Source organism: Marinobacter sp. H13, assembly GCF_059072335.1.
Genome location: NZ_JCACRU010000001.1, coordinates 687,065 through 1,587,981, shown reverse-complemented (window position 1 = coordinate 1,587,981; position 900,917 = coordinate 687,065). Strand labels below are relative to the sequence as shown.

The 900,917-nt window shown below is 57.5% G+C and carries 839 protein-coding genes, 2 tRNA genes, 2 other RNA genes, 13 pseudogenes and 2 riboswitches (2 of these 858 running past the window's edge); of the genes and pseudogenes, 443 read left to right on the top strand and 413 right to left on the bottom strand.

Annotated elements, in window-relative coordinates; translation table 11 throughout:
* The 6 genes from AC5JQH_RS07500 to AC5JQH_RS07475 form a co-directional block, all read right to left on the bottom strand.
* Positions 1 to 587, bottom strand: partial view of an NAD(P)/FAD-dependent oxidoreductase gene (locus tag AC5JQH_RS07500; RefSeq protein ID WP_493805442.1) — the 5' portion only. The gene continues 538 nt to the left of window position 1, outside the view; only the first 587 of its 1,125 coding nucleotides appear in the window; it begins with the start codon at positions 585 to 587; its stop codon lies beyond the left edge, outside the window.
* A complete protein-coding gene (locus tag AC5JQH_RS07495) occupies positions 587 to 1,900 on the bottom strand; it encodes an SAM-dependent methyltransferase (protein ID WP_053113145.1) in 1,314 nt (437 codons plus the stop codon). Before AC5JQH_RS07495 ends, AC5JQH_RS07500 begins: the two co-directional genes overlap by 1 nt.
* Before the next feature lie 226 nt (positions 1,901 to 2,126).
* The gene (locus AC5JQH_RS07490; RefSeq protein WP_053113144.1) at positions 2,127 to 3,422 is read right to left on the bottom strand and encodes a TRAP transporter large permease; all 1,296 of its coding nucleotides are present in this window, start codon (positions 3,420 to 3,422) and stop codon (positions 2,127 to 2,129) included.
* Positions 3,419 to 3,964, bottom strand: coding sequence for a TRAP transporter small permease subunit (locus AC5JQH_RS07485; protein ID WP_482931074.1), 546 nt, complete (start codon positions 3,962 to 3,964; stop codon positions 3,419 to 3,421). Before AC5JQH_RS07485 ends, AC5JQH_RS07490 begins: the two co-directional genes overlap by 4 nt.
* Before the next feature lie 102 nt (positions 3,965 to 4,066).
* Positions 4,067 to 5,143, bottom strand: a complete 1,077-nt coding sequence (locus AC5JQH_RS07480; RefSeq protein WP_493805441.1) for a TRAP transporter substrate-binding protein — start codon at positions 5,141 to 5,143, stop codon at positions 4,067 to 4,069.
* Between the two features lie 145 nt (positions 5,144 to 5,288).
* The gene (locus tag AC5JQH_RS07475) at positions 5,289 to 5,747 is read right to left on the bottom strand and encodes a hypothetical protein (RefSeq protein WP_008173312.1); all 459 of its coding nucleotides are present in this window, start codon (positions 5,745 to 5,747) and stop codon (positions 5,289 to 5,291) included.
* Positions 5,748 to 5,865: 118 nt separating this feature from the next.
* On the opposite strand from AC5JQH_RS07475, the gene AC5JQH_RS07470 reads away from it, so the two are divergent.
* Positions 5,866 to 6,933: a beta-N-acetylglucosaminidase domain-containing protein gene (locus AC5JQH_RS07470; RefSeq protein ID WP_493791183.1), complete on the top strand. Its 1,068-nt coding sequence runs from the start codon at positions 5,866 to 5,868 to the stop codon at positions 6,931 to 6,933.
* A gap of 9 nt (positions 6,934 to 6,942) precedes the next feature.
* Here AC5JQH_RS07470 and AC5JQH_RS07465 read toward each other — a convergent pair whose 3' ends face one another.
* Positions 6,943 to 7,653, bottom strand: a complete 711-nt coding sequence (locus AC5JQH_RS07465) for an SIMPL domain-containing protein (RefSeq protein ID WP_008173307.1) — start codon at positions 7,651 to 7,653, stop codon at positions 6,943 to 6,945.
* A 116-nt stretch (positions 7,654 to 7,769) separates the two neighbouring features.
* Between AC5JQH_RS07465 and AC5JQH_RS07460 the strand changes: the two genes are divergently transcribed.
* On the top strand, positions 7,770 to 8,303 hold the full coding sequence (locus tag AC5JQH_RS07460; RefSeq protein WP_493791184.1) for a macro domain-containing protein: 534 nt from the start codon (positions 7,770 to 7,772) through the stop codon (positions 8,301 to 8,303).
* A gap of 9 nt (positions 8,304 to 8,312) precedes the next feature.
* Here AC5JQH_RS07460 and AC5JQH_RS07455 read toward each other — a convergent pair whose 3' ends face one another.
* Positions 8,313 to 9,257, bottom strand: coding sequence for a ChaN family lipoprotein (locus AC5JQH_RS07455; RefSeq protein ID WP_008173303.1), 945 nt, complete (start codon positions 9,255 to 9,257; stop codon positions 8,313 to 8,315).
* Positions 9,258 to 9,345: 88 nt separating this feature from the next.
* Positions 9,346 to 9,525 (bottom strand): hypothetical protein, encoded by a 180-nt coding sequence (locus tag AC5JQH_RS07450; protein ID WP_008173301.1) that lies wholly within the window; start codon positions 9,523 to 9,525, stop codon positions 9,346 to 9,348.
* 112 nt (positions 9,526 to 9,637) lie between these two features.
* Between AC5JQH_RS07450 and dauA the strand changes: the two genes are divergently transcribed.
* Positions 9,638 to 11,389 carry a C4-dicarboxylic acid transporter DauA gene (dauA, locus tag AC5JQH_RS07445; protein ID WP_493805440.1) on the top strand — a complete coding sequence of 584 codons (1,752 nt, stop codon included), beginning with the start codon at positions 9,638 to 9,640 and terminating at the stop codon, positions 11,387 to 11,389.
* Between the two features lie 71 nt (positions 11,390 to 11,460).
* Positions 11,461 to 13,407, top strand: coding sequence for a potassium channel family protein (locus tag AC5JQH_RS07440; RefSeq protein WP_493805439.1), 1,947 nt, complete (start codon positions 11,461 to 11,463; stop codon positions 13,405 to 13,407).
* 63 nt (positions 13,408 to 13,470) lie between these two features.
* Here AC5JQH_RS07440 and AC5JQH_RS07435 read toward each other — a convergent pair whose 3' ends face one another.
* Positions 13,471 to 23,808: a beta strand repeat-containing protein gene (locus AC5JQH_RS07435; protein ID WP_493805438.1), complete on the bottom strand. Its 10,338-nt coding sequence runs from the start codon at positions 23,806 to 23,808 to the stop codon at positions 13,471 to 13,473.
* A gap of 381 nt (positions 23,809 to 24,189) precedes the next feature.
* Between AC5JQH_RS07435 and AC5JQH_RS07430 the strand changes: the two genes are divergently transcribed.
* From AC5JQH_RS07430 to AC5JQH_RS07410, 5 genes are read left to right on the top strand one after another with little or no spacing between them, the layout of a single operon-like run.
* A complete protein-coding gene (locus AC5JQH_RS07430; RefSeq protein ID WP_493805437.1) occupies positions 24,190 to 26,079 on the top strand; it encodes a TolC family outer membrane protein in 1,890 nt (629 codons plus the stop codon).
* A 23-nt stretch (positions 26,080 to 26,102) separates the two neighbouring features.
* Positions 26,103 to 28,238, top strand: a complete 2,136-nt coding sequence (locus AC5JQH_RS07425) for a type I secretion system permease/ATPase (RefSeq protein ID WP_493805436.1) — start codon at positions 26,103 to 26,105, stop codon at positions 28,236 to 28,238.
* A complete protein-coding gene (locus AC5JQH_RS07420) occupies positions 28,235 to 29,665 on the top strand; it encodes an HlyD family type I secretion periplasmic adaptor subunit (protein WP_008170913.1) in 1,431 nt (476 codons plus the stop codon). The genes AC5JQH_RS07425 and AC5JQH_RS07420 overlap by 4 nt, the downstream gene beginning before the upstream one ends.
* A 2-nt stretch (positions 29,666 to 29,667) precedes the next feature.
* Entirely contained in the window at positions 29,668 to 30,303 is a 636-nt protein-coding gene (locus AC5JQH_RS07415) for a response regulator transcription factor (RefSeq protein WP_008170915.1), read from the top strand.
* Positions 30,293 to 30,628: a hypothetical protein gene (locus tag AC5JQH_RS07410; RefSeq protein ID WP_491713793.1), complete on the top strand. Its 336-nt coding sequence runs from the start codon at positions 30,293 to 30,295 to the stop codon at positions 30,626 to 30,628. Before AC5JQH_RS07415 ends, AC5JQH_RS07410 begins: the two co-directional genes overlap by 11 nt.
* Here AC5JQH_RS07410 and AC5JQH_RS07405 read toward each other — a convergent pair.
* From AC5JQH_RS07405 to AC5JQH_RS07385, 5 genes are all read right to left on the bottom strand, one after another.
* A complete protein-coding gene (locus AC5JQH_RS07405) occupies positions 30,625 to 32,538 on the bottom strand; it encodes an EAL domain-containing protein (RefSeq protein ID WP_493805435.1) in 1,914 nt (637 codons plus the stop codon). The genes AC5JQH_RS07410 and AC5JQH_RS07405 overlap by 4 nt on opposite strands.
* Positions 32,525 to 33,274: a transglutaminase-like cysteine peptidase gene (locus AC5JQH_RS07400; RefSeq protein ID WP_100169450.1), complete on the bottom strand. Its 750-nt coding sequence runs from the start codon at positions 33,272 to 33,274 to the stop codon at positions 32,525 to 32,527. Before AC5JQH_RS07400 ends, AC5JQH_RS07405 begins: the two co-directional genes overlap by 14 nt.
* A gap of 164 nt (positions 33,275 to 33,438) precedes the next feature.
* Positions 33,439 to 33,828 (bottom strand): CBS domain-containing protein, encoded by a 390-nt coding sequence (locus AC5JQH_RS07395; RefSeq protein ID WP_008170919.1) that lies wholly within the window; start codon positions 33,826 to 33,828, stop codon positions 33,439 to 33,441.
* Positions 33,815 to 34,192: a P-II family nitrogen regulator gene (locus AC5JQH_RS07390; RefSeq protein ID WP_008170920.1), complete on the bottom strand. Its 378-nt coding sequence runs from the start codon at positions 34,190 to 34,192 to the stop codon at positions 33,815 to 33,817. The genes AC5JQH_RS07395 and AC5JQH_RS07390 overlap by 14 nt, the downstream gene beginning before the upstream one ends.
* Positions 34,189 to 35,673 (bottom strand): DUF1538 domain-containing protein, encoded by a 1,485-nt coding sequence (locus AC5JQH_RS07385; protein WP_405421079.1) that lies wholly within the window; start codon positions 35,671 to 35,673, stop codon positions 34,189 to 34,191. The genes AC5JQH_RS07390 and AC5JQH_RS07385 overlap by 4 nt, the downstream gene beginning before the upstream one ends.
* Positions 35,674 to 35,960: 287 nt before the next feature.
* Between AC5JQH_RS07385 and AC5JQH_RS07380 the strand changes: the two genes are divergently transcribed.
* From AC5JQH_RS07380 to senA, 3 genes are all read left to right on the top strand, one after another.
* On the top strand, positions 35,961 to 37,553 hold the full coding sequence (locus AC5JQH_RS07380) for an isocitrate lyase (protein WP_493805434.1): 1,593 nt from the start codon (positions 35,961 to 35,963) through the stop codon (positions 37,551 to 37,553).
* A 163-nt stretch (positions 37,554 to 37,716) separates the two neighbouring features.
* Entirely contained in the window at positions 37,717 to 39,531 is a 1,815-nt protein-coding gene (locus tag AC5JQH_RS07375; RefSeq protein WP_493805973.1) for an SLC13 family permease, read from the top strand.
* A 69-nt stretch (positions 39,532 to 39,600) separates the two neighbouring features.
* A complete protein-coding gene (gene senA, locus AC5JQH_RS07370; protein ID WP_008170926.1) occupies positions 39,601 to 40,968 on the top strand; it encodes a selenoneine synthase SenA in 1,368 nt (455 codons plus the stop codon).
* 25 nt (positions 40,969 to 40,993) lie between these two features.
* Here the strand turns inward: senA and AC5JQH_RS07365 are convergent, their stop codons facing one another.
* The 13 genes from AC5JQH_RS07365 to AC5JQH_RS07305 form a co-directional block, all read right to left on the bottom strand.
* Positions 40,994 to 42,568, bottom strand: coding sequence for a cation:proton antiporter family protein (locus AC5JQH_RS07365; protein ID WP_008170927.1), 1,575 nt, complete (start codon positions 42,566 to 42,568; stop codon positions 40,994 to 40,996).
* Between the two features lie 109 nt (positions 42,569 to 42,677).
* Complete coding sequence (locus tag AC5JQH_RS07360) at positions 42,678 to 43,616, bottom strand: alpha/beta fold hydrolase (protein ID WP_008170928.1); 939 nt, start codon at positions 43,614 to 43,616, stop codon at positions 42,678 to 42,680.
* 184 nt (positions 43,617 to 43,800) lie between these two features.
* The gene (locus AC5JQH_RS07355) at positions 43,801 to 45,942 is read right to left on the bottom strand and encodes a TonB-dependent receptor family protein (protein WP_493805433.1); all 2,142 of its coding nucleotides are present in this window, start codon (positions 45,940 to 45,942) and stop codon (positions 43,801 to 43,803) included.
* Between the two features lie 194 nt (positions 45,943 to 46,136).
* Positions 46,137 to 47,423: a phosphoribosylamine--glycine ligase gene (gene purD, locus AC5JQH_RS07350; RefSeq protein WP_008170931.1), complete on the bottom strand. Its 1,287-nt coding sequence runs from the start codon at positions 47,421 to 47,423 to the stop codon at positions 46,137 to 46,139.
* A gap of 12 nt (positions 47,424 to 47,435) precedes the next feature.
* Positions 47,436 to 49,016, bottom strand: coding sequence for a bifunctional phosphoribosylaminoimidazolecarboxamide formyltransferase/IMP cyclohydrolase (gene purH / locus AC5JQH_RS07345; RefSeq protein ID WP_288366954.1), 1,581 nt, complete (start codon positions 49,014 to 49,016; stop codon positions 47,436 to 47,438).
* Positions 49,017 to 49,100: 84 nt separating this feature from the next.
* Positions 49,101 to 49,418, bottom strand: coding sequence for a DNA-binding transcriptional regulator Fis (fis, locus tag AC5JQH_RS07340; RefSeq protein ID WP_008170934.1), 318 nt, complete (start codon positions 49,416 to 49,418; stop codon positions 49,101 to 49,103).
* Positions 49,415 to 50,413 (bottom strand): tRNA dihydrouridine synthase DusB, encoded by a 999-nt coding sequence (dusB, locus tag AC5JQH_RS07335; RefSeq protein WP_008170935.1) that lies wholly within the window; start codon positions 50,411 to 50,413, stop codon positions 49,415 to 49,417. Before dusB ends, fis begins: the two co-directional genes overlap by 4 nt.
* Positions 50,414 to 50,637: 224 nt before the next feature.
* Positions 50,638 to 51,894 (bottom strand): DUF3426 domain-containing protein, encoded by a 1,257-nt coding sequence (locus AC5JQH_RS07330; protein ID WP_092030463.1) that lies wholly within the window; start codon positions 51,892 to 51,894, stop codon positions 50,638 to 50,640.
* A 61-nt stretch (positions 51,895 to 51,955) separates the two neighbouring features.
* On the bottom strand, positions 51,956 to 52,852 hold the full coding sequence (gene prmA / locus AC5JQH_RS07325; protein ID WP_008170937.1) for a 50S ribosomal protein L11 methyltransferase: 897 nt from the start codon (positions 52,850 to 52,852) through the stop codon (positions 51,956 to 51,958).
* 2 nt (positions 52,853 to 52,854) lie between these two features.
* Positions 52,855 to 54,201: an acetyl-CoA carboxylase biotin carboxylase subunit gene (gene accC / locus AC5JQH_RS07320; RefSeq protein ID WP_014578428.1), complete on the bottom strand. Its 1,347-nt coding sequence runs from the start codon at positions 54,199 to 54,201 to the stop codon at positions 52,855 to 52,857.
* A gap of 18 nt (positions 54,202 to 54,219) precedes the next feature.
* On the bottom strand, positions 54,220 to 54,687 hold the full coding sequence (gene accB / locus AC5JQH_RS07315; protein WP_008170940.1) for an acetyl-CoA carboxylase biotin carboxyl carrier protein: 468 nt from the start codon (positions 54,685 to 54,687) through the stop codon (positions 54,220 to 54,222).
* Positions 54,688 to 54,714: 27 nt separating this feature from the next.
* Positions 54,715 to 55,155, bottom strand: coding sequence for a type II 3-dehydroquinate dehydratase (aroQ, locus tag AC5JQH_RS07310; RefSeq protein WP_008170941.1), 441 nt, complete (start codon positions 55,153 to 55,155; stop codon positions 54,715 to 54,717).
* A gap of 316 nt (positions 55,156 to 55,471) precedes the next feature.
* Positions 55,472 to 57,085 (bottom strand): diguanylate cyclase, encoded by a 1,614-nt coding sequence (locus AC5JQH_RS07305; protein ID WP_493805432.1) that lies wholly within the window; start codon positions 57,083 to 57,085, stop codon positions 55,472 to 55,474.
* A 198-nt stretch (positions 57,086 to 57,283) separates the two neighbouring features.
* Here AC5JQH_RS07305 and AC5JQH_RS07300 point away from each other — a divergent pair, with 198 nt between their 5' ends.
* Complete coding sequence (locus AC5JQH_RS07300; RefSeq protein WP_493805431.1) at positions 57,284 to 59,284, top strand: bifunctional diguanylate cyclase/phosphodiesterase; 2,001 nt, start codon at positions 57,284 to 57,286, stop codon at positions 59,282 to 59,284.
* Between the two features lie 7 nt (positions 59,285 to 59,291).
* Positions 59,292 to 60,344: a DUF2333 family protein gene (locus AC5JQH_RS07295; RefSeq protein ID WP_014578424.1), complete on the top strand. Its 1,053-nt coding sequence runs from the start codon at positions 59,292 to 59,294 to the stop codon at positions 60,342 to 60,344.
* A gap of 83 nt (positions 60,345 to 60,427) precedes the next feature.
* Here the strand turns inward: AC5JQH_RS07295 and ppa are convergent, their stop codons facing one another.
* The 3 genes from ppa to rpiA all read right to left on the bottom strand — a co-directional run bounded on the left by ppa (position 60,428) and on the right by rpiA (position 63,193).
* Positions 60,428 to 60,955, bottom strand: a complete 528-nt coding sequence (gene ppa, locus AC5JQH_RS07290) for an inorganic diphosphatase (protein ID WP_008170949.1) — start codon at positions 60,953 to 60,955, stop codon at positions 60,428 to 60,430.
* Between the two features lie 271 nt (positions 60,956 to 61,226).
* The gene (locus AC5JQH_RS07285) at positions 61,227 to 62,366 is read right to left on the bottom strand and encodes an acyl-CoA dehydrogenase family protein (RefSeq protein ID WP_482902189.1); all 1,140 of its coding nucleotides are present in this window, start codon (positions 62,364 to 62,366) and stop codon (positions 61,227 to 61,229) included.
* A 146-nt stretch (positions 62,367 to 62,512) separates the two neighbouring features.
* Entirely contained in the window at positions 62,513 to 63,193 is a 681-nt protein-coding gene (gene rpiA / locus AC5JQH_RS07280; protein ID WP_053113131.1) for a ribose-5-phosphate isomerase RpiA, read from the bottom strand.
* Between the two features lie 151 nt (positions 63,194 to 63,344).
* On the opposite strand from rpiA, the gene ilvA reads away from it, so the two are divergent.
* Together ilvA and AC5JQH_RS07270 are read left to right on the top strand one after the other, a co-directional pair.
* The gene (ilvA, locus tag AC5JQH_RS07275; RefSeq protein ID WP_008170952.1) at positions 63,345 to 64,880 is read left to right on the top strand and encodes a threonine ammonia-lyase, biosynthetic; all 1,536 of its coding nucleotides are present in this window, start codon (positions 63,345 to 63,347) and stop codon (positions 64,878 to 64,880) included.
* A gap of 269 nt (positions 64,881 to 65,149) precedes the next feature.
* The gene (locus AC5JQH_RS07270) at positions 65,150 to 65,311 is read left to right on the top strand and encodes a hypothetical protein (protein WP_008170953.1); all 162 of its coding nucleotides are present in this window, start codon (positions 65,150 to 65,152) and stop codon (positions 65,309 to 65,311) included.
* Here AC5JQH_RS07270 and AC5JQH_RS07265 read toward each other — a convergent pair.
* The 6 genes from AC5JQH_RS07265 to AC5JQH_RS07240 form a co-directional block, all read right to left on the bottom strand.
* Positions 65,293 to 65,928, bottom strand: a complete 636-nt coding sequence (locus AC5JQH_RS07265) for a 5-formyltetrahydrofolate cyclo-ligase (RefSeq protein ID WP_008170954.1) — start codon at positions 65,926 to 65,928, stop codon at positions 65,293 to 65,295. The two genes, AC5JQH_RS07270 and AC5JQH_RS07265, sit on opposite strands and share 19 nt — an antisense overlap.
* Before the next feature lie 4 nt (positions 65,929 to 65,932).
* Positions 65,933 to 66,114: non-coding RNA, 6S RNA (gene ssrS / locus AC5JQH_RS07260), on the bottom strand.
* 62 nt (positions 66,115 to 66,176) lie between these two features.
* A complete protein-coding gene (locus AC5JQH_RS07255) occupies positions 66,177 to 66,473 on the bottom strand; it encodes a cell division protein ZapA (RefSeq protein WP_014578418.1) in 297 nt (98 codons plus the stop codon).
* The gene (locus AC5JQH_RS07250) at positions 66,473 to 66,679 is read right to left on the bottom strand and encodes a TIGR02449 family protein (RefSeq protein WP_008170964.1); all 207 of its coding nucleotides are present in this window, start codon (positions 66,677 to 66,679) and stop codon (positions 66,473 to 66,475) included. Before AC5JQH_RS07250 ends, AC5JQH_RS07255 begins: the two co-directional genes overlap by 1 nt.
* A 103-nt stretch (positions 66,680 to 66,782) precedes the next feature.
* Positions 66,783 to 68,057, bottom strand: a complete 1,275-nt coding sequence (locus AC5JQH_RS07245) for an ABC transporter permease (RefSeq protein WP_092030455.1) — start codon at positions 68,055 to 68,057, stop codon at positions 66,783 to 66,785.
* Positions 68,054 to 68,770 carry an ABC transporter ATP-binding protein gene (locus AC5JQH_RS07240; RefSeq protein WP_008170967.1) on the bottom strand — a complete coding sequence of 239 codons (717 nt, stop codon included), beginning with the start codon at positions 68,768 to 68,770 and terminating at the stop codon, positions 68,054 to 68,056. Before AC5JQH_RS07240 ends, AC5JQH_RS07245 begins: the two co-directional genes overlap by 4 nt.
* A gap of 67 nt (positions 68,771 to 68,837) precedes the next feature.
* On the opposite strand from AC5JQH_RS07240, the gene AC5JQH_RS07235 reads away from it, so the two are divergent.
* Positions 68,838 to 69,359 carry a DUF3299 domain-containing protein gene (locus AC5JQH_RS07235; protein WP_104270842.1) on the top strand — a complete coding sequence of 174 codons (522 nt, stop codon included), beginning with the start codon at positions 68,838 to 68,840 and terminating at the stop codon, positions 69,357 to 69,359.
* A 6-nt stretch (positions 69,360 to 69,365) separates the two neighbouring features.
* Here AC5JQH_RS07235 and AC5JQH_RS07230 read toward each other — a convergent pair whose 3' ends face one another.
* Positions 69,366 to 69,929, bottom strand: coding sequence for a ZrgA family zinc uptake protein (locus AC5JQH_RS07230; RefSeq protein WP_273043883.1), 564 nt, complete (start codon positions 69,927 to 69,929; stop codon positions 69,366 to 69,368).
* Positions 69,930 to 70,065: 136 nt separating this feature from the next.
* Here AC5JQH_RS07230 and AC5JQH_RS07225 point away from each other — a divergent pair, with 136 nt between their 5' ends.
* The 5 genes from AC5JQH_RS07225 to AC5JQH_RS07205 are packed head-to-tail and all read left to right on the top strand — an operon-like array spanning position 70,066 to position 75,451.
* Positions 70,066 to 70,665 carry a UPF0149 family protein gene (locus AC5JQH_RS07225; RefSeq protein WP_014578413.1) on the top strand — a complete coding sequence of 200 codons (600 nt, stop codon included), beginning with the start codon at positions 70,066 to 70,068 and terminating at the stop codon, positions 70,663 to 70,665.
* Positions 70,666 to 70,691: 26 nt separating this feature from the next.
* Positions 70,692 to 72,011 (top strand): Xaa-Pro aminopeptidase, encoded by a 1,320-nt coding sequence (pepP, locus tag AC5JQH_RS07220; RefSeq protein WP_493805430.1) that lies wholly within the window; start codon positions 70,692 to 70,694, stop codon positions 72,009 to 72,011.
* A 6-nt stretch (positions 72,012 to 72,017) separates the two neighbouring features.
* Entirely contained in the window at positions 72,018 to 73,301 is a 1,284-nt protein-coding gene (ubiH, locus tag AC5JQH_RS07215) for a 2-octaprenyl-6-methoxyphenyl hydroxylase (protein WP_493805429.1), read from the top strand.
* Complete coding sequence (locus tag AC5JQH_RS07210; protein WP_493791361.1) at positions 73,294 to 74,517, top strand: FAD-dependent monooxygenase; 1,224 nt, start codon at positions 73,294 to 73,296, stop codon at positions 74,515 to 74,517. Before ubiH ends, AC5JQH_RS07210 begins: the two co-directional genes overlap by 8 nt.
* Positions 74,518 to 74,536: 19 nt before the next feature.
* Positions 74,537 to 75,451, top strand: a complete 915-nt coding sequence (locus tag AC5JQH_RS07205; protein WP_493791362.1) for a DUF808 domain-containing protein — start codon at positions 74,537 to 74,539, stop codon at positions 75,449 to 75,451.
* Positions 75,452 to 75,464: 13 nt separating this feature from the next.
* Here AC5JQH_RS07205 and AC5JQH_RS07200 read toward each other — a convergent pair whose 3' ends face one another.
* From AC5JQH_RS07200 to ubiE, 9 genes are all read right to left on the bottom strand, one after another.
* A complete protein-coding gene (locus AC5JQH_RS07200; protein ID WP_053113123.1) occupies positions 75,465 to 76,184 on the bottom strand; it encodes a 16S rRNA (uracil(1498)-N(3))-methyltransferase in 720 nt (239 codons plus the stop codon).
* A complete protein-coding gene (gene tatC, locus AC5JQH_RS07195) occupies positions 76,181 to 76,966 on the bottom strand; it encodes a twin-arginine translocase subunit TatC (RefSeq protein WP_014578407.1) in 786 nt (261 codons plus the stop codon). The genes AC5JQH_RS07200 and tatC overlap by 4 nt, the downstream gene beginning before the upstream one ends.
* On the bottom strand, positions 76,963 to 77,436 hold the full coding sequence (tatB, locus tag AC5JQH_RS07190; protein WP_014578406.1) for a Sec-independent protein translocase protein TatB: 474 nt from the start codon (positions 77,434 to 77,436) through the stop codon (positions 76,963 to 76,965). Before tatB ends, tatC begins: the two co-directional genes overlap by 4 nt.
* An 11-nt stretch (positions 77,437 to 77,447) precedes the next feature.
* On the bottom strand, positions 77,448 to 77,687 hold the full coding sequence (gene tatA / locus AC5JQH_RS07185) for a Sec-independent protein translocase subunit TatA (RefSeq protein WP_014578405.1): 240 nt from the start codon (positions 77,685 to 77,687) through the stop codon (positions 77,448 to 77,450).
* Positions 77,688 to 77,775: 88 nt separating this feature from the next.
* Positions 77,776 to 78,105 carry a phosphoribosyl-ATP diphosphatase gene (locus AC5JQH_RS07180; RefSeq protein ID WP_014578404.1) on the bottom strand — a complete coding sequence of 110 codons (330 nt, stop codon included), beginning with the start codon at positions 78,103 to 78,105 and terminating at the stop codon, positions 77,776 to 77,778.
* A 12-nt stretch (positions 78,106 to 78,117) separates the two neighbouring features.
* Entirely contained in the window at positions 78,118 to 78,534 is a 417-nt protein-coding gene (gene hisI / locus AC5JQH_RS07175) for a phosphoribosyl-AMP cyclohydrolase (protein ID WP_064229909.1), read from the bottom strand.
* 27 nt (positions 78,535 to 78,561) lie between these two features.
* Complete coding sequence (gene ubiB, locus AC5JQH_RS07170; protein ID WP_493805428.1) at positions 78,562 to 80,205, bottom strand: ubiquinone biosynthesis regulatory protein kinase UbiB; 1,644 nt, start codon at positions 80,203 to 80,205, stop codon at positions 78,562 to 78,564.
* Positions 80,202 to 80,843 (bottom strand): ubiquinone biosynthesis accessory factor UbiJ, encoded by a 642-nt coding sequence (locus AC5JQH_RS07165; RefSeq protein WP_104270851.1) that lies wholly within the window; start codon positions 80,841 to 80,843, stop codon positions 80,202 to 80,204. Before AC5JQH_RS07165 ends, ubiB begins: the two co-directional genes overlap by 4 nt.
* Positions 80,843 to 81,634 (bottom strand): bifunctional demethylmenaquinone methyltransferase/2-methoxy-6-polyprenyl-1,4-benzoquinol methylase UbiE, encoded by a 792-nt coding sequence (ubiE, locus tag AC5JQH_RS07160; RefSeq protein WP_014578401.1) that lies wholly within the window; start codon positions 81,632 to 81,634, stop codon positions 80,843 to 80,845. The genes AC5JQH_RS07165 and ubiE overlap by 1 nt, the downstream gene beginning before the upstream one ends.
* Positions 81,635 to 81,759: 125 nt before the next feature.
* Between ubiE and AC5JQH_RS07155 the strand changes: the two genes are divergently transcribed.
* Positions 81,760 to 82,038: a polyhydroxyalkanoic acid system family protein gene (locus AC5JQH_RS07155; protein ID WP_014578400.1), complete on the top strand. Its 279-nt coding sequence runs from the start codon at positions 81,760 to 81,762 to the stop codon at positions 82,036 to 82,038.
* Between the two features lie 20 nt (positions 82,039 to 82,058).
* Here the strand turns inward: AC5JQH_RS07155 and AC5JQH_RS07150 are convergent, their stop codons facing one another.
* Together AC5JQH_RS07150 and AC5JQH_RS07145 are read right to left on the bottom strand one after the other, a co-directional pair.
* Complete coding sequence (locus AC5JQH_RS07150) at positions 82,059 to 82,808, bottom strand: DUF8198 family protein (RefSeq protein ID WP_053113119.1); 750 nt, start codon at positions 82,806 to 82,808, stop codon at positions 82,059 to 82,061.
* Positions 82,809 to 82,891: 83 nt separating this feature from the next.
* The gene (locus AC5JQH_RS07145) at positions 82,892 to 83,815 is read right to left on the bottom strand and encodes an alpha/beta hydrolase (protein WP_014578398.1); all 924 of its coding nucleotides are present in this window, start codon (positions 83,813 to 83,815) and stop codon (positions 82,892 to 82,894) included.
* A 361-nt stretch (positions 83,816 to 84,176) separates the two neighbouring features.
* Between AC5JQH_RS07145 and AC5JQH_RS07140 the strand changes: the two genes are divergently transcribed.
* From AC5JQH_RS07140 to AC5JQH_RS07125, 4 genes are all read left to right on the top strand, one after another.
* Positions 84,177 to 85,583, top strand: a complete 1,407-nt coding sequence (locus AC5JQH_RS07140; RefSeq protein WP_493791364.1) for a WS/DGAT domain-containing protein — start codon at positions 84,177 to 84,179, stop codon at positions 85,581 to 85,583.
* Between the two features lie 187 nt (positions 85,584 to 85,770).
* A complete protein-coding gene (locus AC5JQH_RS07135) occupies positions 85,771 to 86,877 on the top strand; it encodes a porin (RefSeq protein WP_273157242.1) in 1,107 nt (368 codons plus the stop codon).
* A gap of 239 nt (positions 86,878 to 87,116) precedes the next feature.
* Positions 87,117 to 88,286, top strand: coding sequence for a nitric oxide-sensing protein NosP (gene nosP / locus AC5JQH_RS07130; RefSeq protein ID WP_493791395.1), 1,170 nt, complete (start codon positions 87,117 to 87,119; stop codon positions 88,284 to 88,286).
* On the top strand, positions 88,264 to 90,525 hold the full coding sequence (locus tag AC5JQH_RS07125) for a hybrid sensor histidine kinase/response regulator (RefSeq protein ID WP_493791396.1): 2,262 nt from the start codon (positions 88,264 to 88,266) through the stop codon (positions 90,523 to 90,525). The genes nosP and AC5JQH_RS07125 overlap by 23 nt, the downstream gene beginning before the upstream one ends.
* Positions 90,526 to 90,604: 79 nt before the next feature.
* Here AC5JQH_RS07125 and AC5JQH_RS07120 read toward each other — a convergent pair whose 3' ends face one another.
* Positions 90,605 to 91,282 (bottom strand): response regulator, encoded by a 678-nt coding sequence (locus tag AC5JQH_RS07120; protein WP_062786421.1) that lies wholly within the window; start codon positions 91,280 to 91,282, stop codon positions 90,605 to 90,607.
* Positions 91,283 to 91,653: 371 nt separating this feature from the next.
* On the opposite strand from AC5JQH_RS07120, the gene AC5JQH_RS07115 reads away from it, so the two are divergent.
* From AC5JQH_RS07115 to AC5JQH_RS07105, 3 genes are read left to right on the top strand one after another with little or no spacing between them, the layout of a single operon-like run.
* A complete protein-coding gene (locus AC5JQH_RS07115) occupies positions 91,654 to 92,607 on the top strand; it encodes an ABC transporter substrate-binding protein (RefSeq protein ID WP_273093927.1) in 954 nt (317 codons plus the stop codon).
* Positions 92,604 to 93,380 (top strand): ABC transporter permease, encoded by a 777-nt coding sequence (locus AC5JQH_RS07110; protein ID WP_273093929.1) that lies wholly within the window; start codon positions 92,604 to 92,606, stop codon positions 93,378 to 93,380. Before AC5JQH_RS07115 ends, AC5JQH_RS07110 begins: the two co-directional genes overlap by 4 nt.
* On the top strand, positions 93,373 to 94,044 hold the full coding sequence (locus AC5JQH_RS07105) for an ATP-binding cassette domain-containing protein (protein ID WP_273070180.1): 672 nt from the start codon (positions 93,373 to 93,375) through the stop codon (positions 94,042 to 94,044). Before AC5JQH_RS07110 ends, AC5JQH_RS07105 begins: the two co-directional genes overlap by 8 nt.
* Before the next feature lie 208 nt (positions 94,045 to 94,252).
* On the opposite strand, the gene AC5JQH_RS07100 is transcribed toward AC5JQH_RS07105, so the two are convergent.
* The 4 genes from AC5JQH_RS07100 to AC5JQH_RS07085 are packed head-to-tail and all read right to left on the bottom strand — an operon-like array spanning position 94,253 to position 97,968.
* Positions 94,253 to 95,059, bottom strand: a complete 807-nt coding sequence (locus AC5JQH_RS07100; protein WP_286801093.1) for an ABC transporter permease — start codon at positions 95,057 to 95,059, stop codon at positions 94,253 to 94,255.
* A 1-nt stretch (position 95,060) separates the two neighbouring features.
* Positions 95,061 to 95,783: an ABC transporter ATP-binding protein gene (locus tag AC5JQH_RS07095; RefSeq protein ID WP_273093934.1), complete on the bottom strand. Its 723-nt coding sequence runs from the start codon at positions 95,781 to 95,783 to the stop codon at positions 95,061 to 95,063.
* Positions 95,780 to 96,754: a YVTN family beta-propeller repeat protein gene (locus AC5JQH_RS07090; protein WP_273083503.1), complete on the bottom strand. Its 975-nt coding sequence runs from the start codon at positions 96,752 to 96,754 to the stop codon at positions 95,780 to 95,782. Before AC5JQH_RS07090 ends, AC5JQH_RS07095 begins: the two co-directional genes overlap by 4 nt.
* Positions 96,755 to 96,795: 41 nt before the next feature.
* Complete coding sequence (locus AC5JQH_RS07085) at positions 96,796 to 97,968, bottom strand: ABC transporter substrate-binding protein (protein WP_286801091.1); 1,173 nt, start codon at positions 97,966 to 97,968, stop codon at positions 96,796 to 96,798.
* Positions 97,969 to 98,228: 260 nt separating this feature from the next.
* On the opposite strand from AC5JQH_RS07085, the gene pedF reads away from it, so the two are divergent.
* The 3 genes from pedF (at position 98,229) to AC5JQH_RS07070 (ending at position 101,672) form a co-directional block, all read left to right on the top strand.
* Positions 98,229 to 98,657 (top strand): cytochrome c-550 PedF, encoded by a 429-nt coding sequence (gene pedF, locus AC5JQH_RS07080; protein ID WP_230705617.1) that lies wholly within the window; start codon positions 98,229 to 98,231, stop codon positions 98,655 to 98,657.
* 89 nt (positions 98,658 to 98,746) lie between these two features.
* Positions 98,747 to 99,703: a substrate-binding periplasmic protein gene (locus AC5JQH_RS07075; protein ID WP_286801090.1), complete on the top strand. Its 957-nt coding sequence runs from the start codon at positions 98,747 to 98,749 to the stop codon at positions 99,701 to 99,703.
* Between the two features lie 193 nt (positions 99,704 to 99,896).
* Positions 99,897 to 101,672 (top strand): PQQ-dependent methanol/ethanol family dehydrogenase, encoded by a 1,776-nt coding sequence (locus AC5JQH_RS07070; protein WP_053113108.1) that lies wholly within the window; start codon positions 99,897 to 99,899, stop codon positions 101,670 to 101,672.
* Between the two features lie 64 nt (positions 101,673 to 101,736).
* Here the strand turns inward: AC5JQH_RS07070 and AC5JQH_RS07065 are convergent, their stop codons facing one another.
* From AC5JQH_RS07065 to AC5JQH_RS07055, 3 genes are all read right to left on the bottom strand, one after another.
* A complete protein-coding gene (locus tag AC5JQH_RS07065) occupies positions 101,737 to 102,522 on the bottom strand; it encodes an ABC transporter ATP-binding protein (protein ID WP_008171001.1) in 786 nt (261 codons plus the stop codon).
* Positions 102,522 to 103,337 carry an ABC transporter permease gene (locus tag AC5JQH_RS07060; RefSeq protein WP_008171002.1) on the bottom strand — a complete coding sequence of 272 codons (816 nt, stop codon included), beginning with the start codon at positions 103,335 to 103,337 and terminating at the stop codon, positions 102,522 to 102,524. The genes AC5JQH_RS07065 and AC5JQH_RS07060 overlap by 1 nt, the downstream gene beginning before the upstream one ends.
* Before the next feature lie 66 nt (positions 103,338 to 103,403).
* A riboswitch (guanidine-I (ykkC/yxkD leader) is annotated at positions 103,404 to 103,512 on the bottom strand.
* A 184-nt stretch (positions 103,513 to 103,696) separates the two neighbouring features.
* Positions 103,697 to 104,728: an alpha/beta fold hydrolase gene (locus AC5JQH_RS07055; RefSeq protein ID WP_483111226.1), complete on the bottom strand. Its 1,032-nt coding sequence runs from the start codon at positions 104,726 to 104,728 to the stop codon at positions 103,697 to 103,699.
* Between the two features lie 154 nt (positions 104,729 to 104,882).
* On the opposite strand from AC5JQH_RS07055, the gene glnT reads away from it, so the two are divergent.
* On the top strand, positions 104,883 to 106,241 hold the full coding sequence (gene glnT / locus AC5JQH_RS07050) for a type III glutamate--ammonia ligase (protein ID WP_286802945.1): 1,359 nt from the start codon (positions 104,883 to 104,885) through the stop codon (positions 106,239 to 106,241).
* A gap of 18 nt (positions 106,242 to 106,259) precedes the next feature.
* Here the strand turns inward: glnT and AC5JQH_RS07045 are convergent, their stop codons facing one another.
* Positions 106,260 to 107,030 carry a class II aldolase/adducin family protein gene (locus tag AC5JQH_RS07045; protein ID WP_008171006.1) on the bottom strand — a complete coding sequence of 257 codons (771 nt, stop codon included), beginning with the start codon at positions 107,028 to 107,030 and terminating at the stop codon, positions 106,260 to 106,262.
* A 138-nt stretch (positions 107,031 to 107,168) separates the two neighbouring features.
* Between AC5JQH_RS07045 and AC5JQH_RS07040 the strand changes: the two genes are divergently transcribed.
* Positions 107,169 to 108,068 (top strand): bifunctional transcriptional activator/DNA repair enzyme AdaA, encoded by a 900-nt coding sequence (locus tag AC5JQH_RS07040; RefSeq protein WP_482931107.1) that lies wholly within the window; start codon positions 107,169 to 107,171, stop codon positions 108,066 to 108,068.
* Here AC5JQH_RS07040 and AC5JQH_RS07035 read toward each other — a convergent pair.
* The 5 genes from AC5JQH_RS07035 to AC5JQH_RS07015 all read right to left on the bottom strand — a co-directional run bounded on the left by AC5JQH_RS07035 (position 108,051) and on the right by AC5JQH_RS07015 (position 115,016).
* Positions 108,051 to 108,662 carry a TetR family transcriptional regulator gene (locus tag AC5JQH_RS07035; RefSeq protein WP_008171010.1) on the bottom strand — a complete coding sequence of 204 codons (612 nt, stop codon included), beginning with the start codon at positions 108,660 to 108,662 and terminating at the stop codon, positions 108,051 to 108,053. The two genes, AC5JQH_RS07040 and AC5JQH_RS07035, sit on opposite strands and share 18 nt — an antisense overlap.
* A 222-nt stretch (positions 108,663 to 108,884) precedes the next feature.
* Positions 108,885 to 109,952 carry a putative urea ABC transporter substrate-binding protein gene (locus tag AC5JQH_RS07030; RefSeq protein WP_008171012.1) on the bottom strand — a complete coding sequence of 356 codons (1,068 nt, stop codon included), beginning with the start codon at positions 109,950 to 109,952 and terminating at the stop codon, positions 108,885 to 108,887.
* 70 nt (positions 109,953 to 110,022) lie between these two features.
* Positions 110,023 to 113,649 carry an urea carboxylase gene (uca, locus tag AC5JQH_RS07025; protein WP_493805427.1) on the bottom strand — a complete coding sequence of 1,209 codons (3,627 nt, stop codon included), beginning with the start codon at positions 113,647 to 113,649 and terminating at the stop codon, positions 110,023 to 110,025.
* On the bottom strand, positions 113,640 to 114,278 hold the full coding sequence (locus tag AC5JQH_RS07020; protein WP_104270871.1) for an urea amidolyase associated protein UAAP2: 639 nt from the start codon (positions 114,276 to 114,278) through the stop codon (positions 113,640 to 113,642). The genes uca and AC5JQH_RS07020 overlap by 10 nt, the downstream gene beginning before the upstream one ends.
* 12 nt (positions 114,279 to 114,290) lie before the next feature.
* Positions 114,291 to 115,016: an urea amidolyase associated protein UAAP1 gene (locus AC5JQH_RS07015; RefSeq protein ID WP_273093961.1), complete on the bottom strand. Its 726-nt coding sequence runs from the start codon at positions 115,014 to 115,016 to the stop codon at positions 114,291 to 114,293.
* Positions 115,017 to 115,074: 58 nt separating this feature from the next.
* A riboswitch (guanidine-I (ykkC/yxkD leader) is annotated at positions 115,075 to 115,180 on the bottom strand.
* 375 nt (positions 115,181 to 115,555) lie between these two features.
* Here AC5JQH_RS07015 and exaC point away from each other — a divergent pair.
* Positions 115,556 to 117,076 (top strand): acetaldehyde dehydrogenase ExaC, encoded by a 1,521-nt coding sequence (gene exaC / locus AC5JQH_RS07010; RefSeq protein ID WP_008171025.1) that lies wholly within the window; start codon positions 115,556 to 115,558, stop codon positions 117,074 to 117,076.
* A 185-nt stretch (positions 117,077 to 117,261) separates the two neighbouring features.
* Here the strand turns inward: exaC and AC5JQH_RS07005 are convergent.
* From AC5JQH_RS07005 to acuR, 3 genes and pseudogenes are all read right to left on the bottom strand, one after another.
* A pseudogene (locus tag AC5JQH_RS07005) lies at positions 117,262 to 117,840 on the bottom strand (peroxidase-related enzyme).
* Between the two features lie 44 nt (positions 117,841 to 117,884).
* Positions 117,885 to 118,868 (bottom strand): acrylyl-CoA reductase (NADPH), encoded by a 984-nt coding sequence (gene acuI / locus AC5JQH_RS07000; protein WP_273093967.1) that lies wholly within the window; start codon positions 118,866 to 118,868, stop codon positions 117,885 to 117,887.
* A 44-nt stretch (positions 118,869 to 118,912) separates the two neighbouring features.
* The gene (gene acuR / locus AC5JQH_RS06995) at positions 118,913 to 119,554 is read right to left on the bottom strand and encodes an acrylate utilization transcriptional regulator AcuR (RefSeq protein WP_008171034.1); all 642 of its coding nucleotides are present in this window, start codon (positions 119,552 to 119,554) and stop codon (positions 118,913 to 118,915) included.
* A 277-nt stretch (positions 119,555 to 119,831) separates the two neighbouring features.
* Between acuR and pqqA the strand changes: the two genes are divergently transcribed.
* The 12 genes from pqqA (at position 119,832) to AC5JQH_RS06935 (ending at position 132,235) form a co-directional block, all read left to right on the top strand.
* Positions 119,832 to 119,903, top strand: a complete 72-nt coding sequence (pqqA, locus tag AC5JQH_RS06990; RefSeq protein WP_007153157.1) for a pyrroloquinoline quinone precursor peptide PqqA — start codon at positions 119,832 to 119,834, stop codon at positions 119,901 to 119,903.
* 53 nt (positions 119,904 to 119,956) lie between these two features.
* The gene (gene pqqB, locus AC5JQH_RS06985; RefSeq protein ID WP_008171036.1) at positions 119,957 to 120,886 is read left to right on the top strand and encodes a pyrroloquinoline quinone biosynthesis protein PqqB; all 930 of its coding nucleotides are present in this window, start codon (positions 119,957 to 119,959) and stop codon (positions 120,884 to 120,886) included.
* Positions 120,883 to 121,638 (top strand): pyrroloquinoline-quinone synthase PqqC, encoded by a 756-nt coding sequence (gene pqqC, locus AC5JQH_RS06980; RefSeq protein WP_008171038.1) that lies wholly within the window; start codon positions 120,883 to 120,885, stop codon positions 121,636 to 121,638. Before pqqB ends, pqqC begins: the two co-directional genes overlap by 4 nt.
* Positions 121,638 to 121,913, top strand: coding sequence for a pyrroloquinoline quinone biosynthesis peptide chaperone PqqD (pqqD, locus tag AC5JQH_RS06975; RefSeq protein ID WP_008171040.1), 276 nt, complete (start codon positions 121,638 to 121,640; stop codon positions 121,911 to 121,913). The genes pqqC and pqqD overlap by 1 nt, the downstream gene beginning before the upstream one ends.
* Positions 121,910 to 123,046 carry a pyrroloquinoline quinone biosynthesis protein PqqE gene (gene pqqE, locus AC5JQH_RS06970; RefSeq protein ID WP_008171042.1) on the top strand — a complete coding sequence of 379 codons (1,137 nt, stop codon included), beginning with the start codon at positions 121,910 to 121,912 and terminating at the stop codon, positions 123,044 to 123,046. Before pqqD ends, pqqE begins: the two co-directional genes overlap by 4 nt.
* On the top strand, positions 123,012 to 124,934 hold the full coding sequence (locus tag AC5JQH_RS06965; protein ID WP_493805426.1) for a S9 family peptidase: 1,923 nt from the start codon (positions 123,012 to 123,014) through the stop codon (positions 124,932 to 124,934). Before pqqE ends, AC5JQH_RS06965 begins: the two co-directional genes overlap by 35 nt.
* 44 nt (positions 124,935 to 124,978) lie before the next feature.
* The gene (gene ercA / locus AC5JQH_RS06960) at positions 124,979 to 126,142 is read left to right on the top strand and encodes an alcohol dehydrogenase-like regulatory protein ErcA (RefSeq protein WP_053113095.1); all 1,164 of its coding nucleotides are present in this window, start codon (positions 124,979 to 124,981) and stop codon (positions 126,140 to 126,142) included.
* Entirely contained in the window at positions 126,126 to 127,892 is a 1,767-nt protein-coding gene (locus tag AC5JQH_RS06955) for a PAS domain-containing hybrid sensor histidine kinase/response regulator (protein ID WP_273157214.1), read from the top strand. Before ercA ends, AC5JQH_RS06955 begins: the two co-directional genes overlap by 17 nt.
* Positions 127,893 to 128,007: 115 nt before the next feature.
* Entirely contained in the window at positions 128,008 to 129,798 is a 1,791-nt protein-coding gene (locus tag AC5JQH_RS06950) for a CotH kinase family protein (RefSeq protein ID WP_493805425.1), read from the top strand.
* Positions 129,795 to 130,553: a polyphosphate polymerase domain-containing protein gene (locus AC5JQH_RS06945; protein ID WP_092030397.1), complete on the top strand. Its 759-nt coding sequence runs from the start codon at positions 129,795 to 129,797 to the stop codon at positions 130,551 to 130,553. Before AC5JQH_RS06950 ends, AC5JQH_RS06945 begins: the two co-directional genes overlap by 4 nt.
* Positions 130,537 to 131,121 (top strand): DUF4956 domain-containing protein, encoded by a 585-nt coding sequence (locus AC5JQH_RS06940; RefSeq protein WP_008171050.1) that lies wholly within the window; start codon positions 130,537 to 130,539, stop codon positions 131,119 to 131,121. The genes AC5JQH_RS06945 and AC5JQH_RS06940 overlap by 17 nt, the downstream gene beginning before the upstream one ends.
* Positions 131,111 to 132,235 carry an OprO/OprP family phosphate-selective porin gene (locus AC5JQH_RS06935; RefSeq protein ID WP_092030395.1) on the top strand — a complete coding sequence of 375 codons (1,125 nt, stop codon included), beginning with the start codon at positions 131,111 to 131,113 and terminating at the stop codon, positions 132,233 to 132,235. The genes AC5JQH_RS06940 and AC5JQH_RS06935 overlap by 11 nt, the downstream gene beginning before the upstream one ends.
* On the opposite strand, the gene AC5JQH_RS06930 is transcribed toward AC5JQH_RS06935, so the two are convergent.
* From AC5JQH_RS06930 to AC5JQH_RS06920, 3 genes are read right to left on the bottom strand one after another with little or no spacing between them, the layout of a single operon-like run.
* Positions 132,207 to 133,577 carry a sensor histidine kinase gene (locus AC5JQH_RS06930; RefSeq protein ID WP_273018569.1) on the bottom strand — a complete coding sequence of 457 codons (1,371 nt, stop codon included), beginning with the start codon at positions 133,575 to 133,577 and terminating at the stop codon, positions 132,207 to 132,209. The genes AC5JQH_RS06935 and AC5JQH_RS06930 overlap by 29 nt on opposite strands.
* Positions 133,574 to 134,257, bottom strand: a complete 684-nt coding sequence (locus tag AC5JQH_RS06925; protein ID WP_339622482.1) for a response regulator transcription factor — start codon at positions 134,255 to 134,257, stop codon at positions 133,574 to 133,576. The genes AC5JQH_RS06930 and AC5JQH_RS06925 overlap by 4 nt, the downstream gene beginning before the upstream one ends.
* Entirely contained in the window at positions 134,215 to 135,693 is a 1,479-nt protein-coding gene (locus AC5JQH_RS06920) for a response regulator (protein ID WP_008171058.1), read from the bottom strand. Before AC5JQH_RS06920 ends, AC5JQH_RS06925 begins: the two co-directional genes overlap by 43 nt.
* A gap of 192 nt (positions 135,694 to 135,885) precedes the next feature.
* Between AC5JQH_RS06920 and AC5JQH_RS06915 the strand changes: the two genes are divergently transcribed.
* The 3 genes from AC5JQH_RS06915 to AC5JQH_RS06905 all read left to right on the top strand — a co-directional run bounded on the left by AC5JQH_RS06915 (position 135,886) and on the right by AC5JQH_RS06905 (position 138,124).
* Entirely contained in the window at positions 135,886 to 136,170 is a 285-nt protein-coding gene (locus tag AC5JQH_RS06915; RefSeq protein ID WP_008171059.1) for a hypothetical protein, read from the top strand.
* Positions 136,171 to 136,237: 67 nt separating this feature from the next.
* Entirely contained in the window at positions 136,238 to 137,614 is a 1,377-nt protein-coding gene (locus tag AC5JQH_RS06910; RefSeq protein WP_014578343.1) for a class II fumarate hydratase, read from the top strand.
* Positions 137,615 to 137,641: 27 nt separating this feature from the next.
* Positions 137,642 to 138,124, top strand: coding sequence for a CDP-archaeol synthase (locus AC5JQH_RS06905; RefSeq protein ID WP_008171063.1), 483 nt, complete (start codon positions 137,642 to 137,644; stop codon positions 138,122 to 138,124).
* Here AC5JQH_RS06905 and AC5JQH_RS06900 read toward each other — a convergent pair.
* Entirely contained in the window at positions 138,121 to 139,095 is a 975-nt protein-coding gene (locus AC5JQH_RS06900; protein WP_008171065.1) for a metallophosphoesterase, read from the bottom strand. The genes AC5JQH_RS06905 and AC5JQH_RS06900 overlap by 4 nt on opposite strands.
* A 165-nt stretch (positions 139,096 to 139,260) precedes the next feature.
* On the opposite strand from AC5JQH_RS06900, the gene chrA reads away from it, so the two are divergent.
* From chrA to msrB, 3 genes are all read left to right on the top strand, one after another.
* Positions 139,261 to 140,442, top strand: coding sequence for a chromate efflux transporter (chrA, locus tag AC5JQH_RS06895; protein ID WP_053113086.1), 1,182 nt, complete (start codon positions 139,261 to 139,263; stop codon positions 140,440 to 140,442).
* Positions 140,443 to 140,554: 112 nt separating this feature from the next.
* The gene (gene msrA, locus AC5JQH_RS06890) at positions 140,555 to 141,208 is read left to right on the top strand and encodes a peptide-methionine (S)-S-oxide reductase MsrA (RefSeq protein ID WP_008171069.1); all 654 of its coding nucleotides are present in this window, start codon (positions 140,555 to 140,557) and stop codon (positions 141,206 to 141,208) included.
* 11 nt (positions 141,209 to 141,219) lie between these two features.
* Positions 141,220 to 141,645 carry a peptide-methionine (R)-S-oxide reductase MsrB gene (gene msrB / locus AC5JQH_RS06885; protein ID WP_483111204.1) on the top strand — a complete coding sequence of 142 codons (426 nt, stop codon included), beginning with the start codon at positions 141,220 to 141,222 and terminating at the stop codon, positions 141,643 to 141,645.
* Between the two features lie 33 nt (positions 141,646 to 141,678).
* Here msrB and sorU read toward each other — a convergent pair whose 3' ends face one another.
* Together sorU and sorT are read right to left on the bottom strand one after the other, a co-directional pair.
* Positions 141,679 to 141,999: a SorU family sulfite dehydrogenase c-type cytochrome subunit gene (sorU, locus tag AC5JQH_RS06880; protein ID WP_008171072.1), complete on the bottom strand. Its 321-nt coding sequence runs from the start codon at positions 141,997 to 141,999 to the stop codon at positions 141,679 to 141,681.
* A 58-nt stretch (positions 142,000 to 142,057) separates the two neighbouring features.
* The gene (gene sorT, locus AC5JQH_RS06875; RefSeq protein ID WP_219120738.1) at positions 142,058 to 143,284 is read right to left on the bottom strand and encodes a SorT family sulfite dehydrogenase catalytic subunit; all 1,227 of its coding nucleotides are present in this window, start codon (positions 143,282 to 143,284) and stop codon (positions 142,058 to 142,060) included.
* Positions 143,285 to 143,497: 213 nt separating this feature from the next.
* Here sorT and AC5JQH_RS06870 point away from each other — a divergent pair, with 213 nt between their 5' ends.
* Positions 143,498 to 144,262: a lysophospholipid acyltransferase family protein gene (locus AC5JQH_RS06870; protein WP_092030392.1), complete on the top strand. Its 765-nt coding sequence runs from the start codon at positions 143,498 to 143,500 to the stop codon at positions 144,260 to 144,262.
* A gap of 25 nt (positions 144,263 to 144,287) precedes the next feature.
* Here AC5JQH_RS06870 and AC5JQH_RS06865 read toward each other — a convergent pair whose 3' ends face one another.
* Both AC5JQH_RS06865 and nhaD read right to left on the bottom strand, forming a co-directional pair.
* Positions 144,288 to 145,271 (bottom strand): calcium/sodium antiporter, encoded by a 984-nt coding sequence (locus tag AC5JQH_RS06865; protein ID WP_175497335.1) that lies wholly within the window; start codon positions 145,269 to 145,271, stop codon positions 144,288 to 144,290.
* Positions 145,272 to 145,280: 9 nt separating this feature from the next.
* The gene (nhaD, locus tag AC5JQH_RS06860; protein WP_053113081.1) at positions 145,281 to 146,531 is read right to left on the bottom strand and encodes a sodium:proton antiporter NhaD; all 1,251 of its coding nucleotides are present in this window, start codon (positions 146,529 to 146,531) and stop codon (positions 145,281 to 145,283) included.
* A 328-nt stretch (positions 146,532 to 146,859) separates the two neighbouring features.
* On the opposite strand from nhaD, the gene mqo reads away from it, so the two are divergent.
* The 5 genes from mqo to AC5JQH_RS06835 all read left to right on the top strand — a co-directional run bounded on the left by mqo (position 146,860) and on the right by AC5JQH_RS06835 (position 154,440).
* A complete protein-coding gene (mqo, locus tag AC5JQH_RS06855) occupies positions 146,860 to 148,341 on the top strand; it encodes a malate dehydrogenase (quinone) (RefSeq protein ID WP_008171082.1) in 1,482 nt (493 codons plus the stop codon).
* 156 nt (positions 148,342 to 148,497) lie between these two features.
* Complete coding sequence (locus AC5JQH_RS06850) at positions 148,498 to 149,730, top strand: ATP-grasp domain-containing protein (RefSeq protein ID WP_008171084.1); 1,233 nt, start codon at positions 148,498 to 148,500, stop codon at positions 149,728 to 149,730.
* A gap of 55 nt (positions 149,731 to 149,785) precedes the next feature.
* A complete protein-coding gene (locus AC5JQH_RS06845) occupies positions 149,786 to 151,810 on the top strand; it encodes a hypothetical protein (protein WP_039881863.1) in 2,025 nt (674 codons plus the stop codon).
* A 48-nt stretch (positions 151,811 to 151,858) separates the two neighbouring features.
* Positions 151,859 to 153,529: an acetolactate synthase large subunit gene (locus AC5JQH_RS06840; RefSeq protein WP_008171088.1), complete on the top strand. Its 1,671-nt coding sequence runs from the start codon at positions 151,859 to 151,861 to the stop codon at positions 153,527 to 153,529.
* Between the two features lie 47 nt (positions 153,530 to 153,576).
* Positions 153,577 to 154,440, top strand: a complete 864-nt coding sequence (locus tag AC5JQH_RS06835; protein ID WP_474546279.1) for a hypothetical protein — start codon at positions 153,577 to 153,579, stop codon at positions 154,438 to 154,440.
* Here AC5JQH_RS06835 and AC5JQH_RS06830 read toward each other — a convergent pair.
* From AC5JQH_RS06830 to AC5JQH_RS06820, 3 genes are all read right to left on the bottom strand, one after another.
* A complete protein-coding gene (locus tag AC5JQH_RS06830) occupies positions 154,437 to 155,324 on the bottom strand; it encodes a chemotaxis protein (RefSeq protein WP_008171092.1) in 888 nt (295 codons plus the stop codon). The genes AC5JQH_RS06835 and AC5JQH_RS06830 overlap by 4 nt on opposite strands.
* Before the next feature lie 217 nt (positions 155,325 to 155,541).
* Positions 155,542 to 156,198, bottom strand: a complete 657-nt coding sequence (locus AC5JQH_RS06825) for an SDR family NAD(P)-dependent oxidoreductase (RefSeq protein ID WP_474546280.1) — start codon at positions 156,196 to 156,198, stop codon at positions 155,542 to 155,544.
* Positions 156,199 to 156,267: 69 nt separating this feature from the next.
* Positions 156,268 to 156,864, bottom strand: a complete 597-nt coding sequence (locus AC5JQH_RS06820; protein WP_273045952.1) for an exopolysaccharide biosynthesis protein — start codon at positions 156,862 to 156,864, stop codon at positions 156,268 to 156,270.
* 261 nt (positions 156,865 to 157,125) lie between these two features.
* On the opposite strand from AC5JQH_RS06820, the gene AC5JQH_RS06815 reads away from it, so the two are divergent.
* The gene (locus tag AC5JQH_RS06815; RefSeq protein WP_273068892.1) at positions 157,126 to 157,677 is read left to right on the top strand and encodes a substrate-binding periplasmic protein; all 552 of its coding nucleotides are present in this window, start codon (positions 157,126 to 157,128) and stop codon (positions 157,675 to 157,677) included.
* A 332-nt stretch (positions 157,678 to 158,009) separates the two neighbouring features.
* Here the strand turns inward: AC5JQH_RS06815 and AC5JQH_RS06810 are convergent, their stop codons facing one another.
* Complete coding sequence (locus AC5JQH_RS06810) at positions 158,010 to 158,984, bottom strand: MBL fold metallo-hydrolase (protein ID WP_493791373.1); 975 nt, start codon at positions 158,982 to 158,984, stop codon at positions 158,010 to 158,012.
* Between the two features lie 324 nt (positions 158,985 to 159,308).
* Here AC5JQH_RS06810 and AC5JQH_RS06805 point away from each other — a divergent pair, with 324 nt between their 5' ends.
* From AC5JQH_RS06805 to AC5JQH_RS06780, 6 genes and pseudogenes are all read left to right on the top strand, one after another.
* A complete protein-coding gene (locus AC5JQH_RS06805) occupies positions 159,309 to 159,704 on the top strand; it encodes a hypothetical protein (RefSeq protein ID WP_474546281.1) in 396 nt (131 codons plus the stop codon).
* A 162-nt stretch (positions 159,705 to 159,866) separates the two neighbouring features.
* Positions 159,867 to 160,409, top strand: a complete 543-nt coding sequence (locus AC5JQH_RS06800; RefSeq protein WP_405417169.1) for a hypothetical protein — start codon at positions 159,867 to 159,869, stop codon at positions 160,407 to 160,409.
* A gap of 37 nt (positions 160,410 to 160,446) precedes the next feature.
* Entirely contained in the window at positions 160,447 to 160,611 is a 165-nt protein-coding gene (locus tag AC5JQH_RS06795) for a hypothetical protein (protein WP_405417167.1), read from the top strand.
* A 173-nt stretch (positions 160,612 to 160,784) separates the two neighbouring features.
* Positions 160,785 to 161,006: a hypothetical protein gene (locus tag AC5JQH_RS06790; RefSeq protein ID WP_405417165.1), complete on the top strand. Its 222-nt coding sequence runs from the start codon at positions 160,785 to 160,787 to the stop codon at positions 161,004 to 161,006.
* Between the two features lie 228 nt (positions 161,007 to 161,234).
* Positions 161,235 to 161,324, top strand: a pseudogene (locus AC5JQH_RS06785) (hypothetical protein); the annotation flags it as partial.
* Positions 161,325 to 161,378: 54 nt separating this feature from the next.
* Positions 161,379 to 161,915, top strand: coding sequence for a tyrosine-type recombinase/integrase (locus tag AC5JQH_RS06780; RefSeq protein WP_474546285.1), 537 nt, complete (start codon positions 161,379 to 161,381; stop codon positions 161,913 to 161,915).
* Between the two features lie 212 nt (positions 161,916 to 162,127).
* Here the strand turns inward: AC5JQH_RS06780 and AC5JQH_RS06775 are convergent, their stop codons facing one another.
* Together AC5JQH_RS06775 and AC5JQH_RS06770 are read right to left on the bottom strand one after the other, a co-directional pair.
* A complete protein-coding gene (locus AC5JQH_RS06775; RefSeq protein ID WP_474546283.1) occupies positions 162,128 to 162,409 on the bottom strand; it encodes a hypothetical protein in 282 nt (93 codons plus the stop codon).
* A 502-nt stretch (positions 162,410 to 162,911) separates the two neighbouring features.
* Positions 162,912 to 168,008 (bottom strand): NACHT domain-containing protein, encoded by a 5,097-nt coding sequence (locus tag AC5JQH_RS06770; protein ID WP_493805424.1) that lies wholly within the window; start codon positions 168,006 to 168,008, stop codon positions 162,912 to 162,914.
* 319 nt (positions 168,009 to 168,327) lie between these two features.
* Here AC5JQH_RS06770 and AC5JQH_RS06765 point away from each other — a divergent pair, with 319 nt between their 5' ends.
* The 4 genes from AC5JQH_RS06765 to AC5JQH_RS06750 all read left to right on the top strand — a co-directional run bounded on the left by AC5JQH_RS06765 (position 168,328) and on the right by AC5JQH_RS06750 (position 171,715).
* Positions 168,328 to 168,678 carry a hypothetical protein gene (locus tag AC5JQH_RS06765; RefSeq protein ID WP_493805423.1) on the top strand — a complete coding sequence of 117 codons (351 nt, stop codon included), beginning with the start codon at positions 168,328 to 168,330 and terminating at the stop codon, positions 168,676 to 168,678.
* Between the two features lie 31 nt (positions 168,679 to 168,709).
* Positions 168,710 to 169,672, top strand: a complete 963-nt coding sequence (locus AC5JQH_RS06760) for a DUF932 domain-containing protein (protein ID WP_493805422.1) — start codon at positions 168,710 to 168,712, stop codon at positions 169,670 to 169,672.
* An 86-nt stretch (positions 169,673 to 169,758) separates the two neighbouring features.
* On the top strand, positions 169,759 to 170,760 hold the full coding sequence (locus tag AC5JQH_RS06755) for a YqaJ viral recombinase family nuclease (RefSeq protein WP_493805421.1): 1,002 nt from the start codon (positions 169,759 to 169,761) through the stop codon (positions 170,758 to 170,760).
* A 64-nt stretch (positions 170,761 to 170,824) separates the two neighbouring features.
* Entirely contained in the window at positions 170,825 to 171,715 is an 891-nt protein-coding gene (locus AC5JQH_RS06750; protein WP_493805420.1) for a recombination directionality factor, read from the top strand.
* 91 nt (positions 171,716 to 171,806) lie between these two features.
* Here the strand turns inward: AC5JQH_RS06750 and AC5JQH_RS06745 are convergent, their stop codons facing one another.
* A complete protein-coding gene (locus AC5JQH_RS06745; protein WP_493805419.1) occupies positions 171,807 to 174,095 on the bottom strand; it encodes an ankyrin repeat domain-containing protein in 2,289 nt (762 codons plus the stop codon).
* Between the two features lie 810 nt (positions 174,096 to 174,905).
* On the opposite strand from AC5JQH_RS06745, the gene AC5JQH_RS06740 reads away from it, so the two are divergent.
* The 10 genes from AC5JQH_RS06740 (at position 174,906) to AC5JQH_RS06695 (ending at position 192,107) form a co-directional block, all read left to right on the top strand.
* Complete coding sequence (locus tag AC5JQH_RS06740) at positions 174,906 to 175,508, top strand: PIN domain-containing protein (protein ID WP_493805418.1); 603 nt, start codon at positions 174,906 to 174,908, stop codon at positions 175,506 to 175,508.
* Between the two features lie 63 nt (positions 175,509 to 175,571).
* A complete protein-coding gene (locus AC5JQH_RS06735) occupies positions 175,572 to 176,291 on the top strand; it encodes a hypothetical protein (RefSeq protein WP_493805417.1) in 720 nt (239 codons plus the stop codon).
* Positions 176,292 to 176,353: 62 nt separating this feature from the next.
* Positions 176,354 to 177,052 (top strand): hypothetical protein, encoded by a 699-nt coding sequence (locus AC5JQH_RS06730; protein ID WP_493805416.1) that lies wholly within the window; start codon positions 176,354 to 176,356, stop codon positions 177,050 to 177,052.
* 16 nt (positions 177,053 to 177,068) lie between these two features.
* Positions 177,069 to 177,863 carry a hypothetical protein gene (locus tag AC5JQH_RS06725; RefSeq protein WP_493805415.1) on the top strand — a complete coding sequence of 265 codons (795 nt, stop codon included), beginning with the start codon at positions 177,069 to 177,071 and terminating at the stop codon, positions 177,861 to 177,863.
* Between the two features lie 43 nt (positions 177,864 to 177,906).
* Entirely contained in the window at positions 177,907 to 181,155 is a 3,249-nt protein-coding gene (locus AC5JQH_RS06720) for a DUF499 family protein (RefSeq protein WP_493805414.1), read from the top strand.
* Positions 181,156 to 181,162: 7 nt separating this feature from the next.
* A complete protein-coding gene (locus tag AC5JQH_RS06715) occupies positions 181,163 to 181,798 on the top strand; it encodes a DUF7680 family protein (protein WP_493805413.1) in 636 nt (211 codons plus the stop codon).
* 73 nt (positions 181,799 to 181,871) lie between these two features.
* Positions 181,872 to 185,048, top strand: a complete 3,177-nt coding sequence (locus AC5JQH_RS06710; protein ID WP_493805412.1) for a DUF1156 domain-containing protein — start codon at positions 181,872 to 181,874, stop codon at positions 185,046 to 185,048.
* Between the two features lie 18 nt (positions 185,049 to 185,066).
* Positions 185,067 to 186,779: a DUF262 domain-containing protein gene (locus AC5JQH_RS06705; RefSeq protein WP_493805411.1), complete on the top strand. Its 1,713-nt coding sequence runs from the start codon at positions 185,067 to 185,069 to the stop codon at positions 186,777 to 186,779.
* A gap of 64 nt (positions 186,780 to 186,843) precedes the next feature.
* Positions 186,844 to 190,626, top strand: coding sequence for a helicase-related protein (locus AC5JQH_RS06700; protein ID WP_493805410.1), 3,783 nt, complete (start codon positions 186,844 to 186,846; stop codon positions 190,624 to 190,626).
* A gap of 179 nt (positions 190,627 to 190,805) precedes the next feature.
* Positions 190,806 to 192,107, top strand: a complete 1,302-nt coding sequence (locus tag AC5JQH_RS06695) for an IS1380-like element ISMaq3 family transposase (protein WP_011784498.1) — start codon at positions 190,806 to 190,808, stop codon at positions 192,105 to 192,107.
* A gap of 112 nt (positions 192,108 to 192,219) precedes the next feature.
* Here AC5JQH_RS06695 and AC5JQH_RS06690 read toward each other — a convergent pair whose 3' ends face one another.
* The 4 genes from AC5JQH_RS06690 to smpB form a co-directional block, all read right to left on the bottom strand.
* A complete protein-coding gene (locus AC5JQH_RS06690) occupies positions 192,220 to 193,350 on the bottom strand; it encodes a tyrosine-type recombinase/integrase (protein ID WP_493805409.1) in 1,131 nt (376 codons plus the stop codon).
* A 185-nt stretch (positions 193,351 to 193,535) separates the two neighbouring features.
* Positions 193,536 to 193,900: a transfer-messenger RNA gene (gene ssrA / locus AC5JQH_RS06685) on the bottom strand.
* Positions 193,901 to 193,990: 90 nt separating this feature from the next.
* Entirely contained in the window at positions 193,991 to 195,409 is a 1,419-nt protein-coding gene (locus AC5JQH_RS06680) for a WS/DGAT/MGAT family O-acyltransferase (RefSeq protein WP_493805408.1), read from the bottom strand.
* 140 nt (positions 195,410 to 195,549) lie between these two features.
* Complete coding sequence (smpB, locus tag AC5JQH_RS06675) at positions 195,550 to 196,029, bottom strand: SsrA-binding protein SmpB (RefSeq protein ID WP_008171507.1); 480 nt, start codon at positions 196,027 to 196,029, stop codon at positions 195,550 to 195,552.
* A gap of 200 nt (positions 196,030 to 196,229) precedes the next feature.
* On the opposite strand from smpB, the gene AC5JQH_RS06670 reads away from it, so the two are divergent.
* From AC5JQH_RS06670 to AC5JQH_RS06660, 3 genes are all read left to right on the top strand, one after another.
* Positions 196,230 to 197,855 (top strand): sodium-dependent transporter, encoded by a 1,626-nt coding sequence (locus AC5JQH_RS06670; protein WP_474545790.1) that lies wholly within the window; start codon positions 196,230 to 196,232, stop codon positions 197,853 to 197,855.
* A gap of 72 nt (positions 197,856 to 197,927) precedes the next feature.
* On the top strand, positions 197,928 to 198,374 hold the full coding sequence (locus tag AC5JQH_RS06665; protein ID WP_008171509.1) for a type II toxin-antitoxin system RatA family toxin: 447 nt from the start codon (positions 197,928 to 197,930) through the stop codon (positions 198,372 to 198,374).
* Positions 198,371 to 198,661 carry an RnfH family protein gene (locus tag AC5JQH_RS06660; RefSeq protein ID WP_053113045.1) on the top strand — a complete coding sequence of 97 codons (291 nt, stop codon included), beginning with the start codon at positions 198,371 to 198,373 and terminating at the stop codon, positions 198,659 to 198,661. The genes AC5JQH_RS06665 and AC5JQH_RS06660 overlap by 4 nt, the downstream gene beginning before the upstream one ends.
* Here the strand turns inward: AC5JQH_RS06660 and AC5JQH_RS06655 are convergent.
* Complete coding sequence (locus AC5JQH_RS06655; protein WP_053113044.1) at positions 198,655 to 198,981, bottom strand: outer membrane protein assembly factor BamE; 327 nt, start codon at positions 198,979 to 198,981, stop codon at positions 198,655 to 198,657. The two genes, AC5JQH_RS06660 and AC5JQH_RS06655, sit on opposite strands and share 7 nt — an antisense overlap.
* Before the next feature lie 122 nt (positions 198,982 to 199,103).
* Here AC5JQH_RS06655 and fur point away from each other — a divergent pair, with 122 nt between their 5' ends.
* Positions 199,104 to 199,514 carry a ferric iron uptake transcriptional regulator gene (fur, locus tag AC5JQH_RS06650; RefSeq protein ID WP_008171512.1) on the top strand — a complete coding sequence of 137 codons (411 nt, stop codon included), beginning with the start codon at positions 199,104 to 199,106 and terminating at the stop codon, positions 199,512 to 199,514.
* 104 nt (positions 199,515 to 199,618) lie between these two features.
* On the opposite strand, the gene recN is transcribed toward fur, so the two are convergent.
* A complete protein-coding gene (gene recN / locus AC5JQH_RS06645) occupies positions 199,619 to 201,298 on the bottom strand; it encodes a DNA repair protein RecN (RefSeq protein ID WP_053115472.1) in 1,680 nt (559 codons plus the stop codon).
* Between the two features lie 255 nt (positions 201,299 to 201,553).
* Here recN and grpE point away from each other — a divergent pair, with 255 nt between their 5' ends.
* From grpE to greA, 7 genes are all read left to right on the top strand, one after another.
* Positions 201,554 to 202,153 (top strand): nucleotide exchange factor GrpE, encoded by a 600-nt coding sequence (gene grpE / locus AC5JQH_RS06640; RefSeq protein ID WP_008171515.1) that lies wholly within the window; start codon positions 201,554 to 201,556, stop codon positions 202,151 to 202,153.
* A 92-nt stretch (positions 202,154 to 202,245) separates the two neighbouring features.
* Positions 202,246 to 204,171 carry a molecular chaperone DnaK gene (gene dnaK, locus AC5JQH_RS06635; protein ID WP_014578301.1) on the top strand — a complete coding sequence of 642 codons (1,926 nt, stop codon included), beginning with the start codon at positions 202,246 to 202,248 and terminating at the stop codon, positions 204,169 to 204,171.
* A gap of 78 nt (positions 204,172 to 204,249) precedes the next feature.
* Positions 204,250 to 205,377, top strand: coding sequence for a molecular chaperone DnaJ (dnaJ, locus tag AC5JQH_RS06630; protein ID WP_014578300.1), 1,128 nt, complete (start codon positions 204,250 to 204,252; stop codon positions 205,375 to 205,377).
* Between the two features lie 26 nt (positions 205,378 to 205,403).
* Entirely contained in the window at positions 205,404 to 206,204 is an 801-nt protein-coding gene (gene dapB / locus AC5JQH_RS06625; protein ID WP_008171519.1) for a 4-hydroxy-tetrahydrodipicolinate reductase, read from the top strand.
* Between the two features lie 194 nt (positions 206,205 to 206,398).
* Positions 206,399 to 207,529, top strand: coding sequence for a glutamine-hydrolyzing carbamoyl-phosphate synthase small subunit (gene carA, locus AC5JQH_RS06620; RefSeq protein ID WP_491713282.1), 1,131 nt, complete (start codon positions 206,399 to 206,401; stop codon positions 207,527 to 207,529).
* An 80-nt stretch (positions 207,530 to 207,609) separates the two neighbouring features.
* On the top strand, positions 207,610 to 210,828 hold the full coding sequence (gene carB, locus AC5JQH_RS06615; RefSeq protein ID WP_273157111.1) for a carbamoyl-phosphate synthase large subunit: 3,219 nt from the start codon (positions 207,610 to 207,612) through the stop codon (positions 210,826 to 210,828).
* A gap of 4 nt (positions 210,829 to 210,832) precedes the next feature.
* Positions 210,833 to 211,312, top strand: a complete 480-nt coding sequence (gene greA / locus AC5JQH_RS06610; RefSeq protein ID WP_075267597.1) for a transcription elongation factor GreA — start codon at positions 210,833 to 210,835, stop codon at positions 211,310 to 211,312.
* A 76-nt stretch (positions 211,313 to 211,388) separates the two neighbouring features.
* Here greA and yhbY read toward each other — a convergent pair whose 3' ends face one another.
* A complete protein-coding gene (gene yhbY / locus AC5JQH_RS06605; protein ID WP_008171523.1) occupies positions 211,389 to 211,700 on the bottom strand; it encodes a ribosome assembly RNA-binding protein YhbY in 312 nt (103 codons plus the stop codon).
* 386 nt (positions 211,701 to 212,086) lie between these two features.
* Between yhbY and ftsH the strand changes: the two genes are divergently transcribed.
* The 13 genes from ftsH to pnp all read left to right on the top strand — a co-directional run bounded on the left by ftsH (position 212,087) and on the right by pnp (position 226,732).
* Positions 212,087 to 214,030 (top strand): ATP-dependent zinc metalloprotease FtsH, encoded by a 1,944-nt coding sequence (ftsH, locus tag AC5JQH_RS06600; RefSeq protein WP_169702170.1) that lies wholly within the window; start codon positions 212,087 to 212,089, stop codon positions 214,028 to 214,030.
* Positions 214,031 to 214,126: 96 nt separating this feature from the next.
* Entirely contained in the window at positions 214,127 to 214,957 is an 831-nt protein-coding gene (folP, locus tag AC5JQH_RS06595; RefSeq protein ID WP_008171527.1) for a dihydropteroate synthase, read from the top strand.
* Positions 214,957 to 216,300 carry a phosphoglucosamine mutase gene (gene glmM, locus AC5JQH_RS06590; protein ID WP_008171529.1) on the top strand — a complete coding sequence of 448 codons (1,344 nt, stop codon included), beginning with the start codon at positions 214,957 to 214,959 and terminating at the stop codon, positions 216,298 to 216,300. Before folP ends, glmM begins: the two co-directional genes overlap by 1 nt.
* 75 nt (positions 216,301 to 216,375) lie before the next feature.
* Positions 216,376 to 217,134, top strand: a complete 759-nt coding sequence (tpiA, locus tag AC5JQH_RS06585) for a triose-phosphate isomerase (RefSeq protein ID WP_273084572.1) — start codon at positions 216,376 to 216,378, stop codon at positions 217,132 to 217,134.
* Positions 217,135 to 217,158: 24 nt separating this feature from the next.
* Positions 217,159 to 217,539, top strand: coding sequence for a preprotein translocase subunit SecG (gene secG / locus AC5JQH_RS06580; protein WP_008171532.1), 381 nt, complete (start codon positions 217,159 to 217,161; stop codon positions 217,537 to 217,539).
* Between the two features lie 7 nt (positions 217,540 to 217,546).
* Positions 217,547 to 217,631 (top strand) — tRNA-Leu (locus AC5JQH_RS06575).
* A gap of 320 nt (positions 217,632 to 217,951) precedes the next feature.
* Entirely contained in the window at positions 217,952 to 218,413 is a 462-nt protein-coding gene (gene rimP, locus AC5JQH_RS06570) for a ribosome maturation factor RimP (protein ID WP_008171533.1), read from the top strand.
* Between the two features lie 55 nt (positions 218,414 to 218,468).
* Positions 218,469 to 219,962 (top strand): transcription termination factor NusA, encoded by a 1,494-nt coding sequence (gene nusA, locus AC5JQH_RS06565; RefSeq protein ID WP_014578293.1) that lies wholly within the window; start codon positions 218,469 to 218,471, stop codon positions 219,960 to 219,962.
* Positions 219,963 to 219,980: 18 nt separating this feature from the next.
* The gene (gene infB, locus AC5JQH_RS06560) at positions 219,981 to 222,524 is read left to right on the top strand and encodes a translation initiation factor IF-2 (protein ID WP_053113040.1); all 2,544 of its coding nucleotides are present in this window, start codon (positions 219,981 to 219,983) and stop codon (positions 222,522 to 222,524) included.
* A gap of 25 nt (positions 222,525 to 222,549) precedes the next feature.
* Positions 222,550 to 222,972, top strand: a complete 423-nt coding sequence (gene rbfA / locus AC5JQH_RS06555) for a 30S ribosome-binding factor RbfA (RefSeq protein ID WP_008171536.1) — start codon at positions 222,550 to 222,552, stop codon at positions 222,970 to 222,972.
* Positions 222,969 to 223,910, top strand: coding sequence for a tRNA pseudouridine(55) synthase TruB (truB, locus tag AC5JQH_RS06550; protein WP_053113039.1), 942 nt, complete (start codon positions 222,969 to 222,971; stop codon positions 223,908 to 223,910). The genes rbfA and truB overlap by 4 nt, the downstream gene beginning before the upstream one ends.
* Positions 223,911 to 223,988: 78 nt before the next feature.
* On the top strand, positions 223,989 to 224,258 hold the full coding sequence (gene rpsO, locus AC5JQH_RS06545; protein WP_008171539.1) for a 30S ribosomal protein S15: 270 nt from the start codon (positions 223,989 to 223,991) through the stop codon (positions 224,256 to 224,258).
* A gap of 359 nt (positions 224,259 to 224,617) precedes the next feature.
* Positions 224,618 to 226,732, top strand: coding sequence for a polyribonucleotide nucleotidyltransferase (gene pnp / locus AC5JQH_RS06540; RefSeq protein WP_493805972.1), 2,115 nt, complete (start codon positions 224,618 to 224,620; stop codon positions 226,730 to 226,732).
* Here pnp and AC5JQH_RS06535 read toward each other — a convergent pair.
* The 10 genes from AC5JQH_RS06535 to AC5JQH_RS06490 all read right to left on the bottom strand — a co-directional run bounded on the left by AC5JQH_RS06535 (position 226,708) and on the right by AC5JQH_RS06490 (position 236,437).
* The gene (locus AC5JQH_RS06535) at positions 226,708 to 226,938 is read right to left on the bottom strand and encodes a hypothetical protein (protein WP_008171543.1); all 231 of its coding nucleotides are present in this window, start codon (positions 226,936 to 226,938) and stop codon (positions 226,708 to 226,710) included. The genes pnp and AC5JQH_RS06535 overlap by 25 nt on opposite strands.
* Entirely contained in the window at positions 226,925 to 227,803 is an 879-nt protein-coding gene (locus AC5JQH_RS06530; protein ID WP_008171545.1) for an alpha/beta hydrolase, read from the bottom strand. Before AC5JQH_RS06530 ends, AC5JQH_RS06535 begins: the two co-directional genes overlap by 14 nt.
* Complete coding sequence (locus AC5JQH_RS06525; RefSeq protein WP_008171546.1) at positions 227,773 to 229,638, bottom strand: Lnb N-terminal periplasmic domain-containing protein; 1,866 nt, start codon at positions 229,636 to 229,638, stop codon at positions 227,773 to 227,775. Before AC5JQH_RS06525 ends, AC5JQH_RS06530 begins: the two co-directional genes overlap by 31 nt.
* Positions 229,639 to 229,727: 89 nt before the next feature.
* A complete protein-coding gene (locus AC5JQH_RS06520) occupies positions 229,728 to 230,192 on the bottom strand; it encodes a DUF3015 domain-containing protein (protein ID WP_008171548.1) in 465 nt (154 codons plus the stop codon).
* Positions 230,193 to 230,431: 239 nt separating this feature from the next.
* The gene (locus AC5JQH_RS06515; protein ID WP_008171549.1) at positions 230,432 to 231,133 is read right to left on the bottom strand and encodes an ABC transporter ATP-binding protein; all 702 of its coding nucleotides are present in this window, start codon (positions 231,131 to 231,133) and stop codon (positions 230,432 to 230,434) included.
* 9 nt (positions 231,134 to 231,142) lie between these two features.
* The gene (gene livG / locus AC5JQH_RS06510) at positions 231,143 to 231,898 is read right to left on the bottom strand and encodes a high-affinity branched-chain amino acid ABC transporter ATP-binding protein LivG (protein ID WP_008171552.1); all 756 of its coding nucleotides are present in this window, start codon (positions 231,896 to 231,898) and stop codon (positions 231,143 to 231,145) included.
* Between the two features lie 6 nt (positions 231,899 to 231,904).
* Positions 231,905 to 233,176, bottom strand: coding sequence for a high-affinity branched-chain amino acid ABC transporter permease LivM (locus tag AC5JQH_RS06505; RefSeq protein WP_008171555.1), 1,272 nt, complete (start codon positions 233,174 to 233,176; stop codon positions 231,905 to 231,907).
* Positions 233,176 to 234,099 (bottom strand): high-affinity branched-chain amino acid ABC transporter permease LivH, encoded by a 924-nt coding sequence (livH, locus tag AC5JQH_RS06500; RefSeq protein ID WP_493805407.1) that lies wholly within the window; start codon positions 234,097 to 234,099, stop codon positions 233,176 to 233,178. The genes AC5JQH_RS06505 and livH overlap by 1 nt, the downstream gene beginning before the upstream one ends.
* Positions 234,100 to 234,261: 162 nt before the next feature.
* On the bottom strand, positions 234,262 to 235,374 hold the full coding sequence (locus AC5JQH_RS06495; protein WP_053113032.1) for a branched-chain amino acid ABC transporter substrate-binding protein: 1,113 nt from the start codon (positions 235,372 to 235,374) through the stop codon (positions 234,262 to 234,264).
* A 154-nt stretch (positions 235,375 to 235,528) separates the two neighbouring features.
* A complete protein-coding gene (locus AC5JQH_RS06490; RefSeq protein WP_008171560.1) occupies positions 235,529 to 236,437 on the bottom strand; it encodes a TPR end-of-group domain-containing protein in 909 nt (302 codons plus the stop codon).
* A 165-nt stretch (positions 236,438 to 236,602) separates the two neighbouring features.
* On the opposite strand from AC5JQH_RS06490, the gene AC5JQH_RS06485 reads away from it, so the two are divergent.
* Positions 236,603 to 237,097 carry a MarR family winged helix-turn-helix transcriptional regulator gene (locus tag AC5JQH_RS06485; protein ID WP_008171562.1) on the top strand — a complete coding sequence of 165 codons (495 nt, stop codon included), beginning with the start codon at positions 236,603 to 236,605 and terminating at the stop codon, positions 237,095 to 237,097.
* 28 nt (positions 237,098 to 237,125) lie between these two features.
* Here AC5JQH_RS06485 and lon read toward each other — a convergent pair whose 3' ends face one another.
* Entirely contained in the window at positions 237,126 to 239,576 is a 2,451-nt protein-coding gene (gene lon / locus AC5JQH_RS06480; RefSeq protein ID WP_104270744.1) for an endopeptidase La, read from the bottom strand.
* Between the two features lie 207 nt (positions 239,577 to 239,783).
* Here lon and trxA point away from each other — a divergent pair, with 207 nt between their 5' ends.
* The 3 genes from trxA to AC5JQH_RS06465 all read left to right on the top strand — a co-directional run bounded on the left by trxA (position 239,784) and on the right by AC5JQH_RS06465 (position 241,356).
* The gene (gene trxA, locus AC5JQH_RS06475) at positions 239,784 to 240,647 is read left to right on the top strand and encodes a thioredoxin (RefSeq protein WP_493805406.1); all 864 of its coding nucleotides are present in this window, start codon (positions 239,784 to 239,786) and stop codon (positions 240,645 to 240,647) included.
* Positions 240,648 to 240,732: 85 nt separating this feature from the next.
* Complete coding sequence (locus tag AC5JQH_RS06470) at positions 240,733 to 241,059, top strand: hypothetical protein (RefSeq protein ID WP_014578278.1); 327 nt, start codon at positions 240,733 to 240,735, stop codon at positions 241,057 to 241,059.
* 63 nt (positions 241,060 to 241,122) lie between these two features.
* On the top strand, positions 241,123 to 241,356 hold the full coding sequence (locus AC5JQH_RS06465) for a hypothetical protein (RefSeq protein WP_014578277.1): 234 nt from the start codon (positions 241,123 to 241,125) through the stop codon (positions 241,354 to 241,356).
* Between the two features lie 54 nt (positions 241,357 to 241,410).
* Here AC5JQH_RS06465 and AC5JQH_RS06460 read toward each other — a convergent pair whose 3' ends face one another.
* Positions 241,411 to 242,775: a lysine 2,3-aminomutase gene (locus tag AC5JQH_RS06460; RefSeq protein WP_273045360.1), complete on the bottom strand. Its 1,365-nt coding sequence runs from the start codon at positions 242,773 to 242,775 to the stop codon at positions 241,411 to 241,413.
* 661 nt (positions 242,776 to 243,436) lie between these two features.
* On the opposite strand from AC5JQH_RS06460, the gene aceE reads away from it, so the two are divergent.
* Both aceE and aceF read left to right on the top strand, forming a co-directional pair.
* Positions 243,437 to 246,100, top strand: coding sequence for a pyruvate dehydrogenase (acetyl-transferring), homodimeric type (gene aceE, locus AC5JQH_RS06455; RefSeq protein ID WP_053113028.1), 2,664 nt, complete (start codon positions 243,437 to 243,439; stop codon positions 246,098 to 246,100).
* 10 nt (positions 246,101 to 246,110) lie between these two features.
* Positions 246,111 to 247,775: a dihydrolipoyllysine-residue acetyltransferase gene (gene aceF / locus AC5JQH_RS06450; protein WP_104270743.1), complete on the top strand. Its 1,665-nt coding sequence runs from the start codon at positions 246,111 to 246,113 to the stop codon at positions 247,773 to 247,775.
* 244 nt (positions 247,776 to 248,019) lie between these two features.
* On the opposite strand, the gene AC5JQH_RS06445 is transcribed toward aceF, so the two are convergent.
* The gene (locus tag AC5JQH_RS06445) at positions 248,020 to 248,829 is read right to left on the bottom strand and encodes a porin (RefSeq protein WP_104270742.1); all 810 of its coding nucleotides are present in this window, start codon (positions 248,827 to 248,829) and stop codon (positions 248,020 to 248,022) included.
* A 280-nt stretch (positions 248,830 to 249,109) separates the two neighbouring features.
* Here AC5JQH_RS06445 and AC5JQH_RS06440 point away from each other — a divergent pair, with 280 nt between their 5' ends.
* The 6 genes from AC5JQH_RS06440 (at position 249,110) to astB (ending at position 256,893) form a co-directional block, all read left to right on the top strand.
* Complete coding sequence (locus tag AC5JQH_RS06440) at positions 249,110 to 250,570, top strand: exonuclease domain-containing protein (protein WP_288367278.1); 1,461 nt, start codon at positions 249,110 to 249,112, stop codon at positions 250,568 to 250,570.
* 99 nt (positions 250,571 to 250,669) lie between these two features.
* Positions 250,670 to 251,884, top strand: a complete 1,215-nt coding sequence (locus AC5JQH_RS06435; protein WP_014578271.1) for an aspartate aminotransferase family protein — start codon at positions 250,670 to 250,672, stop codon at positions 251,882 to 251,884.
* A 9-nt stretch (positions 251,885 to 251,893) separates the two neighbouring features.
* Positions 251,894 to 252,913: an arginine N-succinyltransferase gene (locus AC5JQH_RS06430; RefSeq protein WP_288367279.1), complete on the top strand. Its 1,020-nt coding sequence runs from the start codon at positions 251,894 to 251,896 to the stop codon at positions 252,911 to 252,913.
* A 61-nt stretch (positions 252,914 to 252,974) separates the two neighbouring features.
* Complete coding sequence (astA, locus tag AC5JQH_RS06425) at positions 252,975 to 254,075, top strand: arginine N-succinyltransferase (RefSeq protein WP_108017889.1); 1,101 nt, start codon at positions 252,975 to 252,977, stop codon at positions 254,073 to 254,075.
* Positions 254,063 to 255,538, top strand: a complete 1,476-nt coding sequence (gene astD, locus AC5JQH_RS06420; protein WP_053113022.1) for a succinylglutamate-semialdehyde dehydrogenase — start codon at positions 254,063 to 254,065, stop codon at positions 255,536 to 255,538. Before astA ends, astD begins: the two co-directional genes overlap by 13 nt.
* 14 nt (positions 255,539 to 255,552) lie before the next feature.
* Complete coding sequence (gene astB / locus AC5JQH_RS06415; protein WP_008169251.1) at positions 255,553 to 256,893, top strand: N-succinylarginine dihydrolase; 1,341 nt, start codon at positions 255,553 to 255,555, stop codon at positions 256,891 to 256,893.
* A gap of 22 nt (positions 256,894 to 256,915) precedes the next feature.
* Here astB and AC5JQH_RS06410 read toward each other — a convergent pair whose 3' ends face one another.
* Positions 256,916 to 257,551: a TetR/AcrR family transcriptional regulator gene (locus AC5JQH_RS06410; RefSeq protein ID WP_008169253.1), complete on the bottom strand. Its 636-nt coding sequence runs from the start codon at positions 257,549 to 257,551 to the stop codon at positions 256,916 to 256,918.
* 166 nt (positions 257,552 to 257,717) lie between these two features.
* Here AC5JQH_RS06410 and AC5JQH_RS06405 point away from each other — a divergent pair, with 166 nt between their 5' ends.
* Both AC5JQH_RS06405 and AC5JQH_RS06400 read left to right on the top strand, forming a co-directional pair.
* On the top strand, positions 257,718 to 258,797 hold the full coding sequence (locus tag AC5JQH_RS06405; RefSeq protein ID WP_493805405.1) for an efflux RND transporter periplasmic adaptor subunit: 1,080 nt from the start codon (positions 257,718 to 257,720) through the stop codon (positions 258,795 to 258,797).
* Positions 258,797 to 261,823 (top strand): efflux RND transporter permease subunit, encoded by a 3,027-nt coding sequence (locus tag AC5JQH_RS06400; protein WP_493805404.1) that lies wholly within the window; start codon positions 258,797 to 258,799, stop codon positions 261,821 to 261,823. Before AC5JQH_RS06405 ends, AC5JQH_RS06400 begins: the two co-directional genes overlap by 1 nt.
* 16 nt (positions 261,824 to 261,839) lie before the next feature.
* On the opposite strand, the gene astE is transcribed toward AC5JQH_RS06400, so the two are convergent.
* From astE to AC5JQH_RS06370, 6 genes are all read right to left on the bottom strand, one after another.
* Positions 261,840 to 262,895, bottom strand: coding sequence for a succinylglutamate desuccinylase (astE, locus tag AC5JQH_RS06395; protein WP_092033305.1), 1,056 nt, complete (start codon positions 262,893 to 262,895; stop codon positions 261,840 to 261,842).
* Between the two features lie 160 nt (positions 262,896 to 263,055).
* Positions 263,056 to 263,778: an ABC transporter permease gene (locus tag AC5JQH_RS06390; RefSeq protein ID WP_008169264.1), complete on the bottom strand. Its 723-nt coding sequence runs from the start codon at positions 263,776 to 263,778 to the stop codon at positions 263,056 to 263,058.
* A gap of 3 nt (positions 263,779 to 263,781) precedes the next feature.
* Complete coding sequence (locus AC5JQH_RS06385; protein ID WP_053113019.1) at positions 263,782 to 264,486, bottom strand: ABC transporter permease; 705 nt, start codon at positions 264,484 to 264,486, stop codon at positions 263,782 to 263,784.
* A gap of 51 nt (positions 264,487 to 264,537) precedes the next feature.
* The gene (locus AC5JQH_RS06380) at positions 264,538 to 265,290 is read right to left on the bottom strand and encodes a transporter substrate-binding domain-containing protein (RefSeq protein ID WP_493805403.1); all 753 of its coding nucleotides are present in this window, start codon (positions 265,288 to 265,290) and stop codon (positions 264,538 to 264,540) included.
* A 98-nt stretch (positions 265,291 to 265,388) separates the two neighbouring features.
* Positions 265,389 to 266,159 carry an ABC transporter ATP-binding protein gene (locus tag AC5JQH_RS06375; protein ID WP_493805402.1) on the bottom strand — a complete coding sequence of 257 codons (771 nt, stop codon included), beginning with the start codon at positions 266,157 to 266,159 and terminating at the stop codon, positions 265,389 to 265,391.
* Between the two features lie 154 nt (positions 266,160 to 266,313).
* Entirely contained in the window at positions 266,314 to 267,072 is a 759-nt protein-coding gene (locus AC5JQH_RS06370; RefSeq protein WP_008169272.1) for an FCD domain-containing protein, read from the bottom strand.
* Between the two features lie 344 nt (positions 267,073 to 267,416).
* Here AC5JQH_RS06370 and dctP point away from each other — a divergent pair, with 344 nt between their 5' ends.
* The 8 genes from dctP (at position 267,417) to AC5JQH_RS06330 (ending at position 275,588) form a co-directional block, all read left to right on the top strand.
* Complete coding sequence (gene dctP / locus AC5JQH_RS06365; protein ID WP_008169277.1) at positions 267,417 to 268,463, top strand: TRAP transporter substrate-binding protein DctP; 1,047 nt, start codon at positions 267,417 to 267,419, stop codon at positions 268,461 to 268,463.
* A 100-nt stretch (positions 268,464 to 268,563) separates the two neighbouring features.
* Entirely contained in the window at positions 268,564 to 269,268 is a 705-nt protein-coding gene (locus tag AC5JQH_RS06360; RefSeq protein WP_008169278.1) for a TRAP transporter small permease subunit, read from the top strand.
* Positions 269,265 to 270,797, top strand: coding sequence for a TRAP transporter large permease (locus AC5JQH_RS06355; RefSeq protein ID WP_008169280.1), 1,533 nt, complete (start codon positions 269,265 to 269,267; stop codon positions 270,795 to 270,797). The genes AC5JQH_RS06360 and AC5JQH_RS06355 overlap by 4 nt, the downstream gene beginning before the upstream one ends.
* 22 nt (positions 270,798 to 270,819) lie before the next feature.
* Positions 270,820 to 271,245 carry a GlcG/HbpS family heme-binding protein gene (locus tag AC5JQH_RS06350; RefSeq protein WP_008169282.1) on the top strand — a complete coding sequence of 142 codons (426 nt, stop codon included), beginning with the start codon at positions 270,820 to 270,822 and terminating at the stop codon, positions 271,243 to 271,245.
* A gap of 39 nt (positions 271,246 to 271,284) precedes the next feature.
* The gene (locus tag AC5JQH_RS06345; RefSeq protein WP_008169283.1) at positions 271,285 to 272,757 is read left to right on the top strand and encodes an FAD-linked oxidase C-terminal domain-containing protein; all 1,473 of its coding nucleotides are present in this window, start codon (positions 271,285 to 271,287) and stop codon (positions 272,755 to 272,757) included.
* A complete protein-coding gene (gene glcE / locus AC5JQH_RS06340; RefSeq protein WP_273070029.1) occupies positions 272,750 to 273,817 on the top strand; it encodes a glycolate oxidase subunit GlcE in 1,068 nt (355 codons plus the stop codon). The genes AC5JQH_RS06345 and glcE overlap by 8 nt, the downstream gene beginning before the upstream one ends.
* Positions 273,818 to 273,819: 2 nt before the next feature.
* Complete coding sequence (glcF, locus tag AC5JQH_RS06335) at positions 273,820 to 275,028, top strand: glycolate oxidase subunit GlcF (protein ID WP_008169287.1); 1,209 nt, start codon at positions 273,820 to 273,822, stop codon at positions 275,026 to 275,028.
* A 119-nt stretch (positions 275,029 to 275,147) separates the two neighbouring features.
* The gene (locus tag AC5JQH_RS06330) at positions 275,148 to 275,588 is read left to right on the top strand and encodes a DUF4124 domain-containing protein (RefSeq protein WP_008169290.1); all 441 of its coding nucleotides are present in this window, start codon (positions 275,148 to 275,150) and stop codon (positions 275,586 to 275,588) included.
* Positions 275,589 to 275,600: 12 nt separating this feature from the next.
* On the opposite strand, the gene rhtB is transcribed toward AC5JQH_RS06330, so the two are convergent.
* Positions 275,601 to 276,221, bottom strand: coding sequence for a homoserine/homoserine lactone efflux protein (rhtB, locus tag AC5JQH_RS06325; protein WP_008169293.1), 621 nt, complete (start codon positions 276,219 to 276,221; stop codon positions 275,601 to 275,603).
* Positions 276,222 to 276,224: 3 nt separating this feature from the next.
* Positions 276,225 to 277,187 carry a calcium/sodium antiporter gene (locus tag AC5JQH_RS06320; protein WP_008169295.1) on the bottom strand — a complete coding sequence of 321 codons (963 nt, stop codon included), beginning with the start codon at positions 277,185 to 277,187 and terminating at the stop codon, positions 276,225 to 276,227.
* 189 nt (positions 277,188 to 277,376) lie between these two features.
* Between AC5JQH_RS06320 and AC5JQH_RS06315 the strand changes: the two genes are divergently transcribed.
* A complete protein-coding gene (locus tag AC5JQH_RS06315; protein WP_053113016.1) occupies positions 277,377 to 277,817 on the top strand; it encodes a universal stress protein in 441 nt (146 codons plus the stop codon).
* Positions 277,818 to 277,983: 166 nt separating this feature from the next.
* The gene (locus AC5JQH_RS06310) at positions 277,984 to 278,172 is read left to right on the top strand and encodes a hypothetical protein (RefSeq protein ID WP_092033308.1); all 189 of its coding nucleotides are present in this window, start codon (positions 277,984 to 277,986) and stop codon (positions 278,170 to 278,172) included.
* Between the two features lie 65 nt (positions 278,173 to 278,237).
* Here the strand turns inward: AC5JQH_RS06310 and AC5JQH_RS06305 are convergent.
* From AC5JQH_RS06305 to AC5JQH_RS06290, 4 genes are all read right to left on the bottom strand, one after another.
* A tRNA-Phe gene (locus tag AC5JQH_RS06305) sits at positions 278,238 to 278,313 on the bottom strand.
* A 131-nt stretch (positions 278,314 to 278,444) separates the two neighbouring features.
* Positions 278,445 to 278,717 (bottom strand): oxidative damage protection protein, encoded by a 273-nt coding sequence (locus AC5JQH_RS06300; protein ID WP_008169302.1) that lies wholly within the window; start codon positions 278,715 to 278,717, stop codon positions 278,445 to 278,447.
* Positions 278,718 to 278,792: 75 nt separating this feature from the next.
* Positions 278,793 to 279,860 carry an A/G-specific adenine glycosylase gene (gene mutY, locus AC5JQH_RS06295; protein WP_008169303.1) on the bottom strand — a complete coding sequence of 356 codons (1,068 nt, stop codon included), beginning with the start codon at positions 279,858 to 279,860 and terminating at the stop codon, positions 278,793 to 278,795.
* Positions 279,860 to 282,025 carry an AsmA family protein gene (locus AC5JQH_RS06290; protein ID WP_008169305.1) on the bottom strand — a complete coding sequence of 722 codons (2,166 nt, stop codon included), beginning with the start codon at positions 282,023 to 282,025 and terminating at the stop codon, positions 279,860 to 279,862. The genes mutY and AC5JQH_RS06290 overlap by 1 nt, the downstream gene beginning before the upstream one ends.
* 193 nt (positions 282,026 to 282,218) lie before the next feature.
* On the opposite strand from AC5JQH_RS06290, the gene AC5JQH_RS06285 reads away from it, so the two are divergent.
* The 5 genes from AC5JQH_RS06285 to hisF all read left to right on the top strand — a co-directional run bounded on the left by AC5JQH_RS06285 (position 282,219) and on the right by hisF (position 285,639).
* Positions 282,219 to 282,680: an SRPBCC family protein gene (locus AC5JQH_RS06285; protein ID WP_008169307.1), complete on the top strand. Its 462-nt coding sequence runs from the start codon at positions 282,219 to 282,221 to the stop codon at positions 282,678 to 282,680.
* A 138-nt stretch (positions 282,681 to 282,818) separates the two neighbouring features.
* The gene (gene hisB, locus AC5JQH_RS06280) at positions 282,819 to 283,412 is read left to right on the top strand and encodes an imidazoleglycerol-phosphate dehydratase HisB (RefSeq protein ID WP_007153401.1); all 594 of its coding nucleotides are present in this window, start codon (positions 282,819 to 282,821) and stop codon (positions 283,410 to 283,412) included.
* 71 nt (positions 283,413 to 283,483) lie between these two features.
* Complete coding sequence (gene hisH, locus AC5JQH_RS06275; protein WP_493805401.1) at positions 283,484 to 284,125, top strand: imidazole glycerol phosphate synthase subunit HisH; 642 nt, start codon at positions 283,484 to 283,486, stop codon at positions 284,123 to 284,125.
* Positions 284,119 to 284,856, top strand: a complete 738-nt coding sequence (gene hisA, locus AC5JQH_RS06270) for a 1-(5-phosphoribosyl)-5-[(5-phosphoribosylamino)methylideneamino]imidazole-4-carboxamide isomerase (RefSeq protein WP_008169315.1) — start codon at positions 284,119 to 284,121, stop codon at positions 284,854 to 284,856. Before hisH ends, hisA begins: the two co-directional genes overlap by 7 nt.
* Positions 284,857 to 284,865: 9 nt before the next feature.
* On the top strand, positions 284,866 to 285,639 hold the full coding sequence (gene hisF, locus AC5JQH_RS06265; protein ID WP_008169318.1) for an imidazole glycerol phosphate synthase subunit HisF: 774 nt from the start codon (positions 284,866 to 284,868) through the stop codon (positions 285,637 to 285,639).
* Here hisF and AC5JQH_RS06260 read toward each other — a convergent pair.
* From AC5JQH_RS06260 to gpmM, 4 genes are all read right to left on the bottom strand, one after another.
* A complete protein-coding gene (locus AC5JQH_RS06260) occupies positions 285,636 to 286,451 on the bottom strand; it encodes a divergent polysaccharide deacetylase family protein (RefSeq protein WP_008169319.1) in 816 nt (271 codons plus the stop codon). The genes hisF and AC5JQH_RS06260 overlap by 4 nt on opposite strands.
* Entirely contained in the window at positions 286,448 to 287,854 is a 1,407-nt protein-coding gene (locus AC5JQH_RS06255) for a S41 family peptidase (protein ID WP_008169320.1), read from the bottom strand. The genes AC5JQH_RS06260 and AC5JQH_RS06255 overlap by 4 nt, the downstream gene beginning before the upstream one ends.
* Before the next feature lie 97 nt (positions 287,855 to 287,951).
* The gene (locus tag AC5JQH_RS06250; RefSeq protein WP_092032109.1) at positions 287,952 to 289,085 is read right to left on the bottom strand and encodes a murein hydrolase activator EnvC family protein; all 1,134 of its coding nucleotides are present in this window, start codon (positions 289,083 to 289,085) and stop codon (positions 287,952 to 287,954) included.
* Between the two features lie 20 nt (positions 289,086 to 289,105).
* Positions 289,106 to 290,653, bottom strand: coding sequence for a 2,3-bisphosphoglycerate-independent phosphoglycerate mutase (gpmM, locus tag AC5JQH_RS06245; protein ID WP_008169322.1), 1,548 nt, complete (start codon positions 290,651 to 290,653; stop codon positions 289,106 to 289,108).
* A 147-nt stretch (positions 290,654 to 290,800) separates the two neighbouring features.
* On the opposite strand from gpmM, the gene AC5JQH_RS06240 reads away from it, so the two are divergent.
* Together AC5JQH_RS06240 and secB are read left to right on the top strand one after the other, a co-directional pair.
* Positions 290,801 to 291,217, top strand: coding sequence for a rhodanese-like domain-containing protein (locus AC5JQH_RS06240; protein ID WP_008169323.1), 417 nt, complete (start codon positions 290,801 to 290,803; stop codon positions 291,215 to 291,217).
* 144 nt (positions 291,218 to 291,361) lie between these two features.
* Complete coding sequence (gene secB / locus AC5JQH_RS06235; RefSeq protein ID WP_008169324.1) at positions 291,362 to 291,865, top strand: protein-export chaperone SecB; 504 nt, start codon at positions 291,362 to 291,364, stop codon at positions 291,863 to 291,865.
* Positions 291,866 to 291,914: 49 nt separating this feature from the next.
* Here secB and trmL read toward each other — a convergent pair whose 3' ends face one another.
* From trmL to traF, 5 genes are all read right to left on the bottom strand, one after another.
* Entirely contained in the window at positions 291,915 to 292,379 is a 465-nt protein-coding gene (gene trmL, locus AC5JQH_RS06230) for a tRNA (uridine(34)/cytosine(34)/5-carboxymethylaminomethyluridine(34)-2'-O)-methyltransferase TrmL (RefSeq protein ID WP_273157037.1), read from the bottom strand.
* Positions 292,380 to 292,384: 5 nt separating this feature from the next.
* The gene (locus AC5JQH_RS06225) at positions 292,385 to 293,563 is read right to left on the bottom strand and encodes an acetyl-CoA C-acetyltransferase (RefSeq protein WP_273157035.1); all 1,179 of its coding nucleotides are present in this window, start codon (positions 293,561 to 293,563) and stop codon (positions 292,385 to 292,387) included.
* Positions 293,564 to 293,688: 125 nt separating this feature from the next.
* On the bottom strand, positions 293,689 to 294,435 hold the full coding sequence (locus AC5JQH_RS06220; RefSeq protein ID WP_008169327.1) for a pteridine reductase: 747 nt from the start codon (positions 294,433 to 294,435) through the stop codon (positions 293,689 to 293,691).
* Between the two features lie 9 nt (positions 294,436 to 294,444).
* Entirely contained in the window at positions 294,445 to 295,566 is a 1,122-nt protein-coding gene (locus AC5JQH_RS06215; protein ID WP_092032103.1) for a tRNA nucleotidyltransferase/poly(A) polymerase-related protein, read from the bottom strand.
* A gap of 175 nt (positions 295,567 to 295,741) precedes the next feature.
* Entirely contained in the window at positions 295,742 to 297,043 is a 1,302-nt protein-coding gene (gene traF / locus AC5JQH_RS06210) for a conjugal transfer protein TraF (RefSeq protein ID WP_008169329.1), read from the bottom strand.
* A 248-nt stretch (positions 297,044 to 297,291) separates the two neighbouring features.
* Here traF and AC5JQH_RS06205 point away from each other — a divergent pair, with 248 nt between their 5' ends.
* Entirely contained in the window at positions 297,292 to 297,840 is a 549-nt protein-coding gene (locus AC5JQH_RS06205; RefSeq protein ID WP_092032100.1) for an LPP20 family lipoprotein, read from the top strand.
* Between the two features lie 36 nt (positions 297,841 to 297,876).
* Positions 297,877 to 299,082, top strand: coding sequence for a flagellar assembly protein T N-terminal domain-containing protein (locus AC5JQH_RS06200; protein ID WP_092032098.1), 1,206 nt, complete (start codon positions 297,877 to 297,879; stop codon positions 299,080 to 299,082).
* Between the two features lie 12 nt (positions 299,083 to 299,094).
* Here the strand turns inward: AC5JQH_RS06200 and AC5JQH_RS06195 are convergent, their stop codons facing one another.
* The 8 genes from AC5JQH_RS06195 to trhP form a co-directional block, all read right to left on the bottom strand.
* Positions 299,095 to 299,565 carry a SufE family protein gene (locus AC5JQH_RS06195; protein WP_493805400.1) on the bottom strand — a complete coding sequence of 157 codons (471 nt, stop codon included), beginning with the start codon at positions 299,563 to 299,565 and terminating at the stop codon, positions 299,095 to 299,097.
* Entirely contained in the window at positions 299,566 to 300,108 is a 543-nt protein-coding gene (gene sufT, locus AC5JQH_RS06190; protein WP_008169336.1) for a putative Fe-S cluster assembly protein SufT, read from the bottom strand.
* Positions 300,109 to 300,147: 39 nt separating this feature from the next.
* Positions 300,148 to 300,501 (bottom strand): HesB/IscA family protein, encoded by a 354-nt coding sequence (locus AC5JQH_RS06185; RefSeq protein WP_008169339.1) that lies wholly within the window; start codon positions 300,499 to 300,501, stop codon positions 300,148 to 300,150.
* Between the two features lie 13 nt (positions 300,502 to 300,514).
* Positions 300,515 to 301,768, bottom strand: a complete 1,254-nt coding sequence (locus AC5JQH_RS06180) for an aminotransferase class V-fold PLP-dependent enzyme (protein WP_008169340.1) — start codon at positions 301,766 to 301,768, stop codon at positions 300,515 to 300,517.
* Between the two features lie 6 nt (positions 301,769 to 301,774).
* Positions 301,775 to 303,061: a Fe-S cluster assembly protein SufD gene (sufD, locus tag AC5JQH_RS06175; RefSeq protein WP_008169342.1), complete on the bottom strand. Its 1,287-nt coding sequence runs from the start codon at positions 303,059 to 303,061 to the stop codon at positions 301,775 to 301,777.
* Positions 303,062 to 303,073: 12 nt separating this feature from the next.
* Entirely contained in the window at positions 303,074 to 303,847 is a 774-nt protein-coding gene (gene sufC, locus AC5JQH_RS06170) for a Fe-S cluster assembly ATPase SufC (protein ID WP_008169344.1), read from the bottom strand.
* 195 nt (positions 303,848 to 304,042) lie between these two features.
* Positions 304,043 to 305,491 (bottom strand): Fe-S cluster assembly protein SufB, encoded by a 1,449-nt coding sequence (sufB, locus tag AC5JQH_RS06165; RefSeq protein ID WP_008169346.1) that lies wholly within the window; start codon positions 305,489 to 305,491, stop codon positions 304,043 to 304,045.
* Between the two features lie 477 nt (positions 305,492 to 305,968).
* Positions 305,969 to 307,285, bottom strand: a complete 1,317-nt coding sequence (gene trhP, locus AC5JQH_RS06160) for a prephenate-dependent tRNA uridine(34) hydroxylase TrhP (protein ID WP_493805399.1) — start codon at positions 307,283 to 307,285, stop codon at positions 305,969 to 305,971.
* Between the two features lie 158 nt (positions 307,286 to 307,443).
* On the opposite strand from trhP, the gene AC5JQH_RS06155 reads away from it, so the two are divergent.
* Positions 307,444 to 307,800 (top strand): helix-turn-helix transcriptional regulator, encoded by a 357-nt coding sequence (locus tag AC5JQH_RS06155; RefSeq protein WP_014578227.1) that lies wholly within the window; start codon positions 307,444 to 307,446, stop codon positions 307,798 to 307,800.
* Positions 307,801 to 307,806: 6 nt separating this feature from the next.
* Here AC5JQH_RS06155 and fabB read toward each other — a convergent pair whose 3' ends face one another.
* Together fabB and fabA are read right to left on the bottom strand one after the other, a co-directional pair.
* A complete protein-coding gene (gene fabB, locus AC5JQH_RS06150) occupies positions 307,807 to 309,018 on the bottom strand; it encodes a beta-ketoacyl-ACP synthase I (RefSeq protein WP_008169352.1) in 1,212 nt (403 codons plus the stop codon).
* A gap of 11 nt (positions 309,019 to 309,029) precedes the next feature.
* Positions 309,030 to 309,539 (bottom strand): bifunctional 3-hydroxydecanoyl-ACP dehydratase/trans-2-decenoyl-ACP isomerase, encoded by a 510-nt coding sequence (fabA, locus tag AC5JQH_RS06145; RefSeq protein ID WP_008169354.1) that lies wholly within the window; start codon positions 309,537 to 309,539, stop codon positions 309,030 to 309,032.
* 223 nt (positions 309,540 to 309,762) lie between these two features.
* On the opposite strand from fabA, the gene AC5JQH_RS06140 reads away from it, so the two are divergent.
* On the top strand, positions 309,763 to 310,278 hold the full coding sequence (locus AC5JQH_RS06140) for an SRPBCC family protein (RefSeq protein ID WP_008169356.1): 516 nt from the start codon (positions 309,763 to 309,765) through the stop codon (positions 310,276 to 310,278).
* Between the two features lie 8 nt (positions 310,279 to 310,286).
* On the opposite strand, the gene AC5JQH_RS06135 is transcribed toward AC5JQH_RS06140, so the two are convergent.
* Positions 310,287 to 311,471: an NnrS family protein gene (locus AC5JQH_RS06135; protein ID WP_273085739.1), complete on the bottom strand. Its 1,185-nt coding sequence runs from the start codon at positions 311,469 to 311,471 to the stop codon at positions 310,287 to 310,289.
* A gap of 122 nt (positions 311,472 to 311,593) precedes the next feature.
* Here AC5JQH_RS06135 and AC5JQH_RS06130 point away from each other — a divergent pair, with 122 nt between their 5' ends.
* A complete protein-coding gene (locus tag AC5JQH_RS06130) occupies positions 311,594 to 311,965 on the top strand; it encodes a SirB2 family protein (RefSeq protein WP_041645567.1) in 372 nt (123 codons plus the stop codon).
* Position 311,966: 1 nt separating this feature from the next.
* Here AC5JQH_RS06130 and AC5JQH_RS06125 read toward each other — a convergent pair whose 3' ends face one another.
* Positions 311,967 to 312,788: an ion transporter gene (locus tag AC5JQH_RS06125; RefSeq protein WP_014578224.1), complete on the bottom strand. Its 822-nt coding sequence runs from the start codon at positions 312,786 to 312,788 to the stop codon at positions 311,967 to 311,969.
* 219 nt (positions 312,789 to 313,007) lie between these two features.
* Between AC5JQH_RS06125 and AC5JQH_RS06120 the strand changes: the two genes are divergently transcribed.
* The gene (locus tag AC5JQH_RS06120) at positions 313,008 to 313,481 is read left to right on the top strand and encodes a hypothetical protein (protein ID WP_273086080.1); all 474 of its coding nucleotides are present in this window, start codon (positions 313,008 to 313,010) and stop codon (positions 313,479 to 313,481) included.
* A 24-nt stretch (positions 313,482 to 313,505) separates the two neighbouring features.
* Here the strand turns inward: AC5JQH_RS06120 and AC5JQH_RS06115 are convergent, their stop codons facing one another.
* Both AC5JQH_RS06115 and AC5JQH_RS06110 read right to left on the bottom strand, forming a co-directional pair.
* Entirely contained in the window at positions 313,506 to 313,964 is a 459-nt protein-coding gene (locus tag AC5JQH_RS06115) for an EVE domain-containing protein (RefSeq protein WP_273044840.1), read from the bottom strand.
* A 101-nt stretch (positions 313,965 to 314,065) separates the two neighbouring features.
* Positions 314,066 to 315,427 carry an MFS transporter gene (locus AC5JQH_RS06110; RefSeq protein WP_273069448.1) on the bottom strand — a complete coding sequence of 454 codons (1,362 nt, stop codon included), beginning with the start codon at positions 315,425 to 315,427 and terminating at the stop codon, positions 314,066 to 314,068.
* Positions 315,428 to 315,736: 309 nt separating this feature from the next.
* Here AC5JQH_RS06110 and AC5JQH_RS06105 point away from each other — a divergent pair, with 309 nt between their 5' ends.
* Positions 315,737 to 316,198: a universal stress protein gene (locus AC5JQH_RS06105; RefSeq protein ID WP_008175475.1), complete on the top strand. Its 462-nt coding sequence runs from the start codon at positions 315,737 to 315,739 to the stop codon at positions 316,196 to 316,198.
* Positions 316,199 to 316,244: 46 nt separating this feature from the next.
* Positions 316,245 to 317,747: an MFS transporter gene (locus tag AC5JQH_RS06100; RefSeq protein ID WP_273086072.1), complete on the top strand. Its 1,503-nt coding sequence runs from the start codon at positions 316,245 to 316,247 to the stop codon at positions 317,745 to 317,747.
* A 105-nt stretch (positions 317,748 to 317,852) separates the two neighbouring features.
* Here AC5JQH_RS06100 and AC5JQH_RS06095 read toward each other — a convergent pair whose 3' ends face one another.
* The 3 genes from AC5JQH_RS06095 to AC5JQH_RS06085 all read right to left on the bottom strand — a co-directional run bounded on the left by AC5JQH_RS06095 (position 317,853) and on the right by AC5JQH_RS06085 (position 321,440).
* Complete coding sequence (locus AC5JQH_RS06095) at positions 317,853 to 318,269, bottom strand: globin (protein WP_053112978.1); 417 nt, start codon at positions 318,267 to 318,269, stop codon at positions 317,853 to 317,855.
* A gap of 162 nt (positions 318,270 to 318,431) precedes the next feature.
* Positions 318,432 to 320,024, bottom strand: a complete 1,593-nt coding sequence (locus AC5JQH_RS06090; RefSeq protein WP_008175469.1) for an MFS transporter — start codon at positions 320,022 to 320,024, stop codon at positions 318,432 to 318,434.
* 258 nt (positions 320,025 to 320,282) lie between these two features.
* Positions 320,283 to 321,440: an NnrS family protein gene (locus tag AC5JQH_RS06085; RefSeq protein ID WP_008175466.1), complete on the bottom strand. Its 1,158-nt coding sequence runs from the start codon at positions 321,438 to 321,440 to the stop codon at positions 320,283 to 320,285.
* A 73-nt stretch (positions 321,441 to 321,513) separates the two neighbouring features.
* Here AC5JQH_RS06085 and AC5JQH_RS06080 point away from each other — a divergent pair, with 73 nt between their 5' ends.
* The gene (locus AC5JQH_RS06080) at positions 321,514 to 322,077 is read left to right on the top strand and encodes a Yip1 family protein (RefSeq protein WP_493805398.1); all 564 of its coding nucleotides are present in this window, start codon (positions 321,514 to 321,516) and stop codon (positions 322,075 to 322,077) included.
* Here AC5JQH_RS06080 and trhA read toward each other — a convergent pair whose 3' ends face one another.
* Positions 322,078 to 322,767, bottom strand: a complete 690-nt coding sequence (trhA, locus tag AC5JQH_RS06075; RefSeq protein WP_008175461.1) for a PAQR family membrane homeostasis protein TrhA — start codon at positions 322,765 to 322,767, stop codon at positions 322,078 to 322,080.
* Positions 322,768 to 322,933: 166 nt separating this feature from the next.
* On the opposite strand from trhA, the gene wrbA reads away from it, so the two are divergent.
* Positions 322,934 to 323,533 (top strand): NAD(P)H:quinone oxidoreductase, encoded by a 600-nt coding sequence (gene wrbA / locus AC5JQH_RS06070; protein ID WP_008175459.1) that lies wholly within the window; start codon positions 322,934 to 322,936, stop codon positions 323,531 to 323,533.
* A gap of 86 nt (positions 323,534 to 323,619) precedes the next feature.
* Here wrbA and AC5JQH_RS06065 read toward each other — a convergent pair whose 3' ends face one another.
* A complete protein-coding gene (locus AC5JQH_RS06065) occupies positions 323,620 to 324,327 on the bottom strand; it encodes a Crp/Fnr family transcriptional regulator (protein WP_273069444.1) in 708 nt (235 codons plus the stop codon).
* A 173-nt stretch (positions 324,328 to 324,500) separates the two neighbouring features.
* Here AC5JQH_RS06065 and AC5JQH_RS06060 point away from each other — a divergent pair, with 173 nt between their 5' ends.
* A complete protein-coding gene (locus tag AC5JQH_RS06060; RefSeq protein ID WP_008175455.1) occupies positions 324,501 to 325,418 on the top strand; it encodes an AEC family transporter in 918 nt (305 codons plus the stop codon).
* 10 nt (positions 325,419 to 325,428) lie between these two features.
* Here AC5JQH_RS06060 and AC5JQH_RS06055 read toward each other — a convergent pair whose 3' ends face one another.
* From AC5JQH_RS06055 to AC5JQH_RS06045, 3 genes and pseudogenes are all read right to left on the bottom strand, one after another.
* On the bottom strand, positions 325,429 to 326,082 hold the full coding sequence (locus AC5JQH_RS06055) for a cation efflux transmembrane domain-containing protein (RefSeq protein ID WP_493805397.1): 654 nt from the start codon (positions 326,080 to 326,082) through the stop codon (positions 325,429 to 325,431).
* A gap of 86 nt (positions 326,083 to 326,168) precedes the next feature.
* Positions 326,169 to 326,627, bottom strand: a complete 459-nt coding sequence (gene cadR / locus AC5JQH_RS06050; protein WP_273069441.1) for a Cd(II)/Pb(II)-responsive transcriptional regulator — start codon at positions 326,625 to 326,627, stop codon at positions 326,169 to 326,171.
* A pseudogene (locus tag AC5JQH_RS06045) lies at positions 326,624 to 327,841 on the bottom strand (ATP-binding protein); the annotation flags it as partial. The gene cadR (AC5JQH_RS06050) and the pseudogene AC5JQH_RS06045, both read right to left, overlap by 4 nt.
* On the opposite strand from AC5JQH_RS06045, the pseudogene AC5JQH_RS06040 reads away from it, so the two are divergent.
* Both AC5JQH_RS06040 and AC5JQH_RS06035 read left to right on the top strand, forming a co-directional pair.
* A pseudogene (locus tag AC5JQH_RS06040) lies at positions 327,827 to 328,843 on the top strand (multicopper oxidase domain-containing protein); the annotation flags it as partial. The pseudogenes AC5JQH_RS06045 and AC5JQH_RS06040 overlap by 15 nt on opposite strands.
* A complete protein-coding gene (locus AC5JQH_RS06035; RefSeq protein WP_053112969.1) occupies positions 328,840 to 329,583 on the top strand; it encodes a copper resistance protein B in 744 nt (247 codons plus the stop codon). The pseudogene AC5JQH_RS06040 and the gene AC5JQH_RS06035, both read left to right, overlap by 4 nt.
* A 49-nt stretch (positions 329,584 to 329,632) precedes the next feature.
* Here AC5JQH_RS06035 and AC5JQH_RS06030 read toward each other — a convergent pair whose 3' ends face one another.
* From AC5JQH_RS06030 to AC5JQH_RS06020, 3 genes are read right to left on the bottom strand one after another with little or no spacing between them, the layout of a single operon-like run.
* Positions 329,633 to 330,328: an SPOR domain-containing protein gene (locus tag AC5JQH_RS06030; protein ID WP_405417093.1), complete on the bottom strand. Its 696-nt coding sequence runs from the start codon at positions 330,326 to 330,328 to the stop codon at positions 329,633 to 329,635.
* Positions 330,329 to 330,343: 15 nt separating this feature from the next.
* A complete protein-coding gene (locus tag AC5JQH_RS06025; RefSeq protein WP_008175443.1) occupies positions 330,344 to 331,081 on the bottom strand; it encodes a HupE/UreJ family protein in 738 nt (245 codons plus the stop codon).
* A gap of 48 nt (positions 331,082 to 331,129) precedes the next feature.
* Positions 331,130 to 331,459 carry a hypothetical protein gene (locus AC5JQH_RS06020; protein WP_405417091.1) on the bottom strand — a complete coding sequence of 110 codons (330 nt, stop codon included), beginning with the start codon at positions 331,457 to 331,459 and terminating at the stop codon, positions 331,130 to 331,132.
* Positions 331,460 to 331,777: 318 nt separating this feature from the next.
* Between AC5JQH_RS06020 and AC5JQH_RS06015 the strand changes: the two genes are divergently transcribed.
* Positions 331,778 to 332,305: a hypothetical protein gene (locus AC5JQH_RS06015; RefSeq protein ID WP_273086066.1), complete on the top strand. Its 528-nt coding sequence runs from the start codon at positions 331,778 to 331,780 to the stop codon at positions 332,303 to 332,305.
* 14 nt (positions 332,306 to 332,319) lie between these two features.
* Here the strand turns inward: AC5JQH_RS06015 and AC5JQH_RS06010 are convergent, their stop codons facing one another.
* The 4 genes and pseudogenes from AC5JQH_RS06010 to AC5JQH_RS05995 form a co-directional block, all read right to left on the bottom strand.
* Positions 332,320 to 333,837 carry an FAD-binding domain-containing protein gene (locus tag AC5JQH_RS06010; protein ID WP_493805396.1) on the bottom strand — a complete coding sequence of 506 codons (1,518 nt, stop codon included), beginning with the start codon at positions 333,835 to 333,837 and terminating at the stop codon, positions 332,320 to 332,322.
* Entirely contained in the window at positions 333,834 to 333,980 is a 147-nt protein-coding gene (locus AC5JQH_RS06005) for a DUF2256 domain-containing protein (protein ID WP_008175434.1), read from the bottom strand. Before AC5JQH_RS06005 ends, AC5JQH_RS06010 begins: the two co-directional genes overlap by 4 nt.
* 85 nt (positions 333,981 to 334,065) lie before the next feature.
* The gene (locus AC5JQH_RS06000) at positions 334,066 to 334,662 is read right to left on the bottom strand and encodes an SCO family protein (RefSeq protein WP_008175432.1); all 597 of its coding nucleotides are present in this window, start codon (positions 334,660 to 334,662) and stop codon (positions 334,066 to 334,068) included.
* Positions 334,659 to 335,433, bottom strand: a pseudogene (locus tag AC5JQH_RS05995) (cytochrome c oxidase assembly protein). Before AC5JQH_RS05995 ends, AC5JQH_RS06000 begins: the two are co-directional and overlap by 4 nt.
* A gap of 126 nt (positions 335,434 to 335,559) precedes the next feature.
* Here AC5JQH_RS05995 and AC5JQH_RS05990 point away from each other — a divergent pair.
* Entirely contained in the window at positions 335,560 to 337,248 is a 1,689-nt protein-coding gene (locus tag AC5JQH_RS05990) for an HAD family hydrolase (RefSeq protein ID WP_008175430.1), read from the top strand.
* A 29-nt stretch (positions 337,249 to 337,277) separates the two neighbouring features.
* Here AC5JQH_RS05990 and AC5JQH_RS05985 read toward each other — a convergent pair whose 3' ends face one another.
* Positions 337,278 to 338,810 (bottom strand): cryptochrome/photolyase family protein, encoded by a 1,533-nt coding sequence (locus AC5JQH_RS05985; protein ID WP_474545807.1) that lies wholly within the window; start codon positions 338,808 to 338,810, stop codon positions 337,278 to 337,280.
* Positions 338,811 to 339,015: 205 nt separating this feature from the next.
* Here AC5JQH_RS05985 and hemN point away from each other — a divergent pair, with 205 nt between their 5' ends.
* A complete protein-coding gene (hemN, locus tag AC5JQH_RS05980) occupies positions 339,016 to 340,434 on the top strand; it encodes an oxygen-independent coproporphyrinogen III oxidase (RefSeq protein WP_493805395.1) in 1,419 nt (472 codons plus the stop codon).
* A 114-nt stretch (positions 340,435 to 340,548) separates the two neighbouring features.
* Here the strand turns inward: hemN and AC5JQH_RS05975 are convergent, their stop codons facing one another.
* Complete coding sequence (locus AC5JQH_RS05975) at positions 340,549 to 342,576, bottom strand: methyl-accepting chemotaxis protein (protein WP_053112960.1); 2,028 nt, start codon at positions 342,574 to 342,576, stop codon at positions 340,549 to 340,551.
* A gap of 342 nt (positions 342,577 to 342,918) precedes the next feature.
* On the opposite strand from AC5JQH_RS05975, the gene ubiU reads away from it, so the two are divergent.
* The 3 genes from ubiU to AC5JQH_RS05960 all read left to right on the top strand — a co-directional run bounded on the left by ubiU (position 342,919) and on the right by AC5JQH_RS05960 (position 345,293).
* The gene (gene ubiU / locus AC5JQH_RS05970) at positions 342,919 to 343,914 is read left to right on the top strand and encodes a ubiquinone anaerobic biosynthesis protein UbiU (protein WP_493805394.1); all 996 of its coding nucleotides are present in this window, start codon (positions 342,919 to 342,921) and stop codon (positions 343,912 to 343,914) included.
* Between the two features lie 13 nt (positions 343,915 to 343,927).
* Positions 343,928 to 344,821, top strand: coding sequence for a U32 family peptidase (locus AC5JQH_RS05965; RefSeq protein WP_008175421.1), 894 nt, complete (start codon positions 343,928 to 343,930; stop codon positions 344,819 to 344,821).
* A gap of 109 nt (positions 344,822 to 344,930) precedes the next feature.
* On the top strand, positions 344,931 to 345,293 hold the full coding sequence (locus AC5JQH_RS05960) for a DUF488 domain-containing protein (RefSeq protein ID WP_008175419.1): 363 nt from the start codon (positions 344,931 to 344,933) through the stop codon (positions 345,291 to 345,293).
* Positions 345,294 to 345,370: 77 nt separating this feature from the next.
* Here the strand turns inward: AC5JQH_RS05960 and AC5JQH_RS05955 are convergent, their stop codons facing one another.
* Complete coding sequence (locus tag AC5JQH_RS05955; protein WP_081467548.1) at positions 345,371 to 345,697, bottom strand: carboxymuconolactone decarboxylase family protein; 327 nt, start codon at positions 345,695 to 345,697, stop codon at positions 345,371 to 345,373.
* A gap of 785 nt (positions 345,698 to 346,482) precedes the next feature.
* Between AC5JQH_RS05955 and AC5JQH_RS05950 the strand changes: the two genes are divergently transcribed.
* On the top strand, positions 346,483 to 348,471 hold the full coding sequence (locus AC5JQH_RS05950) for a putative bifunctional diguanylate cyclase/phosphodiesterase (RefSeq protein WP_008175413.1): 1,989 nt from the start codon (positions 346,483 to 346,485) through the stop codon (positions 348,469 to 348,471).
* A 10-nt stretch (positions 348,472 to 348,481) separates the two neighbouring features.
* Here the strand turns inward: AC5JQH_RS05950 and ubiT are convergent, their stop codons facing one another.
* The 3 genes from ubiT to AC5JQH_RS05935 form a co-directional block, all read right to left on the bottom strand.
* Positions 348,482 to 348,973, bottom strand: a complete 492-nt coding sequence (gene ubiT / locus AC5JQH_RS05945; protein ID WP_474545813.1) for a ubiquinone anaerobic biosynthesis accessory factor UbiT — start codon at positions 348,971 to 348,973, stop codon at positions 348,482 to 348,484.
* 68 nt (positions 348,974 to 349,041) lie between these two features.
* Positions 349,042 to 349,701: a two-component system response regulator NarL gene (narL, locus tag AC5JQH_RS05940; RefSeq protein WP_273083364.1), complete on the bottom strand. Its 660-nt coding sequence runs from the start codon at positions 349,699 to 349,701 to the stop codon at positions 349,042 to 349,044.
* Positions 349,702 to 349,718: 17 nt separating this feature from the next.
* Complete coding sequence (locus tag AC5JQH_RS05935; protein WP_493805393.1) at positions 349,719 to 351,578, bottom strand: histidine kinase; 1,860 nt, start codon at positions 351,576 to 351,578, stop codon at positions 349,719 to 349,721.
* A 181-nt stretch (positions 351,579 to 351,759) separates the two neighbouring features.
* Here AC5JQH_RS05935 and AC5JQH_RS05930 point away from each other — a divergent pair, with 181 nt between their 5' ends.
* The 15 genes from AC5JQH_RS05930 (at position 351,760) to AC5JQH_RS05860 (ending at position 370,785) form a co-directional block, all read left to right on the top strand.
* Entirely contained in the window at positions 351,760 to 353,028 is a 1,269-nt protein-coding gene (locus AC5JQH_RS05930; protein WP_493805392.1) for an MFS transporter, read from the top strand.
* A 122-nt stretch (positions 353,029 to 353,150) separates the two neighbouring features.
* Positions 353,151 to 356,894: a nitrate reductase subunit alpha gene (locus tag AC5JQH_RS05925; protein ID WP_493805391.1), complete on the top strand. Its 3,744-nt coding sequence runs from the start codon at positions 353,151 to 353,153 to the stop codon at positions 356,892 to 356,894.
* On the top strand, positions 356,891 to 358,465 hold the full coding sequence (narH, locus tag AC5JQH_RS05920) for a nitrate reductase subunit beta (protein WP_493805390.1): 1,575 nt from the start codon (positions 356,891 to 356,893) through the stop codon (positions 358,463 to 358,465). The genes AC5JQH_RS05925 and narH overlap by 4 nt, the downstream gene beginning before the upstream one ends.
* A 10-nt stretch (positions 358,466 to 358,475) precedes the next feature.
* The gene (gene narJ / locus AC5JQH_RS05915) at positions 358,476 to 359,216 is read left to right on the top strand and encodes a nitrate reductase molybdenum cofactor assembly chaperone (RefSeq protein WP_008175401.1); all 741 of its coding nucleotides are present in this window, start codon (positions 358,476 to 358,478) and stop codon (positions 359,214 to 359,216) included.
* 23 nt (positions 359,217 to 359,239) lie between these two features.
* Positions 359,240 to 359,917 (top strand): respiratory nitrate reductase subunit gamma, encoded by a 678-nt coding sequence (gene narI, locus AC5JQH_RS05910; protein ID WP_338354617.1) that lies wholly within the window; start codon positions 359,240 to 359,242, stop codon positions 359,915 to 359,917.
* 64 nt (positions 359,918 to 359,981) lie between these two features.
* Entirely contained in the window at positions 359,982 to 360,788 is an 807-nt protein-coding gene (locus tag AC5JQH_RS05905; RefSeq protein WP_493805389.1) for a peptidylprolyl isomerase, read from the top strand.
* Between the two features lie 341 nt (positions 360,789 to 361,129).
* Positions 361,130 to 361,879 carry a Crp/Fnr family transcriptional regulator gene (locus tag AC5JQH_RS05900; protein ID WP_493805388.1) on the top strand — a complete coding sequence of 250 codons (750 nt, stop codon included), beginning with the start codon at positions 361,130 to 361,132 and terminating at the stop codon, positions 361,877 to 361,879.
* A gap of 43 nt (positions 361,880 to 361,922) precedes the next feature.
* Positions 361,923 to 362,309, top strand: a complete 387-nt coding sequence (locus AC5JQH_RS05895) for a putative zinc-binding protein (RefSeq protein WP_493805387.1) — start codon at positions 361,923 to 361,925, stop codon at positions 362,307 to 362,309.
* A 36-nt stretch (positions 362,310 to 362,345) separates the two neighbouring features.
* Positions 362,346 to 362,747, top strand: a complete 402-nt coding sequence (locus AC5JQH_RS05890) for a hypothetical protein (RefSeq protein WP_008175391.1) — start codon at positions 362,346 to 362,348, stop codon at positions 362,745 to 362,747.
* Positions 362,748 to 362,904: 157 nt separating this feature from the next.
* The gene (nosR, locus tag AC5JQH_RS05885; RefSeq protein WP_273157117.1) at positions 362,905 to 365,004 is read left to right on the top strand and encodes a transcriptional regulator NosR; all 2,100 of its coding nucleotides are present in this window, start codon (positions 362,905 to 362,907) and stop codon (positions 365,002 to 365,004) included.
* A gap of 64 nt (positions 365,005 to 365,068) precedes the next feature.
* Positions 365,069 to 366,964, top strand: coding sequence for a TAT-dependent nitrous-oxide reductase (nosZ, locus tag AC5JQH_RS05880; protein ID WP_008175382.1), 1,896 nt, complete (start codon positions 365,069 to 365,071; stop codon positions 366,962 to 366,964).
* A 227-nt stretch (positions 366,965 to 367,191) separates the two neighbouring features.
* Positions 367,192 to 368,460: a nitrous oxide reductase family maturation protein NosD gene (locus AC5JQH_RS05875; protein ID WP_493805386.1), complete on the top strand. Its 1,269-nt coding sequence runs from the start codon at positions 367,192 to 367,194 to the stop codon at positions 368,458 to 368,460.
* On the top strand, positions 368,457 to 369,389 hold the full coding sequence (locus AC5JQH_RS05870; RefSeq protein ID WP_474545820.1) for an ABC transporter ATP-binding protein: 933 nt from the start codon (positions 368,457 to 368,459) through the stop codon (positions 369,387 to 369,389). Before AC5JQH_RS05875 ends, AC5JQH_RS05870 begins: the two co-directional genes overlap by 4 nt.
* Entirely contained in the window at positions 369,386 to 370,216 is an 831-nt protein-coding gene (locus tag AC5JQH_RS05865; protein ID WP_053112948.1) for an ABC transporter permease, read from the top strand. Before AC5JQH_RS05870 ends, AC5JQH_RS05865 begins: the two co-directional genes overlap by 4 nt.
* Before the next feature lie 14 nt (positions 370,217 to 370,230).
* Positions 370,231 to 370,785: a nitrous oxide reductase accessory protein NosL gene (locus AC5JQH_RS05860; RefSeq protein ID WP_273069409.1), complete on the top strand. Its 555-nt coding sequence runs from the start codon at positions 370,231 to 370,233 to the stop codon at positions 370,783 to 370,785.
* A 68-nt stretch (positions 370,786 to 370,853) separates the two neighbouring features.
* Here the strand turns inward: AC5JQH_RS05860 and moaA are convergent, their stop codons facing one another.
* The 3 genes from moaA to AC5JQH_RS05845 form a co-directional block, all read right to left on the bottom strand.
* The gene (gene moaA, locus AC5JQH_RS05855; protein ID WP_092032036.1) at positions 370,854 to 371,846 is read right to left on the bottom strand and encodes a GTP 3',8-cyclase MoaA; all 993 of its coding nucleotides are present in this window, start codon (positions 371,844 to 371,846) and stop codon (positions 370,854 to 370,856) included.
* Between the two features lie 144 nt (positions 371,847 to 371,990).
* A complete protein-coding gene (locus AC5JQH_RS05850; RefSeq protein WP_474545822.1) occupies positions 371,991 to 372,380 on the bottom strand; it encodes a hypothetical protein in 390 nt (129 codons plus the stop codon).
* Between the two features lie 32 nt (positions 372,381 to 372,412).
* Positions 372,413 to 373,087 (bottom strand): hypothetical protein, encoded by a 675-nt coding sequence (locus AC5JQH_RS05845; protein ID WP_493791527.1) that lies wholly within the window; start codon positions 373,085 to 373,087, stop codon positions 372,413 to 372,415.
* A 262-nt stretch (positions 373,088 to 373,349) separates the two neighbouring features.
* Between AC5JQH_RS05845 and AC5JQH_RS05840 the strand changes: the two genes are divergently transcribed.
* From AC5JQH_RS05840 to AC5JQH_RS05830, 3 genes are read left to right on the top strand one after another with little or no spacing between them, the layout of a single operon-like run.
* Positions 373,350 to 373,574 carry a hypothetical protein gene (locus AC5JQH_RS05840; RefSeq protein ID WP_008175371.1) on the top strand — a complete coding sequence of 75 codons (225 nt, stop codon included), beginning with the start codon at positions 373,350 to 373,352 and terminating at the stop codon, positions 373,572 to 373,574.
* Between the two features lie 23 nt (positions 373,575 to 373,597).
* The gene (locus tag AC5JQH_RS05835; protein WP_008175367.1) at positions 373,598 to 373,990 is read left to right on the top strand and encodes a YbaN family protein; all 393 of its coding nucleotides are present in this window, start codon (positions 373,598 to 373,600) and stop codon (positions 373,988 to 373,990) included.
* Between the two features lie 28 nt (positions 373,991 to 374,018).
* The gene (locus tag AC5JQH_RS05830; protein WP_008175365.1) at positions 374,019 to 374,456 is read left to right on the top strand and encodes an RrF2 family transcriptional regulator; all 438 of its coding nucleotides are present in this window, start codon (positions 374,019 to 374,021) and stop codon (positions 374,454 to 374,456) included.
* Positions 374,457 to 374,498: 42 nt separating this feature from the next.
* Here the strand turns inward: AC5JQH_RS05830 and AC5JQH_RS05825 are convergent, their stop codons facing one another.
* Together AC5JQH_RS05825 and AC5JQH_RS05820 are read right to left on the bottom strand one after the other, a co-directional pair.
* Positions 374,499 to 375,572: a fatty acid desaturase family protein gene (locus AC5JQH_RS05825; RefSeq protein WP_008175363.1), complete on the bottom strand. Its 1,074-nt coding sequence runs from the start codon at positions 375,570 to 375,572 to the stop codon at positions 374,499 to 374,501.
* Between the two features lie 54 nt (positions 375,573 to 375,626).
* Entirely contained in the window at positions 375,627 to 376,730 is a 1,104-nt protein-coding gene (locus tag AC5JQH_RS05820) for a ferredoxin reductase (protein ID WP_104270710.1), read from the bottom strand.
* 196 nt (positions 376,731 to 376,926) lie between these two features.
* Here AC5JQH_RS05820 and AC5JQH_RS05815 point away from each other — a divergent pair, with 196 nt between their 5' ends.
* A complete protein-coding gene (locus AC5JQH_RS05815) occupies positions 376,927 to 377,553 on the top strand; it encodes a TetR family transcriptional regulator (protein ID WP_008175361.1) in 627 nt (208 codons plus the stop codon).
* Between the two features lie 12 nt (positions 377,554 to 377,565).
* Here AC5JQH_RS05815 and AC5JQH_RS05810 read toward each other — a convergent pair whose 3' ends face one another.
* Positions 377,566 to 379,035 (bottom strand): WS/DGAT/MGAT family O-acyltransferase, encoded by a 1,470-nt coding sequence (locus tag AC5JQH_RS05810; RefSeq protein ID WP_104270709.1) that lies wholly within the window; start codon positions 379,033 to 379,035, stop codon positions 377,566 to 377,568.
* Positions 379,036 to 379,251: 216 nt separating this feature from the next.
* On the opposite strand from AC5JQH_RS05810, the gene AC5JQH_RS05805 reads away from it, so the two are divergent.
* The 5 genes and pseudogenes from AC5JQH_RS05805 to AC5JQH_RS05785 all read left to right on the top strand — a co-directional run bounded on the left by AC5JQH_RS05805 (position 379,252) and on the right by AC5JQH_RS05785 (position 384,836).
* Positions 379,252 to 380,136, top strand: a complete 885-nt coding sequence (locus AC5JQH_RS05805; protein WP_008175359.1) for a bile acid:sodium symporter family protein — start codon at positions 379,252 to 379,254, stop codon at positions 380,134 to 380,136.
* A 15-nt stretch (positions 380,137 to 380,151) separates the two neighbouring features.
* Positions 380,152 to 380,532 (top strand): CidA/LrgA family protein, encoded by a 381-nt coding sequence (locus AC5JQH_RS05800; RefSeq protein WP_008175358.1) that lies wholly within the window; start codon positions 380,152 to 380,154, stop codon positions 380,530 to 380,532.
* Complete coding sequence (locus tag AC5JQH_RS05795) at positions 380,525 to 381,262, top strand: LrgB family protein (RefSeq protein ID WP_008175357.1); 738 nt, start codon at positions 380,525 to 380,527, stop codon at positions 381,260 to 381,262. The genes AC5JQH_RS05800 and AC5JQH_RS05795 overlap by 8 nt, the downstream gene beginning before the upstream one ends.
* Before the next feature lie 149 nt (positions 381,263 to 381,411).
* Positions 381,412 to 383,439 (top strand): annotated as a pseudogene (locus AC5JQH_RS05790) (TonB-dependent receptor family protein).
* Between the two features lie 38 nt (positions 383,440 to 383,477).
* Positions 383,478 to 384,836, top strand: a complete 1,359-nt coding sequence (locus tag AC5JQH_RS05785) for a TrpB-like pyridoxal phosphate-dependent enzyme (protein ID WP_008175355.1) — start codon at positions 383,478 to 383,480, stop codon at positions 384,834 to 384,836.
* Here AC5JQH_RS05785 and AC5JQH_RS05780 read toward each other — a convergent pair whose 3' ends face one another.
* From AC5JQH_RS05780 to tmpT, 5 genes are all read right to left on the bottom strand, one after another.
* Positions 384,837 to 386,768, bottom strand: a complete 1,932-nt coding sequence (locus AC5JQH_RS05780) for an alkaline phosphatase D family protein (protein WP_487968184.1) — start codon at positions 386,766 to 386,768, stop codon at positions 384,837 to 384,839. It lies immediately after the preceding gene.
* Entirely contained in the window at positions 386,765 to 388,324 is a 1,560-nt protein-coding gene (locus AC5JQH_RS05775; RefSeq protein ID WP_493805385.1) for a SpoVR family protein, read from the bottom strand. The genes AC5JQH_RS05780 and AC5JQH_RS05775 overlap by 4 nt, the downstream gene beginning before the upstream one ends.
* Positions 388,321 to 389,610, bottom strand: a complete 1,290-nt coding sequence (locus tag AC5JQH_RS05770; protein WP_206748289.1) for a YeaH/YhbH family protein — start codon at positions 389,608 to 389,610, stop codon at positions 388,321 to 388,323. Before AC5JQH_RS05770 ends, AC5JQH_RS05775 begins: the two co-directional genes overlap by 4 nt.
* Positions 389,611 to 389,649: 39 nt before the next feature.
* Positions 389,650 to 391,572, bottom strand: coding sequence for a PrkA family serine protein kinase (locus AC5JQH_RS05765; RefSeq protein WP_008175348.1), 1,923 nt, complete (start codon positions 391,570 to 391,572; stop codon positions 389,650 to 389,652).
* A 402-nt stretch (positions 391,573 to 391,974) separates the two neighbouring features.
* On the bottom strand, positions 391,975 to 392,628 hold the full coding sequence (gene tmpT, locus AC5JQH_RS05760; protein ID WP_008175346.1) for a thiopurine S-methyltransferase: 654 nt from the start codon (positions 392,626 to 392,628) through the stop codon (positions 391,975 to 391,977).
* 93 nt (positions 392,629 to 392,721) lie between these two features.
* On the opposite strand from tmpT, the gene AC5JQH_RS05755 reads away from it, so the two are divergent.
* Positions 392,722 to 393,657 carry a D-2-hydroxyacid dehydrogenase gene (locus AC5JQH_RS05755; RefSeq protein WP_008175345.1) on the top strand — a complete coding sequence of 312 codons (936 nt, stop codon included), beginning with the start codon at positions 392,722 to 392,724 and terminating at the stop codon, positions 393,655 to 393,657.
* A gap of 48 nt (positions 393,658 to 393,705) precedes the next feature.
* On the opposite strand, the gene AC5JQH_RS05750 is transcribed toward AC5JQH_RS05755, so the two are convergent.
* Positions 393,706 to 394,959 (bottom strand): OmpP1/FadL family transporter, encoded by a 1,254-nt coding sequence (locus tag AC5JQH_RS05750; RefSeq protein ID WP_288366568.1) that lies wholly within the window; start codon positions 394,957 to 394,959, stop codon positions 393,706 to 393,708.
* A 200-nt stretch (positions 394,960 to 395,159) separates the two neighbouring features.
* Here AC5JQH_RS05750 and AC5JQH_RS05745 point away from each other — a divergent pair, with 200 nt between their 5' ends.
* Positions 395,160 to 396,521, top strand: a complete 1,362-nt coding sequence (locus tag AC5JQH_RS05745) for a YihY/virulence factor BrkB family protein (protein ID WP_008175341.1) — start codon at positions 395,160 to 395,162, stop codon at positions 396,519 to 396,521.
* Here AC5JQH_RS05745 and AC5JQH_RS05740 read toward each other — a convergent pair.
* Positions 396,504 to 397,553 carry an HDOD domain-containing protein gene (locus tag AC5JQH_RS05740; protein WP_273156947.1) on the bottom strand — a complete coding sequence of 350 codons (1,050 nt, stop codon included), beginning with the start codon at positions 397,551 to 397,553 and terminating at the stop codon, positions 396,504 to 396,506. The genes AC5JQH_RS05745 and AC5JQH_RS05740 overlap by 18 nt on opposite strands.
* A gap of 110 nt (positions 397,554 to 397,663) precedes the next feature.
* A complete protein-coding gene (locus AC5JQH_RS05735; RefSeq protein WP_039882103.1) occupies positions 397,664 to 398,893 on the bottom strand; it encodes a DUF445 domain-containing protein in 1,230 nt (409 codons plus the stop codon).
* Positions 398,894 to 399,424: 531 nt separating this feature from the next.
* On the opposite strand from AC5JQH_RS05735, the gene AC5JQH_RS05730 reads away from it, so the two are divergent.
* The 3 genes from AC5JQH_RS05730 to AC5JQH_RS05720 all read left to right on the top strand — a co-directional run bounded on the left by AC5JQH_RS05730 (position 399,425) and on the right by AC5JQH_RS05720 (position 402,683).
* Positions 399,425 to 401,185, top strand: a complete 1,761-nt coding sequence (locus AC5JQH_RS05730) for a DUF3141 domain-containing protein (RefSeq protein ID WP_100169508.1) — start codon at positions 399,425 to 399,427, stop codon at positions 401,183 to 401,185.
* A complete protein-coding gene (locus tag AC5JQH_RS05725) occupies positions 401,182 to 402,369 on the top strand; it encodes a thiolase family protein (RefSeq protein WP_288366557.1) in 1,188 nt (395 codons plus the stop codon). Before AC5JQH_RS05730 ends, AC5JQH_RS05725 begins: the two co-directional genes overlap by 4 nt.
* Before the next feature lie 113 nt (positions 402,370 to 402,482).
* Positions 402,483 to 402,683 carry a YHS domain-containing protein gene (locus tag AC5JQH_RS05720; RefSeq protein ID WP_008175323.1) on the top strand — a complete coding sequence of 67 codons (201 nt, stop codon included), beginning with the start codon at positions 402,483 to 402,485 and terminating at the stop codon, positions 402,681 to 402,683.
* A 148-nt stretch (positions 402,684 to 402,831) separates the two neighbouring features.
* Here AC5JQH_RS05720 and AC5JQH_RS05715 read toward each other — a convergent pair whose 3' ends face one another.
* Together AC5JQH_RS05715 and AC5JQH_RS05710 are read right to left on the bottom strand one after the other, a co-directional pair.
* Positions 402,832 to 403,566, bottom strand: coding sequence for a 16S rRNA (uracil(1498)-N(3))-methyltransferase (locus tag AC5JQH_RS05715; protein ID WP_288366553.1), 735 nt, complete (start codon positions 403,564 to 403,566; stop codon positions 402,832 to 402,834).
* A gap of 29 nt (positions 403,567 to 403,595) precedes the next feature.
* Positions 403,596 to 404,948: an adenosylmethionine--8-amino-7-oxononanoate transaminase gene (locus AC5JQH_RS05710; protein ID WP_053112939.1), complete on the bottom strand. Its 1,353-nt coding sequence runs from the start codon at positions 404,946 to 404,948 to the stop codon at positions 403,596 to 403,598.
* Positions 404,949 to 405,197: 249 nt separating this feature from the next.
* On the opposite strand from AC5JQH_RS05710, the gene AC5JQH_RS05705 reads away from it, so the two are divergent.
* The 7 genes from AC5JQH_RS05705 (at position 405,198) to AC5JQH_RS05675 (ending at position 409,719) form a co-directional block, all read left to right on the top strand.
* Entirely contained in the window at positions 405,198 to 405,671 is a 474-nt protein-coding gene (locus tag AC5JQH_RS05705; protein WP_082220541.1) for a type VI secretion system PAAR protein, read from the top strand.
* Entirely contained in the window at positions 405,672 to 406,934 is a 1,263-nt protein-coding gene (locus AC5JQH_RS05700; RefSeq protein WP_199185500.1) for a phospholipase effector Tle1 domain-containing protein, read from the top strand.
* Complete coding sequence (locus AC5JQH_RS05695) at positions 406,931 to 407,539, top strand: DUF2931 family protein (protein ID WP_053112937.1); 609 nt, start codon at positions 406,931 to 406,933, stop codon at positions 407,537 to 407,539. Before AC5JQH_RS05700 ends, AC5JQH_RS05695 begins: the two co-directional genes overlap by 4 nt.
* 85 nt (positions 407,540 to 407,624) lie before the next feature.
* Positions 407,625 to 408,017 (top strand): hypothetical protein, encoded by a 393-nt coding sequence (locus AC5JQH_RS05690; RefSeq protein WP_053112936.1) that lies wholly within the window; start codon positions 407,625 to 407,627, stop codon positions 408,015 to 408,017.
* Positions 408,018 to 408,081: 64 nt separating this feature from the next.
* Positions 408,082 to 408,474 (top strand): hypothetical protein, encoded by a 393-nt coding sequence (locus AC5JQH_RS05685; protein WP_139216037.1) that lies wholly within the window; start codon positions 408,082 to 408,084, stop codon positions 408,472 to 408,474.
* 125 nt (positions 408,475 to 408,599) lie between these two features.
* Positions 408,600 to 409,034 carry an ABZJ_00895 family protein gene (locus tag AC5JQH_RS05680; protein ID WP_273156928.1) on the top strand — a complete coding sequence of 145 codons (435 nt, stop codon included), beginning with the start codon at positions 408,600 to 408,602 and terminating at the stop codon, positions 409,032 to 409,034.
* Between the two features lie 151 nt (positions 409,035 to 409,185).
* Positions 409,186 to 409,719 (top strand): DNA-binding protein, encoded by a 534-nt coding sequence (locus AC5JQH_RS05675; RefSeq protein ID WP_092031998.1) that lies wholly within the window; start codon positions 409,186 to 409,188, stop codon positions 409,717 to 409,719.
* Here the strand turns inward: AC5JQH_RS05675 and AC5JQH_RS05670 are convergent.
* Positions 409,709 to 410,266: a DUF6933 domain-containing protein gene (locus tag AC5JQH_RS05670; RefSeq protein ID WP_053112933.1), complete on the bottom strand. Its 558-nt coding sequence runs from the start codon at positions 410,264 to 410,266 to the stop codon at positions 409,709 to 409,711. The two genes, AC5JQH_RS05675 and AC5JQH_RS05670, sit on opposite strands and share 11 nt — an antisense overlap.
* 193 nt (positions 410,267 to 410,459) lie before the next feature.
* Here AC5JQH_RS05670 and AC5JQH_RS05665 point away from each other — a divergent pair, with 193 nt between their 5' ends.
* Both AC5JQH_RS05665 and AC5JQH_RS05660 read left to right on the top strand, forming a co-directional pair.
* Positions 410,460 to 411,272 carry a HipA family kinase gene (locus AC5JQH_RS05665; protein ID WP_491713291.1) on the top strand — a complete coding sequence of 271 codons (813 nt, stop codon included), beginning with the start codon at positions 410,460 to 410,462 and terminating at the stop codon, positions 411,270 to 411,272.
* Positions 411,269 to 412,123, top strand: coding sequence for a DUF3037 domain-containing protein (locus AC5JQH_RS05660; RefSeq protein WP_075267582.1), 855 nt, complete (start codon positions 411,269 to 411,271; stop codon positions 412,121 to 412,123). The genes AC5JQH_RS05665 and AC5JQH_RS05660 overlap by 4 nt, the downstream gene beginning before the upstream one ends.
* Before the next feature lie 241 nt (positions 412,124 to 412,364).
* Here AC5JQH_RS05660 and AC5JQH_RS05655 read toward each other — a convergent pair whose 3' ends face one another.
* The 7 genes from AC5JQH_RS05655 to AC5JQH_RS05625 all read right to left on the bottom strand — a co-directional run bounded on the left by AC5JQH_RS05655 (position 412,365) and on the right by AC5JQH_RS05625 (position 419,558).
* On the bottom strand, positions 412,365 to 413,111 hold the full coding sequence (locus tag AC5JQH_RS05655; RefSeq protein WP_092031996.1) for an amino acid ABC transporter ATP-binding protein: 747 nt from the start codon (positions 413,109 to 413,111) through the stop codon (positions 412,365 to 412,367).
* Between the two features lie 13 nt (positions 413,112 to 413,124).
* Positions 413,125 to 413,796, bottom strand: a complete 672-nt coding sequence (locus AC5JQH_RS05650) for an amino acid ABC transporter permease (protein ID WP_014578168.1) — start codon at positions 413,794 to 413,796, stop codon at positions 413,125 to 413,127.
* A gap of 91 nt (positions 413,797 to 413,887) precedes the next feature.
* Positions 413,888 to 414,646 carry a transporter substrate-binding domain-containing protein gene (locus AC5JQH_RS05645; protein WP_288366523.1) on the bottom strand — a complete coding sequence of 253 codons (759 nt, stop codon included), beginning with the start codon at positions 414,644 to 414,646 and terminating at the stop codon, positions 413,888 to 413,890.
* A gap of 230 nt (positions 414,647 to 414,876) precedes the next feature.
* Complete coding sequence (metF, locus tag AC5JQH_RS05640; RefSeq protein WP_053112927.1) at positions 414,877 to 415,746, bottom strand: methylenetetrahydrofolate reductase [NAD(P)H]; 870 nt, start codon at positions 415,744 to 415,746, stop codon at positions 414,877 to 414,879.
* Positions 415,747 to 415,758: 12 nt separating this feature from the next.
* The gene (ahcY, locus tag AC5JQH_RS05635; protein WP_493791523.1) at positions 415,759 to 417,153 is read right to left on the bottom strand and encodes an adenosylhomocysteinase; all 1,395 of its coding nucleotides are present in this window, start codon (positions 417,151 to 417,153) and stop codon (positions 415,759 to 415,761) included.
* A 63-nt stretch (positions 417,154 to 417,216) separates the two neighbouring features.
* The gene (metK, locus tag AC5JQH_RS05630; protein WP_493805384.1) at positions 417,217 to 418,407 is read right to left on the bottom strand and encodes a methionine adenosyltransferase; all 1,191 of its coding nucleotides are present in this window, start codon (positions 418,405 to 418,407) and stop codon (positions 417,217 to 417,219) included.
* A gap of 149 nt (positions 418,408 to 418,556) precedes the next feature.
* Positions 418,557 to 419,558: an ArsR/SmtB family transcription factor gene (locus AC5JQH_RS05625; RefSeq protein WP_039882088.1), complete on the bottom strand. Its 1,002-nt coding sequence runs from the start codon at positions 419,556 to 419,558 to the stop codon at positions 418,557 to 418,559.
* 235 nt (positions 419,559 to 419,793) lie between these two features.
* On the opposite strand from AC5JQH_RS05625, the gene tkt reads away from it, so the two are divergent.
* The 6 genes from tkt to AC5JQH_RS05595 all read left to right on the top strand — a co-directional run bounded on the left by tkt (position 419,794) and on the right by AC5JQH_RS05595 (position 426,618).
* Positions 419,794 to 421,794, top strand: coding sequence for a transketolase (tkt, locus tag AC5JQH_RS05620; protein ID WP_053112925.1), 2,001 nt, complete (start codon positions 419,794 to 419,796; stop codon positions 421,792 to 421,794).
* On the top strand, positions 421,794 to 422,825 hold the full coding sequence (gap, locus tag AC5JQH_RS05615; protein ID WP_008175297.1) for a type I glyceraldehyde-3-phosphate dehydrogenase: 1,032 nt from the start codon (positions 421,794 to 421,796) through the stop codon (positions 422,823 to 422,825). Before tkt ends, gap begins: the two co-directional genes overlap by 1 nt.
* 29 nt (positions 422,826 to 422,854) lie before the next feature.
* Positions 422,855 to 424,015, top strand: coding sequence for a phosphoglycerate kinase (locus AC5JQH_RS05610; RefSeq protein WP_493805383.1), 1,161 nt, complete (start codon positions 422,855 to 422,857; stop codon positions 424,013 to 424,015).
* A 54-nt stretch (positions 424,016 to 424,069) separates the two neighbouring features.
* The gene (fba, locus tag AC5JQH_RS05605; protein WP_048496096.1) at positions 424,070 to 425,134 is read left to right on the top strand and encodes a class II fructose-bisphosphate aldolase; all 1,065 of its coding nucleotides are present in this window, start codon (positions 424,070 to 424,072) and stop codon (positions 425,132 to 425,134) included.
* Between the two features lie 154 nt (positions 425,135 to 425,288).
* Complete coding sequence (locus AC5JQH_RS05600; RefSeq protein WP_092031981.1) at positions 425,289 to 426,260, top strand: DnaJ C-terminal domain-containing protein; 972 nt, start codon at positions 425,289 to 425,291, stop codon at positions 426,258 to 426,260.
* Between the two features lie 13 nt (positions 426,261 to 426,273).
* Positions 426,274 to 426,618, top strand: coding sequence for a chaperone modulator CbpM (locus tag AC5JQH_RS05595; protein WP_053112922.1), 345 nt, complete (start codon positions 426,274 to 426,276; stop codon positions 426,616 to 426,618).
* Positions 426,619 to 426,631: 13 nt separating this feature from the next.
* Here AC5JQH_RS05595 and AC5JQH_RS05590 read toward each other — a convergent pair whose 3' ends face one another.
* A complete protein-coding gene (locus AC5JQH_RS05590; protein ID WP_008175274.1) occupies positions 426,632 to 426,805 on the bottom strand; it encodes a DUF6435 family protein in 174 nt (57 codons plus the stop codon).
* A 205-nt stretch (positions 426,806 to 427,010) separates the two neighbouring features.
* Between AC5JQH_RS05590 and AC5JQH_RS05585 the strand changes: the two genes are divergently transcribed.
* The 4 genes from AC5JQH_RS05585 (at position 427,011) to AC5JQH_RS05570 (ending at position 433,069) form a co-directional block, all read left to right on the top strand.
* Complete coding sequence (locus tag AC5JQH_RS05585; protein WP_493805382.1) at positions 427,011 to 428,477, top strand: DUF5666 domain-containing protein; 1,467 nt, start codon at positions 427,011 to 427,013, stop codon at positions 428,475 to 428,477.
* Positions 428,478 to 428,559: 82 nt separating this feature from the next.
* Positions 428,560 to 429,411, top strand: a complete 852-nt coding sequence (locus tag AC5JQH_RS05580) for a DUF6502 family protein (protein ID WP_092031976.1) — start codon at positions 428,560 to 428,562, stop codon at positions 429,409 to 429,411.
* 39 nt (positions 429,412 to 429,450) lie between these two features.
* Entirely contained in the window at positions 429,451 to 431,001 is a 1,551-nt protein-coding gene (locus AC5JQH_RS05575; protein ID WP_491713834.1) for a DUF5666 domain-containing protein, read from the top strand.
* A gap of 127 nt (positions 431,002 to 431,128) precedes the next feature.
* Positions 431,129 to 433,069: a methyl-accepting chemotaxis protein gene (locus AC5JQH_RS05570; protein ID WP_493805381.1), complete on the top strand. Its 1,941-nt coding sequence runs from the start codon at positions 431,129 to 431,131 to the stop codon at positions 433,067 to 433,069.
* Here AC5JQH_RS05570 and AC5JQH_RS05565 read toward each other — a convergent pair.
* Positions 433,066 to 434,040 carry an NAD(P)H-dependent flavin oxidoreductase gene (locus tag AC5JQH_RS05565; RefSeq protein WP_493805380.1) on the bottom strand — a complete coding sequence of 325 codons (975 nt, stop codon included), beginning with the start codon at positions 434,038 to 434,040 and terminating at the stop codon, positions 433,066 to 433,068. The genes AC5JQH_RS05570 and AC5JQH_RS05565 overlap by 4 nt on opposite strands.
* 127 nt (positions 434,041 to 434,167) lie before the next feature.
* On the opposite strand from AC5JQH_RS05565, the gene AC5JQH_RS05560 reads away from it, so the two are divergent.
* The 3 genes from AC5JQH_RS05560 to AC5JQH_RS05550 all read left to right on the top strand — a co-directional run bounded on the left by AC5JQH_RS05560 (position 434,168) and on the right by AC5JQH_RS05550 (position 436,816).
* Entirely contained in the window at positions 434,168 to 434,899 is a 732-nt protein-coding gene (locus tag AC5JQH_RS05560; protein WP_491713837.1) for a DsbA family protein, read from the top strand.
* Positions 434,900 to 435,043: 144 nt separating this feature from the next.
* Positions 435,044 to 436,063, top strand: coding sequence for an oxygen-dependent tRNA uridine(34) hydroxylase TrhO (gene trhO, locus AC5JQH_RS05555; RefSeq protein ID WP_273157354.1), 1,020 nt, complete (start codon positions 435,044 to 435,046; stop codon positions 436,061 to 436,063).
* A 21-nt stretch (positions 436,064 to 436,084) separates the two neighbouring features.
* The gene (locus AC5JQH_RS05550; RefSeq protein ID WP_493805379.1) at positions 436,085 to 436,816 is read left to right on the top strand and encodes a DUF481 domain-containing protein; all 732 of its coding nucleotides are present in this window, start codon (positions 436,085 to 436,087) and stop codon (positions 436,814 to 436,816) included.
* 72 nt (positions 436,817 to 436,888) lie between these two features.
* On the opposite strand, the gene AC5JQH_RS05545 is transcribed toward AC5JQH_RS05550, so the two are convergent.
* From AC5JQH_RS05545 to AC5JQH_RS05530, 4 genes are all read right to left on the bottom strand, one after another.
* Positions 436,889 to 437,836 (bottom strand): YbgA family protein, encoded by a 948-nt coding sequence (locus tag AC5JQH_RS05545; RefSeq protein WP_273157352.1) that lies wholly within the window; start codon positions 437,834 to 437,836, stop codon positions 436,889 to 436,891.
* A gap of 103 nt (positions 437,837 to 437,939) precedes the next feature.
* The gene (locus AC5JQH_RS05540) at positions 437,940 to 440,183 is read right to left on the bottom strand and encodes a glycosyltransferase (RefSeq protein WP_493805378.1); all 2,244 of its coding nucleotides are present in this window, start codon (positions 440,181 to 440,183) and stop codon (positions 437,940 to 437,942) included.
* Positions 440,180 to 441,238, bottom strand: coding sequence for a lysylphosphatidylglycerol synthase transmembrane domain-containing protein (locus AC5JQH_RS05535; RefSeq protein WP_493791516.1), 1,059 nt, complete (start codon positions 441,236 to 441,238; stop codon positions 440,180 to 440,182). The genes AC5JQH_RS05540 and AC5JQH_RS05535 overlap by 4 nt, the downstream gene beginning before the upstream one ends.
* Positions 441,239 to 441,335: 97 nt before the next feature.
* Entirely contained in the window at positions 441,336 to 441,995 is a 660-nt protein-coding gene (locus AC5JQH_RS05530) for a GntR family transcriptional regulator (RefSeq protein ID WP_493805377.1), read from the bottom strand.
* Positions 441,996 to 442,246: 251 nt separating this feature from the next.
* Between AC5JQH_RS05530 and AC5JQH_RS05525 the strand changes: the two genes are divergently transcribed.
* Entirely contained in the window at positions 442,247 to 443,383 is a 1,137-nt protein-coding gene (locus AC5JQH_RS05525; RefSeq protein WP_008175258.1) for an alkane 1-monooxygenase, read from the top strand.
* A gap of 291 nt (positions 443,384 to 443,674) precedes the next feature.
* The gene (gene gloA / locus AC5JQH_RS05520; RefSeq protein ID WP_014578143.1) at positions 443,675 to 444,223 is read left to right on the top strand and encodes a lactoylglutathione lyase; all 549 of its coding nucleotides are present in this window, start codon (positions 443,675 to 443,677) and stop codon (positions 444,221 to 444,223) included.
* A gap of 6 nt (positions 444,224 to 444,229) precedes the next feature.
* On the opposite strand, the gene AC5JQH_RS05515 is transcribed toward gloA, so the two are convergent.
* The 7 genes from AC5JQH_RS05515 to atzF all read right to left on the bottom strand — a co-directional run bounded on the left by AC5JQH_RS05515 (position 444,230) and on the right by atzF (position 451,478).
* Positions 444,230 to 445,183: a DMT family transporter gene (locus AC5JQH_RS05515; RefSeq protein ID WP_053112909.1), complete on the bottom strand. Its 954-nt coding sequence runs from the start codon at positions 445,181 to 445,183 to the stop codon at positions 444,230 to 444,232.
* Complete coding sequence (locus tag AC5JQH_RS05510; RefSeq protein WP_104270684.1) at positions 445,180 to 445,833, bottom strand: LutC/YkgG family protein; 654 nt, start codon at positions 445,831 to 445,833, stop codon at positions 445,180 to 445,182. Before AC5JQH_RS05510 ends, AC5JQH_RS05515 begins: the two co-directional genes overlap by 4 nt.
* Positions 445,830 to 447,269, bottom strand: coding sequence for a LutB/LldF family L-lactate oxidation iron-sulfur protein (locus AC5JQH_RS05505; protein WP_008175234.1), 1,440 nt, complete (start codon positions 447,267 to 447,269; stop codon positions 445,830 to 445,832). The genes AC5JQH_RS05510 and AC5JQH_RS05505 overlap by 4 nt, the downstream gene beginning before the upstream one ends.
* Positions 447,262 to 448,044 (bottom strand): (Fe-S)-binding protein, encoded by a 783-nt coding sequence (locus AC5JQH_RS05500; RefSeq protein WP_008175233.1) that lies wholly within the window; start codon positions 448,042 to 448,044, stop codon positions 447,262 to 447,264. Before AC5JQH_RS05500 ends, AC5JQH_RS05505 begins: the two co-directional genes overlap by 8 nt.
* Positions 448,045 to 448,195: 151 nt before the next feature.
* Entirely contained in the window at positions 448,196 to 448,465 is a 270-nt protein-coding gene (locus AC5JQH_RS05495; RefSeq protein WP_008175232.1) for a ComEA family DNA-binding protein, read from the bottom strand.
* 461 nt (positions 448,466 to 448,926) lie between these two features.
* Positions 448,927 to 449,619: a GntR family transcriptional regulator gene (locus AC5JQH_RS05490; RefSeq protein ID WP_008175230.1), complete on the bottom strand. Its 693-nt coding sequence runs from the start codon at positions 449,617 to 449,619 to the stop codon at positions 448,927 to 448,929.
* Positions 449,620 to 449,663: 44 nt separating this feature from the next.
* The gene (gene atzF, locus AC5JQH_RS05485) at positions 449,664 to 451,478 is read right to left on the bottom strand and encodes an allophanate hydrolase (RefSeq protein ID WP_493805971.1); all 1,815 of its coding nucleotides are present in this window, start codon (positions 451,476 to 451,478) and stop codon (positions 449,664 to 449,666) included.
* Between the two features lie 352 nt (positions 451,479 to 451,830).
* Between atzF and urtA the strand changes: the two genes are divergently transcribed.
* The 16 genes from urtA (at position 451,831) to AC5JQH_RS05405 (ending at position 468,470) form a co-directional block, all read left to right on the top strand.
* Complete coding sequence (gene urtA / locus AC5JQH_RS05480) at positions 451,831 to 453,138, top strand: urea ABC transporter substrate-binding protein (RefSeq protein WP_008175225.1); 1,308 nt, start codon at positions 451,831 to 451,833, stop codon at positions 453,136 to 453,138.
* Between the two features lie 91 nt (positions 453,139 to 453,229).
* Positions 453,230 to 454,828, top strand: coding sequence for an urea ABC transporter permease subunit UrtB (urtB, locus tag AC5JQH_RS05475; RefSeq protein ID WP_273044521.1), 1,599 nt, complete (start codon positions 453,230 to 453,232; stop codon positions 454,826 to 454,828).
* 3 nt (positions 454,829 to 454,831) lie between these two features.
* Positions 454,832 to 455,956, top strand: a complete 1,125-nt coding sequence (gene urtC / locus AC5JQH_RS05470) for an urea ABC transporter permease subunit UrtC (RefSeq protein WP_493805376.1) — start codon at positions 454,832 to 454,834, stop codon at positions 455,954 to 455,956.
* Complete coding sequence (gene urtD / locus AC5JQH_RS05465) at positions 455,953 to 456,777, top strand: urea ABC transporter ATP-binding protein UrtD (protein WP_062781285.1); 825 nt, start codon at positions 455,953 to 455,955, stop codon at positions 456,775 to 456,777. Before urtC ends, urtD begins: the two co-directional genes overlap by 4 nt.
* Entirely contained in the window at positions 456,777 to 457,475 is a 699-nt protein-coding gene (urtE, locus tag AC5JQH_RS05460) for an urea ABC transporter ATP-binding subunit UrtE (protein WP_493805375.1), read from the top strand. Before urtD ends, urtE begins: the two co-directional genes overlap by 1 nt.
* The gene (locus AC5JQH_RS05455) at positions 457,472 to 458,368 is read left to right on the top strand and encodes an urease accessory protein UreD (RefSeq protein WP_493805374.1); all 897 of its coding nucleotides are present in this window, start codon (positions 457,472 to 457,474) and stop codon (positions 458,366 to 458,368) included. Before urtE ends, AC5JQH_RS05455 begins: the two co-directional genes overlap by 4 nt.
* Positions 458,369 to 458,409: 41 nt before the next feature.
* Positions 458,410 to 458,712 (top strand): urease subunit gamma, encoded by a 303-nt coding sequence (gene ureA / locus AC5JQH_RS05450; protein ID WP_008175208.1) that lies wholly within the window; start codon positions 458,410 to 458,412, stop codon positions 458,710 to 458,712.
* Between the two features lie 12 nt (positions 458,713 to 458,724).
* Entirely contained in the window at positions 458,725 to 459,042 is a 318-nt protein-coding gene (locus tag AC5JQH_RS05445) for an urease subunit beta (protein ID WP_008175206.1), read from the top strand.
* Positions 459,039 to 460,742, top strand: a complete 1,704-nt coding sequence (ureC, locus tag AC5JQH_RS05440; protein ID WP_493805373.1) for an urease subunit alpha — start codon at positions 459,039 to 459,041, stop codon at positions 460,740 to 460,742. The genes AC5JQH_RS05445 and ureC overlap by 4 nt, the downstream gene beginning before the upstream one ends.
* 48 nt (positions 460,743 to 460,790) lie before the next feature.
* Complete coding sequence (ureE, locus tag AC5JQH_RS05435; RefSeq protein WP_493805372.1) at positions 460,791 to 461,333, top strand: urease accessory protein UreE; 543 nt, start codon at positions 460,791 to 460,793, stop codon at positions 461,331 to 461,333.
* On the top strand, positions 461,305 to 462,018 hold the full coding sequence (locus AC5JQH_RS05430) for an urease accessory protein UreF (protein WP_493805371.1): 714 nt from the start codon (positions 461,305 to 461,307) through the stop codon (positions 462,016 to 462,018). The genes ureE and AC5JQH_RS05430 overlap by 29 nt, the downstream gene beginning before the upstream one ends.
* 22 nt (positions 462,019 to 462,040) lie before the next feature.
* The gene (ureG, locus tag AC5JQH_RS05425) at positions 462,041 to 462,679 is read left to right on the top strand and encodes an urease accessory protein UreG (RefSeq protein WP_041645525.1); all 639 of its coding nucleotides are present in this window, start codon (positions 462,041 to 462,043) and stop codon (positions 462,677 to 462,679) included.
* Positions 462,680 to 462,722: 43 nt separating this feature from the next.
* On the top strand, positions 462,723 to 463,298 hold the full coding sequence (locus tag AC5JQH_RS05420; RefSeq protein WP_493805370.1) for a HupE/UreJ family protein: 576 nt from the start codon (positions 462,723 to 462,725) through the stop codon (positions 463,296 to 463,298).
* A gap of 216 nt (positions 463,299 to 463,514) precedes the next feature.
* Positions 463,515 to 463,646, top strand: coding sequence for a hypothetical protein (locus tag AC5JQH_RS05415; RefSeq protein WP_493805369.1), 132 nt, complete (start codon positions 463,515 to 463,517; stop codon positions 463,644 to 463,646).
* A gap of 636 nt (positions 463,647 to 464,282) precedes the next feature.
* On the top strand, positions 464,283 to 467,348 hold the full coding sequence (locus tag AC5JQH_RS05410; protein ID WP_493805368.1) for an anti-phage protein: 3,066 nt from the start codon (positions 464,283 to 464,285) through the stop codon (positions 467,346 to 467,348).
* A gap of 34 nt (positions 467,349 to 467,382) precedes the next feature.
* A protein-coding gene (locus tag AC5JQH_RS05405) for an IS3 family transposase (RefSeq protein ID WP_092033697.1) occupies positions 467,383 to 468,470 on the top strand; the annotation gives its coding sequence in 2 pieces (ribosomal slippage) (positions 467,383 to 467,635 and positions 467,635 to 468,470; 1,089 coding nt in all).
* 151 nt (positions 468,471 to 468,621) lie between these two features.
* Here the strand turns inward: AC5JQH_RS05405 and AC5JQH_RS05400 are convergent.
* Complete coding sequence (locus tag AC5JQH_RS05400) at positions 468,622 to 469,053, bottom strand: tautomerase family protein (protein ID WP_493805367.1); 432 nt, start codon at positions 469,051 to 469,053, stop codon at positions 468,622 to 468,624.
* 329 nt (positions 469,054 to 469,382) lie between these two features.
* On the opposite strand from AC5JQH_RS05400, the gene AC5JQH_RS05395 reads away from it, so the two are divergent.
* A complete protein-coding gene (locus AC5JQH_RS05395) occupies positions 469,383 to 469,889 on the top strand; it encodes a hypothetical protein (RefSeq protein ID WP_439531424.1) in 507 nt (168 codons plus the stop codon).
* A gap of 135 nt (positions 469,890 to 470,024) precedes the next feature.
* Here AC5JQH_RS05395 and AC5JQH_RS05390 read toward each other — a convergent pair whose 3' ends face one another.
* From AC5JQH_RS05390 to AC5JQH_RS05375, 4 genes are all read right to left on the bottom strand, one after another.
* Complete coding sequence (locus AC5JQH_RS05390; RefSeq protein WP_493805366.1) at positions 470,025 to 470,486, bottom strand: RDD family protein; 462 nt, start codon at positions 470,484 to 470,486, stop codon at positions 470,025 to 470,027.
* A 198-nt stretch (positions 470,487 to 470,684) separates the two neighbouring features.
* Positions 470,685 to 471,431, bottom strand: a complete 747-nt coding sequence (locus AC5JQH_RS05385) for an NYN domain-containing protein (protein ID WP_219120611.1) — start codon at positions 471,429 to 471,431, stop codon at positions 470,685 to 470,687.
* A gap of 40 nt (positions 471,432 to 471,471) precedes the next feature.
* Complete coding sequence (locus AC5JQH_RS05380) at positions 471,472 to 472,269, bottom strand: hypothetical protein (protein ID WP_493805365.1); 798 nt, start codon at positions 472,267 to 472,269, stop codon at positions 471,472 to 471,474.
* 146 nt (positions 472,270 to 472,415) lie between these two features.
* The gene (locus AC5JQH_RS05375; protein WP_493805364.1) at positions 472,416 to 472,556 is read right to left on the bottom strand and encodes a hypothetical protein; all 141 of its coding nucleotides are present in this window, start codon (positions 472,554 to 472,556) and stop codon (positions 472,416 to 472,418) included.
* Between the two features lie 71 nt (positions 472,557 to 472,627).
* Between AC5JQH_RS05375 and AC5JQH_RS05370 the strand changes: the two genes are divergently transcribed.
* The 3 genes from AC5JQH_RS05370 (at position 472,628) to AC5JQH_RS05360 (ending at position 475,343) form a co-directional block, all read left to right on the top strand.
* Positions 472,628 to 473,539 carry an alpha/beta fold hydrolase gene (locus AC5JQH_RS05370; protein WP_493805363.1) on the top strand — a complete coding sequence of 304 codons (912 nt, stop codon included), beginning with the start codon at positions 472,628 to 472,630 and terminating at the stop codon, positions 473,537 to 473,539.
* A gap of 358 nt (positions 473,540 to 473,897) precedes the next feature.
* A complete protein-coding gene (locus AC5JQH_RS05365; protein WP_493805362.1) occupies positions 473,898 to 474,923 on the top strand; it encodes a nuclease-related domain-containing protein in 1,026 nt (341 codons plus the stop codon).
* A gap of 117 nt (positions 474,924 to 475,040) precedes the next feature.
* Positions 475,041 to 475,343 (top strand): hypothetical protein, encoded by a 303-nt coding sequence (locus tag AC5JQH_RS05360; protein WP_286810848.1) that lies wholly within the window; start codon positions 475,041 to 475,043, stop codon positions 475,341 to 475,343.
* Positions 475,344 to 475,478: 135 nt separating this feature from the next.
* Here AC5JQH_RS05360 and AC5JQH_RS05355 read toward each other — a convergent pair whose 3' ends face one another.
* Positions 475,479 to 475,652 (bottom strand): RSP_7527 family protein, encoded by a 174-nt coding sequence (locus AC5JQH_RS05355; RefSeq protein WP_286810849.1) that lies wholly within the window; start codon positions 475,650 to 475,652, stop codon positions 475,479 to 475,481.
* 126 nt (positions 475,653 to 475,778) lie between these two features.
* On the opposite strand from AC5JQH_RS05355, the gene gcvA reads away from it, so the two are divergent.
* Together gcvA and AC5JQH_RS05345 are read left to right on the top strand one after the other, a co-directional pair.
* A complete protein-coding gene (gcvA, locus tag AC5JQH_RS05350; protein ID WP_493805361.1) occupies positions 475,779 to 476,657 on the top strand; it encodes a transcriptional regulator GcvA in 879 nt (292 codons plus the stop codon).
* Between the two features lie 50 nt (positions 476,658 to 476,707).
* Entirely contained in the window at positions 476,708 to 477,370 is a 663-nt protein-coding gene (locus AC5JQH_RS05345) for a hypothetical protein (protein WP_493805360.1), read from the top strand.
* Positions 477,371 to 477,405: 35 nt separating this feature from the next.
* On the opposite strand, the gene AC5JQH_RS05340 is transcribed toward AC5JQH_RS05345, so the two are convergent.
* The 3 genes from AC5JQH_RS05340 to AC5JQH_RS05330 all read right to left on the bottom strand — a co-directional run bounded on the left by AC5JQH_RS05340 (position 477,406) and on the right by AC5JQH_RS05330 (position 479,365).
* Complete coding sequence (locus tag AC5JQH_RS05340; protein ID WP_493805359.1) at positions 477,406 to 477,909, bottom strand: MOSC domain-containing protein; 504 nt, start codon at positions 477,907 to 477,909, stop codon at positions 477,406 to 477,408.
* Between the two features lie 37 nt (positions 477,910 to 477,946).
* Complete coding sequence (locus AC5JQH_RS05335; protein ID WP_493805358.1) at positions 477,947 to 478,693, bottom strand: SDR family NAD(P)-dependent oxidoreductase; 747 nt, start codon at positions 478,691 to 478,693, stop codon at positions 477,947 to 477,949.
* A gap of 129 nt (positions 478,694 to 478,822) precedes the next feature.
* Positions 478,823 to 479,365 carry a nucleoside 2-deoxyribosyltransferase gene (locus AC5JQH_RS05330; protein ID WP_008172520.1) on the bottom strand — a complete coding sequence of 181 codons (543 nt, stop codon included), beginning with the start codon at positions 479,363 to 479,365 and terminating at the stop codon, positions 478,823 to 478,825.
* Positions 479,366 to 479,513: 148 nt separating this feature from the next.
* Between AC5JQH_RS05330 and rho the strand changes: the two genes are divergently transcribed.
* From rho to AC5JQH_RS05290, 8 genes are all read left to right on the top strand, one after another.
* Positions 479,514 to 480,566 carry a transcription termination factor Rho gene (rho, locus tag AC5JQH_RS05325; protein WP_493805357.1) on the top strand — a complete coding sequence of 351 codons (1,053 nt, stop codon included), beginning with the start codon at positions 479,514 to 479,516 and terminating at the stop codon, positions 480,564 to 480,566.
* A gap of 38 nt (positions 480,567 to 480,604) precedes the next feature.
* The gene (locus AC5JQH_RS05320) at positions 480,605 to 480,817 is read left to right on the top strand and encodes a hypothetical protein (protein WP_092034368.1); all 213 of its coding nucleotides are present in this window, start codon (positions 480,605 to 480,607) and stop codon (positions 480,815 to 480,817) included.
* Positions 480,818 to 480,848: 31 nt separating this feature from the next.
* On the top strand, positions 480,849 to 481,481 hold the full coding sequence (locus tag AC5JQH_RS05315) for a nucleotidyltransferase domain-containing protein (RefSeq protein ID WP_273069025.1): 633 nt from the start codon (positions 480,849 to 480,851) through the stop codon (positions 481,479 to 481,481).
* A complete protein-coding gene (locus tag AC5JQH_RS05310; RefSeq protein ID WP_008172514.1) occupies positions 481,444 to 481,863 on the top strand; it encodes a hypothetical protein in 420 nt (139 codons plus the stop codon). The genes AC5JQH_RS05315 and AC5JQH_RS05310 overlap by 38 nt, the downstream gene beginning before the upstream one ends.
* 87 nt (positions 481,864 to 481,950) lie before the next feature.
* Positions 481,951 to 482,130 (top strand): DUF1294 domain-containing protein, encoded by a 180-nt coding sequence (locus AC5JQH_RS05305; protein ID WP_493805970.1) that lies wholly within the window; start codon positions 481,951 to 481,953, stop codon positions 482,128 to 482,130.
* A gap of 97 nt (positions 482,131 to 482,227) precedes the next feature.
* The gene (locus AC5JQH_RS05300; RefSeq protein ID WP_273069023.1) at positions 482,228 to 482,668 is read left to right on the top strand and encodes a DUF4174 domain-containing protein; all 441 of its coding nucleotides are present in this window, start codon (positions 482,228 to 482,230) and stop codon (positions 482,666 to 482,668) included.
* 167 nt (positions 482,669 to 482,835) lie between these two features.
* Complete coding sequence (locus tag AC5JQH_RS05295) at positions 482,836 to 483,381, top strand: ferric reductase-like transmembrane domain-containing protein (RefSeq protein ID WP_008172509.1); 546 nt, start codon at positions 482,836 to 482,838, stop codon at positions 483,379 to 483,381.
* Positions 483,382 to 483,387: 6 nt separating this feature from the next.
* On the top strand, positions 483,388 to 483,783 hold the full coding sequence (locus AC5JQH_RS05290) for a ferredoxin reductase domain-containing protein (protein ID WP_008172508.1): 396 nt from the start codon (positions 483,388 to 483,390) through the stop codon (positions 483,781 to 483,783).
* Between the two features lie 157 nt (positions 483,784 to 483,940).
* Here the strand turns inward: AC5JQH_RS05290 and gtfA are convergent, their stop codons facing one another.
* Positions 483,941 to 485,383, bottom strand: coding sequence for a sucrose phosphorylase (gene gtfA, locus AC5JQH_RS05285; protein WP_008172506.1), 1,443 nt, complete (start codon positions 485,381 to 485,383; stop codon positions 483,941 to 483,943).
* Between the two features lie 17 nt (positions 485,384 to 485,400).
* The gene (gene ggpS, locus AC5JQH_RS05280) at positions 485,401 to 487,674 is read right to left on the bottom strand and encodes a glucosylglycerol-phosphate synthase (protein ID WP_008172505.1); all 2,274 of its coding nucleotides are present in this window, start codon (positions 487,672 to 487,674) and stop codon (positions 485,401 to 485,403) included.
* Positions 487,675 to 487,898: 224 nt separating this feature from the next.
* On the opposite strand from ggpS, the gene AC5JQH_RS05275 reads away from it, so the two are divergent.
* Positions 487,899 to 488,831, top strand: a complete 933-nt coding sequence (locus tag AC5JQH_RS05275; protein WP_493805356.1) for an MFS transporter — start codon at positions 487,899 to 487,901, stop codon at positions 488,829 to 488,831.
* Between the two features lie 72 nt (positions 488,832 to 488,903).
* Here AC5JQH_RS05275 and AC5JQH_RS05270 read toward each other — a convergent pair whose 3' ends face one another.
* Both AC5JQH_RS05270 and AC5JQH_RS05265 read right to left on the bottom strand, forming a co-directional pair.
* A complete protein-coding gene (locus AC5JQH_RS05270) occupies positions 488,904 to 489,338 on the bottom strand; it encodes a DUF3010 family protein (protein ID WP_493805969.1) in 435 nt (144 codons plus the stop codon).
* 28 nt (positions 489,339 to 489,366) lie between these two features.
* Positions 489,367 to 489,711, bottom strand: a complete 345-nt coding sequence (locus AC5JQH_RS05265) for a PBPRA1643 family SWIM/SEC-C metal-binding motif protein (RefSeq protein WP_014578104.1) — start codon at positions 489,709 to 489,711, stop codon at positions 489,367 to 489,369.
* A 260-nt stretch (positions 489,712 to 489,971) separates the two neighbouring features.
* Between AC5JQH_RS05265 and AC5JQH_RS05260 the strand changes: the two genes are divergently transcribed.
* Positions 489,972 to 490,265 (top strand): hypothetical protein, encoded by a 294-nt coding sequence (locus tag AC5JQH_RS05260; RefSeq protein WP_008172497.1) that lies wholly within the window; start codon positions 489,972 to 489,974, stop codon positions 490,263 to 490,265.
* A gap of 178 nt (positions 490,266 to 490,443) precedes the next feature.
* Positions 490,444 to 491,076: a DUF1294 domain-containing protein gene (locus AC5JQH_RS05255; protein ID WP_008172495.1), complete on the top strand. Its 633-nt coding sequence runs from the start codon at positions 490,444 to 490,446 to the stop codon at positions 491,074 to 491,076.
* A gap of 176 nt (positions 491,077 to 491,252) precedes the next feature.
* On the opposite strand, the gene AC5JQH_RS05250 is transcribed toward AC5JQH_RS05255, so the two are convergent.
* The 3 genes from AC5JQH_RS05250 to AC5JQH_RS05240 all read right to left on the bottom strand — a co-directional run bounded on the left by AC5JQH_RS05250 (position 491,253) and on the right by AC5JQH_RS05240 (position 492,696).
* Entirely contained in the window at positions 491,253 to 491,933 is a 681-nt protein-coding gene (locus tag AC5JQH_RS05250; protein WP_273156213.1) for a flagellar basal body-associated FliL family protein, read from the bottom strand.
* A gap of 30 nt (positions 491,934 to 491,963) precedes the next feature.
* A complete protein-coding gene (locus AC5JQH_RS05245) occupies positions 491,964 to 492,131 on the bottom strand; it encodes a hypothetical protein (RefSeq protein WP_273017554.1) in 168 nt (55 codons plus the stop codon).
* A 121-nt stretch (positions 492,132 to 492,252) separates the two neighbouring features.
* On the bottom strand, positions 492,253 to 492,696 hold the full coding sequence (locus AC5JQH_RS05240; protein WP_273156211.1) for a YHS domain-containing (seleno)protein: 444 nt from the start codon (positions 492,694 to 492,696) through the stop codon (positions 492,253 to 492,255).
* Between the two features lie 196 nt (positions 492,697 to 492,892).
* On the opposite strand from AC5JQH_RS05240, the gene AC5JQH_RS05235 reads away from it, so the two are divergent.
* Positions 492,893 to 495,034: a sensor histidine kinase gene (locus AC5JQH_RS05235; protein WP_493805355.1), complete on the top strand. Its 2,142-nt coding sequence runs from the start codon at positions 492,893 to 492,895 to the stop codon at positions 495,032 to 495,034.
* 79 nt (positions 495,035 to 495,113) lie between these two features.
* On the opposite strand, the gene AC5JQH_RS05230 is transcribed toward AC5JQH_RS05235, so the two are convergent.
* A complete protein-coding gene (locus tag AC5JQH_RS05230) occupies positions 495,114 to 495,557 on the bottom strand; it encodes a response regulator (protein ID WP_288367385.1) in 444 nt (147 codons plus the stop codon).
* Positions 495,558 to 495,729: 172 nt separating this feature from the next.
* Here AC5JQH_RS05230 and AC5JQH_RS05225 point away from each other — a divergent pair, with 172 nt between their 5' ends.
* Together AC5JQH_RS05225 and AC5JQH_RS05220 are read left to right on the top strand one after the other, a co-directional pair.
* Complete coding sequence (locus tag AC5JQH_RS05225) at positions 495,730 to 496,530, top strand: DUF7453 family protein (RefSeq protein WP_474546040.1); 801 nt, start codon at positions 495,730 to 495,732, stop codon at positions 496,528 to 496,530.
* A 9-nt stretch (positions 496,531 to 496,539) separates the two neighbouring features.
* Positions 496,540 to 497,829, top strand: coding sequence for a hypothetical protein (locus tag AC5JQH_RS05220; protein ID WP_493805354.1), 1,290 nt, complete (start codon positions 496,540 to 496,542; stop codon positions 497,827 to 497,829).
* A 150-nt stretch (positions 497,830 to 497,979) separates the two neighbouring features.
* Here the strand turns inward: AC5JQH_RS05220 and AC5JQH_RS05215 are convergent, their stop codons facing one another.
* The 3 genes from AC5JQH_RS05215 to AC5JQH_RS05205 all read right to left on the bottom strand — a co-directional run bounded on the left by AC5JQH_RS05215 (position 497,980) and on the right by AC5JQH_RS05205 (position 499,691).
* Entirely contained in the window at positions 497,980 to 498,186 is a 207-nt protein-coding gene (locus tag AC5JQH_RS05215) for a cold-shock protein (protein WP_008172483.1), read from the bottom strand.
* Positions 498,187 to 498,467: 281 nt separating this feature from the next.
* Positions 498,468 to 499,277 (bottom strand): outer membrane lipoprotein YfiB, encoded by an 810-nt coding sequence (gene yfiB / locus AC5JQH_RS05210; RefSeq protein WP_491713360.1) that lies wholly within the window; start codon positions 499,275 to 499,277, stop codon positions 498,468 to 498,470.
* A 27-nt stretch (positions 499,278 to 499,304) separates the two neighbouring features.
* The gene (locus AC5JQH_RS05205; protein WP_008172479.1) at positions 499,305 to 499,691 is read right to left on the bottom strand and encodes a DUF4398 domain-containing protein; all 387 of its coding nucleotides are present in this window, start codon (positions 499,689 to 499,691) and stop codon (positions 499,305 to 499,307) included.
* A gap of 228 nt (positions 499,692 to 499,919) precedes the next feature.
* On the opposite strand from AC5JQH_RS05205, the gene radD reads away from it, so the two are divergent.
* The 4 genes from radD (at position 499,920) to AC5JQH_RS05185 (ending at position 503,775) form a co-directional block, all read left to right on the top strand.
* Positions 499,920 to 501,677 (top strand): DNA repair helicase RadD, encoded by a 1,758-nt coding sequence (gene radD / locus AC5JQH_RS05200; protein WP_493805353.1) that lies wholly within the window; start codon positions 499,920 to 499,922, stop codon positions 501,675 to 501,677.
* Between the two features lie 89 nt (positions 501,678 to 501,766).
* Complete coding sequence (locus AC5JQH_RS05195; RefSeq protein WP_273017548.1) at positions 501,767 to 502,249, top strand: FKBP-type peptidyl-prolyl cis-trans isomerase; 483 nt, start codon at positions 501,767 to 501,769, stop codon at positions 502,247 to 502,249.
* Between the two features lie 16 nt (positions 502,250 to 502,265).
* Positions 502,266 to 502,721 carry a metallophosphoesterase family protein gene (locus tag AC5JQH_RS05190; protein ID WP_273156200.1) on the top strand — a complete coding sequence of 152 codons (456 nt, stop codon included), beginning with the start codon at positions 502,266 to 502,268 and terminating at the stop codon, positions 502,719 to 502,721.
* Between the two features lie 139 nt (positions 502,722 to 502,860).
* The gene (locus AC5JQH_RS05185; protein ID WP_092033397.1) at positions 502,861 to 503,775 is read left to right on the top strand and encodes a DUF4124 domain-containing protein; all 915 of its coding nucleotides are present in this window, start codon (positions 502,861 to 502,863) and stop codon (positions 503,773 to 503,775) included.
* On the opposite strand, the gene AC5JQH_RS05180 is transcribed toward AC5JQH_RS05185, so the two are convergent.
* Genes AC5JQH_RS05180 through AC5JQH_RS05160 form a run of 5 tightly spaced genes read right to left on the bottom strand, consistent with a single transcriptional unit; the run spans position 503,770 to position 507,168 of the window.
* Positions 503,770 to 503,994, bottom strand: a complete 225-nt coding sequence (locus AC5JQH_RS05180) for an MBL fold metallo-hydrolase (RefSeq protein ID WP_493805352.1) — start codon at positions 503,992 to 503,994, stop codon at positions 503,770 to 503,772. The two genes, AC5JQH_RS05185 and AC5JQH_RS05180, sit on opposite strands and share 6 nt — an antisense overlap.
* Positions 503,958 to 504,488, bottom strand: coding sequence for an MBL fold metallo-hydrolase (locus AC5JQH_RS05175; RefSeq protein ID WP_254775529.1), 531 nt, complete (start codon positions 504,486 to 504,488; stop codon positions 503,958 to 503,960). The genes AC5JQH_RS05180 and AC5JQH_RS05175 overlap by 37 nt, the downstream gene beginning before the upstream one ends.
* Positions 504,478 to 505,077, bottom strand: coding sequence for an NUDIX hydrolase (locus tag AC5JQH_RS05170; protein WP_008172470.1), 600 nt, complete (start codon positions 505,075 to 505,077; stop codon positions 504,478 to 504,480). Before AC5JQH_RS05170 ends, AC5JQH_RS05175 begins: the two co-directional genes overlap by 11 nt.
* The gene (locus AC5JQH_RS05165) at positions 505,074 to 505,343 is read right to left on the bottom strand and encodes a hypothetical protein (protein ID WP_493805351.1); all 270 of its coding nucleotides are present in this window, start codon (positions 505,341 to 505,343) and stop codon (positions 505,074 to 505,076) included. The genes AC5JQH_RS05170 and AC5JQH_RS05165 overlap by 4 nt, the downstream gene beginning before the upstream one ends.
* Positions 505,344 to 505,359: 16 nt before the next feature.
* Positions 505,360 to 507,168: a Na/Pi cotransporter family protein gene (locus AC5JQH_RS05160; RefSeq protein WP_493805350.1), complete on the bottom strand. Its 1,809-nt coding sequence runs from the start codon at positions 507,166 to 507,168 to the stop codon at positions 505,360 to 505,362.
* A 202-nt stretch (positions 507,169 to 507,370) separates the two neighbouring features.
* On the opposite strand from AC5JQH_RS05160, the gene AC5JQH_RS05155 reads away from it, so the two are divergent.
* Entirely contained in the window at positions 507,371 to 507,835 is a 465-nt protein-coding gene (locus AC5JQH_RS05155; protein ID WP_493805349.1) for an AtaL-like protein, read from the top strand.
* A 66-nt stretch (positions 507,836 to 507,901) separates the two neighbouring features.
* Positions 507,902 to 508,336, top strand: coding sequence for an SRPBCC family protein (locus tag AC5JQH_RS05150; protein ID WP_062781386.1), 435 nt, complete (start codon positions 507,902 to 507,904; stop codon positions 508,334 to 508,336).
* A gap of 23 nt (positions 508,337 to 508,359) precedes the next feature.
* Here AC5JQH_RS05150 and AC5JQH_RS05145 read toward each other — a convergent pair whose 3' ends face one another.
* Positions 508,360 to 508,563, bottom strand: coding sequence for a hypothetical protein (locus tag AC5JQH_RS05145; RefSeq protein WP_008172460.1), 204 nt, complete (start codon positions 508,561 to 508,563; stop codon positions 508,360 to 508,362).
* Between the two features lie 72 nt (positions 508,564 to 508,635).
* Here AC5JQH_RS05145 and AC5JQH_RS05140 point away from each other — a divergent pair, with 72 nt between their 5' ends.
* Entirely contained in the window at positions 508,636 to 508,965 is a 330-nt protein-coding gene (locus AC5JQH_RS05140; RefSeq protein ID WP_008172458.1) for a rhodanese-like domain-containing protein, read from the top strand.
* Between the two features lie 80 nt (positions 508,966 to 509,045).
* The gene (locus AC5JQH_RS05135; protein ID WP_008172456.1) at positions 509,046 to 509,204 is read left to right on the top strand and encodes a PFL_1563 family small protein; all 159 of its coding nucleotides are present in this window, start codon (positions 509,046 to 509,048) and stop codon (positions 509,202 to 509,204) included.
* Between the two features lie 8 nt (positions 509,205 to 509,212).
* Here AC5JQH_RS05135 and AC5JQH_RS05130 read toward each other — a convergent pair whose 3' ends face one another.
* On the bottom strand, positions 509,213 to 509,386 hold the full coding sequence (locus tag AC5JQH_RS05130; protein ID WP_008172455.1) for a hypothetical protein: 174 nt from the start codon (positions 509,384 to 509,386) through the stop codon (positions 509,213 to 509,215).
* Positions 509,387 to 509,562: 176 nt separating this feature from the next.
* Here AC5JQH_RS05130 and AC5JQH_RS05125 point away from each other — a divergent pair, with 176 nt between their 5' ends.
* Positions 509,563 to 510,702, top strand: a complete 1,140-nt coding sequence (locus tag AC5JQH_RS05125; RefSeq protein WP_008172454.1) for a mechanosensitive ion channel family protein — start codon at positions 509,563 to 509,565, stop codon at positions 510,700 to 510,702.
* A gap of 225 nt (positions 510,703 to 510,927) precedes the next feature.
* Entirely contained in the window at positions 510,928 to 512,235 is a 1,308-nt protein-coding gene (locus AC5JQH_RS05120; RefSeq protein ID WP_493805348.1) for an ATP-grasp domain-containing protein, read from the top strand.
* A 60-nt stretch (positions 512,236 to 512,295) separates the two neighbouring features.
* Here the strand turns inward: AC5JQH_RS05120 and AC5JQH_RS05115 are convergent, their stop codons facing one another.
* The 5 genes from AC5JQH_RS05115 to AC5JQH_RS05095 all read right to left on the bottom strand — a co-directional run bounded on the left by AC5JQH_RS05115 (position 512,296) and on the right by AC5JQH_RS05095 (position 517,013).
* The gene (locus tag AC5JQH_RS05115; RefSeq protein WP_493805347.1) at positions 512,296 to 513,027 is read right to left on the bottom strand and encodes an SDR family oxidoreductase; all 732 of its coding nucleotides are present in this window, start codon (positions 513,025 to 513,027) and stop codon (positions 512,296 to 512,298) included.
* 22 nt (positions 513,028 to 513,049) lie between these two features.
* The gene (locus tag AC5JQH_RS05110; RefSeq protein ID WP_493805346.1) at positions 513,050 to 514,663 is read right to left on the bottom strand and encodes a GMC family oxidoreductase; all 1,614 of its coding nucleotides are present in this window, start codon (positions 514,661 to 514,663) and stop codon (positions 513,050 to 513,052) included.
* A 253-nt stretch (positions 514,664 to 514,916) separates the two neighbouring features.
* On the bottom strand, positions 514,917 to 515,294 hold the full coding sequence (locus tag AC5JQH_RS05105; RefSeq protein WP_008172447.1) for a cupin domain-containing protein: 378 nt from the start codon (positions 515,292 to 515,294) through the stop codon (positions 514,917 to 514,919).
* 66 nt (positions 515,295 to 515,360) lie between these two features.
* Complete coding sequence (locus AC5JQH_RS05100; protein ID WP_008172445.1) at positions 515,361 to 516,029, bottom strand: glutathione S-transferase family protein; 669 nt, start codon at positions 516,027 to 516,029, stop codon at positions 515,361 to 515,363.
* Positions 516,030 to 516,119: 90 nt separating this feature from the next.
* On the bottom strand, positions 516,120 to 517,013 hold the full coding sequence (locus AC5JQH_RS05095; protein WP_008172443.1) for a patatin-like phospholipase family protein: 894 nt from the start codon (positions 517,011 to 517,013) through the stop codon (positions 516,120 to 516,122).
* A 154-nt stretch (positions 517,014 to 517,167) separates the two neighbouring features.
* Between AC5JQH_RS05095 and AC5JQH_RS05090 the strand changes: the two are divergent.
* A pseudogene (locus AC5JQH_RS05090) lies at positions 517,168 to 518,498 on the top strand (BCCT family transporter).
* Positions 518,499 to 518,569: 71 nt separating this feature from the next.
* Here AC5JQH_RS05090 and ltaE read toward each other — a convergent pair.
* On the bottom strand, positions 518,570 to 519,580 hold the full coding sequence (gene ltaE / locus AC5JQH_RS05085) for a low-specificity L-threonine aldolase (RefSeq protein ID WP_008172440.1): 1,011 nt from the start codon (positions 519,578 to 519,580) through the stop codon (positions 518,570 to 518,572).
* A 135-nt stretch (positions 519,581 to 519,715) separates the two neighbouring features.
* On the opposite strand from ltaE, the gene AC5JQH_RS05080 reads away from it, so the two are divergent.
* Both AC5JQH_RS05080 and AC5JQH_RS05075 read left to right on the top strand, forming a co-directional pair.
* Positions 519,716 to 520,171 (top strand): GatB/YqeY domain-containing protein, encoded by a 456-nt coding sequence (locus AC5JQH_RS05080; RefSeq protein ID WP_491713351.1) that lies wholly within the window; start codon positions 519,716 to 519,718, stop codon positions 520,169 to 520,171.
* 115 nt (positions 520,172 to 520,286) lie between these two features.
* Positions 520,287 to 520,715 carry an organic hydroperoxide resistance protein gene (locus AC5JQH_RS05075; protein ID WP_008172436.1) on the top strand — a complete coding sequence of 143 codons (429 nt, stop codon included), beginning with the start codon at positions 520,287 to 520,289 and terminating at the stop codon, positions 520,713 to 520,715.
* Between the two features lie 33 nt (positions 520,716 to 520,748).
* Here AC5JQH_RS05075 and AC5JQH_RS05070 read toward each other — a convergent pair whose 3' ends face one another.
* Positions 520,749 to 521,036, bottom strand: a complete 288-nt coding sequence (locus tag AC5JQH_RS05070) for a hypothetical protein (protein ID WP_482930996.1) — start codon at positions 521,034 to 521,036, stop codon at positions 520,749 to 520,751.
* Positions 521,037 to 521,193: 157 nt separating this feature from the next.
* Between AC5JQH_RS05070 and AC5JQH_RS05065 the strand changes: the two genes are divergently transcribed.
* From AC5JQH_RS05065 to AC5JQH_RS05050, 4 genes are all read left to right on the top strand, one after another.
* Positions 521,194 to 521,889, top strand: a complete 696-nt coding sequence (locus tag AC5JQH_RS05065) for a VWA domain-containing protein (RefSeq protein WP_491713350.1) — start codon at positions 521,194 to 521,196, stop codon at positions 521,887 to 521,889.
* Between the two features lie 46 nt (positions 521,890 to 521,935).
* Entirely contained in the window at positions 521,936 to 522,655 is a 720-nt protein-coding gene (locus tag AC5JQH_RS05060; protein WP_008172429.1) for a DnaJ domain-containing protein, read from the top strand.
* 107 nt (positions 522,656 to 522,762) lie between these two features.
* Positions 522,763 to 523,557: a transporter substrate-binding domain-containing protein gene (locus tag AC5JQH_RS05055; RefSeq protein WP_254775527.1), complete on the top strand. Its 795-nt coding sequence runs from the start codon at positions 522,763 to 522,765 to the stop codon at positions 523,555 to 523,557.
* 84 nt (positions 523,558 to 523,641) lie between these two features.
* Positions 523,642 to 524,331, top strand: a complete 690-nt coding sequence (locus AC5JQH_RS05050) for a type 2 periplasmic-binding domain-containing protein (RefSeq protein WP_053112847.1) — start codon at positions 523,642 to 523,644, stop codon at positions 524,329 to 524,331.
* Between the two features lie 53 nt (positions 524,332 to 524,384).
* Here the strand turns inward: AC5JQH_RS05050 and AC5JQH_RS05045 are convergent, their stop codons facing one another.
* From AC5JQH_RS05045 to AC5JQH_RS05030, 4 genes are all read right to left on the bottom strand, one after another.
* The gene (locus AC5JQH_RS05045) at positions 524,385 to 526,283 is read right to left on the bottom strand and encodes a PHA/PHB synthase family protein (RefSeq protein WP_092033369.1); all 1,899 of its coding nucleotides are present in this window, start codon (positions 526,281 to 526,283) and stop codon (positions 524,385 to 524,387) included.
* A gap of 25 nt (positions 526,284 to 526,308) precedes the next feature.
* On the bottom strand, positions 526,309 to 527,052 hold the full coding sequence (fabG, locus tag AC5JQH_RS05040) for a 3-oxoacyl-[acyl-carrier-protein] reductase (protein WP_053112845.1): 744 nt from the start codon (positions 527,050 to 527,052) through the stop codon (positions 526,309 to 526,311).
* Between the two features lie 108 nt (positions 527,053 to 527,160).
* On the bottom strand, positions 527,161 to 528,378 hold the full coding sequence (locus AC5JQH_RS05035) for a polyhydroxyalkanoate depolymerase (protein ID WP_039881948.1): 1,218 nt from the start codon (positions 528,376 to 528,378) through the stop codon (positions 527,161 to 527,163).
* Positions 528,375 to 528,704 carry a 2OG-Fe(II) oxygenase gene (locus AC5JQH_RS05030; protein WP_008172419.1) on the bottom strand — a complete coding sequence of 110 codons (330 nt, stop codon included), beginning with the start codon at positions 528,702 to 528,704 and terminating at the stop codon, positions 528,375 to 528,377. Before AC5JQH_RS05030 ends, AC5JQH_RS05035 begins: the two co-directional genes overlap by 4 nt.
* A gap of 110 nt (positions 528,705 to 528,814) precedes the next feature.
* Here AC5JQH_RS05030 and mtgA point away from each other — a divergent pair, with 110 nt between their 5' ends.
* Positions 528,815 to 529,507 (top strand): monofunctional biosynthetic peptidoglycan transglycosylase, encoded by a 693-nt coding sequence (gene mtgA / locus AC5JQH_RS05025; RefSeq protein WP_493805345.1) that lies wholly within the window; start codon positions 528,815 to 528,817, stop codon positions 529,505 to 529,507.
* Between the two features lie 96 nt (positions 529,508 to 529,603).
* Positions 529,604 to 530,083: a riboflavin biosynthesis intermediates N-glycosidase gene (ybiA, locus tag AC5JQH_RS05020; RefSeq protein WP_008172417.1), complete on the top strand. Its 480-nt coding sequence runs from the start codon at positions 529,604 to 529,606 to the stop codon at positions 530,081 to 530,083.
* Positions 530,084 to 530,123: 40 nt separating this feature from the next.
* Here the strand turns inward: ybiA and tenA are convergent, their stop codons facing one another.
* From tenA to AC5JQH_RS05005, 3 genes are all read right to left on the bottom strand, one after another.
* Positions 530,124 to 530,792: a thiaminase II gene (gene tenA / locus AC5JQH_RS05015; RefSeq protein WP_493805344.1), complete on the bottom strand. Its 669-nt coding sequence runs from the start codon at positions 530,790 to 530,792 to the stop codon at positions 530,124 to 530,126.
* Between the two features lie 24 nt (positions 530,793 to 530,816).
* Positions 530,817 to 531,029: a hypothetical protein gene (locus AC5JQH_RS05010; protein WP_008172415.1), complete on the bottom strand. Its 213-nt coding sequence runs from the start codon at positions 531,027 to 531,029 to the stop codon at positions 530,817 to 530,819.
* Between the two features lie 110 nt (positions 531,030 to 531,139).
* The gene (locus AC5JQH_RS05005) at positions 531,140 to 532,042 is read right to left on the bottom strand and encodes a DMT family transporter (RefSeq protein WP_092033349.1); all 903 of its coding nucleotides are present in this window, start codon (positions 532,040 to 532,042) and stop codon (positions 531,140 to 531,142) included.
* Positions 532,043 to 532,154: 112 nt separating this feature from the next.
* On the opposite strand from AC5JQH_RS05005, the gene AC5JQH_RS05000 reads away from it, so the two are divergent.
* Genes AC5JQH_RS05000 through AC5JQH_RS04990 form a run of 3 tightly spaced genes read left to right on the top strand, consistent with a single transcriptional unit; the run spans position 532,155 to position 534,199 of the window.
* Entirely contained in the window at positions 532,155 to 533,018 is an 864-nt protein-coding gene (locus tag AC5JQH_RS05000) for a LysR substrate-binding domain-containing protein (protein ID WP_008172413.1), read from the top strand.
* Positions 533,019 to 533,075: 57 nt separating this feature from the next.
* Positions 533,076 to 533,723, top strand: coding sequence for a DsbA family oxidoreductase (locus AC5JQH_RS04995; protein WP_092033346.1), 648 nt, complete (start codon positions 533,076 to 533,078; stop codon positions 533,721 to 533,723).
* 20 nt (positions 533,724 to 533,743) lie between these two features.
* Positions 533,744 to 534,199: a DUF4112 domain-containing protein gene (locus AC5JQH_RS04990; protein ID WP_108017704.1), complete on the top strand. Its 456-nt coding sequence runs from the start codon at positions 533,744 to 533,746 to the stop codon at positions 534,197 to 534,199.
* A gap of 14 nt (positions 534,200 to 534,213) precedes the next feature.
* Here the strand turns inward: AC5JQH_RS04990 and codA are convergent, their stop codons facing one another.
* Genes codA through codB form a run of 3 tightly spaced genes read right to left on the bottom strand, consistent with a single transcriptional unit; the run spans position 534,214 to position 537,407 of the window.
* Positions 534,214 to 535,470, bottom strand: a complete 1,257-nt coding sequence (codA, locus tag AC5JQH_RS04985; RefSeq protein ID WP_286810989.1) for a cytosine deaminase — start codon at positions 535,468 to 535,470, stop codon at positions 534,214 to 534,216.
* A 29-nt stretch (positions 535,471 to 535,499) separates the two neighbouring features.
* Positions 535,500 to 536,123 (bottom strand): PucR family transcriptional regulator, encoded by a 624-nt coding sequence (locus tag AC5JQH_RS04980; protein ID WP_273156155.1) that lies wholly within the window; start codon positions 536,121 to 536,123, stop codon positions 535,500 to 535,502.
* Positions 536,124 to 537,407: a cytosine permease gene (gene codB / locus AC5JQH_RS04975; RefSeq protein WP_219120550.1), complete on the bottom strand. Its 1,284-nt coding sequence runs from the start codon at positions 537,405 to 537,407 to the stop codon at positions 536,124 to 536,126. It lies immediately after the preceding gene.
* A 262-nt stretch (positions 537,408 to 537,669) separates the two neighbouring features.
* Here codB and AC5JQH_RS04970 point away from each other — a divergent pair, with 262 nt between their 5' ends.
* From AC5JQH_RS04970 to AC5JQH_RS04955, 4 genes are all read left to right on the top strand, one after another.
* Positions 537,670 to 540,177 (top strand): hypothetical protein, encoded by a 2,508-nt coding sequence (locus AC5JQH_RS04970; RefSeq protein ID WP_286810988.1) that lies wholly within the window; start codon positions 537,670 to 537,672, stop codon positions 540,175 to 540,177.
* A gap of 13 nt (positions 540,178 to 540,190) precedes the next feature.
* Positions 540,191 to 540,835 carry an OmpA family protein gene (locus AC5JQH_RS04965; RefSeq protein ID WP_273156150.1) on the top strand — a complete coding sequence of 215 codons (645 nt, stop codon included), beginning with the start codon at positions 540,191 to 540,193 and terminating at the stop codon, positions 540,833 to 540,835.
* A 108-nt stretch (positions 540,836 to 540,943) separates the two neighbouring features.
* On the top strand, positions 540,944 to 542,038 hold the full coding sequence (locus AC5JQH_RS04960) for a GGDEF domain-containing protein (protein WP_493805343.1): 1,095 nt from the start codon (positions 540,944 to 540,946) through the stop codon (positions 542,036 to 542,038).
* Between the two features lie 16 nt (positions 542,039 to 542,054).
* Positions 542,055 to 542,447 (top strand): DUF2784 domain-containing protein, encoded by a 393-nt coding sequence (locus AC5JQH_RS04955; protein ID WP_062781449.1) that lies wholly within the window; start codon positions 542,055 to 542,057, stop codon positions 542,445 to 542,447.
* Between the two features lie 13 nt (positions 542,448 to 542,460).
* Here the strand turns inward: AC5JQH_RS04955 and AC5JQH_RS04950 are convergent, their stop codons facing one another.
* Together AC5JQH_RS04950 and AC5JQH_RS04945 are read right to left on the bottom strand one after the other, a co-directional pair.
* The gene (locus AC5JQH_RS04950) at positions 542,461 to 542,664 is read right to left on the bottom strand and encodes a DUF3185 family protein (protein ID WP_014578027.1); all 204 of its coding nucleotides are present in this window, start codon (positions 542,662 to 542,664) and stop codon (positions 542,461 to 542,463) included.
* A gap of 112 nt (positions 542,665 to 542,776) precedes the next feature.
* Positions 542,777 to 543,409 carry a class I SAM-dependent methyltransferase gene (locus AC5JQH_RS04945; RefSeq protein WP_014578026.1) on the bottom strand — a complete coding sequence of 211 codons (633 nt, stop codon included), beginning with the start codon at positions 543,407 to 543,409 and terminating at the stop codon, positions 542,777 to 542,779.
* Positions 543,410 to 543,513: 104 nt separating this feature from the next.
* Between AC5JQH_RS04945 and AC5JQH_RS04940 the strand changes: the two genes are divergently transcribed.
* On the top strand, positions 543,514 to 544,419 hold the full coding sequence (locus tag AC5JQH_RS04940; protein WP_493805342.1) for a LysR family transcriptional regulator: 906 nt from the start codon (positions 543,514 to 543,516) through the stop codon (positions 544,417 to 544,419).
* On the opposite strand, the gene pdxR is transcribed toward AC5JQH_RS04940, so the two are convergent.
* A complete protein-coding gene (pdxR, locus tag AC5JQH_RS04935; protein WP_491713902.1) occupies positions 544,416 to 545,861 on the bottom strand; it encodes a MocR-like pyridoxine biosynthesis transcription factor PdxR in 1,446 nt (481 codons plus the stop codon). The two genes, AC5JQH_RS04940 and pdxR, sit on opposite strands and share 4 nt — an antisense overlap.
* A gap of 107 nt (positions 545,862 to 545,968) precedes the next feature.
* On the opposite strand from pdxR, the gene AC5JQH_RS04930 reads away from it, so the two are divergent.
* The 4 genes from AC5JQH_RS04930 (at position 545,969) to AC5JQH_RS04915 (ending at position 550,017) form a co-directional block, all read left to right on the top strand.
* On the top strand, positions 545,969 to 546,571 hold the full coding sequence (locus AC5JQH_RS04930; RefSeq protein ID WP_273156130.1) for a pyridoxamine 5'-phosphate oxidase family protein: 603 nt from the start codon (positions 545,969 to 545,971) through the stop codon (positions 546,569 to 546,571).
* A 101-nt stretch (positions 546,572 to 546,672) separates the two neighbouring features.
* Positions 546,673 to 546,996, top strand: coding sequence for a hypothetical protein (locus AC5JQH_RS04925; protein ID WP_062781459.1), 324 nt, complete (start codon positions 546,673 to 546,675; stop codon positions 546,994 to 546,996).
* A 74-nt stretch (positions 546,997 to 547,070) separates the two neighbouring features.
* A complete protein-coding gene (locus AC5JQH_RS04920; protein ID WP_482901685.1) occupies positions 547,071 to 549,101 on the top strand; it encodes an alkyl/aryl-sulfatase in 2,031 nt (676 codons plus the stop codon).
* A 10-nt stretch (positions 549,102 to 549,111) separates the two neighbouring features.
* Positions 549,112 to 550,017 (top strand): homocysteine S-methyltransferase family protein, encoded by a 906-nt coding sequence (locus AC5JQH_RS04915; protein WP_491713903.1) that lies wholly within the window; start codon positions 549,112 to 549,114, stop codon positions 550,015 to 550,017.
* Here AC5JQH_RS04915 and AC5JQH_RS04910 read toward each other — a convergent pair.
* Positions 550,014 to 550,289, bottom strand: coding sequence for a hypothetical protein (locus AC5JQH_RS04910; protein WP_273068961.1), 276 nt, complete (start codon positions 550,287 to 550,289; stop codon positions 550,014 to 550,016). The two genes, AC5JQH_RS04915 and AC5JQH_RS04910, sit on opposite strands and share 4 nt — an antisense overlap.
* Positions 550,290 to 550,430: 141 nt before the next feature.
* Here AC5JQH_RS04910 and AC5JQH_RS04905 point away from each other — a divergent pair, with 141 nt between their 5' ends.
* From AC5JQH_RS04905 to AC5JQH_RS04895, 3 genes are all read left to right on the top strand, one after another.
* Positions 550,431 to 551,339 (top strand): LysR substrate-binding domain-containing protein, encoded by a 909-nt coding sequence (locus AC5JQH_RS04905; RefSeq protein WP_273068959.1) that lies wholly within the window; start codon positions 550,431 to 550,433, stop codon positions 551,337 to 551,339.
* Positions 551,340 to 551,412: 73 nt separating this feature from the next.
* The gene (locus AC5JQH_RS04900) at positions 551,413 to 553,296 is read left to right on the top strand and encodes a monovalent cation:proton antiporter-2 (CPA2) family protein (RefSeq protein ID WP_493805341.1); all 1,884 of its coding nucleotides are present in this window, start codon (positions 551,413 to 551,415) and stop codon (positions 553,294 to 553,296) included.
* Between the two features lie 54 nt (positions 553,297 to 553,350).
* Positions 553,351 to 555,048, top strand: a complete 1,698-nt coding sequence (locus tag AC5JQH_RS04895; RefSeq protein WP_493791752.1) for a BamA/TamA family outer membrane protein — start codon at positions 553,351 to 553,353, stop codon at positions 555,046 to 555,048.
* A gap of 35 nt (positions 555,049 to 555,083) precedes the next feature.
* On the opposite strand, the pseudogene AC5JQH_RS04890 reads toward AC5JQH_RS04895, so the two are convergent.
* Positions 555,084 to 555,984 (bottom strand): annotated as a pseudogene (locus AC5JQH_RS04890) (biotin carboxylase N-terminal domain-containing protein); the annotation flags it as partial.
* Between the two features lie 233 nt (positions 555,985 to 556,217).
* Here AC5JQH_RS04890 and AC5JQH_RS04885 point away from each other — a divergent pair.
* The gene (locus tag AC5JQH_RS04885) at positions 556,218 to 557,183 is read left to right on the top strand and encodes a zinc-binding metallopeptidase family protein (RefSeq protein WP_493805340.1); all 966 of its coding nucleotides are present in this window, start codon (positions 556,218 to 556,220) and stop codon (positions 557,181 to 557,183) included.
* 20 nt (positions 557,184 to 557,203) lie between these two features.
* Here the strand turns inward: AC5JQH_RS04885 and AC5JQH_RS04880 are convergent, their stop codons facing one another.
* Entirely contained in the window at positions 557,204 to 557,773 is a 570-nt protein-coding gene (locus AC5JQH_RS04880; protein ID WP_092033322.1) for an NnrU family protein, read from the bottom strand.
* A 125-nt stretch (positions 557,774 to 557,898) separates the two neighbouring features.
* On the opposite strand from AC5JQH_RS04880, the gene AC5JQH_RS04875 reads away from it, so the two are divergent.
* On the top strand, positions 557,899 to 558,312 hold the full coding sequence (locus AC5JQH_RS04875) for a hypothetical protein (protein ID WP_092033320.1): 414 nt from the start codon (positions 557,899 to 557,901) through the stop codon (positions 558,310 to 558,312).
* Positions 558,313 to 558,346: 34 nt separating this feature from the next.
* Here the strand turns inward: AC5JQH_RS04875 and AC5JQH_RS04870 are convergent, their stop codons facing one another.
* Together AC5JQH_RS04870 and AC5JQH_RS04865 are read right to left on the bottom strand one after the other, a co-directional pair.
* Positions 558,347 to 558,874 carry a prepilin-type N-terminal cleavage/methylation domain-containing protein gene (locus tag AC5JQH_RS04870; protein WP_491713658.1) on the bottom strand — a complete coding sequence of 176 codons (528 nt, stop codon included), beginning with the start codon at positions 558,872 to 558,874 and terminating at the stop codon, positions 558,347 to 558,349.
* A 114-nt stretch (positions 558,875 to 558,988) separates the two neighbouring features.
* Complete coding sequence (locus AC5JQH_RS04865; RefSeq protein WP_092034325.1) at positions 558,989 to 559,648, bottom strand: DUF2238 domain-containing protein; 660 nt, start codon at positions 559,646 to 559,648, stop codon at positions 558,989 to 558,991.
* Between the two features lie 201 nt (positions 559,649 to 559,849).
* Between AC5JQH_RS04865 and AC5JQH_RS04860 the strand changes: the two genes are divergently transcribed.
* Positions 559,850 to 560,716 carry a DMT family transporter gene (locus tag AC5JQH_RS04860; RefSeq protein WP_092034327.1) on the top strand — a complete coding sequence of 289 codons (867 nt, stop codon included), beginning with the start codon at positions 559,850 to 559,852 and terminating at the stop codon, positions 560,714 to 560,716.
* Between the two features lie 72 nt (positions 560,717 to 560,788).
* Here the strand turns inward: AC5JQH_RS04860 and AC5JQH_RS04855 are convergent, their stop codons facing one another.
* Positions 560,789 to 561,505 carry a DNA-3-methyladenine glycosylase family protein gene (locus AC5JQH_RS04855; protein ID WP_008172349.1) on the bottom strand — a complete coding sequence of 239 codons (717 nt, stop codon included), beginning with the start codon at positions 561,503 to 561,505 and terminating at the stop codon, positions 560,789 to 560,791.
* 261 nt (positions 561,506 to 561,766) lie between these two features.
* Between AC5JQH_RS04855 and AC5JQH_RS04850 the strand changes: the two genes are divergently transcribed.
* Both AC5JQH_RS04850 and AC5JQH_RS04845 read left to right on the top strand, forming a co-directional pair.
* Positions 561,767 to 562,024, top strand: a complete 258-nt coding sequence (locus AC5JQH_RS04850) for a cupredoxin domain-containing protein (RefSeq protein ID WP_092034330.1) — start codon at positions 561,767 to 561,769, stop codon at positions 562,022 to 562,024.
* Between the two features lie 112 nt (positions 562,025 to 562,136).
* The gene (locus tag AC5JQH_RS04845) at positions 562,137 to 562,787 is read left to right on the top strand and encodes a dimethylsulfonioproprionate lyase family protein (RefSeq protein ID WP_493805339.1); all 651 of its coding nucleotides are present in this window, start codon (positions 562,137 to 562,139) and stop codon (positions 562,785 to 562,787) included.
* Positions 562,788 to 562,830: 43 nt separating this feature from the next.
* Here AC5JQH_RS04845 and AC5JQH_RS04840 read toward each other — a convergent pair whose 3' ends face one another.
* The 3 genes from AC5JQH_RS04840 to AC5JQH_RS04830 form a co-directional block, all read right to left on the bottom strand.
* Entirely contained in the window at positions 562,831 to 563,586 is a 756-nt protein-coding gene (locus AC5JQH_RS04840; protein ID WP_493805338.1) for a putative 4-mercaptohistidine N1-methyltransferase, read from the bottom strand.
* Positions 563,547 to 564,611, bottom strand: coding sequence for a 5-histidylcysteine sulfoxide synthase (ovoA, locus tag AC5JQH_RS04835; protein WP_199185495.1), 1,065 nt, complete (start codon positions 564,609 to 564,611; stop codon positions 563,547 to 563,549). The genes AC5JQH_RS04840 and ovoA overlap by 40 nt, the downstream gene beginning before the upstream one ends.
* 67 nt (positions 564,612 to 564,678) lie before the next feature.
* On the bottom strand, positions 564,679 to 565,191 hold the full coding sequence (locus AC5JQH_RS04830) for an MFS transporter (protein WP_254775558.1): 513 nt from the start codon (positions 565,189 to 565,191) through the stop codon (positions 564,679 to 564,681).
* Between the two features lie 87 nt (positions 565,192 to 565,278).
* On the opposite strand from AC5JQH_RS04830, the gene AC5JQH_RS04825 reads away from it, so the two are divergent.
* Both AC5JQH_RS04825 and AC5JQH_RS04820 read left to right on the top strand, forming a co-directional pair.
* The gene (locus AC5JQH_RS04825) at positions 565,279 to 566,835 is read left to right on the top strand and encodes a BCCT family transporter (RefSeq protein ID WP_482901678.1); all 1,557 of its coding nucleotides are present in this window, start codon (positions 565,279 to 565,281) and stop codon (positions 566,833 to 566,835) included.
* 76 nt (positions 566,836 to 566,911) lie between these two features.
* Positions 566,912 to 567,961: a mechanosensitive ion channel family protein gene (locus tag AC5JQH_RS04820; RefSeq protein ID WP_008172341.1), complete on the top strand. Its 1,050-nt coding sequence runs from the start codon at positions 566,912 to 566,914 to the stop codon at positions 567,959 to 567,961.
* 32 nt (positions 567,962 to 567,993) lie between these two features.
* Here the strand turns inward: AC5JQH_RS04820 and AC5JQH_RS04815 are convergent, their stop codons facing one another.
* On the bottom strand, positions 567,994 to 568,113 hold the full coding sequence (locus AC5JQH_RS04815) for a DUF2860 family protein (RefSeq protein ID WP_008172339.1): 120 nt from the start codon (positions 568,111 to 568,113) through the stop codon (positions 567,994 to 567,996).
* A gap of 529 nt (positions 568,114 to 568,642) precedes the next feature.
* Between AC5JQH_RS04815 and AC5JQH_RS04810 the strand changes: the two genes are divergently transcribed.
* The 3 genes from AC5JQH_RS04810 (at position 568,643) to AC5JQH_RS04800 (ending at position 570,249) form a co-directional block, all read left to right on the top strand.
* Complete coding sequence (locus AC5JQH_RS04810; RefSeq protein WP_008172335.1) at positions 568,643 to 569,026, top strand: DUF2750 domain-containing protein; 384 nt, start codon at positions 568,643 to 568,645, stop codon at positions 569,024 to 569,026.
* 114 nt (positions 569,027 to 569,140) lie between these two features.
* Positions 569,141 to 569,581, top strand: coding sequence for a thioredoxin TrxC (gene trxC / locus AC5JQH_RS04805; RefSeq protein ID WP_008172333.1), 441 nt, complete (start codon positions 569,141 to 569,143; stop codon positions 569,579 to 569,581).
* Between the two features lie 257 nt (positions 569,582 to 569,838).
* Positions 569,839 to 570,249 (top strand): hypothetical protein, encoded by a 411-nt coding sequence (locus AC5JQH_RS04800; protein WP_476158812.1) that lies wholly within the window; start codon positions 569,839 to 569,841, stop codon positions 570,247 to 570,249.
* A 450-nt stretch (positions 570,250 to 570,699) separates the two neighbouring features.
* Here AC5JQH_RS04800 and AC5JQH_RS04795 read toward each other — a convergent pair whose 3' ends face one another.
* From AC5JQH_RS04795 to AC5JQH_RS04765, 7 genes are all read right to left on the bottom strand, one after another.
* Positions 570,700 to 571,422, bottom strand: a complete 723-nt coding sequence (locus AC5JQH_RS04795; protein WP_008173719.1) for a cytochrome c biogenesis CcdA family protein — start codon at positions 571,420 to 571,422, stop codon at positions 570,700 to 570,702.
* Positions 571,423 to 571,447: 25 nt separating this feature from the next.
* Positions 571,448 to 571,924, bottom strand: a complete 477-nt coding sequence (locus AC5JQH_RS04790; RefSeq protein ID WP_053112804.1) for a hypothetical protein — start codon at positions 571,922 to 571,924, stop codon at positions 571,448 to 571,450.
* A 69-nt stretch (positions 571,925 to 571,993) separates the two neighbouring features.
* Positions 571,994 to 572,431 carry a c-type cytochrome gene (locus tag AC5JQH_RS04785; RefSeq protein ID WP_008173721.1) on the bottom strand — a complete coding sequence of 146 codons (438 nt, stop codon included), beginning with the start codon at positions 572,429 to 572,431 and terminating at the stop codon, positions 571,994 to 571,996.
* Entirely contained in the window at positions 572,424 to 573,278 is an 855-nt protein-coding gene (locus tag AC5JQH_RS04780; protein ID WP_008173722.1) for a WD40/YVTN/BNR-like repeat-containing protein, read from the bottom strand. Before AC5JQH_RS04780 ends, AC5JQH_RS04785 begins: the two co-directional genes overlap by 8 nt.
* Positions 573,279 to 573,288: 10 nt before the next feature.
* Complete coding sequence (locus AC5JQH_RS04775) at positions 573,289 to 573,798, bottom strand: DUF411 domain-containing protein (protein WP_008173723.1); 510 nt, start codon at positions 573,796 to 573,798, stop codon at positions 573,289 to 573,291.
* A 99-nt stretch (positions 573,799 to 573,897) separates the two neighbouring features.
* On the bottom strand, positions 573,898 to 574,182 hold the full coding sequence (locus AC5JQH_RS04770; protein ID WP_008173724.1) for a hypothetical protein: 285 nt from the start codon (positions 574,180 to 574,182) through the stop codon (positions 573,898 to 573,900).
* Positions 574,183 to 574,293: 111 nt separating this feature from the next.
* Positions 574,294 to 574,677 carry a hypothetical protein gene (locus tag AC5JQH_RS04765; RefSeq protein ID WP_008173725.1) on the bottom strand — a complete coding sequence of 128 codons (384 nt, stop codon included), beginning with the start codon at positions 574,675 to 574,677 and terminating at the stop codon, positions 574,294 to 574,296.
* A gap of 270 nt (positions 574,678 to 574,947) precedes the next feature.
* Between AC5JQH_RS04765 and AC5JQH_RS04760 the strand changes: the two genes are divergently transcribed.
* Positions 574,948 to 575,079, top strand: coding sequence for a hypothetical protein (locus tag AC5JQH_RS04760; RefSeq protein WP_263645069.1), 132 nt, complete (start codon positions 574,948 to 574,950; stop codon positions 575,077 to 575,079).
* 24 nt (positions 575,080 to 575,103) lie between these two features.
* On the opposite strand, the gene AC5JQH_RS04755 is transcribed toward AC5JQH_RS04760, so the two are convergent.
* Positions 575,104 to 576,477: a multicopper oxidase family protein gene (locus AC5JQH_RS04755; protein ID WP_081467537.1), complete on the bottom strand. Its 1,374-nt coding sequence runs from the start codon at positions 576,475 to 576,477 to the stop codon at positions 575,104 to 575,106.
* Between the two features lie 235 nt (positions 576,478 to 576,712).
* Here AC5JQH_RS04755 and AC5JQH_RS04750 point away from each other — a divergent pair, with 235 nt between their 5' ends.
* From AC5JQH_RS04750 to AC5JQH_RS04735, 4 genes are all read left to right on the top strand, one after another.
* On the top strand, positions 576,713 to 577,114 hold the full coding sequence (locus AC5JQH_RS04750) for a MerR family transcriptional regulator (RefSeq protein WP_008173731.1): 402 nt from the start codon (positions 576,713 to 576,715) through the stop codon (positions 577,112 to 577,114).
* 70 nt (positions 577,115 to 577,184) lie between these two features.
* Positions 577,185 to 579,671 (top strand): heavy metal translocating P-type ATPase, encoded by a 2,487-nt coding sequence (locus tag AC5JQH_RS04745; protein ID WP_476158836.1) that lies wholly within the window; start codon positions 577,185 to 577,187, stop codon positions 579,669 to 579,671.
* Positions 579,672 to 579,704: 33 nt separating this feature from the next.
* Positions 579,705 to 579,890, top strand: coding sequence for a hypothetical protein (locus tag AC5JQH_RS04740; protein ID WP_008173735.1), 186 nt, complete (start codon positions 579,705 to 579,707; stop codon positions 579,888 to 579,890).
* On the top strand, positions 579,868 to 580,617 hold the full coding sequence (locus AC5JQH_RS04735; protein ID WP_008173737.1) for a TVP38/TMEM64 family protein: 750 nt from the start codon (positions 579,868 to 579,870) through the stop codon (positions 580,615 to 580,617). The genes AC5JQH_RS04740 and AC5JQH_RS04735 overlap by 23 nt, the downstream gene beginning before the upstream one ends.
* Before the next feature lie 33 nt (positions 580,618 to 580,650).
* Here AC5JQH_RS04735 and merA read toward each other — a convergent pair whose 3' ends face one another.
* From merA to merT, 3 genes are all read right to left on the bottom strand, one after another.
* Positions 580,651 to 582,057 (bottom strand): mercury(II) reductase, encoded by a 1,407-nt coding sequence (gene merA, locus AC5JQH_RS04730; protein WP_493805337.1) that lies wholly within the window; start codon positions 582,055 to 582,057, stop codon positions 580,651 to 580,653.
* 86 nt (positions 582,058 to 582,143) lie between these two features.
* Entirely contained in the window at positions 582,144 to 582,440 is a 297-nt protein-coding gene (gene merP / locus AC5JQH_RS04725) for a mercury resistance system periplasmic binding protein MerP (RefSeq protein ID WP_011784884.1), read from the bottom strand.
* Between the two features lie 14 nt (positions 582,441 to 582,454).
* The gene (gene merT / locus AC5JQH_RS04720; RefSeq protein ID WP_483137466.1) at positions 582,455 to 582,805 is read right to left on the bottom strand and encodes a mercuric ion transporter MerT; all 351 of its coding nucleotides are present in this window, start codon (positions 582,803 to 582,805) and stop codon (positions 582,455 to 582,457) included.
* Between the two features lie 73 nt (positions 582,806 to 582,878).
* Between merT and merR the strand changes: the two genes are divergently transcribed.
* The 3 genes from merR to AC5JQH_RS04705 all read left to right on the top strand — a co-directional run bounded on the left by merR (position 582,879) and on the right by AC5JQH_RS04705 (position 585,378).
* Positions 582,879 to 583,373: a mercury resistance transcriptional regulator MerR gene (gene merR / locus AC5JQH_RS04715; RefSeq protein ID WP_483137465.1), complete on the top strand. Its 495-nt coding sequence runs from the start codon at positions 582,879 to 582,881 to the stop codon at positions 583,371 to 583,373.
* Between the two features lie 641 nt (positions 583,374 to 584,014).
* Positions 584,015 to 584,188 carry a hypothetical protein gene (locus AC5JQH_RS04710; protein WP_008173750.1) on the top strand — a complete coding sequence of 58 codons (174 nt, stop codon included), beginning with the start codon at positions 584,015 to 584,017 and terminating at the stop codon, positions 584,186 to 584,188.
* The gene (locus AC5JQH_RS04705; protein ID WP_008173751.1) at positions 584,188 to 585,378 is read left to right on the top strand and encodes a protein-disulfide reductase DsbD family protein; all 1,191 of its coding nucleotides are present in this window, start codon (positions 584,188 to 584,190) and stop codon (positions 585,376 to 585,378) included. The genes AC5JQH_RS04710 and AC5JQH_RS04705 overlap by 1 nt, the downstream gene beginning before the upstream one ends.
* Positions 585,379 to 585,540: 162 nt before the next feature.
* Here AC5JQH_RS04705 and AC5JQH_RS04700 read toward each other — a convergent pair whose 3' ends face one another.
* Complete coding sequence (locus tag AC5JQH_RS04700) at positions 585,541 to 586,842, bottom strand: IS1380-like element ISMaq3 family transposase (protein WP_011784498.1); 1,302 nt, start codon at positions 586,840 to 586,842, stop codon at positions 585,541 to 585,543.
* 116 nt (positions 586,843 to 586,958) lie between these two features.
* On the opposite strand from AC5JQH_RS04700, the gene AC5JQH_RS04695 reads away from it, so the two are divergent.
* Genes AC5JQH_RS04695 through AC5JQH_RS04685 form a run of 3 tightly spaced genes read left to right on the top strand, consistent with a single transcriptional unit; the run spans position 586,959 to position 588,928 of the window.
* On the top strand, positions 586,959 to 587,549 hold the full coding sequence (locus AC5JQH_RS04695) for a protein-disulfide reductase DsbD domain-containing protein (protein WP_348293773.1): 591 nt from the start codon (positions 586,959 to 586,961) through the stop codon (positions 587,547 to 587,549).
* A 42-nt stretch (positions 587,550 to 587,591) separates the two neighbouring features.
* Positions 587,592 to 588,296, top strand: coding sequence for an SCO family protein (locus AC5JQH_RS04690; RefSeq protein ID WP_008173753.1), 705 nt, complete (start codon positions 587,592 to 587,594; stop codon positions 588,294 to 588,296).
* A 56-nt stretch (positions 588,297 to 588,352) separates the two neighbouring features.
* Entirely contained in the window at positions 588,353 to 588,928 is a 576-nt protein-coding gene (locus AC5JQH_RS04685) for a TlpA disulfide reductase family protein (RefSeq protein WP_273084876.1), read from the top strand.
* Between the two features lie 43 nt (positions 588,929 to 588,971).
* Here AC5JQH_RS04685 and cadR (AC5JQH_RS04680) read toward each other — a convergent pair whose 3' ends face one another.
* Entirely contained in the window at positions 588,972 to 589,376 is a 405-nt protein-coding gene (gene cadR, locus AC5JQH_RS04680) for a Cd(II)/Pb(II)-responsive transcriptional regulator (protein ID WP_273071347.1), read from the bottom strand.
* Between the two features lie 97 nt (positions 589,377 to 589,473).
* Between cadR (AC5JQH_RS04680) and AC5JQH_RS04675 the strand changes: the two genes are divergently transcribed.
* From AC5JQH_RS04675 to AC5JQH_RS04655, 5 genes and pseudogenes are all read left to right on the top strand, one after another.
* Complete coding sequence (locus tag AC5JQH_RS04675; RefSeq protein WP_011784898.1) at positions 589,474 to 590,370, top strand: cation efflux transmembrane domain-containing protein; 897 nt, start codon at positions 589,474 to 589,476, stop codon at positions 590,368 to 590,370.
* Positions 590,371 to 590,373: 3 nt separating this feature from the next.
* Complete coding sequence (gene lspA / locus AC5JQH_RS04670) at positions 590,374 to 590,886, top strand: signal peptidase II (RefSeq protein WP_011784899.1); 513 nt, start codon at positions 590,374 to 590,376, stop codon at positions 590,884 to 590,886.
* 99 nt (positions 590,887 to 590,985) lie between these two features.
* The gene (locus AC5JQH_RS04665) at positions 590,986 to 591,624 is read left to right on the top strand and encodes a peroxiredoxin (RefSeq protein ID WP_011784900.1); all 639 of its coding nucleotides are present in this window, start codon (positions 590,986 to 590,988) and stop codon (positions 591,622 to 591,624) included.
* 108 nt (positions 591,625 to 591,732) lie between these two features.
* A pseudogene (locus AC5JQH_RS04660) lies at positions 591,733 to 592,101 on the top strand (heme lyase NrfEFG subunit NrfE); the annotation flags it as partial.
* Positions 592,102 to 592,106: 5 nt separating this feature from the next.
* Positions 592,107 to 592,829, top strand: a pseudogene (locus AC5JQH_RS04655) (IS1380 family transposase); the annotation flags it as partial.
* 556 nt (positions 592,830 to 593,385) lie between these two features.
* Here the strand turns inward: AC5JQH_RS04655 and vapC are convergent.
* Both vapC and AC5JQH_RS04645 read right to left on the bottom strand, forming a co-directional pair.
* Positions 593,386 to 593,787: a type II toxin-antitoxin system VapC family toxin gene (gene vapC, locus AC5JQH_RS04650; RefSeq protein WP_008173765.1), complete on the bottom strand. Its 402-nt coding sequence runs from the start codon at positions 593,785 to 593,787 to the stop codon at positions 593,386 to 593,388.
* Entirely contained in the window at positions 593,784 to 593,978 is a 195-nt protein-coding gene (locus AC5JQH_RS04645; protein WP_008173767.1) for a type II toxin-antitoxin system VapB family antitoxin, read from the bottom strand. Before AC5JQH_RS04645 ends, vapC begins: the two co-directional genes overlap by 4 nt.
* A 151-nt stretch (positions 593,979 to 594,129) precedes the next feature.
* Here AC5JQH_RS04645 and AC5JQH_RS04640 point away from each other — a divergent pair, with 151 nt between their 5' ends.
* Both AC5JQH_RS04640 and AC5JQH_RS04635 read left to right on the top strand, forming a co-directional pair.
* Entirely contained in the window at positions 594,130 to 594,363 is a 234-nt protein-coding gene (locus AC5JQH_RS04640; RefSeq protein ID WP_008173769.1) for a hypothetical protein, read from the top strand.
* Positions 594,364 to 594,490: 127 nt separating this feature from the next.
* Positions 594,491 to 595,189, top strand: a complete 699-nt coding sequence (locus AC5JQH_RS04635) for a crotonase/enoyl-CoA hydratase family protein (RefSeq protein ID WP_008173771.1) — start codon at positions 594,491 to 594,493, stop codon at positions 595,187 to 595,189.
* Between the two features lies 1 nt (position 595,190).
* Here the strand turns inward: AC5JQH_RS04635 and AC5JQH_RS04630 are convergent, their stop codons facing one another.
* On the bottom strand, positions 595,191 to 596,915 hold the full coding sequence (locus AC5JQH_RS04630) for a LemA family protein (RefSeq protein WP_493805336.1): 1,725 nt from the start codon (positions 596,913 to 596,915) through the stop codon (positions 595,191 to 595,193).
* Positions 596,916 to 597,024: 109 nt separating this feature from the next.
* Here AC5JQH_RS04630 and AC5JQH_RS04625 point away from each other — a divergent pair, with 109 nt between their 5' ends.
* From AC5JQH_RS04625 to AC5JQH_RS04610, 4 genes are all read left to right on the top strand, one after another.
* Positions 597,025 to 598,110 (top strand): threonine aldolase family protein, encoded by a 1,086-nt coding sequence (locus AC5JQH_RS04625; protein ID WP_050898318.1) that lies wholly within the window; start codon positions 597,025 to 597,027, stop codon positions 598,108 to 598,110.
* Positions 598,111 to 598,184: 74 nt separating this feature from the next.
* Positions 598,185 to 598,751, top strand: coding sequence for an elongation factor P-like protein EfpL (efpL, locus tag AC5JQH_RS04620; RefSeq protein ID WP_008173777.1), 567 nt, complete (start codon positions 598,185 to 598,187; stop codon positions 598,749 to 598,751).
* Positions 598,752 to 598,781: 30 nt separating this feature from the next.
* The gene (locus tag AC5JQH_RS04615) at positions 598,782 to 599,966 is read left to right on the top strand and encodes a YbfB/YjiJ family MFS transporter (protein ID WP_008173779.1); all 1,185 of its coding nucleotides are present in this window, start codon (positions 598,782 to 598,784) and stop codon (positions 599,964 to 599,966) included.
* Positions 599,967 to 600,009: 43 nt separating this feature from the next.
* Positions 600,010 to 600,519, top strand: coding sequence for an acyl-CoA thioesterase (locus tag AC5JQH_RS04610; protein ID WP_008173781.1), 510 nt, complete (start codon positions 600,010 to 600,012; stop codon positions 600,517 to 600,519).
* Between the two features lie 8 nt (positions 600,520 to 600,527).
* Here AC5JQH_RS04610 and paaX read toward each other — a convergent pair whose 3' ends face one another.
* On the bottom strand, positions 600,528 to 601,496 hold the full coding sequence (gene paaX, locus AC5JQH_RS04605) for a phenylacetic acid degradation operon negative regulatory protein PaaX (RefSeq protein ID WP_008173782.1): 969 nt from the start codon (positions 601,494 to 601,496) through the stop codon (positions 600,528 to 600,530).
* A 273-nt stretch (positions 601,497 to 601,769) separates the two neighbouring features.
* Between paaX and AC5JQH_RS04600 the strand changes: the two genes are divergently transcribed.
* From AC5JQH_RS04600 to AC5JQH_RS04575, 6 genes and pseudogenes are all read left to right on the top strand, one after another.
* Entirely contained in the window at positions 601,770 to 602,927 is a 1,158-nt protein-coding gene (locus AC5JQH_RS04600) for an ABC transporter substrate-binding protein (protein ID WP_008173783.1), read from the top strand.
* Between the two features lie 82 nt (positions 602,928 to 603,009).
* Positions 603,010 to 603,885, top strand: coding sequence for a branched-chain amino acid ABC transporter permease (locus AC5JQH_RS04595; RefSeq protein ID WP_008173784.1), 876 nt, complete (start codon positions 603,010 to 603,012; stop codon positions 603,883 to 603,885).
* Complete coding sequence (locus tag AC5JQH_RS04590) at positions 603,885 to 604,892, top strand: branched-chain amino acid ABC transporter permease (RefSeq protein WP_493791636.1); 1,008 nt, start codon at positions 603,885 to 603,887, stop codon at positions 604,890 to 604,892. The genes AC5JQH_RS04595 and AC5JQH_RS04590 overlap by 1 nt, the downstream gene beginning before the upstream one ends.
* Complete coding sequence (locus AC5JQH_RS04585) at positions 604,889 to 605,647, top strand: ABC transporter ATP-binding protein (RefSeq protein ID WP_459421294.1); 759 nt, start codon at positions 604,889 to 604,891, stop codon at positions 605,645 to 605,647. Before AC5JQH_RS04590 ends, AC5JQH_RS04585 begins: the two co-directional genes overlap by 4 nt.
* A 17-nt stretch (positions 605,648 to 605,664) precedes the next feature.
* A pseudogene (locus tag AC5JQH_RS04580) lies at positions 605,665 to 606,114 on the top strand (hemerythrin domain-containing protein); the annotation flags it as partial.
* Positions 606,115 to 606,324: 210 nt separating this feature from the next.
* Entirely contained in the window at positions 606,325 to 607,029 is a 705-nt protein-coding gene (locus AC5JQH_RS04575) for an ABC transporter ATP-binding protein (RefSeq protein ID WP_227519413.1), read from the top strand.
* A gap of 121 nt (positions 607,030 to 607,150) precedes the next feature.
* Here AC5JQH_RS04575 and paaZ read toward each other — a convergent pair whose 3' ends face one another.
* The 11 genes from paaZ to paaG all read right to left on the bottom strand — a co-directional run bounded on the left by paaZ (position 607,151) and on the right by paaG (position 618,698).
* Positions 607,151 to 609,196: a phenylacetic acid degradation bifunctional protein PaaZ gene (gene paaZ / locus AC5JQH_RS04570; protein ID WP_273084428.1), complete on the bottom strand. Its 2,046-nt coding sequence runs from the start codon at positions 609,194 to 609,196 to the stop codon at positions 607,151 to 607,153.
* An 87-nt stretch (positions 609,197 to 609,283) separates the two neighbouring features.
* On the bottom strand, positions 609,284 to 610,363 hold the full coding sequence (gene paaE / locus AC5JQH_RS04565; protein WP_014577968.1) for a 1,2-phenylacetyl-CoA epoxidase subunit PaaE: 1,080 nt from the start codon (positions 610,361 to 610,363) through the stop codon (positions 609,284 to 609,286).
* A 13-nt stretch (positions 610,364 to 610,376) separates the two neighbouring features.
* Entirely contained in the window at positions 610,377 to 610,946 is a 570-nt protein-coding gene (gene paaD / locus AC5JQH_RS04560; RefSeq protein WP_008173796.1) for a 1,2-phenylacetyl-CoA epoxidase subunit PaaD, read from the bottom strand.
* Positions 610,930 to 611,694: a 1,2-phenylacetyl-CoA epoxidase subunit PaaC gene (gene paaC / locus AC5JQH_RS04555; protein WP_008173798.1), complete on the bottom strand. Its 765-nt coding sequence runs from the start codon at positions 611,692 to 611,694 to the stop codon at positions 610,930 to 610,932. Before paaC ends, paaD begins: the two co-directional genes overlap by 17 nt.
* A 12-nt stretch (positions 611,695 to 611,706) precedes the next feature.
* Positions 611,707 to 611,988 carry a 1,2-phenylacetyl-CoA epoxidase subunit PaaB gene (gene paaB / locus AC5JQH_RS04550; RefSeq protein ID WP_014577967.1) on the bottom strand — a complete coding sequence of 94 codons (282 nt, stop codon included), beginning with the start codon at positions 611,986 to 611,988 and terminating at the stop codon, positions 611,707 to 611,709.
* Between the two features lie 17 nt (positions 611,989 to 612,005).
* Positions 612,006 to 612,998: a 1,2-phenylacetyl-CoA epoxidase subunit PaaA gene (gene paaA, locus AC5JQH_RS04545; RefSeq protein ID WP_493791635.1), complete on the bottom strand. Its 993-nt coding sequence runs from the start codon at positions 612,996 to 612,998 to the stop codon at positions 612,006 to 612,008.
* A gap of 327 nt (positions 612,999 to 613,325) precedes the next feature.
* On the bottom strand, positions 613,326 to 614,636 hold the full coding sequence (gene paaK, locus AC5JQH_RS04540; RefSeq protein WP_014577966.1) for a phenylacetate--CoA ligase PaaK: 1,311 nt from the start codon (positions 614,634 to 614,636) through the stop codon (positions 613,326 to 613,328).
* 59 nt (positions 614,637 to 614,695) lie between these two features.
* Complete coding sequence (pcaF, locus tag AC5JQH_RS04535; protein WP_430415198.1) at positions 614,696 to 615,943, bottom strand: 3-oxoadipyl-CoA thiolase; 1,248 nt, start codon at positions 615,941 to 615,943, stop codon at positions 614,696 to 614,698.
* Positions 615,940 to 616,386, bottom strand: coding sequence for a hydroxyphenylacetyl-CoA thioesterase PaaI (paaI, locus tag AC5JQH_RS04530; RefSeq protein WP_008173807.1), 447 nt, complete (start codon positions 616,384 to 616,386; stop codon positions 615,940 to 615,942). The genes pcaF and paaI overlap by 4 nt, the downstream gene beginning before the upstream one ends.
* Complete coding sequence (gene paaH / locus AC5JQH_RS04525) at positions 616,383 to 617,903, bottom strand: 3-hydroxyacyl-CoA dehydrogenase PaaH (protein WP_491713092.1); 1,521 nt, start codon at positions 617,901 to 617,903, stop codon at positions 616,383 to 616,385. Before paaH ends, paaI begins: the two co-directional genes overlap by 4 nt.
* 3 nt (positions 617,904 to 617,906) lie before the next feature.
* The gene (gene paaG / locus AC5JQH_RS04520) at positions 617,907 to 618,698 is read right to left on the bottom strand and encodes a 2-(1,2-epoxy-1,2-dihydrophenyl)acetyl-CoA isomerase PaaG (protein WP_014577962.1); all 792 of its coding nucleotides are present in this window, start codon (positions 618,696 to 618,698) and stop codon (positions 617,907 to 617,909) included.
* Between the two features lie 384 nt (positions 618,699 to 619,082).
* Between paaG and paaY the strand changes: the two genes are divergently transcribed.
* On the top strand, positions 619,083 to 619,682 hold the full coding sequence (gene paaY, locus AC5JQH_RS04515; RefSeq protein WP_008173812.1) for a phenylacetic acid degradation protein PaaY: 600 nt from the start codon (positions 619,083 to 619,085) through the stop codon (positions 619,680 to 619,682).
* 31 nt (positions 619,683 to 619,713) lie between these two features.
* Here the strand turns inward: paaY and AC5JQH_RS04510 are convergent, their stop codons facing one another.
* Positions 619,714 to 620,166, bottom strand: coding sequence for an Lrp/AsnC ligand binding domain-containing protein (locus tag AC5JQH_RS04510; RefSeq protein WP_008173814.1), 453 nt, complete (start codon positions 620,164 to 620,166; stop codon positions 619,714 to 619,716).
* A gap of 159 nt (positions 620,167 to 620,325) precedes the next feature.
* Between AC5JQH_RS04510 and AC5JQH_RS04505 the strand changes: the two genes are divergently transcribed.
* A complete protein-coding gene (locus AC5JQH_RS04505) occupies positions 620,326 to 623,820 on the top strand; it encodes an NAD-glutamate dehydrogenase (protein WP_491713091.1) in 3,495 nt (1,164 codons plus the stop codon).
* A 170-nt stretch (positions 623,821 to 623,990) separates the two neighbouring features.
* Positions 623,991 to 627,620, top strand: a complete 3,630-nt coding sequence (putA, locus tag AC5JQH_RS04500) for a bifunctional proline dehydrogenase/L-glutamate gamma-semialdehyde dehydrogenase PutA (protein ID WP_493805335.1) — start codon at positions 623,991 to 623,993, stop codon at positions 627,618 to 627,620.
* A gap of 32 nt (positions 627,621 to 627,652) precedes the next feature.
* On the opposite strand, the gene AC5JQH_RS04495 is transcribed toward putA, so the two are convergent.
* The 9 genes from AC5JQH_RS04495 to AC5JQH_RS04455 form a co-directional block, all read right to left on the bottom strand.
* Positions 627,653 to 628,597 (bottom strand): 5-oxoprolinase subunit C family protein, encoded by a 945-nt coding sequence (locus tag AC5JQH_RS04495; RefSeq protein ID WP_493805334.1) that lies wholly within the window; start codon positions 628,595 to 628,597, stop codon positions 627,653 to 627,655.
* Entirely contained in the window at positions 628,587 to 629,279 is a 693-nt protein-coding gene (gene pxpB, locus AC5JQH_RS04490; protein WP_483241794.1) for a 5-oxoprolinase subunit PxpB, read from the bottom strand. Before pxpB ends, AC5JQH_RS04495 begins: the two co-directional genes overlap by 11 nt.
* Complete coding sequence (locus tag AC5JQH_RS04485) at positions 629,276 to 630,010, bottom strand: 5-oxoprolinase subunit PxpA (RefSeq protein ID WP_053112789.1); 735 nt, start codon at positions 630,008 to 630,010, stop codon at positions 629,276 to 629,278. The genes pxpB and AC5JQH_RS04485 overlap by 4 nt, the downstream gene beginning before the upstream one ends.
* 31 nt (positions 630,011 to 630,041) lie before the next feature.
* Positions 630,042 to 631,349, bottom strand: coding sequence for a TRAP transporter large permease (locus AC5JQH_RS04480; protein ID WP_288944891.1), 1,308 nt, complete (start codon positions 631,347 to 631,349; stop codon positions 630,042 to 630,044).
* Positions 631,349 to 631,867 carry a TRAP transporter small permease gene (locus AC5JQH_RS04475; protein ID WP_008173829.1) on the bottom strand — a complete coding sequence of 173 codons (519 nt, stop codon included), beginning with the start codon at positions 631,865 to 631,867 and terminating at the stop codon, positions 631,349 to 631,351. Before AC5JQH_RS04475 ends, AC5JQH_RS04480 begins: the two co-directional genes overlap by 1 nt.
* Positions 631,868 to 631,926: 59 nt before the next feature.
* Positions 631,927 to 632,892: a TRAP transporter substrate-binding protein gene (locus AC5JQH_RS04470; RefSeq protein WP_273017403.1), complete on the bottom strand. Its 966-nt coding sequence runs from the start codon at positions 632,890 to 632,892 to the stop codon at positions 631,927 to 631,929.
* Positions 632,893 to 632,942: 50 nt separating this feature from the next.
* Positions 632,943 to 633,758 (bottom strand): putative hydro-lyase, encoded by an 816-nt coding sequence (locus tag AC5JQH_RS04465; RefSeq protein ID WP_008173834.1) that lies wholly within the window; start codon positions 633,756 to 633,758, stop codon positions 632,943 to 632,945.
* A 68-nt stretch (positions 633,759 to 633,826) separates the two neighbouring features.
* On the bottom strand, positions 633,827 to 634,759 hold the full coding sequence (locus tag AC5JQH_RS04460; RefSeq protein WP_008173837.1) for a LysR family transcriptional regulator: 933 nt from the start codon (positions 634,757 to 634,759) through the stop codon (positions 633,827 to 633,829).
* Positions 634,760 to 634,782: 23 nt separating this feature from the next.
* Complete coding sequence (locus AC5JQH_RS04455) at positions 634,783 to 635,484, bottom strand: lytic transglycosylase domain-containing protein (RefSeq protein ID WP_062781562.1); 702 nt, start codon at positions 635,482 to 635,484, stop codon at positions 634,783 to 634,785.
* 179 nt (positions 635,485 to 635,663) lie between these two features.
* On the opposite strand from AC5JQH_RS04455, the gene AC5JQH_RS04450 reads away from it, so the two are divergent.
* Together AC5JQH_RS04450 and AC5JQH_RS04445 are read left to right on the top strand one after the other, a co-directional pair.
* On the top strand, positions 635,664 to 636,188 hold the full coding sequence (locus AC5JQH_RS04450; protein WP_493805968.1) for a shikimate kinase: 525 nt from the start codon (positions 635,664 to 635,666) through the stop codon (positions 636,186 to 636,188).
* A 78-nt stretch (positions 636,189 to 636,266) separates the two neighbouring features.
* Complete coding sequence (locus AC5JQH_RS04445; RefSeq protein ID WP_088556610.1) at positions 636,267 to 636,743, top strand: hypothetical protein; 477 nt, start codon at positions 636,267 to 636,269, stop codon at positions 636,741 to 636,743.
* Positions 636,744 to 636,778: 35 nt separating this feature from the next.
* Here AC5JQH_RS04445 and AC5JQH_RS04440 read toward each other — a convergent pair whose 3' ends face one another.
* Positions 636,779 to 638,128 carry a dicarboxylate/amino acid:cation symporter gene (locus tag AC5JQH_RS04440; protein ID WP_104269844.1) on the bottom strand — a complete coding sequence of 450 codons (1,350 nt, stop codon included), beginning with the start codon at positions 638,126 to 638,128 and terminating at the stop codon, positions 636,779 to 636,781.
* 77 nt (positions 638,129 to 638,205) lie between these two features.
* Positions 638,206 to 638,904 (bottom strand): pseudouridine synthase, encoded by a 699-nt coding sequence (locus AC5JQH_RS04435; protein WP_493805333.1) that lies wholly within the window; start codon positions 638,902 to 638,904, stop codon positions 638,206 to 638,208.
* A gap of 55 nt (positions 638,905 to 638,959) precedes the next feature.
* On the opposite strand from AC5JQH_RS04435, the gene AC5JQH_RS04430 reads away from it, so the two are divergent.
* The 5 genes from AC5JQH_RS04430 to rarD all read left to right on the top strand — a co-directional run bounded on the left by AC5JQH_RS04430 (position 638,960) and on the right by rarD (position 644,093).
* A complete protein-coding gene (locus tag AC5JQH_RS04430; protein WP_008173849.1) occupies positions 638,960 to 639,199 on the top strand; it encodes a TIGR02647 family protein in 240 nt (79 codons plus the stop codon).
* Positions 639,200 to 639,258: 59 nt separating this feature from the next.
* Positions 639,259 to 639,993: a TVP38/TMEM64 family protein gene (locus tag AC5JQH_RS04425; protein WP_008173851.1), complete on the top strand. Its 735-nt coding sequence runs from the start codon at positions 639,259 to 639,261 to the stop codon at positions 639,991 to 639,993.
* Positions 639,990 to 642,185: a hypothetical protein gene (locus AC5JQH_RS04420; protein ID WP_493805332.1), complete on the top strand. Its 2,196-nt coding sequence runs from the start codon at positions 639,990 to 639,992 to the stop codon at positions 642,183 to 642,185. The genes AC5JQH_RS04425 and AC5JQH_RS04420 overlap by 4 nt, the downstream gene beginning before the upstream one ends.
* A gap of 103 nt (positions 642,186 to 642,288) precedes the next feature.
* Positions 642,289 to 643,176 (top strand): DMT family transporter, encoded by an 888-nt coding sequence (locus AC5JQH_RS04415; RefSeq protein WP_053112783.1) that lies wholly within the window; start codon positions 642,289 to 642,291, stop codon positions 643,174 to 643,176.
* A gap of 26 nt (positions 643,177 to 643,202) precedes the next feature.
* Entirely contained in the window at positions 643,203 to 644,093 is an 891-nt protein-coding gene (gene rarD, locus AC5JQH_RS04410; RefSeq protein WP_053112782.1) for an EamA family transporter RarD, read from the top strand.
* Positions 644,094 to 644,119: 26 nt separating this feature from the next.
* Here rarD and AC5JQH_RS04405 read toward each other — a convergent pair whose 3' ends face one another.
* Positions 644,120 to 645,010, bottom strand: coding sequence for a haloalkane dehalogenase (locus tag AC5JQH_RS04405; RefSeq protein ID WP_493791628.1), 891 nt, complete (start codon positions 645,008 to 645,010; stop codon positions 644,120 to 644,122).
* Positions 645,011 to 645,089: 79 nt separating this feature from the next.
* On the opposite strand from AC5JQH_RS04405, the gene AC5JQH_RS04400 reads away from it, so the two are divergent.
* Both AC5JQH_RS04400 and AC5JQH_RS04395 read left to right on the top strand, forming a co-directional pair.
* Entirely contained in the window at positions 645,090 to 645,998 is a 909-nt protein-coding gene (locus tag AC5JQH_RS04400) for a diacylglycerol/lipid kinase family protein (RefSeq protein ID WP_491713084.1), read from the top strand.
* Positions 645,999 to 646,209: 211 nt separating this feature from the next.
* On the top strand, positions 646,210 to 646,992 hold the full coding sequence (locus AC5JQH_RS04395; protein WP_008173862.1) for a substrate-binding periplasmic protein: 783 nt from the start codon (positions 646,210 to 646,212) through the stop codon (positions 646,990 to 646,992).
* 23 nt (positions 646,993 to 647,015) lie between these two features.
* Here the strand turns inward: AC5JQH_RS04395 and AC5JQH_RS04390 are convergent, their stop codons facing one another.
* Both AC5JQH_RS04390 and AC5JQH_RS04385 read right to left on the bottom strand, forming a co-directional pair.
* On the bottom strand, positions 647,016 to 647,528 hold the full coding sequence (locus AC5JQH_RS04390; protein WP_092033567.1) for a DUF2244 domain-containing protein: 513 nt from the start codon (positions 647,526 to 647,528) through the stop codon (positions 647,016 to 647,018).
* A 69-nt stretch (positions 647,529 to 647,597) separates the two neighbouring features.
* Positions 647,598 to 648,389 (bottom strand): M48 family metallopeptidase, encoded by a 792-nt coding sequence (locus AC5JQH_RS04385; RefSeq protein ID WP_008173865.1) that lies wholly within the window; start codon positions 648,387 to 648,389, stop codon positions 647,598 to 647,600.
* Positions 648,390 to 648,526: 137 nt separating this feature from the next.
* On the opposite strand from AC5JQH_RS04385, the gene AC5JQH_RS04380 reads away from it, so the two are divergent.
* Complete coding sequence (locus AC5JQH_RS04380) at positions 648,527 to 649,198, top strand: NAD(P)H-binding protein (protein WP_104269849.1); 672 nt, start codon at positions 648,527 to 648,529, stop codon at positions 649,196 to 649,198.
* Between the two features lie 5 nt (positions 649,199 to 649,203).
* Here AC5JQH_RS04380 and AC5JQH_RS04375 read toward each other — a convergent pair whose 3' ends face one another.
* From AC5JQH_RS04375 to AC5JQH_RS04365, 3 genes are all read right to left on the bottom strand, one after another.
* The gene (locus AC5JQH_RS04375) at positions 649,204 to 649,824 is read right to left on the bottom strand and encodes a LysE family translocator (RefSeq protein WP_092033575.1); all 621 of its coding nucleotides are present in this window, start codon (positions 649,822 to 649,824) and stop codon (positions 649,204 to 649,206) included.
* A gap of 90 nt (positions 649,825 to 649,914) precedes the next feature.
* Positions 649,915 to 651,585, bottom strand: a complete 1,671-nt coding sequence (locus AC5JQH_RS04370; RefSeq protein ID WP_008173871.1) for a GMC family oxidoreductase — start codon at positions 651,583 to 651,585, stop codon at positions 649,915 to 649,917.
* Between the two features lie 28 nt (positions 651,586 to 651,613).
* Positions 651,614 to 653,125 (bottom strand): CoA-acylating methylmalonate-semialdehyde dehydrogenase, encoded by a 1,512-nt coding sequence (locus AC5JQH_RS04365; RefSeq protein WP_493805331.1) that lies wholly within the window; start codon positions 653,123 to 653,125, stop codon positions 651,614 to 651,616.
* A 186-nt stretch (positions 653,126 to 653,311) separates the two neighbouring features.
* On the opposite strand from AC5JQH_RS04365, the gene AC5JQH_RS04360 reads away from it, so the two are divergent.
* Complete coding sequence (locus AC5JQH_RS04360; RefSeq protein ID WP_014577928.1) at positions 653,312 to 654,220, top strand: LysR family transcriptional regulator; 909 nt, start codon at positions 653,312 to 653,314, stop codon at positions 654,218 to 654,220.
* On the opposite strand, the gene AC5JQH_RS04355 is transcribed toward AC5JQH_RS04360, so the two are convergent.
* The 7 genes from AC5JQH_RS04355 to AC5JQH_RS04325 all read right to left on the bottom strand — a co-directional run bounded on the left by AC5JQH_RS04355 (position 654,207) and on the right by AC5JQH_RS04325 (position 661,874).
* Positions 654,207 to 654,992 (bottom strand): ZIP family metal transporter, encoded by a 786-nt coding sequence (locus AC5JQH_RS04355; protein WP_008173877.1) that lies wholly within the window; start codon positions 654,990 to 654,992, stop codon positions 654,207 to 654,209. The two genes, AC5JQH_RS04360 and AC5JQH_RS04355, sit on opposite strands and share 14 nt — an antisense overlap.
* Before the next feature lie 105 nt (positions 654,993 to 655,097).
* Positions 655,098 to 656,186, bottom strand: a complete 1,089-nt coding sequence (locus tag AC5JQH_RS04350; protein WP_493805330.1) for an oxidoreductase — start codon at positions 656,184 to 656,186, stop codon at positions 655,098 to 655,100.
* Positions 656,187 to 656,303: 117 nt separating this feature from the next.
* On the bottom strand, positions 656,304 to 656,594 hold the full coding sequence (locus tag AC5JQH_RS04345) for an Rdx family protein (RefSeq protein ID WP_008173882.1): 291 nt from the start codon (positions 656,592 to 656,594) through the stop codon (positions 656,304 to 656,306).
* Between the two features lie 6 nt (positions 656,595 to 656,600).
* On the bottom strand, positions 656,601 to 657,053 hold the full coding sequence (locus tag AC5JQH_RS04340) for a hypothetical protein (RefSeq protein ID WP_008173883.1): 453 nt from the start codon (positions 657,051 to 657,053) through the stop codon (positions 656,601 to 656,603).
* 32 nt (positions 657,054 to 657,085) lie between these two features.
* Positions 657,086 to 658,786 carry a L,D-transpeptidase family protein gene (locus AC5JQH_RS04335; protein ID WP_493805329.1) on the bottom strand — a complete coding sequence of 567 codons (1,701 nt, stop codon included), beginning with the start codon at positions 658,784 to 658,786 and terminating at the stop codon, positions 657,086 to 657,088.
* A 63-nt stretch (positions 658,787 to 658,849) separates the two neighbouring features.
* Positions 658,850 to 659,911: a PA0069 family radical SAM protein gene (locus AC5JQH_RS04330; protein ID WP_104270127.1), complete on the bottom strand. Its 1,062-nt coding sequence runs from the start codon at positions 659,909 to 659,911 to the stop codon at positions 658,850 to 658,852.
* 85 nt (positions 659,912 to 659,996) lie between these two features.
* Entirely contained in the window at positions 659,997 to 661,874 is a 1,878-nt protein-coding gene (locus tag AC5JQH_RS04325) for a methyl-accepting chemotaxis protein (protein ID WP_008173889.1), read from the bottom strand.
* Positions 661,875 to 661,970: 96 nt separating this feature from the next.
* On the opposite strand from AC5JQH_RS04325, the gene AC5JQH_RS04320 reads away from it, so the two are divergent.
* A complete protein-coding gene (locus tag AC5JQH_RS04320; protein WP_053112770.1) occupies positions 661,971 to 662,747 on the top strand; it encodes a TSUP family transporter in 777 nt (258 codons plus the stop codon).
* 17 nt (positions 662,748 to 662,764) lie between these two features.
* Here AC5JQH_RS04320 and AC5JQH_RS04315 read toward each other — a convergent pair whose 3' ends face one another.
* Entirely contained in the window at positions 662,765 to 663,430 is a 666-nt protein-coding gene (locus tag AC5JQH_RS04315) for an AbiTii domain-containing protein (RefSeq protein ID WP_008173893.1), read from the bottom strand.
* Positions 663,431 to 663,620: 190 nt separating this feature from the next.
* On the opposite strand from AC5JQH_RS04315, the gene AC5JQH_RS04310 reads away from it, so the two are divergent.
* Complete coding sequence (locus tag AC5JQH_RS04310) at positions 663,621 to 664,277, top strand: protein-L-isoaspartate(D-aspartate) O-methyltransferase (protein ID WP_483111560.1); 657 nt, start codon at positions 663,621 to 663,623, stop codon at positions 664,275 to 664,277.
* A gap of 22 nt (positions 664,278 to 664,299) precedes the next feature.
* Here AC5JQH_RS04310 and AC5JQH_RS04305 read toward each other — a convergent pair whose 3' ends face one another.
* Complete coding sequence (locus tag AC5JQH_RS04305) at positions 664,300 to 665,106, bottom strand: DUF1338 domain-containing protein (RefSeq protein WP_421864906.1); 807 nt, start codon at positions 665,104 to 665,106, stop codon at positions 664,300 to 664,302.
* Positions 665,096 to 666,217: an arginine N-succinyltransferase gene (locus tag AC5JQH_RS04300; RefSeq protein WP_421864903.1), complete on the bottom strand. Its 1,122-nt coding sequence runs from the start codon at positions 666,215 to 666,217 to the stop codon at positions 665,096 to 665,098. The genes AC5JQH_RS04305 and AC5JQH_RS04300 overlap by 11 nt, the downstream gene beginning before the upstream one ends.
* 118 nt (positions 666,218 to 666,335) lie before the next feature.
* On the opposite strand from AC5JQH_RS04300, the gene AC5JQH_RS04295 reads away from it, so the two are divergent.
* Positions 666,336 to 666,764, top strand: a complete 429-nt coding sequence (locus AC5JQH_RS04295; protein ID WP_014577916.1) for an Lrp/AsnC family transcriptional regulator — start codon at positions 666,336 to 666,338, stop codon at positions 666,762 to 666,764.
* Between the two features lie 341 nt (positions 666,765 to 667,105).
* Positions 667,106 to 668,788 carry an AMP-binding protein gene (locus AC5JQH_RS04290; RefSeq protein ID WP_008173905.1) on the top strand — a complete coding sequence of 561 codons (1,683 nt, stop codon included), beginning with the start codon at positions 667,106 to 667,108 and terminating at the stop codon, positions 668,786 to 668,788.
* Between the two features lie 117 nt (positions 668,789 to 668,905).
* On the opposite strand, the gene AC5JQH_RS04285 is transcribed toward AC5JQH_RS04290, so the two are convergent.
* Positions 668,906 to 669,100, bottom strand: a complete 195-nt coding sequence (locus AC5JQH_RS04285) for a hypothetical protein (protein ID WP_039882018.1) — start codon at positions 669,098 to 669,100, stop codon at positions 668,906 to 668,908.
* A 148-nt stretch (positions 669,101 to 669,248) separates the two neighbouring features.
* On the opposite strand from AC5JQH_RS04285, the gene AC5JQH_RS04280 reads away from it, so the two are divergent.
* Positions 669,249 to 670,148: a LysR family transcriptional regulator gene (locus AC5JQH_RS04280; RefSeq protein ID WP_088556632.1), complete on the top strand. Its 900-nt coding sequence runs from the start codon at positions 669,249 to 669,251 to the stop codon at positions 670,146 to 670,148.
* A gap of 6 nt (positions 670,149 to 670,154) precedes the next feature.
* On the opposite strand, the gene AC5JQH_RS04275 is transcribed toward AC5JQH_RS04280, so the two are convergent.
* The gene (locus AC5JQH_RS04275) at positions 670,155 to 670,862 is read right to left on the bottom strand and encodes a transglycosylase SLT domain-containing protein (RefSeq protein ID WP_008173907.1); all 708 of its coding nucleotides are present in this window, start codon (positions 670,860 to 670,862) and stop codon (positions 670,155 to 670,157) included.
* A gap of 99 nt (positions 670,863 to 670,961) precedes the next feature.
* On the opposite strand from AC5JQH_RS04275, the gene AC5JQH_RS04270 reads away from it, so the two are divergent.
* Both AC5JQH_RS04270 and AC5JQH_RS04265 read left to right on the top strand, forming a co-directional pair.
* Positions 670,962 to 671,792: a DUF2059 domain-containing protein gene (locus tag AC5JQH_RS04270; protein WP_062781643.1), complete on the top strand. Its 831-nt coding sequence runs from the start codon at positions 670,962 to 670,964 to the stop codon at positions 671,790 to 671,792.
* Positions 671,793 to 671,909: 117 nt separating this feature from the next.
* Entirely contained in the window at positions 671,910 to 673,091 is a 1,182-nt protein-coding gene (locus tag AC5JQH_RS04265) for a M24 family metallopeptidase (RefSeq protein ID WP_008173909.1), read from the top strand.
* Here AC5JQH_RS04265 and AC5JQH_RS04260 read toward each other — a convergent pair.
* On the bottom strand, positions 673,088 to 674,038 hold the full coding sequence (locus AC5JQH_RS04260) for a succinyl-CoA synthetase subunit beta (RefSeq protein ID WP_405416792.1): 951 nt from the start codon (positions 674,036 to 674,038) through the stop codon (positions 673,088 to 673,090). The two genes, AC5JQH_RS04265 and AC5JQH_RS04260, sit on opposite strands and share 4 nt — an antisense overlap.
* Positions 674,038 to 674,316: a peptidylprolyl isomerase gene (locus AC5JQH_RS04255; protein ID WP_088556638.1), complete on the bottom strand. Its 279-nt coding sequence runs from the start codon at positions 674,314 to 674,316 to the stop codon at positions 674,038 to 674,040. The genes AC5JQH_RS04260 and AC5JQH_RS04255 overlap by 1 nt, the downstream gene beginning before the upstream one ends.
* Before the next feature lie 183 nt (positions 674,317 to 674,499).
* Between AC5JQH_RS04255 and AC5JQH_RS04250 the strand changes: the two genes are divergently transcribed.
* The 4 genes from AC5JQH_RS04250 (at position 674,500) to AC5JQH_RS04235 (ending at position 678,481) form a co-directional block, all read left to right on the top strand.
* Positions 674,500 to 676,086, top strand: a complete 1,587-nt coding sequence (locus tag AC5JQH_RS04250; RefSeq protein ID WP_008173914.1) for an ABC-F family ATPase — start codon at positions 674,500 to 674,502, stop codon at positions 676,084 to 676,086.
* A 180-nt stretch (positions 676,087 to 676,266) separates the two neighbouring features.
* The gene (locus AC5JQH_RS04245) at positions 676,267 to 676,827 is read left to right on the top strand and encodes a DUF1415 domain-containing protein (RefSeq protein WP_288365120.1); all 561 of its coding nucleotides are present in this window, start codon (positions 676,267 to 676,269) and stop codon (positions 676,825 to 676,827) included.
* 4 nt (positions 676,828 to 676,831) lie between these two features.
* Positions 676,832 to 677,563: a polyamine aminopropyltransferase gene (locus AC5JQH_RS04240; protein WP_491713076.1), complete on the top strand. Its 732-nt coding sequence runs from the start codon at positions 676,832 to 676,834 to the stop codon at positions 677,561 to 677,563.
* A 15-nt stretch (positions 677,564 to 677,578) separates the two neighbouring features.
* Complete coding sequence (locus AC5JQH_RS04235; RefSeq protein WP_008173920.1) at positions 677,579 to 678,481, top strand: NAD-dependent protein deacetylase; 903 nt, start codon at positions 677,579 to 677,581, stop codon at positions 678,479 to 678,481.
* A 7-nt stretch (positions 678,482 to 678,488) separates the two neighbouring features.
* On the opposite strand, the gene AC5JQH_RS04230 is transcribed toward AC5JQH_RS04235, so the two are convergent.
* Positions 678,489 to 679,901, bottom strand: a complete 1,413-nt coding sequence (locus tag AC5JQH_RS04230) for a sodium-dependent transporter (RefSeq protein WP_493805328.1) — start codon at positions 679,899 to 679,901, stop codon at positions 678,489 to 678,491.
* A 90-nt stretch (positions 679,902 to 679,991) separates the two neighbouring features.
* A complete protein-coding gene (locus tag AC5JQH_RS04225) occupies positions 679,992 to 681,089 on the bottom strand; it encodes a Glu/Leu/Phe/Val family dehydrogenase (RefSeq protein ID WP_273069497.1) in 1,098 nt (365 codons plus the stop codon).
* 370 nt (positions 681,090 to 681,459) lie between these two features.
* Between AC5JQH_RS04225 and AC5JQH_RS04220 the strand changes: the two genes are divergently transcribed.
* From AC5JQH_RS04220 to AC5JQH_RS04210, 3 genes are all read left to right on the top strand, one after another.
* Positions 681,460 to 682,206, top strand: a complete 747-nt coding sequence (locus tag AC5JQH_RS04220; RefSeq protein WP_008173926.1) for an AzlC family ABC transporter permease — start codon at positions 681,460 to 681,462, stop codon at positions 682,204 to 682,206.
* Positions 682,196 to 682,507 carry an AzlD family protein gene (locus AC5JQH_RS04215; RefSeq protein WP_008173928.1) on the top strand — a complete coding sequence of 104 codons (312 nt, stop codon included), beginning with the start codon at positions 682,196 to 682,198 and terminating at the stop codon, positions 682,505 to 682,507. Before AC5JQH_RS04220 ends, AC5JQH_RS04215 begins: the two co-directional genes overlap by 11 nt.
* Before the next feature lie 88 nt (positions 682,508 to 682,595).
* On the top strand, positions 682,596 to 683,912 hold the full coding sequence (locus tag AC5JQH_RS04210) for an SPM autocatalytic domain-containing protein (RefSeq protein WP_493805327.1): 1,317 nt from the start codon (positions 682,596 to 682,598) through the stop codon (positions 683,910 to 683,912).
* Positions 683,913 to 684,046: 134 nt separating this feature from the next.
* Here the strand turns inward: AC5JQH_RS04210 and AC5JQH_RS04205 are convergent, their stop codons facing one another.
* The gene (locus AC5JQH_RS04205) at positions 684,047 to 684,820 is read right to left on the bottom strand and encodes a DUF3750 domain-containing protein (protein WP_493805326.1); all 774 of its coding nucleotides are present in this window, start codon (positions 684,818 to 684,820) and stop codon (positions 684,047 to 684,049) included.
* 192 nt (positions 684,821 to 685,012) lie between these two features.
* Between AC5JQH_RS04205 and AC5JQH_RS04200 the strand changes: the two genes are divergently transcribed.
* Positions 685,013 to 685,228 carry a dodecin gene (locus AC5JQH_RS04200; protein ID WP_008173934.1) on the top strand — a complete coding sequence of 72 codons (216 nt, stop codon included), beginning with the start codon at positions 685,013 to 685,015 and terminating at the stop codon, positions 685,226 to 685,228.
* 11 nt (positions 685,229 to 685,239) lie between these two features.
* Here the strand turns inward: AC5JQH_RS04200 and AC5JQH_RS04195 are convergent, their stop codons facing one another.
* The gene (locus AC5JQH_RS04195) at positions 685,240 to 685,905 is read right to left on the bottom strand and encodes a hypothetical protein (protein ID WP_273045934.1); all 666 of its coding nucleotides are present in this window, start codon (positions 685,903 to 685,905) and stop codon (positions 685,240 to 685,242) included.
* Positions 685,906 to 685,953: 48 nt separating this feature from the next.
* Entirely contained in the window at positions 685,954 to 687,120 is a 1,167-nt protein-coding gene (locus AC5JQH_RS04190; RefSeq protein WP_273084324.1) for a GNAT family N-acetyltransferase, read from the bottom strand.
* Between the two features lie 173 nt (positions 687,121 to 687,293).
* Here AC5JQH_RS04190 and AC5JQH_RS04185 point away from each other — a divergent pair, with 173 nt between their 5' ends.
* Positions 687,294 to 687,980: a response regulator transcription factor gene (locus AC5JQH_RS04185; RefSeq protein ID WP_008173941.1), complete on the top strand. Its 687-nt coding sequence runs from the start codon at positions 687,294 to 687,296 to the stop codon at positions 687,978 to 687,980.
* Positions 687,977 to 689,299, top strand: a complete 1,323-nt coding sequence (locus AC5JQH_RS04180; RefSeq protein ID WP_476158956.1) for a sensor histidine kinase — start codon at positions 687,977 to 687,979, stop codon at positions 689,297 to 689,299. The genes AC5JQH_RS04185 and AC5JQH_RS04180 overlap by 4 nt, the downstream gene beginning before the upstream one ends.
* Here the strand turns inward: AC5JQH_RS04180 and AC5JQH_RS04175 are convergent.
* Entirely contained in the window at positions 689,255 to 689,455 is a 201-nt protein-coding gene (locus tag AC5JQH_RS04175) for a hypothetical protein (protein WP_008173944.1), read from the bottom strand. The two genes, AC5JQH_RS04180 and AC5JQH_RS04175, sit on opposite strands and share 45 nt — an antisense overlap.
* A 12-nt stretch (positions 689,456 to 689,467) precedes the next feature.
* Here AC5JQH_RS04175 and AC5JQH_RS04170 point away from each other — a divergent pair, with 12 nt between their 5' ends.
* The 4 genes from AC5JQH_RS04170 (at position 689,468) to AC5JQH_RS04155 (ending at position 692,470) form a co-directional block, all read left to right on the top strand.
* Complete coding sequence (locus tag AC5JQH_RS04170; RefSeq protein WP_008173946.1) at positions 689,468 to 690,073, top strand: YigZ family protein; 606 nt, start codon at positions 689,468 to 689,470, stop codon at positions 690,071 to 690,073.
* Between the two features lie 81 nt (positions 690,074 to 690,154).
* Complete coding sequence (locus AC5JQH_RS04165) at positions 690,155 to 690,682, top strand: DUF4136 domain-containing protein (protein WP_169702224.1); 528 nt, start codon at positions 690,155 to 690,157, stop codon at positions 690,680 to 690,682.
* Between the two features lie 34 nt (positions 690,683 to 690,716).
* Positions 690,717 to 691,073 carry a translation initiation factor Sui1 gene (locus AC5JQH_RS04160; protein WP_273045929.1) on the top strand — a complete coding sequence of 119 codons (357 nt, stop codon included), beginning with the start codon at positions 690,717 to 690,719 and terminating at the stop codon, positions 691,071 to 691,073.
* Positions 691,074 to 691,216: 143 nt separating this feature from the next.
* Complete coding sequence (locus AC5JQH_RS04155) at positions 691,217 to 692,470, top strand: D-amino acid dehydrogenase (RefSeq protein WP_493805325.1); 1,254 nt, start codon at positions 691,217 to 691,219, stop codon at positions 692,468 to 692,470.
* 53 nt (positions 692,471 to 692,523) lie between these two features.
* Here the strand turns inward: AC5JQH_RS04155 and AC5JQH_RS04150 are convergent, their stop codons facing one another.
* From AC5JQH_RS04150 to AC5JQH_RS04080, 15 genes are all read right to left on the bottom strand, one after another.
* Complete coding sequence (locus AC5JQH_RS04150; RefSeq protein WP_493805324.1) at positions 692,524 to 694,167, bottom strand: fatty acid--CoA ligase; 1,644 nt, start codon at positions 694,165 to 694,167, stop codon at positions 692,524 to 692,526.
* A gap of 187 nt (positions 694,168 to 694,354) precedes the next feature.
* On the bottom strand, positions 694,355 to 694,636 hold the full coding sequence (ppnP, locus tag AC5JQH_RS04145) for a pyrimidine/purine nucleoside phosphorylase (protein ID WP_014577877.1): 282 nt from the start codon (positions 694,634 to 694,636) through the stop codon (positions 694,355 to 694,357).
* 70 nt (positions 694,637 to 694,706) lie between these two features.
* A complete protein-coding gene (gene mnhG / locus AC5JQH_RS04140) occupies positions 694,707 to 695,114 on the bottom strand; it encodes a monovalent cation/H(+) antiporter subunit G (RefSeq protein WP_014577876.1) in 408 nt (135 codons plus the stop codon).
* On the bottom strand, positions 695,107 to 695,379 hold the full coding sequence (locus tag AC5JQH_RS04135) for an MrpF/PhaF family protein (protein WP_014577875.1): 273 nt from the start codon (positions 695,377 to 695,379) through the stop codon (positions 695,107 to 695,109). The genes mnhG and AC5JQH_RS04135 overlap by 8 nt, the downstream gene beginning before the upstream one ends.
* Before the next feature lie 9 nt (positions 695,380 to 695,388).
* A complete protein-coding gene (locus AC5JQH_RS04130) occupies positions 695,389 to 695,862 on the bottom strand; it encodes a Na+/H+ antiporter subunit E (protein ID WP_014577874.1) in 474 nt (157 codons plus the stop codon).
* Positions 695,859 to 697,373 carry a Na+/H+ antiporter subunit D gene (locus tag AC5JQH_RS04125; RefSeq protein ID WP_108017607.1) on the bottom strand — a complete coding sequence of 505 codons (1,515 nt, stop codon included), beginning with the start codon at positions 697,371 to 697,373 and terminating at the stop codon, positions 695,859 to 695,861. Before AC5JQH_RS04125 ends, AC5JQH_RS04130 begins: the two co-directional genes overlap by 4 nt.
* Positions 697,370 to 697,717 carry a Na+/H+ antiporter subunit C gene (locus tag AC5JQH_RS04120; protein ID WP_014577872.1) on the bottom strand — a complete coding sequence of 116 codons (348 nt, stop codon included), beginning with the start codon at positions 697,715 to 697,717 and terminating at the stop codon, positions 697,370 to 697,372. Before AC5JQH_RS04120 ends, AC5JQH_RS04125 begins: the two co-directional genes overlap by 4 nt.
* A 34-nt stretch (positions 697,718 to 697,751) precedes the next feature.
* Positions 697,752 to 698,177 (bottom strand): Na+/H+ antiporter subunit B, encoded by a 426-nt coding sequence (locus tag AC5JQH_RS04115; protein ID WP_041645418.1) that lies wholly within the window; start codon positions 698,175 to 698,177, stop codon positions 697,752 to 697,754.
* Positions 698,174 to 700,483: a putative monovalent cation/H+ antiporter subunit A gene (locus AC5JQH_RS04110; protein ID WP_493791397.1), complete on the bottom strand. Its 2,310-nt coding sequence runs from the start codon at positions 700,481 to 700,483 to the stop codon at positions 698,174 to 698,176. The genes AC5JQH_RS04115 and AC5JQH_RS04110 overlap by 4 nt, the downstream gene beginning before the upstream one ends.
* Before the next feature lie 115 nt (positions 700,484 to 700,598).
* Positions 700,599 to 700,931 (bottom strand): Na+/H+ antiporter subunit G, encoded by a 333-nt coding sequence (locus tag AC5JQH_RS04105; RefSeq protein WP_014577869.1) that lies wholly within the window; start codon positions 700,929 to 700,931, stop codon positions 700,599 to 700,601.
* A gap of 41 nt (positions 700,932 to 700,972) precedes the next feature.
* On the bottom strand, positions 700,973 to 701,242 hold the full coding sequence (locus AC5JQH_RS04100) for a K+/H+ antiporter subunit F (RefSeq protein ID WP_014577868.1): 270 nt from the start codon (positions 701,240 to 701,242) through the stop codon (positions 700,973 to 700,975).
* Positions 701,239 to 701,727, bottom strand: coding sequence for a Na+/H+ antiporter subunit E (locus AC5JQH_RS04095; protein WP_014577867.1), 489 nt, complete (start codon positions 701,725 to 701,727; stop codon positions 701,239 to 701,241). Before AC5JQH_RS04095 ends, AC5JQH_RS04100 begins: the two co-directional genes overlap by 4 nt.
* A complete protein-coding gene (locus tag AC5JQH_RS04090) occupies positions 701,727 to 703,244 on the bottom strand; it encodes a monovalent cation/H+ antiporter subunit D (RefSeq protein WP_014577866.1) in 1,518 nt (505 codons plus the stop codon). Before AC5JQH_RS04090 ends, AC5JQH_RS04095 begins: the two co-directional genes overlap by 1 nt.
* Positions 703,241 to 703,609, bottom strand: coding sequence for a Na+/H+ antiporter subunit C (locus tag AC5JQH_RS04085; protein WP_014577865.1), 369 nt, complete (start codon positions 703,607 to 703,609; stop codon positions 703,241 to 703,243). The genes AC5JQH_RS04090 and AC5JQH_RS04085 overlap by 4 nt, the downstream gene beginning before the upstream one ends.
* Positions 703,609 to 706,410 (bottom strand): monovalent cation/H+ antiporter subunit A, encoded by a 2,802-nt coding sequence (locus AC5JQH_RS04080; protein WP_014577864.1) that lies wholly within the window; start codon positions 706,408 to 706,410, stop codon positions 703,609 to 703,611. The genes AC5JQH_RS04085 and AC5JQH_RS04080 overlap by 1 nt, the downstream gene beginning before the upstream one ends.
* Positions 706,411 to 706,763: 353 nt before the next feature.
* Between AC5JQH_RS04080 and AC5JQH_RS04075 the strand changes: the two genes are divergently transcribed.
* Together AC5JQH_RS04075 and AC5JQH_RS04070 are read left to right on the top strand one after the other, a co-directional pair.
* Positions 706,764 to 708,818 (top strand): NADPH-dependent 2,4-dienoyl-CoA reductase, encoded by a 2,055-nt coding sequence (locus tag AC5JQH_RS04075; RefSeq protein ID WP_104269877.1) that lies wholly within the window; start codon positions 706,764 to 706,766, stop codon positions 708,816 to 708,818.
* The gene (locus tag AC5JQH_RS04070) at positions 708,815 to 709,837 is read left to right on the top strand and encodes a CNNM domain-containing protein (protein WP_430415124.1); all 1,023 of its coding nucleotides are present in this window, start codon (positions 708,815 to 708,817) and stop codon (positions 709,835 to 709,837) included. Before AC5JQH_RS04075 ends, AC5JQH_RS04070 begins: the two co-directional genes overlap by 4 nt.
* A 15-nt stretch (positions 709,838 to 709,852) precedes the next feature.
* On the opposite strand, the gene AC5JQH_RS04065 is transcribed toward AC5JQH_RS04070, so the two are convergent.
* Both AC5JQH_RS04065 and AC5JQH_RS04060 read right to left on the bottom strand, forming a co-directional pair.
* Positions 709,853 to 710,017 (bottom strand): hypothetical protein, encoded by a 165-nt coding sequence (locus AC5JQH_RS04065; RefSeq protein WP_014577861.1) that lies wholly within the window; start codon positions 710,015 to 710,017, stop codon positions 709,853 to 709,855.
* 110 nt (positions 710,018 to 710,127) lie between these two features.
* Positions 710,128 to 711,123 carry a GlxA family transcriptional regulator gene (locus AC5JQH_RS04060; RefSeq protein WP_474545772.1) on the bottom strand — a complete coding sequence of 332 codons (996 nt, stop codon included), beginning with the start codon at positions 711,121 to 711,123 and terminating at the stop codon, positions 710,128 to 710,130.
* 114 nt (positions 711,124 to 711,237) lie between these two features.
* On the opposite strand from AC5JQH_RS04060, the gene AC5JQH_RS04055 reads away from it, so the two are divergent.
* Positions 711,238 to 713,040, top strand: coding sequence for an acyl-CoA dehydrogenase (locus AC5JQH_RS04055; protein WP_273158163.1), 1,803 nt, complete (start codon positions 711,238 to 711,240; stop codon positions 713,038 to 713,040).
* A complete protein-coding gene (locus tag AC5JQH_RS04050; protein ID WP_493805323.1) occupies positions 713,040 to 713,819 on the top strand; it encodes a crotonase/enoyl-CoA hydratase family protein in 780 nt (259 codons plus the stop codon). Before AC5JQH_RS04055 ends, AC5JQH_RS04050 begins: the two co-directional genes overlap by 1 nt.
* 214 nt (positions 713,820 to 714,033) lie before the next feature.
* Here AC5JQH_RS04050 and AC5JQH_RS04045 read toward each other — a convergent pair whose 3' ends face one another.
* A complete protein-coding gene (locus tag AC5JQH_RS04045; protein WP_493805322.1) occupies positions 714,034 to 715,302 on the bottom strand; it encodes an alkane 1-monooxygenase in 1,269 nt (422 codons plus the stop codon).
* Between the two features lie 182 nt (positions 715,303 to 715,484).
* On the opposite strand from AC5JQH_RS04045, the gene AC5JQH_RS04040 reads away from it, so the two are divergent.
* From AC5JQH_RS04040 to AC5JQH_RS04015, 6 genes are all read left to right on the top strand, one after another.
* Positions 715,485 to 715,745 (top strand): hypothetical protein, encoded by a 261-nt coding sequence (locus AC5JQH_RS04040; RefSeq protein ID WP_053112753.1) that lies wholly within the window; start codon positions 715,485 to 715,487, stop codon positions 715,743 to 715,745.
* Between the two features lie 91 nt (positions 715,746 to 715,836).
* Positions 715,837 to 716,118, top strand: a complete 282-nt coding sequence (locus tag AC5JQH_RS04035; protein ID WP_008174002.1) for a hypothetical protein — start codon at positions 715,837 to 715,839, stop codon at positions 716,116 to 716,118.
* A 250-nt stretch (positions 716,119 to 716,368) separates the two neighbouring features.
* Positions 716,369 to 717,952 (top strand): alkaline phosphatase family protein, encoded by a 1,584-nt coding sequence (locus AC5JQH_RS04030; protein ID WP_053112752.1) that lies wholly within the window; start codon positions 716,369 to 716,371, stop codon positions 717,950 to 717,952.
* A gap of 11 nt (positions 717,953 to 717,963) precedes the next feature.
* The gene (locus AC5JQH_RS04025; RefSeq protein WP_008174007.1) at positions 717,964 to 719,679 is read left to right on the top strand and encodes an alkaline phosphatase family protein; all 1,716 of its coding nucleotides are present in this window, start codon (positions 717,964 to 717,966) and stop codon (positions 719,677 to 719,679) included.
* Between the two features lie 226 nt (positions 719,680 to 719,905).
* A complete protein-coding gene (locus AC5JQH_RS04020; protein WP_053112751.1) occupies positions 719,906 to 721,546 on the top strand; it encodes a methyl-accepting chemotaxis protein in 1,641 nt (546 codons plus the stop codon).
* Positions 721,547 to 721,614: 68 nt separating this feature from the next.
* Complete coding sequence (locus tag AC5JQH_RS04015; protein ID WP_053112750.1) at positions 721,615 to 721,980, top strand: DUF4870 family protein; 366 nt, start codon at positions 721,615 to 721,617, stop codon at positions 721,978 to 721,980.
* Between the two features lie 14 nt (positions 721,981 to 721,994).
* On the opposite strand, the gene AC5JQH_RS04010 is transcribed toward AC5JQH_RS04015, so the two are convergent.
* From AC5JQH_RS04010 to AC5JQH_RS03990, 5 genes are all read right to left on the bottom strand, one after another.
* Entirely contained in the window at positions 721,995 to 723,308 is a 1,314-nt protein-coding gene (locus AC5JQH_RS04010; RefSeq protein WP_053112749.1) for an MFS transporter, read from the bottom strand.
* Between the two features lie 83 nt (positions 723,309 to 723,391).
* A complete protein-coding gene (locus AC5JQH_RS04005) occupies positions 723,392 to 724,486 on the bottom strand; it encodes a DUF1513 domain-containing protein (RefSeq protein ID WP_053112748.1) in 1,095 nt (364 codons plus the stop codon).
* A gap of 13 nt (positions 724,487 to 724,499) precedes the next feature.
* Positions 724,500 to 725,534: an imelysin family protein gene (locus tag AC5JQH_RS04000; protein WP_053112747.1), complete on the bottom strand. Its 1,035-nt coding sequence runs from the start codon at positions 725,532 to 725,534 to the stop codon at positions 724,500 to 724,502.
* Positions 725,535 to 725,543: 9 nt separating this feature from the next.
* Positions 725,544 to 726,950, bottom strand: a complete 1,407-nt coding sequence (locus tag AC5JQH_RS03995; RefSeq protein WP_053112746.1) for a di-heme oxidoreductase family protein — start codon at positions 726,948 to 726,950, stop codon at positions 725,544 to 725,546.
* Between the two features lie 2 nt (positions 726,951 to 726,952).
* Positions 726,953 to 728,239 carry an imelysin family protein gene (locus AC5JQH_RS03990; RefSeq protein WP_092031047.1) on the bottom strand — a complete coding sequence of 429 codons (1,287 nt, stop codon included), beginning with the start codon at positions 728,237 to 728,239 and terminating at the stop codon, positions 726,953 to 726,955.
* Positions 728,240 to 728,432: 193 nt separating this feature from the next.
* Between AC5JQH_RS03990 and rlmJ (AC5JQH_RS03985) the strand changes: the two genes are divergently transcribed.
* The 5 genes and pseudogenes from rlmJ (AC5JQH_RS03985) (at position 728,433) to AC5JQH_RS03965 (ending at position 732,951) form a co-directional block, all read left to right on the top strand.
* On the top strand, positions 728,433 to 728,924 hold the full coding sequence (gene rlmJ, locus AC5JQH_RS03985) for a 23S rRNA (adenine(2030)-N(6))-methyltransferase RlmJ (RefSeq protein ID WP_493805321.1): 492 nt from the start codon (positions 728,433 to 728,435) through the stop codon (positions 728,922 to 728,924).
* Positions 728,925 to 728,982: 58 nt separating this feature from the next.
* Complete coding sequence (locus AC5JQH_RS03980) at positions 728,983 to 730,284, top strand: IS1380 family transposase (RefSeq protein WP_493805320.1); 1,302 nt, start codon at positions 728,983 to 728,985, stop codon at positions 730,282 to 730,284.
* 162 nt (positions 730,285 to 730,446) lie between these two features.
* Positions 730,447 to 730,836, top strand: a pseudogene (gene rlmJ / locus AC5JQH_RS03975) (23S rRNA (adenine(2030)-N(6))-methyltransferase RlmJ); the annotation flags it as partial.
* Positions 730,837 to 730,868: 32 nt separating this feature from the next.
* Positions 730,869 to 732,137 carry a hypothetical protein gene (locus AC5JQH_RS03970; RefSeq protein WP_227497830.1) on the top strand — a complete coding sequence of 423 codons (1,269 nt, stop codon included), beginning with the start codon at positions 730,869 to 730,871 and terminating at the stop codon, positions 732,135 to 732,137.
* A 10-nt stretch (positions 732,138 to 732,147) separates the two neighbouring features.
* Positions 732,148 to 732,951, top strand: coding sequence for a mechanosensitive ion channel family protein (locus AC5JQH_RS03965; protein WP_008174028.1), 804 nt, complete (start codon positions 732,148 to 732,150; stop codon positions 732,949 to 732,951).
* Here AC5JQH_RS03965 and AC5JQH_RS03960 read toward each other — a convergent pair.
* Entirely contained in the window at positions 732,925 to 734,028 is a 1,104-nt protein-coding gene (locus AC5JQH_RS03960; protein ID WP_008174031.1) for a TRAP transporter substrate-binding protein, read from the bottom strand. The two genes, AC5JQH_RS03965 and AC5JQH_RS03960, sit on opposite strands and share 27 nt — an antisense overlap.
* 171 nt (positions 734,029 to 734,199) lie before the next feature.
* On the opposite strand from AC5JQH_RS03960, the gene AC5JQH_RS03955 reads away from it, so the two are divergent.
* Together AC5JQH_RS03955 and AC5JQH_RS03950 are read left to right on the top strand one after the other, a co-directional pair.
* A complete protein-coding gene (locus AC5JQH_RS03955; RefSeq protein ID WP_008174034.1) occupies positions 734,200 to 735,105 on the top strand; it encodes a DMT family transporter in 906 nt (301 codons plus the stop codon).
* Positions 735,106 to 735,118: 13 nt separating this feature from the next.
* Positions 735,119 to 735,373 (top strand): GIY-YIG nuclease family protein, encoded by a 255-nt coding sequence (locus AC5JQH_RS03950; RefSeq protein WP_014577843.1) that lies wholly within the window; start codon positions 735,119 to 735,121, stop codon positions 735,371 to 735,373.
* Here AC5JQH_RS03950 and AC5JQH_RS03945 read toward each other — a convergent pair.
* The gene (locus AC5JQH_RS03945; protein ID WP_008174037.1) at positions 735,351 to 736,244 is read right to left on the bottom strand and encodes an alpha/beta hydrolase; all 894 of its coding nucleotides are present in this window, start codon (positions 736,242 to 736,244) and stop codon (positions 735,351 to 735,353) included. The genes AC5JQH_RS03950 and AC5JQH_RS03945 overlap by 23 nt on opposite strands.
* A 94-nt stretch (positions 736,245 to 736,338) precedes the next feature.
* Here AC5JQH_RS03945 and AC5JQH_RS03940 point away from each other — a divergent pair, with 94 nt between their 5' ends.
* Together AC5JQH_RS03940 and AC5JQH_RS03935 are read left to right on the top strand one after the other, a co-directional pair.
* Positions 736,339 to 737,346 carry an alpha/beta hydrolase gene (locus AC5JQH_RS03940; protein ID WP_008174039.1) on the top strand — a complete coding sequence of 336 codons (1,008 nt, stop codon included), beginning with the start codon at positions 736,339 to 736,341 and terminating at the stop codon, positions 737,344 to 737,346.
* Between the two features lie 46 nt (positions 737,347 to 737,392).
* Positions 737,393 to 738,040 carry a YiaD family glycine zipper/OmpA-like lipoprotein gene (locus AC5JQH_RS03935; protein ID WP_227507921.1) on the top strand — a complete coding sequence of 216 codons (648 nt, stop codon included), beginning with the start codon at positions 737,393 to 737,395 and terminating at the stop codon, positions 738,038 to 738,040.
* Between the two features lie 66 nt (positions 738,041 to 738,106).
* Here the strand turns inward: AC5JQH_RS03935 and serA are convergent, their stop codons facing one another.
* A complete protein-coding gene (gene serA / locus AC5JQH_RS03930) occupies positions 738,107 to 739,336 on the bottom strand; it encodes a phosphoglycerate dehydrogenase (protein ID WP_273157980.1) in 1,230 nt (409 codons plus the stop codon).
* A 190-nt stretch (positions 739,337 to 739,526) separates the two neighbouring features.
* On the opposite strand from serA, the gene AC5JQH_RS03925 reads away from it, so the two are divergent.
* On the top strand, positions 739,527 to 740,930 hold the full coding sequence (locus tag AC5JQH_RS03925) for an FAD-binding oxidoreductase (protein ID WP_273157979.1): 1,404 nt from the start codon (positions 739,527 to 739,529) through the stop codon (positions 740,928 to 740,930).
* A complete protein-coding gene (locus AC5JQH_RS03920) occupies positions 740,930 to 741,607 on the top strand; it encodes an SIR2 family NAD-dependent protein deacylase (RefSeq protein WP_008174047.1) in 678 nt (225 codons plus the stop codon). Before AC5JQH_RS03925 ends, AC5JQH_RS03920 begins: the two co-directional genes overlap by 1 nt.
* A gap of 3 nt (positions 741,608 to 741,610) precedes the next feature.
* Here AC5JQH_RS03920 and AC5JQH_RS03915 read toward each other — a convergent pair whose 3' ends face one another.
* From AC5JQH_RS03915 to AC5JQH_RS03895, 5 genes are all read right to left on the bottom strand, one after another.
* Positions 741,611 to 742,918: an ABC1 kinase family protein gene (locus AC5JQH_RS03915; RefSeq protein WP_008174049.1), complete on the bottom strand. Its 1,308-nt coding sequence runs from the start codon at positions 742,916 to 742,918 to the stop codon at positions 741,611 to 741,613.
* Positions 742,919 to 742,967: 49 nt separating this feature from the next.
* A complete protein-coding gene (locus AC5JQH_RS03910; RefSeq protein ID WP_053112736.1) occupies positions 742,968 to 743,630 on the bottom strand; it encodes a fumarylacetoacetate hydrolase family protein in 663 nt (220 codons plus the stop codon).
* A 23-nt stretch (positions 743,631 to 743,653) separates the two neighbouring features.
* Positions 743,654 to 744,196 (bottom strand): adenine phosphoribosyltransferase, encoded by a 543-nt coding sequence (locus tag AC5JQH_RS03905; RefSeq protein ID WP_008174054.1) that lies wholly within the window; start codon positions 744,194 to 744,196, stop codon positions 743,654 to 743,656.
* 30 nt (positions 744,197 to 744,226) lie between these two features.
* Complete coding sequence (locus AC5JQH_RS03900) at positions 744,227 to 745,525, bottom strand: NCS2 family permease (protein ID WP_493805319.1); 1,299 nt, start codon at positions 745,523 to 745,525, stop codon at positions 744,227 to 744,229.
* 151 nt (positions 745,526 to 745,676) lie between these two features.
* Complete coding sequence (locus tag AC5JQH_RS03895; protein WP_008174057.1) at positions 745,677 to 746,294, bottom strand: trimeric intracellular cation channel family protein; 618 nt, start codon at positions 746,292 to 746,294, stop codon at positions 745,677 to 745,679.
* A 193-nt stretch (positions 746,295 to 746,487) separates the two neighbouring features.
* Between AC5JQH_RS03895 and AC5JQH_RS03890 the strand changes: the two genes are divergently transcribed.
* Together AC5JQH_RS03890 and AC5JQH_RS03885 are read left to right on the top strand one after the other, a co-directional pair.
* A complete protein-coding gene (locus AC5JQH_RS03890) occupies positions 746,488 to 747,054 on the top strand; it encodes a BLUF domain-containing protein (protein ID WP_008174059.1) in 567 nt (188 codons plus the stop codon).
* 146 nt (positions 747,055 to 747,200) lie between these two features.
* Positions 747,201 to 748,181 carry an NADPH:quinone oxidoreductase family protein gene (locus tag AC5JQH_RS03885; protein ID WP_008174060.1) on the top strand — a complete coding sequence of 327 codons (981 nt, stop codon included), beginning with the start codon at positions 747,201 to 747,203 and terminating at the stop codon, positions 748,179 to 748,181.
* Between the two features lie 243 nt (positions 748,182 to 748,424).
* On the opposite strand, the gene AC5JQH_RS03880 is transcribed toward AC5JQH_RS03885, so the two are convergent.
* From AC5JQH_RS03880 to AC5JQH_RS03850, 7 genes are all read right to left on the bottom strand, one after another.
* Complete coding sequence (locus AC5JQH_RS03880) at positions 748,425 to 750,251, bottom strand: long-chain-acyl-CoA synthetase (RefSeq protein WP_493805318.1); 1,827 nt, start codon at positions 750,249 to 750,251, stop codon at positions 748,425 to 748,427.
* A gap of 63 nt (positions 750,252 to 750,314) precedes the next feature.
* A complete protein-coding gene (locus AC5JQH_RS03875) occupies positions 750,315 to 751,142 on the bottom strand; it encodes an SDR family oxidoreductase (protein WP_088556694.1) in 828 nt (275 codons plus the stop codon).
* Complete coding sequence (locus AC5JQH_RS03870) at positions 751,139 to 753,109, bottom strand: acetyl/propionyl/methylcrotonyl-CoA carboxylase subunit alpha (RefSeq protein ID WP_053112734.1); 1,971 nt, start codon at positions 753,107 to 753,109, stop codon at positions 751,139 to 751,141. The genes AC5JQH_RS03875 and AC5JQH_RS03870 overlap by 4 nt, the downstream gene beginning before the upstream one ends.
* Positions 753,110 to 753,261: 152 nt before the next feature.
* On the bottom strand, positions 753,262 to 754,083 hold the full coding sequence (locus tag AC5JQH_RS03865; RefSeq protein WP_493805317.1) for an enoyl-CoA hydratase/isomerase family protein: 822 nt from the start codon (positions 754,081 to 754,083) through the stop codon (positions 753,262 to 753,264).
* A 22-nt stretch (positions 754,084 to 754,105) separates the two neighbouring features.
* Positions 754,106 to 755,266 (bottom strand): acyl-CoA dehydrogenase family protein, encoded by a 1,161-nt coding sequence (locus AC5JQH_RS03860; protein WP_493805316.1) that lies wholly within the window; start codon positions 755,264 to 755,266, stop codon positions 754,106 to 754,108.
* A gap of 541 nt (positions 755,267 to 755,807) precedes the next feature.
* Complete coding sequence (locus tag AC5JQH_RS03855) at positions 755,808 to 757,424, bottom strand: acyl-CoA carboxylase subunit beta (RefSeq protein WP_104269891.1); 1,617 nt, start codon at positions 757,422 to 757,424, stop codon at positions 755,808 to 755,810.
* Between the two features lie 10 nt (positions 757,425 to 757,434).
* Positions 757,435 to 758,301 carry an SDR family oxidoreductase gene (locus AC5JQH_RS03850; protein ID WP_008174073.1) on the bottom strand — a complete coding sequence of 289 codons (867 nt, stop codon included), beginning with the start codon at positions 758,299 to 758,301 and terminating at the stop codon, positions 757,435 to 757,437.
* Between the two features lie 184 nt (positions 758,302 to 758,485).
* Between AC5JQH_RS03850 and AC5JQH_RS03845 the strand changes: the two genes are divergently transcribed.
* The gene (locus AC5JQH_RS03845) at positions 758,486 to 759,499 is read left to right on the top strand and encodes an IS110 family RNA-guided transposase (RefSeq protein WP_286816921.1); all 1,014 of its coding nucleotides are present in this window, start codon (positions 758,486 to 758,488) and stop codon (positions 759,497 to 759,499) included.
* A 321-nt stretch (positions 759,500 to 759,820) separates the two neighbouring features.
* Here the strand turns inward: AC5JQH_RS03845 and AC5JQH_RS03840 are convergent, their stop codons facing one another.
* Positions 759,821 to 761,617: an acyclic terpene utilization AtuA family protein gene (locus AC5JQH_RS03840; protein WP_008174075.1), complete on the bottom strand. Its 1,797-nt coding sequence runs from the start codon at positions 761,615 to 761,617 to the stop codon at positions 759,821 to 759,823.
* 106 nt (positions 761,618 to 761,723) lie between these two features.
* On the opposite strand from AC5JQH_RS03840, the gene AC5JQH_RS03835 reads away from it, so the two are divergent.
* The 8 genes from AC5JQH_RS03835 (at position 761,724) to AC5JQH_RS03800 (ending at position 773,940) form a co-directional block, all read left to right on the top strand.
* Positions 761,724 to 762,383, top strand: coding sequence for a TetR/AcrR family transcriptional regulator (locus AC5JQH_RS03835; RefSeq protein WP_493805315.1), 660 nt, complete (start codon positions 761,724 to 761,726; stop codon positions 762,381 to 762,383).
* Between the two features lie 204 nt (positions 762,384 to 762,587).
* Positions 762,588 to 763,652, top strand: coding sequence for a hypothetical protein (locus AC5JQH_RS03830; RefSeq protein WP_008174078.1), 1,065 nt, complete (start codon positions 762,588 to 762,590; stop codon positions 763,650 to 763,652).
* Between the two features lie 58 nt (positions 763,653 to 763,710).
* Complete coding sequence (locus tag AC5JQH_RS03825) at positions 763,711 to 764,721, top strand: putative solute-binding protein (protein ID WP_008174079.1); 1,011 nt, start codon at positions 763,711 to 763,713, stop codon at positions 764,719 to 764,721.
* Positions 764,722 to 764,736: 15 nt separating this feature from the next.
* Positions 764,737 to 766,788 (top strand): TRAP transporter large permease subunit, encoded by a 2,052-nt coding sequence (locus tag AC5JQH_RS03820; protein WP_008174080.1) that lies wholly within the window; start codon positions 764,737 to 764,739, stop codon positions 766,786 to 766,788.
* Between the two features lie 163 nt (positions 766,789 to 766,951).
* Positions 766,952 to 769,627 carry a S8 family serine peptidase gene (locus AC5JQH_RS03815; protein ID WP_493805314.1) on the top strand — a complete coding sequence of 892 codons (2,676 nt, stop codon included), beginning with the start codon at positions 766,952 to 766,954 and terminating at the stop codon, positions 769,625 to 769,627.
* A gap of 200 nt (positions 769,628 to 769,827) precedes the next feature.
* Positions 769,828 to 770,103 (top strand): protease complex subunit PrcB family protein, encoded by a 276-nt coding sequence (locus AC5JQH_RS03810; protein WP_217646330.1) that lies wholly within the window; start codon positions 769,828 to 769,830, stop codon positions 770,101 to 770,103.
* A gap of 67 nt (positions 770,104 to 770,170) precedes the next feature.
* Positions 770,171 to 772,066, top strand: coding sequence for a DNA topoisomerase IV subunit B (gene parE / locus AC5JQH_RS03805; protein WP_092031029.1), 1,896 nt, complete (start codon positions 770,171 to 770,173; stop codon positions 772,064 to 772,066).
* A 95-nt stretch (positions 772,067 to 772,161) separates the two neighbouring features.
* Complete coding sequence (locus AC5JQH_RS03800; RefSeq protein WP_053112725.1) at positions 772,162 to 773,940, top strand: SLC13 family permease; 1,779 nt, start codon at positions 772,162 to 772,164, stop codon at positions 773,938 to 773,940.
* Here the strand turns inward: AC5JQH_RS03800 and AC5JQH_RS03795 are convergent.
* On the bottom strand, positions 773,935 to 775,221 hold the full coding sequence (locus AC5JQH_RS03795) for an EAL domain-containing protein (protein WP_482902575.1): 1,287 nt from the start codon (positions 775,219 to 775,221) through the stop codon (positions 773,935 to 773,937). The two genes, AC5JQH_RS03800 and AC5JQH_RS03795, sit on opposite strands and share 6 nt — an antisense overlap.
* Positions 775,222 to 775,746: 525 nt before the next feature.
* Between AC5JQH_RS03795 and AC5JQH_RS03790 the strand changes: the two genes are divergently transcribed.
* Positions 775,747 to 776,292 (top strand): cytochrome b, encoded by a 546-nt coding sequence (locus AC5JQH_RS03790; protein WP_104269898.1) that lies wholly within the window; start codon positions 775,747 to 775,749, stop codon positions 776,290 to 776,292.
* Between the two features lie 66 nt (positions 776,293 to 776,358).
* Positions 776,359 to 776,940 carry a YceI family protein gene (locus AC5JQH_RS03785; RefSeq protein WP_482902574.1) on the top strand — a complete coding sequence of 194 codons (582 nt, stop codon included), beginning with the start codon at positions 776,359 to 776,361 and terminating at the stop codon, positions 776,938 to 776,940.
* A 116-nt stretch (positions 776,941 to 777,056) separates the two neighbouring features.
* Here the strand turns inward: AC5JQH_RS03785 and AC5JQH_RS03780 are convergent, their stop codons facing one another.
* The gene (locus AC5JQH_RS03780) at positions 777,057 to 777,314 is read right to left on the bottom strand and encodes a hypothetical protein (protein ID WP_053112721.1); all 258 of its coding nucleotides are present in this window, start codon (positions 777,312 to 777,314) and stop codon (positions 777,057 to 777,059) included.
* Between the two features lie 278 nt (positions 777,315 to 777,592).
* On the opposite strand from AC5JQH_RS03780, the gene parC reads away from it, so the two are divergent.
* Both parC and serB read left to right on the top strand, forming a co-directional pair.
* Positions 777,593 to 779,902, top strand: a complete 2,310-nt coding sequence (gene parC / locus AC5JQH_RS03775) for a DNA topoisomerase IV subunit A (RefSeq protein WP_273017347.1) — start codon at positions 777,593 to 777,595, stop codon at positions 779,900 to 779,902.
* Entirely contained in the window at positions 779,895 to 781,127 is a 1,233-nt protein-coding gene (gene serB, locus AC5JQH_RS03770) for a phosphoserine phosphatase SerB (protein WP_008174104.1), read from the top strand. Before parC ends, serB begins: the two co-directional genes overlap by 8 nt.
* Before the next feature lie 11 nt (positions 781,128 to 781,138).
* Here serB and AC5JQH_RS03765 read toward each other — a convergent pair whose 3' ends face one another.
* The 3 genes from AC5JQH_RS03765 to epmB all read right to left on the bottom strand — a co-directional run bounded on the left by AC5JQH_RS03765 (position 781,139) and on the right by epmB (position 786,400).
* Positions 781,139 to 783,223, bottom strand: a complete 2,085-nt coding sequence (locus AC5JQH_RS03765; protein WP_008174106.1) for an EAL domain-containing response regulator — start codon at positions 783,221 to 783,223, stop codon at positions 781,139 to 781,141.
* A gap of 108 nt (positions 783,224 to 783,331) precedes the next feature.
* Entirely contained in the window at positions 783,332 to 785,137 is a 1,806-nt protein-coding gene (locus tag AC5JQH_RS03760) for a cyclic-di-GMP receptor FimW-related protein (RefSeq protein WP_008174108.1), read from the bottom strand.
* Positions 785,138 to 785,359: 222 nt separating this feature from the next.
* On the bottom strand, positions 785,360 to 786,400 hold the full coding sequence (gene epmB / locus AC5JQH_RS03755; protein WP_008174110.1) for an EF-P beta-lysylation protein EpmB: 1,041 nt from the start codon (positions 786,398 to 786,400) through the stop codon (positions 785,360 to 785,362).
* Positions 786,401 to 786,445: 45 nt separating this feature from the next.
* Here epmB and efp point away from each other — a divergent pair, with 45 nt between their 5' ends.
* Both efp and epmA read left to right on the top strand, forming a co-directional pair.
* Positions 786,446 to 787,021 (top strand): elongation factor P, encoded by a 576-nt coding sequence (gene efp, locus AC5JQH_RS03750; RefSeq protein ID WP_008174112.1) that lies wholly within the window; start codon positions 786,446 to 786,448, stop codon positions 787,019 to 787,021.
* Between the two features lie 7 nt (positions 787,022 to 787,028).
* Positions 787,029 to 787,997 carry an EF-P lysine aminoacylase EpmA gene (gene epmA / locus AC5JQH_RS03745; RefSeq protein WP_008174115.1) on the top strand — a complete coding sequence of 323 codons (969 nt, stop codon included), beginning with the start codon at positions 787,029 to 787,031 and terminating at the stop codon, positions 787,995 to 787,997.
* A gap of 15 nt (positions 787,998 to 788,012) precedes the next feature.
* Here epmA and asd read toward each other — a convergent pair whose 3' ends face one another.
* Positions 788,013 to 788,867 carry an archaetidylserine decarboxylase gene (gene asd / locus AC5JQH_RS03740; RefSeq protein ID WP_008174116.1) on the bottom strand — a complete coding sequence of 285 codons (855 nt, stop codon included), beginning with the start codon at positions 788,865 to 788,867 and terminating at the stop codon, positions 788,013 to 788,015.
* Positions 788,868 to 789,041: 174 nt separating this feature from the next.
* Here asd and motA point away from each other — a divergent pair, with 174 nt between their 5' ends.
* Together motA and motB are read left to right on the top strand one after the other, a co-directional pair.
* Positions 789,042 to 789,893, top strand: coding sequence for a flagellar motor stator protein MotA (gene motA / locus AC5JQH_RS03735; RefSeq protein ID WP_008174118.1), 852 nt, complete (start codon positions 789,042 to 789,044; stop codon positions 789,891 to 789,893).
* A 31-nt stretch (positions 789,894 to 789,924) separates the two neighbouring features.
* On the top strand, positions 789,925 to 790,884 hold the full coding sequence (motB, locus tag AC5JQH_RS03730) for a flagellar motor protein MotB (RefSeq protein WP_273044735.1): 960 nt from the start codon (positions 789,925 to 789,927) through the stop codon (positions 790,882 to 790,884).
* Between the two features lie 15 nt (positions 790,885 to 790,899).
* Here the strand turns inward: motB and rsgA are convergent, their stop codons facing one another.
* Complete coding sequence (rsgA, locus tag AC5JQH_RS03725; protein WP_014577800.1) at positions 790,900 to 791,955, bottom strand: small ribosomal subunit biogenesis GTPase RsgA; 1,056 nt, start codon at positions 791,953 to 791,955, stop codon at positions 790,900 to 790,902.
* Positions 791,956 to 792,208: 253 nt separating this feature from the next.
* Here rsgA and orn point away from each other — a divergent pair, with 253 nt between their 5' ends.
* Positions 792,209 to 792,751, top strand: a complete 543-nt coding sequence (gene orn / locus AC5JQH_RS03720) for an oligoribonuclease (protein ID WP_092031015.1) — start codon at positions 792,209 to 792,211, stop codon at positions 792,749 to 792,751.
* Here orn and queG read toward each other — a convergent pair.
* Positions 792,746 to 793,825, bottom strand: a complete 1,080-nt coding sequence (gene queG / locus AC5JQH_RS03715) for a tRNA epoxyqueuosine(34) reductase QueG (protein WP_493805313.1) — start codon at positions 793,823 to 793,825, stop codon at positions 792,746 to 792,748. The two genes, orn and queG, sit on opposite strands and share 6 nt — an antisense overlap.
* Positions 793,826 to 793,972: 147 nt before the next feature.
* Here queG and AC5JQH_RS03710 point away from each other — a divergent pair, with 147 nt between their 5' ends.
* The 11 genes from AC5JQH_RS03710 (at position 793,973) to AC5JQH_RS03660 (ending at position 806,968) form a co-directional block, all read left to right on the top strand.
* Positions 793,973 to 795,526 (top strand): NAD(P)H-hydrate dehydratase, encoded by a 1,554-nt coding sequence (locus AC5JQH_RS03710; RefSeq protein ID WP_493805312.1) that lies wholly within the window; start codon positions 793,973 to 793,975, stop codon positions 795,524 to 795,526.
* A complete protein-coding gene (gene tsaE, locus AC5JQH_RS03705; protein WP_092031013.1) occupies positions 795,523 to 796,020 on the top strand; it encodes a tRNA (adenosine(37)-N6)-threonylcarbamoyltransferase complex ATPase subunit type 1 TsaE in 498 nt (165 codons plus the stop codon). The genes AC5JQH_RS03710 and tsaE overlap by 4 nt, the downstream gene beginning before the upstream one ends.
* 38 nt (positions 796,021 to 796,058) lie before the next feature.
* Positions 796,059 to 797,417 (top strand): N-acetylmuramoyl-L-alanine amidase, encoded by a 1,359-nt coding sequence (locus AC5JQH_RS03700; protein WP_493805311.1) that lies wholly within the window; start codon positions 796,059 to 796,061, stop codon positions 797,415 to 797,417.
* 20 nt (positions 797,418 to 797,437) lie between these two features.
* Positions 797,438 to 799,348, top strand: a complete 1,911-nt coding sequence (mutL, locus tag AC5JQH_RS03695; protein ID WP_008170053.1) for a DNA mismatch repair endonuclease MutL — start codon at positions 797,438 to 797,440, stop codon at positions 799,346 to 799,348.
* 28 nt (positions 799,349 to 799,376) lie between these two features.
* Positions 799,377 to 800,381, top strand: coding sequence for a tRNA (adenosine(37)-N6)-dimethylallyltransferase MiaA (gene miaA, locus AC5JQH_RS03690; RefSeq protein ID WP_482902624.1), 1,005 nt, complete (start codon positions 799,377 to 799,379; stop codon positions 800,379 to 800,381).
* A 33-nt stretch (positions 800,382 to 800,414) separates the two neighbouring features.
* Positions 800,415 to 800,666, top strand: coding sequence for an RNA chaperone Hfq (gene hfq / locus AC5JQH_RS03685; RefSeq protein WP_008170056.1), 252 nt, complete (start codon positions 800,415 to 800,417; stop codon positions 800,664 to 800,666).
* Between the two features lie 118 nt (positions 800,667 to 800,784).
* On the top strand, positions 800,785 to 802,083 hold the full coding sequence (hflX, locus tag AC5JQH_RS03680) for a ribosome rescue GTPase HflX (RefSeq protein ID WP_482902572.1): 1,299 nt from the start codon (positions 800,785 to 800,787) through the stop codon (positions 802,081 to 802,083).
* Positions 802,084 to 802,166: 83 nt separating this feature from the next.
* Complete coding sequence (gene hflK / locus AC5JQH_RS03675; RefSeq protein ID WP_053112707.1) at positions 802,167 to 803,354, top strand: FtsH protease activity modulator HflK; 1,188 nt, start codon at positions 802,167 to 802,169, stop codon at positions 803,352 to 803,354.
* A 2-nt stretch (positions 803,355 to 803,356) separates the two neighbouring features.
* Positions 803,357 to 804,232, top strand: coding sequence for a protease modulator HflC (gene hflC, locus AC5JQH_RS03670; protein ID WP_008170064.1), 876 nt, complete (start codon positions 803,357 to 803,359; stop codon positions 804,230 to 804,232).
* Positions 804,233 to 804,407: 175 nt separating this feature from the next.
* A complete protein-coding gene (locus tag AC5JQH_RS03665) occupies positions 804,408 to 805,589 on the top strand; it encodes an ATP phosphoribosyltransferase regulatory subunit (RefSeq protein ID WP_062781852.1) in 1,182 nt (393 codons plus the stop codon).
* 83 nt (positions 805,590 to 805,672) lie between these two features.
* Positions 805,673 to 806,968: an adenylosuccinate synthase gene (locus AC5JQH_RS03660; RefSeq protein WP_008170068.1), complete on the top strand. Its 1,296-nt coding sequence runs from the start codon at positions 805,673 to 805,675 to the stop codon at positions 806,966 to 806,968.
* A 54-nt stretch (positions 806,969 to 807,022) separates the two neighbouring features.
* Here AC5JQH_RS03660 and cmoB read toward each other — a convergent pair whose 3' ends face one another.
* From cmoB to AC5JQH_RS03635, 5 genes are read right to left on the bottom strand one after another with little or no spacing between them, the layout of a single operon-like run.
* Positions 807,023 to 808,015, bottom strand: a complete 993-nt coding sequence (cmoB, locus tag AC5JQH_RS03655; protein ID WP_193364066.1) for a tRNA 5-methoxyuridine(34)/uridine 5-oxyacetic acid(34) synthase CmoB — start codon at positions 808,013 to 808,015, stop codon at positions 807,023 to 807,025.
* A gap of 2 nt (positions 808,016 to 808,017) precedes the next feature.
* Positions 808,018 to 808,794, bottom strand: a complete 777-nt coding sequence (cmoA, locus tag AC5JQH_RS03650) for a carboxy-S-adenosyl-L-methionine synthase CmoA (RefSeq protein WP_493805310.1) — start codon at positions 808,792 to 808,794, stop codon at positions 808,018 to 808,020.
* Positions 808,787 to 809,155, bottom strand: a complete 369-nt coding sequence (locus AC5JQH_RS03645) for a PA3694 family proteiin (RefSeq protein WP_008170074.1) — start codon at positions 809,153 to 809,155, stop codon at positions 808,787 to 808,789. The genes cmoA and AC5JQH_RS03645 overlap by 8 nt, the downstream gene beginning before the upstream one ends.
* A 34-nt stretch (positions 809,156 to 809,189) precedes the next feature.
* The gene (locus AC5JQH_RS03640; protein ID WP_493791405.1) at positions 809,190 to 810,206 is read right to left on the bottom strand and encodes a serine/threonine protein kinase; all 1,017 of its coding nucleotides are present in this window, start codon (positions 810,204 to 810,206) and stop codon (positions 809,190 to 809,192) included.
* A 10-nt stretch (positions 810,207 to 810,216) separates the two neighbouring features.
* Entirely contained in the window at positions 810,217 to 810,639 is a 423-nt protein-coding gene (locus AC5JQH_RS03635; protein WP_039881815.1) for a hypothetical protein, read from the bottom strand.
* Between the two features lie 164 nt (positions 810,640 to 810,803).
* Between AC5JQH_RS03635 and AC5JQH_RS03630 the strand changes: the two genes are divergently transcribed.
* Positions 810,804 to 811,901 carry an NAD(P)/FAD-dependent oxidoreductase gene (locus AC5JQH_RS03630; RefSeq protein ID WP_008170080.1) on the top strand — a complete coding sequence of 366 codons (1,098 nt, stop codon included), beginning with the start codon at positions 810,804 to 810,806 and terminating at the stop codon, positions 811,899 to 811,901.
* On the opposite strand, the gene AC5JQH_RS03625 is transcribed toward AC5JQH_RS03630, so the two are convergent.
* Positions 811,898 to 812,419, bottom strand: a complete 522-nt coding sequence (locus tag AC5JQH_RS03625) for a ComF family protein (protein WP_227497727.1) — start codon at positions 812,417 to 812,419, stop codon at positions 811,898 to 811,900. The two genes, AC5JQH_RS03630 and AC5JQH_RS03625, sit on opposite strands and share 4 nt — an antisense overlap.
* 263 nt (positions 812,420 to 812,682) lie before the next feature.
* On the opposite strand from AC5JQH_RS03625, the gene bioB reads away from it, so the two are divergent.
* The 9 genes from bioB (at position 812,683) to AC5JQH_RS03580 (ending at position 822,334) form a co-directional block, all read left to right on the top strand.
* Positions 812,683 to 813,741: a biotin synthase BioB gene (gene bioB / locus AC5JQH_RS03620; RefSeq protein ID WP_008170083.1), complete on the top strand. Its 1,059-nt coding sequence runs from the start codon at positions 812,683 to 812,685 to the stop codon at positions 813,739 to 813,741.
* 73 nt (positions 813,742 to 813,814) lie between these two features.
* The gene (gene bioF / locus AC5JQH_RS03615; RefSeq protein ID WP_273157297.1) at positions 813,815 to 814,990 is read left to right on the top strand and encodes an 8-amino-7-oxononanoate synthase; all 1,176 of its coding nucleotides are present in this window, start codon (positions 813,815 to 813,817) and stop codon (positions 814,988 to 814,990) included.
* On the top strand, positions 814,987 to 815,742 hold the full coding sequence (locus AC5JQH_RS03610) for an alpha/beta fold hydrolase (RefSeq protein ID WP_273157296.1): 756 nt from the start codon (positions 814,987 to 814,989) through the stop codon (positions 815,740 to 815,742). The genes bioF and AC5JQH_RS03610 overlap by 4 nt, the downstream gene beginning before the upstream one ends.
* Positions 815,730 to 816,560, top strand: a complete 831-nt coding sequence (gene bioC / locus AC5JQH_RS03605) for a malonyl-ACP O-methyltransferase BioC (protein ID WP_339622501.1) — start codon at positions 815,730 to 815,732, stop codon at positions 816,558 to 816,560. Before AC5JQH_RS03610 ends, bioC begins: the two co-directional genes overlap by 13 nt.
* Positions 816,561 to 816,582: 22 nt before the next feature.
* Positions 816,583 to 817,275, top strand: a complete 693-nt coding sequence (bioD, locus tag AC5JQH_RS03600) for a dethiobiotin synthase (protein WP_053112697.1) — start codon at positions 816,583 to 816,585, stop codon at positions 817,273 to 817,275.
* 51 nt (positions 817,276 to 817,326) lie between these two features.
* Complete coding sequence (locus AC5JQH_RS03595) at positions 817,327 to 817,572, top strand: flagellar basal body rod C-terminal domain-containing protein (protein WP_014577776.1); 246 nt, start codon at positions 817,327 to 817,329, stop codon at positions 817,570 to 817,572.
* A 22-nt stretch (positions 817,573 to 817,594) separates the two neighbouring features.
* The gene (locus AC5JQH_RS03590) at positions 817,595 to 818,263 is read left to right on the top strand and encodes a putative metalloprotease CJM1_0395 family protein (protein ID WP_273157294.1); all 669 of its coding nucleotides are present in this window, start codon (positions 817,595 to 817,597) and stop codon (positions 818,261 to 818,263) included.
* Between the two features lie 269 nt (positions 818,264 to 818,532).
* Entirely contained in the window at positions 818,533 to 820,332 is a 1,800-nt protein-coding gene (locus AC5JQH_RS03585) for an acyl-CoA dehydrogenase C-terminal domain-containing protein (protein WP_273070409.1), read from the top strand.
* A gap of 211 nt (positions 820,333 to 820,543) precedes the next feature.
* Entirely contained in the window at positions 820,544 to 822,334 is a 1,791-nt protein-coding gene (locus tag AC5JQH_RS03580; protein WP_008170099.1) for an acyl-CoA dehydrogenase C-terminal domain-containing protein, read from the top strand.
* An 89-nt stretch (positions 822,335 to 822,423) separates the two neighbouring features.
* On the opposite strand, the gene AC5JQH_RS03575 is transcribed toward AC5JQH_RS03580, so the two are convergent.
* From AC5JQH_RS03575 to leuS, 5 genes are all read right to left on the bottom strand, one after another.
* Positions 822,424 to 823,059 carry an endonuclease gene (locus AC5JQH_RS03575; RefSeq protein WP_008170100.1) on the bottom strand — a complete coding sequence of 212 codons (636 nt, stop codon included), beginning with the start codon at positions 823,057 to 823,059 and terminating at the stop codon, positions 822,424 to 822,426.
* Positions 823,060 to 823,246: 187 nt separating this feature from the next.
* Positions 823,247 to 823,510, bottom strand: a complete 264-nt coding sequence (locus AC5JQH_RS03570; protein WP_008170101.1) for a hypothetical protein — start codon at positions 823,508 to 823,510, stop codon at positions 823,247 to 823,249.
* 111 nt (positions 823,511 to 823,621) lie between these two features.
* Entirely contained in the window at positions 823,622 to 824,629 is a 1,008-nt protein-coding gene (holA, locus tag AC5JQH_RS03565) for a DNA polymerase III subunit delta (RefSeq protein ID WP_008170102.1), read from the bottom strand.
* Positions 824,626 to 825,213 (bottom strand): LPS-assembly lipoprotein LptE, encoded by a 588-nt coding sequence (locus tag AC5JQH_RS03560; protein WP_273157292.1) that lies wholly within the window; start codon positions 825,211 to 825,213, stop codon positions 824,626 to 824,628. The genes holA and AC5JQH_RS03560 overlap by 4 nt, the downstream gene beginning before the upstream one ends.
* A gap of 1 nt (position 825,214) precedes the next feature.
* Positions 825,215 to 827,800 (bottom strand): leucine--tRNA ligase, encoded by a 2,586-nt coding sequence (gene leuS / locus AC5JQH_RS03555; protein ID WP_288365312.1) that lies wholly within the window; start codon positions 827,798 to 827,800, stop codon positions 825,215 to 825,217.
* Between the two features lie 449 nt (positions 827,801 to 828,249).
* Between leuS and AC5JQH_RS03550 the strand changes: the two genes are divergently transcribed.
* Positions 828,250 to 828,798 carry a zinc ribbon-containing protein gene (locus AC5JQH_RS03550; protein WP_008170105.1) on the top strand — a complete coding sequence of 183 codons (549 nt, stop codon included), beginning with the start codon at positions 828,250 to 828,252 and terminating at the stop codon, positions 828,796 to 828,798.
* On the opposite strand, the gene lnt is transcribed toward AC5JQH_RS03550, so the two are convergent.
* The 5 genes from lnt to miaB form a co-directional block, all read right to left on the bottom strand.
* Positions 828,767 to 830,329 carry an apolipoprotein N-acyltransferase gene (gene lnt, locus AC5JQH_RS03545; RefSeq protein WP_491713376.1) on the bottom strand — a complete coding sequence of 521 codons (1,563 nt, stop codon included), beginning with the start codon at positions 830,327 to 830,329 and terminating at the stop codon, positions 828,767 to 828,769. The two genes, AC5JQH_RS03550 and lnt, sit on opposite strands and share 32 nt — an antisense overlap.
* Positions 830,319 to 831,164: a CorC family transporter gene (locus AC5JQH_RS03540; RefSeq protein WP_008170107.1), complete on the bottom strand. Its 846-nt coding sequence runs from the start codon at positions 831,162 to 831,164 to the stop codon at positions 830,319 to 830,321. Before AC5JQH_RS03540 ends, lnt begins: the two co-directional genes overlap by 11 nt.
* Positions 831,161 to 831,634, bottom strand: coding sequence for an rRNA maturation RNase YbeY (gene ybeY / locus AC5JQH_RS03535; protein ID WP_008170109.1), 474 nt, complete (start codon positions 831,632 to 831,634; stop codon positions 831,161 to 831,163). The genes AC5JQH_RS03540 and ybeY overlap by 4 nt, the downstream gene beginning before the upstream one ends.
* The gene (locus tag AC5JQH_RS03530; RefSeq protein ID WP_008170111.1) at positions 831,631 to 832,614 is read right to left on the bottom strand and encodes a PhoH family protein; all 984 of its coding nucleotides are present in this window, start codon (positions 832,612 to 832,614) and stop codon (positions 831,631 to 831,633) included. Before AC5JQH_RS03530 ends, ybeY begins: the two co-directional genes overlap by 4 nt.
* Before the next feature lie 555 nt (positions 832,615 to 833,169).
* Entirely contained in the window at positions 833,170 to 834,516 is a 1,347-nt protein-coding gene (gene miaB / locus AC5JQH_RS03525) for a tRNA (N6-isopentenyl adenosine(37)-C2)-methylthiotransferase MiaB (RefSeq protein ID WP_273157288.1), read from the bottom strand.
* Between the two features lie 185 nt (positions 834,517 to 834,701).
* Between miaB and trmH the strand changes: the two genes are divergently transcribed.
* Positions 834,702 to 835,439 (top strand): tRNA (guanosine(18)-2'-O)-methyltransferase TrmH, encoded by a 738-nt coding sequence (trmH, locus tag AC5JQH_RS03520; RefSeq protein ID WP_104269919.1) that lies wholly within the window; start codon positions 834,702 to 834,704, stop codon positions 835,437 to 835,439.
* Between the two features lie 162 nt (positions 835,440 to 835,601).
* On the opposite strand, the gene AC5JQH_RS03515 is transcribed toward trmH, so the two are convergent.
* Complete coding sequence (locus AC5JQH_RS03515) at positions 835,602 to 836,618, bottom strand: nucleoid-associated protein (RefSeq protein ID WP_273157287.1); 1,017 nt, start codon at positions 836,616 to 836,618, stop codon at positions 835,602 to 835,604.
* Positions 836,619 to 837,230: 612 nt separating this feature from the next.
* Here AC5JQH_RS03515 and AC5JQH_RS03510 point away from each other — a divergent pair.
* Positions 837,231 to 838,439 carry an alginate export family protein gene (locus AC5JQH_RS03510; RefSeq protein ID WP_039881807.1) on the top strand — a complete coding sequence of 403 codons (1,209 nt, stop codon included), beginning with the start codon at positions 837,231 to 837,233 and terminating at the stop codon, positions 838,437 to 838,439.
* Between the two features lie 68 nt (positions 838,440 to 838,507).
* Here the strand turns inward: AC5JQH_RS03510 and cysN are convergent, their stop codons facing one another.
* The 3 genes from cysN to AC5JQH_RS03495 form a co-directional block, all read right to left on the bottom strand.
* Complete coding sequence (gene cysN / locus AC5JQH_RS03505) at positions 838,508 to 840,166, bottom strand: sulfate adenylyltransferase subunit CysN (RefSeq protein ID WP_008170122.1); 1,659 nt, start codon at positions 840,164 to 840,166, stop codon at positions 838,508 to 838,510.
* Between the two features lies 1 nt (position 840,167).
* Positions 840,168 to 841,076, bottom strand: a complete 909-nt coding sequence (cysD, locus tag AC5JQH_RS03500; RefSeq protein ID WP_008170124.1) for a sulfate adenylyltransferase subunit CysD — start codon at positions 841,074 to 841,076, stop codon at positions 840,168 to 840,170.
* Positions 841,077 to 841,235: 159 nt separating this feature from the next.
* Positions 841,236 to 841,646, bottom strand: coding sequence for a PilZ domain-containing protein (locus tag AC5JQH_RS03495; RefSeq protein WP_008170127.1), 411 nt, complete (start codon positions 841,644 to 841,646; stop codon positions 841,236 to 841,238).
* Positions 841,647 to 841,961: 315 nt separating this feature from the next.
* On the opposite strand from AC5JQH_RS03495, the gene rimO reads away from it, so the two are divergent.
* The gene (rimO, locus tag AC5JQH_RS03490; RefSeq protein ID WP_493791406.1) at positions 841,962 to 843,308 is read left to right on the top strand and encodes a 30S ribosomal protein S12 methylthiotransferase RimO; all 1,347 of its coding nucleotides are present in this window, start codon (positions 841,962 to 841,964) and stop codon (positions 843,306 to 843,308) included.
* A gap of 455 nt (positions 843,309 to 843,763) precedes the next feature.
* Here the strand turns inward: rimO and gatB are convergent, their stop codons facing one another.
* The 3 genes from gatB to gatC are packed head-to-tail and all read right to left on the bottom strand — an operon-like array spanning position 843,764 to position 847,006.
* Positions 843,764 to 845,215, bottom strand: coding sequence for an Asp-tRNA(Asn)/Glu-tRNA(Gln) amidotransferase subunit GatB (gatB, locus tag AC5JQH_RS03485; RefSeq protein ID WP_008170130.1), 1,452 nt, complete (start codon positions 845,213 to 845,215; stop codon positions 843,764 to 843,766).
* A gap of 34 nt (positions 845,216 to 845,249) precedes the next feature.
* On the bottom strand, positions 845,250 to 846,707 hold the full coding sequence (gatA, locus tag AC5JQH_RS03480) for an Asp-tRNA(Asn)/Glu-tRNA(Gln) amidotransferase subunit GatA (protein WP_493805309.1): 1,458 nt from the start codon (positions 846,705 to 846,707) through the stop codon (positions 845,250 to 845,252).
* 11 nt (positions 846,708 to 846,718) lie between these two features.
* On the bottom strand, positions 846,719 to 847,006 hold the full coding sequence (gatC, locus tag AC5JQH_RS03475; protein WP_008170132.1) for an Asp-tRNA(Asn)/Glu-tRNA(Gln) amidotransferase subunit GatC: 288 nt from the start codon (positions 847,004 to 847,006) through the stop codon (positions 846,719 to 846,721).
* Positions 847,007 to 847,380: 374 nt separating this feature from the next.
* Here gatC and AC5JQH_RS03470 point away from each other — a divergent pair, with 374 nt between their 5' ends.
* From AC5JQH_RS03470 to AC5JQH_RS03440, 7 genes are all read left to right on the top strand, one after another.
* Positions 847,381 to 848,421, top strand: coding sequence for a rod shape-determining protein (locus AC5JQH_RS03470; protein ID WP_008170134.1), 1,041 nt, complete (start codon positions 847,381 to 847,383; stop codon positions 848,419 to 848,421).
* A 92-nt stretch (positions 848,422 to 848,513) separates the two neighbouring features.
* Positions 848,514 to 849,347: a rod shape-determining protein MreC gene (gene mreC / locus AC5JQH_RS03465; RefSeq protein ID WP_493791427.1), complete on the top strand. Its 834-nt coding sequence runs from the start codon at positions 848,514 to 848,516 to the stop codon at positions 849,345 to 849,347.
* Complete coding sequence (gene mreD / locus AC5JQH_RS03460; protein WP_459425089.1) at positions 849,347 to 849,823, top strand: rod shape-determining protein MreD; 477 nt, start codon at positions 849,347 to 849,349, stop codon at positions 849,821 to 849,823. The genes mreC and mreD overlap by 1 nt, the downstream gene beginning before the upstream one ends.
* A 2-nt stretch (positions 849,824 to 849,825) precedes the next feature.
* Entirely contained in the window at positions 849,826 to 850,431 is a 606-nt protein-coding gene (locus tag AC5JQH_RS03455; protein WP_493805308.1) for a Maf family protein, read from the top strand.
* Positions 850,428 to 851,909 (top strand): ribonuclease G, encoded by a 1,482-nt coding sequence (rng, locus tag AC5JQH_RS03450; RefSeq protein WP_053112677.1) that lies wholly within the window; start codon positions 850,428 to 850,430, stop codon positions 851,907 to 851,909. The genes AC5JQH_RS03455 and rng overlap by 4 nt, the downstream gene beginning before the upstream one ends.
* Before the next feature lie 40 nt (positions 851,910 to 851,949).
* Positions 851,950 to 855,705, top strand: a complete 3,756-nt coding sequence (locus AC5JQH_RS03445; RefSeq protein WP_493805307.1) for a YhdP family phospholipid transporter — start codon at positions 851,950 to 851,952, stop codon at positions 855,703 to 855,705.
* Positions 855,706 to 855,735: 30 nt separating this feature from the next.
* On the top strand, positions 855,736 to 856,581 hold the full coding sequence (locus tag AC5JQH_RS03440) for a carbon-nitrogen hydrolase family protein (RefSeq protein ID WP_493805306.1): 846 nt from the start codon (positions 855,736 to 855,738) through the stop codon (positions 856,579 to 856,581).
* A 9-nt stretch (positions 856,582 to 856,590) separates the two neighbouring features.
* Here the strand turns inward: AC5JQH_RS03440 and yjgA are convergent, their stop codons facing one another.
* The 12 genes from yjgA to AC5JQH_RS03380 all read right to left on the bottom strand — a co-directional run bounded on the left by yjgA (position 856,591) and on the right by AC5JQH_RS03380 (position 865,714).
* A complete protein-coding gene (gene yjgA, locus AC5JQH_RS03435; protein ID WP_008170149.1) occupies positions 856,591 to 857,118 on the bottom strand; it encodes a ribosome biogenesis factor YjgA in 528 nt (175 codons plus the stop codon).
* Between the two features lie 15 nt (positions 857,119 to 857,133).
* Complete coding sequence (gene mgtE / locus AC5JQH_RS03430) at positions 857,134 to 858,495, bottom strand: magnesium transporter (RefSeq protein ID WP_008170150.1); 1,362 nt, start codon at positions 858,493 to 858,495, stop codon at positions 857,134 to 857,136.
* 9 nt (positions 858,496 to 858,504) lie between these two features.
* Entirely contained in the window at positions 858,505 to 858,774 is a 270-nt protein-coding gene (locus AC5JQH_RS03425; RefSeq protein ID WP_008170151.1) for an HPr family phosphocarrier protein, read from the bottom strand.
* Positions 858,775 to 858,781: 7 nt separating this feature from the next.
* Positions 858,782 to 859,666, bottom strand: coding sequence for an RNase adapter RapZ (rapZ, locus tag AC5JQH_RS03420; protein ID WP_008170152.1), 885 nt, complete (start codon positions 859,664 to 859,666; stop codon positions 858,782 to 858,784).
* 28 nt (positions 859,667 to 859,694) lie between these two features.
* Positions 859,695 to 860,165, bottom strand: coding sequence for a PTS IIA-like nitrogen regulatory protein PtsN (ptsN, locus tag AC5JQH_RS03415; RefSeq protein ID WP_008170153.1), 471 nt, complete (start codon positions 860,163 to 860,165; stop codon positions 859,695 to 859,697).
* Positions 860,166 to 860,252: 87 nt separating this feature from the next.
* Entirely contained in the window at positions 860,253 to 860,561 is a 309-nt protein-coding gene (gene hpf, locus AC5JQH_RS03410) for a ribosome hibernation promoting factor (RefSeq protein ID WP_008170154.1), read from the bottom strand.
* A 101-nt stretch (positions 860,562 to 860,662) separates the two neighbouring features.
* On the bottom strand, positions 860,663 to 862,189 hold the full coding sequence (locus AC5JQH_RS03405) for an RNA polymerase factor sigma-54 (RefSeq protein ID WP_176443020.1): 1,527 nt from the start codon (positions 862,187 to 862,189) through the stop codon (positions 860,663 to 860,665).
* A 151-nt stretch (positions 862,190 to 862,340) separates the two neighbouring features.
* A complete protein-coding gene (gene lptB, locus AC5JQH_RS03400) occupies positions 862,341 to 863,066 on the bottom strand; it encodes an LPS export ABC transporter ATP-binding protein (protein ID WP_014577739.1) in 726 nt (241 codons plus the stop codon).
* The gene (lptA, locus tag AC5JQH_RS03395; protein ID WP_008170160.1) at positions 863,044 to 863,598 is read right to left on the bottom strand and encodes a lipopolysaccharide transport periplasmic protein LptA; all 555 of its coding nucleotides are present in this window, start codon (positions 863,596 to 863,598) and stop codon (positions 863,044 to 863,046) included. Before lptA ends, lptB begins: the two co-directional genes overlap by 23 nt.
* Positions 863,582 to 864,166 carry an LPS export ABC transporter periplasmic protein LptC gene (gene lptC / locus AC5JQH_RS03390; protein WP_491713639.1) on the bottom strand — a complete coding sequence of 195 codons (585 nt, stop codon included), beginning with the start codon at positions 864,164 to 864,166 and terminating at the stop codon, positions 863,582 to 863,584. Before lptC ends, lptA begins: the two co-directional genes overlap by 17 nt.
* Positions 864,163 to 864,711 carry a KdsC family phosphatase gene (locus AC5JQH_RS03385; protein WP_008170166.1) on the bottom strand — a complete coding sequence of 183 codons (549 nt, stop codon included), beginning with the start codon at positions 864,709 to 864,711 and terminating at the stop codon, positions 864,163 to 864,165. The genes lptC and AC5JQH_RS03385 overlap by 4 nt, the downstream gene beginning before the upstream one ends.
* A 22-nt stretch (positions 864,712 to 864,733) precedes the next feature.
* The gene (locus AC5JQH_RS03380) at positions 864,734 to 865,714 is read right to left on the bottom strand and encodes a KpsF/GutQ family sugar-phosphate isomerase (protein WP_008170168.1); all 981 of its coding nucleotides are present in this window, start codon (positions 865,712 to 865,714) and stop codon (positions 864,734 to 864,736) included.
* A gap of 188 nt (positions 865,715 to 865,902) precedes the next feature.
* On the opposite strand from AC5JQH_RS03380, the gene AC5JQH_RS03375 reads away from it, so the two are divergent.
* The 11 genes from AC5JQH_RS03375 (at position 865,903) to AC5JQH_RS03325 (ending at position 874,877) form a co-directional block, all read left to right on the top strand.
* Positions 865,903 to 866,715 carry an ATP-binding cassette domain-containing protein gene (locus AC5JQH_RS03375; protein ID WP_053112675.1) on the top strand — a complete coding sequence of 271 codons (813 nt, stop codon included), beginning with the start codon at positions 865,903 to 865,905 and terminating at the stop codon, positions 866,713 to 866,715.
* The gene (gene mlaE, locus AC5JQH_RS03370) at positions 866,712 to 867,494 is read left to right on the top strand and encodes a lipid asymmetry maintenance ABC transporter permease subunit MlaE (RefSeq protein ID WP_053112674.1); all 783 of its coding nucleotides are present in this window, start codon (positions 866,712 to 866,714) and stop codon (positions 867,492 to 867,494) included. Before AC5JQH_RS03375 ends, mlaE begins: the two co-directional genes overlap by 4 nt.
* Positions 867,495 to 867,528: 34 nt before the next feature.
* Positions 867,529 to 867,978 (top strand): outer membrane lipid asymmetry maintenance protein MlaD, encoded by a 450-nt coding sequence (gene mlaD, locus AC5JQH_RS03365; protein ID WP_053112673.1) that lies wholly within the window; start codon positions 867,529 to 867,531, stop codon positions 867,976 to 867,978.
* 32 nt (positions 867,979 to 868,010) lie between these two features.
* Complete coding sequence (locus AC5JQH_RS03360; RefSeq protein WP_493791410.1) at positions 868,011 to 868,664, top strand: MlaC/ttg2D family ABC transporter substrate-binding protein; 654 nt, start codon at positions 868,011 to 868,013, stop codon at positions 868,662 to 868,664.
* The gene (locus AC5JQH_RS03355) at positions 868,661 to 868,993 is read left to right on the top strand and encodes an STAS domain-containing protein (RefSeq protein WP_493791411.1); all 333 of its coding nucleotides are present in this window, start codon (positions 868,661 to 868,663) and stop codon (positions 868,991 to 868,993) included. Before AC5JQH_RS03360 ends, AC5JQH_RS03355 begins: the two co-directional genes overlap by 4 nt.
* 104 nt (positions 868,994 to 869,097) lie before the next feature.
* A complete protein-coding gene (locus AC5JQH_RS03350; protein ID WP_008170179.1) occupies positions 869,098 to 869,340 on the top strand; it encodes a BolA family protein in 243 nt (80 codons plus the stop codon).
* Positions 869,341 to 869,368: 28 nt separating this feature from the next.
* A complete protein-coding gene (gene murA, locus AC5JQH_RS03345) occupies positions 869,369 to 870,631 on the top strand; it encodes a UDP-N-acetylglucosamine 1-carboxyvinyltransferase (RefSeq protein ID WP_493805305.1) in 1,263 nt (420 codons plus the stop codon).
* A gap of 40 nt (positions 870,632 to 870,671) precedes the next feature.
* Positions 870,672 to 871,313: an ATP phosphoribosyltransferase gene (gene hisG, locus AC5JQH_RS03340; RefSeq protein WP_014577730.1), complete on the top strand. Its 642-nt coding sequence runs from the start codon at positions 870,672 to 870,674 to the stop codon at positions 871,311 to 871,313.
* 53 nt (positions 871,314 to 871,366) lie between these two features.
* Positions 871,367 to 872,671, top strand: a complete 1,305-nt coding sequence (hisD, locus tag AC5JQH_RS03335; RefSeq protein ID WP_062781929.1) for a histidinol dehydrogenase — start codon at positions 871,367 to 871,369, stop codon at positions 872,669 to 872,671.
* A 243-nt stretch (positions 872,672 to 872,914) separates the two neighbouring features.
* Positions 872,915 to 873,967, top strand: a complete 1,053-nt coding sequence (gene hisC, locus AC5JQH_RS03330; protein WP_493805304.1) for a histidinol-phosphate transaminase — start codon at positions 872,915 to 872,917, stop codon at positions 873,965 to 873,967.
* 166 nt (positions 873,968 to 874,133) lie between these two features.
* On the top strand, positions 874,134 to 874,877 hold the full coding sequence (locus AC5JQH_RS03325; RefSeq protein ID WP_493805303.1) for a Nif3-like dinuclear metal center hexameric protein: 744 nt from the start codon (positions 874,134 to 874,136) through the stop codon (positions 874,875 to 874,877).
* Positions 874,878 to 875,091: 214 nt separating this feature from the next.
* Here AC5JQH_RS03325 and AC5JQH_RS03320 read toward each other — a convergent pair whose 3' ends face one another.
* Entirely contained in the window at positions 875,092 to 875,532 is a 441-nt protein-coding gene (locus tag AC5JQH_RS03320; RefSeq protein WP_008170195.1) for a Z-ring associated ZapG family protein, read from the bottom strand.
* Positions 875,533 to 875,763: 231 nt separating this feature from the next.
* On the opposite strand from AC5JQH_RS03320, the gene zapE reads away from it, so the two are divergent.
* The 5 genes and pseudogenes from zapE to AC5JQH_RS03295 all read left to right on the top strand — a co-directional run bounded on the left by zapE (position 875,764) and on the right by AC5JQH_RS03295 (position 884,891).
* Positions 875,764 to 876,861, top strand: coding sequence for a cell division protein ZapE (zapE, locus tag AC5JQH_RS03315; protein WP_493805967.1), 1,098 nt, complete (start codon positions 875,764 to 875,766; stop codon positions 876,859 to 876,861).
* Positions 876,862 to 876,897: 36 nt separating this feature from the next.
* Positions 876,898 to 878,082 carry a thiolase family protein gene (locus tag AC5JQH_RS03310; RefSeq protein ID WP_104269935.1) on the top strand — a complete coding sequence of 395 codons (1,185 nt, stop codon included), beginning with the start codon at positions 876,898 to 876,900 and terminating at the stop codon, positions 878,080 to 878,082.
* A gap of 624 nt (positions 878,083 to 878,706) precedes the next feature.
* Positions 878,707 to 880,579: pseudogene (locus AC5JQH_RS03305) on the top strand (DUF1302 domain-containing protein).
* Between the two features lie 33 nt (positions 880,580 to 880,612).
* Positions 880,613 to 881,974, top strand: a complete 1,362-nt coding sequence (locus AC5JQH_RS03300; protein WP_405420777.1) for a DUF1329 domain-containing protein — start codon at positions 880,613 to 880,615, stop codon at positions 881,972 to 881,974.
* Positions 881,975 to 882,188: 214 nt separating this feature from the next.
* On the top strand, positions 882,189 to 884,891 hold the full coding sequence (locus AC5JQH_RS03295) for a LuxR C-terminal-related transcriptional regulator (RefSeq protein WP_482902555.1): 2,703 nt from the start codon (positions 882,189 to 882,191) through the stop codon (positions 884,889 to 884,891).
* On the opposite strand, the gene yihG is transcribed toward AC5JQH_RS03295, so the two are convergent.
* The 12 genes from yihG to pilB all read right to left on the bottom strand — a co-directional run bounded on the left by yihG (position 884,857) and on the right by pilB (position 898,827).
* Positions 884,857 to 885,771, bottom strand: coding sequence for a 1-acylglycerol-3-phosphate O-acyltransferase, YihG family (gene yihG / locus AC5JQH_RS03290; protein WP_493805302.1), 915 nt, complete (start codon positions 885,769 to 885,771; stop codon positions 884,857 to 884,859). The genes AC5JQH_RS03295 and yihG overlap by 35 nt on opposite strands.
* 12 nt (positions 885,772 to 885,783) lie before the next feature.
* Positions 885,784 to 886,719 carry a glucosaminidase domain-containing protein gene (locus AC5JQH_RS03285; protein WP_273157281.1) on the bottom strand — a complete coding sequence of 312 codons (936 nt, stop codon included), beginning with the start codon at positions 886,717 to 886,719 and terminating at the stop codon, positions 885,784 to 885,786.
* A gap of 89 nt (positions 886,720 to 886,808) precedes the next feature.
* Positions 886,809 to 888,983: a hypothetical protein gene (locus AC5JQH_RS03280; RefSeq protein WP_493805301.1), complete on the bottom strand. Its 2,175-nt coding sequence runs from the start codon at positions 888,981 to 888,983 to the stop codon at positions 886,809 to 886,811.
* A gap of 137 nt (positions 888,984 to 889,120) precedes the next feature.
* On the bottom strand, positions 889,121 to 889,678 hold the full coding sequence (locus tag AC5JQH_RS03275; RefSeq protein WP_092030965.1) for a YfaZ family outer membrane protein: 558 nt from the start codon (positions 889,676 to 889,678) through the stop codon (positions 889,121 to 889,123).
* Between the two features lie 112 nt (positions 889,679 to 889,790).
* Positions 889,791 to 889,979, bottom strand: a complete 189-nt coding sequence (gene yacG, locus AC5JQH_RS03270; RefSeq protein ID WP_273018052.1) for a DNA gyrase inhibitor YacG — start codon at positions 889,977 to 889,979, stop codon at positions 889,791 to 889,793.
* A 62-nt stretch (positions 889,980 to 890,041) separates the two neighbouring features.
* On the bottom strand, positions 890,042 to 892,393 hold the full coding sequence (locus AC5JQH_RS03265) for a response regulator (protein ID WP_493805300.1): 2,352 nt from the start codon (positions 892,391 to 892,393) through the stop codon (positions 890,042 to 890,044).
* A gap of 43 nt (positions 892,394 to 892,436) precedes the next feature.
* Positions 892,437 to 893,180 (bottom strand): tRNA (N6-threonylcarbamoyladenosine(37)-N6)-methyltransferase TrmO, encoded by a 744-nt coding sequence (tsaA, locus tag AC5JQH_RS03260; RefSeq protein WP_493805299.1) that lies wholly within the window; start codon positions 893,178 to 893,180, stop codon positions 892,437 to 892,439.
* Between the two features lie 29 nt (positions 893,181 to 893,209).
* A complete protein-coding gene (locus AC5JQH_RS03255; RefSeq protein WP_493805298.1) occupies positions 893,210 to 894,304 on the bottom strand; it encodes a hypothetical protein in 1,095 nt (364 codons plus the stop codon).
* Positions 894,297 to 894,935, bottom strand: a complete 639-nt coding sequence (coaE, locus tag AC5JQH_RS03250) for a dephospho-CoA kinase (RefSeq protein ID WP_493805297.1) — start codon at positions 894,933 to 894,935, stop codon at positions 894,297 to 894,299. Before coaE ends, AC5JQH_RS03255 begins: the two co-directional genes overlap by 8 nt.
* 3 nt (positions 894,936 to 894,938) lie before the next feature.
* Positions 894,939 to 895,814: a prepilin peptidase gene (locus AC5JQH_RS03245; protein WP_493805296.1), complete on the bottom strand. Its 876-nt coding sequence runs from the start codon at positions 895,812 to 895,814 to the stop codon at positions 894,939 to 894,941.
* 74 nt (positions 895,815 to 895,888) lie between these two features.
* Entirely contained in the window at positions 895,889 to 897,109 is a 1,221-nt protein-coding gene (locus tag AC5JQH_RS03240) for a type II secretion system F family protein (protein WP_493805295.1), read from the bottom strand.
* Between the two features lie 2 nt (positions 897,110 to 897,111).
* Positions 897,112 to 898,827 carry a type IV-A pilus assembly ATPase PilB gene (gene pilB, locus AC5JQH_RS03235; RefSeq protein WP_493805294.1) on the bottom strand — a complete coding sequence of 572 codons (1,716 nt, stop codon included), beginning with the start codon at positions 898,825 to 898,827 and terminating at the stop codon, positions 897,112 to 897,114.
* 424 nt (positions 898,828 to 899,251) lie between these two features.
* On the opposite strand from pilB, the gene AC5JQH_RS03230 reads away from it, so the two are divergent.
* Positions 899,252 to 899,725, top strand: coding sequence for a pilin (locus tag AC5JQH_RS03230; RefSeq protein WP_008170229.1), 474 nt, complete (start codon positions 899,252 to 899,254; stop codon positions 899,723 to 899,725).
* A 91-nt stretch (positions 899,726 to 899,816) separates the two neighbouring features.
* A protein-coding gene (locus AC5JQH_RS03225) for an O-antigen ligase family protein (RefSeq protein WP_008170231.1) crosses the window boundary here: on the top strand, positions 899,817 to 900,917 show its 5' portion. It continues 396 nt past the right edge of the window; only the first 1,101 of its 1,497 coding nucleotides appear in the window; it begins with the start codon at positions 899,817 to 899,819; the stop codon falls past the right edge of the window.

Below are 900,917 nucleotides of genomic sequence, written 5' to 3'. Positions count from 1 at the left end.
TCCCGACAGAACCAGAGTTCGGGCGTATCGCCCCGGGCCAGGCAGGCTGAAGCCTGGTCCGGTGTCATTTCAAATTCAACCTCTTTGGCCGCCACAACGGTTTCATGGCCACCGGGGCCATCCCCCAACAATCGCGCAACCGGGCAGAAGTGACCGCCGGCACCGACAATAAGAGGCGCTTCCCAGGTGTCATTGACGACCCAGTTGCCGTCTTTACGAACGATGGATTTGACCGGCGTGGCCAGCTGTTTCGGATTGTTGACGCGGCTGAGCAGGTAGTCGTCAAATTCACACCGGCGAATACCATAGCTGACTACGTCGCCGTGATCGTTCTCCACGGCCGGCTGGCCCATCATCCCGATGCGAAACCGCCGGATGGGTTGCAGGGTTCGCCCGCGGGAGTATTCCTCCGGGTCAATGCTCAGGGTCTCCATCACGGCAGGCGTAACCCAGCCTGCGCAGGTTTTGTCCCTGGGGAAATTCTGTTTATCAATGATCAGCACTTTTTTGCCGCTGTTTTCGAGGGCGCTGGCCAGGGTGGATCCGGCCGGGCCGGCTCCAACGATGATCAGGTCGTAGTAGTCCATCAGGCCTCCTCGGGTGCCGCAGGAAAGTCGTAAAGATCCCGTCTGTTCCGGGGAAGTTGGTTATTGTCGCCATGGCTGAAGACCACCTGGAACAGCTGCAGAGAACCTGCCCGGAAGGCGGCGATGGAACCGGCCAGATACATGCGCCAGGCCCGGGTGAAGTGGCCGTCGTACATGGCAGTGACCTTGTCCTCGTTCTGGTTGAAGCGCTCCATCCAGTGACTCAGGGTCTGGGCGTAATGCAGGCGCAGGTTCTCGACGTCCAGGACTGAAAAATCGCCGTGCTCACAGATTTGCATGAATTCGCCGATGCTCGGCGGATAGGCACCCGGGAAGATGCGTTTCTCGATCCATGCGTTCATCAGCATCGGGCGGTTGCGGCCAATGCTATGCAGCAGGGCAATGCCGTCAGGCTTGAGGCTGCGTTTGATCAACTCGGACAGGGCCTCGTAATTCTCCTTGCCCACATGTTCGAGCATGCCGATGGATACGAAGGCGTCGTATTGCCCCCTGATGTTCCGGTAATCGTCCTCGATATACTCCACCAGATGATCGAGTTCCTGCTTGCGAGCTTCTTCTCGGGCAAATGCGAGTTGTTCCCTGGAGATGTTGTAGGAGTGGACCTTCACGCCGTAATTGCGGGCCATGTAGCGGGCCAGGCCACCCCAGCCGCAGCCGGCCTCGACCACCGTCATGCCGGGCTTTAACCGGAGTTTGCGGCAAACGTGCTCGAGTTTGGCTAGCTGGGCCTGTTCAAGGCTCAGATCCGGCGTCTCGTAGTAGGCGCAGGTGTACTGCATTTCGGCGCTGTCCAGCCAGAGCTGATAGAACTCGTTGCCCAGATCATAGTGATGGTGAATGTTTTCCTTGGCTTCCGGGATGCCGGTGGATCGGGGGTTGTGGTTGCGCCACAGGGCCTCCAGCCATTTCGGCCACTTCTGACGCGCCTGGTGAACGGACCGGTAGAGGGTTTCCATCAGGTCCGGCAGGTCACCTTCCACCTCCAGGCGACCGGCGCTGTAGAGGTCTCCGAACGCCAGGTTGGGATTGGTTACCAGCGCGTAAAGGGCTTTGGGGTCGGTCAGATGCAGGGTGAACTGCGCGTGTTGACCCTCCGGTTCGATCACATCGCCGTTCCAGAGCCGGAAGCGCAGCGGCGGTGATCCCGCCATCCGCATGAGCTTGGCGATCAGCCAGCGCTCGTAAGTGTGCGGTGACCGGTCCACGTGGGTATTTTCCAGTGGCAGGGTCAGAACATGGCTTTTGGATTCTTGCCCGTTGTCACGGGTTTTCTGGGCAGTGCTCTGGTTCATGGACTCCGCTCTCCCTTGATAACCTCAACATCAATGTTTTTGTCGATGCGCGCGCGCCAGGGTTCCCGAATACCAGTCTGAGAATCGCCGGTTGTCCGTTCAGTATAGAAAACAGTGAGATTTTGTCAGGTTGGCTGAAAATAGAGGAAAACTATTGGAAGGATAGCGAAGAGCGAAAATAGGCGGATAAAAAAATGCCGGGCCCAGGGGCCCGGCATTATTCGGGTCAGTATGAGGAGCTCATACCAAACCACTCAGGGAAAATCACAATCAGCGCCAACACGAACATCTGTATCAGGATGAAGGGCAGTACGCCTTTATAAATATCGGTCGTTCGCACTCCCGGCGGTGCGACGCCTTTGAGGTAGAACAACGAGAACCCGAACGGTGGCGTCAGGAAGCTCGTTTGCAGGTTCATGGCAATCAGGATGGCGAACCAGAGCATGTTGATGCCCATAGCTTCCGCCACCGGGGCAAGGATCGGCACGATGATGAAAGAGATTTCAACGAAGTCGATGAAGAAACCCAGTACCAGAATGACCACCATGGCCAGAATGATGAAGCCCCACTTTTCGCCGGGCAGCTGGAGCAGCCACTCTTCCAGCAGGTAGTCGCCGCCGGTGTAGCTGAACACCATGGAGAAGGCTGTTGCACCGATCAGGATCGCGAAGACCATGGCGGTCACCTTCACAGTATCCTTGGATGCATCCCATACCATCTTGAAGGAAAACTGGCGGTAGATGATGGCCAGAACCACGGCGCCAACCCCGCCAAGAGCGGATGACTCGGTTGGCGTGGCAATGCCGGTGAAGATCGAGCCCAGAACCACCACAATCAGTGCCAGCGGCGGGATGATCGCCAACAGCGCATTGAAGACTTCCTTTTTACGGGACACGCCTGGCTCATCCGGCATGGCCGGCGCGGTTTCAGGTTTCAGTCTGGTCAGCACCAGGATGTAGATGATGTAAAGCCCCACCAACACAACGCCGGGCCAGACCGCGGCCTTGAACAGATCCCCAACCGGAAGGCCAAGGACATCGCCCAGAATAATAAGGATGATGGATGGCGGCACGATCTGACCGAGGGTGCCGGACGCACAGATGGTACCGGTGGCCAGTCTCTTGTCGTATTTATGCGCCAGCATGACCGGCAGCGAGATCAGACCCATGGCAACCACGCTGGCGCCTACAACACCGGTAGAGGCGGCCAGCAGTGCACCGACCAGAATCGTCGAGATAGCCAGGCCACCGGGCAGGCCACCGAACAGACGGCCCATGGAGGTCAGAAGTTGTTCCGCCAGCCTGGTGCGTTGGAGCACCACGCCCATGAAGATAAACAGCGGTACTGCCATCAGAACGGTGTTCTGCATCACGCTCATGATGCGATAGGGCATAAAGGCAAAGAGATCCATGCCCTCGGCGAAAATTCCGAAAAACAGCGCAACGCCACCGAAGGTGAATGCAACCGGGAAGCCCAGCATCAGCATCAGCAGGGCCACACCGAACATAATCATACCGATCATGCGAGGCCTCCTGCGCTGTGCTCACCCGCATACGCTTTCTCCCCGGACATGACCCGGATCGCGTATGTAACCATGTTCAGGCCGGCAATACCGGTGAAAACTGCACTGATGGGAATAACGGATTTGATGATCCAGCGGTGGGGCAAACCGCCAGGATCGCCACTGCCTTCGCCCATGCTGTAAGAGTCCACGGCAAAATCGTAACCATAAATGCCGATCAGGTAGGCAAAGGGAATAACAAAAATGACTGCACCCAACAGGTTGATCCAGGCCTTGGTTTTATTGCTCCACCGGGTGTAGAAAACGTCGACCCGAACATGACCATCCGTGCGCAATGCGTAGGGAATACCCAGCAGGAACACCACAGAATAGAGGTGCCACTCCATTTCCTGCATGCCGATTGAAACGTTGTTAAAAGCGTATCGGGCCACTACGTCGTAAAAGACGTTGGCTGCCATCAGTATCATCGCGACACAGGCAACCCAGCCACAGAAGATAGACAGCCGGGCAAGCCCGTCGTCCAGTTTGATAATCCACCGCATTGATGATCCCCCGCCAGACGGACTGGCGCTTTTATCCGTTGCTATAAACGACAAAACCGGGATCACTCATAGAGCGATCCCGGCTCCGTTACAGCCTATATCTTACTCGACTTCGGCCATGGTGTTGAGGTAGGCACGCTCAGAAATGTTGGTGTAAGCGCGGCTCTTCTCAAGATAGTCGTGCTGGGACTCGATGATCTTGGCGGCCATGTCGCTTTCGGCCGCTGCTTCATCAAGCAGTTTGTTATTGGCCGCGTACATCGCGTCAAAGATATCGTCCGGGAAACGCTTGATCTGGACATTCGGATGCTCTTCGCGAATGTTAGCCCAGGCTTCTGCATTGGCGTGCTGGGAGTGAACCAGCATATCGTAGGAAGCCGTGCGCATGGCAACACGCATGATTTCCTGCAGGTCTGCCGGAAGCTTTTCCCAAACCCGCTTGTTCACAAGGAACTGAAGCTCGGTCGCAGGCTCATGCCAGCCGGTGTAGTAGTAGTCGGCAATTTGCTGGAAACCAAGACGCAGATCCAGTGCCGGACCCACCCACTCGACGGCGTCGATAGTGTTGCGCTCGAGGGCTGTGTACAGCTCGCCCGGAGCGATGTTAGTCGGGTTAACGCCAACTTCTGCGAATACTTCACCGGCGAACCCGGGGATGCGCATCTTGAGGCCCTGAAGGTCTTCCAGTGAGTTGATTTCCTCGCGGAACCAGCCGCCCATCTGGACGCCGGTGTTACCGCCCGGGAACGACAGCATGTTGTGGGGCTCGTAAACCTCCTGCATCAGCTCCATGCCGCCGCCGTGGTAGAACCAGGCGTACTGCTCCATGGCGTTCATGCCGAACGGCATGCTGGTGAAGAACAGGGTCTCTGGAACCTTGCCCTTCCAGTAGTAGGAAGCGGAGTGGCCCATGTCGTACTGGCCAGCCTTGACCATATCGAAGATGCCAAGGGGCGCTTTGTGTTTGTTTGAAGAATCGATACGGACTTTCAGGCGTCCGTCAGACATTTTCTCGACGGTTTCGGAAAAGCGCTTGGTGGTGTCACCGAAAATAGGGAAGTTTGGCCCCCAGGTTTCTGCAAGGCGGAGTGTGAAGGTATCTTGGGCGAGCGCCTGCGAGGAGGCAAAGGTTGTTGCCACAGCCAGCACAGCCGCGGAAAGAACAGAACGGATCTTCATTGCTCTTCTATCCTCTTATCTTTTTTGTGGGTCGAGCGTCTCCCCTTTTGGGGAAAATCAGTCTTAATGCTAGTTCACGTTAGCAATTATCGTTAACAAACGAAATCAAAAACCGCTTGGTGTACGACCTTGGTCGTACGGCGGATCAGATGTCGTCCATGCGGCTGATCTGGCTCGACAGTCGCATGGCCTCGTGCTCTTCGAGGGAAAGCAGATCCTCAAGCAAGGCCTTGGCCTCGGGAATCTCTGCCTTGCCAATCAGGGAATCGTAGAGATCCATCACCTGGTCGTGGAACTGGAAGATTTCCCTGGCAATATCCTGAAAGCTCATTGACGCGTAGTGCGTGTAGGAGTCAGCACTGGCCCTAATTGGTTTGTGGTTCAGGTAGTCGTACATGCGGGTATTGAGAGCCTTCGGATCAGCCTGTTTCTCGAATTCCCGTACGGCTTTCTCGAGAATGGTTTCGTGGCTGGACAGGTAGTCGAGGAGGGCGCTGGCTCGCTCGTCGTTGTTGAGCTTGGCGGACTCTTTCAGGCACCTTGCAAGATGCGCGTGCAGTTGCCTCGTCCATTCGATGAGATCCTCGAACGTTTTTATTTCCATTGAGTTGCTCCTTGTCGGGCAGTTCGGTTGTAGTTGGCTTTACCGGTAAGTCTAGTCAAACTTGGAGGTTACAGGGTACCTGAACCGGGCCCGGGAACCAGCGGAGCGGAAATCGGCCATGGCAACGACACTCGGCATCATTGAAGGATTTTACGGCCCCATGTGGACCTGGCAGGAGCGGCGGCAACTGGTTCGCACCCTGGCGCCCCATGGTTACGGATTTTATCTCTATGCCCCGAAGGCGGATGTTTTTCTGCGTCGGAAGTGGCAGCAGCCGCACCCGCCGGCGATGGCCGCGGAGCTGGCCGATTTCTCGCGCTTTTGCCGTAGCGAAGGCGTTCGTTTTGGTGTCGGCCTGAGTCCGTTCGAGGTGTTCAACCGGTTTGACGACGAGGCCAGGGCGGCGCTGGCAGAAAAACTCGCCCTGCTGGAGCGTATCGGGATAGATGAGCTGGCGATTCTGTTCGATGACATGCGTTCAGACACTCCGGACCTTGCCCGTACCCAGGCGGACATTGTGCACTGGGTTCGTGACCGCACCTCGATCAAACAGCTGAGTGTCTGTCCCAGCTATTATTCCGATGATCCGGTTCTCGACCGCGTGTTCGGGGAGCGTCCGGCGGATTATCTGGAGACGCTCGGGCGCAAGCTGGACCACTCGGTGAACGTGTTCTGGACCGGAGAGGAAGTGTGTTCCCGGGAAGTTTCACCCGGCCATCTGAAACGTGTCGGAGACCTGCTTGGCCGTAAGCCGGTGCTCTGGGACAACTACCCGGTCAACGACGGCGACCGGATGTCGCAACATTTGCACCTGCGAGCCTTCACCGGGCGACCGGCGGCCAACGCGGCGCACCTTGCCGGTCATGGTATCAATCCGGCCCTGCAGCCAACGCTGACGGCCATCCCGGCTATCACGCTGGCGGAGTCCTATCGCCTGGGGCCCTCCTATCAGTATGGCCAGGCGTTCCGTCATGTCGCCCGCGAGGTGCTGGGCAGGGAGTTGGCAGCGCAGCTGCATGCGGATTTACTGGTGCTGCAGGACGCTGGCCTGGGCCGGATCAGTGATGAAAAGCGCCAGAGCCTTCAGCACACCTACGATGCCTTTGACCACCCTGCAGCCAACGAGATTCTGCGCTGGCTGGCGGGTGAATATCAGGTGACCGATGAAATGGTGGCCACGCAGTAGGCGGCCGAATTATCGAAGGTAATATTCGACGGTTGAGACTACCCGGACGGTTTTTACCGGCTGTTGCTGCTCCATTATGCCCGGCGCCTGATCCCGGGCCAGAATCTGGAAAACGCCCTGATTGGCGCGTCGCAGCCCCCCGAGTTCCGCTTTCGCATCCTGGGCGAACTGGTCGGCAGCTTCCCGGGCCGATGCCGTTGCCTCGGCAATCATCTCCGGCTTGATGTCGTTGAGCCCGTTAAATACGTACGTCGGGCCGGGCGGGCCGTAGTCCGAAGACAGCACCACTCCGGAGTCCACCAGTTCACTGACACCCTGGGCTGCCTGCCGGATTCGGTCGATGTCAGTACTGCGTACCATCAGCGTCTGGCTGATGATGAACTTCTGCTCTCCGTTGTTGGCCTGGTAGGGGTTGGCCCGGGTATCGGTGACATCCAGGCGCTGGAGTTCGACCGCGTTCTGGTCAATGGCCTGCAGTTTGAGGAACGCCATGATCGCGTCCCGGCTGCTTCTGGCTCTTTCCTGGGCTTCACTCAGGGACGCACCGGTGGCGAGAAAGCGGATCGGCCACAGGGCCAGATCGGCATTCACTTCCCGTTCAGCCACACCTTTAACGGTCACGTAGCGGTCGCCTGTGCGCAGATCGGTCAGGCCATTGCCAATCAGGGCGGCAGAAATGATGGCACTGACGCCGAGAATCACTGAGGCAAAAAGTTTCATGGGGTGTCCCTGTATTACGTCACCGGAATGTTCCGGAAAGCGTCCGGTGTCTGGCTGCTATCCTGAGGTCATGGTCAAGATTAGCGTTTCACGCCCCAAGCGAAAAGGAAGGAAACATGACGGTTGTGAAAGTTGAGTGCATCAGAGGAAACATTGCTGAACAGCAGGATATGGATGTGATCGTCAATGCCGCCAACGCCGAACTTTTGCCAGGGAGTGGCGTGGCAGGCGCCATACACAGCGCCGCCGGACCGGGGCTGGCAGAGGAGTGCCGGGCTCTGGCGCCGATCAGGCCGGGGCAGGCAGTCATCAGCTCGGCTCACGAGCTGCCAAACCAACACGTAATCCACTGTCTGGGGCCGGTTTACGGGGTCGACGAGCCATCCGACCGTTTGCTGGCTGAGTGTTTCAGAAATGCCCTGTTGCTGGCAGATCGGCATAAGCTGACGTCCATCGCTTTTCCTGCCATCTCCACCGGGGTTTACGGCTATCCACTGCAGGATGCGGCGGCAGTGGCCATGAAGGCGGTGTCTGACACGCTGGCGGAGCTCAACTCTGTTCGCCTTGTCCGGTTTGTGCTGTTCAGCGACGAGGACCGGAAGGTGTTTGAACAGGCACTTGAGTTGGAATCGGGCCTGTCAGGCCGGTAGCCGGCCGTTTCAGTCACAGCTTTTGTCGGTCGAGCGGCGAAAGCGGGCTGTCATCGCCTCACGTTCCCGCTGGGCGTCCCGGAATTCGTCGGGCAGAGGCTGGATAAAGTAGATGAAATCACCCTTGGCGCGATTATTCTCCAGGGGCGCTTCGTTGACGTCCCAAGGCCAGAAAGCCGGGCTTACGATGGCGACCGAGATTTCAGGCGCGCGCTGTTTCAGAAGCGCCACGGTGCCCAGGCCATTTTCACTGTGAAAGGTGCCAGTCACGTGCAGTACCTGGTGCTCCGGGTGCTCTGTCCGCGCCTGAAGAATACGTGTTGCCATGGCGTTGTCCCTGAGCAACTGGGCCTTGTAGGTGTTGTCCATCCGCTCGCTCATGGTGTCGTCTGCCTGGTGGCTTGCACCGATGGCCGCCATGAACTTTTCCCGGTATTCCGGGGTGTCCATGAAGGGTTTGGCGGGTAATTTCTGTCTCAAGGTGTCTGAAATACGGTCGAGATAGCCCGGGCCCTTGCGGCCAACGCAGCGGACCACGTCGGCCGGCGCATTGGACGCGATCACCGGAAGGTCGTGCCGGCGTGCAAACTCCACCAATGGACGATAGGAGGCACGGTAATTGTCCCAGGCTTCGGCGTCTTCGATCATTTCGGTTTCGCCCGTCTCTCCCCGCAGATAACGGTTCAGTTCGTCCTGACGATCCAGGTTGAACTGCTCCATGCTGAGAATCTGCTCCGGCCGCAGCCGAAACAGGGCGCTCTGAAGCCGGGATTGCAGAAGGTGTGAGCCATGGTGCCCGTGGTATTCCCCGACAACCACAACATCGACGTCGGCTAGTTGCTGCGCCAGTTCTTCCGGAGTCAGCGCGGTCTTGTTTGCCGGGTTTACGAGCAGGGCATCGTACTGGGTTTGCGGTGCCGAATTCAGCGTGTCGGGGGCTTTCGATGAAGGCATGGCAGTGCATCCGTTCATAACAGACAAAGTGGCAAACAGCAGGATTGGCGCGATAGGTTTCATCATAGTCTTTACGTAATGAACCCCGTCAGGATTTCTTTTTACGATCTTCGCGCCAGTCCGATCCCAGTCTTTCTTCCACGTATTCCCGAATGAACTGGCGCACTTTCTGGGATGGCGTCACATCTTCCTGCTTGCACAGTTCTTCAAAGGCGGCCTTTTTCTCGGGATCGATCAGCAACGTCAGGCGGGCAGTGCGGTTTTCCATTGGGTTTTTCTTTACCTCGGGTGGCTTTCGATGATGTTAACCGTATTAACATTGAATGTAGATATAATGAGCATATAATTAGTCGTTAAAAGTTGCAATTAACGAGCCTTTCATGCCGCATCGCGCCCACCTGTTCTCACTCCGGATGGCTCACGCATTCCGGGAAGCCTGCATTGATGAACCCTATCGGGGGCGCCGTTTCCTGCGCGACCTGATGGCCGGTGTGACGGTGGGCATTATCGCCATACCACTGGCCATGGCGCTGGCGATTGCCAGCGGTGTTGCGCCGCAATATGGGCTCTATACCGCTATTATTGCCGGATTTGTGATCGCCCTGACTGGCGGCAGCCGGTTCAGTATCTCCGGCCCCACGGCCGCCTTCGTCGTTATTCTGTACCCCATCGCCCAGAGCTATGGCCTGGGTGGTCTGTTGCTGGCCACTTTGATGTCCGGCGTTCTGCTGATTCTCATGGCCCTGATGCGCCTGGGCCGCTTCATCGAATACATTCCCGAGTCTGTCACCCTGGGCTTCACCGGCGGCATTGCGGTGGTGATTGCCACTCTGCAGATCCGGGACTTCCTGGGCCTGCCGGTTGGCGAAATGCCCGAACACTACTGGGACAAGCTTGCAGTGCTGGCCGGCGCGCTGCCGGAGTTTGATGGCATGAGCACGCTCGTGGCGGGTGTTACTCTCACCTGCATGTTGCTCTGGCCAAGGCTGAAAACCCCGGTGCCACCCCACCTGCCGGCCGTGGTGATCGGGAGTCTTCTGGCGCTGTGGTTGAATGCCCAGGGCGCTGCTGTTGAAACCATCGGCTCAAGGTTTTCCTATCTGTTGCCGGATGGTTCGGTGGGGGCGGGTATCCCGCCTTTCCTGCCGGAATTTACCTGGCCCTGGCAACGGGCGGGGGCATCGGGCGAGCCGATCGGGCTGTCATGGTCGCTGGTCCGGGATCTGCTGCCGGCAGCTTTTGCCATTGCCATGCTTGGGGCCATCGAGTCTCTCCTGTGCGCCGTGGTGCTTGATGGCATGACTGGCAAACGCCACAGCGCCAACAGCGAGCTCATGGGGCAGGGCCTTGGCAACATCATCACGCCGTTTTTCGGCGGCATTACCGCCACGGCCGCCATCGCCCGCTCGGCGGCCAACTACCGGGCCGGCGCCGAGTCACCGGTATCCGCAATGGTTCATTCCCTGGTGGTGCTACTCGCCCTGGTTTCGCTGGCGGGCCTTCTGGCCTATTTGCCCATGCCGGCCATGGCGGCCCTGCTGATGATGGTGGCCTGGAACATGAGTGAGGCGCCCAAGTCGCTGCATCTGCTAAAAACGGCGCCGCGCAGTGACATCCTGGTGTTTCTCACCTGTTTTTCGCTCACGGTATTGCTGGACATGGTGATTGCCATTACCACCGGCGTTTTGCTGGCGGCAGTCCTTTTCATGCGGGAAATGGCGCAAATGACCAGAGTCACGGATATCACCCTGAGCAAACGGATTGCTGACGTCCGACTGCCCGAGGGCTGGCAGGTCTTCAAAATTAACGGGCCCCTGTTCTTTGCCGCCGCCGACCGGATTTTCGGCGAGCTGGCGGCGCTCTCCCGCAATGCCCGCGGCTTCATCCTGTATATGGACGGCGTCACGATCCTCGATGCCGGCGGGCTGTCTGCACTGAACAAACTGATTGCCACCTGTGAACGGGACGGCACACAAATCGTCATTGCCGATCTACAGTTCCAGCCGTTGAAAACCCTTGCTCGCGCCGGTGTCGCGCCAGTGCCTGGTGTTAGCCGCTATACGCCCTCCCTGGAAGAAGCCTTGCGCCTGATCAGCCTACCCGCGTGTGAATCTGAAAAGCCCTCCAGATAAAACATTGATTCTTAAAGTCTCAGGATGGTTTACCCTTAGGCGATGAGAATACTTCCAAAAAGAGGAATGCCATGCTGCCTTTCCGGCTGATCGACCGAGCGAAATTTGTGCTGGAGCGCCAACTCGTGAAGGGGGCGGGGTTTCAGCTTCTTGTCGTTGGTATCTTTATCGGCCTGATCTCGCTGATCGGTGGCCTCCTGGTCGTTCCCCAGGGCGGGTTCGAGGAGCCGGGCTCGGCCATCTGGTGGGCTTTCCTGAGGCTCACCGACCCCGGTTACCTGGGCGACGACGTAGGGACCTGGCAGCGCTTTGTCTCAACCCTGCTGACCATCAGCGGCTATGTGGTGTTCATGGGTACCCTGGTGGCCATCCTGACCCGCTGGCTGATTGCCAAGATGGCCGATCTAGAGCGGGGCCTTACGCCGGTGACTCTCAAAAACCATGTGGTGGTGTTGGGCTGGACTAGCCAGACTCTGCCGCTGCTCTCTGAATTGCTGGGCTCCAGTGGCCGCATGCGACGTTTCCTGGAGAAGCACGACGCCCAGAAACTGAACCTTGTTGTGTTGTCGGAAGAGGCCTCTGCGGCCCAGGTGCATGAGCTGCGCAGTGAGCCGGGAATCGCCCGCAGAGCCCGCCAGATCATCCTGCGTTCAGGCTCGGCGATCCAGCCGGATGCTCTGCACCGGGTTGCCTGTCTGGATGCTGCAGCCGTGATCGTCCCCAGTGCGGCCCACGAGGCTGGCAGCCTGGTGACATCGGACGTGGAAACGGTCAAGGCGCTGCTTTCCATTGCCGCCCAGGCCAGACACTTTCAGTCCTCTTTGCCGTTCGTCGTGGCTGAGATCCAGGACGTCCGCAAACTCCCGGTTATCGAGAGAGCGTATCCCGGTGAGGTGGAAGTGGTTGCCGGTGATGCCTCGATCAACTCGCTGATTGTTCAGAATATCATTCACCCCGGGTTGTCGGAGGTCTACAACGAACTGCTGACAGGTTCAGACGGCAACAGCATCTATGTTCGGGGTGGTGAATCGATTGCGGGCCTGTCGCTGGCGGAACTGGCGTCGGAACGGCCGAATGTGGTTGTTCTGGGTTTACTGCGCCCGGTTGGTAAAGGCTGGGATGTCCGGCTGATTGTGCCTTCCGCCACGCGGATCGAAGCGAATGACCGGGTGATTATGATGGCCAGGGAGTATTCAGAAACCGAACCGAATGCGAAATGGCCGTCATTGCCCCCGATCGATCGGCTTCAGCCCAGGGTGGCTGTTCGCAGCGGTGCTGGCCTTGAAAAGCGGGTGCTCGTGCTTGGCTGGAACCGGCGCGTGCCCGGTCTGGTGGCGGAATTCGGAAGTTACAGCCATCAGTCTTATTCGCTGGATCTGGTCTCGGTAGTGCCCGCTGCGGAACGGTCATTGGCGATTTCCCGCTATGTGGGCAATCAATCAACGGTGAACTGCCATCATGTAGAAGCGGATTATATGGTGGAGGGAGAACTGCGGCGGCTTGATCCGTCTTCCTACGATTCAGTGATTCTGTTGAGCAGTGATCGTCTGGCCTCAGGGGAGGAAGCCGATGCCCGGGCGATGGTCGGTTACCTGCAGCTCGAAGATATTCTGATGGAGAAAGCACGCCGTCCGCACCTTATTCTTGAACTCAGTGACCCGGACAATCGGCCATTGTTGTACGAACACCGCAGCGAGATGCTGATCAGTCCGATGATTCTCAGCCATATCCTGGCCCAGGTCGCGTTGCGCCGTGAGCTGAGAGTGGTGCTGGATGAGTTGTTTACGGTGGGGGGCGCAGAAATCCAGTTCAGAGATCCCGGGGATTACCCGCTACCGGGCAGCGTCGATTTCCATTTGCTGGAACGCATTCTGGCCGATGAGGGCGAAATTGCACTGGGCGTGTTCCGGCAACAGGCCGACGCCCAGGGACGTCACCTGCATTTGAATCCGCCACGGCGTGAGTATCTGGACCTGCAACCAGGTGACCGCCTCGTGGTTCTCAGCCTGACGGACTGAAACCCGCGGCATGAGTGCAGTCACCGGGGCACTTGCTGCTCCGGTGACTGGTTCGCCCAGCACTTACTCGATCTTGATCTGCCCGTTGTTCACCAGGGTATCGATAAACTGCTCTGAGGTTTGCCCGTCCATGGATACGCCGCTTAGCAGAATGGACTGCTGGGCATTGTCTGCGCTGTCTGCCAGCGCGCCATCCTTGTTTACATACAACACCGTGTCGCCGTTTTCCTCCTGGGCCATCAGGAAATCGGTCACGGTTGCTGCCGTGGCATCCTGAAGCAGATCGTCCAGAGCCAGTTGGTCACCTTCGCCGGTACCGGTATAGCCGTTGGTGCCGTCGATGGTGAAGTCAGTCACCAGATCGCGCGGAGCATCGGCCGCATCTTCGTCGCCCAGCTCCCAACGGAATACATCGGCACCGAAGCCACCGGTAAGCACATCACTGCCTTCGCCACCGGTCAGCGTGTCGTTACCAATGCCGCCCTGCAGCACGTCATTGCCTGCATTGCCCTCAAGGCTGTCGTTGCCCGCATACCCCCGGACCAGGTCATCGGTTGCGCCACCAGCGAGGGTGTCATCCGAGCCGGTGCCACCGACGGTTTCTTCGGTCTGGTCAACGCTTACCGTGACGTTTTCAGTCACCGATGCCTGAGATCCGTTCGAGGTTTCGGTAGATGTGGCAGTAACGTTTAAGCCCAGGTCACCGCTGTAGCCTTCTGCGGGCAGCAGGAACAGGTTCTCAAGCTCACCGGTAGTCAGTGACCAGGTGCCATCGGCGTTTTTGGTACCTGCCGACAAGGCGCCATCTGCCGGAATACCCGAGATTACAATATCCAGGGTTTCCGAGCCGTCCTGATCGGAAAGCGCGGCGTTGATGTCCAGTGCGACAGGAGTGCCGTAGGTGCCGGCCAGGCCGGGAACCGTGTACGAGGGCGTCCCCAGTTCAAGCGATGAGTCTTTGTTTGCATCCCGGCCGTTCAGCACCATCCACTGGAACTGGTAGGTGCCAGACTCCGTTGTGGTGTAGCTGTAGGAGCCCTCGGTCACCTGCTTCGGCAGCTTGTTTTCGGACGAGTCGACCAGGATCGCTTCCCGGGAACCCGACGGCGCCGTTACCACAAGCACCACCAGGTCGTTGTATCCATTGGACACCTCACCGGTCTGATCTTCGCCGTTAATGAAATCATAGCTCCACTGGACTGACATGCCAGAGGACAGCGTCTGCGTCGAGCCGGTGATCTTGCCATCCAGCACATCGACGGTGCCGGGATCGGTCACCTCCGGTCCCGATGGGTCGAAACGGTTGTCCAGGTACCCGCTGGCGACGCCCAGTTCCTGTTCCAGCTGAGCCTGGGTAAGGCCTGCGCCGGAGTCGAAATCATCAGGATCAACGATAGTGTCCTGCAAGCCCGTTGATATGACCGTTGCCCCCGCATTTGATGAGCTTGCATCCGCGACCGAAAGCGTCGGCGCATCGGCACTTGGCATCACGTTAATGGTTGCCGTAGCGGTATCGGTGCCGCCATTCCCATCACTGACGGTGTACGAGAAGCTGGCTTCCCCGGTGTAACCCGTATCCGGGGTGAACACCACATTGCCGCTGCCATCAATCGATACTGTGCCGTTGGTGGCATTCTGCACGCTTTGGATGGTCAACGTGTCGTCGTCGGCATCGGTGTCGTTGGCCAACAAGACGCTGGGGGCAATATCCAGAGGCTGGTTCTCATCCACGACAAGCGCTGGATTTTCGCCAGTATGAGACACGTGGTTGCTGCCGAACACCTCATAGGTGCCGCCTGCGGGGCGAATATCTATGCCCAGTTCGGCTTGGCCTCCCTGATCCCAATAGACAATCTCGATCGTGTGAGGACCTTCGCCAGATAGCGTGAACTCGCTGCCAGCTCTGGTTGTGGCCGACTGATTGCGATCAGCAATGGCCACGGTCTCACCGTTTACCTCGATACGATAGCCATCGTCGGCGCGCACCTCGAACTGGTAGGTGCCCGGCGACAGCTTCAGCTCCCCGGTCATCCGGATGATGGCGTCGGAACTGTTCTCCGGATCTGTTGAAAGTGACGATGCGTCAGACCCCAGGAAGCTCTGAAGGCGGCCTTCATTCCCCAGATTTCCGCCGACTGAGCCGTAGTCCACGTTGGTGCCCACAAAGGTCGCATCCGGGGTGTTTGAGTTTACAAAGTTTTCTACCTGAGCGAGATTGGACAGGTTGCTTCCATCAGATCCGGAGCCCTGTTGATAGGCATAGTACTCACCGAGCAGGCCGTCGATCTGCAGGGCGTTGTATGTCTCGTTCTGGGCATCGGGATTGGAATTGACATCAAGCGTCGCCGTTTCAATATCGGATACGGCGTTGCCATTTCGGTCGGTGGCTGACGCGTCAACGGTTAGGGTGCCATTCACCAGGCCAGAGACATCGACATCCGAGACCGAGTAGGTGCCGTCGGCGCCAACGGTGGCGGTGGTGTTAACCACGGTGCCGTCCACATCGGTGATGGTGATGGCAACGGTCTCGCCGGGTGCGACGTCAGTTGAAGTGCCGGACAGATCCACGGTCTCGTTAGCATTGTCGACCTCGTCGATCGCCAAAGTGAGATTGCCCGCGGTGGCGTTCAAGGTGCCAGTTTCAGAGTCGGAGACCGAATTGCCGTTGCGGTCAGTCGCTGAAGCGTTAACCGTCAGGTTACCGTCGACGAGGCTGGAGACATCCACCCCCGAGACCGCATAGGTGCCGTCGTTTGCCACCGTGGCCGTGGCGGTCACCACCGTGCCGTCCACATCGGTGATGTCGATGGCAACGGTGTCGCCCGAAGCTACGTCCGCCGTGGTGCCAGACAGGTCGATGGTCTCGCTGGCGTTGTCGATCTCGTCGATCGCCAAAGTGAGGTTGCCTGCGGTGGCGTCCAGAGTGTCGGTATCAGAGTCGGAGACGGAATTGCCGTTCCGGTCGGTGGCGGAAGCATTCACCGTCAGCTCGCCATCCACCAGGCTGGACACGTCCACATCGGCAACGGAATAGGAGCCGTCGTTAGCGACGGTAGCGGTGGTAGTCACCTCCGTGCCGTCGACGTCCGTGATCGTGATTGTTACCGTCTCACCTGACGCGACATCAGTTGTTGTGCCCGACAGATCCGCAGTCTCGTTGGTGTTGTCGACGTCATCGATGGCGAGGGTCAGGCCGCCCGCGGTGGCATCCAGAGTGCCGGTGTCGGAATCAGACAAGGACTCGCCATTGCGATCCGTCGCGGAAGCATTGACGGTCAGGGGGCCGTCGACGAGGCTGGAGACATCCACATCGGACACGGAATAGGAGCCGTCGGCGCCAACGGTGGCCGTGGTCGTCACCTCTGTGCCATCGACGTCCGTGAGGGTGATGGCGACCGTCTCGCCCGGTGCCACGTCCGCCGTGGTGCCAGACAGATCCACGGTTTGAGCGGTGTTATCGACATCATTGATGGTCAGGTTCAGGTCACCAGCCGTTGTGTCCAGGGTACCGGTTTCAGAATCGAACACTGAGTTGTCATTGCGGTCGGTGGCTGAGGCATTAACCGTCAGCGAGCCATCAATCAGGCCAGAGACATCAACGCCAGTGACTGAGTAAGAGCCATCGCTAGCGACGGTGGCGGTGGTGTTGACCACGGTGCCGTCCACATCGGTGATCGTGATCGTTACCGTCTCGCCGGGTGCAACGTCTGAAGTTGTGCCCGACAGGTCAAGAGTCTCACTGGCATTATCGACACTGTCGATGGCTAACGTTAGGTTGCCCACTGTGGCATCGAGCGTGCCGGTCTCGGAGTCGGAGACGGAATTGCCGTTCTGGTCGGTGGCGGAAGCATTCACCGTCAGGGTGCCATCCACCAGACTGGACACGTCCACATCGGCAACGGAATAGGAGCCATCGTTAGCGATGGTGGCGGTGGTGTTCACAACTGCGCCATCGACGTCCGTGATGCTGATCGCGACGGTGTCACCCGGTGCCACATCCGCCGTGGTGCCAGACAGATCCACGGTTTGGGCGGCGTTGTCGACATCGTCGATGGTCAGGGTCAAGTTGCCTGCGGTGGCATCCAGAGTTCCGGTGTCGGAATCAGACAAGGACTCGCCATTGCGATCCGTCGCGGAAGCATTGACGGTCAGGGTGCCATCGACGAGACCAGAAACATCAACGTCAGTGACTGAGTAAGAACCGTCATTGGCAACAGTCGCGGTGGTCGTCACCACCGTGCCGTCCACATCGGTGATGTCGATGGCAACGGTGTCGCCCGGAGCCACGTCCGCCGTGGTGCCAGACAGGTCGATGGTCTCGTTGGCGTTATCGATCTCGTCGATGGCCAAGGTCAGGCCGCCAGCCGTGGCATCCAGGGTATCGGCGTCGGAATCGGAGATAGAGTTGCCGTTCCGATCTGTGGCGGAAGCATTCACCGTCAGGGTGCCATCCACCAGGCTGGATACGTCCACATCGGCAACGGAATAGGAACCGTCGGCGCCAACGGTGGCCGTGGTCGTCACCTCCGTGCCGTCGACATCCGTAATGGAAATGGCAACGGTTTCACCTGGTGCAACATCTGAAGTTGTGCCCGACAGGTTAACGGTCTCACTGGCATTGTCGACCTCGTCGATGGCCAAAGAGAGGTTGCCCGCAGTGGCGTCCAGAGTGCCGGTTTCGGAATCGGAGACGGAATTGCTGTTCCGGTCGGTCGCTGAGGCGTTGATGGTCAGGGTGCCATCGACGAGGCCAGAGACATCAACGTCAGTGACTGAGTAAGAGCCGTCATTGGCGACGGTGGTTGTCGTGTTAACCACGGTGCCGTCTACGTCGGTGATGGTAATGGCGACCGTTTCTCCCGGTGCCACATCCGCCGTGGTGCCAGACAGATCAACGGTTTGGGCGGCGTTGTCGACATCGTCGATGGTCAGGGTCAAGTTGCCTGCGGTCGCATCCAGGGTGCCGGTGTCGGAGTCAGACAAGGACTCGCCATTGCGATCCGTCGCGGAAGCATTGACGGTCAGGGTGCCATCGACGAGACCAGAAACATCAGCGTCAGTGACTGAGTAAGAGCCGTCATTGGCGACGGTGGCGGTGGTGTTAACCACGGCGCCGTCCACATCGGTGATGGTGATGGCAACGGTCTCGCCGGGTGCGACGTCAGTTGAAGTGCCGGACAGATCCACGGTCTCGTTAGCATTGTCGACCTCGTCGATCGCCAAAGTGAGATTGCCCGCGGTGGCGTTCAAGGTGCCAGTTTCAGAGTCGGAGACCGAATTGCCGTTGCGGTCAGTCGCTGAAGCGTTAACCGTCAGGTTACCGTCGACGAGGCTGGAGACATCCACCCCCGAGACCGCATAGGTGCCGTCGTTTGCCACCGTGGCCGTGTCAGTCACCACCGTGCCGTCCACATCGGTGATCGTGATCGTTACCGTCTCGCCGGGTGCAACGTCTGAAGTTGTGCCCGACAGGTCAACAGTCTCACTGGCATTATCGACCTCGTCGATCGCCGAAGTGAGATTGCCTGCGGTGGCGTCCAGGGTTCCGGTTTCGGAATCGGAGACGGAATTGCTGTTCCGGTCGGTCGCTGAGGCGTTGATGGTCAGGGTGCCATCGACGAGGCCAGAGACATCCACATCGGCAACGGAATAGGAGCCGTCGTTAGCGACGGTTGCGGTGGTAGTCACCTCCGTGCCGTCGACGTCCGTGATCGTGATTGTTACCGTCTCACCTGACGCGACATCAGTTGTTGTGCCCGACAGATCCGCAGTCTCGTTGGTGTTGTCGACGTCATCGATGGCGAGGGTCAGGCCGCCCGCGGTGGCATCCAGAGTGCCGGTTTCAGAATCCGAAACGGAATCGCCATTGCGATCCGTCGCGGAAGCATTGACGGTCAGGGGGCCGTCGACGAGGCTGGAGACATCCACATCGGACACGGAATAGGAGCCGTCGGCGCCAACGGTGGCCGTGGTCGTCACCTCTGTGCCATCGACGTCCGTGAGGGTGATGGCGACCGTCTCGCCCGGTGCCACGTCCGCCGTGGTGCCAGACAGGTCGATGGTCTCGTTGGCGTTATCGATCTCGTCGATGGCCAAGGTCAGGCCGCCAGCCGTGGCATCCAGGGTATCGGCGTCGGAATCGGAGATAGAGTTGCCGTTCCGATCTGTGGCGGAAGCATTCACCGTCAGGGTGCCATCCACCAGGCTGGATACGTCCACATCGGCAACGGAATAGGAACCGTCGGCGCCAACGGTGGCCGTGGTCGTCACCTCCGTGCCGTCGACATCCGTAATGGAAATGGCAACGGTTTCACCTGGTGCAACATCTGAAGTTGTGCCCGACAGGTTAACGGTCTCACTGGCATTGTCGACCTCGTCGATGGCCAAAGAGAGGTTGCCCGCAGTGGCGTCCAGAGTGTCGGTATCAGAGTCGGAGACGGAATTGCCGTTCCGGTCGGCCGCTGAAGCATTGACGGTCAGGGTGCCGTCGACGAGGCCGGAGACATCCACATCGGCAACGGAATAGGAGCCGTCGTTAGCGACGGTAGCGGTGGTAGTCACCTCCGTGCCATCGACGTCCGTGAGGGTGATGGCGACCGTCTCGCCCGGTGCCACGTCCGCCGTGGTGCCAGACAGATCCACGGTCTCGCTGGCGTTGTCGACATTGTCGATGGCGAGAGTCAGGCCGCCAGCCGTGGCATCCAGGGTATCGGCGTCGGAATCGGAGATGGAGTTGCCGTTCCGATCTGTGGCGGAAGCATTCACCGTCAGGGTGCCATCCACCAGGCTGGATACGTCCACATCGGCAACGGAATAGGAACCGTCGGCGCCAACGGTGGCCGTGGTCGTCACCTCCGTGCCGTCGACATCCGTAATGGAAATGGCAACGGTTTCACCTGGTGCAACATCTGAAGTTGTGCCCGACAGGTCAACGGTCTCACTGGCATTGTCGACCTCGTCGATGGCCAAAGAGAGGTTGCCCGCAGTGGCGTCCAGAGTGTCGGTATCAGAGTCGGAGACGGAATTGCCGTTCCGGTCGGTGGCGGAAGCATTCACCGTCAGCTCGCCATCCACCAGGCTGGACACGTCCACATCGGCAACGGAATAGGAGCCGTCGTTAGCGACGGTAGCGGTGGTAGTCACCTCCATGCCGTCGACGTCCGTGATCGTGATTGTTACCGTCTCACCTGACGCGACATCAGTTGTTGTGCCCGACAGATCCGCAGTCTCGTTGGTGTTGTCGACGTCATCGATGGCGAGGGTCAGGCCGCCAGCCGTTGCATCCAGGGTGCCGGTGTCGGAATCAGACACGGACTTGCCGTTCCGGTCGGCCGCTGAGGCGGTAAACGTGAGGTCGCCATCGACCAGGCCAGAGACATCCACATCCGATACGGAGTAGGAGCCGTCGGCGCCAACGGTGGCCGTGGTCGTCACCTCTGTGCCATCGACGTCCGTAATGGAAATGGCAACGGTGTCAGCTGGCGCGACGTCAGTTGTCGAGCCAGAGATATCAACGGTTTGGGCTGCATTATCGACCTCGTCGATGGCGAGAGTCAGGCCGCCCGCGGTGGCATCCAGAGTGCCGGTCTCAGAATCCGAAACCGAGTTGCCATTGCGGTCTGTGACGGAAGCATTGACGGTCAGCGTGCCATCGGCGAGGCGAGAGACATCCACATCGGACACGGAATAGGAGCCGTCGGCGCCAACGGTGGCCGTGGTCGTCACCTCCGTGCCATTGACGTCCATGATGCTGATCGCGACGGTGTCACCCGGTGCCACATCCGCCGTGGTGCCAGACAGATCCACGGTTTGGGCGGCGTTGTCGACATCGTCGATGGTCAGGGTCAAGTTGCCTGCGGTCGCATCCAGGGTGCCGGTGTCGGAGTCAGACAAGGACTCGCCATTGCGATCCGTCGCGGAAGCATTGACGGTCAGGGTGCCGTCGACGAGACCAGACACATCCACATCCGATACGGAGTAGGAGCCATCGTTTGCTACCGTGGCCGTGTCAGTCACCACCGTGCCGTCCACATCGGTGATCGTGATCGTTACCGTCTCGCCGGGTGCAACGTCTGAAGTTGTGCCCGACAGGTCAAGAGTCTCACTGGCATTATCGACACTGTCGATGGCTAACGTGAGGTTGCCCACTGTGGCATCGAGCGTGCCGGTCTCGGAGTCGGAGACGGAATTGCTGTTCCGGTCGGTCGCTGAGGCGTTGATGGTCAGGGTGCCATCCACCAGGCCAGAGACATCCACATCGGCAACGGAATAGGAGCCGTCGTTAGCGACGGTTGCGGTGGTCGTCACCTCCGTGCCATCGATGTCCGTGATGCTGATGGCGACCGTCTCACCGGGTGCCACATCCGCCGTGGTGCCAGACAGATCCACGGTTTGGGCGGCGTTGTCGACATCGTCGATGGTCAGGGTCAAGTTGCCTGCGGTCGCATCCAGGGTGCCGGTGTCGGAGTCAGACAAGGACTCGCCATTGCGATCCGTCGCGGAAGCATTGACGGTCAGGGTGCCATCGACGAGACCAGAAACATCAACGTCAGTGACTGAGTAAGAACCGTCATTGGCAACAGTCGCGGTGGTCGTCACCACCGTGCCGTCCACATCGGTGATGTCGATGGCAACGGTGTCGCCCGGAGCCACGTCCGCCGTGGTGCCAGACAGGTCGATGGTCTCGTTGGCGTTATCGATCTCGTCGATGGCCAAGGTCAGGCCGCCAGCCGTGGCATCCAGGGTATCGGCGTCGGAATCGGAGATAGAGTTGCCGTTCCGATCTGTGGCGGAAGCATTCACCGTCAGGGTGCCGTCGACGAGGCCAGACACATCCACATCCGATACGGAGTAGGAGCCATCGTTTGCTACCGTGGCCGTGTCAGTCACCACCGTGCCGTCCACATCGGTGATCGTGATCGTTACCGTCTCGCCGGGTGCAACGTCTGAAGTTGTGCCCGACAGGTCAACAGTCTCACTGGCATTGTCGACCTCGTCGATGGCCAAAGAGAGGTTGCCCGCAGTGGCATCGAGCGTGCCGGTCTCGGAGTCGGAGACGGAATTGCTGTTCCGGTCGGTCGCTGAGGCGTTGATGGTCAGGGTGCCATCGACGAGGCCAGAGACATCCACATCGGCAACGGAATAGGAGCCGTCGTTAGCGACGGTTGCGGTGGTCGTCACCTCCGTGCCATCGATGTCCGTGATGCTGATGGCGACCGTCTCACCGGGTGCCACGTCCGCCGTGGTGCCAGACAGATCCACGGTTTGGGCGGCGTTGTCGACGTCATCGATGGCGAGGGTCAGGCCGCCAGCCGTTGCATCCAGGGTGGCGGTGTCGGAGTCAGACACGGAGTTGCCATTGCGGTCCGTCGCGGAAGCATTGACGGTCAGCGTGCCATCGGCCAGGCCAGAGACATCCACATCGGACACGGAATAGGAGCCGTCGGCGCCAACGGTGGCGGTGGTGTTTACCACATTGCCCTCAATATCGGTGATTGAGATGGAAATGGTTTCACCCGGAGCCACGTCTGCGACAGTACCCGATAGCGCCACTGTCTGGGCAACGTTGTCAATGCTGTCAACGGCGATGTCCAGCGCGCCAGAGATGGCATCCAGAGTACTGTCGGCAGAATCGGCAACGGAAACGCCGTCGGCGCCGGTAGCGGTTACCTGAATAGAAATCGGGCCGTCAACAATGCCCGTGAAATTCGAGAATACCGCAGTGAACTGGCCGTCCACTCCCGGCACAACCGTCTGGATCAGGGTGTTTCCATCCTGATCGGTCAGGGTGATCTGAACAGAGGAGCCCTGCACCAGGTTAGTGACTGAACCGGTGGCGGTGATGTTGGGCGTAACGCCTGAACCCTGCGAGACGCTGTCGATTGCAATGGTGCCAGGCTGAGGCAGGGTCGTTTCATTGCCCTCTGATGCACCTTCGTTAACAACGGGCTGGCGACCGGGCTCTACTGAACCAAAACTGGGGCTTTGCTCAGCCGGAGTTATGTCTTCAACAATGCGTGCCAGGCGCACGGAACTGCTGCCCCCGGAGCTGCCCCCGTCCAGACCTGCTGCGGGTGCTTCGGCATCTTCAATGGCGCTGCCCAGCGCCTCTTCGATAGAGGCCAGAGCCTCAGCCACACCGTCCTGTGACACGCTGGACTCAGCTACTGCTGGATTGAACTCGGGTGCCATTTCGGCGGTAGCGACAATGCTGACGCCACCATCAACAGTGACGGTGTTGTTGTATCCGAAGTCGAGCAGGGCCCGTGCGTTGTCTGCGGTCACCAGAATATCGCCAGCGCGCAGGGCATCGCCAGCTTCCAGCAGGCGTCGGCTTCCATCCGGAGCTTCCGCCCAGACTTTTCCGGTAGTGTTCAGAACAATCGCGATGGTGACGCTCATAGGGGGCCTCTCTCTGGCAGCCTGTAATCGGAAAATCGTGTTCGGTGTGAAACCGAACAGAACTTAGCTTGAATAATGAAGGGGCAAGTTATCGTGGCGGGCAACAGGTGCACACTGGACTGCAGTACAGGTTGGGACGGTTTCACGTTAAAAAACGTAAACAAACATTAAATATTGTCAAATAGTAGGATTTTTCGACGATTTGTATAAGATTGCGGCAGCATTGTGTTCGTTTGCAACTTTTTGTGACTGGCATGCGTACTCAGTGGCTGTTGAAAAATTGCGCTGTCTTGGCGTCTCGTTGATTACACCGTGTGGGAAGTGGAGGTTGGAATCTTGTTCAGGGCTAATAGGTTAAATCGGTTCAGCTGCGGGCTGACCATGTTGGGCGTTGCCACCTGCCTGTGGGTAACGTCCCCGGTTCAGGCTGCCTCTGACGAAAACGCTGAAGCGCCTGTGTCGCGGGAAGTCCAACACCAGTCCTATGTTGGCGCGGGTGTAACCTCTGCTGTTCAGACCGCCATTGAGACTAATCCCGAAGTGCGTGCCAGTTGGCACCAATTCCTGTCCGCAGGGGATGAGCGGGACGCCGCTTTCGGCGGTTACCTGCCTTCTATTGACGCGCGAGCCCGCTACGGTCTGGAACATCGCAACTATGGGCCGGTCGACGAGTACGATGGTTACAACGGCGAAATCACCCTGACCCAGATGCTCTACGATGGCTTCCAGACCAGCAGTTCTGTTGCGCGCTTTGAAGAGCAGAAGCTGGCAGCCTATTTCGAGTTGCTGTCGAGCATCGAAGACACATCGCTTGAAGTGCTTCGCGCCTATCTTGATGTGGCACGCCAGCGGGAGTTGCTGGAGTTGGCCCGTCAGAACCTGGAAACCCACCAGGACGTTTACGAGCAGGTCAGTAGCAGTGCCGAGGCCGGTGTAGCTCGGGCGGCGGACCTGGAGCAGATCAGTGGACGCCTGTCGCTGGCGGAGTCCAATCTGGTGACTGTTGCCAGTAATCTGCACGATGTGAAAGCCCGGTACCTGCGCATTGTCGGCGAATTGCCGCCTGCGGAGATGGATGAGGTGCGACTGAATGCCGGCGTCGTGCCAGAGACTGTGGCTGAAACCCTGTCCATTGCCTATGAAGCCAACCCGGGATTCCGTGCAGCCCATCGGGAGATCGAGGCGGCCCAAGCCAATGTTCGCGAAAACCGGTCCGGGTATCATCCGCGTCTGGATCTGGTGGCCAGCTATGGTCATCGTTCATTCGATGACGTGGGTTTCGATAATTCAGAGACAGACGGCCGGGTTGGCATTGAGCTGAGCATGAACCTTTACCGTGGTGGCTCCGACAGAGCCAGAGTTCGCAGCGCCTACAATCAGGTGAACGTTGCCAAGGACTTGCGGGACAAGTCGTGTGTAGACCTGCGACAGCAGATTCAGATTGCCTTTAACGATGTGCGCAACCTGGAAACCCAGATTCCGGTGTTGAACAATCATCGCCTGTCATCCGCCCGTGTCCGTACCGCGTACAAAGATCAGTTCGATATTGGCGAGCGCACCCTGCTGGATCTGCTGGACGCAGAAAACGAGTACTTCGACGCCAGCCGAGCCTATGTGAACGCGCTTTATGACAGTCGTCTGGCGGTGGCTCGGGTACAGGCCGGTATGGGGCACCTGGTGACCTCCCTGGGATTGGTACGCACTGGTCTGCCCACTCTCGAAGAGCTTGGTGCGGAACCGCTGACAGTCACCGCCAGCGCGTGTCCTCCGACGCCCGTAGACAGCTCCGTCAAGCTGTTGCTGGACAACGACGGTGATGGCGTGCGCAACTACAAAGACCGGTGCCCGGACACGCCGGCTGGTGTTCAGGTCGATCTTAACGGCTGCGCCATTTCGGCTGAACTGAAAGTGATCCGGACCGGCGTTATTGAATTTGCCAACGACTCTGCCACTATTGCCTCTGTAAGCGATGATTTTATTGAGGAAATCGGTCGCTTGCTGGCCAATAATCCCGAAGCAAAGCTGGCCGTTGTCGGTCATGCCTCGAAGGTGGGGGCGCCCGGCTACAATCAGTCGCTGTCTGTGCGCCGGGCTGAGGCCGTTGTAGACAGGCTGGTTTCGGATTATGGCGTTGCGCGCTCACAGATGACCGCCTCTGGCCAGGGCTATTACCAGCCTCGCTTTTCCATTCAGTCAGAGGATGCGCTGGGTGCTAACCGTCGCGCTGATATAATCGTCCGTGCCCCGGACACAAACGCCGAGACCAATTGACGTCTCGATAGATAGGACACAGGGTGGAACAGACTGAAAAGGCAAACCACACCGATCATCTATTGACCTGCTTGCAGATCATCTGCAAGTTCCACGGTCAGCCGGCATCCGCTGAAAGTATCACCTTTGGGTTGCCCCTTGACGAGGGGCGCCTCACGCCCTCGAGCTTTGGCCGGGCCGCTGCCCGTCTGGGCTTTACCAGCCAGATCGAACGCCAGCCACTGACCAGCCTCAATGGCGCCCTGTTCCCGGCAGTTTTGCTACTCAAAGGTGACCGGGCCTGTGTTGTCGACGGCATTGATGCTGAACAGGGGACCGCATCACTGGTTCATCCTGAGTTGCCGGAATCGGAGGCGCACATCCCGCTGGACGATCTGGCAGACGAATACACCGGAAACGTCCTTTACTGCCGCCCGAAGTTCCGGCTGGACCAGCGTTCACACAAAAACCGTTCAGCACCGAGAGGCCACTGGTTCTGGGGCGTCATCGCAGAGAACCGCCGGCTGTACCGTGATATCTGCATTGCCGCGTTGATGATCAATCTGTTTGCAGTGGCCATGCCCCTGTTTGTCATGAACGTCTATGATCGCGTGGTCCCCAACAACGCCACTCACACACTCTTGGTTCTGGCCGTGGGGCTGATCATTGCGCTGTCTGCAGATCTGGTGTTGCGACTGATGCGCGGTTGGTTTATTGATCTGGCCGCCAGTCGGGCCGATGCCAAACTTTCGTCTTCCATTATGGAACGGGTACTCGGCCTCAGCCTGAGCCACCGGCCACAGTCTGCGGGGTCGTTCGCCGCCAACGTGCAGTCCTTCGAATCCGTTCGCTCGTTTGTCAGTTCAATGACCGTCGTGGGGCTTGTGGACCTGCCGTTTGTGTTGCTTTTTCTTGGCGTGATCATGCTGATCAGCTGGCCTCTGGGTGTGCCGGTGATTGTGGGTGCGATCGGCCTGGTGATTTACGCCTCTATTGCGCAGCGACGCCTGAGGGCGCTCTCGGAGGAGAGCATGGTCGCCGGCTCCCAGCGAAACGCCACCCTGGTCGAAGGTCTGGCCAATCTGGAATCGGTAAAAAGCTTTGGCGTCGAAAGCCGGATCCAGCGTTCCTATGAGCGCACCTCGCTTTATATCAGTAACGTCAGTGCCCGGCTGAAATTCATTGCTTCCACCATCCAGAACGGGGCCCAGTGGTGCCAGCACCTGGTGTCCGTTGCCATCATTATTCTCGGGGTTTACCTCATCATCGAAGGTGAATTGACCCAAGGCGGCCTGATTGCGGCCTATCTGTTGTCATCCCGGGCCATGGCGCCGGTCAGTCAGGCAGCCGGCTTGCTGGCTCAGTACCACCAGGCATCCACTGCGTTAAGGGCGCTGGATGAGATCATGGAAACTCCACAGGAGCGACCCGCGGGCAAAAGCTGGGTCTCACGCCCTGTGCTTAAAGGCAACATCGAGTTCAGTGGCGTTGAATTCCAGTATCCTGAGGCCGGGCATCGGGCCCTGACCGGAGTCTCTCTCAATCTGAAAGCGGGGGAGCGTGTGGCGATCCTGGGCAAGAACGGGTCGGGTAAGAGCACGCTCCAGCGCCTGTTGCTGGGCCTGTACCACCCCGATTCGGGCAGCATCAGCCTCGATAACGTTGATCTGCGCCAGCTGGATCCGGCCGAGTTGCGTCGCAACATCGGCTACGTGCCCCAGGCCGTGGAGCTGTTCTACGGCAGCCTGCAGGAAAACATTACACTCTCCCGACCGGTGTCCCACGAAGAGCTGTTGCGGGTGACAGAGATCAGTGGGCTAAAGGCGTTTGTCGATGCTCACCCTGAGGGGTTTGATCTGCAGGTGGGCGAGGGCGGCCAGCGCTTGTCTGGCGGTCAGCGCCAGGCGGTGGCGATTGCCAGAGCCATGGTGGATGACCCTCCAATTCTGTTGCTGGATGAGCCCAGTGGCTCACTGGACCATTCCAGTGAGGAGCATTTCAAGCGCAATCTCGCCAGGGCCGCGCAGGGGAAGACCGTGGTCATGGTAACCCATCGTACGTCCCTGCTGGAGCTTGCCAATCGCATTGTCGTACTCGATGGTGGGCGGGTCGTGGCCGATGGCGCCAAGGACACCGTTATTGAAGCGCTGCGCCAGGGCAAGATCCGGGGGGCGTCATGAGCGACCAGAGCAATCAGCAGCGCACCCTGGCCGAGAAAAGCTTCCATGGCATTGGTCGTGGCAGCGACCGGGTGGGGCGAAAATCGGAAGGGCTGTTTGATCGGGTATTCGGACGCTGGTTAAGAATACCGGACACCGAGGGTTGGGAAGTCGACAGCGAGTGGGCGAGGGTTCAGCAGGAGCCGATACGCGCCCGCAGCCTTCTCTGGATGGTGTTTTTTGCTTTTGTGGCCTTGCTGGTCTGGGCCGCGCTGGCCCCCATCGACGAGGTGGCCAGGGGTGAAGGCAAGGTGATTCCGTCCAGCCAGTTGCAGGTAATACAGACCCTGGATGGTGGCGTTGTGGAAGAGGTCGCCGTGCAGGAAGGTGATCTGGTAAGCAAGGGCGACTTGCTGGTTAGCGTTGAATCGACGAGGTTCGCCTCGGACCTGGCCGAGCAGAAGTCCCGAGAACTGGCGTTGAAAGCCGACATTGTGCGTTTGCGGGCACTGGTGGATGGCACCGATATCCAGTTTCCTTCGGAGTTTTCGGAAACCGCCCCGGAACTGCTGGAGGTCCAGCGCTCGCTGTTCGAGAACAGCCGTCAGGAGTTGCAGGAACAGCGGTTGATCTACCAGCAACAGCTGGAACAGCGCCAGGCTGATCTGCGGGAAGCAGAATCGGCGCGCACACAGTATCAGGAGGTTCTCGACCTCGCTTCTCGGGAGCTGGAGCTGAAGCGACCGCTTGTGGCTTCCGGCGCGGTGTCGGAAGTGGACCTGATCAAGCTTGAGCGGGAAATCAGCAACGCCCGGGGTGAGGTGAATCAGGCCAATGCCGCCATATCGCGTGCCCGTTCGGCGATTACCGAGGCCCGGTCGAAAATCCGCGAAGCCGGACTGATGATGACCAACAAATGGCGTCAGCAGTTATCAGAATCCATCAGCGAACTGGCCGCTATCCGGGATGCGATGGGGGGCCTAGATGACCGGGTCAGCAAAACACAGATTGTCTCGCCTGTGGATGGCACCGTGCAGCGGCTGTTTGCCAAAACCGAAGGCGGCGTTGTCGCGCCCGGGCAGGACGTGGTTGAAATTGTGCCACTGAACGATGAGCTGCTGGTTGAGGCGAAGATCTCGCCGAGAGACATTGCCTTTATTCGCAGGGGGCAGAAGGCCATCGTGAAATTCAGCGCTTACGATTTTGCGGTCTTCGGCGGCCTTGAGGCGACAGTGGAGCACATCAGTGCTGACACCATTACTGACGAGAAGGATAACACGTTTTATCTGATCCGCTTGCGCACGGAATCCGAGGGGTTCTCGGAAAAACTGTCGATTATTCCGGGTATGACCGCTCAGGTGGACATTCTCACTGGTGAGAAAACGGTATTGAATTATCTGTTGAAGCCTGTTGTCCGGGCCACCTCCCAAGCTATGAGTGAGCGCTGATCATGTCTTTGTCGTTGCTTTTGTACGACCGCCGTTTTGCGCCTCTCGATCACTGGCATCGGGTGCTCCCCGAGGCGCATCCACGTGAAGCCTCAGAATGCGTGACCGCTCCGCAACACGGTGCTTTGCTGTGGCTGAGCACGGACGTCGCAGACTGGCAGGCCACAAGTCAGCGCTGGTCAGATGCTGGCAGCCGCGTTCTGATCCTGACCCGACTTCCCGACCCGTCGGAAATGAACCGTGCTCTGGCCTGCGGTGCGCGGGCCTATCTGCCGGCCCTGGCAAATACACAGGTTGTCCGGCAGGCGGCGGAGGTGGTGAGTTCCGGGGGGTTGTGGTTTCCCGAGGACCTGCTGGGTTCATTGCTGCGTCTGGTTTCCGGCGCACTGGAGCAGAGCGGGCGCCAGCGCACAGAAGCCGATCTTTCAATGCTAACGGGTCGGGAGCAGCAAGTGGCTCGCTACGCAGCCAAAGGTGACAGCAATCGGTTGATTGCCGAATCCCTGGGCATAACAGAGCGAACCGTTAAGGAACACATGGGGTCGGTGTTTCGTAAGCTGGGTGTCAAAGACCGAATGCAGCTGATGCTGCTGGTCACCGGGCAGCGTCCCGCCGGTGGAGGGGAGAATGTACGTTAAACGCAACGAACAGCGGATTGTGGCGGTCAGTGAGGACTATCTCGACGGCTTTGAAAAAGTCGACCCGACGGATCCGGAGCTCCAGGTGTTTCTGGCAGAGAAAACCGATCCCAACCGAAACCGGCGCTTCCGGGAGTCGGATTCGTCGCTGATCCGGGTCATTGAAGATCTGGTGGACCTGCTGTCCTCCAAGGGTATCATTCGCTTTACCGACCTGCCGCCGGAAGCTCAGAAAAAGCTCATGGAGCGCAAATCCATGCGCGGGAATGACGACGATCTGAATCTGATCGACCATCGCGGTGACGATCTCTTCGACTTCGATTAGTCGCCCGCTTTCACGCCGGGCCCCGTGGCGCCATCGAATCCCAGTTCCCACGCCGCCCGAACAATGTCAGGGGTGCTTGCCCCCGCCAGGTAGATTGGCAGGCCAATGGCGTGGGCCATGCCGGTCAGTCGCTGCATATAGTGACGGGTACCATGATCAGACCCTAACCGCTGCGCGTAAGCGGGATCGGTTTTCAGGTATCTGAGCCCCAGTTCCCGAAGTTTTGGCAGATTTTCCAGGTGCTGCCCGACACCGCTGATGCCCACCTGGCAGCCATAGGGTCGAAGGTCCTCGATGAACGATCGCAACGATTGATCGTCCAGTTGAAGAACCGACTCTGGCAGCTCGAAGTGGAATTCCCCGGGGAGCTGCCCGGCAGCCGGCATGCTGGCCAAAAGCTGGCGCCGCGCCTGTTCACTGTTCAGGCTCTGGGTTGCGACGTGCACAATCACCGGTGTATCGCCCAGTGTTTCCGGAGATGTCGTCAGGTGTTTCAGCATGGCTGAATCCACCAGAGGCATCAGAGACAGGCGTCGACTCCAGGGCAGGAAATAGCCTGCGGTACGCCATTCGTTGTCAAGCTTCAGTCGTACCTTTGCCTCAAGGTGAATAACCGTGCCGTCCGGCCGAACCAGTGGGTGCAGTACCGCGTCGACGTCATGGTTGCTGATCGAGTGGCTGATTGCCTCGCGCCACTCTTGAGTGCTCTGGAATGGAATGTGAACGTCTGAGCCTGTGTCCACGGCCAGATGTTCCTGGGTCTGTTCCGCCTGAGCCAGCAGATGGTCTGCCTTCATCAGAATCTCTGAGCGTGTGACACCGGCTTTGAATACACTGGCCGACCAGCTCAGTTCCGACTCACCGTTCTCGTCAAACAGTCCGGGAACGGAAGCGGTAAGAGGAGTCCCGAGCGCGGTGGTCTCATCAAACTCCGTCAGAATGACGCCGAAGTCCGAGCCGTTGAGCCTGCCCATGAACAGGTTCGTGAAATGCAGTTCGCTGTTGATCAGGGCGTCAGAAAGTCGTAGGCAGAACGCTCGAAGAGCCTCGTCAACCGTTTCGTGGCCATGCTCAGCGTTAAGGTCAGTCAGGTTCGCTATTCTTGCCAGAATCAGCGTGTGCCGTGTGTCCTGGTCGTAGTCACAGATGAGTCCGTCCAGCCGGCTGATAAAGAACTCGCGGTTGGCGACACCTGTAACCGGGTCGTTCAAGGCCTTCTCTCGCATGTTCGCCAGAGCTTGCGATTCCCGCTCGAGCATGTCTTTTACCCGACCGGAAAGTGTGTTCATAGCTTTCGCCACACGGCGGAACTCTTCGGTGGCAGGTTCTTTCAATTCCACAAAACGCTTGTCTCCGATGGCTTCGGCCTGATCTACCACGCCTTTCAGAGGCCGGGTTATACGGCGCACCAGCCAGCTTCCTCCCAGCCCTGCCAGCACGGCGACAATCAGCAGCCAGGTGAACAGTCGCCGGGTGGTTGTCCATAACGAGTTCTGGGCATGGGTGGTGTCGCTTTCAAGCGTCAGGCTACCGTAATTCACCCAGCCATCGGTGAGGGTTGCGCGGCCGGCAGGAACGTCTAGCGGAAAGAGCGACTGGAACCAGTCCGGCGCCGCGCTGCTTTCAACCTGGCCAGTCAGTTCAACAGACTTGCCATCGGGCATGGCAAGCCGGATTCTCTGATAGTGACCGGTGGCGAACTGGGCTTCCAGAAACGAACGCAGCAGGGCCGGCTCTTTTTCCGTATGGGACAGCGTGATCGCCAGAGAGTTGGTGTTATCAATGTTCTTGATCGTCAGTTGTTCCTGATAGTAAGCCTGAGCGGACAGCAGACTGCCAGCCAGGCTGGAGGCAAAGGCAGTGACAATCAGAAAGCTGATTAGCAGCCAGAGCTGTTTAACGAGAGACATTCAGACTCACTCCTTCACGTTTCATTCGGTTCAATACGTCTCGCCACGGCGATAACCGGGCGGTGGCGCTGCCGGCAGAGGCGCCGGTTCCCCCGGCCCAGAGTTCGCTGCTGTTGAAGCTGAATACGGGGGTCAGATCGGTTCGTTCGCTGGCTGGCAGAATGTCCTCGATCAGGCTGTCCAGCAGGATCGGTTCGGCCCCGGCTTCCGGGTAATACCCCAGAACCATATGCGGCCGGGTGACCGGGCTGGTGGACCCTCCTATCCGGGCCCGAACATAGATCAACCTGAGTTTGTCATCGCTGATACCGGCGTTGAGCAGGCTTACATACTGGATGATTACATAATCCTCGCAATCGCCCCGGCCTCTGGCCAGTGTTTCGAGAGGCGTTGCCCAGTAGTCCTCACGACCCCAAAGCGATTGATCCAACTGGTAGGCCAGCGCTTTGTGAACAAAAGCATTCACCTGTTTCAGTTTCTCGGCGGTATCCAGGGAGCTTACCCGCTGTAGCAGGGATTGCCATCGTTCAAGGATGGCTTTATCAGCCTGGAAACCATATTGATTCCATTGCGCGTGGGTTTCGGCGAAATCAATGGAGGCGAAAACGGGGCGCGGTGAAGCCTGGGGAAGTGAACTGGAGAAGGCTAGGGCGGCAGCACAAAAAGCAGTGGCGGCGAGCAATCCACTGCGTCTTGTCCATGCTCTGATTGTCAGTCGGTTACTATCGACGCCCATCGACGCTCACTTGATTCGATTGAGGTGACCACGAATGAGCCCATACAACGAGAAGGCAGTGTGTCCTAGTGCCGACGAGTTGTCAGTTGTGGCTTTGTAACCTGTTCACCGGGAGGGCTGATGCCATTCGGGTACGAGGCGGCCAAGGATTTGCAATGCGCCTGCTAGTCGATGCTGTCGAGCAGGGCCGCCATAATGTCGTCCATGACCACAAAGCCTTTGAGGTCATTGTCGGCCAGCACCAGAAGGCGCTTTACCCGGTATTTGCTCATCAGACTGGCCGCATGCCGGACATTCAGGTTCTCACCGACGCTGATCACCGGCTTGGCGCAGGCGTCATAAACGTTCAGAAGGTCGATGTCGCCGTCCTCGGCGATCACGGTTTTTAGCACGTTGGTATAGGTGATCAGGCCCCAGGCATCGTGCTCGCTCTGTTTCTCCACCACCAGTGATTTCACCGAGTGCCTCTTCATCAGAGAGAGCGCCTCACGGATGGTGGCAAACGGAGTAATGGTGATAATGTCCCGGACCATCACATCTTTAACCAGTTTCATCGTTGTTCTCCGGATACAGTGAACATTTCAGGTGTTGTTCGAATTTCTCGACCTGTGACATATCGATCCCTCCCAGGTGTTCCAGGGGCAGGGTGAACACAAGTCCCTGTGAATCGGTGTGGTCGGGCATGAGAATTTTCTGGATGGCTTTCAGAATATCAAGTGAAAGGCCCTTCTCCAGTACCATCAGCAAAACGCTCTGGCTGCCGTCGTAGGTCAGCCCGAAGAAGGTCTTCCGGGCGGCGTTACTGATGCCCCGGCCCGACAGCACCGTTATGCCCCCGGCGCCCAGGTCTCTTGCCGCATCCACACAGTCCTGCTCCCGATCCTCGGGAACAATGGCAACCAGTACGGAAAATTTCATGGCTCTGTTTTCCTCTGCTTAGCAAGCATTTCAACAATGATGGCATAGCCCATCACCGTGACAATCGGAAAGATCGACGCGAAGGCAATCAGGCCAAAACCGTCGATCAGTACGTTACGGCCCTCTATGTTGCTAGCCAGGCCAATGCCCAGTGCGGTCACCAGGGGCACGGTGACCTCGGAGGTGGTGACGCCACCGAGATCGTAGGCCAGGGGAATGATGTACCTGGGTGCCAGCGCGGTCAGAAAGATGACCAGAATATAGCCGCCGATGATGTACTGGTGTATCGAATCGCCACTGATAATCCGGTGTACTCCGAGGGTTATGCCCACGGCCACCCCGACCGCCACGATGATCCTGATGGCGTTGCCATTGATGGTTCCGGCCGCCGCCTGTTCTGCCTGGTGCCCGATAGCGATCAGCGCAGGTTCGGCCATGGTGGTGGCAAAACCGATCATGAACGCAAAGAGGTAGACGAAGGCGAAACCCTCCATGCTCATCAACTGCTCGGCCATGCTGGTGCCAATGGGAAACAGGCCCAGTTTCAGGCCGACAACGAAGGCATAGAGCCCCAGGACAACCAGTGCAAATCCGGACAGAATCCTGCGGGGATTGGTCAGCCCCCGGCGCAGGACCAGGTACTGGAAGAACAGGATGGTGATAATGATCGGGAGCACATCACGGACCATTTCAGCCAGGTCCAGCAACATCGCGAGCACAAGCGGGGCGTCCTCCACATTTGCATTGGCAACCAGAGCCGGCAAAACGGACGGATCCGCGGTTTCCCCGGAATAGACAACAATCCCGTACAGCTGAACGGTGATCATGGGCACCATGACTGCAAGCGCGACCAGTCCGAACCCGTCCATTAGCGGATTACGCCCGCGGATGGAGGCAGCAAGACCAATGCCCAGGGCTGCAATCAGGGGAACGGTGACGATATTGGTGGTCACACCGCCGGAATCGTAGGCGAGTCCGACAATCTCCGGCGGCGCAAACCCAGTGATGATGACAACCACGATATAGCCGATGATCATGAACCAGTGCAGCGGGTAACCGAAGATGGTCCGGAACACGCCCAGGGCAACCACCAGCCCGACAGAGACGGCTACCAGTATCCTGAGCGTCAGGGCTTTGATCCTGCCTTCGCTGATTTCCTCGGCCTGCTGGGCTACGGCAATCAGCGCGGGTTCTGCCACCACCGCCGAGAAACCCATGGCAAAGCCGAACGAAAGCAGAATGGGCACTGAACCCCGTCGGGCAAACTGATTGGAGAGACTCTTGCCGACCGGAAAAATGCTTAATTCAAGGCCCTGGAGGAACAGGGCAACCCCCACGGCCACGATCAGTAAGCCAATGGCCATCGCCAATGTGTTCTCCGGCACTTGCTGGAGAATGACGAGCTGAAAGAAGGCCACGACAGCGATGATTGGAAACAGGTTCTTCAGGGCGTGCAGAAGGGAATGACTGAAAGCTCGCATATAGAACACTGTTCACGCCTGATGGGTTCTGATGGGAAATGATCATTGTTCACAATAACAATAGCTACTGTTTCAGCGTTGATCCATCTCAAAAGCCGATCCTGTTCTTCATTCACCAAAAAAATGCCGAAAATAGATTATATAAATTTCAATTATAAATTTGAAACCACTAAAGTAACCATCAATGTCAGCGCTTCGCTCAAAAAGTGAGCAGGTTGTTGGCTTCGGAAGTTGCTGTACGCTTCTCCGCATCGACTTAGAAAACCAACGTAGAAAGGATTGAGACAATGCCCTACGCACAAGACGTTGACCAGATTGCTTCCCTGTTGAAGCAGCACCCGACCTGGAATGCTATCAACCCGAAGCACGCCGCTCGCATGCGCGCCCAGAACAAGTTCAAGACTGGTCTGGATATCGCGAAGTACACCGCCAGGATCATGCGCGAAGACATGGCGAACTACGATCAGGACACCGCCCAGTACACCCAGTCCCTGGGCTGCTGGCACGGCTTTATCGGTCAGCAGAAGATGCTGTCCATCAAGAAGCACTTCGGCACCACCAAGCGTCGCTACCTGTACCTGTCTGGCTGGATGGTTGCTGCCCTGCGTTCCGAGTTCGGTCCGCTGCCTGACCAGTCCATGCACGAGAAGACTGCCGTATCCGGCCTGATCGAAGAGCTGTACACCTTCCTGCGTCAGGCAGATGCCTGGGAACTGAACCACCTGTTCCGTGCCCTGGAAGAAGCTGAGAAAGCTGGCGACAACGCCAAGGCTGAAGAACTGATCAAGCAGATCGACAACCACGAAACTCACGTTGTGCCGATCATTGCCGACATCGATGCTGGTTTTGGTAACGCCGAAGCGACCTACCTGCTGGCCAAGCAGATGATCGAAGCCGGTGCCTGCTGCATCCAGATCGAGAACCAGGTGTCTGACGAGAAGCAGTGTGGTCACCAGGACGGCAAGGTAACTGTTCCCCACGCCGACTTCCTGTCCAAGATTAACGCCGTTCGTCTGGCGTTCCTGGAGCTGGGTGTGGACGACGGTGTTATCGTTGCCCGTACCGACTCCCTGGGCGCTGGCCTGACCCAGAAGATCGCCGTAACCGAAGAGCCGGGCGATCTGGGTGACCAGTACAACAGCTTCATCGACGGTGAAGTGATCGAGAAAGCAGAAGACATCAACAACGGCGACGTTGTGATCAAGCAGAACGGTCAGCTGGTTCGTCCGAAGCGTCTGGCTTCTGGCCTGTTCCAGTTCAAGCCGGGCACTGGCGAAGACCGTGTGGTTCTGGATTGCATCACCAGCCTGCAGAATGGTGCTGACCTGCTGTGGATCGAAACCGAGAAGCCGCACGTTGGCCAGATTGCAGCCATGGTTAACCGCATCAAGGAAGTGGTTCCCGACGCCAAGCTGGTTTACAACAACAGCCCGTCCTTCAACTGGACTCTGAACTTCCGTCAGCAGGTATTCGACGCATGGAAGGAAGAAGGCAAGGACGTTTCTGCCTACGACCGCGCCAAGCTGATGAGCGAAGAGTACGACAACACCGAGCTGGGTCAGCTGGCTGACGAGTGGTGCCGTAACTTCCAGCGTGACGGTTCACGCGAAGCGGGTATCTTCCACCACCTGATCACGCTGCCGACTTACCACACCGCGGCCCTGTCTACCGACAACCTGGCCAAGGGTTACTTCGGTGACGAAGGCATGCTGGCCTACGTGGCTGGTGTACAGCGCAAGGAAATCCGTCAGGGTATCGCTACCGTTAAGCACCAGGACATGGCTGGTTCCAACATCGGTGACGACCACAAGGAATTCTTCGCTGGTGAAGCGGCCCTGAAGGCCGGTGGTAAAGACAACACCATGAACCAGTTCGGTTAATAGAACAGTTCAGTTGTCTCTTCCGGAGTAATCCGGAAGCCACAAAAACCCCGCCTCGGCGGGGTTTTTTCGTTGAGGCGAGGATATTTGGTGTATCGCTCGTGATGTGTTCGATACTGTAACCTGAAGAGAAACAAGCTCGGTGCCAACCGGAGGGAAGGTGTTGAACACGGATCAGGCCATTGTTTTTTCGATACTGGGTATCGCCCTGGTGCTGTTCGCTTGGAACCGAATCCGGTTCGATCTGGTCGCCCTGATCGCGCTTCTTGCTGTCTCGATTGCCGGGATCGTGCCTGTGGATCAACTGTTCGACGGCTTTGGCCATCCTGCGGTTGTCACGGTGGCGGCGGTTCTGGTTATCAGCCAGGGGCTGGTCAACGGCGGTGTGGTTGACCGCCTGGCCAGGCTGCTTGGAAAGGTCGGGCACAGGCCGACGCTGCAGGTGCTGATGCTGACTTCAGTGGTGGCCCTTTGCTCGGGGTTTATCAACAACGTTGGTGCACTCGCACTGTTGATGCCGGTGGCGGTCTGGATGTCCAGGGAAGCCGGGCGGTCGCCCTCGCTGCTGCTGATGCCCCTGGCATTTGGTTCCCTGCTCGGGGGAACCATGACACTGATTGGCACGCCTCCGAACATCATCATTGCCAGTTATCGGGAAGCTGGTTCGTTCGGCATGTTTGACTTCGCACCGGTGGGCCTTGCCATTACGTTGGCAGGCATTGGCTTTATCACGCTGGTCGGGTGGCGGCTGACGCCGCGGCGGGGTAAGCCCGACGACGGTGGCAAGCTGTTCAGTGTGGGCGACTATGTTACCGAGCTTCGGGTGCCGGAGGATTCCTCCCACGTTGGGGCAACCCTTCATGGGCTTCTGACGCGCGCCGATGCCGAGAAGGACGTCGTGGTTCTGGCGCTTATCCGGGATGACAAGCGGTCGCTGGCTCCCTCTACGTTCTCCGTCCTGCGCGGCGATGATCTGCTCCTGCTGGAAGCGGATACCGATGCCTTGCAGGACTTTCTGGACAGCACCGGGCTCGAGTTGGCGAGAGTGGAGGAAGCCTCTTCAGAAGCGTCCGATCAGGAAGAACCAGAGTCGGGAAAGCCGGGCGAAAAGTCCCTGTCTGAGGGCGACGTGCGTTTGATCGAAGCGGTCATCACGCCGGAATCGGGGCTGATCGGAAAAACCGCCAACAGGCTCAATCTTCGCGAGCAGAACGGTCTCAACATCGTTGCGATTGCGCGTCAGGGTCAGCGGTTGCAGCGACGTCTGGGTGATATTCGTTTTCAGGCTGGCGACATCCTTCTGGTCCAGGGCGAGGAGGAAACCTTGAGTGTCACGCTTCAGGGGCTCGGCTGCCTGCCCCTGGCCGAGCGGGGTCTCCGGTTTGGCAGGGAGCGCAACTCCCTTCTGGCTGGCGGCCTTTTTATCGCCGCCATTGCGTTGATTGTGGTTGGCTGGTTATCTCCCCCGGTCGCGCTGGTCGCCTGCGCCGTGGTCATGGTTCTCAGCAAGGTTCTCAGCAACCAGGAAGCCTACCGGGCGATTGACTGGCCCGTTATCGTTCTGCTGGCCGCCATGATTCCTGTGGGGCAGGCCCTCGAGACTACCGGTGGGGCAGAATTGATCGCGTCCTGGATGCTGATGCTGGGCTCCGGAGGCGATGCCTGGGTGGTTGTTACCATTATCCTTACGGGCACAATGCTGCTGTCGAACGTTGTGAACAACGCGGCAGCGGCCATCCTGGTTGCGCCGATTGCCTTGAGTCTTTCCGGGCAGCTTGGCATTGCCGCCGATGCCATGTTGATGGCGGTGGCGGTTGGCGCCTCCTGCGCCTTTCTGACCCCGGTAGGGCATCAATCCAATGCTCTGGTTATGGAGCCCGGAGGTTATCGCTTTGGGGACTACTGGCGGCTGGGGCTGCCGCTGTCTCTCCTCGTAACCGTGGTAGCTGTGCCAGTCATTCTGGCGGTCTGGGCGTGACGCCGTTTAACCGGTGTCTGTACTCTCTGTTATGCTGTTACTCATCTGTTTTGATGGGTGACTGGCACGATGGCAGTGATTGAGCAAATCGATCTGGCAAAGTCGGAATTGCTGGAGCAGCTTGAATGGACAAGGAAGCGAACCGAGACCCTCGTGTGTTCTCTTCCCGAGACCGCGCTGGACGTTCCCTACCATCCGGGCGTCAATCCACCGCTCTGGGAAATGGGGCATGCGGCCTTCTTTTACGAAGTCTTCGTCTTCAACCTGCTGGATGGCACACCGAGCCATGATCCTGCCATGGACGACCTGTGGGATTCGTTCCACATCGAACACCGGGATCGATGGAACCGCGAGTTGTTTCCGGGGCGGCAGAAAACCCTCGACTACTTCAATCTCATCTATGATCGAGTGGCCGAGCGGATCGAGAAGCAACCGTTAACCGACCAGGCCCGTTACCTCTACCGCTACGCAATCTACCACCAGAACATGCACATCGAGTCTATGATCTGGTGCCGTCAGACCGTCGGCTACCCGGCTCCGCCGGGTACTGATTTTTACCGACCGGCGCCAGGTGACTCGCATCAGGGAGACGCCTGTGTTCCGGCAGGAGAGTGGCTGATCGGGATGCCGGGTGAGTCCGGGCAGTACGCCAGTGACGATTTTGCCTTCGACAATGAAAAGCCATGGTTTACCGTGAAGCTGGAATCGTTCGCGATTTCAAAATGCCTGGTCAGCAACCGGGAGTTTATGCAGTTTGTGGAAGACGGTGGCTACCGGCGGCCAGAGCTCTGGTCTTTTGGCGGGCGGAAATGGCTTCAGACCGAAACCGATGTTGCCCTGGTTCACGGCAGTGACGAGCCTTTTATACGGACGCCCCGCCACCCGCTTTACTGGCGCTGGCATGATGAGCAGTGGCAGGAGCGGGTGTTCGATCGCTGGCAGCCGCTCAATCCGGATGCACCGGTCACTCACGTGACATTCTGGGAGGCGGAGGCCTGGTGCCGTTGGGCGGGGCGTCGGCTGCCGACGGAATACGAGTGGGAAGTCGCGGCTCTGGGCAATCGCCCGGGCGAGCCCTTCCGGCGCTTTCCCTGGGGCAACTCGGCGCCGACCGAACAGCTGGCGGATCTCAACGGGCGCGCCATGGCGCAGAGCCCGGTGTTCGACTTTCCTGCGGGTGACAGTCCGTTCGGCTGCCGGCAGATGACTGGCACGGTCTGGGAGTGGACCGGCGATCAGTTCCTGCCCTACGACGGTTTCAAAGTGGATATGTACCCTTTCATGTCCACCCTGCAGTTCGGTGATCACAAAGTCACCAAGGGGGGCAGTTGTGCAACGTCATCCTGCCTTATCCGGGGTACCTATCGGCAGGCCTATCTTCCGCTTCGGAACGACGTATACACTGGTTTTCGAACCTGCGCGCTCGAAAAGCCCTGAACGTCGACTGTAATCGCCGATACAGTTAATCAGGTTTGCCGACAACCAGGGATGGTTTGGCGGGCTTTTTATCGATCAGATGACTGGCAAGGGCCACGCCGGTTTCACTCATGGTCAGGTAGGCTTCATCGGCCCCGGCTTCCCGGATCTGTTTTGCCTCATCTTCATACATGGTGTGGGCCACGATAAAACCCTTGAAACCCAGTTTGCGCAGCATTCGGGCGGCGATCAGTTTGCCTTCTATGTCACCCATTGCCAGGATCACCGACTGCACTGCAGGCATGTGCAACCCGTTCCAGAAGGACGCATCCTCGGCATCAGCAAAAACCACGTTGCGGCCTTCTTTCTGGTGTTGACTGGCTTTTGCAGGGTCGGAATCCAGCCCCATCAGTTTGGGCTGATCCTCGCAGAGCCAGTCGTAGGCTGCGGTCCCTGTCCGCCCCATGCCCATGATCAGGACTCGGGTATCCCCGAGGGAAATCGGTTGTTCATCGGGATGATGTTTGCTGCCTTCAAAGCGGCTGAGATCCTGGGAGTAACGTTCATAAAGGCCGTGCGCAAACCGGTTGATCGGGGCAGAAACCAGGAACGACAGCGACACCGAAATTGCCAGAGGGACCAACCACTCCGGCAAGGCAACGCTTGCCACAATCAGGCCGAATTCGCTGTAGTTGGTCAGTGCCAGGGCGCTCAGGAAGCCGCTGCGGGCCCGTAAACGGAAGGCCAGCAGCAGGAAGAAGAACAGGATGCCTTTCAGTGGCAGCACCAGCCCCGCAATGATTGCGAAAATGAGCGCATCCCCGTCGGGCAGACCGCCAATGCCAATCTGTAGGAAGAAACCCACCAGGAACACTTCCTTGACGCTCCAGAGCGACTTGGAGAGTTCCTGCGACCGGGGGTGATTGGCCAGCATGGCACCGAAAACCAGCGCGCCGAGCTCCGAGCTGAGGCCGACGGCCTCAAAGCCAAGCCCGCCGACAACGAGTGCCAGAAGCAGTCCCAGGAGCACCAGCAGTTCGTCGTGGCCGCTGGCATCGAGCAACCGGAACAGCAGAGGGCGAAGCAGGGGAAGTCCGAATACAATCAGGGCCCATTCGGAGGGCGTTTTACCAGCGGCCAGGCTCATGACAACCAGGGCGATCAGATCCTGCATGATCAGGATGCCGATGGCGACCCGGCCATGGAACGCCCGCAGTTCCCGTTTGGATTCAAGAACCTTGGCGGCCAGCACCGTGCTCGAGAATGACAAGGCGATGGCCAGCATCAGCGCGGTCGACCAATCGAGGTCCATCAACAGGTAGACACCGGGGGTAAATACCGCGCAGGTGATGCCAAAGTGCAGAAGGCTGCCGCCAATCACTTCCGGACTGACGATGGATCGGAGCTTTAGCTTCAGCCCCACGGTAAACAGCAACAGGAGTACGCCAAGATGCGCAATGTGCTGGAGAACGTCGGTCTCCTCGATCACCACACCGGTGGCTTCGGCGATGCCACTGAGCACAAAGCCGGCAGCCAGGTAGCCAACAAGAGGGGGGAGGCCAACAAGCTTGACCAGCAGGCCAAGGCCGAAGGCAAAGGTAATCCAGATCGCTTCAGGCATGGGATATCAGTTCGGACGTCAAAAGCACAATGGTTGTTAGGCTACCCTGTTTTGCGGTGCCCTTGTAGTCGCTGAAGGTGGAATGCGGAAACTATTGCTCAAATGAGCCTCACTCGACCGGCTGCCCGATAAAGGTCCGGAACAGTTCTGCGGATTCCGCCGGGGCCTCCACCATCGGTGCGTGGCCGATACCGTCCATCAGTTCCAGCCTGGCATTCGGGATTGCTGCTGCGAACACCTCGCCGTTTCGGTAGTTGATCACCCGGTCTTCCTTGCCCCAGATGATCAGGACCGGGGCCTGAATCCTGGTGATGGCATTGCGGAAGTCCGACTCGAAACCGGCATCACGAATCGCCGCAAAAATGACCTCGTTGATGTCTCGATTGGCGATGGCCCGCTCTTCCATCACGCCCATGATCGGCCAGGGCACAAAGGGCTCTTTCTCGAGAGCGAACTCCATGAGCCGCTCGAAGTCACCGGGCTTTTTGGGGATCAGGGGGTTGTCCCCCTCCATCACAAGATCCACCAGTTCGCTTTCATACTCGAGAATGCCCGCGGGGTCGAACAGCACCGCTGATTTCACTTTGCCGGGATAGTTGGCTGCATAGAGTGCGGTAATCGCACCTCCCATGGAATTTCCCATGATGTGGGCATCCTCGACCGACAGTGCCTCCAGAATCTTTGCGACGTAGCCTGCCTGATCTTCCAGGCGGTAGCCGATGTCTAGGGGCTTGCTGCTGTCACCATGCCCCGGCAGATCGATCGCATAGACATTGAAGTCGTCGGTCAGGTGGCCGGCCAGACGGGTCCAGTTGTCCTTGTTGGCCCCGAAGCCATGGATCATGACGATGGTGTCGCCTGCGCTCATTTCCTGGTTCCTGAGATAGGCGATGTCAAGGTTGCCCACTGCCACGCTCGCCGCCTCCAGACCCGCCGATGATCGTTCAAAATCAATCGCGGTCTGGTAGATGTCCTGACGAGAGCAGGCACTGAACAGCAGGGAAGCGGCCAGTATGATCAGCAGGTATACCGGTGACGGGCGGCGCATCGAAGGGACTCCTTTGGGCGATGTGGTCGGAACTTTGTGTCCGCAGTCTACCTTACTCTCGGGCCGGAGAATGGGAATTGCTTCCCCTGCCCGGCATAAAAAAAGACCCGGCCAACGGGCCGGGTCTCATCAGTGGGCCATTCACAGCGGGTTCGCCCGGAAACCAGGCCAACCCGGTCATTCGTCAGAAATTAACGCTTAACCCCAGTGAAGCGGTGCGCGGCAGGTTCGCCATGGCGCCATCGGGCCAACGTGAGACAATTTGCTGTTCATCGAACAGGTTGTCCACTTTCAGGAAGACATCGGCACTGGCGGTCAGTGCGTAGCGGCTGATGAAATCGACCAGGAACAGGGACTCGGTCTCGTCCAGTTTCGTGGCGGTGTTGTTGCATCCCGCGCTGACACACATCTCATCGACGTAGGTGGCCACAAGGTAGTTGTCCCAGCCACTCGGGTGTTCCATGCCTGTCCGGAAGCTCATCTGGTTTTCAGGTACGTCCTTGAGCTGCTCGCCTTTTTTCAGGCCCGAAGCGGCATTGTCCTTGCTGATTTCCGCCTGGGTAAAGGTGTAGGTAAGGCTGACCGGAAGGTAGAACTCGCCTGCCCGGGTGCCGGTCTGGAGCTGGAACTCAACACCGGAAATTTCAGCCTCGCCGGTTACAAAACTGCCAGAGGTGGCGCCATTGCTGCACGGCGAGCCCACGGAACAGTTTTCGGCCTTGTTGGAGAAGTCGCTGTAGAAGCCGATCATTTCCGCGAAGAACGCATTGCCAAAGTACCGGAGGCCGGCCTCCCAGTTCTTGCTGGTTTCCGGATCTTCGTTTGCCTTGGCACCACCTCCGAGAGGGGAGAAACCCCGGTGCACGCCACCCAGAACCTGCCAGCTTTGGGACAGGTCATAGGTAAAGGAAGCGCCGGGCAGGAGTTCAGCACTGTCATTGGCGCGGGTGCTGTCGACGGTTGTGCGGCCGGGATCCGCGTATTGGGTGCGGCTGGTCTGTACATCCTCGTAGCGCAGGGCGAGGTTAACGCTGAGCTTGTCCGTCGCCTGCCAGGTGTCGAGGGCCCAGAAGCTCAGGGCTTCGCCGGTCTCAAAGCGATTATTGCTGCCCGTGGGGGCGACAGTGTTCTGGAACACCAGAGAGCCGTTGACCTGGTCATAAACATCGACCGGCTGGAAGCGATCCATTTCATCTTCGTGGGCGCGGGCGCCGAAATCAAACTGGTGGCTGCCCATGTCGACATCAAAGTTTACCTGCACGCCCTGGGACAGGTAGTCCCTGGCGTTGTTTTTGTAATCCAGGCCGCTGGCGTCAACTGTGCCGTCCAGAATACCCTGGGCATTGGCGTCGCCGCCGTTTGCCGAGTCGATGATGTTTCCGCCGCCACTGAGCTTGAACCAGTTCCGCTTGAAGTCGTTGCGGTAGAGGGTCGTGCTGCTGCTCACGGTGTCGCTCCACTCGAACTGGTGAGTCAGGCTGATGCCGGAGTGGGTGTTGTTCATCTGGTCGATGCTGGACAGCCCGTAACGCCGGTTCGGATCCTGGCTGAAGTCCGCATCGGTCAGGCCGAGGTAACTGGAGTTGGAGGTTTCCTCGGAGTATTGCAGCTTGGCGGTCACGCTCTGGCGCTCTCCCTGCCAGCGCAGCTTGCCGACGTAGTCCTCGATATCAAAGCCGGTATCGCGGCCGCTGCGGTCAATCTCCTTGAAGCCTTTCGCGGAGCGCTGGACGGTCTCAAGCAGGTAGCCCCAGTCGCCGGCCGTGTCACCATAGGTTGCGTGAACGTCGGTGGAGCCGCGGTCGTTGGTGACTGTCTCAACATAGCCCTGCCGCTGATCGGGAATGGGTGTGGAAATCAGGTTGATGACACCACCGGTGGTTTGTGGGCCATAGCGCAGCAGCGGGGCACCCTTGAGTACTTCCAGCGAGGACATGCGCTTCAGTGTCGGAAAATAATAGGCGGCCGGATTGGAGTAGGGCGCCGGTGCGATCAGAATGCCATCTTCCATCAGGGTAATATTACTGCTGCGCTCGGCCGTGGCGCCGCGGATGCCGATATTGGGGCGCAGGCCCAGGCCTTCTTCTTCCCGCACATAGACGCCCGGGACGGTTTTCAGCACCTGGTTGATGTCGGTCTCAACCTCGGTTTTCAACCGCGCCTCACCAACGACGTAGCCTGACCCTGGCAAGGTCTGGGCTGCGGACGCATCGCCAATGATTTCCATGGGTTCAAGCATCTGGGGCTGATCATCGCCGACTGCCCAACTGGCGCCCGGGGCAAGGCTGACAGCCACGGCCAGTGATAAGCGGGAAGGTTTAAACATGTGGTTAATCTCCATTACCATTTGTTTTTCGAAATGTAAGTGACAATTATTACTATTACGTTCGGTCGAAACTTTACGGTTCCGTAACTATAAAGTCAATAGTCAGTGCTTATGACGCAGGCAGGTGTCAGGTCAGGCGAAGAAATCCCCGGTCGGCCGGGGATTGAGAATAGGATCGGATCGGTCGGCCAGGCTCAGTGGGTCTCGCGGCCGATGGCGCGGTGGCCGATGTCCTTGCGATAAAACACGCCATCCCACCGGATCCGGGAGGCCAGCTCATACGCACGCTTCTGTGCTTCGGTGACGGTATTGCCCAGAGCCGTGGCGCAGAGCACCCGACCGCCGTTGGTAACCACCTGGTCTCCGTTGAGACGGGTGCCGGCGTGAAACACTTTCTCGCCTTCGGTCTCGGTGTCCGGCAGGCCGGAAATGGCGTCGCCCTTGTTATAGCTGCCCGGGTAACCCCCGGCTGCCAGCACGATACCGACGGAGGCGCGGTCATCCCATTCGGAATCGCACTGGTCGAGCTTGCCGTCGATGGCCGCGTCGCAGAGTTCCACAAGGTCCGACTTCATCCGCAGCATGATCGGCTGGGTTTCCGGGTCGCCAAAACGGCAGTTGAACTCGATCACCTTGGGGGTGCCGCTGTTGTCAATCATCAGGCCGGCGTAGAGGAACCCCTTATAGGGATGGCCCTCGGCCGCCATGCCGCGCACGGTCGGATAGATCACTTCATCCATGATGCGCTGATGAACATCCGCGGTCACCACCGGGGCCGGCGAGTAGGCGCCCATGCCACCGGTATTGAGACCGGTGTCGCCGTCGCCCACGCGTTTGTGATCCTGGGAGGTGGCCATGGCCAGAACGTGCTCGCCATCCACCATCACGATAAAGCTGGCTTCTTCGCCTTCCAGAAACTCTTCGATGACGACACGGCTACCGGCATCACCAAACGCGTTCCCGGCCAGCATGTCGCGGATGGCATCTTCGGCTTCTTCCAGGGTCATCGCAACGATCACGCCTTTGCCGGCAGCCAGGCCATCGGCTTTGACGACGATTGGAGCGCCCTGCTGGCGAACATAGGCCAGGGCTTCGTCCACATCAGTGAAGTTGCCGTAGCCGGCTGTCGGGATTTTGTGGCGCGCCAGAAAATCCTTGGTGAAAGCCTTGGAGCCCTCAAGCTGGGCAGCGCCGGCACTCGGGCCGAAAACCCTCAGGCCACGCTGCTCAAATTTGTCGACGATGCCTGCAACCAACGGCGCCTCCGGGCCGACGATGGTAAGCCCGACATGATTGGTGGCGGCGAAGTTGGCGAGACCGTCCAGGTCCATCACGTCGATGTCGACATTTTCCAGGCCGGTTTCCCGTGCCGTGCCGGCGTTGCCGGGCGCCACGAAAACACGGTCTGCCTTGGGGGATTGCGCGGCTTTCCAGGCCAGGGCGTGTTCGCGGCCGCCGGAGCCAATAACGAGAATATTCATGGTGATAACCCCTCAGTGCCGGAAGTGGCGCATGCCGGTGAAGACCATCGCGATGCCGTGTTCGTTGGCCGCATCAATCACTTCCTGATCGCGCATGGAGCCACCAGGCTGGATGACAGCGGTGATACCAGCCGCCGCAGCAGCGTCAATGCCGTCGCGGAACGGGAAGAAGGCATCGGACGCCATGACCGACCCTTTCACTTCCAGGCCCTCGTCGGCGGCCTTGATACCGGCAATCTTCGCGCTGTAAACACGGCTCATCTGGCCAGCGCCGACGCCGATGGTGCGACCCGCCTTGGCATAGACAATGGCGTTGGATTTGACGTATTTAGCCACTTCCCAGGCAAACAACAGGTCGTTGAGTTCCTGCTCGGAGGGCTGGCGCTCAGTGACCACCTTGACGTCCTCCATGGCCACCATGCCCAGGTCCCGGTCCTGAACGAGCAGACCACCGGTTACACGCTTGTAATCCATGGAACGGGCACGGTCGCCGTCAAACTCGCCGCACGCAAGCAGACGCACGTTCTTCTTTGCGGCTACCAGTTCCACTGCTTCCGGAGCAACGGTCGGCGCGATGATCACTTCCACAAACTGGCGATCAATGATGGCTTTGGCAGTTTCCGCATCCAGCTCACGGTTGAAGGCGATGATGCCACCAAAAGCCGATGTGGGGTCCGTGGCGAACGCCAGGTCGTAGGCCTGACGGATATCGGCGCCGATCGCCACACCACAGGGATTGGCATGTTTGACGATCACGCAGGCCGGATCCGCGAAAGGCTTCACGCATTCCAGGGCGGCATCGGTATCGGCCACGTTGTTGTAGCTGAGCTCCTTGCCCTGAAGCTGTTTGGCCGTGGCCACGCAGGCTTCCTTGGGGTTGCGCTCGGCGTAGAATGCGGCGCGCTGATGCGGGTTTTCGCCATAACGCATGTCCTGGACCTTCACGTACTGGGCGTTGAAGGTGCGGGGGAAATCAGCGTTGTCGTTATCCGGCGTGCGGCCGCCCAGATAGTTGGCGATGGCGCCATCGTAGCCAGCGGTGTGCTCAAACGCTTTTACGGCCAGATCGAACCGGGTGCTGTAGGTCAGTTGGCCATCGTTGGCCTCCAGTTCCTTGAGGACCCGGCTGTAATCACTGGCGTTGACCACGATGGCGACGTCGTTGTGGTTCTTGGCAGCAGCGCGAACCATGGTCGGACCGCCGATATCAATGTTCTCGATAGCGGTCGCCAGATCACAGTCCGGCTTTGCAACGGTCTCCTCGAAGGGGTAGAGATTGACCACAACCATATCGATAGGGCTAATGCCATGCTCGGACATCACCGCTTCGTCAGTGCCCCGGCGCCCGAGAATCCCGCCATGAATCTTCGGGTGCAGGGTTTTTACACGGCCATCCATCATCTCGGGAAAGCCGGTGTAGTCGGAGACTTCGGTTACCGGGATGCTGTTTTCTTTCAGGAGCCGGTAAGTGCCACCGGTGGAGAGCAGCTCAACGCCGCGTTCGGTCAGGGCACGGCCGAAATCGACGATGCCGGTTTTATCACTCACGCTGATCAAAGCGCGACGGACGGAGGTGTTAGCCTGGTTTGCCATGGGTCACTTTCTTCGCTGGAGATGAACGAATAAGGGCCTCGCGAATGGTGTCCGGGAGGCCCTCTTCAAATCAGGGTGTCTGGATTATAGCAGACCGTACTGCTTCAGCTTTTTGCGCAGGGTCCCGCGGTTCAGGCCCAGCATGGTGGAGGCCTTGGTCTGGTTGTTGCGGGTGTATTTCATCACCTGTTCAAGCAGCGGGGCTTCCACTTCGGAAAGCACCAGCTGGTAGACCTCGGTCACCGGAGCGCCGTCCAGTTGGGCGAAGTAGTTTTTCAGGGCGACCTCAACGCTGTCGCGCAGGGTGACGGTGTTGCCGCTGCTGTTCACCGTCTGCAACTGATGGATATCATCGTTGGCCGGGGTGCTCAGGTTGTCGTTTGCCAAAGTCTCAGCGCTCATGCTGCGAATACCTCTCCATTTCGTAAGCCTGCAAAATACCGTTGAATCGTGTCTCTCTGCTCCAGCGCATCGTCGATCGCGTTGAAGCGTTTGCGGAACTGTTTACCCGGATCGTGGGACTGCAGGTACCAGCCCACGTGTTTTCTGGCAATACGCACGCCCATGGTCTCACCATAGAAAGCATGCAACGCCTGGAGATGCTCGGTCAGAATTTCCTCGACCTCATCAAGCTCCGGTGCGGCCATGTGGCTACCGGTTTCCAGGAAATGCCGGATTTCCCGGAAAATCCAGGGGCTGCCCTGGGCAGCGCGGCCAATCAGCAGGCCGTCGGCGCCGGTATGGCGAAGGACGTCCCGGGCTTTCTCAGGCGATGTAACATCCCCGTTGGCAAACACCGGAATGCTGATGCGGGATTTCACATCGGCGATGGTGTCGTACTCGGCATTGCCCTCGTATTTGTCCGCACGGGTCCGACCGTGAATGGCCACTGCCTGAATGCCGGCATCCTCCGCCATTCGGGCAATAACCAGTGCATTGCGGTTTTCCCGGTCCCATCCGGTTCGCATCTTGAGGGTGACTGGGACATCAACCGCCTGAACCACCGACTCCAGAATGTCGCGAACCAGGGCTTCATCTTTCATCAGGGCGGAACCGGCGGCCTTGTTACAGACCTTCTTGGCCGGGCAGCCCATATTAATGTCGATGATCTGGGCGCCGAATTCCGCATTCTGACGGGCGGCATCGGCCAGCATTTGCGGATCGCCGCCGGCAATCTGCACCGAGCGGGGCTCAGGCTCGCCTTCATGGTTCAGGCGGGTCTGTGATTTGCGCGTATGCCAGAGTTTGCTGTCCGCTATGACCATCTCCGACACCGCCAGACCCGCGCCCAACCTCCGGCACAAAAGACGGAAAGGGCGGTCTGTCACGCCAGCCATGGGCGCAACAATCAAGGGGTTGGGCAAAGTGTACGGCCCGATTTTTGCCGTTGGCAGCATGATCTGAGTCCGTGTCACAGCGGGTTAAGCAAAGGTCGGGCTGAGCGGTTGTTCAATAAGTAACCGATCCAGCATCCGAAGGGCGGTAATGATACCGCCGGGTGGACAATGATTGAAGGGGCTGGGCGGTGAAAAAACTGATTATTTTTCGCCCTTTCTGGTTGACTTTTGTTCTGTACGATGACCGTCGGGAATGGCTGTCGAGTGAATACTTGCTTACGGCATCAGGGTGCGTGGGGGCGGAAGAGGATGTTGTAATTCACCGCGTCACGGCCCGGATCCCGAATGTTGATGGCAATGCGAACGGGAGTATCCGTGGGCATGGCGTCCAGCTCCCGACCTTCGCCGGCCAGGTACTCCTCAGGCGTGAACAGACTCTGTGCCACCACATCGCCATTCAGGTTGGAAAAGGTGAGGGCAATGGCGGGAAAGGGTTGCTCGAAGTCGGCCCGGTTAATGATCACGGCATCGACCACCAGTTGCGAGCGATTATCCGGATCGGTTCGCACCACCAGTTTCCGGCTCTGGATGGCTTCCACATTGATCAGCGGTTTGAGTTCGCAGCCGGCCAGTTCACAGCCTTTCTCATAGAAGGGGCGCAGCTCGGGGATGGCCGACAGTCGATCGAACTGGAACCAGGTTACCTGGGCGATCAGAACACCGATCAGACCCAGTACAATCACGCTCCACACGATCGTGCGGACGCCACTTCCACCGGAATCGACAGCAACCGGCTCCCGGCGTAGATCCCGGAAGGGCGGGTCGGCATGGAACGCGTCGGCCGGTCGCTCCGGCTCATCAAAATCGAAACCGGATTCGTCCACAAAGTCATCGAACGGATCAGAATCTTTGGCCGGCCCGGTCGCCGCGGAGGAGGGTGTTCCGGTCTGCTCAAACACCGGTTCTTCCTCCAGGCTCAGCTCAGGGCGAGGTGCTGGCCTCGGCTCCGGTTCGGGAGAGGTGTCTTCAGGTTCCGGTTCGGGGGCAGGCTCGGGGCGCTGGGGGGCAGAAGGTTTTCGGGATGCTGGCTCGTCATCCTGAAGAATGGCTTCGGCCCAGCTCTCATCGACTTGCTCATCGGGGCCGTCGGTGTCAGCGTCTTTGTAATCTGTTTCGTCGCGCTCATCAAAGCTGCGGAAACTATCGCTTAACTCGTCATCGGAGAAGGTCAGCTTGGTGCCGGCGTAAGGCCCTTCCGCCGCATCTTCTTCCGGGTTATCGGCGAAGACAAAATCCTCCTCGCTGACGCCGGAGCCGGAGGTAGAGCCGGCAGGCGATGATGCACCTGCGGGTTGTGCCGGGGTGGCGGGGGTTCGTGGTTTCTCGCCACCGCCTGGGATAACCTGGTGCTCAATGGCATTGAACACCTTCATGCAGTTCCCGCAGCGCACTTTGCCCTTGGCAATGCCAAGCTGTTCTTCGGTTACCCGGAAGCGGGTCTGGCAATTCGGGCACTGTGTCTGCAGGCTGCTCTGGGTCATGCTTCTTCCTGAAAGCGACTAGGCTACGAGTTTCGGAGTTTAGTCGTTAAGACCGGTTTCGTCATCTGTCGTGGCGCCGTCCTGTGAGGCGTATCCACTCTTCCCGCTGCTCGGGCTCGTCCATGACGAACCATGGCTCATAGGCGGCCATTACTTCCCGGGCCTGGTTAGACAGGATGCCGGACAGCACCAGATCGCCGCCGGGCCTGGTCCGCGAGGCAAGATGGGGAGCAAGGCCGATCAGGGGCTGGGCCAGGATGTTGGCAAGCATGATGTCGGCTTTGGTCTCGGGCTCGTTGTCTGGCAGGAACAGGTCCAGCTTGCTGTCTTCGACACCGTTGCGGCGGGCGTTTTCCCGGCTGGCTTCGAGGGCCTGCGGGTCGGTATCGACACCAATCACATGGTCTGCGCCAAGGAGCAGGGCCGCAAGGCCGAGAATGCCGGAGCCACAGCCGTAATCGATCACCTGCTTGCCATGGGGATCCTGGCCATCAAGCCATTCGAGGCAGAGGGCCGTGGTTGGATGGGTGCCGGTACCGAAGGCCAGACCGGGGTCCAGCATCAGATTCGCCGCATCCGGGTCAGGTGCGTCATGCCAGCTCGGGACGATCCAGAGCCGCTCGCCGAATTTCAGGGGCTGGAAATCGTCCATCCAGGCCCGTTCCCAATCCTTGTCCTCAACCAGAGTGACGTCGATTTCCGGAAGGGCCTGCTGGGTTTGCTGGTGCCAGGCATCCCGGATATCGGCGCAGAGCTGCTCGATATCCCGGCCGGAATCGAACAGCCCGGTCACCGTTGTCTGGCTCCATAAAGGGGTGGTGCCGGGGTCCGGCTCATAGAGGGGCTGGTCGGCGGCATCTTCCATGGAGACGGCGTCAGAGCCCATCTCCATGAGCAGATCCTCCAGCTGATCCGCGTTGTCCGGATCAGCCGGGATCTGGAGTTGTATCCAGGGCATGATTAATCCCGCATCAGTTTCTCAAGGTAGTGGATGGTGAAGTCTACCTGTTTAAAGCCACCATCGCGTACCAGTTTCCGATGCAGTGGTTGATTGGTCTTGATGCCCTCGACCACCAGTTCGTCCAGCGCGTTCTTCATCCGGCGCCGGGCAATGTCCCTGTCGTCGCCCCAGGTGATCAGTTTGGCCACCAGGGAATCGTAGTAGGGGGGAACCGTGTAACCGCTGTACAGGTGAGAATCCACCCGCACACCATTACCGCCCGGGGCATGGAAGTGTTTAACCTTGCCGGGGCTGGGGATAAAGGTTTTCGGATCCTCGGCGTTGATCCGGCACTCCATGGCGTGGCCGGAAATCCGGATGTCGTCCTGGGTGTATTGCAGCGGAAGGCCGCTGGCAATGCGGAGCTGTTCGCGGACGATATCAACACCGGTGACCATCTCGGAGACCGGATGTTCTACCTGGACACGGGTGTTCATTTCGATGAAATAGAACTCGCCGTCCTGATACAGGAACTCGAACGTACCGGCGCCCACATAACCGATTTCCTTACAGGCATCGGTACAGGCTTTCAGGGTGCGTTCCCGGGATTCCGGATTGATGTTCGGAGCCGGTGCTTCCTCTATTACCTTCTGGTTCCGGCGCTGCATGGAGCAGTCGCGATCGCCCAGGTGAATGCAGTTGCCATGCATGTCGGCAAGTACCTGCACTTCCACGTGACGCGGGGCTTCCAGGAACTTCTCGAGGTAAACCGTCGGGTCGCCGAAGGCATTTTTGGCCTCGCTCTGGGTGATCTGGACACCCTTGAGCAGGGCCGCTTCAGAATGGACCACCTGCATCCCGCGGCCGCCGCCACCGGAAGCCGCCTTGATCATGACGGGGTAGCCAATTTCCTTGGCAATCCTCAGGGTCCGCTCTTCATCGTCGTCCAGCGGGCCATCGGAGCCCGGCACGGTCGGAACGCCGGCCTTGATCATGGCGTTGATGGCGGACACCTTGTTGCCCATCAGCCGGATAGTCTCGGCCTTGGGGCCGATGAAGCGGAACCCGCTCTTTTCCACCTGTTCGGCAAAATCGGCGTTCTCGGCAAGGAAGCCGTAGCCGGGGTGAATACCCACGGAATCGGTTACCTCGGCGGCGCTGATGATGGTAGGGATGTTCAGGTAGCTGTCGGTCGCGCTGTTCGGGCCAATACAGACAGACTCGTCGGCAAGCCGTACGTGCATCAGGTCGCGATCGACCTGGGAATGCACTGCCACTGTCTTGATGCCCAGCTCCTTGCAGGCGCGCAGAATCCGGAGGGCAATTTCACCCCGGTTTGCGATCAGAACTTTTTCTAACATGGCCATGAGTAGCTATCACCGCGTTCAGGAAATGACGACCAGGGGCTGGTCAAACTCAACCGGCTGGCCATTCTCGACCAGGATGTCCTGGATGGTGCCGCTCTTGTCGGCCTCAATCTGGTTCATCATCTTCATGGCTTCCACGATGCAGATGACATCACCCACATTGACGGTCTGGCCAACTTCCACAAACGCCTTGGCGGTGGGCGAGGGTGAGCGATAGAAAGTGCCTACCATGGGAGACTTCACGCTGTGTCCGGCCGGGGCCGCTGGCGCAGAGGACTCTTCCGAAGCCGGAGCGGACGCTGCCGGCGCCGGAGCTGGCTGCTGGGCAGGCGCTGGCGCAGGGTAGTGGCTCACGTACTGGGTGCCGGCAGCCGGTTCACGCCGGCGGGAGATGCGTACCGAATCGTCGGCCTCGTGAATCTCCAGCTCCTCGACGTCAGATTCCTCGAGCAGCTCAATCAGTTTCTTGATTTTACGAATATCCATAGTCAGTCCAGTCCCGTTTTGTCAGGTCTATCGGTGAATGCGTTTCAGGGCTGCCTGGAGTGCGAGGTCGTACCCCTGGCTACCCAGCCCACAGATAACGCCTTCGGCGATATCCGAGAAATAGGAGTGATGCCGGAACGGTTCCCGGGCATGCACGTTCGAAAGATGCACTTCTATAAATGGAATTCCCGAGGCCAGCATGGCGTCGCGCAGGGCTACGCTGGTATGGGTGAAGGCGGCGGGGTTGATGATGATGAAGTCCACGCCTTCCGCCCGCGCCTCGTGAACCCGCTCAATCAGTTCGTATTCGGCATTTGATTGCAGGTGCAGCAGATGATGCCCATGCTCTGCTGCCAGTGAGCGCAACCGGTCGTCGATGTCTGCCAGTGTCTCGTAACCATAGACCTCCGGCTCGCGGGTACCGAGCATGTTGAGGTTGGGTCCGTGGAGCACGAGAATTGTCGACATGGTTCTGTCTGCCTTGATGTCTTTTTACAGGATCGCCGATTTTAACGGCATGTTCCCCCAATGGTGCGTGCTTGTTTTGTTCAGATCAACACTTTTTGACAATCGTTCCTGTTGTCCATTGGTCGTAAAAAGCCGGCAAATGAATCGAAACGGGATCTTTCCGCTGATGACAATCATTGTCGTGAACGGCGGAACGAACTTCCATACGACGTTGGTTTCATAAAAGGTAGCAGCCGGGCAGTGACTGAGCCATGCCCGACCGAAAATTGTCTGAAAAGTCTGGGGGGAGGGATTCGGGCCGCGGCACGGCCCGGATTCAGGAATCTGCCAGGGTTACGCAGTTGCGGCCAAGCTCCTTGGAGCTGTACAGCGCACGGTCGGCCCGCTCGCACAGTGCCTGGGAAGTGTCGTCGTCCCAGGCTGCGATGCCACAACTGAAGGTGACATTGAATTCCCGGTCGCCGGCCGGTTGCTGCAACTCGGAGAATCGCTCCCGGATTTCATTGAGAACGTTCCGGGCATCGCTCGGACGGGTGTTGGGCAGGATGATGGCAAATTCCTCACCACCGTAGCGTCCGATGTGGTCGGTCTTGCGCAGGCGTTGTTTGAGGAACATCGACAGGCTGCGCAGTACCCGGTCGCCGATCGGGTGGCCAAAGGTATCGTTCACCTTCTTGAAATAGTCGATGTCGATCATCGCAAAGCACAGCGGCTGTTGTTTCTGGCGCGCCCGCACGATCTCCTGGTCCAGCAGGTGGAGGGTGTGGGTGTGGTTGAACAGGCCCGTCAGGCTGTCGCGAATCATCAGGGCCAGCAACGAGCGGGCGCGTCGCCCGCGATTGTGGATCGTGGCAATCAGGTGTTTCGGGTCGATCGGTTTGGTCAGGAAGTCGTCGCCGCCCAGGCTCATGGCATGGAGCTGTTTCGTTACATCTTCCTCGGCCGAGAGGTAAATGATGGGCACGCTGTGAAAACGGTCCTGCTGGCGGATCACCCGGGCGATTTCCATGCCCGTACAGCCCGGCATATACATGTCCAGGATGATGATCTCCGGCGAGAACTCCTCCAGGGCGTGGATGATCTGCATCGGGTCGGTGATGATGTGGGCGGTCATACCCGCTTTCTTCAACACCGTTTCCATATATTTTGCCTGGGCCCGGGAATCATCCAGACCCAGGACCTTGTAGGGATCCACGGTGTTGCCGTGGGTGTAGGTCTCAATCTTTTCGATCAGCTGCCCCGGGTCGACAGCAGGGTAGAAGAACTCTTCCCCGCCGCAGCGGGAAGCCTGCAGACGGGTCTCGATAGAACCGTCCTCGTCACTCATGAAAATAATCGGAATCGGCGTATCGTGTCGTTCCTGCAGGCGTTCGATGGTGGTAATGCCGGCATTGGGCGAGCCGCCAAAATTGACGTCTACCAGGATGGTTTCCGGCTTGTGCAGTGCGCAGGCTTCGGTCAGTTCATCAGCATTGGCAAAAGCGGATGCCCGGAAGCCGAAGAATTCCAGCTGCCGGATCAGGCGGGCTGCCATTTCCTGGTTGGCCAGGGCAATGTAAACCGGTGTTCGACGAAATTGGTGGGGCGCTTCAGAACTGTTGAGGTCGGTCCTGCGCAGAGTGCTCTGGGACAAGGTCTCGATGGCATCCTGCAGTTGTCGCTCGAGGCTCTCGTTCAGGGCAGATCCGGGTTCCCACTGGTTGATCAGCGCCAGCGTGGTTTGACCGGCCCGGGCGTGGCTGTCCATTTCAAACCGCTGGGCGTAGCGCACCAGTTTGTCCGTAGCCGCCGCGAACTCGTTGCGGTGCGCCGAAGCCTTGTCCCGGTCCTCGTGAATTTTCTGCCAGGTATCCAGAACAACCCGGGCCTGGGTTGTCACACGGCGTGCGAAATGCTGCCTGAGTTTTTCTTTCTGGCTTTCGTCGTTCATGTTGCTCGGGCCTGTCTCTTTTTCGTTATTGGTCGTCCTTTCCCGGTGTGGACGATTTTTCAACCTTAGTCCTTTTGCAGAGTCTATAGTGTTTAATGTTGTCGGCGTAGGTTGCGCTATGTAAATGTTTGTCAACTCTGCGGTGCAGGTCACAAACACCTGGCCGGCTGGCTCACAGCCAATGCGGAGAAACTCCCCATGGCACGGAAGCACATCCCCCTGGAGCAGACGCAACAGGGTGCGGTCACATTGCGAACCCTGCTTCTGGTGTTGACCGGAAGTCTGCTGGTTACCCTGTTGGTTGCGGTGTTTATCACCAGCTACGGTTATTTCCGGGACTATGTCTCGGATCAGCTGGCAGGTCATGCCCGTGACGGGGCCACGGCCATCGGGTTGTCCCTGTCCAATGCCATCGACGGCCGCGATCCGGTCGCCTCCGCCTCCCTCATTGATGCGGTGTTTGATAGTGGCCGCTATCTGTCCGTCAGCTATCTGAATCATCAGGGCGAGCAGGTTGCCGGTCGGGCCATGACGCTCAATAAAGTGGCTGTCCCCGCCTGGTTCCGCGACCTCGCAGATCTTCCGCTGCCGGTTGCCGAGGCAGAAGTCGTCCGTGGCTGGAGCCGTCTGGGAACCGTGCAGGTAATCAGCCATCCCGGTCGCGCCTATGAGGACCTCTGGCGAATCACCATCGGGTTGACTGCCAGTACTGCCGTCATCGGGGGGATTGGACTGTTTGCGGTTTTCCTTCTGCTTCGTCGTACCCTGCGCCCGCTTCATGCTCTCGAGGATCAGGCAAAGGCCCTCGGGCAGCGGGATTTCAGGAGGCGGGTCTCTATCAAGTCGACCCGCGAGATCAATCAGGTGACCGACGCCATGAACCGGATGGCGGATGACCTCGGCCAGCTCTTCGAAGGCCAGGCGAAACTCATTCAGCACCTGCGCCGGGTAAACAACGAGGACTCGGTCACCGGGCTGGCCAGCCGAAGCGCCTTCGACCAGCGCCTGAAGGTGGAGGTGGAGTCCGAGGAAAAGGCGGCACCCGGAATTCTCATGCTGATTCAACTGGCCGACTTTTCGGGATATAACCAGGCCTATGGCCGGAGCGAGGCCGACCGGTTGCTGCTGAGGGTAGCAACCTGGATTGGCGAATTCGTCATGCAGCATGCCGGGTCGTTTGCCGGGCGCCGAACGGGCGCCGAATTTGCCATTTTTCTGCCCGGTGCGATGCCGGCTGATGCCGGTGTCTGGTGTCGTCAGTTGGTCACGGACCTCGATGGGGTCTATGCAGATCTTGCTTCGCCGATGGACACCTCTGTTCATGCCGGGCTGGCGAGAACCCTTGAGGGGCGTGGTGCCCGGGATCTGATGGCGGCCGCGGACGAAGCATTGCGCGCTGCCCAGAGCAGGGCCGAGAGTGGCTGCCATCTGGCTGACCCTGAGAAAGACGGCCATCACAACCTCGAAACCTGGCGGGTGATTATCAGTCAGGCGATCCGCCGGCAGGCCCTGTCGCTGTGGCTCCAGCCTATGGTGAACGAGGGCCGGCTCATGCCGGTCTATCATCAGGTGTTTTCCCGGATCGATTCCGCCGAAGGGGCCTTGAAGGCAGGCACTTTTGTACCAATGGCTGAGCGTTTCGGGCTGATCTCGGAACTTGATCGTCTGCTGGTCCAGCGGGTGCTCGATTGCCTGAAACAGAGCCCGGATCAGCCGCTGGCGGTCTCGCTTGGTAATGCCTCCGTGGCCAGCGAGGCATTTCGCACGGATTTGCTGGACCAGCTGCGGCAGGCTGGTTCGCCGGCAAGGAATCTCTGGATCGGTATTTCAGAACAGGCAATCCATCACCACCGGACCGCGGCGGGCCTACTGGTCCGGGCGTTGGGGCGACTCGGTGTTCCGGTACTGGTCGACCGCTTCGGGGTGGGAGGCGTACCGTTCAGTTACCTGAGAAATCTGAGGTTTCAGGCCCTGCGTATCGACAACAGCTTCATCCACAATATCGACACCCATGAAGATAACCGCTTCTACCTTGAGTCTGTGGTGGCCATCGCTCACAGTCGTGGCGTGAAAGTCTTCGCCACAGGAGTGGAAACTGCCGCGGAATACTCGGTACTCTGTAAACTGGGTATCGACGGGGCCATGGGTTACCATCTGGGCAGGCCGTTTGCCGCTGACAATCAACAGACAGGGGATTAAAAGTCATATGCCAGGCAAAATCAGACAGTACTTCAAGGACAAGAAAGACGATGTTCAGGATTATGCCGGCGGCAGCGGCGTAATTGGCAAACTGATTCTGGCGTTGGTTGTGGTCTACCTACTGGTGGCGCTGGTGCTCGGCATGATCTGGAGCAGCGAGCCGGACACCTTCTCGGTGCGCGAGCACACGAGGTCGGTGGCCAACACGATGGAAAGGGAGCCCATTACCGGCTTTGCCACCACGGTCACCATGATTCGTATCGCAGAAACCCTGTTAGACAAGCCTGGTGGCTATATTTCCAACGACATTTTCCCGCCTGGACTCTGGCTGGATAACATGCCGAACTGGGAGTACGGCGTTCTGGTTCAGCTTCGGGATCTTTCGCGCGCCATGCGCAAAGACATCAGCCGCTCGCAAAGTCAGTCCGCGGAAGATCGGGATCTGACGATCGCCGAGCCCCAGTTCCATTTCGACAGCGAGAGCTGGGCAATCCCGTCTACCGAGGCCGAGTACCGTCGGGGTATTACCGCTCTGAAGCGTTACCTTGACCGGCTGTCGAGCCCGGAACAGGCCGACGCCCAGTTTTTCGCCCGAGCGGATAACCTGAGCAACTGGTTGGCGGACCTGGAGACTCGCCTGGGAAGTCTGTCCCGTACACTTGGTGAGAGTGTCGGCAAGGCATCGGTATCAGACTCGGTGATCACCATGAACTCCGGTGATCCTCTTGCTGAGGAAGCGACCGGAGAAGACGTGAAGACACCCTGGACCAAAATTGATGACGTTTTCTATGAGGCCCGCGGCAGCTCCTGGGCGCTTCTGCACATCTTCCGGGCAATTGAAGTGGATTTCCGGAAAGTGCTGCAGGACAAGAACGCCATGGCCAGCGTACGGCAGGTGATCATCGAGCTTGAGGGCGCTCAGGGCGAAATGTGGAGCCCGGTGATTCTCAATGGCAGCGGCTTTGGCGTACTGGCCAACCACTCGCTGACCATGGCCGCCTACCTTTCCCGCGCCAACTCGGCGATCAGTGACATGCGGGACCTGCTGTCCCGGGGCTGATGACAGGAGAGTTCGATCCAGAAACAAAAAAACCGGGCGCTAAGCCCGGTTTTTTTATGCCATCAAACCAAGAAGAGTCCGGCTTAGCCTTTGTAGGCGTTAACGGAATCCACGATGGCTTTCCTGGCGGCGTCGGCGTTGTCCCAGCCTTGCACTTTTACCCACTTGCCGGGCTCGAGCGTCTTGTAGTTCTCGAAGAAATGCTTGATCTGGTCGCGCAGCAGCTCGGGCAGATCGTCAATTTCCTTCACGTCATGGTAAGTGGTGGTCAGCTTGTCATGGGGAACTGCAACCAGCTTGGCGTCGCCACCGGCTTCGTCTTCCATGTTCAGCACACCCACGGGGCGGCAGCGAATCACGGAACCGGCCTGGATCGGGTAGGGGGTTACAACCAGTACGTCCAGGGGGTCACCGTCGTCGGCCAGGGTGTGCGGGATGAAACCGTAGTTGGCCGGGTAGAACATGGGGGTCGCCATGAAGCGGTCTACCAGCAGGGCGCCCATGTCTTTGTCCAGTTCGTACTTCACCGGGGAGCTGTTGGCCGGGATTTCGATAGCAACGTAGATGTCTTCAGGCGGGTTCTTGCCTGCGGGGATGTTGTCGAATTGCATGTGCGATCCTTCCTGGTACGTTAAAGGTACGTTTAACTGCGGTTAAAAAGTGGGCGCAATTATACGGGAGTATCCTGCAGTTCGAAACTAAACCTTGGTCGTTGAGTTGGGTGCACGCGGCTATCTGGCGGGGCTTTCCGAAAAACGCCCGTGAATACGTCCCTGTAGGGCTCGGTCGCGCCATCCCTGGCGCTCCACGTTTTCGGAAAGCCCCGCCACCAAAACCCAGCAAGCTGGGTCAGGACAAGAGGGCGAACGCGGAACCCACAGCTCAGAGCTTGATCTGCTTGGCAATGAGTTCCTTCATGATCTCGGTGGTGCCGCCGCCGATGGAGAGAATCTTGGCATCCCGATAGAGGCGCTCGACGACGGTTTCCCGCATATACCCCATGCCACCGAACAGCTGCACCGCTTCCCGGGTGACCTTTTCGCAGACATCCACCGAGAAGTTCTTGGCCATCGCCACTTCCTTGATGGGGTTTTTGCCCGCCTGCATCAGGGCGGCGCAGCGGTAGGTGTATTCCCGGGCTACGTCGATCTGGGTCGCCATATCCACAAGCTTGTGGCGGGTCACCTGGAAGCCCGTGATATTGCGGCCGAACGCCGTGCGTTGTTGGGTGTATTCCAGCGCCGCTTCGTAGGCCAGTTGGGCGGTCATGTAGGCCATGATGGCCAAGCTGAGACGCTCGAACAGGAAATTGCTCATGATGGCGATGAAGCCGGCGTTTTCGGCGCCGATCAGGCGGTCGGCCGGCACGCGGCAGTCCTCGAAAAACAGCTCGGCGGTATCGCTGGCCCACCAGCCCATTTTTCGCAGTTTCTTGCCGGTGGAGAATCCGGGCATGTCCCGGTCGATCAACAACAGGCTGATACCGCCGTGGCCTTCGCCACCGGTGCGTACAGCAACCGTATAGTGGTCGGCGCGGATGCCGCTGGTGATGAAGGTTTTGCTGCCGTTTACAAAGTAATGGTCGCCATCGCGGACGGCCCGGGTTTTGAGGTTGGCGACATCGGAACCTCCGCCGGGTTCGGTCACTGCCAGGGCGGCAATTTTTTCGCCCCGCAGCACCGGCGGCACGATCTGTTCACGGATGTCCTTTTTTGCCCATCTGGCGACTGGCGGCAGCCCGATATCCAGAGACCCCAGGCCAGCGACGAGACCGCCTGATGTGGAGCGCATAAGCTCTTCAGAAACGGCTACTTTCAGGAAAATGTCGCCCTCTCCGATGCCCCCCAATGCTTCCGGAAAGCCAATGCCCAACAAACCTGCATCCCCGGCTTTTTTGTAGAGATCCCGGGGAAATTCACCCGCTTCTTCCCAGTCGTCGATGTGCGGCAACACGTGGGTTTCGATGAACTTGCGGGCGGTCGCGCGGACCTGCTGATGGGTTTCGTTGAAGTATTCGGACACGGTCTGGCTCTCCCTGATCGGAATCAATGGGAAGCAGTGTCGCCTAAATATTATTACCAAGCAAGCGCTTGGTTGTTCGTTCATTCAGGCAATAAAAAAGCTGGCCCGAAAGGCCAGCTTCGACATCGAGGAGCGACAGAAGTCGGTCAGGCGCCTTCGCTGGAGATGCTTTTCACGCCGTCCTTGGTTCCCAGCAGCAGGAGATCAGCGCGGCGGCGGGCGAACAGGCCATTGGTGACCACGCCGACGATGTTGTTGAGTTTTTCTTCGACCCGGATCGGTTGGGAAATGTCCATGTTGTGGACGTCGATGATAATGTTGCCGTTGTCGGTCACTACCCCCTCCCGATAGACCGGGTCACCGCCCAGTTTCACGATTTCCCGGCCAACATGGCTCCGGGCCATGGGAATGACTTCGACCGGAAGCGGGAATTTGCCCAATACGCCGACCATCTTGGAGTCATCGGCAATGCAGATGAAGGTCTTGGCAACCGCGGCCACGATTTTTTCCCGGGTCAGCGCGGCACCGCCGCCTTTGATCAGTTCCAGGCGGTCGTTGGTTTCGTCAGCGCCGTCCACATAGAACTCCAGTTCTCCGGCACTGTTAAGGTCGTAAACCGGGATGCCGTGGCTTTTCAGACGCTCGGCGGTGGCCTCCGAGCTGGCAACGGCGCCGTCAAACTCGGTCTTGAGTTCCGCGAGCATGTCGATGAAGAAATTGGCCGTGCTACCAGTGCCCACACCGATCACGCTCTCGCTATCAAGACGAGGAGCAATGTAATCAATGGCGGCTTTGGCGACGGCTTTTTTCAGTTCGTCCTGGTTCATCATTGGCTCCGGCTGCAAATCAGGTTGGCTTTGCCGGCATTATAGCGCTTAAGAGCCCTCTGCTTATAGACGGCTGCCGTGCAAACTTTCTACACTGTGGGTTTTTCTCAGCCAGTCATCACTCACACATCGACCAAAAGCCGGAACTGCTATGCCGCAACGCTACATCAAGAAGATTCTCGATGCGCGCGTCTATGACGTGGCCATCGAAACACCCCTGACTGAAGCCCGCAGTCTGTCCAAGCGCTTTGGCAACAATATTCTGCTCAAGCGTGAAGACCTTCAGCCGGTGTTTTCCTTCAAGATTCGTGGTGCCTATAACCGGATTGCGCAGCTTTCCGAGGAGCAGAAGGCCAAGGGTGTCATTTGTGCGTCGGCCGGAAATCATGCCCAGGGTGTGGCGCTGGCTGCCAAGAATCTCGGGATCAAGGCGGTAATTGTGATGCCGCAGACCACGCCGGAGATCAAGGTGCGTTCGGTACGGGATCACGGTGCCAAGGTGGTTCTCAAGGGCGATGCCTTCGACGAGGCGGCGGCCCACGCTCAGGAGTTGATCGCAAAGCACGGCTACACCTACATTCCGCCGTACGATGATCCCGATGTGATCGCCGGCCAGGGCACGGTGGCCATGGAAATCATGTGGCAGTTCAGCAAGCCGATCCACGCCATCTTCATCTGTGTTGGTGGCGGCGGGCTGATTGCCGGCATGGCCGCTTACATCAAGTATCTGCGCCCCGAGATCAAGGTGATTGGTGTCGAACCGGAGGACTCCAACTGCCTCCAGGCCGCCATGAAAGCGGGCAAACGCGTGGTGCTCGATGAAGTGGGCATCTTTGCTGATGGTGTGGCAGTCAAGCAGATTGGTAAGTACCCCTGGGAGATCTGCAAGGACCACGTGGACGAGGTGATCACCGTATCCACCGACGAAATCTGCGCGGCCATCAAGGATGTGTTCGAGGATACCCGCTCCATTGCCGAGCCGGCCGGTGCCCTGGGTGTGGCCGGCATCAAGAAATACATCGAGCGCGAGAAAGTCGAGGGCGAGAACCTGATTGCCACCCTGAGCGGTGCCAACATGAACTTCGACCGTCTGCGCTACATCTCCGAACGCACGGAAGTGGGCGAGAAACGCGAGGCCATCCTGGCGGTGACCATTCCGGAGAAACCGGGCGCGTTCAAGACCTTCATCAACGCCCTGCACAAGCGCAGCATCACCGAGTTCAATTACCGCTACGCCGATGCTACCAATGCCACGATTTTCGTTGGCATCCAGATTGCCGCGGGTGGTCACGGCCGCGAGGATCTGGTTCAGGATCTTCGGGAGAGCGGATACTCGGTGGTCGATTTAACCGACAGCGATCTGGCCAAGCAGCACATCCGTCACATGGTGGGCGGCCACGCGCCGACCATCACCAACGAAAAGGTGTTCCAGTTCGAGTTCCCGGAGCGTCCGGGGGCGTTGCTGAAGTTCCTGATGTCTCTTGGTACCCGCTGGAATATCTCCATGTTCCACTACCGCAACCACGGTGCAGCCTACAGCCGTGTTCTGCTGGGCGCCCAGGTGGACGACGATGAAGTGCAGGATTTCGAGAAAATGCTGGATAAGGTTGGCTTCCGCTATGACAACATGACGGACAACGAGGCCTATCAGCTGTTTCTTGGGCAGGGCAACGCGCGTTCAAGTTAACTCTGGGTAGGGCAGGGTCTGGCAGGGCTTTCCAAAACTGTGCGGAGCCATGGATGGCGGAGCCAAGCGTACAGGGATGTATCCACAGCGTGTTTTGGAAAGCCCTGCCAGACCCTGGCCGGTCCCCGAATGCAAAGCTTACTGAATTTTAATCTGTGAAAAATTGTAAAAGTACAGATAGGTGTTAGTCTTTCTTCTGATTCTTGAAGTCAAGAATAGCTATCTGATTTCCCGACACTTTTAAAACCGCATTTTGAGGAACTGAAGCCATGGGCGGCAAGCCTGACATCATCAAAGCCATTGTGCTGATTTTTGCCATCGGCCTTGTGATTACTGGTTTCACATCCATCCACGCCTCCGAAGATAAAGACGCACGAGCGGCCAATCTGGTTGGCTCCGTTCAGGTCATGAATCAGCCGCTGAACCGGTAACGTCGCTTATCGGTCACTACGCTGTGAAGGGGCACGTCCCAGGGCTCTATTGGCAGCTTCTTAACTTTCTGGAAATCGTGGGCCAGGCCAATCAGCTTCGGCGCCAGCCTTGGCCGTATCCGGCTGAAGGCAAAGGTCCTGTCGTAAAAGCCTCCTCCCATCCCCAGTCTTCCGCCCTGTTCGTCAAACCCCACTAACGGAAACAGTACTGCATCCAGTGCCCAGGCCGGGCGCCGCAGGCCTTTGCTGAACCCTGGCTCGGGAATGCCAAACCGGTTGGCGGTGAGTTCCACGCCATCGTAGTAGGGGCTGAACACCAGCCTGCCTTCATGAATCGGATGGAGTACCGGCAGGTAGAAGCGGATGCCCTTGCGCCGGGCGATGTCCAGGTATACGTGGGGGTCAATTTCGCCGTCGTTGGGCAGATAAATGGCAATGTGCCGGGCCCGGTGCAGGTCTGGATTCTTCAGCAGATTGAGGGCCAGGTGCTCGGCGGCCTGTTGCTGTTTTTCAGCGCTCAGGTCGCGACGATTCTGCCGCAGGCGTTTGCGAAGTTCACTGCGCGACAGGGTATCAGGGTGGGACTGGAACGGTTGAGGCTCGATAAACTGGCTCAAAATAAAGCTTCCCGGGCTGCCGTTATCGGATGTGGCCCTTGAACCCAAAGTTCAAGGTCGGTGGCCGCTGTGACATATTAGGCTTTCCCCTGTCGGGGACGTGCTCACAATGCCCTGAAGTAGCCACCTGGGTAGTGCGCATCGGCTCGAGGACGTATCCGACTATCCCGAACAGCCCAGGAAGTTGTTCTCATTATACGGGCAGTGTCGGGGCCGATTGCAACACCTGTCTGAGATTCTCCGGGGATTTAACGACCGGAGCCATCACCCAGCGCTCCGTCCAGTTTGTTGTCCATGGCTCGCAGCAAGGTGCTGGTGGCATCGGACATGGTGTCGCGCTCGAGCAGTTCGTGGGTTATGTTGAGAGCGGCCATTACAGCAATGCGCTCGGTACCAAAAACCTTGCCGCCGGCGCGGATTTCCCGCATTTTGCTGTCCAGATGCCGGGCGGCACGCAGCAGTGCCTCCTGTTCTTCCTCGGGGCAGGCGACCAGGTATTCCTTGTCGAGGATTTTCACCTCAACCGTGGTGGATTGCTGTGCCATCAGTGATGCTCCAGGGCCCTAAGGCGGCTGATCATGGCTTCGATCTTGTGCTTCGCGTGATCGTTCTTCTGCACCAGCTGGGCCCGTTCCCGGTTCCAGTCGTCCTGCAGTTCCCGCAATGTGGCGTTGTCCCGCTCAAGTTTCTGACAGCGTTCAATCAGCCTGTCCAGCTTGTCCGCTAATGCCTGTACTTCGGACTGTTCCATGACGTGCCCAGCAGTGGTTTTATGATATTAAGCTCAACTATAAGTGTGGACGCTAAGTCGGTCAATTTACAGGCTTGTCATTGCGTTCCCTGCGTGATGCCCATCACTGATCTGCTGCCTCGCCAAAGCCCAGCCGGCGGCTCTGGCGCCATGTGTTGAAGGCGGGTATCAGCGCCACGGTGAAGGCGGCAACCGGAACCAGGGCCATTAAAGTCCATTCCTCGGGCGTTAATGGGCGAAGCTCAATCTGCAGGCCATAGTTGGCCAGTAACCATGGGCTCGCCAGTGCAAGGCCCGCCATGCCAAGGGCCAAAGCCATCACGCAGGCGGCAAGGGCAAGAACCACGCACTCGAGGATGTAAAGTGAGGCAATCAGCGCCGGAGAGGCACCGGTTGCCCGCAGCACCGCAATTTCATGGGCCCGCTGGGCCTGGAGGGTCAGAAGTACGGCAATCAGCCCGATCAGGCTGGTTACCACGACAAAACCGGTTATGCCCAGCAGTGCTCGCTCAAACTGGCCCATCAGCCGCCAGAGTTCACTGAGGGCGACTCCCGGAAGTATGGCCGAGAGCGGCTCGCCGGCAAACTGGTTGATTTCCCGCTGTATGCGGAAGGTCAGGATTTGCCGGTCGATACCAACGAACACGGCGGTAATGGCATCGGGTGTGAAATCTCGGCCCTTTGCCTGCTCCGGTGTGATTGTCCGTCCGGGGATGGCGACCCCGGATTCCCAGCCTACGTGCATGGCCTCCATGCCATCCAGGCTGATATACACGGCCTGGTCCACCGGCGTGCCAGTGGGCGCCAGTATGCCGGTGACGGTAAACGGCGTGTCTTCGTGGTTGGAGAAACTGGTGCGTCCACCGCCATGGGATAGCACGATCTGCTCGCCCACCTGATGCGCCAGCGAGCGGGCAACGCCGGCACCCAACACTACATCAAAGACGCCTTCAAACCACTGGCCTTCATCCAGTTCGAGGGGCAGGTCGCGGCCGTAGCGGAAGTGCTTGAAAAAGTTCTCATCTGTGGCGACCACACGATTACCCCGGTAGCTGTCTCCCAGGGAAATCGGAATCAGCCAGGCCAGGCGGTTATCCTGTTTCAGGCCCTGATAGGTCGACCAGCGAATGTTGTTGGTGGCATCGCCAATATGAAACACGGTGTACAACAGCAGGTTCAACTGGCCACTTCGGGCGCCGATGATCAGGTCTGTACCGCTGATGGTGCTGGTGAAGGACTGCTTGACCTCCGTGCGGAGGTATTGGATGCCCAGCAACAGGGAAACGCTCAGGGTCAGGGTCAGGCACACCAGGGCCAGTACTTTTTTCCGGTGCCAGAGGCTGGCCAGGGCGAGTGTCAGGGCCAGGCGTGCTTTCATGTCCGGTCACCCTGCAGTTCCAGCTGATTATCGAAATGGCGGGCCAGGGACTGGTCGTGACTGACGAACAGAACCGAGGTGTTGTGCCGGTGCGCAAGAGTTAGAAGCAGTTCCAGGAAACGGTCCCGGTTGTCGGCATCCAGTGCGGAAGTCGGCTCGTCCGCGAGAATCAGGCCGGGCGCGCCAATCAGCGCCCGGGCGGCTGCGATACGTTGCTGCTGGCCAATACTCAGCCTGGTGACTTTCCTCTGCCAGTGGTCCGCGGGGATGGACAGGGCGGCAAGCAATCTCTCAGCCTCGTCTTCGACGGTCGGTTCGGTGCGCTCTCTGCGCAGTTCAGAAAGTCCGCAGGGCAGGGTGACGTTGGCTCGTGTGCTCAGGTAGGGCACCAGATTGAACTGCTGGAAGATCACGCCCATGTGGTCGGCCCGGAACTGGTCGCGGGCGCCGGCACCGAGCCGGTGGATATCGGTTCCGAGTACGCGGACAGTGCCAGAGGCCGGCCGAAGCATGCCTGCCAACAGGCTGAGCAGCGTGCTTTTGCCACTGCCGCTCGGGCCGTGGAGGAAAAGGTGTTCGCCGCGTTTCAGTATGATGTCCGGAAAGCTGAGGCGGGGCTGGACAGGATCCCAGGAAAAGCCGAGCCCGCTGACTTCCATCGCAGTTTCTGTGCTTCGGGAACTGTTGCTGGCTGAGTCTGTCTTGCTGGTCATGTTGGTTGCCGTCGGCCCGGTGTATGATGGCGGTTTCCGGATAGTAATCTCAGGAGTCTTTGGTCCAATGATGTCTGCCCCGGCACGTTCGCGCTTTGCGCTGCCTTTTTTCATCGCGCTTACCCTGGTGTGTGTACTTCCATCAACAGGCCGGACTGAAACCCGGGAAATCGACTGGCTTGAACTGATGCCCGCCGAGGATCTGGCGCTGCTGGAGAATATGCCAGAGATTGAGCACGAGGGCGATGGCCCGCCGCTGCTGCCGGACGAGATCATGACCGGTCGGGTTGTGCCGGAAATGGGCAATGTTGAAGGCCGCATTCCCGGCTTCGTGGTGCCCCTCAAGACAACCGAGGACATGCGCATCCTGGAGTTCTTCCTGGTGCCCTACTACGGCGCCTGTATTCATGTGCCGCCACCGCCCCCCAATCAGATCATTCACGTCAAGTACAAGGAAGGTTTCACGCTCGAAGCCCTGTACGATCCGGTGTGGATCGAAGGCGAGCTGGTCATTGATCGCACCGAAAACGACATCGGCACGTCTTCCTATTCTATGGTCGCAACCGGGGTTGAGCCGTACGAAGAATAGACGCTGTCATTGGCTGCGGAGTTCAAACGTGCTTTGTCCGTGGCCCAGACGGGCTGATCCCTGACCTTCTGGCCATACCCACTGAACGCCGAGATGCTCTATTCCGGAAAACCGGGTTGTAATGGGTGTTGCAAGCGCCTGGGATGAGCCCAGGCCTGGACAGCTCAGGGTCTGGGTGACTTCGAAATCCGAGTGGGATGATTCGTCCTGATGATCATGGTCATGCCCATGGCTGTGTCCGTGATCATCGCCACCTGCCTGATGATGCACTACCGCATTCATTACGGTGCAGCCCTCCTCACTGGTGTTCGCAAGGGGGGTCTGTCCAAGCCAGTTGGTTGCGTCGTTAACCAGTGCTTTCTGGTCGTCCGAACGGGCAAGATGCTCGAACCCCACCAGGTTGTAGGCCGGCGATGTGAACAGGAGATCAATCTGCTCTCCCTCGATGGCCAGTTGTAGTTCGGCATGACCGTGCAGGTGCGCACCTGGATTGTCGCTGGCAAACACAGGGCCAGTGCTTGCAATCGCGGCGCCAGCCAGAAAGAAGCAGGTTTTGGCTCGTAAGGACATGGCTTTATCTCTCGGCAGAAATGATACGTTATAACATATTGTTCGCTTGCCGGATAAAAATCAACAGGCAGTGCCTTGGCACCGCCTGAATGCTAGGATAGACCTCTAATCCATTAACACAGGATCCGCCTGTTTCATGTCAGAAACCGACACTTCCGGTGCTGCCCGCGCCGCAGAATTCGAGCGCTGGGCCAACGTTTTTACAGCTCACAAGGCATTCAGCCACCCATCCGAATTGCACGGCGCGCTCTGTGGTCGCCTGGCGGCCGGATCGCGTATCGAAGAGCCGGAGTGGCTGGCGATGGTGTGTGAACACATGGGGCTGGCCGAGAACGCGGCCGAGGAGTCCGATGATCTCGCTCCGTTCATGAACAAAGCCTATGAACAGACCCTCGAGCTCTTGAAATCAGCAGACATGAGTTTCCATCCTTTACTGCCGGATGACGACTATGCCATTGAGCAGCGGCTGGAAGCCCTGGTTTCCTGGGTGCGGGGATTTCTCGAGGGTATGGCACTGTCGGCCGGCGAGTCACTCGGCCAGGCGCCGGACGAGATTCGGGAGCTGATCGAGGATATGGTGGCCATCAGCCAGCTATCCGAAGAGGAAGAAGCGGACGACGAAAGCGAGCAGCAGTTGCTGGAGATTACCGAATACATCCGGCTGGGGGCGCTCGCCGTGTTCACTGAATTCAACGCCCCCGAACCACCGAAGTCTGATTCGCCGACCCTGCACTGAGCCGGGTCCTGATTGCAGGAGAGACTATGAACTCCATGATTCCCATAAAGGAGTTTGCCGAGCGCCGTCGCAAGCTGATGGAGCGTATGGCGCCAGACAGCATTGCGATTATTCCGGCCGCCCCGGAGCGCGTTCGTAATCGGGACGTGCTGCATCCGTTCCGCCAGGACAGCGATTTTCATTACCTGTCCGGTTTTGGTGAGCCGGAGGCCGTCCTGGCGCTGATTCCGGGCCGTGAACACGGGGAATCGGTACTGTTCTGCAAAGAGCGCAATCCGCAGAAGGAGCTCTGGGACGGTTTCCTGGTTGGCCCGGAAGGCGCCATCGAACGCTACGGCCTGGACGATGCGTTTCCGATTGCAGACATCGACGATATCCTGCCGGGCATGATCGAGGGTCGCAGCCGGGTGTATTATCCCCTTGGCAAGGATGATCATTTTGACGCCCGTGTCATGGACTGGGTGAAGATGATTCGCAGCAAGGTTCGCAGCGGCGCCCATCCGCCGGGCGAGTTTGTGGCCCTGGAACACCTGCTTCATGACCTGCGGCTATACAAGAGCGCCAACGAGATCAAGATCATGGCCAAGGCCGGCCAGATCAGTGCCGAGGCCCATTGCCGGGCCATGAAACGGGCCCGCAAGGGCGGCTTCGAGTACAACCTCGAGGCCGAGCTTATCCACACCTTCATGGAGCATGGCGCACGGTCTACGGCCTATCCCTCCATCGTGGGCGGGGGCGCCAATGGCTGCATCCTGCATTACATCGAGAACAGTGCACCGCTGAAGGACGGCGATCTGGTGCTGATTGATGCCGGCTGTGAATACCAGTGCTACGCCTCTGACATCACGCGCACCTTCCCGGTCAGTGGAAAGTTCAGCAATGAACAGCGGGCCCTCTACGAGGTGGTGCTGGCGGCGCAGTATCGGGCCATCGAGGCGGTCTCGCCTCAAAATCACTGGAACCGGCCCCATGAGGCTGCGCTGGAAGTACTGACCCAGGGCCTGATTGATCTGGGGCTGTTGTCCGGCACCCTGGAAGATGCCATTGCCAACGAAACCTACAAGCCCTTTTTCATGCACCGAACCGGCCACTGGCTGGGGCTGGATGTACACGACGTCGGCGATTACAAGGTCGGTGACGCCTGGCGCCAGCTGGAACCCGGCATGGCCCTGACCGTCGAGCCAGGCCTGTACATTGCGCCGGATAACACCGACGTGGATGAGAAATGGCGCGGCATTGGCATACGCATCGAAGACGATGTGGTGGTGACCAAAGACGGCTGCCGGGTCCTGACCGAAGCAGTGCCGAAAACCATTGCCGAAATCGAAGCCCTGATGGCGGACTGACAGCCTGTGACCAAGCCTGATACCGATCTGATCATTGCCGGCGGTGGCCTCGCCGGAGCGACCCTGGCTCTGGCGCTGGCACGGATGGTGCCGTCACTGCGCGTGACCGTGGTCGAGGCCTTCCCGCTCTCGCCCGACGCCCTGCCGGAGAGTTACCAGCCGAGTTACGATGCCCGTTCAACCGCACTGGCGTGGGGCTCCCGGTTAATCTTTGAGGAGCTGGGGCTGTGGCAAAGGCTGGCCGAACATGCCACACCCATCGAACATATCCATGTTTCAGATCGGGGCCATTTCGGCGCCACACGGTTGCATGCTGCCGAGCATGGCCAGGCGGCGCTCGGGTACGTGGCTGACAATCGCTGGATGGGGCTGTGTCTGATGCGTGAGCTTCTGGATACCAACGTCCAGTGGCGGGCGCCGGCAGAAGTAACGGACATGACGCCCATTCCCGGCGGCGTCCGTGTTCAGCTCTCAGAAGAAGGTGAAGAGACCGCGGAACTGAAGGCCCGTTGCCTCGTCGTTGCAGATGGCGGTCGTTCCGGTCTGCGGGAAAGGCTCGGGTTCCGGCCGGATCGTCACAGCTACGGCCAGAACGCACTGATCGCAAATGTCTCTACCAGTGACAGCCACGGATTCACTGCCTTTGAACGATTTACCGATGCCGGTCCCATGGCTCTCTTGCCCCATGGATCACCGACCAGAGCCGGACATCAATCGGCACTGGTCTGGACGCTATCCGATGAGGTTCTGCAGCAGGTTCTGGCGCTGCCCGACGACGAGAAATGCCGTTGGCTTCAGGACCGGTTTGGCTGGCGTCTGGGCCGGTTTACCCGCATCGGCGCCTGTCACCATTACCCGCTGACCCTGACGACGGTGGACGAGCCGGTACGCCCTGGGGTTGCCCTGGTGGGCAATGCGGCCCATGCCCTGCATCCGGTCGCCGGGCAGGGCTTCAATCTCGCGCTGAGAGGGCTCATGACGCTGGTCGAACAGTTCCGCCTGGCTGAAGAGCATGGCAGGTCGATTGGCGATCTCGAGGTCCTGAAGCGCTACCAGGCTCTGCATCGGGAAGACTGGCAACAGACGTTGCGCTTCTCCGATTCGCTTGTTCGTTTGTTCGGGCATTCCATGCTGCCGGTTGCGGCGGCCCGCGATGCCGGCCTGGTGGGTCTTGATCTGTTGCCTGGGGCAAAACGCTGGTTTGCCCGCAAGGCCATGGGCCTGGGCGGCCGCAGGGCCGTGATTGAACGGCCCGGAAACCTGAACCGGGAGGCGCCGGCTAATGAGTGAGGCGCAAACGCTCGATATTCTTGTGGCTGGCGGTGGCATGATCGGTTCCGCCCTGGCTCTCGGGCTGTCACGACAGGGTTGGCATGTGGGGCTGGTGGAAGGTTCCGGCCATGAGTCTCTGGTTGAGGCGCCGGACTCCGCCACCACCGTTGCCGATTTTGAACCACGGGTCAGTGCCATTTCGGTGGCGAGCCAGCAATTGCTGGAGCAACTCGGAGTCTGGTCCGAGGTGACCGCCGGTCGGCACTGTCCTTACCAGACCATGACGGTCTGGGATGGCGACGGCACGGGGCGTATACAGTTCGAGGCCGCCGAGCTTCAGGCGCGGGCTCTCGGAACGATTGTCGAGAACCGCAGCATCGTGCGATCACTGTTCAGGGCCCTGGAACAAAGTCCGGTCGAACTGATTGATGGCGCGAGGATTACTGGCTGTAAACGGTTGTCTGGAACTTATACGGTTGAGCTGGAGGATGGTCGATCCCTGTCGGCGGGGCTACTGGTAGGGTGTGACGGTGCCAATTCCCGTCTGCGCCACTGGGTTGGCCTGCCAACGCGTGAGTGGGACTACGACCAGCAGGCAATCGTATGCACGGTGAAAACCAGCCAGAGCCACCGTTTCACCGCGTGGCAGCGATTTTCGACGACCGGGCCGCTGGCGTTTTTGCCCTTGCTGCCAGAGTCCGGAGATGAGCATTTCTGTTCCATTGTCTGGTCCCAGGATACCGGGGAAGCGCGGCGTCTGATGGCTTTGGACGACACCGACTTTGCCGCTGAACTTGAGCGTGCGATTGAGCGCGAGCTGGGATCGGTGGAGTCCATTTCCGGCCGCTTCGCCTTTCCGCTTCGACAGCGCCACGCGAAGGACTACATTGCCCCCGGTTTTGCCCTCGTCGGCGATGCGGCCCATACCATCCATCCGCTGGCGGGACAGGGTGCCAACCTTGGCTACGGAGATGTACGGGCTCTGCTCGATGAGCTTTCGCGAGCCAAAAAGGCGGGCCTGAGTCCAGCCAATGAGCTGGTTCTGGCGCGCTATCAGCGCCGCCGGAAAGGCGAGAATCTCGCCATGATGGCCGCCATGGAGGGCTTCAAGCAGCTGTTCGGCCGTGAGGAGCTGCCGGTCCGCTGGCTGCGAAATACCGGCCTGCGCTGGCTCAACCAGATGGGGCCGGTGAAAAATCGTATAGCTGCCGAGGCCATGGGGCTTAACGGCTGAATAAAAAAGGAATTGTCCAATGGCAGGAAGCAGCCTTCTGGTTCTGATCGATGACATCGCCACCGTTCTGGACGATGTTGCCCTGATGACAAAAGCCGCCACCAAGAAAACCGCAGGTGTTCTGGGGGATGATCTGGCGCTCAACGCCCAGCAGGTGACCGGTGTAAAGCCTGCCCGGGAACTGCCAGTGGTCCTCGCGGTTGCCCGCGGCTCCATGATCAACAAGGCCATCCTGGTGCCGGCGGCCCTTGCGATCAGTTTTTTCATGCCCTGGCTGGTAACGCCTCTGCTGATGCTCGGCGGTGCGTTCCTGTGTTTTGAGGGCTTCGAGAAGCTGGTGCAAAAGTTTTTGCACCGGGAGCAGGACCAGAAGCGCAAAGGCGAGCTGCGTGAAGCCCTGAAGAGCCCGGACGTCGACTTGCGGGCGATCGAGAAAGACAAGATCAAGGGCGCCATCCGCACCGACTTCATTCTGTCTGCCGAGATCATTGCCATTACCCTTGGAACGGTAACGACCCAGACCATCGGCATGCAGTTCATGGTGCTGGCGGTGGTCGCCATCCTCATCACGGTCTGTGTTTACGGTCTGGTGGCGGGGATCGTGAAACTGGACGACGGCGGTCTCTACCTCAGCCAGCAAGAGAACCCGGTGCTCCAGCAGTTGGGTTCAGGCATTCTCTGGCTGGCCCCCTATCTGATGAAGACACTCTCCATTCTGGGCACTCTGGCAATGTTTCTGGTGGGCGGTGGCATTCTTACCCACGGACTGACGCCGGTATACGACGCTATTCATCACTTTGCCGAGGGGTTCAGTGGTGTGGCTGGTGTGCTCGTGCCAACGGTGGCCAATGGCCTGTTCGGTGTGCTGGCAGGTGCGCTACTGGTGGCCATTATCACGCCACTGACGCGATGGTGGCAGGCGAGGAACGCCTGAGAAGGCCGGGGCTCTAGAGGCAGGCGTCGAACAGCCGACTCACCAGTACCGGTACCGCGGTTTCGACCCGCAGAATACGGGGGCCGAGATGCACGCTCTGGCAGCCGGCTTCTTCCAGTTTGCCCACTTCGTAAGCCGTGAAGCCACCCTCCGGGCCAATGCAGAGCACGGTCGGCTGGTTGAGGTGCACAGGGCAGGGGGTGCTTGTGCCGGGATGCGCTACCAGGGCTCGTTTATCCGCCAATAGCGCCGGCAACTCATCTTCCACGAAGGGTTTGAACAGCTTGCGGATATGCACCTGTGGCATCAGGGTATCTTTTGCCTGTTCCAGCCCCAGCGTGAGGTTCTCCCGAAGCTGTTCGTCTGAGAGCCATGGCGTCTGCCAGAAGCTTTTCTCGACCTTGTAGCTGTTGATCAGCCAGAGATCCTTCACACCGAGGGCAGCGCAGGTTTGCAGGATACGGCGGAACATCTTGGGCCTGGGCATGGCGAGTATCAGGGTGAGCGGTAGAGGCGGCGGCGGAGCCTGATCCAGCGTCACCCGCAGCTCCGCCTCGGTATCGGTAAGCCGGATCACTTCGCCGGTTCCCAACTGGCCATCCGCGCGGCCGACGGGCACGGTGTCGCCAGCAACCACTTTGATCACGGACTGCAGGTGCGCCAGGCGTCGACCGCGCAGAACGGCACGGTCAGTTGCCACGAAATCCTCGTCAAACAGTAACGCCAGATTCATTCGCCGGCGGGCTCATCGCTTTCCGGGTCTGCGACTTCCCGTTTTGCCAGCCGCCCGAACAGGATACCGACCTCGAACAGGATCCACATGGGAACCGCGAGAAGGGTCTGGGAAATAATATCCGGCGGCGTCAGCAGCATGCCGATGATGAAACAGCCCACCACCACGTAGGGGCGCTTGGCTGCAAGATCGGCGGGCGTGGTGGCGCCGGTGAGAATCAACAGCACCGTGGCGATCGGAATTTCGAAGGCCACACCGAAGGCGAAGAACATCTTGAGTACAAAATTGAGGTAGCTGGTGATGTCCGGAAGTTCGACGATGCCTTCGGGGCCTATCGCAGTAAAGAAGCCGAACACCAGCGGGAAAACCACGTAATAGGCAAACGCCGCGCCCGCGTAAAACAGGATGACCGAGGTAAACAGCAGCGGAAAGGCCAGGCGTTTTTCGTGGGCGTAGAGGCCCGGCGCAATAAAGCTCCAGAGCTGGTAGAGAATGATCGGAATGGCAGCGAACACAGCCAGAACCAGGGCCAGCTTCAGCGGTGCGAAGAAGGGCGACGTAACATCCGTTGCGATCATGGTCTGGCCAACGGGCAACAGGGAACGGATGGGCTCCGACAGCCACAGGTAAAGTTCGTTGGCAAACGGATAAATGGCAGCGAAGCAGACCAGCACCGCAAGAACCATTTTCAGAAGGCGATTACGCAGTTCGAGCAGGTGCTCGATCAGTGGCATTTCCTGCTGCTCCGGAGGCAGCTGGTTGCCGTCGGGTTTTGCATTCATGAACGATTATCCGGCGGACTTTGCGGGGTTTCGCGTTTGGGTTGTTCGTTTCCGTCAGAGCCGGAATCTGGCGTCTGCGAGGAGCTACCAGCATCGGGCTGATCCTGCGCTGGAGCCTCAGAGGCCTTTGGCTGGCCGGATACCCGCCGTGTCGCAGGTGCAGGCCTTGGCTTCTGGGTCTCGTTCTCGGGCAGGATCATGTGCTCGTATTTCCTGGCTTCGTCCAGGGCGCCACGCACGGTTTTCTGAACGTCGTCGAGGCCAACATCTCCTGCCTTGCGAAGCTCGTCGCGGAGTTCGCCGGCTTTTAGCTCCCGGTCCAGTTCCGAGGTGAACTGGCCAACCATGCGCCGTGCACCACCCACCCAGCGGCCAGCCGCACGGGCGGCCGCAGGCAGGCGCTCGGGGCCGAGTACCAATAGCGCTATGACGCCGCAGATCAGCAGCTCAAGAAAGCCGATATCGAACATTCAGCCTGGTCTCAGCTGTGGGACTTGTCCCGGGGCTTGTCTTCGGCCGCCGCTTGTTGCTGTGGCTGCTCCCCTTCCTTGCCTTCCAGGGATTCCTGGTTCTCGGCCTTGGAGTCCTCATCGCTCATGGACTTCTTGAAGCCGCGAATGGCACCACCGAGGTCGCTGCCGATGTTGCGAAGCTTCTTGGTTCCGAACAACAGAATGACAATGCCGAGTACGATAAGTAATTGCCAGATGCTGATACCCATTACGGGGTCCTCATTTTAATGTTTCTGTTCAATGACATTGTACGTTACCAGAACCGTTACGCGGAAACCCCTTTAGAGGTATTACCGCTCACTTGTTCCTCGACGCTTTTTCTTCCAGGCCTGACAGATCGAACCGGCTGGCCAGTTCGTCCAGGATGTCCTTCGGGCCAAGGCCCAGTCTCGACAGCATGACCATGCTGTGGAACCAGAGGTCGGCGGTTTCATAAACCACGTCCCGGGTTTCCCCGGAATGCTCTGCGTCCTTGGCTGCCAGCAGGGTTTCCGTGCACTCTTCCCCCACTTTTTCCAGGATCTTGTTCAGGCCCTTGGCGTGGAGGCTGGCTACATAGGAGGTTTCCGGGTCTGCCTCTTTCCTGGCCTCCAGAACCCTCGCCAGGTTTTCCAATACATCGCTCACAGTCCGTGCTCCTCAGTTGCTGCCGTAAATAGTGCCGGGGTCCTTGATCACCGGGTCAACGCTGACCCACTGACCGTCTTTCAAAGTCCGGTAGAAGCAGCTGCGTCTGCCAGTATGGCAGGCGATGCCGCCTTTTTGTTCTACTTTCAGCAGGATGACGTCCTCGTCGCAGTCCAGTCGAATGTCCCGGATGACCTGTTGGTGCCCCGAGGTTTCCCCTTTGCGCCAGAGCTTGCCCCGGGAGCGCGACCAGTATACGGCGTGGCCTTCTTCGGCGGTCAGCCTGAGCGACTCGCGGTTCATCCAGGCCATCATCAGGATATCGCCGGTGTCGGCGTCCTGGGCGATGGCCGGAACCAGACCCTCCTCTGTCCAGCGAATGGCATCCAGCCAGTCAGGGGTCTCGACGTTATCCGAGCTATTTTGCATTTTTGTGAATCCTGAAATCTTTATCGGTTATCGGCTGCCCCGGAGCATGAGCCCGCCAGCGACGGCAAACAGGGCCCAGCTCCAGGCAGGCACGCTTTCAATCCACTGCCGGCTCTCGGGCTGAGTGCCCAGAAAGCCGCCTGCAATGAGCAGTACCGCCAATGTCGCCCGCCGCCAACGCCGCTCGGTACGGACCTGCTGCTCCCGGAGCAACGCCAGTGTTGCCCGGTTCTGGGGCTCGGTGGGCCCCGCCTGCCGCAGTTGCAAGAGCGCATCGTGCACCAGCTGGGGCATTTCCGGCGACTGTTCCAGCCAGGAGGGAAGGTGCGACTGCAGCGACTTGATCAGCCCCGAAGGGCCAATGCGTTTGCGCATCCAGGTCTCGAGGTAGGGTTGCGCGGTGCTCCACAAATCCAGATCGGGATACAGCTGTCGGCCCAGACCTTCCACGTTCAGGAGGGTTTTCTGCAGCAAAACGAGCTGAGGCTGCACTTCCATATTGAACCGCCGTGCGGTCTGGAACAGGCGCAACAGGAAGTGGCCGAACGAGATATCCTTCAACGGCTTCTCGAAGATGGGTTCGCAAACAGTACGTATGGCCGCCTCAAACTGGTTCACTGGCGTGTCGGGCGGTACCCAGCCGGACTGAATATGCAGCTGCGCAACCTGCCGATAATCCCGGCGGAAAAAGGCGAGCAGGTTGCGGGCAAGGTAGCTCTGGTCGTCCGGTGCCAGGGTGCCGACGATGCCGAAATCGATGGCGATATATCGGGGATCCGAGGGATTGGACGTATCCACAAAGATGTTGCCCGGATGCATGTCGGCATGGAAGAAGCTGTCCCGGAACACCTGGGTAAAGAAAATTTCCACGCCTTTTTCAGCCAGCACCTTCATGTTGACGCCAGCGGCCTTCAGGGCTGCGGTATCGGCAATGGGGATGCCGTGAATGCGCTCCATCACCAGCACGGATTTGCGGGTGTAGTCCCAGTCGATAAAGGGAATGTAGATCAGCGAGGAGTTTTCGAAATTCCGGCGCAGCTGGCTGGCGTTGGCGGCCTCGCGCTGGAGATCCAGCTCATCGTGAATGGTGGAATCGTAGTCGGCTACCACTTCCACCGGGTGCAGGCGATTGCCTTCGGACCAGTATTTTTCCAGCAGGCCAGCCATCAGGTACATCAGGGCCAGATCCTGACGGATTACCTTCTCTATGCCCGGTCGCAGAACTTTCACGACTACCTTCTGGCCGTTGCGCAGGGTGGCTGCATGCACCTGGGCAACCGATGCCGAGGCAAGCGGGTCCGGACTGAATTCGGCAAACAGGTCCGAAACCGGGGCACCGAGGGAGGTTTCGATAATGCTCCGGGCTTCATTGCTCGGGAACGGCGGTACCCGGTCCTGGAGATTCTTCAGGGATTCCGCCATGTCGTCCGGCAGAAGATCCCTTCGGGTAGAGAGGATCTGGCCGAACTTTACGAACACGGGGCCCAGTTCCTCCAGCGCCAGCCGAAGGCGGTCGCCACGATCGAGCTTCGGTTGCGGGAACAGGTGCCAGGGCGCCAGCAGGAAAAACACCTTCAGGGGCGCGGGCAGCTCTGCGATAGGCAGGAACGTGTCCAGCCGGTAACGGCAGAATACCCAGGCAATTCGGAACAGGCGTTGCAGGCGGGTCACAGGTTCTCCGATTCGTCAGTCTTGCCGCGGTTTTCAATCAGATTAAGCCGCGCTTCCAGTCTTTCCGTGCGCAGGTTCAGTTCGTCGATATCCTCGAACGTAGCTTCCAGCTCCCGCCGACCGGGCAGGGCGCGACTTTCCTCGTGCACATACTCCTCGATGTTGGCATTCAGGGACTGAAAGGCCTGTCGACTCCATCGGATAGCGCCGCGAACCCGTTGGCCGAGGAAGTGTGCGGGCACATCGCCGATGTGCCGGGCCATGGCGGCTTCCCAATCCGGTTCAAGCTGGTTCAGGGCTCGTTGCAGCTGATGGGCCAGCGCTGTGTCGCCGGTCACGTCAAGACGGCCGTCGGCAAAGACCCGGTCATCGCCGGTGGCCAGCGCTGCAAAGGCGATGGGTTTGCCGGTGATCTCGAGCGCTGGCTGTTCGACCGGCTGACTGCCGACGCGGACGCGGTTTCCGGCCCGGTCCAGGGTGTAGGTCAGGGCAATCGGGTCGGTGATATTGAACTGAACCGGCCCCGCCAACGCTTCCATCAAGGCACTATGCCCCGCCTGATCCAGTTCCAGTGCCCGGTTCAGGGCACTTTCCAGGATAGCGGAGACAGCGGAAAGCAGGGTGGGGCCGGGAAACATCAGGGCTTGATTCCCACGTGCAGGGCGACGATACCGCCGGTCATGTTGTAGTACTTGCAGTTCACCAGGCCGGCGTTCTCCATCATGCCCTTGAGGGTGTCCTGGTCGGGATGCATGCGGATGGATTCGGCCAGGTACTTGTAGCTTTCACTGTCGCCGGCGATGAGCTGGCCCATCAGGGGCAGGGCGGAAAAGGAGTAGGTGTCGTAGGCCTTGCTCAGCAATGGATTGGTCGGCTTGGAGAATTCCAGGATCATCAGCTTGCCGCCGGGCTTGAGAACCCGGGTCATGTCGCGCAGGGCCTGGTCTTTATCGGTGACATTGCGCAGACCGAAGGCGATGGATACCGCATTGAAGTTGTTGTCCGGAAACGGCAGATGCTCGGCATCCGCCTGTACGTATTCAATGTTGCCCGCATAGCCGCGATCGGTCAGCCGGCTGCGGCCCACCTGCAGCATGGAGGCATTGATGTCGGCCAGCACCACCTTGCCGGACGGACCCACAAGGTCTGAAAACTTCATGGTGAGATCGCCAGTGCCGCCGGCAATGTCCAGCACCTGGTGGCCGGGACGCACGCCCGAAAGCTCAATGGTGAAACGTTTCCAGAGCCGGTGAATTCCCATGGACATCAGGTCATTCATGAGGTCGTACTTGCCCGCCACACTGTGGAACACCTCGGCCACCTGGCTCGCTTTCTGGCTCTTGGGCACATTGCGAAACCCGAAATGGGTTACGTCGTCCTGGCCGTTGCTGTTTGCGGCCTGGTTGGCTGGCGTTTGCTGCTCGCTCATGGGGCATGTCCTGTCAGAATCTGAACCCCGTATTCTAACCGCTGACGGGGTTGCTACAAGGGTGGCGGTGAGTTAAATAGCGCCCTAAACTGTAAATCTATCCAAATCCGAGAGAAAACCGCTTCATGTCTGTAATTGATGTACATCGCCCGCACACCCTGGATCAAGAACACGCAAGGCAGGCCGCAGAATCCCTTGCCAAAGACCTGTCCAGTCAGTTTGACGTGCATTATGAGTGGGAAGGCGACCACCTGAAGTTCAAGCGCAGTGGCGTCAAGGGGCACCTGAACATCACGCCGACAGACCTGCACATTCACCTGGAGCTGGGCATGATGCTGCGGCCCTTCAAATCGCGGATCGAGCAGGAAATCCACTCCCAGCTGGACCAGATCATCAAGGCCTGAGCCAGCCAACTATCCCCGGCTCAGAGGTTTTCCGGCAGGCTGAACGGGTCCGGGTGATGGTCGAGAATGTTGCGCATTACCCGCTGCTCCCGGGAAACCAGCCGGTCGATCAGTAGCTCCACATCGTCCATCTTCCGGAAGGCGGAATAGCCCCGGTGCAGGAAGCTGTGCAGATCCGTCAGATCGGCCATCTCTGCCGGGCCCCGGGTCATCGATAGCAGCCATCCAAGGGTGCGGTTGCGGACATAGCGATCAAGTTGCTGGCCAACGTCTGCCACCAGGGTAATCTGTTTCTCTCTCTGCGCCAGCCGTCGGCTCTCCCGGTAGGCTGCACAATAGGCGTCCGTGGTGATTGCCCGCGCAGACACACCTTGCTGATGGAACAGTTCGGCGAGCTCCAGGTCCAGCTGTTGGGTGATCAGGTTCAGTTCCACGAGGCCGGCGAAGGTGTCCAGCAGATTATCTGGCAACCACTTCACCATTTTGGGAAACACCCGATCAATATTGTCGTCCCGGCGGGTCATGCCGGCCGGGGCGTAGAGGTCGGTCAGCAGAAATTCGAGGCCGTGGTGATATCCGGGATGGCGATAAAGATCCTCATGGGTCGACTTCAGCCGCTCCGCCTGCCAGTCGGCGACGGAGACGGCGTGTTCCATTAGCGGATGCTCGGCTTTCAGGCGCCGGAAATCATGGTAGTCCAGAAGCAGTTGCTGCAGCCGGCGAGCGCTTTCAGAGCGGGCTTCGGTAGCGACGAGGCGCTCACGGTACATGGGCGATGGCTCCACTAAACCTGAGGAAAAGAGCGTAGTTTAGCGGAGCTGCAGTGGTCTTGCAGCAGGGTGCAAGCCGGGCGTCAGCCCTGCGCGGCTGTCGGGAGCGTTTCGAACCCCGGAACCCATTCCTTGCTGTCCAGCGTAATGAAGTGGCTCGGTGCCTCGGTTTCCACGATGCGCATGGTGGTCGGGCTCTGGCGGGCGCTGGCCAGCATGGATGAGCGATCGAGAATGCGATCCACGGCAGGGATCAGGAAGGTGCCGTGGCGCACATGGCCGTAGACACTGCTGTCCGTCCGCGCCATCCAGTCCATGATGTTCTCGATGTTACGAACAATGGTCAGGTGATCCTTGGTGGCTGAGAACAGCTTGCTCAACAGCTGCTTCTTGCGCGGATTCATCTTGCCGAAAAAGGTCTGGCCATAGGCCGACGACGGAGCGCTGTTGATCAGACGGATCAGCCAGGGCCACATGCCGTGACTGACCGGTTCCAGAATGGTGGTTACCAGAGCTGAGAGCTTGCCGTTGGGGAGTACCGGTGCCTCCAGAACCACTTCCACGTCATCATAGAGCTCGGGCCATTGCTTGATGGCCTCGAGAATGACCGCTCCGCCACGGGAATGTCCATGAACCCGGATGTTCTGAGTAGTCGGGAGGCTGGAGAGCGCCTGGTTAAGAATGCAGGCGTCGTACTCGATCGTGCCTTCCAGCTGCTTGATCGGCACTTCCCATTCCGGCGTTTCCGGCGTAACGCCGTTTACCGGGATGTGGTAGTTGCTGCAGGTGAGCAGGATCAGTTCAGTGGTCGGCGCTTCATAGGCCTGGGTGAAGTAGCAGTGATTTTCCAGAAAGCCGTGCACGCCAATTACGGTCTGCTCCGCTTTGCCGCTGTGGTTGCGAACGGAAACAGCGCCCTTGCCGACGCGATACACATGCCCGGAAAACATTTCCGAGTAGGCGCTTTCAATCGGTTTGATCAGCTTGCGAACATGGCTCGCTTTCATAACTGTTCTCCCACCCAGCACGGCAATGGCCTGTTGTTGGAATTTGGTTGTGCTGGTAAGCCTTTTGTACCCCGATCATCTCGTTATGTTACTGGCTCTGAGTACGGATTTTTTGATGTCCCAGGGCCAATCGATCACGGATCGGCAGCGTTTAATAACCATTGCACCAAGGCTTATAACCAGTATAGGACTGAACAGTTACTCACGTGTAATTTTTTGTAACAGCGTGCGCTGGTGCAGCATATGGAGACGGCGCGGCTTGTCTGGCACAATGCGGAGTTCGGTTTTTACTTAGGGCGCCTCGTGCTTGGCATTGGATCCAGGGCCCCTTTCTTCATTACTTCTCCAGGGACGTTCGGGTTTGAGTCACGAGCAATCGCATCTCCTGCTACCTGCTGATTCGGCCTGGCTGGCCCTGGAGCGCCCGGAAAACCCCATGACCATCACCGTGATGCTCCGGGTTGATGGGCTCACTGCGCCCCGTTTCAGGGAGTTTCTTCGGGTGTACTGGATGGCCTGGGAGCGTTTCCGGTACATGCCCGTCAAACGCTCACCTGCCTGGTGGTGGGAGCAGGATCCGACGTTTGATGTTAGCCACCACCTTGATGTGGTTGTGGATCGTTTCACGCCCGACAGCCTTCAGGAATGGGTGTCCGCGCGTCTGAACCAGCCTCTGCCCATGTATCGCCCGCGCTGGAAATTCTGGCTTGCGCCCAATGCCGACGGTGGGGCGGTGCTGCTGCTGCGCATTCACCACTGTTACGCCGATGGCCTGTCTCTGCTGGGCATCTTTGACCGACTGTGCCCATCCTCTCCCCAGCAGCATCCCGCCATTTACGGCGCCCCCGAAATCGCGGAGCTGTCACGCTGGACGGCTGCGGCAAAGGCCTGGTTCGGGCAACTGATGGCATCCGAAGAGCCTTCTGAAGAATCCCACGGTGCTGGCAATGCAGACCGGTCCGCCGGTAATCAATGGCAGGACGCGGGTCGCTTGCTGGAGCGGGTCGCCCAGAAGAGCCTGAAGCTGGTCAATGAATTTTCGGAGTTCCTGGTGGAGCCGGAAGACACGGCGACGGATCTCAGGCAGCCGCTGCTGGGGAGGCGACATTGTCGCTGGTCCGAGCCGGTGCTCCTCGACCGCTTCAGAAACATTGCCCGAGCTACCAACGTGACCATCAACGATGTGTTGCTGAGCTGTGTCGCGGCTGCGGTGCGCACCCGACTTGGAATTGACGGTGCGGACCTGGATGAAGCGGTGCTGCATGCCGCCGTGCCCGTCGATATCCGCAGCCGTTTGCCCGACGAGTTGAAGCCGGCCCCCGGCGGCCTGGGCAACTATTTCGGCACCGTGTTTGTACCTTTGCCGGTGGATGGCGAAAGCCCGCTCGAGCGCTTGTACCGCATCAAGCATGAAACCCGCCGCCTGAAGAAAAGCTGGCAGCCCGGCATTGCCTGGGGGTTGGCGGCCAGTGCCACGGTGGTTCCGGAGCCCTGGCGGGAGCCTCTGGCCGATGTGTTCTATCGCAAGGCCAGTGCCGTGGTGTCCAATGTGCCCGGCACACCGGAGCCTCGCTACATTGCCGGATGCCGGATCACCGAGCAGATGTTCTGGGTGCCCCAGGCCGGGGATATTGGCCTGGGCATCAGCATTGTCAGCTACGCCAGCCAGGTGCAGTTTGGCGTCGTTGCCGATGAGGCCGTAATGGCCGATCCCGAAGACTTTCTCAACGACTGCCTGCAGGAACTGGCGCAGTTCCCCGGCCAATAGTCCGCCGGGTCGTACTCCCAAAGTTTCAATTCAAGTGCCTCCCAAATGAGCAGAAAACCTGCTCCCTGGAAGCATTTTCCCCCTCCCCCGCATCACCGACCATGGAATTCAGGCGACAGACCGCGCCTGGAGAGTCCGGATAACCCGGATCTCCGATCCCAGATTTCCAAAAACAACCGGGGGAACTATGAAAAACAATAACGTCAGAAAGTCAGGGTTAGCCATTGCCATGGCAGCAGCCATGGGTGCCAGCACAGGAGCCAGCGCCGCTGTTGAGCTGTATAACCAGGACGGCACCAGCTTTTCCGTGGATGGCTACTTCAACGCGTTCTACGTAAACCGTGACGACAAGCAGAACGACGTTCGCGATTCCCGAATCAAGATGGGCTTCCTGCCCAACACCATCGGCTTCAATTTCAGCAAGGAGATGGGTGATCTGACCCTGGGCGGGCGTTCCTCGTTCTGGACCACTATCAATGACAGTCTGGAAGCTGGTAAAGCGACGGACACCGCCATTGACGTGCGCCAATTCTACGCCACGGTGGACGGCGATTTTGGTCAGGTGCTGATTGGTAAGGACTTCGGCCTGTATGCCCGCTCCAACATTTTCCTCGACGAAATCCTGATGGGATTCGGTTCCCCGGGCGTCGCCGGTGGCGTTTCCTTCGGCAATATCCGCGCAGGCTATCCGTACCCGACACCTTCCGCCCAGATTACCTATCGCTCGCCGGATATGGGCGGCCTCAAGGTCGCGGCCGGTGTTCTGGATCCCGCCGATACGGTGACCGGTGCCAATGACGAAAATGCCGCACCCCGCTTCGAGTCCGAGGTAACCTACAACGCCAACCTGAACGATGTGGCCCTGACCGGCTGGGTGAACGGGCGCTATCAGTCTGCTGAAAATGGCAGCACGACCGTCGACAGCACAGGCCTCGGCTACGGTATCAAGGCGTCGGTCGCGGGACTGACCCTGGCTGCTTCCGGTTTTACTTCCAAGGGTGACAACCCGGTTCTGATCGGCAACGGTGCGGTGACCGAAGACGATGCCGACGGCTTCCTGGTTCAGGGCTCCTATGCCTTCGGTGCCAATCGCGTTGTGCTTTCCTACGGCGAGACGGACGCTGAAATCCTGAATCTGGAAACCGAGAGCACAACGCTCGGGTTCTTCCACGATGTAAACAGCAACTTCAAGCTGGTTGCCGAGTACAACATGTACGAAGACAACAACCGCACCACCGGTGCAACCACCACTGAGGCGGACACCATCGCCCTTGGCGCCATCGTGATGTTCTAAGCCCTACCTGGCGTTGCGGGTGGCAGGAGGCCTCTCGCTGCGCTGGTTTGTCTAAGACTAAAGTGCCGGTTTGCCTTGAGGCAAACCGGCAGCGCCACCAGGCATTGATTCAGGAGGCAGTTTAATCAATGGCTTACGATCATTTTGGCGCGCCGATTAAAAGCACTGAAGTCGCATTGGCTGCGTTTGCGGATGCCGTAGAATCGGTGAAAAGTCATCCGTTTTCGGGAACCGCGTTTATGAAGCCAGCGACGACCCTGCCTGCGGTCCGGGTAGCGAGCTCCAGCGTTCGCGATCCCATGTTGGCCGCCACCAATCTCGCCAGCCAGCTCAGCCACGAGCATCTTGGCTGTGTACTCTTCTTCTGTTCTGCGGAATACGACCTGGGTCGACTTGGTAGTGCCCTTGAGCACAGTTTTCAAGGTGCGCGTGTCTGCGGCTGCACTTCGGCCGGGGAGATCACTCCGGACGGCTACGGACGTGGATGCATCACCGCCATCGGGTTTGACAGCCGCTATTTCGCCATCGATTGCGCACTGATCCGGGAGCTGGACCGATTCACCCTGCAGGATGCCCAGGGGGTAATCGACGGCCTGCTTTCGACCTGTCGGGATGCCAGACTCGCGCCGGTCAAAGGCAACACCTTTGCCATCACGCTGCTGGACGGCCTTTCGAGTCGTGAAGAGCTGGTGCTGGCAACGCTCAACTCGGCCCTTGGCACCATTCCCCAGTTTGGCGGTTCTGCCGGCGACGATGAGCGCCTGGCCAACACCCATGTGTTCTACGACGGCCAGTTCCATACCGGAGCCGCCACGGTGTTGCTGGTAAATACACCGCTGGATTTCCGGGTGTTTTCCACGCACCACATGGTCGAACGCAGTGAAAAGCTGGTGGTGACCGACGCCTGCGCGGAAAGTCGCACGGTATACGAGCTCAACGCCGAGCCGGCGGCCGATGCCTATGCCCGAGCCGTTGGCGTGGATGTCGAAGCACTGGATCGCAAGGTGTTTGCGCTACGGCCCATGGGGGTGAAAATCGGCGGCCACTATTTTGTCCGCTCGGTGCAGCGGGTAAACCCGGACAAGAGTCTGACTTTCTATTGCGCCGTGGAAACCGGAATCGTGATGACGGCCATGGAGCCGGAATCCCTGCTGGACAGCGTTCGTACCCAGATAGAAGCCGCAGAACGGGTTGTGGGGCCACCTCTGGTGACCATCGGCTGCGATTGTTTTCTGCGCAGGCTGGAGGCTGAACTGACCGGGGAGGTGGAAGCGGTCTCGCAGTTCCTCCGCCACCACAATGTGATTGGCTTTAACACGTACGGCGAGCAGTTCGACGGTATGCACATCAACCAGACGTTTACGGGGGTGGTCATTGGCCAGCCTGATGTCCGTTCCGGACAAGATTGAAGCACCCGTTGAAGACAGGCGGGATCTCCGGATTGCCGAACTTGAGGCGGAGAACGAGCGCCTGCGGCGGATTCGCGATGCCCTGATTGTCCGGGTGGAGTCCGGCTCTGCCCATAAGCCGGAGCCCTACGCCGCCTTCGAGCACTCGGTGGTGCTTGCCGAGCAGGTTCGGGAGCGGACCGAGGCGCTGAACCAGGCCATGGAGCAGCTCAAGGGCAGCAACAAGGCCCTGAACCGGGCCAGGGAGGAAGCCGAGACAACCCGCCAGAGACTGAGTGATGCTATAGAGAGTATTGCCGATGGCTTCGTGCTGTTTGATAACAAGCATTGCCTGATCCAGAGCAACAGTCGGTTCCGGAGCTACTGGCGACACGCCGGCGTTGATGCGCCGGGCCAGGGCACCCGGATTTCAGACGTAAAGCGGCAGGCGGTGGCCTGCGGTCTGGTCCTGGAGGAACACAGCCATCCGGATTCGGAAGGCGTGGTGTTTCTGCTGGCCAACGGCCGCTGGGTTCAGGTTACCGAGAGACCGACCCGGGAAGGTGGGTTGGTGGTGCTCTATTCCGACATCACCGATGTGAAGAACAGCGAAATGGCCCGCCGGATCAAGGCGCTCGAAGAGAGCGAGCGCTGGATCCGGGTGGTGACCGACCATGTTCCCGCGCTGATTGCCTATATCGGCGCCGACATGACCATCCAGTTCTGCAACAAGGTCTATGAGTCATGGTACGGGCGCAAAGGCGAGTCGCCCCTCGGCAAACGTCTTAACGAGGTGCATTCGCCAGAGTTCTACCAGCGCCTGCTTCCCCAGATTCTCGATGTCATGGACGGCCACAACGTGACGTTCGAATTCGAGGAGACCGGTGAACAGGGTGAGGTACGCCACATGCTGCGTTCCTACGTGCCGAATTTCGATGAGCAGGGCGACATCATCGGTTTCTTCGTGCTGATCCGGGACATTACCGACCGTCGAAAGACCGCCCTGGCTCTGGAGCAGGCCTATGACAATCTGGAGCGCCGGGTGAAGGAACGCACCGCGGCCCTGACCGGCCTGAACAACCAGCTGCGCCAGGAAATCACCGAGCGGGCGGCGGTAGAGGCACGGCTTCGGGATGCCAAGCTCGAGGCCGAGCGGGCCAACCTCTCGAAAACGAAGTTCCTGGCGGCCGTCAGCCACGACTTGCTGCAACCCCTGAATGCCGCACGGTTATTCACCAGTGCATTGCTGGAACAGTCGTTCGGGCCCAAGGCTGAAGGCCTGGTTCGATCGGTGAGCACCTCTCTGGATGACGTTGAAAACCTGCTGGGCACCCTGGTTGATATTTCCAAGCTCGATGCCGGCGTGATCAAACCGGATGTCACCGCCTTTGACCTTCGGGACCTGCTCAATAATATCGCACGGGAATTCCGCCAGATGGCCATGGCCGAGGGGCTGCAACTGGACTTTATTGCCAGCTCCGCGATTGTGGAGTCGGATTCCCAGCTACTGGCTCGGATCCTCCGGAATTTCCTGACCAACGCCATCCGTTATACCGGCAACGGCCGGATTCTGCTTGGCTGCCGTCGACAAAAGGACCATGTCCTGTTGCAGGTGTGGGATACCGGCCCCGGTATTCCCGAAGACAAGCTCACCGAGATCTTCCAGGAATTCAAACGCATCCGTCCGGCCGGCTCACAACCCGATAAAGGATTGGGTCTTGGTCTGGCGATCGTGGACAAGATATCCCGCATGCTTGGGCATGAAGTCACGGTTTCCTCCATCGAGGGGAAAGGCTCGGTATTCAGTGTTCGGGTTCCTATTGGCCGCCTGAAGCCAAGGCAACCGACGGCCGACCAGAATCGAGCCGTGTCTTTCGATAGTGGTCTTGGCGGTGCCCGAATCTGGGTGATCGATAATGACCTGTCGATCTGCCAGGGCATGCAAACCCTGCTCGAAGGTTGGGACTGCCAGGTGGTGACGGCGGTGTCCCTTGAGGATCTCGAGCGTCAGCTGGATCCGGCTACCAGTGAAGTGGACCTGATCCTGGCGGACTATCATCTGGACAACGATGAAAACGGCGTGGATGTGGTGGCGGAGATCAATGGCCGCCGGAACTGCCCGGCGCCGGTGGTGATGATTACCGCCAACTACACCAATGAGCTAAAGCAGCATATCCGCGAACTTGGGCACCTGCTGATGAACAAGCCGGTGAAGCCTCTGAAGCTGCGCAGTGCGCTGAGTCATCTACTGAGAAGCTGACTGCGGTCTCATACGAAAAGGGTCAGATGAACATGTCACCTGACCCTTTTTGCTTTTAGCCTGTCAAACCCTGACCTTATTACCGCTTCAGATACTGACTGAAATCCACATCGCTGGCAGAGAGAATCGCCTGCACGCGGTTGTGAACCCCGAGCTTGCGAAGTATCGCTGATACATGGGCCTTCACCGTGGTCTCGGCGATGTTCAGGTTATAGGCGATCTGCTTGTTGGATTCGCCCTTGGACATGCGCTCGAGCACCAGCAGCTGCCGACGTGTCAGTGAGTTGAGCAGCTCCGGTGAAATCGGGTTGTCTTCATTGCGACTACGACGAGTATTGCTCTCCTTGCCGGTTCGGATGATGTCCGAAGGCAGATAGACATTGCCGTTCAGGATCTGCTGGATGGCCTCGGTCATCTGGGCCCTGGGCGAGGACTTGGTAATGAAGCCGCAGGCGCCGTAGGTAATGGCCTGCAGCACCACCTGCTTGTCTTCCTCGGCAGAGACAATAACCACCGGAATCGTCGGGGCTTCGTTGCGCAGGGTGATCAGGCCGTTAAGACCATGCATGCCGGGCATGTTCAGGTCCAGCAGGATCAGGTCCAGGTCGTCATTCTCACGGGTAATGTCGAGAGCGCTGTCCAGATCGTCGGTTTCGATGATCTCGCTGCCCTCAAAGCCAGAGGCGATAACGCTGCTGATGGCTTCGCGGAACAGTGGGTGGTCGTCGGCAATCAGAATCTTGTAAGCCGGCTCCATGGATGGGTCTACCTGTTTGTTTTCAGTGTCGGGAATGGCTTCCGAATCATGATAGCGTTTTTTCAGAATCATGATGGCAGTTTTCGGAAGGGTAGTTCTCGGTAGAGAGTGCGGCTTCGAGCTCGTTCAGCATGGCGGCCTCCTGTGCAGAGAATCGCCGGAATCGGTTCCGATCCTCTGTTTATTATTGTGATGGTTTCATTACACGCCATCTTGGTCTCGGGTTGAATGCGACCATCGCACCAAAAAACAGGCACCAAAGTACTATTCTTGCAAGGCTGTGGGCTTCGTATCGTGGAGCAATGAGCCTACAACCAACAATAACGACCGTCTCCCGATCCTCGCTTGCCGATCCCTGGATCAAAAAGGGAATGGCCGCCGTGCTGGGTCTTTTCCTGAGTCTCGCAGGCAGTGTCCATGCCCGGGAAGAAGCGTCTGACCTGCCCGTGCTGTCTGTCAGCGTGTTGCAGTTTGGCACCGCCCACTGGGAGCTCGACCATCTCCTGCATCGGGAGCTGGACCGGGAGCATGGCTTTCGGCTGGAATTGAAACCGGTGGCCAACCTGCCGGCCTCCAGACTGGCGGTCACCAGCGGCTCGGTGCACGGTGCTGTGGCCGACCTGCTGTGGGCCCAATCGCGATTCCAGGCCGGCACGCCCTACCTGTACGTTCCTTTCTCCTCACAGATTGGCGATATCGTCGTCGCTGACAGCTCAACGATTCGCTCGGTGGCGGATCTGGCCGGCAAGCGCATTGGTATTGCGGGCGGGCCGGATAGCAAGGGCTGGATACTGCTCAAGAAGGTGGCTCAGCGCCAGGGAATCAATCTGGAGGAATCCGCCCAACTTCAGTTCGCAGCTCCGCCTCTGTTGAGCCAGGCGCTAAAACGCGGGCAGGTGGATGTCATCGTTACCTACTGGCATTTTGCGGCCCGCCTGAGAGGTGAGGGCGGCTGGCGGTCGGCGTTTGGTATGGCTGACCTGCTCACGGAGCTGGACCTGGATCGCAACCTGCCGGTGCTTGGCTATGTTTTTCCCGAGAGCTGGGCCCAGGACAACGGCCCGCTGACTGATCGTTTTGCTGCTTCCCTGCAACAGGCCAAAGCCGAGCTGGCGGAGAGTACATCCTACTGGCAGCGCTTGCGTCCTCTCATGGGAGATCCGGACGACAGTGTTTTCGCAGCATTACGAGAGGGCTTTGTCGCCGGGACGCCTGCGCCGCAAACGGACCAGAGAATCGCTGACTTGCAGCGTTTGATGACCCTCACCGGCGCCGACCCGGACAACCTTATGCCGGCCCATCTGTTTTACCAGAGGCAGCCGTGAAAGGCCGTGCCGGCCGGCCGCCGCTGTGGAGCTACTGGGTAGTTCTGCCGTTATTTGTCCTGTTCTGGGGACTGATCGCCTGGCTAATTCAGTCGCCGTTGCTGCCGACGCCCCTGAACGTGCTGGACACCCTGATTCGTGAATCGGCGACTGGCGAACTCTGGCATCATCTGGGCGCGACGCTCGGGCGTGTGGTGGTTGCCTTTATTCTGGCCATGATCATTGGCACCGCTATCGGCATCGCCATGGGCCGTTCGCAAACCACCAATGCCCTGTTCGATCCCTTGCTGGTGCTTTTATTGAACCTGCCGGCCCTGGTCACCATCATCCTCATGTATGTCTGGTTCGGCCTGGTGGAAGTGGCGGCCGTGATGGCGGTCGTGATCAACAAAGTGCCCAACGTGGCGGTTACCGTCCGGGAGGGCGCCCGCAGCCTGGACTATAGGCTCGAGGAGATGGCCACTGTTTACGAGTTCACCCGGTGGCAACGGTTGCGGGAAGTCTGGGTACCCCAGCTGTTTCCCTATCTCATGGCGGCTACCCGGGGCGGCCTGGCCCTGATCTGGAAAATTGTCCTGGTGGTGGAGCTGCTCGGCCGTTCCAGCGGCGTTGGCTTCCAGTTGCATATGGCGTTTCAGGTTTTCGACGTGGCCGCCATTCTTGCCTACAGCCTGGCGTTTATTGCCATCGTCCAGCTGATTGAACTGGCCATACTTCAGCCTCTTGAGCGCCGATCCAGTCGCTGGCGACAACCGGAGGCCGCCCATGCTTGAACTCAGAATCGCCGGCCGCGATTTCGGCCAGCCGGTGCTCGGAGAGGTCTTCGCAACCATTGCGCGAGGCGACCGCATCTGCCTGCTGGGACCCTCGGGAATCGGCAAGACCACGTTACTGAACGCCATTGCCGGTCTCGATAAATCGGTGCCAGAGAGCGCCGTTATCGGCCGGGAGCAGCTCCGGGTGGGCTACCTGTTTCAGGAGCATCGCCTGCTGCCATGGCGGACTTTACACGCCAATCTCAGGCTGGTTGGTGCCAGCGATGACGAGGCCGGGACGTTGCTGGGCCAGGTTGGCCTGGCCGGATACGGCCATTATCTCCCGGACCAACTGTCACTCGGTATGGCCCGAAGAGCCGCCCTGGCCCGTTGCCTGGCGGTGAAACCGGACTTGCTCTTGCTGGACGAGCCGTTTGCCTCGCTGGACCCCATCATGGCCGGCGAACTGAAAGCCTTGATCGCCGGAATCCTGAACTCGCAACCTGATATGGCGATGATCTGCGTTACCCATGATGGCGGTGATGCAGAGATATTGGCGAACCGCCTGTGGTATCTCGACGGCAAGCCTGCGCGACTGCAGTGGGACGATGTATTGGCAGAGCCTGGGCTGGTCGATGGGCTTCTTGGGCGCCTTCGTGATCTGGATTTGACGGGCTCTTAGGTTGATCGAGGGTGTCCGCAGTCTGTCGGATTACGCTTTGCTAATCCGACCTACCTGTGTTGGCGGTTTGCACGGAGTATGGGTGGTCAGCGGGGAGAAGGTTTCCAAAACTGTGCGGAGCCAGGGATGGCGGAGCCCAAGCGTCACAGGGATGTGCCGTAAGGAGCGTGTTTTGGAAACCTTCTCCGCGCTGACCACTGGCACCAAATCAAGCCGGCTTGGAAGCCCCAATTATCCTGGTGCGTTGGGGCCGGAAGCCTGCCGTGGCCAGTAGCGCTAGCACCGCCGTCACACCGGCGGTAATCCCGTAAGCCATCGGATTCCACTCCAGGTACAGCGAGAAGCGGATCGCCTCGACCGCGTGGGTGAACGGATTGAACTGGCAGATCCAGTACAGCCAGGGGCTGGCCTCGTTCATGCGCCAGAGCGGATAGAGCGCCGAGGACATGAAGAACATCGGGAAAATGACAAAGTTCATCACCCCGGCGAAGTTCTCCAGCTGTTTGATCCAGGTGGCGATCAGCAGGCCCAGAGCGCCAAGCATCAGACTGGTCAGAATCAGCGCTGGCAACACCGCGAGGTAACCCCATAGCGGTGGCTCCACATCCACCAGCAGTGCCAGCAGCAGGAACACATACACCTGGCCAATGGACACCACGCCCATGGCCAGCAGTTTGGTGACCAGCAGGAACGGCCGGGGCAGGGGGCTCATGAGCAGCACCCGCATGCTGCCTAGCTCCCGGTCGTACACCATGGACAGGGCTCCCTGCATGCTGTTGAACAGGATGATCATGCCGCATAGCCCGGGGGCAATGTAGGTCTCGTAGGTGATGTAGGTTTCATAGGGCGGAATGATGGAAATGCCAAGAACCGCCCGGAACCCGGCGGCAAACACCACCAGCCAAAGCAGTGGCCGGACCAGGGCGCTGGCAAAGCGAGTGCGCTGCTGCCAGAACCGCAGCCATTCACGGGTCTGGATGCCAACAAAACAGTGCCAGTAGTGCGCTGCGTTCATATCAGCCGGCTCCGATCAGGGCATGGAAGGTTTCAGCCAGGTCGCGGGTGCCTTCGGCGTCGCAGATGGCCTGGCCGTTGCCGTCGGCGAGCAACTGGCCCTGATGCAGGATCAGCACGCGGTCGTCGGCGCGGACTTCTTCAATCAGGTGCGTGGCCCAGAGCACGGTCAGTCCGTCTTCGTCGCACAGGGTTCGCACGTGCTCGTTGAGCGCTTTGCGGCTGGCGACATCCAGGCCCACCGTCGGCTCGTCCAGCAACAACAGGGAAGGGTTGTGAAGCAGGGCCCGTGCTATTTCCACTCGCCGACGATGGCCGCCGTTGAGCTGGCGGACAGCGTCGTTGGCCCGGTCCTCAAGGCTAAAGCGTTCCAGTTCCCGATCAACCCGAACCCTGGCTTCCTTGCGGGACAGACCGTGCAACGCGGCGTGGTATTGCAGGTTTTGGCGCACGGTCAGATCAAGGTCCAGGGCGTTCTGCTGGAATACGACGCCGATCTGACGCATGGCCTCGGCCGGCTGTTTTTTCAGGGACTGCCCGGCCAGCAGGAGTTCGCCCTGCTGCAGGGCCAGCAGTCGGGTGAGCAAACCAAACAGGGTTGATTTGCCGGCGCCGTTGGGCCCGAGCAGCGCGTGAAAACGGCCAGAGGTCAGCGTAAAGCTGACCTCCCGGAGCACCGGCTTGTCGCCGTAACGAAAGCTGAGGTTGCTCGCTTCGATGGTCATGACGTCGGATCGATGACCACACCCCAGGGGTAGCGGCCTACCTTGATGGATTTGATGACCTTCAGGTCTTCCACATCGATCACGGATACATCGCCGGACACACCATTGGTGGTGTAGAGGTGCTTCTCGTCCTTGTCCAGATCCAGCTGCCACACCCGGGCGCCCACCAGCAGGTAATCCAGGACTTCATAGGTCTGGGCATCAACAACCGCTACATGATTGGAGGGGCCGAGCGCTACGAAGGCGTATTTGCCATTGGACGTCAGTTCAATACCCACCGGCTGGACCCGATCCTGATTAACGCCAGGCACCTTGAAGGACATCTCGTGAATCTGCTCCAGGTTGTCGACATCGATGATGTGCACGGTGCCGCCGATTTCGGCGGAGGCCCAGGCAATCTTGCTGTCCTTGCTGAACTCCACGTGGCGCGGGCGCTGACCCACCACAATGTTTTTCTCGATCTCGAAGGTCTCGGTGTTGATCCAGTGCAGCATGCTGGTGGTTTCGGAGGTGTTTACCGCCCACTTGCCGTCCGGGCTCACCGCCATCCCCTCCGGCTCAATGCCCACATCGATCTGGGCCAGAACATCCTTGGTATCCACATCCACCACCGTCACGATGGCGTCGTCCTCGTTGGCGATGTAGAGGTGCTTGTTATTCGGGTGCAGCGCGAACTGCTCCGGATCTTCACCGGAAGGCAGGGTGTCCACAATCTTGCGGGTGGCCAGATCCAGCACCTGAACCGTGTCGTCGTCGCTGGCACAGATGTACAGCTTGGTAAAGTCTTTGGACAGCAGGATACCCCGGGGCCGCTGGCCGACACTGATGGTCTCAATCACTTCCTGGGTTTCGGTATCAATCACCGACAGGGTGTTATCTTTCTCGTTGGACACATAGGCCACGCTGGCCAGTGCCGGTGTCGACAGGCCGATCATGGCGGCCAGTGCGGTCTGTTTGAACAGGGTTTTCATGGTGTGACTCCTTTTTGTTTTGAACGTTGGCCGGCATGGGCTCAGCCGTTAATCCGGCACTCGCTTTCAGGTCTGTCGAAGCCGAGGGTGTCCATTTCGGTATTCGGGTGCAGGAAGCCTTCAAAAGGAGCTCGTGCTACCAGCCCCCGGGGATGCACGAGTGGAATCGGCTGTCTCAGCTGGCCGTTCCAGTCGCGGAAGGTGAGTTTGCGGCCCTTGAACGCGGCCAGCTGGAATTTGTCACTGAACAGGAAATTTCGGATGTCGGTGGGGTGCGCAGAATTCAGGTCGGTCACTGCCGTACCCATTGACCGAATGGCAGCCCAAGCCGCGTAGTCTTCACCGTTCATATCCCGCCCAGCCAATTCGCGGAAACGGTTTTGAAGTTGCGCGGCACCCCAGCTTTCCACCACCCGATGCCAGGTGACCGGTGACATGCCCTGGGTGCCCACCACCGGGCGCGGCAGCCAGGTGTTGAAAGGCACGTACTCGCCAAAATCGCCCCGTACATCAGCGACTACAACCGCATCATAATCACTGGCCTGGGTGAACAGCGGTAGTTCTTTGGAGGCGGTACGGCGCAGGTCGGCGTCAAAGGTCCAGGGCTTGTCTTCGACGATCTCCAGCCCGAAGCGCTTGGCGGAACGGCGGAAGGCATCGGCCCAGCCCTTGTCTGCTTCAGTCGGCCCGGTAATCAGGAAAACCTCATCCCAGCGTCGCTTATTCAGCCACTGGCCCAGGGCGTCGGTGAGCATCGAATAGCTGGGGATGGTGTGCAGCAGGTTCACGTGACACTGGCCGGTGCGCAGGGCATCGTCCTTGGCGCCAGCGTTGAAGACCAGGGTGTTGTCGCCGCTCTTGCCCGTGATGGTCTTCAAGGTCTGGGCCGGAGCGTTCACCACGAAGAGCTCAATGCCGCTCTCACGCATGGCATCAAAGGCCGCGATGGCCGCTTCTTCCGAATCGGCAACCTCACTCCGGAGTGAGTAGGCCTGGCCCAGAAACTTGCCGGTTGTGCTGTTGTCGTTGATGGCCAGTTCAGCCCCTCGCAAACCGGCGTCTTCAGGTTCCGGAATCACATTGGAAAGCACCGGCCCCTGGTCTGGCACCCACTGCAGGTAGCCGATCTGCACATCCAGGGATTCCGCCTTTATCGGGCTTGTCAGCGCCAGCGTTACCAGTGAAGTGGCCGCCGTCCGGGACAGAAAAGACATGGGATTCTCCGGTTTGTTGTTGTGCTTCCAGCTTATGGAAGGGGGAAACGCCCGGAAATATTCAGAAAGTAGGAATCAGGCAGTACCAAAGGATGAGATTTCCTCTCGGGGACCAAAAATCTACTACCAAGGAACTAAGCCAAAACCCCCAAAGTGGCATTCGGATTGGACATGGGGATTCCTAGACTGGTGGTCAGCAAGTTGGCAACTGACAAATCCAATAGCCAACCACGGGGAATCCAATAACAGAGGTAAGACCAATGGCAATGTCCTTTTCACTCAAAACCATCGTGGCTTCGGCCATGTTTGGCCTGGCCGGCTTCGCTATTGCCCACGGCAATGTCACACCACAGGAAGTGGATACGGGCAACCTGCCGGAGCTGGGCGATGAGGTGCGCATCGAGAACCCCTTCCGCGAGGGCAATGAATTCGGCGAGTTCAACGCCCAGGCCGCGAAAATCGGCGAGAGTGCCTACGCTGGCAACTGCGCCGCGTGCCATGGCATTCGGGCGATGTCCGGCGGTCTCACGCCGGATCTTCGCGAACTGACCGAGTGGGATGACGAGTACTACATCGGACGCGTTATGAACGGTACCGATCGCGGAATGCCGTCCTGGAAAAAGAGCATGGACCAGAACGCCATGTGGGCAATCCGCACCTATGTGGAATCCCTGCCCAAGCCAGAGTGATGAGCGCGGCTACTGTCAAAACGAGCGCCTGAATTCGGGCCGGCCCTGTGCCGGCCCTTCGTCGTTGGGAGAAAAGGAGGGAGAAAACAATGAAAAGTCTACTTGGAATACTTGCCCTGTTGCTGTTCGCCCAGGTGGTCCTGGCCCAGGAGGTTAACGACGGGAACGAATTGCTCAACCGGCCTGCGGAGCGCACCTACGACATCATCCTGGATTCCGGCTACCTGAAGGTCGGTGTCTATGAGAATTTCCCGCCTTATTCCTACGAGGTTGATGGTGAGCCAATGGGTATCGACATCGAACTCGGGCGGCGGATTGCCGAGGAAATGAGCGTTGAGTTCAAGGTGCACTGGATCATCCCCGACGAGAATCTCGGAGACGACTTGCGTAACAACGTCTGGAAAGGGCACTACCTGGCCAAACAGCGGCTTGCGGATGTGATGCTCCGGGTGCCCTACGACAAGACCTATGCCTACATGCAGGATTCCACCGGTGAGTACATCAACGAACAGGTCGTTCTGTTCGGCCCCTATCAGCAGGAAACCTGGCAGATTGCCTACAACCCCGAAAAGCTCGATGCCGTCGAAACCGTGGCGGTTTTTCAATACAACCGTATTGGCGTCGAGATAGATACCTTGCCTGATTTTTATCTGACCTCCGCGTTCGGCGGCCGCATGCGGGAACAGGTTCGCCATTACACCAACGTGGCGGACGCGTTCGAGGCCATGCGCAAGGGTGAAGTAAGTGCCGTCATGGGTATGCGCTCGGAGATCGATCACGAACTGGCCAAATCCGAGAACGCCATGTTCGAAGCCGCTGGAAACGGGTTTCCGGGTATCGGCAAACAGGTATGGGATGTGGGTATGGCGATCAAACACACCCATCGCCAGCTGGGCTATGCCCTTGAAGCCATCATCGACAGGCTGGTGAAGACCGGCGAGATGAACGAGCTGATGGCCAGCCAGAAACTCCGATACAGCGTGCCGGGTTATTACCGGGAATTTCTGGATGAGCAGGCTATCGCCAGGGCTGAAGGGGATCTCTGAGGGTTTGCCCCGAACGCCGGGGCCGGAAGATCCGGTGTAGTCGTACTACCAAGTGATGAGAAAACCTGTTCCGGCGAGCAATTGTTGGTTTTGCCCCCGAGGCGAAGAATCGTATCAGAGGCGGGAAAAGTTCCCGGTTCGGCCTGAAACGAACTCAAGAGAACTGAAAACAAGAGACTTGGAGAGCGCAACCATGAGAACCAACAAGTTCGGGATTCGCATTGCGGCCAGCGCCCTGGCCATGGCTGTTTCCTACGGGGCCCATGCGGTAACCGACGAAGACATCATCAACGATCACAAGACCCCTGAAGACATTGTCAGCTATGGCATGGGTACCCAGGGACAGCGCTATAGCATTCTGGAAGATCTGAACACCAGCAACGTTCAGTATCTGCAGCCGGCCTGGGCTTTCTCCTTCGGCAGCGAAAAAATGCGCGGCCAGGAATCCCAGCCGCTGATCAAGGACGGCGTCATGTACGTGACCGCCTCCTACTCCCGCATCTATGCCATCGATGCCAGGACCGGCGAAGAAATCTGGCAGTACGATGCCCGTCTGCCCGATGGCATCATGCCCTGCTGTGACGTGGTGAACCGCGGTGCCGCCATCTACGGCGACAAGGTGATCTTCGGTACCCTGGACGCCAAACTGGTTGCCCTGAACAAGGACACCGGCAAGCCGATGTGGATCAAGAAGGTGGCCGATTACCAGGCCGGTTATGCAATCACCGCCGCGCCCATGGTCATCAAGGGCAAGGTCATTACCGGCGTTTCCGGTGGTGAATTCGGTATTGTCGGCAAGGTGGAAGCCTACGATGCCAATACCGGTGATCTGGTATGGACCCGTCCGACGGTAGAAGGCCATATGGGCTATGTCTACAAGGATGGCAAAAAGATCGAAAACGGCATTTCCGGTGGCAAGGCAGGCGTGACCTGGCCCGGCGAAATGTGGAAGAACGGCGGCGCGGCTACCTGGCTGGGCGGCACCTACGATCCGGACACCGATTCCCTGTTCTTTGGTACCGGTAACCCGGCGCCCTGGAACTCGCACCTGCGCCCCGGCGACAACCTGTTCTCCTCAAGCCGACTGGCGATTGATCCGGACGACGGCAGCATCAAGTGGCACTTCCAGACCACCCCGAACGATGGCTGGGACTATGATGGTGTTAACGAACTGATCTCCTTCAACTACGAAGAGAACGGTAAAACCGTGAAAGCAGCGGCCACCGCCGACCGTAACGGGTTCTTCTACGTACTGAACCGCGAGAACGGTGACTTTATTCGTGGCTTCCCGTTCGTGGACAAGATCACCTGGGCAGAGGGCCTGGATCCGAAGACCGGCCGTCCGATTTACACCGAGGGCGGACGCCCGGGCAATCCTGCCGATATGGAAGGTGGCAAGGGTGAAATGGTTCTGGCTCAGCCAGCCTTCCTCGGCGGCAAGAACTGGATGCCCATGGCCTTCAGCCAGCAGACCGGTCTGTTCTACGTGCCCTCGAACGAGTGGTCCATGGATATCTGGAACGAGCCTGTTTCCTACAAGAAGGGCGCTGCGTTCCTGGGTGCAGGGTTCACCATCAAGCCGGCCAACGATGACTACATCGGCGTACTTCGGGCCATGGATCCGAAAACCGGTGAGGAAGTCTGGCGTTACGAGAACACCGCACCGCTGTGGGGTGGCGTGATGACAACGGCCGGTGGTCTGGTGTTCACCGGTACGCCCGAGGGCCATCTGAAGGCGTTTGATGCCAAGACCGGCGAAGAGCTCTACCGCTTCAACACCGGTTCCGGTGTCGTGGGCACGCCCATCACCTGGACCATGGATGGCGAGCAGTACGTCTCTGTGGCGTCCGGCTGGGGTGGCGCGGTTCCGCTCTGGGGTGGCGAAGTGGCCAAGGTAGTGAAGGACTTCAACCAGGGCGGTATGGTCTGGACCTTCAAGCTGCCGAAGGATCGGGTTGCCAGCAACTGATCCAAGCGAAAGTGAAAAAAAAGGTCGCCCTGGGGCGACCTTTTTTATTGAGCTGTCCGTTAGATCAGGCGGCCTGATTACGGGCTGTCTCGCTGACCGACTGGTGAATGTCTTCGAACAGTTTTCGATCTGTCTGCCCGATCGGCAAGTCGTAGGTGATGGTGGCACCAAATGCCTGTGGGTCATGGGGATCGTTGCGCACCTTGTCGAACACCAGCAGTCGGGTGCCCAGGTAAAAACCTTCCTTCAGATCGTGGGTCACCATGAAGATGGTGGTGCCGGTTTCCTGCCAGAGTTTCAATAGCAGATCGTGCATGTCGCCCCGAATGCCGGGGTCCAATGCGCCGAATGGCTCGTCCAGCAGGAGTACTCGTGGGCGCATGATCAGCGACTGGGCGATGGCGAGGCGTTGTTGCATGCCGCCGGAGAGTTCGTGGGGCCATTTGTTGGCTGATGGGCTCAGGCCCACAGACTCCAGCATGGCACCCACTTTCTCCAGGGCTTCGCGGCGGGCGCTGCCGAACAGTTTGCCCAGCCAGGGCTTCTGTTCCAGTTCCAGACCCATCAGCACGTTCTGGCGCACTGTCAGGTGAGGGAACACCGAGTAGCGCTGGAATACGATACCCCGGTTTCGGTCCGGCTCGCCGGGGAAGGCCTCGCCCTCCAGTAAGAGTTCGCCGCGGGTCTGGGTTTCCTGGCCCAACAGCATTTTCAGGAAGGTGGATTTGCCACAACCGGAGGCGCCCACCAGAGTGCAGAATTCGCCCTGTTTCACGCTCAGGTTCAGGTTCTCCAGGATCACCTGGTCACCGTATTCTTTCCAGAGATTGTTGACGGTAATGAAGCTCATCAGTGGCCTCCTGCGTTGTACCAGGGGAACAGCCTGCGGTTTGCCAGGCGCAGGCACTGGTCGATAACAATGGCGAGAATGGTGATCCAGATGACATAGGGCAGGATCACGTCCATGGCCAGGTAGCGCCGCACCAGGAAGATCCGGTAGCCGAGGCCTTCGGTGGAGGCAATCGCCTCGGCAGCAATCAGGAACAGCCAGGCGGGGCCAAGGCTCAGGCGCACGGCGTCGATCAGGCGGGGCAGCACCTGGGGCAGGGCCATGCGGGTGATTACTTGCCAGGAATTCGCGCCCAGAGTCTGGATCTTGATCAGTTGCTCGCCGGGAAGTTCGCGGACCCGCTGGGCCACATCCCGCATCATGATGGGCGCGGTTCCGATTACGATCAGCATGACTTTGGAAAGCTCGCCCAGCCCGAACACAATGAAGAGAATCGGTAGTATGGCCAGCGGCGGCACCATGGAAAGGGCAGAAACCAGAGGAGCAAGGTTGGCCCTGACCAGTGGCAGCACTCCATTGAGAATACCGACCACCAGCGCCAGCGACGCGGCGATACCGACGCCCATTCCAAGGCGCGCCAGACTGGCGGTCGTGTCCTGCCACATCAGGTAGTCGCCGCTGCGACGGTCCTCCTGAAAAGCCATGCGATCCACGGCCGCGGTCATCTGCTCCAGGCCGGGAAGGAGTTTATCGTTGGGGTTGTCTGCCAGGCGCTCCTGGGAGGCCAGGCTGTAGATGAGCATGATCAACAGAAAGGGCAGCAGGCCCAAGAGGGTAGCGGAAACACGCCCGGGGTGATGGTTGATCATTCGCATGAATCGTCTCCTCTGGTTACACAACACGGCAAGGTCATCGCGGGTAACAGCGTCCCTTGCGATTCAGTCTCCCGGGCTTTTGTCCCGCCGTGTAACCTCCCCAGAGGTCGGTAACTCTCGGACCAGCCATCCGGGAATCTTGACTGCCCGGACCGGAACCCTAGTCACCCATTTTGTCCGTCGCTCTGTCTGCGGTGTTGTGAACAGTGCTTTGAACGGATCGGGTTTTTGAAAACCGTCAGTCGGAAACAGTGCAGATGGCATGCCAGATCCGAAGAGCGGGCGAAAACGGGTCATCCCGGCAAAGGAGTCGGCAAAAATATGCACCGGGTTGGTGCAACATAGGTTCGGGTGCTCGATCATGACGCCTTTCCCGAGAGCAAAGCCCGGGCGGCCGCAAGGATGCGATTGTGGCTTGCAGCCTCCCGGCCCGCACCACCGGCAACGTGGCCCCAGTCCGATTCCAGCGATTCCACGGTTGCGCCAGGCATCCGGAGGCCATCCTCACTGGCGTCCTCCCTGGTAAAGTAGAGATCGGTGGTGCAGGGCATCATCCGGGTAGGCATGGCAATGGCAGAGAGCGCCGCGTCGAAATCCATGCCAAATACGGGGTTGTCGCTGATATCGCCGTTCTGCCAGGTGTTCAGCACGGTGAGCAGATCATTGGCGTCCTGGCCCAGATGATCCTGCTCCCAGAATCGAAGCAGCTCTTCAATGGAGCCAAAACCCTGTTCGCGCCAGAGCTCGTGACGGAAAAACGCCTGGGAATAAGCCCAGCCCGCATAAACCCGGCCGAAGGCCCGGAGTCCGCGTTCGGGTGGAGTCCGGTAGCGGCCATTCTCGAAGGCGTGGTCACAGGTCAGTGCCGCCTTTACGCCCTCAAGAAATACCCGGTTGTGGGGATAGCACCGCGCGGTGCAGCAGGTGGCCAGCACTGCGCGCACCTGCGTCGGAAACAAACAGCCCCACTGCAGCGCCTGCATCCCGCCCATGGACCAGCCCATCACCAGCGCGATCCGGGCGTCTCCGAAGACGTCCTCCACCAACCGCTTTTGTAGCATCACGTTGTCATACAGGGACACGGCAGGAAAGCCCGGGCCGCCCTGTGCTCCGGCGGTGTTCGAGGGTGAGGATGATTCGCCTGCGCCCAACAAAGCGGGAATAACGATGCAGTAACGATCCGGATCGAGGGGGCTGTTGCCTCTAACCCACGGGTGATTACCCGCGGCTGCACCACCGTAGTACGTGGGCAGCATAATAAGGTTGTCTTTTGGTGCATTCAGCTCGCCGATGCGGTGGTACCGCAATCTCGCGGAGCGCAACGTTTCGCCGGAAGTCAGAGGCAGGTCACCTGCTTCGTAATCTTCTACAAGCCATTGCTTCGACGCCATTTTCCCCTCTCTTTCAGGCTGACTGTTTGCCTGAAGTCTCTCGCCTTCGCTCTTATATATACACGCTGGCATGTAAGTTGAATGGCAAAAACAAAGAAAGAAACGTGCCAGAACCCAAACTGATTGCCCGCATGACGGGCCGGAGAAAAACAGGATGACGGAATTGACCAACACCCAGGCCCTGAAAGAGAAGCTCACAGAGGAAGGTGTGAAATACGCCATTGCCAGCTACGTGGACATCCACGGTGTGACCAAAGGCAAGTTCGTGCCCGTGGCTCACTTGGGGCAAATGATGGAAGGCTCGGAGCTTTACACAGGCGCCGCCCTGGATGGCGTGCCCCAGGATATCTCCGACGACGAGGTCGCCTCCATGCCGGATGCCGATGGGCTGGCCATCTGCCCCTGGAATCGCCAGCTGGCCTGGTTCCCGGGCAATCTGTTCCTGAACGGCGCGCCTTTCGAAGCCTGTTCCCGGAATATTCTACGTCGTCAGCTGAGTGCGGCGGCCGATATGGGGTATCGCTTCAATCTCGGTATTGAAACCGAGTTCTTCCTGTTCCGGGATACCGAGGATGGCGGCTTTGCCCCGCTGAGTGATCGCGACAACCTGGGCAAGCCCTGTTATGACCCCCGCACGCTCATGGATAACCTGCCCATCATGGATGAGCTGGTAGACGCCATGAACGAGCTGGGCTGGGATGTGTACTCGTTTGATCACGAAGACGCCAACGGCCAGTTCGAAACCGACTTCAAATATGCCGACGCACTGACCATGTCCGACCGCCTGGTGTTCTTCCGGATGATGGCCAACGAGATTGCCCGCAAACATGGCGCTTTCGCGAGCTTCATGCCCAAGCCCTTTGCCGACCGCACCGGCAGTGGCGCCCACTACAACATGTCGCTGGCGGATCTGAAAACTGGCGAAAACCTGTTCGAGCCCAAGGGCGACGATCTGCACAACTGCGGCATCAGCAAGATCGCCTATCACTTCGCCGCAGGTGTGCTGAAACATGGCGCGGCCATCAGTGCCGTGATTGCGCCGACAGTGAACAGCTACAAACGGCTCGTTCGCCAGGGCAGCATGTCGGGTTCCACCTGGGCACCGGTATTCATGTGTTATGGCTCCAACAACCGCACCAATATGATCCGGATTCCCGGCATGGGCGGGCGCATCGAATGCCGTGCCGCAGACATTGCCTGCAATCCCTATCTTGGCAGTGCGCTGATTCTCGCTGCAGGGTTGGAAGGCATCCGTGAAGGTCTGGACGCGGGCGCCCCCCACCACGAGAACATGTACAACTACAGCGATGCTGAAATCGCCGAGCAGGGCATCGAGTATCTGCCCCGGAACCTGGGCGAGGCCGTGGAGGCTTTTGAGGCCGATCCGCTGGCGAAAGAAGTCTTCGGTGAAGCCATGTTCAAAAGCTTTATCGACTTCAAGAAAGGCGAGTGGGAGAGCTATCAGAACCACGTGTCGGCCTGGGAAGTGGACCGTTATCTGAAAATGTTCTGATAGCTACAGGGCCTGATGTCAGCTTCGGAAGCCTGGATCGATGCGGTCCAACTTCCGGAGAAGTCCTGGCCAGGCAAGGTTGCCACCCATGCCCTTGGTGACCTTTTTGGCCTGCTCCCGAATGGAGCTGAGAATGGTATCGGGAATACGTACCAGCGGCTGGCCTCCGGACATGGCCTGAATCTGGACCTCGCAGGCGCGCTGCAGGATGTACATGTTCAGGAAGGCCTCGGCGACGCTGGGTCCCGTGGTCAGCAGGCCGTGGTTGCGCAGGATCATGAAACGGGCGTGGCCCAGATCTGCCTGCAGGCGCGCTTTCTCGTCTTCGCGCAGCGCCACGCCTTCGTAATCGTGGTACGCGAGTCCGGATAGCGGAAAAAGACTTTGCTGGGACAAGGGCAGCAAGCCTTCCTTCTGCGCTGACACAGCGACACCGGCGGTCGTGTGGGTGTGCATGACACAGGCAGCATCCTCACGAACCGCATGGATGGCGCTGTGAATGGTGAAACCGGCAGGGTTGATGTCGAAATCGTCTGGATTGATCTTGTTGCCTTCCTGATCAATGCGCACCAGGCTGGAAGCCGTAATTTCCTCGAACATCATTCCGTAGGGGTTGATCAGGAAATGATGCTCGTCACCGGGAATTCGCACCGAGAGATGGGTGAAGATAAGGTCGTCCCAGCCGTAGAGAGCAATCAGTCGGTAGGCGGCGGCAAGGTCAATGCGAAGCTGCCACTCCTCCTCACTGACTTCACCCTTTTTGGATGGAATTGCCAATTGCTCGGACATAGTGCTGACCCCTCGGAATCGGTTGGTTTTATTGTTGATTGACGGTCAATGTAGCGCCCGCAAGAATCGGATGGAAGGGGGCGAAGCAAACGCGCATCATATGGATGATGGGTTGTGCGCACATGAAGGAGCCGAAGCATGGAAAGTTTCCGAACCCCGATGCAGGACGAGAAGGATAGTGACGCGAAAGCATCCATGCCCGTTGCCGATCGAATGGTCGCACTGGCCAGGTACATCGAGAGCCGGCCAGATGAACCGTTGAGCCTTGCCGACCTCGGCGCTGTGGTTGGGTTGTCGCCATCCCGCGTACAGCGGGTGTTCAAGGAAACCTTCGGTGTCTCACCAAAGGCTTATCAGGATGCACTGCGCCTGAACCACTACAAGCGGGCGTTGAGAACAGGCCGGACCGTGACCGATGCAATCTACGATGCCGGCTTTGGTTCGGTCAGTCGCGTCTATGGCAAGGCAGACCGACAGGTCGGCATGCCGCCTTCCCGCTACGGCAAGGGTGGGGAAGGTGAAACCATTGCCTATGCCTGCCGGGAAACGGCTCTCGGCCTGCTGATGATGGCCGCCACCGATCAGGGTGTGTGTTTTGCCGAATTCGGGGATGATGAGACGGCACTGGGAGATCAGTTACAGAAGGAGTTTCCGAAGGCTCGACTGGCTCCGTCTGGGGCAAAGGCATCGCCGGAGCTGGATGCGTGGATGTTGGCTCTGGATGAGCATTTGAGCCAGAACATGCCCAGACCGGATGTCCCTCTGGATATCCGTGGCACGGCTTTTCAGACAAGGGTCTGGAAACTCCTGCTAAGCGTCCGTGAAGGTGAGGTGGTAAGTTACACGGAGTTGGCAAGGCGACTGGGCGAGCCCAAAGCCGTTCGGGCTGTGGCCTCCGCCTGCGGCCGGAACCGCATCGCCGTGCTGATTCCCTGCCATCGTGTCTTGCGAAGCGACGGCTCCCTCGGCGGTTACCGCTGGGGCCTCGACCGAAAACAGCAATTGCTGGAGAAAGAGCGCTCAGCCTCGACCCAGTAGCACCCAGAACTGTCGCTGGAAAAACGCCGTTTCCTGTTTCAACGAAAACAGCTTCGGCGCAAACAGCCAGGTCTGGGTAATGCCCATCAGATAGGTGTAACTCAGCAGTCCCAGATCCTCCGGGTCTTCCTGTGTAGAAATCAGACCCTGCTCAGCTGCCTGGGCAACCAGGTGCCGGAACATCGCAATAATCGACCGGGTCAACGCCCGTTCCCGCTTCAGCGTTCGGCTCATGGCATCGGTTAGTTCGGTCTTGTTCAACAGAATCTCGAACGACTGACGATACTTCCGGTCATTGGCCAACAAGCTCAGCCAGCGTTCAATAAAATGATCCATGGCCTCAATGGGCGTTTCCCGCATGCCAGAACACTCCGCGACCAGGGCTTCCAGCGGTTCCTGGGAGTAGGCAAGTACAGCTTCGTACAGATCATCCTTGTTCTCGAAATGCCAGTAGATCGGCCCACGGCTACAACCGGCTTCTTTGGCAATACGGCTCAAAGTCGTTAGTGAGTAACCGTCCCGGCTAAACAACTTGAGCGCGGCCTCAAGCACAGTCTGGCGGGTTTTCTCGGCATCTTCCTTGGTACGGCGCATCTGATTCGTCTACTTAACTTGGCTTGGGAGTTTCGGGGTGGTATGAGGGTGCCTTTCCAAAACACGCTCCTTGCGGCACATCCATGTGACGCTTGGGCTCCGCCATCCATGGCTCCGCACAGTTTTGGAAAGGCACCCCAAACCCAATCCACCTCCGAAGCCCACAAAAAAGGGCACGAACATCGTGCCCTCGGCTAACCATCAAGGCAAGCAATCAGAGGCTCAGATCTCCCCGTCTGCCGCCATCTCCATATAACTGTCATTGAAACGAAGCTTCACGTTGCCAGAGTCACCCATGATGGACCCATCCGGGAACTCGATGCCCACGAAGTCCGGGCTCATGGCCCCCTGGCCCAGCAGGCCCTTCTCGAAGGAGAACTCACGTACGCTGTCCATCGCTTCAGACGCCTCGTCGCTGTTGATGAAGTCCACCGACATCTGCGGCTCCCAGAACATCTTCATGCCTGCCAGCTGTGCTTCGTAGCCGCCCTGGTCCGTGCCGGAAAGCTCGCCCAGGTATGCCCGCGCCTCCGCACCCTCTGGGGTATCGGACTCAAGAATACTCATGGTCTCGTACCAGGCTCCGACCAATGCCTTGCCCAGCTTGGGATTGTCGGCCAGGGTCTCGGTGTTTACCAGAGTCAGATCCTTGATGTGGCCCGGAATCTGGCTGGAATCAAACAGCTTTGTAGCACCGGGATAGGCTTCCACTTCGCTCAGCAACGGATTCCAGGTTGCCACATGGCGAACATCGTCGGTCTGGAATGCAGAGACCAGATCAGCGTCAGAAATGTTGACCACGCTCAAGTCACGTTCTTCCAGGCCAACGCTGGCCAGGGCGCGGGCCAGGAGGTAGTGGGAGACGGACAACTCAACCAAATGAACGGTTTCGCCTTCCAGCTCTTCGATGCTGGACGCATCTTTTGAAACCAGGCCGTCGTTGCCGTTGGAGTAATCACCGACGATCAGCGCGGTGGTATCCACACCAGAGGCTGCGGGAATCGATAGGCCGTCCATGCTGGTAGCTGTCACACCATCGAACTGGCCGGCGGTATACTGGTTAATGGACTCGATGTAGTCGTTCACCTGCACGATATCCACTTCGATATCGTACTTGTCCGCCCACTTTTTCATGATTCCGTAGTCCTCGGCATACTGCCAGGGCACCCAGCCGGCATAGATGGTCCATGCGATGCTGAAGGAGTCCTTTTCCTCGGCCATTGCACCCATGGACAGGGAGGCCGTGAACAGACCGGCCGCCAGACCTTTGGTGATGTCGCGTGTTTTCATGGTGTCTCTCCTCGGGCCTTGCCCGTGTTTGCAGGTTTGGTCTTTCTTAAGTTTTTTGGGGTTGCTGGCATTACTCGGTAATCTCTTCAACGATCACGACCGGCGTTCCGGGCGAGACCGCCTGTCCCGCTTCCCGGCGCACGTCTACCACGCGTCCGGTTACGGGGCTCAGTAATTCGATTTCCATTTTCATGGATTCAATAACCGCCACCGGCCGCTGGGCATCGATGGTGTCGCCTGGCTTGACCAGGCACTCCCAGAGGTTACCGGCTACGTGGCTTTCCACCGCGTGCTGGCCTGCTGGCAGGTTGGCAATGTCGTCTTCGCCGGTGTCCTCGATCGGTGCTTCGGAACTGAAGTTGATCTGGCCCGACTCGATCCAGCGCTGCAGCTCCTCATCGAAGGCCTGTTTGCGCTTGGCTGTGAAGGTCTGAATTTCGTCGTCGTTGTTCGCCAGAAACTGCTCGTAGTCCTTCAGATTGAAGCGGGTTTCCTCGACCTTTATCGGGTAGTCGCCATTGGGAAAGTCCCGTCGGATTTGCTGCAGTTCTTCGGCACTGACCTCGTAGAAGCGCACCTGGTCAAAGAACCGGAGCAGCCAGGGCTTGCCGGGCTCGAAGAAATCGGTGGTGCGGTAGCGATTCCACATCTGCAGGGTACGACCGACAAACTGGTAGCCGCCTGGCCCTTCCATGCCGTAGATGCACAGGTAGGCGCCGCCGATGCCAACGGAGTTCTCCGCGGTCCAGGTACGGGCCGGGTTGTATTTGGTGGTCACCAGCCGGTGCCGGGGATCCAGCGGGGTAGCGACCGGGGCGCCCAGATAGACGTCGCCCAGGCCCATCACCAGATAGGTTGCCTCGAAAAGCGTCTTTTTTACCTCATCGATGCTGTCCAGTCCGTTGATGCGGCGGATGAACTCCAGGTTGCTCGGGCACCAGGGGGCATCCTTCCGCACCGACTGCATGTATTTCGCGATGGCGGTCTGGCAGGCTTCGTCATCCCAGGACAGGGGCAAATGAACGATGCGCGCGGGCACATCCCATTCGGGCTGTTTTTCCAGTTCCTTTTCGGCGCCGATCAGCAGATCCAGCAGCGTGCGCTGGTTCAGTTTCTGGCTGTCGTAATGCACCTGCAGGGATCGGATGCCGGGGGTCAGCTCCAGAATGGCATCGTGATTCTGCTCACGCAGCCACAGCATCAGCGCGTGGGCGCGGAAGCGCAGGCGGATATCCAGCTCCATTGGGCCGTATTCCACCAACACGTAGTTGTCGCCGGCGGCCCGATAAACCACGCCGGTTTCGTGTTCATCGTCACTGAGTGCCGCCAGAACCGGGGAGGTTGGTGTGATCGGTTTGATATGGGCGGTCGCTGCGGTCAGGGTGGCGATGGACTCGTCGAGGGCTTCCCGCAGGGCCACGGCCTGGTCCTGACTGACCGGAACAAATTGGACCTTGTCACCGGCTTTCAGTTGGCCCAGTTTCCACAGGTCAGCGCTGATGACCGTCACCGGGCAGACAAAGCCGCCCAGGCTGGGGCCATCAGGACCGAGAATCACCGGCATGTCGCCGGTGAAATCCACGGTGCCCACGGCGTAAGCGTTGTCGTGAATGTTGGACGGATGCATGCCGGCCTCTCCGCCGTCACTGCGCGCCCACTGCGGTTTCGGGCCAATAAGTCGTACGCCGGTGCGGCTCGAGTTGTAGTGAATCTCCCAATCGCTGGCGAAGAAGGTGTCGATGTCTTCGTCAGTAAAATAATCCGGCGCGCCATGAGGCCCATAGGTAACGTGCAGTTTCCAGGTTTTGCCGATGGTCGGTTTCAGTTCGGCAGGAAGGGCTGTCAGACCGGTTGGCTCCGAATCCGCCAGGGCCAGCACATCGCCGGCCCGCAAGGCGCGACCACAATGGCCGCCGAACTGGCCCAGGGTAAAGGTGCTGCACGAGGTCAGGTATTCCGGGCAGTCCAGCCCACCGCTGAATAGAACATAGGCCCGTGCTCCGTCCGCCGTGGTGGCACCCAGCTTCAGGGTAGCGCCAGCGGGCACGTCAATCACCTGCCAGAAGGCGACCGGCTTATCGTCCAGCGTGGCGTCCAGCTGGGCGCCCGTCAGCGCAATCTGGGTGGCGCGGTTGAAGGTGAGCACTGGTCCCTTCAGGGTGATTTCCAGACCTGGAGCCCCTTCCGGATTGCCCAGCAGTCGATTGCCAAGCCGGAACGAATAACTGTCGAAAGGACCCGACGGTGGTACGCCGATTTCCCAATAGCCGATGCGACCGGGGTAGTCCTGGATGGTGGTCAGGGTGCCGCCACTGAGCACATCCACGGTGGCCGGCTGGTAATCGAATTCGTTGAGGGTTCGAGTAAACAGTCTGCCCTCGGCAAAGCGCGGGTCGTCCAGTACCTGGCGCACGTATTTCAGGTTGGTCTCGATGCCATAGAGCTGGCTGTCGTCGAGTGCCTGCATCAACCGCTGGCGGGCCGATTCGCGATCGGCCTCATGCACAATCACCTTGGCGAGCATGGGATCATAGAGCGGCGACACCTCCGTACCCGGTTGGATCCAGGTGTCGATTCTCAGGCCATCCTCTTCGGGCCAGGCCACGTTGGTGAGCAGGCCTGCGCCGGGCTGGAAATCCTTGTTGGGGTCTTCCGCATAGATCCGGGCCTGGATGGCGTGGCCGGAAGGCGCGAGGTTGCTGCCCAGTTTTGCCAGGTCGGGCAGGGTGCCTGCGCCCAGTTCCACCATCCATCGGACCAGATCCACGCCATAAACCTGCTCGGTCACACCGTGCTCCACCTGTAAGCGGGTATTCACTTCCAGGAAGTAGAACTCGGTGGTGTCCGGGTCGTAGATAAACTCCACGGTGCCGGCACTGCGGTAGCTGATACTTTCGCCCAGCTGGCGCGCGGTGGCGTGCATGCGTGTGCGGACGTCCTCGGTGAGCCCGGGAGCCGGTGCTTCTTCAATCACTTTCTGGTTCCGGCGTTGGGCGGAACAGTCTCGCTCGCCGAGGGCCAGAACCTGGCCTTTGCCATTGCCAAACAGCTGCACTTCCACATGGCGGGCATGTTCCACAAATTTTTCCAGGAACACGCCGTTGTTGCTGAAGTTGTTCTGGCTCAGGCGCTGGACCGACTCGAAGCTCTTGCTCAGATCGTCCGGGCCATAGCAGCGGGACATGCCAATGCCGCCACCGCCGGCGGTGCTTTTGAGCATCACCGGGTAGCCGATGGTGTCGGAGGCTTTCAGTGCTTCTTCCAGATCGGTCAGCAAGCCAGTGCCCGGGAGCAGTGGCACACCGGCGCTTTCAGCCAGTGACCGTGCCGTATGCTTGAGACCGAATTGCTCCATCTGCTCGGGTGTCGGGCCCAGGAAGACCACGCCTTCGGCGTCACAGCGTCGGGCAAAATCGGCGTTTTCGCTCAGGAAGCCGTAGCCGGGGTGGATGGCGCCGGCACCGCTCTCGCGGATTACCTCGAACAGTTTGTCCTGATCCAGGTAAGTGGTCGCTGCCGGGCCGTCTCCCAGGGAATACGCCTCGTCCGCCTGCCGTACGTGAAGCGAATCGGAATCCGCTTCGGCGTAGACGGCAACCGAGGTCAGCCCCATGTCACGCAGCGTGCGAATAACCCGGCAGGCGATGGCGCCGCGGTTGGCGATCAGGACCTTTGAGAATCTGCCGCTCAGCTCCATACCAGCACCTCAATCGGTGTGGGGTTCCAGCCGTTGCAGGGATTGTTGAGCTGCGGGCAGTTGGAGATCATCACCAGAACATCCATCTTCGCTTCCAGCTCCACGTATTTGCCGGCATCGGAAATCCCGTCGGCGAAGGTGAGTCCGCCGTCGGCCGTGACCGGGACATTCATGAAGAAGTTGATGTTGTGGGTGATGTCCCGTTTGCTCATGCCCAGTTCTTCGTGTTCGGTGACGGCCACCAGCCAGCTGTCCCGGCAGGCGTGCATGCACTTTTTCTCAAGGGCATAACGGGTTGTGTTGCTCTCGGCCGCACATGCACCGCCCAGGGTGTCGTGACGGCCGCAGGTGTCGGCGGTGATTTCCAGCATCACGTTGTTTTCAGAAGACATCAGCTTCGAGCCAGCCGTCAGGTAGACGTTGCCCTGCTCGCGGATGGTGTCGACGGCGCTGTAGCGTTCGGTCGGATTATGGGCGTTGTAGAACAGGGTGTCGGCGGCCTGGTTGCCCTCCAGATCCAGAATCCGGATGGTTTCGCCGGCGTTCACCACTTTCAGGAAATACTCGCCTGCCGGTACGGTTTCACGGAAGGCGGCGTCTTCAGGCTTCAATACGCTTTGCTTGATCATGTCCGGCCTCCGTTACTGGAACAGGTGGTACAGGGCGTTATTGGCGAAGGCCCGGGTGGCCTCGGGGGACGACGTCTTGCAGGGATCGGCATCGGTTACCGGGGCCGCCTTGAACAACTGGTACCGCAGCGGATGGCTGGGGTACTCGCTGGCCGGGTTCATCGGATGCGGGCAGGTGTGCAGCACTACGATGGTGTCCATCTCAAAGCGCAGGTCGACGGTGGCGCCGGCGTGGGAGTGGCCCTCGGAGAAGGCCATGTTGCCGTCGTCATCTGTTTTTACTTTGCTGAACCAGTTCAGGTTGGCGGTCAGGTCTTTCTTGCCAAGGCCGTACTTGGCCAGTTCGTTCAGAAAGCTGTTGAAACCGTTCCGGTGGTAGTGATTATGGGCTTCCTGATACGTCTTTTTGCCCCAGCGCTTTTCCACCAGATCTGCGTTGCAGGTGCCAGCGACGGTATCGTGCCAGCCAAGATCATCGCGGATGATGGAGGCAAACACCCGGCCCATGTCCGAGAGCAGCACGTGGCCTTTGGTGAGCAGGAAAGTGTGCTGGTTCTTCAGGGTGTCCGGCATGTTGTACCGCTCGAGCGGGTTCTCGGGGTTGTACATCAACATGCCGACGTTGGTCCCGCCGGTTTCGTCAATCAGGCGCAGCACATGGCCACGGCGCACGATAAAGGACCAGTGGGATCCGCCGGGAATCAGATCGTCGTAGAGGGGGGCTGCGGTTTGCAACATGGCCTTTTCCTCCTGGTTAGGGCATCCAAAAAAGCGAGAGGCGTCAGTAACTGAGCGATCCTCCCGGGCTTTTGTCCCGCCGTGTAACCTTGGAAAAGGTCGTCAACTCTCGGACCAGTCGTCTGCGTTTGTGGTTGCAGACCGGAACCCTAGTTGACCATTGGTCAGATTGTGGCGCTTTGATTGTGGTTTCAGTAACCGACGTCTCGCTGCGTGCTGAATGTACTGCAGAGTCCATGCCAATCGGCAAGTCACTGATTTTACTGAGGTGGAAGTTCCGGGGAAGGGCAGTGTTGCTTCCTGCCTGGGCGGGCGCACCGTTTTTGTGCGTCGGTCAGTGCGCTTCCAGTGCATTTATTTTCGGAGTTTGATTCCAGAGCCAGACCACTGATGGCATGGCCTTCGAGCCATCTACTACCAAGGGAGGAGTTTTTCGCCTCCATCGCACCATTCAACTTTCCGGGTTTGGCGTCTACATTGAATGGGTAAACGCGAAAGGCCGCGTTGCCCTGCGACAAACACAACAAGAGGTCGAGATCATGATCTACGCACAACCAGGAAAGGATGGCTCCGTCGTTTCTTTCAAATCCCGTTACGAGAACTACATCGGTGGCGAGTGGGTTGCCCCGGTAAAAGGCCAGTATTTCGAGAACATCACACCGGTCACTGGCAATGTGATCTGTGAAATTCCGCGCTCCAGTGCCGAAGATATTGATCTGGCCCTGGACGCAGCGCACAAGGCGGCACCTGCGTGGGGCAGGACCTCTCCCACCGAGCGTTCCAACATCCTGCTGAAAATTGCGGACCGCATCGAGGCCAACCTCGAGAAGCTCGCAGTCGCTGAAACCTGGGACAACGGCAAGGCCGTGCGCGAAACCCTGAACGCCGACATTCCCCTCGCGGCTGATCACTTCCGCTACTTCGCGGGTTGTCTTCGTGCCCAGGAAGGCCACATGGGCGAGATCGACCACAATACCGTGGCGTACCATTTCCATGAGCCGCTGGGTGTCGTTGGCCAGATCATTCCATGGAACTTCCCGATTCTGATGGCGGCCTGGAAACTGGGCCCCTGTCTGGCTGCGGGTAACTGCACCGTGCTGAAGCCTGCCGAGCAGACGCCTGCCAGCATCCTGGTACTGATGGAAATCATTGGTGACCTGCTGCCGCCGGGCGTGCTGAACATTGTTAACGGCTACGGCATCGAGGCCGGCCAGGCCCTGGCCACCAGCAAGCGTATTGCCAAGATTGCCTTCACCGGCTCCACCCCGGTTGGCTCCCACATCCTCAAGTGCGCGGCTGAAAACATCATCCCGTCCACAGTGGAGCTGGGTGGCAAATCCCCGAACATCTACTTCTCCGACGTGATGAAGGCCGAGCCGGAATTCATCGACAAGTGCGTGGAAGGTCTGGTTCTGGCGTTCTTCAACCAGGGCGAAGTCTGCACCTGTCCGTCACGGGCGCTGGTCCAGGAAGACATGTTCGAAGAGTTCATGCAGAAGGTGGTTCAGCGCACCAAGTCGATCAAGCGTGGCAACCCGCTGGACACCGATGTTCAGGTAGGTGCCCAGGCGTCGAAAGAACAGTTCGACAAGATCATGTCCTACCTGGCCATTGGTAAGGAAGAGGGCGCTGTGGTGCTGACTGGCGGCGACCGCGAGCATCTGGATGAAGAGTTCAACAATGGCTTCTACATCCAGCCCACCCTGTTCAAGGGTGACAACAAGATGCGCGTGTTCCAGGAAGAAATCTTCGGACCGGTCGTGGGCGTTACCACCTTCAAGACCGAGGAAGAAGCCCTGGCCATCGCCAACGACACCGAGTTTGGTCTGGGTGCCGGTGTATGGACCCGCGACACCAATCTCGCCTACCGGATGGGCCGCAACATCCAGGCCGGTCGGGTGTGGATGAACTGTTACCACGCCTACCCGGCTCACGCAGCCTTCGGTGGTTACAAGAAGTCTGGCGTTGGCCGTGAAACCCACAAGATGGCGCTCGAGCACTATCAGCAGACCAAGTGCATGCTGACCAGCTACGACACCAACCCGCTGGGTTTCTTCTGAATCAATGAGCGGTAAGCGGGCCTCCCACACGGGCCCGCCTGTGAGTCAGCACAGCGGATGTGCACCTTCATTCCCCGGCGTCTGGCTGGGGCGGCTCTCTGACGAGAGTTCGGGTTTTTCTGTCACTCTCTTTTGGCCCTTCCCAGGGCCTTTTTTATTGGGGCGGATTTTGGTGTCAATGCGCTTTATCGCCCCAGTGAGTAGAACTCTGCGTTAGGCCGCATGTTTGTCACGTTTGCCATCCGATTGGAAAGCCCGAAGAACGCGGCGATGCCTGAGATATCCCAGATATCCTCGTCGTTGAAACCATGATGTTTGAGTTCCTCAAAGTCCGCGTCACACACTTCTTGGGCTTGTTGCGAAACCTTTATGGCGAAATCAAGCATGGCTTTCTGGCGTTCAGTGATGTCGGCCTTTCGGTAGTTCACGGCGACCTGGTCTGCGATCTCCGGGTTCTTTTCACGGATGCGCAGAATAGCGCCATGGGCCACCACGCATTACTGGCACTGGTTCAGGTTGCTGGTAGCGACCACGATCATCTCGCGTTCGCCCTTGGTGAGGTTGCTGTCTTTTTCCATCAGGGCATCGTGGTAATCAAAGAAGGCACGAAACTCGGCGGGGCGATGTGCCAGTACCAGAAAGACATTGGGGATAAACCCCGACTTTTCCTGAACGGCAAGAATCTTCTCCCGGATGTCCGCCGGGAGTGATTCAAGCGACGGAACCGGGAATCGGCTTATTGGTTGTTCGTTGGACGAGCCCATAACAATTCCTTTAATGGCGGTTTTATGGTTCAAGAAGTTTCGGTTCAGCCTGCGACCGGTACGACGATACGCCCACGAACCTTGCCTTCCAGCAGTTGGCTGGCACCTTCGATGGCGTCTTCAAAGGGTATTTCCGTGATCATGCGCTCGAGCAGGTCGATGTCGAGATCCTCCGACAGGCGCTTCCAGGCTTCCAGTCGCTCAGCTTTGGGCGCCATCACGCTGTCCACACCACACAAGGTCACACCCCGAAGAATGAACGGGGCAACGGTGGACGGGAAGTCCATGCCGGCCGCCAGACCACAGGCTGCGACGACGCCACGGTATTTCATGCCCGCACAGACATTGGCCAGCACCTGTCCACCGGCCACATCAATGGCGCCGGCCCAGGTCTCGCGCACCAGGGGTTTGCCTGGTTCACTCAGCTCAGCGCGATCGAGGATGTTTCCGGCCCCCAACGACTTCAGATAGTCTGCTTCTTCGGATCGGCCGGTCACCGCGGTCACGGAATAACCCCGCTTGGCCAGCAGCGCCACTGCGATGCTTCCAACGCCGCCGGTTGCCCCGGTCACCAGGATGTCGCCGGAATCAGGTGTTACGCCATTCTTTTCCAGTGCCATGACACAAAGCATGGCGGTATAGCCGGCGGTGCCGATGGCCATGGCCTGTCGAGGAGAAAACGCCTTGGGCAGAGGAATCAGCCAGTCACCGGAAACACGGGCTTTCTCGGCCAGGCCGCCCCAGTGTTTCTCGCCAACGCCCCACCCGTTCAAGACAACCGGGTCGCCTGCCTTGAAGTCTGCATGCGTGGAGCTTGATACGGTGCCGGCAAAGTCGATGCCTGGAATCATCGGGTACTGTTTCACGATCGGTGACTTTCCGGTGATGGCCAGAGCATCCTTGTAGTTCAAGGTTGAGAAGGCTATATCCACGGTAACGTCGCCTTCCGGCAGTTCCGATTCTTCTATGGATGTCAGTGACACTTTTTGGTCGCCGCGTGATCCTTCAATGAGTATGCCTTTAAACATGTTGCCTCCGTGTTTGGGTAATGAGGATGGTTTTTCGTCCCGGGTCATGAGCCGCGAAGTAGCGACAAAAATCCCTGGGCGAACCGATCCAGTGGTTCTGGGGATTGATCCAGCTTTGCGCGCAACACCGCGCCCTCCCAACCAATCCAGAAGAAGTGCGCCATCTGATCGCACTTTAGATCCTTGGAAATCTCACCGGCCTGCTGGGCCTCTCTCAATACCCCAGCGGTGCGGCACTCCCAGTCCGTGAAAACGTCCTGTAACAGAACACGGAAACCCTCGGGCAGGGCGGTCATTTCCTGTCCCAGATTGCCGATCAGGCAGCCGCGGCGATACTCGAACCTGGCCATGCCCGTTTTGGCATCCTCAACAAACGCTTCGAGCCGCTGCAGGGGAGTGAGGGCGCGATCTTCAAACCAGCGATCAAATTTGCGCGCAAAATAGCGGCCGTAGGCTTCGATCAGGATCCGGCCGAAGGCTTCTTTATTGTCGAAGTAGTGGTAGAAGGAGCCTTTCGGTACGCCGGCTTTGCGAAGTATTTCGTCGATGCCGGTGGAGGAGTAACCCTTCTCCGTCAGCACTGACAGGCCCACGGTGATGAGCGTTTCCCGGGTATCCCTGAAATCGGCATTTTCAGTCTTCGGGGGGCGGCCCCGTTTTCGCTTGATGTCTGCTGTCTGGTTCATCGTCTTGACTCAATTTAGACCGATCGTCTATTTAATTATCAGAATAAACTAGACTGGTCGTCTAATAAAATCAAGTGAAGTTGCTATGGGGTGCAGCCAGGGCGGAATGGGATTCGCTCTCCCAAGTGGGAGCGATGCTACTTTGTGGTGGCCAAAAACAGTTCCAAAGTACCATATTGGCCCCTTGCCCCGGCCGATAGGATGGGAACTGGGTTATCGGCAATGTCGTTGATTCACCCTCAATGCGCTAACAATCATGACAATAGAGGTGAGCATTATGTGGACCAAACCAGCCTACGAAGATCTCCGCATCGGTTTCGAAGTCACCATGTACTTCGCCAATCGCTGAGTGCTGAAGCGGCCAGCCTCGAGCTGGCCGTTTTGCTTGTGGAGTGACCCACCATGTTGATTCACGTTCTGGGCTCCGCTGCAGGCGGTGGCTTTCCCCAGTGGAACTGTAACTGCGCCAACTGCGACGGCTTCCGGAAGGGTACCCTGAACGCCCGGGCCCGTACCCAGTCTTCCATTGCCATCAGTGAAGACGGCGAGCACTGGATCCTGTTTAACGCGTCCCCCGACATTCGCGCCCAGTTGGCTTCCTTCGAAGCGATGCAGCCGGCACGTGCTTTAAGGGATACCGGCATTGATGCCATTGTGCTGATGGACAGCCAGGTGGACCACACCACCGGCCTGCTGTCCCTGCGCGAGGGTCTTCCGATGGATGTCTGGTGTACCGAACAGGTGCATGAAGACCTCAGCGGTGGTTTTCCGCTGTTCACCATGCTCAAGCACTGGAACGGTGGCCTGAACTGGCAGCGCATCGAGGCATCCGAGCAGACGCCTTTTACCATTCCCTGCGCACCGTCCATCGAGCTGACCGCCATTCCGCTGCTGAGCAACGCACCCCCGTATTCACCGCGCCGGGACAACCCGCATCCGGGCGATAACATTGGCCTGTTCCTGAAAGACACCCGCACCGGTCAGACAGTCCTTTATGCCCCGGGCCTCGGCGAGCCGGACGACCGTATTCTCGGCTGGATGCGCCAGGCCGACGTGCTGATGGTGGACGGGACCGTCTGGCACGACGACGAGATGATCCGCCAGGAAGTAGGCACCAAGACCGGCCAGGCCATGGGTCATCTGGCCCAGAGCGGCCCGGGTGGCATGATCGAGGTGCTCGACACCATGCCGGCCCAGCGCAAGATCCTGATACACATCAACAACACCAACCCGATCCTGAACGAGGACTCCCCGGAGCGGGCGGAGCTGACCCGCCACGGCATCGAGGTGTCCTGGGATGGAATGCACATCGACCTTTCGGGGCAGCCATGAACGCCAAAGCCAACACCGCCATGAACCGGACGGATTTCGAGCAGGCCCTGCGCGCCAAGGGCCAGTACTACCACATCCACCACCCGTACCATAAAGCCATGTACGGCGGGCAGTGCACGCCCGAACAGATCCGCGGCTGGGTGGCCAACCGGTACTACTACCAGATCAAGATTCCCCAGAAAGACTCCGCCATCATGGCCAACTGCCCGGACGCTGGTGTGCGCCGGCTCTGGCTGCAGCGGATTCTGGATCACGATGGCCACGACGGCGATGTCGGCGGCATCGAAGCCTGGTTGTCCCTGGCCGAGGCGGTGGGCCTTAGCCGGGAAGAGGTGATTGACCAGCGCCACGTTTTGCCGGGTGTCCGCTTTGCCGTGGACGCCTACCTGAACTTCGCCCGCCGGGCGACCTGGCAGGAGGCGGCCTGTTCGTCACTGACCGAGCTGTTTGCCCCGGAAATCCACCAGTCCCGACTGGACAGCTGGCCCGCCCACTATCCGTGGATTGAAGAGAGCGGCTACAGCTACTTCCGCAAGCGTCTGTCCGAAGCCAGAAGAGACGTGGAACATGGCCTGACCATTACCCTCGACCACTTCACCACAGAGGCACAGCAGGCCCGGGCCCTGGAGATTCTTCAGTTCAAGCTGGACATCCTCTGGACCATGTTGGATGCCATGACCATGGCCTACGGCCATCGCACCCCGCCGTACCATACCGTGACCGACGAACAGGTCTGGCACCGGGGGCTGTAATGGAGGTGGGTATGAATGAGGTGCCGCGTTTTCGTCGAGGGTTCCGGTTCCAGTGGGAGCCGGCCCAGGAGAGTTATGTGCTGCTTTATCCGGAAGGAATGGTGAAGCTCAATGGCAGTGCCGGTGCCATTCTCAATCAAGTGGACGGCCAGCGTACCGTGGCCGACATCGTCGCCAGTCTGGAGCAGCAGTTCCCCGACGCCGGCCCGCTTGGCAAGGACGTCAGCGAATTTTTGCAGGACGCCCGGCACCAACACTGGATTGAACTGTCATGAGCACGACCAACCCCCACAACGCCGGGCCGCCCCTGTGGCTGCTGGCAGAGCTGACCTATCGCTGCCCGCTGCAATGCCCCTATTGCTCCAATCCGCTGGACTTTGCGCAAACCCAACAGGAGCTGACCACCGAGGAGTGGGTGAGTGTGCTTCGACAGGGCCGCACGATGGGGGCGGCGCAACTGGGTTTTTCCGGCGGCGAGCCCCTGGTCCGCCAGGACCTCGCGGAGCTGATCGCCGAGGCGCGGCACCTGGGGTATTACACCAACCTGATTACTTCAGGGCTGGGCCTGACGGAGGCCAAGGTGGATGCCTTTGCCGAGGCGGGGCTGGATCATATCCAGGTGAGCTTTCAGGCGTCCGATCCGGAACTGAACAACGCCGTGGCCGGCTCCCGAAAGGCCTTTGACCAGAAGCTGGCCTTGGCCCGGGCGGTGAAGGAAGCCGGCTATCCCATGGTGCTCAACTTCGTGATCCACCGCCACAACATCCACCAGATGAACGACATCATGGATTTGTGCGAGCGCCTGGGGGCGGACTACGTCGAGCTGGCCACCTGCCAGTATTACGGCTGGGCCTTCGAAAACCGGGAAGGGTTGATGCCTTCCAAAGCGCAGCTGGTGAAGGCAGAGCAGGAAGTGAACCGGTACCGGGAACGGCTGCAGCAATCCGGTTCGGCCATGAAGCTGATCTTTGTGACACCGGACTATTACGAAGAGCGCCCGAAAGCCTGTATGAACGGCTGGGGTAATCTGTTCCTGACCGTGGCCCCGGATGGCACCGCACTGCCGTGCCACAGCGCCCGTTTGCTGCCCATCGACTTTCCCAATGTCCGAGACATGGATCTGCAAAACATCTGGTACGACAGCCCGGGGTTCAACCACTACCGCGGCGACACCTGGATGCCCGAGCCTTGCCGTTCCTGCGATGAGAAGGAGAAGGACTTCGGTGGCTGTCGCTGTCAGGCCTATCTTTTGACGGGCAAAGCGGATAACGCAGATCCAGTATGCAGCAAATCGTCGTATCATGATCGAATACTGGCAGCGAGGAAAGCTGCCGATCATGCCACGGCCGGCCTGACTGAACTGGTATATCGAAATGCGGATAATTCACGGCTTTTCTTCCGGGGTTAACAACTCCGCCATCAAGCCTGCACTGGTCGGCCATCACCACGACAAAACGGTACTGAGTGCCTACGAGGCCTGCTCGGCGCATGTCCAGCGTGGGGAACTTGCGGTGGCCCCGGCGGGTGTGTTCTGGCTGGAGACGGATCCGGCACGCGGCTGCAATACGCTCTGGCACCTTTCCGATCAGGGGCCTGTTCGCCTTGGACCTGATGATCTTGGCATCCGCAGCCGGGTAAATGGCTATGGTGGTGGCGCCCTGGCGGCTGCCGACAGCGGTGTGTTCGTGGTTGGCGAGGATCAACAGATACGGTTTGTCAGTCTGCCCGACGGCCAGTGCCACAACCTGACCGATGACCCCGGAGCGGCCTATGGTGGGTTGGTCGCTGACCAGTCCCGTCGACGGGTGCTCGCGGTACGGGAAGCAGAGGGCAAGCAGCAGCTGGTTGCCGTCTCCATGCTGGGCGAGCGTTCGGTGCTTCATTCCGGCCTGGATTTTTACAGCGCGCCGGCGGTCTCGGCCGATGGCAGTCAGGTTGCCTGGACCAGCTGGCAGTTGCCGGATATGCCCTGGCTGCGTTCACGGCTGTGGACCGCAAATTGCTCTGAAGATGGATTGCTGGATCAAGGCCGGGAATGGCCCACACCTTCTGAGGCGTCGGTACAGCAGCCGGTGTTCGATGGCAACCAACTCTGGGTTTTGTCAGACCACGGGGGTTGGTGGCAACCCTGGCATATTGATACTTCGGGCGAGGGCGCTTGGCACGCCACCGAATCGCCAGCCCGGGATCATGGCAACGCGCCCTGGCAGTTGGGTGAATCCCACCACTGCCCGACAGGCAGTGGCAGTTGGGCCCGGGTTCGTTACTGCAATGGGACCGGCGAGCTCTGGCTAAGCTCCGGCGAAACGGGTGAAGCAATCCGGGTTGCCCGGGGCTTTGGCGACTTCCGATGTCTGCAGTCGGCTGGCGAGCATCTTTACTGCATCGGGCGAGCCGCCACCCGCCTGGACGCGGTCCTCCAGATTGATCTCGAGACCGGCCAGGCCCGCACCATTGCCGGGGGCGAGGAGGCCATGCCAGAGCCGCGGGCGGCACTGCCGCTGGATATCGAGATTCCGGCTCTGAACCCGGGTGAAGCTTCTATCCACGGATTTTTCTACACTCCGAAGCTGGCCACGCCAGATGTCCCTCCACTGATTCTGATTGCTCACGGAGGACCCACTTCGGCGGCCTATCCGGTGTTCAATCCCCAGGTTCAGTACTGGTGTCAGCGGGGCTTTGCCGTCGCTGAAATCAACTATCGAGGCAGCACCGGCTTTGGTCGTGAGTTCCGCCTGGCCCTGGAAGGTCGGTGGGGTGACGTGGATGTCGCGGATATGGAACGGGCGGCAGACCACCTTGCCTCCTTCGGCCTGGCTGATGGGAGACGGGTGTTTATCCAGGGTCGCAGCTCCGGGGGTTACACGGCCCTGATGGCGATGATCCGGAGCAGGCGTTTCACCGCTGGCGCGAGCATGTTCGGCGTAACGGATCCCATGCGTTTACGGGCCATGACCCATCGGTTTGAATCCGGTTATCTGGATTGGCTACTGGGGTCGCCAGAAAAATACCCGGAGCGGTGGCAGGAGAGAACGCCCCTGTTGCACGCCGAACGCATTACCGCGCCCATGATCTTTTTCCAGGGCGGACAGGACCGGGTTGTGGTGCCTGAGCAGACCCGGGCAATGACCGAGGCCATGAAAGCCGCGGGCAGGGCGCCGGAGCTGCACTGGTTTGAAGACGAGGGGCATGGTTTCCGGCGCCAGGCCAACCAGGCAGGTATGCTCGAATGGATGTTCAGCTTCTACCGAAAGCATAGCCAAAAGGCCAATGATCACGCGGAGAACTTGAGTTAAACTCTCGGCTATTCCTATAACAACAAGCGGTCGAGTGCAGTCTGATGAGTCACGATATATCCAGCTTGCGAAAGTTTGTCTCACCGGAAATCGTGTTTGGTGCCGGCTCCCGGAAGTCCGTGGCCAACTTCGCCAGTAATTTCGGTGCCCGGCATGTCTTTCTGGTGTCCGATCCGGGTGTGGCTGCCGCCGGTTGGGTCGATGAGATCGTGACGCTGCTGACCGATGCAGGTATCCGCTCCACCGTTTATACCGGTGTTTCACCAAACCCCAAGGTGGATGAGGTGATGACCGGGGCCGAGCTTTACAAATCCAGTGAATGTGATGTCATTGTCGCCATCGGTGGCGGCAGCCCCATGGACTGCGCCAAGGGCATCGGTATCGTGGCCACTCACGGTCGCAGCATCCTGGAGTTCGAGGGCGTCGATACCATCACCAACCCGTCACCGCCTCTGATACTGATTCCCACCACGGCAGGTACCTCGGCGGATGTGTCCCAGTTTGCGATCATTTCCGACCCCAACCGCCGGTTCAAATTCTCGATCATCAGCAAGGCCGTAGTGCCGGATGTTTCCCTGATCGATCCGGAAGTGACCGAGACCATGGATGCCTACCTCACCGCCTGCACCGGGGTGGATGCCCTGGTGCATGCCATTGAGGCTTACGTGTCGACTGGCAGCGGCCCGCTGACCGATACCCATGCCCTGGAGGCAATCCGGTTAATCAACCGGAATCTCGAGCCGCTGGTGGACAACACGGCAGATCCCTATCTCCGGGAGCAGATCATGCTGGCCTCCATGCAGGCGGGGCTGGCCTTCTCCAATGCCATTCTCGGGGCAGTACACGCCATGTCCCATAGCCTGGGTGGTTTCCTGGATTTGCCCCATGGTCTGTGTAATGCGCTGCTGCTGGAGCACGTGGTGGCTTACAACTTCCAGTCTGCCGAAGATCGTTTCCGCCGCGTTGCCGAAGCCATGGATATCGATACCCGGGGTATGAACAAAGCGGAAATCAAGAAGCGGCTGATGAACCGTATTGTGGAGCTCAAGCGGCGGGTCGGTCTGGAGGCCCGTCTTGCCCAGCTGGGTGTTTCGGTGTCCGACATTCCCCACCTGTCCGGCTTTGCGTTGCAGGACCCGTGCATTCTCACCAACCCCCGGAAGTCGTCGCTGCGGGATGTCCAGGTTGTCTATGAAGAAGCCCTCTGACATCAAGGATGGCGAACAGGACAGTAGCTACGGAATTGGCGATCTTCTCGGGCTGGGCAGCCAGTCCGTCCGCAAGAACTATTACCCGGCTCTGCAGGAACGCATTGACGAGCTGGAGCAGGAACGCAACCGCTACAAATGGCTGTTCGAGAACGCCCTGCACGGTATCTTCCAGGCCAACCTGCGGGGCGGCTTTCTGGCCTGCAACCCGGCGATGGCGAGAATCTGCGGTTATGACAGCCCCGAGGCGCTCACGGAAAAGGTCATCCGGCTCCGTGAACAGTTGTTCTGCAGTTCCAGTGAATTCGATGCCATACGGCAGGAGCTTCTCAACGAGGGCAGCCTGAGTGCCCGGGAAACCCGTTTCCAGCGTGCTGATCGCACGCCGGTCCACGTTGCTGTCACCCTGCTGCGACGCCCGGACCTCGGACCGGAAGTGGTGGAAGCCTTCGTTGCCGACATTACCGAGCGAGTGTTGGCCCGGCAGAAACTGGAGCAGTTGAACGCCACCCTCGAGCGGCGCGTGGAAGAGCGGACCGAAGCACTGCAGAATGCCAATGTGGGCCTGCGCTACCAGATTGAGGAGCGCGAGAAGGTTGAGCGCGAGCTCTTTGTTGCCATGGAAGCCGCCAAAGAGGCCAACCGCAGCAAGGATAAATATCTCGCGGCGGCCAGCCATGACCTGCTCCAGCCCCTGAATGCAGCCCGGCTGATGATATCCGCGCTCCAGGACAGCACGCTGCCGGAACAGGAAACCCGCATGGTGCACCAGGTACATCGGGCTCTGGAGGGCGCCGAAGACCTGCTGGCGGACCTGCTGGATATCTCCAAGCTCGACCAGCAGGCAATGAAGCCTGATCTGGTTTATACCGATGTGGCCGCCCTGGCCAGATCCCTCGGGGAGGAGTTCGAGGCCGTTGCCAGCAATGCCGGCCTCGGGTTCCGGGTACGCACCATTCCGGCGATGGTGCGAACAGATCAGCGCATGCTGACCCGTATCCTCCGAAATCTTCTCAGCAATGCCTTCCGGTACACCCGCAAGGGCGGTGTTGTCATGGCGTTGAGATCCCGCGGCGACCGTCTGCGGATTGAAGTCTGGGATACCGGTGTTGGCATCGAGGAAGACAAGCTGCGGGACATTTTCACCGAGTTTCACCAGCTGTTGCCCCAGGGCACCGGCGGCCGGCAGGGTGTGGGCCTGGGGCTGGCCATCGTGGAACGGATGGTTCGGGTGCTGGGGTACGACATTGATGTGTCATCACGGCCCGGTCGTGGCTCCCGCTTCGTGCTGACCCTGCCGCTTGAACCCGCTCAGGCCAGACCGGATATGGCCCGTACAGATTCGCTCCAGAATTTCGCCGATGGCTTTGACGGTGTGCCGGTGCTGGTGATCGACAACGAGCCGGCGGTTCTGGAGAGCATGCAGTTGCTGCTGGAGCGTTGGGGCTGTGATGTGCTCACAGCCGCCAGCAAGGCAGAGGCCGTGGAGGCTCTCGAGCAAACCGGCCAGATACCGGCCCTTATCCTTGCGGACTATCACCTGAACAATGAGCGAACCGGTTACGATGCAGTTCACGGGGTTCGCCGCCACCTTGGTCGTGATATTCCCGCCGCCATCATTACCGCAGATCGCAGCGATGACACCCGCAAGATACTGCGCGCCCAGTACCTGCCAATACTGAACAAGCCGGTGAAACCGAACCGGCTCAGGGCCCTGATGACCAGCCTGCTGACCTCTGCCTCGGCCTGACCCCTTCTCGCCAGTCCTGTAAGACCTTCTTACATACACTCTGAAGCGCTTCGCGAAATACTCCCTCAACCGGTCTCCGATACCGGCAGGTTTCAAACATCTGAGGGAGTAACAGATGAAAACAACAACGATTGGCCGGAAAGCCGGCAGTGGATTTGGGCATTGGTGGCTGGCAATGATCGGCGCTGTGCTGTTGGCCGGTTGCGGCGGTGGGGGCGGCGAGACGGAGGTGTCCAGCCCCTCGGATTTCGAACCCCCGGCGGAGCCCGTGAACATAGGGGGCGATGCCGAGCTTTATGATCCCGAGCGGCTGATTGATGTGTCGGTCACCATGAGCTCCGCCGATTTCAGCAAACTGAAATCGGAAGCCCGAACCCTGGCCAGCACCGACCGGGAATGTGTGCCCGAGTTCGAATACACGGAATTCACGGCCAGCGTCACCATCGACGGTGACCGTATGGACCGGGTGATCGTGCGCAAGAAGGGCTACATGGGCTCCCTGAGCCCCAGTATCCCCTCTCTCAAGCTGGACTTTAACGATCTCTGGCCTGGCCGCACCTATCAGAACATGACCCGGATGACCCTGAACAATAACCGCCAGGACCCCTCCAATGCCCGCCAGTGCATGGCCTATGACCAGTTTCGGCAGGCCGGGCTCGCGGCGCCGAAATGCAATTACGCCAGAGTGTCTGTCAATGGCGAGGATCTGGGTGTGTTTACCAATGTCGAGCCTATCAAGAAGCCCTTTCTGGCACGGGTATTCGGGGACGACGACGGTAACCAGTACGAAGCCCAAACGGCGGACTTCGGTACCTGGCTGAGCGAACGTTTTGAGAAAAAGACCAACGAAAAAGAAAACGACCGAACTGACCTGCAGGCCGTTACCGATGCTCTGGCCTTGCCCGATGAGCAGATGGTGAATGTATTGCCGCAGCTGGTGGATGTGGATGAATTCATCCGGTTCTGGGCGGTGGAAACCCTGTTGGGCGCCTGGGATTCCGCCACTGGCAACGCCAACAATTTCCACATCTATCGGGACCCCGGAGACGGCCTGTTCCATTTTATTCCCTGGGGCGCTGATACGGCCTTTCGTGGGGCGCATCCCCTGAAGCCGCTCACGGGGGTGCTATACCGCAACTTCTCGCTGGCGGACCGGCTTTTCAGCATTCCCGAGTACCGGGCGCGCTATGAGGCCGAGCTTGAAGACCTGCTGGCCACCCAGTGGGATGAGGCCGATTTGCTGTCGGAAGTGGAGCGGATACGTGAACTCACCGGCACCAGCGCGGAGGCGACGGCCAGCCTGAATGCCTTCATTGGTGGCCGCGGCGTGGCCGGTGATGACGATTTCCGGCCTGCGCGTCGAGCTGTTATTGAACAGGCCATCGCCGAGGAGACGCCCTCCGGGGAAGTGTACCGGCTTGCGGACACGCAACCGGATTGCAGCGTGCCGGCGACAACCAGCCTGACCGGCACCATCAAGTCCGAGGACGGTGCCGACACAGGTGCCTTCCGCTTCACGCTGCCCGGAGGTCGGGCGGTGAACGCGAGCCTGACTTTTGCCGCCTTCGAGGTGGACAGCCTGGTTTACTCGGTTGATCGCGAATCAAAGCCGGCGGTGATCAGCCTCCTGCTGATTGGCGCGGATATCAACGACAACTTCACGCCCTATGTGCTGCAACTGTTTATCGAGGCATCCGATTACGTGCCGGGCACACACGAGTTCCATGGCTTTGCCACCAACGCTCTGTTGTTTGAGGTGGATGAAAGCCAGCCCGGGGATGTGCGCACCCTGGCCCTTGGCGCAGAGGGCAGTATTACTGTCATCGGGGTGGGATCCGGGGCCAGTGAGGGCGACGTGGAACTGAGCCTGAACGCCACCCTGGAATACGATTCGGCGATTCGATGAACATGGCTGTCGCCAGCCCGCTGGAAGGATTCCGCGGGCATTGTCTGGCCGAACAGATGCAGGCCCGTTTGATGAATCGGGTCGACACCAAGTTTCTGGTGCCTGCATACCTGCTGGATGCCTGTCTGCGTGGATTGGAGCACCATTACTCCATCCTGGAGATCGACGGGCGCCGGCGGTTCACCTACGACACCCTGTATTTCGATACACCGGAACGCCAGCTTTACCTGGATCACCACAACGGCAAGTTGAACCGGTTCAAGCTCCGTATCCGGCACTACCGTGAAACCGGGGACAGCTTCCTGGAGGTCAAGAAAAAGAACAACAGGGAGAGAACCATCAAGAACCGTTTGCCGCTGACATCGCAAACCGTTGCGAGCAGCCGGGTGGTCCCTTTCCTTGAAGAGCAATTGGGCCGACCGGTGGCAGGGATGCTGCCGGCTCTTTTTGTCGGCTACCGCCGGATGACCTTCATGAGCGCACGGGGGACCGAGCGTATTACGGTGGATACAGGGCTGGGTTTTCACTCGGCCGACCGTCGCAGCGGTCTGTGCCTGCCTGATGTTGCCGTTTTCGAGGTCAAGTACGATCGCAAGGTCCCATATTCCCCTTTCCTGGAACGTCTTGGTCAGCTCGGCTGCCGCCCCGTGCAGTTCAGCAAATACTGCATCGGCACAAGCCTGTTGTTCGGCCACGAATGCAAAACCAATCGCTTCAAACCGCTGTTAAGGAGACTTCATGGAATCTGCTGTTGATGTCCATTTTGCGATCCGGCTTTTGATCAATACCGCCTCCGTGTTTGTGCTGATTCGCTGCTACTACGCGTTTTCCCGTCACCGGGAGAATGCCGCCTCGTTCATTCTTTTTGGTGTCGGCGTTTTCCTGGTGACCGCATTGCTGCATTCGGTCACCGTCACCATGGGCTTTGCCTTCGGTCTGTTCGCCGTTTTCTCGATGCTCCGGTACCGAACCGAAGCCCTGGGCATAAAGGAAATGACCTACCTGTTTCTGGTGATCGCCATGGCCCTGCTGGCAGCAGTTGGCAACATGCACCACCTGGAGCTGGTGTTTCTGAACCTGCTGGTCATTGTTCTGGCGCTGGTGCTCGAAACCCGTGTGCTTTTGCCGCGACACAGTGAGAGAGAGGTGGAGTACGAAAAGATAGAGAACGTTCACCGGGACCGCCGGGAGTTGCTCATTGCGGACCTGCGAGAGCGCACCGGTCTGGATGTGTTCCGGGTGGATGTGGTGTCTGTCAGCTATCTGAGGGACACCGCCATGCTACGTATGCACTTTCGTCAGGAGGCCGATCATGCTCGCTGAGCTGAAATGGGCGTGGCTGGTGATCGGTCTGACACTGGCGTTCATGTTACAGCCTCTGCTCGCTGTGGCTTCCCCTGTCGAGGCAGAATTGGGTGGTTACGTCGCCGCCGGTGTTGACCATTACGGGTCATTTTATGATGAAGACGGTGGGCACAGCACAACCCGGGGCGTCCTGAGAAACGCGAAACTTGAACTGGAGCTGGCCTTGGGCAAGCGCTGGGAAGCAGAGCTGGATGGCAGTTATAAGATTGAAGGTGACAAGAAAGAGCTGGATCTGGGCGATGCCTATCTCCTGTATGACGGGGAAAGCCGTTTCGAGGCTCAAATTGGGCGCTTCAAGGAGCCTTTCGGCCTGGAACGCCTCGCCAGCTACACCAGCCTGAACACCAGCGAGCGTTCTCTGGTGACCTCGGCGTTCGCACCGGGGCGTTCCATCGGTGTTATGGCGGGGCAGTACCGCAAACGCGGCACCTGGTCCCTGGGCCTGTTCACCGATGAGCCCGATGGTGGCTCGACTCACGCCATAACCGCGAGACTGACCCGTGCCCCCATTCGTTCAGAAAGCCAGACCCTGCATCTGGGCGCCGCGGCCTCTTATCGTGATCTCGGCGACAGCCGCTTTCAGATCAAGGATGAGGGGGAGGTGTTCAGTGCCGACAATGTCATCCGCAGCCCACGATTCGAGGCCGGTGATGCCTGGCTGGCAGGTCTAGAGGCCGCCTGGCTTTATCATCGTCTGACCCTCGTGGCGGAGGCCATGGCTCAGAGCGTGCGTCGAACCGACGGGTCACGCTGGCAGTTCGGTGGCGCTTACCTTCAGGCCGGTGTGTTCCTGACCGATGATCGGCGCTATTACAGACGGGGTGAGTTTGACCGGATAGAGCCCCGGCACCGGGCGGGCGCCCTCGAGCTGGTCGCACGGCACAGTGCTGTGGACCTGAGAGAGCGGAACTTGGGCGCCGAGGCGAGCGTGACGCTGCTGGGTCTTGCCTGGTATCTGGGCGAGTTGTTCCAGCTGCGCCTGAATTACCTGATGCCGGATATTCGCGGCAATACCCTGATGGCCGTGCCGGACGGAGACGCTGTTACCCTGCGTGCTGTGCTGCGGTTCTAGGCAGCGTGAGGGTCACCTGCGTCCACTGGCCGGGTTCGCTGGTAATCGACATGTTGCCTTTGTGATGGCGCATGATGGTCTGACAGATACTGAGGCCCAACCCCAGGTTGTCCGGTGTATCACTGGTGGAATAGAACGGATCAGTGAGCCGCTTGATATCGTCTGGCGCGATACCCTGGCCGTTGTCCCGAATTACGATTCGATGGGCACTGTCAGAGCTTTCGGCGGTTATCTCGATTTTTCCGGGCTGCCGGTTTTTGCTCACGGCAGAGACGCCATTGAGCAGCAGGTTAACGAACACCTGGGTCAGGGCAGATGGATAGCAGGGAACGGTCGTTCCCTCCGGAATGTCAGTCTGAAGCTCGACACCTCGTAGCTGATGCTGGCAGAAGCGGGTGGCGGTGGTCACCAGTTTGCCGAGGTCTGCCGTTTCCAGGCTGTGTTCAGGGACGGGGCGGGAAAACTCGATCAGGTCAGACACAATATCGGCAATGCGTTTCTGGTGGGTGCTGGCGTCGGTCAGGGCGTCTGCGACCTCGACATCCCGGTTTACCGAGTTGGCAAAATCCACGGCCTGGCTGGCGCAGTTCAACGGGTTCATGATCTCGTGCAGCAGCCCCTTGGCCATATGGCTCAGGGCCTGATGTTTCTGTTCCTGGGCCAGTCTTTCTTCCGTTGATTTCAGGGTTTCCAAAGTGCGGGAAAGTTGTCGATTCCGGTCTCGGAGCAGGAATTGGAGCGCCAGCAGGTTGCGCAGGAACTGCGACAGGAACCAGGCCGATAGCGGTGCGACCACCAGGCACATCAGAATCAGCCAGTTGGTCAGAATGCCGATCAGGGTGTCGCTTACCTGAGTGCTGTCGACCGCCACGAACGTGGCGAGTACCAGCAGTGTCAGGTTGATCAGGATAATCACGCTGGTGTGGAACAGGGACAGGGTAATGATGCCCACGGAGCTGATGAAAAAGAACAAGCCCACGATGGGAGCGAGCGACGCGCCCGTTGTCATGTATCCCAGGTAGCTGAACGCCGCCATGTTGAAAAACACCAGGTAGACAATCATCGGCGCTGACCGGCGCAGGCGCGTGAACCGGTGAGCGGCGATCAGACCGGTCAGAATCGCGGTGTAGATGAGGTAGATACCGAATACGTCCGGTGCATCCGGGTTCAGGGCCAGGCCCCCGAGAAACAGCAGGGTACCGATAAAGGCAATCACCAGGTAAACGTCGGCGAACAGGGGCAGCACCCGGTACCGATACTGGGTGTGGTAGAAGCGTTCGAAGCGTCGCTGTCGGTAGGCGGGCAGCTGGCGGATCTGATCCATCCCGGAAAGCAGTTTCACTCGGCGGCTCCGTGTTGGTGTCGTTGCATAAAGAGAATGAGCTCGGGCAGGCGCTCGAAGCCCAATTTCACGAAAATCCGGTCCTTGTAGGAATGCACCGTCTTGCAGGAAACGCCAAGCCTGCCTGCAATATCGCGTACCGGCAGCCGGCTGGCCATCAGCTGTGCCACTTCCCGCTCCCGTCCGGACAAGGCCTGATAGGCGAGCATGGCGGCCGGTGCTGGTTCCTGCTGCCAGTTACCGACATAAACCTGCCCGTTTCGAATGTAGAACAGCGTCTTGATCAACTCCTGTACTGGCTGGTCCTTGGACACCACGGCCTTGATGCCTGCTTCCAGATAGATCGCCATCCGCCCGCTGCTGACCGGCGTGTCCGATATCAGCAGCACGGACAATGACGGATTCACCGCCAATGCATGCTCGGCGATGGTGAGCCCGTCGTTGTCCTGCAGGTTTTCCTCAATCAGCAGTACCGAAGGGGTGGCCCTCTTTAGCCGATTGAGCGTTGCCACTCCGGTCTCCGATTCGCCAACCAGCTCGACCTCATCGTGCAAGAGGATCTGGAATAGCAGGCTGTCACGGAGCAGTCGCTGCCCCATGGTGACGTACAACCTGAGCCTGCGCTGACCTGACGCCATCAGTCTGCCCTGGCCGGCAGATGGAGACTCAATCGAAGACACTGGTCGCCTCCGGTCACGTCGATATCGCCAGCAAGCAGTCGGGTGCTTACGAAGAGCATCAGAAGAGCGCTCTGCTGCTCCAGCAGGGGGCGGGAGAGGCGGGTGATTGGCGCCAGCAGATGGCTGTACATGTGAAGTGGGCTGGCGCTGGCGACCATGAGGCCGCTTTCGGTCCGGGTCAATTCCAGAGCAGAGCGCTCCAGCCCGGAGGCCTTCATCAGGGTTGCCAGTGCCTGGCAAAGGGCCATCAACGGTGTTTGTGTTTCGCTCGTGCCTGCCGGGTTCTCCAAGGCGTTCGCGAGAGCCTGGTCAAAGGCTTGCCGGTTCTGGATGCCGTGCACGTGGCCTGGCTGAAGGGTGCTGAGCTGCCTGCCCGCCATTCCGGCAAAGTCTCTTACAAGATCATGCTCAAGCGCGGTTTCCCGGCTTGCGCGCAGATGGGGTGGCTGGGCAGGAAGTGTGCGAACGGTTGCCAGGGCATCCAGAAAGTCGGCGGTGATCGGTTCGCCGGTAAAACCGTCCACTCGCTCGTTTAGATGTTCAAGCAGTCTGGCTCGTCGTTGCTGGCGAAGCTCCGCGAACTGTTGTTCTGCAATTGAGCGTGAACGGTCTCTTGCAGAGACCAGGGTGCGATGTTGGACAAGAGCCTTGCGGAAGAGCGACAGCAATTCGGCTGCGTTCCATGGCTTCTTCTGATAGCGGAAGATCCGGCCCTCGTTAACTGCATCCATGGCCACATCAACCTCGCCCCAGGCTGACGTGAGAATTCGGACAATTGTCGGGTGCGACTGGCGTAGTTCGTCCAGCAGCTCTTTGCCATGCATCCCGGGCATTCTCTGGTCTGTCATCACCACCGCGACATCGCTGTCTTTCTGCAACACGAGCTGAGCCTCTTCTGCACTGATGGCGCTCAGCACGCGGAATTCGTCCTGCATGCGCTCCAACTGCCTCGACAGATAACGGGTGGCAGTCGGTTCGTCATCCACGATCAGAATCGCCGGTTTGGGGCCCTCGTGGGCCTCGCTGGTATCCGGAGAGAAGGTTTGTCCTTCGCGGGTAAGCGCGGCTGTGAGCACGTGCGACCGGATAACATCGGGATTGACCGGCTGTTCGAAGCAGCGATCGACCAGCTGATGGTCGAGCAGTTTCACGAGGAGGTTCAGCGCAATGGCATCTCCTATGAGGATCTTCAGAATCCGGGGGTGGTGGTCCCTGGCCCGTGCCAGTAGCGACGACTCAAGATAGTCATCAGCGCGGTTCGGAAGCAGAACGATGGCGGTGGGTATGGTGGCGGCCGAGGGCAGGTAGTCGAGTGCCCCCTGGTCAGTGGCGAACGCGTGAATAACGAAATCGCTGGCAAACAAGGTTTCGAAGTGCTGTCGGTCCTGGTCGTCGTCATACCGGAGAAGGATCTCCGCCGCTCCGCTGGTCGCCATGATTACTCTGTATCCTGTTAATGGGGTAGGGAAGAGATTAGCAACAACAGTGGCTTAGCGGTGTAGGAACTTCCTACAGCAGTGCCTTTGCCGGCAATGAAAACCTGGTTCTGTGACAGCCTTGGCACTATGGACTGTCCTGGCGTCAGGAGCGACTACACTTACCAGAGGCTCATCGAAAGGGAGATAACCATGACAGTTCCTGAGAATGGTCTGACGAATCACGAAGTCACCATCTGCCTGGCTGGCGGTGCCGTGCTGGGTCCGTTCAATGCGACCTGGAGCAAGGATTCCGGTGGGGATGTGCGTGAGCTGGTCCGCGAGTACGATGCGTTTCTGCAGGGTGAAAAGCAGCACCGTTACAAGTTTCACCTGCACGACACCTACACCAACACCGTTCATACCCTGATCCTCAATTTTGAACAGGTTACGGGCATCTGCGACCATGTCCGGCTCAGATCCCAGGGCGGCGGCTGAGCCATGGCCGGGCCCCTGGCGTACACGCCAAGAAGCCCACAGTGCAAATGCACGGACAGGAGGGAATATGAGCGAATTCAGAACGGAAACCGACAGCCTCGGGGACGTCCAGGTACCTGCTGATGCGCTCTGGGGCGCTCAAACCCAGCGGGCGGTGGAAAACTTCCCGGTCAGTGGCCAGCCAATGCCTCAGCCGTTTATTGCCGCCGTTGCCCAGATCAAGCGCGCAGCCGCCGAGGCCAATACCAGCCTGGGCCTGCTCGACAACGATCTGCGGGATGCGATCTCCCAGGCTTGCGAAGATCTGGTCAAGGGCGAATACGCAGATCAGTTTCCGGTAGACCGCTACCAGACCGGCTCCGGCACCAGCACCAATATGAATGTCAACGAGGTGATCGCCAGTATCGCCCGCAACGCAGGCTTCGAGGTGCACCCGAACGATCACGTGAACATGAGCCAGAGCTCCAACGACGTGATTCCAACGGCGATCCACGTGAGTGCCGTGATTGCAGCCAAGGAGAAGCTACTGCCGGCGCTGTCGCATCTTTGCGGTGTGATCTACGAGCAGGAAGCGGCATTTTCCAGCCAGGTAAAAACCGGCCGCACCCACCTGATGGATGCCATGCCGGTGACCCTCGGCCAGGAGTTGAAAACCTGGCGCGAACAGCTTCTGGCCGTGGAAAAGCGGGTAGAAGCCGCAGCTGATGAGCTGTTGGCCGTTCCCCAGGGCGGCACCGCGGTGGGTACCGGAATCAATGCGCTCCCGGAATTTCCGGGCCAGTTCGTCAAGTTCCTGCGGGCCAACACCGGCTATCCCTTTACGTCGCTCGATCACAAATTCACCGGCCAGAGCGCGGTGGATGCCCCGGTGGCCCTCTCCGCACAATTGCGCGGTGCAGCCATCGTGCTGACCAAGATCGCCAACGATCTACGCTGGATGAACAGCGGCCCTATTCACGGCCTGGCTGAAATCAGTCTTCCGGCATTGCAACCGGGCAGCAGTATCATGCCGGGCAAGGTCAATCCGGTCATCCCGGAGTCCGTGGCCATGGTTGGCGCCCAGGTGATGGGGCTGGACAGCGCCGTGGCCATTGCCGGTCAGTCCGGTAATTTCCAGCTCAACGTCATGCTCCCTCTGGTGGGCGGCAACCTGCTGGACATGACCGATTTGCTCGCCAATGCGGCCATCATGCTGGCGGACAAGGCGATCAAGGATTTCACGGTCAATGCCGACAACCTGAACGCAGGTGTGGGCAAGAATCCCGTACTGGTGACAGCGCTTAATCCCGAGATCGGCTACAGCCTGGCGGCAGACATCGCCAAGGAAGCGTATAAAACGGGCCGGCCAGTCATCGATGTGGCGGAGGAACGCAGCGGCCTGAGCCGGGAGCGGCTCGAGGAGTTGATGGATCCGCTCAAGCTGACCCGGGGCGGTATCGCCTGATCGGTCGTTTCAGAGGGGCGCAAACGCTTGCTGATCATCCTGGAGCTGTTTGTGATGCTGGTGCTGGCCAACGGCACGCCGGTGGTTGCGGCCGGGCTGCTGAAAAACCGCTGGTCGGCCCCGGTGGACGGCGGTCGACTGCTGTCCGATGGTCGCCCCGTATTTGGTGAAAGCAAAACCTGGCGGGGTGTTGTATCCGGTGCACTGGCTTGCGGGCTTTTTGCGCTGTTTACCGGGCTGGGATTCGTGTTCGGGCTTCTGTTCGGCCTGCTGGGGCTGGGAGGAGATCTTCTGAGCAGCTTCATGAAGCGTCGAATGGGTTTGGCATCAAGTGCCCGGGCTGTCGGGCTGGATCAGATCCCGGAAGCCCTCCTGCCCATGCTGCTGGCGATGTGGTGGCTGCCGGTGAGCCTGTGGGTAGTGTTGGTTGTCGTGGTGGTTTTTACCCTGTCCAACATCTATGGCTCACCGCTGCTCTACCGTCTCGGTATACGCCGGCAGCCCCACTAAACCGGGCCGCGAGTCAGGGTGTGAAGGGTTACTTCCGGCGGGCAGTTCAGGCGAACGTTTACCACGGACGTTCCGGAACCCGGTGAGGTGTAGCCCTGCATGCCATTCATCCGCCAGTAACCTCGACCGAGTGTGCGCGGGCAGTCAGAGTCGAGAGTCACCGGTATACCTCCGGGCAGGCAGATCTGGCCGCCGTGTGTGTGTCCGCAGAGAAAGACGTCGTAGCCGGCGTGGGCAGCCTCGCGCCAGATCTCCGGCGTATGGCTGAGGAGGATGCTGGTGCCTCCCGCAGGGATATTGTCCCCCGCCTGGTGCAGGTTGTGGACCTTGAAGAAGTGGGCGTCGTCCACACCCGCGAGGTACAGGGTCTGGCCTCCCCGTTCAATGGGCGCCATTTCGTTCATCAGCAGTTGGTAACCCATGTCTTCCAATGCCGGTACCATGCGAACGCTGTCGTGGTTACCCAGAACCGCATAGGGCTTGCTTTTTATACCGTCCCTCAGCCGCGCCATGCCGTCCAGGGCGCCCTCAATCGGGCCCCACGTGAGTTTCCGGTAGTCGCCGGTCAACACGCACAGATCGTAGTCTAACGGTTCGATCTGGCGCAGGACTGCCTGCAGGTTGGCTTCGTCCATGTCTACGTGCAGGTCGGTCAGATGCAGAATGCGAAAGCCCTCGAAGGCTTCCGGCAGGCCGGGAAGCTGGAAATGATTGTGCACGGTGTTCAGACGCCGGCTGTTGCTCTGGCCCCGGCCCCAAAGGCCAACCATGCGCAAACAGGTACGGATAAAGCCGGGCGCGGTGGCCCAGTTTTCCAGATGGAATGAGCTGTGATCCTGCCCGAATACCTTCGCTTCAGCTTCCCGTTCAATGCCGAGCCTCTGGCGGGCGTGAACAGGGCCGAGCCTCAGGCTCAGGCGGTATTCCAGGAGTTCATCCTGGTTCTCCGGTGTACGAGCCCTTGCCGTCATTTTTCTTCCCTTATATGCCGAGCCGGGCATGGCCGATGTGCTAAGTGGCAAACCCTGTCTGTCATTATGGATGGCCCTCGAAGGTATGCAACCAAAACGACACAATGTTCATGTTTGATGACACACTGGCGGTGAAACCGGCGGAGCAACAGACTCAGGAGATTTATGACGGAACCATCGAGTGATGACAGGCTGTCGTTCAGCCAGATTTTCCTGCTGTTCCTTCGGCTGGGGCTGACGTCGTTTGGTGGTCCGGCAGCGCATCTCGGATTCTTTCACGATGAATTTGTCAAACGTCGGCGGTGGCTCTCAGACAGTGCCTACGCAGAAGTTGTGGCCCTCTGCCAGTTGCTGCCGGGACCGGCTTCCAGCCAGGTCGGTCTAACCATCGGGTTCCTGCGCGGCCATTACCGCGGCGGACTCGCAGCGTGGCTGGGGTTCACCCTGCCATCGGCGGTGATCATGATTGGTCTTGCGTTGGGGTTGAACGCCTGGCCAGAGGCCAGCAGTGGCGGCTGGGTACAGGGTCTCAAGTTGTTTGTGGTGGCGGTGGTGGCCAAGGCGGTCTGGCAGATGGGAACAACCCTGTGCCCGGACCGTCCCCGAATCGCCATGGCGTTGCTGGTAGCGGTGAGCCTTCTGATGATGGGCGAAACCTGGATGCAGATACTGGCGTTGGTCATTGCCGGGGCTGTGGGTTCCTTTCTGGGGTTGGGGAGCGGAGAGGCATCTGAGCCGCTGCATGTGCCACTGCAATCCCGGAAACCTGCGCTTTTTGCGGGGGCCTTTTTGATTCTGTTGTTGGTTTCCTTTCTGCCTCAGGCCACCGGCAGTCTTGGCTGGATAGGCGCTGAAATGTACCGGGCCGGTGCCCTGGTGTTTGGCGGCGGACATGTAGTGCTGCCCTGGCTGCAGGAGGGCTTCGTGGCCTCCGGTGCCATGCCGGCGGACACTTTCCTGGCGGGGTATGGCGTTGCCCAGGCTATGCCGGGACCGCTGTTTTCCTTTTCAGGATTTCTGGGTGGTTCACAGGCCGGTGTTCTCGGTGGTGTGATTGCGGTACTGGCTGTGTTCCTCCCGGGAACCCTGCTTGTATTCGCCGGTCTTCCCCTATGGAGCTGGCTTCGGGAGCATCGTCGCGCCCGGTCAGCGCTGGCCGGCGTGAATGCAGGCGTGGTGGGGTTGTTGCTGGCGGCTCTCTACGATCCGGTCTGGGTCTCCGCCGTCCATGGTGCGCATGATCTGGCACTCGTGCTCGCCATTTGGGTCTGTCTCGCTGTCTGGCGGGTTCCGGTCTGGGTACTGGCGCCGCTGAGTGCGCTGGCTGGAGTGATCCTGCTGTCCTGATCAACGTACATATAATCCCTTCTTCCTGAGCCGGCACATGGGTTGGCAAATCGGCAGGTTTCCAGCCACAATCGAGCGGTTAAAGGCAGATAATTCGAACGCAGAGGTTACCATGACGACATCCTGCAGTATCCCGGGTCTCAACGTACCACGTAGTCGTTTTCCTGATCCTGAACAGGACCTGCCGGCGGCCGAGGGCGAACAGCGTGTCGTGCTGGCTGGCGGCTGTTTCTGGTGTGTGGAAGCCGTTTTCCTGGCCATCGATGGCGTAACCAGTGTTGAGTCCGGTTACGCTGGCGGTCACGCCAGCTCTGCCAATTATGAGGCCGTATGCTCAGGTACTACCGGCCACGCAGAAGTGGTGGATGTTCACTATGATCCCGCCAGGGTCAGTTTTGGCGAACTGCTGAAGGTGTTCTTCTCGGTTGCTCACGATCCCACCCAGTTGAACCGCCAGGGCAACGACCGGGGCACCCAGTACCGCTCGGCTGTGTTCTACGAGACTGCCGAACAGCGGCGGGTAGCCGAGGCCTACATCCACCAGCTCAATCAGGCCGAGGTGTACCCGGATCCGATAGTGACCACGCTGGAGCCGCTGGAGGCATTTTACCCGGCAGAAGAGTACCACCAGAATTTTGCTGCCCGGAATCCCTACCAGCCATACATCATGGCCGTGGCCGCCCCGAAAATGGAAAAGCTTGTAGACAGCTATCCTGATCGCCTGAAGCCGGAATTTACAGACAACGACGCAGGCAGCACCGCCTGAGGAGGCAGACTATGGGAGTTTCCGCTGCAGGTTATGACCTGACACCACTAAACGAAGCACAGGTTGAGGAGAAAGCTGCGGATCTGACATCGGAAGAGCGGCGCGTGCTGCTCGACCATGGCACCGAGCATCCGTTTTGCGGAACCTTGCTGGATAACAAAAAAGCCGGTGTTTACCACTGCCGGCTTTGCGACCTGCCTTTGTTCAGCTCGGACTCGAAGTTTGACTCGGGAACCGGCTGGCCGAGTTTCTTCCAGCCCTTTGATCCGGAGCATATCCGCTACATTGAGGACACGAGTCTTGGCATGACTCGCATCGAAATCCGCTGTCCCCGTTGCGACAGCCATCTCGGCCATGTCTTTCCTGACGGCCCGCCGCCAACCGGGCAGCGATACTGCCTGAACTCGGTTGCCATGGTGTTTCAGGAAAACGCCTGAGACGAAAAAAAGGGGGCCGCAGGGCCCCCGATTCTATTTATTGCCGCCTGTCACAGTCGCCACGTAGTGGGCCACCGCATTTATCTGTTCCTCAGACAGCGACTCGTTGAACGCCGGCATGACACCCACCCCGCTGGTTACGGCATTGACCACCTGTTCCATCGTGGGTTTGAGTTCATCGAGATCCGGGCCGATGGCACCAGCCGAACCGGCGTCCGCCAGGGTATGGCATATGGTGCAGGAGGGTTGTGCCTCCTGAGTGAATACCTGTTTCCCCTTGTCAAAGTCGCTGGCGATCGTCAGGGGCGACAGTCCCATCAGAGCTATGGCGCCCAGTACTGCAGTTTTTCTCATATCATTGCTTTCCGGATAGGTCGGAGCCGCCTTACTCCCGGGTCGGCTCCGCCAATGATCAACTGATGGCAACCGTGACTCCGTGGTCGCTCCAGCCATTGTGACCGTAGCCACGTTCGTTCTCGGTCCGACCCTCAGGCTGGGTGTTGCCCTGCACGTCGGTCGCCCGGCTGACAATCCGGTGCTCTCCGGCCGCGAGATCCGCTGCCAGGACAAACGGCCTCCAGGCATAGGGGCCAAGGTCCGGTCCCAGGAAACGAGCCTGTTTCCAGGTTTTACCACCATCCACTGAAACGTCGACTTTTTCGAGCGGAACAGTGCCACCGAAAGCGACGCCATAGATCATATTGCGACCGTTCTGACCGCTTTCCAGAGGCGATGTTACCCAGGATTTGACGTTCATTTCCCACATGGAAGGCTGATCCGGGGCGCCTTTCACGCCGACATCACGAACCCGGTAGCCTGAAGCCTGGATCTTGGCGTCCGTCTGGTTTTCGGTGAAGGCAACGTTCTTGACGTACTTCACGTTGTTCACGCCGTAGTAACCCGGCACAACCATTCTTAGAGGGCCACCGTGCGTGTGGGTCAGAGGCTCGTCATTCATTTCCCAGGCCAGCAATGCGGTTTCCATGGCACGGGTGGGAACGGAACGTTCCACGATAATCGTTTTCGGGTCCAGGCCGTCGGGAAGTGTCTCGCCGCCGGTGCTGGTGATGTACCGTGTACCGTCAACAGGGCCGCCAAGAGCCTCCACAACATCTTTCAGCGGTACACCGGTCCACATGATGCAGCCCGCAGCGCCAACAGACCATTGGGTACCACTCGCGCCATGGGGGAAGAAGGCGCGACCGTTACCGGAACACTGTAATACGGAGGCAACGGTGGTAACCCCCATCTGTTTCAGGTCGCCGACCGTCAGGGTTCGGGGATTTTTCACGCCCTCGATCCGCACCTCCCAGACATCGGGGTTATCGGTTACCGAGGCTGGTGGCGCGGGCAGGTTATTACGAACGAACAAGCGGTCACTTGAGGTAATAACGCCATTGCCGATGGCCCCCCGTTGGGTTTCCATCGTGTTTGCGCTGTGAACAATCAGGGCGTTGCGTTCTTTCCAGGCGGCGTAATCCGGGAGTGATTTTGGTTCATCGGCTTTGGCAAGGGGCGTAAATCCCAGCACGCTTACCGCGGCCATGGCGCCGGCACTGCCAAGTAGCAGGGTGCGGCGGGAGGGGTTCTGAAGGCCCGGGTCATTCGGGCCGCGCATCAGCGCTGATTCCTGCTTCATTATCCGTCTCCTTCTTAGGGTTGTCGTCGGACGGTGGGACTGCTTTTTCAATTCTTCGCGGTTATATCCTTATATCTTATAGGTAATGGTTAAAAATTAATCAATACTTTTGTGTGTTATTCAACGGGTTTTTCAGTCGCTATAATTCGCCCCCTATTGAACGCGCAGCAACGAGGCCGCGAACGAACCCGGGAAACAGAGAAGGGTGCTGAGATGATTCGATTGAAGATGAATCCGCTAACGGAGTCAGCAACGCTTCTTCGGCGGGCGGGTGTGGTTCTGGGCAGTGTCGGATTGACAGCACTCTTTTCCCTATTGGTTTTGCTGAGGGCGCTGTTCGGGAGGTTGAACCGGCCCATCGTCGACAAATACTGCCGCGAGTGGTCGGCCTCGCTGTTACGACTGGTTCGTGCCAGCCTCACCGTACGCGGGCAAGTGCCTGATTTCGGCGACGGGCGCCGGTACATCATCATGTGCACTCATGCCAGCCACTATGATATTCCGGTTACCTTCGTATCGTTGCCGGGATCGATCCGTATGCTGGCAAAAAAGGAGCTGTTCAGTATCCCGCTGCTGGGGCAGGCGATGCGTGCAGCGGAATTCCCCTCAGTAGACCGCTCCAATCGGCAACGTGCAGTCAGGGATCTGGAGAAGGCCCGGGCGATGATGGAAAGCGGAATCGTGCTCTGGGCCGCGCCCGAGGGAACCCGCTCGCCGGACGGAAAGCTTCTGCCTTTCAAGAAAGGCTGTTTTCACCTGGCGCTGGATACTGAGGCGGTGATCGTGCCGGTGGCCGTGCGGGGTATCCACCGTGTTTTACCGGCCCGCACCTGGCAGATCAACCTCGGGCAGCCGGTGGATGTGAGGGTAGGAGAACCGCTGGATACGGCCGGTAAGACCAAAGCCGACCTGGACGAAGTCATGACCGAGGTGCGCGCAAGGCTGACGGAGCTGTTGGGAGACGGTGAAGCCGGTTAGCGCTGGCCTCACATCGGCACGCAGATCAGGCCGTACCGGCAGCCACCACCGTGGAGAGCAGATAGCCGGTATAGGCCACGTACACCAGCACCAGGATGCCACCATCCACACGGCTCACCAGTTTTCGCCATCCGGTAAGCCCGTAACCCATCAGGAACAGACCCACCGTGAGCGCCAGCATCAGCGTCCAGTCACGGTAGAGCACTTCCGGGTCCACCGCGAGGGGTTCGATAACAGCCGCGAGACCCACCACGGCGAGGGTGTTGAAAATGCCCGACCCCAGAATATTGCCCAGGATCAGGTCGTGTTCGTTCTTTTTGACCGCGGCCAGAGCCGAGGCGAGTTCGGGCAGGGAAGTGCCGATGGCAACGATGGTGAGACCGATCACCAGATCGCTGACTCCAAGGCTCTGGGCAATCGTCACGGCACCCCAGACCAGCATCCGGGAGCTGACGATCAGCAGTACCAGGCCAATTACCAGCCAGATCACGGCGGTTTTCAGGGGCATGGGATGCGCAATGATCTCGGCGTCGGCATCACCGGCCAGGGGGTCTGCCTTGCCTTTCAGGCCCTGGAAGATTGACCAGCCCATAACCACTGCAAATACCGCCAGCAACACCCAGCCATCCATACGTGAAAGTTGCCCGTCGAGCAGCTGGGCGCCGGCAATGAGGGTGAGCACGATCAGCAGCGGCAGTTCTTTACGGATTACCTGGGAGTGCACCGCGATGGGCGCGATGATGGCTGTCAGGCCGACAATGAGCGCAATGTTGGTAATGTTGGAGCCATAGCCGTTACCCAGTGCCAGCCCGGGATTGCCATCGGAGGCTGCCATGGCAGACACGGCCAGTTCCGGTGCCGAGGTACCGAAACCGATAATCACCATGCCGATCAGCAGGGTGGGCATGCCGAGATGTTTGGCGGTCGCCGCGGCGCCCTCCACAAATTTATCGGCACTCCAGACCAGGAGGACCAGGCCGGCGATGATTGCGCCAAATGCCATTAGCATAGATAGACCTCAGTTGATGAAACGCCCGAGCATGTAGACACCGGCGTAGCCCAGGGTATAGGCCGCCAGAAGGTGTGCAAGATACCGCATATAGGCGGCAAAGGTCAGCCCCGGAATCTTGCTCATTGCCACTATACCGGCGGCTGAGCCAATCACCAGGAGCGATCCACCCACACCCACGGCATAGGTCAGGCCCATCCACTCGCCGGGGCTCATGTCGATGCCGGCCTTCAGCAGGGCCGCCGTCAGAGGCACGTTATCGATAACGGCCGAGAAGATGCCCATCAGGTAATTGGCGTACAGCGGCGGCAGGATGTCGTAAATCGCCACCAGCGAATCCAGCGCATGGATCTCCTTGAGCATGCCCACCAGCAGGAGGATGCCGAGAAAGAACAGGAGCGTTTCAAACTCGATGATGCGGATGTACTCGAGAATCGGGTCCAGATCGGAGTCGTCACTCATGAATCGAGACACCAGGAACATGATGGACAGGCCGAACAGAAAGGTCAGTACCGGTGGAATCCCGAACAGGGCATTACCGGCAATGGTGCTCAGGATTGTTAACAAAAACAGCCCGCTGATGATCGCGTCCACCCGTCGCACCGGGGTGGTGTTGGAGCGCAGTGTCACGGTTCCTGTGAGCCCTCGCGACAGGAAAACCGCAAGGATGAAAACGGTGATCGAGGCCGGAATGGCCAGGGTCAGAAGGGTCAGTATTTCAACCTTTTCCGCCAGGAAAATCATCAACGTAGTGACGTCGCCGGTGATCAGAGAAACGCCTCCCGAGTTGACCGCAAACACAACCAGCGTGACGAACTGGATACGTTTTTTCAGCTCCAGATCCAGAGACAGAATCAGCGAACATGAGACTAAAGTGGCGGTGATATTGTCTGCTAAAGAGGAGAAAATGAAACAAAAAAGACCGGTCAGGAATAGTAGCCGTCGCTCGCTTACCTGCTTCGGCATGATCAGGTAAATCACGTTTTCGATCATACCCTTCTTGTTCAGGTAGGCGACAAACGTCATGGCTGCGACCAGAAACAGCCACAGCCCGGCGATTTCGGCGATGCTCTCGGACAGACCATCGGAAATGGCAGACGTTTCACCAGCGTTATCACTGAACAGGAACAGCAGCATCCAGCTCATGGTGCCAAAGAACAGCGTTACCTTGGCCTTGTTGATGTGGATGACCTCTTCAAATATGACGCCAAGCAGTGCCAGAACCGCGAGCATAATCAGAAACGCATCAAGGGCAGACATTGGGGAAATCCCGTCCTGGTTTGTCAAAGTGGAGGCCTGAGCCGGCCAGACAGATCACGTGGGCGGATTGGATTTTAGACCTTTGACCCGTAGCAAACCACTGTTCGTAAGTGCACGTATCTGCCCCTGAAGCAACTAGATGCCGAAGAAAGACGCAACGATTGACAATCGCAATTTATTATCCCGGCAAAAATCGGGATAATTGCGCGCACATTCAGACCGGAAGCAGACGGCGGCGCCGTTTACCTCGCGCCCGGCCGGCTTCCGACAGGCTCTCTTGCTGATCGTGAGAGGGCAAAAGGCTCAACACTAGCTAGGGTGAAAACCAATGGCCGTTAGACAGGCAGACGTAGTGCTGGTCGGCGGTGGCGTCATGAGCGCCACTCTCGGCATGATGCTCAGGCAGCTTGATCCGTCCCTGGACATCGTCATGGTGGAGCGTCTCGACCACGTTGCCCATGAGAGCACAGACGGATGGAACAACGCAGGTACCGGGCATGCCGGATACTGTGAGCTTAACTACACTCCCGAGACCGGTGATGGCGATGTCACCATCGATCGGGCCCTGCAGATCAACGCCCAGTTCGAGGTGTCACTGCAGCTGTGGTCCTACCTTGTGGAGCAGGGCATCCTGCCCGAACCCTCCAGCTTTATTAATCGCACACCGCATCAGAGCTTTGTCTGGGGCGAGAAGGATGTGGCCTTCCTCAAGCGCCGTTATGAACGCCTGAGTGCCCATCACCTGTTCCGCGACATGGAATACACCGAGTCTCCGAAGGATCTCGAGGAATGGATGCCGCTGATCGTCAATAACCGGGACCCCATGCAGCGGGTTGCCGCGACCCGGATCAAGCACGGTTCCGATGTGGATTTCGGCTCGCTTACCCGCAGCATGGTGAGCTGGCTGGAAACCCAGCCGAATTTCGAGCTGATGCTCAGCTCACCGGTGCACTACATCGACCAGCGGGACAACGGCCGATGGAAGATCCGCGTCAAGAACCAGAAGACCGGCGAGCTGACCAAGCTCGAGACCGGCTTCGTATTCCTCGGCGCCGGCGGTGGCGCGTTGCCGCTGCTGCAGAAATCCGGTATCGACGAAGCCCGTGGCTACGGTGGCTTCCCGGTGAGCGGTCAGTGGCTGGTGTGTGGCAAGCCCGACATCGTCAAGCAGCATAACTCCAAGGTATACGGCAAGGCGCCGATCGGGGCACCGCCCATGTCGGTACCGCACCTCGATACCCGCATCATTAATGGCGAGCCGGCCCTTCTGTTTGGCCCCTTCGCCGGTTTCACCACCCGCTTCCTGAAACAGGGCTCGATCTTTGATCTGATTGGTTCGGTGAAGCCCACCAACCTGAAGCCCATGCTCTCGGTGAGCAAGAGCAACATGGACCTGACACGCTATCTCATCGGTGAAGTGTTCCAGTCCCACGGTGACCGGGTGGCATCGCTGCGCAACTTCTTCCCGGACGCCATGGAAGAGGATTGGCAACTGCGCATGGCCGGCCAGCGCGTTCAGATCATCAAGCAGGTCGATGGTGGCGGTGGCAAGCTTGAGTTCGGCACCGAAATTGTGGCGGCAAAAGATGGAACGCTGGCGGCGCTGCTGGGTGCTTCGCCCGGAGCCTCCACCGCAGCCAATGCCATGATCAACGTGATCGAGCGCTGTTTCCCGGAGAAGATCAAGACGCCGGAGTGGCAGGAACGGATGAAAGAGCTTGTTCCGTCCTATGGCCAGTCCCTGGTAGAGGACGAAGCACTGCTTACCAAAGTTCGCGAGAGGACCCTGTCGACCCTGAAACTGGGCTGATATTCCCAATCGATCTAAGAAAGCCTAAGGCACTGCGATTGCTGGATTCACTCCCGGCTGTCGTAGTGCTTTTTGCGTTTCAAATGGGGGCGAAATTTGCGATTTCACAGCTAATGCGTAGGGTTATAAGTCAACCCTTATGAACGGAGAGAGCCTGTGAGTGAGCAAAAGTACAATCCTGAGAAAGGGTATATTGCATTACTGGGCTGGAGCCTGAATGCGGTTGAAGCGGCCGACAAATTCGATCGTCGGTATGTTGTTGTGGCACCGGACTGGGCCGAAGCCTATTGCGAAGAGCATGACATTCCCTACGTGCCCTGGAATTTTGAGCGCCTGAATGACCGTTCGGTAGAAATTGCGCAGACCCTCAAGGAGATGGGCGTAGACGTTGCCATCCCGTTGTTTGAGGAGACTGTGGAGTGGGCAGGTGCCATTAACTCAGTGTTGATGGACAAGCCTCGTTTGTTCGGTCAGGCCATGCTGCTGCGTGACAAGGCCCTGATGAAACGCCGTGCCCAGCTCGGTGGTATCCGGGTGGGTATCTTCGAGGAAGCGCACGACAAGGGTGATGTTATCCGGTTCCTCAAGCGGGTTAACCAGACTCTGCTGAAACTGGATGGTGACCCCAACGATCCGATTCACCTCAAGGCCTTTGATAAGGCCGGCTGCCTTGGCCACCGGGTGATCCGTACGCCTGATGAAGTCGATACCATCCCGGAAGAAGAATTCCCGGTTTTGATGGAGTCGCACCTGGATGGCTGGGAGTTTGCGGTCGAGGCCTGGATTCACAACGGCAAGATCGCCTTCCTGAACATTTCCGAGTACGTGACGCTGGGCTATTCGGTATTTGTGCCCGCAACACCGGACCTGGAGAAGTATCGCGACCAGATTCGCGGCGAAATCGAGAAGCTGATCAAGACCTTCGATATCGAATTCGGGTTTATCCACCCGGAGTACTTCGTGACCAGCGACCGGACCATGTACTTTGGCGAGGTGGCCTATCGTCCACCGGGCTTCAAGGTATTCGAGCTGCTTGAGCGTGCCTATGGTTTCAACGCGTATCAGGGCATGATCCTGGCCTTTGACCCGAAGACCACGGAAGAGGAAATCAAGGCCTTCTTCCCGAAGGAAGTGGTGGATGCGAAGGGTTACGCCGGTTGTTTCGGTGTGTATCCGCGCCGCCGGGTTGTCAGCAAGCTGGAAATCCCGGAGGAGACCGAAAATCACGAGTATTTCGAGTCTCACGAGCTGACTGCGCCGCTTGAAGAAACGGTCACCAAGCGTACCGCTTTCGGTACCCACTGGGGGCTGGTGTATTTCTTCGGTGAAGACCCCTATGTCATGCGGGACCTCCTGAAACATCAGGAAGACCTCGATTTCTATGTATAATCAGGAGAAGCATTAACAACAACCGGGTTTGGTGCCAGGCCCTGAGGATTATCGTTTGAACGATCACCAATCGGGCAGCGCAGCGCCAGCTGTAAACATTGACAAGCTGGCTCAACGCCTGGATGACGCCATTCAGGCTTTGGAAGAAAGCCGGTCTTTTACCAAGGCCGGCAAACTGCCGCGTGTGCTGGATATTGCCCGCCGGGTCCTGCTGCAGCCGGATGGCTGCCGGATCATCGAGGAGCGCGCTGAGCGCCTTGAGCTGGCGGGCGTCTTTGCCGGCACCGACTGGGCCGAACCCGGTATTCTCCTTCCCACGCTGACAACCTATTCGCTGCAGAGCCAGAATGCCGATACCGTCGTCATTGAGGCCTTCAGCGAATTGCGGCTGCTTGCCGTCGCCCGGGGCAGCTATCTGCACCCTTCGGTGTCGGCTGAACAGGCCCACCACTATCTGACCCAGGTTCTTGCCATCAACCTCGGCCTGCTGTTTGGCATGACCGGCGAGGCTGAGCGGGAGCAGGGCAAGCTCGCGCTGATCAGCCAGAACCTTGTGCAGTACGTGGCCCACCACATCGGCTACGAACATGTCATTGATAGTCTGATCGAGGAGATCTGGCGCATCCTTGAACAGCGACCGATCCAGGTATCGGACGTACGCAAGATGATTACCCAGATTGCCCTTTGCCGGGCCGATCCGCAGGCCGATCTGGGCAGTGCCGGGCGCGGTGCCGACCGGTTGATCTCCAGCCTCTATGGGCCCACCCGGGCCTGCAGTGAAGACCCCGGAACCGTGGTCTACGAGCAGCGGCTGGAAACCATGGACGCCCAGGCCCTGCAGAACGAAGCCACCGGGTTTGCGCGTTCCATGCACGATACCGGCCTGGTCTCGCCTTACCATGCCTCGTTCATACGTTTCATCCTGTTGGACCAGGACACCTTGCTGAGCGAGGCGCTGGGGCTGTCCAGTACCGGCCGGGATTGCCTGATGTGCTATCGGGAGCTGGTCCACACCCTGATTAAAGAAGGTATCTATCCGGAAACGGCACAGGGCATCTACGGCCTGGCGCTACTGCTGGAGCGGGGTATTCTTTATCAACCTCCTGTTGCGCCGGGTCTGTGGCGCCAGGCACGGCTCTCTCTGTGCCCCCATGCGCGGGAGCGACTTGAACTGGCCTATGGCTACCAACCGCAACCCAATGCCTGGTTGATTCAGGGCGTATTGAATATGTTGGGCCAGCCTTTGGGCGTGGGGCAGGGCAACAATCCTACCTGCCAGTCGGCCCGTGCTCTTTCGATGTGGGCCTATAACGATCCGGATTATCTCTTGCAGATGGTGGCCTGGGCTGCCCGAGACAATGAAATCGTCATTCACTTTGAAGGCCAGCCGGTGTCGTCGGCCCGCAGTGTCGGCGGTGTCGCGTCCGAGGTTACCCTCGATCTGGATCCTGTCTCCCTGGTTGTAGTGCCGCATCTGGACCGCATTTATGTGGAGATGGGCCGGTTGTGCGTCGGCCGCCAGGGCGATCCCCACAAATGGGTGAACCCGGAGTTCCACGGCTGGTCTGCCGGGCGCGGATTTGCCATCAACGTGGATGTGGCCACCGGCAAGCTGCATGATCTGGAAGGCTTTATCCGGCATTTCTATGCCAGCTATCACCCCTACTACAACGGCAATCAGCCGCTGATCCACCCGCAGCCCGCGGGTATTGCAGTGACCGACAGTGCCGCCCGGTTTATCGGCTGGCACGCCATTACCATTCTCCGGGCCGCGCTCGATCCGGAAGGCGAGATGCGGATTTATTTCTTCAATCCCAATAACGACAGCGGCCAGAACTGGGGCGATGGAGTCAAAGTCAGTACCTCTGGCAACGGAGAGCGTTTTGGCGAGTCGTCGCTGCCTTTCGAACAGTTCACATCGCGACTGTACATCTTCCATTACGATCCCCTGGAGCGGGGGGAGCCTGCGGAAGTGAACGAGGATGCCCTTCGGCGCGTAACAGAGGGTGTGTATCGCAGTTGGGGTCTGGATCGCGTGCCGGCGGATGCTTTGCAGGCGGAGCCGCCCATAACCGATTGATCCCGGAACCTGCCGATCACCCGGAATCCACAGATCAAGAGGAAGGCCATGGCCAACGAACAGACCCCGGCCCGTAATGGGGCCGAGTTGTTTATCCGGGCGCTGGAAAACGAAGGCGTTGAATACATTTTCGCGGTGCCCGGTGAGGAGAATCTAGCCTTCCTTGAGGCTTTGAGGACCTCCAGTATTCAGCTGGTCCTCAACCGCCATGAACAGGCTGCCGGGTTCATGGCCGCCACCTACGGCCGCCTGACGGGGCGCGTGGGAGTCTGCCTTTCCACGCTCGGGCCCGGCGCCACCAACTTCGTGACTGCCGCCGCCTACGCCCAGCTGGGCGGTATGCCCATGATGATGATCTCGGGCCAGAAACCCATCAAGTCCTCCAAGCAGGGGCTATTCCAGATTCTGGATGTGGTGGACCTGATGCGTCCGCTCACCAAGTACACCCGGCAAATCAGCAATGCCAACACCATTCCTGCCAAGGTTCGGGAAGCTTTCCGCCTGGCCTCTGAAGAGCGTCCGGGTGCCGTGCATCTGGAGCTGCCGGAGGACATCGCCGATGAGGCGCCCGAATCCGATACCCATATCTTCAAACCCAGTGACGCCCGGCGGCCCTCGGCCAGCCCGAAAAGCCTGGAGATGGCGTGCGAAATGCTGCGCGAGGCCCGGCATCCGCTGATCATGATCGGTGCCGGCGCCAACCGGAAACGGGTTTCCCAGGCGTTGCTGCATCTCGTGAATGTCACCGGCATCCCGTTCTTCACCACCCAGATGGGCAAGGGCGTGGTGGATGAGCGACATCCGCGCTACCTGGGCAACGCTGCCCTGTCGGCCGGGGACTTCGTTCACTGTGCAATCGACCGCGCCGACCTGGTGATCAACGTGGGCCATGATGTGGTGGAAAAGCCACCTTTCTTCATGACCCCCGGCGGCAAGAAGGTCATTCATGTGAACTTCAGTGCGGCCGACGTGGACCCGGTGTACTTCCCCCAGCACGAGGTTGTCGGGGATATCGCCAACAGCGTGGAATACATGGCCGAGAACTGTGGCCAGTGCGCCAACCATGATTTCACCCGCCTGATGGAGGTGAAGGAGGCGGTGGATGCGCACCTGCAGGAACGAGCTGAAGACGATCGTTTCCCGGTGATCCCCCAACGCATTGTTCATGATGTGCGCCAGGTAATGCCCGATGACGGCATCATCACGCTCGACAACGGCATGTACAAACTCTGGTTTGCCCGCAATTACCGCGCCTACGACAACAATACGGTACTGCTCGACAACGCCCTGGCCTCCATGGGCGCCGGCTTGCCCAGCGGCATGATGGCCTCCATGCTGTATCCGGATCTGAAAGTGATGGCGATCTGTGGCGATGGTGGCTTCATGATGAACAGCCAGGAGCTGGAAACGGCGGTTCGACTGAACCTGAATCTGGTGGTCCTGATTATCAATGACAGTGCCTACGGCATGATCAAGTGGAAGCAGGGCCAGGAAGGCTACAGCGATTTCGGCCTGGATTATCGCAACCCGGATTTTGTCACCTATGCCCAATCCTATGGCGCCAAGGGTCACCGCGTGACCCGCACAGAGGACCTTCGGCCAACCCTGGAAGGTGCCCTGGCTGAAGGCGGTGTTCATGTGGTGGACGTGCCCGTGGATTACAGTGAAAACCGACGGGTGTTTGATGAGGAGCTGGCGGAACTGACCTGCAAACTCTGAGGGGTGTATTATGCGTCCATGGATGATGAACCCGAGGTAGCACTGCAATGATCCGTTCCTTTTTTCGCGGCCTGGTGGCCATCGCGACACTGACGTTGCTCGCCGGTTGCAGCAACCCCGAGACACCCCAGGAAGTGGCGGCGGCCTTCTGGCAGGCCATGGCCGAGAACGACGCCGGTGATGTGATGGAATACTCCACCCTGGCAGAAGCCACCGCGTTCGACGGTTACAAGCGTAGCTGGACCGACGCTGTGCCATCCTTCGGCCGGGTCGTCATTGAACATCGCGAAGCCACTATCGTAACCCGCCTGCCGGCCGAAGCCGGAACCGAAGGTGAGCGGCTGGAGCTGGTCACCTATCTCGTGCGGTTCCAGGATCAGTGGCTGGTGGATTACGACCGCACTGGAGAGGCCATCCTTAACCCTTCCCCGTTCAGCAGCATCATGGGCGAGCTCAGCCGGCTCGGTGACGAGCTCAGCGCCCGTTTCTCATCGTCTTCGGATGACTTTGAGCAGCAGATGGAGCAGCTGGCGCGGGATCTGGAAGCCTACTCCGAGGAAATCGGCCGCGAGGCAGAGGGCGCCATGGAGGCGTTCGGCAAGAAGTTGCAGGAAGCCATGCGGGAGCTTGAGCGCTCGGTGGAAGACGCCCTGAAAGACAGTGAGCCGACACCGGAAGAGGACCGGGTGATTCTGGAGCAGGCTGCCCGGGATCTGGATCGCCAGGCCGATGAGCTGAACGAGCCCACCATGGAATCGATCGCCAGTGCCAGCCGCACCGTGGCCGAAACCGGCGAACGCTTCACGCGCCTGAGTGAGGAAACGCTGAATCGTTACCGGGAGGAGTGGCAGCAGAGGCTGGCTGAGATGCGCGCTGACGCGGACGAATTTATCGAGCAGCTCAGACTTTAGCGGGCTTGCTCGGCGCCTCGCAGCATGGCCTGAAGCAACTCCTCGGCATCGAATTTCGTCAGCGCTTCGTTGGCGCCCACCTGATTGGCATAGCTTAGGCTCATCTCACTGTTCAGTGACGTATGCAGGATGATGTAAGGCTGCTTCAGCGCTGAATTGTCCCGCACATTGAACGCCAGTTCGTACCCATCGAGCCCCGGCATCTCGATATCGCTGACCAGAATGTCCGTGGGCCGGCCCAGTTCATGGTCGCGCAGCAGAATCTGCAGCGCGTCATCACCATTCGACGTCACCTGGTAGGGGATGTCCTTGCTGTCCAGCACGTCCGAGAGTTGCTTACGGGCCACCTGGGAATCGTCGACCATCAGAATGTTCAGGGACTTGAGCGTCTCACTCTGCACATCCGTGAGAACCACCTCCTGGGTGTCCAGGGATTCCGGGTACACCTTCGCCAACAGCAATTCCACATCCAGCAGCTGGATGATATCGCCCTCCACGTCCAGCAGCCCTGTGATAAACGCCTTGCTGCCCAGGGCTTTGGGTGGCGGCATCACCGATTTCCAGTCAGTCTCGATGATCTGTTGCACGCTGCGCACCAGAAAACCGATCTCCTGGCGCTGGATATCCGTGACAATAATCGAGGCTTTTTCCCGTTCTTCCTGCGTCAGCGGCGGATAGCCGACCGCGGCAGCCATATCGATCACCGGAACGGCGGAACCCCGGAAGGTGGCCGTGCCGATGACGGCGTGATGGCTGTGGGGCAGTTTCGTCAGCCGCATGAAAGGCAGGATTTCCCGGATCTTCAGGGTTCCGATCCCGAACAGACGCTCGCCGGAAAGCCGGAACAGCAGAAGTTTCTGGGTCTGCTTCGCTTTGCTGGACATACAACCGGGTCCTTTCAAACGCAAAAGCCCCTGCCGCAGGAGCTTTTCAAGAATTGGATTCAGCAGGCTGTCTGGCGGGCGGACGCTGCCAAGCCAATAAGCCTGAGGTATGTAGCGATAGTAGCAGCTTTACCGTGAATCGGGATTCAGAAGGATTGTTTCAAATGGTGACAGAAACACTCCGCGCGAGGCCTTGTGTTGCCATACCAGTGTGCCCTCAGAACACCATGTCCTTGCCGTCCCAGGCCTTGAAGCAGCCGGTTTCGGCGAGGGTGAGGCTATCAATCTGCCGCCTGAGGCCATCAACCGATTGTTCAACCGATACCTCGGCGTCGCTGCCGCCCATGTCCGTGGCCACCCAGCCCGGGTGGTAGATGCCCACGGCTATGCCCTGCTCACGCAGGTCCACGGCCAGATTTCGCCCGAGATTGAGCGCCGCCGCTTTTGAGGCACGATATATGTACCGGCCGCCACCGGCAGAAGCCTGGGATCCAAGCTTGCTGGATATGATGGCGATTTTCGGGGTGCCGACCCCGGCCAATGCCAGTCTGAGATTGGGTAGCAGCGCCTGTATGGTGAGGAATACGCCGGTCACATTGACCTGGAAGTGCTCCGCCCAGAGTTCTGGCGGATAGCCGCCTTCCAGCTGTTCATGGCGATCAAGCAGAATGCCGGCGTTACAGACCAGGGTTGAGATCGGTTGATTTTCGAGGCGCTCGCCCAGCGCGGTCACGTTGGCGGGGTCGGCGACATCCAGCACCTCCATGCCCGGTTCGCTGCGGGCCGTGCCGATGACATGCTCGCCCGCCTCTCTCCATTCATCGGCCAGGCCCTTGCCGATGCCGCGATTGGCGCCCGTGATAAGAATGGTCATGTTTGTATTCCTTGTGGCTGAGGCTCAACAGTAGCACAGGTCTCTGGCGATCCCTGCCGGAGGTGCTGCCTACCAGGGGAGGTTATTCAGGATGAACCAGGCGGTGCCGCCGGTCGCCAGGATTGCCACCAGGGCAAGCAGACCGTCCCGCGCCACGATGGCGAGGCCGAACGCCATCAGGGCGATTCCGGCACCGTTGGCGCTGAATGGAATCACTTCCATCAGTGGCATGGCAGCCGCTACGGCCATGCAAATGATGGCGATAACGTATTGCCCCGGCCCGCGAACCAGCCAGAGCAGCCTTTGTTTTGTCCATCGATCCACAAATCGGGCGGGCTTGTTCATCCAGTCCAGCCCCCTGGCAAGCTTTTCTCTTTCGATGTTCCGGCGCGCCAGCTTTGAGGGAATCCATATCGAGTGGCGCTGGAAAATCAGTTGCCCCAGGGTGAGTAGCACCATCAGACCAAGCAGCGTCGGTACTCCCGGAATATCACCTATCAGCGGGGCCAGGGTGATTACGCCGGCGATCAGAACCATCGGCCCGAAGGAACGTTCACCAACAGCTGCCAGTACATCGCCCACAGACACCTGAACCTGTCCCTCGGTGTTTGCGCGAAGGCGTTCCAGAAGTTCTGTCAGACTGGCCGGATCGTCTGGCTGGTTCATGGTGGTGCTCGTGGTCTCCTATTGAACAGGTTTTGCAGACACTACCTTGATTGGGCAACGAGTGCATGAACACAAGATGACAGGGAGTTAGCCCGGGCGTTGCCGCTCAGAATATTGAGTGCCTGACTAATTAGTCTATATTAATTAGACCTCCCCTCCTCGGCGGCATCAAAGATGTATCCAGGCCAGAGCAACGGGTTGCCGTTCTCAAAGTTGTTGCACCCGCATTTTTTGACGCCCGCACGGCGCAGATCTGCTTTGGTGCTCGCGTTCATTCTCTGTTTTTCCGCCCCAAGCTATGGCGACTGCGACATCACCCTGCGCTGGGACGATGATCCGCCGTATTTCATGGTTCAGGAGGGTAAGGTGGTCGGCATTGATGCCGACCTGGTCCGTGAGGCCATTGGGCGCCTGAATTGCGGGCTTTCCTTTCAGAAGATGCCATGGGCCAGGGCGCTTCGGGAGTTGCGTGATGGGCATGTGGATATGCTCTCCGGCGCCTACCGGACTCCGGAGCGAGAGGAGTATGCCCATTACTCCGACGTGGTCGGTCTGGTATCACCCAATATCCTGTTTATACGGCGATCTGACGAGTCAAGGTTCGAGCTGAATGGCTTGCGGCAGCTGCTGGAATCGGGTTTCAGGCTTGGTGCCCAGATTCATGTGTCCTACAGCGAGGAATACAGCGCCCTCATCCAGAATCCCGACTACGACAAAAACATCGAGTACCTCTCCCGCAGGGAGCCGCTATGGCTCATGCTGGCCCGGGATCGGGTCGATGGTGTGGTGGCGAGTGAGTTAACCGGGCTCTAAGAGATTCAGGAACTGGGGCTGACCGGAACGGTTATTCCCAGCTCCCTGGTCGTGTCCAATAAGCCCGCGTACTTTGTTTTTTCCAAAGCCACGGTTACAGCCGGATTTGTGGCAGATTTTGATCGCGCGCTGCAGTCGATGCTGGATGATGGCACCTTCACGGCTATCGTAAATCGGTACGTTTGCGTGGATGCAGGCGCTGGGCTGTCAGAAACTGAAGATGACCCAGAGGCTTGTTCTTTGGCAGGTCTTTCGGGGGTAGCAAATCTGGCAAAAGCGAATGAAAAAAGCCGGAGGGTTGCTCCGGCTTTTTCGTCTTCAGGATTGGGTCATCACTCGCCAGTTTCAGTGGCGCCGACACCACCCTGGTAGTTGGCAGGAATGAATTCATAGCCCTGGTCTGCGCTTTTCAGGTGCCCCAGGCCGGGAAAAGACAGGTGGGCAGAGCCTACCCAGTACCCGGTTTCCTGGGCGTCGGCAAAGGCCTGTGCACGAGACTCCACTGCCTGTTCACTGTTCACATCGAACTGGATGGCAATGACCGGCTGCGGGAACTGAACCGCTGCCACGTGAATCAGGTCGCCCCAAAGCATCAGCGTGTTGTCCCCGCTTTCCACCTTGTAAAGGCTGTGGCCCGGGGTGTGCCCGCTGGCGGACACTGCAGAGATACCCGGCACCAGCTCCCGGTCTTTGTCGAATGGCTTGAACTGGCCGGACTCGACATACGGGTTCAAAGAGGCCATCGCGCCCTTGAAAAAGCCCTTCGAACCTTCGTCAGCGGCCTTCAGGTTGTCTTCGTTCAGCCAGAAATTCTGGTCCTCCACGCTGGCGCGAACAATGGCATGCGGGAACACAATCTCACCGTCAGATACCAAACCGCCAACATGGTCCGGATGCATGTGCGTGATGTAGATTTCATCGACATCTGCCGGCTCGTAACCGGACGCTTTCAGGTGCTCAACGAGTTTTCCGAGTGTCGGCCCGAACAGACTGCCGGCACCGGTGTCGACCAGTACCAGATGGTTGCCGGTGTTGATCAGATAGCCGTTAACTGACGTGTCGAGCGGGGCAGAGAGGAAGTTATCCGCCAGGGTGTTATGCACGTGTTCTTCGGTGGTGTTCAGCAACAGTTTGTCCACCGGCAGCTTGACGGTGCCATCGGACAGGGCGGTGATTTCGAAGTTGCCGAGCATGGTGCGGTAATAGCCCGGAGCCTGCTCTTTTACCATCGGGGCCTCCGCCTGGGCGGCGGCCGCAAACAGAACACCGGCTGTCAGGCCGGTAATGCGAGTCAGCATGGTAGGCATACGTAATCCCTCTTCCGTCTTGTAAACAGAATGAATGTTTGGGTGTGGCGGTAATCTTCGTTGAGGGAACCAGTTTAGACCACTCTGGCCGGGCACAAAAAAAGGCCTCGTTGTGTGACGAGGCTTTTTGGTTGTTTGGTGGAGACGGCGGGAATTGAACCCGATGCCGCGCGCTCTTGAGGCAACACAGTAAACCACTGTTCCTGTCAAATCAGACATTTGGGATAATAGCCATTCACTGTAAGCCACATCAGACCACTAAGCCGTGGACACTTTGTTGACACCTTCGGTAAGCTTCCTATCGGTGTTTCAATGGAGTGAACGATGTCCTGGTTCAAAATCTTTTCTGCTGTCGTTGTCGGCAATATCGTCTCTTGGGCAATAATCGGCATAATTGGGTTTTTCCTTTCGTTCGTAATTATGGAAGCGACCATGGAGGAAATCTTTGGTGGTCGCCCTACGTTCAGTGTTCCTTCAAGTTCTTCTCAACAACCTTCGATCGGCTCGAACGTTGACTTGGCCGAGCAGGCGAGAGAGGAACAGCTACGTCTTCAACAAAACCGGCGACAGCAAGCTGAGGAGCGCACAGACCCGAGCGTTATTCGTACCAACAGGCAAATGTGTGAATTCTGGACTGAGGAGTTCAAGAAAGATGGATCTGAACAAAGCCGGAAGTACCGTGACGCAGCCTGTTCTAGGTATCGCGCCAGTCTCAACTGACTTAACGTCTTTATTGGCCGTTGTTTAGCCGTGCCTAAAAAGCCTTTTCCTGGCTTTTTGTGTTGTTAGAACCTGCCCATAAAATGATCATACGTATTGTTTTCCTAACTCTGCTTCTATACTATCGGCGGTCCAATTTGCGCTGCTGAAAGGGATGAGCGAATGCCGATTGAGCTTAGAAAGGTTTCGAAAGATGTTGTTGCGGAGCTTCAGCATCAGTGGCTTGAGCCCCTTTCTAAATTGCCAGATGTTCCCGACGCCCCTTATGAAATGGCTGTCGCTTGGGCTGAAAAGTCAGCCGAAAGTCCCTCTGGCACAGATGTTCATTGTATTTATGATCGCGAGAAGGAAGAGGCTCTTGCGATAGCGACTTTTAAGCCAGTATTCCCCAATAACCCGGATGGGTGGCTTAAAGTGATGAACATTGGTCTTTCTCCGTGGTTTGATCTTCGTCAGCCTGAAACGGAGGAGTCTAATCGTTTTACGCGCGGTAAAATCTTGGGTCAGATCGCTTCATCCCTCGTTATTGGCGGTCTGGAACTTGCTACTTCTGTTGGCGTCAAAAAGGTTAAGATTTACGCGAGTAACGAAATTACACTTGAATTTTTTGAGCTTGTGGTCTCAACTATGGACACAGAGCTCTATAAACTTTCCGAGCTAAGTGTTGATACTCACGGAAATTGGCTCGTATTTACTGTAGGTTGATTTGATTAAGGTAGAGTTCCCTTAAGGAGAGGAAGCTATGCAAAACCAAAATCCTGCGTTTTTTAAGTATAAGGAAGAGCTTAGAAAAGATATCGCAGACTCTGTTGCTAAAGCGTTTGTTCAGATGGGAGAGAAAGGCAAGCATATTGATTGGAGCCTCTCTAACTCTCGCGCCTCTCGCAAAGATCGAAAAGCAGCTTAAAACAAGCTGCACTTTAGAAAAAACCCGGCTAGTGCCGGGTTTTTTGTTTGTTAGAGGTTGCTATCGAAACTAGCTCTCTTTTCATATTCTTCTAGGGTTGTTCTACAACTGCCCGAAACCGCCACCACATACTACGACGGCCAGCTCTTTTTCACACACGAATGGGAAGGAGTGTGGCAGAGTGCAAAACAGTGGGCGAGCAAAAGCAAATCATTCTGATCGCAACCCCCGTCATGACTCAGAACCGCTACGCCCAGCTTACGGGCTCAACGGAAGGGCAGGTCAGGGGCCAGATTGAAAAAGGACATTTGCCTTCACTCAAGTTTGGCCGGGTGCGCATGATCAACATCGCCGCGCTCTCTCAGCAGGCCCTGGACCAGGAGGACTGGCAATGACTCCGGACGTTCGCAACCAGAAGAAAACAATCATGCGCCTGCGCTTTCAGCAGGCCTGTGAAGTCCATGAAGCGGGCGATTACGAGCTTGCCGCCCTGCGATCAGCCAGATCCACCAGATGGTGTCTTCCTACATGGGCGTCGATTCCGACCTCTACTGATCCGGCCTCAATCTCACCATCAGCTGGGCCGAATTCTTCCTCCAGGATGACACTCGCGACTTCAACGCGTGGGCTGTAGGGCAGGCCTGCACTGCACTGAGGGCTGCAGCAAGAAAACGCTGAATAATCACCTGGGCTACCTCAATGCGGTCTATAACCAGCTGAACCGGCTGAACGAAATTGAATTCGACAACCCGATCAGGAACGTCGAGATGATCCGCCTGGATGAAAGGGAGCTATCCTGGCTTACGATCGAGGAGATCCGTCACCTCCTCAAAACCATCGAGGAGTATAGCCAGAATCCGCACGTTCATCTTTTAACCAGGATCTGTCTGGCAACAGGTGCTAGGTGGGGAGAGGCTGAGAATTTGCAGCTGCGTCACATCCAGGAAGGAAAGCTTACGTTCGTGAACACAAAGAGCGGAAAGTCGAGGTCAGTGCCTGTCAGTAAAGAGCTGTTCGAGGAAATCCGGAAGCACTTGAAAAATCATGGATACTTCAGCTTTTCTTTGTCGGCGTTCCGTCGAGCGCTCGATAGGACTGATATTAATTTTCCTTCTGGTCAAGCTGCGCACGTCCTGAGGCACACTTTTGCAAGTCACTTCATTATGAATGGCGGGGATATCTTGTCGCTTCAGAAAATCCTGGGGCAATCTACTATTGCGATGACTATGCGTTACTCGCACCTTTCAGCGGACCACCTTAAGGATGCTATTTCAAAAAGTCCTATGAGTAATTTGGCGAGTTAACTTGAAAAAACCAACTTCTTGCTCTTTAATTACCAGCCACCGGGCGGCCACCCGGTGGCTAAGTAACTCCTTACATAGTTGCTTTAGTTCGGGGTAGAACGGTAATGCTCTGGGATCTTGATCCTTTTACCGTTCTTACCTTTCCTCTCATGTTCGGGAACATGAACCTTTTTCTTACCTTTTTTTGTGGCTGCCATCGTCAGTATCCTCCGTTAGGCTGCTTGTTTCATTCGGCTTTTTAGCCAGGTGACGACGTTATTATCCAGGAAACCGGAGTGCTCATAAGTCACCCTGTTTACCAAGATTCGGTCGTTCGCATCGAGAGCTGGTGAAAGCTTTCGATAAACGTCGTTGGCGGAATCTGACGTGTGAATCAGCCAGGTGGATTTAAGCCCTTTGATCCTGTCGGGATAGCTCCGCGAAATGCGCTCCTCAAGACCGTTATAGCGTTGACCCGGGCTGTTCAGGTCATAGTTCACTGAGAATACTCTCATTAGTCACCTCTCATATCTTGTGTTAACAGTAGATGACCACCGCACTATATAGTGGTGTGGTCAAAAAACACTCTACCAGCATGTGTATTTGTCCGACAATTGAAATAAGCTGTTACAAATCTAAAAGGTGAAAATAAAATTTATGGCACGCCTATTGCTTTAGAGTATTTTCAAAGGTATCTGAGAGTTACAGGATGGACAGTTTGTGGACGTAGCAGGGATGGGGCCGTTTTTCAGGCAAAAAAAAGCCCCTGAAATCAGGGGCTTTCTCTCGGTTGTTTGGTGGAGACGGCGTCCACTGCTTTAACTCTTTAAGCCATTGATAAATAATACTTTAACTTTATAGAAAATTTGAGTTACCCGCATAGTTACCCGCAATTCCGCCGTGTCTCACAAGCTTTTGAGCCGGATGGCGCCCTGCTTCTGCAATGCTTTGCCTACCCTCAATAATTCTGCATCTTTGTTGATCATTATTTTAGCGACTGAAGAAGTGTGGCACGAATTAGGGTCGCTCGATACGCTGTTCCAATTCGTAAGCCTCTGGCACCCCGAATTCCACCAGGCGACCGAGCATTGTGTCGATGCGATCTCGCAGTGGGTGCTCTCCGTTGAGCAGTAGGGGATCTAAGGTGCTTGCATGTTCAAACCACTCGATTATTTTTCGACCGATCCCCAGCTCCTCCCACAGCGTTGGATCGCCCGCTGAGTACTCGAACCAAGCTTCAGTAGCAGAAAGAAGGAAGTCAATATGGCGGCCAGAGGGGGCCACCAAGAGCATATTCATTGTACATAAAGCTATGAAGGAGGTTGGTCCTCCGGACAGTATTGGGCGCAGTGGTTCCAGCAATGGATCAACACGGTCGAATACCGCTGGGACCAAGTAGCTTTTTGTCCCAGTGAAAGGGTTGTGCGTGTTCATGAACAGCTTCGCAACGATGCCACCCATGTCGTAGTCCACCGACAGGTCACTAGGGGGCCGCCGGTGACGCCATCCGCGCAGCGTCATTGTCCGTTGGACCATCTGCGCACGTAGTTCAACGGCTCGATCCGAAGGTTGTTGTGAGTCGTTGAAGTAAACTACGTCAGCCGTATGAAGAAGTATCTCTGTTACCGCCCCAAATGACTCATCTGGAAGGCTCGTTATAAATGACAGTTCATGTTCGAACCTTTGTGGCGGCATGTCCATGAGGGCCCTCGCAAGCAAAGAGTAAAATTGCTCGTTCCAATTGCTTTGGCCATCATCGATTTGGGCGTCCATGGGAAGGCCATACCCGTTCATTCTCGCTGTCCAGAGAGCGTAGGCGTCAACAATTTCCCCTCCCCAATCGAGCGTAGATTCGGAGTGTCCCGAAATCACTCGAAGCCATCGAGCTGCTCCTTGAACATCGGTATGAACGGATGGGTCCTCACCAGCTGGGGCTGAGTCAGAATCGATTAGGCTGTTTTCTTCTTTGGTCGCATCTGCGCCTGGGAGTTTTAAGTGAATGCCAGTTTTAGCCGGCGGCCGCTCACAGGGAAATGTGGGCCACTCCGGCTCCGTGCCGCCATCCAACCAAGCGATCTCAGCTGCAATCGCGCGAGCATCTGCGTCAGCCTTTTCATGCTGGAAACGCTCTTGTTCGCCAGCATCTTCACCCCAAGTGCTCTTTCGCCACCGAGAGCTGCCGAATGCTGCGCGCATGACGGCCTTCAGCAGGCGGGGATCTGTTGTCAGTATTTTTTCTAAAGCCCTAGCAAATGCAATAGATACTGTTTTATCAGTGCGAGTTGCAATCCTTACGAGCTCATCACGATCTACCGGTTGCTTCTTGCGAGCCCATAGGTAAATGAGGGCGCACGTGGCAAGCGCGGGCAGATTAAACTCCAGTAGGTCTCCCGATCCAGAGTGGCGTCGTTTGTCACGGGTCAACTCAGAATTAACTACTGAACGTATCCACGTTTCATGCGAATCAAGCAGGTCATCGTCGCCATCGCGAGCTACCAGCATTGCTGTAGAAACCAAGCGCGTCGATCGTGTGTTTAGCACATCGGGATCTGAGCCGTCGGGTAATGCGCCATCAGCATATTCCACGAACTCTAGGGCAAGCTCGGGCGAGCCCTTGGCGGGGTCATTAATTGCCAGCTGAATCTTTGCTTCTACTTCGCTAGCTTCAACCTGGGCGCTTGAAAGTTTTTTAAGGCGCTCAAGGTGCTTGCGTTCGGTAGGCGGCGATTGATATGCCATCCCGTGTTCGACGTTCACCCAGTTTTTTTGGTCAAGCAGGTTCAGGGCATGGTTGCCCATAAAGGCCGGGTCGTCGAACGTTGCATTTTCGTCGTAGGCTTCCAAACTTTCGACGGCAGCCTTTAGTTGCGTCCGCAATCTATTGACGACCGGTTCATTGTATAAAAAGCCAGTTAGAGCGTGTTCCAATGAAATTCGGCGAGAAGGACGAGCAGCGAGGTCAGCTAGCTGTACTTTCCCCGCAGGCTCCTGTCCAAACAAATCTTGAAAGCGGTCTATTTGATCATGAATCGCACGGCCGTGGTCGATAGCTAGCAGTTCCGGGCAAGTGAGGAAGGGAACGAGTGCATCTCTGCTGGCGGGCCAGTGTGAGAGAAGCAGGTCTACTGCTACAAGAACAAATGCAGCGCAGTTTCCCTTTGGGCCAAGAATGTCGGGAATGACCGTTTCGACGGAATCCCCCGCATCAAGGCGGGAATGACCCCATGCTTCGAGGGCTTTCAGTGCAGATGCGACTGAATATTCCGTGGCTTGGTCCCGTGACCACAAATAGGTTTCCTTCCATGGAAAGAACCGTGTTCCGTCGTGAAGCTCTAGAGTAAAACCATTAGAAGGTTTGTCTGTTCCTCTTGTACGGAAAGCGACGGCTTCGTCAGTGAGTTGCCAGATTAGTGCAAGACCTGTTTGGGGCGCATTCTCAAGGATGTCTAGAAAAGGTGTCTGAGAAGGTGATGCTGGAAGGTAGTCGGAATCTAGAAAGCTAAATGCTTGGCGATCCAAGGGTTCATATTTGGAGCGGCGCTTACGTTTCTCAATGAGGCTGTTTGAGATCAGAGCAGCAAATTCAGCCGGGGCCGCTTGCGCAAGTACCCTGCTGAAGAGGCGGATTGCCTTTACTTTGTATTGGCCGCGCTCCGCTGTCACGGATCGGAGATAAGCTTTGGCATCGTCGGGCGTTTGATTCGCGAATAAAAGTGACGATGTTCGGAGGTCTTCGATGAGTCGTGTGCGAGCCCTTTGGTCAAACCCTGCGGCCTGCTTATCATGCGGAATTTTACAGTCGACGATGTCCGTATCTAACTGGAGCAGCCAGTTAAACAACATCCTTGCGGTAGACTGAGCAAGTTCTGGCATCGCCATGAGCGTAAGGTATTGAACTTCAATAAGTTTGAGAGCTGCGCCGATAGCCTGCAATGGAATCTCACTGGCGTGGGATATAGACCAGAGCAGTAAATCGAGTGCAGATCTGGTGGAGCTGCTACGCATCGATGCCGGCACGGTTGGGAGCGAGGAGACCTCTTTCACGTCTCTCAAAAGATCTGCAGTTGCAACCGTCTCTACTGAGATAACTGATGTGGCCGCATCTCTGAATAGAGCACCTCCGCGGGCAAGCAGTGCTGTGCTGCATTGTTCTAGAAGTTCAGGCCCTCGCTCCGATCGAACTATGGCCATGAGGGCTTGTCGTCGCCACGAACTATGAGATCGGGATGCCGCTAGCGTATTAAGTAGCTCCAGCCATGGAGTTTCGCTATTGTTAAGTTCGAGCCGCAACCGGCCTGCGAGTTCTATGCCGCGTGCAAGTCTTGGCGAAACGGGAGCGGAGAGGTCCACTTCTTTTAAAAACGTGGGGTCTTCGTTTATCCGGTTGCCGACGGCCCAGTCGCGAAGGACGTCGTGATAGAAGGCTAGATTATCGCGCTTAGTTTCGCGTAGGGTCAGCGAGCTCAACAGGTGCGTTCGCGCACCACTATCGCTTCTGAGTTCGAGGGTATTTTCGCCCTTCAGCGCAGTCTCTGCGAGGTCAGAGAGGAGCCGCTGTGCTGACCGGATGTCTTCCCGGCGTGCGCCATCAGCTGTTTGCCACCAATGGGCGGCGAGAGAAGCCTCTGTCCGAATGGACGCTGGATTTTTGACCTTGAGTAGCCGTGAAAGTCGATAGGGATTCCGAGCAATCCGAGCCGCCGGGTGAGTTGGGGCGAGCAGCTCATGAAGCTCTGGTACGTTTTTACGTAGCATTTCTGCTTCATCGTCACTGAGCTCTTCTACCATTACCGTTTGGGGGGCACCCAGTGCTGCGATCGCATCTTCCGCTAACCAAGGATCGCTGTCTTGATCAAATTCCGGTCGAGAGGTTGTGATTACTGAGAAACCGGGAATGTCGCTTACCGCGCGCAGTAAATCATTCACCGTCCTTTGAATGCCGGGTGAGGTGAACATCTCGAGGCTATCGATAAACAAAATGCCGCCGCCACTGGCTGCGAGGTCATTCAAGAAAGCCCTTGCGGTTCCTGTTACACCTATCGATTGAGCTAGCGCCGGCCAGCCCCCCTCGGGCGTACCCGTGGGGTCGAGCAGAATAACGTGCGACTCTCTCAAAGTCCGTTCAGCTAAGTGGCGTAAAACCCAGGATTTACCTGTGCCAGGTTCGCCCTGGATAGCCACGAGCCGATGCTTATCCAGCGCCTCTTCGGCCGAGGTAATTATATCGAGCCGTGGTAACTGCATACCTGACAGGCTATTGCCGATATTGGCAATAGCGAGACATGTCATCTCTGCCAGTCGCTCCCGAGCTAATGCAAAATCCTGGTAGCCTGTTAAATGGAAGCCTCGCTCTGCCAATTCTTTGGACAGGGTCTGACGGTCGACGGTTCCCCCGACCTTGGCGGTGGCCAATGAAATGTCAACGAGATTGCCCCACAATGATTCAGCGCGAGTTAAATCCTGGTTCGATAAAACTTGTCTAGCCAGTGTCAAGGCATGTGTTCTCGCTAGCGAGGATGTTGCTTCGAAATCGAATTCCAGAATTAGAAATCGGCGAAGGTAGCGCCATATTGCATCGTCGTCATTTGCCACTCCGGCCGCGACAAGGTTATTTCGAAAAGTCGACGTGAATTCGCGCATGGACTTACTTGCCACGCCATGCGCTGCCAAACGGCCAAAGAATTCGGTGCTCGTTTGAGCGGCTTTGGCCCATTGGAGTACTTCTTGGTATGGCCCCGAGATAGAGCGGCTGGTGCGTTGCGTTGCAACGGCTAAAAAGTGATATTCCTCGACTACATTCGCTCCGTCGCTTCGTGCAATTTGTTCGCACACCTCTTTGAAAACAGCGTCCTTTGGAGCGAAGCTAACCGTACGTTTTGACTGGATTTCGAGAAGGCAAGCGTATTCTGCCATGTTTCCGTGAAGGATTAGATCATCGAGCGCATAACCTGAGTCAGTGCCTTGGAATGTAACGCCTGAGAGTTGTGATCTTGGTAATCCTCTTGGCGATGCACCAGCAAGTAGGTTAAGGAGATAAAATGCGCCGAGTTCACCCTCGATATATACACCGGCACCGCCGCGCGAGGCCGGGCTCGACCCTCGCTCTTCCTTCACTGACATTTCCTTAACCTCCCTTCATAAAAAGAGCTGTGCATCAGCTCGCCATAGAGGCAGTTTTCAGCCGACAAATTGGCCACGCTAGTGCTCTCTCAACCTCGGTCTCATGCTTCGTCGGGTGGAGTATAGCGTGGATGTCGTGCTTAGGTGTTTGTCTGTATTCCAAGTCGTTGAAGAACAGGAATATCGCTTAGCTTTGGACCGGAGTGCAGGCATCAAGCCAAGGATTGATCCCAATAATTCTCAAACCTATATCACCCCTGTGAACTAGGGCACTGACAGTGCCTTCCCTCCCAATTCACAGAGGTAATTTCCAATGTCTGAACAATGCCCCAACTGCCTGTCCCGGCGGATTGGCAAGAACAACTATGGCAAGAAAACCGCTGGTGTGGTCGGTGCGTCTGCCGGTACATACGGTGGCTACGCGGCTGCAACTGCCGGTGCTCAAGCAGGCGCTGCCCTGGGAATCGTTGCCGGTCCCGTAGGTGCAACCGTGGGTGGTATCGGCGGGGCCGTCATCGGCGCGCTACTGGGTGGCGCTTCTGGCGCTTCCGCTGGCGTGATTCTGGGTGATGTCCTGGATGATCGTGTGCTAGACAACTACCGCTGCCTCGATTGCGGTTATTCCTTCAGTGTCGACCCTGACTCCCCAGACGACATCCGTTAATTCCCTTCGCGCATTTCAAAGGAGAACAACCATGGCTCATCTCATCGAGCAAATGGCCTATGTTGGCCAAACCCCGTGGCATGGCCTGGGGAATGAACTGACTTCCAATCAGCCTCTGGAAGTCTGGGCAAAGCAAGCCGGTCTGGACTGGCAGATCCAGGAAAGCCCGGTCCGTTATGTCACGAACTCTGGTAGCCCCCTGGGCGAGATTCTGTCCTATCCGGATTCCAAGGTGCTTTACCGCTCGGATACAAGGGCACCGCTGTCGGTAGTCGGTAATCGCTTCAAAGTGGTCCAGCCTGAAGAGATCCTGGAGTTCTACCGGGACCTGACAGAAGTATCCGGTTTTGAGTTGGAAACCGCTGGTGTCCTGAAAGGCGGCCGGAAAATGTGGGCGCTGGCCCGTACCGGTCAATCTGGCACGCTCAAGGGTAATGACCAGACCAATGCATACCTGCTGCTGGCCACCGCCTGTGACGGCACCATGGCAACCACTGCCCAGTTCACCAGCATCCGTGTGGTGTGCAACAACACTCTCGCCGTCGCCTTGAAGGGCTCTACTGCCAACGCCGTTAAGGTGAAGCACAACACGGCCTTTGACGCGGAGCAGGTGAAGAAGCAACTCGGAATCTCCGTGTCTGCCTGGGACGACTTCATGTACCGCTTGAAGTCTCTGAGCGAACGGAAGGTGAAGAACACAGAGGCCAGGAACTACTTCCTGAAGGTGTTCACGGACGATTCTGGTGCTGGGGTTGGTAAAACCAACGAACGTTCCATGGCAAAAGCCCTGGGTCTGTACGAAGGCGAGGGCATGGGGGCCACTTTGGCGTCATCGGACGGCACAGCCTACGGGTTGCTGAATGCAGTGACGGAATTCATTGATCACCAACGCCGCGCGAAAACCGTGGACCATCGACTGGATTCCGCCTGGTTCGGAATCGGTGCCGCTGTTAAGAACCGCGCTTTAGAACAGGCCATGTCACTTGTGGCCTAAGCCAATCCTACAAAACTCAAAACCGCCATAAAGCCCGCCGGAGCCTGATGCTCTGGTGGGCTTTTTTATGTCTGGAGGAAAACACCATGGGCATGAGTGCAAACACAATTCAGAAACAACGACCGGCATTGCGCCTGGTCTCCACCAAGGGCCTCAGCCGGGACGAATGGCTGAAAGTACGCAAACAGGGCATTGGCAGTAGTGATGCCGCTGCAGCCGTTGGCATGAACCCCTATCAATCCCAGTTAGAGCTCTGGATGGTGAAGACCGGCAGAGATGCCGGCTTACCGAAACCGGATTCGGACGATCCCACCTCGCCGGTTTACTGGGGGCATATTCTGGAACCAATTGTGGCCGAGCAGTACAGCCAACAGACAGGTCGGAAGGTGCGCCGGGTGAATGCAGTATTGCAGCATCCAGATCCGGAAAAGCACTGGATGTTGGCCAACCTGGATTATTCCGTGGTGGCCGATGACGACGTGCAGGTCCTGGAGTGCAAAACGGCAGGGGAGTTCGGGTCACGTCTCTGGAAAGAGGGTGTGCCGGACTACATCCAATGCCAGGTGCAGCACCAGTTGGCTGTTACCGGCAAGCAGGCGGCGGATGTGTGCGTTCTGCTGTGTGGGCAGGAGTTAAAGATCTACCGCCTTGAACGGAACGAGGAGCTCATCGAGGCACTTTATGTGCTGGAGCGGCAGTTCTGGGATTTCGTGGAAACGGATACGCCGCCACCCGTTGACGGTACGGATTCCGCAGAGCGTGCCTTACGCCACCTGTACCCGGTGGACAGAGGGGAGACCCTGGACTTCAGCCAGAGCAAGGAGCTGTCCGATGCCTTCGACGAACTGCTGGCTATCCGTAGGGAAATGGAAGCCCTCAGCTCCACCGAATCCCACCTGAAACAGCGCATCGAGAGCCAGATGGGCGAAGCCTCAAAGGCCACCTTTCCAAGTGGCAGCGTGAGCTGGAAACGCAGCAAGGATTCCGTTGGTCTCAACGTTAAACAGCTGCTGAAAGATCAGCCAGAGCTACTGGAGCAATACCCGCTGACCAGGCCGGGAAGCCGTCGATTCCTCATTCAAGCATAAACCCCTTTGGCCGCGCGGGGGCGTGAAGAGTGCCCCGTGGCCCTTTTTCCTCAGGAGAGTCACCATGATTAAAGGTTTAGCCATTACGCCTCCGGTATTGGGGCGCATCAGCATTGGCCGGGTTGTTGAAAAGAACGGTATCCGGCTACCGCAGAAAGACGATCAATTCACCATCACCTCCCAGGTCCAGGAAAAGGACACCGGGTGGGTTCTGCATCCCATTGATGAAGAGCTCAGGAAGGATGCTCCCAACGGCAAACTGCGTACCATCCCGGTACGCATGCTGTTCAGCGATGCGGATCTCAACCTGCGGGCGGAGTACACCATGTTCGACCGCAAAAGTGGGCGACCCATGTGTGTCGGTAACGGCGACACCTGTAAGCGCCTGACGCAATCAGGAGTGCAGTCTTTGCCATGCCCGGGGCCGACGTTGTGTGAGTTCGGCAAAGGTGGCCTGTGCAAGCCCTATGGCCGCCTGAACGTGAAGGTCGGTGACGACGATGATCTCGGCACCTTCATCTTTCGGACGACTGGCTACAACAGCATCCGGACCCTTTCGGCTAGGCTGAGCTATTACCAGGCAATCTCTGGTGGTCTGCTGGCGTACATCCCGTTGGAATTGAAGCTGAGAGGTAAAAGCACGACGCAGAGCCATCGGACGCCAATCTACTACGTGGACTTGGTGATCAAGGAAGGGGTGTCACTGCAGGAAGCGGTGGCTGAGGCGCGGGAAAAGGCCAGGCAGGTGAAGGAGGAGGGCGTTGACCAGGCGGCGCTGGATGCTGCGGCTGCGAAGGGATTTGGTAATGCCCTATTTGAGTATGATGAGGATGAAGTAAACCAGGTGGTTGAGGAGTTTTACCCTGCTGCTGCAGACGAGGATTCGTTGGGTAATAACTCTGTTGTCTCAAGGCTGAGAAAAGACTTAGATTCGAAAAAGCAGGTACCTATATAGCGTCTTTTTGAGCGGTCCAAATGGGCCGCTCATGAGTGGCTATTTAACTTTTTTTGGTTGTCACATTTCCAATCGGCTTAAGTAACATAAATTAATGCACGGTAACGTAACGAGAAATATTGCCCAAGCTTTGAGAAACATTTGTTGATTCAAATTCCCTCGCGATTTCGGCGATCGAAACATCGTGCCCATCTTTTGGATCTTTGAATGTTTTTTGGATATCTGCACCAGCTACTACCATTGCATCGAAAAGCTCTCTTTCATCGAGTTCCACCGCCAACATCAATGGCGTATATCCCTTGATTGGGCTTGCATGCTCTGCATCGACGTCAGCCCCTGATTCGATCAAAAGCATTGCAATTTTCCGCAACGCTTTGGCACTCGTGTTTTCGAGGATATTTTTATACATTGCATCAAGAAAAAGCTCGGCAGCTATTTTAGATAGCCCAGTTGCAGTATTTTTCAGTAACGATCGTTTCTGTTGTTCCATAGTGAAACCAGACATGCCTTGTGCCTGTCGACGTATTGAGTCGAGTGCTTCTGGAGTAATCGGCATAGACATTTGATGCTTTTTAGACAGTTCGGGATTTTTTACAATTCCGATGAGCTTGAGGCACACGTTCAACGCAGTTTGCTCATCTGTTTTGCCTCGACCCCTTGGATCTGCGCCCATGCTCAGAACCGCTTGAACCACGTCGACCCTGCCAGACTCAACTGCAGATATGATGGGCAAAAGTCTTTTCTTCTGAGTTCTTTTATTGAGTGTATTTGGATTATGTGGAATGTCTTTCAGAAAATTAAATAACTGATCATCCAGTGTTCTGTAGAGAGGGCCGCCTAGAACAAGATTTTCTTCGTTCACTTCGGTGATGTTTAAGGCTTCTAGGGCCATTAATATCGAGGTGTCACCAACTTCAGAAGAAACGTTAACATCTGCGCCTTTTTCAATTAATTTCTTACATACTGAGACGTCTTCGTTGATTGCAAACCAAACTAATTGAGGCATAACTCTTTGCCAAGTTTCACCAACCTTCATATTTCTATTAACATTGCGATAGTCTGGCTTAATTTTAGAAATATCTGTAAATACTAGCGGACCGATAGTTACCTGAGAAATTTTGTGATCGACTCCAGGAAATAGGCCGTCCTTAGGAAAAACCGTGCTGAAACCTGATTTCCATAGGTCCATCTCCCAGTCCTCAATTGTGTCAGTTACCTTTTGAGATGGTTTGTTATTTCTGATGGATGGTATGTCGTACCCAAAATTGATGAGTGACCATTTCAGTTGCTTGAGAAAAACTCGGTCAGGATTTGGTAAACAGGCTGCTACTGAAATCGATTCCTCAGCTATGAGTCTTTGATTGTCTCCAGCGCAAAAAAGTGCGCCATAAAATGCGCGTTTATATAATTCGCTGGCATTCTGCAAATCGCCAGCGAATACATGCCAACGAGCATCGTGCCAGTCAATCCAATACTGGGTAGATAGTAAGACGTTGGACGCCAAGATCTGCTCCCTGACCTGATCGATTATTATTCGATATGTACCAGGCTCCCGTTTTTTGACCGTACGCCTTAAGTCATTTTGTAGTCGAGCTATGAGGCGAATTTCAGGCCCTAATTTTCTTTGCGTGACTTCTTGTTGCATTTTAATCGCGGACCCAACTGATACTTGGTCATCTGCACCCCATAATGTCAATCGTGCCTCATCCAGTAATAACGGACCTAAAGGTTGCCCTTTAATAAAATCTATTGCTCTTGAAATAAAAAGGAGAGTCTTAATTTTTTCCCAATTTACATCGACAGGTCGATCGGATGTGTCGGTTTCACTTAATAGCAATATCGATCGCGAGGAGGGTAGCTCAATGCCTCTGTTCCAGGAAGATATCATGTCCTTGCGCTCTTTCTTGAGGCTGGATAAATGAACGCTCCACTGTGGTGTTTTTTCATCGATCCACGCCAGAACTTTGCCGACAGTGCTTCCGTGGCTTGAAAACCAAATGCTGGGGTGGGGGCCGCCAACCTCTTCGTGAATCTCACCCATCAACTTTGTGGCTTCATCCTTAATGCAGGTCTTGATCAGGATTTTAAGAACTGATTCACGGGTCAACCCGTCCGCAGGTATCTTGCCTACGATTTGGTGCAAATATTTTTCCAGAAATCTGTTTAAGGTTCTCAAGGTAGCTTCTGCAGTTACTGGTCCCATAAACTTCTTGGTAACGACGAAAAAATCCGTCTCAACAGCTGCACGCAGCTCTCTCGGGTCATATGTTCCCTTTCCGGCCAGCTCGTCTAGACGCTTGTTAGACTGCTTTAGGTCTAAAGCGCGCAAAATACAGCGCAATATTTCGAAAGGATTTGGATATGGAGAATCAGCCGGCATTGAACCTACCCTGTCCGTTGCTTATGTGTTTTATATCTCGGTTGAAGTTGTACCATGCTCTCACGTCACTTGGTGTAGATGGGACGGTTAGGCGAGTGCCACCAGGAGAAATTATTGATGCATGTTTTTTCCCATTTCTGACGGTCCAGCCGGACCTGATCAAAGTACGAACTGTCTGATTGATGTCTTTATCATTACTATACCGCTTCACGCTTCACCTCCAAGGAAAGGCCAGCTTCTCATCAGGAAGCTGACCTTTTCATCACGATTTATTTGCCCTTATTGGAGGGAGCGTTGCCGCGGCCACCGCCTGACTTGTTGCCAGTCGTGGCAGGCCAGTTACCACCTGGACCTTTGTGACTTGAAGGACCGCGACCGCCTTTGTTCGAGTTTGATTTAGCCATTGTGATTTCCTCTTTGTTGATACACCCAGGATTGGGTCAGTGCAGAGTACGTCGCAAGGCGAAATGCATCAGCTAGGCAGTCGGCTGAAAAATTCTGGATTTTACACATCGTGTAAAAAAGTAATGAAAACAACAGGGTGTTGAAGCTGAGGAATGCAACTGATTGCGTAGTGGTATTCATCCATAAATCTCTGACGAGAGTCGGCTTCCAAGCCATAAGGAATTCAAGCGATCACATGGCGAGGAATTACCAGTTAGTCTAACCTATTGATTGAATGGCGAGAGTCGCACCTATGCAGGCTCGTTCCTCATCAGCAAACGCAATTCGGAACCACGTCTTTACGATGTGATAGCGCTCGGTTTAAATCCTATTCAAGACCAAAAGCAAGGAAGCGGGGATGTATCCTTGAAAACCAATTACGTACTAATTGACTTTGAAAACGTGCAGCCGAAAAACCTTGAACTGCTCAAGGGTCATGGCTTCAAAGTGATCGTTTTTGTCGGTTCGAAGCAGGTGAAAATTTCGTTCGACCTCGCTTGCGCAATGCAGGCTCTCGGCCCTGATGCCGAATACGTAAAAATTGAGGGAAATGGGCCAAACGCTCTGGACTTCCATATCGCGTTCTACATTGGGAACATCGCGGCAAAAGATCCCGATTGCTACTTCCATGTCATTTCAAAGGACACCGGCTTTGATCCGCTGATCAAGCACTTGAAAACTAAAAAAATCTACGCTCAGCGAGAAAAGGATATCTCCGAAATCCCACTTCTCAAGATTGCGAACTCCAAGTCTATGGCTGAGCGTATCGATGCTATCGTTGAATTTCTTAAAGCCCGCGGATCGGCCAAGCCAAGAGCCGTAAAAACGCTATCTAATTCAGTGAACTCCCTATTCATGAAGAGACTTGAAGAGGAAGAGCTGGCGAAGATCATGGATGAGCTCGTGCGCCAGAAAATCGTTGTTACGAATGGGTCGAAGGTGAGTTACCAGTTACCCGGGAAGCCGTGACACGTGTTTGGTCTGAAGAGGCCCACTGACGAAAAACTGCCTTAGGATTAAGGAGAAGCAGCAGTGACTAGGTTGCCGATGCCGCTATATCACGGGACGTCTACTTTATTTTTGAAGGGGATACTTGAGTCAGGATTGGGTGGAAAAAATCCCATCCAGTCCTGGGGAGTTTTTAGCTTCGTTGAAGAACTCTGGCCGCTCGTAGAAAAGCATCTCGCTAAAGAAGACGAATTCATGCTGCGAGCGGATGCCTTCTCAAGAATGGTCAACCAGACATCTGCCGCAATGAATTTCCAGCACGGCGACACATACCTTTCACCAAGCCAATTGACAGCAGCTCGATATGCGTCAAACAAGCCCTACGGTTCCGAAATTCTAAGCTACGCACTGGAATTTCTTGAGGAACTGGTTCGTAGAAAAGTGGATGGCGTTACAGGTGGGCTCTATCAAAGACATCCGAAAATGTTTGGCTTTATGAATATATCCCCTGCCCCATTGATTATTGAAGTTGTAAATTGCCCTGTGGAATGGCTAGTCACGGAAAATGGTGGAAACGCCGGTGACCAAGTAGAACAAATTGTTAACTTTTGGAACTCTGACAAAAGAATGCTCGAAATTATCGGTCAGCAAACGAACTTTCGGCTTACAAATCCAGTCGGAGCTGACGGTCTGAGAATTTGGCTGCTCAATGTTTTGCGGTGGCGCAATTTCAACCCTGAGTATCAAAAGTTTTTGCTTGATTTGAGTGACGTACCAGGCGGCGGTTTACCCGTAAATGCATGATAAGTTCCTTTCCATTTGGGTCTTGTGGGATACGCAAGTGAGCGAAACGGAGCATCACCTGGATGAATAAATTGTCGGATCTGCTGAAAGCCGTCGATCAAATCAGAGAGCTGGATGATGCAAAGATGCAGCTTCTTAAAGATCAGTGGGATCACGAAAGAGAAGCCGAGCGCCTGCGCGGTATGGTGGCGGAGCATCACGACACCATCGAGTTTGCGAAGGGGCAGATATGGGACACCGTCTGTGATCTGCAGTTAAATCGAAGGGAGAATGCGCCGCCTTCCACCGACGAGTTTTGTGATGCTGTCACCGACTGGATAGAGCGCGCGAATAAGATTCGCAGATTGAGTGCTGTGGTGCGTCTTGATGGCAAAGATCTTGATGTCCCTGATGTTGATATACAAGGCGAGGTGCCCGAGCCCCGGCCGTGCTATCCCTGCAAAATCCACCGGGAGGTGATTGCGGTATTGGATGAAGTCCGCCCGGAATATCGCGAGGTTCTCAGAATTAGATACTCGATAAGGGATGACGAACGGTATAGCGACGCGCCTGGCTTTCTTCCATACCAATGGTACGTAGCACAACAAATGGATGTTAGCAGCTCTACGGTCAGCCGTTTGCTTAAGAAGGCGGTTCGAGTCGTGCGTCATCCCCATAGAAGTGAACGCCTTCTTGAAAGTATCAATGAAAAGAAGGTTTCAGACATCCACTGCCCGGCTGAGTACCTGGTCGCAGACATATTTAGTTTGTGGAATAAATAATAAACGAGGGACCAGAATGGCCGGTGGAACCAAATTATTTTGCCCAAATTGCAAAAATATTGAAGTGTGTTCGTCAGTACCGCTTGCAGAGGCGCTCCAAACAGGAGGTCAGCGCCTCTACTTCACTGAGCATGCTGATATTCACTGGTTCCGAAGAGCTAGGGAGTGCCAGCGCTGCTACCGTGTTTTTTTGACTGGTGAGATTGATGAAGGACTAATCGATGAGCTTGCGTCTTTGCGAAGCAAGCGTGACGAGCTTTCCGAAGAAAATAAGGCATTGAGAAAGCAGCTTGAGGGTAATCCTCAGAATGCAGAAGCGTCTCAGGCTCTGATCACCAAAGGTGACCAGCTCAGGGCAAGGGTGCCTTGGTTATACAACGAGAACGAAGAGATTCCTGAGGGCATCATTCGGGATCTCGTCCGTAACAGTGTCTGGTGGCTCTCACACCCGTCCGGAAAACCTGTCCGGGCGCCCAAGCATGCTGAAAATGTCTATCATGACGGTGACCAGTGGGTTATCGATTTCGGGGCGAACAGCTTTTTAGCAGAAATGGCGATCCGGGTATCGGCTCAGAAAATACGTCGACAACTCAGCGAGATCCTGAAAGGGGGTCCATATAACCGGGATCTATTGGAGTCGCAGATCAAGCGCGGCGTTTCTCGCTGCGTCGCAAATCATAGGGGTGATGTGTATCAAGGGCACTATCCTAGTCAGGGCAATGACTTGGTGTTTGGTGTAACCTCTATCGACACTCAAGATGTCGCGGGTTACCTAATGAAGTGGTCTGGACTCGACGAGCTGGTAGGCTGAGCGTTTTCGACACAAATAAGACCAGGGACCAAAGAGGTCATTAATGAAAGATGTACTAGCAACGTGTAAACCTCGCCCAGAAATCCTGGCGGGCACCTTCAACCCAGCCATATTTACGGCACGCCTAAGTCAGGTATTAGATGATTATCGGGATGGAAAGGCAGTAGAAGGTGCTGATTCGCTTTACTCAGATCCCATGGCGTTTTTTCGTGATGCGACCCATCCAACTCAGGGGCTGTGTTCGATTGTCGACAATGCGATGGCTCGTCTCGTGGAAGGCGACAAGTCGCGGCCAGCTATGCAGCGCTTGGACACAGCTTTCGGCGGAGGTAAGACTCACACGCTGATCGCACTGACACACGTTGCTAAGCAGGGCGCTCGGTTGGAGTCTGTTACGCAAAGCATTTTGCCAGCCAATCGACTGCCAGAGCCTGGTGCTATACGGGTGGTTGGTATTATTGGGGATACCGTGGACACCCTGCGGGAGACGACAGGTGGTACAGAGCCCAAGCCAAATACACTCTGGTGGTTGATTGCTCAGCAAACCCTGGAAGCAGACGAGCAACAGCCTATATCGTCGCGTTTGGACAGTGCGGCTTCACCGGGTTCGCCCGAGTTTTTCGATACGCTTTTTGGCGGCAAAAAAACTGTTTTGATTGTTGATGAAATTGCTCAATACCTTTCCAGGATGGAAGCGGCTTTCCCAGGTCAAGGGGCAGAGCAGGCAGCTGCATTTTTAATGGCGCTCTCTACTTATGCTGAGGGCAACGACAATCTTGTAATCGTAATCAGCCTAGCCTCAGCAACCAATGCCTTTGGCGATTTCAACAAAATGATGAACAGCCTCATGTCGACCCATAACATGACGGAGCAGCAGGCTGAAGCAACCACAGAAGCAGCTCACAAGGTTGTAATGGACGTGGTATCCCGGGCATCAGAATCCACCACGCCCGTCCAAGAAGGCGATCTATCCCGGATCATGGCCAAGCGACTGTTTGTCACCGTTGATCATGGAGCCGCAGCTGAAGTAGCTGATGCGTTCATTGAAACTTATCGGCAAGCAGGTTCAGATCTGCCGGCAGAGACGAAAAATGCAGAGTTGCGGGATCAGCTTGTTACTCATTATCCGTTCCACCCCACATTGATTGAGTTTCTGTCGCAGAAACTTGCGCTCGTAGAGAGGTTCCAGGGTACCCGGGGCCTGCTCCGAACTTTAGCACGAGTCGTGCGTAGGGTTTGGGAAGCCAAACTCAGCATCCCACTGATCCAGAGTGGGCATATTGATCTGGCAGATGGCACCATTCGAGGCGAACTACTTGGTCAAACCAACAATACCGATTTCACAGCCGTGCTGGATTCGGATATCAGCAAAGCCTCGGGGACACAATCTGCCGGCCAAACGGTCGCCAATATGCTCGATACAATCAATCCCCATCCGGAAGGGTATCCGGTCCACGAATGGGCCTGGCGGGTGGTGTTCCTTCACAGCTTGGTCGGCCGGGGTGGTGGTCTCAACGACGACAAATTCGGTATCGATATTACCTCTGCCATCTATGAAATGGCCTCTCCATCGATTAAGCCGGCTACTGTGCGGTCGGCGCTGGAAACCATTGAGCGCGAGGCTAACTACCTGCGTGCGCGGGAAAACCGGCTCTACGCAGATACAGTACCCACACTGAACAATATCCTCCGTCGCATTGAGGCTAATGTGTTGCCTGAAGAGGCTATGGATCGTGCTGAGCAGGTGGTTCGTGGACTCATCAAGTCCAGCCTGTTCGATATACGAGCCAACATTTCGGCTAGCGACGAAATACCGGACAAGGTGAACAAACCCCAGCTTGGCATCGTGGCCTTCAACGTGGAGAACCTGAAACCCTCTGAGTTTATTGAGCGTCGTTCAGATGCTCCGCGGCAGTACCAGAATCTCGTATTTCTGCTGGTGCCGAGTACAGTCCATCTGGATGGGCAGCATTGGAATGAACAGCGTACCCGACAAGAACATCGAACACGCCAGAACATATTGGCGCTGGCGGGGAAAGCCATCGCCATCGAGCGTTTGAAAGCCGATCCGGATAACTGGGGCGTACGCCACGACCAACTGAACAAAGATGAATTTAAACAAAGGGCGGCGAAAAGCCCGCAAGAGCTAAGAACCGCTATTGATGAAGCCTACCGCTACCTTGTTTACCCGGGGCGTGACGGCGGAATCATCGTCACCCGCGATCTTGGAAAGCGAGGTAGTGGCCCCACAGCTGGCGGCTCCAGTGGATTGCATCTGGAAGACGCCATTCTTAAGCAGCTGGCGGATGAAGGTGAGCTGATTACAGAGGAGCGCGCGACAACTCAGGAGGTCTGTTTGCTTCTCGGAAAGCTGATTTTTGAAAATCACAAGCAAACAGACGTAGCTAGAATTGTCGAAGGGTTTGCGACACGTCGGCACTGGCCAATATTGCAACGCCCTGGTTTGCTTACTGATGTACTGCGCGAAGGAGCAAACCGGGGGATCTGGTGTGTGGGCCATCTTCCGGACAAGAACGCACCCAAGCCAGATAGCCTTTATCACAAAGATAACCCTGTTCCCATTACCGAAGAGCTGGACGGCGAGGGCTGGATTGTTTGTACTAAAGAGCACGCCAAGCAACTCGGCTGGCTCGAAAGCATTGTTCGGAATCCAGATACCATCGCCAAATGGGCAGAACAGGCCATCGAAACCGCAGTGGAGCTGGATACAGACAAACTGCAGGAAGTTGTTCAGAACGAGCATGACAAAATCGACCCGAACATTCTGAAGGACCAACTCACAAACCTGTTGGCTCAGAAAAAAGTGGTCGCCTATCCGAAGACAAGCTTCAAGGATGGCAAACCAGACCCTGAACAGGCGCAGACTGGTAGCAACATACCGTTGGAAGGCGTCAAAGGCGCGGTAGTGGTACCCTATCACGTTGCTCAGGAGCGCGGCTGGATTAAAGTGGTTCAGGCCCAGCGGAAGATCGCGCAGATCAAAGATCCTGCCAATATTGGAAGCTTGCTGAATCTGTTGTCCGGTAAGGCTTTGGAAAGCTCCAAAACTGAGATCGCTGCATTGCAACTGCAGGGGCACACCGCTGAAAAAGCAGTGTTCCAGATGCAGTTTGGTGCCACAACATTGGGTGAGCTGGTCAAGAATAGAGATATCTTTGCCGGTGTAAAAACCCGTATCAAGTTTGACAAAGGTGGCATCGCTCGCCTGGATATCGGAGAAGTAGACCCCAACTGCAAATTCATGTCCTACGTCGACCAGCTAAAGAGCTAACACGCATATGGCAGCTGAATCAGGCCAAACGAATTACGCCAGGCAAAAGCCGGGCAAAGCTCACATTGACGAAGCCAACCTGCAAAGGTTGGCTAAGAAATCACCCTATACTTTGCGCCTTACGCGCCAGAAAAAACTGACGCCACCTGTAATGGTAATTAAAGAGCGCATCGCCCCTGAAGATCGAGACGACATTGAGGGCCTGACCAACCCACGCGCCAAGCATGTGGAGCGCGGAGTGCTGCATGGTGAATCTGTTAGAGCCTGCTTGCCAGTGCTCAAACGGATTCTGGAGGAGGTCAAAGACGACCAGGGGATTTCTCTAAACCTTGAAAAATTGATGACGCCTGAGGGCATCAAGAGAAGCGATCTCAACTTGCCGCTGGATGAAGCTGCAGGTGCGAGACTAGCATTGTTCTTCCGACTGCAGACCAAGGTCAAAGACACCGACCGGATCGAATTAATTGGTCGCAGGGTGGCCATGTTCTCCCGTGAGGAAGCCGTGTACTGGCTAGCTAACGTGACAACCTCGGATCCAGCATTACGAAGCTGGGCGATCAGTGGCTTACGGATGATGCTTTGTGGCGAGTCCGGGGACAAGCGCACAACCCGTATTCTGGAAAGGCTCAGAGCTCGGGGCTAACTCTTCCGTCTGTAAAACACCACACGAATTAATTTCCGGCAGATTCTGTCGGTGCGAACATCAAGGAGTAATCATGCCATTGTCTGACCAGCGCCTGATTGAAGCAGGTTTTCCGTGCCATCAGGTTGGGGCAGAGACTCAGCGGGAGAGGGGCGCAAGCTCTGCGCTGCCTCCGTTGTATTACCTGCATGTTTGGTGGGCGAGGCGGCCTCTGACGCCTAGCCGTGCGGCGATATTGGCGTCACTATTGCCGGCAGGAACAGACAATGATGAATTTATTAAAAATTTGGGCATTGTTCGGCATCAGGTTGTTGTTGCGGATGATCGCTGGACACTAGTTGACTCCAAATTGTTAAACCGCCTAGAGCCCTCAGGCGAGGAATTTTTGCTAGAAGTGGACAAAACAGTCCTTGCTTCTTTCGAAAAGGAGCAGGCTCGACGTTCCAAAAACCGTGAGCTGATTTCTAAGCTAGAGGCTGCAGGCCAGGAACTCTCGATTGATCCAGTGGTGCAGCTTTGGAAGTCTGAATCCAAGCCGCTTCAAGACATCCATGTGGGTGAGGTTTATAGGGTTGTGCTGGCAACGTCTGATCCTGCTGGCGTCAAAGACAAAATTGAATTTGCAAAGCGGAGCGATGTGACAGAGGTTTTGGGAGGCTCCCTAAGATGGGATGATGAAGATTCATACGGTTATTCTCGGGCTTTTGCAACGCCGATAGCGCCTGTCAGCGAACGCGATCGCAAGGTCGTTCTAGATCCGACCTCCGGTGGTGGGTCGATTCCTTTTGAAGCGCTTCGACTCGGACACAAAGTTATAGCCAATGAACTCAATCCTGTCGCTAGCGTGATTCTGGCTGCAACCTTGGATTATCCAGTCAGGTTTGGAAAATCGCTGCTCGACGATATTAAGTCATGGGGCGAAAGGCTTCGAGAAACCGTGGAAGAGCAGATGCTCCCTTTCACACCCTTTAGCCCTATTCCAATGGAAGAGCATAGCAAGCTAGTAAAGGTGCTGGAGAAACACCCGGAACTCGTGGACGACTACGCGACAGAGCACGATCAAATGGGGTTGCTCTACTGTCGTCAGGTCACCTGTCCACATTGCGAGGGTGATGCTCCCCTATTAAATTCTCAATGGTTAGCCAAATCCGGGGAAAAATGGGGTGTTGCTGTAAAGCCCCGACCAGATAGAACCGTGCGTTTTGAACCTTTCCGTGTTGGCTCAGATAACAAGGGTCCAAATGGCGAGAGCCTGGATGCAGGCACGGTAACCCGGGCTGTAGGCCAGTGTGTTCACTGCCAGCAAGCCATTGCTGGCGATGAGATCAAACGTCAGGCCCGAGGTGAATCTGAGCTGGGTGCCTGGAAAGACGTGCTGTACTGCGTTGTCGGAATTCGACTGGAACCGAAAGTAGATAAAAACGGCAACGTTCAGCGAACTAAATCCGGACCGAATGCGGGACAAATTAAGACAACCAAAATCCGCTATTTCCGCGCGCCTAATGAGATAGATCGCCAAGCTATTCAGTCGGCGGCAGAGGAAATGGATAAGCGATTATTCGATTTCGAAGTCAAAGGTCTCGTGCCTAACGATCCATTCCCGAAAGGCAACGATATGCGCCCGGTGAATTATGGGATGCCCACCTGGGCAGACATGTTTACACCACGCCAGTTGCTAGGCCATCTAACGGTTATGGAAGCTATACACGACCTCAAGCCACTCATCATAGAGGAGCTAGGATACGAGCGTGGCCGAGCAATTATTACGTACCTGCAATTCATGCTTGATAAGATCACTGATTATAACAGTCGCCAGACCCGTTGGGAGTATACCCGCGGTGTGATAAAAGGAGGATTCGGACGGCATGATTTCTCTCTTAAGTGGACTTTTGGAGAAATGGTTTATGCTGGACCATCATCTGGTTTTAGGTGGGGCATATCTCAGATAGTTGATGCTTATGCTTCGATTAGCGAGTTAGTTCAAAAGAGACATGCTATTGGTTTAAAAGAAGCTGACCTCGTCACACTACAGGGCTCTGCTACCTCAATGCCAAGTATAGCTGACCACTCTGTTGATGCAGTGGTAATGGATCCACCGTATTACAACAACGTTCAATATAGTGAGCTTTCAGATTTTTATTACGTCTGGCAAAAGCGGACGTTGGGTGACCTATATCCAGATTGGTTTGAAAGTGGCATTACAAATAAGGAAGCGGAGGCCGTCGCAAACCCTGCTCGTGATGGTGGTGAGAAGCCTGCTAAAGCACGATATGAAGAGTTGATGAAGGGGATTTTCTTCGAGTCCAAACGGGTGCTAAAGCCGGACGGCATCATGACTCTGATGTTTACCCACAAGTCCCAAAATGCGTGGGAAACCCTTACCAATGCATTGATTCAATCCGGATGGGATATCACAGCCTGTATGCCTGTTGAATCTGAAAGCGGATATTCGACCCATCAGATGAATATGGCATCCGCAGCTTCAACGATTTTCATCGCTTGTCGCCCGGCAAACCGTGAAGGTCGTATGCCTTCAAGCTGGGCCTATGAGGTTAAAGGCAAACTGGAAACCGCCGTCCGTGAAGGACTAGTTGAATTCGAGCAACTTAAGCTAAATGCTGTCGATAGGATGATCGCATCTTGGGGCAGGGCTTTGCGAGTTTACTCCGAACATTGGCCAGTCCAGGACGGTGACGAGGAAGTCCCACCTACACGCGCGATGCAGGAAGCTGCCCGCGTTGTGGCGGAGGAAGAAGTCAGCCGCCTGTCTGGCGGTATGGTTACCGTTGACGACCTAGATGCTGAAACCCGACTGGCCGTGATTGCATTGGGAATTAACGGACTCGGTGACTTCGCCTACGATGATGCTCTACAAATGAGCCGGTCCCTAAACTTCCGGCTGCAACTGCGTAACGGTAATTATCGCGTGACTGACGAGGCTGTGGCTTATGCTAACGAGGGCGGGGATCAACTCGCAGCCCCGCTGGCTATCAAGGGCAATAAGTTACGCCTCTTGAAGCCGGAAGAAAGAAGCGAAGTTCGTCTGGAAAACCCACAAACCCTGTGGGATGTGCTCAATGGCGTGATCGTTACCTATCGTGAGGGCGGCATCGTTGCAGCCAGGAACTTCCTGGCTGAACACGGTAGAACCGAAAGCCCGGCTCTGCGAGGTCTGCTCAAAGTCTGGGCCAAAGAGTGTCGTGACGATGCCTTGCGTCGTGAGGCCCAATTGATCGATTACGAACTATAACAAAAACAGGGATATGAGATGAGCTCAATCAAAGGCTCCGAGCTGAAGTTGCATAAAGTTTTTTCGAGCGATTTTCAATTCGAGATTCCAGACTACCAGCGCCCCTATTCCTGGCAGGTTGAACACGCCGAAGAGCTGTTTGATGATTTGTGGACATTCAGGGAACAAGAAGATAAAAGCGAGGAATATTTTCTTGGGAGCATTGTACTGATCAAGGATGACTCTTCCAGTCAGGCGGATGTTGTAGATGGACAGCAGCGACTTACCACATTAACTATTCTGCTGGCGGCCATAAGAGACAGGCTTTTGGGACATCCCAAATGGGGTGGTGCTTTTGATAAGTACATAATGGAGCCGGGTGATGTCACTCTGGACCTTTCCCCGAAACCGCGTCTGTTTTTAAGAAAGAAAGATCGAGAATTTTTCGAGCAGTATATCCAGAGCCTTGGCGGTCTTGATGAGTTAGATAGGCTTGACGTTAGCCGTTACAAAGACTCGAAGCTGAACCTCATTAACAATGCAAAAGCCTTCCAAAAACGCTTGGCTGACATTGAGCAGGATTTGGTCGGTCATTTCGGTCAGTTTATTGTTCAGAAATGCCTCCTGGTTCTGGTAACGACCGAAAATTTTAAATCCGCCTACCGCATTTTTTCGGTAATGAATGACCGAGGCATGGATCTGGCGCCCTCGGATATCCTTAAAGCTGACATTATTAGCAGCATTGGAGAGCACGAACGCGAGCGTTACACCGAGCTCTGGGAGGACGTAGAGGATCGGCTAGGCCGCGAGAACTTCAATGATTTGTTTGCACACATTCGGATGATTTTCCGAAAGGAAAAGTACCGCCGTTCGGTGCTGGACGAATTCACGGATTATGTGGCAAGGCCATACGGCAATAGCAAAAAGTTGATGGACGACGTCCTTCTGCCCTACGCCGGCACGCTTGAAGTCGTGCTCGACAACAGTTTCAAAAGCGAAGCGAATGCAGCGGAAATTAATCGCCTGATTGAGTGGCTTCACTATCTGAATAACAAGGATTGGGTGCCAGTTGCGATGGAGTTTATTCGAAAATTCGATCGGGATACTGAGGCACTTAAAGCGCATTTACGGATGTTGGAGCGCTTAGGTGCAAGTCTGTTTATCAGGGGCATTTATGCCACCCCCCGTATTGAACGGTTCGGACAAGTGTTGCGGGAGCTTGAGCAGGGCAAGGATCTTTTGCACGCCGATTCGGCTCTTAATCTCGATACGAGGGAGCAGAAAGACACCCTGTATTGGCTGAACGCAAGCGTTTATCGTTATTCCAATCGCCTTCGCTCGTACATCATGATGCGTATTGATTCCTTTATGTCTGACCAGCATATGAGCTATCGCGATCGGACAAAAACAATTGAACATGTTTTGCCACAGAATCCCGCATCTGACTCAGAGTGGCGTACCAACTGGACCGACGAGGAGCGTGAGCATTGGGTTGATCGCGTCGGTAATTTGTTGCTGCTAAGTCGGACCAAGAACTCAGAAGCGTCCAATTATGATTTCACTAAGAAGAAGGATCGATACTTCAAAAGCAAATCGGGCGTCTCAAATTTTGCGACCTCAACTGATGTATTAAACTACGACGCTTGGACTCCAGCTGAATTGGAAGAACGTCAGAAAAAATTGATGCGGATTCTGAGTGATAAATGGTCCCTGGATGCAGGAATGAGTTGGGAAGAGCTGGAAAAAGTCTGATTTCTCCGTCTGAACAGTTACCTCATCTTTACCGACCCTTGCGATATAGCCGTATGGAGCTTTTATGGCGTTAACGGATTACCCCTGGGAGCCCTCCTATGCGTCGTCTGACCTGAATGACGACGGTCGTGAAACCGACATTCTTCAGGACTTTTATATCCCGATCTTGGAAAGATCTTCAGTCTACGACCGCGTAGCCGGTTATTTTACGTCTACCTCTCTTGCTTCTGCTTCCAAAGGGTTTTCTCGATTTGTTGAGAACGAGGGCAAAGCTCGCTTCATCGTTGGGATGGACCTCGATCCGGACGATGCAGAAACCATCCTGAGGGTGAAGTCCGGGAAAGTCGAAGATGCTTTGCTTGCAGAGTTGATAGATTTAGAAAAATGGCCAGACTCGGTTCAGCATGGGATGCAGCTGCTAGCTTGGATGCTGGCCCATGAGCACCTGGATATCAAAGTAGCTCTTCGCGTGCACCGTAAGACCGGTGAGCCTAAACCTATGAATTTCGATGGCGATGGCTACATGCATGAGAAGTGGGCAATCTTTGGCGATGGTCAGGATGAAATACTGATTTCTGGTTCATTGAATGAGTCCCGGACGGCTTTAACGATCAATGCCGAAAACATCGACCTTTCAAAAACCTGGGGAGTCGATCCGGACTGGGCAAGGAAAAAATTTGCCAAGAAACACAAAAGCTTTGAAGCAATGTGGAGCCATAGACACCCCTGGATCCGCACCTACGATTTACCGAGGGCTGTGCGCGAGCGGATTATCAAGTTTGCCGGAAACATTAACTCCTTTTTTGAAATAGATGGAACCCCTGCGGACCTTCCACCGTTGCCCGCCCCTCCTGAAAGTATCAATGAAACTATTACCGAACCTTCATTGCTTGAGAAGATTCGGTTCGCATTGATCCGTTTGGCCCCTTTGCTTCCAAACGGTCAGTACGTGGGCCTGGAAACTGCGCCTATTGAGCCTTGGCCTCATCAAAGGTTTGTAGCTATCCGCTTGATTGATACCTATCCAAAAAACCATTTGCTGTGCGATGAGGTTGGACTTGGCAAAACTATTGAAGCTGGCTTGGTTTTCCGCGCCCTGTGGCTGAGTGGGTTCGCTAAAAGTATTCGGGTGTTCGCACCGGCCTCACTTACGGGGCAATGGATGCATGAAATGGCGGAAAAGTTCTACATGAGCTTCGTCCGGCGAACCAATCGCTCTGGTGCTTGGGAAAGAAAGAACCTTTCGATTGAGCAGCCAATTACAGGCTATGGGAAGCTGTTCGATGAACCCTTGGAGGTTATCTCTACAGGGTTGTTAGTGAATCAGACTAAAGGCCGCATCCTTCAACACATGCCGGACACGGATGTCGTCTTGCTGGATGAGGCCCACAAAGCTAGGCGGCAGAATCCTGATAACCAGGATCGAGATCCAACTTTCAACAAACTGTACAAGGAGGTGCACGGCCCGCTTTACAAGAAATCGAAATCTTTTCACCTTGCAACAGCCACGCCGATGCAAATAAACCGTGTTGAGGCATTCGATCTCCTGAAGGTGATGCCAACGGCCGGTAACGTGCAGTTTTCTGAGGATCTGTGCGAACTTTTTTATCGAATTCGGGACAAGCTGCTTGAGGGAGAAACCCTACAGGCGTATGAGGTTGACTGGCTGCAGCGATACCTCGCAAACGTTAGGGTTAGCGCGCCCGAACAATGGGCTTTTGTGAAAGAGAGTGTGCTGGGGGTTATGGATGGGAATAACCTGGAGACATTCGTCAATACGGGGTTTGAACCTTTCGGAGGCTGGCAACACTATTTAACGGCAATCAGCATGCTAGCCCCCCTTGGAAGAAGCATGTTGCGACATACTAGGTCGCTCTTACGCGAGTATCAGCGGGAAGGACTTCTTAAGGAGAATCTGGCCTGGCGCCACGTTGATCCGAGAGTAATAGGGCTGAAGCCAGTTGAGCGCGCTGTTTACAACAAACTGCAAGATTATTGTGCTGGCCTGGCAGAGCATATTGCTGCCAACATGGAAGAGAACAAACAGCAAGCTGCGATCGGATTTTACCTGAGTTTTCTGAGGTTGCGGTTTGCCTCCTCGTTTGAAGCACTTAGGCTTTCCCTTGAGCGCCGTCTCGAAAAAATTGCTAAGACGCTTGATCATAAAATTCTCCATTCAGAATTGGTTTCAGGCTCGCGGGATGAGCTTGAAGAGCTGGATGAGGCCGAATTAGAAGGTTTGGTACTTAAAAACCGCAATGAAGCTGATCTTGTATGGGAGCAGGGCGCTGTCGATGAGCTGCTCATTGAGTTAGCGAAGCTGCCCTCTATGCCTTCGAAGACGCACCAGCTGCTTACCGAGATTCAGGCGCGGACAAAGCCTGGCGGTGGTCGTGTGCGGCAGTTGGTTGTTTTCACGAGGTACACAGACACACTTCATTACCTACATCGCATGCTGTCGCTCAAGCTTCCAAATTGCCCTATAGGAACGTTTTCTGGAGAAGGCGGGACCTTGCGCAAACCTGGCCAGTCGAAGCCTGAATCGCTTGATAGGAATATGATCAAGCAGCGCTTCGTGCAAGGCCAGATTGATATTCTGCTTTGTACGGACGCGGCGGCTGAAGGTCTTAACCTGCAAAGTGCGGACCTTCTGATTAACTTTGATTTACCTTGGAACCCGATGATGCTTGAACAACGCATTGGGCGGATTGATCGAATAGGCCAGCATCACGAGCACATCCACGTTTCGAACTATCTCTATCAGGGGAGTGTTGAAGAGGTGGTTTATGTTCGGCTAGTACGGCGTTTTCAGGATGCTATGAGTGTTGCAGGCGAGTTGCAGTTTTCCTTGTTACCAATCCATCAAGAGGATTTTGAAGACCTTGCTAAATCTGATCATGAGCAGGGTAAGATCTCAGAGGCGGAGCTCATTGTGAGAGCAGAGCAGCATGCTCGCAAAATTCAAGAGCGGCAGTCGCTTACGCAGTACAAGGCAGCTGAGCAGCGCGAGGCTTACGAGAAAATGTTTGATACGCACGCGAAGAGAACCCTGCCAGTGACTCTGTGTGATATCTGGGACTCGCTGGTTACCAGCGAATACTTGAACGAGCTTGGCTGCACGATTGAGGCTTTCGCTGAGGGAGAGGCATTCTCGCTCAAGGGTATTCCAGGGGTACCAGATGAAACATTGCTTACGACCTCACGAGCATTGATAGAGCGAGGGCTGAACGAGGGCGATATCAGAGAGCTTCGATTTGCGACCTATGGAGATCCGGTTTTCGAAATGCTGCTAGACCATCTCACCACGGGCCTCCAGGAAATCCATGAGGCCTGGGATAACCGCAGGCCAGTGTCATTGGTTGGTAATGAGGAAATTGCTTTCAGCACTGTAAGAGAAGCTTTGGATCATACAGAAAAGCTGTCAGGACAAGTGCATATTCGACAGCGACCAACCCAGCGGTTCGTGAAAGAATCTGATAACGCGGGTCGCCAACAGCTCAGGGAATTGCTGGGAGCAACGGCCAAGCTGGCGGAACTGAAGCTCAAGCCCTCGAACGATTCGCCAGCGAATCAGATCAGCGAGATCGATCGTTTCCGGGCTGATCTAATTAAGCGGAATTCTCCTGCAGTGAAGTTTGATTTCTCGCTGGAAAACCAGAACGCCCTATTGGCATCAGAAGAAAATCTGTTGTGGCCTCTTTCGCAAGCCGCCGGAAAATTGGGACTTAAGGGCGATCCCTTGTTTATCGATGCGGCTAGATCCGTACTCTACAGGGCTTTGAGCAGTATGAAAAAAGGCGAAAGAACCCGGGATCGAGTAGTTCAGCGGCTGCGGGACCAGGTTTGATCCCGCGAAATGGGCGGGCTTACAGAGGTATTTTATTTGAGTGACTACCAGGCTTGGATAGGGGCATTTTAGAACTCACCTAACCCGAATTTCTCATGAGGGGATAAAAGAAAGCGGCTGAAAGTGTTAAAATTTCAGGACCTTACACCATCAATCAACACCAACAACCGCTATCCAAAATGGTACCTCAAAAACTGACCTTCTCGCCACTTTCCCGCCGCCAGATTGAAACCGACTTCTCCGGAGGCCATATCACCTCCGATGCCGGCTTGCTGTTACTGCGCGAAGTCGACAAACAACACCGGTTAACCCAACGGCTGGCCGAGACTCTGACCGACCAGCGGGATCCCCGGATGATTCGTCATGAGCTCAAGTCCCTGGTCCGGCAACGGGTCTACGGTGTGGCCGGTGGCTACGAAGATCTGAATGATCATGAAGCGCTTCGCTTTGATCAGGCACTACAAACCGCCACGGGGAATGCCTCGACTCTGGCCGGCAAGTCCACGCTTTGTCGAATGGAGCAGGCGATGGATCGGCAAACCATTGTCAAAGCGCATGAGTTGCTCTGGCACCACTTTATCGAGCAGCATGAGAAGCCGCCCAAGGAAATCGTGCTGGATTTTGACGGCACCGATATTCCGGTGCACGGCGACCAGCCGGGTAAGTTCTTTAACCGGTATTACGACCATCACTGCTACTTCCCGCTTTACGTCTTCTGCGGTAGGCACTTGCTGGTGAGCTATCTGCGCACCAGCAATCGAGGTGATGCCCGGCACAGCTGGGCCATTCTGGCGCTGCTGGTGCGATTTATTCGCGAGTATTGGCCACAGACCCGGATCGTGTTCCGGGGCGACTCCCACTTCAGCAAGCCCCGACTGCTGGCCTGGTGCGATCGCAACCAGGTGGATTACATCGTAGGCATGGCCCGCAACCAGCGGCTGGAGGCGCTTGCCGCCCCAGCCATGGACAAAGTCCGGACCTACTACGAGGCTCATGGCCATAAGCTCGCCAGCACCTTCCGCTTCCGCTACAAAGCCCGAAGCTGGCATAAGCCACGCTGGGTGGTTGCGCGCCTGGAATATGGCCCTCAAGGCCCGAACCCCCGGTTCGTTATCAGCTCCCGCTACGATGACGGATTCAAGCTCTACTACGAACAGTATTGCGCACGGGGTGATATGGAGAACCGGATCAAGGATCAACAACTGGATCTGTTTGCCGGTCGCACCTCCAGCACACACTGGTGGACCAACCAGTGGCGGCTGATCTTATCCGGCTTCGCCTACACCCTGTTCGAGCGTTTGCGGGTGCATCTGAAAAACACGCCCTTCGAACGTATGAGTGCCGGCACCTTGCGCTTGAAGCTGATCAAGGTTGGCGCAGTCATCATCCGCAACACCCGCCGAATACGGGTGTTGATGAGTGATAGCTATCCACACAAGAACGATCTCTCAGCACTGGTTCAGCGCTTGGTGCCCCAGTAGATAATCGGGCTCCCCCGGCCCGATACCAATGGGGGAAAGGGGGAGTTGTGCCTGAATGCCGGAAACTGGCTAAATAATCGCCAACTTCGACCATGACCACTCGGATCTGGCACTACCAGGCTTGGTCTGCGAAGGTTGTTGGAGCACTATGAGAAATCCGGGCTAACTGCATTTCAATCAGGTGGACGGAGTACTTGAGCTCCTCTTGGAGCAGAGTCCGCGCCATAGCCCGAAAACCGTGGGCCGTCATCTTGCCACCGTACCCCATCCGATCCAATGCTGCCTTGATAGCCACGTTACTCATGGGGCGTTTCGCATCCCGAGCATTTGGGAATACATACCGGCTCCGGTGCTTGGTAACTGGTTCTACTTCCCTCAGGAGGGTAACTGCCTGACGCGAGAGGGGGACAATCAACGGCGCGCCGTTCTTTGTGGTGGGGAGTTCCCACTGAGCCTTATCGAAATCGACATGCTCCCAAAGCATCTGCCTGGTGTCGCCAGGACGTGTAAACACCATCGGGGATAACCTCAAGGCAGCTGACGTAGCAAAGTTTCCCGGGTAGACATGGATGTCTTTAAGTAGCTGTGAGACTTCATCGGGGCGAACCAGTGCGTGCTGGTGTTTCACTTTTGTGTTGGGTAAGTAACCAGTCAGATCGCGGGTAACGTCGGAGTCGACCCTCGATGTTGCAACTGCATATCGGAACACCAGGCTGATAAGGGTTTTGACCCTGTGTGCGGTCTCTGTGTTGCCTTTTTTGACAATGGCATCCAAGACTTGCAGGACATCTGCGGGCTGAATGGAGCGAATAGGGCGCCTGGCCAGTAGGGGAAAGGTATAGATCTCCAGCCTTCTCCAGTTCCGAACGGCATGCGCTTCCGTCACCTCAACGTAGTGTTTCTGCTTGTACCAATCCTCACAGAGCGTGCGAAAGGTATTCTCGCCGTCGGATACACGCTGTGTGGACTCCCGCTGTCGATGCGCGCTGGGGTCGGTGTTCTGCTGGAGTAATGCCCTGGCTTCATCCCTAGCCCGGCGAGCATCGGCGAGAGTCACTTGTGGGTAACTGCCCAGCGATAGGGTCTTCTCGTTACCCGCAAAGCGATACCTCAGCCACCAATATTTGGACTCACCTTTGACGATCAGTGTCAGGCCGCCACCGTCTGCCAGCTTCCGTATCTTTCCGGAACCCTTTGCATTTTTTACTTCGTTAGCGGAGAGCTTATTGAGTTGGCGGGCCATGATTGTCCATTTTGTGGGTAACGAAGTCTGAAAAAGTGGTGTTACCCACAATGTTACCCGCAAAAAGTCCTGGATCTCAATAGATCCTAATCGACCTTGCTGGACCAAAAGGCATAAAAAAAGCCCCGTTTCCGGGGCTTTAGGGCGTTTCATTGGATCTTTTCAGACCCCCTGAAACTCTTGGTTGGTGGAGACGGCGGGAATTGAACCCGCGTCCGCCAGTACTCAGCCTTGAGGTCTACATGTTTAGCGTCTCTCTATTGATTTAAGTTCGAGCGACCCGAGAGCCAGGGTGCAGGAACCGAGTTCTTTAAATCTTAGCCGCTAGCCAGTGAACTCTGGATAACGGAGCATCCCGTAAGCGATGACGTCCTGAGATGTTGCTTCCGGGCTACGGGCGACCCGGTCAGGACGACTAGCAGCTTACGCTGCTAGTGCGTAGTTTTCGTCGTTTGCGACTATTGCGTTGCAGCTTTGGATTAACGAGATTCGCTGCCATCTCGACATGCACTCAAGGGATCGCCACCAGCGTCGAAGCCATGTCGTCCCCTTACACCCAGTATATGTGTCCGGTTCGCCGGACTTCAAGGTTTGTTTGTTGCAGTTTTGTGCCGCCGGGCCGGTAAATGTACCTACCGGCCTAGCTGGCCTTGCGTTCATGACTGCCATGCCTGCCGGCCAGGGCCGCGTGGCTCAGGGCCTGGAAGCTTTCCCGGAAGTAGTCCATCACGGCATTTGGATCGGCGTGGATGGCCTTGTCGACGGTAATGCCAAACTGAACGGTGCCGGCGTAACTGAGAATGCTCATGCCGATGCCGATGTTGCCGCTCTGGGGTACCCAGAACATAGGCTGGGTCAGCTTACTGCCCGCCAGGTACAGGGGCTCTTTCGGGCCGGGCACGTTGGTCAGTACCGCCGAGGCCTTGTTGCTGAGCAGATCCAGGGCCCTTCGTTCGATAACATCGGGGCCGCGCCCGAAGATATCAAGCAGGCTGTAGGTAACCTGGGCCTGATAGGACTGTTTGAGCCGGTTCATGTTCTCCTGCACCTGGCGGAAGCACATGAGCGGGTCCCTCACTTCCACCGGCAGGGTAACCAGTACGAGCCCGAACTTGTTGCCGAGGGTTTCGATGGGCTGATCAAGAGGCCGCAGATTGAACGGTACGGCAACCCGAATGCCGCACTCGGGGATGGTTTCTTTGTGGGCGGCAAAATGTCTCTGCAAGGCGCCTGTAACGGTGCAAAGGAGGGCATCGTTGATGGTGCCCCCCAGAGCCTTGGCACAGGCCTTTACCTCGGCAAGGTCGAGGGGATCGGCCCAGGCCACTTGCTTGCGCCCGGATAACGGCTCTTTCAGTCCGGTTTTGGGTTCGCCGGGCGCCAGGCCCAGTTTCAGGAGGTCAAGGGCGACACCGCTGGCGGTGGTGGCCAGTTTTAACGGGTAGTTGGGCTCCTCACGGACGGACTGGATAAACAGTCTGGCTTGGTTGGTGGCTGTCTGCGCGCTATCCACGGCACGGTGCAGAAAGTTCTGGATGGCCGATTTCCTGCCGGGTTTGGAGCGACGCTTGCGGGCCACTTTGCCCAGCCGGGGTTCCGGCGTTTTGTCGGTCAGTGACAGCATCACACGAACCAGCGAGATGCCATCGGCGATGCAGTGGTGAATGCGGATGAGTAGCGCGCCGCCGTCCCCGTAATTGTCGATGTAGTGCATTTGCCAGAGCGGTTGCCGGAAATCCAGCGACGTGCTGTTCATGTCACTGACCAGCTTCTGGAGCTCTGCCTTATCGGCCTTGCCCGGCAGGGCGATGCGGTGCAGATGGTTGTCCAGGTCGAACAGGGGATCGTCCTGCCAGTACGCCCGGTCGCCAGTGTCGATCACCCGTTGCCGGAACCGGTTGAAGCAGAGAAACCGCTCCTCGAGCGTGTGCCTGAGGCGGTTCATCGATACGGGGCGTTCCAGTGTCCATACCCCGCAGATCATCATGGGGTTCTGGGGCGAGTCCATGCGTAGCCATGCGCGGTCTACGGCGGACATTGGTATCTGTTTGGGTGACATAAGCGGCTCCCTTTGCCATGCACCAGAGTTCCCGAGTATAGGCCCGATGGAATTCTGAACAAAGAGAGTGAGTATGCGACATACCCGTTCACGCCGGCCATGACCGGCGTCAGGTATTTGTTAATTGGTGGCGGGCAGGATCAAACGTTGGTTTCGCGCAGGATGCGTTGCTTCTGGCGGTTCCAGTCGCGTTCTTTCTCGGTGGCGCGCTTGTCGAACAGCTTCTTGCCTTTTACCAGGGCGATTTCGCATTTGACCTTGTTGTTTTTCCAGTACAACGCCAGCGGAATGCAGGTGTAGCCGGCCTGGTTGACCTTGCCAACGATCTTGGCAATTTCCTTGGCGTGAAGCAGGAGCTTGCGCGTGCGCGTCGGGTCTGCGATCACGTGGGTGGACGCCGCAATCAACGGGGTAATGTGAGAGCCGAGCAACCAGGCTTCGCCGTCCTTGAGCAGCACATAGGCGTCCACCAGCTGGGCCTTGCCCGCACGCAGGGACTTCACTTCCCAGCCCAGCAGGGAGAGACCCGCTTCAAAGCGTTCCTCAATGTGATACTCGTGCTTCGCCTTTTTGTTCAGCGCAATGGTATTGCTCGGCGTTCCGGGTTTTTTCTTGCTCATGAATCAATGAATCCGGGGTCGGACGAATGAACGGGCCGGCGTTGCTGCAGCCGGAAAAAGGCGCATTGTAGCCCAACAGTGGCGGACCGGTCACGAATTCGGCGTTGTGGCGGTGTCTGGTTCGTGCGCGACGGGATCCTTCAGCTACAATACTGGCCCAGACTTTCTCCCCGACCTGTTGAGTGGCCTCAGGGAAGCGAATGCCTACGCCGTATCAGACACATATCGGGTCCTTTACCCGAAAATCAACCTTCTTCTGGGCCGCGGTGGGCGCTACCGTGGGTCTTGCCAACCTGTGGCAGTTCCCTTATCTGGCCAGTCTGCATGGTGGTGGCTTGTTCATCCTGCTTTACCTCGCCTGTCTGCTGCTGGTGACCCTGCCACTGATGGTGACTGAAGCGGCTGTTGGCCGGTATTCCCGGCACGGCATTGTATTGGCCATGGACGGGTTGATTCGCAGTGCCAGGCAGTCCCGGGCCTGGATGGCGGTTGGCCGGCTCAGCATACTGGCCGCCTTTCTGGTGCTCTCTTTTACGGCAGTCTTCGGATCCATTGCTCTGGCTTACGTGTTCTTCGGCGCACTTGGCCGTTTCTCCGGCGCCGGTGAGGCAGAGGCAACCGGGATTCTGGCGGGGCTGGTGTCCGACCCCAGGCAGTACCGGGTATTCATGGCCTGGCATATCTTCTTTCTGCTACTGGTACTTTGGGTCTCGGCGCAGGGCGTAGTGAGGGGGCTGGAAAGGGCCCTGAGGGTGGTTGTGCCGGGCGCCCTCGTGCTGATGCTCGTGCTGTTCGCCCTGGCTGCCTGGCATGGTCGGATCGACGGGGCCATCAACCATATTCTGGCCATGCATCCCGAGGACCTTTCCTGGGAAAGCCTGAAAGCCGCATTGTTTCATGCCTTTTTTACGCTCGGGCTCGGTATGGGTGTCTGGGCGATACTGGGCTCGTACACCACGCCTCAAACCCGTCTGAAGCGTTCGATTCTGGCCGTGGTGCTGATGGATACCCTGGTGGCGATCCTGGCTGGCCTGATGATCTTCGCGATCGCAACAGACGGCAACAGCTTTGACGGTGAACGGGGCTTCAGCCTGCTCTTTGTTTCCATGCCGGTCACGCTGGCCCAGTTGCCCGCGAGCCAGTTCGTGATCGCCGCTATTTTTCTGCTAGTGGTGCTGATTGTCTGGACCACATCCCTGAATCTGCTGGAGCCCATCGTGGGCTGGTTTCGTGAGTGGACCGGGGCGCCCAGGGCACTGTCGGTGCTGCTGATTGGTCTGTCGGTGTGGCTGGCCGGGCTCGCGTCTCTGCTGTCGTTTAATGTCTGGGCCGAGGAGCGGATGGGCGGCGCCACCATGTTCCGCTGGCTGGAGCTGATCACCGGTGGCCTGCTGATTCCGCTCGTGGCCATCTTGATTGCGCTGTTTACCGGCTGGTGCCTGACCCGGCACCTTTCGGGTACCATGCTCGGCGCAACGCCAAGACTGTTCGCCAGCATCTGGTTCTGGGTGATGCGCCTGGTGCTGCCCCTCGTTGTTGCGTGGATAGGGATCCAGTACACGGCCTTTTCACTGGCTAACCTTTGCAGCAACGGTAATGTTGCAGCCTGGTGCGATCAGCCCGCTGCCATGGTCTCGGACGACGGGGAAGTGCCAGCGAGAGATCGGCCTTTTGCCGCTACGCCGGCCGAGCCGGAGGAGAAAGCCGCCGAGGCCGAGAAGACAGCGCCCGTGTCAGACCAGAAGCCGCCGGGGGTGGAGGAAAGTGGTGGTAAGTCAGGCGAAAAAGCCCCAAAACAGGACGATATCCTTTATGATAGCGTGTGATTGAGGCTGTCTTCCTCTCCAGAAGTCTGCAACCTTTTCACAGCGTGTTTGCAAGCAGGACAACCGGTTCCAATGCCCCATCAGATTGATAAAACAGCTTTGGTTATGCACTCCGCCGAGCGCATGTTTCACCTGGTGAATGACATCGCCCGTTACCCGGAGTTTCTCCCCTGGTGCGCTGGCGCGGAGATTCATGAGCGCCAGCCCGAGCAGGTGACAGCGTCGCTAGAAATCGCCAAGGGTGGGGTGCGGCACACGCTCACAACCCGGAATCAGTTGCTGATGCCTGAGGCGATCGAGATGAACCTGGTGGATGGCCCTTTTCGCAACCTGACCGGTCGATGGCATTTCAAATCCCTGGACGAGAACGCCTGCAAGGTGATCCTGACCCTGGAGTTCGAATTCTCCGGATCGCTTTCAAGGATGACCTTCGGGCCGGTATTCAGTCAGGCGGCCAATACGATGGTGGATGCCTTTTGCCGGCGCGCTGATGAGCTTTACCGGAAGGAGGGTGCATGATTCAGGTGGAAGTGGCCTATGCCCGGCCTGACCGGCAGGAAATTGTGCCGGTAAATGTGCCCGAGGGCACAACTGCCCTGGAAGCGGCCAAGCTGTCTGGGATCAGTGATATTTTTCCGGAGATCGATCCGGATACGATTGATATGGGCGTGTTCGGCAAGGTGATCAAGGACCCGGCCGCCCATGAACTGCGTGAGGGTGACCGGGTGGAGTTGTATCGCCCGCTGAAGATCGATCCGAAGCAGGCGCGACTGAATCGGGCGAAAAAGAAAGGTCAGGCTCAGTAGGCCGGCGTTTCTTCCAGCAGTTGTGCCTCGTAATAGGCGTACTGGTCGTTCTCGTAGTACACGATAATGCGCTGTTCCTGGATGTCCCCGCCTTCTCTCTGGAAGGTATACACGTAGTATTCGCGGGAGGGGTCAACCGGGTTGAGCATGAGCGGTGTTCCCATCACGGCGTGCACCTGGCTGCGTGGCATGCCCTCGGTCAGCTGCGTCAGCTCCTCATCGGTAACGATGTTTCCCTGCTGGACGTTGATTTTGTAGACGCCCGGGAAAACGCAACCGGATAGAACGAAAGTGAGAATGAGAGCTGTGAGCTTTTGCATCGCCGGGGGAAATCCTCTATCTTGAAATCGCCTGCCAGAGGCAGGTGTGACACGGGTTAACCGTTCAATGGCGGCTTCATCATACCGGAAGCCGTGAGGCACACCAAAGAGTGAATAGTAACATGTCATCCGAAAACGCCGAATTACGAAAAGTCGGTCTGAAAGTGACTCTGCCGCGGGTCAAAATCTTCAACATTCTGGAGACCGCGGAGGAGCATCACCTCAGTGCCGAAGATGTATACAAGAAGCTTCTGGAGCAAGGCGATGACGTGGGGCTGGCAACAGTCTACCGGGTGCTGACGCAGTTTGAAGCAGCAGGGCTGGTACTGCGCCATAATTTTGAGGGCGGCCATGCCGTGTTCGAGATGGCCGGCGACGACCACCACGACCATATGGTGTGCACCCAGACGGGTGAGGTAGTCGAGTTTGTCGACGAGGTCATTGAAGAGCGACAAAAGAAGATTGCCGAAGAGCACGGTTACGAAATCGTCGACCACAGCCTGATTCTGTACGTAAAGCCGATCAAGTCCTGAGCCTGGCTCGGGTCGTTGGCTGAAGGAACGAAAAAAGGGGCGGGTTTATGGCCCGCCCCAACAGCTCTCAGGATCGAGAGGGGTAGTGGATCGTTGCTCGCGGCTCAGTGATGGGTTGCCTGCCCCTTTGAAAACATTTCCCTGGCATGAGCGATCGTATGTTCGGTCATGTCCACGCCTCCCAGCATTCTCGCCACTTCACTGATTCTGCCCTGATCGTCCAGCGTCTCGATTTTCGAGAAGGTGGCATCCTGCTCGGTGAACTTGCTGACAAACAGGTGCTGATGACACTGGGCCGCCACTTGCGGCAGGTGGGTGACGCAGAGCACCTGTCCGTTGCCGCCAAGAGTCCGTAACAGTCGGCCAACCACCTCGGCCGTGCCGCCGCCAATGCCGACATCCACTTCATCGAAGACCAGTGTGGGTGTGGTTGATGTCTGGGCAACCACCACCTGGATGGCAAGGCTGATCCGCGACAGTTCGCCGCCGGAGGCTACTTTGGCCAGTGGCCGCGCAGGTTGCCCCGGGTTGGCGCTGACCAGGAATTCAATCTCTTCCAGTCCGTGGGGTGCCGGCTCCCCACCGTTGCTGCGGTTCAGGTGTGTAATGAACTGCATGTTGGGCATGCTTAACTGGGCGAGCTCCGCTGCGACCCGCTGATCCAGTTCGGCGGCGGCCCTGGCACGGGCCTCTGACAGCTCCGCGGCCAGTTCATCGAAGTGTCCGCGCTGGCTGTCCAGCTCTGCGGCCAGCTGCTCCAGGCTGCCTTCGCCACCGTCCAGCTCGGCCAGCTCCGCACTCAGGCGCTGATGCAGTTCCGGTAATTCTTCCGGTGTGATCCGGTGTTTGCGGGCCATCTGGTAGATGGCGCTCAGCCGTTCTTCCACTTCCGCCAGTCGAGCCGGATCGGCCTCGTAGTCCTCGACGAAATGGCGAAGGTTGTCGCCGGCCTCACTGATCTGGATCTGGGCTTCGTTCAGCATCTGGATCGTGTCTGCCAGTGCGGGAACATCCACCGGAAGCTGCTCCAGCTGCTGTAACGCCTGGCGCACCAGATCCACTGCGCTGGTTTCATCTTCGGTGCAAAGCAGGGCGGCCTGATGGCTGTTGTGCAGAACCGTATCAGCCTGGCTGAGCTGCGCCTGTTCCTGTTCCAGGTTTTCCTGCTCGCCCGCTTCCAGGGCCAGACGATCCAGTTCTTCCACCTGATACCGCAAAAGCTGGAGTTTGGCCTCTGCTTCATCGGCATTCTGCTGGCGTTCGGTCAGCCGCTGGCGGATCTGGTTCCAGGATTTCCAGGCTTCCCGTGTTTCAGCGGCCAGGGTCTCAACGCCGGCGAACTCGTCCACCAGCTTGCGGTGGGTTTCCTTGCGCAAAAGAGACTGGTGCTGATGCTGGCTGTGAATATCCATTAGCACACCGCCCAGTTCCTTGAGGTGGTTCAGGGGGCAGGGTTGGCCATTGATGTAGGCGCGGGAGCGGCCATCCTTGCTGATGACCCGGCGCAGGATGCAATCGTTGTCGTCATCCAGCTCGTGTTCTGCCAACCATTCGGTTGCCTCGGGAATGCCGGATACGTCGAAGGTCGCTGTGATGTCGGCGCGTTTGGCGCCATGCCGGACGGCGCCGGCATCGGCTCTGCCACCCATGGCCAGGCCGAGGGCGTCCAGAACGATGGATTTTCCGGCGCCGGTCTCGCCGGTCAATGCGGTCATGCCCTTGCTGAACTGGAGTTCCACCCGTTCAGCGATGGCGTAATTGGAAACCGTAAGTTGAGTCAGCATGCAGATAACCTCCGCGTTGTTCCTGAAACCGGCAAAACACTGTGGATGTATACAGTGACTGTGAATATATACAGGGTTTTTGTGGTTTGCAAACCTGAGGCAGGTATTTTCTTCAGGATTGCAGGCTTTGGTGGTTGAAACCTGGAGAGCGGGCCCCATATCCGTTCGCAACGACATTTTCCGGCTCGAGGCGGCCGGAGCCCATGTTCAACCGGCCACTGACAGCGGGCCGCTTTAGATGAAGCAGGAGTAGCCATGAGCACTGACGAGAACCGCAACGAGCATGAGGAACTGAACGAAGCCCTCGAGGCTGCGAAAGAGGAGGCCCAGGCCGCTGAAGGCGAAGCCGGCGACAACGAAACCTCCGAAGTGGAAGCGCTCCAGGCTCAGGTTCAGGAATTCCAGGAGCAGATGCTGCGCTCCCAGGCGGAAATGCAGAACGTGCGCCGTCGGGCCGAGATCGACGTTGAGAAGGCGCACAAGTTTGCCCTGGAAAAGTTCGTCAAGGAGCTGTTGCCGGTAGCTGACAGCCTTGAGAAGGCGGTCGAGAGCACCGAGGGTCACGATGAGTCCGGCGAACTGGTTGCCTCAATTCGCGAAGGCGTGGAAATGACCCTGAGTCTTTTCATGTCCAGCCTGAAGAAATTCAACGTTGAGCAGATCAACCCGGTGGGCGCACCCTTCGATCCCCAGCATCACGAGGCCATGTCCATGGTGCCTGCGCCGGATGCCGAGCCGAACAGCGTGGTAGCCGTGGTGCAGAAAGGGTATCTGCTGAATGGTCGTGTTGTGCGGCCGGCCATGGTGGTGGTCGCGAAAGCGGAAGATGCACCAAAAATTGATGAGCAGGCTTGAAAAGCCGATTAAAGCGCCAATATAGCCAGTAAATAGCGAAAGCGGAGGCAAATGGCCTCCTGGAAAGCATTCAGAAGAATTGGAGTGACTCAATGAGCAAGATTATCGGTATCGACCTGGGAACGACCAACTCTTGTGTAGCCATCATGGATGGCGACAAGGTGAAGGTAATCGAGAACGCCGAGGGTGATCGCACCACCCCGTCCATCATCGCCTACACCGACGATGGTGAGACCCTGGTTGGCCAGTCAGCCAAGCGCCAGGCGGTTACCAACCCGAACAACACTCTGTACGCCATCAAGCGTCTGATCGGTCGTCGTTTTGAAGACGATGTGGTCCAGAAAGACATCAAGATGGTGCCCTACAAGATTGCCAAGGCAGACAACGGTGATGCCTGGGTTGAAGTGAAGGGCGAGAAAATGGCGCCGCCGCAGGTGTCTGCAGAAGTTCTCAAGAAGATGAAGAAGACTGCAGAAGACTACCTGGGCGAAAAAGTGACCGAAGCCGTCATCACTGTTCCGGCCTACTTCAACGACAGCCAGCGTCAGGCTACCAAAGATGCAGGCAAGATCGCCGGTCTGGAAGTGAAGCGGATTATCAACGAGCCGACCGCAGCAGCCCTGGCTTATGGCCTGGACAAGAAGAGCGGCGATCGTACCGTGGCGGTATATGACCTGGGCGGTGGTACCTTTGACCTGTCCATCATCGAAATTGCCGATGTTGACGGTGAGCACCAGTTCGAGGTTCTGGCCACCAACGGTGACACCTTCCTGGGTGGTGAAGACTTCGACCTGAAGATCATCGAGTACCTGGCAGACCAGTTCAAGAAAGACAGCGGTATCGACCTGCGCGGCGATTCCCTGGCGATGCAGCGTCTGAAGGAAGCGGGCGAAAAAGCCAAGATCGAGCTTTCCAGCAGCCAGCAGACCGACGTTAACCTGCCGTACATCACCGCAGACGCGTCTGGTCCCAAGCACATGAACGTGAAGCTGACCCGTGCCAAGCTGGAATCTCTGGTAGAAGACCTGGTTCAGCGCAGCCTCGAGCCGTGTAAAGTGGCGCTGCAGGACGCAGGCATGAAGGCAGGCGAAGTCGACGAGGTTATCCTGGTCGGCGGTCAGACCCGCATGCCGCTGGTGCAGGAAAAAGTGAAAGAGTTCTTCGGCAAAGAAGCCCGCAAGGACGTTAACCCGGACGAAGCTGTGGCGATGGGTGCTGCCATCCAGGCGGCCGTTCTCTCCGGTGATGTGAAAGACGTTCTGCTGCTGGACGTAACCCCGCTGACCCTGGGTATCGAAACCATGGGCGGTGTGGCAACTCCGCTGATCGACAAGAACACCACGATTCCGACCAAGAAGTCGCAGACGTTCTCCACAGCGGACGACAACCAGACCGCGGTAACCATTCACGTGGTTCAGGGTGAGCGTAAGCAGGCTGCCCAGAACAAATCGCTGGGCCGTTTCGATCTGGCTGATATTCCGCCGGCAGCGCGTGGTGTGCCGCAGATTGAAGTTACCTTCGATATCGACGCCAACGGTATCCTGAACGTGTCTGCCAAAGACAAGGCGACTGGTAAAGAGCAGTCAATCGTGATCAAGGCCTCTTCCGGTCTGAACGATGACGAAATCGAGAAGATGGTTCAGGACGCCGAGGCCAACGCCGAGGAAGATCGCAAGTTCGAAGAGCTTGTCCAGGTTCGCAACCAGGGCGACGCGATGGTTCACGCCGTTCGCAAGACATTGAACGAAGCCGGTGACAAGGTCAGCGACAGCGAGAAAGAGTCCATCGAAGCGTCCATCAAGGAGCTCGAAACCGCTCTGGAAGGTTCCGACAAGGAAGACATCGAAGCCAAGACTCAGAAGCTGACCGAGGTCTCTTCCGAGCTGGCCCAGAAGATGTATGCAGATCAGGCGGATCAGACCCAGCAAGCCGGTGGGCAGGAAGAAGCCCAGGGCCAGAAGTCTGACGATGCTGTCGACGCTGAGTTCGAAGAAGTCAAAGACGACGACAAGCGATAAATCTGACGTACATCAGGTAGTTGGAAAACGCGGGGAGATCCCCGCGTTTTCCGCGTTTAAAAACAGGGTTTTAAAAGCATGGCCAAGCGCGATTATTACGAGATTCTCGGGATTTCCCGGGACGCGGACGAGAAGGAAATCAAGCGAGCCTACCGAAAGCTCGCCATGAAGTACCACCCCGACCGTAACCCGGACGACACCGAAGCCGAGAACAAGTTCAAGGAGGCCAGCGAAGCCTACGAAGTACTGGCAGAGCCGTCCAAGCGGGCTGCCTACGACCAGTTCGGCCACGCCGGCGTTGACGGCCAGGCCGGTGGCGGCGGATTCGGAGGCGGCGGTGCCAGCTTCTCGGATATCTTCGGCGATGTATTCGGCGACATCTTTGGTGGCGGCGGTCGTGGCCGCAACACCCGGGGTGCGGACCTGCGCTACACCCTGGAGCTGGATCTGGAAGAGGCCGTGAAAGGCAAGACGGTCCAGATCAAGATCCCGGGGCATCGCGAATGTGAAGTATGCGACGGCAGCGGCGCCGAGAAAGGCTCCCGCCCGGAAACCTGCAGTACCTGTAAGGGTATGGGGCAGGTGCGCATGCAGCAGGGCTTCTTTACCGTACAGCAGGCCTGTCCGACCTGTCGGGGCTCCGGCCAGATCATCAAGAACCCCTGTAAGGCCTGTCACGGTCAGGGCAGGGTTCAGGAAGAGAAAACACTGTCGGTCAAGGTGCCGCCCGGCGTTGACACCGGTGACCGCATTCGCCTTTCCGGTGAAGGCGAGATGGGCGTCGATGGTGGTCCTCCCGGAGATCTGTATGTGCAGATAGCCGTGCGGGAACATTCCATCTTTACCCGCGATGGCCGCAACCTCTATTGCGAAGTTCCCATCAGCATCGTTGATGCCTCACTGGGTGGAGAGCTCGAGGTGCCGACACTGGATGGCCGGGTGAAACTGAAGATTCCACCGGAGACCCAGACCGGCAAGCTGTTCCGCCTTCGTAACAAGGGTGTCAGCCCGGTTCGTGGTGGTCCTGCTGGTGACTTGCTGTGCCGTGTGATCGTGGAAACGCCGGTGAATCTGACCAAGCGCCAGAAAGAGCTGCTGGAAGAGTTCCAGAAAACTCTGGACGCCAGTAACGGCACAGAGCACGGCCCGAAGAAGACCTCCTGGTTTGAAGGCGTGAAAAGCTTCTTCGACGAAATGAAATTCTGATCGGCGCGACAAGAAGGAACGCGAGCATGAGGGTAGCAATCATCGGCGCCGCCGGGCGCATGGGAAAAGTCCTGATTGAAGCCGTTGACGGCACCGAGGGTCTCGAGCTGGGTGCCGCCGTGGTCGAGCCCGGCAGTAGCCTGATCGGCGCCGATGCCGGCGAAATGACCGGGATCGGCAAAACCGGCGTCAAAATGGCCGGCAGCCTGGCCGATGTGAAGGATGATTTCGATGTGCTTATCGACTTCACCTTCCCGGACCTGACTCTGGAAAACGCCGAGTTCTGCAAGGCCAACGGCAAGATGCTCGTGATCGGCACTACCGGCATGTCCGACGCCGAAAAGCAGCAACTGGCTCTGGCCGCCGAGTCCACGCCCGTAGTGTTTGCGCCCAACATGAGCGTGGGCGTTAACGTCGTCCTCAACCTGCTGCGCACCGCCGCCGCAACCCTGGGTGACGACTACGACGTGGAGATTATCGAAGCCCATCACCGCCACAAGAAAGACGCGCCCTCGGGAACGGCCCTGCGCATGGGTGAAGTCGTCGCCGATGCCCTCGGTCGTGACCTGAAAGAGTGTGCCGTCTATGGTCGTGAGGGCTTCACCGGCGAGCGAACCCGCAAGGAAATCGGTTTCGAAACGATTCGGGCGGGGGATGTGGTGGGTGATCACACCGTCTTGTTCGCCACCGAGGGTGAGCGTATCGAGGTGACCCACAAGGCCAGCAGCCGGATGACCTTTGCCAAGGGTGCCATGCGGGCCGCTTTATGGCTGAAGGATAAGCCGGCCGGGCTTTATGATATGCAGGACGTGCTGGACCTCAAGTGAGGCCATTTCTCGTGGACACAAAGCGCCATATTTTTTACAATAAGGCGGTTTGACTGCACCAAGCGTACCTTTGCACAAAGATTCTGAAAAAGCGGGACCGAGTTAAGACTCCGTCTCGCTTTTTTGCAACCTGAATTTGCGCTTGCGTTCCTGTTCGTGACGAACCGATACGCCACTCGATGAGGATACAAGCCTTGAGCACACCAGCAATCCTTGCACTCGCAGACGGAAGCCTGTTCTACGGCACAGCCATCGGCGCTGACGGAGAAACCAGCGGCGAAGTGGTGTTCAACACCGCCATGACCGGCTACCAGGAAATCCTGACCGACCCGTCCTACTCCCGCCAGATCGTGACCCTGACCTACCCGCATATCGGTAACACCGGTGTGAACGAAGAAGACATTGAGTCAGACCGCATCCAGGCCGCCGGCCTGATTATCCGCGATCTGCCTCTGCTGGCCAGCAGCTGGCGTAGCAAGGGAACTCTGGACGATTACCTGCGAAGCAACAACATTGTTGGGATCGCCGACATCGATACTCGCCGTCTGACCCGCATCCTCCGGGACAAAGGCTCCCAGAACGGTGCCATCGTTGCCGGTGAAAACGCCACTGCCGAGCGGGCTCTGGAACTGGCAAAAGCCTTCCCGGGCCTCAAGGGTATGGATCTGGCAAAAGAGGTTACCTCCGACAAGATCTGGTCCTGGAAAGAGACGGAGTGGACCCTGGGCGAGGGTTACGGTGAGCGTGAGGAATCACGGTTCAAGGTGGTTGCCTGGGATTACGGCGTCAAGCTGAACATCCTGCGCATGCTCGCCTCCCGGGGCTGCGACATCACCGTGGTGCCGGCGCAGACTCCGGCCTCCGAGGTTCTGGCGATGAACCCGGACGGTGTGTTCCTGTCCAATGGCCCCGGGGACCCCGAGCCCTGTGATTACGCCATCACCGCCATCAAGGAAGTGCTGGAAACCGAGATTCCGGTGTTTGGTATCTGCCTGGGTCACCAGTTGCTGGCCCTGGCCAGCGGTGCCAAGACCATGAAGATGGGGCATGGCCACCACGGAGCCAACCATCCGGTTCAGGATATCGCCACCGGCACGGTGATGATCACCAGCCAGAACCACGGGTTTGCCGTGGATGAGGCAACTCTGCCGGCCAATGTCGAGGCGACTCACAAGTCCCTGTTTGACGGCACCCTGCAGGGCATTCGCCGGACCGACAAGCCGGCCTACAGCTTCCAGGGCCACCCGGAAGCCAGCCCGGGCCCCCATGACGTGGCGCCGCTGTTTGACGAGTTTATCCGCCTGATGGAGACGCGATCGGCCTGAGACCGATTGCCACGGAAAACTCACGGGCGCCGCGTGTTGCGCTGCCAGAATTCAAAAGTTGCTGACAGGTTTACCAAGACATGCCAAAACGTACCGACATCCAAAGCATCCTGATCCTGGGCGCCGGCCCCATCGTGATCGGGCAGGCGTGCGAGTTTGATTACTCCGGAGCCCAGGCCTGCAAGGCGCTGCGCGAAGAGGGTTACCGGGTTATTCTGGTTAACTCCAACCCGGCAACCATCATGACCGACCCGGTCATGGCCGATGCCACCTACATCGAGCCGATCACCTGGAAGACCGTCGAGAAGATCATCGAGAAAGAGCAGCCGGATGCGCTGTTGCCCACCATGGGCGGCCAGACCGCGCTGAACTGCGCCCTGGACCTCGAGCGCCACGGCATTCTGGAAAAGCACGGCGTAGAAATGATCGGCGCCAACGCCGACACCATTGATAAAGCCGAAGACCGGGACCGCTTCGACAAGGCCATGAAGAAGATCGGCCTCGAGTGTCCGCGGGCCACCATCGCCCACTCCATGGAAGAAGCCTGGAAAGTGGCTGACGACATCGGCTTCCCGTGCATCATCCGTCCGTCCTTCACCATGGGCGGCTCCGGCGGCGGTATTGCTTACAACCGCGACGAGTTCGAGGAAATCTGCACCCGTGGTCTGGATCTGTCCCCGACCAACGAACTGCTGATCGACGAATCCCTGATCGGCTGGAAAGAGTACGAGATGGAAGTCGTCCGGGACAAAAACGACAACTGCATCATTGTCTGCGCCATCGAGAACTTCGACGCCATGGGTGTGCACACCGGTGACTCCATCACCGTGGCCCCGGCCCAGACCCTCACTGACAAAGAATACCAGATCATGCGGAACGCCTCGTTGGCAGTCCTGCGTGAAATCGGTGTGGAAACCGGCGGCTCCAACGTGCAGTTCGGCATGAATCCGGACACCGGCCGCATGGTCGTCATCGAGATGAACCCCCGGGTGTCCCGCTCCTCGGCGCTGGCCTCCAAGGCCACCGGCTTCCCGATCGCCAAGGTCGCCGCGAAACTGGCGGTGGGCTACACCCTGGACGAACTGCGCAACGAAATTACCGGTGGCGTCACCCCGGCCTCGTTCGAGCCGTCCATCGACTATGTGGTCACCAAGATCCCCCGGTTCACCTTCGAGAAATTCCCCCAGGCCGACGCCCGCCTGACTACCCAGATGAAATCCGTGGGTGAGGTCATGGCCATCGGCCGGACCTTCCAGGAATCCCTGCAGAAAGCCCTGCGCGGCCTGGAAGTGGGCTCCGAAGGCTTTGATGAGAAACTCGAAGATCTGGATTCCGAGAATTCCCGGGAGACCCTGACCCGCGAACTGAATGTGCCCGGTGCCGACCGCATCTGGTACATCGGCGACGCTTTCCGGGCTGGCATGACGGTGGAGGACCTGCACGAGCATACCCACGTGGATCCCTGGTACCTGGTGCAGATCGAGGACCTGATCAGGGAAGAGCAGGCGCTGAAGAGTGCCGGCAAGGCCGACATTGACCAGGCCACCCTGTTCCGTCTCAAGCGCAAGGGCTTCTCCGATGCCCGCCTGGCGAAACTGCTGGGCATCTCCGAGGTAAGCCTGCGCAAGCTGCGCCACGATCTGGATATCCGCCCGGTGTACAAGCGCGTGGATACCTGCGCCGCCGAGTTTGCCTCCGACACCGCGTACATGTACTCCACCTATGAGGAAGAGTGCGAGTCGGACGCCAGCGACCGCGAGAAGATCGTGGTGATCGGTGGTGGCCCCAACCGGATCGGCCAGGGCATCGAGTTCGATTACTGCTGTGTGCATGCGGCCCTGGCCATGCGTGAAGACGGCTACGAAACCATCATGATCAACTGCAACCCGGAGACCGTGTCCACCGACTACGACACCTCCGACCGGTTGTACTTCGAGCCGATCACCCTGGAAGACGTGCTGGAAATCATTCACGTCGAGAAGCCCAAGGGCGTGATTGTGCAGTACGGCGGCCAGACCCCGCTGAAACTGGCCCGTGGCCTGGAAGCGGCCGGTGTGCCGATCATCGGCACCAGCCCGGACGCCATTGACCGTGCCGAGGACCGGGAACGGTTCCAGCAGATGATCACCCGCCTGGGCCTGAAGCAGCCGGAAAACGCTACCGTGCGCAGCCACGAGGAAGGCATCCTGGCAGCCAGAGAGATCGGCTACCCGCTGGTTGTGCGTCCGTCTTACGTGCTGGGCGGTCGTGCCATGGAAATCGTCTACGACGAGGAAGAACTGGTTCGCTACATGCGCAACGCAGTGCTGGTCTCGAACGACAGCCCGGTGCTGCTCGACCACTTCCTGAACGCCGCCATTGAGGTGGACATCGACGCCATCTCCGACGGTAAAGACGTGGTCATTGGTGGCATCATGCAGCATATCGAGCAGGCCGGTGTTCACTCCGGTGACTCCGCCTGCTCGCTGCCGCCGTACACCCTGCCCCAGCAGGTTCAGGACGAAATGCGCGATGCCGTCAAGAAGATGGCCATCGAGCTGGATGTGGTCGGTCTGATGAACGTGCAGCTGGCCTGGCAGGACGGCGAGATCTACGTGATCGAGGTAAACCCGCGGGCCTCGCGTACCGTGCCGTTCGTGTCCAAGGCCATCGGTGTGTCCCTGGCCAAGGTGGCGGCCCGGGTGATGGCTGGCAAGACCCTCAAAGAGCTGGAGTTCACCCAGGAAATCATCCCCAGCTATTATGCGGTGAAAGAGTCGGTGTTCCCGTTCAACAAGTTCCCGGCGGTGGATCCGATCCTTGGGCCGGAAATGAAATCGACCGGTGAGGTCATGGGCCTGGGTGACAGCTTCGACGAAGCCTTCGCCAAAGCCGCGTTGGCTGTTGGTGAGCGTCTGCCGGCCAAGGGCACTGCGTTCATGTCTGTGCGGGATGTTGACAAGCCCGGCGCCGCAAAAGTGGCCCGGGATCTGGTCGAAGCCGGCTTCAAGCTTGTGGCTACCACCGGCACCGCCAAGGCCCTGAAAGAGGCCGGAATCGAGGTTGATCGGGTGAACAAGGTCCGTGAAGGCCGTCCGCATATTGTGGACGCCATCAAGAACGGACAGGTTCAGCTGATCATCAATACCACTGAAGGTCGCAAGGCCATTTCCGACTCGGCCCAGATCCGCCAGTCGGCGTTGCAGACCAAGGTAACCTACACAACAACACTGGCGGGCGGCGAAGCCTTCTGCCGGGCCATCAAGTTCGGCCCGGAGCGCACTGTACGCCGCCTCCAGGATCTTCACGCAGGAAAGTGAGACTATGGCTGACAGAGTACCGATGACAAAGGCGGGCGAGACCCGCCTCCGCGAGGAGCTTCAGAAGCTGAAGTCCGAGGATCGTCCCCGGGTTATTGCGGCGATTGCCGATGCCCGGGAGCACGGCGACCTGAAAGAGAACGCTGAATATCATGCTGCCCGCGAGCAGCAGAGCTTTATTGAAGGCCGTATCCAGGAAATCGAGGGCAAGCTTTCAGCCGCTCAGGTAATCGATGTGACCACCATCGAGAATACCGGCAAGGTGATCTTCGGCACCACGGTACACCTGCTTAACATGGATACGGACGAACAGGTGATCTACAAGATCGTTGGTGAGGATGAGGCGGATATCAAGGCAGGCAAGCTGTCGATTTCCTCACCGATTGCGCGGGCGCTGGTAGGCAAGAGCGAGGGCGATGTGGTCGCCATTCGCGTGCCTTCCGGTACCGTGGAATACGAGATTGAGCAGGTCGAGTACATCTGATCTCGTCTGTGCTGAACGAAAAAAGCCGGCTGGGGTTTTCCCGAGCCGGCTTTTCTGTTTCTGGGTTCCGGGCGGATCAGTGTTTGTGGCGCAACAGGTTGGAGAGCTTGGGGTTCGGCTTTTTGGCCCGGCGCAGTATGACGGCGATCTTGCCGATGGTCTGGACGAGCTCGGCGCCAGAGGATTCGCACAGCGCGGTGATCGCCTCGTGCCGGGTTTCCCGGTCTTGGCTCGCCACCTTGATCTTGATCAGCTCATGATCATTCAGTGCGCGCTCGAGTTCTTCCTGCAGTCCCTCGGAAAGGCCTTTGTCGCCAACAATGATGACGGGCTTGAGGTTGTGGGCAATCGCCCGGTATTCCCGGCGCTGTTCCGGTGAAAGACTCATGATGTAATCTCTTTATTGGTGCAATTAACAAAAGGTCAGCGGCGGAAAGGCTGACTTGAACGTATAATCGACGAATTGTAACAGATCGTTCCGCTGTAAGAATGGCCGTTAACACGTATCGACGTGGGGGCAGCAAGCAGAAGGAACCAACCCGGGTGGCAAGGGTCAAAAGGTTCGCGGAATTGGGGGCGTATTGAGGGTTGCTGTTGTAATTTCAGATATGGCGCCCAATATGAAGGTTAAGGCGACTTTTCATTAAAAAACTGTGTGCTGCGTGTGGCCGATACGGATGGGCCGTTTCTGGTGGACGGGCGTACAATTGGTGTAAGGTGTCAGAAAAGGGTGCTTTGAGAAAGGTTAACCCTACAATTCACAGGTGATGATCCTTGAACGATATGGCAAAAAATCTGGTTCTCTGGCTAATTATAGCCGCCGTGCTGCTGATGGTGTTTCAGAACTTTTCTCCCACCACCACCGGCCAACAAGTCAACTATTCCCAGTTTGTGGAGATGGTCCAGGAAGGCCAGGTCCGTCAGGTCACAATCGATGGGTTGCAGGTTCAGGGTACCCGTGGTGACGGCTCCCAGTTCCAGACAATCCGTCCTCAAGTGTCTGACAACAAGCTGATGGACGATCTGCTCGCGAACAACGTTGAGGTTATCGGTAAGGAGCCTGAGCGCCAGAGCCTGTGGACACAGCTTCTGGTAGCCGCGTTTCCGATACTGATCATCATCGCACTGTTTGTGTTCTTCATGCGCCAGATGCAGGGCGGCGGTGGCGGCAAAGGCCCCATGTCGTTCGGCAAGAGTAAAGCGCGTCTGATGAGCGAAGACCAGATCAAGACCACCTTCGCGGACGTGGCCGGTGTTGATGAAGCCAAGGAAGATGTTAAGGAACTGGTGGATTTCCTGCGAGATCCCAGCAAATTCCAGCGTCTTGGCGGCAGCATCCCCAAAGGTGTCCTGATGGTTGGTCAGCCGGGTACGGGTAAAACCCTGCTCGCCAAGGCTATTGCCGGCGAAGCCAAGGTGCCCTTCTTCTCCATCTCCGGTTCTGACTTTGTCGAAATGTTCGTGGGCGTGGGTGCTTCCCGGGTTCGTGACATGTTCGAACAGGCCAAGAAGCAAAGCCCCTGCATTATCTTCATCGACGAGATCGATGCTGTTGGTCGCCACCGTGGCGCCGGCATGGGTGGCGGTCATGACGAGCGTGAACAGACGCTCAACCAGCTGCTCGTTGAGATGGACGGTTTTGAGGGTAATGAAGGCGTTATCGTAATTGCCGCTACTAACCGTCCCGACGTTCTCGACCCGGCACTGTTGCGCCCGGGCCGTTTCGACCGTCAGGTTGTTGTTGGCCTGCCAGACATCATTGGTCGTGAGCAGATCCTCAAGGTGCACATGAAAAAAGTGCCCCTGGCGGATGGCGTAGAGCCGGTTCTGATCGCTCGTGGCACGCCCGGATTCTCCGGTGCGGACCTCGCAAACCTGGTCAACGAGGCGGCGCTCTTCGCGGCCCGTCGCAACCAGCGTCTCGTGTCCATGGAAGAGTTCGAGCTTGCCAAAGACAAGATCATGATGGGCGCCGAGCGCAAGTCCATGGTGATGAGCGAGAAAGAAAAGCGGAATACGGCTTACCACGAGTCTGGCCACGCTATTGTGGGTCGTCTGATGCCGGAGCACGATCCGGTGTACAAGGTGAGCATCATTCCGCGCGGCCGCGCTCTGGGTGTCACCATGTTCCTCCCCGAGGAAGACAAGTACAGCCATAGCAAGCGCTTCCTGATCAGCTCGATCTGCAGTCTGTTCGGTGGCCGCATCGCGGAAGAACTGACGCTGGGCTTTGATGGTGTGACGACCGGTGCGTCGAATGACATCGAGCGGGCGACCAGTCTGGCCCGCAACATGGTGACCCGTTGGGGTCTGTCCGAGAAGCTGGGTCCGTTGCAGTATGATACCGACAGCGAAGAGCCGTTCCTCGGCCGGTCTGCGGGTCAGTCCCAGACGGTGTACTCACCGGAAACGGCCCAGCGCATTGATGAGGAAGTTCGCAACATCATCGACAGCTGCTACGAAAAAGCCAAGCAGATTCTGGTCGATAACCGGGACAAGCTCGACATGATGGCCGACGCGTTGATGAAGTACGAAACCATCGATCGTCACCAGATTGATGACATCATGGAAGGCCGCACACCTCGCCCGCCGAAAGGTTGGGGAGACAGTGGTCCCGCTGGTGGCGTCAAGGCCGACGAGCCTGAGACGGCGCCGGAGCCAAAGGCTTCCGATGACGGTCGTCATCCCGGCGTTGGCCGGCCGGCCGGAGAACACTGACGGCTAGCAGCTTTTGGTTATAAAAAGAGTGTAGTTCCCTGCGCCGCCCGGATTCCGGGCGGCGTTTGTTTTTGTCATTGTGAAAAAAGGTTTGCCATGAAAATGAATTTTGCCGGGCGGGAACTGGATATGTCCCGCTGCCACGTGATGGGCGTTCTGAATGTAACACCGGATTCGTTTTCCGATGGTGGCCAATATAACCGGCCGGATGCGGCTCTCGTCCGGGCCAGGCAGATGGTTGCCGATGGCGCCACGTTTATCGACATCGGTGGCGAATCCACGCGCCCGGGTGCCACGCCCGTGTCGTTGCAGGAAGAGCTGGACCGGGTCTGCCCGGTGGTTGAGGCAGCAGCCCGGGAGCTCGACGCGGTTATCTCGGTAGACACCAGTGCGCCGGAAGTGATGGCTGAAACGGCAAAACTCGGGGCCGGCCTGATCAATGATGTGCGGGCCCTGCAGCGTGACGGTGCTCCGGAAGTGGCTGCAAAAGCGGGCATACCGGTTTGCATCATGCACATCCAGGGGGAGCCGGATACCATGCAGGATCGTCCCGAGTACCGGAATGTGCGTCGGGAAGTCAGTGCTTTTCTGACCGAGCGCATCCGCGTTGCGGAGCAGGCCGGAATTCGCCCTGAAAACATCCTGCTGGATCCCGGCTTCGGTTTTGGGAAAAGCCTTGAGCACAACCTGCAGTTGCTGGCCTCCCTTGAGCAGATGCACATCCTCGGGCATCCCCTGCTGGTTGGCGTTTCCAGGAAGTCCATGTTGGGCCATATCACTGGCCGTGAGGTGAATGAAAGGTTGCCTGCGAGCCTTGCGGCCGCGACAATAGCGGCCATGAAGGGTGCCAGTATTATTCGTGTGCACGATGTCAGGGAAACAGTGGACGCTATCCGTGTGGTGGCGGCAGTGAAGGAGGCAGGTTAATGTCCGAGAGAAAGTACTTTGGTACGGACGGTATTCGCGGGCACGTGGGTGAGTTTCCGATAACGCCGGAATTCATGCTGAAACTTGGCTGGGCTGCGGGCCAGGCCTTCAAGCGCGATGGTCAGCGCAACAGCGTACTGATCGGCAAGGATACTCGCCTGTCCGGTTACATGTTTGAGTCGGCCCTTGAGGCTGGCCTTGCGGCGGCGGGTGTGGATGTAAAGCTGCTTGGTCCGATGCCAACGCCGGCAATCGCTTACCTGACTCGCACTTTCCGCGCTTCGGCCGGCATTGTGATCAGCGCCTCCCACAATCCCCACCACGACAACGGCATCAAGTTCTTCTCAGCGGCCGGCACCAAGCTGGACGATGCTCTTGAAGCCGAGATCGAGCGCTGGCTGGACAAGCCCATTGAGGTTTGTGGCCCGACTGAGCTGGGCAAGGCCTCCCGCGTTGACGACGCGCCGGGCCGGTATGTGGAATTCTGCAAGAGCACTGTGCCCAATGAGTTTACGCTCGACGGCATGAATATCGTATTGGACTGTGCCCATGGCGCCACCTATCACGTGGCCCCCAAGGTATTTCGGGAGCTTGGGGCCAAGGTTTCGGTTATCGGTGGCGATCCCGATGGGCTCAATATCAACCTTAACGTTGGCTCCACTCATCTGCAGGCGCTCAAGGCAGCAGTGATCGAAAAAAACGCTGATCTGGGGATCGCATTCGATGGGGATGGCGATCGGGTTCTGATGGTGGATCGGGACGGATCCGAGGTCGACGGCGATGAGCTGCTCTACGTCATCGCGTCCCAACGCTTTGCCGAGGATCGCCTGAAAGGCGGTGTGGTCGGTACGCTGATGACCAATCTGGGTGTCGAGCTTGCTTTGAATGAAATCGGAATCGAGTTCGAGCGTGCAAAAGTCGGCGACCGTTACGTGATGGAGCGGCTGCTCGCCAACAACTGGGTGCTCGGTGGCGAAGGCTCTGGCCACATGGTTATCCGCGACTGCACCAGTACCGGTGATGGTATTGTTTCGGCGCTGCAGGTCCTTCTTTCAGTGTGGAAGTCCGGGAAAACCCTTGCGGATCTGCGGAAGGGGATGAGCAAGCTCCCCCAGAAAATGATCAACGTTCGGGTGGCGCAGCGTTTCGATCCGTTCAGTCGTGATGATATCGTAGCTGCGGTGCGCAAGGCCGAAACCGAGCTGGGCAGTTCCGGCAGGATTCTGTTGAGGGCTTCTGGCACAGAGCCGCTGATCCGTGTGATGGCGGAGGGGCAGGACGCCAGCGAGATTCTTCGGGTAGTCGAGGAACTGGCAAAAGTTGTGGAGAAATCCACCGCTTAATTTTGTGTTTTCAGGCGGTTGTCTGCCGGGAGGGAGTGCTGTATAGTTCGCCCTCCCTAACGTTCGGGAACTGTTATGCGTCGGAAGATTGTAGCCGGAAACTGGAAAATGAACGGGTCGAAAGACCTGGCACAAACGCTGGTAAGCGATGTGCGATCCCAGGCGGCCTCTCTTGATAATGGCGTTGAGGTTGTTATCATTCCTCCCGCTATTTACGTCCCGGACGTGGTTGCCAGCGCAGGCGATGTGCTGTCGGTCGGTGTTCAGAACGTGGCGCAATGGGCGTCCGGAGCCTACACCGGTGAGATTTCCGCGGACATGGCGTTGGATCAGGGCTGTCAATACGCCTTGGTCGGTCATTCCGAACGTCGCCAGCTCTTCGCTGAGACAGACGCTGCAGTGTCCGAAAAAGTCGGTCGCATTCTCACTTCCGGGCTCCAGGCCATGGTTTGTGTTGGTGAAACCCTGGAAGAGCGTGAGGCTGGTAAGGCCGAGACCGTTGTTGCCGCCCAGGTAAAGGCAGGCCTTGCGACGGTCGCAAGCGAGCAGTGGCAGCGTGTAGTGGTTGCCTATGAGCCTGTCTGGGCGATCGGAACAGGTAAAACCGCTACGGCACAGGACGCGCAGGCAATGCATGCGTCGATTCGGCAGGTGCTTTCAGAGATGGGTGCGCCGGCCAATGAGATTTCCCTCCTTTACGGGGGCAGTGTAAAAGCGGATAATGCAGCCGCTCTTTTTGCCGAGCCGGATATTGACGGCGGTTTGATCGGCGGAGCGTCGCTCAAAGCAGAAGATTTTGTAAGTATTTGCCGGAGTGTTCCGGCGGGTACCTGAATTTAAAGGTTCGCGAGAGTCGTTATGGATTGGGTAGAAACGCTGGTAGTCGTTGTGCACGTGGTGATCGCGGTGGCGCTGGTGGGTCTGGTGCTGATCCAGCAGGGCAAAGGCGCAGATGCCGGCGCTGCCTTTGGTGGTGGTGCATCGCAGACTGTGTTTGGTAGTCAGGGTAGCGGTAGCTTTCTCACCCGCTTCACGACTCTGCTCGCAGTGGTATTTTTTGTAACAAGTTTCTCGCTGGCGATTTTTGCCAAGCAGCGTGCCGAAGTGGCAGGCGAAGCCGGTATTCCAGTTGTTCAGGAATCCAGCAGCGCCGCCCCTGCTGATACCGCTGCTGACAATGGCGAAGCCGCAGCCAGCGAAGCCGAGGGTGGGGAGTCTGATCTCCCTGAACTCGAGTAAGAATGTTGCCCGGGTGGTGAAACTGGTAGACACGCTATCTTGAGGGGGTAGTGGCGAAAGCCGTGCCGGTTCGAGTCCGGCCCCGGGCACCATATTAGAAGAAAAACGGCTTGGAGTTTCCAGGCCGTTTTTTTTGGTCAGTCCTTGACCAGTCTGTCCGGCGTCTCTATACTCCGGCGGATATTGGGACCTGCCGCGTGGTGCTGGCGGGTTTCTGGCAGGCCAGGTGTCTGTCAGCAGGAAGCGGTACACCGGTTTGCTTCCTGCGAGTTCTTGCAACAAAAGGCCCCATTGTCAGGGGCTTTTTGATTAAGGGGCCTGGCGCAAAGGGCCCTGGTGCATAAAAAGGGCTGATAAAACAGCCCTTTTTTTGTTTTTGTGGCCGGTAAATTGATAACGGAGAAGGCACAACTTGTCAGCCAAGCTTAAGCAACTGGAAGACATTCTTCAGCCCGTGGTGGAAGGTCTGGGGTATGAGTTCTGGGGCATTGAATTCCGCTCGCAGGGCCATCATTCCCTGTTACGGGTGTTTATTGACGATGCCGAAAACGGCATCGGAGTCGACGACTGTGAGAAAGTCAGTCGCCAGATCAGCGGTGTGATGGATGTGGAAGATCCCATCCAGACCGAATACACACTGGAGGTCTCATCCCCGGGGATGGATCGCCCGCTGTTTCGTCTAGAGCAATACGAGGCCTTTGTTGGTCACCAGGTTCAGATTCGTCTCCGGATGGCATTTGAAGGTCGCCGGAAGTTTCAGGGGCTGATCAAAGGCGTGGAAGGTGATGATGTGGTTGTGGTCGTTGATGATCACGAGTATCTGCTGCCATTCGACAGCATTGAAAAAGCCCACATCGTGCCGGTGTTTGAGTGAACGATTTGAATAAAGTCCGTGGACGCACAGTTGATTTTAAGGGCAGGGCAATCCAATGAGTAAAGAGATCTTGCTGGTGGTTGAATCCGTCTCGAACGAGAAAGGTGTCGAGAAGGATGTGATTTTTGAAGCGATCGAGCTGGCACTGGCCACAGCTGCCAAAAAACGCTTTGAAGACGAAGAGGCGGATATCCGCGTATCAATCGACCGGAAAACCGGCGAATACGAAACCTTCCGCCGCTGGCTGGTGGTGGATAACGATGCCGTTCCTGCGCTGGGCACTGAGCTCACCCTGCAGGAAGCCGAGGAAATCGACCCGGCCCTGAAGCCTGGCGATATCCACGAGGAGAAAATCGAATCTGAAGCCTTTGGCCGCATTGGCGCCCAGGCTGCCAAGCAGATTATCTTCCAGAAGGTTCGTGAAGCTGAACGCACCAAGATTGTGGACAGCTACCGCGACCGCGTTGGTGAGCTGGTGTCGGGTACCGTCAAGAAGGTTACTCGCGACAACGTGATTGTCGATCTGGGCGCCAATGCCGAGGCGCTGCTGCCCCGCGAATTCCTGATCCCCCGCGAGACGTTCCGGATGGGTGACCGGGTGCGTTCGCTGCTGCTGGAGATCCGTACGGATCACCGCGGTCCCCAGTTGATTCTCAGCCGCACCTCTCCGCAGATGCTGATCGAGCTGTTCCGCATCGAAGTGCCCGAGATTGCTGAAGATCTGATCGAGATTCGCGGCGCTGCCCGTGATCCCGGTTCCCGGGCCAAGATTGCGGTGAAGACCAACGATCGCCGTATTGATCCCGTTGGCGCCTGTGTTGGTATGCGTGGCTCCCGGGTTCAGGCCGTGTCCAATGAGCTGGGCGGTGAGCGCGTTGATATCGTGTTGTGGGACGACAACCCGGCCCAGCTGGTGATCAATGCCATGGCGCCTGCAGAAGTGGCGTCCATCGTTATGGATGAAGACCGGCACACCATGGAAGTGGCTGTGGCGGAAGACAACCTGGCCCAGGCAATCGGCCGTAACGGTCAGAACGTTCGCCTGGCCACCGATCTGACCGGCTGGACCTTGAACGTGATGACGGAGGAAGAAGCCGGTGAGCGTCAGGAGCAGGAATACAGCCGGCTTGTCGAGCATTTCACTGGCAATCTGGACGTTGATGAAGAATTTGCCGGTGTACTGATCGAGGAAGGGTTTACCTCCATTGAAGAGGTGGCCTATGTGCCAATGGAAGAGATGCTGGCGATCGAAGGTTTTGACGAGGAAACCGTCACCGAGCTGCGCCGTCGCGCCAAGGACGTCCTGCTGAACCAGGCCCTGGCAAGCGAGGAAGCGCTCGAAGGCGCTGAGCCGGCAGAGGATCTTCTGGGAATGGATGGCATGGACCGTAGCCTGGCCTTCAAGCTGGCCGGCATGGGTGTGCGCACCATGGAAGATCTGGCAGAGCAGTCGGTTGGCGATCTGCTCGAGATTGAAGGTATGGATGAAGAGCGTGCCGGTCAGCTTATCATGACTGCACGTGCCCCCTGGTTTGAAGACCAGGCTTAATTCGGGAGGAGGACCAGTATGGCTGAAGTAACGGTAAAACAACTGGCCGAAGATGTAGGCGCTCCCGTGGATCGTTTGCTGAAGCAGATTGTGGAGGCTGGCCTGAAAGCCCGCTCCGAGAATGATTCTGTCTCCAGCGATGAGAAGCAGCAGTTGCTGGCCTATTTGAGAAAGACCCACGGTGAGGCCGACGCCGAACCGCGCAAGATTACCCTGAAGCGCAAGACCACTACGACGCTCAAGGCCGGCAAGGCAAAGACCGTCAACGTTGAGGTTCGCAAGCGCCGTACCTACATCAAACGGGCGGAATTGCAGCCTGAGGCTGAAGCGCCTAAACCGGAAGAGCCGGTAGCTGAGCAGCAGCCGGAGCAGGCACCGGTGGAAGAGGCGCCAAAGGTAGCGGCCGAGCAGGCCCAGCAGCCGGAAGCGGAGAAGCCCGCAGAGGCAGCGACTGCAGAGCAGCCGGAGCAGGCAGAGAAGGCCGAGCCGAAGAAAGAGCCGGAGCCCGAGCCGGTTCCCGCTCCGGAAGATATGCCGATGCCGCCGCCCGAGGGCGATGGCAAGGACCGCAAGCCGAAGAAAAAGAAAGAAAAAGTTCGCGAGCGCGGCGACGAGATCGAAGAGGGCAAGCCGAAGAAGAAGCAGGCAGGCCATCGTGGTCCTCGCAGTCGTCCGGTGGAAGAGCCGCTGGTTATCTCCGAGGATGAGGAAGAGACCACGCTGCGCAAGCCGCTGCGTGCGAAAAAGAAACCCAAAGAGAAGCGTCATGCTTTCGAGAGGCCGACCAAACCAATGGTCAGAGAAGTAGAGATTCCGGAAACGATATCTGTCGGTGACCTTGCCCAGCGTATGGCAGTCAAATCGGCTGATGTTATCAAGACCCTGATGGGCATGGGCGTAATGGCCACCATCAACCAGGCACTGGACCAGGAAACTGCCGTTCTGGTGACCGAGGAATTGGGTCATAAAGCCAAGACCGTCAGCGACGATGCGTTCGAGGAAGAGGTTCTGAGCGAATTCTCCTTCGAGGGCGGCGAAAAGACCAAGCGGGCTCCGGTTGTGAGCGTGATGGGTCATGTTGACCACGGTAAGACCTCCCTGCTGGACTACATCCGCCGTACCAAGGTGGCCTCCGGTGAGTCTGGTGGTATTACCCAGCACATTGGTGCTTATCACGTAGAAACGGATCACGGCATGGTGTCCTTCCTGGATACCCCGGGCCACGCGGCCTTTACCGCCATGCGTGCCCGCGGTGCCCAGTGCACGGATATCGTTGTCCTGGTTGTTGCCGCCGATGACGGCGTGATGCCACAGACCAAGGAAGCCGTCCAGCACGCGCGCTCCGCCGGGGTGCCGATCGTTGTTGCCATCAACAAGATGGACAAGGAAGAGGCCGATCCCGATCGCGTCAAGACCGAGTTGGCGGGCATGGAAGTCATTCCGGAAGACTGGGGCGGTGACGTTCAGTTCGTGCCTGTTTCAGCACACACCGGTGAGGGCATTGAAGATCTGCTGGAAGCGCTGCTGCTTCAGGCAGAAGTGCTCGAGCTTGAGGCGGCAACCGATGCGCCTGCCAAAGGCGTGGTCGTCGAATCCAGCCTTGAGCGTGGCCGCGGTTCCGTTGCGACTGTCCTGGTACAGAACGGTACCCTGCGTCAGGGCGACATGGTTGTAGCCGGTTCCTACTTCGGTAAGGTCCGGGCGATGACCGATGAAGCCGGCAAGCAGGTCAAGGAAGCAGGCCCGTCTATTCCGGTCGAGATCCTCGGTCTGAACGGTACACCGGATGCCGGTGACGAGTTCTTCGCCGTTGCCGACGAGAAGAAGGCCAAAGAGCTGGCCGAGTTCCGTCAGAGCCGTGAGCGGGAGCAGCGTCTCCAGCGTCAGCAGGCCGCCAAGCTTGAGAACCTGTTCGAGAACATGGGCAAGGACGAGGTCAAAACCCTCAATGTTGTGCTCAAGACCGACGTTCGGGGTTCGCTGGAAGCCATCACCAAGGCCTTGCAGGACTTGGGTAACGATGAGGTTCAGGTCAAGATCGTGTCGTCCGGTGTTGGCGGTATTGCCGAGACCGACGTCAGTCTGGCCATGGCAACCAATGCGGTAATCTTCGGTTTCAACGTCCGTGCCGACACAGCGTCCAAGCGCCTGGTTGAGCAGGAAGGTCTGGACCTGCGCTACTACAGCATCATCTATAACCTGATTGATGATGTGAAAGCAGCCCTGACTGGCATGCTGGCACCGGAATTCCGCGAAGATATTGTTGGCATCGCCGACGTGCGTGATGTGTTCCGTTCGCCGAAGTTTGGTCAGGTGGCCGGTTGCATGGTTACTGAAGGCACGGTTTACCGTAACAAGCCGATCCGGGTTCTGCGGGACAATGTGGTTATCTTTGAAGGCGAGCTGGAATCCCTGCGTCGCTTCAAGGACGACGTACCTGAAGTCCGTAACGGCATGGAATGCGGTATTGGCGTTAAGGGTTACGACGTGAAAGTCGGCGACCAGATCGAGGTTTTCGATCGCGTCCGGGTCGAGCGCAAGCTTGAGTCCACCGGCGCGTGATGCGCCCGATTTTGAAGGAAGCCTAATGCCAAGAGAGTTCAGTCGTATTGATCGCATCGGCGATCAGATGCAACGGGAACTGGCCCAGCTCATCCAGCGGGAAGTCAAAGACCCGCGGGTGGGTATGGTCACGGTCAACGCAGTCAAGGTCAGTCGTGATCTTGGCTACGCCGATATCTATGTTTCCCTGCTTTCCACCGAAGAACTGACGGAAGAGTCTCCGGAGGTCCGGGAATCGATTGCGGTGCTCAACAAAGCCTCGGGCTTTCTGCGGGGCCAGGTAGGTCGCGCAATGAAGCTGCGGGTTGTGCCACAGCTGCGTTTCCACTTCGATACGCTGCAGGGATACAGCCGCAAAATGGATAGCCTCATTCGGGAAGCGGTCGGCGACAAGCCGGCCGTTGACCGCACCGACGATGATCAGGATGACCCGGAGCGTAACGCTTGAGCCGCAGACGCAAAGGCCGTGACGTTAACGGTATCCTCGTTATCGACAAGCCGGCAGGTGTTACCTCCAACGGCATCCTGCAGCAGGTGAAGCGCCTGTTCGGGGCCGCCAAGGCGGGCCACACCGGTGCTCTTGATCCCCTGGCCACGGGCGTGCTGCCGCTGTGCTTCGGTGAGGCCACCAAGTTCTCCCAGATGATGCTCGACAGCGACAAGGCCTACATTGCCACCGCCCGGCTCGGAGTCCAAACCGAAACCGGTGACAGTGAGGGCGCCGTCGTTGCCGAGAAACCGGTACCGGCCGGTCTCACCGCGGAGGTGTTGGAGCCGTTACTTGACGGTTTCCGGGGTGATATCCAACAGGTTCCCTCCATGTACTCGGCGCTCAAGCACAAAGGGCGTCCGCTCTACGAATATGCTCGCGAAGGTATCGAGGTGGAACGTCCGGCAAGACCGGTGACCATTTACGAACTGACGCTCCTGGATATTCGCGAGAATGAACTGGATATCGCGGTCAGCTGCACCAAGGGTACGTACATTCGCTCACTGGTTGAGGATATCGGTGAAGCCCTGGGCTGCGGAGCCCATGTGACGGCGCTGCGCCGTACCATGGCGTCCGGGTTCACCCTGGCCGATGCCCATGCCGTGAGTGATCTGGAGGCGATGCGTGAACGGGGTGAAAGCCTTGATGGTCTCCTCGTGGCACCGGATGCCGCGCTGTCCATGTTCCCCGAGCACCGTCTGGCGGGGCAGGCGCTGGTATCGATCTTGAACGGACAACCGGTTAGAATACCGGGTCAGGCTTACGACGGGTTCGTGCGTCTCTATGCGAATGAGAGCGCTAACGAAAGCTTCGTCGGGCTTGCAGAAGCATTCCCGGAAGGCGAGCAGACCAATCTGGTCCCACGCCGACTGGTGAAAAGCAGCGGAAAGCGTTAGGCGCGTCGCTGTCTAGCCGGGCTGTAGAGATGCGCGGTTCGGCCGTATTCGAAAGCATCGCAAACAATGAGGTGAGTTATGGCACTTTCTGCCAACGAGAAAGCACAGATCGTTAAGGATTTTCAGCAAGGTGATGGCGATACCGGTTCCCCTGAAGTTCAGGTGGCACTGCTGAGCGCGAACATCAACAAGCTGCAGGATCACTTCAAGGCCAACAAGCAGGATCACCATTCCCGCCGCGGCCTGATCCGGATGGTAAACCAGCGTCGTAAGCTGCTGGATTACCTCAAGCGCAAGAACGCCGATCGTTACCTGGAGCTCATCCAGCGTCTGGGTCTGCGTCGCTAATCCGGGTCTTTACGACCTGAGGGCTGTGCCGGTACGTCCGGCGGCAGTCGTCAACCAGCAGTCCTCCTCGCGGGGACTGCTGGTTGTGTTTTTCTCCCACTGCAGTTGGATTGTCTGTGTGTTCGAAGGATTCCCTGTCGTAATGGAAAGCCGAAATTGATAGCAGGTTGTTGAAAAGCCCGGGCCTGGCGGCCTCCGGAACCGCCGCCTCCCAGACCGGGGTTTTGCAACAGCCTGTTAGCTTTCAGACGGGTTGCTCTTCAGACCACAGCACATCATCTGCAGAACTATGGTTTCGAGCGCAGGGGCGCCCGGAACGAATCAATCTGGAACAGATAGACCAGGAGTTTTTTGTGGATCTGAAACCTTTCAAGAAATCATTTGAGCTTGGCGGCAAAACCGTCACTCTGGAGACCGGCCGCATTGCCCGTCAGGCAACCGGTTCCGTACTGGTAACCGTGGATGATATTTCCGTTCTCGGCACCGTTGTTGGCGCCAAAGAAGCCAAGCCCGGCCAGCCGTTCTTCCCGCTGACCGTGAACTACTTCGAGAAGACCTACGCCGTGGGCAAAATCCCCGGTGGCTTCTTCAAGCGCGAAGGTCGTCCTTCCGAAAAGGAAACGCTGACCTCCCGCCTGATCGACCGTCCGATTCGTCCGCTGTTCCCGAACGGCTTCATGAACGAAGTTCAGGTCATCACCACGGTCATGTCCTCCAGCAAGAACCAGGACCCGGATATTGCCGCGATGCTGGCGGCTTCTGCCGCTCTGTCCATCTCCGGTATTCCGTTCGATGGCCCCATCGGTGCGTCCCGCGTGGGTTACACCAATGAGCGCGGTTACTTCCTGAACCCGACGTTTGAAGAACTGCAAACCTCCCTGCTGGACATGGTTGTTGCCGGCACCGAAGACGCGGTTCTGATGGTTGAGTCCGAAGCCAAGGGCCTGACCGAAGACCAGATGCTGGGCGGTGTTCTTTACGGCCACCAGGAAATGCAGACAGCGGTTGCCGCCATCAAGGAGTTCGCTGCTGAAGTTGGCAAGCCCCGCTGGGACTGGCAGCCGGCGACCGAGAACACAGAGCTGCTGAACGCCATCAAGGCCGACTTTGCCGGTGCTATCGAGGAAGCCTACGGCATCCGCGACAAGATGGCCCGTTACGAGCGCCTGGGTGAGGTGAAAGCCGCTGCCGTTGAAAAACTGGCCGGTGAAGAGGAAGGCCAGCCTTCCGAAGACGAAGTTAAAAAGTACTTCGGCAAGATCGAGAAGAGCGTGGTTCGCCAGCAGGTTATCGATGGCAAGCCCCGGATCGACGGTCGTGACAACAAAACCGTCCGTCCGATCGAAATCGAAGTGGGCGTTCTGCCCAGCGTTCACGGTTCTGCCCTGTTTACCCGTGGCGAGACCCAGGCCATCGTGACCACCACGCTGGGTACCTCCCGCGATGTGCAGATCATTGATGCTCTGGAAGGCGAGCGCAAGGACCCGTTCCTGTTCCACTACAACTTCCCTCCGTACTCCGTAGGTGAAGCTGGTCGTGTGGGCACCCCGGGCCGCCGCGAAGTCGGTCACGGTCGTCTGGCCAAGCGTGGTGTTCTGGCGGTTATGCCGACCCTGGAAGAATTCCCGTACGCGATCCGTGCGGTTTCCGAGATCACCGAGTCCAACGGTTCCAGCTCCATGGCTTCTGTCTGTGGCTCCAGCCTGGCACTGATGGACGCGGGTGTACCCATCAAGGCACCGGTTGCCGGTATCGCCATGGGTCTGGTCAAGGAAGGCGACAAGTTCGCGGTTCTGACTGACATCCTGGGTGACGAAGATCACCTGGGCGACATGGACTTCAAGGTGGCCGGTACCCAGGAGGGCGTAACTGCCCTGCAGATGGATATCAAGATCAACGGCATCACCGACGAGATCATGGAAATCGCTCTCGAGCAGGCTCACGCTGCGCGTCTGCATATCCTGGGCGAGATGAACAAGGTGATCTCCGAGCCGCGTGCCGAGCTGTCTGCCCGTGCGCCGAGCATCACCACCATCAAGATCAATCCGGAGAAAATCCGCGACGTTATCGGTAAGGGCGGTTCTGTTATCCGCGCGATCTGTGACGAGACCGGCGCCTCCATCGATCTGGATGATGATGGCAACGTGAAGATCTACGCCGACAACCAGGAAGCTGCCCAGGCGGCGGTTAACCGGGTCAAGGAAATCACGGCCGAGATCGAAGTGGGTGCTATCTACAAGGGCCGCGTAGAGCGCATTGTAGACTTCGGTGCCTTCGTTAACATCCTGCCTGGCAAGGATGGTCTGGTGCACATTTCCCAGATCTCTGATCGCCGCATCGAGAACGTGACTGACGAGCTGAGCGAAGGTCAGGAAGTTCTGGTGAAGGTGCTGGATGTGGACAACCGTGGTCGCGTGAAGCTGTCCATGAAGGAAATCAAGGAAGGCGATCAGCCGACCGATTTCTCTGCCTGATCGTTTTCGGGCTTAATAAAAACCCGCCTTTCCTCTGGATTGGCGGGTTTTTTCTTGCGCTTGGCTTGGTTGCAAGCGGCTGTTGGGTTTCCCTTTTCAAAAGACGCTACGAGCACATCCATGTGCGCTTGTTTCGGGCCGTCCTTGGCCCTCAACACTTTTGAAAAGGGAAACCCAACAGCCGCCCACACTCTATCGCCCAGCATTCATGAAGCGAAGCACCTCTCTCCGGTACCCGGGAATAACAAACGTCGCCCCGTGAGGCGTATCCGTCTGCAAGAACTCTTTGGGCTCCTGTGCTGCCTCAAACAGCGCCTCTCCATGATGAAAGGGAATAATCCCGTCTCGAACGCTGTGGATTACCATCACCTGCACCGGACTGATCCTAGGAATATGATCCACACCTTCGTAGTCGTCGGGTATGGTCCAGCTTAGCGGGATCTGCAACGGCCAGGTAAGCCAGAACCCACCTAATTTCTCCCGGGCGATCTTGCGAAAGCCGGAGAAGGTACCATCCAGGATTACACCGTCCAGCCGGGGCTGTTCCTCCCTCTGAGTCCATTCACTGGCCAGGGCGATTCCGAGACCGCCGCCGAGGCTCTGGCCGAGGATGTATAGGGGGCGGTCGGTCACGTCAGGTTTTTTGGCCAGCCAGCGCAGGCCGGTTTCCACGTCGTGCAGCGCGCCTTCGATGTCCGGGTCACCGGTGGATTTGCCGTAGCCCCGGTAGTCGATGGTAAAGACGTTGTAGCCTCTCTCGGGCAGCCACGCTACGTTGAGGATGTGGCTGCTGACGTTCTGGGCGTTGCCATGCAGGAAATAGACTGTGCCCCTGGCGTTGTTCTCAGGGGCTTCTGCGGGCAGCCACCAGCCATGGAGGGTTTCGCCGTCGGCCGTGTCGAGGTAGATGTCTTCGTATTCGAGGTTCAGTCGGTCCGGGGTGATGTAAGTCACCCGATCCGGGTAAAAGAAAACGCTGCTGCAACCGGATAGCAGCAGAAGCGCAACCAGAAGCCCGCTTAACCGGGCCGTGGTGGCAGTCAGAAATACGCGTGGATTCCGGCGTGCCATAGGCTTTGATACCTGTCGTAGTGGTCTTCCCGGGTGAACTCGGCAAACAGACTGAACTCGCGGCCGATGTGCCAGTTGGCTTTGGCGTAAAGCTGGTCCTGGCGGTGCTGGCTGCTGACGATCCAGGCCTTGGTTTTGGCACCGGCGAGCAGGCTGAACTGGTTGTTCTGATGGAGCAGGCCGATGTCGGCGCCGGGGGCAGCATCGTAGCCTCGGCGCAGGTCGTCGTCGATTTCAAGGTCGGCGGTGGCGATGGCAAAGGCCTGGGTCTGGTTGCCAAGGCGCCAGCTGCCGCCAGCTCCGCCCTCGAGATAGGGCGTCAGGACCCGATCGTTGCCAGTATCCGTGCGGCGGCCACCAAAACCTACCTGCCAGGACAGTGGCGAGAAAAAGGCGTTCCGCGGGCTCAGGGAGCGGATTTCCACGCCGGTAAGCTGTTCCAGTTGAAGTTCGTCGTTGTCGGTATACAGGCGCGCGTCGAGTCGGAGGAACTGCAGCTGGGCACCGGTACGGTAGCCGGCCGGCGGGTCCAGCACATCGTGGTAGGCCGGGCGCAGGGTCAACTGGGTGAATTCCCTGTGTGCCTGCTGGCCTGCTCCGAGGCTCAGTCGGAAGGTGTCGTGGCCCTGATCATCCCGAACTACCGGTTCGGGTGGTTCCTCGGGCGGTGCGACGTCGCTGATCTGGCTGCGCTCTCTCAACAGGTCATGGGAGAGTGGTGCGGCGATTTCACGGGGCCAGCCGTCGGCCTCGCTCTTGTATCGAACATAATCGTAGGTGGCGTCCAGAACATGTGCTCTTTGCTCGGCTGGCAGTGACTTCACTTCGCTACCATCAGCGGCTACATATCCGTTGGCGACGGCTGCCGCAAGGGTCTGTTGATCGTCGGGCAGGCTAGAGAGACTGTAGGCCACCGACGTGGCAGCCGAGGGGCGGTAGTAGACTTCGCTGACCAGATCCTTGTCGACCACCCAGCGAACCGTGTCCGACGGAATGGCGTGAGTGCTTACTTCCCCCAAAAGGTCCGTGCCCGGGCGGGCAATGTCTATCAGCGCCAACAGGCGATAGGCGCAGTTTTCATCGAAGAAGTAATAATCAAAATTCCGATCCCGTATTTCCCAGGCGTGGGCAATCATCAGGTCCACTTCATCCTGGGTAAGGTTCAGTTTGTACTCCCACAGGTCACGATGTTCGATGTCGGAGTAAAGCCGAATTTTCTCGTAGTACGGCTGGACCGTAGTGATGCCGGGATAGCCGCCGAAAATGCCCTTGTACGCGAACAGCAGTTCACTGTCGTGGGCGGCGGCATCAGCGGCATAGGAGATTGTGTTGGCCAGCAGCAGGTTGGTTTCGTCGTCATCCTGGGGTGGGTCCAGGCGCAGAAACGTGTGCCCGAACATGGAAGACGGGCTGTTGAGGTAAGAGGCGGCAAACACCAGGGTCACCGTCTCGGTGTTCAATGTTTCCGACCATTCCTGGAAGCCGGGACACTCGATCTCCGGTAGCGACAGATCAAGTTGCTGACTGAGCCAGGTTGCCCGTGCCGGGAAGCGGCAGAGGGCGTGGTCGTCGCCTTCCCCGTCTATCTGGATAGCATCCAGGGTGGCTTTGAGCTCTGCCCGGGGGGAGTGCTTGCCATTTTCGCTCAGGAAAAAGGCCGGATCATCGGCCTGGCTGGTATATCCGCTACCAAACCTGTCGGGTTGATAATGAATGAGTGTGAGCCAGGCAGGGTCGAGATGGAGCTCGGTTGCGTGTTCAGGCGAATTGGCCTGGGTCGGCAGGCTGACTGCAAGCCAGATCAGGGCTGGCCCAATGCGAAGCATGTTGCCCATGGGTTGGTGCTGCATCCGGGGTTGAACAGGGTAGAGAATGGAACGATGCGCCGTCCCTGGCGCATGAGAGTCCCTTCAAGGAGCCTGGATCAGGCTGCTACGTATTTGCTGAGTGACTCGTTTTGCTCCAGGAGCGCGACGATGGCGTCCACGGCTTCGCCGGAGGTGGTGTCAGAGTCCGGGAAAATGGTGGCAAAGTTGTCCTGCAGCACCTTGCGGAACGCATCGCGATCCGCTTCGTCAACACCCAGAAGTACTGCCAGGGTGTCCAGGTTCTCGCCGGAACCGCGGGACATGTCCCGGGCCACCTTGTCGATGTTGCTGTCCATGTACATGGCCATGGACTGAACAGACTGGTTGGTCTGGCAGCCAAGGGTACCTGTGGTCATACCAAACGTCTGGTTACCAAAGGTACCGTTGGTGGTTGCAGCGAGTACGTGGGGGGCAATGCCGGATTGTCCTTTCCAGATCATGGCACCGACGCCACAGCCCGGTTGGGCAAAGGCCATGGAAGAGGCACCAAGAAGAATTGCACCTGCGATCAGTTTTTTCATTATCCACTCCTTCCTGTGGTTTAAAGCTGTCGTCGCAATACACAATGCTGCTCCTGACGTGGAGCAGCATTGCGAAAACGGCCCTGACTGGTCTTGTGGAGACAGGTTGACCGTTGATCTGAGTATAGTTGAAATCCAGCCAACGCAAGTTTAAAGATTGGTGAGTATTTGATTTAGCCCAAAAAAAACCGGAGCAGCGTGCATGCTCCGGTTTTATGCTTCGAGGCAAGGATCCAGGATCAGCCGCCCAGATAGGCGTTCTGGACATCCGGGTTGTTGAGCAGATTCTTGCCCGTGTCGTGCAGGCGAATCTTTCCGGTTTCCAGCACGTAACCCCGGTCTGCCAGGTTGAGGGCCTGGTGGGCGTTCTGCTCGACGAGGAAAACCGTAATGCCTTCCTCGCGAAGCTGGCCGATGATCTCGAAGATCTGCTTGATAATCAGCGGTGCCAGGCCCAGTGATGGTTCATCAAGGATGATCATCTCTGGCCTGCTCATCAGGGCCCGCCCGATAGCCAGCATTTGCTGCTCGCCGCCGGACATGGTGCCGGCACGCTGATGTTCACGTTCCTTGAGGCGCGGGAAGAGCTCGTAGACGTGCTCCTGGCTCTTGCGGATTTCGGCCTTGGTGTTGAAGAAACCACCCATGTGGAGGTTTTCCTCCACGGTCAGGCCCGAGAACACCCGACGCCCCTCCGGAACAATGGCGATGCCGGAGCGCATGATCTGCGCCGTGGATTCGTTGGTGATTTCCCGGCCCTCCAGGAAAATGCGTCCTGAACTGGCCCGGGGGTTACCGCAGACGGTCATCAGCAGCGTGGTCTTGCCGGCGCCGTTGGCGCCGATCAGCGAGACGATCTCACCCTTTTTGACTTCGACAGACACCCCGTGCAAGGCCTCGATCTTGCCGTAGTGGGTATGGACATCTTCTAGTACTAACATGTGTTTACCTCAGGCCTCGCCCAGATAGGCTTTGATCACGTCGTCGTTCTGGCGGATTTCTTCCGGTGTGCCACTGGCCAGGGGGCGGCCCTGGTTGATGACGTTGATGCGGTCGGAAATATCCATTACCAGGCTCATGTCGTGCTCAATCAGCACTACGGAAACGTTGTAGTCCTCTTTCAGGCTGATGATCAGCTGGTTGAGTTCCTTGGTTTCCGCCGGGTTGAGGCCGGCTGCCGGCTCGTCGAGCATTAACAGCTTGGGCTCGGTGACCATGCAGCGGGCAATCTCCAGACGCCGTTGCTGACCGTAGGCGAGGTTGCCGGCTTCCCGGTTGGCCAGATCCAGCAGGCCAACCCGATCCAGCCAGTAGGCGGCCCGATCCAGGGATTTCTGCTCTTTGGTCCGGTAACTGGGGGTTTTGATCAGGCCCGAAATCAGGTTGGTGTTCAGGTGGCGGTGTTGAGCCACCAGCAGGTTTTCCACCACCGTCATCTGGCTGAACAGCCGCACATGCTGGAAAGTGCGCACCATACCCAGTCGGGAGATCTTGTAGTCGGGTTTACCCTGTACTTCCTTGCCCTCGAACAGGATCTTGCCGCCCGTGGGCTTGTAAAAACCGCTCATGCAGTTGAATACAGTGGTTTTTCCAGCCCCGTTGGGGCCGATGATGGACACAATCTCGTGTTCCTGAACGTCCAGAGACACTTCGTCTACCGCCAGCAGGCCGCCAAAGCGCATGGACAGATTCTGTACTTCAAGCATCGTCTGTCACTCCTGCCTTTTGAGTTCAATATGAATGCGGCGCATGGGCATCAGGCCCTGCGGACGCCAGACCATCATCAGCACCATAGCGGCACCGAAGATCAGCATGCGGTATTCGGAGAACTCACGGGCCAGTTCCGGCAGGATGGTGACAGCGATTGCCGCCAGTACCACACCGATCTGGGAACCCATGCCGCCGAGAACCACGATCGCCAGGATGATGGCAGACTCCAGGAAAACAAACGATTCCGGGCTGATGAAGCCCTGCTTGGAGGCGAACACAGTGCCGGCAAAACCGGCAAAGAAGGCGCCAATGGTAAAGGCGGACAGCTTCACTGCGGTGCGGCTGAGACCCAGGGAGCGGGCAGCGATCTCGTCTTCCCGCAGTGCTTCCCAGGCCCGGCCCACGGGCATCCGCATGAATCGACGGATTACGAGCGCGGTGAATACCGCCAGAACCAGGGCAATGAGGTACAGGAAGATAACCTTGTGCTCACCGCTGTAGGCGATGCCGAAGGTTTCGTGGAACGAGGTGTTGCCCTCTTCCTTCACCCGGCGCCCGAATTCCATGCCGAACAGGGTTGGATCGGGGATGCCACCAATGCCGTTGGGGCCGCCAGTCAGCGTCGTCCAGTTGTTCAGGAGTATCCGGATGATCTCGCCAAACCCGAGGGTTACGATGGCCAGATAATCCCCCCGCAACCGGAGTACCGGAAAGCCCAGCACCAGACCGAACAGGGCGGCAAGCAGAGCACCGATAGGCAGTGCCAGCCAGAACGAAATGCCGGTGTACTGGGAGAGCAGGGCAAAGGTGTAGGCGCCCACGGCGTAGAATGCCACGTAGCCAAGATCCAGAAGTCCGGCCAGACCGACCACGACGTTCAGGCCAAGGGCCAGCATCACATAGATCAGCACCAGTGTGGCCAGATCCACGGAACCGCGGGACACGAAGAAGGGCCAGAATAGTGCAAGAACCACGATGCCGGTCAGTACCCAGGACTCAATCTTTGCCCGACGGTTTTCCGCCATCGGCTCTTTGTTGGATTGGGGCAGAGGATGGGGAATGCTCTTCAGGCCTCCCATGATCTGTTCCCGGAACATCTGGAACAGGAATACGATCACTGCCGCGAGCAATACCATCACGATGGTGGTGGCATCGGCGCCGGTCAGGGTCACGTTGATGCCCTGGGCCTCAAGATTGAACCCAATGATCGGGTAGGAAATGATCAGTGTAATGAACGCGCAGAAAAGTGCGTGTCTGAAATTGTTAGCAGCCATCAGATCTTCTCAACCTCCGGTTTGCCGAGCAGGCCGGTGGGTTTGAACAGCAGAATCAGAATCAGCAGGCTGAATGAGATCACATCCTTGTACTCACCGCTGAGGTAGCCGGAGGTCATGCTCTCTGCCACGCCCAATATCAGTCCTCCCAGCATCGCGCCGGGTATGCTGCCAATGCCGCCAAGTACCGCTGCGGTAAAGGCTTTCAAGCCGGCAATGAAGCCGAACAGAGGATCAACCGAACCGTAGTACATGCCCAGAAGCAGGCCGGCAACGGCTGCCAGTGCCGCACCGATCACAAAGGTTGCCGAGATGATCCGGTTGGTGTCGATGCCCAGCAGGTTGGCCATACCCAGGTCCTGTGACACGGCCCGGCAGGCGCGGCCAGTCCGTGAACGGGAAATAAACAGGGACAGGGCTGTCATACAGATCAGTGTGGTGATGAAGATGGTGATCTGCATATAGGACAGGGACATCTGGAAACCGTCACCGGAACCGAAGTTGAAACCACCGTCAATCAGGGCCGGGAAACCAATGTTGCGGGATCCCTGTGCCAGGTGAACGTAGTTCTGCAGGAAGATGGACATGCCGATGGCGGAGATCAGCGGGATCAGGCGGTGACGCCCCCGCACTGGCCGGTAAGCCACCCGTTCCACTGCCCAGCCCATGGAGCTGGAAACGATCATGGCACACAGCAGGGCGACGATCAGTATCAGCGGCAGCCAGGCAAGGCCGAGGGCGGTGAGGCCGGTAATGGCAATCAGCGCCGTGTAGGCACCGATCATGTAGATTTCACCATGGGCAAAGTTGATCATGCCGATGATGCCGTAAACCATCGTGTAGCCGATGGCGATCAGGGCGTAAGCGCTCCCGATCGTCAGCCCGTTGATGAGCTGCTGTGAGAAATAAAGGAGGTCTTGCATTGTTATGGGACTCCGAAAGCCTGCTCTCTCCGCTACCACACCCCGTGTCCGGGATATCCGGGCAGGAAGTGGGGGAGGATCAACAGGAGCCTAGAAAAACACCTTCTCCCGGATCGCGGTGAGAAGGTGTTCTCATGATTACCGTTTGTTAACGATTTTGGCTCAGTTTACCGGAGTTTTGCTTCCATCTGAATGCCATTCGTACACAACAAACTCGAATGACTTCATGTCGCCGGCCTTGTCGTATTCAACGGTGCCGATCGGAGTCTGGAAGGTGCCTTCGCGCAGCGCAGCGGCAACATCGAACGGATCGGTGGAGTCGGCCGCTTCAATACCTTCTGCCACCAGTTGAACCGCGGTGTAGGAGGTCAGAACGAACGGACCGGAAGGATCCTCGCCTTTGTCCTGGAACGCCTTCACGAGCGCCTGGTTTTCAGCTTTCTGATCGAATGCCGGTGGCAGGGTTACCAGGAGGCCTTCGGCTGCTTCGCCGGCGATAGTATTGATGTCCTTGTTACCCACGCCCTCTGGGCCCATGAAACGGGCATCCAGACCAGCGGAGTCAGCCTGGCGCAGGATCAGACCCAGCTCCGGGTGGTAACCGCCGTAGTAAACGTAGTCCACATCAGCTTGCTTGAGCTTGGTGACCAGTGATGAGAAGTCCTTGTCACCGGCGGTGATGCCTTCGAACATGGCGATTTCAACGCCAGCGTCCTTCAGGGTGTCACGAACCGCGGTGGCAATACCTTCACCGTACTGCTGCTTGTCGTGAACGATGGCCACGCGCTCAGGACTCTGTGAGGCGATGTAGTTGGCGGCAACCGGGCCCTGCATGCTGTCGAGGCCGATCGTACGGAACACCAGTTCATAGCCACGCTCGGTAATTTCCGGGCTGGTGGAAGCCGGCGTCACCATCAGGATGCCTTCATCTTCGTAGATGTCAGATGCGGGCTGGGTAGAGCTGGAGCACAGGTGGCCGATTACAAAACGAACGCCATCGTTGACCAGGCTGTTGGCAACCGTTACGGCCTGCTTCGGGTCACACACGTCGTCGTATTCAACGGCAACGAGCTCTTCGCCCATGACACCGCCATTGGCGTTGATCTGCTCGATCGCCATGCGGGCGCCAGAGAATTGCATGTCACCATACTGGGCAACGGGGCCAGTCATGGGGCCGGCGATACCGATCTGGATTTCTGCGGCGGCGTGGCCGGCACCCATCAGGGCGACGGAAGTACTAACAGCGGTTACGAGTTTTTTTACTGAAGTTCTCATTGAGTCTGTCCTGTTTTATTTCAGGGTTATTCTTGTGTTCTCAGAGAGTTAAACAAGCACCACACCCCGCTGCTTGTCAACTGGATGAGTCTGGGGTTTGGTCCGGAACACGGGCCTGTCTGCAGAGGCAAATCCCGTGCCGCTCTGAGCGGTGTCACGCATCCGTGCTGTTTTCTTCATCCTGGTAGACCAGCTCGCGGAAGCTCTCATGTTCGCGCAGCTGATCAAAACTAACGTCTACGGAAGCATCGTCGCGGTATGCCTCGGAAATTTCAATAGCTTTCTTCAAGGTGCTTACTGCGTCCTCCCAGCGGCCGATTTCCGCATAGGCGCATGCCAGCTGATAGTGCGCGTGGCCATTATCCGGTGCAAGCTTCAGCGCGCGTTGGCAGAGACTGATGGCCCACAACGGTTCCTGCATTTCCAGGACAGCGTCGGCCTTGTAACTCAGAGCTTCCACATCATCCGGGCGAAGATCCAGAATCTGGTCGTAGGCGGAAATCTTGTTCTGCTGTGAGGTTTCCTGGCTGGCTTTCAGCCACAGGGAATGCACTTCGTTGGTGCGCTCGATCTCGGCCTGGTTCTGGTGAATGATGTCGGATTTCTGCTTGAGCTGGTCCTCGATGAACTCGAGCCGTTGCTCATACTCGATCACCAGCTCGTTGACCCGTTTTTCGGCCAGACTGGTCAGCTGATTGCGCATGTCCCGGATGGAGTTCCAGCCGATCACCACGAGAATGGAGGTGGCGCCGGCGATCAAGTAAAAGAAGTAGGTAACGGTATCGGTGGCATAGGACATGGTTTTGTCGGCAACGGACAGTTCCTTGTCTACCACCTTTTCGATCAGTTCTGCGCGGGTGTTCTGCATTTCTTTGCGCAACGCTTTGCTCTCTTCTAACAGGTAAAGCTCGATGAAAGGGGTATACATCGGCTTTTCCAGCGTCTTGATGCTCTCTCTCAGGTCTTCTGAGGTGAGTTCTCCCTCTGGCCCCAGTTTATCCTGGGCGAAGAGGGTACCGGCGAACGTCGTCATCAAAAGAAAAGGCAGGAAATACTTGATCATCGGGCGCATTCCGTCCGTCTGTCGTAAGTGGAACAAGTGGGAAACCTTAGCATAGTGGAAGGCCGAAGAAATGCCGGGAATCTCCCTGACTTGCAATCATGGGTGCAAAGACCTCTAATAGTTAGGGGTATAAAGAAATTCCCATGACCGAATCGGAGTATTGCTGTGAACAGTTATGAAGATGTACTGGTAGCTCTCAGGCGGGTTATCCGGGCGACGGACCTTCATTCGAAGCGTCTCAGCAAGCATGCCGGGCTCACGGGGCCCCAGCTGCTGATCATGAGAACGATTCGGGATCTGGGCGAGGTGACTATCGGCACCATTGCGGAAAAGGTCAGTCTCAGCCAGGCGACGGTAACCACCATCCTGGATCGCCTCGAGCATCGGAAACTGGTTTATCGGGTACGCAGCACCCAGGACAAACGTAAGGTTCACGCGCACCTGACCGAGGAAGGTGCAGATCTTCTGGCCCGGGCGCCCAATCCGTTGCAAGAGGATTTCATTCAGAAATTCCAGAGCCTGGCGGAGTGGGAGCAAACCATGATTCTGGCCTCGCTTCAGCGGGTGGCCAACATGATGGATGCCGATGATATTGATGCATCACCGGTGCTAACCGTTGGGTCGGTTCTGAAGGATGACGGGTGGAAGGAGAAAGCCTGACCTCAATGAGCCAGGCTTTCTCCTGCCATTAGTGCACCGAAGACCCTTTCCTCGGCTTATTGGCGAAGCACACCTGGAAAACATCGCTGTAATGCTTGGCAAAGTTCACCGCCAGGCCTTCCTTCAGGTACTGCGGCAGCTCCTCATAATCCCCCCGATTGGCTTCCGGCAGGATCAGGTTACTGATTTTCTGCCGACGCGCCGCAATGACCTTCTCTCGAATGCCGCCTACCGGCAGCACCTGTCCGGTCAGGGTGAGCTCTCCGGTCATGGCGATGTTTTGTTGTGGCGCCTCTCCGCGTGCGATCGACAGCAGGGCGGTGGCCATCGTGACACCGGCGCTGGGGCCATCCTTCGGCGTGGCGCCTTCGGGCACGTGCAAGTGCACGAAGGACTTGTCGAAGAACGTCGGGTCGCCTTTGAAGCGCTTGAGGTTTGAGGACACATAGCTGTAGGCGATTTCTGCGGACTCTTTCATGACATCACCCAGCTGGCCCGTCAGTTTAAAGCCGCGTTGTGCGCTGTGAATCCTGGAGGCCTCGATGCTCAGGGTGGCTCCGCCCATGGCGGTCCAGGCCAGGCCAGTGACAACGCCGGTGCCTTTCAGGGATTTCTCTTTCTTGAACGAAGGCCGCCCCAGATAACTCTGCAGATCCGACACGCCCACCTTGACCGGCTGGTCCGGGTTTTCCAGCAGCTTCACGATCCCCTTGCGGAGTATCTTGTGCAGGAGTTTTTCCAGGCTCCGCACGCCGGCCTCTCGCGCATAGCCCTCAATAACCTGCTTGATCGCTGCGTCCGTGATGTTGAGCTGCTTTTTCAGCAGCCCAGCCCGCTTCAGCAGTCTGGGAAGCAGGAAGTGCTTGGCGATGGCCAGTTTCTCTTCCGCGATATAGCCGGACAGACGAATGACATCCATGCGGTCCAGCAGCGGCCGCGGAATCGTGTCCAGCTGGTTCGCGGTGCAGATGAACAGAACCTTTGAGAGGTCCATGCGGACATCCAGATAGTGGTCCAGGAAGTCGCGGTTCTGTTCAGGGTCCAGTGTCTCCAGCAGGGCAGAGGCCGGGTCGCCCTGGAAGGACGCACCGATCTTGTCGATTTCATCCAACATGATGACCGGGTTCGCCACTTTTGAATCTTTCAGTGCCTGGACAAACTTGCCTGGCATGGCGCCGATATAAGTGCGGCGATGGCCTTTGATTTCAGCTTCGTCCCGCATGCCGCCAACGCTGAAGCGATAGAACTTCCGCCCCAGTGCATCCGCCACGGAATGGCCGATCGATGTCTTGCCAACGCCCGGTGGGCCTACCAGCAAGAGGATCGAACCGCTGACCTCGCCCTTGATCGTTCCTTCCGCCAGAAATTCGATGATTCGGTCTTTCACATCGTCGAGGCCGTCGTGATCGCGGTCGAGTATTCGCCTTGCTTCGGCCAGATCGAAGTGATCTTCCGAGTGAACGCCCCAGGGAACCTGGGTCAGCCAGTCCAGATAGTTACGGGTAACGCCATATTCCGGGGAGCCCTGTTCCAGCACCTGCAGTTTTTCGAGTTCATCCCGGAAACGCTCCTGCACAGCCTCGGGCGGTTGCAGCTCTGCCATGCGCTGCTCGAAACGCTCCACGTCTGCGGTCTTGTCGTCCTTGGCCATGCCCAGCTCACGCTGGATGACCTTGAGTTGTTCCTTCAGGAAGAACTCGCGCTGGTGCTTCTGCACCTTGGCGTTAACCTCCTCGCTGATTTCCGACTGCAGCCGAGCGACTTCCTGTTCCTTGCGCATCAGGAGCAGGACCTTTTCCATGCGGCGGAGCAGGGGAACGGTGTCCAGCACATCCTGCAATTCGTTACCCGGAGCGCTGGTCATCGAGGCGCCAAAGTCGGCAAGCGGAGAACTGTCATCCGGCCCGAACCGGGACAGGTACTGTTTTACCTCCTCGCCGTACAGCGGATTGGTGCGCAGCAGCTCCTTGATCGCGCTGATAATGGCCAGGGTGTAGGCCTTGAGTTCGTCTGCCTCTTCTTCCGGTTCTGCCGGATATTCCACTTCAACCAGGTAAGGCGGTTTGCGGCGCAACCACTGGACAATCCGAAAGCGTTGAAGCCCCTGGGCGATGAATTGAACCTTGCCGCTTTCATTCTGGGCATGATGTACGCGCACGGCGCAGCCGACGGTCTCCAGCTGTTCGCTGGCAGGAACGCCTGCCTCCGCATCCTCTTCTTCCACAAAACAGATACCCATGACCTTGTGGTCGGTTTCGCCGACCCGCTTCAGGGTTTCCTGCCACGGATTCTGGTTGACCACCACAGGCTGCACCTGGGCCGGGAAAAACGGACGGTTCGAAACCGGCAGCACGTACATGCGCCGGGGCATCATCTGCTGGGGCAGGGCAAGGCTCTTGCTGTGCTCGTCCTTGCCGATATATTCGGTCACGTCCTCTTCGAATTCCTCTAGTGAATCGTTTTGCGTCTCATCATTCATGCCGCGAGTATCCATCCGGAAAGGTTGTGAATCTGCCCGGGACGGGCTGCTGCGTCGTTGCCCCGGGGCGTTGCTTATTAGCTATGTAACGGCAGATACGGTGATTTCAAGGAGTTGGGTTGGCGCTGTTGGCGCTTGAATTTCCGGGAGTTGGCCCCATGTCTCTGGCAGTTTCCGATGATTCATACGACTTTTCAGGTGCCTTGCATGAGCAACTCTCCGTATATTTTTGACGCTACCATGGAAAACTTTCAGCAGAAGGTGATGGAAGCCTCTGCCAGCACACCCGTTCTGGTCGATGTCTGGGCTGAGTGGTGCGCTCCGTGCAAGCAGTTGATGCCCTTGCTGGAAAAGCTCGCTGAGGATTACCAGGGCGCGTTCATGCTCGCCAAGGTGAACGCGGACGAGCAAGAGCAGCTTACCTCCAGCCTTGGTGTGCGCAGTCTGCCAACGGTCATTCTGGTCAAGAATGGCCAGGCGGTGGATGGATTTAACGGTGCGCTGCCGGAAAACGAAATCCGCAAGGTTCTGGACAAGCATGTTGAAGCGCCAAAGGAGGATCCGTATGACAAGGCCCATCGGATCTGGGAAGAGGGCGATGTTGAGGGAGCGCTGGCCATCCTGTCGCAGATGAACCAGGAGGATCCCGAGAACCTGAAGGTACTGATTGATCTTGCCCAGCTGAAAGCGGTGATGGGTGATCTTGAGACGGCTGAACAGGTACTGGAAAGCCTTCCGCCGGAGGAGAAGATGCAGCACCAGGCAAAGCAGTTGGCGGCCCGCCTGAAGTTTCTCCGGCAGTCTGCCGAGCTGCCACCGATCAAGGATCTCGAAATGGCGCTGGAGCAGGATCCCAAAGACCCGAACGCTCTGCATCAGTTGGCGCTCCACCACGTATTACAGGAGAACAACGCCGAGGCCATGGATCTTCTGATCCGTTTGATGCAGGTGGACAGTAAATACAAGGACGAAGTGGCCAAGACAACGCTGATCGAGCTGTTCGACAAGCTGGGTAACAATAACCCGGATGTGCGGACCTATCGGCGAAAGCTCTATACCCTGATGCACTGATTAGGTTGCTCGGGGAGATCAGAACCCGAGGTTGAATCCGGGGCCGGGTGAATGTCTTCATCCGGCCCTCGTTCAAGCAAACACAATGCTCAAGCTCCCACCCCAGCCAGACAATTGCGAACTCTGCGAACGCCCGGTTGCCAGGCTCACCCGGCACCACCTTATCCCCAAGCACCTGCATCGGAAGAAGCGCTTCCAGAAACTGTTCACCAAAGAAGATCTGATCACCCGAACCCTGTGGGTGTGCAGGCCGTGTCATAACGCCATTCATAAAGCTCGCTCGGAATACGAACTGGGTCTGTACTTCAACACCCGGGAAAAGCTGCTGCAGCTGGAGGAGTTGCGGACGTTTGTTGAGTGGCTCAGGGACAAGCCAGAGGGGTTTGTGCCCAAGTTTGTGAGGCAAAAATAACGAACCTGATCCAATGACTAATAGATGCAGTATTCATAGGCTCATTTATTGGGAGAGGTCATTATGCGTAGTCGAAAAGATGATCGTCGAATTCAGCGATTTCTGGCTTTGAGCGCCCTTATTCTTCTCACTCCATGGATCCTCATTGCCGGCTTGCTGGCGATGGAGAACGTCCAGGATGGGGTTCTGGGTAATGGTGGTCTGCAGGTAGCGTTGATTGGCATTATCGGGGCTGTGTTCGGAGCCCTGGTCTTTTGGGTTATTCCCAACTGGAAAGCGCGTCGTTCCAATCGCTGAAAAGCAAAGCGGCCCCGTCACTGGGGCCGCTTTTTATCACGCCAGGGCCGGCCTTTAGCCGTTGCCCCTCTTCATGGCTTCATACTCATCTTCAAAGAAGAACTTCTCTTCGCCAAAGGCCGGTTCCAGCTCGTGTAGCCAGGTGGCCGTCTCGCTGTACTTGGCGAAGAACGGGCGCTGAACCCAGTCCGGATTACGACCCTGCAGGAAGCGCAGGACGAACACCTTCTCGCCGTTGATTTCAGTTATACCCTGAATCTCCACCTTGCCGGGGCCGGCGCTCATGGAGGGGCCGCGGGCGGTCCGGGCCAGGCCGCTGACCTTTTTCATGGCTTCCCGATAGATGTGGAAGGCTTCGGCGAGAGGTACTTCAAAGTAGTTTTTGGCACCGGTGTCCCGCTCTACAAACATGTAGTAGGGGATGATGCCCAGCTGCACTTCCTTCTTCCACAGTTTTGCCCAGGCGTCGGCATCGTCGTTGACGTGCTTGATCAGCGGGCCCTGGGCTCGGATCTCGGCGCCGGTGGCGCGGATACGTCGGATGGCCTCTTCGGCGATCTCGGTGGTGATTTCCTGCCAGTGGTTGTAGTGGGCCATGATGGCCACGTGCTTGCCGGCGTCCACGAGACGAGCGAACAGATCGATCAGCTCATCCGCATCCTTGTCGGTCACAAAGCGGTAGGGCCAGAAGGTGAGGGCCTTGGTGCCGATGCGGATGGTCTGGATGTGGTCGAACTTGGGCTGCAGCAGTGGCTCGAGATACTGCACCAGGTTCTTGGTTTTCATGACCATTGGATCACCACCGGTCACCAACAGGTCGGTTACCTCGGTGTGCTCCTGCAGGTAGCCGTGGAGCTTCTCGGCTTCGGTGCTGGCCATTTTCAGGTCCTTGTCACCGACAAACTGTGCCCAGCGGAAACAGAAGGTGCAGTAAGAGTGGCAGGTCTGACCCTGGGCCGGGAAAAACAGCACTGTTTCGCGGTACTTGTGCTGAACGCCGTCCAGCACCTCACCGTCGAGCTCCGGCATGTTCATTTCCATCTGGCCTGCCGGGTGCGGGTTCAGTTCATCCCGGATTTCCTTGGCAACCGCCTGGATCTCTTTTTTGTCGGCACCTTCCCGGTGCATTGTTGCCATGCGCTCGTAATGCTCTTCTTTCAACATGCCTTTCTGGGGGAAGACAAGCTGATAGATCGGGTCGTTGGGAACCTTGTCCCAGTTGATCAGTTCATTGATCACATATTCGTTGACCCGGAACGGTAGCACGCTGGCTACCACCTTCATTTCAAACAGCGTCTCCTCAGGGAGATTCTGAATAACTTCAATCTTGTCGAGCTGGCGGTCTGTGTAGACCTTGAAACGCCGTTCCTCGAACTCGGTAGTGGGAATCCGGTTCGGAAAGGTGACGATGGAGTTCATAGATCGCCCTCTGTTGGTGCCAATGACGGAAAAAGTGGTCCGACCACTTTTCGGTGGTTAAAAATCAGGCAGGCGAGTATACATAAACGGGGGATTATTTTCAGGTCTAATTAAAAAGTTCCGGTAAATTAGATGGGTAGAAGAGTTGAAGGCTCAGAATATTCAACAAAAATCGCTAACGGCGGCGAATGTGTAGCGAATTGCGGCGAGGATATCGTTTAGCGTGGTAATCAATTTTCCGGTTGATAAGAATGCTACGACATTGGTCGCAGTCTGGTTGTCTGATGGTCCAAAAACGGTCATTCTTCCGTAAGTAACCGCAAAGAGCGCCCCTGAAATGGATTTGGATAGGGTGTAAATTGAATTTAGCGTTAAAAATGTAGTAAAAAGACGACAAAATGGGTTGGCTGATCCGCGCGCTTCATCGGCATACCGATCATTCGTGGGGCCAAAAGCCCGTAAATCGGGTGCGATCGGGCAGGAAAAGTGTGAAAGCTGTTCTATGCTTTGTACAGGTTCTGTGTACTGGGAGCCGGTACACCTGTCAGGCTGACATACCCACAACAAAACACTGCATTTCATCGCAGCTTATCGACACCGCAACGCGCCCGGCTGCTGATCGTGGCGGCGCTGCACTTTTTGATGCCAAGGGGAGGGTTTGATGTACCAGGACGATGATCCCATTGAAACCAGTGAATGGCTGGACGCGCTGGAATCTCTGATCGAGAACGAAGGCGTAGACCGGGCCAAATACATTCTTGAGAGGCTCTCTGAACGGGCGAGCCGTGACGGAACCGAACTGCCATATTCCATTACCACGCCATTCCGGAACAGTATTCCTGTGTCCCAGCAGGCGCCGATGCCCGGCGACCTCTTCATGGAGCGCCGTATTCGCTCCCTGATCCGCTGGAATGCCATGGCCATGGTTATGCGCGCCAACCAGCGTCCCGGAGATCTTGGCGGCCATGTCTCCTCGTTCTCGTCGGCTGCGACCCTCTACGATGTTGGCTTTAACTACTTCTTCCATGGTGGCGACGAAAAGCGCGAATCCGATCTGGTTTATTTCCAGGGGCACTCATCTCCGGGCATCTATGCACGTTCCTATCTTGAAGGCCGGTTCGATGAAAAAGATCTCGACAAGTACCGCGAAGAGGTAGATGGCACCGGCCTTTCGTCTTACCCGCACCCCTGGTTGATGCCGGATTACTGGCAGTTCCCCACGGTTTCCATGGGTCTGGGCCCGATTCAGGCCATTTATCAGGCCCACGTAATGAAGTACCTGGACAGCCGGGAGCTCATCGAGATGGGCGATCGCAAGGTCTGGTGCTTTGTCGGTGACGGCGAGTGTGACGAGCCGGAAACCCTGGGGTCTATCTCCATGGCCGGCCGGGAAAACCTCAGCAACCTGATCTTTGTGGTTAACTGCAACCTTCAGCGTCTGGACGGCCCAGTCCGTGGTAATGGCAAGATTATCCAGGAACTTGAGGGTGTCTTCCGCGGTGCCGGCTGGAACGTGTTGAAGGTCGTTTGGGGTCGCCACTGGGATCCCCTGTTCGAGAGGGACAAAGAAGGGAAGATGCAGCGCGTCATGGACGAGGTCTGTGACGGCGACCTTCAGAACTTCAAGAGTAATGGCCCGGCCTATACCCGTAAGAATTTCTTCGGCAAGTACCCCGAAACAGCCAAGCTCGTTGAGGACCTGTCGGATGAGGAGATCAACAAGCTCAACCGGGGTGGCCATGATCCTTACAAGATCTATGCAGCCTTCCATCATGCCATCAATAAGAACGGTGGGCGTCCGACCGTCATACTGGCTCATACCATCAAAGGCTATGGCTTTGGTGAGGCCGGCGAGGCGCAGAATACCGCTCACTCTCTGAAGAAGCTCGATATCGAGCAGCTTAAATCGTTCCGCGACCGCTTTGCAGTGCCGCTGAAGGATGAGGAGCTCAAGGACGTTCCCTACTACCGGCCAGCGCCGGATAGCCCGGAAATCGTCTACATGAAGAAGCGCCGGCAGGAATTGGGTGGTTTCTATCCCAAGCGCCGCAAGGATTGCCAGCCGCTGCAGATTCCTGATCTGGACATCTTCAAAGCGGTACTGGAGGGCTCCGGCGACCGGAAGATCTCCACCACCATGGCCTTCGTCCGTATCCTGACAGCTCTGACCAAGGACAAGCGCATCGGCAAGCGTGTGGTACCCATCGTGCCCGACGAAGCCCGTACCTTCGGTATGGAAGGCATGTTCCGTCAGCTCGGCATCTACACCGCCGAGGGCCAGAAGTATGTGCCGGAAGACCGTGACCAGATCATGTACTACCGGGAAGACAAGAAAGGCCAGATTCTTGAGGAAGGCATCAACGAAGACGGCTCCATGGCAGCGTGGATGGCGGCAGCGACCTCCTACAGCACCAACAACTTCCCGTTGATTCCGTTCTACATCTTCTATTCCATGTTCGGTTTCCAGCGGGTTGGCGATCTGGCGTGGGCATCCGGTGACATCCAGGCCCGTGGTTTCCTGATCGGCGGTACCGCCGGCCGGACCACCCTGAACGGCGAAGGCCTGCAGCACCAGGACGGCCACAGTCACGTGCTGGCCAACACCATTCCGAACTGTAAAGCCTACGATCCGGCTTATGGTTATGAAATGGCGGTCGTGCTCCGCAAGGGTATGAAGGAGATGTTCGAGGACAACCAGAACGTCTTCTACTACCTGACCATCGAAAACGAGAACTACGAACAGCCTGCCATGCCCAAGGATTGCGAAGACGGCATTATCAAGGGCATGTACAAGTTCGAGTCTGTTGAAACCAAGGGCAACAAGAAGACGCCTCGGGTTCAGTTGCTTGGTGCGGGCGCTATCCTCAACGAGGTGCGCGCTGCCGCCCAGATGCTGAAAGACGACTGGGGTGTTGCCTCCGATGTGTGGAGTGTTACCAGCTTCAACGAGCTCGCCCGTGAGGGCCTGCACGTAGAGCGCTGGAACCGCCTGCACCCAGATGACAAGCCGAAGAAGGCGTATGTTACCCAGTGTCTGGAGAAGCAGACCGGGCCAGTGGTTTCTTCCACCGATTACATCAAGCTGCACTCCGAGCAGCTCCGGGCGTTCATCCCGAAAACCTTCCTGACCCTGGGCACCGACGGCTTTGGCCGCAGCGACACCCGGGAAAAGCTGCGCAGCTTCTTTGAAGTCGACCGTTACTACGTAACAGTCACGGCGCTGTCAGCTCTGGCCAAGGACGGTGAGGTGAAGAACGATGTGGTTCTCGAAGCCATGCGCAAGTACGGAATCGATCGCAACAAAACGAACCCGGTGCTGAGCTAAGGAGACCGCCATGAGTGAACAGGAAATCAAGGTTCCGGATCTCGGCGGTGCGGATGAGGTCGAGGTTATCGAAATCACCGTCAGCGCAGGGGATTCGGTTGAAGCAGAAGATCCGATTCTGACCGTAGAGTCAGACAAGGCCTCCGTGGAGCTGCCGTCGCCCGGAGCCGGCAAGATTACCAAGATCACCGTTAAGGTGGGCGACAAGGTCAAGGAAGGCGACGTCGTAGGGATGATGGAAGCCAGTGCCGATGGTGGTGGCTCTGACGATTCCAAGAAAGAGCCGGAAGGAAAAGCTGAGGAAAAGAGCGAAGCCAAGGAGCAGGAGAAATCCGAAGAGAGCAAGCCGGCGCCGAAGAAGGCTTCCGGTGGCTCACGCAAGGAGACCGTGAAGGTTCCTGCGCTGGATGGCTTCGACAATGTTCCGGTAATCGAAATCAATGTCGCCGAAGGCGATACCATCGAGGCTGACGATCCGCTGGTTACCGTGGAATCGGACAAGGCCACCATGGAGATTCCCTCGCCGTACTCGGGCAAAGTGGGCAAGATCCTGGTGTCCGAGGGTGACAAGCTCTCCGAGGGCCATGAGCTGCTGGAGATGACCGTTCAGGAAGAGGGCGGCGAATCGGAAGACGACTCCGAGCCGGCGTCTGAAGAACCGGCGAAGGAAGCGAAGTCGGAGCCCGAGTCCGAAGAGAAGCCAAAGCAGCAAGTAGAGTCTGCCCCTGAACCTCAGGGTGCAACCTATGAGCCGCCCACGCCTGGCGCGAAGGTCCATGCTGGCCCTGCTGTTCGCAAGCTGGCCCGTGAGCTGGGTGCCGATCTGGCCCGCATCAAGGGCTCTGGCCCGAAGAGCCGGATTATCAAGGACGATGTCCACGCCTATGTGAAGAGCCAGCTGAAGCAGGCTCAGCAGGGTAGCGGTGTTGCCACCGGCTCCGGTATCCCCGGGGTCAAGCTGCCAGACTTCAGCCAGTTTGGTGAAGTGAAGCGTGAGGCCATGTCGCGGATGATGTTCGCTACGGCCAACAACATGCAGCGCAGCTGGCTGAACGTGCCTCACGTCACCCAGTTCGAGGATGCGGACATCACCGACATGGAGGATTTCCGCAAGGCCCAGAAGGCAGCCGGCGAGAAGAAGGGCGTGAAAATGACGCCGTTGCCGTTCCTGCTGAAGGCCTGTGCCACGGCGCTGGCAGAACTGCCCCAGTTCAACGTGTCCCTGGACATGGAGCGCAAGGAGGTGGTTCGCAAGAAGTACATTCACATCGGGATTGCGGTGGATACGCCCAACGGGCTGATGGTGCCGGTTATCAAGGATGTGGACAAGAAGGGCTTGTGGGAGCTTGCTGCCGAGAGCGCCGAGCTTGCCCAGAAAGCCCGGGACAAGCAGTTGAAGCCGGCAGAGATGCAGGGTGCCTGTTTTACCATCACCAGTCTGGGTGGTATTGGCGGCACGGCATTTACGCCGATCGTGAATACGCCGGAGGTGGCGATACTTGGGGTTTCCAAGGCGGCGATGAAGCCGGTTTGGGATGGCAAGGAGTTCCAGCCCCGGTTAATGCTGCCGTTGTCGCTGTCTTACGATCACCGTGCAGTAAACGGGGCGGATGCCGCCCGGTTTACCACGGTGCTCAGTCAGCTTCTTGGGGATATTCGTTCCCTTCTGCTGTGATAGGAAGCTAGTTGTCACCCAGCCTGAGGGTTGGGTGGCGCGACAAAGGCCGGTGCGGCTTTTCAGAACACGCTACAAGCACATCCCTGTGCGCTTGTTTCGGGCCATCCCTGGCCCTCTACAGTTCTGAAAAGCCGCACCGGCCTTTGTCGTTCTGGCTCTTTCCTGATCGCTTTTTCGCACAAACAAAAACCCCGGCCGGAGCCGGGGTTTCTGCTGAGTTAACTAACTTCTAACGGAAGGATTAGAAGCTGTATTGTGCTACGTACATGAGACGATTTGCGTCGCCGTCGGCTCCGCCTTGGCTTTCAGTTTCCAGATTCTCGAACTGTACGCCCATGCTAACCTTATCAACCGGGCTCCACATATAGTTGATATACATGGACGTGTTCTGCTCAGTCGTGGTTGCTGCGTCTGCTCCGGCAAAGTTGCTACCCGCGCGATATACATACGCATTGGCGCCATCTGCATAGTTGATCGCACCCTGGATTGAGATCATATCGGTAATGGCAATTTTACCAGCCAGGAAACCGGCAAAACCGATGGCTGAATCATCGGCCGAACCTGTGTCGTAAGCTGTTTGCTTGGCCATGACGGCTGCTGCGTAAGAAAATCCACCCTGTGAATCTTCAAACTTTGCAGTCAGTGCAGGAGAGCTGGCGACGGTGCCTCTATCTTGGCCCGGTGTTGGCTCTAGCTGTTGCGTTCCGTCGGGTTGAAGTGTAAGAACCGGAGCTACGCCTACTACTCCGCCGTAGTCGATAGCATTCTCCAGTGAAACGGAGAACGGGCCGCTCATGTAGGTGATTTGCTCGGTACGGTCTTGTGCACCAGCAGTACCCGGAACGCCATCGAAGTCCACGTTAGCAGTGTTGCCGACCCAGGAGTTACAGTTGGACCAGTACCGACCAATTCTGACATTGTTGTATTCGCCATAAGCGTGGCGCAGGCGCGGATCAAGGCTGGCGCTATTGCTGAAGTCGAATTCGACAACAACTTTGACCCCTTCCGGATTAACCACAGAAAGACCGACACGGCTGGTATTTGCGTCCATGCCAAAATGGCCGTCGGCTGTGTCAGCGTCGCCTTTTGTGATTTTGGCAAAGTTACCGGCGCGACCGCCGTTAGAAATTTCTTCGTCGATTTGTCAATCTCAGTTTGTTGCTTTGCATCGTTGTTGTCTCTACACATTTTTGTTGTTGGACCCAAAAACAAGGTAGTTACGAATTCGTGACAATTTAAATAAATTCATGCAGAAATTAGACGAATGTCTATAACAGCTTTTCGTTCATATACAGACATCTGCAGTTGCCAATGAGGCGTAAAGTTGTTCCATGACGTCCGAAAGTACAGTTATTGAGTCAGCCACGTTCGCGTTTCTTGATATTGAAACCACCGGCGGTAATTCAGCCCGGGACCGGATTACCGAGATTGGTATCCGGTTCTGGCAGGCCGGCGAGGTGGTGGGTGAGTGGCAGACGCTGCTGAATCCGGAAACGCGGATATCCCCGTTTATCGAGAACTTTACCGGCATTTCCAATGAAATGGTCGCCGATGCCCCGTTGTTTGAAGAGGTGGCGGATGAGCTGGAGGAGCAACTCAAGGGCAAGGTGTTTGTCGCTCACAATGCCCGCTTTGATTACGGTTTTATCAAATCCGAATTCCGCAGACTGGGGCGCCTGTTCTCAGCGAAGGTGTTGTGTACGGTAAAGCTTTCCCGGCGGCTGTATCCGGAATTCCGGCGGCATAACATGGACGCGCTGATTGCCCGCCATGGCCTTGCCAGGGTTCAGCGCCACCGGGCCATGGGCGATGTGTCCGCCATGCTGGCGTTCTTTGAGCATGCACGTTCGGAAAAAGGCGACGGGAAGTTCGATAAGGCTCTCCGAGAGCTGCTGCAACGGCCGAGTATTCCTTCCCACCTTCCGTCGGATACGCTTCAGGACCTGCCCCGGGGCCCTGGGGTATATCGGTTTTACGGCGAAAACGATGTGCTTTTATATGTTGGCAAGAGCACCAATATTGCCCAGCGGGTGGCCTCGCACTTTTCCGGCGATCATAACTCTGCCCGTGGTGTAAGGATGTCCGAGAGTCTGCGCCGTGTTGAGTGGACGGAAACTGCCGGCGAGCTTGGCGCGCTCCTGCTGGAGCTCAAGCAGATCAAGACCCTGAAGCCTCTGTTCAACCGTCGCTCCCGGGCGGCCAAGAATCTGGTGAGCATTGAGCTGTCGAAAAACGAGGCGGGGTATCTCCAGGCGCGCCTGGTTCGTGAAATCGAGCCCCACCGGTTGGGTGATTATTTCGGGTTGTTTCGCAGCAAGCGGGATGCCGAGCGGGCATTAAGCGGCATCGCGGCCAAGAATGAATTGTGCAACCGGCTACTCGGCCTGGAGCCGGAGCACGAGGGTCCTTGTTTCCAGCGCGCACTGGGGCGCTGCAAGGGCGCCTGTGAGGAACTCGAGAATGTCGAACGCTATAACCTCAGGGTGCAGATTGCCTTCCACGGCCTGCGACTGAAAACCTGGCCCTGGAAAGGGCCGGTCGGGATCGTTGAGCGGGATGAGCGGTCCGGGCGCACGGACATCCTGGTGGTTTATAACTGGATGCATGTCGCCACCCTCCATGAAGAGGAGGAACTGGCGGATCTCTCACTCAGCGGCCAGGCAGTCACCTTTGACCTGGATTCCTACAAACTTCTGATCGGCGCCCTCATGGACAGAAAAAAGGGCGGGCACGAACAGCAGCGGGTGATCGAATTGCCTGCCATCGGGGAACCGGATGTTCTTATGCCGTGAGTGGCGTATTATGGTGCAAGAGTCCGCACACCTACTTACTTGTTTGGTGCGGCCACTCTACTATTTTTAATTGCTTAGCCGCTTTCCCGAGAGAGATTTATGAATAAAGAACCCGTCAGCCGCGAACTGTTCGATGAAGTCATGGTGCCCAACTACGCTCCCGGTTCCATTATTCCGGTGCGAGGAGAGGGCTCCCGGATCTGGGATCAGGAAGGCCGCGAGTTTATCGATCTCCAGGGCGGCATCGCAGTGACCTGCCTGGGCCATTCCCATCCGGGGCTGGTGGGCGCGTTGCACGATCAGGCTGAGAAAATCTGGCATCTTTCCAACGTGATGACCAACGAACCAGCCCTGCGTCTGGCGAAAACCCTGTGTGACCTCACCTTTGCCGAGCGCGTGTTTTTCGCCAACTCCGGAGCCGAGGCCAACGAAGCGGCGTTCAAGCTGGCCCGTCGGTACGCCTGGGAGCATCACGGTAAAGAGAAGAACGAGATCATTTCGTTCAAGAATTCCTTTCACGGGCGCACCCTGTTTACCGTGAGCGTCGGTGGCCAACCCAAGTACCTGGAAGGATTCGAGCCGGCACCCGGCGGCATTCACCATGCCGAGTTCAACGACCTGGAATCCGTGAAGAAACTGATCTCCAAGGAGAAAACCTGTGCCATCGTGGTCGAGCCCATTCAGGGTGAGGGCGGTGTTATGCCCGGCGACCAGGCATTCCTGCAGGGGCTGCGTGATCTGTGCGACGAAAATGACGCATTGCTGGTGTTTGATGAAGTTCAGTCCGGCGTTGGTCGAAGTGGCCACTTCTACGCCTATCAAATGTATGGCGTGGTGCCGGATATTCTCTCCAGTGCCAAGGGGCTTGGCGGCGGTTTCCCGGTCGCAGCCATGCTGACCACGGCCAAGGTTGCAGCCAGCCTGGGCGTCGGTACTCACGGCAGTACCTACGGCGGTAACGCACTGGCCTGCGCCGTAGCGCAGAGGGTAGTGGATACCGTCAGCCAGCCGGAGATTCTCAAGGGCGTGAAAGCCCGTTCCGACAAGCTCCGCAAGGGCATGATGGATATTGGCGAACGCTACGGCGTGTTCACCGAAGTGCGCGGTGCCGGCCTGCTGCTCGGTTGCGTGCTCACCGAGAAATGGCAGGGCAAGGCCAAGGACTTCCTGAACGCCGGGCTGGAAGAGGGCGTGATGGTTCTGGTGGCCGGCGCAAACGTGATTCGTCTGGCGCCATCCTTGATTATCCCGGAACCGGACATCGAATTAGCCCTCGAGCGTTTCGAAGCGGCAGTGAAAAAACTGACGGCCTAAGGAGATCTTATGTGGCTGGTACGTCCGGCTGAGCCGGATGATCTGGACCAGATTCTCGCCATCGCGGGCACCCAGTGTGCCCGTCTTTCTTCCACCCTGCCCAAACAGGGCGACGCCCTGGCCTACAAGATCGAGCAGTCCCTGGCGTCGTTTGCCGGCCGGATCAGCGCAGAGGATGATCCTCCCAGGTTCCTGTTCGTGCTTGAGGACACTGAAACCGGAGACATCGCCGGCACGGCCGGTATCGATGCCCATGCCGGCAATGGCCAGCCTTTTTACAGTTACCGGCGGGATGCCCTGATCCATGCCTCCCATGAATTGGGAGTGTCCCGCCGTGTGGAGGTGTTGTACCCCTCCCACTCGCTGACCGATGTATCGCTGCTGTGCTCTTTCTCGATCCGCCCGGAGCTGCAGGGCACGGATGCGTTCGAGTTGCTGTCGCGGGCCCGGATTCTGTTTATTGCTGATCACCGTGAATGGTTTACCCAGCGTATGGCCGTGGAAATTCAGGGCGTTCAGCTCGAAGACGGGAGCGTGCCCTTTTGGGACAGCCTTGGCCGGCATTTCTTTGATATGGATTTTGAAACGGCGGACCAGTACTCCGGGCAGCTCAGCAAAACCTTCATTGCCGAGCTCATGCCTCCCAATCCCATTTATGTGACGCTGCTGAGTGAAGCGGCCCAGAGGGCGATGGGGCAGCCGCACCAGATTACCGTACCCAACTTTGAACTGCTTCAGCGGGAAGGGTTCCAGCCCGGAAACTATCTGGACATTTTTGATGCCGGTCCGGTTCTTGAAGCTCGTACCGACAGCCTGAAAACCCTCGTGACCAGTCACCCGAAGGAACTTCATGGGACCAACGAGGACACCGGCGAAACCTGTCTCATTGCCGCTGGCGAGGGTGAACAGTTTCGCTGCACCCTGACACCGGTCGCCGAAACACTGGACGACAAACTCAAGGTTCCGGTCTCGACCTGGAACACGCTGAACCGGACCGCGGGTGACCGGGTAAGGATCGCGCCGCTATGACCTATTCGGGCACCGAGGACGCAGTTAAGTATCAACCCGCCGGGATCACGGAGGCGACACCATGCTGGTAATTCGCCCGTTGCAGGAAAACGATCTGGACGACCTGTATGCCATGGCCCAAAGCGCCGGGAAGGGGCTGACCACCCTGCCGGCGGACCGGGAGCTTCTGCAGAGGAAGATCAATCACGCCCGGGAGACCTTTAACCAGCGCATTGCGCCGGAAGCAGGGCTCTATCTCTTCGCTCTGGAGGATACCGAACGCAAGAAAACGGTCGGTATCAGCGGTATCCAGGCTCGCGTTGGTCTGGATGAAGTGTTCTACAATTACCGTCTCAGCGTCACCGTCAATGCCTCGAAAGAGCTGGGTGTTCACGTGCGGACTCCAACGCTGCATCTGTCAAACGACATGACCGATACCAGCGAAATCTGCTCCCTGCTGCTCTCCGATGAGTACAAAGGCGGAGGCAGCGGCCTGCTGCTTTCCCGCTGCCGGTTCATGTACCTGGATGAATTCCGCAAACACTTCTCGGAAAAAATCTTCGCGGAAATGCGGGGCGTGTCGGATGCCAACGGCCGGAGCCCTCTGTGGGACGCGCTGGGAACCAAATTCTTCGACATGGAGTTCAGCGAGGCGGACATGCTCTCGGGGCTGGGCAACAAGTCGTTTATTGCCGAGTTGATGCCCAAGTATCCGATATACCTGTCCATGTTGCCGGATTCCGCCCGTGCCGTGATCGGCCGGGTCCATGACAACACCGCTCCGGCACTCCGGATGCTTCAGTCCGAGGGGTTCAACTTCAACGGACTGGTAGACATCTTTGATGGCGGGCCCGTGGTTGAAGCCTTCGTTCACAATGTCCGGACGGTTCGGGAAGGCATGAACCGACACGCCATGGTCACTCGCAAACCGGTCAACCTGGACGTGCCATCTGAGGAGCGGGTCATGGTTTCGAACCGCTCATTCCGGGATTTCCGGGTGACTACCGTGCCGATAGATTGCATCGGACCGGATACCGTCAGCCTGCCACCTGAAGTCGCCGAAGCCTTGCAGATTGAATCTGGCGATCCGGTTCGCCTGGCCCCCTTGAAAGACTCGGGGCTGCTGACCAAACATAGTTATAGAAGCTCAGTACCGGGAGGTGCATCGAAATGGCAAAGCTGACGGGTGAACTGTTTATCGACGGGCTCTGGCTACCGGGCCACGGGCCGGTATTCGAATCTGTCCAGCCGGTGACCGGTGAAACACTCTGGGATGGCGAAAGCGCCAATCTGGAGGATGTGGATGCGGCCGTTCGTGAGGCCCGCAATGCCTTTGTGAAGTGGCAGCGCAAGAGCTTTGCCGAACGCCAGGCCGTTGTTGAAGCCTTTGGTGAGCTGCTTGAGGCTCACAAGGAAGAGCTGGCACACCAGATTGGCCTGGAGACCGGCAAGCCGCTGTGGGAATCCCGCACGGAAGTGGCGGCGATGATCGGCAAGATTGGTATTTCCGTGAAAGCCTACAACGACCGTACCGGGACGTCTGAATCGGATGTTGCCGGTGGTCATGCCGTGCTCAGGCACCGGCCCCACGGGGTCGTTGCGGTGTTCGGCCCCTACAACTTTCCGGGGCATTTGCCGAATGGCCACATAGTGCCGGCTTTGCTCGCCGGTAACACGGTGGTGTTCAAACCGAGTGAGCTGACCCCGGGGGTCGCCGAGCTGACGGTAAAACTCTGGGAGAAGGCCGGCATTCCTGATGGAGTGATCAATCTCGTTCAGGGCGCCTCGGCCACGGGCAAATCCCTGGCCGGCCACCCGTTGATTGACGGCCTGTTCTTTACCGGCAGTTCTACCGTGGGTCATCTGTTGCACAAACAGTTCGGAGGCCAGCCTGAGAAAATCCTGGCCCTGGAGATGGGCGGCAACAACCCGCTGATCGTTCAGGATGTGGCTGATGTGGATGGTGCAGTGCACCATGCCCTGCAGTCGGCGTTCCTGTCGGCCGGTCAGCGCTGTACCTGTGCACGCCGCCTGCTGGTACCCAAGGGCAAGAAAGGTGACGCGTTCATCGACCGGCTGGTGGAAGTCTCCGCCCGAATCAAGGTCGGCGAGTTCGATGCCGATCCGCAGCCGTTTATGGGCTCCGTGATTTCCGCGGAGGCCGCCGAAAAACTCCTGGCGGCCCAGGCCAGCCTGCTTGAGAAGGGCGGCAAATCCCTGCTGGAGATGAAGTCCCTGAAGTCCGGAACCGGCCTGCTGTCGCCTGGTATCGTGGATGCCACAGGTCTGGACGTGACCGATGAAGAGTTCTTTGGCCCCTTGCTGAAGGTGTATCGCTACAAGAGCTTTGATGATGCACTGGCACTGGCGAACGATACTCACTACGGGCTGTCAGCGGGCATCCTGACGGACGACCGGAAACTCTATGAACGGCTGGTGGAAGAAGTGCGCGCCGGTATCGTGAACTGGAACCGGCCGCTGACCGGCGCCAGCAGCGCGGCGCCCTTTGGTGGTGTTGGCGCCAGTGGCAATCATCGCCCGAGCGCCTACTACGCTGCCGACTACTGTGCCTGGCCCATGGCTTCTCTGGAGGCCGGCAAGAGTGAGATGCCAGAGTCTCTGGCACCCGGCCTCAATTTCGATTAACGGAACCCAGTGCCATGGTGAAACACGCGGTTGAAGCAAACTTCGATGGTCTGGTCGGTCCCACCCACAATTACGCGGGACTGTCCTGGGGCAATGTAGCCTCCAAATCCAATGTCAGTTCCGTCTCGAATCCGAAAGAGGCGGCACTGCAGGGCCTGGCCAAAATGAAGCGCCTTGCGGACCGGGGCTATGTGCAGGGCGTTCTGCCTCCCCATGAGCGGCCGCATATTCCGACACTTCGGGCCCTGGGGTTCGAAGGCCCGGATGCTCGCGTTCTCGAGCAGGCGGCCAAATCCAGTCCATCGATCCTGGCGGCAGTCTCTTCTGCGTCGCCGATGTGGACGGCCAATGCGGCCACGGTATCGCCGAGTGCCGATACCTCTGACCATCGCGTGCATTTCACTCCGGCCAACCTGAGCGCCAAGTTCCACCGTTCCATTGAGCATGCGGTGACCGGACGGGCTCTGAAATCCATTTTTGCCGACGAGAGCTATTTTGCGCACCATCCGGCGCTGCCATCAGTGAGCCACTTTGGCGATGAGGGCGCGGCCAACCACACCCGGTTGTGTGCCGGTTACGGTGAGCCCGGCGTGGAACTGTTTGTGTATGGCCAGATGGCGTTCAACGAGCAGGCTCCGGCTCCGAAGAAATACCCGGCACGGCAAACGCTTGAGGCATCCCAGGCGGTGGCACGGCTGCATGGTCTCAGGGACCAGAATGCGGTGTTTGCCCAACAGAATCCGGACGCCATTGATGGCGGCGTTTTCCACAACGACGTGATAGCGGTGGGCAACGGTAATACGCTTTTCTACCATGAAATGGCGTTTCTTAACGAAGCGCAGGTGCTGGCGGACATCAGGGAGCGGCTCACCGGTGCCGAGCTGGAAGCGGTCCGGGTCAGCAGTGCCGATGTGCCGCTGGAAGATGCCGTGGCCTCCTACCTGTTCAACAGTCAGTTGCTGAACACACCCGACGGCATGCTGCTGGCGGTGCCCGGCGAGTGCCGAGAAGTGGCTTCGGTCAGCCGTTATCTGGATGGCCTGGTGAAGTCCGGCGGGCCGATCACCGCGGTGGAAGTGTTCGACGTCAAGCAGTCTATGCGCAATGGCGGTGGCCCGGCCTGTCTGCGGTTGAGGGTGGTGCTCAACGACGATGAGCTGAAAGCCATCAACCGGGGTGTGTTGCTCACCGATGAACTCTATGAGCGCCTGACCACCTGGGTGGAAGCCCATTACCGGGATGAACTCAGCCAGAACGAGCTTGGCGATCCGATGTTGCTGGAGGAGGTTCGCAAAGCCCTGGACGAACTCACCGGGATCATGGGCCTGGGCTCCATCTACGATTTCCAGCTCTAGCAGCCTGCCGGGCTGCGAGTTGTCAGGCAGAAATCGACGACGTCAGCATATCCATGGTGTGCCGGATCAGCTGCTCGGCCGGAAACGCCGGGTTACCCTCGCCCATTTCCGACTGGCAGAGCAGGATCACCCCGTGCAGGGCCCCGCGCAGGTACAGTGCGGTCTGAACGGGGTCGTTGATCCGGTCGCGGTTCATGGTGCCGTCCCGTAGCCCCAGTTCGATGGCCCCCACCATCAGCTCCATCAGGTCTGATTTGGAGCACAACATTTCCTCTGCCTGACTTTCGTCTGCCTCTGCCATGGCGGTGGACGCCTTGGTCAAAGCCGAGAAGTAATCCGGTTCCTCCAGATAGAAGCGATAATAGGATTCTCCCATCGCCCGGATCTGGCTCAGCCCGTTATCCGCGGTCTGTCTTGCCTCTTCAAATCGACGGAACAGGCTATGGCCCGCCCTGAGCATAATGCCCCTCTGTATCGCAGCCTTGTCCTTGAAGTACACGTACAGCAAGGCCCGGCTAAGGCTGGCGGTACGGGCGATGTCGTCCATGGACGTGCGTTCGTAGCCCTTTTCCGAGAACACCAGTTCGGCGGCGTCCAGGATGGTGTCGTAACGGGCCTGTTTCTCACGCTCGCGACGGGTTTTCAGCGGTTCGCTCATTCAATCATCCGGTAAGTTGGCAACAGCACGCATAGGATACCTGAAATCGAATCAAACCCGATTATTGACAAAATGTCAAAGAATGACATGATGTCTAAATCAATCATCGGGTTTCTCCAGGGACAGGACCCCGCCAACTACACAAGCAAGGATGAAAGGAAGAGTCATGACACCACTTCGAATCCCCGTTGCCATCGTTTCTCTTGCGGTTTTTTCACTGTTTCTGTCGGGCTGTAAAGCCAGTGACGTAGCCCCGGAGTCCGGGCAGCAGAAGGTTTCAGTGCGTGTGTCTGAAGTTTCCGGCGGCGAGAGCCAGGATATGCCGCTGCGGTTTTCCGGAATTGTTCGTGCTACCCTGCGAGCGACACTGACCTTCCAGGTCAGTGGCACCCTCAAGGAGCAGGCGGTGGAGCTCGGTCAGAAGGTGCAGGCCGGTGATCTGCTCGCCCGGGTCTACAATCCTGGCCTGGAGCCGGCCCGGGATTCTGCCAGGGCCCGCCTGGAAGAGTTGAGAACCCAGTATCAGCAGGCTCAGCGGGAGTGGGAGCGCTCCAGCCGATTGCACGAGCGCGGTGTGGTGTCCGAACAGACGCTGGAGCAGCTCGCAGCTCGGCGGGACTCCCTGGAGGCGAGCGTCGCAACGGCGCGGGCGTCCCTGGCGGAGGCAACCCAGCTGCTCGAGGAAAGTACACTTCGGGCGCCCTTTTCCGGACGGGTTGAAGCCCTGCTGGTGGAGCGGGACGAATTCGTGGCGGCCGGACAGCCGGTGATGCGGCTTTCCTCGCCCGAGGGCCGTGAGGTAGAGGTGCGGGTACCGGCGTATCTGCTGGATCATGTCGAGCTGGAGCAAACCTTGCCTGTCTGGTCCGTCCAGGACCGCAGCCGCCCGCCACAATCCGGTTCGGTGGTCGAGATTGCCCAGGCCAGCGCCATTCGCGGCGAGCTGCATCCGGTTCTGGTGAGCCTGCCGGTAAACACCCTGGAGCCCGGCCAGCCGGTAGAAGTGGGCATCACGCCTGTTCGGGAATCTGCCATCACAGTGCCCCTGCTGTCGGTGATCCGCAACGCCGAGGGCGTCAGTGTGTTCCGGGTCCGGGATAATGTGGCCTCCCGTGTTGCGGTGGAAGTCGACCGGGTCGTGGGCGAGCGGGTGGTGGTTACCTCTGGCGATTTGTCCCCGGGTGACCTGGTGGTTTATGCCGGCATGACACGGCTGGCGGACGGTGATGCCGTGGAGGTGCGCTGATGACCCGCCGGCTTCTGAACTGCCAGCGTCTGCTGGGCATGGTGGTGACCATGCTCTGCCTGTTGGGTATCGCGGCTTACAGCACCATGCCACGCCAGGAAGACCCGTCGTTTCCCTACCGGGCCGGCCTGATCAGCATCAACTATCCGGGTGCCAGCGCCGAGGCCGTTGAACGGCTCGTACTCAGGCCCCTGGTGGATGAACTTCGGCAGGTGGAGGAGGTGGATTATACCCAGTCCACCGCCCGTACCGGCGTTGCCATCGTGCGCCTGCGCCTGAATGACGACATCTACGACACCGACCCCGCCTGGGACCGAGTGCGCCAGGCCATGGAGCGCGCGAAGCAGGACTTCCCGGACGATGTGGGCCGGATGGTACTTGATGACCGTCTAATCGATATTCCTGCCATCGTCATGGCCGTAGGTGGCTCGCCCTCGGTAACGGAACTATCCGACCTTGCTGAACGGTTGAAGCAGAACCTCTCGGATTTGCCGGGGGTTTCCCGGATTGAGCTGGAAGGCGATGCAGACGAGCAGATTACCCTGGCACTGGACGATGCCGCGCTCTTCCGGCTTGGTATCTCACCGGCGCGGGTGCTGGACACGCTGGCGCGGCGAAACCAGACCATTCCCGGCGGCTTCGTGGTGGTCAATGGCCGCCGCCTGTCGGTCCTTCCCAACAGCGAGTTTGCCGATATTGACGCCATCCGCGCCACGCCCATTGAACTTCCGGATGGCTCACAGGTGCCCCTGGCCGCGGCAGCGGATGTCTGGCGTGGACCAGTAGAACCCAGACAGCCGGAAACCTGGTACGACGGCGAACGGGTGGTGCTGGTCTCCATCATTATGGAAGAGGGCACCACCGATGCGATCCGCTTTGGTCAGCGGGTGCGCGAACGCATGGAGCAGATTCGCGGAGACTTTGAACCCTACGAGATCCGGGAGATGTTCTTCCAGCCGGACAAGGTGCAGGAACGGCTCGATAACCTGGCCTGGAGCCTGGTGCTTTCAGTGCTGATCATCGTGGCGGTGGTCTTTACCGGCATGGGCATTCGTATGGGGCTGCTGGTCGCGTCCATTCTGCCCATGGTTGCCCTGATCAGTGTCGGGCTCTATGACCTCGGTGGGGGCGTGCTGCATCAGATCGCCGTCATTGGCATGGTGATCTCATTGGGCATCCTGATCGACAACGCCATCGTGATCGTCGAAAACATCCAGGGGCACCTGGATGAGGGCATGCGGCGGCTGGATGCCCTGCGCCAGGCCGTCAGCGAGCTGGCCGGCCCGCTGGGTGCCTCAACGGGAACGACACTGGCGGCCTTCGCACCCCTGCTTCTGGCCAAGGGCGGTGCTGCGGATTTCACCCGTGGCGTGCCGGTTATGATCATGCTGACACTGTCCGTCAGCTATCTGTTGGCTATCTCCGCCGTTCCCTTGCTGGCGGCCAGATTCCTGAAGCCCCGCCGCAAGGCGGGCCAGGACCGATTGATCGGAGTAGCCCGTTTTCTGGGTGGCCTGGTATCCCGTTACCCCGGACGGCTGATTACCGCCGGCGCCATACTTGTGGGCATCAGCCTTGCGATGACCCCCTTCATGGCCCAGCAGTTCTTTCCGAATGCCGATCGCCCGAGGGTGATTGTCGAAGTCTACATGCCCGAAGGCACCGACCAGGCCCGCACGGCTGAGGCCACGGAAAGTCTGGAGCGAATTATCCGTTCACAGCCGGACGCCCTGAAGGTCCACCGGTTCGTAGGCTTCACCGGACCTTCATTTTATTACAACCTGCAGCGCGCCCCCCAGGCACCGAACCGGGCACGGCTGGTGGTTACCACACCCACACTGGAAGACACTACCGGCATGATCCGCTGGATTCGCGCGCACGTGAAAGACCAGATGCCGGAACTGGATGTGACCGTGGGTATCCTCGGGCAGGGGCCGCCCAGGGCTGCGCCGGTGGAAATCCGTGTCTACCATGCCAATGATGGTGCCCGGATCGAAGCGGTGGAGCGGATCTTCAGCATTCTGAGAGGCGTTGAGGGCACGGTTGATGTCCGCCATGACCTGGATATTGGCGTTCCGAGTATTGCCATCAACGTCGACGATGCCACGGCGGCCCGCTACGGCCTGACCCGGGCCGATGTGGCCCAGAGCCTCTATGGCCAGAGCTTTGGTGTGGTGGCTGAGCGCTATCGCCAGGAAGAGGATCCCATCCCCTTGGTGCTGCGTTCCCGCGAGGGCACGGCCCTGTCGCTTTCACGGTTGCTGTCAGTGAATATCTACAACGACCGGGGGGACGCCGTACCGCTCTCAGCAGTAGCGACAGTGGATACCACCTGGGAACCGGCGGCTCGATACCTGCGTGATGGCGTAAGAATGAACACCGTCACGGCTAATCTCGAAACCGGTTACAGCTTCAGCCAGGCTCTGGACGGCCTTTACGCAGGGCTTGAGAGAAACCCGTTACCGCCGGGTACCCGCATGGCCATGGGCGGCGATGCTGAGGGCTCCGGTGAAGCCAATACCGCATTGCTCACCGCAGCCCCCATCGGGATGCTTTTGCTGCTGTTCTTCCTGCTGCTGCAGTTCAACTCCTTCCGCCGGGTCGGCATTATCCTTCTGACGGTGCCGCTGGCTACCGTCGGTATTTTCCCCGGATTGGTGCTGTCCGGCTCACCCTTCGGTTTCCAGTCTCTGCTTGGCGTGATCGCCCTCGTGGGAATCGTGGTGAACAACGCCATCGTTCTGCTGGACGTGATGGATCGGGAACTGGAGAAAGGAAGAGACATCCGCGACGCCATGCGCAACGCGGTAGAGCAGCGCACCCGCCCGATCCTGCTGACCACAGCAACCACCGTGGCCGGCCTGCTGCCATTGGCATTCTCAAGCTCCACGCTCTGGCCACCCATGGCCTGGGCCATCATCTCCGGCCTGCTGGCCTCAACGGTGCTCACGCTGCTGGTCATCCCGGCTGTCTGCACCCAGTTGATCAAAGCCAGCGTGCCGGAACCCGAAAACGCCCCGGCCTGATCAGCCGGAACGAGGGTCAGATGAAACTTTCATCTGACCCCGTTTCTGGCCGGATCATCAGCCCGATTCGATGGCCCACCGGAACCTCCGGATTGGGGAACACAATCGCCTCTGGTGAATGCCCCACCCGGTAACTGGTCTCGTCGTCCTCCCAGATGACTGTGCCGGGCTGATACTCGGTGAAATTGGCGACATCGTCCGGAATGTGGAACCGGAAGTTCTTCCCGGTGTTCAGAATCTCATGCACCACCTCGAACACCGTCAGGTGATCAAACGGCGGCTGCGGCGCAGGTGAGGGTAGCCCCCGGAACCGCCGTCGCAAGGCATCCTGGATGCCGGAAAAGCGCCCCAGATCATTCTGACCAAACGGCCGAACCTTACCCAACTCCATGGTAAAACTCTCGGCCTTCAACAGCGACGAGGAAAACGACGAAAACGTGGTGCCCGCCTTGTGCTGCAGCAGAAGCGTCTCCACCTCCGCCTCCAGCAGAAAATCACGCTGGTCGACCGGAACCGTCCGGCCCTCAACAAACGGATACAGTGCAAACCGCTCCCGGTGTGACGGCCGAATGGCCGTGTGCAGGTCGTAGTGATAGAGCGCCTGGGGATTGGCCATGGCAAACTGCCGGCAAGCCTCCTCAAGCTCCTGCGCCCGCGCAGCCTCGGCCAGCCCCTCATACTCGTTCCGACTATGCGCGCCATCGAACAGCCGATTGAGGTTCACTTCCAGAAAGCGCTTCCCTGCGACCATCGCGGGGGGATTACCCAGAATCAGCAAGACCGGGCAAGCCAGCTCCCATTCGCCCTCAATCAGTTCGGAAACCAGTCCGTTAAGAACCTCAATGGGCGCTGTTTCGTTCCCGTGAACACCTGCGGAAACGATGATGGCCTCGGCATTCGGGTTGCTTCGGCCAGCCGGGGGAACAATGTCCAGAACACCCACGGCCTTGCGGCTGATTCGGGTACCGTCGGGGAGAAAGGTCTTGATTTCTGGGAGTGATGCGGCTGGGTTGTCCAGGGCGTGGGAAAGCCAGTCACAATTCGTTCCGAACAGATCTTGTTTTGCCGACATAGAAGCCCCGAACCAGGTTTGGGGGCGGGCAGGGTATTGCCTCCCGGGAATGTCTGAAGCCATGGATGGCTTCAGTCAAGCGCACATGGATGTGCTCGTAGCGTTTCCCGGGAGGCAATACCCTGCCTGCCCGGGCACTGAAGTATGATGTTCCGCGGGCTCAGCCGTTCACCGGCCGCTGATGCTTCAGAAGATGAGTTTCGAGTTTGCGGAAAGCAAAAACCAGTATAAACGTGAGCGCCATATAGCAAAGTGCCACAAAGATAAACGCATCAAACGGCGCATAAAACCGGGAGTAAATATTACGGGCTGCTCCCGTCAGATCCACAATGGTTACTACACTCGCAATCGCACTGGCGTGCAGCATGAAGATCACCTCGTTGGAGTAGGCCTGCACCGCCCGCCGCGCTGCACTTGGCAGCACAATCCGCCGCATCCGCATAAACCAGTTCATGCCATAGGCTTTGGCTGCTTCAATTTCACCGTTGGGTGTAGATATGATCGCACCGCGGATAATCTCCGTGGTATAGGCCGCCGTGTTCAGTGTGAAAGCCAGCAGTGCCGGGTAGAAAGGCTCCCGGAAAATCTCCCACCAGAAGGTCTCCTGGATGCCCTCAATCTGGGCCAGCCCGTAATAGATGATGTAAAGCTGGATCAGCAATGGTGTGCCGCGGAACAGATAGGTGTAAAGCCACACCGGGCCGGAGACGAAGGGGTTGCGAACCGTCCGGAGGATGGCCAGCGGAACCGCCACCAGCAAACCGATAACCAGGGACAGAAACACCAGATGCACGGTGGTCACCATGCCATCCCAGTATTCCATGATGGTCATGGCGGTAAAGATTTCGTTCTGGTTCAGCCACTCGGCAATGAAATCAGGCATCCGTTAACCCCCCTGAACCACGCCGACATTGGCCCGTTTATCGAGCCACTTGATGAACAGCTCAGACCCCGCCGTAAGGGCCAGATAGACAAATGCCACCGGAATGAAAAAGTGGAACGGCATGCGCTCCGCCTTGGCGGCTTCCTCCGCCACACGAACCATGTCGGTCAGGCCAATGATCGAAACCAGGGCGGTGGTCTTCAGCAGAACCTGCCAGTTGTTGCCCAGACCGGGCAGGGCATGGCGCAGCATCTGCGGCAGCATGATTCTGCGGAAGGTATGAAAACGGGTAAAACCATAGGCCCGGGCAGCCTCAATCTGGCCGGTTTCAACAGCCAGGAACGCGCCCCGGAAAGTTTCGGTCATATAGGCGCCGAAAATCAGCCCGATCGTTACAACGCCGGAGATAAACGGGTCGAACTGAAAGAAAAAGTCGATCTCGTAAGTTTCCCAGATGTAATCCGAGAGCATATTCACTGCAACCTGGCCGCCATAGTAGAACAACAGCATCATGACCAGATCGGGCACGCCACGAATCAGAGTGGTGTAGGTGGTCGCGATACCTTTGGCAACCCGGCTTTGCGACAGTTTGGCAGACGCGCCAATCAGTCCCAGGGCAACCGAGAGAGCAAGAGACAGGAAGGCCAGTTCAATGGTGACTATTGCCCCATCCATCAGGGCCGGGCCATAGCCTTTCAGATCAAGCATGGGAAAGTCCGGTAAGCAGGGGCGGCCCCAACGGGCCACCCCTCGGCAGATTTACATCTTGATGTCGTAAGCGAAGTACTTCTGCATGATGGTGTCGTAGGTACCATCTTCCTTCAGGGTGCGAAGGGCAGCGTTCACTTCTTCGGCAAGCTCGGTATCGCGCTGGCGCATGGCAACACCCACGCCCTGACCCAGCTTGACCGGCTCACCGACTTCCTTGAAGCCTTCCTTGGTGAGGACGGTCTGCTCGCCAACCGGATAGTCTACGAACACAACGTCCAGACGCTGGCCTTCGAGGTCCAGAACCATGTCATCGGCGGTGGTGTAACGCTTGATGTTGACAATGCCACCCATGTTTTCGGTGACGTAGGTGTCCATGGTGGTGCCGCGCTGAACGCCGACGGTCTTGCCTTCCATCGCATCCATGTCGGTGACGTCGCTGTTGAAGCTCTCAGGGCCGAACCAGCCACCCGGGGTGTTGTAATACGGCTCGGAGAACAGAACCCGCTCTGCGCGCTCCGGCGTGATGGACATGGACGACATGGTCAGATCGAATTTACGTGCCAGCAGGCCCGGGATCATGCCGTCCCATGACTGAATAACGAATTCGCAGTCAGCGTTCATTTCTTCACACATGGCTTCGGCCAGTTCCACTTCGAAACCGGTCAGCTCGCCGTTCTCGTCTTTGTACTCAAACGGCTCGTAGGGCACGTCGAATGCAATGCGGAGGCTACGTTCCTGGGCCTGTGCACCGCCTGCAATCAGGGCGAGGGCGCAGCTTGCTGCAACAATCAGTTTTTTCATGTGTCACTTCTCCAGTGGTTTGCCTTTTGGGCTTTATTTTTAATGGAATTTTTGATTCCAGCTTTTATTTCTTCACCGGCTCAAGATAGCACCGCGTGTCAGAACTTGGGCGCCAGGAACTGTTTCATGCGTTCCGAGTCCGGGTTATCAAACACTTTCCGCGGTGTACCCTGTTCCTCAATCACGCCCTGATGCAAGAACAGGACCTGACTCGACACATCCCTTGCAAACGCCATCTCGTGGGTGACCACGATCATGGTGCGGCCTTCCTCGGCGAGGCTTTGCATAACTTTGAGCACTTCACCCACCAGCTCAGGATCGAGAGCCGACGTGGGCTCATCAAACAGCATGACTTCCGGCTCCATGGCGAGGGCCCGGGCAATGGCGGCCCGCTGCTGCTGACCGCCCGACATCTGGGCCGGATAGTAATCCTTGCGTTCGTAGATGCCCACCTTGTTCAGGTAGGCCTCGGCACGCTCAATCGCTTCCTTCTTGGGCACCTTGAGCACGTGGATGGGCGCTTCAATGATGTTTTCGAGCACGGTCATGTGAGACCAGAGGTTGAAGCTCTGGAACACCATGGAAAGTTTTGCCCGGATCAGTTCAACCTGCTTGTTATCCGCACGAATGCGTTCGCCTTTCCGGTTGGTGGTGAACCGTATCGGGTCGCCGTGCACGATAATGTCGCCGGATGTGGGCGTTTCCAGCAGGTTAATGCAACGCAGGAAGGTACTCTTTCCGGAGCCGGAGCTGCCGATCAGGGAAACCACGTCGCCTTTGCGGGTCTCCAGTGAAATACCCTTGAGTACTTCAAGCTTATCAAAGGTCTTGTGAATGTCCCTGCAGATCAAAGGCGCTTGGTCCGCCATGGGTGACTCCTGGGGCTGTAATTCAAAGGCGCATGTTTTACGGACTGTGGATACGGAAATCAATCCCTTAAAGAGAGCGTTTTACCGAATTTCACCGCCGTTCGCTGCATGACATTGTGGTCGAATGATTGTTCAATGCAAGCTTTTTGCCATGCTAGGCTTCTGCCCGCAAATGATCATTCGCTTTGTCCTGTTCAATGGGCAGCCTGATCAGTTTGCCTCCGTCTTTCTCCATGTCTCTCATGGCCTCACTGACAAACCGTACGTGGGCCATCGCCACCTTCTGGGCGTTGGCCGGCTTGCCAGCGATGACGGCCTCATACAGCTGCCGGTGCTGGCGGACGATTTTCTTCCGCATTTCTTCTCTCGGGTTCAGGTTGGCAACCGAGGCCTGAACGGTCAACAACATCATGTTTTTCAGGCTGTTGAGCACATGCACCAGTACCGGATTATGGGATGCCTCGACAATCGCAAGATGGAAACCATGGTCGAGACGGGCGTTACGAAGCGGGTCGGTATCCTCAAGCGCCCGGAACGCCTTCGTGATGCGATGCCGGTCGAGGCGGGTTGCCCGCAGGGCAGCGAGATAGGCGGCCTGGCCTTCCAGTTGTTCGCGTACTTCCAGAAGGTCGAAAAGTGTGCGGGGATGTCCCTCGAAAAGATGCATCAGCGGACTCTGTTCTCCCAGCTCGCTCGCGCCGGGCACCATGCTGGCCACAAACGACCCCTTGCCGTGGCGGGTCTCAATAACGCCGCGGCCCTGAAGCTCATGCAGGGCTTCCCGGATCACTGCGCGGGAAACACCCAGCCGGGTCGCCAGTTGGCGCTCGGACGGTATCTTCTGCTCCGGAGCCAGCCCGCCGTCGAGAATAAGGCGTTCCAGCCGATATGAGATTTCCTGGGAGATTGCCATTTGGGGGCCTGTTTATGCTCTCTGGTCTGACCAGTGAATGCTTCTGATTGTAGGTGTTTCCGTTCTCAGCTGATGTGCGTCCGAGCCCGTTAAATATGGCCGATTCAGAGTATTTCGTCCATTTTTAATACTTCAAAAACTGGTCAGACCAGTGCTCACCGAACTGGACTAAACCCGGATTGGCTACGAATATCATTCTAATGTCGGCCTGCGCCGGCGTTGCCATAGACGCTGATAAAAACAAAGCCAACGGAGACGTTTCGATGAATTCGAAGAATAACATCCGAAATAGCTGTGACACTGGCGAGACCCCACCTCGCAGAAGTTTCCTCAAGACAATCGCCATGGGCGCCACTCTGGCAGGCGCAATGCTCATGGGCGCAGGTCAGGTCCAAGCTGCTACCACGTGGAAAATCCAGTCGACCTGGGACGCGGGTACGGTGGGCTACACGCTCTTCGAGGAGTGGTGTAAGAGTATTGAGGCCAAGTCCGGCGGAGAGCTCAAGTTCCAGTGCTTCCCGGCCAAGGCGGTTGCTGCCGACAACAACGCGCTGTTTGACGCTGTTCGTAACGGCGTGCTGCAGGGTATGAACCCGTTCACCCTGTACTGGGCGGGCAAGATCCCTGCCTCTGTGTTCCTGTCTTCCTACCCAGCGGGTCCGGATCAGCCCCATCAGTGGGACACCATGTTCTACTCCATGGGTATGCTCGAGAAGACCCGGGAAATCTACAAGAAGTTCGGCCTGTTCTACGTTGGCCCGATCCAGCACGATGCCAACATCATCCATTCCAAGCAGCCGGTAAACAGTCTTGACGACCTGAAAGGTATGAAGATCCGCGTACCCGGAGGCATGGTTGCCGAGGTTTTCCAGCAGTTTGGCGTGTCCACGGTCAGTCTGCCGGGCTCGGATATTTTCCCGGCTCTCGAAAAAGGCACCATTGACGCGGCGGACTTTGTAGGTCCTGCGGTCAACTACGAGCTGGGCTTCTCCCAGGTTACTGACTACATCATCTTTGGACCTCCCGGCGTGATGTCTATCTACCAGCCGGTGGACCTGATGGATCTGACCGTCAGTCTGCGTGCCTGGAACTCTATCTCGCCTGAGCTTCAGCAGCTGGTTGAGGACGAGGTTCGGATCTACTCCCAGAAGCACTACCTGGCCATCCAGGCGCGCAACATCGAGGCGATGGAGAAGTTCAAGGCGGATGGCGACACGGTTACCCGCCTGAGCCAGGAAGATCTGGAAACCTGGCGTAAAGCTGCGATCCCCATCTGGTTCAACTGGGCCAACAAGAATGATGACGCGCGCGCCATCCTGGATATCCAGCTGAAGTACATGATGAATGACACGGTTGGCTACATAACCGAAGAAGACATCAAGGGCTTCTGAGTTCCAAAGCTCAAATAAAAAACGACACACGAGGAAGGCAGGGTTAGCCGACTAAGGATTAGCCCTCCCTTCCTCGCTCTTTGATCTGGGTGGTAACAACATGTCTGATCTGAGTTCCTTTGGCTTTGTTTTGCCGCACTGGTTCTACTGGGGCTGGCTTGCGGTAATGCCATTGCTCATGATGGCTTGGGATAAGTGGAGCAGTAAGCACGGCGGAGATGACGCCGAGCCCGAGAAAACGGTTTCCGAGCTGCAGTCTGAAGAAGATGATCCTCTTGCTCACTTTGAGTACGAGGGTAACTGGTTTACGAAAATCGTTGACTGGATGTGCGAGAAGTCAGGTCTTTTCGTTGCGTTCTGGACCATCAACGCCGTGCTTTTCTATTTCTTTGAAGTGGTGATGCGATACATCTTTAACATGCCAACGATCTGGGTGCATGAGGCCAGCTTCCTGATCTTCGGTATGCAGTACATCCTTGCCGGTGCCTTTGCGCTGTTGCACGGAGCGCACGTTCGGGTAGACGTCGTCTACAACTTCCTGCCGGTTCGCGGGCGCGTGGGCATGGATATTTTCACCTCCATGTTCTTCTTCATATTTGCAGCCGTTCTGGCCACCACATCCTGGACCTTCTTCCAGGACTCCCTGATGATGCAAGAGACCACTGTCGAGACCTGGGGTATCCAGTATTACCCCGTGAAAGGCGTGATGTTTGTGGGCGCAATCCTGTTGCTGCTCGCCGGCTTTTCGAAGCTGCTTAAAGACATCGTACTGTTCATCCGTCTCGGTCAGGAGCGCACATCATGAGTACAACAACTGCAGCGCCCAGCAGCGGCATGGCCGGAAAACTGGGTACATGGTTAATGATCATCGCCACCGTGGGTCTGGCGTTTGTCATCTGTGTTGAACTGATCAACATTCTCTTTTATGACCCATGGAGTGATGACAAATTCCTCTTCAAGCTCTCGGGTAGCTTGTCCGGCGTCGAAATCGGGCCGTTGACCTACCTGATGTTTGGATCTCTGGCTGTCGCCCTGATGATGGGGCTGCCGCTTGCTTTCGTGACCGGTGGTCTTGGTGTCATGTTCATCTACCTGGTGGGTGACGCCATGATGTTGAACATTGTCCCCGGCCGGATCTTCCCGTTGATGGCAAACCCCGACATTGCTGCGATCCCTCTGTTCATCTTCATGGCGTCGATGCTTGAACGCGCGGGCCTGATCGAAGAAATGTTCAGCGTGGTTTACAAGTGGATGGGCGGCATCAGTGGCGGCCTTGCTGCTGCAACCATTGTCGCCTCTACGATTCTGGCTGCGATGGTCGGTGTTATCGGTGCCGCCGTTGTCACCATGGGCATTATCGCACTGCCGGCCATGTTGAAACGTCATTACGACCACAAGATTGCCATCGGCTCCATCATGGCGGGTGGAACCCTGGGTATCCTCATTCCGCCTTCGATTCTGGCCATTCTGTATGCCGTTGTTGCACAGCAGTCTGTGGGCGAGCTTTATCTGGGCTCTCTGTTGCCCGGTCTGATGCTCTCCGGTCTGTACCTGACTTATGTTCTGGTGCGCAGCTGGCTGAATCCGAAGCTGGGCCCGCCCATTCCGGTGGAAGACCGGATCAGTCTGAAAGAAAAGCTCAAGCTTCTGGGCAACCTGATTGCACCCCTTGCACTGGTTGGTCTGGTTCTGGGCCTGCTTTTCGGTGGTATTGCCACGCCGGTTGAAGCGGCTGGTATCGGTTCGTTCGGTGCCATTATCGTTGCGATGATGCACAAGAAGTTCTCGATTGCCGGCCTTCGCGAAGCCTCCGTGACCACGGCCAAGGCGTCTGCCATGGTTCTGTGGATCATGTTCGGTGCATCGGTATTCGTCGGTTTCTACATCCTCCAGGGTGGTCAGCAGTTTGTCACCGACGCCATACTTGGAACCGGCATGTCGGCGTACGGGATCCTGCTCCTGCTGATGGTCTTGCTGGTGGTTCTGGGTATGTTCCTTGACTGGGTTGGTATCCTGCTGCTGGCAGTGCCCATCTTCATTCCGATTGTGAAGGCGCTGGAATTCCCTGGCTTGTTCGGCTTCCCGCCGGTAGCCGGTGACGACGTGGTGCTCTGGTTCGGTGTGTTGTACCTGGTGAACATGCAGATGTCTTTCCTGAGTCCGCCGTTTGGTTACGCACTGTTTTACATCCGCGGCGTTTGTCCTCCGGAAATCTCCATGGGTACCATCTTCAAGTCTTCCCTGGTGTTCCTGGCGATTCAGGCGTTCGGACTGTTCATGTGTGTCCTGATCCCCGGCATCGTAACCTGGCTGCCAGGGCTGGTTTACGGTTAATCAAATCAAGGAGTAAAGCTTTATGTTGACGATCAAACGACTGGACCTTGCCGAGGCGCGCATCCTCATTGAGGGCGCGGCTGAAAAGGCCCGTGAAATCGGTGTGCCCATGTGCATCGCTGTGGTGGACGAATCCGGCAATCTGGTGGCCTTCGAGCGCATGGACGGCGGCAAGATCACCAGTGTGACCATTGCCCAGGACAAGGCCTTCACGGCGGCTGCGGCCAAGAAAGCCACCCATGACTACAACAAGGTGAACGTGCCCGGCAGTCTCGCTTTCGGTATCCACACCGAAGTTGGCGGGCGCATCAGCTCTGTTGGCGGTGGTCTGCCGGTGATCGTCGACGGCGAAGTGGTGGGTGGTATCGGAATCAGTTCCGGTACCCCCCAGCAGGATATGGACTGTGCCCAGGCCGGTCTTGACCACTTTGAAACAAAACGCGGTTGATGACTGTCACACTGACGTAATTCGAACCCAGAGAGTGCTATGACTACCAAGCCGAAAGTCAGCAAAGCCGAGCTGGCGGAGCAGTTCCGGGCGTTTATCGACCCGGACTACGTCATCACCGATGACGAAACCATGAAGCCCTACGAATGCGACGGCATGTCGATGTATTGCGAAATGCCGTTGCTGGTGGTGCTGCCGGAAACCGTTGAACAGGTGCAGCGGGTGATGCGCATCTGTAACGAGAACGCGGTACCTGTGGTGGCCCGTGGAGCCGGAACGGGACTCAGTGCCGGTGCCATGCCCAACAAGGAGGGCGTGGTACTGTCGCTGGCCAAGTTCAATCGCATCGTGGAGATTGATCCGCTGGCCCGAACGGCAAGACTGCAGCCCGGGGTGCGAAACCTCGCCATCAGCGAAGAAGCGGCCCAGTACGGTCTGTATTACGGGCCAGATCCTTCCTCGCAGATCGCCTGCACCATTGGCGGTAACGTGGCCGAGAACTCGGGCGGCGTGCATTGCCTCAAGTACGGTCTGACCGTTCACAACATCCTGAGCGTGGAAATGGTCACCGCCGAGGGTGATGTCGTGACCGTGGGCAGTGATGGTCTGGACGGCTGTGGGATGGACCTGCTTGCGCTGATGACCGGCTCCGAGGGGCTGCTGGGTGTGGTGACGGAAGTCAAAGTGAAGCTGTTGCCGAAACCCGAAGTAGCCCAGGTTGTCATGGCCGGGTTTGATGACGTGCAGAAAGGTGGTGACGCCGTGGGCGGGATTATCTCCCACGGCATTATCCCTGGTGGCCTTGAAATGATGGATGGCCACGCCATCATCGCAGCGGATGACTTCGCCCAGGCCGGCTACCCGCGGGACGCCAAGGCGTTGTTGCTCTGTGAAGTGGACGGCACCGAGGAGGAAGTTCACGAACACATTGCCCAGGCCGAAGAAGTCTTCCGAAAGCTGGGTGCCACTTCGGTTCGGACCTCTCAGAGCGAGGAAGAGCGAGCCCTGCTGTGGAAAGGCCGTAAGTCTGCGTTCCCGGCCGTGGGCCGGATTTCACCGGACTACTACTGCATGGACGGTACCATTCCCCGTCGTGAGATCGCCTATGTTCTGACGGAAATGGAGAAGATGTCCGAGGAGTTTGGTCTGCGCGTCGCCAACGTGTTCCATGCCGGCGATGGCAACCTGCACCCGCTGATCCTGTTTGATGCGAATGTGCCCGGCGAATTCGAGCGCACGGAGGCCTTCGGTTCACGCATCCTGGAAATGTGTGTGGAGGTAGGTGGCTGCATTACCGGTGAACACGGCGTTGGCGTTGAAAAGATTCGCCAGATGGCAGTGCAGTTCAACGATGAGGAGCTCCAGCAGTTCCACGACGTAAAGGCCGCGTTTGATCCCGCCGGTATCCTGAACCCGGGCAAGGGCGTACCGGCCCTTCGGTTCTGCCAGGAATACCGCTCCCTTGAGCACAAACAACACACGCACGAACATACGGAAGCCGCCCATGGCTGATATTTCCCAACAGTTGAAGGAGCAGGTGCTCCAGGCCCGGGACAGCGGGCACAAACTCAATATTGTCGGCGGTGGCACCAAGGCCTTTATGGGCCGGGAAGCCGACACCGATGCCGGAACCCTCAACGTGGGCGAGCATACCGGTATCGTTGACTATCACCCGGTGGAGCTTGTTTTGACCGTCCGTGCCGGTACGCCGCTGAGCGAAATCGAGGCGACTCTGGCTGAAGAAGGTCAGTGCCTGCATTTTGAGCCACCCCATTTTGGTGCCGCCTCCACCATCGGCGGCACCCTGGCCTGTAACCTTTCCGGTCCGGGACGCCCCTGGGCCGGCTCGGTGCGTGACCAGGTGCTGGGTATCCGGCTGCTCAATGGCAAGGGCGAACATCTTCGCTTTGGTGGTCAGGTCATGAAAAACGTGGCCGGCTATGACGTATCACGTCTTCAGGCCGGTGCCCTGGGAACTCTGGGCGTAATCACTGAAATCAGCATGAAAGTGATGCCGAAACCGGCCGCTTCCCTGACCCTGGTTCAGGAAATGGGCATGGACGAGGTGGTTCACTATATGAACAGCCGGGCGGCCGAGCCCAAGCCCATCACCGCCGCCTGCTGGGTGGACGGCAAGGTTTACCTGCGCCTGGCCGGTGCGAAATCCGGTGTGGAAGCCACCGCTGAAAAGTGGTCCGGCGAAGTGATGGAAGAGGGCGACCACTTCTGGCGACAGGTGCAGGATATGCGTCACGAATTTTTTGCCGGTAACGACGTGCCTTTATGGCGCTTCTCCGTTGGTTCGACCGCTGCCACACCGAAACTGGAAGGTAACTGGTTTATCGACTGGGCCGGTTCCCAGCGCTGGTTCCGTGGCGCCGGTGAGCTGAAAGATCTGGAGCCTGCGGCCCGAGCTGCCGGTGGCCAGGTCAGCCTGTTCCGTGGTGGCGATCGCACCGGTGAGGTGATGCATCGCCAGCCGGAGGCCCTGAAGGGCATTCAGCGCCGCATCAAGAATGCCTTTGATCCGGACAATATCTTCAATCCCGGACGTTTATACAGCTGGTTGTAATTATGCAGACGAATCTGGTTCAACAATTTGCTAACACCAAGGAAGGCCAGGAAGCCGAGTCGATCCTGAGGGCCTGTGTGCATTGTGGCTTTTGCACCGCGACCTGCCCGACCTATCAGGAACTGAACGACGAGCGTGATGGTCCTCGTGGCCGGATCTACCTGATGAAGATGTTCCTGGAAGGGGCGGAAGTTACCGAGAAAACCCGCGAGCACCTGGACCGCTGCCTGACTTGCCGCAGCTGTGAGACCACCTGTCCGTCCGGTGTCCAGTATGGGCGTCTGGTGGACATCAGCCGCGGTCTGATGGAAAAGGAGATGCCCAGGGAGCCGAAAGACAAGTGGCTGCGCTGGGCCCTGGCGCGGGTGATTCCCAACCGCCAGTTGTTCGGTGTTCTGCTTCGTCTGGGGCAGGTTTTCCGCCCGGTATTACCGGAAAAACTGCGCACCAAGGTGCCGCCCAGAAAGCAGGCCAGCCCCTGGCCTGCAGCCAGTCACAGCCGTATTGTGCTGGCACTGGCCGGTTGCGTGCAGCCTTCGGCCACTCCGAATACCAATGCAGCCGCCGCCCGGGTTCTGGATCGGCTCGGCATTACCATGGTGGAAGCCCCGGAGGCTGGCTGCTGTGGTGCCGTGAATTATCACCTTTCCGAGCACGAGAAAGGCCTGGAAAGAATGCGCCAGAACATTGATGCCTGGTGGCCCGCTATCGAGGCGGGTGCTGAGGCAATCATCATGACGGCTTCCGGTTGCGGGGCGATGGTTCAGGATTACGGTCATCTGTTGAAGGACGATCCGGTCTATGCCGCCAAGGCCCAGAAGGTGAGCGAACTGTGCACCGATCTCGGCGCCTTTTTGCTGAAACAGGATCTGGAAAAGCTCAAGGTCCGGCAGGACCCGGGCAAGGTGGCATTCCATTGTCCCTGCACCCTGCAGCACGCAATGAAGCAGAACGGTGTGGTGGAGCAGGTGCTGACACGGGCGGGTGTTAACCTGGCTGCGACCAAGGACAAGCACCTTTGCTGTGGGTCTGCGGGCACCTATTCGGTGACCCAGCCGGAGATGAGCCAGAAGCTGCTTGGTAACAAACTGAAGGCTTTGACCGTCGACAATCCGGACCGCATCGTGACCGCCAATATCGGTTGCCAGATGCACCTGGAAACCAAGTCGCCGGTGCCGGTGCAGCACTGGATCGAGCTTCTCGACCAGTAAAACCGAAATCGGGGTCGGATGAGGTGTTCATCTGGCCCCTAGCCTATCTGCCCCCAAGCCCGGGGCTTTTTTCGCTATACTGCCCCACCAAATTACCGAACCACAGGGAGTGGAACCGTATGCCAAGGATGATGGCTGGTCTTGTTTTGTCTTTATTTCTCACTTCAGCAGTCAGTGCCGAGGTATACACCTGGATAGACAGCCGGGGCGTAGCGCATTTTTCCGATTACCCGCCGGGAGAAATTCCCCATAAGCAGCTTGACGTGCAGGCGCCTGTCACGGTGCCGATGTCCGAGAATCTCGGGCAAGGCAAACGCGTGTCAGGAATCCGCAAAGAGGTTGAAGGCCTGCTTGCCTCCGGTCGCCCGACGGGCTCCGGAGCAACGGCAAAAGAAAAGGCCGATGCCGAGCTGGAGAAGACCTGCGCAACCTATAGAAGCAAACTGGAGCGGATCCAGTCTAAACTGCGGGCGGGCTATAGCAACGACCGGGGGAACAGTCTCCGGCAGCAGCGCAGGACGCTCAGCCAAAAGCTGAGCCGCGAGTGCATCCTGCGCTGATTCAGGCTGATATCAGGCGCGCTTGAAGCTGGCCAGGGCGACAGCGGCGGTCACAAACAGGCCGCCAAATACGCGGTTCATCTGCCGCTGGCGCCGGGCTGTGGTCATAAACCGGAACAGCTGGCTTGCCAGCAGGGCGTAGCCGAGCATTACCAGGCAATCCACCAGAATCAGTGTGATGCCCATGGTGAGCAACTGCGGGCCATGGGGTGCGCCTGCTACCAGAAACTGTGGAAACAGGGCCACCAGAAAGACCGTGGCCTTGGGGTTGGTGAGGTTCACGAACACGGCATTCCAGAACCGCTTGTACCCGCTAACGGGCTGACGGTCATCGTCCATGGATTCCATCACAGGCTCTCGCCATTTAGAAATGCCCAGCCAGATCAGGTAGGCAACACCCAGCCATTTGATAACCGACAGGGCGATGTTGGAGGACGCGATGATGGCGCCGAGGCCGGCACCCACCAGCAGAATCTGGATGCCAAAACCAAGCTGCAGCCCCATGATTGCCGGCAGCGATCGGCGAACGCCGTAACGCATACCATTACTCATGGTATTGATCGCCCCTGCACCCGGGGACACACTGATCAGAACGGCTGCAACAAGGAAGGTCAGCCAGGCTGCAAGTGACATGATTTACGCTCCCGAAAAAGCCAACAGATACACGGTATAAGCCACGAAGGCAAGTAGCAGGGCGCTCCCTTCAAACCGGTTGACACGTCCGGGCCCGCGGAAGCCATAGCACATGGCAAACAGAACCAGGGTGAGGGCAGCCATTACCGGGAAGTCACGGGTGAGCACTTCTGGCGCCACCGGCATGGGGGCAATCAGTCCTGCAATCCCCACGACGGCAAGGGTGTTAAACAGGTTGGAACCCAGAATGTTGCCCAGGGCCAGATCATGCTCTCCTTTGCGGGCGGCAATGATGGATGAGGCAAGTTCCGGAAGTGATGTACCAACGGCCACGATGGTCAGGCCGATAACCAGATCGCTGATGCCAAAGGTGGTCGCCAGATCAACCGCACCCCACACCAGTATGCGGGAGCTGATAATCAACAGCAGCAGTCCGACCACCAGCCATAAAATGGCTTTGCGCACTGGCATTGCGTTCACTTCTTCGGTCATCTCTGTAGCGAGAGCATCGTCTGGTTGCCGAAGGCCCTGGTAGATGCTCCAGCCAATCAGTACAACGAAAGCCAGCATCAGACCGATGGCATCCATCCGGCTCAGATCTCCGTCCCACAGTTGCCAGCCGGCAAAGGCGGTGACCAGAATGAGAATGGGTAGCTCCTTTCGCATGACCTGGGAGTGAACGGCGATCGGCGCCAGCAGGGCTGTGATGCCCAGAATCAACGCAATGTTGGTGATATTTGAGCCATAGGCGTTGCCCAGAGCCAGACCGGGATTACCCTGCGAGGCCGCCAGTGCAGACACGGCCATCTCTGGCGCAGACGTGCCGAAACCCACCACAACCATACCGATGAGCAGTGGTGGCGTACCGAAGTGGCTGGCTGTGGTAGCCGAGCCTTCCACAAATTTGTCCGCACTCCACACCAGCAGAATCAGGCCTGCAATGATCGCCCCAATGGCCATCAGCATTTCAATCACTCCTTGTCATCAATTGCCGTCTCGGCAGCGCAAGGATTAATGGTGCCACAGGTTCCGGCAATAGGTACAAATGCGCTTCGACCATAAAACCGATCCCGCTGTAATTGATTTCAATCAACCCTCGTATGGCCGCAGCAATGTTAGTTTGGTTAAACATTGATCAGGAAAGGAGTTGATGACATGGCAAATGGAAATCAAAGCATCGTAGTCGCGTGTGACGGTTCGGAGCATTCATCACACGCCGCCAAAATGGCAGCAGAGTTTGCCAAAGCGACGAGCCAGCCACTCAAACTGCTTGCCGTCTTCCCCGGTACCAAGCTCGAGAGACTGATCGTAAGTGGCATACCGCAGAGTGACATTGACGAACAAGCCAGCGAATACGGACGCAAGGCATTTGATGCCGCGAAGCAGGCGGTAAGCGGGATTGTTGAGCCGGCGGAAGAAGTCCTGCTAAAGGGTGATCCGGCCAAGGAAATCGTCGAGTACCTCGATGAACATCCCGGCTCCCATATGTTTCTGGGGCGCCGCGGCGACTCTACGTTGAGAAGCCTCACTCTTGGCAGTGTGAGCGAGAAGGTCGTCAGGCATGCCCATCGTCCGGTGACGGTGGTTAGTGAGTAACCGGCAAAACTTGGTAGACTCTCCAAAGCCCGCATGAAGCGGGCTTTTCCATTCCTGATCCTCAATGCCCTCCATGTTTTGCCACAATTCATGCGAAAAACAACCGAGATAGCTCTGTGCCAGAGACCTTATGCTGACCGGGTGAATTCAACGAAACGAGGTGGCTATGAAGACTGCAGAGTTGATTGAGAAGTGGCTTGATAAGTGCGACCTGGCGAGACTGGCCCAGGAGCGCTACGAAGAAGATCCGAGCCCCACCAATTACTCGGAACTGAAAAGGGCCATGTGTGAACGACGGCTGATGGAAGAGCGCATTGATCCCAGGGCTAGCAATGCCCAAAGAATCTCAGCGTGAGTCGGCTTTCTCGGGCCTCAGAAACAACAAAACCCGCACGAGGCGGGTTTTGTCTGAATTCTTAATGGTGCCCGGAGGCGGAATCGAACCACCGACACGGGGATTTTCAATCCCCTGCTCTACCAACTGAGCTATCCGGGCTTTGCGTTACACCTTGCAAGGTGTCTCGGCAACGGGGCGCTATTAAACCGGTTTAGATGTTTTGAGTCAAGGCTAGGCCGGAAAAATTTCTGAATCTTTTCAGGCATGCTCAGGCTTTGATCAATCCGGGGTTATTGTTCCGGTGGAACGTAGCCCTCGGCCTTGTCGAACGGTTCGTTGTTGAAAAAATGTTCCATCTGCGCCTGCAGGTACTTGCGGGTGTTGGGGTCCATCAGGCTCAGGTGTTTTTCGTTGATCAGCATGGTCTGCTGGGCCTGCCATTCTTCCCAGGCCTGCTTCGAGATGTTCTCGAAAATGTCCTGGCCCTTGGCGCCGGGCATGGGCGGGAAGTCCAGGCCTTCCAGTTCTTTCTGGTATTTGCGGCAGAAAACAGTACGGCTCATGATGGCTCCTGTTGGCAAATGTTGCTGGCGGTGATGATAACAGATCGTTGCGGCTGAGGGGGCCAGCGCACTGGATCAAAGCAGAGCTGCTTGCTCCGGTTCGGTAAGCAGCGACCGGATTGGAGCAGGCAGGCCGAGGTTCAGGGCTTCATGGCGGTGTAGCCATTTCAGATGATCCTTGTCTGCAACGGTGTTGGCGCCGCCGGTGACGTTTAGTCGGGCGGGCTGTATGTGCAGGTGGTAATGGGAAAAGGTATGTCGAAAGCCGTTGATAAGCTCTGGTTCTGCGCAATCCAGCCCCAGGCTCTGTTCGCAGGCTTCCTGAAGCTCATCGGCTCCGTAGGCCGGGTCTAGTTCCGGCAGGCTCCAGAGGCCGCCCCAGATGCCACTGGGCGGGCGACGCTCAAGCAGAATGCGCCCCTCGCCATCCTCAAGAATCACCATCCAGGTGGATTTCTCCGGCTTGGCCTTTTTCGGTTTGGAGCCGGGGTAGAGTGAGGTTTCACCCTGGGCGTAGGCTCTGCAGCCCTCTTGCAGCGGGCAGCTCTCGCAGGCCGGGCGGCTGCGGGTACACACCATGGCGCCGAGATCCATAATGCCCTGGGTGTAGTCGCGCACCCGCTGTTCCGGAGTGTGCTCTTCGGCCCGTTGCCACAGCTGGTTAAGCACGGCTGTCTGGCCGGGCCAGCCGGGGATGGCATGGTAGCGTGCCAGCACCCGTTTCACATTGCCATCCAGTATGGCGGCGCGAATGCCGAAGGCCTGGGCCAATATGGCGGCGGCTGTGGAGCGGCCAATGCCGGTCAGGGATTCAAGCTCCTCCTGGGTTTGCGGGAACTCACCATCGAACTCGCGCACCACCGTCTGGGCGGCTTTCTGCAGGTTGCGGGCCCTGGCGTAGTAACCAAGGCCGGACCAGTGGCTGAGCACATCATCCACCGGGGCTTCGGCCAGGGCATGAACGTCCGGGAAGCGTTCCATGAACGCTTCGAAGTAGGGGATAACCGTGGTTACCTGTGTCTGCTGCAGCATGATTTCGGAAACCCACACACGGTAGGCATTCCGGTTGTGATGCCACGGCAGGTCATGCCGGCCGTGGCAGTCGTACCATTGGAGCAGTTTGTTGGCGAAGCTGTCCGGCATCAGTTGAACAGTCCTTTGAGTTTGTCGCCGATCTGTTCCTGCACCTTTTCTTTAACCTTCTCTTCCGCCTTGGCTTTTGCCTTGTCCACTTCCTCACGGGCTTTCGCCTTGGCGGCATTTTCGGCGATGGTCTTCAGGGTGTCCCGGAAGCGGGAGCCGTCAAAGGAGCAAAGTCCTGCCGGGTCCTCGGCGAAGTTGCCACGGCACTCCACGGGAATAACCGCGTTTTCTACATATTCGGTAACGCGGCAGGCGTTGTCCCGGTGGATTTCACCAACGACTCTTAGCCCAACCTCATAATCCAGTTCGCTCTGGGCCAGATCCACCGTGCCATTGCCCTCGAGGCGCATGCCGGCCAGCGCCGCCACGAGATCTGTGTTGTTGAGGCTGTTGCCGTTGATTTCCAGGGTGCCGCGCATGTCGTTGAACGGCGTGGTAGTGCCCCAATCGGTGGTCGTCAGCTCATCCTGGTTGACCAGAGCGATGCCCTGGCAGGCCATGCGTGTGAGGTTCATTCGGCGGAACTCGCCCTCTGCGAGGTTGAAGCTGATCTGTCCGTCAGCATTGCTGCGCAGTGCCGAGATCCGGTTGCCAGAGGTGTTGGCGTTCACTTTGAGATTTGCCCCGCCGGCGAGCATATCCACTTCTGCCAGATCGGTGAGCAAAGGCAGGGTCTGTACATTGGTTACGTCTGAGCCAACGGTCCATTTCGGATTGTCGCTGCGGGCGTCGATGGTCACGTTGGCACCAAAGCTGCCCTCGTACAGTTTGCCGCTGAACTCATCAACCTTGAGCAGGCCGTTTTTCGCGGTGGTGCTGGCTTTGATTTCGTTGATAGTCAGGTTGCTGACGATCAGCTGGCCGAGTCCCAGATCAATATCCAGCAGCAGGCTGCGAATGGTCTCCAGGGGCAGAAGGTCGCCTTCGGGTCCGGCTGCAGCGGTTTCCTGGGATGCGGGTGCTTCCTCCGCCTCTCCTTCCGCTTTCGGTGGCAGGTATCGGTCGGCATTCAACTGGTCGCCCTGGAGCTGGAAGACAACGCCTGTGTCGGCAAGGTTGTAACTGCCGGAACCAGTGAAGGTGGTGTCATCCAGTTTGATGGTCAGGTCGGTGAGCTCCACCTTGCCGGCCGGACCGCCAATACCGGTGGAGAAGGCGATGGCTTCAAGTACGTCCGGATCGCTGGTTTCCACCGGGGGCTGGCCGAGGTTGTTCAGAAGATCCTTTAGCGAGAACTCGGCGATGGAGATCTCGCCGCTCAGGGTTGGCTTGTCGCCGAATCCGGTAACGTCAAGATCGGTCGACAAGTTCAGGTTGGCCAGGCTGGCGGTAAAGCCGCTCAGGTTAGCGGTCTCGTTTTCCAGGTTCGCCCTGGCAGAGCCCGCCAGTTCAGCCGTGACCTCTTTGCCACCGAACGGCTCTCCGGTCATGTCAAACACGGCATTCAGACCGGATACGGCCAACTCGTTGAGAGCCTCGTTGGCGGCGAGGCGGGCGCTGATATTGCCATCCACTTCAAACGTGGGCTGGGTGGTGGCTACCCGGAACCCGATCTCCAGCGGGAACTCGGAGCCCAGAGTAATGTTGCTGGCGTTGACGGTGAAATTCTCCAGCGTGACCGACTGGCCGGTACTCTTGTCGGTGTAGTGCACCTGGGCGTTGCTGATCTGAACGTTTTCAACGTTGAAGTTCAGAGGCTCGCCGCCGGCGCCCTCGCTCTCCTGTGCCTGTTCATCCTGGGTTCCGGCCGTTTCCTCGGTTGCCGTTCCCGCCGCCTTCTCGGGCATAATGCGGGTCCAGTTGCCGTTGCCCTGTTCGTCCACTTCGAGTCGGGCGTCCAGCCCGTCCAGTACGAAGGTATTCACCCTCGGGGACATGGCAATCAGTGACCAGAAATCGATCTGGGCCACCAGTTGCTCAAGGGCAACAAAGCGGTCACCTTCCAGGGTGGCCTCTACGGAATTCAGCTCAAGGCCAAGTGGGATAAAAGACCAGCCGATGTCGCCTTCAAGGACCAGATCCAGGTTCGTGGCATCCTCAACGGCCTGTTCAATCTGCGGTTTGTAATCGTTGGGGTTGATCACGGCCATGGCGATGGCAACGGCAGCCACGGCAAGAACGATCAGTGCAACGATGGCAATCAGCACATAACGGACGGCTTTCATGATTCAGGCTTCCTTCCTATTTTTAGGAGCTTGCAGTATTCGCTGTGAATACCGACGCTAATGACCCAAAGGATAACGCAGGGTTAACAAATTAACAGCGCGGGAGTATGACAATGCGGTAGTGTTGGGCCAAAATACACGACCCTGATTTTCCGACTACATTGATACCTATAAACACAAGAAGGAGTTGGCCGTGGCTATTACCGTTTCGATTGAGCTGAACCGCGAACTTGAGATTCCGGGCAGCTATGATGAAGTGTTCGATCTGCTGGCGGATGTGCCACGTTCAGCCAGTCACTTCCCGAAAGTCCACAAACTTACCGACCTTGGCGATAACGCCTACCGTTGGGAAATGGAAAAAGTGGGCGTCGACAAACATGCCATCCAGTCGGTGTACGCTTGCAAATATCACTCGGACAAAGACGCCGGCAAGATTACCTGGGAGCCGGTGAAGGGCGAGGGCAATGGCGTCGTGAGTGGTTCCTGGACCATCAAGTCCAAGGGCGACAATGCCACCGCCGTGAAGTTCCAGACCAGCGCAGAGTTGACTGTGCCCCTGCCCAGCCTGCTCAAGCTGGCCATCAGCCCGGTTATCAAGCACGAGTTCAACAGCCTCGTAGACACTTACATGAACAATCTGAAGAAGGCGTTCTGACGCAGCCCTCTCTGCCATCTACCTGCACTTCGCTATCGTAGCGATTAAACCGGTTGTGGGACTCCAGCCGACATAAAAGGTATAATCGCCGGATCGAATTTTTCCGGCTTTATGCCGCTCAATTGTCACGGAGTCCCCATGGCCGAACGCAAGGCTCGGGTAGAGAGAAATACCCTTGAAACCCAGATCACCGTTGAGATTGATCTCGACGGAACCGGCAAATCCAGTTTCGATACCGGCGTGCCGTTTCTGGAGCACATGATGGACCAGATCGCCCGCCACGGTCTGGTGGATCTGAATATCGTTTCGAAGGGCGACCTGCACATTGATGACCACCACACCGTGGAAGACATCGGCATCACCCTTGGCCAGGCCTTCAAGCAGGCGGTTGGCGACAAAAAGGGCATTCGCCGCTATGGCCACGCTTATGTCCCGCTGGATGAGGCGCTCTCCCGAGTCGTTATCGATCTGTCCGGTCGCCCGGGCCTGATGATGGATGTGCCGTACACTCGCGGTGCCGTGGGTGGCTTTGACGTCGACCTGTTCGAGGAGTTTTTCCACGGCTTTGTGAACCATTCCATGGTGACCCTGCACATCGACAATCTGAAGGGTAAAAACACCCACCATCAGATTGAAACCGTGTTCAAGGCCTTCGGCCGTGCCCTGCGTATGGCGATTGAAATGGACGAGCGGATGGCCGGTATTACACCGTCTACCAAGGGTTCGCTGTAAACGCCTCGTCGCCAGAAGGCTCGCTTTAACCGGCCCGTTGTGGCCGGTCAATCAAGGACACCGCAACAACCATGAAAACTGTTGCCATTATCGACTACGGCATGGGCAATCTTCACTCTGCCAAAAAAGCAGTAGAGCACGTTGCCCCGGACACCACCGTGCTGGTCACCGACAACGCCGAAAAAATCCGTGAAGCCGATCGTGTCATCCTCCCTGGCGTTGGTGCCATTCGCGACTGTATGGCCGAAATGCATCGTGTCGGGGTAGTGGATCTGGTTCGTGAGGTCTCTCAGGATCGCCCGTTTCTTGGCATCTGCGTGGGCATGCAGGCCCTGATGTCCCGCAGTGAAGAGAACGGCGGCGTTGACTGCATCGGCCTGTTTCCTTCGCAAGTACGCTATTTCGGTGACCACCTCACGGAAAACGGCGAGCGCCTGAAAGTGCCCCACATGGGCTGGAACAAAGTGCAGCAGACCATTGATCACCCCCTTTGGCATAACATTCCCGAGGGTGACCGTTTCTACTTCGTGCACAGCTTCTACGCAGAAGCCGAGGGCAACGCCGATATGGCAGGCCGCACCCGCTATGGGGTGGACCTTGCGGCAGCAGTCGCGCGAGACAATATTTTTGCAGTGCAATTCCACCCGGAGAAAAGTGCCCGGGCGGGCCTGCAGTTGCTCGAGAATTTTACAAACTGGACTGGAACATGCTGATAATTCCTGCAATCGATCTGAAAGACGGTAAATGTGTACGCCTGCGTCAGGGCCGGATGGACGACTCCACGGTGTTTGGTGACGATCCTGTCAATATGGCCACTCGCTGGGTGGAAGCCGGCGCCCGCCGGCTGCACCTGGTTGACCTGAACGGCGCGTTTGCCGGTGAGCCGGTCAACGGCGAGATTGTCCAGGCCATTGCCCGTAAATACCCGGATCTTCCCATCCAGATCGGTGGCGGTATCCGGTCGGCAGAAACCATCGAAGCCTACCTGAAGGCCGGTGTGCAGTGGGTCATCATTGGCACCAAGGCCGTGAAAGAGCCGGAATTTGTCACTGAGATGTGCAAAAAATTCCCGGGTCACATCATCGTCGGCCTGGACGCCAAAGACGGCCGCGTAGCCACCGATGGCTGGGCGGAGGTCTCGGAAGTGATGGCTACCGATCTTGCCAAGCGCTTTGCCAACGATGGCGTGGACGCGATTGTGTACACCGATATCAGCCGAGACGGCATGATGCAGGGCGTCAATGTGGAGGCGACTGCTGCACTGGCAGAAGAGGGTGGTATTCCGGTTATCGCGTCTGGTGGCGTGACCAATATGGATGATCTGAAACGCCTGGCTACCGTGGCGGACAAGGGCATCCTTGGTGCCATCACGGGCCGTGCGATCTATGAAGGCACCCTGGATGTCGCTGAAGCGCAGGCTTTCTGCGACGGTCTGAAGGGGTAAGGGCGGCTTATGGCTCTGGCGAAACGCATCATTCCCTGCCTCGATGTCGATAAAGGCCGCGTGGTGAAGGGCGTCAATTTCGTTGATATCCGCGATGCCGGCGACCCGGTGGAAGTGGCCCGTCGTTACAATGAGCAGGGTGCCGATGAAATCACCTTCCTCGACATCACGGCCAGCCATGAGAGCCGTGACACCACCTACGAGACCGTTGAACGAATGGCGGCGGAAGTCTTCATTCCGCTGACTGTCGGCGGTGGTGTGCGTACCGTGGATGACATACGCAAGCTCCTGAATGCCGGCGCAGACAAGGTGTCGATCAATACCGCAGCCGTGTTCAACCCGGAGTTTGTCCGGGAAGCGGCGGACCGCTTTGGCAGCCAGTGCATCGTGGTGGCCATTGATGCCAAGCGGGTGAGTGAACAGGGCGAGGAGCCCCGGTGGGAAATCTTTACCCACGGTGGCCGCAAGCCCACAGGGCTGGATGCCGTGGAATGGGCCCGCAAGATGGTGGAAATGGGCGCTGGTGAGTTACTGCTGACCAGCATGGACCGGGACGGCACCAAGATCGGATTTGATCTCGGGCTGACCAAAGCCATCAGCGATGCTGTGATTGTGCCGGTGATTGCCTCAGGCGGTGTCGGAGAGCTGCAGCACCTGGCTGATGGCGTGACTCAGGGCGGTGCCGATGCGGTATTGGCGGCGTCAATCTTTCACTTCGGACAGCACACCATTCCTGAAGCGAAGGCCTTCATGAAGGCTCAGGGCATAGAAGTCCGCGATTAATCCTTCTTTGCAAAAGCAGGTCGAATGGCCTGCTTTTCTCCTTCCGCAAACATCTCCCGATTGCCGTTGCGCATGGCCCAAAGGCCGCTGACCGTGGCAATGGCGATGCCTTGCTCATCCAGTTTGGGTAGGTGCTTCTCCAGGTAATCCACGGTGACTTTGTGAGGATGGCCAATGCCGATGGCGCTACCGTTTTCTTTGGCGCGCTTGATCAGCAGTTTGAACTGGCGGTCCACAAACTCTTCGGTCTGTTCGTGGTCGAGAAACACGTCCCGGGTCATGGTCGGAATGCGGTACGCCGCTGCGACATCACCGGCCACGGATGAGGCGATGGTGCGGCTGTCGATAAAGTACACGGGGTAGCGGAACAGCTCTTTCATGACCCAGTCCATGGGCTGCAGCTGCTGGGTCAGCAGGCTGCCCATGTGGTTGTTCACGCCCTGGACATGGGGAATCGACTGCAAGGCACGGCGAAGGGTGGTCACCATGCTCTGTTCGTCCATCTCGGGGGTCAGGCCGCCCGGGCCCAGGCCATAGTTGCGGGTGTTGGCCATGGGGGCGTGCAGCATGATTTCCTTGTGCTGCTTATAGGCGAGCCGGGCCAGGCTGTCCGTGTGTGGACGGTACGGTAGAAAAGCCAGCGTGAGCGGCTGATCCAGGTTTGCCAGTCGCTCACCTTCAACAAGGCTGTGGCCCATGTCATCAATAATGATGGCAATGGTGGGCGGCAGTGCTTTTCGGGCCGGCTCCGCGGACACCGTGCCGGCGGTAAAACAGAATGCTACGGCCAGCAGAGTACTGACTACTCTCACTGATCGCTTCCTTCTGCCTTGGCGCTCTTGTTCGGGTTCAGAATCCTGATTCCCTTGAGCAGGTTCAGTGCCGAGCGTAGCTGATAATCCCGGTCGGCAAGAGAACCGGTTGCGTTCTGGGCATCATCGTTTCCATCCTGGTCCTGCCCCTCGTTCTGCCCTTCAAGGTGCCCGCTCAGATCCGCTTCGGTGAAGAACGGCTTGCTGTCGAGCTCCTTGAGTTCCGCCGGCCGTACTTCAATATCGGGTTTGATGCCGGTGGCCTGGATGGAGCGGCCATCCGGTGTGTAATAGCGCGCGGTAGTCATCTTGATGGCGTGGGTCTCATCCAGCGGAATGACCGTCTGGACGCTGCCCTTGCCAAAGGACTTTGTGCCCATCACCACAGCGCGCTCATGGTCCTGAAGCGCGCCGGCGAGGATTTCTGAAGCAGAGGCGGAGCCGCCGTTGATCAGCACGACAATAGGCGTGCCTTCCATGATGTCGCCCGATCGCGCGCTGAAGCGCAGGCGGGAACTCTGGATGCGGCCCTCGGTGTAGACGATCAGTCCGTCATCAAGCAGGGCATCTGCGGTCTCTACGGCCGCCTGCAGCACCCCGCCCGGGTTGTTGCGCAGGTCGATAACAAGGCCGTCAAGATCGCGTCCGAGTTCGTCTTCCAGTCCGTTGAGGGCATCCTTGAACTGCGAGCCGGTATCCGCCTGGAACTGGGTAATGCGAACATAACCGTAACCATTTTCCAGCATTCGGGATTTCACGCTGGTGACCTTGATAACGTCCCGTTCCACTTCGATTTCGATGGGAGCGCTTTCCCCCTCACGCATAATGGTGAGCGTCAGGATCGAGCCGGGTTTGCCCCGCATTAGCTGGACAGCCTCTTCCAGGCTCATGCCTTTAACCGGTTTTTCATCCAGCTTGATGATCAGGTCCCCCGCCTGAACCCCTGCCTTCTGCGCTGGCGTGTCGTCGATGGGGGCAATCACTTTCACAAAGCCGTTTTCCATGCCCACTTCAATGCCCAGCCCGCCGAACTCGCCGGAGGTGCTCTCTTCGAGCTCTTCGTAGTCCTTGGGTGCCAGGTAGGTGGAGTGAGGATCGAGGTCTGACAGCATGCCTTTAATGGCGCTTTCGAGGAGTTTGCGATCGCTTACTTCCTCGACGTACGCATCTTTGATGCGGCTGAATACCTCGGTGAACTTGCGGAGGTCTTCCAGTGGCAGCTGCTTCTCCGGATCCGGCAGGCTTATTTCCACGCGTTCGCCGTTCTGGATGCCTTCCAGCAGCTGCTCGGTGGCGGCGTCTTTATCCTGGGCCCAGGCCAGTCCGGAAGCGGTTGCGAAACAGGTAGCGAGAGCAATGCTGCGTAATGGCAAGGCGTGGAGTGTACTTCTGACCCGTTTCATTCACATATCCCGTTTTTATTCCGATAGTTGGACTGGTTTCCCTGACTCCGAACAGTATGGCGTTACCTGCGGCGTTTGTCAGCCCTCCCGGGGCTTCTCAGTTTGCCAGCCACCGGCCCGGATTGTCGGGCTTGCCATTGTGCCGGACTTCAAAATACAGCGCCGGGGAATCGGTGCCGCCGGTGCGGCCGGCCTGGGCGATGGGCTCACCAGCGGCCACCCAGTCTCCCGGGCTGGTGAACAGGCTGCTGCTGTGGCCATACAGTGTCATGTAGCCGTCGCCGTGATCAATGATGGTGATCAGGCCAAATCCCCTCAGCCAGTTGGCAAACACGACCCGACCGTAGTGTATGGCGCGAATTTCCGCGTCGTCTCCGGTGGCTATAAGCAGGCCGTTGCGCCGGAGTTTGCCGTCGGCATAGCGCTCGCCATAGCGGCTCAACACCTGGCCCTTCACTGGCCAGGGCAGCTTGTTGCGCAATGACGCGAAGGGCTGGGATTCATTGGGCGAGGGGATGTTGTTGATCGCCTGCTGGACTTCCTCAAGCAGGTTTTCCAGCCGTTTGCGATCCGATTCCAGCTCTTCCCGTTCGCTGCGACGGTTCTGGATATCGGCATTCAGGGCGGCCAGCGTCTGCTGGCGTTCCTGTCTGGACGCTGTCAGGTCCTGTTGGCGTTTGGCTACGTTTTCCTCGGTTCTTGCCAGTTCAACCCTGGTCGACTGAACCGCAGCCTGGGTGCTCCTGAGTTCCTGCAGGCTTTGCCTGAATGCCTCCAGGCGGTCGACTGTGTCCTTGCTAAGGTATTCGTAGTAGGTCATGGTCCGGGCAATCTTGTCCGGATCAATTTCATTGAGCAGAACCTTTACGGCTGGTGCATCCCCTTCCATCCAGGCGGCGCGGATCTGCGTCTTGAGGCTGTCCCGCTGGCGGTTGAGTGTGCGGGTGAGCTCCTGGGCTTCTTTCTCCAGCTCCCGGAGTCTTTGCTGCTGTCGCTCTGCCTGCTGGCGCAGGGAGCGGCGTTCAAGGGTCAGGCGGCTGATGTTCTTTTCGGTCGCAGCAAGCTGCCGCTCCAGGGCGGAGCGGTCTTCTTCGGCATCCTCCAGCCAGTCGTCGATGTCCTCAATGCGTTCCTTGAGTTCCTCGATCTGGGCCGGGGTGACCTCCTGCTGGGCGAGTGCCGGCGCTGCACCCAGTAGAAGGGTGAGCGCCAGAGTTGCGGTAAATCGCAAAGGTTGGTTCCGTTCCCGGATCAGCCGATCTCGACCAGGCTGTGCCCGGTCATTTCCTTTGGTTGCTCCATTCCCATCAGGGCTAGGAGAGAGGGCGCAACGTCGCTCAGGCTGCCGTCGTTCTTCAACACAACTTTGCGGTGGCCGGTGTATACCAGTGGCACCGGGCCGATGGTGTGGGCAGTGTGAACCTGGCCTGAATTCGGATCGGTCATCTGTTCGCAGTTGCCGTGGTCAGCCGTGATCAGAGCTTCGCCGCCTACCTCATCCAGGGCCTCGACAACGCGTTTCACGCATTCGTCCAGGCATTCGGCCGCCTTGATTGCAGCGTCCAGCTTGCCGGTGTGACCAACCATGTCGCCGTTGGCATAATTGCAAACAACCAGATCGTACTTGCCGCTCTTGATCGCTTCCACCAGCTTGTCGGTTACCTCTGGTGCGCTCATTTCGGGCTGCAGATCGTAGGTCGCCACCTTGGGGGAGGGCACAAGAATGCGCTCTTCACCGTCGAACGGTGTTTCCAGGCCGCCATTGAAAAAGAAGGTTACGTGGGCGTATTTCTCTGTTTCGGCGATGCGCAACTGGGTCTTGCCCTGCTTCGCCATGTATTCGCCAAGGCCATTGGTAAGCTGTTCGGGCGGGTAGGCGCAGGAAGTTTTGATGTCCGCCGCATACTCGGTCAGCATCACGAAGTCGGCCAGTTCGGGGTGCTTCTTGCGCTCGAATCCGTCGAAGTCCTTCTCCACAAAGGTGCGGGTCATTTCCCGGGCACGGTCGGCACGGAAATTCATGAACAGCACCGTGTCACCATCGTTGATCGTTCCCTCGGGCTCGCCCGGAGCGTGGATCCGGGTTGGCGTTACAAACTCGTCGTTTTCCCCGCGCTCATAAGCCTGTTCCAGCCCGGATACCGGATCGGCCGCAGTGAACTCCGCGGTGCCCTGGGTCATCAGGTTGTAGGCCGCTTCCACGCGGTCCCAGCGGTTGTCGCGATCCATGGCATAGTAGCGGCCCACGATCGAGGCAACGCGGCCGACGCCGAGGCTCTTCAATTTGGCCGCGGCCTTCTCCAGGGATGGTTTTGCGCTGCGGGGCGGCATGTCACGGCCATCGAGGAAGGCGTGGATGTAAACTTCCTTCGCGCCACGTGCGGCGGCAAGTTCGGCAGCGGCAATAATGTGGTCTTCGTGGCTGTGTACACCACCGGGCGACATCAGACCCATGAGATGAACGGCTCGGCCGCTTTGGACAGCCTTGTCGATCGCTGAGCAGAGCACTTCGTTCTGCTGGAAAGTGCCTTCTTCCAGATCTTTGTCGATACGAGTAAGGCTTTGATAGACCACGCGCCCTGCGCCCAGGTTCATGTGGCCAACTTCCGAGTTACCCATTTGCCCTTGCGGCAGCCCAACAAACATACCCGATGTATTGATCAGGGTTTTGGGCTGGTTTTGCCAGAGTTTGTCCCAGAACGGGGTGCTGGCATTGCTGATGGCATTGTCTTCAGCCGGGTCGCGATGGCCCCAGCCGTCCAGGATAATCAGTGCAGTCGGCTTGCGCATTGCAGTCATCATTAAGTCCGGAAGTAAAATGTTAGTAAATTTACTAAAACGAAAACCAAGTTTATCTATTTTCGCATTTACTGGCCACTTTCGTCACCTTCTGTCCGGGGAGCAGGCTGTGTATAATCCCGCCAAACTCATTATCAGGGTAAATTCATGGACCGGTTGTTTGAATTTGTCGTTAACCACTACATTCTTGTGTCGCTGTTCGTGGCATTCCTGGTTGCCATTCTCATTCTGGAGTCCCGTCGTGGCGGTGCCAAGATCTCGGCCCAGGGTGCGGTCAATCTGATCAACAAGGATGAAGCCGTTGTAGTCGACATCCGGGACCGCAAGGAGTTTGGTGAGGGCCGCATTACCGGCTCGATCAACATTCCCCTGAACAGCCTGAAGAGCCGGGTTGGTGAGCTGAGCAAGTTCAAGGACAAACAGATCATCGTTGCCGACAAGATGGGCCAGCATTCTGCCATGGCGGTTAAACAGCTGAACGCGGAAGGCTTCAGCAATGTGGTTCGCCTGAACGGCGGTGTTGCCGACTGGAAAGCCAGCAATCTTCCGCTGGTGAAGAAATAGAGCGGCCCTTGATCTGAAGATCATTCTGCCGCACTGTTTCACATAAGCCGGCCCGGCGCCAACGTAGAATGTCCCGGCAGCACACTTCATAACATCCCATAACAACGGGCCCCGAGCCCATGATCGAGAACGAAAGGATTGAAAATGGCTGAGAATCAGCAAGCCGCAGCAGGCAGTGACAACCAGAACCAACCCCAGTTTGCCCTTCAGCGCATCTATGTGAAGGACCTGTCTTTTGAGTCACCCAACTCTCCGCTGGTATTTCAGGAGCAGTGGAAGCCGCAGGTGAATCTGGATCTGAATACGTCTCACAACAAGGTCAGCGACAACCAGTATGAAGTTGTGCTTTCCCTGACCGTCACCGCGAAAGTGGGTGAGAAGGTAGCCTACATCGTCGAGATCCAGCAGGGCGGCGTGTTCCTGGTTCAGGGCATCGAAGGCCAGCAGCTGGGCCAGATGCTGGGCGCCTACTGCCCGACCATCCTGTTCCCGTATGCGCGCGAAGCGATCGACGGTATTGTGAGCAAGGGCAGCTTCCCGGCCCTGATGCTGGCGCCGGTGAACTTCGACGCCATCTATGCCCAGGCGCTCAAGCGCAAGCAGGAAGAAGCTGCTGGTGAGGCAAGCGAAGAGCAGCAGACTCACTGATCCGAACCACTGTGATCAGAGATAAAAAAACCGGCTCAGGCCGGTTTTTTTATGTCGCTCCGTTAAACCCCAACTGCCGCCAGGCCTCGTAAACCGCCAGGGCTGCGGTATTGGAGAGATTCAGGCTGCGGCTATGCGGTTGCATGGGAATCCGCAGGCGATGCTCAGGCAGCAACCCTTCGCGGACATCAGCGGGAAGGCCGCGGGTTTCCGGGCCGAACATCAGGTAGTCGCCATCCTGATAGCTCACTTCGTGGTAATGGGCACTGCCTTTGGTGGTGAACCCGAACAGGCGTCCGGGTTGCTCGCTGGTCAAGAAGTCCTGGTAACTCTTGTGGATCCTGATCGTTGCGTACTCGCTGTAATCCAGCCCGGCCCGCCGCATCTGTTTGTCTTCCAGGTTAAAACCCAGCGGTTCAATCAGATGCAGCTGGCAACCGGTGTTGGCGCACAGCCGGATGATGTTGCCGGTGTTCGGCGGTATCTCCGGCTCGTACAGCACAACGTGGAGCATGAAGCTTAGCGCTCGACGGCCAGGGCAACGCCCATGCCGCCACCGATGCACAGTGTGGCCAGGCCCTTGTGAACATCGCGGCGAACCATTTCATGCAGCAGGGAGACCAGAATGCGGCAGCCGGATGCGCCGATGGGGTGGCCCAGGGCAATGGCGCCGCCGTTCACGTTAACCTTGCCGGTGTCCCAGCCCATGTCGCGATTTACAGAAATAGCCTGGGCTGCGAAGGCTTCGTTGGCTTCCACCAGGTCCAGATCTTCCGTGCTCCAGCCGGCAAGCTTCAGACACCGCTGGCTGGCCGGGATCGGGCCGGTACCCATAATCGTCGGGTCCACGCCCGCGTTAGCGTAAGCCTTGATGGTGGCGATCGGAGTCAGCCCCAGTTCTTTCGCTTTCTCGGCACTGCAGACCATCACGGCTGCGGCGCCATCGTTGAGAGATGAGGCGTTGCCGGCGGTAACGGTGCCGTCTTTCTTGAAGGCCGCACGGAGTTTGCCAAGCCCCTCGGCAGTGACGCCGTCGCGAGGACCTTCATCGCGATCAACGACTATCGGGTCGCCCTTACGCTGGGGAATGGAGACCGGAACAATCTGGCCATCGAAATAGCCGGCTTCGCGAGCGGCGGCGGCCTTCTGCTGGGACGCCGCTGCAAACTCGTCCTGCTCTTCCCGCCTGATGCCGTATTTCTCGACGATGTTCTCGGCCGTGATGCCCATGTGGTAATCGTTGAAGGCGTCCCACAGGCCGTCCTTGATCATGGTATCCACCATGGACCAGTTGCCCATCCGCTGGCCATTCCGACTGTTGGGCAGCACATGGGGCGCCTGGCTCATGCTCTCCTGGCCACCGGCGATCATCATCTCGGCATCGCCACAGCGGATGGCCTGTACCGCCATATGAACCGCTTTCAGACCGGAGCCGCAGACCTTGTTGATGGTCATGGCGGGCACCGACGCTGGAATGCCGGCGTTAATGGCAGACTGGCGAGCCGGGTTCTGACCACAGCCGGCGGTAAGAACCTGGCCCAGTACCACCTCGTTGATCTGGTCACCGGCAACGCCGGTCTCTTCCACTAGTGCCTTGATGACGGCGGTTCCCAACTGGTCTGCGCTCAGGCTGGAAAGACCTCCGCCAAAGGTTCCGATAGCAGTACGGCGGGCGGCAACAATAACGACATCACGCATGGGAATTCTCCGGATCAGTGGCGCGCGCGGGATTGGGGCCGGCGCGAACAGGATTGAAAACTGCTGGCATTGTATCCGGAAAGCGGTCACCGGCCAAAGATCAGGTCCGTCATGCGCGGGTTGTACTACATGTTCAGGCTTCGGCCGCCATCAACAGAGACGATTTGCCCGGTGATAAAGGGCGCATCGCAGATCAGGAACGCAATGGTTTCGGAAATATCGTCAGGGTTGCCGGTGCGGGCCAGTGGCGTCTTCTGAAGGATTGCCTGTTGGGCGGATTGATCCATCTCGGCTTCGCCCTCTGGCCAGAGGATTGCGCCTGGCGATACGCCGTTCACGCGCACGTCCGGCGCCAGGTCTTTTGCCCAGGAGCGCGTCAGGGCAGCCAGGCCGGCCTTGGTGGCGCAGTACAGCGGGTGATCATCGATAGGCCTTTCACTGTAAATATCGATCAGATTTACGACGCTGCCGCGGTTTCGCCGAAGTTCGGCCAGGCATCCCTGAAGCAGGAAAAATGGGGCCCGTAGGTTGGTGTTCAGGATTGTGTTCCAGTCGTCTTCGGTGGCGTCTGCGGTCGGGGTGGGGTAGAAGACCGATGCATTGTTCACCAGTGCGTCCAGTCGGCCCCACTGTGCGATGGCGTCACTGGCCAGCCGGTCCACTCCAGTTAACTGGCTCAAATCCGCCTGCAGGGCGCAGGCGGAGTCGGGCCGTTGGCGGTTCATCTGCGCAATCAGTGAGTTCGCCTGCTCTTCCCGGGTCCGGTAGTGAATCACCAGGTTCCACCCTCTTTCGTGAAGTGTCCGGGCAGTCTGTGCGCCAAGACGGTGGGCTGCGCCGGTGATCAGGGCAACAGGCGTTGTGGACGGCATGGTGCCTCCTCAGTGGTTGGTCGGGGCGACGGCGTCGCCGATGCGTTTCAGGCGTTCAGTCCGGATTGCGCTGCCCAGTTCCTTGCCTTTATACCCTTGCGCCAGGAGGGTTCTCGGCTCAACGCCGGTCGCCGCTTCCGAGGCGGTTCGCAGCAGGTCCAGTGTGAGGGAATCGCCCGGCAAGGCGCACTCGAGCACCTTCGTGAGTTGCGAAAAACGTTCCGGGCGGCGCCAGACGTCCGCCTGGTCGAGCAGGTCCAGAAGCGTTTCGGCTTCCGGGCTTTGCGCATCAATGTCCCGGATCTGGGGTGTGAAGGCAGTAACCAGTCGCGCCAGATTCTGACAGTCATTGGGTGCCTTCAGGGCTTTGCCCCTGTCCTTTGCAACAGGGGCATCCAGGGGGGAGAGCAGGGCCGCAAAACGCTCCTCCGTCTCGGCGTGCAAGCGGCGGTGGACGCAGCCAAGTGCCGCCATCGCGAGTTGAAAGACTTTTTCCGAAGCTAATTCCGGAACAAGAACCTCAAGGGCGCCGCAGTCACGAAGAACTTCGAAAAAGGCCTCGGGCGCCTGTTCATGCAGCGCCCGCTGGAATTCTTGCCAGACCCGTTCGGGCACCAGGTGGTCTACTTCTCCGCTATCCACCATGCGCTTCATCAGGGCCATGGTCTGGTCGCACACGGAAAATCCCAGCGGGTGAAAGCGGGCTGCGAACCGGGCTGTGCGAAGAATTCTCAGGGGGTCCTCGGCGAAGGCCTCCGAGACATGCCGAAGCTTGCGATCTTCAATATCTCTGCGGCCTTCAAAGGGGTCGACCAGATCGCCGTTTTCAGCTTTTGCCATCGCATTGATGGTCAGGTCCCGGCGCTTCAAATCCTGCTCAAGGGTGACGTCGGGCGCGCTGTAAACAGTGAAGCCGTGGTAGCCGCGCCCCTGTTTCCGCTCGGTGCGAGCCAGGGCATATTCTTCCCGGGTTCGGGGATGCAGAAATACCGGGAAGTCCGCGCCCACCTGCTTGAAGCCGTTGGCTAGCATTTCCTTTGGAGTTGCGCCGACCACCACCCAATCCCGGTCCTTGACCTCAAGGCCGAGTAATTCGTCACGAACGGCACCGCCAACCAGATAGGCCTGCATGAAATCGCTGATTCCTTTCGGGAGTGTGTCGGTGGATTATCCGGTTCCCGGGCAGGGCAGGCAAACCTGTGACGCATGAGGGCCATAAAAAAGCCCGCCCGGATTGCCCGGGCGGGCTTTGATTGGAGCTTGGGGTCAGATGAAATCTTCATCTGACCCCACTTTCAGCTTTCCATCAGAACGCGGTGCCAAGCTCCAGGGCGGCACCGGCATCTGCATCGCTGTACAGGGCGCCGATATCGAGGCGGACGCCGACAATGTTCAGTCCGAGACCTGCCGTGAACTGGGTTTTCTCTTCAATGCCGTCGTTGTCATCGTTGCTGGCCAGGTTGTGGCGAACACCCACCCGCAACTGGGCGTAACGGAAGGCGTCGAATTCGGCGCCAAGGGCTGCCCACTGGGTGTCGTCCTCAAAGCCAAAGGCTTCCTTTTTGGTCAGGTCCACTTCCGCGGTGATAACGTGGTATTCGCTCTTGTGCGCGATGCCCGCTGTAACCATCGGGTCCAGCTTTAATGTGCGAACTTCCTCTCCGAGCAAAGGCCGGCTCGCAGCGGAGTCGAGCTCCATGGGGATCAGGTTTTTAACGACAATTCCGGTGTTCCACTGGTTGGAATCACCAAAGCTGTAGGCTGCGCCCACGTCGAGGTTGAAGCCGCTCTTTTCAGTCTGATACTGGTCATCGTCGAATTCGTCATCTTCGAAACCGGAAACCGCTTCCGTGTACTGGAAGGTGCGCAGCTCCACGTATTTCGGCGACAGGCCAAGCTGGAAGCTGTTGCCATCCTGTAGCTCAAAAGCCCGTGCGAAGCTGATGCCCACTTCCCCGACGGCGGATGCCAGTATTTTTCCTTGTGATGTCAGGTTCAGGGTGCCATTCGTACTGATCTGGTCGACGGCATTCTGAACGTCCTGGGCCGTTGCTGCAGTGGCAATCGCATTCAGTGCGGTAATATCCTGATCGGACACGTCACCACGAACGGTTGCTGTCAGGTTTGCATTGGTAAACACGCCGACAGCCAGAGATTGTCCCGGCACAGCCAGGCCCAGCCCTAGACCGGCGTTCACTCGCATGGTGTCCCTGTCGAATTCGGTCAAACGGTCGCTGAGATCGGCGGCGCCGTCCTGAATACTTTGTGGGTCGTCGGTATTGGGATCAAAACCGGAAACCAGCGATTCAAGATCAGTGATTACATCCTGGATATCATCCACCTGGTCAACTGTTTCTTCCTCATCCGCTGCGCGAGCATTCACCGAGGGCAGCATCAACCCAAAATCATCGTTCCAGCTGTGGTGATCGGAGGCCATCATCGCTGGGTTATCCATCGGCGCTGATGATGGTGTTGCTACAGCGACGCCAGTGCCACCCATGGCAAAAGAGCGGGCAGACATAAACGACTGCGGGCTGGCCAGTGCAGAACTGGTGGCAATGGAAAGACCAATAGCCAGAGAAAGTTTGGTCAGGCGATATCCGGTCATGAAGAATTCTGTCAGGTAAAAAGGCAAAATAGATGTTACGTACCTGAAAGGGTAAGGCAGAACCTTATCCAGCTCATGACGCATGGGGTAACGGTTTGTTTTTGATGTGTAAACAGAGGCAGTTTTTTGCCGCATAGGGATTGCAAAACAATACGGTTGGGAGTTGTTGATCGGAATATCAGGCAGTTAGAAAAACTGGCGTAGTTTTTTCATGGGAAACCGGAAATGACGTTTTCTGGAGACACGCAATGAACCTTCGCTGGATACTTATGCCTCTGCTGGCAACAACGGTGGCTGCTTGTGCGCCGGTTGGCAGTTATCAGGGGGATAACGGCAACCAGTCCCGCCAGGATACGATGCTGGAGCCAATTACTGTGCGGGTGAGCGGTCTGGGGACCTATGAGGATGTTGCGGCCGACCGTTCAAATATCCGCAAACGTCTGATGGCCCGGCGGGCCTCCCAGCTGGACGCCTACCGGAATCTCGTTGAACGGGTCTACGGTACTGTCGTGTACGGCAGTTCCACCGTTAATGATTTTGTGCTGCGCAACGACACCTTCAGAACCTATGTGGACAGCTACATTCGCGGCGCGAAGTTGGTCGCGGTCAACGAGCACAGCGACGGTGTCTTCGAAACGGTGATGGAACTGAAGCTCGAGCCACGTTTCCGGGCCTGTGTGGCCAAGGTTGCTGATGATCAGGTGCAAGATCTCTGCCCGATTCCCATGCCGCAGGAAAATGACAGCGTGGGCGATGTGCAGAGCAAAGGCGTGGATTCCCTGTATTACCTTGATTGATCGAGAGTATAGAGAGTGTAGGGAGTATCGAGAATTATGAAACGCTTGCTGTCACTGGCTGTGCTCGGAGCTCTGGCGCTCTTCGTGGTTTCTGCCGCCCATGCGGTGGTTCTGGAAGGCGTGGGCCATGCCAATATCCACAATGGCAACCTGGAAGCCGCCCGGGCTGAGGCCCGCAAGGCCGCAATCCGGGACCTTTCCCTGCAGTATGAAGCCAGGGTTAGCACGCACGACACCATGAAAAACGGCGTGATCACTGAGTCACGGATGGATCTGGCGTCAAGCGCCAGAGCCCGGAATGTGCGGGTAATTGATGAGTACCAGAGTGGCAATCTGTTGCGGGTGATTGTCCGGGGCGATATCAGCGAGAGTCGCAGCCAGTGTGGATCTGGAGATTCCGGACGCCTGAAAAAGCGCGTCGCAGTGACCGGGTTTCCTGTCCTGTATCCGGACCAGGCCAGAGTCGGGCGGATTGATGACGCCGGCGAAATCTTGCCGCAACAACTCCAGCAGCGTTTGGTGGCTCAGGGCGGATTGCAGGTCTTTGGTGCGACAACCTCACGGATGTTCACGGATCTGCTGAACGCGCCTACGGTACAACAGGGCGACAATCGATTGACCAATGTACTGGAACTGGCCCGTGAAATGGGCGTTCAGTTCGTAGTGACAGGCGTTATCCGGGATCTTGGCGTTGCGGATCCGTCAGCGTGGGGCACCTCCGTGCTGGATAAAATGCAGCGGGGCATCGGGGCGGTAGATCAACGGCGCCGATTTGCGGCTGATCTCGTTATCTTCGACGGCTTCAGTGGCGCGCCGGTCTATCGTCAGAGATTTGAAGCCGCGGCCGATTGGGATGCCGGGCCTGGCAGTTCAGCAGGGTTCGGCTCTGCCGGCTTCCAGAAAACCGCCTACGGTCAGGCTGTCGAGGATGTTATCGCAGACATGGCGATGGCAGTAACGGATGCATTGGCGTGTCAGCCCTTCATGACCAGAATTGCGCGGGTAGACGACTTTTCTGTAACGCTGGAATCCGGGGCTACAGCAGGCCTCAGGCCGGGTGATGAGTTGAAGATCTATCGCAGCAAGCGCTACCTGGAATCACCAGATGACTCACCAGAATTGCAGGGCAGCGACTTGTCAGTGACGCTCGAAAAAGTTCAGCCGCATTTTAGCCGGGGTACCATGCCGCAACTGGGCGGCATCGTGAATATCCAGAGAGATGATATAGCGATTATCTGGTAGGGCTGACGGGCATCAATTGCTGGCGTTGGCCACCTCGGCGGCCGCAATGTCGCGGATCTTGCCAACCATCGCCCTGAGCCCGTTGCCGCGGGTCGGGGAAATGTGCCGGAACAGGTCCAGCTGCTCGAATAACTCATCAATGTCCGTGGCCAGCACGTCCCTCGGGGTTTTGCCGTTAAGGGCGACCAGGATGATGGCAGCCAGTCCACGAACAATCATGGCGTCGGAGTCAATCAACAGGTACAGCCGGCCACTGTCTTCATCGTAATGATGAATCAGCCAGACCTGGCTCTGGCAGCCATGAACATAGTTTTCTTCAACCCGGGATTCCTCGGGAAACGCAGGAAGCTGCTTGCCCAGATCAATGATAAAAGCGTAGCGCTCTTCCCAGTCGTCCAGCAGCTCGAAGCCATCGAGAACGTCATCCAGGGTGGTGTCTTTACCCAAGGGGTTGTTCAGAAAGTCCTGTTCACTGGCAGTCATTTACAGCATTCCCAGTTCGAGTTTGGCTTCGTCGGTGAGCATTTCGTTGCTCCAGGGCGGATCGAAGGTCAGTTCAACGGTCACCTTGTCCACATTGGGCACATGCTCGAGCTTGGTTTTCACATCTTCGGTTATCACCGGGCCCATGCCGCAGCCGGCGGCAGTCAGCGTCATCAGCACGTACACATGGTTGCCGTCTTCGGTGCCATTTTCAATCCTGCACTCGTAAATCAGGCCCAGATCCACTACGTTCACCGGAATTTCCGGATCGTAGCAGTTCTGCATGGCTTCCCAGACCTGGTTTTCGTTGACGGTGCCGTCTTCCGGGGTTTCAAAGCTGCTTTCCAGGGGTTTCTTGCCGAGCGCGTCGGCATTGTGGCCTTCAATCCGGGCAAGGTTACCGTTAACAGCGACCGTAAAGGTGCCACCCAGCGACTGCGTGATGGTCACAAAGGTGTCCGACGGAATCATGATTTCGGTTCCGGAAGGAACAAGGCGGGCTTCCACCTCGCGTTTGGTCAGGACCACTTCCCGTTCTTGCATGCCTGTTCGGGCCTCGCTCTTTTCAATCTTTATATCGGATTACGCGACGGTAAAACTCTCGCCGCAACCGCACTCTGCGGTGGCGTTCGGATTGCGGAACTGGAACATGGAGTTCACGCCCTCCGTCACAAAATCGATCTCGATGCCGTTCACCAGCGGCAGATGCTCTTCTTTCACGAAAACATCGACGCCATCAATGTGAAACACCTTGTCGTCGGCGGCGGTGTCTTCCACCCATTGGGTTTCGTATTTGAAGCCGGAGCAGCCACTTTTCTTGATGGCCAGCCGAATGCCCTTGGCGTCCGGCTTTTTCTCCAGCTGTTTGCGCACGTGCTTGACCGCGCTGGGCGTCATGGTGACGGCGACGGTCGGGGTGAAGACTTCGGCTGTCATAATTCCACCTCCATCAGGCAAACAGACGCTGGACTTTCTGCAGGGCGGTAAACAATGTATCCACCTCGTCCAGAGTGTTGTAGAACGCGAATGAAGCCCTGGCTGTACCGGGAACTCCATAGAAATCCATCAGCGGCATGGCGCAATGGTGACCCGTGCGGATTGCGATTCCCTGCTGATCCAGCAGCGTGCCTATATCACTGGGGTGCAGGCCGGCAATTTTAAAGGATATAACCGGCACTTTGTTTTTTGCCGTACCGATAATCTCCATGCCGGGTACGGTTTCCACCAGCTGGTTGGCCCGCTCAAGGAGGCCGGTCTCGGCCGCTTCCATGGCGGAACGATCCAGGCCGTTCAGGTAGTCGATGGCGGCTCCCAGTCCGACTGCCTCGGCAATGGCCGGGGTGCCTGCCTCGAATTTGTAGGGCAGGGTATTCCAGGTGGTCCGTTCAAAGGACACTCGTTCGATCATCTCGCCGCCGCCCTGGTAGGGAGGCATTTCCTCCAGCAACTGGGCCTTACCGTAAAGCACGCCAATACCAGTGGGGCCAAACAGCTTGTGCGATGAGAACACGTAAAAGTCGCAGCCCAGCGCCTGAACGTCCGGCTGGTAATGAGGTACCGCCTGGGCCCCGTCCACCAGGGTGATGATGCCGTGGGCCTTGGCCTGTTCAATCAGGGCCGCCACCGGGTTCACCGTGCCAAGCACGTTGGAAACGTGGGTGATTGCCAGCACCCGGGTCTTCTCATTGAGCAGGCTGGTGAAGGACTCGAGGTCCAGCTCGCCTTCCGGTGTCACCTGAACAGGCACCACTTTCGCACCCGTGCGCTCGGCAATCATCTGCCAGGGCACGATGTTGGCGTGGTGTTCCATGTGGCTCACCAGGATCTCGTCACCAGCCTTCAGGCGCGGGGCGAGCCCATTGGCAACTAGGTTGATGGCCTCGGTCGTGCCGCGGGTCCAGATAATTTCCCGGGTGCTTTCGGCGTTCAGGAAGTTTCGAACCGTCTCGCGGGCACCCTCGAAGGCGGAGGTCGCACGGTCTCCCAGCGTATGGGCGCCCCGATGGACGTTGGAGTGCATCTCACGGTAATACCGATCCATGGCATCCAGCACAGCCTCCGGCTTCTGGGCCGACGCACCGTTGTCCAGATACACCAGGGGCTTTCCGTTTACCTGCTGGGACAGGATCGGGAAATCCCGGCGAATCGCGTCCACGTCGAAGGTGGTGCGCTTGGCGGTGCTTGCCACGGACAGATCGGTCATAACCGGTTACGCCTCCTGAAATGTCTGTTCGAAGAAGTGGTTCAGACGGCCCTGGACCGTCTCCCGCACTGCTTCAACCGGAATCTGCTCGACCAGCTCGTTGATAAAGGCCATGGTGAGCAGAACGTTCGCCTGACGCCGGCCGATACCCCGTGAAACCAGGTAAAACAGCGAGATTTCGTCAAGCTGGCCGATGGTCGCGCCATGGGCACATTTCACGTCATCGGCATAGATTTCCAGTTCCGGCTTGGTGTCAATCTCTGCCCCGTTGGACAGCAGCAGGTTCTTGTTGTTCATATCCGCATTGGACTTCTGGGCGTCCTGATGGATATGAATCCGGCCATTGAACACGGCGTGGGACTGGTCCGCTGCGATATTCCGATAGGTTTCTTCGCTGTTGCAGTGGGCAGCCACGTGCTCGATGGTGGTGTGGTTGTCGTAGTGCTGTTTGCCCTGGGTAACAACTACCCCGTTGAGCTTGCACTCAGCGCCTTCACCTTCAAGCCGAACCTGCAGATCGTGCCGGCGCAGGGGGCCACCAAACCCAACGGTATGGCTTTCAAACCGCGAGCTGCGCTGTTGCAGGACGCCGGTGGAGCCAATGTGCTGGACGTTCTCGCCTTCCATGTTCAGGCGAATGCTGGTGATGTTGGCGCCGTCGGCCACATTGAATTCAGTGACGGTATTGACCATGACCTGGGCCGAGCCGCTGGAGATGTACTCCTCCACCAGCGTAATCTGGCTATGACGGCCGGCATCCACGAAAATGCGCGGGAAAGCCGAACCGCTGGCCTCGGCCGTTACCTCGTGAACAATGAACAGCGGCTGGTCGAGCACTGCGTCCGGCTTCAGGCGAATCAGCAGGCCGTCTTCAAAACGGGCTGAATTCAGCCGGGCCATCTGAACCGCCTTGTTGTCCAGGGTGCTGTCCAGGCGATCCGCCAGATCGCTGGCTTCCTCATCGCTCAGATCGCCGAAGCTCTTGATGCTGATGCCGTCCAGATCCGGATATTCGCAGGCCTCTGGCATCATTACACCGTTAAGGAACGCAACCTTGTAGCCGGGCACTGCCAGGCCGCTGCCGGTCTTGCCATCCGCCGGCAGGGAGATGGCCATGTCGTCGGTCAGCTTCAGGTACTTGCTGGAGTATTTCCAGTTTTCGGTTTTCCGGGTCGGCAAGGGCATGTCGACCAGAGCGGTTCCACGCTGCTTGCGCAGGGCGAGCAGGGGCTCCGGCAGGGACTGCCCGGCCGGGTGCAGGAACGCGGTGGAAAGAGTGGGTGCTGGTTTCATTCCGCGACCTCCTTAGTTGGCTGAACTGTCGGCAGTTTCTTCATCCTTGATGCCCAGCCAGCCGTAGCCGCGTTCTTCCAGCTCCAGCGCCAGCTCGCGGCCACCGGATTTGATGATCTTGCCGCCCGCCAGAACGTGCACGTAGTCCGGCACAATGTGGTTCAGCAGACGCTGGTAGTGGGTCACCATCAGGATGGCGCGGTCTTCCGCGCGCAGAGCATTCACGCCGTCAGAAACAACCTTCAGGGCGTCGATATCGAGCCCGGAGTCGGTCTCGTCGAGAATTGCCAGCTTCGGCTGCAGCAGCAGGGCCTGCATGATCTCATTACGCTTCTTCTCACCACCGGAGAAGCCTTCGTTGACGCCCCGCTTCAGGAACGCCGGATCCAGATCCACCTGCTTGGAAATTTCTTTGGCGAGCTTCATGAACTCCGCCGCGTTCATCTCGTCTTGGCCCTTGTGCTGGCGCATGGCATTCACGGCGGTGCGCAGGAACTGCAGGTTGCTCACCCCGGGGATCTCCACCGGGTACTGGAACGCCAGGAAAATGCCTTCGCGGGCACGCTCTTCAGTTTCAAGTTCCAGCAGGTTGTCGCCGTTCAGGGTGATTTCACCCTCGGTAACTTCAAATGCTTCGTTGCCTGCCAGCACCTGCGACAGGGTGCTCTTACCAGAGCCGTTGGGGCCCATGATGGCGTGAACTTCCCCGGCCTTGATTTCCAGGTTGATGCCCTTGAGGATTTCTTTGCCCTCAACGGATGCGTGCAGGTTCTTGATGCTCAGCATTTGTAGCGTCTCTCTCATTTAACCGTCTGAATTCTGTTGCCTGCCCCTAACTGGGCGGAGTCAGCCATCGGGCAGGCCCTTCCGGGATACGCTGTAAATACATCCCTGTACGCTCGACGAAATCATCCCTGATTTCGACGATCCCGGAAGGGCCTGCCCGACGGCTTCTGCGATACTTTTGTGCTTGCCGTCCTGTTAACCAACGGACCCTTCGAGGCTAACTTCAAGTAGCTTGCCGGCCTCGACAGCGAACTCCATGGGCAGCTCTTTGAACACTTCCTTACAGAAGCCGTTCACGATCATGGAGACCGCCTGTTCCGGGTCGATACCGCGTTGGCGGCAAAGGAACATCTGCTCGTCGCTGACCTTCGAGGTGGTTGCCTCGTGCTCTACGATGGCCGACTTGTTCTTGCTTTCAATGTAAGGGAACGTGTGGGCGCCGCAGCGGTCGCCGATCAGGAGCGAATCGCACTGGGTAAAGTTACGTGCACCTTCCGCCCCGGGGCCGAATTTCACCAGGCCGCGGTAAGCGTTGGAGCTCTTGCCGGCGGAAATACCCTTGGAGATGATTGTGCTGGAGGTGTTCTTGCCCAGGTGAATCATCTTGGTGCCGGTGTCGGCCTGCTGGTAGTTGTTGGTCAGTGCCACGGAATAGAACTCACCAACGCTGTTTTCGCCACGCAGGACACAGCTCGGATACTTCCAGGTGACCGCGGAGCCGGTTTCGACCTGGGTCCAGGAAATCTTGGAGTTCTTGCCGATGGCGGCGCCACGCTTGGTGACGAAGTTGAAGATGCCGCCTTTACCTTCTTCATCACCCGGGTACCAGTTCTGCACGGTGGAGTATTTGATCTGGGCGTCGTCCAGGGCCACCAGTTCAACAACCGCAGCGTGCAGCTGGTTCTCGTCCCGCATGGGCGCGGTGCAACCTTCAAGGTAACTCACGTAGCTGCTGTCTTCGGCAATAATGAGAGTACGCTCGAACTGTCCGGTGTTGGCTGCGTTGATGCGGAAATAGGTGGACAACTCCATGGGGCAGCGAACGCCCTTGGGTACATAGACAAACGTACCGTCGGAGAAGACCGCGGAGTTCAGCCCGGCGAAAAAGTTGTCACCGGCCGGCACTACCGAGCCCAGGTATTTTTTGACCAGCTCCGGGTAATCCTGAATTGCTTCGGAGATAGAGCAGAAGATCACGCCGGCTTTGGCCAGTGGTTCCTTGAACGTGGTTGCTACGGAAACCGAATCGAATACTGCATCAACCGCCACGCCCGCGAGCTTCTCACGTTCGTGCAGGGGAATGCCCAGCTTTTCGTAGGTTTTCAGAAGCTCCGGATCCACTTCGTCCAGGCTCTGGGGCATGTCTTCCGGCCGCTTGGGCGCGGAATAGTACGAAATCGAGTTGTAGTCGATTTTCGGGTAGCCCACGTGGGCCCAGTCCGGCTCGTCCATCTCGAGCCAGCGACGGTAGGCTTTCAGACGCCACTCCAGCATCCATTCCGGTTCTTTCTTGAGGCCGGAAAGGCGGGCGATAACGTCTTCATTAAGGCCGGGTTCGAACGTGTCGGATTCAATGTCTGTTACAAATCCGTACTCGTATTCCCGTTTGATCAGCTCGTTCACCTCGGTGTCGGTGGTCGCCATGATCGTCGCTCCGTATTCTCTCATCGCGGGCTTGCGCCCTTAGTGTCGCCGACAGCGTCAAAGATGGGCTGTCGATCGGATGTCTTCAGTTTGGGTGTTGCAGTGGTCGCTCATCCCATGAGTACGCCCTGCAATCGCTTTTTGGATGACGGATTTCAAAGACTGTCGCTGATAAGTAAGCAGAAAATCCGCCTGAATCCATCGCTTCTGGCGAGCGATTATACAATACCAGAGTAAAATAGTCAGGTATTAATTTGTGCGTGGGGTGATTATACCTTAATCGGCCTTTGGGGCACTAAGGGGGGGGGTAATGAGGCTGATAGTCTGGTTATTGCAGGACTGCGAGGTTCGAGGTGGGCGCCAGGCGGGACTGCCTCCCAAAACACGCCGTAAACCCATCCATGGGGGCTCGGCATTGCCATCCATGGCAATGCACGGTTTTGGGAGGCAGTCCCGCCTGGCGCCTCAGACTAATTGCTAGCCGCCGGTGGGCAAGATTCGGGTGAGGTAGCTGTGCTCCAGAGTCTTTGGAAGATCAGCCGGTATCGGAATTCGAACGATATGCCCGCTGCCAGGCGCATAGTCCATGGCCTGGCCGTTTCGGTTTTCCATGATACTGGCTGAGAACCGGATGTTGCCGGCAGGGCTGATCAGTTCCAGTTGGTCGCCGGGGGCGAATTTGTTCTTCACGTCTATGGTCAGCCACTGGTCATCCTTGCCGGTAATGGTGCCAACCACCTGCTGGGTGCCAAGGAATGAGGAGCCCTGTTCGTAGGTCTGGTATTCCCGGGGCATATGGCGGCGCAGGAAGCCTTCGGTATAGCCCCGGTTGGAGAGGGCTTCCAGTTCGTTCATCAGGCCCATGTCGAAGGCCTTGCCCTGCACCGCCTCGTCGATGGCCCGGCGGTAGACCTGCGTGGTGCGGGCCACGTAGTAGGTGCTTTTGGTACGACCTTCGATTTTCAGGGAATGAACGCCCATCTTCGCCAGTTCAGCGACGTGCTGAACGGCTCGCAAATCCTTTGAGTTCATGATGTAGGTGCCGTGTTCATCCTCGTAGGCGGGGATGAAGCCGCCCGGGCGGTTGGGCTCTTCCAGCAGGATTTCTTTCGGCGCCACTTGCTGTGCTTCGCCGCCACAGATGGCAATCAGGTCGCCGGTCTGGTCGTGGCCGTGCTGGACCTGCTTGTAGTTCCAGCGACAGGCGTTGGTGCAGGCGCCCTGGTTGGCATCCCGGTGATTCATGTAACCGGAGAGCAGGCAGCGGCCGGAGTAGGCCATGCACAGAGCGCCATGCACGAAGACTTCCAGTTCCATCCCCGGGACCCGGTCGCGGATCTCGCGAATCTCGTTCAGTGCCAGTTCCCTGGACAGGATGACCCGGCTGATGCCCTGGCGGCGCCAGAACTCGACGGTTGCCCAGTTCACTGCGTTGGCCTGCACCGAGAGATGGATGGGCTGGTCTGGCCATTTTTCCCGTACCAGCATGATCAGGCCAGGGTCGGACATGATCAGCGCGTCGGGTTTTTGTTCCAGTACTGGCGCCAGATCCCTCAGATAGGACCGCACCTTGTCGTTGTGAGGTGCTATGTTGGAGACAAGGTAGAACTGTTTGCCCAGTTCGTGGGCCCGTTCAATGCCCGCGCCAAGCGCTGCAACGTCTTTGAAACTGTTGTTTCTTACTCTCAGCGAATAGCGCGGCTGGCCTGCGTAGACCGCATCGGCGCCATAGGCAAAGGCGGTTTCAAGGTGTTCGGGGGTGCCCGCGGGGGCGAGCAGTTCCGGGGTTTTCATAGTGGCTCCGGGCGATTCTGAAAACGGGGCATTCTGCCGTATGCCGTCGGCCGTTCCCTTGATCCTGCTCAAAGGTCTTATTGATTGTTTTCGGCTAACATGTGTACGCTCACGGTTCGGGCTTTTCGGGCCGAAGCGTTGCAAAGGAGGAATTCAGGATGGCATCAAAGCCTCTGACGCCAGAGGTGGCGCGGGCTTCGCTGAGTGTCAGGGTCAGTTCCCTGATCAGTGTTCAGCTTGCTCGTGGCAAAGTTGGTGTGGAAGTCGTGGCGTCGCAGCTGCATATGAGCCGCTACACGTTGCACAAGAAACTGAAGCGTGAAGGGCTGACCTTCGCCCGTTTGCTGGAGGATGTTCGCCGCAGGCAGGCGCTGACCTACATGCAGGACAGGACCAAACCGCTGGTGGAGATTGCCGAGCAGCTCGGTTTTTCGGAGTTGAGCGCATTCAGCCGGGCTTTCAAGCGCTGGATGGGGACATCCCCGGCTGAATACCGCTCTGTCAGGCTATCCTGATCCGGATTAGACTTTTTTGAACACCAGTGAGGCATTGGTACCACCAAAGCCAAAGCTGTTGCTCATCACCAGGTCCAGTTTCTGGTTATCCATGCGTTCCCGAACGATCGGGTAGCCTTCGGCCCCTTCATCAAGGTCCTGGATATTTGCCGATGGAGCAATAAAGCCTTCACGCAGCATGATCAGGCTGTAAATAGCCTCATGTACGCCCGCCGCGCCAAGAGCGTGGCCGCATAGGGGTTTGGTGGAGCTGAGCGGCGGGATCTTGTCGCCAAACGTCTCTTTCAATGCTTTCAGCTCGGTGATGTCTCCGGCCGGGGTGCTGGTGCCGTGAGTATTCACGTAGCTGATTTCGCCATCCAGGTTCTTCATTGCCTGCTTCATGCAGCGCACTGCGCCCTCGCCACTCGGGGCAACCATATCTGCGCCATCGGAAGTTGCACCGAAGCCGACGAGCTCTGCCAGGATGTTTGCGCCCCGCGCTTCCGCGTGCTCCAGCGCTTCAAGGGCCAGCACACCGCCACCACCAGAAATCACGAAGCCGTCCCGATTCGCGTCATAGGTGCGTGACGCCAGTTCAGGCGTGTCGTTGTATTTCGTCGACAGGGCGCCCATGGCATCGAACAGCAGGCTCAAGGTCCAGTGGATATCTTCGCCACCGCCGGCAAACATGACATCCTGGCGCCCGAGAGCGATCAGATCGGCGGCATGGCCGATCGAATGCGCGCTGGTAGCGCAGGCAGAGGTGATGCCGTAGTTGATGCCGCGAATGCCAAATCCGGTTGCCAGTGACGCATTGATCGCACTGCCCATGGTGCGCGGCACGCGATAGGGCCCGACACGGCGGATACCGCGGTCGCGATGGGTATCGATGGAATCCAGCAGCTCAACCGTCGAGGCGCCGCCCTGGCCAAAGATGATACCAGTGGTGTCGGCCTTGATGTGCTCATCGGTCAGCCCGGCCTGCTCGATAGCCTCAAGCATCGCCAGATAGGTGTAACCGGAAGCGGGGCACATGAAACGCCACAGTTTCCGGTCAATCAATTCGGGCAGGTTCAGGTTGATCTGGCCGCAGATGTGGCTGCGCAGACCATTGTCCCGGGCTTCTTCGCTAAAGCCGATGCCAGAACGGGATTCCCTGAGTGACTGTGCGACTTCCTTCTGGTTGGTACCAAGGCTGGAAACAATGCCCATACCGGTGATTACAACACGACGCATCCTGTTAACTCCTAAAAATCATCGGTCGAGGTGAACATGCCGACCCGCAGGTCTTTGGCTGTGTAGATTTCCCGGCCATCTACTTCCATCCGGCCATCGGCAATTGCCATGGTCAGTTTGCGCCTGATCACGCGTTTGAGATCCAGACGGTAGGTGACTTTCTTGGCCGTCGGCAAGACCTGGCCAGTGAACTTCACTTCACCGGCGCCCAATGCGCGGCCTTTCCCTTCACCGCCACCCCAGGCGAGGAAGAAGCCTACCAGCTGCCACATGGCATCGAGGCCGAGGCAGCCCGGCATCACGGGATCATCAACGAAGTGCACCTTGAAGAACCACAGGTCCGGATTGATGTCGAGCTCCGCTACCAGGCTGCCCTTGCCGTAGAGGCCGTCGTCGTCCGCAATGTGCGTGACGCGGTCAAACATCAGCATCTCGTTGATGGGCAGGCGCATGGAGCCGGGGAAGAGCTCGCCATGGCCGCATTTGATCAGGTCTTCTTTATCAAAATGATCCGGGTTCATAGTGCCAGTGTCTCTGTTACAAAATGATTTCCTCATACTTTAGCTCGAATTTCGGGAGCTGCTATTGACCTTTAGTGGATGATTGCCGGTTTGAAGTTCCCCGAACTCGTCTGTTAATCCCGTTTGATGGTCATCAAGGTGCTTGTGCGACCCCGCGAATACAATCATCTATCAGAAGTCCGTTCTGTGACATCCGGAGATTCGAGACTGGCAAGGAGGGCGTATGTCCGGGAATGAGGAAATTATCGCAGGCAAGGTTCGGCGCGAGGGTGACCGGGTTTTGGTACGTCTTGAAAGAGAAACCGGGCACTTGCCTGAACGAGTCTGGAAAATGCTGACAGACTCGGTGTGTCTGGCGGAGTGGCTGGCGCCTGGAAAGCTGGATGCCAGGCTCGGCGGTCGGGTTCAGCTGGATTTCGGTAACAGTGGTATGCCGATCGATTGTCGGGTCACGGATTGCCAGCCGAATCGTCGCTTGGCCTATTCCTGGAGTTCGGGTGATTCCCCTGAGCGTCCGTTGATATGGGACCTTGATCCCATCGACGAGGGAACCCGCCTGTCGCTGACATTATTACTGCCTGATGATGAGGTGGTGCCGATTGCCTGTGCGGGCTGGGATGCTCATCTTGAGATGCTTCTGGCGGCATTGGAAGGAATCAGTATTCACTTCCCTGCCAGCCGGTTCCGCCAGGCAAGGGCAAGGTTCGAGTTGCTGGTCAGGCAGGAGTTGGCTGCCTGACCAGCGGTTCAGCCTTCACGACCATCGGGTCTGGGGCTGGCGAGGATGCCGGTGTAGCGGTACAGGAACATACCGAAGGCAAACAACCAGAGCAGGGTGCTGCTGCCAATGCCGGGGTGCCAGGGAATGATTTCGAAGGCGGTAAGCACCCGTATCAGTGCGGCCAGATGAATTGCAACGAACGCAAGCACCATGCCTTTGGGCAGCACCAATGGTCTGCCGCTGTGGCCGAGGGCGACCCGGGCAATGACCCCGAGAATCAGGCACGCGACCGCGCCGGTTCCGGCGGCGTGACTCCACGCGTTGGACGGCCAGCCCGCGAACAGTGTGCCCGCGAGCAGGAACAGGGACACCGGCACCCACAGGATGGACAGGTGCAGAATCCAGAGCAGGGGCTCCTGGCGTACGAGCCAGCCCTTCCATCCCGCCAGACGCACCAGCATAAGCCCACCGGACAGCAGCGCCAGCAAACCAGTAACGGTTTGCCAGCCAGTCACCAGGGATGCCATCAGCAGAATCAGGCTGAATACAGTTGCCATGTCCAGCGCGGGAATGGTCTTTACAGCGTTGCTGTCGAGTCCCCTCTGGCGCAACCAGCCGGTGGAAAACGCCGGAGTGATGCGGCCACCGACAATACTGATCAGTGCCATGGCCATGATCAGGGCACCATAGCTGAAGGCCATGTCGAGGCGGGTGACAAAGCCGATCTGCATCAGCCAAAGCAGGCCGAGTACCACCATGATCATCAGTTGTCGTTTTTGCCGGGCGTGCCAGATACGCCAGCCGGCATCCACCATCACCAGGGGCAGGAATGCCAGGTTTACTCCCTGAACCAGCCAAAAGGGCAGGTCAGCACCGGTTGCCAGCAGTACACGGCCGGCCAGCCAGACGCCCCAGAGCAGCACCAATCTGAATCCATGAGTTCGTTCTGTCTGGGTCCAAACACACACTGCGGTTAACAGGAACCCCGCGATCGCTCCCGACAGAAAGCCAAACAACATCTCGTGCTGGTGCCAGAATAACCCGGGCATGGCCAGTGGAAGACTGATAACACCATTGACCTGCATCACCCAGAGGGGAATGACGGCAAGGGCCAGAACGGTCATGGACAGAAAGAAAATCCGAAAGGGGTAGGAAAATAATTGGCTGACGCTGACCGGCGCCCGTTCAGGGGAAGTAGGAATGGCCCGCATAGATGTCTCCCATATACATGTATTCTGTGTATATGTTAAACCCTGACAACCGCGTTAACCATACCTGCTTGTAGGTAGATTGCGTACAATGCGGCAAAACGCCTGTTAACTAAGGAACTTTCATGACCGCGTACATGATTCTGAAACACCTGCACGTGACCACCGCGTACCTCACCATCACACTCTTTGCCCTGCGTCTGCTCCTGGACGCCGTCGGAAGACCTGGGTGGCGACAGACACCGCTGCGGTTTATTCCCCACATCAACGACACCATTTTGCTGGTGGCGGCGATCTCTCTGGTTTTTGTGGCCGGGTACGCTTCGGCCATGCCGGGTTGGCTGATTGCCAAAATTGTCTTACTGGTCGGCTACATTATTGCTGGCGTGTTCGCTCTGAAAACCACCCTCGGAAAGCCCGTTCGAATTTCCGCGGCGGTACTGGCCCTGGTGCAGGTTACGGCCATTCTTCATTTGGCCCTGGCCAAGCCGTTCTGAGTCAGCGCTTTTCGCTGATCTGCTTCGTCAGCTCCGCCAGTTGTACCTGAACGGCCTGGAGCTGGCGGGCAATTTCGTCCCGCTCATCGTGGGCCTTCTGGGCCTGCTTGGCGTTCTGCTCCTCACTCATAACCTCCAGGATTGCCCCGATCATCATATTCAGGAAAACAAACGCCGTCAGGAATATGAAGGTGATGTAGAAAACCCAGCTCAGCGGATACTGCTCCATGGTGGCGTACATCACATCCGTCCAGTCCTCGAAGGTAGCCACCCGGAAGAGTGTCAGCATGGCAATGGCCACATCCCCCCAGAGCTCCTCGTCCACGCTGGCGAAGAACATCGAACCCATGGCCGCGTAAATGTAGAAAATGATGAACATCAGCAGGGCGATGTAGCCCATGCGCGGAATCGCTTTTAGCAGCGAGTTGATCAGGAACCGGAGCTCCGGAACCACCGACACCAGGCGCAACACCCGGAAAACCCGCAACAGACGTCCCAGCAGAACCGCTTCGGAGTTATCCAGAGGAATCAGGCTGCCGATGACCACCAGGGTATCGAACAGGTTCCATCCGTCGAACAGAAAACGTTTCTTGTTGGCGCACACACCGAATCGGAACAGGATTTCCAGCAGGAAAAACAGGGTGATGGCGTTGTCCATCACGATGAGCGACTTCTCCACCAGGGGCGGCAGATCATAGGTTTTGGCGCCAATGGTCAGTGCCGACAGGATGATGATGGTGATGACTGCGCCCTGGAAAACCTTGCTGGACTCAATGCGGCGGAGTTTCTCGAAACCGGAGGCGGGGTTCAGTTGGGACGGCATGGCAGGCGACGGCTCCAGAAGATTCGGGGAAGGCCGAATTCTAAAGGGCCGGGACAGAATTGGATAGCCTCAACATGGGTCGTTCGTTTTGCAAGGTGCCTGGCTGGGTGTAATTAGCAGGATTTATTCAGCCTGATCAGAAATATTCATTCGTGCGATCCGCAAACCCTTCCCATAATCAAGTCGCAAACAATAAAACCAAAAAGCGAGTGACAATCCATGGAAGATAGACCGGAGTTACCCGGCTGGCGCTGGGGGCCGTTCACGTTCCGCGTGCCCTTTTACCACACGCGCCTGTGCTGGTCCGAGTTCCTGCAGGGGCTGTTTGTTTCAGCTGCGACAGGCCTGGCATTAATTCCCGTAATGACCGCCTTCTTTGGCCTCAGTTTTGAAGAAGCCGTTGCACTCTCAATGATTCACGCCTCCCTGATTGCCTCGATTGCGGCGCTCAAGCGGGTCTTCGTGGATGACGCCGAACGCTTTCTGCTTGAGCAGCCAATTGCCACGGGTCTTGCCTGCGCCTACATCGCCATGTCGATTCCGAGGGATAACGCGTCCCGGGGCACGGTGGTTCTGATTGGCGCCGCGCTGGCATTCTTTGAACCCTGGATGGGGCTGTTGATTGGCGTTGTTGCGACTCTGGCACTGGTGGGCTGGGACCGGAGCCCGGATCCAATTCCCCACGACGAGTGACGCGCCGATGGCAGATCCCTGGTGTCAGCCCGCCTGGCTCAGGATGATCTGCCATTCCTCCTCGCCCACGGGCATCACAGAGAGCCGGTAACCCTTCCGGACTAGAGGCAGGTTTTCGAGCCCGGCCATGGATTTCAGCTCCTCTAGCGGGATCAAACTTGGCAGGGTGCGGACATACTTCATGTCGACAGCCTGCCAGCGAGGCTTTTCCCTGGTGCTCTTGCCATCGTAGTAGGGCGATTCCGGGTCAAACTGGGTTGGGTCCGGATAGGCGCTGCGAATAACCGTCACGATGCCGGCAATCCCGATGTGCTTGCAGCTGGAGTGGTAGAGGAAAACCTCGTCGCCCTCCGCCATTTGGGCCAGGAAATTCCGGGCCTGGTAGTTACGCACTCCGTCCCACGGGATCACACCGTCCGGGGCTTTCGCAAAATCTTCTATGCCGCATTCTGCAGGTTCTGATTTAACCAGCCACTTGGCCATGATGTTTCTCCCATTTACCGAATCAGCCTCATTCCAGTCCCCGCGATTATACGAAAAAGCCCCGCAGTGCGGGGCAACGAGGGGCAATCAATCAAGCGGCGTCAGGATTGGCCGGCTGTTGGCGGTGGCGCCAGAGGTTCTTTGGGTTTTTTGCGGTTCAGTGGATAAAACAGCTGTGGCGAGGCCAGTTCCGGCAAATCCGTTCTTTCCTCGTTGGCGGCCCACTCCACCCGCTCGGCAGAGCGGATCGCGTAGTGCATCCACGCCAGGGCAGCTGCGACGATCACAAACATCAGCATAAAGCAGCTCTGCCAGATGCCCGTAAGGTCGTTCAGTACGCCGAAGGTCAGTGGCAGGATAAATCCTCCAAGCCCGCCGATCATGCCAACTACACCGCCTACGGCGCCGACATGCATGGGGTAGTAAACCGGAATGTGTTTGTACACCGCTGCCTTGCCCAGGGACATAAAGAATCCGAGGATAAAGATCAGCGCCACGAACATGGGCAGGTTCATGGCCAGGGTAAAGCGGATATCACCATCAATTCCCTGAACCACGTAATCGGTGGGCGGATAGCTCAGCAGAAATGTGCACAGAACCGACGCTCCGAAGGTCCAGTACATCACCCGGCGGGCGCCGAAACGGTCTGACATCCAGCCGCCCAGAATCCGGAACAGGGAAGCAGGGATGGTGTAGAGCGCGGCAATGATACCGGCGGTTTTGATGTCCAGGCCGTAAACGCCAATCAGGAAGTGCGGCAGCCAGAGCGCCAAAGCCACAAAGGCGCCGAACACAAAGAAGTAGTACAGGGCAAAGCGCCAGACCCTCAGCTCCCGCAGTGGTTCCATCTGCTCCAGGAAGGTTTTGGCCTTGCTGCCAGCCCGCTCTGCGGCCAGGGGATCTTCCTTGGCCAGCAGAATGAAAACGACGCCCATGATCGCCAGCACCGTGGCGTAGATCTGCGCGGTGCTTTCCCAGCCGAATGCCACCAGCAGGAACGGGGCCCCGAAATTGGTCACCGCTGCGCCCACGTTGCCCGCACCGAAAATGCCCAGGGCTGTGCCCTGCCGCTCCGGTTCAAACCAGGCCGCTGTGTAAGCCACCCCCACGATAAAGGCACCGCCTGCCAGGCCAACGCCCAGAGCCCCTACCAACAGCATGAGGTAAGTGGTTGCGAAGGTGAGCAGGTACACGCAGGCGGCGGTCGTAAGCATCAGAATGCCGAACACCCAGCGGCCGCCGTATCGGTCTGTCCATATTCCCAGGAAAAGTCGACTTATCGAGCCGGTGAGAATCGGGGTCGCCATCAGCAGCCCCAGCTGGGTATCCGACAGCCCGAGATCCTCGCTGATGCGGATCCCGATGATGGAGAAAATGGTCCACACCGCGAAACACAGTGTGAAGGCAAATGTGGATAAACCGAGCGCACGGTATTGCGCTGGCTTTGACGGGGTATTGGCCATGCTCCGCTCCCTCCGCTTGCTCATCAATTGAGGTCTGAAAACACTTCTTAAACCTTACCAAAACCAGGGTTTTTCCATGCGGGGCATTGGAGGTACCTCCTGCTGGGTGCGGTGGTGGTAGGCAATCAGAGGGTTTTGGGGGCAGGGGGATAGACCCCTGATTGCTCTGGTGGGGTACGCGCTCTCAGCGTTGATTTACGTCAATTATGGGCGGCCCCGGAGTGTGGGCTAATGCTGACAGATATCAATGGATGCCCCTTGAAATAGCCTTTGAAAGGGTGCCGAAAACGCCCTTTGGAGAACTCAAAAATGAAAATCATGATTGCCTACGACGGCTCGCGAAATGCCAGGTTGGCGCTGGCCCAGACCATCACCATGTTCCGCGACCTCAAACCGGTCATTACCCTCGTGGCCGTTGCCGAAAACCCCCGCGACATCACCTCGGGAAACGAGGACATGTTCCAGGAAGAGTTGAACGATCTGAAAAAGCACATCGCCGAGGCCATGGAGGTGTGTGAGCAGGAACAGATCTCCGTCGAAAACATGCTTCTGGAGGGCGACGCCCGAAAGATGTTGCTGTTCGCAGCGGAGAAAAAGGTTCATCCGGACATGCTGGTTATCGCCCGCCACAGCCATGAGCCTGACGGCGGTTTTATTGCCCGCTCACTGACTTACTTCGTGGACGAACTGGATTACATGACCTTCGGCAGCGTGAGTTCCTTCCTTGCCCGTCGCATCCAGTGCCCGCTTCTTATTCTGCCCAGCCGTTGAGTCTGGCTATAACCGTTTCTGTATCTGAAAGCCCAGGGAGGCTGACATGAAAGTCGCAGACGTTTTCCACGTCAAAAATCCGGAAGTCAGGGCTCTGCACCTGACCTGGATCGCATTCTTTATAACTTTCTACGTGTGGTTCAACATGGCGCCGCTGGCATCCAGTATGCTCAAAAGCGTCAACTGGCTCACCGCGGATGATCTTCGCCTGTTTGCCATCGCCAACGTAGCGCTGACCATACCTGCCCGGATTATCGTGGGCATGGCCCTGGACCGCTTCGGCCCCCGCCGGGTGTTTTCGGTACTAATGGTATTGATGGCCATCCCTGCCCTGGTATTTGCGTTCGGCAACACCATGACCCAGCTCCTGGTCAGCCGCCTGGTGCTCAGCTCCATTGGTGCCAGCTTTGTGGTGGGTATCCACATGACCGCCATGTGGTTCAAACCGAAAGACATCGGCTTTGCCGAAGGCTTCTATGCTGGCTGGGGCAATTTCGGTTCCGCTGCCGCGGCAATCACCTTGCCGACCATCGCCCTGCAAATGTATGGCGGTGAAGATGGCTGGCGCTGGGCCATCGCCCAAAGCGCGATCGTGATGGCGGCTTACGGCGTTTACTACTGGTTCGCGATTACCGACGGCCCTGTTGGCACCGTTCATCGCAAGCCGCGCAAGGCCGTGGCACTGGAAGTCAGCAGCTGGGGCGACATGATCAAGCTGATCCTCTGGACCATTCCCCTGGTGGGTGTGCTTGGCATCCTGGTCTGGCGCATCGAGAACATGGGATACCTGAGTGCCACCGGAGCCGCCATCTGTTACGCGGTGATTGTGGCCATTGTCTGCTATCAGATTATCCAGATTCTCCGGGTTAATATTCCCTTGCTGAAACAGGGTGTGCCCGAGGACGACAAGTACCCGTTCAACAGCGTTGCAGCTCTGAACAGCACCTACTTCGCCAACTTTGGTGCCGAGCTGGCGGTGGTGTCCATGCTGCCGATGTTCTTCGAGGAAACCTGGAGCCTGAGTGCGACCGCAGCCGGCCTTATCGCTGCCTCCTTTGCTTTCGTGAACCTGGTGGCGCGCCCAATGGGTGGCCTGGTTTCAGACCGTATGGGCAACCGCCGGTTTGTGATGCTCAGCTACATGTTTGGCATCTCCGTGGGCTTCGCGCTGATGGGCCTGATGAACTCCAACTGGCCGCTGATTATCGCCGTAGGCATTACCGTATTCACCTCGTTCTTCGTGCAGGGTGCCGAGGGCGCAACCTTTGGCATCATACCCTCCATCAAGCGGCGCCTGACTGGCCAGATTTCCGGCATGGCGGGCGCTTATGGCAACGTGGGTGCGGTGGTTTACCTCACTATCTTCACCTTTGTAACCCCGACCCAGTTCTTCTACATCATCGCCGGTGGCGCGTTTGTCAGTTGGTTGCTGTGCATCATGTGGCTGAAAGAGCCGGAGTCAGGCTTTGCCGACGAATACCAGGTGTCCTCTGTGGATCTCCAGATCGAAGAGGAAGAGCGTCGCCGGCAGGCTGCCGCTACCAGCTAACCCGGAACGGTTGAAGAAAAGGCCGCCGAGGCATTGCCCGGCGGCTTTTTTGCGTTTGAAGGGACATCATTTTGGGGGCCAGGCCTGTCTTACTATGACCACGGATCAGAAGTGGTCGTAGCCGAATTTCATGTAGGTGATTCCAGGGCTCAGAACCAACCGCCAGGCCAGTTCGATATCGTCGCTGCACTCCTGGTCATAGGCTCTTACGGTGTCCGTCAGGCAGTCGAGCCAGAGGTCGTAGAGGTAGGGCTTGATGCTCAGATGGCGGGCGCTGTGCAGGCAGGCAATTCGATGAAGGACATCGTCAACGTTGCCGCTGGCGTAAAAGGCTACGAGGCTGAAAAAGGATTTCTTCAGCATACTCCGCTGAACGGCCATATCGGTATTGCGAAACAGTGCCCGGACCTCGGGAGAAGACATCAGGAACCGGCGATAGAAGCCTTCAAAGAAGTCAGGCACCTCGGGTGGGGTCTGTAGGACACGCTCGTAGCTCGCGTCGAATAGCTCTTCGAAGGACATGGCAGGCTCCCTGGTTCTCTTGGGATTAAATCCAATATCCTGAATCTAGCATTTGCCAGCGTGCGCGTCATTTTGTGCAGGTAAGGAGGTAGCCTTTGATGGAAAGCAGGCATAAAAAAACCGGCGCCCTTCACGGACGCCGGCTGTTACTTGAACCCTGTATCAGGGGTTCTTGATGTACGCATCCTTGCGCAGGTAGAACCACCAGTTAACCACCAGACAGAGTGCGTAGAACACCGCAAAGCCGTACATGGCCACCTCTGGGGTGCCGGCCTGGATTTCCTGGCCCATCACCCTGGGGGCGATAAACGCGCCGTAGGCGGCAACCGCAGAGGTCCAGCCCAGAACCGGGCCTTTCTGCTGCTGGTTGAAGATGAAACCGATGCTGCGGAAGGTGGAGCCGTTACCGATACCACTGGCCGCAAACATGATGATGAACAGGATCAGGAACGGTGCAAAGTAGGCGTTCGGATCAGTGGAGTTGTAGGCCAGCATCATCACGTAGCCGGTGGCCACGGAGGCTGCGACCATCACAACCGAGATGATCTGGGTAACGATGGATCCACCCACCTTGTCGGAAATCCAGCCGCCCACCGGGCGAATGAGCGCGCCAACAAACGGCCCCATCCAGGCCCAGGTCAGTGCGCTCGGCGCATCAGGGTTGACCACACGGGTTACCGTGCCATCGGCTGCCACTTCCATCATGTTGCCGAAGATAACGGTAATGGACAGCGGCAGGGCAGCGGAGAAGCCGATGAATGATCCAAAGGTAAGGATGTAGAGCACGGTCATGGACCAGGTGTGCTTGTTGCTGAAGATTGCAAACTGGGCCTGGATGTTGGGCTTGATATCGCCGGGGATCAGCCGCAGAAGAATCAGTGTGAGCACGATGGTCAGGGGCAGGGCCAGCCACATGTTCAGCACGCTGAGGGCCCAGACGCCTGCGATGGAGGCGAGAATACCCACGCCATAGAGCCCCAGAATCTTGCCGAAGGCTGAAAGCGGGTTGCCCGGATTCGGGGTAACCACTTTCAGGTTGTTCATGCCAAACCAGCCGGCAAACGCCAGCGGAATCAGAAACACCAGCCAGATAAACCCGGCGTTCTGGATCCAGGTATCGGTACCCGCCTCAATGCGGCCAATCAGCGTGCCGCTGGGGCTCTGCAGCTGCATAGGGTCACCGGCCAGGGCGCCGAAGATACCCACGGTCATGACCAGTGGGATGACCACCTGCATGGTGGTGACGCCGAAGTTACCGAGACCGGCGTTCATGCCGAGGCCATAGCCCTGCTTGCTTTTCGGGTAGAAGGTACTGATGTTGCTCATGGAGCAGGCGAAGTTACCGCCGCCGATACCGGATAGCAGTGCCAGGGCCTGGAACACGATAAACGGTGTATCCGGGTTCATCAGGGCGATGCCGGTACCGGCAGCAGGAATCATCAGGAGGGCAGTGGTCAGGAACACCGTGTTTCGTCCGCCGGCGATCTTGATCATGAACGAGGCGGGGATCCGCAGGGTGGCGCCAGACAGGCCTGCAATCGCAGACAGTGTAAACAGTTGCTCAATGCTGAAAGGAAAACCCAGGTTCTTCATCTGGGTGGTGATCATCCCCCACATCAGCCAGACGGCAAAGCCCATCAGCAGGCTGGGGATGGAAATCCACAGGTTGCGGGAAGCAATGCGCTTGCCCTCCCGCTCCCAGAATTCTTCGCTCTCGACATCCCAGTGTTCGATGTCTGCGTTGGTTTTGGCCATGATTTTGACTCCCTCGGTTAACGTGCCCTTGGCCCCGTTTCTGGTGGCGCTCGGGCTTCTCGACACCATTGTGCAAAGCGAGGCGGGGAGTCATTCTTGATATTTCTCAAGGACAAAATGACGTGTCAGAAGGTGAGTTTTTTGATGAAAATCCAGGCGCGTTTCAGATCGATAAAATCTATTAAAATCAAATGGGTGCGATAGTGATATCCCGAAGTGGGTAGGTGTTATGGATGCTGGCGCAGTGGAGGTAGCCAATCATTTCCGGCGGTTCTGGCTATCCCGGAACAGTAAAATCGTCTGCAGCGCCACAAAACCGTAGATGCAGGACCAGCTCGCCGATGCCAACCAGAGTGCAACCGGTTCAAGAAAAGGCGCGTTGCCCGCGTAGAGTCGGGCGACTGCCGCAATGGCCATGCCCGAGGCGATGCCAACAACCTGCCAGATGGGTGGTGTCATTCGTCTGGCTCGCTGCCAGGCAAGCCGCAGCATGACACTGGTGGAAAGCGTGCCGAGGGCTCCGATTGTTATCAGGTGCATGGAGGCGACGGGATCGTTTTCTTTCAGAAGGCTTAACCCGCTTGCGCCAGCGCCTGCAGCCAGCCATAAGTAGCCAAGTGCCAGTACCAGAAGGTCTGGCCGGTTTCGGCAGTGCCAGAGCTTCCAGCGAGCAGCGCGAACCACAATCAGAAAACCCGCAACCAGCAATAACAGACCCACGGCCGGGGCCGCGACTGGCAGAAAGCTGAGCAGCAGTGCCAGCAGCAAGATGGCCAGAAGGGTTCCCTCAACATGTGGCTGAACCCGGGCCTCAAGGGGGATGCCCCGTTTCTCAAGCGTGCCGGCCACAGCCGGCGCAATGACTCGCCCGCCGATAAACGTCATCAGAAGCAGCAAACCGACAATGGCGGTTGTCAGTACCTGGCGGCTATCCAGTATTGCCGGTGCGCTTGCGGCCAGTGTGTTGCTGGCAAGCCAGAAAACGACCGACAACAGGCAAAGAAGCAGAATCAGCGGGCCGGCAATCCGGTTGCGCCATTTTTTGGCCGCCTGAAATCTCGGGACCGCGTAGCGCGCCAGCATGAGGGCGAAGGCCGGGCTTAACAGTTGGGCGGCAATACTTTCCGGCGCCAGAACCCAGCTGACCCTCGCGAGTATCCAAAGCACAAAGAGCAGAGTGAGTACCCGGCCAGGTTGGGGGCCGAGGGTGTAGCCGGCGATGAGGGCCAGGGCGAAGCCGAATATCAACTCATGGCCGTGTCCCGCACCGAGCAAACCGGGCGGCCAGCCTGTCCCGGACAGCACGCTGTATATCGACAGGGGAACCGTTAATGCGGCGAATAGTGATGCGGCAGGGAAGAATAGCCAGAACGCATGAATGTTCTTTCTTGGCATGCCTGAGTTGTCCGAAGTCATCTCGTGTCCTTGACCGTTCGGCGCACCGAAACTATCAGTAAAAATAACGCGGGAAACATTTTAAAGGTGCATCATGAATATTACACAACTTGCCCGTCTACCATTTTCCGGCAATGGCGCCTGGTCAGAGCTGCGGCGCCTTGACCTGTCCATTCCGTTCCTGGCCTGGGTGGTGGTAGTGCCGATGTCGTTTCTGCCGCCGGTGCTGCTCTACTATGCCGGCACGCAGTACGGCGACGCCTTCATGCAGGGATTCGGAGACAAGGAGTGGCGGTTTATCACCACTATCCTTTTCCTGGCAGAGTTACTCACGTTCTTCGCGATGGGCTGGCTGATCCACGCCGTTATGGATAGTCATCAATTGAAAATCAGTTATCAGGATGCCTATTTGCTGGCCGCAATTGCGCCGCTACCGCTCTGGCTGTCATCACTGGCGCTGCTGGTGCCGGTGCTGGCAGTCAGCGTTGTGGCGGTGTTTGCCGCCTTGTTCCTGTCCTGTGCGCTGGTCTACCAGGGCGTTCGCTCATTCTGCGAGCGAAGCGATAATGATGTGGTGGTCATGTCGGCCACCTACACCGTTATGTCGGCGTCTTTGCTGGCATGGGGCGTGCTGATGGCAATGGTTTGGGCGTTCTGATCAGGCCGTGTGGGGGAGGACGCCAAAATAGATGGCACTGAAGTGGCAGGCGCTGCCGCCGATTACGAACAGGTGCCAGATCGCATGCATATAAGGTATGCGGTCGGCCAGATAGAAGGCGACACCGGCGGTGTACAAAATGCCGCCGGCAATCGTCAGGTTCAGGGCTGTTTCACTCAGGTTGGCCACCAGATCGGATGAGGCGAACGTGATCAGCCAGCCCATGGCCACATAGATGCCAACCCTCGCGAGCTTGAAGCGGTTTTTGAAAATAACCTTCAGCACCACGCCGGTGATCGCCAGTGACCAGATCACCGCAAACAGTGTCCAGCCCACCGTGCCGCGCATGTTTACAAGCAGAAAGGGCGTGTAGGTGCCGGCGATCAGCAGAAAAATGGCGCAATGATCAAGGGTTTTGAACGCCCTTTTCAGTTCTGGCCGCCGGGCACCGTGATACAGGGCTGAGGCCAGATAAAGAAGAATCAGGGACGCGCCGAAAATACTGAAACTGACAATCTTCCAGGCATCCCCGAATTGACTGGCGCCCACGATCAACGCGGCCGTGCCAATAACGCTCAATATTGCGCCCAGACCATGGGTGGCGCTGTTCAGCCACTCTTCAATGCGGTGATGGTTATTATTTGCGGGGGATGGAGTTGCTGTCACAGAGCGGTCTTCCGAATTAGCCATGGCCCTAAAATACTTCAGCGTACACCTGTACGCAATGCCTGATCGTGAACATCCTGTGACCCTGTTCAGAAAAACTGAACGACCTGTCGGAAAACTTCCGATTTCTCTCGAGTCTGCCGCTGGTTAGCATGCGTATATCCGATCAAAGACAGAGGAGGTTCTCCCGATGGCAAAAGTGCTTGTGCTCTATTACTCCATGTATGGCCATATTGAGACAATGGCAAACACCATTGCCGAAGGTGCAAAAGGTGTCGATGGTGCAGACGTTACAGTCAAGCGTGTGCCGGAAACCATGGCCGACCAGGCATTTCTGGGCGCTGGCGGAAAGGCGGACCAGGAAGCCCCGGTAGCCGATCCGAAAGAGCTGGCAGAATACGACGCGATCATTTTCGGTACGCCCACCCGGTTCGGCAACATGGCCGGGCAGATGCGGACCTTCCTGGATCAGACAGGCGGTTTGTGGGCCGAAGGCAAGCTTCACGGCAAGGTGGCCAGTGTGTTTACCTCCACAGGCACCGGTGGCGGGCAGGAGCATACCATCAGCTCATTCTGGACCACACTGGCCCACCACGGCATGGTCATTGTGCCCCTGGGTTACGGCATCCCGGAATTCTTCGATATCTCGGAAGTGAATGGCGGGACTCCCTACGGAGCGTCAACTATCGCAGGCGGGGACGGCTCACGGCAGCCCAGCGAGAAAGAGCTGGCGATTGCCCGTTTCCAGGGTAAGCACGTTGCCGAGCTGGCAGTAAAACTGCACGGCTGATTCTGAAGTTTTAGCAAAGCGTTGAGCGTTTTTCAGGGCAGCAGGCGAGAGCTTGCTGCCCTTTTTTATGCGGTATCCGGTTGGCTTCAGGGCCGGCTCTTCGCAGTTGCGGTTTTCAGGCGGGAGAAAGTCGCCGGCACAACACCGAGCCATGATGCCAGTTGATTATCTGGCACCCGTTTAACCAGTTCTGGGTATTCTTCCAGCAACAACTTGTAGCGTTCTCTTGCCGGCATGGTGTGCTTGCGGAATTCTCTCATACTGGCCAGCTCGGCAATTTCTTCCGTCAGGGCAAGGGCGAACCGGGGCCAGAGCCCTTCACCGTGAGACTGGATAGCGGACCGGAACGCCGCGAAGTCAGCCACCCAGGCCGTTACCGGCGTTACTGAGGTCAGGCAAAGGGTGTTTCGTACGGTTCGGCTACGGCCAAAAACCGGCCAGACCATATCGCCTTCGGAAAAGAAGTGGTGGACGGACACCTTGCCGCTGGGTGCTTCCCGGAACAGCCGAAGGATGCCGTACTGAACCAGATAAACGTTTGCCCAGGGTGTGTCGTGCTTCTCCAGAGCGGTTTCGGGGTCAACCCTGCAAAGGTGAAACAGGCGGGCGAGGTCTGCCAGAAACCGTGCGTCGGGATCATTCTCGTGCCCTGCCAGGCGAATTCCGAAAACCCGGCTGAGGCCATTCAGCAGGGCAGCTGACTCAGGTGCGGCATCCTGCTGGATAATATCCGGGTTGTTTTCTCCCAACATGCACGGGGCGGAGGAAACGTCTGGCCTGAAGATGCTGTTCATGGCGTTGACCCTGTTATGAGTGTCAGGTGAATTATGGTATCAGAGAAACATCTTTTGAAATGACTTAAATCATTAAGCCTTTTTCACTGAGTCGATATCGCGATCTGACGAACGTTCAGTGATAGACTCCGCCTCCTGTTGCTGGAAGTTTCCCCTTTCCTCACGGAGTCCCGATGGCCGCAGCCTTTGCCCTTTTCTTCAAGCTTATTCCGCTCTACGTAACGGTCGCCCTGGGCTGGGTCGCCGGTCGTTATCTTGAGGCCAGTGGTCGTCATATCGCCGGCATCATGCTCTATATCGTGACGCCCTCAGTGGTGTTTTCCGGGGTGATGGTAGCGCCGCTTTCTCCCGAAGTTATCTTGTTGCCGTTTCTGGTATTCGGGATTTCTTCTGTGCTGGGAATTGCGCAATTAAAGCTGGCAAAGCGGGTGCTCTCCGACGGCAGTGCCAACATCATTCCCCTGTGTGTGGGTTCCGGTAACACGGGGTACTTCGGTGTGCCGGTTGCGTTGTTGCTGTTCGGTGAGGAGGGGCTGGGGCTCTACATCGTGTGCATGCTGGGCACCACGCTGTTCGAGAACTCCGTGGGCTTCTATCTGGCGGCGAGAGGGCGTTACAGCATCAAGGATTCGCTCTGGCGGGTGCTGAAGCTCCCGTCGGTATACGCCTTCCTGGCGGCCGTCGTCCTTAACCTGGCGGGCATCGGAATTCCGGATATCTTTGTGCCGCTGTTCGATAACCTGCGCGGCGCCTACAGCATTCTGGGCATGATGATCATTGGCATGAGCATCACCAGCTTTCGCGGCCTGGCGGGCAATGTCCGTTTCACGGCCCTGGCGTTTTTCGGGAAGTTCGTGGTCTGGCCACTGGTGGCCATTGTGTTCTGGTGGCTGGATTCAACCGTGCTGGGCATCTATGAGCCGGCCGTACACAAGGCCATGTTCCTGATTTCGATCACGCCGATTGCCGCGAATACTGTGGTCATTGCGACCCTGCTAGATACCTCGCCAAGGCAGGCAGCGGGTACCGTATTGCTGACCACGCTGTTCGCCCTGGCGTTTATCCCGGTGATGATTTCGCTGGCGTTCTAGTATCGGGTTACTAGCGGCTGCTCGAGGGCGTCGCCGTCGGTTCCGTTTCGCTGGCCCTGGCTTCTGCGATATCGCTTCTGGCATGGCGCACCACACTGATACCGGCCGTTATAGCCAGCGTGCCCATGATGGCGGCTACAATCAGGTCTGGCCAGGCTGTCCCGGTGCCGAACACACCAAGGGCGGCTACCATAACAGCGATGTTGCTGATGGCATCGTTGCGACTGCATAGCCAGACAGACCGCATGTCGGAATCGCCTTCACGGAATTTGAACAGCATGGCGGCCACGCTCAGGTTGGCAGCAAGCGCCAGCAGGCCGACGGCTCCCATGGTCAGGGGCTCCGGGGTAATGCCCGCCTGAACCACCCAGACGGCCCGGGCCCATACCACCAGGCCAAACACTCCCATGGTGATGCCCTTGACCATGGCTGCGCGACCGCGCCAGAGCATACCCATGGAGAGGACTGTCAGAGACAGAACGTAGTTGGCGCTGTCGCCGAAGAAATCGATGGCATCCGCCATCAGAGAGACCGAGCCCGATGACAGACTGGCGATGCCTTCCACCACGAACATGGCCAGGTTCACCCACAAGGCAATCCATAACGCTTTACGAAAGCCCGGGGCAGGGGATTTGGGTTCGGGGGCGGAGCAACTGCACGCCATAAAGACCTCCTTGGTTCAGATGATCTTATTGAAAACCCTGTAGTATCTACAGGGTCAACAGTTGCTGCAGAAATTTTTGAGATTCGTCAGTTCTGGCGAGTCCCATGGGTGCCGGCAACGTGGTTGTGGCGGTCTTCGGGCTCTGGAGTATCAAACTCCGTGCTAAGCCCGCCAAGAATGCCGCATTCGCGCACAGTGCGCCCATTGGTGCAGGCTTCCTGAAGCTGCTCGAGAGTTTCTTCAAGGCTCGCCAGCTCCTTCAGCCGTTCCCGCACGTGATTCAGATGGCGAGCCAGCAGGGCATCGACTTCGCTGCAATCTGCTTCCGGTTGCTCGGCCAGTCGGATCAGCTCGCGGATCTCGTCCTGGGCCATGTCCAGGTTGCGACAGCGTTTGATAAACAATAACCGGTCCAGATGGGCATTGCGGTAGGAACGGTAGCCACTGTTGTCCCTGTCCGGTTCCGGTAGCAAACCGATTTTTTCGTAGTAGCGGATGGTTTCAACAGGAATGGCCGTTGTCTTTGCAAGTTCACCGATTTTCACTGCCTTATCCCCCCGGTAGTACCCGGAAAATGGACCGTTGCCTTGAATCCTCCGGTCGGGCCGGAGCTGAAATTCAGGATACCACCATAGCGGTCTGCAATCTCCCGCACGATGGCCAGCCCCAGGCCATGCCCCGGCGTTTGTTCGTCCAGGCGCAGCCCGCGGGTGCCGAGGGTGTCCAGCGCGTCGGGAGGAATTCCGGGGCCATCGTCCTCAACGGTGATCGCAAATCCTTTCCCATCCTCTTGCAGACCAAGTTCCACGAACCTGGCGGACCACTTGCCGGCATTGTCCAGAAGGTTGCCCAGCACCTCGTTCAGGTCGTGCTCTTCGATGGGCCAGCGTCGTTCTTCGGTCAGTACGGTCGACATTTCAAAGGATTTTGCCGGATACAGCCGGCCGAGCATCCAGAGAAGGTCTCGGGCCTGCTTCAGAGGGTAGGCGCTTTTGCCGACCTGTGGACCCGCGAACCGGCTGCGCCGCATTTCTGCCTCAAGTTGTCTGTCGATATCATCGAGCCTGCCGGCCATTTGTTGTCTTAGGGTGTTGGGGAGGGGGCGGTCGGTATCTTCCAGAATCTGGCGAACGGCAGCGATGGGCGTTTTAACGCTGTGGGAGAGATTCGCCAGCGCATCCCGGGAGCGCTCCAGCCGCTGGTCCAATGAGTCGAGCAACTGGTTGAGCTGCAGTACAAGAGGTTGGAACTCCTCGGGGGCCCTGACATCAATCCGCGATATCTCGCCATCCTGCAGCCGCTTTAATGCGGCCTTGAGGCTTACTACGGGGCGCATGGACAGGTTGATACCCAGCCAGAGTGTGCCAACCAGCAGCAGGATCAGCAGCAGGGAAACAACGGCCGTCCAGGCGTGAAGCTCGGCCTGGCTCCGGCTCAAGGCACCAAGGTCTTCGGAAACGATCACCACGATGGGCTGGTCGTCCACGCGAAAGGACTTCCGGTAAGCAAGGATATCCGAGGGCGCCTCCGCAATTTCGGCGCCACTGACCCGCAGTGTACCTTCCTCGCCGGACTCCACCAGTGGCATCAACAGCGGTGCCCAATTCTCGGGGGAGATGATGGTCCGGGTGTCGGAATGGATAGCGAATGCGTGGTGAAAAACTTCCTGGAAATAATCACCGGTCTGTAGGGTGTCCAGCCGACCACTGGAATCGCGAATCTGGTGTTCCAGAAAAGCGACTTCGTCTTTGAGCCGGGTGAACGGATCCGTCTGCGCTTCATCAACTCTTCCGCCATGACCTATTTCGACGTTCGCATTCCCGGTCTGGAAATGACCGTGGTCCAGGCGGATGGCAACAATGTGCAGCCGGTGAACGTGGACGAGTTCCGCATTGGCGTGGCAGAAACCTACGATGTGATCGTTCGCATCACGGATAGGAAAGCCTACACCATCTTTGCCGAATCCATGGGCCGCTCGGGCTTTGCCAGGGGGACTCTTGCGCCGGAAGAGGGGATGACGGCAGAAGTGCCGGAACTTCGGGAGGCGCCATTGCTGACCATGGCCGATATGGCCGGGCATATGGATCATGGCGATATGAATCATGGAGACATGAGCAAAGACGCCATGGGCGGCATGAACGACGACGGCATGGACAGTGGTGAAATGGCCGGGATGGATCACAGTGCCATGGGCCATGGCAGTATGGGCGGGAGCGATGGAGCTTCCATGCCGGAAGATCCCTTTTATGCCAGTGGCAGCGGGTTGATGCCCACCGCCAGCAATGGTGGAAAGTTCCTGTCCTATGCCGATCTCAGGGCACAGAACCCGTTGTACGAACACCGCGAGCCAACCCGCGAGATTGAATTGCGCCTTACTGGCAACATGGAGCGCTATGAGTGGAGCATCAACGGCATCAAGTATGAGGATGCCGACCCCATCGTCCTGCAGTATGGCGAGCGGGTCCGCTTCAAATTCGTCAACGAAACCATGATGACCCACCCCATGCACCTGCACGGTATGTGGTCGATCCTTGATGTGGGCGAGGGCAAATGGAACCCCCTGAAGCACGTGATCAGCGTGGCGCCAGCCACCACTGTCTATATGGAAACGGAGGTGGATGCACCGGGTGAGTGGGCGTTCCATTGCCATCTTTCCTACCACGCCGCCTCCGGCATGTTCCGCAAGATCGTGGTTGAAGGTGGCCCGGACAGCACCGTTGCCGAGGGCAAGCCAAGCGGCACACAGGGAGGTGAATCATGAGTCGGTTAACAGCCTCCATGTGCGGCCTGACTCTGGCCGTGACTGCAATGTCCACACCAGCGATTGCCCAGGACGATCCGGCCAAAAAGACCCAGACCGCCAAGAGCTTCTGGGGTGTGTCTGCGGAGAAGTTTGAGTACCGGTATAGCGATTCGGACGAGGAGCTGGCGGTTATTGAAGGCGATGCCTTTTATGGCACCGATGAACTGAAATTCCGCTGGTTGTTCGAGGGCGAGTGGGAAGAGGGTCACAATGCCTGGGAAACCCTGGAAAACCAGTTTGTTGCCCAGACTCCGGTGGATGACTTCTGGGATGCCAAGGCCGGAATCCGCATAGATACCCCGGAAGGTCCGGACCGGGTCTATGGCGTGCTTGGGGTCACCGGGCTGGCACCCTACTGGTTCGAGGTAGACACCAACCTTTATGTCAGCGATGAAGGCGACGCCTCGGCGGACTTTGAGGCGGAATACGAGTTGTTGGTCACCAACTTCTGGATCCTGTCGGCTTCGTTCGAGACTCTTGTGGCGTTTTCAGAGGATCGGGAGATTGGTGTCGGCAAGGGGCTCAATTCCACCGAGTGGGGGCTGAGGCTGAGTTATGACCTGATTGACCGGGCCTTCTCGCCCTATGTGGGCGTGGTACACGAGCGCAAGTACGGCGACACTGCTGATCTGGCAGAAGCCGGGGGCGGAAGCACAGAAGACTGGTTTGCCGTGATTGGCGCGCGAATCGCCTTCTGATCTTTCGGATAGCGTGCCGGGGCAGAACCCACCCCGGCACATTCGCGCCTCAGAGCACTTTCTTCAACTGGCCATAGTCTCCGCCAGTGCGCAGTACCAGAGTGATGTTATTGTCGTTACGGTTCCGGAAAAACCACCCGTGGTCGCCGGTAAAGGCGGCCTCAAGCTCTCCTTCATCTTCAGGAACACCTCGGCCCTTCTCGTAAGAGATGGATTGGCCGCTACCGTTGCCGTGGGTGTCGTAGTTGATAGGGCCGCCTTCAGACGCCCAGGAGTATCGGGCCACAGCCCCTTCCTCCATAGTGAGTTTGAATTCGGTTCCCTCGCCCGGCGTCAGCACCACGCGTACTTCATCCTGCCATTGCGGTTCGACAGCTACTGGTTCAGCCGCGGGCTCTGGTTTCGCAGCCGTGATCTCTGCTTCGGGCGCAGAGACCGATTCATCTGAAGGCTCGGCCATGACAGGCTCCGCGACTTCCTGAGGCCCTTGTGCAGACGACGATTGAACGGCAACCATCTCGGCCTCCGCGTCGGCGGCGGCTTCCTCGGCCAGCTGTTCCTTGATTTCACCCATTTCGGTCAAGCCCAGCAGTCGTCCGGCTCCGGTCGGATCGAGCGCGTACTCCGCGGGCATCACAACGGTAACCAGCAGTACCAGCGCCACGATGGCCGCAACAATGGTTGATCGAATCAGTTTGGCGGTACTTGGCAGTTCTTCTCGATTAGGTATGTCAGTGTTGTACATAAAGGTTCTCCAGAATCAGGCGACGAAATAACCGGTAAGCTGATAGCCGAATAGCAGGAAGCCTGCACTCATCATGGCCACATTCGCGGTGTAGGCGTGACGGAAAAAGCCGTCGGTTTTGCGCCAGAAATTGATGGCAATCAGGATCATGGCCAGGGCAATGAGCTGTCCGATTTCCACGCCTACATTGAAGGCGAGAAGATTCGGAATCAGCCCGTCCGGCGAGATGTCGTACTCAAGGATCTTGGTGGACAACCCGAAGCCGTGGAAAAAACCGAAGATGAGCGTGGCGGCTTTGGTGTTGGGCTGAAAGCCAAACCAGCGCTGATAGGCGCCGATATTGTCCAGTGCCTTGTACACGATCGACAGGCCGATAATCGCATCGATGATGTAGCTATTGATGCCGACGTTGAAGTACACGCCCAGCAGCATCGTGGTGGAATGCCCCAGGGCAAACAGGCTCACGTAGATAGCGATGTGCTGCATGCGGTACAGGAAGAAAATGACCCCCAGCAGAAAGAGCAGGTGGTCGTAACCGGTGACCATGTGTTTGGCACCGAGGTAGGTAAAAGCAATCAGGTTTATGCCGGTAATCTCCTGAATGTATCCCTTGTCGCCCTGGGCGACGGCATGGGCCAACGCATCCGCGCTGAGACCGAGCAGGCCCAGTGTCAGGAATATCCAGAAAAAACGATTTCCGCCGGCAGCAACCCGCGCCCAAGGGCGAGGTTTGCCAAGCAAAGTTGACAGCATAGTAACTCCGTAGAATGGGTTTTCGTTCAGCTGCTAAGGCAGCATTGCTCAGATAAACGTGCAGAGCTTTGGCGGGCGGTCGAGCCGGTAACGAAAACTGCGGGGATTCTCTCCAGCAAAGGGAACAGGGCGCCGGAGTGAAGGTGTCAGGTTGGAGAATACCGGCATTTTCAACCGGTCTGCGGACTCGTGGGAGTGGTTGCCAGAGTCATGATGAGAGTGGCGGTCTTGATGGTCTTGCACGCTGTGGCTGTGATGATCATGACTGTGGCCGTGATGGCCTTCGTGCAGGATGTTGGCTTCAGTCAGCTCCGGTACTCCATGGGATAACGTTTCTCCCATGACTGAGAAGGTCATGCCGATGAGCGCAATCAGCATGACAATAATCGGTATTCTTTTTTTACGGTTAACGGCCGTAATCATAAGAACCAGCTTCTGAACTCAAGCTCCGTAAGTGCGTTAATCCGCAATGGGGCGATGCAATGGTTGGTAACGAGAGAATACCATTCCCAGCCAGTTTTTAAGGAATTAAAACAATGAAATGTGATTGCTCTTAAACGTTTGCGGTTCAACTGGATGACCCAGATCAATCTGTATGCTGTTAACCACTCTTGATGGATACTTTTCAGTTTCAATTCAGTTTCATGGTCTTTACTCATGGTGATGCACAATGTTGCAGCCAATAAGGAGGATCTCATGAACAGATTAGGTCGTTTCGTTGCCTGTTCCGTGTTCGTCGCCTTGCCTGCCTTTGCTTTTGCTCAGGGCAACTCCGGGCAAATGCCAGGTGCTGGCATGATGAATCAGGAACAAGTGCAGCAGATGAATGAAAACATGGCACGCATGCAGGCCATGATGCAGGAAATGCGAAACGCCGACTCCAACGCTGAACGCCAGAGACTGCGCGAGCAACACATGGAATACATGCAGGAGCACATGCAGATGATGCGTGGCGGCATGATGGGCCCCGGGATGATGGGCCAGGGCATGAAGGGCAATGGTCAGGGAATGATGGGTAATGGCCAGGGCATGATGAACAACCAGGGCATGATGAACAATCACGGCCAGGGTAAAAAGCAGTCTGGCCATGCCCAGGGCAACCGTTCTGGTGGTCCGGGGATGGACAACGAGCAGCGCCTGGAAATGATGGAAAACCGGATGAACCAGATGCAGATGATGATGGAGCAAATGCTGGAGCATCAGCGGCAACTGAACCGCAACTGATGCGGGTAAGCGGTCTAGTCGAACAGTGACAGCTGATCGGATTGCTGCTTCGATGGCACGCGGGGGCGTTTCTGAACAGGTCCCTTGCGACTGCCGTGTCGTAGCAGCACCCGATCTGTTTCTGTCTTGCTGACCTGCTGCTTGCGAAAGTCGCCAACCGCCTTACGGGCAACCCGGGCCGCCTGTTCATGAGCGCACACCGGCGAGATGTAGGTGTTGCCGCCGTAACGCTCTTTCTGGGCCGGTGTCATCAGCCATGGGGTGTGGATCATTTCACTGGGAACGCCAGCCAGCTCGGGAATCCAACGCCGGATGAACTCGCCATCGGGGTCCAGTTTCTGGCTTTGCAGCACCGGGTTGTAAATTCGCAGAGCGTTGATGCCGGTCAGGCCCGACTGCATCTGGGTCTGGGAGTAGTGAATGCCCGGCTCGAAATCGGTAAACATCCGGGCAAGATGAAGGGCGGGATCGCGCCAGTGTAGCCATAGCTGATAGCTGGCAATTGCCATCAGCATGGCCCGCATCCGGAAGTTGATCCAGCCCGAATGGGTCAGTGCACGCATGCTGGCGTCCACCAGGGGCCAACCGGTCTGACCTTCCTGCCAGCGCTGTAGCCGCTCGGAATCATTGGGTCCGGTTTTCAGCGCTTCCATTTCCCGGTGCATGGCCCGGAACTCCAGTTCAGGCTCGTCTTCCAGTTTCTGGATGAAATGGCAGTGCCAGTGTAATCGCGAGCGGAAGCTCGTCAGGCTTTTCTTTTTTCGGGGCAGGGTGTTGCGGTGATTGCCGGTTGCCTTGGCCCCCTGGTAGATCTCTCGCAGGCTGACGGTGCCGTAGGCAATATGCGGACTCAGGCGCGAGCAGGCCCTGACTGCGGTGTTCGGGCTGGAGATGTTGTACTGGTAGCCGACGCAGCGACGGTCGAGGAAAGAGGTGAGTAGTTTTTCGCCTCGGGTGCTTCCTCCGGCCTGACGGTCCGGGCAGCTATCAGGCAGTGTGAAGTCCCGGCTGTCGTAGCCACTGGCATCGCCCTCGATGCCTTTCATTTCCGGTATTCTTGCTGGGGCCTCTAGCAACCGCTGACGCATCAGCTCGGTCCAGGCTCTGTCCCAGACATTCCGGTCGCCCAAGCGGCGAACCACACCGAACTGGTTCCACTCGCGGAATTCCACCTGGTTTTCCGAGCACCAGCCAATGACTGCCTTGTCTCGCTCGAAGGTCCAGTGCCCGCCGGTTTCCTGGTGGCAGAACACGCGTTTGACGTCTTGCCTGGCCTGAAGCTGTTTCAGCGTATCAATCACCGACCCTCTCATCACCAGGAGCCGGCTGCCGGCCTTTCGCAACTGCCGGTCAAGATCGTCCAGGGAGTCTCTGATAAACGCCCATTGACGGCCGCTGGTGTCCGGCAGTTGCCAGTATTCGTCCTCGATCACATACAGCGGTATGACCGGTTCGCCCAGGCTGGCCGCTGCCACCAGGGGGGCATGATCCCGGGTACGCAGGTCGCGCTTGAACCACACCACGGTGGTCATGAGAGTGCGTTCCGCTCGCGCCGGCAACGTTCGCTGCAGTAGCGAACATTTTCCCAGTCTTTCGCCCATTTTTTGCGCCAGGCAAACGGGCGCTGGCAGACCGGGCAGGTTTTCTCCGGGAGATTGAGTTTCTTATGGGGCACCAGTGTCTTCCATTCGGGATGTAGGGCTTTCTACGTCTGCTCCGCAGGGCGGGATCAGCGCCCGAGGCGGCGACAGGTATGGGTATCAGGAGCGTGATCCCTGTGCCAGCTGGGCCAGATCTTCACTGATCTGCTCTGGCGACAGTCCGGGTCGCAGGAGCAGCCGGGCGTTGCCGTCGCGATCGAAAACGTAAACGGCGCTGCTGTGTGAAACGTTGTAGTTGCCGCTGGCGTCGGGTTCGTCGTAACCGAAGGTGGTCCGGTAGCGTTTGGCGAGTTTTCGAAGCGCGGGTTCTTCTGCAGTCAGGCCAACGACCCGATCGCCGAAGAAATTCACGTAACTGGCCAGGCGTTCCGGGGTATCCCTGCGCGGGTCAACGCTTACGAACAGGGTGGTGACGTCGTCCCGATACTTTTCGGGAAGTTGCTGAACCGAGCGGCGCAGATCAGTCAGCGTGGTCGGGCAGACATCCGGGCAGGAGGTGAAGCCGAAATACACCAGGCGGATGTTGCCCTGCGAGTCTGCGGGAGTGACAGTGTTTCCGTCGGTGCCCTGGAGCTGGAACTGGAGCCTGGGCATCAGGCCCGAGATGTCCTTGCCATGCCAGCTTTCCTCATTCCCGGCACAGCCGGCGAGCATCAGGGCAACGAAAACAGGCCATAGTGGCAGCGTTCTGTTCATGCGTTTCCTCCTGCCATCGAGCGGCTTTTGGGGAATTTGCCATCTTCATGCATGGCCCGGCGGAGCACAATCAGGATGCCAATGATGCTCATCATGGCCGGGGGAATCCAGGTCAGCAGACCGCCCAGTAACTGGTCGGTTTCCGGGGGCATGGGCCAGGCCCGGCCGCAGACTTCGTAGACGTCATAAACCATGCCGCGGGAAAACACGATCCAGGCCCCGAGAATCATCTGGGGGATCGCCACCAGCGCCAGCAGGAGTATACGTTTGCCGTAGCCCAGGGCACTGGTGATGGCCGGGGAGCGGGGATCGAAGATCAGCCACCAGAACAGCAGGCCGTCCAGCAGCATGCTCCAGTTCATGATCCAGTACAGCTGCCGGCTGAGCATGGCGTCAAAATGGATGGACGGCCTAAATCCAGCCCAGCGGCTGCAGCCAGTAGCGAACAGAAAGTGAGATCTTCTGGTACCAGAATCGCATCACGGGCAGTGGATTGGACAGCGCAATCAGGCTCGGCCCCTAGTGGTGAAGAATCAGGTGCTGGCCCCGATGGACGAAAAACATGTACTGGGAGTAGTAATCAAATCGGGTCTGCATCACCGCGTAACAGAGCATGACCCCGAGCGTGAAAGTGATGATGCGGCCCGATCCCGGCCGGTCCTGCTCCGGCATCCTCAGTAGCCCGACACCATAAAACCCGAGCACCAGCATATAACTGAGCAGGGTCAGCGGTGAAAAATCATAGGGCAGCAGGTAGCTCGATACTGGCATGGATCAGACTCGATGCGTGCACGCATTGGAAACCGGGTTTATCTTTCTTGTCAGTACCGCCGAGTTTTGCCGGCCCGGCGGCGGATTTCAAGGCCGGCTTCAGGAAACTTCTGATGGAGGCGGAGCATGGCCCGATTCTGTGATTCCATTTCAGCGCCGTCAGTGCTGATTTTCGACTGGCACGGCACCCTGGTAGACACCCACGATGCCATGTTCAGTGCTATGGAAGACATGTTGCCGCAGTTGGAGGATCTGGGGCTGGTGGAGCGGCTGCTGCCGGAGGATAAATGCCGAACATCGGATGATGCCCGCCTGGTGCGTTACATCCGTATCTTCCGGCGCCTGCATCCGCGCATTCTGGCGGAGCGCCGGGTGTCGAGGACCGATATTTTCAACGCCATCTTCGGGGATGACAAAGAAGCCAAGCTGATCGCTCACAAGGCCTACAACGAGGCCTATCGCCGCTATTTCGGGCAGGTAAAACCGTTCCAGCCCGGCGCCTATGAGTATCTCTCCGCCCTGAAAGCCATGGGTATCCGGCTGGCGGTATCCACCAACCGGAACCGGGAGTTTCTGGATCGGGAATTACAGACGGTGGACGAAGGCCGATGGCGGAACCTGTTTGATGCCACGGTGTGTGCCGACGACGTAACCGAGTATAAACCCGATCCGGAGGTGATTCTCAAAGCGCTTGAAAAGCTCGGTCTGCCAGCGGATGAAACGGCCTGGTATGTCGGCGACAGCTACGTCGACATGCTCACCGCCAACAAGGCCGGCGTCTCGGGCGTGTTCTACAACGGCGCCTGCTGGGAATCCGGCCGGATCGACAGCTGGTTTTCGCACCGGGACGCGCCCGCGGCCATTCTGGACAGCTTTGAGGACCTCATGGACCTTTTAGCCCTGCTTGAGCGGAGCCAGCCGGAGGCCTTCGAACAAACGCCTGCCGAGGTTCGCCCCCGGCCGTTTCCGCCGCCACAGCGACCCGAGCCAAGAATTGAGCCGGACTGGCACCCGGCGGTGGTCAAGCTCATCCGTCCGGCAGTCATCCTGTTCGACTGGCACGCCACCCTGGTAGATACCCTCGACGCCATGTACCACGCGGTGGACGACATGCTGCCGGATTTCCACAAGCTGCAGCTTATGGACCGTATGGTGGCGCCGGAAGACAGCAAAACCCCGGAAGATGTGAAGCTGGTGGCCTACGTGCGGGAGTTTGCGAAGCTGCATCCGAAGGTGAAGGCAGACCGCAAGATTTCCCGAACCGATATCTTTGAGGTGTTGTTCGGGGATGACCAGGAAGCCAAGCAGATTGCCCACCAGGCGTTCAACCACCACTACCGGAAACACTACGGTACCGTGAAGGCGTTTGAGCCGAAGGTGCGCGAAGTTCTGGAAGGGTTACGGCGGCTGGGCATCCAGGTGGGTGTCATTACCAACCGGGACCGCGAGTTTTTCGAGCACGAACTGGCGGCGGTGGAGGATACCGGCTGGACGCATCTGTTTGATGTCGACGTCTGCGGCGACGATACACCCCTGCGCAAGCCCCACCCGGATCAACTGCTGCTGGCGGTCCAGAAACTGGATTACCCGCCCGACCCGAGTGTGTGGTACGTGGGCGATAGCACGACTGACGTTATTGCCGCCAAGCGCGCGGGCCTGACCTCGGTATTCTTCAACGGGGCCCAGTGGGATCTGCCCTGGCTGAACAAGATTTTTCCGGGTACCCACAAACACCCGGATAAGCCGGATGTGGTGGTCAACGACTTCTCGGAGTTCTGGGCTCTGGTGTTGGCCTGTGAAGTCGGACCGCCCTGAGCAAAAGATCAGGACGCCAAAGTTCTGACCTAGAGCTTTTCAATATTGGCGATCAGATTCTCCGCGCGCTTGAGCAGCGCTTCCCGTTTCTCGGGCTTCTGCTTGTCCCAGTTCCGGTACATCATGCCCATACGCGGGTTTTTGGCAAAGTCGTCCCGATGGCGATCGATGAAATGCCAGTACAGGGCGTTGAACGGGCAGGCGTCATCTTCGGTGGCCTTGTTCACCTTATAATGACAGTTGGCGCAATGGTCCGACATGCGCTGGATATACTTGCCGCTGGCGGCGTAGGGCTTTGAGCCCAGGTAGCCGCCATCCGCGTGCATGACCATCCCCAGCACGTTGGGCAGTTCCACCCAGTCATAGGCATCGGCGTACACCGCCAGGTACCAGTCACAGATTTCCTCTGGCTTGATACCCGCCAGCAGCGCGAAGTTGCCGGTAACCATCAGCCGCTGAATATGGTGGGCGTACGCGTTGCGGCGGGTGGCATCAATGGCCTTGTGCATGCACCGCATTTTCGTGTCCCCGGTCCAGTAGAACCAGGGCAGGGCGCGGGTGTTGCCCAGGCGGTTTTCTTTGGCATATCCCGGCATGTTCATCCAGTAAATGCCCCGCACGAATTCGCGCCATCCAAGGATCTGCCGTATAAAGCCCTCCACCGCGTTGATCGGCGCCCGCCCCGAATACCACGCCTGAGCTGCCGCTTCGCAAATGGCCAAAGGGTCCAGAAGCCCGGAATTGATATAGGGCGACAGGATGGAGTGAAACAGCCAGTCCTCGGTATCGGAAATCGCGTCCTGATAATCCCCGAAACAGGGCAGAGCGAAATCGATGAAGTGCTCAAGCGCAGCTTCTGCGTCCTCGGCCGTTACAGCAAAATGGAAATCGCCGGTGGTGCCGAAATGATCGCCGAAATGCTCGTCCACCAGACCGATCACATCCCGGGTAATGGCATCCGGCTCTATCCGGAATGGCGCCGGCGCCGGCGGTTTGCCGGTCCATTTCTTCCGGTTGTCCGCATCGAAGTTCCACTGCCCGCCCTCGGGCTCACCCTCAGATGTCATCAACAACCCGGTCTTGCGCCGCATCTCCCGGTAGAAGAATTCCATCCGCAGCTGCTTGCGGCCCTCTGCCCAGTCGGCAAACTCCTGTTTGGATGCAATAAACCGTGTATCCGGCCGGATCTCCACCGGCACCCCGAGGCGTTCGTGCCAGCCACTGATCTGCTCATGCAGTCGCCATTCGCCACACTCGGTGGTGATTACTTTTTCCGCATTGAGCCGCTTCACCTGTTCGCCAACCACGGCCTCAAGGCTCTGGTGTTGGTTGTCCGGATGATAGGCCTGGTAATGAACCTGCCAGCCATCGCTCTCCAGTTGCCGGGCAAAGTGACGCATGGCACTGAACAGCAGCACGATTTTCTTCTTGTGGTGGTTGGTGTAGCTGGCCTCGTCGTGTACCTCCGCCATTACCACCAGATCCCGGTCCCGGTCGGCGTTTTCGAGTGCGTTGATGTCTCTCGTTAATTGGTCGCCGAGGATCAGAATCAGGTTGGCCATGGTGAGGAATTCTCCAGTCAGTATGCTGCGGGCTATGCCCACAAAGGGGTAAACCAAGTACGCCAAGAGCCCAAGGGTGGTTCAGTAACCGGGCTGGTAAACTGAAACCTTCAGTCACCTGACCCGAATCAAAAAGCCAGTCAAAGAATTGCCCTAAAATGCCGGCAAATCCTGGATGCCCCCGTTTTACCCCAGAGCGCCTATTATGACCTCCACACCCGCACTCAAAGCCCAAGACTCAACACTGCCAGAATTCATCTGGGATGACGCCCTGATTCGCCGCTACGACCTCAGCGGCCCGAGGTACACCTCCTATCCCACGGCCGTCGAGTTCAACCAGAACTACCCGATTGAGGACATGGTCAAAGCCGCGGCTCGCAGCAAGGCCAGTGGCCGGCCGCTGTCGCTGTACACTCACCTGCCGTTCTGCGCGCACCTTTGCTACTACTGCGCCTGCAACAAGGTGATCACCAAAAAACGCGACAAGGCAATGCCCTACGTGGAGCGGGTGCTGAAAGAGGCGGCCATCCAGTCAAAACTGTTCGGGGCCGACCGGCCGGTGACCCAGCTGCATTGGGGTGGCGGTACCCCCACGTTTTTGCCTAAAGATGTGATGGAACACCTGATGGCGGGATACGGGGAGCTGTTCAACCTGCAAACCGGTGATGAGCGGGATTACAGTGTGGAAATTGACCCGCGGGAAGTGGACCAGGATACCCTGCCAACCCTGTGGAACCTGGGCTTCAACCGGATCAGTCTGGGGGTACAGGATGTAAACCCGGAGGTTCAGAAAGCAGTGAACCGTATCCAGCCCCGGGCCATGACCGAAGCCGTGCTCAACGAGGCACGTCGCATCGGCTTCCGGTCCATCAATCTGGACCTGATTTACGGCCTGCCGTACCAGACGCCGGAAAGCTTTGCGGAGACACTGGAAGCGGTGATTGAAATGTCGCCGGACCGGCTCTCAGTGTTCAGCTATGCCCACCTGCCGGACCGTTTCTATCCGCAGACCCGGATTCAGGGCGACACCTTGCCCAGTCCACAGCAGAAGCTGACCATCCTGCACAACACCATCAACCGCCTGCTGGACGCCGGGTACGAATACATTGGCATGGACCACTTCGCCAAGCCGGACGACAGCCTGGCCGTGGCGCAACGGGAAGGCCGTCTGCACCGGAATTTCCAGGGCTACACCACCCATTCCGAATGCGATCTGGTTTCCCTAGGCGTTTCCGCGATCGGTCAGACGGACGATGCCTATTTCCAGAACAATCACGACCTCCCTTCCTGGGAGGCGGCCATTGATGCCGGCCAGCTGGCCATCACCAAAGGCGTCAACCTCACTCGGGACGACCGAATCCGCCGCTGGGTGATCGGCCAGCTGATTTGCCAGTTCCGGCTGGACCGTCAGCTGTTTGCAGATGTCTGGCAGGAAGATCTGAACCGTTATTTTGCCGATGAGCTCAGCCGTCTGAAGCCCATGGTTCAGGATGAACTGATTGCCGATGATGGCAATGCACTGCAGGTTCAGCCCGCAGGGCGGTTGCTGATCCGGGCGATCTGCCAGATTTTTGATCTGTACCGTAAAGAGGGCGCCAGCCAGCGGTTCTCACGGATTATCTGATAGTAGCGGCAGGGTCGGGGTCAGAAGGGTGCTTTCTTCTGACCCCATGTTCATTTGCAGAGCCAAAAAAGGGGCTGTCCGTTTCCGGAGAGCCCCTTTTGCGTCTTGCTGGTATCAGCTGTAGGCCGGCACCTTGAACTCATTGGCCAGGTCCTGAAGCACCCGCGCCAGCCGCGCCTGCTCGCCGGTTACCTGGGTGATTTCCTGGGAGCCGGTCAGGGTCAGGATGGCGGCTTCGCTGACCGATTCCATGCTGCCCGCCAGTTCCCGGGTAACCGCCACCTGCTCTTCAGAGGCGGTCGCAATCTGGCCGGCCATATCGGAGATGCTGTTCACGTCGGTCAGGATATCCGCGAAGGTCTGCTCCAGCTCGGACGCCTGCTCACTGGTGGCGTTAGCCAACTTATGGCTTTCGACAATCGAGCGGCTGGCATTGTCTGTAATGCTCTGAAAGCTGGTGATAATCTCCTCGATCTGGGTGGTGGATTCATGGGTCTGTTGCGCCAGAGTGCGGACTTCGTCGGCGACCACCGCAAACCCTCGACCATGCTCGCCGGCGCGGGCGGCTTCAATAGCCGCGTTCAGCGCCAGCAGGTTGGTCTGGTCGGCAACCTTCCGGATCACATCGACCACATCGGCGATGGTTGAGCTGCGGCTTTCCAGCTCTTCGATCACCTCGTTCACCTTCTGAACCGACCTGGCCAGCGACCGGATGCTCCTCACGCTTCCGTGCAATACCTGCTCGCCACTCCGGCTTTTTTCCATGGCACTGCGTGCGGCATCAGCAACCTGCTGGGTGTTCCGTGAGATTTCCTCGGAGGTGGCGGACATTTCTTCGGTCGCCGCCGCCACTTGCTCAATCTGTTGCTGCTGGTTCTTCACCTGGCTGGCGTTCTGACCGGCCGTAGAGCTGGTCTCTTCCGTGGCAGTGGCCAGCTGGACGCTGGATTTGTCGATGTGGAGCAGGGCATTGCCAAAGCGTCCGAACAGCTCGTTAATGGCCTTGCCAATGGTGCCCACCTCATCATGGCTGGAGATTTCAATCTCGCGGGTCAGGTCCTTGTTGTCCATGGCGAACCGGACAGCACTCAGCAGGCTGCCAACCTGTTGGTTGATGGCCCTGATAATGAACAGCATCAGTACCAGAACGATAAGGATTGAACCTGCGGCAATTCCCGACGCAGCGACCAGATCATTACGGGCATCGGTAACACCGTGTTCCACCAGTGAGCTTAGCTCTTCCAGTATGGACTGACGGATCCCGTTCAGACCCTCAATTCGATCGGTTGTGGTTGTAAACCACTCGGAAGCCTCCAGGGCATACATGCCCGATGGGCTGCTGAAAAGGGTTTGGCGCTTCTCTTCCAGCGATTGGCTTGCGAGTGTGTTCAATCCTTTTTTCAGGTTTTCGCGCAGTTCTGAGCCGGAAGCAAACATGGCGAGTGCCTGATTGAAGTAGCCCTCCTGCTGCCCGGCGAGGCCTGCGATTCGGCGCAGAGTTGGCAAGTCAAAATCGCCACTGCGAATCAGTGAGGCGCCGATTGCACGCTCCCGACCCGCCATCTCGGCCACTTCGGCGAGTGCATAGTAGGCATTAACTTCCCGGGTCAGTTCGGGATCGGTGGAACCGCGGATAATAAGCGGAATTCGATCCACCAGTCCCATGATCAGAGTGGTGTAGCGGGTGGCTGAATCACCCGCCGCGATACTACGGCTATCCACCGCGCGGCGCAGGGAATCGAGATTATCCAGGCCCTGGCGGACAGATTGTATGCTCGCTTCCACGCTGCTCTCAAAGCTGGCATCTGCCATGAGCGAGTTGATCCCCTGGTGATAGGCAGAGATACGGGCGTCGGTTTGGCGCCGTTGCTCGGCCAGATCCCTTTCAGCTTGTCGGGCAGCATCGGTTCCCGGTTCACTGGCAAAGAAGATCGCAGACCGGCCACGCTCTTTTTGCAGCGTTTCGGTGAGGGGATCGCCGGTTTCCGTGAGTTCCACCATGGAGTGCAATTGGCGCATGTCGTGCAGTTCGCCGTAGTTCAGAACTATGCTTTCAACCGCAAAATAGAGAATAACGAGCAGGGCCGGAACCACCAGAGTGGTCAGTTTGCCCCGCATGGAGAGGTTGTTGATGAGGTTCATAGCGGTGCCTTATTTGTCTGGTTATTGCATTCATTATCCTCGGCTATGCGGTGTGCTTTATATCGCCGTGAGGGGGTAGCTGAAGGGGTAGTTTCGGGCGTGTAAGTTGTTGTTATTGTTTGTTAACAACCTGATATGGATGACAAAAAACGGTGGTAAGTAAGAGTGCGCAGAGTACTACTCACTAGGTAGTTTTCCTCGCTGGCCTGTCTGTGACAGCGCGTGGAGACAACTCCGGGTACGTTTTATACAAAAAGCCATTCCGACCTGTGCTGACAAAGGTCAAGGCAGTTACTGCGTAAGTAACGGTAAGGTAAGGGCATTCTTGCAGTGGAGAATGCGATGGAACTTGTCTGCCCGGCCGGCAGCCTCCCGGCCCTGAAAACCGCCGTTGATAACGGTGCCAACGCTGTCTACTTCGGTTTTAAAGACAGCACCAACGCCCGTCAGTTTGCCGGCCTGAACTTCAACGACAAACGCGCTGCCGAGGGTATCGAGTACGCGCACCTCCGGGGCACGCGAGTTTTCTGTGCCATCAATACCTACCCGCAGCCAGATGGCTGGGAGCAGTGGAAAGGAGCGGTAGACCGCGCCGCAAATCTCGGCGTCGACGCTATTATCCTGGCCGACATGGGCCTCCTGGATTATGCCGCCAACCGATATCCGCATATCCCCCGGCATCTGTCGGTTCAGGGGTCTGCCACCAGCCACGAAGCGCTCTCTTTTTACAAAGATAACTTCGATATTCGCCGGGCCGTGCTGCCCCGGGTTCTTTCGCTGGACCAGGTGCGTGGTGTGGCCAAACACAGCCCGGTGGAACTGGAAGTGTTTGCCTTCGGTAGCCTGTGCATCATGGCTGAGGGCCGCTGCTACCTGTCCTCCTACCTGACCGATGAATCCCCTAATACCCGGGGCGCCTGTTCCCCTGCCAAAGCTGTGCGTTGGCAGGAAACCTCCCAGGGTCTTGAATCCCGACTCAATAATGTCCTGATCGACCGTTATGGTCAGGGCGAATCCGCCGGCTATCCGACTCTGTGCAAAGGCCGTTTTGAGGTTGAGGGTAATGTTTACCACGCCATCGAGGAGCCGGTTAGCCTGAATACCCTGGACCTGTTGCCGGAGCTTCAGGCGCTGGGTATCAGTGCCGTGAAGATTGAGGGGCGCCAGCGAAGCCCGGCCTACATCGCAGATATAGCCAGAACCTGGCGCCATGCCCTGGACAATCTTGAGGCCGGCACCGACGGCTTTACGGTTGAGCCTCAGTGGCAGCAGACGCTGGCGGGGCTTTCCGAGGGCGGCCTGACAACGCTGGGCGCCTACCATCGCAAATGGAAATAAGGTTTCACCATCCATGCTGAAGTTATCCCTGGGGCCAATCCTGTGGTTCTGGTCCCGGCAGACCGTTTTCGATTTCTACGCCAATGCCGCCGAGTGGCCGGTGGATACCATCTATCTGGGCGAGGTGGTGTGCTCCCGCCGGCGGGAACTGAAACCGGATGACTGGCTGGATCTGGCCCGTGATCTGAAAGCCTGTGGCAAGAATGTGGTGCTCTCCACGCTCACGCTGATTGAGTCGGAGGCCGATTTGCGTCGCCTGCGCCGGTTCTGTGAGCAGAATGAATTCCTGGTAGAGGCCAACGATCAGAGCGCCCTGCAGGTGGCCATCCGGAACAGGATTCCGTTTGTCACCGGCCCGTCCATGAACATCTACAATACCGCTACCCTGAAAATCCTGGCAAAGCAGGGCTTGCAGGGCTGGAATCTGCCAGTGGAGCTGGGCAAGGAAACCCTCGAGCAACTCATCAAGGAGCTGAAAGGCGAGGAACTGGATTTGCCCGCTGAGGTGTTTTCCTGGGGCTTCCTGCCCCTGGCCTGGTCCTCCCGTTGCTTTACCGCCCGCCATTACAACCTGCCCAAAGACAACTGCGAGTTCCGCTGCCTGCAGCACCCGGACGGCATGGAGTTGCGCTCCCGGGAAAGCCAGGAGCTGTTCCGCATCAACGGCATTTCCACCTTGTCTGGCTCCCGTTACGACCTGATGCGGGAGTTGCCGGATATGGAGCGTATGGGGGTAAGCACCGTGCGCCTGAGCCCGGAACATCAGGGCATGGAGGAGGTGGTCAGACGCTTTGATCAGGTCCGCCGGGGAGAAGTGCCAGCCTCCGACCCGCTGCAACTGGTGGAGGCACCGCCGTGCAACGGGTACTGGTATGGCAAGCCGGGGATGGACCTGATCCCGACTTGATATAGATAAACCGCCCCTGCGACTTTTGCTGGTTTTTGTTAGCGTCGTTTGCTGAGATTGCTCTATATCCCGAGTTTTATTCTCTGGAAAATCCGGGAGGAATGCGCTTATGGATATCCGACTGAAACGCGCTTATGCAGAACCCTCAACCTCAGATGGCCCACGGCTGCTTGTTGACCGTATCTGGCCTCGGGGAGTGGCCAAAGAAGATGCGGATATAGCTCATTGGCTGAAGGGTCTGGCGCCGTCAACTGAACTGCGCAAGTGGTTCGGTCACGATCCCGAAAAATGGCCGGAGTTTCGGGAGCGGTACCTTGAAGAGCTGACATCAGGTGATGCCAGCGAGGATCTTGAGGCACTTAAGAAGCTGCTTGAGCAACATGACCGCATAACGCTCGTGTTTGCTGCGAAGGATACCGAGCACAACAATGCTGTGGCGCTCCGGGATTATATTTTGAATGACCAACTCTGAATCATTGGAGAATGGCGGCCCGTTGGGCCGTCCAGATTGCTGAAAACGCTCGCACCTTCTTGGTCTGTCGGCGAACCTTATTCCTGGCTGAGCGCTTCCTGAGCCCACTGCCAAGCGGCAACCGTCGCCGGAAAGCCTATCGAATTCATGCCCAGCACCAGCGCGTGCTCGATTTCCTCACGTGTGAGGCCCAGTTCCAGACTACGACGAATGTGGGACTTCAACGCGGATTCGCGACCCGCACCAACGCAAACGCCGAGCTTTACCAAAGCGCGCATTTTTTCATCCAGAGGGCCAGCATCGGCGAGGGCTTTACCAAGCTGTTTATGCGCTTGTTGCAGCTCTGGAAACCGTTCGCTGAAGGCAACGAAAGTTTTGGGGAGTTCGCTGTCGTGTTTATTCATTTGATTGCCTCGTTTGCGGGTTCCGCCAAGCCTCCGTGGTCGGTTTCACCGGTGAAGAGATTCTGATATTAAACGAAAACCTTACCTGACATTGCAGGATTATAGAATCGGTAAATGCATTCAGATAATGCAGCCTCTGCCGTATCCAGGCGTCAATAGCGTCAGTTTGCACATGCTAATCGACCAACTATTCGTGTTGGCGGCTTATTTGCAATTTTTCAGAGAAATTACCAGTGTTCAGCGAGATTAGGCTGCGGCTTCTACTCGGTCCCGCCCATTGGCTTTGGCCTTGAACAACGCCATATCCGCTCGCATTAAAGCTTGGCACGGCAGCTCATTGGGGGAAACTTCAGCAACCCCCAGACTAATCGTCTGATGGCCGACCAGGGGAAACGACATTTCCTTAATCCTTTTTCGCAAAGCATCTGCCAAAAGCAGAGCGCCCCAGAGGCTCACGCCAGCAGCATTGGCCCAGACAATGTTGAGATGTTGTATATCAAAAACCCAGAGTGGGGTTTGTAATCGGTCAGCCACCAAAGTGGGTGGTTGTAACGTCCTGTGGGAGTTTTGGGATAGGCTGTTCATCGGTTCAACGAGATTGAGTTCCAGAGTTTGCTGTTTAATTTTCGCCCACTATCAGCGTCGTTGCGATACCCATAACAGGTCCACCTAATCATGGGTAAGTGCAGACTTAACTGACTAGTCGCGCTGAACGATTCGGCAGGTTGTTGTCTGCGTCTTGCGCTATTCTGTGACTACCGGCTTTTCGATAGAGGTGATATCAGTTGGCGAAATCACAGTTTGACGGATCAACGACTTTCGAGATTTTTCCCTGGAACAGGAATTTTGAGACCGGGTTTGGGGATATTGATGATCAGCATAAAGCCCTGGTGGAGATTCTGAATCGACTAGCGTGGCATTTTGCCTCAGATGCTTCGGAAATGACGGCAGATCGGGTAATGGACGAACTGCTGTCTTATGCATCCTATCACTTCCAGTTTGAAGAGCAGATCTGGGATCGCGCCCTGGGCGATTCGGAAATGGCCAAGAATCACCACGACAACCACCAAATGTTTTTTGCGCGAATTCAGATGCTCAAGCAAGGGCCTGGATCCCACGAAGAAAAACTGACCGAGCTATTTGACTATCTTACCAAGTGGCTGGCTTTTCATATTCTTGAATCAGACCGACGTATGGCGCTTACCATTCGGGCGATGGATCAGGGGCTAACGGTCGGAGAGGCGAGCGAGAAGGTGGATTCCGAGTTGAGCGGTTCCATTTCTGTGCTGGTCAGCGCGCTGCTCGAAATCTATGGCAAATTGTCTGCAAGCACCATTCAGTTGATGCGGGAAAAAATGGCGCGACTGCGAACCGAAGATGAACTGCACCGTCTTCAGCAAGAGCAAATAAAGGAGGCCTTGGATAATCAGGCCAGCGAATATCAAATACAACTGGAAGCGCTCGCATTTGAGGATCCGTTGACAGGCTTGTTAAACAGAAATGGAATCGTTCAAGCACTCAGGAAGCAGTTACAAGGAATAGGTCAGAGTGGGTCGGGCTGGTCGGGTGCTGTGGTTGCTATTGATCTTGATGATTTTGTGATGATCAACGCCACGCTCGGCGAAGACACCGCCGATTATTTCCTCAAGCTTCTCACGCGACGTTGGCTTGATTCAATCCCGTCGGGAGCCCGCCTCGCCCGAACAGGGGGCGATGAGTTTATACTGCTACTACCAGATACGAGCGAAATAGAATCCACGCTCGAAGCTCTGCGCCTATCGGGCCTGCAGGCCTTTCATCTGAATGATCAGCAAGTGATCGTCGAATTCACGGCCGGTATCGTGTTTGTCGTGGAGCAGACGGTTTCGGATGCTGATAGTTTGCTTCGCAAAGCGAACCAGACACTGTTCCTTGCCAAGCACGAAGCGAAAGGCGACTGGCTATATCTGGATGCTGAAGAACAGGGCCGTTACCGTGCCAGAGAGATAATTCTGTCAGGAATCCGTGAGGCCCTTACCAGAAACAATTTCCGGCTCCTGTATCAGCCCAAAGTTAACCTGCGAACGGGCGAGATCGTCGGGGCTGAGGCGCTGATACGCTGGCAACACCCGGACAAAGGGTTGATGTCTCCGGGCAAGTTTCTGCCGGCAATTGAACACCACAATCTGAGCATCTCAGTTGGGGAGTGGGTTCTGCGGGAATCGCTGCGGCAAATGCAACGTTGGGATCAGCAGAACCTCGAACTGAAGGTGAGCGTTAACATTGCTGCCTTGCATCTGCAGTCCGAGGCGTTTCCTGAGACCCTGACAAATATTCTCAAGGAATTTCCGGACATCAATCCCTCTCGACTGGATCTTGAGATTCTTGAATCCGCAACGCTGGGTGATCTGGGGCAGGCCGTGGCTACCATCTCAGCGTGCCAGGCTCTGGGTGTGGTTTTCTCACTCGATGATTTTGGAACCGGCTACTCTTCATTGTCGTATCTTAAACAGCTGCCAGTAGAAACTCTGAAACTCGACAGGGAATTCGTTTCTGGCGCCGAAAATGATCTGGAAAACCACTCGATACTCCGGAGTGTTATCGAGTTGTCCCGGGTATTTCGCAAACAATTTATTGCGGAAGGTGTGGAGACGGTTCGTCAGGGTGAAATCTTGCTGGAGCTTGGTTGTGAGGTCGCACAGGGCTATGCCATCTCGCCGCCAATGGAGCCCGAAAAGCTGCCAGCATGGGTTGCCAGTTGGCGGCCCTTTCCCGAATGGCTAAAACATCGCTAACGCAAGAGAGCTATTGCCGCAACAGATTTCGCAGACTGAGACACCACTCCAGGCTATCCAGCAGGTTTTTTACGCCCAGGCCCAGCTCCGTGTCACCTTCGATAACCAGCTTGCGCTGGAAAAACAGCTGGTCGGGGTCCTGTCGACGTTCCGCCAGGGTTCTGAAGGCGGTCAGCGAGCCCCGGATGGTTGCCTCTCCGGGGCCGTCGATCACCCGGAGTCGGCCGGCCCAGAAGCCAATGGTGATGCCGGGTTGTCCGCCGTTCACCTCTAGGCGAATCCGGCGGCCTTCGAAGTCATCGAATTCTCCGTCATCAATGGCCTGGGCAAAAATGTGATTCAGAGGCGCCTCGGCGGCTAGCTGTTTCAGGGGCACCGGGATTCTGCGATCAATAGCGCCTAGCATGGGCGCGGGGGAGGACAGGTACTCCCGAAGGACGGAAACCGTTTGCCCAATCAGGGGAGAGTTCAGGGAGGCAATGGAAGGTAGTGAAAAAGCCATGCTTTACTCCGGGCGGTCAGTAACCGGCACAGAGTAAAGCAAAGTGCTCTGGAACGATTTGATATAACTCAGCCCTTGTGGAGGCCTTCTTCCACTGCCCAAACGGCCACTTCCACCCTTGAGCGCAGGTTCAGTTTCTTCAGCAGGTGTTTCACATGGACTTTCACGGTGCCGTCGCTGATGTCGAGCTTGCGACCAATCATCTTGTTTGAAAGGCCCTCTGCAATCAGCCGCAAGATATCCTTCTCCCGCGGTGTCAGGCTGTCGAAATCCGGGCGTGATGCCTGTTGGGGCTTGTTGGAGCGCAGGGCCTCGGCCAGCAGGGTAGTCAATCGGTCACTGATCACCATTTTGCCGACCGCCGCCTGATGAAGCTGGTTGATCATGTCTTCCGGTTCCATGTCCTTCAGCAGGTAGCCGTCCGCACCGGCCCGGAGTGCCGCCACCACGTCATCCTCCTGGTCCGACACGGTGAACATCACAATGCGGGAGCTGATGTTCTGTTCCCGAAGTCTTCTGAGCGCTTCGATGCCGTCCATTTCGGGCATGTTCAGGTCCATCAGGATCAGGTCGGGCTCCAGTTCGGTGGCCAGCCGGATGCCGTCGGCAGCGTTACTGGCCTCCCCGGCCACGCTCATATCGTCTTCCATATCGATCAACTGTTTGATGCCCTGGCGAAGAAGCGGGTGATCGTCGATCAACAGAATACTTGCGGGTGACTCAGACATCGGGTTCTCTCTTTTGGTCAGGCATTTGATGCTTCTGTGGGAATCAGGTTTCGGCTTTTGGGAACAAATCCCAGGGTGACTTCCACACCCCCTTCATCCCGGTTGCTTACTTCGACCTTGCCGCCCAGGGTCCGGGCGCGGTCCTGCATGATGATCAGGCCATAATGATTGACGGGCTGGTCGCTACCGGGCAGGCCCTTGCCATTATCCCGGATCCGCACCCGTACTTGTGGCGATTCGAACAGAACATCCACGGTTATGTCCGTGGCATCTGCGTGTTTGACCGCGTTGGCCAGGCCTTCCCTCACAATCTGCAGGGTATGGATCTCTTCATTTGGCGACAGGGTCTGGGGCGGCAGATTGTACTGCAGCCCAACCGGCTTACCCAGCCGCTCGGAAAATTCTTCAATGGTCTTCTGCAGGGCAGTAGCAAGATCCGGCGTGTCCAGCTTCAGCCTGAACGTCGCCAGCAGCTCCCGCAACTGGCGATAGGCACTGTTCAGGCCGGTACTGAGTTCGTCGAGAATCGCCTCGTGAGTTTTTTGTTGCTCGCCGTCGATGTTAAGGCGGCGCAACCGGGCAACCTGCATTTTCAGGTATGAAAGTGACTGTGCCAGGGAATCATGAAGTTCCCGGGCGATCACTGTGCGTTCTTCAGCAAGCGTCTGCTGCTGCTCCTCGGTAATCTGCCGTTCCAGGAAAATGGCCGTGGCCAGCTGGTCGCTGAGGGTTTCCAACAGCCGCCGGGAGGTTTTCGAAAGACCTTCCTCAGCCGGGTACCAGACCTCCAGTGTACCCAGCAGCTGTCCGGGGGTACGGATCGGTAGCAGGAGCCGCCGACCGTCGTTGGATTCCACGGGAAGCTCGTCATAGGCCTCTGGCGTCACCAGGCAGGCATTGCAGTGGTGATCACGGCAGTAGAAGGGCCGTTCCCGGCTGGCGGTCGTGATTGCTTGAATTGGCTCTGAGGATTCCTTGTCATGGAGATAGAGGCGGATCGGGCCAATGCCCAGTAGCTGCTCAAGCTCCTGAAGCATGGGGATCGCCCCATTGCACAGGTCGTGTTTGGCAAACAGGTCCCGGCTTGCGGAATGCAGGAGTTGAAGGGCCGCGTGGCTCCTTTCAAGCTCTTCCGTTTTCAGGCGGGCCCTTTCTTCCAGCTCGTAATAGGTCAGTGCCAGCTCGCTGGTCATCTGGTCAAAGGCCTGGCCAAGTTGTGCCAGCTCGTCGGAGCCGCTCAGGTTGGCCTTACGGGAAAAGTCCTGGTCGCCCACGGCGATGGCGATGCTGACCAGCTTGCGCAGTGGCCGCAAAATACGGTTTTTCAGATCGATGAACAGCGCCACGATGATAAGAATGGAAAAAGCCAGGCTGATGATCTGAATCAGGTGCAGCAGGTCAATACGGGCTTCGGTTCGCTGTTCCAGCATATTGACCAGCTGGTCTACGTTATCAACGTACTGCTGTGTTGAGGCCAGCATGGTCTCGGAAACAGGCGTGCCCTCGTCATGTTCCTGCAGGGCAGGCCGAAGCGTGGTTTGCCAGGATTCCAGAATGGCCTGGTACTGGGCGCCGAGCGGATGGTCATGGCTTTCGGGGATGGCCTTGGTGATGCTGGCGTCAGCCAGCTTGGTCTCGTATTGGTCCAGCATCTGCGAGATCGAGTCCTCACCGGACTCTGGAACCGCAGGGCCCGCGCTTTGGGCCAGCAGCTGGAACGCACCCATGCGCAGGGCGCCTGCCAGATTGATCGCGGTGGCATTGCCTTCGATGCTTTTGGACACCGCAAGCGTGGTCGCCATGCTGACAAGGGCTGTCACCACCACGGCGCCAACGACGATGGCGATTCGGTTTACAAGCGGGCTTCTGGATTTCATTCAATCTCGTGCGCATCAATGCGTTTGGCGGGGCTAGGTGAATTATGCCTCGCACCAGGATTCCGTGATACCTCCTTGAGGATAGTCAATTACCCCAATGGTTGGTAACCCATCATAATCTTTGACCCCTTTATGATCAAAAGATGAAACTGAAAAGCAGGTTTCCAGAAGAGCGACAGTAATGAAGTCCGAAACGGATCGTGCAGATGACCGGCTGGCGTCATTGGCAGTGGTACTGCCGTTGGCGGTAGCGGGCTTTGTTGTCGCTGCCGGGTGCTGGACTCTGTTTGCGGTGGCCGGAGTCCATCTGCGTTCGGAGCTGGCTCTCAGCGACTTGCAGTTTGGATTTCTGCTGGCGATGCCGATGGCGGTGGGGGCGGCGCTGGCCGTTCCAGCGGGCCTGGCGGCGCAGAAATTCGGCGCCCGCCGGATCATGCTGATCTGCCTGGCCGGGCTCGCAGCCTGCATGGTGATACTTCTGACCACCGATACCTTCCCCGGGTACCTGGTTGCCGCCGGCGGTCTCGGGCTGGCGGGTGGATTCTACAGCGCCGGGTTGCAGTTCGTGACAGGACACTGTGAATCCAAACGCCTGGGCCTTGTGCTCGGGGTGTTTGGCGCCGGCGTAACCGGCGCCGGATTCAACTACTACCTGGTGCCACTGTTCCATGAGGCCTTTTCCTGGCACGGGGTGCCGCTGGCCTATCTTATTGTGCTGGTTCTGGTGCTTGCGCTGCTGGTCATGCTTACCGATCCGGAAGACGCTGAGGCGGACCCGACCGCAGAAACCTCAGTCCGGGTGCTGCTACACCGAATGCAGACGAGGCGGGCCGGCCAGCTTTGTGGCTATTTTGGCGTTGTCGCCGGCAGCTTCTTCGCGTTGGCCTTGTGGCTGCCGGACTACCTGTCTTCACAGTTCGATCTGTCAGTGGATTCCGGAGCGCGGCTGGCTCAATGGTTTGTGATTCCAGGTGCCCTGGCCCAGATTGTGGGAGGCGGGTTTTCCGATCGATTCGGCAGTGCACGGGTTGTCACCCGGGCACTGATGGTCTGTCTGATCGCACTGTTTGTTTTGTCCTACCCACCCATGACGCTGTTTATTCAGGGCGTTGATGCCACAATCCGCGTTGAATTTGCCCTGCCCATGCAAGTAGAGGGAGTGTTTGTTGTCACCCTCGGGCTGGCCATGGGCTGCAGCATGGGTAGCCTCCAGCGGCTGGTGATTGTTGAAAATCGTTCGGTGGCGGCCTTTGTCGCCGGGTTGCTGCTGGTGAGCGCCTGTTCCGTAGCCTTTGTGCTGCCGGTGATTTTCAGCAGCGTTAACCACTGGCTGGGTATCCGCAGTGCGGTCTTCATGATTCTCTTCCTGCTGCTTGTGGGCTGTCTTTTCCTGTTTGCCCGGGAAAGTCGCCGACACGAGCGTGAACACCTACTCCACCCGGGGATATAAGCCACCTACCCCCAGGGTGGTAGAAACGGGTTATGAGGTAGTAACCACGCAGATTTTGCGGTTTTTCTCACACACAATGGTCTCAAATCGGAGAAACGATCCGGCAGACGGAGAGAGAGACCATGAGTCATTTGATCGATAAACTGAATTACTTCAGGAAGAAGCGCGAGCCGTTCTCCAACGGCCATGGCGAAACCCACGAAGTCAGTCGCGAGTGGGAAGACAGCTACCGCCAGCGCTGGCAGCACGACAAGATCGTGCGTTCCACCCACGGCGTAAACTGCACCGGCTCCTGCAGCTGGAAGATTTACGTCAAGAACGGCCTGGTTACCTGGGAAACCCAGCAAACCGATTACCCCCGTACCCGTCCGGACCTGCCCAACCATGAGCCCCGTGGTTGCCCCCGCGGTGCCAGCTACTCCTGGTACATGTACAGCGCCAACCGCCTGAAATACCCGCTGATGCGCAAGCACCTGATGAAGCTGTGGCGCGCGGCAAAAGTTGAGCACAAGGATCCGGTGGATGCCTGGGCCTCCATTGTTGAAGATCCCAAGAAAACGGCGGAATACAAGCCTCGCCGGGGTATGGGCGGGTTCGTGCGTTCCAGCTGGGACGAAGTCAACGAGCTGATTGGCGCCTCCAACGTTTACACCGCCAAAAAGCATGGCCCGGACCGCATCATCGGCTTCTCGCCGATTCCTGCCATGTCCATGGTCTCCTACGCAGCCGGCAGCCGTTACCTGTCCATGATCGGCGGCGTGTGCATGAGCTTTTACGACTGGTACTGCGACCTGCCGCCGGCCTCCCCGCAAACCTGGGGTGAGCAGACCGACGTGCCGGAATCAGCAGACTGGTACAACTCCGGCTACATCATTGCTTGGGGCTCCAACGTACCCCAGACCCGTACCCCGGACGCCCACTTCTTCACGGAAGTTCGCTACAAGGGCACCAAGACCGTCGCCATTACTCCGGATTACGCCGAAGTCTCCAAGCTGTCCGACGAATGGATGAACCCCAAGCAGGGTACCGACGCGGCTCTGGGTATGGCCATGGGTCACGTGATCCTGAAAGAGTTCCACGTCGACAAGCCCAGTGAGTACTTCACCGACTACGTGCGTCGCTACACCGACATGCCTTACCTGGTCATGCTGGAAGAGAAGGATGACGGCAGTTTCGTTCCGGGCCGCTTCCTGCGCGCCAGTGACCTGGTGGACGGGCTGGGTGAAGAAAACAACCCCGAGTGGAAAACCATCGCCATTGATGAAGCCTCCGGTGAGCTGACGGCTCCCAATGGTTCCATTGGCTACCGCTGGGGTGAAAAGGGCAAGTGGAACCTGAAGCAGACCGCCAAAGGCTCCGACGTCAACCTGCAGCTGTCCATGGTCGAGAAGCACGATGACGTTGTGGACGTCGCCTTCCCGTACTTCGGTGGTATCGAGCATGATCACTTCAAACACGTGGAAATCAAGGACATCCTCAAGCACAAGCTGGGTACCCGCAAAGTGCAGCTTGCGGACGGCTCCGAAGGACGTGTGGTTACCGTCTATGACCTGATGGTCGCCAACTACGGCATTAGCCGTGGCCTGGGCGAGGATGACGGTGCCACTTCCTATGACGAAGTTAAGCCTTACACCCCGGCCTGGCAGGAAAAGATCACCGGCGTCCCCGCCGAGAAAGTGATCCGCATTGCCCGTGAGTTCGCCGATAACGCCGACAAGACCAAGGGCCGTTCCATGGTCATCGTCGGTGCCGGTATGAACCACTGGTACCACATGGACATGAACTACCGCGGCCTGATCAACATGCTGATCATGTGTGGCTGCATCGGCCAGAGCGGTGGCGGTTGGGCTCACTACGTAGGCCAGGAAAAACTGCGTCCGCAGACCGGCTGGCAGCCCCTGGCCTTTGGTCTGGACTGGCAGCGTCCGCCCCGGCATATGAACTCCACCTCCTTCTTCTACGCCCATTCTGGCCAGTGGCGTTACGAGAAGCTGGGTGTCGACGAGATCCTGTCGCCGCTGGCGGACAAGTCCAAATTCGGCGGTAGCCTGATTGACTACAACGTGCGCGCCGAGCGCATGGGCTGGCTGCCGTCTGCCCCGCAGCTCAACCGCAACCCGTTGGGTATTGCTGCTGAGGCAGAAAAAGCCGGAATGGAAGTGTCGGACTATGTGGCGCAGTCCATGAAAGACGGCTCCCTGGCGTTTGCCAGTGAGGATCCGGAAGCGCCCCAGAACCATCCGCGCAATATGTTTATCTGGCGATCCAACCTGCTGGGGTCCTCCGGTAAGGGCCACGAGTACATGCTCAAGTACCTGCTGGGTACCAAGAGCGGCCTGCAGGGCAAGGATCTGGGCCACGAAGGTGGCGCCAAGCCGAAAGAGGTCAAATGGCATGACGAAGCGCCGGAAGGCAAACTCGACCTGCTGGTGACCCTTGACTTCCGCATGTCCACCACCTGTCTGTATTCCGACATCGTTCTGCCGACGGCCACCTGGTACGAGAAGAACGATCTGAATACCTCCGACATGCACCCGTTCATCCACCCGCTGACCGCCGCTACCGATCCGGCCTGGGAAGCGCGCAGTGACTGGGAGATCTACAAGGGCATCGCCAAGGCGTTCTCCAAAGCCACCGAAGGCCACCTGGGTGTCGAGAAAGACGTGGTTACCCTGCCGCTGCTGCACGACGCTCCGGCCGAGCTGGGCCAGCCGTTCGATGTGAAGGATTGGAAGCGGGGCGAGTGCGACCTGATCCCGGGCAAGACCGCGCCCAACTTCATCACCGTTGAGCGGGACTACCCGAACACCTACGCGCGCTTCACTTCGCTTGGTCCTTTGATGGACAAGCTGGGTAACGGTGGCAAGGGCATCAACTGGAACACCGAGAAAGAAGTGACGTTCCTGGGTGACCTGAACTACAAGCACATCGACGGAGCCAACGCCGGCCGTCCGAAGATTGAAAGCGCCATTGATGCAGCGGAAGTGATCCTGACCCTGGCCCCGGAAACCAACGGCCAGGTTGCGGTGAAAGCCTGGGCTGCGTTGTCAGAAATGACCGGTCTGGACCACACCCATCTGGCGAAGAACAAGGAAGAGGAGAAGATCCGCTTCCGGGACATCGTGGCGCAGCCGCGCAAGATCATCTCCAGCCCAACCTGGTCTGGTCTTGAAGACGAGCATGTCTCCTACAACGCGGGTTACACCAACGTCCATGAGCTGATCCCCTGGCGCACCCTGACTGGTCGTCAGCAGTTCTACCAGGACCACGAGTGGATGCGCGCCTTCGGCGAGAGCCTGCTTGTGTATCGCCCGCCGATCAACACCAAGACGGTCAGCAGCATGATCAACCAGCGCAGCAACGGCAACGCCGAGAAAGCGCTGAACTGGATCACGCCGCACCAGAAGTGGGGTATCCACAGCACCTACAGCGACAACCTGTTGATGCTCACCCTGTCCCGCGGTGGCCCGATTGTGTGGCTGAGTGAGGACGACGCCAAAGAACTGGCCATTGAGGACAACGACTGGATCGAGCTGTTCAACGCCAATGGCGCCATTGCAGCCCGGGCGGTTGTGAGTCAGCGGGTGATGCCCGGCATGGTGATGATGTACCACGCCCAGGAGCGGATCGTGAACATTCCGGGCTCGGAAATCACCGGTACCCGTGGCGGTATCCACAACTCGGTCACCCGGGTGTGCCCGAAGCCGACCCACATGATCGGCGGCTACGCCCAGTATTCCTACGGCTTCAACTACTACGGAACCGTAGGTTCCAACCGCGACGAATTCGTGGTGGTTCGCAAGATGCACAACGTCGACTGGCTCGACGGTGAAGGCAATGACACTGTTCAGGAGGCTGTAAAATGAAGATCCGTTCCCAAGTCGGCATGGTGCTGAACCTGGACAAGTGCATTGGTTGCCACACCTGTTCAGTGACCTGCAAAAACGTATGGACCAGCCGTGAAGGCATGGAATACGCCTGGTTTAACAACGTCGAGACCAAACCCGGTATCGGCTATCCCAAAGAGTGGGAGAACCAGGACAAGTGGAAGGGTGGCTGGATGCGTGACAGCTCCGGCAAGATCCGCCCGAAGATCGGTGGCCGTTTCCGGGTACTGGCGAACATCTTCGCCAACCCGGACCTGCCCCAGATCGACGACTACTACGAGCCGTTCGATTTCGATTATCAGCACCTGCATACCGCCGGCGACATGAAGCACCAGCCGGTGGCACGGCCGCGCTCGCTGATCTCCGGCCAGCGGATGCAGAAAATCGAATGGGGCCCGAACTGGGAAGAGATTCTCGGTACCGAGTTCGCCAAGCGCCGCAAGGACAAGAACTTTGACCAGGTGCAGGCGGACATCTACGGCCAGTTCGAGAACACCTTTATGATGTACCTGCCGCGGCTGTGCGAGCACTGCCTGAACCCGGCGTGTGTGGCCAGCTGCCCCAGCGGCGCCATCTACAAGCGGGAAGAAGACGGTATCGTGCTGATCGACCAGGACAAGTGCCGCGGCTGGCGGATGTGTGTCTCCGGCTGCCCGTACAAGAAGATCTACTTCAACTGGAAAACCGGCAAGTCCGAGAAGTGCATTTTCTGCTACCCGCGGATCGAAGCCGGCATGCCCACCGTGTGCTCCGAGACCTGTGTTGGCCGGATTCGCTACCTCGGTGTGCTCCTGTACGACGCAGACCGCATCGAAGAAGTGGCCAGCGCCCCGGGCGAGCATGAGCTGTACGAGAAGCAGCTGGAAATATTCCTGGACCCGTTCGACCCGAAAGTGATCGAGCAGGCCAGGAAAGACGGCATCCCGATGAACGTGATCGAAGCCGCCCAACGCAGCCCGGTCTACAAAATGGCCGTGGATTGGAAGCTGGCCCTGCCGCTGCACCCGGAATACCGCACCCTGCCCATGGTCTGGTATGTGCCGCCCCTGAGCCCGATCCAGTCCGCGGCGGAAGCCGGCAAGGTCGAGTTCGATGGCGTACTGCCCAAGATCGAGAGCCTGCGGATCCCGGTCAAGTACCTGGCCAACCTGCTCACCGCCGGCGATGAGAAGCCCATCGTTCGTGCCCTCAAGCGGATCATGGCCATGCGTCTGTACAAGCGCGCCGAGACCGTGGAAGGCAAAGAGGACCTGCGTGCCCTGGAAGAGTGTGGTCTGAGCAAGGCCCAGGCGGATGAAATGTACCGCTACCTGGCCATCGCCAACTACGAGGACCGCTTCGTAATCCCCACCAGCCACCGCGAGCTGGCGAAAGAAGCCTTCCCCGATGCCACCGCCCATGGCGAGCGCAACGGTTGCGGCTTCAGCTTCGGTGAAGGCTGCAACGGCGACAGCAAGTTCAACATGTTCGGTGGCCGCAAACAGACCACCAGCATGGTCCAGAAGCTGTCGACCGTGAAGCAGGTTGACCCGAAACAGCTGCAGGAATAAGGAGGCCAAGATGCAACTCTTAAAAGTACTGGCCCGGGTGCTCGAGTACCCGACCGAAGAACTCCAGGCCTCCAAAGATGCCCTGATTGCCGCTGTCCTTGAGGACAGCCGGCTGCCGAGGCAGAACAAGGAGCAACTGCTGCGCTGCGTGGAAATGGTCTGCGATGGCGACCTTCTGGACATGCAGGAGAACTACGTGGGTATGTTCGACAAGGGCCGGGCCACGTCCCTGCTGCTGTTCGAGCACGTGCACGGGGAATCCCGCGACCGTGGCCAGGCCATGGTGGACCTGATGGAAGAATATCGCAGCAACGGTCTGGAAATCGACGCCAGGGAACTGCCGGACTACCTGCCACTGTTCCTGGAATACCTCTCAACCCGACCCTGGGACGAGATCCGGAACTGGTTGGAGGACATCCACCACATCCTGGGCTTGCTGGGTGAGCGTCTGTACCAGCGGGAAAGCTTCTATCACGTGGTGATGGACTCGCTGCTGACCCTCTCCGGGCGTGCGGCAAACCGCCAGGAGCTGGCCCGGATCGTCGCCTCGGAAGAGCGCGACGACACCCCGGAGGCTCTGGACAAGGTCTGGGAAGAGGAAATGGTGAAGTTTGTTGATGATCAGGGCAGCTCCTGCAGTACCGGCAGTGTTGTAGGCCAACGCCGCCGGGAACTGGAACAGACCCAGACCATTCACCTGAGTGATCAGCTGATGACGGACGCAACACCCCGTCAGGCAGGGCGCGCCTGAGGGCGCAGGAGGAAACGGAAATGATGTCCTATCTCAATACACTACTGTTCGGGGTTTATCCCTACATTGCTATCGCGATCCTCGTGATTGGTACCTGGGCTCGCTATGACCAGGGCCAGTTCACCTGGAAAGCCCATTCCAGCCAGATGCTGCGCAAGAAAAACATGGTGATGGCCAGCGTGCTGTTCCATGTCGGCGTACTGGTGATCTTCTTCGGTCACCTGGTGGGCCTGCTGACACCGCACGCGCTCTACGAGCCGTTCATGACCCCCGGCACCAAGCAGGTGATGGCGATCGTGGTTGGCGGAATCGCAGGCGTGATGGCGATTATCGGCGGCGCTATGCTCGCCTGGCGTCGTCTGACTGATCCACGTATCAAGGCCAGCAGCACCTTCGCCGACAACATGATCATTATCATCCTGGTGGTCCAGCTGGTCCTGGGCATGCTCACCATCCTGCCCACCATGGGTCACCTGGACGGTAGCACCATGCTCAAGTTCTCTGCCTGGGCCCAGGGTGTTGTCACCCTTCAGGGCGGCGTGGCCGGCTACATTGCCGACGTGCACTGGATCTACAAGACCCACATCTTCCTGGGCCTGACCATCTTCGTACTCTTCCCGTTCACCCGCCTGGTGCACATGCTCAGCGTGCCGGTGGAGTATTTCGGTCGGAAGTACCAGGTGGTTCGCAAGCGCGCTTGATGCAAATGAAAACGGGGTCAGATGAAAGCGTTCGTCTGACCCCATGTTTACTGAGGTTATTGCTATGCAACTCATCCCCGTCGGCGACGCCGAAAAGCCCAGAAACCAGTTCCCGCCGGTCACCGTGGGTGAAACCCTCATCGGCGAAGACGACATCGCCCGGGAAATGCAGCACCACCCGGCCGAAGAAGTCGCCGAAGCCTGGCATGAAGCCGCCAGAAGCCTCGTCATCCGCGAGCTCCTCCTGCAACAGGCCAGCCGCCTCAAGCTCGACGACATCGCCGACGAGGAAGACCGCATTGCCCGGGTACTGGAACTCGAACTCAACGTCCCGGACCCCACCGAACAGGACTGCGAACGCTTCTATAACGCCAACCCGGCCCGCTTCCGCAGCCCAACGCTGATGGCCGTCAGCCACATCCTCCTCGCTGCTGCCCCGGACGACGTCCAGGAACGCATCCGCCAGGAAGAAGCCGGCCAACAGCTGCTGTCGTCCCTCATCGACGGCCGCTCCCAGTTCGCCGAACTGGCCAAACAATACTCTGCCTGCGAATCCCGCCACCAGGGCGGCAGCCTCGGCCAGATCAGCAAGGGCCAGACAGTGGACGAATTCGAGCGCCCCGTCCTGTCCCTGGAAGAGGGCCTGAACCCGGAACTGATCGAAACCCGCTACGGCTGGCACATCGTCCGCGTCGACCAACGCATCGACGGCCAGCAGCTCCCGTATGAGCACGTCAAACCCCAGATCCGACAGTACCTGAGCGAGAGTGTAACCCGCCGGGCGTTTCGTCAGTACCTGCAGGTTCTGGCAGCGGAAACTGGCGTAGAAGGAGTAGATCTCGAGCTGCCCGACTCGCCACTAATGCAGTAAAAGGCGCGCGACCAAAGCCTGGAGACTGGCAGGAACCCCCTTTCCAAAACTGTCTGCAGCCATGGATGGCTGCAGTCAAGCGCCACATGGATGTGCCGCAAGGAGCGTGTTTTGGAAAGGGGGTTCCTGCCAGTCTGTACTCGATGTTCAGTGCGCCAGGCGCCAGACCTAGCGGTAGCCTTTTCGACTCAAATTAGTTAGCAAAAAAACACTTTGAGTTAGATCAATTACTCCCGAATAACCCCCCGACTACCCCCATGGGGGGAGCGATTTTCCCCCAGTATCCTTCTACTATTTAAAACATGATTTCGAATGCATGAATATGCAGAGAGGATACACCAATGGCAATGACCCAAACGGCCGAAACCCGCTACACCAAACCCGTCCTGGTCGCCGTCAACAAACCCTTTGACGACGAAGACGGCCTCCAGGCCCTGCGCAGCCATCCACTGTTCTCGGAACTCAATGGCAAAGACCTGCAGCACCTGATCCAGCAATCCCGAAGAATCCGCCTTGGCCATCACCAGCTGCTCTATCGCCAGGACATGCCGGCGCACCATTTCTTCTTCGTGATCTCCGGCCGCTTGCGTCTTTACCGCCTGGACTCCTCCGGCATCGACCGAACCCTCGACAGCATCGCCCCTGGCGACTGCTTCGCCGAAGTCATGATCTATGCCGATCCGCCCCGGTATGCCTGCTACGCCGAGGCCCTGAAATCCAGCGAGGTTCTGATGATCCCCGTGAAAGCCTACCAGGACATGCTGGAAAGCAACCCGAAATACGCCCAGGCAGCCCTGCGGCATTACGCCAAACGCGCGGTTTCCCGGTTCCACGACCTGGAAATCATGACCGTACAGAACGCCCGTGACCGCCTGATCCGCTACCTGATCGACCTGCTGCCCAATGGCGCAGATGAGGGTGGAGAAGTCGAGTTGCCGCTACCCAAGTGCCTGGTGGCCTCCAGGCTGGCCATGCAGCCGGAGACTTTCTCCCGGATTCTGGCGGACCTGAAAGCCAACGGCCTGGTGCGGGTCAACCGCAGCCGACTGTTCATCTCGGATCCGCAGCGTCTGATTGAGATCAGCCAGTAACGGATCACATTCAAACCTCCAGGCTTTTTGGAAAGGGGGACAAGTGACATCGAGAAAGCAACGTCCACTGATTTACTCATGTTCCGGCTGCTCTGATGTGGCGCAGCTGGCCAACAATGTGGCGGTAAGGCTCGATCATGCCGGTGAGTTCGAAATGTCCTGCATCTCCGGCGTCGGCGGCAAGGTGCCGTCCCTGGTGAAAACCGCCAGATCCGGTCGCCCGATCACGGTTATTGATGGCTGCCCGTTGCACTGTGCCCGGGCCTGTCTCGAGAACATCGGTGTGGAGCCCGATGAGCATGTCCGGCTCTACGACTTCGGCTTCAAGAAACATTATGGACAGAGCTACGGCGAAGATGCCGTGGAAGAAGTCTGCGACGAAGTCCGCAGGCTAACCTCGTCCGACCAGCTCATTGCCCGCCACGCGTAAATCGCAGCGGCCCGGTACCAGTAAGGATTCACCAAGATGATCAGCAGTTACAGTGACCTGATTCAGGCCTCCCACAGCCAGCAGGAGCCCCAGCGCCTGCTATTCGTTTTCTGCCGGGCAGAGTTGCCGGACGAGGCCTCCCCGGAAGAAAGAGCCGCTTTTGAGCGCGGTGAAGGCGGCGCCCTGACGCCGGTGATCTGCGTCGACAAGACGCCCGAAGAGGCACCGGATTTCGGGGCCTTGCAAGAAGAATCCCGGGCCACAGGCCAGTCCTGGGATGTGGTGTTCGTCGCCGCCATGTCCGGCCGCGGTGGCACGCCCCCATCCACCGATGAGGCGCAGCAGCCGCTGACCATGATGGTGGAGTCCATCCGCCTCGGCCATATAAGTAATTACCTCCCTCTCGATTCATACGGAAACGCTGTCAGCCTGGGCTGACAGCGTGAAGTCGATCAGTTCCTCCGCCAGGTGTATTCAATAAGAGGTATTTGATTTTCCTCTAATTTGCCTAGGCTGAAGCAATAAGGCGCTTTTTCTCAGGGAGTCTTCTGTGTCCGTTTTTTCCCGCTTCGCTTTTGTCTTTTTCGCGTCGATCATGGCCATGGCCCTGGATGCAGCGCCTCTGTCCAAGTATGAGCCCGTTGCCGGTCGTCAGGTCATTGAGCAGGCGTTTCCCGATGTCACCCGGGTGATTCCCCGGAAAGGCAATCGGGCCATCCAGGAGCTCTACGTCCGTAAGGAGTTGGTGGGCTACGCCTATCAGTCACTGGATTTTGTCCAGACCCCCGCCTACTCGGGCAAGCCGGTCAATGCCATGGTGGTGCTGGATGCCGAAGGCACCATCAAGGCCGCCAAGGTAATCCACCACGACGAACCCATTCTCCTGGTGGGCATACCCGAAAGCAAAATGCACGCCTTTACCGATCAGTACACGGGCCTCAAAGCGGACCAGCGGGTAACCGTGGGCGGAACCTCTTCGGAACGAAAGGTGGCTGTGGACGGATTGTCCGGTGCCACGGTGACCGTGATGGTGATCAATGAAGTGATCATGCGCACCGCCCATCGGGTGGCCGTGGAACTGGGCATGGTTGAGGGCGAGGATGGGACCCGTCCGCCGGTGGCCACCGTCGACAAACAGGCCTTCGAGGAGAAAACCTGGCAGGAACTGACCGGTGACGGCTCTGTGCGCCGGTTGATGCTTACCAAGGGCCAGGTGGATGATTCCTTCAAGGGGACGGAAGCCGAGGGCGTTGATACCGCTGGCCCGGAGGAACGCAAAGAGCCGCTGATTGATCTGTATGCCGCTTACCTGGATGCGCCCACAATCGGCCGGAATCTGCTGGGCGAAAGCCAGTACCAGTGGCTGACATCCGAGCTGGAGGAAGGCGAGCATGCCATTGCCGTGATGGCCAACGGTGAATACTCCTTCAAGGGGTCAGGTTATGTTCGCGGCGGCATCTTCGATCGCATCCAGATCCGTCAGTTCGGCGACACCTTCAATTTCCGTGACCTGGATTTCTACCGGCTAAGCGACGTCTATGCCGAGGGCATGCCGGAATTCACGGAGATGGCGATCTTCATCATTCGCCAGCAATACAACTTCGATCCCGGTACACCGTGGACACTCGAGCTCACGGTGAAGCGCCAGACCGGGCCGCTGGACAGCGAATTCCAGGTATTCCCGCTGGAGTACCAGCTGCCGGAGCAGTATTACACCCGTCCGGAGACAGTTGTCTCCGAGGAAGAATGGCTGGAGAGCCAGCCCATGTGGGTGCAGGTGTGGTACCAGCGGGAGTTCCAGATTGTGGTGCTCGGTATTGGTATCGGCGTGCTGATGTTTATCCTGTTCTTCCAGGACTGGCTGGTGAAAAAACCCAGAATCATGCGTTGGATCCGCCACGCATTTCTGACCTACACCCTGTTCTTCATCGGCTGGTTTGCCATGGGGCAGCTGTCCATCGTCAACGTGCTCACGTTTGTGAACAGCCTGATCAGTGGCTTCAGCTGGGAAACCTTCCTGATCGACCCGGTGATTTTCATTCTCTGGGCCGTGGTGGCAGGCATCATCCTGCTCTGGGGCCGGGCGGTTTACTGTGGGTGGTTGTGCCCGTTCGGCGCGCTGCAGGAACTGCTGAACGAAATTGCCCGCAAGCTGAAAGTACCCCAATACACCGTGCCTTTTGCCGTGCACGAGCGGCTATGGGCCATCAAGTACATCATTCTGCTGGTGTTGTTCGGAGTGTCGCTGGATTCCATGGCGACCGCCGAACGGCTTGCAGAGGTGGAGCCGTTCAAGACCGCCATCACCCTGAAGTTTGATCGCAGCTGGCCTTTCGTGACTTACGCCGTGTTGCTACTGGTGGTCAACCTGTTCACCCGCAAAGTGTTTTGCCGCTACATGTGTCCGCTGGGCGCGGCTTTGGCACTGCCAAGCAAACTGCGAGTGTTCGACTGGCTCAAACGCCGCAAGGAATGTGGCAATCCTTGCCGGCTGTGCGATCACGAGTGTGAAGTTCAGGCGATCCACCCGGACGGCCACATCAACTACATGGAATGCCATTACTGCCTGGACTGCCAGATGACCTATTTCGATGACCACAAGTGCCCACCGCTGATCGTCAAGCGACGCGGCAAGCGCCGTGGCCATAACGCACCAGGCCACCCGGAGGAAATACCCGTGGTTCAGGTGTCTTGAGTAGTCCCATAAAAAGAAAGCACGAGAAGCAAAACCGCCATTACCAATAACGGAGTTGGATGTTATGAAAAAAAGAGATGATCTGACCAAGGATACCCAGGCGCTTCCCGAGAGCGGGCAGAGTCGCCGCCGGTTCATGGGTGCCGCGGCACTCGCCGGTGTTGCCGGGGCAACCGGCCTTGGTGCTGCAGTGATGTCACGGGAATCGTTCGCGGCTGCCGCCGAAGAAGCCCGCAATAAATACGTTGTGCACCCCGGCGAACTGGACGAGTACTACGGTTTCTGGAGTGGTGGTCACTCCGGTGAAGTACGGGTCCTGGGCATCCCATCCATGCGGGAACTCATGCGTATCCCCGTGTTCAACGTGGATTCTGCGACAGGCTGGGGGATTAGCAACGAGAGCAAAGACGTATTGGGCCATGACAATACCCACCTGAACGGTGACTCCCACCACCCGCATATTTCCATGACGGATGGCCGTTACGATGGCAAGTATCTGTTCATCAATGACAAGGCCAATACCCGGGTTGCCCGTATCCGTCTGGACATCATGAAGTGTGACAAGATCACCGCCATTCCCAACGTTCAGGCCATCCATGGTCTGCGGCTGCAGAAGGTGCCGAAGACCAAGTACGTCTTCTGTAACGGGGAATACGTGATCCCGCACCCGAACGACGGCAGCGATACCAGCCTTGAAAACAGCTATACCATGTTCAATGCGGTGGACGCGGAAACCATGGAAGTGGCCTTCCAGGTGATTGTGGATGGCAACCTGGACAACACCGATGCAGACTACACCGGCAAATACGCCTGTGCCACCTGCTACAACTCGGAGAAGGCACTGGATCTGGCCGGCACCATGCGCAACGATCGGGATTGGGCCGTCGTGTTCAACATCGAGCGCATCGAGAAGGCAGTCCGGGACGGTAACTACAAGACCCTGGGCGACTCCAAGGTGCCTGTGGTGGACGGTCGTGCAGGCTCGGACCTGACCCGCTACATCCCGGTTCCCAAGAACCCGCATGGCCTGAATACCTCCCCGGACGGCAAGTACTTTATTGCCAATGGCAAGTTGTCGCCAACGGTCACCATTATTTCGATCGAGAAGCTGGATGACCTGTTCGACGGAGCGATTGAGCCCCGTGATACCGTGGTGGGTGAGCCAGAGCTGGGTCTTGGGCCCCTGCACACCACATACGACGGTCGGGGTAACGCCTACACCACTCTGTTTATCGACAGCCAGGTGTGCAAGTGGAACATTGCCGATGCCATCAGGCACTACAACGGCGAGGACGTGAACTACATCCGCCAGAAGCTGGATGTGCATTATCAGCCGGGCCACAACCACGCGTCTCTGACCGAATCCCGGGATGCCGATGGCAAGTGGCTGGTGGTGCTGTCGAAGTTCTCCAAGGACCGGTTCCTGCCGGTTGGACCTTTGCATGCGGAGAACGACCAGCTGATCGATATCTCCGGCGAGGAGATGAAGCTGGTTCACGATGGCCCGGCCTTCGCCGAGCCCCACGACTGCATTCTGGTCCGTCGTGATCAGATCAAGACCAGGAAGATCTACGATCGTGACGATCCGTTCTTTGCCTCTGCCGTTGAGCAGGCCAAGAAGGATGGCGTTACTCTGGAAGCCGACAACAAGGTTATCCGCGATGGCAACAAGGTTCGTGTTTACATGACCTCAATTGCGCCGCAGTACGGGATGACGGAGTTCAAGGTGAAGCAGGGTGATGAGGTGACCGTATATGTGACCAACCTGGACACCATTGAGGATGTGACTCACGGCTTCTGTATGGTGAACCATGGTGTGAGCATGGAGGTCAGTCCGCAGCAGACGGCTTCGGTGACCTTCAAGGCGGATCGTCCCGGGGTGCACTGGTACTACTGCAACTGGTTCTGTCATGCGCTGCATATGGAGATGCGGGGTCGCATGATTGTAGAGAAAGCCTGATCCACTGAGGTTCTTGCCGGGGTTCATTAATGGGCCCTGGCAAGGCCGCAGGCTTGGGTGTGGCAAACCGATGGTAAAGGGCTTTCCGAAACACGCCCGCGAGTACGTCCCTGTAGGGCTCGAATCGGGCCATCCATGGCCCTCAACGGTTTCGGAAAGCCCTTTACCATCGATTTGCACCAAACTCGGTGCAGTCCTCCTTCATCCTGGCTTTTGAGAAAACATTGATGTATCGAATCATGCGTTATGGAGTGGCCCTGACAGTCGCTCTGTTATCGCTGACCGCGCAAGCGGACCTGCAAGAACAGCTTGATGCCCTGGAACCGGGTGCGAGCTTTGAGCTTCCCCCTGAACAGATTTCGTCTCTGGCAATCCGGGTGCCCGGGGTGTCTGTGTCTTGCCATGCCGAGACGGTGATTGACCCCGGCGGGCAGGGCAATGCGGTGGATATCGTCGCCGAGAGGGTGACGTTTTCCGGATGTGCCGTTCACAACTGGGGCAGCAATCTGAACGAGCTGGATGCGGGGATTTTTGTGGCTCGGGAGGCCAGGGGCGCGGTGGTTGAGAACAATCGTTTGCAGGGGCCGGCGTTCGGGGTGTGGCTGGATGCAACGCCGGATGTGACGGTCCGCGATAATCGGATTCGCGGTGATGACAGTCTGCGTCCGAATGACCGGGGCAATGGGATTCATCTGTTCAATACCACCGGCGCGCTGATTGAAGGCAATGACATCCGTCGGACGCGGGATGCGATTTATATCGAGACGGCGAATAACAATACGATCCGGGGCAATGAGATGGCGGATCTGCGTTATGGCATTCATTACATGTACTCGATGAATAATCTGCTGGAGAACAATGTCACCCGTAACACGCGAACCGGTTATGCGCTGATGCAGAGCAAGCGTCTGACGGTGATTAACAACCGGTCGGTGAATGATGAGAACTACGGGATTCTGATGAATTTCATTACCCAGTCGGAGCTGCGGGGCAATGTGGTGACGGGTGTGTCCCAGGGGCAGACCGCCGGTGTTGCCATTGAGGGGGCTGAAGGTAAGGCGGTGTTTATCTACAACTCGCTGTACAACACCTTTGAAGGCAATGTCTTTGCCGACAGTAATATCGGCATTCATCTGACCGCGGGCTCGGAAGACAACGAGGTTTTTGACAACGCGTTCGTGAATAATCAGCGCCAGGTCAAGTATGTCGCCACCCGCACCCAGGAGTGGTCAAAAGGGAAGAAGGGCAATTACTGGAGTGATTACCTGGGCTGGGACCGGAATCAGGACGGCGTTGGCGATGTGCCCTATGAGCCCAATGACAACGTGGACCGGCTACTTTGGAAATACCCGGAAGCGAAGGTTCTGATGTTCAGCCCGGCGGTGGATACTCTGCGCTGGGTGCAGGATGCGTTTCCGGTGGTCAAGTCCGCCGGTGTGACCGATTCCCATCCCCTGATGCGGATGCCCGCAGAGCTTCAACCGGAGAACCGATGAGCTGTTTTCACCTTGATAATGTGAGTTACCGGTACGATAAGAGCCCGGTCCTTACGGGGATCGACCTGACTCTGGAGCCGGGGGAGATTCTGGGGTTGTTCGGCCATAACGGGGCCGGTAAGACAACCTGTATCAAGCTGATCCTGGGGCTCATGAACCCCAACCAGGGATCGGTTTCCGTGCTTGGCGGCCATGCCGGCGATCCGCAGGTAACCCAGCACATCGGTTACCTGCCGGAGAACGTGATGTTCTATCCGCAGCTGACCGGTCGGGAGATTCTGAACCATTTCGCACGGCTGAAGGGCGCCTCCCTGCAACAGGTGCCTCAACTGCTGGAACAGGTTGGCCTTGGCGATGCCATGGATGCTCGTACGAAGACATACTCGAAAGGCATGCGTCAGCGTCTTGGTCTGGCGCAGGCGCTGTTGGGCAAGCCGAAGCTGCTGATGCTGGACGAGCCTACCGTTGGTCTGGATCCGGTCGCCACGGCAGATCTGTACCGGCTGCTCCGGGAACTGTGTGAGGGAGGCACCGGCATTGTGCTGTGTTCCCATGTCCTGCCCGGTGTCGAACCTTATATTGACCGTGCAGCCATTCTCACCGATGGCGCACTGAAGGCTGCCGGCGATCTGGCGGCATTAAGGCGACAGGCCAATATGCCGGTAACCCTGTCTCTGGATCCCGCCAACAGTATCTCGGCGCTGGAACATGTGATCGACAGCGCTTCGAGCAGCAGTGGCCTGATCATCAAGTCCGATAGCGGGCGCCTGCGGGTGGATGTGCAGCCAAGGGATAAAATGGCCTTGCTGCATGCAGTGATGGCGTCGGGTGAAGTGGCAGATATCAGCATTCATCAACCCAGCCTGGAAGACATCTACGTGCACTTTATCGGTTCGGGTGGCCTGGCCCACCGGGGAGGCAGCCAATGAACAGTATCTGGACCATTGCCCGCAAGGAACTCAGTGACAGCCTGCGCAACCGCTGGCTGATGGCCATTTCCCTGGTTTTCGCCACCCTGGCTTTGGGCATCGCCTGGTTTGGCGCCGCCGCCTCAGGGCAGGTGGGATATGCCTCCACGCCGGCCACCATTGCCAGCCTTGCGAGCCTTGGAATCTTCCTGATCCCGTTGATTGCACTGTTGCTGGCCTACGATGCCATCGTCGGGGAAGAAGAGGGTGGAACCCTGCTGTTACTGTTGACCTACCCTCTCAGCCGCAGCCAGTTGCTGCTCGGCAAGTTCCTGGGCCATGGCCTGACCCTGGCTTTCGCCACTGTGATTGGCTTCGGCGTCGCCGGCGTGGCCATTGCGGTGCTGGTGGAAAACGTTGCCATTGCCAGTCTCGCAGCAGCCATGCTGCGGTTTATTGGCTCCACCGTGCTTCTGGGGTGGGGCTTCATTGCCCTTGCCTACGTGATCAGTGTCCGGGTCAGCGAAAAGCCCATCGCCGCCGGCCTGGCCCTGGCGATCTGGTTCTTCTTCGTGCTGATCTTCGATCTGATGCTGCTGGGTACCCTCGTGGCGAGTGAAGGCCAGTTCAGCGCGGAACTGTTGCCCTGGCTGTTGATGCTCAATCCCACGGATATCTACCGCCTGCTCAATATCGTTGCCTTCGGCGACAGCGCCCAGCTAAGTGGCGTCCTCAGCCTCGGTGCCGATCTGCCCATCGGCGCCGCTGGCCTCTGGATTGGTCTGGTGCTGTGGTTCGCTATCCCGCTGGCGGGTGCCTTGTTACTTTTCCGAAACCGTCGTATCTGAACGGAGTTATCCCGATGAACAGAAGTAAACTCAACTGGCTCCTCGCCGCTCTGGCAGCCATAACCCTCACCGCCTGTTCGGGCAATGAGGAGCAGACCATGGCCAAACCCGAACCGGTGCATTTCGAAAGCGGCGATGAATGCCACGTCTGCGGCATGGTGATCTCCAATTTCCCGGGCCCCAAGGGTGAGGCCATAACCGAGAAAGAGCAGCACGTCCGTAAGTTCTGCTCCACCAAGGACATGTTCGCCTGGATGCTCCAGCCGGAGAATGAAAACCGTGATCACACCCTCTACGTCCACGACATGACCCAGACCGAGTGGGAGCATCCGGACGACACCGCCCTGATCGACGCCCGGGACGCTTTCTTCGTGGTTGGCTCTGACCGCTCGGGCGCCATGGGGCCGACGCTTGCCTCCTTTGCGACCGAGGAAGCCGCCCACGGGTTCATGATGGAACATGGCGGTGAGGTTCTGAAATACAGTTCGATCACCATGGAGCATCTGAATACCGGCCTGGCGAAGCATGGTATGGATGGTATGGACGGAATGGACGGAATGGACCACTAGAAATGAAAAAGGGTCAGATGAAAGCTTTCATCTGACCCTTTTGTTGTGCTGGTTGCTGTGCCGGCCGCTTAGCCGCCGGTCATGTTCATGAACCGGAGGATCTGCACATCCCCGTTGCTGGAGAAGTGATGCCGCTCCGGCTTCAGATCCATGGCATTGATAATGGTTTCCCGCAACTTGTCATCAGTCACCGGATTGCCCCGTAGCACCCTGCGCAGATCCACCGAGTGCTCGTTACCCAGGCACAGCAGCAGCCGACCTTCGACGGTCACCCGCACCCGGTTACAGGTAGAACAGAAGTTGTGGGAATGGGGAGAAATGAAACCGACCCGGGTCTCGCTGTCTTCCATGCGGTAATAACGGGCGGGACCGCCGGAATCCTCGGTAGCGGGCACCAGCTCGTGATGCTTGCGGATGATGTCCCGAACTTCTTCGCTGGTGCAAAGCGCCAGGCCCCGATCGTGTTCGGAAATCTCACCCAACGGCATCTCTTCGATAAAGCTGATATCCACCTTTTTCTTGCGGGCGAACTCGATCAGCTCCGGGATCTCCTCGTCGTTGCGGCCCTTCATCACCACTGTATTGATCTTGATGCCCCGGAAGCCAGCTTCCCGGGCAGCATCAATACCGTCCAGCACATGTGACAGTTTGCCGGTGCGGGTGATGTTGCGGAATTTGTCGGCGTCCAGGGAATCCAGGCTGATGTTCAGGCGATGCATCCCCGCCTTGCGCAGAGGCTCGGCCATGGTGGTGAGCTGGCTTCCATTGGTGGTCATGGCAAAGTCGCGCAGACCGTAAGTGCCAATCTCCTTTACCAGCTCCAGGATATCCTTGCGTACCAGCGGCTCGCCGCCGGTCAGACGAATTTTTTCGGTACCCAGGTCAACGAAGTTGCGGGCAACGCGGGCGATTTCTTCCAGGGTGAGAACCTGCTGGCGGGGCAGGAAAGTCATGTCCTCGGCCATACAGTACACGCAGCGGAAATCGCACCGGTCAGTGACGGACAGACGCACGTAGTTGACGGTGCGACCAAAACGGTCTGTCAGCTTGTTCTGGGGCATCGGGTTGGTCCTGTTGCCGATTGTTTTTTAACCTGAGTATAGACCAAGTATTGCAGATCGGATCACCAATTCCGATACCCCTCGGGAGGTAAGCCTGCTGTCAGGTAATTCAGAGTGGGCCGTCCCTGGCCCGGGCTCTTTTTTTCAGGCGCTGAGCTCGCTGGTTGCGCCGCTTTCATCGGTTTCGAGGGCAACCGGCTCCAGATCCGGGAAGAAAACGCCCTTCACGACTTGCCAGGTTACGGCGAGTGCGCCAACGATGAAGACCACGTCGCCAACGGTTCTGACCCAGCGCAGGGTTTGCAGGATATCGCTCTGCATGAAGGCTTCACTGCGTGCGTACCACAGGCCCTCGCTGGCGCTGGCAATGAACTGGATGATGCCGACGGGCAACAGGCTGGTGAACAGCATCAGCACCAGCCAGAACACGATGCCGAGGAACTTGCCAATCTGCCAGAGGCGGCCAAGGTCTACATACTCGTAACCCTGGTGGCCCAGCATGACCTGGAAGGTGAACAGGCCAACCACCAGCAAAAGGTATTTGCCCAGTGCTTTTTGCGAAGGCGTCAGCCCAACCTCGCTGAGCGGGTCCTTGAGTGGGGCCTGTGGTTCTTCATCTTCTTTGCGAAGGAAGGCCCAGGCCCAGACCAGGCAGTCCAGAAGAAAAACTCGGTCATCCGCTCGCGACGCTCGGCGCTGGGCAGGGTGTTTTCCTTCATGGCGTAGTTTTCGCGGGTTGACTGCAGTTCCGGAGCGTCGCTGAACAGTCGGCTGTAGTAGTCGGCTGTTCTGGCAATAGCTTCGCTCCTGCGCTCGGAAAGCTGCAGAGTGCTGGTAGCGGCGTCGTAGGTATTGGTGCGGTACTCGGTCTTCAGGTCGTACTGCAGGGCGTTCTGCTGCTGCCCGCTGAGGCTGTGCCATTCCTGCCCGTACTCTTCCAGGGCTGCGATTTCCAGCCAGGTTTCCAGTTCACGGTGCAGCCAGTCGGCGGTCCAGTCCGGTGCCTGGTAGGCACCGTGGCCCCAGATCGAGCCAAGCTGCATGCCTCCGACGGACTGCCAGGCAGTTTGTCCATCAAGAATGCTTTCCTCGGTCATCAGGGTGTCGCCGTCGGCGGACACAACGCGATCCGGGATGGGCGGTGCTTCGCGGTACACCTCGGCACCGAAATACCCCAGGAGCGTGAAGGTTACTGCCAGGATTCCGATCAGCAAAAACCAGAGGCGGCGGTACTTAGCCATGGTGCGCTCCTCCCAGTCGGGTCGGGTAGGCGTCTTTCTGTTTCATAACACTGTCTCCTCATTAAACATTTATTTAAGATAAATCTTTATGCAGGAATTTTGATTTGATGCATTTAAGGTGTCAAATTTATTTTGTGGGTATATCGGAAGTCGTAGATGGGTAAGGGAAGGTTTTTAGGTGGGTGACTTTCTACGGTTTGATTTTTTTCTGGTGCCGGCTTAGCATTAAGATGTATTTATAGTAAATGTTATAGGTGGATTCATGAGTGAATACGAAAAGTGGCTTTTCACAGCAAACAGCACCCTGGGACTGTCAGTGTTGGGTTTGATGGTTACAATTCTGCTTGCATACCCGTTGGCGGGCGCGCTTGCACTGTCTGTGCAAATTGCTGCCCATATCGGAACCCTGGTTTTTGCGGTCGGTATCAAGGTGGCCTATGTGGCGCGTCTGGTTTTTCTCAGCCGTTTGGGCAGACCTGTCCATTGAATCCCGGTAGAATAGATGCAGTTATGAACCTTGGTGAGAACCCCGTGATGGGCGATCGTTTTGGGAAAACCGGATTTCGTATTCTTGCGTATATCTCGATTACGCTGGCTGCTGCAGGAGTGGTTCTGCCGTTGTTGCCCACAACACCCTTCGTTCTGCTGGCCGCATTTTTTGCCAGCAAGGGGTCTCCGGCTTTTGCTCAGTGGCTTGAAGACCATCCCAGGTTTGGTCCTGCCATTGATCAGTGGCGTACACGCAGGGCAGTGCCGGCACGGGCGAAGGTGCTGGCGTGCAGCATGATGGCCCTGAGTTGGGGGATGCTGTTTGCGTTGGGAGCGTCAGCGATGGTGTTGGGCATTTCTGGCGTATTTTTGTGCGGCACCGCCTGTTATCTGGTAACCCGACCTTCTTATTGAACGATTGCACACACGACTGGAGTATTGAATGCACATCACCCGCTACACGGATTATTCACTTCGAGTACTGATATATCTGGCAGTTCAGGGTGATCGTCTGGCGACCATTCAGGAAATCGCTGACAGCTATGACATTTCCAAAAACCACCTCATGAAGGTGGTGCACCAGCTGAACAAGAAGGGCTACATTGAAACCATCCGGGGCAAAAAGGGTGGAATGCGTCTGCATCGGGCGCCCTCGGATATTAACGTTGGTATCCTGGTACGGGAAACCGAACAGGACCTGAGCATCGTGGAGTGCTTTTCCTCCAAGAACGCCTGCAAGATAACCCCCGTGTGTGGCCTGAAATCGATGTTCGGTGAGGCGTTGAAGGCCTTCCTGGAAGTGCTGGACAAGTACACCCTGGCCGATGTTATCCAGGATCAGCACAGGCCCCAGCTCTTGAGATTACTTCAGATAGCCTGACGCGGCCAGGCGCGCCCTTGGCGCCTGGCCGCTCCAGCCCTGTCAGGCCGCTCTGGCCATTCCCATCAACTTCTCCGGCAGTGAATGTCGGAGTATGCGTTTGACTACCGTGCCGTACTGCTTGGCAAAACTGCCGGTGTTGTAGTGAATGCCGTGCTTTCGACACACCGCCTGTACCTTCCCGGAAATCTCCGGATACCGGTGGGCGGGCAGGTCCGGGAACACGTGGTGTTCCACCTGGTAGCTAAGATGGCCGCTCAGAATATGAAGCCAGCGGCCCCCGGTGAAGTTTGAGGACCCCGTGAGCTGGCGCAAATACCAGTGGCCCTTGCTCTCGCCCTCGCATTCCTCCTCTGTGAAGGTTTCCGCATCCTGGGTAAAGTGGCCACAAAAAATCACCGTGGATGACCAGAGATTACGGATCAGGTTGGCGCCCACATTCCCCGCCAGAACAATCGGAGCCACCGGAAAGGTAAGCAGCGGGAAGAAAACGTAGTCCTTGAAGGCCTGGCGGCCACCCTTGCGGGCGAATTGCTTCAGGAACGGCAGTTTTTCCCGCCAGCTTATTTCCCGGCTTCGCAGCTTCTCGGTTTCAAGTTCGTGCAGGCCCACGCCCCATTGGAAGAACACGCTCAGCAGAATGTAATTGATGAACTGCAGCGTGTGCCAGGGTTTCCAGGGCTCGTCATCGGTCAGTCGTAAGACGGCGTAGCCGTAGTCACGGTCCTTGCCGATGATGTTGGTGTAGGTGTGATGTTCATAGTTATGGGTACGGCGCCAGGAGTCACCTGTGCAGACCGTATCCCACTCGTAGGTCTGGGAATTCAGGCTCGGGTCGTTCATCCAGTCATACTGGCCGTGCATGACATTGTGACCGATCTCCATATTTTCCAGGATCTTGGCAATGCCGAGGGTTGCCGTGGCAGCAACGAACACCGGCGGAAGGAAGCCGAATGGCATCATGATCCGGCCACCGGCCTCAAGACTCCGGTGCAGCCGGATCATTCTCCGGATGTAACGTGCGTCCCGTTCTCCGAGGTCCGCCAGAACCTCCTCCCGGATCGCGTTCAGATCGGTTTCAAGTTCTGCGAGTTGCGCTTCGGTCATCTTTTTCATGGTCATACTCCCTGCGGTGCGCTCAGGCCCCGCAATAAAATCGGATGTGGGTTCTTAAAGGTCGAGTGAGACCGGGCCGCGGGGAACGGAGATACAAAGTTGGACAGTCTCCTCGCCGGGGCCGGAAGTTTGGCCGGTCAGACGGTTGATGACGGTACCCGTGGTTTTCCGGCAACTGCACTGGTGGCAGATGCCCATGCGGCATCCGTGGCGCGGTGTCAGTCCGGCGGCCTCGGCGATTTCCAGCAGGGTGGCATCGCCCTCGGAATCGACCATCATCTGGCTGCTCTCAAACTGAACCTCACCACCGAGTGTTTCGTTTCCAAGGTTGGCACTTGGCACTGAAAAGAACGTGCTGTGGATATCCGCGTCAGCAAAGCCTCTCTCGGAGAGGAGGCCCTGGGCCAGATCCATCAGGCCTTTGGGGCCGCAGAGATAGACCTGCCGAGCCTTGATGCCTGGCACTGTGTCCAGATCCTGGCCACGCAGGTAGCGGGGTTCCCTGGACTCGTTGGTGGCGATGATATTAAGCGTGAGGGCGCTATAGCGTGCCTTCAGGGCCAACAGTTTCTCCCGGGCAATAACGTCATCACGGGTTCTGACGAAATACAGCAGAGTCACCGGTGCCCGGTAATCCTGGGCCGCCATGGTCTCAAGCTGGCTCAACACTGGCGTGATGCCGCTGCCACCGGCAATAAACAGCACCGGTTGGGCCGGTTCTGGTATCAGAAAATCACCAAAGGCTTCGCCCAGACCGATTACCGCCCCAGTTTGCAGGTGATCGTGAAGCCAGTTGGTCACCAGGCCGCCGGGAAGGCGTTTGATGGTCAGCGTGACCAGTCCCTGTTCCTGCCAGAGCAGGGGTGAGCTCGAGAGGCTGAACGTACGGTTTCGGCGTACTCCATCCACTTCAACACAGATGTTCACATGCTGGCCCGCGCGGAAGCCCGACCAGCGCCTGGCCGGTTTCAGAACCAGTGTCTTGGTGTCCCCGGTTTCAGAAAGGATCTGCTCCACTCTGGCCGGTGTGTACTCTTGTACCCACATGGGGTTGATGCGTTCCAGCAGTGGGTCAAAAAACGCTTCCGGGTCATCCCGGTTGAATAGCTGCCTTCCGAGCCAGTGAAGGGCTTTTTGCTGGGTCTGTTTCGCTAACATGATCGTTGCCTCCCTGAGGCTTTTCGCTGTCCGTGTGTACAAGTGTTCACTTATGTGTACGAATGTACACACGACTACGTAAACTGACAACGGCTGAGCTCGTAATGGCTCAAAATGACAAGCATTCTGTACTTTTATTTTTTGGGATGTGTACACTTGTGAACCATTGGCTAACGGCAGGCGGTATGGGTACAGGATGGCGGAAAAACAGCGAAGAAAGCCCGGTGAAACCCGCGAGAAACTGATGACCGCGGCGTTAACCCTGGTAGGCAAGGGCAGGCATTTCGCCAGTCTTGGTATCCGGGAGGTGACACGTCAGGCAGGCGTGGTGCCCACCTCGTTTTACCGGCATTTCCGCAATATGGACGATCTGGGGTTGCAGCTTGTGGATGAGCTGGGCCTGGTGCTACGCAGGATGATGCGAGAAGCCCGCGCGAATGTGTTGCAGGCGGACAAACTGATTGAAGAATCGGTGGCCATCTTTATCAGCCACGCGCAGGCCAACCGGAGTTTCTTTCTGTTCATGGCCCAGGGGCTGGCCGGTGAGAGCAGGGCAGTGCAGGAAGGTATCCGGAGCGAGATGCGTTTCTTTGCCAGTGAGCTTGCGAATGATCTGCGCAGGTTGAGGCTGGTGGACCATCTGACCGATCAGGATCTGGACATGACCTGTGACCTGGTGGTGCGCAGTGTCGCCTTCAGCCTGACTGATCTGCTCGGCGTATCCGCCGAAGACGACTATCAGATCGAGCAGATCAGGAAGCGGACCACCCGCTTCCTGCAACTGATTTTCGTGGGCGCCGCCCACTGGCAAAGCGCGGGCTGATTGTCCGTTGTATCAGTCCGCTTTACTCTTTTTCGTCGACTGTTTGCGCGGCGCACTGGGCTTGGCCGCAGCTTTCGGTTTGGCCTTTGGCGGAAGAATCAGGCTTTCCAGTTCGTCCAGTGCTTCACCCGTGTAAACCGCAAGTCTCTGCATACTTGGCAGGGTATCCCTGCAGCCCGTATAGCCGAAGTTCAGTGAGCCGTCATAGCTCAGGCAGGTGATGTTCAAAGCGCCACCGTGAGTAATCAGCGAGACAGGGTACATGGCTTCCAGTTTCGCGCCCTCGTAGTAGAGCGTTCTCTGGGGCCCCGGCACATTGGAGATCGTGACGTTAAATACCGGCCGCATGCGACCGCCAAGGCCGGACATCAGCTGCAGTATATAAGGCGACATCAGGAGCATGGTGTACTGGGTGAGCGCGCTTTTGGGCAGCTTCTGCAAATGCTCTTTGGCCCTTCGCGTTGACGCCTTGATGTTTTGCAGGCGGGTCAGCGGATCGGCTTCGTCGGTCGCAAGCGAAGAGATCATGAAACTGATCTGGGTGCCTGTCCCTTCGTCATCGGACGGCCGGATGTTGACCGGTATGCCGGCGGTGAGGGGAGCGTCCGGCAGTTCATTCTGTTCCAGCAGAAAACGCCTGAGGGCAGTTCCGCACAGGTACAGAACGATATCGTTGAGGGAAGCGCCGGAAACGTGGGCAAGTTCCTTGATCCTGTCGAGCTGATAATGCTGGGTGGCAAACCGGCGCTGGCCGGTGACCCGATGATTGATCTTGGAGACGGGCCCGGTGAACGGCGCCGTCAGACCGTCCTCGGGGTGGCGGACCGAATGCACCAGCCGGTTGCCCGCCTGCAGCAGACGCGGTGCCATATCTGCCTGCAGTTTCAGGGCATCCATGGCCTGTGAAACCGCACCGGGCACGCTGGCCTCGGAATCGGATTTGCTGCCGCGACGGCGCTCCGGCCGAACCGACCAGGGTGGCGGCATGTCCCGTTTGTCGGGATCGGTTGTCAGTACACGTTGCATCAGGCGTACACCACTGATGCCATCAATCATGGAATGATGCATCTTGGTGTAGAGCGCAAAACGGTTATTCTCGAGGCCCTCGATAACGTGGCATTCCCAGAGCGGGCGGGCAAAATCCAGGGGGTTGGAGTGCAGGCGCGATACCAGTATGCCCAGTTCCCGTTCACCGCCGGGGCGCGGCAGTGCCGAGTGACGCACGTGGTAATCCAGATCGATTTTCTTGTCGACTTTCCAGCCCGGCGCCAGTACCCGACCCAACAGTCCGGACCAGGCAAGCTTTAAACCCCAGGGGGGCGCGACATCGCCGGTTTCCTTCATGCGGGTCACCATGTCCCGGAGGAAGGTTTCAGGGGCGCCCTCCGGTAGCGAAAAGATCTGCAGGTTGCCCACATGCATGGGGGTGTCTTCAGATTCTACGGCCAGCCAAGAGGCATCCAGCGTTCCCAGGCGTTTCATTCCTTGTGCGTCTCCACCAGTATCCAGGTATTTTAGTTATCTCATGCAAGTATACTTGCAACTGCTTCGTGACACGATGTTTCAGGTCATAAAGTTCCCCGGTTCTGCAGTGCCGTACCACCTCAAACCTTTGCCGTTTTAGTCTCCCGAAAGAGGCGAGTGTGTGCTACTTTTCATCGGTTGGTTGCAGTAAAAACAAAAACATCCGGAGGCGTTGTGGAATCCAGCCCGCTTATCTCGGCAGGACTGCCGATTGCTCTGTTCATCATCATGATCGGTATCGGCATGACCCTGACGATACGAGACTTCCGCCAGGTGGCGGTGTATCCGAAAGGGATGATCGTCGGCACCATTGCCCAGATTCTCGTCATGCCCCTCATCGCCTTCATGCTGGCCACGTTGCTGGCGGTTCCGCCGGCCATAGCGGTCGGACTGGTGATCATCGCCGCCTGCCCCGGAGGCACAACCTCGAATCTGTTTGTGCTGCTCTCGCGGGGGAACATTGCCCTCTCCATAGTACTGACCGTCAGCGCCAGCCTGATCACCATTCTTACCCTGCCGCTGTTTACCAATATTGCCCTTCAGTACTACATGGGAACCGAGGAAGACATTGTGCTGCCGGTCTGGAAAACCGTGGGCATGCTGATTGGCATCGTGCTCTTCCCGGTCGCCATCGGGATGGTGGTTCGTACCCGCAAGCCAGAAGTTGCCCGCAAGGCAGAAAGCATTGTGAGTATCTTCGGCGGTATCGTGCTGGCGGTGCTGATCGTGGCGCTGGTGTACGGTGTTCGCGACCAGATCTGGGAGCTCCTGAAGCAGGCGGGGCCGGCAACCATCCTGTTGAATCTGGCCGGTATTGGTCTCGGCCTGGCGGCCGGCCGGATGGCGGGTCTGACCCAGCGGGAATCCCTGGCAGTGGCGGTGGAGCTGGGTGTAAAGAACGGCACCATTGCCCTCATGGTCACTCTGACTCTGCTGGAATCCAGCGCCATGTCGATCCCGGCTGCGGTCTACGGGGTGCTGATGTTCCCCATCGGCTTTGTTCTCGCCATGTATGGTCGAAGCATCATTCCCATTTCGACGGTACAGAGCAAAAACTGACTGGAGTCCTGCGTTATGCAGTTCCTGAACGGCATTACCCTTCTGCTTGTCTACCAGTTGATAGGGGAGATTACAGTTCGCTTGCTCGGTGTTCCCATCCCCGGGCCCGTACTTGGCATGGTGATGCTGTTCGTAACTTTGATGATACGGGGCAAGGCGCCGGAGTCTGTCGATCAGGCGTCCACGGCCTTGCTCAGTCATCTCTCGCTTCTTTTCGTTCCGGCGGGCGTGGGCATGATGGCGCATTTTGGCCGCATCGCCGACGAGTGGGTCCCCATAACCCTGGCGCTGCTGTTAAGTACCGTGATAACCATGGTCGCCACCGCGCTGATCATGCAGGTGACCACCCGCTGGTTTGCAAAGCCGCTGGCCGAAAAGGAGGGCGGCGATGAATGAGCCGGGTCTGAAAGACATCTGGGTCTACCTTTCGACGTCCCCGCTCCTCGGACTGACCATTACCCTGGTGGCCTATGGTCTGGCCTACCGGCTGTACCTGAAAACCAACTCCAATCCGCTGGCCAATCCGGTGGTCACATCGGTGGCCATGCTCATCATCCTGTTGCTGGCCACCGGCACCTCCTACAGTGACTATTTTGAAGGCGGTCAGTTCGTTCACTTTCTGCTGGGACCGGCGACGGTGGCGTTGGCCGTTCCCCTGTATCAGCAGTTTTCCAGGCTTCGACAACTCTGGTTGCCGGTAACGATTTCGCTCTTCTGCGGCGTTGTCATCGCCGCCGGCAGCTCCATTGGCCTGGCTCGGCTTCTGGGTGGGTCCCCGGAGATCCAGATGTCCCTGGCGCCGAAATCGGCAACGGCACCGGTGGCCATGGGGATTTCCGAAAAAATCGGCGGGCTTCCGTCGCTGACTGCTGTATTGGTGGTCATCACGGGTATTACGGGCGCCGTTCTGGGCACCAAGTTGTTTGAATGGATCCGGGTTCGCGATGACACCGCCAAGGGCATTGCCATGGGCGTTGCGGCCCACGGTATCGGGACCGCCCGGGCATTTCAGGTAAGTTCGCAGATGGGCGCTTTTTCCGGGCTTGCGATGGCGCTTTCCGCCTTCGCTACCGCCTTGCTCGTGCCCTGGCTGGTCGATCTGCTTGAAGCCTGGATCCCCGCCTGAGCCGGCTCTTCCGATGGATTCAATGGGATAACTCCATTTCCCCATCGCTGGCGTACCCGTTATCAAGAGAAACCTTGATAAGCGAACCCTGAGGAGGCCCCTTGAGCAGGAATAACTACCTGGCAGTGCTTGTTCTGTCACCGGTGTGGATGTCGAGCTCGCTTCCGGCGATTGCACAGTCGTCATTGGACAACGATGAGGAGCTGGTGCTTCAAGTAACGTCACCAAGACTGGTTCGGGATCTGTACGAAACGCCCGCGGCAGTCTCGGTCATCAACGCACCCGATATCCGTGAGGGTCAGCAGCGTCTGCAACTGGATGAATCCCTCAATACCGTTCCGGGCCTGTTTTTTCAGAACCGCTACAACTTCGCCCAGAATCTCAGATTGTCTACTCGCGGATTTGGTGCCAGAGCGCCCTTCGGTATTCGGGGTATCCGGATTCAGGTGGATGGTATCCCCTACACGCTGCCCGATGGCCAGTCCCAGATCGATGCCATTGATCTGGATTCCGCCCAGCGAATCGAGGTCATTCGGGGGCCTGCCTCCGTTCAGTATGGGAATGCCGCGGGCGGTGTGATCGATATTTCCACTGCGTTGGGTGATGAGCTGCCCCAGGGCGGTCGGCTGCGGCTCGATGGCGGCAGTGACGACTATCGCAAGGCCGCGATACAGGGAAATGGCGTTGATGGTGATACCAGCGGCATAGCAACGCTTTCCTGGCTGACCTTTGATGGCCACCGGGAGCAGAGCAAGGCAGAGAAAGCACTGTTCAACGCCCGTGTGGCACGGGATCTGGATTCTGGACGGCGGATAACCGCCACATTCAACGCGCTGCATAACCCCAAATCCGAAGATCCGGGTGGGCTCACCCTGGCCCAGGCCGAAGAAGATCCGGAGCAGGCCACCGCATTGGCCAAGAGGCTGGACAGCAGCCAGACCGTGAACCAGCAGACCCTGGGTGTAAGATTTGAAGACTCGGGCGTCCTTCCCGGCCAACTCACCCTCGATACCTTCTACACTCACCGGGATTTCGCACAGCAGTTGCCGTTTCCCGGAAGCAGCCGCATAGCCTACGACCGGCACTTTTACGGCATCAGTTCCCAGTATCAGCAGGAATCGACGCTGGCCGGATTGCCTCTGGTGTGGGTAACCGGCCTGGATGTTCACCATCAGTCCGACGACCGGCGCCGCTATTCGGTGTCTATCGATGGCGATATCACCGGCCAGACCCAGGCGGAAAACCAGAGTGCTACCAATGTGGCGGTGTTTGGCCAGGGCGACCTGGCGCTGAGCGACGCACTCAACGTCTCCCTTGGCGTGCGGTTCGACCGGTTGCGTCTGGCCATTGACGACGACTGGCTGCAAGACGGTAACGATGATTCGGGCAACCGGACTTTCCGGGAATACAGTGGCGTTGCCGGTATCAGCTACAAGCTGGCACCGGCGCACCAGGTATACGCCACCCTCGGTACGGCGTTCGAGTCACCCACCTTTACCGAGTTTGCCAATCCGAATGGCGGCGGCTTCAATCCCGAGCTGGAGCCGCAGCAGGCATTGAATCGCGAGATGGGTATGCGCGGCATGCTTGGCCGTGGCCTCAGCTATGACATGGCCCTGTTCTCCATCCGGGTGGAGGACGAGATCCTGCCCTTTAACGTGGGCGATCAGACCTTCTACGAAAACGCCGGCGAAACCCGTCGCAATGGTTTTGAACTGGGTCTGGCCTGGGACCTTTCGTACGCCTAGCGGGTAACCAGCGCGCTGACCCTGGCGGATTACGAGCTAAGGGACTTTGTGGATGAGCAGGGCAACGACGCCAGCGGCAACGCTATTCCAGGTCTGCCGGAGCAACTCTGGGTGAGCGAGCTGGAGTGGCGCGGTGCAGCCGGTCGTTTCGCGGCTCTGGAGTGGCAGTATGTGGGCGAGTTCTACGCCGAAAACAGCAACCAGACCCAGGTGAGTGACTATTGGCTGGTCGGTATGCGTGCCGGCGATTCAGTACGGATGGCGGATCAGACCCTGAACCTGTATGCCGGAATCCGCAATCTGCTGGATCAGGACTACTTCAGTAACGTGCGGATAAATGCCAACGCGAACCGCCCTGTGGAAGACCGGGGCTATTTCGAACCCGCCCCGGGAAGAACTTTTTATGCGGGCCTGGAATGGGTATTCTGAGGGGCGATAACAACACAAACAGTAGGGATTTTTAATTCATGCAAACCAAGTTCCTTCTCGAAGAAAGCCAGATGCCGAAATACTGGTACAACCTGCAGGCGGATCTGCCTGAGCCGTTGCCCGCCGTGCTGCACCCGGGCACCCAGCAACCAGTGGGCCCGTCCGATCTTGAGCCGTTATTTCCGATGGCCTTGATTGAACAGGAAGTGACCACTGAGCGGGAAATCGAGATCCCTGAGCCGGTACGTGACGTTTACAACCTCTGGCGGCCGGCGCCTCTGTACCGGGCCCATCGTCTCGAGAAGGCCCTCGGCACACCGGCAAAGATCTTCTACAAATACGAAGGCGTCAGCCCGGCGGGCAGTCACAAACCGAATACTGCAATTCCCCAGGCTTTCTACAATCGTGAAGCGGGCATTCGCACCCTCACTACCGAAACCGGTGCAGGGCAGTGGGGCACATCGCTGTCCTTTGCCGGCTCTCTGTTCGATATCGACGTTACGGTGTTCCAGGTTAGGGTTTCCTACAACCAGAAGCCCTATCGCCGAGCGGTCATGGAAACCTACGGCGCCAAATGTGTGGCTTCGCCCTCGGAGCTGACCGAGTTTGGCCGCAAGGTGCTGGCAGAGACTCCGGACCACAATGGTAGTCTGGGCATCGCCATCTCCGAAGCGGTGGAACTGGCGGTCAAGGACCCGAACACCAAGTATGCCCTGGGCTCGGTTCTCAACCATGTGTTGCTTCACCAGAGCATCATCGGCCTGGAAGCCATGCAGCAGATGGAAATGGCGAACTGCTGGCCCGATGTGATTGTGGGTTGTACTGGCGGTGGTTCCAACTTTGCCGGAATTGCTTTCCCGTTTATGGGGCACGCCCTGAGAGGCGGCGAGAAATCCCGGATTGTGGCGGTAGAGCCCTCGGCCTGTCCCACGCTGACCCGGGGCAAGTACGCCTACGATTACGGTGATACTGCCCACATGACCCCGCTGACCAAGATGCATACCCTGGGCTCCGGCTTTACACCGCCGGGCTTCCACGCCGGCGGTCTGCGGTACCACGGTATGGCACCCCTGGTTTCACATGCCAAGGAGCTGGGGCTGTTTGATGCGGTGTCCTACACTCAGCGGGAGTGCTTCGAGGCCGGCGTTCTGTTTGCGAGGAACGAAGGTATCGTGCCGGCTCCGGAGGCCAACCATGCGGTCAAGGGTGCCATTGACGAAGCCCTGCGCTGCAAGCGGGAAGGCAAGGATGAGGTGATCCTGTTCAACCTCTGCGGTCATGGCCATTTTGATATGGCAGCCTACACCTCCTACTTCGCCGGTGAACTGAGCGACCACGAGTACGACGAACAGGAACTGGCCATGGCCCTGTCCGGGCTGCCCTCGGTCAACGCCTGATCAGTCGTCTTTCGCCCGCTGTTTGAAAATCGTACCCCCGCCGCCGGCATCCAGTTGTCGGATGGCGGTGGGTGCGCCCTCGTCATCCAGTCGCACGTCTCCGATGCCCGCGCCGTTCCACAGCCGCTCGCCGGCCTCGCGGCCCTCGGGTAGCCTGGGGGAAATCCACATGCGCCGTCTCTTGGTGAACCAGTTAAGGGGCGACCAGGGTGCGAACAGCCAGCGATTGAGCCGGTCCAGCCATTCCAGCAGGGCGTTGGGGAATTCGTTCTTGATGCCGCTACTGGTGATCTGCCAGACGCGGGGACCGTTCTGTTTGTGGCGCACCCTCACATCGTAGGCAAACGAATAGTGAACATCGCCTGAGAGAATCACGAAGTGTCTGGGCGTTCGGGGGTGGCCGAAGATATTCAGTAGCACACTGGCCGCGCCCCGATGCGCCATCCAGTTTTCAGCATCCACCAACAGCGGCTTGCCAAAGAAGGTAAACACCCGCTGGATCATCTCGATGAGCTTTACCCCGAACATTGGCGCCGGCGAAACCACCACGACGGCATCCTCGCCCATGATTTCGTGTTGAAAATCGGTCAGTGATTCCCAGTCCATCAGTCCGGAGGGGTGACTGCGCCGGATTTCGCTCCGCCAGCGATGGGTGCGGGTGTCCAGCACCACCAGTCTGGGTGATGTTGGCAGGCTGAAGTGCCAGTGTTGAAAGTGGAACAGCTGGTCGATCAGATCATCCTGAATGGCCGTATCCAGCTCGTGTTGCCCGTTGCTGGACTCGAACAGCCTCTGACACTGTTCGATCAGTTGGCCGAAATTGCCAGGCTGGTTGCCCCAGCCCTGGCACAAAAGATAGCCCAGCAGGGCATTGCCAATAATGCGCCGGGAAAAGGGGTGTTCGTAAGCGGTGGTTTCCCAGAGCGCGGAGAGATTCCAGTCGTCCGTCACGTCATGATCGTCAAAGATCATATAGACGGGCACGTTGGCCATGGCCCGCGCTGCCTGCGGAAGGCTCTTGCGGAACTCGTTGATGGCGGCCTGTTCTTTCCGATAGCGCGCCAGCTCGTCCGGGTCATCGACCGGTTCAGCACTGGTCACACACGCCCAGGGTTCCGGGGACCAGACCAGCAGATACATGGCCATCACCTCGGCAAAGGAAATCAGGTGATTGCCCGCATTGGCCGTGGTGAACACCGGTTTGCGGACGCCACCGAAGAAGCGCTCGGTCAGGTCTTCATTGAATTCGGATTCCGGCAGCAGTTCATCCCGGTGGTAATAGGCATTCGCCACCGAAGTCAGTTCCTTGCTGTGCGAAAGCGAGGCGCCTTCCAGTACCTCCTGGTAAAGGCCCAGTTGGTGAATGACACACTGGATGGCATGTAACATCGGGCCGGCCACATCATCGGCGTAAACCTGGTCGCCGGTCATCAGGAGCAGAGACGGAACGTCCTCAAGCTTCTGTGCCTTCTGCAGTTCTTCATCCACTCGAACCAGCCCATCAGGAGAGGGGTGGTGGGGTCTTCGGCAAGAGCCGTGGAGTATTCGGTCCAGCCTGGATTTCAGGGTAAAGCCTGGCCTCTCCCGGCCCTCGGGGCAGAGATGTGGAGCCCACGTCCGGATCCACTGGCAAGCCTCTGAGCCGTCGGCGGTGAGCCCCAGGTCGTATTCCAGCCGGGTGTCCTTTGGGAGAGTAGCCTCAGGCGTAATGGTCAGCAGGTTCAGCCAGGCTCGGGTACCAATTCTGAGTCGTGAAAACTCTGAATCGGCTAACGGACGATCCAGCAGGAGCTCTGTGCCTTTGAATACCTGAATTGCGAACTCTGACTGTTCGCTGGTTACCAGCCACAGAACAATAGAGTCCGGCGCGGAATGACGTAAAATTGGGCCGGCCAGTACCGGCCCGAATTTGCCATCTGGCTCCAGATTCAGTCCTCCTCAAGTTCTCTTGGCGGGCAGTGGTGGTCTTCCACAACCGTGCCATCGTCCACGCTCTCGAGGTGCACATCAAAGCCCCACAACCGGTGCACGTGCCGCAGGACTTCATCAGTTTCCTTGCCCAGGGGGACGCGGTCCACGGGAATATGGCGCAGGGTCAGTGAGCGATCGCCGCGCACATCCACATTCCATACCTGGATGTTGGGTTCCCGATAGCTGAGGTTGTACTGGCGCGCCAGTTTCTCTCGCAGGTCCCGGTAGCCGGGGTCATCGTGGATGGCGGTTACCCGGTACACGTCTTCCTGGTCATCATTCTGGATTGCGAAAAGTTTCAGATCCCGCATTACCTTGGGGGAGAGGAACTGCTGGATGAAGCTCTCGTCCTTGAAGTTCTTCATCGCAAAATGAAGGGTTTCCAGCCAGTCGCTGCCGGCGATGTCCGGGAACCACTCACGGTCTTCGTCTGTCGGGTTCTCGCAGATCCTGCGCAGATCCGTAAAGATGGAGAATCCCAGGGTGTATGGGTTAATGCCCGAATACCACGGGCTGTTGAATGGCGGCTGGTACACCACCGCCGAGTGGCTCTGGAGAAACTCGAGCATGAAGCCGTCGGTCACCAGCCCCTTGTCGTACATGCGATGCAGCAGGGTGTAGTGCCAGAAGGTGGCCCAGCCTTCATTCATGACCTGGGTCTGGCGCTGGGGATAGAAGTACTGCCCAAGCTTCCGCACGATGCGGATGATTTCCCGTTGCCAGGTTTCCAGCAGGGGCGAGTTCTTCTCGATGAAGTAGAGAATGTTTTCCTGGGGCTCTTCTGGATAGCGTTTGCGACGCCTTACCGGGTCATCGTCCTCGTCAAGCTTCGGTATTGTCCGCCAGAGATCGTTGATGCGCCTCTGCTGGTATTCTTCCCGCTCTTTCTGGCGCCGCACTTCTTCCGACGCCGATATCGGGGCTGGCCGCTTGTAGCGGTCTACCCCATAGTTCATGAGGGCGTGGCAGGAATCCAGGATCTCCTCCACGGCGTCCACGCCATAGCGCTCCTCGCACTCCGCCACGTAATGACGGGCAAACACCAGGTAATCGATGATCGCGCTGGCGTCGGTCCAGGTGCGGAACAGGTAGTTACCCTTGAAGAAGGAGTTGTGGCCATAAGAGGCATGGGCAATAACCAGCGCCTGCATCGGCAGGGTGTTTTCCTCCATCAGGTAGGCGATGCAGGGATTGGAGTTGATCACGATCTCGTAGGCCAGGCCCATCTGGCCGCGCTGATAGCCCTTGGATGTGCTGAGAAACTGTTTGCCGAAGGACCAGTGATGGTAGCCAACCGGCATGCCCACGGAGCTGTAGGCGTCCATCATCTGCTCGGCGCTGATCACCTCGATTTGGTTCGGGTAGGTGTCCAGGCCGAACTCGGCGGCGCACTTGGCAATCTCGTCATCGTATTCCTGGATCAGCTCGAAGGTCCACTCAGAGCCCGTGGAGATCGGCTCCCGGGCCCTGGGCTGATCACTTCCCGGCATATTGGGGCGGTCCATGAGGTTGGTCATGCGGCTTTCCTCTCGAACAGCTGGCGGAATACCGGGTAGATTTCACCGGGGTCGGCGATCTGCTGCAGGGCAAAGCTCTGGGGGAATTGCTCCTGAATCTTCTCGTATTCATACCAGAGCATCTGGTGGTCCTGCGGCGTGATTTCCACATAGGCAAAGTACTGAACCAGCGGCAGGATATTGTCGGCCAGGATCTTGCCGCATACCGGGGAATCGTCGTTCCAGTTATCCCCGTCGGACGCCTGCGCTGCGTAGATGTTCCATTCTGCCGGGGAATAACGGGACTCAATAATCTTGTGCATCAGCTTGAGGGCGCTGGAGACGATCGTGCCCCCGGTTTCCCGCGAATAGAAGAACTCTTCCTCGTCCACTTCCTTGGCGCTGGTGTGATGTCGGATGAAGACCACTTCGATCTTCTTGTAGTTTTTCTTGAGGAACAGGTACAGCAGGATGAAAAACCGCTTGGCGATGTCCTTGTGCATCTGGGTCATGGATCCGGATACATCCATCAGGCAAAACATCACGGCGCTGGTGGCCGGCTGCGGTTTTTTCAGGTGCTGGCGATAGCGCAGGTCGATTTCATCAATGAAGGGAATGCGGCGAACGTTTGCTTTCAGTCGCGCGATTTCCTCCTCGAGTACCTGGATCTGATCCTCATGGCTGAACGCCGGGTCCAGATCTTCTGGCGCCGATTTCAGCGCTTCAAGCTGCTTTTCCAGATCCCGGATCTTCTTCTTGCGCGCCCCTCCCAGGCCCAGCCTGCGCGCGTGGGCCCCGCGCAATGAGCGCACTACATCAAGCTTGGCCGGCACCCCATCGGTGCTGAAGCCAGAGCGGACATATTTGAAGGCTTCGGTATCCTTGAGTTTCTTGCGGGCCAGGTTCGGCAGTTCGAGATCGTCGAACAGAAAATCCAGGAATTCTTCCTGGGTAATCTGGAAAGCGAACTCATCCATGCCTTCGCCGTCCGGGCTGGCCTGCCCCTGCCCGGAGCCCTGGCCCCCACCACCATCGGGCTTGGGAATGGTGTCACCGGCCACAAACTCCTGGTTGCCCGGATGCACCATCTCCCGCTTGCCGCCCTGGCCATGGTGAAAGATGGGTTCTTCAATGTCGCGAGACGGAATACTGACTTTCTCGCCCCGCTCTATATCGGTGATCGAGCGTTTCTGAACAGCATCCGACACCGCACGTTTGATGTGGTGTCGGTAACGGCGCAGGAACCGTTCACGGTTCACTGCGCTCTTGTTCTTACCGTTCAGTCGCCGGTCGACTATGTGGGTCATTCCCATGGCGTTACTCCAGCTCAGTGAATGGTCACTGACTTAGTGAGACTTGCGAACCCGCAGGTACCATTCAGCCAACAGCCGCACCTGCTTCTCCGTGTAGCCTCGGTCGACCATACGCTCGACGAACTGCTTGTGCTTGTTCTGATCTTCCTGACTCGCTTTCGGGTTGAAAGAAATCACAGGCAACAGATCCTCGGTGTTCGAGAACATTTTCTTCTCGATCACGGCGCGCAGTTTCTCGTAGCTGAGCCAGGACGGATTCTTGCCACCGTTGTTCGCCCGGGCCCGCAGGACGAAGTTGACCACTTCGTTGCGGAAATCCTTCGGGTTGGAAATGCCCGCCGGTTTCTCGATTTTTTCCAGCTCTTCGTTGATTGAGGAGCGGTCGAGGATCTCGCCGGTATCCGGATCCCGGTATTCCTGATCCTGAATCCAGAAATCGGCATAGGTGACATACCGGTCGAACAGGTTCTGGCCGTATTCGCTGTAGCTCTCGAGGTATGCGGTCTGGATTTCCTTGCCGATAAACTGCACATAGTGCGGTGCCAGGAATTCCTTGATGAACCGGAGATACTTCTCATGAGTTTCAGCAGGGAACTGCTCCTGTTCGATCTGTTTTTCAAGAACGTAGAGCAGATGCACCGGGTTGGCGGCCACTTCAGTGGTGTCGAAATTGAACACCTTGGACAGGATCTTGAAGGCGAAACGTGTGGAGAGCCCATCCATACCTTCCATCACGCCGGCGGCGTCACGGTACTCCTGGATCGATTTGGCTTTCGGGTCCGTGTCCTTGATGTTCTGGCCGTCATAAACCCGCATCTTGGAGAAGATGCTGGAGTTTTCCGGCTCCTTGATGCGCGACAGCACGGAGAACTGGGCCAGCATGTCCAAAGTGTCGGGCGCGCAGGGAGCACCTTCCAGGGAGCTGTTGCTCAGCAGTTTCTTGTAGATCTCGATTTCTTCCGTAACCCGAACACAGTAGGGCACCTTGACGATATAGACCCGGTCAAGGAACGCCTCGTTGTGTTTGTTGTTGCGGAAGGTCTGCCACTCTGATTCGTTGGAGTGGGCCAGGATCACGCCATCAAAGGGCACCGAGCCCATGCCTTCGGTGGTGTTGTAGTTGCCTTCCTGGGTCGCGGTCAGCAACGGATGCAGGACCTTGATGGGAGCCTTGAACATCTCCACGAACTCCATCAGGCCCTGGTTGGCCTTACACAGGCCACCGCTGAAGCTGTACGCATCCGGATCATCCTGGGAGAAATCCTCCAGCATGCGGATGTTGACCTTGCCCACGAGGGCGGAAATGTCCTGGTTGTTGTCGTCCCCGGGTTCGGTTTTGGAGACAGCGACCTGGTCGAGTACCGACGGATACATTTTCACAACGCGGAACTGGCTGATGTCGCCGCCGAATTCGTGCAGCCGTTTAACGGCCCAGGGCGACATGATGTTTTTCAGGTAGCGAGCGGGGATGCCGTATTCTTCTTCCAGAATCTGGGCGTCTTCGGCCGGATCGAACAGGCCAAGTGGAGATTCGTTCACTGGCGAGCCCTTGATGGCGTAGAAGGGCACTTTTTGCATCAGTGACTTGAGCTTTTCCGCGAGGGAGGATTTACCACCGCCCACGGGACCAAGCAGGTAAAGAATCTGTTTCTTTTCTTCCAGGCCCTGGGCAGCATGGCGGAAGAAGGAGACGATGTTTTCTACGGCGTCTTCCATGCCATAGAACTCGGAAAACTCGGGGTACCGCTTGATGACCTTGTTGGAAAATATCCTTGAAAGCCTCGGATCTTTCGAGGTGTCGACGAACTCTGGCTCGCCGATGGCAATTAACATTCTCTCAGCGGCCGTGGCGTAGGCCGTTGGGTCCTTTTTGCAGATCTCCAGGTATTCCTCAAGACTGTATTCTTCTTCCTGAGTACTCTCATACCGGTCTTTGAAGTGCTGCAGTATGCTCATAGATCGCCCTCGCTCGCTGTATCTTCAGCTTTCAGTTCACGCAATTTCCCCGTTGCAGTCAGTTCCGCCCGTCCGGGCGGTTTATTTAGTTATGGGTGGAAGGAATGGATACTTACAAGCCTGTGCACGATCTTGTCGAGGTCGGCTTGCTTACTGTGAGCTTAGTTCACGGTTCGGGAGTTGGACAGTGGGTGAGTGGTTAAGGTTCATTAAATTATGTTAGGCGGGTGTGTTGGTTTTGTAGCTTGCCGGGTTTGTGGGGGGACCGTGTGAGGGGGCTGGAGTGCACCGGGTGGCTTTCTGACAACGAATTGGCAACTCGCTTCGCTCAGACATCAAATTCGTTGTCAGAAAGCCACCCGGTACACTCCGATCAGGCCTCCGGGGGGATGCCCCGGGAAGCTAGAGTTTGGTTAAACGGAAGACGCTTTCAGATGCGTTTTCCAGGCCTTTTCTCTTTGTAAACGGATGATCCTTGGCCAGGGTATTGGTCAGGATGTGCTCGATTTTATAGTCGTCCTGGTAAAGTTCCCGCACTTCCTCGTCACTGACGTTGAACGGCGGGCCCTTGATTTCGGTGTCGTAGTCCAGGGTGATGAGCAGGATTCTGGTGCCGTCGGGGATTATGGCGGTAAGGTGGTTTACGTAGTCTCTGCGCATGTGGGGCGGCAGGGCGATCAGGGCGGCCCGGTCGTAGACCAGTCGAACGTGTTTGAGGTCTTCCGGAACCAGTTGGAAGAAGTCGCCGCACCAGAGCTGCAGGTTGTCGTGTTTGAAGGTTATGAAGGGTTCGCCGGGGTGAACTTTGGCTTTCTCGCCGGCTTCTTCGAAGAAGTCCTTGCAGGCCAGTTCGCTCAGCTCTACACCGATGATCGGATGGCCGCGGTCGTGGAGCCACCACATGTCGTGGGCTTTGCCGCAGAGGGGCACGAAAACGGCGTCGGTGCCTTTGCCAGCCAGTTCCGGCCAATGGTCGTGGAGATACTGGTTAACCGTGCCCTCGTGGAAACCGATTTCTTTTTTGGCCCAGCGTTCGTGCCAGAATTCATGTTCCATGGTTCATACCCTGTTCGTGCTTGGACATGTTGAGTTTTGGACGTTTAACCAAGTCTACCCTAATCTGTGGCCATCTGGATTCAGGAGAAAAGTATGAAAGCTGTGTTTCTTGATGCCAAAACTCTTGGCGACGATGTGGATCTCTCGCCCATCGAGTCGGTGACCGGCGGGTTGGAAAAGTATGATCGGACCACGCCGGATCAGATCCTGGAACGCATCCGGGGGTTCGATACCGTGCTGGTCAATAAAGTAGTGCTCACCCGTGAGCATTTCGAGGCCTGCCCCGAACTCAAGACCATCGCCGTGGTGGCGACCGGATTGAATAACATCGATCAGGCGGCGGCGAAGGATCACGGCATCAAGGTCATGAACGTGACCAACTACGGCCGCTCAACGGTGGCGCAGCACACCATGGCGTTGATGCTGGCACTGGCCACTCGGCTTCTGGATTACACCCGCGATGTCCAGGCAGGGCGATGGGGCAAAAGTGACATGTTCTGCCTGATGGATCATCCGATCATGGAACTGGAGGGGCGCACTCTTGGTATTGTCGGTTACGGTGATCTGGGGCAGGGCGTGGCGGAGCGGGCTGCGGCCTTTGGTATGAAGGTTCTTCTTGGAGCTCGGCCCGGGCAGGAACCGGGTGTGGTCGATGGCTATTCGCGAATTCCACTGGACGAATTGCTACCCCAGGCAGACGTGCTCTCGCTGCACTGCCTGCTGACCGACGAGACCCGGGATCTGATCGGTGCCCGCGAACTGAAAATGATGAAGCCCGACTCGTTGCTCATCAACACCAGCCGCGGAGGCCTGGTAAACGAACAGGCGCTTGCGGACGCGCTGCGCGCCGGTGAGATCGGCGGTGCCGGTTTCGATGTGTTGACCGAGGAACCGCCCCGCAACGGCAACCCTTTGCTGGCGGACGATATTCCCAATCTGATTATGACCCCGCACTCGGCCTGGGCCAGTCGGGAAGCGCGGCAGAGGATCGTCGGCATCACCGCTGTCAATCTGAAATCTGTGCTGTAACAGGAAAGCCCCGGAAGATCCGGGGCTTTGCAGACTGGCCTTGGGAGATCAGTATTTCCAGCCCACGCTCACCGAGGCACCCAGCTGGTACATTTCCAGATCAATGGTCTGGTTCGGTGCCAGTGGGTTGGGTCCGGTCACTGTCTTGGCCGGGGAGTAAAAGGCCATGCCAGAGACATCGAGGTTTTCGGTGAAGCTGTGGGTGAATCCGCCAGTCAAGTGCCACTCCTGAACGCCCGGCGCCAGGATGTTGAACAGCACATCTTCGTCGGAGATAGGATTCTCTCCATAGCTGACGCCGGCCCGCCAGGCATGCGCCGGTGTTTGCTGCCACTGCCAACCCAGCTTGACGATGGTCATGTCGTCCCAGCCAAAGCCTGCGCCGTTATCATCGCCAAGCTGTGCGGTCTGCAGATTGGGCAGCAGCGGGTTGCCCACGCTGTTGATCTCGCTGTAACGGATGTGTTGGATATCCAGCAGGAACCAGTGGTTTTCAAGTCCGGACCAGGCGATGCCCGCGTTGAACATCTGGCGAATGTCGAAGTCGCCCTGTTCCGCAAAAAGGCCGCGGTATTTGTCGAATTCGTTCATCTTCAGAATGTTGCGCCAGCTCAGGCCGCCGCGGAGGGTGTCGGTGATTTCACCTTGCCAGCCGATCTGGTAACCGTAGCCCCAGGCATCGTCGGTGCCGTTGTTGGAAAGCGCGCCCGGGTCTGATGAGAATGGCGCGAAGCTCTGCAGGCCTTCAGCTTCGAAGCGCTGGTAGGCAATGACTGGTGAAATGCCGAAGGCCTGGTTGTCGGAGAACTCCCAGGACCAGGTCGGGGCAATAAAAAGCTGTTCGAGGTTTACGCCGGTACGGCCTGCATAGAAAGGCCCGCCACTTTCACCAGAGTAGTCGGTGTTCATGCCACGATTGGCATACACTGAAACCCCGAAACGTGTGGTGTCGGAAAGTTCCCGATTAAAGCCCAGGTGGGGGATAACGAAACCGTTGCGGCTGCTTTTGTATGTGCCCGGCTGCAATGAGAACGCAGGGGGAGGAGAGACTGGACCCTCTACGGTGTATTCCCGCCGGGGCGAAAAAACTTCGAACCCACCGTCAATCCGGTTCCCGACAAAAGCCATACCGGCCGGGTTGGTTGGCGCTGCAATGCTGTCCTGGGACAGCGCAGTGCCTGCGCCGGCCATGCCTTTGCTGATGGTGCCGTAGCCGTGACTGAAATAGCCGTTGGTGGCCAGGGCAGTCATCGGTGAGAAGGCGGTAAGTGCAGCAACGCCCAGAGCAAGTTTGATTCGCATAAGAAAATACCTGGTCAGAAAATACCATTTCTTGAATAGCGGCCTTTTTACAGAAGATCTGTTATAAGAGGAGGTAATAAATGATGATATGGTTATATTGGATGTGTGTCCCTCGCAAACTGCCGTTAATCGGCCATACTCTGGTTACACCGGATATCTGACTGATAATCTGAACAAAACATGGAACGACAGGACCTAAAGTGGCTTCATTCCAATTAAAAGACCGGCTTCAGGCAGCTGAGCGCTGGATTCTGGCGAATCCCAATCCGCCCCAGAGTTGGCCCTGGACCTGGTTGTACAAGGTCGGCCGCACTGCCTATGCGATGGCCCGGGATGTTCTCAGTGGACAATTGACTCTCCATGCCATGAGTCTTGTGTACACAACCCTGCTGAGTATCGTGCCTCTGCTTGCCCTTAGCTTCTCGGTGTTGAAGGCGCTGGGAGTGCATCAGCGAATGGAGCCGTTCCTGTTCCAGTTCTTTGAACCGCTGGGACCCCAGGGGATAGAGCTCGCCGAGCAGATTCTCGGATTCGTCGATAACATGAAAGTCGGAGTGCTCGGTTCTGTGGGGCTGGCGTTGTTGGTCTACACGGTGGTTTCCCTGCTGCAGAAAATAGAACGCTCCTTCAACATGATCTGGCGCGTCCCGGATATGCGCTCCATGGCGCAGCGCTTCAGTAACTACCTGAGCGTGATCATGGTGGGACCACTGCTGATGGTTTCGGCCATTGGCGTCAGCGCCACCATTTTTTCCTCAACCATTGTCCAGAAGCTCATAGAAATTGAGCCGTTTGGTTCGGTAATTCTTGTTGCCAGCCGTTTCACCCCATTTTTCCTGGTGGTTGGCGCATTCACGTTCGTTTACGTGTTCATGCCCAATACCCGGGTCAAGTTGCGTTATGCGGCCATCGGCGGTCTGGTGGCTGGTGTTTCCTGGCAGGCAGGCGGAATGCTGTTTGCCTCCTTTGTGGCGGGCTCTGCCAAGTACGCAGCAATCTATTCCAGTTTCGCCATCGGCATCATCCTGCTGATCTGGATCTATCTGAACTGGATGATCCTGCTTCTGGGTGCCAGCCTGGCGTTCTATCTGCAGAATCCGGGATCAGTGGCCAAGCGCCGGCAAGTGCAATTGGCGCCGGAACTGCAGGAGAATGTAGCGTTAGCGACCATGTGGCTGGTGGCCAAACCCTTCAGCGAGGGTAAGCCGGCACCTCAGCAGGAGGTGTTGGAACACCAGTTGAGGGTGCCAGGCGAAGTAACCCGCGCGCTCAGTGACAAGTTGATCCGGGCGGGGCTGCTTAGCCTGGCCGGCAGCCAGGGCGATCGACTTGTGCCGGGGCGTGCGCTGGATCTGATCACCGTGGGCGAGGTTTTGAAAGTGGTGCGCAACGATGAGGACCGGATCGTTGACCGGTTACCAAAGGTCATCCCTGCCGAATTGATAGGCCCGCGCAAGGTGGAGGAAACGCGAACCTTCGCTGAGTTGTTGCGGGCCGGTGATGACCTGGAGAAGCCCAGGCGTCGCGCTCAGGCGGAACCTGTGTCAGCTTCTGACAGTTGAGCGGCCGCCCTCCCGGAGCATCTTCTGCAGCGCCTGTCGCACGCTGCTGATTTGCTCCGGGGTCAGGCGCACCACTTTGGGCAGATCCTCTTCCGCAAGATTCCGCTGGTGGGCGTGCCTGAGTACTTCCCGGGTACCAATGACCATGCCATCGGTCAGAGGCGTATGCTTCTGCCTGGGGGCTGGTCGTTCTGCCGCCAGGAGATAGGCGTGGTACTTGGGAGGAAGGTTCCATTCATTCGCAAGTAGCTGGCAGGTGGCCCACTGGTACCTCGCCAGGGCATGGCGAATAAGCGCTGGCTCCGGTTCACCAGTTGCTGTGCGTGACCGGCAGATGCGCTGCAATTCCCGACGGATAGTGATGTAAGCCAATGAGGGCAGCAAACCCACCATGAAGTGCGCACTGGTGTCTTCGCCCTGTGTTCTGGCAATCAGTTCTGCTGCCCGGGCACAGGTCAGACCCCAGCGCCAGGCGCGCTGGCCAAATAATGCTTCACGGCTGTTCCTTGCCGCCATCATGGGGCGCATGACGGCTGCGGAAATGACGTTCCGGATGCCATCCACCCCCAGCACAAACACCGCCTGGTCTACCGATTCAATGGCATGGTCACTGGTTCGGAAGTAGGGGCTGTTGGCAATCTGGAGTAGCTGATCGGTCAGCGACGGATCACCAAGAATGATTTCTGTGAGCCGATGGCGGTCGGTTGATTCATCGGACAGGGCCCGCATGAGCATCGGCAGGCTCATGGGTTGGCGGGGAAGCTCTTCCATCCGGTTGTTGGTAAGGCGCTTGTGTAGCTCTTCCAGCACCTCATCCCATACTGAAAGATCGGCCCGCAACGTTGCGGGTTCTGCGTCCAGCAGCCAGGAGAACAAGTGGTCTTCCAGATGCTGGGCGAGTTCCGGGCCTGTGTCCGGAGTGTCGTTGGCCGGGTTCTCCGGAGCCGGATTGAACAGCCGCGCTTCCGGAGCCGGCGGTGCAGGCTGCTTTGTTGCGAATAATCCTGAAATCCAGGAGAGAAAACCTGGCATCCGTTGCCTCCGGGTCGAACCTGTTCGAAGTAATGAACCTCCGTTTCCGAGAGTATAGATGTACGACGCATCCTTGCACAGGTTTTAAGCCCTTGAATTATTGCAGGAATTTACAGGAACGACTCCCCGAACACGAACACCAGTTGGCAGACACCGGCGCCAAAGCCGAGGAATGCGCCCACCAGGATCAGTTTGATTTCATCCTCCTGGAAACAGGGCCGGAGCAAGTCCTGAAACTCTTCGGAAGACAGGGCAATCATCCGCTCGACCATGATGGATTCCACGGCCCGGGCCCGGTCCTTCTCGAACACCGGGTTGTTGAACGATGTCTGCGATATTTCGATGGCTTTTTCGCCGACCTTGTTCTTGAGGGTGGCAAAGCCGGTGGGCCCGAAGGCCATCTGGGTCAGCGCCTTGCCCATGCCAGCGGTTTCATCCACCAGCGGTTTGATGTGTTTCTTGACCATGTTGCGGGCGCGGTCGCCTTTGGGGCCGTCGAGAATGGCGTTGATAATGTTGCCAACGGTGAGAATCTCGTGGGTAACAATGTGACAGAAGGACTCCGCCACGGCCGGCTGGCGTTTCAGGAACAGGCCCTGAATCCGGAAGGGGCCGACTTTTTTCGCGTGCAGCGGCCGGAAAATCACGTTCAGGGCAATCCAGTTGGTGGCCCAACCCACCAGAAGGCCGAAGAAGGGAAGCACCCACCAGCTCGGGTAGAGATACCAGACCGCCATCTGGATCAGGCCGAACAGGAAGCCGAAGTAGAGCCCCGAGTTGATGATGAACCGGAATTCCACCTCGCCGCATTCAATAAAGATCCGGTTCAGCAGCTCCTTGTCGGCGGCCAGGCGCTCGATGACCATGCCCTTGATATCCAGCAGGTCCTCGATGTTGTCGGACACGTCTTCCACCAGATTGTCCACCAGCTGAGGCGTGGATTTGCGGACGCGATCGTAGACCATCTTCCGGGCCGAGGCCGGCAGGTTTTCCCAGAAGGTGGGGTACTCCTTGAGCATCATCTCATCCACATATTCTTCGATGCGGGGTTCGACGGAGTGAACGATATGGGTGGCGAGGACTTTCGGATCGATCTGCTGGAAGATCTCTCGAACGGTGCCGATCTTTGAAATGGTGGCATCGACACTGATGGCCGCCATTTTTCGCGCCTTGGAGGGAATAATGCCTTGCCAGCCCAGTAGCGGTGGTTTGCCGATGAATTCCAGGGGGTAGAAGGTCATCTTGATGGCGAGCCAGTTGGTGCTCCAGCCGATCAGGGCGGCAATCACCGGGATACTGAGATATTGCCAGAATTCTTGGGTGTTTAGCAGGCTCGTCATCCTGGTACTCGCAGTCTCTTTAGTATTTTTGCTCTGACTCTGAGCGGGCGCGGGCAGGCGCTTCTGAAACACGCTGTGAATACGTCCCTGTATGCTCGGCTCCGCCATCTATGGCTCCGCACGGTTTCAGAAGTGCCCACCCGCTGTCAATGACCTGGGCGCCAGCTTGCGACGGCGGCACGGTCGGGGGTTGATCAACCGCTGATATTGCCTCATAACCATTTCCGGGCAGGAAGTATGTGTTCAGTCTAGATTCAGCTTGATCACATAGACTGGACACTAACGGTTAGCAAGAGCCGAAAGCTACACGCTTTCACCTCGTCCTGTTCTGGCCCATGGGTCGAGCAGATTCCCGTATCGCGGTGAGAGATTGAAGTGCGGATTTTGGCAATGTCTTCCTCGGGGTGGCCCTCGGTTTCATACTGGGCAAAACAGTTGGGGGTGTTCATCTTCGCTTGGCTGGCAATCCGGCTGCGCCTCGCAGAACCAGCTTAACCAAACCATATCCTGACACTGAGAGCTAAAACGACTATGAATACCAAGCTAACGAGAGACAAGGGGCCCGACCCGATGGTCAGGTCTGACAAACAGGCCACCATCCAGAGCAACCCGGCGGCGGAACTGTTCGCCTACCAGACCGACCTGTGGCGGCGCTGGGTGCGCTACCTGGACACCCTGCGCGAGCGAGCCAATAACATGCTCGAGCATGAGCAGGCCGGCAAGCCACCGCTACTCGACTTCGACTATGAAATGATCCTGGACGGCCGCCGACTGGAGCGCCCCGCCAATTATGCCCTGCTACGTATCACCCGGGTCGGCGAGGACTGTCTGGAAGACTGCCTTGACGAGACCAAACCGCCGGTGATGATCGTCGATCCGCGCGCCGGTCATGGCCCCGGCATCGGCGGTTTCAAGCAAGATTCCGAAGTAGGCATGGCACTCCACGAGGGGCACCCGGTCTATTTCGCGATCTTCTTCCCCGAGCCCATGCCCGGGCAGACGCTGGAGGACGTGTTAAACGTACTGCGGCGCTTCGTCGAGACGCTGGCCGAGCGCCATCCCGGCATGCCGCCGGTGCTCTACGGCAACTGCCAGGCGGGATGGGCCATCGCACTGCTCTCGGCTGATTGTGAGGGCCTGGTCGGGCCGGCGGTGCTTAACGGCTCACCGCTGTCCTACTGGTCCGGCGAATCCGGCGTTAATCCCATGCGCCTCGCCGGCGGGCTGCTGGGCGGCGCCTGGGTGACGCACCTGCTGGCGGACCTGGGGGGCGGGCGCTTTGATGGCGCCCATCTGGCGGCCAACTTCGAATCCCTCAAGCCGGCAAATACCTTGTGGCAGAAGGACTACCAGTTGTTTGCCGACATCGACGGTCAGCGCGAGCGATTTCTGGACTTCGAGCGTTGGTGGACCGGCTTCTATAGCCTGAGCAAGGAAGAGATTGTTGCTATCGTCGAGAATCTCTTCATCGGTAACAAGCTGGAGCGTGGCGAGTTTGAAGTCCATCCCGGTTGCACCGTTGACCTCAAGCGCATCCGCAACCCGCTGGTGATCTTCGCCTCCAGTGGAGACAACATCACCCCACCGCACCAGGCGCTCAACTGGATCCCCGCGGTGTACCCGGACACCAAGGCACTCAAGGCCGCTGGCCAGCGCATCGTCTACCTGATCAACCCACACGTTGGCCATCTGGGAATCTTCGTTTCCGCCAAGGTCGCACGGCTGGAGCACCGGGCGATCCTCGAGAGCGTCGGCGATCTCAATGACCTTGCCCCCGGGCTCTACGAGATGAAGATAGACAATCCCACCGGCGACCCGGACTGTCACAAGCCCCAGTTCCAGGTGCGTTTCGAGGAACGTCAGGTGGAAGATCTGGAGTACCCGGACCAGGCACCGGAGTTCGAGCGCGTAAAAGCCCTCTCCAGGCGCAATGTGGCCCTCTACGAGACCTTTGCCGGGCCCTGGGTACGGCGGGTCACCACCCCCTGGTCGGCCGAGATGCTGCGCCAACTGCATCCGGCAAGAACCAGCCGCCTGATGTTCTCGGAGCGCTTCGCGCCCTGGATGGGCGGGGTCAAGTGGCTGGCCGAGAGGATGGAGACCAGGCCAACGCCGGTCAATAGCAGTAACCCCTATCGGCAATGGGAGACGTCAATGAGCGACTCCATCGCCTCGGCACTGACGCTTGCGGGCACGGCCCGCGACAGTGTCTTCGAGATGGCGTTTAAAAGGCTCTATGGCGGGTTATGGCCCGGCAAGGACAAAACAGATACGCGAGGTGATCAATCATGAAAGAATCCAACGTCGTTCTCTGCGCCCCGGTACGCACAGCCATCGGTACCTACGGTGGCACACTCAAGGCCATACCGGCACCCGACCTCGGTGCTACTGCCATCGCCGAGAGCCTGCGCCGCTCGGGCCTGACCCCCGACGATGTGCAGAGTGTGGTGCTGGGTCAGGTGGTTCAGGCCGGCGCCAGGATGAATCCGGCGCGCCAGGCTGCGATCCACGCCGGATTGCCGGTGTCGGTGCCGGCCATGACGGTCAACCGGGTCTGCGGCTCCGGCGCCCAGGCGGTGATTAACGCCGCGCAGGAGGTGATGCTCGGGCATCGTGACTGTGCTATCGCCGGCGGAATGGAGAACATGGATCTTGCGCCCTATCTGGATCTGCACGGGCGCTGGGGCCACCGCATGGGCAATGGCGAGATTTACGACAGCATGCTGCGCGACGGGCTCAATGATGCCTTCTCTGATCAGCACTCCGGGTGGCACACCGAAGACCTGGTCAGCCGCTTTGACATCAGCCGCGAGGACCAGGACCGTTGGGCGGCGCGCAGCCAGCAACGCTTCAGCGAGGCTCAGGCGGCAGGACGCTTCGACGCAGAGATCGTGCCGGTCGAAGTCACATCCCACAAGGGCACGGCGGCCTTCGGGCGCGATGAGCACAATCGCCCCGACGCCACCGCCGAGGGCCTCGGCAAACTCAGGCCGGCCTTCCGCAAGGACGGCACCATTACCGCCGGTAACGCCCCTGGGCTGAACACGGGTGCGGCAGCAATGATCGTCGCTGATCGCGCCTGGGCGGAACGCCGTGGCCTTGAGCCCATGGCGCGGCTGGTGAGTTACGGCATCGGCGCGGTGGAGCCCGGCTATTTCGGCCTGGGCCCGGTACCGGCGGTGCAACAGGCACTGGCACGTGCCGGCTGGAGCATGGGTGATATCGAGCGCATCGAGATCAACGAAGCCTTTGCCGCCATCGTCCTTGCCCTGACCCGGGAGCTCGGTCTGGCCGAGGATATCGTTAACGTGGAAGGCGGCGCGATTGCGCACGGCCATCCAATCGGAGCCACCGGCGCAGTGCTGACCACCCGGCTGTTACACGCCATGGCCCGGGATGGCGTGCGCCGTGGCGTGGTTACCCTGTGCATCGGTGGCGGCCAGGGGGTAGCGCTGGCGTTGGAACGCCTGGCGTAATCACGAATCAACCCGCACGCGCAGCTCGATAAGCTCACCGATGCGGTGGTCTGTTAGTGGAAAGGCGCAGCAAAATCTGCATTATTGTGAACTGTAAAAGAGAGAGGGCAACAATGAAACGCGGACGAGAAGAGCAAAAATCTTTCGAGGATCCGGTCTGTGGCATGCAGGTCAGCTACAAGACAGCCCCTGCGGAGTCCGAATACCAGGGTAAACACTATTACTTCTGTGCGACGGCTTGCCGCGAACAGTTCGACGCGGACCCCGAACGGTATGTTCGGGCGCACCGGCAGCATGGGTCAAGGCGTGGGTGAACCTGGCAGCATTCGTGATCGTGATCGGCGCCGCCCTGGCTGTTGAGTGATGCCCGGCTTTGCTGCAGGCTGACAGGGATTGTGTCGCCGACCCCTCTATGTCGATGACGTGGGCGCCAGATCGAGACGGCGGCACGGTCGGGGTTGGTCAGCTGCCGATATCGCCCCATAGCCATTGACAAAGCGCCATGGCTGCAACCGGTGCGGTTTCGGTTCTCAGTACCCGAGGGCCCAGGGCCACCGGCAGGAAACCTTCTTTTTCCGCCTGGGCGATTTCCTCGGGGGAAAGGCCGCCCTCGGGGCCGATCATCAGGGCGACGCGTTCGGGGGGGATAATGGATTTGAGTGCATGCTCGGTACGGTGGTGAAGGACAAGACGCACTTCGCAGTCCCGGCTGTGTTCCAGCCACTGGGAAACGGTCATCACCGGCAGGATCTCGGGCACCCGGGCGCGACCGCATTGCTCGGCGGCGCTGATGGCGACGGATTGCCAGTGGCGCAGGCGCTTGTCTTCCCGGTCGCCCTTGAGTTTTACGTCGCACCGTTCTGTGCTCAGCGGCACGATGCGGGTAACGCCCATTTCCACCGCTTTCTGCACTGCGTAGTCCATGCGGTCACCCTTGGAGAGAGTCTGGCCGAGAACGATTTCCAGTGGGGATTCGGTGGTGTTGGCTTCCGGGGTACCAACCTGGACTTCCACGTTCTTCTTGCTGGCACTGGAAATGGTGGCGGGGTAGTCGTTGCCATCACCGTTGAAAAGCAGCAGCTCCTGTCCCGGCTGCATGCGCAATACCCGGCCCACATGTTGTGCGGCGTTGTCATCAAGTGCTGCGGTGCCGCCCTCGGTGAGGGCGGAATCGGTGTAGATGCGGGGTATGCGCATGAGCTGGTCTCTCAGATTCCGGGCGGCTGTCAGTCGCGAACTGCGATCTCAATGCCTTCCGTCGCAACCTGGCCCAGATGGCGGATCTGTTCTTCGGTGATCACGTAAGGCGGCATGAAGTAAACCACATTACCCAGGGGGCGAAGCAAGGCCTGGCGGGTTAATGCATGCTGGTAAACACGAATGCCACGGCGCTCCTGCCAGGGGAAGGGCGTTTTCGACGCTTTATCTTTCACCATTTCCACCGCCATGGTCATGCCATGCTGGCGAATGTCGCCGACATTGGGGTGCTCCGCAAGATGGGCGACGGATTTGGCCATGCACGTGGAGAGCGCGCGGTTGCTCTCAATCACATTGTCATCCCGGAAGATGTCCAGGGTCGCCAACGCCACGGCGCAGCCAATGGGGTTGCCCGTGTAGCTGTGGCTGTGCAGAAACGCCTTGAGGGTCTCATAGTCGTCGTAGAAGGCGTTGTAGACATCATCGGTGGTCAGTACCACCGACAGAGGCAGGTAGCCGGCGGTGAGCCCCTTGGACAGGCACATGAAATCCGGAGTGATGCCCGACTGCTCACAGGCAAACAGGGTGCCGGTGCGGCCAAAACCAACGGCAATCTCATCGGCAATCAGGTGCACGCCATAGCGGTCGCAGGCTTCCCGCAGTTTGGTGTGGTAGATGGGATGGTGCATGCGCATGCCGCCGGCGCACTGGATCAGCGGCTCCACCACCACGGCGCAGATTTCGTCGTGCTTCTCGGCCAGCAGCTTTTCCATGGCCTCAAACTGGCGCAATGCATAGGCTTCGTCGGTCTCACCCGGCTCCTTGTTGAAGGCGTCCGGTGAGGGGGCTGTCAGAACTTCCATCAGTAGCGGCTGATAGGTGTCCTTGTAAAGCGATACATCGCCGAGTGCGAGGGCGCCCAGGGTTTCACCGTGGTAGCTGTTGCTCAGGTTCACGAAGTTCTTCTTGCCCGGTTTGCCGTGGTTCTTCCAGTAGTGGAAGCTCATCTTCAGGGCCGCTTCGATGGCCGAGGAGCCGTTGTCGGCGTAAAAGACTTTGTTCAGGCCGGGTGGAGTAACCTCGATGAGTCGCTCGGACAGATTGACCACCGGCTCGTGGGTAAAACCCGCGAGGATGACGTGTTCCAACTCGCCAATCTGCTTCTGGATCGCCGCGTTGATTCTCGGATTGGCGTGGCCAAAGAGATTGACCCACCAGGAGCTGACGGCATCGATAAATCGATTGCCTTCAAAGTCCTCAAGCCAGACACCCTCGCCACGCTTGATGGGCACCAGGGGCACGGCGCCTTCGTGGTCTTTCATCTGGGTGCAGGGGTGCCACACGGACTTGAGGCCACGGGTGACGAGGTCAGCATTGCGCATGATAATTCTCCGTCAGACGGTCTGATTCTGGGTTGTCGCTGTTAACCTGTGCGAATATTACAGTTAACAGCGGGTATCGGCCACCCGGATTTCGGGTCGAGCTGGCCCGGTATTGCCTGACGTTTCCTCGCTCTTGATTCCGTCACACTGTGAGATCGATGGGTTTGGCTGGAAGAGCGCTTCAGTATAAACTGCCGTTTTACCCGCAACGGGCCAGGATGGCCCGGCAAATAACGCAAAGGACGCGACATGAGTAAAGCGATTGTTCTGCTCGGAGACCTCGGCTCCGATCACGAAGGTTTCCCGCCCACGCCGGTGATTGCCGGTTCCCCCGATGTGCTGATTGATGGCAGGCCCGTTGCCCGGGTAGGCGACCCGCTGGCACCCCATTCCAAACCCAAGCATCCACCCCATCCCCGCACCATCACCGGTGGTTCGTCCACCGTGATGATCAACGGCAAACCGGCGGCGGTGACAGGCGGGGCGATTTCGTGTGGCGGTGTGACTATTGGGTCGGGGTCGGTGGTTATTGGTGATACTCACACGCCGGCGTCATTTTCGGGAGTATCCAGCGCCCCTGCGAAGTTAGGCAGGATTTTTGATGCTGCAGAATCCAAGAGTGGAGTTGAGGGTCTTTTGGATGCAGAAATGAAGACTGGGCCATCTCAATTGCGAGACGGTAGTCGTGCCGATGACGCCGATTTGAAGCATAGTCAAGATTAGATTCTTACTCGTCCTAACAAGCGAGAGAAAGCTGGAAATTCGCTGAGAATAGGCATCTTCTTCGATGGAACTGCCAACCACAAAGACAACGACAAACACCTGCCAGATAGGGATATTACCAATGTCGCGAAGTTGTTTGATCTCTACGAGTCTGGAGCAAATTCAGAGCGGATTTACATCCCCGGGCCAGGAACGATTGCCGGGCATATCGCGCCAGACGGCTTTGACGCTCGCGAAGACATAATTGGTTTGGCCTTGGGGGTAGGTCCCGAAGGGGGCCACAAACGGATTCAGACAGCGATCACTGCACTCAACGACATTCTGGACGAAAGTAAGCCTGATGTAGTTGTGTTGGATGTATTCGGGTTTAGCAGGGGAGCCGCGCTGGCCCGGCATTTCGTGAATCTCGTTAATGAGTGGCCCGCCTCAATAATTTTGCCAGAGATAAATGAGCCGAGCCTGTCAACGTCGGTAGTTAGCTTTCGTAAGTTAAATGCGTTTCCTCGCGATATCACTGCAAGAGTCGGATTTATAGGATTATTCGATACTGTAGGAAGCTTCTATCTTCCCGGAAATCAAAATAACCTGGATTTTAATGTCAATCTCAGGCCGGACAGTGCCGACAGGATTGTTCATCTGACCGCTCATCATGAGATCCGTAGAAACTTCCCCCTTTCGAGTATCCGGGAACCTGCTGGACTTCCATCCAATTTCTCAGAGATAGCATTGCCGGGTGTCCACTCGGATGTTGGTGGGGGTTATGAAAATCCGGTTGGAGGTATCCAGAATCACGAAATCTTCACTGTCAGAGTCTTTTCTGGTCACGGTATGAATTATCGGACAATCCAGAGTGCCCAGAAAAAAATTGAAGCGCTTAACCGAAATGATCACCGCAACATCCAGGCTCGCGTTGAGGGCACGGATGTAATCGCGGAGGAGAGGCGAGCAACTCGAAAGGAATTGGCGATTCATGCTCTTCACCTTATGTATGAGATGGCGGTATCAGAGGGCCTGCCCATGTCGCCTATGGATTTGTCAAACGCCAACCACAGAATCCCCGATGACCTTAAGAAAGCTATTGACGCTTGGCAGGAAGCTGGAGCCAACCTCTTTGCTGCTAGGAAGTATTTGGGGAAATACATGCATACCTCACATCGAGAGGATGTATTGCCTCACCTTCCTGAGAACTCTGGTAAGAGAAGGATCTTCTATAACAGGCCCTCGTTAGCCGTCCAACAACAAGAGGTCACTGCACGACCATGACAAAGCACGTTGCAAATTGTCTCGCCATCAGCCGCCAGATGGTGTTGTTGGTGTTGATCACTGGCCTTGTTGCCTGCTCTTCGGAGAGAAAAACCTATGAATACACCGTCATCGTCTCCGGGGGGCCATCCGGGTGGCCGGTCTGGGTTGAAGAGGTAACACTGAACGGCGACCGCAGAATACCCGGTGGAGCAATCAGTTACGGGTATGATCAAACGCCTCCAACTGGCGGCCGAATTGTTATAGACCCGGCACCAGTTCCGGAACGGGTCGAAGCCCGCTGGTTTTCGCACAGGGAGCAGAAATTTTACGAGGTCTCGCTACCCATGCCCGAGGAATTCAGTGAGACCGTTGCCGAGTGGTTCGAAGATTATCCGACGCCGAAGTATGGGCATTACTTTATCGTTGGCTTCTCAGGCAAAGGCCAGGCTCTGGCGTGGTGGCGAGCATCGTGTCGGGATTGCGCGGGTGACGAAGATTCAGGTTTTGCCGCCCCGGTAATCGACGAATTACGTGCTGAAGCTGCAAATGGTGACCCCTCCGGCTATCAAGCGCAGGTGCAGCATTACATTGACAAAGGGGTCATCCCTGCGCCCGCCAGGTAGGACGTTGAGCTGTCGTTACGCAAAAGAGAAATGCGTAGTGAAGGTGACTCCATGATGGGCACCAATATCACTTAGGTCATTGCTGATGATCGAGGCACTCACAGTTATTTCAGCGTTCTTGGGGATTGCCTCCATGATAGGCGGCTTACTGGGAATACTGTTTACAGTGACAGTAGCGTTTTCGAGGATACGCGTGGTAGAGGCCAAGATTGCCGCGCCCGGCGCCTACCTGGATATGACAAAAATTCTGTGGGGCGATGGCCCCTGGGGAAGGTGGATTCGTGCCATGAACGTCTGGGCCTTTTTCACCTACAGGAATCTCCCTGTGATCGGTAGCAAAGTTGCGTTGCGAATGGGTACAGAGGATAAGGCGACTCCCAGGAATTTAAAGCTGTGGGCGCTTATCCCTGTCAGCTTTACTTTTGTCTGCGCAATGATCTTTGCGTTGTCGGCAATTTTTTTGGTGATTGTTGAGTGAAAAGTCGCCCGCTGTGAACAGCCCCTTTTTTCTCTTACAAAACCGAGCTATGGGGCGAGCAACCGTGAGTGATGAATGGCGAATCTTTGCAGCACATGTGGTGGCTGGAGGCATTCTGCTGAACCTGTTGTTCATCTTTGTGATCGTGACCACGGGGTTTCGTTATGCCAAAAAAATAGAACAACGAGTCGCGACGCATTCTGGCAGTCTTTCCAGTATCAGCCAGATCTGGTCAGAGGCGCTTGTCGGTCGTCTCGTCAGGTGCAGCCATGTCTTTGCGTTCCTTGTTTTCCGTAATTGTTCGTCTCGTTTCTGGCACAGGCGAGCATCGACGTTGGGCGACCCAGATGTTCCGCTGCCAAAGCTCTGGCAAGCGTGGTGTCTCGTTCCTGTTCTGTCAATGTATGGAACGCTCGCCGTTGTTCTGGTGGCAGGTGTATTAATGCAGTCTGAATGAAGCGCTCCCGCCGATGGCAAACTGCTGGGCTTGCCGGCATCTGCCGCAGCGCAAGTGTCTGAGATTTTGAAGTTCTTGAGAACGTGCCAATAAATTAAAAACCAAAAAAGCAAGGAAGCTTAAATATGATCACAAAGACAATTCTCAACTTTACCGGCCTCTACGCCGCTCTCCAGCTCTGCATTATTACGATCGGTGAGGTATTCAACATCGATATGAATTCCGGCGTGCAAATCGGGGCGATGATCGGTGCCGCCTATGGCGCAATGGCCGCATCGGTTTCGGCGTTTGGTAGGGCGCCGACGCTCCGGGAGAACTGGATGATGTCCGTCTCTGTGAACATCAGTGCGCTGGTTGTCTCTTTCATTTCCCTCATCGCTCTGCCGTTCGTTTCAGCCGATGCCCCTGTGATTGATGACCTCATGATAGTTATCTCAGAGCTTCCAATGGGCCTTGTGATGATCGGTTTTGCGGTTGCCGTTCTATTGCAGACCCTCGTGTGCTTGCTGATCTTTGGCAAGGTGGCGCGCCGGTATCTCACGAAGCTCAATCCGGCCTAACTTTTCGATACAGCAAGGTTGTCATATGACAACCTTGCTGTATATGATTTGCCCAAGGAATGGCACGAGTGCCCCGCAAGAGACATGCGAACAAAGATATAGAAGCGGCGCTGGCCTGTGCAGAACTGACTCGCTAACGGAGTTGAAGACCATGAATCGTGAATACGACTTCACGCTTAAATATTCAGTTCCACAAGACTTTGCACATGACCAGCTCGAGAGCTCATTGTTTCAAGCGGGATGCGACGACGCCATCATCGGCCTCGGCCAAAAAGGCCGGCTCGCTCTGAACTTTACACGCGAGGCCGAGTCAGCAGAACAAGCCATGCTGAGCGCGCTGCAGGATGTGCAACGGGCGGTTCCTGAGGCCCGCCTGGTGGAGGCCGGGCCGGATTTTGTGGGTATTTCCGACATGGCGAGCCTGCTGATGTTTTCCCGCCAGAACATGCGAAAGCTCATTCAAACCCATCTGGCCAGTTTTCCAATGCCGGTCCATGAGGGCGCGTCAGCAATCTGGCATCTGTGTGATGTCCTTGCCTGGTTCTCCGAAACACAGAAGCGAGCGATTCCGGCTGATCTAATGGACGTGGCCCGAGTAAGCATGGGCGTGAATATGGTGCGAGAAGCAGGGCGGATCGATCATCGATTGCAGGCGCAGTTAAGACAACAAAGCGCTATCGATTAATGGTATCCAACAACGCCAACATCTCCCGCTGCGGCCAGATCGCGCCTTTGACTCCCTTAACCGTGCAGGGCCTTTCCGCCAGCCACGCGCCGGTTCTGTAGGGTGCAAGATCGCTGATTGAGAGCCGGTTATACCAGATCTGATGCTCAAGATCCTGCCCCATCCGGTTCATGGTCGCCTGCACGGAACGGTCGCACTCCAAGTCGCAAACCAGTTCTGCGAGGGCGCTTTCGGCAGCGTCCATCTGTGCCTGATTCGCGCCGGACTTGAGCAGCGTGTTCATCAATGCATCCTGAAACCACCAGTCCAGCTCCGCGAAGTCCGGTTTTGTCAGGCAGGTTGCCAGCAACGGAAAGCGGGTGCTGTCGTGAACAAAAAACACGCAGTTGCGGCGCTGGATTGTGAGCAGGTTGGCGTGCCAGCCGCTAAGCGGGCTCTCAGGCTCGTCATTAGCGGCATGTGGGATCGGCAGTTTGCGTTTGAGACGAGCGGACGAATCCAGCGGCAGCTTCGTATCAAGTTTCTTTGTGCAGTGGATGCGGATCATGGTTTTCTGGCTATATATTCTATCGAAGTCTTGTTTAGGCCGACTTTGATTTGCGGTGAAATTATAAGTGCATGAAATTACAGTCAGTTATGTATCCTTGTGTGCCGCAATGCGATTACTGATCAAATAAACTTGCCGGTTTATCTGCGCTTCCACAAGAAGAGAATATGGGATACGGTTGGGTCGTTCTACCGTGACCGTCAGCAACAAGATGTACCGTGGTTACTACCGAGAAAAAGGGAATTTCACACCTGTGTCCAGTTTGCCTCCCAATGAAGTCGAGATCGTCGAGGTGTTGCGCCGCTCGGAACACGGCATGACTCTGCCGTTCATCTGCAGGGGCGACGATGGAGAGATTTATTTCGTCAAAGGCAGCGGGGCGGGCAGACAGAGTCAGATTAACGAATGGATCTCTGGCAACCTCGCTCTGGCCATGGGAATTCCCGTAGCTCCGTTCAGACTTGTCGATGTTCCCGACGAGTTAACCGATGTATTATCAGCGGAAGATGCGCTTGCGTTGGGTCGCGGCCCGGCTTTTGGATCCGTGGAGCAGAGGATAACGGAGTTGGCTTTCTCCCAGATTCATGATGTCCCATCGGAAATGCGTGGCTCTCTCCTCGTTTTCGATTGGTGGATATCGAACGTTGATCGTCAATTGACGAAAAACGGCGGAAACGCCAATCTGTTCTGGGATGCGGAAACTCAGCGCCTCGTGGTCATTGACCACAACCAGGCGTTCGACCCTGATTTCGATGCCGACCAATTTTTTCGGTATCACGCCTTCAAGGACGGCGTGCCAGATGTGTTCGATGACTTGATTGAGCGCCAGCACTATACTGAAAGGCTGGAACAGGCTTTGAGGGAGTGGGACGGCATTATCCAGGCCATTCCCGAGGAGTGGTTTTACATAGACTCTGAGATGACGATGAAACTGGACTTTGATCCGGATTCATTCCTGAAACACTTGCAGCGTTTTCGTAGCGACAACTTTTGGAACCGGAAATGACCAGGACAGCGTGCCAATACGCCATCGTGCGGTTTATGCCTTATATCGAGACGGGCGAGTTCGCCAACGTCGGTATTTTGCTGTGGGCACCGAAAACCCGCTACCTGGGCTTTAAACTGCTTCGGAAAAAGCATGCCCGTATCACCCAGTTCTTTGAGGAGCTGGACCGGGGACTGTACCTCAAAACCATGGCGAATCTGGATGCTGAGCTGCGCAGAGTACAGGGCATGCTCAAAGACCAGGTCGGCGAGTTTGGTGACAACGACCGGGATTATGGATTTCACAAAGGTCTGTTTCAGGAACTGATCCGACCCCGTGAAACCATCGTTCGTTTCAGCGAGCAGCGGGCAGTGCTGGCGGAGAATCCAGAGCAAACACTGGCTGAGCTCTACGAATATTACGTTGGCCGGAACTTCGTCACCAGGGAATATCAGGAGACCATTCTCGAGAAGGGCATCAAGCAACTCCTGGAACAGCGGGATCTGGCAAAGCGTTTTACCAAGCGTCGGATCGAAGATCAGCTATACGGAGTCACCTTCCCCTTCGTTGAGCAAAAGGACAACGAGGCCATTCGGGTAATCAAGCCCCTGTTCCTGGGGCAGACCGATTCCACGGCCATTATCGAACATGGTGGCAAGTGGAAGCTGAAAGTGGATCAGCTCCGCAAGCGGCATCTGCTGAAAGGCCCCGTGTTATTTCCGGTTAAAGGCCCGGAGCCTGGACAGGTTAATGACCTTCGTGTAGAGGCTTTCGAGGAAACCCTTGCCAACCTGGAGGGCGACGGTATCGAGATAACTCTGCACACTGAAAAAGACAGGATTCTCGAGTTTGCCGGAATGCACGCCCATTAGCGATCTCGGGCTCGTCGGCGGGTATGATTGCGCCTGCCGATTGCCCTCCCGAGGAGCTTGTAATTAATCCTTACAGGTTGCACCCCGAGCGGGTTGCAATTATCGGTACTGCAGGCGATCAGTATGCAGACAGGCTAGGTTACTTCCTCCACTTGCTCTCCCTCCTCCGGAACTTGCAGTTCGCCGGCGGGCATTCAGGAAAAAGCCTCCGCAAGCGGAGGCTTTCAAAGCTGGGTTTGGCTCAGTGCGCCAACACCCGCGAAAGAAACGCCTGGGTGCGCTCGTTCTGAGGGTTGTCGAACACATCGTCCGGTTTACCCTGTTCCACAATCTGGCCCTCGTGGATGTATATCACGCGGTCGGCCACTTCACGGGCGAAGCCCATCTCGTGGGTGACGACCATCATGGTCATGCCCTCTTTGGCCAGCTCCCGCATAACATCCAGCACTTCACCGATCATTTCCGGGTCCAGGGCTGAGGTTGGCTCGTCGAACAGCATGAGGCGCGGTTCCATCGCCAGCGCTCGGGCGATTGCGACCCGCTGTTGCTGGCCGCCGGACAGCTGGCTGGGGTACTTGTCGGCCTGGTTGCCGATGCCCACACGGTTGAGCAACCGCTCGGCGGTGGCATTGGCAACAGTTTCCGGAGCATCCTTGACCTTCTTGGGCGCCAGCATGATGTTCTTTTTCACCGTGAGGTGAGGGAAGAGGTTGAACTGTTGGAATACCATGCCGACTTCCTTGCGGATTTCAGCCAGAGCTTTCGGATTGCCGCTCTTGGGCGCGAGCTGTTGGCCGTCCACTTCCAGTGTTCCGGATTCATATTCTTCAAGGCCGTTCACACAGCGAATCAGGGTGGATTTGCCGGAGCCGCTGGCGCCGATAATAACCACCACTTCGCCCTGTTCAACGGTAAGGTCAATATCTTTGAGGACATGCAGTTTCCCGAAGTACTTGTTCATGCCCTTCATTTTTACAATCTGAGTCATGGGTAACGTTCCTTCAGACAGAAGCCAGTCCGCGGCGCTCAACGAAGCGGAGAATGATGGACAGGGACAGGGTGATGGCCAGGTAGAGGATCGCGACCACAAAATACACCTCGAAGGCGGTAAAGGTGTTGGCAATATAGATCTGGCCCTGGCGGACCAGCTCGCCGACGCCGATCACCGAGAACAGGGATGTGTCCTTGATGCTGACAATGGCCTGGTTACCCAGCGGCGGAATCATGCGACGGAACGCCTGAGGCCACACGACAGACCAGAAGGTCTGGGTTCGGGACAGCCCCAGAGAAAGCCCGGCTTCGGTCTGGCCCTTGTCGATGGACTGAACGCCACCCCGGACCACCTCGGATATGTAGGCGCCGGAGTTCAAAGCGATGGCCGCGATGCCGGCCGTCAAGGGATCAATTGGACCGCCAATCAGGTCCGGCAGGCCGTAGAAAATAAAGAGGACCTGAACCAGGATCGGAGTGCCACGAAAGATTTCGATGTAGGCGGTGGCCGGCCACCGCAGGAACCACTTCTTGTTGATGCTCAGCAGGCCAAAGAAAATGCCCAGAGCAAAACCGATCAGAAGACCGCCGAAGGAGATCAGCAGGGTGTAGGGGATCCCTTTTATCAGAAAAGGGATAGAGTCGATGGCTGCCTGCCAGTCGAACTGAAACTGGAATTCCACAATGAGAGTCTCCGCAGAGTTTTGGAGTCACGAAGTGCCGGGGCAGTGAAGCCCCGGCAAAGGGAATCAGACCTCTGGGGTCCGGGAGCCCTTACATGCCCTCGGGCATGGGGCCAAACCATTTTTCGTAGATGGTTTTGTAAGTGCCATCTTCCTTCATTGCGGCAAGGGCGTCGTTTACATCATCAACCCATTCACTGCCATTCTTGAGGGCAATACCATACTGCTGGCCTTCATACAGCGGGCCGACGGTTGTCACCTTGCCTTCACCTTTGGTGCGGGCAAAGTAGCCTACGTTTGGCGCATCGTAGAACACTGCATCAATGGCACGGGACATCAGCGCCATGTACATATCAGAGCTGCCCGGGTAGGGGGTTACACCGTCATCGGCGTCAAGGTTCTTGACCAGGTAGTCATAACTGGTGCTACCAATCTTGGTGCCGATTTTCTTGCCTTCGAGGTCGTCGAATTCGCTAACGTCGTCATTACCCTCGCGAACGAGGATTCGCAGACCCGAGTCGTAGTACGGGTCGGAGAAATCGACGATTTCTTCACGCTCTTCAGTAATCGTGATGCCGGCAATGGCAATGTCGACGTTGCCGGTTTGCAGGGCGGGGATGATGCCGTTGAAGTCCATGGTGTTGAGGTCAATTTCGAAACCTGCACGGTCGGCTACCTCGCGGATGATCTCCATATCGAAACCGATCATCTCACCGGTTTCCTGGTCCATCATTTCAAACGGAACGAAACTCGGGTCAGTGACGACGCGCAGGGTTTCTGCGCTCACGGTTCCTGCAGCAACGGTCAGTGCCAGGCTGGCGCTTACGGTCTTCAGCCACTTCGTGCTCATACATTCTCCTTTTCTTTCTTATGAGGCTCCATTTGCCCGGTAAGGCAAGCCGGACCAATCACTGCTGTTGACTGCGATCTCCGGGGAGCGTTGATGGAACTGCATCACATACACTTTAGACTATTACGCAGATGAGCACAGGAAATCAAATGCTTGGCACGGGGGCGGCGGTCGGCAAGGGGTGTCGGATTACGGTGCGGAGGACCGTAATCCGACGGCAATGAACTACATCAAAAAGCAATCTTCTCCCGCTCACTGATGCCCAGGTTCTTCCAGATGCTGATACTGGGTTCCACCTGGTTCAGGGTATAGAAATGCAATCCCGGCGCGCCGGCCTTCAACAGCTTCTCGCACATCTCGGTGACCACTTCCTCACCGAACTTGCGGATGGAATCGCTGTCGTCGCCGTAGGCTTCGAGCTGTTTGCGAATCCAGCGAGGAATTTCCGCGCCGCACATGTCCGAGAAACGAACCAGGTTGGAGAAATTGACGATGGGCATGATGCCCGGGACCACCGGAATGGTAACGCCCATTTTCTCCAGCCGGTCGATGAAGTAGAAGTAGCTGTCCGCGTTGAAGAAGTACTGGGTGATGGCGCTGTTGGCACCGGCCTGAACCTTGCGGGCAAAGTTCTTCAGATCTTCTTCGGCGTTGCGGGCCTGAGGATGAAACTCAGGGTACGCGGCTACTTCCAGGTTAAACGTATCGCCGCTGTGCTCACGGATAAACTCCACCAGCTCGTTGGCGTAGCGCAGCTCACCGGCGGCACCCATACCGGAGGGCATGTCGCCCCGTAGGGCGACAATCCGGTTGATTCCGTGCTCCCGGTACAGATCCAGAAGCTCCCCGATTTCCTGGCGGGTGCCCCCGACGCAGGAAAGATGAGGTGCCGTGGAAATGCCCTGGCTATGCAGGTTGAGCACGGTCTCGATGGTGCGGTCCCGGGTGGAACCACCGGCGCCGAAGGTGACGGAGAAAAAGTCCGGATTCACCTCGGCCAGCTGGTTGCGCACGTTCTGCAGCTTTTCCTTGCCCTGGTCGGTCTTGGGCGGGAAAAACTCAAAGCTGAAACGACGCTTGAACTGTTTCTGGGATTGCATCTGTTTACCCGATCAGTACTTGTAGCTTTCTGGCTTGTACGGGCCTTCGACCGGTACACCGATGTATTTCGCCTGCTCCGGAGTCATCTTGGTGATCACGCCACCAAAGCCTTCCACCATGGCCCGGGCCACTTCCTCGTCCAGGTGCTTGGGCAGAACCTGAACGTATACGCCTTTCTCGCGGGCATCTTCCGGCAGATCGGCGAACTTGCGCTCGAACAGGTACATCTGGGCCAGAACCTGGTTGGCAAAGGAGCCATCCATGATCCGTGACGGGTGACCGGTGGCGTTGCCCAGGTTCACCAGGCGGCCTTCGGACAGCAGGATCAGGTGGTCGTTGGTGGCCTTGTCACGGTACACAACGTGCACCTGCGGCTTCACCTCGTCCCATTCCCAGTTCTTGCGCATGTAGGCGGTATCGATCTCATTATCGAAATGGCCGATGTTGCATACCACGGCACCGCTCTTGAGCGCCTTGAGCATGTGCGCGTCGCACACGTTCATGTTGCCGGTGGTGGTGACCAGAAGGTCGGTGTTCTGCAGCAGGTCCCGGTTCACGGCAGCCTCGGTGCCGGTGTTCACACCGTCAATGTACGGAGACACAACCTCGAAGCCGTCCATGCAGGCCTGCATGGCACAGATCGGGTCTGCTTCGGTGATCTTCACGATCATGCCTTCCTGGCGCAGCGACGCGGCGGAGCCCTTGCCCACATCGCCGTAACCAATCACCAGTGCCTTTTTGCCGGCCATCAGATGGTCGGTAGCGCGTTTGATGGCATCGTTCAGGCTGTGGCGACAACCGTATTTGTTGTCGTTCTTGGCCTTGGTGACCGCATCGTTCACATTGATGGCCGGAACCTTCAGCGTGCCCTCGCGCAGCATTTCCTGCAGGCGGTGCACACCGGTGGTGGTCTCTTCGGTCACGCCGTGGCAGTTCGCCAGCACTTCCGGATACTTTTCATGGAGCAGAGCGGTCAGGTCACCGCCGTCGTCCAGAATCATGTTCGGTTCCCAGCCATCCACGTCGGCTCCGACGGTGCGCTCGAGGCACCAGTCGTACTCTTCATCGGTCTCGCCTTTCCAGGCAAACACGGGGATGCCCTGAGCCGCGATGGCGGCGGCGGCCTGATCCTGGGTGGAGAAGATGTTGCACGAAGACCAGCGCACGTTCGCACCCAGTTCCACCAGCGTCTCGATCAGTACGGCGGTCTGAATGGTCATGTGAATACAGCCCATTACATTGGCGCCTTTCAGGGGCTGCTCGGCTTTGTACTTATTGCGGAGCTTCATCAGGGCAGGCATCTCGCCTTCGGCGATGTTGATTTCCTTCCGGCCCCAGCCGGCCAGGGAGATGTCGCGGACCTTGTAGTCGTCAAAGCTGTTCAGTTTTTCTGCGGGAGTGCTCATGGTGTTCTCCTGTCAGTCAGTTTGGCTTGGGCGTATGCCAGATGACATACGCCCCAAATCGGTTTAGATACCAGCAGCATCCTTGAGGGCGGCCGCGCGATCGATTTTCTCCCACGGGAACGCCGTGAAGGTCTTGCCACCGACGGTCATCTCATAGGGCTCGCGACCGAAGTGGCCGTAAGCTGCCGTCTGTTGATACATCGGGTGCAGCAGATCGAGCATGTTGGTGATCGCGTACGGGCGCAGATCGAAGTTCTGGCGCACCAGTTCAATGATCTTGTCATCGCTGATCTTGCCGGTACCGAAGGTGTTCAGGGAGATAGAGGTCGGCTGCGCCACGCCGATGGCGTAGGAAACCTGGATCTCGCACTTGTCGGCCAGCCCGGCGGCGACGATGTTCTTGGCAACATAACGGCCGGCGTAGGCGGCGGAGCGGTCGACCTTGGACGGATCCTTGCCGGAGAACGCGCCACCACCGTGGCGGGCCATGCCGCCGTAGGTGTCTACGATGATTTTACGGCCGGTCAGGCCGCAGTCACCAACGGGACCACCGATCACGAACTTGCCGGTCGGGTTGATGTGGAACTGGGTGTCCTTGTGCAGCAATTCAGCTGGCAGCGCGTGCTTGACGATCAGCTCCATCACCGCTTCTTTCAGGTCTTCCTGGGTCACGTCTTCATCGTGCTGGGTGGACAGAACCACCGCGTCGATACCGGCAACCCGGCCGTTTTGGTAGCGGCAGGTGACCTGGCTCTTGGCGTCCGGGCGCAGCCACGGCAGCAGGCCGCTTTTGCGGGCCTCGGCCTGGCGCTGCACCAGGCGGTGAGAGAAAGTGATCGGCGCCGGCATGAGTACGTCGGTTTCGTTGCTGGCATAGCCGAACATCAGGCCCTGATCGCCGGCACCCTGGTCTTCAGGCTTCTTGCGATCAACGCCCTGGGCGATATCGACGGACTGCTTGCCGATAATGTTGATGATGCCGCAGGTGTCGCCGTCGTAGCCCACTTTCGAGGAGGTGTAGCCGATGTCCTTGATGACACCGCGCACCAGGTCTTCCAGATCCACCCAGGCGCTGGTGGTGATCTCACCGCCAACGATGGCCACACCGGTTTTTACCATGGTCTCGCAGGCAACGCGGGCATGGGGATCGTCGGTCAGGATGGCATCCAGCACGGCATCAGAGATCTGGTCTGCCAGTTTGTCCGGATGGCCTTCAGAGACCGATTCGGAAGTGAAGATGTTGTAGTCAGCCATAGCGCATGCTCCTCTGTGAGCGATTCAAATTCAGGCCGGTAAGCGGTTTTCTTAAAGCGCTTTCCGGTATCCGGTTTGTTGGTCTGTGTGAGGATACGTAAAACTACGTATCCGTATATCAAAATTTGTTGATATTGCGATCCAGGTCGTCAAATCTGACCGCTGTGTTTCCAGAATTCCCGAACCTGGATCTGGAACCCGTTCCGCAAGCCGATAAACAGCTGTTCTCCGGCAACCAGGCCGGCGTCCGCGGCCCAGGTGGTAAGCTCTTCCGGCTCAAACCCGAGCCAGAGATCACCGCAGTTTGCTTTTGCCCAGTCCTGGTCGTGACTGCACAGGTCGCTGATTACGAAGCAGCCGCCGTTGTTCATCAACGCCGCGGCATCAAGGAAGATGTCAGCGGGGCTGGGCACGTGATGCAGAACCATATTCGCAACGACCAGGTCGAAGGCGTCGCCCCTGGCCAGCAGGGTGTCGGTAACACCTTCTATCAGGTCGATGTTGTTCAGCCGTTCGTCAATGCAGGTGCGGGTGGCCTTGGCCAGCATGTCCCGGCTGTTATCCAGGGCAACCACATGCCCACAAAGCTCTGCCAGAACCGGTAGGAAGGCACCCTCGCCGGGGCCGATTTCCAGTGCGGCCTGCCATTGATGTTTGCGGGACCGTTTGCGGATCATTTCCGCGACCGGCTCTGCGTAAAGATCAAAAGCGGCGATCAGTTCCTGCTGCTCGCGGAACTGCTCTGCATGCCGGGCGAAGAAAGCCTGGGACTGGTCTGCGCGCTGAGTGCGAATGGCCTCAATGCGCTCCTGCAGATGTGGTGGCAGTGGCACCCGGTCTACCGCTTCAAATATCTGTCGGATGGTCTGGTCGGTTGGCTTGTCGCTGTCCAGGTGCAGCGGGCGGCGATAGAAAATCGCATTGCCTTCACGCTGGGGCTCAAGCAGACCAGCCTTGTTCATTACCTTCAGGTGGTGGCTCATACCGGACTGGCGCATATCAAACAACTGGCTGAGCTCCAGAACTCCGAACGTATCCCGTCTCAACACACGCAGAATCTCCAGCCGCAACGGATCCCCGCCCGCTTTGAAGATCGGGGCCAGTGCGTCCACGGAGGACAGGTTGTCGGCGTATGTGTTCATGGATGTCATGGAAACGAAGTGTAGGGGGCTTCGGGTGGTCAATCAATAGGCATATCAAAAAATTTTGATATAGATTTATCGTTCTTTGAAATCAGACCTTTCGGAAATCCACAGGCAAACAATCGTGAAACAGGCACATGCCGATTTGCCCCGGCACACACTAATCGGCGAAAATACGCGCCTCATTTTGATCGCCCTTTAATCACTACGAATTCTTTTCCTGCAAAACACTGGAGAAACGTCAATGCCGTCTCGTAAAGATCTCGCCAACGCCATTCGCGCGCTGAGCATGGATGCGGTTCAGAAAGCCAAGTCCGGCCACCCGGGTGCGCCCATGGGTATGGCGGATATCGCCGAGGTTCTGTGGAACGATTACCTGAGCCACAACCCGGCCAACCCTCAGTGGGCCAACCGGGACCGCTTCGTGCTGTCCAACGGTCACGGCTCCATGCTGCAGTACTCCCTGCTGCACCTGAGCGGTTACGACGTTTCCATCGAAGACATCAAGAACTTCCGTCAGTTGCACTCCAAGACGCCGGGCCACCCCGAGTACGGCTACACCCCGGGTATCGAAACCACCACCGGCCCCCTGGGCCAGGGTATTGCCAACGCCGTTGGTTTCGCCATTGCCGAGAAGTCCCTGGCAGCGCAGTTCAACCGTCCGGGCCACGAGATTGTTGATCACTACACCTATGCGTTCCTCGGCGACGGCTGCCTCATGGAAGGTATCTCCCACGAAGTGGCTTCCCTGGCAGGCACCCTGGGCCTCGGCAAGCTTGTGTTCTTCTACGACGACAACGGCATCTCCATCGATGGCGAAGTTGACGGCTGGTTTACTGATAACACCCCGCAGCGTTTCGAGTCCTACGGCTGGCAGGTGATTCCCGCGGTCGACGGCCATGATGCTGACGCCATTCGCGCCGCGATCGAAGCCGCCCGTGCCAACACCGAACAGCCCACGCTGATCTGCTGCAAGACCATCATCGGCTTTGGTTCCCCGAACAAACAGGGCAAGGAAAGCTGTCACGGTGCCCCCCTGGGTGACGACGAAATCACCCTGACCCGCGAGCAGTTGGGCTGGCAGTACGGTCCGTTCGAAATTCCGGCCGACATCGCCAGTGCCTGGAACGCCCGTGAAAAAGGTGCCGCTGCCCAGTCCGAGTGGGAACAGAAGTTTGCCGCCTACGAAAAAGCGGAGCCGGAACTGGCGGCTGAGTTCAAGCGCCGCATGGCTGGCGACCTGCCCGCCGACTTTGCCGAGAAGGCCCAGGCTTACATCCAGGAATGCCAGGACAAGGCCGAGACTGTGGCTTCCCGCAAGGCGTCCCAGAACACTCTGAACGCTTACGGCCCGCTGCTGCCGGAACTGATGGGCGGCTCTGCCGACCTGGCCGGTTCCAACCTGACTATCTGGTCCGACACCAAGGGTCTGACCAAGGAAGATGCCAGCGGTAACTACATCTATTACGGTGTCCGTGAATTCGGCATGGCTGCGATCATGAACGGCATCGCCCTGCACGGCGGTTTCGTGCCCTACGGCGCGACCTTCCTGATCTTCATGGAATATTGCCGCAACGCCGTGCGCATGGCTGCGCTGATGAAGCAGCGTTCCATCTTCGTGTTCACCCACGACTCCATCGGCCTGGGTGAAGATGGCCCGACTCACCAGCCTATCGAGCAGATGGCCAGTCTGCGCACCACGCCCAACATGAGCATGTGGCGTCCGGCGGATACTGTTGAATCCGCAGTGGCCTGGAAAGCAGCTCTTGAGCGCACCGATGGCCCGACCGCCATGGTCTTCTCCCGTCAGGGGCTGCCGGCACAGCCGCGCGATGCCCAACAGCTGGCGGACGTAGCCAAGGGCGCCTATATCCTGTCAGACAGCGAAGGCACGCCGGACCTGATCCTGATTGCCACCGGCTCCGAAGTCGGCCTGGCGCAGGATGCGGCTGCCCAGCTTCGTGATCAGGGCAAGAACGTGCGCGTGGTTTCCATGCCGTCCACGGACGTGTTCGATGCCCAGAGCGCCGAGTACAAGCAGCAGGTCCTGCCGCTGGATGTCACCAACCGCATCGCCATTGAAGCCGGCATTGCCGATTACTGGTACAAGTACGTTGGCCTGGACGGTCGCATCATCGGCATGACCACCTTTGGTGAGTCCGCCCCGGCCGGTGAGCTGTTCAAGGAATTCGGCTTTACCGTCGACAATGTCTTGGAAGTGGCTGCTGAGCTTCTGGACGCCTGATGACGGACTCTGCGCCTTTTCGTGTCGCCATCAACGGGTACGGCCGAATCGGCCAGTGCGTGTTGCGTGCGCTTTATGAAAACGGCTTCCGCGATCACCTTCAGGTGGTCGCGATCAACGAGTTGTCGGATATCGACACCATTGCCCACCTGACCCGATACGATTCCACCCACGGGCGTTTCCAGGGTGACATTTCGGTATCGGGTCAGGACCTGATGGTCAATGGCGATGCCATCCGCGTGTTGAGTCACGCTGACCCGGCAGAGCTGCCCTGGCGCCTGCTTGATGTCGATCTGGTACTGGAATGTTCCGGCGCCTTCTCGGATCGTGCTACGGCCGAGAAGCACATCGATTCCGGGGCCAGACGCCTGCTCTTCTCGCAGCCGGCCGAGTCCGATGTGGACCGCACCGTTGTCTACGGGGTCAACCACGCTGATCTCACACCGGAAGACGTGATCGTTGCAGCCGCCTCCTGCACCACCAACTGCCTGGTGCCTGTGATCAAGGTGCTGGACGACGCCTTTGGCGTGCAGCAGGGCAGTACCACCACGATTCACGCGGCCATGAATGACCAGCCGGTTATCGATGCCTACCACCACCAGGATTTGCGACGAACCCGCAGCGCCCTGCACAACATCGTTCCGGTGGAAACCGGTCTTGCGAAAGGTATTGAGCGGTTGCTGCCGAGCATGGAAGGCAAGTTCAGTTCGGTCGCCATGCGGGTGCCGACCATGAATGTCTCCGCCATCGACATGGTGGTGAACGTGGGCAAAGCCACCAACGTGGCAGCGGTGAACAACCTGTTAGAAGAGGCCGCCAACGGCCCGTTAAAGAGCATACTCGGCTATACCGACGAACTGCTGGCCAGCTCCGACTTCAACCACGATGCCCACTCCGGCGTGGTGGATGGCGGCCAGACCCGGGTCACCGGGGGCACCATGGTGAAAGTGCTGTGTTGGTTCGATAATGAGTGGGGGTTCGCGAACCGGATGCTCGATGTCAGCAAAAGCTGGTTAACCAAACATTCTTAATCTGAAATTTTGTTGAAGGGACGAACGTTATGGCCATCAAGAAAATGACCGACCTTAACCTCGCTGGCAAGCGAGTGCTGATCCGCGAAGACCTGAACGTGCCGGTCAAGGACGGCAAAGTCTCCAGCGACGCCCGCATCCGCGCCTCACTGCCCACCATCAAGGCTGCTAAAGACGCGGGCGCCAAAGTCATGCTGATGTCCCACCTGGGCCGCCCGGAAGAAGGCGTGTACGACGAAGCCTCCTCCATGAAGCCTGTCGCCGACCACCTGACCAAAGTACTGGGCCAGGAAGTTCGCCTGATCAAGGATTACCTGGATGGCGTTGAAGTGGCCGATGGCGAAGTCGTCCTGTTCGAGAACGTCCGCTTCAACAAAGGCGAAAAGAAAGACAACGAAGACCTCGCGAAGAAGTACGCGGCCCTGTGCGATGTCTACGTCATGGACGCCTTCGGCACGGCGCACCGCGCCCAGGCCTCCACCCACGGCGTGGCGAGATTCGCCCCAGAGGCCTGCGCCGGCCCGCTGCTGGCGGCCGAGCTTGAAGCCCTTGGCAAAGCCCTGGACAACCCGGCCAAACCGGTGGTTGCCATCGTTGGCGGCTCCAAGGTTTCTACCAAACTGGACGTGCTCAACGCCCTTGAGAAAGTGTGTGACTCCATCATCGTGGGCGGCGGCATCGCCAACACCTTCCTGGCGGCCGCTGGTCACCCGGTTGGCAAATCCCTGTGCGAACACGACCTGATCGACACCGCCAAAGAAATCGCCAGCCGCGTTGAAATCCCGCTGCCGGTCGACGTGGTGGTTGCCAGCGAATTCGCAGAAACCGCCACCGCAACCACCAAGAACATCGCCGACGTCAGCGACGACGACATGATCCTCGACGTAGGCCCGGAAACCGCCGGCAAGTTCGCCGACGTACTGAAGAGCGCCAAAACCATCCTCTGGAACGGCCCGGTTGGTGTTTTCGAATTCGACCAGTTCGGCAACGGCACCAAAGCTCTGGCCGAAGCCATCGCCGAAAGCGACGCCTTCTCCCTCGCTGGCGGTGGTGACACCGTCGCCGCCGTTGACAAGTACGGCGTTGCTGACAAAATCTCGTATATCTCCACCGGTGGTGGCGCGTTCCTGGAATTCGTAGAAGGAAAGACGCTCCCGGCAGTAGCGGTGCTGGAAGAACGCGGCGCGTAACGAGTTACTGAAAGAATCCAACTATCCCCAAAGTCCAAATGAAGGAGACGACCCATGGCCCTGATTTCGATGCGGCAAATGCTGGATCACGCCGCCGAGCATGGTTACGGTGTGCCAGCCTTTAACGTCAACAACCTGGAACAGATGCGCGCCATCATGGAAGCCGCCGACAAAACCGATTCGCCGGTGATTGTCCAGGCCTCCGCCGGTGCCCGTAAGTACGCCGGTGCGCCATTTCTGCGCCATCTGATCCTGGCGGCCATCGAGGAATTCCCGCACATCCCGGTGGTCATGCACCAGGACCACGGCACCAGCCCCTCCGTGTGCCAGCGCTCCATCCAGCTGGGCTTCAGCTCCGTGATGATGGACGGCTCCCTCGGTGAAGACGGTAAAACCCCCACCGACTACGAATACAACGTCGACGTTACCCGTCGCACCGTTGAAATGGCCCACGCCTGCGGTGTCTCCGTAGAAGGCGAGCTGGGTTGCCTGGGTTCTCTCGAAACCGGCCAGGCCGGTGAAGAAGACGGCATCGGTGCCGAAGGTACCCTGGATCACAGCCAGATGCTGACCGACCCGGAAGAAGCGGCGGACTTCGTCAAGAAAACCCACGTTGATGCCCTGGCCATTGCCATCGGCACCAGCCACGGCGCCTACAAGTTCACCCGTCCGCCCACAGGCGACATCCTGGCCATCGACCAGATCAAAGCCATCCACGCTCGCATCCCGGACACCCACCTGGTTATGCACGGCTCCAGCTCCGTACCCCAGGAGTGGCTGAAGATCATCAACGAATACGGTGGCGAGATTCCGGAAACCTATGGTGTGCCGGTCGAAGAAATCGTAGAGGGCATCAAGCACGGCGTGCGCAAGGTCAACATCGACACCGACCTGCGCCTGGCCAGCACCGGCGCGGTCCGTCGCTTCCTGGCTGAAAACCCGGCCGAGTTCGACCCGCGCAAATTCCTCAAGGAAACGATGAAGGCCATGACCGAAGTGTGCATCGCACGCTACGAAGCCTTCGGTTGTGCCGGCAACGCCAGCAAGATCAAGCCGGTGAACCTTGAGCGCATGTTCGAGCGTTACGCCTCCGGTGAGCTGGATCCGAAAGTTAAGTAAGTTATGTTATTCATTTGGGGCGGATCTCCGCCCCAAATGCCTGACCCACCTCAAGTACGAACGACCTTCCCCTTGTAATTTCCCCAATCTCATCAAATATAGTGGTTAGTAAGCGGGCGTACGCCCAGCAGAATAACCAGTGGTGAGGATCCTGATGGACTTCAAAGACTATTACGCCGTACTCGGTGTGAGTGAGTCTGCCTCCGCCGAGGAGATAAAAAAAGCCTACCGAAAGCTGGCACGGAAATACCATCCGGATGTCAGTAAGGAAGAGGACGCCGACACCAAATTCAAGGAAGTGGGTGAAGCCTACGAAGTACTGAAAGATCCCGAGAAGCGCGCGGAGTACGACCAGCTGCGTAAATACGGCGCCAGGGCGGATGGTTCTTTCGAGCCGCCTCCGGGCTGGCAAAGTGGTGCCGGTTTCGGTGGCGGAGGTTATACCGATGCCGACGCGCGCCAGTTCAGCGACTTCTTCGAGGAGATATTCGGAGGTGGTCGCCAGGGCGGTTTCTCCGGGGGCTACGGTGGTGGCGGTTTCCGCCAGAACATGAGAATGCGCGGTGAGGATGTGCATGCGAGGCTCGCCCTGTTCCTCGAAGAAGCGTTTCACGGCTGTGAAAAACAGGTGTCTTTCGCGGTCCACGAGGCCGATGAACATGGCCGGGTGATTCCCCGGCAAAAGACCCTGAAAGTGAAGATCCCCGCCGGCATGCGCGAAGGCCAGCACATCCGCCTCAAAGGCCAGGGTTCGCCGGGTGTGGGCGGTGCTGAGCCGGGCGATCTGTTCATTGAAGTCGAGTTTGCGCCGCATCCACATTTTTCCGTGGAGGGCCGGGATGTCATGGTTACTGTGCCGATAGCGCCGTGGGAAGCGGCTCTGGGGGCAACGGTGACCGTGCCAACCGTAGGCTCAAAGGTAAATGTGAAAGTGCCGAAGGGCTCCACCAGTGGCCGGAAGCTGCGGCTCAAGGGCAAGGGGTTCCCGGGCAAGCATCCGGGTGATCAGATTGTCATTCTGCAGATCACCATGCCCGAGAAACACAGCGCCGAGGCCGAGAAGCTCTACGAGCAACTGGCCGAGGCAGAGAAAAACTTCAATCCACGCAGCAAGCTTCACGTGTAAGCGGGAGTAAGGTATGAGCAAGCAGGATCATATTTTGACGGTAGAGGTGGTCGACCAGGATGGCAGCACCTTCACCCTGCGTGAAATATGCGAGCGTGGCGAGTGCCATGCCGAGTTTGTCATAAAACTGGTGGACTACGGGATCATTGCCCCGCTGGAAGATTACCCGGAGGCACGGCAATGGGAGTTCGATGTCGCTGCCCTGAGCCGATTGCGCAAAGCGCAGAGATTACAGAGGGACCTGAAAATGAATCTGCCCGGCCTGGCCATGTCTCTGGAACTGCTCGATGAGGTGGAGGAAATGCGTCGGGAAGTGGCCCGTCTCAATCACCGCATCCGGCAATTGATGGGGGAGTAAACGCTCCCCCCGCTTATTTCTTTTCGTCCAGCGCCTGGATCTCGGCGTAGATCTTTTCTGCCTCCTCCATGAGGGTTCCATGAGTTCTCAGATCGCCATTGCGCTGGGCATCCAGTGCCTTGGCGAGCTTCGCCTCGTATTGTTTCTGCAGTTTTTTCTTCGGATCGCCTTTCAAAAATCCCAACATCGTAATGAACCTGTTTTGGCTGAACGTTCAAAGATTTACGTTTTTTGCTCCATAAAGTTCACAAAATTTTCATGATCAAAAACTGGACAGCCATAAATAATGGGATTAAATTCCCAAATAAAGATATGGGATAAAAATCCCATTTTATTGTCGGGTGCTAAGACGTGGTCGCCCGGGGACGCAACAACAAGCCTGGAGAAGAACGATGAATCGCAAACCTTTAGCAATTGCAGTGAAACTGGCCATGACCGGCGCTCTTGCTGGCGCGCTCGCCGCTTGCGGAGGCGGTGGCTCTGGAGACGCCTCAACAAGTGATGCTTCATCGGGGACCAGTGTCGGGGCGGTATCCGGTTTCGGCAGTGTTTACGTGAACGGTACCCGATTTGAGACCAACGGCAGCGTTAGCAGCGACGATGGCCTGGAACGCGAGGATCAGCTCGAAAAGGGCATGATCCTCAAAATTGAGGGCGATTGGGATGACAGTGGTCAGGGGCGGGCGGACAAAGTCAGTTATGACGATACCCTGCGCGGGCCGATTTCTGGCATGAGCTGGGATGAGGTTACCCGCACCGGAACTCTGACCATGCTTGGCCAGAGCATTGCCCTGGATGGCAAAACCGTCTTCCGCGGCGCAACACCAACGGCTCTTGCCGACAACCCCCAGGGCTATCGTATAAGGGTCAGCGCCTGGCGTCTTGAGGATGGCAGCTTCCGGGCAAGCTTTGTTGGTGCCCGGGCCATTGGCCTGGAATTCGATGACAACAACGAAGTAGAAATCGAAGGCGTTGTTGCCGATCTGGACACAAGCGCCCAGACCTTCACCATCAACGGTTTTATTATCGATTACACCAGTGCGGTAGGAGACGATGATTTCTCCCTCGATGACCTGGCAAACGAAATCGCTGTCGAAGTGGAAGGGACGCTGAACGGCAACACCATCTTGGCCGAGGAAATCGATGATGAGGATGACCTCTTCGACGATGATGACGATGTCGAAATCTCCGGAAGCATTTATGACTATGACGCCGCCAGCGGACAGTTCTCGGTAAATGGGGTGCGCGTCCAGATTGATGGGGGCACCGAGTTCGACGATCTCCGCGAAAGCAGCCTTGCGGATGGCCTGTTCGTGAAAGTGGAAGGGGATTTCCGCAATGGCGTCCTGGTGGCTGAAGAGATCGAAGGCCGGGATTCCGATGCCGAGCTGGATGGTCGCATCGAGTCTCTTGATCTGACCAATGAAACCATGGTCGTCAGTGGCGTCCGGGTTCAGCTGACCGGCAACACCCTGATTGATGACGACGACGATGACGAAGATGGCCTTCGCAGTCGCGTCCAGGATATCCAGAGCCTGCAGGTGGGTGACTATCTCGAAATTGAAGGTCGCCAGCAGAGCAGTGAAGGCGGATTCCTCGAGGCCATCAGCATCGAGCGTGAGGATGACGATGACGATGACGATTTTGAGCTTGAGGCACGGGTGAGTGCCATCGGAGCCGATTCCATCACCATCATGAATCTTGAGGTGCTCCGAAATGGCTACAGCCTGTCCGGCGCCCAGGTTGGTGATGAAGTGGAAATCGAGTATCGCCAGACCAGCGGTGGCGAGTATGAGCTCACCGACAACGTCGAAGTCGATGACGATAGTGACGACGGCAATGGCAGCAATGATGATTGATCAGTGAGCCGAAGGTGCGGGTCGGACAGTTGTCGGCCCGCATCCTGGCTTTCGAAGTCGCTATGGGAATACAATCCCAAACATGAAAAAGCCCAACCCCCTGCATCAAGCGCTGTTTCGCATTCTGCGCCCTCTGGCGAGGTTGCTGTTGCGCAATGGTATTCCTTTTGGTGAGTTCTCCGAGCTGGTTAAACGTGCCTACGTGGAAGCCGCCCTGGAGGACTTCACCGACGACCGGAGAAAGCCCACGGACTCACGGGCTGCAGTCATGACCGGGCTGACCCGCAAGGAAGTCAAACGCCAGCGGGAGATCCTGGCAGGGGAGGATGCTGGGAGCCGCGACGTGCTCCATACCAACCGGGCGTCCCGGGTGGTATCGGGCTGGGTCCACGATGCGGTGTTTCAGGCCAAGGACGGAGAGCCTGCCATGCTGGCTTTCGACGGGCCTGCAAGCTTCAGCGAGCTGGTCAAACGCTACAGCGGCGACATGCCGCCCCGTTCCGTGCTGGATGAACTGCTTCGGGTGGGGGTGGTTTCCGTGGAGGGGGAATCTGGCCGCCTGGTCCTGCAGCAAAGGGCCTTTGTCCCGGCCGGAGACAGCGAGGAAATGCTGCAGATTTTCGGTGAGGACGTATCGGATCTCATCGCAACCATTGATCACAATCTGGTCAGTGACGAGTCCGGGCAGCCACCTCTGTTCCAGAGAACCCTGACCTACAACAATATCCCTCCGGAAGTGATGGAGCGCTGGCGCAGGCATGCAGCCGAACGTTCCCAGTCTCTTCTGGAAGAACTGGACAAGTGGCTTGGTCCCCATGATCGGGATATATCCGGTCAAGAGCCTGAAAGTGTATCCGGTGAGCCCGTCCGAACCGGCGTGAGCATCTTCTTCTTTGAAGAGCCCGCCGGAAAAGGCGGCCGGGGTGGGGAATAAAAAAGTTTCCGCAGGCGCTTTAAACAAGCGATATGACAGATGCCGGCCAGGAACGCCGGTTACGGAGATAAAGGTTATGAAACGGCACTTCTGCAATCGTGTTATTGGGCTGGCAGCCGGCACAGTGTCTTCGGGGCGATCTCCGCCTGCGGTGGCGCTGGCGGAGGCCTTGATGTTGCCGATGGTGGTATCCGGGGCACCGGGTCCAGCGTTGGTCCGGTTTCCGGATTCGGAAGTGTTTTTGTTAATGGCGTTGAATTCAGCACCGATGACATTCCGAATCGGGAAGTGGAAAGCAATGACGGCATCACTGCTGAAGGCCTTCTGAGTGAAGGAATGATTCTCAGGGTTGAAGGCGAGTGGTTTGATGATGGCGAAGGCACGGCCGAGAAGCTCAGTTACGACGATACATTGCGGGGTCCGGTAGACCTAGTGACCGCCGATCCAAGTGGTGCCGGTGAATTCGTGACCCTTTCAGTGATGGGGCAATCCGTGCGGGTTGATCGCCAGACGGTGGTTCGCGGCACAACTTACGCCACACTGCTTGGCGAACCCTCTATCACAGATCATGTCCGTGTCAGCGCCTGGCGTCAGGCCGATGGCTCCTATCGGGCCGGCTACATCGCGGTCATCAATCCGGATCTGACTAGTATCGAGTTGGAAGGCACATTGTCAGCGGTGGATATATCCCAGAATCAATTCACGATTGGCACGATCACCGTTGAATATGATGAGAACAGCGTCAGTTTCGGATCAGACCTGACCGAGGCGAACCTGATCAACGGCGCTGTCCTGGAGGTAGAGGGAACCCTGTCAGGAAGCGTGTTGACTGCCGCTACCATTGACCGGGACGACGCCCGACGCTTCAGTCGCAGCAGTGCTGACGATATCGAGTTCACCGCGATAATTGATGCGCCCTATACCGCTTCCGGTATCAGCTCACGCCCGGGAGAGTTTACGATGGGAGGTCTGACCGTTCGGGTGACAGATGCAACCGAACTGGATGACAGCATTACTCTCGACGAGCTTACCGAAGGGCTCCTGATACAGGTGGAAGGGCAGTTCGTCTCGGATACGGTTGTTGAAGCGGAGGAAATTGAACTCCGGGACGGCAATGCGAAAGTGAAGGGAGTAGTTTCTTCCTCTGCTGACAACTCTTTCCTAGTCGGCGGTGTTGAAGTTCGGATTTCGTCGACGACTGCCTTCACTGTCGAAGACGGCTCTGGTATCTCATTCCAGACCCTCCCCATTGGTTCGACCACAGTGGAGGTCGAGGGCATTGAGAAAGAGCAGGGTGCAGATGTATTTATCGAAGCTTTGAAGGTGGAGGTTGATGACGAAATTGCAGATTTCGATGATCGAGATCTTTACGAGCTTGAAGGAAAGCTTACGAGCATCACTCCGAGCACCATCACGGTTCTCGGTGTATCGATCGATGCCGGACCAGCGGTTTACGACAGTAATACTCAAAGTGAAATTATTGATCGTTTTGATGATGGCGAGCTTTTGATTCTCGAAGTTGAATATTCGAGGAACGGGAACAACTTCATCGCCGACGAAATCGATCTGGAAGAAAGCGATGACGATTAACTACAAAACCCGTACATAAATGCGGCCCACTCCGGCCCGGGTTTTGCTATACATACGGACACGCCAGGCAGGGACGCTGTTGCCGACTGTGCAGGATGCATGAAGCACACATGCTAGCGGAGTCCGTATGTCACTCAGTTTTATAAGGCGGCTGATCTCAAGCCGCCTTCTCCGACCGGTTTTCATTGTTCTGGTGGTGGCCGGTCTGGTTCAGGTCCTGGTCAGCCAGTGGCTGATTTCCAGTCAGGTGGAGCGCCTGGTCAACACTGCAGGGTCTGCCCTTGAGGCCAGCAGTCAGCAGGTCAGCGCCTCCTTCGGGGATACCCGCGAGGATGTCCGCACCCGTCTGGAGACCATGCGGCAGAAGACCACCGAGGAACTCTCCGCCGAGCTCACCCGCCAGCAGACTGCACAACAGGAACGCGTTGCCGGCAACGTTCGAACCGCGGTTATGGCAGAAGCCCAGGGGCTGGCCGATGTGCTGGCTGCTGTTGCTGCCCCGCTGATCTGGGATCGGGATGTCCCCCGCCTGACCGATCTGGTGGAACTGGCCGACGCCCGGGAATCGGTGCTGTTCGCGGTGTATTACGACCAGTACGGTGATCGCCTGACCCGTTATGTGGATCGCACCGATGACCGCGTGCGCACCTTAATGGAGCAGGGGGAAGGCCGTGGTGCGGCAAATAAGGTCCTGGATGCGGCAAGTCGTGACCCCAATGTTGTCATCATCACCGCAGATATCGCGCCGCAGGGTTCTGCCATTGGCCAGCTGAAGCTGGGGTTGTCTCTGGAAGGCATCAACCGTGATCTGGCTGCCCTGGAAGAGGAATTCAGTGCCACGATAACCGGGAGCATTGATGCCCTCCGCGACACTCTGGAGGCGGAAACCGAACAGGTGAACCAGCGTCTTCAGCAGCAGCTGGCCGGCATGGATTCAGATACCCGCTCCAGAATCCAGAGCACGGTGGAAGCACTGAATGCCGAGGCCTCAAGCCTCTCCGCCAACCTCAGTATGCTGGCGATTGGCTCCGTGGTGGTTCTGATCCTGCTGGTGGCACTGGTGCTTGGTGGCGGGTTGCTGCCCCGGGTTTTCCGTCTGAGCTCGGCGATCTGGGGTATTGCCGATGGTGAGGCCGATCTCACCCGCCGGGTTTCCATGAAAGGCAAGGATGAGCTCACGGAAATGGCGCAAGGTGTGAACCGCTTTATTGCCCGAATCCAGGAGCTGGTTTCCGAGGTCAAAGAGTCCGCCGAATCGGCCGCGGGCCAGGCCCAGGCTCAGGGCGACATAAGCCGCAGTGCCGTGGCCGCGGTGAATCGTCAGGAACAGGATGTCGCCGAGGTATCCGGCACCATGGAAGCCATGTCCCGCAGCATTTCGGAGGTGGCGGAAAACATTCAGGACATCGCCGGCTCGGTCAGCAATGTCAGTTCCGAGAGCGAGGCCACCGCCGGTATTTCCCGGGAAGTGCGCAACCGGCTGGATCAGGTAGTCCGCAATGTTGAACAGGCAGTAGAGGCGGTCAATCAGCTGGACCACCAGAGCAAGGAAATCGGTTCGGTGCTGTCGGTAATTGGTGCCGTCGCAGAGCAGACCAACCTGCTGGCACTGAACGCCGCTATCGAGGCGGCCCGCGCAGGAGAATCCGGCCGGGGCTTCGCCGTGGTGGCCGATGAGGTCCGCACCCTGGCAAGCCGAACCCAGGAATCCACCACCGAAATCCAGTCCATCATCGAACGCTTGCAGCAGGGCAGTCGACAGGCGGTCAGCGCTATCGGTGAGGTCTCTGGCCAGGTTGCCGAATCCTCCTCGGAGTTCCGCCGGGCCGATGAACATTTCGATCGGATCAATCAGCTGCTCAGCAGCCTTCAGGATCGGGCCCTGGCGATTTCATCCGTGGCAGAAAAGCAGGGCCGGCATGCCAGTGAGGTCAGTGTGAGCGTGAGCGATATTGCCGGTTCCTCCCGCCAGACGGTTGAAGCCATTGAGCGCTCCGATGAGGCCAGCGGCCAGATTGCCAGGACGCTGACCTCGTTGAAGGACAAAGCCTCACAGTTCCAGGTTTAGGAGCCTTCAGATAGCAGGCGTTCCCGGGCGCTTCTGTATTCGTCGGCCAGGCGGCTCACCAGGTCCGGGACGGTCAGCACGTCGTGGATCTGGCTAACGCCCTGGCCTGCGGACCACACGGTTTTCCAGGCCTTGGCTTCATCATCAATGGGCTTCAGCTTTTCCCCGTAGTTGATCTCGCCGGCCTGGTTCAATTTGTCCATGGGGAAGCCGGCTGCCTCCAGACTCTGGCGCATGAAGCTGGCGGGCACACCGGATACCGCCGGTGTGTGAATAATGTCGCCAGACACCGCCTCGATGATCATGTTCCGGTAGGCTTCGTCGGCCTGGGACTCGAACGTGTTGATAAACCGGGTGCCCAGGTAGGCCAGGTCCGCGCCCATGGCCTGGGCCGCCAGCAGGTCCTCACCGTGGGACAGCCCACCGGCGAGCAGAATCGTGCCATCAAAGACTTCCCGGATTTCGTGCACCAGAACGAACGGGTTGATGGTGCCCGCATGGCCACCGGCACCCGCCGCCACTGCGATGATACCGTCAACCCCCGCCTCCGCTGCCTTGCGGGCATGCTTCTGGTTGGTCACGTCGTGGAACACCGCGCCACCATAGCTGTGGACCGCCTCCACCACCTGGCTGGCGGCACCCAGGGAGGTAATGATGATGGGCACCTTATGTTTTACGCATAGCGCAAGGTCCGCCTGCCAACGGGGGTTGGTCCGGTGCACGATCAGGTTTACGGCATAGGGGGCAGTTGTTGCATCCGGATTCGTGCCTCGAAAAGCATCCAACTCCTCATTCATCTGGATGAGCCAGTCTTCAAAGCCTTCGCTGGTGCGCTGGTTCAGGGCCGGGAAGCTGCCAACGATACCTTGCTTGCAGCAGGCAAGCGCCAGTTCCGGGCCAGAGATCAGGAACATGGGTGCGGCCACCAGAGGCAGTGAGAGAGAGTCTTTCATGGAAGCGGGCAACGGCATGAGGATTCCTTAATTTTTGTTGGAACTTTTGTAGGATATAAAGGATCTTAGCGTGCCCGGCCGGTTCTGAAAACGGTCGCGAGCTAATTAATTCCGGAAAACCAGAAATACAAAAAGGAGCCCCTCCATGGGTGAAGCAAAACGTCGCAAAGAAACCGGTGCACCGCCTCCCCCAAAAGCAAAATCCAACAAGCCGCTGTATGCCGGCATTGGTTTGCTGGTTCTGGCAGCGGTGCTTCTCGGTGTCTTTTTCCTGACCGCCGCACCCGAACCGACTTCGGACGAACTGCCTGTGGCTGCGCCCAATGCCGAGGAGTTTCCAGCCCAACTGGACCAGTACGGCGTCTCCGTCGGCCCCGAAGATGCCCCGGTGGTGGTGCGTGAATTTGCCGACTACCAGTGCCCCGCCTGCGGCAGCTTTTCCTCTGCCAGCAAGCAGTTGAAAGAGGAATACGTGGACGCCGGCAAGGTTCGATTCGTCTACTTTGATCTGCCACTGCAGCAGCATCAGAACGCCATGCCCGCCGCCCAGGCAGCCCGCTGCGCCGGTGACCAGGATGCCTACTGGGCCATGCACGATCGCCTCTACGATTCCCAGACCGAGTGGAGCGGCTCGAACGATCCGGTTGCCACCTTCACCCGTTATGCCGGTGATCTGGGTCTGGAAAAACGCCGCTTTCGCCGGTGCATGACCACGGAACTGCACCGCGAGGCTGTCGAGCAGAGTCGCCAGGTGGCCATGCAGTTACGAGTCACCAGCACACCGACGGTTCTGGTGGATAACATTCGCCTGACCCGACCGGGCTGGGGTCAACTTTCCGCCGTAGTTGAGCGTGAACTGGCTGATGAGGCGAACTGACGATTTGATCCCCGGGTAACCCCGCACTTGATCGTGAGCCTGAGTTGGTTAAAATTTGCGCCCTCTCAGGCTCCAGCCTTTGATACTTTCAACCAGTTCCGAAACCATGCTCCGGATTTACGGTCCGGCCCGCAGGAGAAAATGATGAGCAACAACGTTGTTGTCTGCGCACTGTACAAGTTCGCAGTCCTGAATGATTACAAATCCCTCCGCCAGCCCCTGCTGGATCTTATGCTTGAGAAAGATGTGCATGGCACTCTGCTGCTGGCGCGGGAAGGTATCAACGGCACCATTGCCGGCAGCCGAGAGGGCATTGATGCCGTGAAAGCCTGGATCGCCAGCGACGAGCGGTTCGACGGCATTGATTACAAAGAGTCCTTTGTGGACATCCAGCCGTTCAAACGCACCAAAGTGAAGCTCAAGAAAGAGATTGTCACCATGGGTGTGGAGGGTATCGATCCGAAGCGGATTGTCGGCACGTATGTTGATCCAAAGGAATGGAATGATCTGATTTCCGATCCTGAGGTTGTGTTGGTTGATACCCGCAACCAGTACGAAGTGGAAATCGGCACCTTCAAAAATGCCGTCAATCCGGCCACCGATACCTTCCGGGAGTTCCCGGAATACGTGAAGCAGAACCTGGATCCTTCGAAACACAAGAAGGTGGCCATGTTCTGCACCGGCGGTATTCGATGCGAGAAATCCACCGCGTATCTGAAGGAGCAGGGTTTCGAGGAGGTTTATCACCTCAAGGGTGGCATCCTGAAATACCTCGAGGAAGTGCCCGAGGAGCAGAGCCTGTGGCACGGAGAGTGCTTTGTATTTGATGACCGGGTTACGGTCAACCATCGGCTGGAGCGCGGAGAATACGACCAGTGCCATGCCTGCCGCCGGCCGATCACCGAGGAAGACAAGCAGCGTCCCGAGTATGAGCAGGGTGTGAGCTGCCACCAGTGCATCGATTCGCTGACCGATGAACAGAAGGCCCGGTTTGCCGAGCGTGAACGCCAGATGCGTCTGGCGGAGGAGCGGGGTGAGGCCCACGTTGGCGGCGAAGCGGCGCGCATCATCGCCGAGCGCAAGGCCCGGAAAAAGGCTGAAAGAGAACGTCAGGCCCGGAAAAGCCTCGAGGGCGAAAGGGCGAGCAGCACCGAGAGGGCCTGACCAACCCGGAAAGGAGACTTCATGGATTTACGACAGACCGTAGCTATTACCGCAGTTGTTATCGCGCCCTTCGCCAGTGCGCAAGAGGAAGACAACTGGAAGGGCGAAACCGAGCTGGGTGTTTTGATCACCTCGGGCAACACCGAAGAGACCAATATCAAGGGGCGCCTGGGGCTGGTCCATGAAGTCGAAACCTGGCGTAACACCGGTGAATTCCGGACCAATTATTCCGAGACCGACGACGAAACCACCGCCGAGGAGTACCTGGCTGCACTGGAGACGAACTACAAGTTTGATAAAAACCATTACTGGTTTCTGCGGGGATCCTACGAGGACGATCGTTTCTCCGGCTACGATTTCGAATCCACCGTAACCACCGGTTACGGCAACCGGGTCTGGAACTCTGGCGAGCGCTCCTTCCTCGATCTCTCGGTCGGTGGCGGTTACCGCTATAATAGACTTGAGATGGTCAACGCCAAGGGCGAGGACACCGAGAAAGAAGCGATTGCCCGCCTGGCGGGAAAGTTTGATTACGCTCTGACCGCCAACTCCCTGTTCCGGCAGAAACTCAGTACCGAAATCGGCCTGGACGACAGCAACACCGTGACCGAATCGGAAACGTCACTGCAGGCGAACGTGATCGGGAACCTGTCCATGAAAGCCGCGTTCCGGGTGAAGCACCTGTCGGATCCCCCGGTTGGCTCTGAAAACACCGACACCGAAACCTCGCTGTCACTGCTCTATGGTTTCTGATTGAGAGCGTGAATTCGGGGTCAGATGAAAATTTCATCTGACCCCATTTTCATCTGACCCCAATTTTAGACTTCAGACGTTGTTTCTGAGGCCAAGCTCATCCGGGTAGGGGGTCAGGTACTGCTGGGCATGCAGGTAGTCAACCGGCTCCCTCCGCTGTGCCATGCGCAGCAGGGTCATCGGCACCACCAGAGGCACCTCGCCCCGGCGGTAAGCTTCCATCTGTTCCATCAGCACCTTGCGATCTTCGTCACCCATGGAATCCCGCAGGTAGCCCATCAGGTGCTGCATGGCGTTCATGTGTGAACCCCGGCTCACCTTCTTGCTCATGGCCTCCATGAACAGGTGGATGTACCGCTCGGCGATGTCTTCCAGTGGCTCGGATTTCAAGTCCCCCAGCATGGGGCCGAGCTGGCGGTAGATCCTTTCCGAGTGTGCCAGAAGCTGGAACTTGTGGCGGGTATGAAACTCGATCAGCGCCTTGGCGGAGAGCTTGTCGCCGGCCACGTTCTGCATCCAGTCGTCGTAGGCAAACACCCGCTCAATGAAGTTTTCCCGGATCATGTCATCATTGAGGCGTCCTTCCTCCTCCACCGGCATCAGCGGGTAGGCTTGCAGCAGCGCCTCGGCGAACATGCCCCGGCCATCCCGTCGGGTCACGTTGCCTTCCTCGTTATGGACCTTGATCCGCTCCATGCCACAGCTGGGTGACTTGGCCATCAGGATGTAACCGCGCAGGTCCGCCAGGGTGGGCATGATCTGGTCGATAAAGCCCTGCATGGCGTCGGTATGATCCGCTGCCCCTTTGGTTTCAATCAGGCGCAGGCCATCGCTGTACTCGCGCAGGTGGATGGCAGGGCGGGGTACGCCCAGGCCGGCTTCCAGCTCCGGGCAGATGGAGCGGAAATCAAAGTGCTTTGAAAGCACTTGGGTGCAGTAACGGGAATGTTTATGGCCGCCATCATGGCGAACTTCCTTGCCTAGCAGGCAGGTGCTGATTCCGACGGGGATGCCGCTCACGTTAGTCTCCGATAATTCAGTCGGTACGATGGCTAAAACTGTCTTTTTAATACGTGAATTCAGTCTAGCCCGATCAGGTCGCCGCGAAAAACCGCAACCCTACCTATTCCGGGTTGCTTGCTGATCCTTTACGTTTCTTCGCAAACATGGCCAGGCTGGTGGCGTAAATGGTACGAACGTCACTGGCAAACTGCTCCACGGAATAGTCGCTGGCAAACTCCAGGGCCTGGGAGGAAAGCTTGTCACGCAGTTCGTCGTCTTCCAGCAGTTTTTTGACCTGCGCCCGCCACTGGTCCTGTTTCTCCGGCGTCTTGAAGCCGTTGAACCCGTGTCGGACAACGTCTTCAATGCCACTGGAGCGAACCGCTACGACCGGCAAACCGGCAGCCATCGCCTCCAGAATTACCATGCCCTGGGTTTCGGAGATGGAGGCGAACAGGAAGGCATCCCCCAGTCGGTACCAGGTGGCCATTTCGTCCGGCGGCACGGCACCAACAAGGGTGAAGTGTTGTTGAAGTCCCAGGTCTTCGATCTTCTTCTGCAAGCGGTCCTTTTGGTGGCCATCGCCGATCATCAGGAACCGGAAGGGCACATGGGTTTCCCGCCGCAGGGCATCAATGGCCTCAATCATGAAGTCGATGTTTTTCTCGTTCGAGAGCCGGGAAACACTGACAAACACTTTCTCATTCCTGAGCTTCAGCTTCTCCCGGAGTTGCTCGACGTCCTTTTCCTGAACCTCCTGGAACTTGTGATATTCAATGCCGGTAGGCTGCACGAAGGTCGGTGTTTTAACCCCGATCATCCGCAGATATTCCTCCGTGGAGTAGGTAGGCACGATCACACCGTCGCACTTGTTGGCAAAGCGTTTGATCAGCGCGTGCGAAATCAGGTTCCGGAACAGCATGCCGGGTAGCGGCACGAAGTGGGCGTAATGCTCCAGGCGGGTATGGTAGGTGTATATGGCCGGGATATTCAGGGTGCGAGCCACGAACAGGCCCAGCGACCCCAGCCAGAACGGATGGTGCAGATGGATGATATCCGGCTTGAACGCCCGAACCCGTTTGCGAATCCGCCCGAGGAAAATATTGGCCAGCCGGAATTCCCGCTTCTCGCCCATGGCCAGTAGCGAGGGCACTCGCAAAACGTGGGATTCGGTTTCCGGCTGCCCCTTGTAGCGGGGCGCCACGACCAGCAGTTTATCGCCAAGCGCTTCCAGGCCCCGGCGCAGGCGTTCAATGGAAATGGGTACCCCGCCGATGAAGGGCAGGTAGTTGTTGGTAAACATGGCCACCCGCATCGGTTTGTCCAGCCAGGGCGAGGGGTCCAGGTCGTAGTCCGGGTAATAATCCTTGCCGATGAAAATGGCGCCGTACAGCTTGATCGCAATGGCCGCAAACACGGCGACGATCAGAATAAAGTTGAGGTAACCGGTGTAGAACAGGGAGTAGATAAAGAACCAGAGACTTTCCAGCCGCTTCAGAACCGGGTGCTGGCCCACTTCCAGTCGCTGCAGACGGTGAGTTACCTCGCCATCTGAGTCTACATTCACCTGCACGTAGTGATAGAAACTGGTGTCGTTGTTCATAACCAGGCCACCGGCGCCACCCGTGGTAACGAAGGTGGTGTCTTCTACCGTCTTTTCCGAATAGAGCGAGAGGTTGGCTGAAAATACCCGGTCAACGTCATGCTCCTCGATGGCCTGTAGAAGGGCGTCCCGGAACTCGGGCGGCGCCAGGTAATCATCCTTCTGGTCGAACGGGGCATTCTCGTCCGGATGAAGGGGAGGGTGCCCGATGAACAAGATCCTCGCCTTCGACGTGTCCTGGGCCAGCAAATCCTTCAGCCAGCGGATCTGCCAGCGCCAGGGAGTTTTACCGGTGCTGTCCAGAAAAATCAGCCGGCTGTTGCCAGCCTCAATACTGAAGAAATGCGGACCAAAGTGATCGTAGAAACGGAAACTGCCAAAGTCCTCGTACTCGTGGGCGCCAAAGGTCAGCAGATAAGGAATGCCCAGATGGCTCAGGGTGCCGTAGAGCGCCCGGTACTTGTCCTCGCCGCCACCACTGACCGCGTTGCCGGCAGAGACCATAAAATCGAGTCCGGACCGGTTCAGTTCCGGAATAATACGGTCCTCGAAAATCCCCACCGAGTTGTTGATATTGCCCACCACCGCAAAGCTGAAAGGCTCGCCGGGTTGGAGCTGACGATGAAGCTGTTCTACCTGCTCGGTATGAACGCCCTCGAAGTCCTCTGTGAACAGGTTCAGGTAGGTCTTGTAGCCGACCAGCAGCAGCACGACCAACAAGCACAGATAAAACAGAAGCTTGAGTGGGTTGCGGAAAATCATCCGGCTCTCCTGCGATTGGCAACAAGTTCCTTCTGTAGCACTACCAACCCGATGATCATGCCCAGGTAAATGGTCAACAGGCGCCAGCAGACAATGACCAGTATCAGGTGGTTACCCGAGAGGATATCCCGGAAAAAGCTCCCGAAAATACCCTCCGAGATGCCTGAGGCGCCCGGCGTGGGCGAGAAGTACATCACGAAGGTGGTCACAACCAGCAGGCCCACGGACATCACATAATCAACACTGTAGTCCAGGCTGTGCATCAGCAGCGCCGGGAAGCTGAACAGGCTAAGCAGAAACACGGCGGTGAACAGGATGGACAGCCAGACGAACACCGGAGCACCACGCAGGTAATCACCAAAGCTCCGTGACAGCCGCAGCATTTCCCGGCGTGCCTTGAACTGCCAGCGCCGATGGCGGGGTTCACTGATCAGATGGAGCCGACGCGCGGCCCTCAGCAGCCGGGCCAGGGGGCCGATCAGCCAGCGGGTCCGGAGCAGCAGAACCAGGAAAAAGCCGAGGTATAGAACAATCAGAAACGCCAGCGCGGTGCCTATATCGCCGACAATTGAGTTGCCGTCCAGGGGGTTGAGCGTGAGCAGGAATACCGGCGTGAGCGAGAAAATGAACAGCACCGCCAGTACCGTTCGAATCGTTGTGGCTGCCGTGGCCCTGCCAACCGGAACGCCATGCTGGCTCAGGAACCAGATCTGGGCGAAACCGCCTCCGGTGGCCATGGGCGTGATGTTGGAGAAAAACAGATTGATAAATACCAGCCGGAACATCGCCGGCAATGGCAGTCGGTGCCCCAGCGCCCGCAGAGTAAAATACAGCCGAAGGCCATCGGAGATGAAATAAACCAGCAAAAGGCCGGCCACCGATAACAGGGTTCCCGGAGCGATCAGCCTGGCATCGAAGGTAAGGGTGCGTTCGGCAAACAGATCGTAAACGGCGTACAGCCCGGCAGCGGTAAGCGCCACAAACAACAGACTGAAAACCGCCAGCCTTTTTCCCGAGGCACGCTTCGAATAGTTGATGTCCGTGGAGTCAGTCATGGGCTGCCCGTCAGAGTGAGACGGGCAGTTTACAGCGTAGGGTGTGGTGGGTGTCCAGTGTCGCTGGCGGCGAACCCCATGGATTCCAGGGTCGAGGTTAAGAAGTCAGAGCCTGGTGAATGAGAGACTTCTGGTGCTCCGCAAACTCCCGAATCAACACCTGCGCCTTATCCGAATCCCGCGCCAGAACCGCCTGCGGCAGATTGGCAAAAAACTCACTGGTCTGCGCCAGGCCCCGCCGATACCGATCAGCGCTCAGATAATACGCCCGACTGACCGCCGGCTTGAAATTCGACAGTGCCTCCGTGAGATACGGATTCCCCACCACCTCACAACAGGCATCCATCACATCAAAACTCGCCTCAACCACCCCGGAGATGTCGGCAGATCCGTCGTTTATCTTGTCAACAACCTTGCTCACCGCCCCAAGCACCAGAGGCTTGTCGCGTTCCTGCCAGCGCTCGCACAAACGCACCGCCATCATCATCAGCAAGTGCATATAAACATCGTAGAGCTCCGAAGCATGGGCCGCATCCAGCCGGGTTGCCGAAGCGCCCTTACGGGGCGTGATCTCCACCAGATGCCAGCGCTCCAGGGTGTACAGGGCTTCCTTCACCGATGCCCGGCTCACCTTCAGTTTACCGGCGAGCGTGGCCTCCTGAATCCGCTCACCCGGACGAATCTGCCCGGTCATGATCCGTTCTGCAAGGTAATTGGCAATCTGCTCGGCCAGTGTGTTCGGCACCTGAAAATCCATAAAGGCTCTCTGGACAGGTCGTAAAAACCGGTCGGCTGCTGCAGTAAGCCGACCGGCGGAAGAGTATATGCGCATGAGTTTATCACAGCCTCGGAGTGCGATAGCGACAACGCCTTGATTCGGCGGGGCTTCCTGACAATTGTCAAAAAACCTCGCCAGAAATGTTGACGACTGATGTATTGTAGGACAATAATGCAGAAAACAACAGGTGATCAGAGTTTCACCAACAAGCATTTGATGGAGAGAACCCAATGAGCACAACGCAGTTATCGGTCAATCGCGAGGCCACCCGCCGAAGGATATTGCTGACCCTCAAGAAGTACAGCTACCTGATCGCCATGGTGCCCCTGTTGCTGCCGCCTCTGCTGCTGGCCGCCGGCCAGGCCACTGATCTGGTGAACCTGTTTTCCTGGGGCGTCCCCGTGGTCGTGTTCGGGATCATCCCGGTACTGGACATGCTGCTCGGCAAGGATTCCCTGAACCCGGATGAAGAAACCGACGTGCCGCGGATGGTCGGCGAACGGTTCTATAAAGCCATTACCCTGGGCTGGGTGGCAGGCTTTGCAGCCTTACTGGTCTGGAGCATGCTGGAACTGGCGTCCGGCACCTTCAGCCTGGTGGGCAGTATTGGCTGGATCGTCTCCATCGGCATCGTCGGCGGCCTCGGCATCAACGTCGCCCACGAACTCATCCACAAAGACGAAAAACTCGAAACTCGGGCCGGCGGCTTCCTGTTGTCACTGGTCTGCTACGCCGGTTTCAAAGTCGAACACCTGCGCGGCCACCACGTACACGTCTCCACCCCGGAAGATGCCTCCTCGTCACGCTACAACCAGTCCCTGTATAACTTCTTGCCCCAGGCCTACATGCGCAACTTCCTGAATGCCTGGAAACTGGAAGCCGAACGCCTGCAACGCAAAGGCCACAAAGCCCTCAGCTGGCGCAACGAACTGATCTGGTGGTACAGCATCAGCGCCCTGGCACTGGCTGGTTTCACCATCGCCTTCGGCTGGCTCGGCGCCGTCTTCTTCCTGGGCCAGAGCTTCATCGCCTTCACCCTGCTGGAAATCGTCAACTACCTTGAACACTACGGCCTGCACCGGAGAAAACTCGAAAACGGCCGCTACGAACGCACCGGCCCCGAACACAGCTGGAACAGCAACTACTTCCTCACCAACGTCTTCCTGTTCCACCTCCAACGCCACAGCGACCACCACGCCTGGGCCAAACGCAGATACCAGATCCTCCGCCACCACGACGTGGCTCCCCAACTACCGGCCGGCTACTCCGCAATGATCGTCCTGGCAATGTTCCCCCCACTCTGGCGGCGGGTAATGAACCCAAGGGTAGAGGCTTATTACGAAGGAGAAGAACACCAGTTGGCCTGAAAGCGGGCCACTCCAAAGGTTCGGTCGGCAGGGGTGTGAGGGGGTTCTTTCTGCAGGGAAACGACTGTCTGAGCGAAGCGAGTTCGGATTCCCGGAAGAAAGAACCCCCTCATGGCCCTGCCAGCCACCGATCTTCAGAGCGTCTCTGAAGAAACGCCGGCCTAAAAAACCGGCCCTCAAGACCCCGGCGGTTCGTCTCTGGCCCCGGGGTCTTTTTTCACGCCCTTGAAATCCCCCTGAAACGCACACAGGTATAACCTTTGAATCCTGCGAAAAAAAGGGAAAACCAACATGCCCAAGCATTTCGAACAGGCCCCTGGCCTATACGAAGAAACCGTTCCCGAAACCGAAGGTTACGTCTTCAACCAGACCATGATGCGCATCAAGGAACCCGAGCGCTCCATGGACTTCTACACCCGAGTGATGGGCATGCGCCTCGTTCGCAAACTGGACTTCCCCGAAATGAAGTTCACCCTGTATTTCCTTGGCTACCTGGACGATCGCCAGGCCGGCCTCGTGCCGCAGGACGATGCCCACCGCACCACCTACACCTTCGGCCGCGAAGCCATGCTTGAGCTCACCCACAACTGGGGCACCGAAGACGACAACGACTTCGGCTACCACAATGGCAACGACGAACCTCAGGGCTTCGGCCACATCGGCGTAGCGGTGCCAGACGTTTACGCCGCCTGCGACCGCTTTCAAAAGCTCGGTGTGGAGTTTGTGAAAAAGCCGGACGACGGCAAGATGAAAGGCCTGGCCTTTATCAAAGACCCGGACGGCTACTGGATTGAAATCCTGCAGCCGGACATGCTTGAGAAACAGCGCAAGGAAGACTGATCTTCCTTACTCCGCACCGGCCTCCTGGCCGGCTGCGGGTTTACGGCCGTAGCGGGAGGCCACCACCACCGCTGCGGTCAGTATCAGTGCCCCCGCAATACCAATCGGCCCCAGAATCTCCTCCAGAAACACCCAGGCCAGCAGCGCCACAAACAGCGGTTCCAGAGTCACAATGATGCTGGAGAGCGTGGCCGGTGTCGTTTTCATGCCAGAGAAAAAGCACACATAGCCAATACAGGTTGGCACCACCCCCACATACACCACCATCAGCCAGTGCCCGATACTGAGAGTTTCCAGCCCCTCGAAACCGCCAGACAGGGCAACCACCGGCAACAGAATCAGCGCCGCAGTGAAGAAGCAGATAAACGCCGTGGTGAACACCGGTGTCCCGGCAGAGCTGTAACGGCTGGTCAGCGTGAAACCGGTGTACACGCAGGCGGCCAGTAACGCCACCAGAATGCCCGCAAGCCGAAGTGTACCGGTGGTGTCCATATCGCTGAGAACCAGCATGCCCGTGCCCGCGATGGCGGCAAACAGCGACAGAACCGTCAAAAGGCTGGGCTTCTCTCCCAGAAGAGGCGCAGCAAGAATTGCCACCAGCACTGGCGGAAGGCAGAGCGCGATCAGGGTGGCGATGCCGGCACCGGTGAGGTCCACGGCCAGAAGGTAGCTGCCCTGGTAGAACGCCTGGAACAGGCCAAGGGCTGCCAGCGGAATCAGGGTCTTGCGTGTGAGGCTCCGTAGGGAACTGCCGGGCACTTTAGCGCCCGGATTGGCTCGCTCAAGGCGTGCCTGCTCCCGTCGCATCAGCAGCCAGAAAAACGGCAAAGCCACGGCCAGTCGCAGGAAGCCCAACGTAATGGCCTGCAGTTCGGTACCGGTAAACAGAAATTTCGCAACAATGCCCGTGGTCGCCCATAGCAGGGCAGCCAGGGCGATCAACAGGGCGCCTTGGATCATTCAATAATCAACACAATCAGCTCTTTGGGACCGTGAACACCGTAGGCAAGGGTTTGCTCGATGTCAGCGGTTTTGGAAGGGCCAGAGATTAGCAGGGCATTGGTCGGCATGCCAGCGGCCCAGTTCTGGGCCTTCATGGCTTCGTGGAAGGTGGTATAGAGCTCAGAGGCCCGGAGCACGGCAATGTGCACCGGCGGCACCAGGCTCATTAGCCGTGGCTCGTCCTCGTTTGGCCACAGGATCAGCGAGCCGGTTTCGGCAATACCGCCGCGGGTGGACGTAATGCTGGCGTCCACCTCGTTGAACAAATGCGACTGCCAGCTTTCGATAGGCTCGTCGTAGATCAACAGTTCCGGCAGATCGTTACGACCGGCAGTGCGAAGTGACTGTCCGATTTCGTGTTGTTTTGGAATCAGCAGATTCCTGGCCCCGCGGGTGTTCAGCACCTCCGCCAGGCGTTCCATCCACATGTCTTCGGTGCAGTGGTGCACCTCGCCGTGGACCGACTCGATCATCTTCTCGAACCGCTCGATACGCTCCTTTGTCGACCAGTCATCCCGTACCAGAACTGAAAAGTCGCACTCCGGCACCGTCAGTTCACCGCCGGTTCGGTTGCGCAGACGCTGAAGAATCGTTTCCCGGGAACTCATTGGCCACGCTCCTTCATTCGCTGGTGCAGGGTTTTGGCCGCCAGTTTGGGGGGCGTGCGGTAATCGGTCCAGGCGCCCGCTTTCGAGGGCTGCAATGCCCTGAATTTGCTGGCGGCACCGGTGCCGAAGCGATAAATGCCGGGGCTGGCGTGCATCCAGGCCCAGCCTTTCCAGATCATCGCTTCCATTGAGCTTCGCTTGGCCCCGTGGCCACGGACCTTGGCCGGGTGGAGCTTGTCGCCATCCACCGATTCCTGGCGCAGTCGCACCAACAGATCGGGAATGGGGATTTTCACCGGGCAGACCTCGCCACAGGCGCCACACAGACTGGAGGCGCTGGGCAGGTGCCGGCCTTCGTCCAGGCCAATCAGGTGCGGCATCAGGATCTTGCCGATCGGGCCCGGATAGGTGGTGCCATAGGCATGGCCGCCTACCCGTGTGTACACCGGGCAGTGGTTCATGCAGGCGCCGCAACGGATGCAGCGCAGGGTGTCCAGCAGCTCGTCGTCCTGGTAGATCGACGAGCGGCCGTTATCCACCAGCACCAGATGCACTTCTTCGGGCCCGTCCAGCTCCTCGGCCTTGCGCGGGCCGGAAATCATGTTGAAGTAGGTGGTGATGTGCTGGCCGGTAGCAGACCGGGTCAGCAGGGCGAGCAGGGCAGAGACGTCCTCCATGCTCGGCACCACCTTTTCTATGCCGGTAACGGCAATATGGCACTTGGGCACCGTGGTGGTCATCCGGCCATTGCCTTCGTTTTCCACCAGGCATAGGGTGCCGGTCTCCGCCACCGCAAAGTTAACCCCCGAAACGCCCACATCGGCATTCATGAACTTTTCCCGCAATTGCAGGCGGGCACTGGCGGTGAGGTATTCCACATCGTTGGACAGATCCGTGCCGGTTTTCTCGTGCAGCAACTGGGAGATCTCTCCAGTGTTCTTGTGAATCGCCGGCATGATAATGTGTGATGGCGTTTCATCCGCCAACTGCACAATGTACTCGCCCAGGTCCGATTCCAGGGCTTCGATCCCCTGTTCCTCCAGGTAATGGTTCAGCTCCATTTCCTCGGAGACCATGGACTTGCCCTTGATCACCGTCTTGGCATCCCGGGCCTTGCAGATGTCCCGCACAATCCGGCAGGCCTCATCGCCATCCACCGCCCAGTGCACCCTGATGCCGTTTTCGATCAGCTTTTTCTCAAGCTGCTCCAGCAAATCTGGCAGGTTGGCCAGGGCGCGGAGGCGAACGTTGGCACCCAGATCCCGGAGGGTTTCCAGATCCCAGCCCTCGAACGCCGTCTTGCGCTTGGACATCAGCCCGTCCATGGCGCTGCGGAAATTCTTGCGGATCTTGGGGTCGTGAATGGCCGCCTGAGCCCGCGGATGGAACTCTTTCACGTCGATGTGATGGCCAGTGTGCTCGGCTGTCTCACTCATGACTGCTGCCCCCTTTGCCCTGGGTGCGCGACCACAGGAAACTGAGAATGTGCTGGCCTTCAACAGGCTTCTGGTTTTTCTCGGCGTAGCCGGCGATGTTCATCAGGCAGCCGCAATCGGTGGTGACAAACTGCCTGGTGCCGGTATCCACCAGTGCATCCACCTTCTCGCTCACCATGGCGCTGGAAATCTCCGGGTGGCGAACCGCAAAGGTGCCGCCAAACCCGCAGCATTCCTCCGGCCGGATCTGCTCTACCAGGTTCACGTTTTTGAGTTGTCCCAGCAGTTTGGGTCCAACCTCGGCCACGCCCATTTCCCGGCGGGCGGAGCAGGAGGTGTGCATGGCCACGGTGGTGGGTTCGCCCAAATCTTCAAGTTTGATGTGGCAAACATTGAGCAGAAAATCCGTCAGCTCCCAGACCCGGCCAGCGACCTCGGCGGCTTTCACCTCATCCGTGGTGTCCTTGAAAAGGTCAGGGTAGTGCTTGCGCATCATCCCGCCACAGGAGCCGGATGGCACCACAATGGGCCAGTCGCCGGGGAACAGGTCGAGCTGGGCCCTGGCTACTGATCGGGCCTCGTCGTGATAACCGGAGGTGTAGGCTGGCTGGCCACAGCAGGTCTGGTTCTGGGGAAACAGCACCTCAATGCCTTCACGCTCCAGAAGTTCCACGCCGGCAATGCCCGCATCGGGGTAGAACATGTCCACCAGGCAGGTGCCGTAGAAATAGACTTTCGCGGGTTTTGCAGGATAAACCTTGATCGGATCAACCATGTGCGGATGCTCAACGGTTTTTGAATTGTTATCCAGCAATAATAGGGTGGCGAGCGCGGTGTTGCCAGACGACTTTATGGGTAGCCGGAAAGAGGGAGGAAAGGGATTCAGAAAGAGGAAGGGCAGCGGCAGCGCGCCACTGCCCGGGGTATTACTTCACGGTGAGGCGAGCGGCATTTTTCTCGATGGTACGTTCGCCAATGCCCTTCACATTTGCCAGGTCTGCGGTAACTGCAAAAGGACCATTCGCTTCGCGATAGGCAACGATGGCTTCGGCCTTGCTCTGGCCAATGCCGTTCAGGCTGGCGAGGGTAGCCACATCGGCCGTGTTGATATTGATAGCGGCGTCCTGGGCGTAGGCAAAACCGGTAACCAGGCTGAACAGCAGAACGAGTGTTGCGAAAAGCGGTGTGCGTTTCATAGATACGAGCTCCTGAAGCTGTGTTGCGTTTTTTGGTTTTGTGCCAGGGCGCAAAGCAGCAGAAGCGAAATGTAAAGAAGAGAGCAGAAATGTCTGTGGGTACGGGGAGTGCACGGACGGGACCACATTCCTTGTGATCCCCGATTCCGTGGCTGACCCCTGCCTGTTCCCTCAGGCGTGCGACTCATCCTGAGCGCGTCTTCCCTGTGATCATCCCTGTAAGCCCTGATCCTTCGGGCAACTCCCGAGCCGCGGAGGGCTCTTCCCTGGAGTTCTCATCCTTGAGCCAACGTTCCTTGCTGGCTTGTCATCCCTGACACTAACCATTCTACTTTGGATCGAATTCCTACCTATCGGAGAATCGCTCCATGGTTTGTGCGATATATCTTACGGATCTGTAAGCGTTTCGGCGGGTTCAATTATGAACCTGGGTTCAGTATTTCCGGGGCCTGAGAGGCAATTTATTGCTCACTGCGGTGGGCAGCAGCCGCCTCGCGGATTCGCTCCATGGTGATTTCCCGCACGGCCTTCTGGCTGGCACGGATATGACGGGTGAGACGATCCGCCGCCTCGCTTGCCTGCCCGTTGCGCAGTGCCTCCAGAATCGCGGCATGCTCCACGTAAGTGGCATCAATACGCTCGTCCCGGCTGAAGTCCAGGCGCCGCACAATCCTCAGCCTGTCGGTGATCTCACGATGAATTCGTGTCATCTCCCGGTTTCCGGCAGCGGCCACCAGATCGCAGTGAAAGCTCTCGTCCAGCATTCTGACGGTGCTGCCCACCGCGCGCTCGGATGGATGGTCCGGGTTCCAGAGGGCTACCAGGGTTCGCAGTGCTGCAGGCTCTTCAGGCAGGTTGCAGATTTTGTGCACGGCCGCCCGTTCGAGAGTGATGCGCAGGTCATAGAGTTCCTCCACCTGCTGGAAATCGAATGGCTTTACCTGCCAGCCACTGCGGAACAGCACCTCCACATGGCCCTCCCGCTGCAAGCGGTACAGTGCTTCCCGCACCGGTGTCCGGCTGGCGTTCAGGCGGGTTCCGACATCCCCCTCGCTGAATCGGTCGCCGGGGATCAGGCGGAACTCGAAGATGTCCTCTTTCAGGGCCTCATAGACCCTGTCGGCTACGGACTCTTTTCGTCTAGGGTTTGCCATTGGCACCGTTTCCCCTCGTGGAGCGCCAGATTGCCCCGGCTTGGTCAGGCTCTGGAGGCGATATAGGCGCGCCAGCCACCGAACTCTGTTACATCCTCTGCGCCCTCGAAGCCGTAGCCCTCACAAACAAAACCGTTTACCCACCGGCCATCAGCCAGCTCGACGTTGCCTATGCCCAGAGGCGCAGGAATCAGGTCCACAAAGGAGCCAAAGGCCGAGGCGGGCATTTCCCAGACTTCCACAATGATTTCCCTGCCTTCGCCAGGGGCCGCCCGTTTCAGCCCGGGCTTCGGCGGTGTGGTGTTTGGTAGGGCGAACAGCCGGTAGTTGGCAGACGTTGTGGTTTGCTCAAGCAGAACCGCGTAGCGCTCACTGAGCTGGGTGTTCAGGGGCATACCACTGAGGTGGGCACCAACAACGGCCACCTTGATGGTGGGTGTCGAAATGGCGGCCCCGGGGGCTTCTTCGGGGCGGTCGTTGCCTGTAGCGCCCAAAGGGGTCGGGTGGGCATTCAGCCACTGGCACGCCAGGCGTTGCAGCTCCGTGTCTTTCCAGGCACCAGTTATCAGGGTAACGCCAAAGGGCAGGCCGTCGTCCCGGAAACCGGCAGGAATCGCGAGCGCACTCATGTCGGCCAGGTTCACGAAATTGGTGTAGGTGCCGAGTTGGCTGTTGAGTGCAACCGGGTCCGCATTTACCGCTTCGATGGTGGGAGCCGTCGGAGCCGTGGGCACCAGCAGGGCATCCACATCGGCTAACAGTTCATCGATCTGGCGCTGCAGCTCTTCCTTGCGGTACTGGGCCTTGAAGGTATCCGTGGCGCTGAAATTCCCGGCCTTGCTGATAATGCCTTTGACCACCGGGTTCATATCATCGCCGTGGCTGGCCATGAACGATTCCACCGCCGCGTGGCGTTCAGCCACCCAGGGGCCTTCGTAGAGCAGTGCAGCCAGTTCCAGCATGGGGCTGAAATCCAGCGGCACCAGTTCCACATTCTGTTGTCGCCACTGGCTGACGGCGGTATTCCAGGCCGCTTCTGCCTTCTGATCACCAAACCATTGCGGGTGGTCGGGAATCGCCAGTCGTTGGATGGGGCCGGGCCGCCGAAGGGCTGGCCCATCCAGAGGCAGCGCATAGGGAGGCTTGCGGGAAAATGCATCGGCGGCATCGAAGCCCGCCATGGTATCCGAGACCAGGCCGGCGTCATTCACGGTCAGCGCAAAAATGGACACGCAATCCAGTGAACGACAGGCCGGTACCACGCCGCGAATGCTGAAGAGCCCTTTGGTCGGTTTCAGCCCCACCAGATTATTCAGCCCGGCAGGCACCCGGCCGGAACCGGCGGTGTCGGTACCCAGGGCAAAAGGCACCAGACCTCTTGCAACCACAGAAGCCGAACCGGAGCTGGAGCCGCCGCTCACCACGTCCGGTTTGAAGCTGTTGGGCACGGAGCCATAGGGAGAGCGGGTGCCCACCAGGCCGGTTGCGAACTGGTCCAGGTTGGTTTTGCCGATGACGATGGCGCCGGCGGCCTTGAGTCTGGCCACGGTGGTGGCGTCTTCTTCCGGGGTATAGGCAAAGGCCGGGCAGGCTGCCGTTGTCTCAAATCCTGCCGCATCAATATTGTCTTTCGCGGCGAAGGGAATGCCGTAGAGCGGCAGCTTGTCGATCTCTTCGCCGGCGTCCTGGAGTTTCTGTTTCAGCCCGGCAAGGGCCTCATCCAGGCCTTTCTGGTCCAGAAGCGAAATCCAGGCGACGTCTTTTTTGTCCAGGCCGGTCAGTAACTCACCCAGCAATGACTCGGGCGTAGCGCCCTCTTTATAAGCAGTCTGCCAGTCCCTGATGGTCCATCCGAGCATTGAAGGCATTGGTCATCCTCATGTGCGTAATCAACTTGTATACATGTGGAATGGCAATGCTTGTGCCATTTGCCAATTTTTCTTGATAGTGAGCAGAAAACATAAGGTTATGAGTATTTTTGAGGCACAAGACGGTTCAGGTCTGCCCATATCAGGTGCGGCCGCACCAAAAACGCTCAAGAATGCTGCACTCCGGAGGCGTATTCAGGAGCGCGGATGCCTCTGGTTTGCCTTGTATACTAGATAAGCCTCTGTTTTTAATGGAGATATAAGGGTTATGGAACAGCAGATGCAAAGGCCCTGCTGCGTTTGAAGACGAACTGCATACCCAACCAAGAAAAGGACGCCTGAAATGAACCTCAAAAAACACGTGAAACTTGGCCTCTCTGCGCTCGCTCTCTCCATCTCTTTTAACTCCGTTGCAGCGGAAGATCCCATCAAGGTGGGCATCCTGCACTCACTGTCCGGCACCATGGCCATCAGTGAAACCGTTCTGAAAGACACCGTTGAAATGCTGATCGAACAACAGAACGCCAAGGGCGGTGTGCTCGGTCGTCAGATGGAAGCGGTTGTTGTAGACCCGGCCTCCAACTGGCCGCTGTTTGCTGAAAAAGCCCGCGAGCTTCTGGCCCAGGAAGAAGTCGACGTGATTTTCGGTAACTGGACCTCGGTTTCCCGTAAATCCGTACTGCCGGTGGTGGAAGAGCTGAACGGCCTTCTGTTTTACCCGGTTCAGTACGAGGGTGAGGAATCCTCCGAAAACGTCTTCTACACCGGCGCTGCGCCCAACCAGCAGGCGATTCCTGCGGTTAACTATCTGATGAACGAAATCGGCGTGGAGCGCTGGGTTCTGGCAGGTACCGACTACGTCTACCCGCGCACCACCAACAAGATCCTTGAGACCTACCTGATGGACATGGGTGTGGCCAAGGAAGACATCATGATCAACTACACGCCTTTCGGTCACTCCGACTGGCAGAACATCGTGTCTGATATCAAGCGTTTTGGTTCCGCCGGCAAGAAGACCGCCGTGGTCTCCACCATCAATGGCGACGCCAACGTGCCCTTCTACCGTGAACTGGGTAACCAGGGCATCGCGGCCTCCGACATCCCGGTTGTTGCCTTCTCCGTGGGTGAGCAGGAACTCTCCGGTATCGACACCGGCCCGCTGGTTGGCCACCTGGCTGCGTGGAACTACTTCATGAGCGTGGACAACGACGCCAACTACGACTTCATCGACCAGTGGATTGAGCACACCGGCAATGATGAAGCGGTCACCAACGACCCGATGGAAGCGCACTACATCGGCTTCAACATGTATGTGGAAGCGGTCAAGAAGGCCGGCACCACAGATGTTGATGCGGTAAAAGACGCCATCATCGGTGTGACCGTGCCCAACCTCACCGGTGGCTACGCCGCCATGATGCCCAACCACCACATCACCAAGCCGGTGCTGATCGGCGAGATCCAGGACAACGGCCAGTTTTCTGTGGTTTGGGAAACCTCTGGTCTGGTCGCGGGCGATGCCTGGTCTGACTACCTGCCTGGTTCGCGGGACATGATTGCAGATTGGCGCAAGCCGTTGTTCTGCGGCACGTTCAACACCGCAACCGGCACCTGTGGCGCGTCTGCGGGCGAAATGGCCGCTGAAGCCGAGTAAGGCTCAGACGGTAAAGCACCATCGACAGCCGGGGGTAGTTAAGCCTCCGGTTGTTGCCCCGCAACACGCTTGAAACAGACAGGACACTCTCATGAGCATCTGCCGATCGCCCACATTGCTGCTTATCGCCCTGTTTTCCCTGCTATCGCTGCCTGCAACGGCGCAGGAAGACGATCCTGGCAAGGCTCTGCTGATCAATCTCGCAGAGGCGCCGGCCAGTAAAGTGGAAGAGGCGGTGAACGCCATCGTCAGCAGTGGTGATGAAAGAGCCAGGGGCTGGCTCGAAGCCTACGGAAATAACCGCCTGAGCCGGGTAAAAGACACCGGGCAGGTTGTACTGGTACTGAACAACCGGGGCAGGGACTGGGAAATTGCCGATCCGCTGACCGGAGAGAATATGGGTGAAATGTCCCGCCGTGAGCTGGACAGAGTCGCCATCAATAACCGCATACGGGGCCAGCTTGAAGGCATACTGGCCATGCTGGACCTGAATGCCAAAGACCCGGATGTGCGCGAAGCCTCCGCGCAGGACATGATGGGCAAAGTGGATGCTTCCCTGGTCGAGCCGCTTGAGGCTCAGCTGGCGAAAGAAGAAGACGCGGCTGTACGCAACCGCATTGAAGAAGCCCTGGCCATCTACCGGGTGGGCGAGGGCAACCTGGAGGCCGTGGACGTGCTCGCCGGCAGCCTGCATCCCCGGGCCCGCGCCGCTTTGAACGAAGCCGTTCGCGGTGACAACGAGGCGCTGGCTCAACGTGCCGCCAAGGCCCTCGAAAGCATTGAACAGAAACTCCAACTGAACCGCGCCGCCGAGACCCTGTATTTCGGCCTTTCCCTCGGCTCTGTTCTGGTGCTTGCCGCCATTGGCCTGGCCATCACCTTTGGCGTGATGGGTGTGATCAACATGGCCCACGGCGAACTGATCATGCTGGGCGCCTACACCACCTGGGGCATGCAACAACTCTTCCCCGGCCAACCCGGGCTGGCGCTGATTCTGTCGATTCCCGCCGGCTTCATGGTGGCGGCCACCGCCGGCATCATCATTGAGCGAAGCGTAATCCAGTACCTCAAAGGCCGGCCGCTGGAAACCCTGCTGGCCACCTTCGGTATCAGCCTGATCCTGCAGCAGCTGGTGCGCACGGTGATCTCTCCGCAAAACCGCACCGTGGTAACGCCGGACTGGATGAGCGGCTCCCTGGTGATCAACGACGCGCTCTCGCTGACCCTGAACCGCCTCTACGTGTTGGCCTTTGCGCTGATCGTGTTCGCCGGGCTGATGCTGATCATGCGCAAGACCCGCCTGGGCCTGGAAGTGCGTGCTGTTACCCAGAACCGTGCCATGGCCCGCTCCATGGGTATCCGCGCCACCCGGGTAGACATCATGACCTTTGCCCTGGGCTCCGGCGTGGCCGGCCTGGCCGGGGTGGCGCTCTCCCAGCTCACCAACGTGGGCCCGAACCTGGGCCAGAACTACATCATCGATTCGTTCATGGTAGTGGTGTTCGGCGGCGTCGGTAACCTCTGGGGCACGCTCATCGCCGGGCTTTCCCTGGGCACCATCAACCAGCTGCTCGAACCCTGGGCCGGTGCCGTGCTCGCCAAGATCATCGTGTTGGTGTTCATCATCCTGTTCATCCAGAAACGGCCGAAGGGGCTCTTCCCCCAGAAAGGCCGGGCAGCGGAGGGTTAAGTTATGTGGTTAACAAGACCCTTACAGGAACGTTCAACCCAGATCTTTCTCGGCGTGCTGTTCTCGGCCGTGGTGCTGGTGACCTTTCTTCACCTGTTCATGCCCCAGGACAGCGCCCTGCACGTGAGCGCCTTTACCGTCACGCTGCTTGGCAAATACCTCTGCTACGCCCTGCTGGCGGTGGCGGTGGACCTGGTATGGGGCTATCTCGGTATCCTCAGCCTGGGCCATGGCGCCTTCTTTGCCCTCGGCGGCTATGCCATGGGCATGTACCTGATGCGCCAGATTGGTGATCGCGGCGTGTATGGCGACCCGATCCTGCCGGACTTCATGGTGTTCCTGAACTGGCAGGAGCTGCCCTGGTTCTGGCACGGGTTCGACATGGCCTGGTTTGCCTTCATCATGGTGCTGCTGGCCCCGGGCCTGCTGGCGCTGGTGTTCGGTTTCCTGGCGTTCCGCTCACGGGTGACCGGGGTGTACCTCTCCATCATCACCCAGGCGCTGACCTTCGCCCTGATGCTGGCCTTCTTCCGCAACGAGATGGGCTTTGGCGGCAACAACGGCCTCACCGACTTCAAGGACATCCTTGGCTTTAACCTGCGCACCGACGCCACCCGCCTCGGGCTGTTCATTGCCACCGGTATCGCCCTGGCCATCGGCTACGTGATTTGCCGGGGCATTGTGACCAGCAAGCTGGGCCGGGTGAGTGTCGCCTGCCGGGATGCCGAGGCCCGTACCCGCTTCCTGGGTTACCGGGTGGAGCGGGTGCAGCTGTTTGTCTTCGTGGTCTCCGCCATGCTGGCGGGTGTGGCCGGCGCGCTGTACGTGCCTCAGGTAGGCATCATCAACCCCAGCGAATTCTCGCCGCTGTTCTCCATCGAGATCGTGGTGTGGGTGGCCCTGGGTGGCCGGGCAACCCTCTACGGCGCGGTGATCGGGGCCATCCTGGTGAACTACGCCAAAACCGTGTTCACCGGCATCATGCCGGACGCCTGGCTGTTCGCCCTCGGCGGCCTGTTTGTGCTGGTGACCGTGTTCCTGCCCAAGGGCATTGCCGGGCTGCTGCAGAAGCGCCGGAAAGCCAGGGAAGATGACGATACCCCCACCGCGCAGGAGGCGGCTGTATGAGCTTTTTTCAGGAGCTGACCGACCGCGAGCATGTGTTCGAGTTTCTGACCCAGGTGCAGTCCCCGGTGGACGTGCGCCACGGGCCAATCCTGTACCTGGAAGACGTGAACGTAAGCTTTGACGGCTTCAAGGCCATCAACAACCTCAACCTCACCATCGACGACGGCGAGCTGCGCTGCATCATCGGCCCCAACGGGGCGGGTAAAACCACCATGATGGACATCATCACCGGTAAAACCCGGCCGGACACCGGCTCGGTGTGGTTTGGCAGCCGCCACAACCTGCTCACCATGAACGAGCCGGACATCGCCAGCCTGGGCATCGGCCGCAAGTTCCAGAAACCCACGGTGTTCGAAGCGCTCACCGTGTTCGAAAACCTGGAGCTGGCCATGGCGACGGACAAGCGGGTGTTCCCCACGCTCACCGCCATCATGAAAGCCGAATACCGTGACCGCATCGACGAAGTGCTGGAGATGATCGGCCTGGAATCCCTGCGCGACCGCCTCGCCGGCATCCTCTCCCACGGCCAGAAGCAGTGGCTGGAAATCGGCATGTTGCTGATGCAGAAACCCCGGCTGCTTCTGGTGGACGAACCGGTAGCGGGCATGACCGAGCAGGAAATGGAACGCACCGCCGAACTGCTCACCAGCCTCGCCGGCAAACAGTCGGTGGTCGTGGTGGAGCACGATATGGGCTTCGTGCGCTCCATCGCCCGCAAGGTGACCGTGCTGCACCAGGGTAGCGTGCTGGCCGAGGGCTCCATGGATCAGGTCTCCAACGATCCGGAAGTGATCAAGGTGTATCTCGGGGAGGAGGCGTGATGCTGAAGATTGAAAAGCTCAACCAGTTCTATGGCGAAAGCCACACCCTCTGGGATCTGGACCTCGACGTGCCCCAGGGCCAGTGCACCTGCGTGATGGGCCGCAACGGCGTGGGCAAGACCACCCTGATGAAATGCATCATGGGTGAGGAAACCACCAAGAATGGCAGCATCGAATTTGCCGGCGACGTGGAACTCACTAAAAAGAAAGTGGAAGACCGCTCCCGGCTGGGCATTGGCTACGTGCCCCAGGGGCGGCAGATCTTTCCGCTGCTGACCGTGGAAGAAAACCTGCGCACCGGCCTGGCCGTGCGAAAGGACGGCAGCAAGAAAATCCCCGAGCGGGTGTACGAGCTGTTCCCGGTGCTGAAAGAAATGCGTCACCGCCGCGGCGGTGACCTCTCCGGCGGCCAGCAGCAACAACTGGCCATCGGCCGTGCCCTGGTGATCGAACCGCGCCTGCTGATCCTCGACGAACCGGGCGAGGGCATCCAGCCCAACATCGTCGCCCAGATTGGCGAGGTTATCCGCAGGCTGATTGAGGAAGACGGCCTCACCGTGCTGCTCGTGGAACAGAAGCTACCGTTCGCCCGCAAATACGCCGACCGGTTTGCCATCCTCGACCGGGGTCGCCGGGTGGCAGAAGACGAAATCGCCGGCCTGACCGATGAACTCATCAAGAAGCACCTGACGGTATGACGGTTTTTGAACGCATCGAACCCGCCCACGACTCCGGCCATCGTTTCGACGCCGGTCGGCACTGGGCCGCGTCCATTGCCCTGGGCTTCGACGCCCGGCCGGATGGCAGCAACACCGCCACCCGGATGACCCATGTACGCCATAAAGGCCCGTTGCGGGTGCAACGTCCGTTTTACCCGGAAGGCCGCCATGGCTGCTGCCACGTGTACCTGCTGCATCCGCCGGGCGGCTTGGTGAGTGGCGATGCCCTCAGCATCGAGGCTCGCGTAGGTAAAGACTCACACACCCTGCTAACCACGCCAGCGGCGGCCAAGCTCTACAAGGCCGACAGCCACGGTGTCGCCTGGGCCCAGCACACCCGGTTGAAGGTGGAGCAGGGCGGCATTCTCGAATACCTGCCCCAGGAAACCCTGGCGTTTGATGGCTCCCGGGGCGAACAGACCACCACCATCGAACTGGAAGCCGGCGCCCGATGCATCGGCTGGGAAATCCTCGCCCTCGGTCGCCCGGCCAGCAAACTGCCGTTTTTGTCGGGCCACCTGGAGCAGAAATTCCGCCTGCTGATGGACGGCCGCCCCTTATGGCTGGAACGCCAGCTTATGGAACCGGACCACGCCCGGTTCAAAGGCCACTGGGGCCAGGGCGGCGCCACCGTGCAGGCCACTCTCTGGGTGGTCGGCCTGGATGACGAAGCCGGCGCCATTGAAGAACTCAGGGAAGCCCTGCCGGAAAGCCACCGCTGGGCGGTGACGCGCCGCCGGGGTGTGGTGCTGCTGCGCTACCTGGGGCAGGAACGAAACGAAGCCTGGGCCCTGTGCCAGCAAGCCTGGGAACTCATCCGGCCAAGACTTACCGGCCAGCCAGCCAGCATTCCCCGAATCTGGCTGACCTGAATAACAAGCAGAATGCGACGCGATCAACGGAGCAAACAACGATGGAATTAACGCCAAGAGACAAAGACAAACTGCTGCTGTTCACCGCAGCCCTTCTGGCCGAGCGCCGCAAAGCCAAAGGCCTGAAGCTCAACTATCCGGAAGCCGTGGCCCTGATCAGCGCCGAAATCATGGAAGGCGCCCGCGAAGGCCGTACCGTGGCCGAGCTCATGACCGCCGGCACCGAAGTCCTCACCCGTGATGACGTGATGGACGGCATCGCCGAAATGGTCGACGAAGTGCAGGTGGAAGCCACCTTCCCCGATGGCACCAAGCTCGTCACTGTCCACAACCCGATTGTCTAAGGAGCAGACGCCATGATCCCCGGTGAATACCAGCTCAAAGACGGCGACATCGAACTCTGCGAAGGCCGTGAGCGCATCCAGATAGACGTGGCCAATACCGGCGACCGCCCGATCCAGATCGGCTCTCACTACCACTTTGCCGAAGCCAACCCGGCCCTGGATTTCGACCGCGCCAAGGCCCGTGGCTACCGCCTGGATGTGGCGGCCGGCACCGCCATCCGCTTCGAACCCGGCCAGAGCCGCGAAGTGACGCTGATCCCGTTTGCGGGCGGCCGTGAAATCTATGGTTTCCGGCAGGAAGTCATGGGCAAACTGGAGGGCCAGAAATGAAAATTACCCGACAAGCCTACGCCGACATGTACGGCCCAACCACCGGCGACCGGGTCAGGCTCGGTGACACCGACCTGTGGATTGAAGTGGAAAGCGACGCCGCCCACTACGGCGACGAAGTAAAGTTCGGCGGCGGCAAGGTTATCCGCGACGGCATGGGCCAGAGCCAGCGTGCCGATGCGGCGGTGATGGACACCGTGATCACCAACGCCCTGATTCTCGACTGGTGGGGCATCGTCAAAGCCGACGTGGGCATCCAGAAAGGCCGCATCGCCGCCATTGGCAAGGCTGGCAACCCGGATACCCAGCCAGACGTGACCATCGTCATCGGCCCTGGAACCGAAATCATCGCCGGTGAGGGCAAGATCCTCACCGCGGGCGGCATCGACGCCCACATCCACTTCATCTGCCCCCAGCAGGTGGAAGAGGCCCTGATGAGCGGTATCACCACCATGCTCGGTGGCGGCACCGGCCCGGCCACGGGCACCAACGCCACCACCTGCACACCGGGCCCCTGGCACATTGGCAAGATGCTCCAGGCGGTGGATTCCCTGCCCATGAACATCGGCTTCCTGGGCAAGGGCAACGCCTCCCTGCCGGAATCCCTGGAACTGCAGATCCAGGCCGGCGCCATTGGCCTGAAGCTGCATGAAGACTGGGGCACCACTCCGGCCAGCATCGACAACTGCCTCACTGTGGCGGACAAATACGACGTGCAGGTGGCGATCCACACCGACACCCTGAACGAATCCGGCTTTGTGGAAGACACCCTGGCCGCGTTCAAGGGGCGCTGCATCCATACCTACCACACCGAAGGCGCCGGCGGCGGCCACGCACCGGACATCATCACCGCCTGCTCCAAGGATTACGTGTTGCCATCGTCTACCAACCCGACACGGCCCTACACCGTGAACACCATCGACGAACACCTGGACATGCTGATGGTGTGCCACCACCTGGACCCGAACATCCCGGAAGACGTCGCCTTTGCAGACTCCCGCATCCGCCGCGAGACCATCGCCGCCGAGGACATCCTGCAGGACATGGGCGTGATCTCCATGATTGCTTCCGATTCCCAGGCCATGGGCCGGGTGGGTGAAGTGGTTTGCCGCACCTGGCAGACCGCCCACAAGATGAAACAGCAGCGCGGCCTGCTGCCGGAAGACGAAGACCGTGGCGCCGACAACCTGCGCGCCAGACGCTACATCGCCAAGTACACCATTAACCCGGCCATCACCCATGGCATCGCCCATGAAGTGGGCTCGGTGGAAGTGGGCAAGCTGGCGGACCTGGTGCTCTGGAACCCGGCGTTCTTCGGTGTAAAGCCCGCGACCATCCTCAAGGGCGGCATGATTGCCGCCGCGCCCATGGGCGACCCGAATGCCTCGATCCCCACGCCCCAGCCGGTGCATTACCGGCCGATGTTCGGCGCCTTCGGCAAGGCCGCCAGTGCCACCCGCCTGAGCTTTGTGAGCCAGGCCGCGATTGATGCCGGTGTTGGCAAAGAGCTCGGCCTGGACAGCCCATTGTCCGCCTGCAAGGGCGTGCGTGAGGTGCGCAAGGGCGACATGAAACTGAACGACGCGTGCCCGCACATCACCGTGGACCCGCAAACCTACGAAGTGCATGCCGATGGCGAACTGCTCACCTGTGAGCCGGCCACCGAGCTGCCTCTGGCCCAGCGCTACCATCTCTTTTAGTCAATACAGCTCAAGGCTGTTCTGAGCCGGAGATAAGAGGACATTTTTATGTTGGAACTGATTGAACGCATCGGTGACGTGAAATCCACCGGCATCGATACCAGCGAGATTCTGGACAACCTGATCCTGCCTTACGAGCTGCGTATCCGTGGCCGGCTGCGCGCCACCACCGAAACCAACGTGGACGTGGGCCTGTTCCTGGATCGCGGCCCGGTGCTACGGGACGGCGACCTGCTGCAGGCCAAAACCGGCGAAATCGTGCGCATACGCGCCGCCGAAGAGCAGGTAGTGACGGCCCGCATCAAGTCTGGCCAGCCGCTGGCCCGCCTGTGCTACCACCTGGGCAACCGCCACGTGACTCTGGCCATTGGCGAAGACGAGCAGGGCAGCTTCGTGCGCTTCCCACCGGATCACGTACTGGAAGAGCTGGCCGAGCGCCTGGGCGCCACCGTGGTGCACCACACCGCTCCATTTGACCCCGAGCCCGGCGCCTACTCCCAGGCTGGCCATTCTCATGGGCACGGCCACAGCCATTCACACGATCACGACCACGGGCACAGCCATGGCCACAGTCACAAACACACCCACTGAGGCCGCCACCCCGCAGGTGGACGATCTCGCACTGCTGGGCCTGATGCAACTGGTCAGCCCCGCACTGCCCATCGGCGCCTTCGCCTGGTCCCAGGGCCTGGAAAGCGCCTTTGAGCTGGGTTGGGTGAACAACGAAGCCGAACTGGCCCAGTGGATTGAAGGCGTGCTGGAAGATGGCCTCAGCCGCTGCGAACTGCCCCTGCTGGTGCGCCTGCAGACCGCCTGGGCCGAAGGTGATGCCATTGCGCTGGCAAAGTGGAACGACTGGCTGCACGCCACCCGGGAAACCGCCGAACTGAGCGATGAAGACACCCGCCTCGGCGGCGCTCTAGTCACTCTTTTGCGCAACCTGGAACTGCTGCCCGAGCCACACCTGATTCCGGAAGAGCCCGGCTACATCACCATGTTCGCCTGGGCCGCACACAAACGCTTTGTGCCGGTTCGACAGACGCTGCTCGGCTTTGCCTGGGCCTGGCTGGAAAACCAGCTTGCCGTCGCCTGCAAGGCTTTGCCCCTGGGCCATACCGCCGCACAGCGCATTATCGAACGGCTGCGGCCGCAACTGGCGGTGGCGGTAGACACGGCCCTGGAACGAAACGACCACGAACTCGGGCCCATCCTGCCGGGACTGGCGCTCGGAAGTGCCCTGCACGAAACACAGTATTCACGGCTTTTCAGAAGCTGAATAACAATTGAGGAGATCTGCCATGACACATTGTCTGAGAGTTGGAGTGGGTGGCCCGGTTGGTTCCGGCAAAACCGCCCTGCTGCGCCAGTTATGCAAAGCCCTGCGGGACCACTACGACATCGCCGTGGTGACCAACGACATCTACACCCGGGAAGACGCCGACTTCCTCCTGCGCCACGAAGCCCTGGCCGCAGACCGCATCCTCGGCGTGGAAACCGGCGGCTGCCCTCACACCGCCATCCGCGAGGACGCCTCCATGAACCTCGCGGCCATCGACGACCTGCAAAACCGCCACCCGAACCTGGAACTGGTTCTGGTGGAATCCGGCGGCGACAACCTCTCCGCCACCTTCAGCCCGGAACTGAGCGATCTCACCCTGTACGTGATCGACGTCTCCGCCGGCGACAAGATCCCCCGCAAAGGCGGCCCCGGCATCACCAAATCCGACCTGCTGATCATCAACAAGATCGACATCGCCGAACAGGTGCATGCCTCCCTGGACGTGATGGAGCGGGACAGCAAGAAAATGCGCGGCGAACGCCCCTTCGTGTTCACCAACCTGTACGACGGGGTAGGGCTGGAGACGATCATCAGCTTCATTCTGGAGCGGGGCATGTTGCCAGAGCGCCGGCCTGAGAAGCTTGCCGAAACCGCCTGAGCCAATCAAGTACAAACGACTTAAGAACCATCAGGAGAAAACCATGAAATTCACAGCTAAACTCCTCACCGCTGCCGCGCTGCTGACTGCTTCCGCCTCCGCTATGGCTCACTCCGGCCACGCCGAAGGCGGCATCACCAGCGGCCTGCTGCACCCCATGCTGGGCCTGGACCACCTGCTTGCCATGGCTGCCATCGGCTTCTGGAGTGTGCGCCAGAGCAAGCACATGAAAAACGCCACTCCCGCTTTCGTGATCGGCGGCATGATTCTCGGTGCCACCCTCGCCTGGGGCGGGCTGAGCCTGCCGGGCGTGGAAACAGGGATTACTTTTTCGGTATTGGTCGCCGGTATCCTGATTGCCACATTGGCGAAACTGCCGACGGCTGTGGGGGGAACTCTGGTTGGTGCGTTTATGCTGTTCCACGGCTTTGCGCACGGTGCTGAAATGCCTGCAGGCGCGACACTCGCCGGTTACCTGGCTGGTTTCTCTATCGCTACGCTGGCGATCACCCTGGTTGGCCGTGGATTGGGTAGCGTGATGCTGAAGGCGGATAGCCGGTTTAGTCGTGGTGTTGGCGGTTTGCTGGCCGTTGCGGGGGCGTACTTGGCGGCTGCCTGATACGCACTTCAAAACCACCAATAAGCCAACAAGAAAGCCGCTCGGGAAACCGGGCGGCTTTTTTGTCCATTTCAAAAATCAATCTCTCTCAGGTTTGGAAATCCTCGGCAAAAGCGGTGCCAGCATCAAAAAATCCAACGTTTTGATCACCGATAAGACTAACATCGCCTAACACGGACACGTACCCTGGAAGTGATGAAGCAGGACAGCACGAAAATGCGCGGCGAACGCCACTCTGTGTTCAGCACCCTTTACGACGGAGGAGGGCTGGAAAAGATCGTCAGCTTTATTGTGGAGCCTGGGATGTTGCAAGAGCGTTGGCTGGAGAGGCTTTCCGAGACTGCTTAATGCACAGAATAAATAATTAATCTATAGCGGGGAAAGGGGTATCAACCGGATGAAGAATTTTAGCCTGAGCGCAGCAGTGATTGCGATATCGACCAGTGTATTTGCGCATCCCGGTAACGAATCGAATGGCGACGTGCTCTACTTGGAATATTTGTTCGCGGTAGGTATCGTTGTGGCAGTTGTCCTCCCTACGTGGAAGACGATCATCCAACGCCGCTAAACCAAGGCAGAGTTCTGTCTGGATGTCTGACGGCCCATTATAGTTGTACGTCCAATTTCTGTTTACCCTCCAAAATGCCACATCGGTAATAGAATCTGAGGAAAATCAATCCGCCCAACCCAAATTCAACCCCCTTGGAACCAAAAAATCGCGCTTTGCAGATAAGGCGGGCTCCTTGCCGGTCGTGATAAGAGGGAATCGAAATGCACAAAGGGATTTATTTTCTCGGCGGTTTTAGACGTGCGTTCTACTTTTTCATCAGCTAAGCTCTTTTATGGATGGTACTTTATAGGTTAGAGAATTTTCTGTCAGCATAGAAAGAGTATAAGCTTCGTAATTGATGACTTTTAAATCAGTGAGATAAAGCTTTGCTGATAAATTGCTATGTAAAATAGATCAAAAATGCTGGAGACCACGTGCAAAACTATGTAATTTTTGTAGTAAGCGATATTCATCTAAAGGCTTCTAATAACGAAAAGGTCATAAAGAAACTTAGGGAGTTTGAAAAACTAACTAAGCTAATAAAGAAGTCGAAAGGCAAGAGCTCCTCATTAGTGCTTGTGCCTGGTGACCTAGCATTTAGTGGAATAAAGGAAGAATATGATTTGCTCTCAGAGATATTTTTGGATTTGGTGACAGAGCATACAATAATTACAAGTCCAGGAAATCACGATCATGACTTCTCGGCATATAAGGGAAAAACAAGAGAGATTCTTTTGAATTCTAGTGTCAATGATGTTGATGACGGAGTTATAGAGCACGTCACGAAGGGTCAATTCGAGTATTTTGAATTCGTAAATAAAGTAACACCTACTTCGCCGTCAGAAGAGAATGTTTTATCAAAGAGATACGATATCGATCCATCAGTGTCTGTGCGGTCTTTAAATACAGCGTGGTGCTCCAAGCTAAATGAAGTTGGAGGGGAAATAATATTCCCCGTTGATAAGATCGTTGATAAAAATAAAGATTCTGAAGTTAACATAAGCATAATGCACCATCCCCTTGCATGGTATGAGCCCAATAATCAGAAGCAACTCAGGGCAAAATTGCGAGAAACGTCAGATATTATCATTACAGGTCATGAGCACGTTTCTGATTCTTTTCGAGTACATGCTGAAGATTTTTCTAATGTATTAGTCGAAAACGTATCATTTGACGATAATGAATGTGATCAAAACGGATTTTTAGTCCTCGTTGGACAAGATGAGAACTTAATAATTGAACGATGGAATTGGTCGGGAAATGAGTTTGAGTGCGAAGAAGAAAAGACTCTAAAAGAGGTTGTTCAATCAGGAGTTGAAAAAGTATGCGGATTCGAGGTCAAACTTAAATTTTTAAGATTTCTCAATGATCTAGGTACGGGTTTTACCCATCCTGATCTAGACGACTTGAGTCTTGATGACGTGTTCGTGTATCCAAATATTAGAAATTTAGCTAAAAAGAACTCAACTATTTCGAGGGAATCATCTAGTAAACTTTTAGCTGACGAAAGTGTTCTAAATATAATATTAATAGGAGAAGAGTGTTCAGGAAAAACAAGCTTGCTCAAAAAGCTTTGCAGAGATTCAATGGAAAATGGAGAGATATCTATATTTCTGGATGGAGTAAGTATCAGAAAATCAAGAACTTTTGATGAAAAGAAATTAGAGTCTGCTTTGAAGGATTCGTATGAGGGGCTCAATCTCATAAAACTTCAGGACTCCAGTGTTAGGAAAACTCTTTTTCTAGACAACTTTGATCAAGTTTCTGGTGATGCTAAATCTCTATCTTCCTTCTTGCGATTTTGTGAATGTCACTTCGATCGTGTCGTTGTTGCGGTTTCGGACACCTATGACCTCAGCGAAAACGAAATTTCAAGTGATGTAATTTTCAGTGAAGATTACTCTAGAATTCAATTATTGAAGCTTGGATTCCGACTCAGGTATGAGTTGATCGATAAGTGGAATGGATTGAAATCATACTGTTCTGAGTCCAAAAAAGAATTGGTAATGGCTAATGACTCATCCCATAACCATATCAATAAAATTATTGGTAAGAACTATATTCCGTCTACGCCATTTTTTCTTTTAACTATGCTTCAATCAATGGACCACGGTGTTGCATCCGATATTAACACCAGCTCTTATGGTTATTACTATCAGTATCTGATTACCAGTAGTCTGGGTGCAGCGTCCGTTAAGAAAGAAAGTTTGGATGAGATATTTAACTATATAAAAGAACTTTCGTTTTTCTATTACAAGTCTGGAAAGTTAACTCATAGTTTTGATAGTCTTTGGGAATTTAATAGAAATTTTTGCGATGATTACGGCTTGAAAATTGATTGTAGCTCTCGTCTTGGGCTTCTTGAAAATGCTCGTGTCCTCCAATGCACCGATGATATTTACGCATTTAAGTATCCGTATGTATATTATTTCTTTATTGCAAAATATTTGTCTGACAATCTCTCTGATGATGAGTGTATATTAATTGTTGATGAATTAATTGAGTCCCTCGGAAAGAGGAAGAGCATGGATATATTAATGTTCCTTACTCATCACTCAAAAGATAAGAATATTCTTGATAAGATAGTATCTAAATCTAAGAAGATTTTTGAGGGTGTTACTCCAGCTGACTTGGATCTCAATTCTAAATTCCTTGAGAACATTGTTGATAACATTCCAATGATCAACTTCAGAAATGTTGATACACAAGAGTATCGAAAAGGTGTTGAAGACCTTAAGGATGATAAAGAGGAGAGTGAGAGGGATGCCGCAGACCACGAAGTCGAAAATGATGATGAGCCTAGTTCTAAGAGTGACTTTGTTACTGAATTCAATCTTTCTTTTAAGTCTCTTGAGTTGCTTGGGCAGCTATCTAAAAATTACTATGGATCCCTCAAGGTAGGCCAAAAAAGATTGCTTCTTCAGGAGGCTATAGAAGCGCCGCTTAGAGCGATCGAGTCGATTTTTGAGATCATGAGGGATGATCCAGATAACGTGCTGTATATTATAGAAAACAGGATTAAAGATGGTGTTGAAGACGGTTCAATTAGTGATTCTGATTTAAAAAATTTTGCTAGAAAAGTTTTATTTAATATTCTGTTTTTCATATCTTTTAGTGTCATTAAGAAGATATCCAACGCAGTTGGTAGTAAAAACCTCGTTCCTGTTATTGAGGAGATAACCAGTGGGCTGGATACTAATGCAGCTAAGCTTATCAATCTCTCGGTCAAACTCGACATGGGAAGGCATGGTTCTATCGAAGATTTAAAAGATATTAAACGGTCTTTGGAGGATAGTGGTATTTCGTTGACGATTCTGAGGTCAATGCTCGTTCATTATCTTTACATGTTTGAGGTGCGGGACAACGATGTTCGTCAAATTTGTAGTGCTGTTGGGATCAACTATCCAAAAGTCTCGCAAAAGATCGGTGTTGAGAATTTGAGGAAATTTAACGCAAAAGGATTGGTAATCCACCCGAAAAACAGCGGTGATCAAAAGTAGAATTTTCCGTAAGCTACACGCAGGGAGATTCTGCATGAAGAAGTCACGTTTTTCCGACAGCCAGATACTGTCGATCCTGAAACAAGCCGAGAACGGCGTGCCGGTTCCGGAGCTATGCCGTGAGCACGGCATGAGCAGTGCGTCGTTTTACAAATGGCGAGCGAAATTCGGTGGCATGGATGCGTCCATGATGGCCCGCCTGAAAGAGCTGGAGGATGAAAACCGTCGGCTCAAGAAGATGTACGCCGAGGAGCGGCTCAAGTCGGACATCCTCAAGGAAGCCATTGAAAAAAAGTGGTAAAGCCGTCTCGTCGACGTGAGATGGCGCAAAAAGCCGTCAGTGAAAGGCGCGTCAGCATTCGCCTGGCCTGCTGGATGTTCAGCATCAGTGAGACCTGCTACCGCTATCAGCCCAAGTTGAGCAGCGAGAATGCTGAAATCGCGGACTGGTTGGTGCGGTTGACTCACAACCAGCGGAACTGGGGTTTTGGCCTGTGCTTTTTGCACCTTCGAAACGTCAAAGGGTTTCGCTGGAATCACAAGCGAGTCTACCGGATCTATCGGGAACTGGAGCTGAACCTGCGCATCAAGCCCAAGAAACGCCTGGTTCGTGAAAAGCCAGAGCCCTTGGCGGTGCCGGAAACGATCAACGACAGTTGGTCGATGGACTTCATGCATGACCAGTTAAACGATGGTCGCGGTTACAGGCTGCTGAATGTGATTGATGACTTCAACCGAGAAGGCCTTGGCATCGAGGTGGACTTCTCACTTCCGGCAGAGCGTGTTATCCGATCACTTGAGCAGATCATTGAGTGGCGAGGGAAACCACGCTCCATTCGCTGTGACAACGGCCCCGAGTACATCAGCGGTAAGCTGGCGACCTGGGCAGAGAAGCAAGGTATTGCACTGGCGTTTATCCAGCCCGGCAAACCCCAGCAGAATGCCTATATCGAACGTTACAACCGAACGGTCCGCTACGATTGGCTGGCACAGTATCTGTTCGACAGCACCGAAGAAGTCCAGGATTATGCCACTCGCTGGCTCTGGCACTACAATCACGAACGACCCAATATGGGACTCGGAGGGATTACTCCTCAACAAAAGTTGGCCATGATGGCCTAAGGTCTACTTTTGAACCCCGTTAAAAATGGGGGGATTACCGATTGTCTGGTTAATCTGATAGCTGGAGACATGGTAAAGCCGGAACAGATATGTATAGGAAAGCCGGGACAGATCTATTATTGGATCTATTATTGCGAATCTATTATTGCGGTTATTTGGGTAAGCTGCCCCGCTTTCCCGGAGTCATTCCCTTTTCCCACTCAGCTTCATCGCCCGGCGCTGGCCAAAACCGCCCAAATTCGATCATCTGGGTGGCCGGAATGTCCTGCAGATAGATCCAGACATCTTCACCTTTGATGTCCACGATTTGGGCGATGTCTTCAAGCATCTGGCTCATCAGCGCTTGTTTGATCTCGATGCTTCTGCCATCCCGCACCAGGCCGTGAACATACACCTGAGGCGCTGTGTTCACCCTGCCACCCACAAAGTGGTCGCCCTCATTGGCCGCAGCAAACAGAACTTGGGCAAAGAACCGGGGAGCGCCGGTTTGGGCGCTGTGGGCCGCTGTGATGGCCTCGGCGATCTGTGATTTCTGCTGCGGCGACAGAGGCAGATTCGCGACCGTGACGGTGTAAGTGGGCATGGGAAACTCCTGCCATGGGTTGTACGTTTGCGCTGGATCTCGCCACTATGGGAGTGAGGCGGGCTTGTTTCACTATAGCAACACTTATCTGCCAGGCCCCGGCGATTTACGCTGTCGATCACGGTGGGGCGGTTGCAGGTAAGTGAAGGCGGTGTGGTTGGTGAGATTATTGAACTGCCGGTTTGATCAGATGGGGAGACCGTGACATGCTCCGGTTTCTATAGGTTTCAAATTCGATCCTTACCCAAGTCGATAGACCGCCGAGTTAGATAGGGAGAAGCCTTTAAGGGCCCCGCCTGCCGTATTCGCAACCTTCGGTACGACAATTAATGATTAAGATTCTGTCTGTGTCCTTCGCTCTTTCTGTGGCGACTTTTTTACTGATTTTGGCAAGCCCGGTAATTGTTTCGGAGGGAGGGCAAAGACTGGGGCCGTCTCCATATGCAGAGAGAATTGATGAGCTGTATGAAAGCATGAAGGGTGCAGGTAACTCACCATATTCGCAGGAGTGGCAGGAATTAAAGGAGCTGAATCAGAAAAACAATGATTGGTTTGAGGAGCGCCGTGGAGAACGGGGAGGTGCTCCAAGCCTAGGCTATTTTGATGTTCTGCAGGAGATTAGCTCTGCTATCACCTTTATTCTGATCTTGGTTTGGGGCGTTGGTTATCTGCTTACTTACCGGTTCTTTGATGGTTATTGGTCGCTGCTGATTTTGGTTTTTCCATCACTGATGTTTGCTCTGAGAATTCTCTCTTTCCAAGCCTTTGTTTCGATAGTTCTGTCGGTACTGGTTGTTTATTCAGTCAAGACTTTAAGGAAGAGAGGAGGAGCTTAGAGAAAACCGGGGCAGCTCTATTTTTCGCGACATAGACCTTTCCCGGTTTCGGTTCCTTATATATGTGAAGGCAGTCTTATGCCTTGCTCTCCGTATTTAGCTGTCCTTCTCGGCACAACTTCCGATATGAGTATGTCAGGTGTCGAACGAAACGGGTTTCGGTGCCCGGTGCTTCTTCCGCACGACCACTGTCCCCGCGAGCTTGTCATGCCAGCCCTGCTTGCGGGAATCAAAGGCCACCCAGAAATAGCCAAGACCGAGAGGTAATAAGGAGAGGTAGTATGCGAGGTAGCGTCCGATCAATTGGCCAGTTGTTGCAGCATTGCCAGTTTTGGCATCAACAATTTTGGCGGAAACGGCCATTTTCCCTGGTGTTGCCTGTTTTGATATCCAAAATAGAATCACAGCTACAGCAGGAAATACCCAGGACAAAAGAAAATCCATGGGCCCAACGATTAAACTTGTATCCTCCCAGTAGGACTCACCATAGAACGCGGTGAGCAGGGGAAACACAATAATACCTATCAAGATAGAATCGATCAGCGTTGCGCCAGTTCGAGTCCAAAAGCCGACGTATTCCAAGTCATCATATTCCATACTTCATCCTTTAAATTCATGAGTTTGCTTCCCGTGCGGGCCAACTGTGAGGTGGCCTTCTTCAGTAAAGTTTGGCATTACAGAGCGTAAGTTACCAAGCTAACTACAATTTGCACACTTCAAAAAATGAAACAGATTGTTACCGTAAAGATGAGTCTTATCAGCTGGGCCTGAATCAGAGGGTAAACCGGGACAAAGCTATTTTTCTGGGCTTTTGATATGCAGGACGTTCTTATCCCGCACACTCATCTCGAATAGTTCACTGGCTCGAATAAGATCGCTCAGCTTCTTGTACCCGTAGTTCACGGGGGAGAAAGAGCTGTTATTAGAAATATACTGGCCAACTTTTCCTAGATGCGCCCAACCATCATCGTCAGCAGTCTGTTCCACCGCAGTTCGTAGGGTTCGGACCAGTACGGTGTCGCCCCTTAGTTGATTACGGCCCCATTTGGTTTCCACGGTTGGTTTTGGCGTTCCACCGTTGCTGACGTTATCGGGTTCCTCTGTGTCTTCGCGCAGGTTTTCTGTGTAGATGAATTGCGAGCAGGCGTTCACGAAGGGCATGGGGGTTTTGCGCTCGCCGAAACCAAAGACGGGCAGACCGGCTTCGAGAATTCGCATTACCAGGGGCGTAAAGTCGGAATCACTGGTCATGAGGGCGAAGGCATCGACGTTGCCGCTGTAGAGCAGGTCCATGGCGTCAATAATCATTGAGGCATCGGTCGCGTTCTTGCCGGTGGTATAGGCAAACTGCTGAACCGGCCGGATGGCGTTGGCGTGTAGCTTTTCGATCCATCCACCCAGTTGCGGACCGTTCCAGTTTCCGTGGGCATGGCGCACGTTCACAGCCCCGTATTTGGCGAGCTCCTGGAGTACCCCTTCGATGGATTGGTGACTGACGTTGTCACAGTCGATGAGAAGAGCGATTTTGTAGTTGCTGTTCATCTTGTTTGAGCTGTCCTTGTCTCTGGTAGTTCTGACCTTCTCAGAACAGTTTGCGCTGGTGCGTCTGGATGTCTGCCTCCTCGATAAACTTGAAGCTGAACCTTTCGCCGTCGAGTTCTACTGTCAGAGCATATATTGACTCAGGCCTTTGGTCGAAGCGAGTCATCTGGGATTGAAACCTTCCGCTGTAACTCTGGCCCGGAAAAACAGTTGTCTTCTGGAGATATCCATCCATCGAATTCAGGTTGCGCTGCAGGTCTGACTGGATGTTTGAAACTCCGGCCTGGACGTTGGCTTGAATCTGAGCCTGAGCTGCCGCAGAGGCGGCGGGGTCATGGGTGTATGACTGAGCGGTGCCGTAGTAGCTCGCTGTCCCTCCGCTTCCGTATGCGGTTCCCGAACCGTAGGTTGTGGTGGTCTGAGACTGTGCAGCACTGAAGCTTTGGGCCATCGCGCTGAGTGCAAGTGCAGTTCTTCGGGATTGAGCGCGACTGATGTGTTGTTGAGTCAGCTCGTTGTAGGAAAGAAGATCAATTGAGTACTCGTCTTGCTGAAAGGAGATGTTTTCCACACTGACGTTCACGGGTTCTTCAGACTTGTTCTGAACGAAAAGTAGCGCAGTTATGGGCTCCCACGCCTGTTTTCCATCTCGGACAGCCATCTGAACCACATAGTCATCAGATTCTTGCTTCTGGATGATCCATCCCTCTGAGAAATATGCCATTGAATCGTCTGACGGAAAGGCATTGAAACTGGTATTGATCGTTTGCGTTGCGCAGCCAGTTATTGTGACTAAACCGAGTGCCAGAAATAAGAACCGGTTGATGTGATCAAGCATTGTCAAAACCATACAGGGCTAAAAAGTAGTTTGCAGTGCATGATGTTAGCAGAAGTTCAACAGATAAGACCGGGGGAGCCGGGACAGATCTATTGTTGCGGGTATTTGTGTAAGTTGGCGCGCTTTCCCGGAGACATTTCCTCTTCCTACTCAGCTTCATCGCCCAGCGCTGGCAAAAAACGCCCAAACTTGATCATCTGAGCCGTAGGAATGTCCTGCAGATAGATCCAGGCATCTTCACCTTTGAGGTCAACGAGTTGTGCGATTTCTTCAAGCATCTGGCTCATGAGGGCTCGTTTGATCATCGAGGCAATGAGCTATCCTGAGACTCTCGACCTTCAAGCATGCGAGCCAAACAATGATCGAAACGCCCCTGGAATTTCAGAGCGATGGTACAACCTGTCGCGGTGTTCTTTACACGCCGGATGCCGGCAGTAAAGGTTTACCGTGTGTCGTCATGGCCCATGGTTTTGGGCTGACTCATGCCAGTGGTCTGGAACCGTTTAAAGAAGCCTTCTGCAATGCGGGTTATGCGGTCTTTGCCTTTGACTACCGCCATTTCGGTGACAGTGACGGTCAGCCACGGCAGACGCTGAGCCCTTGGAAGGAAGTTGCAGATTGGCTGGCGGCACTGGATTTTGCGCGGCAGCTGGATCGTGTCGATGACAACCGTATTTGCCTGTGGGGAACGTCGTTTTCCGGCGGGCTGGTGATTGCGGCCGCGGCAAAGGATGGAAACGTGCAATGCACCATCTCCCAATGCCCGATGATGGATGGTCTGGCGTCTTTATTGGGGGTTGTCGGTTATGCCGGCCTCATGCAGGCGATGCGCCTGACCTGGCACGGAACGGTTGACTGGCTTCGTCGTGGGCTGGGGATGTCTCCCCGGTATATTGCGTCGGCCGGTCGCCCCGGCGAGTTGGGCATGATGACCGCTGAGGACTGCCAGGAGGGGTATGTTCCCTTGATGGCCGATAACGCGTCGAATTACGTCGCAGCGGGCGTGAGTTATGCCATTCCTCTTTTCCGGCCTATCCGGTTGGCCAGCAAAGTCGCCTGCCCGGCACTGGTGTTGATTTGCGACCACGATACGGTCGCCCCGGCGAGTGCTGCAGTCAAAGCGGCCCAGAGAATGCGGAACGCGGAAGTGAAGCACTATCCGGTCGGCCATTTTGATGTCTATCGGGGCGAAGCTCTGGATCGGTCCATCGAAGATCAGCTCGATTTCTTGGCCCGGTTTTTCAAACAAATCGGAGCCCGAAGTGATTAAGCCCAGTTGTTACAGCTGTCGGAAAAGATTTGAGCCATCTGAGCTCAGAGTCTCTTACTCTAAAAACTACTGTGAGCGCTGTGGTGTTGGGCTGTTTGGTGACGATTATTTCGGTTTCACCGCTAAGCCTGCCCCAACTGTCCGCAAGAACCTGGCGGTCCATTTTGCAGTGCTTCTTCTCGGGGGTGCTGGCTTGCTGTTATGGCTTTTGACGGGCCGGTCGTGACCGCTCAGAATCGGGACAGGTTTGTTTTATGTGGTTTACTAAATTTTTCGTCTCCCGAGTGGGAAGTTTCCCAAGGGTTAGACTAGTGTGTAGTTATAAGAAACGGATAAACGCCGCTGTTAAGGATGACAGATGGACTACGCCCCGGCATTACCGCCCCTCTTCGATTATATCTGGTACCTGATACCGCTCTTCATTCTTGCGGCGGTTATCAAATCCCCCTGTTTCAAAGGCAAAGCCGGGGAAGCAGTGGTTAATTTCTCCGCCAAACTCGCTCTAGGTAAAACCCGTTGCCACCTGATCAAGAACGTTGCCCTGCCCACCGAAGCCGGCACCACCCAGATTGACCACATCATTGTTTCCCAGCACGAGATCTTTGTCGGGGATTCCACATTCAAAACGCCCATGCCGGAGAGCGTGACCCACGGTGGTGGGCATGTCGGCTTTATCAAGGCCCAAATCGAGCAGCGGTTGTCGACTGTTGAAGTTCAGAAGGTGATGGAAGCCATTGATTGCAATAACGAAGCGCGCTACCTAGTCACTGCTAGGCATGCAAATTCTGACAGATGTTTTACAGATCACGAAAGAAAACATAACAATCAGGCAAAGGGGTTGTTTATGAATGTCATGTTATTTCCGAGTTACGTTTTGGTGGTATTACTTGTTTACGGTAATACAGTGTTTGCAGACTCACTTTCTTATCGGGACAAGGCAGGCCAATGTTCTGAGCATGGATACAAACTCTGTTGGCGCTATTGTCTTGTGGCCGCTAAACAACAAGAGGCAGGTCAAACGGTTAAGCATGGAGAGCAGTGTGATGCTGAATACAACAAAAAATTTACGCATACACCCTATCAATCGAAATCCGATCCAGATTATCTTCCTTCAGGTTCGTGGTTGTTAGGTAGTGATGTTGTAGGCATATATCGACATAATGCTGGCAGGAGTAGACATATCATTGACGCACCATCACATCCGGAATGGAAAGAAAAATGTGCAAGTACAGTGCGTATTGAGCCACCTATGATCAAGTCACTGATGAAAAATGGAAAAACGTTACAGAAAGGAATGAAAGTTCATTTGAGCAAAATACAAGTTAAGGCAATATCAGGCAATCGATTTGAATGCAAAGCGGGGAAGGTTGAGGTGCTTGATTAACCATGGAAAACCGCGGCAGAGCTATTTTGGATGGGGTTAAGGGCATAGAATTGGCGAATGGTATCGACTGGGTGCGGATGTGCACCCAGATAACAACCGCGGCGACAGGCCCTCACTATGAATGTGGATAAAGCAAAAAAGCGTATTGCGAAGCAGGTTAAGAAGGGCTTTCACGGCTATCCGTTGGTTTCGCTGGAGTACTTTGGTAAAGCGAACTCTGGCAAAACGCCCGATTCAGCCAGCGAGGTTGTGATTTCTTATACCAAGGAAGAGGGCGCGGAGCCCCAGAAGCAAACGTTCGCAAGTGGCGGTGATGCCAGGGAAGATGAAACCATTCAGTCCACACTTCTCAAAATCATTGAACGGGCGGATGCAAAAACGGTTACTGAGATCGACGGTATTTCTACTCTCCCTTCTTAAACTTCGCTACTACGTCAATCTTCACGCTATTTCCCGCCTGTATGTCGGAAAAGCCTAGAAGCAGGCTGGTTCGCCAGCGCCGGCGAAACCAGCCAATTCACACGTAAGGTCATTGAGCGCTGAAGGGAGCACAGGTCAATGGCCGGTAGACAGCTTTGGCAGCTTCACGTGGAAGAAGGATTTGATGTTGGCTTTCAATGAAGTCGCCATCTGCGCGATGTGCTCACTACGCTGTTGCTTTGCAAGCTGGGTGTAGTAATCAATGTCGATAGAGCCGTCTTCGTTCAGTTTCGGAGCTTGGTAACTCATGATGCTGTGTCCTCGTTTGATATGTGAGTCATTTCGATAGGGAGCATATTAATGAGTATGAGGCTGTTGAAAAAGCGATCCTTTCTCATCAGAATGATGAATTAATCTCACCATTCGAGCGAAGTTATGCGCCACGTGCCACCCCTGAATGCGCTTCGGGTATTTGAATCAGCCGCGAGACATCGCAGCTTTGCCGCAGCTGGCAAGGAACTTTTTGTGACATCGTCCGCGGTCAGTCATCAGGTGAAGACACTTGAAGAATATTTGGGGCTTTCACTATTTGACCGAAGCAGGCGAACGGTGACGTTGACCACTGAAGGCGAGCAATACCTCACATCTGTCAGGCACGCGTTCGACGAGATTGAGATGGCCACTCAGCGTCTGACTGAGAACCAGGAATCCAACGTGGTCAAGATCAGCGTTGCCCCCAACTTCCTCACCCGCTGGCTGATGCCGCGCATGGCGCGATTCCAGGCCTTGTACCCCGATATTGAACTGGAAATTAATGCGTCCATGGGGCTGCTGGATTTCGATCGCACAAGTACCGACATGGCGGTCTATTTCGGGAGTGGTGAATGGGACGATATCGAAGTGCATTTTCTGCGCAGAGTAATGCTGGTGCCGGTGTGTAGCCCGCAGCTATTGGACGGTGAGTTACCGCTCGAAAAACCTGAAGACCTGGCTAAACACACTCTGATCTATGTCAGCAAACGTAAGTGGGAGTGGGAGAACTGGCTGCAACAGTCGGGCGTTGATTTTATATCCGCCCGGGGCAGCCTACAGATGTCCAGTGGGCAACTGGCCACGGCGGCGGCCCAGGAGGGCCTGGGAGTTGCCCTGGCTGATAGCACCCTGACGTCCCGTGAGATTAAATCGGGTAAGTTGGTGGTGCCGTTCGACATCCAGCTCGATACGAATAGGGCCTTCTATCTGGTCTACCGCAAACAACGTCCGCTGACCGTCGGGATGAAAGCCTTCAAGGAGTGGCTGATGAGCGAGATGTAACGAAACCGGGACCGGGACAGATTTATTTTCTAAGAGCGTTCGACATAACCATGCATAGCAGCAGCCTGCGAGGCAGCGATTTCAAAATTACCCAGCATGGCGAGGCCATTCCGCACGCGGACTTGTTCTCGTCGTTTCAGGATACGGATCGCCTTGGCATCGTTGTCCCTCGTCGGTTTGAGGGCATTGGTGCAATGACCCTCATCATGGCCTACGTTACCGCCTTCTATGACCGCTATCGCGAGCGCGGGCCAGAGTTTTATGCCTACCCGGATTTCTTTACGTTTCAGCGGGAGGCCCCGTGTGCCGACTATGGCATGTTCGACATCTGGCCAAACCACAAGAACGTCCACGTTCCACAAGGCGCGCAGCAGACCGCCGAGGCCATTACCGGGCGGGGCGTGAACGTTTTACTGGTTCCCGACAACGACGCGCGGGAGGTAGTGATCTCACCGGTTGAACGGGAAAGCGCCAGGCGCAATGTGCAGCACTGCTTTGCCTACTCCGGGTCCGGTACTGCGGCGTCGTCCGATCTTGTCATCGAGTGCCGGAGTGAACTGCTCCGGAGTTATGCATTGTCGGTTCTCGATTCCCTGCCCGCCGACGAATCGGCGCTGGAACAGCGCAGCCAATGGGAGGCCCGACTGGCCGGCGACACGTTGCGCCAAACGTTTCGCAGGTTGGACCTTGATGATGCGTTGCAGAGGCTCTGAGGTGAACAATCGCCGACTTCGTGCTGCCTGATGACTCAGGGCTGGGGTATTAGCAACGCCTGCACTTCGTCACCAAGAGCCAGCTCACCCCCTTCAACCACTCGTGTAGTAATGCCTCCATGCCCGCGCATGGCGTTGTACCCACCCGGCCCGAGAGCAGTCTCCATCTTGCTGCAGGGGTGGCACAGGCCCGTGTATTCCAGCACCACACCACCAATCCGGAACCGTTTGCCTTTCAGGGCCAGCAGGTTCAGGCCAGAGACAACGATGTTGCGCCGGAAAACCTCGGGGTCAATGGCTTCCCGCTGCAGGCACGAGGCAATGGCATGCAGATGTTCTTTCTGGATCAGGGTCACCTGCCGTTTGCTGGTATCGCGGCCCTTGAATCGATCTCCGTCCAGCCCTTTGCCCGGGGTGGCCGTGACCCTCTCGATCACCTGCATGGGCTCGCCGCGTGCAGGGCGGATGCCAATCCACTCAACGCGGCCGCATTGGGGAAGTGTGTCGAGCAGGGTTTGAAGTGGGGTCGATTCGGGCATGGGCGTTATAAAACTCCTTGTGCGATTAGTTGGCGGCTCAGGACAAAACCTGGCCGCCGTCCACCACCAGTGTCTGGCCGGTAATCCAGCGGGCCATATCGGAGGCCAGGAATAACGCGACGTCGGCGACTTCCTCCGGCGTGCCCAGGCGCCCGAAGGGAATCCCCTCGCGAATACGCTGGTAGAGCTCTGGATTGTTCTGCCGGGCCTGATCCCACACGCCGCCCGGAAACTCGATCGAGCCAGGGGCAATGCCATTAACACGCACTTTATGCGGGGCCATGGTCACCGCCAGGCTGCCGGTGTAGGGAGCGACCGCGGCCTTGATGGCTGCGTAGGGGGCGGTGCGTGTCGAGGCATGCAGGGCGGCGATGGAGGCAATGTTGATGATCGTGCCCCCGGTTTCCTTAAGCGCTGGCAAGCAGATATGGCCGGCGCGAACCGTGCCCATCAGATCCACTTCAACACTGCTCAACCAGCCTTCTTCGTTGTCGTCCCGCCCGAACGCCGAGGCGCAATTGACCAGCACGTCCAGGCCGCCCAGGTAGTCCATGGCGTTCTGCAGATAAGTTTCCAGCTCGGCCTTGTCGCCGATGTCGCAGGGGGCCACATGCAGTGCCAGCCCCTCGCTTGCCACTTCTTTTGCCAGAGCGTCCAGGGACGCCTGCCCGCGGGCGCACACAGAGACGCTGGCCCCGGCCCGGACAAACCCCAACGCGATTGCCCTTCCAATACCCTTGCTGCCGCCAGCGACGATGACGCGCCGGCCGTGGAAATCAAACATCACTGAATGTTCCTGTTTTCCCATAAGCTTTGGTCTCGACCCCGGGCACCGCGAACTGTTTTGCCTAGGTTCTCTCTTTGAATTTCAGTTTGCAATTGCCGTTCATGCGCTGTGGAAACCGGGACAGATTTATTTTTTTATCGCCCTCACGCAACGGCGGAACAGCTCGGCCGAAAAGTACCGGTGTTCGCCGGGCTGCTCTGCCACGAAGAGCTGGCCACCGGAACTGTAGATTCCGCCCTCGATCATCAGGTTGTCGCTCATTTCAAAGTCTTCAATGGTATGGCCCAGTTCGTCCAGGTCGGTGGCGCCTGCTCGTTCCCGGTAATATCGGCTTTCCAGGGTAAACCCGAAGGCGGGTTTACCCTGTCCGATCATATAACCCACCTCAAAGACGGTGCCCGGGTCCGCGCTGATGCCGCGGAAGGGGGTCAGGTTGGCGATGATGGCCTGGCAGCTGTCCATCAGTTCCCGGTTGGCCCGGTAGATCCGATGCCCGCGCCTGAATTTCGCCTCGTTGGCGGACAGTGCCAGTTCAGTATCCAGCGGGTCTACGCCCTCCAGTCCGTTTTCCTGTAGCAGGCGTTTTTTCTCGGCCACGATGGCCTGATGTTCAGCTGCAGGGAAGAAAACTTCCGGGCCGGCGAGGTAGATTCGTTTTGGCTTCGTCATGGGTGCCTCATAGAGCTGATGAAACTGCAGGATAGCATCCAGTATTTTCCAGGTAGCAGAAATGGTGCAGCGTGGTCATACTCGCCAGCCTGCTTTCACGTTCCTTTGTGACCGTTCGGATGAGTGAAAATCGGGACAGACGTATTTTGTGCACGCTGGTGTTTTGCCTTGGGCTGTGTTTTTCGAAAAATATGTATTAAACAAGAGCTATCAAACAATCATGACGAGAAAGACATTAGGTTTAACCGGAACACGAAAAAAAGACCCTAAACCAGTGGCTACGGAAACCGAAGCTAAGGTTGAGGTTGAAAGTGAGGCTGATCCACAAAAACGTTTTTTAAATGCTGTGGCTATCAATCCCGCGCCGGGGATTCGGCTGGAGTTGGGTTCCGAACAGCTCACGGTGCGCGCGATGGATTTGATCACGCCAATTGGCATGGGGCAGCGAGGTTTGATCGTTGCGCCGCCGGGGTCTGGAAAATCGACGGTTTTAAAACACATTTGCCAGGCGGTGGGAAAGGCGTATCCCGAGATTAAACTGTACGCGTTATTGATAGATGAGCGACCCGAAGAGGTCACTGATTTCAGGCGTAGCGTCCCGGCTGAGGTACACGCTTCTTCTTCGGATGAAAGCTATGCTCATCACGTTCGCGTTGCCGATGATCTTCTTGATATCGCCCGCCAACAAGCGGGCGAGGGTCACAACGTTATGATTGTGATTGATTCTCTCACGAGGCTTTCGCGTGTGCATAATGCGGAGCGAAAGAGCAGCGGTCGTACTATGTCTGGCGGGATGGATGCTCGAGCGATGGAGATCCCGCGGAGGTTGTTTGGCGCTGCACGAAACATTGAGAATGGCGGCTCGCTGACCATTCTGGCAACCGTTCTGGTGGATACGGGCAGCCGCATGGACCAGGTTATCTTTGAGGAATTCAAGGGCACGGGGAACATGGAGCTGGTGTTATCGAGAGACGTTGCGAATCAGCGAATTTTTCCCGCGCTGGATATTTCGAAAAGCAGTACACGCCGTGAAGAGCTGCTGTTGGATCCAAAAGATTTAGACAAAATAAGAGCATTGCGCCGGGCGCTTGGCGGTCTCAAACCGCTAGAGGGCACAAAAAAGTTGGTGGAGCTGCTTGAGAAGTACCCCACAAACGCCGAGCTTCTGAAAAACATCCCCCATTCTTTTGACAAGGCGTAAGCGTAGCGTTCAAGACAGGGCGTTTTTGAGGAGTAGGTATGTTCCACATTCACGTCGAGCGGGTGCTTGAAAAGGATATTGATACGGTTTTTGAGGCCATGGAATCGGCTTTTCCTTTCGGGCTCTTTCGAGCCGAAGATGAACCCGGCGATGCCAACGATGCAGTCCTCGGCGCCAATGTCGCAGAGGTTTTCTGTGGTTTCTTCAGCCACAGTTTTAGAGAGGTGCTTTCCGACCCATTTTGGGTATAATTGTACCTTAATTGGGTATTTCGGGGTTTGTATGGGAAATCAACAGCTTTCGAAGCAAATGGGAATGGCGGAAGCGCTTTTCCCCGCGACCCGGCAAAAGGTTTTAAAGCTTTTTTTCTTGAGGCCCGATGCCGAATTTGCTCTACGTGAGGTAATTGATGCGGTTGGCGCAGGGTCTGGTGCAGTGCAACGAGAGGTAGCGCGGCTGGTCGATTGCGGACTCGTTTTTCAAGATCATCGAGGCCGGCAAAAGCGCTACAGAGTAAATCGAGAATCCCCGATTTACTTTGAGCTCGCCTCTCTGGTGACGAAATTGCTCGGCCCAGAATCTCAGATCGATGCTGCGTTGCAACCTCTGTACCCTGAGATTGATATCGCGTTGCTTTACGGCTCGGTGGCGAAGGGTGTTGATCACGCGGGAAGCGATGTTGATCTCTTGCTAGTATCCGACACTGTGAGTCTGGAAGATATTTTCGAGACCCTTGATCCGGCAGAACGTTCGCTCGCTCGGACAATTAATCCTACGGTGTATACTCGAAGCGACTTCAGAAGCCGTATTGTGAAAAAGCAATCTTTCCTTACCAGGGTCCTGGATGGGCCTTACATCCTACTTAAAGGGAATTTGGATGAATTCGGAATCTCTCGACAATCTGGTCAAGATTAATAAGCTCCATCGGGAGCCTCCCGATGCAGAAGAAATCAAAGGATTGATACGCTCTGGGACCGTTCGTTTGAACGATGCACGTTTTGAATCGCTTAGCATCGAAAGCCGTTTTGATCTCTCGTATAACGCTGCACATGCGCTGTCACTCGCCGCTTTACGGCATTGCGGTTATCGGTCGGACAATCGCTATCTCGTCTTTCAATGTTTACAACACACCCTGGGGTTGTCGGCGGCGAAATGGCGGGTGCTTGATCAAGCCCATAAAAAGAGAAATCTGGCGGAATATGAAGGGGAGATCGACCTGAGCCCTGCCTTGGTTCAGAGTGTTCTCAAAATTGCAGAAGAGATCGAGGAGGCCGTTCTCAGGCTAACGGGCGATTGAAGAACGTATCGTCAAACTCTTGCATCGAATCCAGGGCTGCTCACCTCATTGAGCCAATAAAATCCAGTCGAAGCATTCGAAGCCCAAATTGGGTACAAAAATACCCGATTTGGGTGTTTTGATAAGCGGTCAGCAAAGCGGGGCGGTCAGCGCATCGCGGAAAACACGCTGCACCTGTTCGAGCTGTGTTGTCACTGGCCCGGCGCACTGGTCGCCCAGCAGTTGGGCTTTGATTTGTCGAAGTCTTTGCAGCCGCTTATCTGGTAATCGCCACTGGTTTCACGATCCACTCAGGCAGTTCGCCTGATCAACTGAGCACAAACTCTCGTAGCTCTACAGGGAGAACGATAACGGGAGCAAGCAAATGAGCTTCAACTTAGCCGTCAACAAAAATCGCACCATTCTGACGTTGATGCTTTTACTCATCACACTGACTACTCAAGGGGCCGGCATGAACAGCCTGAGCGACTATCAGTGGAAAAACCGACTGATTCTGGTGCAAGCCACAGATGAGAATGCCGGCGAGATTGACACGCTCAGGAGTGCCCGGGCCGAAGTAGATGACCGTGATATCGTCTGGTTTGTAAACACCGGCGCAGACCTGGTTTCAAATCAGGATGGGGTTTCGAGCAGTCTAGAGAGCGAGATCAAGGCTCTGCTTGACCAGTTCCGTTCGGATGAGAGGGTTCTGTTGATCGGCAAGGACGGCGGTATGAAAAGCCGAGAGCCCAGTCTCGATCTCGACGCTATTTTCCGCCGTATCGACCGCATGCCAATGCGCATGCGAGAGATGCGCTCTGATTGAAGCACCAGGCTCTATCTCCGTGTTCAAGGGCTATACTGGAAGGGCCTTACGTCGACTGAGATTGACATTCCACTCCATGCCACGTGACCCCATCGGGGTGAGGGTTTCTGGCAGGCTTTGAAGTTGGGTAGATTGAATGACCAAAGGAAGGGAAGCAAACTAGCCAGATGAAACCGCTTTTTCTGATCGTTGCTTACCTTGCCGCTGTCACCCTGCCGTTGCTCCTGTCCGCATGGGTGGGAGGTCCACCACGCCAGTTCCACCAGGAACTGGCCTCCGGCTTTGGCATTCTTGCCTTCTCGATGATCCTCGTGGAGTTCATCCTGTCCGGGCGTTTCCGGGCCATTTCAAATGACGTGGGCATGGATGTGACCATGCGGTTTCACCAGGTCATGGCTCGCACGGCGCTCGCTTTTGCTCTGCTGCACCCGTTTCTTTACCAGGGAACGCCGACAGGAGGGCAGCGCCCATGGGCCCCCACGCGCCAGTTGACGCTCACGACTGATTTCTCCGATCTGGCGACAGGCATTGTTGCCTGGCTGCTGCTTACCGGCCTTGTTGTCATGGCCATCGGGCGCACCCAGCTGGGCTACCGATACGAGACATGGCGCCTGTTACACGGGATTGGCGCGCTGCTGATCGCGGTACTTCTGTTGCACCATACCGTGTATGCCGGGCGTTACGGATCGCAGCCGGTGATGACCTGGGTGTAGTTGGCCATGACGGGTGTGGCGATTGGGTCGCTGCTGATGGTGTACCTGGTGGTTCCCTGGCTGCAGAAGGCTCGCCCCTGGCGCGTGACGTCCGTGGTCCGGTTGACGCCAAAGCAATGGGAAGTGACCGTGACCCCCAACGGTCACCGTGGTCTGGATTACCGGGCCGGGCAATTCGCCTGGCTGAATGTGGGGCAAAGCCCTTTCTCGATGAAGGAACACCCTTTCTCCATTTCCATTGATGGCGAGCTGATGGATCGCGTCTTTTCAGAGCTGGAGTTCCGTGACTGGGTGTTTGTGATGTGCGGCCCGGCGGTCATGATGGATGTTGTTGAGGATCATCTTATCCAGCGGGGCACACCCGCTCACCGGATTCTCTCGGAGCGGTTCAGCTATGACTAATCCAATCCAGCGGCTGACTCAGCGGCGGCGGCTTTCTTTGGTTATCTGGGGACTGAATATAACCCTGGTCCTGATCCTGCTGGTTTTTGTGTTGCGCTGATGCGAAGGCAGGCCAGGGGTATGATCAGGTGAGCCCGATGCGCATCCAGCGCCTCGGTCAGCACTCCAGGTGTCGGGTTTCCCCCGTTTCCACATCGGTATAAGTGACCTTCACGGTTTTGAAGTTCAGGTCTACAAACAGGTGGCAGTAATAGTCGCCATGGCGCCAGGCCATGGCCACGCTTGAGTTGTTGGAATAGTTCAGTTCGAAGTGCCCATCAAAGGCCGGGTAGTTGCTGCGGAATTTCATCAGGTTCAGCAGTCTTTGCACCACCGGTTTCTGGATGTCCTGCTCCACCTCTTCCAGGCTGTAGTAATGCCGATTGATGTCTCGCAACTCGCCACTTTGTTCCATCAGTTCGTGATCGTTACAGCCGGCCAGCAGCCCCACGTAGTAAACCTGTGGGATGCCCGGGGTGAAAAACTGGATGGCCCGGGCGGCGATATAGGCGTCGTCGTTTTGCATCAGCGCGTCATAAAAGGTGCAGGTGAGCTGATAGATGGCACCCACGCTGTGAATGTTGGCCGCTGAGCGCCGCATGATGGGGTCCGCGCTGCGGGCGTCGATGTTGTCGATCAGTACTTTGATTTTCTCATCCGGCAAAACGCCTTCCACATCGGGAATGCAGATGCCGTCATGGGTATCCAGCACGGTGACCATGTTGCGCGGGCACATGCGCAGCCAGTTCTTCAGATACACACTGTTGGCGTCCAGCAGTGAATACAGCAGCAGCGGCGGCAGGGCAAAGCCGTAGGGGTGCATGTTGCGCCGGCTGATGGCGTATTGGTAGCTGGTGTGGTCGTGTACTTCCGGCAGGCATTCCGCCCCGTGTTTCAAGGCAACCTGGTTGACCCAGTCGAGGATCTGATACACCTCCGGTTCCACCAGAAAGCAGCTGGTGCCGATCCGTTTGGTGGTGTATCCGAAGGCGTCCAGCCGCAGCAGATTAACCCCTTTTGATGTCAGAAATCCGATGTAGCTTTCCATCAGCTGATAGGCCAGGTCGGATTCGTAATTCAGGTCGATCTGCTGCTCGGTGAAGGTACACCATACTCGGGTTTTGGTGCCGTCGGACAAGGTCACTTCCCGGAAGGGTTCTTTCTCCTTGCGGATGTGAATCTTCGCCATGTCGTCCGGTGAGATCTCGCCGAATTTGTCCACGTGCACAAACAGATCGGCGTATTCCGAGTCGAAGCCGTTGGCAATGAAGTCGGTGAACTCCGGCGATTCGTCCGAGATATGATTAACCGTCAGATCCACGCACAGATCGTACTTTGCCGTAAAGGCTTCGATGTCGTCCCAGGTGCCCACCTTCGGGTCCACTTCCTTGTGGGTCAGCGGCGAGAAGCCGCCATCGGCGTTGGAGGGAAAAAACGGCAGGATGTGCAGCCCGCCGATGGCCTCGGACAGATGCGTGTCCACCACGGTGTAAAGGTCTTTCAGATTGTTGCCGATCCGGTCCGGGTAACAGATCAGCTGCACCGCATTTTTGAGCAACATGGTGTGGTTTCCTCCGTTCAGGCGGCGCAATGACCAATGGGCAGAATTTTCTTCAGTTTGGTGGCGCGGCGCTGTTCGGCGGTGTCGATGAATTCCCGCCCCCAGTAATCGATGTCGTAACGGCTGACCACTTCAAAGGCCTCGCTGAGCCGATTCTGTGCTTCGCTGCGGCTCATGGCCAGGGCGTAGTAGCAGGTGTCGGCAAGGTCCTGGGGGTGGTGGGGATTGGCCAGGATGGCACCGCGCAGTTCGGCGGCGGCGCCGGCGAATTCCGAGAGCACCAGCCTGCCACTGCCCTGGGTCAGGCCCTGGGTGGCAATGTATTCCTTGGCCACCAGGTTCAGGCCGTCCCGCAGCGGGGTAATCCACATCACGTCCGCCATGGTGTAGTAAGAAACCAGTTCCTCGAACGGCAGGGCGCGGAAGAAGAATTGCACGGGCGTCCAGCCCACCTGCGCGAACTGGCCGTTGATGCGACCGACCGTCTGCTCGATCTGCGAAAGCAGTTCCTCGTAGATGGTCATCCCTGCGGCCGCCGGCACGCAGACCATCATCAGGGTGACTTTGGTTTTCAGCTCCGGGTGCTCGTTGAGCATGCGTTCGTAGGCATCCAGTTTTTCGATGATGCCTTTGGTGAAGTCCAGGCGCTCGACCGAGAGAATCAACCGAACGTCCATCAGTTCTTCACGCAAGATTTCCATTCGTTCTTTTACGCTCTGGTCCGCCAGGGCATTGCGCACCCGGTTCAGATCCAGCCCCACCGGGTGGGCGCCGAGCCCGATCTTGCGATCATTCACCTTGATTTCGGTGCTCATCTCATCAAGGCCGACGGCGCAGCCATAGGTCAGGAACCGGGGCGCACAGCCGGCTTTCTGAGTGACTTCCAGGGGGGTGACACCGCGAGCCACATCCACAAAGTTTTCGGCCTGCCTGGGGATGTGAAAGCCGATGTGATCGCACTGCAACAGGCTGCCAACGATTTCACGGCGCCATGGCAGCACGTTGAACACGTCCGCCGAGGGGAAATAGGTGTGGTGGAAAAAGGCAATTGTCAGGTCCGGGCGAATCTCGCGCAGATAAGCCGGCACCATCCAGAGGTTATAGTCGTGAATCCACACCACCGCGTTCTCTGCGGCTTCCTCGGCCGCGCGCTCCGCAAACTGCTTGTTGACCTTGAGGAACACCTGCCAGTGATCATCGTGGAAGGTGGCCCGTTCCCAGAAGGTGTGCAGGGTGGGCCAGAAGGCTTCCTTGGAGAACCGCTTGTAGAAAATCTCGACGTCGTCTTTGCTTAGGGGCACGCGCGCGGCCACAAGTTTTTCGTAGCGGTCGGTATCCACTTCGGTGTGGGTCTGGAACGGGCCCAGGTCCGGGTCGTCAATGGACCAGGCCACCCAGGAGCCGGCTTTGCCGTCGGCAAAGAAGCTCAGCAGCGTGGGGATGATGCCATTGGGGGATTTGGGGCGACGGCGGATCAGTTCGCCGTTTTCCACTACTTCTTCGTAGGGCAGGCGGTGGTACACGATCACCAGGTCGGATTTGCCCCGGTTCATGTAGTCCGGCGCTTCCGCTTCAATGCCCAGATGGCCGAGATACCCGAAGTGTTCGAACGCCTCAAGGATACCGCCGCAGCCGGTTGCCCCGGCGTGAAGAACCCTTGCCTTGTGCATGGTAGCGTCCAGCAGGTCGGGCTCAGATTCGCCCACGCACACGCCTTTGAAGCCGTGCTCGTACATCGACAGGTCATTCAGGGTGTCGCCGGCCACCAGCACGGATTCCGGGTCGACGTTCAGGTGTTTCACCAGTCGTGACAGGGTACGCCCCTTGTTCACGCCCCGGGGCAGGATGTCCAGGTACTTGTGGTTGGAGAAGAGCGCATTGCAGGACAGCGCCTCGATGCGGGCGACCATCTCGTCAGTGACCACATCGCCGTCGCAGAAATAGGACACCCGGCGTTCCTGGGGGACTTCCTGTCGCTGCAGGCCGTCAAAGGGGAGCAGGGCGTCTTCGATCATCTGTTCGCCCGGCCAGAGCTCGTCGATCTCGCCTTGCAGCGGTTGGATGGCCTGCTGGGTCTCGCCGTGAACCACGGTGCAGCCGACGTCACAGATGATGTAGTCCGGCTGCGGAATGGTGGGGTCGGACAGCAGCGGCAGCACGGATTCCAGGCCGCGACCGGTCACGAATACCAGGTCTATTTCGGGGTGGGCGGCAACCAGTCGGTAGAGCTTGAGGCGGTTATCGGGATCACCCGCGAGAAAAGTACCATCGAGATCGGTGGCCAGTAACATAGTCTGCTCCTATCGAAACTTTTGCTCAGATAAGGAATGCGTTGCAGCTTTCATACCGGAATCGGATTTAACAGCGTCACCTATGGCGCAGCGATTGCAGGCCAGTAAGCAGTGGCACGGCGATCAGGGCGATACAAAAACTGAACAACACACCCCAAGTGCTTGCTGTCTGAGGCAAACAAGCCCTTTCATTTCAGGGCAGGGAGGTGTGTATCTGGACTTTAATGCGCCCTATTGGTGCAATTCTCGCGAGTGTCGCGCTATTACAGCTCGGCAGTGGCTTGTTGAATACGCTGCTGGCGGTCACGGCCAATGAGCAGGGTTTTTCCACGGCGCGGATCGGCGTCATCATGTCTGGTTTTTTCGTGGGGTTCGCCTGCGGCATCTTTATCAGTGGCCGTTTGATCCGCCGCATGGGCCATATCCGTACCTTTGCCTTCTGCGCGGCGGTGTGCGCGTCCATCGCGCTGCTGCACTCCCTGTGGGTTGATCCCTGGGCATGGATGGCGCTTCGCTTTCTTTACGGATTGTCCCTGGTCACCCTGATGACGGTGACGGAGAGCTGGCTAAACGCCCGCGCTGAGAAGCACGAGCGCGGGCGGGTCTTCGCCATGTATATGGTGGTCAACCTTGGGGGAATTGCCCTTGCTCAGCAACTGCTCAGGCTGAGCCCGGGCGAGCTGTTGGTGCTGTTTTCGGTGTCGGCCATCCTCAGTTGCTGGGCGCTGCTGCCCATTACCATCAGCAGTCGCAGCCAACCCCACATTCCCGAGCGGGCGAAGAGCAGTCTGAAGAAAATCATCGGCTTTGCGCCGCTGGCCGTTGCTACCTCGGCGCTCTCCGGCCTGGCCATGGGCGCTTTCTGGGCGATGGCGCCTTTGTGCGCGAGCAAGCTCGGATTCGGGTTGTCGGAGGTGGGGCTGTTGATGAGCCTCACCATTGTGGGCGCTGCCCTGGCGCCTCTGCTCGTGGGTTTGATTATGAATCTGGTGGGCCCGCAGGGCATGCCTGTTTACATGGCGGTTGTTCTGGGTTTGCTCGCCACCTATGCGATCTATCAGGTTCGCCATGTCTCCGTGCTCACCGCGGGCGAGCAGGCGCATTTTGAGCCGATGGCGCAGTCGTCCCATGAGATTGTTGAAATGATTGAGCGGTAGACAGATATCGCACCGGCTCACCGCTCCAAGGACGATGAGTGGCCCGCGTTCGAGCTTCCGATAGCCGGGAAGTCATTGGCTCTTTAGCTGCCCTACATACGCGGAAACGAAGGCCGCTTCCTGGAAGGCCTTTAACCCCGTATCTGCAAACGCAATGGGCAGCGGGTTGGCTGCCAGGGTGGACTTGATGAGGGCGGAGGGCAGCAGGGTCACCCGCAATTCGATATCGGTGATCAGTTGAATGGCCGCTTCCATTTTGAAGCTGACAGCACCACCGGCAAATTTGCCTTTGGGCATCCGCTCTTTGATTGCGACGTGAGTCACGCCGTACTCGGCCATTAAGGCGGCAAAGGCCGCCTGGAACTGCTTCAGGTCTTCACGGCTATGGTTTTTTGGCAGTGACAGTTTGCGCACCTTGCATTCCGGCAAGTTGAACTGCCCCCGGTCCATATTCAGGAAACACACCACTGCATCACTGCCGGTAAGCTCAACACCGCAAACAATCATAGCCATTTCCCCCGGTGCCCGCCGGTTATCAGCCGCAGCACTTCTTGAATTTGAGCCCGCTACCGCAGTTGCAGATATCGTTACGTGAAGGCGATTTTACCGTCGTAACCGTCCCGCCTTTGGTCAGGATAGCAGTGAGCTCGGTAATGGACTCAACGGCGCCCTCGCGGGTATCCACCGAAATGTTCGCGTACAGCTTAGCCCTGGCCACCTGCGCTTCGACTTCCTGCTTGCGCGCGTCACTGGTCACCACCAGCGTAAGCGGGTATTTCTTGCTGCCACTCTTCTGGCTGGCGTTGGTCTGAAAGCCGCCGTAAGTGGTGTGGTGCTGGCGTGCGTCCTGCCGGCCTTTGAAGAAAAATTTGTCTGACATGCTGAGATCCTGATGGGGAGAATGCCCGGGCTATTGCCGGGAGGAGTCTTTTAGCATGCTTATGGAGACGGCGATATAGGGAGATACAAAATCCGCCCGCTCCCCCGTGACGGTTTTGTGACCTTTCCTTGATTGACTTTTTACCCAGCCGTGACGGCCGCGTAAGCGTTCCTGCTTAGTCTGCATTCTGATGCTGCTGGTCTTCAGGTATGGGGGCGGCAGTGTCGAATAGACACTATTTCCAATAAGGAGAATGCACAATGAAAAGCCTGACAGCGACGCTTTTGGCCCTCGGTACCACCCTGGCCCTGATGGCCCCGGCCCATGCGGACGACATGGACAAGGGCAACAAGGGAATGGACGACACCATGATGCAGGACGACATGAAAGAAGACGGCATGGCCAAAGACTCCATGAAGTCCGACACCATGGACACCATGCATGACGGGATGAAGACCGAAAGCATGATGGATGAGGACATGAAAAAAGAGGGTATGGAAAAAGACGCCATGAAAAAGGATGGAATGTCCGAAGGGGATAAAACATCCATGTAATGGCCGGAAATTTTCCTGGTTGTAGTGGCAAGCTTAGCGTTGGTGAGCTTGCTATGAACTGAGGGGGTAACCGGAGTAAAATCTCGTGAAGTATCACGGAAAGTCCGCTCTGGAGTCTGTTCCAGTGCTGCGGGCTTTTTGTGTCAGGCACAAAACTAACTATTCAGGGAAGAAATAAGTGAATCAAAAGGGGTTTCTCACCTCATGGAACGATGCCAAGGGCTTCGGTTTTATCACGCCGGAAAACGGGGGCGAGCGTCTGTTTGCTCACATCAGCGCCTACAAGGGGCAGGGCAGGCCCTCGGCCAGCCGTAAGGTCGTTTACTCGCAGACCAAAGACGAGAAAGGGCGGTTAAGAGCGGCCAGTTTCCAGTACGCCGGCGTCGCACGGCACCGCGCAGCGGTCGCGCCCGGAGTATGGGTTGCGCTGTTGATTGCTGCTGCAGTCGGTGGGGCGGTGTCGACGTTGTATCTTTTGGGCTATGTGCCGGTTCTGTTGCCGGTGGCTTATGGGGTGATGAGCCTGGTTACCTTTTTGATGTACGCGATCGACAAAGGAGCCGCCGAGAGTGGTAACCGGCGCGTGCCGGAGGGACGGCTACACCTTTTTGAGCTTCTATGTGGCTGGCCGGGTGCGCTGGTGGGCCAGCAATTCTTTCGTCATAAAACCCGCAAAACCTCGTTTCAGGTGGTCTTCTGGGTTTATGTGATTCTCAATCTTGCGGTGCTCGGCTGGCTGTTGTTCTGGCCGGATGCCGAGTTTGCGCGGCAGGCGCTGGAGATTAAACCGGTCATGCTCATCAGGATGTAGTTATGCAGAAGGTCTGTTCAGAAGAGGCTTTGGCGGGCAGCGATTCGCGGAATTCGCCAGGGTGTTTTCTATTGGCGATATACGTTGTGCGCTGGAGCGGCCCTATGAGCTTATGACGCAGAATTGAATCAGGGCATACGATCTGCTTCTGAGTTGGCCACGAAACACGTCAGAGGCTACTCTTTGAGCCGAACGAGCAACCGCCCATCCTGGACCTGGATATAGTCCACGCCGGCTGCAAAGGATTGCCAGAACCCCGGGCTGGCACCGAACTCGTTGACCAGATCCACGTTTTTGAGGTTGCCCAGCCAGGCGTTGGGGATGGGAACGCCCATCAGGCTCACTCCCTTTAACTTAACCAGCGGGCGACCGTTGGCAAAGGAGAGTTCAACTCCTGCATTTACCCGCACCGTTCTGCCGCCGAGTACAGGGAAACCCTTTTCAAAAGGTACGAGAAGCACCGCGCTCAGAAGATCGTCCGAGAGATCGACGGCGAGTCGTTGAGCCAGATCGGTGTTGTTGGCGAGCATGCCGTTGAGTTCCCGCTCGCTGAAGCGTACCTCCCGGCTGGCACCTTCCTCACTGTAGGGCTCTGGCTTTAACGGGCCGGCAGATCCACCACCTTGGGTGTCAATCCCCAGGGTGTTCAATTTGCTGTTGAGTGAATTCTGTTCACTGGCATTCAGGGTTACGGGTTCGAAGTTGTCTGGGAACACATAGTGGCTTAACCACCAGTAACCAATGCCTGCTGTGGCAACGATGGTGAGCAGGACAATGCCAAAGACGTGTAAGCCACTGAAGCCCTTCTTTGCGGGTGGTGGCGCGGATGTTGATTTATCGTCGGTTGTTTCACTCATTGCCGATGGCACCGCTTTGACGCGGTGGTTTCAGTTCCCTTTTTTGAATTTCGCTTTGCAGTTCCCGCTCATGCACATGGTGCAGTAATGCTCACGGTCCTCGAGCTTGGTGCCCTCTGTGATCTTGATGCCACAGCCGTTGCAGAGCAGAACGGCAACGTCGCCTTCAAATTTCACAATAGCGTGTTCGTATTCCATAAGACACTCCGGTCCTGATTTAAAATGCCTCATGAGTAGTACGGTATTCGCAGCGGGGCAGACCGCTGGCGGGCTGCTACCACCGGCGTGTTTGAGATTAAACCGCGATAAACTCTTTTCGTCATTCCAGAACCTTTGGCCAGTTTGCGTCTGCCTGTCGAATGAAGCCCTCTGTGTCCTTCAGCCATCGATCCTGAACTGACTCATTGTAGTTGAGATACAGCCGGCCATCGCGGATGGCCCAGTGTTGAGGGTCACCTTTGGCGAGGTAGCCTTGGGCGACCGCCCAGGCGCAGTAGCCGCCGTAGGCAGGCAAGTAGCGTTCAGGATTGGCTTCGAAGCGCGTCAGGTTCTCCGCACTCGCGAATCGCCAGGTTACGCCCAGGTGCTCTGTGGTGTATTCGCGCGAGCCTTTGGCTGGTTTTCCCGTTTCGAAGTAGCTGACTGTGTCGTAGCCGCCCGCCCCGGTATTGCTCAGCAGGCCGGTGTAGACGGCAGGCTCAGAGGCCCAGGCGCTGGCGGTCAAGAAGAATACGAGGGTGATGAAGGTCAGTTGTCTGTTCATATCGATTTCCCCGAAGGATTTCAGGCATTTTGGAATTCTGCGCCGTGCTATCCGGTTTTAGAACCGGAATCATCAGTTTTGTTTCACTGGATCGACGTTAACGTGGGAAAACAGTCCCCCTCATTCAGGGTGTCGCAAATCCTCCCTTGGGTGGCTAATCTGAAAAGCAATCTATAGGGATTGTGGAGGATTTCAGATGGCACCCAGGCAGCGGTTTCTGCTGATTGCCGTCGTGGCCCTGGCGGCCATTGCCATCTCAGCGCAGGTCGCGCTGTCGTCGCCCTGGCTGGGGCTCGAGCTTTCGCCCCATGATGGGCCGGAAGGGCTCCGGGTCGATCGGGTGCACCCGGATTCACCGAACGCCGGGGTTATTCGGGTGGGCAGCATAATTGTGGGGCTGCAAGCGGCGGATGGTCGGCAAATCCCGCTGCATGGCAATCTGGTGATGGAAGAACCAGACCTGCTAAGCCACACCGATCTTAATCTGTTTATGAAGCGCCAGACCGAGTTGGATCAGGCGCTGCGCTCAGGCGGGGCACGGTTTGTTCTCGCATCCGGTGACCAGGTGCCGGCTGTGGCCATCGATACGCCGTGGCATCAGCTCTCGGGCGGCTTTTCGATTCACACCTTTTACGGGCTGATTGCTTTGATGGTGGCGGTTGGCATCTGGGCCTTCCGCCCGAAAAGCGCAGCGACCCGGCTTTACGCGCTTTCCGGCGTAGCAACCATGGTGAACACCCTGACTCTTGCCATCTACGGCGATCGGGAGTTTGTGCTGAGTGGCGATGTGTTTGCGGTGGTTTCTGCGGTTAACCACCTAGCCACGCTCATGGTGAACGCTTCCCTGGTCTCCCTGTTTTGGGTGTATCCGCGCCCGCTTGCCCGTTTTCCCGTTCCGGCACTGATGATTTGCATCGCACTGATCATGTGGGTTCTGAGCGAACTCCAGGTGGGCGAAAGCGCCCAGGTGACGGTCTACCTGCCTATTGTCGTCGGTTATGTGCTTGGCTTGTGCTTTGCGGGTGCCCAATGGGTGGCCTCGAAAGGTCGCCCCCTCGAACGCGCTGCCCTGAAATGGTGTGTATTGGCAATTTTCCTGGGCAGTGTTTTGCTGATGGGGCTGGTGATCATACCGCCAGTCTTCGGCCACCCCCCGCTCGTGCCGCTGCTGGTGGGGTTCGGCGCCTACCTGATTCTGTACCTCGGCATCGCGGCGGGGCTGGTGCGCTATCGCCTGTTTGATATTGAGCGGTGGTGGTTCAAGACCTGGCTCTGGTTTGCCGGGGGGCTGATGGTGCTGGTGTTGGATGCGATCCTGATCATGGGTGTTGGTTTGACCAGCACCTATGCGCTGACTCTTTCGCTTGCCATTGCGGGCTGGCTTTACTTTCCATTGCGGCAATGGCTTTGGGATCGATTCGGGCAGCGTTCCAGCATTTCTCTGAACGAGGCTCTCAGGGAGCTGGTGGATAAGCTTTTTTCTGCCTCTACGGAAGCGGAAGTTCGCAGGGCCTGGCCGGATCTGCTGCGCATGACGTTTCAGCCACTCAGTCTGGAGATGCCCGATGCGCCGGATAAAAAGGCCGCGGTGGCAGTATCGGCAGACGGTGTGTTGATGGAGCTGCCTGCGCTACCGGGTGATACCCGGCGGGCGAGCCTGGAATTTGCCAGCAATGGGGCCCGGCTGTTTACCAAGGAGGATATGCGGGTGGCGAACCTGCTGTATGACCTTACTGGAAAGGCGTTGCAGGCGCTGCAGGCCCGTGATGCGGGGGCGAAGAAGGAGCGCAGCAGAATCATGCGGGATCTTCATGACGATCTGGGTGCCCGGTTGCTGAGCCTCGTGTACGCCACGGACACAGGAACGGTGCGCGAGGTGGCCCGATCGGCCCTGAGGGACCTGCATGGGCTGGTAGATACCACTGCAGGGACGCCAGCCAGTCTGTTGGAGGTGGCCAACGGCTGTGAGGGTGAAATACGCCAGCGGCTGACGGACTCGGGTATCGAACTGGATTGGCAGGCAGATCCCATGAGTCTGTCTGACCAGGAGCTTTCGGCCCGGGCTGCTGCCAATATCGCGCGCATTCTCAGGGAAGCAATTTCCAATATCATCAAACACGCAAATGCTGATCGGGTAGAGGTAACGTGGAGTCGTGATAGCGACCATCTTTTCGTGCGGGTTTCCGACAACGGCAAAGGCGAGACCCTGGATGGCCAGGGTGACGGGCACGGCCTCAGAACCATGCAGGTTCGTGCCGAGGACCTGGGCGGTCGTGTTGATTGCCGGGTGTTGGCGGAAGGCGGCTTTGTTGTGGAGCTGACGCTGCCGGCAGCCTAGCTGTCGATCATACCCATGCGCATGGCTTCCCGGGTGGCCTCCGCCCGGGAGGACACCTCCAGCTTGCGATACACGGTTTTCACGTATCCGGCGGTGCAAAGGTTGCCAGGACCCGCCTGGCCACCGACGGCGACAGTGGCGGCTCATCGTCAATAATACCCGCCAACCGGCGAGCCAGCTCGGATTGGGATTGCTGTTTCAGCAGGTATCCCCTGGCGCCCGCCCGTAGTGCCGGGAACACATGGCGGTCGTCGTCGTGGATGGTTATCACGATGCAGAGGCACTCGGGCACCGCCTCGCGCAGATCGCGGATAAAGTCGATGCCATTACCGTCTGGCAGGCTGAGATCAATCAGAGCAATGTCCGGCTCAAGATCCGCCTGTTGAAGGTGAGACAGTTTATCCCTTGCCTCAGTGAGCCGGTTGGCAACGGTCACCGAAATCTCCGGAAAAACTTCCTTGAGCACGTCGCGCAGCCAATCCTGAGCGCCTGCGTGATCTTCCAGAATAAACCCCAACTTCATTTGATCGTCCTGATGCTCTTGGGTTGCTGCTCTTTCAACATAGCCCCCTCAAATGGGGGAGTCAAAGCCGGCCAAGGTCCCCTCAGGTGCGGTCTGCTGCCGCTGGTTTATGTCCGATAGCCTAGGTACGGACAGCGTAAAGCAGCGGCTTTACGAACAAGGAGGCAGTCGAATGAAAACATTGAATGTTATGTTACTCAGGGTGTTAACCGTTTTGGCCGTGTGCTTTGCCCTGGCGGGCTGCTTACGGAGCAGTGATTCAAATGATGATGACCTGGTTGAGGAAGATTCCAGCGAGGAGGTCGGTGGCGATGATGTCGCTGACAGCGGTGATACCGGGGACAGCAGCGGTGATGACGGGGGTGGTGGCACAGCCACTGGCGCACCGGCCGCGCCAGTGGTTACGCCCGCCTACGATGACTGGACGCTGACTTTTACCTGGCCGGCAGTAGCCGACGCAGACTTCTACCAGGTGTTTGAAGACCCGGACGGCGTGAGTGGCTTCACCCAGATAGGTTCGGACCTGACTACCAACGAATACACCAACAATATCAGCCTCACCGAACGCAACGGCGCCCGTTATGTCGTTGCCGCCTGCAACAGTGAGGGCTGTACCGATTCCAGTGAAGTGACGGTTGATGGCCTGGACAGCGGGATCACGCCCATCGTGGTAAGTGGCGATCCGGCGCCGGGCATTGGCAGTGGCGCCGTGTTCAGCGGTGAAGTTGGCACCCAGCTGAGGTTCGATGTTAATCAGTCTGGCGCCGTCGCAATTCTCGGTGCAACCGATCAAACGGACAGCAGCGGTAGCTTGAGAGACGGTATTTTCAGCTACAGTTCGGGCGCGGGCCTGAGCCTGATCCAGGCCGACGACGCCACGCTGCCCTCAAGCGATGCTACCTACAACGGTTTTTTCAACGTACTGATCGATAACACCGGTCAAATCATCTTCGGCGGTATCCTGAACCAGTAATCGGGCTCGGTGACGGATCAGGTCGATGGGCTTAACAATGAGGTGCTGTTACGCAGCAATGCCGGCACAACGTCTGTGATCGCCCGGGAAGGCGACCCTGCGAGGAATGGCAACGAGTTTCCGACACTGGATGCGGGAAATATCTACTTTACAGAGAATATCCAGGGAAATCGGTTATTCTCGTCCTTGAGTTCAGACGGCAATGGTGCGATTACCTTTAAGCCCGGGTCGAACACGGATGCCTTCAAAGTGGCAGACGATTCGTTTTATCCAGCGGGCAGCGCATTTTGGACGATCACAGGCTTAGGGCAGAAGGCCCAATCGTTAAAGGCCGGTGAAACGCTACTTCCTGGCAATCTCGAGCCTAAAAACTTTGGTTCCCTCGATTTCGACAGCAACCAGGCAGAGCAACTGGTGTTTGGGCTGTCGCTTCAAAACGCGGACGGGACTGCGCTGGCCGGCTCGGAGGATACCGGTATATACGTCCTTAATGCCGATGGCAGCTATCGGGAAGTCGTGCGGGAGGCTGGCGGCTCCGCGCGGGACTTTATTTATAATCTGAACTCGGCGAGACCTCTGCTGACCGATAACGGTGAAGTGTTCTACTACGCTCTTAGAGGGGTTTCCGGGCCGGCCAATCGGGGCATCTACACCGATTCGCTGGGTAACGGTGATTTTACCCGGATCAGCCGTAGCGAGCAGACGCTCCTGCTGGATGATGGCTCGCTCTTTGAGGTCACCGGTTTCATTGGCGGCGCGAACTCGTTCGATGTGGGCGCCGACGACTCCGTGGCCTTCCTGGTCAATTCCGGCACCCTGGATCAGGAAGACGCTTTGCTGGTCTGGACCAACGACGGAACCAGTGCCACCACGGAGGTGTTTTTCCAGGAAGGGGATCCCGTTCGAGGTTTGCCGGATGCCTCCAGTGTGGAGCTTGCTGTTAACTTGGGCTCGAACACAACCAGATTGGCGTTCAGCCGGCAATCCTGGGCGGCATTCCGGGCGAGCGATGAGGCGGACATCAATAACCGAAAGAGTCTGCTGCTTGCCTCCAGCCCTTCAGGTTATACCCGCGTGATCGCGAGGGAAGGGCAGCAGTTCGCGGTTGATGGCGTCAATTACGGTGTTGTGACCGAAATCCTGGATTTCAAAATGGCTGCGCCGGCCGAAATGATTTTGTCATTGCGATTTGATGAAGATGTTATATCCGGCCTGCTACCAGACGGCTCTTTTGTGGGGCCAGACGGCAAGAATGGGCTCTTCCGTGTTGTATTGTGCAGCCCTTCAGAGCCCTGTTAACAGGAACTCGGTAACTGCAACATTCATCGGCAAGGTAAACGGCATATCAAAAATAAACGGGTAGGGTGCCAGCAGCGATCTTGCCCGTCTTCTTTCAAACAAAAAAGGCAGCCCTGGGGCTGCCTTTTTTGTTTACGTATTGGCTGTTATTTACAGGCCAATAACGTTCTCTGCCTGCGGGCCTTTCTGGCCCTGAGTCACGGTGAACTCAACTTCCTGGCCTTCGGCCAGAGTTTTGAAACCGCCACCCTGAATATTGCTGTAATGAACAAAGACGTCTGCGCCGCCTTCACGAGTAATAAAACCAAAACCTTTTGCTTCGTTGAAGAACTTAACGTTGCCGGTAATTGTAGACATAGATAGTTATCCTGAAATTAATCAATAAGGTGCCGTCAAAGGATCGTTGTGATCATTGATCAGCGATATGCGGGAAATAAAAAAACGTGCAGGATCAAAAACAGGACAAAAGGTGTGGCAACACAAGAGGTCTTATTCGTGAAATGCTTTGCTAAATCTTTCCAACGAGAAAGACAGTACGCTAATTAAAAGGCCCTGCATAGCAAAGTTTTCAAATGTTGCGAAAAACCGGGACAGATTGGTTTGCTGGACAAAAATCTGTCCCGGTGCGCATTCGCGTTCTAACGTTCTTTTATATTGCCGTCCGCATCGGAAATCACTATCTCGACCCGCCTGTTCTGTTGGCGCCCTGCGGATGTTTCGTTCGTCGCAACCGGGTATTGTTCTCCGAATCCCTGCACTTCAATCCGGGCGCGATTAATACCTCTATCCATCAGGGCCTCTCTTACAGCCTCAGCCCGACGCTCTGACAGTTGTTGGTTGTAAGATTCTGCTCCGGTGCTGTCCGTGTATCCTTCCACGCGCACGCGACGGTTTTCATATTCAGCCATGAATTCAGCCAGGCGGCCTACTGTCGTTTCCCCGGCAGGTTTCAGTTCAGCACGATTCAGGTCGAACAGAACGTCACCCAGGGTAAGTACCATGCCACGGTCTGTCTGTTCGGCCTGCATAGCCTCCATTTGACGGCGCAATTCAGCGGCTTCCTGCTGGGCAGCCTGAGCCTCTGCAGAGCGAGCCTGCAACTCCAGTTCCTTGCGTCTTTCTTCGGCGGAGTTTATCTGTTGCTGCAGCTTGGCGCGTTCGGCCTGCTCCCGGGCAATCTCGGCATGGCGATTGGCCAGGTAGGCCGCATGCTCGATTTCCGCGGTGCTGGCACCCTCTTCCAGTAATCGTTCAGCGCGGGCCAGCTGATCCCTGGCGCTTCTCAGCTGGCGGTCGCCACTGCGGGCAACGTCTGGATCGGTTCGAATGTCCTCATAGGCCGCCTTTGCTTCATCAACCATCTGATTGTCCTTGGGCGTACTGGCACATCCGGCCAGGAAGACGGAAAAGCCGACAACCATGCTCAAAATCATGTATCGATTGTTCATATCAATCTCCTGTTTAAGCTGGCGCCCTTACTGGCTTCCATTCATGCGTTGGCGAAGAGACTCGATGTTCCTGTTGATCTCTTCCACAGCCTGTCTGGCTTTTGCAGTTTCGGCACGCGCGCCGGCCAGCTGAGCATCGACGGATGCCTGTTCCAAAAGGTGCAGTGCTCTCTGATAATTCTCTTCGCTCATTTCATCGTCGATGAGCTCTTCGGCATCGGCAAGCTTGTTCTGGGCCTGATTCAGCAGCACTGGCTCAAAGTTTCTTGCGTCGGATGACACCGCTTGTTGAACGGAAGATTCGGCGGCTCGCATTTGAGAGGTGGGGGGCTCGACGGAGCCTGCGCAACCGGTGATGGCGACGGCTATGCCGGCAATCCCGACGGCGCCCAATATCGACATATAATTGCTCATGCAATATCTCCTTATACTGGAAAACGGAGGCCTGACTGATTCCTTTAATCCAGTCAGGTTGCTGATCTGTGGTAATGGACCTGGAGGAGAACTCAGGGTATCTGTCAGCTCAAACGCCTCTACTTCCTCAATTCAAAGATAGCAGTCAGTGGTGTTGTGCACATGAGCATTTATCAATGAACATTAAGAGCCGAAACACACTGTCTGAGAACGAGTAAGCCCTCCAAAATGAACGCTCCTTTCAAACTCCGGCCTTATCAGCAGGAAGCGGTTGATGCCACGCTGGCTCATTTTCGAAAAACCGATGAGTCCGCCGTTATCGTGCTGCCAACCGGTGCTGGGAAAAGCCTGGTTATTGCCGAGTTGGCGCGTCTCGCGAAGCGAAAGATCCTGGTGGTAACCCACGTAAAGGAGCTGGTGGAGCAGAATCACGCAAAGTATCAGAGTTATGGATTAACCGGCGGGGTTTTCTCTGCCGGGCTGAAGCGGAAGGAAAGTCACCACCAGGTGACCTTTGCCAGTGTGCAGTCGGTATCGGCGAACCTGGATCAGTTTCGGGACGAATACTCGCTGGTCATTATCGATGAATGCCATCGGGTCAGCGGGGAAGAAACCAGTCAGTATCAGCGCATCATAGAGCTCTTGCGGCAACAGAACGATTCTCTGAAAGTGCTCGGGCTGACTGCGACGCCTTACCGTCTGGCCATGGGCTGGATCTATCGCTATCACTATCGGGGCTTTGTTCGGGGCGAGGATGACAAGCCCTTTCAGTACTGCATTTACGAGCTACCGCTGAATTACATGATCAATCGAGGGTATCTCACCCGGCCGGAGCTGGTGAACGCGGCAGTGGCGCAATACGATTTCTCTGCGCTGCCCCAGGACCGCTTTGGCGAATACGCCGAGAGGGACGTTAACCAGCTGCTGAGCAAACACAAGCGCGTGACCCGGGCGATCATTGAGCAGGTTGTGGAGTTGGCTGCCGAGCGTCAGGGCGTGATGATCTTTGCGGCCACCGTGGAGCATGCGCGGGAGGTCGCCGGGTACCTGCCAGAACACGAAACTGCCCTGATAACGGGCGCCACCGATCTGAAGGATCGGGACTTGCTGATTCAGCGCTTCAAGCAGCGGCAGTTGAAATATCTGGTGAACGTGTCTGTGCTTACCACGGGCTTTGATGCGCCCCATGTGGACTTCATCGCCATTCTTCGGCCCACCCAGTCGGTGAGTCTCTATCAGCAAATAGTAGGCCGCGGACTTCGTCTGGATGAGGGTAAACAGGATTGCCTGGTGATCGATTACGCCGGCAACCATGTGAATCTGCATCATCCGGAAGTGGGGGAGCCAAAGCCGAACCCCGACAGTGAACCGGTGCAGGTGTTCTGCCCGGGATGTGGGTTTGCCAACATTTTCTGGGGCAAGACTGACGGTGAAGGCCTGGTGATTGAGCATTACGGGCGTCGTTGTCAGGGACTGCTCGAGCCTGCTGACGGGGTTCAGGATGAACGCCCGCAGCAGTGCGATTACCGTTTCCGCTTCAAGGAGTGCCCGCATTGCGGAGCCGAGAATGATATTGCGGCCCGCAACTGTTACCAGTGCCACAAAGCCATCATCGACCCGGATGATCAGCTGAGAGATGCGCTGAAACTCAAGGATGCCATGGTCATCCGCTGCGCCGGGATATCGCTGGTTGCCGATGGCAGCAAGTTGAAGATCACCTATCACGGGGAAGATGGGGAAGAACTTGGCGAGTCGTTTGATTTCAGCAAGCCGGGCCAACGCGCTGTTTTTAATAAACTGTTCGGGCGTCGTTTTGCCAATAGCCAGGCCCCGAAAGCGTTCAGATCAGCGGATGAGGTGCTTGAGCTGGAGGCCTTATTGCCGGCACCGGATTTCGTGATTGCCCGCAAGCAAAAACACTATTGGCAGGTGCAGGAACGGGTTTTTGATTATCAGGGGCAGTTTCGGAAGGCGAATGAAGTTTAGGCCCGGTTTTCCTGTCCTGCTTTTACTTGCCTGCAGTCAGCTCCGCTGCTCGTTATAATGGCGTATCTAAAATCATCGAAGAGAACCCTATGCCAATTGAAAAGAACCAGGTCGTCCTGTTCCACTACAGCGTTCGTGATGAGCAAGACAACGTTGTTGAAGACTCCCACGGCGGCGAGCCGAACGCCTACCTGCATGGCCATGGCGGCATCATCAAGGGCCTGGAAGAAGCCCTGGAAGGTCGCGATGCCGGCGATACCTTCAGTGTGACTGTCACTCCCGATAAAGCCTATGGGCCCCGCAAGCCCGATGCCATCCAGCGGGTGCCGATCAAGCATCTGATGGGGGCCAAACGATGGAAGGCGGGCATGGTTGCTCAGGTACAGACCGAGCATGGGCCTCGCCACGTGGTTGTTGCCAAGGTAGGCCACAAATTCGCTGACGTTGACACCAACCATCCGATGGCCGGCAGAACCCTGACTTTCGATATTGAAGTGATCGACGTGCGCGCCGCCACTCCAGAAGAACTGTCCCACGGCCACGCGCATGGCCCCGGCGGGCACCACCACTAAGCATCTGGGGGCAGGCATGCAGATCGGCGTGATTGCAGATACGCATAGCAAAATGCGTCCAGAAGCCCTGGAAGCCTTGAAGGGCTCGGAGGTCATCCTGCATGCCGGCGATGTCGGGCGGGACGACGTTCTGGACGCGCTCGAGGCGATCGCGCCGGTCATTGCCATCCGCGGTAATATCGATAAATCCGGCCGTGCAGCTGAGCTTCCCGATACTCGAGATCTGGAGTTTCTCGGCCAGGCCGTTTACATGCTCCACGATGTCAAAACCCTCGACTTCGATCCGCAAGGCCGCTACCGCGTGGTGATTGCTGGCCACTCCCACAAACCCCGTAACGAGTGGATTGGCGATGTGTTGTACTTCAATCCTGGTGGCGCAGGCCCGAGGCGCTTTACTTTGCCGATTACGGTGGGGCGGCTTGTAGTGAATGAAAACGGTGTGACTGGTGAGATTATTGAACTGCGTACCTGATCGAAAATGGCGTTACACTAAATCTACCGGTGTTGGCGGCACCGTTCTTTCGCCGAACCATTTTGGGTTTCGAGACTAACTTTCAATTTTTATCGGGTAAGGCGCAGTGATTAAAAGGTTAAGGAAAGCCGTTTATCCAGTGGTGGTTTTAACGCTGTTTATGATGGCTGCGTGCCCGGTTTCTGCAAAGATCTATAAATGGGTGGATGAAAACGGCCAGGTGCATTTCGGCGATCGGCAGGATCACCGGGTCGCGCAGGAAGTGGTCAATGTTAAGCCAGGTGCCTCTGAATGGTCGCGTTTTGAGATCGATATCAGAACTGTTGATGTTGAGCTGAGTGAAGCGGAACACCAGCAGATCGTTGAAGGCGTAAACAACGTCTATGAGTTCTTCGACCGGGTGATGTCTTTTGATATGCACCGGACGGTGCCGGTCAATATTCTGATTCTCAAAGACAGCGCGGCATACCGTAACTACCTCGTCCGTCGGAACAGGGGGATGGCTGTTGCCTCTTATGGGCTTTACATACCTTCCGAACACCAGATCGTCGTCTATGTTCGTAAAAACAGAAATCTCACCTTCAAAACCATCAAGCACGAAGTGAGTCATGCGGTTGTCGATACCATCGTTCCCTATGCGCCAGCCTGGCTGAACGAAGGGTTGGCAGAGCAGATGGAGACCATTGAGCGCGATGAATCCGGCTTGTATTTTGAGCGCCACCGTGAAAATCAGTGGGTGGTTGATCAGGCACTTGAACAGGGCCGTCTGGCGGGCATCGATCAGCTATTGAAGCTGCCAAGCAACAAGTGGCGACATTCTGATCTGTCGGGGCGCGGAAGCCTGCGGGCCCAGTCTGGCCAGTTCGTGTATTTCCTGATGTCCAAACCTACCCGAAGAAACTTTGTGGTGCGCCTGATGCACAACTTTAATCGGGGAGATCGCACCATCTCCTATTATCTGGTCAACGACAATTACATTGGTGGTGTAAGCATGCTGGCCCTCGACTGGCGGCGCTGGTTGCACGATCAGGGAGAGGGCGTCGTCAGGTTATAAGTTCGAAGCCGGCGACCAGACTTCCCCGTGCTGCATCACCCGAAAGTTCGTCTCGTTCAGCCCTTGTCGCTCCAGGGCGGCTCTTAGCCGTCGGGGCGGCTCGTCCATGGGCTCGTCGGTGAGCACGAACGTGCCCCAGTGCGTCGCCACCGACTGTCGGGAACCGATATCTTGATGAATGCTCACCGCCTCTTCCGGGGCCACGTGCACCGGCGCCATGAACCAGCGCGGGTCGTAGGCCCCAATGGGCAGCAGCGCAGGTTGTCTCCGAAGCGCCGGTGTAACTGGCGCACGGTTTTTTCATCAAGGTGGTCGTAGTGGTTGTGGGAAATCAGCACCAAATCAATCGGCGGCATGTCTGCTACCGTCAGGGCCGGCGGTGTATAACGCTTCGGCCCGACCAGTTGAAAGGGGCTGGCGCGTTCCGACAGTACCGGGTCGGTGAGCACGTTCAGACCACGATACTGGAACAGGAACGAGGCGTGACCCAGCCAGACCAGTTGTGGTTCTTCGGGCGGACTCATCAGGGAATGCGTATCTGGCCGCAGCAGCGTGAAGCGTTTTCCCTTCGGGAAGTTGCGGCCCGGGGCCAGTTGCCAGCGCATAAAATCGCCAATGCCATGTCGGGGGACTGGCTCCAGGTTGCGGTACCTGCCCCGATAGAAATGAGGTTCCGCAGCGAGAGCGGCAAGGCGATTACGGTCAACGGTCATGGATCGAACTCTCATTCTTGTCAGGGGCCAATGCCAGTAGCTCCTGCAACATGCTGTAGCTTAATCCCCAGATGCAGGCATCCTGGTAACGGCAACAGGGCATGTTGAGTGTGCCCAGGGGCGTGCGCCAGGAAAGTCGGCCCTGGTTCGCGTCTGCGCCGAGGTAGTCCATCGGCACCCAGACCGCTCGCTCGACTTCGTGATTCGTTGAGACCGACTTCGGTCCCCGCCACTCGAACACATAGGGGGTGACCACCATCGGGCGCCAGCGGCTGTGATGGCGGGTGACCAGGTCGGACAGCCGGGTGAGAAAACGGCCGTGGCGCCTCAGATCCATGCCGGTTTCTTCCAGTGTTTCCCGCTCGGCAGCGGCCCGTGCAGATGCATCTTCAGGTTGCAGGCGGCCGCCCGGGAAAGCCATGTCGCCAGACCAGGGGTCACCCTCCCGACGGGCCCGCTGGATAAAGAGCAGCTCCTTGCCACCGTTTTCTGTGCTTCGAAAGATAAGGGCGACGGACGCTCGGGCGAATCGGCGCCGAAACGGTATCTTGTGGGGGCGCAAATGGCTTAGCCAGGATTTCGAGGTCAAGAAAGACTATCCTCTTTCATAAGCTCCCTCAGTTTGGCAAGTTGCGCCTCAACAACTCGCAGGCGAACTTCTGTTTGAGCGGGTGTTTCCCCCGGGGCGCCGGAAGTCAGTCGGTCGCGGTATTTCTCCTGTTTCTCCACCAGCCGCTCTTCAAGACGCTTCAGTTCTTCAAGCGCCAGGGATTTACCTTTGTCATGGTCGCCCAGAATATCGTCAAGCTTCTCCACCAGATCCTTGAAACCCACTGTTCCGTCCCTCTGTTTCAAGCCTACTCGGAATTCATCATGGCATGACCTCTGCCCGCCCTGCGTCGCTCACCGACAGCTGCTCTGTGGTTCGAGCGGCTTCAACATCCATGGCAGTCAGGAGCTCGCGGGTTCCTGTCAGAATAGCATCGACGGTTTCGCTGGCGTAGGCAGAATCGTTTAGCAGGGATGTAGCCATGGCGGCATCAATCCGCTTTGCGCCCAGGAGTTTTGTGACACGCCCGACCATCGATTCCCGGTCTACTCGCGCACGCACAGCGATCTCGTCGAGCTCCAGTATCGCTGTGCTGGCATCCTCGAACCGGCCTTCGTAAAAACGATGGGTCTCACGCAATACCATCGCGACTCGTAGCCGAAGCTCGTTGTACTCTTTACGAATCGTGGCGTTATCCGACGCCATATAAATTGTGAGATTCTTGCGTAGGTGTTTGACATGCTTGATGGCTTCGACCATCTCCGAGGCCGCATGCTGAAGGCGGTAAAGCGATTCGGTGGAATTTGCCGGTGATTCCCGGGTCATTCGCGCGGAAATAAAGTCGAGAATGGCGTTGTACAGGCGTTTTACCCGCTGTCGGTAGATCAGGTCGATGTCGATATCGATGCGTTCCCGGGAATTGTTAATCATCGCTGCAAGGTCATCGGTCTGGCGAATATTCTCTCGGTGCAGGTGGAGACCATGGGCAAGGATAACGAAGGCTTGATCGAACAGGTGCCAGACCTCCCTGCGCACTGCCGCGATTGCACTATCGGGTGAGTCCATCGCAGCCTGATTCAGGTACCGCGGCTGTGCGGCGACCTCTTCCTCTCGCTCTGGCAGCCAGCGTTCGAGTGCTCGCGCCATTCTCGAGATCAATGGCAGCATGATGGCGACACCAAGGCAGTTGAACAGGGTGTGGAATAACGCGAGCTTGATCGTATAGTCATCGTCGGCGATCGACATGAGGGCTGACAGGGCATCCACTGACCAACGCAGGGGCTCGATCAGCACCAGGGCAATCACCGCCGTTACCGCGTTGAACAGGAGATGGGCGCCTGCCAGACGCTTGCCAGTGATATTTGCACCCAGACCACCGATCAGCGCGGTGACGGTTGTGCCAATATTCGCACCAATGGCCAGGGCCAGAGCGTTTTCATAGGTAATCTGCCCCGTGGCCAGACCGGCCAGAGTCAGCGCCAGCGTCGCATGGCTGGATTGCATCACGACGGTCGCCAGAATTCCGAGGCCTGTGTAGACAAGAAGTCCTGCGACACCGTCCATTGCATACTCGCGCAGATCGACAGCCGACTCGTAACTTTCGAATCCCGCCTTCATGAAATCGATACCGAGAAACAGAAACCCGAGCCCGGCGAGAATTGCACCGAAGGCTTTCCAGGCTCGTGGTTGCTGAAAATTCAGTACCACGCCAAAGACAAGCATCGGCAAGGCAAAGGCCGAAAGGCTCATTTTCATACCGATGGTGGCGAATAACCAGGCGCCGGTCGTGGTGCCAAGATTGGCGCCGAAGATAATGCCGATACCCGTGATCAGCGGAAGCAAGCCGGCGCTCAAAAACGAAATCGTGATCACCGATACCAGGGAACTGGACTGCATGATGGCGGTACTGACGATGCCAAAACCGAGGCTTTTCGGAATCGTATCGGTTGTACGACGCAGCACGCTCTCGAGAAAACCACCGGTAAACTGGCGAAACCCGTTCTCCAGCGAGAGCATGCCGAACAGAAAAATGGCAACGCCGGCGGCAATCTGTTTGAACTCTGGGCTCACCCATAGCGCAAGGGCGAGGATTCCGAGGATCAGAGCAAGAAAGAGTTGGCGATAGTTCACTGGGATTCAACGTCCCCTTTTATGAATTATTTGACTATCAGGTTGCACTGGAACCATTCCAGTGATCATCCTTTTGAATTGTAGGCTGTTAACTTTTTAAACGCGTACCCAAACCGTGAATCGAACTTTAATAACCCGGCATTCATCGCAAAAAGGCGAGCGATTGAAACCGTGCCTTGCGATGCGCACGACAGGAGGCCAGATGACGTTCGAGCATATCGTTCAGATAAACGACCTGACCAAGCCAGAGCTACCGGTTCTGACCCGATTCCAGGTGTGGGAGGGGCTGGTGCTCAGGGCCCGGCGCCCGGACAAGTTCCTCGTTGGTGTCGATGATTACGAGATTCTGGATCAGGGTCCCGCTTACCTGAAGCGTAGCCTCCAGCTGCCGGGACTGCATGTGGTCGATGAAGTCACTTTCTGGCACGAGGCGAGGATAGAGTACCGGACTCAGCCAACGGCCAACCTCCCGGCCGCAACACTTGTCATGGATATCGAAGAGCCCGAGCCGGCATCACTGTTTGTCCGTTTCCGGTATGAAACAGCGAGCATCGAGAACCGCGGTGATTCGATGCCCTATGACCAGTATCTTGAACAGGCCTATTTGGCCACAGACATTGAGACGATTCAGATCATTCGGCAGTTGGCCGAGACAGGGGTATTCTGACAAATCCCACTCGTTTGATGGAGTGGGAGCGTATCCTGTCCGTGAGCCCACAGTTGAGGAGTAGCCATGTTTCGCATTCATGTCGAACGAGTTCTCGAGAAGGATATCGAGTCAGTCTTTGAAGCCATCTCCGACCATGCCCGCTATTCCCGGTTTCCAGGGGTCAGCAAGTCTTTACTGATTGAAGAGGGTAGAGACGAGAAAAATGGCACTGGCGCCCTGAGAATTATCGGAGCGGGCCGGCTTGAACTCACTGAGCGTATTACCCGGTTCGAGAGGCCAAACCGAATGCACTATCAAATTGAAAAATCGAGCCCGTTCGCCGTTCAGCACACGAAGGGAGAGATTGTTTTAAAGCCAGAAGGCGAACAGACCCGGGTTACCTGGGTTTCTGAAGGGCATGTGCAAGTGCCGCTGCTGGGTGGGGTAATGGACCGATTGGCTGAGCGCAGCTTTTCGAGGGCTTTCAATTCTCTGCTCAAGTCTATTGAGCGCCTCTAGAGCTTGAGCTGAGCCAACACTATTCATAACTCGACAAACCGTGGCACAACCATGAGCCCCACACCCACTGCCAGCATCTCCCAGGCGCTGCTGGCCAGGTAGGGATACAGGATCATGGCAATGCCGCAGTATCGGGTGACGATGTTTTTCCTGCGCCGGCCATACATGAAATAGGCGAAACCGATGCAGCCAAACAGCAGCGACAGGAAGATGTCAGCGGTTTCCATGCGGTGAACTCCTCCGGTAAGTTTACCCGTATAGACTAATTGTAGAGACTCTAAATAGGGAGCAAGTTGGTTATGAGAGTGTCTTTTTCAGTGAAAGCGGTGCTAATCCTGCTATCACTTGCGCTGGCACCGATAGTAGCGCACGCGAAGCCCGTGTGGATCGATGTCCGCACAGAGGCGGAACATCGGCAAAGCCACATAGATGGAGACCCGCTGATTCCGCATGACCAGATCGTTGCGGAGGTTACCGAGAGGTTCCCGGATAAAGACACCGAGATTAATCTTTATTGCCGCAGTGGCAACAGGGCAGGTAAAGCAAAATCGGCTCTGGAGCGTGCCGGTTATACAAATGTTGAGAACAAGGGGAGCCTGGCTGAGGCGCGTGAAGCGCGTAGTCTATAGGGAGCGAACAATTTTTAGCCGCTTCAGGTATAATGGAAGGCTTACGATATTAATTAAGCCATCCCGACCTGGATATCACTATGAGCAAGAAACCCGAGAAAGTAACCCTGACTTCTGCTGCCATTGAAGAACAGACAGCCGCGTTTTTGAAAGCGGGCGGATCTGTGGAATACGTCGGCAAGGGCAAAAGCGGACAAGTATCCCCCACGGGTTCAAAGCAGATCAGCCTGAAAAAGTAACGCCCATCTCAGTGACGAGGATTGCTCTGATCGGGGGAGGACTCGTCATCTGAGGCGTTGTCATTCGATGTGAGGTAGTAGTCTTTCTCATCGAATGTTTTCACATCAGGATCTTCAATATAGTTTTTGCGTTTGCCCCGATACAGCCAGACGGCGATGATCGCGACAATTACTGCGAGCACAATTCATTTCATCGTTATCTCCTCCACAAGGTCGTCGTTCTTATATTGAGCACCTTGCAGAGTGACCAGTCAATGTAACTTGCACATACGCTTCAAAGAGGCTCGGATCGGCATTTGAGCAAAATGCCATTCGCGCCTTTACTTGATGTACGGACAGCAAAGGTGTCGTGCAGATCATGATGGAATCATTCGGTGCAGATTTGATTGAGCAGCTCCGTCGAAATCTTGGCGATGCCTTTCAGGCAGTGTCAGGCGAGAATCTCGACTGGGGGGCGTTGCTGGTACAGGTACTTGGCCAGCTGCTGGTCTCTGTAATCTACCTTGGCGTCTTCCTGGGCGTTTATCTGATTCTGATCGCTGCCATCAGGCTGGGTCTTGGTGAGCGGCGAACCAAAACCCCTCTTTACATCCAGATGCGCAGCGGCCTGCGCTATCTGGCCGGGTTGGGTGCGCTGATAGTTATTCTTGCGCAATTCGGGGTTTCTCCTGAGGTTCTCAAGGCGATGGCGAGGGCAGGTTTCATGGTCCTCGGTTTCTACGTGGTCTGGGTAGTTTTCCGGCGTCTGATCAAGGAAGGCACTTCACGCTATCGAATGGATCCTTCCATCCGGCAACTGGTCGAGAATCTGTTTGCGGTTATCGCCGCAACCCTTGCGGTGGTGACGGTGCTTGCCCAGTTCGGTTTCGATGTGGTGTCGATTATCGCCGGTCTGGGCATCGTCGGTATTGCCGTTGGTTTTGCAGCGCAATCCACTCTCTCCAATTTCATTGCGGGAATCACCCTGCTCATTGAAAGGCCTTTTCGAATCGGTGATTGGGTCACCATCAACGGACAGGAAGGCAAAGTGGTGAAGATTGCCTTGCGAACCACCTGGCTGCGAACCCGGGATAATATCTTCACGATGATTCCAAACGACAGTGTTGCCTCCACGGATATCATCAATTACAGCGCAGAGGGCGTGACACGCCTGAATATTCCCGTGGGGATTGCTTACAAGGAATCTGCGAAGGCGGCGAGGGAAGTGCTGATGCCGGTTTTGCTGGCACATCCCGAAGTTTTGCAGGGCGCTGGCATGGAGCCCCGTGTTTTGCTCAAAAGCCTCGGTGATTCGTCAGTGAACCTCGAAGTCAAAGTGTGGATAACGCCGGATAACCTGGATGTTCGGCCCAGAATCATGGCCGATATTCTCGAGCAGATGAAAGAAGCCCTGGATGCCGCCGGTATAGAGATTCCCTTCCCGCATCTGCAGCTGTTCATTGACGATGCAAAAGGATTGAAGCCGGTTCTCGAACCTTTCTACAGGCTACGGGGATAAAACGGAAAATCCTTGCAGGCAGCCCTTCGGATGCTTGCATCTTGTGACTCCTGATCCTTTCGCAATCGTCTTGATAGTGGAGGGACAGGCTCGCTTCCTGGCCTGTAAGGGTCTAAATTGTTGTGTATGGAAACTAATTTCCGCGTCTGGCTGGGACACTCTGGTCTGACGCATCGGGTTGTTGCCAATGCCCTTTGCGTTATTTCGAATATAAAGGGGTAACTTATGGCGATCACACCGAAATCCAAAATGTCGCAGGAAGTGCTGGCCTGGCGCGATCCCTCCATGGACTCGGTTCTGGGAACGGAAACACCCAAGGACCCAAACAAGGGCTATATTGCTCTTCTTGGCTGGAGTATTAATGCGATCAAGGCGGCTCAGAAGTTCGATCGCCGCTATATCGTGGTTGCCCCGGATTGGGCTGCCGATTTTTGCACGGCCAACAATATTCCCTTCATCCCCTGGGATTTTGTTCGCCTGAACGATCGGTCAATGGAAATCGCTGAAAAGCTGAAAGCCGAAGGGGTGGATGTCGCAATCCCATTGTTCGAGGAAACGGTGGAATGGTCAGGCGCGATCAACTCTGTTCTGTTGAATGATCCGCGTATGTACGGCCAATCCATTTTGTTCCGGGACAAGGCGCTGATGAAACGTCGGGCCCAGCTTGGTGGTATTCGCGTCGGGATTTTCGAAGAAGCCCACGAAAAAGATGACATCATTCGCTTCATGAAGCGGGTTAACCAGACTCTGCTTAAACTGGATGGTGACCCGGACGATCCGATTCACGTGAAGGCCTTCGATAAAGCCGGCTGCCTGGGTCACCGCATGATCCGCACGCTGGAAGAAATCGATACGATTCCGGACGAGGAATACCCCCTGCTCATGGAAAGTCACCTGAGTGGCTGGGAATTCGCTGTTGAGGCCTGGATCCACGATGGCAAAATCAGGTTTCTGAATATCTCAGAGTACGTCACCCTGGGTTACTCGGTGTTTGTTCCTGCCACGAAGGAACTTGAAAGCTGGCGCGAAGCAATCACCAAGCAGATCGAATTGCTGGTCAAAACATTTGATATTCAGTTCGGTCTGATCCATCCGGAGTACTTCGTAACCAGCGACGGCACCATGTACTTTGGCGAAGTTGCGTACCGCCCACCCGGGTTCAAGGCCTTCGAATTGATTGAACGCGCGTATGGATTCAATGCCTACCAGGCTTCCATGCTGGTGTTTGATCCCAAGAGCACCAAGGAAGAGGTCGATGCCTTCTTCCCCCGCGAAGTGGTCGATGCCAAAGGTTATGCCGGTTGCTTCGGTGTTTATCCGAGACGCCGAGTAGTGAGCAAGCTGGAAATGCCCAAAGAGTGCATTGAGCATCCTTACTTTGAGTCGCACGAGTTGGTGGCCCCTGCCGAGGAAACAGTTCCGGACCGATCCGCTTTTGGTACTCACTGGGGGCTTGTGTTCTTCTTCGGTGACGACCCGATCAAGATGCGGGATCTTCTGAAATCCCAGGAGGAGCTGGACTTCTACGTCTAGGAACGACAGGAGCCGGCTGATACCCGGCTCCTGATAGTCCGACACAGCTTCTCCGGGGCGTTACCAGTTCTCTGAGAAAGGCCGCGCATCGAGCTCGAAAGTCCAGGCTGAGCGTGGCTGGTTGTGTAGCTGCCAATAGATTTCCGCGAGTTCGTCGGGCTCGATAATGCCGTCCTCGCCCTTGCTCGCATAGAGGTCCGGCAAAAATTCTGCCGTGGCTTCATTGCGGATGAGGCCATCCACCACCACGTGAGCGACGTGTATCCCTTGCGGGCCCAATTCCCTTGCCATGCTTTGCGCCAGGGCGCGCAGCGCATGCTTGCCGCCGGCAAAGGCCGCAAAGCCGCGTCCGCCGCGGAGGCTCGCGGAGGCGCCGGTAAAGAGGAGAGTGCCTTCATTGCGTTGCAGCATTTTCTTTGCGACCTCGCGCCCGACCAGAAACCCGGCCAGTGCGCACATCTCCCAGACTTTCCGGTAGACCCGGGTGCTGGTCTCGCAGATATCGAATCGAACGTTTCCGCCCACGTTGAAGACGGCTACCCGTATTGGGCCATGCTCTGACTCAACGCGTTCAACCAGCTCAATGACCTGGTCCTCGTCCCTTGCATCGGAATGGATGGCTGTCGTGCTCGAGCCGAGAGCCTGAATTTCCGAGCTGAGAAGATCAAGATCTCCGCGCCGGCGGGTGACCACAAGGTGGAAGCCTTCCTTTGCAAAGCGCCGGGCGATGGCAGAGCCGAGGTGGTCTCCGGCCCCGATGATTAGAGCAACTGGTTTGTCTTTTGTTGTCATTTTGCCACCTTTAGTGAGGCCTTTATCCGCTGGTTCGAATCGTATCGGCGATCTTTTCAGCAATCATGATCGTCGGGGCGTTGGTGTTACCACCAATCAAAGTCGGCATAACCGAAGCGTCGACCACCCGCAAACCCTCAAGTCCGTGAACCTTGAGGCTGGAGTCAACCACGGCCAGATCATCTATGCCCATCTTGCAGGTGCCTACCGGGTGATAGATCGTATCCGCACGGGCGCGAATGTGGCGTTCCCATTCCTCATCGCTCATGCCGTCGTGAACGCCGAACATTTCGGATTGTCGGTACGGGGAGAGTGCAGGCCCTTCGAGAATCTCCCGGGTGATTTTTGCGCCTTTGATAGTCAGATTCAGGTCGTCTGGATCGGACAGATAGTTGGGGTCGATGCCGGGATCGGTCATTGGGTCGGCGCTGAGCAGAAAAACACGCCCTCGGGATTTCGGCCGCAGGTTGCAGACTTGGCAACTGAAGCCGTGTCCCCAATGCAGTTTACGGGCGTGATCCTCCACGATGGAGACGACGAAGTGCAGCTGCAGGTCTGGCTTGTCCTGCTCCGGGTCAGACTTCAGGAATGCCGCCCCCTCTGCAAAGGGCGAGGCAATCATACCCGTCCCATCCGTTCGCCATTGGAGGGAATGGCGAAGCATGTTTTTCATGCCCGTTAAACTGAAGCCAAAGTTATCGGTATCCCCGGACTTGTAGGCCAGAATGAAATCCAGATGATCCTGCAGATTTCGGCCGACACCCGGCAGTTCGTGAATCATGGGAATACCGTGCGGGAGGATGTCTTCAGGGTTTCCCACTCCGGATAGCTGTAGTAACTGCGGTGAACCGAAGGCACCGGCGGATAGGATGACTTCGCGGTTTGCTGAGGCCGTGAGCGATCGGCCCTTGAGTCGATACTCAACGCCGGAAGCACGTTTTCCGTTAAAAAGAATTCGGGTCGCACGGGCACCGGTCACAACCTTTAGGTTGTTGCGCTGTTCCATGATCGGATACAAATACGCCGCAGCGGTGGAGCAGCGTTCACCATTGCGTTCGGTGTCATGAAACTGGGTAACTTCATAGAGGCCAACGCCCTCGTTGTCGCCGGTATTGAAATCGTCGCTTGCGGGATAGCCGTGCTCTTTAGCCGCATCGATAAAGGCTTCGGAAATGGGCCTTGGTGATCGCTGTTTGCAAACATGCAGTGGGCCATCGGCCCCGTGGTATTCGCTGGCTCCACCTTCATGGCATTCCGCTTTGCGGAAGTAGGGCAAAACATCGTCCCATCCCCATCCGTCGCAACCCAGCTCGGCCCATCCATCATAATCCGCGCTGTGTCCACGCACATAAAGCATTGCGTTGATCAGGCTGGAACCACCCAGCCCACGGCCTCTGGGCTGGAATCCTCGACGCCCGGCCAGCTCGGGCTGCTGCTCTGTATTGAGCGCCCAGTTATTGATCTTGCCATGGCCGGGCATGATCGCGACCACACCAGCTGGCGCGCGGGTCAACAAGTGATCGCCCTTGCCGCCTGCCTCCAGGAGACAGACGCTGACATCAGGGTCCTCACTCAATCGCGCCGCCATCACGGCGCCAGCCGATCCGCCACCTACAATGATGTAATCAAAAATCATACGGTCCCCGGTTCCTGTTTTTGTTTTGGGTGTACGCTTTCCTGAGCCAGAAAAGGCAGCAGTCAACGAGATGCAGGATCAAGGTTAGACCGTGGCCTGGCCGAGCGCCTCTTGGCAGATGGACAGACTGCTAAGAGCGTAGGATGCCGAACTGATCGTGATTCCCGGTGCCGGGCATGCTGCAAATCTTTCGCACCCGGATCCGGTTAATCAGGCATTGGATAATTTCTTGGAGCGACTGTAGGCCGCGGATTCATTCCGCGGCATCCGCTTCCTGCTTGGTTTCATGCTCGGTTCCCGGGGCGTGCTCTGGTGGGCAGTAGGTTGTGTAAAGCTTGAGCATGCCGTTTCCGGTGTTACGGAAGTTGTGAAAGGTACCCGAGGGCACGATGCTGACGTCGCCCGCCTTTACAGGTACCTTCGTTTCGCCGATCGTCGCTTCCCCCTCGCCCGAGACGAAATAAAGCAGTTGATCATGTCCCTCGTGAACTTCGCCGCCAATCTCGCCGCCTTCGGGAATGGCCATCAGAACGAGTTGCGTATGATCTCCGGTCCATAATACCTGCCGGAACTCTTCGTTGCTTTTCGCCATTTCCACAACGGGTAGCGTGGTTCTGCGAACTTCTTTCATTCCAGTATCTCCATCCGTGAATTCAGTATTTGATACTCCTTTTAGCCGCAATCAGATCGCCGGTCTTCAGGCGAAGTCGTAATCACCGCCTTTCTCGAGCGCCCTCTGATAAGCCGGTCGGGCGTGAACGCGTTTGACCCATCCGCTGATGTGAGGCCGGTTCCTGCCGACGATGCCCCTGGCTACGGAAGCCTCAAGCGGGAAGCTCATCTGGATGTCCGCCGCGCTCAGTTTGTCCCCCAGGAACCAGGTGTTCTTCGCCAGATGGCTTTCCACGAAATCCAGGTGGGTCTTGATCATCGGGCCTATAAACATCTCGTTGGTTTTGTCCGAAATGCCTTTGGCGACAGGTTTAACAAAGAACGGCATCGGGCTGGTTTTTACCTTTTCGAAGACAAGGCGCAACACCAGAGGCGGCATCAATGAGCCTTCGGCGTAGTGCAACCAGTAGGTGTAGTCGAGCCAGGCTTGCCCACCGCTCTCCGGGAGCATGGTGTCTTTGCCGTAGGTGTGCGCCAGGTATTCGATGATGGCACCGGATTCGGCCACCACCAGATCGCCGTCTGTGATCACCGGGGATTTTCCAAGCGGGTGCACCTTTTTCAGGCTTTCGGGGGCCAGCATGGTCTTGGGGTCTCGCTGGTAATGCTTGATCTCGTAGGGAACACCCAGTTCTTCCAGCATCCAGAGAACGCGCTGTGAGCGGGAATTGTTGAGGTGGTGAACTGTAATCATGCGCAAGCTCCGTTCGCATTGAAAAATGGTCGGGTGTGAAGAGTAGTCTGCAAAGAGCGTTTTGGTTCACCGCTGGCGGTGATTAAGTGGCTAATTACGATTGCGCACCGCAAAGCCGTGGCGCCTGAGCTCCTTCAGAATCTCGGGCACCTTGAAGGGCATCAACGTTCGGGTTGTTTTCAGAAGGCTGATGGCAACATGCATCCGTTTGTACCAGAGTACCTGGCGGATCTTCTTCTTCATCGGGTGATAGCCTTCCCGATAAAGCTCGTCAACGCGGTCGGCGTTATTGGTAAGGCTGTAGTCGCTCAGGTCCAGAGGTACCGATATGTCGGCATGCTTCAGTTGCTTGCGGGTGTTGAAATCGATGCCAATGTTGATGGCGTTGGAAATGACATCGAAGGTGTTGTCCGGCTTCGGATAACGGCTGACATGGCTGAGATCAACGGCCACCGTAATACCAGCCCCCATTTTGGCCAATGGCGAAATGGGGACGTTTTCCACCAGCCCCCCGTCCACCAGAATCCGCCCATCGATTTCAACAGGTACAAACAGGCCGGGAACCGCCATTGAGGCGCACACGACATCCGCCAGATTGCCTTCCCGGAAGATCAGCTGTTCACCGGTTTCGATATCCGTGGCACAGATGGCCAGCGGAATCTCGGCGTCCTCGATCCGGACATCGCCCAGATCGCGGTGAATCATCTCCCGAATGGCGTTGGTGCTGAACAGCCCTCCGCGCTCAAAGGTAAAGTTGATGATTTTGGAGAGGTTCAGCGTTGAGCAAATGCTGAGGATGGATTCCGCCGGGCGGCCGAAAGCGTAATAGCTCGCGATAAGCGCGCCGGCGCTCGTGCCCGAAATGCAATGAATCTTGATTTGCTCTTCTTCAAACGCTTTCAGCACACCAATGTGCGCAATGCCTTTGGCAGCGCCGCCTCCCAGAGCCAGACCGATGCGGGTGTTAAAGGGGTTGAGTTTCATCAGCGGGAACCTTCAGGCGTTGCGAGGATTCGTAGCGCCCAAGTCTAACAGAGTTGGAAATTTTAATTCTTAGAGTTCAAAATATTGGGGTGGCACTTAGAGAGGTAAATTTTCCAACCGACTGCCGGGTTATGCAGTCATAGGAGTCCTCACATTGGGTGACGTCATTTCAGACGATTATCAGACCGACTACGTAGCCGGTCAGGATAATATCGAGAAGTTCGGCTTCGATATCCACAACATCGTATTTCCGTTAACCGCAATCCTGATTGTTGCCTTCGTTGTCGGAACACTTATTTTCCCCGCAGGTGCAAAGGAGTTGCTCGATAGCGCCAAGAATGGTGCGATCGCTGTGTTCGACTGGGGCTTTCTTCTCAGCGCAAACCTGTTTGTTGTTTTCTGTCTGGCCCTTATTTTCATGCCGGTGGGCAAAATTAGGATTGGCGGGCTTGATGCCAAGCCAGAGTTCTCTCTGCTGTCCTGGTTTGCCATGTTGTTCGCAGCTGGTATGGGTACCGGGCTTATGTTCTGGTCGGTTGCCGAGCCTGTGGCCTATTACACCGACTGGTATGGAACGCCCCTCGGTGTTGAGCCAAACACTGCTGAGGGTGCCCGCATTGCGATGGGCGCAACCATGTACCACTGGGGTCTGCATCCCTGGGCAATCTACTCGATTGTCGGGCTCTCGCTGTCGTTTTTTGCCTTTAATAAAGGCCTGCCGCTAACCATTCGTTCCGCTTTTTTCCAATTCTGGGAGACAAGGTGTGGGGGTGGCCCGGCAATGTTATCGACACTGTGTCGGTACTGGCGACCATCTTTGGTCTTGCAACCTCGCTCGGGTTTGGCGCCCAGCAAGCGGCATCCGGTATTTCCTACCTGTTTGATATTGAGGGAGGCCTGAATATTCAGGTCGGCGTGATCGCCGGCGTTACGGCTGTTGCTACCCTCTCCGTGATTCGGGGGATCCATGGTGGTGTCCGGATTCTCAGTAACGCGAACATGATCATGGCCGGGCTGCTGCTTCTGTTTGTAATATTTGCCGGCCCCACACTTGCCGTGTTCCAGTGGCTCTGGGATACGTCGGTCTCCTACGCGTCCAATATGTTCTCGCTCAGTAATCCCTTTGGCCGCGAGGAAGACACCACCTGGTTCCATGGTTGGACGGTCTTCTACTGGGCCTGGTGGATTTCCTGGTCACCGTTCGTAGGTATGTTTATCGCGCGGGTCTCCCATGGTCGCACGGTGCGTGAGTTCGTCACGGCGGTTCTGATCATCCCGACCATCATTACTCTGTTCTGGATGAGCGCATTCGGAGGCGGGGTGCTTCTGTTCGTTGGCGGTGAACAAGCCCTCAACGCTCTGCAAGCTGGCGCCCTGAGTGTCGGGCTGCCGTTTACGCTGGTGCTGTTGGTGATGACCTACAGCCTGTTCAAAGGCCTTCATCATGAACGCCGCTTGCTGATTGCCGAAGGCAAGATGGTGTAACCCCAGGCTGATATCAGGTGACGCTGGAAGGGCCCCCCATTGAGGGGCCTTTTTTGAGCGAGAGTATCCGGTCAGGACGGGTAGAATTGCCGGATGGCCGTCAGCAGCATGTCGACATCCTCACGGCTGACATCCTGGTGGGTCACAAAGCGGATCGGGTCGCCGGCCGTAATCAGGATGCCCTGTTCGGCCAGGTAGTCTTTCAGCTGTGACGCCCCGCCTGCCTTGCACCTTGCGTAAACGATGTTGGTCTGGGTACTGGCCGGGTTGACCTCAAGTTCGGGAATCTTTGCCAGGCCGTTGCTCAGGTATTCGGCGTTTTCATGGTCCTCGAGCAGTCGAAGCGGCCCCCTTTCGAGCGCGATACGTCCCGCGGCGGCCAGAATGCCGGCCTGGCGCATGCCGCCCCCCACCATTTTGCGCAGCCGGGTGGCCCGCTTGATGAATGATTCCGACCCCAGCAGCAGCGATCCAACCGGTGCGCCCAGGCCTTTGGACAGACACACGCTGACGGAATCGTAGTGCCGGGTTATTTCGGTGACATCGCAGTTTGATTTTACGGCGGCATTGAAGACACGGGCGCCGTCCAGGTGCAGAAGAAGCCCGTGTTCGTCGCAGAACGCACGGGCCTGCGCCTGGTACTCAAGGGGCAGTACTTTGCCTCCGATGGTGTTCTCAAGGGAGAGCAGACGGGTGACGGCAAAATGAAAATCGTCCGCCTTGATCGCGGCCCGGGCTTTTTCCAGATCAATGCTCCCGTCCGGCTCGTTCTCGATCGGTTGGGGCTGGACACTGCCCAGCACCGCGGCGCCTCCGCCCTCATACTTGTAATTGTGAGCGGACTGGCCACAGAGATACTCATCGCCACGGCCACAATGACTCATGATGGCAAGCAGGTTGGCCTGGGTGCCTGTGGCAGTAAAAAGGGCCGCTTCGAAGCCGAGCCTCTGGGCGGCGTAGGCCTGCAGGCTGTTAACCGTAGGGTCGTCGCCATAGACATCGTCTCCCACCTCGGCGCTGGCCATGGCTTCGCGCATCTCGGGGGTGGGGCGGGTCACAGTATCGCTGCGGAAATCAATCATTGTTCCTGGCGCCTTTTTCTTTCCTCGGATGCCTGCATTCTACAGTGCAGCAGGAATCATGGAATTCCCACCCTTTGCATTATTCCCGATTCGTCCCCATAAACCAGAACAAAGCCAAACAACAGGAGATCAGCAATGACGGCACCAACCCTTAAGGAACAACTGTACAGCGCGGTAAAAGAAGCAATGCGGAACAAGGATAAAACCCGCCTGGTTACTTTGCGCATGGCCCAGTCTGCCGTGAAGCAGATCGAGATTGATGAACGCCGCGAGCTCAATGACGAGGATGTTCTCAAGGTGCTGGACAAGATGCTCAAACAGCGCCGCGACGCGGCCAGTCAATACGACGAAGCCGGCCGCGAGGAACTGGGCGATAAAGAGCGAGCGGAAATGGTGATCATTGAGGAGTTCATGCCGGTGGCTCTCAGCGAGGATGATCTTGACGGGTTGATTCGGATGGCCATCAGTTCAACGGATGCCCAAGGCATGCAGGACATGGGTAAGGTGATGAATGAATTGAAACCCCAGGTGCTTGGCCGGGTTGAGATGGGCCATTTGAGCAAGAAAGTGCGGGCCGCGCTGGCGGGTTGATCCAGTTAACCATTTCTATCGCATAAAACGGGGCGACGCGTCGTTTAGAAAATCGTCGCGCGGAAATGCCTCGGAAGGTATTTCTGTTCAAATTCGAAGGAAAAAGGAAAGTGTTATGTCTATCGAACAAGTGCTCTATCGTGCCCATGCAGAAGCAACCGGTGGTCGTGACGGCCGTGCCATTTCGTCAGACGGCATTCTTGATGTAGAGCTGGCAACCCCGAAAGAAATGGGCGGTGCCGGCGGCAAGGGGACCAACCCGGAGCAACTTTTTGCTGCAGGCTATTCCGCATGCTTTATCGGCGCCATGAAATTTGTGGCCGGTCGCGACAAGCTCAAGATGCCGGAAGATGCTTCCATTGAAGGCGTGGTTGGCATCGGCCAGATCCCCAATGGGTTTGGCATTGAAGTGGAATTGCGCATCAGCCTTCCGGGTATGGACGATGCCGAGGCCAAGCAGCTGATCGATGAAGCACACAAGGTTTGTCCATATTCCAACGCAACCCGTGGCAACATCGACGTAACACTCAACCGGGTAGGCTGATACCCGGTTTGGATCCAGTGTCGGAACCTGGATCTACCAATCGAGCCTGAGGCTTGCCAGCAGGGCATCCCCAAGGCTCAGATCCTCGGTGCCCGTGTTCAGGTCCTTGTATTGGACACGGGTAGCCAGACTGGCTCCTAGACCAAGAGCGATGGTTGGCCAGGATTGTCCCCCCTGGTGCAGCCGATAAGTCAGTTGGGTTCTCCACTCGCGTAAATAGAGCGCGCTTTCTACTTCCCTGTCCTTGTCCATCGTGGCCCAACGGTCCCCGTTTCGTTCCACCCGGAACGCCCAAACCTGCCCCGGGCTCTGCCACTGCATCAGAACAGGCAGGTCTACCAGCCAATGGCCGTGTGCGTTGCTTTGTTTCCAGCGTGCTCTGGGGAGCCAACTGAAAGAGCCAAACCTGTGAATTGCGCGATCTATGCCCTACTATTTTAGCGTCAGTTTTTTCAGCCGCCGTGATTTTCAGGAGCCTATGTCCGATAAAGAGCTACGCACCCGATCCGACAAACAGGCGATCGACCAGTTTATCAATGAGGTTCGCACGTTGCCCAAGCAGGGTGGCGGGCAGGGGCGGCTGATTTTCGCGCTGGACGCGACTGCAAGCCGGGAAGCTACCTGGGACCAGGCCTGCCATCTGCAGAGCGAACTGTTTATAGCAACCCGGGATCTGGGTGGCCTGGCCATTCAGCTCTGCTACTACCGTGGCTTCGGTGAGTTCAAGGCCACGGGTTTTGTGACCGAAACCGGGCAGTTGCTGAATCTGATGAACGGCGTTTCCTGCCTCGGTGGGCGCACCCAGATCAGCCGGGTATTGACCCACGCGGTGAAAGAGACCCGTGCAAAGCCCGTCAAAGCTGTGGTGTTTATCGGTGACTGTTGCGAGGAACCGGTGGACGAGCTCTGTCACACCGCCGGGGAACTGGGAATGCTGCGCACACCGGTGTTCATGTTTCACGAGGGCAATGATGCCCATGCAAGGGCGGTATTCCAGCAGGTGAGCAAGCTTTCAGGGGGCGCATACGCACCCTTTGACCGTAACAGTCCTCAGGTGCTCAAGGATCTTATGGCGGCAGTTGCGGTCTATGCTTCCGGGGGAGCCAAGGCTCTGCAGGATTTTTCCAGCAGTAGTTCCCCGGAAGTGAAACGCCTGACCAGACAGATCCGGTAGTGTTTGTGAGAATCCATTGATGGGCCGTTGTGCCCGGGGTATTTGAGTGCCTTTAACGCTTGTTGCCATCGTTGTCGCGGTTGTGGCCTGGGTGTGGTTGCGCAATCAGCCTGCCAGTCAGCGCAATGCCGCCATTCTCAAGCTGGCCCTGCTGGCCGGTATCGGCATCGTCGTCTTGCTGGCTGTAACCGGGCGACTGCATTTTGTCTTCGCCGGTTTGGCCTTTCTCTATCCTCTGTTGCGTCGCCTGCTGCCATCTCTATTGCGTGGCGGGCTCGGTCGCGTGGCTGGCGGTGCCGGACCCAAGTCGGGCAACCAGTCCCATGTTTCCAGCGATATTCTGGAAATGACTCTGGACCACGACTCGGGAATCATGAGCGGCAAGATCATCAAGGGCCCGATGGAAGGGAGAGAACTGGCGGAGCTAAGCGAAAGCGATTTCCTCGAGCTATTGCGCTATTGCCGCGGCCAGGACGAGGATTCTGCCCGGCTACTTGAAACTTACCTGGATCGCCGGTTCGGAGACTCCTGGCGAGCAGACGATGAGGCGGCCTCTGAAAGCGATCCGTCGGGCGGCAGTGGCAATACGAGCGGCCCGCTTACCGAGAGCGAAGCGCTGGACATTCTGGGGCTCGAGCCCGGAGCCAGTCGGGAAGAGATCATCAAAGCCCATCGGAGGATGATGCAAAAACTTCACCCGGACCATGGTGGCAGCAATTACCTGGCGGCGCGCATCAATGAGGCCAAGGAGTGTCTTCTGGGCTGAGTTGCATCCTGGTTTGCAGGCATATGCTCAGAGTGATTGCCTGCACGCCCGGATAAGGATATTGTTCAAAAACTGAACTTTTTAGCCCGAGGTGAGAAGACAGCGGTTTGAAGATTTCAACGCTCGCCCATTTCTTTTTATTTCTTCTGCCAGGATTCCCTTTGGCTGCGAATTCGGAGCCACTGCCGCGGCTTAAAGTTCTCGCTGCTCAGATACCGGGTGCAGCGGAGCCAAGTCTCGAGGGGCGAGATATAGAATTGGTTTTGGCGACCTTCGATGAGTGCGGATTTGAGGCCGAATTCATCATGCAGCCCTATGAGCGCCATGCAAGGACCTACAGGGATCGTCAGGACTTCGATGCTATTGCCACAGTACCTTTGCACTGGCGTCTTCCCGGTTATTCCACATCCGCCTACATCTGGTACCAGAACGGAGCTTTCTACAATCACTCCCGTGTCGGGCCGATTGAAAGGGTCAAAGACCTGGCCGGTCTCAACGTGGTGACGTTCCGTGAAGGGGGCGATGTGCTGGGGATCAGCGATAACGTACCTGAATTCGCCTCGCTCACCGAAATCGCCGATCAGACCATTCACTCCCGGCTACTGTTTATGGGCCGGGTCGATGCGATTCTGGCCGACGGATTCGTGGTCGCGGAAGTGAATCGGAGAATCTTCAACAAGAAGCGCCGCGGTGAAAGCTGGCCCTCGCAGTCTGATGCTTTTCGTTTCGCGCCAATCTTTAACCCGGCGCCGCACAAGATGGTTTTTCGGAACCCCGCATTCGCCGCAGCCTTTGATCAATGCTTCGACGATTTGCGGCAATCGGGTGTGATTGGTCTCATCAATCAGAAATACATCGATAAGTATCAGAATGTGCTACGTTTCAGGTATCTAGGACGTTAAGTACAGGTCCGTATGGAAAGGTAAGCGAATCTGGACGACCCTGATCGCAGGAAATTCATGCGTTCAGTCCCATGGAGTGGAGCGATGGTTCGGCCACACTGTGCAGTCTTCATCAGCCTGCAGATCTTCTTTTCCAGCCTTGCGGCCGCCTCGGTTCCTGTCGCCGTTGGTGAAGGGTTGCAGGGCGTGATCGGGTACTCCGATGGCAAGCTCTATGGGTCCTTGGCGCCGCTCTACGAATGTGTCTTTGATCGCGCTGACATCCAGCCCCAGTTTATTCAGGTGCCTCTGAAAAGAGGGCTGGGGTATTTGCACTCGGGAGAAGTCTCGATGGTTCTGCCCCTTGCCCAGAGTGAGCGTCGGGACAGAATCGGCGAGTTCGCCGGTGAGTTGTTTTCGGCGGACTATGTTTTTGTCTCGAATCGCCAACTTCCGCCGATATCTGAAACCTCGGGCCTTAAATATGGGCTGCCTCGGAGCTTTGTTGGTGAACAGTTCATTACCGACGAAAACCCGAGAATCGAAGAAGTCACAGAGTGGTCCCAACTGGTTGCCATGCTTCACTATGACCGCCTGGATGCGGTCGTATTGCCGGCGCTTCTGGTGGAGGATCTCTTTGGTCCTGATGTGGTCAAGGTATTCCAGCAAACAGCGGGAACCCTCCCGGTTTCGCTTTACCTGTCTCGAGCGAATCTGGACAGCGAGGATGTGGGCAAGATCAAACGCGCAGTCAGGAGTTGTCGCGCCGGTGACCTGGTTTCCGAGCTGCGTTAGGGAGCTTTCGCCGGCCCGCTATTCCAGAGTTTCCCGCTCAGTCCACGGATGCTTCACTGCGTGACTTTCTCAGGTGATGGCGTTTTCTGCTTCGCGGAACCCGATTTCCCGCGTTGCGGTTGTCGCCGCTTCCGGACCGCCGGGCTTGGTGGTGCCGGCTCGTTGCGCAAGTAAGCCCCGGGCGCCGGTTCAATCACCGGCAGATTGCCCTCTCCCGGAATGCGAGCCTTAACCTCACCGCCACCGAACTGCTCGGCCCAAGCCACCCAATCCGGCCACCAGGAACCTTCAAACTGCTCGGCACCTTTCAGCCATTCCTCTGGATTGGCCGGGTTGTCTTCGTTGAGGCGATAGCCGTACTTCTTCTTCTCGGGCGGATTGATGATGCCGGCAATGTGTCCTGAACCGCCGAGCACAAAACGCAGCGGGCCGCCCAGGTTACGTGCGCCTCTGTAGCAGGAGACCCAGGGTGCGATGTGGTCCTCAATGGCGGATGCGAAGTAGCTGGGAACCTTCACCTTTCTCAAGTCGATCGGCGTGCCCGCCAGGGAAATGCCACCGGGTTCACGCAGCCGGTTGTTCAGATACATATTGCGCAGGTAAAAACTGTGCATCGCCGCTGGCATGCGAGTGGCGTCCGAGTTCCAGTACAGCAGGTCAAAGGGCGCAGTATCGCGGCCGAGAAGGTAATTGTTGACGAAAAACGACCATATCAGGCTGTTGGCCCGCAGCATGTTGAAGGCCGTTGCCATGGAGGCGCCTTCAAGATACCCCTGTTTATTCATGGCCTTCTCGATTTTGGCGATTGAGTCCTCGTCGATGAAGACGGCCAGATCTCCGACGTCGGAGAAATCCATCATGCTGTTGAGAAACGTCGCACTTTTTACGCGATCATCCCCGCGAGCGGCCAGCCAGGCGAGCGTGCAACCAAGCAGAGTGCCGCCGATGCAGTAGCCGACGGTATTGATTTCCCGCTCACCCGTCGCCTGCTCGATGGCATCCATGGCGGCGACCGGACCTTCGAGCATGTAGTCCTCAAAGGTCTTGTGTGCCAGCTCTGGCCCGGGATTTACCCAGGAAACCACAAACACGGTGTGGCCCTGTTCCACCCAATAACGAATGAAGGATTTTTTCTCGCCAAGATCGAGGATGTAGTACTTGTTGATCCAGGGCGGTATCACCAGCAAAGGCCCGCGATGAACGGTCTCGGTGGTCGGCCGGTACTGGATGAGTTGCATCAGATCGTTCTGGAACACCACGTCGCCGGGTGTGTTGGCCAGATTGTCGCCCACCTCAAAGGCGTCCGGGTCGGACATGCGGAAAGGCATCGGGCCCTTTCCCTCGTCCAGATCACGCAGCAGGTTTGCCAGGCCTCGCAGGAGGTTCTTGCCCCGTGTCTTAACGGTTGTGCGCAACACTTCCGGATTGCTCAGAACGAAGTTGCTTGGGGCGAGGGCATCGGTCATCTGGCTGGCGAAAAAACGGACTTTCCGCTTATCGTGATCGTCCAGATCCCTGACATCGTCAATGGTGTCCATAACCCAGCGAGTTGACAGTAAATAGGCCTGCTTGACGGCGTTGAAGGCTATGACGTCGTTCCAGGCCTGATCCCGGAAGCGGCCGTCGCCGGGCTCCGGTTCGGCTACGGTCAGTGGTTTCTTGCCAATACCGCTGGCCAGCAGGCCAGACCAGAACAGACTGGTGTCCTTGATCAGTCGCATCTGCGCGAACAGAAGCGTGTCTGGCTGGGTTGCAAGCTTGCCGGTCAGGGTGACAAAGGGTTTGGTCATGCTCCCGACGCTGGCCGGATTCGGCGGGCCACCGCGCAAACGGCGCATTATGGAGCGCTTGAGCAGGTGACCACCATGAACACCCACTCGTGCCAGAGAGCGGCTTACCACATTGGGTTCGAAGTCAGGCGTTGATTGCTTTTTTATTGGTTTATCAGCCATTTTTTCGCCTTCTGTCTTTCAAGTGTTACATGTAAACGCCGCCGTTAACGTTGATCTGCTGGCCGGTGATGTAATCGCCTTCCGCGGCCAGGAAGACCACGGCGCGGGCAATTTCCTCCGGCTTGCCAAACCGACCCATGGGAACCCTGGCAATGATCTGTTCACGGATATTCTCCGGGACCTGGGCCAGCATTTCGGTTTCGGTAAAGCCGGGCGCGATGGCGTTGACTGTGATGTTGTACTTGGCCATTTCCAGTGCCAGGGTCTTGGTAAACGCAATGATACCGCCCTTGCTGGCTGCGTAGTTGGCTTGCCCAAAGTTGCCGGCTTGCCCGACGAATGAGGTGATGTTGATTATTCGACCGTACTTCTGGTCCATCATGATTTTCAACACTTCCGAGCAGGTGGCGTAGACGCTGCCCAGGTTGGTATCCAGGACGTCGTTCCAATCGTCGTCGGTAAGCTTCTTCATGGACTTGTCTTTGGTGATGCCGGCGTTGTTCACCAGAATGTCTATGCGGCCCCACTCGTCCTGAACCTGACGAACCAGGCTCCGCGCTTCCGGCATCTTCGAGAGGTCTGCTTTGAAGGCAAGTGCCCGGACGCCGGTGGCCTCGATTTCCCTGGCAACTTCGTCGCCTTCAGGCTGACGTGAGCGGTAGTTGATGGCGACATCGGCGCCGCGTTGAGCAAGCTGAAGTGCGATGTGACGACCGATGCCGCGTGAGGCACCGGTTACGAGGGCGACCTTGCCCTTGAGGTCTTGCATGAAATCCTCCCTGGAGCGGTAGCCCGCTCTGGTTGTTATTCCTTATTATTAATCACCTCATTCAAGCTAGCAGAGCACCCGAGTCGCGACAAGAAAATGTGATACCCGTCACGCTTCGCGGATGAATGTCTTGAGCCGCGGCGCAATGGATTCGCGCCATTGGCTGCCATTGAAGACACCGTAATGGCCAACCCCCTCTTGCAGATGGTGCAGACGCCTGGCGTCCGGGATATTCACGCATAGTTTATGGGCGGCCCGGGTCTGCCCGGGGCTGGAAATGTCGTCTTTCTCGCCTTCAATCGTCATCAGTGCTGTTTTTTCGATAGCCGCCGGATTCACTTTTCGGCCCCGGTGCATGAAGCAGCCCCGGGCAAGGTGAAACTCCTGGAAGACACGCTGGATGGTGTCCAGGTAATAGGTGGCCGGAAGATCCATGACCGCGAGGTATTCGTCATAGAATTCACGATGACGTCTGATCTTTTCGACCTCCTTGTCACGCATGGACTTGAACAGGCCCCGGTAGGCATCAATGTGGCGGTCGAAGTTCATGTTCACGAATCCGGTCAGTTGCAGAAAGCCGGGATAAACCTTCCGCATGGCCCCCGGATAGGGCGCGGGTACCGGGTGAACCAGGTTGCGTCGGAACCAGGCCAGGTTGTGTTTGGTGGCCAGTTCGCAGGGTGCCGTGGGATCAATACGTCCGTCGATGGGGCCGCTCATGAGAGCCAGCGAGCGCGGTGTTGCCGGGTTTTTATCTTCGGCCATGAGAGCGGTGGCTGCGAGCACCGGCACGACGGGCTGGCAAACCGCCAATACATGGGTGTCTGGCCCAAGCTGTTCAATAAAATCGATAACGTAGTCGATATAGTCGTCCAGCCCAAAGTCGCCAGCCGACAAGGGGACACGACAGGCATCACGCCAGTCGGTGATGTAGACGTCGTGGTCTGGCAGCATTTCCTTGACGGTACCCCGCAGCAGAGAGGCAAAGTGTCCGGAAAGCGGCGCAACGATCAGGAGTTTCGGGTCATCAGGCCGCGATACGCTGCGCTGGAAATGCTTGAGCTGGGCAAAGGGTTTGCGCTGGAGGATGACTTCACTGACGTCCACCTTTTCGCCATCGCACACTGTTGAGTGCAGATTGAAGGCCGGTTTCGGGTAGCGCCGGGTCAAATCGCCAAACACGCCATAGGCGGAGGCAATGCTGCGAGCGCCCGGTAAGCGGGATAAGGGGCTCAGGGGATGTCTGAGCAGTTTACTCTGTGCGTCTGTCGCGATACGCAAGGGCATCAGCGCTGCGCGGCTCATTTCATGGGCAAAATACATCATGATACTGTCCTGCTTGAGTTATGGAGTCCGGAAGTCAACGCAAAACTCAACAGCCATCGATTTCCGCGCTCGATCTTTGATACCCGATGCTGATAGAGATCCGGGCGAAACAGATACAATCTTCCAAAAAGGTTGAAAATGTTCTTGTCGCAAATGAATTCGCCACCGGCCTTGGGTTTGGCCAGAACCCAATTGAGTTTGTAGAGCCGGCCCTCGGAGACCATGTCCACGTGCGGGCCTACCTTGTGGCCTTCTGGATATCGGACCAGGTATATATTCAGGCGTCTGGAATGAAAGAGAATCCGGGTTTTTACTTTTGCAGGCATGGTAGTGGCATACGCTCTTGCAGAATCGCTATCAGCAGTTTGCGCGCTGTGCGGCCCGTTGGTCAATTATGGCCGGGAACTCGATCGTACAAAGATGAGGATTTGAACTGATGGCCAGAGCATCAGGTGGTCGCAAGCTTTTGCGATGGTTTTTGCTGCTATGCGCTGGCGCTATCGTGCTGGTCCTGTTGGTGGTTCTGATGTTCCGTTTCGTAAATCCACCCACCTCGGCCTTCATGGTGGGTTATCAGCTTCAGGGCACGAACAAATCCATCGCCCACGAATGGGTGCCCATGCGCGAGATCTCTCACTGGATGCCGCTGGCGGTAGTTGCCAGCGAGGATCAGCGATTCCCGCATCATGTGGGCGTGGATTTTGAGGCGGTTCGTCAGGCGCTCTCGGAGTATCGGGCCGGCGACGGGCTTCGAGGGGCCAGTACCATCACCCAGCAAACGGCCAAGAACCTCTTTCTATGGAGCGGGCGTAGTTTCATTCGCAAGGCCATCGAGGCGGGATTGGCGCTTATTATAGACGGCCTGTGGTCAAAACAGCGGGTACTGGAAGTTTATCTGAACATTGCCGAGTTTGGCCCAGGTATTTACGGGGTTGAAGCCGCAAGCTGGACATACTTCGGGAAGCCGGCGCGCCACCTCACTGAATATCAGGCTGCGCTGCTTGCCGCTGTACTCCCGAATCCGAAGGTTTTGAGTGTAAACGCCCCATCCTCTTATGCGCTGGAACGAGTGGCCTGGATTCGGGGCCAGATTGCACAGCTTGGTGCTGGATATCTGCGAGATCTCTAGTCTTGCAGATGAGCCGGTTTATTGGCGTGACCCCTGGCGCGTACTCGTTGATACTAGGGGTATTGCAGGACCACTTATTTCTAAAGGATCGCAAGAATGTCTCTCTTCCCCGACGACAACGGTGAGAACGACCTGTTCATGTCCCGAACAGATCCGGACAATCCGCTGGGCACCCATGCCCCTTACAGTTTCGAGCTGGAAGGCAAGGTCTGGCCAACCGTGGAACACTATTTCCAGGGCATGAAGTTCACCGACGACAACCGCCAGGAAAAGGTGCGCAACGCCGACACGCCCGGCAAGGCCGGAAAGCTAGGGCGCAAGCGCCACAAGAGCCTGCGGCGGGACTGGAAGCAGGTGCGCGAAACCGTTATGACACGGGGGATCTACGTGCGCTGCCGCACCCATCCCGAGCTGGCAGAGGCTCTGCTGGATACCGGCGACACGAAAATCGTTGAAAACAGCAATTTCGATTATTTCTGGGGCTGCGGCCGGGATCGTCGGGGCGATAACCGTTACGGAAAAGTGTTGATGAATGTGCGGGCCAGGTTGCGGGAGGAGCGGGCAGCGCAGGATTGAACTTCAACCTGCCCGCCACCTGCCGCACCAGTAGTGCAGGTCAATCGCTCTGCTTCAGGCCCATTTCCCAGAAATCGATTTCAAGCCGGGTGGCGTCGCTGAAAATCCGGGTTAGTTCCTTGAAGCGGGCAGGGGAGACTTCGGCCAGTCGCTGGTTGAGCCAGCTGATCTCTGCCTGCATAGCGTCCTGGAATTCTTCGCTCTCGTACATGGCGATCCAGGCATCGTAGGGGTTGTTCTCGCCCCGAATCGTTTCCGCCCGGCTTTTGAGCCAGTTGGCGATTTCACCGTAGCCCACCATGCACGGCGACAAGGCCACGTGCAGGTCCAGCAGATCACCACGGTTGCCGGTATCCAGAACATAGCGCGTGTAGGCGAGTGTGGCGCGGGCTTCCGGCAGTTCGGCCAGCTCTTGTTCGGAAATTCCCCATTCCTTGCAGTAGCTGATGTGCAAATCCAGCTCCACATCCACAATGGCCTGCAAACCTTCCTTGGCCTGGCGGAGATCCGACAGTGTCGGGCTTTTATAGGCTGCAAGAGCAAAGGCACGCGCGAACTGGATCAGGAACAGGTAGTCCTGCTTCAGGTAGTGCTGGAACGCCTCGGGCGCTAATGTCGCATTACCGAGTTGCTCCACAAAGCCGTGCTCGATGTAGGCCTGCCATTCGTTCTGGCAGCTCTTTTTCAGGTCTTCGAACTGATAAGGCATGCTTTCTCCTGGAGGACGGTCGACTCAGTAACAGGAATTCGGTGACGAGTCCGGGTTGATCTCACCGGCGACTTCTTCCGGATCAATGCCGTGACTGACCAGTACTTCCCGCACAAAATTCACCTGCGCGAGAATTCGGTCAGCATCGTCGCCGTATTCGAACCGATTGATTTCGACCGGTTGGGGCATGAAGGTAAAGGCGGTTTTCAGGGCGGTGAGCGTGTCTTCGTCGGCCATTGGCATACTCCTCTGCGGTTTGAGTTACACATGAGGAGTATACGCATGTCTTCCGGGAAAGGCCGATAGGCTGCCTTGGACTGGTCGTCTTGCTCGACGATCTGTCAGGTTCAGGCTCGTCGACGGCTGGCTGCCACCAGCGAACCAAGAACTACGAGCATCGCAGCCAGCGGAAGCCGCCAGTCTGGCGCGGCAATCCCGGCCAGTACCAGGAAAAGAGCGGCCAGCACAGGTACCGCATAAGCCAGGCTGCCCACCAGTGCGGTAGGGCCTTTCCTTAATGCCAGATCCCAGGCCACCATGGCCAGGCCATATGGACCCAGACCCAGGGCGACACCAGCGGCGAGCGCGGTTCCTGAAGGCAGCACATGGGCGGAGCCGGAAACGGTATCTGCGGCTGCGGCTCCGGCGCCAGCCAGAAGGAACAGGCCTGGCATTACAGGAGCGATCGCTACGGGTGTTGCCTGGCAGATCCAGGAGTAAAGAGCCCAGCAACCCCCAGCCAGAAGAGCCAGCCCGTAACCGGTCAGGTTGCCTGAAAAACCATTATTCAGGGCCTCCGGGCCCAGCAGCAAAGCCGCGCCGGAAAAGGCAATCAGTGCCCCCGCAATAACCGGGAGGGCGATCCGCCGATGGAAGGCCCACTGGCTGATCAGGATGAACATGACCGGCCAGGTATAGGTGATCAATGACGCCTCTGCGGTGGGTGCCATGCCAAGCCCGGCCAGGTAGGCGCCGACCGCCCCCAGAACCAGCAAAGGCACAAGACCGAAAATCACCAGTTTCCATTGCCAGGACACTTTCACAGGTTTACGCGCTTCGCGGCCCCGGAAACTCATGGGCAGCACGGCCAGTGCGCCACTGATCAGGGCGATGGTCGTAAGCTGGAAGGGCGGGATGGAACGCGCTGCATCGACCAGCAAAGGGGCAACAGCCCAAAGAACGACGGCAACCAGAGCCGCGATGATGCTCAGGATGTTGGGCAGACGTATGGGCGCGTTGACAATCCTCATGGGCAGTCCTCCTTTAGCTGGTGTGTTGTGATCTGACAGCGGGAGGATATACTTGCTTGAGATATCACAAAAACAACGTTTAGTGATTAAAAGCATCACAGGAGTTGATGAATTGCGTCCCCGTATTCTGGATCTGAACGTGCTGCAAACACTGGTGGCCATTGCCGACACCGGAACGGTAACCGCGGCGGCTGACCGGCTTGCCTATACCCAGTCAACTGTCAGCATGCAGTTGCATCGCCTGGAAGCCCTGTTGGAAGTGTCTCTTCACGAGCGAGAGGGCCGGCGTATTCGGTTTACCGCTGAGGGCGAGCAACTGATCGGTTACGCCCGGAAGATGCTGGCCCTTAACAACGAGGCACTGGATTCGCTCAGGCAGCGGCAGGTATCGGGGCAACTGAGCCTGGGTATCCCGGAAGACTATGCGTTTTTGCTGACCTCCGTTCTCTCCCATTTCAGCCAGCTGTTCCAGTCGGTTCAGCTGCAGGTTATCTGCGGATCAAGCGTCAGGCTGCTGGAGCAGGTGCAGGCTGGTGAGCTGGACCTGGCGGTTGTGACCCGTCAGACCCGCTCTCCCGGGGGCGAAGTGATTCGCCGGGAGCCATTGGTGTGGGCGGTTGGCGCCGAGAAACAGCCGTCCCTGACAGATCCCATTCCTCTCGCGCTTTACTCACCGGGCGCTGATGTGTTCAGAGAGGTGGCAGAACAGGCGCTGTTTTCTGCGGGTCGGCAATGGCGCCTGGCTTACTCAAGCCAGTCGATGACAGGATTGATGCCCGTTGTCGTGGCCGGATTGGCGGTGGTGCCCGTAACCCGCGATATGCTCACACCCCAGCTGCGGGTTCTGGACGAACGAAGCGGTATGCCGGCCCTGCAATCCATCGAGATGGCCCTGCATCGGCCGTCGGGCCGTCCGACTGAACCGGCCCGGCAGATGGCAGAGCTGATCCGGGAACATCTGGCGGGAGATGGCTGATCTGTCTCCGTGTTAGGCTGGCAGTATCGTGTCTAAACGCAATTAACGGGATACCCCATGAAAACGATCAACATCGACATTGTTTCCGACATCGCCTGCCCATGGTGCGCGATTGGTTATGCCCGCCTGGAACAGGCTATGAAACAGTTGGCGTCGGAGTATGAATTCGGCCTGCAATGGCACGCGTTTGAGCTGAACCCGGACCACTCTGGCACGGGCGAGCCCATCCTGCCGGCCCTGGCCCGCAAGTACGGTCGAAGTGAGCAGGAAATGCGCGCGACCCAGGATCAGATGATGACGATTGCGAAAGATCTGGGCCTCAACTTTGAGAAAATGCAGGAGCGCTTCACCTGCAATACCTTCGACGCCCATCGGCTGGTGAAGTGGGCGGCTGAGCGGGGCAAGCAGACGGAGATGAAGCAGGCGCTCTTCGAGGCTTACTTTGGAAAGGCGGAAGACGTTTCAGACCAGGACGTGTTGCTGGCCTGTGTCGAGAGCCTGGGGCTGGACCGCGGGAGGGCAAAGCAGATTCTGGATTCCGATGAATTCGCCAACGTGGTACGCGAGGATGAAGCAACCTATCAACAGGCCGGTGTTTCTGCGGTGCCGGCCTTCATCGTGAACGGTAAATACCTGATCTCCGGCGCCCAAGAACCCGACACCCTGGTTCAGGCATTCGAAGAAATCAGCGCAAAGCCTGAGTGAGCGCCTTCGTTGGAGATAGAATGCAGAAACCATCCGAAGCCCGGCAACGGGCCATTCTGGCACGGCTGGATAAGTTCAGCCGCTTTACCGATAGCAACATCGCTATTCCTTTCACCAATGTACGGATTGGCGCGGAGGCCGTAATTGGCCTGCTGCCCGTGGTCGGGGACGCCGTGGGCCTGGTCCTGGCCGGATACGTACTGGTGGAAGCGCAGCGAGCAGGCGCCACCAAGGCGGTGAAGATGCGCATGTTGCGGAATATGGGCATCGACTTTCTCGGCGGGCTGTTGCCAGTGGTAGGCGATGCCTTCGACGCGGTTTATAAAGCCAACACCCGCAACACCCGTCTGCTTCGTAACTACCTGGAAAAGGAGTTGGCGATTGAACCACCGCCTCCGCCTTTCCCCTGGCGGACCGTGATTGGTTTATCCGTGCTGTTCGCTGTGGTGACCGGTGGCCTCACGCTTTTATTCTGAGCCGCACACTGCTCTTAAAGCATCAGGCCGGTTTCCGGATGGGAGGCCTCCCGCCGGACCAGCACCTGCCCGTCCCTTACAGACGCCAGCACCGGTCGCTGCCCGAGTAGTACTTCATAGGGCGTGGCCCCCTGAAGAACCACGCATCGTGCTGGCATCCCTTCGTCAAGGCCATACTCATTAAGGTCAAGCGCAGCCGCGCCATTCTCGGTGATCAGCTCCAGTGAACGGTCGATCCAGCTCATGCCCAGCATATGGCAGGCGTGCAGGCCGACATCAAGGGTCCGGAGCATGTTGCCATTGCCCATTGGATACCAGGGGTCGCGAATGGAGTCCTGGCCAAAGGCGACTTTCAGTCCGGCATCAAGCAGCTCGGGGACCCGGGTGATGCCTCGGCGTTTGGGATAGCTATCGAATCGGCCCTGCAAATGCAGGCTTTCAGTGGGCATGGAAAGAAAGCGCAGGCCTGACTTTTTCAGCAATCGAAACAGGCGGCTGCAGTAGGCATCGTTATAGGAGCCCATTGCACAGGTATGGCTGGCGGATACCCTGGAACCGTAGTCGAGTCTCAGGGCCTCGGCGGCCAGAACTTCGAGGAACCGGGATTCCGGATCATCAATTTCGTCGCAGTGAACATCCACCAGTCGGTCGTTTTTATGGGCAAGCTCCATCAGCCAGCGAACCGACTCTGCACCGTAATCCCGGGTAAACTCGAAGTGGGGAATGCCACCCACCACATCAGCACCGAGACGCACGGCTTCCTCCATGAGCTCACGCCCGTTTTTGAAAGACCAGATGCCCTCCTGGGGAAACGCGACGATCTGCAGGTCAATGAAGGCTGCGGTCTGTTCGCGAACCTCAAGCATGGCCTTGAGGGCAGTCAGGTTCGGATCGGTCACATCCACGTGGGTACGCACGTACTGGATGCCATGGGCGGCAAAGAGCTTCAGCGTCTGACTGGCGCGGCTGATCACATCGTCGTGGCTCAGGGTTGTCTTGCGCTCGGACCAGCATTCAATGCCTTCAAACAGGGTGCCGCTCTTGTTCCAGCGCGGCTCCCCGGCGGTCATGGCAGCGTCGAGATGGATGTGTGGCTCCACGAAAGGGGCTGTGACCAGATTTTCTCCGGCATCCAGTTCGCCTTCATTGACGGTGGTATTTTCGGCTTGGGCGGTGATACCTGAAAATCGTCCGTTGCTGATCTCAAGCCGGAATAGCCCATCCCGGCCCTGTAGACGTGCGTTCGCTATTGCGTTCAATGGTTTAGTCATTTTATCTCCGGTCAGTGGCTAACCCGCATCTATGGTCTCAGTAGCAGGTGTGCCAGTAACAGTGTTCTGAATTGTTCTGTCGGGGTGCCCTGGCCAGGCATTGATTCACTGAGCTGGTTCATTCTGTTGCGTACTGTGTTCCTGTGACAGCCCAATGCTTCTGCCATCGCGCTCTGGTTGCCCCGGCAGGTAATCCAGGCATCGAGCAAGTCTGCATAATCGGCCAGGATGGCTTGATCCATCTGCTCAATCGATGTGTGTTCGGACCAGACAATGGCCCTGCCGATGGCTTCCGTGACTTCCACCATGGGCAGAGAATAGGGCTGTTCGAACAGAGGTATCGCAAGCTCGTCGGCCAGCCGGCATAACGTGTTGGGCAGTTGACCGATGTAAGCATCTCCGGTCAGGACAACGAGTCCGGAGACATTGCATTCCTTGCCCTCATACAGGCATTCCGCCAGATTCTGGGGGCTGCGATGTCGGCTGATGCCGGTAACAAAAACCAGTTCGCCACCTTTGACCCAGCTCTTGAACGAACGGTTTTCCGCTACATAGGGCCAGCGTACCGGGTTATCCCCGGCGGACTCCCCGCCCCGGAGCCGAATGGCATCCAGGCCGGGGAGGTGTGGCACGTTCCGGCATCGCAGGGTCACTCAGATCGCTCCCATCACCTGGGCTTTACGCTCACGGACCGCTTCGCTGACAACCAGAATAATGCTGTAGCTCAGGGCCGCGACGAGAACACCCACAATGGGCGCAATCCAGGGAGAAGTATAGGCGGCTGCGGAGCCGATGGCGTAGGCCGCGAGCCCAGGGAAGTTGAAGGCTGGCAGCGTAACCGTGGTCAGGTCCGGATACTGGCGTTTATAGCCGACAAAGTAGCTTGCCATGATGACTCCACCGATCGGCGGGATAAAGGTGCCAAGCAGAACAAGGAACGGGATCAGCCATTCGTACATGCCCAGTACCGCCAGAACTGTCCCGATCGCGGCACCAGCAATGGTCACCGATTTTCGGCGGCGGGTACGGATCAGGTTGCAGCCCGCGACCGCAAAGTTGTAAACCGTGTTGTCCTGGGTGGTCCAGAGATTCAGGAACAGCATCAGGATACCGAGTGTGGCGAGGCCCTGGGCGACCATGATGTCGACGATGTCGGCTTGCTGGTAAACGAGGGCACCAAAGGCGCCGATCAAGGTCATCAGACCGTTGCCAAGGAAGAACGCAAGCAATGTGGCGATCACAGCGGTTTTGCCGGATTTCGCGAAGCGGGTCCAGTTGGTGGCCTGGGTGCCGCCACTGACAAAGGTGCCGAAGACCAGCGTGATTGCAGCTGCAACGCTCATCTCATTGGTCGGGGTAATAGCCAGCAGCCCGGACAGGCCGCCGGCATCGGATGTGGCGATGGACATACTGACGGCGACCAGAATAATCATGGCGGGGACGGCAACCCTCGATAGCCACTCCAGTCCTTGGTAACCGATAAACGCAGTAACACAGAAGGCGAACCCGAACAGCACCATCAGCGGTGTTGTCATCCCTTCCGGCATCCCGGTGAGTTTGACCAGCAGAATTGCCATAGTGGCCGTGCCCCAGGCGTACCAGCCAATCTGGGTGAAACCCAGAATAAAGTCGGACAGCTTGCTGCCCAGCTCGCCAAAGGTGAACCGGCTCATCAGGGCTGTGTTCAGGCCAGTCTTCGCGGCGATATAACCCAGCCCTGCTGCGTACAGCCCCAGCAGCAGATTGCCGACCGCCAGAACCATCAGCATTGTGGAAAAGTCGAAGGCAACACCAACGCTGCCACCAGCCCACATGGTGGCGGTAAAGAAAGTAAAGCCAAGGAGCACCAACCCCATGGACCAGACGCTTTTGCGCTGATCCATGGGAACCGGGCTTAAGGGATAATCCTGTTCTTTGGGTGTAGGTTCAGTGGTCATGACGATCTCTCCGTGTCTTGGGTAACACCAAGGGAGTTGGCAACGTTTGTGCCATGGAGGCTTATCGGGTCGAATCTTGCGGCGCAGTCCGCCAGATATTGTGTATAGTGCACAAAGGCACTGTTGAAGAGCCGTTGGCAGGAACCTCTCTGCTTCAATACGGTGCGATCTGGAGCCGGAGTTACTCCTTTGGTGCGTCGGGCGACGGCAGCAAACTGGACTACACTTCCAATTACTCCTTTGGCGAGAAGGAATTCACTCAATGACCAGGCGCGTTGCCAGCTACACCCTGTGGGTTGCCATCGCACTTGGCATCGCTCCGGCTGTGGTTACTGGCCACATTTCTCCTTTTTCCATGTTTGACGAGCGCTTTGGGCTTGAGGTTGAAAGCCTGATGTTCCTTCCCCCAGAGCTCTGCCTTGTCGTTTTCGTTGTTGGAATCGCGGCGTGCGTTGTTCTGCGACGCTTTGTCCTGATGCCACTGCTTTTGCCCTGGTTGGCGCTGGTCTTTTTCCCTCCTGAGAAGCTGACTGAACCGTTTCCAAGCGCCTGGGATGCCCAGGAGAGGCTCTACGAAAATGAAAAGCTCGCCAGAGAAAGTGCTGAGCTACCGGACCTGGACTCACTCCGAAGCAGGATTGGTGACATAGATCATACGGACACGGGGCTGTTCCGTTTCGAGCGCGCCGAACTACTGAGCGAGTTGGACCAGCTTTCAGAACGGAGTGGTGCCTGGGACACGAACGTCAGCCAGCGGGCTGCCAAGATTGCTGTTCAGATAACGGCATTGAGGCTGAAGATCGCTCAGGCTAACTCGCACCTGAGTATGATTGATAAGTCGCTGCGTGATCTGGCCATAGTCTCGCGTTTCAGCCTTGGACTGGCGAACAAGGTGTTGGGGGAGAAGCTCAGGCAAGGGCGAAACAAGGTTATCCGTCACCGTAATGCCCTGGAAACCACTCGCCGGGCATTGAGAGTGGAGCTGACATCGATCCAAACAGCACGATCGGATACTGAGCAGGCTCTAACACAGCTGCGGGACCTTGATGCACGAATCAGCACCTATCTCTGGGCAAGTGATGCTTACAGAGCCTGGCAGATTTCCATGACTTACAAACTGCTGTGTCTGGCAGTGTTGGTGGCTCTGCTCTGGGTCTTTCCTATGGGATCTACGGTTTACCTGTCGCTTCTGGGTGTTTCGCTGTTCGCCGCAGTGTTTTATTCAGAAGGCGCCCTGGGCTACAGGCTCTGGTTGATTGTTCAGTTCTTGATGCTTTGCTTCGCGCTGCGCATTGCGCGCTTGTTGGTACGGGAGAATTTCCCGTTGCTTCGCAGGCAGTCGGGACCTTTTCTATTGCAGACTTGCCGCAAAACACTGGTCTTCTACCTGCCGTTCCTGACGTTGCTGGCGCTTGGCCTGGCAGCCTCCTGGCAGGTTGATCGATGGGTCGATAACCAACTTTACAGTCTGGAATTCATGGCGGACTCCGACCCGAAAGCAAACCGGAGGCAGAACATCGATCGTGCGATCAGCGCCTATTTCGATGATCAGGAAGAGGCCGCTTTCAGAATGCTTGATGACCTCGACGCGAGGGCAAAATCGTCCCCGAAAGCCGTGGCTGCCGCAATGATGTCGTTCTATGAGCAAGAGGTGCCCAAGACCTTGCCTGATGTAGAGCCAGAAATGGCACCACCGGGTTGTAGTGGTTTCCTGCCCTGGGTTTTCCAGACGGCGTCATGCGCAGAAACGTCGGTCAAGGAACCGCTGAACGAGGCCTATGCTGAAAAGCGCGAGTCGCAGCGCCAGAGCCTTGATCGCGCAACGCAGGGCTATGCGGAGCTTGCCACAAGCGGTGCCGGCAACCTTGTTGATGTTGCCCGCGAGGATTTGAGTGCGACTTTCCATGATATGGAAACGGCCATAAAGACGCAGTTGAGCGTGATCTACGCTGTTGTTGATATCTATTCCTGGGTTTCATGGTTCGTGTTGATCCTCGTTGTCATCAAGAGTCTGATGTACATTTTTGCGCGGGTATTTTTTGGAGCGAAGGTTGATGGCGAGCGTGTGATTCAGTTTGAGCCACAGTCAGAGCCCGGACAGTCCGGCGGGGTGCGAGAGGTGTCAGACCGTCTCGATCTCACGCCAGATATGGGAGAGCTGATATACGTTAGCAAACGCTATGATTTCGCCAATGCGCCGCCTGATGAGGTGACTCCGCAGGCCCAAAAGGCCTTCTTCTCCCGCTTCTTGCGCGGGGCCTGGCACATGAACCGGGTATGGACAGGCGCCCGCGTTGGCGGGGCCGCACCATATCGTCGGTTACCCGCCGATGAACGGATTGTGGTCTGGACCCTCAAGCCAGGTGATGCTGTGATCTTTTCCTGGAGGCAGTTCGTGGGGATGAGTGAGCGTATCGGTCTTCGCACCCGGTATAGCTGGCAGCTGGCCTCTTTAATATTCGGGCGGATGTTTTATGTGGTTGCTTTTGTACCCTCTGATGCCGTGGGCGATGGCACCCTGTTGCTTTCTGCCCGCGGCAGTGACGGCACAGATGGCGAGGAGAGTCCCAGCAACAGTCCGGACCAGCTGCTCGCATGGCAGACCACCACCCGATTCGGGATGCACGCCAATTTGAGTTTCCGGAACGTTTACCGCAGCGGGGTCCAGATCCGTGCGCTCAACAAAGATCTGGCTGTCATGCATTCCAACGTGCAGCGTCAGCGATCAGGGGCCGCACGGTTTCTGACTTGTTTTTTCCTGCCGGTATAACGGGGTAGCCGCCATGAGAAGTGCTCTAACCGCGATCGGATTCATACTGGTGGCGATCGTTTTTTACATACTCTGGACCAACCTGAGCGCGCGCATTATCGCGATTGAGTCTGATACTGGCAGTTATATCTATAGCGAACCGGATAGTGCCGACGTGATCGACCGGTCGGTTCAAGGCCCGGATATGGGCGCGTTGAATGCCAGGCTGGCTAACCTGGAGGCGTTGCAGAAGCAAAATGCAGACGCAATAAAAAGTCTGTCTGAACGCCTCGACCGCTTCGAGGCTGCCATCTGCCGCGGTGACGACTGTGGTCGCAGAATGCTGATCCGGGAAACGGTTTTGTTTGCCCTCAATGACAGTACGCTCAGTGAGCAGGCCAAAGACCGGATTAATCGTCTCATGGAAGGCGTCAAGGAAGGTGCTCTCATCTCGCTCAGGGGGCAGGCAGACGCCGTAGGGGATGAAACCTACAATTACCTGCTTTCGCTACGCCGTGCAGCGGCGGTTAAGCACTATCTCGATACTCTGCTGGCGGAGTCGGGGCAAACTGGTGATCTTCTTATTACGATTGATGGCACAGGGGAGGCCCTTTCGGGAGGATCCGACGAATCCGAAAACCCGGCCCGTCGAATGGTGGAAATCCTGATTTTTGAGTGAGGTGTGTGGGAAAATTGTACAGGTCGTACCTCGTTTGATTCGTTTATTTGCTGGTGGTCAGGGCGAGAATTTGTTTAGACTCGGCAGGTACAGGGAATAAAGTGCGTTGTGAGCTCCATTTTTATGCCGACTCCCTCGGTTGAAGCGAATACGGTATCCCCCCGCGACATGCTCATGCTGCGACTCTCCATCGTGGTGGGTGGCATTCTGATCTCTTTGTTCATGATTGGTGACCTTCAGTTGATTCCGCCTGAACTGGCGGGCTCTTACATCACCAGCAGAGCCCTCATTCAACTTCCAATTCTTGCTGGCTTGCTTGCTTTCACCTTCGCGCCGCAATTTTTCCGTTTCGCACAAACGGCCTTTCTGGCGACCGTTATCAGCATCACCTACGCCAATTACTACCTCATCCACGTGGCCTGGGAGCAGGCAGCGTTTAGCTTTCCTTACGAGGGTACCTTGCTGTACGCCTTCTTCGGTTTTTTTGTCTTCGGAATGAAGTTCTATTACGCGTTAACCGCGATGCTGATCAGTTCGGTCGGCTTCGTCGGTTTGATGTTCCTGGATCCCGTCTATGGTGATCGAACCTGGATGAACGCGGGGTTCGTGGTTGGCTCATTGTTTGTCGGTGCGATTGGTAGGCACAGGGTCGATCGATTGCTGGGGCAGCTTGAGGAAGCCAACGAGCAGTTGGTTGGCCTGAGCACTGTCGATGGACTAACCGATCTATTCAATCGCCGGGCTCTTATGAGTGAATCCGAGCGGTTGTTTGCTCTGCAGCGGCGCTCCAATAAGCGACTTGCTGTGTTCATGATGGATCTTGATCATTTCAAGCAGTTCAACGACCACTACGGCCACCAGCAGGGTGATCAGGCTATTCGACAGCAGGCTGACATCATGAGGCAGGTATTCAAAAGACAGACCGATATCCTCGGGCGATACGGCGGCGAGGAATTCATGGCCGTGATTGAGGGCGAAGATGCCGACCGGTTTGAACTTCTTGCTGCAGAGGTTCTGAAACAATGGCAGGACCGCGCGGTTCCAAATGAGGATAGCCCCGATAGCAAGGAACTTAGCTGTTCCATTGGAATCTGTCAGGGCCTGGCCACCGAGTTTGATTCCATCGATGAAATGATTCGAAGGGCCGATGAGGCATCGTACCGCGCGAAAAAACAGGGTCGCGCCAGATACGTAATGGCCTAGTGGACGTCGAGTAGCGATGGATAGCCGCTGGTTACTGATCTTTGCTGATACGCTCCTGATCCTGCACACGATGCTGGTAGTTTTTGTCATCCTTGGGCTGGTGGCAACCTTTGCCGGCTATTTCTGCCAGTGGCGCTGGGTTCGCAATTTCTGGTTCCGTCTCAGCCACCTGATTGTGATTGGTGTAGTGGTTCTGCAATCCTGGCTCGGTGTGCTATGCCCGCTTACGACCTGGGAAATGGCGCTTCGGGCAAAGGCCGGGGAGGCGGGCTATGAGGGATCGTTTATCCAGCACTGGCTGCAGTCCATTCTGTATTACAGTGCGCCGGACTGGGTGTTTATTCTGGCCTACACGGTTTTCGGAGCGCTCGTCCTGGCCAGCTGGTTTGTGGTCAGGCCCGAGCGGTGAAAAACAGGCAGGATTATTTCTTGAAAAATGTCAGAAAAGCGCCGGCTGCAGCCGCGGCCGCCCCGCCGATCAGATACCACATGGTCTGGTCTGTAAAACGCCCCGTGACCGTTTCGGACAACTGGTTCCCCAGTGACTGGGTTGATTGGTAGCCGAAATACAGCAGGCCGACGCCAACCACGAGCAAAACGATACCGACCAGCTTTGAACTTCCCATTGAATTCTCCTTCAGATTGAGGCCGCCATTCAGCGAGCCTTGGATTCAGGGCAGCTTGCCATCCCAGTGCGGGTTTTCCAACAGCTGTTTCAATCGATCGACATTGCTCTTCTCATGATGATTCTGGTTTTCTGGCGATCAGGAAGTAAACGTCTTTTGAGGTTTCGGGCACCCACCGATAATCAATCTGGAATCCGGCGCACTCCAGATGCGTCTCCAGCTGACAACGGGACAAGAAATTTACATAGGGCGCGAGTCGCAGACTTCGGGCCAGGGAAGCGACTGGTTTCAAATAGGGGCAAGTATCTTGAAGGCAGGCGGTGTTGCTGATGAACACTCCGCCAGGTTTCAACATACTGAAAACCCGTTGTATCGCAACTTCGGGGTGTCGGAGGAGGTGCAGGATGTTCAACCCCAGGATCGCGTCGAACGCTTGCTGCCGATGTTGCATATCCTCAAGTGTGGCAACCACAAAGCGAAGGTTGTCGGCGTCTTTTCCTGCCTTTCGCTCTCGGGCGATGTCTATCATTCGGGAGGAGGCATCGGTTGCCAGGTAGCTGCGTACTCTGGGCGCGTGAATGAGGGCCGTTGATCCCGTACCACAGCCGAACTCCAGAACATCCATTTCCGGATTGAGATATTTCTGGGTCAGGGCGATCTTTCTCAGATAGGCGTTCTGGTCCGCGATCGGACGGCGGGCGTATCGAGCAGCGCTGCGGTTCCAGAAACGGATGGATGAATTCATGAGTTCGTCTCTCAGGGCGGTTGATTTAATTCCGGGAACAGATTCTATCTCTTCACTTCTGTTGGTAGTATCGACAGAAATTTATTGCAGATATGCATATTTGAATGAATTGGCGAACCGTTAACTTCGATTGGAACCGAGCCCGTGCGTTCCTGGTGACAGCCGAGGAAGGATCCCTCTCTGCTGCAGCAAAGGCTCTGGGGGTTTCGCAGCCGACCCTCGGAAGGCAGGTTGCGGCGTTGGAAGAGGAACTTTCTACGGCGCTGTTTGAGCGGGGAGGTCGTGGGCTGGAATTGACTCGGAATGGCCTCGAACTGCTTGCCTATGTCCGAGCGATGGGAGAGGCCGCAAGCAGCCTCTCACTTGCGGCAACGGGTCAGGCGAAGTCCATTGAGGGCGAGATTGCAATTTCGGCATCTGAAATCACCGCCGCTTACATTCTGCCTCCTATTCTTCAAAGGCTCCGGTACCAGTATCCCGGAGTACGTATCAACCTTGTTGCCTCCAATGAGGCCAGCGATCTTCGCCGCCGTGCTGCGGACATTGCCATCCGGAACTTTCGACCCACAGAACCCGATCTGATTGCCCGCAAGGTGGGGGAATTCTCCGCGACTCTCTACGCCAGACCCGAAATCCTGGCTGATCTGCCATCGCCGTTGACCGACGATCTTTGTAAGGCTCCATTTATAGGCTTTCTTTCAAACAATGAGAGATACGTGGGAGCCCTGGCGCAGCGTGGCCTCAAGCTGCGGGAAGAGCAATTCGTTGCCAGGACGGACAGCCATCTGGTGCATTGGCAAATGGCTCGGACGGGTATCGGTATTGGCATGATGCCCGTTGAGTTGGGTGATGCAGAGCCTGAAGTAGAGAGAGTCTTCGAGGATAGGGTTTTTGGCAGCGATGTCTGGCTGGTATCACATCGGGAACTCAGGATGAACCTTCGGGTTCGGACGGTTTTTGATTTTCTGGTCGCTGAGCTTTCCGAGTATTTTGGGGAATCTGAAAGCTAATTCGACAGAGCTTGGTTTGCTAGCCTGTCCTGGAGATCGGCAACGCATTCGCTGATTTGGCGCTCGTTGGCGCTCGCAAATCCCATTACGAGGCCGGTTCTGGAGGAATCTCCCAGAAAGTGCGCGCTCAGCGGTGTACTGCCAAATCCCCTGGCTTTCAACCATTGGCTGAGCGCCAGGTCGTCAAAATCTCCTTCAAGTACCAGGTGCATCCCCGCGCTTTCCGCCACCGGTTGAGCAAGTCCGCCGAGCTTTTTCGTAACCTCGCTCTGGAAGAGTTGCCATTTGTCCCGGTACAGCTGACGCATTCGCCGCAGATGGCGTGTGAACTGACCACTCTCAATGAATTCGGCGATGGTTGCCTGGACAAGAAGAGGGGTCTCTCCACCGCTAATCTGCTTAGCCCAGAGCAAGGGCTCGACCACCGCCTCCGGGACCACCAGATAGCCCACCCGTAATGCCGGCAGCAGAGTTTTGCTGAAACTGCCCATGTAGAGCACGGGTGCATTCTCGAACAGGCCCTGGATGGCGGCGAAGGGTTTGTTGTAGAAGTGGAACTCGCTGTCGTAGTCGTCCTCGATGATCCAGCATCCGTTTTGCTGGGCCCATTGCACCAGAGCCATTCGCTGGGAAAGGTCGAGGATGCCGCCCATGGGGTATTGGTGAGTGGGCGTGCAGAACAGGAGCCTGGCCCTGGCAGGTTCAAGGCCCTGCAACGCTTCCACATCCAGGACGTGGTTCCTGAGGGGGATTGGAATCGCGGGATTGCCCAGCCGGCCCAGCGCGTTCCGGGCGCCCCGGTATCCCGGATTTTCACACAGGATACTGTCGCCCCGTTGCAGGAAAACGTCGGCAATAAGCGAGAGCGCTTGCTGCGCGCCATTGGTGATTATGACTTGGTGTTCTTCGCAGCGAACACCGCGGGAGGTTCTCAGGTAGGCGGCGATGGCGTGTCTCAGGGGCTGATACCCCTGGATGCTGTCATAGCCCCGGAGAGACCGGCGGCTTTCCTGATGGTGCATGATCCGGTTCCAGCTGCGGATGGGAAACGCATCCAGGTCTGGCAAGCCCGGCTGGAATGGCAAATTGGCGTCTTCAACAGGCTTCGGTGTTCCCGCTGGAAGTGCCGGCAGCGGTGGAAAGTTCATGGAAACGCCACCGGGTTTCTTCAGGCCCGGTCCTGCGGGGTTTATCGCTGATTTGATGTCTTCATGGACAAAGATACCCTTGCCCGCTCGGCTTTGAAGAAAGCCCTCTGCCTTGAGCTGCTCATAAACGGCGTTCACCGTATTGCGGCTGATGCCAAGATCCTTCGCCATCTGGCGGCTGGGCGGAAGCTGGCGCCCGGGTGGGTAGCGCTGGTCGAGTATCCGTTCGGACAACCGTTGATACAGCTGATGCTGCAGCGGATGCGCGCTGTCCAGGCGAATATCATCAATCACATCAACTGGTCCTATCAAAAGTCACAATCTGGATCTTTAAATGGTATCAGAAGTGCCTTTCAATAGAAGTACATTTTGTGAAGTGCAAGACCGGAAAGGAGCTTCTGATGACAACGACTGATTTGGCCGGGCCCAACGCCTCCCCGCTGACTTCCTGTCCACGCAGCAGGGTGCAGAGGGCGGTAAAGCGAGCCAGCTATGACAGGGAAACAGCCTACCGGCTGATTGATCGGCTCAAAACGGCGCATCTCGGATTTGTGGAAGATGGCGAGCCTCGCATCATTCCGATCACGGCCTGGCGACTGGGCGACGACCTCTATGTGCACACGCTTAATGGTGGACGATTGTCCCGGCGTCTGGAATCGGGCGTATTGCTCTGCATTTCCTTCGCCGTGACAAATGAATGGGTGATGACAAAATCGGCGTTCAACCACAGTGCCAACTACGAGTCATTGGTGTTGTATGGCCATGCTGTGCCGGTCACGGACCATGCCGCCTTTGATGCCGCGTTCCGTGCCATCATCAACCAGATCGAGCCCGGGCGGTGGGAGCAGGTAAGGGCGCCGAACAACAAGGAAAGAAAGGCAACGGCGCTGTTCCGGATCCCAATTGATGAGGGAGCCTTCAAAAGCCGGACTGGCGGTCCGAATGACGATCCGGAGGATCTGGGGTTGCCGGTGTGGCATGGGACCCTGCCTGCCGGGGGCTGATTTTGATAGTGCCCGGCGGTGAGAGCCTTCATAGACTACCTGGCTGAGTGCTACTCTGAGATCAGGAAGAACTGAGTGTTTGTCTCATCAAAAGGTTTCCGATGTCTGAAGATCCCCTGAAAACCCTGTCCGACCTTGCCAGCGATGCCCATGCCCGCATCCAGGCAACCCATCAGCACATCAATCCGGTGGTAGAGGTGCGCCGTGGTATGCGTGATGCCGGCATACCGGCGGATGTGATGACCATTGACTGCCTGCGTACCCGCCGAAGGATTACGCTGATCCTTCACGATGAACAGCCGGGCACTCTTCTGTACCAGTTCGTGACCATTGAAGACGAAGTGGGGAACGACTTTCAGCAGATGGCGCTCAACGACATGACAACCACCAAACTGTTCGAGTGGATTCAGGAGTATTTTGGCTAATTTGCACAGATCCGGGCCCACCCTGAAGTAAACTTGGAGTAACCAATAACAATAGACCGACAAGGTTTCCCCATATGCCACTACCCCGAAAGCTTCTTTTCGCTCCTTTGCTGGGCATTACCCTGGTCATGACGGGTTGCGATTCCGGTCCTGATTCTTCCGCAGCCAACAGCGCCGGACACACTGCGCCGACCGCCACGACCGAGCAGGCCAATCGGGATGTGTTGGACCAGCGACCCTTCGATAACCGTGACGATTTCGAGAACGCGCGACGCGGACTGATTGCCCAGGACCCTGAACTGGTCATTGATCATCTGGAAGGCGGTGAAGTCTGGAACATGCCGGCCTACGGATTTATCGACGAGGATGGAGAAAGCGCCCCGGCCTCGGTCAATCCAAGCCTCTGGCGCCAGGCTGCCCTCAACAACATTCACGGGTTGTTCAAGGTCACCGACGGGCTCTACCAGATCCGGGGTTACGACCTGGCGAACATGTCGATCATCGAAGGCGAAACCGGGTGGATCCTGGTGGATCCTCTGACCGCCCGGGAGACCGCCAGCAAAGCCTTCCTGTTTGCTCGAGAACATCTGGGCGAAAAGCCGGTGCGGGCGATTCTCTTTACCCACAGCCACATTGATCACTTTGGCGGCGTGCAGGGCATTCTCCAGCACCTTTCGGACGAGGAAAAAACCAACCTGCGGATTATCGCGCCAGAGGGCTTTGAGGAGGAGGCAACCAGCGAGAACATCATCGCCGGCCCTGCCATGACACGCCGGGCCATGTTCATGTATGGCAAGCGTCTGGATCGGGACGAACGCGGCCATGTAGGCACCGGTCTGGGCAAAGGCCCGGCTTTTGGCACCTTTGGCTTTGCCCCGGCGACGGATCTGATCAGCGAAACCGGTACGGAGCTGGAGGTGGACGGCGTTCCGATGATTTTCCAGATTGTCTCCGGTTCCGAAGCGCCTGCAGAGTTCACCTTCTACCTCCCCGAACAAAAGGCCTTTTGCGGTGCCGAGCTGGTCAGCCGCAATATGCACAACATCTACACCCTGAGGGGCGCCAAGGTTCGGGATGCCCGTCTATGGAGCAGCTTTATCGACGAAGCAAAGACTCTGTTTGCCGACGCCGATATCTACTTCGGCAGCCACCACTGGCCCCTGTGGGGGCAAGAGAATATCCAGGACTTCCTGGCTGTTCAGCGGGATACCTACAAGTTCATTCACGATCAGACGGTGCGTTTGATGAACCAGGGTGCGACGCCCCGGGAGATCGCCGATCAGCTCAAGCTACCGCCGGAGCTGAATCGGGCGTTCCATAACCAGGGGTACTACGGCACCGTGTCTCACAACACCAAAGCGGTGTATCAGCACTACCTGGGGTGGTTTACAGCGAACCCGGCTCAGCTAGACCCACTCCCGGAAAGTGATTCGGCCCAGCGTTATGTCCAGATGATGGGGGGCGCTGAAAAGGTTCTGGAAAGAGCCCGCGAGGATTTCGAGGCGGCCTCTGCCATGGGGGCTAGCGAAGGGCGCGACACCTACCGGTGGCTGGCGGAATTGCTCAATCAGGTGGTCTTTGCCGAGCCGGGGAATGACGATGCAAAACAGCTTCTGGCCAACGTCTATGACCAGCTTGGCTATCAGGCGGAATCCGCCCCCTGGCGGGACTTCTACCTGACGGGGGCATACGAGCTGCGCCATGGTTCGCCGGAAGAGGGCATCAAACCGGCGATGATGAGAGAAGTGCTGCTGAACACGCCGGTATCCCTGTTCTTCGACAGCATGGCGGTGCGGCTGAAGGCCGAAGACGCAGAAGGGGAGAGCGCCGTCATCAAGATTACCTTCACGGATCTCAAGGAAAGTTATCTGCTGACTCTGAAACATTCCGTGCTTCACAACCGACTGGTTAATGAGGACACTCCCGCTGACGCCACATTGAATCTGACGCGGTCTTTGTTTGTGGATCTGTTGATCGGCCGTGCGGGGCTGAAGGAACTTCTGTTCAGCGACGAGATCAGCTTTGAGGGAAGCCGGCTCGACCTGATAGGCTTTTTCAGTATGCTGGACAAGCCTCAGGGCCGGTTCAATATCGTTACACCCTGATGAGTACTTTATGAAATCTGTTGCACTTCTCGATGGCGGCCTGGGCCAGGAAATCTACCGCAGGGCCATGAATGTTACGTCACTGCTCTGGTCAGTGGCGGTAATGAGGGAGCAGCCGGACGTTGTTACCGATGTCCATGCTGACTTTATCAGGGCGGGCGCCCGTACCCTGACACTGAACACCTATGCGGCAACGCCCACACGACTCGCCAGAGAAGGTCTGGGCGATGAGATCGGGGCGATACACCAGCGGGCGTTCGAGGTATTGGAACGAGCCATCGCAAAAACGGGGGCCACGGTTGATATCGCCGGCTGCCTGCCACCCCTGGTTGGCAGCTATCGGGGCCAGCCCGCCCGGACGTTCGATGATCTGAAGTCGGAGTTCGATATTCTCGTTAAACTGCAGGGCGGCGCAGATGTCTTTCTGATCGAAACCATGACCAACGGCCTTGAGGCGAAGGCCGCCTGTGTCGCTGCCGGTGAATCCGGCAAGCCCTTCGGGGTGGCGTTCCGGCTGGAAACCGATGGCAAGCTCCGGTCTGGAGAAACACTTGCCGAGGCGGTCGAAGCCGTTAAGCCGTTCGGGCCAACGGCCGTTATGCTCAATTGCTGCGATCCTGAGGTGATTTCGCAGGCAATGCCTGAGCTGGCCGGGCTGTTTCCCTGTACAGGCGGTTACGCCAACGCGTTCAAAACCGTTGAGCCAATGGCCGGTGGATCTCTGGTGGATGAACTGGAAGCGAGGCCGGACATTTCCCCGGCGGCCTATGGATTACAGGTAAAGCAGTGGCTGGGAGATGGTGCGAGCGTTGTTGGCGGCTGCTGTGAAATTACACCTGAGCACATCCGCCATCTGGCCGATGTGCTGGCAGGCGATTACGATTTGGTGCCATTCTCTGCCCTTGCCGGCACTTAGCCGGCAAGTCGGGGACTTTTTGTCCTTCGTGCTTCCATGGCGCGCTTGGAGCGACGCGCCTCAATGTATTGCACCGCGTCACTCCTGATGGGAAGGTGCAGGGCGCCTTCCAGATCGTGGCGGTCGTAGCCGAGATCCGACAGCGTGTCATCTTTTTCCTGCAGCAGTGACTGCGCCATACGGCGGAATTTCTGACGCCTGGCATACCCTTCAAACCATGACGTGATTGGCTGCATTGCGGCGCTGGCTTCGTGCTCTGTGCTCTTCTGCATATCTATGGCCCCGACAGTTGGTAAATGGCTGCACCAGCTCGCTTGGAGGTTGTATAACTCGCATACGGGTGCCTTCGGTGATTATTCTGGTCTCCTCTAAGCCTTCAATCAAACGAAAAGAATTTAAGATCTCGTTCAATTATGCTTAAGTCAGACCCGGGCCAGAAAACCGAACCGAGAGGTGTATTCGTGAAGATTCCGTTGCTTGATAACGATGTCCTGAGGAGTTTTGTAGCCATCGCTGAGAGTGGCACCTTCACCAGTGCGGCAAAGGTGGTGCACCGAACGCCGTCGGCTCTGAGTATGCAGATCAAGCAGCTGGAGAAGAACCTGGGCAAAACGCTGTTCATTCGAGAGCCGCGACACGTCACCCTGACTGCCGAGGGTGAGGTTCTGCTCGATTACAGCCGGCGGTTGCTGCGCTTGAACGAGGAAGCTGTCCAGCACTTCCTATCGCCCACCCTTGAGGGAAAAGTCGGTATTGGAACCTCGGACGACGTGGGAACACGGATTCTGCCTGAGGTGCTGGCGGAATTCGCAAGATCCTATCCTGCGGTGCTGGTTGATGTGGTGGTTGGCTCGAGCAAGCAAAACCTGGCTCGCCTGGACGCGGGTGAGCTGGACATGACCCTGGTGACCGTGGCAGACGAGGGTGGCATTACCCGCGGTGAGCTGGTTCATGAAGAGCCGCTGGTGTGGGCCGGGCGGGAAGGGTCATCAGCCTTCCAGCGTTCGCCCCTGCCAATTGCCATGGCTCACGAGGGGTGTGCCTGGCGCCGGATGACGCTTCGGGCGCTGGACAGAGCCGGTATACCCTACAGAATTGCCTACACCTGCGAGCACTGTTCAGGGCAGGAGGCTGCAATGTTGGCGGATCTCGCCGTGGCCCCGTTTCCGCAAAGCCTGATACACCCGCCCCTGAAAGAGGTGGCCGGTGACAGTCTGCCGGCGATCGGCTTTTATCAGCTGGCGCTGGTACGCCGGGGTTCAAATCCACTGAATGATGCCCTCGCGTCCCATGTGAAAGACGCCTTCCAGAGTCTACGCTGAACACAGCGGCCTGGAGCGCTTGCCTGTAGGATATGCAGCCAGACTGACGGATTCCGGATCAAGGACACAATTGATGACAGTTTATTTTGTTCAGGCCTTTATTTATCTGGCTGCCGCGGTGATTGCTGTGCCCCTGGCAAAACGTTTTGGCCTGGGCTCTGTACTCGGCTACCTGGTGGCGGGTGTGGTGATTGGCCCGGTGACCGGGCTGGTTGGCCAGGAAGCCAATACTATCCAGCACTTTGCCGAGTTTGGCGTGGTGATGATGCTGTTTCTGGTTGGTATGGAGCTTGATCCCAAGGCGCTCTGGGCCATGAGGATCCGCCTGGTCGGGCTGGGAGGACTTCAGGTGTTACTCACAGCAGCCGCCGGTATGGCCGTGGCCGCGTGGCTCGGGCTTCAGTGGCAGACGGCCCTTGCGGTCGGTCTGATCTTTGCCCTGTCATCCACCGCTATTGTCTTGCAGACTCTCAACGAAAAAGGGTTGGGCAAAACCGAGGGTGGGCGCAGTGCCTTCTCGGTCCTGCTGTTTCAGGACATCGCTGTAATTCCGATGCTTGCACTGATTCCCTTGCTGGCTCTGCCGGAACTGATGGACGCTTCGGGCACCTCCGCTGACCACAGCGGTCATCTCAATCTGGTGAACAGTCTGCCGGGTTGGGCTCATGGGCTGGTTTTGGTGGCGGCCATCGGAGCGGTAATTGTGGGCGGCCACTACCTGAGCCGGCCCCTGTTTCGCTACGTGGTGCAATCAGGTTTGCGCGAAGTGTTCACGGCCACTGCTCTGATGCTGGTAATCGGGATTGCTGCTCTCATGAGCCTGGTAAACCTGTCTCCGGCGTTGGGTGCCTTCCTGGCCGGTGTGGTGCTGGCCAACAGTGAATTCCGGCACGAGTTGGAAGCGAATATCGAGCCGTTCAAGGGGCTGCTGCTGGGCCTGTTTTTCATTACGGTTGGCGCTGGAATCAATTTTGACGTGTTGTCCGGGCAATGGGGCACCGTGGTGTCCCTTGCGGTCGCGGTCATTGCGGTCAAGGCGACGATCCTGCTCGGTCTGGCGCTGCTTTTCAGGGTGCACGGCAGCAATGGCTGGTTGTTTACGCTGTCACTGGCACAGGCCGGTGAATTCGGCTTCGTTCTGCTGACCTACAGCGTACAGAACAACGTGATTCCCGTGGAAACCTCGCAGATTCTCTCGCTGGTGGTGGCGCTTTCCATGTTTCTTACGCCGCTGCTGTTCATTGTGTACGATCGGGTTGTGCTGCCCCGCTACCGGCGCTCAAAGAACGTTGACCGCGAGGCAGATGCCATCGACGAGCAGGCGCCGGTTATTGTCGCGGGTGTCGGTCGTTTTGGCCAGATTGTCTGCCGGCTGTTGCGGGCCAATAATGTTCCGATCGTGGCCCTGGACCATGAAATAGAGCAAATCGAGAATCTCAGGCAGATCAACATCAAGAGTTTTTTCGGGGATGCCAGCCGGCCGGATTTGCTGGAGACAGCGGGCATTGGGCAGGCCCGCTTACTTGTAGTGGCCATTGATGACCGTGACCGATCCGTGCAGATGGTGGAGCATGTGAAACAGTTTTTTCCGGGTGTTTGGGTGCTGGCCCGCGCCTTTGACCGTGGCCACGGATATCGTTTGATGGAAGCAGGGGCCGATGATGTTGTCAGTGAAACCTATCACTCAGCGCTTGAGCTTGGCGGCCATGCATTGACCGCCATGGGCGTGCATCCGATGCGTGCCCGGCAGATGACCTGGGCCTTCCTGGACAACGAGAAAGCTCACGACGACGAGCTGTTCGACGCCTGGAAAGAAATTGAGGAAGGCATCCGCTTCAGCCCCCGTTATGGTGAGCTTTTCATGAAGCTGGAACAGGCGTTGAGCAACGCCATGCAGGGCGACTGGGAAGAACCGAAGCAGGAAGATGTCCCGATCTGGAGGCCGCCCGACCGTTGACAGTGAGGTCAGCCTGCCCGGATTATTGTCTTGGTGTCTGTAGAGGTCAGTATTGTGTTCAGGAAAACGTTTGTTGTCTCCGGGCTGGCTCTGGCCGGCTCGTGCCTGGGTGCGGAACCAGCCAGGGAGGGCTGCATCACCAGCGATATTCAGCCAGAGGCGATTGATCTGGACAAACCGAGGGATCAGCTTGCCCGCCAGAGTGATCTGGTGATTCCGGAGGGTGCCCGGATCAGCAACATCCGGATCCTTCGCCGCCCCATCTTTGATACCACCGATCCGGAGCAGGACAATGCGCTCTATCGAACCCTCAATGCACTCAATACGCCGACCTGGGAGTCCGCCTTGCGCGCCCAGCTGGTGTTTGAGGAAGGGGATGTCTACGAGCCCGAGCTTATTTCCGAGTCCGAGCGGGTGCTGCGCCAGCGGGAATATTTGACCGCTGCATGGGTGGGCGTCACCCGGGTTTGTGGGGACGAAATCGAGGTAAGTGTTCTGACGCGGGATACCTGGACACTTTTTCCCAGCGTTGGCGTGTCGCGATCTGGCGGTGAGAACACCACCAACTTCGGGCTGTCTGATCCCAACTTTGCCGGGTCAGGCAAAAGCCTTGGCATCGGCTATGCGAAAGACCCGGACCGTACCGAAACCAGTCTGTATTTTGATGACCCCAACGTCTTGGGCTCGCACTGGCAGGCGGGATTCTCGTTCGATGAGAGAAGCGATGGACGGGGCCGCAGCGCCTACCTCGAGAGGCCTTTCTTCAGCGAGACCACAAACTGGCGGTTTGGCCTGAGCGGCATCGATGACGTGCGGGAGGAATCCCGTTATGTGGGGGCTGAGGCTATTGCGGATTATCGACGCAGCCAGGAATTTTTCAGTATTGATGGGGGCTGGCGCCTGGCCGAGCGGAATGACCGCCAGCTCCGATTACTGGCGGGCTATCGATACGATGCCCTGGAATTCGAGAGGCTCCCCAACGAACCCAATCTGGACATCCTGCCCGACGACCGGACTCTGAGTTACCCCTGGGTTGGCTTCGATTACCGCCAGAACCGCTTCCGGGAAATGACCAATCTGACGCGGCTCCAGCGAGTGGAGGATGTGCGTGATGGCTTCGTGTGGCGAACCGAGCTGGGCTACTCGGGCAGCGGGCTGGGTGCCACCGAGGACCGTGTGGTTCTGAATATGGATTTCAAGGATGTACTGCATGCATCGGAAACCAACTACGCCAGCTACACCCTCAGCCAGAGTGGCACTTACCGGCTCGACGAAGACCGGGTGGAAAATCTGTTGGGGACAGTGAGCGTTCAGTATTTTCACGGCGGCTCCGAGCGTTGGAACAGCTGGTACACCAACCTCGCCTTCACGGCAGCGCACAATCTGACAGCGGACCAGCAACTGCTTATTGGCGGTGAGAACGGTTTGCGCGGGTACCCCAGTGAGTACCAGCAGGGCAACCGCCGCGCGCTATGGACCCTGGAGCGGCGTTATTTTCCGGACTGGCATCCGTTCAAGCTGTTTCGGGTGGGCGGCGTACTCTTCACCGATGTAGGCCGGGCCTGGTTTACCGATGACCGGAACAATGGACCGGACGAAGGCGTGCTGAAAGATGTTGGCTTCGGCATGAGGCTGGCGTCCAGCCGTATCGAGGTGCAACGCATGCTGCACCTGGACTTTGCCTTCCCCCTGGATGGCGACGACAGTATCGATGATGTTCAGATTCTGTTGCGGGGGCGTAGCCAGTTCTAGCGTCACCAGGTGTCGACAAACTGTCCCCCGCGTTAGCATCGGCCGGAGACAATGCCGAGCGTGGGCACCACGCCTGAAAGCCTGGCCATGCTGACAAAGGTATGACAGTCGAGAAAGGACACGCCGTTGGTGTCGGTGTCGGATGGGCGGCCACCGCCGCCTTCCGCAAACAGAACCAGCGGAATTCGCCATTGCCCGGCCAGAGCCAGGATGCGGTCTGCCTTGCGGTGATTGGTGAGCCCCCGGTTCCGCGGCAACTGTGTGGATGATGCCGGATTGCGTTGCCTTGACCACGAATTCCATTTTCATGGCTTCAAGTACCACCGGTCAGCCGGAACTCGCACAGGGCCCGATACAGCCGTCGGAGTGTTGTTGGATAATCGCTGCCGTGGGCAACCAGCTTGGCGAGCAGGGAGTCAAACGACGGACTGACGGTATAGCCGGCGTAACCATAGCCATCGACTCGTAAACCGGGGCCCGACGGTGGCTCGTACGTACTCAGTGTGCCGGTCGCGGCAATGGCCTTGAGCATCAGAGGGCCATGCTCTCTCAGGAAAGCCCGGGCTTCGCCAAGGCTCACCGTTTTGTTGATGCCCTTGATCAGAGCAACGTCGCAGCTCTGTGCCAGAGCCCGGGCTGCCGATTTGTCGCCAAACCCTTCCAGCACCTCTGGCGACGGGCCAATAAAGACCAGACCGGCCCGCTCGCATTCGCGGGCAAAACCGGCGTTTTCCGCCAGAAAGCCGTAGCCTGGATGGACCGCTTCGCAGCACGGCCCTTGAGAGCCACTGCCTCATCGGCCATACGGGTATGCAAACTGGCGGCATCGTCTTCAGAGAATACGGTGACCGCCCGCATACCCAGTTCGCTGCAGGCTCTGGCAATACGGATCGCGATTTCGCCGCGATTGGCAATCACTACGGAGCGGAAAGTCATGGTACCTGGTTCCCCGGGGTGTGATTCTTATTATGGGTGACAGAGTCACCATCCTGGAAACGCCACCCGGATGAGGCAAATGAATTTGTTTGAGGGCGGGTTATAGATATTGGTTATGTTTTAGCAGGTAGCGATTGACGACTTGGCTGGTTTTCCTTTGCTATAGGGTATAGGTTCGGGAGAGCGGCAATTCATTTTCAGGCACACTGCCGTTCAAAAGGAGCACCAGCTCTATGAAGGTTTTTTCTAACCCGGTTGGTTCCGGAAATCTGTGGTTTGATAATCTGACCACCGCTCAGGGTACACCGGTCGCTTACGACCCACAGGCCAGGGCGTTCGTCCCCATGCCTCCGTTTTGTGTGAACCGAGATATTATCGGCTGCAACTGGATTGCGCCGGAACAGGGGGCCTTCTGTCGGTCTTGTGCGATGACGGCGCTGGCACCCGATCCCAACATTTTCAATGCCATGCCGAACTGGGCCGAAACTGAGGCTGCAAAGCGCTGGGTGCTGGATAATCTCGGCCGTTGGCACTGGTTCCGGCCGGAAGATCCTGGCACCCGTCCGGTTTTCCACATGTTGGCGGAAGGCCTGACCCCGGTTGCCATGGGGCACGCCAATGGTGTGGTAACGATCAGTGTTGCAGAAGCGGATCCAGTGGTTCGTGCCACCCGGAGGCAGGCCCTGGACGAACCCTATCGAACCATGGTCGGCCACATACGCCATGAAATCGCTCATATGCTCTGGTGGCGCCTGAGTTTGCGTGAGGACTTTCTGGATGCGTTCCGGGAGATGTTTGGTGATGAACGCGCTGATTATCCGACAGCGCTTGAGCATCATTACCATAACGGTCCGCCGGAAGACTGGAGGCTTTTCTACCTGACCAGCTACGCCTCGGCACACCCGCACGAGGACTGGGCGGAGACTGCGGCACACCTGCTGCACCTTACGGACATCACCGACAGCCTGGTGTCATCCGGTCTGACCTCGCCCGAGGTGCCGAGACAGGGTTGGGATCCCTACTCGGAGCCCGACACGGCCATGCTGATCAATGTTGCTGCGTCACTGGCCATCCGGGTTAACCATGTGAACCGCTCCATGGGACTGTCTGACCTCTACCCGTTTGTCCTGTCCGAAACGGCGCAGCGCAAGCTTGCGTTCGTGCACGACTGGTTGCGCCGCGGGGCCCAGGGCCTCTAGTCCAGGTGAGTGCCGGTCAATCAGACCGGCGACACGCCAAAGAGCCACTGGTGGGCCCACACCACCATGACCACATACACGGCAAGGCCGCCAACGATCGCAATGACGTCATTGGCTTTGGTGGCTGGCAACGTGGTGATGGCGCGCTGGGTTCTGCGCTTCATGGAGATCCGGTCGGCTACCGCCCAGGCAAGGAAGGAGCCGAACAGCAGAAGGTCGTGGAGCATCCCGTTCGCCAGAAGGTGAGCCAGAGCCCAGAGTTTGACGGCAATGAGCATGGGGTGCTTCAGTTTTGCCTTGATCTTACCCGGGAGGTAGGTGGCGAACAGTAGCGGGAATACAGGCACCAGAAGCAGGAATGACACGTGCTTGAGCCACGCCGGCGGCATGTAGATCACCGTCGGATCCATCCGGGCGGCGCCGTAACCCCAAACGATCAGAACCAGACCGACGAGGGACACCACGGAATACAGTCCTTTGAAGGCTCCCTCGCCCATGGACGCGTTCAGTCGGTTGCGCAGGGGCTCGTTTATGATTGAAAGCGAATGCACGCCCAGAAACAGAATGAGACCAACGATCAGTGTGGTCATTTGCAAAACTCCTTTTGGCTTGAGCGACAGGGTTGTCTGATTGGCAGGGCGCTTTCCTTGGAAAGCCCATTTGGTTGAAATCCAGATAAGTATAGGAAACCGGGACAGCAGATGCCTGAGCGTTTATGATCGGCGATCTGATTCACCGGATTGAAAAGGCGCCCATGAAGTTTCCCAAGGTCACTGTTGTACTGGTATCTGCCGCCCTGCTATTTGTTCTATGGGACCAGACCCGTGAACAGCCCGACCCCATCGATGCAAACCGCCTGACCAATCTCCGGGCCAATCCTGTGGAACTCAGTGCCGCAGTCGACTGGATTTTCACCCAGATTCCGGACTTCTGTTCCGACGCCGCGGGCGAAGGCAGTGGCACGAAGGTTCACGCTGATTGCGTCGAAAAAGCCGAGGCAAGAACCTCTACTTGCCGTCGGATGCTTTACGATCGATTCCCGAGTGTTGTTGCTTCAGAGGCGACTTTCCGGGATGTTTCGCTCACGGCGATGGCGTGCGTTGTGCCCCGTTCAGGCTTGGTAAAGTAGGCTGCATTCAACGGATTTTCGGATAAGACGTGTGTCAGCATTCCGAGGTTATCTGGGTCACCGTGCATTCCGGATCGCCGAAGGAATCGTATTCGACATAGCAGCCGGGGCCGGCGCCAGATCCTGCAGGCAAAGAAAACCCTACACGGGTGTACTGGTTGTCGACGAAGGTCTGCAGGGAGGAATCGTTGGCGTCCACCGAGATGTAATCAAGCATTGTTAGCGTATCATCCGCCTCGGCGCGGCTTTCTGGGCACAGGTTGCGCCAGTCGACTTCCGAGCGGCCCGCTTCAGTTTCTATTACATAGTTAGTCTGTATTCCGCCGGGATTGCTGGCTGCTGGGGACAGCCCCTGTGCATAGGCTTTGCTTCTCACTATTCCTATTGTGCTTTTCATCGTGCCTTCCAGTGAATCCAATGCCGCCAGGCGGGCATCGGTTGAGAGGTCCGAAAATCGTGGCAGTGCAAAGGCGGCCAGAACTCCAAGAATGACAACGACGAGAACCAGCTCGATCAGGGTAAAACCTTGTGAGTCTGAGATTTTCTTACACGATAAAAACATGAATGGCTTCGTTCGACGGCTTTGAATTTGCACGCATTATCCCATTTGACAGGTCATGACGCCACGCCCTCTCTGACGGGGCCATCATGCTTGCATGTCATTTCCTTAAAATCATTAACGTTTGAAAAATCGCGGATTTCTTTCAATAAAAGAGTCAATCCAGCGCTCCAGAAAGGAACGTTTGTCAGGGTTCTTCAGGTAGCGCCATCCCAATATTGAAATGACCAATGCCCCCGTCGCATCCACGATCAGGTCCCACATGGTATCCGTCAGTCCGGAAGGATCACCAAGCATGGGTTTTTGCATATTCATGCCAAACAGGGAATCCATGGTGAACTCGAAAACCTCCCATAGTGCGCCCACGCCCAGTGCAAACATGAACGCGAAAAATGCGACAAAGCCGGGGTTCATGTGCACGTGAATCTTTTCGGTCTCGTTCATGATGTGCACCAAGAGGAACCCCAAAATACCTAACAAGAATCCCGATGTGGTGTGCAGCGCCATGTCCCACCACCAGAAGCGCGTGTAGTAATCACGGATCTCCCCGAGAAACAGGGAAGCAAACACAAACCCTATGGCGGCCAGTTGCAGTTCCGGCGGAATGTGGATTCGGAAACGGCGTTCAAACAGCAACGGGAAGAAGGTGATGGCGATAATCATGGCCGTCAGAAATGCGGTGAACCATCGTTGGCCCCAGATCGCAAACACTGCTTCACCAAGCAGTATCAATTGCAGAGCAAGAGTAACCCTTTGATGCGTTACGCGAATGCGCATAGGTCTCCCAAGTGAGTGGTTAAACGGCACTTTTGCATGAGTTGTACGGCGTTGGTATAGGGATGTAGGATCAGTCTGGACGAGAGGCCGCCTCAAGAATCATCCATGGTTCAGCAGGATCTGACAAGTTTTGGTGCTGTCCTGGTTCTACTCTGACCCCCGATCAACCATTGTTCCCGATAGCTACAGGACCCCACTGGCATGCCCATCTCTGTTCACTATGGTTTGACGGTACTGATCTGGGGTCTCACCTGGACAGCGATTCGTCTGCAGGTTGAAGCGGCGCCGGTCGACATATCCGTGTTTTACCGATTCTTTATGGCTTCTGTCGTGACACTGGTGGTTCTTGCCATGGTGCGCAGGCTGGAGAAGTTGACCCTGAAACAGCACGGTTGGCTGGTGCTGCAGGGGGCAACCCTGTACAGCCTGAACTTTCTGCTGATTTATCGTGCTGCAGAATCGATGACAAGCGGTCTGCTGGCGGTGGTGTTTTCGCTGGCCGCTCTGTTTAACGCTTTGAATGGCTGGCTCTGGTTACGGCTCCGGCCTACCGCCCGGCTTTATCCGGCGATCTCTCTGGGGATCACAGGTGTGGCACTGCTGTTCTGGCACGATCTGCAACTGGGGAATGCCACAGCCACCAGCATTCTTTTCGCCATTGGCGGCACCTTCTGGTTTTCCATGGGTAACCTGGTAAGCATCAAGGTGCGGATGTCTCAGGTGCCGCTGTTACTGGCCAATGCCTGGGCCATGGTTTACGGCGCGGTGATTCTTGGCATCTGGTGCCTGTTGCTTGGTGTTGAGTGGGTAGTCCCCACCTCAGCGACTTTCTGGGGCGCAACCGTCTTTCTGGCCGTTCCCGGCTCAATCATCGCTTTCTATTGCTACATCACGGTGATTCAGACGCTCGGCGCTGACAAAGCAGGCTACGCGACGGTACTTTTCCCCGTGGTTGCCCTGAGCGTTTCGACCTGGCTCGAGGGTTTTGAGTGGACAACAACGGCGGTACTGGGTGCCACGCTGGCACTGCTGGGAAATTACGTTTTGTTCCGACCGGCCAAAGCATAGCGCTTGTGAAGTTCGCGCAGGGCATCTGAGAGCGCAGGGAAAGGACCCTCAGTGGGAACGCCCGGAACAACCTCATTGATCGGAAGGGTTGCCACGGGTGGTGGCGCCACGTGCAGTTCGTCCAGCCAGGCTGAAAGCTGCTCTGACGAGCTTGCATAGACGATTCGCCCAAGGCCAACCCAGCCGTGTGCAGCCGCGCACATCGGGCAGTGCTCGCCAGGGCGCCCACTGTTCGGCAAAGGCCAGTTGCTCTTCTTTTGTCGGTCGGGCATCCAGATTTTTGATGTCCTGTATTGCGGATGCCAGTGCCAGGTCGCCTTGGGGCCAGACATCCGGCCGTCGTAGCGCCATCATGTAATAGATGTCGACGGTCCAGGGCCCCAAACCGGGTACTTCTAAAAGGTGGCTTCGGCCCTGCACATCGTCAAGCTTTTCGACTTGCGCGAGGTCGAGTTTGCCGTCGGTTATGCGGTTGGCCAGCTCGACACAATACCTGGATTTCTGTCGGGTAAGCCCGACTCGTCTTAGCTCAGGCTCGCCAGCCCTCTGGACCAGTTCCGGGGTTACCGATCCAAGGTGGGACGCTAGCCGCTGGAACATCGTAGCTGCGGCTTTGAGCGAGACCTGTTGTTCAAGGATGATGTGGATCAATGATGCAAACCCCGGTTCGCGAGTCCAGATTGGAGGGTATCCCAGTCGGGCTCGCACCTCGTAAAGATCGGGATCTTTCTCAGCGAGGACGTCAACGCCCATTTTCAAGGTTTCGTCAGTGATCGTCTTTTGTTGCATAAAACCCTGTTCGGCTCTATGGGGATTATCAGATCAGTCGAGCAAACTGGACTGCTGCTTTGGAGACGACGCCTACGAGGTCTGTAAACATCATAAAAGTGTGTACGACACAGACCGTCTTTGGTTCTCAGGCCTGTCAGTCGGCGAAACACGACCGTCATTCCCATAGGGATATGCCCGTAGCTCCGAAAACAATCCTGATGTGAGTGGGGTGCGTAATTCCTAGTGCTTTTAAGGTCCGACCAATGAGGTGAAGTTACTATGAAATTAACTTTCAAGAATGGTTTAGCCGCAGTTGCACTGACCCTTGCGTCCAGCCTCGCTATGGCAGCAGAGCATGTCGTTGAAATGAAAAACTCTGGCGCTGACGGCGCAATGGTCTTTGAGCCAGGATTTGTGAAGGCTGAGCCCGGCGACCCGGTCAACTACGACGCTGCCAAAGCCGCGGTGGACAAGCTGACCGCTGCTGCCGCCACGAATAAGGATCGGCTGAAGGGTTACTTCGAGCAGGTTCAGTAATCTGGTTGAAGCCGTTTTTGCCGCGCCCTCCGGGGCGCGGCATTGTTTGTGAAACACAAAATCACCTATCCTGAATCCCGAACTTCCGGATATGCGCAGGAGAAGAGCGGATATGGCCAGACTCTCAGATCATGTGGATTGGCAATATGTGTTTCGGGAGTACTGGCACCTCTATAGATTTGGTTCTGCGGGTGGAAACCCGGTCATTCGTTCGCATCTCAAAGATGTCCGAAATCGACTTAATGCTGAACTTGAGTCCAATCCTGTTGTTGAGTTTGACCAACCTGTGCAGCTTCCAGTATGCGCATGGCTCGGGCGGGCTCTGGACCAGGGATTGAGTGAGCGGACCGCACCAGTTGTTAGAGCCCTGACGCGAGTCTCTGGCCAGCTTACCTGGCGCTATGGCTATGAAAGGATGCATAAAAGCCTGGCCCGTAAATACGCGTACGCTGAGCTGATGGGCCCGAACGGACCTGTGCTCAGCAAAAACGTCATACTGGGCCTGGTGCTATTCGGCCCAAAATGTACGTATCCGGAACACAGTCACGACGGCATAAGCGAGTCCTACATCTGTTTGAGTGGTTCGGTCTCTGACAGCAGCTACAGCGTATTTACCCCGGGCGCTCTGTTCTTCAACCCGCCGGAAAAAGCCCACCGTATGACCACCGGGGACTTTGAGCCTACGCTCCTGGCCTACGCCTGGACGGGGACACCTGAAAAGCTCGCGAACCAGAAAATGAGCTTTGCGGGACGCAAGAGTTAAACGACCTGGTTCAGCCCTTTCAGAGGAGAGATTGCCGCGCTGATCAACGCGGCAACCGCTCCCAGATAGTTACTTCCGACAGGGTATGTTGGAACTTGTGCTGGGTTTCGCGGATAACGAAAGGCACCTTTCTCGGCTGACTGACTAGCCTGAAATGCTGTGAGAGGTGCTCTTTCAGGCCATCCAGCGTGGTGTGGTTCTCACCATCCTTTTTGAAACCGCCAATCCACTCTTCCTTCGGCGTGTGTTCCTCCAGCCAGGTGTAGGGTGAAGCAATAACCAACAGCCCACCGTCGTTGATTCGCTCGTGAATGCTGTCCAGGAAACGCCTTGGGCGGTAGAGGCGATCAATAAGGTTGGCCGCCATAACAAGGTCGTAGCCCGAGTACTGCGGTTTCAGGTTACAGGCATCCCCCTGGTAGAAGCTCACGTTCTCAGAACATTCCTCGAGGCCAAGTTCTTTGAGCGTTCGGGTGTGATAGCTGACCAGTTCGCCTTCCTCTGCAAGTGCATAGCGAATGGAGCCTTGCTCGGCCATTTCCACGCCCAGCCTGATAAAGTTGGCTGAGAAATCGACGCCTTCCACCTGGTCAAAGCGCCTTGCCAGCTCGAAACTGGACCGGCCACAGGCGCAGCCCAGATCCACTGCTTTGCCGGTGGGCTTGCCATTCATGGCACCCAGGGCCAGATCCGCCAGGGCCTTCGGAAAGTTTTCCACGCCAAACCAGGTGTCACCGAAGTGGAGCTCCGCGTATTCAGTCAGCAACCGGTCGCTTTCGTAGTAGGCATTGGGTTGCACCGCTTCGCTTTCCGAGTCGATGTAGCGGAAGCCGGGCAGGAAGATGCTCCATGGTCCAGGTGCAGGTTGGCGTTGGCAGGGTCGTTGTCCACCTCTTTGATACCGGTTTCCTCCCGTTTCCACTCGCAAAAGGCTTTTGCTTCGTGGTAATTGACTTCCACCGGCCAGTCCCACGGCATCTCCACTTCCTCGGTCATCAGTCGCAGGTGCCACCCATTCTGCCAGCGCCAGAACGTTGGATGCCTGGCCTTGGCGAATTGGCGCCAGGCGCAACCTTCTTCACTCCAGAACCGGTCTTCCTGGTAACCGCCAGCTTCAACAAACGCCAGGAATTCCTGATTGCTGACCAGATACTGACTGGCCCTGAACTCATCGACCTCGGCTTCATGCTCGCCGTATTCATTGTCACAGCCGTAGTAGGCGTCATCGTAGGGTTTGCCGATTGAAACTGTGCCGGCTGGCACGGTGATCAGCTCGTTTTCCGGCGCTTCACCGGTTTCACGAATCGGGGCCCCTTCCGGCTGCGGGCGGACCATTGCCAGATCATGCTGGCGGATCAGTACAGACGAGGTCTCCAGATGGATACGCTCGTGCTCGACGCCCATGACGATGGGCCACCAGGGGCTCTCCCAATTGATTGGCAGGCTGAGCGGCAGTGTTTCGATCAACTCGAGAACGGTGGCCCGGACTTTGGCCCGGTAATCCATGACTTCGGCGACGGTAGGCCAGTCGTAATGGTCCTCGTCCAGATCGTCCCAACTCATCTCATCGACACCCACTGCAAAAATCGACTCCATGCGCGGATCGATGCGCTCGGGTAGCAGCTTGGCCAGAACCAGCTTGTTAACGAAGAATGGTGCGGTGTGGCCAAGGTAGAAAATGAGGGGGTGTCTCAGAGGGATCGACTTCTGGAAGTATCCGGCGTCCTCAGCAAACCTGTCGTGCGGCACGCCGCTCTGGATGAGAAGGCGGTTTCCGGTATTGGCACTGTCATTGTCGAACACGTCCTTTGTTTTTTTACCCACATGCATACGTTTCGATGGTCAGGGATGGTTCAATTCTCCCTGCAAACCGTTTAGAGCTTCCCTGTGGTCAAAATGTTACACGCCAGCTTCTTTCGCCAGGGCGACTGTCCGGGGCGCGCACCAGCTGCACCGAGGAGAATCGCCGTAGTAACGGACGGTTGATCAGGTTCAGGGCAGCCATGAACGCAATGTTGGCGGCGAATAGAATGGCAAACGTGCTGTTGGAGAGGCCAGACCATTCCTGGTAGATGAACGGGGAATGGGTGATGAACAACAGCATGGTGCTGAAACACAGAACCTGAATGCCGATAAAACGCATGGTGGTTTTATGTCTGAGCACCAGCAGGTAGTTGGTCACCAGGGACCGAATCGGTGTGGTGGTCGGGATTCGAGGCTGGAGCTTCGGAAAAAGCGCAACCTGCAGCGTCAGGACAAGAAACGCGGCATAGCCCGCCAGCATGAGAAGTATCCACTGCCACTCGCCAAGCGCCAACATGAGTGACCCCAGCGAGGGTGCTGCAGCGGGCGCTATGAACATGATCAGCCCAATGAGGCCGAACAGCCGGGCGGCGGTTTTCATCGGAGCATGCGTATTTTCAGAAATCCCCGTGCATGAGTCGTTCACTTCCTGTAGCCTGCGCGGCTTTTTCTTCCAGAGGCAGACCATATGACCGTGCAATCCGAATCTCCCCCGCAAGCCAGAAGTGGGCCACTGACAGACAGCGATCCCGTTGTTCTGGTGCTAACTATCGGCTTCATACTTCTGTTCGTAGGGGCCTCAATATTCGACAGTAGCTACGTGGCGGAACTCATCGGTAGCGGGTTTGCGTGGACCGCCACCTATCTGGGCTCCTTTTTCCAGTTACTGCTGCTACTCACATTCTTCATCGCCATTGGAACAGCCCTGAGCCGGGCCGGCGCCGCTCGGATAGGCGGACTGGATCGACCAGAAATCGGCCGTTTCCGGTGGCTGTCGATGATCATGTGTACCTTGTTGGCCGGAGGCGGGGTGTTTTTTGCCGCTGGTGAACCGGTTTACCACTTTGTTGTTACGCCTCCGGCTTTTAATACCGAAGCTGGCTCCGCCGCAGCGGTCGCTCCCGCCATGGCCCAGTCGTTCACGCACTGGGGATTCCTGGCATGGGCCGTGCTCGGCTCCCTGACAGCCCTGGTCCTGACGCGGGCCCACTACGGACAGGGCAAACCTTTGCAACCAAGAACGCTGTTGTACCCGGTATTCGGTGAGAAAGTCATTCAGGGGCGCCTCGGTGGTGTCATCGATGCCTTCTGTGTGATTGCCGTGGTGGCCGGCACCGTCGGGCCCATCGGTTTTCTCGCCACCCAGATGAGCTTTGGGTTGCATGAGCTGTTCGGAGTGCCAGACGGCTACGGTACCCAGCTGAGCGTTCTGGTGGTTCTGGCCGGGGTGTACATGACTTCTGCCATGACCGGTCTGCATAAGGGCATTCAGTTGCTGAGCCGTTTCAACGTGATATTGGCGTTGGTTATTGCCGGGGTTATCTTTGTCTTCGGCCCCACGCTGTTCCTGGCGAATACCTACACCCAGTCGATGGGTGAATACGTCACCTCGTTCTTTGCCATGGCAACCATGACCGCAGAAACGGCACCGGCCTGGTGGATGAAATGGTGGACGGTGTTTTTCTTTGCCTGGTTCATTGGTTATACGCCGTTGATGGCAGTGTTTGTTGCCAGAATCTCCCGGGGCCGGACCGTTCGTGAAATGGTTCTGGCGGTGGCCGTATTGGCCCCCATCGCGACCACCATCTGGTTCACCCTGCTCGGTGGCTCCGGTATCTATCACCAGCTAGCCGGTACTTTCGACCTGACTGAAGCTCTGAACAACTTTCGCTTTGATGTCGCCACACTGACCGTGGCTCAGGCTTTGCCCGGCGGCACCTGGATGGCGGCGGCGATTCTGTTGCTGACAACCATTTTCGTTGCCACCACCGGCGACTCCATGAGCTATTCGATTGCTATGGTCGGAGCTGGCCACGACGAACCAAGCCCTTGGATCCGTGTGTTCTGGGGCGGTGCCATGGCATTGATGGCGGCCATTCTTCTGTATATGGGCGCCGGCCAGATTGGCGTACTCCAGCAGTTCATCGTGCTGACAGCGATTCCGGTTTCACTGGTTATCCTCCCCTCGCTCTGGACCGGACCGAAAGCGGCCATGGCGATGGCACGGGAGCAAGGGCTGGTCTAGGCTTTTACGGGGCTGAGCGGAATACAGGGATGTGTTCGCCTGCCCACTTTTCTGATTGAAAGCTCGGGGAGGGCAGATGCTGGAATCGTTTGAAGCCGGTTTCAAGGCATGGTTGTGGCCGGGTTTTACGGCGATTCTCGCAGTTGCTGCGACCTATGTCGTGTACCGACTGGCTCTGGCAGTCTTTCGGCATTTTTCAGGGTCCAGGACGGTCATTCGCCTGTTCCTCGATGCGGCTGCCCGGGCGCTCGGTGTTGTTTTCTGTCTGCTCACCCTTGCAGGTTCGCTGGCGGCCGCACCACCGGATCTCCCGTTGATGGCGGCGATTCAGCAAATCACCACCCTTCTACTCATCCTTGCCATCACCTGGGCGGCCGTTCGACTGACATCGGCCATTGGCGAGGTCATTGTCGCGCTCAATCCAGTGCTGGAAGGGCATTGGAAGCGGGCGCGCAAGGTCGAGACCCAGACCCGATTCCTGGTCCGCGCACTTAATATTCTCATCGTGATCATCGGCCTGGGCGCTGCCCTGATGACCTTTGAATCGGTTCAGCACATGGGCGCCAGCCTTCTTGCCTCCGCGGGTGTCGGCGGCCTTATTCTCGGGTTCGCGGCCCGTCCTGTGTTGAGCAACCTGCTGGCCGGTATGCAGATCGCTCTGACCCAACCTTTCCGTATAGACGACGTGCTATATGTTCAGGGCGAGTGGTGCTGGGTAGAGGAAGTGACAGCCACCTATGTGGTTTTGCGGGTCTGGGATCTGCGTCGCCTTGTAGTGCCACTGCAATGGTTTATCGAGAACCCGTTCCAGAACTGGTCCAGGAATACCGCAGAGTTGCTGGGAACAGTTTTTATCTGGGTGGACTACACCATGCCGGTTGAACCGCTCAGGCAGGAGTTCACTCGTTTGCTCAATGAATCGGGGCTCTGGGATGGCGAATTTTCCTCGGTGCAGGTGACCGATTCCAGTGATCAGGCCATTCAGGTGCGTTTTTTGATGAGCGCCGCCAATTCCAGCAAGAACTGGGACCTCAGATGTGCGATCCGGGAGGGCATGGTAACCTTCATTCAGGAACACTACCCGGCTCAGCTACCCAGGCTTCGAGCCCGAGTGGTTGAAAACTGAGCCTTGGTTGAGCGCTTGAAGGCCAGGCGAGATCAGAACTTATAATTTAGCCCCACCGCAAACAGGTACGAGGATTCATCGTAGAAGGTCAGGTTGGATTGGGTGTCGCCAAAGCCGGCAAAAGAAATAAACGACCAGTCCTTCCAGCCCATGAATTGCGGGTACTCGTAAGCTGCAAGCAGGCTGAGCTCATCATCAGAACGCTTTTATTGAACAACGTGCTGGCGCTGCCATCGACGTTAAAGTTGGACGTTGAAGAGATGATCCCCGCATTTAGCGAGACTTCACCACTGAATCCCTTTTGCGGAGGCGCCGGTTGCGCGAATACAGGCAACGCGATGCACAGGATCGGGAGGGCGAGGTACTTTTTCATTCGGATGCTCCGATTATTCTGAATTAGACGCCGTTTCGAGGTCTGACCTCAGTGATGCTCCTTTTACGCGTGGATAGTGTCTTGCGGTTCAGCATGGTTCTAGCGGTGCTGATTTTCCACGCCAAGATGAACTTTACTGGTGAATGGTTGCGAATCTCCCCGGAAATGTATCCCTTTATGCTCTTAGGCAACCTGGCCCTTGCAGCGTTGCTGATAATGTTTTGGATAAGCGGCCGCCAGTCTCCGCCAAATACGTGTTAGGCTCCGCCGAATACCGAAAAGCAAACGACTGGAGTGGCGTACCTGACATGAGCAGTGAAGACCTCAATCAAGTAATGGAAATGGATGGTGAAGAGCGGTACGACTACTTCCTGAGCCAAGTGGCCGAGGAACGGGAAATCTGGATCCTGGTTAACGGCCAGAGCCAATTCCTCAAGATCGCCTCGGACGATGGCGATGTGGAATACCTGCCCGTGTGGCCGGCTTCGGCGTTTGCCGCCGAGTACGCCAACGGCGGCGATGAGCTGACGCCCCGCAGTATTTCACTGCCGGACTTCTTCCGGAAATGGGTCCCCGGTTTAACGAAGGATGGCCTCGATGTGGGTGTATTTCCCGGCCCTGATAAAACGGTATGGATCACCGAACCGGCAGAGCTCAAGCAGGATCTTCAGGACGTAATGTCTGATTTCTAGTACAGTTTTCATCGCCTGGCCGCTTTGGCGAGACGAGTAATATGAAGCGCTGCTTGATTTCGTCTGGTCTGCCCTGATCATTTATCTCAGTACACAATCTGAGGGCAATCAATCATGACTGATATCCGACACCTGGTCTGTCCCCACTGCCACAAGGTAAATCGCGTGCCTGCGGATAAATTGTCATCTGGCGGCAATTGCGGCGCCTGCAAACAGCCGTTGTGGCCGGATCAGGTTCTGGAACTTACAGACCAGAGCTTTGCTAATCATACCGGGCGCAGTGATCTGCCGGTGCTGGTGGACTTCTGGGCGAGCTGGTGTGGCCCCTGCAAAATGATGGCGCCTCAGTTCGAACAGGCCGCGAGAGACTGGCGGGGCAAGGTACGTTTTGCCAAGCTAAATACGGAACAGGCCCAAGGCCCGGCCAGCCAGTTTGGCATTCGCAGCATCCCTACCATGATCCTGTTCCAGAATGGCCGGGAAGTGGCCCGCCAGAGCGGCGCCATGAATCAGGCGCAGATCAGCCAATGGCTGCAGTCGAAGGGTATTCGCTAGCCTGATAAGGCTGTTTATTCGCTGGCCGGTCATTAAAACGCCACAATGGCTGAGGCCCTGCCATTGCAGGGCTGAAGACACCTATCCGAGCTGTTCCCACAAAGTTATCCACAGTTTTTGTGGGTAAAGCTGACTTTGCAGCGACATCGACTTTCTTATGGTATGTAGCCAGAATTCGAGCCAAACTGTCTGTAACTCGAAAGGCAGAGTCGGGCAAGCGACGGCCTTACCCGGTTGATCACTCCAACGAGGACCGAATGAGAGCAGTCCTGTTTATCATCATGGCATTCTGGTTCCTTCCAGTTTCGTCCCAAACGCTCAAGATTATGGGTTCGGACGAGAGCTTTCTCCCGTTTTATTACGGCAATGATCTCAGCGAGGGCATTCTGGTCGAGGTGATCAATGAATTCACCAAACAGACCGGTATCGCAGCCGATTTCGTCCCGATGGCGCGTAAACGCCAGGCCTGGGCTCTGGAACGAGGACTGGCCAACGCGGTTTTCGCCAACCCGCTATGGATGCCTTTGCCGGACCAAATGCACGCCGTAGGGCCGTTGTTAACCTGGCGTGACCGCGTGTTCGCGCAAACGGTGCGATTACATCGTCATGAACGAAACGGAGTTCCGGTTTCTTGCAGAGCTGGGGGACGTAGATCCGGAACCTTATAGCACGGAACTGATAGACGCCGAGTGGCCGGTCTATCTTGGGATACTTGAAAACGAGACAGCTTTAATTGAAGCGGCGGAAGCTTTTTTCTCTACCTACACGATTGACGTGGAGGCCATGCTACCCAGACTGCCATGGCCGGACCGTTGAAGAGATTGATGGTCGGTTTGTCGATACGCCAGGCATGCGAGCGGCTTTCCAGGCGTCGTACCAGAATGTCCGCTTTGCAATCTAGCCGCATCCAGGGCACTACTAAACAAAAGCGGACATTCGCGACTCTCCACTGCGAGCCGGTTTTTGATCCAGTCTTGAAGAACGATGAACCGCTTCAATGGTTCGGCAATGCAAAACCATTAACGAAAAGGCAGCCCCATTTGTTCATGAAAGCTGTTCATACGCAGTATTTGAGTATGAATCCGTGAACCGTTCTCGTTAGTTTGGTTGTAGGAAGCTCAGCCAAGCCTTCCAAGAACTGGAAACGTCGACAACATCCATGACGCGAATAGAGTCATCTGACCGGTGAGCACCAACACGCCCATGACAACGAGTACCAGGCCTGCAAACACTCTCAGCAGTCGACTCCAGCGACTGAACCAGCGCACTCGTCGGCGAAAGTGCTCAATGAATAGGGCAGTTCCCAGGAAGGGAAGAGCCAGCCCTAACGAATAGGCAGCAAGATACAACATACCTGCCTCGGCATTGGCATGGGTGGAGCTGAGCGCCAATATAGCCCCGAGTATGGGACCTATACAGGGTGTCCAGCCGATGGCAAATGCTATCCCCAGAAGAAAGGCGGCAGTGGGACGTCCGCCTTCAAGTGACTGTCCAATGCGCCATTCGCGCTGCAACGCCGGCATGCTCCACCAACCCAGCATAAACAGACCCATTAGAATGATGAGCACGCCGGCCACCAGGTTGGCCTCTTCACGATAGGCCATCAACCATTGCCCTAAAGCACTTGCGCTTGCTCCCAGGGCAATAAAGATCAGACTGAACCCCATCACAAAACACAGGCTCAGCCAAAGGGCCTTCAACCGATTCGAAGCCTCGGTCAGGGCACCTCCAGTCACGACCGACAGGTAGCCGGGAACCAGAGGTAGCGTGCAGGGTGAAAAAAACGATATGAGACCACCGGCAAACGCGGCGGCAATTCCCCAGGTTGCAAGATCCGGCATCTAGCCTCCTATTGCTGCGAGTGCATCAAGCCGCCCAGAAATCAAATTTGATGCCTTTCTTGGAAGTGCCCTTGTCGATAATGGCCCGCGCGCGCCATAGCATTTTGCCTGTACCGCACTCCGGCAGGGTAAAGGTTCCCTGGTAGACGCCCTGGGCATTCGGTACCAGCTGGGTGCGGACCACGCCCATGTACATTTCAAGCCCTTCAAAATCGACGATTAGGGAGTCTGCTGTCATGTTAGCGAGATGCACACGAATGGGAATTTCTGTCATAGATTCGATGGCTTCATTACCTAAACCGACTGTGATGGCTTGATTGTCCTTTCGCCCGATACACTGACCCTTGAAAGGTGCGCATCCCTCGGTGGCGTAAAAAGTGACACCGGCATCCAGATCTGGCTTCAGGTACTGCGGCAGCACGAAAATTGCAGCGACCATCAGACTGAAACCGGCGATACCGAATAACCATGACCATTTCTTGAAGTGCTGATTCAACGACATTTTCGAGTTACCCGAGATCTAGCGTGAGTGTTGTCTGGTGTCCGTGAGAAATCAGGAAGGACCCTCAGCCTAATTAACGTCCTGACTTTCGCTCCGTTGATAACGGCGCTGGTCTTCCGTCCATAGCGTTTTCAGGTACTCGATCACCAACTGAATTTCCTGGTCGGTGAGGATGTCCTTGAACGCCGGCATCGTCAGCCTATCCGTTTTATTGAAGGGATGTCGCCAGCCCTCGGCAATCATCCTGAACAACATGGCATCGCTGTGGCGCCAGGTGTGGCCTGTCTCATCGTGCGGTGGCGGGGGCATTTCGCCTTTCTCATCCGGTTTGGTCCAGTCGGCAGCACCCTCGCCCTGCCATCCGTGGCAGGCGGCGCAGTATTGCTCGTAAATCTGGCGACCCTCGGCCACCTCGGTCGGCCCACTGTCACTGTTTGGTGGCGCGCCCCCCGCCACCACAAGGGCCGGGGCAACGAGCAAGACCAGCGGGAAAGACCACTTATTCATGAACAGGTACCCATTCGCCAGAGGCGTTCTGCGAAAGCAGATCTCCATCCTCTGTGCCCACCACGAGTCCTTCCTTGAGTGAGAATGTCAGAGCGGTGACTGGCTCGGGTATCTTAAGGCCAGCCCAGGTTTCGCCACCGTCCGAACTGTGGTGAAGTTGCCCCTCGATCACGGCGTAGACGTTCTCCGGGGCAGAAGGATCGTAATCAATAGCAGTCACAGTCCCTCGTAATTCGCCGGCATCGCCCCAGAAGCAGAAACAGTCCATGGAGCGGGCAACGCCGCGGGTGGTGCCAGCGAACAGCCAGCCACTTTCCATACTGCCCGGCATATCCGAGTGCAGGAATGCCTGCACCGGCTCCCGGGGGCCACTGTCTACCTTCACCCATTCGGCACCGCCGTCCCTGGATCGGAACATGCCACCGTCACCGAGATAGACGTAAAGCGTTTCGGCTTGGGTGGCGTGGGCGGCAATCGCCGTGATTCCGAGATCCGGCAGGGTGTCATTGAGGGATTGCCAGCGCTTGCTGGCGTTGTCATAGCGCCAGATACCAAGGCCAGGCCCTGCCAGGTACAGACTTTCGTCCGCGCCCTTTGCCATGGACCGAGGGGGAGCGCCGGAATCGGACGGTGGCAGCGGGATCTCGGTAGTGCTCTGGCCTTCCACGGCAAGCAGGCCGCTATTCCGAAGCACCAGTAGGGCGCCGGAGGCGTCAGTCGTCAGCGCCTTCACTGCTTGGCCATCAGTCGCAGACTGGGCTTGAACCAGGCCCGGCATGACGGCAATCAACGCGAACAGGAAAAGCCTGGAAACGCCAGAATTCAGGCGGTAAACCTTCGCTTTCATGGGGCTGACCTCAGTAATCCTTGTGTTCACGGAAAACACCCTGCTTGCCATTGGCGTTAAAAGCGATGACCTGATAATCGTCCTTCCGGCCGGTTTCCATGCCGGGGGTGCCATGGGGCATGCCCGGCACTGATAGCCCAATCGTATTGAACTGCGGGTCCTCAAGGTAGGCGACGATGTCATTGGCCGGCACATGGCCCTCAATCACCAGGTTTCCGATCAGCGCAGTGTGGCAGGACGCCATATCTCGGGGTACGTCGTACTTTTGCTTGATTTCATTAAGGTTGTTGGTTTCAACGATGCGGGTCTCAAAGCCATTGGCCGCGAGGTGCTCGGCCCAGTCCTGGCAGCAACCGCAATTGGGGCTTTTGTAAATGGTGATGGCCTGACCTGTCTTTCCACTCTCGGCTTGCGCAACCGATGACTGGTCAGATTCGTTGGTCTGGATGGCCAAGGTGGTGCCAGCGCCGATAACGACAGCGGCTATACCCGTATAAAGGGCGAGTTTCATGGTCTTCATGGAAAATCCTCGGTTGGAATCGCTTACATGTAGTGCAGGGCGCGGGGATGCACATGCGTCCCCGGCCCATAGCTTCAGTTCATGAGGGTGTCCAAATGGTTATTTGGTGCCGGTGTCTTTGTCTTTCATGCCATCGCCACCATGAGCCTGCATCATCTTCATGCACGCTTCGGTCATGGCTTTGCGGTCTTCTGGGGACATATCGGACATCATCCCCATCATGCCGCCCATACCCTCCATGCCTTGCGAGGACATCATGCCATTTTGCTCGGAATGTCCGGCCATCATGCCGGCTCCTTCGCCGTGGGCAACGGCAGAGAAGAGGGCAACACTGCCTGCCAGAACGGCGGCGGTTACGGTGAGGTTGATTTTTGAATTACGCATTTGATTTACTCCAGTTAAAGTCTCGTTACGGATGGACGGAAGTACGAGACTTTGTTGTAAGAATTAACGTTAAAGAGCTTGCCTCCTAGAGGCAAAAATCCGGGTTAAAACTCAGGAGTGGTGTTCTGGAGGGGGCGTAATAGAAGCCAGGAACGGATCCTGGTAGAAGGTTGATCGTGCGGTCAATACCGGGTGGGAGCCCGTATCGGTAAAACCGATGGAATCCCCCGGTAACAGGGCAACGCTGACGCTGACCCCGCATTTGATCAGCCCACTGGCGCTCGGGCAGGCCATGTCAGGGGCTGAGGCACAATCCGCTTCAGTGTCTGTTGAGGAGCCGGCGCTCTCAGCCTGAGCCATCATCATGGAACCACAATCCGGCATCGCAGTGTCCGCGTCGCTGTCCGCTATTTTGGACATAGCCAATGCCGGTCCGCTTATCACCAGAAGCAGTGATAGCAGCGCGGAAATAAATTGGCGGGTTGTTGCGGTCATCCTGATTCCAAGCACCAAGCTGTAAAGGTTCAACGCTGTGACACACAGCTCGACTTTTAGTTCACCAAATCCTAGCAGTTTTTATTTCAATGACACAACGCCATCGATATCCAAAGGCTCAAGGTGAATTCACTTTGACCATTCTGACAAAAGTCTTGACCTTAAACCGTGCTTCAACGTTATTTTCTCAAAAATGCTCAACTGCAACTGTTTACCGCATAAGCGGTGAAAATGAGCAACCAACAACCACGGTAAAAATGAGGGACGATAATGAGAGGAGGACCGGTGGGTTTGCTGACAGGGCCACGGCGTTGGTGGTTGTTTGGCGCCTTCGGGGTCATCGCGGGACTCACCTTTGGCTGGGAACAGCTGGTGATATTCGGGCTCGGTGACAACGGTTGAGCAGACCAAGGAGACTGGTAGCGCTTAGCTTTGCACCTGAAAATAGCGCATCATCCCTGCATCCTCATGTTCCATGTTATGACAGTGGTAGATGTAAAGGCCGTCAAAGCGCTCGAATTTCATCGCCACCTGAACCGTTTCACGAGGCATAACCAGAACCGTGTCGTGCCAGCCACTGTCTACCAGGCCCTGCTGTAGACTGTCCGAGTTGCCGCCTCGTCGCCCTACAACGTTGAATTGCAAGCCATGAATATGCATCGGGTGAGGCATCGGTGTGCTGTTGTGGAATTCCCAGATTTCCGTGTCACCAAGGCGGACTTTTTCGTCATCAGCAACATTCGTTCCGTCAAACCGCCGGCCATTCATGGCAAATCCCCGCATCATCACCGGGCTTAACTCGAACGACCGGATTCGCGTATTGCTGTTTACCGGTATTTTTTGCCGCTGCACACCTAGCTGTGCCGGTAAAGGTTCGCTGGCCTTTAATGACTTGGACACCTCCAGCCTGGCCAAGGGGAATCGGCTGCCAAGGGGCAGGGCGTTGCTGCCCATCATGCCCATTCCGTCCATCATACCTCCGCTCATCATGCCTGCCCGGAAACGGTCACTGATAAGCTCCAGCGTATCACCCGGCTGGAACTCGGAAAGATCGACCCATATATCAAGCCGCTGAGCCGGAGCCAGCACGGCGTAAGGCCTGTCTTCCGGTTCCTGAAGAAGGCCGCCGTCTGCACCGATAACGGTGACAGGTCGCCCGTCGCTCCAGGCCAGTTTGTAGATGCGGGCGTTGGACCCATTGAGGACTCGAATTCTGTAGGGGCGGGTGGCAACCTTGCGGGTGGTTGGAGGCGCCCCGTTAGCCAGCACTCTATCCCCCAGAAAACCGTGCATACGGTCCATCATGGACCCCATGCCACGGCCCATGTAAACCAGTTCATTGTTACCAGCAAAGGTGCGGTCCTGAAGCACCAGCAGCAGCTCGTTATCGCCCGACGGCAATTTGAGGTCCGCTTCTTCCTCGTCTTCAACGATCAGGAGTCCGGCCAACCCTGCGTAACTTTGAAATCCTACGCGACCACCTTGCTTGCCGTGGGCATGAGAGTGGTACCAGAACAGTCCGGCCCGGTCCAATACCTCGAAGCCAACAGTCATTGTCTCGCCTGGGCGGATCGGTAGTCTTGGCTGTCCGTCTACGTCGGACGGCACGTGAAGTCCGTGCCAGTGGACGGTGGTGTCCTCTGGCAGCTCATTGTGAATATGGATTTTGACGGTTTGGCCGCGGCGTAGCCGGATCGTTGGGCCGAGGTAACTGTCCGGATTTTCGGAGACTGTGTTTTTTGGACCTTTCAGCAATTCCGCCCTGTAGCGCCACACTTCACTGGGGGCGCCCGGGCCCATCAGCGAATGCGAAAAGGGACGGGAAAAGTCCTAACATCAGCGTAACCAGCCTTTCAAAACCCTTCATTACAGTGTCTCCGTCTTTTCGCCCCACTTGACTCAAAACGGGGGACCTTGGGTCAGTTTGGTGTACCGCCACCGGTCTGACAAAGCATGAAAAAATGCCTTGACCTTAAAGTTCACTTTAAGGTTATGGTTGGCATCAGTCATTGATCACTTGTTTTGAGGTGCAAGAATGAAAACGTTCAATATTGGCGAACTCTCTGATAAAAGCGGCGTGGCCAGCCATGCCATTCGCTTTTACGAGCGGGAAAATCTCATGCCCGAGCCTGCCCGAAACCAATCGAATTATCGTCGTTACCCCGAGGATGCGATCGCCAGGCTGCAATTCATCATCCACGCCAAGCAATGGGGTTTCACCCTTGATGAGATTCGCGAACTCCTGATGCTTCAGGACGCCAATGGCGACCGTGCCGAGGCCAGGCAAATTGCAAAGAAGCAACTGGAAAAAATCCGGCATCAGATTCAGAGTCTGTCCCGCATCGAGGCCGTCCTGTCTGAAACACTGAAGGAATGCTCCGGTGAGGGGCCGATGGATGGCTGCCCGATTGTTGAAGCTATAGCCCAGCAAGGGTGAAGCTGGCAATCGCCTGCGGATGCATTGATTTAGAGGCACACAGTTATCTGTGCCGAGGAGCCAAACGGGTATGCAACGAATAGAGATTCGTTTTGATGGAATGTCTTGCGCTTCGTGCGTCGGGCGGATTGAAAAGGCGCTCATGGGTGAGCCCGGCGTTGCGGAAGCCCAGGTGAATCTGGCGACCGGAAAAGCCACCGTGGAATTTGACCAGCCTACCACGCCGGCCATGCTAATCGACTCGATTAAGGAGGCGGGTTACCAGCCACGGCTACAGTCGGCTGAGATTCCGGTCGTCGGCATGAGCTGCGGCTCCTGCGTATCCCGGATTGAGCAGTCATTGAACAAGCAACCCGGCATGGTTAAGGCCAGTGTCAATCTGACTACCCGGAAAGCGTTTGTGGAGTTCCTGTCTGACACCCTGTCAGTGCCGCAAATTCATCAGGCTATCCGCGACGCAGGGTATGAACCTCAGGAGCCGGACGCCAATAGCGAAACGGAAGAGCAGGACAGGGAGGGCATCGACCTCCGCCGGAAAGTGCTCTTCGCTGCGGCGCTGACTATCCCGATTGTTCTGATTGCCATGGGTAAAATGATCCCTGCTCTTGAGGCTCTATATGTCAGTGTCTTACCCCATCGGGGATGGATGGCAATTGAGTGGCTACTAACCACGCCGGTGTTGTTTTATGCCGGACTGAGGTTTTTCCGGTCCGGGTACACTGAATTGCGCCATGCCAATCCTGGCATGAACAGCCTGGTTATGATCGGCACCAGCGCTGCCTATTTCTACTCCGTCGCAGCACTGCTGGTTCCAGGATTCTTTCCCGCCGGTACCGCCGAAAGCTATTTCGAGGCAGCGGCAGTAATCGTGACGCTCATTCTGCTGGGACGCTACTTTGAGCACGTCGCCAAAGGCCGAACGTCGGAGGCAATCAAAAAACTTCTGCAATTGCAGGCCAAGACCGCCCGTGTCATTCGGGATGGGGAAGCCGTCGAAGTGCCCATCGAAGCCGTGGTACCTGGTGACCGTATCCAGGTGCGCCCGGGAGAGCGGGTTCCTGTTGATGGCGTGGTGGAGGAAGGCCAATCCTACGTGGACGAGTCCATGATCAGCGGCGAGCCCGTTCCCGTGGCCAAACAGAAAGACGCCGAGCTGGTGGGTGGAACCATTAATAAGAACGGTTCCCTGACGTTCCGGGCTACGAGGGTCGGTGCGGACACCGTTCTGGCACAGATCATCAGAATGGTGGAATCGGCCCAGGCTGATAAACCCCCGATTCAGGCGCTGGCCGACAAGATAGCGGGAATTTTCGTTCCCATTGTGATTGTGCTCGCGATTCTGACGTTCATCACCTGGTTCAGCTTCGGGCCCGAGCCGGCCCTGTCCTTTGCCTTCGTCACGACGGTCAGCGTACTGCTGATTGCTTGTCCCTGCGCGATGGGACTGGCTACGCCAACAGCCATTATGGTCGGAACCGGTAAGGGCGCCGAAATGGGCGTGCTGTTCCGCAAAGGCGCGGCCCTGGAGACACTGTCTCGGATGGACACCATCGTCCTCGATAAAACCGGCACCCTGACTCGGGGCCAGCCTGAGCTGACAGATTTCATACTGGTGGAAGGCCGCGAGGATGAGGTCCTGGCCTGGGTTGCGGCTGTGGAGACCGAAAGTGAACATCCCATCGGGGAAGCCATCGTCAAGGGCGCAAGGGATCGGGGCCTCACGTTACCCGCGATCAGTGAATTCCAGGCGGAGCCGGGCTACGGCATCCAGGCACAGGTGGCCGGACGCCGGATCAATGTGGGCGCGGACCGTTATATGCGCCGCCTCGGTATCGACCTGGCCAGCGTCGCCGACGATGCGGTGTCACTTGCTGAAAAAGCCAAATCCCCGCTGTATGTTGCCGTCGACGGACGCCTCGCCGCGCTGATTGCCGTGGCCGATCCGCTCAAGAACGGCTCGGTGGAAGCGATTGCTGCGCTCAAGTCATCAGGGCTCAGCGTGGCCATGCTCACCGGTGACAACCGCGCCACCGCCGAGGCGATTGCGCGGCAAGCCGGTATCGAACGGGTGCTTGCGGAGGTATTGCCGGACCAGAAAGCGTCCGAAGTGAAGCGCCTGCAAGAGGAAGGTGCCCGGGTTGCTTTTGTGGGTGACGGTATCAATGACGCACCGGCCCTGGCGCAAGCCGATGTGGGTATCGCCATCGGCACCGGTACCGACATTGCCATCGAGGCCGGCGACGTGGTTCTGATGCGCGGCGACCTCCGGGGCATCGTGGATGCTGCAGCGCTCTCCCGGCGCACCCGCAAAACGATTCTTGGCAATTTTGTCTGGGCCTACGGATACAACCTGGCACTGATCCCCGTGGCCGCAGGTGTTCTGTTCCCGTTTACCGGTTATCTGCTCAACCCCATGCTGGCTGCGGGTGCCATGAGCCTTTCCAGTGTGTTTGTGGTGACCAATTCCCTCCGACTGGGCCGGTTCAAATCCGATAGCGGAAGCTCCGTGGAGAGCAGTATCAGCGAAAGCGGAGCCGCACAGGCCAGTGTCTCGTAAGAGGCCTGGCACACACAGAATCAGGAGATTGACATGATGACGAATGAGGCATGCATGTTTGGAATGGCGGGAAGGGGGTTGATATCCCTTTTGCTCATCGTCGCCTTGGTACTTGGCGTCGCAGCCCTCGGCAAGTACCTGTTTTCGAAAAACAGGGACGATTCTGGACGCGCGAGTAAGAACGCCAGAGGAGACTATGACTACCACCCTGAACCATGAATTTCATCGGGTACCCATGGCAGGCATGGGAGTTAGACCGAACGCAAAAGCAAAAGTAGTCGGGGTTCTGCTCTTGCTGGTTGCACTGGCTGCGATCTATTGGGTCATGCTGGAGACCGGAGCATTGACCACCGTGACCAACAAGGCGGCCTTGTCGGAATGGATTGACCAACTGGGGTATTGGGGGCCGGTGGGTATCATTGGCCTGATGATCACGGCCATTGTCCTGAGCCCGATCCCCAGCGCCCCGATCGCCATGGTTGCCGGTACGGCCTATGGATCGCTATGGGGAACAGTCATCGTAGTTATCGGTGCTGAGGCCGGCGCACTGATCGCTTTCGCCATTGCTCGATCCTTGGGGTACGACGTTATCCATCGCTGGAGGCGGGTACGTCCGGTATTGAATTGGCTGGGCAAGGACCGCTCCCAGGGCGGGTTGATGCTTGTCATTTTTGCGTCGCGATTGGTGCCCTTTATCTCCTTCGATGCCGTCAGCTATGCAGCCGGCCTGACACCGATCGCGTTCTGGCGATTCGTGGTCGCAACTCTGGCCGGTGTTATTCCGACAGCGTATTTGATCACAGCGTTTGGTGGCTTGCTCATGGCATCTGAGTCCGGGGTGGTGACCGGGCTTCTGATCCTGGTCAGTGGCATTACCCTGTTACCGATTGTTGCCAAGCTGCTCATGGCTCGCCTAAGGCACCAGAAAGCGTCCGAACTTGCATGATAGAGGTTGGGTTGAAGGCGCCTTGGCAAATACTCATCCCGCACAGCAGGACAGCTGTTTCACGTCTTTGGTGAAGGTTTGCGCGCAGAGCTTGAGGCCTTCCACCATGGTCAGATAAGGAAACAGTTCATCGCCGATGTCCTGCACGGTCATCCGTGACCGAAGTGCAATGACTGCCGTCTGGATCAGTTCACCGGCTTCCCCGGCTACCGCCTGCACCCCCAGCAAGCATCCCGAATCGCGCTCGGCCACCATCTTAATAAAGCCATGGGTGTCGAAATTCACCAGCGCTCGCGGCACGTTTTCCAGATCCAGCAGACGGGTGTCCACATTGTAGCCCTGCTTGAGCGCTTCGGCCTCTGTCAGGCCAACTGTGGCGACCTGAGGGTCGGTAAACATCACCCCCGGCATGGCGCTGAGATCCAGGGTGGCCTCGCCTCCCGTCATGTTGACCGCAGCCCGGCTGCCCCCGGCAGCGGCGACGTAGACAAACTGCGGCTGATCGGTGCAGTCACCGGCGGCATAGACACCGGGGACCGTGGTTTGCAGTTGCCCATCCACCTGAATCGCGCCACGGGAGGTTTCCACACCGATGCCCGCCAGGTTCAGGTTTTCGGTATTGGGTATCCGGCCGGTCGCCACCAGCAGTTGATCAGCTCGTAAGGTACCGGCATTGGTCTCGATAACGAATTCATTGTCGGTATAGTCCACACGGCTGGCCTGGGTCTGCTTGAGCACCTCGATGCCCTCGCGCCTGAACGCCGCCTCTATGGCCTCACCGACGGCGGGTTCTTCACCGGATAGCAGGCGGCTGCGGGCCAACACGGTGACCTTGCTATCCAGCCGGGCGAACGCCTGAGCCAATTCCAGGGCAACAAAACCGGCGCCGATAACGATCAGCCGTTCAGGCACAGTAATTAATGCCAGCGCACTGGTGGAGGTGAGATAAGGCGTCTCAGCCAGCCCCGGTATCGACGGCTCTGCGGGGCGGGCGCCAGTGCCAATAAAGGCGCGATCGAAATGGACGTTCTGCTCGCCGCCCTCGTTCAACTGGACCACCAGGTTATTGCCATCGACAAACCGGGCTTCACCGTTCAGGACCGTGATTGCCGTCTGGTCGCGCAGAATCCCTTCGTACTTGGCGTCGCGCAGTTCCTCGACACGCGTCTGCTGTTGCTGAAGCAGTTTCGCCCGGTCCACCTTCGGTATCTGGGCGCTGACGCCCCCGTCAAATGGGCTCTCCGTGCGCAGATGCGCGATATGCGCGGCACGAATCATGATTTTCGACGGCACGCAGCCGGTATTCACGCAGGTACCACCAATAATGCCGCGCTCGATCAGGGTGATGCGGGCGCCACGCTCCGCGGCCTTCAGGGCAGCCGCCATGGCTGCGCCGCCGCTACCAATCACAGCGATATGCAGGTTATTGTCACTATTCATTCCGAGTTCCTTGTATTACTGGGGCATTGTCACGGCAGGCGCCGAGTCGCGTGTAACAGAGGGCGCCTGGAGTCCTTTATTACAACTCACTTACTGTCCGTTTCCAGGGATTTCAGGGTGGAGGGATAGCCGACATCGCCCGTTGCCTGGGTTAAGGCTTCCACCGATGTTCGTGTGTCGTCAAAGGTAATCACGGCTTCTCGATCCGGATAGCTCACGTCGACTTGTGAAACACCGTCCACCTTGTTCAAGGCCAGCTTGATGGTAATGGGGCATGCGGAACAGGTCATCCCCGGAACCGAAAGCGTCACTGTCTGCATGGCGGCCCAAGAGGGCATGCTGAGCAGGGCGAAAAGCAACGTCATGGCAAAGCGCATTTTCATGGGACAATCTCCTTTCAATAAAGCAGAGGAAGAGCATAGGGAAACAACAGGGCGACCAGTATCAGTGCCGTTACTGCCCAAAAGATCACCTTATAAGTCGTTCGCACCCGTGGTACGGCACACACTTCACCGGGTTGACACTGTTCCACTGGCCGGAAGATTCGACGCCAGGCGAAGAACATGGCCACCAATGCAACGCCGATGAAAATCGGGCGGTAATGTTCAAGAGCCGTGAGGTTGCCCATCCAGGCACCGGAGACACCCAGCGCGACAAGTACCAGCGGTCCGAGACAGCAGGCCGAAGCCAAAAGGCCCGCAATACCTCCCGCAGCCAAGGGGACACGCCCCGATTTGGAATTCGACATAACGCTGACACCTTTCATAGTTTCATTCGATAAGATAAGATTACTTCCGTAGTCAGATACGGAGTCAAGGGGTATGCCGGATAAAGCGAATTCATTGACCATCGGTGGCCTGGCGAAGGCTGCCAACGTCCATGTCGAGACAATCCGCTATTACCAGCGGCGACGTCTAGTACCGGAGCCGGAACGTCCTCCAGGTGGTATTAGGCGCTATGGTCCAGCTGATATCGAGCGGTTAATGTTCGTGAAAACGGCTCAGCAGCTGGGCTTCAGTCTTGTCGAAATCAGTGACCTGCTACAACTTGAAGATGGCGCTCACTGCCAGGAGGCCAGCGCTCTGGCCGAGCACAAGTTGCGGGACGTGCGTGAGAAAATCGACCAACTGGGGAGAATCGAGAAGGTACTGGGCGAGATGGTCGAGCAGTGCCATGCCCATCCGTACAATATTACCTGCCCATTGATTGCATCATTGCATGAGGGGGGCAGTGGGGGGGGAACGATCAACGTGAAAGAACATGATTTTCACTCGACTGAGGGCTCGAGGGAGAGCGGATGTTTTATCCCCGGATAGTCCCCACACCCAAGCTTCTGAGGAACTTATGTGCGCCGCCAACATCTTACTCTGGTAGCCGAATTGGCGGATACGGTGATGGAGCGTGTCTGTTTGCACTTCCGCCAATGTAGGTTAAAGTGGGCGACTATCTTCCCACGCGGAAGATGTTTTAGCTGTTCTGTAATCAGGATATCAGTGCGATGACCACACGGCTTATGGGACTGGCAGTACTACTGCTCGTGGCTCTTCTCCCCGTTGCACAGGGAGTTGCCGCGACCTCTTTTGAGGCGGAACCCATGGCCGAAGCTTGTGTCATGTTGCCAGACACCCAGGTGATGCATGACTGCGCCGGGCTCAATGCCGAGGGCAGCTGCAGTAGCCCGTGTTCAACGTCCCATGTCGGGAAATCTGCAATTAGAGACTCGGTAGTGCTGTTATCTTCCCCCTGCCCGAAAGGCTATTCTTCTCATTCCGGCCGTGTACTTTCTGGCCCAGACCCTTTTCCTCCCAAGTATTCAACAGTCTCCTGAACCTTTGATTACCAGAGGCTTTCGCTTCGAGTGCCTGTCGTTTGGCCTTGCGCGGTAGACCACCACGTAGGCAGCTTTGCTGGTGATTTTATCGACTGATGAATACATGAAAACGGGAACGTATCTGTGATGTCATTCTATCTGGAATACCTGGTGCGCGGCATGACCGTGCTCTGCCATAAGCTTTCGGGTTTCAGCGGGACGCCAGGGCTGCTGTACAAGGATTCGAGCGGACAATGGCGGGGCCAGACTGGTGTGCCCAGCCAGGAAGCGCTCGGCAGGATGCTGGGAGTCACGGAGTAATGGATCAGTTGCCCTCATTACTCATTGCCGGCCAGATCATGATGGCGGTTATGGCAGGTCTACTGCTGAACCTGACGCCCTGCGTGCTGCCCGCGATCCCCATCAAGGTCCGGACCATCCTGCGGGAGGCGGGCGGCCAGAGGTCCCATCGGGTGCTGGCCGCGCTGGCATTCACGGCCGGAACACTCACCTTTTTCCTGACGCTGGGCGGCCTGACCGCACTGCTGCAGTGGAACTGGGGCACGTTGTTCCAGTCAACGCTATTCGTGGCCGTCCTGGTTGCGTTGATGGTCGGGTTTGCGGTGATTACCTGGCTCGATCTGCCCATCCCCGTCCCGACATTCGCCGCCTCGGCGCATGGCCGGCGTTACTTTGAAGCCTATGTATCCGGGCTGTTGAGTGCGATCCTGGCCGCGCCCTGCGCAGGCCCTTTCCTGGGGGGCGTACTGGCCTTTGCCGTTACCCAGCCGGCGCCGGTCATCATGGGGATATTCGGCAGTATCGGGCTGGGGCTGTCGTTGCCCTATGCGGTACTGATGCTCAGGCCCGAGTGGCTGAGTCGTTTGCCCAAGGCGGGCCCCTGGACCGTAGCCATTCGTGAAGTGCTCGCGCTGATATTGCTGGCCGCCGCCGTGTTTTTCAGCGCGAGCCTGGTGCCCAAAGCGGTATACCCCTGGCTGTGGTGGGCCTGGCTGGCGCTGGTGCTGGTCTGGGGTCTCCGCCGCTTCGTTCAGGGGAACGGTGCCGTGCGCGTGATCACTGCAACGGCGACAGGCCTTGCCTTGGTGGTGACAGTGGTATTCGCATCTCCGTTGGGCAGCGGCGAAGACGAGCTTGTCTGGCAACCCTACTCAGCAGAACTCCTGGCGGACACAAAAGCCCGTGGCACGCCGTATTTGCTGGAGTTCACTGCGGACTGGTGCATCAACTGCAAGGTCCTGGAGCGCACCGTGTATAAAGAGCCCGCTGTGGCTGAAGCCGTAGCGCGGGCCGGCATGGTGCCGATTCAGGTGGATGTGACAGCAAGCGATCCCGAAAAAGACGCATTGTTAACCGCGACGGGTGGGCAAGCTTTGCCTTTTGCGGCGATTTTTGACGCTGACGGCACCGTTGTCGCCCGTTTCACTGGGCTCTTTGATACCGACAGCCTGGTCGAGGCGATCAACCGCACCGAGAATTCACAACCCTAGCCCGGATTTCTCATAGTGCTCCAACAACCTTCGCAGACCAAGCCTGGTAGTGCCAGATCCGAGTGGTCATGGTCGAAGTTGGCGATTATTTAGCCAGTTTCCGGCATTCAGGCACAACTCCCCCTTTCCCCCATTGGTATCGGGCCGGGGGAGCCCGATTATCTACTGGGGCACCAAGCGCTGAACCAGTGCTGAGAGATCGTTCTTGTGTGGATAGCTATCACTCATCAACACCCGTATTCGGCGGGTGTTGCGGATGATGACTGCGCCAACCTTGATCAGCTTCAAGCGCAAGGTGCCGGCACTCATACGTTCGAAGGGCGTGTTTTTCAGATGCACCCGCAAACGCTCGAACAGGGTGTAGGCGAAGCCGGATAAGATCAGCCGCCACTGGTTGGTCCACCAGTGTGTGCTGGAGGTGCGACCGGCAAACAGATCCAGTTGTTGATCCTTGATCCGGTTCTCCATATCACCCCGTGCGCAATACTGTTCGTAGTAGAGCTTGAATCCGTCATCGTAGCGGGAGCTGATAACGAACCGGGGGTTCGGGCCTTGAGGGCCATATTCCAGGCGCGCAACCACCCAGCGTGGCTTATGCCAGCTTCGGGCTTTGTAGCGGAAGCGGAAGGTGCTGGCGAGCTTATGGCCATGAGCCTCGTAGTAGGTCCGGACTTTGTCCATGGCTGGGGCGGCAAGCGCCTCCAGCCGCTGGTTGCGGGCCATGCCTACGATGTAATCCACCTGGTTGCGATCGCACCAGGCCAGCAGTCGGGGCTTGCTGAAGTGGGAGTCGCCCCGGAACACGATCCGGGTCTGTGGCCAATACTCGCGAATAAATCGCACCAGCAGCGCCAGAATGGCCCAGCTGTGCCGGGCATCACCTCGATTGCTGGTGCGCAGATAGCTCACCAGCAAGTGCCTACCGCAGAAGACGTAAAGCGGGAAGTAGCAGTGATGGTCGTAATACCGGTTAAAGAACTTACCCGGCTGGTCGCCGTGCACCGGAATATCGGTGCCGTCAAAATCCAGCACGATTTCCTTGGGCGGCTTCTCATGCTGCTCGATAAAGTGGTGCCAGAGCAACTCATGCGCTTTGACAATGGTTTGCCGATCCATCGCCTGCTCCATTCGACAAAGCGTGGACTTGCCGGCCAGAGTCGAGGCATTCCCCGTGGCGGTTTGTAGTGCCTGATCAAAGCGAAGCGCTTCATGATCATTCAGATCTTCGTAGCCACCGGCCACACCGTAGACCCGTTGCCGGACCAGGGACTTGAGCTCATGACGAATCATCCGGGGATCCCGCTGGTCGGTCAGAGTCTCGGCCAGCCGTTGGGTTAACCGGTGTTGTTTGTCGACTTCGCGCAGTAACAGCAAGCCGGCATCGGAGGTGATATGGCCTCCGGAGAAGTCGGTTTCAATCTGGCGGCGGGAAAGTGGCGAGAAGGTCAGTTTTTGAGGTACCATTTTGGATAGCGGTTGTTGGTGTTGATTGATGGTGTAAGGTCCTGAAATTTTAACACTTTCAGCCGCTTTCTTTTATCCCCTCATGAGAAATTCGGGCTAGATACTGGAGATGAACCATGACAACCCAAGCCAAAGTATTGCTGACCGGCATAGCGGTTTTTCTGATCGCGATCGCGGCGTTCATGTTGATCGGTACCAATTCCGGAAAGGCCCCTGGCTCAGCCCAGCCTGAACAAGCCAGTTCCGACCCCCAGGCGCCAGTTGCCCGCACGGGGTTGGCAGATTCTTCCGATAAGGTCCGCCTCAATCTTGCGGAAGGCGGCAAAGCGCTGATAGGGGAGACCGGTGAAATCGTTCTGACACTGGACATTGAACCGGGCTGGCACGTGAATGCGAATCCAGCCTCCATGGAGTTTCTGATCCCCACCGTCGCCAAGTCTTCGGCTGGCGGCCAGTCGCTCGATATTCCGACGGAGTACCCGCGCGGCCGGGTCAGTGACATTGTGCTGGGTGACACCGCCCTGGAGGTGTACGACGACGGTGCGAGCATCCGGCTGCTGCCAGATGAAAAACAGACCACCGCGCTGAAAGAGGCAGGCAAGCTTGACATGACAGTACGGGTGCAAGCCTGCAGTGACGAGGGCGTTTGCCTGGCACCGGCTGACCTGCCCGTTGCGCTGAATCTGGACGATACCAAGCCACAATAACCCGGGATTCCCTTCGGAAAACAACTCAAATGGAGAGTGACTGTGAACAGTGTATTCAGAGTATTGCTGATTGCCATGGTTGCCCTGGGTAGCACCAATGCCATGGCCCATTCCATGGAGGATGTGGAGGCCTCGTTGAATGAGAAAGAGCGGTATGCCCAGTTTGTGGATCAGCCGGCCCCTGAATTTGATCTTACAGGCGTTGATGGCAATACCCTTTCCCTTGCCGACTTAAACGGCAAAACCGTTGTGCTCAATTTTCTCTACACGCGCTGTACCGAGGCCTGCCCTTTTCATATGAACCTGATACGACAGTTGCAAACCGGGGTTGAAGAAGAAGGGCTGAGTGAAGAGGTGGTGTTCATCACCATTGCCACGGACCGGGAAGATGTTGCCGGGACCCGGGACAACATGCGCGCGTATGGCGACAATTTCGACCTGAACCCCGATAATTGGCACTTTCTGTACCGGGGCGAAGGTGAACCGCCCGGGTTGACGTCGGAGCTCGCCAAAGCCTACGGCGTTCAGTTCAGGGATACGGGCGAGGGGGTACAGGTCCATGGTGTGGTAACCCACGTGATTGACCCGGAAGGGCAGATGCGGGCCCGGTTCCATGGATTGAAATTCAAGCCTGAGCATCTGGTGACCTACCTGACGGCCATTGCCAAAGGCCCCAACGCGGCAGCCGGTGATGGGTTCTGGGGCCGGCTGCATGGGCGCATTGAAGCGTTGCTACAGAGCGAGTAACGCGTGGGGCGCCATGCGGGCAGCAAACCGACCACTTTAATCAGGAGAAATGTCTAATGAGTCACCAGCGCATATCCGCCGCCCGTGGAATCGCCGTAGTCCTTTTCGCGCTTGCTATTTCCATAGCCGCCCCAGTTATGGCTGCAGGGAAGGTTCCGAAGTCGGTGGGGCCCCAGGGTTTCCTGATCTGGGAGTCCCCTCGCACTCTGCCCGAGCTGGCTTTTGAGGACGAAGACGGCAGGCCGCTGACACTGGCTGACTTTAAGGGTAAGGCGATATTGCTCAATATCTGGGCGACCTGGTGCCTGCCTTGCCGTGAGGAAATGCCGACGCTGGACTCACTTCAGGCTCAACTGGGCGGCGAGCAATTTGAAGTGGTCGCGCTGTCCGTTGACCACGCAGGCATCAGTGTTGTTGAGAAATTCTACCGGAAAACAGGCATCCAACATCTTCGCCAGTATATTGATCCGTCGACACTGGCGACCTCAACACTGGGCATAGAAGGTGTTCCTACAACGCTGCTGATTGATCACGACGGTCGCGAAATTGGCCGTCTGGTCGGTGCCGCGGAATGGGACAGCCCGGCCATGGTGGATTTGATGACCCGCACCATTGAAGGGGTTCCGGACTGACTGGATTTACGCAACTGAAAAGGCAGGTGCGTAATGCTTCAAGCTACTGCTGCATGTTTCCTTCGCTGAGCCCGTCGAGAACCCCGCAGGCCTCAATTTCCCGATCATCGTTACAACTTGCTCGCAGCGACACAAGTTGTTTCTCCAGTACCTGCAGATCGGTTATCTGAGACCGTACCTGAGCGATGTGATCATCAAGCAAGGTGTTGATGGCCCTGCAAGGCTGATGGGGCGCGCCCTGATAACGCTGTAACTCGTGAATTTCAGCGAGTGACAGCTCAAGTATTCTGCAGCGCCGGATAAAAGCCAGTCGCTCAACATGCCGTTCAGTGTAAATACGGTAGCCGTTGTCCTGACGATCCGGCGGTGGTAACAAGCCCTCTCGCTCATAGAAACGGATGGTCTGGGTGTCAACCCCTACGGACCGCGCCAACTGACCAATGCGCATCGGGTGTCTCCTCAACAAATGGTATCTGCTCTATTGACCTTATAGTGACTATATAGTTTTAAATCATAATCCGACAATACCCAAGTGGAGCCGTATCATGAGTAAATCCTGTGAAGACGCCTGTGGCTGCGACGCAACACCCGCCGAGGGTAATACCGGGTCGGGGGCCTCTGAAGCGTCCGGCAACTGGATCAGTGTGTATACCGTACCGAAGATGGATTGTCCTTCGGAGGAACGGATGATTCGACTGGCCCTGAATGGTTTTGAAGACATTCGCGGGCTGTCCTTCGACCTGTCTGATCGGCGGTTGAAGGTTGTGCACGATGGCGAGGCTGAGCCTATCACCGCGAAGCTGGCAACCCTCGGGCTGGGAGCTTCGCTTCAGGAAACGGCCGCTGCCGACCCTGAGTCAATCAAGGCGGTCGGGGGTACGGCTATCTCGGCCGAGCAGGAGTCCGGCACCCTGCGTTGGTTGCTCGGTATCAATGCCGTCCTGTTTGCGGTGGAAATGACGGCCGGCCTGATCGCCCAGTCTACCGGACTGATTGCAGAATCCCTGGACAATTTCGCCGACGCGGCCGTGTATGGGCTCGCCCTGTATGCGGTTGGGCACAGCGTGAAAATGCAGGTGCGTGCGGCGCATCTCGCGGGCGTACTCCAACTGATACTGGCTGTGGGCGCACTTGCAGAGGTGGTGAGGCGCTTTGTCTTCGGCAGTGAGCCGGAGTCGCTGGTAATGATGGGGATTGCGTTCATCGCATTGATCGCCAATACCACCTGTCTGCTGTTGATATCCAAACATCGGGAGGGCGGTGCCCACATGAAGGCGAGCTGGATATTCTCAGCCAACGATGTGGTGATCAATCTGGGGGTCATTACCGCTGGCGCCCTGGTGGCATGGACTGGCTCCAATTACCCGGACCTTATCATCGGCAGCATCGCGGGGATTATCGTACTCAACGGTGCCAGGCGCATCCTGGCGCTTAAGGGTTAAACAATGTCCATCGTTGCCAAAAAACTCTTGCCGTATGGCCTGCTGGCTATTTCGGGCCTGATTGCGGCGTCTGATCAGGTTGTAAAATGGTTGGTCCAGCAGTCAATGGCGTATGGCGAATCGATTCCGGTGACCCCGTTCTTTAACTGGGTGCATGTCTGGAACACCGGTGCCGCATTCAGCCTGTTTGCCGATGGCGGAGGTTGGCAGCGATACTTTCTTATCACAGTCGCGGTAGTTGTCTCATTTGTACTGATCAGGCTGATTCTTCAGTGCCGCCGCAGGGGAGAAGCCATCGCGTACAGCCTTATTCTTGGCGGTGCCATGGGCAACCTGATTGACCGGATATTTCGTGGCTATGTTGTGGATTCCTTTGATGTCTATTGGCAATCCTGGCACTGGCCGGCCTTTAACCTTGCCGATATCGCCATTGTGCTGGGCACCGTGCTTTTCCTCTATGTCAGTTTCATACCCGAAAAATCGGGCACGAACGTCGAGCTCGATGGATCAGGCTAAGAAACATCTGACAAACGCCTTGACCTTAAAGTTGACTTTAAGGATATCGTCTGTGCTGACAAACCAAGAACGACAGCCAAAGCAAAGGAGAATGAAACGATGACATTGCAACTTGGAGAAACCGCTCCCGATTTCACCGTGGCATCCACCGAGGGAAACATTCAGTTTCATGAGTGGCTGGGAGACGACTGGGCCGTACTGTTTTCACACCCCGCCGACTACACCCCCGTCTGTACCACAGAGCTCGGCGCCTTCGCCAAGCGTAAGGACGAGTTCGCCAGTCGCGGTGTGAAGCTGATCGGGGTCTCCGTCGACCCGCTCGACTCTCATAACGACTGGGTGAAGGATATCGAGAAAACCCAGGGCGCCGGGCTCAATTTTCCCCTGCTGGCAGACAAGGATCAGGTGGTTGCCGACCTGTACGGAATGATCCATCCAAAAGCCGACCCCAAGGTGACTGTTCGAACGGTATTTATTATCGATTCCGCGAAGAAAATCCGTCTGATGCTGACGTATCCGCCCAGCACCGGGCGCAATCTGGACGAGATCCTGCGCGTCATTGATTCGCTCCAACTGACCGACAACCACAAAGTGGCCACGCCGGTGGACTGGAAGAATGGCGAGGATGTGATCATCGTTCCGTCGCTCTCCAACGAAGAGGCCAAAGAGCGTTTCCCTGACGGATGGGATGAGCAGACACCGTATCTGCGCGTTACCCGCCAACCTGGTCGGAAGTAATAGAGAATTCGTCAGCTGGCCTTGTGGCTGGCTGACGAAGCAATACCTGAGAAACCTTCACCGATAGGTTCGGTCATCGCCGAACCCGCAACCGAACACGGCCCCGAAATGCTTACCCTGACAATCCCTGAAGTTGGTCTCTTCGCGTTATTGATTGCACTTTGCCTGTCGCTGCTTCAGGCGACCGTGCCCTTGCTGGGAGCCGCCACCCGGCGCCCGTTGTGGATGGCATTTGCAGAGCCCATGGCATGGGGGCAATTTGTTTTTCTACTGGTTTCTTATGCCAGCCTGACCGCCAGTTTTCTTCTGGATGATTTCAGCGTGGATTATGTGGCCCGTAATTCCAACTCGATGCTGCCCTGGTACTACAAGTTCACCGCCGTCTGGGGCTCTCATGAAGGCTCGGTGCTGTTATGGAGTCTGATTCTCAGTGGCTGGGGCTTTGCCGTCAGTCTGTTTTCCCGCCAGTTGCCACGGGATATCCCGAGACCCGCATCCTGCTGCGTGGTGATGCTCATTTCGCCAACGTGGAATTGATGCAACTGGCGCTCGACGATCCGTACACCGATTTTCTGTTCGGCCTGGCCGGCAACAGCCGTCTGAAAAAACTGGCCGAGCCACACCTGCAATCCACCCGGCGGCTGCACGATACCCGCTGCCATAACGCTCGCCTCGCGGAACAGGCCCCGCCGCAACGCTCGCGCACCTTCCACGAGATCGATTATCAGGCCCGTTCCTGGCCACAGGCGTTTCGCACTGTCCTGAAAGCCGAAACCATGGCCCTCGGCGATAACCCCCGCTTCGTCGTCACCTCCCTGGAAGAGTCAACCCCGGAAATACTGTACGCCGAGCTGTATTGCGCCCGGGGCCAGGACGAGAATTTCATCAAGATGATGAAAAACGACCTGGCCAGCGACCGCACCTCGGATTGCCGCTTTGCGGCCAACCACCTGCGCCTGTTTTTCTCCTGCGCCGCCTATGTACTGCATCACGCCTTGCGCGCCGAACTGTTGCAAGGCACCGAGTTGTCTCAGGCCCAGCCCTCGACGGTCATCATCAAGCTGTTCAAGCTGGCCGTACGGGTGGTGCAGTACAAAGACCGCATCAAGCTCCACCTGCCAGGTAGCTGCCCGGTCAAGGCCCTTCTGCACACAGTCACCGAACGGTTATATCGCCTGCCTCGGCCCAGGTTAAACACCGGCTGAGCCGCTGTCGGCGCTCACCTCCATCTCGGGCTCGGGAGGCCTTCCCTCGCCCGGACGCTGGAATTGATCAAATAATAAACACTTAAGGCCGGTGACTGGATGACATCAGAGCGACATTGGCGCGCATACTACACTAATAATTCTCATATCTGGGCGTAATGGGCTAACCGAGAAAATTTCGTGGCTGCTGCTTGGGGTGTTTATGAAATGTTCGGGTTAGATGCGTAACTAGACTCCTTGGTTCCTGGATGCCGCAGACGCTGTCAGCTCCAGTCGAGGATCACCCTGGGGTTTCGATCAGGTTTCTCCAGTCGTAAACAAAAGCGAACGTTCGAGTGAGGGATTTACGTCAGAGCCTCCAAGCAAATCACAGCCATTTCATCCAGTATGATTGGCGGAGCAAATTGCAGACGCTGAATGATTACGTGGCAGAGATGACCATGCTCGGCTAAGCTCCTGTTTTATCGATTTAAGTGCAGCGTTATTGATGTTTCAAAGTCAGTAATAGTGACACAGTCAAATTTCTGCAATGATAAAGCGCGCTGCCTAATTGCTGTTATGTTTCTCTCAGAGCAGGCTCAAGTCCAAGGTGATCAACAAAGGGGATGAAGTCGCGATCCAAAAACAGCAGGGGCAACTCTTTCTCTATACAGAATGTCGCGATGATCACGTCGGCAGTTTTTCTGATCGTGATGCCTTTTTTTCGTAGTGCCCGATAGTTGTCGGCGCACTTAATTGCCATTTCTTTGCCAAACATTTCATACTGATCCAGAGCGAGCAGGCTTTGCTTGGTTTGGCGATACTGTTTGTCGTTGCGGATGCCTTGGAGGATTTCCAAAAATATGAGGTCTCCAATAGCAACCGAACCTTGAACTATCGAGGCATCCAGCAGATCAGTTTGCGGGTTGTCGACCCCATTGAAATAGTCGATCCAGACGCTGGTGTCTACCAGGATCATCGGGCAGCTCGCATTTCGCCCAAATCGCCTTCCCACTTGATCTTGCCACGTAACTTTCGAATTTCCTGCTGCTTGCTAAGCTGGACTAGAAGTCTAAGGCCTTGCTCGACGGCCTCTTTTTTGGTTTCGTAACCGGAGGCTTTGAGGGCTTCGGCCATTAACTGGTCGTCAATGACTATGTTAGTTCTCATGATGCACCTATGTGTATGCTTTTCGACTTTTATACACAATCTAGCATCTCAAGGAGAACATAACAATCGGCTGCACAGCGACCGATTTTCCGCCGCCTCCGCGGCTACAAACCGGCGCGTGAGCCGGGCGTTGTAAAGGAAATACCCGTCCATGAGAGATAGAGTAAGACTTAATCCGGGTGAAGAGCTGAAACTCGAGGGCAGCAGAACTAAAGGACCTTTGGGTGAAACAGAAATCGACACATACTCCGTCATCAACAAGGCAGGAGAAGTCGTAGGTTCAGTTGTGCACTCCGATCACACAGCCATCAAAGGCTTTAAAAGAACGCAAACACTTGTCCAGAAAGATGCTGAAGGCAGTGTTTTGGTAGATAAGCGATGGTGATCTCAAATTTCGACCAGGTTTGGGCGACATGACCAATGGATATTGAATCTCTGACGCGCCTAACCCACAATCATGTCCAGCGAAGTAAACAAACGCTCACTTTAATTGCGGTAGAGAGGTAGAACAGGTGACTGAGCTGGTTAGTTATGAATTGAAAGATGGTGTAGCAACGATTGCCATCAGCAATGGCAAGGCCAACGCCCTGAGCCAGGAAGTGTTCGAGGGGCTCAACGCGGCGCTGGATCGGGCGGAGCAGGGCAAGGCGGTTGTGATTCTGACCGGCCAGCCAGGCGTGTTCTCTGCCGGGTACGACTTGAAAGAAATGCAGAAGGGGCCGAAAGAAGCAGCCGCGCTGGTAAAAACCGGCTCCAGCTTTACCCGGCGTCTGGCCGCATTCCCGTTGCCGATTATTGGTGCCTGTAGCGGCCATGCCATTGCCAAGGGCGCGTTCATTCTGCTGTCAGTGGATCACCGCATTGGTATTGAGGGGCCCTTCAAGCTTGGCTTGAACGAGGTGGCAATCGGCATGACCATGCACCACGCCGGGATTGAAATTGCCCGCCATCGACTGGCGCCCGCCCACTTTTACCGTTCGGTCGTGAACGCTGAGATATACAACCCGGAAGGGGCAGTAGAGGCGGGGTTCCTGGATGAGGTGGTTGCCCAGGACAAGCTGGTTGAGCGGGCCACCGAGCTGGCGCAGCATTTCAAAACCCTGAACATGCGCGCCCATCGTGAAACCAAGCTGAAGGCCAAAGCGGACTATCTGGCGCTGCTGGATCGTTGCATCGAGCAGGATGCCGAGCACCTTGGCCTGAACGGCTAGCTCACGTTTCCGAACTGAACTGCGGTGCTTCGCGGAAACGGAACAGTTTTGCCAGGATCACGTCAGGGAAAGACTGGATCCGGGTGTTGTAGATCATGGCGCTCTCGGTGTAGCTGTTTCGCAAGAGCGAAAGGTAGTTTTCCGTCTCTGCCATGATCGACATGAACTTCTGAATGTCCTCATTGTTCTTCAGGTCCGGATATCCCTCGATCCGGGCCTGGAGGGCATTGGTTACGTTCTGTTCAAACTGGATAAGCTTGTCGGCCTGGCCCTTCGAACTCATCTCGACAGGGTCCGCACTGCGTAGCTGGGCAATGGCTTTCAGCAGCTGTTTTTCGTGGGCCAGAGACGCCTTTACGATTTTCTCCAGGTTGGGCCACAGCTCATGGCGTTGCTGGAGAATGGTGTCGATATTGGCCGATGCCCGCAAAGCCCCTTGCCCCCGATCCAGGCCGGCAAAACCCAGGCAGTAGACGTTCACGAAGGTTTCGAGAAAGCGGACGGTGTAACGCCTGTCGCCCCGGCGCTCCGAATGGTACTGCGGGTATTCGATCTTCGCACCGTCTGGCTGGACGAGAACCTTTCCCTCGCTGTCCTCCAGCCAGAAAGGCGCTAGTTCTTCCCGATGCTCAATAACCCGCCATTTTTCGTTTTTTCCGGAACCCCGCTTTTCTTCAACCTTGTAGTCGAAGGCCACGCATTTCTCGTTTTTTAGTGGATCCCTGAGCGGGGGATGGTCTTCATCGACATCCACAATTGCCTTGAGCTCCGAGACGCCAAAACTGAGTCCCCGGGTGCTGCTGGTAGGTACCGCTTCGATCAGGCGCTTGAACTTGACGGTCCGGATCGACAACCACAAGAGCAACAGGGCAGCAATAATGCTGGCTGCGGCGAGTCGGCGGCTGGTCCAGGCGTGCTGGTATCGGCCCTCATACAAATCGGCGATGGCAGACCATTCCTGACGGAGCTTGTTGATGCCAAGCACCGAGAGCGTACCGGACACCGCAATGGCCATTACCAGAACATAGACCCAGAACCGGTGAACTTTGATCAACGGAAGGGACAGCGCGATACCCAGAGCCAGAAAGCCAGTTGCGATGGAAATGCGGATGGCTGCCTCGAAGAACCGGTCGCCACTGTCCACGGTCAGCGTGTTCCGGGAAATCATGGCCGGAAGGCTGAAGTCTTCGAGGCCATAAAAGGTAACTGCCCCGATTTCGCTGCTGTACTGGCCGATTACCCGCGCCGTGTGTCCGGGAATGAGCGCCCACTCCGAGTAGATTCTGCGGCCGGACTGATTGCGATAGGTTCGCTCCAGATTCCATTCGACCTCTTCCAGATCGCTGCCCGGAGCTACAATGACTGAGCCGGTCTGGTCCCTGAGCTGGAAGTCGCCGCCGCGGGCGCCGGAATCCAGGGTGCGGATACGCAGATCACCGTCGGAGTCGCGATATTCCTCCTCGAGTTTGTAGCGATAGTAGACCGCCTCGGTGTTGGAATAGGGCGTTTCGAGAGTTCCCAACTGATCCGTGACCTTGCCTGCGATCACATAGGGGCCTGTGGTCAAAGCGCCGACGGGCATTTCTGGTAGGCGTTCCAGTTGCCGTGCTTCGGTGAGCTGGCTGAGCCCGGTCGTCATCGCATAGTAGCTGCCTGCCAGGCAGGCGACTGCGATAATGGCGGTGATAATCCGGCCGGGAATACTGGCGATATTGAAGCGCCCCATGGCGGGAGAGTCCTTGGTCTGCTGGCTTTCAGGGGCAAGAGTATAAAGTATCGGGCTTTGTCATTCCCCCGGCCTCACCCGAATTGGGATGGAACGCAAGTTGGCAATGATGGGTGGTTCCTATAACGTTAAAGGCTTTCCTTTCAGAATTCAGGAGCGCGTTGTGTCCCAGTCCGAGCAATTTGCCAGCGACAACTACAGCGGTGTGTGCCCGCAGGCCTGGAAAGCCATGGAGGCGGCCAACCGGATGGATGAACCAGCCTACGGCGAGGACAGCTGGACGCAAAAGGCGGCGGATGGCCTGAGGACGCTGTTCGATACCGACTGTGACGTTTACTTCGTGTTCAATGGCACCGCCGCCAACTCTCTGGCCCTGGCTTCGATCGGTCAGTCGTTTCACAGCGTGATCTGCCATGAGCTGGCCCACATTGAAACCGATGAATGCGGCGGCCCGGAGTACGCCTCCAACGGCGCCAAGCTGCTTCTGGGGCAGGGCGAGAACGGCAAGCTGACACCGGAGAGTATCGAACACCTGGTGACCAAGCGGACCGATATTCACTACCCCAAGCCCAAGGCGCTCAGCCTGACCCAGGCCACAGAGGTCGGGACGGTCTATACATCCGAGGAGCTCAGGGTTATTCGGGCGGTCGCCGATCACCATAAGCTCAATATCCATATGGACGGCGCCCGCTTTGCCAATGCGGTGGCTGCGCTGGATGTACATCCGTCGGAAATTACCTGGAAGGCCGGTGTCGATGTTCTGTGCTTTTCCGGCACCAAGAATGGCCTGGCGCTTGGCGAGGCGGTGGTGTTCTTCAACCGGTCTCTGGCGGAGGACTTCGAGTGGCGGTGTAAGCAGGCTGGTCAGCTGGCCTCCAAGATGCGTTATATCTCGGCACCCTGGTGCGGGCTTCTGGAAGGCGATGTGTGGTTGGAGAATGCCCGCCATGCCAATGCCTGTGCCCAGCGTCTTGTCGAGGGGCTGGAAGGTCTTCCAGGTATCCAGCTACGCTACCCCAGACAGGTGAACGGTGTTTTCGTGGAGATGCCGGAGCCTTTGCAGGCGGCACTGCGGGCCAAAGGCTGGCGCTTTTATAACTTTATTGGAGGCAGTGCCCGTTTGATGTGTTCCTGGGCGACGACCAATGAGCAGGTGGACCGCTTTCTTGCTGATGTTAGAGCCCTGATAGGTTAAGAGCTATCGATTCCGGGGCGAAGTCGTGGTATATCAGCAGCCCCAAAACCCCAATTTTTTCGGAAACAGAAGACATGCCCAGAGCCAGTGAAATCAAAAAGAATTCCGCCGTTGAATACGATGGTCGGGTGTATTTTGTAAAGGACATCGAGCGTTCCGTGCCCCAGGGCCGCGCGGGCGGCAGTCTTTACCGCATGCGCATGTACGATGTGGTGACCAATCAGAAGCTGGACGAGACCTTCAAGGATTCGGACATGCTCAACCTGGCCGACCTTACCCGCCGGGAAGCCACCTTTTCCTACGCCGATGGCGATGAGTACGTGTTCATGGATACCGAGGACTTTACTCAGTACAGCCTGAACCGCGAGGCCATTGCCGAAGAGCTGCTGTTCATTTCCGAAGATACTCAGGGTGTCATGGTCATCCTGTTGAAGGATTCGCCGGTTTCGCTGGCTCTTCCGCCTACGGTGGAGCTGGTAATTGAGGAGACGGACCCGTCTGTAAAGGGTGGCTCTGCGACGGCTAGAACCAAGCCCGCCCGGTTTGCCACTGGCCTGGTTGTTCAGGTTCCCGAGCACATCTCCACCGGCGACCGCATTCGCATTAACGTGGAGGAGCGCAAGTTCCTGGGCCGCGCCTGAGTTAACGTCGTTCCGAAGTAAGGACACCCTGTGAAGCCGATAGAAACGATAAAAGTGCTGGTCGCCAGCGTGATTGCTGTTATGGTCATGGTGGGTATTGCCCGGTTTTCCTACACGCCGATGATCCCGGAAATGGTCGCGGCACTGGGGCTGAGCAAATCCGTCGTCGGCATGCTGGCAACCGTGAACTACGCCGGCTACCTGACCGGCGCAGTGCTGATTACCCGCATCAGCGATCTTGGTCTCAAGGTAAGGCTCTACCAGCTTGGCCTGGTGGTTGCCGTGGTTTCAACGGTTCTCATGGGGTACACCACCAATGTGTGGGTGTGGTCCATTCTGCGTTTTATCTCAGGTCTGAGCACCTCAGCGGGTATGTTGCTGGGTGCCGGTCTTTTGATGAGCTGGTTGATCAAGAACAACCAGAAGTCCGAGCTCGGCGTGTTCTTTTCCGGTATCGGGCTCGGGATTGTACTCACCGCTGTGGTGGCGGAGCTGATCAAGGATCCGTTCACCTGGGATCAGCAATGGGTGATTTACGGGCTGGTGGCCCTTGGGCTTCTGTTGCCCGCCTGGCGTTGGATGCCGGACTACCGGGCCTGTGCCTTGCCGAAAACAGGTGCGGCCAAGGCAGGTGACGAGCGAAGCCGGTTCATACGGATCCTCCAGCTGGCGTATTTCTGCGCCGGTGTGGGCTATGTGGTGACAGCCACCTTCCTCGTAGCAATTGCGGAATCCATGCCCGAGCTTCAGGGGCAGGGCTGGCTGGTCTGGCTGATTGCAGGTCTTGCTGCAACGCCGGCCTGCTGGCTGTGGGATGTGTTTTCCCGGCGTTGGGGCCAGTGGCTGGCGCTTTATCTGGCCTACACCCTGAACTCCGTGAGCATCCTGATGCTGATCGTGAACACCAGCTTCGCCAGCGTGATGCTCAGCTCCGTGATTTATGGCGCCAGCTTTATCGGTATCGTCAGCATGATGCTGGCAATGGTAGGGCGGGTTTTCCCCGAGAACCCTTCCCGGCCCATGAGCCGGTTGACCTTCAGCTACGGTATCGCCCAGATGATCGCACCCGCGGTGGTTGGCTATCTCGCGGATGTGGAAGGTAATTACACCAACGGCCTCTGGCTGACCCTGGTGGTGATGGCGTTAGGCGTTTTGATGCTTCACCTGGCAAGGCTGGCGCAGCAGCGTCAGGGCGAAGCCGCGACAGCGGGTTGAATTGATTCCGCAATCGAATGTCACTCGAAGAGGAAAGCAGATCATGCCAGGAAAGCCTTCAAAACCCGTATCAGCATCTGCGATTGAGAAGCACGTCTACAAGGTGTTTCCAAACGACATGAATTCCCACAATACCGTGTTCGGCGGCATGATCATGGCAAAATGCGACCGGCTGGCGCTGGTCGTGGCAGAGCGGCATTCCGCCCATGTTTGTGTGACGGCTGCCGTGGATTCAATCCATTTCAGGGCACCGGCGAAGGGTAACGATACGCTGCTGTTCAGCCTGTCGCTGAACCGGAGCTGGGGCTCGTCCATGGAAATCGGTGCCAGGGTAGAGGCCGAAAACAGTTACACCGGCGATACGCGGCACATTCTCTCGGCCTTTTTCACCTTTGTTGCTCTGGACGAGAATGACCGGCCGGTGGATGTCCCGGAAGTGATACCGGAAACGGACGAGCAACAGCGCCGGTACGACAATGCCGAGATTCGCCGGGAAGGGCGCCTGAAAACCCGGGAACAACTGGCATCCTCGTCCCGCTCGGCAACTGACTGAGCGGGTGCCTAGAGAACCTCTGGTTCTGTTGTCGGATCTGTCTGGATGGCAGTATCCCGCAATCCACCGAACCGCTTGTAAAACTTCTCACCCGGACCTGGAAGGGGGCCGGAGGCGTTTTCGAGGTTCTCGTCCAGCCACTGCTCGGCCCGCACATAGATTTGACGATACAGGTTCCGACACAGCTGTTTGGCGCTGCGGCCTTCCCAGTCACCGGGTAGCAGTTCATCGGGCAGCAGCGGGTCCCTCAGAAGAATTTTGCGGTACTCGTGGATCAGCAGGATCCGGAGTATCAGGCACTCCGCGGGGCTGAGAGTGTCCTCAGACTGGAGTTCACGCCACAGGGGCCGGAACTGGGTCAGGAAGCGTCGGTAGCGGCCGCCCAGTTCCTCAAGGTTCCAGCTTTCGCGAACCTGCAGTCTCAGGGCTCTTGGGCTCTTCTGCTCCATGGGCATGGTCTGCATCACGATGGTGTCTTCGAGAGCACCCCATTCCTGAAGCATTGGAATCAGTTCGCTGCGAGTGAAGCGTGGGTGTTCCATCAGCCCGGGTGCCATGCTGCCAAAACTGAGCCACTTGAGTTCCTCCCGGACTTTTTGCCTGAGTTCCGGGGAAAGCTGGTTCAGGTAGACCAGGCACCAGCTTCCACTCCATTCTTCGGCGCCCAGGTTATAGACGTGCTGAAAAGCCTGCTCGAACCGCCGCAGGCCCGGGCCGGTGAGGCTGTAATAACTGCAACGGCCCACCTTTTCGGTCTGCAGCCAGGATTCCTGAACCAGACGATACACCGAGGTGCGAACCAGTCGCTGGCTGATGCCCATGGGCTCTACCAGTTTCATCAGGCTTCCCAGCCAGACATTGCCGCCGCGGGGAACGATGGCATCGCCATAGATGGTGATGATGAGTGAGCCGGCCCGAAGGGGTCGCTTTTTCTGGAAGTTCTTGACGAGCAGTTCTAGCTGGCTTTTTGCAGTCATGGCCTGAGTTCGCAAATAAGAATCAATGAAACACGTTGTACGTATTATGCGGTTCTTACGTGTCAGGTAAAGGTTTGTCTTTCGATCAGCGGTGCTGGCGTGTTCTGCCAGTGTCGGCTTTACTGACAGAGCCGCGTTGGCACTCCCGGAAATCAGTTGACACGAGCGTTATGATACAATAACTTCATTTGATATTCGTCAATGGTATCGAATCATACCGGGAGCGAAGAAACAAAAACTCAAGCCCCTGCAAAAAACGGGAGAACAAAAACAATGTTTAAAACAGTGATTCGTCGCGCAGGCAAATGCGCAGCCGTTGCAGCCGCCGGTCTCATGATGATGAGCGCTCAGGCAGCTGAACCCATCAAGATCGGTTCGTTCCTGTCAGTGACAGGCCCGGCATCGTTCCTTGGTGATCCCGAGCTGAAAACGCTCGAGATGTACGTTGAAAAAATTAATGAAGAAGGTGGTGTCCTTGGTCGTCAACTGGAGCTGATCCACTATGACGACGTTGGCAACGCTTCCTCTGCCCGTAACTTTGCCAGTCGCCTGATCCGCTCGGACCAGGTTGATATCATCGTTGGCGGCAGTACTACCGGCGCTACCATGGCGGCGGTACCGCTGATTGAGCAGGCAGAAGTGCCGTTCATCTCCCTGGCCGGTGCTGTGGTTATCACCAACCCGGTCAAAAAGTGGGTATTCAAGACTCCTCAAACCGACCGCATGGCGGCAGAGCGTATTCTGACCGACATGAAGGATCGCGGCATTACCAAGTTTGGTCTGATTTCCGGTACCGGTGGTTTCGGAAGCTCGGGTCGTACCCAGACTCTGGAAGTGGCCGAAGCGATGGGAATGGAGGTTGTAGCCGACGTTACCTACAGCGGATCTGATACAGACATGACCGCCCAGCTGACCAATATCCGTAACACAAGTGGTGTGGAAGCGGTTCTGAACTTCGGTTTTGGTCAGGGTCCGGCCATCGTAACTCGCAACTATGCCCAGCTGGGTATGGAGCTTCCGTTCTACCAGTCCCACGGTGTCGCATCCGACAGCTTCCTGGAGCTCGCTGGCTCCGCGGCTAATGGCCTGCGTCTGCCCGCCTCTCCGCTGCTGGTGCCGGATTCCCTGCCGGACGACGATCCCCAGAAAGAAGTGGTCCAGAACTACAAGGCTGAATACGAAGCCCGCTGGGATTCCAAGGTGTCCACTTTCGGTGCCTATGCCTACGACGGCCTGATGCTGGCAGTTCGCGCCATGGAAGAAGCTGGCTCTACCGATCCGGAAGCAGTTCGTAACGCACTGGAAAACATCCAGGGCTATGTCGGTGTAACGGGCGTGTTCAACATGTCCCCGGAAGACCACAACGGCCTTGATCCGGAATCCTTCCGCATTCTGGAAGTCCAGAACGGCGAATGGAAACTAATCGACTGATACCCCTTTAACCTGTCTCGCGGCTGGCGACGACCCCTTTTCAGGGCAAGTCGCCAGCCGATGTTCGACCGGAACCACCGCTATGCTCGCAGAATTCTTACAGTACCTGTTCACCGGGATTACTATCGGTGCGACCTACGCCCTGATAGCCCTCGGTTTTACCCTGATCTATAACGCCAGTCACGTCATCAACTTCGCCCAGGGCGAGTTCCTGATGATTGGAGGCATGGCGACGGTTTCGCTTACGGCCATGGGTGTACCCATGATCCTGGCGGTCGTGCTGGCCGTAGTCCTGGCCGGTATCCTCGGCATCGCCCTGCAGCGCTTCGCGATTGCGCCTGCCAAACAGGCCGATGTTGTTACCCTGATTATTATCACCATCGGTGCGTCGATCTTTATTCGCGGTATTGCCCAGGTAGTCTGGGGCAAGGAATACCACGTGATGCAGAATTTCAGCTCGGACCAGCCTATTGAAGTTTTCGGAGCGGTATTGAATAGCCAGAGCCTCTGGGTTCTCGGTATTGGCGCGATCCTGGTGGTCGGCCTGGTGCTGTTCTTTACCAAGACACTGATTGGCAAGGCTATCCTGGCGACATCCATGAACAAGGAGGCTGCGCGCCTTGTCGGTATCCGGACTCAGATGGTTCTGATGCTGGCATTCATGGTTTCGGCATTACTGGGCTCTGTGGCCGGTATTGTTGTTGCCCCGATCACGTTCACGTCCTACGACATCGGTATCATTCTCGGACTGAAAGGCTTTGTGGCGGCTGCGATTGGTGGCCTGGGTAGCGGTGTTGGCGCGGTTGTCGGCGGTCTGTCGCTGGGTATCGTTGAGGCCATGGCAGCCGGCTACATCTCATCGGATTACAAGGATGCCGTGGCATTCTCCATGATCCTGCTGGTGCTGTTCTTCATGCCCCGCGGATTGTTCGGTGCCAAGGTAGTGGAGCGCGTCTGATGTTGAATACGTTTATGCAGTCGCGTCTCCGGGGGCTGGTAGTCCTGGCCCTGATTCTCATCATTCTTCCCGCTTTTCTCGGCAACCCATTCCATTATGAACTGGTCACCCAGATGGCGATCATCGCCGCCACGGTGGTTGGCCTTAATCTTCTGGTCGGCTTTGCTGGCCAGATCAGCCTGGGCCATGCTGGTTTCTTTGGTCTTGGTGCCTACTTTACCGGCATCGCGACCGGCACCTACGGCTGGCCTTCAGTGCCCGCACTGGTGGTCGGAGCAATTGTTGTGGGCTTTATTGCCTGGATTGTCGGGCGACCGATTCTGCGCCTGAAGGGCCACTATCTATCCATGGCGACCCTCGCCGTTGGTTTCATCATTGCCATTATCCTGAACAACGAGCGGGCACTCACCGGTGGACCCGACGGCATGCCAGTTCCGGCATTCGAGGTGTTTGGCTGGGAGCTAAGCGCTTTTGGCAGCTACTCGCTGTTTGGCATCGATATTGAAGGCTTCCAGGCCTGGTATATCTTCGCCAGCGTCGTGCTTCTGGTGGCTGTCTGGTTTGCCCTGAACCTTATCGAATCGCCCATTGGCCGGGCACTGCGTTCGGTTCACGGTTCGGAAGTGGCGGCCAGTGTAGTCGGCGTAAACACGGCGAAATACAAAAGCCTGGTGTTTGTGATCTCTGCCATCTACGCCAGCCTGATGGGTAGCCTCTATGCCCACTTCCAGGGTTTTATCACGCCTGCGGTGGCAAGCTTCGAATTCTCCATTCTTTTCATCACCATGGTCGTTCTGGGTGGCATGGGCTCTACCTTCGGAGTGATCATCGGCGCTGTGGTGCTCAAGTTGTTGCCCCAGGTCCTGGCGGACTTCCAGGAGCTGGAGCACGTTATGTTCGGTCTGATACTGATGCTTACCATGATTTTCATGCCCAAAGGGTTGTTGCCAACGCTGACTGCTTTTGTTTCCAGGAAAATGCGCAAAAAAGCAGGGGGTGAGGCATGACAGCACTGGTTGAAGTCAAAGGGCTGGATAAAGCCTTCGGTGGTGTCCATGCGGTGGAAGGTGTCAGTTTCTCCGTAGAGGCCGGGCAGGTCTATTCGGTTATCGGCCCCAACGGTGCCGGCAAGACCACGCTGTTTAACCTGATCACCGGGCTCTACACACCGACCAAGGGCGAGATCCTGTTGAACGGTGAGAGCACCGCCAAACTGGAGCCGAACGATCTGGCTGAGCGGGGCATGTGCCGTACATTCCAGCAGATGCAGATCTGCATGAACATGACCGCCATCGAGAACGTCATGCTGGGGCGTCACCTGCAGCTGAAAAGCAGCCTGTTCACCACCTTGTTCCGGTTGCCGTCCCTGCGTCGCAATGAAGACGCCGCTCGCAAGCGTGCTGCGGAGCTGATGGAATATGTGGGCTGTGGCGACTACCTCGACGCGGAGGCCTCGGCCATGTCCTATGGCGCGCTCAAGCGCCTGGAAATCGCCCGTGCACTGGCCGCCGAACCCAAGGTTATCCTTCTGGACGAGCCGGCAGCTGGCCTGAACGCGGTTGAAACCGCTGCCCTGGAGGACCTGATCCGGAAAATTGCGGATCAGGGCACCACCGTTATGCTGGTTGAGCACGACATGAAGCTGGTTATGGGTATATCCGACCGGTTGCTGGTGCTTAACTACGGCCGTGTTCTGGCAGAGGGAACCCCTGAGGAAATCCGCCAGAACCCGGATGTTATCGCCGCCTATCTGGGTGGCTGAGCAAGGAGACATTTCACATGAGCGAGCAAAACACTGAAATGGCGCCTGCCCAGTCACGCAGTGAGCAGGCCGTAAGGATTATTGTTCATGAACACCAGGCACTGTGGCGGATTCTGGATCTGCTGGACCAGCTGCTGAGTGATATGAACCTCAACGATCAGCGCCCTGATGAGCGGCTGCTGAAGACCATTTTTGATTACATTCAGCACTTCTCCCAGCGGGTGCATAGCACCCCCACGGACATTGAGCTGTACAAACGGCTCAGCGAGAAGTCCCCTGAGACGGCGCCTCTTCTTGAGAAGCTGGCGAAGGGCTATGTCATCGGTCATGAAAAGCTGGTGGAGTTGCGCCAGTTGTTGGCGGAGTGCGAAAAAGGCTGGCCGGAAGGTCGCGAAGAGTTCAGCCATGCTCTGGCCCGTTTCACGGAAGCCTTGCGCAAACACATTCGCAAGGAAGAGGGCGTGGTTATTCCACGGGCCCGTAAACTGCTGACGGAAGAAGACTGGCAGCAGATTATTGAAGCCCGGGACGTGGAAAACGATCCGCTGTTCGGTGAGCGCGTTCGGGAAGAGTTCCGGGAACTGCGGCACCAGATTGTCAGCTACACTCCGGAGAAATTCGGTGGTCTTGGCCTGAAGCATGCGGACCGGGTGACGGCGCCCCATGCCAAGCAGGAAATGCTGTCCATCAAGGGGCTGGTGACTTCCTACGGTCAGATCGAAGTTCTGCATGATGTGGATATCCATATCAACAGCGGCGAGATCGTGTCACTGGTAGGCGCCAACGGTGCCGGCAAGTCCACCCTGCTGATGACCATTTCCGGCCTGCAGCCCACTGACCGGGGTGCCATCACCTTCGAAGGCAAGGATCTGTCCAAGATCAGCGCCGACCAGCGGGTGGCCGATGGCATTGTTCAGGTGCCTGAAGGCCGGCAGGTGTTCAAGGACCTGAGCGTTCACGATAATCTGCTGTTGGGCGCCTATACCCGGGGCAAAACGCCCGAGGTAATGGACGACCTGGAACGGATGTACACCAAGTTCCCGATTCTGCGTCAGAAGCGCCATAACCTGGCGGGTGAGCTCTCCGGTGGCCAGCAGCAGATGCTGGCAATGGGCCGGGCCCTGATGGCCAAGCCCAGGCTGCTGCTTATGGACGAGCCCAGTATGGGTCTGGCCCCGTTGATCATCGAAGAGATCTTCAACATCGTCAAAGAACTGAAGGAAGAGGGCATTACCATCTTCCTGGTAGAGCAGAACGCCTCTCAGGCATTGGCACTGGCTGATCGCGGCTATGTGCTGGAGACCGGCAAGGTGGTGATTGAAGGGACCGGCCGTGAACTGCTCAGCAATGAGAAGGTTCGTGAGGCCTACCTGGGCATGTAATCGCCCGGAACTTTCCTTGCGCCAATAAAAGGGGGACAGGTCTTGCGACCTGTCCCCCTTTTATTTGCCTGACGCTTTCCCCCTGGGGTCCAGGACAGGGAGAAAACAGGAAAGCCCGGTGTTACTCGGGCTTCTTGGCAACCAGTGTCAGGATGTCGTAGCTCGCAACCATTTCGTCGTTCTGGTTGTGAACCTGGACGTCCCAGACCACCACACCCTGAGGATGTCCGTCCGGAGATGTCCGACCCTGATCAATCTTGCGCTTGCAGGTCAGTCGTGCCCGGATGGTGTCTCCCGGGGCAACCGGTTCAATGAAGCGCAGTGTGTCCAGACCATAGTTAGCCAGCACGGGGCCCTCGCCGGGATAGACAAACAGGCCGGCAGCAGCGGAAAGCACGAAATAACCGTGGGCAATACGCTTGCCGAACTGGGAGTCCCGCGCTGCGATTTCATCAAAGTGCATGTAGAAGTGATCACCGGACAGGCAGCCGAAGTTGACGATGTCGGCTTCGGTAACGGTGCGTCGGTGAGTCAGCAGCGATTCGTTGATCTGCAGGTCTTCGAAGTGGCGACGGAACGGGTGCACGTCCGTTTCGATCAGATCGGCACCGCGTACATACTCGCGGGTAACCGCAGCCAGCATGCTGGGCGAGCCCTGGATTGCGGTGCGCTGCAGGTAGTGGTGAACCGCACGGATACCGCCCAGTTCCTCACCACCACCGGCGCGACCGGGGCCGCCATGCTTCAGCATGGGCAGAGGAGAACCGTGGCCTGTGGATTCTTTTGCGGCTTCGGCATCCAGCAGGTGCAGGCGGCCATGGAACGCGGCCAGCAGCGGGGCGACCCTGCCAGCAATGGCGGGATCACGGGTGGTCAGAGTGGTGACCAGGGAGCCGCGGCCCCTGGAGCAAAGCTCAACCGCGTCCTCGATGGTGTCGTAAGGAATGACGGTAGCAACCGGGCCGAATGCCTCGATATCGTGGGCACCACAGCCGCTTTCCGGGTTCCGGCACAGCAGCAGGTGCGGCTCGATGAACGCGCCCTTCTCGGTGCCATCGCCGGTAGCCTTGAAGTTGCCTTCGCCACCCACAACCAGCTCACTGGTCTTGAGCAATTCCTGGATGTTGGCTTTCACATCCTCCAGCTGGTCGATGGAGGCCAGTGCACCCATGCGGACGCCTTCGACAGAGGGATCACCCACGGTGATCTTGGAAAGCTGCTCTTTCAGCTTGTCGCAGACCGCGTTTACCTGATCTTTCGGAACGAAGATACGACGAATGGCGGTACATTTCTGACCGGCCTTGGCGGTCATCTCGCGCCGGATTTCCTTTACGAAGACGTCGAATTCTTCGTGCTCCGGGGTCACGTCCGGCGCCAGAATGGCACTGTTCAGTGAATCGGCCTCGGCGTTGAACGGAATCGAACGATTGATGATGTTCGGGTGGTTCCTGAGCTTCCGTGCCGTTGCGGCCGAGCCTGTGAAGGTCACCACATCCTGCTCTTCCAGATGGTCAAACAGGTCGCCGGTGCTGCCAATGATCAACTGCAGGCTGCCTTCCGGAAGCGCGCCGGATTCCTGCATCAGGCGGACGGCGAGTTCGGTCACGTAGCAGGTTGAGGTGGCCGGCTTCACGATGGACGGCATGCCTGCCAGGAAGGTGGGTGCAAACTTTTCGAGCATGCCCCATACCGGGAAGTTGTAGGCGTCAATGTGAACCGCAACGCCGCCGCGGGGCACCAGGATATGGGTGCCTGCAAAGTGGTTGTTCTTGCCCAGCGGAGTCACCGGGCCTTCGTGAACCACGTTGCCCGAGGGAAGTTCGCGGCGGCCCATGCTGGCGTAGGAAAACAGCGTACCGAAACCACCGTCGATATCGATGCCGTTGTCGCCCTTGGTGGAACCGGTATGCATCGACAGGGCGTAGAGTTCTTTTTTGTGCTCCTGGAGGTACAGGGCCATGGCCTTCAGGGCCAGGGCGCGCTCCTGGAAATCCATCGCCATGAGGTTTTTGCCGCCAACCTTGCGGCCATACTCAACAGCGTTCTTGAAGTCGAGAGTGTCGTCGTGGGTGTGGGCGACGATCTCGCCGTTAACGGCGCTTGGCAGAGCCTTGGCGGGCTTTTCGCCGACCCACTGGCCGGCAATGAAACTTTTCAGGACTGACATGGGAAACTCCATTCGTTTCTGAAACGCGAAGGCAAGCCCCGTTGCTGCGGGACTTGCCTTGCTCTTGTCTTGTTTTGGGGGCGGAAACTACATTTCGTCGTAGTCCAGAACCACCTTGTCGCTGATCGGGTAGCACTGGCAGGAAAGCACGTAACCGGCTTCCACCTCGTAGTCTTCCAGAGCAAAGTTCTGATCCATCTCTACCTCGCCTTCCACGACCTTGGCTCGGCATGTGGAGCAGACGCCAGCCTTGCAGGAATAGGGCAGGTCCGCGCCTTCTTCATTGCCGGCATCCAGAATGCTCTTGGTGTCGCGCACCAGCGGGAAAGTCAGCGAGCGGCCATCAGCGATCACCGTTACTTCACTGATTGACTGGGGATCGACGTGTGCCGGATCCCGGTCTTTCCGGGCCTGGGGAACACCACCAGCCGGGGTAAACAGTTCGAAGTGGATCCTGCTCTTTTCCATGCCGTGGTTCAGCAGCGAGTCGCGCACGGTCTCGGTCATCATCTGCGGGCCGCAGATAAAGGCCGCCGTGAGCTCCTTGGCATTGATCCAGTGATCGAACAGCTTGTCGCACTTCTCGTGGTCGATACGACCGTTGTAAAGGTCTATGTCCTGTTCTTCACGGGTAAAGATGTACACCAGGTTAAGGCGGGACATGTACTCGTTTTTCAGGTCCTGCAGCTCGTCACGGAACATGGTGCTGCTGGTGGCCTTGTTGCCGTAGAACAGGGTGACCTCGCTCTTGGGCTCGGTTTCCAGGGTGGTCTTCACGATCGAGAGGATCGGAGTAATACCACTGCCGGCGGCTACCGCCAGGTAGTTGCCTTCACGCTCGGGGTCCAGATCAACCGAGAAATGGCCCTGCGGCGGCATGACTTCCAGAGTCTGGCCGGGCTTGAGTTGCTCGTTGGCAAAGGTGGAGAAGCGACCGCCCGGAACCTGTTTGACGGCGATGCGAAGCTCCTGGTCGTTGACACTGCGGCAGATCGAGTAGGAGCGGCGAACTTCCTCGCCATCCAGCTTGGTGCGCACGATCAGGTGCTGGCCCTGCTGGTAGTGAAACTTGTCTGCCAGATCTTCCGGCACGTCAAAAGCAAGTGATACGGCGTTTCTTGTTTCAGGTCTGACCTCTTTGAGGGTCAGTGAGTAAAATTTGTTCATGATCGTATCGGCTCTAGATGCATTTGAAATAGTCGAAGGGCTCGAGGCATTCCTTGCAACGATAAAGGGCTTTGCAGGCGGTGGATCCGAACTCGCTGACCCGTTCGGTGTCTTTGCTGCCGCAATGAGGGCAGGCAATGACCTCCGGTTCTCCGAGCAGGCTCATTTTGCTGGAGCTGCCCTCGGGTGGCGCGATACCGAACGCCCGAAGCTTTTCTTTGCCTTCGTCTGTGATCCAGTCGGTGGTCCAGGCAGGGGTCAGAACCTGTTTGATTTTCGGATCGCGGAAGCCAGCGGCGCGCAGCGCCTCGGCGATCAGCTCCTCAATCAGTTCGGTGGCCGGGCACCCGGAGTAGGTCGGGGTCACGTCAATGGACAGTTCTTTACCGTCCCAGTGAACCGCCCGGACAATGCCGAGCTCCACGACACTGACTGCCGGCACTTCAGGGTCTTTGACCTCTTCAAGAAGTGCCCAGATGTCGTCCTCTGTCAGCAGATCCGGGCGGGCGTTGGCCGGCACCCGATCACTGGCAATCAGAATGTCGACAGCTGACCGGCTGTCTGAATCACCATGTTGTGGCATCGGGATAGGCCCTCTGCAGGAACTGCATTTCTGCCAGGATGAAACCGAGGTGTTCGGTGTGCTCGCCGTGCTTGCCACCCATGTACATCCAGGCGTCTTCCGCGCCAGGAGTCAGGGTTGCCTGGGTGAGCACCTCGTTGACCATGCCGCGCCAGTCTTTGGCCAGCTGGTCAGTATCCGGGCCAATGCCCGCCTCGGCCATCACACGATCGGTGTCGTCCGGCGTAATAAGCTCGCCGGTAAAACGCCAGAGGATGTCGACGGCGTCCTGCATGCGGCGGTGGCTTTCTTCAGTGCCATCACCAAAACGCTTCACCCACTCCGAGGAGCGGCGCAGGTGGTAGGTCACCTCTTTCAGCGCCTTGGCAGCGATGCCGGCAATGCGCTCGTCGCTGGATTCGGTCAGGCTCTTGAGCGTGAAGTAGTGGTACACGTCGAAGAAGAACTGACGACCCATGGTGACGGCGTAGTCCTCGTTGGGCTGCTCGGTCATCAGCAGGTTGCGATACTCGTGAGCGTCCCGGCGGAAGGCCAGCTTGTCAGCATCGCGGCCATCGTCGATCAGCTCGGCTGCATACTCGTACCAGTTGCGGGCTTGGCCGACGAGGTCGAGGGCAACGTTCATCAGTGCCATCTCTTCCTCAAGCGCCGGGGCCTTGCCACACAGCTCGCAAAGGCGCTGGCCGAGGATCATGTCGGAATCTGCCAGGCGCAGCAGGTATTCCTTTAATGCTTCTGTTTGTGTCATGGGTACCGCTCCTTACATGTGTCCGACTTCATCGGGCAGCTTGTAGAAGGAAGCGTGCCGGTAAACCTTGTCTTCCGACGGATCGAAAAGTACTTCCTTCTCGTCGGACGCGGACGCCGTGATCGCGTCGGAGGGAACCACCCAGATGCTTACGCCTTCGTTACGGCGTGTATAAAGATCACGGGCGTTTTCCATGGCCATCTCGGCGTCTGCGGCATGCACGCTGCCCACGTGTTTGTGGTTCAGGCCGTGCTTGGACCGTACAAAGACTTCGTAAAGGCGCCATTCAGACATGTTGTATTCCTCCGGTATCAGGCGGCTTGTGCGCGCTGTTTTTGTTTTTCGGCGTAGGCGACGGCCGCTTCACGGACCCAGGCACCTTCGTCAATAGCGTTCTTGCGAGTTTTGATGCGCTCGCGGTTGCAGGGACCGTTGCCCTTGAGGACGTCGTAGAATTCCTGCCAGTTGATTTCGCCGAAATCGTAATGGCCGGTTTCTTCGTTCCACTTCAGGTCCGGATCCGGTGCAGTGCAGCCAAGGAATTCGAGCTGCGGCACGGTCTGGTCAATAAACATCTGGCGCAGTTCGTCGTTGCTCTTGCGCTTGATCTTCCAGGCCATGGACTGATGGGAGTTCGGGGACTCGTCGTCATGCGGTCCGAACATCATCAGTGCCGGCCACCACAGACGGTTAATGGCGTCCTGCACCATGGCTTTCTGTTCCTCGGTGCCTTCGCGCATCATGTCCAGCAGGATCTGGTAACCCTGACGCTGGTGGAAGCTTTCTTCCTTGCAGATGCGGATCATGGCGCGGGAATAGGGACCATAGGAGGTACGCTGCAGCACCACCTGGTTAACAATGGCGGCGCCGTCTACCAGCCAGCCAACAGCACCCATGTCCGCCCAGTTCAGGGTCGGGTAGTTGAAGATGCTGGAATACTTGGCTTTTCCCTGGTGCAGCTTTTCGATCTCTTCGTCACGGTCAGCACCCAGGGTTTCCATGGCGCTATACAGGTACAGGCCGTGGCCCGCTTCGTCCTGAATCTTGGCCATCAGCTGGAGCTTACGCTTGAGCGTAGGCGCGCGGGTAACCCAGTTGCCTTCCGGCAGCATGCCGACCACTTCAGAGTGGGCGTGCTGGGAAATCTGGCGAATCAGGGTCTTCCGGTAGCCTTCCGGCATCCAGTTTTTGGGTTCGATTTTGGTTTCGGCGTCGACCTTTTCCTGAAAGTCGCGCTCTTCGGGCGACATCTCTTCTTTCGTCTTAAGGCGCTTGGCGCCGGTTTCAACGAGCTGGGCGTACATAAACAAATACCTCCGGATCGGGCTTGTTGTTCTGTTGTCCGTGAACAGAGAACCCTCAATAACAACTGAGGGTCAATGACTCCATATTATATGATACTGAATAAATATCAAGAACAGTCTTTGTGTGTCATGTTATATCTAAAAGCTTCCTTATGAGATCTTATAGTGCTGATTTGCATAATAAAAAAAGTGATACGTGAGCAAATGCTATTGAGATCAGCAAACGGAAAGCAATTTTAAATCGGTGATTGCGGGGCCTGGTGGTGGGAAAAGCAGCGAGAGTCAGCGGCATCCGCTGCGTGCTGACTCTCTGCTGGTCGGTCGGATTTACTGGTTACGGCGATCAAATACGCGCTTGGCCTTGCCTTCCGAGCGTGCCAGACGGTTGGTTTCCACCACCTCGACACGGGTGCTGATGCCGATGTAGGACTTGATGTGGTGCGCCAGTTCCTTGGCCGCCGCAGCACGACTCTCGGGGGTGTCGGTTACGCCGGGTTTCAGTTCGGTCCGGATATCCACGCAGTCCAGGTTGCCTTCCTTGTAAACCTCGATCTCGTAGTGCGGTGCCAGAGCCTCGCACTTGAGCACCTGCTCCTCGATCTGGCTCGGGAACACGTTGACGCCGCGAATGATCAGCATGTCGTCGCTGCGACCGGTGATCTTGTCGATCCGGCGCATCGGACGTGCAGTGCCTGGCAGCAGGCGGGTGAGATCCCGGGTGCGATAGCGCAGAATCGGCAGGGCCACCTTGGTCAATGACGTGAAGACCAGCTCACCGTATTCACCATCAGGCAGCACTTCACCGGTTTCCGGGTTGATGATTTCCGGATAGAAGTGATCCTCCCAGATGGTCGGGCCGTCTTTGGTTTCAATACATTCCATGCCCACGCCCGGCCCCATGACTTCCGACAGACCATAGATATCAAGAGCCTCGATGCCGAGGCGCTCCTCGATCTCGGATCGCATGGCGTTGGTCCACGGTTCTGCGCCGAAAATGCCGAGCCGCAGGGGCAGTTTATGGGGATCAATGCCCTGACGCTCCATTTCATCGGCAATGTTCAGCATGTAGGACGGCGTCACCATGATGATGTCCGGTTCGAAATCCTTGATCAGTTGAACCTGCTTCTCGGTCTGGCCGCCGGACATCGGAATAACCGTGCAGCCAAGGCGTTCGGCACCGTAGTGGGCGCCCAGACCGCCGGTGAACAGGCCATAGCCATAGGCTACATGAACCTTGTCGCCACGGGAGCCGCCGCCGGCCCGGATGGACCGTGCCACAATGTCGGCCCAGGTGTTGATATCACTCTGGGTGTAACCGACGACGGTTGGCTTGCCGGTGGTACCACTGGAGGCGTGCACCCGCACCACGTCGGACATGGGGGTGGCAAACATGCCGAACGGGTAGTTGTCCCGCAGATCCGCCTTGGTGGTGAATGGCACCTTGGCCAGGTCTTCCAGCGAGTTGATGTCCATGGGCTTCAGACCCTGGTCATCAAACGCTTTGCGGTAGAACGGCACGTTGGTGTAGGCATGGACAACGCTCCAGCGCAGGCGCTGCAGCTGTTCGTGGCGCAGCTCATCAATGCTGGCGGTTTCCATGCGGTCAAGTTTGCCAAGTTTTTGCAGTGGTAAGGTCATGGTTCTGTCCTGCGTTGTTCTTGTCGAATAAGGGTCTTTGTTCTTGTTGGCGGGTGGCTTCAGGCCACCGCATCCATCCGTTCAATGATCAGTGCGATGCCCTGGCCAACGCCGATGCACATGGTGCAGAGGGCATACCGGGCTTTCTGGCCCGCGGCGTGGCGACGCTCCAGTTCATTCAGGGCAGTGGTTACCAGCCGGGCGCCGCTCATGCCCAGGGGGTGGCCGAGGGCAATGGCGCCACCGTTCGGATTTACGTGCTCGGCATCATCCGGCAGGCCGAGATCACGGGTAACCGCCAGGGCCTGCGCAGCAAATGCCTCGTTCAGCTCGATAACATCTATATCTGCCAGCTCCAGACCGGCGGTGGCCAGAACCTTTCGGGTGGCCGGTGCCGGGCCAAAGCCCATGATCCGTGGCTCTACGCCAGCCGTTGCCATGGCAACTACCCGGGCGCGGGGTTTGAGGTTGTACTGTTTGAGGGCATCGGCTCCCGCCAGAAGCAGTGCGCAGGCACCGTCGTTCACGCCGGACGCATTGCCCGCAGTCACCGTGCCGTTTTCACGGAACGGGGTTGGCAGAGAGGCGAGTTTTTCCAGGCTGGTTTCCCGGGGATGCTCGTCGGTGTCCACCACCAGCGGGTCCTGCTTGCGGCGGGGAATCGTGACCGGTGTGATCTCAGCGGCCAGGCGGCCTTCTTTCTGGGCAGCCGCGGTCCGCTGCTGACTGCGCAGGGCGAACGCGTCCTGGTCTTCCCGGGAAATGCCGAAGTCGGCCGCAACGTTTTCCGCCGTCTCGGGCATGGAATCAATGCCGTACTGCTTTTTCAGTACCGGGTTTACAAAGCGCCAGCCGATGGTGGTGTCAAAAATCTCCGCCTTGCGACTGAATGCAGAGTCGGCCTTGCCCATAACGAAGGGAGCACGGGACATGGATTCGACGCCGCCGGCAATCATCAGCTGTGTTTCGCCGGTACGGATGGCCCGGGCGGCGCTGCCGACTGCATCCATACCGGAACCGCACAGACGGTTGATGGTGCTGCCCGGTACGTCCACCGGAAGGCCAGCCAGTAGCAGGGACATGCGGGCAACGTCGCGATTGTCTTCACCGGCCTGGTTGGCGCAGCCATAAAGAACGTCGTCAATTTTCGACCAGTCCAGATCCGGATGGCGCTCTGCCAGGGCCTTGATAGGAATGGCGCCCAGGTCATCTGCCCGCACGGCGGAGAGAGCACCGCCGTATCGACCGATAGGGGTGCGGATGGCATCGACGATGTAGGCGTCTTTCAGGATGTTGTCGCCGCTCATGCAGTTTCCTCCGAATTGCGTACGGTGCCACGAACCTCATAGGAGCGGCCCCGGAACAGGGCAACCTTGCGGCCGTCCTGATTGGTTAGTGTGATGTCGTAAACGCCGGTGCGGCCGCCGCGGGCCTGTTCTTCGGCGGTGGCGGTCAGCAGGTCGCCCTCTTTGGCGCCGTACATGTAATCAATGCTGCAACCGGAGGCCACGGTGGCGCGGTCGTAGCTGTTACAGGCAAACGCAAACGCCGAATCGGCCAGGGTGAACAGGTAACCGCCGTGGCAGGAGCCGTGGCCCTGGATCATGTCGCAGGTGACCGTCATGGTGAGCACTGCCTTGCCCGGGGCAACGGACTCGATGTTCATGCCCAGTTTCTGGCTGGCGCGGTCCCGCGCGAACATGGCCTTGGCGCATTCTTCGGCGAGTACTTGCGGATCCATCTCGCTCATGAATAAAACCCCTTCTGTGCAAATGCGTTCTTCCGGAGCAGCAGGGCAGGGCGATAGCGGTCCTCTGCGTAGCTGGTCTGGATGTTGGTGAGCACCTTGAACACGTGGCCCGCGCCCAGGCGGTCGCTCCAGCTCAGGGGGCCGTCGGGATAGTTCAGGCCCGCTTTCATTGCCAGATCGATATCCGCGACCGTTGCAACACCTTGAAGAGCCGCATCGGCCGCTTCATTCGCCAGCATGGCGACGGTACGCATGATGACCAGCCCCGGCCGGTCCGCGATCAGGCTGACTTCGATACCCGCTTTTTGCAGTAAAGCACAGGCACAGGAAACCGCTGCGTCGGACGCCTGATCGGCAGGCGCCAGGGCAAGCCGGCTTGCTTTGCTGTAGTCAAAGGCAAGGTCAAACAGCACCAGATTGGCGAGGCCCTCACAGGCGGCACGCTCGGTAGCCATCCGGCCGTCGGTAAGTGCCAGTACCGCATCGCCGAAGCGAATCTGGCCCGGGCCGTCGCGCTCGATAATGGTCAGGCCGGCTGCCTTCAGTCGCTCCAGCAACGGTGCGGCTACGCCGGGATTGCCTTCGGCAATGACCACGGACTCATCGGATTGATGTGCCGGCTCGGTCTTTGGCTGCGGCTTTTCCGCACTCTCGCCATAGGGATAGAACCCCTGGCCGCTCTTGCGTCCCAGGCGACCGGCTTCCACCAGTTCTTTCTGGATCAGCGACGGTAGAAAGCGGGGGTCCTGGTAATAGGAATTGAAGACCGAGTTGGTGACGGCGTAGTTGACGTCGTGGCCGATCAGGTCGGTCAGCTCAAAGGCACCCATCCGGAACTGGCCGGCTTCGCGGATGATGGCATCCAGCGTGGCGGCGTCGGTGGCCTGTTCCTGCAGCAGGCGCAGGCTTTCCGCGTAAAACGGACGGGCCACGCGGTTGACGATAAAGCCGGGAGTCGAGGTCGCGTAGACCGGTTTCTTGCCCCAGGCAGTTGCCGTGGCATGAACGGTATCGGCGACGGCCTGGCTGGTCGCCAGTCCCATGACAACTTCGACCAGGGCCATGAGGGGCGCCGGGTTGAAGAAGTGCATGCCTACCAGGCGCTCGGGTTTGTTCATTTCGGCGCCGAGGGCGGTCACAGAGATGGAGGAGGTATTGGTGGCGAGGATCGCATCCCCGGCACACAGATTCTCGAGGTTCGCCAGCAGCTGACGTTTGATCTGGAGATCCTCGATGATGGCCTCGATCACCAGCCCGGCGTCTGCGACGTCATCAAGCTTTGCAACCGGGTGAATCCGGCCGATCACATCGTCCAGCTCCTGCTGCTGCATCTTGCCTTTGTCGACACGACGCTGAAGCTGCTTCGCGATACCGTCACGGCCCGCCTCGGCGGCACCCTCTCTCTGGTCGTGCAGGTAAACCTGGTGGCCTGCCTGGGCGGCCACCTGGGCAATGCCGGAGCCCATGGCGCCGGCGCCGACGACGGCAACTTTGGTTTGAGTATCCAGTGCCGGCATGGCTTATTTCCCCTTGAAGTTCGGCGTGCGTTTTTCCATGAAGGCGGCAACGCCCTCACGGTAGTCTTCGGTCTGTCCCGCCATGCGCTGCAGATCGCGCTCCAGATTGATCTGTTCTTCAAAGGTGTTGCTGGCGCTGGCGTGCAGTGCCCGCTTGATCAGTGCAAGGCCCTTGGTCGGTTGGGTCGCGAAATGGCGGGCAAGTTTCATGGTCTCTTCCATGAGTTGCTCGTTATCAACGCAACGCCAGATCATGCCCCAGTTCTCGGCCTGCTCGGCGCTGATCTTGTCGCCCAGAAGTGCCATGCCTTTGGCTCTGGCCATGCCCGCTACCCGGGGCAGAGTCCAGGTGCCGCCGGAATCAGGTACCAGCCCCAGTTTGCAGAAGGCCTGAACGAAATTGGCTGAGCGGGCCGCGAGGGTAATGTCGCAGGCCAGGGCAATGTTGGCGCCGGCGCCAGCGGCCACCCCGTTAACCGCACAGAGCACGGGCATCGGCAGATCCCGGAGGCTCCGCATCAGCGGGTTGTAATAGTTCTCCAGAGAGGCGCCCAAGTCCGGCATTTCCTGATCTGGTGAGACGCTGCGGTCGGAAAGATCCTGCCCCGCACAAAAACCCCGGCCGGAGCCGGTGATGACCAGTACACGGACAGACTCATCCTTACGCACGGTGCTGATGGCCTCGCGCATACGCTCATGCATTTCAACGTTGAAACTGTTCAGGTTGTCCGGACGGTTCAGGGTAAGCAGAGCCACGCCCTGATCGATTTCAAGAAGAATGCTCGGCTGAGTCATGGCGGTATGTCCTGTTGTTTGTTGTAGGGGGGATAGCGCGAAAGGTGTGTTAAATCGGCACACTGCTATCGAATGTGGAAAATGAGTATATCTTAGAATTGATACTCGTCAAGGATTGTGCTGGCTTGGTTCTGTATCACTTTGGTCGGAGGTGATCGCCTGCTTTGTCTATATTGCTGAATATCCAGTAAAATTTCATCAGCGCTCTCAGGTTTGAGCCATTGCAGGGGTGGATTCTCGTCTCAAAACAGGCGCTAAGGTATGAAAAATCTCCCGGAAAAGGATAATGTGATACAGAAAATGAATCACAATGACTTTTCGGGTCCCACGTTCAGCCTGTCGTTTGGCGGAGCGCTGCCAGGCCCGTCCGCGAAGGAGACCGTTATGCCCAGCTACAGTATAGAAGGCGTTGTTCCTGTTGTTCATCCGTCCGCCTATGTGCATCCAACCGCCGTTCTCATTGGGGATGTCTGGATCGGACCGGATTGCTACGTGGGGCCTGCGGCTTCGCTGCGAGCAGATTTCGGGCGGATCATTCTGAAGCAGGGGTCCAATGTTCAGGACACGTGTGTGATGCATGCCTTTCCCGGGATGGATACGGTTGTCGAGAAAAACGGACACGTCGGCCATGGCGCAATCCTGCACGGCTGCGTTGTCGGAGAAGATGCCATGGTGGGCATGAATGCGGTGGTGATGGATGAGGCGCACATTGCACCCCGCTCCATTGTTGGCGCCTGCGCGTTTGTTAAGGCGAAGTTTACCTGTGAGCCGGGATCGCTGATTGTTGGCTCGCCGGCCAAGGTTATGCGCATGCTGAGCGACAAGGAAATCGCCTGGAAGAGAAAGGGTACAGAAGAGTACCAGCGACTCACGCTTCGTTCTCTGGCAAGCCTTGAGGAGGTCCAGCCACTGTCAGAAGCTGAGACGGATCGGCCCCGGGTGGACGCCAGCGGTTACAAGCCCAAGTACGAGCAGTCCGAATAGATGGTTTGGCGCCGGATACGGGAAATCGCTTTTAGAGTCCGGCGTCCTTGACGTTCTCCATAACCACAAACGTGCTGGTTTGCAGCACGTGGGGCAGGGCCGAGATTTCCTCCCCAAGAACCTGCCGGTATTCCTGCATGTTGCGGGTTCGGACTTTTAACAGGTAGTCGAAGTTCCCGGCAATCATGTGGCACTGCTCCACCGCCGAGACGCTCTGAACCGCTTTGTTGAAGGCGGTCAGGGCGCCGCTGCTGGTGTCGTTCAGGGTAACCTGTGCGAAGGCAATGTGGCTGAGACCAAGTTTGGTCTGGTTAACCAGGGCCGTGTAACCGGTGATGTAGCCGTGCTCCTCAAGCCGGCGCATCCGCACTTGGCACGGAGTTTTGGAAAGGCCCACCCGGGACGCAAGCTCGGTTACCGTGATTCGGGAGTTCTTCTGTAGCTCGCGAATAATGGATTGGTCTATTCGATCCAATTCGGCCATGTTGTCTGTTCCAGGTTAAATTAACGGCTAAATCATATGGCAAATATAATCGAAACTCCTCTAATCCGAAACTATATGGTCTAAGTGACTTTCCGGCCTTGCGTATACTGGTAGGTTCATCAGCCCAGTAAGAACGTTTACCAAGTCCGGAGAGTTTCGATGACCGATTCCCGCGCATTACAAAAACAAACCCTGCTGGAACAGCTTGCCGATGTCCTCCAGAACCAGGCGTCCGATAACGACGACTCCCTTGAACTCCGGGAGATCGTGGCCCGGATGGTGGAGGAGTCCCGATCCTGGGATGACGACCTCCACGGCGAGCTGGTCCGGAGTTTCGGCGACTCGATTGGCGGGCGCTATGCCCAGGTGTTCAGTGGCGGGTTCCCTTCGGCCTACCGGGCGAGGTTTCCGGTGTCAGAGGCACTTGCCGATATTGAGCAGATCCAGTCCATTGCCGTCAGCACCGATGTGCCCATGCGGTTCTACCAACCCAGAGATCCTTCCGAAACCGGATTCCACTTCAAGCTCTACAGCGAAGGCCAGCCGGTTATCCTGTCAGATGTGATTCCGATTCTGGAGAACCTGGGTATGCGGGTTCTGGGCGAGCACCCATACCGGGTTCGTCGACGGGATGGCGAAAATTTCGGCGTCAGTGATTTTACCGTCGAACTCCACGACCGGTGCCGGCAGGCCGACCTGCGTACTGCAAGGCCGCTGATCCAGTCGGCGTTCCGGGAGATCTGGAATGGCTTTGCAGAAAACGACGATTTCAACCAGCTGATCATGCTCTGCGGCCTGAGCTGGCGGGAAGTGGCGCTGATCCGAGCCTATGCCCGTTACGTGAAACAACTGCGATTCGGGTTCAGCCAGCCGTTCATTGCAGAAACCCTGGCCCGGCATCCGGATATCACTTCGCGGCTCGTGGCGTTCTTTTTCAATCGGTTCGAGCCCGGGGTAAAAGGGCGTAAGTCCAGGACAGAAAAGCTTGAGGCAGAGCTGCGGGATTCGCTGGAAGCGGTGGCGAGCCTCGATGACGACCGCATTCTGCGGCGTTTCTTCATGCTCATTCGGGCAACGCTGAGAACCAACTATTTCCAGGTCCGGGAGGATGGCGGGTTTCCGTCCTATCTGTCGCTCAAGCTGGATCCGTCGTCGATTCCTGACATACCGCGCCCAAGGCCAAAGTTCGAGATTTTTGTGTATTCGCCCCGAATCGAAGGCGTGCATCTGCGTGCCGGGCCAGTCGCGCGGGGTGGCCTTCGCTGGTCCGACCGGATTGAGGATTACCGTACGGAGATCCTTGGCCTGGTGAAGGCCCAGCAGGTCAAGAACTCGGTGATCGTGCCTGCAGGCGCGAAGGGTGGCTTCGTGGTGAAGCAGCCGCCCAGGGATGGCTCTCGGGAGGCCGTTCGCGAAGAAGGGGTTTCCTGCTATCAGACCTTCATAAGGGGGCTGCTGGATATCACTGATAACCTTGATGACGGCCAGGTAGTCCCTCCTGCCAATGTCGTTCGCTATGACAGTGATGACACCTATCTGGTGGTCGCCGCCGACAAGGGCACAGCCACGTTTTCCGATATCGCCAACGCACTGGCGGCAGAGTACAACTTCTGGCTGGGCGATGCCTTTGCCTCCGGGGGCAGTGAGGGCTACGACCACAAGAAAATGGGTATCACCGCCCGGGGCGCCTGGGAGTCGGTGAAACGGCACTTCCTGGAAAAAGGCACCGATACCCAGAGCGATGAGTTCACCGTGGTCGGTATTGGCGATATGGGTGGCGATGTATTCGGCAACGGCATGCTCCTATCCGACCGAATTCGACTTATCGGTGCATTCAATCACCAGCATATTTTTGTCGACCCGGATCCGGATGCTGCGGCCTCGTTTCGCGAGCGAGAGCGGCTTTTCAAACTGTCCGGCTCATCCTGGGCCGATTACGATACCCAGCTGATCAGCGACGGGGGCGGTGTTTTCTCCAGGTCCATGAAGTCTATTCCTGTGTCGTCGCAGATGCGCAAGGTGTTGGGCATCAAGGCACGCAGCCTGTCGCCTGCGGATCTGATCAGCGCTTTGTTGAAAGCGCCGGTAGACATGCTCTGGAACGGTGGTATCGGGACCTATGTGAAGGCGCCTTCAGAGTCCCATGAGGATGTTGGCGACAAAACCAACGATGCGCTTCGAATCGACAGTAACGAACTGCGATGCAAGGCATTGGGAGAAGGCGGGAACCTGGGTGTTACCCAGAAGGCCCGCATCGACTTCGCCCGTCGTGGCGGCTCCGTGAACAGTGATTTTATCGATAACGCCGGTGGCGTCGACTGCTCGGACCATGAGGTGAACATCAAGATTCTGCTGAATGACCTGGTGCACCGACAGCTGATGTCGCTTCCGGAGCGAAACCGGATGCTCAGGGCCATGACGTCTGAGGTGGCCGAACTGGTGCTGCGCAACAATTACCGACAGGCGATGGCGCTGAGTCTTGCCCAGAACCCCGCAGTTGCCACCGCAGACCAGTACGAACGGCTGATGCGCAGGCTGGAGACAGAAGGCAAACTGGACCGCAGTCTCGAATTTCTTCCGTCGGATGAAGAATTGCAGGCTCGCCGTGAGCACGGCGGCGGCCTGACACGCCCTGAACTGGCGGTACTGGTTTCCTACGCAAAAATTGAACTCAAGCAGGCCCTGGTCGCATCACCGATCGTCCATGACCCGCGATTCAATTCTGCACTGCACTCGGCTTTCCCGGCCTCTCTGCTGGCCGCCTTCCCGGAAGCGGTGGGGGCCCATCCCCTGCGTGCAGAAATCTCGGCCACCCAGATTGCCAACGACATGGTAAATCGCATGGGGATCACCTGGTTTGACCGGATACGCAGCGCTACCGGGGCTGATGCTGGACGGATTGCCTCGGCCTACCTGATCTCCCTGCGAATACATGACGTAGACGCCCATTGGGAGAGTATGGAATCACTGGATGGAAAAATTGACGCCGGCGTTCAGGCAGACCTGTTCGCCGATGCCATCCGGTTGGTGACCCGAAGCACCAGCTGGCTCTTGCAGAACCGCCGGCAGGCGCTGGACCCGGTTTCCTGTATCGACCATTACCGGGCTCCCATGGCGGATGTGCTGGCTTCAAAAAGCCGACTTGAATCGGTGATTCCTGCAAGTCGCTGGTATGAACGCTATGCTGAATACTGTGAGCGGATGGTTCCGGAAGATCTTTCCGCCTGGTGCGCTTCCGCGGAAAGCCGTTACTGGCTGATGGACATGGTCGAGATCGCCCGTCAGCTGGACGAAAAGCTGGAGTCGGTGGCCTGGGTGTATTTCACGCTCGGTGAAAGCCTGAACCTGACCTGGTTGGACCGGCAAATGCGGGCCTTCCGGGCAAATGGCCACTGGCAAGTGTTGGCGACCATTCATTTCAGGGACGAGCTGGATCATCAGTTACGGAATCTCACGCTAAGCGTGTTTTCCGAGCCCGTTGATGGCGATGAAACGCCGGAGAAGCGGATTGAGGCGTGGCGGGGGAACAAGCGGATGTTACTCGCCCGCTGGGAGCGGATGCTGAACGACATGCAGGCCGCCAATGATGTGGATTGTGCCGTTTTCTCAGTCGCTCATGGAGTGCTCAGAGAGCTGGCATTGAAAGCCGCATAGCAGGACTACGACAGGCAAGGTGACTGAAAATCACGTTTTTTGGAGAAAATTATTAATTTTTTGTGATGGATTAAAGACGTAATGGCACGCTTGCCTTGAATTTATAGCGAAATAGTCTTTGTCGATCTCGGTAGAATGCCGGAGAGACAAACAACTAAGAGGGTACAACTATGAGACCGCAGCAATCACAGACGCCCGAGCTTGTCGATAGTCGGCAGGCGATTCGTGATTATTATCTCGCTGACGAGCACAAGGTTATCCACGAGATGATTGCTGGTGCCCAGTTGTCCCAGGCCGAGCGCGACGCCATTTCCGCTCGTGCGGCTGAACTGGTACGCGGCGTTCGCAAGAATGCCAAGTCCACCATCATGGAAAAATTCCTGGCGGAGTATGGCCTGACGACCAAGGAAGGCGTTGCCCTGATGTGTCTGGCCGAGGCGCTGTTGCGTGTGCCCGACAACACAACCATCCATGAGCTGATTGAGGACAAGATCACCTCCGGCGCCTGGGGTACCCACGTGGGCAAAGCGTCGTCTGGATTGATCAACACCGCCACCGTTGCCCTGCTGATGACCAGCAACCTGCTGAAGGACTCCGAGCGCAACACCGTGGGCGAAACCCTTCGCAAGCTGCTCAAGCGCTTTGGTGAGCCGGTTATCCGTACCGTTGCCGGTCAGGCCATGAAAGAAATGGGCCGTCAGTTCGTTCTGGGCCGTGATATCGAAGAGGCCCAGGACGAAGCCAAGGAATACATGGCCAAAGGCTACACCTATTCCTACGACATGCTGGGTGAAGCCGCGCGCACCGATGATGACGCCAAGCGTTATTACGATTCCTACTCCAACGCCATCGATAGCATTGCCAAGGCGAGCAAGGGCGATGTCCGTAAGAATCCCGGCATCTCGGTAAAACTTTCCGCCTTGCTGGCCCGCTACGAGTACGGCAATAAAGAGCGGGTGATGAACGAACTGCTGCCCCGGGCCCGCGAACTGGTCAAGAAGGCAGCGGCCGCCAACATGGGCTTCAACATCGACGCCGAGGAGCAGGATCGCCTGGATCTTTCCCTTGATGTGATCGAAGCACTGGTTGCCGATCCCGAGATTGCGAACTGGGATGGCTTCGGCGTGGTGGTCCAGGCCTACGGCAAGCGTTCGTCCTTCGTTATCGACTGGCTCTACGGTCTGGCTGAAAAATACGACCGCAAGCTCATGGTGCGACTGGTGAAGGGTGCCTACTGGGACGCCGAGATCAAACGTGCCCAGGTAATGGGTCTGAATGGTTTTCCGGTGTTCACTCGCAAGGCCTGCAGCGACGTATCGTTCCTGTCCTGCGCCACCAAACTGCTGAACATGACGAACCGCATTTACCCGCAGTTCGCCACCCACAACGCGCATTCGGTTTCCTCCATTCTGGAAATGGCCAAGACCAAGGGCGTGGACAACTACGAGTTTCAGCGTCTGCATGGCATGGGCGAATCCCTGCACAACGAGGTTCTGAAAGTCAGTGGCGTACCCTGCCGTATCTACGCGCCCGTGGGCCCTCACAAGGATCTGCTTGCGTATCTGGTGCGTCGCCTGCTGGAGAACGGTGCCAACAGTTCCTTCGTGAACCAGATCGTGGACACCAGCATTACCCCTGAGGAAATTGCCAAGGATCCGATTGTCAGCGTTGAGCAGATGGGTAAAAACATCTCCAGCAAGGCGATCGTGCATCCGTTCAACCTGTTTGGCGATCAGCGCCGCAACTCCAAAGGCTGGGATATCACCGATCCGGTCACAGTCAACGAGATCGAGAAGGGCCGCGGCGCCTACAAGGACTACCGCTGGAAGGGCGGCCCGGTGATTGCTGGCGAAGTGGCCGGCACCGAAGTGCAGGTAGTGCGCAACCCGGCGGACCCGGACGATCTGGTCGGCCATGTAACCCAGGCTTCGGACGCTGATGTGGACACCGCGATTACCGCTGCTGCGGCGGCGTTCAAGAGCTGGTCCGAGAAGTCCGCAGAAGAGCGGGCCGCTTGCGTTCGCAAGGTGGGCGACCTTTACGAAGAGAACGTTGATGAGCTGTTCGCCCTCACCACCCGTGAAGCGGGGAAATCCCTGCTGGATGCGGTGGCAGAGGTCCGTGAGGCGGTCGACTTCTCCCAGTATTACGCCAACGAGGCCATTCGCTACAAAGACAGCGGCGACGCCCGTGGTGTGATGGTGTGTATTTCACCCTGGAACTTCCCGCTGGCGATCTTCTCCGGGCAGATTCTGGCCAACCTCGCGGCAGGTAACACCGTGGTGGCGAAGCCGGCTGAGCAGACATCCTTGCTGGCTATTCGCGCCGTGGAACTGATGCATCAGGCCGGTATCCCGACGGATGCCATCCAGTTGGTGCCGGGTACCGGCGCCACCGTCGGTGCGGCTCTGACCTCCGATTCACGGGTCAGCGGCGTGTGCTTCACCGGCTCCACCGCTACCGCGCAGCGCATCAACAAGGTGATGACCGAGAATATGGCACCGGACGCGCCGCTGGTTGCAGAAACCGGCGGCCTGAACGCCATGATCGTGGATTCCACGGCATTGCCGGAGCAGGTTGTCCGTGACGTTCTGGCGTCCTCGTTCCAGAGTGCGGGTCAGCGTTGTTCGGCCCTGCGTATGCTCTACGTGCAGAAGGACATTGCCGATGGTCTCCTGGAAATGCTTTATGGCGCCATGGAAGAGCTGGGAATTGGCGATCCCTGGTTGCTGTCCACGGATGTGGGCCCGGTAATCGACGAGAACGCCCGCAAGAAAATCGTGGACCATTGCGAGAAGTTCGAGCGCAACGGCAAGCTGCTGAAGAAGCTGAAGGTTCCCGAGAAGGGTCTGTTTGTTTCGCCGGCGGTGCTGAGCGTCAGCGGTATCGAAGAGATGGAAGAGGAGATTTTCGGTCCGGTTCTGCACGTTGCCACATTTGAGGCGAAGAACATCGACAAGGTGGTGGACGACGTTAACGCCAAGGGCTACGGGCTCACATTTGGTATCCACAGCCGTGTGGATCGCCGGGTCGAGCGCATCTCCAGCCGGATCAAGGTAGGTAACACCTACGTGAACCGGAACCAGATCGGTGCCATCGTGGGCTCCCAGCCTTTCGGGGGTGAAGGTCTGTCAGGTACCGGCCCCAAAGCCGGTGGTCCGCAGTACGTCCGTCGCTTCCTGAAAGGTGAAACGATCGAGCGCGAGGCGGATTCCAACGCCAGGAAGGTGGATGCCAAGCAGCTGCAGAAGCTGATTGGCCAGCTGGACAAACTGAAGACGTCCAGGCCTGAAGCTCGTGTGGACGCAATCAGGCCCATCTTTGGAAATGTTCCGGAGCCACTGGACGCTCACGTGGAAGCGCTGCCCGGCCCAACGGGTGAAACCAACCGCCTGTCCAACCATGCCCGTGGTGTGGTGCTGTGTCTGGGGCCGGATAAGGAAACCGCTCTGGAGCAGGCCGGCACCGCGTTGTCACAAGGCAACAAGGTGGTGGTGATTGCGCCGGGTGTTCAGGACACAGTGGATCAGGCTGCGAAGGCCGGACTGCCAATCACTGGCGCGGAAGGTCTGCTGGAGCCGGACGCCCTGGCAACCGTTGATGGTTTCGATGCGGTGGTGAGCTGCGGCGTTCAGTCCTTGCTGAAAGCCTATCGCGAGGCACTGGCCAAGCGTGACGGTGCGTTGCTGCCGCTGATTACAGAGCACACCCTGGATCAGCGGTTTGTGATCGAACGTCACCTGTGTGTCGATACAACCGCAGCCGGCGGTAACGCCAGCCTGATTGCCGCCTCCGAATAATCGGCGGTAATCGGTACCATGCGCGCCCGGCGTCAGTCAGTCCTGATGTCGGGCGCGCCTGTTTTCAGACGTTGGTTAAACAGCATCCGGCGGCCTTCGGCCTCGGCAACGTCCGAAAGATAGAAACTGACCGATGACCCCGGCCCCCTCTGGGCCAGAAGGCCCGCATCGAGAGCGCTCAGGCAGCCGATTTTCGGATAGCCGCCAATGGTCTGCCGGTCTTTCATCAGAACAATGGGCTGACCGTCTTTCGGTACCTGAATAGCCCCATAGGCAATCCCCTCCGAGACAATCCCGTCCAGATCCGAATAGATGGCATCACCTTTCAGTCGATACCCCATGCGATCGATATTCTGGCTGATTTCATAATCGCACGAGAAAAACTTCATTCGCTGAACCGCGGGGAAGCTCTGATATTGATAGCCTGGAATGACACCCAGGCGAAGGTGCTGCCGGTAATCGGGGATTTCTGGCTCAGGAAGAAACGTCTCAATAAATGGAGAGTTTTTCTTAAACTCCAGCTTATCGCCCTTGGCCAGTTTTGCTCCCTTGCCATCAAGACCGCCCAGGCCTTCCCGACTCACAGTAGCGCAGCTACCGAGCTTCATCGTAGGCTGGAACCCGCCGCTGACCGCCAGGTAGGCGCGCAGGCCACTAATCGGCGCGTTGAAATCCAAGCGGTCACCCTTGCTGATGTAATGGGTGCGCCAGGGCTCAATGGTCTTATCGTTGATCTGGGCGCCGAGATCGCCACCGGTAATGGCGATGCAGGCATCATCCTGAGCCAGCAGACTGAACCTGCCAAAGGTGATTTCCACCTGGGAGGCGTTCAGGTCATTGTCCAGCAGGCGGTTCGCCCAGAAAAACGCGAACTCGTCCATGGGGCCACCGGTTGTCACGCCCATGTGCTGGTAGCCATGTCTGCCTGAGTCCTGGATAAGGGCCAGCATTCCGGGGTCGAGAACTTCAAAGCTCATCGAGGTTGCCTCCCAGCTCGAGGAATTCGTCCCGACTGATGGCGCGGAAGCGCACCTGATCGCCCACTTGTACCAGCGCCAGGGAGTCACTGTCCCAATCAATCATTTTTTGCGGCGTGCGGCCAATAATCTGCCAGCCACCGGGCGTGCAGCTCGGGTATATCGCGGTTTGAGTGCCTGCGATGCCGACGGAGCCGGTAGGCACTTTCAGCCGGGGAGTGGATTTCCGGGGAGTGGCAATACGTTCGTCGGTGCTTCCCAGGTAGGCGAATCCGGGCGCAAACCCGATGGCGTAGACCTGATAAAGCTTTTCACTGTGGATGCGGACAACATCATCCTGGGACAGCCCGGCATGCTCGCAGACATCCTCCAGATCCAGGCCCACTTCAGGATCATAGTAGACGGGCAGCTCGACAATGCGGGCGGAGTCGTCTCCGTTGGAGCCATCGTCGCCAGAGTCTATCGCTGAGCGCAACCGGCGTGTGATGGCAAAACGGTCAGCCTGCTCCAGATCCCAGGTCACCAGGATCGACGTGTAAGACGGCACCAGGTCGATGATGAGGTCTGACATGTCACGGCGCAGCCGATCGGTGGCCTGTTTGACCAGGCCAGCGGATTCCGCCCCGATCTGGTCGCCAAAATACACCATGCAGGTGTTTTCGTTGACCGACTCGATCCTCATAGCGCTTCCACGACCTGTCGCATATGCCGTGCAGCGTCGACGGCATGGTAGCTGTCGCCGTGAATACAGATGGTATCGGCCTTGATCGGAATATGTTTGCCCGAGATCGAGGTGACCGTTCCTTCGCGGATAATCTGGGTGACCTGCGCCTCAATGGCTTCGGTTGTCTCGTGCACGGCACCACGAACCGACCGTTTTACCAGTCTGCCCTCGTCGCTGTAGGCGCGATCAGAGAACGCCTCGAACCAGACCTCGATGCCATATTCGTCCGCGCGATCCTTGACCTGTTGCCAGTCCGGCGTTGCCATGACCACCAGGGGGCACTTTGGTGCGTAGGAGCGAACAGCGGACATAACCACGGACAAGGTGGTGTTATCGACCATCATCCGGTTATACAGGGCGCCGTGGGGCTTCACGTAGGAGATGGAAGTGCCATGTACCTGGCAGATGCCGTTGAGCGCCGCCATCTGGTAAACCAGGATAGCCTTGAGCTCGTCCGGGCGGCAGTCCATGTCCCGACGGCCGAAACCGAGCAGGTCCGGGTAGCCGGGGTGGGCGCCGATGGTAACGTTCTGGGCCAGGGCCAGCTTGACCGTGTGATCCATGGTCAGCGGGTCGGATGCGTGAAACCCGCAGGCAATACTGGCCATATCAATGTAGGGCATGACTTCGGCATCCATGCCCTTGGTCCAGGTGCCGAAGCTCTCGCCCATGTCGCAGTTGAGTTTCATTGTGTACCTCCGAAAAACGTTGTGTCCTGCATTATCCCTGGCTCATGGTCTGGGGCAGGTAGGTGACAATCTCAGGGAACCAGCCGATCAGGAAAAGTGCTGCCATGATCAGCAGGAAGAACGGCAGGGCTGCCCGGGCCACGTACAGTATGTCTTTACCTGTCAGAGCCTGGATGACAAACAGGTTGAAGCCCACCGGGGGCGTAATCTGTGCCATCTCTACCACCAGCACAATAAAGATCCCGAACCAGAGCAAGTCGATGCCGGCCTGCTGAACCATCGGCATGACAACCGCCACGGTCAGAACCACAACCGAAATCCCGTCGAGGAAACAGCCAAGCAGGACGAACAGCACTGTCAGGCCGATCAGCAGCTCGAACGGTGACAGGGACATGCTGCCGATCCAGGCAGCCAGCTCCCTTGGGATGCCCAGGAAGCCCATGGCTAGGGTCAGAAAGTGGGCACCAACCAGAATCAGGCCGATCATGCAGGAACTTTTCACGGCTCCCAACAGGCTGTCCTTGAAGCTCTGAATGCTCAGTGAACCGGTTGCGGCCGCAATGATAAGGGCACCAAAAACGCCCAGGGCGGCAGCCTCTGTTGGTGTAGCGAAGCCGGTATAGATCGAACCCAGTACGAAAATGATCAGGCCAACGATCGGGAGCAGCATACGGAGTGCCTTGATCTTGACCGAGAACGTGAGGTTTTCCTTTTTGGTGGTCGGCAGCTGGTCCTTGTTGAGCTTGGCCCAGATCATGGTGTAACCCATAAACATGGCGACCAGCATCAGGCCGGGCAGGGCGCCGGCGATAAACAGGCGGCCAATGGAAACCTCGGCGGCCACGCCATAAACAATCAGAATAATGGAGGGCGGAATCAACAGCCCAAGCGTACCGGAGCCGGCCAGGGTGCCCACCGCCATCTTGTCGCTGTAACCCTGGGCTTTCAGTTCTGGCAGAGTCATGCGGCCAATTGTTGCGGCAGTGGCTGCGGAAGAGCCGGAAACCGCCGCAAAAATGCCACAACTCAGAATGTTTACATGGAGAAGCTTGCCCGGCAGCCCGCCCATCCAGGGGGCCAGCCCTTTGAACAAATCCTCGGACAGTCGTGTACGGAACAGAACCTCCCCCATCCAGATGAACATGGGCAGGGCCGTCAGAGACCAACTGGTACTGGCGCCCCAACTGGACGTGGCGAACAGCAGGCCGATCTGATCGTTTCCGGAGAGCAGCAGGCCCAGAATACCGACCCCAACCAGGGTCAGGGAGACCCACACGCCTACGGCGAGCATCAGGATCATCGCAACTGCCAGGACAATCGAGAGAAATGCGATATCCATTACACTTCCTCCAGATTGATCTCGTCTTCATGCTGCTGGTAGGAAGGAGTGCGCTTGCGAATCACGGCAACCAGGTCGTCCAGGATGGCAATGTTGAGTGCCGTCATTCCCAGTGCAACCGGAACCTGCGGTATCCAGATGGGGATCGGGATATAGCCGTGGGACACCTCCTCGAAGATGTAGGATTCCCACACCATGTGCCAGCCATAGAACGTCATGTAGCAGGCGAGCCCGAACCCGAAAATGAGGACGACAAGCTCCTGCCAGAACCTTGGCCGTGCCGACCACTTCTGGATAACCAGGGTCACCCGGATATGGCCGCCGTTATGAAAGGTGTAGGCAAGACCGAAGAAGGTGGAGGCGGCAAGAGCCCAGCCGGACACGTCTTCCGCTGAGGGAATGATAAAGCCGAACAGGCGGCCCACGATCTGCGCCAGGATGACGACCATGATCAGGGCGATGCAGAAACCAGCAGCGTAACCGGATGCCAGATAAAATTTCTCTCGAAGAGAGTTCATAACGGATGCCTCCCGGAACAGCCTCCTGAACACTCAGGAGGCTTCCGTTGAGTGAACTTTTAGCGGTAGTTGGACAGGATAGCGCCGACTTCCTCCGGTGCTTCCTGTTCCCACTCTTTCACCATGATGTCGCCGATCTTCTGGAGCTCGGCCATCAGTTCCTCAGACGGCTCGGAAACCGTGATGCCATTTTCCGCCAGGGTGGCAGTGTCCTCTGCCGCGGTCTTGCGAACGCCTTCCCAGCCTTTGGCCTCGGCAGCGGCGGCCGCATCCAGGATAACCTGCTGCTGCTCATCGCTCAGGCGACGGAAGGCGCGCTTGTTGACGACTACGACGTTCTTGGGAATCCAGGCCTTGATGTCGGTGTAGTGGGAAAGGTAATCCCAGGCCTGCCCGTTCGCGCCCGTGGACGGCGAGGTGATCATGGCGTCGATGATGCCCGTGCTGAACGCCTGGGGAATCTCAGGTACCTGAACCGTTGTCGGGGTGGTGTTCATCAGGTCAGCCAGACGCGACGTAGAAGGGCTGTAAGCCCGCATCTTCAGACCTTCCAGATCTTCCAGCGTGTTAACCGGGGCTTTGGTATACAGGCTCTGTGCCGGCCAGGGCACGGTATACAGCAGGGTCATGCCTTCCTTGTCCAGCTGCTTCTCGATCTGGGGCTTGGCGGCTTCCCAGAGTCTTTTGGCATCTTCGAAGCTGGTTGCCAGGAACGGAATATTGTCGTGTTTGAACACCGGATGGGTGTTGCCCATGATGCCGATGAAGATTTCACCCAGCTGCACCTGGCCGGTTCTTACGGCCCGGGGAATTTCCGGGTGTTTTACCAGGGATGCACCGGAGTGAACGGTGATGGTGATGTCACCATCGGTGCCGTTCTTGATGTCCTCGGCAAAACCGTAGGCGATCTGGGTAGGCAGGTTGGCGTCGCCGTAGGGCGTTGGCATGTGCCATTGATCGGCCTGAACGGCTGAGGTAAGCAGCGCCCCGGTAACCAGGGTGGCTGTGGCGAGTTTTTTGAACATAGTGAATCTCCCGTTTTTCTGTTTTTTATCGTTTAAAGAGAACTGGGGCTTCAGAGTACCGCCAGTTCTTCATTCAGCCGCTCGGTAAGCAGCATTTTTCCCGGTACGTGGGTTATTGCGAAAGGCAGGCGCGCGTTCTCGAGGGCCAGTTGCGGGGTAACCCCGCAGGCCCAGAACAGCGGAAGCTCGCCCGGCCTGATCGTTACCGGATCTCCAAAATCAGGCTGGTTAACGTCCTGGATGCCAATGAGCGCCGGATCGCCGATGTGAACCGGTGCACCGTGGGCCTTTGGCAGGCGGGTCGTGATCTGTATCGCGCGGATGGCATCCGCACCGTTGAACGGGCGCATGGAAACCACCATGTTGCCGCTGAACCGGCCCGCGGGCCGGGTAGCGATGTTCGAGCGGAACATGGAAACGTTCCGCCCTTCGTCCACGTTCCGGACTGAGAGGCCGGCCCTGATCAGGGCATCTTCAAACGAGAACGAGCAACCCAGGACAAAGGTCACCAGGTCGTCCTGCCAGAGGCTTTTGAGATCCGTGACTTTCTCGGCCCGCTCGCCATTCCGGAATACCTGGTATTCAGGTACATCAGTCCGGATATCCAGATCGTGTCCAAGGTCGGGAAGGGCCGGATCCCCGGGTTGAGACATGCCGATCAGGGGGCAGGCAACCGGGTTATTCTGACAGTATAGGAGAAAATCGCCGGCCCATTCGGACGGCAGGATGACCACGTTCCCCTGGAGCAGGCTGTTGGCCTGGCCACTTGTAGGCGCTGTGTGGTCGCCCGAACGAATGCGAGCGCGTAATTCTGAGGCCTGATCAAGCAGGTTGTTCTTGAAATCGGAATACGCACCGGTGTGCATGACGGTAACCCCTGATTGAAATTGTCTTTTACAACTAAATTTCAGGGTATACCGGCTGGTGAAAAAGTCTAATTATCGTTTTTTAGGCCTTGTGATAACTTTTCGTGATGTGTTGCCCGGTCGTATTCGTCGGAGACCATCACTCCAAGGTTTGCTGCCAGCTCTGCAATCGGGTTGAAGGGTGCCCCGGAATAGGAGGCTGTGAAGGCGAGTTCTGAGGGCGTCCATGAGGTATTGAGCTGGACCAGGCGGCCGCTTTCCAGTTCGTGCTTGATCACGCTTAGCGGGAGCGTGGAGATACCAATGCCATCCAGAGTCAGCTGCCGGCAGGCTGCCAGCGAGCTTGACGAATAGAAGCGCGCCGGCAAGTCATCCAGCTCACTGAATTTCTGGCTGATTTCCGCAAAGGGTTTGGTGTTTCTGGCATAGGTAATGACGGGCCACTCGGCGAGCTCTTCGAGTTTCAGAAGCCTGTCTGGAAGATTCAGCTCCGGGCTGGCTACCCAAATCAGCGGGAAACTGCACAGTGCCCGATTCTCAATTTTCGGCTCCGACACGGGGCCCATCAAAAAAGCCAGATCCAGGCTCCGATCCAGCAAGCCGGATCGGAGGTTGCCGGAGACATCCACCGTTATTTCCACATCCAGATTGGGGGCCGTTTCATGCAGTTCCCGGAAAAAACGCGGCAGCCAGGAGTGAACGATGGTTTCGGAAACGCCCAGTCGAAGGATGCCTGACAGCGAGGCCCCACGGTCTGCGCGCTTGCGCAGCTGCTGGGCCATAAAGACGATCTTCTCAGCGTAGGGCAGGAGTTCCTGGCCCTTGCTCGTAAGCTTGCTGTGCCCGGATTCCCGCTCGAACAGCCTGACGCCAAGCTCGTCTTCAAGCGCGGCAATTCGGTTTGAAATGGCTGGCTGGGTGGTGTGCTGGTGCTCGGCGGCCTTGCGGAAGCTACCCAGCGTTGCAACCCAGATGAAGGTCTCCAGACGCTTGAAATTCATTGGTTATCGGACCTCTGAGGGGCCTACAGAGCGGCGTAGCGCTCGTGAAGGATGCCAACCCTTTCGACATAGGCCTTTGTTTCGGCGTAGGGCGGTACCCCCTGGTATCGACTGACGGCGCCAGGCCCCGCGTTGTAGGCGGCGGTGGCCAGCCGGATGTCACCATTGAACCGGTCGAGCATCTTGGCCAGATAATGCACCCCGCCACGGATATTCTCGGCAGCCGCCAACGCGTTCCGTACACCCAGTTCTTCAGCCGTGCCGGGCATGAGTTGCATCAGCCCCTGGGCTCCCACCGGGGAGAGGGCTTTTTCATTGAATGCCGATTCGGCGTGAATTACAGCGCGGACCAGCGCGGGATCAACCCCGAACTCCTGTGCCGCGGTCTGGATTTCTGAATTGAAGGGTTTGGTGAACAGCGGCGTTTTGCGCCAGTCGACGCTGGATTCAGGGTCGCAGGCGTAGCAGTGGAAACGGATAACGTCGAACTCGGCAGCAGCCGGCTGAATACTGCTGTAGGCAACCACGCCGTTGTCATCCGTATAGCGGTAGACGGTGTCGTTACCGCTGGAGGCTCTGGGCTGGCCGGCACTTTTTACGTTGGTGAATTCGACGGTGCCATCCGGGTGCACGATACGCTTGATGCCGTCCGCCAGGGCGGATGCGGACAGGGCAAGCACAAGAGCTGCGATGGATGGGATCAGAAGAGATCTGCCGATGTTCATTACTCACTCGCGAAAGATGCCGTCTGTGGCCGGCTTCAGGTATTCTTTGAATACCGCCGTTGGCTGAATTATACGGGCTTGCGGGTCGGAATAAAGCGCGCGCTGTGTCGTAAAAATGTTACGTTCTGCGTTTAATGCCGGCCAGTTCTCATTCTATGGAGAGGTCCCTCCAGAGCATCATGGTTAACCCGACCGACACACGCAACCTCGTTCTCATCGGCATGCCCGGCAGCGGCAAGAGCACGGTGGGTGTGCTGCTGGCCAAACGTCTGGGTTTCGGGTTTGTCGATACCGATTTGCTCATTCAGGAAGAAGCCGGTCGTACTCTCCAGGCAATTGTAGACCAGGATGGCTACATAGCCCTGCGTCGAATAGAAGAACAGGTGCTTCTCAAACTGGATGTCCGGCACAAGGTTATCAGCACGGGAGGCAGCGCCGTCTACAGTGAACGTGCCATGGAACATCTCAAAAGCAACAGCACCGTCGTGTTTCTCGACATCCCGCTTGAACTGGTTATCGAGCGAATCGGCGATCACAGCATGCGGGGCATTTCCCGGAGGCCGGATCAATCTTTGGACGCCCTGTTCGAAGAGCGTTTTGAACTGTATTCCCGGTATGCGGACGTGACGGTGAAAGGGGAGGGTCTCAATCAGGATCAGGTCTGTGAGGCGGTGGTCGAGAGCCTTATTTCGCCGCAATACTGAACTTCAGTATTAGCTCAAGTTAAGGTGCATCCAGACAGACCTCGCTGCTACAGTCCCATGATGTGTTGGGAGGACTTAATGATGAAGAACTGGACTTACGCACTTGCGATCGTTTTTGCTGGACTGTTTTCAGGAACGGCTCTGGCTGAAACATCACCCGAGGATTCTTCCGTGGAGTCGCTTAAGCAGGAAACCCGTGAGTTGGGTGAGGCGCTTCAGGAGTATGGTTCTGATCAGAAAGAGCAGGCCGAGGATTCGATCAACAAAACATTGTCGGCCCTGGATAAACGCATCCAGGAGCTTGAGCAACAACTCTCGAAAAACTGGGACGATATGAGCGATACCGCCCGAGAGCGGTCCCAGAAGAGCCTCGAGTCGTTGCGAGAACAGAGGGCTCGTGTCCAAAACTGGTATCAGGAACTGAAAGACAGCTCGGCATCCGCCTGGGAGAAGGCTCGAAAGGGATTTTCCGATGCCTATGAAGCGCTTTCAGAGCAATGGAACAACACCGAGGAGGAGTTGCAGGACTCGGAAAAACGCTCCGACAGCATCTGAGCTGGCCCCGCGCTGGTCAAGTCAACTCCGCCCGATCAAGACGTTTCTTCCGGTACTGGTTCGGGCGGCAGTCTCTTTCCCGCTAGATTCTCCATCAGCCGGCAGGTCACCAGGTCGCCCGTCACGTTGATGGCCGTCCGGCACATATCCAGGATTCGATCCACGCCCATGATCAGTGCGATGCCGCTGGGAGGGATGCCCACGGTTTGCAGCACCATGGCAAGGATCACGATGCCTACCCCGGGCGTGGCCGGTGAGCCGATGGACGCGCCCACAGCCATGGCGACCACGAGCGCCATACTGCCCATGCTGAGATCAATGCCGTAGACCTGTGCAAGAAAGATGGTAGCAACGGCCTGGTAGAGTGCCGTGCCGTTCATGTTGATGGTGGCGCCCAGGGGAATCACGAACTGGGAAACCGACGGCCGGACACCGAGCTTGTCTTCGGCGGTTCTTATGGAGAGCGGCATGACGGCCGCCGAGCTGGATGTGGAAAAGGCCAGCAACAGCACATCCCGGGTGTCTTTCAGGAACCGGACGGGGGATTGGCCGGCGAGCAGCTTCAGGATCAGCATGTAAACGCCCAGAAGTACCAGCAAGCCCGCAATGACGGTTGCGACGTAAGATGCCATGCCCAGCATTGCCCGGAATCCCAGGGTGGTTGTGAGTTGGGCCATCAGGCCGAACACGGCAATGGGGGCAAGGCGCATTGCCCAGCGTACGACCGTCATGCAGATTTGCTGGAGGGAATCGAGCAGGTCCAGCATGGGCCTGGATTTTTCCGGGGCCATGCTCACCAGGGCAATGCCGACAATGATGGAGAAGATCACCACCTGGAGCATCTGGCCTTCAACCATGGCATCGAGCGGGTTGCCCGGTAGCAGCCCGATCAGGGTCTTGGGCAGCTCATCCACACCCGGCATGGAGGCAACAGGCACACTGTTTTCCCCGGCCTCAACGGGAGTGCCGAGCCCTGCCATCATTCTGCCGGGGTTGATCAGGTCGCCGATCCAGAGACCTATCGATGCTGCCATGGCCGTCGTGATTACGAAAAAGCCGGTTACCCTCAGGCCCAGCTTTCGCAACTGTTCAAGGTCTTCGCTGGCGGCGAGCCCGCGAACCACCGAGGCAATTACCAGGGGGATTACGATCATCTGGATGGTGGCCAGAAACAGTTGCCCCGGGAAAGCCAGCCAGTTACCGATCAACGTCCCGGTTTCCGGTTCCACGAGTCCCACCGACGGTCCCAGGAGCGTGCCTGTAATCAACCCGAGGAACATGCCAATGAGCACCTTCAGCCAGAGCTTTCCCTGCACCAGCCCCGAGAGGTAGCTGCTGAGATGACGCAGTGGCCGTGGGTAAAAATCGCTCGTCTGGTTTGGCATTGCCTTGAATCTTCCCTGTTTCTGTTGGAGCTACCCTGAAAGCATAGCCCATGCTGGCTCTGCGTTTGTGAGGCAGATCAATCCGGCATCAGGTTGATTTCTTCGGCAGTCAGTGAGCGGTATTCGCCGGCCGCCAGGTCATCGTCCAACAGGATATTTCCCATCCGTTCCCGATGCAGGGCCGTTACGCGATTACCGACGGCATGGAACATGCGCTTCACCTGATGGTAACGGCCTTCGTAAATGGTCACTCTGGCTTCACAGGGGCTCAGAAGATCCAGGTCAGCAGGTGAGGTGGTGAGTTGCTCGAACTCAAACCAGATGCCCTCCGCGAATCGATGAGGGGTCTCTGGAGAAATCGGATAGGCGGTGCTGACCCGGTAGACTTTCGGGATCTTGATTCGGGGCTCGGTAAGCTGGCGTGACCAGCGGCCATCATTGGTGAGAATCAGCAGGCCCGTGCTGGCGCGGTCGAGTCGTCCGGCAATGTGCAGATCCTCGCGCAGTTCTGGCGAGATCAGCTCCATCACGGTCCGATGGGTGTCGTCGAGCGTTGCACTCAGAAAACCTGCAGGTTTGTGGAGCATGAGGTAATGGCAGGCTTCAGCCTCTTGGATGATATCGCCGCCCATCCGTACGCATGAAAACCGATCCACCTCGGCAGCAGCATCGCGGCAGGTGACGTCATTTACGGCCACCCGACCGGAAGCAATCAGAAAATTGGCCTGACGGCGACTGATGTCATTCCGGTTGCTGAGAATTCGTGAAAGCTTCATGGTGTGAATCGGCTATGCTGAATGTAAACCCCCGATAATAATACGAGGAAATGCCATGCCATTCTCTGTTGATCACCTTGCCGAACTCAATTTGCTGGGCCAATTTCCTTCCACCTCGACTCAGGAAGGGCTCAAGGTTCATGCCCATTCGGCGGCTCCGGAAACTGTGAAGGCCGCCGAAAACCTGCATGCCAAGGGGCTGATCAGCCAGAAAGATGGCGGCTACCTCACGCCGTTGGGGGCAGAGGCAGTGGATCTGACCCAGAAGCTCCAGTCGATTCTCAGTAGCTCATAAAGCGCGGATGACCTGTCCGGCCTTTGAGACCCGGTGCCCTCCCGCGTTAGGGTGAGGCCATGAGCAACTGGAAGAAGTCGCCCGTCCTCTGGATGGGCGGGAGCATTGCCGCCGTTGGGCTGATAGTCGGTCTGCTTTACGCCTTCGGTGTGCATCAGCAGGTCGTTGAGCTTCTGCGCTGGTTTGATACCCAGGGGGCCTGGGCGGCTCTCCTCTTTGTCGGCATCATGGTGCTGGCCATGGTGCTGCTTCTGCCCGGGGTGTTGTTGACCACCGGAGCGGGTTTCGTGTTCGGCGTGTTGGAAGGCACAGCCTACGTGGTGGTGGGCACTACGTTGGGCTCGGCCATTGCCTTTCTGGTTGCCCGGCATTTTCTGGGTGAGCACGCCCGTGTGTACATTCGCAGCCGCGCGCGATTGTCTGTCGTCAGCAACGAAATGGCGCCTCACGGCTGGAAAATCGTACTCCTGACCCGTCTGATCCCTTTCTTCCCCGGCAAGCTGTCCAATTTTCTGTTCGGTCTCACCAACTTCTCGTTTGGCGGTTTCGTTGTCGGCACCTTTTTCGGTGTGATTCCCTTTTCCCTGCATAACGTGTATCTCGGCTCGCTTGCCGCCGACCTGTCAACTCTGGGTGTGCGGGAAACCGGCCGTTCACCCCTGGAGTGGGCCATTTACGGTGCCGGTTTCGTAGGCACGGTAATGGCCGTGGTGTTTCTCAATCGTCTCGCCCGGCGGGCACTCGCCCGTTACAAGGTCGAGACTGAGCCAACAGAACAGGAGGCAAACGAATGAGCTGGATGAAGTGGCTGCCCTGGCGTTACCTGGTAAAACGCGTGGCCCACCGCCATGGTTTCCTCGATCCGATCGCGCTGCTCGGGAAACTTCACAGTTTTGCCCAGCCTTCGGAAGTCGGCGAGCCCATCGAACTGCTCCGGGCCGGCGTGGTTTTCCATGCGCGGGGGCTGATCAACAGTCGGGTCATCCAGCACAACCTCGATTGGGTCTGGCCTTACTGGGTGGAGCGCCAGTTCGACCCCGAAGACATTGCCTTCATTCCCCGGGCATTCTCGATTACCCACATCAATCTCAGTAACCGTAACTGGACGGCCATCGGCCAGCCGGATGTGGATGAGTTGCCCGTGGTGGATCCCCGGGGGTTGCTGACACCGTTCCATGACGGCTGGTCACTGGATGCGTGGCTGCTGGCGGACGATGGCCGGTGCCTTCTGCCCTCTCGTTGCAAAACGGCCCGGCAACGCCAGGAACTTGAGGGTGGTCCCTGCGTGGTCACAGAGTCCGAACTGGACGGGCTGGCCCTGACCAGTCGTTCCCGGGTGGTAGTCGAAAACGGCCGGGCGGTTTGCGAAATGGTCGTGAAGGCCCGGGCCGAGACTTCCGGCTCTCTGGTCATATCCTTGCGCCCCGCCAATCCTGAAGGAATCAGCTTTATCAACAAGGTCCGGCTGTCCGAGCAGAGAGACGCCTGGACCATAGATGGCAAGCAGGCGGTGTTTTTCAGTCGCCCGGCAGAGCGTCATCATGTGTCGAACTATCGCGAGGGTGATGTTCGGATTCATCTGCAGGACAAGGAAGACCAGTGCGAAGGGCAGTGCGACGTCGGCATGGTCACCGCAGCGGCCCTGTTCCGGGTCGAAGCAGGTGAGGAGTCGGAGCTCAGGCTCAGGGTGCCGCTGCAGGATGAGTCGGCGCCAGTTATTCGCTCTGACGGCTGGGCGGCCGCCCTTCATGGCCATGCCCGCCTGGAGTGCCCCGACGAAAACTGGCAGTTCCTCTATGACGCCGCCCTGAATTCCCTGGTGCTGCACTCTCCGGAAGATGTGTACCCCGGGCCCTATACCTACAAGCGTTTCTGGTTTCGCGATGCCGCGTTCATTATCCATGCCTTGCTCTGTGCAGGTCATACAGATCGCGCTGAGCGGGCGCTCTACCAGTTCCCGGCGCGGCAACTGAAAAACGGCTATTTCCGCTCCCAGGAAGGGGAATGGGATGCCAATGGAGAAGTGCTCTGGATTCTGAGGCGGTTCCATGAGCTTACGGGTCGACCTCTGCACCCGGAGTGGCAGGAGCCGGTGCGCAAGGGCGCTCGCTGGATCGAGAATAAACGCCTGAGTGAAAATATCGAAGGGCCTCACGCTGGCCTTTTGCCCGCCGGATTCAGCGCCGAACACCTGGGGCCCAATGACTATTACTACTGGGACGACTTCTGGGGCATCGCCGGCCTGAAGGCCGCCGAATCACTGTTTGCCACGATTGACCGGGAAATCGGCGAGCATTTCGGCGCCGGTGCCCGGGAGTTCAGCCAGACGGTGGATCGCAGCCTGGCAACCTGCGAGCAGCGACTCAAACGACCGGGAATGCCGGCCTCGCCCTATCGCCGCCTGGATGCGGGCGCCATAGGCTCACTGGCGATGGGTTATCCGACCCAGCTGTGTGAGCCGGATGATCCCAGGTTGCTGGACTGTGCCGAATTCCTCCTCGAAAAATGCTTTGTGAAAGGGGCGTTCTATCAGGACATGATTCACTCGGGTCTTAACGCCTACCTCACCCTGCACGTGGCTCAGGTTCTCCTGCGTGCGGGCGATGCTCGATTCCTGGATCTGGTGGATGCGGTGGCCGGCCTCGCATCGCCCACCGGGCAATGGCCGGAAGCCATACATCCGGCGACCGAGGGCGGCTGTATGGGCGATGGTCACCATGTCTGGGCGTCGGCCGAGTGGGTGTTGATGGTCCGCAACTGCTTTGTCCGGGAGGAGGGAGATCGTCTCATTCTCGGAGCTGGTATCCCTCCACGGTGGCTGAAGCAGGACAAACCAATCCGCTTCGGGCCGGCACCGACCAGTTTCGGATCCGTGTCCGTCACCATTACGCCCCGGCCGGGCGCAGCACCCGAAGTCACCTGGGAGGGTAACTGGCACGATTCCGAGCCGGCTATCGAAGTAAGGCTGCCGGAGACCCGCGCCTGACAAACTGTACTGGTCACGAAACCGGATTTCTGTATCTGTTTTGTTTGCCTGCTAACTTATAAAGTAAGCTGACTGACAAATACATCGAATCCGGTTGAGTTTCATGCGCTCACTGTTTTACTCGTTTTTCGTGCCCGCGCTGTTCGTCTGGCTGTGGAGTACTGGTTTTATCGGCGCCAAGTACGGTCTGCCCTTTGCGGAGCCGTTTACGCTGCTGCTGATCCGCATGCTGCTGACACTGGTGGTGCTTGGAGCCCTGGCCTGGGTCATGAAAACCCGCTGGCCGGGCTGGCGAGGTGCCGGACACCTTGCGGTTACCGGGATGTTGGTGCATGGCTGCTATCTGGGCGGTGTCTACTACGCGATTCAGGATGGCATGGCGTCCGGAATTGTTTCCCTGATTGTGGGGCTGCAACCCCTGGTGACGGCTGCGGCGGCGGTGGCAATCCTCAAGGAAACAGTCAGCGGACGTCAGTGGATTGGACTTATACTGGGGCTGGTCGGTGTCGCGCTTGTCCTCCTCGAGAAGTTCGGTATGAGTGGTCAGGCCTCCGGCTTTTCTCCCTGGAGCCTGCTTTGGGCGGGTTTTGCCCTCGCTGGAATTTCCATGGGCACGGTCTACCAGAAGCGCTTCGGCGCCAGCGCGGATCTGGTGGCCGGCACGCTGATCCAATTTGCGGCAGCGGCCGCCCTGTTTGCCATTGGAGCCTTCGCCCTCGAAACCCGCGAGGTTGAGTGGAGCCTGCAGTTGCAGTTGTCCATGGCCTGGCTTGTGATTGGGTTATCCACCGGCGCCGTCCTTCTTCTGATGTGGCTGATACGCCAGGGTGCTGCTTCCCAGGTGGCCAGTCTGTTCTACCTGGTGCCTCCGGTTACCGCGCTGGAAGCGTATCTGCTGTTCGATGAGCGCCTTGGAGGACTGGCAATGACAGGCGGGCTCGTCGCTATCGTTGGTGTGGCTCTGGTTGCCACCCAGAAAAAACCAGCCTAGGAAGGGTGTCCGGGAGTGGCTAATACATGACGGATGCGACCAAAGGGGTCTGGTATGGCCTGAGTGCCTACACGATCTGGGGCTGTTTTCCTCTGTTCTTTGCCCTGTTTGAGGGTGTGCCGGCCTTTGAAATCTTGATTCACCGGATCATCTGGTCCTGTGTTTTTCTCGCTGTGGTCATAAGTGGCCTCCGTCGCTGGCCTGCTGTGAGAGCGGCATTGGCGAATCCGAAGCAGCTCTGGCGCGTTCTTGCCTGTGCGCTGCTCATTGCCGCCAACTGGGGCATCTACATTTATTCCGTGGAAACCCGCCATGTTCTCCAGGCCAGCCTGGGCTATTTCCTGACGCCACTGGTGAATGTCGCCCTGGGCATGCTCGTGCTTCGCGAACGCATGGGGCCGTGGCAGATGGCTGCGGTGATGCTCGCAGGCGTTGGTATTCTGATCCAGCTTGCGATGCTTGGTGAACTGCCGTGGATTTCACTCGCCCTTGCCATGAGTTTCGGTACTTATGGCCTCGTTCGAAAACAGGTGGTGCTCGATGGGCTTTCCGGCCTGTTCGTTGAAACCATGCTGCTGTTGCCGGTCGGCCTGCTGACCTTTGGATGGCTGGCGAGCGAGGGAATGTCGCACTTCGCCGACAGTGCCTACATTGGCAGCCTGCTGATGGCCAGCGGCATTGTGACAGCCATTCCGCTGCTACTTTTTGCCGGTGCCGCCCGGCGCCTGCGGTTGGCGACCGTCGGCTTCCTGATGTACATCAATCCCACCCTGCAGTTCTTTATTGCCCTGCTCGTGTTCGGCGAGCCTTTGAGTGATGCCCAACTGACGAGCTTTGTGGTGATCTGGATTGCACTGGGCCTGTACAGCTGGTCTTCCTGGCACTACCGGCCGCGGGTGCCGGTGGGCCAGGATTGAGTTTGCCACCCTCAGGACTACACCGCTCAGGAGAGTTTCGCGAGCAGATCATTGATGGCCCGGGCGAAGGGCACGGGTGAATCTTCCTGAAGAAAATGACCGCCCTTGAGGGTTACATGGGGCTGGTCTTTTGCGCCAGGAATCCGCTTATGCATATAGGCGTCGCCGCCCCGGGTGATCGGATCGCCATTGCTGAAGGTGGTCAGAAATGGCTTTTCCCAACGTTCGAGCACTTTCCAGGCGTTCCGGTTAGCCTCACTGGCGGGATCGTCCGGGTGCATCGGCACCAGTCTGGGGAAGGCCCGGGCGCCGGCTTTGTACTTTTTGCCAGGGAAGGGGGCGTCGTAGGCCCGCATTTCATCGGGCCCCAGCTTGCGGAAAGAGCCGGTGTTGATGATCCGCGCAATGGGAAACCAGGGACTGTGCAGGGCAAAATTCTTCCAGATCTTGAACGCCGGCGGGGCTTTCTGATCACCGGTAGGTAACATGCCGTTGCCCACCACAATGGCCCGGAACCGTTCCGGATTCTCCGCCGCCAGCCGCAGCCCCAGCAATGAGCCCCAATCCTGGCATACCAGAGTGATGTTGGTGAGTCCGAGCTGATCGAGGAACGACTGCATCCAGTCCATGTGCTGCTGGAAGGAATAGTCGTCAAGGGACGTGGGTTTGTCGGACTTGCCGAAACCGATCAGATCCGGGGCGATAACCCGGTGGCCGGCCGCCGCGCAGATCGGAATCATATGCCGGTAGAGGTAGGACCAGGAAGGTTCGCCATGCATCATCAGAACGGGACTTGCGTCGGCCGGCCCTTCATCCACGTAGTGCATACGCAGCCCGTCCACCTCCACGTAGTGGGGCTCAAACGGGTAATCCAGGAGTCGTTCAAAGCGTTTTTCCGGGGTTCTGACAAAATCCATCGAGCTTGCCTTGTTGTTCATTATTGTGAGGGAATGGTCTAAAGGATTGTGATGGAGCAGGGGAGCAGAGACAAGCGCCATGGCTTATTGGCTGATATGCAATTCCGGTGCTGGCGATGGTGAGCGAGGCCGGGACTTCTGGCTTGAGCACCTGGCAACTGCCGGTATCCACGATCCTCTATGCCGTGACTTTGAGGAATCCGACTGGAGCACCAGGCTCGACGACCGGGACACGCTTATTGTAGCGGGCGGAGACGGTTCGGTAAGCCGGGCCGCCGCCGTTTGCCTGGAGAAGGGGGCCACCCTTGCTGTCCTGCCGTCTGGTACAGCCAACGACTTTGCCCGGAATCTGGGGCTTCCCCACCAGCCGGGAGCGCTGTGTAAGTTGATTGCCAGCGGCCGAACGCAAATGGTGGATGTCGCGGATTATGGTGACGGTATGTTTTTGAACGTTGCCCATGTCGGCATGGGAACCCTCCCTGCACGAGAATCCCGCAGTACCGAAAAAAAGCTCTTCGGGCGTTTCAGCTATGTGGTCGAATTATTACGCCGGCTGAATGCGAAGCGAGGCTTCAGGGCAACCATCCGTTGCGATCGGGGCGTCGTGAAGGGCCGGTGGCTTTCCATCGCGGTGGCCAATGGCGCTTTTTTTGGCGGTGGCAATGAGATTCCCGAGGCATCCGTCAGCGATGGCCAGCTGGCTATTGTCGCGGTCCGGCCACGCCCCATTCTTCAGCTTTTGTTCACGTTTCTGATGGTTCGCCTGAACCGGCAGACTCCTCCGCGCACCAGTACGCTGGTTCATATCAGGAGCCAACGCTGCCTGGTACACACCGGCAAACCTAAGACCGTTACGGCCGACGGGGATGTGGTCTCCAGAACGCCTCTCAACGTAGTCTGCAAGAGCGGCTGCCTGCGTGTGATTGGTGACAGGATTGTCAGTACTGCCGACGGTGATGCCGGAGACGTTATCTCTGGTGGCACCTGAGCTCCACAGAAAGATGGCAGGTTTTCCAGATACGTTTTGTCACTGACTTTTTCTGCAGGAAGCGCAATCATGGGTTTTGCTGGCATAATCAACCAAGAAGGCTGACATTAAATGCCAGTGTGTCGCTTTTGCAATCATATCCCTGGTTTATGGCCACTCAATGCGGCCGCCTGACTTCCGTTCCAGCTGAATCGTCGAAAAGGACTAGAGAATGCCCACAGAAACTGCACCGGTCTCCTCGAAGTTAATCACAGGCATTAAAACCGGCCTCATCGCGTTGACCCTGTCGGCCATTGGCCTCCCGGCCCTTGCGGCCGAGCGCCTGTATATCTTTACGGAAAACTACCCTCCCTATAATGCCTCTGAAACCGGGAAAGGGTTCGCCCACAATGAAGACGACATAACCGGTATCTGTGCGGATATGGTCAAGGCGATGCTGTCCCGGGTCGACTATGACTACGTGATGAAAATGCGGGACTGGAGCTATGCCTACAACTGGGTACAGGATCGCGAAAATCATGGTCTGTTCTGCACCGCGCGCACCGACGAGCGGGAAGATCAGTTTCAATGGGTAGGTCCCCTGGCATCAATCAAGTGGACGTTGTTCGCCGCGCCAGACTCCGATATCTCTCTGGACTCCCTGGAAGAAGCCAAAGACCTGAGAATCGCCGGGTACAAGGGCGATGTGATGTCCGAGTACCTGGTTGACCAGGGATTCAACGTGGTGATGGGGGTTTCAGGTGATGTGAACACTCGTCGCCTTACCCTCGGCCAGGCCGACCTGTGGGTTACCGACGGCCTGGTGGGCCCCCTGATGGCAGAGGAAGAGCACGGTATCACCGGGCTGCAGCCGGTGCTGGTATTCCGGGAGACGCCCATGTATCTGGCATTCAGTAACAACACCGATCCGGCTGTGATCGAGGATCTCCAGCAGGCTTTGGACGAGGCCCGTGAGGCTGGAGAGATCGAAAGAATCGCGGCAAGTTACGAGTAAGCAATCAGGAATGGGCGGAATGATCAGAACCAGAGCCCGATCTGCGGATCGGGCTCTTTGCGTTCGATCAGCAACCCGTTCTTCTCAAGCATGCCAATGAGCTTTTCGGTATCCTCGATGTTCAGAAAACCGCCAATTGATACTTCGGTATCTCGATGGGTCAGAGAGAGCTTAGCCGGTGTGAACGGGTGCGGCGGTGAGGCAACCCTGAGCCGCGCATAACGGGTGGGAAGGGTCCACTCGGCCTGCTTGCGCTTTCTGCCTTTCTCCAGACGAATGTCCTCATCGTCGATGGACAGCACCTCCTGCCGCTGGCACTCCCGCGAGGTCAGGTAGATGCCGCAAGCGAGCGCAATCAGCTCCAGCCCGGCAAACGGAATAATCACCCAGGCGCCCATAAGCGTAAAGCCCGTTGCGATAAGGGCTGAAAGCACGAACAGGGCGGCCCATATCCGGACATTGCCATGCCAGCTGAGGGAACGGTTGGGTGTCAGGACCAGCCGGAAACCATCCGGATGTGGCAAGCGTTCCACCATGGAATCTGCCTCAGTTTTAACACGCCGCTAGACTTGATGATAGTCAATTATACGGTGAGTGCGACTTGATCAGATCTGACAGTTGGCTGGAGGAACCGTTTCGAAAACCGAGCGGGCAGTCTCCAGCTGATTTTGCAGGGAGGCAATGCGGGTGTCGTGATTCGGATGGGTGGATAGAAATTCCAGCGGTTGTGCGCCCGAAGCCTGCGCCATGTTCTGCCAGAGCCTGACACTCTGGCCCGGTTCAAAACCGGCCCGGGCCATGATTTCCAGGCCCATCAAATCGGCCTCCTCCTCATGGGCACGACTGAACGGCAGCGTAATACCCAGTTGGGCGCCAATGCCCAGAGCCTGCTGTATCTGGTTCTCCGCAATTTCACTTTCGGTGAACAGGCCCACCAGCAGCATTCCTGCTTGCAGGCCCAGTTCCTGGGTCAGGCGTTCATTGCCGTGGTCGGCAAGAACATGGGCTATTTCGTGACCAATCACCGTGGCCAGCTGGGCCTGATTTTCGGCCAGTTCAAGTAGCCCTGAATGCACGCCGATCTTGCCTCCGGGCAGGGCAAAAGCGTTGGGTGTGGCATTTTCAAAGACGGCAATCTCCCAGGACTGTGGCATTGGAGCGTCCGGATATCGGGTGTGGGCGGCGCTGACCAGAGCTTCCGTAATACACTGTACTAAGCGGTTGATGTCAGGCCTTCTGATTACGGCATTTTGCTGCTTTATCTGCGCGAAGCTTTCCTGGCCCATATCAGCCAGAACAGCTTCGGGAACCAGGGCCAGGCGGTTCCGGCCGGTAGGGGATTCCTGGCAGCCGGTAAGGAAGATGACAGTCACGAGGATAAGCAAAAGCGATTTCAAGCAGGTCTCCGTTACCCGTAAAGTAAAACTCTGATTCTATCGTTAGTATTCGCGGTCGGGGAGACTTACGCCATCCTGTCAGCGTTTGTTGCGGGTCTTTGGTAGGATGGTAAGTCGGTTATGGGGGAAAGACGATTATGAGGGTGATGTTGCTGGGCGCTACCGGCCTGACTGGTGGCAAAGTGCTACAGGGTTTGCTGGGAAGGGAGGAAGTTTCGCAGGTGGTGGCGCTGGTGAGACACAAGCTGCCGACGCTGCATGACAAACTGGCACAGCATGAAGTCGATTTCGATCGCTTGGAGGATCACGCCGAACTGTTCGACGTAGATGTGATTATCTGCTGCCTGGGCACCACCATCAAAAAAGCGGGCTCACAGGATCAGTTCCGGAAGGTGGATCTGGGCTACCCGATGAAAGCGGGTGAGCTGGGCCGCTCCCGTGGAGTGCGAGCGTTCATCCTGATGTCTGCGATCGGTGCCTCGTCGTCGTCGACTATTTTCTATAACCGGGTAAAGGGCGAGCTTGAAGACGCCCTGAGAGATCTCGACTATCCCTACCTGTCCATCTATCACCCGAGTCTGTTGTTGGGCGATCGCAAAGAACAGCGCACCGCCGAGGCCCTTGGCATAAAAGCGATGCCGCTGGTGAACCGTCTGCTGATCGGTCCCCTAGATAAGTACCGCGGCATTGAGGCGCAAACAGTGGCCAGTGCCATGGTCAATGAGGCCTGCCATCTGGCGGCAGAACCCGCCGCCGAGCAGGTGGTCCAGACGCGCGAGTACGATGAGATCGTCCAGCTGGCGGGCTGAGCCGGTTATTTCCCGTTCAGAATCCCGACAACCAGACGGCCAGCCAGGCCAAGCAGAATGGCCCCGAAGATACGCTCGAACCACACGGCTTTCTGTCTGAGCAGGGTCAGCCATTTCGGGTTGGAGAACAGCCAGGCAACGATCAGGTACCAGCTGGTATCAATGACAAGGGCGGTTGCGGCATAGCCGAACTTGGCCATCAGGCTGGTGTCGGTGCCCACGACCTGGCTGAACAGGGCCAGGAAGAATACCGCGATTTTCGGGTTGAAGAAGGCAATCAGAAAACCGTCACGGGCCGCACTTTTGGTGGTGGGCGGCTCGGGCAGTTCGTCATCCGCCTGCCGCTTTGCCATCAGTCCTTTCACGCCCAGCCAGGCCAGGTACAGGGCGCCGCCCCATTGCAGAATTGAAAACGCCGTTGGCGAGGCGGTGATGATGGCGGCGAGCCCGAGGATGCTCAGAAAGGCATAGATGCCGACACCGATGCCATGGCTAAGAGCGGTCATGATGCCATTGCGCCGACCACCGGTGAGCGTCTGCTTGAGCACCAGTGCCAGCGAGGGTCCCGGGGACATAGCGCCCAGAATGCAGATGGTGACCACGGTCAGCCAGGTTGCAAGCGTCATGGTGGGTCAGTCCTTTGCAATTGAAACAGGCTGCCGATTCTAGCAGCCTGTCCGCCGGTAAAAACCTGGAAACTGCAATCAGTTCAATGCTCAATCACCCGCCAGAATCCACCTGGCGGCCTTCTCGGCAATCATCAGGGTTGGAGAATTGGTGTTGCCGCTGGTGATCGTGGGCATTACCCCAGCATCCACCACGCGCAATCCCGCCACACCCCGGACCCTCAGGTGTGGGTCCACTACTGCCTGTTCATCATCGGCTCGCCCCATACGGGTAGTGCCCACCGGGTGAAAGATCGTGGTGCCGATGTCGCCCGCCAGCTTCGCCAGCTCGTCGTCGGTCTGGTACTCAAGTCCGGGTTTGAATTCCTCCGGCTGGTACTGCATGAACGCGGGCTGTTCGGCAATGCGGCGCGTCACCCGCAACGAGTCTGCCGCAACTTTCCGGTCTTCCGGCGTGCTCAGGTAATTGGGGGATATCGCCGGCGCCTGTTTTGGATCGTTGCTGCGGATGCGCACCGTACCCCGGCTGGTGGGGTTCAGATTGCAAACGCTGGCAGTGATGGCCGGGAAATTGTGAAGCGGCTGCCCGAAGGCGTCCAGGCTAAGGGGCTGCACATGGTATTCGATGTTGGCGTAATCGTATTCCTCCGAACTGCGGGTAAACAGACACAGCTGTGAGGGCGCCATACTCATCGGCCCCGAGCGTGTAAGCAGGTATTCCAGGCCGATCCTGGCCTTGCCGATCAGGGAGTTGGCCATGGTGTTCAGCGTTGTGACCCCTTTCACCTTGTACACAGACCGGATCTGCAAGTGATCCTGGAGGTTCTCGCCAACGCCGGGCAGGTCGGCAACTACATCAATTCCGTGTTCCTTGAGGAGGTCGGCGGGACCAATGCCCGAGAGTTGCAGAAGCTGCGGGGAGCCAATGGCGCCAGCGGACAGGATGACTTCCCGTTTTGCCCTGGCGATAACGTCATCTCCGCCAGACCGCTCGACCCGAACGCCGACACAGCGAGGTCCGGAGCCGGCGTTTTCTGTCTCGAGCCCTAATACATGGGTTGAGTGCCACAGGGTCAGGTTGGAACGCTTTTCCGCGTTCCTCAGGAACGCTTTGGACGTATTCCAGCGCCAGCCGGAGCGCTGATTCACCTCAAAGTAATCCACGCCCTCGTTGTCGCCGCGGTTGAAATCCCGGGTCCGGGGTATGCCCGCCTCGACGCAGGCAGTGGCAAAGTCCTCCAGCACTTTCCACTTCAGGCGCTGATGCTCCACACGCCATTCCCCGCCGTGACCGTGGTACTTGCGGTGCTCCGGATCGGCATCGCCGCCCTCATCAAGGCGGTAGTGATCTTCATGGCGCATGAAATCGGGAAGACAGTTGTCCCAGTTCCAGGCGTCCTCGCCGGTAATTTCGGCCCACTGCTGGTAATCACGGGCCTGACCACGAATATAGAGCATCCCGTTGATGCTGGAGCAGCCACCCAGAGTCTTGCCGCGGGGGTAGATGAGGGATCGGCCGTTCAGGCCAGGATCGGGCTCGGTACGGAAACGCCAGTCTGTTCGCGGATTGTCGATGCAGTACAGGTAGCCCACCGGGATATGAATCCAGTGGTAGTTATCCCGTCCGCCAGCCTCGATCAGTAGCACCCGATTCTCCGGGTTTGCGCTCAGCCGGTTGGCCAGCAGGCAGCCGGCAGTGCCGGCGCCGATAATGATGTAATCGAACTCCTGATGTCCCGTCGCATTGTTGTTGTCGGACATGGCGTTTTCTCCGCTGCTGGTTCTGTAGTTACTTGGCGGTCGGCATAACAAATTCCGCACCGGCATCAATGGAATCGGACCAGCGCTGCATGATGGATTTCTGGCGCGTGTAGAATTTCACGCCCTCTTCGCCGTAGGCGTGGGTGTCGCCAAACATCGAGCGCTTCCAGCCGCCAAAGCCGTGCCACGCCATGGGTACGGGAATGGGTACGTTAATCCCGACCATGCCGACCTGGATTCGGCGGCCAAATTCCCGGGCCACGCAGCCGCTCTCGGTGAAGCAGCTGACACCGTTGCCGAATTCGTGGTCGTTGATCAGACGAATCGCCGTGGCGATATCGGGTACCCGGACACAGGCCAGAACCGGTCCGAAGATTTCTTCACGATAGATCGTCATATCGGGCGTGACGTGATCAAACAGTGAACCGCCCATCCAGAAACCCTCGGCGCAGCCATCGCCGGTGTTCGAGGCATCGAACTCCCGGCCATCCACGACCAGCTCGGCACCTTCCGCCACACCCTTGTCAATGTAGCCGGTAATGCGCTGGTGTGCGGCGGCGGTAACAATCGGGCCCATCTCGGCATCCAGCTGTTCGCCGTTTTTCACTTTCAGGCTTCGGGCCCGCTCGGCCAGTCTTGGCACGATCTTGTCCGCAACATCCCCGACAAGCACCGCCACACTGATGGCCATGCAGCGCTCGCCGGCACTACCATAAGCGGCACCGATCAGGGCATCGACCGCTTTGTCGAGATCGGCGTCCGGCATCACCACCATGTGGTTCTTGGCGCCGCCGAGGGCCTGAATGCGCTTGCCGTGTTTGGCGCCTTTCTCGTACAGCAGGTTGGCAATCGGAGTGGATCCGACAAAACTCAGGGCCTGGACATCCGGATGCTCGATCAGGGCGTTCACCGCGTCCTTGTCACCCTGCACCACGTTAAATACGCCATCGGGCAGTCCGGCCTGTTTCAGCAGGTCGGCGATCATCAGGGAAGCACTCGGGTCCAGGGGGCTGGGCTTCAGGACAAAGGTATTGCCTGCGGCGATGGCTACCGGAAACATCCACATGGGCACCATCGCCGGGAAGTTGAACGGGGTAACGCCGGCGACCACGCCCAAGGGCTGGCGGGTGGTCCAGTTATCGATACCCGTGCTGACCTGCTCGGTGTAATCGCCTTTCAGAAGCTGGGGAATGCCGCAGGCGAATTCGACGATGTCGATGCCCCGGGCTACTTCGCCCTGGGCGTCCGTGAATACCTTGCCATGCTCCGCGGTGATGGCGCGGGCCAGGTCATCCTTGTGGGTGTTCAACAGTTCCAGAAACTTGAACATGACCCTGGCCCGGCGAATGGGCGGTGTGTCGGCCCAGGCGGGGAATGCAGCATCGGCGGCAGCAACAGCGGCGTCTACGTCCTCACGGCCGGCCAGAGCTACGCGGCCTGTGACCTGTCCGGTGGCCGGATTGAACACGTCCTGGGACTGGCTGGATGTGCCGAGAGATATTTCGCCATTGATATAATGCTGGATGGTTGCGTTGGTCATGGATGCCTCTGTCTTTTCGCGATTGGCCGCTCGAAATGGCAGAAATGCATTCTGCTAAGGGCCCTTAAGGAGCTTTGGGTAATTTCTGACCATACAGGTTAGGTGTGGCAAAGGGGGAAAGCAATTGAGATTTTCAAAAGCCAGATATAAGGTAATCTTATATCGAGAACCTGAAACGAGACGCTTATGTACCCCCTTCAGAGCCTTCGGGCGTTCGTTACTGTCGCCCGTGAGGGCAGTGTAAGCCGCGCCGCCACTCGCCTCCATCTGACTCAGCCCGCCGTCAGCCTCAAGCTCAAGCAACTGCAGGACGAACTGGAACTCAAACTGTTCCTGCGCAAGCCCCAGGGTCTGGTGTTGACCCCCGATGGTCAGGCTCTCTTGCCTTCGGCTGAAAAAGCACTCGCTGCCATGGCAGCGTTTGAGCAGAGCGCCCGGGCATTGCATAACACCCTTCGAGGGCGGTTGCGGATTGGTACCATCGTGGATCCGGAATTTATCCGTCTCGGGGCGTTTCTGCACCGCCTGGTGGAACGGGCGCCACAACTGGAGACCGAGCTGCGTCAGGGTATGAGTGGCAGCGTGTTGGAACAGGTCAGGGATGGCCGCCTCGATGTCGGTTTTTTTCTGGCGCCGCCAGGCGTCGGGCCAGGCGCACTGGCGCCGGACGTGGTTCACCGTGAGCTGACCCGGTTTCACTACTATGTGGTTGCGCCGGCGGGTTGGGGGCCGAGGCTTCGGTCGGCCCAGTGGTCCGACTTGGCAGCTATGCCCTGGATTGTGACTCCAGAAGACTCCGTTCATCACCGGCTGCTTAAAGGCACTCTGGAACCCATGGGGTTAATGCCCCGGGGCGTAGCGCAGGTCGACCAGGAGGCATGCATGCTGGATCTGGTCAGGGCAGGTGTGGGTTTGAGTCTCGCGCGGGATGCATTGGCGATGGCTGAGCGCCAGGAAACCGGCCTGGAAATTGTTGACGGGTTGCAGTTGCCTTGCGCGCTCAGTTTCGTATGGCACCAGGACCGACAGGGCGAGCCTCTGATCGCGGAGGCCCTGGAAGCCCTGGCGGGTGTCTGGGCGGTTAGCCCAACGTAGCATCCAGGAACATCATCACAGCAAAACCGCCCATCAGGCAGAAGGTGGACATGATTTTCCATTGCCGGTGATGGGTTTCGGGGATAATTTCATTGCTGATGATGAACAGCATGGCGCCTGCTGCGAAGCCAAGGGTCCAGGGCATTATTGGCTCGGCAAGCCAGACAAGCGTCGCTCCGAAGAGACCACCCAGTGGCTCGGCCAATCCAGTCATCAGGGCAATGCTGAAGGCCTTGATTCGCGAGTAGTTGATGGCCAATAGCGAAAAAGCGACGGCCAGCCCCTCCGGAATGTTCTGGAGTCCGATACCGGTGGCAAGAACATAGCCATTATTGACATCGCCGCCGGCGAAACCGACGCCCACCGCCATGCCTTCGGGGAAGTTGTGGAGGGTTATAGCGACAATAAAGAGCCAAATGCCGCGGATGTAAGAAGCGTCCGATCCTTCCCGGCCCAGTTCGAAGTGCTGATGCGGCAGCTTCTGGTGCACAAAGTAGAGGGCAGCGGCACCGGAGAGCAGGCCGAAAATGACAATCAGCGCGGCGGTCCAGGTTTCGCCAGTAATCTGTTCGCCGTACTCGAGGCCAGGTAGTAACAGAGAAAAAAATGACGCCGCCAACATCACGCCTGCGGCTGAAGCCAGCATACCGTCCTGCAGCTTATGGGTGAGGGTACGGACAAGAAACACACCCAGGGCGCCCACGCCACTGGCAAGGCCCGCCAGCAGGCTGGCAATGGTTCCCAGCCAGACAATACTGATGTCAGAAGTCATTCAGTCTCCCGTTGGCTTGTGATGTCAGCATAGCAGCTTGAAGTAGCTACGCCGGAGGCCCCGCTGTGGGTTCCTCCGGCTGCATTTCTCGGGAGAGAAAAGCGATCAGGCGGCGTTCTGCTCGCGCCAGGCCAGCTCGTTGGAAATGGTGGCCTTCGGTTGCAGCATCGCGAAATCGATGTCTGCAATCTCTTTGCCGTCTTTGAGGCGCTGCACGAAGTCCGGGTTTGCGAGCGCCTTCTTGCCCACCGCAAGCAACGCGTCCGGGAACTGGTTGGCCACATCCTGGCAGTTGGTTTCATCAATGTTGCCATTGAGGATAAGACCGATCCCTTCAACGCTGGCGGCCACGCCAGCCAGGCTCTCATCACCCTCTGCAAAATGCTTCCGGTTAACGTCACCGTCGGTTGTATGGACGAAATCGGCACCTGCATCGCGGACCGCTTCCACAATCTGACGGAATCCGGCTTCACCCTCCGGCAGCTGGTGGTCTGGATCAGTGACCGTGCCCTGAGACAGGCGGATGCCTACGGTGAAGTCCTCGCCAACGGCCTCGCGAATCGCACGGACCACTTCAACCACCAGGCGCAGCCGGTTTTCCAGTGAACCACCGTACTCATCGTCGCGTTGGTTAAAGTAGGTGCTCAGGAACTGATTCAACAGATAGCCGTTGGCCCCGTGAATCTCAATGCCATCGAAGCCGGCGGCTTTCGCATTGGCGGCGGAATGTGCAAAACCTTCAACCGCCGCCTGAATGTCGGTCCTGGTCATGGCGCTGGGCGTTTGCCACTCAGTCTGGTCGCCATAGAAACCAAGCGGGGCGCCTTTTGGGGTAACTTCGCTGGGCGCCTGTGGCTGGTCGGTGAAACGGTTGGCCTGGAACTGCGCGCCGGCGTGCATCAACTGAACGATGATCTTGCTGCCTGCGGCGTGTACCCGTTCGACAATGGTCTTCCAGCCATCTATCTGCGCTTCGTTGATGATGCCGGGCTGGTTGGCATAGCCCTGGCTTGCCTTGCCATCGGTATAGGTTCCCTCGGTGATCACCAGACCAAAGCCGCCCCTCGCGTAGCGTTCGTAATGGTCTGCCATCAGGGCATTCGGGGTGCCGTCCGGCTCCGCACTGGTGCGTGTCATTGGTGCCAGGGCGAATCGATTAGGTACCTCGATGGTGTTGAATTTGATGGATTGCATCACGTCGCTCATAGATACCCTTTCATGTTGTTGAATTGGACGAGTAGTACTATCGGGGCGCAGCGCCTTCTCTAAAAGCGAAGAATATCGACACAGCCTGTCAGTATTTTTGAATGATTATTCTGAGGTGCCGGTTTTGCTGTCGGAATGGCCAAGGGAGCGTTCCGGTGCAACCTGGTCGCGAACCAATTGCTTGAGTTTGGTAATTTCCGGGAAGCCGCCGTCTTGCTTGCGGGACCAGACCCGCTTGCCATTGACCCACACCTCGAAAATACCGCCAGTGCCGGGGTGCAGGCTCAATTCACTGATCTCGCCTTCGAAGGTTGTCAGCAGCTCCTGCGCCATCCAGGCCGAGCGCAGAAGCCAGCGGCAACCGGTGCAATAGTGGATATCGATTTTGTTAGTCATGAAGAATCAGTCCGTGTCGTTGGTGGGATAGACCGAGCGAGACAGGGTGGGTTCACAGCCGACAACTCTGCGGGCCTGTTTGTGAGCGTGGAGATACCAGCGTTGGCCGGCTTTTGCGAACGTGTTTTTGCTCACGGCAAAGTCTACGTTTTCCATGGTTGCCGGAATAGGCGAGCCGTCGGCGTGGCGATAAACGCAGCTCACGCCAATGGTCAGCGCTGTCGCTGCCGGTAGTTCAATGAATCCGTCTTCTCTTACAGCCGGCTCATTGCCATTTATCGCAATGACCTTGAGACAGGGACCGTAGTGAACCTTTTCAAGATCATCCAGGTATTCGTTGAGACAATGGTTGGCGCTGACGAAAACGGTGTCTCCGTCAATTTCGTCTTCGGCGGGCGGCAGCGACTGACATCCCTGCAGTAAGAGTATCCCGAAAACCAATAGCAGGGTCTGTTTCATGATATCTCCTCAACTGATGCGCGTATCCTGTTTCAGAGCTTGTCCTGTGCCGGGCCCGAGCCGGCTACCGGAGTATTGTAGCGCGTATCCCCCTCGGCGGTTCCACGGAGCTGATCAATCAGGCGGGCATCGCGGTTGTATAAATCATTGCGGAACTGCAGCCTGCCCTCGTTATCTACCCAGGAGGTCCAGTATTGGATGTGCACAGGCACCGGCTCCGGGAGCACGACAGTCTGGGGTTGTGCCTCGGAAACCACCCGGTCAATCTTTTCCCGGGACCAGTCGGGCGCCGACGCCAGAAGTCGCTCTGCAAGATCAAAAGGTTGCTCAACCCGGATGCAGCCAGAGCTGAATGAACGCTCGGCCCGGGAAAACAGGCCGCGCCCCGGCGTATCGTGCAGGTAAACATCGTACTGGTTCGGAAACATGAACTTGATCTGACCCAGGGCATTCTGAGGGCCGGGTTCCTGCACCAACTGGTACGGGAAGTTGTTCCGATTCAGTGACGGCCAGTTAACCTCCAGCGGGTCCACTCTTTCCCGGTCAGCGCCCCAGCCACGGTAAACGCTGATATTGAGTCGGGAGAGATAGTCCGGATCGCGGAGAATCCGGGGCAATTGATCCTGAATCATCAGCGTTCGCGGTACGGTCCAGGTGGGATTGAACACCAGATACCGGATGCGATCGGAGAACACCGGCGTTTGGCGGAAGGGCTGGCCGACGATCACTCGTTTGCGCAGTACTTCTTCGCCGTTTTCCACCATTTTCAGTTCAAATCCGGCGATATTGACCAGGACATAGGTGTCGCCGAGGGATTCCGGCAGCCACCGCCATCGTTCGAGCGTGGCGTCAATGTGGCGCAGGCGTTCCACCGGTATCAGGTTCAGTGCTGTCAGGGTGTCCTTCCCGATAAGGCCATCGGCTTCAAGCCCATGTCGGGCCTGGAAGCGCACGACCGCAGATTCCAGCTCTGCGTCGTAGTCACGCGGATCTGTGACTGTTGCCGGTAATTCTGCCGGTAATTCTGCAAGCTCTCCCAATAGAGAAAGTCGTCGGCGGACCTCATTGAGCCGCTCATCCCTGTCGCCGGGGCGAATGGTCGGGCGCAAGGCCAGAGGTAACCAGGGCTGGCCCAGCAGTCTGGTCAGGTCCTGCCTTGCAGCCATCAACTTTCGGTAAGCGGGATCGGCGGGACGCAGCGAATCCAGCGTGCCGGTGATATCCGAGCGCTGCAACGCATCCTTTAAAACGGATTCCATCTGGCGCTGGCGCCTGTTGGCGGTCCATTCGGCGTGAACCGTCTGCGGGTTGACCTTGCCGACCAGCATGTGTGAGCTGAGCATTAGAAAAGCATCAGAGAACAGCAGATCCAGATCGGCCCTCAGGTCTTCAGAGAAATCGCTCATGGGTCTGAGTGCCAGGCCCGAGAGAATATCCGCGTGATAGTCAGCCGGGTTCAGACCGTCATGACTGGCTTGTTCAACCGAATCAATCAACTGCCGGCGAAGCTCAGCCGATTTCCATGCTGGCTGGTATCCGTTGGCCCCGTAAAAGGCTGACAGTGCCTGGTGGGCCATTAACCGGCTTCCGAGCACCTGAACCGGGAAGCCGGCCTCCATGGCCTCAATCCTGGCAACAATGGCTTCATCGGCTGCCAGGCAAACGGGGTGCCAGAGGGTGCCCATCAGGGCGCACAATGTTGTGGCGAGGGAAAAACGTCTGATTCCATGCATGGGTGTTCTCCACCTCATCCCTGAGAGGCCTTATTCGCGGTGGTAAGGTGCAACAGTCTGATGCTACCACAGCGGCATTTGTTCCCCACCTGGCCGCCGGAAAAGATCACCCCGCAACGGTTCTTCTGCATGGAGGTTCAGCCCCAAACGCCGTGCTTTTTTGGTGAAGCGCTGGCGAATCAGGTCCGAGTAGGGGCCCGTGCCCGTCATTCTGCGGCCGAAGGTGGCGTCATAACTCTTGCCGCCCCTGAGGTCGCGCATTCGGTTCATCACATGCTCCGCCCTTTGCGGGAAGTGCCTCTGCAGCCAGTCCTGGAACAGCTCGTCCAGTTCATGGGGTAACCGCAGCATAATCCAGCTGGCACGGGTGGCGCCCGCCTCTGCCGCGGCTTCCAGAATTGACTCGATTTCGTGATCGTTGATGAAGGGGATTACCGGCCCGAGGATGATACCGGTCGGAATGCCGGCCTCCGAGAGCTGCCTGATCATCTTGAGGCGGGTGGCCGGTGCGGCCGTCCTCGGCTCCATGCGTCGTTTCAGATCGTTGCTCAGGCTGGTGAGGCTGATCCGCACAGAGCAGAGCCCATCAGAAGCCATTTCGCGGAGCAGATCAAGGTCTCTGAGGATGAGCGCGCCCTTGGTAATGATCGACACCGGGTGGCGATACTCGGCCAGAACTTCCAGCACCTGGCGGGTGATCCTCTGGTCCCGCTCCAGTGGCTGGTAGGCATCCGTATTGACGCCCAGGGCGATGGGCGACACCCGGTAGCCGGGCCTGTCGAGCTCTTCTCTCAGGCGGGCGGCGGCGTTGGGTTTGGCGATCAGCCGGGTTTCGAAATCCAGCCCCGGTGACATGTCCCAATAGGCATGGGTAGGGCGGGCGAAACAGTAAATGCAGGCATGCTCGCAGCCACGGTATGGGTTGATCGACTGGTCGAACGGTACGTCCGGTGACGTATTTCGACTGATTATGGATTTTGCGGTCTCAAGGACGACTTCCGTAGCGAGCGTATCGGGGTTCAGGTCGTCTTCGGGGTCGTGATACCAGTCATGGTCTGCCTCCCGGTCAGTGACAATGGGCTGGAAACGGTTGTGGGGATTCAGGGCCGTGGCGCGAGTTTTCATGGGCATGCTCGATACTGTTTAAATGTACAGTATCGAGCATGCTAACGCCTGGAACCCTGCCGTGCAACCTGTCCAGGGCCCGCTGTTACAGACGGAAGCCCTGTGAGGCCTGGGTCAGGGTGGTTACCTGGGATGATAGTCGTCCGATATGGGCGTTGAGCTTCTGGCGGATATCCGAGGTTTCCCGGGTGTGCCCGTGGATCTGCTCCACCTTCTGGGCGATTTCCTCGGTGGTCGTTGATATCCCCTCAACAGAGGACACCACCTGATTCATGTCGCCAGCCAGTTGTTGTATCGAGCCGGTGATCTGTTCGATCGAGTGCGCCGCCTCTCTCGAGCTTTCCTCTCCCTCACCTGCGGAAGTCAGGCCCTCTTTCATCAGTCTGGAAATGGCCTGGGTTTCACGGTTGAGGGATTCCACGATCTCGGCAATCCCGTTGGTTGCCGATACGGTCTTCTCTGCGAGGGACCGAACTTCGTCGGCAACAACCGAGAAACCGCGTCCGGCCTCGCCGGCTCTTGCCGCCTCAATCGCAGCATTCAAGGCCAGCAGGTTAGTCTGTTCAGCCAGGCCGTTGATTACGCCAACGATGGAATTGACCTTCTCGCCGGTTTTGCTCAGCTGGCTGACCTGATCGTGGGTTTTCTGGATTCTTTCGGCCAGTTCGGTCATGGTTTTGGCGCTTTGCCTGACCACCTCGGCACCGGAATGGGCGGCACCGTTGGCGCTCTGAACAGCGTCATTGACTGACTGGGTGTACTGGGCAATATCGACCGCCGTGTGGGAGATTTCCTGAACCGCAGTGGCGGTCTGCTCGGTCTCGTCTTCAACTTGCTCGCCGTTTCTGCCCATCTGCTCTACTAGAGCATCCAGTTCAACCTGAAGCGATGACAGCGTGCGGTTACCCTCGACGACTTGCCCGATAACGTCCGAGACATCGTCCAGCATCTTGTTGGCCGCTTCGCCCAGGCGATTAAATTCATCGTTCGGATTCCTGCCTGGCTCAAGGCGCTGACTGAGGTCACCGCCGGCGACCCGGGTGAGCAGGTTTACGGTCTCATTGAGTCGTTTCACCAGTGTTCTTGAGGCGGTCGTCAGGGTCAGGATAAGGATAATCACCACCGCAGCAGCGGTTGCAATGATCAGCCAGGTTGAGGCGGCGCGGGCCTCTTCGGCCTGCTGGCTGGTTGCCACAATAATGTCCTGGCGGAGGAGGGTGTTCTGCTCGGCAATCAGATCGCGAATACGGGTGCCGGTGGCTGACAGTTGGTTCTCAATGGCAGACAGGTTGGCGATGAGCGATTCGGCATCGGAAAAGGCATTGGCGAACGCCTGGACAGCCTGGCCGATGTCAATTTCCTGCCAGTCCATCTCGGTGACGGTGGTCTGCATCCGCGCCAGGGCCTCACGGGTTGACTCGGCGTAGGTCGCATCGAAGGTAGACAGGTAGTCGCGGTAGGTGGAGGCGATGGTGTTGATGTCGTCGTTGAAGATGGAAATGCTGATTTGCCGAAGCCTGTCGTTTATGGCTTCGGACATTGTTGCTCTCAGACCGCTGGACGGAGTGAGGCCTAGCTGTTGATTCAGGGCCAGCCATTCGGTGCGAAGTCGGGTATACTCCGCAACCTGCTCCTGGATTTGTTGTGCAGTGGTCTTTACCGCGTCACCCGGCAGGGTTCCGGCGGATTCACTGAGCGCCGACGACTGGACCGCGAGCGACGCCAGTCTCTCCTGATAGTTCTCAACCTGGTTCGGTTCCAGATTCTCACTCGTTCTCTCGAGTGCCAGCCAGTCGTTCAGCAGGGTCAGGGACGCGGATTCATAGGCTCTTGCTTCGCTTCGGGCCTCATAAGCGTCAGATACCTTGCCGAGCCCGCTCAGGGAGGCCAGAGTGGCAATCGCCAGACCAATCAGCGTTGCAACAATCAACAGCAGGAACTTTTGTTTCCATGACAGGGCCATTCACATCCTCCGGGGAATGTTGTTTTTCTTCGCAACTAACTGAGCTTAGACCAGTTCCGGATAAACGACGGCCCTTTTGACGACAACCGGGAATCCATGTCTGATCTCGCGATTTACCAATATCTGCTGATTGCCCTGATTTTCGTCTGGAGTGGTTTTGTCCGCTCCGGGCTGGGATTCGGTGGCGCCGTTCTGTCCCTGCCATTTCTGTTGCTGGTTCTTGATCAACCGCTCGTCTTTCTGCCGATCATTGCGGTCCACCTCCTGGTGTTTTCATCCCTGACAATCTGGATGAACAATCGCACCGGGGCAGGCAAGCAACGCGAGGCGGGCTCGGGCACTGTCGACTGGCAATACCTGTGGCGGATCCTCGCCATCATGATTGTGCCCAAGCTGATTGGTGTGTTCGGGTTGATTACCATGCCCAGTGACATCCTGAGTGCCATCATTTTCGTTATCGTGGCGCTTTATTCTGTTTCCTACATCATCAACCGACCTTTTCGCAGTGGCAGCAAAACGGTCGACGCGATATTCCTCATGGTGGGCGGATACATCAGTGGCACTTCCCTGATCGGTGCGCCCCTGATCATTGCCGTGGCAGCCCAGCACCTGCCCAAAGAAAAACTGCGGGATACCTTGTTCGCGCTCTGGTTCATTCTGGTGCTGATCAAGATGGCCGCTTTCGTCTGGGCCGGCATCGATCTGCAACTTATCCATCACCTCTGGCTGCTGCCATGCGCAGCCGTCGGCCATGTAATCGGGCTCTACGCCCATGACCGTATTCTCCAGGCGGAGACTCCGGTGTTCTTCCGTCTGCTGGGAACCGTACTGCTGCTGGTGAGCAGCGTCGGTATCGTTAGCGTGCTCTGGTAGCAGCCAGGGCGCGAGCCTCAGCCTGCGCGCCCGAATACCCGTTCAAAGAAACCGGTCACCCGCACGTCTGGTATTGGCAGGCTGTCGACTTCGTCCATGGCCCGTCGCCAGAACTTCTCGGGGTCGTCCAGGTGCGCAACTTTGGCGCGCTCGTCCGGACTGTAGTGGTTGTGCTCCCCGGCAATGCCCTCGGCCATCAGTTCCTGGGTCCAGAGGTAGATTGCAGCCCGAACGGTCCTGAGGAGCCGGCAATAAACGTCGCGACTCAGGTTGATGGCCAGCTCGGCGGTCAGGTTGATCTGCTTCTGCAACACGGCCATCTCGTCTTTTTCCAGCAAAACCCGGTTGCCGTTGCCCTTTTTGCAACTCACACAGGTTTTCTCAAGAGCTTTCACGCCCTCGAGCAGATCCATGTAGCCGAACTCCTCTTTTTGCTGATCATCGACCGGAGCGGGGATCCAGCCATACTGGGGGGATTTGGCAACAATGTGCCCGTGTAGCTGCCTACGATAAGGCGGTGCGGCAGCAACATCCTGATATCCATCAAATTCGGTGCGTAGCCAGGCCGCCATTTTACGGTGACGAAGCATCATGGCCAGGGTAATGGCAGAGGGCATGATCTCTTCGAGCAGCTCTGCGGAGTCCCGCGTGCGTTCGTCGAGGTGGTTTACGGATGTCGACATTTCTCCTCCTCGGCAACGGGTTGGCCGGTTCGTGGACCCGTTGTCCGTTTGTTGTTTTTGGCATTCGGTGGTTGTATGTGTCATTACCGATGTCTAAAAAGTAGACAGATAATCTCAAGCGCGCCGTTGTAAAAAAGTTACTGCTTTGTAACGGCCGGTAAGCAGCCAGACCAGGGGAAGGAAGAGCGTCATGAATCAGGACAATGGCTTCGAGTTGCAGAGAGCGTCCATGGTGGATTATCAGCTTCGAGCCCGTGGAATCGGGTCGCCGCTGGTGCTGGAGGCCATGGGTCGGGTGCCGCGTGAGCGCTTCATTCCAGAACGTATGAAGGACTGCGCCTACGATGATGGTCCTCTTCCGATAGGCGCGGGGCAGACCATTTCGCAGCCTTACATCGTGGCGTTGATGACGGAAGCCCTGGATCTGGAGGGTGGAGAAAGGGTTCTGGATATCGGGACAGGTTCGGGTTACGCGGCTGCCGTTCTGGGCTGTATTGCAAGCGAGGTGTTCAGCATCGAACGGGTTCAGGAACTGGCCGATCGCGCAGCCCGAACGCTGGCCGCCGAGGGTTTTGACAATGTCCGGGTTCGCTGTGGCGATGGCACAATAGGTTGGTCCGAGCACCAGCCTTTCGATGGCATCATCGTGGCTGCCGGTGCGCCATCGGTGCCGGAATCATTGAAGCATCAGCTGGCGGTTGGCGGGCACCTGGTCATACCGGTGGGGTCGGAGCATTCGGTTCAGTCGCTGGAACGTATTACCCGGCTGGGGGAGAACGAATTCCGGACCGAGGACCTCGGCGCAGTCCGGTTCGTTCCCCTGATCGGTGAACAGGGGTGGTCGTGACCGCGAGTCTTTGCACGCAGACTCAGCTGCCGGCGTTCGTGCTCTCGAAGATCTTGTCGGCCGATGCCGCTACGAAGCCCGAGTAGAGCCGGCCATCCGGTTTCGGATAACGCAGGGCAAATTCGTAGAAACAACTGGGTATGGTTACCGTCTCGTCGGTAAAGGTAACCGGCACCCGGTCGGCCATGGTTGAGGACTGCTCCAGCAAGTCTTCCGGGGAGCCTTTTACTTCACCGCCGGATGAATTCACCGTATAGCCATGATCTTTCAGCAACTGATTGATTTCCGGAACCGAACCGAACTGTTCCAGATGGTTGATGCTGACCGTGAAATGGTTTGCGCGGTAGCCCCAGGCGGCCATCCAGGCGGCGTACTCGCTTTCCTTCATCAGCTGGCGGTAGGTGTCGTAGTCGACCGCCCAATGGCGACCCGAATAGAGAAAATCATCGGCAGTAACCGCCTCCGGCTTTACCTGGCCGACAAGACTTTTAACCACCGATTGCAGCTCTTGTGAGCATTGCTCGACAAGCAGCTCGGAAATAAACACCTTGGGCAGTTCCCGGGAGGGGTGCTCATAGTGGCGGGCATAAAGCTTTTTGGCCTCGAAGTGGTATTCGCCACCTTCTTCATAGCCGAGGCTGAGAAAATGCTCTGCCAGAGCGTCCAGCCGAACAGGGTCCAGGTTGAAGGTGCGAAGCGCAATGTGGTCGTTGACGATGGCCTGCCCCTCTTCGGCGCCCAGGATTTTATGTATGCGATCGGCCGAAGGGGTTACCTGGCGGTACGACTCCCAGAGTCTCGCAAACAGGGTGTCCGGATCAGTGTGCATAGCGAATCTCCTCAGTAACCGGTTTTTGGCAGGGCTGTTGACGCCCCTGTGACTCTTCCCTGGACTGGCTCAGTGGCAGATAGCAGGCCTGGCTATATCCGCCAAGGTTCAGTTCGTTCGCCAGTTGCTCTGGCACTGACAGGCTATTGGCATCGGGGTTCGGCAGGACCTGCTCGGTTACCGTAGCCCTGAAGCCTGAACAGCCAGCATTGGCAACTATAGCGGATCCAACGGTGTTTCCAGCAATATTCCAGGAACTCCGGTTGCCTTTCTGTAGCCTTGCGCGGGTAAGAAGGGTATTGCGCACGCTGGCGATGTCCGATCTGGCGCACTCCAGTGTTGGCCCTCCATCCAGAAGATCCACGAAGCCCCGGTGGCGAAAACCTTCGCGCTCCAGCATGTGTCGGGCAGGGCGCGTATCTTCATGGACCTGGCCGATAACCGCCCTGGCTGCATCGGTCATCTGCCGGGTGAACAATGGCGTTGCGGGGATAAAGCGTTCAACAAAACCGCTCTGGCCACAGCAGGCCAGCTGTGTGGCAGACATGAAATCAAGATCTGCTGCGTGATGTTTGAGCCAGTCCCAGAACGGGGATCGGCCGGCATGGTCTGAAACGCCGCGCATTTCTGCAATAACGGTGTCCGCAAAACGCTCCGGGTGCAGTGCCATGAACAGAAATCGAACCCGTGACAGGAGCTTGCCCGCATTGGCCCGGCGAAATCCGGGCCGAAGATACAGCGAGCATACCTCGGTGCAACCGGTGTAATGCTGGCATCGGGTAAGGCTTTCCTCGGCGTGACGTTTCCGGGGATCTTCCTCGTGATGGATAACCGCGTTACGGCGGAAATGCACGAGCGGGCGGGATAAGCCAGCAGCAGCTTCTATGCCGGTGGTCCCCATAATCTGGCCGGTCGCACTGTCTTCAAGCACAAAAAGATAATGCTCATCGCCGGGAGTGGTCACAGTCCGTGCAAAGCTCTCAACCGAATGATCGATCTTGCGGCTCAGGGCATCGCGATCCGGCATCAGCGAGGTGAAGCCGGGGCCGGATTCCACTGCGATCTGCATCAGGGCGTCAAGATCTTTGGAGGTAATCGGTCGAATTATCATGGCGATCTTCCTGGGCATTGTTTTGGGCCCAGTATGAAAGCCGTCAGCGCCATAATGCAGCTGCAGAATGATCGAAATGATCTACAATAGATGCAAATTGTAAAGTAGGTTCGGCAATATGATCAGTTCACGGGACCAGAAACTGCTAATGCTGCTGCGGCAGAATGCTCGGGCCAGTGTCACCGAGCTCGCCAAAGCCATGCATGTGTCGCGGTCGACGGTGCAGAACCGTATCGCGCGTCTGGAGGCCAGCGGTGTCATCCGTGGTTACTCGGTTCAGTTGGGGGGTGAGTTTTCGGCGAGCCAGGTGGAGGCTCACGTATCGATCAAGGTGTTCCAGAAGCTCACCGGCAGAACCAATGCTGCTCTGGAGCAAATCAGCCAGGTATCGCAGCTGTTTTCCGTCAGTGGGGAGTACGACCTAATTGCCATTGTTCAAGCTCAGTCCCTGGAGGAACTGAGCGCCGTACTGGATGACATTGGCAACCTTGAGGGAGTTGAGAGGACCAACTCTGCCGTTGTCCTCGAAACCCGGTTTCGGCGTTAAAACGGTTTTCCCGGGTCAGGTGCCCAGCATGCCCGCATAGGCGCTGTAGAAAAAGGCACCGGAACCCAGAAGAATGATGCCCCAGGCCGGAAAGATTAAAAACGAACGTTTTGGTTTGCTCATGGCTACATCCAATTTGCTCGAAAAGGAGGGTGTACACCCTTCACACTAGCTCAAACTTGACAAATGTTACGAAAAATTTTGAGTAACAGTTCTCGGGCGAGGATTAATTTGCCAATGGCGCGGGCACTAATTGCTATTGAGCGGGTCTGAAATGACGCTAGTATGAATCGCAATGGCATGACCTAAACACGAAGGACAATAACAAAAAGGAGCCGTTTATGGCGGTAGACCCCCGGAAGCAGACCTCACTCCATTGCCTGTATTACTGGGCAGAGGAAACCCCCGACAACGTTTACCTTACTCAGCCTTACCCGGATGGCCGGGTGGAAGATATTACCTGGAGAGAAGCAGCCGATCAGGTATCCCGCATGGCGGCTTACCTGGACAGCCTGAAGCTTCCGGAACCCAGCAATATCAGTATCCTCGGAAAAAACAGCGCGCACTGGATCCTGGCCGATCTGGCGATCTGGGCGGCAGGCCATGTTTCGGTGCCACTTTATCCCACCCTCAACGGAGATACTGCTGCCTACGTTCTCGAGCACAGTGAGGCAAAGCTCCTGTTCCTCGGAAAACTGGACGGGACCGCAGACGGCTGGAATGACATCAAGAACCACATTCCGGCAGACTTGCCGCTCATTTCCCTGCCCCTGTCGCCACGGGATGATACGCCCAAGTGGTCGGAGATTGTGGCCGAACAGTCGCCTGCGCAGCCCAAGCTGCCGGATCCGGATAACCTGGCCACGATTGTCTATACCTCCGGCAGCACCGGCCGCCCCAAGGGCGTCATGCACAGCTTCCGGACCATGATTTCAGTAGCTGATGGCCTGCAGCAGCTGTTCCCGGTTTCCTCTGACGAGCGCATGCTTTCTTACCTGCCCCTGGCTCACGTGGCTGAGCGGGCAGCTGTCGAAACGCAGTCCCTCTACTATGGCTTTCATCTCTATTTTGCGAATTCCCTGGATACCTTCCAGGAGGACCTGCAGCGGGCAAGGCCGACGCTGTTTTTCTCGGTCCCGCGCCTGTGGATGAAGTTCTATCTTGGTGTAAACGCCAAACTGCCGCCCAAAAAGCAGAAGCTGCTCTTCAGTCTCCCCATTATCAGCGGCCTTGTGAAGAAGAAGGTCTTGAAACAGCTGGGGCTGGATTATTGTCGGGCAGCCCTGACCGGCGCAGCGCCGCTGTCAGCGGACATCGTTAACTGGTATCGCAACCTTGGGCTCGAGCTGCTGGAAGTGTACGGGATGTCGGAAAACTTCGGCTATTCCCACGCCAACCGACCAGGCCAGGCTCGCGCCGGTTCGGTAGGTATGGCGAATCCAGGGGTTGAGCACCGCATCGGAGAGGGCGGAGAAGTCCAGGTTAAAAGCCCGGGCCAGATGCTGGGTTACTACAAGAATGAGGAGAAAACCAAGGAGGACCTCACCGAGGATGGCTTCCTGAAAACCGGAGATATGGGCGAGATCGATCGGGACGGCACCCTCCGTATCACAGGCCGGGTAAAGGATTTGTTCAAAACCTCCAAAGGCAAATACGTGGTGCCGGTGCCCATCGAAAACCGGTTTAATCATCCAAAGGCCGAAGTGGTCTGTGTGGCCGGTGCCAACCAGCCGCAGCCTTGCCTGATGGTCCTGCTGTCGGAAGAGGCCAGGGATGAACTGGAGACCGGAATGGATCGCGGTGAGCTCGAGCAGGAACTTGCGGCCGAACTGGAGGCGGTGAACGCGGAGTGCGAGTCCCACGAGAAGGTAGCTTTTGTCGTGGTGGTTCGGGAGCCCTGGACTATGGAAAACGGCATGCTGACGCCGACCATGAAGATCAAGCGGAATGTGATAGAAGATTTCTACAACCAGAAGATGGACGACTGGTTCAGCCAGAAGAAAAAAGTCGTCTGGGAATTCTGATCCGCTAACGTAAAACGCCGTTGGTTCCCTGGGAGCCAACGGCGTTTTCAAATCCTTATGTTCTTTCTGTTCTCAGCCTGAGCGATCTCCCCGCTCATGCCAGATTCGGCTGCCGTTTTAGTGGCCGCCCTGCATCTGGCTCATGTCCGGAGCAACGTTTGCTGCTTTCCGGTTGAAGCTCCGCATCTTGCGACTGAAAAACTGTACCGCCTGCTTTGCCGCAGCACGGGTATACTGGCGCCTGACCTCAGCACTGTTGTGGAGGATACTGGACGGCAGCGGGTTTACGGTTGCGATATGGTTCTGAGTCATAGCGCCTTCCTCCTTTTTAATGAGTGTATTGATTTTGGTAGGTAGGTTAGTTAGGGATCTACCTTTAATTTAAAAGCGATTCTAAGGGTTCTTATTTGCAGTTTGAATACGTTAAAATCCGTACTCACGTTGCAAATATGCAGTAACTATGGATTGGGATTATCTTCGATATATACGGGCGCTGGCAATAGGCGGAACGCTAGCCAAGGCCGGCGAATTACTGGGTGTGCACCAAACCACAGTTTTACGGCGACTCGACCAGATGGAAGAGTCGATGGGTGTACAGTTTTTTGAACGCAGCCGGGATGGACTTCAGCTCACTCCCGTGGGGGAGACCGCGTTCCGGGAGGCGGATCGGCTGGCCATCGAGATGGAAAATCTCGAGCGCAAACTGGTCGGGCAGGATTCGGCGCCGGTGGGGAAAGTCAGGCTGGCGGCTGAAGACGCAATGATGAGCGCGCTGCTCAGCCCGATCCTGGCCGAGCTGGTTCGGGAGTTCCCGGATATCGAGCTGGAGACGCTTACTGATAACGATGTGGCGAACCTCAGCCATCGGGAAGCGGATCTCACCTTGCGGCCCGAGAACAAGCCGCAGGCAACTCTGGAAGGCGAGCGAATCGCCTCCATCGAATCCGCCGTTTACGGGGCGGCCCGCTATTGCCGGCGGCATCGTGACATGGATGTGGAAAACCGTCCGGAAGGTTGCCTCTGGATCATACCGGATGAAACCTTCAGCCATCTGGCGACGGGCCGGTGGTACAGAAAACAGTTGAAGAACGTTACCTCTTTCATTCGCTGCAACAGCCTGCAATCCATGCACGCGCTGGCGAAAGCCGGCGCCGGCCTGGCGGTTTTGCCCTGCTACCTGGGGGAGAGCACTCGTGAACTCCGCCGCCTGTCGGACCCGCTGGAGGGTGAGAGCGTGGATCTCTGGCTGCATGTAAACCAGGATACCCAGCAAATGGCCCGGGTCCGTATCGTTATGGAGTATCTGGTGGAACGCCTGCAGTCGCTGGAGTCCCAGATGGAGATTTCTTCCGCTTTCTGACGAGCGTCAGCCGCAGAACGGCCAGAACTGGTACCAGCGCCAGCACTGGAATTCCTGCTCGCAGGTTTTCAGCTGATTGTCGTATCGGAAAGCCCGGGTCTGTACCCGGGCGGCCAGATCCATCACGTCCGGTTTCTCTTCGAAGCTTCTGCGGGCATATCCGCCCCGGCCTTCGTGGTAGGCAAGGTACAGCTTTCTGGGGGCCGAGAAGGGAATGCCAAGCTGCCGGTGGCTTAGCTGGTTGTACCAGCCCACGAAATCCAGCGCGTGTTCCATGTCGGTGCGAACGGTGAACCAGCCTTCGCCATTGGCCTGCAGGTATTCCCGCCAGGCCGGGTCGAGGGCCTGGGCATAACCGTATGCGGTTGTGGGCCTGGTCCAGGGAATAAAGCCCCAGAGCAGTGTGCGTGGTGGACGCGCATGGCTGCGGAATGACGACTCGTAATAGACAAACGCTAACTGGGTGGCGATGGGTGTGCCCCAGCGTTGCCTGGAGTCGTTGGCGTAGTCATACCACACCGGGTGTTCCCGGAAGATTTCACAGATGTTCTCCGGGTTTGCCGGAGGATCCGGTGCCAACAGGCTGAAGCGGAGCGTTGCCCAGAGACCCATCAGCAGCCCCAGCATTGGAAGCCCATACCATCTTGCCCGGCTTTTCCAGGTTTCCAGAGCCAGTTGCCGACTTTTGGTCTTGCGGGTACGTTTCTTTCGCATTCCTACCAAACCGTCATCTCCAGGGCCGCGGGATTGCTTGCTGCCTGCCTCGAACCCATGGCATAAGGGAATCAATGATTCACTCGGGATGATAGGTAAATGACGCGATTTCCCATAATTAAACCTCTTTTAATCACAGCACTTCTTGTTACTGGTACTGCCCAGGCAGCGCCGGATGCCCGCCAGGTGCTGGAAGTATCGCCTGTTGACGATATCGTGGCCCGTTACCCGGCCATGATGAGCCAGGGAATCCGGGAAGGACTCAAACAGAATGGTCAGCTTCCTCCAATGATGGCCAATACCATCGGGAACATCGTGAGCAGCGGTTTCAATTCCGTGGATATCGAGCAGCAGATCATTAACGATCTGCAAGCCAAACTCACGGATTCGCAGCTCCAGGCAGTCCATGACTGGTACGAAACCCCTGTGGCCAGAAAGATTTCTTCGGCCGAGATTGCAGCTTCGGAACCCTCGGCCTGGCCGAAAATCCAGTCCAGTGCCATGGAATTGAACAGCCGGTACAAGGGCACGCGCAAAGCGGAAATGTTCGATCGGTTTGATCGGGCTGCGCGGGCCACAGAAAGCGCGGTGGATACAACGATCGCAGTGCAGCTCGGCCTGGCAACGGCAATGGCGGCGTTCAGCAGTGATTCGGCCAATTACGAGCAGCTGCGCCAACGCATTGAAAGCCAGCGCAGCATGCTCAGGGGCGTGGTGGGTCAGCAGGTTTACGACAGCTATCTGTATACCTACCAGAACATCGGTGGCCAGGAGATGGATCTCTACCTGGAGTTCCTGGAGAGCTCTGCCGGCTCGGCTTTCTCGAAAGTTGTAACCAACAGCATCCAGCAGGCGATTACCGAGCCGGTGGAAAGCATAGGCAAGCAGATGTCGCGGTTCCTCAGTCCGGAATCACCAGGCGGTCAGTGAATCCCCTCGGTTGCCGTTCTGAGTCAATGTGATGCTGGAATAATTTCTTGCTCGGGGTTTGTGCAAAGCCAGAATAGGGTCCAATCTCCCTAGTATTTGCGAGTGAGGAGTGTCGTTATGGATTTCAATGCCTATCAGAAAGCCTTGTCCTCACAACTGAGGGGGCTGGAGTGTCCGTTTCCGGAGCAGGAGTTCGACGAGCGACTTGCTCGTGTCCGGGATGGGATGGCTCGGGAGGATTTTGGCGCCCTGCTGTTGACCGATCCTTCGGATATTTTCTACCTGACCGGTTATAGCACCTTTGAAGTATCCGTTCACGTGGCCCTGGTGGTTACCCAGGAGGACCTGCTTTTGCAGGTGCCGTCTATCGAGATGGGGCCTGCGATGATGACAACCCGGGTCGCCCGGGTCAGCGGATACCGGTGGGAAGGCATCGGCGAGGTATTGGAACCACTGGTTCAGGCCCTGAACGACGGCGTGGAGACCGTGGGTATTGATGCCTGGCATGGCTCTCTGCGCCAGGGCGTGCTGGAAGGCCTGCAAGCTCGGATGCCCGGAGTAAGATTTCTGAATAACGGCGGTCTGTTGAAGCAGATCCGGATCGTCAAGTCCGATGCCGAAATCCGTTGCCTGCGTGAAAGCGCCCGGATAACAGCCGAAGGTTTCAGGGCGGCCGTGGCCGCGGTCCAGCCGGGCGTCACTGATAATGACATAGCCGCCGAAGGCGCGAGGGCGCTGCTGGCGGCCGGCAGTGAATTCATGAGCATGCAGCCAATTGTTGTTACCGGCCGTCGCAGCAGCGTGATCCACTGCAATCACAAACGTACGGTGGTGCAGAAAGGCGATCCTGTTTTTCTGGAATTCGGCTCGGCCTGGAACCGCTACACCGCACCCATGATGCAGACCGTGGTTGCTGGTGGCGACCCATCGACTGAAATGCGTCGGGTCCATGACGGCTGCCGTCGGATTGTGGACACCCTGCTGACGTCGATCTGCCCGGGAGTTACTTTCGACCAGGCTGCCCAGAACGCTGAGAAGGCGCTCCAGCCATTGGCCGGAAAGGTATTTTTCTCCGGGGTATTTGGCTACACGGTGGGCGCCCAGTTCCCGCCATCCTGGGTTGAGGGCTCGGGGTTCATCGCCAGGGGTGGCAATGTGGAATTTCGACCGGGCATGGTTTTCCACCTGCCCATCTGTTTGCGTATTCCCGGGCAATGGGGCATTGGGTGTAGCGAAACGATTCTGGTCACCGACGCTGGCGCCGAACCGATAACCGATAATCCCTGGACGCTCGGTTAGTCCAGTCTCAGATCCAACAGACAAACAGTGCGTGGCTCGGGCAGGCGAACCGCAAAAAGCCCCATTCTTCTGACTTGGGACATATCCATGGACCGGCCATCGGGAGCGTTTTCGATGTCGGCCAGTTTCAGGGTGAAGGTATTGGAACCAGGACCCAGTGTCAGGCGGGTGTTGTAGCGGTCGTTGTAGGCATGATCGCTGCGGTCATGGGCTACGTCATTGATTCGAAGCGTCAGCGTCAGGGGAGCGGTTGAGGGATTGAACAGGGTGATGCTCAGTGTTTCGTAATCATGCCAATCGGCCGGGAGATTGTTGAGTGAGACCCCCGAGTAGGTTTCAGTGCCCAGATCAAGTTTCAGGCTCTGCGCATTATTCAGCGAGTGGTCGGCAGAGACCGTGAGCCTGCCGGTCCAGAATGCGCCGGGATCCTGATGGGTGAAATCGTATAGCAGAGGAAGTTGTTGGTGTACCTGCCATTGCCGGGCAGCCACCATGCCGGTAGCTCCCAGCTCAAGACACAGTAGCAGCGCAACGGATGCGGCCACCAGGCCTTCGCCGAGAGAGTTTCGCCGCTCTGATGTAAGCAAGGGGCGCCATGCGATAACCAGCCAACTGCCAATCAGGTTGCGCAGGAGGTCCCGCCCATCCATGTCGCGATTGTGTCCGCCCTGGATCAACTCGATACCAATTCCGAGCACCAGCAAGACGACGGTAACCGCGAGCCATAGACGCCAGCCACTTAGCCACTGCCAGGGTCTGACCGCCAGAGTGAGTAGTGCAAACAGAAGGATGTGGCCAAGGTTCCAGGCCGATTTGAGAAGTGGCCCCGAGGCCCAGTCAGGCCCGCCGACAAACAGAAAAGGCGCGATGAGCAGAGAAGCGGCACCGGCCAGCAGCGGTAGCCGCCGGCCAGTGGTTTGCAGTCCCGGTATGGAACCAGGAATCATTAGCTGCGGCTGGTCACTTCCAGCAGGTGATAACCAAACTGGGTCTTGACCGGACCGATAACGGTGTTCACTTCACCGTTGAAAACCGCTTTGTCGAACTCGGGAACCATCTGGCCCGGGCCAAAGGAGCCAAGATCTCCGCCGTTGCGACCGGAGGGGCAGGAGGAGTGCTGCTTTGCCACTTCGGCAAAGTCCTGTCCGCCTTCAATCGCCTTTTTCAGTTCTTCGCATTTCGCTTCGCTGTCTACCAGAATGTGACGCGCTGTAGCCTGTGCCATGATCAATGTCCTTGTGTCGGATGAATGTATACATCAGAACCGGAATGCTGCCCGCAGAGCTCGTCAGAGGCAAGCCCTTTTTATCCGTGTTTCTGCGGCCTCACAGTCCACCGGGCAAACCTGTACAATGCCGGCTTTCTTTTCGCCGGCGCATGCCCGGCCCCACATCGACAGGTTTGTTTCTTGATCTCCACCGCCAATATCACCATGCAATTCGGGGCTAAACCCCTGTTTGAAAACGTCTCCGCCAAATTTGGTAACGGTAATCGCTATGGCCTGATCGGGGCCAATGGCTGTGGCAAGTCCACACTGATGAAAATCCTGGGTGGCGATCTCGAGCCCTCCGCCGGCCAGGTCATGCTGGAGCCCAATGTCCGTCTGGGTAAACTGCGCCAGGACCAGTTTGCCTATGAGGATTGCTCGGTGATCGATACCGTGATCATGGGCCATGAGGAACTCTGGAACGTCAAGAAAGAGCGTGATCGGATCTATTCCCTGCCCGAGATGAGCGAAGAAGACGGGATGGCGGTCGCGGACCTGGAAGTCCAGTTCGCTGAAATGGACGGCTATACCGCCGATGCCCGCGCCGGCGAGCTGTTGCTTGGCCTGGATATTCCGCTGGAGCAACACAACGGCCCAATGAGCGCGCTGGCACCGGGCTGGAAGCTGCGGGTGTTGCTGGCCCAGGCGCTGTTCTCCGATCCTGATGTGTTGCTGTTGGACGAGCCCACCAACCACCTGGACATCAACACCATCCGCTGGCTGGAAAACATACTGGTGGCCCGCAACAGCACCATGATTATCATTTCCCACGACCGCCACTTCCTGAACAGCGTGTGCACCCACATGGCGGATCTGGACTATGGCGAACTGCGCCTGTTCCCGGGCAACTACGACGAATACATGACCGCCGCCACCCAGGCTCGCGAGCGTATGCTGTCGGACAACGCCAAGAAAAAGGCGCAGATTGCCGAACTGCAGCAGTTTGTCAGCCGCTTTTCGGCCAACGCCTCCAAGGCCAAGCAGGCTACCTCCCGTGCCCGCCAGATCGACAAGATCCAGCTGGAAGAGGTGAAGCCCTCAAGTCGGGTGAGCCCGTTTATCCGTTTTGAACAGGGCAAGAAACTTCACCGTCAGGCGGTGACTCTCAAGAACATGACCAAGGGCTTTGATGATAAGCCCCTGTTCAAGAATCTGAACCTGCAGGTCGAAGCCGGCGAACGAATCGCCATCATCGGTCCCAACGGCATCGGCAAAACCACGCTTCTGCAATGCATGTCAGGGGCCTACACGCCCGACAGTGGCGAGGTGAAGTGGACCGACAGCGCGGAAGTGGGCTACTTCGCCCAGGACCACACGGCGGACTTTGCCGAGGATGAAACCCTGACCGACTGGATGGCCCAGTGGACCAAGGGTGGCGAGCAGCTGGTGCGCGGCACCCTGGGCCGCATGCTGTTCTCCGGTGACGATATCGGGAAATCGGTGCGGGTGATCTCGGGCGGAGAGCAGGGCAGGATGCTGTTCGGCAAGCTGATTTTGCAGAAGCCCAATGTGATGCTGATGGATGAGCCCACGAACCACCTGGATATGGAGTCCATCGAGGCATTGAACCTGGCGCTGGAGAACTATCCGGGTACACTGATTTTCGTCAGCCATGATCGGGAGTTTGTTTCTTCCCTTGCGACTCGAATTATTGAGCTTAAGGCTGATGGGGTGACTGATTTCAGTGGCTCTTATGATGATTATCTTCGGAGCCAGGGGTACTTCTAAGGCTCAGGGTTGGGTGCAGGCGGTCATGTGGGACTGGCTTTCCAAAACACGCTCCTTGCGGCCCATCCATGGGGCGCTTGGGCTCCGCCATCCCTGGCTCCGCACAGTTTTGGAAAGCCAGTCCCACACGCCCGCTCTTACCTGTGAGTGAGCCTCAAACAAAACAACGGATACGGAAAAATGGGCGAGACTGAAGTCATTAGTGCTACCCGCAAATGGGTTGAAGACGTCGTGGTCGGCTACAACTTGTGCCCGTTCGCCAAACGGGAACTGGTGCGGAACCGGGTACGGTTTGTGGTTTCTGAAGCCGAAACGGAAGACGAGCTGCTGCAGGCCCTGCACTCGGAGCTTCAACGACTTGAAGACGAGCCGGAGATTGAAACCACGCTTTTGATCCATCCGGGTGTATTGCAGGACTTCGGGCCCTACAATGAATTCCTTGATGCGGCTGATGGTTTGCTGGCGTATCTGGATATGGAAGGCGTTTACCAAATCGCCAGTTTCCACCCGGATTACCGGTTTGCGGGCACCGAGCCCGATGCGGCGGAGAACTACACCAATCGTTCGCCATTTCCCATGCTGCACCTCTTGCGGGAAGCCAGTCTGGAAGCGGCCATTGACAGTTATCCTGATGTGGATGGGATCCCGCAGAGAAACATTGAACTGATGAACGAGCTGGGCTCGGAGAAGATGCGGAGTATTCTGCGTTCCTGTCTTGATGAATCCACTCGCAAGGTCTGAACAGATGGGACTGCTTTTCGAACAGATTGACAGCCAGCCTTCGGTGATTGGTGAGATCACGCTTCGCAGACGCCGGATTCCGGCGATTGGCGACAGGGATATCTACGAGGTGAAGCTGGGCGAGGAATTCCTGATGTCCAGCATGTTCGTGGATGCCGAAGTGGCTCTCTCTGATATCGGGCTGGGCGAAACCGAGGGCGATGATCTCCGGGTAGTTGTTGGTGGCCTGGGCCTGGGTTACACCGCGGTGGCGGCGCTCAGGCACGAGCGTGTTGCCGAACTGCTGGTGGTTGAGTATCTGAAACCCGTTATCGGATGGCATCAGCAGGAGCTGGTGCCTCTTGGTAAAGATCTGAATGCCGATCCCCGGAACCGCTACGTCCATGGCAGTTTCTTCGACCTGGCAATTGCCGATCCGGCAGAGGGTGGTTTCGATCCGAAGAACCCCGGCAAGCCATTCGATGCCATTCTTCTGGATATCGACCATTCCCCCCGGGTGCTGCTGCACGATTCCAGTGCCAGCTTCTACACCGCCAACAACCTGCGGCTGATGGCGCGGCAACTGAAGCCCCGAGGGGTGTTTGCCATGTGGTCGAACGAGGGCGAAGATGACGAGTTCATGGCCGTTCTCAACAAGGTGTTCACCGATGTGGCCTGCCATGTCGTATCCTTCTTCAATCCATTTCAGAACAGGGAATCGTTCAACACCGTGTATGTGGCCCGTAAGCCGGGCTGAGAAACCGGAGCCTGTATGTCTTTAACCACGCACCGCAGCCGACCTTTCAGCTCCAGCCAGCGCCTGCCCGAGCCGGAGCAGCCGCCGGTGTTGCATGAGCCGGAGGAGGCCGGGGCGTTGCTGGCGGAGTTTATCCAGCGCCATCCTCGCTTGCTGATCCTGACTGGCGCAGGGGTCAGTACCGATTCGGGCATCCCGGACTACCGGGACGGCGATGGCGCCTGGAAGCGCAAGCAGCCGGTTCAGCACAAGGCGTTCATGGAAGACGTCTACACCCGCCAGCGCTACTGGGGCCGGAGCCTGATTGGCTGGCCGGTCATGCGTAATGCCAGGCCCAATCCTTCCCACCATTACATCTCTGACCTGGAACTGCTCAACCACAGCAGTCTGGTGGTTACCCAGAACGTGGATCGGTTGCACCAGAAGGCAGGCACCCGGGGGGTGACGGACCTGCACGGGCGGGCCGATCAGGTGGTGTGCATGAGTTGCGGCTACCGTTGCCCGCGGGATGAGGTGCACGACCGTTGCGCCGATCTGAACCCGGGGTTCCAGAAATACACCGCCGAGACAGCGCCGGATGGCGATGCCGATCTGGATGTGGATTTCGAGGATTTCCGGCTGGCGGATTGTCCGAAGTGCGAAGGGATTCTGAAGCCGGATGTGGTGTTCTTTGGTGACTATGTTCCAAAAGACCGGGTGTATTCGGCCCTGGATACGCTGAAGGCCAGTGATGGCCTCTTGGTAATCGGTTCGTCGTTGATGGTGTATTCCGGGTTCCGTTTCTGCCGGTACGCCAACGAATGGAACAAGCCCATTGCCACCCTGAACCTGGGGCGGACGCGGGCTGAAGATCTGGTAGATTTGAAGTTGAACGCGAGGATCGGGGAGACCCTGAAGGCCTCCCTCGATCAGCTTTAGCGGCGGCTTACATCAGGTTGTAGATAAACACCACTGCCACGGCAACCGGAGTGATGAAACGCACGGTGATCAGCCACAGGTTAAACATGGCCGGTGACAGTGCCAGTTCACGCTCCATGGCCTGACGTGACATCACCCAGCCCGCAAACAGGGCCACCAGCAGTCCGCCCAGGGGCAGCATTATGTTGGCGGTGAAGAAGTCCAGCAGGTCGAAAATGGTCTTGCCTTCCAGCATGGGGACAAAGCCAAGCGGTGCGAAGTCGGACCAGAGGTTCAGGGACAGAATCGAGGCAATGCCCAGTCCCCAGCAGACAAAACCGGCGCCCAGTGTGCTGACGGTGCGGTTCATGCCTTTACGCTCTTCCAGCCATTCCACAATCGGCTCCAGAAGCGAAATCCCCGACGTCCAGGCGGCAAAGATCAGAAGTACAAAGAACAGGGTGCCGAACAGGGAACCCATGGGCATCTGACCGAAGGCCAGCGGCAGGGTCTGGAAGATCAGCCCCGGCCCCGCTCCCGGCTCAAGGCCGTTCGCGAACACAATCGGGAAGATGGCCAGGCCTGCGAGCAGCGCCACGCCGGTGTCGATGACCGATACGCTGATCGAGGTCTTGGCAATGGAAATGTTCTTAGGCAGGTAAGAGCCATAAGCCATCATGACCGCCATACCAAGGCTCAGGGTGAAGAACGCGTGCCCCAGGGCTACCAGTATTCCGGATGTTGTGAGCTTGGAGAAATCGGGCTGGAACAGGAATGCGGCGGCTTGCCCGAAGTGCCCGGTTGTCATTGCATAGCCGACCACGATCAGCAGCAGTACGAACAGGGCCGGCATGAGAATGCTGACAGCCCGCTCAAGCCTCGAGCGAACGCCTCGCACTACCACAACCATCACCATAGCCATGAACAGGGTATGCCAGGCCAGCAGTTTGGTGGGATCGCTTAGAAGGCCCGAGAATATCGCGCCTACGGCATCGGCAGACTGCCCGGCAAGCTGGCCGCTGGCGGTTGTGCCTACGTAGGAAATGGCCCAGCCGCCGATGACCGAGTAGAACGACAGAATCAGAAAACCCGCCAGAATGCCGATGGCACCGACCAGCTTCCAGGCCGGCTTGAGTCGGTCATGCTCGGCGATCAGGCTCAGACTCTTGACGGGGCTCCTGCCACCGCGACGACCGATCATGACTTCCGCCATCATGATAGGAATCCCGACGACCGCGATGCACAGCAGATACACCAGCACGAAGGCGCCGCCACCGTTCTCACCGGTGACATAAGGAAATTTCCAGATATTGCCCAGGCCCACGGCAGAGCCGGTAGCGGCAAGAATAAAGGCCAGACGTGATGACCAGAGCCCGCGTTGGGCGTTTGAACCTTCAAGCGCCCCGGAATAAGCGGCGGAATCTGAAGAAGTGACGGACATAACTATCTCCCGGAGTATTTGTTTTTGTATCAGGGTTTAAGAGGGAAGCTGCAGCTATCCGCAGCTTCCTGGGGGTGCGCCGGTGTCAGCTCAGCCGGTGCGGGCCAACCGCTCGGACGCCTGTCCGGCTCCGGCGATGTGCTTTTTGAACCGTTCCTCGGCAAGCTCGTTGGCAATCTCCCCGGTGGGGCGACCCGAGCGGTCGGAACGGTTGAAGATTTCGGTCAGGGTATCGCCGATGGTATCGACGTGGGCGCGAACGGTTTCCGGTGTGGCGCCGGCGCGCTCGTAGAACACATCGATGATGCCGCCGGCATTGATGGCAAAGTCCGGTGCATAGAGAACGCCCCGGTCCCGCAGCATGGCATCGTGCTCAGGGTGTTCCAGCAGATTGTTGGCGGCGCCGGCGACGATCCGGGCCTTCAGTTGGGGAATGCTGTCATCGTTCAGTACTGCCCCCATGGCACAGGGCGCTACCACGTCCACAGGCAGTGACAATATGTCCTCGGCAGCCGCTGGCTTGGCTCCCAGCTGATCCACGGCCCGCCGCATATTGTCGTCATGGATGTCATAGACCCAGAGATCAGCGCCGGCGTCCTTCAGGTGTCTGGCCAACCGGAAACCGACATTACCGATGCCCTGAATGGCTACTTTCAAACCGTTGAGGTCGTCCCGCCCAAGTTTGTGTTTTACCGCTGCTTTGAGGCCGATAAAGGTGCCGTAGGCTGTCGCCGGTGACGGGTCGCCGTTGCTTGGGTTGCCGTCGAAGCCGGTGCGCGAGGCAATTCCCGCAACGTGGCTGGTGTGTCGGCCCATGACCTTGAGGTCGGGGACGCTGGTGCCCGAGTCTTCTGCCGCAATGTACTGCCCGCCAAGACTTTCCAGATGGCGGCCCATGGCCTCCATCATCGCTTCGGTTTTCTGTTTGCGCGGGTCGCCAATAATCACGGACTTGCCGCCACCCAGATCCAGGTTGGCGAGGGCCGATTTGTAGGTCATACCCCGCGAAAGCCGCAAGACATCGCGAACCGCCTCTTCATCGGAGGCATAGGGAAACATTCGGCAGCCTCCCAATGCGGGGCCGCGGGAAGTGTTATGTATGGCAACGATGGCCTTCAGGCCGGTTTCGGGATCGCAGAAAAAGGAAAGATGTTCGTGGTTATCGAACTCGGGATGGCTGAATAGCATTGTGAAATCCTCTCCCACCGGCCGGATCTCGGCATGAGCGGGTATCTTGTTCTTGTCTGCCGGCTTGTGGCCGGCGTTCCGATTTCAGGTGTCCGGTATATCCGCTGGGGGTGGCCCACCGAAAGTGCCCTTTTGGGGCTGGACGAAAAACAAACTAGCGGCAATTGACGTTAACGTCAACATGCGAATGTGAACTATCCGATACAAGGCTCATCCCCGGATTCGGGCGCCTCCCCGGTAAACATTTGAGGCAATCATGAGGTTAAATGCCCTCATGCGTTGCGCGGATCTGGTCCATTAGTCGCAGATGTGCCCCTTTCTGCGGAAACTACCTATACGCGGATCGGGGAAACTGACCTAGTTTCCCCGGATGTCTGTCGCTTCCTATTCTTATCAGCTACAGCCGGCCCGGGTACGGGTGGAGTTTTTCCGGCTGCTTCCCATCTCGTTATTCGTGGTGGCGTTTGGCGCTGCCTTTGGATTGGCAGCTACCCAGAAAGGCCTTGAGCCGCTCCAGGCGGTGCTGATGAGTGCGACGGTGTTTGCCGGGGCCTCCCAGTTTGCCGCCGTCGATATGTGGGGCACCGAGGTATCTGTACTTCCGATGATCGCGGTGGTCTTTGCCATCAATTCCCGCCATCTGCTTATGGGCGCTTCGCTGTACCCGATGCTGAAAGATGTATCGCCGGGCAAGCGCTATGGTCTCTTGCTGTTGCTGACCGATGCCAACTGGGCGGTTTCCGCCCAGGAATACCAGAGTGGCCGACGAAACCTGGAGGTTATCCTTGGTGGCGGGTTGGCTCTTTGGCTGGCCTGGATCATCGGGACCGGTCTGGGCGTCTATTTTGGTGGCCTTCTGCAGGATCCCAAATCCCTGGGCCTGGACATGGTTCTCGGCTGCTTCCTCCTGGCCATGGCACTGGGCGGCAAGAAATCCCCGAGAGTGCTCGTGGCCTGGACCGTCACAGCGCTGGCTTCATTGGCGGCCTGGAAATGGTTGCCGGCGAATACCCACGTCGTCGTGGGCGCGCTCGCCGGTGGTGCGATCGGGTTCTTCTGGCTCGAGCGAAAGCCTGCGCCTGCTTCTGACGCGGAGGACAGCACCCATGACCGTTGAGACCACCACAGCCGGTATTCTGTTCCTGATTGCGATCATGACCGCCGTTACACTGGTAACCCGTTTTGGCGGCGTGTTCATCATGTCGTTCGTGAAGATCAATCCTCGTATCGAGAGCTTTATCAACACCATGGCCAGCTCGGTCCTGATTGCCATCATTGTGCCCATGGCCGTGACGGGGGACGCTGGTGCGCTGGCGGCCCTGACCACGACGGCGGTTACCATGCTGGCGTTGCGTAAACCTCTCCCGGCCATTGCCGCCGGGATTGCCGCTGCCGGAATCGTGCGGTTTCTGGCCTAACCTCTCGAATCTGAAGTGATTAAAAAGTGCTCAAGTCCGGGGGGCTGCGGCCGATATACCTGTGTAGTAATTACAGGTGCCCAAAGCCATGATTTCCTCCAGCCAGATTTCGCTTTTCCAGGACAGTTCCCGCCAGGTATCGGCTTTCGACAGCACGCAGCTCCGCATCAACCGGCAATCTGCCGCTGCGCCGCAGGCCAATGAGAACGCGGTTGGCTCAGAGTTAACGCTCATGCGCCAGGCTGCCTATCGTTACAGCAGCCAGGAGCAGCTCGCCTTCAGCGGCAGCAGCACCGTGACGGATGGCGGTCAGCAGAGCGTCTTTACCAGTGCGCAGCTTGCCGAGAAAACCTCGGAGTTGTTTCTGATGGGCCAGCAGGCACTGAGCGTTAGCCGTGCCGCGCTCGGTGGTGATGCGGGTGTTGAGGGTCGGGGCAGTGTCTCGGTTTCTGCCGGACGCTATATGTTTTACTCGGAGAGCGAATCCAGAAGCTTTGCCTCCACTGGCACCATCGCATTGGAGAATGGTGAGACCATCGACTTCACCCTGTCACTGCGACAGTCCCAGTCCCGGACCTACGAGTACTCGGAACTGGTGCAGATTCAGGAACGGCCACTCACCGACCCTCTGGTGATCAACTTCGGCTCTGCCACAGCCCGCCTGACCGATACCCTCTTCGAGTTCGACCTGAACGGTAACGGTGAAACCGGGCAGTTTGCCACCCTGGGCAGCGGTAGCGGCTACCTGGTGCTGGACCGAAATGGCAACGGCAAAGTGGACGACGGCTCCGAACTGTTTGGTCCCCGGAGCGGCTCCGGCTTTGGCGAGCTGGCCCGGTTCGATGACGACGGTAACCGCTGGATTGATGCCAGTGATGAGATCTTTAAATCGCTGTCCGTGTGGGTGCAAACCGCGGACGGCTCCCAGGCTTTGAAATCCCTGGAGGAAGTCGGGGTTCAGGCGCTGTACGTGGACAATGTAGAAGACCGCTTCACGCTGGCCAACAGTCAAGGTGTGCCGCTGGGCCAGATCAAGGGTTCGGGAATCTATCTGACGACCGACGGTGAGGTTCGCACCCTGGAAGAAATTGATCTTGCCGAGCAGAACACCGCCGACGCGCCGGCCGCCGAGACGGTACTGAGTCGCGACAGTGGCTCGCCGGATCGCGGTGGTAACGGTCTGGTTGAGGCCCGGGTGGAAGCGATCCGCTCCGCGCTTGAGAAGCTCAATGAAATCCGCGAGAAGCAGAAGGCATTTATCGAAGAGTCAAAGGATTCCGGTAAGCCGGAATCTCCCATCGTCGATTACCTGAAACTGATCGACAAGATGCGCTTGGAGATGCTGAACAGCCAGGATGAGAAGAAGCAGGCGGCGAGCCGGTATCTGGAGCTTGCCAGCTTGTAGCGATCGACTCCGAGGCAGGTCCGGTCGGGGGCAAGGCTCCCAAAAATGTGCGGAGCCAGGGATGGCGGAGCCAAGCGTACACGGACGTATTTACAGCGTTTTTTGGGGGCCTTGCCCCCGGCCGGGCCGTTTGTTTACTCCATGGAGGGTTTGGGCATTTGATTGGTATTTCTCAGGGCCAGCTCTCCGATGCCAGGCAGTTTTACTCCCAGTGCCAGCGGGTTAATGCCGAAAGAGAGGCCTAGAAGGTTCAATTCCAGTCCCTCCCGAATGCCTGCCAATACGCCAAAATACCCGCCCAGCGAGACCTGATAACCCGCGCCACCCGGAACCTCTGCGATAATACGGTCGCCGAGGTAGTCCTTGCCGATCGCGTGGTTCGGCAGAGCCACATCAAGGCCCTCAACCTCCCTGATTACCCAGGCCACGAAAGTGTTGCTGTTGGGGCCGGGCCAGGCTTCGTATTCGGTCGGGTAGGGGTAGGACGCCACTGCCTGGTAGATGTCGGGAATCAGCTTTTCGGCTTCTTCGCCGCGGATATCGGCATAGAGGTTCGGCTTTGCACCGTACCAGTGTCTGTCGGGCTCACCGGGCCGGGAATTGACCACGTAGCTGCGCCAGCCGGTCACTTCATGAACCCGATAATGGCTGGCCCCTTTTTCCTTGGTGGCTATCCAGGTATGGACAGCAAAGTAACCTCGCCAACTCCAGGCCCGGGCGCCATATACCTGAACGATGGCTTCCTCGGCCTGTTCTGGCAGAGGGGCAATCCGGGCGCTTTCCCGGGTGGCTGTTTGCCAGCTCTCGGCTCCCTGCAGGCTGCCACTGGTGGCAAGCAGAATCGGGCCAGCCAGCAGCAGGAGCACGGCGCCGAAGAACCAGCCGGTGTATCTGAAAAATCGTTTCATGAACTCAGTCCGAAGCGTGGGGTAGACGGGACCCTCTGAGGCACAGAAAGTTCCGCACGACTACCCGGATTATAGGGGACAGGTACGCCAGCCGTGGGTTGGCGGATGAGGCTTGTACCGGGCTGTGGTTTGCCGTGAGGACGCTTGTCTTCTAGGCTCAGAAATACAAATCGCAACTCCCAGGAGGCTTTAATGTCTGACCATCACGTGTATAAAAAAGTGGAAATTGTCGGGTCTTCCAAGAAAAGCATTGAAGACGCCATTGAGAATGCACTTGAGGAATGTGGTAAAAGCGTTCGCAACATGGAGTGGTTTGAGGTAACCGAAACCCGCGGCCATATCGTTGATGGCAAGGTGGGCCATTATCAGGTCGTAATGAAAGTCGGTTTCCGTATCGCCAACAGCTGAACAGGCGCTCCCTAGTTACTGCGAATTGCCCGGTGCCGAATGGACGAGACCAGCTGGTTCATCAGCTCACGGGCTTCGCCCTCGTGCAGGCTATGGCACTTGTCCTGTAAGACCCGGCGATCATGATTGGATGAGTCGCTAGGGACATCTTTTAGCAGGTCCAGATACTGGCAGGCCGCAAGGTGCGCCTTGATCTCGGCATCAATCAGCCGGGTAACCAGTTCATCGACGGACTCTGTGCAGAAGGGGCGGTTCCGGTTAAGCAGCTCTCGGGCCTCCAGGGCCGCATTGCGGGCTTCCAGTCTGAGTTCGCCGGCTGCTTCGCCGCCTTCAACCGCCCTCAGGAACATGCCCAGGCGTTCATGAAGATTCCATACCTGGGGCCAGATCCTGGCGTAGGCTTCCACTTCTTTCTGATAGCGGGCTTCTTCAACTGGGGAGCCTGAAGCGCCATTGCCGGACTCACCCGGACGATTGAATTGTGCTACCCGTATGTCGTCAACTTCCCGCCACAGCGTATCGGAACGCTCCCGCAATGCGGTCAACTGGTCCTCGCTACGCCGGCGAGCGCCCGATCCGATGAACAGGGCAATCACGGCCAGGCCCAGGGCGGCCGCTGAAAGCAGAAGCGGCAGGCCGCCTGTCGATAACATGCTCCACAATGGGTCTGTATCCATGGTGTCTGACCCCCGCGTAAATCCAGTCTGGGTCTATCAGTATAGAAGTTAATCCGGCGTCTGCTGTCGGAAGGGCAGGGCGGATTCCGCATCGCTGAAATAAGCACGCACGTGGTCCGCCTCCTCTCGGGTGAAGTTTTCTATGGCTTCGCGGAAGCCGGGGTGCAGAACGCCATGCCAGGAGTGGGTGATTACCGGCTCAAAGCCACGTACCAGTTTGTGTTCGCCCTGGGCGCCGGCATCAATATGGCTGAGGCCGAGGTCCATCGCCAGTTCGATGCCCTGGTAGTAGCAGGTTTCAAAGTGCAGGTGGTTATATTCGTCAAGGCAACCCCAGTAACGCCCGTAGAGGGTGGTTTTGCCCGCCAGGAACAGGGCACCGGCAATCATTTCGCCCTCGCGCACTGCCATCACCAGATGTACGTGTTCGGGTAGCTGTTCCAGAAGCAGCTCAAAGAATCGCTTGTTGAGGTAAGGTCGTTGGCCCCGTTTCAGATAAGTCGCCTGGTAAAACACATAGAACGCGGAAAGCACGTGCTCCGGAATATCCCGGCCATGAAAGCGTGTAAAGGAAATTCCCTGGTCCGCAACCTGGCGACGTTCCTTGCGGATGGACTTGCGCTTGCGGGAAGTCAGCGCCGCCAGAAAGTCCTCGAAATTACGGTAATCATGGTTATGCCAGTGGAACTGGCATCCGATGCGATGTAAGGCCTGCTCGTGTTGAAGCAGCTCCTGATCCTCTTTGCCGGGAAACAGCAGGTGCCAGGAGTGGGCTCCCAGTTCATCGGTCAGCCTGTCCAACAGGTGATGAACCTGTTCCGGTACCAGCTGTTGTCGAATGTCCGGATCCAGCAGCAGCCTTGGGCCTGCGGATGGCGTGAAGGGAATGGCGATCAGTAATTTTGGATAGTACGCCAGCCCATGCCGCTGGTATGCATCGGCCCAGGCCCAGTCAAACACATATTCCCCCATGGAGTGGCTCTTCAGAAAAGCCGGCGCAAGGCCGACGATTCTGCCAGCCTTTCGGAACACGAGGTGACGTGGCGACCACCCGGTCTCCGGGGATGTGCATCTGGACGCTTCCAGTGCCTGGAAAAACTCGTAACGAAGAAATGGATTGCTATGCCCAGCCAGCCGCTCCCACTCAGGGGCGGGAATATCATTGATGCTGGTGCAGGTTTCCAGTGTGAGAGTCGCTGGTCCGGGTTCTGACATGGTGAGGGAAAACTCCTTTATGTACTCGATACCATACGTCAGAAGACAGCTTTTGATCACCCCGGGGTCAGTGTAAAGGTTCTGCAAAGTGACCTGGCCCGAATCAGTGGTTTGCGGGTAGCGTGTTAGACTTCAGCAGCAACTGTGGTCGGCACGACAGGTGGAGAAGCGACATGCAGAACAGGGTGTTACTGGTCGAGGACGATGATGAATTGCGGGAATTGCTTGCCCGTTACCTGACCAATCAGGGATTTACCATTCGGGAAGCTGCCAATGGCCGGGACGGCCTCGCGCTGGCGCTGGGTCAGGACTGCGATATTGTCGTGCTGGACATCATGCTGCCGGATATCAGTGGCCTCGAGGTGTTGCGGGAACTCAGGGCAGAGACCCATCTGCCCGTGGTACTGCTGACCGCCCGGGGCGACGAGACGGATCGGATCGTCGGTTTCGAGGTTGGTGCCGATGACTATATTCCCAAACCCTGTAATCCGCGCGAGCTGGTGGCCCGGCTGCAGGCGCTTTTGCGGCGGATTGCCTGGGACCAGAAAACCGAAGTCAATGCGGCCCGGACCTATGGCGACCTACGTGTCGAGCCGGGCCATCGCCGAATTTACCAGAATGATGTGGCGATGGAGTTGACCGCCACCGAGTACGAGGTTCTGCAGGTTCTTCTGGCACACGCAGGCAGCGTGGTCCGCAAAACCGATCTCATGCAATGGGCGCTGGGCCGGCGCCTTGAAGCTTACGACCGCACCCTTGATATGCACATCAGTAACCTTCGCAAAAAACTGGGCAACGACGACCCGCCCCGTATCGAAACCGTTAGGGGGCTGGGGTACAGCTATCGGGTGCCAGAATGAAACAGCGGCCCATGTTCCCTCTGTTCTGGCGGATCTTCCTGTCGATCTGGCTGGCTATGGCGGTCACCGTGGTGGCCAGTAACCTTGCAACCAGGATGCTTCTGGACCGGGAGCGGGAAGCCATCGAGCGCCAGGCAGGTCTAAGGGATCTGGCCGAAGAAGCTATCGCAATTCGCGAGGCCGGCGACCGTGGCGAAGCGTGGCGTTTTCTGCGGGACGAAGGCGAGCGTCTTGAACTGTTTCTGGTGTTGCTCGAACAGGATGAAAACGATGGCAAGCTGCCCTCGTTCATCCGCGACCGCATGAAATCCGGCTGGTACCCGCAGAAACCCGCGGTACTGGACGTTGGCGGCGGTTACCGGTTGGTGGCCTGGCCACGGGTGCAGGGCGCCGGCTGGCTCAACCCGAGATTCTTCAGGGCCATCGAGCTCGGGCTGGCCCTGCTGATGATTTCACTGGCGTGCTGGTGGATCGCCCGCCTGGTATCGCGACCGTTGAAACACATGGAAAGCACCGCCCAGGCGATTGCGGCCGGTGATAATTCTCTGAGAGTCAGCGAAAAGATCGCCCAACGCCGGGATGAGGTGGGGCAACTGGCCACGGCTTTCAATGCCATGACCGAACAGCTCTGCAGTCTGCTGGAACGCCAGAAACATCTGCTTCGGGATATTTCCCACGATTTGCGAACGCCGCTCACCCGCCAGCGTATAGCCATTGAGCTGGCAAACGAGGCCGGTGCAGATGAAGAGCTGATGGCCAGCATTCTGCGCCAGAACGAACGGCTTGAAACCATGACCGGTCAGATACTGACGTTATACCGGGTTACCGAAGCCGGCGGCGATATCGAGCGCGAGCCCCTCCGGCTGGTGCATGTGATCAATCAGGTCCTCAAGGATGCAGCGGACTATGCCGAACACCAGGGTGTGGACTGCAAACTCGTGGTGTCGCCGGAAAGTTCAAGGGCGTCGGTGCTGGGTGATGAAGGGCTTTTACAGCGAGCCATCGACAACATCCTGCAGAATGCCCTCGACCACACGCCACCTGGCAGGGCTGTTCATCTGGCCGTGACGGTGGCCGATGACTGGTTGATGCTAACGGTTGATGACGAGGGGCCGGGCGTTCCGGATGAGCTGATCGGCCAGCTTTTCGAGCCGTTCTTCCGCGCAGACAAGTCTCGCGGGGGCACGGGCTGGGGGCTTGGCCTGGCCATTGCCAGAGACATCGTAGCGGCCCACGATGGCGTGATCGGGGCAGCAGCGGGAGAAACTGGCGGCTTACGGGTGACGCTTCGCCTTCCGGTGTTTTTCGGGGGCGGCTGACTCCGGCTCCGGGTCGGAAGGTTTCAGTTTTTCGGCGCCGGAAAAGTCGATACCCTCCTGCAGCTCGTCTTCGTCAAAGCGGATTCCGCAGGCCGCTTTCCGAATCTTCGCGGGCTTTGCCGTGCCCGGGTTGTTGTATTCGTCTTCAGAGGCCATAGGGCGTTGTCCATGAAAAAAGATTACCCCGTTCCGGCAGGATACCTTGAGCGTGAAACGGAAGTGAAGAAAAGCCGGTTCATTGCCCGGGTAGCCCCGGTGAGTTCGCGGGAGGAGGTGAAGGACTGGCTGGAACAGGCCCACCAGGACCACCCGGACGCCCGGCATATCTGCTGGGCCTACCAGATCGGGCGTCCCGGTTCTGCCGCCGAAGCTGGTATGAACGATGATGGTGAACCGTCCGGAACGGCCGGAAAGCCGATTCTCAACGTGATTCAGCACAAGGATATGGGAGATGTGCTGGTGATGGTGGTCCGTTACTTTGGTGGCATCAAACTGGGCGCCGGTGGCCTGGTGCGAGCCTATGCCGGAGCTGCAGAGAGCGTGCTGTCGGCTGTTGATCGGGTGGTCCAGAAGCCCATGGTGGACGTGCTGGTGCTCCTGTCTTTTGCTGACGAGCAACCGCTGCGGCACTGGTGTGAGATGAACGGGGCATCGGTGGAATCGGTGGATTACGGGGCCTCGGTACGGGCTGGTGTTCTGGTCCCCGAGGATCAGGTCGAGGCATTCGGAGCCTTCTGCGATGCCCATAAACTGGATTACAGTTTAGAAAGGTGACGGATCCCGGGGGCATCGTTGTGCGTCTGCGAGGCGTATACTGTTCGTAAATCTGAGTCTCAATCGAGGACAGGAATCATGATGCGTTTTCTGATGTTAGCGGTTGTTGCACTGGCCATGACCGGTTGTGCCAGCAACGTGGTGACCGACTACAACTCTTCCGTGGTTTTCGGTAATTATTCCTCCTGGGCGTTTGCCGGTGGCACCGATTCGTCTTCCTTTACCTCACTCGACGGCACTCGGGTGCGCAGTGCCGTCGAGCGAGAGCTGAATCGCAAAGCGCTGAAACAGGTCCCTGAAGCAGAGGCCGACTTGCTGGTAAGCTGGCAGATCGTGCCCGAGGAGCGCCTTGAGCAGACGGGGCTGGGACTCGGATTTGGTTTTGGTAGCGGGAATTTCGGCTGGGCCCTGTCTGCGCCGCCACCGGTACGTGAAATTGAAGAGGGAAAGCTGGTTGTAGAACTGGCAGACAGCAAGTCGAAAGAAGTTGTCTGGCGCGCCGCCAGTCGGCGCTATCTCAATGAAAACCAGTCACCCGAGACCCGAAGAGAACTGATCGACGAGGTCGTGGCCGAAATGTTTACCAAGTATCCTCCCGGTCTCGATTGAAGGCGTTACAAGACAGGAATAGCACGGAGACAGAATGAAGAAGCGATCTGAGGGCGGTCTGGTTTTTTCGACCGAGCAGGGGCGTATGTGCCCGGATTGCCGTAACCCCGTGAATGAATGTACCTGCGATACATCATCACGGCCTGCCGGGGATGGCATTGTCAGAGTGAGCCGGGAGACCAAGGGCCGCAAGGGTAAGGGTGTCACCCTGATTACCGGCATTCCACTGGACGACAAAGAACTGAAAGCCTATGCCAAGATGTTGAAAGCCAAATGCGGCACCGGTGGTACGGTAAAAGATGGTGTGGTCGAAATCCAGGGCGACCAGCGGGATCTTCTGGTTCCGCTGCTTGAGCAGAAGGGGTGGACGGTGAAGCGCGCCGGTGGCTGATGGTATAACACGCAAATCCCCCACGCTCACGTTACAATAGAGCCCGCGTTAACAAATCCCGAGTTTCATACGTACCGGAATCTTGCCAGAAATCCCCGCAATTATGCTGTTGGATGGCGGATTCTGTTCGACCGGAGGCAAGCATGCATATACTGGTTATGGGCGCAGGCGTTGTGGGCACTACCACGGCCTGGTATCTGCAGAAGCAGGGGCACCAGGTAACTGTGGTTGATCGCCAGAACCAGGCCGGCCTGGAAACCAGTTATGCCAACGGAGGTCAGATCTCCGTTTCCCATGCGGAGCCTTGGGCCAACCCGTCCGCCCCTCTGAAAGTCATGAAATGGCTGTTCCAGCCCGACGCGCCCCTGCTGTTCCGGCCAAGACTGGATCCCGCCCAGTGGCGCTGGGCGCTCTCTTTTCTGGGGCAGTGCACCTCGGCCCGGGCTGCCCACAACATCCGCCAGATGGTAAATCTCGGCACCTACAGCCGCAGCCAGTTGCAGGCTCTGCGTAAGGAAGCGGGCATCGAGTACAACCATCTCGAGAAGGGTATCCTGCACTTCTACACCAATCCTGCAGAGTTTGACGGTGCCATGGAGCCGACCCGGATCATGCAGGATCTGGGGTGTGACCGTCAGATTATCGATGCAGACCGGGCGGTAGAGCTGGAGCCGGCTCTCAAGCCGATCCGCAACCGGATTGCCGGGGCAACCTACACCTCGGAAGACGAATCCGGTGATGCCCGGATGTTTACCCAGAACCTTGCAAAACGCTGCGCGGAGGCCGGCGTAGAGTTCCGGTACGGCACTGAAATCCTGAGCTTCGAACGCGCCGGCGAGCGGGTACTTGGGATCCAGACCCTTCGGGACGGCCATCATGAGACGCTGCGCGCGGATGCCTACGTGCTGAGCATGGGCAGCTTCAGCGCGGCGCTTGCCAGTCAGCTAGGTATTGTCCTCAACATCTATCCGGCTAAAGGCTATTCGATTACGGTACCGGTGAAGAACGAGGAGGCGGCGTTCAATGTCAGTCTCACTGACGACGAGTACAAGCTGGTTTATTCCCGCCTGGGTGATCGCATGCGCGTGGCGGGCACGGCCGAACTGAATGGCTACAGCCGGAAACTGAACTATACCCGCTGCCGCGCTATCGTGCGCCGCACAGCGGAAGTCATGCCCGAAGCAGGTTACTGGGATCAGGCGGAGTTCTGGACCGGTTTACGGCCTGCGACGCCCTCCAACGTGCCGTACATCGGAAAAAGCCACTTCGCCAACCTCTACCTGAATACCGGACACGGCACCCTTGGATGGACCCATTCCTGTGGTTCCGCCGCGGCCCTTGCGGACATTATTGACGGCCGCAAGCCTGAGGTGGATTTTACGTTTTCCGGCCTATAAAAAAGGGGCCAGATGAGGTGTGTCATCTGGCCCCTTTCCAAACGCCTCACTGATTACTGCAACTGATCCCGAATCAGTTTCTTGTTGATCTTGCCAACACTGGTCTTCGGAATATCTTCCACGAAATCAATATGCTCCGGGATCGCCCATTTATTGATCTCGCCGCTTTCCACAAACTGCTTCAGGTGGTTCTGGATATCCTCGGCACTGGCTTGCTCGCCCGGCTTCAGGGTGACCAGAGCGTGCGGCCGTTCGCCCCATTTCTCATCGGGCACGCCAACCACCGCAGCACCGGCGACAGCAGAATGCTGGCTGATCAGGTTCTCCAGGTCCAGTGAAGACAGCCATTCACCACCGGTCTTGATCACGTCCTTGATGCGATCCTTGATGGTGATGGTGTTGTCCGGCTCCATGGAAGCCACGTCGCCGGTGTGAAGCCAGCCACCTTCCCAGAGCTGTTCGCCTTTCTCGGGCTCCTTGAAGTAACCCTGAGTCAGCCATGGCGCGCGGGCCACGATCTCTCCCTTGGCCTCGCCATCGTGGGGGACCGGCTTGCCTTCGGGGTCCACAATTTCCAGCTCAACCATGGGCGTCGCAATACCGGTCTTCACCCGGATCGCAGTTTGCTGCTCAAGAGGCAGTTCCAGGTCTTCAGGTTTAAGGTGCGACGCGCAGAGCAGCGGACAGGTCTCAGACATGCCGTAGGCGGTGTAAAGTTTGATGCCGAGCTTGGCCCCGGCGTCGCAAAGCCCTTTGGTGAGTGCGCTGCCGCCGATCAAGACGTGCCAGTTGCTCAGGTCGGCCGTCTTGATGGATTCAGTGGCCATCATCATCTGCATGATGGTGGGCACGCAGTGAGAGAAAGTCACTTTGTGTTCCTTGAGCAGATCCACCAGCAGCTCCGGCTCATAGCGGCCCGGATATACCTGTTTGATGCCCATCATGGTGGCGGCATAGGGCACGCCCCAGGCATGCACGTGGAACATGGGCGTCACTGGCATGTAGACCGACGAGGAACGCATCAGCGGCATCTCGTCGAATGACGCCACGGTGCCCGTCATGGCCAGCGTGTGCAGTACCAGCTGGCGGTGGCTGAAGTAGACGCCTTTGGGATTGCCAGTGGTGCCCGTGGTGTAGAAGGTGGTCGCTACACTGTTTTCGTCGAAATCGGGGAAGTCGAACTTGTCATTGGCCCTGGCGAGAAGGTCCTCATACTCCCCGACAGCCTCAACAGGTGCCTGTTGTGCGGTATTGCTGTCGGTGAGCTGAATCCAGGTCTTGACCGTTTTGATCTCGTCTTTGACCGCCTCAATGATCGGGAGGAAGTCGTCGTGAACCAGAACCACATCGTCTTCGGCGTGGTTCATGGTGTAAACGATCTGGTCCGGCGACAACCGGATGTTGACGGTGTGCAGAATGGCGCCAATCATCGGAATGGCAAAGAAGCACTCCAGGTACCGGGGGGTATCCCAGTCCATGACCGCAACGGTATCGCCCGGTTTCACGCCGGCATCGGTCAATGCGTTTGCCAGGCGGTGAATGCGTTCGACGAGATCCGTATAGGTGTACTTGCTGCGGTTGGAGTAGACAATTTCCTGGTCTGGATTGTACCTGGGGCCCGAGAGCAGGAGTCGTTTGATCAGCAGCGGGTACTCATAGGCGTTTTCAGCCGGGGGTAGAATGCGTGTCTGTGCCATTACGTGTGTCCTCTTTCCCAGTTGTTGGTGTTATCGCGAGAAACAGGAATAAATCTGACACAGATTGGCTGAAACAGGAACCGAAAAGGGTGAAAAAATGCAGAGCGAACGGTGGCTTAGGTGCGAAATCCGTTTCGCTCTGCGGACGCGCCCCTCAGGGGCAGCGATATTACTCGTAGGTGCGGAATTACTCGTAGGTGCAGAGGTAAGCCGTGTCGATGTCGGTCTTTGCCTTGAAGCTGGCCTGACCCGCTACGTCAAAACTCTCGCCGGCACCGTAGGTCATCCACTCTTCCATGCCGGGGAGCAGCACAGTGAGGGCGCCGCTGATGACGGTCATGGTTTCTTTCTTGCTGGTACCAAACTCGTACTCGCCCGGGCTGATCACGCCAACGGTGGCTGGCAGAGTCGAGGTCTGGAAGGAAATGGACTTGGCCTGGCCTTCGAAATATTCATTTACTTGCAGCATATGCTGGCTCCTCGAATGATGTGGGCAGCCTACTATACGGAAATTTCGTGCACTTCCAATGACAAAATAATCAGCCTGAGCCGTCCTTGTTATTGTCGGGCACTGCTCGGTCTGTTTTGGTTTCAAGTCCGCTGTAAAGCTTGTGGGTGTCCGGATCGTATCGTTCCCGCAGTTCGTCCTTGGTGGTACCGCTCCAGAGCGAAATTCCGGTGAAGTAACCTGCCCGCCCGATGACATGAGCAGCGATCGGAGCGGTCAACAGGATAAACACGATGAAGGCGATTGCCCTTGCCGCGACCGCGCTGTCTGAAAAGTGCAGTGCTACCCCGGCCATCGTGAGTATCGCGCCCATCGCGCCTGCTTTGGTGGATGCGTGCATGCGTGTTGGCAGGTCTGGCAGCCTTACGATGCCGATGGCCGCAAGCACCATGAATGAGGCCCCCGCCAGCAACAGGATGGAAACGAAAATTTCACTCATCCTTGACGCCTCCACGCTCCAGGAACCTGGCGAACCCTATTGCCGCGAGGAAAGCGGTGAGGGATATCACGATCGCCACATCAAGAAAACTGGAGACACCGGTATCAATGGCGTGAACCCCAACGTAGCCAACCACCACGGAAGCAATCAGCTCAAGTGCAACCACGCGGTCCGCCAGGGAAGGGCCCCGGGTTAAACGGATGAAGGCAAAAAGTAACGCCAGGGACAGCATGAGATACACAATATTAATGGCGATTCCAAGCATGGTGGGCTCCTAGCGCATAACCTTGAGGATTCGGTGTTCCAGTTCTCTCAGGTCATTTCTGAGCTGTTCCTCGTCCTGAAGAAACATGGCGTGGATAAACAGCACCCGTCGATCATCGGAAACATCCAGGCTGAGGGTCCCCGGTGTCAGTGAGATCACACTACTGACGAACATGATCTCCATATCGGTACGTGCCTGTAGCGGAAATGCGATCACACCGGGCTTCATGTGCCAAACCGGCGTGGCGACATCATAGGCAACCCTCAGGTTGGATTTCACCAGCTCTTTCAGGAAAAAGGCCAGGAAGGCGATTAATCTCGGAATTCTCCGGGAGTAGCCCTTCAACGCGGGCACCTGGTTTTGCAGAACCATGAGCGCGATGTAGCCAAAACAGAAGCCGGCCAGCAGGTTCATGGCAGTGACGCTGCCACTGAGAACCACCCAGGCGATTGCAAGCAGCAGGTTCCAGAACAGGCCAATCATTTCGGCGTCCCTCCAAGAACCGCTTCTATGTATAGCTGCGGGTTCATCAACTGGTCTGCGGCCGTCTCGGCCAGAACGTAAATTGGCTGCCCGTACAGGCCAATAATGAGCGTGCAAGCCGCAAGCCCGACCACCGGCACATAGTAGGCCCAGTTGTGCGTATTTTTTATCTCGCCGTTGAGCCTGCCGACATCGGTCACATGGTCGGGAACCTTTTTCCAGAAGACTTCCGCCCAGATCTTGATCATTGAGTACAGGGTCAGCAAGCCAACCAGCAGAGCGATGGCGGAGATCATGTATTCACTGGCTTCCAGGCTGGCTTTCACCACAATGAACTTGGCGAAAAAACCGGACAAAGGCGGAATACCGGCGAGCGAGAGCGCCGGAATCAAAAACAACAGAGCGAGGTACGGGCGCTGACGGTAAACACCGCCCAGGTTCTTCAGCTCATAGCTCCCAAGCAGACGGTAGGTGATGCCGCTCACCAGGAACAGATTCGTCTTCACAATGATGTGGTGCATGATGTAAAACACGCCGCCAATCAGGGCCAGAGGCGTGAATAACGCCAGCCCGAGCAGCATGTAGCCGATCTGGCTGACAATGTGGAAAGAAAGGATTCGCCGGAATTCGAACTGCGCCGCCGCGCCGAGAACGCCGGTCAGCATTGTCAGGGCCGCGGCCCAGAGTAATATGGTGTGTGTGTAGGCGACGTCCTGCGTGAAGATCAGCGTAAACACCCGATAGAGTGCGTAAACCCCTACCTTGGTCAGGAGCCCTGCAAACAGCGCTGAGACGGCGACTTGCGGCGTGTGATAGGAGGCAGGGAGCCAGAAAAACAGGGGGAACGCCGCCGCCTTGATGCCGAACGATACCATGAACATCAGCGAGACCACCGTCACCATGCCAGGGTCTTCGACGCTGTTCAGTTTCTGTGCGATGTCCGCCATGTTCAGGGTGCCCACCATCCCGTAGAGCAGGCCCACGGCGGAGAGAAAAATGGCCGACGAGAACAGGTTCAGGGTCACGTACTTGATGGCGCCTTCCATCTGGGCTCGCTCCCCGCCCAGGGTCAGGAGGGCAAACGATGCGAGCAGCATCACCTCGAACCAGACGAACAGGTTGAATATATCGCCAGTCAGAAAGGCTCCGGCTACGCCGGCGAGCAGCAGGTGCATCAGGGGGTAATAACCGAATTTTTCATGACCTTTCGGTGTTGAGGCCAGCGAATAGATTGCGATGGCAAGGCCGATAATGCCGGTTAGCACAATCATGATGGCGCCAAGAACATCGGACACCAGCACGATGCTGAAGGGCGCAGGCCAACTGCCCATTTCAACCACCAGGAAGCCCTGCTCAATGGTTGAACTCATGAGCCAGATGCCGGCTGCCAGCAACAGCCCGGTGGCAACAACTGCAAGGACCCGCTGAAGCGTGATGGAGCGCCAGAATGCCAGGGACAGAGCTCCGGCTGTCAGGGGTATCAGGATCGGGAGAACGAGTTCCGGGTTCAAGTATCCGTATCCTTCATCTTGTCCAGGTCATCGGTTCCAACCACTTCGTAGGCACGACGGATCAGAACCACGGCGAACGCCAGGACGCTGAAAGCAATCACAATGGCGGTGAGAATAAGGGCTTGCGGCAGCGGATCGGCCACTGCTCCAACGACTTCACTCGCCCCCTCGGGAATCAGCGGTGGTGCGCCCCGGGTCAAACCCGCGACCACGAAAATCAGAAGGTTGGCCGCGTTGCTCAGAATGATCAGGCCAATGACGAGTTTGACGATAGAGCGGCGCAGCATCATGTATATGCTGGCTGTAAACAGCAGCCCAACGACATAGGCCATCAAGGTTTCCATAACTGAGCCCTCTCCCTGGCAATGAATGCACGGTTCATTCGTCCGACTCCATCAGGCTGATCACAAAGGTCATCAGCGTGCCCAGTACGGCCAGGTACACGCCAATGTCGAAAATCAGAACGGTTGATAGTTTCAGGTAGCCTTCACCGGGGAGTGGAACCTCCCACCAGAGTGCGGTAAGCATGGCCTGGCCAGTCCAGAAGGCAGGGATTGTTGAGGCGAGACCGAAGAGCAACCCGGCCGCCAGAATATCCCGGGGGCTGACACGCAGCAGCTTGCGGGTTGATTCGGCGCCAAACGCGAAGGCATAGAGCACAAACGCACTTGCCGCCACCAGTCCACCGATAAAACCGCCACCGGGTTCGTCGTGCCCGCGCAAAAGCAGGAACACCGAAAACATCAGTTGTAGCGGCATAATCGCGAGAGCGGCGGTGTGGAGTATGAGCGTATTGGTTTTCATGGCTTGTGCTGGTCCTCCGCCCTGAGTTTGACCATCGAGTAAACCCCCATCGCCGCAAGGCCCAGAACAAAGATTTCCCCCAGGGTGTCCAGCTGCCTGAAATCCACCAGAATTACATTGACGATGTTTTTGCCGAAGGCCAGGCCATAACTGTTTTCAATGTAATAGCTGGAAATACTGTCGAAGTACTGGATATCCAGCACCGCAAGCATCAGCAGGGTCATGGTCGCGCCGGCAAAGATAGCCACGGACAGGTCCCGATAACGTTCCCACGGCGATGAGAGGTTGACGAAAGGCGGCAGTTTGAAGAGCACCAGGACCAGCAGTATCACAGTCAGGGTCTCCACGAGGAGCTGAGTGATGCCAAGATCCGGCGCGCTGAAATGAATGAATATCAGGGCCACCCCGAAACCCAGCACGCCGACTGACGCAACGGAACCCAGCCGGGACCGGGTGACACTGGCAAACACGGTGGCTGCGACAATAAGAAGAGCGATGCCAAACTCGTAGAAGTAGCCATTGCTGAAATCGAAATCCAGCTGGAAACCGTGGCGGGTGAACAGCGTGTAGCCTGTCAGACCGAAAGTGACCAGAACGAGGATCAGCAGATAGATGCCCAGAACCCCGTTCTGCAGCACTCGGGTTTGCCAGCTTGCAACCTGGGTGATCCCGAGCATGAATCGGAAATAGCCCGCCTCCGGACCAAAGCGGCTGGCGGCCGTGTTGACGGCATAAAGCGTCGGATGCAGTCGCTGCCAGGTTATGAAAAGCAGGGAGCCTGCGAGGAGGCTGGCGCCAGACAGCATCAATGGAACATTCACTCCGTGCCACAGGGCCAGAGCCGTCGTCACCCCAGTGCCATAGACGGATGAGACTGTGGCATCCAATACGAAGATTGCGGGCACAAATGGCGCCACGCCAAAAATCAGCGCCAGAAGGGTCAATACGGCCGGGCCAATCAACATGGCGACGGGCGCGTCGTGGGGCTGTTTTGGAGTGGTGCGAACGGGACCGAAGAACGGCTTCAGGAAAAGCAGTCCCGCTACGGCCACGACCAGAATCGACGAAGCGACAGCTGCTGTCAGGAGCCCCCATGGCCACACCGGCGAGTTGATAACCGACTCGAACATCAATTCCTTGGCAACGAAGCCGAAGAGTGGCGGAAGCCCTGCCAGCGACAATGCAGCCAGCCCGGTGATAACCGCGGTCCTGGGCATGCTGCGCCAGAGCCCGCCCATTTTCGTGATGTCTTTGGTGCCTGTTTCGTGGTCCAGTGCGCCCGCCAGCATGAACAGGGCACCCTTATACAGCGAGTGCGCCACCAGAACGCAAACGAAAGCGATGATCGCCTTTTCCGTGCCGATCCCGATGAGCATGGTGAGGGTGCCCAGCGCCATGACGGTCGAGTATGCCAGCACCTTCTTGATGCCGGTGCTACTGAAGGCCAGGTAGGCGCCAGTGAGCATGGTCGCAGCGCCGAAAAACATCAGGGAGTTGCTCCACAGTCCATCCCCGTCCATGGATGAATTCAGGCGCGCCAGCAGATAGACGCCGGCCTTGACCATGGTCGCCGAGTGCAGGTAGGCAGAAACGGGGGTGGGCGCAGCCATGGCATTGGGTAACCAGAAGTGAAATGGTACCTGCGCAGACTTGGTGAAAGCTCCGATGAGTATGCAAACCGCCGCGGCGGTGTAGTAACCATGGTCGTGAATGGCCAGATCGGATGCCAGTATCTCGGAGAACGAATAGCTACCGGTGATGAAGATCAGGAGAATCAGACCAGCCATCAGTACCAGGCCGCCCCCCGCTGTGACGAAGAGCCCCTGCAGGGCGCATTTCCTGGCTTCTGCATCTTCATGGTTGAAGCCGATCAGCATGTAGGACGTGATGCTGGTCAGTTCCCAGAACACGAAAAAAGTGATGAGGTTATCGGATAATACCAGCCCAAGCATCGACGCCATGAACGACAGCATGATGACGTAGAATCGGCCGAGATCCTTGTGGCCCTGGAGGTAGGAACCGGCATAGATCAGGATAAAGGTTCCGATACCGCTGATCAGAAGCGCGAAGACCAGTGCCAGGCCATCAACCATGAAATCCAGCGAGACGCCGAGTCCGGGCATCCACTGGTTACGAATCACAAGAGTTTCACCGCCGCTGACCGCCGGGATGAGGCTGACAAAATAGGCCGTGAGCAATGCGGGGAGAAGGGCCAGCACCCAGCCAATGTGTTTACCTGCCACGCGATAGAGCGCGGGAACCGCCACAGCCAGCAAAAAGCCCGAAAGCACAGCCAGTAACATCATTCAAGGGTGCTCCTTTAAGACCCAAGTTAAAACGTCCTGCAGTTAACGGCGGTTTTTATAATCAGTATTTAATACGATTCCTTCTCACAAAAAGTTCTTGGACTTGTCGATTGAATTACTGGTCCCAGGGATGGCCCCGGGTGTTTTCTGTGGTGTTAACCTTCAAATGCATGGCAGCTTTTGCCAGGAAGTTGGCACTCACAGGGGCCGTCATGAACAGAAAGGCCGTGATCAGGAATTCCTCAATACCGATGCCCTGTCCAAGTGTGCTGAAGTAGATCACAGAGCTGATGACGATGGCGCCCACTCCAACCGTGGTTGCTTTGGTAGGGCCATGAAGGCGAGTAAAGAAGTCCGGTAGGCGAGCCAGGCCAATAGCGCCGATCAGGGTAAATGCGCCCCCGATGATCAAAAGCAGGCAGATGGCGAATTCAGCGTAGGGATTCATCGGATGTTTCCTCCAGGAGCATTTGTGTGCCGGGTGTGGGCTTACTCAATGACGCTGCCCCGCTTCAGATATTTGGCCATGGCGACGGTTCCAACAAAGCCCATGACAGCAATCAGAAGAGCCGCCTCAAGGTACATGCGTGTTCCGAGTGTGAGGCCGAGCAGAATAATCAAGGCAATGGCGTTGATATAGAGCGTGTCGAGTGCCAGCACTCTATCGGGTGCATCCGGTCCCTTGATCAGACGGTATACATTCAGAAGCGCCGCCACAGTGACCATGGCAATGGTGATGTAGAGGGCGATGGCTATCATTGGAACATCTCCAGCAGAGGCTTCTCGTAGCGGGTTTTGATCGTATCGATAACTGTCTGGTCGTCCTCGGCGTCAAGCGCGTGAATCAGCAGCAGCTTGTTGTCATCGCTGACGTCAGCGCTCACAGTGCCGGGCGTCAACGAGATAGTGCTGGCCAGAATTGTGATGGCCAGGGGGTGCTCCAGCTCCAGGGGATAACAGACAAATGCAGGACGTGCCGGCCTCGGGCTGAGGATGAGCCGTGCCACTTCAACACTCGCGATAACAATATCCCAGACAACGCGCAGGAGGTAGGCGGGCACTCTCCAGGCTTTGATGAATGCCGGCGGATCCGGCCAGAAGCCCTGGGTTATCTGGGGTATTGCCCATGCCAGGATCAGGCCCAGTACCGCACTGCCCCCGCTTATTCCGTCACTCAGAAACTGCCAGGTGATAAAAAGGGTTAGGCTCAGCCAGGGCTGGGGAAAACTCAGGCGATCAAGCATCAGCTGTCCTCCCTGACCATCTTGGTTTGCAGGATCTCAATATAGGCATCCTTGTTGTGCAACTGTTCGGCCGTGGCATCGGTGTAGCGGGTAATCGGGCCAGCCAGCACAACAATCACCACTGCCAATGCAGTCAGGGCACCGGCTGCGACAGAAATCCGGCCGTTGAGCGGATCTGGCTTTTCCAGATGACCATCCACCGTGCGCCAGAAAACGATACTGCCGGCGCGGCTGTACGCGATGACGGTCAGGAAACTGCCGATCAGAAGTACTGACCAGAGCCATGCCATTTCGGTTCCCGACTGAACAGATTGCAGAATCAATACCTTGCCGAAAAAGCCACTCAATGGCGGAAGGCCAGCTGCTGCTACGGCTCCGACCAGGAACAGCACGCTCAGGAAAGTCCGGTTCTGCATTTTGGGGGCGGTAACGATGCGATCCTTGGCCGAGCCCCTCTGGTTGGCCACCAGCTCCGATACCAGGAACAGGCCGCCAACCGTCCAGGTGGTGCTCAAGAGATAGAACAGGGCAGCAGACAGACCGGCTTCGGACCCGAGCGAAATCGGTGCCAGCAAAGTGCCCACGGAAATGATGACCTGCCAGGCGACCAGGGTTTTCAGGCTGCCGGACCCCAGCGCACCAATAACCCCCATGGCGAGGGTGGCCAGGGCAATGGGGAACAGCCAGTCCATGCCCAGATTGGCGAGTTCGCCGGCGTCGTCGCCGAAGATCAGCAGATACACCCGCAGAATGGCGTATATGCCAACCTTGGTCATCACCGCAAACAGCGCGGCCACGGGCGCCGTGGCTTTGGAGTAGGCACGGGGTAACCAGAAGCATAGGGGTAGAATCGCGGCCTTGAGACCGAACACCACCAGCAACATCATGCCGCCGGCTTTAACGATGTTCAGACCTTCCCCGGACACCTGCGGAATCTTGACGGCCAGGTCTGCCATATTGAGGGTGCCGGTGACGCTGTAGATCATGCCAACACTGATAAGGAACACGGCGGAGCCTATCAGGTTCAGCACGACATAGTGCAGGCCCGGAACGGTCCTTACCGTGCCACCGCCATGCATCAGCAACCCGTAGGAGGCAATGAGCAGCACCTCGAAGGCAACAAACAGGTTGAACAGGTCACCGGTCAGGAAGGCGATGTTCAGCCCCATCAGCTGGAACAGGAAAAGTGCATGGAACTGGCGGTTGCCCTCGTCGGCACCGCCGATAGAATAGATGTGACAGAACAGGGCCAGCACGGCCGTCATGACCAGCATAAGTGCTGCGAGACGGTCGAGGACCAGTACGATCCCGAACGGTGGCTGCCAGTTGCCGAACGCATAGATGCGATAGCTGCCGTCGTCTGCCAGTACCAGAAGCACGATGGCGGAAACCAGCATCAAAACGGTTGTAGCCAGTGCCAGGGTGCGGCGAAGACTGATGGGTGCATAGCCCATGAAAGCCTGAAGAATGCCGCCTAGCAGCGGAATCAGAACAGGAGCGGTAAGCCAGTGGTTCATTTACCGTTTACCTCCTCTTCCTGTTCCGGAGCAGGCGATTTGTAGGGCTGTTTACCATCCACGTGGTCGTCCTCGTTGTCCGCCAGGTTGCGCAGTGACAGGACGACAACGAACGCGGTCATGGCGAAACCAATCACGATAGCAGTCAGTACCAGTGCCTGTGGCAGCGGGTCGGAATAGCTCGCAGCCGTTCCGAGGACCGGTTGCTGGCCGGTCGCCAGGCGACCGCTGGAGAAGAGAAAGAGATTCACCCCGTAGGACAGCATGGTCAGTCCCACCACGACAGGAAAGGTGCGAGCCCGCAGAATCAGATAAACGCCGGATGCCGTCAGGGCACCAATGACCAGCGCAAAAACAAGCTCCATTATGCACCCTCCTTTTTACTCTTTATGGCGGAGTGGGGAGATATCCGGCCGATACTGACCAGCGCAAGCAAGGTAGCGCCGATCACAGTGAGATAGACGCCCAGATCAAAAATCAGTGCAGACGCGACCTCGAATTTGCCAACCACAGGCCAGGTTATGTAATCGAACGTGGAGGTCAGGAACGGATAGCCAAAGGCGAGGCTTCCGGCGCCGGCAACTGTTGCGAAGAGCAGGCCAAGGCCGATCACGTTGTGGTAACGGACAGTGATTCGGTCTTCGGTCCAGTCCATACCGCTGGCAATGTACTGGAGAATAAGGGCAACCGAAGTCACCAGGCCGGCGATAAAGCCGCCCCCGGGCAAATTGTGACCCCGCAGGAAAATGAAGGCGGATACCATCAGTGCCAGTGGCAGCATGGGCCGGGCAATCAACCTCAGCATCAGCGGGTGGGAATCCCGCGTCCATGCATGTCCCTCGCCGTCGCTGGGAGGCGGCGTCAGGGCCGTGTCCTTCAGCATGGCGTAGATGCCAAGGGCAGCAATGGCAAGAACGGTAATCTCACCCAGGGTATCGAAGCCCCGGAAGTCCACCAGGATCACGTTGACCACATTGGTGCCGCCGCCGCCGGTTTTGCTGTTTTCTAGGAAGAAATCAGAAATCGAACTGAACGGTTGGGTCAGCATCGCCAGTGTGACCAGCGTCATGCCAATGCCGGCTACCGCCGCAATGGCAATATCCCGCAACCGGCGTTTCAGTGGTGTCTCGATGGGCGTCCATGCAGGCATGTAAAAGATTGCCAGCATCAGGAGAACAATGGTCACGACCTCAACGGAAAGTTGTGTCATTGCCAGATCTGGTGCTGAGAAACGGGCGAAAGCCAGAGCCACGATCAGACCGACGACGCTCAGCAAAACAAGGGCATAGAACCTTTGACGGTGCAGGATGGCCGTTGTCAGAGCACAGAAGATCAACAGAACGGCCGCGATCCCTGTTGGTAAATCCACCGGGCTCAGTCCGTTTTCGCCGACAAAAATGCCAAGCCCGAGAAGCGGCATGGCTGCGACCGCGATAGCGCTTACCAGAAGAAGCATGGCGTATCGCTGAAGCGAGCCATTTTCGATGCGCGTGGTAAATCTGTTGGCGAGATCGACAACCCGCAGCACCACCGCTTCGAATACCGCCTTCTCATCAATTTCCTTGAACCGGGCGTGGAAGTCGAAGAAGCGCTGACGCTGGCTGTACATCAACAGTCCGCCGAAGAAAGCGACAAAGCTCATGACCAGCGGCAGGTTGAAGCCGTGATAAACAGAAAGCGTGTAGTCCGGCACATCGCCGCCAAGCGTGGCGGACGCTGCGATCTGGAGCAACGGGCCCACGGAAACAGCAGGGAACACGCCGACCATGATGCAGGCAAATACCAGGATCTCCACCGGAAACTTCATGTAGCGCGGAGGCTCATGCGGTGGGTAGATCGGAAGATCGACGGGCTTGCCGTTGAAGAACACATCGTGGACAAAGCGTGCAGAGTACGCCACAGCGAAAATACCCGCGAGCGTGGCAACGATCGGAGGTAGCCAGGCCCAGAGCCCCGGCAGGTTCAGCTCCAGGGATTCGGCAAAGAACATCTCCTTGCTCAGGAAGCCGTTCAGCAGTGGTACGCCTGCCATCGATGAGGCGGCCACCATGGCCAGGGTTGCGGTGTGCGGCATGTAACGCCAAAGGCCATTGATGCGCCGCATGTCCCGGGTGCCGGTTTCATGGTCGATGATACCGGCGGCCATAAACAGGGAGGCTTTGAACGTGGCGTGGTTGATGACGTGGAACACCGCAGCCACGGCGGCAAGCTGGGTGCCCATGCCGAACAGCAGGGTGATCAGACCCAGGTGACTGACCGTCGAGTGGGCAAGCAGGCCTTTCAGGTCGTGCTTGAACATGGCCACATAGGCACCAATGAGCAGGGTGGCCATGCCGGTAAAGCTGACCATGTAGAACCACTGTTCAGTACCTGCCAGGGCCGGATACAGCCGGGCCATGAGAAAGATGCCGGCTTTGACCATGGTAGCCGAGTGCAGGTAGGCAGATACCGGTGTCGGTGCCTGCATGGCGTGAGGCAGCCAGAAATGGAACGGGAACTGGGCCGATTTGGTGAACGCGCCCAGCAGAACCAGGGTCAGGGCGACCGGATACATGGCATGAGCCTTTATCTGGTCTCCGGCTGCCAGCACGTCATCAAGCTCGAAGCTGCCAACAATGTTGCCGATGATCAGGATGCCGGCGAGCAGTGCAAGGCCGCCGCCGCCGGTTACCGCGAGTGCCATCCGGGCGCCACGGCGGGCGTCCTGTTTATGGGTCCAGAAACTGATCAGCAGGAACGAGGTCAGGCTGGTCAGTTCCCAGAAAATCATCATCAGGAGGAGGTTGCTTGAGAGCACGATGCCGAGCATCGATCCCTTGAAGCACAGCAGCAGGGCGTAGAACTTGCCGACGTTTTCATGGGCTTTCAGGTAATAGCGGGCGTAAAGAATGATCAGCAGCCCGATGATCAGGATCAGCAGAGCGAACAGCAGGGACAGCCCGTCCAGACGAAAACTGAAGGAGAGGCCGAGCGCGGGGAGCCATTCGTAGCTGTGCAGCACAACGCCGCCGTCAGCAAGGGTTTCCCAATGGGGGAAAAGGGCTGCGAGTGCGATCAACGCGGGTACAGAAGATGCAACGGCAATCGCCGTTCTGCCGCCCTGGGCGAACAGGGGTGCGGCTATGGCACCCAGAAAAGGCAGTAAAACAACCAGCGGTAGCGACATCGCAACCTCGTTATTGGTTTTCTTTTACGTGAGTATTGAAGGCATGTTTGCCTGAGTCTAGTCTCCGGCCGGCCACCCTGCACATCGGGCAACGATCCCTTTACGGCATGGCGGGTGGGGTGGATCAGCAGAAGGCAGGCGGGTCCGGGAAGTACGGAAGACGTCCCCGGTGCCGCGCGATGTCAGCGGTAACAGGTGGGCGGGTAACTCTTGTGCAGCCGAAGGACCTTGCGGTCATGGTTGCTCCGTCAATGAAACTTGATTGCCGATGATACGTGCCCCGTCTGGAAGGTCAAGTCAACTTGCCATTGATCAAGTGTATACTCGCGATAAATATTTATTGAGAGAGTCCCATGAGCGACACCTATCCCAACCTTCTGAAACCCCTGGATCTCGGCTTCACTGAACTTAAGAACCGAGTGCTGATGGGGTCCATGCACACGGGCCTGGAAGATCGGTTCTGGAACATCCACAAGTTTGCGCGGTACTTTGCCGAGCGCGCAGAAGGTGGCGTGGGGCTCATGGTGACGGGCGGTTTCTCGCCCAATCTGGTTGGGCAGCTGGCCCCGCTTGCCTCGACCATGAACAACCGGGCAACGGCTCTTTTGCATCGTCATGTGACCGGCGCGGTGCATGAGGCAGGCGGTAAGATCTGTATGCAGATCCTGCACGCAGGGCGTTATGGCTACCAGCCTCTGATTGTCTCGGCGTCGGCAACCAAAGCGCCGATCAGCCCGTTCAAGGCCCGCGCCCTTTCCTCGAAAGGAGTTGAACGTCAGATCAACGATTTCGTCAGTGCCGCGAAGCTCGCCAAATTTGCGGGTTATGATGGCGTCGAGGTGATGGGCTCCGAAGGCTATTTCATCAACCAGTTTTTGTGTGAGCGGACCAACAAGAGAACGGACAAGTGGGGTGGCCCTTACGAGAACCGTATGCGCCTGCCCGTGGAGATTGTCCGCCGTATGCGCGAGGCTGTTGGGCCTGAATTTATCATTATCTACCGGTTGTCCATGCTGGACCTGGTCGAGGGTGGCCAGACCTGGGATCAGATCGTGACGCTGGGCAAGGCCATTGAGCGGGCAGGAGCCACCATCATCAATACCGGGATTGGCTGGCATGAAGCCCGTGTGCCCACCATCGTTACCTCGGTTCCCCGGGGCGGCTTCGCCGATGTCACCGCCAAGTTCTATGGCGAAGTGGATATCCCGGTGTGTACCACCAACCGCATCAACACCCCCGAAAAAGGAGAAGAGATTCTCGCCGCCGGAAAGGCGGATATGGTGTCGATGGCCCGGCCTCTGTTGGCGGACAGCGAGTTTGTTCGCAAAGCCGAGCAGGGGCGCAGTGACGAAATCAACACCTGCATTGCCTGCAACCAGGCGTGTCTTGACCATGCCTTCCAGGCCAAGCGGGCATCGTGCCTTGTAAACCCGAGGGCCTGCCACGAAACCGAGCTGGTGTTGACGGTAGCGCCGGTTGTGCGCCGGGTCGCAGTGGTGGGGGCCGGACCTGCGGGGCTGGCAGCAGCGACCACCGCCGCGAAACGGGGCCACAAGGTGACCCTTTTCGACGCAGACGATCGGATTGGCGGTCAGTTCAACTACGCCAAACGCATCCCGGGCAAGGAAGAATTCTACGAAACCCTTCGTTATTACCAGCGCCAGATAGAGCTGTTGGAGATCGACCTGAAGCTGGGCACGCGCGTGGACGCGGACTCACTCAAGGCCCAGGGCTTTGATGATGTGGTGATCGCCACTGGCGTGAAGCCGAGAACACCGGCAATTGAAGGCATCGATCATCCCAAGGTGCTCGGATACCTCGATGTGCTCCGTCACAACAAACCGGTTGGTGCGACTGTGGCGGTTATTGGTGCCGGCGGTATAGGCTTCGATGTCAGCGAGTTCCTGACGCACGACTTCAGCCACCATCCCGAAGGCGAGCAGGTCAGCGTTGCCGACTGGCAGGCGGAATGGGGCGTCAACCCGGACTTCGATGGCCCCGGAGGCTTGGCCGAGCGCCAGCCAACACCGTCGCCCCGAAAGATTTACCTGATGCAGCGAAAAACCGGCAAGGTCGGCGGCGGTCTGGGCAAGACGTCGGGTTGGGTGCACCGCAACAGCCTGAAGCACCGTGAAGTCGAGATGCTGAGGGGCTGTCGCTATGAGCGGATTGACGACCAGGGGCTGCATATCTCCCTGACCGACAAAGATGGCAAGGTCACGGAGAGCCGGGTGTTGGCCGTGGACAATGTGATTATTTGTGCAGGCCAGGAACCTTATCGGGAACTTTTCGACGAGTTATCGGACTCTGGGGTGACCGCGCATCTGATCGGCGGTGCAGACGTCGCCGAAGAACTGGACGCCAAACGGGCCATCCGGCAGGGAACGGAAGTCGCAGCTAAATTATGACATTACTAATTGCCTTCGCAGTGCTCTCGATTGGCTTCTCCTTTTTATGCTCCATTCTAGAGGCGGCCTTGCTTTCGGTGACTCCGAGCTACATCGCCTCACTGAAAAAAGAGAAGCCGAAGCTTTTCGCCCGGTTGCGAAAACTGAAAGATGATGTGGATGATCCGCTGTCTGCAATCCTTACACTGAACACGGTTGCCCACACCGTGGGCGCCACCGGCGTTGGCGCCCAGGTGACTGTGGTTTTTGGGGAAGCCTGGCTCGGCATTGCCTCTGCGGTAATGACCCTGGCTATCCTGATATTCTCGGAAATTATTCCCAAAACCATTGGTGCCAAATACTGGCGGAGTATTGCGCCACGGCTGCCAGTTATTCTGGGGTTCATGATCAAAGCGCTGCTGCCGTTCATCTGGTTGTCCAAACAGGTCACCCGCCGAATTGGGTCTGGTGAGGCCGACGTTGATATCCGTGCGGAGATCAGCGCCCTGGCGGAGATCGGCAAGGATCAGCAGGCCCTGGACGAAGACGAACGGCGCATGATTCACAACGTCCTGCGATTCCACGAGATCAAGGTCAGTTCTGTGATGACACCAAGGACGGTCTGCAAATACGTTGATCCGGGCATCACTTACGACGAGTTCCGGGAGCAGGTCAGAAAGTCACCGTTCTCCCGATACCCGGTAATCGATGAGGAAGGCGAGGCGCTCGGGTACCTGCATCGGGCAGATCTGATCAACCTCGATTCCGATGTCGACCTGCTCGATCACATGCGCAAGATCAAGCGAGTGAAAGGCAACACCAACATCGAATTCCTGTTCTCGGACATGCTGCGAGAGCGGCAACACCTGGCCGTCGTCTATGACGAATTGGGAACCTGGCTGGGAATAGTGACGCTGGAGGACATACTGGAGACACTTTTGGGCACGGAAATCATGGATGAAACCGATAATGTCTCGAACCTCCGCCGGTATGCGAAGCAGCGCTGGAGCCGGCGTCTGAAGAAGTATGGCTCCGGATAGGAGGGTTTATTTTGGTTAGCGGGCGGCTTTCAAGGCATTTGAAATCGCCTCGGCTTCAGCTTCAAGTACCTGACTTCGAAGGCTGTTTCCCTGCTGCAGTGCCTGCTCGATCTGCTTGCGCTTCATGTCGTACAGCCTGCTCAGAATCTCTGCCTGGCTTTGTCTGATCGGTGCATTCATGGCGGACCTCCCCATAGTGACACCTGTCGGTATTCTTTACGTTTCAGGCCGAACATTGGCCCTCATTGGAAACCGATGCATAACCCGGGCCAGGCAGGGCCGACCAGACATTACCTGACAAAGCGAGAGCGGTAAGCACCCGGTGAAAGCCCGGTATGTTTGCGGAACAGACGCGTGAACGAACTCACGTCTTCGTAGCCCACCAACTGAGTGATTTCATCAATCGGTAACCGCGATTTCTCTAAATGCTGACGTGCCACCTCAATCCGTAGAAGTTGCAGATACCCGGTGGGCGTGTCGCCAGTGGCTGCCTTGAATCGGCGAATCAGAGAACGCTCGGTCAGTCCGCTGAGTGAAGCCAGGAGTTGCAGCGTAACAGGTTCGCTGTAATGACTGTCCAGCCAGTCCTGCAGCTTCAGAATGGCGGCATCAGAATGGTAGCGGCGAGCCTGCAGGGCGCTATAAGGCGCCTGACTGGTCCTCCCCGCATCAATCACAAACGCCTTCGCCAGCTCCCGCGCCACCTGAGCCCCCGCGTACCGTTCCACCAGGTAAATCCCCAGATCCCACCAGGCCATGCCGCCCCCGGCACAGGCAATGTCGCCGTCCACCGTTACCAGCTTGTCAGGCTGAAGGTTCACCGCCGGAAAGCGCTGCCGGAACTGATGGCTGAAGCCCCAATGTGTCGTCGCCTGACGACCATCCAGCAGCCCCGCCTCGGCCAGCATGAACGCACCGGTACAGTTACTCGCTACCCGCACCTGCCCGGCGTCTGAAGACCGAAATTCGCTCAGCCATTCAATAAGCTCCGAATTCCCGGCCAGAACGACTTCGATAGGACCACCAATAGTCGGTATCACCACCAGATCGCTGTCGTCGCCACCCGGTAACAAATCGTTCCAGGCTCCGTCTGGCTGAATAGTCAGTCCGTTAATGCAGCGGCAGGGCGCTCCGTCCTTCGTCAGAAGCCGGGTTGTGAACCGGGGTGTCGGCGCTTCATCGTTAATCCGCGCCCAGGTAACGCCGGCAAGACGGAAAAGATCAATAATGCCAGTGATGGCGCTGGCTAAAGCGCCATCAAAACCGATAACAGAGACCGTTCGCATACATTCTCCAAATTAGGCCACCTTTGGCAATATTGACCATAATTATGTCATAAACGCCGGTTTCCAGGAAAAACCAGTTGTGAGAGGCTAACGACAACAAACAGGAGACCAAGCATGACCGACACCCTGATCGACCGCCGCGACCTGGCGTTCCAGCTCTACGAAGTTCTCGATACCGAAAACCTCACCACCCGCGAGCGCTTCAGCGAACACAACCGCGACACCTTCGATGCCGTCATTGAAACCGCCGACAAGATGGCCCGGGAAAAGTTTGCCACCCATAACAGCGCAGCCGACAAGGACGAACCAAAGTTCGTCAACGGCCAGGTCGAGATGCTGCCGCAGGTGAAGGAAGCCTTCGACGCCTATGCGCAGGCCGGCTTTATCGCAGGACGTTACGACTATGAACTGGGTGGCATGCAGTTGCCTGAATCGGTCATGGCCGCCTGCAACGGTTTCTTCACAGCTGCCAACCCTGGTACCGCCGGCTACCCGTTTCTGACCACGGCTGCCGCCAACCTGATCCGGGTTTTCGGCAACGAACAGCAGAAAACCACCTTCCTTCCGAACATGCTCAGCGGTCGATTCAGCGGCACCATGGCGCTGACCGAACCCCACGCCGGTTCCTCCCTCGCGGATATCCGGACATCCGCGTCGCCCACAGATGAGGGGCACTACCTGATCAAGGGCGCGAAGATTTATATCTCCGGTGGCGAGCAGTCCATCACTGACAACATCGTTCACATGGTGCTGGCCAAGATCAAAGGTGCGCCGGCGGGCGTGAAAGGTATCTCCCTATTCATCGTGCCCAAGTTTCTGGTGGATGGTGAAGGCAATCCCACTGAACGCAACGGCGTCAGCCTCGCTGGTCTGATTCACAAGCTGGGCTACCGTGGCACCACCTCCACCGCCCTGAGCTTCGGTGATGATGCTCCTTGTCACGGCTATCTGGTTGGCGAGCCCCACCAGGGCCTGAAGTATATGTTCCAGATGATGAACGAAGCGCGGGTTGGCGTGGGTTTCGGCGCCGCTGTGATCGGTTATCGCGGCTACATGCACAGCCTCGAATACGCCAAAGATCGCCTGCAGGGCCGTAGGGCCAGCGAGAAGAACCCGGAATCCCCACAGGTGCCGATCATTGATCACGCCGATGTCCGGCGCATGCTGCTGGCCCAGAAAGCCTACAGTGAGGGTGGTTTGGCTTTGTGCCTCTACGGCGCCCGACTGATGGATGACCAGCACACCCATCCCGATGAACAGAAACGCCAGGAAGCCGGAAAGCTGCTGGACCTGCTCACTCCGGTGATCAAAGCATGGCCTTCCGAATACGGCCCCAAGGCTAATGACCTGGCCATTCAGGTATACGGTGGCGCAGGTTACACCCGGGAGTATCCGGTAGAGCAGTGCTGGCGTGACAACCGCCTTAACCCGATTCACGAAGGCACCAATGGTATCCAGGCCATGGACCTGCTGGGCCGTAAGATCTGGCAGGATCAGAGCCACGGTTTGCAGCTGCTCATGCAGGAGATGCAGGTAGATCTTCAGGCAGCCACCACCGATCGTTGCCAGCAATGGGCCCTGTCCCTGAGTGAAACCCTGCAGCAGGCAGTGAAGGTTACCCAAAGCCTGGGTAAATCCCTGATGGAAGGCGATCCCGACAAAACCCTGGCCAATGCCTCCTGCTACCTGCACCTGTTCGGGCACATTATGGTGGCCTGGATGTGGCTGCGTCAGGCCAATGCGGCCTCCCATGCCCTGGGTTCCGCAAATACCGATGATGAGCGCAATTTCTACCAGGGCAAACTGCAGGCGGCCCAATACTTCTTCCATTGGGAATTGCCAACCGTGGCTCAGGATCTGGTGCTGCTGCGCAATCAGGACGATACCTGCCTGAACATGAAATCGGAGTGGTTCTGATGGCTCTGGTAAATGTTGAGAAGAAAAATCACATCTTGCTGATCGGGCTGAACCGCCCGGAAAAAATGAACGCCATGAACCGCGAGATGTACCACCAGATTGCGGCGGCCTACCACCAGCTGGAAAACGACCCGGAGCTACGGGTCGGCCTGATGTATGCCGAGGGCGACCACTTCACCAGCGGCCTGCAACTGGACGACTGGGCCGGTGTCTTTGCCAATGGCAAAGGTATCGAACCGGGCGAGGGCGAACTGGATCCGTTCCATATCACTGGTCAGGCGCTGAGCAAACCCGTGGTCTTCGCGGCCCAAGGTATCTGCTTCACCTGCGGCGTGGAAATGATGCTCAACACCGACGTGCGCGTCGCGGCCAAAGGCACTCGCTTTGCCCAACTGGAAGTCAAACGCGGCATCTTTGCCTGCGGTGGTGCCACCATCCGCCTCCAGCGTGAAATCGGCTGGGGCAATGCCCAGCGTTACCTTCTGACTGGCGATGAGTGGACCGCCGATCAGGCGTATCAGTGGGGGTTAATTCAGGAACTGGTGGAACCCGGCGAGCAGTTTAACGTTGCGTTGGAAATCGCTGAAAAAATTGCCAAGGCTGCACCGTTGGGTGTGCAAGGCAGTCTGAAATCCTCGAAGATCGCTGTCAGCGAGGGACAGGAGGCTGCGAAACAGCGTTTGTTCCCGGATCTGCAGCCGGTCATGGCCAGCGAGGACGTAAAAGAGGGAATCCAGTCTTTCCTGGAACGGCGCGAAGCTGTTTTTAAAGGCAAGTGACTTCTAAATTTCCTCGGGAAACACGGGCTCTAGGGGCTAAAAGAAGCTGGCGAATTCATCAGAATTATGGGCAGCCGACCGGAGTCTTCCTTCCGGGAGTGTGAGCAGCAGGGATGCTGCGATCAAGCCCCCATGGATGGGTTCACGGCGTCTCCCGGAAGGAAGACTCCGGTTGGCTGCATGCTCTATAACGTCAAGGCTTGGGGGCAAGACTTCAGGCGGCCTCGGAATTCCCGGGTTCGCGACGAGCCTTCGCTTCAGCCGCTACCTCCGCAGCATAATCCGAATACTTGGCCATCAGCTCCTCCTTCCGATCCGGATCCCAATTGATTTTACTCAGATCCCCCTCGTAGTGGTCAATCACCCGCTTATCCATGGTTTCATACCACCATTGCGGCAGGTAAGCCGGCAACAGCATCGACGCATAACCACCCGGCAACTGCGGCGCCTTCTCGAAATGCCTCAGGGCCTGGAAGCTGCGTTGTGGGTGGGCATGATGATCCGAATGCCGCTGCAACTGGTACAGGAACAGGTTGGTCACAATATGATTGCTGTTCCAGCTGTGCTCCGGCTGGGTACGCTCGTACTTGCCGTTCTTGTCCTTCTGACGGAGCAGGCCATAGTGCTCAATGTAATTCACACTCTCCAGCAGGCTTGCGCCATACACCGCCTGGGCCGCCAGGAATGGTACTGCCCGTGGGCCGCAAACCAAGGTTGTCGCGCCAAAGAACCCGGCGCTCATGGCCCAGCCCTGCAACAACTCATTATCCAGGCTCCAGAAGCCCTTGCCTTTGCGGGCAAGCCGCGCCTTCTCAATCCTGATGGAGGATTTGATGCCACCCAGCACCGTACGGGGAAGGAACTTCCAGAAACTCTCGCCCATGCGGCTGCTGACCGGATCCTCCGGTGTGGCCACCCGCTTATGGTGGCCGAAGTTGTGTTCGACAACGAAGTGGGTATACCCGGTGGGCGCCAGAGCCGCCATCGCCAACAGCTTGTTCAGTCTGTTCGATTTGTGACCCAGCTCATGGGCCGTGTTGATGCCTACGCCATTGATGGCACCAACGGTAAGCGTCAGGCCGATTTTATCGTCCAGGGGCGTATCCTTGCGGCTGGCCAGCCAGGCGCCCATGAGGGTCATGGCGTACTGGGTCGGAATAAAGGCCTTCACGATCCGGTCGTAGTACTTGTCCCGTTCCAGGGTCTCCACTGCGGATTCCGGCGGGTTGCTCTGGTCCTCACCAATGGCCCTGTCCAGCGCCGGAATGATGCCGTGCACCAGAGCAGGGCCGGTCCAGGCCAGGGCTTTCAGTTTTTTGGGGGCCAGGGCGTAACCGGTCAGGGCCGCGAGCCCGATGCCCGGCAGGACAGGGCCGAGTAACCACATATAGCGTTTCGGATCCTTCCAGTTGCCAGTGGAGCCGGATTCGGCGGGGGAAACGACATTATGCGATTCCGGGTTGTCGTGGGTCTTGGCGTTCATTGTGTTCTCCCGTTCGGTGCGCGTAATGTCAATTTATGTCGGACAATCTGGCAATGCAACGACCGTCCGGCAGAGCGGGGTAGCTTGGCGCAAAATGACAAATATCATTCTTTTGGCGAAATCCCGTTTTCTGAGCCAGACTTCGGGGAAAACAAGAATTCGACGGTAGTGAAGAATCAGCTATGCCAAATTTTCCCTCCACTCCCTCCGCTACGGCTTCGTACTCAGTTCAGGGTATGCTTCAGGAGTATCTGGGCTCAGGGCAACTGACCGAGGTGGTTTACCGGGACAGCGCCGGCCAGATATGCACGGTGCACGATGTTATTCGTGAGCTTTGCAGTCGCGCAGGGCAGGATTTCCTGCTGCTCGGACGAGGCACCATGCTCCCGCTCGATCATGTCATCACCATTAATGGCCGGCTGCTGGCAGGCAGCACAGGCTAACCAAAGGGTAATCGCCGGGTAATTGCCTTTGGGCCGGGCCTCGCCGTACCCTGTTTCGCGTTGTAAATATTTATCAACAGAGGGATATGGTATGAACAAGCTCACGCTGGGTGCGCTTTTGGTGGTTCTGACACTGGGCCTTGCTGCCTGCGGTTCGGAGGACAACGAAGGCGTGGATGTCGAGCAGGCTGCGGACAACGCCGGAAACATGATGGAAGAGGCTGGCGATTCAGTCGAGGAAACCTACGAGGATGCTACTGGCCAGAACGAAAGCGTCATGGGAGAGTTACAGGAAGGAGCGGAAAACGCAGCTGAGGAGATGGGAGATGCCGCTGAGGAAGCGGGTGACAGGGTAGAGGAGGCTACTCAATAACTCTCCGATAACTCTCTAATTTCCGCCGGCGCGCCTCTGTTTGCGCTGGCGGGTCCTGGTCATCAGCGTCCGGGGAGGAGAGTGAGTCGAATCTTTTGCGGCCAGACAACCTTAATGCCTGAGTAACACAAATGTAGGATTAACGTCATAACCAGCCCCTATCTTTTTAGCGGAGTCGATCCGGAATTCTGTTCGATGAACAGGTTGTACCGGAGTGGCAGACAACAACACCGTTGAAAGGATATGCGCTATGAATCTGGAAAGAGCGTTAATTTCCGTGGCGATCGGGCTGGCATTGTCCGCCAGTGTCGTCGCAGAGATACTACCGACCTCACAAAAGGGCAATACCTGGTTTATTAACGCCGCGGCACAGCTTCAGCAGAAGCTCTCCCTGAAGTCCTCGGATAAGGCGAAAAACGTCATTCTGTTTGTGGGCGATGGCATGGGGGTGTCCACCCTTACCGCTGCGCGCATTCTGGAAGGCCAGAGGCAGGGCAGTCCGGGCGAGGAAAATCTGCTGAGCTTTGAGAGTTTCCCCTTCACGACACTCGTGAAAACCTATAACACCGATGCCCAGGTTCCGGATTCAGCGGGCACCATGACCGCCATGATGTCTGGTTTGAAAACCGATGCGGGCGTGCTGGGCGTGGACGAGGATGTCCAGCGGGGTGATTGCAGCACGGTTGCAGGCAATGAAGTAGTAACCGCTCTGGAGCTTGCGGAAATCAAGGGTTTATCCACTGGTGTGGTCTCCACCGCACGCATTACCCACGCCACACCCGCCGCTGCCTATGCCAAATCGGCAGATCGCAACTGGGAAGACATTTCGGATATGCCTGCTGAAGCGGTTCAGGCCGGTTGCAAGGACATTGCCGATCAGCTGGTCAGTTTCGAGCAACTTCTGGAACAACGTTACGCTGGCGTGGATACCGATGGGATTGACGTGGTCATGGGCGGCGGCCGTCGCCACTTCCTGCCAAATGATGCCAGGTTCAACAGCCCGGATGCGCGATCCAGTGTCGAAGGCGACCGCACCGATGGCCGCAACCTGGTCACCGAGTGGCAGGCTCAGTATCCACAAGGCGTATACGTGTATGACAAGGCCGGTTTCGACAGCGTCAACGCCGCAACCACGTCCAGGTTGTTCGGCCTGTTCAACGAGTCGCACATGCAGTACGAGGCTGACCGTGGCAACGATGTTGCCGGTGAGCCGTCACTGAGTGAGATGACTGCCAAGGCCATCGACATTCTGGATAACGATCCGGACGGGTTTTTCCTGACCGTCGAAGCGGGCCGCGTTGACCACGCCCACCACGCCGGCAGTGCCAATGGCGCCTTAACCGATACCATTGAACTGGCCGAAGCCGTAAAAGTGGCCGCGGATCAAACCAACCCGGAGGATACCCTGATTATTGTCACCGCTGATCACAGCCATGTGTTCACGATGGCCGGTTATCCGAAGCGGGGCAACCCGATTCTGGGCAAGGTGGTTAATGTTGGCGAGACGCAGCCGGCACTGGCCGCCGATGGCATGCCCTACACCACCCTGGGGTACGCCAACGGACTCGGTTTCCGTAATCTTGGTATGGAAACGGATTCAGACGTGGCCTACAGCCAGGCACCTAACGCCGGACGTCAGAATCTTACTGGCGTGGATACCACCACCACTGGTTATCACCAGGAGGCGCTGGTTCCGCTTGGTAGCGAGACCCATTCCGGTGAGGACGTCAGTCTGCATGCAAAAGGACCGGGTGCTCATCTGGCGCAGGGAACCATCGAACAAAGCACGGTTTTTCACCTGATCGACCAGGCTCTGGGCTTAATCGAAGAATAAGGAGCAAGGCAATGAACAAATTCTTTTACAGCGCACTGACGGCTTCAATGTTTGTCCTGACCGGGTGCACGGATGACGACGATAACAGCCCCGTGCAGCCAGCCGATGAGGCTGTGACCAGCCTTTCCTCGCAACAACTGGAAACGTCGCTGACCAACCCCTGGTTCCAGCAGGGCCAACAGGATATCGAAGCGGCGAAAGCGGCCTGGGCCGAGGTTACCGGTACCGTGGCCCCTGTCACTCAATCGGGCTCCCTGCAGGCGGCCATCGCCGATGCACGGGGCAAGGCAAAGAACGTTATCCTGTTCGTGGGCGATGGCATGGGCGTTTCAACCGTCACAGCGGCGCGTATTCTGGATGGCCAGAATCAGGGCAAGCCGGGGGAAGAGCATCAACTGAGCTTCGAGCGTTTTCCGTTCGCCGGCTTGGCCAAAACTTATAACGTAGATGCGCAAGTGCCCGACTCCGCTGGCACAATGACAGCCATGGTGTCTGGTGTAAAAACCGATGTAGGCGTGCTTGGCGTGGACGAAGACGTTAGCCGGGGCGATTGTGGTTCGGCCACGGGTAACGAGCTGATGACACTGACGGAGCTGGCGGAACTTGCTGGCAAGGCCACCGGGGTGGTATCGACTGCCCGTATCACTCACGCCACGCCGGCAGCCACCTACGCCAAGTCGGCAGATCGTAACTGGGAAGACATCTCCGATATGCCTCCCGAGGCAGTTACCGACGGCTGCCAGGATATTGCCGACCAACTGGTGAACTTTGAAGCAAACCTCGAAGCACGCACCGGCGCGGATATTGACGGCCTTGATGTGGTCATGGGCGGCGGCCGTCGCCACTTCCTGCCAAATGATGCCAGGTTCAACAGCCCGGATGCGCGATCCAGTGTCGAAGGCGACCGCACCGATGGCCGCAACCTGGTCACCGAGTGGCAGGCTCAGTATCCACAAGGCGTATACGTGTATGACAATGCCGGTTTCGACAGCGTCAACGCCGCAACCACGTCCAGGTTGTTCGGCCTGTTCAACGAGTCGCACATGCAGTACGAGGCTGACCGTGGCAATGATGTTGCCGGTGAGCCGTCACTGAGTGAGATGACTGCCAAGGCCATCGACATTCTGGATAACGATCCGGACGGGTTTTTCCTGACCGTCGAAGCGGGCCGCGTTGACCACGCCCACCACGCCGGCAGTGCCAATGGCGCCTTAACCGATACCATTGAACTGGCCGAAGCCGTAAAAGTGGCCGCGGATCAAACCAACCCGGAGGATACCCTGATTATTGTCACCGCTGATCACAGCCATGTGTTCACGATGGCCGGTTATCCCAAGCGCGGCAACCCCATTCTCGGTAAGGTGGTGAGCATTGGGGCGGAGCAGCCTGAACTGGCGTCGGATGATCTGCCATACACCACCCTGGGGTATGCCAATGGCCTCGGCATGCGCGACTATGGAAGCGAGACCGATGCGGACCGTACCTATGGCGACCCCATCAACGCCGGCCGAAAGGACCTGACCAACGTTGACACCACCACGCCGGGCTTCCACCAGGAGTCATTGGTGCCACTGGGCAGCGAGACACATGCCGGTGAGGATGTGGGCATTTATGCCAGGGGGCCGGGTGCCCATCTGGTAACGGGCACCAACGAGCAGAACATGATCTATCACATAATGGATTATGCCTCGGATATCAGCGGGGCTGCCAACCTGGCTGTGCGATAAATCCCGGGATTAATAGCTAAAAACGCGCTAAACACCGCAAGCCCTGCCCACTTGGTAACAGAGTGAGTCGGGTTTGCGGTTTTTTGTTTCAGAAACCCCTTTTCCTGCCGATAAGCCAGTTACATACACTAAAGTATGAGTTATAAACTCATATCAATTTATTAGTCTCCATGATGGCCTTAAATAACAAAATATTGGTAGAAGCAACGATAAAGAAGAGGTTCCTATGGGGTTGCTGGATCGGGCTTCAATAATATTGGGGGTGGTGAGTGCTGTTGTTCTTGCGGTCATCAGTGCAGTGGTGGCGCCTTTGCTAGGCCTTGAACCGGCATCAATACTGGTTGGACTGGTGGTTGGCCTTGCAGCCGCCGCCGGCTTTCTGGTCATCCGGGTGCTGGAGCCTGCCGAACGCGGTCTCAGGGCTCTGGATAAGGGCACCCTGGCAGAAGATCATCCGCTCCGGGCCCATTGCCGGCAGCTGCTTTCCGATGCGAAAGCCGGGCGGGCTCTGGTGGAAACCCTCTCCGGAAGCGCTGACAGGAACGCTATTTCCGCCGCCCAGGTCTCCTTTGCCGCAGACCAGCTCAAGATCCGGCTGGACCGTCAGGTTGAAGAAACCGCCCAGATGGCCGATTACGCGGGCCAGATTACCGAGACCGTGCGGGAATCCTCCGAGCAGGCGACCGATGCCGCCACCATGGCTCTCCAGAATAAGCAGGTCAGTACCGAGGGGCGCGAAGCGCTGGTCTCGGCCATCGATAGTGTGCGCGCGGTACACCAGCAGTCCGGTGAGAATCTCCGGCTGATCCAGGAGCTGAACGAGAAATCCAACAAGATCCAGGGCGTGACCGCCACCATTCAGGGTATTGCCGAGCAAACCAATCTGCTTGCACTCAATGCGGCCATTGAGGCCGCCCGTGCGGGTGATCAGGGTCGCGGATTTGCCGTGGTGGCGGATGAGGTGCGTCAGCTGGCGGGCCGCACGGCCCAGGCGACCGGTGAAGTGGCGGAAACCCTCGAGGAAATACGGTCCGATACCACACTGATTGTATCCCGCATTGAAGATCTTGCCCGCAGCATTGAGGAGGGCCTGACGTCTGTGGAAAGCGTGGGTGAGCGTCTGGAACAGATCAGCGAACAATCTGATCGGGTCCAGCAGCAGGTTGCCCGGATAGCCGAAATAGATCAGAACAACGAGCAGAGTCTGGCCCAGGTGTTCTCCGCCATTGAAACGGTGCGTGACCAGATTTCCGAGAGCGATACCAGCGTTTCCTCGCTGGCGGAGCAGGCTGCTACTTTGATGGAGCTTGCGGAAAAAGCCAATGCTTCATTTGCCCTGAACAGCGAAGCCAGTTATCACCGGCCGTTCTTCGATCAGGCCAGAGCGGGCGCTGACCAGATCGGCCAGATGTTCGAGCAGGCAATCCGGGATGGCAAGCTCTCAGAAAGCGCGCTGTTCGACAAGAGCCGGACTCCCATCCCGAACACGCACCCGCCAAAGTACTCAAGCAGCTTTGACAAATTTACCGATCAATACCTGCCGACCATCCAGGAGCAGGTGAAAAACGCCCATGAGGCCATTGTCTTTGCCATAGCCGCTGCGCCTGACGGGTATGTACCGACCCACAACAGGGATTTCGCCCACGCACCGACCGGAGATCCGAAGGTGGATCTGGTCAAGAGCCGGAGCAAGCGGCTGTTCAACGACCGAACGGGCATTCGTTGTGGCACGCACACCGAGAACATGCTTTTGCAAACCTATCGCAGGGATACCGGCGAAATCATGCATGATCTCTCCGTACCTATTTATGTGAATGGCAAGCATTGGGGCGGTTTCCGCCTGGGCTACCGTCCGGACAATCACTGACCGCGGCGGGATTTTCGGCCACGGGGGCTGTGGTAGACTCCGATTAATAGATCAATAGGAGACTTGTCTTGGCTGAACCGGAGTTTATTCCTGCCGACACGGACCCCGCCTCCCGCCGAAGTGATCCGGCGCGTAACCTGGCGGTGGTGGTCTACATCCTTCAGGCGCTGTCGTTTTTCGTAGGAGGCATTACCGGTCTGGTGGGCGTGATCATCAATTACGTCAAACTGGACGACGTCCGTAATACCTGGGTGGAGCGGCACTTCCGCTGGCAGATTCGCACCTTCTGGATCGGCCTGCTCTGGACCGTGATTGGCATAGTGACCACGCCGATCATCATCGGATGGTTTATTCTCCTTGGTATTTCTATCTGGATCATCTACCGGATCGTGAAAGGGGCTCTGGCCCTGAATGACGGCAAGGCGCCCTCCTGAACGGGCGACCGTTATCAGTCTTCGGTCACTTCCTTCAGCCCCATGGCACTGAACATCCCAGCCAGCCCCATCAGGCCCAGAACGATGATGACCGCCACTTCTGAGATCATTGACACGAGGGCGGTGAGGCCGCCGGTAACAAGCAGCAGAACACCGATGACCGTGTTGCTCACCGCCGTGTAATCGGTACGCTTGTTGCCCCCTGCCATGTCCACCAGATAGGTTTTACGCCCCAGCCTGACGCCCGCATGGGCAATGCTCAGTACGAAAAACGCAATCGGGTAAAACCAGACGCTGCCGATTTCCGTCCCGATAAACAGCGCGGTGAAGCCGACGATCAGGCACACACCGCTGGCCATTGCCGCCCCACGGATCATGACTCTCCGACTGGAGGTGTCTGCAGCCCAGCCCCAGAAGCTGGCACTGAGCGAGCTGGCGAGGCTGCTGGCCAGCAGGAAAACGCCCAACATCCAGCCAATGTCGGATTCTTTCTGTGCCAGTACGACCAAATAGGGTGAAGCCAGTGCCGAGCTGAGCAGCAGGGCCCGGGTAATCACGAAGTTCCGGAACGGAACGTCATCCCGGAGCAGGGACAGGCTTCGAAATGCCTCGTTGATGGCATTTCCGCCGCCACCGGTTTCACCGTCGTATTCTTCCACTCCGGCAAACAGCAGGCCGGCGATCACCCAGAGTGCCGCGGCCAGAAGTAATAATACGGTGTAAAAGGCGAGGGTGGGGTCGCCGCGTTCCCAGAACAGCAGCGCGGTCAACACAACGGTGGCGGTGCCGCCAATGGTGGAGGCGAGCCCGCCGAGCCTTCCCCGGCGGGTTTTCGGGATGCATTTGCCCTGTACATCTTTCATGGATACGGAGCAGAATCCACGGGCGAGGGAAAATACAATGAGGGCTGCAATGATCCCGGAACCTGCGGCATACCCCTCGAAAAACCAGATGCTGGCCGCCATGGCCACAACACTGGCGGCCTGTCCGAAGCTTCCAAGAGTCCAGAACCACTTGCGAACAGGTTTGCGGCGGACCCAGGCCGCAATGACCATCTGTGGGACGAGGGAACCGGATTCCCGGATCGGCACCAGCCAGGCCACCAGCGCGGGTGCACCAATGGCGCTCATCAACCAGGCCAATACGGTTTTGGGACTGATCAGCAGGTCGCCCAGTTTGGTCAGGACGTTGCTGGCAAGAATCAGAAAGAAATTGCGCGGCACTTCGCGACAGGCGTCATCGGAGATGTCGGTACAGACCCGTGCATCCTCTTCGTTGGCAATCAGGCCATAAAGTTGTTCGATGGTGTCCTTTCCGCTCTCAGGCAAACCGCTATCCTCCGGAAAATGTGTCGAAAGGATACCAGTGTGGCGCGGTATCCTTAAGTCCGGATTACGGCAACTGCGAGCGATCAGACCAGATGGTGGTCCCAGTGAACGGATAGATCTGCGAGTTCTCTGGCGGGTTTGCCGGCGCCGAGCCGGATAAGTTTTCCCCGTCCGGAGGAAACAAGAAAATCCCCTCCGGCAAGGGTCTGGATGCCCGCGCAATCGGCGATGTGTGCGCGGCTGACCAGCTCACCGGTCTTGCCCCGAAAGATAATGGCCGTTCCACCAATCGGCGAAGCCGCAGCCACGAGGTCGTTTTCCGGATGCGCAACCACGCTGGAGATGTAGTTGGCCAACGCTGTCCGGGTATCCTCATCGAACCGGTATTCCCGCAAAGTTCCCTCTTCAAGACGTGCCAACAAAGGCGGCGTTTCGTAGAGTGGGCCCTGGTGCTGATAGGCCACATACACGCGGCCATCGCCGCTGACGCTGACATGGCGGGCGCTTTGCTGGTGGTGGGGCGGCCTGAAACGGCCAACGATTTTGCCGGAGTGACGATTCATAAGTACCAGGGCTGGATCCATGGTGTCCAGATTCAGTTTCATGCGGTCGTAATCCGGGTGAGTGAGGATGCCTCCGAGACCGATCACCAGGGTTTCGCCGTCGGGGTGCAAGGTCAGCTCATGGGGGCCGATTCCCGCCAGATCAAAGGTTTTTGTCCGCCGATAACCCTTTTCGGCATCGTAGACTGCGATGATCCCCGCGCCCTGATCGTACCGGCTGGCGGTGACGTAGAGGCGTCGGCCATCGGTCGAGAACACACCGTGGCCAACAAAGTGTTCGCCCGGCTCGGCTGAAATATGGTGTTTCCGGGCACCTGTAGTGCTATCGAAAACGTAGAATGACCAACCCGGGCGGCGCTCGAAAAACAGGGTCTCTTGCTGGTGCGGTCGGTTGCAGCCGCTATGGCAGCGGGAATCGACAGGCGCCTGCCACACTATCCGGCCGTTGCGGTTGAATGCGCTGACTCCAAAACTGCCATCCGGGAACCCGACGGCGCCGGCATAGCCATCAGGTTGGACTGACGCTTTTCGGGGCAGCAGGGAACAGCCGGTCAGGCCCACGGCAACGCCGCCGGCAATGGACACCTTGAGAAGGGCTCTCCGGTTCAAAAGCATAGGATCAGGTTCCTCAGTCGCCATCGCTCGAGTTGAAGCCTCGTACTACGCCAAGTGCCACTGCCGCCTGGTCATTCACCAGCGTGGTCAACTGGGAAATATCAACGTAAAGGCTCTGCAGAGCCCGGAACTGGTCTTCTTCTTTCAAAGCCGTTGCCAGGGGTAGGTGGGCTCCGGGAAAGTTCTGCTGAACCTCGTTGAATTGTTTGCGAATGCGGTCTGCCAGGTCGGACGCCCCCTTTGCTTCCAGCGAAATTTCGAGCCCTGGTAAAAAGTACCGGTTCAGGCCGTCGACAGTCGCCGCGACAGTCTGCAGGCTTTTGCCGCTGCGCCAGGCGTCCGCGATGTAAGGATTGCGTTTGTTACTGCCGCGAAGACCCATGGGTTGGGCCAGCCTTCTTTCTTCCAGAATTTCCAGTGTTGCCATACCCGCTCGGATAGTGGTGTCGAAGTACTGCTCGGTCTCCAGATAGTGCGGTCTGAAAGCCTGCCAGCCAGCCATCAATGCGTCACTGTTGCTTTTCAAGTGTCCCGCGACGTTCGTTAGCAGCTCGCAGGTCCGGGCGACTGGGAGTGAAGTTTCCCCGGCATTGAACTCTTGGTCGAACAGCAGATATTCGATCATCGGGAAGCCTTGCACAGCGACACCGGACTGATTGATCACGCTCGGGGTGATCGGTTCGTCGTTTCCGATCAGGTAAGCCGCTTTCCGTGCAATCAGATTCTTCGGATCCGGCCAGAACTGGAACTGCCAGGAAAGGTTGTTGTTTTCGACCGGGCCGAAATCGACTAAGCGCACCTTCTGCCAGGCCAGGAAGGCATTCAGCCAGGCGGCTTCCACGTGTTCCCGGCTTCCCTCGGCTGGATTCTGGCAGTAGTCACGGGCGGATTCAGCCAGCTCTCCCGCTTCTGTGGTCAACGATTGATAGCCGGTCGCAATGCCTTCATACCACTGCTGGCGGGCCTGGGTGTTGGCATCGCTTGCCCACGCCAGGGGCGAGGTTAGTGTCAGGATAGATGTGCACAGCAGTCTGGTGATCCCTTGCATGGCTGATCCTCAGAGTGAATTCAGGAAATCGATCAGAGCGGATCGATCTTCGGGCGACATCTGGCGGTATCGGTCGGCGGCCGCCTGAGCCTCGCCACCGTGCCAGAGCACGGCTTCTTCCAGAGTTCGGGCGCGGCCGTCGTGCAGGAACCCGGCTTGCGGATTCACCACTTGGGCCAGGCCAATGCCCCAGAGCGGCGGGGTTCGCCATTCATTGCCATTGGCCAGGAATTCATCGCGGCCGTCGGCCAGGGCAGGACCCATGTCGTGCAGCAACAGATCCGAATAGGGCCAGATAGTCTGATTGCTAAGGTCCGGGCGATCGGCAACCTCGCCGGTCTGATGTCTCGGCGTATGGCAGCCAGCGCAGCCACTTTCGTTGAACAGCCTTGCTCCCTGCCGGACGGATTCAGACTCAATATCTCGACGCGCGGGTATTGCCAGACTCTTGGCGTAGAAGGTCACGAAGTTGGCGACCTTGTCGCTTACTTCCGGTTCACCGCCATGGGTAAACCGCTCACAATTCTGCTCGGGCATGCAGTCGGTTTTAGGTTTCAGAGTAGAGGTCAGTCCCATATCTCCGGCGAACGCACCCATGCTTTGCTGGTGGACATCGGGCTCGGCTGCCTTCCAGCCGAATCGACCGGGCACTGTCTGTTCCGTTGCCAGATCCCAGACCTGGTTAAGCTTTCCGGAGATGCCGTTTCCGTCCGCATCATCAGTGTCTTGGAGGGCTTGCAAATCTTCGATGGGGATGGCTTCCAGCAGACCCATTCCGATCATCTGCGGTGCTACCCGGGGCGATACCAGAAGGTCCTCGGGCAGTGGCCCATAATTTGGGTTCTCAATGCGGTACACGGGCTTGCGCAGTTCCACCACCGTCCCATCCGCGAGTGTTTCCTTCACTGGCGTCCATTCGACGATCAAATCAGCCTCTGGTTTGGCTGCAGGAAGCGCGGCTGTCTGGAGCTGGCTGCCATATACTGGCGCCGGTTTAAAACCGTGTTTGCGCAGAATGTCCGCGTCCAGCTCCGGATCAGCAGGGACTGCCAGTCTCAAAAACAGGGAGACCGGCGGCTCGTCGACACCGGGTGGGTGTCCGCGACCATCCTTGATATGACATCCCTGGCAGGAGTTGGTATTGAACAGCGGGCCCAGGCCGTCACGGGCGTCAGTGCTTGCCGGGGCTTCGACCCAGGGGTTCCGGAAGAAACTGTTGCCGACACTGAAGTCCAGACGTTTGGTCATGGACAGATTGCCCTGGGGAAGCGAGTAGGCATTGGTGTCTGACTGTTGTACGGTGCCCTCACCACCAGAGGCCGGAGATGTCTGGATCGGATAGCCCTCGTGAGTCTGGGCACAAACGTGGGCGCTGGCGATCGCCAGCGCCCCGATTAAGGCAAGCGGTTTCATCATGCTCAGGACGCGTGGCCGGCATCATCGGGAGACAGGGCTTCAATGCCCAGGTCGCGCGCAGCCTGCTCAATGGAACCGGTCTGTGCGACGAGCGCCATGATAGCGCCGTTGACGATACGAGTGCCCTCGGCATTCCCGGGTGCAATCATGGTGTCAAAAGCCATGGGATTTTCGCTGCTCTCCGCGCGGGCCTTCATTAGCGCCAGGGCTTCCATGGAGGCGTCCAGCTGGTTGTTAAGACGCGCGTCCAGCTCTGGGTCGCTCTGCTGAACCAGATCAGACAGGGAAGGGCCGGTCACCAGGCTGCCATCCACGCGACGATAGGTACCCGTGTAGACGTTCTGGATACCCTGGCCGTTGTAGTAGTGCGAATTGTGGGTATTGTCGCTGAAGCAGTCGTGCTCGTCCTCATAGGAGTTGGCTTCCAGAGCAACCTTCATTCGCTCGCCGGCCAGCTCGCCCAGAGACAGTGAACCCATGCCGAACAGCATTTTCTGAACACCCTGATTGGCGTCTGCAGCGGTCAATTGCGCCCGGTAGTTGTCACTGTCGCCCGGGGCCCACTGGGCCACCATCCACTCGAGGTCGGATACCAGAAGGTCTGTTACCGCATCCAGGTATTCGCCACGACGCTCACAATTGCCATTGGTGCAATCAGCGCCCTTCGCGTAATCCGTGACCGGACGCTCACCGGCGCCGCTTTCAAAACCGTGGAGATCCTGACCCCAAAGCAGGAATTCAACCGCGTGGTAGCCGGTAGCAACGTTGGCTTCAGAGCCGCCAACTTCGTTCAGATCTGCGAGCAGTGCAGGGGAAAGAGATGCCACATTCAGTGTCTCACCACCCACATTGATCCTGTTGCTTGCGATGATGTTTGCGGTGGCACCGGCGTTGCCCAGCTCGTGCTGGTACCCGTCTGCCTTCACATAATCGATCAGGCCTTCATCAAGCGGCCAGGCGTTCAGCTGGCCTTCCCAGTCATCGACAATAGCATTGCCGAACCGGAACACTTCTGTTTGCTGATAAGGAACCCTAGCTGCCAGCCAGGCTTCTTTTGCGGTCGCCAGATTGGCTTCGGTCGGATTGGCGATCAAGCGGTCAGTTGCTTCGTCCAGCGCGCGGGCGGTGATCAGGGCATCTTCGTAGTTGGCATGAGCCAGATCGGCGTAGTGATCGACCACTGAGTCTTTGGTTGCTGGCTGATAGTCCTTGGTGGACCAGGGATGATTAGCGCAGCCTGCAGTGAGCAGAGCGGTTACTGTCAATGCCAGGGGTGCTGGACGAAACATGGGCGTCATTCCTTTTTCCAAGTTCTGTTAATAGTAGTAATAATGAGAAATATTCGCGTTAAATATCATGAGTTCCGTTTTATCGAAACGCAAGCGGGAAACGGACTCGATCGATCAGGTTTGACGATTGTGCTCTTGCCCCGGGCAACCGTGATCGGGCTTAATGGCCCCGTCACCAGGGAGCTACTCTTGTATGTTGAGTTATTTGCACGCCTTCCACGCCGGCAATTTCGCCGATGTCCAGAAACATGGAGCCCTGGCACTGGTCCAGACCATGATGCGGGCGAAGGCCTCCGGTATTGCCTGTTTCGATACCCATGCCGGCAGTGCCATATACGACCTGCGAAGTGAGCGGGCCCGCAAGACTAGAGAAGCCGACCACGGAGTTCAGAGACTTTGGGGCGCCAGAGATCGGTTGCTGTCCGGGGACTGGAAGCCGTTTCTGGACGTGCTGAAAGGATTCAATGCCGGCGGTGGTGAACTGTCCGTTTACCCCGGTTCTCCTGCGTGGTTTCAGCATTTTCTACGGGATGGAGATGCGCTGACGCTGTTTGAACTGCATCCATCTGAGGGCGAGCAACTGGCGGAATGGGCTTCCGAGGCTCCGATTCGGGTGCTCAGACAGGACGGCCTGGCAGGTCTGCTAACCCGGATTTCTCATGAAGGGATAAAAAGAAGCGGCTAAAAGTGCTATAGTTTCAAGAACCTAACCAATCCACCAAGCACCAGTAGCCGCATCCAAAATGGTACCTCAAAAACTGACCTTCTCGCCACTCTCCCGCCGCCAGATTGAAGCCGATTTCTCCGGAGGCCATATCACCTCGGATGCCGGTGTGTTGTTACTGCGCGAAGTCGACAAACAACACCGGTTAACCCAACGGCTGGCCGAGACTCTGACCGACCAGCGGGATCCCCGGATGATTCGTCATGGGCTCAACACCATGATCCGGCAGCGCGTCTACGGCGTGGCCAGCGGCTACGAAGATCTGAATGATCATGAAGCGCTTCGCTTTGATCAGGCACTACAAACCGCCACGGGTAACGCCTCCGCTCTGGCTGGCAAATCCACGCTGTGCCGAATGGAACAGGCAATGGACCGGCAAACCATTGTGAAGGCCCATGAGCTGCTCTGGCACCACTTTATTGAACAACACGAAGAGCCGCCGAAGGAAATCGTGCTGGATTTTGACGGCACCGATATCCCGGTGCATGGGGATCAGCCGGGTAAATTCTTTAACCGGTATTACGACCATCACTGCTACTTCCCGCTTTACGTCTTCTGCGGCCGGCACTTGCTGGTGAGCTATCTGCGCACCAGCAACCGGGGTGATGCCCGGCACAGTTGGGCCATTCTGGCGCTGCTGGTGCGATTTATTCGCGAGTATTGGCCACAGACCCGGATCGTGTTCCGGGGCGACTCCCACTTCAGCAAGCCCCGACTGCTGGCCTGGTGCGATCGCAACCAGGTGGATTACATCGTAGGCATGGCCCGCAACCAGCGGCTGGAGGCGCTTGCCGCCCCAGCCATGGACAAAGTCCGGACCTACTACGAGGCTCATGGCCATAAGCTCGCCAGCACCTTCCGCTTCCGCTACAAAGCCCGAAGCTGGCATAAGCCACGCTGGGTGGTTGCGCGCCTGGAATATGGCCCTCAAGGCCCGAACCCCCGGTTCGTTATCAGCTCCCGCTACGATGACGGATTCAAGCTCTACTACGAACAGTATTGCGCACGGGGTGATATGGAGAACCGGATCAAGGATCAACAACTGGATCTGTTTGCCGGTCGCACCTCCAGCACACACTGGTGGACCAACCAGTGGCGGCTGATCTTATCCGGCTTCGCCTACACCCTGTTCGAGCGTTTGCGGGTGCATCTGAAAAACACGCCCTTCGAACGTATGAGTGCCGGCACCTTGCGCTTGAAGCTGATCAAGGTTGGCGCAGTCATCATCCGCAACACCCGCCGAATACGGGTGTTGATGAGTGATAGCTATCCACACAAGAACGATCTCTCAGCACTGGTTCAGCGCTTGGTGCCCCAGTAGATAATCGGGCTCCCCCGGCCCGATACCAATGGGGGAAAGGGGGAGTTGTGCCTGAATGCCGGAAACTGGCTAAATAATCGCCAACTTCGACCATGACCACTCGGATCTGGCACTACCAGGCTTGGTCTGCGAAGGTTGTTGGAGCACTATGAGAAATCCGGGCTAAGACAGTTGCCTCCCAGACAGCCGCGCCTGCTGACGCTGATTGATCCCTCTTACGAGGTCAAAACCGACTACATTGAAGTGGCGCACACTTTGGGGAAAGCATGGCATAAGTGCCGTCATGGCATTTTTCTTGTCTGGTACCCGATACTGACCAGTGGCCTGCAGGAACAGTTGAAAGATGCGGTCAGGGGCACTGATGCGCGCAAGATACTCTGCAGTGAGGTGCATCTGAATAATCCGCCGGAGCGAGGTATGGTCGGATCGGGCATGCTGGTGGTAAACCCACCCTGGGGTTTTGACTCCCGGTTTGCCGCAATGATGAGCGATGTTGCCGGGTCGGACGTTTTGAATTTGTCTCACGATATTGGTTGGCTGGTTCCTGAGTAATTGAAAGGACGGCAAGCAAGGGAGCAACGAGGTTGAAGGATAAGCCAGTAAACAAGGCAGGATCCGTGTGGATGCCCGGCGGCCTGATTCCGGTTGAGCAGTGGAAAGTGCCTGAAACGTCCGTGAGACGTTCACTCAAAGATGCGTTGCGCCATGCCCTGGCCCAGATTCGGGCGGGCGTGGTTGCAGAAAAGGAAGTGTTTGAAAGCCTCGATAACCTTCCGGAACTTTCAGCCGCCCGGCTTGAATCCTTTGCACCGCGGCCAGATCCAAGCGTGCTGGCGGAAGTGCTATCAAGGGCCCTTGAAGAGCTTGGGCTAAACCATGATTCCGGCAAGAGAGTTGCGTTACTGGTGGCTCCACCGTTCTCGGGTATTCGTTCTGCCCTTGAGTGTTTTCCCGAGTTTGAATTGCAGCAAGAGGGCGAGGCGGGCCGGTGGTCGCTGATCCTGCCACCCGAGAATCTGCTTCTTGATGAACAGGGCGCCAGGGAGTGGTGGGACACGCAGGATCTTTCCAGGCCGTGGGTGATTCCGGAACTGGCTGATTTCTGGCTGCGCCATCTGTCCGGACTGGCTCTGGTTCGGGAATTACTCCGTCGGGTTGCCGCGGGAGGCACTGCTCCTGGTGCTATTGGTTGCTCGAGCTGGTGTTGGCAATTCTGGTCCTCTTACTTCAGGGATGCGCACTTTTCGCCGATGACACCTTCGCCGATGGCAGCAGTCGAACTTGGTGAATGGTTCGAATCCCTTGCTGCCGGTGATAGTGATTACTCAATCACGGCCCGAATGGCAGACGATGGCCTTTGGGTATTGCCGATGACGGAAGGAAATGACGGGAAAAAGCGCAAACACAGTGGCTTTCTCCGGGATCTCGCCTCAGTAGCAAGAGGTAATCCCGGTGTTGCGCTGGCCATATGGCGACGCGCGCTGAGAGCCCGCCCTGAAGAAGAGGCGGGCACGGAGGAATCCGGCCCGGGTTCTTCAGACGGCGGTTCAGTCACCCGGGCCTGGGTTATCCCTTTTGATCAACTGGGTTTGCCAGCGGTCCCCCAGAGCCAGGGCGACAACATTGGCCTGCTATTGCACGCCCTGCTGTTGCACGATGGACTGGACGCCTCTCATCTGCAGTTGGTAACAGGGGTCGCGGAACATGAGGCAGGGTTTGTGCTGGCACGTCTGGCCCGCGCGGATCTGATTGAGCAGCAGTCATCTGGTGGTCGCTGGCAAGTCACCGCTCAGGGATACCCCTCGATTCGTCGGCATTTGCAGAGCTGGGGATTTCCGGTCGACACTTTCTAGGAGATGAGTGATGGGTGATCTTGGCATTCGGGAGGCGTTTTCAGCGATCACGTCGGAAGCGTTGCTGGAATCGTTGATGGTTGTGCTGCTGGCGACGGGCCTGATCATCGTAATACAGAAGCTGTTTCCGAGAATCGCAGTTAAACTCGGGGGCAAGCCCCGGTTTTATATCCTGGCGTCGGTGCCCTTGCTGCGATTGATCATTATCGTGGTGACCATCATCGTTGTGGTTCCGATCCTGGTGGAACCTTCGTTCGAGAACATGGTTGCCATTTTCGGAGCCCTGGGACTGGCTCTCGGGTTTGCCTTCAAGGATTACGCGAACAGCCTGATTGCCGGAATCGTAACCCTCTACGAAATGCCGTATCGGCCTGGCGACTGGATCGAGGTGGACGGGCAGTACGGAGAGGTCCGTTCGATTGGCACCAGAGCCGCGGAACTTGTTACGCCGGATGATACCGTGGTGGTGATACCCCACGGCAAACTCTGGGCGTCCCTCATTGCCAACGCCAACAACGGAACGGATAACCTGATGTGCGTGGCGGAGTTCAACCTTGAACCCCACCATGACGTCAGCCGGGTTATGGCGCTCTTGCGGGATGTGGCCTACACCTGTCCTCTTACCCGCACGTTCCGGCCTGTCGTGGTGGTGGTCTCCAACAAACCCTGGGGCATGTGTTATCGGCTGAAGGCATACCCGATCGAGTTGAAGGATCAGTTCCGGTTTATTTCCGAGCTCACTGCAAAGGGCGCAAGTGCGTTGGCTTCAGAGGGCGTCAGGTTTGTCTCAGTCCCCGTCACCGGAAACCCCTGAGCTTTGCTTGCGGGTTTCCGTTTGCTCAATCAATTGATTCAACCTGCCGAGAATACGCTGCCCGCTTTCACCGGTGCGCTCGAGGTAAATGTCACGCACCGGCATGCTGGCTTCCCGAAACGCCTCGCGTTCTGAATCGGTCAGGCGGACCACTTTCATGTGGCCCCCTTCCAGCATCTGCTCGAGCCGGGTCTGATTCAGCTCCTCCTGAGTCTCCCAGGCGATCTGCGCGACGTCCTTGAGTCCGTTGTCGAGCCATTGTTGCTGGTTTTCGGGCAAGGCGTCGTACCACTCAAGATTCGAGACCACTGAAGCGACGAACTGGGCCGGTCGCGCCAGGGTCATGGTGGTCTGCACTTCGTAGAAATCCATTTCCTCGATGGCGAAAACCGGATTGCTCTGGCCATCGATCTTGCGCAGCTGCAGGTCACTGTATACCTGGGAATAGGGGATCTGGCTGGGCTCGGCACCATAGGCCCGGAAGGTTTCTTCCGCCATGTCGGAGGTCATGGTTCGGATTCGCTGTCCGGTGAAGTCTTCCGGCGACCGCAGCGCCTTGTTAGCTGTCCAGGCCATCCAGCCTTCAGGCACGAAACCCAGCAGTTTCATGTTCTGGTTGGCATAGGGCGATTCAAACAATTCGAGCAATTCTGCGCTGGCCAGAATCTCTCGTGTAACGTCGGCGTCGTCCGGAAGAACATAGTGCAGCGTGAAGAGACCGACTTCAGGGATGGTGTTGGCAAGATGCCCGGGGGAGGCGAACGCCAGGCTTATGGAACCATTGCGAACCAGTTCAGTAAGCTGTGCCGAGGTTCCCAGAGAACCGTAGGGAAAAATATCGATTTCAATCCTGCCGTCGGAACGCTCCTCAATCCGTTCCTTCAACGCTTCGGCATAAGCATGCTGAACGCTACCCTCGATCTCCTCAAGGGCAAAACGCCAGGTAACCGGGTAATCGGGGGGTTCCGGGACATCGGCGGTCTCGTCCTCACCGCTGGTCTGGCTGTCTGAACAACCGGTCAGTGCAATGGCCAATGCCAGGCTCAATGGCCAGAACCTGAAACGGACGGTGGGCATAACGGGAACTCCAGTTTTCTCGATCCTTGGTTGATATTGCCATACAAGGTAACACAAGAATGCGCACTGCCGTGGGTTACGGGGTTGGATTGAATTACACTGTCGACCCAGACGATCAAGTGCATCTAGGAGACAGTTCATGGAGTTTCAGTGTTGGGCAGGAGGCCGGGAATGACAAACCAGAAGCAGGCGATGCTCTATGGCCTTGGCACGGTGCTGTTGTGGTCTACCGTGGCAACCGCGTTCAAGCTCTCGCTCAGAGAGCTCGCGCCCGTTCAGATGCTGCTGATTGCGTGCAGTGCGTCTGTGGTTGTGATGGCCGTCATCCTGATGCTTCAGGGGCGCTGGCACCTGGTGTTCTCGCTCAGTCGCAAACAGTATGCCCAGTCTTTTGGCATGGGGCTGATCAATCCCTGTCTGTACTATTTCCTGTTGTTCGGTGCCTTTGACCGACTACCCGCCCAGGAAGCGCAACCGCTGAACTACACCTGGGCTCTGGTGCTGGCCTATATGTCGGTACCCTTTCTGGGGCACCGGCTACGCAAACTGGATATTGTCGCGGGCCTGATCTGTTATGCCGGGGTCGTGGTGATTGCCACCCGCGGGGCTGTCACTTCGCTGAGCTTCGAGGATCCACTTGGCGTTTCTCTCGCCCTCGGAAGCACAGTGGTCTGGGCGTCCTACTGGATTATCGCCACACGGGATACCCGAGATCCGGTGGTTGGCCTGTTCCTGAATTTCCTGTGTGGATTGCCGGTGATTCTGCTCATTTGCTGGTGGACAGAGGGGCTCAGTTTTGCTCCGGGCACGTCGCTGGCTGCAGCGCTCTATGTAGGCGTGTTCGAGATGGGTATCGCTTTCGTTCTCTGGTCCTATGCCATGAAAAAAGCGGAGAATACTTCGAAAGTCAGCAACCTGATTTTTATCTCTCCGTTCCTTTCGCTGGTGTTCATCTACTTTATTCTGGGCGAGCATATCCTGCCCTCCACATACATTGGCCTGGTTCTGATCATGATGGGGCTATGGATTCAGCAGAAAAAAGTGAAGGATCGGGAAGAGGCCCTGAACCTTGGCTGACTGGTTTGTCTACATGGTTCGAACCGCCAGAGGTTCGCTCTATACCGGCATAACCACTGACGTTGAGCGGCGGTTCAATGAACATCAGGGAGGCGCTCCCCGGGGCGCGCGTAGTCTGAGGGGGAAGGGGCCACTGGAACTGGTGTTCAGCGCGCCAGCCGGAGACAGAAGCCGGGCTTCACGGTTGGAGTGGCGCATCAAACAATGGCCCCGGCCCAGGAAAGAGGCCCTGGCCCGGGGCGAGCTCAGTCTGCCAGATGACGTTTGATGTGTTCGCCTGCGGTTTCCAGCGCGGCAGTGGCTCGATCCAGCTGACCACTGTGTACCTGGAAAACGTGCCAAAGACTGTTATAGACCTCAAGGCGGGTTTCCACATCGTTCCGGCTTGCGGCCTCGGCGAGCCGTTCGGCGTCGTTCAGCAGGATTTCCTGGCTGCCTACCTGGATCAACAAGGGTGGCAGGCCGCTTAAATCCCCGAAGATCGGCGAGATCAACGGGTTGGTAAGGGGTTCCTTTCCGGCGTAAAGCCTGGCGGCCTTGCTGGTCCAGCTGGCCTGAAGTACCGGCTCAATTTCCGGCGCATAAAGCTGCTCCTGGGTGAGGTCTATCCAGGGTGAAAACGCGGTGAGCGATGCCGGAAGCTGCAGGCGCTTATCGCGCAGTCGCATCGCCAGGGCAACAGAGAGCCCCCCGCCAGCGGAATCGCCGGCGACGGCAATCTGGTCCGGTTTCAGGCCAGCCTCCAGAAGCCCGTTCCAACAGGCTTCGGCATCATCCAGCGCAGCGGGAAACGGAAACTCGGGAGCCAGCCGGTAATCCGGCGTAACGATGGCGCAGCCGGTTGTTTTCGCCAGATGCCCGGTTATGCCACGGTGGGTACTCGAGGACCCGATGATGTAGCCTCCGCCGTGCAGATAGAGAACGGCGCCCCGGGGATCATTGCCGAAGGTTGTCCGGGTTGCTGGCACTCCCCCAATGGTTATGTTCTCGAATTTCGCGCCTCTCGGTGGTGTCGAACTCCGATAAGCCTGGCGAACAATGCGTCGCTGAAGTGGCACCGGTACCGCCGGGTTGAGAACCGGTCTGACCAGCCGGTTCATGGTCTGGCGCAACGCACTCTCTAAAACGTGTTGCAACATCTGTGTCTTTCCCCTGCTATGGGTTAGGCCCGCTATAGGTTAGGATTGAAACCCCGAAATAGATAACTCATTCATGACAGGCGTTTAACTCTACGTGTACTGGAAAACGGATACCATAGAAATACCGGATTGGGACAGGCACTCACTTCTGGACAGACTCGAACCCTTCGACCCGACCCGCTCGCGTGATCTTAGTGATGAAATGGTGGCCTATTGTCGTTTTTATGGGCTGGATCTCTGGGTGGAACATCCGGACGTTGCTTATCATCAGGGTTACGTCAAAGCCTGCGGTCATGAAGTCATGGTGCATTATTTCCGATTGCCGGACCAGTCAACAGAGCGTGGCACGGTGTTCATTCTGCACGGCTATTTCGACCACGTCGGGTTGTACAGTCAGTTGATCGATCGGTGCCTGGGAGCCGGGTTTGATGTGCTGGCCTACGATCAGCCCGGCCATGGCCTTTCCAGCGGCACGCCCGCAGCCATTGGCAGTTTTCTTGAGTATCAGGGCGTTCTGTCAGACGTGATGGCTCAGGTCAGGGACAAGTTGCGTCAGCCCTGGTTCGCGGTTGGGCAGAGCACCGGTGGAGCGATCCTGATTGATTATCTGTTGTCCAACCATCACAGCCAGCAAACCTCCGACTTCCGGAAAGTGGTGCTTCTGGCGCCCCTGGTGAGGCCGGCCGGCTGGTTGGGCGCAAAAATACTGCATAGCATGGTGAAGCCGTTTATTTCCCGCTGGCGCAGGGTATTTGCAGAGAACAGTGGCAACGGTCGTTTCCTCAGGTTCTTGAGGGAGTACGACCCGCTTCAGGCGAGGGCAGTGCATGTCGACTGGGTGAGTGCACTCCGAAAATGGGTCCCCCACATTGAATCTGCGCGGCCGGTCGACTTTCCGGTGACCGTCGTGCAAGGTGAGAAGGATCTGACAGTCGACTGGCAACACAATTTGCGTATTATCCGGAATAAATTTTCCTCGGTTGAGGAACGGAAAATCCCTGACGGACGTCATCATCTTGTGAACGAAGCTCAGGATTTGCAGGCAACCGTATTCAATACCATTATTGATACATTCACGAACTCGGCGGAAAAGACCCGTTAAACGGGTTGGCTGAAGAAACCAGGCACAGGAGAAAGCTGTGAAGAAGATGATTCTTGTATTTATGGTGGCAACTTTCGGTCTCGGCGGTTGTATGACCTATGACCCCTACACCGGTGAAGAGAAAACTTCGAATGCGACCAAGGGAAGCATCATCGGCGCTATTGGCGGTGCGGCTATCGGTGCGGCAACCTCCAGCAAGAGTGACCGCGGAAAAGGTGCCCTGATTGGTGCGGCCAGCGGCGCGGCCATTGGCGGTGGCGTTGGTTACTACATGGACAAACAGGAAGCCGAGCTGCGTCGCCAGCTGGAGGGCACTGGTGTTCGCGTGGTGCGCAACGGCGATGAGATTGAACTGGTGATGCCAGGCAATATCACCTTTGATCTGAATGAATCGAGCATCAAGCCGTCATTCAGCGGAACACTGGAATCCGTGGCTCTGGTGCTGAAGGAGTATGACAAGACCATCATCCAGATTGAGGGGCATACCGACAGTTCCGGCTCTGACAGCTACAACCAGCTGCTCAGTGAGCGTCGCGCCTCATCCGTGCGTGACTTCCTACTGAACCAGGGTATTGAGCCGAAGCGTACCCGTGCTGTTGGCTACGGCGAACGCTACCCTGTTGCCTCAAATGATACCGCGGCCGGCCGTGAGCAGAACCGTCGTGTTGAGCTGACGCTGGTGCCCATGCAGTAAGCAGAGCGTTCGCAGCCATAAAAAAACCGGAGCAAAGGCTCCGGTTTTTTTGTATCTGGCAATGAATCAGAACAGTACGCGGCAGCGAATGGTCCCTTTCACTTTGAGCAGCTTTTCCTGCGCCAGTTCGCCGTACTCTTTGTTCACGTCGACGACAACATAGCCGATGTCTTCCTTGGTCTGCAGATACTGGCCGCAAACGTTGATGCCATTCTCTGCAAACACCTGGTTGATCTCTGACATCACGCCGGGAACGTTCTCGTGGATATGCAGCAGACGGTGCTGATTGGGGTGTGACGGCAGAGCGACTTCCGGGAAGTTCACGGAAGAAACCGACGTGCCGTTGTCGCTGTACATGGCCAGTTTTTCTGCCACTTCCCGACCGATGTTTGCCTGGGCTTCGATGGTGGAGCCGCCAACATGCGGGGTCAGGATGACATTGTCGAACTCCCGCAGCGGAGAGACAAATTCCTCGTCGTTGGATTTGGGCTCAACCGGGAATACGTCAATGGCAGCACCCAGCAGTTTACCGCTGCCCAGAGCATCGGCCAGGGCGTCGATGTCCACCACGGTGCCGCGGGAGGCATTCATGAGAATGCTGCCGGGTTTCATCTGGGCGAACTGCTCGGCCTTGAACATGTACTTGGTGGCCGGGGTTTCCGGTACGTGCAGGCTGACCACATCGGCAATGTTGAGCAGCTCCTGGAGCGTACCTACCTGGGTGGCGTTGCCGATCGACAGTTTTGAGACGACATCGTAGAAGTACACATCCATGCCCAGGCCCTCGGCCAGGACGCTGAACTGGGTGCCGATGTTGCCGTAGCCGATAATGCCCAGTTTTTTGCCACGGATTTCATAGCTGTCCTTGGCGGATTTCAGCCACTCGCCGCGATGGGCCTTGGCGTTTTTCTCCGGGACACCGCGCAGGAGCAGAATGGCCTGGGCGAGAACGAGTTCCGCGACGCTCCGGGTGTTGGAGAAAGGCGCATTGAAAACGGCAATACCGCGCCGGGTGGCCGCCTGCAGATCCACCTGGTTGGTGCCAATACAGAAGCAACCCACAGCCACCAGCTTCTTGGCGGCCTCAAATACTTTCTCGGTCAGCTGGGTGCGGGAACGGATGCCGACGAAGTGCGCATCGGCAATCTTCTCGATCAGCTCTTCCTCGGCCAGCGAGTGAGACAGGTACTCAATGTTGGTATAGCCCGCAGCATTCAGCGTATCAATGGCAGATTGATGCACGCCTTCCAGCAGCAGGATACGGATTTTGCTCTTCTCAAGAGACGTATTTGACATGGGCTTGCTTCCGAACCTTTCGTCACGTGAAATGACCCGTGGCCAGTGATCGTCAGGGCTGGCTCACAGAACAGGGGCGGTATGATACCATAAACAAAGATTTTCACAGCGCGCCGGTTTGCCTGAATCAACTGTCTGTGATTCCTGTTGCAGGATGCTCCGGCCCAAACCTGACGAGACCGAAAAATTCATGAATTCTGAACAGATCATTGCTTCTCTCAAAGACCTGATGGCCACCGGCGACGCGCCCGGCAAGGTGCTGACCGACCCGGCAGATCTGGATACCTACGGCAAGGACTGGACCAAGATCTACCCGTCCAAGCCCCTGGCGATCGCATTGCCCAAGACCACCGAGCAGGTGCAGGCGCTGGTGAAGTTCGCCAACGAGAATCAGGTGGCGCTGGTGCCCTCTGGCGGCCGGACAGGTCTGAGTGCCGGTGCTGTGGCCGCCAACGGTGAGGTGGTTGTGGCGTTCGACAACATGAACCAGATTCTGGACTTCAATGCCAGCGACAGGACGGTTCGGTGTGAGGCCGGTGTTGTGACCGAGCAGTTGCAGAATTGTGCTGAAGACAACGGTCTTTACTATCCGGTTGATTTTGCCTCCGCCGGTTCCAGCCAGCTCGGTGGCAACCTCTCCACCAACGCCGGCGGTATCAAGGTAATTCGCTATGGTATGAGCCGGGACTGGGTTGCCGGCCTCAAGGTCGTGACCGGCAAGGGCGATATTCTGGATCTGAACAAGGATCTGGAGAAGAACAACACGGGTTACGATCTGCGTCATCTGTTCATCGGCGCTGAGGGCACACTGGGCTTTATTACCGAAGCCACCATGAAATTGTCCCGGAAGCCGGATAACCTGACGGTGCTGGTGCTGGGTCTGAATGACCTGACCAACACCATGGATGTGCTGCAGACTTTCCAGAAAAAGATTGATCTCACCGCCTACGAGTTTTTCTCCCATCAAGCCATGGGACACGTGCTGGCCCACGGTCAGGTTCAGGCGCCGTTTGAAACCGAGGCGCCGTATTATGCGCTGCTGGAGTTCGAATCTGTCTCCGATCAGGTGATGGACGATGCCATGGCTCTGTTTGAACAATGCGTGGAGAACGGTTGGGTGCTGGATGGCGTGATCAGCCAGAGCGAAACCCAGGCCCAGAACCTCTGGCAACTGCGCGAGCGCATTTCCGAGTCCATCGCGCCCCGCACGCCCTACAAGAATGATATTTCCGTGGTCGTATCCAAGGTGCCGGGCTTCCTGCAGGAAATTGATGCCGTGGTCACCGAGCACTATCCGGATTTCGAGATTATCTGGTTCGGGCACATCGGCGATGGCAACCTGCACCTGAATATCCTCAAGCCAGAGGACATGGCCAACGAGGATTTCTTCGAGAAGTGCCAACAGGTCAACAAATGGGTGTTCGAGATTGTCGAGCGCTATCAGGGCAGCGTGTCAGCCGAGCACGGCGTGGGTATGACCAAGAAGCCTTATCTGCAGTACACCCGTAGCGAGGCAGAAATCGCTTACCTGAGGGGAATCAAGCAGGTATTCGATCCCAACGGAATCATGAACCCGGGCAAGATTTTCGACTGATGCAGGATCATATCGTAGTGCTGACAGGCGCGGGCATAAGCGCCGAAAGCGGTCTCTCCACCTTCCGGGACAACGGTGGGTTGTGGGAGCAGCACAGCGTCTACGATGTGGCTACGCCCGAGGCGTTTGCGCGCAATCAGGAGCTGGTGCTGCGGTTCTACAATGACCGACGCCGCCAGCTCGCCTCTGCCCAGCCGAACCGGGCCCATCAGCTGCTGGCGGAGCTTGAGCAGCGCTACCGGGTCACCGTGGTCACCCAGAACGTGGACGATCTTCACGAACGGGGTGGCGCGAGCAACGTCATTCACCTTCACGGTGAGCTTACCAAGGCGCGCAGTTCAAAATATCCGGAGCTGGTTTATGACATCGGTTATCGTGATATTAACCCTGGCGACACCTGCGACCGTGGCGCCCAGCTTCGTCCTCATATTGTCTGGTTTGGCGAGGAAGTGCCCATGCTGGACAAGGCTGCAGAAGTTGTCCGCACGGCCGATCACCTGCTGATCGTGGGAACGTCTCTGCAGGTATACCCGGCTGCAGGACTGGTTTACGAAGTGGACAGAGATGTCCCCATCACCGTGATTGACCCGGGCGAGCCGGCGTCAGTGTCACGGGCCCGGTTTATTCGCAAGGGTGCCGTCGAGGGTGTTGCCGAGTGGGTTGCCCATTACCTGTAGGGTTCAGGCTTTCAGGTACCTTTCCAGTTCTTCCCTGAACGCGGCCTGAACACCCAGCCGCTTCAGCATCCAGTAATGACCGGCAATCATCCGGTCGATAAAGATGCTTTCCACCGGCGGCTTGAAGTAGTCGAGGTATTTGAACACGGTGCTGGTTTTCTCGGCCACGCGCTTGTGGATGTCGGCTTCTGCGAAGTTATAGGGCACCTCCCGATCCTCAAAGGGCACCACCAGAATGTCCCGCCACATAGCGTAGTAGGCTTCATCCACGGCTGGCTGGCTTCCGACACGCGCGCCCAGGTCAATCAGATGACGGTCAAGCGCTTCGTAGTCTTCCTCGAGGGCAGAAACCAGGGCGTTGCGGTAGGCGGCGATGATTTCCGGTTTCAGCTTCTTTACGCAGCCGAAGTCGTACATGACGATGGAGCCATCAGGCCGGTAGGCGAAGTTGCCGGCGTGGGGATCGCCATGGATGCACTGGAAACGGAAAAGCTGGTCCGCCATGAGCATGAAGATCCGGTGACCTATCAGGTTGATGGTGTCCTGGTCGTACCGGTCTCTCGTAACCTTGCTGACGTGATCTCCCTCAACCAGTTCCATCGTCAGGACACGTCGGGTTGAGTGGCTCTTCGCCACGGAAGGGATGAGCACCCAGGGCTGATCCTTGTGAAACTCCCGAAAGAGTTCGATATTTCGTGCTTCGTTCTCGTAATCCAGTTCTTCTTTCAGTCGCTCCCGGATTTCGGCGAACAGCCGGTCGACCGACTCCTTGGGCATTTTCAGCAGGCCGCCCAATCTCAGTGCCATGCGCAGTTGCTTGAGATCTGAATCGCAGGATTCGTCCACGCCGGGGTACTGGATTTTCACAATAACATCGGTGCCATCGTGGAGTCTGGCGCGATGCACCTGGCCGATGGAAGCCGCAGCGTAGGGTGTCTCCTGCAGGTACTCGAAAAGCTCGGAGACCGGTTTGCCCAGTTCCGATTCGATCTGCCCCACGATGACCTCAAAAGGCATGGGCGGGGCTTCTTTCTGAAGCTTCTCGAGCGCGTCCGAGAATTCCTTGGGCAGAAAGTCCTGGGTCTGGGAAGCGATTTGCCCGACTTTCATGACCGCCCCTTTCAGCTCGCCCAGGGTATCGGCGATCTGGTCGGCCATGCGTGTGTAGCTTTCGCTCTGCGCGCCCTCGTCATTTTCTGAGCGGAACAGGCGGCGCGCACGCTGGCCGGCATATTGCCCTGCCACAGAGGCAGTCATGCCAGCGAGTTTGAAGAAGCGACCACGTCGGGAGGTTACCGGTTTCTTTGCCATAAACAGATGTACGCCTTTGACCGGATTTGGGTTTAGCCGGCCCTGCACGTTAAACCACTTTGGTCTCCACGAACAGCAGGTCTTCCAGTTCAAGCGACAGGGTCTGGCCAGAAACCAGCGGGCCCACGCCTTTTGGTGTTCCTGTCAGCACCACATCGCCGGGCAGCAGAGTGAACTGGCTGCTGATGTGAGCGATCAGGGGAATGATGGGGTTGAGCATATCGCCGGTATCGCCGGTTTGCTGGCGGTTGCCATCAATGTCCATTGTGAAGTGAATGGGGGCATCGGGAAACTTATCGGCCGCGACAAACGGCGAAAGCGGACAGGCACCATCGAACCCCTTCGCTCTTTCCCATGGCTGGCCTTTTTCTTTGAGTTTGCCCTGTAGATCCCGCAGAGTCAGGTCCAGTGCCAGACCGTAGCCCAGTATTGCGGATTCGGCTTCGCTGGCTGAAGCCCGGGTCAAGGGGCGACCGATCAGAACCGCCAGTTCGGTCTCGAAGTGAACCGCCCCCTGGTCTCTTGGAAAATCCAGGGGGCGGGTGATATGCACCGCCGAGGTTGCGGGTTTGATGAACAGCAGCGGTTCATCCGGCACCGGGTTATTGAGCTCCCGGGCATGCTCGGCGTAGTTGCGACCAATGCAGACGATCTTTCCCAGTGGCAGATGGACGGGTGTGCCATCCTTCCAGTGGTGTTGGTAATCCGGCATGGTCGCCTCCTGATTGCTGTTGATTATTCCCCTTCAAACGAGCAAACAGTATAAACCTGAAGGCCTTCGTCCTGCAGCTTGCGGGAGCCGCCGAGATCGGGCAGATCAATCATGGCTGCCACTTCCACAATTTCCGCGCCAATCCTGCGGATCAGACGGGTCGCGGCGAGCATCGTGCCGCCAGTGGCAATCAGATCATCCACCAGAACCACGTTGTCGCCCGGCTTGAAAGCGTCCTTGTGCAGCTCCACGGAGGCGGTACCGTATTCAAGCTCGTAGTCCTCCACCAGCGTATCGAACGGAAGCTTGCCTTTCTTGCGTACCAGTACCAGGGAGGCGTTGAGCTCATAGGCCAGTGCCGAGCCAATGATAAAGCCGCGCGCATCCACCGCTGCCACGGCATCAATCTTGTGGCCGTGGTAGCGGTGTACGAAGGCATCAATCAGTTTACGGAAGGCAGTCTTGTCCTGCAGTACCGTGGTTATATCGCGAAAGGCCACGCCCGGCTTTGGCCAGTCCGGGACCGTGCGAATGGCCTTTTTGATGCTTTCAGAAAAATAATCCATAAACGTTCCGGTAAATGCCCTGGAGGCGGATCAGGCCGCATCCAGGAAAATGAATTTCAGAACAAACACAACCGCAATGATAACAACACTGGCGTTCAGATCTGCCCAGCGGCCACTGAGTGCCTTCAGAATGGCGTAGGTGATGAATCCCAGGGCGATGCCGTTGGCAATGGAGAAGGTCAAAGGCATCATCAGGGCGGTGACAACAGCCGGGGCTGCATCAGTGACATCCTCCCAATCAATCAGTTTGAGGCCGCTGGCCATCAGAACCGCCACGTAAAGCAGTGCCGGTGCGGTGGCGTAGGCAGGGATGATGCTGGCGATCGGTGACAGCAGCAAACAAGCAAGAAACAGCGCGGCAACCACGACAGCGGTCAGGCCGGTTCGGCCGCCGGCGGAGATGCCCGCGGTGGATTCGATGTAGCTGGTGGTGGTTGAGGTACCGAGGGCGGCACCGGACATGGTCGCAACCGAGTCCGACATCAGGGCCCGGCCAAGGCGCGGCAGTTTGCCGTCCTTGTCGAGGAGACCACCGCGCTGTGCGGCGCCGATCAGGGTGCCGGATGTATCAAACAGATCGACGAACAGAAACGCAAAGATCACGCTGACCATGCCGATATTCAGGGCGCCCGCCAGGTCCAGCTGCATGAACGTCGGCGCTATGCTCGGGGGTGCTGAAACCAGACCGTTGTATTCCACCATTCCCAACGCCATGGCAACGCCGGTAACCGCAATAATACCAATCATGACCGCGCCGGTTACCTGGCGGAAGGACAGTGCGCAAATCAGCACGAAGCCGCCGAAAAACAGCAGGCTCTCTGCCATTTTCACTTCACCCAGCCCCACAAGCGTGGCGGGGTGATCCACAACAATGCCGGCATTCTTCAGGGCGATCAGGGCCAGGAAGAAGCCAATGCCCGCGGAGATGCCGAAGCGCAGGGACATGGGAATGCTGTTGATGATCCATTCCCGCACCTTGAAGATGCTCAGCAGGAAGAACAGGAAGCCGGAAATGAACACCGCTCCGAGCGCTATCTGCCAGCTGTAGCCCATGCTGCCGACGACCGTGAAGGAGAAAAAGGCGTTGAGCCCCATGCCTGGTGCCATGGCGATCGGGTAATTGGCCCATAGCCCCATGATCAGGGTGCCGATCACGGCTGCAAGACAGGTAGCAACAAAGACAGCCCCGAAATCCATGCCGGTCGATGACAGGATGCTCGGGTTGACCACGATGATGTACGCCATGGTCAGGAAGGTGGTAATGCCCGCAACCACTTCTTTACGAACAGTGGTGCCGTGGGCCTGGAGTTGGAACAGTCGTTCAAGCATGACGGGTGTCTGCCTCACAGGATGCTGAAAGTTTGTGTTTGGGGGGCTGGTCTGGACGGAATTCTTGAATTGCGTGAAAAAACGGCAATATTACCGGCTCAGCCTCCTGAGGCCAAGGGATGATTGACAGTTCGTCAAAGCGAATGTGGCGTTAGTTGCTGTGAGAGTCACGCTGGAGCCGGATATCGAAGCGGACCGCCAACATCCGCACGATGACGATAAAAAGCAGGCCAATGGTCAGCGGCAGGACCTCGTTGTCGAGGAACCACTGGCAGACAAAGTACAGCCAGCATCCGGCAAATGAAATCGAGGCGTAGATCTGGTCTTTGCGAAAAATATAGGGGACCTCGTTACAGAGGGTATCCCGCAGGGCGCCGCCAAAGGTGCCCGTCATCACTCCCAGCAGGGAAGCGACAAACCAGGAATGTCCCAGATCCAGGGCCAGTTGGGCGCCAAGGATGGAAAAAACGCCGAGTCCGATGGCGTCGGGGAACACAATTCTTGACTCCCGCAGCCGCTCTGCTTTTTTCCAATAGCTGAAGACAACCGCCATGGCCAGAATCAGCATCGGTTGCTCTTCGTGCTTGATCCAGTAAAGAGGGTGGTTGTCCATGATCAGGTCGCGCAGGGTGCCACCCCCGAGTGCCGTGATGAAGCCGATGGTAAATACGCCCACAGGATCCATATTTTTGGAGCGCGCCACGATCATGCCGGAAATCGCAAACGCGACGATTCCAACCATTTCAAGCACGTAGATGATGTCGATCATGGCGAGCCCCGAGATAGGCCAGGAGTGGCCGGATGCCTAAAGTCAAAGCGCGCAGGATAGCGAAAAAGCGGATGGCTTTCACCTGAGGCCAGATAGGTGTCAGGAAGCGCGGGCCTCCGGACTGTGATCCATAGCGACAGTTCTGAACGTATCTTGCATTCAACTTACCTGTATCCTGTTGTACGGAGTTGCTATGTCCCTGATGCGCCTGGCCTATGCCAGTGAAGCCACGTTTGAAGCCAAACCGGTGGAAAAGGGTGTTGAACCCCACGTTGCACGAATTCTGATGACCTCCCGTAAGAACAATGCCAAAGACCAGTTGGTCGGTGGCCTCTACTACGGAAACGACCGGTTTTTCCAGTATCTGGAAGGTGAAGAGGACGCCGTCCGTCGCACGTATGACAGGATCCTGAAGGATGACCGCCACCGCAACATCGTCACCTTGATAGAAGAGCCCCTCAAGAGCCGAACGTTCAGTAACTGGTCCATGAAATACGTGCCGCTTTCGAGGGACGTTCGGGCATTTCTGGATGATCAGGGACTTGAATCCTTTGATCCGGCCGCGTTCACCTCTGAACAGTGTGAGAAAATGATCGAGCTCGTTCGCAACTCCAGCCAGGAACAGAATCTGTCTACCCGTGATGATCCTAAATCTGTCGGCGACGCGCCTCAGGTGCTGTCCTCAGGAATGAAAACTGGCCTGATTGTGGCCGGGGTGGTTTTGGTTGGCGCTCTCGTGATCGGCGGGACCATGCTCTGAATGGACTCGCGCTGAGAAATAAGCGCCGCTTATGCGCTTAGATAAAAGAACTTTATTTGCTTCATGTTAAGACTCTGTTTAGCTTGACGGATAACAATCACAGGCGCCTGTCGCCTGGAATCCGATCAAACAAAAACGGAGCACTCATGAAAGCCATCCTCTGCAAGGAATATGGTCCGGCCGAGAAGCTGGTCATCGAAGAAGTTCCCAGCCCCGAAGTGAAAGGCCGCGGTGTCAAAGTGCGCGTTAAAGCCGCCGGCCTGAATTTTCCGGACACCCTCATCATCGAGAACAAATATCAGTTGAAGCCAAGCCTGCCTTTTTCCCCGGGTGGCGAAATGGCGGGTGAGGTTATCGAGGTTGGCGACAAGGTAACCCGCTTCAAGGTAGGCGACCGTGTTGCTGGGCTGACAGGTTATGGCGCCTTTGCCGAAGAAGTCATCGTGCCGGAGCAGAATCTTCTCCCCGTCCCCGATGGCATGTCCGACGAGAAGGCTGCGGCCTTCACCATGGTTTATGGGACTTCCTATTATGCCCTCAAGCAGCGCGGCAACCTTCAGCCTGGCGAATCGCTTCTGGTTCTGGGCGCCAGCGGTGGCGTGGGCCTGGCAACGGTTGAGCTCGGCAAGGCCATGGGCGCAAAGGTTATTGCAGCCGCCAGTTCGGCGGAAAAGCTAGCGGTTGCCAAGGAAGCTGGCGCCGATGAGCTGATCAATTATGCCGAAGAGCCTCTTAAAGACGCGGTGAAGAAGCTTACTCACAGCAAAGGCGTGGATGTCATCTACGACCCCGTAGGCGGTGACTTCACCGAACAGGCTCTCCGCGCCATGGCCTGGAATGGCCGCCACCTGATCATCGGCTTCGCGGCCGGCGAGATTCCGAAAATCCCGGCAAATTTGACTCTTCTGAAAGGTTGTTCCGTTGTTGGCGTATTCTGGGGCAGTTTCACTCAACGCGAGCCGGAAGCCAGCGCCCAGAACATGATGGAGCTGATGAAGCTCTATGCCGAGGGCAAGATTGATCCGAAGATCAGTGCCGTCTATGACTTCGAGGATTACGCCTCTGCCCTTGGAGCCCTTACTGAACGCAAAGCGACTGGCAAGGTTGTGCTTAAAGTCGGCTCCTGAGTTTTATCGAAGCCTGAAAGCTTTGGGAGGTTGCCGGTTGGAAGCACCTCCCAAAAACCGCTACGAGCACATCCATGTGCGCTTGGCGTCGGCCATCCATGGCCGCCGACATTTTTGGGAAGTGCTTCCAACCGGCAACTTCTGGAATCAGTGGTATCTCTGAGTATCAAGACTATAACGCAATAGCCCACCCTCACCAATCCGCTAATCCATAAGGCTAGGGCCCAGACAAAAGGCCAATCATCAAAACCGGACCGAACCCGAGTCAATCTCCGAAACCAGCTCCGGCGTCAGCAGGGTATACCCATCAGTCCCGGGCAACCAGGCATAGACTTCCTCGCCGTCCCTAAGCGAATAGCCCAGCTTCTGGATATCCACCTTGCGGTATTTGAAGGTTCCGGTTTTCTCGATGGCGTGGGTGATGCGCACAAACACCGGTACTGCATAGGCCGGCAGATTGTCCCGCAGATAGGCGAATAATCTGTTCACATCGAACTCTTGGCCATTACTGTGGGGAACCAGGGTCACCATGCCGGCCTTACCGTTGGAGCCGGGGATCTCGACGCCGTAGACGATGGCTTCCTCGACCATCCCCGAGCCGTCGATGATGTTTTCCACTTCCGTCGTTGAGACGTTTTCGCCCTTCCAGCGGTAGGTATCGCCCATACGGTCGACGAACTGCAGGTGGCCGCACCCGATTTCCTTCAGGACATCGCCAGTGTTGAACCAGGCGTCCCCCTTCTTGAAAGCGTTGCGGAGGATCGATTTTTCCGTGGCCTCTTTCTGGGTGTAACCCTCGAACGACCATTTCTTGGTGATCTCGCCGATCAACAGGCCGGGCTCGCCTTTTGCGACTTCCTGCATGAAGCCTTTTTCGTTACGAACTGGATCCCGTGTGCCGTCGTGGAATTTCACCAGCTTGTAGGGGGCGGTGGAAAAGCCCACGGTGTTGTCCATATTGAAAAAGTTGCTGAAGCCGATGTTGCCTTCGCTGGAGGCGTAGAGCTCTGCGACTGTCTCTATCCCGAAGCGCTGCTTGAATTCCTTCCAGATGGAGGGGCGGAGGCCGTTGCCGATCATTTTGGTGAGGCTGTGGTTCCGGTCCTGTTCGCTGGGTGGCTGGTTCAGCAGGTAGCGGCAGAGTTCGCCGACGTAGCCGAAGGTGGTGGCGTGGTAATAGCGAACGTCGTCCCAGAAGGCGCTGGCGGAGAACTTGCGGCGCAGGGCAATGGCGGAGCCGCCGGCCAGGACGGACCCCCAGCAGACCAGCAGAGCGGTGCCGTGATAAAGGGGGAGCGTGCAGTAAAGAACGTCCTCCGGCTTCATGGCCAGAGACATCAGGCCAAACCCGCCGTAGGCCATTATAAATTTGCGGTGTGAGCCCGGGGCGGCCTTGGGCAGGCCGGTGGTGCCGGAGGTGAACAGGTAGATGGCGGTATCGCCCATTTTCGGCGCATCGCTCAGAACCGGGGCGTCGCTGTTGAAGGTGCTGACCTGCGCGGCCATGTTGGCGTAACCGGTCGGTGCGTCCCCAAAGGCGTTCAGCGTGTTGGTGTCTGCCAGAAACTGGAATGGCTGGGGATGGGCGGTCTTGAGATCTGTCTTTATGCCGTCGAACGCTTCGATCAGTTTCTCGCCAACCACCACCATTTTGGGCTCGATCAGGTTGATGCTGTGTTCGAGTACCTTGCCTCTCTGGGAGGTGTTGAGCATGGCGCAGGCGACCCCGAGTTTGGCTGCGCCGGCTACCACGGCCAGCAATTCGGGGCGGTTTTCAAGGAAGATCGCAATGGCATCCCCTTTGGCAAGCCCCTGGTCCTGCAGGTAGCGGGCGATGCGGTTAGCCCAGCCATTCAATTCGCTCCATGTGATCGAGCGGTCTTCAAACAGAATGGCGGGCCGGCTGCCCAGGTTCCGGGCGTTGTTCTCGATGAGTGTGCCGAGCGTAAGCTCACGGTTCTCGTTTTTCAGGGCATAGTAATACAGCCCCCGGGTTATGGCCGGCAAACGCCGGAATATTCCGGGCAGGCTGCGGGCAATGTCCAGTGCGGATACGTTGTCTTGGCTCATGGTGTTTCCATTGGTCCCTTTTATTGTGTGGACGTTGAGCCCGGAACAACGCATGCCTCGGGTTCAGTCCAGAAACAGGTCCGGCATCAGGGGCTTATCGCCCGGCTCATACCGGTAATGATCGAAGTCGGTGATACCGTCCTGCCGTAGCAGCTCCTCGTCGATCAGGTTCTGACCAGTCATGGTTTCAGACGACCGGTTGAGGATGCTGACAGCGGCATCGGCCATGATGTCCGGCTTCCTGCCCTGGGCCATCATCTGGGGCCCGCCAACTTCAAATTCGATGGCTGCCGTGGCAATCAGCGTTTTCGGCCACAGCGTGTTAACCGCAATGCCGTACCGCCTGAACTCCTCTGCCATGCCCAGGCTCAGCATGGTCATGGCGTATTTGGTAGTGGTGTAAGGGCCGTACTGGGCGAACCACCGGGTATTCAGATTCAGAGGCGGCGACAGGCTCAGGATGTGAGCCCGGTCCGACTGTTTCAGCCAGGGCAGTGCGGCCTGGCTGCAGGCCATGACGGCCCGGGCATTGACCTGATGCATCAGGTCGTACCGGCTGACCTTGAGGTTTTCCACACCGGTTAGCCGAATGGCGCCTGCGTTGTTTACCAGTGCGTCGATGCCGCCAAAATGCTCGCCGGCCTCATCAATGCGCTGGCGGATCTGCTTTTCATCCCGGACATCCAGAACCAGCGGTAGCGCTTTGCCTCCAGCATCCCGAACTTCCTCCGCCACCGTATGGATCGTGCCTGGCAGCTTCGGATGAGGCGTGTCTGATTTGGCGGCAATCACTACGTTCGCGCCCTGACGGGCGGCGGCGAGGGCGATGGCCCGGCCGATGCCACGGCTGGCGCCGGTGATAAAAACGGTACGATCACGCATGGTACTCATGCCTCGTTCTCCTGTTCGGCCGTCTCGTTGGCGGTTATCTGGACCAGTAACTGACTGCGTTTTACCTGGTCGCCTTTGCTCGCAAGAATCTCGGCGACTCTGCCGTCGCGGTCTGCTTTTACCGGATGCTCCATCTTCATGGCTTCCAGTATCACCAGCGTATCGCCCTGGTGAACGCTCTGACCAGCTTCAACTAACACATCAATGATGGCACCATCCATGGTCGCCTGGATGCGACCGCTGCCCGCGCCACCAGCAGTCCTGGCTGGTTGGTGGGTAACATCGCGCACCGACCAGGATTGCCCGAACGCCTGCAAATATAGGGAATCGCCCTGGCGGTGATATTGGCAGGCCTGACGAACGCCGCTGTCGATAATGCACAAATGGCCATCCCTCTGGCTCTCAAGTACCAGGGAATGCCGGGTTTCGCCCATACTGACAGACAACCGGCTGCCGCTGCGGGTCACCAGTAGCTCGACAGTGGTGTCGCCGGTTTCCAGCTTGATGGGGGTCATGGTGGCCGGCGCATTGCTCCAGGCGCTCTGGCCCGAAATGTCATGGTCGAGCACGCAGGCGGCCAGGGCCAACTGGCGAATGGTCAGGTTTTGCGGCTGAAGGGACGGATCGTCCTTGAAGGCCTGCTGCAGGAAGGCCGTGGTCGCCCCGCCGGCCCCGAAAGTCTCGTCTGCGATAATCCGGCTCAGGAAATGGCGGTTGGTGGTCACGCCGAACACGGTTGTGTCCTCAAGCGAGCGGATCAGCCGCCGGCGGGCTTCATCCCGGTTTTGGCCCCAGGCAATTACTTTTGCCAGCATCGGGTCGTAGTGGGGAGTGATAGCATCTCCAGATCGTACCCCGGTATCAAACCTTAAACCTTCGCCTTCGGCTGGTTCAAAGGCGTATAGCGGTCCGGTCTGGGGTGTGAATCCGTGGGCAGGGTCTTCTGCATAGAGTCGAACCTCAATGGCATGGCCATTCAGGTGAATATCGTCCTGGCCGAGCGGCAGCGGGCGTCCCTCAGCCACGTTGAGCTGCCAGGCGACCAAGTCCTGGCCGGTAATGAGTTCGGTGACCGGATGCTCTACCTGCAGGCGGGTGTTCATTTCCAGAAAGTAGAAGTTTCGGTGCTTGTCGACCAGGAACTCGACGGTGCCGGCGCCTTCGTAGTTGCAGGCCAGAGCCGCTTTGACTGCAGCCTCACCCATGGCCTGTCGTAGTTCCGGCGTGACAAAGGGGGAGGGTGCTTCTTCCACTACTTTCTGGTGTCGGCGCTGTACTGAGCAGTCCCGTTCGCCGAGGTAGACCGCATTGCCGTGGCGATCCGCAAACACCTGGATTTCCACGTGGCGGGGCTCAATCACGGCTTTTTCCAGGATCAGTTCGTCGTCGCCGAAGGCCTGTTTTGATTCGGAACGGGCCCGTTTGATGTTGTCGGCCAGTTCGGATTCACTCTCAACCAGGCGCATGCCGCGGCCACCACCGCCGGCAGAGGCTTTGATCATGAGGGGGTAGCCGATGTCTTTGGCGGCGGTGATCAGTTCGTCGTCGTTGGCGTTGTCGCCTTCATAGCCAGGCACCACTGGCACGCCGGCCTCCTGCATGGCGATTTTGGATCGGCGCTTGCTGCCCATGAGTTCGATGGCCGAGGCGGGAGGGCCAACAAACACCAGGCCGGCGTCTTTGCAGGCGTTGGCGAAGGCGGCATTCTCGGAGAGGAAGCCGTAACCCGGGTGGATGCAGTCGGCGCCGGTTTTGCGGGCGGCTTCAAGAATTGCATCGCTGTTCAGGTAGGAGGCGGATACCTGTGCCGGGCCAATGCAGACGGCCTCGTCGGCGAGTTCCACGTGCATGGCCCTGGCGTCGGCCTCGGAGTAGACAGCTACGGTGCGGTAACCAAGGGCTTTCGCGGTGCGGATGACGCGGACTGCGATTTCGCCGCGGTTGGCTACTAGTAGTTTCTTTAACATGTTCTTGTTCTCTCCTTTGGAGTAAGCCGCGAGGCTGAGTGCCGTCTGGCTTCCAGAAAACCGCTACGAGCACATCCATGTGCGCTTGGCGTCGGCCATCCATGGCCGCCGACATTTTCTGGAAGCCAGACGGCACTCACCCTCGCTCCGCATCAGTCCGATTCGCTTGCCCAGGCTGGTGGACGTTTTTGCATGAAGGCCATGGTGCCCTCCGTTCCTTCGCTTCCCCGGATGGCTTCCGCAAATTTTTCAGCCGCGCTGTCCAGCAAACCGCTCATGGGTTCATGGCCAACCCTGTGTAGCAACGCTTTGGTTTCTGCCGTGGCAACCGGTGCGCAGTGGCGGACACGATCCAGAGCGCTTGTCAGCATCTCTTCCAGTTCATCCTCTGAAGAAGCCGCCTGGTGAACGATGCCAAGACTGCATGCTTCGTTCGCATCGATTCTCAAACCGAGCAGGGCCAGCCGCCGGGCCTGAGTGAGGCCGATTCGTTCAACCACAAACGGCGCAATCTGGGCTGGAATCACGCCGAGGGAGGTTTCCGGCATGCCGAACTTGGCGCTCGGCCCGGCGATGGCGACGTCGGAAGCGCAGGCCAAACCGAATCCACCGCCCATGACGGCGCCTTCGGTGATCGCGATGACCACTTTCGAGGATTCGTTGACCTGTTGAATCATCTGACCGAAAGCGCGGTTCAGACGATAGAACGGGTCCGCCTCACCCTCGACCGCTTTCTGGCCGCGGGCTCCGGCCATGTCTTTGATATCACCACCGGCGCAGAAGTGCCCACCGACGCCCCGGATGACGACGGCGCGAATGTGCAGGTCGTTTTCAATCTGGGTGAACACCGCGGACAGTTCCGCCACCATCTCGAGGCTCATGGCGTTGCGCACGTCTGGTCGGTTGATGGTGATAAACAGGGTGGGGCCCTGTTTTTCCAGAATCAGTGTTTCGCAATGTGGTACCTGGCCCATAAATGACTCCACCGTCCGTTTCCTAGTCGCGTTTCTTGCCCGGGAGGGTTCCCATCATCTTGCAGATAATCCCGAGCATGATTTCGTCGGCACCACCGCCAATAGACACCAGTCGAACATCCCGGTGCGCGCGGGAAATCGGGTTATCCCACATGTAACCGTTACCGCCCCAGTACTGCAGGCAGCTGTCTGTGACCTCACGCCCAAGACGTCCGGCCTTGAGTTTGGCCATGGAGGCCAGGCGGGTGACATCCTTGCCTTCAACGTGCAGCTCGCAGGCCTGGTAGGTGAGGGCGCGCAGGGCCTCGACTTCGGTTTGCAGTTCGGCCAGGCGGAAGTGGATTACCTGGTTGTCGATCAGCGGCTGGCCGAAGGTCTTCCGCTCGCGACAGTACTCGATGGTCTTGGTGATGCAGTTTTCCAGCGCCTTGATCACGTTCGCCGCACCCCAGATTCGCTCCTCCTGGAACTGCAGCATCTGCATCATGAAACCGGTGCCCTCGGCGCCGATCCGGTAGCGCTGGGGCACACGGACGTCGTCAAAGAAAATCTGCGCGGTTTCGGAAGAGCGCATGCCGAGCTTGTTCAGATGCGGGCTGAAGGAGATGCCCGGCGTTTTCGTGGGCACGATGATCAAAGACTTGTTCTTGTGGGGCTTGTCGTCCGAGGTGTTGGCCAGCAGGCAGATAAAATCCGATTTGGGGCTGTTGGTGATCCACATCTTGGAGCCGTTGATGATGTAGTCGTCGCCGTCTTTCCTAGCGGTGGTTTTCATCCCCGCCACATCCGAACCTGCGCCAACTTCACTGACGCCAATACATCCCACCATGTCGCCGGCAATGGCCGGCGCGAGGAAACTGCGTTTCAGTTCATCAGATCCAAACTGGGAAATGGCCGGGGTACACATATCGGTCTGAACCCCGATGGCCAGCGGCACACCACCACAATGGGCCATGCCAAGCTCTTCCGCAGCCACCAGGTTGTAGCTGTAATCCAGCCCCATACCACCGTACTCCTCCGGCTTCTGGATGCCGAGGATTCCGAGGTTTCCGAGCTTTTTGAACAGTTCATGAATCGGGAATTCCCCGGCGGCTTCCCATTCGTCGCAGTGGGGATTGATTTCCTTCTCGACGAAATCGCGGACGGTTTTTCGAAGGGCTTCGTGTTCGGCTGTGAATTTCACGTTCCTGTTCTCCTGCTGGTAGAGAGTCCGTGCCTTCTCGGTGTTGGTGCACGTTCTTTAGCTTGGGACGCGGCTGTGTGGGATCGGTTTCAGAAAACCGCTACGAGCACATCCATGTGCGCTTGGCGTCGGCCATCCATGGCCGCCGACATTTTCTGAAACCGATCCCACACAGCCGCTTATGTTTGCAAACTGTTTGCTGCCTGCTGGCAGTTTTGTTGTTTTTGTAGGTCGGGTTAGCCAAAGGCGTAACCCGACAGATTGGCGGGGTGGCCTGGCTTTTTTTGTCGGATTACGCCTTTGGCTAATCTGACCTACGTTTGTTTCTCGCATACTTCTGAAAAGCGCTCTCACTGAAGGCGTTAACTCCGAATCCTGAAGAATCGGTTGGGCCCCTCTGTCCAAAAATGTCGACGGCCAAGGATGGCCGGCGCCAAGCGCACATGGATGTGCTCGTAGCGTTTTTTGGACAGAGGGGCCCAATCGGTTCCTGCAGCTCATTCCGAAGACCAATAGGCGGGCCCCACCAAACCCAGAAAGCCTAAAGGCGGGCCACACCAAAGGTATTGGGCCGCAACTGCCGAGCCTCGGCTTCCCGGCAAACGTCCAGAACTAGGGCCAGAACGCGCCGCGTATCCCGCGGGTCAATCAACCCGTCATCCCACAATCTGGCCGTTCCGAACAGCGCCGTTGAGCCTTCCTCCAGTTTCTTCGCCGTGGCCTGCTCCAGAAAATCCAGTGTCTTCGGATCCGGCTCCATGCCGCCGCGGCGCTGCTTGTCTTCAGCCACGATACGCATCACCTTTCCTGCCTGCGCCGGCCCCATAACTGCGGTTCGGCTGTTGGGCCAGGCAAAGATGAACCTCGGATCCAGGCCACGGCCGCACATGGCATAGTTACCTGCACCATAGGAACCGCCGATGACAATTGCGACCTTTGGCACTCGACAGTTGGCCACAGCCTGGATCATTTTCGAGCCGTGTTTGATGATGCCGTTCTGCTCTGAGTGAGTGCCCACCATGAAACCGGTGGTGTTATGCAGGAACAAAAGGGGCGTTCCGGCCTGGTCGCAGAGCTGGATGAACTGGGCGGCCTTGGCGGATCCAGCCGGGGTGATCGGGCCGTTGTTGCCGATGATGCCGACTGAATGACCTTCAATTCGGATGGTGCCGCAGACGGTCTGGTCGTCGAACTCGTTCTTGAAGTCCATGAACTTTGAACCGTCGGCAATGCGGGCGAGGATTTCGCGCACATCGTAGGGCTTTTTGGAATCCGCCGGGATGACACCCAACAGCTCCTCGGCCGGGTAGAGCGGTTCCTCCCATTGAAGTTCGCGCCGGGGTGGCAGCTGCTCGTTCCAGGGCAGGGCTTCGAGGATGTTTCTGGCCTGGCGGATGCCGTCGGCGTCGTCTTCGGCCAGGTACTCTGCCGTTCCTGCCACGGTCGCATGCATCTCCGCGCCGCCAAGTTCCTCATCGGTGGCAACTTCGCCGGTTGCTGCCTTCAGCAGTGGTGGGCCGGCCAGGAACATCTTGGCTTGTTCGCGCACCACGATCACGTAGTCGGACAGACCCGGCTGGTAGGCGCCGCCGGCAGTGGCATTGCCGTGAACTACGGTGACCTGGGGAATGCCCGCAGCCGACATCCGCGCCTGATTGGCAAAGCCCCGGGCGCCGAGCACGAAAATATCAGTGGCGTAGTTCAGGTTGGCGCCGCCGCTCTCGGAAAGGGATACCACCGGCAGCTTGTTTTCCATGGCGATCTGCTGCAGGCGCAGCGTCTTGTCCAGGCCGGCAGGGGTAATGGTGCCGCCTTTGATGGCGCTGTTGCTGGCCACCACCAGACAGCGGATGCCGCTCACATAACCGATACCGGCGATGATCCCGCCGCCGGCGAGGCTGCCGTCCTTGTCGTCGTGCATCTTGTAGCCTGCCAGGGAGCAGAGTTCCAGAAAGGGCGTGCCGCGGTCCAGCAACCGGTTAATACGGTCCCTCGGGAGCAGCTTGCCCCGTTTGATGAACTTCTCCCGGGCGGCTTCCGCCAAATCCAGAACCTTTTGCTCAACGTCCCGGAACGTGGTGATGTGGGCGTCCATGGCTTCGGCGTTGGTGCGGAAGTCCTCGGACGTGGAGCTTACCGTGGATTCAAGTACCTGCATGGTCGGCTCCTCAGTCGTCGCTCAGAACTTTCGGGGTGATGGCCCGGTGAAAGCCGTTGTAGGGTTCGTTGTTCTTGGCTTTCGGTAGCGGCCAGACCCGACCTCCCTGTGACGCACCGCCGTCGATCCGCAGACAATCCCCGCTGATAAACGCTGCGCCAGGGCTGAGTAAAAAACAGATGGCCGAGCTGACTTCGGATTCGGTGCCCATGCGTTTGATCGGGACGTTATCACCAAGGCTGCGAATCCACTGCTTCATGTGTTCGGGGTAGTTATCCATGCCACTGGAGGCAATCCAGCCCGGAGCGACTGCGTTTACACGAACCCCGGACGCGCCCCACTCAACGGCGGCTGTCTGGGTAAAGTTCACCATGCCGGCCCTGGCGGCGCCGGAGTGTCCCATGCCGGGCATACCACCCCACATATCGGCCACGATATTTACAATAGCGCCCCCGGTTTTTGACAGCGCCTGGGTGTAGGATTCCCGTGCCATCAGGAAGCCGCCGGTCAGATTGGTTCGAACCACCGTCTCCCAGCCCTTCTGGTTGATCCCGGTCAGCGGCGCCTGGAACTGCCCGCCGGCATTGTTCACCAAACCATTCAGGCCTCCGTGTTCGGCAATGATCGCCTTCACCGTGGCCTTGACCGAGTCCTCTTCACGGATATCACAGACATGGGCGGACGCAATGCCGCCGTCCTCGGTGATCTCTGCTTTCACAGATTCCACTTTCTCGGCCTTGCGGCCGACCAGGGCAACCCGTGCGCCCAGGGCAGCGAGTTCATGGGCCGTACACCGGCCAATACCAGAACCGCCGCCGGTAACAATATACACCTGGCCCTTAAACAAGTCGGGATGAAACACAGACTGATAGCTCATAGTAACGAAGACCCTTTCAAAGTTCGGGCGCTCTGGTTGGTAGCGCGTTTCGGGACTGTGAGCAGCAAGGATGCTGCGATCAAGCCTACATGGATGATGGGATGAACACCTCTTGTTGAGATCGGCGTCAAAGCGCCACTATTAGATGTGCAAAATCAATAGGTCAACAACAAGAGGTGTTCAGATGAACGTTACCCTAATCGGAATCGACTTGGCAAAAACTGTCTTTCAGGTTTGTGGTGTGAACCGAAGCGGCAACCCGGCGTTCAATCATCAAGTGCGCAGGAATAGGCTGATTGAGAAGTTGCTGCAGTATCCGGAAGCGACGATTGCCATGGAGGCCTGCAGTGGTTCGAACTACTGGGGTCGGGAGCTAAAGAAGCTGGGCTTTGAGGTGTTATTGATTCCGCCCCAGCATGTGAAGCCGTTTGTGAAGGGCAACAAGAACGACCGGAACGATGCCTTTGCGATTACAGAGGCCGCCCGGCGACCGAGGATGCGGTTTGTGGAACCGAGATCGCTGGAGCAAACAGACATACTGGTGCTGCATAAGCTGATCAATCGGAAGGTCCAGGCCCGGACCGCGTTGATCAATCAGATCCGGGGCTTTCTGAACGAGTACGGCGTCATCGTTGCGCCGGGCAAGGAGCGATTACTCAAGGCGTTACCAGAGTTGCTGGAGGACGCGGAGAACCCACTGACCTGTGCTGCCAGAGAGGCCTTACAGAGTCTGTTGGAAGAGTGGAGAGAGGCCAATCGCCAGATACAGATGCATGAGGCGAAACTGAAGCAAACAGCCAAACAGCTGGAGCCGGCACGGCGCCTGATGGGCGTGAAAGGGGTTGCGGAGAAAACGGCAACCGCGGTGGTGGCCTATGCCGGTGACGGTAAGGCATTTAAGAGCGGGCGACACTTTGCAGCCAATCTGGGATTGGTTCCGAACGAACACTCCAGTGGCGGCAAGCAAAAGCTCGGACGCATCACCCGTCGAGGGAATAACTATCTGCGCCGATTATTGGTTCAGGGTGCCTGGTCGGTCATCCGATACACGGATAAAGCCACCGACCGGCTATCACGCTGGGCGGCAGGGGTTATTGAGCGCAGAGGCAAACACAAAGCGGTGATTGCCGTGGCCAACAAGTTGGCAAGAATTCTATGGGCAATGCTCTACCACCAAACGGAGTACCGGGCGGCGTAAAGCAGCACCCAAGGAGCAAAGGCACCCCACGCAAATGCGGTGAGTAATGAGTTAACAGGGTTAAACCGGCCCTTGTGAATGCTGGCGAGCACACGGAGCTCCAACTCCGTACGGACGATAAGCGGCAAGGGCGCGGTTTTCATTGAGGCCAGAGTCACCGAAGTGACTCATCATAAAGGCCGGATATACGTGCGCAGTTTTACCCAGTTAACTTTTTACACCACCGAGAGCTTGGGAGGCTTGCGCAACAAGAGGTCTACATATATGTATTCACGGCGTGTCCCGGAACGCGCTATCAACCAGAGTGCATGCACCAATAAATCAATCTTTAACCAGACCAGAAGGAACAGGCACCGGAAACTCCAATAGCTGCTGCGCAAACGCCTTCCCTTGTGGATCAATCCGCAGGCTGGCCACGCCACCGCCGCCAAGGCTGTGCTCCAGCAGGAAATTGATGGCCTTCAGCCCGGGCATGGCCCAGCGGGTCACCCGGCCGGTTTCCGGATTCAGGGTATGGGCCATCCAGTCCGCAACCGCCGCTTCCGTCAGCGCGGTTTCAATGAACGGCAGAAATTCCGGTTTGCGGGCGATCACGCCAATGTTGGTGTGGTCGCCCTTGTCACCGCTGCGGGCCCAGGCAAGCTTCACCAGCGGCACAGTGGTGTCCGTTTCGTCTGTCTCGTGTGTGAACGACTGGGGCTGGAGGTCGCTGTTATCGAAACCGCCGCTGGTTTCGACTCCAACGGTTTGCCGCTCGCCGCCCAGATCCACGGACACATCAACTTCCGTTTTCGGCACCAGGCATGAATACAACCGGATCTTCGGCCACACGGTCGGCCGGCCACCCACAATCCCGGTGATTCCCGGTGCCATCCCCGTGGCTGCCTGGGCAATCTCGCGGGAAAACAGTACAAGGGCCTCTTTCTTGGGATGGGCGGTGCTGATCTTGACCACTACTTCGCGGCAATCCTCGCCACGGCCATGAGCACCGTAGGTCGTTTCCGTACCCAGAAGCTCAATACTGGTTTCGCTGTAATCAGGCAGGCCACGTTCGCTGAACATGCGTGAGGTCTTGGCCAGAATGGCCTGTGCGACAGTCTGGGCCTTGGCCCTGGCATTCATGCCTGCCAGCAGGAAGGTAACCGTGCACTTGAAACCATCCGGCCAGGTGCCCGATACCTTGTAACTGTCGGTGGGTGGTAGCCCCCGTGCGCCCCGCACCTGTACACGGTCTTTACCGGTTTCCTCCAGCTCTACACCTGTGAAATCGCAGGTAACGTCAGGCAGCAGGTAGGCCCTTGGGTCACCGATTTCGTAGACCAGCTGTTCCGCAACTGTGCCACGACTAACCAGCCCGCCGGTGTCTTCGGGCTTGGTGATAAAAAAGTCGCCGTTGGCACTCACTTCGGCTATCGGGAATCCCATGTTGGCGTAGCCGCCAGCTACCGCTTCCCAGTCGGTGAAGTTGCCGCCGGTGGCCTGGGCACCGCACTCGAGCAGATGCCCGGCCAGGCTGCCCTGCGCCAGTTTGTCGTAGTCTTGCCAGCTCCAGCCGAACTCGTGCACCAGCGGTGCCAATACCAGGGCACTGTCTGCCACCCGGCCGGTAATCACGATGTCCGCGCCCTGTTCCAGAGCCGCAACCAGACCTGGCGCTCCCAGATAGGCATTCAGGCTGACCATCATTGCGGGCATCGGTTGGCCGGAACCCATCTCCTTGACGCCCATATCTGCGAGATTTTTCTTTTTCATCAGAAGGTCGTCGCCCAGAACCAGGGCGATCTTCATGTCCACGCCGGCTTTTTCACAGAGAGCCTGAAGGGCGTCACGACAGGCCACCGGGTTGACGCCGCCGGCGTTGGCCAGCACCCGAATGCCCTTTTCCTTGATGTCACCGAGCAAGGGGCCCATGACCGTCTGTACGAAATCCCGCGCATACCCCTGGGATGGGTCCTTCATTTTCTGGCCCGCCATGATCGACATGGTGATTTCGGCCAGATAATCGGCTACCAGATAGTCGATATTGCCCTTGTGGACCAGCTGCGCGGCAGCCGTTTCCGTGTCGCCCCAGAAGGCGGCGGAGCATCCGATGCGAACAGTGTTGGGGGATTCAGCCATCTTCCTGTGCCCTGTAAATGATTGCTGATTGAAAATGGGAGCGGTGGCGGTTTTGCCACACGATGGAGATGACAATACCAAGCAAGCGCTTGGTTTGTAAACAGGCATGTTTCAGGTAGAATTAAAGGCCTCTTATGCCAACCGAGTAGCCGTAGTGAGCCAGAACCAGATCCTCCAGTCCCTGATCGCAGAAAACCTTGTGTCAGACCCCAAAGGCGCTCGCGGCCGTCTGCTCACTGAGGCGGCTCGGCTGTTCCGGGAAAAAGGCTACGAGCGCACTACAGTTCGTGACCTTGCCGCTGCCGTGGGTATTCAGTCCGGCAGCCTGTTCCACCACTTTCGAACCAAGGAAGAGATCCTCAAGGCAGTGATGGTAGAAACCATCCGGCTGAACACCGCGCTCATGCAGGCGGCTCTGGAGGCCGCCGATACCACCAGGCAGAAGCTTCGTGGACTGATCCGCGCGGAACTTGAATCTATCAATGGCCAGACCGGCGAAGCGATGGCAGTCCTGGTATTTGAATGGCGGAGTCTGTCGGCCCCGTCCCAGGGCGAAGTGCTGGAACTTCGGGACATCTACGAGAAACTGTGGCTGGATGTGCTGGAATCATTGAAGCGCGAGGGCGCGCTGGAGGCGGATCCCTTCGTTGTTCGAAGGATGTTGACCGGCGCTCTCAGCTGGACCGTAACCTGGTACAAACCGGAGCGGGGAGGGCTGACACTGGATGGCCTGACCGATCAGGTAATGGCAATGATGGCTCTGTAAGCGGATTGGCGTTTTCAAAAGCCATTGTTTTATATCAATAATATTCTGGCAAATTCCTTTCCTTCCGGGCCATTGGCCCGATCGGCATAACAAAATCGGCATTCGAGCCATTTTTGTAGGACAGTTTTCACCGCATTCTTGCACCCGTTGACAAAAACCGAGTTCAGATCGGGCAAACAAAAACAACGTGATGCAGGGTGAAATATGATCTCCTCTCTGGCAAAGCTCGGACCGCATGTCTTTGCGGCTCGCCTCAAGGCTCTCTCGCTGGCAGCCGTTGCCATACTCACAGGTTGCTCGGCCAACCCCATCTACACCACCACCGGCGTTGTGCTCTCCAATTATTCGGAGGGCGAAGCCACGCCCTACGTGTTGCAGATGTCCGACACCCAGATGGCGTGTGCGCTGGGCGAGGGCGTGGATCCGCTGCTCTATTCCTTCTCGCGGGTCACCGATGCACCTGACACCACCGGCTCCCTGTTGATGCTTCTGGCAGGCAATTGTGCGGAGTACAAGGCCTGGGAGGCTGAGCTCGCCTATCTCAGAGCGGATTATGAGGGAGATGTGGAAGCGGCAAAGGACGCCAGGGAAGTGGCAAAGCGATTGAATGCGCTGACCGCGAAACGTCGGTATGCCTCCTTTAAGCGAGCAATGGCCGCCTACGAGTTCGATCCCGCTGCTGAACCCCTCGAGTGCCCCTTTCTGTTCACCGAACAGGACGAAATCACCTTCCTGCTGGGCTTGCTGACCGGTATGCAGGCAATCGTAAACGATGCCAATTCCGGCGCCATGGCCGGAGTCCCCAGGAATATCGCTCCCCAGGCCGAGCGTGCCGCTACCTGTCTGGACAATGAAAAGTGGGGTGGTATGCCAAACGCCATCCGGGCCCTGGTCTGGCTGCTGCTGCCCGACACCCGTCCGGCTCTGGCGCCGGACCCCTGGCAGGTGCTTGAGCACAGCCGGGAACTGGGGGTTGAGAAAGGCATGCGGGTTCCGCACGCGCTTCAAGCGGTCGCCGCCGAAACCTTTGGTCGCCCGGAAAAGCTTGAGCAAGCCATCGCCAGTTTCGCCGCGGCCGATGCAACTATGGAGGTCTGGGACGAGTATCGTCTGGTGGATGAAGTCGCGGCGGGCGTGGTGCGCTTCTCTTCTGACAAACACTGGACCGCCAATTACGGCTACCGGACGCCGCAATCCTTCTTCGGCAGGATGAGCCCTGAGCGGCAAACCGACAACGTCGAAACCATGAATCTGGACGACCTGCTCTAAGGCAGGTTGCCGACATCCTCTGAAAACTGACAAACACAAGAATGACCCGGAGGTCGATATGATCCGCAAATCCCTCGCTGCCATGGCCCTTGTGGCCGCCGCTCCGCTGGCATCGGCACAGTCTGTTTCCATGTGCGTGTTCGATGTAATCGGCGCCAATGGCGACTTCTACAACTTCGTCAAAGACTATGCGCTAGAGATGAAGGGCCACGGCGTGGATTTCGAGCTGAAACCCTACACCGATGAGGGCGTGGCGATCGGTGATTTTAACGCCGGACAATGCGATGCCGTTGCCGCCACAGACATCCGGATTCGTCCATTCAACAAGTTCACGGGCAGCATCAGCGCTGTGGGAGCGCTGCCCACCTACGACAACCTGAAAACCTTGTTGGCCACGCTGGCGCAGCCGAAAGCCGCGCCATTGATGAAGGATAACGGTTACGAAGTGCTCGGCATCATACCGGTGGGTGCCGGTTACCTGTTTGTAAATGATCGCAGTATTGATACTGCCGGCGAGCTGGCGGGCAAGCGAATGGCAACCCTCGACTATCAGAAAGACGCGATTCACATGGTGAACTTCGTCAAGGCCACGGTCGTGCCCTCTGACATCACCAACTTCGCCGGCAAATTTAACAACGGTTCGGTGGATACCGCCTATGCGCCGGCCTTTGCTTACGAAGCTCTGGAACTCTATAAGGGCATCGGCGAAAGCGGTGGGGTTGTGGACTATCCGCTGGCACAGCTGACGCTTCAGATGGTTGCCCGTGATGACGTGCTGGACGACGACACAGCCCAGAAAGCCCGTGAAGTTGCCTGGAATATGTTTCCTCAGGCCATGGGGCTGATTGAAGGCCAGGAAGCAGCCATTCCCGAAGAAAAATGGGTGCGCATTCCTGAAAAAGACATCCGCGGCTATCAGGAGATGTTCCGGGAGAACCGGATCGAGATGCGCGATGGCCTGAACGGGGCGCCGGATGTGTATCACCCGAAAATGATGGGGCTGCTCAGCAAGATCCGCTGTGCAAGTAACCCTGCTGCAGCCGAGTGCACCGCGGACAACCGCGAATAACGGGGCGGAACCATCATGAACTGGCGAGCAATTACCGCTCCGGCAGCACGGACCCTCTACCCCGTACATCGCATTTACGGGGCGGTTCTGCTGCTTCTCCTGCTGTTTACCCTGCTGCTGGGGATGGGCAACTCGCTCCATTCCCGGTTGCTCTGGGTCGGAGAACAGACCTGGCCGAACTATTATCTGCTGAATCCCGAGGCGACAGAGCCGTCCTGTCAGTTGGAAATGGATGTTGATGCCGAAGTGGCTCGCCGGGTGGCCAATTACAAGCCCGACCCCGATGACCTGTTCAGCTCACCGCCCAATCCCGATGCCATCCGCAAATCGCTACAGAGCAATCTGGAACTCTGCCAGCAGCAATACGACGTCTATGAACAGAACCTGGCCCACGCTACGCCAGCCCTAGGGGCGTTCAAGACGGTAGAGCAGGGACTTGCGGACTTCCTGCTCGAGAACATTGAGCTGACCAAGTACCTGTTCATTGCGATGTTCGCGATGGCTGCGGCAATCGCTGCGCTGGACACGGACCACATAGCGTTGCGCCTGCCCCGCAATCGAGCTGAATGGCGGCTGAGCCAGGGTGTGCAGTTTGTGGTTAATGGTCTGATGGTGCTGTCGCTGAATGCTTACCTGGGCAAGCTGGCCACGTCGCCGGGTTCGGAGGGTACGATGAGCCTTCAATATGCCTGGGGCGGGGTCTTCGGCCTCTTTATAGTGATCAATGCAGTGCGTTTCCTGAACGTTCCGGAACGTATCCGCCCCGGCGGTCTTTCCGCTTCGTCCGGTCTGGTGATTCCTCTGTACTGTGCCATGGGCCTGATCGCCATAAGTTATTTCTTCCTGGTAGACGGGTATGCCTCGGGCCTGGCGATCTACTTTGGAATGATGTCCAACCTGTCATCCATGTTCATCAATATCGGACTTTACGTGCTGGTGGGCATGATGCTGAAGCAGACCAGAATTCCCGAGCTCCTGCTCAATCTCATCAAACCTTTTAATCTGCCAGCGCCGATGCTGGCTTCGGTGATTATCTTCGCAACGGCGTTTCCGACAGCGTTCACCGGCGCATCGGGCATTTTCATCCTGGCCGTGGGTGGTGTTGTGTATGACGAGCTGCGCCGAGCCGGGGCAGGGCGGCAGCTTTCCCTGGCAACGACTGCCATGTCCGGAAGCCTCGGCGTGGTGCTCAACCCGTGCCTGCTGATCGTTGTTGTGGCGGCTCTCAATAAGGAAGTGACAACCACTGAGATGTACAGCTGGGGTTTCTGGGTCTTTATCATGTCGGCAACGCTGTTTTCACTGATTGTCTGCAAGACCCAGGGAAACTGGAAGCCTCGTCCGGCGCCCGGCGCTTTCCGTGCGGCTCTCTCGGAAAGCCGGGCCCTGCTGCCTTATGTGGCCGTGGCAGCTCTGGTCATCCTGTCGATCTGGGTTGTTCTCGGCTTGAAGTTCAACGAGTACAGCGCTCCTTTGATCCTGCCCCTGGTAATGCTCGCGCTGGTGTTGCTGGATTCCGGCCGGAGTCGTGGTGAGCAGGGCCAGACCCGTTCCCAGGTGTTCTGGGCACGCAGCTCGGCCGCTGCCAGCGATTCGGCAGTGCACATTGGCGCGCTGCTGGCGTTGATCGGGTTTTCCATCTGCCTGGGGGGAATCCTGGAGCGCTCCAATATCGTTCACGCGCTCTTCCCTGAGGACCTGACCAGTCCCTGGATCGCCATGCTGGTGATCGTCGTGATGCTCACAGTTATAGGCATGGTCATGGACCCGTTCGGCGCGGTAATCCTGGTGTCGGCGACCATTGCCCAGCCGGCGATCCAGCTGGGTATTGATCCGCTGCACTTCTGGATTGTGTGTCTGGTGGCATTTGAGCTCGGTTACCTGAGCCCGCCAGTGGCGCTGAACCACCTGCTCACCCGCCAGGTGGTGGGCGAGACCGAAGTGCTGGCGGCAGAGCGCACAGGTTCCTTCTGGCATCGCTATGAGCGGCTGCTGCTGCCCCTGGCCGTGATGGGCCCCACACTGTTGTTCGTTGCCTTTGTGCCGATGCTGTTCTACGCGTTGTAATGTTGAAGTGCGATAAAGAGGGCCGCCTGAGGGAAACTTCGGGCGGCTTTTTTGCATCTGGAATACAAGAGGAAACGTAGTTTGAACGAAACCGAACACGTGCAAGATGCGTGTTTGGTATACCCTATGAACTAAAATCGATCTGTTGCCAGTGGCCTGACCTATGAATTCGCTTGCCCACCTTAAATTGTTCTCGCTTTTCCTAACACTGTTTTCCTTTGTGGGTTGCGGGGGAGGTGGCTCCGGTAATGGAGAAGCTACACAGCCCATTGCCGTGGCTGGAACCATTGATATTGAGGCGGGCACACGGGTTGATGCAGATAATGCGGATGCACTCACTGGGAGAGCTCCCCTAACTACCATTCAAGAACTTCCTCCGGAGTTCGTGCTCGCTGGCTATGTCAGCGACACTGTTCAACCAAGGCCGTATCCTCTTCTGGAGTCACAGACTGATCTGTTCGAGTATTTTCCCGATGCTGATGATCGTTATGTGGCATCGTTGCAGGCGGGTTTGGAACTCACTCTCCAGAGCTTCACAACAAGGCTTGGAACAGCATCTGATTTGCTACTCACCGTAGAGGCTCCTGACGGTACTACTGTCGGGCAAGCTATTGCACCGGGTAACGGCGCAGCAGTCAGTGTAGCTATCGAAAGTCAGCAAGTGGGCGACTACGGAATAACTGTAACAGCTCTTGGCTCCTCGCCCATGCTGTATATCCTCTCCTCATCGAGAGCTGAAGCATCAAACATAACAAGCTATGACTGGTCAAAACACGAATTCGTAGAGAACGAAGCGATTATTTCTTTGTCTGGTCCTGGTGCGCAGAAGAACAGTCTCCCTCGCACTTCAATGACCGAGGCGGGCCTACAGATTGCTCCGGGAATCTGGAAAGTTCGCAGACCGGCCGGCTTTGCTGCGTTGAGTCACGTAAACGAAGCAGATCAGACGCTTGCCTGGATTCAAAGTCTGCGGGCTGACCCCTCCATTCGGCATGCATCACCCAATTACAGGACTCGGGCCATGCTGACGCCGGTGGACGAGCCTTTCTATACAAGTGGAGTGCTGGCTCAGCAGTGGCATTACAGCCTGATCAACGGGCCGGTTGCGTGGCAACTGGCGCCCGGTGGTGGGAATGGTGTCAGCGTCGCTGTTTTGGATACTGGTTTGTTTCAGGACGGAGGTCAGTGGCATCCGGATCTTGCGAGCAATGTTATCGCTGGTTTTGATGCTTTGGACGGAGATGAGCTTCCAGCTGACCCAGGCAATTCGGTAGGTGGCAGTGTTTATCATGGTACCCATGTGTCAGGCACTGTGGCTGCTGCAGTTAATGGCAGCGGTGGCGCGGGCGTTGCTTTTGGATCGAGGCTGATGCCTGTGCGGGTTTTGGGTGAGGGCGGGACTGGAACGCTCAGTGACCTCCTTGAGGGGATGCAGTGGGTACTAGGGGATCAAAATAGGTCTTCAGCAGACATCGTTAATCTGAGCCTGGGGGGATTGCCTTGTGGTGACCCTGGCGTAGCTGTGACGCTGCAGCAGCTAATTGACGAAGGCGTAGGGAGAGGAATCTTGTATGTGGCTGCCGCAGGTAATTCCGCTACAAGCGAACCCTCCTGTCCCGCGGCACTCGAGAATGTATTCTCGGTCAGCGCTGTGGATGGTGCTGGAGTACCCGCATCGTATTCTAATTTTGGTAGTACGATTGATCTGGCAGCTCCAGGCGGAGACGCCAGCCGCGACGGGAATGGTGATGGAAGGGGTGACTTAGTCAGCAGCACAAGTGCGGCCATCGTCGATGGCCAGCTTCAGCCTGTCTACCGGGGATTACAAGGGACGTCTATGGCCGCTCCGCACTTCTCAGGTGTACTGGCACTTATGAAAGAAGCCAATGCAGCCCTTGATTCCTCTGCGGTTGAGGGATATTTGCGAAGTGGGGCATTAACCGAGCGGCCCTGCGAATCGGGCTGTGAACGAACCGACCAGTTGGGCTATGGTGTACTTGATGGTGGCAAGGCAGTTCAAGCGGTGCTTTCTGGAAATCCGCCGGAACTACTTACTTCCTCTCCGGCCATCGTAAATTTGTCCTCGGAATCCGGGCTTGCTGCAAACGATTCAATTGATTTGTCTCCGTTGGGCAATTACTCGGTAACAATAACCGATGTATCTGCTTCCCAGGACTGGTTTACTGCTTCGCTAACTTCTGCATCCTTACCATTGGAGATAGAGGCGAACCAGGTTGCTCAAGTAGAACTTGTTCTGGATCCGGACAAACTTGACCCTGGAGTTTCCTCTCGGGGTAATCTGGAAATCACATATGATTCGAGGACTGAAATTCAAGCACGATTGACAGTGCCCGTGATAGGTCAAAGGATCACTGATCAGCAAGCCCGAGACGCAGGTCGGCATTTCGTGTTGTTGGTTGAGCCTGAACCTGATCCCCAGACTGGCTTATATGTGACGGTCGGGCAGACTGTCGCCACTGTGAGCGATGGCCAATACACGTTCGAATTTGTTCCGGATGATGGTTTAGCCCCTTTGCTCCGGAACGAAGTGCCACCTGGGAGTTATGTCTTAGTGGCAGGGACGGATCTTGATAACGATGGCCTGATCTGCCACGCAGGAGAAGCCTGCGCCGAATACCCTGTTTCCGGTTTGCGCCAGGAAATTGAAGTGATTGAGGGCGGGTCTATTACCGGTATTCGCATGACCACTAGTTACTCAAGGCCCGCCTTATCCGTGGGTTCATCGGACCTGCTGCCGAGGCCAAATTTTAGGGGTTACCAACTACTACCAGAACAATCTGGTAGTCAATCAAATGCTAAAAGGGTTTTGCGGAATTGATGTTCTCGACGCACCTGCCTAAGGTCTGTTTAATTGTTTTGGGTGTTTTAGCGTCCGGGTGTTCTGTCAGTCAAACTGAGACTGAAACCGGTGCTCCCCTAGCGAGACAAATAACACAGTCAGCGCATTGCGGCTTAGTTGCTCCCGGATCCATACATATCGAGAGCCTGAAAGAGTTGCGACGTCTGGAAACGATGCCCATGAGAAATCTTTCATTAGAGTCAATGAAGGGAATTGATTATCAGCGTGAGCATATTGTGCTTGCTTCAATTGGCCAGAAGCCAACCGGCGGCTACAGTGTCACCCTTGACTTCTCTGAGATCCGTGGCGGAACCCTGGAGCTGAGGGTCAGAGTGGCTGAACCCGCCCCTGGCACCATCGTCACACAGGCGCTCACCACCCCCTGCGCGGTCATCGCGGTGACCGCTGAAGGCTGGGATGATATCCAGATCACCCGCGCCGAAAACAACCGTTGATCTTTCCTCACGAATCCCTAAGCTATGGCTCAGCTTTTCATATCAATCGCGGAGTCAGTTCCTGCCCATGAGCCAGCAACAATATAACGCCGATGCTATTGAAGTACTGAGCGGCCTGGATCCGGTGCGCAAGCGGCCGGGGATGTATACAGACACCAGTCGGCCCAATCACCTGGCGCAGGAAGTTATCGACAACAGTGTGGATGAGGCGCTGGCAGGGCACGCCAAACGCATCGACGTGGTGTTGTACAGCGATGGCTCGCTGAGCGTTGAAGATGACGGCCGGGGCATGCCCGTGGATTTGCACAAAGAGGAAGGCCTGCCTGGCGTTGAACTGATCCTCACCCGCCTGCACGCCGGCGGCAAATTCTCTCAGGGCAACTACAACTTTTCCGGTGGTCTCCACGGTGTCGGTGTATCCGTAGTCAACGCACTGTCCACCCATCTGGAAATAACCATCAAGCGCGATGGCCAATTGCACCGGATGACGTTTGCCAATGGCGACAAAGCGTCCGAGCTTGAAGTGATCGATACCGTGGGCAAGCGCAACACCGGTACCCGCCTGAAGTTCAAGCCCAACGTAACCTATTTCGACAGCCCGAATTTTTCCGTTAGCCGGCTCCGCCATAACCTGAGGGCAAAGGCGGTTCTGTGTCCGGGCCTGACGGTTACCTTCCTCCAGGAAAAAACCGGCGAAAAAGACGAATGGTTTTACGAGGACGGGTTGCGGGACTACCTGCGCACGGCGCTGGCCGATATCGAGGTTGTGCCGCTTGAGCCGTTTACCGGCAGCTTTTCCGGAAACAAGGAAGCGGTGGACTGGGCCATCCAGTGGCTGCCCGAGGGCGGCGAAGCGATCATGGAAAGCTACGTAAACCTGATTCCCACGGCCCAGGGCGGCACCCATGTGAACGGGCTGCGTACCGGCCTGCTTGAAGCCATGCGCGAGTTCTGCGAGTTCCGCAACCTGCTACCCCGTGGCGTGAAGCTCTCTCCGGAAGATATCTGGGAACGGGCAGCCTATGTCCTGTCCTTCAAGATGCAGGAGCCCCAGTTCTCAGGGCAGACCAAAGAGCGTCTGTCTTCCCGTGAGGCCGCGGCCTTCATCTCCGGCGTGGTCAAGGATGCCTTCAGCCTTTGGCTCAACCAGCACACCGATGTGGCAGAAGCACTAGCTGAGCTCTTCATCAGCAATGCCCAGCGTCGGCTGCGAGCCAGCAAAAAGGTGGCCCGCAAGAAAGTCACCTCGGGCCCCGCACTCCCGGGTAAGCTGGCGGACTGTTCCGGTGGGGATACCGCCCGGTCCGAGCTGTTCCTGGTAGAAGGTGATTCTGCAGGCGGTTCCGCCAAGCAGGCCCGGGACCGGGAGTTCCAGGCGGTGATGCCGCTTCGGGGGAAAATCCTCAATACCTGGGAGGTTGATTCGGGCGAGATCCTGGCGTCCCAGGAAGTTCACGATATTGCCGTTGCGATTGGTGTAGATCCCGGTTCTGACCAGCTGGATGGCCTTCGGTACAACAAGATCTGCATCCTTGCTGATGCGGACTCGGATGGCCTTCACATTGCCACGCTGCTGTGCGCGTTGTTCGTCAAACACTTCCGCCCTGTGGTTGCCGCCGGCCATGTGTTCGTTGCCATGCCGCCGCTGTATCGGGTAGATCTGGGCAAGGAAACCTTCTACGCCCTGGATGAACATGAAAAGCAGGGCATTATCGACCGTATTGCCGCGGAGAAGCGCAAGGGCAAGATTTCGGTGACCCGCTTCAAGGGTCTGGGTGAGATGAACCCGCTTCAGCTGCGTGAGACCACCATGGCCCCGGACACCCGTCGCCTGGTCATGCTGACCATCGAAGACGGGGATGATACCGATAGCCGGATGGACATGTTGCTGGGCAAGAAGCGCGCATCCGATCGAAGGGCGTGGCTCGAGACCTACGGCAACATGGCGGACATCGAAGTTTAATATTCTATAAGATGCTATAAAAAGCATCCTTTATTCTTTCTCTGTCTTCTGCAAAGTCGTTATCCTGCCAGTTTTCTGATCGGGAAGAACCGTTGATGGACTGGCAGGGCTGGTTTGCGCTGGGCCTCGCAGGCACCGCGTTGATACTGATGAGTGCAGGGCGATTTGCGCCCCATCTGGTGATGATGGGTGTGCTCGTGGTGCTCAGTGCCAGCGGGATTGTGTCCGCGGACCAGGCGCTCGCCGGGTTCAGCAACAGTGGTCTGATCACCGTGGTTGCCATGTTTGTGGTGGCTGCGGGCATTCATCATTCCGGCGGTGTCGATCTGCTGGTGCATCACCTGCTTCGCAATCCCAAGACCGTTCGTTCTGCCCAGGCACGGATTGCCCTCCCGGTGTCCCTTCTCAGTGGTTTTCTCAACAACACCCCGGTTGTCGCCACCATGATCCCGGCGGTGCATGCGTGGTCCCGCAAGATCGGTATCTCACCGTCCAAATTGATGATTCCCCTGAGCTACTCCGCCATTCTCGGGGGTACCCTGACACTGATCGGCACCAGCACGAATCTGGTCGTCAACGGCCAGTACCAGCAGCTAACCGGCGAAGAGGGCTTCTCCATTTTCTCGATCACGGCGGTCGGGCTGCCGGTGGCGGTGATCGGCGTGGCCGCTTTGCTGCTTGTTATGCCCCGTGTGCTTCCGGATCGTAAGGATCAGCAGAAATTTGGCTCCATGAGGGAGTTTACCCTGGAGGTCGCGGTGTCGTTTGACGGGCCGCTGGTCGGCAAGACTGTTGGTGAAGCCGGGCTCCGGGAGCTTGAGCGATTGTATCTGGTTGAGATCGAACGCGATGGCAGCGTGGTTACGGCGGTGCCCTCGGAGGAGCGACTCAGGGGTGGCGATCGTCTGGTGTTTGCCGGTGATACCCAGGCCATTTCCGACCTCCTGCGGATAAACGGTATCGTCCCGTCAGTCCATGAAGACGAGCCGAGCTTGAGCAAGGATCGGGCGGAACGGCGTCTGGTTGAAGCGGCATTGTCGCCCCAGTCCGATGTGTTGGGGCTGACCATTCGCGACGCCCGGTTCCGGGACCGTTACGGTGCGGTTGTGCTGGCCGTTGCCAGGGGTGGGGAGCGTGTTTCCGGCAACCTTGGGAATATCCGCCTCAAACCTGGCGATGTGCTGCTTCTCGAGGCCCGCCCCGCGTTTGTCAGCCGACAGCGCTATAACAAGGACTTTCTGCTTATTAATGACCTGGAAACCGAGACACCCCGGCATGACCGGGCGTGGCTGTCCTGGGGAATCCTGTTGGTGCTGGTGGGTCTCGCTGCCTGTGGCACCCTGAGCATGCTTAACGCGGCCCTGCTGGGCGCCGCAGGAATGATTCTGACTGGCTGCTGCTCGGTGGGCCAGGCCCAGAAGTCCGTGGATGTGCCGGTGATCCTTACCATTGCGGCCTCCTTTGCCATGGGCGCGGCTCTGGAACAGACCGGCGCGGCAGGCTTTGTGGCTGCAGGCATCCTTGAATTCAGTCAGGGCGACGTACTGTTAACGATCCTGCTGGTTTATCTCGTGGTGTCGGTCCTGACCGAGGTTATTACCAACAATGCGGCGGCGGTCCTGGTCATTCCCATCGTTCTGTCGATGACGAACAGTATGGGGGTGGCCGCCGAGCCGTTTGTGATTGCGGTGATGATGGCCGCGTCCGCCAGTTTTGCCACGCCGCTTGGGTACCAGACCAACATGATGGTATTCGGGCCTGGTGGTTACCGGTTCGGTGATTTCGTGCGGGTCGGTTTACCCATGAACGTGTTTGTTGGCGCCGTTACCGTTGTGGTTATTGCCGTGGTCTACGACATCACTCCCGGTCTATGAGCGCTGTTCGGTCGGGTTGGCGAGAATGTCGCAGCACAGCACCTGAAGCTTGCCGTCCTGGTAGTACCCCAGTGACAGGGTCACGCACATATAGGCTCCGGTGACGCAAAGGTAGGGGGCGGTTACGTGCAGGCTTTCCGGTTGAGCCAGCGCCTGGCGAAGGAACTGCTGGCGAAACCAGTCGGCGCTGCTGGTGCTCTCCAGGGGTTTGAAACGCGGGTCCATACTGCGTGTGCCCGCATCGGAAACCAGGGTGTCGTCCATCTGAACGCCCTTGTCGTCGACCAGGTAGCAGCGGGAAACGGCTGGGTGGTTCAACAATTCTAGACAGGATTGCTGCATGCTCATCCCGCTGCGAAGCTTCGTGATTGCGTGGTCGAAGAAGCCACTGAAAAAGTCCACCAGTTGCCGGGTCGGATCCAGGGTAACCTGGTTGCGGGTTTTGTATTCCTGCAACAGATGATCGAAATCGGCGGGTGAGTGACTCAGTTGGTCGAGGTCTGTGCTCGGTCTGCGGAAATAGAACCCCTGAACGAAATCCACGCCCGCATCGATCGCAATCATTGCCTGATCACGGGTTTCCACGCCTTCCAGAAGAACCAGGCAGCCGGACTGGTGCAGCAGTGACACGATGCCGTTCAGAATCTGGCGTGCCTTGTGATCATCTGTCGCACGGGTAAGCAGTTGTCGATCCAGTTTCACGATGTCGGGTGACAGGTTCCAGATTCGCTCGAAATTGGAGTGGCCGGCACCGAAATCATCAATGGCCGTCAGACAGCCCAGTTTCTTGTAGTAGGCAACCGTTTCCCGAAGCCTTTCGGCGTCGTCTGTGGGTTGCTCAACTATTTCCATAACAATCCGGTGTGGAGGTAGGCCGGTTTTGGCCAGAAGCTGTCCGAAGAACGAATCGGCCTGGCTGCCGCTGGTTACCACCTGGGGCGAAACGTTGAGGAACAGCCAGTTCAGCTGATCGCGAATGCCGCTGTAATTGCGTATGTGCAGATAGCGGCAAAGGCGGTCAAGGAGAAGGTTCTCAGCCTCGGAGGCCGGTAGCTGGAACAGGTGCAGCGGCAGTACCGCGGAGTTATCCGTATCAAAGGCCCGGATCAGGGCCTCATAGCCGACGATACGTTTGTGTGAAATGCTGTAAATCGGCTGGAGCGCTGTTCTCAACGTCAGTCCGCGAAAATCTGCGGTCCATGTGTCATCGTCCCTGTTCAGCATAGGAGACAACAGGTCCACTTCCGGAGCTGTCAGCTTTTCAGGGAGGCGTCTCGACATAGATGATTCTGGTTGATTGAACGAACGCATCAGTCGCCCCACTCTGGCGCCTGAACTGTCTTTTATCAGTACAGGTTTCGCCTGAAAAATCGAGAAGTTACTGATAGTTGGAAGGAAGATTGCCAAAAAACCGAGTTTATTACCACTGTTTCATGTAGAAACTGGAAACGGTTTGTATCTTTGAGGGTCTGCAAGAGGAAAGAAGAGAGGGGAGCCCAGCGGTCCGGACGGACCGCCAGAGAATCAGTTATTACTGGGTACAACCACGCTTTCGTCGAATTCGAGTTCCATGTCCTGTCCTCTCGGTCAATGAGGCCCCAGACGGGGCATTCAATTATGAGCCAAGTTTATCGTTGCTATAATTTTGAACAATCCGTAAAACCCCTATGCGACCAAAGGCAAAAGCCCGGGCGAATAGTCAGAATTTCTGATGTACCGCTGCAAAAGATTTTGATTTTTTTCGCACAACCAAGTTTCTAGACTTGGCTTCAACGATGTAACCAGGGAACAGGGTGAATTTTCATCATGCAAATCAGGAATACCTCAGCCGACTACGGTCTTGTAACCATCGTGAATCACTGGGTCGTTGCTCTGGCTGTTTTCGGCCTGTTCGGGCTCGGCTTCTGGATGGTGGATTTGTCCTATTACGACGACTGGTATCGCCGCGGTCCGGATATTCATCGCAGCGTTGGCATACTGCTGTTTTTATTGATGCTTTTCCGGGTGGTCTGGAGAGCGGTGAATGTTTCGCCGGATCCGCTGGATGGGCACAAGAGCTGGGAGATTCGAAGCGCCCATGCAGCCCACCTTCTCCTATACGTGCTGATTTTCGTCGCCATGGTCAGCGGCTACCTGATATCGACCGCCGACGGGTCTTCGATCAGCGTGTTCGGCTGGTTTGAAGTGCCATCGGTCACTGGCCAGATAAAGGGAATGGAGGACATCGCCGGAACAGTTCACTATTGGTCCACCTGGGCCATTGTCGGTCTTGCTGCCATTCACGCGGCTGGCGCCTTCAAACATCATCTGCTTGATCGCGACCGCACGTTACGGCGTATGCTAGGGAAGTGACTGGCCGGCCGTTTTTTATCGTTTAACGCCCGGAAGTCGGGCACCAATGCAACAAGGGAGATAACCATGAAAAAAGTTCTGCTTGCCTCGGCCGTGTCGATGGCGCTTGTAGGTGCAGTCCAGGCCAACGAGCACAGCGGCACCTATGCGTTTGATACCAAGGGCACTCACCAGTTCATTACCTTCAAGATTTCCCACCTTGGCTACAGCTGGCTGTACGGTCGTTTTAACGATTTCGACGGCGAGTTTGTCTACGACGCCGAGAATCCGGAGAACAGCACTGTCAACGTGACGATCGATACTGCGAGTGTGGATTCCAATCACGCCGAGCGCGACAAGCATCTGCGCAGCGAAGATTTCCTGTATGTGGACGAATTTCCGCAAGCAACGTTCAAGAGCAAGCGCGTGGTGCTGGATGAAGAAGGCGAGGCCGATATCATCGGCGACTTCACCCTCCGAGGTGTGACAAAAGAAGTGACCCTCGATGCCGAAATGCTTGGCCACGGGGACGATCCCTGGGGTGGCTACCGTATGGGTTTTGAAGCGGAAACCGAGCTTCGCCTGACAGACTTTGGCATCCCGATGGATCTCGGCAAGGCCTCCGAGACTGTCGAGATCATCATTTCTGTCGAAGGTATCCGGCAGTAAAACTGGCTGACCCTGTCAGAGGGGGTTCCGGGCGCAGGCCCGGAACCTCACTTCAGGATTCCCCTCTACGATGCATCATGATTGTCCGTGAATACAAATGCCGCATTCTGGCTGGTTCAGAGCGTGGATTCGCTCTGTGGATGATCTGACGATGACCTGTCTGTTTCACAAGATTTGCACAGGTGCCTTTGGCGCCAGAATTGTCCCGCGAAGATGACCAGCCAGATCAGCAAACCCGCCCAAAGGTAGGGCTCGGGAATCTGGAAGCTGCCGCTGATTGCAAACTCCACGAGGAGCATCAGTGCCACCGCCAGAACCGCATTTACCATGGCTGTCACCATGGCTTGCCCGCAGGCTTTGATGTTGGGTTTCATAGTGTTCCGCTTGTCAGAGAAGTAAAACGGTCTTCTATTCACTTCGACGGAGCATACGGCTCACCTTACGGACTCTCCATGCGGGAATTCCGCTATTGGAATCAGACGTCTGTGCGACACCTCGGCAGTTTTGGCCAATAAATCCGCAGGTTGTTGGTGTATCGGCGCCTTGCTCCATATAATGTGCGCTCCTGCTAACCGGTGATTATTCCGGGGCCAGGGCGTAGCATCACCGACGGTATTCAAATCAGGCAACACAGGCAATCAAAGAGGCATCCATGCCAGAGTTTCAGACAACGGATGAAGGCTTCGAGCGGGTTTCGCTCCGGGATTACACGGAAAAGGCCTATCTCGATTACTCCATGTACGTCATTCTTGACCGGGCACTTCCGAATGTCGGCGATGGCCTGAAACCGGTTCAGCGGCGAATCGTCTATGCCATGTCCGAGTTGGGACTGAAATCCACCTCGAAGTACAAGAAGTCTGCCCGTACCGTGGGTGATGTGCTGGGTAAATTTCATCCCCATGGCGACAGCGCCTGTTACGAGGCCATGGTGCTCATGGCTCAGCCTTTTTCCTACCGCTACCCTCTTGTGGACGGGCAGGGTAACTGGGGCTCCCCGGACGATCCCAAGTCCTTTGCTGCCATGCGCTATACCGAATCTCGCCTGGCGCCGTTTGCGGAAGTTCTACTGGGAGAGCTGGGGCAGGGCACGGTGGACTGGGTGCCCAACTTTGATGGCACCATGGATGAGCCGTCAGTGCTTCCGGCCCGGTTGCCCCATGTTCTGCTTAATGGCACCACCGGTATCGCCGTTGGTATGGCCACGGATATCCCGCCGCATAACGTTCGGGAAGTCACCGCAGCCTGCATACGCTTGCTGGATCAGCCGGAGTCGACGGTTGATGAACTCTGCGAGCACATCAAGGGCCCGGATTTTCCGACTGAAGCAGAAATCATCACCCCCCGGAAAGACATCCGGCAGATGTACGAAACCGGCCGCGGATCGCTGCGGATGCGGGCACGGTGGATCCGCGAGAGTGGTGAGATCGTGGTTACGGATCTGCCGCACCAGGTCTCTGGCAACCGGGTTCTGGAGCAGATTGCCCATCAGATGCAGACCAAGAAGCTACCGATGGTGGCGGACCTTCGTGACGAATCCGATCATGAAAACCCGACCCGCCTGGTGATCGTGCCCCGATCCAACCGGGTTGATCTGGATGGTTTGATGGCGCACCTGTTTGCCAGCACCGATCTGGAGAAAACCTATCGGGTCAACATCAATGTGATCGGCAACGATGGCAGACCGGGCGTGAAGGGATTGCACCAGATCCTTACCGAGTGGCTGACCTTCCGGCGCACCACTGTCATCCGCCGTCTCCAGCACCGCCTGGACAAGGTGCTTGCACGCCTGCACATTCTGGAAGGCCTGTTGATCGCCTATCTCAACATCGATGAGGTGATCGAGATCATTCGCACTGAAGACAAGCCCAAGGCCGAATTGATGGCCAGGTTCGGTCTGTCCCCGGACCAGGCGGAAGCCATCCTCGAACTCAAGTTGCGCCACCTGGCCAAGCTTGAGGAAATGAAAATCCGGGGCGAGCAGGATGAGCTTGCGGCTGAACGGGATGAGCTCCAATCCATTCTGGGTTCCGAGGATCGCCTGCGCGAACTGATCAAGAGCGAGATGCAAGCGGATGCCCAGACCTTTGGCGATGATCGCCGCTCACCGATAGTCGAGCGTGAGGAGGCCAAGGCATTCAGTGAAGTGGACCTGATCTCGAACGACCCCGTTACGGTTGTGCTGTCTGAAAAAGGCTGGGTTCGCGCCGCCAAGGGGCATGACATTGAGCCGGAAGGTCTGAGTTATAAAGCCGGTGACCGTTTCTCCCTCGCGGCCCGGGGACGGAACAACCAACAGGCGATATTCCTGGATTCTACCGGGCGCGCCTATTCCTTGATGGCTCACAGTTTTCCATCTGCCAGAGGCCAGGGTGAGCCGCTGACGGGGCGCATCAACCCGCCCTCCGGTGCCAGCTTCTCAGGCCTGTTGATGGGAGATCCGTCCCGTAAGGCGTTGCTGGTTACCGACGGTGGCTACGGGTTTGTTACATCGCTGAACGACATGATCAGTAAGAACCGCAATGGCAAGGCAGTAGTCAGTGTTCCCAAGGGCGCGAGGATCATGCCTCCACTGACCATACCGACGACCGAGAAAACGCTGTATCTGGGGGCGGTGTCCAACGAGGGACGGATGCTGGTGTTCCCGCTTAGCGAATTGCCGGAACTGGCCAAGGGTAAAGGCAACAAGATCATCAGCATTCCCTCGGCCAGGGTTCAGAGCCGTGAAGAATATGTGGTGGCAGTAGCAGTATTTGCCGAGGATGACCAGCTGGAAATACGGGCCGGCAAGCGCAAGATGGGGTTGCAGTTCGCGGACCTCGAGCACTACCTCGGAGAGCGGGGGCGCCGCGGCCACAAGCTGCCAAGGGGTCTGCAACGGGTTGATGGCATTGACGTGATTCCTTCCGCCGCACGAGCGCAGGAAGAGGCGGGCTCTGACAGCGAGGGTACCGACAGTGAGTGAACTGGTACTGATTAATGTCTCCGGGCGTGACAAGCCCGGCCTGACGTCGGAAATCACCGGCATCATGGGGCGCTATGATGTGCGCATTCTGGATATCGGACAGGCGGTCATCCACGACCACCTGACGTGGGGCATTCTGATCGAGATTCCGGATGAATCCAAATCCTCGCCCGTCATTCGTGACTTGCTGTTCCGGCTACACGCTCTGGATCTGCAGGTCAGGTTTGCGCCGATCACCGTCGAGGAGTACCAATCCTGGGCCGCGGCCCGGAACCGGGCCTGCTACATCGTGACGCTGCTTGCCCGGGATATCAAAGCCGAGCAGATTGCCCGGGTTTCCGCCATCACGGCGCGTCATGGTCTGAACATCGATAACATCTCACGCCTGTCTGCCAGGCCCTCGCTGAATGCCGCAGACAATCGTATCGCCTGTGTCGAGTTCTCGGTAAGAGGCACACCATCAGATCTTGAGAAACTTCGGGCGGATTTCCTGCATATCGCTGGCGAAATGAATGTGGATATCGCCTTCCAGGAAGATTCCATCTTCCGCCGCAATCGCCGGCTGGTGGTCTTTGACATGGATTCCACGTTGATCGAAGCCGAAGTGATCGACGAGCTGGCTGCGGAGGCCGGAGTCGGGGAGCAGGTGGCAGAGATTACCGAAAGGGCCATGCAGGGCGAGCTGGATTTCAGCCAGAGTTTTGCCGAGCGCCTGGCACTTCTGAAAGGCCTGGATGAATCGGTCCTCGAGGGAATCGCCTCGCGGTTGCGGATGACCGAGGGTGCAGAGCACCTGATCCTCAGTCTCAAGGCGCTGGGATATCGCACCGCAATCCTGTCGGGCGGCTTCACCTACTTTGCGCGCCACCTTCAGCGCAAACTCGGTATCGATTACATCTACGCCAATGAACTCGAAATTGAGGATGGCAAGGTCACAGGCAAGGTTTCCGGGCAGATTGTCGACGGCAAGCGAAAGGCAGAACTGCTTTTGGAAATCGCCGAGAAAGAGCATATTTCCCGGGAACAGGTTATTGCCGTCGGTGATGGCGCCAATGACCTTCCAATGCTGAGCCAGGCCGGCCTGGGGGTGGCTTTCCGCGCCAAGCCCCTGGTCAAGGAATCAGCGCGCCACGCGATTTCGACGCTGGGGCTGGATGCGATCCTGTACCTGATTGGTTTCCGTGAGAGCGAAACCAATCAGAGTCTGGAAAACGCCGACTTCTGAGCCGTTCAGGCTCAGTTGTCGCCGAAGTCGTAGTTCATTTCAGGTACTGGTGCCTGCAGGTAGTAGCCCTGAATATAGTTCACGCCGGCCTGCCACAGGGTGGCGAGAACGCCGGCATTCTCCACAAGCGGGATGATGGTGAGCTTACCGCTGGACTGCAGGCTCTTGACCATTTCCTTGACCTGTTCTTTGGCCTCGTCGCTCTTCTGGATTTCTTCCGTGAAGGAACCATCGATCTTCACATAGTCCGTATCGATGTGTTTCAGGGTGTTGAACGGATTGAGGGCGCAGCCGAACTGGGAGATGGATACCTTGCAGTGAAGCTCGTGCACCGCCTTGGTGAAGTCTTTCGCCTGCTTCATGTAGTTGTTGGCATCGCCTTCCCGGATCTGGAAAATCAGGGAATCGCCCGGCAGCCGTGCGGCTTTCAGGGCAACGCTCAGCCAGGGAGTGAAGGTTTTATCCTGCAGGGTTTCGGCCGTCACATTGAGGAACAGGCGGGTATCGTGGCCCCGTGAGCGATGGCTGGACAGCTGTTTGATGGTCTGCAGAATAACCCAGCGGTCAATCTTGATCGCGGTGTCGCTCGGACCTGTTGGCGGCAGGAAGTCATAGGGTGAGACTTCCTCATCGTCCTTGTCGAGCATGCGCACGAAGGCCTCGTAATGTTCCTCGCCTTCGCCACGCAGGTTGATTATCGGCTGGAACAGCAGCCGGAAGCGGTTTTCTTCCAGAGCTTTCTGAATCGCTTCCACCGAATTGCTTTGATCCAGAGCCTCGAAGTCGGCGGGGTTGTAGACCACCACACCGTTGCCCTCTGCATGACCTTCGAGCTTTCGTACTTCCGCCGATGCCGTATGGGCCCTGGCCATGAGTTCCTCGGTCTTCGGCGAATTCTCGGTAATCGCGGCGACACCGATGCTCACGGTCAACTGGACCGTGCGGCCATTGATATCAAACAGATGGTCCTCAACCGCCTTGCGGATGCGCTCGGCGTGCCCTGCCATGGTAGATTCATCGCAGGGCTGGCTGAGCAGACTGAAGGCATCATCGCTCAACCGGGCCAGGGCAAGGTCGCCACCGGCCTGCTCTTTGAGCAGGTTTGCCAGATCACCAAGCAGCAGGTCGGCGCCGGAAATGCCCACCTGGCCCTTCATGCTCATGAAGTTATCGAGGGCGATGTAGGCGAGTGCACCGGTTTCATTCTTCTTGCCGGCGTTGGCGATTGCTTCAGCGAGTGCATCCATCAGGTACTGACGATTATACAGCCCGGTCAGAAGGTCCTGGCTGCTGATCTGGCGCAGCTTTTCTTCCAGCTCTGCGTCGCTGTGCTCCGGCTGCAGAACGATCTGCGTGCATTCCTCACCGTCGTAGGTGGCGGCCGAGACCGACATGGTCACGTTCAGTTCGTGGTCGTCGCTGCGTCGAGCCGTGCAATTCATGGTCATGCCGTCTTCGCCCTTTTCGGCAAACGACTTCATGAATTCCTTGTACTTCTCCTGGCTTTCCGGGGTGAGGGTGTCCAGCACCGGAACGCAGATTAGATCGTCGATGTCATCGTACCCGAGAAACTCCATGTACGACTGGTTGGCGTAGATGTGCATGCCATCATTGATGTAGGCAATCGCATCCTTGGAGCTTTCCAGCAGCAACTGGCACCGCTGTTCCGCTTCCCGCAGATGGGACTCCAGAACACGGCGCCGGCGACGTTCGTCAAGAGCTGCCAGCTCACGATTGACCTTCAGCACAATAAGATCGGTGTGCTCGAACGACACCGTATCCTGGGCGCCTGCCTTCATCATGCCTACGGTGCGCTCCCGGCTTTCTTCTTCCGTCAGGAGAATGAACGGAATGTCCTTGTCCATCCGGCGGATCATGGCGAGGGCGTCGTCGGCCGAAAATTCCTGCTCCAGGTCGCGGGCCAGAAGCAAATCCCAGTTTCCGGCCTTGAGCGTTTCTTCCAGATCTTCTTCCGAGGTGATTCTGTGGGCTCGGGTAGCCTTGCCGGAGTTACGGAGCAGGCTGACCAGTGATTCGGCATCGTTTTGCGATGGATCCAGAATCAGCAGGTGTACGGTCGCGTTCTTTTTCTGCATTCGAAGGGCATCTCGTGATACACGGTTCATTCACTAACGCTGAATGATGCAGGGGTTGCCGATCAATAACAACCCTCTGAAGGCTTCCGGTGTCTCAGTTTGGAGACCTTACAGAGATGGCCAGAGCGAGTCGAATTCGTCCTCGCTGGCTCCGGATGATGCAGGCGGTGCGCCAGCATTCAGCGTTGCCGCGTTCTGCAGCTTGAGTTCGAACTGGCTGATGCTGCCAGTAGAGGACACTTTGCGAGACAACTGACCCTGATCTTCCCGGCCATCATGGAGCAGGGAGATGCGGCTGCCCGACTGGAATGGCAGGCGAGGCGTGATCAGTGTGGCTGACTGGTTGACCACGCTGATTTCCGGTAACAGCAGGCCGCGCAGGTATTCACTGCTATTGCCCACTTTCTGGATCAGGCGCACACCGCAGGGTGAAGCGCTCGGTGCGAGCAGCTCAATGCCCACCTGGGTGCCCTGGTTCTTGATCTGTCGAATCCAGCGCACCACCGCCACGCTCCAGGGATGAGAGTTTTGCTCACGAACGCCCAGAACCTCGCCGGCCTGCAATGACGGAGGCACATTGCTTTCCCACGCGACGCAGTAACCACCTGGGCTGGTGTTGATCAGCAGAGAGTGGTGCGACTTTGGCCGGTTCCGGTCGGTCGACGGGGCCTTGGAGTTGCCGTAGGAACCCTTGAAGTTGATCGGCGTGTCGCCGGCGTGAAGCCGTTCGTCGCTGGGACTGGCGTCGTGGGCGCCCGACCAGGCGTCCTGCTTCTGGCGCGAAGACCGTGCGAACAGGTTTTCTTCTTCATGATGGCCGTTGTCGTTGCCATTCACGAATTCCGTAAAGGTTTTCTCACCGGCAATGAAGTAGTGCGCGGCTGTGAGGCCGACGCAGACTTCAAGTGAACCCTGGCTCGCGATGCGGTTGAAGTTCCGCTTCGCGAGAATACCGAGGGCCTGGCTAAGGTGGGTGAGCAGTGTGTCGCTTACCTTTGCCGGCACCTGAAGTTCGTGATCGGTATCTTTGTGCTCGCGACGGGCATGGAGCGTCTCCGACAGCATCGCCGAGAGGTCATGGGTATCAAAGCCGAAGCTGTCGTCACCTGGCTTCTGTTCGAGGAGGCTGCGGTAAATCGGCGGGTTGTCCCGTTCCATGTTGATTACAAAGAGGCTGTCGTCCTCAACATCCGGTCCGCATCGGGTATGGTCGGTCCAGGATTCGAAGAGTTCATAGACGTGCAGAAGCTCAGCCTGCCGAAGCTGATTCGGGCGCGCGCAGCCCAGCAGGAGGATACGCTTGTAGCTGTCGGCGACCGAGCTGCTGCGGCGATGCTGAAGTGTGTCGTCATCCACCTGAACCACTGAGAGCTTGTTGCGGTGTGCAAACCGGAATAGACGGTGACACTCCAGCCAGCTCTGGGCGGGGCTCGGGCAGTAGAGCTGGTGCGATCTCAGAATAGTTGCCGACAGCTCGGAAATGGCCCGGTGTGCGGCTGTGGCAATCTGGCGCCGATTCTTGTCCAGTCCCCCGTTGTCGATAAACTCCAGAACGCACAGCTTGTAGCCGCCGGCCAGATGTAATTGGAGCGCCTGGGACAGATTTGCGATCTTCCTTTGTTTTTCGGGCAGCGCCACGGCAAGACCGAGGTAGTGGCGGGAGAGCTCATTACAGACAAAATGAATCTTTTCCCGAATCAATTCCAGGAACTGCATGCGCTGCTGGGGCGCCAGGAAAAGGTGGTTCAGTTCGATAATGGCGTGGTAAAGCTGTCGTGACACCTCGCCGATATTGGCCATCGGCAATTGGTCTATCCAGACCCGGAACGCCTTGGGCGTCGTGTCACAGAACGACAGGCTGGCCGTTTTCTGTTCGGGAACGCGGAGATCAGGTTTCAGGGTCTTACCTTCCATGAATGCATGCCAATGTCTGGACCACAGGTGGTATTCCGGGGTTGGCCCTGCCTGGCTGGCGGTTACCGGGTGTCCGCCGGCCTGTCAGGAAAACGCCGTAAATACATGTTTTTATCGTTAACGGTACTGGACTTTAAAGTAGCAAACCAGTCGTAAAAAGCGAGAAGATCATGAGTTGACAATCTTTGACAAGTGAATTTGGGCCGTTTTTTGCGAAACCGGTCACGGGAACAGGTTGATCGGGGTCTTGCTTTCCTTGCCAGGCTCTTCTCTCACCAGCTTCGGCACCAGAAAACCGGGCAGGCGCGCCAGCAGCTCACGCACCAGATTTCGGGCCTCATCATCGGATACGTCGAAATGGTGAGCGCCTGTCACTGGATCAAATGCATGCAGGTAATAGGGCAGGACGCCCGCATCAAACAGGGTCTCGCTCAACTCTTCAAGCACCGCCGTTCGATCATTTACACCCCTGAGGATCACGCTCTGGTTCAGGAGCGTTGCGCCTGCGGCCCGGAGGTATCCGAGCGCACGGCGAGTGGGGCCGTCGATCTCTGCCGGGTGGTTGATGTGCAGGACAATCACTACCTGGAGCGGAGTCGTCGACAGCCACTTCAGTAACTCGTCGCAAACCCTCTGGGGAATCACAACTGGCAAGCGGGTATGCAGGCGCAGCCGGCGGATGTGGGGTATCCCGCTGATAGCGCTTGCCCACTGACTGAGTAGGCGATCATTGACGGCCAGGGGATCGCCGCCGCTGAAGATGACTTCGTTGATTTCCGGGCTGGCGCCAAGGGTATCAATTACCCGCTGCCGGTCGTGAGGGCTCAGGCGTTGCTCGTCGTAGGGAAAGTGCCTGCGGAAGCAGTACCGGCAGTTGATCGCGCACTGTCCGGTCACCATGAGCAGGGCACGGCTGCGGTACTTGCGGATGAGCCCGGTGGTGGCGATGGCGCCGGATTCTTCGAGAGGATCGCTGACAAAACCGGGCGCGTGGCCGGCTTCGTCCGCCAGCGGAAGCACCTGTCTAAGCAAAGGGTCGGCCGGATTGCCCTTTTCCATCCGGTTGAGGAAGGGTTCAGGTACCCGGATCTGAAAAAGCCGGTGGCCTTGTTCTGCCCCTGCAAGCCACGGTTCCTCGGGCAACTCCAGGCGGCGGAGCAGCTCCTTCGGCGACTTAACAGCGCCCGACAGCAGTTGCTGCCAGCTGCGTTGTTCGTGGTCGGAAAGGTGGGCTTCTATACGGGCGGGGGTTCGCTGTATCATAACGCCCTTCGAATTCTAAACAGCATTTTGTCAGGTGGACATTTCATGGCTTCATATTCTACCAACGAATTTCGCGGCGGTCTTAAGGTTTTGCTGGATGGCGACCCCTGCATCATTCTCGAGAATGAGTTCGTCAAACCCGGGAAGGGTCAGGCCTTCAACCGGGTAAGGCTGCGTAACCTCATGACCAACCGGGTCTGGGAGCGCACGTTCAAGTCCGGCGAAAGTCTGGAAGCCGCAGATGTCATTGATCAGGACATGGAATACCTCTATACCGACGGTGAATTCTGGCACTTCATGCTGACTGACGGTTCCTTCGAGCAGTACCCGGCTGATGCCAAAGCGGTTGGCGACGCGCTGAAGTGGCTGAAAGAGCAGGACGTTTATACGGTAACGCTCTACAACGGCTCGCCGCTGTCTGTAACGCCCCCCAACTTCGTTGAACTTGAGGTGGTCGATACCGATCCGGGAATGAAAGGTGACACCGCCCAGGGTGGTTCCAAGCCGGCAACACTCTCTACCGGTGCGGTTGTCAACGTACCCCTGTTCATCACCATCGGCGAAGTCCTGAAGGTGGATACCCGCTCTGGCGAGTACGTGAGCCGGGTAAAGAGCAGTTGATCCGGTCATGAACCGCGAACCTGTCTGGCAGCCCTCTGCCTCGCAGGCTGCCCTGAAAAGCCGCGCACAACAACTGGCGTTTGTGCGCGGCTTTTTTGCGAAGCGAGAAGTGCTGGAGGTCGAAACCCCGGTGCTTGGGCGATGTGGCGTTACTGATGTCAATCTTGACGGCATCCCCGCGCAGGTTTCTGCCGGCACACGCAAAGGCGGGTGGCTCCAGACGTCTCCCGAGTACCACATGAAGCGATTGCTTGCGGCCGGCTGTGGATCCATTTTTCAGATCTCCAGGGTGTTCCGCAATGGCGAACAGGGGCGTCGTCACAACCCCGAATTCTCCATGCTCGAATGGTATCGGACAGGCTTTGACGATGTGACGCTCATGGCTGAAGTGTCGGACCTTGTCTGCGGCTGGCTGGGATGCGAGCGGCCGGAAATCATTCAGTATCGCGATGCCCTCAGGCGATGGGCGCACATTGACCCGTTCGCAGCGACGGACCTTGAACTGATGCGCCGCTGTGAGGAGTGGCTGGAGCCAGAGCAATTGGCGGACCTTGGTCGGGATGGCTGCCTCGATCTGTTGATGAGTTTTGCCGTGGAGCCGAATCTGGGACGGGGCAGGCCCGTTTTCATAACGGGATATCCAGCCTCGCAGGCTTCTCTCGCTAGAGTTTCGAAGTCTAACGGTTATGAGACCGCGCATCGTTTTGAACTCTATGTAGATGGTCTGGAGCTTTGTAACGGTTACTGGGAATTGACCGATCCAAGAGAACAGAGGTTGCGCTTTGAGGCCGATAACGAGCTTCGCAGCCGATCCGGAAAGCCTGAAATGGAGCTGGATGAGGCTTTTCTCGCTGCGCTTGATCAGGGTTTGCCCGAGTGCTCCGGTGTCGCACTCGGGCTGGACAGGCTGCTGATGCTCAAGCTGGGAGTCCAGGACATCCGTGAGGTCTTGGCGTTTCCGTTCGAGCGGGCTTGAGCCTGCGGAACTTGATCACGCCAGGGCGCCGAACGCCTCGCCCATGCGAACGGTTTTGCCGGCCACCTGATTGCTGTTCCAACTGACGGCGCCTTTTGGCATAACCACAATCACAGTGGAGCCCAGGCGGAACCGGCCCATTTCTTCACCCTTATCGAAGGTGATGGCCTGCTCGCCTTCGTACAGTGTTGATGTGACCTGCCGTCTGCCGGGCACAACAACGCCTGCCCAGCGGGTTTCCACGCTGCCGACAATCATGGCGCCAACCAGTACCAGGGCCATGGGGCCGGAGGCGGTGTCGAAGATGCAGACAACCCGCTCATTGCGGGCGAACAGATTCGGGACATTTTCGGCGGTTACCGGGTTGACCGAAAAAAGCTTGCCGGGAACATGGATCATCTGTCGAAGCGTGCCGGCCATCGGCATGTGGATCCGGTGATAGTCCTTGGGCGAGAGGTAGATTGTAGAAAATTCGCCATCGGCAAACGGGGCTGTGGTCGCCTCTTCGCCACCGAGCAGCTCGCTCAGGCTGAACGACTGGCCCTTTGCCTGGAAAACCCGGTCTCCGGTGACCTGGCCGAGCTGGCTGATGGCGCCGTCAACGGGGCTGACCAGGGTTTTTTCGCCGTCCGCCAGGGGGCGGATGCCAGGCTTCAGCTCCCGGGTGAAGAAATCGTTGAACGTGGCGTAGGCTTCAGGGTTAGGCTCGGCGGCTTCGCTCATGTCAACGCCATAGCGGCCGATAAACCATTTTATAACCCGGTTCTTGAGCGCAGGGGAGCGGTCATTGTCCGCCAGACGGCCGGCGAGGTTGGATACCCCCAGTTGCGGCGTGATGTACTGGCTAAGAACAAAAAGCTTGTCGAACATTAGATGTGATCCTTTGCGCTCAAAGGCGCGAAGTTTACCAAAGACTGCTACCTGTATAGAAATTGTTTCATGGCTTCGCGGTTATGACGCGGCCTTGCTATTATCGTGTCACCTTTTGCGTGACAGCTTCCGGCTCCGGCCGATAACCAAGAAAATAAGGCGTGCGTAGATTCTATGTTACTGATCGTCGGTTCGATTATTGTTCTGGCCAGCGTATTGACTGGCTATGTTCTCCACGGCGGCAATCTGATGGTGCTCTGGCAGCCAACCGAAGTGTTAATCATTTTCGGGGCGGCTCTGGGCTCGTTCATCATTGCTAACCCCGTCCATACGCTCAAAGAAGTCTTTGGTAAGGGAGTCCAGTTACTCACAGGCTCACCCTATAAAAAGGCTTTCTACATGGATCTGCTGAGTCTGCTTTACGAGATCTTCGATAAATCCCGTAAACAAGGCGTCATGGCGATCGAGGAGGACATCGATAATCCCGAGGCAAGCCAGATTTTCAGTCGATATCCAGCCGTCATGAAGTCCAAGGAACTGCTCGCGTTCATCACGGACTACCTTCGCATCATCAGCTCCGGAAATATGGCGACCCACGAGCTGGAAGGCATGATGGAGAATGAGATCGACAGTCGTCAGCACGAGCTTGAGGAGCCTGCTCACGCGGTCAACAAAATCGCCGATGCGCTGCCGGGGCTTGGCATCGTCGCTGCGGTGCTGGGTATCGTAATTACCATGAACTTTCTCACTGAAGGCCCGGAAAAAATTGGTCTCAGTGTGGCTGCAGCACTGGTGGGTACTTTTCTGGGTATTTTCATGGGGTATGGTTTTGTGGGTCCTGCTTCTATCGCCATGGAACACGCTGCGAAGTATGAGCTGAAGGCTTACGAGTGCGTCAAATCAGCGATTGTGGCGACGGTTTCCGGGCAAGCACCCCAGATGGCCATTGAGTTTGGCCGCAAGGCGTTGCCCACGGATAAGCGCCCTGGGTTCCAGGAGCTTAATGATCACGTTCGTTCCAAGTAACACCGCCCTCATCTGAACCCGGAGCCGATTCGTGGAAGAACAGCCGATCATCATCAAACGGAAAAAGGTTGTTGCAGGTGGCCATCACGGTGGCTCCTGGAAGGTCGCGTTTGCCGATTTCGCCACCGCCATGATGGCTTTCTTTCTGGTTCTGTGGTTAACCGCTACGGCATCGCCGGAGCAAAAAAAAGCGGTTGAGGGTTACTTCCGGGATCCCGTTGGCTTTACCGAGGGTGGTTCTCCAAACCCTGTGGACCTTGAGGGCAGTGCCTCGGTCGTCAACGAGGCGAGTCCGGATATCGAATCGAGCCAGATCCAGATTGAAGACGAAGTGGTGGATGAGCTCTCTGAAACTCTTGAACAGCGACGTATGCAGGAGTTGTTTCAGGAGCTGAAGGAGCAAATCAAGCAGGATGAGACTTTGCAGGAGTTCAAGGATCAGTTGCTGATCGATATAACCGACGAGGGCCTGCGGATCCAGATCGTCGATCGCTCCGGTCGCCCCATGTTCGACAGCGGCCGGGCCGAGCTGAAGTACTACTCTCAGGATATTCTGTTTGAGCTTGCGAAAACTCTGGGTTCAGTGAACAACAAGCTCAGTATTACCGGGCACACCGACTCCACGCCATTTAGCGGCCGGCCGGGTTACACGAACTGGGAATTATCGGCAGACCGGGCAAATACCGCCCGAAGAGCGCTGGTTGCAGGGGGTGTGCGTCAGCAGCAGATTGCTCGCGTGGTTGGCCTGAGTGATTCCGTACTGTTCGACAACGAAGACCCGAACGCGCCGGTGAATCGCCGCATCTCCATTATCGTTCTGAACAAGAAGACCGTCGATAATATTCAGAGCACTGCCGGCCAGTCAGATGAGCCCCTGATTGATCTGACCCAGCCGACCGAGGCGGAGCGGGAGGCGGCCCGTGAGCGTCTGGAAAGCGGGGAATGGTTGCAGGAACAAGAAGAGCCGGCCCCTGGCGAACTCAACTGGTAAGGCCGCTCGGGTCTGTCAGTCCAGCTTCAGCCCGCGGGCCTGCTGCTCCGTCATATCCTGAAGAATCCGGTGGAAGCTTTTCAGCCGCTCCGGGCTGATTTTCCCTTCCTCCGCAGCTCTGTCGATGGCGCAACCGGGGTCACCCATGTGCCGGCAGTTGCGGAACTTGCAGGTGCCGATCACCTCCCGAATTTCCCGAAAGCCATACTCGATCTCCTGCGCTGTCATATGCCAGAGCCCGAACTCACGGATCCCCGGCGAGTCAATCAGATCGCCTCCTAGCGGCAGGTGGAACAGCTTAGCCGTGGTTGTCGTGTGAATCCCCTTGCCGGTGCTCTCCGACACAGCCCCCACGCGAATGGCCTCATCGGGCATCAGTGTCTGGATAATGGATGACTTGCCCACCCCGGATTGCCCCACAAACACACTGGTCTGATCCTTCACCAGTGCCTCAACCTCTGGCGAAGGTTTATCACCGGACTCAGCCGCAGACGTTCGAACCACCTCATAGCCCAGGGCCTCATACCGGCCCAGAAGCGCGTCGATGTACTCCCGGTTGCTGTCGGTGATCAGATCGGTCTTGTTCAACAGAATCACTGCCGGAATGTCTGTGATCTCGGATGCAACCAGATACCGGTCAATCAGGTTATCGTGAGGTTCCGGCTCCGGCGCAATCACAAGAATAATATGATCAATGTTTGCGGCCACCGGCTTCAGGGCACCAAAATTATCCGGCCGCTGCAGCAGATTGCGGCGCTCACTGCGGGCAACGATAACCCCCGTCTCATTCTTACCCGGCCGCCAGACAACCTTGTCGCCAGTTACCAGGCTATCAATGTTGGCCCGAACAAAGCAGCGAACCACATCGCCTTCCTGGTCGCCTTCAAGCGCTTCGACATCCAGCTGTTGCCCGTAGTGAGCAATAACCAGCCCTTCCTGCTCTGGCCCGAGCTCGCCGGCGTCGGCCTGCTCCTGAACCTTCTTCTCCTTGCGCGCCGCCCGGGCCGCACGCTCCTCCTGGACTTTCTTGATGCGGAATTGCTGCTGTTTGTTCAGTCGCCGTTTTGCCATTTATGTCCCGGATAACCAGATGAAAGTTTCGCCCTTGGTGTGCCATCATACTGCAATCGTAGCTACTCGGCTTGGGCAATGCCGAGACGTTCAAGGTATATCACCTGATTTCGCAGTGGGGCTGGGTCCGGCTTTCCGGAAATGTCGGCGGCCATGGATGGCCGACGCCATGCGCACATGGATGTGCTCGTAGCGGTTTCCGGAAAGCCGGACCCAGCCCCACTATCACCGCACTTAGAAGGTTGGTAACAAAATGGCAGAAGGCAATCGCCTCGTTTGGATCGATCTGGAAATGACAGGCCTGGATCCGGAAAAAGAACGGATCATCGAAATGGCCACAATTATCACCGATTCGGAACTCAATATTGTCGCGGAAGGACCGGTTATTGCCGTCCATCAGCCACAATCCTTTCTGGATTCCATGGACGAATGGTGTACCCGTACCCATGGTGAAAGCGGACTCACCAAGCGCGTTCAGGAAAGCGATATCTCCGAGTCTCAAGCCGAACAGCAGACCATCGAATTCCTGAAAAAACACGTAGAAAAGGGCCAGTCACCCCTGTGCGGCAACAGCATTGGCCAGGATCGCCGGTTCCTCGTCAAATACATGCCCGAACTGGAAGACTTCTTCCATTACCGGAATCTCGATGTATCCACAGTGAAAGAACTTGCCCGCCGCTGGCGCCCGGATGTCCTCGCCGGCGTAAAAAAGAAAGGTAGCCACCTTGCACTCGACGACATCCGGGACTCCATCAACGAACTGCGTCATTACCGGGAACAGTTCTTCAAGCTATAGGCCATGCCGCTTCAGAGCCCACTGGACGTGCTCGCGGACCATCTCGGAAGGGTGGTCCGCGCGCTTTTTCAGGGCCTCAATTACCGGAATGGTTGACGGCGCATTGCCCAGCCCGACCGCCAGGTTGCGGAGCCAGCCCTCGTAGCCTGTTCGCCGAATTGCAGAGCCCTCGGTGCGTTTGAGGAATTGCTCCTTGGTCCAGAGAAAAAGCTCTGCCAGCGAGCTGTTGTCCAGTCCGTGCCTCGGTTGAAAGTCCTTTTCGCTGGTTGGTTTGCTGAACTTCTGCCATGGACACACCAACTGGCAGTCATCGCAACCGAAAACCCGGTTGCCCATCAGCGGCCGGAGTTCCTCTGGGATACTCCCTTTTAGCTCGATGGTTAGATAGCTGATGCAACGCCGGGCATCAAGCTTGTGCGAGCCAACAAAGGCGTCCGTCGGGCAAAGGTCGAGGCAGGCCGAACAGCTGCCGCAATGATCCGTTTCAAAGGGTTCATCAATGGGCAGGGGGGCGCTGGTGAAGATTTCCCCGAGGAAAAAGAACGAGCCGGCCTTCGGGTGAATCAGCATATTGTTCTTGCCGATCCAGCCGAGGCCTGCTCTCTGCGCCAGTGCGCGTTCCAGCACCGGAGCGCTGTCTACAAAAGCCCGGTAATCGTATCCGCTAACGGCCTCATCAATCTTCGCTGCCAGCTGTGCAAGACGCTTACGGATCAGTTTATGGTAATCCCGACCCAGCGCATAACGCGTGACATAAGCACCCTCCCGGTTAGTAAGCGCTTCTTTCGGACTGTCTGGTGAGGGCAAATAGTCCATTCTCACGGATATAACCCGCGTGGTGCCCGGCGCCAGAGAGGCAGGCGTATAGCGCTTGTCACCGTGGTGGGCCATGTAATCCATCTCGCCCTGGTAACCTGCCGCAAGCCAGTCCTTCAGATGGTCGGCGTGCTCGCCCGTGTCCGCCTTGGTAATGCCCACATCGGCAAACCCGAATTCAGCTGCCCACCGGCGGATGAGCGACGGCAGATCCGCAAGTTCCGGGTGTGTCGTGGTACAGGTTGCTGTGGTGCTCATAGTGACTGCCGATGCTGGAATTCGGTGCTGAACCCGTGTACGGATATTTAATCTGATTAAGTTATGACCTTTTCTACTGTTTTGCTATGCTTTACAGGTATCTGGCCAATTTTCTTAAACCGGTTTCTGTAACGGGAGCAAAGGTTCATGCCGCCGTCCGCTGGGCACAGTCTACCAGACGCACTGTTTTCCGCCGATGCGGTGAGGCAGATCGATCGCTATGTGATTGATCAGCAAGGTGTTGATGGTTTTGAACTGATGCAGTCCGCCGCCCACGCCGCTTTTCGCTGCCTGGTACGGCATTGGCCAAACTGCGGCTCGGTGCTGGTCCTGTGCGGTGCGGGTAACAACGGTGGTGACGGTTACCTGGTCGCGGCAAGTGCGAAAAGGCACGATCTGGACGTCAGCTGTGTCGCGGTTGCGCCAACCGGCAAATTGTCCGGCGACGCCCGTAAAGCCTGGCAAAAGGCCCTGGCGGACGGTGTAGATGTTCTTGACCTCGAGGCTCTCGGAGAGTCATCGCTGGATGATCTGTTTGCCAGCGCGGGCCTGATTGTTGATGCCATGCTCGGTACTGGCGTGTCCGGCGCCCCCCGGGAACCGTTTGCGACTCTGATAAGCCGGTGTAACAGCGCTTCAGCGCCTGTCCTTGCGGTGGATCTGCCCTCCGGGCTTAATGCGACCACTGGAGCGGCCGAGGGGGATGTAGTTAAAGCGGCCAGAACAGTGACCTTTATCGGGCTCAAGGCTGGCTTGTTCACGGGGCAAGGTGCAGCAGTGTGCGGCGAGGTGGTTTTCGAATCTCTGGATACCGACGAGGGTATCGCCGGTAGCGGCCAGAAGCCCATCGCCCGCCGTCGTGACTGGGGTTCTGTGATGCCCTGGCTACCACCCCGGCCTGCCAACGCCCATAAGGGAAGATTCGGGCATGTGCTGGTGGTTGCGGGTGATCGCGGCTTCGGTGGGGCCGGTCTGCTGGCGGCAGAGGCTGCGGCGCGATCGGGTGCTGGGCTCGTGTCGTTGGCGACCCGCCCCGAGCATGTGACAGCGGCCCTGGCAAGATGTCCATCCGTCATGGTTCATGGCCTGATTCATGGCTCGGAGTTGCCGACGTTGCTTGATGCTGCCTCGGTTGTCGTGTGTGGCCCGGGTATCGGGCGAAGCGCCTGGGGCCAGCAGATGCTCGAGCAGGTGGTTGCCAGCGGCAAGCCGAGGGTGCTGGATGCGGATGCGCTGAACCTTTTGTCTGGTCGGGTAGCCATCCCGGCGGATAATCACATCCTGACTCCTCATCCGGGCGAGGCGGCCAGGTTGCTGAATTGCCTGGTGCCCGAGGTTGAGGCAGACAGGATGGCCGCCGCCAGAAAGCTGCAGACGCTGTATGGCGGCACGGTGCTTTTGAAAGGCGCCGGCACCGTTGTCGCGTCTGAGGACGGCGGCCTGGATATCATCAGCGGCAGCAATCCCGGAATGGCGACTGGCGGAATGGGAGATGTGCTCTCAGGTATTGTTGCGGCTGTTCTGGCTCAGATTGGTGACGGACAGAAAGCGGCCGTGCTGGGCGCATCCGTGCACCTTGCTGCGGCTGACCGTGCTGCGAGAACCACGGGGTTTATCGGGCTGATACCGACCGATGTCATCGATGCGCTGCCGTTGGTGTTTCGGGAATCTGAAAGGAGTCCGGGGGCTGAATCGTTATGAGCATAATGGGTAACGAGCGTCGGGTTTTTCTGGAGAACGAGGCCGAAACCGAGCATCTCGGTCGGGAACTGGCCAGGACCGTCGTGGAGTCTGGCCATGGCCTGGTTGTTTATCTGGATGGTGAGCTCGGCATGGGTAAAACCACCATCAGTCGGGGCGTCATGCGCGGATTGGGTCATGAGGGGGCCGTAAAGAGCCCGACCTATACCCTGGTAGAGCCCTACGAGACTCTGAATCCACCGACATACCATTTTGATCTTTATCGCCTGGGCGACGCCGAAGAACTGGAATACATGGGCATCCGCGATTATTTTTCCGCCGAAAACCTGTGCCTGATCGAGTGGCCCGAGAGAGGCAAGGGCATATTGCCCGAGCCGGACCTGGAGGTTCATCTCGAAACCCGGGGAGAGGGGCGCTCTGTAGTCCTCAGGGCCCGCTCAGAGCCGGGCGCCGGGGTGCTGAACGAACTGGAGTTGATTGGTCCGGCGTCATAGTGAGCCCGGAACCGGGAATAAACTGGCAGGTAAGCTTTATGAATTGTGCAAAGCTGAGTAAACAACTGGTCTGGCCGATTGCGCTATTGCTTGTGACATTGGCGTTTCACGGTTCGGCGGCGACACAGGTCGAGAGCGCCCGTATCTGGCCCGCGCCCGATCATACCCGGCTGGTGCTGGACACTGGCGGGCAGGTGGAGCACAACATTTTCTCCCTGAGCGGCCCGGCGCGGCTGGTGATCGATCTCAAGAATGCCAACCTGAAGACCGATTTTTCCGGTCTGGACCTTTCCGGCAGTCCGATCAAGAGAATCCGCAGTGCCCCCAGAAACGGCACCGATTTGCGCGTCGTTCTGGATCTCAAGGCTGACATCAAACCGCGGAGTTTTCAGCTCGAGCCGAATCAGCAGTACGGCCACAGACTGGTGGTCGACCTGATTGATGAAAGCGGTAGCCGGCTGGAAAAGGCGACAACGCCCACAGTGACCCAGGATTCATCAGGGAAGCGGGACGTTATTGTGGTCATTGATGCCGGGCACGGCGGGGAAGATCCGGGTGCTATTGGTCCGCGGGGAACCCGTGAAAAGGACGTGGTTCTGAAAATGGCGAAAACCCTGGCCAACCTCATCAATGATCGGCCGGGTTATACCGCCAAGCTGACCAGAACCGGGGACTACTACATTGGCCTTCGCAATCGCAAGATTCTGGCCAGGAAATACAACGCTGACCTGTTCGTCTCGGTCCATGCCGACGCCTTCCGTACACCACAACCCAAAGGTGCCTCTGTCTTCGCCCTTTCCCAACGGGGCGCCACCAGTGAAACCGCCCGTTGGCTGGCCAATAGTGAGAACCGGTCGGATCTGATCGGCGGTGCCGGCGGGCTGTCCCTTGATGGCCGTGACGACATGCTTGCCGGTGTTCTGCTGGACCTCTCCATGACGGCCAGTATCAACGCCAGTCTGGGGGTTGGCAGTTCGGTCCTGGGCAAATTGGGCGGCGTGGCGAAGTTGCACAAGCCTGGCGTTGAGCAGGCCGCTTTTGCGGTTCTGAAATCACCGGATATTCCCTCCATCCTCGTGGAAGCAGGCTTCGTATCGAATCCCCAGGAAGAGAAAAACCTGGCCACTGAGTGGTATCGCAACAAGCTGGCCGGCGCCATCATGAAAGGCATAGATGACTACTTCCAGAAAACGCCCCCGCCTGGAACCCTGCTGGCGTGGCAAAAACAGAATCGCCAGGGTGGAAACAGCATCAGCCACTATCGGATACAGCGTGGAGACACGCTATCCGGCGTGGCCCGGAAAAATCAGACGACCGTCAGTGAGCTGATGCAGTTTAACGACCTTCGGGACGACCGTGTTATGGTAGGGCAAACCATTCGTATTCCCGCGTCCTGATCAAGAGGTTTTTCTGTAACATGCCCCCCATTCGATTGCTGTCACCGCGGCTCGCGAACCAGATTGCCGCGGGTGAGGTGGTTGAGCGCCCCGCGTCTGTCGTCAAAGAACTGGTTGAAAATGCCCTGGATGCCGGCGCCAACCGCGTCGATGTTGAGGTGGAGCAGGGCGGCGTCAAGCTGATTCGAGTTCGGGATGACGGCAGTGGTATTGAGGAAGACGATCTTCCCCTGGCGCTAAGCCGCCATGCGACCAGCAAGATTGCCAGTCTGGACGATCTGGAAGCCGTGGCGTCCCTGGGTTTCCGGGGAGAAGCGCTTGCCAGTATCAGCTCTGTCTCTCGTCTTACCCTGACCTCAAGGACCGAGTCGCAGGAAGCGGCCTCTCGGGTCGAGGTCGAGGGCCGGGAAATGGACGCGAGAATTTCGCCTGCAGCGCATCCGGTCGGAACGACCGTTGAAGTGCGCGACCTGTTTTTTAACACCCCGGCTCGCCGCAAATTCCTGCGTACTGAAAAGACAGAATTCAATCACGTCGAAGAATGTGTGCGGCGCCAGGCGCTGAGCCGTTTCGATGCTGGCTTCACGTTGCGCCATAACCAGCGTGTCGTTCAAAGCCTCAGGCCAGCGGAATCGGCCCTCGATCGCGAGCGTCGGATTGGATCCCTGTGCGGCCAGCAGTTTATCGATAACGCGGTGGTTATTGATGCGGAGGCCACCGGGCTGCGCCTCTGGGGTTGGGTCGCTCTTCCCACATTTTCGCGCAGCCAGGCCGATCTTCAGTATTTTTTCGTCAACGGCCGCGTTATTCGTGACCGCCTGGTAGCTCATGCCGTGCGCCAGGCCTATCGGGATGTACTCTACAATAACCGGCACCCGGCGTTTGTATTGTATCTGGAAGTCGACCCCGCCACCGTCGATGTAAACGTCCACCCGACCAAGCACGAGGTCCGGTTCCGGGATGGTCGGCTGGTTCACGATTTCATCTTCAGAACCCTGCACAAGGCGCTGGCCGATGTCCGGCCGGACGATCATTTCCGCGGCGCGGTGGCGCAGTCCTTTGGTCGCGAAGCAGTCACCCAGGGTCAGGAAGCCGTTCCGTCCACCGGTGCCTCTGCAGAGGCGGGCTGGAACGGCCAGCCATCGGTATCCAGCTATGGTTACCCCGGCAGCTCAGGCGCCGGCTTTGGCGGACAGTCGCAGCCCCAACAGGAGTGGCGCGCCAGCGATCAGATGGCGTTTTATCAGTCCCTGAATGCCGGTGGCGGAAGCGACGGACAGCAGGCTATGCCCGTAAGCGATCGCGCCGCCACACCAATGCCAACACCGCCTGCAGACAGTGACCAGGAGCCGCCGCTCGGATATGCCATCGCCCAGCTGCACGGGATCTATATTCTTGCCCAGGGTCGTGCGGGGCTCATTGTTGTGGACATGCACGCGGCCCACGAGCGCATTACCTATGAGCGAATGAAGCGGGCGCTTGCCGAGCAGGACCTTAAAAGCCAGCCGTTGCTGGTGCCGCTGTCGCTGGCGGTCAGCCAGAAAGAAGCCGCCCTGACCGAGAGTCACGGTGAAGAACTGCAGAAGCTTGGTCTCCAGATTGAGCGGATTGGTCCGGAAACCCTCGCTGTGCGGCAGGTGCCCGCGCTTCTGCGGGGTGCTGACACAGAACAGCTGGTGCGTGACGTTCTGGCGGATCTCATTGAGCACGGTCAGAGTGATCGTGTCGAGGCGGTGACGCATGAGCTGCTCGGCACCATGGCATGCCATGGTTCAGTGCGTGCCAACCGGCAGTTGACCATTCCGGAGATGAATTCGCTGCTCAGGGACATGGAGGCGACCGAGCGCAGTGGCCAGTGCAACCATGGCCGGCCGACATGGACCCTGGTGACCATGTCTGAGCTGGACAAGCTGTTTCTCCGGGGGCGCTGAGGTGTCACTGCCTCCTGCCATCTTTCTGATGGGGCCCACGGCTTCCGGAAAGACAGACCTGGCCATGGCGCTCTGCGACCACCTGCCTTGCGACATCATCAGCGTAGATTCCGCAATGATCTATCGGGGTATGGATATCGGAACGGCCAAACCCACGGCCGCAGAGCTCGCGCGGGCGCCCCACAGGCTGATTGATATCTGCGATCCGGCGGAAACATACTCCGCTGCGGATTTCCGTCGGGACGCGCTGACCGCCGTGGCCGAAATAACGGCCGCAGGCAGGATCCCGCTTCTAGTCGGCGGCACCATGATGTATTTCAAAGCGTTGCTGCATGGAATGTCCGGTCTGCCATCGGCCAGCCCCGACGTACGACGGGCGCTGGAGCAGGAGGCAGAGGAGCGGGGTTGGGAGGCTTTGCATGAAGAGCTGCGGGCCAGTGATCCGGTGGCAGCCGAGCGGATCCATCCGAACAACCGGCAGCGTCTGATGCGGGCCCTGGAGGTATTGCGCCTTACCGGCAAGCCGATTTCGGAGTTCTGGCGAGCCGATCAGGGTGGCTGTGAGCAAACGACGGCAGTGGCGCAGGTCGGCGACATTGAGGATTACACCTATTTCACTCGCTGGCAGGCAGACGAAACATCTTTGCTTCCGTATACTGTAATTCAACTTGCCGTGACGCCGCCTGAGCGGCGGGTGCTTCATGAGCGTATTCGCCTGCGGTTTCTAAAAATGCTGGAGGCGGGGTTCGTTGATGAAGTTCGGGCTCTGATGATCCGGGACGACCTGCACCCTGATCTCCCTTCCATGCGTTGTGTCGGATATCGCCAGGCCTGGAGCTATTTGTCCGGGGAAGACGACTACGAGACATTTGTCAGCAAGGGAGTGGCAGCAACACGCCAACTGGCGAAGCGGCAGTTGACCTGGTTGCGCAAGTGGTCAGATTTGGACTGGCTGGACAGCGGCGACAAACATATCGCTGAGGTAGCCTTGAAAAAAATCCGACTTCGCACCACATTTAATTTTGACAAATGACGATCTGCATTTACTAAAAACAGGAGAAAACACATGTCAAAAGGGCATTCGTTACAAGACCCTTACCTCAATGCATTGCGCAAGGAACGCATTCCGGTTTCCATCTTTCTGGTCAACGGTATCAAGCTTCAGGGCCAGATTGAGTCTTTCGACCAGTTCGTGATTTTGCTGAAAAATACTGTCAGCCAGATGGTCTACAAGCACGCTATTTCCACTGTGGTTCCTGCCCGAAATGTCCGCATTCCGCAGCAGGCTCCGGGAGGAGAGGGCGAGTCTGAAGACTGATCCATCCGTTTCCCGATCTTGCCACCCGCGTTCCAGAGGATCCCGACAAGGGGTCTTGTGGCTGCGGGTGTTTGTTTTTATGACCCTCATCATGTGTTTACCCCGGAGTTGATGCCAATTGTTTGAACGTCCTGATGTCGGTGAGCGCGCGGTCCTCGTCCACATCGATTTTACTGCCTACGATGGTACCGAAGACCCCGGTGAGTTCCGGGAGCTGGTCACCTCTGCCGGTGTTGAGCCTGTCTCAACCGTTACCGGGTCCCGCAAGCAGCCCAGCCCCAGATTTTTCGTTGGTGAGGGCAAGCTGGAAGAAATTCGTGATGCAGTAGCGGCGAACGAAGCGGATGTGGTGTTGTTCAACCATGCACTGAGCCCACGCCAGGAGCGCAACATTGAGCACGAGCTCAAGTGCCGTGTGCTGGACCGCACCGGTGTGATTCTTGATATCTTCGCTCAGCGGGCACGGACTCACGAAGGTAAGCTTCAGGTAGAGTTGGCGCAGCTCGAGCATATGTCCACGCGACTGGTTCGGGGCTGGACCCACCTTGAGCGACAGAAAGGTGGTATCGGGCTGCGCGGGCCTGGTGAAACCCAGCTGGAAACCGACCGCCGGCTCTTGCGGGAGCGCATCAAGTCTATCCACAAGCGTCTGGAAAAGGTTCGTCGCCAGCGCAACCAGGGCCGCAGGGCCCGTCAGCGGGCTGACATCCCCACCGTATCGCTGGTTGGATATACCAACGCCGGTAAATCCACTTTATTCAACCGTATTACCACTTCCTCCGTATATGCTGCAGACCAGCTGTTCGCCACGCTGGATCCGACGTTGCGGCGGCTGGAACTTCCGGATGTCGGGCCGGTCGTAATGGCGGACACCGTGGGCTTCATCCGGCATCTGCCGCACAAGCTGGTTGAGGCGTTCCGGGCGACGCTTGAGGAAACAACGCAGGCGACGCTGCTGCTTCACATCATCGACAGCCATGACCCGCGCCGCGAGGAGAACATTGAGCAGGTTGAGGAAGTGCTTGCGGAGATCGGGGCGGACGACATTCCCATGCTGCAGGTGTTCAACAAGATTGATCTGCTTGAAAATTTCACGCCTCGGGTTGAGCGCAACGAAGAGGGTATCCCGGTGAGAGCGTGGGTTTCCGCGGTTACTGGCGAAGGCCTGGACGGCTTGTTCGATGCGATCGTGGAGCGTGTGGCCGAAGACGTCGTTCACCACTTTGTCCTGCTGGGTCCCGCGGATGGCAAACTGCGTGCACTTTTGCATGAGGCAGGATCGGTGATCAGCGAGGAATACCGGGATACCGGCGACACGGTGGTTGAGGTGCGCCTGCAGAACCGGGATTGGCATCAGCTGCTGAGCCGCGCCGGTGTGAATGAAAAGTCAGTCAGGCTGGACGTGGGTCACGCCTGAAACCGCAGCGGCTATTGCCGGGGCGGAGATAAATCCCTAGTATTTGCAGTCATTCTATTTATAAGTCAGTAACGGAGAGCACTATGGCCTGGAACGAACCGGGTGGAAACCGTAACGACAATGACCCCTGGGGTACCGGTGGTGGTCGACGCGGCAATGATCAGGGGCCGCCAGACCTCGATGAGGCGCTGAAAAAAGGTCTCGACAAGCTCAACAAGATGCTGGGCGGCAAGGGTGGCAAGTCCGGCGGCAGCGGTGGCAGTAGCGGCGGCAGCGCCGGTGGTTTTGGTGCGATTCTCGCACTGGCAGCCATACTGGTGGTCGGCTATGTCATCTTCCAGTCCTTCTATACCGTGGACGAACAGGAGCGGGCGGTGGTTCTCCGTTTCGGTGAATACCACCAGACCGAGAATCCTGGCCTGAGATTCAAGGTGCCACTGATCGATAGTGTCACCAAGGTCCGCGTGACTAACGTGCGTACCGCTGAGTCCAGTGGCCAGATGCTGACCCAGGACGAAAACCTGGTAACGGTTGACCTCCAGGTGCAGTACCGCGTTGGCGACGCAGAAGCCTACGTGCTGAATGTGCGTGACTCCAACCAGGCGCTGGCCTTTGCAACGGATAGTGCGATCCGTCACGAGGTCGGTAGCTCGACACTCGACGACGTACTGACCGAAGGTCGTGCAGAACTGGCCGTGCGGGTCGAGCAAAGGCTCCAGATGTTCCTGCGGGAATACGGCACTGGTCTGGAGTTGGTGCGGGTTAACGTTGAAAGCACCCAGCCACCACCAGCGGTCCAGGATGCCTTCCGTGAAGTCCAGAGGGCCCGTGAGGACGAGCAGCGGGTGAAGGAAGAAGCTGAAACCTACCGCAACCGGATCGTTCCGGAGGCTCGTGGTGAGGCCCAGCGCATGATCGAAGAAGCCAACGCCTACAAGGAAGAGGTGATCGAGCGGGCCCGTGGTGAGACCTCGCGTTTCCTTGAGCTACTGGCCGTCTATCAGATGTCTCCGACAGTCACTCGCGAACGTTTGTACTTACAGACGGTCGAAGAAGTCCTTGCTAACAGCAGCAAGATCCTGGTTGATACGGAGAGCAGTGGCAACATGATGTACCTGCCGCTTGATCGACTGACCCAGGGCTCGCTGCCCCGTACCGGTGGATCATCCTCCGGCAACAACCAGGGCAACGTGGACATCCAGACCCTGACTGATCAGGTTCTTCAGGAACTGCGAAGCAGGCAGGATACTACCGTTCGGAGGAGCAGATAATTATGGGACCTAAAGGTGTAGTGGGCCTTGCAGGCGCCCTGATCGTTGTCCTGCTGGTACTGTCCAGTGTGTACATCATTCCGGAAACCCATCGGGGTGTTCTGCTCCGGTTCGGTGAGCTGGTAGAGACCGATATCCAGGCCGGTATCCATTTCAAGGTTCCGGTCATCGACCAGGTTCGTGAATTCGACATCCGGGTTCTCACCATGGATCTGCCCTCGCGGCAGTATCTGACCGTGGAGAAGAAACCGCTGGATGTGGATTCGTATATTGCCTGGAAGATCCGTGATGTGGACCAGTTCTATCGAGCGACCGGCGGTGACGAGTTCCGCGCTCAGTCCCTGTTGTCCTCCCGTGTTGATAACGGCCTGCGGGACGAGTTTGGTATCCGGACCATGGTCGAAGTGGTCTCGGGCCAGCGGGATGAGCTGATGCACACGCTGCGGGATCGCGTAAACCAGACTGCCCAGAACGAATTCGGTATCGAGGTTCTCGACATTCGTGTAAAGGCTATCGAATTCCCGGGTCAGGTGAGCGAAAACGTCTACCGTCGGATGGCGACCGAGCGTGAGAAACTGGCTCAGGAATTCCGTTCGCGGGGTCGGGAGTTGGCCGAAGGTATTCGCGCCGATGCGGATCGTCAGAGAACCGTTATTCTCGCGGAAGCCTTCGCTCAGTCAGAAGAAACCCGGGGTGAAGGTGACGGTCAAGCGGCCAGAATCTACGCCGATGCCTACGGCTCCGACGCGGAATTCTACAGCTTCTACCGGAGCCTGCAGGCTTACCGCAATACCTTCATGAGCAAGGATGACATCATGGTGATTGATTCCAACAGCGCGTTCATGAAGTTCCTGAACGATCCGCAGGGTGCCCGTTAACCCTGCACGTTGAGACCAAAAACCGGAATACCTCTGTATTCCGGTTTTTTTGTGCCCGGCAACCGTGTAAAATTCTGCCGGTTTTGTGTCGGGCTTTTGCCGAGTGCCGCCTTAAATCCTGTGTGATCCCCCCAGCCACCTGTGCCGGAGCGGATATAACGGACAACGGAATCTCATGACAGTATCTGATCGCTGGTTACTGCCAGACGGGGTAGAGGACATTCTTCCCCCACTGGCCGGACGGATCGAATCCCTGCGTCGGGATGTAATGGATACCTGCCAGCGCTGGGGCTACCAGCTGGTAATCCCACCGCTCATTGAATATCTCGAATCCCTGTTTACCGGAACCGGAAACGATCTGGAGCTTCAGACCTTCAAGCTCACCGATCAGTTGACCGGGCGGATGATGGGTGTTCGCGCCGATATGACGCCTCAGGCGGCGCGCATTGATGCCCATACCCTGGGCCAGGAAGGGATCACCCGTCTTTGCTATGCAGGGCACGTACTCCACACCCGCCCAAGGCACATGCTGACAGGTCGAACACCGATTCAGGCCGGCTGCGAACTGTTTGGCAGTGGCTCCGAAGCAGCGGATATGGAAGTGATCAGCCTGATGCTGGAAACCCTCAGGGTTGCCGGCTTGCCCCGTATCCATCTGGATCTGGCTCACGTTGCCATCTATGAGAGTCTGATCGGCGAGGCGGACTTTGATCGGGATACGGAGAGCGCCATTTTTGATGCCATGGCCCGCAAATCGGTGCCGGAGCTTGATCAACTGCTCGGTCAATGCCCTCCAGGCTCTGCGGGTGCTCGTTTGCGTGAGCTTGCCCGGGTCAGTGGTGGCCCGGAAGCCTTGAACGAGGCCCGTCGGATCCTGCAGGGTGCCTCTGACAGCCTGGACGCGGCACTCGACCAGCTTGGGCGTGTGTCTGACATGCTGGGAAGGGATTACCCGGATATCAGCTTCGGATTCGATTTCTGTGAGCTTCGTGGCTACAACTACCACACGGGCCTGGTGTTTGCAGCCTACGTGCCGGGCCACGGCGATTCCGTGGCCAAGGGTGGCCGTTATGATGCGATTGGAAGTGACTTTGGCCGCGCCCGCCCGGCAACGGGGTTCAGTCTTGATATTCGCTCGCTCGTCTCTCTTGGCGAGCGCGTGACTCGCAGTGCCGGCGCTGTCTGGGCGCCGGCGGATGACGACCCCGCCCTGGAAGGCGTGATCTCCGGTCTGAGAATGACGGAAACCGTTGTTCGTGCCCTTCCCGAAGACGAGGGCGTTAACCCTGCCGCCAGAGGCTGTGACCGTGAGCTGGTCAAACAGGGTGGCCAATGGGTTGTGCAGAAGCTGGGCTGATGCCCCCGGGGCCTCGGTGAATTCATTTACAGGTAAACTTGCGAAACGCCTGTCCTGCGGGGCAGCCGCATTGAGAGAGAATCATGGGTAAAAATGTTGTTGTGCTGGGCACCCAGTGGGGTGATGAAGGCAAGGGTAAGATTGTTGACCTGCTGACCGACAAGGTTGCAGCGGTTGTCCGCTTCCAGGGCGGGCACAATGCCGGTCATACCCTGGTAATTGACGGCAAGAAAACAGCGCTTCACCTGATTCCTTCCGGCATTCTGCGGCAACACGTCTATTGCCTCATCGGCAACGGTGTTGTCCTGTCGCCCGAGGCTCTGCTGAAAGAAGTGCGCGAGCTGGAAGCCAATGACGTGGCGGTTCGCGATCGCCTCCGCATCAGTCTGGCGTGCCCGATCATTCTGCGTACTCATGTTCGAATTGATCAGGCCCGTGAAAGGGCTCGTGGTGTCGACAAGATCGGCACAACCGGTCGCGGTATTGGCCCGGCCTATGAAGACAAGGTTTCCCGTCGTGGCCTGCGCCTGGGCGATCTGTGCAATCCCGCCGACTTCGAAATGAAGCTCCGGGAGATCATGTCATACCACAACTTCATCCTGACCGAGTACTTCAAGGAAGAGGCTGAGGACATTGATGCCGCACTGGAAGAGCTGAAGCAGATGGGCGAGGAAATTTTGCCCATGGCGGCAGACGTGACTGACATGCTGCATGATTTCCGTAAGCGTGGAGAGAATATCCTGTTCGAGGGTGCCCAGGGCTCGCTCCTGGATATCGATCTTGGCACCTATCCGTATGTGACTTCTTCCAACACCACCGCTGGCGGCACGGCCACCGGTTCCGGCTTCGGCCCGCTGTTCCTCGACTATGTGCTGGGAATCACCAAGGCGTATACCACCCGTGTAGGCTCCGGACCGTTCCCGACCGAACTGTTCGACGATATGGGCAACCACCTGGCGGTGAAGGGCAACGAAGTCGGCACTACAACCGGGCGCGCCCGCCGTTGTGGCTGGTTCGATGCGGTGGCTCTGCGCCACGCCATCCAGATCAACAGTGTGTCCGGTATCTGTCTGACCAAGCTGGACGTGCTGGACGGACTGGAAACCGTGAAGGTTTGCGTAGGCTACAAGACGCCTAACGGCGAGATTTTCCGGCCGCCCATCGGCTGCGACAGCTACAAGGACATCGAGCCGGTTTATGAGGAACTGCCCGGCTGGAGCGAAAGCACCGTTGGCCTGACCAGCGTTGATCAGTTGCCGGAGAACGCCAAGGCCTACATCCGTTTCCTGGAAGAGCAGATCGAAGCGCCGATCGATGTGATATCTACTGGTCCGGATCGTATCGAGACGATTACATTGCGTCACCCGTTCGGCGAGTAATCGCCAACGTTAAAAAAACCGCCCTGCTTAAAAGGCACGGCGGTTTTTTTGTGTTCAGGGCTTCTCGGCAATCACGGTAGCACGCAACGGCCCCGGGTATCCTTCCACGGTTTTTGAGGGGTCGTTCGGATCCAGAAAATCCTGGAGGGAGTTGAAACGCATCCAGTCGGTGCTTCGCTGTTCGTCTGTGGTCGTAGGGGTGACATCGACCACCCGGGCATTCCGGAAGCCGGTGCGGTCCAACCAGCGCAGCAGTGTGTCGCAGGACGGGAGGAACCAGACGTTCCGCATCTGCCCATAGCGATCCTCGGGCATCAGGCTGAAGCCCTCAGGGCCTTCAACGACAAGTGTTTCCAGCACCAGTTCCCCGCCCCTGCGAAGCGTCCCCTTCAGTTCAAGCAGATGATCGAGCGGTGAGCGCCGATGATAGAGAACCCCCATGGAAAAGGTGGTGTCGAAGGTTTCAAGGTCGGCGGGGAGGTCTTCCATCCGAACGGGCAGCAGGTCTATCGGGACATCACCGAGGTAGTCCTTGACGCTGAAGAACTGGAACAGGAACAGCAACCCCGGGTCGATGCCGATCACCCGACCCGCGCCTTCGCCCAGCATGCGCCAGCAGTGATACCCGGAGCCACAACCCACATCCAGTATGCGACGACCGGAAAGGTCTGAAAGGTAAGGCGACACGCGGTCCCATTTCCAGTCAGAGCGCCATTCGGTATCGATGTACGTACCGAAGAAGTCGAAGGGGCCTTTGCGCCAGGGCATCAGGCCGCGTAATCCGAGTTCCAGTTGCTCCCGTTGTGCCACGGTCAGGGGCTGCCTGGAGGTCAGGGTTACCGCGGATTGGTCCAGTTGCGCGTCTATCTGAGTCAGACCGGGTAGCTGGTCAAGGGCAGCTTGCCAGCGATCGAGATCGCCGTGGGGGCGGTCCTCAAAGCGGTGGGTCAGTTGCTGTTGGAGTTGCGTCGCCCAATGCTCCAGGCCGTCTTTCTCAAGTTCATCGATGATAGGCCCGAACCGGGCTTTCCAGTCAAAGTCTGCCATGGTCATTCGGTGGTTTGGTTGGCCTTTATGGCGAGCATGGAAACAAAGTTGAAGCACTGATACCACACCACCACGTCATCGAAACCTGCCGACAACAGGCGCGCCTTGTGCGCAGCCAGTGTTTCGGGAATCAGCACCTGTTCGATCGCCGTGCGTTTCTGGCTTATTTCAAGATCCGAATAGCCGTTGGCGCGCTTGAATTCGTGATGCAGTCGGGTCTGAATGGCTTGCTCGTCGTCAGATTCAAAGCGAACTTTCTCCGACAGGATCAGGACACCGCCAGGACGCGTGGCATCAGCAATGCGCGCAAGCAGGCCGGCCCGCTTCTCCGGATCGACAAACTGCAAGGTGAAATTCAGAGTGGTCACCGAGGCATTACTCAGCTCGGTGTCCAGAATATCCTCGCACCTGAGGGTAACGGGGAGCGCACTGTCGTCCAGTGCAATGTAATGCTCGCAGCGTTCGATCATGGCGCTCGAGTTATCCACTCCGATCAGGTTGCAGTCCGCATTGGCGATACCATGGCGCATTGCCAGCGTGGAAGCGCCGAGTGAGCAGCCCAGGTCATAGCAGTTGGTGGCGGGCTGGGCATATTGCTCCGAGATAACCTCGATCATCGGAATGACGGTGGTGTAGCCCGGCACCGAGCGCCGGATCATGTCCGGAAACACCCTTGCCACCGATGCGTCGAATCGGAAGTCCTCCGGCCGGCGCTCTGTGGCAAACAGCCGGTCCGTGATCTGCTCGGGTGCCTCCGACGGCTTGCGGGATTTATTCATTGGTGTCCGGAGTCTCGGGGGCGGGCAGAACGGCAGGCCCGGTTGGGGAGGGCCTTGAGCAGCGTACGCCGCGATTTTTATAGTCCACCAGGATTCCCCGGAACGAGGGATCCACATCGGCGGCAATTGCCAGGTAACCATTTTCGCAAACGGCGTGCAGTTCCGAGGCTTTGGGCGACATGCGAAACGGATCCTCCTCGGTTACATGGATGGCCTGGAAATCGCCAACAGGCATATGATCCTTGTTCTCGCTGTGGTTGATCCTGCCGCTCATCTCCAATACAAGAACGGTGCCAATAGCCGCAACCACAGCGGTTACGATCAGGCTACGGACGGTGTAACGGGCCTCATTCTGGCTCATGCATACCTCAAATCAAACGAATTAAAAGTGTTGGTCAGTATTGTCCCGGCACCGTGATGGCCGGTGACTGCAAGGCTGATAACTGCTCCCGGAGCGACAGAATCTGGTCTGACCAGAACCGTGGCTGGGCAAACCAGGGAAAGAATCGCGGAAATGCAGGGTCATCCCAGCGCTTTGCCAGCCACGCGCAATGGGCAATCTGCCGGAAGCAGCGTAGCGGCTCAATCAGGTGGCGCTCGCGGCGATTGAAATCACGGAACATTTCATAGCCTTCCAGCAACTCTCCCAGCTGGGCGCCGCGCTCGAAGTCGTCTCCGTTCAGCAGCAACCACATATCCTGAATGGCGGGCCCGGTGCGGCAATCGTCGAGATCCACGAACAGCATCTGTTCGTCCCGGCAGAGAATATTGCCGGCATGGCAGTCGCCATGAAGTCGCAGGGTTTCCACCGGACCGGCTTCGTCAACCCGAGCGGCACAGAGTCTTTGCAGGTCAGGAATCAGGCTGTCCCAGGCTGGCCTCAGATCCGTGGGAATCCAGTCTCCCCGTAACAAAAGCCGATTGCTGGCTTCGATGCCATCCAGCAAATCCATGCCCGAGCGATGGGCAAACGGTTTTTTGGCGCCAATATTGTGGATCTGACCCAGCCATTGCCCCAGCCGGTAAAGGGTATCGGTAACACTGGTGTCTGGTGCTTGCCCGCCACGCTGCGGAAATACCGCAAACAGGAACTCACCATGGCGCCCGAGCGTGTCCCCGGTCGCCAGCTTCATAGGTGCTACAACCGGAATGTCGGCTTCCAGGAGCTCCAGGGTGAATGTATGTTCCTCGCGGATTTCCGCTTCGCTCCATCGGCCCGGCCGATAGAACTTGGTAATTACCGGGGCGCCTTCATCCAGGCCTACCTGATAGACCCGGTTTTCATAGCTGTTCAACGCGAACAGCCGGCCACTTACCGCAAACCCTGCCTCTTCTATCGCATCCAGAATGATATCCGGCGTCAGGGAATCGTAGGGGTGGGTGGATGCCGCAAGTGAGGGGTCATGGGTCATAAAGGGCGTTTCAGAGCCTTGTGTCGTATTTGGATTTCATGGTTTGCAGATGGTACCAGTTTTCGTCCAGCTCCCAGCGGATACGGCTGATGCCAGAAGCCCCAAGAATAACGTCTCCGGCACGGGCCTGAACCTGTGCAAGCTCGCGTTCTGCCCGCTGCCAGTCGCGATGACTGTCCCCAAGATTGCGCATACTCGGAAATACCGCACTCAGCGCCTTGTGGGTGGACGTGGTGTGGGACCGCAGTGAGCTCATAATGGCCGTGTCGCCCTCCACCCTCAGTACCCGGTGCTTGTAGGGGTAGCTGGCAACCACCTCATCCGCTTTCAGCCGCTCGTTCAGGCTGATTACTTCAAAGCCCCGCCAGCCTAGCCACCCGACAAAGAGGGCCGCCACCACCATTACCAGAACAAACTGCTTCCTGTCAGACATCATAAGCCGGGCTCCATGCACTACTTTCCGGAGCCAAGTATAACCGGTATGGGCTCTTGAGTAATGTATTGAGCCCGCCGGCGCCCGTTTTCGCCGGGCTGGCGGTATAGGATATGCTCAACCTCTTGTCAGTGGAGCAGGGCCAACCATAAGTGTCGACAGAAGTGCTGGAAATCCAAACCGTTGTTATCGGCGCCGGTGTCATTGGGCTGGCTATTGCCCGCGCTCTGGCTAGAGCCGGGCATGAGGTCATCGTTCTGGAAAGCTCAGACCGGTTTGGTGAGGGCATCTCCTCACGAAACAGCGAAGTCATTCATGCCGGCATTTATTATCCGCAAGGATCACTGAAGGCGGAGTTGTGTGTTGAGGGTCGACGGCAGCTTTACGACTATTGCCTGACGCACAAGGTTGGACACCGTAAATGCGGTAAGTGGATTGTTGCCGTCGACGAGGCACAGAATGACAAGCTCTTTGATATTCAGGCTGCGGCAGCCAGCAACGGTGTTGAACTTGAGCTGTATGATGGCGAAAGAGTCGCCCGAGGCGCTCCGGGTATTTGCGCCAGCTCGGGGCTCTGGTCCCCCGAAACCGGTATTGTCGACAGCCACGGGCTGATGCTCTCCTTGCTTGGCGAGCTCCATGATGCCGGCGGCCAGCTCGCTCTACGCTCACCGGTAGCGGCTGCTGAATCGGATAGCCAGCGGCACCGTCTAAACGTGGCAGGCGAAACCCCGCTAATTCTGGAAGCGAAAAATGTCATTAACGCCGCCGGGCTCGGCGCCGTCCCGCTGGCAAAAAACTGGGCAGGTCTGCCCGACGACTGCATTCCCCGGCAATGGTTCGCGAGGGGCGTCTACTTCAGCTACAGCGGACGAACACCTTTCAGGACCCTGATCTATCCGGTTCCTGAACCCGGGGGCCTGGGTATCCACCTGACTCTCGATCTCGCTGGCCAGGCCCGTTTCGGTCCGGATGTAGAGTGGATCGAAAAGGAAGACTACACCGTGGAACCCAGCCGCCAGGAAGGCTTCGCCAGAGGCATCCGCCAATGGTGGCCAGGACTCGACCCGACCCGACTTCAGCCCGCCTATGCCGGCATCCGACCGAAGCTGATAGGCCCCGATGGTGGCTTCGCGGATTTCCGGATTGATGGTCCAGAGACGCACGGTATGCCGGGACTGGTTAATCTGTTCGGTATCGAATCGCCGGGTTTAACATCCTGCCTGGCAATTGCTGAGCGTGTAAAAGCTTTGCTGTCTTAACCTGGCGTCCGGGCTAGTGCCCAAACCTGAATGTTCCGGGCCCCGGCCTCCCGAAGTGCTGATGATAAAACCCTGACGGTCGCGCCGGTGGTCACCACATCATCGACAATCGCTATTCGCTCTGGCACTGGCGGGATGACCTCAAATACCCCGCGAAGATTCGCCAGTCGGGCCTCCCGGTTCAACTCCCGTTGAGACCGGACACGGCGAACCCTTCTGACAAGTCCGTTGTCGACCGGGAGATCCAGGGCGCTGGCAATCGTCTCGGCAATGTCCTGGGCCTGATTGAACCCGCGTTGCCGGCGTCGCCGCGCATCCATTGGCGCGGGTACCAGTACTTCTGGCATTGCGATAGCACCATCGAGCCGAGCCTTCTGCACCAAGTCAGCAAAATCCGCCATCAATGGTCTTCCGAACTTGCGCTGGCCCCGATACTTGTATCGGCCAATCATGCCGTCGAGTGGGTACTGGTAGCGCCAGGGAATAAAAGAGCTATCGAAAGCCGGCGGGTGTTTCATACAGTCACCGCAGAGCAGCTCCGAGGAGGGAAAAGCCAGGGGCAGGGCGCAGCAGCGACAGTGCCAGCGGTTCACTGGTAGGTCGCCCCGGCAAGGCTGGCATAAGCCGTTGAATGCCTGTGAGGAAAGGCAGGCGACACACAGTCCGCCGTGCCTGATGCTGTTAACCTTTTTGTCCACGAAGGTTGACAGCCAGTTCAGTCCCTTTATCATCTGATTCATCCGTAAACCCAGAGACCGGGAAAGGTTAACAGGACTTTTACATGACCGCTACAGAACTCCGCCACGACTGGACACTGCAGGAAGCTCGCGAGCTTTTCGAACTCCCTTTTAACGATCTACTGTTCCGTGCCCAGAGTGTGCATCGCCAGTATTTTGATCCTAACGAGGTTCAGGTAAGCACCTTGCTGTCGATCAAGACCGGCGCCTGCCCGGAGGATTGCAAATACTGTCCCCAGAGCGGTCATTACAACACCGGTCTTGAGAAAGAGAAGCTGCTGGAAATCGAAAAAGTTGTGGCTGAGGCCAGGGCCGCGAAAGAAAAGGGGGCTTCCCGGTTTTGCATGGGCGCCGCCTGGCGCAGTCCTTCGAAGAAGGACATGCCTTATGTTCTGGACATGGTCAAACAGGTGAAGTCCCTGGGGCTTGAGACCTGCATGACCCTTGGCATGCTCAAAGAGGAGCAGGCGGCAGAACTGGCCGATGCCGGGTTGGATTACTACAACCATAACCTGGATACCTCTGAGAAGTACTACAGCCACATCATCACCACTCGAACCTACCAGGATCGACTGGACACTCTCGACAATGTTCGCAAGGCCGGAATGAAGGTTTGTTGCGGTGGCATTATGGGTATGGGCGAAGACGAGGATGACCGGGTCGGACTGCTGGTTCAGCTCGCGAACCTGCCCCATCATCCGGAAAGTGTGCCTGTGAATATGCTGGTGAAGGTGAAAGGCACGCCTCTGGAGGACGTCGAGGACCTGGATCCGTTCGAGTTCATCCGGATTATTGCGGTGGCGCGGATCTTGATGCCGGCTTCCCACGTTCGCCTGTCAGCTGGGCGTGAAAACATGAATGAGCAGATGCAGGCTCTGTGTTTCATGGCTGGTGCCAACTCGATCTTCTACGGCGAAAAGCTCCTGACCACCGCCAATCCGGAGGCCGATGCCGATATGCTGTTGTTCAAACGCCTCGGTATTCGCCCAGAGCAGCGGGAGCAGTGTGCGTCGGAGGAGCAGGAAGAGGAGGCGATTGCCGAGGCCGTGGAGTATGAGGCGACCCGTCACATGTTCTACGACGCTACGCGGGAGTCTGCCTGAGTATTTGATCTTGGGAGGCAGCGAGCTCACCCGCTCGTTGCCCGGATCGTTGAGTTAACCTCCAGGTGCTATCGTGCGGGATTTTGCCCTTGAACTCGAAGAGCGGAAACAGGCCGGTCTGTATCGGACGCGTCGGCATGTAGCCGGTCCTCAGAGGCCCTCTCTCATTGCTGACGGCAAACCTTTGTTGTCGTTCTGCAGTAATGATTACCTTGGTCTTGCCAATAACCCTGCCAATATCGAGGCCCTCCGTGATGCGCTTTCCAAAACAGGCCTTGGGGGCGCGGCTTCCCATCTGATTTGTGGTCACCATGATGCCCATCACCAGTTGGAGCTTCGTCTGGCGGAGTTTACCGGACGCAGTTCGGCGCTGTTTTTCTCCACTGGCTACATGGCGAATATGGGCGTTATTTCGGCACTGGCCGGGCGGGGCGATACGATTTTTTCGGATCGCCTGAATCATGCATCCATCATCGACGGCTGTATCCTGAGCCGGGCCAGGGTTCGCCGTTATGCCCATGGCGATGTCGCGGCGCTGGAGGCGATGCTGGCGGAGACGTCCGGGCACAAGTTGGTGGTGACCGACGGGGTCTTCAGCATGGACGGCGATATTGCGCCCCTGGCGGAGCTGGCCCGGGTCTGCCGGTTCCACGATGCGTTACTGGTGGTTGATGATGCTCACGGAATTGGCGTACTCGGACCTGAAGGGCGGGGCAGCGTCGCTGAAGCGGGGTTGTCCGAAGAGGATGTCCCCGTGTTGATCGGCACCCTGGGCAAGGGGGTCGGAACCAGTGGCGCATTCGTGGCCGGGCCATCGCTGCTGATGGATTATCTGGTTCAGAAAGCCAGAACCTATATCTATACGACGGCGATGCCGCCGGCTCTTGCCATGGCAACCATTTCGAGTCTGGATCTTATTGAACGGGATCAGGGGCGCCGTGATCATGTGTTGGGGCTGGTTTCGCGGTTTCGTCGGGAGGCCTCGGCCATGGGGTATGAATTGATGCCTTCACATACTCCGATCCAGCCGATCATGGTTGGCGACAATCACGACGCGCTGGCGCTCAGTCAGGCATTGGAGGAGCGCGGCTTGCTGGTCTCGGCCATTCGCCCGCCGACGGTTCCCGCGGGGGAGGCGCGATTGCGGGTTACATTCAGTGCCGCTCATTCCCAGGCGAACCTGGATTGTCTGTTGACCGCGCTGTCAGACTGCCGGCATCTGGTTCAAAAAGCGGACATGGCGGTATGAGTTCCTGCAGGGTCTGTCCGCGTCTGGTGGTGGTTGCTGGCTGGGGCGTTCGTGCAGAGATGTTATCTGGGCTCTATGGCTATTGGCCGGGGGAGGTGGTTGCCGTGTCTCTGGACGATGAGCTGCTGAGCCGCTGCCAGTCTCTCTCGGAGGTGACGGACGAGCTGTTGTCACTTTATCCGGAGCCGTCAGTTTGGATGGGCTGGTCCCTGGGCAGTCAGGTTGTGATGGAGGCCGCCGGGCGTGAGACCGGTGCAGTGTCCTGTGTTATTACCCTCGGTGGTTTTCCGAAGTTTGTGGCCGACGAACGCTGGCTCAATGGTATGGCGGAAAGCGACTTTCGGGCGTTTGCCCGTGGTATCCGCCGGGACCCACAGCGCTACTGGCTGCATTTTCTGTTGTTGATGATCAACGGTTCTGCGGACGAAAAACTGGAGCGGCAGAGGCTCAAGCCGTGGCTTGAGAAAGGCACTCTGGTCTCGCATGAACACCTCGTCACGAGTCTTGCCTGGCTGGAAAGCGGGGATCAGAGGGCGTTATGGCGTTCACTCGCCACACCGGCCCTTCATGTGATGGGTGAGAACGATATTGTGGTCAGGTCGTGGGCGGGTGATCTCGCTGTCCCGGCGTCAAGCGGTCATGCGGTCATACCGGGTATGGCGCACTGGCCGGGCGGCTGCTCGGCTTCGGATTGCTGGGAGGCGATACAGGCGTTTTTTGCCACTCAAAAGGCGTTGTCATGGGCGTTATGATCATCTCTACCGACCAGATAGCCCGGGGCATTTCCGACACTCGCAAGTCTGATATTGCCCGGGGCTTTGGCATTGCCAGTGGCACCTATGAAAATGCCTCAAGACTGCAGCGCTTCATGGGCAATACCATGCTGCAGAAGTTTGAGTTCCGGGAAAGTCAGGATCATGATCTAACATTGCTGGACCTGGGGTGTGGCACAGGTTGGTTTACCCGAAAGTTTGCGGATTTCGGGCAGATTGAATCGTTGAGTGGGGTTGATCTGTCGCCTGGCATGTTGGAACAGGCTCGCAAGAATGGGCCTGCGGGAATCAGCTGGATCGTGGGCGATGCCGAACACCTGCCTTTGCCGGATAGCAGTGTCGATGTGATTTTCAGCAATCTCATGATTCAGTGGTGTGATGACCCCGGCGCCGTGCTTCGGGAATGCCGGCGGATCCTGCGGCCAGGTGGGAATCTGATGGTCTCCACACTCCTTGACGGTACGCTCCGTGAGTTGAAATCGGCCTGGCAGGCGGCGGATCCTGGCCATCAGCACGTAAATCGCTTCGAGACTGACCTTGCCTTGCAGGCCAAGGTGCGGGCCGAGTTACCGGATGCCGTTGTTGAAGAGCGCACTATCAGCTTACCCTACGAATCGCCGATGGCCCTGGCGGGTGAGCTTCGCCATCTTGGCGCGGGCTTCCGCGGCGCTGGCCGGCGACGAGCGGCCACGGCACCGGGGCGGATGCGGGAAATGTGCAGGCAGTACCCCAAAGAGCCGGATGGCACTATCATGGCAAGCTATGAGGCTGCCTGGGTTTACTGGCAGAAACCGTAAGAGTCGTTAACTGGAAATACACATGGCCAAGCAATCCTTTTTCGTAACGGGCACCGACACCGGGGTTGGGAAAACCCTGGTATCCGCAGCCATTCTTCAGGCGGCAAAGGCCATGGGTAAGCACACCCTGGCGATGAAGCCCATCGCCTCGGGTTGCGATCGGACGCCGGAAGGCCTTCGCAACGAAGATGCCCTTATTCTGCAGAACGCCATTACTGAGCCACTGGCCTACGAGTTGATCAACCCGGTGGCGCTGGAGCCTGCCATTGCACCGCATGTTGCGGCTGAGCAGGCTGGGCGACACATTACGTCTGATCGTCTGGTTGGATTCTGCCGCGGATTGCAGATTCGTCCGGCGGACCTTCTGCTGGTTGAGGGTGCCGGCGGCTGGCGGGTCCCGCTTAACGATCGGGAAACCTATTCAGAGTTTCCGCGCCAGCTGTCCATGCCGGTCATTCTCGTGGTTTCACTGCGCCTTGGCTGTATTAATCATGCGCTTCTTACGGCAGAGGCCATCAGAAGTGACGGTCTCAGAGTGGCAGGGTGGGTTGCCAATCGCACCGAGCCTGAGCCCATGAGTTGCGAACAGGACACCCTGAACTATCTGGTTAACCACATGGGAGCGCCCTGTCTGGGTATTCTTCCGTGGCTGGAGCAGGCGCGGCCTGAAATGCTGGCTGGTTATCTGAATATCGATGGGCTGTTTGAAAATTGACCAGGTTTGTGGCTTAATGAAGTCAATTTATGGTCATCGGGCAGCGCAGTTATGATCAGTAACACTCTCGCAGTTGGGATTCAGGGCATCCAGGATGGCATGGTGGGCATGGAAAATGCCGCCCGCAAGATTGCTCGTGGTGGTACTGATGGTCCCCAGGGAACCGCGGAAGGCGCGGGCAGCCTCGTTGAACCCATTGTTGATCTCAAGATTTACGAGCGAAGTGTCGAAGCGTCCGCACAAGTGGTGAAAACCGCTGACGAAACACTCGGAACGCTGCTTGATATCATGGCCTGATTACTGAAAGGGCGCCTGGCTCGTGCTTTCATCTCTCCCCCCTGTTCCCCCACCTATCCCAGCGGCCTCGTTTCAGGGTCAGGTTTCTCCGCGAGTCCAGGCCACGGGCCCAGTATCGGCAAAGCCGGAGGCGCCGACCGCCGGCGCCAGATCTACTGAGGCTGCAGGCAAAGCCGAATCTGCGCGGGAAAATCCCGACTCCGGGCCCCGGAGCGGGGAATCCGACAATCCTCAGGGACTCAAAGAGCAAGAGCTGAAACAACTGACCGAGCTGAAAGCGCGGGATCGTGAAGTTCGTGCCCACGAAGCCGCGCACCAGGCGGTTGGCGGCCAGTACGCCGGCGCCATGTCGTTCACCTACCAGCGGGGGCCGGACGGTGCCCAGTATGCGGTGGGAGGTGAAGTCTCCATTGATCTGTCCCCGGTGCAGGGTGATCCCCAGGCCACTATCGAGAAAATGCGAATTGTCCGGGCGGCGGCCATGGCGCCGGCGGAGCCGTCCGGCCAGGATCGAGCGGTGGCTGCCCAGGCGATGCAGATCATGCTCCAGGCCCAGTCGGAGCTGGCCGCCGAAACGGGCGCTTCGTCAAGAACCGCGAGCGATGCTTATCGTGAGGTCTCCGCCATGGGAGAGTCTGATCAGAGTGGTGACGAAAACCGCGTTTCTTCTTTCCAACCGGTGTCTGCCTGACCGTTTAATTTCCAACATCCAGGTCCTTTCATAGATATCCGGCACTTAAGGTGCGATCCGGCTCCATGCGCTGCTGTGGCGCGTGATCCGGTGACAGTTCGCAACACAAATTTTGCATCCGGCTATTGACAATTCTGTGCCTGTAAACGTATGTTTCAAACAAGTGTTTAATTAAGGCTGCAGCGCATCGCGTTGCGGTGTCTGAGCAAACCCAAGGCCAGAAGCTGTCAAACCTGATTCAGCTGAGCCCGAGAACCGAGGTGGATTCCATGCCTGAGTACAAAGCGCCCCTGCGTGACATCAAATTCGTAATGACCGAGCTGCTGAACAGCGAGCAGCACTACGCCAACCTGGAAGGTGCCGAAGACGCTACTCCGGATATGGTGGATGCCATTATCGGGGAAGGTGCCAAGTTCTGTGAGCAGGTTCTGTCTCCGCTGAACCAGGTGGGTGACAAGGAAGGCTGTATCTGGAGCGAAGACGGTGTGAAGACACCGACTGGCTTCAAAGAAGCTTACCAGCAGTATGTGGAAGGCGGCTGGCCGTCCATGACCGCCGATCCCAACTACGGTGGCCAGGGACTGCCGCACTCTCTCGGTCTGGTCATGAGTGAAATGGTGGGCACCGCCAACTGGTCCTTTGGCATGTACCCGGGCCTGAGCCACGGTGCAACCAACACCATTGAAGAGCATGGCACCGAAGAGCAGAAGCAGACTTACCTCACCAAGCTGATCAGCGGCGAGTGGACTGGTACGATGTGTCTGACCGAGCCGCACTGCGGTTCTGATCTCGGCACCCTTCGCACCAAGGCGGAGCCGAATGCCGATGGCACTTACGCTATCACCGGCACCAAGATCTTTATTTCTGCCGGTGAGCACGACATGGCCGAGAACATCGTCCATATCGTCCTGGCACGTCTGCCGGGTGCACCGGAAGGCACCAAGGGTATCTCCCTGTTCATCGTGCCAAAGTGCCTGCCGAACGAAGATGGCTCGGCCGGTGAGCGCAACGCCGTTTCCTGCGGTTCCATTGAGCACAAGATGGGTATCCACGGCAACGCCACTTGCGTGATGAACTTCGACGGCGCCAAGGGCTGGCTGATCGGGCCGGAGAACAAAGGCCTGAACTGCATGTTCACCTTCATGAACGTGGCCCGTATCGGTACCGCCATCCAGGGGCTGGGTGCCGCCGAGCTGGGCTTCCAGGGTTCACTTGCCTACGCCAAGGAGCGTCTGGCAATGCGTTCACTGAGCGGTCCGAAGAATCCGGAAGGTATTGCCGATCCGATCATTGTTCACCCGGACGTTCGTCGGATGCTGCTGACACAGAAGGCGGTTGCAGAAGGCGCCCGTGCCCTGATTTACCTGACTGCGCAGCAGGCAGACGTTGTTCACAGCGGCAAGACCGAAGAAGAGCGCAAGGCGGCCGATGAGGCGCTGGGCTTCCTGACACCGATTGCCAAGGCGTTCCTCACCGAAATCGGTTACGAGGCAGCGAACCTTGGTATGCAGGTCTTTGGTGGTCACGGCTTTATCTCCGAGTGGGGCATGGAGCAGAACGTTCGTGACGCCCGTATCGGCATGATCTATGAAGGCACCACCGGTATTCAGGCGCTGGATCTGTTGGGCCGCAAGGTTCTGATGACCCAGGGCGAATCCCTGAAAGGCTTCACCAAGCAGGTGCATCTGTTCTGCAAGGAAAACGCGGAAGACGAGCAGCTGAAGGAATTCATCGAGCCGCTGGCGGCGATGAACAAGGAATGGGGCGAGCTGACCACCAAAATTGGTATGTCTGCCATGAAGAATCGTGAGGAAGTGGGCGCGGCCTCTGTGGACTACCTGATGTACTCCGGTTACGCAGTGTTTGCCTACCTGTGGGCCCGTATGGCCAAGGTTGCCCTGGACAAGATGGTTGAGGGTACCACTGAAGAGATGTTCTACAACGCCAAGATCCAGACTGCGCGCTTCTACTTCAAGCGTATGCTGCCCAGGGCCAAGGGCCACGCAGAAAGCATGCTGGCTGGCGCTGACAGCCTGATGGACATGCCGGAGGAAGCCTTCGCCATCTAAGGCGCGGGCACCGAAGGACGGTTCCAGAGGACAGAAAGCCCGCGCTCCCCGGAGGCGGGCTTTTTTCATGAGTTGCGGTCCGCTTTTAGGGTAGAATAGGCGCCCATAAAAATAATCTTCAGCGGACACATAGCCCGAGCAGGTGTGACTGGCCCAGACTGAGGCCCTTTTGCCACCTGAACAGACTGACAGAATTTTTGGAGAGTTTTAGATGGCTGATTATCAGGCACCCCTACGTGACATGCGCTTTGTTCTGAATGAGGTTTTCGATGCCCCCGCACTGTGGGCCTCACTGCCCAAGGTTGCCGAGCATGTGGACCCGGAAACGGCGGACGCCATTCTTGAAGAAGCCGGCAAGATCAGCAGTGGTGTACTTGCGCCCCTGAATCGCGAAGGTGATGAGCAGGGCTGCAAATGGAACGATGGTGAGGTAACGTCTCCGGAGGGCTTCAAGGAAGCGTACCAGACCATCGTTGAAGGCGGCTGGAACGGTCTTGGCGGCAACCCGGACTTTGGCGGCATGGGCATGCCCAAGACCCTCGTCGCGCAGTTCGAGGAAATGATGCAGGGCGCCAACATGGCATTCGGGCTGGCCCCCATGCTTACGGCCGGCGCCTGCCTCGCGCTGGACGCCCACGGAAGTGATGAGCTGAAAGAAAAGTACCTGCCTAACATGTATTCCGGTGTCTGGTCCGGCGCCATGGATCTGACCGAGCCCCACGCCGGCACAGACCTCGGGATCATCCGCACCAAGGCGGAACCGAACGATGACGGCTCCTTCAACGTTACAGGTACCAAGATCTTTATCACCTGGGGCGAGCACGACATGGCGGAGAACATCATCCACCTGGTGCTGGCCAAACTGCCGGATGCGCCGAAAGGTCCAAAGGGCATTTCCATGTTCCTGGTACCCAAGTTCCTGGTGAATGACGATGGTTCCCTGGGTGAGCGCAACAGCTTCAGTTGTGGTTCCCTCGAGAAGAAAATGGGCATCAAGGGTTCTGCGACCTGCGTAATGAACTTCGATGGCGCCAAAGGCTGGCTGGTCGGCGAAGAAAACAAGGGTCTGGCGGCGATGTTCACCATGATGAACTACGAGCGCCTGGGCGTTGGTATCCAGGGCATTGGCGCTGCCGAAGCCTCTCTGCAAAGCGCTCGGGAATACGCCCTTGATCGTATCCAGAGCCGTGCACCGACCGGTGCCCAACAGCCTGAGAAGGCGGCAGACCCAATCCTCGTGCACCCGGATGTCCGGCGCATGCTGCTCACGATGAAAGGCTATGTGGAGGGCGGTCGTACTTTCTCAACCTACGTGGCCCAGTGGCTGGATATCGCCAAGTTTGCCGAGGATGATGAGCGTCGCAAACACGCTGAAGGTATGGTGGCGTTGCTGACACCGGTGGCCAAGGCATTTCTCACGGATCGCGGCCTCGATACCTGCATCATGGGTCAGCAGGTCTTTGGTGGTCATGGTTTCATCCGCGAGTGGGGGCAGGAGCAACTGGTTCGTGACTGCCGCATAACCCAGATCTACGAAGGAACCAATGGTATCCAGGCACTGGATCTGATGGGCCGGAAAGTGGTCGGCACCCAGGGCAAGCTTTACGAGCTGTTTGCCCAGGACGTCGCAAACTTCCTGGAGGAGAACAGTGGTAACGATCATCTGCGCCCGTTCCTTGAGCCGCTTGCTGCTGCGGTTGAGCGTCTTGATGACGTTACCGAGCACGTGATCAAACAGGCTGGCGATAACCCGAATGCCATTGGGGCAGCGTCTGTGGACTATCTGGATCTGTTTGGCCTGACCGCTCTGGGTTATATGTGGGCGAAGATCGTCAAAGCGGCTGCGCCCCAGGCGGATTCAGATACCTCCGGATTCTACAGCGGTAAACTGAAGACCGCGCGCTTCTACTTTGACCGCCTGCTGCCCAAGACCGTTTCACTGGCTGAAGGTATTCGCAGCGGCAGCGACTCCATGATGGCGCTGACGGCTGAAGAGTTCTGATTAGCCAGCAAGACTCAGGCACAAAAAAACAGGCCCTCGGGCCTGTTTTTTTATGGTTAATTGGTCAGCAGGGCAAGCTTCCCGGACTCTCAGAGTCGCTCCATTCTCTCCGGGTTGGTAATAAAGGGATTGGCACTACCCTGGATTTCGACAATGCGCCCGTGACGGGTCAGCTCGCTATCATCCGGCGGGTCCAGCCTGTTCCAGCCCTTGAACACCGCCGAGGAGCCAAGCCAGGGCAAATCATAGGTGTCCACCATGTAGGCCACCGTGCGCGCCACATCTCCCTTTACCCGCCCCGGGGGCTCAAAGAACTGGGCGCTCTGGCGAATGCCGCATTCGTCTTCGCTTACTGACGAGCCCAGGTCCTCGTAACGAGCGTTTCGCCGGCCCATCTCGGTCCGGCTGCGCACCGGTACCATGTTGTGCATGTCAGACGCGATCTGACGGTAGCGGTTATCCTGTTCACATTGACGCGAGGTGCCACAGTCGAGTGCGCTGCGGACATCGGCCAATGGATAGACATAACCGTCCGTCAGAACGAATCCTTTGCTTGTAAAGGCGGTGTTGCAGAAGAAGGAATTGCCGCCACTGGCGTAAAGGTCACCCCAGAAGTGATCGGTAACAACGGTTTTTGGATCACTGAACCGGGTATTCTGGCCAATCACGAGGGTAGTGGTGAGCAATAGGCCAAGTGCTGTGGGTATCAGTAAGAATCTTTTCATACGCCTTTTATACCTCGCAGTGTGTTCAAGCACCCTGTCAATTCGGGCCTCACTGGTCAGGATCTGATCAAGCGGGTCAAAACTATGACGCTTTGTTCACGGATATTGTGAAGTATGGCACAGAGGCTCCAAACCACGGAGCCTCCAGGCTAGAAATTTGTGGCGTAATGTTAACGGGTTAACAGTATTACTTCAGTTTGTTGCGGATGTTCTGGTAACCGGTTTTCAGGTCTTCGCCAAGTTTGGATGCGGTCTGACGAGCTTCCTGGGACGCGTTCTCGGCATCGTGCAGAACTTCATCGATCTTGCTTCTGAAACGATCCCAATCCTGTTCGAGATCCTCCCATTCGTCCTTAACGTCTTCACGGGCCAGATGCATCTGGACGCGCGCCTCATCCCGGTATTGTTTCACTTTTTCCGACAGCTTCTTGAGTTCTTCTTGAAGACTCATATCAAGCACCTCCTTGGATTGTTGGTGTGCTTACAATGCGCCCGATCGTAAAAAACTGTCAAGGGGCCGGCAGGGCCAACAGGGCACAACGAAGGCTGAGTTTGATTCAGATCAGGAACGGCCGGCGAGCAGGGCAGACATATCCCGCAAATAGTGCCAGGGGGAGAGGGAATCGAAGCCTTTCGCCGCGCGGTCGATCTGGCTGCACAGGGTGATGGCCTCATTCAGTTGGTTCCGGTTCAGCCGGCGAGCGGCCTGTTCCATTGCGCGGGCACGTTGCGGCTGGAATACGCCCCGTTTTTTCAGGAATGCGGCGGGATTTTCCGACTGGCCGGCCGCAGATTTCAACTCAAGCAGCAGGTTCAGATCCCGGCTGAGAACGGATAGCAAACCGAGCGGGTTTTCTCCCTCTTGCTGAAGCACAGTGATCATCTTGCCGGCGTGGGGCGCGCGGCCACTGATCAGCTCGGTCACGAGTTCAAAGCCATTGAATCGGGAACTGTCCTGGACCGCCTGTTCAACGGTTTCCTCATCAATGGTATTGCCGTTTGCGAGCAGTGACAGTCTGTCGAGCTCCTGGCTCGCGGCGAGCAGATTGCCCTCGAGGCGTTCGCTCATGATGGCCAGGGCACCCCGGGTCAGGCTGAGGCCGCGGTTGCTGGCCCTCTGCTGCAGCCAACCCTGGAACTTGTCGGCGTCGACGGGCCACACCGGTACGTGCACGCCCTTTCCCTGAAGCTCCTTGTACCATTTGCGGCGGGTTTCCGCCGCGTCCAGGCGGGCACTGATGAGCACGAGGATGATATCGTCGGGAGGGTCGGCCAGGACTCGTTCCAGTACCGCGCGGCCGTCGCCCAGCTTGCCGGTTGGCAAGTGAATCTCGATGCGCCGTTTTTCCGCGAACAGGGACATGGCACTAAATTCCTCGCCAACGGCGTTCCAGTCCAGTTGGTGGTCAGCGTGAAAGGTCAGGCGGTCATGAAAACCGGCGTCTTTTGCGGCCTTACGAACCTGGTCACAACATTCCTGAACCAGCAGGGGTTCGTCCCCGGATATAAGATAGACGGGCGAGAGGCCCTTTTTTAGCAGCTGGGATAACTGGCCTGGATTGGTCTTCATGGCTGGCCTGTGGCTGGGGCGTCGGCTTCCTGTTCACGCTGGTAATCCGCCCGGATGGCGTCGATGCGTTGCGGGGTCAATGGTGCCAGCCGGAATATCACCTGCTGCGCAAGACGATCGTCCATTTGCTGGCGGAGGGTCTCTTCTTCCCGCTGTCTTGCCAGCACGTTGGTTTCGTCGTAGCGGTAACTCTCGCTGGTGGTCAGGCGTGTCGTGCCCACCATGGGAATCCGATCCGCGCTGATTACTTCTAGATCAACAGAGTGACGCAGCGTGTATTCCGCGGCTGCGGCCTGGGCGGTGATGGCACTTGCGCGACGGTCACGCTCGAAGTTCTTCAGACGCAGAATGTAGTCGGCCTCCGCCACTGGCGCCACACGGACCTTGCCCAGGTTCAGCTGTTCACGCAAGGAACGGCACAGCGTGTCGGGCACCTGTGAGGAGCAATCCACGGCAAGAGGCTCGAGGGCCGAAGAAACCGGTGGGGCACCCCGCAACTGGAACCCGCAACCACCAAGCAGCGCCGCTATTACAGCGGTCAGCATCAGGCGTGCTGACGATTTCAGAGCGGAGTGCCGGGACATATCAGTTAGCCACCACGTTCACCAGTTTGCCGGGGACCACGATAACCTTGCGCACCGTCGCTCCCTCAGTAAAGCGCATGACATTCTCGTTTTCCAGGGCCAGCTTTTCGAGGTCCGCCTTACTGATGTCTGCAGGCACGTCTTCTTTGGCCCGCACCTTGCCATTCACCTGCAGTACCACCTGGATCTGGCTGCGAACCATGGCGGCTTCATCGGCTTTTGGCCAGGTTGCATCAACCACGGGCTCCTGGTGGCCGAGCGCCTGCCAGAGGGTGTGGCAGATGTGCGGGACGATCGGCGACAGCACAAGCACTGCGGTGTCCAGCGCTTCCTGGCGTACCGCCCGGGTCTGGGGTTCGTCACCTTGCAGTTTGCCGACCTCGTTAAGCAGCTCCATCACCGCGGCAATGGCCGTGTTGAAGGTCAGCCGACGGCTGATGTCGTCACTGACTTTGGCAATGGTTTCGTGAGTCTTGCGTCGCAGGTTTTTCTGGTCATCGTTCAGGCTTGCCGCGTCCAGAGCGGGTGCCGGACCAGCGGCGGCGTGTTCGTTCACCAGACGCCAGACCCGCTTGAGGAACCTGTGTGCGCCTTCAACACCGCTGTCCGACCACTCCAGGGACTGTTCTGGCGGGGCCGCAAACATCATGAACAGGCGAACCGTATCGGCGCCGTGCTCATCAATAATAGCCTGGGGATCGATACCGTTGTTCTTGGACTTGGACATCTTGGTGACACCGCCGGAAACCACCGGCTCACCATCTTCCCTGTGTACTGCTCGAACGGGCTGACCCTTTTCGTCACGCTCGACGGTCACGTCGGCGGGCGAAATCCATACCTTGCCGCCTTTGCCATCGTCGCGGTAATAGGTCTCCGCCAGAACCATGCCCTGGCAAAGCAGCCGGTTGAATGGCTCTGAACTGGTTACCAGCCCGACATCCCGCAGGAGCTTGTGGAAGAAGCGGGCGTAGAGCAGGTGCAGGATCGCGTGTTCAATGCCACCGATGTACTGATCCACCGGCAACCAATAGTTGGCCGCGGACGGGTCCAGCATGCCCTGGTCGTAATTGGGGCTGCAGAACCGGGCGTAGTACCAGGAGGACTCCATGAACGTATCAAAGGTGTCGGTTTCCAGCGTCGCCGGCTGGCCGTTGAACTCCGTCTTGCACCACTCAGGGTCGGCCTTGATGGGGGACTGGACACCGTCCATTTCCACATCTTCCGGCAGACGTACCGGCAGCTTGTCATCGGGCACCGGCATCTCTGTGCCATCTTCCAGGGTCATCATCGGGATCGGTGCACCCCAGTAGCGCTGGCGGGATACGCCCCAGTCGCGCAGGCGGTAGTTGACGGTGCGCTTGCCGATATTCTGTTCTTCCAGGTAGCTGGCAATCTCGTCGAAGGCTTCCTCGCTGGTCAGGCCGCTGTATTTGCCAGAAGACACCAGCGTGCCTTTTTCGGTAAACGCTTCTTCCTGCACATCAATCTCGCGGCCATCGCGGGCAGCAATAACCTGCTTGATGGGCAGCTTGTATTTGCGGGCAAACTCATGGTCCCGCTCGTCGTGGCCCGGAACGGCCATCAGGGCACCGGTGCCGTAGTCAGTCAGCACGAAGTTGGCGACCCAAATCGGGATCTCTTCCTGGGTCAGCGGGTGAATTGCCTTGAAACCGGTGTCGATGCCGCGCTTTTCCATGGTGGCCAGCTCGGCCTCCGCGGTCTTGCTGTTTCGGCACTCCTCGACAAACTCAGCCACGTCCCGATGGCGCTCCGCCGCCTCTTTCGCCAGCGGATGCTCTGCGGCCACGGCCATGTAGCTCACCCCCATCAGGGTGTCGGGGCGCGTGGTGTAAACGGTCAGGCCACTGTCCCGGTCTTTCAGCGGGAAGGTCAGCTCGGTACCTTCAGACTTGCCGATCCAGTTGCGCTGCATGGTCTTGACCTGCTCAGGCCAGTCTTCCAGCTGGTCCAGATCGTTCAGCAGCTCTTCGGCGTAATCGGTAATGCGGATAAACCACTGGGGAATCTTCTTCTGTTCCACCAGGGCCCCGGAACGCCAGCCCCGGCCATCCACAACCTGCTCGTTGGCCAGAACCGTCTGATCTACCGGGTCCCAGTTCACCGTGGACATCTTCTTGTACACCAGCCCCTTTTCGTAAAGGCGTGCGAAGAACCACTGCTCCCAACGGTAATAATCCGGCTTGCAGGTAGCCAGCTCCCGGTTCCAGTCGTAACCAAAGCCCAACTGCTTGAGCTGGTTCTTCATATATTCGATGTTGGCGTAGGTCCACTTGGCCGGCGCGGTCTTGTTGGCAATGGCGGCGTTCTCGGCGGGCAGACCAAATGCGTCCCAGCCCATGGGCTGCATCACGTTCTTGCCCTGCATGCGCTGATAGCGGGAAATCACATCGCCGATGGTGTAGTTACGGACATGCCCCATGTGCAGCTTGCCACTGGGGTAGGGGAACATGGACAGGCAGTAGTACTTGGGCTTGCCCGGCTCTTCCTTGACCATAAAGGTCTTGTTCTCTTCCCAGAAATCACGGGCATTCTGTTCTACGTCACGGGGATTGTATTGCTCGTCCATTCCTGCCATTACCGAAATTACCTTGTGTGGAAAAATAAAAGCCTGTATCAAAAATCACGTCTGGAGCGAGCCGGACATTCTAACGCACACTAGCCTTTACAGGTAGTCTGCCAATTTTCTGTTCTTGTGCCAGACTTGCTGATATGGGGGTAGCGCTGGCGGCGATGACTCCCCGGGACACGCCGTGAATACGTCCGTGTAGGCTTGATCGCAGCATCCATGCTGCTCACAGTCCCGGGGAGTCATCGCCGCCAGCGCCCCAGGCATAAGCAGTGGAGTCGGCAGGTGTTTTCCCAAGGTTTGGGAGACGGGCTTCGACCTCTCTTTCCGGGACTGTCTGCAGCATGGATGCTGCAGTCAAGCGTACAGGGATGTATTCACAGCGTGTCCCGGAAAGAGAGGGCGCAGTCCGGCTCTTGCACCCAGATTTGCGGTATCAAGGAGTCAACATGACACAACCAGAAAGAAGTCATCTCTCAGGCAAGGCACTGGAAGTTTACGACCGTATGCTGGAGCGGGTAAAAACGCGTCTCCATGACCTGGAGGAAACATCGCTCCAGAACCTTGAGGAAGAAGTCCAGAGGGCGGTGGAGTTCGAGTACGAGCTGGAGGAAATGACCAGAGATGAAGCGGCCCTGCTCGGCGAATACCTCCAGAGAGATCTCGAGCACCTTCTGCACTTCGTGGAAGAGACCGGCGAAGGCCTGAGTGAATGGTTGCAGCTTGATATCGCCCTGCTGGAACACCAGCTGGCGGATAGCCTGTTCTCGGTTGCTGATAAAACCGTTGTGGACTTTCTGGAGCTCAAACAGAAACTGGAAAACAACGAAGTGGGCCAGTACATCTCGGGCGAGGTGGCCACCGCTGGTATGTTCCAGTGCCTGAACTGCGGGCACATGCGGTGTCTGACAGCCACCAGCCATCTGGAACCCTGTGAAGCCTGCGGCTCCCACTACTACGAGCGGGTTACGAGCCGCTGGCCGAAACAGGAGGAATAATCCGCTCCCGGACAAACACGATGAGAATAACTGCGAGGGTCAGGACCGGCCAGGAGCCAGTCTGCATGTAAGGCGTGCTGCCCGTGGCGGTGAACACCTCGCCGGTCAGGGTGGCGCGCTCGAACTGGGGGATGGTTTCGGTCAGTTCGCCCCGGTTATTGATGATCGCAGTCACGCCGTTGTTGGTGCCCCGGAGCATGTAGCGACCGGTTTCCAGTGCCCGCATTCTGGCAATCTGCAGATGCTGTAACGGCCCAATGGAATCGCCGAACCAGCCATCGTTGCTGATCGTGAGCAGCAGGCCCGCGCCCCGGGCATTAAAGGCAACAAAATCCGGATAGGCGACTTCATAGCAGATGAAGGGCATCACATTGACGCCATTGGCCTTGAGCGGATCCTGCCACTCCGGTCCCCGGCTGAAATCGCTCATGGGCAAATCGAAGAAACCAATCAGCCCCCGCAACACGCTCTGCAGTGGCACGTACTCCCCGAAAGGCACCAGCTTCTGCTTGTGGTAGATGCCCTCGCCGTTGCCGATGGCCATGATGCTGTTGTGAAACGTGAAATCTTCAATTCGGTCACTGAATCCGTACCAGGGTATGCCGGTAATCAGGGTGCTGTTGTCGCCCAGCTCTGCACTGATGTGATCGATGATCTTGCCAGCCTGATCCTGGGGAGTGGGAATGGCGGTTTCCGGCCAGAGGATCAGATCCGTGTCCCAGTGATCCTCGGTCATGCCGAGGTAGGTAACGATCTGATCCTTCAGGAACTCAGGATCCCATTTGATCTGCTGGGGAATATTGCCCTGCATGGCGGCAAACGAGGTAGGCTCCTCGTTTAGCTCCGTCCACTCGACACGGTTCATGGCCGGGGCAATCAGCCAGGGAATCAGCGCCACCGCAAGAGTGGCGCCCGCAGCAACCGGCTTGGCGTGTTTCAGGAGCCACCAACTCCCGTAGAGTGCGGCCCCTGTGGCCGTTATCCAGAAAGTGATGCCATGCACGCCGGTCAGAGGTGCCAGCCCGGCGAGCGGGCCGTCCGTGTGTGCTGTGCCCAGATACAGCCAGGGAAAACCGGTAAGCAGCCAGCCCCGAAGCCAGTCGCCAAGTATCCAGATAGCGGGAAACAGGATCAGACGCCGGGCGGCACTCTCCTTGGCAAGCTTGCCCCAGAACCAGAACGCCAGACCGTGGAACAGCGCCAGCCCTGCAACAAAGAGAACCGTCAACAAAACGGCAATCGGAATGGCGGTATTACCGTGTTCGCTGATACTGACGTAGACCCAGCTGGCGCCGCTGCCGAACAGCCCCAGGCCAGTAAGCCAACCGGCCCGGAAGAGCTTCTCTGGAGCCAGCGGAACCGTCACGAGGAGAATAAGAAGGACTGAAACCGGTCCCAGCCACCAGAGGTTGAACGGTGAAAAGGTCAGGGTTTGCATGGCGCCGGCAACCAGAAGGGTTGCCGCGCCAAGTAATGCGTTTGAGGAAAGCGGGGTCTTCAGCGCTCTGGTATTTTTCGCGTCACTGTTCACTTCGGGTTACCTGCAGCAGACGGATTACACGGTTATCGGCGTTGGCAATGGTAAAGCGCAAACCGCCGAATTCAACCGATTCGCCCCGTCTGGGCAGGTGTCCGAATTCCTTGAGAACCACGCCACCGATGGTGTCGAATTCCTCTTCGTCCAGTTCGGTCTCGAAGAATTCATTAAAATCATCAATGGGTGTTACCGCTTTTACGGCATAGCTGCCATCGCCCCGGGCCTTGATGTGGGTCTCTTCATCAAAATCATGCTCATCTTCGATTTCGCCCACAATCTGTTCCAGCACGTCTTCAATGGTGATCAGGCCGGCCGTACCACCGTATTCGTCGACCACAATCGCCATGTGGTTACGGTTTTCCTTGAATTCCTTGAGCAACTGGTTCAGACGCTTGCTCTCGGGTACGAAAGTGGGCGGGCGCAGAATTTCCCGGATACGATTCCAGTTGAGGTCGTTGTTCAGAGCCAGGGGAAGCAGATCCTTGGCCAGAAGAACGCCAATCACGTCGTCCTGGCTGTCCCCGATGACCGGGAACCGGCTGTGTGCAGAATCCATGATTTCGCCCAGGAACTCCTTGGGCTCCTGGGATGCCTTTACGGTGACCATCTGGGAGCGGGGAATCATGATCTCATCCACCCGCATGTCGATCACCTGCATGGCACCTTCGATGATGCTCATGGCATCAACATCGATGATGTTCTGGGACTCGGCGTCCCGAAGGATTTCCAGCACGTCCTCAACGGACTCAGGCCCGCTGGAGAAGGCCTGGGATATACGTTCCAGCCAGGACTTGCCGCCCTGACTGCGACTCGACTGATCGTCGCTCATGAGTCTTGTTCCGTTTCCTCTGCTTCGTAGGGATTGCCGAATCCGAGCTGCGCAAGCAGTCGGACTTCGAGGGCTTCCATGACCTCGGCATCTTCGTCTTCAATATGATCAAAACCCTGGAGATGCAACATGCCGTGCACCACCATGTGCGCCCAGTGGGCGACCAGGGTTTTTTCCTGTTCCATGGCCTCTTTCTCGACAACCGGTGCACAAATCACCAGATCTCCGGCCAATGGCACCGTTATACCGGCTGGCGCCTCAAATGGGAAGGACAACACGTTGGTCGCGTAGTCCCGCCCACGGTACTGATGATTCAGGGCCTGGCTTTCTTCGGTTCCGACAATACGGACCGTCACCTCGGACGGATCCTCGCCCTGCCAGGCAAGTTGCGCCCATTTTTGAACCTGCGTCTCCGAAGGTATTCCTGGCGCCTCAAAAACCTGCTGAAAATCCACAGTCAGCTTATTCACTGGCCCGTCGCACTCCCGTCGTCAAAGGAATCGTAGGCTTCAACAATCCGCTGTACCAGCGGGTGCCGAACAACGTCCTTTGCTTCGAACCGTGTGAACCCAATACCTGATACCTTGCTCAGAACCCCGGCAGCGTGAATAAGCCCCGAATTCTGACCCCGTGGCAGGTCTACCTGAGTGGTGTCGCCGGTAATCACAGCCGTGGAGCCAAAGCCGATCCGGGTCAGAAACATCTTCATCTGCTCCCGGGTGGTGTTCTGGCTTTCGTCCAGAATGATGAATGAGTTGTTCAGCGTCCGGCCGCGCATGAACGCCAGCGGCGCAATCTCGATCACGCTTTTCTCAATCAGCCGGGTAACCTGGTCAAACCCAAGCATTTCATAGAGAGCGTCATACAGCGGACGCAGGTATGGGTCGACCTTTTGTGCGAGATCGCCGGGAAGAAAACCAAGCTTCTCGCCGGCCTCGACCGCGGGCCGAACCAGCAAAATCCGCTTCACCTGCTCGTCTTTCAGTGCTTCAACGGCACAGGCCACCGCCAACCAGGTCTTGCCGGTACCCGCCGGCCCAATCCCGAAGTTGATATCGTGGGTGCGGATATTGTGCACATACTTCTGCTGATTCGCGCCCCTCGGCTTGGCCTGAAGCTTGGGGGTCTTGATGACCGTCACAGCGCCATCGTAGGGCACGTCTTCGGGCAGGCGTTCAAAACCGGTTTCCCGGATAAACAGATGCACGGTATCCGGAGGAAGGTCATCGGTAGCCTCGGTTTCCCGATAAAGATGCCGGATAACCTCAACGGCCGCCGCCACATGCTCGGTCTCACCCTCAACTCGGAAATGATGGCCGCGCCTGCCGACTTTCACGTGCAGGCGTTTTTCAATCATTTTCAGGTTTTCATCAAACTGGCCACAAAGCGTCGCCAGCCGGCGCTGGTCCACCGGGTGCAGGTCAAATTGTCTGTGATCGTTGGCGTTCAAAAGTGCTCCGTTTTGGTTTGGGAGAACGAGTATCTGATGTTGGTGAAACGGGCAAGGGCCGGAAGGTGTTTCCAAAAAGCGCCCGTAAATACGTCCCTGTAGGGCTCGGTCGCGCCATCCCTGGCGCTCCACGTTTTTGGAAACACCTTCCGGCCCTCGCCCTGATCATTCTATGTGCAGGCCCGAATGCTAAAAAACAAGTAGATCGGAGTAGCTGGAGGCGTAATCCGACTGGTTTCTTCGTTACAGGCATGTTGCTCGATTACGAATTCGTCCAATCCAACCTACGAATGCGGAGCATAAACTGGGCAGACGGCTCTGGGGCCTACGGAGAGTGGTGGGGCTCCCCTCCCAAAAATGTCGGCGGCCAAGGATGGCCGACGCCAAGCGCACATGGGCGGAGCAAACGCTTTAGAAGCGAAGCTTCGCGTGCCGCGGAGCGACAGCAATCTACGATTGCTGGCTGGACCCGCTTGCGGGTGCTCGTAGCGTTTTTTGGGAGGGGAGCCCCACCACTCGCCAAACTCCAAACCCCAGACGAATAGGATCCGAGCTTTAGTACAACTCCGAATTCACGGGCACACCGCGAAGTGAGTTGGGATAGGCCTCCACAATATCGACATCAATAAAGTGCCCAACAACCTCCGGATTCTCATGCCGGAAATTCACAATCCGGTTGTTCTCGGTACGCCCCGCATACTCACCAGGGTCTTTCTTGGACAAGCCAGTCACCAGAATCCGCTGAGTAGAACCCACCATCTTGCGGCTGATGTCCATCACGTTCTGGTTCAGGCGATCCTGCAGGATGCTCAGCCGCTGTTTCTTGATGTCCATCGGCGTATCGTCCGGCCGATCTGATGCCGGCGTGCCGGGCCGTGCGCTGTAAACGAAGCTGAAGGACATGTCGAAGCCGATGTCGTTGATCAGCTTCATGGTGTCTTCAAAGTCCTTCTCGGTTTCGCCCGGGAAGCCGATGATGAAGTCCGACGAGAAACTGATATCCGGGCGGATCTTGCGCAAGCGGCGGAGCTTGGATTTGTACTCCAGCGCTGTATGGCCGCGCTTCATGGCCGCCAGGATGCGGTCGGAACCGCTCTGAACTGGCAGATGCAGATGGCTGACCAGCTCCGGAACGCGCTCATAGACATCAATGAGAGCATCAGAGAACTCCACCGGGTGTGACGTGGTGTACCGGATGCGATCAATGCCGTCGATGGTGGCGATCAGCTCAATCAGTTCCGCCAGGTCCATCGTGTCGCCGTCGTGGGTTTCGCCACGGTAGGCATTCACGTTCTGGCCCAACAGGTTAACCTCGCGAACACCCTGGCTGGCGAGGTGGGCCACTTCGGCGATCACATCGTCTGCCGGGCGGCTGACTTCTTCACCGCGGGTATAGGGCACCACGCAGAACGTGCAGTACTTGCTGCAGCCTTCCATGATTGAAACAAACGCGGAAGGGCCGTCTGCGCCGGGCTCGGGCAGGTTGTCGAATTTTTCGATTTCCGGGAAGCTGACGTCCACCACGCCAACACCGTTACCCTTGGCGCGCACTTCGGTAATCATGTCCGGCAGGCGATGCAGGGTCTGGGGGCCGAAGACCATGTCCACGTAGGGTGCGCGGTCAATGATCGCCTGGCCTTCCTGGGAAGCCACACAGCCACCCACGCCGATGATCATTTCCGGCTTTTTGCTTTTCAGCTTTTTCCAGCGGCCAAGCTGGTGGAACACCTTCTCCTGGGCTTTTTCCCGAATGGAGCAGGTGTTCAGCAGCAGGATGTCGGCGTCATCGGGTGAATCGGTCATTTCGACGGTTTCACCGGTTTTGAGCAGGTCTGCCATGCGGGCAGAGTCATACTCGTTCATCTGACAGCCGTGGGTTTTGATGTACAGCTTCTTGGCCATGGGTCTCACGTAATCTGATGGATGTTGCGCCGGGAACTGGTTTTTGAAACGGGGCGCCAGCAAAAAGGAACTGCGTATTATAACGGGGTGCTTAAACTTCAACCACCTTTGTCTCGGCTAGTTGCTAGTCCGCTTGTGGTATTATTTTTGGTTCTTTAAATCGACAATCAAGCCCGAACACGATCATGACCCCCGAACGCCTCGCCCGAATCAAACAAACCCTGAACACCCGGCAGCCGGACCTGAGCGTCCTAACCGACCAGGTCCACAAGCCCCGGAATCTGTCCGCCATCATCCGCTCCTGCGATGCGTTTGGCTTGGCGAACATGCACGTGGTCTGGCCAAAAGAAGGCTTCCGGGCATTTCGCAAAACCGCCGGTGGCAGCTACAACTGGGTAACAACCCACACCCACCGGAGCATGGACGAAGCGATCCAGAGTCTGAAAGGGCAGGGCCACAAGCTATACGCCGCACAGCTATCCGACCGGGCCATTGATTTCCGGGATGTGGATTACACCCTGCCGTGCACGATAATCCTGGGTAACGAAGTGGATGGCGTCAGCGTTGATGCCGCAGCTCAGGCTGACGAGCACATCGTTATCCCAATGATGGGGATGGTGGAGTCGCTGAACGTATCGTCTGCCTGTGCGATTGTCCTGTCCGAAGCCCAGAGGCAGCGGAAGCTGGCCGGCATGTTCGATCAGCGCCGGATGCCGGATGACGAGTACAACCGCCTTTTATTCTGTTGGTGTCAGCCCACCGTCAAACGCTACTGCGACGACCGTAATTTGCCATACCCGCCGATAGACCCGGAAACGGGTGAGTTGGTCGACGGTGTGGGCTGGATGCAGGAAGTAAGAAAGTTAAGGGCGAATCGCCCACGGTGGGATGACGAACCCAAAGTCACCGCAGATGAGCAATAAAAAGAAAATTACTCTTCTGTGAGATCGGTCCGGGGGTGGGAGGTCTTTTCTGTCGGGAAAAGATGTCTGAGCGAAGCGAGTTGCTTTTCCCAGAAGAAAAGGCCTCCCACCTCTGGATCAGCCCCCAAATCGAGCAGGCTACTTAGCAAAAGCTAGAGCCCATCACTCCTCGCGAGCCTCAAGATACCGCTGAAGCTGCTCCCGCAAAGCCTTGGGAAGCCGGGTAATCGTCAGGGCATCTTTGTCACGGTCATAGTAAACCGCCTGATTCACCAGGTCGGAGGAGAAGGACACGCTCATTCCGCCTCCGGAGCCTGCAATCCGTACCAGTTTTTTCACTTTCCGGTGGTCCGGGTGCAGCACGCCGCTTTCCGGCAGTTCGGCGGTTTTTGAGGCAAACTCCTTGAAGCGTTGCGGCTCACTCTCGTCCAGGTAGCCGGACAATGCCTCGATTTCGACCGGCTCGCCCAGGGCATGCTGCTCCTTACAGAACTCATAGGCCTTGTTGCGAACCTCCCCGGCTTTCTCAGGCTCGGAGGACTTGGCAAAAGCTTCCACCGCATCCAGGAAGGTCATGGTTTCCTTTTCCACATCCACCTGATTGGTAAACCCGCACAAACGGATAAACAGCTCTCCTGGCTCGCCGGTGCCGCGGCCGTGGACCAGTGTCAGGTAGTTTTCCGCCGGGTTGTTGCCGCGCCAGTCGTCCAGCTCGATGCGAACGGCCAGGTTCAGACGGGAGAGGCTCAGGACGTCGGTCGCATCCAGTGACTGGTTGCCATCGAACCGCATGGCGCTGTCGGTTTCCAGGATAAACAGGTAAACCACCTCGGCGTCCGCTAGGGCATCGTGGACGATCATCAGATGGCCATCGAACTCCTCCTGACTGTCGGTCAGGAGCTCCTGCCATTGTCCGAACAGGCGGTCGGTCATGGCGCTGAAGGTTTGCTTGTCTTCCAGGTAGTCGTTCAGCCAGGCGCTGAACGGGCACTCGCCCAGATCTTCGGAAAACCGGCCGTATTTCTTACCGGGCTTGCTGTTGAACAGCCGCTTCATCTGCTTGTGCAGGCCCTCGTAGTCGCCACCGGGCTCCCTCAGAGAGTCTCCGGCACTGAGATGGGCTGCCTGGTCCGGCTGGAAATGCGTAAAAAAGGCAGACCTCAGGTGTTTGATTGCCATGGTTAATTACCCTGTTGCCGTTGTCCTGACTGAAAGGCCTCCATGATGAGCGTTTCATCGGGATGGTAAAGCCAGTCAAATCCAATGGGTTGCGCAGTGAGTGATATGGGAGAGAAGGCCATAGTCCAAGGAGCGGCAGCTTATTATGAAAAACGCGGAAATCCAAATTTCCACCCATCCTGATGCATTATCGTTCAAAGCCGATTTTGACACGTGAGAATTCCGCAATATCGCCTTTTCAGCTCTGAAGCCGCCTTCGGGACCCGCACTTTGACTGCTCCATGTCTGTGCCTGTGCCTGAATAAGGGGCAGTTTTCAGGCTTGGCAGGGCTACCCCGCAGAGGTTGGGAAAGGGTCGGAAGCGCCAGAGTAAAGGCCTGAACAAGAATTGGCGCAATCCATGCTTATGGTTCAGGTCAGCGGGAAGAGTCGCGTTGTGTCGTGCGACACAATTCTCGTGGAATAAGTCACTCAAGCAAAAGCGCTTATTGGCCCGGAGATTTCTTCGGTTCAATAGGCGCTTTTTTTTTTGGCAAATGGCCAGTGAGGCGGCTCGGAATTTTTCTTCGGTCTCCTCTTGACCAGTCAGTTTAACAGAAACGGAGAACTGCGATGCAATGTGTAATGAAAAAGGCCGGATTGGCGATAGCGATTGCCCTGATGGGTGGCTCGGTGCAGGCCGCACAGACCGGGTTTCATGAAGCCCTGAGTAAGGGCGAGGTATACGGAGATCTTCGCTTGCGTTTCGAACAGGTGCAACAGGACAATGCACTCAGGGACGCGGAAAGCGTAACTTTGCGAACCCGCCTTGGCTATCGTACTGCGGATTACAATGGGTTATCCGGGCTTGTCGAGTTTGAGGACGTTCGGAACGTGGCTGGGCTTGACGACTACAACGACACGCTGGGGAAGAATCCAAATTACTCTGTTATTGCCGATCCCGAGACAACAGAGCTGGACCAGGCTTACCTTCAGTACAGGTTCGGAGATATAACCGGTCGGTTGGGGCGTCAGGTGATAACTTACGACAATCACCGGTTTATTGGCGACGTTGGCTGGCGCCAGGATCGCCAGACGTTTGATGCGGCCCGCCTGACTTACACCCCGTCAACCAACCTCGCAATCGACTACGCCTTCCTGAGTCAGCGCAACCGCATCTTTGCCGAGAGCCAGGACCTGCCATCCAAGGATCACATAGTCAACGTTGCCTACCAAACACCCCTCGGCAAGCTGACCGGCTATGCCTATCTGCTGGAAATTGATGAAGGCGTTGACAACTCGCTCGACACCGTCGGGCTTCGTTATGTTGGCGGGTATGACCTTGAGCCGCTGGGGATAATCTACGAAGCCGAATATGCGATCCAGGAGGCAGAATCGGGCGGTGCTGATTTTGATGCCGAGTATTACAAGCTGAATGCGGGCATTGATATCGCGGGCGTCATTGTTTCAGCGGGACTTGAAGTCCTTGGGTCGGATAATGGCAACTACGGCTTCTCTACACCACTGGCAACCCTGCACGGTCAGAACGGCTGGGCTGACCAGTTTCTGAACACCCCGCTGGTCGGGTTGGAAGACGCGTCGCTCAGCGTAAAGGCACCCGTGGCGGGCGGCGGCCTGACCCTTAAATATCATGACTTCAGGGCCAGTGACTCGCCTGGCGGTGCCAGTGACTTGGGTAGCGAGGTTGATGTGGTCTATCAGCGCAAGTTTGCGGAGAACTACTCAGCAGGTATTAAATACGCTCGCTACATGGCCGGAGATGCAGCAACCGGAAAAGTGGATACTGACAAGCTCTGGCTGACTCTGGCCGCCAAGTTCTGAGGCTGATATCCGAAAAAAAGCCCCGGCGGCGTCCACTGCCAGCGGGGGCCTTTCATCCGTCATTCGGCTCAGATTCGCTTGTTGCGCACCAGGTCTTGCACCAGTTTGCTGACCGCGCCTGCGATTTCTTCACTGTCGTCTGCGCAGATGGAAGCCGAGGCGATGTCCGAGCCGAGCTTTGCCGCAATCGCGATGACGCCGTGGGCGCTGATGACCTGTGCGAAGCGGCGGCGATCATCGACAGTGCCGGCGTTGTCTTCGCTGAGCACGATGGACGTTTTACCCTGATCAAACAGCGCCCGTTCCAGGGACAAGGCCAGGGCCGCTGCCTGCTTGCCATTGCACGCGATGATGGCAGGCTTCTGGGCCAGACGACGCCGGCGCTCGTCAGCGCTGACCGGGTCCAGCGATTCCACCGTTTCCGAGGTTCCTGCGATCATGCCCGCGCCGATGGTCACGTTGCTCAGCCGGTCGATAACGATAAAACTGCCGGTTGCGTGGTTGTTGGGATAAGGATCGAACGCAACGGGTTGGCTCAGGGTCAGTTCGCACAGGCCGATTTCGTTCAAGTTCAGTTCCGGAGGGTTTTCCCGTTTTTCCAGCGTGTTTACGTCTGTCTGATGCTGAATCTTTCTCACCGTGGCCGATGAGAAGGTGGGGCCCAGCTTGATGTCATAGAGGCGACCGGTTTCCAGCGGCGCGTCGGTCATCCAGACGATGTTGGCGAGGAAACGGTTGCCCACTTCAGGCTCATCTTCCGCTTTTACCAGCATGTCGCCACGGCTGACGTCGATTTCGTCGGTCAGCGTGAGGGTGATCGCCTGGTCGATATAGGCTTCTTCAAGGTTGCCGTCGAAGGTTACCACCTCTTTCACCGTGCTGGTGCGCCGGGAGGGCAGCGCCATGATTTTCTCGCCCGGGCGGATCACGCCGGAGGCGATGGTGCCGCAGAAGCCGCGAAAGTTCAGGTTCGGGCGGGTTACGTACTGAACCGGGAAGCGGAAATGCTCCAGGTTCTTGTCCCGACCGACTTCCACGGTTTCCAGGATTTCCATCAGCGGCTGGCCGGTGAACCAGGGGGTGTGCTCGCTCTTGTTCACCACGTTATCGCCTTCCAGGGCGGAAATCGGCACGAAGCGGATGTCCTTCAGGCCCAGTTTGGCGGCAAACGCCAGATAGTCGTCCCGGATCTCGTTGAAGCGCTCTTCGCTGAAATCCACCAGATCCATCTTGTTGATGGCGACCACAATGTGGCGGATGCCCAACAGCGAGGCAATGTAGGAATGCCGGCGGGTCTGGGTCAGCACACCGTGGCGGGCATCGATCATCAGGATCGCCACCTGCGCCGTGGACGCGCCGGTGGCCATGTTGCGGGTATACTGCTCGTGGCCCGGAGTGTCGGCGATGATGAACTTGCGCTTGTCGGTGGAGAAATACCGGTAGGCAACATCAATGGTGATGCCCTGTTCGCGCTCCGCCTGCAGGCCGTCTACCAGCAGGGCCAGGTCCAGCTTCTCGCCGGTGGTGCCCATCTTGGCACTGTCGGTTTTCAGGCTGGCCATGTGATCTTCATAGATCATCTTGGTGTCATGCAGCAGGCGACCAATCAGCGTGCTCTTGCCGTCGTCCACGCTGCCGCAGGTGAGCAGGCGCAGGAGTTCCTTGTTTTCGTGCTGTTTCAGGTAGGCCTGAATATCTTCCGCAATCAGATCAGACTGGTGTGACATCTTAGAAGTACCCTTCCCGCTTTTTCTGTTCCATGGAGCCGGCTGAATCATGGTCGATAACGCGACCCTGACGCTCGGAACTGGTGGCCAGCAGCATTTCCTGGATGATCTCCGGCAACGTGGTGGCTTCGGATTCAATGGCGCCGGTTAACGGGTAGCAGCCGAGGGTGCGGAAGCGGATGGATTTCATCATCGGCTTCTCGCCTTCTTTCAGCGGCATTCGGTCATCGTCCACCATGATCAGGGTGCCGTCGCGCTCAACCACCGGGCGCACCGCGGAGTAGTAAAGGGGAACGATCTCGATATTTTCCAGGTAGATGTACTGCCAGATATCCAGCTCGGTCCAGTTGGACAGCGGGAATACCCGAATGCTTTCGCCCTTGTTGATCTTGCCGTTGTAGATGTTCCAGAGTTCAGGACGTTGGTTCTTGGGGTCCCAGCGGTGGTATTCGTCGCGGAAGGAATAGACACGCTCCTTGGCACGGGATTTTTCTTCGTCCCGGCGGGCGCCGCCGAACGCCGCATCAAACTTGTACTTGTCCAGGGCTTGCTTGAGGGCCTGGGTTTTCATTACGTCGGTGTGCTTGGCACTGCCGTGAGTGAATGGGCCAATGCCCTGTCTGATGCCGTCCTCGTTCTTGTGAACGATCAGGTCCAGACCGTATTCCTTCACCTTGCGGTCCCGGAAGTTGATCATATCCCGGAATTTCCAGGTGGTGTCCACGTGCATGAGAGGGAAGGGCGGTTTACCCGGATAAAAGGCCTTGCGGGCCAGGTGCAGCATTACCGCGGAGTCCTTGCCGATGGAATACAGCATTACCGGATTGTCGAACTCGGCTGCCACTTCCCGGATGATGTGGATGCTTTCCGCTTCCAGCTGTTTCAGGTGCGTGAGGTTATATGTGGTCATGATAATCCGTTGCCGCCGTGCGGGCCGTGTTGGCTGTGCGAATGAATACGGCAACTATACCAGAGGGGGTAAGGGCATAAGAAGACGCCCAACTAGAAATTGGCGTTATAACAATATAGCAGTGGCAGGCTCTGACCGTGAGTGAGCAGACGGTGACGTTCAGGCCGGATTGCGGGAGTCGGCCAGCAACTTGGCAACGTAGCGATCGACGTAATCGAAGCCGTTACCTTCAAACTCAGCGAACTGGATGCCCAGCTGAAATTCGTCCCTTGCGATGCGTCGCATGTGAACGATGTTGCCGTCGGCAATAATGGAAACCGGTTGCGTTGCAACCACCGGCACGGAGAATCGGGTCTTCACGGCAATCCAGTGTCCTGGAGCCGGGGCCTTTTGCTCGGGAATGAGTTGTTTCACCGTTTCCTGATTACAGGAAATCATAACGCCCGTGCGGGAGAGATTGGATACCGAACAGGTCAGGCAGCAGCCGTCCGATTTCTCAATAGTAATGTCGGTGGCTACGTCCACTCGCTGTTGGTTGCGCAAATTCAATTTGGCGGCGACAGGTTTCATGTTGACTCTTCTGGCGTGTCTGGTTGCGAATGATGCTGCCTTTCCCATAAATCCCTTCCAGAAAAACACTTAAACGCATGATAAGCGAATGAAAGTGTAGTTGTTTACTTTGTGATCAGCAAGAAGCCTGCCGCCTATAGTGGCAGATTTGTTAAATCTTTCTGAACAAGACGTCACAAATTTTGACGTCCGTCAGTTTCCATCCGTTCCAATACTCGTCGGACTTTTGCTGCAGGCGGTCCCTGAGCTGGTGTAAAATATAGCCCTTCATTCATTTGTGGGCTCGCGCTGAGCTCCGGGAATTCCAAGCCTTCTATGACAGATAACACCCAGACCCCCGCCTCGTCCGGCAACGGCAAAGTCGGTTTCATCAGCCTCGGTTGTCCCAAGGCTCTCGTCGACTCCGAGCGCATTCTCACGCAGCTCAGGCTGGACGGCTACGACGTTGTCCCGTCCTATGGCGACGCCGACATTGTTGTGGTCAACACCTGCGGATTTATCGATGCCGCCAAACAGGAGTCGCTGGACGCGATCGGTGAGGCCATCAGCGAAAACGGCAAGGTAATTGTCACCGGTTGTATGGGTGTAGAGGCCGACAAGATTCGCGATACTCACCCTGGTGTTCTGGCGGTTTCCGGTCCTCATGCCTATGAAGAAGTGGTCGGTGCGGTTCACCAGTTCGTGCCCCAGAAAAAGCAACACGACCCGTTCACCGATCTGGTTCCGCCCCAGGGCATCAAACTGACCCCGAGGCATTATGCCTATCTGAAAATTTCCGAGGGCTGCAACCACCGCTGCACCTTCTGCATCATCCCCTCCATGCGCGGTGATCTGGTCAGCCGGCCCATCGGCGATGTGATGGACGAAGCCCAGCGCCTGGTGGATGCCGGTGTAAAAGAGCTGTTGGTCATCTCCCAGGATACCTCCGCCTACGGCGTCGACACCAAATACCGCACCGGTTTCTGGCAGGGGCGGCCGCTCAAGACCAAGATGCAGTCACTGTGCGAAGCGCTCGGCGAAATGGGCGTTTGGGTACGCCTGCACTACGTTTATCCCTATCCTCATGTCGACGACATCATTCCACTGATGGCCGAGGGAAAAATCCTGCCGTACCTGGACATCCCGTTCCAGCACGCCAGCCCGAAAGTACTCAAGGCCATGAAGCGCCCGGCCCACGACAGCAAAACCCTGGAGCGCATCCGCAAATGGCGGGAAATCTGCCCCGAGCTCACCATCCGCTCCACCTTCATCGTCGGCTTCCCCGGTGAAACCGAGGAAGACTTCCAGTACCTGCTGGACTGGCTTGACGAGGCTCAACTGGATCGTGTTGGCGCGTTCAAATACAGCCCGGTGGAGGGTGCCAAAGCCAACGAACTGGAAGGTGCGGTTCCCGAGGAAGTCAAAGAAGAGCGCCTGGCCCGTTTCATGGAAAAACAGGCAGAGATTTCAGCAGCCCGCCTACAGGCCAAAATCGGCCAGACGATTGATGTGCTGATTGACGAGGTCGACGAGGAAGGCGCCATTGGTCGCTCCAAGGCAGACGCGCCGGAGATTGACGGTATGGTTTACCTTAACGACGAGACCGACCTTGTTCCGGGTGAGATTGTTCAGGCGGTTGTTGAGCATGCCGATGAGCATGATCTTTGGGCTCGGCTTCTTTGATGGCTTCCGGCTTGGGCACCTAGCCTGCCGAATTTGGGGGTAGGCCTCGGCGGGGTGTGCCTCCCAAAAACCGCTACGAGCACATCCATGTGCGCTTGGCGTCGGCCATCCATGGCCGCCGACATTTTTGGGAGTCACACCCCGCCAAGGCCTCAGAATCTTCAGGGATAGGGAGCAATCGGGCCGGATAAACAAGGTCAGTAGGTCGGATCAGGTGAAGCCGTAATCCGACCTATCATTTTGTTTTGATGGCCTGTCTTCGCGAGGGCACGCCGCCAGCTCGAGTGCCGTGGTGGGTAGAGCCTCCCAAAAATCTGGAGCGCCAGGGATGGCGCGACGAAGCCCTACAGGGATGTATTCACGGGCGTTTTTTGGGAGGCTCTACCCACCATGGCAGTCCCCCCAAGCTAGCAGGCTAGGGCCGCAGTCAGAAACCACGACCCAAGCCAAAAGGGTCACCCCCCAAGCTTGCGAACAAGAATCTCATTAAACAGCTTGGGATTCCCCTGACCTTTGGAGGCCTTCATCAGAGGCCCCATGAAACCCCCAAGCATCTTCTTGCGCTTCTTCGGGTCTTCCTCGTTCTGATACTGCGCCACCTGATCCGGCATGCCCGCCAGAACCTCGTCTACCATGGCTTCCAGGGCGCCGGTGTCAGACACCTGCTTCAGCCCCTTGGCATCGATGATGGCGTCAACGCTGTCGTTCTCACCGGACCACAGCGCCTCGAACACCTTCTTTGCGCCGGCGGATGAAATCGTATTGTCGGCAATCCGTACCACCAGATCGCCCAGCTGAGCACCGCTGATGGGCGAATCGGCAACCGATTTCTCCTCTGCATTCAGGCGCGCAGAGAATTCGCCCTGGATCCAGTTGGCGACCAGCTTTGCGTCTTTGCCCTGGCTGGCCGCTTCTTCAAAGAACGTGGCCAGTTTTGAGTCGCCGCTGAGCAGGCTGGCGTCGTAGTCGTTCAGGCCGTAATGGTCCATAAAGCGGACTTTGCGGGCGTCCGGCAGTTCCGGGAGACTGTTGCGGGCTTCTTCAATGAAGGAATCATCGATTTCTACCGGCAGCAGGTCCGGGCAGGGGAAGTAGCGGTAGTCGTTGGCTTCTTCCTTGGTGCGCATGGAGCGGGATTCGTCACGGTCGCCGTTATACAGGCGGGTTTCCTGCACGATGCTGCCGCCGTCTTCCAGAACGTCCATTTGCCGCTCAACTTCGTGGGCAATGGCCTGCTCCATGAACCGGAACGAGTTCAGGTTCTTGGTTTCGGTACGTGTGCCCAGAGTGTCGGACCCCTTCGGTTTCAACGAAATATTCACGTCGAAACGCATGGAGCCTTGGGACATGTCGCCGTCGCAGATGCCCAGGGATGTCACGATGCTGTGCAGCTTCTTCGCGAAGGCGACGGCTTCTTCCGCGTTGTTCATATCCGGTTCGGTGACCACCTCAATGAGCGGTGTGCCGGCCCGGTTGAGATCCACGCCGGTCATGCCGTGGAAATCCTCATGCAGGGATTTGCCGGCATCCTCTTCCAGGTGGGCGTGGTGAATGCGAACGCGCTTGGTCTCACCGTTCGGCAGATCAATGTCCACGAAACCGGGGCCGACAATCGGGCGCTCCAGCTGGGTGGTCTGGTAGCCCTTGGGCAGGTCCGGGTAAAAGTAGTTCTTCCGCTCGAATACCGAACGGCGCTCGATCTGGGCGTTCACGGCCAGGCCAAACATCACCGCATAGCGGAACGCCTGCTCATTAGGCACCGGCAGAGTGCCGGGCATGGCCAGGTCAACCGCGTTGGCCTGGGTGTTGGGCTCGGCGCCGTAAGAGGTGCTGGAGCCGGAAAAAATCTTGGTCTTGGTGGCGAGCTGAACGTGAATTTCCAGCCCGATCACAATGTCCCACTGCATAGTTGCTCTCTCCTGTAAGGGGCCTGTCCCGGGCTTATTGCGGTTCACGCTGGTGCCAGTCGGTCACCTGCTGGAACTGATGGGCGGCGTTCAGCAGACGCGCCTCGGAGAAATAATCCCCGATTATCTGAAGACCCACCGGGAGACCGTCCACGAAACCGGCCGGTACCGACATGGCCGGTACACCCGCCAGGTTGATGGCGATGGTGAATACGTCTTCCAGGTACATGGTCACAGGATCGCTGGTTTTTTCACCCTGAATAAATGCCGGCGAGGGCGTGGTGGGGCTCATCAGCACATCCACTTCCTTGAAGGCATTGATGAAATCCTGCTGGATCAGCCGCCTCACCTTCTGGGCTTTGAGATAATAGGCATCGAAATAGCCGGCAGAGAGAGCGTAGGTGCCCACGAGAATCCGACGTTTCACCTCTTCACCAAAACCCTTCGCGCGGGAGCGGGTGTATAGATCCATCAGATCCTTGGGATCCTCGCAGCGGTAGCCATAGCGAACCCCGTCAAAACGGGACAGGTTGGCGGACGCCTCTGCTGGAGCAATTACATAGTAGGCAGCAATCGCGAGCTTCGCGTTTGGCAGCGATACCTCTTTAACCGTGGCGCCCAGTTTCTCGTATTCCTTTACTGCGTTGCGAACCTGCTGCTCCATCGCCGGGCTTAGCTGATCGCTGAAATACTCCCGGGGCAGGCCGATTCTTAAACCTTTAAGGGGCTCGTTCAGCGTGGCGGTGTAATCCGGCACCTCGCGGTCAATAGACGTCGAGTCCTTCGGATCAAAACCTGCCATCACATTCAGCATCAGCGCATTGTCTTCCGCTGTGCGAGCCATGGTGCCGCCCTGGTCGAGACTAGACGCAAAGGCAATCATCCCGTACCGGGACACCCGGCCATAAGTGGGCTTCAGGCCAGTAACACCACACAGTGCCGCTGGCTGACGGATCGAGCCGCCAGTATCCGTGGCGGTAGCTGCCGGAATCAGCCGAGCGGCAACCGCCGCAGCGGACCCTCCCGATGAACCGCCCGGCACCCGCTTATTACCTTCACTCAGGCCCCAAGGGTTGGTCACTGCGCCAAAATAACTGTTCTCGTTGGACGACCCCATGGCGAACTCATCCATGTTGGTTTTGCCCAGGCACACCGCACCGGCCTGGCGGAAATTCGCCGTAACGGTGGCATCATAAGGCGGAACAAAGTTCTCCAACATCTTCGAACCGCAAGTGGTCCGAACGCCGTTGGTACAGAAAATGTCCTTGTGCGCAAACGGGATCCCCGTCCAGGGCGTCGCATTCCCCGCCGCACGCTGGTCATCCGCCACGCGGGCATCGGCCAGCGCCTGCTCTTCGGTCACGGTGATAAAGCTGTTGTACTTCGAGTCTTCCCGCTTGATGCGGTCGAGGAACTCCTGGGTCAGCTCTACACTGGAAATCTTGCCGCTTTCCAGTTCCCGGGAAAGCTCTGCTACGGATTTGTTATGCATGACGTGTCCTTTCACTCGATCACTCGGGGAACCAGATAAAGCCCGTTCTCGGTTGCCGGGGCAATCGCCTGGAACGCTTCCCGCTGATTGGTCTCGGTTACCTCGTCAGCGCGCAGGCGCTGCACTGCATTCAGCGGATGGGCCATGGGCTCAACCGAATCGGTGTCGGCAGCACCCAACTGATCCACCAGATCCAGGATGTTGCCCAGATCCTTCTCCAGAGCCGAAACCTGCTCGTCATCCACACGAATGCGGGCGAGCACAGCGACTTTCTCAATGTCCTCACGGGAAATGGTCACGCATTGCCTCCCAGATAAATGAAATGTCATTAATAAATGTTTTGAAAAAAGAGGGCCGCTCTGAACTGCGGGGACGTTCGGAGATCCCTTTTCAAAACTGTAGAGGGCCAAGGATGGCCCGAAACAAGCGCACATGGACGTGCTCGTAGCGTGTTTTGAAAAGGGATCTCCGAGCGGCCCTACACCGAAGCCGGAAAATCAGGTGGACCATGGTAACAGATTCGAACAATGGCGGGAGGCCCCAGCCCATAAGGTAAATGTGTGAACCGTAAGGCTTGAGGCCCGTTAGCGCCTTGCCTGCAGGGGTGCTCACTGCTAAAGTTGCCGCATCTTTTCTTTGCGACTGCAACTCTCAGGTTGAAACTACACGAATGTTGATAAAAAGACTCCGAGGCATCTTCTCCAGCGATCTGTCCATCGACCTGGGCACCGCCAACACCCTGATCTACGTGCGTGAGCGCGGAATCGTGCTGAACGAGCCCTCGGTAGTGGCCATTCGCACCAACAACTCTCAGAAAATGGTTGCCGCTGTCGGCGCTGAAGCCAAGCGCATGCTCGGCCGTACACCGGGCAACATCACCGCTATCCGCCCCATGAAAGACGGCGTGATTGCAGATTTTGTGGTAACCGAAAAAATGCTCCAGCACTTTATTCATAAGGTGCATGAGAACAGCTTCATTACCCCGAGCCCGAGAGTGCTGGTGTGTGTTCCCAGCAAGTCCACCCAGGTAGAGCGCAAAGCCATTCGCGAATCCGCCCTCGGTGCTGGTGCCCGGGAAGTCTTCCTTATTGAAGAACCCATGGCAGCCGCTATCGGCGCCGGTCTGCCGGTTGAAGAAGCCAGCGGCTCCATGATCGTGGACATTGGTGGTGGTACCACCGAAATCGCCATTATCTCCCTGAACGGCATCGTCTACGCCGAGTCTGTGCGGGTTGGCGGTGACAAATTCGATGAAGCCATCGTTACCTACGTGCGCCGCAACTACGGCAGCCTGATCGGTGACTCCACCGCCGAGCGTATCAAGCACGAAATCGGTTGCGCATACGAAGGCCTCGAAATCCGCGAGATCGATGTGCGCGGTCGCAACCTCGCCGAAGGTGTGCCCCGGGCATTTACCCTCAACAGCGAAGAGATTCTCGACGCGCTGCAGGAATCCCTGGCGCAGATCGTTCAGACCGTCAAGAGTGCTCTGGAACAGTCTCCGCCCGAGCTGGCGTCCGACATTGCCGAGCGCGGTATTGTTCTGACCGGCGGCGGCGCACTGCTGCGCGGGCTGGACAAACTGATCAGCGAGGAAACCGGCCTGCCGGTGATTATCGCTGAAGACCCGCTGACCTGTGTGGCCCGTGGTGGCGGCAAGGCGCTGGAAGTGATTGACCGGGGTGGCATCGGAATGTTCTCCCAGGAGGGATAATCCTGTGGGGAGGGCTCGCCATTAAAACCATCTTTGTCCAGGGGCCTGTTCCCGGCTTCAGACTCCTCATTGTTCTTCTCGTATCGGCAGCCCTGGTGGTTGCCGATGCGCGTTTCGACAAGCTCTCAACGGTGCGAAGTACCATTGCAACCGGTCTGGCACCCGTGTACTGGCTGGGGAATGCGCCCTACGAATTTTCCGACTGGTTCGCCGGGCTGTTTGAAAATAAACAGGATCTTCAGGAAGAGAATGAAGATCTCCGGGCTCGTTTGCTGATCCTCGAGCGTCGCGCCCTGAAATACGCCGCGCTTGCTTCCGAGAACAACGAGCTGCGCCGCCTGATGAACTCATCAGAAGTATTGGATGACCGCGTCATCGTTGGCGAGGTGGTCGGTGTCTCCCCGGATCCCTTTTCCCACGAAATTATTATCAACAAAGGGCGCAGTGACGGCTTGTCGCCGGGCCAGGCCATTCTGGACGCCCATGGTCTGATGGGCCAGGTGGTGCAGAGCAGCCAGATTACCTCCCGCGTCTTGCTCGTCTCCGACAGCAGCCACGCCGTTCCGGTGGAGGTTGTGCGTAACGGTTTGCGCGCCATCCTGCTGGGTACCGGCGATACGGATACCCTGGATCTCGTTCATGTGCCGGATACGGCGGATATTCGCGAGGGCGACCTGCTCGTCAGTTCCGGTCTTGGTGGCCGTTTTCCGAGGGGCTATCCGGTCGCCGAGGTCAGCCGCATTTCCAAGGAGCCGGGCGAACCTTTCGTGTCTATCGAAGCCACACCCAAGGCGCAGCTGAACCAGAGCCGTCTGGTGCTGGTGGTTTTCCCGCCTGAGAACGCCTCTCTGGCAGAGGCCGAGACCGATGAGGGCGAGTCCGCTGCCAACGCTGGCGAAGAAAACACCGTGGGAGGGCAGGACTGATGTTATCGGTAATCAGTTATCCGGTCTTTGTACTCTCTGTGGTGGTTGCCCTGGTGTTCAGTATTTCCCTGTTCCCTGTTGGCTGGTTCGAGTTCCGACCCGAGTGGCTGGGGCTGGTGGTTTTCTACTGGACGTTCCGGGCTCCCGCCCAGTTCGGCATCGTGCTGGCCTGGTGTCTTGGCCTGCTGCTGGATGTGCTGGAAGCTACACCCCTTGGCGTTAACGCCATGGCCATGGCACTGATTGCCTTTCTGGTACTCACCATTCATCAACGCTTGCGTATGTATCCGATGCCCCAGCAGTGCCTGATGGTGTTCCTGTTGCTGGGTATCAATCAGATGCTGGTGCATTTCGTGAAGCAGTTGCTGGGCGCCGATGACGCCGGTTTCAGCTATCTCTGGCCGGCCCTGACTAGTGCGCTGGTGTGGCCGGTATTCTGTATTCTGCTGGACAACATAAACCGCAAACTGGGTTAGCCATGCCATCAATCATTCTCGCTTCGGCCTCGCCACGCCGGGCGGAGCTGTTGCAGCAAATCGGCCTGAATTTTTCGGTTCGACCGGCAGACATTGATGAGACGCCGGAGTCCGATGAAACCCCGGAACATTATGTGGAGCGCCTGGCTCGCGAGAAGGCACTGGCGGTGGCCGAGGCCGCGCCCGACTGTCTGGTGCTGGGGTCGGATACCTCCGTGGTTCTGGATGGCGTGATCCTTGGCAAGCCGTCTGGCCAAGCGGAGGCGAGGGAGATGCTGACCCGCCTGTCGGGCACTACCCATCAGGTCATGACCGCCGTGGCACTTGCCACCGAAGGGCATTGCCAGTCATCCCTGGTGACTACCGAGGTTTGTTTCAGGGAGCTTTCGGAAGGCGAGATCGAAGCCTATGTGGCCAGCGGCGAACCCATGGACAAGGCCGGGAGTTATGGAATTCAGGGCCTTGGTGGTATTTTTGTTAATGAGCTCCGGGGTAGCTACAGTGCCGTGGTTGGTCTGCCGCTGCAGGAAACCGCCGCATTGCTGGCTGGTGCCGGTTACCCGGTCTGGAAAAACTGGCCGCGCAGTCTGGAGAGCCAAACATTATGAGCGAAGAGATTCTGATCAACGTCACCCCGGTGGAAACGAGGGTGGCCCTGGTTGAAAACGGCATGCTGCAGGAAGCCTATATAGAGCGCACCAGCAGGAAAGGCATTGTCGGCAACATCTACAAGGGCAAGGTGGTGCGCGTTCTACCGGGCATGGAAGCGGCGTTCGTCGATATTGGTCTGGAACGGGCCGCATTCATTCATGCGTCCGATGTGGTTCCGAGTCAGTCCAATGGCGATGAGCCCGCCGATATTCCCAAAACCGTTCCCGATATTCGAAGCCTGCTTCGGGAAGGGCAGTCACTGGTCGTCCAGGTTACCAAGGATCCGATCGGCACCAAGGGGGCCCGCCTGACCACCCAGCTTTCAATTCCGTCGCGGTATCTGGTGTTTATGCCAGGCGTTAGCCACGTTGGTATTTCGCAGCGAATTGAGGACGACACCGAGCGGGCCCGGCTGAAAACGCTCGTTGAGGAGGCCGCCGCCGAGGATCCGGATGTTCAGGGCGGCTATATTATCCGGACGGCCGCGGAAGCGGCATCACCTGAGGATCTGATTGGCGACATGGCTTATCTGCACCGGTTAAGTCAGTCCATACACGAGCGAATTGCCCGGGTTCAGGCGCCGGCGGTTGTGTATCAGGATCTGCCGTTGTTCATTCGCACCATCCGTGACCTGATCCGGCCCCAGACCGAAAAGGTGCGTATCGACAGCCGCGAGAGTCATCAGCGGGTGATGGAGTTTGTCGAGGAGTTCGTTACGGAATTTGCCGACAAGGTCGAGTACTACCCGGGCGAGCGCCCTATATTTGACCTCTACTCGGTCGAGGACGAAATCCAGAAGGCCCTGAGCCGAAAGGTCCAGCTCAAGTCCGGTGGTTATGTGATTATCGACCAGACCGAAGCCATGACCACGATTGATATCAATACCGGGGCGTTCGTCGGGCACCGGAATCTGGAAGAAACCATCTTCAAGACCAACCTGGAAGCGGCTCGGGCCATCAGTCGTCAGCTGCGCCTGCGAAACCTGGGCGGCATTATCATCATCGATTTTATCGACATGGAAGATCCCGAGCACCAGCGCCAGGTCCACCGGATGCTGGAGAAGATGCTGGAGCGGGATCACGCCAAGACCAAGATCACCGGCGTCTCCGAGTTGGGCCTGGTGGAAATGACCCGCAAACGAACCACCGAGAGCCTTGGTCAGGTGCTCTGCGAACCTTGCCCCATCTGCGATGGACGGGGTTTTCTGAAAACCACCGAGACCGTTTGCTATGAGGTTTTCCGGGAAATTCTCCGGGTTAATCGCGCCTATGATGCCGAGAGCTATCTGGTGATGGCCTCCCAGAGCGTGGTGGATCGCCTGCTGGATGAGGAATCCGATAACGTGGCCGATCTTGAAACCTTCATCAGCAAGACCATTCGCTTCCAGGTGGAGCCCTTCTACAGCCAGGAGCAGTATGATGTTGTTCTGCTCTGATGCCGGGAAACTGCGCCGGTTACCGGGTTAAGGGGTCTGAATGTCCTCCGCTGACCACGAACCGCCGCTTCCGGAGAACCTGCCCGAGAGCCCTCCGGTTCGGCTTTTGGCGCGGCTCGCCAGCCTGATCTGGTGGATGCTGCTGACACTTCTGGTGCTGCTGGCCTTATACGCCGGTCTTGGCCGCCAACTGACCCAGAATGTGGACAGCTTTCGCGATGATCTGGCTCGTGAGCTGTCAGACCGACTGGGCCATGATGTCAGCATCGGTGGCCTTTCATCCCAGTGGTACTGGCTCGACCCCGCCTTTACGGCCAGCGACATTCAGGTCACTCACCCTGACACCGGAATTGTCGTTGCCAACCTTCAGCATCTGAATATCCGCTTTGCTGCACTGGCCTCGTTGATGCGTCTGAGGATTGTCTTTGAGGACTTCCAGGCAGACGGTCTGGAACTGACCGTGAATCAGGAGCGCGGCGGTGATGTTGCGGTGAGAGGCGCAGAAATACCGGAACCGGTCAGCAATCAGTTGCAGGAGTGGCTGGAGCTTGCCGGTGACTGGCTCTCTGATCCTTACGTCAAGATTACCCGCGTCAATCTTGGTATCCGGGATAACCAGGGCAACCTGCGCCACCTGGATATCCCCCAGCTGGATCTCGACTACCGCCGTGGATTGTTCCACGCATCCGGCCGTGCCATGCAGTCTGGTACTATCCAGCAGCTGGCCAGTTTTGCCCTCGTGGGCCAGCATTTTTTCCGGGGCGACTTTACCGGCCAGTTGTACCTTGGCGTCGATTCCGGCCGGCTGTTCGACGGACTGGTTGACGAGTACCAGTGGCGATCCCTCCGGGTGGAAGGCTTCGATCTTGGTGGTGAAGCCTGGCTTACGTTCCGCAACGGTTTGCTGCAACAGGTGACCGGTACGGTGCGGACCCCCTATCTGCAGTTGGGTGTAGGCTCTCAATCCCTGGCGCCACTGGAAGACATCCGCGCGAGATTTGGCTGGCGTCGCCACGATACGGTGATGACCGATGAGACAGTGGTCGAATCCGGGGCCTTCGCCCTTGGCGAGTGGCATCTGAAGCAGCTCCAGTGGACCTGGGACGGCGATGTGGTTTCACCTTTCAGTCTGAGGCTGGCGCCGTCGGAGGGAGGCATGTCCGTCATTGCCGACGCCCTTCCGCTTGCGCCCACACGTCGCCTCGCTGCGCGGCTTCCGTTATTGCCGGAGCGTGCACTCCGGGCCCTGCAGGACTATCGGCCCGGTGGCTTTCTGGACCAGTTGAGAATCTTCTTCCCCGAGGACGCCCCGGAAGACTTTCAGCTTTCCGGCCGGTTGCGTGACGTTAGTGTTCGGGCCCACGGCGGCGCGCCCGGCGTTACCTCTGTAAACGGAGACATCGCTCTGGACCGGCAAAGAGGCTATGTCCGGATTGCCGCCGGCGAGTCGCCCGTTTCTCTGGATTTTCCCCAGCTTTTCGGGGGCGCCTGGTCATTCCCCGTACTTGAGGGCGAAGTGGCCTGGCTGCTGGATGGCGCTATTACCCGTGTGTTTTCGGATGGCGTACGGATGCGTTACGGCGAGGCCACCGAACTGGACGGTGCTTTTGACCTCAGGATGGATCGAGAGGGTGAAGACAATCTGGGGCTCAAAGTGTCGGTGAAAAACGGCAACGCCGACATGCTGGCAGATTTCGTTCCGGTTAAGGCGGTAAACCCCGGTTTGTACGATTGGCTCACGACCGCCATTCTCGAGGCCGATATTACCTCAGGGACGTTTTTCGGCCATGGTCAGATAGGTTCTGGTGCACCCCGGGGCTCCTTCGTCACCTCAATGATCTATGAATTCGATCAGGCATCTGTCCGCTACGATGACGCCTGGCCGGAGGTCACAGGTGCCCGGGGCAGTGTCAGGGTTCACAATGGCGACACGCTGGTTCGACTCGAAGCAGGTCAGACCGGTGGCCTGGATCTCGATCCCGGGACGGTTCGCGTGGAGCCCTCCGATCAAGGCACACGGATAAGGGTGGATACCTCGGCACGGGTGCCCGGCGAATCGGTCGGGTTCTGGATGGAAAATAGCCCCCTGGGTGATATGGCAGGCACAGAGGCCCAGAAGCTTGAATATGGTGGTGAGTATCAGCTGGACCTTGGTGTCGACTTGCCATTGGGGACGGAGCAGCCAACCGTGGTTGAGGCAAAAATTGCCGCACAGGAAGGCACCGTCTCCTACCCCTCGGCAGGGTTGGCCTGGCGGTCGGTTCAGGGTGAACTGACCTACCACAGCGAAAACGGCTTCTCCGGTGGCCCTTTGACTGGCGAATTTTTCGATGAACCGGTAACCATTGCCTTCAGCAAGTCCCGGGCGGGCAATGCCCTTACCATCCGGCAGTCGGGAACGCTACCGGTGCCCGGGGTGTTTGAGCAGGCGGGACTTGAGACCAGTTCGGGTTTTGGTTTGCAGGGCAATGTTACCTATACCGCGGACCTGGACGTGGGATCGGATTCAACGTCGGGCATCCGCGTGCGGTCCACTCTTGAGGGGCTGGCGGTTGACTGGCCGGAGCCACTGTCAAAAACGGCGGATGAGGCAGCACCGCTGCGGGCAACCATCAATCCCTCGGCCGCCGGCGGGCTTGGCATTACGGGCGACTGGGAAAACCGCGCAACGTTCGATCTGTTATGGAAAGAGACCGGGTTTGATTTGCGTCTTGGCCGCCTGCACCTTGGCCCGCAGGTGTTGAACGATATTGATATCAATGCCCTCGATCTTGGTGACCGGTGGGTGGTGACCACCAGCTCGCAACGCGCCGAAGGCCGACTGACAATTCCGCAAAATGGCGACACGGTGAAGGCCGATTTTCAGGTGTTACGGCTCGTGCGCAGTGAAACACCCCCTGAGGATTCGCCGGAATTACTCACCCTCGAAGAGCAGCTTGAGGCGTTCCGCGCGCTGGATATGGGAAACTGGCCGGATATCGATGTCTCGATTGCGGAACTGCAACTGAACGACGAATCGTTGGGACAGTGGGCCTTCCGGCTCCGCCCCGAACCTTTTCGGTTGCAGGTAAATGACATCGAGGGGCGCCTGAATTCCCTGACACTGCTGGGCGACATGAGCTGGAGCATCGTCGGAGACCGGGAAACCAGCCGGTTTACAGGTTCCATCAGCGGGGGTGCGCTCGCGGATCTGAACGAGCTCCTCGACACTGAAATGCCGGTCACTAACGAGGGGACCAACATAGAGCTGGATCTGGACTGGCCCGGCCGTCCGGATGAGCTTTCCATACCGGAGCTCAGTGGCTCGGTCAGTCTAAGGCTGGATGAGGGTGTGATCCTGGAGCGAAACAACACGGCGCAACTGTTCCGGGTGTTCAATCTGCTGAACTCTGACACCCTATGGCGCCGGTTGAAGCTCGACTTTTCCGATCTGTATGAGCGTGGGGTGGCATTCGACGCGATCTCGGGCAAGGCGCAGATCATCAATGGCTTGCTGACCATGGATCCCGAACTGCAAATAGTGGGCCCATCCGGCGCCTTCAAACTCAGTGGCACGACCAATATGGCCAGCGAGGAGCTGGATATGCGGCTTGTGGTTGTGTTGCCCCTGACTCAGAATCTGCCATTGGCGGCGCTGCTCATGGGTGCCGGTGCGCCGATCGGCGGCGCCTTGTTTGTGCTGGACAAGATTCTGGGCGATCCTTTGAGCAGGCTGACAAGCGCAACCTACAGCGTGACCGGCTCATGGGACGAGCCGGAAGTGAATCTGCAACGGGTTTTTGACACCGGCGAATAACTTTTCTGTTTGGCAATATCGGAGGCAGTCATGAACAAGCGTGTTTCCAACCGGGTCGCAGCCATCCAGATGGTCAGCGGTCATGACATTGACGCCAATCTGCGCGAAGCGGAACAGCTGCTGGCCCGGGCTGCCGAGCAGGGCGCCTCGGTCGCCGTACTGCCTGAGAATTTTGCGGTTCTGGCCACCAGTCAGATGATTGATCGTGGTCGCCAGGAGGCGGGGGCCGAGCCTGTCATAAGAACCTTCCTGGCCGAACAGGCCCGGAAACTGGGGCTCTGGATCGTTGGCGGATCGATGCCCGTGGCCAAACGACCGGACGGCTCAGATCTGGAGGATCGGGTCAGGGCAACCTGCATTGTCTTTGATGACCAGGGTGAGGAAGTTGCCCGTTACGACAAGATTCACCTGTTTGATGCCATGGTGGAAGACGCCCATGGTCAATACCGTGAATCGGACACCTTCGAGCCCGGCGAACAGATAGTGACCGTGGATACGCCCGCGGGCAAGCTGGGGTTGGCGATCTGCTACGATCTTCGCTTTCCGGAGCTGTTCAGGCTGCTGCGTGAGCAGAATGTCGACTGGATTTGCCTTCCGAGCGCTTTCACCTGGCAGACCGGTGATGCCCACTGGTACCCCCTGATCCGGGCCCGCGCGATCGAGAACCAGGTATGGTTAGTGGCACCTGGCCAGGGTGGCCAGAACAGCGAGCGCCGTCGCACCTATGGCCACAGCCTGATCTGTGATCCCTGGGGGCGGATCGTGACGGAAATGGGGGAAGGCCCGGGCCTGGTCACCGCCGAACTGGACGCCGATCAGGTAGCCAATCTGCGCGCCCGGATGCCGGTGTGGGAGCACCGCCGGCTCAAAGGTTGAACCAACGGCTCACATGGCCTCGGCGTCATCGATGCACTCCCTGAGATAACGGAACAGTTTCCGGGCCTGGCCGGTGTTCTTCTGTTTTTCGACGTCTTTTCGGGCGTTTCGAGCAAGGTTTCGCAGGTGCTGCATATCGGCAGTGGGGCAGTAGCTGAAGAACTCGCCAACAACGGAATCGCCTTCGGCAATCATCCGGTCCCGCCAGCGTTCCGCCAGGTGGTGTCTGCGGGTGTGTTCTTCGCTACCGGCATCGAAGGCGTCGATGGCTTTCGCCAGGGCTTCAGGATCATCTTCCTGTCGGATGACCTTACCGATGTATTGCAGGTGCCGTCGTTTGGCCTCGTTCTGGCGGATACGGCGGGATTCCTCGATCGCGGCGCGGAGGGTCTCGCTGATTGGCAAGGTTTCCAGCTGATCGTTGCTCAGGTCCAGCATCCGCTTGCCCAGATCCTGCAGGGCATGCATTTCCCGTTTCAGCTGGGATTTGCTGGGGCCGTCGTATTCCGGCGCGTCGTTGTCTTGATGGTCTTTCATAAATCCGAGATCCGCTTAAGCGTAGAAAATCGTCGCGAGGCCAAGAAAGGCCATGAACCCGACTACATCGGTCACAGTCGTGAGAATCACGCTGCCTGCCAGGGCCGGATCAATATTGCGAGATTTGAGAAACAGTGGCAGAACCGTGCCAACCAGCGCTGCGGCGACAAGATTGATCACCAGCGCGGCAGCAATGATCGCGCCGATCATCACATCCTGGAACCAGAGCATGGCTGCACCCGCCACCACGGCGGCCCAGAGCAGGCCGTTCAGTATCCCTGACAGAAATTCCCGGTTCAGCAGCCAGCCTACGTTGGCGCCGCTGATCTGCCCCACGGCCATACCGCGAATCACCAGTGTAAGCGTCTGACTACCAGCAATGCCGCCCATACTGGCAACAATTGGCATCAGCACTGCGAGCGCCACCACTTTGGCGATCGTGTCTTCAAATAGCCCGATGACGGCGGAGGCGGTCAGTGCCGTAATCAGGTTGATGCCCAGCCAGACGGCACGGCGACGGGTGGTTTTCCACACCGGCGCAAAGGTGTCCTCGTCTTCGTCCAGACCCGCCATACTCATCAGTGAGTGGTCCGCATCCTCCCGGATAACGTCAACCACGTCATCGATGGTGATCCGACCCAGCAGGCGGCCCTCCTCGTTTACCACCGGCGCCGAGATCAGGTCGTAGCGTTCAAACAATGTCGCTACCTTGGTGTCGGAGAGGCTCACGGGAATGGGCTCGATGTCGGTATCCATGACTTCCCGCACGGTGGAGGCGGGGTTGGAGACCAGCATTTTCGTGATGGGCAGCATGCCAATGAAATCGTCCCGGCGGCTGACCACGATCAGGCTGTCGGTCATGGGTGGCAGGGTGCGGTGCCTGCGAAGGTAGCGGAGCACAACATCGATACTGATGTCCGGGCGCACCGTAATGGTGTCCGTGTTCATCAGACCGCCGGCGGTGTCCTCCGGATAGGAGAGAACTTCCTCCACCCGTTGCCGGTCCTGCTCGTCCATGGTCTCCAGGACTTCCTGGATGACCGTATCCGGCAGCTGCTGCAGCAGGTCGGCCAGGTCGTCTGACTCGAAATCCTCGATGATGTCCGCCAGTTCCTGAGCGTTCAGCTGGCTCAGGAAGTAGCCTCGGATATCATCACTGAGATACTGGAGAACCTCGCCTTCGAGGTCTTTGTCCACCAGGTTCCACAGCAGGGCCCGCTGCCGGGGCGGTGAGGACTCCAGCAAATGGGCAATATCACTGGGGCTCAGGCCACCGTTCAGGATGCGGGCAACCTGCTTCAGTGCGCCACTGTCCAGCGCTTCGCTCAGGGAACGAAGACGCTGGCGGGCCTGGCTTTTTTCCAGAATATCGGTCATGTGTTTATTTTACTCACCCTCACCGAAATAGTCGTTAATCAGTTCCACCAATGCTTCGATGGCCTGTTCCTCATCCGGTCCGTCGGCAATGAGCTCCACATCGGTTCCTTTGCTGGCGGCCAGCATCATCACCTGCATGATGTTCTTCGCGTCCACATCCCGGCCTTTGCCGCTGATACGCACGCTGCTGTCGTATTCCGATGCCGTGTTGACCAGCTTCGCAGTGGCGCGCGCATGCAGGCCCAGTTTGTTGATGATGGTAATGGGGCGGCGAATCATGGCTTGATCAGATCTCTTCCCGGGTCTGCAGGTGTGGCAGCTCGGTGTGCCGCACTTGCACATTGCTGTACCGTTGCCGGAAGTACTCACCCAACTGCTCGCACACATACACCGACCGGTGCTGGCCGCCGGTACAGCCAATGGAAATGGTCATATAGCTGCGGTTACTGTCTGCAAAGGAGGGCAGCCAGGTATCCAGAAATGATTTCAGGTCCTCGATCATCTTCCGGCTTGCCGGTTCTTTTTCCAGAAACTCGATAACCGGCTGATCCGTCCCGACATACTTGCGGAGGCTGGTATCCCAGTAGGGGTTGGGCAGGCAGCGGACATCGAAAACGTAGTCGGAATCCAGCGGCACGCCGTGTTTGAAGCCGAATGACTGAAACAGGAGAGCCAGTTCCTGATCTTTTCGACCGACCACGCGCTGCTTGACCATGTCCCGCAGCTCGTACATGGACATGCCGGTGGTATTTACGTAAAGATCGGAAAGCTTGGAGAGGGGCTCCAGCAGTTTCTTCTCGCTGGTAATGGCTTCCCGGAGAGAGGTCCTGTCGTCACTCAACGGATGCTTTCTGCGGGTGGCGTGAAAACGCTGCAGAAGCGACTGCTCGTCGGCGTCCAGGAAGATGATTTCAACGGTAACCCCGGTTTCCTGGAGGCGCCGGTAGATCTCCTCGAAATTGGCCAGCTCGCCGGAAAGGTTCCGCGCATCGATACTGACGGCCATCTTGCCCAGTCGACCAGGCCTGGTCTGGCTGGCGGCTTCCCGTGTGAGGGGGAAGAGCAGGCCAATAGGAAGATTGTCGATGCAATAAAACCCGAGGTCCTCCAGCACATGAAGTGCGGTACTCTTGCCCGAACCGGACCTGCCACTGACGATAATCAGCTTCATGACCACCTTACCTCCACTGCAGTGAATATCAGCCGCCTGAGGCGGTCATGCGCTGGTACAGCGTGCTGGCGTCCTCGGATTGCCGGAGGCGATCACAGAACGACCGCTCATTGAACTTTTCAGCCAGTTGGCTGAGCAGCTCCAGGTGTTCGCTCGTTGCTTCCTTCGGGACGATCAGGGCGAAAATCAGATCCACCGGCTGATTGTCGATAGCATCGAATTCGACGCTTTCTTCCAGCGTCATCAGCACGCCCACCACGTGATCAAGTCCTTCCAGACGGCAGTGGGGAATGGCGATTCCCTGGCCAATGCCGGTGCTGCCCAGGCGCTCGCGGGAAATCAGGTTGTTGAAGAGCTGGGTCTCGCTGAGCGTGTTGTCCTGATGGTTTATCTGCTCGGCAATAAACTCCAGGGCCCGTTTCTTGCTGGACGCAGCTACCCTGCAGAGGGTGAGCTCCGGAGCAAGAATGTTCTCTATGGTCAGGGATGTGTCGCTCATGGATCGACTGCGTTTCCGTTAAAAAAAAGGCTGCGACACGTTACTCATGTCGCAGCTCGATTAGATGAATTGCATGAAAACAGTCAGTTAGCGAGAGCCGTTTCCGTGCATCCGGTCTACATTCTTTTCCTTGTGCTTGAGGATCTGACGGTCAAGCTTGTCGATCAGGGCATCGATGGCTGCGTACATATCCTCATTTTCTGCCTTTGCGTGAATCTCACCACCAACCACATGCAACGTGGCTTCCGCAATCTGGCGCACCTTTTCCACTTCCAGGGTCACCTGGCAGTTACTGATGTGGTCAAAGTGACGCTCGAGCTTCTCGAACTTCTCTGAAACATAATCCTTCAGTGCGGGAGTCAGTTCTACGTGATGGCCTGAAATATTGAGTTGCATAGGCGTCTCCTGTTGTCATCGTGCCGGCTCCCGGGAGCCGGTCTGGGTGCTGGCGCATTATGCGCCGGCGAATACGGTGTTGCGTCCCGGCCCCCGGGTATTCAGACCAGCCGCTTGCGCTCGTTGGACGGCGGAATGTGCATGGCCTCCCGGTACTTGGCAACGGTGCGTCGCGCAACCTTGATACCCTGTTCCCCTAGCATGGCTGCAATTTTGCTGTCGCTCAACGGCTTTTTGGGCGTTTCCGCCGCAATCAGCTTCTTGATCATCGCGCGTATGGCCGTGGAGGAGCATTCTCCACCCTCGTCAGTGCTGACATGGCTGGAGAAGAAGTACTTCAGCTCGAAAATGCCACGGGGGGTATGCATGTATTTCTGGGTGGTTACCCGTGAAATGGTCGATTCATGCATCTCTACCGCCTGGGCGATGTCTGAAAGAATCAACGGTTTCATGGCTTCTTCACCGTGATCCAGGAATCCCTGCTGGTGCTCGACAATACGGGTCGCGACTTTCAGCAAGGTCTCATTGCGGCTCTGCAGGCTCTTGATGAACCACTTGGCCTCCTGCAACTGGTCGCGCAGGTAGGTGTTGTCTGCGCTGCTGTCCGCACGCCTTATAAGTGAAGCATAGCTGGCATTGACCCGGATGCGCGGTGCAATTTCAGGATTCAGCTCAACACGCCAGCGGCCATTGTGTTTGCGAACGATCACGTCCGGAATCACATAATCGGGTTCGGCCCGGTCAATGACATCGCCCGGCCGCGGATTCAGGCCGGTGATCAGCGCCAGGACATCCCGCAACTGGTCTTCTTTCAGGCGGCTGCGGCGCAGCAACTGGGCGTAATCGCGGTTGCCCAGCAGGTTGATGTAATGGGTAATTACAAGGCGTGCCTGGGCCAGCCAGGGTGTTTCCGGCGGCAGCTGGTTGAGCTGGATCAGCAGGCATTCCTGTAGGTCCCGGGCAAACACGCCGGGCGGATCAAAGTGTTGCAGGCGGTGAAGCACGGCTTCCACTTCATCCAGTTCAAGGGGGTCTTCATCGTTCTCATCCAGCAGTCCGGCGTGGATTTCCTCCAGCGGGCTGGTGATATAGCCCCGTTCGTCCACTGCATCCATCAGGGCATGGGCAATGGCCTGGTCCCGTTCACTGAGGGGCGTCAGATTGAGCTGCCATTCCAGGTGATCCTGAAGCGTTTCGGTCGGGGAATTACGGGTTTCGAAATCGTGATCGTTTTCGTCGTCGTTGCGGGCTGCCGGCGCTGGTGCGGACTGGTAGATGTCGTCCCAGGCGGTATCAACCGGCAGATCGTCCGGAATGTTGTCAGGAATCTCGTTCTCCGAGGACCAGTCCGGGCCGTTCTCGGATTCATCCCAGTCGCTGGCCGGTTCCGGGGCAGCTTCAGCGGCGGACTCGGTGGCGTTGGCCTCGCGCTCGTCGTTTTCGCTGGCTGCGTCGGTCTGGTCATCGTCCTCGGAGGTCTCCAGCATGGGGTTGGATTCCAGTGCCTGCTGGATTTCCTGCTGGAGGTCGAGAGTGGAGAGCTGGAGAAGCCGGATCGCCTGTTGCAGCTGGGGCGTCATGGTCAGGCTCTGACCCAGCTTTAACTGTAAGGAGGCTTTCATAACCATGGTTCAGGATCCGTCACTCATCAGCGCTTTGTGTCATAGGTCTTGAAAAAATCTTTATATGCCGGTTACTTGCCGCGGTTTTTCTTTACCCTAGCAAGTTCTTTGCCGAGTTTACTTGCTACAGATCATCAAAACAATGAGCCATTCACTGTCATAGCCTGAATTCGTCCCCGAGGTAGACTTCCTTGACCTGTTGATTGGCCAGGATCGCATCGGCATTGCCGGAGGCGATGATGTGCCCGCCGGAAACAATGTACGCGTTCTCGCAGATATCGAGAGTCTCGCGCACGTTATGGTCGGTGATCAGCACGCCAATCCCTTTGTCCCGCAGATGCCGGATAATGTGTTTGATGTCGCTGACGGATATAGGGTCAACGCCGGCGAAGGGCTCATCCAGCAGGATGAAAGCCGGCTCCATGGCCAGGGCCCGGGCAATTTCCACCCGTCGCCGCTCACCACCGGACAGGGCCATACCAACGCTGTCCCGGATATGGGTGATGTGGAATTCCTCCAGCAGCTCCTCGAGCTTTTTCTGCCGGTCTGCCTTGCTCAGGCCCTGCCGCGTCTCGAGGATCGCCATGATGTTGTCGCGCACAGACAGTTTGCGGAAAACCGAGGCTTCCTGTGGCAGGTAGCCGATGCCCTGGCGGGCCCGACCGTGCATCGGCAGCGGCGTAATATCCCGGCTGTCGATCGTTATCCGCCCGTGATCGGCAGGAACCAGCCCAACGATCATATAGAAGCAGGTGGTTTTCCCGGCACCGTTGGGACCAAGCAGCCCGACAATTTCCCCACTGCGGATTTCCAGGGAAACGTCGATCACCACTTTTTTCTGTTTGTAACTCTTTGCCAGGTTACTGGCTCTCAGAACTGCCATCGGATCCCTGTCTGTCTGTACTGCGTGGCTGAATCACCATCTCTACCCGGCCGCTGCCCTCGCCGGTGTCTGCGCCGCCCTCAGCGGTGACAACCCGGCCGACGGTATCATAATGAATGACATCACCCCGGAACAGGTTGCCATTCTGCTCGATGACTGCTTCCCGTTCAAAGGTCAGCTGGCTGTCGGTGGCAGACCAGGTAATGTTCAGGGCACGGGCATCGGTTTCGCCTTCCCCCTCGCGCGCCGGTTGACGGTATATAGCGGGCGTACCAGAGGCTTCGATCCGGCTCAGGCCGTCCTCGGTCCGGTACAGGACGACCCGCTCGGCAGTCAGGCGGGTATTGCCCTGCTCAAGTTCCACAGCGCCGGTGTAGGTGGCAATGCCCTGGCCGTCATCCAGGCGGGCGGTATCTGCGGTGACCTTGATAGGAGTGTCAGAATCAAGGTCAAATGCAGCCGCCGGGCCGATCATCACGACCGTTAGCAGGGCAGCCATCAGGCGCCGGTATCGGTTAGTTTCCGGTTTCATAGAGTCCTTCCACCTGGGAGTTCAGTTCCAGAATTCGTTCGTCTATCCACGCTTTCATGCCCGTGGCCCGGGTTATGCCGGTAACATCACGTATTTCTACGGGTGCGTCTGTATAGACCATGCCCCGGTCGTTATCCAGGGTCAGGCTTGATGTTGTCAGGGTGGCCTCCCGTTCGCCAATTGTGCGCTGAACCCGGACATTGTCCGTCAGGTACACCAGATTCTGGTTTTGCAGCAGGCTGCCATTGTCGGCCTCGACAATCCACGGCAGGGCCTCCTGGTCCCCGTACAGCTCGGCCCGGGGAGATTCCATGGTGGCCAGGTTGCCTTCCTCGAACTGCTCAATGCGGGGGCTGGAAAACCGGATCTTGAGATTGCCCGCTTCATCGAAGGAGGTGTACTGACCATTCACCACGAAACCGTCTGGTTCGGCGTCTCCCCGTAGGGCCGCTGCCTCGTCATCAATCACAGGGGGTTCATCGCTGCGCCAGAGCAGGAATACGGCTGCCACCACGGTAGCAGCCAGTGCCAGTGCTCGCAGCCAGGGTCTGTCCAGCAGCCAGTTCATGCCTCGGGCTCCAGATAGGGGGCAAGTGCTGCGTCAAGCCTGCCATGGGCCGTCAGCAGCAAGTCGCAGGCTTCGCGGACCGCCCCTTCGCCGCCCCGGGCAATGGTGCAGTAGTCGGCATGCTGCTGCACCAGCCAGTAACCGTTGGGCACGGTGATGCCCAGTCCGGCGAACCTCAGTGCCGGGAGATCTGGCAGATCGTCCCCCATGTATGCGATGGCCTCGGGGCTGATATCCATGGTGCTGACCAGTTCCTGAAGGGCTACCTTCTTGTCCTCTCGCCCCTGCATCAGGTGGGGAATGCCAAGATCCCGCATGCGCTTCTCGGTCAGGGGGGACTTTCGTCCGGTGATCACGGCCACGGTAATCCCGGCTGCCATCAGTTGTTTCAAACCCAGGCCATCCAGAATGTTAAAAGCCTTGAGCTCATCACCAGTGGCGCTGAAATAAAGTTTACCGTCGCTCATGATGCCGTCGACATCCAGTGCGATCAGGCGGATCTTTACGGCCTTTGCCAACAGCGAATCCGGCCATTGGTGCTTCATATCAAACAGCTCCTCATAGCCCCTAGATAACGCCGGCACGCAGCAGGTCGTGCATATTGATGGCGCCAATCAGACCACCCTGGTCGTCGGTAACGGGGAGGGCGTTGATCTTCATCTCCTCCATTATGTTCAGCGCTTCCGCCGCCAGATGATCGGCCTGGATCGTTTTACCATGCCGGGTCATGACCTCGTTGATGGGCGTATTGTGAATGTCCACCGATCGATCCAGAGTCCGTCGAAGGTCACCGTCCGTAAATATTCCGGTAAGAGTGCCTTTATCATTGACGACGGTGGTCATACCGAGACCCTTTCGGGACATCTCAAGAAGAGCACCGCTCAAGGGGGTATCCTCGTTGACGACTGGAATCTGATCACCGCTGTGCATGATGTCGGAGACCCTGAGCAGCAGCCGACGCCCGAGGCTGCCGCCGGGGTGAGAGATAGCGAAATCCTCGGCACTGAACCCCCGGGCCTCAAGGAGTGCAACGGCGAGGGCATCGCCCATCACCAGGGTGGCCGTTGTGGAGGAGGTGGGCGCCAAACCCAGTGGGCAGGCTTCCACCATAACGCTGACGTCCAGATTGGCGACGGCTTCCCGGGCCAGTGTGGAGCTGGCATTGCCGGTCATGCTGATCAGCGGAGCGCCCATGCGTTTGATCAACGGCAGAATGGTGACCACCTCGCTGGTGTTGCCGCTGTTGGAAATGGCGATGACCACATCCTGGGAGGTGATCATACCCATGTCACCGTGGCTTGCCTCGCCCGGGTGCACGAAAAACGATGGCGTTCCAGTGCTGGCCAGGGTGGCGGCAATTTTGTTGCCAATGTGGCCGGATTTTCCCATGCCGGTCACAACCACGCGGCCCTTGCAGTTCATGATAACTTCGCAGGCCCGCGTGAACTGGTCGTCGATTCGGCCTTCAAGGGCATCAATGGCGTCGCGCTCAATGCGGATGGCGCGGATGGCAGAAGATCGGAAATCGCTGGGAGTCTGTTCGGTCATCGGGCTTTGGGCCTGGCTGTCGGGACGTTGTAAATGTTGGGCAGAGTATACCATTTTCACCCGGCAACGATGCCCGGTTACCGAAAGTTCAGTCAAACTGATCATTGCTATCAGTACATTTTGGGCACTTTGGATTGAACTTGCGCGCTCCTTGGCATAATGTAGCCCCTCTTTGAAAGGTAAGGACTATGAATTCACCGGCTTACATATCGCTCAAGGACGTCGTGTTCTCCCGCTCAGGGCGCCGTATCTTCGACGGTGTCAGCCTGGACATCCCCCGCGGAAAAATCACCGCCATCATGGGGCCCAGCGGAACCGGGAAAACCACGCTGCTTCGCCTTATTGGCGGCCAGCTCAGGCCGGATTCGGGCAGTGTTGTGGTGGACGGCCATGAAGTGCCGAAGCTCAAGCGCAAAGCCCTCTACAGCCTTCGGGAAAAGATGGGCATGCTGTTCCAGAGTGGGGCGCTGTTCACCGATCTGAGCGTGTTCGAGAACGTGGCCTTCCCGTTGCGGGTGCACACAAAGCTGCCGGAAGACATGATTCGTGATGTCGTGCTAATGAAGCTTGAAGCCGTCGGATTGCGAGGCGCACGCCAACTGATGCCGTCGGAACTGTCCGGAGGTATGACCCGCCGGGTTGCTCTTGCCCGAAGTATTGCCCTGGATCCCGAGCTGATCATGTACGACGAGCCGTTCGCCGGCCAGGACCCGATTGCCATGGGCGTTCTGGTAAAGCTGATCCGCGATCTGAACAGCTCCATGGGGCTGACCAGCGTTCTGGTTTCCCACGATGTGCCCGAATCCCTGAGCATTTGCCATTACGCCTGCATCATCTCGGACGGCAAGGTGATCGGGGAGGGCACGCCTGAAGAGCTCCGGGCGCATCCTTCCGGGAAGGTCCAGCAGTTTCTCCAGGGGCAGCCGGATGGCCCGGTGCCGTTTCACTATCCGGCCGAGGGCGCCGCCCAGGACTTTGGGTTGTCCGGGGGTGTGTCTTGATTGGCAGAATTGCGGCATTCGGGCGGCTCGGTCTTGATATCGTCTCGTCATTCGGCCGTTCAGGCCGTTTCCTTGCAGGCGTTCTGGGCGGTGTGCCCAGGCCGGCGACCGGTTTCCCCCTTCTGGTGAAGCAGCTGTACGCCGTTGGCGTTCTGTCCCTGGCCATTATCGTGGTTTCTGGCCTGTTTATTGGCATGGTGCTGGGGCTGCAGGGGTATACAATTCTGAGTGATTACGGTTCCGAGGCCGCTATCGGCCAGATGATTGCCCTGACCCTGGTGCGCGAACTCGGGCCGGTGGTAACCGCGTTGCTCTTCGCGGGCCGGGCCGGTTCGGCGCTGACAGCGGAAATAGGCCTGATGAAAGCCACCGAGCAGCTGTCTAGCATGGAAATGATGGGTGTGGACCCGCTTCGGCGCGTCATTGCGCCCCGCCTCTGGGCCGGGTTTATCGCCATGCCGGTACTGGCGGTCATTTTCTCGGTGGTCGGCATCTGGGGCGGTATGCTGGTGGGTGTAGACTGGCTGGGCGTGTTCGAAGGCTCCTTCTGGGGCAATATGCAGTCGTCGGTGGATTTTGTTGATGATGTCCTGAACGGTGTCATCAAGAGCGTTGTTTTCGGCTTTGTCTGCGCCTGGATTGCGGTCTACCAGGGGTATGACTGTGTGCCGACATCGGCAGGGATCAGCTCGGCGACCACCAAGACCGTGGTGTACTCATCGCTGGCGGTGCTGGGGCTGGATTTCGTGCTGACCGCTGTCATGTTTGGCGATTTCTGAATCAACGATTAACGAGATAATACCGGAGCCTGAAATGGCGCAGAGAACCACTGAAATCATCGTTGGCCTGTTCATGATCGCAGGCTGTGCAGCTTTGCTGGTCCTGGCGCTTCAGGTGAGCGGGCTGTCGCCGAAATCGGCCGAGAGCACCTATACCATTTACGCCAATTTCAACGATACGGGCGGGCTCACGCCCCGCGGTCGGGTCTCGATGGCCGGGGTAACGGTTGGCACCATCGAATCCATCAGCCTGAACACGGAAACCTTCCAGGCTCGGGTCGAGATGTCGATTCATTCGGATGTGGACAATATCCCGTCGGACAGTTCCGCAGTTATACGTACATCCGGCCTGCTCGGCGAGCAGTACATTGATATATCGATTGGCGCCGAGATGGATTCGCTGAAAGAGGGCGATACCTTCTATTCGACACAGTCGGCCATGAACCTGGAACGGCTGATCAGCAACTTTGCATCGGGCCGTTGATTCGGGCCGGAAAGATCAAACAGGAGATCCTGATGTTTGCACTGAGACACCACATTCTGATCGGCCTTCTGATGGCCCTGGTTCTGGTTACGCCGGCGCAGGCAGGCGAAGCGGAGGATCTCCGCCAATACGTTGATGAGAACACCCAGCGCCTTGTGGAGAAGCTCAATGAAGAGCGCGGTCTTTATGAGGAGGATCCCGAAGCCTTCTATGAAAGCATGGACCAGGCGCTGGCGGATTTTGTCGACTTCCGCCGCATTGCGGCCCGGGTGATGGGCCGCTACGCCCGCCAGACCACGCCCGAACAGCGGGACGAATTCGTGGTCAAGTTCAAGCGCAGCCTGTTTGACAGTTATGCGCAGGCTCTGGTGAATGCGGAAAACTTCGAGATCCAGGTCAAGGAAGCGACCATCAACCCCCAGAGCGACGAGCGCGCGTCGGTACAGATGGAAGTCATCAGCGCCTCTGGAACCCGCTACCTGGTCACCTATTCGATGTACAAGAACGCCGACGGCAAATGGCTGATGGAAAACATCATCGTTGAAGGCGTAAACATCGGTCTGGCGTTCCGGGATCGGTTCAGCCAGGAAATGGAAGAAAACCGTGGCCAGATTCAGGCGGTCATCGACGGCTGGAGCGATGCCGTTGAGTCCCTGAACCTGGACCAGGAAGTGGATAAATCATGACCGCAGGGCTGCCCCGGGTGCACCTCTCCGACGGCGCTTTGATCGTCTCGGGTGAGGTGACCGCAGATACAGTCATTAACCTGAGAAAAGAGGGTGAAAAGCTGATCCGGTCGGCATCCGGCGATCTGGTTGTCGACCTGGATGGTCTGGTCACCGCCCACAGTGTTGTGCTGTCGATGTTGCTCTGCTGGCAGCGCCTCGCCGCTCAGTCAGGCATTGCCCTGTCGTTCAAGGGTGTCAGTGGCCGTTTGGCGTCATTGGCGGCCCTGAGCAACCTCGACGGCCAGCTCGCGGGGTTCGGTCCGGAATCCGTTCATCCCGCCCACTGACTTTTCCGGCCCCGGCCCCTTTGTTTACCGGACAGTAAAGCTGACCCGAGCGCCGGAATTGGTTACAATCTCGCCCCTGATTTCATAACACCCGAGGATTTTCTATGGATGCCGCCCAAGTCACCGAGCTGGTCAAAGAAGCGTTGCCCGGCTGTGAAGTTCAGGTACAGGTTGATGGTACCCATTACCTGGTCGTCGTGGTGGGTGACGTATTCGAAGGCCTGCCGACTATCAAGCGCCAGCAGTTGATCAACAAGGCGCTGTTCCAGCAGATCATGGATGGCTCGATTCACGCCCTTCATCCAAAAGCATTTACTCCGGCCGAATGGGCTGAGCGCCAGGGCTGAACGGTCCGGACAAAACAGGATATTTATTGTGGATAAACTTCTGATCAGAGGGCGCAAGCCTCTGGATGGTGAAATCCGGATTTCCGGTGCCAAGAACGCCGCACTGCCGATCCTCGCAGCAACTCTGCTGGCGGATGAGCCGGTAACCGTAGGCAATCTACCGCACCTGCACGACGTAACCACCATGATCGAGCTTCTGGGTCGCATGGGTGTTGAAGTGATCATTGATGAGAAGATGAGCGTGGAAATCCACGCCAACACCATCAAACACTTCCATGCCCCTTACGAGCTGGTGAAAACCATGCGGGCCTCCATTCTGGTGCTGGGTCCTCTGGTCGCTCACTTCGGCGAAGCAGAAGTATCCCTGCCCGGCGGTTGTGCGATCGGTAGTCGCCCGGTGAACCTGCACATCCATGGCCTGGAAATGATGGGCGCGGACATCAAGGTCGAGAATGGCTACATCAAGGCCAAGACCAACGGTCGTCTGAAAGGCGCGCACATTTTCCTGGATACGGTCACCGTAACCGGTACCGAGAATCTTATGATGGCGGCTGCCCTGGCCGACGGAAAAACCATCCTGGGAAACGCGGCCCGCGAGCCGGAGGTTGTTGACCTCGCCGAGTGTCTGATCGCCATGGGAGCGGACATCAAAGGTCACGGCACCGCCACCATCGAAATCAACGGTGTTGAGCGCCTGCACGGTTGCCATTACAACGTGCTGCCAGACCGTGTTGAAACCGGTACCTATCTCGTCGCTGCGGCTGCAACCGGCGGTAGGGTAAAACTGAAGGATACCCGGGAAGACCTGCTGGAAGCTGTTGTCCTCAAGCTCCAAGAGGCCGGCGCCCACATCAACACCGGCCCGGACTGGATTGAACTGGACATGAAGGGTAACCGCCCGAAAGCGGTTAGCCTGCGTACAGCGCCATATCCGGCCTTCCCGACCGACATGCAGGCCCAGTTCGCTGCAATGAACGCCGTGGCCGAAGGCACCGGTACCATTGTGGAAACCGTGTTCGAGAACCGGTTCATGCACCTTCAGGAACTGATCCGCATGGGTGCGGATATCACGCTTGAGGGCAATGCCGCGATCATCAAGGGCGTGGATCACCTAACCGGTGCGCCGGTTATGGCCACGGACCTTAGGGCCTCGGCAAGCCTTGTCATCGCCGGCCTCATGGCCGACGGCGATACCATCGTAGATCGCATCTATCACATAGACCGCGGGTACGAATGTATTGAAGAGAAACTGCAGTTGCTGGGTGCCACCATCCGCCGCCTGCCAGCGTGAAAGACATCTATCCAGACACTACGGGAAACCGGAAGAATCCATGACAGATTCCATAACCATCGCCTTGTCGAAGGGACGAATCCTGGAAGAAACCCTGCCGCTGCTGGCGGAAGCAGGAATCGAACTGATCGACGACGTCAAAAAGTCGCGCAAACTGGTGTTCCCAACAACGGACCCCAATGTTCGGGTTCTGATTATCCGGGCCACAGACGTGCCGACTTATGTTCAGTACGGCGGGGCGGACCTTGGTGTGACCGGCAAGGACGTGCTGATGGAGCATGGTGGGGAAGGGCTGTATGAGCCACTGGATCTGAACATTTCCCGGTGTCGCCTTATGACCGCCGGCCCAAAAGATCAGACTCCGCCATCCGGTCGTATCAAGGTTGCAACAAAATTTGTAAACCTGGCCCGCCGATATTACTCGGCCCAGGGCCGTCAGGCAGACATTATTAAGTTATACGGTGCCATGGAGCTGGCTCCGATTCTCGGGCTGGCCGACGAGATCGTCGACATTGTCGACACCGGCAACACGCTGAAGGCGAACGGCCTCGAGGCCCGGGAACTGATTGAACACATCAGCAGCCGGCTGGTGGTCAATCGTGCCTCCATGAAGATGAAACACGAGCGTATTAACCCCATAATCGAAAAGATGTCCGCAGCTGTGGATAAACGCCGGACCTGATGTCAGGGCCGGCCAGAGTCAGTTAGTCGTTAATCCCATACAGGATTTGAGTTATGACCGCCAAGATCACCCGATTGAACGCTTCCCAAAGTGACTTTAATGATGCGTTGGCCAAACTTTTGGCCTGGGACGACAGCGTTGATCATCAGGTGAACGAGTCGGTGCGCCACATCCTGCATGAGGTGAAAACCCGGGGTGACCAGGCGGTTCTGGAATTTACCGAGAAATTCGATCGCCTGAAGGTTGGGTCCGTCGCCGAGTTGGAAATGGACCAAAGCCGTTTGCAGCAGGCCCTGGACGCGATTCCCCAGGACCAGCGGGTTGCTCTTGAAAAAGCGGCTGAGCGAATTCGCGACTACCACGAACGCCAGAACCAGAAGTCCTGGCAGTATGAGGACGAAGACGGAACCGTGCTTGGCCAGAAGGTAACGCCATTGGACCGGGCGGGCTTGTATGTGCCCGGCGGCAAGGCTGCTTACCCTTCATCCGTGCTCATGAACGCTATTCCGGCAAAGGTCGCCGGCGTCAGTGAAGTGGTGATGGTCGTTCCAACGCCGGATGGTGTGGTGAACGACATGGTATTGGCCTCGGCAGCGATTGCCGGAGTCGACCGCGTATTCACCGTTGGCGGCGCCCAGGCCGTAGGCGCGCTCGCCTACGGTACAGAAACCATCCCGGCCGTGGATAAAATCGTCGGCCCCGGCAATATTTTCGTTGCCACCGCCAAGCGTGAAGTGTTTGGCGTTGTCGGCATCGACATGATTGCCGGCCCGTCGGAAATTCTCGTGATCAGTGACGGAAAGACCGATCCCGACTGGATCGCCATGGACCTCTTCTCCCAGGCAGAACACGACGAGCAGGCCCAGTCCATCCTGATCAGCCCGGATGCCGAATTCCTGGATGCCGTCGAAGCCAGTATCAACAAACTGCTTCCAACCATGGAACGTGCCGACATCATCCGCACCTCCATGACTGACCGCGCCGCGTTGATCCATGTCACCGACCTGAAACAAGCCGCCGAAGTGTCCAACCGCATCGCCCCGGAACACCTGGAGCTGTCGGTTGAAGACCCAGAGGCCATGCTCGATGACATTCGCCACGCCGGCGCCATCTTCATGGGCCGCTACACCGCCGAAGCCCTGGGTGACTACTGCGCCGGTCCGAACCACGTGCTGCCCACCAGCGGCACCGCACGGTTCTCTTCACCGCTGGGCGTCTACGACTTCCAGAAACGGTCTTCCATCATCGGCTTCAGCGCTGCCGGTGCTGACCGCATGGGACGTGTGGCCTCGGTTCTGGCCCGTGGCGAGGGCTTAACGGCACACGCCCGGTCGGCGGAATATCGTATTAAAGATTAAAAGACTTCACCCCCTATGTATGCAGGGCGGCGGGGAGGTCACTCTCCGAGAATGTCGGCGGCCATGGATGGCCGACGCCAAGCGCACATGGGTGTGGCAGAGCGATGATGAAGCGGAGCTTCATGCGATAGCCACACGACAGCAATCTGAGATTGCTGGCCGGACCCGCTTGCGGGTGCTCGTAGCTGTTCTCGGAGAGTGACCTGCCTGTCGCCCGTCTGCACCAAATGGAGTGCATAATCGATGAGCAAATTCTGGAGCCCCCTGGTAAACGACCTGGTTCCATACGTCCCAGGCGAACAGCCAAAAATGGCCAACCTGGTGAAGCTGAACACCAACGAAAACCCCTTCGGCCCCTCACCAAAAGTCATCGAAGCCATCCAGGCCGAACTGAACGACGGCTTGCGCCTCTATCCCGATCCGGAAGGCGAAAGCCTGCGCGAGACCATTGCGGCTTACCACAAGATAAAGCCGGAACAGATCTTCCTCGGCAACGGCTCCGATGAAGTCCTCGCACACATCTTCTTCGGTCTGTTTCAGCACGGCGAACCGATCCTGTTTCCGGACATCACCTACAGCTTCTATCCGGTTTACTGTGGCCTCTATAACATCGAGAGCCAAAAAGTCCCGCTGACAGAAAGCTTTGAAATCAACCCGGACGACTTCAAGCAACCCAACGGCGGCGTCATCTTCCCGAACCCGAACGCGCCAACCGGTCGGTATCTCGAGCTGCAGCATGTTGAAGAGATCCTGGCGGCCAACCCCGACCGCGTCGTGGTGGTGGATGAGGCCTACATTGATTTCGGCGGCGAGTCGGCAATCACCCTGGTCGACAAATACCCGAACCTGCTGGTCTCCCAAACGCTCTCCAAGGCCCGCTCGCTGGCGGGGTTGCGCGTAGGCTTCGCTGTCGGTCATCCGGACCTGATCGAGGCCCTGAACCGGGTCAAGAACAGCTTCAACAGCTACCCGCTGGACCGCCTGGCCCTCGCCGGTGCGAAAGCAGCCTACGAGGATGAGGCCTGGTTCCGGAAGTGCTGCGAGGGCGTGATCTCCGAGCGCGAGCGTGTAATTACCGCCCTCGAAGATCTTGGATTCGAGGTGTTACCCTCCAAGGCAAACTTCATCTTTGCCCGTCATAAAGATCAGCCGGGCGAGGTTTTGGCCAAAGGCCTGAGGGAGCAGGGTATTATCGTCCGGCACTTCAATAAGCCCCGAATTAGCGAATTTCTGCGAATCACTATTGGCACTGTTGAGCAGAATGATGCTTTGATTGAGGGGCTCCGGTCCCTCTAGCCTGCTAAGTTGGCGGGTAGAGTGAGGCAGACGCCCCTTCCCGGGAACCGCTACGAGCACATCCATGTGCGCTTGGCGTCGGCCATCCTTGGCCGCCGACATTCCCGGGAAGGGGCGTCTGCCTCACTCCTCGAGCTTCTCTGAAATAGTCCGGAGTGGAGTTTTTATGGCAAATCGAAGCGACATCCTTGAGAAAATCAACGAATGGCTCCAACCCGATAATTTCCAGGATTACTGTCCCAATGGCCTGCAAGTTGAAGGCACGCCTGAAATTAAAACCGTCATCTCTGGCGTAACGGCCTCAAAGGCTCTGATCGAAGCTGCGATCGAAGCAAACGCCGATATGATCCTGGTCCACCACGGTTACTTCTGGAAAGGCGAGGATCAGCGCATTCAGGGGATGAAACGAGAACGTTTGAAGCAACTCCTGGACAACGATATCAATCTTGTCGCCTACCACCTCCCGCTGGATGACCATCCCGAATACGGCAACAATCGTCAGCTTGCGAACATTCTCAACATCAAGAACCCGCGCCCGTTAGGTGGTTTGGTGTGGGAAGGCGAGCTGGAAGAAGCAATGTCTCCCGAGAAGTTCGGTCTTCACATCGCCAGACAGCTTCACCGTGAACCGCTCTGGGTTGGCGAGGGTCCGGCTGCGATCAAACGGGTAGGTTGGTGTACCGGTGCTGCACAGGGGTTCATTAACACTGCTCTGGACGCTGGCCTGGATGCCTACATCAGCGGTGAAATCTCCGAGCCGACGACGCACACGGCAAGGGAGTGCGGCGTTCATTATTACGCTGCCGGACACCACGCGACCGAACGCTACGGCGTTCAGGCTCTCGGAAAAGCGCTAGTGGAGGAGTTTGGGGTCGCTCACAAATTCATCGATTGCGATAATCCCGTTTGATGCGTTAGCAGGATAGCTTTTCGGTCGTTGAGAATTGCACCTAGACGGATGGAGCGTGGTGTGTGCCCCTTTCCGGGAATGTCGGCGGCCATGGATGGCCGACGTCAAGCGCACATGGATGTGCTCGTAGCGGTTCCCGGAAAGGGGCACATACCATGCTCCCTCTCCCAAACCATCAGTCCTGCAATAAGCCGAATTACCAGATCTATGCGAGTTAGGCCTGCTGAGCCTTATCACCCTTCTTGAGCCCAAAGTCCTCAGCAAGCGTGCCGGAATCCTTAGGATCTGTCTTGGGCGCATAATCCCGCGGCGGCTCGGAAGCGTCCTCGCGAACCTCTTCCAGGCGCTTCTTGGAAGTCTCCTGCGCCAACTCCTCCATCCAGTCTTCGTCATTGCAAAGACGGTTGGCGCCGCGTGCCATATGCTGGTTCACGTCGCGGTAGGCATCGTTGAAGCGGCGCAGCAAATGGGCCGACTCCATGAAATGCTCGTTCACCTGGGCCTGGTAGCGGGTATATTCGCTTCTCAGTTCCTCAATCTGCTGTTCCGCCCGGCGCTGCCGAAGCGACGTTCCCTGCCCGGAACGGCCAACAAATACCCCGATGACAATGCCAACAACCAATGCGGCAATCGCTGCCAGAATCAGGTTTGTCATATGCTGTGTCGTCCTTTTACCTAGAAGTGAGCCAAGCCCCTGTTCGACGAGTATAACGCCCCAGGCTCCATCATCCCATGATTGTGGCCTGCGCCAATCGTCGTATTGCTGCCCAGGCGGCCAACGTGGCGAAAAATCGCCAAATGCGAGACAATATGGCGCCCAAATTTACGATCAACTTCCGGGAATACCTTGATGACAGCTGCGATGTCCTCCGAAACCAGTGCGACCATGACCCCTTGGCAACGTTACCAAAAGGATCTTGAACGCCCGGATTTCCAGAAGGACTCGGCCCAGGAAGATGCGGTCAAGCGCCTTCAGTCACTGTACGACAAACTTGTTGAAGCCGAAAGGGATCGTACCAAGCCCAAGGCCAAACTTTTCCGCAAGCTCAAAAAAGGCAAGGCAGAGCCGGTCAAGGGCCTGTATTTCTGGGGCGGGGTAGGCCGCGGCAAAACCTACCTCATGGACACCTTTTACGAGTCGCTGCCTTTTGATCGCAAGATGCGGGTCCACTTCCACCGCTTCATGCAGCGGGTACACAGCGAGCTCAGATCCCTCAAGGGCGAGAAGAATCCACTCGAGCTGGTCTCGAAAAAGTTTGCCGATGAAGCCCGGGTTATCTGTTTCGATGAGTTTTTCGTGTCCGACATTGGCGATGCTATGATTCTCGCCACCCTGATGGACGGCTTGTTTAGCCGTGGCGTCACGCTGGTGTGCACTTCTAATATCGTCCCGGATGGTCTTTACAAGGATGGTCTCCAGCGGGCCCGCTTCCTGCCGGCTATCGAGCTGGTCAAGAAGCACACCGACGTGGTCAACGTGGATGGCGGCGTAGACTATCGGTTGCGGACGCTCGAGCAGGCGGAACTGTTCCACTCGCCTCTTGATGAAGATGCAGACGTCAGTCTGCGCAAAAGTTTCGATGCTTTGGCGGTTGAGGCCGGAAAACACAGCAAAACGATGGAAATCAACGGCCGTAAAATTCCGGCCCAGGCGCACGCAGACGACGTGGTCTGGTTCGATTTCAAAGACGTCTGCGACGGCCCACGAAGCCAGAACGATTACATCGAGATGGCCCGGCAGTTCCACGCCATCATCGTCAGCAACGTGCCCGTCCTGGGCAAAGAAAAAGACGATCAGGCGCGTCGGTTCATTAACATGATTGACGAATTTTACGACCGCAACGTTAAAGTCATCATCTCGGCGGCGGCACCTATCACCGAGCTTTACACCGGCGGCCGCCTCGGCTTCGAATTCGAGCGCACCGAATCCCGACTGCTGGAAATGCAGTCCCGGGAATACCTCGAAGCACCGCATAAGCCATAAAAAAAACTACCAGACAACCAACAGAGAGATTCAGAAATGAGCACAGACAACGTCGTTATCGTAAGCGGGGTTCGTACCCCCATGGGTGGATTCCAGGGTAGCCTGGCCAGTGTCAGCGCAACCGATCTTGGAGCGATCACCATCGCCGAGGCCGTAAAACGCGCTGGTCTGCAGCCCGCGGACGTGCAGGAAGTCATTATGGGCAACGTCCTGCCTGCCGGCCTAAAACAGGGCCCGGCCCGCCAGGCCATGCGCAAGGCTGGTCTTCCGGACCACACTGGAGCCACCACCATCAATAAACTCTGCGGCTCCGGCATGAAAGCCGCCATGTTCGCCCATGATCTGATTAAAGCCGGCAGCAACGACATCATGGTTGCCGGTGGTATGGAAAGCATGTCGAACGCTCCCTACATCCTGCAGGGCGTTCGCAGCGGCTACCGCATGGGCCCGGGTCAGGCACCCCAGGATCATATGTTCCTGGACGGCCTCGAAGACGCCGAAACTGGTCGCCTGATGGGCGCCTTTGCCCAGGAAATGGCGGACAAGAAAGGCTACACCCGGGAAGAAATGGATGAATACGCCATCACCTCCCTCACTCGGGCCAAAAAAGCCATTGAGGAAGGCCTGCTGAAAGACGAGATCATTCCGGTAACCGTGAAAAGCCGAAAAGGCGAAGTGATTGTCGAGGACGACGAGCAACCCCACAACGCCAACATCGACAAGATCCCGAGCCTCCGCCCGGCATTCGCCAAAGATGGCACCGTCACAGCGGCGAATGCCTCTTCGATCTCAGATGGCGCGTCCGCGTTGCTCCTGATGCGCGAGTCCGAGGCTGAAAAACGCGGCCTCAAACCCCTGGCGCGAATCGTCGGTCACAGCACCCAGTCCCAGCATCCTGCCGAGTTTACCTGCGCGCCGGTTGGCGCTATCGAAACCCTATTCGGCAAAACCGGTTGGAGCAAAGACGACGTCGACCTCTTCGAGATCAACGAAGCCTTCGCCATGGTCGCCATGATGCCCATCCGCGAACTAGGCCTGGACCCCGAGAAAGTTAACATCCACGGCGGCGCATGCGCACAGGGCCACCCGGTCGGCTCCACCGGATCCCGCCTGCTGGTCACCCTCATGTATGCTCTTCAGCGTTACGGCAAAAAGAAGGGCATTGCAGCTCTTTGCATTGGTGGCGGCGAGGCTACGGCCATGGCTATTGAGATGCTTTAAGCAGGAATCCTGTATAGCTCTTTTGCTTCGGTTGTTGGACAAGGGGCGGTCGTCTTTCTGAAACACGCCGTAAATACGTCCCTGTAGGCTTGACGGCAGCATCCATGCTGCCGACAGTTTCAGAAAGACGACCGCCCCTTGCCCCTGACAATACGAGAAGGCTTTTCGAGGCACTGGTGCCGAAGCTTCCTTTTGTCGTGAATCTGGTGACATCTGAGTCGCAGATTACATCGGAACTATGGGCGCTGACGTCGGGGTGAGCCTTCCGGGAATGTAGAGGGCCATGGATGGCCCGAAACAAGCGCACATGGATGTGCTCGTAGCGGTTCCCGGAAGGCTCACCCCGGCGGCAGTGCTTGCTCCCAAGTTTAAAGCGAAAAAAACCACCAAAACCAAAGTGGTTGCATCTAATTTTGTTGTCTATAGTGATTCTGTGCGACGGAACCCGGCGGCAAACGGAGTTTACAGGGGGATGATAGCAAAATCATACTTTTGACTGATCAAAGCGCCCGAAGGCGTTAGCTATAGTGCCAACATCACGAGCACTGTGCACGAAGCCTCCAATACATCGTGAACACCAATAATCAGAGCAGCGACTCAGAACAACAATGGAGTAGCCTTCCAATGACAAGAAAAACACATCAATGGCAGCGTTGGACCAAATTACCGCTTGCCGTGGCAGTTGCGGCGGGAGTGTCCGGTCACGCAGCCGCCTATTCGTTCTACGTGGGAGATGTGGAAGCCCAGTTCAACACCACGCTGTCCGCAGGTGCCGGTTGGCGGGTCGAAGATCGCGACAAACGCCTTATCGCCCAGGGTAACCTTGGCCCCGAGTACGCTCCGGGCGGTGCTCTGGAAAACATCGGCGCCTCCTCCAACAACTACGACGACGGCAACCTCAACTTCGAAAGTGGCGATACCTACTCCAAAATCGTCAAGGGTAACAGCGAGCTTTACCTCAATTACAACGTCGACAGCTCTTTCCTTACCCGTGTTGGTGGTTTGCTTCGAGGCCGCTACTGGTATGATTTTGAACTGAAAGATGAAAGCCGTGCCGTTGATTTTGTCGGTCAGCGCCGCGAGCTGAATCAAAATGCCAAGGACTATGCTTCCGGTGGTGAAATTCTGGATGCCTATGTATTCTCGGACTGGTACTTTGGCCAGATTCCGGTCAGCCTGCGTTATGGCAAGCAGGTTCTCAGCTGGGGCGAAAGTACGTTTATTCAGGGCGGTATCAATATCATCAACCCTGTAGACGTTCCCGCTTTCCGGGCGCCGGGCGCCGGGCTCCGAGCTTAAAGACGCCCTGCTGCCCGTGGAGATGTTCTACATGTCTGCCGGCGTGACTGAAAATATTACACTGGAAACTTTTGTGCAGGCGGACTGGGAGCCAGTTCGTCCGGATGACTGCGGAACCTTCTTCTCAACCAACGATTTCGCAGCTGACGGATGTGGTCCGGTTCTGCTTGCCGGCCAGCTGTCTGATTCACAGGCACTTGCACAAGGCCTGGTTGCAGATCGTGTCGGAGACAGGGAGGCGGATGCCAAGGATCAGTTTGGCGTTGCCATGCGCTGGTACTTGCCGCAGCTGAATGATTCGGAGCTTGGTTTCTACTACATCAAGTACAACAGCCGTCTGCCGTATGTGAGCGGTGTTGTCCGTGATCCGCAGAATGGCCAGAACTTGCCCCTGTATTTCATTGAGTACCCGGAAAACATCAACCTGTATGGCGTGAGTATCAATACCACCACCCCGGGCGGATGGTCACTGGGTGCTGAATACTCTTATCGTGACAAGATGCCCCTGCAATGGAACGCCTTCGAACTCCTTTATGGCGGCAACGAAGTTGTGAATCCAGAAACTGGCGAGCCAGCCAGTCAGTTGCAGGTTATTCGCGAAGCTGAAGCCGGTGGTGCATCGCTCAACGGTGAAGCTGTAAGTGGTTGGGATGAGTACGGCGTATCTCAGGCCCAGTTCACGCTCATCAAATTCTTTGAGCAGGTAATGGGGGCGGACCGCCTTACCCTGGTTACCGAATTTGGCGCGACTTACGTACATGACCTGCCCGATTACGACACCGCTCGTTATGGCAGGTCAGGCACGTTTGGCATAGGTCAGCTCCCGGGCGGGGCGTGTGACGGTTCCGGTCAGACGGGTCAAGCACTTAACATCAATACCAACTACTGCAACAATGAAGGCTTCACTACCGATTTCTCCTGGGGCTACCGCACCCGGTTTGTGTGGAGTTATCTCGATGCGTTTGCCGGTATAAACCTGTTACCGCAACTGGCCTGGAGCCACGATGTCAAAGGTTACAGCCCGCAGCCCGGCGGAGCATTCAACGAGGGCAGCAAGGCGATTGGCGTGTCCGTGGAAGCGGTTTACCAGAACGTTATCAGTGCCGATATCGGTTACACGAACTATTTTGACGGAAAGCCGTATAATGAGTTGACCGACCGCGATTACGTGACTGCCAGCATTTCATACTCATTCTGATCCGGTACGAATTCGTTGAACGAGGGAATTTAAATGAAACTGAACAAGAAACTACTGGCCACAGGCGTTCTGGCAGCTAGCATTTTTGCCGGCCAGGCCTGGGGTGCGGTTTCTGCTGAAGAAGCGGCCAAGCTGGGTGATTCGCTGACACCGATAGGCGCGATGAAAGCCGGCAATGGCGGTGAAATCCCCCCGTGGACAGGTGGGTTGACTACCCCTCCGCCCAACTACAAGGGTGACGGCATATACGTAAATCCGTACCCCAACGAAGAGCCGAAGTTCACCATTGATCAGAGCAACGTTGATCAGTACAAAGACAAACTGTCCCCGGGGCAGGTTGCGATGATCAAGCGTTACAACGATTATTTCATGCCGGTGTATGAAACCCACCGTTCTGCGGCCTATCCGAAGGAAGTTATGGAGCAGACCGTTGAGAATGCAACCACCGTTGAGCTGATCAAGGATGGTAATGGCCTGGGCAACTACCAGTCTGCTACCCCCTTCCCGATCCCTCAGAATGGTCTGGAGGCAATCTGGAACCACATTACCCGTTACAGAGGTGGTTCTGTACAGCGTACCGTTGGTCAGGTGACGCCGACTGAAGGTGGTGAATTCTCTGTTGTGAAATTCCAGGACGAGCTTACCTGGCGTACCTACCTCTCGGATTACAATCCGGACGAGGATGCGAACGTTCTATTTTACTTCAAGCAGGCCATTACCGCTCCGGCACGTCTCGCCGGTAACGTACTGCTGGTACACGAGACCATCGACCAGGTTGCCGAGCCTCGCCGTGCGTGGGTTTACAACGCCGGTCAGCGTCGGGTTCGTCGGGCGCCTCAGGTAGCGTATGACGGACCGGGTACCGCGTCTGACGGTATGCGTACTTCGGATAACTTCGACATGTTCAACGGTGCTCCGGATCGCTACAACTGGGAGCTGGTTGGCAAGAAGGAAATGTACATTCCGTACAACTCCTACAAGCTGACCGATCGCAGTCTGAGCTATGACCAGATTATTCAGGCTGGTCATATCAATCAGGATTACACTCGCTACGAGCTGCACCGTGTATGGCATGTTCGCGCAACCCTGAAAGAAGGGGCCCGCCACATCTATGCCCAGCGTGACTTCTACATTGATGAGGACTCCTGGCAGGCATCTGTCATTGATCACTACGACGGCCGTGGCGAACTCTGGCGTGTTGCAGAAGCCCACAATATGCAGTTCTATGATCAGAAAGTGCCCTGGTACGCCATTGAGACGCTGTACGACCTGCTCTCTGGCCGGTACCTCGCGCTTGGTCTGACCAACGAAGAAGAAAATCCCTATGAGTTTGGCGTTGAACGTCGCTCCAGGGACTACTCGCCGGCCGCACTGCGGCGCGCTGGTACACGGTAAGCGTTCATCCGAACCGCTAAAAAACGGCGGGCCTTTGGGTCCGTCGTTTTTTTATCACTCGATAAAATCCTTTCACGTCAAAATTTTGCAGCCCACCCCTCAATTGGTTTAACCTTCCTATCATACTAAAGGCGTACCCGGTAAAGGTCGTCAATAAAAAGTCAGTGCAAGATCCACTTTTCCGGCGGTGCAAGGCAGTTCAGGCCGGAGTTAAATGGGGCAGTGCGTGAAACCATTCAATGATGGCTGTGCAGCCAACGATGAATTTCAGTCGGCGAATAGTGGTCTTCAAAGAGGCGAGCTGGTCAGAGACCTGCTCAGGCAACGGGTTCAGATTCCCCCGGTTCCGTCCGATTCCCTGGCCCGGCCAAGACTCAATGGCAAGATTTCTGAAGCACTGACTTCCAGAAGCGTTCTGTTTGTGGAAGCGCCCTGTGGCTATGGCAAATCTCACGCCGTGGTCAGTGCGCTTGGTGGCGCAGAAATGGCTACCGATCAGGTTCGCTGGGTTGCCCTGAACTCCCAGGACAATGCACCGTCCCGCTTCCTGACACTGCTCGCCATTGCCCTGGATCTGCCCGAACCCCCCGAGCAGGGGATTCAGAGTGGCGCCACCTTTTCCGATACACTGTCGATGATGCAGGTAGCGCTGGCTCGCACCGGTGACAGTCAGCCACGGGTTCTGGTGCTGGACAATCTCCAGCATCTCAGCAACCCCGCCGTTGTGGACCTGCTCCACCAACTGATTGTGGACTTTCCGGCTGGCTCCTCCATCGTTCTGATTTCGCGCAAGGCACTGCCTTTCGAAACACACAGCCTTGAGCTGGAAAACCGGTTTACCCGCATAGGGCCTGAAGCGCTTGAATTCTCTCGTTCCGAAACCTTCGAGTTTTTTCGGCCCGCGACGGCAAACAGCGAACTCACCAGTGTTGCTGTCGATAACCTCTATGACATGACTGAGGGCTGGGCGACGCCACTAGCGCTGTATCGCCGAGAGGTGTACCAGACGATTGAACGCAAACCGATCCAGGAAGCGCCAAGCGTTGAGCGTTTTCTCAAAGAATCGGTTCTGGGCAATCTGACGCCCGGCCAGATGCGTTCCATGCGTGGGATCGCCGAGCTTGAACTGTGTTCCGATGAATTGTTTCTGGCCCTTGAGCCCTTCCTGCCGGAAACCGGCTTTGTTCCCTCCCAGGCTGCCGAGCGGGGTTTGCCCCTCAAGTCGATGCCGGGTCGTGGTCGCTGGTACCGGCTGAATCCGCTGTTGCAGGAATGGCTGAAGTCGCCGGTCATGGCCGGTTATTCGGAGCGAATGCTGCAGGCAAGTCGGTGGTTTGGCGTGCGTGACCAGTTCCCGGAAGCACTCAAGTACGCCTTGCTGGCTGGCGATGCGGAGGAGGTCATTCGGATTGCCTCGGAAGGGTCCGAGGCTCTGCTGTTGGGGCAGGATACTGCTTCGCTTCTGCGACTTCGCAAGAGCCTGCCGGCACAGCTGCTGGAACGGAGCGTGCGTCTCAGGATTGTCTACAGCTGGGTTCATGCGATTGGCGGCCAGTTCCGCCAGGCGCGAGCTCTGATTGACGGCCTGGCCGAGCATGAGCAGAAAGAACAGGCTGCACGCATCTGTGCTCTGAGAGCGTTTATTCTGCGAGGCGAGGGCAGTGTTGGCCCGGCCCTGGAAATGGCGGATCGAGCCCTGGCCGAAGGTGAGCTCAGTACCCAGGGACAACTGGTCACCCAGATGGTTCGCTCCAGTGCCCTGTGCGCAGCAGGTCGGTTCCAGGAAGCGCGGGAAGCCAACCGCGCGGCGTCGAGGTTGGCCCGGGAAGCCGGCGATTCCGGCTCGGAAGCCCTGGCGGTTTACGCCCATGCCCGCATCGAACTTGGCAAAGGCGCTCTCAAACACGCCGAGCAGTTGTTGCGCACTGGCCTCGACACTGCCATGCAGGAGCTGGCTCGTCCTGCTCGTATCGGCGAGACCCGTCTGCAGCTGAACCTGGTGCTGGTGCTCTGGCATCAGGGCCGGGAAGCCGAGGCGGACCGTTTGCTCGTTACCTGTGGCCGCCACGCGGAACAGACCCGGGATCTGGGGCTGTTGCTGGCGATGACCATCCGAGTGCTGATGTGCCGTGGGCAAGGCCGGCTCGACGACGCCTTCGTCTGGATCGGGCGGGCAGAACGCACCATGCATTCCTGGCAGGTTGACGAGTCGCTGTTTGTACCCGTACTGGAGGCGCTTAAAGCGAATTGCTGGCTGTCCCAGAACCAGATCGACAGCGCGGATCAGGCGGTCCGTAAGCTGGCCCCGTATCGGGAAGCCGGTTGTGTGCCAGAGCTGTTCCCGATGATGCCGGGTCTGCTGGATTGCCTGCAGGTGCGGGTCGATCTGGCCCGTGGTGACCTGATAAAAGCGCGGGAAACGCTCCAGGGTATCCGTGAGCGTTACGAGGGGGCTATTCCCTGGGGTGTTGAGCTGCACATGCGCCTGCTGGAAGCGGTGATTGTTCTGGATGAAAAAGGGGCAGTGGTTGCGCTGAAAATACTGTCGGCAGTCGTTGCCGAAGCCGCTGCCGAGCATTTCATCAGTCCGTTCCGGGAACTGCGTGGTGAGTTGCAGGAACTGATGAGTAAGGGCTTTGGTCAGTTGCCTGAGAATGCTTTCAAGGAGGCGCTCGGTGAGCTGTTCGAGTTGCAGGCCAGCGTATCAGGCGCTGACACACTGGCCGAGCCGATCAGCGAGCGGGAGCAGGGCGTGCTTGAACTGATTGCCAAAGGGCTGTCGAACCAGGAAATTGCCGACAAGCTGCACATTTCCCTGCACACGGTGAAAACTCACGCCCGCCGAATCAATGCCAAGCTGGAAGTAAAATCCCGGACTCAGGCTATTGTCCGGGCCCGGGAGCTGGGACTGCTTTAAGCTCATCGATCCGGGCATCCTTCTCGGCCCAGATATCGCTCACCCACCGCTGAAACGCGATCCGGGTTTCCCGGTTGTTCTCGTAATCCATGCCCAGGAATTCTCGGGGGATCTCACGCGTCCGCACCTCAATAATGATCCTGCGGATACGCCCGCACAGGTAATCCCAGAAGCCGGCACGGCCCTCCGGATACACGATGGTGACATCCAGCATGGTATGAATCATCTCGCCCATGGCGCCAAGCACGAACGCGGTACCACCCGCTCTGGGCTTCAGAAGGTGCTTGTAAGGTGAGTTCTGGCGGTCATGCTTCTCCGGCGTAAACCGGGTGCCTTCCATAAAGTTGAAAATCGTCACCGGGGTGTAGCGAAATTTCTCGCAGGCGGCCTGGGTGGCAGCCACGTCCTTGCCCTTCAGCTCAGGGCGTTTGGCGATCTGTTCCTTGGTGTGGCGGTGCATAAAGGGAAAGTCCAGCGCCCACCAGGCAACGCCAAGAAACGGCACCCAGATCAGCTGTCTTTTCAGGAAGAACTTCAGCAGCGGAATCCGGCTGTTGAGCACATACTGAATGGCGGGAATATCGGCCCAGCTCTGGTGGTTGCAGGTGACAAAATACCAGTGCTCCCGGCTGAGGTTCTCCACCCCGCGAACGTCCCAGTCGACTTTGTGAAGGAAATCCATCAGCAGGTTGTTAAAGCCGATCCACACCCACGCGATGTTGTTCAGGATCACCGTGCAGCCCTTGCGCACGGCGGTAATCGGCAGCACGAGCTTAAGCAGCGCGAACACCAGAAGAACGGGAAACAGCACGAGGGTGTTACACAGGATGGCCAGGGCCGCCAAAGTCCCCTTCAGCGGCGCAGGGAGAAAATAGAGCATGGGGTCGGGTCTCTAGCCTTCAGCCGGGTTGGTGGTCAGTGAGGATTGGCGGGGTAACAACCCGGCTTCCGCTTTCGTTGAGGCCAGTTGCTCAAGACGGCTGGGGTCGATATCCCGGACCACGCTGCGGAAATCGTCGTCGTAGAATTCCAGGTTGTTGTAATGAATCATGGCCCGGATTTCTTCGATATATTCCTCGCCGCGCTCGGAATAGCCGAGCAGGCCTTCTGCCAGTTCCAGTCCGGACAGTGCCGAATTGTTGCGGCGGTCTTTCAGCCGAACGTCCCTCAGCAACTGGTAGGTGGGGTGGCGGTTCAGGTTCTGGATGTAGGCCCGAACCGACCGGTAGGGCGAAGAGAACTTCGCTACTTCATGGCTGGCGCCTTCGGCACGACCGAGGGGAACCAGGCCGCAGCCCTTGGAAAAACACCACTGGCCGAACAGGTTGTTGCCCTTGGTGGCAAAACGGGAGGTGCCCCAGGCAGATTCGTTGGCAGCCTGAGCCAGGATCAGGGACGGAGGAATCACGTCCAGGCGCTTGCGTAGCAGGGCAAATTGCTCGTCGCTGCCGGGCTCGGCATCCACTCGTAACCGCTCCGACTGCTGCGCCAGCCAGTTGTATTCCTTGCTGGTCAGGCTTTCCTTGCTGGCCAGACTGTCCAGGTAGTCGCGCTCAATCAGAATCCGGGAATTGGCCAGAACAATTCTCGGGTACAGAAACGAAAAGAACGCGGCTTTTTTCTCGGTGGTGTCCTGGTACTGCGAGAAATTCGGCAGATCGTCATTGGCCCAGGTCGGCAGAGGCGGCAGGGAGGAGAGGGCAGGCTCGGAACCCGAGTTAGCAGAATCGCCCTGGTCAACACTCGCCTGTGGTGTATAGAAACCGCCCCCGATCGCAAACGCAATCAAGGGAACCATCAGCATGACCGCCCGTTTACCCGCAGACATAAAACCTCTCGTTAAAGTCGATACAACAACAATTATAACAGGTTATACGAGAGCGTCTGCCTCTTGGGTTTTGTCCTGTGCTGCCGCGGTCAGGGCAGGCGTGTGGCAATCACCAGGCCGATCTGGTCCTCATTGCCCTCGGTGGTTCGCAAACGCAGGTAAAACTGGTCCTGGCTGGCGGTGTGGAAGCCCTCCAGCACAAGGTTGCCGGCACTGAACTGCACCTGGCCATCGCCGGCCTGGCTGTTATAGGTCAGGGCAATGTCCGGCAGGTTCTCAAGAGCGGGTTTCGTCACTGTTTCGTTGTCGACCATATGGGTACTGGTCAGCGCGACCGGGGACAGCGTCGCGGCACTGGAGGAATCAATGGTTAGCAGTGCATTTTCAAAATGCCGGAGACGGTTTGTGTCTGGCGCCAATGCCAGGGCTACACCCTGAAGCCGGAACTGGCCCGTGGCGGGTGCGCTGTTGGCGGTTTGCTCGGCCGCAATCAGGATGCCGTCTCCCAGGGGGCTGTCGTCCAGATTGAACGCCATCAGGCTGCCGTCCGGCGTGCTGGCACCGATGCCGATATCCGGCTGCTGGAAATCACCGGAGGCGGTGGTAATGTCCAGGTTCAGCCGGCCGATATCCACATCGCCTTTGCTGAGCCGGGAGGTTCGGTTGCTCAGGGCCCAGGATTCCGTTCGGGTGCCGGTGGGATCAGTGGTGACAGTGCCTGAGCTACCGCGCTGCACCGTTGTAAAGCTCTGGGATTGGCTAACCGTGCCGCCGTTAATCTGCCACTGGCCAACGCCTGCTTCAATGGCCAGGGGTGTTGTTTCATCGCTGAACCGGGTTCCCAGGTACAAGATGTTGTATTCGCGGCCATTCACGGTGTCCGCGTCGAAACCTTCCTTTCGAAGCAGGTTGATTTCAAGAACCGAAAGATACTGGTCTTCCAGAGTCCCCAGCCGCAACAACGAATCCCCGTCTGCTTCCAGTTCGATAGCCTTGCCGGCACTGAAATAGCCGCTGATCACCCGATCCGGCCCGGTGGTCTCATCCACGGGCGCGCTGGTGAAGGCATCCAGGTAATAGGGATTGCGAGTCCAGCCAATAATTTTCGAGCTGCCCCGGCCGGTAATGCTCTGATACAGGGCCCGGCCTGCCAGCAGGCGAGTGTCTTCCAACAGGGTGGCTGCTCCGGGGGATGAAGAGTGAGTGTTCCGTTCCCAGTATTCAGAGCCCCGCACGAAGAAGTCGTTTCCCGCCTGGTGAATCAGAGCCTCGCGATCGTATGGGATATCGTTGGCCAGAGAGGTCACTCGGATGTTGAAGGCATCAAAGCTGGTCAGGGTGAGAGCCGGATAGACATAGCCGGTGCCATTATCATCGGTCAGCACCTCTTCCTGGGCTGTTCGAACACCCCATTGTCCGGACCCGCTCAGGGTAGGCTCGAGAAAAGTCTGCCCCAACTCGATGCCCAGGAATACCGAATTGTAGTCTGCGGAACTGGCGCTGATTTTTCCCGAGGAGGTCTCATCGAGCACCGCGTAGTCGGCCATGGCGCTCACGTAACGGGCAAAGTCTCCCCGATTTTCCAGAATATCCAGGGCACCGCCGAGGCCAACATTGGAAGGAATCTCAATTTCAAAGTCGTGGACCTGATCGGCGAGGGTCGACCACACATACTTGTTCAGGCATAGCTCGCCGCCTTCATCGGCAACGCAATCCAGAATTGTCTGGAACTCACCGGCCGTATAGCTGCTGAGCGTGTTACGCACCAGATACTCGGAAAAAGGATTCACCTTCACATCCCGGTCCGCATCGGCGGCCAGGGCTCGCATTCGGGTGTTGCCATAACTGGCATCGATAATCACATCCGGACCCAGGGGCAGGCCATTGGTGAATTCGATAATGGTGAAGCCTTCGCTGTCGGTGCGCGTGGAAATCGCGGGTTCATCAAGCACAGACAGGGCCTGATTGGTGTAGTAAACACTCACCCTGTCCGGCGGTACGATTCTCAGGTTACGGCGGGTAGGCTCGCCCTCGCTGGTGACACCACCCGGTACCTCCATGGTTACCCGGACTTCGTTGCTGGCGAGGCCCCCGGTGTTGGTGGAATCGCCGGTGTTGCCGGAGCTGAAATCGTCCACCGGGTTCTTGTTGCCTGCGAAGTCATTGGGCTGACTAGCCGCCCCCTCAATGGCATCGTCACCGCCACCACATCCGGCGGTGAGTAATAGAGTCGAAGAGAGCAATAAACCGAGAGTGAATCGCATGCCTGGCTATCCGTGCAGAAAATACAGGCAGACAGTCTAACAGTCGGATTCTCGGGAAAGCGTGAGGAAAAGCACGAAAGGGTTATGGAGGGAACACGAAACGGGCCCCACCGGGCCCGTTTCAGAAAAGGCAGGAATCAGAAGAAAATCTTCATGCCCGCCATAACGCCTTCATCGAGATTGACGTCTCGTGAGGAGTTCTCGATATCGGTGTTCAGATAGCGATAGCCGGCGAAAATCTCGGCGTTGCGGATAACCCGATAGCTACCACGCAGCTCAAGGCTGGTCATATCATCGGAATCGCCAAACGAGAGAATGCTGGGGGCGTAGTGCAGGCCACCGGTGAACGACAGGCCAGGGACATCCGGGATATTGACGGTCGCAAAACCGCCAAGACCGACAGCACCGCCATCGGCGCGGCTTTGATCCCAATAGATACCCCTCATGCCGATGCCGGCTGTGGTGGGCAGGTTGCCGATTGCCGTGCGGCCCTGGGCATGGAAATCAACGTTGAAAATATCGCGGCCACCTTCGCGGTAGGTGTAACCGGTGCCAAGCTGGAGGTCGTTGTTGGTGCCGAAGAAATTTACCTGGCCCTTCACCGAATCGTTGGTGAGGCTGAGGTCGACATCCCCTGCAAAGGCAGGCGCGGCAGCCAGTGAGAGAATCATCAGGGAAATCCGGGACGCTTTCATATATGTGCACCTTCGTTACGTTTTTAGCAGAATTGCCGGTATGTTAACGGGGTGTTCCGGGCCACTCAACTTAAATGCCGGTAAGTCCCCGTTAACTTTCATTTTTCGCAGGTCAGTGCCGGGTGGTATCGCCGCCCTGGTCCAGATCCTCTGGTGATGCGTTCTCTGCGGGTACCCGGTATTCCTCGTTGGCCCAGGCCCCCAGATCGATCAGTTTGCAGCGCTCGGAACAGAAAGGGCGCCAGGGGTTGGTCTCGGTCCATTCCACGGACTTTTTACAGGTTGGGCATTCAACGTTCATGGTTGCCTTCGGGGTTTGGAAACGTGTCTGGATGTCTGTGCCCGGATTTAAGCAAACAGCTTTCAGGAGGCAGCAGACGCCTGGCAATATTGTTCCAGTGCTGCCCGCAGCATTTCAATATTGACAGGCTTGGCAACAAAAGAATCCATACCGCACCGGCGGCAGCGTTCCTCATCTTCTTCCATGGCACTGGCGGTCAGCGCGACCACGGGGATGCGCAAGCGGTTGTGGGTTTTCTCCCATTCCCGCAGACGGCGGGTGGCTTCAAAGCCATCCACACGGGGCATCACACAATCCATGAACACGAGATCGAACGGGTGCCACTGCCAGAGGCTGGCCGCAGCCTCGCCATCGTTGGCGGTCATCACGTCGCAGCCGAGTTTCTCCAGCAGTCGGCGAGTCAGGGTACGGTTAACTGGATTGTCCTCAACCAGCAACACCTTCATCCGGCCACAGGGAAGTTCCCGACGCCTGGCGGTATCGGTAACCGCCTGCAGGGAAAACCGGGTCAGGAAACGCCGTTCCTGTTTGGCGGCATCGGCAAACAACTGATTAAGAATCGGAGTCAGGCAGGATTCCCGCAGAGATTTGCTCAGGAAAGCATCTGCACCGGCCTGGCGAAAATGTTCGGCGTCGCCCCGTTGCGGGTTGGACGACAGGATCAGCAGGCGCATATCCGACCAGAGCGGGTTGCTACGAATCTGCCGGCACAGCAGGTCGCTGTCCATATCCGGTACAAAACCATCCAGAATGATCGCGTCGAACGGTTGCTGGCCATCGAACGCCGTGCGCAGGGAAGTCAGCGCCTCGCCGGCGGATTTCACCGCTTCGATGTGCACTTCGTGCCGGGACAGCATTTCCAGAGTGATCTTGCGGGATAGCTCATAGGAATCCACTACCAGAATTCTGCGATTCTTCACCATCCGGGTATCCGGCCGAACTCGTGCGGCGTTCTCCGGGGCCACGGGCAGAGTCAGTTCCATCCAGAAGGTCGAGCCCTCACCGGGGCGGCTTTCGAGATCCATCGACCCGTCCATCAGGCCCACCAGTTGACGGCAGATGGTGAGGCCAAGGCCTGCACCGGGCAGTTGACGCTGGAACTGTTGGCCAAGCTGCACGTAGGGCTCGTAAACCAGGGGAACATCTTCCGGGTTGATGCCCACGCCGGTGTCTTCCACGGCAATACGCAGGCGTGCCTTGTCGTCCCGGCGGCCCAACACCTCGATACTGATCAGCACATGGCCGGAATCGGTAAACTTGATGGCGTTGGAGGTCAGGTTCAACAATATCTGGCGAATGCGAACCGGGTCGCCCTTCAGCGCCCAGGGCAGGTTTTCGTCGATCCGAAGTTCCAGTGCGAGGCCTTTCTCCCGGGCGCGAGAGCCAAGCATGTGCACCAGATCATTGAGGGTTTCCCGAAGGTCGAAGGGGATGTCTTCAAGTACCAGTTTGCCCGCTTCCATGCTGGAGATATCCAGCAGGTCGTTGATGATGGCCGAGAGGCTTTCCGAGGCGCTCAACAAGGTCAGCACGTATTCCCGCTGCTCCTGATCCAGAGGCGTATCAGTGAGCAGGTTGGCGTAGCCCAGCACTGATTGCAGAGGAATACGCAGTTCGTGGCTGACATTCGCGAGGAACTGGTTCTTGGCGTGATTGGCCCGCACCGCCTCGTCCCGTTCACCCTGGGACTGGATCGTGGTCTGGCGCAGGGAGCGGGTGTCCTCAAGGATTTGCAGGCGCATCTTGTTCAGGGCCTGCTCCAGCTCAGAGAGTTCATCTGGCGTTTTTCGGGGTTTGCGCTTGAGCTTCAGCGGGTCGACCAGCGCGTCGAGATTCAGCCGCGCGGCGTAATCGGCCATGGATTCCAGATGCCGGGACAGCGTTAAACGAACGATCACCAGCAGGCCCAGGGTGCCCAGCATGACAACAATGGATTGAAACAGAAGGTTCAGGAGCGCGCGGTTACGCAGGTCTTTGTAGATCTGGTCTATGGAGGAGGTGACGGTGAGCGTGCCAACGTTCTCAGGACTGCGGTTGTTAGAGCGGTCGAAAACCAGTGGAAAGGTCTGCGATATGACCCGGCCCTCAGGGTAAGTGCCGGTGCTGAAGGTTTCACCGGTGCTGGTCACCACCCGCCCGTACTGGACAGCGGGTACTGCTTTCATATCATCCAGGCTGTTGGCCACCTCGCTGAAATTCATCAGCCAGATGTTGTTGCTCATGCTTCCGGAAACCAACTCCGCGGCCCGTGTCTGGTCATTCAGCAGATCGTTCTTGCGCCGCTCGAATTCTCCGATCAGCTGAACGCCCGTTGCCACCAGAGACAGAAAAAGGCTGAACAGCAATACGTAGGCGAGCAACCTTGCCGCCAGTGGCCGTATTCCCAATCGTTTGAAGAACCGCTTTGAAGGCAAGGCACATATTCCCTGTGTCGACTACAAAATCACCAAAAGCAGTTTAACAGACCGTCAGCACTTCGACACGTTTCCGTGAATGATCATTCACGAATCGGAATCGCACGTTCAAATCGTACAGATGCGCACCGTAAATGCGCTCTTCTTCCCGACCTCTACGAAAGGAGGGACGTGGATCGTATGCGACCACATCCTCGATCAGCGGGCGCAGTTCCGGATAGTCTTCCGATGAAAGCTGACGGATCTGCGCCTCCGCTTCCGGCAGAAAAACCACCTCCAGCCGTTCCGTTGGCGGCGAATCTGCCCAGCCCAGGGTAGCCTCGGGCACGGAATCGGAGAAAGGCAGGTAGGGTTTGATATCGAGAATCGGCGTGCCTTCGATCAGGTCATGATCGCTGATGCGCAGGATAAGCTCGCCGTCCCTGCGAATCAGCCCCTCATTGCGGACCACCGACAGACCGAGACTGTTGGGACGAAACGGTGAGCGGCTGGCAAACACACCCATCTTGCGATTGCCGCCCAGGCGGGGAGGGCGCACCACTGGCCGCCATTCAGCGCGTACAGCTTCGTGAAACTGGAAGGTCAGCCACAGGTGGCTGGCGGTCTCCAGCCCCCGGAACGCATCTTCCCGGTCAAACGGTGGCTGGATGATCAGGTCGGCCCGGGCATGACGGGTCAGCCCCGGCTGGCGCGGCACCCCGAACTTGTCCTGAAAACAGGAGCGGGTAACGGCAATTGGTGTGAGGGTAAGAGCCTCAGCGGCGGGTTTTGATGGGTGTCTAGGCATAAAGCGTTAGTGTCTGGGCTTGCGAGAAATTAGAGGCGATCATCTTCGATAACCCCCGAGAAAAACATCTCCACCCGGAACACCACCGAAGCCCGGTCTTTGAAGCTTTCCTCCCGGGGGAATTCCAGCGCGGGAATCAGCTCCGCGTATAGCCAGTTGCTGTGCAGCCGGTAGCGAAACGTGAGATCTGTGAACGCAGAGGTGGTGCGCCAGGAAGGTTTGCTTTCCCCCAGCAGGCCCAGCCTCGGTGTTACAATCAGCCGGTTATTCATGCGCTTACGCATACTGAAGATCTGGCCCGCCACAAATTCCTTGTCGTTGTGCACCCACTCCAATTCCGAAGACGAGCGGAAATACCAGTCATTGCCAACCGGGCGCCCAACGCCAATCCAGGTTCGCTCGCCCCAGCCGTCCTGATGAAAATAATAAAACCGCTGCTGAGCGTTCAGGATCCACTTGTCGTCCAGGCGCCAGCGTTTCTCCGCCGTTGCCCGCCAGAAAGCATCCGCGGGGAGCCGCAGGCGCACACCCACATCGTTGGAAAAGTTGATGGCATCGCCAATCTGGGTCAGGTAACGCAGCGCGCCCGTCGCTTCCGTATCGGAACGCTCCGGCTCGGTGAGCTGCCGGTCCCGCTGGCGCTCGCCGAGTGGAATCAGTTCCTCGCTTTCGCTCTCGATCACCAGGCGCAGCTTTTGCTCCGTGGTCGGAATATCAATACGAAATCGCGCTTCGGGCTCAAACTGAGCGGGATCGCCATATTCGGACTCCGTCGCAAAGCCAACTCGCAGATAGCTCTCATTGTTGGGAAGGCTCTGGGCGCTGCCCGACAAGGTCCGGTCAGCCCATTGGCCAACCGACTGGATTTTCTGCCCGTGCAGACGCTCCTGCCGCAGCACCCAGTTGCTGAACTTCAGCCAGTAGGAATCCCGTGGGTCTGCCCAATACTCATCCGGCTCAAACGTGTAAAAACCGATCGGCAATTGAGCTGGAGACAGAATCTCCGCCACAGAGCGCTCCCGAACCTCAAACACCGGCTCGATGCTGTGGCCTGGGGAAGAGAACGTCAGAGAAAGTGCAGCGGCAAGACCTGCAAAACGATAGCGGAAAAAACAGTCAGCCAAAATCCACCAACAACCTTTCATGCAGCTCCCGCACCTGACGCGTTACATCATCCAGAGGGCGATCATTATCAATCACCTCATCCGCCCGCGCCAGCCGATCTTCACGGGACATCTGAGCCGCAATGATCCGCTCCACCTGCTCCCGGGAATTGGTATCCCGGGCCATGGTGCGTTCAATCTGGGTTTCTCTGGGAATGTCGATCACCACAATGCGATCAACCAACTCATGCTGGTCGGTTTCAAGAAGAAGAGGCGAAACCAGAAGCACATAAGGAAACTCGTATTCACCCCCCTCTCCCCTCGCGGGAGAGGGGCTGGGGGAGAGGGGGGGATTCAACTGCCGAATCAATTCCTCGCGGATGATCGGATGCAGCAGCGATTCCAGCCAAACCCGCTCTTCCTGCTTCTCAAAAACAATCCCGCGAAGCTGCGCACGATCCAAAGCACCGTCGGAAGTGAGAATCTTCTCCCCAAAGTGCTGTGCAATCTCAGCAAGCGCTGGTGTCCCCGGCTCGACCACTTCGCGGGCAACATCATCGGCGTCCACCCAGTGCACGCCGTGCTCACCAAACAAGCGAGTCACAGTGGATTTTCCGGAACCAATCCCGCCGGTAAGGCCAACAATCTTCATGAATCAGACTCCCAGGAATCCGTACCAGAACGCCTGAATCTCACTGCCAAACCACAGACAAATCAACCCCGCCGTCGCGAGGTAGGGCCCAAACGGAATCGGAACTTCCCGCCCAAGCTTCTTGAACACCATCAGGCTGATACCCACAACGGCACCTACAACCGAGGAAAGCAGAATCACCGCTGGCAACAACTGCCACCCCAGCCAGGCGCCGAGCGCGGCCAGCAATTTGAAGTCACCATGCCCCATGCCTTCCTTGCCGGTAACCAGCTTGAACAGCCAATAAACCGACCAAAGCGAGAGATACCCTGCCACCGCACCCCAAAAGGCACTGTTGAAGTCCGTAAGCACACCAAAATAATTCAGCACCAGGCCCAACCACATCAGGGGCAGGGTAATGCTGTCTGGCAGAAGCTGGGTGTCGAAATCAATAACCGTCAGCGCCACCAGAGACCAAACAAGCAGAAGCGCCCAAAGCGCCGACTCGTTCGGCCCGATGACAGCAATGGTCACCACCGAGAAAATCGCGGTGACTGCCTCAATAATCGGATAGCGGGGCGAGATAGGGGCTTTGCAAGAAGCGCATTTGCCCCGAAGAACCAGCCAGCTCACCACCGGAATATTCTCCCAGGCCCGAATGCCATGGCCGCAGGAAGGGCAGGTGGAAGCCGGCTTGGACAAGGTAATCCGTTCCTCCGCCTTTCGCTGCTTTTCAGGCAGCTCCAGGAATTCCTCGCACTGGCAACGCCAGTCCTGATGCATCATTTTCGGCAGCCTGAGAATCAGAACATTCAGGAAGCTGCCGATGCAGAGGGATATAAGGATGACAGTGAGATAAAGAAGCCACGGAGTGGCGAGAAAGGTTTCGAGACTCAACATCAAATTGCTCAGTTATCGGCAGTTAAGCCCCTCTCCCCGAGCGGGAGAGGGGGTGGGGGAGAGGGGGGAGAGGTTTAACCAACAACCTGACCCATCTGGAAGATCGGCAAATACATGGCGATGATCAGGCCACCAACCAGAACGCCCAGAACCGCCATGATCATTGGTTCCATCAAGGCTGTGAGGTTATCAACCATATCGTCAACCACCGCCTCGTAATGCTCAGCAACCTTAGCCAGCATTTCATCGAGGTTACCCGATTCTTCGCCGATCGCCGTGAGCTGGACGGCCATCACAGGAAAGACATCCTGTTGGCGCATGGATGCCTGCAGTTGGGTGCCGCTGGATACATCGTTTTTGATTCGGTCGATGGCGTCGCGATATACCGCGTTGCCGGTTGCACCAGCAACCGAATCAAGTGCATCTACCAACGGAACGCCTGCAGCAAAGGTGGTTGAAAGTACGCGGCCGAATTTTGCGACTGCAGATTTGTCTAGAATCTCGCCTACAACGGGCAGTTTCAGGACGTATTTATCGACCAAATCTGAGAATTTCTGTGAGCGTTTCTTGGCCTCTTTGAAGAGAAAAATGGTGCCCACAATGGCCAGTAAGACCACAAACCACCAGCTTTGCAGCCATTCAGATAGCTCTACAACAAATTGGGTGAAAACAGGGAGCTCTGCCCCAAACCCCTGGAACAGACTTTCAAACTGAGGCACAACTTTCACGAGAAGAATGGCTGTGACTACAATTGCGACAATAATAACGGCAATTGGGTAAGTCATTGCTTTCTTGACTTTTTTCTTAAGAAGTTCCGTTTTCTCCAGGTAGGTGGCAATTCTGTCAAGCATTTGCTCTAGAGCACCAGCTTTTTCACCCGAGTCTACGAGGTTGCAATATAGGTTATCGAAATGCTTTGGATGCTTACGCAAAGCGCCAGCGAAGCTAGTGCCGGACGAAATGTCGTTTCGAATCGACATTACCAGCTCCTGAAGGCCCTTATTTTCCAAACCATCAGCAACAATGTCGAAGCTTTGAACAAGAGGAACCCCAGCCTTCATCATGGTCGCCAACTGTCGAGTGAGCATGGCGATATCAAAAGGCGTAATTTTTTTACTGCCACCAAATAGAGGCTTGGGCTTTTTCTTCACCTTGTCCGGAATAATGCCCTGTTTACGTAGCTGTGCCTTGACCAGAGCCAGGTTAGAGCCTGTGAGCTCGCCCTTGGACTTATTGCCCTTCCGGTCTTTCCCTTCCCAAACGTACGATTCTAGCTTCTGTGCTTTCTCTGCCATGCTTAATCCTTCGTCACGCGGTTGGCTTCCTCAAGACTGGTCACGCCTTCCATCACCTTCAAGAGTGCTGACTGGCGCAAATTACGGAAGCCCTCGGCCTGAGCCTGTTTTGCAATTTTGATGGAGCTGGCTTCTTCCATAATCATGTTGGCCAGCTCGTTGGTAATCTTGACCACCTCGTAAATCCCGACGCGGCCTTTATATCCTCCATTGCATCTATCACAGCCTTTGGGGCGGTACAACGTGAAGCCTGTATCAATTTGTTCCTGTGTGAACCCTTCCTCTACCAACACCTCTTTTGGCACATCAAAGGCCTGTTTGCATGAACTACAAAGCCGCCGGCCAAGACGCTGGGCAATAATCAGGCTCACTGAGGTAGCGATATTGAAGGCGGGCACGCCCATGTTCATCATCCGCGTGAGAGTCTCTGCGGCACTATTAGTGTGGAGAGTAGATAGAACCAAGTGCCCGGTCTGTGCCGCTTTGATAGCGATGTTGGCTGTTTCCAGATCCCGAATCTCACCAACCATGATTACATCGGGATCCTGACGCAGGAACGCTCGCAAGGCTTCGGCAAAGCCTAGCCCTACACGGTTGTTTACGTTTACCTGGTTAATGCCTTCAAGGTTGATTTCTGCCGGATCTTCTGCAGTGGAAATGTTGATATCCGGGGTGTTCAGAATATTCAGGCCTGTATAAAGAGAAACCGTTTTACCGGAGCCGGTAGGGCCGGTAACAAGAATCATGCCCTGTGGCTGTTTCAGGGCATCCATATACATCTCTTTCTGGTCTGCCTCATAACCGAGCACATCAATGCCCAGCTTTGCCTGACTGGGATCGAGAATCCGAAGAACAATCTTCTCCCCCCAAAGCGTTGGCAGGGTATTCACCCGGAAATCTATAGCCTTGGTCTTGGACAGTTTCATCTTGATCCGGCCATCCTGGGGTACTCGTCGCTCGGAAATATCCAGTTGGGCCATGATCTTCACCCGGGCAGAAATCTTCGGGGCCAGTTTGATTGACGGGCGGGAGACTTCTTTCAAGATTCCGTCTGTACGGTACCGAACCCGATAGACCTTCTCATAGGGCTCGAAGTGAATATCCGAGGCCCCTCCGCGAATCGCATCGAGCAGCATCTTGTTGACGTACTTTACAATAGGAGCGTCGTCCACCTCGCTGGCAACAACAGCGCCATCGTCTTCTTGCTCGCCACCTTCAGTTTCAACCCCTTCAAGATCGGAGTCATCCAGATCACCCATGGAGGTATCTTGAGACTCCAGATACTTGTCGATGGCTTCCCGCAGCTTGGCATCGTCGACCAATATAGCATCGGTGCTGAGGCCCGTGTTGAACTTGATTTCGTCTAAGGCTTGGATGTTGGTCGGGTCTGATACGGCAATAAAGAGACGGTTCCCTCTCTTATACAACGGCAAGGCGTTGTGCTTGCGCACCAGCTTCTCGTCAACCACCTTCTCCGGCATCATTTCTAAGAGAAACGCAGATAGATCCAAAACCGATACCCCGAACTCCATAGCGGCGGAGAACGCGAGCCTCGAGCTATCGGCCAGGTTATTCTGGGTGAGGTAAGTAATTAGAGGAATCCGGTTTTGAGAAGCTTGCACGAAGGCATCTTTTGCCGTTGCCTCATCCAGCAGTCCGTCATCCACGAAGCGCCTCGCAAGGCCCGTAAGCGTGATATTGCTTTTATTGGTAGACATAAATTAAGTAAGAAACGCAGCCTAAGTTACTGAAACCGGTGTTTTGTCAATTTGAGTGAGTTTAGATGGACAGCCTCAGTTTGGAAAGGATTGTGCGCATTCTGCGACGTATACCGTAGTCAGAAGAAAGCTTTCTTCTGAACCCATGTTCAAAAATACGCTTAGCTGAAACCCAGATCTGACCAAATTTGTCACCAACTGACGCCGGCGAGCATTCGACCTTATAAGCGGAGAGATACGGGACTTAGTCATCAAGCCCATTAACTAACTGTTTATATTTGATAAATTTTCTTTTTTTTCAGACAGGAGAACCTGGCACGGCCAATGCATTGTTCTTGGCAGGCTCAAAACTCCGGTCACGGGGTACGACTCCACCGGGCCCGGGCCAGTTAGACTTGTTAACCGATGAACTCAGAGGTCGATCATGAAGAATATGCAAATTAACCATACTCAGAAGGGTTTCACCCTTATCGAACTGATGATCGTTGTTGCGATTATCGGTATCTTGGCAGCGATCGCTATTCCGCAGTACCAAGATTATACTGCGCGCTCTCAAGTTAGCCGGGTAGTAGGGGAGGTCTCTGCCGTCCGCACAGCAGTCGAGGAACTTGTAAACCGTGGCGGCGTGACACTTTCAACTACGGCGAGTGATGCTGGATACATTGGTTACAACGCGGCCGCTTCAGACTTGGTTTCGGCCTTTGGGATCACCGGTACTCCGCCCAATGTAGTTCTGACTGCTACCATGGGTGATGCGGGTGCGGCCGTAAGTTCTGCCGAAGTAATTTGGGAGCGTGACAACAACGGTGCGTGGAGCTGCCGTATTGAAGGTGTAACCGACGGACAGGGTGGCTGGAAAAACAGCTATGCTCCGAACGGATGTCAGCCTTCTAACTAATGATTAGAAGCTAGCAGCAGTTTTTACAAAAGGGGCCTGAGGCCCCTTTTTGTTTGTTACGACACCTGTAATTGTCTTGGGGTGCAGAGCGATGAGAAAAAAGGTTAGGAGCTTCTCTGCCAAAACTGTTTTGGCGGTCACGCTGATATTCTTCAGCTTTTCTATGTTTTCTGACCTAATGCCTAATATATTTCGTGGCTATGACTCGCAGCGTTTTTTTGTTCTCGGGTTATGGAGTGCAACAATAGTCTATTTTCTGACTCGCTGGGCATTTTTGGGAACAATACCTGAGCTTATACGTATTTATTTTTTTCCAGTAGTTTTTCCGCTTTTATTCATACTTCTGGCTGCTCTTCCTCCCCACCCTGTCCCCCATATATGGGTCGAGCCGTTGCAATATGCATTATTCTTAACCGCAGTTGTTATTTGGGCTTCCGCCTACAAAAATTTGGGAGGCTGGGACACAGCTAAAGAATTAATTCTGGGCTTATTATTTATTGCGTCTCTTTACGCGTTGATGAATATAAATATATATATTTTTGCTGCTCTGGATGGTTTCTCAAAAATAACAGATGTTATCCCTTTTGGTTTTGAGAATATGAGGCTATGGAGCCAGATCGCAACATTTATCTTGCCACTATTTGCCTTGGCTGGAGTGTTGTCGCAGAGGTTCTCATCCAGTTTGCCGTTGAGTTTTCTGATGATCGGCGCCGGGCTTTGGTGGTGGATCGCTTTACTTACAACCTCTAGAGGGACTATTTTCAGTGTAGTTGTCGCCACCCTGTTTGTTTCCGTCATGTTCAGAAAATATGCTTTCAGAGTTATTAAAATGCTGTTAATACAAGCGTTTCTGGGCCTCTTTTTCTGGATTCTGCTTTCCCTTTATCTACCTGGTCTCTGGTCGGAAAACGATATCCAGAGAGGGTTGAGCTTTTCTGACTCAGGGCGATTCGCTCTGTGGGCGGAAGCGATACAAATGAGCCTTGTGGATTTTCCACTCGGAATGGGCCCGATGTCTTGGGTGTTTCATCAGCCATTAACCGCGGGCTACGAGCGCTTTGGTTCGATTGGTTCTCCACATAACATGTATTTGTTGTGGGCTGCTGAGTATGGTTGGCTATTTCTAGCGATTCTGATTGGGTCGACCTTGCTAACATTAATGCGGTTGAGGTCGGCTTTTCCAAGGATAAGA

Excerpts from the sequence above, each read along its gene's own strand:
- urtB (WP_273044521.1), top strand. The coding sequence starts at position 453,230 with ATGAGCATCTGCCGATCGCCCACATTGCTGCTTATCGCCCTGTTTTCC.
- AC5JQH_RS06525 (WP_008171546.1), bottom strand. The coding sequence starts at position 229,638 with ATGGGCAACATGCTTCGCATTGGGCCAGCCCTGATCTGGCTTGCAGTC.
- acuI (WP_273093967.1), bottom strand. The coding sequence starts at position 118,868 with ATGTTTAAAGGCATACTCATTGAAGGATCACGCGGCGACCAAAAAGTG.
- AC5JQH_RS06805 (WP_474546281.1), top strand. The coding sequence starts at position 159,309 with ATGTCCTGGTTCAAAATCTTTTCTGCTGTCGTTGTCGGCAATATCGTC.
- AC5JQH_RS07115 (WP_273093927.1), top strand. The coding sequence starts at position 91,654 with ATGGCCGCCGTGCTGGGTCTTTTCCTGAGTCTCGCAGGCAGTGTCCAT.
- AC5JQH_RS03815 (WP_493805314.1), top strand. The coding sequence starts at position 766,952 with ATGAATTCGCTTGCCCACCTTAAATTGTTCTCGCTTTTCCTAACACTG.
- AC5JQH_RS04505 (WP_491713091.1), top strand. The coding sequence starts at position 620,326 with ATGACCGATTCCCGCGCATTACAAAAACAAACCCTGCTGGAACAGCTT.
- AC5JQH_RS04205 (WP_493805326.1), bottom strand. The coding sequence starts at position 684,820 with ATGAAACGATTTTTCAGATACACCGGCTGGTTCTTCGGCGCCGTGCTC.
- AC5JQH_RS05985 (WP_474545807.1), bottom strand. The coding sequence starts at position 338,810 with ATGGCCAACCTGATTCTGATCCTCGGCGACCAATTAACGAGAGACATC.
- AC5JQH_RS05740 (WP_273156947.1), bottom strand. The coding sequence starts at position 397,553 with ATGCCAGGTTTTCTCTCCTGGATTTCAGGATTATTCGCAACAAAGCAG.
- AC5JQH_RS06345 (WP_008169283.1), top strand. The coding sequence starts at position 271,285 with ATGACTACCAAGCCGAAAGTCAGCAAAGCCGAGCTGGCGGAGCAGTTC.
- AC5JQH_RS04000 (WP_053112747.1), bottom strand. The coding sequence starts at position 725,534 with ATGCAAGGGATCACCAGACTGCTGTGCACATCTATCCTGACACTAACC.
- AC5JQH_RS03245 (WP_493805296.1), bottom strand. The coding sequence starts at position 895,814 with ATGTTGAGTCTCGAAACCTTTCTCGCCACTCCGTGGCTTCTTTATCTC.
- ppa (WP_008170949.1), bottom strand. The coding sequence starts at position 60,955 with ATGCAATTCGACAACATCCCCGCAGGCAAGAACCCGCCTGAAGACATC.
- AC5JQH_RS05845 (WP_493791527.1), bottom strand. The coding sequence starts at position 373,087 with ATGGCTAAGTACCGCCGCCTCTGGTTTTTGCTGATCGGAATCCTGGCA.
- AC5JQH_RS06765 (WP_493805423.1), top strand. The coding sequence starts at position 168,328 with ATGTCTGAACAATGCCCCAACTGCCTGTCCCGGCGGATTGGCAAGAAC.
- narL (WP_273083364.1), bottom strand. The coding sequence starts at position 349,701 with ATGTCTGAGTCACCCGCAAGTATTCTGTTGATCGACGATCACCCGCTT.
- AC5JQH_RS03610 (WP_273157296.1), top strand. The coding sequence starts at position 814,987 with ATGAGTTCCTGCAGGGTCTGTCCGCGTCTGGTGGTGGTTGCTGGCTGG.
- trmL (WP_273157037.1), bottom strand. The coding sequence starts at position 292,379 with ATGCTCCACGTTGTGCTGTACGAGCCGGAGATACCGCCGAACACCGGC.
- AC5JQH_RS04080 (WP_014577864.1), bottom strand. The coding sequence starts at position 706,410 with ATGTCGCTACCGCTGGTTGTTTTACTGCCTTTTCTGGGTGCCATAGCC.
- AC5JQH_RS07245 (WP_092030455.1), bottom strand. The coding sequence starts at position 68,057 with ATGAAAGCACGCCTGGCCCTGACACTCGCCCTGGCCAGCCTCTGGCAC.
- AC5JQH_RS03380 (WP_008170168.1), bottom strand. The coding sequence starts at position 865,714 with ATGACCGAACAGACTCCCAGCGATTTCCGATCTTCTGCCATCCGCGCC.
- AC5JQH_RS06330 (WP_008169290.1), top strand. The coding sequence starts at position 275,148 with ATGCCAAGGATGATGGCTGGTCTTGTTTTGTCTTTATTTCTCACTTCA.
- AC5JQH_RS06410 (WP_008169253.1), bottom strand. The coding sequence starts at position 257,551 with ATGAGCGAACCGCTGAAAACCCGTCGCGAGCGTGAGAAACAGGCCCGT.
- nhaD (WP_053113081.1), bottom strand. The coding sequence starts at position 146,531 with ATGTCTGCCCTTGATGCGTTTCTGATTATGCTCGCGGTTCTGGCACTG.
- AC5JQH_RS05420 (WP_493805370.1), top strand. The coding sequence starts at position 462,723 with ATGAAATTCACAGCTAAACTCCTCACCGCTGCCGCGCTGCTGACTGCT.
- AC5JQH_RS07440 (WP_493805439.1), top strand. The coding sequence starts at position 11,461 with ATGCTGCCTTTCCGGCTGATCGACCGAGCGAAATTTGTGCTGGAGCGC.
- AC5JQH_RS04420 (WP_493805332.1), top strand. The coding sequence starts at position 639,990 with ATGAGCTGGATGAAGTGGCTGCCCTGGCGTTACCTGGTAAAACGCGTG.
- AC5JQH_RS05380 (WP_493805365.1), bottom strand. The coding sequence starts at position 472,269 with ATGCTTGATCACATCAACCGGTTCTTATTTCTGGCACTCGGTTTAGTC.
- AC5JQH_RS04085 (WP_014577865.1), bottom strand. The coding sequence starts at position 703,609 with ATGGAGCTTGTTTTTGCGCTGGTCATTGGTGCCCTGACGGCATCCGGC.
- AC5JQH_RS03645 (WP_008170074.1), bottom strand. The coding sequence starts at position 809,155 with ATGAGCCAGAATGAGGCCCGTTACACCGTCCGTAGCCTGATCGTAACC.
- AC5JQH_RS06195 (WP_493805400.1), bottom strand. The coding sequence starts at position 299,565 with ATGACTGCCAGTGAACAGGACTTTCTGAACAACCCCTTGGGTAAAGAC.
- pcaF (WP_430415198.1), bottom strand. The coding sequence starts at position 615,943 with ATGAGCGGCGACAACATCCTGAAAGACGCCTACATCGTCGATGCCATC.
- AC5JQH_RS03760 (WP_008174108.1), bottom strand. The coding sequence starts at position 785,137 with ATGGAAGGTAAGACCCTGAAACCTGATCTCCGCGTTCCCGAACAGAAA.
- AC5JQH_RS06110 (WP_273069448.1), bottom strand. The coding sequence starts at position 315,427 with ATGGCCAATACCCCGTCAAAGCCAGCGCAATACCGTGCGCTCGGTTTA.
- ureA (WP_008175208.1), top strand. The coding sequence starts at position 458,410 with ATGGAATTAACGCCAAGAGACAAAGACAAACTGCTGCTGTTCACCGCA.
- AC5JQH_RS04030 (WP_053112752.1), top strand. The coding sequence starts at position 716,369 with ATGAATCTGGAAAGAGCGTTAATTTCCGTGGCGATCGGGCTGGCATTG.
- AC5JQH_RS05030 (WP_008172419.1), bottom strand. The coding sequence starts at position 528,704 with ATGCCTGCAAAAGTAAAAACCCGGATTCTCTTTCATTCCAGACGCCTG.
- AC5JQH_RS07390 (WP_008170920.1), bottom strand. The coding sequence starts at position 34,192 with ATGAAATTTTCCGTACTGGTTGCCATTGTTCCCGAGGATCGGGAGCAG.
- sufB (WP_008169346.1), bottom strand. The coding sequence starts at position 305,491 with ATGGCGACCACCGACACCGAGGTGAACGAGCTGATCAAACGGGAATAC.
- urtE (WP_493805375.1), top strand. The coding sequence starts at position 456,777 with ATGCTGAAGATTGAAAAGCTCAACCAGTTCTATGGCGAAAGCCACACC.
- AC5JQH_RS03700 (WP_493805311.1), top strand. The coding sequence starts at position 796,059 with ATGAATTGTGCAAAGCTGAGTAAACAACTGGTCTGGCCGATTGCGCTA.
- AC5JQH_RS06830 (WP_008171092.1), bottom strand. The coding sequence starts at position 155,324 with ATGTCCAGCAAAGCGAAGCAGACCCAGAAACTTCTGCTGTTCCGGCTT.
- merR (WP_483137465.1), top strand. The coding sequence starts at position 582,879 with ATGCCGGATAAAGCGAATTCATTGACCATCGGTGGCCTGGCGAAGGCT.
- folP (WP_008171527.1), top strand. The coding sequence starts at position 214,127 with ATGAAAATGAATTTTGCCGGGCGGGAACTGGATATGTCCCGCTGCCAC.
- AC5JQH_RS06505 (WP_008171555.1), bottom strand. The coding sequence starts at position 233,176 with ATGGCTGCTAACAATTTCAGACACGCACTTTTCTGCGCGTTCATTACA.
- AC5JQH_RS07365 (WP_008170927.1), bottom strand. The coding sequence starts at position 42,568 with ATGCCTGAAGCGATCTGGATTACCTTTGCCTTCGGCCTTGGCCTGCTG.
- hisA (WP_008169315.1), top strand. The coding sequence starts at position 284,119 with ATGCTGATAATTCCTGCAATCGATCTGAAAGACGGTAAATGTGTACGC.
- AC5JQH_RS07255 (WP_014578418.1), bottom strand. The coding sequence starts at position 66,473 with ATGGCACAGCAATCCACCACGGTTGAGGTGAAAATCCTCGACAAGGAA.
- AC5JQH_RS05810 (WP_104270709.1), bottom strand. The coding sequence starts at position 379,035 with ATGAAACGCCTGGGAACGCTGGATGCCTCTTGGCTGGCCGTAGAATCT.
- AC5JQH_RS03440 (WP_493805306.1), top strand. The coding sequence starts at position 855,736 with ATGAACAAGCGTGTTTCCAACCGGGTCGCAGCCATCCAGATGGTCAGC.
- AC5JQH_RS04170 (WP_008173946.1), top strand. The coding sequence starts at position 689,468 with ATGAAAAAAGATTACCCCGTTCCGGCAGGATACCTTGAGCGTGAAACG.
- AC5JQH_RS04575 (WP_227519413.1), top strand. The coding sequence starts at position 606,325 with ATGCTGTCCATCAAGGGGCTGGTGACTTCCTACGGTCAGATCGAAGTT.
- bioD (WP_053112697.1), top strand. The coding sequence starts at position 816,583 with ATGGCCAAGCAATCCTTTTTCGTAACGGGCACCGACACCGGGGTTGGG.
- AC5JQH_RS05105 (WP_008172447.1), bottom strand. The coding sequence starts at position 515,294 with ATGAAAGAAGTTCGCAGAACCACGCTACCCGTTGTGGAAATGGCGAAA.
- AC5JQH_RS03660 (WP_008170068.1), top strand. The coding sequence starts at position 805,673 with ATGGGTAAAAATGTTGTTGTGCTGGGCACCCAGTGGGGTGATGAAGGC.
- AC5JQH_RS05095 (WP_008172443.1), bottom strand. The coding sequence starts at position 517,013 with ATGAAACTCAACCCCTTTAACACCCGCATCGGTCTGGCTCTGGGAGGC.
- AC5JQH_RS05310 (WP_008172514.1), top strand. The coding sequence starts at position 481,444 with ATGAATTCGGAATCTCTCGACAATCTGGTCAAGATTAATAAGCTCCAT.
- AC5JQH_RS06935 (WP_092030395.1), top strand. The coding sequence starts at position 131,111 with ATGCTCGCTGAGCTGAAATGGGCGTGGCTGGTGATCGGTCTGACACTG.
- AC5JQH_RS07400 (WP_100169450.1), bottom strand. The coding sequence starts at position 33,274 with ATGGGCGTCGATAGTAACCGACTGACAATCAGAGCATGGACAAGACGC.
- paaE (WP_014577968.1), bottom strand. The coding sequence starts at position 610,363 with ATGAACAAATTTTACTCACTGACCCTCAAAGAGGTCAGACCTGAAACA.
- AC5JQH_RS06515 (WP_008171549.1), bottom strand. The coding sequence starts at position 231,133 with ATGTTAGTACTAGAAGATGTCCATACCCACTACGGCAAGATCGAGGCC.
- putA (WP_493805335.1), top strand. The coding sequence starts at position 623,991 with ATGAGACCGCAGCAATCACAGACGCCCGAGCTTGTCGATAGTCGGCAG.
- paaB (WP_014577967.1), bottom strand. The coding sequence starts at position 611,988 with ATGTCTGAATGGCGCCTTTACGAAGTCTTTGTACGGTCCAAGCACGGC.
- AC5JQH_RS06820 (WP_273045952.1), bottom strand. The coding sequence starts at position 156,864 with ATGAACCAGCCAGACGATCCGGCCAGTCTGACAGAACTTCTGGAACGC.
- AC5JQH_RS04065 (WP_014577861.1), bottom strand. The coding sequence starts at position 710,017 with ATGAATGCACCGATCAGACAAAGCCAGGCAGAGATTCTGAGCAGGCTG.
- AC5JQH_RS03320 (WP_008170195.1), bottom strand. The coding sequence starts at position 875,532 with ATGACAAACCTGATTCTGGCAGCGATTGCCGCATTGGTTGTTGGCATT.
- hisH (WP_493805401.1), top strand. The coding sequence starts at position 283,484 with ATGAAAACTGTTGCCATTATCGACTACGGCATGGGCAATCTTCACTCT.
- nusA (WP_014578293.1), top strand. The coding sequence starts at position 218,469 with ATGAGTAAAGAGATCTTGCTGGTGGTTGAATCCGTCTCGAACGAGAAA.
- AC5JQH_RS05560 (WP_491713837.1), top strand. The coding sequence starts at position 434,168 with ATGGGTGAAGCAAAACGTCGCAAAGAAACCGGTGCACCGCCTCCCCCA.
- AC5JQH_RS05260 (WP_008172497.1), top strand. The coding sequence starts at position 489,972 with ATGAAAAGCCTGACAGCGACGCTTTTGGCCCTCGGTACCACCCTGGCC.
- AC5JQH_RS04235 (WP_008173920.1), top strand. The coding sequence starts at position 677,579 with ATGTCTTTAACCACGCACCGCAGCCGACCTTTCAGCTCCAGCCAGCGC.
- AC5JQH_RS04025 (WP_008174007.1), top strand. The coding sequence starts at position 717,964 with ATGAACAAATTCTTTTACAGCGCACTGACGGCTTCAATGTTTGTCCTG.
- AC5JQH_RS04255 (WP_088556638.1), bottom strand. The coding sequence starts at position 674,316 with ATGGCACAGGCTACAGCGCGTCACATTCTGGTAGACAGCGAAGCGAAA.
- AC5JQH_RS06220 (WP_008169327.1), bottom strand. The coding sequence starts at position 294,435 with ATGCCGTCCACAACGCCTGTTGCCCTGATCACCGGCGCAGCCCACCGT.
- AC5JQH_RS07045 (WP_008171006.1), bottom strand. The coding sequence starts at position 107,030 with ATGTCCGAGCAATTGGCAATTCCATCCAAAAAGGGTGAAGTCAGTGAG.
- AC5JQH_RS04135 (WP_014577875.1), bottom strand. The coding sequence starts at position 695,379 with ATGCTTGGAATCGCCATTAATATTGTGTATCTCATGCTGTCCCTGGCG.
- paaH (WP_491713092.1), bottom strand. The coding sequence starts at position 617,903 with ATGCCGGCACTGGATACTCAAACCAAAGTTGCCGTCGTCGGCGCCGGC.
- AC5JQH_RS07435 (WP_493805438.1), bottom strand. The coding sequence starts at position 23,808 with ATGAGCGTCACCATCGCGATTGTTCTGAACACTACCGGAAAAGTCTGG.
- AC5JQH_RS05530 (WP_493805377.1), bottom strand. The coding sequence starts at position 441,995 with ATGGATTTTCAGGTGCCGAACACACTGGCCGAGCAGATTGCCAATTAC.
- mqo (WP_008171082.1), top strand. The coding sequence starts at position 146,860 with ATGGCCGTTAGACAGGCAGACGTAGTGCTGGTCGGCGGTGGCGTCATG.
- tenA (WP_493805344.1), bottom strand. The coding sequence starts at position 530,792 with ATGCCTTATCAGTTCGAAGACCTGAAAAAGAGCTGCCAGAACGAATGG.
- AC5JQH_RS07495 (WP_053113145.1), bottom strand. The coding sequence starts at position 1,900 with ATGAACCAGAGCACTGCCCAGAAAACCCGTGACAACGGGCAAGAATCC.
- AC5JQH_RS04755 (WP_081467537.1), bottom strand. The coding sequence starts at position 576,477 with ATGGGCCCGGGCGCCCCCAGTGAAGTGTGGCGCTACAGGGCGGAATTG.
- AC5JQH_RS04940 (WP_493805342.1), top strand. The coding sequence starts at position 543,514 with ATGAATTGGCGAACCGTTAACTTCGATTGGAACCGAGCCCGTGCGTTC.
- AC5JQH_RS04400 (WP_491713084.1), top strand. The coding sequence starts at position 645,090 with ATGGCTTATTGGCTGATATGCAATTCCGGTGCTGGCGATGGTGAGCGA.
- AC5JQH_RS05815 (WP_008175361.1), top strand. The coding sequence starts at position 376,927 with ATGGCGGAAAAACAGCGAAGAAAGCCCGGTGAAACCCGCGAGAAACTG.
- AC5JQH_RS05050 (WP_053112847.1), top strand. The coding sequence starts at position 523,642 with ATGGTTCGGCCACACTGTGCAGTCTTCATCAGCCTGCAGATCTTCTTT.
- ilvA (WP_008170952.1), top strand. The coding sequence starts at position 63,345 with ATGCCGCAACGCTACATCAAGAAGATTCTCGATGCGCGCGTCTATGAC.
- AC5JQH_RS04765 (WP_008173725.1), bottom strand. The coding sequence starts at position 574,677 with ATGACCGCAACAACCCGCCAATTTATTTCCGCGCTGCTATCACTGCTT.
- AC5JQH_RS04260 (WP_405416792.1), bottom strand. The coding sequence starts at position 674,038 with ATGATTCCTGGTTCCATACCGGGACTGCAAACCACTGGCCGGCGGCTA.
- AC5JQH_RS04645 (WP_008173767.1), bottom strand. The coding sequence starts at position 593,978 with ATGAGAACTAACATAGTCATTGACGACCAGTTAATGGCCGAAGCCCTC.
- exaC (WP_008171025.1), top strand. The coding sequence starts at position 115,556 with ATGATCTACGCACAACCAGGAAAGGATGGCTCCGTCGTTTCTTTCAAA.
- AC5JQH_RS06755 (WP_493805421.1), top strand. The coding sequence starts at position 169,759 with ATGGGCATGAGTGCAAACACAATTCAGAAACAACGACCGGCATTGCGC.
- parE (WP_092031029.1), top strand. The coding sequence starts at position 770,171 with ATGAGCCAGCAACAATATAACGCCGATGCTATTGAAGTACTGAGCGGC.
- wrbA (WP_008175459.1), top strand. The coding sequence starts at position 322,934 with ATGGCAAAAGTGCTTGTGCTCTATTACTCCATGTATGGCCATATTGAG.
- orn (WP_092031015.1), top strand. The coding sequence starts at position 792,209 with ATGGCAGAAGGCAATCGCCTCGTTTGGATCGATCTGGAAATGACAGGC.
- secB (WP_008169324.1), top strand. The coding sequence starts at position 291,362 with ATGGCTGAGAATCAGCAAGCCGCAGCAGGCAGTGACAACCAGAACCAA.
- AC5JQH_RS05315 (WP_273069025.1), top strand. The coding sequence starts at position 480,849 with ATGGGAAATCAACAGCTTTCGAAGCAAATGGGAATGGCGGAAGCGCTT.
- AC5JQH_RS05795 (WP_008175357.1), top strand. The coding sequence starts at position 380,525 with ATGAATGAGCCGGGTCTGAAAGACATCTGGGTCTACCTTTCGACGTCC.
- ubiU (WP_493805394.1), top strand. The coding sequence starts at position 342,919 with ATGGAACTTGTCTGCCCGGCCGGCAGCCTCCCGGCCCTGAAAACCGCC.
- AC5JQH_RS07475 (WP_008173312.1), bottom strand. The coding sequence starts at position 5,747 with ATGGAAATAAAAACGTTCGAGGATCTCATCGAATGGACGAGGCAACTG.
- AC5JQH_RS06835 (WP_474546279.1), top strand. The coding sequence starts at position 153,577 with ATGATCCGTTCCTTTTTTCGCGGCCTGGTGGCCATCGCGACACTGACG.
- codA (WP_286810989.1), bottom strand. The coding sequence starts at position 535,470 with ATGACTAAACCATTGAACGCAATAGCGAACGCACGTCTACAGGGCCGG.
- AC5JQH_RS06945 (WP_092030397.1), top strand. The coding sequence starts at position 129,795 with ATGAACATGGCTGTCGCCAGCCCGCTGGAAGGATTCCGCGGGCATTGT.
- AC5JQH_RS06140 (WP_008169356.1), top strand. The coding sequence starts at position 309,763 with ATGTCCGGGAATGAGGAAATTATCGCAGGCAAGGTTCGGCGCGAGGGT.
- metK (WP_493805384.1), bottom strand. The coding sequence starts at position 418,407 with ATGGCTGACTACAACATCTTCACTTCCGAATCGGTCTCTGAAGGCCAT.
- AC5JQH_RS04370 (WP_008173871.1), bottom strand. The coding sequence starts at position 651,585 with ATGTCCGACAACAACAATGCGACGGGACATCAGGAGTTCGATTACATC.
- fabB (WP_008169352.1), bottom strand. The coding sequence starts at position 309,018 with ATGCGTCGTGTTGTAATCACCGGTATGGGCATTGTTTCCAGCCTTGGT.
- AC5JQH_RS07295 (WP_014578424.1), top strand. The coding sequence starts at position 59,292 with ATGCCAGGCAAAATCAGACAGTACTTCAAGGACAAGAAAGACGATGTT.
- AC5JQH_RS06135 (WP_273085739.1), bottom strand. The coding sequence starts at position 311,471 with ATGCGGGCCATTCCTACTTCCCCTGAACGGGCGCCGGTCAGCGTCAGC.
- tsaA (WP_493805299.1), bottom strand. The coding sequence starts at position 893,180 with ATGCCTAGACACCCATCAAAACCCGCCGCTGAGGCTCTTACCCTCACA.
- mreD (WP_459425089.1), top strand. The coding sequence starts at position 849,347 with ATGTTATCGGTAATCAGTTATCCGGTCTTTGTACTCTCTGTGGTGGTT.
- AC5JQH_RS04700 (WP_011784498.1), bottom strand. The coding sequence starts at position 586,842 with ATGGTACCTCAAAAACTGACCTTCTCGCCACTTTCCCGCCGCCAGATT.
- AC5JQH_RS06915 (WP_008171059.1), top strand. The coding sequence starts at position 135,886 with ATGACAGTTCCTGAGAATGGTCTGACGAATCACGAAGTCACCATCTGC.
- AC5JQH_RS07055 (WP_483111226.1), bottom strand. The coding sequence starts at position 104,728 with ATGGCGTCGAAGCAATGGCTTGTAGAAGATTACGAAGCAGGTGACCTG.
- AC5JQH_RS04595 (WP_008173784.1), top strand. The coding sequence starts at position 603,010 with ATGCTCGCAGAATTCTTACAGTACCTGTTCACCGGGATTACTATCGGT.
- AC5JQH_RS04160 (WP_273045929.1), top strand. The coding sequence starts at position 690,717 with ATGAAGAAGCGATCTGAGGGCGGTCTGGTTTTTTCGACCGAGCAGGGG.
- pilB (WP_493805294.1), bottom strand. The coding sequence starts at position 898,827 with ATGTCTACCAATAAAAGCAATATCACGCTTACGGGCCTTGCGAGGCGC.
- AC5JQH_RS03540 (WP_008170107.1), bottom strand. The coding sequence starts at position 831,164 with ATGAGCGACGATCAGTCGAGTCGCAGTCAGGGCGGCAAGTCCTGGCTG.
- AC5JQH_RS04005 (WP_053112748.1), bottom strand. The coding sequence starts at position 724,486 with ATGCTTTTGAACCGGAGAGCCCTTCTCAAGGTGTCCATTGCCGGCGGC.
- rbfA (WP_008171536.1), top strand. The coding sequence starts at position 222,550 with ATGCCAAGAGAGTTCAGTCGTATTGATCGCATCGGCGATCAGATGCAA.
- AC5JQH_RS06800 (WP_405417169.1), top strand. The coding sequence starts at position 159,867 with ATGCCGATTGAGCTTAGAAAGGTTTCGAAAGATGTTGTTGCGGAGCTT.
- AC5JQH_RS05490 (WP_008175230.1), bottom strand. The coding sequence starts at position 449,619 with ATGGCAAACCCTAGACGAAAAGAGTCCGTAGCCGACAGGGTCTATGAG.
- AC5JQH_RS03310 (WP_104269935.1), top strand. The coding sequence starts at position 876,898 with ATGAGCACAGACAACGTCGTTATCGTAAGCGGGGTTCGTACCCCCATG.
- aceF (WP_104270743.1), top strand. The coding sequence starts at position 246,111 with ATGAGTGAACAGGAAATCAAGGTTCCGGATCTCGGCGGTGCGGATGAG.
- AC5JQH_RS03510 (WP_039881807.1), top strand. The coding sequence starts at position 837,231 with ATGCAATGTGTAATGAAAAAGGCCGGATTGGCGATAGCGATTGCCCTG.
- AC5JQH_RS04180 (WP_476158956.1), top strand. The coding sequence starts at position 687,977 with ATGAAACAGCGGCCCATGTTCCCTCTGTTCTGGCGGATCTTCCTGTCG.
- AC5JQH_RS07410 (WP_491713793.1), top strand. The coding sequence starts at position 30,293 with ATGTACGTTAAACGCAACGAACAGCGGATTGTGGCGGTCAGTGAGGAC.
- AC5JQH_RS04075 (WP_104269877.1), top strand. The coding sequence starts at position 706,764 with ATGAGCGACACCTATCCCAACCTTCTGAAACCCCTGGATCTCGGCTTC.
- senA (WP_008170926.1), top strand. The coding sequence starts at position 39,601 with ATGGCAGTGATTGAGCAAATCGATCTGGCAAAGTCGGAATTGCTGGAG.
- AC5JQH_RS04625 (WP_050898318.1), top strand. The coding sequence starts at position 597,025 with ATGGGTGGTTCCTATAACGTTAAAGGCTTTCCTTTCAGAATTCAGGAG.
- AC5JQH_RS05710 (WP_053112939.1), bottom strand. The coding sequence starts at position 404,948 with ATGCGCAATGCTGACCTCGTCACCCGTGGCCTCAAGTCCGTGTGGCAC.
- AC5JQH_RS03855 (WP_104269891.1), bottom strand. The coding sequence starts at position 757,424 with ATGCAGGTACTTGAATCCACGGTAAGCTCCACGTCCGAGGACTTCCGC.
- uca (WP_493805427.1), bottom strand. The coding sequence starts at position 113,649 with ATGGAGCTGAGCGGCAGATTCTCAAAGGTCCTGATCGCCAACCGCGGC.
- AC5JQH_RS07300 (WP_493805431.1), top strand. The coding sequence starts at position 57,284 with ATGGCACGGAAGCACATCCCCCTGGAGCAGACGCAACAGGGTGCGGTC.
- tatC (WP_014578407.1), bottom strand. The coding sequence starts at position 76,966 with ATGAATGCAAAACCCGACGGCAACCAGCTGCCTCCGGAGCAGCAGGAA.
- AC5JQH_RS04925 (WP_062781459.1), top strand. The coding sequence starts at position 546,673 with ATGTCTGAAGATCCCCTGAAAACCCTGTCCGACCTTGCCAGCGATGCC.
- fabA (WP_008169354.1), bottom strand. The coding sequence starts at position 309,539 with ATGAACCCGGATCATTTTGATAAAGAAGACCTGATCAAATGCGGCCAT.
- sufD (WP_008169342.1), bottom strand. The coding sequence starts at position 303,061 with ATGAAACCAGCACCCACTCTTTCCACCGCGTTCCTGCACCCGGCCGGG.
- AC5JQH_RS04230 (WP_493805328.1), bottom strand. The coding sequence starts at position 679,901 with ATGTCCGTCACTTCTTCAGATTCCGCCGCTTATTCCGGGGCGCTTGAA.
- AC5JQH_RS06085 (WP_008175466.1), bottom strand. The coding sequence starts at position 321,440 with ATGACTTCGGACAACTCAGGCATGCCAAGAAAGAACATTCATGCGTTC.
- AC5JQH_RS04830 (WP_254775558.1), bottom strand. The coding sequence starts at position 565,191 with ATGAAAACCGCCGCCCGGCTGTTCGGCCTCATTGGGCTGATCATGTTC.
- dapB (WP_008171519.1), top strand. The coding sequence starts at position 205,404 with ATGAGGGTAGCAATCATCGGCGCCGCCGGGCGCATGGGAAAAGTCCTG.
- vapC (WP_008173765.1), bottom strand. The coding sequence starts at position 593,787 with ATGATCCTGGTAGACACCAGCGTCTGGATCGACTATTTCAATGGGGTC.
- AC5JQH_RS03950 (WP_014577843.1), top strand. The coding sequence starts at position 735,119 with ATGGTTCGAACCGCCAGAGGTTCGCTCTATACCGGCATAACCACTGAC.
- AC5JQH_RS07225 (WP_014578413.1), top strand. The coding sequence starts at position 70,066 with ATGTCAGAAACCGACACTTCCGGTGCTGCCCGCGCCGCAGAATTCGAG.
- AC5JQH_RS03280 (WP_493805301.1), bottom strand. The coding sequence starts at position 888,983 with ATGCGATTCACTCTCGGTTTATTGCTCTCTTCGACTCTATTACTCACC.
- AC5JQH_RS03360 (WP_493791410.1), top strand. The coding sequence starts at position 868,011 with ATGTTTGCACTGAGACACCACATTCTGATCGGCCTTCTGATGGCCCTG.
- AC5JQH_RS03665 (WP_062781852.1), top strand. The coding sequence starts at position 804,408 with ATGACAGTATCTGATCGCTGGTTACTGCCAGACGGGGTAGAGGACATT.
- narH (WP_493805390.1), top strand. The coding sequence starts at position 356,891 with ATGAAGATCCGTTCCCAAGTCGGCATGGTGCTGAACCTGGACAAGTGC.
- AC5JQH_RS05515 (WP_053112909.1), bottom strand. The coding sequence starts at position 445,183 with ATGATCCAAGGCGCCCTGTTGATCGCCCTGGCTGCCCTGCTATGGGCG.
- AC5JQH_RS06025 (WP_008175443.1), bottom strand. The coding sequence starts at position 331,081 with ATGCTGTCAACTTTGCTTGGCAAACCTCGCCCTTGGGCGCGGGTTGCT.
- AC5JQH_RS03230 (WP_008170229.1), top strand. The coding sequence starts at position 899,252 with ATGAAGAATATGCAAATTAACCATACTCAGAAGGGTTTCACCCTTATC.
- AC5JQH_RS04120 (WP_014577872.1), bottom strand. The coding sequence starts at position 697,717 with ATGGAAACCTTGATGGCCTATGTCGTTGGGCTGCTGTTTACAGCCAGC.
- pqqC (WP_008171038.1), top strand. The coding sequence starts at position 120,883 with ATGAACGCCAAAGCCAACACCGCCATGAACCGGACGGATTTCGAGCAG.
- epmA (WP_008174115.1), top strand. The coding sequence starts at position 787,029 with ATGAACCGCGAACCTGTCTGGCAGCCCTCTGCCTCGCAGGCTGCCCTG.
- AC5JQH_RS07210 (WP_493791361.1), top strand. The coding sequence starts at position 73,294 with ATGAGTGAGGCGCAAACGCTCGATATTCTTGTGGCTGGCGGTGGCATG.
- hisI (WP_064229909.1), bottom strand. The coding sequence starts at position 78,534 with ATGCAAAATAGCTCGGATAACGTCGAGACCCCTGACTGGCTGGATGCC.
- AC5JQH_RS04675 (WP_011784898.1), top strand. The coding sequence starts at position 589,474 with ATGAGTAAATCCTGTGAAGACGCCTGTGGCTGCGACGCAACACCCGCC.
- AC5JQH_RS04190 (WP_273084324.1), bottom strand. The coding sequence starts at position 687,120 with ATGTCAGAACCCGGACCAGCGACTCTCACACTGGAAACCTGCACCAGC.
- hisB (WP_007153401.1), top strand. The coding sequence starts at position 282,819 with ATGGCCGAACGCAAGGCTCGGGTAGAGAGAAATACCCTTGAAACCCAG.
- AC5JQH_RS04325 (WP_008173889.1), bottom strand. The coding sequence starts at position 661,874 with ATGGCCCTGTCATGGAAACAAAAGTTCCTGCTGTTGATTGTTGCAACG.
- AC5JQH_RS06355 (WP_008169280.1), top strand. The coding sequence starts at position 269,265 with ATGAGTACAACAACTGCAGCGCCCAGCAGCGGCATGGCCGGAAAACTG.
- tpiA (WP_273084572.1), top strand. The coding sequence starts at position 216,376 with ATGCGTCGGAAGATTGTAGCCGGAAACTGGAAAATGAACGGGTCGAAA.
- AC5JQH_RS04825 (WP_482901678.1), top strand. The coding sequence starts at position 565,279 with ATGACCGTGCAATCCGAATCTCCCCCGCAAGCCAGAAGTGGGCCACTG.
- AC5JQH_RS05990 (WP_008175430.1), top strand. The coding sequence starts at position 335,560 with ATGGCCCGATTCTGTGATTCCATTTCAGCGCCGTCAGTGCTGATTTTC.
- AC5JQH_RS05965 (WP_008175421.1), top strand. The coding sequence starts at position 343,928 with ATGCTGAAGTTATCCCTGGGGCCAATCCTGTGGTTCTGGTCCCGGCAG.
- trxA (WP_493805406.1), top strand. The coding sequence starts at position 239,784 with ATGAGCAACTCTCCGTATATTTTTGACGCTACCATGGAAAACTTTCAG.
- AC5JQH_RS05430 (WP_493805371.1), top strand. The coding sequence starts at position 461,305 with ATGGCCACAGTCACAAACACACCCACTGAGGCCGCCACCCCGCAGGTG.
- AC5JQH_RS07450 (WP_008173301.1), bottom strand. The coding sequence starts at position 9,525 with ATGGAAAACCGCACTGCCCGCCTGACGTTGCTGATCGATCCCGAGAAA.
- AC5JQH_RS04880 (WP_092033322.1), bottom strand. The coding sequence starts at position 557,773 with ATGACCACACTGATCGTTGGTCTCATTCTGTTTCTGGGCGTGCATTCG.
- AC5JQH_RS04185 (WP_008173941.1), top strand. The coding sequence starts at position 687,294 with ATGCAGAACAGGGTGTTACTGGTCGAGGACGATGATGAATTGCGGGAA.
- AC5JQH_RS05500 (WP_008175233.1), bottom strand. The coding sequence starts at position 448,044 with ATGGTTGATCCGATCAAGGTTTATCCTGCAAAACCCGCGAAAGTCTAT.
- AC5JQH_RS06225 (WP_273157035.1), bottom strand. The coding sequence starts at position 293,563 with ATGCGTGATGTCGTTATTGTTGCCGCCCGCCGTACTGCTATCGGAACC.
- pedF (WP_230705617.1), top strand. The coding sequence starts at position 98,229 with ATGGCAATGTCCTTTTCACTCAAAACCATCGTGGCTTCGGCCATGTTT.
- rsgA (WP_014577800.1), bottom strand. The coding sequence starts at position 791,955 with ATGGCAAAACGGCGACTGAACAAACAGCAGCAATTCCGCATCAAGAAA.
- accB (WP_008170940.1), bottom strand. The coding sequence starts at position 54,687 with ATGGATATTCGTAAAATCAAGAAACTGATTGAGCTGCTCGAGGAATCT.
- AC5JQH_RS05570 (WP_493805381.1), top strand. The coding sequence starts at position 431,129 with ATGTCACTCAGTTTTATAAGGCGGCTGATCTCAAGCCGCCTTCTCCGA.
- AC5JQH_RS05005 (WP_092033349.1), bottom strand. The coding sequence starts at position 532,042 with ATGAGGATTGTCAACGCGCCCATACGTCTGCCCAACATCCTGAGCATC.
- dctP (WP_008169277.1), top strand. The coding sequence starts at position 267,417 with ATGGGCGCCACTCTGGCAGGCGCAATGCTCATGGGCGCAGGTCAGGTC.
- AC5JQH_RS04990 (WP_108017704.1), top strand. The coding sequence starts at position 533,744 with ATGCAGAAACCATCCGAAGCCCGGCAACGGGCCATTCTGGCACGGCTG.
- AC5JQH_RS03445 (WP_493805307.1), top strand. The coding sequence starts at position 851,950 with ATGTCCTCCGCTGACCACGAACCGCCGCTTCCGGAGAACCTGCCCGAG.
- AC5JQH_RS03845 (WP_286816921.1), top strand. The coding sequence starts at position 758,486 with ATGAACGTTACCCTAATCGGAATCGACTTGGCAAAAACTGTCTTTCAG.
- hfq (WP_008170056.1), top strand. The coding sequence starts at position 800,415 with ATGTCAAAAGGGCATTCGTTACAAGACCCTTACCTCAATGCATTGCGC.
- AC5JQH_RS05900 (WP_493805388.1), top strand. The coding sequence starts at position 361,130 with ATGGCAATGACCCAAACGGCCGAAACCCGCTACACCAAACCCGTCCTG.
- AC5JQH_RS05035 (WP_039881948.1), bottom strand. The coding sequence starts at position 528,378 with ATGATGTATTTTGCCCATGAAATGAGCCGCGCAGCGCTGATGCCCTTG.
- AC5JQH_RS03995 (WP_053112746.1), bottom strand. The coding sequence starts at position 726,950 with ATGATGAAACCGCTTGCCTTAATCGGGGCGCTGGCGATCGCCAGCGCC.
- AC5JQH_RS04270 (WP_062781643.1), top strand. The coding sequence starts at position 670,962 with ATGACGCGATTTCCCATAATTAAACCTCTTTTAATCACAGCACTTCTT.
- AC5JQH_RS06460 (WP_273045360.1), bottom strand. The coding sequence starts at position 242,775 with ATGAACTCCATCGTCACCTTTCCGAACCGGATTCCCACTACCGAGTTC.
- msrB (WP_483111204.1), top strand. The coding sequence starts at position 141,220 with ATGGGAGTTTCCGCTGCAGGTTATGACCTGACACCACTAAACGAAGCA.
- pqqB (WP_008171036.1), top strand. The coding sequence starts at position 119,957 with ATGTTGATTCACGTTCTGGGCTCCGCTGCAGGCGGTGGCTTTCCCCAG.
- AC5JQH_RS03915 (WP_008174049.1), bottom strand. The coding sequence starts at position 742,918 with ATGGCAAAGAAACCGGTAACCTCCCGACGTGGTCGCTTCTTCAAACTC.
- AC5JQH_RS05120 (WP_493805348.1), top strand. The coding sequence starts at position 510,928 with ATGGCGATCACACCGAAATCCAAAATGTCGCAGGAAGTGCTGGCCTGG.
- motA (WP_008174118.1), top strand. The coding sequence starts at position 789,042 with ATGTTACTGATCGTCGGTTCGATTATTGTTCTGGCCAGCGTATTGACT.
- AC5JQH_RS04165 (WP_169702224.1), top strand. The coding sequence starts at position 690,155 with ATGCGTTTTCTGATGTTAGCGGTTGTTGCACTGGCCATGACCGGTTGT.
- AC5JQH_RS04150 (WP_493805324.1), bottom strand. The coding sequence starts at position 694,167 with ATGGCACAGACACGCATTCTACCCCCGGCTGAAAACGCCTATGAGTAC.
- bioB (WP_008170083.1), top strand. The coding sequence starts at position 812,683 with ATGACCGCTACAGAACTCCGCCACGACTGGACACTGCAGGAAGCTCGC.
- AC5JQH_RS04130 (WP_014577874.1), bottom strand. The coding sequence starts at position 695,862 with ATGATTGGCCTGTTCTGGAACCTGCTGCTTGCAATCGCCTGGGTGGTT.
- AC5JQH_RS03575 (WP_008170100.1), bottom strand. The coding sequence starts at position 823,059 with ATGAAAAGATTCTTACTGATACCCACAGCACTTGGCCTATTGCTCACC.
- AC5JQH_RS03820 (WP_008174080.1), top strand. The coding sequence starts at position 764,737 with ATGAACTGGCGAGCAATTACCGCTCCGGCAGCACGGACCCTCTACCCC.
- nosR (WP_273157117.1), top strand. The coding sequence starts at position 362,905 with ATGGCCATGGCCCTGGATGCAGCGCCTCTGTCCAAGTATGAGCCCGTT.
- AC5JQH_RS05680 (WP_273156928.1), top strand. The coding sequence starts at position 408,600 with ATGATCACAAAGACAATTCTCAACTTTACCGGCCTCTACGCCGCTCTC.
- AC5JQH_RS06185 (WP_008169339.1), bottom strand. The coding sequence starts at position 300,501 with ATGACAGCCGAAGTCTTCACCCCGACCGTCGCCGTCACCATGACGCCC.
- AC5JQH_RS05195 (WP_273017548.1), top strand. The coding sequence starts at position 501,767 with ATGCCAATTGAAAAGAACCAGGTCGTCCTGTTCCACTACAGCGTTCGT.
- AC5JQH_RS05100 (WP_008172445.1), bottom strand. The coding sequence starts at position 516,029 with ATGATTACAGTTCACCACCTCAACAATTCCCGCTCACAGCGCGTTCTC.
- AC5JQH_RS04685 (WP_273084876.1), top strand. The coding sequence starts at position 588,353 with ATGAGTCACCAGCGCATATCCGCCGCCCGTGGAATCGCCGTAGTCCTT.
- purD (WP_008170931.1), bottom strand. The coding sequence starts at position 47,423 with ATGAATATTCTCGTTATTGGCTCCGGCGGCCGCGAACACGCCCTGGCC.
- AC5JQH_RS05075 (WP_008172436.1), top strand. The coding sequence starts at position 520,287 with ATGTCTATCGAACAAGTGCTCTATCGTGCCCATGCAGAAGCAACCGGT.
- recN (WP_053115472.1), bottom strand. The coding sequence starts at position 201,298 with ATGCTGACTCAACTTACGGTTTCCAATTACGCCATCGCTGAACGGGTG.
- AC5JQH_RS03300 (WP_405420777.1), top strand. The coding sequence starts at position 880,613 with ATGAAACTGAACAAGAAACTACTGGCCACAGGCGTTCTGGCAGCTAGC.
- AC5JQH_RS06690 (WP_493805409.1), bottom strand. The coding sequence starts at position 193,350 with ATGGCCCGCCAACTCAATAAGCTCTCCGCTAACGAAGTAAAAAATGCA.
- AC5JQH_RS06725 (WP_493805415.1), top strand. The coding sequence starts at position 177,069 with ATGGCCGGTGGAACCAAATTATTTTGCCCAAATTGCAAAAATATTGAA.
- AC5JQH_RS05275 (WP_493805356.1), top strand. The coding sequence starts at position 487,899 with ATGCGCCCTATTGGTGCAATTCTCGCGAGTGTCGCGCTATTACAGCTC.
- nosP (WP_493791395.1), top strand. The coding sequence starts at position 87,117 with ATGAAGCCAGCGACGACCCTGCCTGCGGTCCGGGTAGCGAGCTCCAGC.
- AC5JQH_RS04760 (WP_263645069.1), top strand. The coding sequence starts at position 574,948 with ATGAGAGGAGGACCGGTGGGTTTGCTGACAGGGCCACGGCGTTGGTGG.
- AC5JQH_RS06900 (WP_008171065.1), bottom strand. The coding sequence starts at position 139,095 with ATGACGGCAAGGGCTCGTACACCGGAGAACCAGGATGAACTCCTGGAA.
- AC5JQH_RS04450 (WP_493805968.1), top strand. The coding sequence starts at position 635,664 with ATGGTTAACCCGACCGACACACGCAACCTCGTTCTCATCGGCATGCCC.
- AC5JQH_RS06910 (WP_014578343.1), top strand. The coding sequence starts at position 136,238 with ATGAGCGAATTCAGAACGGAAACCGACAGCCTCGGGGACGTCCAGGTA.
- rpsO (WP_008171539.1), top strand. The coding sequence starts at position 223,989 with ATGGCACTTTCTGCCAACGAGAAAGCACAGATCGTTAAGGATTTTCAG.
- ercA (WP_053113095.1), top strand. The coding sequence starts at position 124,979 with ATGAGTCACGATATATCCAGCTTGCGAAAGTTTGTCTCACCGGAAATC.
- AC5JQH_RS07030 (WP_008171012.1), bottom strand. The coding sequence starts at position 109,952 with ATGAAAACACGCGACATCACCAAAGGTCTGGCGGCCGGTCTGTTCACG.
- accC (WP_014578428.1), bottom strand. The coding sequence starts at position 54,201 with ATGGCCATGTTAGAAAAAGTTCTGATCGCAAACCGGGGTGAAATTGCC.
- AC5JQH_RS04735 (WP_008173737.1), top strand. The coding sequence starts at position 579,868 with ATGACTACCACCCTGAACCATGAATTTCATCGGGTACCCATGGCAGGC.
- lon (WP_104270744.1), bottom strand. The coding sequence starts at position 239,576 with ATGAATGATGAGACGCAAAACGATTCACTAGAGGAATTCGAAGAGGAC.
- urtC (WP_493805376.1), top strand. The coding sequence starts at position 454,832 with ATGTGGTTAACAAGACCCTTACAGGAACGTTCAACCCAGATCTTTCTC.
- glcE (WP_273070029.1), top strand. The coding sequence starts at position 272,750 with ATGGCTGATATTTCCCAACAGTTGAAGGAGCAGGTGCTCCAGGCCCGG.
- AC5JQH_RS03295 (WP_482902555.1), top strand. The coding sequence starts at position 882,189 with ATGGGGCAGTGCGTGAAACCATTCAATGATGGCTGTGCAGCCAACGAT.
- nosZ (WP_008175382.1), top strand. The coding sequence starts at position 365,069 with ATGAAAAAAAGAGATGATCTGACCAAGGATACCCAGGCGCTTCCCGAG.
- AC5JQH_RS03790 (WP_104269898.1), top strand. The coding sequence starts at position 775,747 with ATGCAAATCAGGAATACCTCAGCCGACTACGGTCTTGTAACCATCGTG.
- aroQ (WP_008170941.1), bottom strand. The coding sequence starts at position 55,155 with ATGTCGACAATTCTCGTGCTCCACGGACCCAACCTCAACATGCTCGGT.
- pxpB (WP_483241794.1), bottom strand. The coding sequence starts at position 629,279 with ATGAGGATCGAGTCGGTCAACGAAAACACCTGCATGGTGTATTTTGGC.
- AC5JQH_RS05755 (WP_008175345.1), top strand. The coding sequence starts at position 392,722 with ATGAAAGCTGTGTTTCTTGATGCCAAAACTCTTGGCGACGATGTGGAT.
- AC5JQH_RS05540 (WP_493805378.1), bottom strand. The coding sequence starts at position 440,183 with ATGATTTTCCGCAACCCACTCAAGCTTCTGTTTTATCTGTGCTTGTTG.
- pqqD (WP_008171040.1), top strand. The coding sequence starts at position 121,638 with ATGGAGGTGGGTATGAATGAGGTGCCGCGTTTTCGTCGAGGGTTCCGG.
- AC5JQH_RS04485 (WP_053112789.1), bottom strand. The coding sequence starts at position 630,010 with ATGAAACTCAACTGCGACATGGGCGAGAGCTTCGGCACCTGGACCAAG.
- AC5JQH_RS03780 (WP_053112721.1), bottom strand. The coding sequence starts at position 777,314 with ATGAAACCCAACATCAAAGCCTGCGGGCAAGCCATGGTGACAGCCATG.
- gatA (WP_493805309.1), bottom strand. The coding sequence starts at position 846,707 with ATGCATAACAAATCCGTAGCAGAGCTTTCCCGGGAACTGGAAAGCGGC.
- AC5JQH_RS06035 (WP_053112969.1), top strand. The coding sequence starts at position 328,840 with ATGAGTCGGTTAACAGCCTCCATGTGCGGCCTGACTCTGGCCGTGACT.
- yhbY (WP_008171523.1), bottom strand. The coding sequence starts at position 211,700 with ATGAGTCTTTCACCGGAACAGCGCCGGGAATACCGGGCGATTGCCCAC.
- astA (WP_108017889.1), top strand. The coding sequence starts at position 252,975 with ATGCTGGTAATTCGCCCGTTGCAGGAAAACGATCTGGACGACCTGTAT.
- AC5JQH_RS06840 (WP_008171088.1), top strand. The coding sequence starts at position 151,859 with ATGGCCAACGAACAGACCCCGGCCCGTAATGGGGCCGAGTTGTTTATC.
- glnT (WP_286802945.1), top strand. The coding sequence starts at position 104,883 with ATGACGGAATTGACCAACACCCAGGCCCTGAAAGAGAAGCTCACAGAG.
- AC5JQH_RS03595 (WP_014577776.1), top strand. The coding sequence starts at position 817,327 with ATGATCAGTAACACTCTCGCAGTTGGGATTCAGGGCATCCAGGATGGC.
- AC5JQH_RS06705 (WP_493805411.1), top strand. The coding sequence starts at position 185,067 with ATGAGCTCAATCAAAGGCTCCGAGCTGAAGTTGCATAAAGTTTTTTCG.
- urtA (WP_008175225.1), top strand. The coding sequence starts at position 451,831 with ATGAACCTCAAAAAACACGTGAAACTTGGCCTCTCTGCGCTCGCTCTC.
- AC5JQH_RS03455 (WP_493805308.1), top strand. The coding sequence starts at position 849,826 with ATGCCATCAATCATTCTCGCTTCGGCCTCGCCACGCCGGGCGGAGCTG.
- AC5JQH_RS03570 (WP_008170101.1), bottom strand. The coding sequence starts at position 823,510 with ATGAGTCTTCAAGAAGAACTCAAGAAGCTGTCGGAAAAAGTGAAACAA.
- AC5JQH_RS05905 (WP_493805389.1), top strand. The coding sequence starts at position 359,982 with ATGCAACTCATCCCCGTCGGCGACGCCGAAAAGCCCAGAAACCAGTTC.
- AC5JQH_RS04470 (WP_273017403.1), bottom strand. The coding sequence starts at position 632,892 with ATGTTCAAAAAACTCGCCACAGCCACCCTGGTTACCGGGGCGCTGCTT.
- AC5JQH_RS03275 (WP_092030965.1), bottom strand. The coding sequence starts at position 889,678 with ATGAAAGCGTCCCGGATTTCCCTGATGATTCTCTCACTGGCTGCCGCG.
- ppnP (WP_014577877.1), bottom strand. The coding sequence starts at position 694,636 with ATGCTGCAAGTAAATGAATATTTCGAAGGCCAGGCCAAGTCCATTTCC.
- AC5JQH_RS06750 (WP_493805420.1), top strand. The coding sequence starts at position 170,825 with ATGATTAAAGGTTTAGCCATTACGCCTCCGGTATTGGGGCGCATCAGC.
- AC5JQH_RS04900 (WP_493805341.1), top strand. The coding sequence starts at position 551,413 with ATGACAGTTTATTTTGTTCAGGCCTTTATTTATCTGGCTGCCGCGGTG.
- AC5JQH_RS06865 (WP_175497335.1), bottom strand. The coding sequence starts at position 145,271 with ATGCTAATGGCATTTGGCGCAATCATCGCCGGCCTGGTCCTCCTGGTC.
- AC5JQH_RS04850 (WP_092034330.1), top strand. The coding sequence starts at position 561,767 with ATGAAATTAACTTTCAAGAATGGTTTAGCCGCAGTTGCACTGACCCTT.
- AC5JQH_RS07090 (WP_273083503.1), bottom strand. The coding sequence starts at position 96,754 with ATGAAAACCCTGTTCAAACAGACCGCACTGGCCGCCATGATCGGCCTG.
- lptB (WP_014577739.1), bottom strand. The coding sequence starts at position 863,066 with ATGGCAGTTCTGAGAGCCAGTAACCTGGCAAAGAGTTACAAACAGAAA.
- parC (WP_273017347.1), top strand. The coding sequence starts at position 777,593 with ATGCCAGAGTTTCAGACAACGGATGAAGGCTTCGAGCGGGTTTCGCTC.
- atzF (WP_493805971.1), bottom strand. The coding sequence starts at position 451,478 with ATGCTCGGATGGACCATCAGGGACTGGCAGACTGCTTATAAAGAGGGC.
- AC5JQH_RS06090 (WP_008175469.1), bottom strand. The coding sequence starts at position 320,024 with ATGGCCAAAACCAACGCAGACATCGAACACTGGGATGTCGAGAGCGAA.
- AC5JQH_RS06780 (WP_474546285.1), top strand. The coding sequence starts at position 161,379 with ATGATCCGCCTGGATGAAAGGGAGCTATCCTGGCTTACGATCGAGGAG.
- carB (WP_273157111.1), top strand. The coding sequence starts at position 207,610 with ATGCCAAAACGTACCGACATCCAAAGCATCCTGATCCTGGGCGCCGGC.
- AC5JQH_RS07205 (WP_493791362.1), top strand. The coding sequence starts at position 74,537 with ATGGCAGGAAGCAGCCTTCTGGTTCTGATCGATGACATCGCCACCGTT.
- AC5JQH_RS06105 (WP_008175475.1), top strand. The coding sequence starts at position 315,737 with ATGAAAATCATGATTGCCTACGACGGCTCGCGAAATGCCAGGTTGGCG.
- AC5JQH_RS07135 (WP_273157242.1), top strand. The coding sequence starts at position 85,771 with ATGAAAAACAATAACGTCAGAAAGTCAGGGTTAGCCATTGCCATGGCA.
- AC5JQH_RS03905 (WP_008174054.1), bottom strand. The coding sequence starts at position 744,196 with ATGGATTATTTTTCTGAAAGCATCAAAAAGGCCATTCGCACGGTCCCG.
- lptC (WP_491713639.1), bottom strand. The coding sequence starts at position 864,166 with ATGAACTGGCTGCTGGACAGACCCTGGCTGCGAGCACTGGCACTGGCT.
- AC5JQH_RS05930 (WP_493805392.1), top strand. The coding sequence starts at position 351,760 with ATGAAGTCCGAAACGGATCGTGCAGATGACCGGCTGGCGTCATTGGCA.
- AC5JQH_RS05125 (WP_008172454.1), top strand. The coding sequence starts at position 509,563 with ATGATGGAATCATTCGGTGCAGATTTGATTGAGCAGCTCCGTCGAAAT.
- AC5JQH_RS05595 (WP_053112922.1), top strand. The coding sequence starts at position 426,274 with ATGAGCAAGCAGGATCATATTTTGACGGTAGAGGTGGTCGACCAGGAT.
- AC5JQH_RS07040 (WP_482931107.1), top strand. The coding sequence starts at position 107,169 with ATGGAAAGTTTCCGAACCCCGATGCAGGACGAGAAGGATAGTGACGCG.
- AC5JQH_RS04930 (WP_273156130.1), top strand. The coding sequence starts at position 545,969 with ATGACAACGACTGATTTGGCCGGGCCCAACGCCTCCCCGCTGACTTCC.
- AC5JQH_RS04995 (WP_092033346.1), top strand. The coding sequence starts at position 533,076 with ATGAAAACGATCAACATCGACATTGTTTCCGACATCGCCTGCCCATGG.
- AC5JQH_RS05140 (WP_008172458.1), top strand. The coding sequence starts at position 508,636 with ATGAGAGTGTCTTTTTCAGTGAAAGCGGTGCTAATCCTGCTATCACTT.
- AC5JQH_RS04430 (WP_008173849.1), top strand. The coding sequence starts at position 638,960 with ATGCCATTCTCTGTTGATCACCTTGCCGAACTCAATTTGCTGGGCCAA.
- paaG (WP_014577962.1), bottom strand. The coding sequence starts at position 618,698 with ATGACTCAGCCGAGCATTCTTCTTGAAATCGATCAGGGCGTGGCTCTG.
- AC5JQH_RS05205 (WP_008172479.1), bottom strand. The coding sequence starts at position 499,691 with ATGAGCAATTATATGTCGATATTGGGCGCCGTCGGGATTGCCGGCATA.
- AC5JQH_RS06745 (WP_493805419.1), bottom strand. The coding sequence starts at position 174,095 with ATGCCGGCTGATTCTCCATATCCAAATCCTTTCGAAATATTGCGCTGT.
- AC5JQH_RS06180 (WP_008169340.1), bottom strand. The coding sequence starts at position 301,768 with ATGACCGATCTGTCCGTGGCAAGCACCGCCAAGCGCACCACCTTCGAC.
- AC5JQH_RS04630 (WP_493805336.1), bottom strand. The coding sequence starts at position 596,915 with ATGGGGCGCTTCAATATCGCCAGTATTCCCGGCCGGATTATCACCGCC.
- AC5JQH_RS07100 (WP_286801093.1), bottom strand. The coding sequence starts at position 95,059 with ATGAACGCAGCGCACTACTGGCACTGTTTTGTTGGCATCCAGACCCGT.
- AC5JQH_RS05600 (WP_092031981.1), top strand. The coding sequence starts at position 425,289 with ATGGACTTCAAAGACTATTACGCCGTACTCGGTGTGAGTGAGTCTGCC.
- trmH (WP_104269919.1), top strand. The coding sequence starts at position 834,702 with ATGACCCCCGAACGCCTCGCCCGAATCAAACAAACCCTGAACACCCGG.
- AC5JQH_RS07330 (WP_092030463.1), bottom strand. The coding sequence starts at position 51,894 with ATGACCCAGAGCAGCCTGCAGACACAGTGCCCGAATTGCCAGACCCGC.
- AC5JQH_RS05725 (WP_288366557.1), top strand. The coding sequence starts at position 401,182 with ATGAAAGAATCCAACGTCGTTCTCTGCGCCCCGGTACGCACAGCCATC.
- AC5JQH_RS04105 (WP_014577869.1), bottom strand. The coding sequence starts at position 700,931 with ATGAATCCCTACGCTGAATTCGCCATCTGCCTGCTTTTGATCATCGGG.
- AC5JQH_RS05660 (WP_075267582.1), top strand. The coding sequence starts at position 411,269 with ATGACCAGGACAGCGTGCCAATACGCCATCGTGCGGTTTATGCCTTAT.
- AC5JQH_RS05510 (WP_104270684.1), bottom strand. The coding sequence starts at position 445,833 with ATGAGTTCCCGGGAAACGATTCTTCAGCGTCTGCGCAACCGAACCGGC.
- lspA (WP_011784899.1), top strand. The coding sequence starts at position 590,374 with ATGTCCATCGTTGCCAAAAAACTCTTGCCGTATGGCCTGCTGGCTATT.
- AC5JQH_RS06680 (WP_493805408.1), bottom strand. The coding sequence starts at position 195,409 with ATGTCACCCAAACAGATACCAATGTCCGCCGTAGACCGCGCATGGCTA.
- AC5JQH_RS04265 (WP_008173909.1), top strand. The coding sequence starts at position 671,910 with ATGGATTTCAATGCCTATCAGAAAGCCTTGTCCTCACAACTGAGGGGG.
- AC5JQH_RS05145 (WP_008172460.1), bottom strand. The coding sequence starts at position 508,563 with ATGGAAACCGCTGACATCTTCCTGTCGCTGCTGTTTGGCTGCATCGGT.
- AC5JQH_RS05655 (WP_092031996.1), bottom strand. The coding sequence starts at position 413,111 with ATGACTCAGATTGTAAAAATGAAGGGCATGAACAAGTACTTCGGGAAA.
- AC5JQH_RS05590 (WP_008175274.1), bottom strand. The coding sequence starts at position 426,805 with ATGTTGGGATTTTTGAAAGGCGATCCGAAGAAAAAACTGCAGAAACAA.
- AC5JQH_RS03890 (WP_008174059.1), top strand. The coding sequence starts at position 746,488 with ATGTCCCTGATGCGCCTGGCCTATGCCAGTGAAGCCACGTTTGAAGCC.
- AC5JQH_RS04290 (WP_008173905.1), top strand. The coding sequence starts at position 667,106 with ATGGCGGTAGACCCCCGGAAGCAGACCTCACTCCATTGCCTGTATTAC.
- AC5JQH_RS03825 (WP_008174079.1), top strand. The coding sequence starts at position 763,711 with ATGATCCGCAAATCCCTCGCTGCCATGGCCCTTGTGGCCGCCGCTCCG.
- AC5JQH_RS04855 (WP_008172349.1), bottom strand. The coding sequence starts at position 561,505 with ATGCAACAAAAGACGATCACTGACGAAACCTTGAAAATGGGCGTTGAC.
- AC5JQH_RS05320 (WP_092034368.1), top strand. The coding sequence starts at position 480,605 with ATGTTCCACATTCACGTCGAGCGGGTGCTTGAAAAGGATATTGATACG.
- AC5JQH_RS04860 (WP_092034327.1), top strand. The coding sequence starts at position 559,850 with ATGCCCATCTCTGTTCACTATGGTTTGACGGTACTGATCTGGGGTCTC.
- AC5JQH_RS04035 (WP_008174002.1), top strand. The coding sequence starts at position 715,837 with ATGAACAAGCTCACGCTGGGTGCGCTTTTGGTGGTTCTGACACTGGGC.
- astB (WP_008169251.1), top strand. The coding sequence starts at position 255,553 with ATGGTGAAACACGCGGTTGAAGCAAACTTCGATGGTCTGGTCGGTCCC.
- AC5JQH_RS07015 (WP_273093961.1), bottom strand. The coding sequence starts at position 115,016 with ATGTTGCAAACCGCAGCCCCCCTCTACGACGATCTGATTCCCGGCGGA.
- AC5JQH_RS04875 (WP_092033320.1), top strand. The coding sequence starts at position 557,899 with ATGATCGGCGATCTGATTCACCGGATTGAAAAGGCGCCCATGAAGTTT.
- hemN (WP_493805395.1), top strand. The coding sequence starts at position 339,016 with ATGACCTCCACACCCGCACTCAAAGCCCAAGACTCAACACTGCCAGAA.
- AC5JQH_RS05230 (WP_288367385.1), bottom strand. The coding sequence starts at position 495,557 with ATGAAGTTGGGGTTTATTCTGGAAGATCACGCAGGCGCTCAGGATTGG.
- AC5JQH_RS04950 (WP_014578027.1), bottom strand. The coding sequence starts at position 542,664 with ATGGGAAGTTCAAAGCTGGTCGGTATCGTTTTGCTCGTGGTTGGCGTC.
- AC5JQH_RS05830 (WP_008175365.1), top strand. The coding sequence starts at position 374,019 with ATGCACATCACCCGCTACACGGATTATTCACTTCGAGTACTGATATAT.
- AC5JQH_RS06300 (WP_008169302.1), bottom strand. The coding sequence starts at position 278,717 with ATGAGCCGTACTGTTTTCTGCCGCAAATACCAGAAAGAACTGGAAGGC.
- paaZ (WP_273084428.1), bottom strand. The coding sequence starts at position 609,196 with ATGTCAGTCCTGAAAAGTTTCATTGCCGGCCAGTGGGTCGGCGAAAAG.
- ureG (WP_041645525.1), top strand. The coding sequence starts at position 462,041 with ATGACACATTGTCTGAGAGTTGGAGTGGGTGGCCCGGTTGGTTCCGGC.
- grpE (WP_008171515.1), top strand. The coding sequence starts at position 201,554 with ATGAGCACTGACGAGAACCGCAACGAGCATGAGGAACTGAACGAAGCC.
- AC5JQH_RS04750 (WP_008173731.1), top strand. The coding sequence starts at position 576,713 with ATGAAAACGTTCAATATTGGCGAACTCTCTGATAAAAGCGGCGTGGCC.
- tatA (WP_014578405.1), bottom strand. The coding sequence starts at position 77,687 with ATGGGTATCAGCATCTGGCAATTACTTATCGTACTCGGCATTGTCATT.
- AC5JQH_RS04810 (WP_008172335.1), top strand. The coding sequence starts at position 568,643 with ATGAGCAGTGAAGACCTCAATCAAGTAATGGAAATGGATGGTGAAGAG.
- AC5JQH_RS05870 (WP_474545820.1), top strand. The coding sequence starts at position 368,457 with ATGAGCTGTTTTCACCTTGATAATGTGAGTTACCGGTACGATAAGAGC.
- AC5JQH_RS05645 (WP_288366523.1), bottom strand. The coding sequence starts at position 414,646 with ATGAGCACGAAGTGGCTGAAGACCGTAAGCGCCAGCCTGGCACTGACC.
- AC5JQH_RS05625 (WP_039882088.1), bottom strand. The coding sequence starts at position 419,558 with ATGACATCCATGAACACATACGCCGACAACCTGTCCTCCGTGGACGCA.
- AC5JQH_RS06120 (WP_273086080.1), top strand. The coding sequence starts at position 313,008 with ATGGAAGATAGACCGGAGTTACCCGGCTGGCGCTGGGGGCCGTTCACG.
- efp (WP_008174112.1), top strand. The coding sequence starts at position 786,446 with ATGGCTTCATATTCTACCAACGAATTTCGCGGCGGTCTTAAGGTTTTG.
- AC5JQH_RS04785 (WP_008173721.1), bottom strand. The coding sequence starts at position 572,431 with ATGAATAAGTGGTCTTTCCCGCTGGTCTTGCTCGTTGCCCCGGCCCTT.
- AC5JQH_RS04295 (WP_014577916.1), top strand. The coding sequence starts at position 666,336 with ATGATCAGTTCACGGGACCAGAAACTGCTAATGCTGCTGCGGCAGAAT.
- fba (WP_048496096.1), top strand. The coding sequence starts at position 424,070 with ATGGCCCTGATTTCGATGCGGCAAATGCTGGATCACGCCGCCGAGCAT.
- AC5JQH_RS03425 (WP_008170151.1), bottom strand. The coding sequence starts at position 858,774 with ATGATTCGCCGCCCCATTACCATCATCAACAAACTGGGCCTGCATGCG.
- AC5JQH_RS05150 (WP_062781386.1), top strand. The coding sequence starts at position 507,902 with ATGTTTCGCATTCATGTCGAACGAGTTCTCGAGAAGGATATCGAGTCA.
- AC5JQH_RS04040 (WP_053112753.1), top strand. The coding sequence starts at position 715,485 with ATGCCAAATTTTCCCTCCACTCCCTCCGCTACGGCTTCGTACTCAGTT.
- AC5JQH_RS03960 (WP_008174031.1), bottom strand. The coding sequence starts at position 734,028 with ATGCCCACCGTCCGTTTCAGGTTCTGGCCATTGAGCCTGGCATTGGCC.
- AC5JQH_RS04820 (WP_008172341.1), top strand. The coding sequence starts at position 566,912 with ATGCTGGAATCGTTTGAAGCCGGTTTCAAGGCATGGTTGTGGCCGGGT.
- rapZ (WP_008170152.1), bottom strand. The coding sequence starts at position 859,666 with ATGAAGCTGATTATCGTCAGTGGCAGGTCCGGTTCGGGCAAGAGTACC.
- paaI (WP_008173807.1), bottom strand. The coding sequence starts at position 616,386 with ATGAGCGAGATGGATCCGCAAGTACTCGCCGAAGAATGCGCCAAGGCC.
- trhA (WP_008175461.1), bottom strand. The coding sequence starts at position 322,767 with ATGGCTAATTCGGAAGACCGCTCTGTGACAGCAACTCCATCCCCCGCA.
- AC5JQH_RS06535 (WP_008171543.1), bottom strand. The coding sequence starts at position 226,938 with ATGCTGGGCGATAGAGTGTGGGCGGCTGTTGGGTTTCCCTTTTCAAAA.
- AC5JQH_RS04710 (WP_008173750.1), top strand. The coding sequence starts at position 584,015 with ATGTCATTCTATCTGGAATACCTGGTGCGCGGCATGACCGTGCTCTGC.
- AC5JQH_RS04100 (WP_014577868.1), bottom strand. The coding sequence starts at position 701,242 with ATGATAGCCATCGCCCTCTACATCACCATTGCCATGGTCACTGTGGCG.
- gcvA (WP_493805361.1), top strand. The coding sequence starts at position 475,779 with ATGCGCCACGTGCCACCCCTGAATGCGCTTCGGGTATTTGAATCAGCC.
- cmoB (WP_193364066.1), bottom strand. The coding sequence starts at position 808,015 with ATGGCAGACTTTGACTGGAAAGCCCGGTTCGGGCCTATCATCGATGAA.
- AC5JQH_RS04790 (WP_053112804.1), bottom strand. The coding sequence starts at position 571,924 with ATGTCGTTGAATCAGCACTTCAAGAAATGGTCATGGTTATTCGGTATC.
- yjgA (WP_008170149.1), bottom strand. The coding sequence starts at position 857,118 with ATGAAAGACCATCAAGACAACGACGCGCCGGAATACGACGGCCCCAGC.
- ggpS (WP_008172505.1), bottom strand. The coding sequence starts at position 487,674 with ATGTTACTGGCCACCGATCTCGATGGTACTTTTCTCGCGGGTGATCCC.
- AC5JQH_RS05840 (WP_008175371.1), top strand. The coding sequence starts at position 373,350 with ATGAGTGAATACGAAAAGTGGCTTTTCACAGCAAACAGCACCCTGGGA.
- AC5JQH_RS04405 (WP_493791628.1), bottom strand. The coding sequence starts at position 645,010 with ATGGATTTTGTCAGAACCCCGGAAAAACGCTTTGAACGACTCCTGGAT.
- AC5JQH_RS04965 (WP_273156150.1), top strand. The coding sequence starts at position 540,191 with ATGAGAAGTGCTCTAACCGCGATCGGATTCATACTGGTGGCGATCGTT.
- AC5JQH_RS07420 (WP_008170913.1), top strand. The coding sequence starts at position 28,235 with ATGAGCGACCAGAGCAATCAGCAGCGCACCCTGGCCGAGAAAAGCTTC.
- AC5JQH_RS05875 (WP_493805386.1), top strand. The coding sequence starts at position 367,192 with ATGTATCGAATCATGCGTTATGGAGTGGCCCTGACAGTCGCTCTGTTA.
- AC5JQH_RS06115 (WP_273044840.1), bottom strand. The coding sequence starts at position 313,964 with ATGGCCAAGTGGCTGGTTAAATCAGAACCTGCAGAATGCGGCATAGAA.
- AC5JQH_RS04780 (WP_008173722.1), bottom strand. The coding sequence starts at position 573,278 with ATGAAAGCGAAGGTTTACCGCCTGAATTCTGGCGTTTCCAGGCTTTTC.
- AC5JQH_RS06375 (WP_493805402.1), bottom strand. The coding sequence starts at position 266,159 with ATGGCGGACCAAGCGCCTTTGATCTGCAGGGACATTCACAAGACCTTT.
- AC5JQH_RS06695 (WP_011784498.1), top strand. The coding sequence starts at position 190,806 with ATGGTACCTCAAAAACTGACCTTCTCGCCACTTTCCCGCCGCCAGATT.
- gloA (WP_014578143.1), top strand. The coding sequence starts at position 443,675 with ATGCCCAAGCATTTCGAACAGGCCCCTGGCCTATACGAAGAAACCGTT.
- AC5JQH_RS07035 (WP_008171010.1), bottom strand. The coding sequence starts at position 108,662 with ATGCGCCGTACCAAGGAAGATGCCGAGAAAACCCGCCAGACTGTGCTT.
- AC5JQH_RS04905 (WP_273068959.1), top strand. The coding sequence starts at position 550,431 with ATGCTTAAGTCAGACCCGGGCCAGAAAACCGAACCGAGAGGTGTATTC.
- AC5JQH_RS03885 (WP_008174060.1), top strand. The coding sequence starts at position 747,201 with ATGAAAGCCATCCTCTGCAAGGAATATGGTCCGGCCGAGAAGCTGGTC.
- radD (WP_493805353.1), top strand. The coding sequence starts at position 499,920 with ATGAACGCTCCTTTCAAACTCCGGCCTTATCAGCAGGAAGCGGTTGAT.
- AC5JQH_RS05715 (WP_288366553.1), bottom strand. The coding sequence starts at position 403,566 with ATGCGCATACCCCGCATCTACACCGATTCCGCCCTCACCGAGGGCGGC.
- AC5JQH_RS04050 (WP_493805323.1), top strand. The coding sequence starts at position 713,040 with ATGGCTCTGGTAAATGTTGAGAAGAAAAATCACATCTTGCTGATCGGG.
- AC5JQH_RS04090 (WP_014577866.1), bottom strand. The coding sequence starts at position 703,244 with ATGAACCACTGGCTTACCGCTCCTGTTCTGATTCCGCTGCTAGGCGGC.
- moaA (WP_092032036.1), bottom strand. The coding sequence starts at position 371,846 with ATGCCCCAGAACAAGCTGACAGACCGTTTTGGTCGCACCGTCAACTAC.
- AC5JQH_RS04365 (WP_493805331.1), bottom strand. The coding sequence starts at position 653,125 with ATGACCAACGCAACCATCCAGCATTATATCAATGGCGAAATATCTCTC.
- epmB (WP_008174110.1), bottom strand. The coding sequence starts at position 786,400 with ATGATACAGCGAACCCCCGCCCGTATAGAAGCCCACCTTTCCGACCAC.
- ahcY (WP_493791523.1), bottom strand. The coding sequence starts at position 417,153 with ATGAGCACTCCCGCAGAAAAACTGAACAGCTTTGACGACTACAAGGTC.
- AC5JQH_RS05955 (WP_081467548.1), bottom strand. The coding sequence starts at position 345,697 with ATGAATAAACACGACAGCGAACTCCCCAAAACTTTCGTTGCCTTCAGC.
- AC5JQH_RS05580 (WP_092031976.1), top strand. The coding sequence starts at position 428,560 with ATGAAAAAGCCCAACCCCCTGCATCAAGCGCTGTTTCGCATTCTGCGC.
- AC5JQH_RS07430 (WP_493805437.1), top strand. The coding sequence starts at position 24,190 with ATGTTGGGCGTTGCCACCTGCCTGTGGGTAACGTCCCCGGTTCAGGCT.
- AC5JQH_RS05565 (WP_493805380.1), bottom strand. The coding sequence starts at position 434,040 with ATGCCGTTGCCCGCTTCCATGAAAGACTCTCTCTCACTGCCTCTGGTG.
- AC5JQH_RS03920 (WP_008174047.1), top strand. The coding sequence starts at position 740,930 with ATGCAGGATCATATCGTAGTGCTGACAGGCGCGGGCATAAGCGCCGAA.
- sufT (WP_008169336.1), bottom strand. The coding sequence starts at position 300,108 with ATGCAAGAACGGGAAGTGGTCCTGACCAAACGCGAGGTGGAAGCCCGC.
- AC5JQH_RS06435 (WP_014578271.1), top strand. The coding sequence starts at position 250,670 with ATGAATAAAGAACCCGTCAGCCGCGAACTGTTCGATGAAGTCATGGTG.
- fis (WP_008170934.1), bottom strand. The coding sequence starts at position 49,418 with ATGAGCGCTGAGACTTTGGCAAACGACAACCTGAGCACCCCGGCCAAC.
- AC5JQH_RS07145 (WP_014578398.1), bottom strand. The coding sequence starts at position 83,815 with ATGAAAGCGAGCCATGTTCGCAAGCTGATCAAACCGATTGAAAGCGCC.
- AC5JQH_RS06490 (WP_008171560.1), bottom strand. The coding sequence starts at position 236,437 with ATGATCAAGTATTTCCTGCCTTTTCTTTTGATGACGACGTTCGCCGGT.
- AC5JQH_RS05065 (WP_491713350.1), top strand. The coding sequence starts at position 521,194 with ATGTCCGATAAAGAGCTACGCACCCGATCCGACAAACAGGCGATCGAC.
- rpiA (WP_053113131.1), bottom strand. The coding sequence starts at position 63,193 with ATGAACCAGGACGAACTGAAAAAAGCCGTCGCCAAAGCCGCCATTGAT.
- metF (WP_053112927.1), bottom strand. The coding sequence starts at position 415,746 with ATGCAATCCCAGAAACAGTTCAAGCGTCGTTTCAGCTTTGAGTTTTTC.
- AC5JQH_RS05400 (WP_493805367.1), bottom strand. The coding sequence starts at position 469,053 with ATGCCCACTTACACCGTCACGGTCGCGAATCTGCCTCTGTCGCCGCAG.
- AC5JQH_RS04095 (WP_014577867.1), bottom strand. The coding sequence starts at position 701,727 with ATGCTTGATCGCCTGAGTTTTCCCCAGCCCTGGCTGAGCCTAACCCTT.
- AC5JQH_RS04865 (WP_092034325.1), bottom strand. The coding sequence starts at position 559,648 with ATGCGCATTCGCGTAACGCATCAAAGGGTTACTCTTGCTCTGCAATTG.
- AC5JQH_RS05240 (WP_273156211.1), bottom strand. The coding sequence starts at position 492,696 with ATGAACAGACAACTGACCTTCATCACCCTCGTATTCTTCTTGACCGCC.
- AC5JQH_RS06730 (WP_493805416.1), top strand. The coding sequence starts at position 176,354 with ATGAATAAATTGTCGGATCTGCTGAAAGCCGTCGATCAAATCAGAGAG.
- tatB (WP_014578406.1), bottom strand. The coding sequence starts at position 77,436 with ATGTTCGATATCGGCTTTCTTGAGCTGCTGATCTGCGGCGTCATAGCG.
- AC5JQH_RS04740 (WP_008173735.1), top strand. The coding sequence starts at position 579,705 with ATGATGACGAATGAGGCATGCATGTTTGGAATGGCGGGAAGGGGGTTG.
- tkt (WP_053112925.1), top strand. The coding sequence starts at position 419,794 with ATGCCGTCTCGTAAAGATCTCGCCAACGCCATTCGCGCGCTGAGCATG.
- gpmM (WP_008169322.1), bottom strand. The coding sequence starts at position 290,653 with ATGACTGCAATGCGCAAGCCGACTGCACTGATTATCCTGGACGGCTGG.
- AC5JQH_RS04175 (WP_008173944.1), bottom strand. The coding sequence starts at position 689,455 with ATGGCCTCTGAAGACGAATACAACAACCCGGGCACGGCAAAGCCCGCG.
- trhP (WP_493805399.1), bottom strand. The coding sequence starts at position 307,285 with ATGAAAACCCCGGAACTGCTCGCCCCCGCGGGCACCCCCGAACACCTT.
- cadR (WP_273071347.1), bottom strand. The coding sequence starts at position 589,376 with ATGCGCATTGGTCAGTTGGCGCGGTCCGTAGGGGTTGACACCCAGACC.
- AC5JQH_RS05675 (WP_092031998.1), top strand. The coding sequence starts at position 409,186 with ATGAATCGTGAATACGACTTCACGCTTAAATATTCAGTTCCACAAGAC.
- yfiB (WP_491713360.1), bottom strand. The coding sequence starts at position 499,277 with ATGAACAATCGATACATGATTTTGAGCATGGTTGTCGGCTTTTCCGTC.
- AC5JQH_RS04475 (WP_008173829.1), bottom strand. The coding sequence starts at position 631,867 with ATGAACTCTCTTCGAGAGAAATTTTATCTGGCATCCGGTTACGCTGCT.
- AC5JQH_RS06530 (WP_008171545.1), bottom strand. The coding sequence starts at position 227,803 with ATGGCACGCCGGAATCCACGCGTATTTCTGACTGCCACCACGGCCCGG.
- AC5JQH_RS03935 (WP_227507921.1), top strand. The coding sequence starts at position 737,393 with ATGATTCTTGTATTTATGGTGGCAACTTTCGGTCTCGGCGGTTGTATG.
- gtfA (WP_008172506.1), bottom strand. The coding sequence starts at position 485,383 with ATGTTGCTCAAAAATGCGGTGCAGCTGATCTGTTACCCGGACCGGATC.
- AC5JQH_RS04115 (WP_041645418.1), bottom strand. The coding sequence starts at position 698,177 with ATGAAAACCAATACGCTCATACTCCACACCGCCGCTCTCGCGATTATG.
- AC5JQH_RS03830 (WP_008174078.1), top strand. The coding sequence starts at position 762,588 with ATGATCTCCTCTCTGGCAAAGCTCGGACCGCATGTCTTTGCGGCTCGC.
- AC5JQH_RS07105 (WP_273070180.1), top strand. The coding sequence starts at position 93,373 with ATGCTTGAACTCAGAATCGCCGGCCGCGATTTCGGCCAGCCGGTGCTC.
- hflC (WP_008170064.1), top strand. The coding sequence starts at position 803,357 with ATGGGACCTAAAGGTGTAGTGGGCCTTGCAGGCGCCCTGATCGTTGTC.
- holA (WP_008170102.1), bottom strand. The coding sequence starts at position 824,629 with ATGAAGACCAATCCAGGCCAGTTATCCCAGCTGCTAAAAAAGGGCCTC.
- AC5JQH_RS04600 (WP_008173783.1), top strand. The coding sequence starts at position 601,770 with ATGTTTAAAACAGTGATTCGTCGCGCAGGCAAATGCGCAGCCGTTGCA.
- AC5JQH_RS07125 (WP_493791396.1), top strand. The coding sequence starts at position 88,264 with ATGTCCGTTCCGGACAAGATTGAAGCACCCGTTGAAGACAGGCGGGAT.
- AC5JQH_RS04745 (WP_476158836.1), top strand. The coding sequence starts at position 577,185 with ATGCAACGAATAGAGATTCGTTTTGATGGAATGTCTTGCGCTTCGTGC.
- AC5JQH_RS04225 (WP_273069497.1), bottom strand. The coding sequence starts at position 681,089 with ATGCTATTCAGCCATCCCGAGTTCGATAACCACGAACATCTTTCCTTT.
- AC5JQH_RS03990 (WP_092031047.1), bottom strand. The coding sequence starts at position 728,239 with ATGTTTCGTCCAGCACCCCTGGCATTGACAGTAACCGCTCTGCTCACT.
- AC5JQH_RS06920 (WP_008171058.1), bottom strand. The coding sequence starts at position 135,693 with ATGGCGACCAGCGGAGCGGCGGAGATCCTTCTCCGGTATGACGACGAC.
- prmA (WP_008170937.1), bottom strand. The coding sequence starts at position 52,852 with ATGCCCTGGATACAACTCCAGATCCCGGCTGATCCGGACAACGCGGAT.
- AC5JQH_RS03865 (WP_493805317.1), bottom strand. The coding sequence starts at position 754,083 with ATGGGCCAGGTACCACATTGCGAAACACTGATTCTGGAAAAACAGGGC.
- AC5JQH_RS06020 (WP_405417091.1), bottom strand. The coding sequence starts at position 331,459 with ATGCTGATTGCGCTCATCGGCATGACCTTCTCAGTCATGGGAGAAACG.
- AC5JQH_RS04640 (WP_008173769.1), top strand. The coding sequence starts at position 594,130 with ATGAGAGATAGAGTAAGACTTAATCCGGGTGAAGAGCTGAAACTCGAG.
- AC5JQH_RS03895 (WP_008174057.1), bottom strand. The coding sequence starts at position 746,294 with ATGATCGACATCATCTACGTGCTTGAAATGGTTGGAATCGTCGCGTTT.
- AC5JQH_RS04415 (WP_053112783.1), top strand. The coding sequence starts at position 642,289 with ATGCGCTCACTGTTTTACTCGTTTTTCGTGCCCGCGCTGTTCGTCTGG.
- AC5JQH_RS05735 (WP_039882103.1), bottom strand. The coding sequence starts at position 398,893 with ATGACGAGCCTGCTAAACACCCAAGAATTCTGGCAATATCTCAGTATC.
- serA (WP_273157980.1), bottom strand. The coding sequence starts at position 739,336 with ATGTCAAATACGTCTCTTGAGAAGAGCAAAATCCGTATCCTGCTGCTG.
- AC5JQH_RS03560 (WP_273157292.1), bottom strand. The coding sequence starts at position 825,213 with ATGTCCCGGCACTCCGCTCTGAAATCGTCAGCACGCCTGATGCTGACC.
- AC5JQH_RS05190 (WP_273156200.1), top strand. The coding sequence starts at position 502,266 with ATGCAGATCGGCGTGATTGCAGATACGCATAGCAAAATGCGTCCAGAA.
- AC5JQH_RS03285 (WP_273157281.1), bottom strand. The coding sequence starts at position 886,719 with ATGTCTGCGGGTAAACGGGCGGTCATGCTGATGGTTCCCTTGATTGCG.
- gap (WP_008175297.1), top strand. The coding sequence starts at position 421,794 with ATGACGGACTCTGCGCCTTTTCGTGTCGCCATCAACGGGTACGGCCGA.
- AC5JQH_RS06440 (WP_288367278.1), top strand. The coding sequence starts at position 249,110 with ATGACGTCCGAAAGTACAGTTATTGAGTCAGCCACGTTCGCGTTTCTT.
- fabG (WP_053112845.1), bottom strand. The coding sequence starts at position 527,052 with ATGCAAGACCTCAAGGGCAAGGTCGCCCTCGTAACCGGTGCCTCACGC.
- AC5JQH_RS06000 (WP_008175432.1), bottom strand. The coding sequence starts at position 334,662 with ATGAACAGAACGCTGCCACTATGGCCTGTTTTCGTTGCCCTGATGCTC.
- AC5JQH_RS07270 (WP_008170953.1), top strand. The coding sequence starts at position 65,150 with ATGGGCGGCAAGCCTGACATCATCAAAGCCATTGTGCTGATTTTTGCC.
- AC5JQH_RS03385 (WP_008170166.1), bottom strand. The coding sequence starts at position 864,711 with ATGAAGCACCAATGGCCGGATTCGCTGTTGGCAAAGGCCGTAAAGATC.
- AC5JQH_RS06870 (WP_092030392.1), top strand. The coding sequence starts at position 143,498 with ATGATTCGATTGAAGATGAATCCGCTAACGGAGTCAGCAACGCTTCTT.
- AC5JQH_RS03955 (WP_008174034.1), top strand. The coding sequence starts at position 734,200 with ATGACAAACCAGAAGCAGGCGATGCTCTATGGCCTTGGCACGGTGCTG.
- AC5JQH_RS03800 (WP_053112725.1), top strand. The coding sequence starts at position 772,162 with ATGGACTGGCAGGGCTGGTTTGCGCTGGGCCTCGCAGGCACCGCGTTG.
- AC5JQH_RS04775 (WP_008173723.1), bottom strand. The coding sequence starts at position 573,798 with ATGAAGACCATGAAACTCGCCCTTTATACGGGTATAGCCGCTGTCGTT.
- AC5JQH_RS07460 (WP_493791184.1), top strand. The coding sequence starts at position 7,770 with ATGACGGTTGTGAAAGTTGAGTGCATCAGAGGAAACATTGCTGAACAG.
- AC5JQH_RS05670 (WP_053112933.1), bottom strand. The coding sequence starts at position 410,266 with ATGATCCGCATCCACTGCACAAAGAAACTTGATACGAAGCTGCCGCTG.
- AC5JQH_RS07150 (WP_053113119.1), bottom strand. The coding sequence starts at position 82,808 with ATGTACCGTGAGCGCCTCGTCGCTACCGAAGCCCGCTCTGAAAGCGCT.
- AC5JQH_RS03910 (WP_053112736.1), bottom strand. The coding sequence starts at position 743,630 with ATGCCGGATTACCAACACCACTGGAAGGATGGCACACCCGTCCATCTG.
- AC5JQH_RS03550 (WP_008170105.1), top strand. The coding sequence starts at position 828,250 with ATGACACAACCAGAAAGAAGTCATCTCTCAGGCAAGGCACTGGAAGTT.
- AC5JQH_RS04590 (WP_493791636.1), top strand. The coding sequence starts at position 603,885 with ATGTTGAATACGTTTATGCAGTCGCGTCTCCGGGGGCTGGTAGTCCTG.
- yacG (WP_273018052.1), bottom strand. The coding sequence starts at position 889,979 with ATGAACGTTGAATGCCCAACCTGTAAAAAGTCCGTGGAATGGACCGAG.
- AC5JQH_RS03515 (WP_273157287.1), bottom strand. The coding sequence starts at position 836,618 with ATGGCAATCAAACACCTGAGGTCTGCCTTTTTTACGCATTTCCAGCCG.
- AC5JQH_RS05175 (WP_254775529.1), bottom strand. The coding sequence starts at position 504,488 with ATGACCGTTGACCGTAATCGCCTTGCCGCTCTCGCTGCGGAACCTCAT.
- AC5JQH_RS06400 (WP_493805404.1), top strand. The coding sequence starts at position 258,797 with ATGACCCGCCGGCTTCTGAACTGCCAGCGTCTGCTGGGCATGGTGGTG.
- AC5JQH_RS04510 (WP_008173814.1), bottom strand. The coding sequence starts at position 620,166 with ATGGCCGAATTGGATCGAATAGACCAATCCATTATTCGCGAGCTACAG.
- sorU (WP_008171072.1), bottom strand. The coding sequence starts at position 141,999 with ATGAGAAAAACTGCAGTACTGGGCGCCATAGCTCTGATGGGACTGTCG.
- AC5JQH_RS03980 (WP_493805320.1), top strand. The coding sequence starts at position 728,983 with ATGGTACCTCAAAAACTGACCTTCTCGCCACTCTCCCGCCGCCAGATT.
- fur (WP_008171512.1), top strand. The coding sequence starts at position 199,104 with ATGTCATCCGAAAACGCCGAATTACGAAAAGTCGGTCTGAAAGTGACT.
- AC5JQH_RS06670 (WP_474545790.1), top strand. The coding sequence starts at position 196,230 with ATGCCTACGCCGTATCAGACACATATCGGGTCCTTTACCCGAAAATCA.
- merT (WP_483137466.1), bottom strand. The coding sequence starts at position 582,805 with ATGTCGAATTCCAAATCGGGGCGTGTCCCCTTGGCTGCGGGAGGTATT.
- AC5JQH_RS04330 (WP_104270127.1), bottom strand. The coding sequence starts at position 659,911 with ATGAAAACTCGCGCCACGGCCCTGAATCCCCACAACCGTTTCCAGCCC.
- hisC (WP_493805304.1), top strand. The coding sequence starts at position 872,915 with ATGAGCAAATTCTGGAGCCCCCTGGTAAACGACCTGGTTCCATACGTC.
- AC5JQH_RS05290 (WP_008172508.1), top strand. The coding sequence starts at position 483,388 with ATGACGGGTGTGGCGATTGGGTCGCTGCTGATGGTGTACCTGGTGGTT.
- AC5JQH_RS04705 (WP_008173751.1), top strand. The coding sequence starts at position 584,188 with ATGGATCAGTTGCCCTCATTACTCATTGCCGGCCAGATCATGATGGCG.
- AC5JQH_RS05505 (WP_008175234.1), bottom strand. The coding sequence starts at position 447,269 with ATGAGTGAGACAGCCGAGCACACTGGCCATCACATCGACGTGAAAGAG.
- AC5JQH_RS06065 (WP_273069444.1), bottom strand. The coding sequence starts at position 324,327 with ATGAACAGCATCTTCAGGCCAGACGTTTCCTCCGCCCCGTGCATGTTG.
- AC5JQH_RS07070 (WP_053113108.1), top strand. The coding sequence starts at position 99,897 with ATGAGAACCAACAAGTTCGGGATTCGCATTGCGGCCAGCGCCCTGGCC.
- AC5JQH_RS04020 (WP_053112751.1), top strand. The coding sequence starts at position 719,906 with ATGGGGTTGCTGGATCGGGCTTCAATAATATTGGGGGTGGTGAGTGCT.
- AC5JQH_RS05720 (WP_008175323.1), top strand. The coding sequence starts at position 402,483 with ATGAAACGCGGACGAGAAGAGCAAAAATCTTTCGAGGATCCGGTCTGT.
- AC5JQH_RS05340 (WP_493805359.1), bottom strand. The coding sequence starts at position 477,909 with ATGCCCGAATCGACCCCACTTCAAACCCTGCTCGACACACTTCCCCAA.
- paaY (WP_008173812.1), top strand. The coding sequence starts at position 619,083 with ATGCCCAGCTACAGTATAGAAGGCGTTGTTCCTGTTGTTCATCCGTCC.
- AC5JQH_RS07155 (WP_014578400.1), top strand. The coding sequence starts at position 81,760 with ATGTCTGTAATTGATGTACATCGCCCGCACACCCTGGATCAAGAACAC.
- AC5JQH_RS06205 (WP_092032100.1), top strand. The coding sequence starts at position 297,292 with ATGAACCTTCGCTGGATACTTATGCCTCTGCTGGCAACAACGGTGGCT.
- merP (WP_011784884.1), bottom strand. The coding sequence starts at position 582,440 with ATGAAAATGCGCTTTGCCATGACGTTGCTTTTCGCCCTGCTCAGCATG.
- AC5JQH_RS05370 (WP_493805363.1), top strand. The coding sequence starts at position 472,628 with ATGATCGAAACGCCCCTGGAATTTCAGAGCGATGGTACAACCTGTCGC.
- AC5JQH_RS03835 (WP_493805315.1), top strand. The coding sequence starts at position 761,724 with ATGTTTCAGGTAGAATTAAAGGCCTCTTATGCCAACCGAGTAGCCGTA.
- AC5JQH_RS06030 (WP_405417093.1), bottom strand. The coding sequence starts at position 330,328 with ATGTACAACACTGACATACCTAATCGAGAAGAACTGCCAAGTACCGCC.
- zapE (WP_493805967.1), top strand. The coding sequence starts at position 875,764 with ATGACCCCTTGGCAACGTTACCAAAAGGATCTTGAACGCCCGGATTTC.
- ubiE (WP_014578401.1), bottom strand. The coding sequence starts at position 81,634 with ATGAGCGAGCAGCAAACGCCAGCCAACCAGGCCGCAAACAGCAACGGC.
- AC5JQH_RS04195 (WP_273045934.1), bottom strand. The coding sequence starts at position 685,905 with ATGGATACAGACCCATTGTGGAGCATGTTATCGACAGGCGGCCTGCCG.
- purH (WP_288366954.1), bottom strand. The coding sequence starts at position 49,016 with ATGGCAAACCAGGCTAACACCTCCGTCCGTCGCGCTTTGATCAGCGTG.
- hflK (WP_053112707.1), top strand. The coding sequence starts at position 802,167 with ATGGCCTGGAACGAACCGGGTGGAAACCGTAACGACAATGACCCCTGG.
- queG (WP_493805313.1), bottom strand. The coding sequence starts at position 793,825 with ATGAGCACCACAGCAACCTGTACCACGACACACCCGGAACTTGCGGAT.
- AC5JQH_RS06660 (WP_053113045.1), top strand. The coding sequence starts at position 198,371 with ATGATTCAGGTGGAAGTGGCCTATGCCCGGCCTGACCGGCAGGAAATT.
- AC5JQH_RS07355 (WP_493805433.1), bottom strand. The coding sequence starts at position 45,942 with ATGTTTAAACCTTCCCGCTTATCACTGGCCGTGGCTGTCAGCCTTGCC.
- AC5JQH_RS07060 (WP_008171002.1), bottom strand. The coding sequence starts at position 103,337 with ATGCGAATGATCAACCATCACCCCGGGCGTGTTTCCGCTACCCTCTTG.
- AC5JQH_RS05925 (WP_493805391.1), top strand. The coding sequence starts at position 353,151 with ATGAGTCATTTGATCGATAAACTGAATTACTTCAGGAAGAAGCGCGAG.
- AC5JQH_RS05390 (WP_493805366.1), bottom strand. The coding sequence starts at position 470,486 with ATGGAATATGATGACTTGGAATACGTCGGCTTTTGGACTCGAACTGGC.
- AC5JQH_RS05295 (WP_008172509.1), top strand. The coding sequence starts at position 482,836 with ATGAAACCGCTTTTTCTGATCGTTGCTTACCTTGCCGCTGTCACCCTG.
- AC5JQH_RS04305 (WP_421864906.1), bottom strand. The coding sequence starts at position 665,106 with ATGCACACTGATCCGGACACCCTGTTTGCGAGACTCTGGGAGTCGTAC.
- hisD (WP_062781929.1), top strand. The coding sequence starts at position 871,367 with ATGACCGCCAAGATCACCCGATTGAACGCTTCCCAAAGTGACTTTAAT.
- paaK (WP_014577966.1), bottom strand. The coding sequence starts at position 614,636 with ATGACCTTACCACTGCAAAAACTTGGCAAACTTGACCGCATGGAAACC.
- AC5JQH_RS07360 (WP_008170928.1), bottom strand. The coding sequence starts at position 43,616 with ATGCGCCGCCCGTCACCGGTATACCTGCTGATCATACTGGCCGCTTCC.
- AC5JQH_RS07250 (WP_008170964.1), bottom strand. The coding sequence starts at position 66,679 with ATGGAACAGTCCGAAGTACAGGCATTAGCGGACAAGCTGGACAGGCTG.
- AC5JQH_RS04480 (WP_288944891.1), bottom strand. The coding sequence starts at position 631,349 with ATGGATATCGCATTTCTCTCGATTGTCCTGGCAGTTGCGATGATCCTG.
- AC5JQH_RS05010 (WP_008172415.1), bottom strand. The coding sequence starts at position 531,029 with ATGGCCGACGAAGACACGCTCACCGCCCTGAAAACCGCCTTTACCTTC.
- AC5JQH_RS05860 (WP_273069409.1), top strand. The coding sequence starts at position 370,231 with ATGAACAGAAGTAAACTCAACTGGCTCCTCGCCGCTCTGGCAGCCATA.
- AC5JQH_RS06495 (WP_053113032.1), bottom strand. The coding sequence starts at position 235,374 with ATGAGAACTTCAGTAAAAAAACTCGTAACCGCTGTTAGTACTTCCGTC.
- AC5JQH_RS03355 (WP_493791411.1), top strand. The coding sequence starts at position 868,661 with ATGACCGCAGGGCTGCCCCGGGTGCACCTCTCCGACGGCGCTTTGATC.
- AC5JQH_RS04360 (WP_014577928.1), top strand. The coding sequence starts at position 653,312 with ATGTACCCCCTTCAGAGCCTTCGGGCGTTCGTTACTGTCGCCCGTGAG.
- AC5JQH_RS03405 (WP_176443020.1), bottom strand. The coding sequence starts at position 862,189 with ATGGTTATGAAAGCCTCCTTACAGTTAAAGCTGGGTCAGAGCCTGACC.
- AC5JQH_RS03900 (WP_493805319.1), bottom strand. The coding sequence starts at position 745,525 with ATGCTTGAACGACTGTTCCAACTCCAGGCCCACGGCACCACTGTTCGT.
- AC5JQH_RS06795 (WP_405417167.1), top strand. The coding sequence starts at position 160,447 with ATGCAAAACCAAAATCCTGCGTTTTTTAAGTATAAGGAAGAGCTTAGA.
- AC5JQH_RS05455 (WP_493805374.1), top strand. The coding sequence starts at position 457,472 with ATGACGGTTTTTGAACGCATCGAACCCGCCCACGACTCCGGCCATCGT.
- AC5JQH_RS06775 (WP_474546283.1), bottom strand. The coding sequence starts at position 162,409 with ATGAGAGTATTCTCAGTGAACTATGACCTGAACAGCCCGGGTCAACGC.
- AC5JQH_RS03810 (WP_217646330.1), top strand. The coding sequence starts at position 769,828 with ATGAGAAATCTTTCATTAGAGTCAATGAAGGGAATTGATTATCAGCGT.
- AC5JQH_RS03765 (WP_008174106.1), bottom strand. The coding sequence starts at position 783,223 with ATGCAGAAAAAGAACGCGACCGTACACCTGCTGATTCTGGATCCATCG.
- AC5JQH_RS06655 (WP_053113044.1), bottom strand. The coding sequence starts at position 198,981 with ATGCAAAAGCTCACAGCTCTCATTCTCACTTTCGTTCTATCCGGTTGC.
- secG (WP_008171532.1), top strand. The coding sequence starts at position 217,159 with ATGGATTGGGTAGAAACGCTGGTAGTCGTTGTGCACGTGGTGATCGCG.
- traF (WP_008169329.1), bottom strand. The coding sequence starts at position 297,043 with ATGACCGGATATCGCCTGACCAAACTTTCTCTGGCTATTGGTCTTTCC.
- AC5JQH_RS05265 (WP_014578104.1), bottom strand. The coding sequence starts at position 489,711 with ATGTCAGACAAATTTTTCTTCAAAGGCCGGCAGGACGCACGCCAGCAC.
- AC5JQH_RS05080 (WP_491713351.1), top strand. The coding sequence starts at position 519,716 with ATGACGGCACCAACCCTTAAGGAACAACTGTACAGCGCGGTAAAAGAA.
- AC5JQH_RS05330 (WP_008172520.1), bottom strand. The coding sequence starts at position 479,365 with ATGACGAAGCCAAAACGAATCTACCTCGCCGGCCCGGAAGTTTTCTTC.
- AC5JQH_RS05770 (WP_206748289.1), bottom strand. The coding sequence starts at position 389,610 with ATGACCCACATAGTCGACCGGCGACTGAACGGTAAGAACAAGAGCGCA.
- AC5JQH_RS04920 (WP_482901685.1), top strand. The coding sequence starts at position 547,071 with ATGCCACTACCCCGAAAGCTTCTTTTCGCTCCTTTGCTGGGCATTACC.
- AC5JQH_RS06405 (WP_493805405.1), top strand. The coding sequence starts at position 257,718 with ATGACACCACTTCGAATCCCCGTTGCCATCGTTTCTCTTGCGGTTTTT.
- AC5JQH_RS03325 (WP_493805303.1), top strand. The coding sequence starts at position 874,134 with ATGGCAAATCGAAGCGACATCCTTGAGAAAATCAACGAATGGCTCCAA.
- AC5JQH_RS05820 (WP_104270710.1), bottom strand. The coding sequence starts at position 376,730 with ATGTTAGCGAAACAGACCCAGCAAAAAGCCCTTCACTGGCTCGGAAGG.
- AC5JQH_RS03585 (WP_273070409.1), top strand. The coding sequence starts at position 818,533 with ATGCCTGAGTACAAAGCGCCCCTGCGTGACATCAAATTCGTAATGACC.
- AC5JQH_RS04315 (WP_008173893.1), bottom strand. The coding sequence starts at position 663,430 with ATGTCGACATCCGTAAACCACCTCGACGAACGCACGCGGGACTCCGCA.
- AC5JQH_RS04440 (WP_104269844.1), bottom strand. The coding sequence starts at position 638,128 with ATGCCAAACCAGACGAGCGATTTTTACCCACGGCCACTGCGTCATCTC.
- glmM (WP_008171529.1), top strand. The coding sequence starts at position 214,957 with ATGTCCGAGAGAAAGTACTTTGGTACGGACGGTATTCGCGGGCACGTG.
- rimO (WP_493791406.1), top strand. The coding sequence starts at position 841,962 with ATGACAGATAACACCCAGACCCCCGCCTCGTCCGGCAACGGCAAAGTC.
- AC5JQH_RS04795 (WP_008173719.1), bottom strand. The coding sequence starts at position 571,422 with ATGCCGGATCTTGCAACCTGGGGAATTGCCGCCGCGTTTGCCGGTGGT.
- AC5JQH_RS04665 (WP_011784900.1), top strand. The coding sequence starts at position 590,986 with ATGACATTGCAACTTGGAGAAACCGCTCCCGATTTCACCGTGGCATCC.
- trxC (WP_008172333.1), top strand. The coding sequence starts at position 569,141 with ATGACTGATATCCGACACCTGGTCTGTCCCCACTGCCACAAGGTAAAT.
- AC5JQH_RS04885 (WP_493805340.1), top strand. The coding sequence starts at position 556,218 with ATGAAGGTTTTTTCTAACCCGGTTGGTTCCGGAAATCTGTGGTTTGAT.
- pqqE (WP_008171042.1), top strand. The coding sequence starts at position 121,910 with ATGAGCACGACCAACCCCCACAACGCCGGGCCGCCCCTGTGGCTGCTG.
- AC5JQH_RS07305 (WP_493805432.1), bottom strand. The coding sequence starts at position 57,085 with ATGAACGACGAAAGCCAGAAAGAAAAACTCAGGCAGCATTTCGCACGC.
- AC5JQH_RS05550 (WP_493805379.1), top strand. The coding sequence starts at position 436,085 with ATGGATTTACGACAGACCGTAGCTATTACCGCAGTTGTTATCGCGCCC.
- AC5JQH_RS06125 (WP_014578224.1), bottom strand. The coding sequence starts at position 312,788 with ATGCCGTCCCAACTGAACCCCGCCTCCGGTTTCGAGAAACTCCGCCGC.
- AC5JQH_RS06310 (WP_092033308.1), top strand. The coding sequence starts at position 277,984 with ATGAAGACTGCAGAGTTGATTGAGAAGTGGCTTGATAAGTGCGACCTG.
- lptA (WP_008170160.1), bottom strand. The coding sequence starts at position 863,598 with ATGAAACCGGAAACTAACCGATACCGGCGCCTGATGGCTGCCCTGCTA.
- AC5JQH_RS05865 (WP_053112948.1), top strand. The coding sequence starts at position 369,386 with ATGAACAGTATCTGGACCATTGCCCGCAAGGAACTCAGTGACAGCCTG.
- mnhG (WP_014577876.1), bottom strand. The coding sequence starts at position 695,114 with ATGAGTGAAATTTTCGTTTCCATCCTGTTGCTGGCGGGGGCCTCATTC.
- AC5JQH_RS05395 (WP_439531424.1), top strand. The coding sequence starts at position 469,383 with ATGATTAAGATTCTGTCTGTGTCCTTCGCTCTTTCTGTGGCGACTTTT.
- paaD (WP_008173796.1), bottom strand. The coding sequence starts at position 610,946 with ATGCCACAACATGGTGATTCAGACAGCCGGTCAGCTGTCGACATTCTG.
- merA (WP_493805337.1), bottom strand. The coding sequence starts at position 582,057 with ATGAATAGTGACAATAACCTGCATATCGCTGTGATTGGTAGCGGCGGC.
- AC5JQH_RS03350 (WP_008170179.1), top strand. The coding sequence starts at position 869,098 with ATGGATGCCGCCCAAGTCACCGAGCTGGTCAAAGAAGCGTTGCCCGGC.
- AC5JQH_RS06470 (WP_014578278.1), top strand. The coding sequence starts at position 240,733 with ATGCTCAAGCTCCCACCCCAGCCAGACAATTGCGAACTCTGCGAACGC.
- AC5JQH_RS04060 (WP_474545772.1), bottom strand. The coding sequence starts at position 711,123 with ATGCGAACGGTCTCTGTTATCGGTTTTGATGGCGCTTTAGCCAGCGCC.
- AC5JQH_RS04200 (WP_008173934.1), top strand. The coding sequence starts at position 685,013 with ATGTCTGACCATCACGTGTATAAAAAAGTGGAAATTGTCGGGTCTTCC.
- AC5JQH_RS06810 (WP_493791373.1), bottom strand. The coding sequence starts at position 158,984 with ATGCCTACCATGCTGACTCGCATTACCGGCCTGACAGCCGGTGTTCTG.
- AC5JQH_RS04350 (WP_493805330.1), bottom strand. The coding sequence starts at position 656,186 with ATGCAATCCATCAAATTCAACACCATCGAGGTACCTAATCGATTCGCC.
- AC5JQH_RS04300 (WP_421864903.1), bottom strand. The coding sequence starts at position 666,217 with ATGATAATTCGACCGATTACCTCCAAAGATCTTGACGCCCTGATGCAG.
- infB (WP_053113040.1), top strand. The coding sequence starts at position 219,981 with ATGGCTGAAGTAACGGTAAAACAACTGGCCGAAGATGTAGGCGCTCCC.
- dusB (WP_008170935.1), bottom strand. The coding sequence starts at position 50,413 with ATGCTGCCAACGGCAAAAATCGGGCCGTACACTTTGCCCAACCCCTTG.
- AC5JQH_RS04285 (WP_039882018.1), bottom strand. The coding sequence starts at position 669,100 with ATGACTCAGAACCATATCGCAACCGTAAACCCGCTGCCGTCCAGTATC.
- AC5JQH_RS07075 (WP_286801090.1), top strand. The coding sequence starts at position 98,747 with ATGAAAAGTCTACTTGGAATACTTGCCCTGTTGCTGTTCGCCCAGGTG.
- AC5JQH_RS05365 (WP_493805362.1), top strand. The coding sequence starts at position 473,898 with ATGGACTACGCCCCGGCATTACCGCCCCTCTTCGATTATATCTGGTAC.
- AC5JQH_RS04955 (WP_062781449.1), top strand. The coding sequence starts at position 542,055 with ATGGATAGCCGCTGGTTACTGATCTTTGCTGATACGCTCCTGATCCTG.
- AC5JQH_RS06965 (WP_493805426.1), top strand. The coding sequence starts at position 123,012 with ATGCGGATAATTCACGGCTTTTCTTCCGGGGTTAACAACTCCGCCATC.
- AC5JQH_RS06430 (WP_288367279.1), top strand. The coding sequence starts at position 251,894 with ATGTGGCTGGTACGTCCGGCTGAGCCGGATGATCTGGACCAGATTCTC.
- AC5JQH_RS03880 (WP_493805318.1), bottom strand. The coding sequence starts at position 750,251 with ATGAGCCAAGACAACGTATCCGCACTGGACATTGCCCGCAGCCTGCCC.
- AC5JQH_RS04280 (WP_088556632.1), top strand. The coding sequence starts at position 669,249 with ATGGATTGGGATTATCTTCGATATATACGGGCGCTGGCAATAGGCGGA.
- AC5JQH_RS06130 (WP_041645567.1), top strand. The coding sequence starts at position 311,594 with ATGACCGCGTACATGATTCTGAAACACCTGCACGTGACCACCGCGTAC.
- AC5JQH_RS04910 (WP_273068961.1), bottom strand. The coding sequence starts at position 550,289 with ATGCAGAAGAGCACAGAGCACGAAGCCAGCGCCGCAATGCAGCCAATC.
- rarD (WP_053112782.1), top strand. The coding sequence starts at position 643,203 with ATGACGGATGCGACCAAAGGGGTCTGGTATGGCCTGAGTGCCTACACG.
- AC5JQH_RS04055 (WP_273158163.1), top strand. The coding sequence starts at position 711,238 with ATGACCGACACCCTGATCGACCGCCGCGACCTGGCGTTCCAGCTCTAC.
- AC5JQH_RS06955 (WP_273157214.1), top strand. The coding sequence starts at position 126,126 with ATGAAGAAGCCCTCTGACATCAAGGATGGCGAACAGGACAGTAGCTAC.
- AC5JQH_RS03710 (WP_493805312.1), top strand. The coding sequence starts at position 793,973 with ATGCCGCCGTCCGCTGGGCACAGTCTACCAGACGCACTGTTTTCCGCC.
- cysD (WP_008170124.1), bottom strand. The coding sequence starts at position 841,076 with ATGACCACATATAACCTCACGCACCTGAAACAGCTGGAAGCGGAAAGC.
- AC5JQH_RS06290 (WP_008169305.1), bottom strand. The coding sequence starts at position 282,025 with ATGAAAGCCGTCCGTTATGTGCTGATTGCCATCGTTGCACTGATCGTT.
- AC5JQH_RS07415 (WP_008170915.1), top strand. The coding sequence starts at position 29,668 with ATGTCTTTGTCGTTGCTTTTGTACGACCGCCGTTTTGCGCCTCTCGAT.
- greA (WP_075267597.1), top strand. The coding sequence starts at position 210,833 with ATGGCTGACAGAGTACCGATGACAAAGGCGGGCGAGACCCGCCTCCGC.
- AC5JQH_RS06350 (WP_008169282.1), top strand. The coding sequence starts at position 270,820 with ATGTTGACGATCAAACGACTGGACCTTGCCGAGGCGCGCATCCTCATT.
- AC5JQH_RS05610 (WP_493805383.1), top strand. The coding sequence starts at position 422,855 with ATGGCCATCAAGAAAATGACCGACCTTAACCTCGCTGGCAAGCGAGTG.
- AC5JQH_RS05825 (WP_008175363.1), bottom strand. The coding sequence starts at position 375,572 with ATGAAAAAGATGACCGAAGCGCAACTCGCAGAACTTGAAACCGATCTG.
- AC5JQH_RS04380 (WP_104269849.1), top strand. The coding sequence starts at position 648,527 with ATGAGGGTGATGTTGCTGGGCGCTACCGGCCTGACTGGTGGCAAAGTG.
- mutY (WP_008169303.1), bottom strand. The coding sequence starts at position 279,860 with ATGCCGGACAGCTTCGCCAACAAACTGCTCCAATGGTACGACTGCCAC.
- AC5JQH_RS04800 (WP_476158812.1), top strand. The coding sequence starts at position 569,839 with ATGAGAGCAGTCCTGTTTATCATCATGGCATTCTGGTTCCTTCCAGTT.
- AC5JQH_RS04275 (WP_008173907.1), bottom strand. The coding sequence starts at position 670,862 with ATGCGAAAGAAACGTACCCGCAAGACCAAAAGTCGGCAACTGGCTCTG.
- AC5JQH_RS06465 (WP_014578277.1), top strand. The coding sequence starts at position 241,123 with ATGCGTAGTCGAAAAGATGATCGTCGAATTCAGCGATTTCTGGCTTTG.
- AC5JQH_RS03640 (WP_493791405.1), bottom strand. The coding sequence starts at position 810,206 with ATGACCCATGACCCCTCACTTGCGGCATCCACCCACCCCTACGATTCC.
- AC5JQH_RS06445 (WP_104270742.1), bottom strand. The coding sequence starts at position 248,829 with ATGGACGCAAATACCAGCCGTGTCGGTCTTTCTGTGGTTAATCCGGAA.
- AC5JQH_RS04210 (WP_493805327.1), top strand. The coding sequence starts at position 682,596 with ATGATTTCCTCCAGCCAGATTTCGCTTTTCCAGGACAGTTCCCGCCAG.
- mgtE (WP_008170150.1), bottom strand. The coding sequence starts at position 858,495 with ATGACCGATATTCTGGAAAAAAGCCAGGCCCGCCAGCGTCTTCGTTCC.
- AC5JQH_RS05045 (WP_092033369.1), bottom strand. The coding sequence starts at position 526,283 with ATGGCTGATAAACCAATAAAAAAGCAATCAACGCCTGACTTCGAACCC.
- AC5JQH_RS07095 (WP_273093934.1), bottom strand. The coding sequence starts at position 95,783 with ATGACCATCGAAGCGAGCAACCTCAGCTTTCGTTACGGCGACAAGCCG.
- hpf (WP_008170154.1), bottom strand. The coding sequence starts at position 860,561 with ATGCAACTCAATATTTCAGGCCATCACGTAGAACTGACTCCCGCACTG.
- AC5JQH_RS06095 (WP_053112978.1), bottom strand. The coding sequence starts at position 318,269 with ATGTCCTTCGAAGAGCTATTCGACGCGAGCTACGAGCGTGTCCTACAG.
- AC5JQH_RS06385 (WP_053113019.1), bottom strand. The coding sequence starts at position 264,486 with ATGCTTGATCTGAAAGGCTATGGCCCGGCCCTGATGGATGGGGCAATA.
- AC5JQH_RS07455 (WP_008173303.1), bottom strand. The coding sequence starts at position 9,257 with ATGCCTTCATCGAAAGCCCCCGACACGCTGAATTCGGCACCGCAAACC.
- AC5JQH_RS06665 (WP_008171509.1), top strand. The coding sequence starts at position 197,928 with ATGCCCCATCAGATTGATAAAACAGCTTTGGTTATGCACTCCGCCGAG.
- AC5JQH_RS04845 (WP_493805339.1), top strand. The coding sequence starts at position 562,137 with ATGGCCAGACTCTCAGATCATGTGGATTGGCAATATGTGTTTCGGGAG.
- tmpT (WP_008175346.1), bottom strand. The coding sequence starts at position 392,628 with ATGGAACATGAATTCTGGCACGAACGCTGGGCCAAAAAAGAAATCGGT.
- sufC (WP_008169344.1), bottom strand. The coding sequence starts at position 303,847 with ATGCTGAGCATCAAGAACCTGCACGCATCCGTTGAGGGCAAAGAAATC.
- AC5JQH_RS03635 (WP_039881815.1), bottom strand. The coding sequence starts at position 810,639 with ATGTCTGACAGGAAGCAGTTTGTTCTGGTAATGGTGGTGGCGGCCCTC.
- ubiT (WP_474545813.1), bottom strand. The coding sequence starts at position 348,973 with ATGGCTTTTTCACTACCTTCCATTGCCTCCCTGAACTCTCCCCTGATT.
- AC5JQH_RS07230 (WP_273043883.1), bottom strand. The coding sequence starts at position 69,929 with ATGTCCTTACGAGCCAAAACCTGCTTCTTTCTGGCTGGCGCCGCGATT.
- ybiA (WP_008172417.1), top strand. The coding sequence starts at position 529,604 with ATGTCTCTCTTCCCCGACGACAACGGTGAGAACGACCTGTTCATGTCC.
- AC5JQH_RS07020 (WP_104270871.1), bottom strand. The coding sequence starts at position 114,278 with ATGATCAAGCAAAGCGTATTGAAGCCTGAAGACGCCGCCTTCCGTGAA.
- AC5JQH_RS06720 (WP_493805414.1), top strand. The coding sequence starts at position 177,907 with ATGAAAGATGTACTAGCAACGTGTAAACCTCGCCCAGAAATCCTGGCG.
- AC5JQH_RS04110 (WP_493791397.1), bottom strand. The coding sequence starts at position 700,483 with ATGATGTTACTGGCTGTGCTTTCGGGCTTTTTGCTGGCTGTGGCGGTT.
- AC5JQH_RS04770 (WP_008173724.1), bottom strand. The coding sequence starts at position 574,182 with ATGCGTAATTCAAAAATCAACCTCACCGTAACCGCCGCCGTTCTGGCA.
- AC5JQH_RS04390 (WP_092033567.1), bottom strand. The coding sequence starts at position 647,528 with ATGGTGGAACGCTTGCCACATCCGGATGGTTTCCGGCTGGTCCTGACA.
- cysN (WP_008170122.1), bottom strand. The coding sequence starts at position 840,166 with ATGTCACACCAGTCTGATCTGATTGCGGAAGATATTCAGGCCTACCTG.
- hisG (WP_014577730.1), top strand. The coding sequence starts at position 870,672 with ATGACAGATTCCATAACCATCGCCTTGTCGAAGGGACGAATCCTGGAA.
- AC5JQH_RS05375 (WP_493805364.1), bottom strand. The coding sequence starts at position 472,556 with ATGAGCCAGATGCTTGAAGAAATCGCACAACTCGTTGACCTCAAAGGT.
- AC5JQH_RS07490 (WP_053113144.1), bottom strand. The coding sequence starts at position 3,422 with ATGATCGGTATGATTATGTTCGGTGTGGCCCTGCTGATGCTGATGCTG.
- AC5JQH_RS04395 (WP_008173862.1), top strand. The coding sequence starts at position 646,210 with ATGCCCACAGAAACTGCACCGGTCTCCTCGAAGTTAATCACAGGCATT.
- acuR (WP_008171034.1), bottom strand. The coding sequence starts at position 119,554 with ATGAACCAGACAGCAGACATCAAGCGAAAACGGGGCCGCCCCCCGAAG.
- AC5JQH_RS05245 (WP_273017554.1), bottom strand. The coding sequence starts at position 492,131 with ATGGAATACGAACACGCTATTGTGAAATTTGAAGGCGACGTTGCCGTT.
- AC5JQH_RS06315 (WP_053113016.1), top strand. The coding sequence starts at position 277,377 with ATGGCAAATGGAAATCAAAGCATCGTAGTCGCGTGTGACGGTTCGGAG.
- hisF (WP_008169318.1), top strand. The coding sequence starts at position 284,866 with ATGGCTCTGGCGAAACGCATCATTCCCTGCCTCGATGTCGATAAAGGC.
- AC5JQH_RS06055 (WP_493805397.1), bottom strand. The coding sequence starts at position 326,082 with ATGGCGTGCAGTTGCTCCGCCCCCGAACCCAAATCCCCTGCCCCGGGC.
- AC5JQH_RS04335 (WP_493805329.1), bottom strand. The coding sequence starts at position 658,786 with ATGCATGGAATCAGACGTTTTTCCCTCGCCACAACATTGTGCGCCCTG.
- AC5JQH_RS04970 (WP_286810988.1), top strand. The coding sequence starts at position 537,670 with ATGACCAGGCGCGTTGCCAGCTACACCCTGTGGGTTGCCATCGCACTT.
- rlmJ (WP_493805321.1), top strand. The coding sequence starts at position 728,433 with ATGTTGAGTTATTTGCACGCCTTCCACGCCGGCAATTTCGCCGATGTC.
- livH (WP_493805407.1), bottom strand. The coding sequence starts at position 234,099 with ATGCAAGACCTCCTTTATTTCTCACAGCAGCTCATCAACGGGCTGACG.
- AC5JQH_RS07465 (WP_008173307.1), bottom strand. The coding sequence starts at position 7,653 with ATGAAACTTTTTGCCTCAGTGATTCTCGGCGTCAGTGCCATCATTTCT.
- AC5JQH_RS05300 (WP_273069023.1), top strand. The coding sequence starts at position 482,228 with ATGAGCTTCAACTTAGCCGTCAACAAAAATCGCACCATTCTGACGTTG.
- AC5JQH_RS06080 (WP_493805398.1), top strand. The coding sequence starts at position 321,514 with ATGAATATTACACAACTTGCCCGTCTACCATTTTCCGGCAATGGCGCC.
- AC5JQH_RS06950 (WP_493805425.1), top strand. The coding sequence starts at position 128,008 with ATGAAAACAACAACGATTGGCCGGAAAGCCGGCAGTGGATTTGGGCAT.
- AC5JQH_RS05415 (WP_493805369.1), top strand. The coding sequence starts at position 463,515 with ATGCGCGGCGAACGCCACTCTGTGTTCAGCACCCTTTACGACGGAGGA.
- AC5JQH_RS04340 (WP_008173883.1), bottom strand. The coding sequence starts at position 657,053 with ATGAAACAGACCCTGCTATTGGTTTTCGGGATACTCTTACTGCAGGGA.
- AC5JQH_RS04320 (WP_053112770.1), top strand. The coding sequence starts at position 661,971 with ATGTCTGATCTCGCGATTTACCAATATCTGCTGATTGCCCTGATTTTC.
- AC5JQH_RS04345 (WP_008173882.1), bottom strand. The coding sequence starts at position 656,594 with ATGACTAACAAAATCGATATCCACTATTGCACCGGTTGCCGCTGGCTT.
- AC5JQH_RS04310 (WP_483111560.1), top strand. The coding sequence starts at position 663,621 with ATGAATCAGGACAATGGCTTCGAGTTGCAGAGAGCGTCCATGGTGGAT.
- AC5JQH_RS05445 (WP_008175206.1), top strand. The coding sequence starts at position 458,725 with ATGATCCCCGGTGAATACCAGCTCAAAGACGGCGACATCGAACTCTGC.
- asd (WP_008174116.1), bottom strand. The coding sequence starts at position 788,867 with ATGTTCGACAAGCTTTTTGTTCTTAGCCAGTACATCACGCCGCAACTG.
- AC5JQH_RS06710 (WP_493805412.1), top strand. The coding sequence starts at position 181,872 with ATGCCATTGTCTGACCAGCGCCTGATTGAAGCAGGTTTTCCGTGCCAT.
- AC5JQH_RS06215 (WP_092032103.1), bottom strand. The coding sequence starts at position 295,566 with ATGCAGGCCTATCTGGTTGGCGGTGCCGTTCGTGACGAATTACTCGGC.
- AC5JQH_RS05695 (WP_053112937.1), top strand. The coding sequence starts at position 406,931 with ATGACAAAGCACGTTGCAAATTGTCTCGCCATCAGCCGCCAGATGGTG.
- AC5JQH_RS06715 (WP_493805413.1), top strand. The coding sequence starts at position 181,163 with ATGGCAGCTGAATCAGGCCAAACGAATTACGCCAGGCAAAAGCCGGGC.
- AC5JQH_RS05835 (WP_008175367.1), top strand. The coding sequence starts at position 373,598 with ATGAACCTTGGTGAGAACCCCGTGATGGGCGATCGTTTTGGGAAAACC.
- AC5JQH_RS05360 (WP_286810848.1), top strand. The coding sequence starts at position 475,041 with ATGAATGTGGATAAAGCAAAAAAGCGTATTGCGAAGCAGGTTAAGAAG.
- narI (WP_338354617.1), top strand. The coding sequence starts at position 359,240 with ATGTCCTATCTCAATACACTACTGTTCGGGGTTTATCCCTACATTGCT.
- AC5JQH_RS07485 (WP_482931074.1), bottom strand. The coding sequence starts at position 3,964 with ATGCGGTGGATTATCAAACTGGACGACGGGCTTGCCCGGCTGTCTATC.
- AC5JQH_RS06360 (WP_008169278.1), top strand. The coding sequence starts at position 268,564 with ATGTCTGATCTGAGTTCCTTTGGCTTTGTTTTGCCGCACTGGTTCTAC.
- AC5JQH_RS05890 (WP_008175391.1), top strand. The coding sequence starts at position 362,346 with ATGATCAGCAGTTACAGTGACCTGATTCAGGCCTCCCACAGCCAGCAG.
- AC5JQH_RS07200 (WP_053113123.1), bottom strand. The coding sequence starts at position 76,184 with ATGAATCTGGCGTTACTGTTTGACGAGGATTTCGTGGCAACTGACCGT.
- msrA (WP_008171069.1), top strand. The coding sequence starts at position 140,555 with ATGACGACATCCTGCAGTATCCCGGGTCTCAACGTACCACGTAGTCGT.
- AC5JQH_RS05525 (WP_008175258.1), top strand. The coding sequence starts at position 442,247 with ATGAGCACAACGCAGTTATCGGTCAATCGCGAGGCCACCCGCCGAAGG.
- AC5JQH_RS04215 (WP_008173928.1), top strand. The coding sequence starts at position 682,196 with ATGACCGTTGAGACCACCACAGCCGGTATTCTGTTCCTGATTGCGATC.
- cmoA (WP_493805310.1), bottom strand. The coding sequence starts at position 808,794 with ATGAATAAATCCCGCAAGCCGTCGGAGGCACCCGAGCAGATCACGGAC.
- AC5JQH_RS04240 (WP_491713076.1), top strand. The coding sequence starts at position 676,832 with ATGGGACTGCTTTTCGAACAGATTGACAGCCAGCCTTCGGTGATTGGT.
- AC5JQH_RS07380 (WP_493805434.1), top strand. The coding sequence starts at position 35,961 with ATGCCCTACGCACAAGACGTTGACCAGATTGCTTCCCTGTTGAAGCAG.
- AC5JQH_RS06155 (WP_014578227.1), top strand. The coding sequence starts at position 307,444 with ATGGCATCAAAGCCTCTGACGCCAGAGGTGGCGCGGGCTTCGCTGAGT.
- mtgA (WP_493805345.1), top strand. The coding sequence starts at position 528,815 with ATGGCCAGAGCATCAGGTGGTCGCAAGCTTTTGCGATGGTTTTTGCTG.
- AC5JQH_RS05775 (WP_493805385.1), bottom strand. The coding sequence starts at position 388,324 with ATGACCAACCTCATGGACCGCCCCAATATGCCGGGAAGTGATCAGCCC.
- AC5JQH_RS07405 (WP_493805435.1), bottom strand. The coding sequence starts at position 32,538 with ATGTCTCTCGTTAAACAGCTCTGGCTGCTAATCAGCTTTCTGATTGTC.
- AC5JQH_RS06100 (WP_273086072.1), top strand. The coding sequence starts at position 316,245 with ATGAAAGTCGCAGACGTTTTCCACGTCAAAAATCCGGAAGTCAGGGCT.
- AC5JQH_RS04435 (WP_493805333.1), bottom strand. The coding sequence starts at position 638,904 with ATGAAGCTTTCACGAATTCTCAGCAACCGGAATGACATCAGTCGCCGT.
- AC5JQH_RS04070 (WP_430415124.1), top strand. The coding sequence starts at position 708,815 with ATGACATTACTAATTGCCTTCGCAGTGCTCTCGATTGGCTTCTCCTTT.
- paaX (WP_008173782.1), bottom strand. The coding sequence starts at position 601,496 with ATGACTGCAAAAAGCCAGCTAGAACTGCTCGTCAAGAACTTCCAGAAA.
- AC5JQH_RS04355 (WP_008173877.1), bottom strand. The coding sequence starts at position 654,992 with ATGACTTCTGACATCAGTATTGTCTGGCTGGGAACCATTGCCAGCCTG.
- AC5JQH_RS06320 (WP_008169295.1), bottom strand. The coding sequence starts at position 277,187 with ATGCTGATGGCCATTGGGGCGATCATTGCAGGCCTGATTCTGCTGGTG.
- AC5JQH_RS03375 (WP_053112675.1), top strand. The coding sequence starts at position 865,903 with ATGAATTCACCGGCTTACATATCGCTCAAGGACGTCGTGTTCTCCCGC.
- AC5JQH_RS04245 (WP_288365120.1), top strand. The coding sequence starts at position 676,267 with ATGGGCGAGACTGAAGTCATTAGTGCTACCCGCAAATGGGTTGAAGAC.
- AC5JQH_RS05385 (WP_219120611.1), bottom strand. The coding sequence starts at position 471,431 with ATGAACAGCAACTACAAAATCGCTCTTCTCATCGACTGTGACAACGTC.
- astD (WP_053113022.1), top strand. The coding sequence starts at position 254,063 with ATGGCAAAGCTGACGGGTGAACTGTTTATCGACGGGCTCTGGCTACCG.
- codB (WP_219120550.1), bottom strand. The coding sequence starts at position 537,407 with ATGACCACTGAACCTACACCCAAAGAACAGGATTATCCCTTAAGCCCG.
- AC5JQH_RS06825 (WP_474546280.1), bottom strand. The coding sequence starts at position 156,198 with ATGACCATTCTTATCACGGGCGCCAATCGCGGCATCGGCAAGGGCCTG.
- AC5JQH_RS04465 (WP_008173834.1), bottom strand. The coding sequence starts at position 633,758 with ATGCACACCGGTGCGTATTCCGATTTCAAGAACAACCTGCTTGATCAG.
- AC5JQH_RS03785 (WP_482902574.1), top strand. The coding sequence starts at position 776,359 with ATGAAAAAAGTTCTGCTTGCCTCGGCCGTGTCGATGGCGCTTGTAGGT.
- AC5JQH_RS03850 (WP_008174073.1), bottom strand. The coding sequence starts at position 758,301 with ATGAGCTATCAGTCTGTGTTTCATCCCGACTTGTTTAAGGGCCAGGTG.
- AC5JQH_RS05535 (WP_493791516.1), bottom strand. The coding sequence starts at position 441,238 with ATGACTGACTCCACGGACATCAACTATTCGAAGCGTGCCTCGGGAAAA.
- AC5JQH_RS04695 (WP_348293773.1), top strand. The coding sequence starts at position 586,959 with ATGACAACCCAAGCCAAAGTATTGCTGACCGGCATAGCGGTTTTTCTG.
- dnaK (WP_014578301.1), top strand. The coding sequence starts at position 202,246 with ATGAGCAAGATTATCGGTATCGACCTGGGAACGACCAACTCTTGTGTA.
- AC5JQH_RS03495 (WP_008170127.1), bottom strand. The coding sequence starts at position 841,646 with ATGAAACCTGTCGCCGCCAAATTGAATTTGCGCAACCAACAGCGAGTG.
- AC5JQH_RS04445 (WP_088556610.1), top strand. The coding sequence starts at position 636,267 with ATGATGAAGAACTGGACTTACGCACTTGCGATCGTTTTTGCTGGACTG.
- AC5JQH_RS05270 (WP_493805969.1), bottom strand. The coding sequence starts at position 489,338 with ATGATTGTTTGCGGTGTTGAGCTTACCGGCAGTGATGCAGTGGTGTGT.
- ptsN (WP_008170153.1), bottom strand. The coding sequence starts at position 860,165 with ATGAGCGACACATCCCTGACCATAGAGAACATTCTTGCTCCGGAGCTC.
- AC5JQH_RS04815 (WP_008172339.1), bottom strand. The coding sequence starts at position 568,113 with ATGGGCTGGAAGGACTGGTCGTTTATTTCTTTTGCCGGCTTTGGCGAC.
- AC5JQH_RS05070 (WP_482930996.1), bottom strand. The coding sequence starts at position 521,036 with ATGCAGTGGCAGAGCCCGGGGCAGGTTTGGGCGTTCCGGGTGGAACGA.
- AC5JQH_RS04945 (WP_014578026.1), bottom strand. The coding sequence starts at position 543,409 with ATGAATTCATCCATCCGTTTCTGGAACCGCAGCGCTGCTCGATACGCC.
- AC5JQH_RS05730 (WP_100169508.1), top strand. The coding sequence starts at position 399,425 with ATGAATACCAAGCTAACGAGAGACAAGGGGCCCGACCCGATGGTCAGG.
- AC5JQH_RS05960 (WP_008175419.1), top strand. The coding sequence starts at position 344,931 with ATGGATATCCGACTGAAACGCGCTTATGCAGAACCCTCAACCTCAGAT.
- glcF (WP_008169287.1), top strand. The coding sequence starts at position 273,820 with ATGCAGACGAATCTGGTTCAACAATTTGCTAACACCAAGGAAGGCCAG.
- dnaJ (WP_014578300.1), top strand. The coding sequence starts at position 204,250 with ATGGCCAAGCGCGATTATTACGAGATTCTCGGGATTTCCCGGGACGCG.
- AC5JQH_RS03240 (WP_493805295.1), bottom strand. The coding sequence starts at position 897,109 with ATGGCAGAGAAAGCACAGAAGCTAGAATCGTACGTTTGGGAAGGGAAA.
- AC5JQH_RS05225 (WP_474546040.1), top strand. The coding sequence starts at position 495,730 with ATGAAAACATTGAATGTTATGTTACTCAGGGTGTTAACCGTTTTGGCC.
- trhO (WP_273157354.1), top strand. The coding sequence starts at position 435,044 with ATGAGCAACAACGTTGTTGTCTGCGCACTGTACAAGTTCGCAGTCCTG.
- AC5JQH_RS06940 (WP_008171050.1), top strand. The coding sequence starts at position 130,537 with ATGGAATCTGCTGTTGATGTCCATTTTGCGATCCGGCTTTTGATCAAT.
- tsaE (WP_092031013.1), top strand. The coding sequence starts at position 795,523 with ATGAGCATAATGGGTAACGAGCGTCGGGTTTTTCTGGAGAACGAGGCC.
- AC5JQH_RS05585 (WP_493805382.1), top strand. The coding sequence starts at position 427,011 with ATGAATCGCAAACCTTTAGCAATTGCAGTGAAACTGGCCATGACCGGC.
- pepP (WP_493805430.1), top strand. The coding sequence starts at position 70,692 with ATGAACTCCATGATTCCCATAAAGGAGTTTGCCGAGCGCCGTCGCAAG.
- AC5JQH_RS05765 (WP_008175348.1), bottom strand. The coding sequence starts at position 391,572 with ATGAGCATACTGCAGCACTTCAAAGACCGGTATGAGAGTACTCAGGAA.
- leuS (WP_288365312.1), bottom strand. The coding sequence starts at position 827,800 with ATGGACGAGCAATACAATCCCCGTGACGTAGAACAGAATGCCCGTGAT.
- AC5JQH_RS03945 (WP_008174037.1), bottom strand. The coding sequence starts at position 736,244 with ATGTTGCAACACGTTTTAGAGAGTGCGTTGCGCCAGACCATGAACCGG.
- dauA (WP_493805440.1), top strand. The coding sequence starts at position 9,638 with ATGCCGCATCGCGCCCACCTGTTCTCACTCCGGATGGCTCACGCATTC.
- miaB (WP_273157288.1), bottom strand. The coding sequence starts at position 834,516 with ATGGCCAAGAAGCTGTACATCAAAACCCACGGCTGTCAGATGAACGAG.
- AC5JQH_RS07480 (WP_493805441.1), bottom strand. The coding sequence starts at position 5,143 with ATGAAGATCCGTTCTGTTCTTTCCGCGGCTGTGCTGGCTGTGGCAACA.
- AC5JQH_RS05750 (WP_288366568.1), bottom strand. The coding sequence starts at position 394,959 with ATGCGAATCAAACTTGCTCTGGGCGTTGCTGCACTTACCGCCTTCTCA.
- AC5JQH_RS07240 (WP_008170967.1), bottom strand. The coding sequence starts at position 68,770 with ATGACCAGCAAGACAGACTCAGCCAGCAACAGTTCCCGAAGCACAGAA.
- AC5JQH_RS05180 (WP_493805352.1), bottom strand. The coding sequence starts at position 503,994 with ATGGCGCCGGTGCACGTGGCCCCGGAAGAGGCGGTGAGCATTCATCAA.
- AC5JQH_RS06380 (WP_493805403.1), bottom strand. The coding sequence starts at position 265,290 with ATGAAAAAACTGATTGTTGCAGCAAGCTGCGCCCTCGCCCTGATTGCA.
- bioC (WP_339622501.1), top strand. The coding sequence starts at position 815,730 with ATGGGCGTTATGATCATCTCTACCGACCAGATAGCCCGGGGCATTTCC.
- ltaE (WP_008172440.1), bottom strand. The coding sequence starts at position 519,580 with ATGATTGATTTCCGCAGCGATACTGTGACCCGCCCCACCCCCGAGATG.
- AC5JQH_RS03875 (WP_088556694.1), bottom strand. The coding sequence starts at position 751,142 with ATGAGTACCATGCGTGATCGTACCGTTTTTATCACCGGCGCCAGCCGT.
- AC5JQH_RS05345 (WP_493805360.1), top strand. The coding sequence starts at position 476,708 with ATGCATAGCAGCAGCCTGCGAGGCAGCGATTTCAAAATTACCCAGCAT.
- AC5JQH_RS06370 (WP_008169272.1), bottom strand. The coding sequence starts at position 267,072 with ATGGCAATCTCCCAGGAAATCTCATATCGGCTGGAACGCCTTATTCTC.
- AC5JQH_RS07065 (WP_008171001.1), bottom strand. The coding sequence starts at position 102,522 with ATGAGCTTCATTACCGTCAACAATCTCTGGAAAGAATACGGTGACCAG.
- livG (WP_008171552.1), bottom strand. The coding sequence starts at position 231,898 with ATGCTTGAAGTACAGAATCTGTCCATGCGCTTTGGCGGCCTGCTGGCG.
- ureC (WP_493805373.1), top strand. The coding sequence starts at position 459,039 with ATGAAAATTACCCGACAAGCCTACGCCGACATGTACGGCCCAACCACC.
- aceE (WP_053113028.1), top strand. The coding sequence starts at position 243,437 with ATGTACCAGGACGATGATCCCATTGAAACCAGTGAATGGCTGGACGCG.
- AC5JQH_RS05690 (WP_053112936.1), top strand. The coding sequence starts at position 407,625 with ATGATCGAGGCACTCACAGTTATTTCAGCGTTCTTGGGGATTGCCTCC.
- AC5JQH_RS05250 (WP_273156213.1), bottom strand. The coding sequence starts at position 491,933 with ATGAGTGAAACAACCGACGATAAATCAACATCCGCGCCACCACCCGCA.
- gatB (WP_008170130.1), bottom strand. The coding sequence starts at position 845,215 with ATGCAGTGGGACATTGTGATCGGGCTGGAAATTCACGTTCAGCTCGCC.
- AC5JQH_RS05355 (WP_286810849.1), bottom strand. The coding sequence starts at position 475,652 with ATGAGTTACCAAGCTCCGAAACTGAACGAAGACGGCTCTATCGACATT.
- AC5JQH_RS06390 (WP_008169264.1), bottom strand. The coding sequence starts at position 263,778 with ATGCCTGATTTCATTGCCGAGTGGCTGAACCAGAACGAAATCTTTACC.
- miaA (WP_482902624.1), top strand. The coding sequence starts at position 799,377 with ATGGGGCCCACGGCTTCCGGAAAGACAGACCTGGCCATGGCGCTCTGC.
- AC5JQH_RS07395 (WP_008170919.1), bottom strand. The coding sequence starts at position 33,828 with ATGAAACTGGTTAAAGATGTGATGGTCCGGGACATTATCACCATTACT.
- AC5JQH_RS03925 (WP_273157979.1), top strand. The coding sequence starts at position 739,527 with ATGAATTCTGAACAGATCATTGCTTCTCTCAAAGACCTGATGGCCACC.
- AC5JQH_RS06010 (WP_493805396.1), bottom strand. The coding sequence starts at position 333,837 with ATGACCACCGTGGTGTGGTTCAAGCGCGACCTGCGTACCCGGGATCAT.
- AC5JQH_RS05575 (WP_491713834.1), top strand. The coding sequence starts at position 429,451 with ATGCCGGCCAGGAACGCCGGTTACGGAGATAAAGGTTATGAAACGGCA.
- AC5JQH_RS06760 (WP_493805422.1), top strand. The coding sequence starts at position 168,710 with ATGGCTCATCTCATCGAGCAAATGGCCTATGTTGGCCAAACCCCGTGG.
- AC5JQH_RS04915 (WP_491713903.1), top strand. The coding sequence starts at position 549,112 with ATGAAATCTGTTGCACTTCTCGATGGCGGCCTGGGCCAGGAAATCTAC.
- AC5JQH_RS06520 (WP_008171548.1), bottom strand. The coding sequence starts at position 230,192 with ATGAAAAAACTGATCGCAGGTGCAATTCTTCTTGGTGCCTCTTCCATG.
- ureE (WP_493805372.1), top strand. The coding sequence starts at position 460,791 with ATGTTGGAACTGATTGAACGCATCGGTGACGTGAAATCCACCGGCATC.
- AC5JQH_RS05975 (WP_053112960.1), bottom strand. The coding sequence starts at position 342,576 with ATGAACCTCATCAACAACCTCTCCATGCGGGGCAAACTGACCACTCTG.
- AC5JQH_RS04220 (WP_008173926.1), top strand. The coding sequence starts at position 681,460 with ATGTCTGTCGCTTCCTATTCTTATCAGCTACAGCCGGCCCGGGTACGG.
- AC5JQH_RS06060 (WP_008175455.1), top strand. The coding sequence starts at position 324,501 with ATGGCCGCAGCCTTTGCCCTTTTCTTCAAGCTTATTCCGCTCTACGTA.
- AC5JQH_RS03580 (WP_008170099.1), top strand. The coding sequence starts at position 820,544 with ATGGCTGATTATCAGGCACCCCTACGTGACATGCGCTTTGTTCTGAAT.
- AC5JQH_RS04495 (WP_493805334.1), bottom strand. The coding sequence starts at position 628,597 with ATGAGCTTTGAAGTTCTCGACCCCGGAATGCTGGCCCTTATCCAGGAC.
- coaE (WP_493805297.1), bottom strand. The coding sequence starts at position 894,935 with ATGAAGATTGTTGGCCTTACCGGCGGGATTGGTTCCGGAAAATCCACT.
- AC5JQH_RS04460 (WP_008173837.1), bottom strand. The coding sequence starts at position 634,759 with ATGAATTTCAAGCGTCTGGAGACCTTCATCTGGGTTGCAACGCTGGGT.
- sorT (WP_219120738.1), bottom strand. The coding sequence starts at position 143,284 with ATGAAGCAGGAATCAGCGCTGATGCGCGGCCCGAATGACCCGGGCCTT.
- AC5JQH_RS04375 (WP_092033575.1), bottom strand. The coding sequence starts at position 649,824 with ATGACGCTTGCAACCTGGCTGACCGTGGTCACCATCTGCATTCTGGGC.
- smpB (WP_008171507.1), bottom strand. The coding sequence starts at position 196,029 with ATGAGCAAGAAAAAACCCGGAACGCCGAGCAATACCATTGCGCTGAAC.
- AC5JQH_RS05215 (WP_008172483.1), bottom strand. The coding sequence starts at position 498,186 with ATGTCTACAATTACCGGCAACGTTAAGTTCTTCAACGAAGCAAAAGGT.
- AC5JQH_RS05935 (WP_493805393.1), bottom strand. The coding sequence starts at position 351,578 with ATGAAATCCAGAAGCCCGCTTGTAAACCGAATCGCCATCGTCGTTGGC.
- paaC (WP_008173798.1), bottom strand. The coding sequence starts at position 611,694 with ATGACACAAACAGAAGCATTAAAGGAATACCTGCTGCGCCTGGCAGAT.
- AC5JQH_RS05135 (WP_008172456.1), top strand. The coding sequence starts at position 509,046 with ATGAGCAAGAAACCCGAGAAAGTAACCCTGACTTCTGCTGCCATTGAA.
- AC5JQH_RS06200 (WP_092032098.1), top strand. The coding sequence starts at position 297,877 with ATGAAACGCTTGCTGTCACTGGCTGTGCTCGGAGCTCTGGCGCTCTTC.
- AC5JQH_RS07235 (WP_104270842.1), top strand. The coding sequence starts at position 68,838 with ATGATGTCTGCCCCGGCACGTTCGCGCTTTGCGCTGCCTTTTTTCATC.
- AC5JQH_RS03870 (WP_053112734.1), bottom strand. The coding sequence starts at position 753,109 with ATGTTAAAGAAACTACTAGTAGCCAACCGCGGCGAAATCGCAGTCCGC.
- AC5JQH_RS07165 (WP_104270851.1), bottom strand. The coding sequence starts at position 80,843 with ATGTTTCCCGGCCCCACCCTGCTTTCCGCTGTCTCCGCTATCCTGGAA.
- AC5JQH_RS03965 (WP_008174028.1), top strand. The coding sequence starts at position 732,148 with ATGGGTGATCTTGGCATTCGGGAGGCGTTTTCAGCGATCACGTCGGAA.
- AC5JQH_RS04610 (WP_008173781.1), top strand. The coding sequence starts at position 600,010 with ATGCCAGGAAAGCCTTCAAAACCCGTATCAGCATCTGCGATTGAGAAG.
- paaA (WP_493791635.1), bottom strand. The coding sequence starts at position 612,998 with ATGTACGCCCAGCTCGTTGAAACCGGCGCCAAGCGCCTTAAGACGAAA.
- AC5JQH_RS07120 (WP_062786421.1), bottom strand. The coding sequence starts at position 91,282 with ATGGAGCCGGCTTACAAGATTCTGATTGCCGACGACCACCCACTGTTC.
- AC5JQH_RS04425 (WP_008173851.1), top strand. The coding sequence starts at position 639,259 with ATGAGCAACTGGAAGAAGTCGCCCGTCCTCTGGATGGGCGGGAGCATT.
- AC5JQH_RS06700 (WP_493805410.1), top strand. The coding sequence starts at position 186,844 with ATGGCGTTAACGGATTACCCCTGGGAGCCCTCCTATGCGTCGTCTGAC.
- mlaD (WP_053112673.1), top strand. The coding sequence starts at position 867,529 with ATGGCGCAGAGAACCACTGAAATCATCGTTGGCCTGTTCATGATCGCA.
- urtD (WP_062781285.1), top strand. The coding sequence starts at position 455,953 with ATGAGCTTTTTTCAGGAGCTGACCGACCGCGAGCATGTGTTCGAGTTT.
- AC5JQH_RS07470 (WP_493791183.1), top strand. The coding sequence starts at position 5,866 with ATGGCAACGACACTCGGCATCATTGAAGGATTTTACGGCCCCATGTGG.
- AC5JQH_RS06015 (WP_273086066.1), top strand. The coding sequence starts at position 331,778 with ATGAACAGATTAGGTCGTTTCGTTGCCTGTTCCGTGTTCGTCGCCTTG.
- AC5JQH_RS04155 (WP_493805325.1), top strand. The coding sequence starts at position 691,217 with ATGCATATACTGGTTATGGGCGCAGGCGTTGTGGGCACTACCACGGCC.
- AC5JQH_RS03625 (WP_227497727.1), bottom strand. The coding sequence starts at position 812,419 with ATGAAACACCCGCCGGCTTTCGATAGCTCTTTTATTCCCTGGCGCTAC.
- rhtB (WP_008169293.1), bottom strand. The coding sequence starts at position 276,221 with ATGTCACTTGCAGCCTGGCTGACCTTCCTTGTTGCAGCCGTTCTGATC.
- AC5JQH_RS05705 (WP_082220541.1), top strand. The coding sequence starts at position 405,198 with ATGAGTAAAGCGATTGTTCTGCTCGGAGACCTCGGCTCCGATCACGAA.
- AC5JQH_RS04045 (WP_493805322.1), bottom strand. The coding sequence starts at position 715,302 with ATGAACGCCAAGACCCACGACAACCCGGAATCGCATAATGTCGTTTCC.
- AC5JQH_RS03795 (WP_482902575.1), bottom strand. The coding sequence starts at position 775,221 with ATGTCGAGACGCCTCCCTGAAAAGCTGACAGCTCCGGAAGTGGACCTG.
- narJ (WP_008175401.1), top strand. The coding sequence starts at position 358,476 with ATGCAACTCTTAAAAGTACTGGCCCGGGTGCTCGAGTACCCGACCGAA.
- AC5JQH_RS04585 (WP_459421294.1), top strand. The coding sequence starts at position 604,889 with ATGACAGCACTGGTTGAAGTCAAAGGGCTGGATAAAGCCTTCGGTGGT.
- AC5JQH_RS05785 (WP_008175355.1), top strand. The coding sequence starts at position 383,478 with ATGCAAACCAAGTTCCTTCTCGAAGAAAGCCAGATGCCGAAATACTGG.
- AC5JQH_RS05155 (WP_493805349.1), top strand. The coding sequence starts at position 507,371 with ATGACGTTCGAGCATATCGTTCAGATAAACGACCTGACCAAGCCAGAG.
- astE (WP_092033305.1), bottom strand. The coding sequence starts at position 262,895 with ATGTCGGCAAAACAAGATCTGTTCGGAACGAATTGTGACTGGCTTTCC.
- AC5JQH_RS07385 (WP_405421079.1), bottom strand. The coding sequence starts at position 35,673 with ATGCGAGCTTTCAGTCATTCCCTTCTGCACGCCCTGAAGAACCTGTTT.
- yihG (WP_493805302.1), bottom strand. The coding sequence starts at position 885,771 with ATGCTCTATTTTCTCCCTGCGCCGCTGAAGGGGACTTTGGCGGCCCTG.
- AC5JQH_RS05800 (WP_008175358.1), top strand. The coding sequence starts at position 380,152 with ATGCAGTTCCTGAACGGCATTACCCTTCTGCTTGTCTACCAGTTGATA.
- AC5JQH_RS05115 (WP_493805347.1), bottom strand. The coding sequence starts at position 513,027 with ATGACAACAAAAGACAAACCAGTTGCTCTAATCATCGGGGCCGGAGAC.
- AC5JQH_RS07085 (WP_286801091.1), bottom strand. The coding sequence starts at position 97,968 with ATGTCTTTTCTGTCCCGGACGGCGGCCACTTCACTGGTAACGCTGGCG.
- rng (WP_053112677.1), top strand. The coding sequence starts at position 850,428 with ATGAGCGAAGAGATTCTGATCAACGTCACCCCGGTGGAAACGAGGGTG.
- chrA (WP_053113086.1), top strand. The coding sequence starts at position 139,261 with ATGACGGAACCATCGAGTGATGACAGGCTGTCGTTCAGCCAGATTTTC.
- efpL (WP_008173777.1), top strand. The coding sequence starts at position 598,185 with ATGCCCAGAGCCAGTGAAATCAAAAAGAATTCCGCCGTTGAATACGAT.
- AC5JQH_RS04455 (WP_062781562.1), bottom strand. The coding sequence starts at position 635,484 with ATGAACATCGGCAGATCTCTTCTGATCCCATCCATCGCAGCTCTTGTG.
- AC5JQH_RS05235 (WP_493805355.1), top strand. The coding sequence starts at position 492,893 with ATGGCACCCAGGCAGCGGTTTCTGCTGATTGCCGTCGTGGCCCTGGCG.
- AC5JQH_RS06255 (WP_008169320.1), bottom strand. The coding sequence starts at position 287,854 with ATGAAACGGGTCAGAAGTACACTCCACGCCTTGCCATTACGCAGCATT.
- AC5JQH_RS03840 (WP_008174075.1), bottom strand. The coding sequence starts at position 761,617 with ATGGCTGAATCCCCCAACACTGTTCGCATCGGATGCTCCGCCGCCTTC.
- AC5JQH_RS05495 (WP_008175232.1), bottom strand. The coding sequence starts at position 448,465 with ATGAAACGCACACCGCTTTTCGCAACACTCGTTCTGCTGTTCAGCCTG.
- AC5JQH_RS05110 (WP_493805346.1), bottom strand. The coding sequence starts at position 514,663 with ATGATTTTTGATTACATCATTGTAGGTGGCGGATCGGCTGGCGCCGTG.
- AC5JQH_RS05335 (WP_493805358.1), bottom strand. The coding sequence starts at position 478,693 with ATGTTTGATTTCCACGGCCGGCGCGTCATCGTCGCTGGCGGCAGCAAG.
- AC5JQH_RS04870 (WP_491713658.1), bottom strand. The coding sequence starts at position 558,874 with ATGTTTTTATCGTGTAAGAAAATCTCAGACTCACAAGGTTTTACCCTG.
- mutL (WP_008170053.1), top strand. The coding sequence starts at position 797,438 with ATGCCCCCCATTCGATTGCTGTCACCGCGGCTCGCGAACCAGATTGCC.
- AC5JQH_RS06240 (WP_008169323.1), top strand. The coding sequence starts at position 290,801 with ATGGACCGGTTGTTTGAATTTGTCGTTAACCACTACATTCTTGTGTCG.